Genomic DNA, 922746 nt, shown 5'->3' on the forward strand with positions numbered 1-922746 from the left:
AGATTGATCTGCCGGGTATTACTTGACCCTGGTGTCGGCGTTGCATCCCGCAGCATTGTTCCTTTTGGGAAAACGAGACTAACTGCATTCTGGAAGGCTGTCAGCTTGCCAGATGAGTTAAGAGTCGTTTTTAGCTGTGCTCCTTGCAGGATCTCATCTGAGTAGGTTACATCAAACGTTCCGTTCGATTTCGTCGTGCCTGTCGTGACGGTGAACTTAACCGTGTTTTTTCCTTTTTTCAGACCTTTCAATTCGAGACGGAAGATGTCCTTCGCCCCTTTAATCATCGGTTCTTTACCAATTACAATGCTTGTAGCCCCTTCAGCCTGAATACTCACATCAATAAAGTTCTGTTTGATGATGCTTTCATTCGGAAGCTTTGGTGACAAAATTCTATAAGGAGGAACCTCACGGGTAATTTGCAAAGTCTGCGTGATTGCCACTGTTCCTACTCTGGCTGTAATGACAAAGGTCTGCAGCCCGGTCGTAGGTAGCTCTTGAGCTTTAATCACGAATTCTCCGTCCTTGTTAGCAGGTGTCGTGAGATAACTTGAAGCTGTGCTCCATACACCTGCACTAGTCCCGGAAGGTCCACTATAATCTGCAACAGCATATTGCTTACCGTCTTTCATTATGACAACCTGAGTGGCGTTATTCACTACAAAGTGAATATCCGCCGCAGATTCGTTTGTCGTGTAATTAAGATTTGAATTCTTAATAAACACCCCATTCGGATCCGAGATCTGACCTACTGGATAAGGAACGACGCCATCAATATTTGGTGTATTATTCGGAAATAGATACACAGTGAGGTTCGTCGAGACAGGAACTCCATTTGCGATACCCGCAATCGTAATTTTGTTTGGTCCGGCCACCAGAGAGATACCAGAAGTATCTACGCTGAACTCTTGAGGAGAAGTACTGTCGAGAGTTGGTTTAATCGAAGTTCCATTAATAGTTGCCTTGACAGAGCTAAGATCACCTGCCGGGAAATTTACAAACCGCCCCTTGATGGATGTGAATTCACCTTCATATTTAAACACCTGATTGTTATAAATATTCGTAAGCTCAATAAATGGAGCAGACACATAATTAACTGGGAGCACCTTAGTATCAATGACAGGACTGTTGGCAGAGTTGTCCTTCTTCAAGTCAATCTGCAATGTCTGCTCGCCAGTTGGCAGTCCATTAATCTTGAACACTCTGTAGCCGTCTGCCGTCTTCATAGAGTTTGTATCTGTGACAAACAGACCATCTGATACCTTTTTACCATTCTGATATGAGCTAATGACCAGATTTCCTGGAGCACTTGTAGTTTCGCTTGTCTTGATCATTAACCACAAAGGCAACTCAAACAAATTGGAATTGCCGGTAAACACGCCGGATGAGGAATAACTAACAGAACTCCCACTCGCCTTTGCGCTGTATAACTGTTCAACCCCTGTAATAGAAGGGTCATTGGCATCCCGGTAGGTGAATTGCAATGGATTTATGCCCATACCGTTATACGTACCATTGGTAGTTGTAAAGGTGATAGTGTACAAGCCATTGGCAGAGAGTGTTACATCAGCTGTAGTAGTATAATGGAACGTTATATATTCCCCGTTTTTAACCGTAGAATCAATTGTGGTAGCACCGCTAGCTAGTACATCGCTGCCCGTAGTCGTATTACGAACAGTGACGGTCATATTCGACAGCGGCGGTTTGCTGGTATCATCGGATACACGATAGGTAATCGAACCGGAAAGCTTACCCTTAATTTGGGTATCTGAGCCTGCATTTGTTACGATATTCCCCTCATCTATCTTGTAAGATCCGATCTTCGTCTGGTTCGGAGTCCCCTTATCAATAGGCGCATATACCACTTCACGCGTAACCGCATAAGTACGCGTACCTGAATCTGTGGTTGCAACGAAGGTCAGCTTATTAAGACCCGCAGTTAACGGTATGTCAGCAATAACGAAAGTACTGCTACCACCGTTAAACATTTTGGAATTATTAACCATAACTTCTGTGGCATTCGGAGCTTCCAGAGTCAAAGTTAATCCTGCTGTATTAACCATTGTAGGTGTATTCTCACTTAGCAATGTACCATCCGGTAAAGCAATATTATAAATGGCAGGAACGTTGGAGAAATTAACATAGGCTTCCCCACTGGCTAAGCTTCCTGTAGCCGTGGTACCGTAAACTGTGATCCGGTTGAGGCCTTGGCTCAGCTTCACACTAGGAAAACGGAAAAATTTCTCGTTCTCAATAATCGGCTTAACATCGGCACCACTTGCTCCAGGTACTACATTCCCGTTGACAATTCCGTCTACTTGATAGTAGATGCTGTCAGCAGACACTCCATTAAACGTACCTTCTACGTCAACGGTACTGGTATTCACTGAAGTTGGAGCACCCTTATCTGTACTGAACTTGGTAAACTGAAAGTATTGTCCTGTTGCAGGGTCCGCTGCATAAACAGCACCCGCTGAGGAAAGTGTGGATATCATCATCACTATCGCTAAGAACATTCCGCCTATCGCCTTCAAACTTTTCTTCACGTAAGAAACCTCCTACTGCTTTTTGGTTTATTGTCGGCCTGTGCAGCATTCCGCGTCTTAACCAACTCTATATTTTTATCGGACAGATATTGACTAATAATTAGCAAAAAAATAAAAAACCTTACTCCACTGGAGTAAGGTTAGGTGCTCACTGCGATTTGTATTTTATAAATTGCTAATCATGAATCTAGGATTTGGAGCTTCGTTCAGGATCAACCTTCATCCGCATTCTCAAAAACAAATCAATCACCGGGCGCTTGGTCTTGCTGATGACGCCGGTGATCTCTGCGCCGATCTGCAGGAAGAAGAGCATGACGCAGATGACTACGAAGGTAACCCAGTTGGCTTCGTAGAGCGAAGCGGAGGTCTGGATGACTGCCAGGATACCGAAGAATGCGGCAATGCCGTAGATGATCAGTACCGTCTGGCGGTGGCTGAAGCCGAGCTCGCGCAGACAGTGATGGAGATGGCCTTTGTCCGGAGCGAAGATCGGCTTCTTCTGCAGCTTGCGCCGGACGATGGCGAAGAACGTATCAGATAACGGAACTCCGATAATCAGGAGTGGTGTGATGAATGAAACCACCGCAATCTGTTTGAAGCCGAGGAGTGCAAGCAGTGCCAGGCAGAAGCCCAGGAACAGCGAGCCCGTATCTCCCATGAAGATTTTGGCGGGATGGAAGTTGAAGAACAGGAATCCCAGTATGCTGCCCAGAAGCAGCAGACAGAGCAGGGCAACCATGGTGTTCCCCATCAGGAAAGCCATGACAGCAATCGTAGCAATGGCAATACCGGATACGCCTGCTGCAAGCCCGTCCAGCCCATCGATCAGGTTCACGGCGTTCGTGACGCCGACAATCCAGAAGATCGTCAGAGGGATGGCAATCCAGCTCTCTAAGGAAGAATAGCTATTATGAAAAGGAATATTTACGAAATCTACCGTGATGCCAAACCCGAAAACTACAATACAGGCAGCAGCAATCTGGCCCAGCAGCTTCACTTTGGCTGATAGCTCAAAACGGTCATCCAGACCGCCGATCAACACAATCAGTCCTCCGCCGCATAGCAGCGCTTTAATGAAATTAGCCTCCCGGGGAGTGAAGTCATACGGAATAATCGGTAATACGGCAAGCAGGCCTAACACAAACGCCAGAAATATGCCGAGTCCGCCAAGGCGGGGCATGATCTTCGTATGCACTTTCCGGGCATTTGGCACATCTGTCGCACCGATCTTAATGGCGAATTTCTTCACGAACGGCGTCAAAAGCAGTGCAAGCCCCATGCACACAACGAATCCGGCGATGTATATGATTAACATGTGAAAAGTCGACCTCCATTTCTCTACCGCATTGAATTATACGCTGAACCAAAAACAAATTCCAATACTGTTTTTAGGCGATACCACGGATTTTTTCAGTAAATTTCCTCATTTTACTGGTCTTTTGTCACTTTATCTTTCTCTCGTACCACTTTTACTGCGAATTTCGGCAGCGCAAGCATTCTTTTGTAACGTGTGGGTTCCTTGAGCAGCCGGTATAACCATTCTGCCCTTAATTTCTGGAAGGCCACAGGTGCACGGCGGCTCTTGCCGGAGATCACATCAAAGCTCCCGCCGACACCCATCATCACCGGGATCTGCAGCCGGGCTTTGTATTTGGCGATCCATGGCTCCTGGCTGTCCGCCCCTCTGGCAACAAAGAGCAAGTCAGGCTTCGCTTCAAGGATTCCGCCCACAATGTGTTCATCCTCTGCCGGACCAAAATACCCGTCATGATATCCTGCGATGACAATACCGGGATATCTTGTTTGTAACCGGGAAGCCGTCTCGCGAATCACCTCAGGGGTTGAACCGAGCAAATATACTCTCCAGTTATAGCTTTCGCCTTGGTGCAATAATTCATGTAAAAGATCAAAGCCCGCTACACGCTCAGCTACAGGCTCCTGACAATACTCCGCGGCCCAGACCACTCCAGTTCCGTCAGGGACAACCAGCTCAGCTGATTTCATAATCTCCATATAAGACGGATTCTCCAGCGCCGCCATGACCATAATCGGATTGGCAGTAATTACCTGATGAGGCTCACGCTTATGAACCGCCTCTGTCAGATAAGAAACGGTGGTCTTCATATCCGCCTTGGATACTCTTATGCCAAAAATGGGTACTGTCGGTAATGCGCTATCTGCTTTCACTTGTCACTCATCCTTTACGGCCGAAATATTGGACAATTCGCCGGGCCGGTGCCTCTGCCTCTTGGGTGAGCGCGGCAATCAGCGGCTCCCGCTCCTGCTTCCAGCGCTCCCCTGAGCGCAGCAGTTCCAGAAGCCCGGCAGCTACCTTGTCTGCCTCCAGTGTATCTGTCTTGCCTACCGGCTGACAATCCACCCGCTCAAGAAAATGATCAATCTTCGGATCATAAGAGACGCCCATCAGCGGAACATGCTGTCCCGCAGCATAGATAAGGCTGTGCAGCCGCATACCTATAAGCGCCTGGCACTGGCTTACCTCCCGCAGCATCTGCAGCGGATGAAGCGCATCCTCACGGATCGTTACCGATCCCCCATTGTCTTCTATACTCCGGCCCAGCTTCTGCATTACATAACGGGAAGCCTCATTGTCCGCAGAATGATGGAAAGGCAGAAAGCGTATATGGAGCGGCTGCTCCGCAGAAGCCTTCACCAGGCCTTCAGCCAACGCGTCCAGCTCCTTACGGGACTGCTCCCAGAAGCGGACAGAGACACCTACAGTAGCGGGCACAATTTGCAGCCCGGAGCTATGTGTATGCCCAGCTACCGGATCTGCTCCTGTATGTTGTTCCGGCTGCATATCCTCAGGCAACTCCAGACCCATAACCGGGTCAGGTACAACCTCTATCCCGTCAGTGCTAAGCCCCATAGACTGAAGCAGCAGGCGGGACTGTTCATCCCGCACAGAGATATAGGCACATTTCCGGAAAACCGATTTGATCAGCGGATGAAACAGCTTGCGGTTCACCGGGCCGATCCCCTGGGAATAGATAAATATCGGCTTCCCCATCCACTGGGCCAGCTTGATGATGCCCAGGTAATACGGAATGGTCTTGCTGCTTGTAACATCCTGAAGCAGGCTGCCGCCGCCGCTGATCAGACCTGCACTCTCCGATATGGCTCTCCGCACCTCTCCCAGCTTCATGCGGTGTACGGATTCCACCCCATACGTAGCAGCCGTCCAACCCGGATCAATGGATAAGACCACAGGCTCCAGCGTTATTCCAGCGGCCTGAGACTGCTTGCGCAGAGCATTCAGAATTGACTGCAGAACGGCTTCGTCTCCGCTGTTGCGGAAGCCGTAGAAGCCGGAGATTACAATTTTTTGAGGAGTGGTGACCATCGTTTCCAACATCCTTCCGCAATCTGCCATACCCCAACAGCGATAATACCGATGATCAGGCCGAGTCCAAGACCCAGGAGTCCGCGGATCAGCGAGATCAGCACAGGTGAATGAATATGGGCAAAGGTATCCACCATAGACAACTGCCCAATGACTGCAATAATCATGATGAAGGCTGCACTCCTGTATTTATAGGCCAAGAATGCTCCGAGGATAAAGAGCGGATGCGCCAGCAGGAATTCCTTGTTACGCGGTCTTACCCCGACGGTATTCTCCAGGAAGACACGAAGGATTTTCTCCGGTGCACTTACACTTCCGGCATTCCCGGTCCGGCTCAGATAATACATTCCCACGATACCGATTACACCAGCCGCAATGACCATAGCGAGTGTAATCGGCGTCCGCAGCAGTTTACCTGTCTTGTTAAAGGCAAACTCTCCACGGTACAGAAGCACATAGATTGCGGTAAGCCCGATCGGGGCCAAATGTAGCAGACTTACCCCGCGGAACTGTTCCAGTACCAGGGCATAGGTAATATTATTCAGCAGCGCAATGACGAAAGGCACCGCACTGAAGGTGATTAACGCAGTTTTGACATACAGGACGAGACTATGGGTCAGACGGCGGCGCGGGCTCATTACTGCAAAGGTTAACGGATTAGCGCGTAACGGCGGGCCCATCTCATTAATTTTGCGGATAGCCAGCACTATAGCCAGTGTAGGCGCACTTATAGCAACGGCAAGCGCAAGCGCCTGTTCAAATAATGTCGGCTTCAGCACCAGCAGTCCTGCACTTCCAACCAGTCCAAGCACCCATACAGGCAGAGTAAGCCAAGGGATGAAGTAGGAGAACAGCAGCGCAACCATAGCCACCGCTCCGATTACCGCAATCAGCTTGAAGTAACGCTGGAAGGAGGAATCGCTCACATCAAAGGCTGTAGCCTGTCCAATGTTGAAGCCGTTCGCTTCAATTTTGGCCACCGCACCCTCAGGTCCGCTGAGACTCTCAATCAGGTTATCCATCGTATCTGTAATGGCAGCCTTCTTGGTGTCTCTGGAGGGAATCGTATTCAGATAGATCATGCGGATATTGCGGTCTTTGGTGCCCAGCGCGAACCGGTCTGCAATCACTTCAGTCTTCAGGCTGGAATCCGCCTCGCTGAGTGAATACAGGCGCGTCACGTTGTAATCCAGCATATAGGCCAGCTTGGAGAAGCCCTTCTGCTGAACCTTAATATTCTCGATTGCCGCAATTCCCATCCCGTGCTGCTTCAGGAGATTGGCGAAGACGGTCAGACTGCCCGTATCCGCATCATCGGAGTACCCTTTGACAGACTCTCCTTCAAAAAGAATCCGCTTGACGCCAAGCTCGGCGTAACGGTCCAGCAGCTTCTTCACGGCATCCTGATTGTATGCCAGAGAGTCTACAAGCCGGGGCACAATGTTGAAGCCCTTCCCGTGCAGCATTTCCAGTGTAATCGGGTCCGGCTGCAGCGGCTTGAGTGTTGCATCCTCCAGCGGTGTCTGGATGATCAGCCCCTGCTGGCCGCGGTAGTTCCATTCTTCCGTCCGGATGTCCAGTCTGCTGAAGGCATCGCGGATAACCGGTGAGAGCATTTCACTGTTCTTCGCACTGGTAAAGAGGACATATGTATAGTTCTCATTCTCCGGAATCACAGTATCGGTAAGATTGGCGATATCAGACGCTCCCCAGATCATCAGGCGGCGCGCCTTGCGGAAATCCTCCAATGTATTTTCATAGATAGCCATACTCTGAACACCGGCTGCCTTCAGCCGGTCTAACTGCTCGTTGATATAATCCTGCGGGTTCTCCCGGTAGCTCGCAACCTCAACCAGATCGCGGTAATCAAAGACAAACTCAACCGATTTGGAAGACTTCTCTGTCTGTAGACGGTCGTATACGACCGGAAGTGCACCGATCAGCCCTATCACCATAATGATCCATAACCACTTGCGTGATGCTATATTCCAGCGTTGCCATTTCTGCTGCACCAAAGTACCTCCTCTTTCACTTTAAAGCTGATTGCCTTACATCACAGCTGCCGACCCGACCCTCTTGCCACCGGCAAATTTAAGCGGAAACGGAGGTCTGTCCATCTGGAGCAGCTCCGTTTCCGCAGGGAAGTTATCTATTGCTTATTATTTCCCGTCTACCCGTGCCATAACCTGACTGGTCAATTCCGCAACCTTGTGCTTGGCGTTGTCCAAGGATTCACCCACCACGGCAAAATACACTTTGATCTTCGGTTCCGTGCCGGACGGGCGCAGGCAGAACCACGAGCCGTCCGACAGCAGATATTTCAGCACGTTCTCTTTAGGCAGACCGTCAAGCCCCAGGGAATAGTCCAGCACCTGCGTTACGGATGCCCCCGCGATTTTGTGCGGCGGGCTGGTCCGCCAGTCATTCATGATCCCCTGAATCTGGGCCACTCCGTCCTTGCCCTTCAGCGTGCGGGATTCCAGGCTCTCCAGGAAGTATCCGAACTGTGCATACAGCTCTTGCAGCACATCGTACAGGGTCTTGCCCTGGGCCTTGTAATAGGCACCCGCTTCAGCGATCAGCATTGCAGCAAGGACTGCATCCTTGTCACGGGCATAGTTACCGGCCAGATAGCCGTAGCTTTCTTCATATCCGAACAGATACGTATACTCGCCGGACTGCTCGAACTGGTTCATCTTCTCCCCGATATATTTGAATCCGGTCAGGGTGTTGAACACCGTAGCGCCATAATGGCTGGCTACAGCAGCACCCATCTCACTGGTTACAATGGTCTTGACTACAGCGCCGTTAGCCGGCAGCTTCCCTTGTTCCTGTAAACGGCTCAGGAAATAATGAATCATGAGCGCGCCGGACTGATTCCCGGACAGCACTACAAATTTGCCTTCGTTGTCACGAACCACGGCACCCATACGGTCAGCATCCGGATCTGTACCGATCAGCAGATCCGCATTCAGCTCTTCGCCCAGCTTCATCGCCAGGGTGAAGGCTTCACGTTCCTCCGGATTCGGAGATTTCACGGTAGAGAATTCGGAATCCGGCTGTTCCTGTTCAGGAACTACATGTACCTGAGTGAAGCCGATCTTCTCCAGTACACGGCGGACCGGAAGATTGCCTGTCCCGTGCAGCGGCGTATAGACAATGGAGAAGTCACGGCCCAGCGAAGAGGCAATCTCTTCACGGCTGACACTTACCGCAGCAACCGTATCCGTAAATGCCTCGTCCGCTTCGGCCCCCAGCCAGTGCAGCAGGCCTGCGCTCTCTGCAGCCTCCTGAGACATGCGCTTCACTCCGTTGAAGGAGTCCACATTCAAAATATTAGCAATAACCTTCTCCGCTTCATGCGGCACCAGCTGTCCGCCCTGGGCATTGTAGACCTTGTATCCGTTATATTCAGGGGGATTGTGGCTGGCAGTGATTACAATGCCTCCAGACGCCTTCAAATGACGGACGGTAAAGGATAACTGCGGCGTAGAACGCAGGGAAGAGAACAGGTGGGTCTCAATTCCGTTGCCGGCGAGTACAAGCGCAGCCTCCAGCGTGAATTCCGGCGAGAAGCGCCGGGAATCGTGGGCGATAACCACCGAGGGTCTGCCTTCTCCCGTATGCTGTCCCAGAATGTAATCAGCGAAGCCCTGAGTAGCCCGGCCGACTGTATAACGGTTCATCCGGTTACTGCCTGCTCCGATGACTCCGCGCAAACCGCCTGTACCAAATTCAAGATCTCTATAGAATCGCTCTTCCAGTTCCTTAGGTTCACCGGCAAGGGCCTTCAGCTCTTCTTTGGTGTTCTCGTCGACAGAAGGGTCCTGCAGCCAGCGTGTCAGGGTCTCCTGCGCCTTCGGGCTTAATCCAGTCATGTCAATCTCTCCTTCTCCATCTATAATATATAAGTTTATAACAGGAACTAGCTGAGTGCGAACATAATCTCGCCGGACGCTACCGTCTTGCCGTCCACCTTGGCAGTGGCTTGTCCTTTACCGATACTGCCTTTAAGCCGGGTAATCTCTACCTCAAGCACAAGGGTATCGCCGGGAACAACCTGTCCGCGGAAGCGGAAGCCGTCAAGCCCGGCCAGAAAACCGATTTTGCCCCGGTTAGCTTCTACGCCAAGAATAGCCACAGCGCCCACCTGAGCCAAGGCTTCCGTAATCAGCACACCCGGCATCACCGGGAAGCCAGGGAAGTGTCCGGCGAAAAACGGCTCGTTCACTGTAACATTCTTGATGCCTACCGCACGTTTGCCCATTTCTATTTCAGTAATTCTGTCCACCAGCAGAAATGGGGGCCGGTGGGGGATTATTTCTTGAATCTCATTGGTATTCATCATGATTATAAAGCTCCCTTCGGTTATAACCGCGTCTATGAACCTCCGCCTACAGCAGCACTTTTGTTTTATTCTCCGCCGTCTCTGCATAAATATGGACAGCTTCGGCAAAAACTATAATTATCCTTCACCACCTGCAGCAGTGGAGGTTAAGATAAGGGGCTTTCTCCACCGCACGCGGCAGCATGGCGGAGAGGGCCCTTTTTGGCGCTCTTAGGGCACGCCATCATTATACATTTTTCAGTATAAAAAAGAAAACTCCCCTGCACAACAAGGGAGCCTCCGATATCGGTATGCCATAACGCTTTAAGGTGCGAACACCAGATCATATACATGCTTCCACGTGCTCCACAGGAGCACATCACTTAGTTCCTTTTTGCCGAGGATCACATACCCTACGACCAGCCCGCCTCCAAGCGCGGCAACCAGCAGCAATGGAATCAGGAACCACTGAATAATGGTCCAGGCCCTAATCCTGCGCCGCTTCACCGGCTGCTGCTGTTCCTCTTCTGCTTTCTGTGCAGTCTTAACCTTCTCACGACTCATTCCTTCACCTCACGCGCGCATGTTATTAGCCAGGCCCAGCATCTGGTCACTGGAGGACAGCGCCCGGGCAGCAAGCTGATACGTACGCTGAATCTGCATCATCTCCGTCATTTCCCGGCTCAGATCCACGTTAGAGGATTCCAGATAGCCTGAGCGAACGCCCACTGTCGAAGGCTCTGTAGCAGCCTTGAATGCCTGCTGCGCTGTTACGCCATCAGCCAATACATAGAAATTACCGTCCACAGCTTGCAAAGCATTCTTGCTGAGCGGCTCAACAATCATTAAGCTGCCTGCCAGGACAGGCGGCTGTTTCTCATCCGTCTTGGTCCACACCTGCCCGCGCTCATCAATAGCAGCACTTACATTAGCCCCTACGCTGAGCGGAGTACCGTTAGCACCCAGCACAGGATTGCCGGTATTGTCCACAAGAATCATCTTATCCTTATTGGCCGTATCCGGGGTGAAGTGGAAATTCCCCTGGCGGGTATATGCCGTTTCACCTTTCACCTGAACGCCGAACAATCCATTGCCTTGAAGCGCCAAGTCCGTAGGCTTCCCTGTCTCCTGGAGCGTGCCTTCCTCCCAATTACTTGACACTGTAGGCACACGCACACCAAAGCCGATATTGAAGCCCAGCGGCATGCTGCGCCCAGGCTGGTCATAGTCCTTGGATTGCTGCTGTACACGGGTAAGCACATCCTCAAACGAGCCTTGCTTGCTCTTATAACCATTGGTATTCATATTGGCAATGTTATCCGCTATAATATCCAGCCGCTGCTGCAGACTGGCCATTGAGACAGAAGCACCGATTGTCGAGTTGTTCACAGGTCTAACCTCCTACTAGCTTGATAAGAAGAAACTGGCTTACACCATCAGTAATGGTCCATGCAGCCCGGCTATACCCGGCCGACTTCATTCACGGCCTTCTGCAGGCTGCTGTCGTAGAACTGGATCACTTTCTGATTCGCTTCATACGCGCGGTAAGCGGCGTTCATATCCACAGTGACCTGAGTGGCATCCACATTAGAGTTCTCAAGGTAGCCCTGGCGTACCTGCAGAATATCCGTTCCATTAGAAAAGCGGATGTCTGCGGCCTCGGCATCATCAGCATGAAAAACCCCGTTGCCGTCACGCACCAGCTCCTGCGGTCTTGTGACGACGCTGATTCCGATCCGGGTGCCTGAAGGCTGCCCGGTAGCATTGTTAATCAGATTTCCCTGCCCGTCCACTTTAAGGTTATCCTGGGGCCCTGTCAATCGCAGTGGATTGCCGTTACTGTCGAGCACCTTGAATCCGCCAGAACTAAGCACTTCCCCTGTAGGAGCAACTGTAAAGCTTCCGTTACGTGTATATAAATTATTGCCTTCATTATCTTGAACCGTAAAGAACGCCTGGGGCCGGTAAGTAACCTCGCCATCCGGACTGATATATTTCCCCGAGCCGTCAAAAGCAAGATTGGTACCCGGATTCTCCGGGTCTGGGACCTGCAGATCGGTAGACAGCGCAAAGTCTACGCTTTTGCCGCTCTCAATAAGGTCGCCCTGCAGGTATTGGGAGACGGACTGCTCGGCAAAAACCCCGGTATTGATCCGTCCGACAGTCTTAGCAGCGCCCCCGTTCATCGCGGTGACCAGCACCTCGGGAAAAGCGTGGCTGACACTGTCGACCTGCTTGTACCCCGTAGTATTTAAATTGACCAAGTTCTGCGTCGCCGTATCATGTCTGCGCTGCTGCGTCACCATTCCTGCTGCGGCTGTATATAATCCTCTGAGCATGAGGTCAGTCCCTTCCTGGAATCTGCTGTTCTCCCTTATTATCGGCAGGCTAGAACTTTTTCTTAACCACCTTGTCCAAATGATCCAGCATAATTCCCGTGCCCTTGACGACGCAGTGCATCGGATCTTCAGCCACCCAGACCGGAACATGCAGCTGTTCGGAGAGCAGCTCGTCCAGTCCGTTAAGCAGGGCGCCTCCGCCGGTCAACACCACTCCACGGTCAATAATATCTGCCGACAGCTCAGGAGGCGTACGCTCCAGCACCGACTTGGCCGCAGCCACAATCGACGAAACCGGGTCCCACAGCGCTTCCTTCACCTCGCCGGATGAAATGGTAAGAGTCTGAGGTAATCCGCTCACCATATCACGCCCGCGGATGTCCATCTCTGCCTTCATGCCGCCCGGACGTACCGAGCCGATGGTCACTTTGATATCCTCCGCCGTGCGTTCACCGATCAGTAGCTTATATTTCTGTTTAATATATCTTAAAATGGCATCGTCGAACTTGTCCCCTGCGATCTTAATGGAAGAGGCGGTAACGACGTCGCCCATGGACAATACGGCTACATCCGTCGTTCCGCCGCCAATATCGACGACCATATTTCCGCTAGGCTGATAAATGTCCATTCCTGCGCCAATGGCTGCAGCTTTGGGCTCTTCCTCCATGAAGACCTCTTTGGCCCCGCTGCGCTCTGCCGCCTCACGGATGGACTTCGTTTCCACAGATGTAATATTGGTGGGAGCACAAATCAAAATACGGGGCCGCGAATACCAGGTCCGGCCGCCAACGCTGTCAATAAAGTATTTGAGCATCATTTCCGTAATGGCAAAGTCGGCGATTACCCCGTCACGGAGCGGACGAATCGTCGTTATATTTCCAGGTGTCCGCCCGACCATCCGGCGTGCCTGTTCACCAACCGCAAGGACCCGCTTCGTATCACTTTCAAGTGTGACCACGGAAGGTTCATCCAGAACGACTCCCCTTCCCTTGACATGAATGAGCACGTTGGCTGTGCCGAGATCGATTCCGATATCCTTGCTAAGCATAATGAAAGAGCCCCCAAAGTGTTATTTTAAATGAGAAAAGAAGATTGTACCAAATTTAAAAATACCATACTTTAGGGGGTGAGTACAATGGACTAAACCTGAATTATGGCGCGAAAATCCGAAAATCTTATGGCTTTGAGGCTACGGCAACCTCACGCTTCTTACCTGTCGTTTTCTTATATTTAATTTTTGTGGCTTCTCCCCCCCGAAGATGACGGATGGACTTGTGATATTCGAGAATGTGCTTCACCTGATCAGCCAGATCCGGATTAATTTCCGGCAGCCGTTCGGTTAAATCTTTGTGCACCGTGCTTTTTGAAACGCCAAATTCCTTGGCTATGGTCCGGACCGTGTGCCTGGTTTCCACGATGCAGCGTCCGATTTTAATGGTACGTTCCTTGATGTAATCGTGCACGCTCCCGCCTCCCAACTGTGAATAGTTTGGTACATTATATGAGGGGCGGGCCTATATATTCGCGCTTTCAGGACATGACAAGCTCAGGAAGGCTCATTTTATTTGTCGGACAACCCAATTCACTGCATTTCACGGCCCCATTTCCAGAATAGAACCTGCTGGACTGTCCATTTCAGGTAGAAAAAAAACAGGAGGCTTCCGCCCCCTGCTGATCATTCGGCTTAGCGCTGCGGAAGCAGATCCGAAGGATTCACAATCTTGCCGTCCTCATGCACTTCAAAGTGCACATGGTTGCCAAGACCCTTCTCCATCTCATTGCGTCCCGCTGTAGCCAGCGTATCGCCCTGCTTCACTTCGTCGCCCTGCTTCACTTTGGTTTCACCCAGACTCTGATAGACCGTCTTCAAATCGCCGGGGGAGGTAATCTCGATTACCTTACCCAGTACAGCAACATCTTCCACTCTGGTGACTTCACCGCTGAGCGCCGCCTTCACATCAAACGTCTTGTTGTCCTCACGGGCAATATCAATTCCGGTGTTGGTGACAAAGGTATTGTTGTACTGCACCATCGCCGCAATATGATTCTCTTCCGTGCCGTTCTCATCGTAGTACGGTTTGACCACTTCCACTTCACTCGGGCTTGCTACAGGCCAGACCAGGCTTTCGGCTGATGCGACAACTTCCAGGGCTTCGGGATCACCGTTTGCGGCTCCGGTTTTGCTGCCGGCCTCACCTTGGGATACTACCGCGGCGTTGTCGGGATTCAGCGGCTTCTGGCCGGCATCCTGATAGACCCACACCAAGGTTAGTATAAGTGCCGCTGCCGCCGTGTAGACTGCCGGGAATACCCACCGTTTGGATAACAGTCTGCTCCATGAAGAAGGCTTGGCGCCTGAATCTCCCTGCTTGTTTTTGAGAGATTCATCATGGGTTGATTTGATTTTGTCTTGTTCATTCATATGGTTATCACCTCAGTAACCAGTGTTACCGGGCGCTTCGCTTTTATACGTATCTTGCAGATTATTTTTTCAGGAGAGTTGAGATTCCGGTAAAAGAGACCCCGCTGTAGTAGTGTTTGAGAATCTGGGTCGCGGTCTTGCCCTCTTTCGCCATTCCGTTCGCCCCCCACTGACTCATGCCGACACCGTGGCCGTTACCATACGTGGTGATCTGCACCTTCCCCGCTTGGCGCTTCCAGGTGAACTGGCTTGAGCGCAGCCCCAGCTTCTCTCTCACTTCCCGCCCGGTAAACACCTTCCCACCGATAGAGATCTGTTTGATCCGGTGGCCGGCTGTAAGCGACAGCACCTCCGCTGGCAAACTGGTGGAGGATTGAGCGGAGACCGGCACTGCCTTGCCCGAAGCTCCCAGACTGGCTGCTACCGGAAGGTCCTTGGTTCCAAGGCCCAGCTTGCTGCGCAGCTCCGAATTGCTGAAGGTGTAGCTTACCGCCAGGTTCGGGGTGATCTGCAGTTCCCACGGGCTGGCTACACTGCGCAGGTAGGGAACCGCAGCATTCCAGTACTCCTCGGAGTTCTCCGTATACCCTCCGCTGGAGGCGAAGAAGGAAGCCGTGATCGGCTGCCCCTGATAGGTCATGATGGTCCCGCGCGTCTCCAAGACCGCGCGGCGGATCTTCGCCAGGCCGGCGCGCTTGCTGCCGGACGCCCAGTCCCGTTCCAGCACGGCCTGGGATACGTAAGCCTGATGGCTTACCGTATCGCTCACATCCGCTTCGTGAACGGGGACCCCGCTGTGGTCGCCGGCGACCAGACGGCGGGCAATGAACGTGCGGGCCGCTACGGCCTGCGCCTTGAGCGCTTCGAGCTCAAATTCGGCCGGCATCTCGGCCGCCAGTACGCCGCTGACGTATTCCTCCAGCGGCAGGGTCTCTATTTGTCCGCTGCGCGACAAATAGACGGAGACCTCCGGCTGCGGCGCCTCTGCGGCAGCCGTTGCCGGCGGCGCCGGAGCGGCCGTGGCCTGCGGCACGGCCGGGGGCGCCGGCGGCTGTTGTCCCCCGCGCTGCGGGACAACGGCCAGCGGCAGCAGTAGCGCCGCCAGCAGGGGCGCTGCCAGCCAGGCGGCGGGGGCCAGCCGCCGCAGCGGGTGTGCGCCGCGCCGCCGCACGCGCGCTACGCTGCGCGGACGCTTCAGAATGCGCCGCAGGTTGATTAACTCTTTCATTTCTATGGCTCCTTCCGTAAGCACCGGTGATTCTTATAGATATGAATTTGCGGCACCTGCTAGAACGGGATTTTGAGAGAAAGAGAGTTGCGGAATCCCCCGGAACATATAAGGTAAATTTCCCAAGTGGAAACGGCTTTGCCGTCCTTTTAAAGGACGGTACCGTTTCAGCGAGAAATAGAAGGATAATTTATCGTGTGCAACATATAAACTCTTATATTTCAAAAAAGGACCAGCCGCTTAGCGGCTGGTCCTCATATTTTTAAGAATAACTATTATACCCAAGACGGCTGAATCTGGAAACGGGGTCTGATCTCTTCGGCTTTGGAGGATTCGCTTCTGGCCGGTTCAGGCTTAAGTGCTTCTTCCTTCGCAGCAGGAGCAGCCGACTCTTCCATGGAAATCCGCCATATGTCCGCACCAAGTCCTGACAGCTTCTCAGCCAGGTGCACATACCCGCGGTCAATGTGATGCGTTCCGCTAACTTCTGTAGTGCCTTCCGCCACAAGTCCTGCCAAAATAAGCGCAGCTCCTGCACGCAGGTCCGTAGCACATACCTTAGCGCCGACCAGACTGGCATTGCCGGTCACGATTGCAGAACGGCCCTCAATCTTGATCTCCGCGTTCATGTTGTGGAATTCATCCACATGCATGAACCGGTTCTCGAAGACAGTCTCTGTCACTACGCTGGTTCCTTCCGAGCGGAGCAGCAGCGCCATCATCTGTGACTGCATATCTGTCGGGAATCCCGGGTAAGGTAATGTCTTGAGATCGACAGCCTTCAGCGGCTTGTCGCTGATGACACGGACTCCGTTCTCATCCGGGATAATCGTAACGCCCATTTCCTCCATCTTGGCAATCACCGGACCCAGATGGTCGGCAATAGCTCCCTCAACATACACATCACCGCCCGTAATCGCCGCTGCCGCCATGTAGGTTCCAGCTTCGATCCGGTCAGGAATGACATGATGTCTTACGCCGTGCATACGCTCAACGCCTTCAATCCGGATCACTCCGGTACCGGCTCCGCGTACAATGCCGCCCATCCCGTTCAGGTAATTGGCAAGGTCAACAATCTCCGGCTCTTTTGCGGCGTTCTCAATCACTGTGGTGCCTTCGGCAAGCGCGGCAGCCATCATTATATTTTCGGTCGCACCTACGCTGGCCACATCCAGGTAAATCTTGGCGCCGCGCAGTCTCCCGTTACTTTTCGCATCAATATAGCCCTGGCCCAGACTAATCTCGGCCCCAAGCGCTTCAAAACCCTTCAAATGCTGGTCAATCGGCCTAGTTCCAATGGCACAACCGCCAGGCAGAGAAATACGAGTATGCCCCATACGGGACAGGAGTGGGCCCATAACCAGGAAAGAAGCCCTCATTTTGCGTACCCATTCATATGGTGCTTCACAGGAAGTAATATTAGTGGCATCTACTTCAATCACATCGTTCTGGTATGTAATACCTGCACCCAGAGATTCCAATACCTTGTTAATCGTCATTACATCGTCTAACGGAGGTGCGTCCACAATGACGCTGACTCCTTCTTCTGCCAATAGAGAGGCGGCTATGATCGGTAGTACGGAATTTTTTGCGCCGCTGACTTTCACGCTCCCGGTCAATCTGTTGCCACCGCGGACGATAAATTTGCTCATTTCGGTTTCCCTCCGCGTCCATTATTTCTGAAATTAATTTTGAGGTTAAAATTCGTCTGTTAAGATATTGAATATTCCGCCATTGCGTCTTAGGTGCAGATTCCTTGCTTAACTTCAGTGTTGACATAATAAAACCTTATTATTCGACACTTTTTTCACTATGTTGGCCTATACAGATATAACCAAAGCCGCTGCCGTTAAAACATCCGTGCGATAAGTCCGCTCCAACCCAGGTAATCAAGCAGGAACCCGGCCACGAAGTGACCCAGAACAATCGCCAAGAGCAGGTGCAGCAGTCTGCCCTGAGGGCTCTTGGGATATCTTATGACCAAATCCAGCTTAAGGTTCTGAAGTGCCCACCAGGATAATGCAACACAGATCAAAGAGATAATCATCGAAATCATATTGCTGGTGCCGATCGCACCTGACAACTCAGCGGATAAGCGTGTGTTCATATTAGCCCCCTGTGTTAGGTACTCGGAAATCGACTCTTATATCATACTTGTGCAGGGGAAAAGAATCCAGTACTTTTACGAAATTTTAAACAATTGGGTCTTTATATGCAGATCTGATGACGATATGTTCATAATCTGCTAGATTTGCGCTAGCTAAATTCCCCCACAAAGTGGGCTTTAGCTTCGATGATGACTCAGGTACTTTGCGGGGGCCCCAAAACATATAAATTCTAAAAAAAGCAGTCAAGCCCAGGGCTTGACCGCTTATCTGCTACTGTTGTCCTTTGCCGGTCGAAACTTTGATCCGCGTTACAGCACGCTGCAATGCCAGCTCCGCACGGCGGTGATCGATCTCATCCTGCTTGCTTTGCAGCTTAAGGCGGCGCTCAGCCCGCTCCTTAGCCGCTTCAGCGCGCTCCACATCAATATCCCGGGGCAGCTCAGCACTTTCAGCCAGCACCGTTACCTTATCTTTGTGCACTTCAACGAAACCGCCATGCACAGCGATGGAGACTGTAACGCCGTCCGCCTTAACGCTAAGCGGAGCAACCTGAAGCGGGGTGACGAGCGGAATATGTCCCGGGAGAATCCCCAGTTCACCATTCACGCCGCGTACCGTCAGACTGTTCACTTGCTTGGAGTAGACCAGATGCTCCGGAGTAACTATTTCGAGCAAAAAGGTATTCACTTCCATTCCTCCTCAAAGCTTTACAGAATAAAGCCCGATCCCCCAGCATAAGCATGCTTAGGGTTACAACGTTTTCGCTTTTTCCACGGCTTCTTCAATCGTGCCTACGAACAGGAACGCTACTTCCGGAAGATCATCATGCTTACCTTCCAGTATTTCCTTGAAGCTGCGTACGGTTTCTTTGATCGGCACGTATTTGCCTTTGAAGCCGGTGAACTGCTCTGCTACGTGGAACGGCTGGGACAGGAAGCGCTCAACCTTACGGGCGCGGGCCACAATGACCTTATCCTCTTCACTCAGCTCATCCATACCGAGGATGGCAATGATATCCTGAAGCTCGGTATAACGCTGCAGCAGCTGCTTAACGCCTTGTGCCACGTTATAGTGCTCTTCGCCGACGATTTCCGGTGCCAGCATCCGCGAGCTGGAAGCCAGCGGGTCAACCGCAGGGAAAATCCCTTTTTCGGAGATTTTACGCTCCAGGTTGGTCGTTGCATCCAAGTGGGCAAATGCCGTAGCCGGTGCAGGGTCAGTATAGTCATCCGCAGGCACGTAGATCGCCTGAATGGATGTAACAGAGCCTTTCTTCGTGGACGTAATCCGTTCCTGCAGCTGACCCATTTCTGTAGCCAGTGTAGGCTGGTAACCTACCGCAGAAGGCATCCGGCCGAGCAGGGCCGATACTTCGGAACCCGCCTGGGTGAAGCGGAAGATGTTATCGATAAAGAGCAGCGTATCGCGGCCTTCCACATCACGGAAATATTCCGCCATAGTCAGACCGGTCAGTGCTACACGCAGACGTGCGCCAGGAGGCTCATTCATCTGTCCGAAGACCATGGCCGTTTTCTTGATTACGCCGGAATCAGTCATTTCGTGATAGAGGTCATTCCCCTCACGTGTCCGCTCGCCAACGCCGGCGAATACGGAGATACCGCCGTGTTCCTGTGCGATGTTGTTGATCAATTCCTGGATGGTTACTGTTTTACCTACGCCGGCACCGCCGAACAGGCCGATTTTACCGCCCTTGGCATAGGGTGCCAGCAAGTCGATAACTTTAATTCCGGTCTCCAGAACCTCTGCCTGAGTTGACAATTCATCAAAGGTAGGAGCCAGACGGTGAATCGGGTTTCTAGCCGCCACCACTTCAGCACCGTTATCGATTGGATTACCAAGTACGTTAAATACGCGGCCAAGTGTTGCTTCACCCACAGGAACCGAGATTGGCGCTCCCTGGTCAATAGCGTCAATCCCGCGAACCAGTCCATCTGTAGAGGACATGGCGATACAGCGCACCAGGTTATCTCCAAGATGATTGGAAACTTCAAGAGTCAGATCCATGCTGCGGCCATCGCTGAGGCTCGCAACTATTTTGATGGCGTTGAATATCTCGGGCAGCTGGCCGCGTTCAAATTCAATATCGACAACCGGACCCATAATGCTCACAACGCGTCCTTTGTTCATCTTCATTTCCCTCCTCGAAAGCTGTTACATATGGACCTTAAGCCCACTCATATTAAGACTGCGCGTTCGCACCAGCCACGATCTCGGTAATTTCTTGCGTAATGGCCGCCTGACGGGCACGGTTGTACGTAAGCCTAAGTTCTCCGATCATTTTTGACGCGTTCTTCGTTGCACTGCCCATCGCTGTCATCTTGGCTCCCAGCTCGCTGGCCTTGCCGTTCAGAAGAGCACCATAGATTAAAGTTTCGGCATATTTCGGAAGCAGAACCTCCAGCACGCCTGCAGGTGAAGGCTCGTATTCATAAGCAGCAGATGCTCCGTGATGCCCGCCTTCCCCAACGCCTTCCATAGGCAGAAGTCTGTCTACAGTCGGAACCTGGCTGATCGCATTAACGAACCGGTTGTAGCAAATGTAGATCTCATCATAGACGCCTGTCTCGAACTGGTTAACCGCCGAATAGGCAATCGACTTGATGTCGGCAAATTTCGGGGTATCGGACAGCTCGGTGATTTCTTCTACAATGGGATATTCACGGCGCCGCAAAAAGTCACGGCCTTTGCGCCCGATCACAAACAGCGCATACTCATCCTTGGACTTATGGCGTTCTGCGATCAGCATCGTTACTTTACGCAGAATATTCGCATTGTAGCCGCCGGCAAGACCTCTGTCCGAGGTGATGATCAGATAACCTGTTTTTTTGACAGGCCGGCTGACCAGCATCGGGTGCTGGAGATCCTGCGTACCGGCAGCAATACTCGAGACGACCTCTTTCAGCTTCTCTGAATACGGACGGGCTGCTTCCGCCTTCTCCTGCGCCTTACGCAGCTTGGATGCAGCGACCATCTCCATCGCTTTGGTGATCTGTCTGGTGTTCTGAACGCTCTTAATTTGACGTTTAATATCGCGCATGCTTCTTGCCATGATTTCACCACCTTAGAGCTTTGACGTAGGTCAAAGCTAACTTCGTAAGCATAAGCTGAGCTTTGGCGTACCAAAGCTAACTTCGTAAGCATAAACGGTAAACTCTATATATTAGCTTGTAGCAAAGCCTCTTTTGAATTTCTCGATGGCATCCTTGAGCGCTGCTTCGTTGTCTGCTGTCAGATCCTTGGTATCCGCGATGGATTTCAGGATTTCAGTTGCACTGCTGTCGATAAAGGCCAGGAATTCCTTCTCGAAACGCTTAACGTCCTTGACAGGAATATCATCCAGATGTCCTTTGACAGCGGTGTACAGACTAAGCACTTGATGTTCAACGCTAAGCGGCTGGTTCACACCCTGCTTCAGAATCTCCATCATACGCGCGCCGCGGTTCAGACGGGCTTGCGTTGATTTGTCCAGATCGGAGCCGAACTGGGAGAAGGCTTGAAGCTCACGGTATTGAGCCAGATCCAGACGCAGGGAACCGGCGACCTTCTTCATGGCTTTGATCTGTGCGGAGCCCCCTACACGGGATACGGAGATACCTACGTTGATCGCCGGACGCTGACCGGAGTTGAACAAGTCCGATTCAAGGAAGATTTGGCCGTCTGTGATCGAAATTACGTTCGTTGGAATGTAAGCCGATACGTCAGAAGCCTGTGTTTCGATGAATGGCAGCGCGGTTAATGAACCACCACCAAGCGCATCGCTAAGCTTGGCCGCACGTTCCAGCAGACGGGAGTGCAGATAGAATACGTCACCAGGGAAGGCTTCACGGCCCGGTGGACGGCGGAGCAGCAGGGACAATTCGCGGTAAGCCGAAGCCTGCTTGGACAGGTCATCATAAATGACAAGCACATGCTCACCCTTGTACATGAAGTATTCGCCCATAGCGCAGCCTGCGTACGGAGCAATATAGAGCAGCGGAGAAGGCTCGGAAGCCGACGCGGTTACAACGATAGTGTAATCCAGCGCGCCATGACGGCGGAGGGTTTCTACTACCTGTGCAACAGTAGATTGTTTTTGTCCGATAGCAACATAGATACACTTCATCCCGTTGCCCTTCTGGTTGATGATCGCATCAATTGCGATTGCTGTCTTACCTGTCTGACGGTCACCAATGATCAGCTCGCGTTGTCCGCGGCCGATTGGCACCATGGCATCGATTGCTTTTAGACCCGTCTGCATCGGTTCGTGTACCGACTTGCGGTCGATAACCCCCGGTGCGTTATGTTCAACCGGACGGAATTCTGTAGTAGCGATCGGTCCCTTGCCGTCAAGCGGCTGACCCAGTGCATTCACTACGCGGCCCAGCATGGCTTCGCCAACCGGAACCTGCATGATCTGACCGGTACGTTTAACCTGATCGCCTTCGCGGATCTCTTTGTATTCACCCAGAATAACAACACCGACGTTGCTTTCTTCCAGGTTAAGCGCCATGCCTACTACCCCGTTGGAGAACTCCAGCAGTTCCCCTGCCATTGCGTTTTCCAGACCGTAGACACGGGCGATACCGTCGCCGACTTGAATGACGGTGCCAATTTCGGCCACTTCGATATCGGCTTTATATTGCTCAATTTGACTTTTGATCAAAGTGCTGATCTCTTCAGGTCTGATGCCCAATATCCTCACCCCTATCTTCTTTGCTTATCATTAAAGGATTTCTCAAGACGCGTAAGCTTACCGGCCAGACTTCCGTCATACAACGTATCGCCGATGACGACCTTCAGTCCGCCGAGCAGGCTTGTATCGACCACATTGGTTACACGAATCTTACGGCCAGTAAGCTGGCTGAATTCAGCCGCAACACTGTCCTGTTCTGCCTGGTTCAGGGAATAAGCGGAATAGACAGTAGCGTAGCCAATGCCAAGGGCATCCCCTTCAATCTTGATATACTTAGCCAGCAGCTCTGCGAAAATATCGGTTCTGCCCCGCTTTACCAATAACTCTACCGTGTTCATTACGGCTTCCGAGACTTTACCTTGAAGTGTTCCGCGCAGCACATTCAGCTTGTCGGATTGCGAGATGCGGGGTGCCAGGATAAACCGTTTCACCTCTACATCGTTATCAAGCACTTCAACGACTAACTTCAGCTGTTCCTCCACTTGAAGCGTAATGCCTTCATCCACCGCTACACTGTACAAGGCTTTGGCATAGCGCCCGGCAACTACCGTGTCGCGGCTCATGATCGGCCTCCTACCTCTTTGAGGTATTGATCAACAAGCTGTTCCTGTTCGCCGTCAGCTGCAACTTCCTTCTCAAGCAGCTTCGAGGCAATGCGGACCGAGGCTGTACCCAGCTCGCTGCGCAGCGCTTCTACCGCCTTGTTCTTCTCGTTCTCAATGTCACGTACCGCTTCGTCTTTCAGACGGCTTGCTTCCACGTGAGCCTGCTCAAGAATCTTGTCAACCTGGTTGTTGCTGGTAGCCTGGGACTGCTGAATGATAGCCTGTGCCTCTTGGCGCGCCTGCTGCAGGGCTTGCTTCTGCTCTTCCACATAAGCGACCGCCTGCTCTCTGGTCTTGGCTGCTTCATCCATTTGCTGCAGTACCATTTCGCGGCGCTTCTCCATAATTCCGAACAGCTTGCTGAAGGCAAACTTGCTGAGCAGGAAGTACAGAACTCCAAATGCAACAATGGAAAATACTATATTGGTCCAAACGATATTCACTGAGGTCACTCCCTTCCGTTACCGCGGCTTGCGGACATATACAAAAGTAAGGCGCGGATGGCACTTGCCCTCCCCGCCAAACCGTAAAAACGGTTTATTAAGTAAACATGATCAGGAACGCGATAACTGTAGCGGCCAAAGGAATAACTTCCACGATACCTACACCGATAAACATTGTTGTCTGCAGTGCGTTACGTGCCTCCGGCTGACGGGCGATAGATTCCACCGTCTTGCTGACGATCATACCATTACCCAGACCTGCGCCGAGTGCGCCCAAACCAACCGCGATTGCTGCTGCTAAAAATTCCATTTGTAAATATCCTCCTTTAATTTCGGTTCTTTTTGTAATGTCTTAATAATATAAAATCTCCCGCGAAGGTTTCCGGCACCTGCCGCTATCCTCACGGCAGCTTATTAATGCGCTTCTTCCTCGTGGATCGTCATCTGTGCGATGTAGACCATCGTCAGAATCGTAAAGATAAAGGCCTGAAGCGCCCCGACAAAGATACTGAAGCCCTGCCAGATGGCCAGGAACGGAATACTGAACAGTCCCAGCTTCAGAATGACGGTAATCAGAACTTCGCCGGCAAAAATGTTAGCGAATAGACGAATGGCAAGCGCCACTGGCTTCGCCAGGTTCTCAATGATGTTCAGCGGCAAGAAAATTGGAAACGGCTCAATATAATGTTTGAAATAATGCTTGCCGTTCAGCTTGATGCCTAAGTAGTTCATGAGTACAAACACAACGATCGCAAGTCCTGCGGTTACGTTGATGTCTGCAGTCGGCGATTTGTACCACAGAATCTCAGCATGCGCGCCATCGGCCAGGTTCCTAGTTGCTTCGATAACATGTCCGAAGACTGTAACCGGACCATCGGCCTCTGTAATAACGGAAAACGGCAGACCAAGGAGATTGGAGACGAAGATAAACAGTATCAGCGTCAATCCCAGTGATATGTAAGGCTTTCCCTTCTTCAGATCCATGGCGCTGCTGATCAGTCCCTGTACAAATTCAACCACCCATTCCATGAAATTCTGGAGCTTGGACGGATTCTCAACCGACAGGTTGCGGACGGAGAGCATGACCAGTACGAACACTATCACCGAGCTGATTACCAGCATCAGCACAGCAGACAGGTCAATCGGTATTCCGCCAACATAGATTAAAGGCATTTCGTGCATAGTATCATCCCCCTTTCTCTTTAATATGGCTACAGCTTATTCTTGATTCCTAGATATATCCCCACGGGAATAGCCAGAAGCTGGGGGATGAACAGGCCGATAATCGTTGCCTCCAGCGAGAAATGTTCGTATTTGACTGAGAACATGGTCACCAGAATTCCAAAACTGATTCTTGTAGCAAAACCAAGGCTGAAGGAGCTTTTCCCTTGCTTCGCCACCGCTGCTGTCACTCTTCTGACCTTCAGGGCTAGATAACGGAAATTAACCAGTCCTGCCAGCAAGCCGAGTGTCATTCCCAGAGTAACTGCACGGGTCTCATGATGGAGAGCCCACCCCATTACCAATCCTGCCATAATGATTACTGTCACCCTGGTGACGATATTGATTACGGGAGTCATATTATCCATTTTGCTCCCCCAAAAATTTTTTGATTAGCAAAGCAACATTCACAACTCCGAGAATCAACCCGGTAATCGTTCCGATAGCCAGCCAAAAGGCAGGTCCGTCCATCAGATTGCGCAGCCACTTTGCCACAAAAAAGCCTATTACAATGTAAGCGGTGAGCAAGCTGCCCGCACCCCCGAGTACTAGAGCCGTACGCCCCAGTCCAGGCTCATTCTTTGGTTCCTTCATAGGCTACAATCCCAACTAATTTTACTGAATATCCAGACTCTTTGTCAATTCACAGAAAATTGCCCAAAATCGCATGAAAATATGAAAATAATCACAGCAAAATACACCAAAACCATATAAACCGTACAGTTTAACTGTATGCTGCTTTTATTAACCTTAGTATATTAGTTGTCTTGCCCTGTTTTATCATTTGTGAACATTGTGTGAAATTCTTCTGGACGTTCTTCAGCGGCTCCGAAATGGTGCAAAATCGCATTGACAATTCTCTCGGAGGCTTTGCCGTCTCCATACGGGTTGGCGGCCCGGCTCATTGACTGATACAGGTTCTGATCGGTCAAAAGAGCATGTGTCCGTTGATACACCTTCTCCTCGTCCGTTCCCACAAGCTCCAGTGTTCCGGCCTCGATCCCTTCCGGGCGCTCGGTTGTATCACGCAGCACAAGCACAGGAACTCCAAAGGAGGGAGCTTCCTCCTGCAGGCCGCCGGAATCGGTCAATATCAGGTGGGTATGCGGATAAAAGTTATGCAGGTCAACGACATCCAGCGGATCAATCAGCTTGATTCTAGGGTGTCCGCCGAGGATCTCATGCGCCGGTTCCTTGACTGCCGGACTCGGGTGAACGGGATACACAATGGCTACATCTTCAAATTCATCAGCGATTCTTTTGACTGCACGGAAAATATGACGGTGCGGTTCGCCTTGGGATTCTCTGCGGTGCGCCGTCATCAAAATAAGTCTTTTTCCTGAAGCAAAATCAAGGACCGGATGCCGGTAGTCCGGCTGTACGGTATATTGAAACACATCGGTTACGGTATTGCCTGTGATATAAATACTTGATTCTTTTTTGTTCTCGTGTCTCAGGTTGCCCGCTGACCAATGGGTCGGAGCAAAATGCAGATCAGCAAGCACGCCTGTCAGCTGACGGTTCATTTCTTCCGGATAAGGCGAAAGCTTGTTCCATGTCCGAAGACCTGCTTCCACATGCCCAACCTGAATCTGCTGCAGGAAAGACGCATAGCTGGCCAGGAAGGTGGTCAAGGTATCGCCATGTACAAGCACGAGGTCCGGCTTCACTTCGCGGAGCACCGGCTCCAGGCCTTCGAGCACCCGGATCGTGATCTCATTAAGCGTCTGGCGGTCCTTCATTACGTCCAGATCATAATCCGGGGTAATCTTGAACACCTCAAGCACCTGATCCAGCAGCTCCCGGTGCTGCGCAGTTACACAAACAATCGATTCAATCTGCTCAGGGTGTCTGTTCAGCTCCAGAACCAGAGGCGCCATCTTGATTGCCTCGGGGCGCACTCCGAAAATTGTCATTACTTTAATTTTGGACATAAGCCCTTCCCTCTCTTCTGAAAACCGTGGTCTATTGGGTTTGTACTATTATTATCTGTTATTATCTGTGCTTCTTACTTGGTTCCGTACAGTCTGTCCCCGGCATCTCCGAGGCCCGGAACGATATATCCGTGATCATTCAAATGATCGTCAAGCGCTGCAACATAGATATCCACATCCGGATGAGCAGCTTGTACAGCCGCAACACCTTCCGGGGCAGCAATCAGGTTCATCATCTTGATCTGAGTGCAGCCGCGGTTCTTAAGCGAGGTAATCGCCGCAATGGCAGAGCCGCCTGTAGCCAGCATAGGATCGATTACGATCAGCTCACGTTCCTGGACATCCGTAGGAAGCTTAATGTAGTACTCCACCGGCTGCAGGGTGTCCGGATCACGGAACAGGCCTACATGACCTACCTTCGCCGCAGGAAGCAGCTTAAGAACACCTTCCAGCATGCCAAGACCGGCGCGCAGAATCGGAATCAGCCCGAGCATTCTTCCCGAAATCACCTTGCTCTGCGTTTCCTGCACTGGCGTCTGCACCGTAATGGTCTCCAGCGGGATATCACGTGTAATCTCATAAGCCATAAGTGTTGCTACTTCATCGACATGCTCCCTGAAGTCTTTTGTGTTGGTCCGCACATCGCGAATGAATGTCAATTTGTGCTGAATCAATGGATGATCGCAAATCACCAATTTTCCCATGTTGTCCCTCCGGTAATTGTAAGTCTTATTTATAGCCAAAGTAAGCGCTGTGCTTCTCAGGTGGCTAAATCCTATCTATTATATCATCACCAAGACTGCTTTTCACCTACAGATAGACGGATCCGCGAGTCCTCCGGCTTCCTGCAGACTCCCAGCCCATGGAAGCTTAAGTCAATATATCCACCTCTTTGGATATAAAACAAAGCTTAGTTTGTACGATTGAGCGCTTTTAATACTATTCACAGTTCTTTCACTACTTTTAATGAAAGTTCCATGAACTTTCATGTAACTTTCAGTATAATTCAAACATTTTCCCGGCAGCCATTTGTGAACATTATGTAACAGCAACGCAGCAAATAAAAAGCCTTTGCGTACTTCCGGCGGAACCGGGTACGCAAAGGCGATTATTAGAGGACTCTGATTAGTACTGCAATCCAGGGTAAATCGGATATTGTTCAGTCAGCTTGGCTACCTCACGGGCCGCCTGAGTCAAGTTAGCTTCATCCTGCGGATTCTTCAGGACAGCAGCAATAATCCGGCCGATTGTAACCATAGCCTGCTCATCCATACCGCGTGAAGTAACAGCCGGTGTGCCGATGCGGATACCGCTGGTTACGAATGGGCTAGTCGGGTCAAACGGAATCGCGTTCTTGTTGACTGTAATTCCGATGGAATCCAGCACCTTCTCAGCGACCTTGCCGGTAATGTTCAGGTTGCGGGTATCCAGCAGGATCAGATGGTTATCGGTTCCGCCGGATACAATATTAATACCTTCGCCAACAAGGGTCTCTGCCAGTACCTTGGCATTCTTAACTACGTTCTCGGCATAAGTCTTGAATGAAGGCTGCAGCGCCTCACCGAACGATACGGCTTTGGACGCAATCACATGCATCAAAGGTCCGCCCTGGGAACCAGGGAAGACTGCTTTATCAATCGCGGCAGCCCATGGCTGTCTGCACAGAATCATTCCGCCGCGCGGACCGCGCAGGGTTTTGTGCGTAGTTGTAGTCACGAAGTGGGCATGAGGAACCGGACTCGGGTGAAGACCGGCAGCCACCAGACCGGCAATATGGGCCATATCGACCATGAACAAAGCGCCCACATCATTCGCAATCGAACCGAGTGCGGCAAAATCAATCGTACGCGGATACGCGCTCGCACCGGCAACGATCATTTTGGGACGATGCTTGAAGGCGGCTTTGCGCACTTCATCATAATCGATCAGGAAGGAATCCTCCTGTACGCCATAAGCCACGAAGTTATACAGAATGCCTGAAGCATTCACCGGGCTGCCGTGGGTCAAATGGCCGCCATGCGCCAGATTCATACCCAGTACGGTATCGCCAGGGCTAAGGGCAGCAAGATATACAGCCATGTTAGCCTGTGCGCCGGAATGCGGCTGCACGTTGGCATGCTCTGCACCGAACAGCTCCTTGGCACGGTCACGGGCCAGGTTCTCTACGATATCCACATCTTCACAGCCGCCGTAGTAACGCTTGCCGGGATAACCTTCGGCGTATTTGTTCGTAAGCACAGAGCCCATGGCCTCCATGACGGCTTCACTTACAATATTCTCTGAGGCAATAAGTTCAATGTTCGCACGCTGGCGGCTCAGTTCGAGGCCCATCGCTTCCAATACTGCCGGGTCACTTTTACGCAATTGTTCCATGTTTCTAATTTCCTCCCTGTAACTCTGATTTATGTGGTATTAGTTAAATCCTCTCACTTCAGTCACAATTCACGGAACCGCTAGTCTCAGGCGTGCGGTACACGGCCCGTTCCCCGCCGATCAGCGGCGGTCTGCTCCATGCGGCATTCACCCGGGCAGCCCCGATATACCGCAGGCTAGGCCGGTAAGGTACGGCAATCCGGCGCAGATGCATGCCAATCAGGGTCTCCCCGATATCTATACCGGCATGAGCTTCAATCGTCTCTGCCAGTACCGGATCTGTCATGGACTGGTAGGCCGCAGCAGCCATGGAGCCTCCGGCTCCCGGAATGGGCACAGCCGACACCTCTCTAAGGCGAAGGGATTCCAGCAGAGCGCGTTCCATCACCAGCGAACGGTTCAAATGCTCGCAGCATTGATAGACCGGGTGAAAACCAAATTCATCCGCAATCTGGGTAATCCCCTCCAGCAGCTGCCGCGCAACCTCCAGCGCACCTCCTGTCCCAATCCGCTTCCCTGCCACTTCGCTTGTGCTGGCTCCGACGACCAGGATCTTCCCCGGACCGAGCTGGCCCGCTACTGCAAGTTCACGCGTTACCGCAGCAGTGGCTGCGGCCAAAGAAAGCTCCCCGCCGCCCGTTAGCTGCTGCTCTGCAGCTGCCATACCGGATAAGCGGTCATCCCCTGACTTCTGCTTCAGGACTTCCTCCATCTTACCGCCCCCTTCAACCGTTTCTGATTTCCATGGAGATGCAACTTTTAAACAAAAAAGAGCAGTCCGCAGGTTGAACTGCGGATGTGCTCTTTTGCCCAGGCGACCGGCCGTTTATTCCAGGTGCTCCATCGTGGTTTCATCCACACTTGTCGCCAGTTACACCGGAACCGGATCATATTTATTACATCTTAAGGGATAGTCAGCAAAAAATCAACCACTTCAAAGCCGTCTCAGCGATTCAAGCTTATCGAGCAGACTGTACAGCGCCGTACGGATCTCGGCAGCCGCCAGCTCGTAATCTTCACGCGAGCCGCCGTACGGATCACTGATATCGAAGCTGGGGATACGCTGGCGGATCTCAATCATCCGCTGCATTGCCGCAGCATCCGGCTCGGTGCCCAGGGCCAGATTCAGCTCCGCATCTGCATACAAGCTGTCCAGCTCCCGGATATCGGCGTTCACGGATTCCTGCGTCTGGACATACTCCTTAAGGGTATGGGTCTTGGTAACAGCGTCAGGAAAATATTGCAGCAAGTGCCGCTTATGCGCTCCTGTCAGGGTAAGGATCAGATCGGCCCAAGCCACTGCCTCCCCGTTCAGCTGTGAGGATACGATGCGGTCCTGAATCCCTTCATCCTGCAGAATGCCCGCAGCATGTCTGGATATGGAAGTACCCGGGACAGCAGAAACTCCGGCAGACCGCACCTCCACATGAATGCCCCGCTCCTTCGCAAGCTTCCGCAGAAGCCCTTCGGCCATGGGACTACGGCAGGTATTACCTGTGCAGACAAATAAAATATGCAGCAACCTTTCCACCTCCGGTAAACATTATAATTTCGGTATTAAGCAAGCTTAAAAATTATGGGTATTGCCGTTATTGTATCAAAAGATGAACATCAAGCCAAACGCCAGGAGAATGGCTCCGCCCAGCGCTTCCCCGTACTCTCCGAGGCCCCGGCTCACCCGCCTGCCCAGCAGCAGCCCTGTAATGGACATAACACCGCCGCAGGCACCGAAGGCCAGCACGGTTAGAATAATACTATTCACAAACATCCCAAGCGAAACCCCGACCGAGAACGAATCCACACTTACACTGAGCGAGATCAGCAGCATGCCCCACACTGTCCGGTGATCCATCTGCCGGCTGCTGCCGCCGTCGTCCTGACGGAAGGAGTTGAACACCATATGTCCGCCCAGCAGAACAAGCAGGCCTCCGGCAGCATAGGTGGTAACCTGTCCCAGCAAATGCCCGACATAGCTGCCCGTGAACAAGCCCAGCAGCGGCATCAGCACATGAAAAAAAGCAATCAGCAGACTAAGCTGCAGCACATGCAGCAGACGGATGCCCCTCATCCCGATGCCCACGCCAAGCGAGAACGCATCCATCCCCAGCGCAACTGCCATAATGGCCACTGTTACTATCTGGCCCCAGCCCCCATGTATTCCGCCCCAGCCCCCATACATTCCGTCCCAGCCCATGAATAACCCTCCACCCTGAGTCCGTAAGTTCTTGTACAACAACGATATGCGGACAAGATGGTATTCATGACTGCGGGGTGGATGGCAGGGCGGGGGCGAAGGGACCCAGGTTGCGTAATATCAGGTGTATCCGAACATTCATTTTCCAAATTTATCGAAGTATTCCTTTGCCTTTTTGAGGATGGCCAACTCTTCCTCCATCTCGGCTAGCTGCCGATTGCGTTCCTTCAGTTTCCGTTCAAGCTCTCTGAGTTTGTCCTGATCGGCTTCCTGATCCTTTCCACTCATAGCAGCACCTCCACGTTAATCTTATGAGTTCCAGTCTATTAGCAGGAGGACATGGTCCATACCATCCTAACAGCAACTGACTACCCGGCGTCGATCACTGATTCTCCAGCGGCTTTCATCAGCCGGTTCATGATGGCTGCGCCGAGGCCCGTGACCGGGCAGGCCTCGGCCAGAATGTACGTGGCCCCCGCTTCATCGAAGCGCCGCAAGGCGGCATACAAGAAGCGGGCGGCCTCCTCCGGCGAGGACAGCGAGCCGAGAGACACCGTGCAGGCGGCCGGGTCGGCGGGATACAGGGCCCTATGCTCCTCGAAGAGGAGCAGGCCCGTGATCTCGCCTGCCCGCTGCGCCGCCTGCAGCAGCCCTGCGGCGGTCTCCGCCACGCGCTGCGCGGAGGAGCCGCGTACAATGCCAAGCGCGCCGCGCGGGGCATAGTGCGTGTACTTCATGCCCGGCGCGCGCGGCGCCGGGCTATTGCCTGCGGCCGCCTGCGCAGCAGCGCCGGCTTCGCCGCCGCCGGGCACGGCTGCCGGCGGCACAGGCACGGACCCGCCGCCGGATGCACCGGCAGGCGTGTCCGCCCCGGCGGCCGGCTCCGCTGCGGCCGCTTCAGTGCCGGTCACCGCCGCGAGCTGCTCGGCGGTGATGCCCCCGGGACGGAGCACGGCTACCGTCCCGTCCGGCTGCACCTGCACCACGGTCGACTCCAGGCCGACCCCGGCCGCGCCGCCGTCCAGAACCCCGCCGATATATCCGGCGAGGTCTTCCAGCACATGGGCGGCCAGCGTCGGACTCGGCCGCCCGGAGCGGTTGGCGCTAGGCGCAGCAACCGGACAATCCGCCGCGCGCAGCAGCGCAAGCGCCACCGGATGATCCGGCATGCGCACCCCAACCGTGTCCAGGCCCGCCGTCACCAGCGGCGAGAGGACGCCGGGCCGGACCGGCAGCACCAGCGTCAGCGGGCCGGGCCAGAACGCATCGATCAGCGCCGAGGCCACCGGATGTACCTCCGTCACCAGGCGTCCGAGATCCTCCCGCCGGGCAATATGCACGATCAGCGGGTTGTCCGAGGGACGGCCTTTGGCTGCGAATACCGCTTCTACCGCTGCGGTGTTCCGCGCATCTGCGCCCAGCCCGTACACCGTCTCCGTCGGAAAGGCCACCGTCTCCCCGCTCCGCAGCAGCGCTGCCGCTTCCGAGATCATGCCCAGGTCACTCCCGCTCACCGGCAAACCGTCAGAACTCTCCGTTCCGCCATCCGTTCCCTCCTTGCCGGAAGCAAGGCTCCAGTACAGGGTGGATTCTATATGACCGCTGCGGCGCTGGGCCGCGAACGGTGAATGCTGATCTTCTGTCATCTATCATCACTAGCTTTCTGAATTGAATTATTACGGAACAAAATCATCCGACCGGATGAATGGGATTACCTGCGCGTCAGCACAATGTGTGCTGTTTTCCACATACATTCGGCCCATGCGCCTGCGTGTCAGCACAATGTATGCTGTTTTTCACATACATTTGGCCCATGCGCCTGCGTGGTAGCTAATGTATGCTGTTTTTGGCATACATTTGGGCCATACTTCTTCACACCAGCGCAATGTATGCTGTTTTCCACATACATTTGGCCCATGCGCCTGCGTGGTAGCCAATGTATGCTGTTTTCCACATACATTTGGCCCATGCGCCTGCGTGTCAGCACAATGTATGCTGTTTTTCACATACATTTGGCCCATGCGCTTCGCACCAGCACAATGTATGCTGTTTTCCACATACATTCGGCCCATGCGCCTGCGTGTGAGCACAATGTATGCTGTTTTTCACATACATTCGGTCCATGCGCTGCGCGTCAGCATAATGTATGCTGTTTTCCACATACATTTGGCCCATGCGCCTGCGTGTCAGCACAATGTATGCTGTTTTCCACATACATTTGGCCCATATGCCTGTACCAGCCGATTGTGCTCGGTTTTAGACACCTCGTCCACAACAGGAGGAAACTATAGTTTCCTCTACACTCAAAAACGGCCCCCTCAGGTGGAGCCGCCTCTGCTCAAGTTCTGCAATCATCGTACCATATCCGGCGCAAAAACTGTAGAATCCAATCCGCGTCGACACTATCCTTCTCAGGATATTCAGGCGAACAGCCCGCAGATCCAGCTCCAGATATTCTTCAGCAGCTCCCACACGAAGAACTTCACCTTCGGTGTCTCAGCAGCATCACCTGAACTTCCTGCCTTGTTAGCAGAATCCGAGAGACTGGATACTGCCCCTTGCGCTGTTCCATCCGCCGCCTTCACCTTCGCACCGTCTTCCGAAGCCTTGGCTGAGACCTTAGCCGCATCCTTGGCCCCCGCCTTCGCAGCAGCCGGTTCCGCAGCCGCAGCATCCCCGGTTCCTGCATCGATGAAGCAGAGCGGCGGAAACAGCACACACCACCAGTTCTGCCCTTTGCCTGCTCCAAGCGTGACCCGTACGGCCTCGTATTCTCCGGCTGGGTAGACCCGTCCGCCATACATTTTGGTCGGAAAAGGAACCGTGCCCAGCTCCACCTGATAGCCGTATTCAATCCCGCGCTGCGCCAGTTCTCTGCCCACCAGCTCATTCAGCTCCGGCAGATGATTACGGATCAGGGCACGGGCCTGCTCCAGACTCTGCGGATCTTCCAGCCCGGCCACCCACTGATTAATCTGCTCCACGATCCGGTCACGAATCTGGCGCTTGACCAGCTGATCCCCGGTGCCGTCCGAATTCGCCAGAATACGCAGGCGGATCGACTCCTGCGGGATGGATACCTCTGCTACGGCGGCATCGCTTTTTTGCCCTTCCCAGGCCATCATCAGAATCATAAAAAAACAAATTAAAATGGCAGTATACTTAAAGGTAATCCGCAGGGAATCCCCTCGCTCCAGCTTATAATCCTCCATCTTCCGCAGCCCCTCTCCCTCTGAACCTCTTATGTTCCCAGTATGTCCAGGAATGAGAGACTGCAAACCTATTAATCTATGATTTATGAAGTAGAGACGCCAACACCTAGTTTTTGGACAAAAGAGATTTGCCCTTCGCCTCCGGCTGCGGCAGCGGAAGATCATCCTCCACATCCTGCCCGTAGAGCCTTACGCTCATCGCAATCCCCATACAGGCCATATTAATCAGCAGCGAGGTTCCGCCGTAGCTGATGAACGGCAGGGTAATGCCGGTCAGCGGCATCAGTCCGGTCATCGCACCGATATTCTCCAGAATCTGATACAGCAGCATCGCCACAATCCCGACAATCAGGAGCGGCCCGCCACGGTCCCTGCATTCTAGGGCAATCAGGATTAATCTGTGGATCAGGATAAAAAAGAGCATCAGCAGCGCCGCTGCGCCCAGGAAGCCGAACTCTTCCCCAATCTGCACAAAAATCGATTCCGAATACAGATATGGCACACGGTTGCTCTGTACGGAGCTGCCCTGCAAATAGCCTTCTCCCTTAAGGCCCCCGGAGCCAATCGCCGTCTGGGCATTTTTCGTCTGATAGCTCGCCGTGCTGCTCGCCATCTCAGGCACGAGCCAAGGATCAAACCGGCTGACGAAGTGATCCCGTCCCAGCGTTTTTTCAATGAAATCCACTGTCTGTTCGTGATAGTTGATATAGCACAGGATGAAGCCCAGAATCGCTCCGCCCGCGACAACTAGACCGATCAGCGCATGCGAGAATTTGATACGCCCAATCCATAGCAAGCCAAGCAGGATTACGATATAACTAAGTGCATTGCCCAGGTCATTCTGGACGATGACCAGCGCGCATGGCATGAATGCAATCAGACCCAGCGGCACGACATCGCGCCAGAACTGGAGCCGGGTTTTATTTTTACGGACAAGCATGGTCGTCAGAAAAATAATCAGAATCAGCTTAAACAGCTCCGCCGGCTGAATGCTTAAATCTCCAATACCGATCCAGCCCTGGGCGCCATTCTTCACCTTGCCGAAAAAGCTGACCGACAGCAGAATCCCGATCCCGGCGATGTAAATGTAGAGTCCATAACGCACCAGCAGGCGGTAATCGAACAGGGTAATCAGGATAAAGGCGATAAAGCCCAGCGTATAATATTTCAGCATGGTGATATGCATACCATCCAAGCCGTCTCTTCCGTGAGTCACACTGTAAATGGAGAAGATACAGATCCCCATCAGCACAATCAAAATAAGCACAATGCTGCCGTCTATTCTTTTGATTCTCTGCAACATAAGGATATACCCCTCAACCTCTCCGGATTAGGAATCCGCCCGCTACACCCAGCCCAGGCTTCAACCCACTAATTTCCATTGTAATTCAATTGGGAGCATTTATTCAATTTTTCTATTTCTGCATAGCTGATCCACTACGCCCTCCTCCTAAGTATGTCAGCCCAGGTGGAAACGGATTTGCCATCCATTTGCAAAAAAATACCGGAACCCTTCGTAAACGAAGAATTCCGGTATGGATGAAGCATCCCGCTTCCCTAAATGCGCGGGCTTTATTATTCTTAATTAGTTAACTTCTCTTGGCGGAAGCCGGGGAAGAATACAGCGCAGGACTCGGCAGATCCTCCTCCACCTCTTGCCCATGCAGACGCACGCTCATTACAAGCCCTATGCTCGCCATATTGATCAGCAGTGAGGTTCCCCCGAAGCTGATAAACGGCAGCGTAATCCCGGTCAGCGGCATCAGGCCCAGGAAAGCCCCGATATTCTCAAAAATCTGGTACAGCAGCATCGCCACCACCCCGACGATCAGGAACGGCCCGCCCCTGTCCTTGCACTCCAGTGCAATCAGTATCATCCGGTGAATGAGGATAAAATACAGCAGCAGCACCAGCGCCGATCCGACAAAGCCGTATTCCTCCGCAATCTGGACAAAAATGGAGTCCGAATAGGTGTACGGTACACGGTCGGTCTGTACCGAGCTGCCCGTCATATAGCCTTCACCGCTCATTCCGCCGGAAGCGATGGCCATTTTGGCATTCTTCGTATGGTAGATCGCCTTGGCTGTCGCCTTATCCGGCACCAGCCACGGGTCGAAGCGCTCGATCCAGTGAGATCGTTTGATATCTACCAGGAAATCCTTAATTTCATCGTGATAATGAATATAGCTCATAATTCCGGCAGCCGCAGAGCCGCCTATAACCAGCAGTCCGATTAGCGCATGGGTGAACTTAATATTGCCGATCCACAGGAGACCGATCAGAATAACGATGTACGAGAGCGCATTCCCCAGGTCATTCTGGCTGATTACGATGACAAACGGCATGAGACTGAATAATCCCAGCGGAACCACATCACGCCAGAACAGCAGCTTATTTTTATTTTTGCGGACAAGCACAGCTGCCAGGAACAGAATCAGAATCAGCTTGAACAGCTCCGCCGGCTGAAGACTGAAGCTGTTGCCGAACTTGATCCATCCCTGTGCGCCGTTCTGCTCTGTGCCCACGAAGCTGACCAGGATCAGAATGCCAATCCCCGTGATGTACACATATAACGCATATTTTACAAGCAGGCGATAATCCACGAACGTCAGCCCGATAAAGGCAACAAAGCCCACGATATAGAATTTGATCATCTTAATATGCGACCCGTCCAGCCTCTCACGCCCGTGGGTCACACTGTATATGGAGAAAATGCTGACCACCATCAGCAGCACAAGAATCACCAGGATGACGCCGTCAATCTTCTTAATCTTCTGAAGCATATTCTGTCTCCTTACTCAGTACTGGTTCTTCCCGTTCTTGTCTCCCGGCAGCCGCCCAGGCAGAAGTTCCGTCACCTCTATTGTAAAGGAAGGGACCGCCTAAATACAATTTCCATCGTTTGGGGGTACTCTGTCAGACGAACAGCCGGGCCGCCTCCCCTCCAGCGGACTGAGCGGACCTTATTCGCTGCAAAAGCACCTTCCCGGAAATTATGCGGACAGAGAGGACGCTATTCGTTCAGTTGGTTGCTCAAACAGGCTTGTTTACAGGTAATAAGGTCTTCTCAGTCCACAAGAGTTGGTCATTTCGCGTTATTTGAGCAAATAGCGTCTTCTCAGTCCGTTCCCCGTCCTCACCGTGCTATCCCGAGCACATGCCGGGGAATCCCGGCGAGATCATCGATGGTGATGATCTCGTCCCAATGTCCGGCTGCCCGCAGCAGTCCGGCCACCTGCTCGGCCTGCCCCTGGCCGAGCTCAAAGCCGACCAGGCGCGGCGGAGCCGGGAGCAGCGGCAGCTGCTCCATCATGCGGCGGTACGGGTCCAGCCCGTCCCCGCCGCCGTCCAGTGCCGTGCGCGGCTCATGGTCGCGCACCTCGCGCTGCAGCCCGGCGATGTCGCCGCCGGGGATGTACGGCGGGTTGGAGACGAGAATATCCGTCTCCAGCCCCGCGAACGGCTCGAGCAGATCGCCGAGCCGCAGGTCCACCGCCGTGCCGTGCCGCTGCGCATTGCGCCGGGCCACGGCCAGCGCGCTGGGCGAGATATCGCCGGCGCAGACCCGCCACGCCGGCGCTTCCGCCGCCAGCGTGACGGAGATGGCTCCGCTGCCGGCGCCGATATCGACGGCGGTCAGCGGCCGTGCGGCGCCGGCTGCGCCCGCGCCGCTCACCCGGGGGGCTGCGTTGCGGCCCGCCCCGCTGTGGGCGGCTGCTTCATCCGCAGCCGCCATAGTTCCCGGTGCGGCTTCGCCCCGCACCACTCCAGCCTCACCGCCCGCAGTTGTCCACTGCTCGTCTCCTTCAACTTCACGTGCGGCTTCGTCCCGCACCCCCGCCAGACCGTCCGGCCACAGCTCCGCGCCGTACTTCAGGATCGCCTCGACGAGCAGCTCCGTCTCCGGGCGGGGGATCAGTACATCGGGCGTGACCTCGAAGGCCCGTCCGTAGAACTCTTGCTCGCGGGTGATGTATTGCACCGGTTCTCCCGCCGCCCGGCGGGTCACCAGCGCTTCCCATTCGGCCTTGAGAACCGGCGGGAACGGATCAGCCAGCGCCATATAATAAGCCGCCCCGGACAAGCCCAGCACATGCTCCAGCAGGAGCTGGCTGCTGCGCTGCGGCTCCGTAAGGCCGTGTCCGGCCAAAAAAGAAGAAGCCTCCGCAAAGGCTTCCCGGATGCTTTGCAATTCCGACATGACGTAAGAGTCGTGTTTCAAAGCATTATTCTCCTTTTTCCATCAATTCTGCTTGTTCCGCAATCGACAGTGCCGAGATAATCTCGGTAATATCCCCGTTCATCACCTGATCCAGACGGTGGAGGGTTAAGCCGATCCGGTGATCCGTCACACGGCTCTGCGGGAAGTTGTAGGTGCGGATACGCTCACTGCGGTCACCGGTTCCCACCTTGCTTTTACGTTCTCCGGAGTACTTCGCTTCCTCTTCCTGACGCTTCAGATCCGAGATCCGGGTACGCAGCACCTTCAGCGCCTTATCCTTGTTGGAGTTCTGGGACTTGCCGTCCTGGCAGGTAGCCACGATCCCCGTAGGTACATGGGTTACACGTACTGCTGATTTGGTCGTGTTAACGGACTGTCCGCCCGCGCCGCTCGAACAGAAGGTATCGACACGGATATCCTTGTCATGAATCTCGATTTCGAAATCTTCCGCTTCCGGCATTACAGCAACCGTAGAGGTAGACGTATGGATACGTCCGCCGGATTCTGTGGTAGGTATACGCTGCACACGGTGTGCGCCGCTTTCGAATTTCATTTTGCTGTAAGCGCCGCGCCCGTTAATCAGGAAGATCACTTCCTTGAAGCCGCCGAGATCATTCGTGTTCACATCCATCAGCTCTACGCGCCAGCCTTGAGTATCGGCATAACGGGTATACATCCGGTAGAGGTCAGAGGCGAACAAGGCCGCTTCGTCCCCGCCGGCTGCGCCGCGGATTTCTACGATTACGTTCTTATCGTCGTTAGGGTCCTTAGGCAGCAGGAGCAGACGAATCTTCTCCTCAAGAATGGCCTGACGCTCGGACAGGTCATCGATCTCCATCTTGACCATTTCTTTCATTTCATCATCAAGCTTCTCGGCCTGCATCATCTTCGCGGCTTCAAGCTCTTCCATTACGTTCTTATATTCGCTATACGCCTCGAAGGCGGGCTGCAAGTCGGATTGTTCTTTGGAATAGTCCCTCAGTTTCTTACTGTCGCTTGCAACATCCGGGTCACATAGCAGTTCACTGAGTTTCTCATAGCGGTCCGCCAGGGATTGCAATCGGTCCAACAAGGGAATTCACCTCTCCTGATTCAAATTCTTCGTTCATTATTACTTTAAATTGTTGCTACAACTGAAGTAGATATACGACTTTATATTATACCACCACAAGCCTCAATTGGCTACAGCACATACGGCGGGCCGGGGATTTTTTTAAATTTTGATTCTATATGATCTTATGATGTTGAGCCTCCGGCCAGCTTATACACCGGCACCGAGTCCGAATGACGAAAAGAAACCATCCAGCAAGCAAACCTCTACTCCTGAATGGCCTCTCTATAACAAGCGAAAAGTATCTATACGTTGAACCGGAAATGCATAACGTCGCCGTCCTGCACCAGATATTCCTTACCTTCCAGACGCAGCTGCCCGCGTTCCTTGGCACCGTTCATTGAACCTGCCGCCACCAGATCGGTATAAGCTACAACCTCCGCCCGGATAAAACCGCGCTCGAAGTCCGTATGAATCACGCCCGCTGCTCCAGGGGCCTTAGTGCCCTTGCGGATAGTCCAGGCACGAACCTCTTGAACGCCCGCAGTGAAATAAGTGTACAGACCCAGCAGCTTGTAAGCCGCTTTGATCAGACGGTTAAGCCCAGATTCCTGCAGACCCAGCTCCTCCAGGAACATCGCCTTGTCTTCGCCTTCCAGCTCTGCAATCTCCGCTTCCACCTTGGCACTAATCGGCACGACTTCAGCGTTCTCGGCTGCTGCGAATTCACGGACCTGCTGCACATAAGGATTCTCCTCGGCAGTCGCCACTTCATCCTCGCCCACATTCGCCGCATACAGCACGGGCTTCAGGGTGAGCAGGTGAAGATCACGCACGATCTGGCGCTCATCGTCAGACAATTCCAGACTGCGTGCAGGCTGGTCCTGATACAGGGCTTCCTTCACACGCTCCAGGACTTCTACTTCCTGGGCGTATTTCTTGTCGCCGCCCTTGATGTTTTTGCGGGAACGCTCGATCCGCTTCTCCACGCTCTCCAGGTCAGCCAGAATCAGCTCCAGGTTAATCGTCTGGATGTCGCTGATCGGATTCACCTTGCCGTCTACATGGGTCACGTTCTCATCGACGAAGCAGCGCACCACATGAACAATGGCATCCACCTCGCGGATATGGGCCAGGAACTTGTTGCCCAGGCCTTCGCCCTTGCTCGCACCGCGCACCAGTCCGGCAATGTCGACGAATTCAAAAGCGGTCGGAACCGTCTTGTTCGGCTGTACCAGCTCCACCAGCTTATCCAGACGTTCGTCCGGCACTTCTACAACCCCGACGTTCGGGTCGATGGTGCAGAATGGATAGTTGGCGGATTCTGCGCCCGCTTGTGTAATTGCATTGAATAATGTCGATTTGCCTACGTTGGGAAGTCCAACGATACCTGCTTTCAAAGCCATTTATATGACAACTCCTATTTTCGGTTGGTTTGATCACCGCATGAAATACCGAACTGATCTCAAACCATTATATATTAGAACAAATTCTCCAGCAACAGCAGAAGTCAAGCGGACAGCAAAATACCCCGCAAAGGGGTCTGCCTTACCTATAGGGTTTTGGACATTGTGATGTCTGTAACCTGGAAGCCCATTTTCTTGTATAGCCCGAAGGCGCGTTCGTTATGCCCGAAGACATGCAGGCCGATCTTGACCGCCTTCAGCTTCCGGGCTTCTTCATCCAACAAGAGTAGTGTCTGCTTGCCATAGCCCCGGCCCTGGAACGGCTCAAAGATATAAATGTCATAAATGAACGCCTCCCGCACCCCGCCGTTCTCGCTCACGTTGAACCAGAGATAACCGGCCCCAGTCCCCGAAGCGTCCTCTACTACCGAATAGAAATAAGCTCCCGCCGTATTGAGGCCTTGCGGCAGGTAGCGATTCATCGATTCCTGGGCCTGCGCTAACGCTGTATCTGCATCCCAGGCTCCGGCTTGTACTTTCTCTTCTGCGTAGTCGCGGGTAGATTGCTTCAAGAACGACTGAAACGCAGATTCGTCCATCGGGACCAATGTAATCGTCATTTGGATACCTTCCTTCGGTTCTGATTATAAAAGCAAGCCTGGCGTTAGCGCCGGACCAGACGGGGCGTTCCACGCAGTGCGGCAAGGTCCGGTGCGCCGATACCGAACATCACCGTCCGCAGCTCCAGCTCTACCTGGGCCAGCGCCTGATCCAGCGCCTCCTCGGAGCTGACGGCCGCACCCAGCAGCCCCCGTCCGAAGCCCGCCAGATCGGCGCCAAGGGCCAGCGCCTTGGCGGCATCGACGCCGTGCTTCAGCCCGCCGCTGCCGATCAATGCCCCGCGCGGGGAGACCGCACGGACCTCGGCAATGCACTCCGCCGTGGGAATGCCCCAGTCCGCGAAGGCCTCCGCAGCCGCACGCCGTACCGGGTCGATGCTGCGGAACTTCTCTACTTGGCTCCATGAAGTGCCGCCAGCCCCGGCTACATCAATGAAGGCAGCGCCAGCCTGATAAAGCCGGGCGGCGGTATCGCCGTCAATCCCCCAGCCGACCTCCTTGATCCCCACTGGAATCTCAAGGCTCCGGCATAATGCCTCTATCCGCTGCAGCAGGGAACCGAAGCCAGTGTCACCCTCGGGCTGGAATACCTCCTGCAGCCCGTTCAGATGGAGAACCAGCCAATCGGCTCCGGCAATCTCAACCGCCCGGCGGCATTCTTCTACCCCGAAGCCGTAAGCGAGCTGCACGGCTCCGACATTGGCAATGACCGGAATCGTGGGTGCATTGGCCCGCACATGGAAGGTAGCAGCCAGCTCCGCACGTTCTACAGCCGCGCGCACCGAGCCGACGCCAAGCGCCCAGCCCCGGCGCTCCGCCGCTTCGGCCAGCCGCTCATTGATCTTCCCTGTAGCCGCGCTTCCCCCGGTCATAGAGCTGATCAGCAGCGGGGTACGCAGCGTACGGCCTAAGAACTCAGTACCCAGTGAGATGGTATCGTAATCCAGCTCCGGCAGCGCGTTATGGCGGAACCGGTACTGCTCGAACCCGGTTGTAATTCCGTTACCGGCCACATCTTCATTCAGGCAGAGCCTTACATGCTCAATCTTCCGTTCTCCAGTTCTGGAGTCGGGCAGCAGAGATTTATGTCCGGCATGGCCTGAGCCTGCTGCCTCCTGACCTGGCTGGGGCCCTGTTCCTGAGGGCTTCACAGCGCTCTGCGGCACACCGTTTCGCGGCATATCATTCATGCTGTCTTCCTCCGTTTCTGCTTTACTATTCTCAAACTATAACAACATCACCCTACGGAGAATGTATGCTGTTTTTCGCACACATTCGGCCATGCGCCTGCCTGGGAGCACGATGTATGCTGTTTTCAACATACATTCGGCCCATGCGCCTGCGTGCGAGCACTATGTATGCTGTTTTCCACATACAGTTGGCCCATGCGCCTGCGTGCGAGTACAATGTATGCTGTTTTTCACATACATTCGGCCATACGCCTGCCTGTGAGCACAATGTATGCTGTTTTCCACATACATTTGGGCCATACGCCTGCGTGCGAGCACAATGTATGCTGTTTTTCACATACATTCGGCCTTACGCCTGCCTGCGAGCACAATGTATACTGTTTTCCACATACATTCGGCCCATGCGCCTGCGTGCGAGCAAGATGTATACTGTTTTCCACATACATTCGGCCATACGCCTGCGTGCGAGCACTATGTATGCTGTTTTCCACATACATTCAGCAACAAAGACACTCTACGAGTTATTCAAGGACTGGTGCCGCCCCTAAAAGGCGGCGAAACCGTCTCCACTTGCAATATATCCCGCTCCACAATTACCTTCCATTATAGCACAACTATTGCACAACCCCGCTCGGCAACTGAACGCGCTGGCGGGGTCCTCACTCTTCATACATGGCTTGCAATATATTCGCCCACCAGCCTGCCGGACAAGGACACCACAGGGGTTCCCCCGCCGGGATGCGTGGTTCCGCCCACATACCACAGTCCCTTAACATCGCTGGAACGGTTGCCCGGGCGGGAGAAGGTCTGCTTCACCGTATTGGAGGAAATCCCGTAAATGGCCCCCTGATGTGCCAGCGTATCGCGGGCGATATCCTGCGGGGTGTAACGCTCCAGCACATCTGCGGACGACAGCCCTCTCACACCGTGACTCTCCAGTACAGAAATCACCCGCTCCCCGTACGCATCCCTCTCCTCACTCCAGTCACAGGCCGGGCTCAGATAAGGCGCATTAGCCAGAATGAACAGGTTGCTGCCGCCCGCAGGCGCCAGCTCAGGCTCGGAATAACCGGAATGGCATACATACACTGTCGGCTGCTGCGGCGGACGCTTATGCTCGAAGATATCCTTGAATTCCTGCTCGTAGTTCTCCGGGAAAAACACCGTATGATGCAGCAGCGCATCATACGTGCGCGGCACACCCGCCAGCGTTACCAGCCCCGACAGGGAGGGTTCGTAGGCTTCAATCTTGCGGTCCGTCATTCCAGGACGAACCGCTTCCGGCAGCAGCATCCGGTTGATGCTCAGGACATCGCCACCGGCAATCACGGTCTTGGCCGGGTAGAAGCCCTGCGCCGTATCCACACCTTCCACCGCACCGGAGACTACGGAAATCCCCGTCACCTCTGTGCCTGTGATCAGCCGTACGCCCAGATTACGGGCGAGTGAAGACAGACCGCTGATTAATTCATAGGTGCCGCCCTTCACCCCGTATACGCCTTCCTGAATCTCCAGATGACCAAGCATGGCGAAGATGGAGGGGGAGCGATACGGCGATGATCCGACATAGGTGGCGTAGCGGCCCAGCATAGCCAGCGTATTCGGGTGGCTGAAGTAGCGGAGCAGCAAGCTATGCAGGCTGAGAAAAGGCCTTACGCGCACCAGATCCCGCACAAGGGAAGGCGAGAGCTTATCCCTCCAGGATAGCAGCAGCCTGTTCAGGAACTGCTTCTCGCTGAGCTGATACAGCCGCGAGGCTTCCTCCAGAAACTCCGGGAGCCGCGCAGCATCCGCCGGGCTGTAAGAGGCCATCTGCTCCTGCATTCGCCCGGTATCCCTTGAGAAATCGACAACCCTGCCGTCTGCGAAGACATTGCGGGTGCGCGGCTCCAGCTCATAGAGCTGGACATAATCCTCCATGCGGGCTCCCGCAAGCTCATAGAGCGAGCGGAAGACATGGGGCATCGTAATTGTACTCGGGCCGCGGTCGAAGGTGTAGCCCCCCGCCTTCACACGCTGCAGCTTGCCGCCCGGCTGCTGCTGGCGTTCCAGCACAGTGACTTCCCAGCCCGCCGCGGCAAGGGTGACCGCACAGGACAACCCCCCGAATCCGGCGCCTATGATGACTGCCTTCGGTTTCATCCATAACGCCTTCCTTTCCATTCATAGCCTGCGCGCGTGCGGCTTCCGCGCCAGGACGCCACAGCAATCAGCGACAGGCAGAGTACACTCGCCGGGAGTAGGAGACAGAACCAGAACGGCTGCCGACCGGCAGCATCGCTGGTCCGTTTCACGGCCAGACCGGCAAACAGCGCAGCAGCGGGCCAGAGGGCCACACTGGGCTGTGCGCTTAGGGCATAGTACAGAACGGCGGCGGCCGGTGCCACGTACAGCGACAGATATGCAATAAGCACACCCAGCAGCAGCAGCGGGCTGCGGCCGATGCCGGCATAGATATTCTTCCGGTAGCCATTCCATACTTGCCGGGCATTGTGATACATCCGCATGAACACCTGCTCCGTAACATCCATGAGCGCCACCGTTCCGCCCGACCGCTTCACGGCGCGGGCCAGCGCCATGTCATCCACCAGCTCGCTGCGGATGGCATCATGCCCGCCGCAGCTGTCGTAACTGTCCCGGTGAATCAGGATGAAACCCCCATGCGCCGCAACAAACCGCGGATCTCTGGAGCCGCGGACCAGCGGAATGGGCAGGTGGCAGATGATGGTGAAGACCATCAGGGGAACAACCAGCCGCTCCAGCCAGGTTCCGGTCATCTGCCGGGGGAAGCCGGTAATCATGCCGCCGCCCGCTGCTTCAGCAGCAGAAAGCGCCGCCTGAAGCGCCCCGTGCTGAAGACGGACATCTGCGTCCAGGAACAGCAGCCAGTCTCCGCTTGCCGCTTCTGCAAGCTGAGCGCAGGCATGGGACTTGCCCAGCCAGCCCTCCGGCAGCTCTCTTCCCTTCAGAACGCGTACTCCGCTGCCCGCTGCTGCGGCAATAGCCCCCGTTCCGTCAGTTGATGAATCATCCAGTACAATAATCTCCACCCCGATTCCGCCGGTGTTTGAGGCCAGTACAGAGGAGAGGCAGTCCCCAATATTATCCGCTTCATCCCGGGCGGGGATCAGTACCGATAAGCTCAAGGCCCGTGAGGATGCCGTTGCTTTTGCTGGCAGCGCCTTCGCCGCTCTTGTACCGACCGCTGCCCCCAGCTTGGGGAGCTGCGCTGCATTCCATATTGCGAACAATAGCTGGAGCAACACAACACCGGTTACAGCCTGAAAGAATACGTTCATCCTCTCCCACCGCCCGGCCGCAGCAGGTCAAGCCATTCATTGGTAGATCTACCCCGGCGGAGCAGCGGCCTGAATTCATCCGGCATATAGCCTTGATGGTTAAGCACTCTGCTGCGGTGGGACTCCAGTTGTCCGCCAAGAACAGTCTCCAGCGTACGGGCTACCCTTGAGCGGTCCATCTCCGCCCAAGGGAGCAGCAGCGGCGCACCGGCCAGCAGCGTAGCCTCCGGCTTCGTATGCCGGAACAGGCCGTGGTATAGCGTCACTGGGACAACGGCCGTCTGCGGACTGAGCCGCAGCGCCAGGGCCGCCCCTTCCTTCAGGCTCAGCGGCCGGTGCTCCAGCGGCCGGATTTCCCCTTCAGGATACATCCAGACATTCTCACCCGCCTGCAGCAGCCCGGCTGTATACCGCAGCGAAGCCCGTGCATCCCCTGGACTTCCAGGGTTAATGGAATACGCGCCAAGCTTTCTGAAGAAGGCATACTTCCGGAGCTGCTCCTCTTCCATCATGAAATAATGACGCTTCCCCGGCAGCTTCCCTGCGGCGTGATAGGCCAGCAGGCCGTCCCACCACGAGCTGTGATTCATGAGGTAGAGAATCCCCCGCCCGGCAGCGGCAGCGGGCTGAAGCTCTCCGCTGATTCCAATGAAGTGGAAATGTCTGCGCAGCAGGTACAAGGAATTATAACGGTAGAATAACCAGTCAAACCTTCCCGATGGAACGGCTTCCAGCATAGCGTAGACTCCCTTCGGCCAAAGCGGTGCCTGCTCCGGCGATCACCGCGCAGGCAGGCAATCCCTCTGTCAGGCTGATCAGGCCGAACAGGATCAGGATCGCCTGATACAGGCGGGTGCCCCGGCGGGCAGCCAGGCGGGTGAACGGCACAGCCGGGAGCAGCATAGACAAGGCAGCGCCTGCAATCAGCCAGCCGGTGAAATTGCTCCAGGGCACCTGATAGAAGCCCCCGCCGCCCTCCCAATGCCAGAAGTTCCTGGCATGGGCAACAGGATCGAGCACCAGATCCATCAGGACCGTCCAGAAGCCTACCTGCACGGCCCGCAGCAGCAGAAGCCGGAGGCCGCGCTGTCCGAAATCATGGCTGATCAGCACAGCATTACACACAACAGCAATCCAGGCGAAACCCAGGGTAACCGGCACACCAAATAATAAAGGCCCGAGAATAGTAGAATAATTATAATCCCCAAACAACCGCCCGGAATGCACGCCTACCCATTCGACGGCCATTCCGCCTAACCAGATCAGAGCCGCAGCATACCAGAATCGCTTGGTCATCCGGCCTCCTGAAGAATTGACTGACCAGTCAGACATGAAGGGTTTGAATTGCCCCTTGATTAATAAGTCCAGCCCGTAGACACCATAGAATACGAGAAATAATCCGTTAGAGAACTTCAGACTATCCGGAATTCCGAACACGATCAGCAGCAGCGCTCCGATGGTATACCAGATCCAAAAAAGGGTTCGGACCATCGCTAGACCACCGCAGTTCTTACACCGGCATAACGCACGACCGTACGCTGGAACAGCTGAAGCTTGGCTTCATCGCTGACATAGGATCTTTTGCGGAAAACATCATACCCGTCTGCCTCCACAGCATCCAGAATAGCAGCATAGAAGGATGCGGCAAGTTCAATGGCCAGACCGCTCTCCAAAGGATACGTGTGCACATGCTCCAGCCCTCGCCGGAACCAGTCCAACGCTTCTGTCCGCAGCTCCTGGATAACGGCAGTGAAACGGTGATTGACCTCCCCGTTCTCCAGCTCCTGCTGGCTGTAGCCATGTCCCTCCATCACCTCAAGCGGCACATATCTGCGTCCTCTTCTGAGATCCTCACCCACATCGCGGATGATATTGACCAGCTGCATTCCTATCCCCAGCGCAATTCCCGATGTCCGTGCCGCTTCACTCTGATCATCCCGCAGAACAGGCAGCAGCATCTCCCCTACCGTTCCCGCTACAAGATAACAGTAATCCTTAAGCTGCTCCATCGTGTCATAGGCTGTGAAGGTAAGATCTCTAAGCTGTCCCTCCATTTGCAAAAGGAACGGCTCACGCTGAAGCTGCGGGAAGCTGCTGAACAGCCAGCGCAGCGCCGGCCAGATGAAATGCCCGTCCGCCTGCTCCAGATTCATGAAATGCTCCCGCAGCTCATGAATGCTGTACGGCGCGCCTTCCGGCTCATCCACACTATCGTCTATAATCCGGCAGAAGGCATAAATAACATGCACCGCTTCACGCCTGGGACTTGGCAGAACATCAAACGCCTTATGGAACGAAGTGGATCCTTTCTTCATCAGTTCCTCACATTGCTGCAGTATCCTTTCATCCATGTACGCTCATCTCCTTTATCATTTCCTGAACGGCAAGCTTCGCTCCCTGCATGACGATCGGCACACCGCCGCCCGGATGGACGGAAGCACCTGCGGCATACAATCCCTTGAGCGGATAAGGCTTCGGCTGGGGCCGGAATACCCCCGACTGGCTCAGCAGCGGTGCAATACCGAAGCTGCCCCCGCCATACATCCCTTCCTGCTCCGCATCGGCAGGCGTTCTAAGCCTGCGCCAGATCACACTCGCGGCTAGCCCGGGGAAGCCCCGTTTCTCGGCATCTGCCATGACTTTATCGGCTAGTGCTCCGGCTATTTCCTCCCAGTTCTTATCCGGCGCCGCCGGGACGGGAACAAGGAAATACAGCACGCTCTGTCCGGGAGGAACTGCACTATCGTCCAGCGCTACCGGATTAAATACATAATAAGAAGAATCCTGAGGAATTTGTCCCCGGTCAAACAGCTCATGCAGGCTGCTGTTCAGACTATCCGGCAGGAAGAACTGATGCACCAGCGACTCCGGCCAGCGCTTGTCTGTGGCCGCATAGATCAGCAGACAGCCCGAGGAGGGCTTCCAGCTTCCGCGTTTTATGGCCTTGGCCGATACGGATCTGCCCTTATTCGCCGTCACAACCGGTGCCTGTTCCTGCTTGAACACACCAGGCGGCAGCAACTTCTCTACATTCGGGAAATCTCCATTGTACAGAACGGCATCATAAGGAATCGGCCGCCCCTGAACAACAACTCCGCAGCAGCGGCTTCCTTCAACAAGCAAGGATTCCACCTCAGCGCCCGTATGAATCTGTACCCCGCGGTCTTCCAGCTCCCGGGCCATGATCTGCGGCAGCGTCCCGTATCCGCCCTTCAGCATCCAGATGCCGAAGGCATGCTCGGCGTAAGGAAGCATGGTGTAGATACCGGGTGTGCGGAAGGGCGCTCCTCCAATATAGAGGCTCTGCAGGGAGAACGCATCCTTAAGCTCCTCATTACGAAAATACTGGCCGATCGCAGAGCGCAGATTCCGGTAAGCACGCAGGCGGACCATCAGCGACAGGTTAGCCGGACTAAAGAATTCCCGCCCGCTGGCATACCCCCGCTCCAGGAACGAGGTCCGCCCCTGCGGATACAGCACCGACATGTCCTTCATGAACCGGGTGAAGCCCTTGCCCTCTCCGGGATAGAGCCGGTCAATCTCCTCCGCCTGCGCCGATGCATCCGCGAATTTGGTTAACACACGCCCGCTTCGGAAGTGAACCCGGTAGAGCGGATCACAGTGCAGCAGCTCCAGACTGGATCGCGGAAGGCCGCCTTCCTCCAGAATACCCAGAAGCATCTCCGGCAGCAGCACGATGGTAGGCCCGCGGTCAATCCGGTAGCCGTCCTGCTCTTCAAAGGCCACACGCCCGCCCGCTTGGGCTGCGCGCTCATAGATCACCACCTCATGTCCCTGACGGGTAAGCAGCAGCGCCGCCGTCAGCCCGCCGATTCCGCTGCCTACGATGGCAATGCGGCTCATAACGGAACCCCCGCACCTGCGCCGGGCGCACCCGCCTGTACGGTGAACCGCCCCCGCACAGCCTGGTCATGCTCCCGCAGCAGCCGTGCGCTGATCTTGGCCGACTCGAAGATCGTCGGCAGGCCGCTGCCCGGATGGGTTCCCCCGCCGACCAGCCAGATGCCGCGTACCTCCTCGAAGGTATTATGCGGCCGCAGATGCATCATCTGCCCGAGATTATGAGCCAGATTGAAGGTGGCCCCGTTATATACATTCTGCTGGTTCTGCCAGTCCAGCGGAGAGAAGAACAGGCTCTCTTCCACGCGTCCGGCGATTCCGGCCAGCTGCGGGATCTGCTGCAGCCGCTCCATCATCCAGTCCTCCACCTCCGCACGCTCTTGCTCCCAGTTGATATCGGCACTCAGATTAGGCACCGGCATCAGCACGTAGAGCGAGGACTTACCGGGAGGCGCCAGTGTCTTATCGATGACTGACGGATTATGAATATAGATAGAAGCATCCTCCGACAGAACGCCCAGCTCCGTGATCTCTTTGACATTACGCCGGTAATCGTCCGCGAAATGAACCGAATGATGACTGAGGTGCACCTCTCCATCCACACCGAGGTAGAGCATGGCGGTGGAGCAGGAATATCTTTTGCGGGCAATCTTAGCAGGGGTATATTTCTTCAGAAGTCCAGGCTCGAACAGTTGGGTCATTGCAGATCCAAAATCTGCACCAATCACAATATAATCCGCATCCACCTTCTCTCCGTTCTCCAGCAGCAAGCCTGCGGCCTGCCCGTCCTTGACGATAATGCGCTTCACCCCGCTTGCGGTATGAACCCGCCCGCCATGCTCCTGGATGACCTCAGCCATAGCCTGAAGCACACGGTTAATGCCGCCAGTCGGATGATAGAGGCCGTAACGGTGCTCCATGTACGACAAAATCGTGAAGGTGCCCGGACACTCCCAAGGCGACATTCCCAGATACTTGGCCTGGAACGTGAACGAGAACCGCAGCCGCTCATCATCGAAATAACGGGACAACCGGTTATACACGGTGTCTGTAGCGTTCAGCTTAGGCAGCGCGTGGAACACATCTCTTTTAACATAATCCCCTAACGATTGGAACGGACGCTGCAGCAGCGGGATCACCCGCTCCAGCTTGTCGGCTTCTTCGGCCATGAACCGGCGGTAGCCGTTGCCATTGCCCGGGAACAGCCGCTCAATCTCCTCGGCCGTCTGATCCTGGTTCGTGGAAGGCGTAAATACGGTATCTCCAAAATGCAGTGAATACAGCGGATCAAGCGGTGTAAGCGAGACATAGTCATGCACCGAACGCCCTGCCATGGTGAACAGCTCCTCCAGCAAATGCGGCATCATCAAGAAGGTGGCTCCCCGGTCAAAACGGTAGTCTCCCAGCTTCAGCTCGCCTGATCTTCCGCCAACTTCTGCCTGTTGTTCATAAAGATCTACTTCATATCCTTCGGCGGCAAGCAGCATGGCGGCGGCCAGCCCGCCCGGTCCTGCGCCGATTACTGCGACTTTTGCGGTATCTGTGGTTCGGATCAAGCGACGTCCTCCTTCGTTCAAACATTATACAAAAACTATACAATAGTGATACAAATATCATACATACTTTGCCGGGTCATGTAAATATCATCCGCCGGACTTCCAGCAATTTGGTTGCTAGACTTGTCCATAGCAAAAGAACCGGACAGCCCCGCAAGCGGGTCCTGACCGGTTCCATAAAATCTCCTACACTATTAAAATTCAATATAACTGCTACGCTCTATGCCGGATTGTTGCATATTCCTGATCGAACCAGGCTTGCCATTTCTCCGGCGGCTCCGCCATCACATAGGTGGCGTTGGTATCCTGGAGGCTGATTGCCTCATAAGCTCTACCGCCCGCAATGAGCTGCATCTCCGGGTACAAGCTGCCTAGCCGTTCAAGCAGCTCCTCCGTATAGGGGACCAGCGTACCATTCGTAACGGATAGGCAGACAGCTCCGATACGCTCTTGCTTCTCCAGCAGCTCCATCACACCGTCCTCGGGGGTATTGGCCCCCAGATAGATGACTTCAACCCCGTTTCTGCGCAGGAACAGCGAGAACAGCAGCAAGCCGACCTGGTGATGCTCTCCTGCCGGGCAAAAGGCAAGCACCTTGTGCAGATGGGCATACACCGGGAACACGTGAAAGAACTGGGACAGCCGGTTCGAGATCATATGTGTCATATAATGCTCCTGGGCTACGGTTGCCGTCCCTTGCTCCCAGGCATCACCAACCTTCACCAGAACAGGCACCAACACCTGATGGACCATCGCCTCATAGCCGTACAGGGAGAACCCGAAATCGATCAGGGCATCGGCCCGCTCACCCTGGATGTCGAGCAGCGCTGCATAGATCTGCTGCCTCATTTTGTCCAAGGCATCCTTGGGGTCACCGCCCGCAACGGACAGCCGGTCATCCAGGTCCTTCTGCTTATGCTGCTTCAGCATCCGCACAGCATGTGAGATACTGATGCCCTGTTTATCGGTCTGTTCCTTCAACCAGCGAAGGTCCTCAATATTCTCTTGGTTGTACAGTCTATAGCCGGACTCGGTACGTTCCGGGACGACAGCCTGATACCGGTTCTCCCACGCCCGCAGAGTGACAGAGGGAATATCGAGCATTTCGACAACCTGTTTGATGGAATACACGATGGATCTCACTGCCTTCCTGTTTACACTGAATACATTTGAAGATTCAAACCTTATACAAATTATTTACACTCATTATACAATTGCATCTGTGTTATGTCACCAGAACTTGTATGATGCAGCTTGCAGGTACGGCGCGGATGAGCAGGAGCGCTTTGTGCAACACTAGATTTTTCAGGGATTTTGCCGTCAGCTGCTTCACTTCTCCTTAGCGGGCGTTATAGGTATTTACAATGCCGGGCTACCCTATAGCCGCTCTAGCCCCGCAGCAGACCCAGGAGGATAACTATGAATCAAGGCCGCCATCCCGTCACACCCGAAAAGTTACAGATCACGCTGGCTTCAGGTGCCATTACGGCATCCCGCCACAAGCGTCAGACGCAGTTCTTCCTGCGCCGCCGCTCCAGACTCCTGCTGGCCCTGATCCTTCTTCTCCTCTGGCTGGCCGGGGTGATGATCTATCAGACCCATAAGCCGCTGCCGCCCGGACTTTCTGCGGAGAGCCCTGCTTATAAGGTGAGTACGGTCGCCTTCTGGCATGATCTGACCTATCAGGACAGCAGCGGGAAGCAGGCAAGGGAAGAACAGATTCTGCCCAGAATCCTGCAGATTATTGAAGAGTCCAGACAATTCCTCGTGATCGATCTGTTCCTGTTCAATAACTATACCCATACAGACCAGCAGTTCCCCGCTGTCAGCAGACAGCTTACCGATAAGCTGCTTGCCCAGAAAGCCGCCTATCCCGCCATGGAGATCGCCTTCATCACCGATGAGGTGAATACGAACTACGGCTCTGCGCCTAATGCCCTCCTGGAAGAGATGAGAGCTGCCGGTATTAAGATCATCATGACAGATGTAGACGGTCTGCGGGACTCGACTCCTGCCTATTCTGCGGTCTGGCGCACCTTCATCCAGTGGTTCGGACAATCCGGCACCGGCTGGATTCCGAATCTGATGGCCAGCGGAGGGCCGGACATTACCACACGTTCCTACCTGAAGCTGCTCAATGTCAAAGCGAACCACCGCAAGGTCGTGCTGAGCGAGAACACCGCCTTGATCTCCTCCGGCAATGTGCATGATGCCAGTGCTTATCATTCCAACATTGCCCTGGAGGTGCAGGGTCCAATCCAGGAGGATATTCTGCGGAGTGAGCAGGCGGCGGCTAATCTCTCGGGAGCCGGTCCCTTGCTGAGCAAGCCCCCTGAATTCAAACCGCCCGCCGCCGCATCCGGGGAACCTTCGCTTGAAGTCCGCTATCTGACCGAAGGCAAGGTATACAAATATGCCCTGGATGGGATCGCTGCGGCAGGACCCGGGGATGTCATCTGGATGGGGATGTTCTATCTGGCGGACGACGGAATTATCGATGCCCTTCTTGCCGCAGATGCCCGCGGCGCCCAGGTGAGACTGCTGCTTGATCCCAACCAGAATGCCTTCGGACGGGACAAAATCGGCATCCCCAACCGTCCCGTTGCCATGGACCTGGACCGCCGCTCTGAAGGAAATATCCTGATCCGCTGGTACAACACAGGCGAGGAGCAGTATCACAGCAAGCTGCTGTTCATTGCCAAGGCGTCAGGCGACTCTACCCTGCTGGGCGGATCAACGAACTTCACAGCCCGTAATCTGGACGACTATAACCTGGAGAACGACCTCTATGTATCCGTTCCGCGGGAACAGCCGCTGTATGCGGAGGTGGAGGGCTACTTCAACCGGCTATGGAACAACGAGGGCGCTGAATACAGCCTGCCGCTCACGGAATATCAGAGTGAGGTCACCTGGTTGAAATACATCCTCTACCGTATACAGACCCGGCTTGGATTCACTACCTTCTGATGGAACAACAAAAAACGGTACCGTCCTTTTGGGGCACGGTACCGTTTTTTTATTTCAGTCCGCTTGTCCGCTTACAGCAGCGGAGACATCAGCCGGGCTGCGGATTCCAGCAGCCGCTCCAGCAGTCTTTTCTCCATGAAGGTCTCATGGACAATCTGCCGCGTAGACTGCAGGTCACGCTCGAAGTCTGCAACAATGCGCGAGACACTCTCGGTCTGCAGCAGCAGCGCGTTCACCTCAAAATTAAGATGGAAGCTGCGCATATCCATGTTCGCTGTTCCAATCGTAGCAATCTCCCCGTCTGCAATCAGCAGCTTGGAGTGGATGAAGCCCTTCTCATATTCATAGATCTTCACGCCGGACTCCAGCAGCGCCGGGAAGTAGGAATGGGAGGCCAGGAACGGAATCCATTTATCCGGCTTCGCCGGGAACAGCAGGCGGACATCCAGACCCGACATCGCCGCCACACGCAGCGCAGTCAGTATATCCTCATCGGGGATGAAGTAGGGACTGGCGATCCAGACGGATTTTTCCGCAGTAGTAATCATGGAGAAGAAAATATTCTTGAGCGCACGCCGCTCATTATCCGGGCCGCTGGCAATAATCTGCACCGCCCCGTCTCCGGTAGTGAAGCGAAGCTGAGGGGAGAGGTAGTCCTGCTCCAGGATTTTCTCGCCGGTCGTGTGCATCCAGTCCTGCAGGAAGATAATCTGCATCGTCCGCACCGCTTCGCCCCTCAGCAGCATATGTGTATCCCGCCAGAACCCGTAGGTCTTGCTGCGGCTCAAGTACTCGTCCCCGACATTCAGCCCGCCCATAAAGCCGACATCGCCGTCGATGACCACGATTTTGCGGTGATTGCGGTAATTCACCCTGCTGGAGAAAAAGGAGGTGGAGTTGCCGTAAGCAGCCACCTGCACCCCCGCATCACTGAGCTCCTTAAGGAAGGCTCTGGAGAGCTGAATGCTCCCGACCGCATCATACATGAACCGGACCGCCACGCCTGCGCGGGCTTTCTCAATCAGAATCTGCTGAATGCGCGTGCCGATATGATCTGCCCGGAAAATATAATACTCCATATGGATATGATGCTGCGCCTGCCGCAGCTCCAGCAGCAGTGTCCCGAAGGTCTCCTCCCCGTTGGTCAGGATGCGCGACTCTGAATTGAAGGAGATCGGCGTGCGCCCGAGCCGTTGGGACAGGCCCAGCAGCTTCTGCTGCGAGGGGCTGAACACCGACCAGTCCTGGTGCATCCGCAACGCATCGTTCTCAATCCGTTCATAGGCCATGAGGTCGCGCTGGGCCTTCTTGTCATACTTGCGCCGCTTGAATACATTCTGCCCGAACAGGAAATAGAACACCAGCCCCAGCACCGGGATCAGCGCGAGCAGCAGAATCCAGGACACTGTGGTGGAGGGATTGCGGTTCTCCATGAAGATCCCCAGCGCGACAGAGATGACCGTCAATGTGGAAAATATACTGATAATCGTCCCGGCTGTACTGCCGAACACGCCAAATCCAAAATAATAAAAAGCCAGCAAAGCCGCTATAATGACTATTGCCTGCAGTCCTCTTCTCATATGTACCCTACCTTCTCATTCCGCCGATTCTCACCAAAATGACACATTTATATCTTACATGAAGAATCCGTTTCTTCCTACTGAAACCTGCAAATTTGTATTGCTGCAGGATATATAATATAATCTCACTGACCAATCAGTCAAATATAGAACTGTCTAGTCAGAACGGGGGCTTATATCGCCTTGACCGCTAAAAGCATGACCAAAAAAGAACAAATCATCAAGACCGCCATGCAGCTGTTCGCTGTAAAAGGCTCCTCCTCCACCTCCATGCAGGAGATTGCCGAATTATGCGGGATTTCCAAAGGAAGTCTGTATCTGATCTTCAAATCCAAAGAAGATCTGGAACGCAGTATATACATCTACTGCTTCCGGATGATTCATGATCCGCTGCAGCAGGAGGAGCAGGCTGCCGGCAGAGAGCCCCGGGAGAAGCTGCGTAACCAGCTCGAAATTCTGCTTAGTCATGTATACGAGCTGCGCGAATTCCTGCAGCGCCAATTCCAGGAGGTGGCCGGCCGGGGTGTGGCCGAGATTCCCGATTGGGTGAAGCAGAACAACGCCGCCCTGCTGCGCTGGTTCCAGCAGAAGCTGGAGCTCATGTACGGGCCAGAGATTCTGCCCTATGCAGGCGAGCTGTGCGTGCTCAGCCACGGCATGATCAGCTCCAGCATCAAGCTGCTGTTCGGTCAGGAGACTGTTGTCTCCATCCCTGAACTGGCTGACCGGCTGGTGGACTGGCTGGACATTATGGTCTCCGGCCTGCTTGCAGGGAAGCCCGCCCCTCTGATCTCTTCCGCAGTCCTCGCCGGATGGGCTGAGGGTCAAGGAGAAGGACCGCGCCAGAGCCCGCTTCAGCTGATCAAGGCGATGAAGCTCCTGCTCAGTGAAGCGGACGGAATCAGCCCGGAGCATGCCGAAGACGGTCTGGAGTCCCTGGGTATTCTGGAGAGCGAAATCCTCACCACCCAGCCCCGGAAAGCGATCATTCAAGGAATGATTGCCAATCTTGAGGGGTACCCCGGATTATCCGGCGAGCTAAGTCAATTGAAGAAAATATTCACCCCCTATATGCACACTTCCTGCGGACTTCATTAAGGACAGAGGCGGCACGCCTGTAAGATCAAGAATAATTGTACTGGAGGTTCCTTTTTCTGATGAAAAGCCTAATTAATTTCTCGCTCCGCAACAAATTCGCCGTCTGGCTGCTGACGATCATTATTGTCTTCGCCGGTCTGTACAGCGGATTGACTATGAAGCAGGAGACCCTGCCTAACATTAGTATCCCTTATCTCAGCATTACTACTATTTATCCTGGAGCCGCACCCGAAGGGGTCGTGAATGACGTCAGCAAGCCGCTGGAGCAGAAGCTCCGCAACGTAGACGGCGTGAAGATGCTGACCTCCACCTCTCTGGAGAACGCCTCCAGCGTCACCATTGAGTTCGACTACGGCACGAACCTGGACAATGCTACAGCAGCAGTGCGGGAAGCTTTGAACGAGGTGAAGCTGCCGGATGAGGTGCAAAAGCCGCAAATCTCGCGCTTCAGCCTCAGCTCGCTGCCGGTCATCTCCCTCAGTATCTCTGACGAGAGCTCCGGCGATCTGGAGGAGCTGACCCGGGTTGCCGAGAATGATATCCGCCCGGCGCTGGAGGATATAGAAGGCGTCGCCTCTGTGCAGATTGCCGGACAATATGTCAAAGAAGTCTCCCTGAAGTTCAATCAGGAGAAGCTGAAGCAGTATGGACTGACCGAGGATACGATCAAAGGCATCATCCAAGCCTCCTCCCTGCGGGTGCCGCTCGGATTGTTCGAGATGGACAAGTCACAGAAGGCTGTTGTGGTTGACGGCAACATCACTACAGTGGAGGACTTGCAGAATGTCAGCATTCCGCTGGTTCCTGCTGGTCCTGCGGCGGGTGCTGCCGGAGCCGGTGCAACTGGCATGCCTGGCACAGGAGCCGGGGAAGCAGGCGGTGCTAGTACTGCTGCTGGCGGCACCAATGCTGCTGCTGGCGGTACCGGGGCTGGCGCTGGCGCCATGACCGGGCTGCCGACGGTGAAGCTGAGCGAGCTTGCCACTATCGAGGTAGTCGGCAAATCGGAATCCATCTCCCGCACCAACGGCAAGGAATCCATCGGGATTCAGATTGTGAAGGCCAATGATGCCAACACCGTCGATGTCGTGAACGGGGTCAAGGACAAGACAGAAGAACTGAAGAAACAATACAAGTCGATGGACCTTACCGTGCTGCTGGATCAAGGCAAGCCGATTGAGGATTCCGTGAACACGATGCTGTCCAAGGCTGCCTTCGGCGCCCTGTTCGCCGTGCTTATCATCCTGCTGTTCCTGCGCAATATCCGTTCTACCATTATTTCTATTATCTCGATTCCATTATCCCTGCTGATTGCAGTATTATGCCTGCGGCAAATGGATATTACGCTGAATATGATGACGCTCGGCGCCATGACCGTAGCCATCGGGCGGGTAGTCGATGACTCCATCGTGGTCATTGAGAACATCTTCCGGCGGCTTACGCTGTCCGGCGAGAAGCTTCGCGGCAGAGAGCTGATCAGCGCGGCTACCCGTGAGATGTTTGTGCCGATTATGTCTTCAACCATTGTGACGATTGCCGTCTTCCTGCCGCTCGCCTTTGTCAGCGGGATGGTCGGTGAGCTGTTCCTGCCGTTTGCCCTCACTATGGTATTCGCGCTGCTGGCTTCACTGGTGGTTGCCATTACCCTGGTGCCTGCACTGGCCCATACCCTGTTCCGTAATGGACTCAAGAAGGGGAAAAAGGGTCACGAAGACAAGCCCGGCGCATTGGCGGGCGGGTATGTCCGAATCCTGGACTGGTGTCTCTCGCATAAGCTGATCACCTTGGGTGTTGCTGTCCTGCTACTGGCAGGCAGTCTGTTCCTGATCAAGCCGATCGGCGTCAGCTTCCTGCCTTCCCAGGAAGAGAAGAATGTTACGCTTACCTTCTCCCCGAAGGCCGGGCAGACGCTGGAGGATGTGAAGGCGCTGGGCCTGAAGGCTGAGAAGTTCATTCTGGCCCAGAAGCATCTCGACAAAATGCAGTATTCCATTGGCGGCAGCAGCCCGTTCGGAATGGGCTCAGGCAATTCAGGCTTGTTCTATGTCACGTATGACAGCAACACGCCTGATTTCGATACCGTGAAGGAGAAGTTAATTGAAGGCTTGAGCCAAGAGGTGCCGGATGGCGTGTGGGGCGATTTGTCCGGCATGGCCGGAGGCGGACTGGGCGGCAGTACCCTTACTGTTAACATCTTCGGCGATACGCTGGAGCAGCTCAAACCGGTAGCCGATGACATTGCCGGGATCGTTCAGGCAGACACCAAGAACTTCAAAGACGGGAAGACCAGCCTCTCTGAAGCCTATGATCAATACACCATCGTCGCTGACCAGGCCAAGCTTAGCTCACTGGGCCTAACGGCCGGACAGCTTGTGATGAAGCTGAGCCCTGCCGGAACCCGGCCTGTACTGACTGAGGTAGAGCTGGACGGCAAGAATTACAAGGTCTACATTGAGACGGACAAGGATTCCTACAGCAGCATTGAAGAAATGAAGGCCGCCACGCTCACTTCGCCGCTAGGTATTACTGTACCGATTGGCGAGGTAGCAAGCATCGAACAGGGCCAGTCCCCGGATTCCATTACCCGTGAAGACGGCAAAATGAAAGTCGAGGTAACCGCCGACATTATCTCCAGTGACATTAATAGTGCCTCCAAGGCTGTGCAGGACAAAATAGATGCTCTTGATCTCCCGGACGGCGTGACCATCACCTTCGGCGGAGTCACCGAGCAGATTAATGAGACCTTCGGACAGCTTGGCATCGCCATGCTCGCGGCTATTGCGATTGTATACTTCGTGCTCGTAGTCACCTTCGGCGGCGGTCTGGCACCGTTCGCCATCCTGTTCTCGCTGCCGTTCACAGTCATCGGCGCTCTTGTTGCCCTGCTCCTGGCCGGCGAGACCTTGAACGTCTCCGCACTGATGGGTGCGCTGATGCTGATCGGTATCGTGGTCACCAATGCAATTGTCTTGATTGACCGGGTAATCCATAAGGAACAAGAGGGAATGTCTACACGCAAGGCGCTGCTTGAGGCCGGGGCTACCCGCCTTCGCCCGATTCTCATGACTGCGCTCGCTACTATAGGCGCCCTGCTGCCATTGGTTACAGGCCTGGAGAACAGCGCCGGAATCATCTCCAAGGGACTTGGCGTAACCGTCATCGGCGGTCTCGTCAGCTCCACGCTGCTGACCCTGGTCGTTGTACCGGTGGTGTATGAGTTCCTGATGAAGTTTCGGAGTAAGAAGACTTACGAATAAATAGGGGATGAACTGCAGTTTCAGTTATATAGAGTGAACTGGGGCACCTCCGCTTCAGGCAGGACCGTGACTGCAGAGAATGTTTGGACTTCCGGTCGCTGTTAGGTTGGAAATTCCTGATTCGAACCGCTCTTCGCGGTAGAATTTCCAACCTAAAGGCGAACGCTATCGCTCCTACAGTTCCAAACTTCTCCTCCGCCACTCTCCCTGAAGGAGATTCTCCAGATCACAACCTATAAAGTGAAAGCTTAAGTTCAAGACCCTAGGAGCAGAAATAAGGCGCCCTTCCGAATTGATGGAAGGGCGCCTATCTTTATGTAATGCTAATTATACCAATTAATCTGCTTCTTCTATCAGTAAATCCATTGTACCAAGGTAACAGTACCGAGAATCCTCTTGCTCATACATTCTTAGCCATTTCTAATGCACGAGCTAAAAACTCAGAATTTTTCATACCTCCATTACTTCTATCTATTAACACCTGATTTTCTTGTACAGTAAGATGATTTCCTTCAATTGCAAGGGATGATCTAACATACGATAGGGCAGCCTGCTTTCGTTTCAATGATCTTCTCAATTAAATCATTCCTTTGAATATTCCATATGACTTTATTATACCATTTACCGCTAATTGTATTTTGTACACCTAAATGATGACTAAAAGCCTGAATAGTTGAGATAACTGCATTCCGTACAATTAAAAACAACGGTATCGCTTGTTTTAGGAAAAATCGGGATATTTAGTTGTATAAACTACATTTATAACCATTTACTAGCGATCACCCATCACTTTAGTTGCACAGACTACACTTAAGGCCCGACGACCCTAGGAGCAGAAATAAGGCGCCCTTCCGATGGATGGAAGGGCGCCTTTTTGATTGAATATGGATGCTTATTATGCCATGGCCGCCGCGCTGCTCTCCAGCGAAGCCTTCCAGGCACGCAGCATATGCAGATCCTGCGGCAGGAATTCCTCCAACATATGGCTGAGTCCCAGATACAGCGGGCTGTCGGTGGCAGCGTTCATTCTCGCACAGAATTGTGGAGTCCACTTCAGCAGATGCTCCTCAAGGAATCTCTCCTGGATCTCCAGAAGCTCCATCGCACTGCGGATCGAGAAGCTGTTGTACAGCATCCGTTCATGCAGCACGGCCATGAATTCCAGTTCAATGGCAATATGGTCGTCGGCTTCGCCGCTGCACTTCTTGAAGACAATCCCCGCCGAAGCGTACACATCCGAGAGCACGTTGCAGAATTCTTCCTCACGGCCCAGCTGAGCCGCTTCACGGGCCACGAAGGAGCTGACGGCCCGCTCATTCATCAGACGTTTGTATTCGAGTTTCTCTTTCTCGCAGATGGCCGGGAGCATGGATGGCTCCTGGCTGCACAGGTAACGCTTCAATTCACGGCCGCCTTCGGTCATCTCCGCAGCGACACTCATCTCACGGTTACGGCTCCACTGGGCGACCAGTGAGAGAGATGGTTTTCTTCCATAGAAGTCCACCAGCAGCTGATATATTAATCCCCGACTCTCCAGCCAGCGGCTGCAAGCCTCCGGCACGACAAGCGATGGAACAGTTGGTATGGTCATTTTGCAAATCCTCCCTACATAGTTTGCCGGATACCCGGGGTATCCTTAGGGATCGCCGCCTGAGCCTTCCGGTATCATAGCTGTGCTTCGCAAAAGTAAAAGTATCTAAAGTTTGAATCTTCCGCACCTAAATTATATCGAATATGATAAGCGCTTTCGGTGAGCATTCTATGACCATTCCCTGGAATTGTCGCACTTTTGTCATAATTAGGCTGCTGCTTTGGCCTTCTATCCCCCTATGCTTTAGATTGTCCGCTGTGCATTGACGCGGCTGAATGGTTTCTTTAAAATTTAAACTAAAATCAACAGGTGAAGGAGCAACGCTATGGAGCCGCTGACTGACCCTTTTGGACGCATACATGATTACCTACGCATCTCGGTTACTGACCGCTGCAACCTGCGCTGTATCTATTGTATGCCCGCCGAAGGAATGCAATTCCAGCCGCAGGACGAGATTATGAGCTACGAGGAGATTGCCGCTGTGGTGGAGGCGCTTGCGCCCCTGGGCCTGCGGAAGGTCCGGCTGACGGGGGGCGAACCGCTGGTCCGCAAGGATCTGGAGAAGCTGGTAGCCATGATCTCCGCTATACCTGGCATTGAAGATATCTCATTGACGACGAACGGGCTGATGCTGCCAGCCAAGGCGGCTATCCTGAAGCAGGCTGGGCTGTCCCGGGTGAACATCAGCCTGGATTCGCTGCGGCCGGACCGCTTCTCGATGATTACCCGCGGCGGCGATGTTGCCAAGGTGCTGAAGGGAATTGAAGCCGCAGAAGCCGCCGGCCTGTCCCCGATCAAGCTGAATGTCGTGCTGATGAAAGGCATTAACGATGACGAGATCAAGGACTTCATCGCCCTGACCCTGAACAGCCCGCTGAATGTGCGGTTCATTGAATACATGCCGATTGGCAGCGCCAGCGACGCCTGGCGGCAGACCTATCTGCCGCTGGAGACTGTAGTAGAGGCCTGCAAGGAAGCGGGCTGGGCCACCGAGGAGGCCGACATGCCCTCCGGGAATGGCCCTTCCCAGAACCGGCGGGTCACCGGCGCGAAGGGAACCTTCGGGCTGATCCACCCGGTCAGCGAGCATTTCTGCGACAATTGCAACCGGCTGCGCCTAACCGCCGACGGCAACATCAAAGCCTGCCTGTACTGGCAGGACGAATATAATGTGCGCCCGCTGATCAGCTCCCCTGCGGCGGTGCAGGCCCTGTTCCGCGAGGCGCTAGGCAACAAGCCGCATAACCACGAAATGGCGCTGGCCCTGGAGCACAAAGCCCAGAGCCACACCCCCACCGCCCGCCGCATGTCGCAGATTGGCGGGTAGGGCGCACGGAGAGAAATGTAATATGCCCATGAACTTGTTCATGGGCCTGCTTGTTTAGAATAGATTCATAGTTAAAGTGTTAAGCTACTCCAACACACTCATTGAAGCAACAGCCTTTTCATAAGCCTCTGGATCAATTTGTTTGGCAGATTTCATGCTAAAGTAAATTCCATCAATCTCAAAATATAAGAACTCCTGGGACCCTTTTTCCTTAATCCAATTTCCCGTTATGGTTTGAGTAAGCTGAACTTTTCTTGTTGTTTCAATTTCGTGTAACGGTTCAAGCTCTCTGGAAGACTCCGTAATTAAACCACGAATAAACGAGAGATTAACTTCATTTTCTCCAGCCTTAACGCTATGCAGGTAGTCGTCAACACCCAAGCCAACTGTGGGTATGTACACTTTACTAAGTCCAGCTTTCTTCGCAGCAGTAAGGATTTCGTTTATTTGCTCATCGGTGTAACTTAACAGTTCACCTTGTTGTTCCTCTAGATTGTCCTTCTCTCCTGGATCGTTATCAGCATTTACGGTTTGGATCGGCTCAGTCATAGACGGCTTACCGGTCGGGGCTGGATCAGAAGAAGATATGTTACTAACCTGACTACAACCAACTAACAATATTTCTATTAATACGACACTCGCCAATAATCTTCTTTTATTGTTCATTCTTAATTCCTCCCCACACTTCAGAAACCTATTTATCCATCATAGGCTAGACTGCCTGCGGAAAGTTCTCATAATGGTCTCAATAATATTTCATTTTTCGAAATCTATAATATCATTCTGTGCTGTACCCAACGCACAACGGCCGAGATTCCTTGAAGGATTCTCAGCCGTTATGTATGGAGGATCTATAGTTTAAGCCGTTCCTGAATACATCAGCCCAACTTCGGAATATCCGAAATCGCAATCTCGAAATCGACGGATATCGTCCCCCGGATCACTTGCTGCTCGCTGTCTAATTTGGCGGATAAGTCTACGCTTTGCATAATCACATCATCGCCTTTGTACCGCTTGCGGGATAGATAGTAGGTCGCCAGCTCGCTGCAGAATTGGGTGTAGTTTTTTTCATGAATGAACTTGTTGTGCTCACCAAAGATACTGTAAACCTTTCGGTAAGGAATGTAGTCCGCAAATCTCTGTATCACATGATCCACGTCCCACTTATACTGATTAGCCAATTGAACGATCTTGAACAGCGCCATAAAAATCTCGTTCTCACAGGTGGAGATATACTCTATATATTCTTCCAGCACCTCAATCTGCCCATCCATTAAGCGGTAAAGGTACGTATTAGCCGTTCCCCATTCTATATATTGAGCCTTAATACGTCTTGCTTCTTCGTCATCTTCCCGTATCCAGCTGTGATCCATGTACTGAGGTACCATATCCAGTGCGGTTTTATAGTCCCCCAGCTCTTCATAAACACAGGATCTCATAAGCTGAGCATATAAAATATATGTATACAGCGGCTTTTTATAAAATTGATTGCTACTATGCTTACGATGCACTTGTCCGTGGAGTTCATATTGAACAGTGGCGACTCTTAGCAGTTCTTCTACAGACTGAGATACTTTGTCCCACGCCTGAAGCCCACTGTATAAATTAGCCAACTCTTTCAGCGCATCCAACTGATTGACTTCGTCCAGCTTATCGACATAATTCTCTAATATAGTAGCAGCGATTAGATTTTTCTGGGGATCATCGCCCAGATTAATGAGGAAGAGCCGATACTGGCAGAGCGCCAGCCGTTCGGAATGCTGGTATTTCTCGCTGGCTCCCACATTTTCGTAGATTAGTGCTGCGGCTTGCCAGTTTTTCTGCTCAAATAACTCCTCGGCAACCTCGAACAGCAGCGGTGCATACAGCAGATTATCCAGTAAATTCTGTGCCACCCGCTCAATGCAATCCAGACGCGATAGCGCCGCGCATTGCAGCAGGAATGGCCGTAAACGCCGCCAAGTCGGCGTCGAATCGTATAGACATTCATCAACATACTGACTGTAAAAGTAATCCTCCGGCAGGCCCATCCCGCTGGTCACGCGGGTCAGATGGTTCATCGCTAAGGCCTGCTGGCCTTTCATTACCCGGCTGAGTGTGCCGGAATGAATTCCGCTGGCAATCGCAAACTGATTAATAGACAGTTTATGTTTTGTGAGATACGCCGCTATCTCGTCTCGAATTTTGACTGTATGCTCCACAGCAGTTACCACCTTTTTTATACACGTGTCCAATGGAACTTATATCTGACTCTCCGATTGTTTCTTGAAGCACTGTTTAAGCAGGCGGCCTTTTATTCATCCGGTAGGCATTATCGTAGGCATTGAGCAGCTCATCCAGAACCACGGATTGCCGCAAGACCTCAGGATGATTGAAACCGCCATATTGAATATGTAATGTATGAAGCTTACTTCTGGCTTGCTCTATGCGAATTCTAACGATTGCTGGACTATGCATGGGAATCCCGCCTCCTTATGCAACATTATAGATTTTTATGTAAAACTACAAAATAATGGACTGATTGCATTATCTGTTAAAGTGAATATATTGACAAAGCTCTGATGCGATAAGAGTTGTCCATAAAAAAGACGCCTCTGCATTAGCAGAAGACGCCAGAGGTGATACTGTTATTACTGCTTGCGCTTATTCAGCCGCCCGCCCCATGACCCATGGTTTGAATCGTTTGTTGTTGTATAGGTTTGCCCACTAAGTCTGCTACAGGTATAGTAATCAGTACAACAATACTAAACGAGGCTAGCATTAATAGGAGTTTTCTTTTCATTTGCATCCCGCACCTCTCTTATTAATATTTTGTATTGCAGTTGCTCGTTTTCCCCGGCAATATGCCTGTTCTGCTCGAATAAATCAACACACTTGAAGATGATACTCTCATTATTAAGTTTAGATGATGATTCCAAACTTTGTAGGATATATCCAATACCTTCACTTCGCTTATTCCGCAAATAATAGACTCCCAATTCAACAAGAAATCTGGCATGTTGGTCCGCTTTAATCTGCTGATTGTACACTCCAAACTCAGTGAGATGTATCCTGTAAGGCATGTAACCCGCGAAGCGTTCCAGAATAGAATCTACATTCCAGTTATACAGGTTTGCAGATTTCACAATATAAAATAAAGCTATGAAAATCTCTCCTTGTTGCGTGGAAATATAATTAACGTAATCATCTAATACCTCTAACTGTCCATCCAGTAAGCGATACAAATAAGTATTAGCTTTACCCCATTCCTGAAATTGCGCTACAGTCCTCTTGGCTTCCTCACTTTCTTCATGTATCCAATCTACGTCCAAATATAAAGGTACAAGTTCAAGAGCCTTTTTATATTCTCCGCATTCTTCGTATGCATTTGCACGCATTAAATGGGCATACAATATATAAAAGCAAAGAGGTCTTTCTCCGCTCTTCACTGCCTCTTTATATTTCGGGTTACAATACAGATCATAACGGATTGTCGCAAGCCGAAACAGTTCAAGAGCAAGCTCATTTACTTTACTCCATAACTGCAATGAGTAGTAGACATCCATCAAATTCTTCAGTCCATCCAACTGATCCGCCTCATTCAGGCGCGGGATGTAGCTCTCGAACAGGGTGGCTGCGCGCAGGTTCGTGCTCTGGTCATCACCCAGGGCAATCTGGAACAGGCGGTATTGGCAGGTGGCCAAGCGTTCAGAATACTGGTATTTCTCGCTGGCGCTAACATTCTCATAGAGCAGTGCAGCCGCCGGCCAGTGGCCCTGCTGGAACAACCCTTCCGCAACCTCGTACAGCATGGGGACATACGTCAGATTATCCAGCAAGTTCTGCACCAGCAGCTCAATACAATCCGTACGCCCCAGTTCCGCACATTTCACAATGAACGGGCGAAGCCGCCGCCAGGTCGGTGCCGAATAATAGAAGCATTCCTCCACATATAAGCTGTAAAAAAAATCCTCGCCAAGCCCCATTCCTGCAGTGATTAACTCCAGATGGCTCATGGCAATGGGCTGATGGCCATTAATAATCCGGCTCAGTGTCCCGGAATTAATGCCGGATCTTATGGCGAACTGATTAATGGACAGCCCCTGCTGGGTTAAATAATCTGCAAGCTGGTCTCGAATCATGACTGCAGGCTTCAAAGCAACAACACCTCCCACATTCCATAATTTAGAACATTATGTTTATATCTGTATGGTAGATGATGGGATTTCAACCGTCAATAGAATAGAGTCAAATTAAACAACTATAGCTCGAAAGTGTGAAGAATTCGAAACAGTTTGGCAAGCGGCTTGCCGAATCTTACGGATACAGGCCGAAACTATGTTAAACGGCACTCTTTTTCCAAAAAGGTCCAGAGCATACATAGAGGTATCCAAGGATCTACAAGATTGCTACAAGGGGGAGCGTTTATGAGAAAAATCGGCATCATTTCAATTTCATTAATACTATTACTTGTTTTAATATATGTTTTAGTCAGACCAAATCCTGAGATTGTTAGCGTCACTCTTACTTCTGAAACAGCTGAAACTACTTACACTGATAACGATAGCATCCGGGTATTCAACCATGCTATAAGAACTGTGAAAAAAGTGCGCGGGGCTGTTGATGTGGGTCCACCAACGTATCGAATGAATGTTACTTACGCGGATACCGAAGTTATGAGATTCAGCCTTTATTTAGATTTTAAAACCAAAAGTGGATTTTTGATTAAAGATAGTAATAGCGAAAAAATGTTGAAATTAAAAGATCGCAGCTCTAAAGAACTAACAGATTTATTGAGCAAAGACTAATTAAGGGGAATCACTTAGCCATACAACAGCCCCCATAGCTGAACCCCCATGTAGACGGCGATCCCCCAGATCAGCAGTGCTGAAACGGTATTCAGTCCCTTCATAACCTTGCCGGAAGCATCCAGCCTGCCGAGCTGGCGCCCCGCTGCAGCAAGTCCTAGGAACCAGAGCCAGGAGACGGCCACTGTCGCAGCCGCGAAGGTCCAGCGCACCGCACCGTCGTATTGCAGCGAGCTGGTCCCGATCACGCCCACCGTATCCAGCAGGGCGTGCGGGTTCAGGAGGGACACAGACAGCGCATAGAGGATCTGTCCCTTCGGTGACAGTCGGCCCGACTCATCCTTCGCCGGAGCGGAGTGCCAGATTCTCCAACCCATAAAGGTGAGAAACAGAATGCCCGCTCCATATATAACAGGCGTGACCCAGCGCAGCGATAAAATGACCAAGGAGACTCCGCCGACTGCCGCAGCGATAAGCAGCGTATCGCATATCGCTGCCGTCAGTACGACAGGCAGTACACTACGGAATCTGGTATGCTGTGCCCCTTGATTAAAAACGAATATATTCTGCACGCCCAGCGGCAGAATCAGCCCGAAGGCCAGGATAATTCCATGTAGAATGGCCTGCACCATTTCTTTTCCCCCTTATATCTTCCTAGTGGTGCTTCCCGATAAACAAACCTCCCAGGCTTCCTCCGGTTATAGCCTACTGATCGTACCCTGCCATAGCGGCCGCCGTAACCATCCAAGTTTTTGGACACATACCAACCAAGACGAATGAAAGGGGAGGAATCATGGTAGACTGGGAGAAAGAACGAAAGAGAGAGAGAAGGAAAGCAAGCAATGAGGGATTATGTTAGTCAACAGCGGCTGTGAAGGGGACACTCGCTCGGTAGCCTTCGCAGTGGCACAATGTGTTCGGTTTTTCGCATACAATCGGCCGGTTACCTTAGTAGTGACACAATGTATGTTAAAAACAGCATACATTGTGGTGGCACGCAGGCGCATGGGCCAAATGTATGCGGAAAACAACATACATTGTGGTGGCACGCAGGCGCATGGCCGATGTGTTCGGTTTTTCGCATACAATGGAGCCGGTTGCCTTGGCAGTGGCACAATGTATTCGGTTTTTCGCCCTTGGCATGATAACTGCTAATTGTCTACAATCATTCGTCCGGAAGGAGCCTGCCCTTGACACACTCACAACGCTCCAACCATACAGACTTAAGCACGCCCGGCCAATCCGTACATTCGGAGGCTTTCCGGCCCGCAGCTCCTGAAGTGCAGCAAGCTGACGCTGGCTCCGGCCTGTCTGAGAACTGGAAGCCGGACCCGGCTTCTCCGCTGCCGCTGCATGGTCAGATCTACGCCTACTTCCTGACCAAGATCAGCACCGGGGCCTGGCCGCCCGGTATGCGTCTGGCCCCGCAGAGGGAGCTGTGCCGCAAGCTCGGAGTGAACCGCAGCACGGTGGTTACAGCGCTGGGCCAGCTTACCGCCTTGGGCCTGATAGAAGGCAGAAGCGGGGGCGGAACAATAGTTACGGGCACACGTTCTGCGCTCCCGGCTTCCCTTGGTTCCGCAGGAGAATGCGTAGAAGACGGGGAAGAGGAGCCCTCTAAGCCGGAACGCTCCGGCAACTGGAACGACTATGTCGAGGAGGGGATTCACTATCCCAACCTGCCCACCATCCAGGACATTAACCGGCTCGAATATGAGCCGGGCCTGATCCGCCTTGGCACGGGTGAGCCAGCGCCTGAGCTGCTGCCCGGGGCAGCAATGAACCAGGTGCTGGCCGGACTCGCGCAGCGCGTTCTTCCTCCACTCTCCTATGAGGAGCCGCTCGGTAGTCCGGCGCTGCGGGCGGCGGTCAGCCAGTTACTGGCCCGGAGCGGCATTACCGCTGGCCCGGACTCCATTCTGATTACTTCCGGCGCCCTTCAGGGGCTTCAGCTCATTGCCCTAGGGCTGCTGCCGCGCGGCTCTTCTATCCTGCTGGAGAAGCCGTCCTATCTGTATTCGATCCATGCCTTTCAGTCTGCGGGGGTGAAATTCAGCGGCCTGCCTATGGACGGGCGTGGTCTGATCCCGGAATACCTCACGGCTGAGGCGATCCGCACTAAGGCGGCGATGCTCTACAGCATCCCTTCCTTTCATAACCCTACGGGAATCCTAATGGATAAGGGGCGCCGCCAGGAGCTGATGGAGGTCACAGGCAGACTTGGGCTGCCCATTCTGGAAGATGGGGCCTACCAGGAATTATGGCTGGACGCTCCGCCTCCGCCGCCGCTGAAGGCGCTGGACCAGGAGGGACGGGTCCTGCATCTGGGCACTCTGTCCAAGGCCGCCAGCCCCGGTCTGCGCATCGGCTGGATTGCCGGACCCGAGCCGGTAGTCCGGCGGCTGGCCGACATCAAGATGCAGAGTGATTATGGTGCAAGCTCCCTGTCTCAACTGGCTGCCGCCAGCTGGCTTACGGGCGGCTATCATGAAGAGCACCTGCATGTGCTGCGCGGCAGACTACGCGCGCGCCGCGACCACATGCTTGAGCTACTGCAGCTCCATTGCACCGGACTGGCAAGCTGGAACGTACCGGCAGGAGGCTTCTATATCTGGCTGTCTCTCCACGAGGCTGTCCCTCCACGCAAGCTGTTCAGCGCAGCGCTGCGCGCCGGACTGCTGCTGAATACGGGCGATCTGTACGACCGCAGCGACGGCAGACATCTCAGGCTGTCCTACGCTTATGCCTCTGCGGCTGAACTGGAGCGCAGCATCCCCCTGCTGGCAGAGCTGATCCGGCGGGGACTGTGATTGAGACAGCACAGACGGATTCAACCGAGTACGGCTGCGTAAATAGCCCCGCACCCATGACAGTATGATCTGTCTGTCCTGGGTACGGGGCTATGCTGTTCGGATGGGAAACCCTATCCACCCCAAGGTCTAACGGACCGGAGAGACTTTATCCCCACGAAAATGCCACTTTTTGCAGTGTAACGGACTCAGGTGGCCTTATTGTTTCAATCTGAGACGTTTCGGAGCCGAAGTCTAAAGGATAAGGCCTGTGGAGTCCGTTACTCGCCCAGTTGGCGACTTTCTTCCCAAATAAGAGCACCTCAGTCCGTTACGCTAAGCCAACGCCCCTGAAGAACACCCCCGCTTAGAAAAGATGTAATTTGAAGGGGAGTTGCTTCTACTCCACTATTTTAAACCTGACACTGTACTAATTTAACCGGCCTCCTGGCCAGTGAATATCCGGCTGAAGTACCGGCGCTGATTATTCGCCTGAACGGCGGGTTCATGGCTCATCCGCTCTGCTGCGGCAGCCGCACGATGAACGCCGTCCCCTCTCCGGGACGGCTCGTTACGTCTACGCTGCCTTCATGGAGCTCCACGATCTTCTTCACGAGCGGGAGGCCCAGCCCGCTTCCGCTTCCGCTGCTGACGCTTCTGGACTTATCCGCCTTATAGAACCGTTCGAAGATCCGCGCCAGCTCTTCTTCGCTCATGCCTATCCCGCTGTCCCTGACCTCCACCTCGGCCCATTCCCCCATGCTGCGTACAATGACGGTGATCCGTCCGCCCTGGGGGGTGAATTTGATGCTGTTATGCAGCAGGTTGGTCCATACCTGGCTCAGCAGATCCTGCACCGCAGTCACAGTGGTCTCATGAAGCTCGGCCTCCACCTCAATCTCCTTGCCCAGCCACTGCGGCTCTGCGGCCAGGATCATCGCCTGCACCTGCTTATCCAGCCTATAAGGCTTCCGCTCGAACGGGAAGCTCTCTGCCTCCAGCACGGACAGCTTCAGCAGATTGTCGCTCAGGCCGGACAGACGGCGGCTCTCCGCTTCAATAATATCCAGGTAATGCTTGCGGATCTCCGGACTAAGGTTCTCCTCTTGCAGCGCGGCAGCGAACCCGCGGATCGAGGTCAGCGGCGACTGGATCTCATGGGATACGCTGGCGATGAAGTCCTGCCGCATCAGCTCCATCCGGCTCAGCTCACTCGCCATTTCGTTAATCCCTTCCACAATCCCTCCGAACTGCCGGTACTGGCCGCTGTTCTCCAGTTCAATCTTGAAGTTGCCTTGAGAGATCTGCCGCATGGCTGTAAGGATCGGCCTATAGAAGTTCTGATCCTTGCCGCGTGTAGCGAAGGCAATCATCGCCCCGCAGACGAAAAAGATGATAATCTGCATCGCCATCACAAACAGGTGATACCCATATTCGGAGAAGGACCAGTGAAAATAATGGACCAGCAGCCTTGAGCCGAAATAGCTCCCGTTCCAGGTGATAAAGAACATGCTCAATAGTCCGGCTATAGGTCCAACTATTTTGACTTTCTCCCATATCTTCTTGGCTCTGTGCTTCATGCCTATCCCTCCAGCCGGTAGCCAAGCCCCCGGATCGTGCGAATGGAGAATCCGAATCGCTCCTGCGGAAACCGCTCGCGCAGACGGCCCACATGAACATCCAGCGTCCGCTCATTGCCTTCGTAATCGTAGCCCCAGATCTCTTCAATCAGCCGGTCACGGGTCAGCGTCTGCCCCCGGTAACTGGCCAGCTTGAAGAGCAGCTCGAATTCCTTCAGCGGCAGCGTGAACTCGCCATGCTCGGACAGCACCTCATAGGTGGCGCGGTTCATCCGCAGACTGCCAACGGTAACACTCTGGGCGGCCGAAATCTGGTAACGCTTCAGCAGGGCTTTGACCCTGGCGATCAGCACAGGCGGCTCAAACGGCTTGACCAGATAGTCGTCTGTGCCCAGCTCGAAGCCTTTGACAATCTGCGAGGTCTCCCCTTTGGCCGTCAGCATCAGTATCGGAAAATCATACTGCTTGCGCAGCTCCCGGCACAGCTCCCAGCCGTCCATATTCGGCATCATAATATCAATGATCGCCATATCCGCCGCAGTCTCTTCGAGCAGCCGCAGCGCCTCCAGTCCGTCAGAAGCGCTCAGCACCTCGGCCATCCCTTCAGCTCTCAGGAACACTCCCACCAATTCGCGGATGTGCGGATCGTCGTCCACTACCAGTATTTTGACCATAGTCTGTAGAACCCTCCTCTATCCCTTGGCCCAGAAGCTCAGGTGTGTTCATTTGCAGCTGCTGCTCGGCGAATTCACGGTACAGCTCATGGTCCCTCAGCAGCTCCTCATGCGTGCCTTTGCCGGTGATCCGGCCCTTCTCCATAAAAATAATCTGATCCGCATTCACCACCGTAGCTAATCTGTGAGCAATCACAATCGTAGTCCGGCCCTGCATCAGATTGCCCAGCGCCTTCTGCACTACGGCCTCCGACTGGCTGTCGAGGCTTGAGGTAGCCTCATCGAGCATGAGAATCTTCGGATCACGCAGCAATGCTCTGGCGATGGCAATCCGCTGCCGCTGTCCGCCGGACAGCTTGACGCCGCGTTCACCGACATCCGTGTTGTACCCGTCCGGGAGCTCTTCAATGAAGCCGTCAGCGTAAGCCATGGCCGCAGCCCGCTTCAGCTCCTCCTTGCTGATTTCGCGGTCCAGCCCGTATCCGAGATTCTCGGCAATGGTACCGGCCAGCAGCGGACTTTCCTGTGAGACATAACCGATTCTCTTCCGCCAGGATTTCAGAGAGAACAGCGAAGCCGGTTTGCCGTCCAGCCGGATGACTCCGCCCTGCGGCTGATAGAACCGTTCCAGCAGCGAGAACAGGGTTGTTTTACCGCCGCCGCTCGGGCCGACAATGGCAGTCACCTGCCCCGGATGCATAGTGAAGCTTACCTTGCTGAGAACCTTCTCGCCCGTCTTGTATCCGAAGCTGAGATCTTCCACTGCAATCGGACCCTCTGTGCCCTCAGCCTCTTCCACACCTTCATACACCTCTTCCTCTGCAGCAAGGGTCTCAATGATCCGCTCGGAGGCACCCTTGGCCTTCTGGAGCTGGGTAAAGAATTGCGTCAGCTGTGTCAGCGGCATAATAATCTGGATCAGATACAGAATAAAGGCGACCAGTTCGCCGGCGGTGAGCGCCCCTGAGGATACCAGCATCCCGCCATAGCCGATAATAACCACCAGCAGCATCATGAAAACGAAGGAGATCAGCGGGCTGATCAGGGCGCTGATCTTGCCTTCACGAATCCCGAAGCCCAGCAGGTTCATAATCCCTTTCCGTCCGGCCTCATATTCCTTCTGCTCCGCTCCCGAGGATTTCACCAGCCGGATCTCGGACAACACACCGCTGAGCACAGCGGTGAAGGAGGCCGTCTCGTCCTGCGTGCCTTTGGAGATCTTGTACATCTGCCGTCCCAGCGGCACCAGAATGAGCGCCGACAGCGGAAGCACCGTGAACAGCACCAGCGTCATTTTCCAGTTCAAATAGAACAGTACCAGGACAGAGCCGACAATGGAGATGAGGCCGGTGAACAGACTGGCCAGATGCTCCGAGATCAGTGTCTTGAGAATTCCTGTATCATTAGTCATCCGGCTGACGCTCTCGCCTGTCCGGTTCTCATTGTAGTAGGAGACGGGCAGCACCAGGAATTTGCGCCACAGCCTGTCACGAAGCCCGGCCACAACTTTTTGCCCGACGGCATTCAAAAGGTAAATCGAGACTCCGCCGGCCACGGTCTGCGCAATGAACGCTCCGGCGATGCCGGCAATCTGCAGCTTGCTGACAGAAGCCAGCGAGAAGCCGTCCACCAGATTCTTCGTGAACATGGGAATGACCAGACCGACCAGGGTCGAAATGATGCTGAGGCCAAGGGCCAGCGCCAGCAGCAGATAAGATGGTTTGGTTTCGTGCAGCAGCTTCAGGAACGGCCTCATGGCCGCGCCCTGCTTCTGCGGTGCTTGCTTGTTTGTCATAAGGAATCCCCTTTTCCGGCAGATAGATGTATGGAGCAGTGGCGCCCCGCTTCCGCCTTAGAACCCAGAATAACTGACCTATGTAAACTGAAGTTAAACAGATATTTTGCCATTGATTTGTAGTTCCCCATAAAAGTTGGTTTGTATCCCTTTTCAACAAATGTTACAGTGATATCAGCGGCATCATAAGACGGCCACAGCAAGAATGCAAGGCATCCTAGCGGGAAAGGAGTGCAACGTTTGCGGGATCAATCCGATAAGCAGCTGTCTTTCACCTCTCTGAAATGGTTCAACTTCTTCGTATATGGAACGGTTGTCCTCTTCACCAGCTTCTTTCCCTTATATCTGCAGGATGTAGGGATGAATAAGCTGGAGATCGGGAGCCTGATGTCTGTAGGCGCACTGGTCTCCATTATTGCCAACCCCTTCTGGGGCATCTGGAGTGACCGGTATCAGAATATCCGGCGGATTGTCCTCGTCATGCTGACGGGAACGCTGGTCTTGACCCAACTTGTCTTTCAGGCGAATACATATGAAATGATCTACATATCCATTCTGTTCTTCTATTTCTTCCAGGGGCCCCTGTTCGCCCAGAGCAACACGATGATTCTCAGCTATATTGACGGAACCAGCCGCAGCTTTGGCTCTTTCCGGTTATGGGGATCACTAGGCTGGGCTTTCACCGCCATCCTTGCCGGTCCCGTAATTGAATGGGCCGGCATCTCTGTGCTGTCCTATCTGTTTGCATCACTGCTCTGTGCGGCGATGATTGCACTAATCACGCTGCCGAAGCTGGACCATTCGATCGGAATTGCCCCCTTGCCCTTCAAAGGCATGAGCCAGATCTTCCATAACCCGTTCTTCCTGTGCTTCATCCTCTTCGGCATCCTGGTCTCGATTCCGAATACGATGAATAACACCTTTGTGTCACTGTACATCACGGAGCTGGGGGGAAGCAAGACCATGATCGGTCTCGCTGTGTTCCTGTCCTCCATCCTGGAGATGGGAGTGCTGCTCCTATGCAATTACGTTCTCCGGCGCAAAATCTCTGTCCTGCTCGCCTCACTTACGCTGGTCAGCGCGCTGTTCTTCCTGCGGTGGTGGCTGATGGCCGATGCAACGACTCCGCTGCAGGTCGCACTTATTCAGGTGCTGCACTCCATTACCTTCGGCGGCTTCTTCTATGTCGGAACCCAGCTGACTATGCTGCTGGTGCCAAAGCCCTACCGTTCCTCGGGACAGGCTCTCTACACGCTCACCTGGAGCGGAATCTCCGGCATTCTTGGCGGCGTCCTCGGCGGCTGGATGTATCAGACCCTCGGCGCGCAGACGATGTATCAATCCGGTGCGCTTCTTGCCCTGTTCGGGGCGATCGGCTTCGGAATGATGTGGCTCACTGTCATTCGCGGCAGCTACCGCCCTCCGGCTGATCCCGAGGACGAGCTGGCGGAAGACTAGGTATACGCACAAGTGGAAACGGCTTTGCCGTCCTTTAATGGGACGGTACCGTTTCAGCGAGAAATAGAAGGATAATTTATAGCGTCATATAAATTCTTATATTTGGATACAGCAAACAGGCTTGGCCTCCCGGCGGGAGACCAAGCCTGTTTGCTTATATGCAGCTCTTCTAGCCTTTCTTGGGCTGGAAGGAGCTTTTGAGGGATACAATCAGATTGAACACCAGATGCTCCGGCGACGAATACTTGCTGTCTACGTTGAAGTACCCGTGACGGAAGAACTGGAACTTGTCCTGCGCCACACTGTTCTTCAGCCCAGGCTCCACGAAGCCCTGCAGGATCTCGATGGACTTCGGATTCAGCTGATCCAGGAAGGTTGGCTCCGGCTTGTCAGCGGAAGCTTCCAGACCTTCTACTTCAGCATCCGTCTCCGCCTCTTCGGCAGAGATCAGCGGCTCATACAGGCGGAATTCCGCCGGTACAGCCTGGCCTGCATCTACCCAGTGCAGCGTTCCCTTAACCTTGCGGCCGGTGAAGCCGCTGCCGCTCTTCGTCTCAGGATCATAGGTACAGTGCAGCTCCACCACTTCGCCGTTCTCGTCCTTGATGAAGTCGTTGCACTTGATGAAATAAGCATTCTTAAGACGCACTTCATTACCGGGGAACAAGCGGAAATACTTATTCGGCGGAATCTCCATGAAGTCATCGCGTTCAATATAGATCTCACGGGAGAACGGAATCTGGCGGTTGCCCATCTCCGGGTTCTCCACATTGTTCTCAATTTCGAAGTATTCGGTCTCGCCTTCAGGATAATTCGTAATAACCACCTTCAGCGGCCGCAGCACAGACATCGTCCGGGGAACCGTCAGCTTGAGATCTTCACGGATGAAGTGCTCCAGCATCTGCAGGTCCACCAGCCCCTGGCTCTTCGAGATACCGGTCTCATGCACGAAGCTGCGGATGGCTTCCGGTGTATAGCCGCGGCGGCGCAGCCCGGAGATCGTCGGCATGCGGGGATCATCCCAGCCGTCCACATGTCCTTCATCGACCAGCAGCTTCAGCTTGCGCTTGCTCGTAACGGTCTGGGCCAGATTAAGGCGTCCGAATTCATATTGATGCGGTGCAGCCTCCATGTCACATTCCGCGACAACCCAGTCATAGAACGGGCGCTGGTCCTCGAACTCCAGGGAACAGAGGGAATGGGTGACATGCTCAATGGCATCCTCCAGCGGATGCGCGAAGGTATACATCGGATAAATGCACCATGCGTCGCCCGTATTATGGTGATGGGAGTGGGAGATCCGGTAAATGACCGGGTCCCGCAGATTGATGTTAGGAGAGGACATGTCAATTTTGGCGCGCAGAACCTTCTCGCCGTCCTTGAATTCTCCCGCCTTCATACGGTGGAACAGATCAAGGTTCTCTTCCACCCCGCGCTCGCGGTAAGGGCTGTTCTGCCCCGGCTCCGTCAGGGTTCCCCGGAATTCACGGATCTGCTCGGCACTGAGATCATCGACATAGGCCTTGCCCTTCTTGATCAGCAGCTCGGCCCGCGCATACATCTCCCCGAAATAATCCGAGGCGAACCGCAGCTCCTCCCATTCATACCCGAGCCATTTCACATCCTCCTGGATGGAATTGACATACTCGGTATCTTCCTTGAGCGGATTCGTATCATCGAATCTCAGATGGGTCTTGCCGCCGAACTCATCCGCCAGCGTGAAGTTAATCCAGATCGCCTTGGCATGTCCGATATGTAAATAACCGTTCGGCTCCGGCGGAAAGCGGGTGACGACTTCCTTAACCTTGCCCGAGCGGAGATCTTCGGTAATGACGTTCTTAATGAAATTGGAGGGTGTACCCTGGTTCTCCACATTGATCAACCTTTCATTCTGTAATATAACTACTTCCTTGTATGAACATGTTTCCTATTAATATACCCGTTAAGCCGTGAATGTTCAACAAGCGGAAACGGCATTGCCGTCCTTTTAAAGGACGGTACCGTTTTAGCGCCGCATCCTTTGACTTCTCTCCCGACGATGGAGTAGCATGATAAATATAGGAATATTAAGCTAAAGGGGGATGCTTATGCAACCGGTAAAACTGCCTAAAGAGCAGCGGGAGATGATTACGGAGAACATCCGTGCCTACTTCGAGGCGGAGCGCGGGGAAACGATCGGCCACCTGGCCGCAGACAATCTGTTGGAGTTCTTCTTGAAGGAGCTGGGACCGGCGATCTATAACGGGGCGCTTAGCGACTGCCGCACGCTTGCTCTTCAGCGCATGCAGGCCCTGGAGGAAGATATCTACGCCTTGGAGTGGCAGAAGCGTTAGTTCAGCGAGGCTTAGATCTCACAACGCATAGGGGGCAGCCGCATGTTTAATTATGTCATAGATGAAGAGCTGAAGCTGAAGCTGCTCATGCCGGAGCATGCCCGTCAGATGTTCGCCCTGGTGGAACGCTCCCGCCACCGGCTCAGACAATGGCTACCTTGGGTGGATGGCGTAGCCGAGCAGGCTCATCTTACCACGTTCATCAAGAACTCCGTGAAGCAGGGGATTGATAACGGCGGCTTCACTGCCGGACTGTGGGTCCGGGAGGAATTGGCCGGAATTATCGGCTATCACGAGATTGACTGGCATAACCGCTCGGTCGGCATCGGCTACTGGCTGGGAGAAGGCTATGAGGGACAAGGCTATATGACCAGTGCCTGCCGGGTCTTTGTCGATTACGCCCTGCTGGAGCTTGAGCTGAACCGCATCGAGATCCGCTGTGCCACAGGCAATCTGGCCAGCAGAGCGATCCCCGAACGGCTGGGCTTTATCTTCGAAGGGGTCATCCGCCAGGCCGAGAAGCTGCCTAGTGGTTATGTGAACCATGCAGTGTACGGCCTGCTGCGCAGCGAATGGAAGCTGCTGGGCTGAGCGGGGAGGGCTGCCGGTCATAGAGCACGGGTGCGCGGAGCATACAGGGGAACGGGTCGGTCGGGTCGGCGGATTCAGGGGCATTTCTGCTCCTCATTTCCGCTCCCGGCCCGCTTTCGGCGGATTCAGGAGCACCGATATAGTTGGATTTTGTCCACTTACTGATGAACGATTGGCCCGTGCGCGAACTGGAGTTGGATAAATAACACTTAATTTCTCACCTTTCGTCTAACAGGGCTGGAACTAACTATTTTAGTTGCTCTTTTTCCACTTGTTTTCGGTTATTTGCCAGAAGTAGGCGAGATAAGATACGTTTTTCCACTTGTTTACTTGAAGGGCGGGTTGAGGGCGGCGGAGCGACAGAGTAGCATGTGCAGGTGTGGAGTGGAGAAGGACGAGTGTCTTAGCTCTCCGCCGCATCCAGCCATCTCTGGAACCGCTCACGGATGCCAGCCGCAAGGCTCTCCAGTCCGGCCAGCTCAGCCAGCCCGGCAGGGTCCTTACGCCCATGCTCCATCGAGTACAGTACCTGTCTCACCGGGAAGCTTCCCGCACCGCTCTCCAGCTTAACAATCCGGTCACCGGCTGCCACCCGGCCTTCACGCAGCACGCGGAAATAGAATCCGCTATACCCCGTGGACAGCACCTGGGCCGGCATATCCGCTGGTCCATGCTTCTGCGTGAGCTTGAAGCACGGGAAGCGCGGCTGGCTGACCTCCAGCAGTGCCGTACCGATCTCAAAAACATCCCCGATGCACACCTCGGTCTCCAGCAGTCCGCGCGCCGTGATGTTCTCGCCGAAGGCGGAAACCTCCAGCTTCCGGCCAAGCCACTCCTCCCAGTGGGCATAATGCTCCACCGGATAGACGCACACTGCCTTGTCAGGGCCTCCATGATTGATCAGATCCGCTTGCCCGTCTCCGGTGAACCCACCCACCCGAAGCGCAAGCGGCCCGGCTACCGGCAGCTTGTAGATTCCGGTGTCCAGCGGCTTACCGCGGTACTCCACCGTCTTCGGCTTGCCTACATTAAGCGAGACGACTTGCATCTTCACTTCACTCTCCATCCCCTTCTCCTCCCGTCAGCCTGCAGCTCATGAATACTTCATCCACATAACGTCCGCTTAAGTAGAATTCCTCCCGAAGCCGTCCCTCTTCCTCGAATCCGCATTTGCGGTAGAACTGAAGTGCCGGTGTATTGCAGGAGAGCACACGCAGCCGCAGCTTGCGGATGCCATGCCCCGCGGCATGGCGCTTGATCTCCGCGATCAATCGGCTGCCTACACCCAGCCGCTGAAAGCGCGGGTGCACAGCGATATTCACCTCGCATACATGGCGGTTGCTCTCCATCCCGCTGGGACAGCCGAAGCCAACATAACCGCATAGCTCCCCGTCCTGCAATGCAACAAGCTGGGAGCCGGGCGGCGCATGCAGCAGATAGTCCTCCCGCGAGCGCCACATCAGCGGACCCGGGGTTGTATTCTCCGTCCAGATCATATTATCGAGCACGATCAGCTCACGGGCATCCCTGATTTCGGAAGGCCGGATAAGCAGTGCAGCATCTCTGTTAATTGGTTGCATTATTATACCCCCTTGCCTTACTAAGCAGATAGAAAAAGATTAGTTGCAGCGTGAACGATTATGCAGTCCTGCGCTCAAGCTGTACAGCTGAACGGTTCATATAGGCGTGAAGCGCGAAGAATCCTACGGATAGCACAGCCATGCCGCAAGCGAGCCAGCCGGTTGGCGCAAGACCGCCCCTGTCGAACTGAACACCCATCAGATAAGGCCCGATGACACGGCCGATTGCGCCAATTCCGCCGCTCAGCCCGAGATAGAACGGCGCGCTGCGCTGGGCATGCTCCGAGATGAAGGAAGGCATCGCCGGAGAGATCAGCATCTCCCCAAGGGTAGCCAGCACCATACCCAGCAGCATCCCCGGATAGCTTGGCATAAACAGAATTACAGCATACCCGCCCAGGTAAAAGACGGCGCTTGCTGTCATCTGCGCGGTTGACGTCTGCGCGAACCCGCGCTTGATCAGGCTGACCAGCGGCTGCGCCGCGAAGATCAGCACACCGTTCATCGTCCAGAGGAAGCCGTATAGCTGCTTTGACCAGCCTTCCGAGATAATGAACGGCGAGACTCCGCTGTTCCAGATCGAATTGCCGATCAGCAGGAACATCGAGCCCACCGCCATGAACAGATAGATCCGTATATGGCCGAGGAGTCTCCAGCCCGACACTTCATTCTGCGGTTGCTTTTTCGATACTGTGCTGTGAGCCGGAGCCGTCCCTACCTTGCGCAGATAGACGAAGAAGAATCCGGCAAATACGGCCGAGGTCACCCCGTTAAGCACAAAGCTCAGCATATAATTGCCCAGGAAGCCGCTCAGCGCGGTTCCCAGGGCTACCCCTATATTATTGGCAACATAGATGATATTGAACAGCTCTGCGCGCTGCTCCGCGAACCGGAAACCGATAAACGCCTGGATCGCCGGGAGGGAGAGGGAGTTGAACAATCCCATCATACCCATAACGATTATGAATACGCTCCAGCTTCCGCTCGCCCACGGGAGGGCAAACAGCGTCAAGGCATTCATCGCCAAAGCGCCGACAATCAGGCGGTTCACTCCTACCTTATGATACAACGAACCGCCCAGCAGCTGACCGGCAATCCCGCCAAGTGATTGCACCAGCAGCACGATTCCCGCGTCTTTCATACTGCGTCCCAGTTCATCGAATACATACATTGTAACCAGCGGCCACATCAGCGCACTGCCGGTAGCATTAATCAGACTGGCAATCAAGAATACTTTAATTTCCTTCGGATAGGCCTGCATGAATCTCATATCTTGTCTGTCATCCCCTGTAACATAGCTGTCATTAATCCATCCAGTATCATCCCAAAACAGGGGGCGGGGCAAGCATGTGCGTTAATGCTGTATCGCGGGAAACCGGGATATAATTTGTGATATTTATATTCTATAACCCGCTCTTTCACACGTAAACAAAAATACCTTGCCGGCACTGATTCGTTCCCCGGAAGCCGGGGTAATGATCCATATGAAACACTCCCTATTTTATTCACCGTGAGATCCGATTTCGTTCCCCCGAATCGGATTGCACGGTGAATTTTGTTTTGTCCGGAGGATGATCCTGCTGCACCTATACCAAACAAGTAGAAACGGCTTTGCCGTCCTTTTACAGGACGGTACCGTTTCAGCGAGAAAGATAAGGATAATTATAACGCGAAGCATATAAATTCTTATCTTTATACAAAAACACTCCCTGTCTCTACGAATCCCTTGAAGCAGGGTGCCGAGAAGCAGGAAGTGCTAGGCCGAGCTATGTTACAGTCCGGCGATGTGATTCACCGGGTCAGGTCCGTATTCATTAAGCGTGTTTCTTCAATCCTGCCGCCGGGAGGCCTTCCACCGAATTCACAGCACCCGGCTCCTTGCGCAGATAGGCCATCCAGTACGCAGCAGCCACGAAGATCGCGCCACCCGTCAGATTGCCCAGCCAGACCGGAACGAAGTTGGCCGCATACTGGCCCCAGGTAAAATGTCCTTCGAAGATCGCAGCAGGGATAAGGAACATGTTAGCTACAACGTGCTGGAAGCCGATGGCCACAAACGCCATGGTCGGGAACCAGATACCGAGGATTTTGCCGCTGAAATTGTCTGCCCCGTACGACAGCCATACCGCCAGCGCTACCAGCCAGTTACAGCCGATCCCGGAGATAAAAGCCTGCAGGAACGTAGCATCGATCTTATGCTCCGCCATACTTACCAGCTTCTCCAGATACACGCCATCTGATGTAAGGCCAACGATGTGACCGAAGAAATAAGCGACGAACAAGGCACCTGCCAGATTGCTGAGTGTGATCAGCACCAGGTTCTTCACCACTTCCCAGAACGAAATCTTCTTCGCCATAAAAGCCAGCGGCACCGCCATCATATTGCCCGTAAGCAGTTCGCCTCCGGCAAGCAGCACCAGCACCAGTCCAACCGGGAACACCGCAGCCCCGATGAAGTTAGCAATGGATCCCCACTCGGCGGGTGCACCGGCAATGACACGAATATCCAGCAAAAATCCGAGCGCGATAAACGCTCCTCCCAGGAAACCGAGAATGAGTACAGTGCTGAGCGGATTATGCGCCTTCTTAATTCCGTTCTCTACCGTGACTTCAGCGATTCCCTGCGGTTTGTTATAAGCCATGATTCCTATCCCCTTCGAATTACTTAAAATTTGTTCCTTTATGCCATTGTAACGTGATCCCAATCACATTTACGTGATAAAAGTCACTATCATAAAAACCACGTGAAAGTTTTCACTGACATGTCAAATTTACCACAAAAGCTGGCTGTACGGAAAATTTTTTCATTCCCGCTGCCATTGCATCGAGAGTTCACAAAAAAAGAGCCCTAAGCGGGCTCCGGCAAAATGTTCAGCTCTTATACGTGTACAGGTTCTTTGACGGCAGCCAGTTTCGGCAGAGCCTGAAGGCCTGCGGTGTTCAGGAAGTTCCAAGGCTTGTTGTAATGCGGCTGGAAGAAGAAGTCGATGAAGGCCAGCTGGTCCACGGTCATCTTATTCTGGATGCAGACCGATACGGTATTGATCGACTGCGTCAGATCCATCTTGGACATAATCTGCGCGCCCAGAATGCGGCGGGTGGCACGGTCAAAGACCACTTTTACCTGAACCTGCTCGAAGGTCGGCATAAATTCCGGACGGTAATTGTCGATCAGCATTACACTTTCCGTATCCATTCCCTCGGCTGCAGCAGCCTCTTCCGTCAGTCCGGTTCCGGCAATATTGTCCTCGTAGATCTTGATGCCCGACGTTCCTTGTGTTCCCATGTAAGGGATCGTATTCGAGACCAGATTGCGGGCAACCAGCGTTCCCATACGCACTGCGTTGGTGGCCAGCGGGATATACGCGTGTTTACCAGTCGGATTGTAATGAATCGCGCAGCTGTCTCCGGCAGCATAGACATCCGGCAGGCTGGTCTGCATATAATCGTTAACCATAATCGCGCCGTTCGGCAGCATATCGACTTGGCCCTTCAGCAGCTCGGTATTCGGACGGAAGCCGATGCAGAGAATAACCAGATCTGTCTCATGCTCACCCTTGCTCGTAATCACCTTGGTCACTCTGCCGTTCTCACCTGTGAAGGAGGCGACCTTCTCGCCCAGCGCCAGCTTAATGCCGTGATCCTCAAGCGACTGCTGGATCGGTGCGGTGAACTCTTCATCGAGATATTTGCTCAGGATGCGGTCTTCCCCATCAATCAGCGTAACTTCCTTGCCGTTCATCTGAAAAGCTTCCACCAGCTCGACCCCGATATATCCGGCACCGACTACTGTAATTCTGTTTACCTTCTGCGCTTCTTCGATAATGGTGTTGGAGTGATTGTAGTTCTTCGAGAGCAGGATGCCCTCCATCTCTATTCCTTCGAGCTTAGGCACGATCGGCCATGAGCCGGTTGTCATAATCAGTTTGTCATAAGTATCTTCCATTTCCTCGCCGGTCACGAGGTTGCGGGCTTTTAGGGTTTTACGGGCAGTGTCCACGTTGATTACCTCATGACGCATCTTCGTCTGCACACCCAGGGCGGCAAGTTGTTCCGGGGAGGAATAGAATAGTCCCTGCGGGTCCTTGACCACGCCGCCAACGTATAAGGCAATGCCGCAAGACAGGAATGAGATATTATCGTTGCGCTCATACACCGTAATCTGGGCATCCGGGTATAACTGTGCGGTATTTACAATGGCGGCCGTTCCGGCGTGGGTACATCCAATGACTGCTACTTTCATAATTTCTTCCTCCTCCAAGTTGAAAAGCTTATTTATCAGGGCTTGTGATTGCGTCTGTAAAAAAGTGCTGTACTGACTGCGTTTATACAACTTTACATTTGTGATTGTTTTCACTTTATACTCTGATTATATTGTGATATTTATCACATTGCAAGAGTTATTGTGATTTTTCTCACATTGTTCACAATTTCAAATTTTAATAACTTTGGAGGTTCACCGCATCATCCACTCCATTTGTACCGCCGCTGCACTCTTCAACCTTGGCTTAGTTTCCCCCGGAGGAGGGGCATTATGTCTGCCAGGAGCAGGAAACAGCAGGAGGAGCACAAGGGGCAGCCAGGCAGAACCGCAGCCCTGATTTTTCGATTACATTTGCTCCGTATCCACCGCTCCAGCCCCAATGTAATCGGTTTTTCGATTACATTTGCTCCGTATCCGCTGCTCCATCCCAATGTAATCGGTTTTCCGATTACATTTGCTCCGTATCCGCCGCGCCAGCCCATTGTAATCGGTTTTCCGATTACATTTGCTCCGTGTCCGCTGCTCCATCCCAATGTAATCGGTTTTCCGATTACATTTGCTCCGTGTCCGCCGCTCCAGCCCATTGTAATCGGTTTTCCGATTACATTGTGGTCACTGACCCTCGCGGCTGCACAATGTATTCGCTTTTTCGCATACAAAAAAGCCTCACTCCCGCAGCATACCTGCGATAAAGTAAGGCCAAGCTATACTCATTGTTATTTGCTAATCGCTACTCGCTATACAGCCCTATGATCCTATGCTGCTGGTAGTCACACGATCGGAAGTATCTTATTCCAGACCCGAAATCACGCCATCCTCATCCACCAGCAGGCCTTCTGCTGCGGGCTTGGCGGGGAGACCCGGCATCGTGACCATGTTGCCGGTGATCACAACAGCGAATCCCGCCCCGAGGGACAGGGTGATGTCCCGGACGCCCATGGTGAAGCCTTCCGGGGCTCCGAGCAGCCGGGGCTGATCCGAGAAGGAATACGGGGTTTTGGCCATGCAGACCTGAAGATGGTGCAGGCCCAGCCGGTCAATGACAGCGAGACTGCGCTTGGCTGCCGGAGAGAAGGCTACTCCCGCACCACGGTAGATCTCCGTGACGATGCGGTTGATTTTGGACGGAATATCCAGATGGTCTTCATACAGCGGCGCATAATTCACAGGCTCTTCCCGGTCCAGCAGCTTCATCAGCTCCTTCGCCAGCTCCTGTCCGCCCGCGCTTCCCTCAGCCCATACCTTGGATACGGCAGCAGGTACACCCAGCCGCCCGCAGGCTTCCAGCACCTCATTCACTTCAGCAGGGGCATCCCCTTCAAAATGATTCAGCGCCACCAGCACAGGCACGCCGAATTTGCGCAGATTCTCAATATGCCGCTCCATATTTGACATTCCGGAGAGCAGCGCCGGCCGGTTGCCCTCATACAGCTCTTCCTTGCGGACGCCGCCGTTGTATTTTAGCGACTTCACCGTAACCACCAGAACAGCGGCCGAAGGTGCCAGCCCGGCCTGGCGGCATTTGATGTCCATGAATTTCTCCGCGCCCAGGTCCGCGCCGAAGCCTGCCTCGGTCACCACCACATCGCCCAGCTTCAGCGCGTAGCGGGTTCCGATCACACTGCTGCAGCCGTGGGCAATATTAGCGAACGGGCCGCCATGTACAATGACCGGTGTTCCTTCCAGCGTCTGCACCAGATTCGGCTTCACCGCCTCCTTCAGCAGCGCAGTCATCGCCTCTACGGCTCCTATGGCCTGTGCCGTTACCGGCTGACCCGCATGGTCATACCCGATCAGAATGCGGCTGAGCCGCTGCTTCAGATCCGCAAGGTCGCTGCACAGGCAGAGCACGGCCATAATCTCGGAGGCTGTTGTGATCTGGAAGCCGCTCTCCCGCACAGTTCCATTGCCGTCGCCAATGCCGGTCACGATATTCCGCAGGCTGCGGTCATTCATATCCATGACCCTTTTCCAGACGATTCGCTGCGGATCAAGCCCCAGGCTGTTGCCCTGGAACATATGATTGTCGATCATCGCCGAGAGCAGGTTATGTGCTGACGTCACCGCATGGATATCCCCCGTGAAATGCAGGTTAATCTCATCTGCCGGAACGATCTGCGCCTTGCCGCCCCCGGTCGCTCCGCCCTTCATCCCCAGACAGGGACCAAGCGAGGGTTCACGCAGCGCTGCTACCGTCCGTACACCCGCTGCATTCATCGCCTGGGCGAGCCCGATCGTCGTCAGCGTCTTGCCTTCACCTGCCGGTGTAGGATTCATTGCGGTAACCAGAACCAGCTTGCCGTCCGGTTTGTGCTTCAGCTCTGCCCAGAGCGAGGGCGCCAGCTTGCTTTTATATTTTCCATACAGTTCCAGATGCTCCTCCTTGATCCCCGCTGCCGATGCTACCTCTGTAATTAACCTCATGCCGTTATGTAACCCTCCTGCCGTTATTATCCTGCATTCTTGCTTCCTGTATGCGATTCATGTAGTCAGGCGAAGCATTTCTCTTCAAAGAATACAGGGTCTCTGAAAAGATTCAAGGATAATTTTCATAAAGGGTGAAACTTAATTGTATAGAAAACTCCCGGACCGGGCGCATCTGCACCACTATCCGGGAGAACACGTATTGCCTGGCTCCAGCCTTCAGAGCGGATGATTTCAGCCTCATTAAAGCAGGGATTCGATAAGCCCCTTCATGCTCTCCGGTGATTCCTTCGGCTCGACACGGGCCACCACATTGCCGCTGCGGTCAACCAGGAACTTCGTGAAGTTCCACTGGATATCACTGCTCTCGCCGTCACCCGGCTGCTGACCCTTCAAATATTGAAACAGCAGGCTCGCCTCCGGACCATTCACATCTACCTTGGCGAACACCGGGAAGGTGACTCCATAGTTAATCTGGCAAAAGGACTCCGCTTCCTCGCTTGTGCCCGGCTCCTGACCGGCGAACTGGTTACACGGAAAGCCCAGCACCACCAGCCCCTGGTCCCCGTACTGCTCGTACAGCTTCTGCAAATCCCCGTATTGCGGGGTCAGTCCGCACTTGCTGGCGGTATTGGCGATCAGCAGCACCTTGCCCTCATAGTCCTTAAACGGCACTTCTGTACCCGAAGGCTTCACTCCGGCAAAACTATAAATTGACATCTCTGCTTCGCTTCCTTTCGGCTGTATGGCCCAGTTTTGAAGTGCGCTTTAAGCTTTAGATAAGTAACCTCTTCATTTTACCCTATTCGCAGCCAAAACCAAATTCCGGCGGCAAAGGCTACGCCCTGCGCTGCAGCCCGCAGGCTTCGGCGATGAGCCGGATGGACTGCAGCTTGTCCCTGAACTCATGGATATGCGAAGAAATCATCAGCTCCCCGCACCGGTATTCCTCCGCCAGCAGCTGAAGCTGCTCCCTGACTTCAGCAGGCGAGCCTATGACCATCCGCTTCCGGTTATCCTTAATGGTGAAACGGTCGTAAGGGGTATATGTATAGTTCAGTGCAGTCTCTACGGACGGGGTCGGGGAAGAGAGGTGTTCCCTCTCCAGGCTAACCAGTGAGAGATCCATACTGGCAGCCAGCCGGTCTGCTTCGGCCGATGTCTCTGCACAGACGGCGAACACCGCAAGCAGCGGCTTCGGCGATGCAGCGGCCACAGATGGCGCGAAGCTGTCCTGGTACTCATGCACCGCTCCCGCTCCCCCATTCCCGGCAATGAACCGGGCGAAGGCATAACCGGTTCCCAGCCGGGCCGAGAGCGCCGCACTCTCCCGGCTGGAGCCCAGAAGCCAGATTTCCGGTGCTGAGTCTACTGCAGGCGTTGCCCGCAATCCGGCATAGCGCTGCGGGGATGCTCCGCCCTCAAATTCATAGAGATAAGCAATCAGCTCCTGAATCTGCTGCTCGTACCGGTCAACGTCGTCAATAGTCACACGGGTATCCTGTAGTGCTTTGGCGGCCAGGGCACCGCCGCCTGCCGCTCTCCCTATCCCGAGATCGATCCGCCCGGGATAGAGCGCCTCCAGGATGCGGAAATTCTCCGCGACCTTGAACGCACTGTAATGCGGGAGCAGCACCGCTCCCGAGCCGATGCGGATCGCTGAGGTCACCGCAGCGAGATGCGCCATTAGCACTTCAGGGCTGGAGCCGGCAAGGCCTGGCGCAGCATGATGCTCCGCAACCCAGAAGCGGTGATAGCCGAGCCGTTCCGCTTCACGGGCCAGCAGGGCCGTCTGCCGGAGCGCCTCTGCCGGAGTGCTTCCCTCCGATACCGGGGATTGATCGAGAATGCTTAATTTCATATGAGAGCAACTCCAATGGGTTGGATTGTAGAGTCTTCAGAGATATCTTGGCGTCCTGCTGCTGTAGGATCTGTATTCTTCGCCAAAGACAAGACGCAGATGCTTCTCCTCCTGCAGAATCAGCAGATGAATAGCAGCAACATTCAACACTAGAATAACCAGCGTCAGCCAGCTCGGATACATAAGATAAAGACCTGCGAACATCAGATCGAAGCCGACAAAAGCAGCGTTCCGGCTAATCTTATATACCCCGCGGGTCACCAGCCTGGTTGTTGTGGACTTATCAATTCCTACTCTCCAGGAAGTGCTCATCGCTGCCATGGCAAGAATGAATACCGCACACCCTATACTAACTATACCCACACCGATATAATTCACAACCGGAAGATTATAATGCCGCCCAAGCAAGTTCACAAGATACGGCTCAGCTATGGACATCAGGAACCATGTAGCGCCCCACAGAAGCGTAGCGATTTTGACAAACCATTCGGTTGATTTAATGGTCGTAATCTTCTTACCTTTGCCCAGTACATTGGCCTGGATGTTGTTCTTTCTGTTGAGAATTACAAGCTTTAACACATAAGAGGCAAGGAACGTGCAGAATAAGATCAGGGATAGGAGATTAAGGGTGGTCATTGGACATAGCTCCTTTGTTGGATGGATGGCTTGGATGGTTGGATAGTTGATTAACATACATATGAACAAATGCTCATATAATAAAATAATTATATCTCCCATCCGCTGCTGGGTCAATTGTTTCCTGCACAGCAAAAAGGCAGCACCGCAAGTATCACGGGACCGCCTGATTTACTTTACTTTTATAGGATGGGATGGAGCAACGTTGTTACTTTTTCAGGGAGCCATGCTGCTTGTTCATGCTTTTTGCAGGAGAGTATAGGCACTCTATGCCATCAGCGTTGATTACTACAAAAACGTTTGCTACTTTCCGGTACCGCTACTTTTAGTGCTGCACCATCTTTACCAGCATATGCGCCAGCCGGTGGCGCTCCTCCTTGTTCCCGGCCTTCCACAATTCCAGCAGCAGCTTCTCTTCGCTATTGCGGGGCTCCTCATACGCTGCCAGATAATCGGCGATTTTCTCGGCGGCCAGTGCCAGCTGTTCGTCGCTGAGGCCGATTTTTTGCGCCAGTTGAATGCGCTTTCCTAAATACGCCTTGAACTGCCCAAAATTGTCCAGAATCATCTCCTTCTGCCCCGGATCGATCCGGTCCAGCGCCTCCGTTACCCGATTCATCGTCACACTGCCGTCCTTACTCACCACATGATTATGTTCAGACATCCAGAACGCCTCCCATTTCATAGTGTGCGGTTTCCCACTACTTAACCAGCGTTCCCGGGGGTGAACCATGCTGCTGAACGAGCCATTATCCGCCTCAGAAGCAAGCAAGTGGATTAACGTATCTTATTTTCCAGGTTTCAGACGATTGGCCGGAAGCAAGTGGATTAACAGCATCTAATTGGGAGCGTTTGGCTACTTTTGCTGGATAGTGATTAATTAAGTGCTCTTTTTCCAATTGCTACCGGAGGAGGGCTCAATCGCGCCACAGCAGGTGGATGAAATCCACTTATTCTCCTGACACACGTATGATCAGAGCATCTATTACCCGACATTAGCGTGCCTTGTAGCATCAAAAGCATACATTACTCACCCTAGCCTGCTTCTTTGTAGCTTCAGAGATGCAACCTCTTACTATAGCGCCCCGTTAATGTCCGTACACGCTTCATTGTGGCGATACAGCCAACTGGCGAACAAACCACCTCCCGCCCGCCCAGACACACAAACGGCCCCGCAAATCGCGGGACCGCCTGATCATTGTGTAGGTTAATTCGACACCGGGACGGCGTCGTAATATTCTTCGAGTGTGATCCCTCTTTCGGCTATGGAAGCTGCAATCTCCTTGCCTACATACCGGACATGCCAAGGCTCATACTTGTACCCGGTAATCGCCTCCTTGCCTTCAAGGAACCGGATAATATAGCCGTATTCAGCGGCATGGGCGGCAAGCCACTCCGCTTCCTTTGTTCCTGCAAAGCAGCTCTCCGCCGCACACTTGCCGTCTCTGCCGGACAGGTCAATGGCCAGCCCCGTCTGATGCTCGCTGTGTCCCGGCATGGCGCTGTAAGTCCGGGCCTTCTCTTCGCCGTCTCTGGCGACATAGTTATCGAACAGCCGTCTCTGGGTCGATTCCGAACGGTAGCCGGATACACCGGCCAGATAGACCCCGTCCGCCTTCGCCCCCGCGAACATCTCCTCCAGCGCCGCAGCCGCTTCACGCCGCAGCATCCGCTTCTCAATCTTCTCCGAGAAGATAAAAGGTACGTCCGGGTAGACCAGATCGGCAGGCTTATACTGATCAGGCAGGCTGTACTGCTTATTAACCATAACCGTGATGCTCTCCGGCTCGGCTACCACCATCTGCGCAGCATTGTTCCCGGATGTGCCATTGCCTGAACCGCCAGGAGCTGGCTGATCCGTAGACCCCGGCACTGCCGAAGCATCAGGAGCTGCATCCGGCCCCTCGGCTCCCAGGTCTGTGCCTGTGCTTATATTGGTTCCGTTCTCCGGAGAAGCGGACGGGGCAGTATATTTCCCGATTCCCCAGCCGACCGCAATGACGGCGATAAGTAGAATGATAATTTTAGCGGTTTTGGACATGCTGTGAATCCTCCTAAACGTTGTGTACCCCTGCACTGCTGTATTCGGCAGAACCCCGCCTGATCCAAAGTGCAGGTTACATTCTTTATCTCTCTATTTATACTTGTACCCGAATGTTACGGCAGTATCTATTAGACAGGCCTGATAGCCAAAAGGTTTCAGTAAATAAATATTACCATAGAGTCATTGGCTGTTACGCCAACGGCCCTATGGTAACAAGGATTAGCTATGCATGTAAAGCGCCTTTATCTGGAGGAGCCGCGTCCGCCGCGTGCACCGCCGCCGGAGCCTCCGCTGCGCCCGCCGCGCGATGAACTTCCGCCGCTGCTGCGTCCGCCCGAGCTGAAGCCGCCCTTACCGCCCTTGGAGCCGCCGCGTGAGCCGCCTTTGGGAGCGGAGGCGTTATAGCCGCCCGCATCGTTGCTGCGCGCTACATGCGCCCGGAATTTCGGGCTCGACTTCGCGCCGCCGGGATTATACCCGGCACCCGAGCCGGCACCCTTCGAAGCGCCGTAGCTGAAGCCGCCCGCATCTGCACCCCGGGATACGTTGGTGCTGTAGCCGCTGCTCGGCCCGCCCTGGGAGGCGTTGCCTCTGGAGGCCCCGCCCCGCGCAGCGCCGCCCTTGCCGCCGCGCCCGGCTGCGGCACCCGCACCTGCACCCGCAGCATAGCCGCTGGCTGGTGCGCTGTCGACGCCGCTGGCGAAGGCGCCGTAGCCGCCGCCAGGTCTCGGCTTCTTCGCCGCGCCTTGCCCGGCGGAGTCCCCCTTCGGCGCCGCAGCTGCGCTGTACGCGCTGCGCTTGCCGCCTCCGGCCGCGTCCTTCCGGCTGCGGCCGCCGCCTTCCGCAGGCGCGCCCCAGCCGCCTGCGTCTTTGCCGCCGCGTCCGCGCCCGCCCGGACGCCCTGCGGCTTCGCCGCGCGGCGCACCGCCGCTGCGGCCCTGCCCGCGGCCGCCACGGCCGGCGCGCGCCGCTTCAGGCGCCGCGCTCTGCCGCCCGCGCGGCGAGCCGCCGCCTTGCACCGAGGTGAATTCGCCTACGCCGAATTCATCCTTCTCGTACCGGCGGCGGTCCAGCCGCTGGGAGATGCCGTGCTCGATCAGTTCGAGCCCGGCGCGCTCACGCGGCGAAGCGAACGTGATCGCGAGGCCCTTGCCTCCGGCGCGGCCGGTGCGGCCGATCCGGTGAATATAGCTGTCCGCATCCAGCGGAAGATCATAGTTGAAGATATGGGTGACCCCTTCAACATCCAGACCCCGTGCCGCCACATCCGTAGCCACCAGCAACTGGAGCTTGGCGTCACGGAACCGCTTCATGACGGCTTCGCGCTTGCCCTGCGACAGATCGCCGTGCAGCTCGTCACAGTCATACCCGGCCGCCTGCAGCGCCTCGTTCAGCTTGATGGCCCGGCGCTTCGTCCGGCAGAAGATGATCGCCAGGTAAGGACGGTCGCGCTCGATCAGGGAGATCAGCGCCTCCTCCTTGTTGCGGTCCGAGCATTCCACCACCTGCTGGCGGATATTATCCAGAGGGATCGGCGAACCGCTCTTGATAATGACATCCAGCGGCTCCTTCATATAGTTCGCTGCCAGCCGTTTGATCGGGTCCGGCATCGTCGCGGAGAACAGCATCGTCTGGCGGCGGTAAGGCACAGCCGTAATGATCGTCTCCACATCCTCCAGGAAGCCCATATGCAGCATCTGGTCCGCTTCATCCAGCACCAGCATCTTCACGCCGCTAAGGTCCAGGGTCTCCCGGCGGAGGTGATCCAGCAGCCGTCCCGGTGTACCGATGATCAGATGTCTGCCGCCTTCCAGCTTGCGCAGCTGCTTCTCCACATCCTGACCGCCGTAGACCGCCAGAATCTTCACACCCGTATGACGGGCCAGCTTGCGTGCCTCTTCGGTAATCTGCAGCGCCAGCTCACGCGTCGGTGCCAGAATCAGCGCCTGCGGATAAGCGGCCTCCACCCGGATCTTGTCCATAATCGGGAGCAGAAAAGCCAGCGTCTTCCCCGTTCCCGTCTTCGCACGTGCGATCACATCCAGACCCTGCACCAGTGGCGGAATCGCCTCTTCCTGCACCGGCGTCGGCTTCACGATGCCCTGCCCCTTGAGCAGATCAATCAGCACTTCAGATACTCCTAAATCTTTAAAACCCGGCAATTGCTCCACCTCACTAATTTTCTAAATTTTCAGTTCATCATGTCAGTCCATAACTTATATTCATCCATGTAACGGAGTAATGTACGCAAGGTAAGCAGAGGGGATCTCACCCTCAGGCCCTGTATAAGGACGGTACCGTTTCACATTCTTATCATATTAAATAAAAGCGGAAGCACCCCGTCACCGGAGCCCTTCCGTCCCATGGGCCCGCAAGGCAGCGGTCGAACGTTCGGTTATACGGCGCAGCAGCGATCCACCGGACGTTCAGACGGCACTCCATTTGCGTTCCATTACACTTTAATTGTGGCAAGTTATCTTAATATTGTACTTGATTTTGCAACCTTTGTATGCATTCGGCGAAGAATAATTATTTATCCGTCTCTTCCGGCTAGAATCTGCCCGATTTGAAGATAGAGAATAGCAGCCACAGAATCATCAGCAGCGCGATGACCGAGCCGATCTCCACAATCGGGAAGTCCCAGAGCAGCGACGGCTCGCCGCGCAGGGAGGAGGCAACAATCAGTCCGGCCATGATGATGCTGAAGGCCAACAGCACGATACTGAAGGAGAGGCGGTTGCCGATCCGGCTGAACTTATGCTCGAGGTCCTGCAGCTCGGGGACCCCGATCTCCACCTTCAGCTTCCCCTTGCTGATCAGCGAGGAGAGCTGCCGGGCCTGAGCGGGAAGCTCAACCAGACTCTCGGCAAGATCAGCTACCCCGCCCAGCAGCTTGCGCTGCAGACGGCTTCCGCTGAAGCGCTGCTTGATCAGCCGCCTGCCGAACGGCTCGGCCATCTGCATAATGCTGAAGGCCGGGTCCAGGCTGGCGACCATGCCCTCCAGGGTCAGCATCGTCTTGCCCAGCAGCGCCAGATCCGGCGGAATGACCAGCCGGTGCTTGCGGGCAATGCTGAACAGATCATTCAGCGCCTTGCCGATGCTGACCTGCTTGAACGGGATATCATAATACTGCTCGCGCAGCCGGTCCATATCCTCGTGCAGTGCCATCCGGTCGGCCTCCTCCGGGATCACTCCCAGGCGCAGAATGGCCCGTACCATTGAGTCCGTATTCTTGCGCATGAGTGCAATCACCAGCGCGGACAGGCCATCCTTCATCTCCTCGCTAAGCCGCCCGACCATTCCGAAGTCGATCAGGGCCAGCTTTCCGTCCTCCAGCACCATGACATTCCCGGGATGCGGGTCGGCATGAAAGAAGCCATGAATAAAAATCTGGTTCAGCATCATCTCCACGAGCTGCTGGGCAATCGTCTTAAGCTTCATGCCCGAGCCCAGTAGCTCGTCCTTGCGGTTCAGCGTAATCCCTTCCATGTACTCCATAGTCAGAACCCTTGTGGAGCTGAAATCCCAGTAGATGGCCGGAATATAGATGTTATCTTGAGCAGACAGCTGCCCGGCTATACGCTCGGCATTGCGCCCTTCCTGGGCATAATCCAGCTCCGCCAGCAGCGCCCGGGAGAATTCCTCGACCATCCGGGCTAATCCGTATTGCCTGGCCCAGTCCATCTTGCGCTCGGCGAGCAGGCTTAGATCCGATAGAATCTCAAGATCCCTGCCCATCGTCCGCATGACGCCTGGACGTTGTATTTTGACCGCAACACTCTGTCCGCCATGCAGCACAGCGCGGTGCACCTGGCCGATGGAGGCGGCAGCGAGCGGATTGTTCTCGAAGTATTCGAAGACCGCATCAATAGGCTGGTCCAGCTCCTGCTCCAGAATATTGCGGGCCGTCTCGGCTGAGAACGGCGGCACATTGTCCTGTAGCTTGACCAGCTCCTGAATAATCGCATCAGGCAGCAGATCGGAGCGCGTACTGGCAAGCTGGCCCAATTTGACGAAGGTCGGCCCCAGCTCCTCCAGCACCCTGCGGACCCGCTCAGCGAGGGTCACACTTTCATGAACCTCCTGTGTGATGATCCGGCGGGGAAGCGACAGAAGATGGTAGAGGCCCAGTTCCTCCACCATATAGCCGAAGCCATGACGCATAAGCGCCATGGCGATTGCCCGGTAACGTCCGGCATGCCTTATGCGGACAGCCATTTATTCCGTACGCTGTTCCGGCACGGTGGTCTCCTGGGGTGACTTGCCCTCAAGCTCGGCAACACGGCCCTCAAGCTGGGCAATGCGCGACTCCAGCCTGGTGATATCCTCCTGCACAGGTACCTTAAGCTCCTTCAGCACCCGCTGAACCTGCTCCTGCACGGCAGACTTGAACACACCCCGTTCTTCATCTCCGCGCTCTACCAGCCGTTCCACCAGCGCCTTGGATTCCGATGGGGCCAGCTCGCCCCGCTTTACCAGCTCGTCAACGACCTTCTCAACCTTCTCCTTGCTGACAATGGTGAGGCCTACGCCTAATGAGATAGCTTTCTTCAACAGATCACTCATGGTACTTCCCTCCCAAAGATTGCAGTTATGGATAAAGTATACCCCTTCGCCCGCCATTTCACAAAATAACCCCACAAAGTGGGGCTAAGCTTCGATATTGCCGATTATTTGCTGATTATCTGGGGATACGCGCCGCCCAGGTGGCTGCCCGCAGAATCAGCTGACGAACAGCCGGATGCCGGAACGACGGCTCATGATGGCCGGGCATCAGATAGACCACCCGTCCCAGGCCATAGCTGTGGCACCAGGCCGCAGGCAGCATCTCCCCGTCCGCTTCGTATTCGAGCAGAATCTGCTTCTCGGTGAACGGATCGAACTCGAACCGGTATGGCTCTTCATCGAGCTGGAAGTCTTCGATGCCTTCGGTAATATCATGCTCCTGCACCTTGAACTGAAGCGGAGTATAAGCCGGATGGCCGGTGAATCTGGCACCGATCAGCTGAGCCAGCTCATAACGCTTCGCCAGGGATACCCCGGTGTGCAGGACAATCAGACCGCCTCCTCCGCTGACATAGCTCAGCAGACCTGCCGTTTGCTGCGGAGATACGGTTTCATTCCACAATTCATTATATGCGATGCACAGATCATATCCGGACAAATGCTCGCTTAGCATCAGCTTCTTGTTCTCCGAGCATTGTACCGTCAGAAGCTCATGCAGAATTTCACTGACCTGCTTGTCCACACCTTGCAACGGGTGAAACCGGGGGTGTGTGTAATCGCCTAACAACAGGCATTTTCTCTTGTCCATATGGTCTCCTCCTCCATCTCTCTCTGTAATTGTAGTAGTAATTGTAATTGAACGGCCTGCTGCTACCGGTTAGCCGCAATATAGCGGCCCAGGGTAACGAACATGCTGCCCATCCGCTCGTGCTCCGGCATGACAATCCGCTTCACGCCTTCTTCCTTCAGGGCCTCCGAGGTCATACGGCCGACAGATACCGCCAGCACCCTCTCTTCAAAAGCCTGCACCAACGCCGCAAGCTGCCCCTGCTCCCGCGCATGCTGTGCCAGGAAGCGGAATTGCGGCGCACTTGTGAACGCCACTGCATCCACCTGTCCTTGGGTGATCTCTGTGAGCAGCAGCTCCAGCGCTCCAGGCTCCGGCTGAGTATACCGGTAAGGCTGCACACAGCTTACGGCTGCGCCCGCCTGCTCCAGCCAACCGGTCAGCTGCGGGGCAGTCTCCCCATGCAGCTGAAGCATGACCCGCTTGCCCTGCAGATCATAGTCCTGCAGGCCGCGAATCAGTCCGGCAGAGCTGCCGTCATCGTCACGTACGACCGGCTCAAGTCCCCGTTTCTTCAGGGCATTCACTGTCTTATAACCACGGGCAGCAACAGGTGAGCCAGAGAGAACCTCCAGGAAGCGGTCCGCAAGCGCCAGCTTCGCAGCCGTCTCGAACAATGCGTCCAGCCCCATACCGGTAGTCAGAATAGCCAGATCCGGCGGCTGCTCTGTCCAGGCAATCAGCCCCTCACGCAGGGCTGCATCATCCAGAAAGGTTGTCCCTTGAGCGGGACGGTGCAGCGCGGTTCCTCCCATATTCTCTACCAGCTTGGCCATATCTTCCGCTTTACGCGGACCGGCCAGGGCTACGGTAATGCCCTTTAATTGCTCTGCCATGAACGCTTCTCCCCTTCATCACCCCGTATTGTTGCTTACCAGTATACTTGCAAAGTGAGGTAAAAGAAAAGACCAGACCGCATATTCGGCCTCATGAATTCTGCTGATCCCCAGGGAGGTTCTCCCCCGGCTTGACCGCTTCCGGCGCGGCAGGAGCCTGGTTTCCTGGGTACAGCTTGAAGCGTCCGACCAGCTGCTGCAATTCATCGGCTTGCCGGCTCAGGTCGGCTGAGGAAGAGGCGATCTCTTCCACCGAGGCAAGCTGCTGCTGGGCGGCTGCCGAGATCGTCTCGGTACTGCCTGCCGCAGCCTCGGTAATGCCGCGGATCTCGTTAATAGCCTGATCCAGACTATCTGCTTCTGCAGTCAGGGTCTGAACGCCTTCGTTCATTCCGCCTATAGTCTCCGCTGCCCCCTTAATCGCCCTGCGGATACGCGAGAACGAACGTCCCGTTGTATCCACAGCCATGATGCCGTCCATCACCTTGGTCTTCGCATCCTCCATGCTTGCCGTAGCCCGGAGCATCTCTGAATGGATAGAGGCAACCTGCTCGGAGATCAGGCTTGCTGACTTTCCAGATTCTTCCGCAAGCTTGCGGACCTCCGAGGCTACCACAGCGAACCCGCGGCCCTGTTCACCGGCTCTGGCCGCTTCTATGGACGCATTCAGCGCCAGCAGGTTCGTCTGCCGCGAGATTCCCGAGATCACGCCGGTAATCCCCTGGATCTGCCCGACCCGCTCACTCAGCTGATCGATGACCTTGCCCATCTCCTCCACGGTCTCATGAATGCCGTTGATTTTGTCGACTACGCTGATGACCGAATCATTGCCCTCCGAAGCCGACAGCGAGGTCTTGTCCATCATTACCGACACCTGCTGCATGAACTCCGAGATATGGGCTACCTCGGTGGTGGTGGCTGCCGTGCTTGCCATTCCTTTATGTACACTGCCCACCTGCTGCTGCGTGCCCGCTGCCACCTCCTGGATGGCCACTGTCACATGCTCTATAGCCTTGGTCGTCTGCTCTGCCCCCGCGCTCAGCTGCTCCGCAGAGAAAGAGACATTATCCGTCATCGTCTGCACCCCGATAATCATCTGCCGCAGATTCTCCACCATCAGGCGGAAATTCCCGGCCAGCAGGCCGATCTCATCCCCCCGGAATTCCCCGATATCCTCCGACAGGTCGCCGCCGGCAATCCGCTCGGTTGCCTTGCGCAGGCGGATCAGCGGCTTCAGAATCGACGCAATGTTGAAATAGATCAGCACCAGCGCCAGCAGCACGGATACAGAGATGACCAGCCAGACCGTCTCACGGATGCCGCTGGTTGCCTGCGTAATCTCATTCAAGCTGATAGTGCCTCCAATTCGCCAGCCCGTCAGCTCATTCACCATGAAGGTCATCTTCTTGGGTGCATCCTTATATACATAATCGAAGCTTCCGCTCTCACTCCCGAACATCTGCTTCACGAACTCAAGCGAGGATTCCGCACCAATCGCTTCTGTGGGATGAACCAGGAATTTCTTGCTGCTGTCGATAATCAGAATATAGCCCTCCTGACCGACCTTGATATCCGTCATACCGGCAAGGGAGGACAGATTCAGATCAAGACTGACTACGCCGTCCCCGCCTGCGAGCACCGCCGATACCGCAATGGCGCTCTCCCCGTTCACCGTCTGAAATACCGGTGAGATCACAGTGCCGCTGCCCTTCTTAAGCGCATTGATATATGTATTCTCCTTGCGCGGATCATAGCCTTCCGGCAGCTCCAGCTCTGCCGCTCGGATGCTCTTGCCTTTGCTGGTTCCGGCATAAATATCAAGCACATCGGGATGCAGCGCGGCATACTCCCGCAATCTGTTCTCCAGGGCAGGCGCCGCCAGTCCGGCCGCCTCGTTATTAATGGAATCTGCCGGAAGCTGTCCGGCGAAATAGAGAATATCATCTATTTTCGACTGAATATTGGAACTTATGATCTGGTTCACTGCAACTACACTTTCCTGGGCATTATTGGTAAGCTGCTCCCCTATGTTGCTGCTGGCCGATTGATAGGTTAACCAGCCTATAATGATGCTCGGTACCAGCAGGACAAGCAGATAGGTAGTAATCAGCTTCGTACGGATGTTCAGACGCACCTTTTTATTCATATAATGGACTCACTCTCTCTTTCATTCTTCCTGGGTCTTAAGAAGGATCATAGCGGCAGCTTTATATATAATTAAATATCAGCCCCCGAAACCCTCTTTTTTCCGGCAATTAATGATAATTTCCCTATATTTATTGATAATTTTTATAGGAGCACAGCAAAAAGACCGTTTCCATGAAAACGGTCTTTTGTTATATTACATTACTAAGCGAGCCAGCACAACTCATACAAACGTCCTAGTTCTGGCGTGAATTTCTGCTCTGGCAGGCCGGGCATATGCCTCCGAATACCACATGCGTATGAGTGATCGAATAGCCTGTATCTGCTGCCACCGAGTCGCTCCACTCCTGCGGGACCTGGCTCATCACTTCATCCACGGCACCGCAGATTTCACAGACAATATGCTGGTGGTCGTCCAGGCGCGCATCATACCGGCTGGCCGCCTCCCCCAGCTTCAGCTCGCGGATCATCTGCTTATCTGTAAGGTAGCGCAAGGAATTGTAGACCGTTCCATAAGCGAGGTTATGCCCCTGCTCAACCAGCCGGTTCATGACTTCCGCAGCGGTAGGGTGATCATGGGAATTGCGGACGATATCATACACGGCTTGACGCTGAGAGGTCAGGTTCAGGGTTCTCATCTTTATCATCCTCTAATTTGTTTTTAGATCAAGTATAAGTCCTGATGCCGGAAGCGTCAATCCGCCGCGGCTCTATTTGATCATTCCCGAGTATTTAATGTCCACCTTGGCCTTGACCTGAAATTGCAGCCGGGGATACAGACGCTCCCAGTCAGCCATCTCCGTATCATTATTCCAGTGCCGCGCGCCATAATGCAGCCCCCAGCCCAGCGGGTCCATGCCGCTGCCTTGTATTTTGACCAGCAGTGCGGTTACAGCATGTTCCAGTTCCGCTGCACCGGCCTCCCCAATTCTCTTCAGCATATGGTGGGTGACGGTCTCCGCCGTGCTGCTCTCCTCCAGGATCGCCCGGATTTTAATGGTATAGCGGAGATAGGGATCTTCATCTGCGGGAGTGACAATCTGGTAGCTTGAAGAGGAGCTCTCCGTATAGTACTGATACATACCGCCGCCTATATGGGCGGGGAAGTTCGTCCGCAGATTGGAGCGGGACAGCAGGTTGAACAGCCGGGTCTCGTCCGGGGAGAGGACCAGCTTGATTTTTCTTTTATCCAGCAGAGCGATCTTGTCAATCAGGAACTGGTCCTTCTTCTGCGCTTCAATAACCGGCAATATGGGGTCTATCCCATTCTCATAAATACTCCGCATCAGCTGATAGGAATACACACTGGAGATGAAGGGCGACTCGGTGCCTTGCCCACTCATTGCCAGAATCAGCGAGTTGGACGGAATGCGCTCTGACGGCGGCTTAACCTGAAGCACCTCCAACGCCCCCGGCCTGCCCACGGCGAAATTAAGAATCAGCTGGATGTCTCTGCGCCGGACTGCCCAGTCCGTTACATGCCGGATATCGTCTGCGGCAAGCCCTTCCCCCAGAATTACCGATTTGCAGTGCACATAGTCGAGCTCCTTCTCCACCTTGGACTTCATTCTGCGCAGTGCTTCAGAGATACTATCCGATTCTTCGGTCAGGATCTGCATCTTCTCGTCAATCTTCGTGACATCCCCTTGCGGAATCGCCAGCTTCAGACTAACCTTGAACGTTCCTTCCTTCCGGCCGGGATCAATGCCAATAGCAACGACAAATATTCTCCGGTCAATATCCTTGAAATTACAGCCTGCAAGGGCCAGGGTCATGGTTGCGGACAGCAGCATCACCAGCAGAGTCCCGATTACTCCCGCTCTCACGCTCTTCGCCTCCTTACCATCCAGTAGCACCCGAATAACAGCAGGATCAGCAGCAGCTCCCCGTACCAGCGGATATGCAGCAGGAATACCCCGAGCATATTAAGGTCGTACTGATCTATGCGCATCAGGAGCAGGGTGCCCGCTGCAAAAACCGCCAGAATGACGATCTCCTGCCACTGTCTGGTCTTAGGTCTGCCGGGGGCGGAGGGGAGCTGGCTGAGGAGCAGCTCTTTGCCGACATGCCACTGGATAATGGCACTGACCAGCGCCAGCGTGCTGTAAGCAAAATAAAAGAGATAGAGCATACGCTCAATCAAAAACGACTCAATCCGGATGCTGTCCGCTGTGGTGAACCAGGTGTACACATGCCGCTCAACACCGACGGTTCCGTGATATCCGATGGGCACATAAAACGTGATGGCCAGCACGAGCAGCCCCTCCAGACTCAGAATCCAGATATGCTTCAGCTTCAAGCCATGAAATACCCGGTTGAAGACCGCCATATTTATGTAGCCGCTGAACGTGAAGGTCGCCGCCGCAATGCTGTTCCAGTCTGGAGGATGCAGGGCATGTGTCATGATCTGCAGCACAGCGTCCCAGCTAAAGTCCGGGTTCACCACTGCTTTGACTGTCGTGTACAGAATTAAGGGCAGGGTGATAGCCAGCGTAATTTCCAGTCCATAGAGCAGGGACAGCGAGTCTATTCTGGCACAGAGGCAGGTCAATACCAGGAACCCGAGCAAGACTGCCATCGGGCTGGTGTCCGGACTGATGAACCGGAGGGTAATGTCCACAAAGGACAGAAGAATCAGCGCCCCGGCCAGATACCAGAGAACCGCATATACAACAATCAGCGGGGAGACCAGCAGCCTCGGCATCACTGAACCGAAGATCTCCGGCAGTCCCTTCCCCGGAAATTTACGGATGACTCTGGTGAACAGGTAGATGAACAGGGTGCCCGTAGCCACCGCAACCAGGATGGAGGACTGCGCACCGTCGAAGCGGGCATCCATCAGCTCCCGTGGGGTGAAGTTAATGATATTGATCAGGGAGTTCATGAGAAACAGACAGTAGAAATAGCGGCTGTTTGCCATTAGGAGCCCCCACTTTTCTTCTTCAGTGACGCTCCCAGCGCATCAAGGGCGAACATCTTGAAATACGGCTGGCCGAAGCTGCGCTGGCTGCATAAGTACAGCGTGAAGCCCACCAGGCAGATAACGACACCCACAAGCCCGAGCACAGCTGCGGCAATGACAAAGAAATACTTCAGCACACGGATGGAGAAGCTCATCATATTCAGCGGAACCAGGAAATTGGATATCGCCACTACGGAGACGAGAATAATCATAATGTTGCCGATCAGCCCCGCCGCTGTAGCAGCCTGCCCCAGGATCAGACCGCCGACCGTGGTCGCTGTAGGACCGATGGCTCTGGGCAGACGCAAGCTGGCCTCCGTCAGGAACTCCATCATGATCATCATCAGAATCACCTCGACAAAAGAAGGATAAGGCACCGTAGCGCGGCTTCCCCCGATCAGCAGGGCGATCTGCACCCGCACAATCTCCGGATTGTATGAGGTGAAGGCAATGTACAAGGCCGGCAGCCATAACGTCATGGCCACGCCCAGAATGCGCAGCAGCTTCAGGAAGCGGCCGACGAAGGGCAGATGGATTTTGTCATCCATGGCGGTGAAGAAATCATTGAATATGGACGGAAGCACAATCGCATACCCGGTCGTATCCAGCAGGACCGCCACCTTGCCCTCTGCCAGATTGAATACCACCCGGTCGGGGCGCTCGGTTACTATGGTCTTGGGAAAAATGCGCAGCTTGTCGCTGCTGATATATTTCTCCAGTTCACCGGCAGCCTGCAGAATGTCGAGCTTCAGCGAGTCCAGCTTCTCTTTTAACTCCGCCAGCACCTGGTGATTCACCCGGCTCTCGTCGTAGAGGATCGCCACCTTGGTCTTGGACACATTGCCGATAACGGTAAATTCCATCTTGAGCGCAGAGGACAGATAACGCCGCCGGACCAGATTGAGGTTCACCGCCAGACTCTCCCCCAGCGCATCGGAGGGACCTTGGCTGATACTCTCCGTAATCGTCTCCTTGATACTGCTGGCCTCCGCCCGGAGGACATCGAAGCAGCAGAGCTTGCCCTCCCGCCCAATACAGGCATAGCCGCTGAGCAGAAGATCCAGAGCACGCTGCCCGTCTGTCACCTCTTCACTGCCGGGGTAATCGGCCACATAGCTGTAGTAGGCTGCGGGATGGCCCATCTCGTAGAACGGAGCAATAATATTGCGGCTGATGGCCTGTCCGTCTGTCACGCTTTTGATATAGAGCAGGCTGACCTGTCCCGCCGGAATCGTCAAGACCTTGTCTTCAAGGTCGCCGAACCCGCTTAGCTGGCTTCTGATCCATTCGAGCAGAACCGCCTGTGTATGCTGTTGTTCCGACATAGGTCTCTGCCCCTCTCCGCCCGCTGCTCCGTGAATTTCTTCTTAGGTTGGCACTTTCTGGCGGTTTTCATGCACCTGCCGGGGGAGCGGGGCGTTTCTTTTCACGGAAGAGTGGTAATAAATGAAATGGATCATCACTTAGGAGGGACTAGACTATGAGCACACAGGAACCCCGTCCGCAAGGTCTTCCGCAATTTCCGGAATCGTTATGGATAGCCAGTACAGGTCTGCCGTCTTTTCCGGTGCTTGCGGAAGATCATGTCACAGACGTAGCTATTGTAGGGGCAGGAATTACCGGGATTACTACCGCTTATCTGCTGTCCAAGGCCGGATATAAGGTCACACTGCTTGAAGCCGGACAGATTCTCGGCGGAACCACCGGCTATACCAGCGCCAAAATCTCCGCCCAGCACGGCATGATCTATCATGATCTGCTGAAGCATTTCGGCGAAGAGCAGGCCCGGATGTATTATCAGTCGAACAGCGAGGCCATGGAATGGATGATTGCCACAGCGGAGGAGTTGGACCTGTCCTGCGGGATGAAGCGGGAGGCGGCCTACCTGTATGCGGATCAAGGTGACGAGAAGACGCTGAAGGCGCTGAATAAGGAATTCGAGGCTTACGGCAAGCTGGGACTGCCCGGAGAGTGGCTGGATCAGGTCCCCCTGCCGCTGGGTGCAGGCGGGGCTATCAGGATGCCGGATCAGGCCCGTTTCCACCCGCTAAAGTACCTGAAGGGACTGCTGCAGGCGGTTCTGGACAGGGGCGGCGCCGTATTTGAGCATACGATGATCGGAGAGAAGGTTGATACGGACGGACAGATAACCCTGCATACCGAGGGAGAGAAGCTCCAGATCCGCTGCCGCCATGCCGTGTCGGCTTCCCACTTTCCCTTCTATGACGGCGGCTCCCTCTACTTCTCACGGCTGCATGCCGAACGCTCCTACTGTCTGGCCTTCGAGCCGGAGACGGATTATGAGGGCGGCATGTATCTGAGTGCCGGTGAACCGGCCCGTTCGCTGCGGGCAGTGGAATGGGGAGACCGGAAGCTGGTCATCGCCGGCGGGGAGAACCACAAGACGGGTCAAGGCATTTGTACGTTCGGCCATTATGAGAATCTGGAGCGGTTCGCCGGGGAGCAACTGGGCATCCGCAGTATTCCGTTCCGCTGGTCCACCCAGGACCTGATCACGCTGGACCGGGTTCCCTATATCGGTAAGCGCGCTGAGGACGAGGAGATCTATATCGCTACCGGCTTCGGAAAATGGGGCATGACGAACGGAACCGTGGCTGCCCGCCTGATCGCAGACGGCATTCTGGGAAGCAGCAACCCGTACACCGGGTTATATGATCCCTCACGCTTCAAGGCCGTTCCAGCCATCAAGAACTTCATCGTGCAGAACTTCTCGGTCGCCAAGGAGCTGGTGGCCGGCAAAGTGGAGATTGTGCACACCAAGACAAAAGATCTGGAGCCGGATCAGGGGGCTGTTGTCTTCCATGACGGCAAACGCGTAGGTGCCTACCGCGACCCTGAGGGCCAATTGCATCTTGTGGACAGAACCTGTACCCACATGGGCTGTGAATGCGAATGGAATAATGCCGAACGCTCCTGGGATTGCCCGTGTCACGGCTCCCGCTTCTCCTACGAAGGCGATGTGCTCGAAGGTCCGGCGACCCTGCCGCTTAAGACAATTACGCCGGAAGACTAAAGCGGGATGACCGGGCGCTGCGGGGCATTAGCGGCACAGGCGGCACAAGTGGTACCGGGGGCCTGGCGGTCTGCACTGCCGGAGGTGCGGCTCCGGCGTGATTGTGCCCGGCCGCTCAGGTATAATAGACAGTATCTTCTAGAATTACCCATCATTCTATATATAAGGAGCGTGACGACAGGTTATGGATTTGAGAGGAACCAGTATTGTCATTACAGGTGCAGGCAAGGGAATCGGCAAGGCGCTCGCTATGGGGCTGGCTAAGGAAGGCGCCAACCTGGGGCTGATCTCCAGAACCTCGGCGGATCTGGAGGCGCTGAAGGCGGCGCTGACCGAGGTGTACGACATCAAGGTCAGTATCGCTGTAGCCGATATTGCCGTACGTGAAGAAGCGGAGCGGGCGGTAGTGGCCCTGCAGAAGGACCTCGGCCCCTTCGACGCGCTTATTAACAATGCCGGGATCGCCCAGTTCGGCACGTTTCTGGAGATGGACCCGGCGGACTGGGAACGGCATATGCAGATCAACCTGTTCGGGGCCTATTATGTGACCCGCGCGGCACTGCCTGCGATGATCGAGCGTTCGAGCGGCAATATTATCAATATCTCCTCCACCGCAGGAGAACGCGGCTTCGCTACAGGCTCAGCCTACTGTGCTTCCAAGTTTGCGCTCATGGGCATGACGGAGTCGCTGGCGATGGAGGTGCGTAAGCATAATATCCGTGTCGTAGCGCTGACCCCAAGCACAGTGAATACAGGCCTTGCTGCCGATGCGGGTCTTAAGATCGGGGACGAGGACCGGATGATGCAGCCGGAGGATGTGGCCGAGCTGACGCTCGCTGCACTTAAGCTGCCTGACCGCGTTTTCCTGAAAACAGCAGGCATCTGGACCACGAATCCGCAATAACGACAGACATTACGTACAACAAAGACAGACATTACGTACAGCCCTACAAGGAGGACTTGGCATGCTGGTAGTTACCAATACGATTAAGATCAAGGAAGGACATGGTGAAGCGCTGGCCTCACGGTTCAGCGCAGATAACGGGGTGCAGAGCATCCCCGGCTTCATCCGCATGGAGGTGTGGCGCGGCGCTCCCAAGGAAGGCGTGGAGGAGCTGAAGATCAGCACCGTCTGGGAGAATGAGGAAGCGCTGAACGGCTGGACCTCAAGTCCCGCCTTCCGGGACTCGCACCGCGGTGCCGGCCGGAACGAAGCCATTGTCGGCTCCTCGCTCGACAAGTACGAGCTGCTGCACAGCCGTACTCCGGATGTCCAGGCTGACTAGTAGCACATCAGATCTAAACATGTTGAGAATTACTTTAACTAATGGCTTGCTGAGGGGTTACCTCACCCCGATTAGGGTGCAAGGGGTAGGCTTAATTGCAATTCGTACAACTAAATCGTCCGATACGCTGCCAAATCTCCGTTTAGATGTAGTTCGTGCAATTAAAATGCCCCTATACCTGGATTTTCGCCCATCCGGGCAAATTTAGTTGTACAGACTACACTTAGAAGAGGAAGTCCACCCGTTTCCCTATTTTTAGTTGCACAGAATACACTTATTCCTGTTTTTTCGCTACGAAGGCAGCTTCGTACCTTACTGCTTTTATGGAATGAACTCACTTGTTTACTAGCTTCGCTCAAAAAAAGGGCTTCTCCCTTTAATAGAGATTCGCTGGCAACAGCAAAAAAATCGCTCCTTTCGGGATGGTTGATGGATCTTCCATTTTCCCGAAAGGGCGATTTCTTTGTTGTTTCTCCAGAAAATTGTAGAACTAACTACTTCTTACCGCTGTGTATCCGAAGCAGAGGCTTCACTTACTTCCTGATGCTTACCCGGCCAGAAGGCCAGACGTCCGAAGAGAACAGTAATAGCCGGTACCAGGAAGGGACGGACCACGAAGGTATCCAGCAGGACACCGATCGCAGTGATGATGCCGAACTGGACCAGCACCTGAATAGGTAGGCTTGCCAGCACGGCGAAAGTACCGGCCAGGATTAATCCGGCGGAGGTAATGACCGAGCCGGTCTCATTCACACCTTCTGCAATCGCCTGCTTCAGCGGCATATGCTTCCGCTTTTTCCAGATATTCGAGACCATGAAGATGTTATAATCCTCCCCGAGCGCTACCAGGAAGACGAAGGAATATAGCGGAATGGCCCCTTGAATCGCATCTGCTCCGAGCACGTAATGAATAATGATCCAGCCCAGGCCCAGTGCCGAGAAGAACGATAGAATTACTGTCCCCACCAGATAGACTGTGGCTACGACAGATCTGAGATAGACCAGCAGCAGCACCGTAATCAGGCCGATAACGACCGGGATGATCAGATCGGTGTCACGTTCCCCAAGCTCCTTGGTATCGTGCTGGGTAGCGGTCTGGCCGCTGATCCATACCTTATCCTGCGCGTTCTCAATCCCGGATTCCGTCAGGGCCGACTCAACCGTAGCCTGAAGTGCCGGGATATGGTCCATCGCCTCAATCGAATACGGATTGTCCTTGAATTCGATATCATAGGCAGTAATCTTCGGATTGACGGCCCCCTGCTGCGGGTCTGAGACCACATCCACGTAAGACAGGCTGCTCAGCACGGATTTCAGGTCTTCTCCGCCGGGTAACCCTTCCGTATCAACTATCAGTTTGGCGGGCGCCAGCTCACCGGGGGAGAATTGCTTGCCGATCAGGTCGAAGCCTTCCCGCGACTCCATAGTCTTCGGGAATGACGACAGAATATCATAGGTGAACTTAATTCCGCTGGAGAATGAGGCCAGCACTCCCAGAAGTACTACGGTAATTCCGACAATGGCCCACGGACGGGATACCACCAGGTACCCGATTCCCTTACGGCGGGCAGGCTGCGGCTGCGGCACCGGTCTGCCCTTGGCCTTGGCCCGCTCTGCTTCCATCTGTGGCGTGCGCGGCACGAACGGGAAGAAGGAGGTCCGTCCGAAGATTGCCAGCAAGGCCGGAACCAGGGTAAGACTGGCTACCCCCATAATCAGGATGGATACGCTGAACGGTACTGCAAACCGGTGATACGCGCCGTATTTGGCCAGCAGCAGAGCGAAGAGGGCCAGCACCACCGTGAAGCCGCTCATCGCAATTGCCCCGGAGGAATGCGAAATGGCGCTCAGCAGTGCGCGCCCCTTATTCTCCTCCACCTTCAGCATCTGACGGAAGCGCGAGATCAGGAACAGGCAATAGTCTGTCCCTGCCCCGAAGAGCAGCACCGTCATGATCGAGACCGCCTGCGAATCCACTGTAATCCAGCCTTCCCTGGCCATCAGGCCAAGCACCGGGCTGGTTACGCCATAAGCGAAGCCTACAGCAACCAGCGGAATCAGCGCCAGGATGGGTGAACGGTAGATCAGCAGCAGGAAGACCAGCACCAGAATGACGGTGGCAATCAGCAGCGACACATCGGCATTCTTGAACAGCCCTGTAGCATCTACCGAGATTCCGACCGGGCCGGATACGCGCAGGCTCAAGTCTCCGCTGTCCGGCTTGGCGGCAGACGGGTCAGTCCCCGTCTCCGTCCGGACCAGCTCCTTCAAGCTCTTCAGCGACTCTCCGAGCTGGTCGCTGTCTGCCGTCTTGTCGAACAGCACAGGGGTGACCAGCGTGCTCCGGTCCTCCGACAAGGACGCCTGCAGCGCCTGCGGCGGCAGCTTGCCCAGCGGAGGAACGAAGTTCTGATGCATAAGAGGCTGCTGCTCAAGCTTGCTGTATACTGCTGTTATATGTACGAGATCCTCCTCCGCGATTCCTCCGTCACGATGCCATACAAGCAGTGCCGGCACTCCGCTTCCGGCCGGAAATTCTCTCTCAGCAACGACCGATGCCCGCACCGATTGTGAATCCTCCGGCAGATTGGAGGCATTGTTAGCAACCTGTGAATTCACTGATGGCCATAGCATCGTAAGCACCCCGACCAGCGCAACCCATACCAGCAGAGTGATCCATTTGGTCTTGCTCCCTGCTACCCATTTTCCGTAGCCCGACATACCTTTCATCCTCTCTCCTATCCGTCCGCCCAAAAATGAGCCGCGGGTCATTTTGATATCCTTATCATATATACCCCGAAATTTTTAAGCAAATCTTTTTTTGAAAAACATAGAAAATGGGGTTTTGTCATCGCAGTAGCGCTTTCACCGATTTGTCTTCATATGATGTGGATTAAGTGGAAGAAAATGCTGCATGTATTGCAGCTTCTGCCCATCAATAACCCGATTATCCGGAATGTTGTTGTACGACATGCAGGAACTTTGATTTGTCGAGCGTTACGTAGAGGATGAATCATGCCTTCTATACAACAATTCCCGATTTAGGTGGATTGAATACTGGAAAATTTGTATTTTGAGCAGGAATGGAGGGATGAGGTGGAACAGTGTGCGAGCATAATGTATGCTGTTTTTGGCATACATTCAGGCCAAGCGCCTGCGTGCGAGCATAATGTATGCTGTTTTTGGCATACATTCGGGCCAAGCGCCTGCGTGCGAGCACAATGTATGCTGTTTTTGGCATACATTCGGGCCAAGCGCCTGCGTGCGAGCACAATGTATGCTGTTTTTGGCATACATTCAGGCCAAGCGCCTGCGTGCGAGCATAATGTATGCTGTTTTTGGCATACATTCAGGCCAAGCGCCTGCGTGCGAGCACAATGTATGCTGTTTTTGGCATACATTCAGGCCAAGCGCCTGCGTGCGAGCATAATGTATGCTGTTTTTGGCATACATTCAGGCCAAGCGCCTGCGTGCGAGCATAATGCATGCTGTTTTTCGCATACATTCGGGCCAAGCGCCTGCGTGCGAGCATAATGTATGTTCTAAACACGCCTTACCCACTTCAGGAGGAAACTATAATTTCCTAAACGACAAAAAAAGCGTTCATACAGAGAATGTCCGAAGACGCTCTGCATGAACGCTAAGTTATACTTGGCTGTGGTCTACAGCCGGCTATATTCAGGTAACTGTTCTATTCGGATCAGCCTGCGTCCGGCAGGTCATCCCCGGAGAACTGGCTGTTATAGAGATCGGCATAGAAGCCGCCCGCTTCCAGCAGTTCCACATGGGTGCCCTTCTCAATGACGCTACCCTGGTTCATCACCAGGATCAGATCGGCGTCCTTGATGGTGGACAGGCGGTGAGCGATCACGAAGCTGGTTCTGCCGTGCATCAGCGTGTTCATCGCCTTCTGGATCTGCACCTCTGTCCGCGTATCTACGCTGCTGGTTGCTTCATCCAGAATGAGGATGGACGGATCGGCCAGAATCGCCCGGGCGATGGTAAGCAGCTGCTTTTGACCCTGGGAGATGTTCGAGGCCTCTTCATTCAGAATCGTGTCATACCCGAGCGGCAGCGTACGGATGAAGTGATCGGCATGCGCAGCCTTGGCTGCCCGCACCACATCAGCCTCCGAAGCCCCTTCCCGGCCGTAAGCGATATTATCGCGGATGGTCCCGTTGAACAGCCAGGTATCCTGAAGCACCATACCGAATTTGCTGCGCAGCTCGCTGCGCTTCATATCGGTGATGTTCACACCGTCGATCACAATTTCCCCGCCGCTGATCTCATAGAAGCGCATGAGCAGGTTGATCAGTGTGGTTTTACCGGCTCCGGTTGGTCCTACAATTGCAATGGTCTGTCCCGGACTGACCTCGATGTTCATGTCTTCAATCAGGAGTTCACCCGGCTTGTAGCCGAACTGTACGTGCCGGAATTCCACAGAGCCCTCTTCTGCAGCTGCTGAACGTTTCGCCAGTGTAGCAGCCACTTCAGGGACTTCCTCGTCCTCATCCAGCAGTTCAAATACACGTTCTGCCGAAGCGATGGTGGACTGAATGATGTTGGCAATATTGGCAGTCTGCGTAATCGGCATGGTGAACTGGCGCGAATATTGGATGAATGCCTGGATGTCACCGACGTCGATCGCTTTTTTGGTCACGAAGATCCCGCCGACCACACATACCAGCACATACCCCAGGTTCCCGATGAACATCATCAGCGGCATAATAATCCCGGAGATGAACTGGGAGCGCCAGCCGGAGTTATACAGATCCTCATTGATGGCATTGAAGTCCTTCAGGGAATTCTTCTCCCGTCCAAAAGCCTTGATGATCCGGTGCCCGGTATACATCTCCTCCACATGACCATTCAGCTGGCCCAGCGATTTCTGCTGTCCGACGAAATAGGTCTGGGAGCGCTTGGTGATCAGCATAATCACCACGAAGCTCAGCGGCAGCGTTACGATCGTAATCAGGGTTAGCCACGGGCTGATCGTCAGCATCATCACAATAACCCCGACAATCGTCACAATAGAGGTGATCAGCTGGGTTAAGCTCTGCTGCAGGGTGGTACTGATGTTGTCCACATCATTGGTCGCCCGGCTAAGAATCTCCCCGTGGGTCCGGGAATCGAAATATTTCAGCGGCAGCCGCTCCAGCTTGCTGTTGATCTGCTCGCGCATGTCGTATACGACCTTCTGCGCCACACCGGCCATGACATACTGCTGGATATAACTGAACAGCGCGCTGAACAGATACAGGCCTGCCAGCAGGATCAGAATATCATTCACATAGCCAAAATCAATCGCCGCCCCAGGCACGCCCATCATCTTGCCATAAGCGCCTTCGAAAAGCTTGGTCGTTGCCTTACCCATCACCTTGGGGCTGAAAATACTGAATACGGTACTGGCAATCGCCATTACGAATACGATAATCAGCTGTACCTGGCGCGGGCGCAAATACCGGATCAGGCGGCGCAGGGTGCCCTTGAAATCCTTCGCCTTCTCGGGAGGCATACCCATGCCGGGTCCGCCCGGGCCGGGGCCGAATCCGCCGTGTCTGCGGGCGGGCGGCTTCATTGCTTTGTTCTGCTCACTCATGCTATTTCCTCCTCTGACAGCTGCGAGGATACGATCTCGCGGTACACCTCATTGTTGTCCAGCAGCTCGCGGTGCGTGCCCATACCGACAATTTGACCTTCATCCAGTACGATAATCCGGTCTGCATCCATTACCGTGCTTACCCGCTGTGCGACGATAAGGACAGTAGATTCCGTAGTCTCCTCCTTGAGCGCGGCACGCAGCTTGGCATCGGTCTTGAAGTCCAGTGCGGAGAAGCTGTCATCGAACAGATATACCTCCGGCTTGCGGACAAGGGCACGGGCTATCGACAGACGCTGCTTCTGGCCGCCGGAGACGTTACCGCCCCCCTGGGAGATGCTTGAATCGAAGCCTTCCTTCATCGCTGTGACAAAGTCATAGGCCTGTGCCACCTTGGCAGCATGAAGAATCTCCTCCTCGGTAGCATCCTCTTTGCCGTAACGGATATTCTCGTTGATGGTACCAGTGAACAGCACGGCTTTTTGCGGAATATAACCTATCTTGCTCCGCAATTCCTCCTGCGTCATCTGGCGCACATCCACACCATCCACACTTACTGTACCTTCTATGGCATCATAGAATCTCGGAATCATATTCAGCAGCGTGGACTTGCCTGACCCGGTTCCGCCGATAATGGCGGTTATCTCACCAGGGCGCGCACTGAAGGTAATCCCCGACAAGGCTGCCTGCTCTGCACCCGGATAAGCGAAGGATACATTGTCGAACTCCACATACCCGCGCAATCCGTCACGGCCATCCTCATGTGTAGCTGTAGCCGTATTCTTCAGTTCTGCAGAGGTAGGGTCCTTAATCTCTGGCTGCATATCCAACACTTCATTAATGCGCAGCGCTGAGGCAGAAGCTCTTGGAATCAGCACGAACATCATCGACACCATGATCAGCGAGAACATAATCTGCATTGCATACTGAATGAATGCCATCAGGGAGCCAACCTTCAGATCCCCATCGCCAATGCGGATTCCACCGTAATACAGAATGGCAATCATCGAGAAGTTCATGACGATCATCATCAGCGGCATCAGTCCCGCCATCACCTTGTTCACTTTAATCGCCGTGTCGGTAAGGTCGCGGTTCGCCGAACTGAACCGTCTGTTCTCATGCTCAATCCGGTTGAAGGAGCGGATGACGCGGATACCGGTCAGATGCTCGCGCAGCACCAGATTTAATTTGTCCAGCTTGATCTGGATCGCCTTGAACAGCGGTAGACCCTTCATTCCGATGAAAAATATCGCTCCGACCAGCAGCGGAATCACCACTACAAAAATCAGCGAGAGCTTGGCGTCCTCAGACACCGCCATAATAATCCCGCCGATCATCATCATCGGGGCACCGACCATCATGCGGAGCATCATAGTCAATACTGTCTGAACCTGTGTGATATCATTAGTGGTACGTGTAATCAATGAGGCCGTACCCAGCTTATCGAATTCATGGAGCGTAAAATTCTCCACATGATTGAACACCCGGGAACGGGTATTCTTCCCGAAGCCTGCCGCCACTCTGGCTGACAGATAGCTGGCAATAATAGAGCATAGCACACCGCCAGCCGCCACCAGCAGCATGAAGCCGCCGATTCTCCAGATATAAGGCTGGTCGCCGTCCACAATCCCCTTGTCGATAATGTCACTCATCAGGGTCGGAAGATACAAATCCCCCATGGACTGCAGAAATACAAGAATCAGTACAGCCGCAATGGCCCAGCGAAAGGGCTTCAGTTGTTTCATTAATTTAATCATGCTTCTCATCTCCGTTCATTTGTAACCGGTCTAGATTAGGCGGAGGATTATCCTCCATAAAGGCATAGACTTTCAGCAGCAGTTCCGCCAGTTGATCAGATTCTTCCTCACCTAAATACTCCACCATCCTGTTAAGTGTGGCGTCCATATGGTCCCTGGCCCTGCGGGTAATAATTTTCCCCTGTTCGGTCAACTTGATGCGCACTACCCTCCGGTCAGACGGATCAGCCTGCCGTTCTACCATCTGTTTGGCTTCAAGACTGTTAATCAGCTGGGTTACTGTTGGCGGAGTCAGTCCCAGGAAGCGGCTGATCTCCGACACCTTAAGTCCCAGATCTGAAGTATGCGACGCCCGTGCAATACATATCAATAAAGTCATCTCACTTGGCTTGTGCCCCTCCACTGAGTGATGCCAATGCCCTTTGCGCAGCTTCCGAAGTGCAGAGAAAAGCTTGTGTCCGACTGAGTTTTCACCTTCGCGATTTATCCCAATGCTTCCACCCCATTTTTAGTTAGGTTTCCAAATAATTAAACCATGTATTAATTAGGCTACCTAATTATATTTTCGTGCCTGCAATTTGTCAATTCCTGATTACGCTCTTACTATGTAATTTATTTCACATTACCACGCGCAAACGCTCCCGCGACACAGAGGGCCGGGGAGTCTCTCTTAGCTATACAATTAACTGCTCTAATCTGCTCTAGAATTCCACTCCGTGTTCAACAGCGGTAAAGCCTCTTACCTTGGACTTCTGTTCTGTTCCTGTACCCGCAAGAATGAAGCTAAACAATACCAAAACGCTGGCCGTCATCAACAGTGATCTCTTCATGCGCTCTCACCTCCCTGATCAGCTCCCGGTAAGCATTCTGCTGGGTATCGGAGGCATAGTCTCTGTTCAGTTCAAATAAGGTTACACAATTAATAAAGTCCTTGCCGCTGTTCAGCCTGATGGTCAGACGCAGACAATGAATGATATAGTCGATTCCCTTGGCATATTGCTGGCGGGAGATATGGTAGATCGCAATCTGATAATAGAGACGGTACACCCGGTCTACATTGATCGTATCCTGGAATTGTTCAAAACGCAGCATCTCCCGGGAAAAGCGCGACATCACCGTATCAGCGGAGAACCCGAAGCGGTTGGCCGACTCCATAATGATCACCATGCCGGACAGAATCTCGCCGGGATGCTCGGACAAGAAAGCGATATAGGACGGCAATACAGAGATATTGCCCATCAGAATCTCCAGCGTGAACCCGTTGGCCGTGGCAAACAGCTTGAAGCTGTCCACACTGCTGCGCCCCTCGTCATCCAGCATCTCGAACCATCCCAGGTCCGCATAGCCGGCGGTATATTTCTTGGCCTGCTCATACTCCCCTTGCTTGGTAAGCGCCGATGCCTTCAGCAGATAACCGTGCCCGTAATAGACCACCAGCGGACGTTCCGCCTGAAAAGCCTCTGCCCTCTTCCCCTTACTGCGGCGTAGTTCCTCGCGGTAGATTCCGCTTGCTAATGCCCTCAGCTCGTCGGCGAATTTCTCAACATCCTTCCAGCGATGCAGCGCGAAGCATACCTTCGCCAGCTTCAGCAGTCCGTCCAGTTGCATCTCCTCGGGAAGCAGCCCGCGGTAAGGCTCGAAGCTGATTACGGCGCGCAGCTTCTGCTCCATATCCACATCCGGAGTGGTCTGCAAAGACATGAAGATACGGTACTGGCTGATCGCCATCCGCTCGGAATAGCTGTCTTGTTCATGGTCTACAATCAGCTTGTAGAATACGATGGACTCCTGTACTTTGCCGCTGCAGAACAGCCTCTCTGCCACCCTGTAGATAATATCCAGCGGCCGCTGATATTCCATAATCCGCCTTAAGACCTCTTCAATGCATTGCTGCTTGCCCATCTCGGCACATTTAACTAGGAAGGGCTCGATACGGCGGCGGGAGATCCGCTCTTCACTGAAGCACTCATCCACATACAGCGGATACAGCCAGCCTTCCGGGAAGCCGAAGGCCCGGATCATGGCATCGAGCTGTCCCAGCGAGATGGGCTTCGGTGGATTGCCGTGAAGAATGGCGCTGAGACTGCCGCGGTTCAGGCCGGAGACTTTGGCAAATGAGGCAAGATTATGGCCCGAGCGGGACAGATTCTTCTCGATTTCCGTACGTAATGTAGTCAGCTTCGCCTCCACCCGGCACCTCCCTATCCATCATTCAGGTTATCCTTCTATTAATTGCCATTATAGGACAACACTATGAAAAGCACAACAAAATGGCCCCACATTAGTAGGACCATGATTAACAAACACCGTCAGATGCTTGGGTGTATTATAGATTATTGCTGCAGAGCCGCCTGATTCCTGATCCGCTGGCTCTTCTTATTCTTCTTACCGTAGGGCGCGGCAGCATTCTTGCGGCTGCGCAGGCTCTCCATCATCAGGTTCTGGGCCATCACGATATATCCGTCCAGCCGCTGGCTAAGCTCCAGCACTGTATGGTCGCTCAGACTCCGTTCCCGGGCCACCTCCAGCAGCTCGCTTCTTAAATTCTCTATAGTAAGGAAGAGCTCATCTTCTCTGTAATCCCGGCCGCTAACATCAGGAGAATTCTGGTAAAGGTTCACGGTTACTCACCTTCTCTCTATCAACTTCTCCCCTATCATAAATCATGATGCCAAAAAACAAAATTTGCAAAAAAAGAAAAAAATGTCGGCGGAAGTATAAATAAGCTCTGTTATTTATATATCCTCCGGAGGCTCCGGCCGCGAATACCGCTCTCCTAGTACATTCATCGCAAAAGCAATCCACTCCCTGGCGGCAAAGGACAAATAGCGGTCCTTGCGCCAGATCATGCCCAGCTGCCAGGGAATCACCGGCTCGGTCAGGGAAATCACCGCAATCCGCGAACGGTCGATATCCCGGCAGATGGTCTCCGGCAGCAGCGCAATGCCCATCCCGGCGGCGACCATCCGGCTGATCAAATCCCACTGGGAGCTTTCATAGACCACCTTGGGCTGAAAGCCAGCTTTGACACATTCCGAGATAATCCGGTCATGGAGGGCGAAGTCCTCCCGGAACAGGACGAACTCCTCCTCGGCCAGCTCTCTCAGCGGCACCTGCTGCGCTCCGTCCAGACGGTGGCCTGCGGGAACCAGCAATTCCAGCTTCTCCTCCACAAAGGTGAAGCAGTGGAATCTGGCCGGGTCCACCGGCAGTACAATCGCCCCGATATCGAGCAGGCCGGACTCTACGTCATCCTCCACTTTCTTCGCCCCGTCCTCATGCAGCCGGATCGTCACCTCGGGATACTTCCGGTGGAATTCCCCGATGACCGCCGGGAAGAAGCTAGCCCCAACCATGGGCGGAAGTCCGATACGGATATGCCCCTGCTTCAGATTGCGCAGGCTGTCCAGCTCGGAGGAGAGGCTGGCAAAGGACTCTACAATGTTCTGCGCCTTGACGAGCAGCAGCTCTCCCGCATCGGTCAGACGGATGCTCCGGCCCTCGCGGTAGAACAGGTCGGCCCCCAGCTCCATCTCCAGATTGCGGACCATCTTACTGATGGTCGGCTGGGTGATATACAGCGATTCTGCGGCTCTGGAGAAGCTGTTCAGCCTGGCGGCCTGCACGAAATACTCCAGCTGTCTGATATCCATTAGGTAACCTCCATGCATAGACAATTAGAATGCGAGATATTCAATCCATTCATTGTACCTATGAAAGAATTAGATGTAAAATTTCAGTAAGAGATGAAAGGAGGTAATCATGATGAAAAAGATTGCCTTAGGCTTACTGCAGGTGGCCGGACTAACCGTGTTCTCCCTGCTCGTTAACGGATTAACCTCACTACTGCATATTCCGCTTCCCGGAAGCATTATCGGGATGATTCTATTATTCCTGCTGCTCGAATCCGGCGTGATCCGTATGAACTGGGTGGAGGCAGGAGCTTCTTGGCTGCTGGCTGAGCTGCTGCTGTTCTTCATTCCATCGGCTATCGGGGTCATGAACTACTCGAAGCTGCTGGAATCCTTCGGCCTGCAGGTACTGGCTGTTGTGCTCGTGGGCACCTTTGCTGTCATGGCCAGCTCGGGTCTGCTGACAGGGATGATCTATAAAGTAAAGGAGCGTAGAAGCTCATGATGACCGGACTATTATTCCTTGGACTTACCATTGCGGTATACCTTGTAACCAAACGGATTTATGCGGCCAGCGGCAAAATGTACGCCTCTCCGCTGATCATCACCCCGCTGGTAATCATCGGCTTCCTGCTGATCACAGGCAGCTCCTATGAATCCTACAATGCAGGCGGCAAATGGCTGTCAGACCTGCTTCAGCCGGCGACAATCGCCTTTGCAATTCCGCTGCACAAGAACTTCAAGCTACTCAAAAAGCACGCCGCCGAAATTGCGGCAGGCGTGCTGTCAGGAACGGTAACGGCTGTACTGTCGTCCATGCTGCTGGCCAAATTAATGCACCTGAGCGGAGATCTCGCCACCAGCCTGGTCCCCCGTTCGGTAACTACGCCGATTGCCATGAGCATCTCACAGAGCATCGGCGGAGTTCCCAGCATCACCGCAGTCTTCGTCATTCTCACGGGTGTGCTTGGAACGATGATGGGTCCTTCGGTGCTGCGCCTCTTCCACATTGAGAATGAAGTGGCACGCGGGGTCTCGCTGGGCACTGCAGCGCATGGCACCGGCACCTCCAAGGCCTTCGAGCTTAGCTCGCTGACCGGCACCATCTCCAGTATCTCGATGATTCTGGCGGCGCTGTTCTCCATTGGGCTGGCACCCGCACTGATCGCAGTGTTCATTCATTAAGCAGCTCCCTGACCCTAGGACAGAGTCCTACAGCTTCACCGGCAATCCGCTCTGGGCGGATTCATACGCGGCGCAGGTTACCTTCAGCGTCTTGTACCCGTCCTCGTAATCGCTGAGAATACGGGAGCGGTCTCCGGTGCGGACAGCGTACAGGAAGGCCTCGCTCTCTACAGCGTAAGGGTTGCCCGTATTCTTGTATTCCTTGCTGTCCCCGCTGCGGACTTCAAGCAGACGCTCCGGGTTCCAGTCAAGCATGCCGTTGTCATTATAGAAGCTGATTCCAGCCTTGTTCACCTCTCCTGGCAGCACACAGGTATTGGAGATGCTGGCGATAATGCCGCTTGCAAGCTTCAGCGATACGGTGCCTACATCGGCTACGGTCACCCCTTCATGCTTCTCATGCATAATCCGGTTGCCGAACATGCCGTAGACCTCTGTCACCTCACCGGCCAGATAACGCAGCAAGTCAACAATATGCGTCGTCTGCTCCGTGAATTGCCCGCCGGACTGCTCCTGATTGCGCCACCACGCCACGCCGGGCATTCCGCCCATCCATTCTCCGGTAATCATCCCTACCTTGTCTCCGGCAAGCGTCTGCTTCAGCCGCTGGATATTCTCCTGATAGCGGAAATGATAGCCTACCGAGGTCAGCAGCTGATGCTGCTTGATATCCTCCAGCAGACTGGCCGGAATGGCCGTACTTGAGCCTAGCGGCTTCTCGATGAAAAAGGGGATAGCCCTGCGGATCAGCGCCCGCTCAATCGCCCCGTGCGACTGTGGCGGCACGCAGATGTAGACGGCATCCAGCTTGTGGCTGTCCAGCATCTCGGTAATCTCCCCGTAGCCTTCGGCCCCGTAAGGGCGGGCCATCTCTTCTCCCTTAAGCTTGCTGCTGCCGCAGACCGCCTTCAGCGACACATCCTCCATGCCCGCCAGCAAATCCGCATGTACCTTGGAGAACCAGCCTGTTCCAACAAGTCCGATATTAAGCGTCATGTCATTACCTCCTGAGTTGTCTGGTGAATGCCTTTTCAGTAGATTATACCCGCTTAGGTCATAACAGAGTAGTCCCGCCACTCCTCTGGAAGCAGCTGCCGGTAGGAAGGCTGCATGAAGCGGTCGTCTGCAAGCACAATGACCCCGCTGTCGCTCTCACTGCGGATCAGCCGTCCTCCAGCCTGCTGCACCTTGCACATGCCAGGGTAGATATAAGCATAATCGAAGCCGTTCTTGCCCTGTGACTGGAAATAGCTCCGGAGCAGATTGCGCTCCAGACCCACCTGCGGGAGTCCTACACCTACGACCATCACCCCGTTCAGCCGGTCGCCGGGCAGATCCACCCCTTCGGAGAAAATACCGCCCAGCACGGCAAAGCCAAGCAGCGGCTCCGGGTTATCCGGGCGGAAGGCCGCCAGGAAGCTCTCCCGCTCCGGCTCGCTCATCCCGCTGCCCTGCAGCAGCGTAGGGACTTCAGGGTACTTCTCGGTGAACACCTCATAGACATTCCTCAAGTACACATAAGAGGGGAAGAAGACCAGGTAGTTGCCCTTCTTCGAGACCATGCCTTTAAGAGCATTACTAAGCGGCTGTAAGGAAGCCTCCCGGTCATGAAACCGGGTGGATACCGGCAGGACAGACACCTGCCACTGCTCTTTGTGAAAAGGTGAGGCCAGGCTCAGACTGTAGTCCTCCTCGCCTGCACCGATCATATCCCTGTAATACGAGAGCGGCGAGAGGGTCGCAGAGAACAGAATCTGGCTGCGGAAGCTCTTGCCCATTTGCTGCAGCAAATGCGACGGATCGAGATTGAACAGCTTCAGATACACATCTCCGCTGCGCACCTCGGCATAGGTAATGTAACGTTCATCGTAGGTTTTGAAGGTGCGAAGCATCCCCTGTACTGCGTAATAGGTATCCAGCAGGCTATCCGCCCCGTCCTCCTCCGCCTGCACAGAGCTTACCGGGAAAGAGGAATTCAGCAGCTCCAGCTCCGCTTCGGCTGCGAAGTTCTCCAGCAGCTCCGGCAGCTCCTCCGGATAGGCCGCCCACTCTTCCGCACCCTTATCACCGCAGATCTTACGCAGCGCAATGAAGAAAGCGTTCACCGCTTTGGCGGCAGTGCCGAGCCGGGGATTCGCCGTTTTGTAGGTCCGGCTGAGCGCCAGGAAGGGTGCCTTGGTAAGCTCGGCCGAATACATCTCCCGGCCCCTGTCCACCAAATTATGCGCTTCATCCACCAGCAGCACGGTGTTCTTCTTACGCTCCTCAGACATGCGCTTCAGACTGATGCGCGGGTCGTAGATATAATTGTAATCGCAGATAACAACATCGCAGGCATAGGCGGCATCCAGCGAGAATTCAAACGGGCAGACCTTATGCTTATGGGCATAGCCGGCGATCGTCTCCCGGGTCATCAGCGTCTCATGCTCCAGCATATCAATCAGGGCGCCGTTGATCCGGTCATAATAGCCCTCCGCATACGCGCAGGAATCCGTGCCGCAGATGCCTTCCTCCCGGAAGCAGGCCTTCTCCTTCGCCGTCAGCGCAATGACATGCAGATGCAGCCCCCGGAGGTTCAGCATCGTGGCTGCCTCCTGCGCCGCGATCCGTGTAACGGTCTTGGCGGTCAGATAGAAGATACCGGCCGCCTTGCCTTCGCCCAGCGCTTTGACCGCCGGGAACAGAGTGGACATGGTTTTGCCGATGCCTGTCGGTGCCTGGGCGAAGAGGTTCGCCCCCTCAGCAATGGAGGTGTAGACTGCGGCTGCGAAATGGCGCTGGCCGGGCCGGTAAGCCGAGAACGGAAAAGACAGGTTCGTGATGCTCTCCCCTCTCTTCGCCTTGTAACGGACCATCATCTCGGCATACGGTGCATATCTGCTTACTGTCTCTAGCGCAAAGGCCGTCAGCGCTTCACGGGACATCTCCCGGTAGAGACTGTACTGTGCCTCGCTTCCCCGCTGCACATAGGTGAGCTTCACCTGAATGTAGGGAAGCTCAAGATCCGTTGCCAGCATGTAAGCGTACATATAAGCCTGGGCCCAGTGTACCTCCTTCCCTTCAAGCGCAGGGTCCGGGATTCCGGCCATGGACTTGATCTCCTCCACTGTCAGGCTCCCATCCTCTGCCGTAAGCAGTCCGTCGCAGCGCCCGTCAATCTGGAACAGCAGCTCTCCGTAAGCAATTCCGGTCTTCAAATAGACCTCCTTGCGGTCTCCTTCCTTGTATTGCTTCTGGATCAGCTGATGGCTGCGCGTCCCCTCCGCCATGGCGGCTCCGCTGCGGAAGCCCGGCTCCAGACTGCCGCTGCTGTAGGCAAATTCCACAAGCGCCCTCACGGACAGTATGATTTCTGTATGCTCCATCCGTCCCCACCTCCAATAATTTCCGCCAGCTTCCGCTGCGTAAGGCTCATATTCTTCGTTTAACGCCGATATCCCCCCGCCTGAGGGAGTGGCCTGCGCCGGGTTCGTTCTAGCCGTAGTTTACGCGCGCTCCAGGGAGTATACGGCCGCTTCTGATTTTTGACATTCCTTCCCTGGCACTGCATAATAAGTTCTATTGATAATGGTATTCTTATGTCCTCATGCTGCTGTTTCCTATCACCCGGGAAACCTGTTCATTCTTCAGAAAGAAGGCGAAGCTGTGTCATCCCAAACTGTGAAACGCTGGCTCCTTAAGCCATTTGTGTTCTTTTCCATTCTTTTTCTGTTCAAAAGCCTGCTGGCCTGGGGTGTAATCTTTGATGATTTGCAATTCTGGAAATCCGTATTGACGGAGCTGCCCTTTGTCTGGGCCCTGTTTTTCCTGATTGAGCGCTTTGCTTCCAGACGGAAGCTCGGCTATTACATGACGGTCAATCTGCTGGTTACCGCGATCTTTTTTGCCGCCATTATGTACTTCAAATATTACGGGGTCATTGTCACTTACCATGCCGCCGAGCAGGTGAACCAGGTCACTGCCGTCAAGAACAGCGTGTTCTCATTGATGGACCCTTATTATCTGTTGATCTTCACCGATATTATCGTGCTGGGCTTCTACTTCTTCATTAACAAGAACGGACGCAATTATAAAAAAGACCAGATCAACCGGCGCAGTGGCCGGACGCTGCATGTCGTACTGTTCGCGGTCTCGCTCGGACTCTGCCTGTTCAATATTCTTCCGAATAAGGCGAGCATGAATGAGATCAAGAAGGCCCAGGAGATGGGCATCCTTAATTATGAAGCATACACGATCTTTGCCAAAGATAAAACCGAGCTGGTCCAGGCCAGTGAAATCACACAGAGCACGATTAACCAGCTCAAGGGCATCGACCCTTCAGCAGTCTCGGCTTATGCCGGTTCCGCCAAGGGCAAGAATCTGATTGTGATCCAGCTGGAGTCCTTCCAGAACTTCCTGCTTGGTCTGAAGATAGACGGCCAGGAGATTACCCCTAACCTGAACCGCCTGATGGAGGAGAGCCTGTACTTCACGAACTTCTATCAGATGGTCGGCCAGGGCAATACCTCAGATGCGGAATTCGTGGTCAATTCGTCCTTCTATATTCCTCCGCAGGGTGCGGCCACCATGTCTTATATCGACAAGCAGCTGCCGAGTCTCCCCCGTCTGCTGGGAGACAACGGCTATCAGACGGCCACGTTCCACACCAATGTAGTGGAATTCTGGAACCGGGGCGAGCTATACAAGGCCCTCGGCTGGCAGAAGTATTACGATCACCAGTTCTTCGGTGATGAGGATGCCTTCTTCTTCGGCGCTTCCGATGAGGTGCTCTACCGCAAATCCTCGGAGAAGCTGAAGGAAATGAGCGATGCGGGCCAGCCGTTCTATGCCCAGGTCATCTCCATGTCGGCGCATCACCCGTTCACTATTCCTGAAGAAAAGCACAAGATGAAGCTTCCTGAGCGGTATGAAGGAACCTTTGTCGGCGATTATGTCCGGTCACAGAACTATGCAGACTATGCCTTCGGACAGTTCGTAGATGAACTGAAGGCGAATGGATTATGGGAGAACAGTCTGGTTATGGTCTACGGCGACCATATGGGACTGCCGATCTATTCGCTGGACCATGACGACAAGCAGCTAATGAAGGAAATCTACGGATATGATTACAGCTACGCCAATATGCTCAACATTCCGCTGCTTATCCATGGCGAAGGAATTGCTCCGCAGAAGCTTGCACAGGTAGGCGGAGAAGTCGATATTATGCCTACAGCTGCCAGCCTGCTGGGGGTATCCATGGATAACAACATTCATTTCGGCCAGGATCTGCTCAGCCAGTCCTACAATCTGCTGCCGCAGCGGTATTACCTGCCTACCGGCTCCTTCATCTCCAGCTCTGCCCTGCTGATTCCGGGCAACAGCTTCGAGGATAATACCCAATATCCGCTGGCGACCGGAGGTACTGCTCCGGCCGGCAACGAGGATGAATACAACCGCGCTCTGCGGCTGCGCCAGTTGTCTGACAGTTACGTCACGCAACTGCCGGACAAAGAACCTGCCGCAGAATAGCCAGACTCAAGTGGAAACGGCTTTGCCGTCCTTTTTAAGGACGGTTCCGTTTCAGCGAGAAATAGAAGGATAATTTATAGTGTAAAACTTATAAATTCTTATATTTAGACAAGAGGCAGCGCCTCTCCGTAACGGGAGAAGCGCTGCCTCTTTGTAATGCTTATGTTAACGCTCCTGATTCTCCAGCATGAGATAATAATCCGCGAAGTTCTCCAGCTCTGCCGGCTCCAGAATGGCCAGATGCTCTTCCAGCAGCAGCAGTGACCGGCGCTGTGCTTCTTCCAGCACCTCTTGTCCCTTGCCGGTGATCGTGACGATTACCGCTCTGCGGTCATTCTCGTCCGTCACGCGGGCGATCAGCTCCAGCAGCTCCAGCCGGTCCAGCATGACGGTGACTGCACTGGACTTCACCTCCATCTTGTCCGCCAGCTGAATCACCCGTGCCTGCTGCTCCTGAAAGATCATATGCAGCAGCCCGAATTGCGGCACAGTCAAGCCCAATTCCTTATGAAATGACATCTGCGACATGATTCTGCGCTGAACCTTCCACATGGATAATCCCACACGTTCGATCAAAGGATTGACTTCTTGTGACATCCCTTCAGCTCCCAGTCCGTTTGTTCTGCTTCAAGCGTACCATTATACGGGTCCGACATACAGTATTTTTTGAAACTAAAATAGGATTAAGCGCCTACTTTTCAATGATTTTTTATACATAAACCATCATTTTCCGACACAAAAATTCTTTTTCTGACGTCTGCTCAAACCGCAGCGTATGCGCTATAATCGTAGCAGTGAACCCCATAATTCACTTAATCTTTTAGAGTCAGGGCTGGTGATATTTGTTATGAAATTGGCAACAAAATTAACATGGATGATGCTGATTGTATTGCTACTGGTTGGTTCATCCATAGGCTTCTTCGGTTATCATGCGGCTTACAAGCAGATCGATGAAGCTGCAGGCATTGAATTGGTAGGCTGCGCGAATATAACAACCGGTCTTATCGATCCTGCCGACATAACCGCTCTGGCTGCCGGCGATACCAGCAAGCTGACTGCGATCGAAGACCGCATCGGATGGATCAGTGATCACAAGCCTATTTTCAAAGAAGCCTTCATTCTATCACTGGACGGCAAGGTGCTGGCCGCTGACAAGAACTTCAAACAACGCGGCTACAAAGCTGGAGACCCCTTCTACTTCGCAGATGAAGATAAAGAAATGATTACCACGATGAAGCACTCCGCCTACTCGAAGGTGTATACATATCAGGGCACCTCCCTCAAAACCGGCTACGGCCCCATCTATCAGGACCATGACCCTACCAAACCCATCATTGCATTAATGGCGATTAACTTCGACGGCCCCTTGATTCAATCGCGGACCATGGATATCATCACCCAGCCCTTCCTGATCGGCAGCTCCATTCTGATTATTGCGATTCTCGCCGCTTATCTGCTGATCCGCCGGATGGTCAGCCCTCTCACCAAGCTGTCCGCATCCGTGAACACGGTAGCCCAAGGCGATCTGACCCGGGAACCGCTGCTCTTCACAGCCAAGGACGAGATCGGCGAACTTGCACGCGACTTCAATGCGATGACCCTGAATCTGCGTGACCTGATCACACAGGTTAACGATACGTCCATGCTGGTTGCCTCCTCTTCCCAGGAGCTGTCCGCCAGCGCCCAGGAGACCAACCGGGCCGGAGAACACAGCGTTAATGTCACTCTGGATCTGGCCGACGGGGCACACACCCAGCTGCAGAATTTGGAAGGCAGCTTCAAGGCTGTGCAGGATATGTCACATTTCATTACCGAAATTGCAGGCAATGCCGACAGTGCAATGAACCAGGCAGCCATCAACTCCCAGAAAGCCCGGACAGGCCGGGAATCTATGGACTCGACCACCTCCCAGATGGCTATTGTGGGCGCAAGCATCTCGGATCTTTCTGGCATTATCGAGACGCTGGGCAGCCATTCCAAAGAGATTGAGAATATTGTCGGCACCATAGCCAGTATTGCCGAGGAGACGAATCTGTTATCCCTCAATGCGGCGATTGAAGCCGCACGGGCTGGAGAAGAGGGCCGTGGCTTCGCCGTTGTCGCAGGCTCTGTACGCAAGCTGGCTGAACGTTCAGCCGGATCTGCCCGCCAGATCGGCGAGCTGGTCAGTCTGATTGTCCAGCAGATGGACAAGGCCGGAGAGACCATGAGGCACTCCACGGAAGAAATGCATCACGGCAAAGAAATGATTATAGCGGCCGGCCATTCCTTCTCCGAGATTGAGTCATCCGTCTCCGATATGTCTGCACATAGCCAACAGATCTCAGCCACCGTGCGTGAGCTGGCCCTGCTCTCTGACGGACTGGTCGCTTCGATCCAGAAGATCGTAGCGGTCTCCAATCAGACGGCCGAGGGCGCCGAGACCTTGTCCGCCTCGTCTCAAGAGCAGCTTGCCGCCATGCAGGAGGTCGAATCCTCCGCCGCATTCCTCTCCTCCCTGGCAGAGAAGCTGCAGGTATTGGTCGAGAATTTCAAAATCTAGACCGAAGTCTCATACATTTTTCAGAATAAAATCACCCCGCGGGTGAAGGATGCTGCTGCCTTCTCTCACCCGCCGCTTGTATTGTTGCACATTTTGCAGGATTCCTTTATAAAGGTTACTGGATACGGGTACAATGTTGCATTATTTGCACAAATTCCGGGGCAGAGGGCAAGTTAATGCTGACTTTGTTGCATTTCGTGCAGGATTTCGGCATAGACCGCTTCTGTGGGGCAGTATTGTTGCACTTCTTGCAAGATTTCTCTATAAATGTTACTGGCTTTAGAGCATGGGGCCCTTCTCTCGGCATATCAGCACCCATTGTATTCGGTTTAATACGAAAATAAAAGTCGGGATGCGACTGATGCACCCGACTTATTTTCATTCCTGGGGGTGACAAGGCCTCTGTCTTGTCATGCCTGTTTTTCGCATACATTTCCTAAGTAGCTAAAAAGGCTGCCCTGATGTGGAACAACCCTCCACATCCAGGACAGCCTTTTGCGTGCAACAGCAACCAGGAGCATTATGCCGTATTCTCAATGAACCATTGGCCTAATTCGTTAACCGGCATCGGACGGCCGTAGTAGTAGCCCTGCATCACGCTGCAGCCCAGCGATTGCAGCAGTTCAATCTGCTCCGTAGTCTCCACGCCCTCAGCCACAACCTCCATGTTCAGATTGCTGGCAATGGCAATGATGTTGCTGATGATCGCTTTCTTGGAATGCATCTTGCTCTTGCGGATGAAGACCTGATCAATCTTCAGGGTATTCACTGGAATCTCATCCAGATTGCCAAGCGAAGAGAAACCGGTTCCGAAATCATCCAGGGACACCCGCACACCGAGATCCCGCAGCTTGGAGAGCTGGGCTACCGTCTCTTCCATATTGTTCATCGCAATCGACTCGGTAATCTCCAGTTCAAGGAAATGCGGCGCAAGGCCCGAACGCGACAACGCCTCTTCCACTACCTCATACAGGCTTCCGCCTTCAAACATCCGCGCCGACATATTAATCGAGACCGCTACACTGGCAACCTTCGCCTGATGCCAGAGCATATTCTGTCCGCACACCTCATGCAGCATCCAGTATGTAATAGGGACAATCAGGCCGGTCTCCTCGGCGATCGGAATGAACTCTCCCGGAGAGATGACGCCATGCTCCGGATGTCTCCAGCGCAGCAGCGCTTCAAGCCCCACGGTGACATTCAGCAGCGAATCCCATTTGGGCTGGTAGACCACCATGAATTCCGAGCGGGCCAGTGCCTTGCGCAGATCCTTCTCAAGTGACATCCGCCGGACCTGATGACGGTTCATCTCCAGATCGAACACACTGAATTTATTCTTGCCCGAATCCTTGGAGGTATATAGCGCCGTATCGGCTGCCTTCATTAGCGCCGAACGGTCGGTGCCGTGCGCCGGAGTCATGCTGATTCCCACACTCGCAGTTACGTACAATTCGTTACCTTCAATGCTGTAAGACTTCTTGAGCTCCTGAAGGATATGCTGTGCTACCTCCTCCGCCGCCACGGCGGTGCAATCCGGCAGCGCAATCAGGAATTCATCCCCGCCAAGCCGGAACACCTTCCCCTTCCCGCCCACGCAGCAGGTCAGCCTGGCAGACACTTCACACAGCAGCAAGTCTCCAATATCATGGCCCAGCGTATCATTAATCGATTTGAAGCGGTCCAGGTCAACAAAAAACACGGCGCCGGAGATCCCGCCGAAGAAATCATCCTTGAAGTAGCGCTCCAGACCATGCCGGTTCGGCAGCTCGGTGAGCGGGTCATGATAGGCCATGCGCTCCAATACATCCCTGTCCAGAAAAACAGTCCCGCCGGAGACTGCCAGCACGAACAGGGTAACCAGTGAAATCCCTGTCAGCAGAACCACATCGGTCTCCATCAGCATCGGGGCGGGCGCCTGCCAGCTGTAACTATGCAGGTCGCTTGCTCTCAGACTCGTATAATGCATACCGGTAACCGCCAGGGCGATGAATAGAGCCGAATACAGCTTCCAGCGGTTGAAGCCTGTATGATCCTTGAATCTGCGGAACATTAGAACTCCGATGTAGGAAGCAGCAAGGGCAATCAGTACCGATACAGCCTGATCCATTGCCCTGTAATGAATCTTGGCCTCCATCTCCATCGAGGACATTCCGGCATAATGCATGAACGAGATGCCGCTGCCGAGTATACCGGCGCCCGCAAGAAGCCGCCAGCTTCTCTGGCGGGGAGCCGTAACCAGCTGAAGGGTTGCATAGCAGGAGGACATAATAATAAGCAGGGACACGGCAGCCATCACCGGATGGTAGCTGACCTTGAACGGCAGGCGGCTGGCCATAATGCCGACAAAATGCATGGCCCAGATCCCGCCGCCAAGGACACAGGCACCTGAGAGCAGCCAGAGACGTCTGACCCGGCCCGCGGAATGGGAAACCTGTGAAATCAGATTAAGCGCGGAGTACGCTGCTGCGGCAGCTAGCGTATAGGATAGTAAAACGATCCAGATATTATAGTGGATTCCCATTTGATCCATAGTTGACCTCTTCACTGGTTATAGTATCAGCGTCGTTTCAGGGTCTATCTTAAGTTATAAATCAATATACGGATAGCGGATAAATGGAAGAGTATATAATGATTGCAGGTATTCTCTGAAAACTAACTTTAGCTGTATTTTACCTTGTAATCACCGGGCTGTCTAAGTAAATAATGGAACTTGGACCCTTTTTTGAACGCCGGCAAAAATTGTCCATATTTGTCCTCAGCCGCCTGCGCGAAGGGTTGGAAATCCGTTGTCCCGGGAGGTGTCCGGCAGGAAGGCCCTGCGCCAGATCCAGGCATTTGCAGCTACCAGAATTACCATGTAGATGTATATTCCTGCAGGAATCAGGGTGAAGACATAGTGCACTCCGGCCAGCCCCCCAAGAATGAACAATTGTACAAAAGCACTGCCGGTGAATTCCTTCCGCTGCGCCGCCTCGTACTTCTCCGAGAACGGGAGCGCCTTCGGGAACGTAAGGAAGCAAATCACGGCATACAGCAGCAGAGCCAGCAGGACGACTGCCATATCTGCAATAATCCAGGAGCCCAAGAGAGCGGTGAACACTGCCGCCTCCAGCAGAAAGAGCGGCACCAGCAGCTTCACGACCGCTGCCTTCAGCATTCCCCGGTAGACCAGCCCCTTGCCCGGCAAAGGAATCACCTGATAGATCCATGCCCCCTTATAGCTGGCCGAGTAACGGACCATCTGCACGACCGTCATCAGCAGCAGTGCGCTGTAATAGATAAACAGGAAGGACTTAGAGCTTCTGATCCCGGCCAGATCGCCGCTCCACACCTGATTGAAGATGAAGATAAAGGGAAAGATCAGCGAGAAGCCGATGGTCGGATACACCCGGAGCTTGAACTCGCGTTCATTCTTCATCATCGACCAGGTGAAGCGGAAGAACATGGCCTCCGCTTTGTTCCGGCACACGGTCTCCGACAGCACACGGGCAAGCCGCCCGCTATCCCGGCCCTCTGCGCCATGCTCAGCCAGCTTCTGAAGGCTGCGTTCAAATACCGGCATCAGCCGGATGTAGGCGGCGAACATCACGGCAGGCACCACCACAGAGAGCGCTGTCAGAATAACCACGGACCGGCTTCCTGTTCCGCCGCCCAGCAGCTCGAACGGCGCCCCGAACCAGACCGGAGCCAGCAGAAAATGCCACCAGGCGGGAGTGAAATCCAGCCCCAGCTCCGATAGATTGAACATCCGGCTAACCAGCTGCGCGCCGACAGTTACCCCCACAGACAGGACAATCTGAACGTAGTTGATGATGTCCTTGAGCTTTTCCCCGTCAAAGAACCTCAGGATCAGCAGATAGATTAGCGCAGTGAACACCAGAATGAAGCCGTCCATCAGCAGAATCTCAGCTGCGTACACGAAGAAGAAGCCCGGCCCGTGCCGGAATAAAGAGAATAACAGCGAAGGTCCGGTGAAAGTCAGCGTTAAGGTCAGCAGATAGATCAGAATATGTAAGCTCTTGGCCATGTTCAGTGTACGGCGGTCCACCGGCTTGGAGAAGAGGATGTTCTTATCCCGCAAATCCAGCATCACCGTCGAGAAGTCGGAGATCAGCGTCGTGGTGATCAGGAACATCACTATACTGAACAGCAGACTCATCATCAGCATATGATGATCTTTGGGCGCGACCATAGCGATCAGCATCAGCCCCAGCAGCAGATAGAGCCACTGGACTCTGAAGGGCGAGCCCTCCATCTCCAGCTTGGAATTCTGCGACCCGGAGAACAGGGTAGGTGTCCGTCTGCCATCCATCGTCAGCTTGACCTGAAGAATGCGGCGCATGAGCGCATAATCGGCCCCCAGGCCCTTAAAGATCCACTGTATCCGGTCAAGCAGCTTCAGAATCAGGAATTCATTCATGCCCCGCACCCTCGCCTATCACAGCCACGAACTCGCTTGCAATATCCCTGTATTGATCGAAACCGGTCAGCTGATTAAAAATCTCCTCCAGCGACCCCTCCCGGCTCTGCTCCCGCAGTTGCGTGAAGGTTCCGTCCGCGACAATATCGCCTCCGTCCAGCAGGATGATCCGGCTGCTGATTCTCTCGACCACATCCATAATATGCGAGGAATAAAAGATGGTCTTGCCCCTGGCGGCAAGCGTGGCGAAGATCTCCTTGACCACCATGACACTATTGGCATCCAGCCCGCTGAGCGGCTCATCCAGGAACAGAATATCCGGGTCATGCAGCATGCTGGCAATCAGCAGCACCTTCTGCTTCATCCCCTTGGAGTAGGAGGCAATCCGCATATCATAGGCCTTCTCCATGCCCAGCAGCCCCATCAGCTTCCGCGCCTTGTCATCGGCATCCGCCTGCTTCAGTCCGTAGAGCTCACCGGTGAAGGTCAGATACTCCCGCGCTGTCAGGCTGTCATACAGCTCTGCTACCTCAGGCACGTAACCGATTCTTTTTTTGTAAGCCGTATCCCCGTCCGAGATATCCCTGCCAAAAATCCGTATGGTCCCGTTGTAACCCTCCACCAGACCGAGCATAATCTTGACTGTCGTGCTTTTACCGGCCCCATTGGGTCCGATATATCCGATAATCTGCCCGCGGTATACCTTCAGATCAATCCCCCGCAGCACCATCCGGTCACTATAATTCATCCACAAGCCCTCAATTGAAATCACCGGCTCTTCCGTTAAGCCCATTGACGTCTCTCTCCCTTCAGTAAGCATACTCTTCATCCCGCAAACAAAAATTACCATTCACCCTATTCTAGCAAATTTTAGCACTTGATTCCTGTGATTTATCGCAGCCGGAATTCTGCATCAACCCGGAAACAGCAAAAAGAGCAGCCCTAAGGCTACTCTTGGTGAATTTGCTATGCTACTGAGGGACGGTGCTATTGCGCCAGCAGATTATATATGACCCGGGCCGCCTCTGCTCTCGTGGACAGTGCAAGCGGCTGTAATCTGCCGTTGTCACCCTGGATCACTCCGCGTTCCGCAAGAGCCTGCAGGGCTTCTTGGGCATATCCGGCAATCTGTGGGGTATCGCTGTAAGCGGAAAGCGCTGCGTCTGTCGACTTCCCGGGAAGCTCTCCCAGCGTATTCAATGCGCGATACAGCAAGGTGAACAGCTCCTGCCGTGTAATCTGCTTATCCGGCTTGAACTGGTTATCCCCGGAGCCCGAGGCAATCCCGAGCTTCTTGGCAGCGGCCAGATAAGGGGTGTAATAGGCAGCTCCCGCATCGGTAAAGTTGACTGCTCCTTCACTCTCCGGCGCTATTCCATACGCCTTGAGCAGCAGAACAATGAATTGGCCTCTGGTTACAGCAGCATTTGGGCTGTAGTTGTTGTCATCTGTACCGGAGGTTATTCCTCTGGCTGCCAGGAAGCTTACCGCATGGCTAAACCAGGCCGTCTCCGGCACATCGGCGAAGCTTACTTTGTTATACCCGATAATGTACTGGGAGAAATGCGGAGTCACGAAATTCACACTGGCTACCGCCTGGCTATACCCGCCGCGAATCGTTTCCAGGCTGCCGGATTCCGTAATATAGTAGATAACCAAGGCATCGGCATCTTCAGCTTCCTTCAGAGTATACGGCACACTGATGCTGGCTTTACCGCCGCCGAACGACTTGATCTCACTCTCGCCTGCAGTCAGGGACAGATCATAGACCGGCCGGTTGCCGAGCACAGCCTGCCCCTCCTCGTTCAGCGAGACCCTGGCGATCCGGATATGGATATCTCCACCGTCTGCTGCGCCGCTGATGCTGGCTACGGACCGGGCATCGAGTGTAATGGTCCCCACATTCAGATAGCTCACTTTAATTTCAGCCTTCGTCCCCGAGGCCAAGGCATCGAAAGCACTTCTTGGCAAAATCAGCTCTGCGGTCTGCGTATCGCTCTTAGTCTCCACCTTAATCTCCAGGACGGCCTTCTTACCGGTGGCTTCGGCCTTTGTGAGACTCTCCACAAGTCTGGACAGCGTATCCGCTGTAAGGGACGCCGTAGTTACTCCGGTAGTATCATCAGTAGTGGCCGAAGCCGTTGCCAATACCGTCACCGTTGCCCCCACTGTTGTCGTAACAGGCTCGCTGCTGACAGGCGTGGCCGGTGTTGAGCCTGGTGCAGACCCTGGCGTTGTAGTACCAGGGGAAGCCGGGGGATTGCCGCCGGAAGCTGGTACATACTCAGGCACAATGACGCTGGCTGCCGCCCCCGCCTTATAGCCTTCTTTGGCTGAATATCTGACCTCATACGTACCCGGAATCAGACCGGTGATCTCCGGGCCTGTTGCATACACGTAACTCGTAGCCGTAGACAGCTTATATTCCTGCGCTGCCGTGGTACCGGTAATCCGGCCGTCCTTATTCGCTGCCGATGTTGGAGCAATCCCGGCCAGTCCTGTTGGGGCTGCCTGCTCAGCCGTATAAGCCGGCACGGTTACATCCGCAGCGCGCCCCGCCTTATAGCCTTCTTTGGCTGCAAATCTTACATTGTATACACCTGGCACGAGTCCGGTAATCTCACCATCCGTCGCATAGACATAATCGGTGACTGTGGAGAGCTTGAACTCTAGTAGCGAGGTGGTGCCTGTAATCCGTCCATCCTTATTCTCGGGAGTGGTCGGTGCAATGCCTGCCAGTCCGGTCGGCGCCGCCTGCTCCCCGTAGGCAGGAACCTCAACCTCCGTTGCCGGGCTGGCGCTATAGCCCTCTCTGGCAGGGTATCTCACCAGATAGATCCCCGGGGTCAGTCCGGTGATCAACGAGCCTTCTACCTTAACGTATTCAGTGCCTTCAGCCAGCTTATATTCCTGTCCGGCCAACGTCCCTGTGATTTGCCCGTCAATATTCTCCTCTGTAGTAGGAGCTACCCCCGTCAGTCCGGAAGGTGCCGCCTGGGACTCAATATATTCCGGCACCACTACCTTCACTGGAGCTCCTGCCGGGTAAGAGATGGCTACTGCACCGCCATTGGATGTAATCGGCCCCTGATACCCCGGCTTGGAGGCGTAGCGGACAGTGTAGGTTCCCGGAGCCAGTCCGGTAATGGCATCGCCTGTTACAGGGGTGTATGCAGTTTCCCCCTCTCTTGTGTACTCCAATGCTCTGTTTGCTGTGCCTGCAATCTGCCCGTCAGTACCTCCCGCCGTAGCCGGGGCTATTCCTGTCAATCCCACCGGCACGCTCTCCAATCGCGAATACAGAGCCGACAAGGCCGTTACGGTATTGGAAAATCTGACGCCGGCCGGATACACGCCAGGATATCTGGTATCCACATAACCCGGCTGAATGTTCGTCCAGGAGTACATCAGCTCCACATGCCCCAGGATCGGAGCGCTGTTCCCGGCGGCATCCTTATTATTCTTGCTGTAAGTGAACAGATAAGGAACCTGAAGCCGGTCGCCGCTAACCTTAACGCCGCTCGCATCGATATAGCTAATGACGGAAGGCTTCGCCGCCGTATTGTTCTCTGTCTTGATGTTGGTCAGATAAGTGTTAACCAGATCGACATACAGGTTCGCATAGGGATGTCCTGTTAGCCGGATCTGAAGCTCTTCATTGCCGTGCGGATTGGCCGGATAGGTACCACCGCTGTTATTATCCGGTTCGGCAACAGTCACCCCGGCGTCCAGCTTGGTATCGAAGAAGTAAATTTTGTCCACCTGATATCTTTTGGCATATTCGTTAATGTATTTGATGACCGCTTGCGTATTCGGGCACCAGGACCCGCCGAACAGAATCGCATAATTCCCGTCACTGGCCAAAATCTGCTTGAGCTGATGATAGGTTACATGCTCATAGACAAGGCTGCCGTCCCCTTCCGTGAAGATTGCCGGCTTGCCCGGATTCTCCCCCAGATAGTTCTTATTGAAGGCCGCCTTGATATAAGCCGACTCATCAATGTTGTTAAAGGAAGGAACTGAACGGAATACAGGCTCCAGCAGGGCTTTGTACTCTGCCACCTTAACAGGGTCCAACGTTCCGCCCGTCTGGAAATCACTCCAGGACCTGCTCTCGTTCAGATAGGAGACGATCGGAGCACTATTGCCCTGGCTGTCTTTATGATCCTTGTTGTAGACGAACAGAAAAGGCGCTTCCAGCTTGTTCGCAGTAATTACTGCCCCCGCTTTGTCGACGTAGCTGACATTATGCTCGGGAATGCTTTTGTCATACAAGGCAAGATTCTTCAAGTACTTATTGACCAGGTCTACGTATTTATAGGCATATTTATTATTGCTGTCCGCAATATCCAGACTGTCGCCATCCAGCTTCGTATCAAAATTATAGATAGTGGATACACCATACTGCTTGGCAGCCTCATTAATAAAACCTATCTCCGCCTGGGTATGCTCGCTCCAGGCTCCGCCTACCAGCACCGCATAATTCCCTTCACTCTCAAACAGATGGACGATATCCTCATAAGTTGCTGTCTTGAACACATGATTCTCGTCCTGCAAATGGCTGTAGACATTGTTGAAATAATTATAATGGCTTACGCCGCCCTTGGAAGCTGCTTGAACTAAGGCCTCCGCTTCCGGCACGGCCCGGTCTGCTGTTGCCTGGTGAACCGGGAGAACAAATAGAGAGGCTGCCAGCAGCAGCGGAACAATTTTTTTCAGCTTAATCAGTTTTGTCATTATGTGCACCTCGACTCGGATTGGGTTAGGGTCTGTAACGGCAGGCGGACTTCAGAAGCAGGCTTGCCCGTCAAGGGCAAACCTCTTCTGTGGCTGCCGGAGCCGGAGCAGCCTCCGCAGGAGCAGCTTCTGCCGGTGCAGGGTTAGGAGCACTCACCGGTTGCTGCGGTGCAGAATTAGCTGTGTTAGCCGAAGGATCAGGGGCAGCAGTAGCTTTGGCTTTGATCACCTCGGTTGTGGAGAATGTAACCGCCTTGGCAGGAGCCTGTGTGGCAGCAGGGGCCTGTGTTGGAGCAGGCGCTGCGGCAACCACCGGCTGTTGCGTGGCGGTAACAGCAGCCGGAGCGGCCGTAGGAACCGCTGCAACGGCTGCTTTAGGAGCAGGGGTGCTAATTACAGGAGCTGCTGTTGGAACGGCTGCTTGCGGTTTGGCGCCGGCAGCCTGCACTTGAGGGGCTTGAACGGCAGCGGCGGGGGTAGCCTTCGGCTGAGCCGCCGTCTTGTTCAATGCTGGGGCATCCTTCGGCTCTGCTGAAGCTGCGGCGGCTGGAGCCGCCACGGCAGGGGCTGCGCTGGCCTTAGTCTGCACGGCAGCAACCACAGCCGGTACTGCTGATGCCTCAGGCTGGACTGCTGCGGTCTGAGCCGCCTCAGCCGGAGGTGCTTCAGTCTGCACCGCTACAACGGAAGAGCTCTCTGCAGGCTGGGCCGTCTGCACGGGTGCTACCGGTGGCTGGCTTGCCGCTGCGGCAGCGGCGGCCTTCTCCTGAACCGGCTCAGCCTCCGCTGTTTTTTTAGTGGCGGATACTGCGGCAAAAGTCAGTGCCGAGAAGACTACCGCTGCGGTAATAACGGATACGGTAAGCTTTTTCATAGATGAATCATTCCTTTCACTTCGCCCTTGGCTGATAGTTGGCATTGCCGATTACAGGACAACAGAACGCAAAAAGAGATTCAACAGCACGCATGGTTATGCGCTCCTGTTGAATCTCTGGCGGTCCAGTCGATCCCGAAATGGCTTGCAGATAAGTTCCATATTATTCATCCTGACATCCCTTGTCAATCACAAATTTATTTATCACATGTGTTTTATCGGAATTGATTTTAATTAACATATTTATACATTGACATTCATAAAATTACCATATACATTTAACCCCATAATTCCGACCAAAAAACTATTATTAGGAGGCTTTAGAGCAGCATGAATAATATCGACAACAATCTATTAACCGCCATCGAGACGAACTGGCATGGCTTCGTGGTTTCTATTATCGTATTCGGTATCCTTTATTTCCTGGCCCGCAAGAGAATCGGCTTCGGCACCCGTGTTCTGGCAGGGCTGGGCATCGGACTGATTGCGGGAATATTTTTTCAATATTTCACGTTGGAGACTAAGGCCATCAGCACCTTCGGCAGCATCTATGTCAGTCTGATCCGTATGCTTGTTGTGCCTCTGGTGTTCATTCTGGTATTGAACAGCATCTCTTCCTTAACTAACCTGGAATACCTGCGCAAAATCGGAATCAAAACCTTCGCCTGGTTCCTCGGCACCACCGGAATCGCCTCCATCATCGGCCTATCCGTGGCTCTGCTGTTTAACCCGGGCAAAGGCATCCAGCAGACCGTTCCCGAGGACTTCACCGCCCGTGAAATTCCCACCTTCTCACAGGTGATCCTGGACCTTGTCCCTTCCAACCCAGTGAATGAAGCCGCTACCGGCAAGGTTGTGCCTCTGCTGATTTTTGCCATCTTCCTGGCCGTGGCCATTATTAAGGTCGGCTCCAAGAAGCCTGAGGCTGTGAAGCCTGTCCGCGATCTTATTGAATCCTTGACGACAGTGCTGCACCAGGTTGTAAAATTCGTCATCCGCCTGACGCCTTACGGCGTGTTCGCATTGATTGCCGGGATTACGGCACGCTACGGCTGGGACACCCTTCAGGAGCTGGGCAGTGTCATCCTTACCTCTTACGCCGCACTGATTCTGCACTTTGTCCTGATCTTCGGCGGGCTGGTGCTGCTCGTTGCCAAGGTGAACCCTATCCGCTTCTTCCGCAAAATCTATCCGATGCTGACCGTGGCCTTCACCACCAGAAGCAGCTACGCCACCTTGCCGATCAATCTGGAGGTCATCACGAAACGGCTGCATGTCTCCCCGCGCATTGCCAGCTTCGTGGCTCCGCTCGGCGCATCCGTCAACTTCAATGGCTGCGGCGGCGTATGGCCGGCCATTGTGGCTGTGTTCACCGCTCAGGTCTACGGGATTCAGCTTACCGGAACCGACTATATCACGCTGGTGCTGGTCAGCATCATCTCCTCTATTGGGGTAGCGGGAGTGCCTGGACCGGCTGTAATCTCCACCACCGTTGTATTGACCGCGCTAGGCTTGCCGCTTGAGGGTATAGCCATCGTTGCCGGGGTGGAAGCCCTTATCGATATGGGCCGCACCGCAGTTAATGCTACCGGGACTACCGTAACAGCCCTGCTGGTGGCGAATTCAGAGGGCGAATTCGACCGCGAAGCCTTCAACCGTGGGGATAAAGAGGATGATGAGCTCCTCCTGAACCCAATCTAAGCAAGCTCCCTCTATAAAAGCATAAGGACGCCAAAAAAAGCAGCGATTCCTCCATAGCCGGAAGAATCGCTGCTTGGCGTTATAAGCAGATGGAACAAATGATTACGTCAAGCTGATCCGCTCACGCCTCCGGGCTGATGTAAGACAGCTCTCGATCAGCCTCATATTCAGCACCGGGTCCTCCTCCGCAATCCAGGGCTTGCCGCTGAAGACTGCTGTAGCGAAATGGTCGGCCTGCTGGACGTAAGGATTGGCTCCGACGGCTTCGACACGCCGGGGCTCTCCGCCGCCGTATACGAAGAACTCCGCATCATCGAATCTCGCATTGAACGGCATCGGAATCTCGATCCGCCCCTGCGTACCGAGCACCTCCAGGAGCTGGCGGTTGTACGCCCACATCCCGCAGTCGAAGATCAGGCTCTTCCCGCCGGGAAACTCCACCAGCCCGGAGGCCATCATATCTACATTATCATGCTCCGGCGAGAACAGCGCGTGCACGGTTACCGCCTCCGGCTCTGTACCGAACAGCAGCCGCGCGGCCGTGAGCGGGTAGCAGCCGACATCGTAGAGCGATCCGCCTCCCCAGGCAGCGTTGAAGCGGATGTTGGAGGTATCCGTAGCATCGTTGTAGGTGAATGTGCCGCGGATGGTACGTACCGCGCCGATCTCGCCGCTGGCGATAATCACCTGCAGCTCATTGATGCGCGGATGATGACGGTACATATAAGCCTCCGCCAGGTGAACGCCCGCCTTCCGGCAGGCCTCTACCATCTCGGCTGCTTCACGGCTGTTCAGCGCAATCGGCTTCTCGCATAGGATATGCTTACCGGCTTCAGCCGCGCGGATCACCCATTCACAGTGGAGATGGTTCGGAAGCGGAATATAGACAGCGTCTACCTCCGGGTCGGCAAGCAGCTCTTCATAGCTGCCGTATGCCTGCTCAATGCCGAATTCGGCGGCTACGCTGCTGCTCTTCGTGAGTCCGCGGCTGGCCACCGCCCGGATCACTCCGGTCTCGGACTCCTGGATCGCCGGCATTACCGAGCCTGTGGCAATCTGCGCGCAGCCCATAATTCCCCAGCGAAGCTTCTCTGCCATAGTTAACACCTTCCTTATCTTAGTGTGACCCATATAACAGCTATACCCAGCACAAGGATTCTTGCCGCACTCATCAGCACGAAATTCTTCACCGCCAGAATGAAGGTCGTGCCTTTATGCTGCTCCTGATAGAAGCGTGCAATATTGCGGCGCAGCGGAATCAGGGTCAGCAGGAGCAGCAGGACCAGGACCGGATGGACCCCGAGCAGCACCAGCACAATCAGATCGGCAAAAGACACATAATAGAGCAGCTTCCACAGCAGCAGCGCATTCTCCCGTCCGATGTACACCGGCAGCGTGTATCTGCGGTTCTCGATATCATCCTCGATATCGCAGATATTGTTCGCCAGCATAATTCCCGCAATGCCCAGAATGGCCGGGACGGAGAACCAGAACAGATACAGCACCTCAAGGAAATTGATATGCAGGCTGATCCATTCGCCCTTCAGCAGCAGAGTGACCACCGCCTGATCCGAATGAATATAGGCCGAGATGAAAATAATGACGAACCCCATGAACAGCCCGGAGAACAGCTCGCCGAGCGGCATCCGCGAGATGGGGATCGGTCCGAAGGAATACAGGATGCCGATCAGGAAGGAGAGTCCCCCGAGCAGGAATACCAGCAGTCCGGTCTGGAATACCAGAGCAATGCCCCCGCCTGCCGCCAGCACAAGGAGAATGACGATCAGCGCCACCACCGTAGACTCCTTCAGCTTGAAGCGGACAATCGGATTATGGGTCTCATACCCGTAGCCATGGGTTTTGGCGGCCTTTTTGAAATCATAGTAATTGTTGATCGCTGTTGTCGCCATATCAAAGCTTAAGAGGGATACCAGCATCAGCACGAAGCGCAGGATATAGAAGTCCTCGAACCGGTACAGGGCATACAGCGTTCCCAGCAGCAGCGGGAGCATACTGGCCACCTTCGTCGGCAGCTCGACAAACTTGAAGAAAGTTCTTATATTCACAGCCATTCATCCTTATCAGTCATATGAGCACGTTATTGTGCAGTGGTTGTAATAGTAACCGGCGACCATTCAGCGATAACCGTCTGTCCGTGCGCCGACACGCTGCCTTCCGGGGTCAGGTCCTTCTCCGTCATAATGCCCAGCGCAATGGTGAAGCTGTTGAATTTCACGGGCACATTCCGCTCGCGCCGCACCTCATTCCCATTCACATAGAAGACAGCCTCATTGTTGCCCCGGTGGTAGGTGATGGTGTACGTGTTGAATTCGCGCGGCTTGAAGTCCGTATCCTCCTTGAAAATACAGAAGTATTTGGTCCCTCCCGTCTCGGGTACGGTTACCCCGGGGAACGGAAGGATGCCGTACACACTGGCGTATTTGTCGTTGCCGGCGAAGAAATCAAGCGCAGCGCCTGTGGTGAAGTCCAGCAAATTCAGCGACACATAGCCGTCATACAGATCCCCTGGTGCAGTGCCCTGTGTGCGGGCGCGGATCTGGAGCTCGAAGCGGATTTCGCCTTCCTCCGGAATCTCTACCGGCTGAGCCGAATAGTACATATGCTTGGCATTATCCAGAATCTGCACCTGATCATGACGGCGGCTCAGCTGAGCCCGCACATACAGATACTCATTACGCACAATCACCACTGCTTCCGGCTCACGATACGCCCAGAACGAGCCGTCCGGCAGCTTGAAGCCGCCCGTCTGCCAGACCTTTCCTTCCTCCAGAATGGTATGGAAATCCCCAATTACCGTTTGTTTGCCCTGTGTTGCAGGCATGCCTTCGTTCGCTGGCAGATGCTTGTCCATGAATTCTCCCGCTTTCTGTAGTGTAGTAGCCTATCCATTTCTTATATTTTAAAATAGCCCCTGGATCAGCAGCGCTGCCGTCATGACCGCCCCGCAGCGTACCGATGCGCGCTGTGAGGCACCCATAAGCGGCAGATAAGCTTCAGAAGGATTCTCCGGCCGGAGGCTGCGGTAGATCCGTATCGGGGCAATGGCTGTAAGCAGAGCGAGCAGCGCGTATACCGGCAAGATATGAAGCAGTACACATACAATCAGCGAAGCATAGGAGATGTAGAGCAATACCTGCGAGAAAATCAGCGCTCTGCGCTCCCCCCATACCACGACCAGTGTGCGCTTACCGGCCTGCCGGTCGGCTCTCCAGTGCAGAAAGTGATGATTGAACAGCAGCAGGGTTGTGAGCAGGCCGCCCGGCAACGATAACAGCACCGGCTTCAGGCTGAATGCTCCGGTCTGTACGAAGTAAGCGCCAAGCACCGGCATGAGTCCAAAAGCCAGGAAGATGGCAAGCTCGCTGTAGCCCTTGCCCCGGTAGCCGAACCGCAGCGGCGGCGCCACATAGAAATAGGCGATCAGCGCCCCTCCGGCCACGAACCACAGAATTTCCCAGCCGCTGTACAGGCTGAGCAGCAGGCCGCAGCCAGCCGCAACGGCCAGCAGCCCCCAGGTCAGCAGGGCAAACAGCGACTCACGCATGACGCCCCCGGACAGAAACCCGGAGTTCGTAGAGATGGCTCCAGGTGTATGCTGCGCCTCTGTATCCGTGCCGTTGCGGAAATCCCAGAGGTCATTCACCATATTGGAGAATAAATGGGCCGCAGCCGCTCCGATGAACGTTATTACAAATAAAAACGGATGGAACACTCCCTGCCATACATAGGCCCCGGCTGTTCCCAGGATAACCGGTATGAGCATAACGGGGATCACTCCAAACCGTGAGGCTTTCTTAAATAAGGTCCACTTCTCCAGCATGCCAAGAAAAATCTCCTTTTATTATTATTTGATAATTATTATCATTAAATTATTATACATCAAAATTCGACACTTCGGGCAGATTTACGCTGCAAAATATTCCCTAATCGTGGTACACTATAACCGATGGTACTTATTTCCTATTAAATCTTAAATAATGAAGGGGATCAGATGAAACTCCGCAAAAAAATAATCATCTTCATTAGTTTTGTCGCTATCCTCGGCATTGGCGCCACCTATCTGATGCTTCATGTGATTCTGCTGAACCGCTTCGAGAAGCTGGACGAGGCAGAGCTGAAGCGCAACCTGAGCAAGGCTACCGCAGCTTATCATCAAGAGTTGGACAACCTGAGAACGGGACTCCTTGATGTTGCTGTCCGGGATGAAACCTACCGCTTCATAGAGAACGTAGCGGCTACCGGCTCTGCGGACTCCAACAGTACGGCTGCCGCCTTCATCCGCAGCAGCCTTGAACCGGCTGCTTATCCAATGAATCATTTCGATATGATTGCCCTGCTTGATCTGGATGGACAACCGCTGTACGGCGGCTCCTACGACCTTCCGGCAGGAATAGTCACCCCGCTAACTGAGGAGCAACTGACGTTAATCAAGCTGATCCGAAGCCGTCTGCCTGTGCCGGGATCTCCCGGCAAGAGCCGGAGCGGCTTCGTTAATCTGGATAAAGGGACTATGCTAATTACCCTTACGCCTATTCTTAACAGCAGCAAGAACAAGCCGGTCATCGGAACGGCCATTGCCGGACGGATGCTGCACCAGGATGGAATCGCACAGATCTGGGAGGATACCCTGTCCACAATGGAGATGTCGCGCCTCACTACCCCGCTGCTTGCGGACAGCGGAGGGGAACGCGTCTGGACCAGCCCCGCCCGGGGCGGGCAGATGTCCATCCACACCATACTGGACGACCTGTTCGAAGATCCCGGGATGGTCCTCACCCTGAAGGAGCCGCGCCAGTTCTACAACAGCGGGCTCAAGTCGCTCTCCACCTTCCGTATGTTCTATTTCATCTCCATTCTGCTAATGCTGGGTGCCAGCCTCCTCTTCGTGAACCGGTTCATTCTGAGAAGGATGTCCACTCTGGTACGCAACATCCGAATGATCGGCAGCAGCAAGGATCTCTCCATCCGGATTCCCAGCTCCGGCAAGGATGAATTCAGTGAAGTGGAGGTTGAATTCAACCGGATGATTGATTCACTGGAGCAGACCCAGGATGAGCTGCGGCAGCAATCGATGCTGGACCCGCTGACCCGTCTGCCCAACCGCTCGCTGTTTTTCGACAAATTGAATGAAGCGATTGCCGCCGTCAAGGGAAGTGACAGGCAGATCGTGCTGGTCTTCATTGATCTGGATCATTTCAAGACGGTGAACGATACCCTCGGCCATGACTTCGGAGATGCCATCCTGAAGGAGACCGCCTTCCGCATCACGCAGGTTGTCGGCAAGCATGATGTCGTCTCCCGGCTCGGCGGGGATGAATTCACCATTCTGCTCTATGATGTGCCTGATGAAGGCAGCATTGCCCGGCAGCTCTCCCGGATTCAGGAAGCCCTCTCCATGCCGCACCGGATCAAGGGGCATCTTCTATATAATACCGCCAGCATCGGCATCAGTATTTATCCGCAGAACGGGGAAGACGCCGATTATCTGGTCAAGCAGGCAGATCTGGCCATGTTCCATGTCAAGGAGACCGGCCGTAATAACATTTTCCAGTATTCAGAGGATCTGGAAGCAGGCATCCGGCGCAAAAAGGTACTAGCCCAGCAGCTCCTCTCCGCTGCCGCCGGGAACGAGTTCGAGCTGCACTACCAGCCGATTCTTGGCGCGGGACAACTGCAGGTATCCAAGGTGGAGGCCCTGCTGCGCTGGCACAGCCCAGCCTATGGCCCCGTCTCCCCGGCCGAATTCATCCCGCTGGCCGAGAGCAGCGGCTCCATTGTTGGCATCGGCAGCTGGGTGCTGCGCCAGGTCTGCTCTGATATGCGCGATTTCCGCAGCCGGGGCCTTGAGCTCACCGCCGCAGTGAATATCTCCGCGCTGCAGCTCATGCAGCCGGGCCTGCTGGAGCTGCTCTTAGAGCTGCTCGATGAGTATGAGCTGCCCGCTTCCAGCCTGGAGCTGGAGATCACGGAGAGCGTGCTCGTCTCCGGGGACGGCATCTTCCTGTCGCTGCAGCAGCTTCGGGCCCACGGGTTCCGGATCTCGCTGGATGATTTTGGCACCGGCTTCTCCTCCCTCAGCTATCTGCGCCGCTTCCCGGTGGATGTGATCAAGATTGACCGCTCCTTCATCTCCGAGATGTCACGGGAGGCCCAGGGCGATGTGCTCGTCAAGGCGATTATCGAGCTGAGCCATAATCTGGGGCTGCGCGTAGTCTCGGAAGGCATTGAGCATAGAGAGCAATTCGATATGCTGCGGGAGCTGGGCAGCGACGAGCTTCAGGGCTACTATATCAGCAGGCCGCTTCAGGCCCAGGCACTGTATTCTTTTCTGGAGCAAGGTAATTATTACACCGGCCGTTAAGAGACTTCTTTTATAGGCAAGCTACTGGCGATATGATATGATAGGCAGGCTGATAACAGCACCCGACTTAGGGTGCTGTTATCCTATGCGAACACTTATGAAAATTGGAGGCTTTCATTGTTATGTCAGCGCAATCGCACACCGCACAGTCCGTCAAAATCGTTACCGCCGACCCCAGCGCCATCGGCTTATTCGGACTAGCCATCGTTACCCTGGTCGCTTCTTCACAAAAGCTCGAAATTACAACAGGTCTCAGCTATTGTATTCCATGGGCCATCTTCCTTGGAGCCTTCGCCCAGCTATTCGCATCCATCCAGGATGCCAAGCACAACAATACCTTCGGCATGACTGCCTTTGGCGCCTATGCGTTCTTCTGGTTCGGCATGGGGGCAAGCTGGCTGATCAAGCTCGGTGTATTCGGTGCAGTGCTGGCAGAGGGCGTGGACCCCAAGCAGCTGGGATTTGTTTTTGCAGGATATCTTGTGTTCACCCTCTTCATGACGCTCGGCGCTGTTGAGGCAAACCGTGTACTGCTGATTATCTTCATCCTGATCGACTTTCTGTTCCTCGGACTCTCAATGGATGCGTTCGGCGTCGCTGCGGAATTCTTCCACAAGCTGGCTGCCGTATCGGAAATGGCTATCGGTATCGTATCGCTCTACGGCTGCGGCGCATCTGTGCTCAACGCCCACTTCGGACGTACCTTCCTGCCGATTGGTGCCCCGCTGGGCATCTTCAAAAAATAGCACCGGCTTCCAGCCGGGCAGGGCCATGCCCTTCTCTCCAAAGACTCGGATAAATGCTTACTGCCCTTTTATGCAGATGGTGTTTATCCGTTTTTGGATTCAGGCGGGTTTTGTTAGGAATTCCCTTGCGCAAACACGATAATAATGACATGCTATAGAGACCCAAACGACATTTATCGACATTTCCCTGCGGTCTAGGAACCGCTTATTATACACTTTGACATCTGCGGCTTTTATTTTTCCGGTATCGGGGGCAATCCATGGCTTTCCTTAGTAAAAAGCCTTTAAGCATCATCATCGGCTTCATCATCATCCTGCAGCTCTGCCTGTTCTATTATTATTCCGTATCCCTGGCCCGGGAATATAGAGCCGAGAAGGCGGATCTGGCCTCACAGGCGGTCATGCTGGCCTCGAACATCGAAGAGCGGGTGGCCATTGTGAAAGGGGTCAGCTCCTTTATCCAAACCGTCGGCTTCGATGCCGATCCTGCACTAATCCAGAGCTACCTGGTCACCGCACACGCCAAGAACACCAGCAATGTCACGAATATCATGATCGCTCCGGATGGTCTGATCCGCTACCTCTACCCGCTTGAAGGTAATTCGTCACTGCTCGGCAGAAGCCTGCTGCTGGATTCCTCCCTGGCCTCTCCCGGCATGATCCAAGAAACGCTCCGCTCCCGCAGCATTACAATAGACGGTCCGCGCACACTTGCCCAGGGCGGCTATGGCATGGTGATCCGGCAGGCCATCTATAAGGATAACTCTCTGGAGGGCATCGTCTCCGTCACCGTAAAGATGGATAATATCGTTAACCAGCTTGTATATAAGGACAGCAAAATATCTGTCACCACCAAGGATCTTACCTTCCTGTTCGGCAATGAAGCCCATTCGAAGGACCCGCTGCTTACGGTTCCCGTGAACACCTATAATCAGCACTGGCTGATGGGTACTTCCATGCCCCCGCATAAGAAATGGCAGGTACTGCTCAGCGTACTGTGGATCGATATTGCTTTTCTGCTGGTGATTGCCTTCATTCTATATATTTTCTGGTATCAGAGCCGCTTCAACCGTGAGCTGGAACGGGTGGTCAGCATCCGGACCCGGGACCTGCGTATTTCCAAGCGTCTCTATGAAAAGCTTGCGCACTACGACAGTCTGACGGAGATCCCCAACCGGCGGTTCTTCATGGACGAATTTGAGCGTCTGCTGCAGAGCTCGGAGCCCACACAGACCTATAGCTTATTCTTTTTCGACCTGAACCGGTTCAAGGAGATCAACGATACGCTTGGCCACTCTACGGGGGATCAGGTGATCAAGACCCTGGCCGGACGGCTCAAATCCGGGAGCCTGCCCTTCAAGCTGTTCGCCCGTACCGGCGGAGATGAATTCGTGATGATCTTCGCGGGTCTGCCGCACACGGATATTCCTGTGATCGCCGGGCGGATCAGCACGCTGATCTCACAGACCCTCCTGATCTCGGGAGCGCATCTGAGCCTGTCCACCAGCATTGGCATCTCCCTGTACCCCGAGCATTCGCAGAATACGGACGATCTGCTGAAATTCGCCGATATGTCGATGTACCAGGCCAAGTCGCAGGAGGACACCAATTACTTCATCTTCGACTGGGAGCTGCGCGAGAAGCTGGAGCAGAAGACGATGATCGCCAAATATCTGCACTCCGCCCTGGAACGGGAAGAATTCGTGCTTTATTATCAACCCCAGATCAACGCCATCACAGGGGAAATGATCGGCATAGAGGCGCTGATCCGCTGGAATCACCCCGAGAAGGGGCTGATTGGACCAGGGACGTTCATCACTGCCGTTGAAGAAGCCGGCCTGATGATCCAGCTCACCGATTGGGTGCTGCGCGAGGTGTGCCGCCAGCTCTGCGAGTGGCGCAGCCTGGGGATGCCGCTGCTGCGGACCTCGATCAATATCTCCAACAGCTGGTTCTACAACCGTAACCTGATTGAGAATCTGTTCGCCGTGCTTGACGAGTACGGGCTGGATACCGATGTGCTCGAATTCGAGATCACCGAGAGCACCGCACTGCTAGAGGAGCATTATCCACTGCTGCAGCAGATGCGCGATCACGGGATCATCGTCTCCATCGATGATTTCGGTACGAAATATTCGTCGCTGAATTACCTGAAGCATTTTCCCGTGAACAAAATCAAGATTGACCGCACCTTCATCACCGGCATCGGCGTCAGCTCCATAGATGAGACCATCATCAAATCCATCGTCTTCGTCGCCTCCCAGCTTGGCTATGACCTGATTGCCGAAGGGGTCGAGACGCAGGAGCAGCTGGCCTTCCTGGTGCAGCATAATTGCCCGCATATTCAGGGATTCCTGTTCTTCCCTCCGCTGCCTGCCGATGAGATCCGCAAGCTGTTCTCCTGAAGCTGTCCGGATGCTTTGCACGCGGGTATGGGGATCGTTATAATTAGCTTCATCCGATGTTAACCCGAAAGGATTCTGAGACCATGAATAGATTGACTACCGGCGAAATGGCCGGAACCGCCCTGTTTGCGCTGATCCTCGCCCTCCTGGCGTACCGGATTATCCGCGGCATGCCGAAGATGGCCGGAGACATTACCGCCTTCCGCAAACGGACCCTCGTCTGGACCCAGGTCGCCCTGGTGCTTACCGTCCTTCAGCTCAACTTCAAGGCCGGAGACTGGCGCTTCGGCATTATCCTCGGCCTGATCGTCCTGTTCACCGGCAGCATCTGGCTGTCCGCCCGCCGCTATGACAATGCCCGCCGGGCTGAGGCTGAGCAGGGAGAGGAGCAGTGAGGGACACGGTAACCATTCGCCCCTCTCTCTATCCGCATCCAGTAGATTATGTGAGCACAATGTATGCTGTTTTTCGCATACATTCGGCCATACGCCGCTGTACCAGCTTATATTTACGTTTCAGGCTCCCGCCAGGGAGCCTTTTCTGTGTCTTCCGGCCGGGCGGCAGGCATACTTTCCCTCTCCCTAACCATACTAATGACATTCTATGGATACCGATGGAGGGCTGATGAATGGGCAAAAAACTGAATCTGCTGATGTTCAGCGGGGAGTATGACAAGGCGATGGCCGGGCTGATTTTGGCGAATGCGGCCAGGGATATTGAGGTGGAGGTTACGATGTTCTTCTCGTTCTGGGGGCTGTTTCTCGTCCGGGACCCGGAGACTATGACGCTAGAGGATAAGAGTATCTATGAGAAGCTGATGGATGTCATTACTCCCAAGGGACCGGAGCAGCTTCCGCTCTCGCGGATGAACTTCAGCGGGCTCGGCAAGCTGATGCTGGAGGAGATGATGGAGGATCAAGGAGCACCGAAGCTTATACATTTCCTGAAGGGCGCGCGCAAAAAGAACATCAAGTTCTACGCCTGCAAGCTCTCGGTGGAGATCATGGGCTTCAAGCCGGAGGAGCTGCTGCCCGAGGTGGAGATTATCGATGCCGCCGCGTATCTGAAGGATGCGCTGGAGAGCGATATCCAGCTCTTCATCTGATGGCTATGGGCTTTAACCTAATTACGCCACCGGGCATATACTGAGGCAGACGAAGACGGATTGGTTACCCCCGGCAGGCATGCAGAGGCTGCGACTCACACGATACTTGCCTTGCGCAGCACCAGCGCCTGCCGGAATCCGTCTCAAATGATAGAGCATTCATTGTCTGGAGGGATTGTCCGTGCTGAGTATCCACCGCGCCGCTGCGGCAGACGCGCCGTCTTCACTGCAAGAGCATTTCGCGGCATTCCGTGAGCACACTGTCGGCAGCCGCCATCTGATCTCCACCCCCTACGGACGGCAGCCGCTGCTGTACGCCGACTGGACGGCCAGCGGCCGACTGTATGAGCCGATTGAGCGCAAAATACAAGAGACCTTCGGCCCCTATGTCAGCAATCCGCACACCGACTCCAACACCACCGGCCTGACCATGACCCTGGCTTATCATGAAGCACGGAGCATCATCCGGCAGCATGTGAACGCCGCCCCCACAGATGCCCTGCTCTTCTGCGGCAACGGCACCACCGGCGCGGTGAACAAGCTGCTGCGGATTATGGGCCTGAAGCTGCCGGAATGGCTGAAGCAGGAAACCCTCTGCGCACCGGAGGAGCGCCCGGTTATCTTCATCAGTCATATGGAGCATCATTCCAATCTGCTGCCCTGGCAGGAGAGCTTCGGCGATGTGGTTACCGTTCCATCCGGGCCAGGAGGAGAGGTGGATCTGCAGCAGCTCGGGGAGCTACTGACGATCTACCGGAACCGCCGCTTCAAGATCGGCTCCTTCACCGCCTGCTCCAATGTCACCGGCATGGAGACCCCGTATCATCAGCTCGCTGCGCTCATGCACCGGCATGGCGGGGTATGCTTCGTGGATTTTGCAGCCAGCGCCCCTTATCAGGAGATCAATATGCATCCGGCAGCCCCGCAGGAGAAGCTGGACGCCATCTTCTTCTCGCCGCATAAATTCCTCGGCGGCCCGGGAACCGGTGGCGTGCTGCTGTTCGACACCGCGCTCTGCACCGGCCGGCTGCCGGATGAGCCCGGCGGCGGCACCGTGGTATGGGTGAACCGCTGGGGCGGACGCCGCTACATCGATGATGTTGAGGTCCGCGAAGACGGGGGCACCCCCGGCTTCCTGCAGGCGATCCGCACCGCCCTCTGCGTGAAGCTGAAGGAGCAGATGAACGGAACCGGACAATATATGATCGTCCGTGAACAAGAGCTATGCCGGAAGCTGCTCTCAGGGCTGGCGCAGATTCCCGGCTGCTCCGTGCTGGAGGGCGTACACCGTAAGCGGCATGGCATTGTCTCCTTCACGCTGAAGGAGATTCATTACAATCTCGCGGTACGGCTCCTGAATGACCGCTTCGGCATTCAGGCGCGTGGCGGCTGCTCCTGCGCCGGTCCGTACGGCCATCAGCTGCTAGGGTTGAACCCGGCGCAATCCCAGGCGTTTATCCAGGCGATCCACGCCGGAGACCAGTCGCTGAAGCCGGGCTGGATCCGCCTGTCCCTGCACCCGATCATGACGGACCGGGAGGTGGAGCATATGGTCTTCGCCGTACAGTCTATCGTCAGCAATATTGGAGAATGGAGCAAGGATTACCGCTATAATGCTGTCACCAATAGCTGGCTTCATACCGGGGAGAGAGGCGTTACAGAGGACGGGGAGATTCGTGAATTATTTGTGCTGTAGCGGCGCTTGGCCGCGCAGCTCCCGCTCCCGCGCCAGCCGGGCGAACCTGGCTTCAATCGCTTTAACCCCCCACAGAGAAGCTCCGATAAACAGCAGCACATAGATGATTTCCGCCGGATGACGGATGAACCGCTGCACATCATTGCCGATGTAGGATACCGCAAATACCATAATGGCTTTGCCGGCACACAGTGCAATCAGATAGGAACGCAGCCGCATTCCGGCCAGACCCGCCGCCATATTAATCACCACGAACGGACCCACCGGGAACAGGCTAAGCAGGAACACATAGCTGAACCCGCTCTGGCGGACCCAGGTCATCGCTTTGGCTACCTTGGGCCGCTTGGCCCATTTGGTGAGGTAGGGATGTCCGGCAATCTTGCGGATAATCAGGAAGGTGACCGTGCAGCCTGCGACCAGACCGATCCAGGAATACAGGAACCCCAGCCATAACCCGTACACCGCCCCATTAAGCCCTACAATCGCTATAGTCGGCAGCGGAGGTACGAACGATTTCATGAAGGTAAGCCCCACACCCGGCAGCGGCCCGAACGAGCGGTATTGCTCCAGCAGCTGCAACAGGCGCTCCTCGGTCAGCCATGACATGATATCTATATAGAACATTTCTTCAGCGCTCCTCAAGTACTCTAGTGAGCTTCAATTATACAATACTTTCTGCTTCTCTGATGCCAATCGGACGCGGCTTTACTGTCTAATTTATGGACGATACCGTATCAGCGGGAAATAGAAGGATATGTAATCAACAGGCTGGACAAGCGCAAGCTGCCGGAGATATGATGAAATTATGAGAACATTTGATTATAGTCTGCTGGCCAAAAGAGTGCTCGCCCTGTTATGCATCGGCCTGCTCGCCGCAGTGGCGCTGATCCCCCTGCTCGGCTCCTCGTCTGCCTGCTACAGCCCAAGGTCAGGATGGGCCGATTTATCCTCCTGCACCTTCGATAATTCTGCCGTCTACCCGCTTGAAGGGAAGTGGGAATTCTATTGGCAGGAGCTGCTGGAACCGCTGGATACCTTATCCGGAACAGCAGAGGCACCGGCCTATATGTCCGTGCCCGGCGCTTGGGGCCGGGCATCGGAGGCTACCGGCTTCTCCCGCTACGGATATGCAACCTACCGTCTGCTGGTTCAGCTGCCGCCGGAGGTTCCCGCCTTCGCCCTCAAGGTGAGCAATATCCGCAATGCCAGCGAAGTATATGTAAATGGCGAGCGGCTGGGCGGAAGCGGAACGCCGGGGGAATCCCGGGAGACCACCAAGCCGCGCAATCATCCGTATTCCCTGATTTTTCACAGCAAGGATAACCTGGCGGAGATTCTGATACATACATCCAATTTCACTTATTCAAACGGAGGCATTGCGGAGCCTATCCGGATCGGCACGCCTGCTGCTATAGCTGCCATCGACCAGCGGAACCGGACCTACGACACTTTGCTGGTGGCAGGCTTTGCTTTTATCGGCTGCTATTTCATCGGCCAGGGCTTGCAGCGCAAAGAGGACAAGTCTTCGCTCCAGCTGGCTGTCTACTGCTTCGTGATCGCCCTCTACATGCTGACTCACAGTGAGAAGCTGCTCTTCGAGTACCTTCCATCCCTCTCCTATGAAGGATTCAGCAAGCTGCAGGCGGTGTCGGGTGTAGTCGGGTTCTATTGCGTGTCCAGCTATACCCATTCTTTGTTTCCCGCACTGTATTCCCGGCTCTTCAAGCGGATCTGCTTCGTATATGCCTTGTGCTTCTGCACCATTGTACTGTTCACCACACTGCCTGTATATTCGCGGATTACAGGGGTGCTGCTGGCCTTCAGCTTCATCTCTGTCTGCTATACCTTCTATGTCATGGTCAAGGCTGCCTGGCTGAGGGAGACCGGTTCTAACTATCTACTGATCGGTGTGATTGCCGCAGTCATGTTCACCTTATCCTTAGCCAGCAATCTGTTCTTCGGTACCGAACTCTACGCTGTTCCGCCGGTAGCCGGTCCGATCTTCATTCTTGCCGAAGGGCTGTTCCTGTCTGCGCGCCACGCCCATGCCTACGAGACCATTAAGCAGCTGTCCCGGCAGCTGGAGCGCAAGGACAGGGATAAGGATGAGTTCCTGCTGAAGACCTCCGCCGAGCTGCGTACGCCGCTGAATGCCATCATTAACGTGGCTTTATCCATGCATGAGGGAGCCGGAGGACCGCTAAGCCCGTCCCAGCGGGAGGATATGCGGCTGATTCTCGGTACTGGCAGAAGGCTGGCCTTCCTGGTCAGGGATATTCTCGATTATGAGCAGATCAAGCGCCAGCGCATCACCCTGCAATGGGGGACTGTCGATGTCCAGGGGGTGGCAGCCATTGTCATTGAGGTCTTCCAGTTCCTGAACAAGAAGGGCAGCATCCGCATCAAAAATCACATCCCGCCGGGCCGCTTCCTGGTCCAGGCTGATGAACAGCGGCTGATGCAGATCCTCTATAGCCTGCTGGATAATGCACTGAAATTCACGGACCGCGGCAGCGTGGTCATCGAGGCCGCCTGGCAGGAGGAGTTCCTCTCCATTGCTGTCACCGATACCGGCAAGGGCATTCCCGAGGATCAGCTGGAGTGTATCTTCCATGACTATGAGCAGCTGAGCGAGGCCGATTCCCTTGAGACCGGAGGCCTCGGACTGAGCCTTGCGATCAGCCGTAAGCTGGTAGAGCTGCATGGCGGGAGCATCTCCGTCTCTTCCCGGGTTGGCCGGGGCAGCACATTCACCTTCACGCTTCCGGGCAACGAGGCGGAAGCCGCCGCTGCCGCCCAAGCCGGAGAACAGGCGCTCTTAAGACAAGCGTATACCCAGCCGGAAATGCTGGATGACCTCTGGAAATACCGGTCGGCTGATCCGCCGCAGTCCAGCGGACAAGCCGTTCCCTATGCGCCGCGTATCCTGATCGTAGATGACGACTATGCCAACCTGAAGGCTCTGACCAACCTGCTGTCGCTGGAGAATTACAGCATCGCAAGCCGCAGCAGCGGCAAGGAGGCGCTTGCGCTGCTGGCTGTGGACCGTAATTTCGATCTCTGTATGATCGATGTTATGATGCCCGAGATGTCCGGCCTTGAGCTATGCAGGATCATCCGTCAGACTTACACCCCGCTGGACCTGCCGATCCTGATGGCTACAGCCGGGCAGCAGCTTCACTTCAACGAGGCGGCCTTCCGCGCCGGAGCCAATGATTTTATCCATAAGCCTTATATCTGGAGCGATCTTAAGGGACGGGTTAACACGCTGGTTCAGCTAAGGCGGTCTGTCTCCGAGCGGCTCAGCTCGGAGATCGCCATGCTGCGTGCGCAGATCAAGCCGCATTTTCTGTACAACGCTATTAATACAATCATCTGGATGAGTACGCGTGACACCGAGAAGACGCAGCTGTTGCTATACGATCTGAGCCATTTCCTGCGTGGCAGCTTCGACTTCAGCAACCAGGAGACCGCCATTCCATTTGAGAAGGAACTGGAGCTGATCGAAGCCTATCTGTCACTGGAGCAGGCCCGGTTCGGGAAGCGGCTGAATGCCGAGTATCATATTGAGGTTAGTGAATTCCCGCTGCCGCCGCTGATTGTGCAGCCCATTGTAGAGAATGCTGTTCGTCACGGACTGATGGAGAAAATTGACGGAGGAACAGTGATCATCTCCACCCGGCAGGAGGGCGGTGATATCCTGATCACCGTCTCGGACAACGGAAAGGGAATGAGCGATGAACAGCTATCCTCGTGGATGAAGGACGACTACCGGTCTTCGCATGGCGAAGGCACCGGAATCGGCCTTCGGAACATTAACCGCCGGCTGCTCACACAGTTCGGGCGTCCGCTGATTCTTACCCGGGGAGCCAGCGGAGGTATAGATGTACTGATAACAATCCCATGGAAGGAGGAGGTCTCCTGAGTATGAGCATCTCTGTAATGGTAATTGATGACGAATGGCCGGCACTGGATCAGATGAAGCGGCTGCTGCTCCAGTGTGAAGGAGTATCCTCTGTCCTGACGTACGATAACCCGCGCGAAGCCCTCGCTGCTGCTTCCGAACTGAAGCCGGATGTTCTATTCCTGGACATCCAGATGCCGGAGCTGTCCGGTCTCACTTTTGCCGAGAAGCTGTTGCCGGTATCTCCGGACACAGACATCGTATTCGTAACCGCCTACCGGAATTATGCTGTCGAAGCCTTCGACTTGTCTGCGATGGATTATCTGCTGAAGCCCGTTGATCCTTCGCGGCTGCTCAAGACCTGGAACAAGCTGCTCAGTAAGCGTCTAGCGCCTGGGGTTGCCGGAGCAGCCGAAGCAACTGGAGCAGCCGGGAGGACAACTGCGTTCCGGCTCCTGGGGGATTATGAGCTAACCAGCCCTCAGGGCTTGGTGAAGTGGAGGACACATAAGGCACAGGAATTATTTGCGTATCTGTGGATTCACAGGCAGGGCAGTGTCAGCGTCATTCTGAATGATGTGTTTCCGCAGTGGAATTACGAGAAGGGCAAGCAATATCTGCACACTACGGTCTACCAGATCCGCACCACCTTGAAGAAAGCCGCGCTGGAGGACAAGATTGAGCTGACCTTCGGCAGGGAAAACTACAGGCTGGAATCGAGGGGGATTGAGGGGGACATTGAGAAATTCCAGGAAGCTGCGGCGCTTGCGCTGCAAAGCAGCCAGCTAGAGGGTATGCAGCAGGCCGCCGCTCTGTACACCGGTGATCTGCTTCAGTCGCTGGACAGCCTCTGGGTGTATTCCGCCCGTGACAAATACCGCCGGCTGTACCTCAAGCTGCTGGAGCAGCTTACCCTGGGATTGGTGCAGGCTGCACGGCCACACGAGGCCGAAGATTACGCCATGCGCCTGACGGAGCTGGAGCCGCTGGAGGAGAGCTACGCCCTGCGGCTGATTGCGATCTATTACGAAACCGCCAAACCCCTGCGCGCACAGCGCAAATTCACCCAGTTCAGTGAATCCTACATTGCAGAGACCGGCGACGCCTTGCCGGACTGGTTCGTCGACGAATACCGGCGGCTGGGTAAATAGGGTCGGGGTATTTTCAGGGGGGGAATTGGGTTGTGTTATACTATCATAAAATAAATCCCAATATTCAAGTGAGGTGCTATCCTAATGCTGCCCCAAAGAGAAGAATTACAACGGTTACTAAAAAAGGCAAACCAGCATGCAGTCGCAGAAGCCAAGAAAGCAGGAGCTTCCATCTATTATATAAAAAACGGGAAACGAATTCGTGAAGATGCCACTGGTCAAAAATTCGAAATTACTTATGATGTAGCCGGTAACCGGACTGAGCTTGTTAGTCATGAGTGAATCTAAATCTGTAATGACGGTTTTTGCCGGAACTAATGGAGCTGGAAAAAAGCACAATTAGTTTCCAGTTGAGGGACTATGTTGGAACCATTATTGATCCGGACCAGATTGCTAAGAGGATTAATCCGGAAAATCCCAGAAGTGCAGATCTGTCTGCTGGACGAGAGGCTGTAAAGCAAATAAGGGAACTAATCAGTCGTAAAGAAAACTTCGCTATAGAAACTACTCTATCGGGAAGTTTTGTCTTACGTCACATGAAGACAGCTAAGCAACAAGGTTATAAAGTCGTCATGTATTATATTGGATTACAGGATGTGCAAATGCATATAGATCGGGTAGCTTCAAGAGTGGAGCAAGGAGGGCATTGGATTGCCGAAAAAGATATCCGCTGGAGATACGGTGAATCCTTGAGCAACCTGAAACCTGCATTAGAGATCTCAGATGAAGTCACCATTATCGACAACACCAGTGAACCTGAGGTGGTGATGGAAATCCAGAACTCACAAATCGGCTTTTGCAGAGATGAAATTCCTGCATGGGCTAGAGGAGCTTTAGAATTTTATTTATAATCCCGGCATTTTTTCGATATTTTACGCCATGGTTCGACGTTTATCAGTATTTTATCAGTGACAATTGTTACCATTGTTCATATACAAGATCATTCGTGCATAGGGATGCATCATTATGATGGCAATGGGGGATGTAACATGAATAAAAGGAATAGATTCAAGCGGGCAATCAGAGGGATGAAGGTACTGCCGCTTATGATGTCCATGATTCGTGAGGCTGCAGTGGATACCACCGCTCCTGCGATGTCTGTTGAAGTGACCACTGACAAAGAGGCCTATAATCCGGGGGATGAAGTTACCGTGCTGGTGCATTTAAAAGACTTCGCGCCAAATGACCTTGGCTACAGCTATCTTAACTTCATTATCCAATATGACAGCCAGGTATTTGATAACCTTGAATATACACAGCATTCGGTCTATACGGAAGGAAATTATACGGCTGGCAATGAGGTCGATAACCTGTTCCAGTTCAATTTCCAGAGTCCTGTGGATGGCAGTATCTATCTCGGAAAAAACACAAGTATGCGCGGCATTGATATTCAGGTTGAAGCGGGCAGCGGGCAGCAGGCGATTCCGGCAGTAGATCAGACTCTGGTCACGTTCAAGCTGAGGGTCAAAGAACTTACGCTTGCCTCCTCCTCAACGATCAGCCTGGCCAATGAATTCACCAGAATCCGCACCTCTGAAGCCGCGAATAGCATCTATCTCTACTCGCCCGATGTCACAGCGAACGCCCCGGCAAGGATCGAAATCACCCAATCTCCGTCCGTCTCCGTCTTCTCTGCACTGGAGTCCGTTAACCGTCTGACGTAGCAGTGTACCCTGCAACTGCGGCAGCTCCATCCACATACATATCCCTTACATCATTAGCTGCCGTCTATATTTCTTGTACTATGGTGTATATACATATCCTAATCTCACACTCTGTATCAAGCGGATTGTAATACAGACCAAGGAACGCGGCTACGGAACAGTTACGCTGAAGCTGCTGATCCATTGGGCATTCAATCTCACGGATACGCACCGGCTGTGGCTCGACGTTAAGGATTACAATGTCAGAGCGCAGCATGTCTATGAAGCGGCCGGCTTCAAAAAGGAAGGCACCCTCCGCGAATGTATCCGGACGGAGGGTGGATTTGAGTCACTCCAGATCATGTCTATCCTGCGCCATGAATTCCGTACGGATGAACTCAATGCCAACCTGCAAATTAGAGGGATACAGCATTAGCCATGAGGGGCATGAGATTGTATTCGGTTTTCCGCATACATTATAAACCCTTACTCTCCTAAACGTAACTAAAAGACCAAGCCAACGTCAGAGACGTTCGGAGCTTGATCTCCGTTATTCCGGTTTACGCCTGGGCTTCAATCGACTCCACAGGTCTGCTTCCGCCAACAAGCAGCGTCGTCACATGCTTGCGCGCGTCCGCTGTGAGCAGCAGCAGCTCCACCGGCCCGCCGGCCGGCTCCCTGCGGATGAAGGTAACCCTGGCACCGTCCAGATCCTCATAGATTCCGGCAACGTTATAGCCCAGCCCGACAAGATTGTCGATTTCCTGCCGTTCCCGGTCGAACTCTGCAAATGCTGACATCTCAGACCACTCCTCCGCTGATTTCTGCCTGGGCCGGATGGGGAGCTTCGGCCTCGAAGCGCTTGCGGTGCAGGTATTTGCCTTGGCCTGCGGCACCGACGAATACTTTGTCCCGGATCACGAACTCTCCCCGGCTCAGCACAGAGACCGGCTCTCCCTTGACTTCCAGCCCCTCGAACGCATTATAGTCCACATTCATATGATGGGTCTCTGCCGACAGTGTCCGTTCCACTGCCGGATCGAAGATCACGATATCAGCATCGCTGCCCACGGCAATCGTACCCTTTTGCGGGAACAGGCCGAACAGCTTGGCGCTTGAGGTGGCGATGATATCCACGAATTTGTTGAGCGTGATCCGGCCCTTCTGCACCCCTTCGGAGTAGAGGACACTGAACCGGTCTTCGATGGTGGGCCCACCGTTCGGGATCTTCGAGAAGTCTCCCCGTCCCAGCTCCTTCTGCCCCTTGAAGTTGAACGAGCACTGGTCAGAGCCGATGGTCTGCAGCGTCCCGCTCCAGAGGGCATCCCAGAGGACCTCCTGGTTCCACTGTTCGCGCAGCGGAGGGGACCAGACATACTTGGCGCCTTCAAAGTCCGGCTTCGCCAGCGCCGACTGATCCAGCACCAGATACTGCGGGCAGGTCTCGCCGTAGACGCGCAGCCCTTTCTTGCGGGCCTCCGCAATTTTCCAGGCCGCCTCGGCGCAGGTGACATGCACCACATAGAGCTGTGAATCCGTCAGCCCGGTCAAATACGCCGCCCGGCCCGTCGCCTCGCCCTCCAGCTCAGGAGGACGGGTCAGCGCATGATAGAGCGGATCGGTATTTCCTGCGGCCAGCGCCTGGTCCACCAGATACTCGATGACATCCCCATTCTCGGCATGCACCATAACCAGCGCCCCTTCGTGCTTCGCCGCCTGAAGCGTCTTATACAGAACCCCGTCGTCCGCCTGGAACGTGTTCTTGTAGGCCATGAACACCTTCAGCGAGGTGATGCCCTCCTGCTCGATAATCTGCGGCAGCTCGCTGAGCACCTTGTCATTCAGCTCTGACACCATCAGGTGGAAGCTGTAGTCGATGACCGCTTTATCCTGCGATTTGTGATGCCAGGTATCTACAGCCTGCTGGAGCGGCTGCCCCTTCGTAGTCAGGCAGAAATCGATGACCGTGGTGGTTCCGCCGTAAGCAGCGGCAATCGTGCCGGTCTCGAAGTCATCGGCGGTAACTGTACCGCCGAAGGGCATATCCAGATGGGTGTGGGGATCAATCCCTCCCGGAAAGACATAACAGCCGGAAGCATCAATGATCTCCGCTCCCGGCGCTTCCAGATTCAGGCCGATGCCACTGATGATTCCATCCTCAATCAGGACATCCCCCGTATACGTATCTGCCGCTGTAACGATAATTCCGTGCTTGATGATCTTCTTCATCTTATCCCACCTCCGCTTCCGAATAAGAACCGTTAACCCCGCTGATGATCCGGCTGCGCTGATTCCAGCTCATCGGGGCCGCTCCGCCCTCCAGTACAATCATATCAATGGCTCCGTCTGCCGGGCAGACAATCGAACACAGATTGCAGCCCACACAATCCTCCTCACGCACTTGCAGAATCGCCTTGCCCTCCGCATTCGTCAGCATATCGATGCATTGATGAGAGGCGTCTTCACAGGCAATATGGCATTTATTGCAGTTGATACAGTTCTCCTCGTTGATCCGCGCAACGACTTGATAGTTAAGGTCAAGATCGCCCCAGTTGGAATACTTAGGCACCGACTTGCCAATCAGCTCGGTTACCGAAGCCAGCCCCTTCTCGTCCAGGTAATGGTTCAGACCGTCGATCATCTCCTCCACAATCCTGAAGCCATGATGCATAACCGCTGTGCAGACCTGAATCCCTGTCGAGCCCATCAGCATGAATTCGACGACATCCTGCCAGGTGGAGATGCCGCCGATGCCGGAGATCGGTACGCCGACTTCACGGTCCCGGGCACATTCTGCCACCATGCTAAGGGCAATCGGTTTGACAGCCGGGCCGCAATAACCGCCGTGCGCTCCCTGGCCGCCGACATTCGGAATCGTATTCCAGCTGTGGATGTCCACCCCGGCCAGACTGTTGATGGTATTGATCAGGCTGATCGCATCCGCTCCGCCCTTGACGGCGTGCCGGGCCACCACGGTAATGTCGGTGATGTTCGGCGTCAGCTTCACAATGACCGGGGTGGTTGCCACCTCCTTGACCCAGGCGGTCTGCGCCTGCACCAAATCAGGCTGCTGGCCCGAAGCCGCGCCCATGCCGCGTTCAGCCATGCCGTGCGGACAGCCGAAGTTCAGCTCCAGACCGTCTACCCCGATGGCCTCCACGCGCTTCACAATCTCATGCCACTTCTCCCGCTTCGGCTCCACCATCAGGGAAGCAATGATCGTATGGTCCGGGAATCTCCGCTTCGTCTCATAGATTTCCTTCAGGTTGACCTCCAGCGGACGGTCGGTAATCAGCTCAATATTGTTGAAGCCCGCTACACGCTGGCCGCCAAAATGAACGGCGGCGAACCGGGCCGAGGTATTGATGACCGGCTCTCCGAGCGTCTTCCACACCGCGCCTCCCCAGCCTGCCTCGAACGCACGCTGCACCTGATAGCCTGTATTGGTAGGCGGCGCAGAGGCCAGCCAGAACGGATTCGGTGACTTGATGCCTGCAAAATCAATACTGAGATCTGCCATTGCCATTCCCTCCCCTTCTAAGAAATACGCTTTATACGGCAGAGCCGACTACGCCATCCTGACGGCCTGACCACTGCTTCACAATCGCATAGGCAACATCCTTGCCCTGCTGCGCGGCTGAGACCACCATGGCCTCCCCCGTTCCTGCCCCAAAAACAATATCGCCGGCAGCATAAATCTGCGGATCAGAGGTACGGCCGGTCGCGGGATCAATCTCCACTACCCCCCGCTTATGCTTAAGCCCCAGCGCCTCAATGAGGTCCATCCGCCGCTTCTGGCCGATAGCCACCACTACAGCATCCACCGGGAGCAGGAATTCCGAGCCTGCCACCGGCACGGGAGACAGGCGTCCATCCGGCCCGGCCTCACCGCTCAGCTCCATCCGCACACATTCCAGTGCCGCGACATTCCCCTGCTCATCCCCGACAATCCGCTTCGGCAGCGTCAGCCAGTTGAACTCCACACCCTCCTGCTTGGCGAATTCATATTCAAAATCATAAGCCGTCATCTCCCCGCGAGTCCGGCGGTAGATCATCTTCACGTTCGCCGCGCCGAGCCGCACCGAGCAGGTGGCCGCATCAATGGCCGTATTGCCTGCACCAATGACAGCCACACGCTGTCCCATCAGCTCCAGGGCAGGAATCCCGGTCTTGGTGGTCTCCACCAACTCAATTGCATCATAGACACCGGACAGCTTCTCGCCTTCAATCCCCAGCGGAGGGACGTACCCCATCCCGGCCGCCAGCACAATGGCATCATATCCGGCCTTAAGCTCTTCTATGGAAATATCCACGCCCACCTTCATTCCCGTGCGGATCTCTACGCCCAGCCTCTCCACCTGCTCCACTTCCCAGAGCGAAATATCCTGCGGCAGCCGGAAGGAGACAATCCCGTGGGTATCCAGGCCTCCGGCCAGCGGCTTCGCCTCATAGATCACCACCTGGAAGCCTTCGCGCGCCAGCTCTCTGGCCGCCGACAGACCTGCCGGTCCTCCGCCGATCACCGCTACTTTCTTGCCGTTAGGCTCACCTGCCCGGAAAAGCTGGAGCCCGCTGCGGATCGCCCAGTCCGTGGCATACCGCTGCAATAGGCCAATCTCAATCGGTGCGGAAGCGCCGTTCAGCACACAGGCCCCCTCGCACAGCTCCTCCGTAGGACATACCCGTGCGCAGCTTGCGCCGACCGGATTAGCGTCCATGATGGTCTGCGCCGCCCCTCTGAGATTGTCGGTAGCGATTCTTTTGATGAAGGAAGGGATATTGATGCTGGTCGGACAGGCCTGGATACACGGCGCATCATAGCAGTACAGACAGCGGTTAGATTCTTCGATAGCTCCCTTGCGGGTAAGCCCCGGCTCTGCCTCGGCAAAATTACGCATGAACAGCTCAGGTGTAAATGTGGTTAACGGTGAAGATTGCTCCATTGGGTACCCCTCCTTCTGGCCAAAGTAGCTTCCACTCTCGGCTTCGATTTATGTTATATAATATAACATTATTACGATGATCGCCTTAATATTTTGCATACTTGTAAGAATTATTGTAGTAAAATAAACTTCAAGCCGATAAAAATCGTTAATCACACTCCAATTTGAGTTAAGTTTCCTGACATATTATATTCAAACTATAGTCAATTCGTTTTTTCGTTACATTAGACAGATTGTCTAATTTCAAAAGTCTATTTTTTACCTGTGAGAATGGCCTGAGAACTATGTTAACGAGGGGGAAGCTTATGGACTTTGAACTTGTATTTACGATCCGCGACGCGCTGAAGCGGCCGCTGTTCGCTGAAGCTGAGCTGATCGGGGGAAGAAACGGCCTGAACCGGGCAGTCCGCTGGGTGCATGTGCTGGAGAGCGCGAGCCTGGAGAGTCTGATTCACGGGGAAGAGATGATTCTGACTACCGGAATGAGCGCAAGCACGGATCTCGACGCCGCCCTGTCCTTCATGCAGAATCTGATTGATAAGAACGCCGCCTGCCTGTGCATTGAGCTGGGAGCCTACTTCAGTGCCATTCCGCAGGAGATGATCAATCTGGCGAACCTGCATGATTTTCCGCTGATCCAATTCACCCGCACTGTACGGTTCGTCGACATTACACTCGATCTGCATTCTCTCATCATCAACCGCCATCACCGGATGCTGCAAGAGCTGGAGAGCATCTCCCGCGAATTCCACCGGCTGACCCTAACCTCCCAGGGGACCCTTAAGGTCCTGCAATTGTTATGTAAAAGCACCCGCACACAGATTCTCTATATGCACCTGCAAGGTAAACCTCTCTTCTTCCCGGCCCTCGCGCCCGAGGAGCAGCGCCCGCTGCTGGGCTTCTTCGAGACCTTCAGCGAAGAGATGGAAGGGGTACAGCCCGAGGCGGCCCCCTATATCCGCGAATACGGCCACAAGACCATCGCCGTGAAGCCCGTTGGAGCCTTGGATCAGACCTGGGCCTATATCCTGATGGTCTGTAATCACAAGCCGCAGGAATTCGACTGTCTGCTGCTCGATTCCGCCTCCTTATCCATCGCACAGGAGCTGCTGCGCACGCGGTACATGGAGGAGCGGAAGCTGTTCTCGGAGAATCTGTGGGTGGATGAGCTGGCCTCTGGACGCACTCAGGACGACAACCGGCTCAAGGGGCTGGTCGGCCCGGACTTCAACCTGGTCAATGAGCTGCCCTACCGGGTCTGTCTGATCGAGATTGAGAATCCCCGGGATGTCAAATGGAACAGCTCGGAGAATGACTGGGAATCCATCACCTTCCATCTTTCGCTCATTCTGCGCTCCATCTTCGAGAAGTATTCCCTCCGGCCGCTGATCACCCTGAAGAACAACCGGCTGACCGTCATCGCACTGGATATCCAGTCCAAGCTGCCCGGCAAGCTGCGCCTGCAGCAGGCGCTTGATTCCCTGCAGCATATCCGTGCGGATGAAAAGTTGAAGGACCTGCAGCTCGTCATCGGAGTCAGCAAGTCCCACAAGGGCCTGAAGCATGCTCATGCCGGTTACCAGGAAGCTGTACAAGCGCTGTCCCTCCATTCCTGTTACCAGAAGCCGGTCCTCATGTATGAGGAGTTAGGCGTCTTCCAGCTGCTGCTGAGCCTGAACGACGGCAAGACGCTGGAGAATTTCATCCGCAGCTATATCGGCCCGCTGATTGACCACGATGAGGCGAAGGGCAGCGAACTGCTGCTGACGCTGCGCGTCTACCTCGATCATGACGGGTCGAAGCAGATCGCCGCCCGCAGCCTCTTCATCGTCAGGCAATCCCTCTACTACCGGCTGGACAAAATCACCGAGCTGCTCGGCGAGGACTTCATGCTCCCGGAGAACCGGATCTCCATTCAGGTCGCCCTGCGCGCCTACCAGTTCCTGTACCCGGAGAAATTCACTCTGCCCAGCTCCCGTTCAGCACAGCTGTGAAGGTATCGATGATGAACTGCACATCCTCATCCGTCGAGGATAACGGCGGAGCGAAGGTGAGCACATTATTGAAGCCAGCCACCGTATCGCCGTTCTTGCCGATAATCAGCCCCTTGGCTTTGCAGTCGGCAATAATTCCCTTAACCACACTTAGCTCAGCAGGCACTCTGGTGGCCTTATCCGCCACCAGCTCAATCCCCAGGACCAGCCCGAAGCTGCGGATATCGCCAACCAGCTTATGCTCCAGAAGCCCAGCGAACCCGCCTTCCAGCCTGCGGCCCAGAATTCCGGCGCGTTCGACCAGCCGCTCCTGCTCCAGAATCTCCAGGTTGCGCAGGGCAAGCGCACAGGCAGCCGGATTGCCGCCGAAGGTGTTCACATGCCGGAAATGCCCGTAGTCATCGCTGTTATCCTTGAAGGCCTCATAGATCTCCTTGCGCACAGCGGTAGCCGATAACGGCAGATAGCCGCTCGTCAGCCCCTTCGCCATTGTGACAATATCGGGCTTGATCCCGAAATTGTGGTGTCCGAACTTGCGGCCGGACCGCCCGAAGCCGCAGATCACCTCGTCGATAATCAGCAATACGCCGTAGGTCCGGCAGATCTCCTGCACCCGGTCCATATAGACCTGATGCGGCACGATTACGCCCCCGCCGGTAATGACCGGCTCCATAATTACCGCCGCTACAGACTCTGCGCCTTCCCAGACGATCATATCCTCAATCGCCTGCGCACACTGGAGGTTGAACGCCTCTTCGCTCATGCCGGCCGGACGGCGGTAGCTGTCCGGCGGCGCTACATGCAGGAACCCGCCGCCCAGCGGCTCGTACTTGTACTTGCGCTGCGCCTGCCCGGTCGCCGCCAGGGCGCCCAGCGAGCTTCCGTGATAGCCCCGGTAGCGGGCTATGAATTTATGGCGGTCAGGCTGGCCGGTCTGCTGCTGGTACTGGCGGGCGATTTTGAAGGCTGCTTCGTTCGCTTCCGAGCCGCTGTTGGAGAAGAAGATGACATACTCATCCTCCAGCCATTCATTCAGCTTCTCGGCCAGCGCGATGGCCGGCATATGGCTCTGCGTCAGCGGGAAATACGGCAGGCTCAGCAGCTGGTTGTACGCCGCCTCCGCCAGCTCCTTGCGCCCGTACCCCACATTCACGCACCACAGGCCAGACATGCCGTCCAGGAATGTGTTGCCGTCGATATCGGTAACCCATGAACCGCTTGCGGAAGCGGCAATCATCGGCGGATGCTGCTCACTGTAAGGAGTCATATTATGCCACAAATACCGCTGGTCCTTCTTAACCGCCAGCTCACTTTCTTTGCCCAGACTCTGCACGGCACACTCTCCTCCTTGGCTTTCCTTCTTTTAGTAACGCGCGGTAATCATTTTCTTGCGGGTGTAGAACTCCACACCGTCACGGCCGTTCGCGTGCAGATCTCCATAGAACGATTTCTTGTACCCTGAGAAAGGGAAAAATGCCATCGGCGCAGGTACGCCCAGATTGACACCCAGCATCCCCGCATCGATCTCCTCACGGAATTCACGGACCGCCCTGGCGCTGTCAGTATAGATGCAGGCCCCGTTGGCAAAGGGCGACTCATTCGTGACCGCTATCGCCTCCGCCAGATTCTTCACCCGCACCACTGACAGCAGCGGCGCAAAGATCTCGTCACGCCAGATCTTCATACCCGGTACCACATGATCGAAGATTGTCGGGCCCAGGAAATAGCCGTTGCCCGCAGCCGCAGCATCCTTGCGGCCATCCCGCACCAGCACCGCTTTCTCGTCAAGCCCAGCTTCAATGTAATCAATCGTCCGGTCTTTGTTCGCCTGCCGGATGACCGGGCCCAGGAACACACCCTCCTCCTTGCCGTTCCCGATCTTCAATCCATCTGCGGCCGCAGCGATCCGGCTCACCAGCTCATCGGCAATGTCCTCCTGCACCACCACTACAGCGCAGGCCATGCACCGTTCGCCCGCCGAGCCGAAGGCTGCGGACAGGATATTTTTCACCGCATGGTCCAGATCGGCATCCTTCAGCACGATCGAATGATTCTTCGCGCCGGCCAGCGCCTGCACCCGCTTGCCGTGCGCAGTCCCCTGCTTATAGACATATTCCGCCACCGGCTGCGAGCCGACGAAGGAGACCGCCTTCACCTCCTCATGCGCCAGCAGGCCATCCACCACCTCATGCGCCCCGTGCACCACATTCAGCACCCCCGGCGGGAAGCCCGCTTCTGCGAACAGCTCGGCCAGCCGGTTCACCAGCAGCGGTGTCCGCTCGGAGGGCTTCAGCACAAAGGCGTTGCCGCAGGCTACCGCCAGCGGGAACATCCAGCAGGGCACCATCATCGGGAAGTTGAACGGGGCGATGCCGCCCACAACTCCCAGGGGATAGCGGTACATGCCGGACTCTACGCCTGTCGCGATATCCGGCAGCTGGCTGCCCATCATCAGCGTGGGAGCGCCGGCGGCGAATTCCACGCATTCGATGCCGCGCTGCACCTCTCCCAGCGCTTCCTCCAGGCTTTTACCGTTCTCCAGCGTGATCAGCTCCGCCAGCTCCTTGCTGTGCTGTAACAGCAGCTGCTGGTACCGGAAGAAATAGCGGGCCCGGCGCGGGACGGCGACTCTTTTCCACTCGGAATAAGCTCTGGAAGCTGCCCGCACGGCTGCATCCAGCTCCTCCCGGCTGGAGATCGGCACATAGGCAATGATTTCGCCGGTCGCCGGGTTGAACACTTCCTCCTGCCGCCCGGAGGAGGACTCCACCCAAGCTCCATTTATATAGTTCTTCACCTTACTGGCCTGCCCCGTGAGCAGTGTCATCGTCCGCACCTCTTTTCCTGTGTTCGTCCGCTACCCTAGAAGAGATGACCGCCTTACCAGGCGGCCATCTGCTTCAGCTATGAAGGAATCCTGTTGCCTGTTATTTCGCCGCCATCTCCACAATCTCGTTCGTGTAAGCCTCCTCCACCTTGGAAGCCGTCTTGATGACCCCGAATTTCAGCGCGATATCGGCAGTCTGCTGGAAGGCGGCAGCATCCGTATAGCCCAGCTTGGAAGCATCGAAGCCCTCCGGCTGGATCAGCTTGGCAACCTCTGTCATCATCGTCAGCTGATGCTCCCGGGTTGTACTGCCCGCTTCCGCAAGCTTCATCACACTGTCCACAGCTGCTTCGGGATCAGCAATCGCATCCGCCCAGCCCTTCAGAGAAGCGCGGACGAACTTGGCCGCCGTCTCCTTGTTGCCCTCCAGCCACTCCTTATTGGCGAACAGATTGTCTTCGAGCATCGCCACACCTTCGTCATTCATGTCGATAACACTGAGGTCCTCTGCCTTAATGCCTGACTCCAGCACCACCTGATATTCGTTATAGGTCATGGCCGAGGCCGCATCCAGCTCACCGCCGAGGAACTGGTCCATCGTGAAGCCCTGCTTGGTGAAGTTCAGATCCTTGCCTGAATCCAGCTTGTATTTATCAAAAAGCGCCAGAAGCTCAAACTCATTGCCGCCCATCCAGTTGCCCACCTTCTTGCCCTTCAGCTCAGTCGGTGTAGTGATGCCCGCCTCCTTCTTGGATACCAGCACCAGCCCGCTCTTCTGGAAAATCTGGGCGATCTGCACCAGCGGCATCTCCTGCTCCTGGCTGGTCAGCAGACTCGCCACCCAGTCCACCCCGATATCGGCCGAACCGCCGGCCACCTGCTGCTCAGGCACGATATCCGGCCCGCCCGGCAGAATCTCAACCTTCAGGCCCTCCGCCGCATAATACCCTTTGTCCTGCGCCAGGAAGTACCCTGCGAACTGGGCCTGCGGCACCCATTTGAGCTGCAGCTTCACGGTAACCGGCTCAGCCGCCGGTTCTGTGGTTGCCGCAGCTTCCGGTGAAGCTGCCGCCGCATTCCCCGCAGTCGCTTCTGCTCCGGAGGGACTGGCGTTGTTGTTGCCGCCGCAGCCCGCAAGCAGCGAGATCAGCATTAGAGTCGCCGCAAGCCATAATCCTCCACGATATTTGCTCTGTTTGCCCTTCATCATAGCAACTCCCCCTACCAATCATTTTTTTGTAAGACGGCCTAACACAGTATGATTGCGTTCTTGTTGCCCTATGCAGGAATTACACGCTACGTACGCCGGGAAGGGTGCCACTTGATAAACACCTTCTCCAGCCGCTCTACGACCAGGTAAAAGATTACTCCGGCAACCGCGGCAAGCACGATGCAAGACCAGCCCAGCGGCATCTTCGCCACCTTGATGGAATTCGAGAGCAGATAACCCAGCCCCCGCGAGGAGAAGAAGAACTCTCCGACAATCGCCCCGATCATGCTCGCGGTAGCGTTGATCTTCAAGGCGGTGAATACATAAGGCAGACTGTTCTGAATCCGCAGATGGCGGAATACCGCCCGTTTGCCTGCCGCATAGGAATGCATCAGGTCCAGCGCCAGCGGGTCCACAGCCGCCATGCCCTTGTAGGCATTGATCGCCATAGCCGCCATAGTGGTCGCGGTCACAATTGCCGCCCGCGAGCCGATGCCGTCCCCGAACCACAGGTTCATGATAGGGGCAAGCGCCACAATGGGCACGGCATTGAGTGCAGCTACCATCGTGAGACTGCCGCCGCCCCAGCGGGGCCAGGCCGTAGCAGCCAAGGCAATCAGGAAGCCGCAGCCGGAGCCGATCAGCATACCAAGAACGGCTTCAGTGAGGGTATACCCTGTATAAGAGAGCAGCAGACTGAGATTGTCCCGCATCGCTTCAGCGATGGCGGAGGGCAAGGGGAGCTGATATTTCTTCAGATCGAAGATGCGGTGAAAGATCTGGAGCTCCCACAGCAGCAGGAACAAAGCTCCGGCAAGCAGCGGCAGCACGAACCCGGGGTTCAGCCATTTCAGGAATTTCCATGGATCTCCGCCTTGATCCGTATCTGGCGTAATAACGTTGTTAGATGACGGGAATTCGCGAACCGTATTACTTTCCATTAGCGGCTGCCTCCTTGGGGACGGAATTCCGGCTGCCAGGGGGCTACCAGACGTTCCACCAGACTCATCAGCCAATAGCTGGCCATGCCCAGCAGAGCACCAACCAGTACCGTAGACCAGAACATATACGTATGGGAGGGTCCGTAATAGAGATTGCGGAGCATAATGACCCCGATCCCGCGCTGCGCACCCATGAGCTCAACCAGAATTGCACCCGTTACAGCCAGCGGCGCTGCAATCTTCAGCCCGCTGAACAGCCCCGGCAGCGCTGCCGGGAAGCGCAGCTTCCAATATACAGCCCACGGCTTAGCGGCATAAGAGTGCATCAGCTCCAGGGCAGAGGGGTCCACACTCCGCAGACCGCGCAGCATATTCAACGCCACCGGAAAGAAGGTGATATAGCCGGAGATGATGATCCGCGACAGCTGCTCATCCCGCACAATCCCGTATATAATCGGCGCCAGCCCCAGAATCGGAATCATCTGCGAAGCAACCGCATACGGGAAGGCAAGCTGCTCTATCGTCCGGGAGAGACTCATCAGCACGGCCAGCAGCACTCCAGAGAGCGCTCCGATCAGGAAGCCCACCCCGGCATTGCCGAAGGTAGCTCCCCCTTCACGGAGAAGGGTGCCGCTGTACTGCCACAGAGTAAGCGCCACCTCGTGGACATAAGGCAGCTTGGACTGGGCCAGCGGCGTCTTCGCCACATGCAGCAGCCACCAGGAGACCGCCTCCCACAGCACCAGCAGGCCGCAGATCCAGACAAACAGCGGTAGCGCACGGTTCCGCATTAACGCACGGCTCAGCTTCATCACTACACCCCTTCGAAGCTGTCGCGGATACGGGCAATCAGCTCGAAGAACTCCGGACTGTTCCTCATGTCCGCCGTACGCGGACGGGGCAGCGGAATATCGACAACCGCCGAGAGCCTGCCCGGATGCGGAGACAGGACGAACACCCGGTCCGACAGGAAGATCGATTCGGGAATACTGTGGGTTACGAACACAATCGTGCTCTGTACCTTACTCCAGACGGAGAGCAGCTCTTCATTCAGCCGCTCGCGCGTGAATTCATCCAGCGCCGAGAACGGTTCATCCATGAGCAGGATTTCCGGCTCCATGGAGAGCGCCCGGGCAATGGCTACACGCTGCTGCATCCCCCCGCTGAGCTGCCAGGGATACTTATCGGCGAACCCCTGCAAGCCCACGAGATCAAGCAGCTCCAGCGCTTTGTCCTCACGGATCGATTTCTTGACGCCCAGCAGCTCCAGCGGCAGTGTAATATTATGCTTGACCTTCCGCCAGTCATACAGCACCGGACTCTGGAACACAATACCGTATTTCTGTGCCAGCCGGGCCTCCTTGGCGTTTTTGCCTGCCACCATGATATTTCCAGCCGTTGGTGTTATAAGATCTGCCATCAGCCTCAGAAGAGTAGTCTTTCCGCACCCGGAAGGACCCAGCAGGGAGACGAACTCCCCCTTGGCAATATCGAGACTTACCTGATGCAGGGCCAGCACATCTGCCGTCTCCGTCTGGTAACGCATTTCGACATGCTCCAGCTGTATTTCAGGAATTTTTGCTGCTACTAGTGACATCTCCAGTCCCCCTCCATCCCTGAATCTATTCAATGTTAATTAACATCACATAATTATCTTAACTCTCGTCCTCTTCATCATTTCATGTAGGATTAATTAACATGTTACACGTTGCCTGCGAATCCCACATTAGACAAAGCGTAACATTGAGACTGTGAAATTCCGTCACTTTGTCTAGGGAGCCGCTTACAGTGTAAATAATAGAGCTGATTGCCGATAAAAATAGTAAATAACTATAAGTGAAAACGGCGTTGCCATTGCATTTCATTTTGTGTCCAGGAGACTATTCACAATGTCCAATGCTTATCCCAATTCATGGAGGCGCTCCCCATGGCATCTCTGATTTCCAACTACATTATTATCGTTTCGATCTCCGGTGTGCTGAACGCCTTGCTCGCCCTGTTTGCTTTTTACAGGAAGACTGACTTCTCGGGCCTGCGCGCATTCATCGTCAGCTCCGCCGCCTCGGCGGTATACACATTCGCCTTCGCGCTCGAGCTCTCGGGGAACTCGATGGAACAGATTAAGTTCTGGATCAAGCTGGAGTATCTCGGAATGCCGTACATCGCGCCCTCCAGTCTGCTGATGATCATGCACTTCGTGGGCTTAGAGAAGCTAGTCTCCCGAAAACTGCTGGTCCTCCTCTACTCCATCCCGGTGATCTCCACGGTGCTTGTCTGGACCAACGACTCCCATCACCTGTTCTATAAGGCTATCTACTTCCGGGAAGGCGCGCCTGCACCGCTGGTGGATATCGTCATGGGACCCTGGTATATCGTGCAGGGCAGTCTGACCTTCGGCTGTATGCTGGCCGGTATGTGCCTGATCCTCTGGCGCTGGGGCCGGATGCGGCGGGCTTATCTGCGGCAGATGCTGATTATTTTTGTCGGACAATTCCTGCCTGCGCTGGGGGCCTTCCTCTATCTGATGGACCTGACTCCATACGGAACAGACCCTGTACCCGTTGTGATGAGCGTAACCTCGTCCCTGTATATATGGGCCATTCTGTCCAGAGGGATGCTGACCGCCGCACCGATTGCCCGCGAGAATCTGTTCGAGAGCATGCGCGACGGCGTACTGGTTATGGACCTCTCCGACAAGCTGGTGGATTATAACCGGGCCGCTGCCGAGATGCTTGAGGATCTGGATGCCTCCGCCATCGGCCGCCCGCTGGCCCAGCTCTTCCTGCCTGCCGGCAAGGAAGCTGTCGATTATGTAATGAATTCCAATCCGCAGATCAGCGAGGAGCAGGAGCTGGTATGGCATTCCGGCGGAGAAGTCTGCTATTATCAGGTCCGTTCCTCTCCGGTCCAGAAGCATGACGGCCATCTTGCCGGGCGGATGATCATGCTGATTGATGTTACCGAACGCACCCTGCTCCAGGACAAGCTGCTGCAGCTCGCCACCATCGACAGCCTGACCGGCATCTACAACCGGACCCACTTCATGGAGCTGAGCCGGCAACGGCTGCAGGAAGCTGCCGGCTCAGCCGCCCCCTTCTCGGTCATCCTGCTGGATATCGATTTCTTCAAGAGCATTAACGACCGCTACGGGCACCATCACGGGGATATGGCCTTACAGCATGTAGTAAGCGTATGCCGCCAGCATGTCCGGGAGGGGGATGTCTTCGGACGGTACGGAGGTGAAGAATTCGTCTTAAGCCTGCCGGGAGCCCCCTTGAAGGAAGCAGCCCTGATCTCTGAGCGTATCCGCAGGGACATCGAGCAGAGCACCTTTTCCACCATCACAGGAACAATTAAAATCACAGCCAGCTTCGGCGTGACTGAAGCCTTCCGCCGTTCGATCTCACTGGAGGAGCTGCTCTCGGAAGCAGACCATGCCCTCTACTCCTCCAAGCGTAACGGCCGCAATAGCGTTCATCTGTATGGCGTCTCCTCCATCACCCGCTTCAAGCCCATGTGATGGAGGAGAAGCCCATCTTTTCCTGCCCCGCGCGTCACCTCACGCTTTCCCTCTGCATAACAAGTAGAAACGGCTTCGCCGTCCTTTCAAAGGACGGTACCGTTTCAGCGAGAAATAGAAGGATAATTTATAGCGTGAAACAAAAATTCTTATATTTGAATAAATGGCACCCGCCGGGTATATCCGCCTACTCTTTTGGTGATACCAGCTTCCATAGCCCCTTTTCTCCAGTTCTTTCCTGTCCCTGCACTGATTTCCGTCATTCCTGTTCTCCTGTTGTTTGCATAGGCGGGTTTTCAGTTTAATAAGAGTTAGCCGATCCGTTCGGCAGAATTCAGGTTCATGCGACATGGAGGGGGTTCTATGATCAAGATCGGGCTGACCGGCTTCGGAGACCATGAGGAGCTGTACGGCAAAATCAAACCTGCCGACCGCCTGCCCGCCTACAGCGCCCATTTTCCCATTGTGGAAATTGACAGCTCCTTCTACGCGGTTCAGCCGGTCCGAAATTACGAGAAATGGGTCAACCAGACGCCGGAGGCGTTCCAGTTCATTGTGAAGGCTTATCAGGGAATGACCGGACATCTGCGGGGGAAAAAGAATTACTACGATACGCCGGAGGAGATGTACCGGGCCTTCCATACCTCTATCGCCCCTGTCCGCTCAGCGGGGAAGCTGGCGATGGCGCTGTTTCAATTCCCGCCCTGGTTTGACTGCATCAAAGACAACGTGGATTTCCTGCGTGAGGCGAAGGAGCGGCTGCTGGATGTGCCCGCTGCCATCGAATTCCGTAATGATTCCTGGTACAGCCCTGAGATGCGCGAGCGGACCCTCCGGTTCCTGGAGCAGGAAGGCTGGATTCATACGATAGCCGACGAGCCGCAGGCAGGTTCCGGCTCCATCCCGATTGTCCCTGTCGCCACCCGGCCGGACCTCACCTACGTGCGGCTGCACGGGCGCAACACCGCAGGCTGGAACCAGAGCAGTCACCCGGACTGGCGCAAGCTTCGCTATCTGTACCGTTACAGCACCGAAGAGTTAACGCAGTGGCGGGACCGGCTGCTGGAGCTTGAACAGACCTGTAAGAATATTTACGTGGTATTTAATAATAATTCTGCCGGGGATGCCACTCCTAATGCCCAAGAGCTGCAATCGCTGCTTGGGATCGACGGCGGGCTGGCCCCGCGCCAACTGGACTTATTCAACTGATGTACAGAGGTCTACATAAATCTCTTCTACTCCCTGCTGAAGCATTTGATCACCGTCCCATTCGTCTTATATTTGTAGAGGAGGCCAAAGAATTATGAAGAGAAATCATACTATGATGCAATTTTTTGAATGGCATGTCGCGGCGGACGGAGAACACTGGAAACGCCTTGCCCAGATGGCCCCGGAACTGAAGGCGGCGGGCATTGATTCGGTATGGGTCCCCCCCGTTACCAAGGCCGTCTCGCCCGAAGATACCGGTTATGGAGTCTACGATCTGTATGACCTCGGTGAATTCGATCAAAAGGGTGATGTGCGCACGAAGTATGGAACCAAGCAGGAGTTAATCGACGCGATTGCCGAGTGCCTGAAGAACGGCATTGCGGTCTACGTGGATCTGGTCATGAACCATAAAGCCGGAGCGGATGAGACCGAGGTCTTCGAGGTTATTGAGGTGGACCCGAACGACCGCAACAAGGATATCTCCGAGCCGTTCGAGATTGAAGGCTGGACCAAATTCGATTTCCCGGGACGCGGCGAGGAATACTCCAGCTTCAAGTGGAATCACACCCACTTCAACGGAACCGATTTCGATGCCAAGGAAGGCCGCAACGGCGTATTCCGGATTGACGGCACGAGTAAAGGCTGGAATCAGAATGTGGATGACGAATTCGGCAACTACGACTATCTGATGTTCGCCAACATTGATTACAGCAATGACGATGTGAAGAATGAGATGCTGAACTGGGGCAAGTGGCTGGTTGACACCCTGCAATGCAGCGGGTACCGCCTGGATGCGATCAAGCATATCAACCATGAGTTCATCAAGGAATTCGCCATGGAGATGAAAAAGAAGCGCGGCGAGGACTTCTACATCGTCGGTGAATTCTGGAACTCCAATCTGGAGGCCTGCCGCGAATTCCTGAACACTGTCGATTACCAGATCGATCTGTTCGATGTCTCTCTTCATTACAAGCTGTACTCCGCCGCACTGGCAGGCCGGGATTTCGACCTGACGCATATCTTCGATGATACGCTCGTACAGACGCACCCCGCCAATGCCGTCACCTTCGTCGACAATCACGATTCCCAGCCTCATGAGGCTCTGGAATCCTGGGTGGGCGACTGGTTCAAGCAAAGCGCCTACGCCCTGATTCTGCTGCGGCGCGACGGATATCCCGTTGTCTTCTACGGGGATTATTACGGCATCGGCGGCCCTGCGCCGATGGAAGGCAAGAAGGACGCCATCGATCCTCTGCTCTGTGCCCGCTACACCAAAGCTTACGGTGATCAGGACGATTACTTCGACCATCCGAACACTATCGGCTGGGTCCGGCGCGGCGTTCAGGAGATCGAAGGCTCCGGCTGCGCTGTAGTCATCTCCAACGGAGACAACGGAGAGAAGCGGATGTTCGTGGGCGAAGCGCGCAGCGGAGAGGTATGGGAGGACTTCACCCATAACCGCGGGGAGTCCGTAACCATCGGCGAAGACGGCTGGGCCGTATTCCCGGTGAACGGCGGCAGCGTCTCCGTCTGGGCACTGCCCGAGCCGAAGCCAGCCGATGCCTGCGCGGAGGATTGAGCTTGTAAAGATTAATGCCGTCCCTGTTATTAGGGGGACGGCATTTTTTTATAGGTGAGAAGTGACTCGGGATGGATCAAGGGTAGTAGGAGCTCATCAAATCTAAACGTGTGAGAATTACTTTAGATAATGGCTTGCTGAGGTTTACCGCGCCCCGATTAGGGTGCAAAGGGTGGGTCTAATTGCAATTTGTACAACTAAATCGCCGGATGTCCCGCTAAATCTCCGTTTAGTTGTATTTCCTGCAATTAGAATGCCTCTATACTTGGATTTTCGCCCATTCGGGCAAATTTAGTTGTATAGACTACAATTAGAAGAGGCAGTCCACCCTTCTCACTGTTTTTAGTTGCACAGAATACACTTATCCCCATTTTTTCGCTACGAACGCAGCTTCATCTTTACCGAACCCACCAATTACTTTGCAACTTCACTGCTTTCACAGCCAACCTCCCATTTTATCCACATATTATTCACAAAAGAAATATATTACTCTATTTACACGCAAACAAGTTACTCATTGGCTCATTTGACACTCATCCGGCCAAACTCAGCGCCACCAATGGGTTTTTCCCCTCTCCTTTCCTCATCCAGCCCACTTTCAGCGCCACCACTGGGATTTTCCCACAATGTTATCCACATTTTATCCACAGTACGTTCAGCATCTGACGGATGCCTATAGAATTACTATTGTGAACAACGCGAAATAGGCGAATCCACGCCACAGGGGCTATGAATTCGCCTATTTATGCTGAGCAAGACATAACTTGCAGTTAGCATTTGCACTTTTGGTCAGCAGCTTGCGCTTAAGGGGTTGTGGTTGTTTTGTCCCCGTCAGCCCAGACGCCTGTGTCATGGTTCAGAATACGTTCGATCGGATATACCTTCCATACCGCCGTTACTACAGCCGAACACAAGACTGCTTTGAGCAGGTCCCCCGGAAGAAACGGCCACATGCCTGCCGTCAATGCCTTGCCGAGTGAATCCATACCTGTAGAATAGGCCAGCCACCCCACACCGCCCGGATAAACTAACAGTGCCCCGAAGATAAAGTTAGCGGCCAGCAGCTTCACGAAGGTGTATTTGTCCTGCTTAATGCGTTCAGCGAAAAAGCCGATCAGCCAGGCCACGAACGGCCAGGAGAAAATATATCCTGCGGTAGGGCCAACCAGGACCGCCAATCCTCCGCTTCCGCCCATCACCTGGAATCCGGCAGCGGCGAGTCCGATCACGATCAGTACAGCAAGCGCCCCGTAACGGGCCCCAAGGATTGAACCAGCCAGCATTACCGCGAGGGTCTGCATGGTAATGGGTACCGTGGAGAAGGGCAGCGAGATTTTCAAATAACTCAGAGCTATCATGACGGCGGCGAATAAGGCACTGAATATCAGGCCGCGGGTGGTCCATTTCTTCATGGCCGAGAGGTTCCCCCTTTTTTTAAAAAATATAAGAATTTATATGTTTCACGCTACAAATTATCCTTCTATTTCTCACCGAAACGGTACCATCCTTTAAAAGGATGGCAAAGCCGTTTCCACATGGGATCACTATAACATCACCCTCCAGATACATCAATTCTGAAATCTTTGTTATAATGGGTAGCAATTGTTGACTAGAGCTGGACGGAAAGCAGGCATGAGGATGATCAGGGCGCATAATATAAGCTTGTCCGTGCGGGAGGGGCAGCATCGCCGAACGGTACTGCAAGGGATTAACATTCATATAGGGCCTGGGGAATGGGTAGCGCTGACAGGGGCCAACGGCTGCGGCAAAACCTCGCTAATCCGCTCCTTCAACGGACTGAACACCCCCTCCGGCGGCAGTCTGTCCGTGGCCGGACTGGATCTGCGCCTGCCGGAGAACCGTATGGCTGTTAAGCAGCACGTGCAGCTTGTGTTTCAGAATCCCGAAGCACAGACAGTTGGCTCCACTCCCTTCGAGGATATCGCCTTCGGACTGGAGAACCGGGGACTGGAACGGGGGCGGATGATTGCACGAATCCATGAGATTCTACAGCAGGTAGGACTAAGCCATAAAGCGGAGGCAGAGGTATCTACACTATCCGGCGGAGAGCGCCAGCGTCTGGCGGTAGGCTGCTGCCTGGCACTGGAAGCCGAAATGATTATTTTCGATGAGGCTACCTCGATGCTGGACCCTGAGGGAAGATCGGATATTCTGGAGCTGGCCCAGGGGCTATGGCAGGCAGGGACTACCATCCTCTGGGTCACGCAGCGGATGGAGGAGCTGGCTGCAAGCCCGCGCATTGCGGTGCTGGGCAAGGGGCAATTGCTCTATGACGGCAGCCCGCGCAGCCTGTTCTATACCTCGGAGCTGCCGGAGACCCTCGGCTGGCTTCCTTCTCCGGCCGTCCGGGTCGGGAAGCTGCTGCAGAAGCAGGGCTGGCCGCTTCACCTGCTGCCGCTGACCGGACAGGATCTGGAGGAGCTGCTATGAGAATTCGTACGGAGCATCTTTCCTTCTGCTATGAAGGCAGCAGGCCAGCGGTTCAGGATATCTCTCTGGATATTCCTACAGGTACACTCACTGTCCTCTGCGGAGTGAACGGGAGCGGTAAGTCTACGCTGCTCCGTCTGCTCGCGGGCCTTGCACAGCCCTCCTCCGGGCAGATACTTTATGATCACGGGAAGAAGACGGACTTCAAGACTGCCGAAGCTGTGTCCATGGTATTCCAGCAGCCGGAGACGCAGCTGTTCGCGGGTACGGTGCATAAGGATATCGAATATGGCCTGATGGAGCGCGGGGTGTCCAAGGAGAAGCGGACAGAGATCATCGCGGGCGCCCTGGCGAAGACCGGGCTGGCTTACGATGAATTCGCCGGGCGCTCTCCCTTTCTGCTTAGCGGGGGCGAGAAGCGGCGCGTATGTATTGCGGGTGCCCTGGCCGTACAGCCCGGGCTTCTGATTCTGGATGAGCCGACCGCAGGGCTGGACCCTCAGGCAGCGCAGGCACTGCTCGAAATGGTACAGCAGCTGCGCAGTAGCGGCCTGACCCTGATCATCGGCACCCATGATCTGGACAGCTTCCTGCCGGTTGGCGACAAGGTCATCGTGATGAAGCAGGGTGCTATCCATTATGACGGCCCTGCTCCGGCATTGACTGCTGATCCCAGCCTGCTGGCAGACGCCGGACTCACGCCCCCCGTCTATGCTTCTATGGGACGCAGAGCGGTGCAACATGGCCTGCTGGAAGCAGTCCCGGACAATCTGGAGGAGCTGCTGATAGGGCTGGAAAAGCACCCGCTGCCTATGCCGCAGACGGACAGGCGGCCGGCAGGCACTGGCGCCTCTGTCCGCAGCGGCGCCATGCCACCCTGCAACCAGAATACCAAAACCAGCGAACAACACAGTGCGGAATACAGCTTAGAAGGCACCTGGAAGCGAGATCATTCTCCTCGATCCTCCAGAACAGAGAGGGTTCAGGCGATAATCAGGCCTGGCAATCCAAGACTAGAACAGAACACCCCGCGCAGGCCCGGCTGGCAAGGACTCGATCCCCGGGCCAAATGGCTGGGGATGATTCTCGGCTCGCTGGTCCTGTTAGGGATGAACACTCTGCTCCCGCTGCTGCTTACCGCCGGTCTGCTGGCCGGGCTCGCGGCTTCGGCCCGCATCTCCTGGCGCCGGGCCTTCCGCTTCTTCCGCCCGTTCCTGCTGATGTTCCTGTTCCTCTGGCTCCTGTCCGGGCTTAGCTGGAGCTCTCCCGACTTCGCACTCGGGCCGCTCAGCTTCAGCTATGCAGGACTCGTGCGCGGGGGAATTAACGTGCTGCGCTTCCTGCTACTGATTGCCCTGGGCTTCCTGTTCACCGAGACGACCACCGGTGCCCCCTTGCGCGAGGGTCTGGAATGGGGCATCGCTCCGCTGCGGGCCCTGGGCATCCGCACCCGTAACTGGTCGCTTGCCGTATCCGTGACCCTGCAGTTCGTGCCGTGGATTCTCGGCAAGCTGGCCCAGCTGCAGCTTGCGCTGGGCTCACGCGGAAGGCGCGCCCGCGGGGTGGCCCGCTGGTCCCCGAGGCAGATCGCCCTAATCATCGTGCCTCTGCTGATTCTTGTCCTGGGTATGGGCGACGAGCTGGCGACAGCCGTAGAATCACGGGGGTATGATCCCGCCAAGCAGCGGACCCCGGTCTATCAGCTCCGCTGGAGCAGGCGTGATACACTGGCAGCGCTAGGTATCCTGGCGGTTGCAGCTATGCTGTGGTGGGTAGCGCGTATCAGCTGAGTGGGTACGGGACGATTCAGCGAACAAAATCACCATAGCGGATGGATAGTGTAAGAACTTATACGGCTGCGCAGCAAATACAGTTAAACCCTTCTTACCTATCCGCCCACTTGTGGGGCATCCGGCGAAATCAGGGGCACTAGTGCCGCTGATTTTTGTTCCATTGGCCTTAATTCGTTTTACTCTCCTTCGCGTCAGCCAATTGTATGCTGTTTTTGGCATACATTTGGCCCGTGCGCCTGCACGCCAGCACTTTGTATGCTGTTTTTGGCATACATTTGGCCCGTGCGTCTGCGTGCCAGCACATTGTATGCTGTTTTTGACATACATTTGGCCCGTTTGCCTGCGCTGCAGCACTTTGTATGCTGTTTTTGACATACATTCGGCCCGTGCGCCTGCACGCCAGCACATTGTATGCTGTTTTTGGCATACATTTGGCCCGTGCGTCTGCATGCAAGCACTTTGTATGCTGTTTTTCGCGTACACTTTTGGCACACCATTTACTCATTCAGCATGCGTACGGGCACTTCCCCCAACTCTGCGCACACTCCTAATCAAAAGTAAGCCACCCCCTCCAGCAATCGGAGAGGGCGGCACCTTTTTTGCTGCCACAGCAGCTTTATTTACTTCAATGTACTCGCAATGACCGAGATATCACCAGATGAATAATCCAGGAAATACGCTGTTTTCGACTTTATATTAGCGTACAGAAATTTCGTGTTGCCATTCTTCGGCCATTCCTGATTCTTCAGCAGCGCCGCGCCTCCCTGAGAGAATAGGGACCATGAGCGCCCCTGCAGATCCCCCACAAACACCTGACCATTAATGAATTCCGTTACCCACCCGGAAATGTCGCCATCCTCTTTGAAAACCTGTTTGACAGAAGCCGTTTCTTTGCTAGTGGATTTGCTGATTAACTGGAAGACCTTCTGAGCCTCATCGGCTGAAGGACGACTTACATTCCCCGGTACGGGCTGATAAGTGTAGGAAGTGTAAGCTGCATAGAAGTTCCCGCTGGAATGAATGGAGAAGTCTGTATTGAAGTCCTTGATTACCGTCTCATTTCTTGAATACAAATTAACCAGCTTCACCAGATAGTCCGTGCTCATAATCCCTTGTGCCTGATACTTAACGGCCAAATACGGGTATGCCTGAAAATCCCAATCCATTACGGATACATTTTCATATCCCTTGTCAATAAACTTGGCATTATAAGTCACACTCGGCTTTGCCCAGGGATATTGATACAGGCTGAAGTTGTTTCCCGCTTGGACCATGATCCGTTCATTGGTTTTGCCGGTTGGAGCTACCCATTTTACTTTGTCCCCTGCCGTTTTAAGCGGGATATCCGTTTTGCTGAGGAGACGTCCATCAGAGGAGAATACGGATTTCGAAATTTTAGTGCCTTTGCCTTGTTTAAGAAGCACAATTTTCGGCGGACTGCTCATCACCTGTAGGTCCAGGATACGGCTGGAGTCCTCTGATATCGTAGTCGCAGTGTTTGTATGTAGGTCAACGATATCTGCTTTATTATTCACATGATCCACAAGTGCCGCTGCATTTCCGCTAACCCATACCACGTCGGTCCGCTCATTGACCGGCTGCTCTTTGGGATTCGCATTCACCGGACCGGCGGTAATCAGCATGCTCATAGTCAAAACAGAAATAAGCAATACTTTCTTGAACATAGAATAATCCTCCTGTTACGCGATTTTTGAATCCTTGTTTATGACGCTTGGATATATAAAAAGTCGCAGAAAAACAAATATTTTCCGTAACTTCTTATCGCCGTATCCGGCCTTCCGTATACTACAAGGCTTGCTCGCCAATCGCCAATAGGCTATTCATCTCACTTCCCCTCCTCCGGATGCCTGGAGACCAGCCTCACCAGATCCAGAGTCAAGAGAGGAAGAGTCACCGCAGCGGGATAGGCCAGATAACGCGGCTCCCATACCGGGTTGAACTTCTCCTTATACCGGCGCAGACCGGAGAAGCCGTACCAGTGGCCTCCGCGCTCAAAAACCAGCCGGGCGAGCTTCTCCTCCCGCAGCGCTCCAAAGCGGCCCCCGACATTGGACAGCGGGGCAGACCCCAGATTGAAGCTTCTGTAACCGCGCGCTTTCGCCCATTCCAGCAGACACAGGAACAGATAATCCATAGTCCCGTTCGGAGTATCCTTGTGATGGCGCATCAGATCCACCGAGACCGTCTTCTGCCCGTCATAACCAGGAGCCATGGAGGCAAAAGCCAGCAAATGGCCGTCTGCTCCACGCAGCAGCGCCAGCGGTGCGAGCTGGAGGTACGGCTCGCTGAACCAGCCCAGCGAGTAGCCTTTCTCCCTGCGCCCGGCCAGCCATTCCTCTGACAACAGGAGAAGCTCCTGCAGCAGCTCCTTCGAATGCCGGGCCTCTGTGATCTCGAAATGGTAGCCCTCGCGCTCGAACCGCCCCTTCACACTCCGCAGGCTGGCGTTCCGCGATCCGCTAATGCTGAAGTCCGCCAGCGGGACCAGCGCTTCTTCCCCCAGCTTGAAGAACCGGTAGCCCTGCTCATGATAGAGCGGAAGATGCGCCGGGGCCGCCTGATAGAAGACTACAGATAGTCCATACAAATCAGCAGCCTGCCTGAACTCACTGATTCCGTTATTAAGCAGATTCATCGGCCCAAGCGGATCACCCAGTACCACCAGCTTGTCCCGGACTCTGGCGAAGGCGAACAGCACCTTGCCTTCCTGGGCCCAATAGAAGCTTTTGTCGCCAAGAAACAGCATATGGCTTAAGGCATTGCCCCAGCCCTCCGAGAGGAAGCGCTCCAGCCGCGCCATATCCTTATCCGCGAGAAGCGTATCTGCCTTGTGCTGCGGCCTGAGGGCTACAAGCATCGTCAGCAGCAGCCAGGAGAAGATCAGTCCGCCGGCCGCCGTAACGGCCACATTACTGTGCTGCCGCAGCCATTCCGGCTGAATGCCGGGCGGGAGATGCTTCAGGAAGCCGTGATGGGTATAACTCGCCAGCCCGTAATAGCTGAGGGCTACAGCCGAGGTCAGGAGCAGCCACCATAAGGTGCTTTTGGCGCTCAGCGGGACACTGATCCGGTAGAACCGGCTTCGGGAGATCCACAGAATCAGTGCCACCACCAGCAGGAACAAGGCCTCCTCGTAATCGAACCCCTTCGTAAATGCAAAGACCGCCCCGCCCAAAAGCAGCAGGCCTGTCCAGACATAAGCCCTGCGGACGCGCAGGGAGATCCCACGCGACAGCAGAATCAGCATAAAGCCGATCAGCACGGACAGATGGTGCGAGATCTGCATCACGGGCAGCGACAGCAATTCTTCTGTCACCTTCAGCCGGTAGAGCAGCTCAGGCGTAGCTGCGGACAGCAGCAGAAGCAGACCGCTGGCTAGGACCAGCTTGCCGAGTGCCCATACACCCAGATCGCTGAGGAAGGTATATTGGCCGGGCCAGCCCCATATTCTCTGCCATATCGTCAGGGGTGCTTCCACTCTGTCGCCGCTGCGTTCAGCGCCCTTAGTACCCGGCAGCCCGAACTCCAGCGCAGCCAGCACCAGACCGATCAGCCAAGGGATAATGTAATAGAATAATCTGTAGATGACCAGGACTGCCATGGCATGGTCGCTCTTGATGCCCAGTTGGGTAAGTCCGAGCAGCGCAATCAGATCGAACGCGCCGATGCCTCCGGGAGCCATACTTAGAATTCCGGCTATCGCAGCCACTACATAGATACTGAAGACGGTGAGAAATGGGGCGCTCCCGAGCAGCTCACCGGCGATGAACCAGAAGGTCAATCCGGCGAACACCCACTCCAGGAAGGACGCACCCACAGAAGCAACTACGGTAAGCCAGGCGGTTCTCCCTTCACCCCGGTTAACCCATTTGGCGAAAAGCGCAGAGCGCTGGAGGAGTACAAAGAACGGCAGATACAGCGCCATCCCCCAGACCGCAAAATCCAGCCAGCGATGCGCCTCCAGCAGCCGGTCCGCCGGCAAAAGACCGGTAATCGTCCCCCAACCGAGCAGCGACAGCCCCGTAATCATCAGCGGTGACAGAAACACAATGGCCGGTGCGAGCAAGGACGCAGGCACACAGCTCCGCTTATAGAGCAGCGTTCTAAGGCCCGCGCCAGCCAGACCGGCGAATCCGATCATATTATTGAACGTATTGGCGATCCAGGCATAACGGAAGGTCCGCAACCAGCCGATCTGCAGGCGGAAATGCCGCCGGATCAAGTAATCATAAGTACTCATAACCGCCACCGACAGCAGCGAAATTCCCAGCATCTGCATAATAGAGGGTACGGGAACGGATTTCAGATCACGGATGATTTTGCCTAAATGAATTTGCTTCAGCTCATGCTGCCCCTCCAGATAGACCAGTCCGATAATCAGCAGCGGAAAAAGCGCCCGCACCGCCTTAATCCGGTAGATGGATATCAGCAGCCGTACGAATTTGAAGCGTTCCAATTTATTTTTGATTACAGTATGCATGACTTCACCTGTCCTCACTGCCGAACGCTCTTGTTGCCTGAACATATTCAGCCCTCTCCATACGAACCCATTATAGCAAGATCAGCAGCAGATCTCCCGTATAATGGTCACACGCTTACAAGAGTTAGACGGCGGCGAAGGGGAAGTCCCTGCACAGGGGCTGTATTTGTTCCAGTAATGGTGAGAAGCGTATACATCCATATTTGCATAAAAGCACCCGGACTGCGATTAGTCCGGGTGCTTTTATCATCGTGCCAAGGGTTATCATCCCCTAATGGAGAGCCTGTCATCACGGCAATGGCGGCTCTCTTCAGAGGCATGCAATTCTCGCTCAAGACTATACTCTAATGTCGAATCTCCCTGCGCTGTCGGTGGTTGCGTTAGCAATCTCCTGAACAGATGCTGCTGTCAGCTTATGGTTACCGGCAGGCTTGTCCGGAGGCGCAGCAGCGCTCTGGGCAGAAACGGAGCTGCCCGCAGCCTGTGACTTCTGGGCAATTTGTGCTTCAATCTGCTTGATCTGCTGTTCTAGCTGCTTGGTTTTGGTTTCTTTGGCTTGCTCGTTGTCCTTGCTTGCGCTTACTTTCTCAAGCTCAGCTTCCAGCTTCGCCTTCTGCTTCTCAAGTGCAGCGGTATCGCTGGCGCTGGAGGATGTATAAGATACAGATGATGAAGCGGCAACGGATGAGACATTCATGGGTGTCCCTCCTTTCACCTCTTCAATATATCCCTTTTCTCTACAATGAACGTTAAAATGCGCTGAAAGTTTGCTGAATATCCCCTCAACCCTTCCTGGCCCTACGGTTCACCAGCATAACGCTCAGCAGGATGATGACCAGCCCGGCAATGGTGTTGGCATAGATCTGCTCCTGCAGGAAAATTACGCCCCACAACAGGCCGAATACAGGCACGAGGAAGGTAACACTAACGGTCTTGACCGGGCCGATATTGGCAATCAGGCGGAAATACAGCAGATACGCCACTGAGGTGCAGATCAGCGAGAGGCCAAGGACAGAATATACAGCGGCGGAGGAAGGCAGATGATCCGGGGCAAAAATCACCGCCAGCGGCAGCAGCACCACACTTGCGCCCAGCTGTTGTCCCGCAGCAAGCGCCAGCGGAGTGAGACCGGAGCCTACGCGTGATGCATATAATCCTCCGAACGCATAGCAGAGCGCGGCTCCAAGAGAGTAACCTACGGATAAAAGAACCGTACCGGTCAGCGGGAGCGGACTCCAGCCGACCAGCACACCCACACCTACCAGGCCTATGATCAGCCCGGCTGATTTGGCCGCCCCCGGCTTCTCCTTCCGGGTCCCCCACGCCGCCAGTGCCGCGAACATCGGGGTTGTAGCATTCAGAATCGCCGCCAGTGAGGCGCTCAGATGCAGCTCAGCCATACAGATCAGCGTGAACGGAAGCGCCGCGTTAACCGCACCGAGCAGCAGGAAAGATCTCCAGTGCTTCAGGAGGCCCAGCCTGCGCCGGGTCAGCAACGCATAGAGCAGCAGAGCAGCTCCGGCAATCGTAACGCGCAGCTCTGTCGTGAAGACCGGACCTAGCTCCGGCGAGGCAATCCGCATGAACAGGAAGGAAGCCCCCCAGGCAAAAGCAAGCAGCAGCAGGGTAGCAAAGTCCTTGCGGCTCACAGCTTAACCTCTCTTCTGCACAGCAGCAGATAGGACAGAACCGACAGGAGGCCCGCTCCCGCGATGACCAGCGCCATCGGCAGGGCCGAGCCGCTGCCGCCAAGTCCGACCAGCGGAGCCGCACAGCTCCCCAGCAGCAAGGGAAGCAGACCCAGAAGCGCAGAGGCGCTGCCCGCCGTCTCCCCCTGATCCTGCATCGCCAGCGAGAAGCTGGTCGTACCCACAAGACCTACACTTGCAACCACAGCGAACAGACAGATCAGGATCGGCAGCAGCCCGCCATCGGCGAGGAGGGTAATCAGCAGCAGAATACCTCCGGAGGTACTGAGCAGAAGGCCGCAGATCAGCAGCTTACGCTCACCCACTCTGGCCGACATCCGCCCGGCAATCTGCCCGGTCAGAATAATGCCGAAGCCATTCACGGCGAAGATCAGGCTGTACATTTGCGGGGATACCCCGTAAATCGTCTGCAGAACAAAGGAGGATCCCGAGATATAAGCGAACATGCCTGCCATAACAAAGCCCTGGGAGAGCGCGTAGCCCATGAATCCGGCATTGCCGAGCAGGATGCGGAAGGTACGCAGGGTCCCTCTGAGCCCGCTGCGGATACGCCGTTCCTTGGGCAGGGTCTCCGGCAGCCGCAGGAGAATGACCGCCGCGAAGAGCAGCCCGCATACGAATAAGACTACAAATACGCCCTTCCAGTCCGTCACTCTCAACAGCTGCCCCCCGATGACCGGCGCTGCAATCGGGCCCAGTCCGTTGACAATCATCAGCAGCGAGAAGAACCTGGTTAATTCCGAGCCGCTGTACATATCGCGGACCGCCGCGCGGGAAATCACCACCCCTACCGATCCGGCCAGCCCCTGGACGAAGCGCAGCACAATCAGCAGTCCGATGGACGGGCTGAACGCACAGAGCAGCGAGGATACCGCATAGATCATCATTCCGAACAACAGCGGAATCCGGCGCCCGTGCACATCACTGAGCGGTCCGGCCACAAGCTGGCCCGAAGCCAGTCCCAGCAGGAAGAAGGTCAGGGTAAGCTGAATCATGGCGGGACTGGTATCGAAATAGAGGCCAAGAGCCGGCAGGGCAGGCAGATACATATCAATCGACAGGGGACCAATGGTAGCGATGGCTCCCAGAATCACGGCAAGCTGCAGCCGCTGGCTTCTGGACGGCCCGCCCTCAGCCAGGCTTGTCACCGAATTTTGCTTCATCATGAACAGGATACATCCTTTCTTGCCCGTAACCTTTAGTAAGACGGCAGAGCCATTTATGTTCAGGTCCGTGTATATATTTCTCCATACTACCGATTACCGCCGGAATGTTCAATGAATTTCTGGTTCGGCGGGAAAGCGCGGTTCGGCAGGAACGACCTGCATGGAAATCCTGCAGAAAATGCAGAAAATGCAACATTACCATCTCCAGAACCACAAAAAACCGCCTGCCATAGCCTCCAATCCCCTCGGTGATCGGCAGGCCCGCAGGCGGTTATTTCGGGTGGTGCTGTTGTTACTTCACTGAATCGGTATGCTCAGCCAGCCAATCTCTTGCCGCCTCCGCCTCGGCGGCGCTCAGGCGGTGCCCCTGATTGCCCCAGTGCGAGGTAACCTCAGCTCCGGCGCCGCTTAACAGTGCTTCCAGCTCCCGGGTCTCCTCGGAGCGGATAATCGGATCATTGGTCCCTGCCCCGATAAAGACCGGAACCCCCTGCAGCGAAGGAATCGCCAGGCCGCGCAGCGGAACCATCGGGTGCAGCAGCACCGCCTCCCGGAAGAGGGCTCCGTAATGGAAGAGCAGGCTGCCCGCGATGTTCGCACCGTTGGAATAGCCGACAGCTACCAGATTACCGGCATCGAAGCCATATTTTGCAGCCGCCTCCTCCAGGAACTGCTTCACCTCATGGGTGCGGAAGATCAGATCCTCCTCATCGAAAATCCCCTCTGCCAGCCTACGGAAGTAACGCGGCATGCCATTCTCCAGTACGTTGCCGCGGATACCCAGGACAGATGCTCCAGGTGCCAGCAGCTCGGCCAGCGGCAGCAGATCACGTTCATTGCCGCCTGTGCCATGGAATAAAACCAGTGTGGGCTGCGTTACGTCTGTACCTTGCTCAAATACATGAATCATACCGGCTTCACCTCCAGTTCGCGGATTTCAAATGGGCTTAGATTCGCTTCAATCGCCGTACGCTGCGGCTCAAACCATGCCGGAAGCATCAGCTTCTGTCCCAGCGCCTCAGGTGCTTCATCACGGGCGAAGCCCGGAGGATCGGTTGCAATCTCGAACAGAATTCCGCCTTCTTCCCGGAAGTAGATGGCATTGAAGTACTGGCGGTCCTGCACCGGAGTCGGCTGGTAGCCGTGACTCTGAACCCGGCGGCCCCAATCCAGCTGCTCACTGTCATCTGCGGCCCGCCAAGCAATATGGTGAACCGTACCTGTACCGCCGCCGCCCTGCGGAACCGGAGTGGCCTTCAAATCAATAATATTGCCGATATTGCCGGAAGCTCTGTAGCGGATGTAGCCATCCCCTTCAGCGATACGCTCCATTCCCAGGGTGCGGGAGAGGGTATCCGCTGTCCGGTCCGGGGCCGTGCTGTAGAGGACAGCGCCTCCGAAGCCTTTGACCGCATGCTCTACCGGAACGCCGCCGAACGACCAGGTGCTCAGCGCCCCCTCTTCCCGCTCCACCAGCTCAATCCGCAGTCCGTCATAATCTGCGAAAGAGAGATACGACTCGCCAATCCGGGTAACCTTAGTCACAGGAATCTGATAAGCGGCCAGCCGCTGCTCCCAGAATCCGAAAGAGCCAGCCGGTACAGCATAAGTGGTCACACCGACCTGTCCTCCGCCGATTCTGCCTTTGCGGCCATGAGCCCAAGGGAAGAAGGTGATAATCGTACCCGGCGCACCCTGCTCATTGCCGAAGTAGAGGTGGTAGACCTCGGGGGCGTCGAAATTGATGGTTTTTTTGACGAGCCGCAGGCCTAGAATTCCGGCATAGAAATCAGCATTACGCTGAGCGTCTCCCACAAAAGCGGTAACATGGTGAATCCCTGCAGTATGCATAGTCATAAATGAAACCTCCTGATAGTTGTGATGATGATGCGTTTATTTTAATTGAAGAATATTGCGTCCAGTGAAATCGAACCCGCGCCTGTCAGCGCTATACCTACAGCGACTACCAGCACCGTTAATGGAAATTCAATCCCGTTCGCCGTGGACCAAAATCCGTTAGGAGCATGAACCTTCACAATGGCACCGAGCATCGTTGCCGCAATCAGTACCGCAGCCACCGGAGTCAGCAGACCCAGAGTGAACAATAGGCCTCCGACCAGCTCCATCAGACCTGCCAGCACCGCCATGCGCACGCCCGGCTTGATACCAATCGACTCCATCCAGCCGCCTGTTCCCTTAGGCCCATATCCGCCGAACCAGCCGAACAGCTTCTGTGCGCCATGCCCAATGAACGCTACACCGATCACCAATCTCATCAACAATAAACCTACACTAACCATTTTAAACACTCTCCATTCTCTTGGTTTTAATTATCTTAACGTTAAGATATTAGCTAAAAAAAATTTACTGATCTATTATTCTCTTCATTAGTTCAGCTTGATAACAAGCAGACAACCTTACCGCCGCTGGGCTGCTAAGGACTCCCTTCTATACGCCCTTGCCCAGCTTCTTCAGCAGCAGCGTAGCCTGAGCCTTCTCTTCGCTGTCCAGTCCGCCCATCAGGCTGTGAATAGAATCGACATGCTGCGGGAAAATATCATCAAACAGCTCCCGTCCCGCCTCCGTAATCTCGGCATACGTAACACGGCGGTCATCCTCGCAAGGTACGCGCTTCAGCAGTCCCCGCTTCTCCAGCTTGTCGATATTGTATGTGATGCTGCCGCTGGTGACCAGAATCTTCTCGCCAATCTGCTGAAGTGGAATCCGATTTCTATGATACAGCACCTCAAGCACCATGAACTCCGCCGATGCCAGCCCGTGACTCTTCATATCCTTCACCGCCTGATCCATCAGGCTCTTGTACGCCTTCGACAGAACGACGAACAATTTCAGCGATGCTGCCTGATCCTGCATAGTGTCTGCTTCTGTTCCTGCTGTCTTATTCTTGCTGCTCATATCCTGCACCTCCTGTCCGGCTGCGTTTATCTTTAAGGTAATTATCTTTAAGTTAAGATAAATATACGTTATGGAGGGCAGTCTGTCAAGCGCGGGAGGTAAATTAATTTTCATTTCAATTTTCTCGCCCTGACCTCGTCAACAAACACTTCACCTCTAACTCCTGCGGCAAATCCTCCCCCAACCCGCGCAACAATCAGCTCCTCCAACTCCCGCAACAAGCAAGTGGACAAAATCCTTCTATCGCCCGCTCCGCATATTTGACCTGTTCTTCAAAACGGCGTAGACTTTCAAAAGGTGAGTATGAACTGAGGAATGAAACTATTTCTATAGAAGGAGGCTGATTATGGAACCGAAGGATCATTATCATTCCGGGGCCGATGCGCGCCTCGAAGCAGCGGAAAAGAAGCCGCGCGTGCTGATCGTAACGGCAGTCGCGGCTGAGTGCGAAGCGGTCCTGCGCGGCCTGTCCGGCAGCCGCAGGTTCGACGTCATCGCGGCGGGCGCCGGCACCGCAGCGGCAGCGGCGGGAACCGCCGCCGCCCTGGCAGCCGGCTCGTACGGCTGCGTCGTCAGCGCCGGGATCGGCGGCGGCTTCCCGGGACGCGCACCCGTAGGCTCGCTGGTCGTCGCCAGCGAGATGCGGGACGCGGCCCTCGGCGCAGAGACGCCGGAGGGCTTCCGCAGCGCTGCCGAGCTTGGCTTCGGCAGCGTGTCCGTGCCTGCACCGGGCGCTGCGGTGCAGGCCCTTGCGGCCGCGCTGGCAGCGGCCGGCCTCACGGTAAGCACGGGCCCCGTGCTTACCGTGTCGACCGCGACCGGCACCGCCGGGACGGCCGCGGCTCTGGCCGCCCGCCATCCGCAGGCGGCGGCGGAGGCGATGGAAGGCCACGGGGTCGCCGTGGCCGCCCAGGCGCTGGGGATCGCGGCGCTGGAGGTGCGCGCGATCTCGAACCCGGTCGGCCCGCGCGACCGGGCCGCGTGGAAGATCAATGAAGCGCTGGACGCCCTGGCAGCGGCGGCGGCTATTTTACGGGAGGTGCTGTAATGACACAAAAGCTTCATATTGCTTATTCCCCTTGTCCGAACGATACCTTTGTCTTTCATGCCTGGGCGCATGGCCTGATTCCCGGCGCACCCAAGCTGGATGTAATGTTTGCCGATATCGATATTACGAACGGGCTTGCTGCAGACGGTGCCGGACCTGAGGTGCTCAAAATCTCCTACGCTGCCCTTCCCTGGGTGCTGGACAGGTACAAGCTGCTCCCTTGCGGCGGTGCGCTGGGACGGGGCTGCGGCCCGCTTGTACTAACCCGCAAAGGCGCAGGCGCGATCAAGCATCCGCGCGAGCTGTCCGGCCGCAGAATTGCCGTCCCGAGCGAACGCTCTACGGCATACCTGCTGTTCCGTCTTTGGGTAGCACAGCAGGTGCAGGTCGGTCCAGCTGAGATCGTCGTTATGCCTTTTGATGAGATCATGCCTGCCGTACAGAAGGGAGAGATTGATGCCGGACTCGTCATTCACGAAGCCCGCTTCACTTACCCGTCCTACAATCTCAACCTGCTTACTGACCTCGGGAGCTGGTGGGAAAGCGATACCGGCTTACCTATTCCGCTTGGTGCGATTATTGTCCGCCGCGATCTGGACCCTGAAGCCATTACCGGCTGGATTCGCAGTTCACTCCAGTATGCCTGGGACCATCCTCTCGACTGCCAGGAATACGTGCTAAGCCACGCCCAGGAGCTCTCGCCGGAAGTCGCCAAGTCGCATATTGATCTCTACGTCAACGAATTCACGATGAGCCTTGGCGAGGACGGCTATGCAGCCATCTCTGCACTGCTTAACCGGGCTGCTGCCGAAGGGCTTGTACCTGCTGTTGATCCTTCGCTTCTACGATAGCTAAGCAAGGAAATAATCCATCCCGCGAGGAGGCCCTTCCTATGATTCCTTCAGGCAACAGCAAGGCTAACATTGACCGATTCTTGGGATACCAGGACGAATATGACCGTTACCGGCCCGAAGCCCCTCCGCTGGTAATTGAACTGCTGAGTAATTACCTGGGCCGCCGTCCTGCCCATGTTGCAGATATAGGCTGCGGTACCGGCCTGTCCACCTTCCTGTGGAAGGACGCCGCTGAAGCGGTAACCGGAGTAGAGCCTAATCTAGATATGCTCAGCAAGGCTCAGGATAAGCTGCGTCTTCTCGGCAGCGGAGCGAATAACGTGTGTTTTGTGCAGGGCTACTCTAACCAGCTTCCTTTTGACACGGGGAGTGTGGACATCATCACCTGCTCGCAGTCGTTCCACTGGATGGACCCGGACAGCACCCTTCAGGAGATCTCGCGTTGCCTGCGGCCCGGCGGAGTATTCGCCGCCTATGATTGTGACTGGCCTCTGGTGCTGCAGCCCGCTATTGAAGCCCGGTATAACCGGCTGATTGCAGCTTCAGATGACTTGCTTACAGAGCTTCAGCCGGACACCGATCAGGCCAGCAAATGGGATAAAGAAGGACATCTGGGCCGGATCAAAGCCAGCGGACTGTTTACGTATGCGCGAGAGATTGTTTTTCACAACACAGAATCATGCGATGCACAGCGCTATATCGGCTTGGCCCTCAGCCAGGGCGGCATCCAGTCCCTCCTGAAGCTTAGCCCGACCTCACTTGTGCAGGATATTGCCGAATTCTCGGCAGAGGTAGAGGCATTCTTCCAGGGCCGGACCTTGCAGGTACCTATTAGCTACCGGATGCGGATCGCCGTGAAGTAACCATTTCCGTTAGCATCCTACCTCCGTCTAATAGAACAAGCTGAATCAAGTACGCCCCGGTTATCCCCGCAAAGGAACCGGGGCGTTTCAATGTGTCACGGTAAGCTTAGCCAGGGATATAGTTCCAGTCTGCCCTTCCTTTTGTTCACCGTATTTACTAATCCGCTCTATTGACCGTTGGAATATTATCACATATTATTACACCAATGAATTAAAAATCTATTTACTGGGATTAGGTCAGGTGGTGTTTGTATGAAGTCCACAACCACGATTCGCGATCAGGTAACCGCATATTTGTCTAATCAGAGCCTGTCCATTAATCAGTTTGCCATTTCGTCAGGAATCAATTCCGGCACACTCAGCCGTGTCGTTAAAGACCGTCAGCCGATTGCCATGGATCATCTGGAGCGCATTACCCGGGGCATGGGCCTGCCGGAGGACCACTTCTATAGCTTATATGTGGACGAATGCTTTCACCATTCAGCTCCCACCTGGCGACGCTTGCGGCCGTTTCTTGTGCGTTCAGCGGCGCTCGGCCGCCTTGACTGTGTTGAACAGGTAGTTAGGAACCTGCTGGAGAATCTGGTCTATGCTCCTATGCTATTCGAAGTTGCAGAAGGGCTGTTTGAGCAGGGATTGTGGAACGCAGCAGCATTATTGTATGAGAATGTGAGCACCAGTGAGAAATATCAGAATTCCGACCGGCTCGCCGTATGCCAATACAGGTTATTCCGAATTGGCCTCGGTGATGACCAGAGCAGCAATCTGCGGGTAGCCATCCTGTTCGAGTGCTTCATCGACCGGCTGAATGAGGCGGATCAACTGGACGGATTGAAAGACCTGCTGGATGTCTACTACTCTCTGCAGAAGTGGGCTAAAGTGAACGAGCTTGCCGAGAAAATGCTTGAGCTCGCTACCCTCCGTTACAATCTACAGCACCGCTCGAAACGTAAACCGGACAACGAAAGATTGCCTTCAAAGCCGCTGTATTTATATATTCTAAATGCCCGGCTATTAATCTCGAGCATTTATATGGAATATGGGGATTACAAATCTGCGATTGAGCATGTCCCTCTCTATATAGATGGTAGCTGGATACAAGAGAAGGATGATGAGGCAGCTCGGACATTAGCCCAGTTCAGGGAGTGGGGGAAGGCAAATATCTTCCTATATCGTCTGCTTGATGGACAGCTAGAGGTATTATCTGATTATGTGGAGTATATCTCTAAGCAGCCAGACGAGATATTTACAGCTATGTACCATATTGTTAAGTCAGCGAACCGGTATGATTGGAATGTGGATGATATTCTGGAACGCTTCTCTGAGCATATCCCTTACCGAATTTATAAATCGGAATTCCGGGAATACAACCAGCAAGTTATGGCAGACAAGCATGTCCGATTTCTAGCAGAATTGGCCACCTATTATGTAAAAAATAATCGAAGTGAAGGTATTATCTTTATCTTAAAAAGTTTGGAATCCTCTGCTAAAATTAACAACGAGAGTGTAGTCATCACCTGCGTAGATCTATTTGAACAATACAGACATATAGCACGTGATGATGAAATCGAGACATACAAACTCCTAATTAGAGAGGTGCGTAATACAAATGATCAAAAGGCTTTTAAAGCTTCTAGTTATATGTAGTATGGTTACTGTGATTATTTCTTCTATTGAGATAATTGAGGCTGCTTCAGGCAGTGACACACAAAGTTCATTTCAAACTATGTCTCATGGTGTTGGCGGTAGCTAAATATCCTTACTGTTTTTGAAGATTTCTTAAAGTCTGCACATAAGCTATATGTCTTACTGGACTGTCGTCAGACAATCACGAACACTTCTTATTTACCGTATGCGGAACGCCATCAACTACCGCATTTCTCACTGCATTCAAGCTCTACCCTATACTTAACATCAGCGAGACGAAGAACGTCCCGGTAGCCCCTTTATGGGAAAGCCGGGGCGTTTTCTATTTTCCGGAGAGGATGAGGAGCATGACTTTTGAAGAAGCACATGATCAGTTTATCAGCGGACACTTGGACAGCAGAGCTGATGGAGAACGTCGGGCACGGTTGGAACGGGGGCATCGGCATGCCGAGAGCCTATTCCTGCATAAGGTATGGTGGCCGCTGCGGGGCCATTTTGACGGGCTTCATCCGGAGTATGAGGTGATAGATTGGCGGGGGAGATCTTATTTTGCCGACTTCGCCTGGTTGCCGGGGTACGTGAAGCTACTGATTGAAATCAAGGGATATGCTTCACATGTACGCGATATGGACCGGAACAAATACTGCGGCGAGCTGAACCGTGAGACCTTCCTGTACGCCATGGGCTATCACGTGATTTCCTTCGCATACGATGATGTTGAACAGCGTCCCGAGCTCTGTATAACCTTGCTGCGGATGGTGCTGGGCAGATATCAGCCTGCGGCAACCCCAGTATCGCGCGTACAGTTGATGGAGCAGGAGGTCATCCGGTTAACCGTTCATTTAGCCCGGCCTATCCGCCCGCAGGATGTGAAGCAGCATTTCTCAATTGATTACAGAACCGCTGTCCGCACCCTGCGCAGTCTGTCTGACAAGGGCTGGCTCTTACCGGTTCCCACCAGCAATCAGGAACGAACCGCACGATATGAGTTGAAGCGCGGTGTACTGGAATATTTTAATTAGCCTTCGGCAAATAATTGGAATAACGCACCTTAATTTCCTGATTCCTGAGGAATGACCGGCAACAAGTGGAAAAACAGCATCTGCTACTCTTGGTTTTGCCGCTATGGAGTGAATTGGGAGAATTTAAGTGCTGTTTTTCCAACTATCTCCGCCAGAACCCTTTAATACTTATCAGCAAGTGGACAAAATCCATCTATTTCCCGCTTCCGCTGTACTATCCCCCTACTCCACAAGCCTCTGCAGCACCGGTTCTTATCATCAATCAAATTATCCTCCCCAGCGCCTATCCCCTTAAGAAAAAAGCCCCACGCCTGCGCATAAGCACAAACGGGGGCTTTTCTGCAGGCCTACAGCCTGCCAGCTACTTCTTATTCATCTTAAACATCAGGAACAGCTCATTATAGTGGGCAAGCATCCGCTTGCCGAGGTTGTCGTAGACCTCCAGCCGGCCGGTGATCTCGGCGGGCGGGTAGAAGCGCTCGTCGCCGGAGATGTCCTCCGGCAGCAGCTTCAGGCCGGGAACGTTCGGCGTGGAATAGCCGACGTATTCCGTATTCTGGGCCGCCACATCCGGGCGGAGCATGAAGTTGATGAACTGATGCGCCCCTTCGATATTGGCGGCTCCGCGCGGAATGACCATGTTGTCGAACCAGATGTTCGAGCCTTCCTCCGGCACCACATAATCCAGCTTGTCGTTCTCATCCATAATCTCGGAAGCGTCGCCGGACCAGACGATCCCGACAGCCGCCTCTTCGTTCGCCAGCAGCATCTTGATCTCGTCGCCCACGATCGCCTTCACATTCGGCGACAGCTTGTTCAGCTTGGCCAGCGCCTCCTGTAGATGCTCCTCATTCCTGTCATTAACGGAATAGTGCAGGCTGTTCAGCGACATGCCCATCACCTCACGGGCACCGTCCACCAGGAAAATATTATTATTCAGCCGCTTGTCCCACAGCGAATTCCAGCTGCTGAAATCCATCCCCTTCGTCATCTCGGGATTGAAGATAATCCCCACCGTCCCCCAGAAATAAGGAACCGAATACTTGTTACCGGGATCAAAGGACAGATTCATGAATTTGGAACCGATGTTGGCCAGATTCGGAAGCTTACTGTGATCCAGCGGCAAGAGCAGCTTCTCCTCCCGCATCTTGGCAATGGCGTAGTCGGAAGGCACAACGACATCGAAGACCGTACCGCCCTGCTCGACCTTGGTCAGCATCGCTTCATTGGAATCGAACGTCTGGTAGATGACCGTAATACCGGTCTCTTCCTGGAATTGCTTGAGCAGGTCAGGATCAATATAGTCGCCCCAGTTATAGATCGTCAGCGTATTGCCGCCGCTATAGCCCTGGGCCGAGTTCAGCCGGGACGCCAGGAACATCAGGCCGAACGCGACGATCAGAATCGCCAGGAACGTATTCACAAGCTGCTTCATCTTGGCACCCCCGCTTCGGCCACCGGCTCGGCAATCTGTACCGCCGGGCGGCTCTTACGCTGGTTCAGGTAGTAATAACCGATGACCAGCAGAATCGTGAAGAGGAAAATCAGCGTCGACAACGCGTTAATCGACAGCGAGACCCCCTGACGGGCACGGGAATAGATCTCCACCGACAGGGTGGAATAGCCATTGCCTGTGACGAAGAAGGTAACCGCGAAATCATCCAGGGAATAGGTCAGAGCCATGAAGAATCCGCTGAAGATTCCCGGCTTGATGATCGGCAGAATGACCTTCGTCAGCACATCCCGGCGCGTGGCCCCGAGATCACGTGCGGCATCCGTCAGGGTCGGGCTCATCTCCTGCAAATGCGGCAGGATCATAATGACCGCAATCGGAATGCTGAACGCCACATGCGAGAGCAGCACGGAGGTGAAGCCCAGCTTGATCCCGACAATCGTGAACAGGATCAGGAAGGAGGCTCCGATGATGACATCCGGGCTGACAATCAGCACATTGTTCAGCGAGAGCAGCGTGTTTTTGGCCCGGCGGCTGCGGACATGATGGATCGCCAGCGCACCGATTACCGCTATAATCGTCGCTATGGTCGATGACAGAAGGGCGATGACCAGTGTGTTAATCACAATAATCATCAGCCGGGTATCAGCAACTACCTCACGGTAATAATCCAGCGTGAAGCCCTCGAACTTGTGCATCGTGCCACCGCTGTTGAACGAGTAATACATTAGATAGAAGATCGGCGCGTACAGCACCAGGAAGACCAGCACCAGATAGATATTGGCGATGCCGTTCTTGTTCTTAACCCTTCGTCTGTTCTTCATCCGCGCACCCCCTTCCGCGAGCCGCCGGTCAGAATCATGAACAGCGCCATAATGGCGATCAGGAACACCGCAACGGTGGAGCCCATCCCCCAATCCTGTGTGACCAGGAAGTGCTGCTCAATCGCGGTGCCGAGCGTAATCACCCGGTTCCCGGCAATCAGACGCGTAATCATGAACAGCGACAGCGCCGGAATGAACACCGCCATACAGCCGGAGCGTACACCCGAGATCGTCAGCGGAAAAACCACCCGCCGGAACGTTGTCCACCCCGATGCGCCCAGATCGCGCGCGGCATCGACCAGCGACAGATTCATCTCATCCAGGGCACTGAAGATCGGCAGAATCATGAATGGAATGAAAATATAGACCGACACAAACACGAAGCTGAAGCCTGTGAACAGAATCTGCTGCTCACCCAGCCCCATCAGATCAAAGAAATTATTGACCGGGCCGAAAGTGCCGAAGATCCCGATGAAGGCATAAGTCTTCAGCAGCAGGTTGATCCAGGTCGGCAGAATAATCAGCAGCAGCCAGAGCTGCTTGTGCTTCGTTCGCGTCAACAGATAAGCGGCCGGATAAGCCACCAGCAGCGAGAACACCGTGATCAGAAAAGCGTACCAGAACGAATTCAGCATCATTCTCATATAGACCGGCGTGAAGAAATTGACGTAGTTATTCAGCGTCAGCTTCCCCTCCAGATCGAACAGGGAATAGTAGACCACCAGCAGCACCGGCGCAATGACAAACAGCGCGATCCACAGGTAGTACGGGATGAGATAATACGACTTGCCCTTAGTCATCATGGCTCTCCACCTCGGCGTAAGCCTCCAAACGCTTGTCGAACTCTTCCTCCGTTTCACCGAAACGCATAACATGGATCGCTTCCGGGTCAAAATACAGCCCAATCTCGGAGCCAACCTCCGCCTTACGGGTGGAATGGACGAGCCATTCATGGCCGGAGCCGTCATAGCAGCTGATTTCGTAATGAACCCCGCGGAACAGCTGCGAATCCACACGCACCTTCAGCTTGCCCGCCTCAACTGTAGCAATCTCCAGATCCTCGGGACGGATGACAATCTCCACCGCTTCATTCGGCCGCAGACCGGCATCGACACATTCGAACCGGTGACCGTTAAATTCAACCACATAGTCCTCAATCATCACACCCGGTACAATGTTCGACTCTCCGATGAAGTCAGCCACGAACCGGTTAATCGGTTCATCGTAGATATCGTTAGGCGTGCCGCTCTGCTCAATCTTGCCGCCGTTCATGACAAAGATCCAGTCGGACATCGCCAGCGCCTCTTCCTGGTCATGGGTGACGAAGATGAAGGTGATGCCCAGCCGCTGCTGCATCTCCCGCAGAATATACTGCATCTCCGTACGCAGCTTCAGATCAAGCGCCGAGAGCGGCTCGTCCAGCAGCAGCACCTGCGGCTCGTTGACAATGGCGCGTGCAATGGCCACACGCTGTCTCTGCCCGCCGGACATTTCATTAATGGCCCGCTGATCATAGCCGACCAGGTTAACGAAGCGCAGCGCTTCCTGCACCTTTTGCTGAATAACATCCTTCTTCAGCTTCTTGATGCGCAGTCCAAACGCCACATTCTCGAATACGTTCAGATGCGGAAACAGCGCATAGTCCTGAAACACCGTATTGACCTGCCGCTCATTGGCGGGAATGTGGTTGATAATTTTGCCGTTCAGATAAATCGAACCTTCCGTCGGCTCCGCGAAGCCGGCGATCAGACGCAGAATGGTCGTTTTTCCGCAGCCCGAAGGGCCCAGCAGCGTGTAGAATTTACCGCGTTCAATTTCGAAGCTCACGCCTTTGAGTACAGCCTCTTCGTCGTCGTATTGCTTAATCACCTGGTCAAAAGAAATAATAGTGCCTTCCGGGGTAGCTATAGCTAACAACCTCCCTTACTTATGTAGTACAACCTATTTTACCCGCTTCTTGCGGGAGACAATCCGGCAGCAGCATGCTTAGCACGGATAAGCGACAATTCTTGCCTTGGTTCGACAGACTTCAATATATATAGCATAAATGAATCCTGCAATATATGCGATAGCTTACATTGTGAAATCGCGCACAAAAACTTAACAAGTTCGTAAAATCTTGCCCGCCTCCAGCCTGTTTTGAGGTGCTATAATGAAAACGGATGAAAACCATAAAATTTTTCCTATTTACATGAAAGAAGATGACAAACATGAACGAGGGCTTACAGGAGCGCCTTGAAAAGTTCGGATTATCCTTATATATGATACGGATTACGCTCGCCGCTTCGCTCTCGTGGCTGGCTGTGCACATTATCTACGGGGACCATTACCTGTACTTCGCACCGCTGGCGGCGATTTTGATTACCCAGAGCAGTGTCAAGGCCTCCCTTGAAAAAGGCGTCTACCGCATGACCGGCGTGGTCCTCGGCGGCATCGTCAGCCTGATCGTAGGCAAATTCTTCGATGTGGGTGCGCTGTCGATTCTGCTGATGCTGCTGATCGGCATCGGGGTGGCTACAGCCTGCCGGATTAATATCCAGGCCGTCTCGCAGGTCGGCGTCACCTCGGTGCTTGCACTCACCTTCTATCATGACCAATATATCGTCTGGAGAGTCGCCGAGACGCTGATCGGCGTGCTGATTGCCCTCATCATCAATATGATTATCGTGCCGCCCAAGAGCTTCGTCAAGGTCAAGGACCTGGCGCTGAAGGGCAGCCTGACCTTATCCGATGCCTTAACCGGATTCGCTGCAAGCGGCCGGGATGCCGCACAGGCCAAGGCTGCTCTTCAGAGCTCCGGCGAGCTGCTGAAGAAGAGTGACCGGCTGCAGAAGGAGATGCATTACACGCTGTCTCATTACCAGTGCCGTAAGGACATTGGCAAGCTGACACAGACGACCACCCATCTCATCAAGGTCCACTCCTATGTCAAAGCCATAAGCGAAGAGATCGCCCTGCTGCCGGCCCATTATGCCGCAGCCGACTGGATGCTGGAGGTTGTAACCGCAACGGCAGACTGTATCGCCCTGTACGGCACACGGACGCTATCGGATGCCGAATGCAGCGGCCGGTCACTCCCCGAGAGTCTGAGAAGAGCCCGCGATGTGCAGCTCGCCTGGTTCTCGGAGCTGCAGGATCAGTGCCCGCTCGCGGCCTTCCGTGATCTCGGTGCGGTATTCTCCCACCTGAACCGGATTCTTGAAGAGATCGAACGCGCCGATTATGCGGCCCTTTCCACCGTACCACAGCATGTCAAGGCACAGCCTGCACGCGCCATCCAATTCATACAAAAAGGACTCTTCCACAAGCTATAAGCTTGGGAGAGTCCTTTTTTGTATTCTATCCAGGTCAGTCACTCCGCACCCATCCGTCTCAAGCTCCCCACAGAAGCGGTTGCCGTCTTGATTCAGAACGTTGCCGTTGATGTAACTTGTTGACGGGATGGGATGCGCGCAGGTAAAGTAGCTTGGATGGCAGACGTAAAGTAATAATAGTTGGAAAAATGACACTTAATTCAGCCAACCTAACCGGTTTGACTGAAGCGGTTGGATAAAGTACATCTAATCCGCCGAATTCTATGGAATCCCTTAAAAGCGAGCAAAATAAGTGTTGTTTATCCATCTGCTGTTCCCATAGGAGGTATTCCACCAGCAGCAAATGGAGAAAATCCAACTAATTACTACATGTATCCCGGTGAAGCAAAATGGGATACACAAATTCCACCTTAGTATAACGCACGCAGAGGTGAACGCCGAAAGCGGCAGTTAATCGGCATGCAGAGCTGCACGCTGAAAGCGGTATTTATTCAGCAGGAAGGTATCTCCAGCCCCCGTAGGCTGTAACGTTCTCAGCTCCGGCGGCGGCATAGCCTTCGCAGATGAAGCCCGTCACTTCGCGCCCATCCGCGAGGGCCACCCGCCCGAGACCCAGCGGAGCCGGGATAAGCGTGGCGAATGCGCCCAGCGATTCCACCGGCATCTGCCACAGCTCCAGCTCGATAGCGCTTCCCCCTGCAGCCTGTCTCAGCAGGCCCGGCTTAGCTGGCACCGTAGGAAGCTTGACCAGCTCATAACAGGCAGCAGTCCGCGCCTCCTGCCAGAAGCGGGCGCCATGCTCCAGCATCTGCTTCTCCAGCGGGAAGCCGCGCATATGCAGCCCGCAGACCGCAAGTGTAACCATGCCGGACGCTGGTGATTCGGCAGCAGTAGCAGCGCCAGTAGCAGCGCCAATACCTCCAGCCTCACCAACGTCAGCCCCAGTAGTACCACCTGCACCACTAGTACCTCCGCCAGCTTCCGGCTCCAGCGATTGGTGCTCTGCCAGAAGTTGAGCCTCGGCCCCGGAAGAACTACCCCCACTCTCACCATCATCCCCCTCCGCCAGAAGCTTCCCGGCTCCGGCCAACAGATGCTCACTGTCCGCCAGAGCGAACAGCGTAATGCCGAACGGCAGGTTCCCCGCCGCTTCCCCGGCGGGAATTGCCACCGCCGACAGGTCGAGCAGGTTGCAGTGATTGGTGTAGCGGCCCATATCGGAGTTGGCCCCTACCGGGTTCGCAGCCAACTGCTCCCGGGTCCAGGTTCCGCCGCAGGTCGGCAGGACCAGCACCGCATCCCGCAGCAGCAACTCCGCTTCCCGCTTATACTGCTGCAAGCGGTGCATGGCCCGGAACAGGCTCGAAGCAGTGTGGCGCTCCGCGGCCCCGGAGGAGAGAATCGACTCCGTTACCGGCAGCACTGCTTCACGGTGACTCTCTACGAATCCGGCCAGATCCGCCCAGCGTTCGGCTACCCAGGGGCCGTCGTACAGGATGGCTGCCGCTTCGGAGAACAGCGTACAGTCCACCCGTTCAACCGGCAGCCCCAGCTCCTGAACCGCCGCTTCGGCCCGTTCCCAGGCCCGGCGGTATTCGTCCGCATGGGGCCCGTAGAAGTCCAGCGGCGCTTCCGGCAGCAGCAGCTTCCCGGGCAGAGCGGCAGCCTCCCGCTTCACGGAACGTGACCACGGATCGGCTGCCTCGAAGCCGCGTGCTGCGCGGTCCACCGTAAGTGCATCCTCCAGATTGTGCGCGAATACGGTGACACAATCCAGGCTGGCACACGCCGGCACTACGCCGCGCACCGGCCAGGCGCCCAGGCTGGGCTTGTAGCCGACCAGCCCGTTCAGTGCGGCCGGCACACGGCCCGAGCCGGCGGTATCAGTGCCCAGGCTGAATACCGCCTGGCCCCGGGCCACGGCAACCGCCGAACCGGCGCTGGAGCCGCCGCTGATGTATTCGGGACGCAGGGCATTATGCGTCTCGCCGTAAGGGCTGCGCACACCGACGAGTCCGGTGGCGAACTGGTCCAGATTGCTTTTGCCGACAGGGATCGCCCCCGCAGCCACCAATCTCGCCACAACCGCTGCGTCGGCTTCCGGCTGATAAGCGAATTCAGGACATGCCGCCGTCGTGGGCAGCCCCTTCACATTGATGTTATCCTTCACCGCGAATGGAATGCCCCACAAGGGATGCTCCTGCGGATTCAGCTCTTTGAGCGCTGCCAGGTAGGGAGCGATCTGCGCCACGGCGGGCGCTTCAATCCAGATGTTCATGTCCTTGTCCCGCGCAGCGCGGCGGATGATCTCCCGGATAACCTCCTCCGGGTCCAGCGTGCCGCTCAAATACTGCCTCCGCAGCCAGCCGGCTGTCAGCTTCGCGGGCCATTCTGTTATTGCTGTCATCAGGCTTCATCTCCTTCTCTGCATATCGGTGCCGGACCTGCGGCCCTTGCCCATCTCATGCAGCTTCAGCGCAAGCTGCAGCTCCAGCATATCGTCACCGTCATCCTGGCTTAATCCCAGCAACTCACAAGCCCGGTCGATCCGGTAGGTGACCGTATTATAATGAGTGAACAGCTCGCCGGAGGTCCGCTTGACGTTGCGGTTGCACTTGAAATACAGCTGGAGCGTCTGGAGCAGCGAAGCATTATGCTTGCGGTCGTACTCCAGCAGCGGAGTAATATACTGATCCCTGTACTCGGTGATCTCCTCCAGCTCGGGCAGATGGTACAGCAGCCGGAAGACACCCAGCTTCCGGTAATCGACATAAGACCCGCTGTAGCCGCTGATTTGGCGGATGCGGGCGATTTTGCGGGAGGATTCATAGCTGAACCGCACCTGATCAGGGCCGTCCGCAAGATCGCCAATACAGAAGGCGCAACTCCCGCTGACAACTATCCGGTTCATCTCGGCCAGCAGACGACCCAGCGTCTCCTCCAGCGGAAGCTCCGGCTGCTCCGGCACGGTCAGCACCAGCTCCCCTTCAAGGATGGTGAGCTTCACATGCTGAAGGTCTGCCCGGGCACGCACCCGCTTCACTACCTGCTGCAGCTGCTTAAGCTCCGGCTTATCCTCCAGCCATCCGATGGTTACAGCACGCAGCGGACGCTCCGGTAGCGGACAGCCGCAGGCTGCGCCACGCAGCTTCAGATCCTCGGCAGCGGCAATCCGGCCGCTGATCCAGTCCTGCAGGAACTGGTCCACATACTTCAGCTCCACCTCGCGGCGGGCTCCGGCATTAATCATCTCCAGTCCGACCAGCACACCGACCCGGTCAATCGTTAACTGATCCACTACCGACAGCTCGCTATTCCATTCCAGCAGCACCAGCAGACATTGGTCTGCTCCCTTGTCATTGACAGCCGAGACATAAGCTCGGATACGCCGTTCTCCAACTGTGAGGAATGTAATGCCGAGACTGCCTTCCTGGCGAAGCTGTATCCAGGCCGGAAGCTGCTCCTCCAGCTGTAGCGCATCCGCTTGCGGAGAACAGAAGACCTGATCGGTATCATCCAGCAGGACGACCGGATTATGCAGCATCCCGTCCAGCGTCAGCAGGAAATCTTCAATCCCGTCGCCATGGAGAAGCTGCTTCGACAGCTTCTGGAACCGGCTCTGCAGCTGCGAGAGCTCCCGCGCCTCCTGCACCAGCACCCGCTCCATAATGTCGCGGACCACATCGGAGAAGGAGGTGGAAGCGGGCAGCTCGAAGATCGGGAAGCCCAGCTGATCCGCCAGCTCCAGCGCCCGCGGCGGAATCTCATCGATATAACGTTTGGTTTTGATCCCGAGCGCGGACACTCCCTTCTGGTTCAGCTGGGGAATAATCTCTGCGATCAGCTCCGGCCGGTTATGAAAGGGGAAGCCGCTTGTAATCAGGAACTCTCCCGGACGGACCCAGTCAATAACATCGGGAACCTCCATTACATTGACCCGGTTAATATAACGCCCAAGGCCCCCGGCCCCAGCCAGCAGGGCCGCTTCCTTCAGGTCGGGAATCAGCAGAATATCGCTGCAGGTCAAACCGGTAATTACATTGCTGCCCATGGCTCCGCCGCCTTTACTATAGCTTGGAAGAATAGATATCCTCGATTAGTGTAGTGCCGAAGAAGCTGTTGGACGGCACGTCCGCCTCCGCCGGTACAAAAATACTGATCTGCTCCGAAGGAGAATCCCCTGTATTCCTGACAGAATGGACTACGCCCGCAGGCACATGGAACGTATCTCCGGCCCGGTAGCTGTACCACTCCCCGTCACATAGCAGCTTGACCTCTCCTACGGTAATATGAATGATTTCGACTACATCATGATAATGCGGCAAGACTTGACCGCCGATCCCCAGCTTCTCCCACAGAATCGAGCTCATGCGGATGCCCAGGCGGTCCGCCTCCGTTGCCGAGACAATCTCCCGGTGATACAGCTTTATGTGATTCGGCATAAGCTCCCATGTCATATCTGCTGCTGCCAGCACTTTCGTTTCCTGTGTATGCATATTCGATTCCCCCATGATGGATAAAATTTTTCCTTTAACTTAAATTTTTAGTTCAATCTATATAGCTCTGCTACCTGCGGCGGAACACAGCCGCCACCGGTCCTCCGCCCTTCGGCCCCTGATGCTCGCCTCCGCCGGAGACGTAGATCATCGGGTCGCCGCCGACATAGGCCAGCACACCGCCGACTACAGCCCGCGCATGGCGGGTATGATTGATATCCGAGTCATCCAGCATGATATGGCGGCGTCCGCGGATGACGCCATCGGGATCAGCTTCCGCCTTGGCCAGCACCTGCACCAGCTCTTCACCGGGATAACGGTCCAGCAGGCCCTGAAGCGCAGCGCCATCCACAGCATCCTGCATCACGGCATGGTCGATGTGGTACGGGCCGTCCGCAGACAGTGAGTTCCCGAACACAATCACTTCGCAGCAGGACAGCTCACTGCCCGCCGAAGTGGAGGCTACCGCGCTGAATTGAGTCCAGTCCGTGCAGATCTCTTCTTCCTGTAAGGCCGCACGATCCACCTCACCCAGCGCTACCCCGGCACCCAGTGCAGAAGCTCCTCTGGAATAGCCCATCGATTTATAAGTATCCTCTGTGACGAGCGAACCCTCACGGCTGTGTGCCTCATAGATCTGCTCAGCGGTAAGCAGCGGACATTTGATCTGTACAAAATGCACATCCCCCGGTGAGGTAATGCCCGCATCCATGACCGCACGGGCCACGGCATCCGCCACGGCGTCCACCTGAGGGAGCCGTCCCAGTTCCTCCGGCCGGAAGCTCCGGGTTCTGGCGACTCCAATGGCGAGTGACTTCAGGCCATCAGTGACCACACCCGGCTCCTTCTGCCCGCTGCGGCTGATAACCGTGAAGTGCGGACTGAGTACCCCTTCCGTACCGCCGGACATCACATAAGAGATGTCGTCAGCTCCTCCTTTTGCCGCTTCAGCAAAGAATCCTTTCAAGGCCATCACAGCATAACCCCGTGTAAAATCATTCACACAGCCGTTTCCCTCCGTCTTCCCCAGCACCGCGACCACTTCCTCCGGCCGGAACAAGCCTGCTTCCACCGCTGCGCTTAATCCCGACATATCATGCGGCGCGCCTGCCGGGATTCGAATGACCGAGCAGTTCATCATAGATCATCGCTCCTTGTCCAGAAAATAACCCGTTTCTCCAGCAGCCCGATACACCAGAACAGCAGCAGGCCGCACAGCGCCGAAGCAATAATGGCCGAGAACATCACCGGCGTATCCATATGATAGGAAGAGACAAGCACTACATAACCGAGTCCCTTATTGGCTCCGACAAATTCGCCGACTATGGCACCGACTATGGCGAGCGAGGTGGAGATTTTGAGGGCAGAGAAGATATAAGGCAGACTCGTCGGCAAGCGCAGCTTCCAAAAGATTTCGCTCTTCGTCCCTTTATAGGTGGAGAACAGCTCCCAGGCTTCGTATTCAATCGCCTTAAGACCCTTGACGCTGTTCACCAGAATCGGGAAAAAACAGATCAGCATCGAAGCGATTACCTTCGAGGTATACCCGGTCCCCAGCCAAACGACCAGCAGCGGGGCCAGCGCCACCAGCGGCGTAGTCTTAAGGGCGATGGCCAGCGGGAACATTCCCTTCTCCATTGGCTTGGAATGCACAAAAATCACTGCAGTAGCCAGGCCGAGGATATTGGCGAGAATGAACCCGGTCAGGGCTTCGCCCAGCGTAACCAGTGTATGCGACCAGAGCGAGCCATTAATAGCCGAGACTACCTGCGTAGGCGCAGGCAGCAGATACATAGGAACCGACAGGAGACGTACAGCCAGCTCCCACAGCAGCAGGAAGCCGAGCGCAAACGTGACCGGGTACAGGGTGTCTTTGATTTTGACCGTCATAGATGCTTCACCCGCTTTCTCAGTTCCTTGACAATCCGGTGGAATTCCGGCAGCTCCTCCATGCCCGCCTCACGCGGGGAGGGCAGCGTCACCGGAATGATATCCGTCACACCGGCAGGCCGGGGAGACATCATCACGACCCGGTCCGACAGCAGCGCGGATTCATGGATCGAATGGGTGACCATCACAATGCTGCTTAGACTGGTCTCCGGGCTCTCCCACAGCCGCAGCAGCTCGAAATTAAGCTTCTCACGCGTCAGCTCATCCAGCGCGCCGAACGGCTCATCCATCAGCAGCACCGTCGGATCGGCCGCCAGCGCCCGGGCAATCGCTGCCCGCTGCTGCATCCCGCCGCTGAGCTGATGCGGGAAGTGGTTCAGATAATCCTGGAGGCCGACCAGGCGCAGTGCACTTTCTGCTTTTTCACGTGCCTCGGCTTTGCTGAACTTCTTCTTCTCGCCCAGCTCCAGCGGCAGCATGACATTCTGTAACGCGCTGAGCCACGGCATCAGGACCGGCTTCTGAAAGACCATGCCCAGGGACAGATCAGGTGAAGCATACGCCACCTCTCCACCGGTCTCCGGGCTTAACAGCCGCAGCATCAGCCGCAGTGTCGTGGATTTCCCGCAGCCGCTCGGTCCGAGGATCGAAATGAACTCATTGCGGTATACATCAAGACTGACCTGATTCAGCACAGGCACGTTGCCGAAGGACAGAGAGCAATTGCGCAGGGAGAGCATGGTTTCCCGGGTACCGGGATGCTGCGCGGCGGCAGCATCCAACTGTTCTTTGATCGCTGTTGTCATTGTCGGTCCCCTCCTTATTTCAAAAACTCGTTGGTGAACAATCCGCCGATGTCCTGTTCCTTTTTCACAAATCCCAGCTCGACCAGATTCTTCTGCAATGTCTCCCAAGATGCCTCGTCCATTGAGCCCAGCGGGAGCTTCTCCGGATCAAGCAGCGGAATGCTGGCCTTCATCATATTGACCTCATGCTTCAGATCCAGCTTCTCGCCATACTTCAGACCAAATTCGGCTGCCTCCTCCGGATGCTTCACTGCATAATCCCAGCCCTGCATAGACGCCTGCACGAAGCTTGTGACCATCTCCGGGTCCTTCTTGATGATAGACTCCGTAGTGAACAAGGTATCGGCATAGAAATTGATGCCGTAGTCGTTCGGGTCGATAATATTCACTTCCTTGCCCTGCTCCTCTACAGCCAGCACTTCATTAATGACATATCCGGGCCAAGCCTTGACCTGACCGGTTAACAGCGGACTCAGATCATATTTGACCGGCATCTCTTCGATTTGCGAAGGGTCGATACCCGCGCTTTTCTCCATGGCCCGGAAGGTCAGCTCTTCATTGCCGCCCAGCTTAATGCCTACCTTTTGCCCGACCAGATCCTCCATCGTCTTGATCCCGGACTCTTTGAGCGTGAACATGACGAACGGGGTTTTGCGGTAGATCGCGGACAACGCTTTGACCGGGACGCCTTTCTCTCTGGCGATGACGATCTGGTCGGCACCGGTAACTCCGAACTCCTCACTGCCGGAAGCTACCATCTGCACAGCCGGGAAATCCGAGCCCCCCGGGCGGATCTCAACATCCAGCCCCGCTTCTTTATAGAAGCCTTTTTCCACCGCGGTATAAAAGCCGGCAAACTGCGCCTGGTGAATCCACTTCAGCCGGAGCACCACCTTTTTCAGCTCGCCCGAGCCTTCCGCTCCCTGACCTTCAGCCTTCCCGGCTTCCGTATTGTTACCGCAGGCGGTCAGGAGCAGCATTAGCGAGGTTAACAGCATCAGCGCTTTCGTTCTGGACTTGTTCCACATGGTTATTCCCCCGTTTATGAATGATTTAGTATTGCTCCAGCGCCTTCAGCACCGCTTGTGAATCACTTACACTGCCGAACACCCCGCCCTGCATTTGAACCATACTCAGCGCCGCCAGGTGATTCGCTTCATCCGTTGCTCCTGTACAATCTGCAAGGATCAGACACTCGTACCCGCGGTCATTGGCTTCCCTCATCGTGGTGTGTACACAGACATCGGTAGTAATACCGGTCAGAATCAGATGGGTAATTCCTTTATTCTTCAGGATCAGGTCCAGGTCTGTTGCGTAAAAGCTCCCTTTGCCCGGCTTGTCTATAATGTACTCTCCGTGGGCAGGCGCCAGCTCCTCAATGATCTGCCAGCCGCGCTCCCCCCGCACGAGGATTCGTCCCGCCGGTCCTTCGGAGCCGATCTCGGCTCCGATCTGGCGGCTGCGCCACTGCTTGTTCGCCGGCAGATCCGACAGATCCGGCTTATGTCCCTCGCGGGTATGGATCACGGTGAAGCCTTCGATGTCCCGGATACGGGCCAGCAGCCGCTGAATGGGCTGGATCGCCCTCGCTGTTAATGAGAGGTCATAACCCATTCTCTCGACGTAACCGCCCTTGCCGCAAAAATCCGTCTGCATGTCGATAATCATCAGCGCTGTCTTCGCCGGGTCCACAGCCCCGTCATAAGGCCAGATGTAAGGTGTTGCTGCAATCTGCATGGTTTATGCTCCTCTCCTGATGTCGCTATCTCCATTAATGTTATATTAGTTAACATTAATTCGCGTTTCCTTGATATGAGTTAGATTATATTACAATGAATTTGCGATGTCTTCGGTTTTATTACGAAATAATACACTGAATGTTTGTGTTTATTTACATAGTTAACATATACATAACATTAACACCCGCAAAACTGCTTATCAAAAAAGAACACTCCGAGTCTTACCAAGCCCAGGGTGTCCCAACAGTTGAATGCTCATACTTTCCTCCCCCTGACTCTTCCATAAGCTGTAAGCGCTGGGAAACCAGTTTTTTTGTCGAAATAGAGCTGCATATTTCGAGTTTTTTGATAAATAGGCATAATATAGTTGAAAAATAGCTCTTTAAGTACTAGAATTAAGCTTGTTTGCAGAAGTTAATGACGCGTAAGAACTATTTATGACTCTTTTTGTCGATTACAGTCGACCATAACTCCCACCTCTACAGGATGTATATCATTGATCTATTTCTAAAGGCAAACTCCCCGAAAGGGCAGGACGCAAAGCTATGGGCCTAAGAACGCCGGAATCTGCGTTTACGGTTGCCAGGCTGCCAATAGAGACCACTTAAGCCAGCTATTCAGGAGGGAAAGCCTCCCAGGCTTGATGATGTTCTTTTTCTGTACGAATTGCCATTGATCATACGAAAAAGTGAGGTTACAACCATGCCGCAGCAGGATATCGAACCAAGCCGATATGAATTCGTAGAGTCCCTGATGCTCGAACGTAAAGGTCTCCTGGATTCATTCTCTGTGGAGGGCCGAGCTTCTGACGGGACAACTGGAGATAAGAATGGAATTATCCTCGTGCAGGACAACCAGATATTCATTACTCCCCCGCTCCCCGGAGGTGCTCCCGCCCGCATTTCTGCGGTCCACCCTGTTGTCCTGAAGATCAACTGGAAGACCGTTACAGAGCCAACCGAGGTGACCAGGGCGGATTATATCACTTGGGAGATCTGTGAGAAGCCCCAATATGAAATTACCGTATCGCCTGACAAGCTCAAGGTCCACTTCACTTTATACCGTGCAGAGAAGTACGCCTGGAATCTGGTCAACTGCCCCGCCGCCTTCGAAGCGGTCGTCCGTGCCCAGCCCAATCCGGCGATGCTGCTGTCCACGCTCACCATAGAACAGATTATCGCCTCACTGGACAACCGTTTTATTCTGCGCAACCTGAACATTCCCGCCCTGTACGCGGAGCTTACGAACCCTACATATCTTCCCGTATGCATCGCTGAAGGCAGAGCCCCGCTGCCCGGCAAGGAAGCCCGGCTGGAATTCCTGCTGCCTGAGCATACACTGGAGGGGAACCGGATGCTTCAGGGACAGGGAGCCCGGGGTCAGAAGCCTGCGGAACCCTTGGAGTATCTCCGTTTCCCGGGAGCCCCCTTTGCCTTTGCAGGCGAAGTCTTCGCCCGCAAGCTGCCGCCGGAAGAAGGCATTCCCGGCCTCGACACAGACGGAAGGGTCCTGCCCCCTCCCCCGCCACAGGATATCTACTTTGCTGCCGGTAATCATGCCAAGCTCCTTCCCTGTGGTAATATCGTAGCCCGGCACACCGGCAGGCCCCGTATCTGCGGAGGAAGCGGCAGCGTCCGGATATGTGACTTCCCTCCGGTCAGTCTTCTGGCCAGAGAGATGACAGATCCTGCGGGCGATGTTATGTTCGCAGGTGACATCATTGTACCGGGAGATCTGGAAGGACCTGTACGAATTGAAGCCCTTGGGAATGTGTACGTCTATGGCGATATCCGCAAATCTACAATTATAGCCACCGGCAGTATTTACGTTAGCGGCCAGGTCACCGGCAGCGGCCTGTACGCCGGGCACGCCGGGGTAATGCAGCATCGTCTGCACAGCCTCGCAAGCCTGCTGCGGACAGAGACGGACGGACTGCTTGAGGCGGCGCGCCAGCTGGCCAAGAATGTGGAATCCCGCCAGCAATCCGTGAATTACGGCCTGGTAGTCATGCTGCTGCTGGAGGATAAATACAGCCACTTGGGCAGCCTGATCCGTGATCTTCAGGCTGCGCTAAGCCGTATGAACGGGGCGTTCGGCTCCGGCACGGACCAGCTCTGGCAGATGCTTGAGGTATTCGCCCATCCGGGACAATTCACCGGGTACATCACGGACAGTGTCCTAAGCCGCTTCTCCAGGCTGCTGCTTAAGCTGGGTGAGGAGATTGAGCTGCTCCAGGAGGAGCATGCGGTGATTAATCTCGCCCGGTCACAGGACAGCCGCCTGGAGTCCGGCGGCAAGCTGCTTGTGCGTGATTCCTGCTAAGACTACTACTATATAAGGAGAAGTGAGAGCGTGCGATATAACCGTCTGGGCAATAGCGGCCTGCAGGTGTCCGCCCTGGGTCTTGGAACCAATTCCTTCGGCAAACGGGCAGATCAGGAGACCTCGGTCCGCATTCTGCACACCGCTATGGATCAGGGCATCAATTTCATCGATACCGCCAATATCTATGCCGGATCTGAATCGGAGCGGATCATCGGCCTTGCGCTTGAAGGCAAACGCCATAACGCAGTGCTGGCGACCAAAGCCGGATTGCCGAAGCATGAGGGACCCGGCGGCAGCGGCTCTTCGCGCCATCATCTGATGCAGGAGCTGGAGGGCAGCCTGCGCCGGCTGAAGACCGACTATGTGGATCTGTATCAGATTCACACCTTCGACCCCTACACACCGCTGGAGGAAACGCTGCGCACGCTGGATGATCTGATCTCCGCAGGCAAGGTGCGCTATATCGGAGCCTCCAATTATGCCGCCTGGGAGCTGATGAAGGCGCTTGGAATCAGCGAAGCCCGGCACTTCGCGAAATACATCTCTATCCAGTGCAGCTATTCGCTGGCTGACCGCACGCCCGAAGCGGAGCTGCTTCCGCTCTGCCTGGATCAGGGTCTGGGCATCATCCCATACTTCCCTCTGGCGGGCGGCATTCTTACCGGCAAATATACTGGCAGCAGCAAAGCCCCTGCCGGCTCCAGAGCAGAGACCGATCCGAACTTCCGCCGCTTCCTTACCCCGGAGCGCATCTCGCTCGGGGAGCAGGTTCAGGCCATTGCGGAGCGACTGGGCACCTCACCTGCAGCTCTATCCCTGGCCTGGCTGATGAACCGGCCCGCCGTCTCCACGGTGATCGTCGGTGCAACTACTGTAGAGCAGGTACAACATAATCTGCTGAGTCTCTCCGCTTCACCGGATGCGGAAATACTTGAGCAGCTTGACCAGGCCAGCGCCGCCTTCCGCACCGGCGAGCCGTTTGCAGTCTACCGGCTGCCGTAAGCGCTGACGGTGACGTTCATATCCATACACAAAAGCGAGCCCCCGTATACGGAGACTCGCTTTTGAGTATTTTGGCTAATGCTGAAGCTGTATTGCATTATACCGCAGCAATGAACCGCTCCATGTCTTCCTGTACCGTAGTAATACCGCCGATGCCGAAGGTATCTACCAGAACCTTAGCTACATTAGGCGACAGGAAGGCCGGAAGTGTAGGACCCAGATGAATGTTCTTCACGCCCAGATGCAGCAGCGCCAGCAGTACAATCACCGCTTTTTGCTCATACCAGGCAATGTTATAGGAGATCGGAAGATCGTTGATGTCTGCAAGACCGAACACTTCCTTCAGCTTAAGCGCTATGACCACAAGGGAATAAGAGTCATTGCACTGGCCGGCATCAAGTACACGGGGAATTCCGCCGATATCGCCAAGCGCCAGCTTGTTATATTTGTATTTGGCACAGCCTGCGGTAAGGATCACCGTGTCACTCGGCAGCTCTGCCGCGAAATCGGTGTAATAATTCCGGCTCTTCATCCGTCCGTCGCACCCAGCCATGACGAAGAATTGCTTGATGGCGCCGCTCTCTACTGCTCCAACCACCTGATCCGCGACATTCATTACAGCCGCATGCGCGAAGCCGCCGATAATCTCGCCTGTCTCAATCTCCACCGGAGCGCTGCAGCTCTTGGCCTGCTCAATCAGCGCCGAGAAATCCTTCTCTCCGTCCGCGCCTGCCGCGATATGCTGAATTCCCGGATACCCGGTGTTGCCTGTCGTGTACAGCCGGTCTTTGTAGCTGTCCTTCGGCGGCACAATGCAGTTCGTAGTCATCAGAATCGGACCATTGAAGCTGGCAAATTCCTCATTCTGCTTCCACCATGCATTGCCGTAGTTGCCTACGAAGTGGCTATACTTCTTGAAGGCCGGATAGTAGTGGGCCGGCAGCATCTCACTGTGCGTATACACATCCACTCCGGTACCCTCGGTCTGCTTCAACAGCGCCTCCATATCCTTGAGGTCATGACCGCTGATCAGAATACCAGGGTTCGTGCCTACCCCAATATTGACTGTGGTAATCTCCGGATTGCCGTAGGCTGCGGTGTTCGCACGGTCAAGCAGCGCCATCACATCCACGCCGAACTTGCCGCATTCCAGCACCAGCGCTGTCAGCTCACCGCCGCTCAGATTGTCATCCAGCGCAGCTGCCAAGCCTTTTTCCATAAAAGCATGTGCTCCTGCTTCATAGAAGCCCAGTACCGCAGCATGCTCCATGTAAGCAGCCATTCCCTTCAGGCCATAGGTCAGCAGCTCGCGCAAAGAGCGGATATCCTCATGTTCTGTAGCTAGCACACCTACCGTTGCCGCCTTGTCCATCAGCTCTTCATCAGTCACTGCATTCCACTTCGCCGCGTCATGCTCCGACAAATAGGCCATCACTCCGGCATCAGCCACTCTGCTGCGCCACAGATCCCGCAGGGCCAGTCCTTCCCGGATCTTCGCAGTGAAGTATTCCGGCACAAAGTTGGCATTGGTAATGGTAGCGAACAAGCTCTCTATCATAAATTTCTCCGTCACCGGATCAGTAATCCCCAGCTCACGCCCGCTGCGCGCGAAGATGGCAATACCCTTAAGTGTATACACCAGAAGATCCTGCAGATTTGCTACCTCACTGGTCTTACCGCACACCCCCTGAATCGTACAACCCGTCCCCTTAGCTGCCTCCTGACACTGGAAACAAAACATTTCGCTCATTACCTGAATCACTCCTTATCATTAATGGAATCGCTCTGTGCCTCGCCTTTACAGTTACCAATAATTGTAGTAGACTTTCGTCTATCAATCGGTAACGAATGTTACCAATTACAACACATCGGGAGGAAAAGTATGAGACCGGAGCCTGCTTCGCTGCAATCCTGCCTGCTATTTCGCGGAAAGTCCGCAGATGAGATCGAACAGCTGCTGCATACACTGGCTTACTCTGTAAGCTCCTACCATAAGAATGCGATTATTCTGGCAGAGGGTGATCCGGCGGACCGGCTTGGGATTCTGCTCTCCGGCCGCATTGAGGTGCAGAAGACACACCCTACCGGCAGCAGTGTAACCATCGCCCACCTGAAGGAAGGGCAGACCATCGGCGAAGCCGTATTGTTCCGCAGGAATAACACCGTGCCCGCCACCGTCACAGCCACTGGCCCCTGCAAGGTGATGTTCATCAGCAAGCAGGAGCTGCTGAGATTATTCGCGGCCGACACCGATATCCTCACCCGCTTCATCGAGAATCTGTCCGAGCGGCTGGTGCTCGTGAACCGGAAGATCGAGAATCTGTCCGCCGGGCCGCTGCGCCGCCGTATCGTAGACTTCCTGCTGGAGCAGGGAGAGCAGCAGGAGTCCGATCGGCTGAAGCTCCCCTTCAGCCGGAAGGAATGGGCCGAGCATATGAATACAGCCCGCCCCTCCTTGTCGCGGGAGTTGGGATTCCTGCGCGACCAGGGCTGGATCGAATTCAAGGGCAATGAAATCACCCTGCTGAACCGGAGCCGGATGCATGATTACATCCAGACTCTGCCCTCTTCGGCAGGCAATCTATAGGAACCGCAAATAACCAAGGAGGATACAAGCATGCCACCATACACTGCACAACAGATCGACCGGCTGCTGGCTGAGCATAGACAATGGTTCGCCAGCGGAGTCACGAGAACCCCCGGCTTCCGGCTGAAGCAGCTTCAGAAGCTGAAGGATGCCATCTCACGCAATGAAGCCCGGATTATCGCTGCACTGAACCAGGATCTGCATAAAAGCGAATTCGAGGCTTACGCCACAGAGATCGGATTCACGCTGGACAGCATCGGCTATATGATGAAGCATCTACGGCGCTGGATGAAGCCGGTGAAGGTAGGCTCACCGCTGCACCTGTTCCCGGCACGGAGCAGAATCATAGCCGAGCCTTACGGGACGGTGCTAATTATCGGGCCGTTCAACTACCCGTTCCAGCTGCTGATCGAGCCGTTAATCGGCGCCATTGCCGCCGGGAACTGCGCCGTACTGAAGCCCTCCGAGAGCACGCCCGCTACCTCCGCTGTCATTGAGGATATGATCCGAGAGACCTTTGATCCCGCCTATATACGGGTAGTACAGGGTGAGAAGGAAACGACGAATCTGCTGATTCATGCGGCGTTCGATTATATTTTTTTCACCGGGAGTGTGCCTGTCGGCAGAATTGTCATGGAAGCGGCGGCGAAGAACCTGGTACCCGTCACCCTTGAGCTGGGCGGCAAAAGCCCAGTAATCGTAGACCGGAGCGCCGACCTGGAGACTGCAGCGAAGCGGATTGTCTGGGGGAAGCTGATCAATGTGGGACAGACCTGTATTGCGCCTGATTATCTGCTGGTCCATAGGGAGGTAGCAGCCGAGCTGATTGAGCGGATGAAGCGCTGCGTCACTGATTTCTATGGCACAGACATCCGGCAGAACACAGACTACGGACGGATCGTGAATGAACGCCAGCTGCGGCGGATCGGGGAGATGCTGGAGCGGGACCGCGATAAGCTGATTCTGGGCGGGACGGTCATTCCCGAGGAGCTATATATCGAGCCGTCTCTGATCTATCCGGCGGCCTGGAGTGACGCTTCCATGGAGGATGAGATCTTCGGGCCTGTGCTGCCGATTATGGAGTATACCCGGCTGGAGGAGGCCATCCAGAGCATCAACGCCCGTCCGAAGCCGCTCGCTCTCTATCTGTTCACCCGCGATAAGCAGGTGGAGCAACAGGTGATGACCGAGGTGTCCTTCGGCGGCGGCTGCATCAACGATACCATCTCCCATGTAGCCAGCACCCGGCTGCCGTTCGGCGGTGTCGGGAACTCCGGGATCGGCGGCTACCACGGCAAATACAGCTTCGACCTCTTCTCCCATCACAAAAGCATTGTTAAGCGAGGCACCCGTCTTGACCTCGGCATTGTCTACCCGCCCTACGGCAGCAAGGTCAAGCTGGCGCGGAAGCTGCTGAAATAGCGCCGGGGCAGGAGCAGCAGGGAAACCTCTTTTATATAGAAGGAAGGTTTCCTTTGTGGTGCTCGGGTTATTCTAGTTATTGCCCCACTTCAATAATTGATAATTCCAGTCTCCAAAAAAATCTTTATCGTCAAGCACGTTATGATAAACAGGACCGAGGAAAGTATGTATCAATTCCACTGCATCTCGGAATGTGGGTGAGTGTTCCAATTTCAGATTTCTTATAAATGCTTCCCACATCGCATTTCTGCGTCTATCTGTATAGAATTCAGCTGTAAAAACGACATGTCTTCTTTCAGTCAGAGTAGCTCTCCGTTTAAACGTCTCAGACACCGCTTCATATAACCGAATCCCTTCAAACGGCGTAGTGGTAGCAAGCGTATAGATATCAAAGAAATCCTTCATCCTGCTATTCACCAAAGAGAGGGAAATCATAGCTTCGAATTTCTCCGCAATAACAGATTCATTCGTATACACCAAGATTTCCGGCCTATCCATAACAGATAACAGGACAGGAAAATCGATGGTTTGGGGACTTGGTATGATTACATCACCAAAACCAATATCGAGTTGGAGTACCTCCTTCATATTGCCAAGCAAACAAGGCACCTTGATTCGCACACCTTCATACTCTGAATCCTCTTTGATGATTTCAGATACGGTTTGATCTGTAAGAAATATAATCCCATCTTCAACATCGTCGGGTTGCAACTTACATATAGAAGAAATGATGGTTGTCAACATCGTTATATCCTGATTCATTCTCCAGCCTGAGAAATCCATATCTCTTGTGGGTCTGGATTTAAATTGGGTTATAGAATATAAATACACTCCACCTTTAAGAATGAAATTATCTTTATAATTAGACATCGATAAACGTTTCAAAAAGCGTTCCTGAAAATAAATCATAGAAATCACATTGAAGGTTTTTTTATGATCTCGGGCAACATTTTTTAGTCTGGCAATAATTGAAGCAGCAGTATTTGTAACTATCTACAGCACCTCCAGATAACTATCCAAAATTGATCTTACCCTCAGTTTATCTGCATATCTAAGCAGTCGGGTGTAATTCTTTCTTTTACCGGAAGAGTAGTTATTGAGACTTTCTTTCACAACATTTGCATCCAGCTTATTTCTGTATTTCACGATATCGCAAATGGTCCGCTCCAGATTGTATACATTGATAATATGACCTTCCTTATCGATTTGTTCAACGCCCATAGTAAAGGAAACATCGTCGTATGAGAAAAGTCGGATAGGCGGATGTTCCGGGAGCAAAGGCTTTCTGGACTTACGGGATACCGCAAAATTATATTCACCCGGAGTATACGTAGTGATTTCATGGTGGGCAAGAGCTGAGTACAAACAAAGGACACCATTAGGCACAAGGAGGGAAGCCTCCACGATCTCATCTACAACATAATTAATATCCCTAAGCGCATAGAGTCCACGTTTCAGTCTGATAATCTCCCCCCTTTCTTCGAGCTTACGAAGCTTGTAGTAGCTGACCTGATTTTCTTTGAGAATGGTGCCGTTGGCAATCCCATTATATGTTTTAAACAGATCTATAACCTCCGGATAGAGTTCAGCTTCAGCTTCACTCCCAGTCGCAGACTTGATAGCCTCTATAAGCCCATCCAGATTTTTTATATTAGGATAACGATAAATTAATTCAAAAAAATCCTCTTGTTGCATATTGAGATGCTCCAAAATCTCTGAAAATCCTTTTTTAATATGAATGTAATCTATATCTCCAGCTTCAGACACCATTAACACCTCCTCAAAATAAATGTACTCACATTCAAATAAGTGTGTACACTTAAGTGTGAATTATACCTTTATCATTAGAATTTATCCACTATTTGTACACACATAAGATAATTAAAATACATTTCCCATACCCAGTTCACCTCAACCCACCATCCGCCCAGCCACCCAGCCCGCGACCTCTTTCTCCGGAATAGGCTTGCTGATATAGTAGCCCTGAATCTTGTCACAGCGGGTCCGCTCCAGAAAAGCAAGCTGCTCCGGGGTCTCCACCCCTTCAGCCGTAACGTTCAGTCCCATATCATGGCCGATGGTGACGATGGAGCTGGCCAGCGACCTATTGTTCGGGGTATCGATGCTGTCGATAAAGGACTTGTCGATCTTCAGGGTAGTAATCGGGAGCTGCTTCAGATAGCTGAGTGAGGAATAGCCCGTTCCGAAGTCATCCAGCGCAATGCCAATCCCCCTCTCCTTGAGCGCCTCCAGCTTGGAGCTGATCGCCTCGAAGGATTCCATGAAGATGGATTCTGTAATCTCCAGCTCCAGATACTCCGGCGCAAGCCCGGTATCCTCCAGCACGCTCAGCACCATCTCCGTGAAGTCATCCAGCATCAGCTGAATGACCGAGATATTAACCGAGATATGATAGCCCTCATAGCCCTGATTCTGCAGATCCTTGGTGAACCGGCAGGCGGCGCGCAGCACCCACTCCCCTATGGGGACGATCAGGCGGCAGTCCTCGGCAATGCGGATGAAGGATAAGGGGGAGACGAAGCCGAGCACCGGGCTGTTCCAACGGATCAGCGCCTCGAAGCCCCAGAGCTCGCCGGAGCCGGTATCCACCAGCGGCTGGTAATGCAGCGACAGCTCATTATTGGATACCGCGCTTCTTAAGTGATTCTCAATAATCATCCGTTCGTCAAAATACTGCTGCATCTCCTGCCCGTAGATCATATAACTGCCCTTGCCCGCTTCTTTGGCCTTATACATGGCAATGTCGGCATTCTTCAGCAGCTCCTCCGCACTCTTCCCGTTCTCCGGGTATTGGGCAATCCCGATACTGGCCGTGATATGCACCACACTTGCATGAAGCTGGAACGGCTCCATGAAGCCCTGTACCAGGGAATCCGCATAGCGGATTACCTCACCTGCCCCCGCCACATCCTTGAACAGAATCACAAACTCATCGCCGCCGAAGCGGAAATGCTTACTGCGCCCGTCAGAGCGGCTAAGCAGCCGTTCCCCGACCTGCACCAGCAGCTCATCCCCGAAGGTATGGCCCATGGAGTCATTAATGTACTTGAAGTTATCGAGATCCAGGAAGAACAACGCCGCATGGCCGCCGGAATGCTCTTCAATGAACCGCTCCAGCTCCTCGGATAACGACAGCCGGTTCGGCAGACCGCTAAGCACGTCATTATAAGCCAGCAGCCGGTACTTCTCCTCACTGGTCTGCAGCAGCGCCTGATTCTCCACCACCTTGTTATACTGCTCCAGCAGCTCATCCTGCAGGGCAGTCAACTCCTCATAGGTCGATTCCAGCTCCTGATAGCTCGTCTGCAGCTTACTCTCATAACCCTTGCGGTCCGTGACATCCACCATTGACCCGGCAAACCGGATATATCCGCCGCCCGCATTACGCAGCACCTTGCCCCGGGCCTGAAACCACTTGTATTCGCCTGCCTTGCTCCGCATCCGGTATTCAGCGTAGTAGTAAGAAGAACGACCCTCCAGATGCTGGATGCGCAGCCGGTTCTCCTGCTCGGCATCCTCCGGATGGAGAATATCCCGCCAGCCGCCGCGGCTCTCATTCAGCTCATCCCGGGCATATCCTAGCACCTCATACCAGCTGTCCGAGAAATAATAGATCATCGTAGACATATCAACGTCCCAGATTACCGCATCCGAGCCGTAGGTTGCCAGGCTGAAGCGTTCATTGCTTTTTTCCAGGTTGCTTCTAATCCTTCTGACCAGCTGCACATAGAATAACAACACCAGAATGAAGGCCACCAGCACCGCAAAAGCAGCCACAATGCTCAGCACCAGCACCTTGTACGTCTGATAGAAGGAGAACGGCTCGTTAATCACTTCGCTGCCCTTCGGCAGCTTATCCGGTGATATCTTGAACCGCTGCAGCTCATTGTAATCAAACACCTTGCGTACATTACTGTCGGTCACCACCGGGATATCCCCGGCACGCTCCCCCTTCAGGATACGCAGCGCCAGATCGGCCGCCGTCTGCCCCTGCATTCTGCCGCTGATCAGGCTCCCGCCGAAGGCGCCATGATTCAATGCAAAATCATAGATATGATACACCGGAACACTGCTGCTCTTGCCCAGCTCGCTTGCGAACCTGTCGAACTCCACAATTCTTCCGGTAGAGTCACTATAATATGTAGTCATCAGCACAATACTGTCCGGGGACAGCGCCGATGCTGTAGCTTTGATCTGTTCCATGGACATGCGGTTCATCGGGAACAGCGCAAGCCCCGGATTCAAGGAGCTAATCTGATCCATCACCATCCGGCCGGTTGACAGCCCGCTCTCCGAATTATCGAAGACGACATACACCTTTTTCAGCAAAGGGTTAAGGTCCATGGCCATGCGGATGGTGGGCGCTGCATCGATTTTCTCAATAACGCCTGTCATGTTGCGCTTATCCGGTAGGCTGTCCACCCCCAGCTCGTTGACCCCGCTGAAAATAATCGGAGCATCGTTCAGAAGCTCATGGCGATACTTCATCGCGAAGCTCAGCGCCGCATCGTCCGTTGTGATGATCGTATGAATAGGGATGTTCTGATACTTGAAGCGGATGGTTTCGTAGAAATGTTCGAGGTTCCCCTGCGTGGGGTACCTTTTCCAGTCCATATATTCAGTGTAGATGACGGGGGGATTAGCTGTGCCCTTGAGACGGTCCTCTATTCCGGCACTTTGGTCATCGGTCCAGGCAAAGCCCTTCTGATAGGAATGCAGCACCAGCACGTTCCGGTCGGGAAGCTCCTCGGCTGCAGCGAATACAGCTCCTGCCGGGGCTGTTGTACACAGGAAGATCAGCAGAGGCACAAGCAAGCTTCTTAACAACCTGAGATGAATATGATCTACACTCATTCGCACACTCCCGTTCATCTATCTCATAATCGGAATCTGACAAGTAGAAGGATAATGTATTCATGGGGCTTCATTACGGGGACTGCTTTGATACAATTATAGGGGGAAAAGATGTTTTTAGAAACAACAAAAAGCGACAGCAGGCGTCGATATTGGACAGAGCCGACCGCTCACGTTAGAATGAATCTGCAGTTGACTGCTCAGACAGGAGGCCAGGCCATGCCGACCATCAAAGACGTTGCGCTGAAGGCTGGCGTATCGGCAACCACCGTATCCCGGGTACTGAATAACAGGGGTTACTTAAGCGAGGAATTGAAGCACAAGGTGCACCAGGCGATGGAGGAGCTGAATTACCGGCCGAACGAACTGGCCCGCTCCCTTAGCCGCTCGAAATCCAACATCATCGGACTGATTATTCCGCATGTGTCTTTGCCTTTTTTCGGCGAATTAACCAGTCATATTGAAGAACATGCCTACCGGGAAGGCTATAAGCTGCTTCTCTGCAATTCGTGGCAGGACAAGCAGAAGGAACAGGAATACATCCACATGCTGCGCGCAAGCCGGGTAGACGGGATTATTATGGGCAGTCATACGCTGGAGGTTGATGCCTACCGGCAGATGAATCTGCCGCTGGTGACGTTCGACCGGCAGATCTCACCGGATATCCCTTATGTCTGCTCGGATAATTATGAGGGAGGCAAGCTGGCTACCACTCTTCTGATTCAAAAAGGCTGCCGGCACCTCGCCCATATCGGCGGGCATCCCAAGCTGAATATCTTATCCCATCTGCGCTGCGTGGCCTTCGAGGATATGGCGAAGCAGCACAGCCTGGAGTACGTTACCCTCCATACCGACAACAACAGCTTCGACTTCGAAGCTTACGAGCAACTGCTAGGGCAGCTCTTCCTGGAGCATCCTGAGGTGGACGGGATTTTTGCGGGCAGCGATATCATCGCGGCCTATGCCCTGAAGGCCTGCCGCACCAGAGGACGGCGCGTCCCGGAGGATGTGAAGATCGTCGGCTACGACGGCATCATGCTCCGCAGCCTGCTCGACCCGCCGATCACCACCATCCGCCAGCCGATGGAAGCGATAGGCCAGCTGGCCGTGGACCTAATCCTGCAGCAGGTGCAGGGCCACAGCGTAGCCGCTGCGCACATTCTGCCTGTGGAGCTGGAGGAGGGGGCTACTACTTGAGGGAGCTACAACCCGGAAAGGCTGCCACTTAAAGTAGGTGGGGGCTGAGGGTTTGCTGGCTGTACCCGATAAATGCGCGAGTGGTAAGGTACTTAACTGTATTCCGTACAACTAAATCATCCGATGTGCCGCCGAAAATCCACTTAGCTGTATTTCGTACAACTAAAATTCCAGCTGTGGCTGGTTATCACCCATTTGGGCAAATTTAGTTGTACAGACTACACTTAGAAGAGGAAATCCTGCCATTTTACGGTTTTTAATTGTACAGAATACATCTATCAACGAAAGTTCGCTTCGAACTAAACTCCAACCATCGCCGCATTTATGAATGTATTCACTTCTTTAGAGCTCATGCCCTGCTAGCCAAAAAGCCTCTGCATACCTGCAGAGGCTTTTTTAAAAATCTCATAGTAAATAGTGTTTAATTATGAAGACAGCAACTTTTGAGTAAATAACGTTCTATTTCTCGCCAGCATATTGTATTCAGTTTTTCGCATACATTGGACCCGCTCACCTTTGCGCCACCAATTGTATTCAGTTTTTCGCATACATTGAGCCAATGTGCCCTCTCGCCGCAATTTGTATTCGGTTTTCCGCATACATTCGGCCCACTAGCCCTCGCACTAGCACATTGTATTCGGTTTTTCGCTTACATTTGGTCCGCACACCTTCGCGTCACCAATTGTGTTCGGTTTTCCGCATACATTGCGGCCGCGTGCCTTCTCGCAGCACAATGTGTTCGGTTTTTCGCATACATCTAGCCACGCGCCTGCTCCCTTACTATACAGACAACAAACTCGCTGCCTGATCCCCCCCCCTCCGCCAGCGGCTAACGCGCGAACAGCTTAAGCAGCTTCCCGGCGTCCAGCTCCGCCGTAGTGGGCAGCACCAGGTCGGCCGCGCCAAGCTGCTCGGCCGACCCAATACCTACAGCCTTCATGCCCGCCGCCCGGATCGCGGCCACGCCTGCGGCTGCATCCTCCACGCCGATGCAGTTGCCCGGCGGAACACCCAGCCGCTCTGCCGCCTGCAGGAAGATCTCCGGATCGGGCTTGCCCTTCCGGAGCGCAGCCGGGTCGGCAACGGCCTGGAACCACCGGGCTGCGCCGAGGCTCTCCAGAATGAGCGGCGCATTCAGGCTGGCCGAGGCCAGCCCCACGGAGATTCCCCGCTCATGCAGGGAATCGAGCAGCTCCCGGATCCCCGGCAGGAGGTCCGCCGGGGTGATACGGCCGATCATCTGCCGGTAATGATCGTTCTTCTGCTCCGCCAGCCGGAGCTTCCCGGCTTCAGGCAGCTTCGCAAGGCCGCTGCCCTCCAGCACAATCTCCAGCGATTCCATCCGGCTGACGCCCTTCAGCCGTTCATTCTTTTCCCGGCTGAAGGGGATACCCAGCTCATCCGCGAGGGCCTGCCAGGCAAGATAATGAGCTTCGGCGGAATCCGTAATCACGCCGTCGAGATCGAAGATTACGGCCTCCAGCCGCTGCGCCAGCGAAATCCTCACCGGCTCCTGCGGAAGCAGCTGCAGCGCCTGCTTCTTATGCCTGATCTCAAGCGCCGTCCCCTCCAGCAGCGTATACACTACCGCCTCACGTTCAACGAAGATATCCAGCAGCTGACCGCCTACTGTAACCTTGAAGCGGTAGCTCTCCCACTGCTCCGGCAGGACAGGGGCAAAACCCAGTTCTCCCTGAGACAGCCGCATGCCGCTGAAGCCGTTCACAATCGACATCCAGGACCCGGCCATCGCTGCCATATGCAGCCCGTCCTTGGCATTGTGGTTGATATCGTCCAGATCCATCCGTACTGTGCGGCTGAAATAACGGTATGCCCCGGCCAGATCGCCGATCTCCGCAGACATAATACTGTGGATGCAAGGAGACAGCGAGGAGTCATGCGTCGTCAGCGGCTCATAATAATGGTAGTTGCGCAGCTTATCCGCCAGGCTGAACTTGTTTCCGAGCAGGAACAGAGCCATTACCAGATCGGCTTGCTTCAGCACCTGATGCCGGTAGATCACCAGCGGGTGGTAGTGAAGCAGCAGCGGATACTTATCCGCAGGAGTATGCTCGAAATCCCATTTTTGCTTACTCAGAAAGGTATCATCCTGGGCATAGATCCCGAGCTGCTCGTCAAAAGGAATAAACATCCGTACTGCGGCCTCTCTCCAGCCCTCTGCCTCTTCGGGAGTTAACCCGATCGCCTGCCGCAGCCGTTCGTAATCCGCGGGATAGTCCCGCTGAAGCAGCAGAGCTGTCTCATAGGCATACTGGAGCTGATCCTGCACCATGAGGTTGGTGTAAGCATTGTTATTGACAATCGCCGTGTATTCATCCGGCCCTGTTACTGCATCGATGCAGAAGGCCCCTCCGCGCGCGGAGTTATAGTGGCCCAGATCGGCCCAGAACCTTGAGGTCTCGAACAGCATCTCCGCACCCCGGCTAACCAGAAATCCCATATCGCCTGTGGCCTGGATATATTGCTTCAGGCCGTAGGCAATGTCCGCATTGATATGCGCTTGGGCAGTGCCTGCGGGGAAGTAGGCGGAGTTCTCCTCGCCGTCAATGGTCCGCCACGGGTACAGCGCCCCCTTCTGCGACATGACCGCTGCCTGCTCTCTGGCCTTGCCGAGCGTAGCATAACGGAATTCCAGCAGCGCACAGGCGATCTCCGGCTGCGTGAAGGTGAAGAACGGCAGCATGTACATCTCCGTATCCCAGAAATAATGCCCCTCATAGCCTTCGCCGGTCAGGCCCTTGGCTCCGATATTCGTTGCTCCGTCCCGGCCCACGGATTGCAGCAGCTGATAAGCATTGAAGCGGATGCCCTGCTGGAGTGCAGGATCACCGCTAATCTCAACATCCGCATGTGCCCAGAAGCTGTCCAGATACGCCTGCTGCTCCCCGGCCAGACCGGCGAAGCCCAGCTCCTTGGCCAGCGCCAAGACTTCAGCACTCCGGCCGGGCAGCTCCTCCTCCCCGGAATCTCTGGAGGTATGATACGTTATATATTTGGTTAGCGTCACCGTCTCTCCGCTGCGGACAGCAGCGGCGTAACAGACGGAGATGCGCTGCCCGATCAATTGGTGGCTCATCTCCCGCCCGGACTTCGCCTGCAGCGCATGGCTGACAGCGGTCAGCAGCGCAAACCGCGTGTGGCGGGTGCGCTGCTTCATCCACAGCCTCCCGGAGGCTTCGTCATAACCGGTATCCTCCAGCAGCAGGCTGGGCACCGCACTGCCCGCTCCCAGCCTTGGATCATCCGTCGCCTCCGGCCGCCGGATCTCGCCGTCCACCGCAGAATCGAACTTCAGTGTCCCGGAGAAGTTCAGCGCCGTCACCGCATAGTCGATAGCGGCCAGATGCTTATGCGTCAAGGCAACCATCCGGCGGATCACCAGCAGTACCCGGTGCCCGGCGGGAGATTCCCACTCCAGCTCCCGGTGCAGCATACCGCTCCGCATATCCAGCCGGCGTTTATACCGGTGCAGCTTCCCCTGATCCAGCCGGAATTCATGGCCTTCGATGCTGAGCCGGATGATACGGGCATCGCTCACATTCAGCATAGCCTGGTTGCGGGAGGGGTACCCGAAGGCTCCCTCAGGATAGACAACCGGCTCAGAATCAAAGAAGCCGTTCAGATAATTTCCGGCTACCGAAGCCCCCGCCTTGCCGTGATAGCCTTCCTCGAAATTCCCGCGCATACCGATATAGCCGTTGCCTAGTGCAAAGACACTCTCGCTCCGCTGATTGTATTCATCCTCGTAGTGTTCCTCTTCAATACTCCACTCTCTGTAAGGGTATAAGGGGGAAGGATACTCACAGGACTTCATCTTTATTTTCATCTCCGTATTTATCTCCGTATTTGTCTCCGGTCTCATCTTCGTATTCTCCTCCCGATTGCCGGCTTCTCTTGTCCCAGCCGCAGATCAGCCTTTGACTGAGCCGCCCATCAGACCCCGGACGAAATACTTTTGCAGCAGGAAGAAGATCGCCAGCGGCATCAGCATCGAGATAAAGGCTGCCGAGGTCAGCAGATGCCAGTCATTGCCGCGCGAGCCGACCAGATCGGCGATCTTCATCGACATGACCTGAACCGACGGCTGGTTCCCGATGAAGATCAGCGACACCAGATAATCATTCCATACCCAGAGGAACTGGAAGATCCCGATGGAAGCGAGCGCGGGCACGGACAGCGGCAGAATCAGTCTGCTGAAAATAGTAAAGTGGCTGGCGCCGTCAATAAAAGCTGATTCAAACAGATCCTTCGGCAGCTGGCTGATGAAGTTGTACATGAAGTACGTAACCAGCGGCAGCCCGAAGGCCGTATGTGCCAGCCAGATTCCAAGATAACTGCCGTTCAGCCCAAGCGCCGTGTAATCCTTGAGTACCGGAATGAGCGCAACCTGAATCGGAATGACCAGCATCGCAATAATAATGACGAACAGCGTCTTGCGTCCGGGAAACCGTAACCAGGCGAAGGCATAGGCGGCAAAAGAGGCGATCAGCACAGGAATCACCGTCGCCGGAACAGCAATCGTCAGTGTATTCCAGAACGCCTGCGACAATCCGCTCCCCTTTTGCACCGTTTCACTGCCGTCCGCTTCCTTGAGTGTGTACTCCTTGCCGGACAGCACATTCTTATAGTTGTCGAGCGTGAGGTCAGGCACCGCCTGCCAGCCCTGCTCTTGCATATTCACCGTGCGTGCCCTGCGGTTCTCCCACATCAGGCGGCTGCCATCCGCCTTCACCCCTGCCTTGAGCTGTTCATCCGTATAGGTCTTGCCGTTCACCTCAATCGGCTCCCGCAGATCAACCTCCTTGGGAAGCTGCACCGTCCCGCCCGCTTTCCATTCCTGATGGGGGAACACCTTCCACCAGCCCGTCTGCAGAATATCCGCTGCGGGACGGAAGGAGGAGGCGAAGAGTCCGAAGGTCGGCAGAATCCAGAGGAAGCAGATGACGCCCAGAATCAGATTGACGGCCGTTTTGCTGCCCTTTTTTTTCTTGGTGCCCACCATTAGAATCCCCCCTGCTTGCGGAACTGCCGCAGATTAATAAGGATAACAGGCAAAACCGCGATCAGGAGCACGATAGCCAGCGTAGAGCCGTAGCCGAAGTTGCGGTACATGAAGAATTGCCGGTAGAACTGCGTCGCTACAACCTCTGTATCGTATTGACCGCCTGTCATCACCATGACAACGTCAAATATTTTCAGCGTAAAGACAATAATCGTGGTGGTCACCGTCAGAATCGTCGTAGAGATGTAAGGAATCATGATGCCAAAAAAGATCTTCACCTCACCCGCGCCATCCACCCGTGCAGCCTCCAGAATATCCTCGGGCACTCCTTTGATGGCCGCTGAGAAAATAACCATCGCAAACCCCGTCTGCATCCAGATCAGAATGATAATAAGGAAGAAGTTGTTCCACGGCTGCAGCATACTCGTCCAGGCCTGCGGTTCACCGCCGAAATAGGTCACAATCGCATTCAGCAAGCCAATCTGCTCATCGCCCGGCTGATAATAATAGACGAACTTCCAGATGACCCCGGCGGCAACAAAGGAAATAGCCATCGGCATGAAAATAATCGATTTGGCGATCCGCTCATAGCTGCTCCGGTCGGCAAGAATGGCAATCAGCAGCCCGAAGCAGACACAGGCCAGCGTGCCTACGAACACCCAGAGCAGGTTGTTGCGCAGAGCCGTAGCCATCAGACGGTCGCTGAAGATGGCGGCATAATTGCTGAGTCCGACGAACTTCTCGGAGGAAGCGTTGAAGAAGCTTAAGTACAGCGTCCGCAGGGCGGGCAGAATCAGCAGCCAACCGAGAATAAGGACAGCCGGTCCGACAAAAACATATGGCAGCACCTTCCTGCGGACATGGTCCGGGTACTGCTCCACGGCCCAGGTCAAGGTGTAGTAGATCAGATATACGCCCAGCACGCCCCACAACACTGCGAGCACCGCTGTCAGCAGCGGTTGAAGCGTTGAATCGCGGAAAAACAGGAAAATCAGCCCGTTGACCACAATATTCGCAAGCAAGACGCCCAGCGATAGCAGGACTGCCCTGCCGCTGATTCTCTGATTGGCCTGCGCCCCGGCGGCACCCGGCTCCGGCCTTATTTGTGCATCCATATCGGTTCCTCCTATAGGCTCTGTTAGAGCAGAGCCCTCTTCATAAGCACCCGTTACCACCAGCTGAGGGGCAGGCCTGATTGCTCAAGACCGCCCCTTCAACCTCTTGGTGTCTAAGTCCCGTGCTGCCTGCTTCTTAGTTCTTCCAGCCTGACTGAATCTGCTCCAGGGCCTGATCCAGCGTAGCCGTTCCGCTCACATAGTCAGTCATGCCCTTCCAGAAGGTACCTGCACCCACCTTGCCTGGCATCAGGTCCGAGCCATCGAAGCGCAGGGTCGAAGCGTCCTGCACCAGCTTCGCCATCCGGCGGTCGGATTCGGACTGGTACCAATCCAGGGAAGCATCATTCATCGGGGCAATGACACCGCCGGATTGCACCCAGCTTTTGATCGATTCGCCAGTAGTGAAGAACTCCATTACAGCGCGTACTTCAGGGCGGTCATTGAACATAGCGTAGATGTCGCCTGCCACCAGGACCGGCTTGCCGTACTGCTCATCAATCGGCGGAAGATAGAACCAGTCATAGTCTGTATCCACCTTAGCCGTTTCCGGGAAAAAGCTGGTAATGAAGTTCCCCATCAGGTTGAACCAGGCTTTGGGCGGATTGTCGAACATCGGCTTCGGAGCATCGCCAAATGCAGTAGTGACAATGGATTTAGCACCGCCGTAGACATAATCCTTATTCAGCCAGATCTTGGACATCACTTCCACCGCGTTCTTCACTTCCGGCGAGGTGAACGGAAGCTCACCGCTTACCCACTTATCGTAATTCTCAGGCGTCGTGGTCCGCAGCATGATGTTCTCTACCCAGTCGGTTGCCGCCCAGCCGGTTGCCGCGCCGCTCTCAATACCGATTGCCCAGGCTGGATCACCGTCTTTGGCGATTTGCTCCGTCAGGGCCATCATTTCATCCCAGGTCTGCGGAACCGTGTATCCCGCTTCGTCAAATTGCTTCTTCGGATACCAGACCAGGCTCTTCACATTGCTGCGGTTCCAGATCCCGGCCATAATCTTGCCATCCTTGCCGTCCATGGTGGACATATCCAGCCAACTCTTATTGTAATTGGCCGTCAGCTTCGCCTGATCCAGCACCCCGGTCAGATCGATGACCTTGCCGGTCTTGGCAATAGAGGCCAGCAGGCCCGGCTGCGGGAAGTCCGCGATATCCGGCGCATTGCCGCCATCGACCCGGATATTAATCGTAGCTTCGAATTCCTTGGAGCCTTCGTATTGAATATCAATGCCGGTTTTCTCTTCAAATTCCTTAATGCTGCTCTCGAACTTCACCTGGTCCGCATCGACAAACGGGCCGAACATCGTGACCTTCGTGCCTTTATATTCACCCTTCATTGCCAAATCCAACGGGCTTCCTGCCGCAGCGGGATCTGGACTATCTGTTGATTCTGCGTTGTTATCTGCCGATGGTGCTGCTGTGGGAGCTTCTGTAACCGCCGGGGCCTTCGTTGGCGCAGCGGTGTTATTGCCGCCGCAGCCGCTGAGCATCATGGTGAAGGATAGACACAACACCATCGCAAGTGACAGTTTACGTGCTGGAGCTTTCTTCATTGTTTCATACATCCCCTTTAATTGTTTTTAGAGACTGCATTGAACCAGCTTCATTACCGGAACCCCTTCCGGCAGAGCAGTAACTCACCCCCTTATAGTAATTCACAGACAACAGGCACCCACACCCATTAACAACGCTAATTCAAACGTACATTCTCCATATCCCACAATAATGTATGCGCTTCCAATAGTCAGTTAGTACCTTCTTCTGTGGATAAGGTTTCTGAAACAGTTCCTGAAACGGTTCCCGAAACGATTCGCTCACATTCCTCTAACGCGTCACTCTGAAAAGCTTTTCAGAAGAGCGTAAAGAAACCGTGCTGCCCTATCCCCAGGCAGCCGTGCTTCAGCCCGCAGGAACTACATCTCATTTCTCACGCGAGGATTCTCTTACGATTAGCTTATGCTCCATCTTCTCTTTCATGACAGCCACCTTGCCGGTGGTCAGCAATTCATGCAGCTTCTCGGCCGCCCGGTACCCCAGCTGATAGATAGGCTGTGCGATTGTTGTCAGCTTCGGAATGAACATCCCCGACATCCGCAGATTATCGAAGCCGATGACCGATACCTGACCGGGAACCAGAATATTGCGGTCCTTTAAGTAAGAGATCGTCCCCATAGCGAACTCATCCGCTACACAGAATACTGCGGTTAGCTCTGGATATTCTGTGAACAGCTCATGCGTTGCCTGATAGGCGTGTTCAAAGCGGTGGTTCGCGTACTTGATTTTCCCGATATTACGCTCCAGCCCCGATTCGCTCAAGGCTCTCACGAACCCCGCCATCCGCGGTGGCCCGGACACCGAATTATCATGATTGAAACCAATCATCCCAATCTCTTGGTGCCCCAGCTCAATCAGGAATTTCACAGCATCATACGCCGCCTTCTCATCATCCACCTCGACCGATGCTACCTCGTACTCATCGGAATGGGAGGAGACCAGCACGAATGGAATTCGGCAGCCTATAAGCTTCTCATAATACTCAGGGTGCAGAATATCGCTGGCGAACACAACACCATCCACCTGTTTCTCATGAAAAGTATCCATATAGGATAATGTCCGCTCCTTGTCACGGTCTGTATTGCAGATCATCAGACTGTAACCGAGCTTAATGCAGGCATCCTGCATTCCCCGGATCACCCCTGCGAAATACAGGTTCTCAATATCGGGAATGAGTAGCCCGAGAGTGAATGACTTCCTGTAAATTAACCCCCGTGCGAATGCATTCGGCTGATACTTGAGCGCTTCTATCGCTTCAATGACCCGGCTGCGCTTACTCTCCACGACCGTATCCGGGGCATTCATTACACGGGACACAGTGCTGATAGATACTCCGGCCATCTTGGCGACATCTCTGATTGTTGGCTTCATAGTCTGACTTCCTTCTTGATTCTTTTAGCCCGAAACGTGTGCCCTCCTTATCAGGATTGGCCTAGCCGCTTAAGTTAGAAAAGCTTTTCAAAGCGATTATAGCAAGGCTCCCTTAAATTGGCAAGCAAATTGTTATGCGCTTACATTTCTGCCTGCGGAGCCCTTGCTGTACGGTTGTAACCGTCCAAATTCAGTCCAAATACTCCAAATACAGCCCTCCAGTAACTGGACCTTTCTCCCTTCAAGTTCCCCCTCCCCGTCATGCCGCTTACTTAAAGTGTGTAAATTATATTATTTCATGTTATAATTGGTGGGTATATTGATTCATGGCTGCAAATAATGCTACTGATGCGGAATGCATCTACTATAGGAGGGATTCATGTGAAGCAATTGCACGACATACCATTCTCCGTACTGGATTTAGCCCCTATCCGGGAGGGCGGAACGGCGGCGGATTCTTTTCATAACACCCTTGATTTGGCTCGTCATGCTGAGAAATGGGGGTATAACCGTTACTGGCTGGCAGAGCATCATAATATGACCGGCATTGCCAGCTCCGCCACCTCCGTTGTTATCGGACATGTCGCAGCCGGAACTAACACCATCCGTGTAGGTTCAGGCGGCATCATGCTCTCCAACCATGCCCCGCTGGTGATTGCCGAGCAATTCGGCACGCTGGAGTCTCTGTATCCGGGACGGATCGATTTGGGTCTGGGCAGAGCCCCCGGCTCCGACCAGGCAGCCGCCAGAGCACTGCGCCGCAGCCTCGGCAGCGATGGCAGTGAATTCCCCGAGCAACTAAGTGAGCTGCGGGCGTATTTCGACCCTGAAGGATCAGGCTCCCGTCCGGCCGGTGTCCGCGCCGTACCCGGTGAAGGACTGAACATCCCGATCTGGCTGCTCGGCTCCAGCGGCTTCAGCGCCCAGCTTGCGGGCCAGCTGGGTCTGCCTTTTGCTTTTGCCAGCCACTTCGCACCGGATTATCTGCTGCCGGCCCTGCATCTGTACCGCACCAGCTTCAAGCCATCAGCTGTACTCGACAAGCCTTATGTTATGGTGGGTCTGGGAATTACGGCAGCGGATACGGTGGAGGAAGCGCGCAGACTTGCCACTTCCCAGCAGCAGCAATTCCTGAACATTATTCGTGGCCGCACCGGCAAGCTCCAGCCGCCTGTAGACAGTCTGGACGGAATCTGGACCTCTCAGGAGAAAGCGCTGCTTATGAGCAAACAGCAATACTCCATTGCGGGCGACCAGGCCCTGATCGAAGAACGGCTGCTGCAGATTCTCGAAGAGACGGGTGCCGATGAGTGGATTATCGCTTCACAGATCTATGATCACTCTGCCCGCCTGCATTCGTATGAGCTTGTGGCCGACCTGTTGAAGAAGGAATAAGGCCGTAGTAGCTCATCAGATTTAAAATAGTGGAGCAGAAGCAATTACCCTTCAAATTACATCTTTTCCAAGCGGGGATTGTTCTTCAGGGGCGTTTGGCTTAGCGTAACGGACTGAGGTGCTCTTATTTGGGAAGAAAGTCGCCAACTGGGCGAGTAACGGACTCCATGGGCCTTATCCTTTACACTTCGGCTCCAAAACGTCTCGTAGGGAGACAATAAGGCCGCCTGAGTCCGTTACGCTGCAAAAAGTGGCGTTTTCGTGGGGATAAGGTCTCTCCGGTCCGTTAGATTTCGGGGTGGAGTTTAACAAGCTTATCCACCCTTTTAAACCTGACACTGTACTAGTCTGATTACTGCCCAGTCTATATATTCAGCCCATTTAACTACCTATGGAGAACTCCATTGAGGTAGCTGAATGGGCTATTTTAGTCTTGCAGCAAAAAACAAATGTGTTCGGAGTAGAAATGATGGAGCCGGGCCTTTACAGCCCAAATCGTTCTTTATAAAATACAAAATCAACTAATATATAGAGAAATAATGAGTTAACCGCAGTAAATATTAAATAAATGCCGTTTATTCATAATAAACGCCCGAATTCATTCACTTAAAGTATCTTTTTCTGTTTTTCTTTATGCTTCATTTTGATTATACTGTAATTATTATTCGTTATAACGAACGTTAGTGTATTTTTACCATTCCGCCTCATTCACGCACGTTCAGGCTCATCCAGATCCGTTCGTACTCGTTCTGATTTATATCATCGCTTTAATTAGTAGTAGTTCTTCAAGAAACTACTTTATTCAACAAACTATGATTTTGAAGGGCGAACCGGGGCGGATTGTGGCTGGTGGCTGCCGAAGGTCTGCACAGGAAGGGGCGGGGAGAGTGAAGAAGAGACATACATCTATAATTGGCGCGTATATTTTGGCCGTTCTGGCAGGTGTAATCTGGCATGCCGGAGGGGTCAGCGCTGAGGATACGATCAAGCTCACTGTCAACTCACATACGACCAGTACGGCAACCATGAACAACATGCAGCCGGGAGATACGATGGCTTCGGATTATAAGATTATCAATGACGGAAATGATCTGTTCGATTATGCAGTAGCCTTTCAGTTCCGCTCCGGGGACGCAGATCTGTACAATATCCTGCAAATGACCCTGCAAAAAGAGGGAGTAATCCTCTACTCAGGGGTAATGAGCGAGGCCCCGGGGGTAGTGACCATCGGCTCGCTCGCCGGAGGGGAAGAGGAAGCGATCGAAATGAAGGTATTGTTCCCGCCGGAGGCAGGCAACGAGTTCCAGGAGAAGACGGTAAGTGTCGCCTTTGAATTCACTGCCACAGCAGAGCCTGCGCCTACAGCCGGGCCGACTTCTACACCTCAACCCACAGATACGCCAACGGCTGCAGTAACGCCTATGCCTACGTCAACGCCGGGGTCCACCAGCAGCCCTGGCAGTACGCCGCCTGCTGCAACAACAGTCCCTACAGCCTCACCGGCCGGCAGTGCATCGCCTGGCAGTTCAGCAGCACCTTCACAGGCACCGGCAACTGCTACAGCAGCACCGGATGGAGTGAGCGTAAGCGAGGAGCCTGTTCCGCTAGGGGCAGGAGAGGAAGACGGCGGCAACCGTCCGTCCGCGACTCCGGATTCCGGAGCCGCTGCACTTGGCAGCACACCAGCCCCTTCACCAGGGAAGGAGGTCAACCTCACTGGTGACGCGCTTCCGCTGGGCGGGCCGGAGGAAGACGGCAGACTGCCGGACACAGCCAGCCCTTGGTACAATCTGATTGCGGCCAGCCTGGTTGTCGCTATGATTAGCGTGCTTGTGCTCCGCAGGCTGGGCCAGAAGAAGTAACTACCCGTATAAGTAAGGAGGAGAGAGCATGAAGATGCGCAGCGGATTCACTTTAGCCGTCAAGCTGATCTTCCTGCTCTCTGTGTGTGTTATGCTATATTCCGCCTTCCAGATCCTCAAAGCGCCCGCCGAAGCCCGCGAAGCCCTGAGTATCTGGGACAAAAAGAGGGAGGAAGCCCAGCTTCCCGTAAGTTCCGAAGAAGAAACGCCGCTTCCTGAAGGTATGGTCAGCAGCGCAGAATCACCAACAGGCGACAAACCAGCTTATATAGCTGGAGAGGTAATCGGGGAGATCTATTTTCCGAAGCTCAAAAAGCGGGTCGCCATTCTGGAGGGAACCGGACGGGCGGAGCTTAAGCGGGGCGCCGGACACGATGAGGCAAGTGCCGCCCCGGGCGCCTCAGGCAACAGCGTGCTGGCCGGACACCGTGATACCGTCTTCCGCAGTCTCGGCGAGCTGGAGACCGGAGACCGGCTTGAGCTTGCTACAGCGAAAGGCACTTTTACCTATGAAGTGACCGGGAGCCGGATTGTTGACGGAGATACGCGGGGAGCGATTAAGCCCAGCAGAGACCCCGTACTCACCTTGATTACCTGTTACCCATTCTCTTATGTAGGCGCAGCGCCCGAGCGCTACCTGCTCTCGGCCAAGCTAGTCTCCAGCCAGCCTCCATCCCCTTTCACTCCTCACCCTCCGCCTAAAGTATGAGACCCGGGCCGGATCGTGATAATATAGACATACGAAGCTGAAGAGGAGATGACCCGCATTGAAGGAAGAATTAATTAGACGTTTTGTATCGTATGCTGAAATGGATACCCAATCCAGCGAGGACAGCGAGAGCTGCCCGTCCACTCCAGGCCAAATGGTACTGGCGCATAAGCTGGCAGAGGAGCTGCAGGAGCTGGGACTGACGGAGATTACGGTGGACGAGCATGCCTATGTCATGGCCTCGCTGCCCGCCAACACGGATAAAGAGGTTCCGGTGATTGGCTTCCTGGCCCATCTGGATACCGCTACGGATTTCACCGGCACGAATGTGAAGCCGCAGATTGTAGAGAACTATGACGGGCAGGATCTGGTGCTGAATGAAGCCCAGAATATTATCATGTCCACGAAGAGCTTCCCGGAGCTGAGCGGTTACAAGGGGCATACGCTGATTACGACCGACGGCAACACCCTACTGGGGGCAGACAACAAGGCAGGCATCGCTGAGATCATGACGGCTATGGCCCATCTGCTGGCGCATCCGGAGATTAAGCATGGCAAGATCCGGGTCGCTTTTACCCCCGATGAAGAAATCGGACGCGGCCCGCATAAGTTCGACGTTGCCGCCTTCGGTGCTTCCTATGCCTACACCGTGGACGGAGGCCCGCTTGGGGAGCTGGAATATGAGAGCTTCAATGCCGCCGCCGCCAAAATCACCTTCCACGGAGTCAATGTCCATCCCGGTACAGCCAAGGGCAAGATGATCCATTCGTCCAAAATCGCCATGGCCTTCCATCTCCGTTTGCCCGCCGGTGAAGCCCCTGAATTCACAGACGGCTACGAGGGGTTCTACCACCTGATCTCCATGCAAGGCAGTGCCGAGCACAGCAAGCTGCATTACATTATCCGCGACTTTGACCGCGGGCAGTTCGAGAACCGCAAATCGAATATCGCCGCAATTGTGGAGGAATTCAAATCTACATACGGGGCGGACAACATCATCCTGGAGCTGAATGACCAATACTATAATATGCGCGAGAAAATCGAGCCCGTCCGGCATATCGTCGATATCGCCCGGGAAGCGATGGAGGGCCTCGGAATCACGCCGGTTATCCGTCCAATCCGTGGAGGGACTGACGGCTCACAGCTCTCTTATATGGGGCTGCCTACACCGAATATTTTCACCGGAGGCGAGAATTTCCACGGCAAATTTGAATACGCCTCTGTAGACGTAATGCTGAAGGCTGTACAGGTTATCGTTGAGATTGCCCGTCTGGCGGAACATAAAGCGTAAATAAGATTATATTAAAAACAGCAAAAACCCCGTGCCGCCCTGGAAACAGGGGCGCACGGGGTTCTTATATTGCTTTGGTCACAGACCGTTATCCTTCTGCCTGCTTTATTGCTTAACCGGCAGCCAGCCCGGTGTATGGATCAATGCTCTCCAGAGCGGGTCCGGAATCACAAGCTCTGCTTGGGCGTTCGGATCGAGCTCTGTCATAATCTCATCGGCCCGGCCCCCGGCCAGCTTCTGCACCCAGTCCGGTTCAATCAGAAGCGGACGGCCCAGCGCCACCAGGCTGATGCCGCTGTCCAGACTCTTCAGGGCATCGGCGGCAGAGTAGAGTGAGCCTACGCCAATTACCGGCGCCTTGTCTCCTGCCCGGTCAACGATCTGCTCAATACGCGGACGGCTGTCCTCCGTTCCCCGGCGTGGCAGCGACCACAGCTCCATGAGGGACGCATGCAGGTAATCCAGCCCCTCTGCTGTCAGCGCATCGATTAGAGTAAACGTGTCAGCCATCGTAATCCCCGGCGTCTCCGGCTCTTCAGGCGAGAAGCGGTAGCCTACAAGGAATGCACCCTCTGCATGCTGCTTCACCGCAGCCTTGACACTGCGCAGAACGGCCAGCGGGAAGGCGAGACGCTTCTGCAGATCCCCGCCCCAGCGGTCTTCGCGTCTGTTGGAATGCGGCGAGAAGAACTGCTGCAGCAGATATCCGTTCGCACCGTGAATCTCGACGCCATCGAAACCGGCCTCGATCGCCCGGCGCGTCGCTTCACCGAAATCAGCGATAATTCCGGTAATCTCTTCGTCTGTCAGCGGGCGCGGAACCGCCCCCTGTCCGCCGCCCGGCAGCTCAGCCGGCACATCGCTTGCACTGACAGGCTGTCCGTCAACCAGCTGCTCCGGCGGGCATTGGCGTCCGCCATGGAAGATCTGGAGCACGGCCTTCGCTCCTTCGCCCTTGATGGCCTCCGCCAGCTCACGCAGACTTGGAATCAGCCCGTCATGATCAGCTCCGAATTCACCCGGGAAGCCCTTCCCGCCGCGTGAGACATAGACACACGCGGTAATGACCATCCCCGCCCCGCCCGAACGGCGGATATAATAATCCAGCTCCGGCCGGGAGACGGTTCCATCCTCATTGGAGGAGAAATTAGTCATCGGCGCCATGACCACACGGTTCTTCAGTTCAATCCCGTTCTTGAATTTGAACGTCTCCAGCAGCGGGCTATATTCTGTCTTCAGCATACCTATCAGCCTCCATTTATTTAAATCTTCACAAATGTTAGTATACAACTTAATTTTGCACAATACAAATAGAACGACTTCGTTTACAGTTGCTACCTATCACAGTGAGGTGCATCTTTCCAGATCACCTTGTCCCCGTAATTCTTGCCCCAGTCATACATCATGCGCAGCACCGGCATCAGAGTATGTCCATACTCTGTCAGGGAGTATTCTACCCGCGGAGGAACCTCCGCATATACCTGCCTGAATACCAGCTGATCCTCCTCCAGCTCGCGGAGCTGGTTGGTCAGCATTTTCTGGGTGATATGGGGGATCAGCTTCTTGAGTTCACTGAACCGCTTAGTCCCTTCCAGACCCAGGTGCCACAGTATAATCAGCTTCCACTTGCCGCCGATCACAGCGAGCGTAAGCTCCTTCTCGCAGTTGATCTCCTTCAGGTTGATACGGTCTTTAATTTCAGTCGCCAATATTTAGCCCCCTTCCGGCTATCATCATAATACAAATCCATCGCCCACCGCACATAAGCAGCAAAGGATGCCCTCCCGTCAAGGAAAGCATCCGTGTGATAGCTTTATTGTATTCCAAGCTCTATTCTATTCCAAATCGTATGCTATTCCAAATTGGCATGCTTGCCGAACATCCGGCCGGAGGTCTGCCCCGTCTGCTCCATGATCCGCAGAATAACTGCGTCATAGAATACAAGCAGCGTCTGTTCAAACAAGGAGGCCATCGGCTGCAGCGTAGTATAGCCGCCGTCCGGCCGTTCCTTGGGAGCGCCAGGCAGCTTAACTGTATAATCTGCGAGACGTCCGATCGTCGAATCCGGCTGAATGGTTACGAGGACTACAGCTGCTCCGATTGCCTTGGCTTTCTCAGCCATGGAGACCAGTCCCTTCGTCTCGCCTGAGCCGGAACCCAGTACAAGCACATCGCCGGGGCCAATGCCCGGCGTTACTGTCTCTCCGACCACATAAGCTGTCCGCCCGGCCTGCATCAGCCGCATGGCGAAGGCCCGGCCCATCAGGCCGGAACGACCGGCACCGGCCACGAAGATCTGCCCTGCGCGCAGCAGCTCCTCCGTCAGCGCCTCACCTCCTCCGGCATTCAGCCCGGAGACGGAGCCCTCCAGCTCCTTCACAATTTCCTGTGCGTATTGCTGCGTGTCCATGGCTGCTTAAGCCTGGCTTACAAGGCGCTTCATTTCCGCAGCAGTTGCCTTCATGTCGGCTTCGCCAGTAATACCGCCGCCCACGATTACCAGATCAGGCTGCGCAGCAATCACTTCAGGCAGCGTACTCAGCTTAATGCCGCCGGCAATTGCAGTTTTGGCCCGGGTAACTACGCTCTTAATATCTCTCAGATCCGCGAAGGAATTCTTGCCTTCAGCCTGATGGTCATAGCCGGAATGCACGCAGACATAATCCACACCCAGCGCATCCACTTCAGCGGCTCTGGCTTTGAGATCCTTCACATTAATCAGATCGACCAGGATCTCTGCACCTGTCTTCTTCGCTTCCTCCACCGCACCGCGGATCGTTGAATCATCAGATACACCCAGCACAGTCACGATGCCCGCGCCTGCTTCCACTGCCTTCATGACCTCATATCCGCCAGCATCCATGATTTTGAGATCGGCCAGCACCGTAAGCGCCGGAAAAGCTTCCTTGATCGCTTTTACCGCATGCAGCCCCTCATTAATAACGACCGGTGTTCCAATCTCAACGATATCTATAGATTCGGCAACCTCTGCAACAACCGCCTTGGCTCCGGCAATATCCACCAGATCGAGTGCTAACTGTAATTTCATATGTGTAAGTTCTCCTTATCCGTAATATATTTTAGGAAGTGCTGCTTCTCAGTTTAGGGATATACTGCCGATTAGGGAAGTAGGCACTTTAAAGTGAGGTAGTCACCTGAAGGATACTATTGGGCGAAGCCGGGGGATTTTTAGCCGACATGTCTGAAATCCTACTGCATTTTCACAACAGCTGTGCTACCATACATTTGATTCAAAGATTCACAGCCGCAAGGAATCCTAATAAGAAGGTGTATGATGGAAACAAGCAAGCCCAAGACATTCAACTTAATGAAGCTGACCTGGCCAATCTTCCTGGAGCTGTTCCTGTTCATGCTCATGGGCAGTATGGATACCTTCATGATCAGCTCGGTGTCCGATGATGCGGTCTCCGGTGTCGGAGCAGCCAATCAGATTATTGCCATAGCTATTCTGGCGCTTAGTGTCATCGGTAACGGCGCGGCGATCGTCGTGTCGCAGTACCTCGGCTCCAAGCAGCCCAAAGAAGCCGCCAGAGTGATCGGCAATGCAGTTACCCTGAATCTTGTGGTAGGGATCATACTTAGTACAGTGATGCTGCTGCTCGGAGGCCACCTGCTGCAGGCGCTGAACGTGAAGGGTGACATTCTCGCCTACGCCCGCTCGTATATCAACATTGTCGGAGGCGCGATCTTCCTGCAGGCCCTCATCAACGCGCTGGCCGCCACCATCCGGACCCATGGCTTCACCAAGCAGACGATGGCGGTATCGCTGCTGATGAACGTTATCCATGTCGGCGGTAACTATCTGCTGATCTTCGGCCATTTCGGACTGCCTGCGCTAGGCGTGGAGGGTGCGGCCGTGTCAACCGTAATCAGCCGCTCCATCGCTCTCTTGATTTTCTTTCTGCTGCTCTACCGGATTATGGAGGTACGCGTGAAATGGAGCTATTACGTTCACCTCTCCAAGAAATACGTGCTGCAGATTCTCAAAATCGGTATTCCGTCCGCCTTCGAATCCGTAATGTACCAGTGCTGCCAGCTCGTCTTCACCCTGTACATCACCTATTTGGGGGCCGAGGCCATGGCTACCCGCCAGTATGCGGTTAATATCTCGAACTACATCTTCCTGTTCAGCGTAGCGGTGGCAATGGGGACCTCAATTATTGTGGGGCATCTTGTAGGTGCAAAACGGACGCAGGAGGCTTACTCACGGGTGTTCACCAGTGTGAAGTGGGCGCTGCTGGTCACAGTCATCATGGACCTGATCGTCATTCTGTTCCGCAAGCCGCTGCTGGGTCTGTTCACGGATAATGAGCTGATTATCGCTATGGGCGCCCAGGTCATCCTGCTCAGCTTCTTCCTGGAGACCGGACGGACCTGCAATCTGGTCATTATCAACTCGCTGCGCGCGTCGGGCGATGCCAAGTTCCCGGTCTACATGGGCATGATTTCCATGGTGTGCATGAGTCTGCCGCTGGGCTACTTCCTGGTGTTCACACTTGATCTGGGTCTGGCCGGGGTATGGCTGGCCACAGCGTTCGACGAATGGGTGCGGGCAGTCATTATGTACTTCCGCTGGAAAAGCAGAGCCTGGGAGAAGCATGGCCTGATCCAGCACGAACCGCCGGAAGCCGCTCCGGCCGCTCCGGCGCACTAATTCTGCGGCAGCTCCTCAGGCCGGCTCGCCACACCAATAAGGGATGCTAATCAGCCACCGGAAATACGGCTGATTAGCATCCCTTTGTCGTAAGCTTATCCCATGCTCAGTTCCCCTTGGCTACTGCAACCTTATGTCTGGCTGCGAACTGCTCCGGCGTGACTGCTTTGCCGAACAGCGCCTGGATCATATCCAGATGGACCTGGGCAGCATGCGGCTTCATCTGCACATCCGCGAACAGGGTAATACTGCTGGCATTGTTCAATTCATTCAACAGATCCACGTATAGCTGCGGCAGCTCCTCATTCGTGGTATCGACCTTGGTCGCCGGAATCACCCCCGCACTTGTCACTGAAGCCTCGCCCCATTTGAAGACGAAGTATTCGACAAAAGCCTTGGCCTCCTCCTTCACCCTGGACGATTCCGCTACGAACAGTCCGACACCCGGACCGCCTACCCAGTCGCCCGAATTCCCCTTCCCGCCTTCCACTGTAGGGAATTTGAAGAAGCCGACCTTGTCCTTGAAGGCCTGCGGAATCTCCGGGTTGGTCGTGAAGTTGGGCAACTCCCAGGTACCGGTCAGGTACATGGCCGCCTTTTCTTCCATGAATTCCGATTTGCCCTCATCATACGACAAGCCGTTGAAGCCGTTGTTGAAGGCGTTCATATCGACGAGGTTCTGCACTTCCGCTGCTGCCTGCACCAGTCCGGGATCATCGAAATAGCCCGTCCCCTTCGTTGCCCGCTTGAGCGTCTCACTTCCGGCAATACGGTCCGCCAGATACATATACCACAGTGAGCCTGTCCACCGGTCCTTATTACCCAGCCCCACCGGAGGCACACCATGACTGGAGAGCGCTCTCACAACTGCCTTGAACTCCTCATATGTTGTTGGCACCTGAAGATTATATTGGGCAAAGATCTCTTTATTATAAAAGATCGGTGAGATGTTCATCTCCAGAGGCAGCGCATAGGTCTTGTTATCGACAACATAAGACTCAGTAGTGCTCTTCAGGAACTTATCCTTAAGCTGCTCGCCATGCAGGATGTCATCCAGCGGAGCGAATAATCCGCCTCTTACATAAGGCTCCATGAAGCCGGCTGCCCAGGTTATGCCCACATCGGGAAGGTCATTGGAAGCGGAGAGCACCTTGAGCTTGCTTTTATACTGCTCATTCTCCAGCACATCCTGCCTGATGATAATACCCGGATGCTCCTTCTCATATTCTGCGATAATCTGGCTGACCAGCTTATACTGCTGCGCGGAGAGTCCGGCGGGCCAGATGTGCATCATATGAATGGTTATTTTGGGGGAAGAGGCACCGGTAGCTGCAAGCTCACTATTATTCTCTCCCGCAGAGCCGCAGCCTGTCAGAACAAGCAGCCAGATGCAGGCCAGGAGCAGCCCCTTGGTCATGTGATTCCTTCGCATTGCCATTGCCTCCCCATCTCACATTGCAAAAGGCCGTAATTATCCATGTAATCGCTATCATTCAAATTCTAGCATCGTACTCTGAGGCAGATAAGGGCACATTTATTGGCTAAAATACCACATTTATTGGATTTCCTGCGCTCCGCCCTTCATCTGCTGACGGTATCGGCTCGGGCTTATCGCCTCCAAGGACTTGAAAACCTTAATGAAATATTTATCCGTCCGATACCCTACACGCTCTCCAATCTCCCCGACCGGCAGCGCGGTCTGGAGCAATAACTCCTTCGCCCGCTGAATCCGCAGACGGGACAGATATTCAGTGAAGGAGACCCCGGCCTGCTCCTTGAACAGCACGCTGAAATAGCTGGCATTCAGGTGAATCATCCCCGCTACCTCAGCCATCGTCAGCTGTTCGTGCAAATGCTGCTCCACATAGGCAATGGCCTCCTTAACCGGCTGCCCCATCCCGGCCTGCTCCGGATCAATCTCCAGCAGCTTGTGATCCACCAGCTTCTCCAGCTTCACATGGCGCTGCTGCTCCTCCTCCCGCTTCAGCGCATCCTCGACCACTGTCAGCAGCTCGGACTTGTCCAGCGGCTTTAGCAGATAATTGACTGCCCCCAGCCGCATCGCCTGCTGCACATAATCGAACTCCGCATAGCCGGAGATGACAATGATCACCGGCTTCCGGGGAGCTTCCTGCAGCGAATGGATCAGATCCAGCCCGCTCACCTCCGGCATGCGCACATCTGTGATCAGCAGATGGACGCGCTCCTGCCGCAGCCGCTCGCGCGCTTCCACCCCGTTGTCGCAGGTCTCCACGATATACCGGCCTGCCGCCCATACTTCCAGCGTCTGCTTAATCCCCTGACGCGTTCTTGGTTCATCATCTACGATTAGAATCGTCTTGTTGCCCAGACTCATAGGTATCTCCTCCATTGCTTGGAATCTCAAACCTTATTACGGTCCCTTCAGACCGCCGGCTCTCTACGATCAGCCCCTCCGTCTTCATGCCCGCTTCCGCATAGTACAGCTTCAGCCGCCGCTGCACATTCACCAGCCCGACTCCGCTGCCCTTGGCAGAGACCGGGGGCCCGCCATCCAGCGCATCACGCAGCGCCAGCAGCGCGGCCTCATCCATACCCGGCCCGTTGTCCGACACCTCCACTGAGGTCCAACCCTTGCGGGAGGAGGGGGTGATGATTACTTCAATCACGCCCTTGCCGACGCGGCTCTCCACTCCATGCAGAATTGCGTTCTCGACAATCGGCTGAATCAGCAGCTTAGGTACCGGTACAGCAGCCTCATGCGGGTCAAGCCTGATGTCCCAGGACAGCCGCTCTCCCATCCGCATCTCCATAATCCGCAGATACCGCCTGATCTGCTCCACCTCTTCACTCAGCGTGACCCATTCATCCTTGTTGTGCGGGCTGCCCATAATGTAGCGGAATAGCCTGGACATCATGACCACTAATCCGGCCAGCTCCTCCTCTCCCTTCTCCTCCAGTGACCAGTTGAAGGCCTCCAGCGTATTGAACAGGAAATGGGGATTGATCTGCGCCTGCAAGGCTTTAAGCTCGGTCCGGCTCTGCAGGACCTCCTTCTCATAGACCACCCTGATCAAATCATTAATATTAGCCACCATACCGTTGTAGGTATTATTCAGCTCCCGGAGCTCCATAGTCGATACCTTCTGCGAATTGGGGGTCAGCACCCCCATACGGGATTTGCGCATCGCCCGGATCAGGTGAATAATCGGCCGGGTAATCATTGTCGACAACAAAAAGGATATAATCAGGAATAGCAGGGTTCCGATTCCGCCTGACACCAGCAGCACCGTCCGCAGCACGGACAGTCCCTTGGTGACATAGCTGACAGGTGTCAGCACCAGCAGCGTCCAGGAGGTCTTGTCCGAGCGCAGCTTGACCTGCACATACTCCTTGCCCCGGAAGCTCACCGTCTGATCCCCGCTCTCCAGCAGCGGCAGCAGATCCTCCTGCGGCGTTCCGCTGCTCCCGAGGAGCTGTCCTTCATCATTCACGAGCAGCACAGACTCCCCGCTGTCACTGCCGGAGAACGGATCGTCGAGCTGGAAGTAGCTGCGTTGGATGCGGGCCATCAGGTAGCCGCCCCGCGAGAACCAGCGGTCCATCAGGCTGACCTGGCGGATCGCCAGCAGGCTCTGATCATCATGCGGATCAACGCCGATCCAGACCAGCCGCCCCTTCTGGGCATTAGCCTCACTGATATGCTGCTCGTTAATCCTGCTCTCCAGGCTGCCTTCCTTAATCGGGAATAGCAGCCTGTAATCAGCGGTATATAGCTCCAGCGAGCCTACACTCGGCATGTACGCCTGATAGCTGGAGACAATTTGCAGCAGCGACTGGCGCTGATTGAAGGACACCTCATTGCCGTCCAGCTCCTCCAGCAGCAGCTGCTGAACGGTAGGATGATTGGCCACCTGCTCCATCAGGCCGTCAATCTGGCCGGTCAGCGCATCCAGCCTTCCGTTGGCCTGAACCGCCGTCTGCTGGATGTGCCGCTCGGCATTATTTTTGAGCAGAATCGAGACACGGTCATACACAAATGCCCCGGATACCAGAATAATAATGAGCATCACCAGCAAAAAACCGATGAATATCTGATTGCGCAGTGTGTTGAGCTCTCTGAACCTCTGAAGCATCAGAATTCCCTCTTTCGTTGGCAGCGTTTCCAACTCTATTCTCCAAACCCCGGGAGTTTTGTCAAGATAAATCATTGCCCATCCTATCACATGAACGGGCTCACTAGCGCGCCGCCACAATGTATGCTGTTTTCAACATACATTTGGCCCATGCGCCTGCGTGCCGCCACAATGTATGCTGTTTTCAACATACATTCGGCCCATGCGCCTGCACGCCGCCACAATGTATGCTGTTTTCCGTATACATTTGGCCCATACGCCTGCGCGCCGCCACAATGTATGCTGTTTTCAACATACATTTGGCCCATGCGCCTGCGCGCCACCACAATGTATGCTGTTTTCCGTATACATTTGGCCCATACGCCTGCGCGCCGCCACAATGTATGCTGTTTTTCGCATACATTCGGCCCATGCGCCTGCGTGCTGCCACAATGTATGCTGTTTTCAACATACATTCGGTCCATACGCCTGCGCGCCGCCACAATGTATGCTGTTTCCATATACATTCGGTCCATACGCCTGCGTGCCGCCACAATGTATGCTGTTTTCAACATACATTTGGCCCATGCGCCTGCGTGCCGCCACCTCGCCATCCTTTGTAAGCAGTGCGAAACTATAAATTATATTTCAACAAAAAACCCTTAGCACAGTTCTCCCGGTTCGAGGAGCTGCCCTAAGGGCTTACACAGAAGACTACTTAGATGAACATTAACGGAGTGATCCATTCGAAATGCAGGGCCGCCCACAGCAGAGCCAGCAATACCGCGCCGATGCAGTAGCTTATCACCTTGCGGCGGGTTGGCTCCAGATAAATATCCAGCGGAATCAAGATCAGAATCAGACCAATCGCGATAATGTTAAGCATAGGCTTATGATAAAAAATCCCCGCTGCATTCAAGGCAACCGCAAGTAACGTCAGGAGCAGAAAATATTTTCTCATAGCCCCATCATCCCTGTATTATCCATTATTGTCAACCCGCTGATTCGCCGGCGTTTAAGAATGGCTTTGCCGTCTTTTTCATGGATAGTACCGTTTTATAAAAGAGGTACTAAAGAAATTAACGAAAAGCAAAAAGAAACGGAGGGGAAATTTGGAACTGTAGGAGCGATAGCGTCCGCCTTTGTCACCGGATTTCCACCGCGATTAGCGGTTAAAATCAAGAAATCTGGTGACAACAGCGGCCGGAAGTCCAAATGTTCACCGCAGTGACGACCAAGCTTCGAGTTCAAACTTTAAATGCCTTTTATATATAGAGGTAAAAATCCAAAAAAAATAGCCCATTGCGGGCAAGGAACAGACAGCTGTATAAGGTTACTATCCTCTAATTCTGTATGAACCGCTTAAAGAGCGGCAGCTTAGTGGATAGTCACACTCTTCTTAATAGCCTTCGCGTCCAAATTCTTATTAACGAGCGTAGGCAGCATCTTCATGCTCCGGGTCATGGGCGAATTACATTGCCAGCAGGTAGGCACATGTTGAAAGGCAAAGTTGTCGCGTATCCATCCGGTGCATTCTTCCTTGGTGCAGGACCAGATAGCCGTCTCTTCCTGCGGAAGATCTACCATTGCTTTTTTACGAAAATACATAAGTACCCCTCCTAATAGCTTGGTTAGTGCGTCCAACGGACTGTTATGGCAGAACGGAAGCTTGTTCTCTACTACATGGTCATAAAAAAAACTACCCTCAACTGGTGTTAAGGGCAGCTTATTTGTGGAATTACAGTTTTACAACGTTCTCAGCCTGTGGTCCACGAGCGCCTTGAGTTACGTTGAACTCAACGCGTTGGCCTTCGTCCAAAGACTTGAAGCCTTCGCCAGTGATTGCGGAGAAGTGTACGAATACGTCGCTTCCGCCTTCAACCTCGATAAAACCGAAACCTTTGTCTGCGTTGAACCATTTTACTGTACCTGTTTGCATGATATTACCTCCAAAGTTTATTTAACACATGTCCTTTTATTCCTACGTATTGTACGAACAAATAAAAATTCACACATTGGAAAAGGCTTCATACACAAATGCTAACCTTTTACAATATGTGAATTAAGGGTTAAATTTATGATTAACTTCATTGTAGCACACTATTTTCCCAAATGCAAAGGGTTACTGCCAATAACACAAAATAAATTTTAAATTTTAGAGAACCTTTGCCAGGGGCACGGCTTTGGGGGATCAGCCGCGCACCACCGGCTAAGGCTTCAGTCGATATATCCGGCCAGTCCCTTGTCCATCAGGTAATCCATTTCCGCATCCAGAATGGTCTCCACCGTCAGCTCGTCCAGCTTCACATCGCGCTGCGCAGTCACATAGTCAACCAGATCATCATTATCGATATCAACCTCGCCTTTGGCATTGGCCTTGGCCTTATTAATGAACGTCTGCTCATGCTTCAGCACCAGCCGGATAACGGCCGGGGCCACCTTCGTCTGTGCAGACAATACCTCCACCAGTTCCTGCTCGTTCACTTCATTGCTCATCTTCGTTCGTCAGCTCCTTGGTATATATGAACCCTGATTGTACCACAAGTCCCCTTCAGGCGGGCAGCCTCATCTCCACCAGGGAAGAACCGGATATCCGGCGGCCCCCGCGGTTACAGTCTCCCCGATTCTCGGCGTGGCCAGCCGTACCCCTCTCAGCGCCGCAGCAGCCGAGATCCGTTCTGCCGGATCAGTCCATTCATGCATCGACAGGGTGAATGCACCCCAATGGATGGGGATCAGCAGACCTCCCTGCACATCAATGTGCGCCTCAACAGTCTGTTCCGGCAGCATATGGATATCCGCCCAGCGCGGATCATATTGGCCGCATTCCATCAGCGTAAGATCGAAGGGTCCATGGGTACGTCCGATCTCGGCAAAATGCGGACCATACCCGCTGTCTCCGCTGAAGAAGACCTTGGTCTTCTCCCCTTGAATAATCCAGGAGCACCACAGCGTGGTGTTGCGGTCCAGCAGACTCCGCCCCGAGAAATGCCGCGCCGGAGCGCATGTGAAGGTTATCCCCTCATAGGTAAGCGTATCTCCCCAGTCCTGCTCGCGGATCTTCTCTGCGGCCACCCCCCAGCGGCGCAGATGAGCGCCGACACCCAGCGGTACAATGAACAGTCCCACCTTATCCTTCAGCTGGCGGATGGTTCCATAGTCCAGATGATCATAATGATCATGGGAGAGCAGAACCGCATCCAACTGCGGCAGGAGGGCAGCCTCCAGCGGAAGCTGCTTGCTGTAGCGGCGGCCGCCGATGAACGGAAACGGGGATGGGGCACGGCCCAGCATAGGGTCGAGGAACAGGGTCAAGCCGTCCATCTCCAGCAGCACCGCTGAATGCCCGAACCAGGTCACCCGGGTGTCGCGGCCCGCTCCTATAGAGGACGGCAACAGCGGCTGCGGCTGAAGAGGCTCGGCAGGTCTGGAGTGGGGGTTACCCTTAATGAAGTCCTTCAGAATGGAGAGTCCGCTGCTTCCAGCCTTGTCACCGCTCAGTTCCGCAGTCTGCGGATAAGCAAATTTGCCCTTGCTGTAATGGGCGGAGCCGAGGTTACGGGCCCTCTCCTGCTCCCCGGCCCTGCGCCCGAACGCCGGATAGACAGTCATGATAAGATACGCAGCAGCAATAAGCAGGAGCAGTATAACGCAAATGGTAATCAGGGTCATGCAGTAATCCTTCTTTCTGCGGACTTGTGCCGCATCTCCTATTTCGCCTGGCCCAGCTTGCGGGCTACGATAAGAATAAGCAATAGCGAGACCACAATAATAATGGCATTGAAGCCCCAGCGGCCCTGAAGCCACCAGCTTGTGCCGGGCGGCTCTGCTGCCGTTACCGGTACCCGGGTCTCTGCGCCAAGCGCAGCCTGCACAAGCTTCTCCCCGCTGATCCGGTCTTTGAAATTAATAATATCATACTGCGGAGCGGTTGCCAGCGTGTTGCCATAGCGCAAGGAATACGGCGTCTTCTCCCCTCCCGCAAATACAAGCCGGTCTACCAGATATTCGATCTTAAGGTCCGTGATGGAGATGGGGGCATCGTCCAGATTGTAGATAACCATCCGCAGGGAATCCGAAGAGGCTGGCGTAACCGGCTGAATCTCTGTCCGGGAGATCCGGGTATCCTTGAAATCCAGCTGGTACAGCTCCCCGCTTCCGGTGACCGGGAGCTTACTCCCGGCGCTGTCATACAACTCATAGCGCCGCAGGAAATTCCCGGTGCTGCCGAGCATCACCTTCCCAATCTTCAGCCGGTCCGTGTTGCTTATTATGATCTCGGTACGGTTCTCCACCTGCGTAATCTCCGTCTGCGGTGTCTTCTGCCGCATGAATGCAGCCGTGCTCCACTCCCGGCTGCTGTCCACCAGCGTCAGGCCGGGGAACTCCAGCTCCTCCGGGTTGTTCTTCACTACAAGCCGGTAATAGCCGAACTTGTAGCTGCGCTCCAGCGTAATGCCGTCCGCACTCAACCCGTTCGTGGCATACAGATCCCCTGTACCAAGCTGCTCCCAGGCCTGCCCGTCATAGCCGCCCCACACCTCCACATGCTTCAGGAAGGATTCTGCGGGCAATTCGAACACCAGGCGGTTCCCCTGAATATCGGCATGCTCGGCAAGCGGCTTAATCTGATAATCCAGCAGGGTATCCGTCCCTTTCACTGCCTTGTGGATCAATTCGGAGGCATAGATCGCGCTATGCTCCTCCACCGTCTCCGCTCCGCTCTCCATATAATAGGGAACCGGAGCGCCGGTGCTGTCCTGTATACGCAGATCGTGCAAGTCCTCTGCCGCCGAGCGGTACACCGCTTCATCCAAGTACAATTCATAGTAAGGAGCCGTCTCCGGGACGGAGATTTCGCGTGAGAACTTCCATTGTCCGCCGCCCGTCTTCTCCGCTTCGCCGGATGCCGCTGCTGCACTGTGCGGCGGGAAAGCGCCGGGACCCAGCACAAGTCCGCCCAATACAGCGAGCAGCACAGCCGCCACTCTAGCTCTCTGTCCTGTCTTTCTCTTCGAGTGCATAAGCTTCCTCCATTCTGACCGATATCCGCTGGTAGAGGTAGGATATTCCCAGCAGGCAGAGTCCGAAGCTGAAGTACGCGATGATCTTGCTGCCGGTGTTCAGCAGGGTCAAATCATAGAGCAGCAGCTTGCCGGTTGCCAGCAGGGATAGCGCCAGTCCGAAGCGGCGGATATACAGGTATCTTTTCCAGAAGCCATACATAATGAACATCACAGCCAGCAGCAGATAGAGCAGACTGAAGGCCAGCCCTCCGTCACGCACCTGCATCTGCACCCCCAGGAACGCCGTAACCATCACCAGCAGATAGATGCCCATAGCTACCGGGTACAGCTCTATATTCTTGTAATCGCGCAGCAGCGTTGTCCGCAACAGCCTTGCACTGCTGAACCACACGAACACATTGAACAGAACAAGCAGACCCAGCGCCACAACATCTGCGGCAGTGCTGCCGGACCATCCTTCCGGAAGACTGGGCAGACCGAACGTGATGCCGATACAGACCGCATAGGCGATCCCGTGCAGCACCAGTACTATGATGCCGACCACCTTGTCATACAGAACGTTCACCTTCGGCAGCGCATAAGCGAGTCCAGAGGTAAGCAGACCTGCCAGCAGCAGCTTGTAAAAGGCATTGTGCGCCATATCCCCCGGCACCATCCAGTCATACAGGCGCAATGCTTCATACACCACATACCCGTAGAAATTAACGATAGCCGCATATTTGAACCAGACGGTAGCCTGCACCTCCGCAGGCGTGCTGCGGAGCAGCGTCTCCTGATTCGAATAACGGATGGCATACAATAAGGCTACAATCACCATACCCGCGGTAATAAATGTATACTTCAGATCGAAATAGGAGTTCGTGTAGTAGATTACCGCATTATAATCAGAGAGCTGCAGCAGAACGTCGAATCCGAAGAAGGTTAGCAGACAGAGGGAAAGGATGCCCCAGCCTGCACGTTCTACCATTTTGAAGCGGTACAGATGTCCGTAGACCGTAAGCGCCACACCTTCCACCAGCCAGCCGATGGACCACCAGGCCGCTCCCAGCTGGAACGGAATCATCAGAATGGCGAAGGTCAGTGAGGTGACATAGAACAGCAGACGGCTCTCGCGTTCCTGCGGCATCTGTTTCTCCAGAAGGACACCAAGCCCCAGATACATGAGGCAGAAGGCCAGCGCCAACGCGCCTGTGAAATCATCCAGCCCGGCATTCAGGAACAGAAGATACAGTGTCATGCAGCTAACGAGCGTGTTACAGCCCAGCAGGCCGAAGTCCAGCCAGTTAAGCTTCGTCTTGAACTTGAACGGATACCAGAGTGTAATCCCCAGATACATGGCGAAGGTCAGCACAGTGCAGAGAATGCCCGCAGCGTAGCTGTCTGCCAGATAAATCAGCACCAGGATAGACGGCGTGTTGAACAGGAAGCTGATGTAATTGACCACCACCCAGCGCTTGCGCAGAGAGATCAGCAGAATCAGCAGGTTCAGCACAAACAGATACCCCATCGCCGCATACACTGCACTGCCCTCCAGCCCGAAGGCTCCCATATAAGAGAAGAGCGGCAGATAACCCCCTACAAGCCCCATAGAACAGATCGTCCGTGACTCATAGCGCAGCGACAGCAGCACAGCGGACAGCGTGACCAGCACCGACAGGCCGATCCCGGCCCATAACCCGATAATCTCCAGCAGAAAATAACTGTAAAATATCGAGCCGTACAGCACCGACACCCCGCCGCCAATCAGCCCCAGTGCGAAGGCTCCCCGCCCCTTGCGGAACAGCCACTCCCCGCCCGCCAGCATGACTGCCCCCAGCAGGAAGAAGGCACTGCCCTTCATATAATCATTGAACCAGGTGGAGTAGGTGTATCTGAACCCGGCGCCCACTGCCAGGATCAGCAGCAGAATCCCCAGGCGGTTGATCCAATTCAGGCCAATCTTCATTTCGATCCGGTTCTGCTTGCGGCGGCGCAGCAGGGTCTCCTCGTCAACCCCTTCAGCAGCCAAATCATCCAGCCCGCTGTCCATCGTCCCCCTGAGCGAACGCTCTGCTTCCCGCTGCCATTGCCTGCGCAGCAGGATACTCTCATTCAGCTTCGCCTGCACCTCATCCAATATATAAGTGATCTGGGTCTTCTCCTGGCCCAGCTCGCGGGCCCCGATACTGTACATCTCCTCTATCCGCCGCTTGGCGTCCTGCTCGAAGGACGTAAGCCGGTCGAGGTACGCATGATCCCGTGAGGAAAAATAAGTCTGCAGCTTCTGCCGCGATACCCGGAGAATGCCCAGCTTCTCATCCAGAATCTGCTCCGCCAGCGCAGTCCGCAGCTCCGAGTTGTCGCGCTCAAGCCTCGCGGCCTGCGCCTTCAGCTCCGCCAGGCTCTGCCTGTTTGCCCCATTTTCCCTTCTTAACACTTCGTTCTCGCGGACGAGATCATTACTCTCGTATTCTTCAATCAAAGACTGGTATTCCTTCAAAAGCCCGTCCTGCTGCTGCTGCACAGCCCTCATCCGATCTCTGAAATCCTCCATAGCCGCCCCCCAGTATCTGCTAATCGGCAAATTGTTAATATATTGATATTACTATATTTCTAATTACCACCACAGACCTTACAAAAACCACACCGCTTAGTTAAGATCCTGTCACATTTTTGTCTTGGCAGACGTTATAGGTTTATTATTATCTTAATATTCGAGAGATGGGGAGAATCGGACATTGAAACTGAACCTGCACAAACCGCAAACACGTTATATCCTCATCCTGCTGCTGCTGGTGGTGGTCTTCCTGCCTGTGCCTTTTAGACATAAAGCAATGACCAAGCTGAGCATTACCGGCCTTGATGGAGTCGAATTCAAGACAGATGCCTATGCACTGACAGCGGATCATAAGCTGATGGTGGATAAAGACCTCGCTGAACGTATTCTTAATGCGCGTATTGGCTGGGAAAAGGAGGCTCCGCTCCCCAAGGGGGTGTACTATAAGGATCATGTGGCGGTACTCATGTATCACCATCTGGCGGAAACGCCGTTAACGCTCTATCCCGGCGTATTACCCGCCGCACAGTTCGATGAGCAGATGCAGCTCCTGAAGCAGGAGGGCTTCCATGTCATCACGATGAAGCAATACCGGCAGTTCATGCTGGACCGCGCGCCGGTGCCCGATAATGCAGTTCTATTGACGTTCGATGACGGCTATGAGAGCTTTTACAAGCTGGCTTTTCCCATTCTGCAAAAGTACGGCTACACCGCCGTGAACTTCATCATTGTCTCTGATGTAGACAACACTAGTAAGCGTCAGGTGCCCAAGCTGACCTGGGAGCAGATGCGGGAGATGAAGCGCGCCGGAATGGGCTTTTATAATCATACGTATAATCTGCATTATTATGCAGTGGTCGATGCAGAGGGCGGCACCCGCCCGGCGGCGAGCTCCCTGCTGTATATTCATGATGAGAACCGGAATGAACTGAATGAAGAATACTACAGAAGAGTAAACGGGGACCTGGCTCATGCAGAGCGCAGGCTGAAAGAAGAATTGGGCAACACGGATTCGGCTATCGCTTTCCCTTACGGTTCCTATAACGATAAGCTGCTGCAAATCTGCGATTCACTCGGCATCCATCTGAAATTTAATATCGGGCTGGGCCTGAGCTCCAGAACCACACTGAATGCTCCACGGATTAATGAAGGGAACCGGACACTTCCCCCGGCGCTGTCCATCCAGCAGCTGAAGCAATTCGAGCCGCCGATGATCCTGACCGTGAACGGGAAGAAGGTTCTCCTAACCGGAACTCCGCCGGAGCTGCGGAACGGAAAGGTCATGGTTCCACTGGATGCGCTATGCTCCGAGCTAGGCGTAGCGATGCATTATGACCGCAGCAGCGCTGTCCTGAAGCTGACGCCTACCCCTTAGCTGCCTGACGCACCATAGGCTCACGGCCTAAGGTTACCCGGTTCTTCCCCGTGGCCTTGGACAGGTACAGCGCCTCGTCCGCCTCGCGGTACAGGTCCTCGAAGGTCACATCTGCCTGATCCGTAAAAGCGATGCCGATGCTCACCGTAAGCTGGATGTGATGCCCCCCGTCCAGCTCCACGATGTGCTCGCCCATAGCGGTACGGAAGCTCTCCGCCTCCTTCAAGGCCGCGGCTTCGCTGCCGGCGAAGAAGCAGACGGCGAACTCTTCGCCGCCTACGCGCCCGGCAATTCCTTTGTCATGATATACCTGCATAATCTTGCCCGACAAATCCACCAGTGCCTGATCACCGGCCATGTGTCCGTATGTATCATTAATTAATTTGAAATCATCGATGTCGAACAGCAGCAAGGCCATACCCGCGCCGATCTGTGCGGAGTAACTCTGCACCAGCCTCATGAAATGCCTGCGGTTGTACAGCCCGGTCAGATCGTCCACCGTGGCCTGATGCAGCAGCTCCCGCTCATACCTCTTCTTCTCGCTAAGATCACTGAAGACCAGCAGCATTCCCGTACTCTTCGCCCGGACCTGCTCTGTGGCAATGAGCGCAACCCCATAGCAGGACCCGCTCCGGCCGGGAGGCTCGATTTCGAACTGTCCCTCCCTCCGCTGCGCATAGCAGGCCGACAGCTGCCCGTGCTGCCTCAGCAGCGGCTGAATGCTTGTGCCCATCCAGGTCTCCGGCTTCTCCTCCAGCAGCTCGGACAGCATAGCATCCGCCGCCTCATTGACATCCATTATGTAATCGTAGCGGTCTGTCAGGACGATGCCGTCCTTCATATTCTCGAAGATTTTATTCTTAGCCAGCGGATATAAGGACAGTCTGGGATCGCGGAACAAGGTGAGGTAAGCGGCCACGATGGGCGGCAGGTAAGTGAAGGCCGTGAAGCCTGTAATCGTAATCTGCAGCAGCGGAAGCAGGAACACCGACAGGACCGGGACCAGCAGACTGAATAACAGCAGCGCATTATGGCGGAAATAATACTTAGGCCCATTCAGGAGAGAGATGGCCAGCAGATATACAGCATACAGTCCGAATAACTGATCGTACGCGATGAGGATCATGCTGAGCACCGTGGGCTTCACTACGATTCCGGTAACACCGGCCACCGTAGCCAGTCCGACCTCGCTGCGCATCAGATGATGGTAAGAGTCGGTGAAGATCAGCAGCACATCCACCGCCACCGGGATACAAAAATAAATAAGCCTCTTGGACAAACCCTCAGAGGAACGGGATACATACTCTTTAATAACCGCATAGGTGAAGATCGCACTCAAAAAAAGCGGGCCCTGCTGCACATTCTTCCACCATAGCTTCGCCTCGAAGGAATCCGTTAGAATCTCTCCGGCCGTAGCCGCGAAGATCATGCTGACCAGCAGCATCAATATCCATAAATAGCATCTTCCTGGTGTATGACGGTGCTTGTAAGAACCGATGCCCATGTAGAGACTTAGAACGCTGCCCATTACCAAGTAAAACGGATAACCCTGCATCCACGGCATGTCATATTTCTCCTATTTTTGAGATTGCTTTGCCTTATTATATCCTACTCTTTCGCACAAATGAATCATTCTGCCAAAAAATACTACCGGTACCTAAGGTTCCGGACAAAACAAAAGAGGATACTCCTTCACCATCTGCATGGATGCGGGAATATCCTCTATAGCAATACCATTATTTCTTCTGAGCGAGACGTTGTTTGAACTTGTCAACGCGGCCGCCAGTTTCGGTATCTCTTTGTTTACCTGTGTAGAACGGGTGGGATGCAGAGCTGGAGTCTACACGGATCACCGGGTAAGAGTTGCCGTCTTCCCATTCCATAGTTTCACCGGATGATTTGGTGGATGAGCTAAGGAATTTGTAGCCTACGCTAGCATCGAAGAAAATAACCTGGTTGAACTTAGGGTGTATGCCTTGTTTCATTGTAGTAACCTCCTTTCCATACGGATACAACTTATGAAGAATTATTGAAGCCATCTCTTGGTCTATTTAAAAATCCGGTTAGACAAAGGGAGATGCGTAAATCTTCCGATTTTTACACGCCATACTATCATACGTGAAATGAGCCGCTGAGTCAAGAGCCTGTCCTAGAGGGATTTTACCATTCCGCCGTCGATCAGCAGGGACTGTCCCCTCAAGACCCAAATCCATCGTCCAGTCCTCCTGTCAGATTGGTTGCAGGACTTCCTGCTCCCACTCATTATACATCGTATTCCAGTTCCTTTTTGGCCTGGACGATGAAATCCAGCGGATTCTCGATGGTGTCCGCCGCATATTCCACTGCACCGATCTTCAGCCCCAGGGTGACCTTGTACTTGCCGGAGAACTCCGAGTCATTCAGTTCCTGCAGCCGCTGTTTGATCCGCTCAATGACAATCTTGGCCCCTTCCCGGTCCGTGAAGAGCAGAAGGCCCCAGGTAGCATCCTCCTTGTCCAGCAGATACAGCGCATCATTGGTACGAATGCTCGACTGGCTGAGCTGGGAGACATCATAGATGGCTTCGGACAGCTGTTCTTCCGGGATCAGGCGGCGGATTTCATTCCAGTACTTCACCTTCACCACAAGCAGCGTCAGCGGGATTTTATAACGGACCGAGATTCCGGTGAACAGGCTGGCGTCCTTCTGAAAAGAAATGCTGTTGCGCAGATCCGTATTCTCATCCACCGCAGCCAGATTATTCGTGCGCTTCAGCAGCCGTTCATTCTCCGCCTGCAGCTCACGGGTGCTTGAGGTGAAGACCCACAGCACCACCGTAAGCAGCGGGGTCATAATCAGCCAGAAATATGTCTCTACACCGATCGATGCGCCCTGCGATACCGTCTGATAGACCACGAAGAAGCCGTAGCCGAAGACAAACGCCAGATTCAGCGTCAGTCCCGCCGTGACCGTGGTGAAATACGTGACCAGCGCCAGGATGAACGATACATTCAGAATAATAATGTTCTGGACGTAGTTATCCGGTGAGCCCGCGATATATACGATGCAGGCGAAGATCAGAACCAGAAAGGCCAGGAAGCCCAGATCCGAGGTTAGACTGCTGCGGTTACGTCTCACGCTTGATCACCACGTTTCTTCTTATGTTTGCGCAGCATCAGAATCAGCGCCACGACCACCAGCGTCACGATCATCACCGCTGCGGTCACGAAGCCCAGTACATCGCTGCGCTCCATCACCCGCGAGACCAGAGAGTCCGTCTTAGCGCCGGAGACCGTCTTGAAGCGGTAGGCATTCACCGTGCCGTCCTTATCCGCCACAACGCCGTCACCGTACACCCTCCACCTGTCCTTCTCGCTCCCGATCAGCTTGGAGACTACGAAGTAGCTCTCAGAGCTGACCGCAGTGACCGCAAGCAGGCCGCGTCCGCTCTCGTAAGGGGATTCCAGGAGCTGGAGCGTGCCGATGGCGGCTCCGTACTGCTCGTCGAGGGCGATTTTCTCATTGGAGAGGAGGGTTGACCCGTCCTTGTTATACTTGAAAAAGAGCTTGCCGTTGTTGTCACGGATCACCTTATTATTCTTATAGCTCCCGATCGCAATAATATTGTTGTCCTTCAGGTTATCCGCTCCTGCGTTATCGCTGTAAAAGTGGACATCACCGGTATTTCCTCCGGCAAACTGCCCGAGCATATTGAAGACATTCCCGAGGCTCCGGTAGGTGTAATCATCCCTCTCCTTCGGCAGCACCACCGCCACACGGTTGAAGATGCCGTCCCGCAGGAACGGATACGGGTAATTGCTCAGCAGGAGGTCGGTGCGGTCCTTCGTGTTCAGGCGCATGAGCGATTCCTTGCTGATATAAGCCCACGGCATCTCCTCTTTGTTCGGAGTACAGAGCATGCTCGCAAGCTCCAGATCGAAAGCCACCGTCACGGTGAAGTTGCCGGAGATATTCAGACTCTGCGGCACATTCAGATTCAGCACATCACCGTTGGCCAGCTCCTTCGTCAGCTTCTTGCTGCCGATGGGCGTATTATTGATGCTCACGGTCACCAGGGAACGGTTGAAGTCCAGATTCGCCGCATACCGGAAATCCAGGCTGATTCTGCCGTCATCCGCAATGGAGCGGTTGGACGGGAGAGAGACGAAATACGTCTGCTCCTGATGGTTGGGCCCGGTGAGCTTGTCCCCCGTCTCCGTGAACGTAATGTTCGAGCTGATGGCCGGCGCAGGGTTCACTACATCGGTAGCATTAGTAACCACCTTCAGATCCTTGCGGAGCTGGCTCATCAGCTCCCGGCTTGCCATCAGCCGTCCGGCCTTGATCAGCAGGCTCTCGTCCCTCGAGGTCACCACCAGTGTAGGCAGGGAATCCTTGTTCACCAGCTGAATGACCGCATGGGTGCCGAGGTCGTCCGCCGTACTCACCAGCTTCTTTATTCGTTCCGGCAGATGATCATACGTAGCTACCAGCACTACTGCACTCTTGTCCTTGACGGTATCTTCGCGATAAGGCAGCAGCGGAATGGTTCTGTCGTTCAGCGTGTTGCCTTTGGCGAATCCCGAGAGGGCGTAGGTAGCACTTTCCAGCTCTGCCCCGCTGGCATTCTGCGGCACGGCGAGCAGGCTTTGTTCATTTTTTACCGTATCCATTCCTGAGAATCTGGCACTGAAATCCTGAATGCCTCCAGTAATGGGCTTCGGTGTATAATTCACAGCAATGTTCGAGGTGTTGAACAGATGCAGCCAGCTGTCCTGCATATCATCGATATTACACAGTTCATAGCCGCCCGTCGTGGTTCTTAAGCTCCCTTGTATCCGCAGCGTATTGCTGCCCTTAGTCAGGAAGCCTTTGGGCGCCTCTACACTCAGGCTCTGCTGCCCGTTATTGTCCAGGGACGGCCGGAAGGAATAGAACGGAATGCCGTTCAGCGACAGTGTTACGCTCGACAGCTTATCCTCACTGATCTGTGAGGTCTGGAATTGCAGATTGATCATCACTTGATCCACATTCCAGTAATCCATGACTGTGAAGAACTGCTGCTGGGAGCTGGAGCCCCTCAGCGAGACATCGCCGGTGAACAGCGTCTCATACGTTGCTCCCGCTTCACCGGGAAGCACCGCCGCCTGTGCCGCAGGGATTTGAACCAGGAAGAGGGAGAGGCAGAGCAGCACTGTTAGGATCTGTTTTTTCATCATGTTCCGTATCTCCTGACATCTTATTTCTGGACCTCCGGCGCACTAGTACCGCTCGGTTTTGTACCACTTGGCTTCCCGTTTGAAGATAACGTCTTTGAAATAGTTGTACAGCCCGTAAGCGGCCACTACCATCCAGAGCTGGCAATACGAGACGTACATCAGCAGAATAATCCACAGGTTCGACAGGCTCATCTCACCCTTCTCTGTGGTCAGGGTAACGAAGATCCCCACCACGAACAGCACAATAGCGAGCAGCCACAGGAAGCTGCTGAGCCCGGCGATGGTGGTATGTACATACCCCATGGCATGCAGCACGAGCAGAATATCCGAGGTGACCAGCGAGATCAGCAGGAGGAAGTAGATCGAGACATAATACAGAATATCGAAGCGGATCTTCGCCGCCTTCCGGTCGATGAGGAGCGGAAGGTTCTTCACAATGACATAGATATTGCCCTTCGCCCAGCGTGTCCGCTGCTTGAACCATACCTTCACCGTCTGCGGCTCCTGCTCCCAGGTGACCGACTTCGGCTGGAACTTGATCCGGTAGCCCATCATATAAATGCGGAAGCTGATCTCCGTATCCTCGGCAATTGCCTTCACATCCCAGCCGCCGATACTCTCGACAATGGTCCGGCGCATAATGAAGTTCGTTCCCGGGATCGTACAGAGCTTGAACAGCTTCCAGCGCCCTGCTTGCGCCATCCACTGGAAGGACAGAGTCTCGATATTAATGAACCGGGTCAGCAGGCTGGCATCCCGGTTGCGGGTTCTGAACTTGCCGATAACCGCCCCTAGGGAGGCATCATTCATAATCTCTGCCACCAGGTATTTCAGCGCCGTGCGCTCCGGCGTATTGTCGGCATCATAGATCGCAATCAGCTCCCCGCTACTGCGGGTAAAGCCGATATTGAGCGCATTGGATTTCCCTTTGCCGCCTGTGACGGCGTCCGTATTGATAATGATCAGCTTGCGCTGCGGATTCCGCTGCTGGATAGCATCCAGCAGCTCAGCGCTATTGTCTGACGAATTATCATTGATGACGATAATCTCATACCGGTCATGCGGGTAATCCAGTGCCAGCAGGGATTCCACGGTTTTGCTGATGACGACCCCCTCATTGTGAGCAGGAACCATAATCGTCACCATGGGATGCTCCCCGGTAATCTCAGGCACCGGTTCGTTTTCCGTTTGAATGTAGTACAGATACCCCGCTATAATCAGCATCACATTCACCAGCAGCAGGGACCAGATACAGATGACCGCGATCACCATCAATACGTCTGAGATCGTCATAGTATTCTCCTAAACTCGCTATATTTTTCCCGGATTACTTGTTCAAATATTTCCTGCGGTACATTCTGTAGCCGATAGTGAGCAGGCCGCCGAACAAGAGCAACGCAGCCAGGATCACGATGATGAAGAATTGATTCTGCACGCTGAACAGTCTGTTGAAGCTTGTCGCCTGCTTCTCCTTGTACTGGAAATCAACGGCGACCTTCTGCGGGGTATAATCGACATCCAGTGTGTTGCCATCCAAGCGGATCACCCCGTCAGCAGATTCAAGAGTGTGCTTATCCGTGCGGACCGTATGCGCCTCCTGCTTATAGTCTGCGAAGGTATACCATTCCGCATTCAGATTCTGCAGAAGTTCCTCCAGCCCGCGCTCATCCTCCGGCAGGTCCAGCGTCACCGCCGTATTCAGCGGAAGCTCCGGCATCGCCTTTCCTGTTCTGCCAACTCCCTGCAGCAGCGCCGGGGGCAGACTGTACAGAGAAGAAGAGAAGGCCGCTGAGGTGTCTGTCTGCTCCATATAATGGGTCTCTCCGTCCGGGAAGAGCACCGCCGAATTGAAGAACCCCATGCCTGCGGCCGAATACTCCTTGTCATACGTCCAGTAGCTCTCGGCAGCAACGCCGAGCGGTGCCACGCCCCCTTCCGCCAGCACATTAATGAACTGATTCATCTTCCCGCGCAGGGACCGGTCATTCGAATTAATCGGCGGTCTGACCGCAGGGGCATTGACCACGATGCTGCCGTTGCGGGACTGGACGGCTCTGAGCGCCTCCAGATACCGCTTCATAGCGGGGAAATCCGTATTCGCGAATACCGGACGGACACTGGCGATGAAGGGAATACCGCTTCTATACAGGCGGTCTGCCATCTGCTCCAGCAGATTCAGATCCGAGAAGGGATAGATCTCCTTGATGACCAGATACATCTGCGGCTGTGCGGTATAGTGCAGCCAATCCTTCAGCACATAGGCCGCAGCTATAGCTGTGAAATCGCCCTGCTTCAGATAAGGCAGGTAAGCGGAGCGGCCGCTGCTTACCGCAAACGGCAGCTGCGCCCCCCCATCTGATGAGGACCACGTTCCATAAGAACGCCCCGCGTCCGAAGCGGTGATATATGGCATCCCTTCGACCTCCACCGGGATTCCGGTGAATCCGCCGATGGAGAGGCTTGCGCCCGCTCTATGCCATACCCCGGTCTTCAACCGCAGCGTCTGCTGCATCCGGGCAGGCGGTCTATATCCAACATGCAGCATAGCCCCCTTGTACCCGGCTGCTTCCTGAAGGTAGTCTTGATTCGTAATCTCAAGCTCATCATTGTTAATCACAGTGATCACGCCGGAATAGCCCTTCATGCCGCCCGGCTCATAAGAGGAAATAGGCTTCAGCGTGACCTGTGCGCTGTAGGCGGCAAGCAGCCGTTGCAGCTCGGCCACATTCCCCTGCTGGCCTGAATTCTTCGCCAGACTGTCGAACAGCAGCAGAATCCGCTGCGCCGGAGCCGGAGAAGCGGCAGCGGATGCCGGACCGGCAGACGGCAGCAGATCACCCGCCAATACAATGAACAGCAGAATGACGATTCCTCTGCGTCTCACATGCCCACCCCTTTATTCAGTGCCGGATATTCCTTGAGCGGCCGTGCAGACGGCGCAGACGGCACCGATCTGCGTGATGAGATTCCGCGGCCGATTACGCTCGCAGCCGTCTGGAAGATGATCAGGTCGAAGGCCAGGGTGAACAGGAATTCATGCTTGGCAATATCCGCGTCACCCGCCCCGATAATGGAGACTACGATACCCGACAGTCCGACCAGCATCGTTGCCAGAATCACCAGCAGACGCTGCATCCCCCGGAAATCCCGGGTACGGATGGACCGGACGAACGATGGCATATAGACCCCTATCGTTACGGCCATCCAGAGAAGAATGAAGGCGAAGGGACGAGGGGCCAGCTTCTCCTTAAGTGTGCTGTACAAGCTGAAGAAATGACTCTGTGCCCGGAACTCCTTGCCTGCGGACAGCTCATAGTTCCCCATAGCCGCTGGCTTAATTTTATAGGCACTCTCAGCAGCCGTATCCAGGATTGAGCCCAGCTCATTCGGGTGAGAAGCATAATAGGTCAGAATGGAGACGAAGCCGTAACGGCTGTAGAAATTTTTATCCAGCAGCTCGGATTTCACATCCACCGTCCCGTATTGGTCATAGTACGTATTCTCTTTGAGAATCGCGTACTGTTCATTGATCCCGAAGGAACCGAGCGCAGTCTCCGGATTCTTGGATTCCATCAGCACCCCACGCGTCATCGCATGATACTGGTTAATATTCACGAACTCTTTGGAGATATTAAGATACGTTGCAATTCCGGCGAACATCATCAGACCGGCCGACAGCAGTGTCACCCAGCGGAATAGCTTGTCCCGGCGGATCAGCACCAGCGGAATCGAGAGCAGGGAAATCACCATCCCCACCGGAGCATTCTGCTGCTTGGAGGTGGTCAGAATCAGGGTGCTGATCAGCAGGATCGCCAGCATGGCATAATCGTTGTATCTCTTCCGGTACAGTAGCAGCCAGGAGGCGAACACCAGAATCATGGTCACCATCACCAGGCTCTCGCCGAAGAAGGAGCTGAAGTAGTTGGTGTAGCCTGTATCCCCGAAAATGAACACCGCAAGCGCCGCGACTGCCATCCCCCGCTTTGGTGACATTTTCAGCGTGATCGCTTCAACCAGCAAGTACACTGCGGCAACATACAGCAAGGTGTAGATTGCAGCCTGGAAGCGGATATCGAAGACCTCGCGGCTGAAAAACAGCTTGTTGACGAAAATAGCCAGCTTGATAAACAGGGACTGGGAGGAGACCACCATCGTGCTGTTCTCGTTGAAATATTGAAAGATTCCGAACTGCTTCACGAAATAGCCGAAGTACTGGCTGTCATAGTCCGGAGCATTGAAATAAAGGCCGTTGCTATAGATAATCCGGTAAAAGTCTCCATTATCCGCCATGCCGATATAAGGGGAGGTAAACAGCGAAATAGCCGTCACCAGCAGCACGCAGAACGCGGCGGCAAAGGCCGGAGTAATCCGAAAGCCAGCCAACGTGATACCGGGCCGGGTCGATGTAAGCTCTAGGTTGTTTATCATTCCGATTCCCCTTTTTGGTTATATTATGGAGCCTTATAGGAGTACGCCAGCAGTGCCATCAGGTTGTCAAAAGAGTAGGCCTGCCCGGAGGCAGGATCACCGAAGCCGCCATATAGCGGACTCAGAGGATCTGTCACCCTGAATTCATTCATCCGGTCCATACTGGACTGATAGAGCTCACCATCCTCCAACACAGCTCCAATCATGGCTGTGAGCGCGTAGACCGCTGTTGAACGAATATCATTAGCCGGCTTGCCCTCACGTGTATATTGTCCGAACAAGGTTCCCGCTGCGACCTGAGCTTTGATGTAGCTGATGCTTGCCGGCCGCTCGCGGCCGATCTCTGCCAGATGAAGAATTGTCAGCAGAGATTCTACCGAGTTGATGCCTTCAGAGCTGTACTGTCCGCTCTTGTAATCGAAGCGGGTCTCATAGAATGGAAAAGAATCGGACAAATATCCCTCCTCCAAAATACCGCTCATATTCTTCAACAAATTCTCTTGTAATTCGCTAGATATCGACAATTTCTGCAATACACTCAGATCAATATAACACAAAGTTACGAATCCGTTGACCATTTTCAAATAATTGTCATAGATGTCATAAATGTAACCTTTTTTAGTGTTGTTTTTATAGAAACGTTCTCCATATTTATCGGCTTCTCTGGTATATTCCGGCTGGTTAAATGCCTGCCCCGCCTCATATAGCGCTCCGATCATCCGCAGGTCATCCACCGCTGCATTCACGGGGTAACGCTTCTGCTGCCTGGGACTGTAGCGGTAGCTGAAGCCGCCCTCCATATCGAAGATTCTGCGGGCCGTCTTCCACTGCCGGTCGAACAGCTCCTGATTGCGGGTCCGGACCGCAGTCTCCATCAGGAGAGAAGCGGACTCGCTCAGAATCTCATGACCGGTAGCCACCTCTGCCGATTCAGAGGTCTCCTTCAGATTCGTATATACCCCGTCGGGTCCTGTAAGCTGCGTATTTATGAAATGGTATAATTCCTGCTGTTCCAGTGTAGGCTCAAGCTGCGGCGCTTCATCCGGCCGTGTAGTCCCTGCGGGAGAGACCGCCGGAGTATAGACGGGAGAGGATGGCGCCGGTCCGGCCTGATTGCCGCCGCAGGAGGTTAGCAGGAGCAGCGACATCCCCAGAACAGCAGCCTTGCTATATCTGCTTTCCAATCGATCACATCCTTAAATGACAACTACCAATTGATCCATACTAATATAACGGTAATTATTGTCACATTATTTACTGTTTGTTCGAACATTATGTGTCGCCTTCACATATTTCTCCTTTTCCGCCAAAAAAAAGAGCCGCTCCATGTCTTAATGACCGGAACAGCTCTTATGAATGCTTAGGTATTATCTCTAGCTCTCTTTAATTCTCCGGTACGTGGCCTCATCGGCGACGATGTAGAGTCTGGCGTCTGCCGGAATCGGCCGGTCAAGCTTGCGGTTAATGCCCAGGTCGCCCCGGTCGGACAGCAGAGTCGCCCCCTGACGCAGCAGATCCTGAAAGGCCTCCCCATAGGTTGTCCAGCCGCTGCGGCGGGGAATCTCATAGATATCATCCCCGTGCTCGCGGCTGAGCAGCTGGGTGATCACCTCAGAATTGCCCTCCTGCAGCGCAGAGCGCACCGCCAGTCTGGAGATCGCATCATGGGAGAGCACGAACTCGTTCACCTGCACATGCTTGAAGTTCTTAATGTTCTTCTCCTGCATAATCTCTACGGTAGTATGTACCTGCGGGGCAATCCGCTCAATGCTGGAAGCAATCAGCAGCGACTTGCCGTCGCTTAAGGAAGCTTCGTCGATACGGGTGTCGCTGAACACAATCGCTGCTCTGGCGCTCCCGATATTCGCCTTCAGCAGAATGTCATCGCTTGCCGCATCGCCGCTGATGAAGTGGACCTGCTCCATGGCTTCCAGCGGATGCCGTCCGTTCTCATCGATAATGACCACTTTGCATTCCTTGTCGTAACACAGAATCTCATCTACTGCCGCCTGTGTCTTGCGGTTCCAGTTAATCAGCACGACATGATGTTGTCCGTGAAAGGTCAACGTTCCGGCTCCTCTCCTGCGCTGCATCTCGCCCATGGCATCGATAATCTTGCCGATCACCAGACTGAGCAGACCGATGCCAAAGATATATAAGAAAATCGTAAACACCTTGCCTGTGACGGTAGCGGCAAAGTAATCGCCATACCCGACGGTAGCCATGGTGGTCATCACCCAATAAAAGGCGTTGAACCAGCTATGAAACGTGTCCGGCTCCAGCAGGAAGGCGATGGTTGCGCTGAGAAGAATGAAGGCCAGAATAATAAAGGCAATGGACTTCTTCTTGAGATGAAGCAGCTTGCCGGATAATTGGATTAGAAAATGCAATGCTCATCCCTGCCTCCCGGGTGAATTGAGCCGGCGGGCAGCAGCCTGCGCCGAGTCCCTTGCGGGGCACAGCCGCCCGCCTGCCAATCGAGTCTACCTAAATAATCAGACTGCTGACCGCAAAGGCCGTCCCGATGAACACCATGCAGAGCATGACGCCGACCGCAACATTTCCCTTCTCCAGCTGCTCTGAAATCCGGAAGCCGGGCGTGAACAGCTCGAAGATCCAGTAAGAAGCGATCAGGCAGACATACCCCACAGCGAACCAGAGCATCATGAACCAGATGGAGGTATTGGTGTAAGCGGCCACGCCTAGAATTACCGCCGTAGCCAGGAACTTGCCGCCGAACGCCAGGCCTACCGCAATATTTCCCTTTTTCAGCTCCTCCATATCCTTGAATGGAGTCATGAGCGCGAAGATCACCATACCCAGCACCTGAAGCAGAACAATGGTCAGAATACTAACCACCAGATTAATTACGATCGTCATTTAGCCCACCCCCGAAATTTCGCATAGGCCGAATCATAGTCGGCGAAATCATGTACTTCCTCCAGCACCACTGAGACTTTCTTCTGCTTCTCCAGCGCGGTATAGCGCTTGTCGTCAATCGGCTGCTTGATCCGGTTGCCGGAAGGCAGCTCCAGCACTGCGAAATTTCTGGTCTTGCTCTGGTATTCCGTCTTGTACACTCCAACCAGGTCCACATCCGTTGTGATGGATACCTTGAGATTAGCCAGATCCTCTGTGGCCGCCTTCTGGTCGGCGTAAGACTTAAGTGTCGTCCAGGCGGACAGCTTGATCTCATTTTTCTGGTCAGCGTCCGTTATCAGCTCGGCATCCATGAACTGGAGCGTCCAGACGGTGTCGCCTGTAGCATAATTCCCGTCGTTCGGGAGCAGCTCATTATCCGGCAATATAGTCATATCGCTGCCGACCAGATCGCCAACCTTGCCCTCCACCACCCGGTAATCCCATGGTACACGCGATACACTATCCGACGTATCAGTGCCGGTATGAAATACACTGCCGCTGTTCGCTGAGCATGCACTCAGCACCATAACCGCCAGTAGCAGCACTGTAGTCAGCAGGGTGCCCCGGGCTCTGCGCCCGGCAGCATGCCCCTCTCTATCCTTGAACATCTTCAAGCCCCCTCACTCCTAGCGCGATAAAATGACTGGCATTGCCTGTAATCGGCCCGCCGGCCCGGCCAAGCAGCCCGCAGGGCGTTCCGTTAATGACGAACATGCCGGTCAGCAGGTGCAGCTCACCCTCCGCCGTCATGATCCGGGCCATTTCTGCCCTTTTCTGATAGACCACGGGGAAGAGCTGGCTGCTGTCGTAGCCCTCCTCGTCCTCGATCTCAAGCGCGCCGCTGTCATCAAAGATCCGAACAGATCCGCCTTCGCGGCCGAATACGGATTTGGATACAAAGCTCTCTGAGAACACCGCCTTATTGTACGTCGGCAGGATGTACCGGGAGATGGCCTCGCGTTCCGGCTCCGTGAACAGCAGGCCAAGCTCATACATTCCCCAGACAGCGGCCATCAGCCCCTTGGACTGGAGGATGATGCTATGCGGTCCGTTGAACAGCTGGAGCTTCCCGCTCTCAATGGCATAGGCCAGAGCCTCGCCGCCTTCATCTACGGCCATCCACTCCTTCGGGTACAGCGCGAACATCCGCTCTATGATCCGGTTCTCTCCGTCCTTGACCACACCCTCATCAATCGACAGATCCAGACAATCGACACAGCGGACATCCAGTCCGCTATGCGCGGCCAGCGCCTCAATCGTTCCGCTGTCCTCCTCATGGCTGCCATAATCCACACAGGCTACCGTGTCGGGGCGCTCCACGCCCCAGGCTGCGGCAAGCTGCTGCTTCATGGCCGCATTCACGTTTCCGACGCCTGCTTCCGCGCAGATCCACGGCGTTGCAATGGAGGCCTCCACATAGCCGGTCGGAGTATCCGCATTCAGCTCCAGCAGCTTAATCGTGCCATCCCCTGCCACGGCAAAATCGAACCGGGCATACCGGCTGATCAGTCCCGGCTCCGGCAATGGACAGTCATCCAGCATATGCCATAGCACCGGAGGAATCCCCAGGAGATCGTACAGATCATGTCTGAGATGGACATAACGCACGGCCTTATCCAGAATCGCCCAGAGCGCGGCGGCGGCTTCCTTCAATTCCTGATAGGTCTCGCTGCGCATCACAGCCACCGCATCCAGCCAGTATTCCTCGTCCTCCAGATCGGCCCAGGTGAAGCCCAGCTCATGCAGCCGCTCAACCCGGGGAGCTCGTTCCAGACCGGACTGGTCTATATATTCGAATGCCTGCTCCGCCCGGATCATCCGCCGAACCCGCTCTTGCCGGAGCGCACCGAGCTTTTGCCCGAGCTTTTACTGGAGCCGGATTTGGATTTATTCGAACCCAGCCCGCTGGAGGTGCCGCCGATGCCGCCCGATTTGGAAGAGGTATTCCTTCTGGTAATGGAGCCGGTGGATGAAGTTGAGGTCTTCGGCTTCACCACCGAGCCGGCCACCGGCTTGTTCTGGAATCGTCCGCTATTATAGGAGGGCGGCTTATAGGTATTGCGTGTACCTCCATAATAAGTAGGCCGGTCATTGTACCAGCCTCTGGAAGAGTAGAACGAACCGCTATTGAAAAGCATGTGGTACAGAAGCACATCATCCCAGCCAAACCCTGAGTTATACCCGCCGTAGTTGTTAATTACTGTCGTGCCGCCGGAGGTTACAGCCCCCTGCCCTTCCTGGACCTTCTCTTCCTGGTCTTCCGGATATGGAATACTCCAGTCTACATTCTTGTCGAAATATTGCTTAACCTCCTCAGTAGACCAGGAGACCAGCTTAGGCTCCTCGCCGCCTGTGCCGCTTGCGCCTGCACCTCCCGGAATGAATAAAGCGTTAGCCAGCAGCGCAATGCCGAGCGAGGTGGATAATACGCGGACCGGTTTGCCGTCCGGCGTGAACAGCCTGCTGATTGCGGGTTCTTTAGCATCTTCGTCTTTTGCCAACTTGGGGCCTCCTTTCCTGGTATTCATCCTTAACCTTCTGTACGCATGGGAACCAGCAGAAGCTCCAGCTTCCCTTCATCTACATTCAGTCTTCCCTCTACCGCCTCGAACTCACGTCCGCCAACGACAATATAATTGACATGCTCCAGTGCCGTAACCATATTCATGCTCCAGACGCGCTCTTCAATCATTTGCAGGTCGCCTTCAGGCAGCTTCTCGAACAGGATGACCTTCAACCCGTTATCCATTCCCACTCCATCTCCTCTTGAATATTCGTATGCTTCTGATACGCTGTCATTACGCTTTCGTTTCAATTCCCGCAGCCTTGAATATGTATACCACAGCATATAAATAATAATGACAACAAGCAGTTTTGCAGTGGCCGGCTACGGGCTTACAATACCTTCTGGACCCAGCTGTCCATGACCTGGTCAGGGCGGATGCCCAGCTCATTCTCCAGGAGCTCCTTGTATTTATCGTAGTGTGTCCTGAATCCGATGAAATCCCCCAGGTCGGCGTAACTTCGCAGGATCAGCCTGCAGAGCTGGTCGGAATAAGGATCGGCTGCCTGCAGATCCAGCAGCCGCTCCAGCGCCAGCCGGGGACGCCCGGAGGACAGCTCATATTCGGCGGAATGCAGCGCCATGCGGATATACCGGACCTGCAGCTCCTTGCGCCGGATCTCTGCCCAGTCGTAATGATGCTCCTGCAGGTAGTCTCCACGGTACAGCTTCAATATCTTTTCCCGGCGCAGCCATTCCTCTTCTGACTCCACAGGCGTGCCGGCATAGCCCAGCTCGAACTCCTCCACATCCAGCAGCACCTGCTCCTTGGTCAGCCTGTAACGCTCCTGCGAGAATTCGACGAGCACCTCCATATCCCAAGCCTTCAGCAGCTTGCGGATATGGTATACCGTGGTATGCAGGTTCGTTACGGCCTTCTCGGGCTTGAAATCGGGCCAGACGAGATCCACAATGGTGTCCTTGAGTATCCACTGGCCGCGGTTATGCAGCAGCAGGGCGAAGACCTCCTGCGCCTTGCTTGTTCTCCACTGCATTTTGCGCCCCGGCTCCGTGCTGTCTGTGAATTCAAGCCGGTGGAAGCAGAGGATTGACAGCTCCTTGACAGGCGCCGCAGACGCCGGTGTAGGCGGCATCTTCACTTCAGCGCTCTCCTTGCCGACTTCCAGACGCTCAAGGGTTTTGTTTAACCGTTGGGAGGTCACCGGCTTCAGCAAATAATCCGCTGCATTGAGTTCAAAGGCTTCGATCGCATACTCGCTGTATGCGGTAATATAGACAATCCGGGTGTTCCGGTCCATACCGGCAATGTATTCACCTGCTTCCAGCCCGTTCATCTCCGGCATCCCGATATCCAGGAATACAATATCCGCCTTCTCCCGTTCCAGATGCGCAAGTCCCAGGCGTGCCGAGGTGAATTTCCCGGTGATTGTAAGACGCCCATCCTTCAGGAGCATACGCTCCAGATGCTGCAGCGCCGGCTTCTCATCGTCAATCAATATGGCCTTCATCAGTCGGACTCACCTCCTCTTCGTTCGTAGTTCTCAAATACCTTTAGGTGGGGATGGTATATGATATAGCGGTTCCCCTTCCCGGTACACTGTCGATATTCAGGCCTGCTCCGTACATCTTGAGCAGACGGTGCTGAATATTGCGCAGCCCTATGCCCCCCTCTGTCCGCTCTTCCGAGAGGACCTCCGCAATCTTCTCCGGGGTCATTCCTACACCGTCATCCGTGACTGCTACCTTGAGGCAGCCGGGCAGCAGCTCAACTGTCAGCCGTACCGTCCCTCCGGCCTCTTTCTGCATCAGGCCATGATTAACGGCATTCTCCACAATCGGCTGGATGCTCAGCGGCGGAACCATCGCCATCACATCTTCCGGCACATCGAACTCGATGTTCAGCCGTTCATCGAACCTCGCCTGCTCCAGCGCAAGATAGGATTTGACCAGTCCCAGCTCCTTCTCCATAGAAACCGTCTGTCCCCGGTTCTGGAAGTCGAAGCTGCTCCGCAGGTATTGGCTGAGGTCCAGCAGCAGCTCCGTGGCCTTGTCCGGGTCCTCCGGACAGACCGAGATAATGGCGTTCAGCGCATTATATAAGAAATGCGGCTTAATCTGTGCCTGCAGGAAGGCAATCTCCGACTGGACAGATACACGGATCGACTTGCGCATATCCAGCAGGGTCTGCATCCGTGCCTTGAATTCGCGCACCTCCACCGGCTTGCTCAGATAATCATTCGCTCCGGCCTCGAAGGCTGCGAGGATATCATCAGGACGGCTGCTCGCCATCAGCACCAGAATCGGCAGCTCGGACAAGGTGAACCGTTCACGGATGGCCTTGCATAACAGAAGCCCGGGCATTTCCGGCATTACCCAGTCGGCAATCACCAGATCAAGCTCAGGATGCTGCTGGATGATCTGGATCGCCTCCGCGCCGCTGCTGGCGGTAATCACAGAATGGTTATCCAGCTGCAATACGCCTACCAGCACGCGGAGGTTAACGGGATCATTATCCACTACCAGAATGGAGCAGCAGTCTTCAGACGGCAGTTGCACAGGTTCTTCTCCGGGAAGCGGGTACGAAGGCGCCGTCTCCCAGCCGTGAAGCTCTCCGAATTCCTCCTCCAGCAGTGCATTGCTCCTCTGCAGGATCGGCTGGGTGAAGCAGAAGACGGAGCCGTGCCCCAGTTCGGAATGTACCTCAATCTCCCCGCCCGTCAGTTCTACCAGCCTCTGGGTAATGCTGAGGCCAAGCCCGTTCTCGCGGTAGACCTTACTGGCGGCAGGACCGCTTGGATCATTGGCATCGAAGATCGTACGCAGACGCTCAGGCGCGATGCCCTGGCCAGTGTCTGTTATGATGATGGCAACATACTCTTCTTTAACCTCAGCAGACAGTGTTATCACGCCTCTGGGCGTATAATTCACTGCACTCGCGAGTAAATTATGCAGAATCTGAGCGAACCGCTGCTCATCCGTCTCCAGCAGCGGAAGCTGTTCCGGCAGACTCAGCCGGAATTCCAGCTGGCTGTTGCCGTAGACCTGACGGGTGACCGCCATAATGGAGGAAGCTGCCATGCGGAGATCGACGGCCTGCCGGCGCAGGAAGAGCGAGCCGTGATTCAGCTTCGCGAAGTCCGACATATCATGGATCAGGGCTGTAAGCCGCTTGCCCGTGGAGACAATCGTCAGCAGCTGATCCTGCTGGGCAGTGCTGATGGAGCCGGCCGTCCCCTGAGCCAGCACCTTGGCCATGTTGACAATCCCCTGCAGCGGCCTCCGCAGCTCCTGCGAGGTATCGGAGATGAAGTCATCCTTCAAGCCGTCAAGCGACAAAAGGCGGCGTGAGAGCTGTTCCACTTCGCGGAAGGAAGCTGCGTATTGCCGGGTCATAAGGATCGCCTGCACGAACCCGAACAGGAGTATCTCGTAGGAGATGATGAAATAGCTGAAGGTCATGCCCATGAAGCTGACCAGATAATAGATAATGACCACGCTCAGGCTCTCGATACTGACCATCATCAGGAACATATTCTTCGGATTTCGCCGGGTGCCCTGGACCATGGAGTAGAGCACGAAGCCCAGGCTTACGGAGCCCCAAGTCAGCAGCAGAACCTCCAGATAGCTGAACAGATAGGCCGGGACGAAGGCAGCAATCAGCAGCAGGAATGCCGTAACCAGCCTGGAGGCCTTAATCATCCCAATGGACATCGGGTAGTTCACTGAATTGGCGACATAGTGCAGGAGATAATAATAGACCAGTGTAGAGGACGCAAGTTGCAGCTTGAGTATAATCTCGTAAGGGAAGCCGGGCAGCGCCGCCAGGATAAGCTTTTCACCATGCGTAAAAATGTAGACAAAGGCCGCTATGCAGAACAAGCCCAGATACAATGTGACCCCCCGGCTCTCCCTTACCTTGGAGAACATCAGCAGGAAGAGGGCTAGCACGAAGAATCCGATCAGTGCAGCCCCGTCTACAAACAGGGCAAATTCCCTGTGCTTCAAAATAGCGGCCTGATTACCGATCACAATCGGCTGAACGATCCCGCCTGAGGAGTAGCTGTAGTTAGCTACCTGCACAATAATCTCCATGGTATCCCCGGTTACCGAGGCGAATCCCATAAAAGGCATGTTATTCTGTCTGCCCTCAGAGGCCGAGGCTGCCGGGGTTCCGCTGCTTCCAATCTCCTGCCCGTTCAGATAGACCTTGCCGGCACTGCGGATGTTGCTGGTGCGCAGGCCGTAGACCATGGCTTCCCCTGGGGTAATCTTCGCCTGGAGGCGGTATGTAGCATAGCCTTTGGCTCTGCGCCCGCCCTGTTCAGAGATATCGTCGTTCCACTTCCCCGGGACCTGAATCATCGTAGAGGCGGCGGGGACCTCCTTACCAGCGTTCACCGGATGGAAATCCTCAGGCGACAGCAGCACATCCCGGTACAGCTCCCACTCTCCATCCAGCTTCATAATCCCGTCGTGGCGGGCGTCCCAGGAGCGAAGGTCAATCACACCCTGCACCGCCTGCGGCCTGTCTCCCTTAATCTGATGTGTCTGGAGGACCGAGAGCAGCGGAACGATCAACACCAGCACCAGACTGCCGAGAATGCTCAGCCAATACTTTCTCATGTCCTCTGCCAGTCCCTTCTAGTTGTCATTGTATAAATTATACAACAGACTCCGTTCATCTGAAGCAAAAAAAGCCGAGTTCCATTTATTTCGGAATCGGCTGTTCATCTTATTAGAGCTACGTGGATGGAATATTTTACTTCGTTTCCGGAGCGGCTGCGGCAGGAACCGCACTCTCCTGGGTCTTCGACAAGAAGATATTGAGAATGATCGCTGTCAGCGACCCGGATACGATTCCGTTCTGCAGCAGCATCCGAGCGAATTCCGGCAGCTGGTCGAACATGGACGGAAGCACTGCAGAGCCGAGGCCCACCGCGATGCTGCAGGCAGCGATCAGCAGATTGCCGTCCTTGCGCAGATCCACATCGGACAGAATCGACATGCCGGAAGCAGCGACCGAGCCGAACATGACAATCATCGCCCCGCCCAGCACCGCATTCGGCACCACTGTAGTCAGTGCAGCCAGCTTAGGCAGCAGCCCGAGTACGACCATAATTCCGCCTGCTGCAAAAATAACATTCCGCGTCTTTACCCGCGTCAGCGACAGCAAGCCGACATTCTGAGAGAATGCGGTGTACGGGAAGGCATTGAACAGGCCGCCCAGCATGATGGCCAGTCCCTCGGAACGCAGGCCGTTCACGATCTGCTTCTGCTCCACCTGCTGGTCCGTCGCCTTACCAACGGCAAAGTAGACCCCGGTCGATTCGACCATAGACACGATATTCACGATAATCATTGTGAAGATTGCGGTGATGCTGAACTGCGGCCAGCCGAAGTAGAACGGCTGTGCAACGCTGACCCAGGAGGCTGTAGTCACGGTAGAGAAATGCACGATGCCCATGGCGTAGCCGATTACTGTACCCACTACAAGTCCTACCAGCACCGATATGGAACGCAGAAACCCTGTAGTCAGCCGGTTCACGGCCAGAATAACGAGCAGAGTAATCAGAGCCAGCAGCAGATTGCGGGGCTGCCCGAAGTCGGCGCTTCCCTGGCCGCCGGCCACATTATTCATCGCAACAGGAATCAGCGACAGCCCGATAATTGTGACTACCGAGCCGGTGACCACGGTCGGGAAGAACTTCAGCAGCTTCCCGTACACCGGGGCTGCCAGCACCACGAACAACCCGGAGATAATGATCGCGCCGTAAGCTGTCGCCAGATTGGAGCCTGAAGCGATGGCGATAATCGGGCTGACCGCCGTGAAGGTACAGCCGAGCACCACCGGCAGCCCGCTCCCGAAATATTTGCTGCCCATAATCTGCAGCAGGGTCGCCAGCCCGCAGGTGAACAGATCCGCTGCTATCAGATACGCCATCTGCGTACCGTTCAAATTGAGTGCTCCCCCGACAACCAGCGGTACAATGACCGCTCCGGCATACATCGCCAGTACATGCTGAAGCCCTAGGGCAAGTATCTTCTGTTTGCTTAACATCCTGCACGCTCCTTGATTAATCCTTCATTATCTATGAAATGAATCTCACCCGGCGACATGGAAGCAATCCGTGCCAGGGAATACACCGGAACTCCGCGCTGCTCCAGCAGACCGCGTCCCTCCTGGAAGCTCTTCTCAATGACACAGCCGACCCCGGCCAACTGCGCCCCGGACTCTGCTACGATATCGCATAGCCCTACAAGCGCCGCGCCGGTAGCCAGGAAATCGTCAACGATCAAGACGGTATCGTCCGGCCCGAGATATTTCTGTGAGATGCTGATCTGGTAGTCCTCTTGACGGGTGAAGGAATGAACCGGTGCCGAATACACCGCTTCGGACAAGGTGACTGCCTTCTTCTTCTTGGCATAGATGAACGGCACGCCCAGCGCAATTCCCGCCGCCATGGCGAACTGGATGCCGCTGGCCTCCACAGTCAGCACCTTGGTGATCTGCCGGTCCCCGAAGACCGCTGCAAATTCCTTCCCGATCGCAAGCGCAAGCGCCGTGTCTACCTGATGGTTCAGAAATGAGTCCACTTTCAGTACAGTCTCCGATAGAATTAAGCCCTCTTGTCTAATGCGTTCTTCCAATACTTTCATTACAGCGGATCTTCCTCCTTAGAAATAAAAAAGACAGATAAAATAAAAAGGACAGATTCCCTGAGTGTTTCTCTCAAGTGAATCTGTCCTTCTGGGTTTTTGTCCCTTGGTGGTGTAACACATATACGTGTCCGCATCGCTTGGACCAGTCTTTCCCGTGCCGCAGCACAAGAAACGGAACCCTAGATGCGCTATTTCACTCATAGTCGGATAATTACAGTGGCTATCCGGTAGAAACTTATGGGCCATATTCCCAAGATTATATGAGTTATATGAAATCTGTTATAAGAAATCTATTATGAAGCATGTCTGTTATCTTACACGCTCTACCCGCTGCTTACAAGCAAAATTTTAAGTAAATTGCGGTGATTTCAAAGTTTTCATGAAACCTCCTGCAAAAGCGGGCCCGCCTCCAGGAAGCCTTGTAAATTTTAGGTTTAAGGTGTTTTCTTCATGTCTTCTATATCACTGAAGCTCCATAAAAGCTATAATTATATAGCTAAACATTCTAACTGAACAAAGGCGGCGAACAATGAGAATAAAACAACAGGTTTGGTTAGCAACTTCAGCTACTATACTGCTGTTAGGCAGTATGATTACTATATCTTTCCTCTTTATGGAGGGCGGCTCGCGCCTGCTTGCAGCAGGATTAGGCGCAGGCGGCATTCTGGTTAGCATCAGCCTTCTTTACAGTATTCAGCGGAATATAGATCGCGGTCTAGGCCGGATCACGGAGATCTCAGAGGATATCGCAGCAGGCATTTTCAACCCTGATGCTGCGGCTGCTGTTCAGACGGATGAATTCGGGCAGCTGGCCGCTTCCTTTTTCGGGCTGGCGGCTGACCTTCACCATAGAACCGCCGATGAGCGCGAACTGCGGCTTAGAGCCGAAGAACAGGCCTGGATTAATACGCAGGTGTCTGAGATGGCGCTGCTGCTTCAAGGCTCTGTCCAGCTGAAGACGGCCTCGCGTGTGTTCATCGGCAGGCTCGCTACCGCTGTAGGCGGAAGCTACGGGGCTATCTATCTTAAGCAGGGGGGCCAGCTGAACTTCGCAGCCGGCTATGCCTTCGATGATGCCGCAGGGCAACAGGAATCCATACCGCTGGGCAGCGGCCTGGTCGGACAATGCGCACTCGATGGGCAGATGATTGTTCTGCAGGATCTTCCAGAGCATTATATCAAGGTCCGTTCCGGTCTGGGGGAGGCTGCGCCTGCCTCACTGATTATAGTTCCTATTAAGCATGAGCAGGAAATTGTTGCTGTCATGGAGCTGGCGGCACTACGCCCGTTCAGCTCCAAGGAGATGCAGCTGATTGAACGCACCGCACAGAATATGGGCGTGCTGATTAATACACTGGCGGATGTCGCCCGGATCGAAGATCTGCTGAGTGAGACTCAGCTGCAGAAGGAAGAACTGGAAGCCCAGACGGAAGAACTGACCGCCCAGACCCAGGAGCTGGAAGCTCAGACCGAAGAGCTGATGGCCCAGACAGAGGAGCTGCGCCTGCAGACCGACCAGTTACAGGACCAGAAGACTGAACTGGAGGCGCAGTCCGAGAGCCTGCTGACCTCCAATGAACAGCTTCAGACACAAATGAAGCTCACAGAGGCCCAGAAGGACGAGATTGAAGCCCAGACGGAGGAACTGCGGCAGCAGACGGAAGAGCTGCATGCCTCCAACCTGGAATTGCAGAATCAGATGGAGATTTCCCGCCGGCAAACCATGGAGATCAAGGCCCAGGCCGACGAGATCTCTGCGGCAAACCGCGATATGCAGAAGCAGCTTCAAATCACGGAAATGCAAAAGTCCGAGATCGCAGATCAGGCCGGGGAGCTCCAGGCACAGACGAGTGAATTGCTGGAGCAGAAGGAGCAGCTTCAGGCCCAGACAGAAGAGCTTCAGTCTCAGACGGAGGAGCTTCAGGCCCAGACCGATACATTGCAAACCCAGGCCGATGAACTGCTGATCCAGAAGGAGGAGCTGGCTGCCTCCCATGATCAGCTGCTGCTTCAAGTCGAGCTTACTGAGAAGCAGAAGGAGGAGATCCAGGCACAGGCGCAGGAGATCTTCATGGCCGCGCAGTACAAATCGGAATTCCTGGCCAATGTCTCCCATGAGCTGCGCACCCCGCTGAACAGCCTGCTGATCCTCTCGCAGATTCTTGCCGAGAACAAGGACGGCAATCTGGAAGCGAAGCAGCTGGAATACGTTCATACGATCTTCTCGGCAGGCAAGGATCTCCTGCAGCTGATCGATGAGATTCTCGATCTGGCGAAGCTGGAGGTCGGCAAAATGACCCCTGTCATCGAGCCGGTCTCCCCACAGGATCTCAGCAATCATGTCTTCCGCCACTTCGAACAGCAGGCCAAGAAGAAGAACCTGCGGTTCGATGTCCATTCCGACAACCGGCTGCAGGATTATCTGATGACCGACGGTCACAGATTGCAGCAGGTCTTGAATAATCTGTTATCCAACGCCATCAAATTCACACCGGAGCAAGGCTCCGTCTCCCTGTCGATCCGTACCAGCGGCGAAGAGGTCATCTTCGCCGTCAGCGACACCGGTATTGGCATAGCCGCTTCCAAGCTGGAGAGCATCTTCGAAGCGTTCCAGCAGGCAGACGGCACCACCAGCCGCAAATACGGCGGCACCGGTCTCGGCCTCACGATCTGCCGGGAGCTGGCTACCCTGCTGGGCGGAAGAATTGAGGTTGATTCCTTGGAAGGCAAGGGCAGCACCTTCTCCCTGATTATTCCCGCTGTAGAACCGGGTGAGGATGCCCAGACCCTTGCTGCCGCAGCCTATTCAGCAGCAGCCTCTCCGGAGATTCCGGCTTCCGAGCCTATCCGCCGCGAGAATCCGGCCTTCCGCGAGTCCTTCGTGCCCGACATTTCTATCTCCAATCCGAAGCTGCTGCAATATGCGGAAATGGATGATGACCGCAGCAATTTGCTAAGCGGGGATATTACCCTGCTGATTATCGAGGAGGACGCCGAATTCGCCGCCCGGCTGCTGGAGCTGGCGCGCAGCCGGGGCTTCAAGGCTATCGTCGCCTTCCAGGGCGATCAGGGGCTTGCCCTGGCCCATGCCTACAAGCCTGATGCAATCCTGCTGGATCTGCATCTTCCCGTTCTGGACGGCTGGTCCATTATCAGCCGCCTGAAGAGCCGGCCGGAGCTGCGGCATATCCCTGTGCATGTGATTTCAACAGCCGAGGAGAACCAGCAGAGCCTGTCGATGGGGGCTTTATCCTTCTGGAAGAAGCCGAATGATTATGCAGAGCTGGAAGCAGCCTTTCTCCAGATTGAGACTTATATCCGCCGTCCGGTGAAGAGTCTGCTGATTGTCGAAGACAACAAGGTTCTGCGCGGCAGTCTTGTCGAATTCATCGCCCATCCCGATGTGAACATTATTGCTGTGGGCACCGGAAGAGAAGCGATGGAGCATCTGGCCAGCCATCATTTTGACTGTATGGTGCTGGACCTGGGTCTCTCGGATATTTCCGGCTTCGACCTGCTGGAGCAGGTCAAGACCAACCGCAAGCTGCAGACCCTGCCGGTGATTATTTATACAGGCAAGGATCTCAGCAAGACAGATGAGCAGCGCCTTAAGCACTACGCCGAGAGTATTGTGATCAAGAACGTGCGTTCAATGGAACGTCTCTATGACGATACGGCCCTCTACCTCCACCGCAAGCATGCAGACCTGCCTTTGGATAAGCAGCGCCTGATCGAGAACCTGCATAATCCGGAGTCCGCTTTTGCCGGGAAAAGCATTCTGCTTGTGGATGATGATATGCGTAATATTTTTGCGTTATCCAGTGTGCTGGAAGGTTATAATATGGAGATCAGCTTTGCCCAGAATGGCAGAGAAGCCCTGGAGCATCTGGAGACCCACCCGGGCGTAGAGCTGATATTCATGGATATTATGATGCCGGAGATGGATGGTTACGAGACGATGAAGCATATCCGGCTAAACCCAGACTATGATCAGATCGTCATTATTGCGCTGACCGCCCGCGCCTTGGAGGAAGACCGGGTCAAATGCCTCGAAGCTGGGGCGAGCGATTATATATCCAAACCGATTAATACCACACAGCTGGTGAGAGTGCTGAAATTATGGTTGATTCAATAGGAGGCAGCATGGAGTATCCGATTAATATTTTGGTTGTAGATGACCGGGCAGACGAGTTCCTGTCCATTCAGGCATTGCTGGCCGATTCACCCTACCGGCTGGTTCAAGCCCTCTCGGGCCTGGATGCTCTGAAATGTCTGCTGGAACAGGAATTCGCCCTGATCATTATGGATGTGCTCATGCCTGGCATGAACGGATTTGAAACGGCGAAACGGATTAAGATGCGTCAGAAGTCACGGGATATCCCTATTATTTTCTTAACCTCGCTGACCTCGGAGCTGGAGAACTATATGTTGGCTTACTCGGCCGGGGCCATTGACTATCTGACCAAGCCGTTCCATCCGACCGTGTTAAAAAGCAAGATTGACGGCTTCGTCCGTCTCTACCAGACCCGCAAGGAGCTGCAGCTCAAAACGCAGGAGCTGGAGAAGGCCAACGGCATCCTGACCGAGCTGAAGGAGACGGCCGAGTTGGCGTTGCGGATCAAGAGCGGTTTCCTTGCCATGATGAGCCATGAGATCCGCACCCCGCTGAACGGGATTATTGCCATGTCGGATGTGCTTCGTTCCTCCGAGCTGTCTGCTGACGACCAGGAGATGGCCGAAATCATTCATACCAGCGGTCACGCGCTTGTCTCTGTCATTACGCACATCCTGGACTTCACCAAGATCGAATCCGGTAAAATGGAGCTGGATTACGAGCTCTTCAATCTTCACTCCTGCATCAAAGAAACGGTCGATCTGTTCAGGGCTCTGGCGAAAGAACGCAACCTGACCCTGGAGACCTCTATTGATTCTGACATTCCTGCCCTGCTTATCGGTGACCCCAACCGTCTGCGCCAGGTACTGAATAACCTGATCGGCAATGCCATCAAGTTCACGATCACCGGCGGCGTCAAAGTGCATGTCCATCTCCGGCAGGCTATGGATAAGCTGCTGGAGCTGGAATTCATTATTGAAGATACCGGCATTGGCATTCCAGCGGATAAGATGAACTATCTGTTCCAGCCGTTCACCCAGATCGGAGCCACCATCAACCGCAAGTTCGGCGGAACCGGGCTCGGGCTGTCCATCTGCAAAATGCTGGTCGACCTCATGGGCGGAACGATCTATGCCAAGCCGGGTCTAGTGGGCGGAGCTACCTTCATCTTCACCATCCAGGTCGCTGAAGGCCAGCCGGATTGAGGCTTCGCCCTATTGTTCAGCATGAAGCAGCCTCACTGTATACAAGAAGCTCCCCCTTCAGATCATGAAGAGGGAGCTTCTTTGTTATTGCTGTGGACTATTGTAGAATGGAATGGACCAACTGTGGAAGGGGCTGAACTCTATAGATGGGAACCTCCAGATTCCCTTTGTTCCAGCGGAACTTCGTTCTGCAAGCGCGAAGTACAACTCATCATTGGGAAGGCACCGGCCCCCTTTCGATCAAGACATTTCGGAATGGCCGGGCCTATTACAAAACAAGACTCGGCCATTATGCTGTTGAGCGAGAGGGCTACCTCCTGTTAAATGAAGGGGAGCAGTACGCTATAGCCATTGAGTCAGAAACCGAAGTCGACTCTTTTTGTGTATTTTTCAAGACTGGCTTTGCTGAAGAGGTTCTTCATAGAGCCGTTCATTTAGGAATAGAGAAGTCTTTGGACGATCCATTCTCAGAATCTAAGCACCCGTTGCAATTTCACACCAAGTCATACCGCAATAGTCATCTGATAACTCCACTTCTCGAGAACTTCAAGAATTCCTTACCTGCACTCGGTAGCGAGAATCTCTGGGTCGATGAACAATATCAATGTCTAATTCAAGCAATGCTTAACGTCCACCAGAAGATTTCTCAAGAAATTAATACATTGCCAGGTATGCGGCCAGCCACTAGAGAAGAACTCTTTCGGCGGTTGACACTAGCATACGAGTACTTACATGCTTATTACAACCAAAACGTGTCGCTTGAAGAAGTTTCAAGAGTCGCTTGTCTTTCTAAAAACCATCTGATCCGCAACTTCCGCCACTTTTTCAAAAGAACGCCACACCAGTTCATCCTCGAAAAAAGGATACTTGAAGCACAGCGTCTCCTTGCTCAAACGGAAAGCAGTGTAACCGAGATTAGCCTAAGTGTTGGCTTCGACAATGTCTCTTCCTTCAATAAGGTTTTTAAACAAAGAATGGGATACTCACCCCGGATGTTTAGAAAAAAGTGATTTTGGAAAAGTAACGCTTCATCCGCACATGTTACATTTACTGCGTGGAACATACAATATAACAAGGGAGCGATATTCACATGAATTCAGAATTTCAAATCAAAGGCATTGGGCAAATATCCATTCGGGTACATGACATGGAGGCTGCCACCCGATTCTATCAAGATACCCTAGGCCTAAACCTGTTATTTCAGATCCCAAACATGACTTTCCTGGAGTGTAACGGACTTCAGATGGTCTTGAGTATTGCTGAAGACCCGCGGTTCGATCATCCCAGCTCGGTGTTCTATTTCCAAGTTGACAATATACACGCATCGTACGAAACCTTAGTCGGGCGGAATGTACATTTCCTGGACAAGCCGCATAAAGTGGCTGAGATGGGTCAAACCGCAACCTGGATGACGTTCTTTCAGGACCCCGATCAAAATGTACATGCACTGATGAGTGAAGTGCCTGTGTCTTAATAATTACTTCCAGGGGGGCACTATTGCCCCTCTATTCAGTTTTTCGCATACATTCGTTGCGCCCCCCTATCCCCCCACCGCCGCAATCAACACCGGCAGGACCAGGAAGGAGGCCAGCGTCGTCCAGACGATACAGCGTGAGACCAGCGCAGGCGAGCTGCCGAAGCGTTCGGCCAGGACGACGGAATTGACTGCCACCGGCATGGAGGCCAGTATCAGCAGCACTGAGAACAGGGTGCCTGTGATGTTCAGGGCGAGCAGCACCAGCGCAGCCAGAAGCGGAGCCAGCACCAGCCGGACGGTCAGCCCCGTCCAGAAGGCCAGCTGCACATTGCGCTCCGTATGTGCTGCCTGGACCTTGACCATCTGCGCGCCGAGGATCGCCAGTACTACCGGCGAATATGCTCCGGCGGCCATCGCAACGCCTGAGGCCAGCTCATGCGGCATATGCAGGCCCAGCGCCCGCAGCAGCAGCGCCAGGATGGCGGCGTAGATGGCCGGCAGCGAGAAGACTGACTTCAACGCGCTGCGCACGGAGAACTGTGACCGGGCGGCAAAATACACACCGATCGTATTCACGATCACCATCTGGGCGATGACATAGACCGATGCCTTGTCCAGGCCCAGCTGGCCGAAGGCCAGCAGCACCAGCGGCAGGCCGTAATTGACGCTGTTCGTGAAGGTGGAGATGAGCGTAAGACCGGCGGCCTCCGGCGGAGCCAGCTTCAGCATTTTACCGATTAGGGTCGCCACACCCCACAGCAGAAACAGGTTCATGAGCGAGAAGGCCAGTGTCTTATAGACATCATCGAAGGAGATATCCGCCGTAGCCAGCGTGTCCAGAATAATAGCCGGACTGAGAAAATACAGATACAGCGTCAGCAGAGGCTTCGTATCGAGCTGCTTATACCGTCCAAGCAGCGCTCCGGCGGCCACCGGAATGGACAGCGGTACGATGACCTCAACAAGTGTCGTGAGTACAGTCTGAATCACAAGCCAGGACTCCTCTATGCAGTAGTTATTTTCTAATATAACCCTCCCGGCAGGGAGCGTCTAAGACAAGGAAGCAATATCCTTGATAGCAATTGCCTATGACCCCCGCCCCGTGCAGACAAAATAACCCCACAAAGTGGAGCTTTAGCGTAGGTGTTGACTCAGGTACTTTGCGGGGACCCCAAAACATAAAAAAAATCCCGCACCCTTAAATTAAGGGCCACGGGATTCCGGCTAGGTCTTCATTTTACAGCATTTTGATCTCAAGCAGCTCGTATTTGATGATCCCCATCGGGGCATTGACGCTGATGATATCGCCTACCTTTTTGCCGATCAGCTCTTTGCCGAGCGGGCTCTCGTAGGAAATCTTGTTGTCCAGCACATCGGCTTCCGCCGGGCCAACCACTCTATATTCGATCTTCTCCGAGTACTCCACATCGTTGAGGATAACGATGCAGCCTACGCTGACTGTACTCAGATCCATATTGCTGGCATCCACGATCTGCGCCTTAATCAGCATCTTCTCGAGAATCATAATGCGGGTCTCCATGAAGGATTGATCCTCCTTGGCGGAGTGGTATTCGCTGTTCTCCTTCAGATCGCCGTAGCTGATCGCCAGCTTAAGCCGGGCTGCAAGCTCCTTGCGCCCTGCTCCCTTCAGTTCCCTCAGCTCTTCCTCCAGCTTGGCCAAGCCTTCTTTGGTCAAAAATACTTCGTCATTATTAGACATGTATACAACTCCTATTATTTGCTCACTTTATAGTATTCTAACTCATAATCGCCCAACATGCGAAGAGAAAGCGCTATAACGCATGATAAAGGAGTATTTAGGGCAGAGTCCCGGCTTCAAGCCTCCGCCTGTGGAGCAGGGGCTGCTGCAGGCTTGCCGTTGCCGCCTCTCAGGAGGAAGGTCAGCGGAATAGCCAGCAGCCCCACTGCCGTAGCGATCAGGAAAATATCCTGCACGCCCATCGTCATCCCCTGCGCCTTCAGCAGAGAACCGGCTGCCCGGGCTGGCCCATCCGCCAGCTCCTGCTGATGGGCCAGCGATCTGGAAGCGAGCAGCGAGCTGAATACGGCAATGGACAAGGCACCTGTAGCCTGGCGGACCCAGTTGGTCACGGAGGAGGCGTGGCCGGTGATGGCCCTTGGCACCGCCGACATTCCGGCGTTGGTCACCGGCATGAAGGCCAGCGCAATGCCGACATTGCGCACTGTCATAAGCACCGCGACACGGGTATGGGTCACGGCCAGCGTAATGTGGGCAAGCACCCAGGTTGAGGCGCTCAGCAGCAGAATGCCGCCCAGGATCAGCCAGAACGGTCCGATCCGGGAGTACAGCTTGCCGACCACCGGTGACAGTACAGCCATCACGATGGAGCCCGGCAATAGCACCAGCGCGGTCTTCAGCGGGGTAGACTGCTGGATATCCTGCAGGAAGACCGGGATCAGGAAGGTCCCCGAGTATAACGCAACGGTAATAATACAGTTGATGATCAGGCTGTAGGTGAACCGGCTCTGCCGGAATACCTTCAGATTCAGCAGCGGCTCCTGGATCGACAGCTCCCTGCGGATGAAATACGTTAAGGCCGCCGCCCCAACCAGCAGCAAGGTCAGGGTATTCCATGACGTCCAGCCCCAGGCGCCCCCTTTATTGAACGCCAGAATAATGAAGGCGCTGCTTAGAATGACTGTGACGAAGCCCGGCAGATCAAAGCTTCTGCTCCCGGTGTTCTGCCGCTGGAAGGGCAGGCACTTGAGAGCTACGCCAATGGCAATCAGGCCAATCGGCAGATTGATTATGAACAGCGATTTCCAGCCGAAATATCCGGTCAGCCAGCCGCCGAGTGTCGGGCCGAAGGCAGGCGCCAGCATCGAGGACAGGCTCCAGAGACTCATGGCGAAGGCCTGCTTTTCTTTGTCGATAAACTGATAAATCATCGTCATGGTGGTAGGGATGATCAGGCCGCCGAATATTCCCTGGATAATGCGGAAGGTAATCAGTGAATGAATATTCCAGGCCACCGTACACAGTGCCGAGAACAAGGTGAAGCCCGACAGGGCGAATACGTAGAGAACCTTATAGCTCCATTTATCCCCGAAATAACCCACCACAGGTGCAATGACGCCAGTAGTCAGCAGATAGCCGGTAATCATCCACTGTACGGTGCTGATCCCGGCGTGGAAGTCCTTCAGGAAGACCGGGAACGCTACGTTAATGGTGGTTGTACTGAGAATAGCCATGAAATTGCCGAAAAAGATGGCCAGAATAATCAGCCAGAATGATGAATGTTTTGCCGCCGGACTGCTCAAGGGCGCTCTCTCCTCTATTTTGCGGTTCACCCCAATATAGGTGTATGATACAATTAATTTAATATATGTGTATTATACAACTATATGTTTGAAAGTCAACTTGACTTGTTTCATGATTCTTTCAAAATAAGGCGGCAATATCCGGTTCCCTTAGCATAAGGCCGGTGTTATCACTTATACTAGGGAGACATATGACAAAGTAACCGGTAAAGGACGGAATCTAACTATGGCTGATGAACAGAAGGATAAGCACCTCGAAGCCCTGAACCAGGAGCTGATCACGCTGATCCGCCTCGGCTCGCTGGATAAGAAGCACGGCGGGCTGGACCGCTCCTCGTATACCCTGCTCCACCATCTGTCGATACACGACAAGGTAGGCGTTAAGGCGCTTGCCGAACAATTCGGCCTCGACACCTCTACCATCAGCAGGCAGACAAGTGTCCTGGAGGCGAAGAACTATGTGGAACGGGTGCCTGATCCGCAGGATGGGCGCTCCAGCTATTTTCAGCTTACTGCGCTTGGTGCACAGACCTTCGCCGAGGCCCGGGACATCCGGCTTGCGCGCTACGGGGAGATCTTCGGGGACTGGTCCACGGAGGACTGCGAACTCTTCAGCGGACTGCTCGCCCGGCTCAACCGTACCCTGCAGCAAAAATAGCACCAAGAGGATTGACGGATGCTGGCGAAGCTGGTAGATTGAATTAATCATACAAAATAACTCGGGATTATATTTTAGTCAAAGGGGCCGGTCTGCATGAACTTTATTTTCTTTTCCCCGCATTTCCCCAAGAACAGCGCTGAATTCTGTACGCACCTGCGGGAGCAGGGGGCCACGGTGCTTGGGATTGGCGATGCAGCCTATGACCAGCTGGAGGACAAGCTGAAATCGGCATTGACCGAGTACTATAGGGTAAGCAACCTCGAGAGCTACGAGGAGATTCTGCGGGCTGTCGGTTATTTCACCCATAAGTACGGCAAGATTGACCGCTTCGAGTCGCTGAATGAATACTGGCTGGAGCAGGATGCGGCGATCCGTACGGACTTCAACATCTACGGCACCAAGTCGGATTTCGTCCATAACCTGAAGCAGAAGTCCAAGATGAAGGAATTTTTCCGCAAAAGCGGGGTAAGCACCGTCCAGTTCTCCACCGGCACAACGCGTGAGAGCGTCGAGAGCTTCATCCAGAGCGCCGGCTTCCCGCTGGTGGTGAAGCCCGATCTCGGCTCCGGGGCCAGTAACACGTATAAGATCAATAACGAAGAGGAGCTCCAGCACTTTTTTGACACGAAGCCGGAGGATGTAGCCTTCATTATTGAGGAATTCATAGACGGGGTCATCCTCACCTATGACGGGCTGGTAGACAGGGACGGGAATGTACGCTTCGCGGTCAGCCACCTGTTCGAGAACAGTGTGATGGATGTCGTCAATACGGACAATCACCTCTACTACTTCTGTCTGCGGGAGATCAGTCCGGAGGTCGAGGAGGCGGGGCGGAGCATTTTGCAGGCTTTTGACATCCGGGAACGGTTCTTCCATATCGAGCTGTTCAAATCGCACAAGGATGGCCGGATCATTGCCCTGGAAGTGAATATGCGACCGCCCGGCGCCTGGATGACTGATGCGATTAACTTCGCCTATGATGTCAATGTGTATAAGGAATGGGCCAGCATGGTTGTGCATAATGAGGTCGGCGGTCCATACGAAGGAAAATATTATACCGGCTATGCCAGCCGCAAGAATCATAAGCATTACGCTCACAGCCATGAGGACATCTACCATGCATTCGGAGGGAAGATCGTCAATTATGACGAGATTGAAGAGGTCTTCAGCAGAGCAATGGGCAACCGCGCTTATCAGTTCCGTTCACCCGAGCTTTCGGAGGTCAGAGACATTAGAGGCTATATTCAACAAGAAGAGGGATAGGATGTGTTAACGGATGAGGATAAGCTACCATAAGGAGTACAGCCACAACCTGGGCAGAGACATGGAGTATAAAATTTACGGCCACGCCGGCAAACCGATGCTCGTCTTCCCCACCTCGCTTGGACGCTTTTATCAATATGAGGATTCGGGCATGATCGATACGCTTTCGTCCTTCATTGAAGCGGGCAAGCTGCAAATCTGGGCCTGCGACAGTCTGGACGAGGAGACCTTCTTCTCCACTCACTGGAACAACGAGGACCGGATACACCGTCATGAACAGTATGACAAATATATTGCGCATGAGCTGATTCCCGGCATCCTCCATGAGAGCAAGCACAACAACGGCGGGACCGACCAGCGCATTCTGATCTCCGGCTGCTCGATGGGTGCTTATTACAGCGCCAGCTTCTTTTTCCGTTATCCGCACTATTTCGATACCTTGATCGCCCTGAGCGGCGTCTATTCCACCTATTACTTCTTCGGCGACTATATGAGCGGGAACGTCTATCTCAATTCACCGCTGCATTACCTGCCGGGGCTGACGGATGAGCATTATCTGAACCAGTACCGCAACAGCACAATTATCGTCTGTGTCGGTCAAGGGGCGTATGAGGATGAGATGCTTCATGAGACCCGGCTGCTTCAGGAGGTGCTGGGGCAGAAGGGCATTCCGGCCCGGATCGACTACTGGGGCCATGATGTCAGCCATGACTGGCCATGGTGGAACAAGCAGATTCATTATTATGTGGAAGGCTGCCTGGGATAGTGAAGCTGGGGCTTGAACGCGAATCTATTTGTAGATTTGCACAAAAAAAGGAACTGCTGAAATCAGCAGTTCCTCTTTCTTAAGACCGTTGCCGCCCTGTCCTATGCAGGAACATGCTCCGAACAGAACTGAAGCAGCGCGGCTTCCTCATCTTCTTCCATATCGAAATCGAGCAGCTGGCCTGACGAGGTCTCCAGCAGATCGTAGCTGACAATGCTTGTCTGCTCTTCTTCCACTTTGACAATCACGCGGGCGGACACGCCGTTCTCCACGTACAGCTCATCATCCTCTGGCACATCAATATTCACGACGAACTCATACCGCTTGCCGCTTAGGATATTAAAAGGATCTCTTACGTTCTCCACGGTGTAGCTTGTAAATGTCAACAAGTTGCATTCCTCATTTCTCAATTCACTGCCAGATTATTGTAACACAGTATCTGCGGCTTTGCCTTTGGTCTTCTTGATCTGCTTGCTGCGCAGCTGTCCGCAGGCCGCATCAATATCGACGCCCTGCTCGAGCCGGGTGCTGACGCTGACGCCCTGCTTCTTCAGCGTATCGAAGAAGGCACGCACCGATTCCCGACTGCTCCGCTGATACTGGCTATGCTCGTCCACGGGATTATACGGAATCAGGTTGACGTTCGCCAGCTGGCGGCGGTCTCCGATCAACTCGGCCAGCTCCAGCGCATGCTCCTCGCGGTCATTGATATCCTTCAGCAGGATATACTCCAGCGTGATTCTCCGGTTCGTCTTCTCCAGATAGTAATCAATCGCCGGCATTAACTTCTCTATAGGAATGGCCCGGTTAATCTTCATAATCTGTGTCCGCAGCTCATTATTTGGGGCATGCAGCGAGATCGCCAGATTGACCTGCATATTGGCGTCGGCGAATTCTCTGATTTTGTCCGCCAAACCGCTGGTGGATACGGTGATTCCTTTGCCGGCAATCGCCAGGCCCTTGTGATCCTTGATGGTAATCAGGAAGTTCAGCAGATGCCGGAAGTTATCGAACGGCTCGCCGATCCCCATAACCACGACATGGGTGACCTTCTGGCCCAGACCAGCCTGATCCAGATAATGCTGGACCTTCATAATCTGCTCCACGATCTCGCCGCTGGTCAGGTCCCGGCTCTTCGCCAGCAGCCCGCTTGCACAGAAGCTGCACCCGATATTACAGCCGACCTGAGTGGTGACACATACGGACAAGCCGTACTTCTGCCGCATCATCACTGTCTCAATCAGGTTGCCGTCCTGGAGGCGGAAGAGGAACTTCACCGTACCGTCGGCCGATTCCTGCTTGACATGCTCTTCCATCGTCTGAAACACATAATGCTCTTCCAGCAGCTCTATGCATTCCTGATTCATTCCGTCCATCTCGGCGAAGCTGGTGATCCGCTTGCGGTACAGCCATTCCCAGACAGCAGCGGCCCGGGATTTCTTGTGGCCATGCTCCAGCAGCCATGCCGTCAATTGCTCCAAAGTCAATCCATAAATGGATTCTTTATTCATTTCATATCCTCTTTTCAAAACATTAAAGTTCAATCTATCTATTCTACCTTGACAGGGACATTAGCAGCAACAATACCTTATTGTCTCAAATTTCGTTTATTAAAACAAGAGGAAAACGCTGCGGAGTTGGGTGCTTGAAGCAGGAAAAATAAAAAGCGCAGTCCGCAGGGACCACGCCTTTTCCATCAAACCTTATTTATACAGAACCTTCTCGACATTGTACTTCGCGCGAAGCTTGTTCACGATGTAGGTCTCATAAATCTCTCTGTCCACCGGATCTTCGACGAGGCAGACTTCGATGCGGGTAACCTCATCGCGGTGGGGCTTCATCACGGATACATTATCCTCGAAATGCTTCTTGATCCGCGGTCTTAGCTTGCGGGCCTTGCCCACAAACAATAGCTCGTCCTGATCATTGTAGAACATGAAGATGCCGCCGGCTTCGCGGGTAATCAGGTGGAAATCGGTGAATCCGTAAATATGGCTCAGCTCAGGGTTAGCTTGCTTGTAAATAATAACTTCCGGTGACGGAATGGTAATGCTGATCATTAAGCTTCACTTCCTCATTGGATATAGAAATAAATAGTATCACAGAATGGGTAACGTGACTATTTCTATCTTGCGCAAATTGGCTCATAGGTTACTTGCGCTTCGGCTTCAATTCCGGCATGCCTAGCGTAAGCGCCATATTGCACAGCATCGAATTAGCCAGGAAGGTGCTCACCTTCACCTCAGGATGCGCAAACCCGGCAGCTATTGATCAATCACTCTTCATAGACTGATGAAAAGCACAGCCCTTCACTTCTGCAGCCTCAGCGCCATGCTGCTGAGAATCAGCCTCCTTCTTCCGGTAGACGAAGCGCGGGCTTAGCTGCAAATCGCGCAGCTTGTTGTCATTCCAGATCGGTGTAGAGGAAGGCGACATCGGCGGAATCAGCCAGCCCCACTTGCCTGAAACTTCCCGACCCTGCTGCTGCTCCTGTTCCTGGAAGCGGACGAACTGGTCTGCCGCTGTATGATGATCCACAATACTGACCCCGGCCTGCTTGAAGGAATGGAGTACTGCGCGGTTCAGCTCCAGCAGTGCCCGGTCCTTCCACAGCGAGGTATTCGTGGAGCGGTCCAGGCCCAGAAGATCAGCCACCGCAGGCAGGCGGTTGTAACGGTCCGTATCACCGAAATTCCGCGAGCCGATCTCCGTCTCCATGTACCAGCCATTGAATGGCGCTGCCGGGTAACGGATGCCGCCGATCTCCAGGCACATGTCCGAGACAATCGGAACGGAATACCAGCGCAGGCCCAGCTCCGTGAATTGCGGGATCTCCGGGTGGCTGAGCGGCACCTCCTGTACAAGTCCTGCCGGGATAGGGAAGCAGCGGGGTTCCTCCCCGCCGATGCTGATTACGAGCGGCAGAATGTCGAAATCACCGCCCGTGCCCTGCCAGCCCAGCTTGAGGCAGACGGCGGTGAATTCATCCGAAGCCGGATCACCGGCACGCGGATGCTCACCGTCCCCGGGATAACCGGCATAGCGGATCAACTGATGATTCCAGATCCGAATAGCACGGCCTTGCTCCTCTTCACTGCGGAAGACGGTAATGACCGGCCGGATACGGCCGCCGTTATTCGCATGCTTCATATGATGCAGCAGCGCCTCCGCGACCTCCTCTACCGTCTCTGCTCCGCGGGCGTCAATCACATCTAAGGAATGCCAGAACAGTCTTCCGATGCAGCGGCTGTTATGACGCCAGGCCATCCTTGCCCCGTGCGCCAGTTCTTCTCCCGTATGCCTGTATGTACCTGTGCGCTGCAACTCTTCGCGTATGTCCGCCAGACGCAGGTCCCGTTCATCCTCTGTTAACCCCAGTTCCTGATAGCAGGCCGTAATGAAAGACTCCGCCTGCCCGATCAACTCCTGAGTGTTATGCTGTGGAGCTGTGTGTTTCATCTTCTCTCTCCTATCCAAGCATTGCCTGCTACAGTTCCCTCAGCGTATCATCTCTGCTCCAGCTCTGCCAGTCTGGAGATAATCCGTCTTTTGCGGTAGAGCATCCTTGCAGCCTCCGTGACCTCCTCCAACGTCTTCCTGTTGAGGTAAGCGCCGAAGAACATACCAGCGACAGGAACGGTCTGGAGCAGTTTTTTCCAACCCCAATTGTCACGGTATACAGTCACTACCTCCTTCCAGCCCTGAATCCTTGATACGGTCTCTTTGGTTGCGGCCAGAATATTACCGTCCCCGCCCGCCTGCAGATTCAGCTCCTTCAGCAGCGTACGCTTTCCGACCACATCGGAGGAGGCGAACTGCATCACCTTCACGGTGAAGATCCGCTCTGCCTTATCGGTCGGATCGTAGCCATAACACAAGCCGATCTCCTGGATCGCCTTCAAGGAGAGGCCCAGGACAGCCGGAATATCGGCAGCCAGTGTGAAAATCCCGCCGAAGCCCGTAGTCGCCCCCTGGGCCGTAGCCGTATTCCGGCTCCGCTCCGCGAGCTTCAGTGCCGCTGCATCCATGACAGCCAGCGGGAACGGCCCAGTAGAGGGAGCGCCCGCCGCCCGGCTTGTCTCTTCCATCAGCTTGCCCACCTTGCGCCCGGCCACCAGATAGTTACCGCCGTTCTGGATGTAGCCGCCCAGTTCATCGAGCAGCCGGCCTACCTTATCGTGGATAATCTTTGGCGTAATTGCATCAAGCAGCTTGAACGGCAGCCGGGTTATCCGGTCCCAGATCATCAGCCTATTCTGCTCTTTCTCCCACCTGGTAATCTCCTTAAGCGCGGCATACAGCATCTCCGGTGTCTCCGGAGGACTCCATGAACCGGTGTTGTCCGCTTCTGGCATAGGTATGTACCTCCCCTGAATGGTCTCGTCATTACCTTATAACCTATTTCACAGCAAATGATTGCACAAGTCCCCCATTCGCCCCTCGGGCACCATCAACAGCAAACAGGCACCCCGGATCAACTCCGGGAATGCCTGTTCACCATAGCCTGGTTCAGGCTTTGATCCTGTGACTCGCCTACCTGCCCATCCAGCGAAGACAATCTGCGCTTCTCTTCCTCCAGCCTCTCTTGGACCAGTCCTACCCCTTGTCTGCCGACCGAGCCTTCCGGGGCATGGAGCACAGCTTCTTCAGCGTACTCCAGGCTGTTCTCTGCCTGATCCATCATCTGCCCGATCGGATGACTCGAAGCCTGGGTTACAGCATTGTGCAGCTTCGTCACCGCATCGTGCGCCTGATCCACCGTACTGTTGGTGCGCAGACTAGATTCGTAATGCTTCATATTATACTTCCCCCTCCATCACAATGTCCGTTCTTCTGTAGGATGGATTAGGGAAGGAAATCTTATGCGGATTCTAGGCGCGGGGTTCACCCGGGGAGAATATTTATCTGGTTGTGGCGGGCAGCAACTGGTGCTACGTGTGATTTGGGGGAACAGGCTGGTTTCTGGAAATAACGGCGCTGGGGTCCGTATGCGCACGGGCGGGTGGAGGTGATTGTCCCCTTTTCGCTCACTCTTGTTCCATGCGGACCGTACGGACGTTATTACTCTCAAAACCGTGGCCTTTCGCTCCATGCGGACTGGAGAGACCTTATCCCTCCATAAGCAAGGCCGAATTGGGCCAAATGGGAGCAATAAAGGCTCTGGAGTCCGCATGGGTTCGAAAACAGGCTGATTTCTGGAAATAACGGCGCTGGGGTCCGTACGTACCTGAGTGGCGGAGGTTATGAAGTTACAGCGCTCAGGTCTGTGTGTACTGGAGTGGTGGTGGCTCTGGAATTACGGCGCTGGGGTCCGTATGCGCCCGGGCCGGTGGAGGGTATGGTACCTTAAGCGGTGCCTATTAAACGGTGCCTACACCAGGAACATGGCGACTATGGTCATTGCCGTAAGGCCCAGCAGGACCGGCTTCAGATTGCGCCGGGCCAGCTCGAACGGGCTGACGCCGCAGATCGCAGCGGCGGGAATGAGCGCCCACGGGATCAGGGTGCCGCCGCCGACCCAGATGGCGGCCACCTGCCCAAGGGCGGTCAGCGTTGCCGCCCCGGAGTGGATCGCGGCGGCGAACAGCCCGGCAATCGAGCCGGCCAGCGAGATGCCGGAGAATCCGGAGCCGTCGAGGCCGGTAATCGCCCCGATTACCGTCAGCGTTACGGCTCCCACCACCCCGTTCAGCGGCACGTGATTCGCCAGGGCCACACCCAAGTCGTTCACGATGCCGTGCGAGCCGTCCGGCAGCACCTTGCCGTACAGCTCAGTGAAGGCTGCGTCGCCCAGATAGAAGAAGGCGGCAATCGGGATGACCGGCCCGAAGACCTTGAATCCGAAGGTGAAGCCTTCAATAAGATAAGCGGTTATTTTCTCCAGGCCCTGCCCCTGGCCGCGATGGGCCAGCAGGGTAATGACAATCAGGATCAGCACGGCGGTTCCCCCGACCAGCGCGGTAGCATCTCCGCCTTGCAGGTGAAGCACGAACATGCCGATCACATCCAGCAGGAAGAGCAGCGGAATGGCGATCGCCAGCCCTTTGCGCAGACGGTCACTCATGAGCACTGGCTGGTCATCATCCGTCCCCGCATCAGCCGGCGGCTCTGCTGCTCCCGGGGAAGCGACCAGGCCGTCTCTCCAGGTGCCATTCTTCTGGTCGCGCTTCATCATCCAGAATGCGCTCACCGTCGTGACTATCCCCATCACAGCAACCAGGGGGATACTGGCTTGCATCACGCTAGACACTGGAAGACCGGCGGCATCCGCCGTCAGCTTCGGAGCGCCTTGAATAATATAATCGCCGGAGAGGGCGATCCCGTGCCCGAACAGGTTCATGGCTACCGCTGCGCCCAGCGCAGGCAGACCGACCCGGACCGCCACCGGCAGCAGAACCGCCCCGACCAGCGCTACCGCAGGGGACGGCCAGAAGAAGAACGAGGTCACCATCATAATCAGTCCGATTCCCCAGTAGGCCATCGCCGGTGTGCGCAGGAACCGGGTGAGCGGAGATACCATCGTCTCGTTGATGCCTGTTATAATCAGAATCCGGCTCATCGCCACGATAATGGAGATAATCATTATGGTGCCGAGCAGCTCCTTGGTTGCATAGACAAAAGAATTAAAGATCCCCGACACCGACCCGCTAAGCGTCGCCGTCGCCAGCAGCCCGAGCGCCAGAATCCCGGTCACACAGATCATGGTCGTATCACGCCGCTTGATCAGCAGCGCCAGAATGAACACAATAAACACCAGATACACCCAATGAATCGCAGTAAGCTGGATACCCATTAGCCATGCGCCCCCTTTCCACTTACAAATAGCAAGCAGGTGCTATATGCTATGCAGGAGGATAGGCTATTGTTCGCGCACTCGCAGACCGGGAGGACCGCCAAGTAGAAACAGTTTTTCGAATACATCCGGCTCTCCATTTTACTTATTTATCCCGCTTCCCAACGCCATAGCAAAAAGACCCCTGCCTCCACCTCATATGGATTCAGGGATCTTATTTGCGGATTACACTCTGTTACCGGTGCCTGCCTGCTCTTCTGGCCCGGAGGAACGCTAGCTGCTTCAGTCTGTCCTGATCGTATAAGCTGCCCGCGATTTCCGGTTGCCCGGTATGTAGATGGGTAATCTCCTGTACGGCTGCTGGTCTGGGGGCGGCAGGAAGAAGGGAGGAGGTTCCGTCCCTGTGAACGATCAGACTATGGCCGGGTGAGGAGTGCGGCTCGCGCACATACTCGTCAAGATAGCCATACACCTTACGTTGCATCACAGGATCTTTGCTCATCTGCTGCAGAATATTCGGAGCGATTATAAGCTCCCGCTGATCACTCCGGTCCCCTGCGCCGGTCTTCTCCCCCTTGCTGCCATCTTTGGCTACCGCCATAATGCGGACGGACAGCCTGTACCTTGCCTTGATTCTGCGTGCCTGATCCTCAATTGCCGCTCCCACAGCTGCCATCATCTCCGGGAAGCTGAGCGAAGATGAACCGGCAGAAGTGTGGTCCGCCTGTTGCGGTGAGCGGGTCAGCGAAGCGGCGTTGATTCGTGATATGGGAATATACATCGGACGCTCCTCTTCTCGCGCGTAAAGTTCAGGACAACTCTTTATCGGCAAAAAGAGGAAAATTACTTATAAAGGGCTATTCCTTAGCCAATGCGCCCGCTGCCGCATCCTCGCCGCCAAGCCGCCCGGAGGTGAAGGAGTAGCCCAGTCCAACGCCGTTGCCTACATAGGTATCATTGAAAAGCACCCCTTCGGACTCCACGCCCACGGCGTACAGCCCTTTGACCGGCAGACGCTTATCATTCAGCACCTGGAACTTGGTATTGACCAGCAGACCGCCTACTGAACAGAGGTTGTTGATCTCGGCAATAACGGCGTAATACGGCCCGCTGCTGCCCATAGGAACCAGATATTCCTTCGCCTTGCCGAACTCCGTATCGGTGCCCGTCTTCGCTGCTTCCTCATAGAGCTTGAACTCAGCGGTAAATACTTCAGGGTCCATCCCTGCATTCTTCGCCAGCTCCTCCAGTGTATTGCCCTTGAAGCCGTCGCCGTTCGCTACCATGGATTCGAAGACTTTATCGGCATCCTTCCATGGCTGCTCCAGCGTGAACTTGTCTGTATAGGAGGCATAGAATTCCGGCGGCATGCCCGGCAGCTTAGGTGCCTGAACCCCCTTCATCCCCTTGGCCTTAAGGGCATCCAGCTGCGCCTGCGAGACAATCACCAGATGATATGCTCCGTTAAAAGCACTGGTATTCGCTGCCGCAACCGCTGTCAGCGTCGCCGCTTCATCTCTGAATCTCGCGCCCGAAGGGCCGACATTCATCAGGGTTGGCAGGTAAGACAGCATCATCGGATAGCTGGCTTCAAACGGCTCATACTGCGTCTTCAGCTTGTCTGTAGCTCTGGCCAGCGTCTGGTGCAGCATCTGCCCGCCGAAGTTATCCGGCACCTTCGCGCCGATCTCCCAGGACATCTTCAGCCCCTCGCCAATGTTCTGCCCAAGCCCGCCATTGACGCCTTCGAAGCCAAAGGCTTCCTTAACCATCTCTTTATTCCCGGCATACCCGCCGGTAGCCATTACAACGCTTGCCCCTGCAATCTCCAGCGTTGTTCCGTCAGACTTCTTGGCCACGACTCCGGTCACCTCTCCATTAGCGCCAGTCATCAGCTTCTGCGCGGTGGCCTCCGTGATCACCTGTCCGCCGCCCTTCTCTACGGATGCTGCAAGCATCTTGCGCAGCAGCTCCTGGCGGGTCTCATAAGGAGGCAGCATATGGAGCTGTTCCCCGGCGAAGTTCAGGAAGGTGGTGGTGTAGCCCTTGCCGGTCAGCCAGTCATAGGTCTCGCCCGACTTCGTAACGTATTGGCGGATCGCCGCCGCATCCACACGCCAGTGATTGTTCACGATCCAGTCGGCAATTTCCTTCTCGACTTCTACTTTCAGCCCGCTGCTTAGCGCGGCCGAGGAGTTGTAGAATTTGCCCGCCCAGGACAGGTTGCTCGCGCCGCCGATCGTCGCTGTTTTCTCGATCAGGATCACCTTCGCGCCCTTATCAGCTGCCGATACCGCTGCCGACACACCGGACGCACCTGCACCAACCACGACCACATCTGCGGACAGCTGCTCGGTCTTGCCTTCTCCCGATTTCACTACAGCCTTTGTTTTAAAAGCCTCCACATTGCCGCCCGCCTGCTTAAGCGCATCCTCCACAGCGGTCAGAATCGCCTTGCTGGACTCGGACGCACCGCTGACGGCATCAATATTCAGGGTCTGGCCGGATAGAATCTCCTCCTTGACCTTGTTGATCGCCTCTACCCCGATTCCGGCGGTTTCGTTCTGGCTGACCACATTGATTCCGGTAATGACCGAATGATCGTCAAGAGTTACCTCAACCTGAATCTTGCCATCCTTGCCTTCAGCCTCTGCTTTATAGGTTCCCGCTTTGAAGTCTGCCGGTACAGCACTTGTATCCGCTGGCTGTGACGCCTGCGGCGAAGCGGACGGCTGCTCTGAAGCTGCCGGTGCGGCGGAATTGTTACCGCTGCAGCCGCTTAGTAGCGACAGGACCAATACCAGACATACGGTGATTAGGAACACTCGTTTTGTTGCTTGCTTACGCATCAATTTCTCCCCCTGTGTGGTTAATGCAGCCCCGTTTCTCTCTAATGGGACTGTTGACTACCGCACAAAGTGTAAACCTTGGTACTGTACCAAGGTCAATGAACAATATGTGAAACTTTTCTCAAAGTAAGATGAACGCTTACTCCGCTTCAACCGGAATATTAATCTCCAGATACGTTTTGCTGCCGTTACCCGTGCGCTCAGTGAACAGGATTTTACCGCTGATATCCCCGCTAATCTTATAATTCCTTGCCTGCACATACTCTAGCATGAACCCGAAGGCCCCCCGCTCCAGGTAATCCTCGTGGCCGCTGACAATGACGGCAGAGATGCAGGTAGCCGGCTCCAGAACCTCCACGCTGTCGTTCAAGTTAACGCCAAGCTTCACCTGATCCTCTGCAAGCAGGCCAAGTCCCCAGCTATACTCCAGCTCCCCTAGTCCACAGACGCATTCGCCTGCCTTATTCTCAACCCGGAAGGAATAAAAGGTGAACGGCAGCAGCTCCATCCATGCCTGGACCGTGTCTTTGATATCCTCCTTTTGCAGCAAATGATTCTTGTTCGTCTGCTGAATCCGATACATGCCCGGCACCTGCTTCATCTTGCACGTATATAGAGATGCGCTAACCTCCGCCAGCTCCGCCTGAATCTCCTGAATCTTGCCGAGCAGCAGCCTGCTGCGCCGGATCTCCTCCTCCAGCTGCATACCCGCGGCAGCAATCGATTCCATCACTTGCTCACACGGCGCGTCCTTAATCAATCCGGCTACATCCTGAAGCGGAATCTGCATGCTCCGGTACCATCTGCTCGTCAATAGATTCCGCGCATCCAAATCATTGAAATACCTGTAGTTATTATGATGATCCTTCATCGGCCGGACAATATCATGTTTCTCATATAAGCGCAGTGTATCTGCCGTCACTCCAAGAATGGATGCAAATTCACCGATCGAATACTTCATCAGCAGCCCCCCAGCTTACTTGATCGCATACGCTCATGCCTGTCGTTCATGTCATTAATGATAGAGGGTTTGACCAGGAGACATTGTGGGTTATGTCACACCGCTTCTGTCTGAGCACTGAGCGGAGCTTTTCCTGTCGCAGGTGGCGGTGGCATGGTCTATACTTGAAGGATACGGAAGAATTTGACGAACGGAGGCGGCTGCCATGCCCGCACATCTAACAGACAAGGTCGCCAGCCTGCCCTTGACGCCTGGCGTATACCTGATGAAGGACGGCCTGGGCCATGTGATTTATGTCGGCAAGGCGAAGCAGCTGAGGAAGCGGGTCCAGTCTTATTTTTATAATAATAAGGGACATTCTCCCAAGGTGAAGCAGCTGGTTAAGCATATCCGTGATCTGGACTACCGGCTGACCGACACGGAGCTGGAGGCCTTCATGCTGGAATGTCAGCTGATCAAAGAGATCAAGCCGATGTATAACCGCAAAATGAAAAATCCGCTCGCCTACAGCTACATTTCCATCGTGGACAAAGCACCTTACCGGCAGATTGAGATCGGCTACGAGCCAAGTACAGAGGCAGGCGGCCTCGTCTATGGCCCTTATACCAGCCGGAGTACGGTCGAAAGGGCGGTGCTGGGCATCAAAGAATCACAGCGCATTCTGTGCAGCAGCCCCCATTCCCGCAACTCACGGTGCCTGAACCATTCGCTGGGCTTATGCATCGGCATGTGCGGGGGCGGGGAGGCAGCTGTGGCACAGTATGAAGCCGTTATAGACGAGATTATTTGCTTACTGGAAGGCAGAGACAGCGTAATTATAACCGGACTGGAAGCCCGCATGGAGGAAGCTGCGCTGCGGTTCGACTTCGAGACCGCCGCCAAATTCCGCGATTATCTGGGGGCGGTTCACTCGCTGCTGCAGAAGGAGCAAGTGATCGAATTCACCGGAGCCAACAAGAATATTATCGTGCTGGAGCCAGTAGACGAGCACTCCCATAAGCTAATCCTGATCAAGGGCAGCGTCATCCTCTTCCGCACCCTGCTGGCAACGGAAGCCCTGAATGAAGGGCAGCTCACCGGGATGATCGCTGCATCCGCCCGGGAGGTCTTCCACAGCAGCAGCCAGACCGCCGCTACGGAAGAGATGAGCCGCCACAAGATCGACGAGGCACAGATCATCTACAGCTACCTGAAGAGCAGCTCCAGCCATTATCTGCTCGTCCCGCCAGAGTGGCTGGAGGATGAGGGTTTGACGGGGTTAGAGGAAGGGATAGCGGAACTCGTTCAGTCTTCTGTCTTGGATATGTAGCAATTGATTATAGAGAAACTCTACCATCAGTCCCCTGATGAATCATGTCATAATTTGTATGATCGTTGAAGATTCGTTGAGTACAGGAGGACATTGATGAACATACAGATTATTCATCCCGAAGCAGACCAGTACGGGAACAGCAGAGAGAATATCTTCATTGCTTTGGGTGAGCAAGGAGATTACCTGGGCAGTGCCTATGCCTATCCGGCGATCAATCATCACCAGACACCGGATACCCCATATCTGATCTATATAAGCGTTGACCCCGCTGAACATTCGGATGAAATTGTACAGCAGGAAGTTAGCCGGGAGCTGTTTAACCAAGTGCTGATCCGGGCGAGAGAGCTGCGGGCATTACGGCCGGACTTAACCGCCAGAATCTACGGCGAATTCCAAGCAGACCAGAAGCAGCGTGACTTTTACATAGGGACCCAGTTCGAAGCAAATTACAGCATAATTATGGAGGCCTCTATTGCGGAAGGCTTCACTTACAACCTGCCGGAAGAGATAACCGTGCAGCCGGAGGACCTTCATTCAGAGGACAGACGGATAGTCTACAAAGAGCGGTACGATACCATATTTATCACCCCACTCAATCTGGACACACTTGCGGAGCAAGGCAGACATCCCCATTTCCGCAATCTTTCGTTTAGGCGGGACGGCAGGCTGCTGGGAGGCTGTACCTTTTGGGCGGCAGATGTCTGCGGTTATATTGAAACGCTGTATGTTATGCCCGAAGCCCGGGGAACCGGAATCGCCAAGGTGATCATGCATTATATATTTGATTATTTCTTGGCAAATGGGATGAATCTGGCCAGACTCGAAGTCTGGGAGCTGAACACCCGCGCCGTTGCACTGTACCGGTCCTTAGGATTCACTAAGGTGGAGCAGAAAACTATGTTTCCCGGAATCACCTTACAGCCGCCGCTGCATCCCCTTTAATACAACGCCTGCGGCGCAAACCGGCCGATGCCTTTTAACGTATAGTCATAGAATTCAAGAATTAGCCTGTTTATGGTCTCAATACAGTAATACTTATCGATATCCGCCTGCCCGCGCTGCAGCATATTCGCAAGGATCGGGGAGAACAGCGGCAGATCGGTCAGGCTTAAGTGCTTGGCTCCCTCAAAATGAACGGTATACGCATCCTTGAAGTTCGGATTTCCAGTGTTATTCGCTGCGTAAGCCGAGTTCTTCCCGATCTGTCTCCACACATCGTCCGTGTATATGTTCAGCAGCGGTACGCGGTAAGGCTCATCTTTGGCCGCCAGATCATTCATCTTCCGGTCATACACCAGCTCGGTGAAGAACGGGGCATCCAGATTGACAACGGCATCCACATCGCTGCGCTCCCGGCCGAGCGCCACGCTTGCCGCACCCCCCATGGAGTGGCCGATTACGCCAATGTGCTCCATATTGATGCGTTGGTACACGGGGTCATAGTCCCTTCCCGCCTTCTTCAGGATATTATCGATTACCAGATTCATATCCCCGGTCCGCAGCTTCATCCATTTTTGCGTAAGGCCGTACAGCTCCTCCATGGTGTAAATCCCGTCTTTGTTGGAATCGTTAACTTCCCGCATATAATCAGCATTAATCATAGTGACCTTCCCGTCCACGCTCTGTGTATAAAAGGAATGGTAAGGATGATCGACGGATGCCACAACATAGCCGTGACTGGCCAGCTCCGTGAAGGTTGAAGCGTTGCTCTCTCTAACCCCAAAGGCGCCATGGGAAAAGACGATCAGCGGGTACGTTCCCTCCGCGTGGCCGGGATACCAGAACTCCACATTCACCCTCCGGCGCTCTCCGGTATCCGTAAATCCCTCCATCCGGTTAGGGTCCGTATAGGTGTACACAGCCGTTCTGACCTCATATTCCCCGGTCACTTCAGGTGCACGGTACTGCGGGAATAGAATAGGCGGGATAAGTGAGATTAGCAGCGCCACAGCGGTTAGCAGCCTTTTCCACACCCGGGTTGAACGTCTGGACGGTCTCACGCCTGTCTTCTTGCGGAGCAGATCAACCGAGCCTTTCAATGCAAAAATAAACAGCAATGCCGCCAGCAATCCCCAACTAAAACCCCACTCGATCACAGGGGACAATGTCAGAATAACGAATACGATAAACAGGGTAATTCTAATCCAGCTTAAGAGCTTGATGCGGCTGTGCATAGGGATTCTCCTTTTCGCGTTAGGTGATGAACTCATCATAAAAAACTGCGAAAGGGGTGTATACCCATTTACGGTAAGCTGTAGCTACAGGGCAATAAGATGCATAATACCCCCACATAGCGCGGCATTACCTACGGAATCACCCGCGAATTTCCTGCTTCACAGCCTTCAGTCTCTCATTAATCTGCTCCGCTTCCTTCTTATCCTTCTCATAGGACAGCAGACGGACAATGGCATAGACTACAGCGATTTGCAGGGCAAACAGAAGTGCAGCGGACACACTGGCTATAACTCCGATCAGGCTGGCAAGGGCAATCAACAGAATCTCCAGCAGGAGAAAATGAATCACAATTCTAACACGCATCGCCTGCTCGCTTACCTCGTTAGGAGCGTACAACATCATGCCTGTCAAGGCTCCAAGCAGGGAGAATCCCATAATCGTATAGATGGATATCAGATCAAAGGCGAGTTCCGGCATAAAAATCTGCCGCAGCACCGTAATGATAATGATGATGGATGCGAAGATAACCAGAAAATCGCGGATGATATCTTTGACAACCTCAGAACGCTTCATGCTGTGATCCCCTCCTTTATAATCCAAGTCTTTGTTTCAGTACGGGCACATACTGTCTTGAAATGACTACACGTTCCCCATTATCAAGCAGTGCTGTGAACCTGCCGCTGAGGGACGGACGCACACTTTCGATCTTGGCGATATTCAGAATCGTGGATTTGGAGGCGCGAAAACAGTTCTTGTCCCGGCACAGCTCCTCCAGCTCATACAGCTTCTGCTTCACTTCATGCACCTGGTTCTCGCTGTAGACAAACACTTTGCCGTCCACGGCTTCGAAATAATAGACGTCACTGAGCTTGATGCGGCTGACCCGCTCTTCCTGGACTCCCAGGAGCACAAGGGTCTCTGCCTTAAGCTTACGTACAATCTCACTGATCTCTTCGTTTGCTTCATAGCATCTGATGATGATTTCCTCTTGCTGCTCCCTGCTGATATGCTCGATGGAAATTTTGATAGGATCACCTGCGTTAATTCAGAATGGAAGGTCTACCGCCTAATTCATGTTCATGATAAGGGAATGGATCTCATGCGGCAAATATAATTTCTATGGGTACACAAAAGGCTGCCCTCCGGTGGACCGGTCGGACAGCCTTATATGCAATGTGAAACTGCCGGAAGTATGACATCTGCAGTCCTTACTCTAGCGCATTCGCCTACCTGTTATGATACCGCCCTCTAGGCACAACCAACGGGGAACCGGAGACCGGGTCAGGGATGACTGTGCTATCCAGTCCGAAGATCTCTTTGACCCGCCCGCTGGTGATGACCTCTGCGGGTGAACCCTCCGCCACCAGCCTGCCGGAATACAGCGCAAAGATATGGTCGGCATACCGGGCGGACAGGTTGATATCATGCAGGACCATCACAATGGTGGTTCCGTGCTTGCGGTTCAGATCGGTCAGCAGGTCCAGAATCTCCACCTGGTAAGTGATATCCAGGAAGGTGGTCGGCTCGTCCAGGAACAGGATGTCGGTCTGCTGGGCCAGGGCCATCGCAATCCAGACCCGCTGCTGCTGGCCGCCGGAGAGCTCATCGATATTACGGTTAGCGAATTCGGTAATATTCATAATCTCCATCGCTTCGGCCACGGCCTCGTAATCCTTCCGGGACCAGCCTCCAAGCAGGGACTGGTGGGGGAATCTGCCGCGTCCCACCAGATCGGCAACCGATATCCCTTCCGGCACAATCGGGGATTGCGGCAGCAGACCAATGACCCGCGCCAGCGCTTTGGCCGGAATATGCGAGATCGGCTTGCCGTCCAGCGTCACCTGGCCTGCGGTGTGCTTGATCAGTCGGGCCATGGTTTTGAGCAGGGTGGATTTTCCGCAGCCGTTCGCTCCGATAATCACGCTGATCTGCCGATCGGGGATCACCAGGTCTACCCCATGAATAATCGTCTTATTCTCATAGCCTGCTACAACCTGTTCAGCTCCAAATACATGTGCCTTGTTCATTATAACTCTCCCTTTCGATTCATGCGGATTAACAGGAAGATCAGATAAGGCGCTCCGAGTAATCCGGTAATGATGCCTACAGGGAATCTGTACTCAAAAGCAAATTGTCCAATCAGATCGGACGCCAGGACCAGATTCACGCCGACCAGACCTGCGGGGATGATGCTGGAAGCGCCGGTACCCACCAGTCTTTTGGCAATCGGCCCTGACAGGAAGGAGACAAACGCAATAGGTCCGGTAGTAGCCGTAGCCATCGCCACCATGCAGACAGAGCTGACAATCAGTGCAATTCGGGTCCGGTCGGTGCGGACTCCAAGCGAGGTAGCCGACTGCTCCCCCAGCTCCAGGATACTCAGATGCTTGCCCAGCAGGATGATGATTGGCGAACAGATCAGCACGATGATCACCAGTGGCGGAAGCTCGCGCATCTGTGAGCCGTTGAGACTGCCGGTCAGCCAGCGGACCGCTGAAGGGATGTCCTTCTCGGAGCCGATCAGCAGCAGGTAGGAGATCACGGCATCCAGCATTGCCTGAAGGCCGATTCCGATCAGTATTAAACGCCCGATGGAGAAAGTTCTTCCCCTGGAGAGCACGTAGATCAGCAGCACGGTGGCAAGGCCAGCGATTACCGAAGCAACAGAGACTACAGCTCCGCTGGCTTGAAGGATAACGATACAGTATACCGCCGCCGCACTCGATCCAGAGGTAATGCCAATGACATTCGGATTCGCCAGCGGATTGCGCAGCATCGTCTGGAAGGTGTACCCGGCAATGCCGAAGGCGAACCCGGCGAACAGACCCGCCAGCATCCGCGGCAGCCGGATCACATTCACAGCGAAGGAGACACCCTTCAGCTCTTCGCCGGAAAGTGCGCGGATGACCTCCGAAGCAGGATAGATGGTATTCCCTAGCAGCAGCATCGCGCAGCACAGTACACAGGCAAGTACGGCAAGCAGGCTGGTAACAATCAAGCCCCGGCGCTGTCTCTGACGTCTGCCCGCCATAATGAATTCAATCGTTTCATTTCTCATAAGGACCGCACTTTCGACTTCATCGCTAATAGAATCAGGATCGGTGCCCCTACAAAGGCTGTGACTACACCGACTTCAAGCTCTCCGGGGCTTCCAATCAGCCGGCCGCCTACATCGGAGACCGTGAGAATAATAGCCCCGGTGACCGCTGACATCGGGATCACGAACCGCAGGTCCGAGCCGAGGATCAGCCGGATTACGTGAGTGGACAAGAGGCCAATGAACCCGATAGGCCCGGCCAGTGCCGTCACTGCTCCGCATAATAATACCCCGGCCAGCGCTGCTATAAGCCGCAGTGTCCCTGTGCGGACCCCGAGGCCGGTCGCCACATCATCGCCCAGGGCCAGCGCATTCAGGGCCGGAGCTGTAATGAAGGCAATCAGCATGCCGATCAGCAGGAACGGAAGGAAGGTTGTAATGCCGCTCCAGGTCCCCGCACCCACGCTGCCCACCTGCCAGAACCGGAACTGGTCCATGACGTAAGCGCGCGGAATCATGATAGCGGTAACCAGAGAGGAGAGAGCCGCGCTGATGGCAGCACCCGCCAGAACGAGCTTAATGGGCGTGGCTCCGCCACGCCCCATCGAGCCGATTCCGAATACGAAGACCGCTGTAATTGCAGCTCCGGCTAAGGCTAACCATATATATTGGCCCGCAGTGCTTATGTTCAGGAAAGCAATTCCGCAGACCACGAACAAAGAAGCTCCCGTGTTCACCCCGAGGATGCTGGGATCGGCAATCGGGTTACGGGTCACCGCCTGCATCAATGCTCCCGATACGCCGAGCGCCCCGCCGCACATCAGGCTGAACACCGTCCGAGAGATCCGCTTGCGCACCACGTTTGCCCCATAGCTGTCCACTTCTGGACGGAAAAGCCCGTCCATCAGCTCATTCCAGCCTACATGACGGGCTCCCAGTACCAGTGAGGCAATGATGCACAGGACCAGCAGGACCATGCAGCTCACCAGCACCAGGATGAAATTCTTCGGCATATGCAATTTTAGCTTGTTATCGTCCGAGACCGGTGAACTCATCATTTTATTTTATCAATAGCTCCCCCAATTAAGGCAAGGTATTCATCAATCGTATACGCAATGGACAGCGGGTTCGGTGTTCCGGCAGCAACCAGCGGAGTATCACTGTCGATAAAAGCTACCGATCCCCGTTCAATGGCCGGGATTTTGCCGATCAGTGAATCTGCCTGAAGCGTCTTAAGCAATTCGGCATTGCCATAACCTACGATCAGATCTGCATCATACAGGGCTTCCACATTCTCGGAGCTTAAGCTGAGCGAGTAGCTGGTTGGGTCTGTAATCTGTTTGGTAATGCTCTCGGGATACGTCATGCCCAGCTCATACAGGAATGCGACCCGGGAGTCCACAGGTGTATAAATATGCAGTTTCGACAAATCCTCAGCAGAGAAATTGACCCAGACTACTTTTTTGCCGGCAATTTGCGGATATTTGCTCAGCTTGTCCTTAACCAGGGCTTCGGTGTCCTTGATGAGCTGCTCGCCTTCAGGCTTCATACCCATGCCTTCTGCGTTCAGCAGCACCTGCTCACGCCATGTCGTAGCCCAAGCAGCCGTCGGGTAAGCTACCACTGGAGCGATCTGGCTCAGGGTCTCATAATCTTCCTTCGTTAGGCCCGAGTACGCGGCCAGAATAACATCCGGGTTGGCGTCAGAGATTGCCTCGAAATCAAGACCATCGGTATCCTGGAACACATTCGGAGCGGTTACATTCAGCTCCTTGAGCTTATCAGCGGTCCAAGGCAGCAGCCCGCTGCCATCCTGCACACCGAAGTTCGCAGCCGAGAAGCCTACAGGGACAACGCCCAGAGCCAGAGCCACATCATGGTTAGCCCACTGCACAGTAACTACGCGTTCCGGCTTGCTTTTAATTACAGCTTCACCAAGCGCATGCTTGATGGTAATCGGATAGGTCACAGCATCCTGCGCCGCTGGTGCTTCTGTGCTTGCCGCTTCGCTAGTTGCAGCTGCTGTCGGTGCCGGGGTAGGTGAAGCAGCTGAATTCGACTGGTTGGAGGAACAGCCTGCGAGCACTATAGTTAGCGCTAATGGAATAAATAATGTCTTGAAAGAGAACTTTTTGGTACGGTTCATGTGTGGACCCTTCCTTATCTGAATAGGTTTTTTATACGATAATGAGAATCATTATCGATAAATATATACGTGTCTGGACAGGTTGTCAATGTACAATCTGGATTCCGCGCTCAACAAAAGCCCGCAAGCGGCACTAGTTACAGTGAGCCGCTTGCGAGCTTGGTCTAATCCTGGCCTCATATAGAAGGTTAACTTCCGTTCACAAAATCACATGCTCTTAGTCAACGTAATAGACTGATCGGCATTGCCCCATTGTACGTTCCAGCCCAGTAATTCGGTGATGAAACGAAGGGGAACTACGGTTCTGTTGTCGTCGTTCACAAAGACCTTGGCGCCGACGGATTTTCTCATGCCGTTGACTTCCATGAAGTCTTTGTTCATCCAGAATACCAGGGTGTCGCTGCCTGCTGTAATGGTAACCTGCTGCGCCTGCTTGTCCCATTTCACCTCTGCCCCGATCCCTTCACTCAGATAACGAAGCGGGATGTAGGTCATTCCGCTCCAGATGAACGGCTTAGTATCCATTTGAGTTACTTGTCCGTTAATGTTCAGGACGCCGCTGCCCACCTTCATCCAGACTTTCATCATGGAAGCAGGATCTGCTGGTGTTGCAGGTGCAGGTGCTGCTGCATCCTGGAACTTGTCGTTGAACTGCGTAACAATTGCATTGCCCAGCGCTTGGCCTACCCCGAACATCGTCTTGTAGCCCTCGCGGTTCGTCTTGTAAGAAGCGTCATAGTTGCCCGCTGCATATTGCGTAAGCATCTGCTGCACTTGATTCTCGTGGGTGGTCAATGCGGATTGTCCCGCTGACTTCGGCAGGTTGCCTGCTGTAGCCGAATCAAGGAAGGCTGCAAATTCAGTGGTGAAGCCTGCGATACGCGCTTCTACTGCCGCTTTTGCCGCTGCATCATTGTTCTTCACTGCCGCTGTGAAATCAGCCTGGGCATTCACATGATTCGTGACCCAGATCTTCTCGAAGGCCGCTGCCCCCTCTGCACCATAGATAGAAGCAATTGCTGCCTTGAAGTCTGCCGTATTCATGGCCTCGGCTGCAATCAGCGCATTGGAAGCGGCTCTTCCGTCATATTGCTCCTGCATTTGCAGGACGGACAGAGCAAAGTGTTCACCCGCTAACTGGTTGAGTGCGGATCTCAGATCAGCAGCTTTGGTATCTGCCTTGGTATTCTCGAATTTAGCAGGCATTTGCGTAGTAATCGCACTGGACAAGGCTTTGCTGATACTGAACATTTCTGCATAACCCTTACGGTAAGCTTCATACGCGCCCTTGTAGTCACCGGCTGCATAATCCTCGAACACTTCCTGGACATGGTTCTCATGACTGCGGATAACCTGCATCGCGGCAGCTGCCGGAAGCTTGCCCTCTGTTGCCGTGCCGAGGAAATTTCCGAACTCGTCTACAAAGCCGCTTACTTTATCTTCTGCAGCTTGGACGGCTGCGGTGTCCTTGTTCTTCGTCGCCTTCACCAGATCGTCGGTGTACTTGTTATGAGCGCGGAAAATCCGTTCAAATTCAGCTGCACCTGCATCACCGTAAAGTGAAGCAATGGCGGGCTGCATATCGAGCGCGTTCTGATCAAGCGCCTGGTAGGCCGCTGCCGCATCCTTAGTACCGTCATAAGCCTTTGTCATTGCGGTTACGGCAAGGGTGAAATGCTCGGAGAGCAAATAATCCAGGCCCGCTCTCAGCTCGGCTGCCGGTGTATTCACCGAAGCCTTCATCATTGTGGCTGCCGGGGCTGCCTCCGCACCTGCCAGCGCAGGTATCATCAGGGTCAAGCTTAACATCGGAACGACTAATTTCTTCATCTTCATCTCAATTCACTCCTTAGGTTGGGGTAATATGTGGTGTTCACGTTGCCTGTCTGCCTGTTTGTCTGTACATACACTGAAACGCAAGGGATTCAGGTTTGGATCACAATCCCGGCAAAAAAAATAAACACCACCCCAACCTTCGTCCCCCAACCCGCTTGTATCTCTAGCCGCGGCGCGGCTTACACCGCATTTTGCTCCCTCTGATCTACATCCGGCCCGCGCGTCTCCCGCTCAGATCATGCAAACGCAAAAAAGGCTGCCTGCCGGTTGCCAAACAACCGGTATAGGACAGCCTCTTCTCATAGCAGGCCCTGCCAGAGTATAACTGGCGGGCTTGTTCAACCAACAGTGATTAACCCAGCAACGCGCGTACGCCTTCACTCAGCGGGGTAAGCGGACGGTTCAGCAGCTTCACGAGGTCGCCGCTCTCGATATTCAGCGCGCCATCACGGATGGCTGCCTGAATGGCAACGACGATTGGCAGCGCCGCTTCCGGCACGCCTGCACCTGCCATAATCTTCGCATAGGCGGTGTCATCCACTTGCTGCACAGCAACCTCCTGGCCTAGAACCTCGCCGACCACTGCTGCCAGCTCTGCCTGGGTAAGCGGAGTACCGGACAATTCGTAGATGACACTCTCACGGCTCTCTCCAGCCAGAACAGCAGCCGCCGCTTCAGCATAATCACTGCGCGTAGCCCAGCCTACCTTGCCATCTTCGGCAGAGGTCAGCCATGGAGCGCCGGCCTTCACGGCCTGAATGGAGCCGACTTCGTTCTCCAGGTACCAGTTGTTGCGCAGGAAAGCATACGGAATGCCGGATTCACGGATGAACTCTTCTGTGGCACGGTGTACCGGTGCCAGGAACAGGGAGCTGTTATCGGCATCGCCTACACTGGTGTAGACGATGAAGCCTACACCTGCACGGACAGCTGCGTCTACAGCTGCCTTATGCTGGCGGATACGGGTGTCGTTGTCGCCGTCAGCCGAGACGATCAGCAGGCGCTCCACTCCGGCAAAGGCGGTGTCCAGCGTCTCCGGCTGATCGAAATCACCATGACGGACATCGACCCCGCGCGCCTTCAGGGCTTCTGCCTTCTCCGGGTTTCTGACACTGGCTACAATATTCCCAGCGGGTACGGTCTTCAGCAGAGTCTCTGCTACGATGGAACCAAATTTGCCTGTTGCTCCTGTTAATGCGATTGTCATCTCATATTCCTCCATTTGGGTTCTTGTATTTCAATCTCAGCTATAAGCTCTCGTTGACATCGGTGATCATCACTCATGTAACCATTGTAGTTACAAGTTGGCCGGATGTCAAATAGATTGTTCAAGATTCACCCCACCGTCTTGAAATAGCGGTAGATCTGCTCCAGCTTCTTGCTATGCTTCCCCTTCTTGCTCTCCATGTTACCGAATTCGAAGAACTTCACCTTACGGATGCCCACGTAGTTGAACAGGGCTTTGCGCATCAGTATCTTATGCGAGTTCCCCAGCCACAGCAGCGGGTAGTGGGTCGGCCCCTTCATGCTGGAGATGCAGATCACGCTCTTCCCCTTGAGCAGCCCCTCCGGCAAAAGTCCGCCCTTATCCCGGTAGGCGAAGCCCGATGCAAACATCCGGTCGATGTAGCCCATCAGCATCGCCGGAGGGCGTCCCCACCAGATCGGATAGACCAGAACGATCTGATCGGCCCACAGCAGCTGCTCCCTGTACTCTGCCAGCTCCGGTTCCCGGTACATATCCCGTCTGCGCCGATTCTCATTGAACACCAGGACCGGATCGAATCCGGCCTCATACAGATCAAGCACCTTCACTTCCGTAATCTTCGCATTCTCCTTGCTGCCGCGCAGCACTTCCTCCAGGAAGGCGTAGCTCAGGCTCTTATGGTTCGGATGGGTGTAGATCACAAGTGTATTCATCAGTGGTATTCCCCTTTAGTTGTCATTTGATAACAAAAACATACCACAGCCGCAAAATACTTGTCAAATGATAATTGTTTTTTGATAATTATTCTGCTATTGTGACCTCTGAGGTGATCTTATGGACAACAACCATCTATTCCAGAAATTCATAGCCTTCACTGCCGCCGTCCATCAAATAACGAACGATATTTCCAAAGATGTCAATTCGGACGGCTTAACGCCGCTGCAATATAAGATTGTTGAATACATCGCCGTCAGCCAGCCTGTTACGCTCAGCGAGATCAGCGACTGCATGAACATGTCGATGCCCAATACGAGCCGGGAGCTGAAGAAGCTCAGCGAAAAAGGGTTATGTACCCGCATCACCGACCCCGCTGACCGCCGCAGGCAAGGCATTACACTCTCCGCCGCAGGCGAGGCGTTGATGAATGAGGCCTTCGGACAGATCGCTGTCCGGTTCGAGCAGCGGATTGCCGCCCTGAGCGCTGAGGAACGCAAAGAGACCGAGCGGGCGCTCGATCTCTTGCAGCAGAAGGTATTTTATTTGAGCTGAGGATACATCCTCTCTCCATACATGAGCGGTTATTTCACAGCGACGCCCTTCCGGGAATCTCCGCAGGGATCTCTTCCTTCCGCCGGATGAAGAAGGACAGAATCAGTGCAACCACTGCGGCTCCTGTGGTGACCATAGAAGCGACATTCATTCCATGAATTAAGCTATGGACATCGCCCGTCTGTTTCAGGCCACCGCCGCTGTAGGTCATGATCGTCACAAGCAGCGCTGTCCCGATGGAACCGGCGACCGTCCGCAGCGTAGTGTTCACGGGAATCCCGTGGCGGATCAGGGCAGGCGGCAGGGAATTCATTCCGCTGGTGACGACGGGCAGCAGGGTCAGGCTGACACCGACCATCCGCAGTGAATAGCCAACCATCAGGAACGTATAGGACGTATGCTCCGTCAGATTGGAGAACAACAGTGCAGAGATGACCGTCAGGCTGATTCCGGTGATTACCATCGTTCTGGCACCTATTTTGTCAAAAATCTTCCCAGCGATAGGGGACATAATACAGATCAGAATCGCACCGGGAAGCAGCATCAGACCCGACTTCAGCGCGGTGTAGCCAAGCATGGTCTGCATATAGAGCGGCAGCAGGAGCTGCGCGCTCAGCATGATAATCATCAGGATCATACTGATTACAGTAGCCAGGGTAAAAGAGGGACTGGTGAACACCCGCAGCTCCAGCAGAGGATTCTCCATCGTTAACTGCCGCCAGACGAAGAGGCCGAGCGCAATGAAGCCTACTGCGAGGGAGATCAGCACCTCGGTGCTCCCCCATCCTTTGCTGCCGGAGACGCTGAAGCCATACAGCACGCCGCCGAAGCCGAGCGAGGACAACGTCATGGATAAAGCGTCGGCCTTGCTTTTTACCTGTGGCGTAACGTTCTTCACGAGAAATACCCCAAGGAGCGTAAGCAGCAGCGAGCAAGGAGCCAGAATATAGAACAGTAGCCGCCAGGAATGATCCTCCACGAGCCAGCCGTTCAGCACAGGTCCGATAGCCGGAGCGAAATTAACCGCAAGTCCGATCATTCCCATCGTGAACCCCCGCCGGGCAACCGGGATCAGGATGAACGTCAGTGTCTGCACCAGGGGGAGCATGATGCCCACTCCAACCGCCTGCACAATTCTTCCCGTAAGCAGCAGGCCGAAGCCCGGGGAGACCGCACACAGAAGCGTTCCCGCAGTCAGCATCCCCATCGCAAAGACGAATACCTGCTTGGTGGTGAACCGCTGAATAAGATAAGCTGTAATCGGAACCACAATCCCCGTCACCAGTGCAAAAGCGGTCGTTAACCACTGCACAGTGCTCGCAGACAACCGGAACTCACCCATAATGTTCGGCAGCGCCGTATTCAGCGAGGATTGATTCAATAGCCCTGCCATTGTCCCGATAATTAGAATAGCCATGATAAGGATCGTGCCCTTCGGTGCCTTTTCCATTTCTGTTCCCCTCCACTAATTAAAATCTGCAATAATAAAACTCTGCAATTCCACCCGACTTAGGTCTGGTCGGCATACCTCCACCAGGCAAGCGTGCCTATGAGGCCAACAGCGCCGGTTAGAAACGGAAGCATATGGCTAACCGTCTCCAGATGTGTGCTCTCCTCTCCCGATGCACCGCTGAGCAGTCCGGGAATGGCCCACGGAATATACTCTACAATGCCCAGCGCCCCGCCGAACTGAGCGATCACAATAGTGAGCAGGACAATGCCCAGGGGATACAGGAAACCGCGTCCGATACAAGCCATCCACGCTACAGGGATGCTCAGAACAATCACCATGAGACAGATCTGTGCGTACCCGCTGAAGCCCTGAACAATGACTCCCAGACTCCATCCGTCCAAGCCGGTAAGCCATGCCGTGATGCACCCAGATATGAACATGAACAAGGATAGAACTTCACATAATAACGTAGCAACAACGATCTTTGCAGCGGCCACCCCATACCGGGACAGCGGCAGGGCCAGCAGATCCTTCACCGTGCGGTCGGAATATTCCCGGCCGAAGCTCCAGCTGTACACGAACCCGAAGCCGATCAAGCCTCCCATGGAGACGACAATTCCCAGCTCCTTCAGAAATCCTGCCATATTGATCTCACCCTCAAAGGCGCTCTGGGAGCCAATGGTCCCGGAGAACACCAGCCCGATCATTACCGGCACCAGGATGCTGACCACAAGCGATATCACGAACAGCCTGGAACGGCGAAGCTTCAAGACCTCCACCCACAGGGCCGATAGCCATTGATTCATGGTCTCACTCCTCCTTCAGATCCAATGACTCTTAGAAAATAATGCTCCAAATCCTCTTCCTCCACCTGAATCAGCGTAGGCGGCATATCCGCATACACCAGCAGCTTGGAGATGTAATCCGGGTTCGTTACGGCACGTTCCTCCTGAAGCAGCAGTGTGCCCTCTGCATTCTGCTGCACCACATAGCCTGCCTGAGTAAGTCTGCTGCGGGCACTTGCCGGATCGCGGGTCTCTACCCGCAGACTCCTGCGGAGCAAGGGATGAAGATCCTTCACATCCGTCTCTTGCAGCAGCTTCCCTTGATGCACGATGCCAATTCTGCTCGTCAGCCTGGAGACTTCGCCAAGAATATGGCTGGAGATAAAAATCGTCACTCCCTGATCTGCCGCAAGCTCCCGGAGCAGTTCCCGTACCTCCACAATCCCCGCCGGGTCCAGCCCGTTCGTCGGCTCATCCAGAATCAGCACCTGCGGATGATGCAGCATGGCCTTGGCGAGGCCCAGCCGCTGCCCGTTACCGAGGGAGAGCGTCCCGGCCTTACGGTCCCGGTAAGCGGTAAGCTGGAGCCTGTCGATGATACTGTCAATGGCAGAGCGGTCCGGGATACCCCGCAGCCTGCGGATAATCTCCAGATTCTCGCGGACCGTAAGCTCAGGATAGGAGTAGGGGGTTTCGACCATGTACCCTACCTCCGCCCACAGCTTATGGCTGCCCGCATCGACGCGCCGTCCGAACAGGTAGGCCGACCCGGAATCGGGGCGGATCATGCCCAGGAGCATGCGGATGGTTGTAGTTTTGCCTGCTCCGTTCAGCCCAAGGAATCCGTAGATTTCGCCCTGGTTCACCTCGATCGACAGCCGATCCACAGCATGATGGCTGCCGAAATGCTTGGTTAATCCTTCTGTCTGAATGATTGCGTTCATCATCATCACTCCTATGCTTCATTTAAAACTAACTAGTTGTTTATATTTATCCCAAAGAAACAGCCGCCCTTACAGTAAAGACGGCTCCATAACGCCATGGATAATAAATTGTGTGATCTGACGGGTGGTCTGCTCTCTAATCTGCGGAGAGTCCAGACTGCCGAACAAGTGCTCAAATCTTGAAGAAGACTGCAGTGTCATTGCAATTACGTTCATGACTAGCATCGGAAAGAGCGCGGGGTCCAGATCCTGACGGAGAATTCCGTTCCTCTGGGCGGCCAGAGCAATCTCATGCATCTGAGGGTCATCATCCGGACGATAGGGAATCTGATTCCAGATCTTCCAGCCCTCTGCAGCTTCCCAAAACAGGATTCTCAGGTAACTCCGGTGCTCCAGCAAGAAGGAGACCGTCTGACGGGTCCAGTACTCCACGAAGTTTTTGAATGCAGCCGGGTCCTTTAGTAGCTGCTCATCCTTCAGCAACTCGCTGATGAACGAGCCGGTGATCTGTTCGCTAATCTGGTCAGCCCGCTTGACCACTTCCGTATATAGCCCTAGCTTGTCGCCATAATACTGATAGATCAGGCTTTTGTTATACCCGGATGCTTTCGCAATGGCATCGATCCGTGCTGCGGAGTAACCGGATTCGGCAAAAATCTCCTCCGCTGCATCCAGAATAATCGCCCGGGTGCGGGCGGCGTCGTATATTTTGGTGCTGCGTTTGCCCCCTGTTGTGGTTATGGTTTCCGCCTCCTTATTTCTAACTAACTGGTTGGATTATAATCTGTATTCTGGCGGACGTCAAGCGCAACTCCTGCAGCCTTGTCTGATCCTCGTTACCAACAATTGGCACAAAACCAATTCACACCAATCGCGTCTAACTGGAGAGAGTTAAATCTATCCATAAGGTGATGAATCCATGACAACAAGAACGACTATGCTGCTGTCTCTGCTTGGACTGGCCCTGACCGCTACGGCGGGCGGTTATGCCCATGCAGATGCAGCACCCTCACCCAAGTCCATCTCCATCTACCTGGACGGGCAGCAGCTCCAGCCGGAGACTCAGCCACTCAACATCAGCGGGACTGTACTGGTTCCCATGCGCGGGCTGTTTGAAGCCCAAGGTGCTGAGCTCTCCTGGAACAATGCAAGCAAGACGGTAACTGCCGTCAAAGGCGGCACTGCACTCACCTATACCTTAGGCTCGTCCACAGCTCTGCTGAACGGGAAGACCGCTCAGCTGGCAGTACCGGGACAACTGTCGCAAGGCTACAGTATGATTCCTCTGCGCTTCGTTAGTGAAGCACTGGGCAGCCAAGTAAACTGGGAGCCGGCTTCGGGCTCCGTCCTTATCTCCTCGGCGACCGCCTATGAGACCTCAGTCACCTGGGGAGTCAACCTGCGCAGCACCCCGGATGCCGGGAGCAGCACCACTAGCCTGGGCCTGCTGCCCGCCGGCAGCAAGGTTCATGTCATCCGTGAGGTTGATGCCCTCTGGCTGGAGGTGCGGACCGCAGATCATGTGAGAGGATATGTATCTTCCAAGCCGAAATTCACGGATTACAGAAGTCCTTCCCTGCTGCAGAAGCAAGGGGAAGCCCTGATTGCCTCAGGTAAAAAATACCTGAATACCCCTTATGAATTCGGCGCTTCTCCTGACCAGACAGATACGTTCGACTGTTCTTCTTTTGTGAAGCGTGTATTCGGGGATACGCTTGGGATTGAGCTTCCCCGCGTCTCTTATGATCAGGCACAGGAAGGCCGGAAGGTTGGCGTGGGCGAGCTGCGCACCGGAGATCTGCTGTTCTTCACCGCCAGGGGTCTCGACATCGGACATGTAGCCATCTATGCCGGAAATAACCGGATCCTGCATACCTACTCCAAGGAGCAGGGTGTACATATGGAGGATTTCAGCAGTAAGTGGAAGCAGCGGTTTGTTACCGCGCGGCGGATTCTATAGCGGGGAGAGTTGGCGGACCGGAACCTGCTGCCTGCCGGGCAGCGGACTTCCGGTCCTGCTTCATGCTATGCCTTGCGCACAAACTCCGATTTCAGCTTCATTGCGCCGAACCCGTCGATTTTGCAATCGATATCATGGTCACCATCCACCAGCCGGATATTCTTCACCTTGGTGCCTATCTTCAGAACGGACGAGCTGCCTTTGACCTTGAGATCCTTAATCACCGTTACAGTGTCCCCGTCAGCCAGTACATTTCCGTTAGCATCCTTAACTACCTTCTCTTCTTCACCGCTTGCACTTCCTGCATCCAAAGACCACTCATGTCCGCATTCCGGGCAGACCAGAAGCGCTCCGTCCTCATAGGTGTACACAGAGCTGCACTGCGGGCAATTTGGCAATTCATTCATGATTTCATTTCTCCATTCCTGCTTAAGCATGTTTATAGGGATAAGTCTGTCTAAGTTTAACATATAACTTGATTAAACTCAGTTATTAAATTAATATCTAATTAGATAGTTATTTAATAATAAGGTGGGATTATTATGATTCAGTTAGAAGCTGTTACCGACCCGCTGTCTCAGGAGAGTCTTGAGATACAAGCCTCCATCCTGAACTCACAGCCTGAATTCAATCTGATGGTGGAGCATAAGTCATACCTCGAACCGCTGGAGCTGCAAGAAGAGAACCGTAAGAACCTCGCCATGGGTGAAAAAATGCTGTACATCAAGTTCCGTAATCGCGTCGCCGGCCTACTCACTTATCTCCCAGACTACGGCCCGGATCACTATCCCTGGATTGGTCTCCTGGTAATTCACCGGCAATATAGCCGGCAAGGGTTAGGGAATGCTGCTGTGCATGAACTGGAGAGAAAATTCCAGCAACAGGGTACACAAGCCGTCAGACTGGCTGTCCAGCTCGAGAATAAGGCCGGGGAGATGTTCTGGACTCTGAACGGATATGGCCGGATCAGAAGTGCTACCGATAACCATGGTAACCAGGTGGATGTCTACGAGAAGCGGTTTGGATGAGCAGTGAAAGTGGTAATAATTAGAAAATAGTTTGTATATGTTGTAAATCATCGTGGAGGAGTGAATGAGGACATGAATGAATCGGAATCGGAGCACAGCAGCAGCCATTCTGCCGCAGACACCAGGGAGCATCCAGCGCTTGCCGCCGAGGCAGTAGACGCGATCGAGAACCTGTCCGGTGTCCATCCCGGATACCGCCGCGCCCATGCGGCGGGAGTCTGCTGCCGCGGCTTCTTCCGGCCGAGCGGACTGGGGAAGGAATTCACGGAGGCGGAGCACCTTCAGGAGCAGCAGGTAAATGCCATTATCCGCTTCTCGGGCAGCTCGACTGATCCGGCACTTGCGGACCTGCTATCCCCTGCCAAGGGGATGGCTGTCCAGTTCATCCTCCCGGATGGCGGGGTTACGAATCTGGTTGGAGTGACCGTGCCTGTCTTTTTTGCGCGGACCCCGGAGTCCTTCATCGACATTATACAGATGGCCCACAGGCTGCGGACCGGGACACTTGGACCGATTGAGCTGATGAAGGAAATTGTCAGCCACTTCAGCGAGAGCAAAGAGGCTCTGCTCGCGGTGCGGCGGCTCAAGCCGCCTGCCAGCTACGCCGAATGTCATTACCACTGCATACATGCTTATGTGCTGGTGAATGCAGAAGGCAGGCAGCAGCCTGTCCGGTTCGAATGGGTTCCAGAGACGGGCATGCGGACACTGACGCTGGAAGAGGCTGCGCAGCAGCCGGACCGCTATCTGGAGGATGAGCTGGAGCTGCGCTTCAAGGATGAGCCGGCTATCTTCCAACTGGTCGCTGTTCTTGGAGAGGAAGGCGATGCTACGGATGATCCTACCCGTGCCTGGCCGGAGGACCGCCGCAGAATCGATCTCGGGCGGCTGCATATTTCAGAGATCTACCCCGATCCGACATATCTGCTCATGGACCCTACGATCCTTACAACCGGTATGCTCCTCTCGGATGATCCGATTCTTAAGTTCCGCAGTGCGGCCTACGCCGAATCTTATGGGCGGCGGATTGAAGGAAGATAGCTGCTGCCTGCTGCGGCATATGTCGTTCAGCGCCAAAGGGACACTGCGCCCTTTGGCGCTTTTGATTCAAACGCTATACTTAGTTGGTTAATGGATATTAATCCGGTTACAAGAGAGAGGAGTGCAGTATGCAGCAGGCCATGATCATCATGAACCCGTCGTCCGGCAAGGCAGAGGCGCGGGATTATATTAGAGCAGCGGAAGAGGTGCTGCAAGGCGCAGGATATCAGGTTACCGTCCAGGAGACCGCAGGGGAAGGAGATGCAACCGCCTTCTGCCTCCAGGCCTGCGCCGAGTGCTATGATCTGGTGGTTGCCATTGGAGGAGACGGAACGCTCCACGAGACGATGAACGGCCTCACAGATCAGCAGCACCGCCCTAAACTTGGCATTGTGCCAATGGGCACCGTCAATGATTTTGCCCGCGCGCTACAGATTCCGCTTGTCCCTGAAGAGGCAATTCAGAGCCTGGCTTCGCCCCGGACCCGAAGAGTCGATATGGGCCGGCTGAATGACCAGCTGTTCGTCAATGTGGTGGCCGCAGGCTCTCTGGCAGGCTCCCTCTCCTCGGTTAGCTCCGAAGACAAGAGCCGGCTCGGGTTCCTTGCTTATCTAAAAGAGGGCATTAAGGAGCTGGCCAGCAATACTGCACATACCCTGACGATTACTCACGACGGTGAGATCTGGGAAGGCTCCTCCCCGCTGTTCATTGCTGCACTGACGAATTCCGTGGGCGGCTTCGAGAAGCTTGCCCCTGCTGCCGCCGTAGATGACGGCCTGCTCCATTGCTTCATCGTCAAGGACCTGCACCTGCTGAATTCCGTTACGGTCAGCATCTCCCTGCTGCTCGGCAATCTGCGGAATCATAAGGATGTCATCTACTTTACAGCCAAGGAGGTCTCCGTCCGCTCCACCGAGCCGGTACAGACGAATGTGGACGGCGAGCAAGGTCCGCCGCTGCCGATCCGCTTAAGCACCATTCCGCGCCACATTCAGGTCGTGGTGCCGGAGGACTGAGCAGCTCGGGCGCCTCAGGTGCTCCAGGCTACAGAATACAGACATCCGGGAGAAGCCTCTTCTTTAGCTGATTCCGTGCAGCTCTGCGAAGTCCTCACCAAGTGTCCATTCCAGACGTCTGACCCATTCACGCTGCACCTCCTTAGGCGCGATCTGCAGGCGGTGCAGGATATTCCATACCCTGTACAGACTCGCCGCCTTCATCTGCTGCGGCGTGAAGGATAACGGGTTAACAGACAGATAGCCCTGCATGAAGGCAGTATTGAGCAGCACGGATTGTACGGGATAATGGTGCTTCGTGAACCAGCAGACCCAGGCTACATCATTCAGCGGGCTGCCCCATTCCGCCCATTCCCAGTCCAGCACATGCAGCAGATCATCGGCTTCACAGAGCAGATTATGTACTCCGTAATCGCCATGGGTCAGGACCCACGGAAGCTCCCCGGCCTCCGCCGCAGACAGAAAGTGAAGCGACTGTCTGCCGAGAGCGGCGGGAACGAATTCCAGCTTCTGAACCATCTGACTCAGTGCAGACCTGTTGCTGAGCCGGATCTCTGTCTCTTGCGGCTGATAAGGGCGGGAATGAATCTGGGCAGCCAGCAGCTGCCCCATTCTGCTGTAGATCCGCTCGGCTCTTGTCCAGTCCCTGGCATCCAGAACGGACTGGGCGTTCCCGCCCTGCATGCAGTCCATGATGATGATGCGCTTCCCGTCCATCTCCGTCACCTCATGCACCACCGGGGTATCACAGCTTCCCTGCACCAGCCGCATTACATGAACCTCATTGAGCGTATCTTTATTGGACAGATTTGTTATTTTGGCTACAAGCGGCGGCTCGGCCCCCGCCATCAGATAGGTTAGATTCGTATATCCCCCTGTCAGCCGTTCCAGCCGGCAGGCATATCTTGCTTCCAGACCTCTGATGATGTTCTCAATCATGATATGAATCCCTCTCTTTTCCCTTCAGTAGACCCTATGCCAAGTGGAAACGACTTTGCCATCCTTTTAGGGACGGCACCGTTTCAGCGAGAAATAGAAGGATAAGTTATCGTGTGCAACATATAAATCCTTATATTTCAAGAATATCACATGCTCCATTTCATTACAGATTAAGCTATTCTGCACAAGCAGATCTATGCTGCGGCCCTCACTGTACGTATGACAAAGAGACCGGCGGGAGAATCCCGGCCAGTCTGCTTGAGCCATGCCTCATAGCGGTCTCCTGCACAGCCAATGCCTGCCCTGGAAGGGGCTTATGCTTGTGGCCTGGCCGGGACGTACAGCTTGTGGATCAACACCATTTGACCTATATGATAGGCATTATGAGTTGCCGCATTGCTGATGATCTCCCACCATGCAGCCGGTACCGGGAAGCCGTTCACCTGCTCCTCCAACCCTTCCTCAGACAGCAGGCTCTGCCAGTTCAAGAGCGTCTGCAGCAGCCTTCCGCGCAACTCACTAAACGCAATATCTGCCGGAAGCCTGAAGCTGAGGTTATTATCCTTAACCGGAGGCACAGCGTCCATATGCCCCTTGCGGTACCGGCTCTGCCAGGCTTCATTCCAGTACAGCAAATGCTGGGTAAGCTCAGCTATGCTGCTGACTCCTTCACCGGGCTTCCAGAACGCTTCCTCCTCGGTCACGTTCTCCACAGCCTGCATATAGGGAAGATGCCAGCTGGGGTCGTTGGCCCCGGCCAGCAATTGATTGGCAAGCACATCCTTGGCATGAACCATTGCCTCACTCTCCTCTTCTTCGCATTCCGTTATATTTGAAGTGAAGCCCCCTTTCCCTACCGGGAACGAGGGCTTCTCTACTGGCTGGAGGGCTTGTATTCGCTCAGCTTGCCGTAATAGACCAGATGCAGCCGGTCGCTCTGCCGGAAGTCATCCGGGGTGACGAGCGCAGGCAGCTTGTTCCACAGCTTAATGCCGGAGCGCTCCAGAATCTCGGCAACGAACTGTGAGCAGAAATAGGAGTTGCTGAACTCCACCGGCTCCTTCAGTGCAATGCCGATGACGCCGAGGATATTGTAGAGATACTTCTGGCGGCTGCGGATGAAGACCTGGAGCACCCGCTTCATTTTCTCAACCTCACGGTCCGTGACCTGAAGCTCGTAGATGACGCAGGTCGTCTCCGGGTATTTGCTGTAGGTGCCTGTGCGGATATCCTCCTTCACGAACCCGCCGTTCAGCGGATTGGCCGGATGCTTCCTTCCAAAACTATATAGCTCTGAGAGCTCCCGGTTAAACGAGATCGACGCATGGTTATACGGCGCTTTGGTATAGCCCTGAATGAGCTTCGTGAACAGCGTTCCCGTATTGGTGAGCATGATGTACACCGATGGATCTGCTGACATTTACAATATTTCCCCTTATCAAGTCGGTTGTTTTGCTTCATAATAAGCTGGACGCTCTGTCTATTTTAGCATAAAATTCCTATATTGAAATGATACCCGAGACAAGTTGGTGATTGTATTGAACCGTTCTTTATTCACACTAGTTCTGATCTTTGCAGCTCTATCGGTGATCCATGTGCTGTATCTTGTAGTCAGCAAATTACAGAAGGACAAAGATTATACCGGAATAGGCTTCCGTATCCGAACCTGGTGGGGCATGCTGTTCATCTTCTGCCTGGCTACCCTGTCCAACTCTGTCGTGTCCCTACTGTCCCTGATGGTTCTGAGCTTCTTCGCCCTCAAGGAATACTTCTCCATGATCCGCACCCGAAAAGCAGACCGAAGGCTGTTCCTCTGGGCTTATCTGTCCATTCCGCTGCAATTCTACTGGATCTACATCGAATGGTACGGGATGTTCATTATCTTCATTCCAGTCTATGTGTTCCTGCTGCTGCCGATTCCCCGGCTGATTAACAAGGGGACGCTCGGCTTCCTGCGCGGTGTCAGCGCGGTGCAGTGGGGACTGATGCTGATGGTCTTCGGGCTTAGCCATCTGGCCTATTTCCAGTTCGCCACGCCGGAATACGGCGCAGGGCTGGTTCTCTTCCTGGTGGTGCTGACCCAGCTCAATGATGCCGTGCATTATCTGGCCTCGCTCTACATCGGCAAGCACCGGATCGTCCCGACCGCGAATCCCCATCTGACTTGGGAGGGCTTCGTCTGCGCGTTCGCGGTGACAACAGCCGTCTCTTACCTGATCTATTCTCATCTTACACCGCTGAATCCGGCCTTTGGCTATCTCTCCGGTATGCTGATCAGTCTCAGCGGCTTCTTCGGCAGCCTGACAGTCTCCGTCCTGAAGCGGGATCTGCTGATCGGGGACGATGACAAATTCGCTGCCCTTAAGCAAAGCTATCTGAGCCGCGTAGACAGTCTTGCCTACACCGCACCGGTATTCTTCCATGTCATCCGCTACTATTTCGACTTCATGTAGCCGCTGATCACACTTATATTTGTACAAAAGCAGAGACTATCCGCTAATGGATAGTCTCTGCTCTGCTGGACCGCTTAATTCGTGCTTGTACCTGCACTGTCTGGAGCTGTAGTGCCCGCATCGGCTGGCTTCGTGGTACCCGCATCGGCCGGCTTCGTAGTACCAGCGTCCGCAGGCGGCGTTCCTCCCTCTCCGCCTGGTCCGCCTCCGGCTCTGTTGCCTCTGCCGCTGCCGAAGCCTCCGCCTCCCGGCCCGCCCATCCCGCTTCCGCCTGTGGTTACACCCGATGCATTCACCCATGTCACCGTACTGGCGATGTCAAAAGCAACGAATTTGCTGCCCCCGCTGTATGTCCCGCCGGTATACAATCCATCTGCTGCTGTTCCGGTAGAGCTGCCGCCGGTATAGACGGTATAAGAGCCGTCCATAAGCTCTGGAGCGCTGACCACTACGGTCTGGAAGCTCTTCGCCGGAGCAAAGGTCAGAATGGCATTACCATCAGCGTCTTCCAGATGAACCATGGTTCCTGCCTGCTGAGTAGCTGCGAACTCCACGCTTACTGAATACTGGCCGGAGTCCTCTCCCGGAGCCTGTGCCATGCCGGAAGCGCCTGCGGCTACCAGGAATCCGCCTGTGATGTTGAAGGCCCCGTCATAATCCAAGGCTCCGTTGCCGGAGTTCTCGGGGCCATTCACAATGACGGTGCCTCCGGTCATAGTTACCGAGCCGTTGGAGTCCAGACCATCGCCTGCGGCATCTACAATCAAGGTGCCGCCGCTGATGGTCAGCAGGTTGCTGCCGGTGCTGCTGAACGAATCCTGAGCCTGCGTTCCTGCTGCCGTATTAGTATCGTTGCCTCCAGCCACATTTACGCCATCGTCTGTAGCTGTCACATGGATCTCACCGCCGGATATGGTGATGTCCGCCCCTTCTATCCCTTCATAGCTCCGCGTAATATTGACGGTGCCGCCCGATATCGAGACCAGAGCATCGGCGTGAATCCCGTCATCCCCTGTAGCGATCTGGAATTCCCCATCCGTTACAGAGAGGCTGCTGTTGCTGTGCAGCGCATCATCTGCGGCATCCACTGTGAAGCTTCCGCCGTTCACCGTCAGGTCGCCGCCTGCCTTAATCCCTTTGGCGCTGACGGATTCTGTCTCCGCCGCTGCTGTGGTGTCTGTCTCCGCCGCTGCTGCGGTGCCACTCTCCGCTGCTTGGGGCTGGTCAGCAGCCGGCGCAGCATCCATCGCAGGCGGCGTACCCCCTTCTTCCCCGGGAGCAGGGAAGGCTCCACCCTCCGGACGCTGGCCGAAGCCGCCGCCCATTCCCGGCCCTCCCTGGTCGCCGGTCTTCACTTCGGCATTCACATAGCCGCCGCCAGTCACCAGTGTATACGTCCCGCCGTCGATGACAGCAGCGGTCTCCGCCTGAATCCCGTCATTACCGGCCGTAATGTCGAAGGTTCCGGCGGCAATAGCGATGAAGCCCTTGGCGGCATCCTTGTCATTCGTTGATTTGATGCCGTCGCCCTCTGCATGAATTGTAATACTACCGTCCTGTATAGCTACCAGATCCTTACCGACAATACCGTCATCTGCTGCCTGCACTTCGATGGTGCCGGACATGATTTTCAGATCATCCTTGCCGGTGATGCCGTCGTTATAGTTGCCGGTTACCGTCAGCTTGCCGGTGCCGTTAACCGTCAGGTCTGCTTTGCTGAAGACCGCCGCGCTTGGCTCATCCTCAGCCCCGTCTCCGAATACATAGGCGGCTCCATCCGTCACACTGTTATCCGTCCCTTCCTGCAAGGTGATGACCACTTTGCCGGCTTCCTTGATGTAGACCGGAGCATTATCGCTGTCCGTCAGATGAGCGCCATTCAGCACCAGCCTTACGGTCCCTTTGGCCTGCTCATCTACGATAATCCGGCCGTCACTCAGTGTGCCGCTAAGCACATAAGTTCCTGCTTCCGTAATGGTTACTGTGCCTTCTTGCGCTGTGGCGCCTGCACCGTCTACCACAGCAGCAGTGCCAGCCAGAGTTATAGCAGTCGAATCTGCTGCCGTCCAGGCGGTTACAGCATCCTCTTCCTCCCAAGTCACAAGATCCGCCGCCTTCACACTTGCCAGCTGCACAGCGGCAGAGGAACTGCTCTGCACAGCCGCAACTGATGTACCCGCGTTGTTACTTGTATCTGATGGCGTAGCAGCTTTTGCACTGCATGCCGACATGACTGCGGCGCATAGCAGCACCAGTCCTATTTTGCTAGCTGTTAATCCGTTCTTCATCAGTCATCATTCCCTTCCTGTAGCGGATTAGTATTCATTCATGACAGGTGCCATGGTTAGTGAGAGATCAAGGTTCCCGTTACGTGTGCGGATGGCGTCCAGCAGCTCCTTCTGGCTCGTCTGCTCATCAATCGTTACTTCGTAGACCAGCTCATACAGGCTGCCCAGCTCCGTGGTTCTGATCTTCTTCAGCTCGTAGGCAACTTTGAAGGTATTGAAGACCTCCGCGAAGGCCTCCTCATAGCCCAGGTTCTCAGGGATCGTTACCTTCAGTGTCTTGTGCATCGACTTCTTAAGTCCAAAGCCTGTACGGTTAAGCAGGACCATCAGAGCGCAGAGGATAAGGGTGAAAAAGACCGCGTAACCAAAGGCCCCTACCCCGCAGGCCAGCCCGGAGGCCATAGTGAACAGAACGAAAGTGATATCCTTCGGATCACCGGGGGCGCTGCGGAACCGGATGATCGAGAAGGCGCCCGCCAGGCTGAAGGCCCGGGCCACATTGCTGCCGATAAGCAGGATGATGATCGCTACAATCGCCGGCAGCAGAACCATGGTCAATGTGAAGCTCTGCGAGTATCCGGCGGGGCTCGTCTTCATGTAGGTGAAGCTGATTAGCCCGCCGAGGATAATGGCAATGACGATGGTTAAGGCAGCATTCGTGAACGTTAGTTCCGAAGTAGACTCCGCTACGGCAAAAATCGAATCAAGCATATAGAACACTCTCTCTTTCTGATTGGCTGTTTCGCAGCATCTTTTTATATTCGTTGCCGTATTTGGAGAAGCTGGTGCGGTACATCTGATGCTCCGACAGCATCCTGGCGAGCCAGACCGGTATGGTCTTCTCGGCCTTCACTTCCATCAGCCATTGCCCCGGCTCCAGCAGCTCCTCGCCATAGACGCCGTGCTCCATCTTCAGATCATACCGGCGGCAGCGGATGTTGGTGTCGAAGGTGATGCGCAGGTCCCTGTTATTTTTACAGAACATGGCTTTGCGGTCATAGGACAAATACAGCTTCGGCTCCAGCTCATAGCGGGTCAGCAAGTACTTGATCTCCTCAATCACCTGCTTGTTCATATAGCTCTCGAATTCAGGCTCTCTGCCGCTCTCGATGAACGCATAGGCCTCTTTCAGCGTCAGTGAGGTTCTCCTCTTGTTGACCAGACCCAGCACCTTCTTCTTGATCTCCAGATAGACTCTGGTGTCGCCTTCAGGAATGCCGTAGGCTCTGATGCGGAGCTTCTCCTTGTATTTCGGCTTCGCCAGGCTGCTGCGGATCAGTGAGTTCTGAGGGGTGTCGTAGTACAGATTGGTGATAGAATAAAATTCGTGCTGCTTGTTGTAAGCATCGGGCTCCATATATTCCAGCAGTTCGTAATAGAGCTTCAGATAAGATTCGTGGTCGAACAGATACTTGTTCTCGTAGCGGTTGAAGACCTCGATCGCCATAGGGTTCAGATCCTTTCGGGTGAGTATGGGGTGCGCTTGCTTATGAATGTATCTTAGCCCCCGAACCTTTAATGAATCTTAAATGGATTAAGGTTGATTAAAGGTACCCTTGATATAATGTCACCAGCAGCAAGTACATTACTTAGGAAGAGGATGAGCCATCCCATGAGAATATTAATTGTAGAAGACGAGGTCCATCTGGCGGAGGCCCTAACCCAAATCCTCAAAAAACACAATTATTCGGTAGACGCGGTGCATGACGGCAGAGCCGGTCTCGATTATGCGCAGAGCGGGATCTATGACCTGCTGCTGCTGGATATTATGATGCCGGAGCTGGATGGAATCAGCGTGCTGAAGGAGCTGCGCAGGGACGGAGTCTCCACACCGGTCATTATGCTTACCGCAAAAGGGGAGATCACCGATATGGTGACCGGACTCGATCATGGTGCAGACGATTATATCGCCAAGCCGTTCGCTTCGGAGGAGCTGCTGGCCCGTATCCGGGCTGCGCTGCGGCGTAAGGGCGAGGTGATTCCTGACGATGCCCTGAAGTTCGGGGATCTGGAGCTGAATACCGCCAACCCGAAGCTGACGGTGAAGGGCCGGGAGATGAAGCTGAATCTCAAGGAGACGGAGCTGCTGGAGCTGCTGATCCTAAGGAAGCAGGCGGTCACCTCGAAGGAGCAGATCATTGAGAAGCTGTGGGGGTTCGATTCCGATGCGGAGCATAACAACGTGGAGGTCTATATTTCTTTTTTGCGTAAAAAGCTGGCCTTCCTGAACTCGGAGGTGCGCATCAGCACGATTAGGGGCGTAGGGTACGTGCTGGAGGGGAGTGCCTGATGTTCAATAAACTCCGAACCCGGTTCCTGATTGTCAATCTGGTCACCATCTCCATCATCATGCTGGTGGCCTTCGCCGCCATCTACATCTTCACGTACCGCAATGTGCAGGGAGACATCTATATGGCGCTCCACCGGATTGCGGACATGCAGCAGCGGGGTCCGGGAGATGGACAAAGTCCGCCTGGGGCAGGAGGCGGCGGGGGCAGAGGGACAATGCCCATGGATCAGGGGCCGATCGACCCTTACCAGCCGGAGCGCTCCGTCTCGTTCATGGTGCAGACCGATGCCAGCGGCACGATGACCGGCAAAGAATCGAAGTTCACGATGGACGATGACCTCTATAGCGCCGCGTTGAAGGAGGCTCTTAGCCTGGGCAAGGACACCGGCCGGTTCACGATGGACGGCAGCCGCTGGATCTTCATGGTCAAGCCTGCAAGCAGCGGGAAGCAGTTTGTCTTCATGGACATCACGGCCCAGCAGCAGATCCTGACAAACCTGATCTATACCTTCGCGGCTGTCGGCCTGCTGACGCTGGTCATCCTCTACTTCACCAGCCGCTACTTTGCGGGGCGCTCGATTGCGCCGGTGCGGGAGGCTTTTGACAAGCAGAAGCAGTTCATTGCCGACGCCTCCCATGAGCTGAAGACGCCGCTGACGATTATTAACACCAACGCGGATGTACTGCTGGCGAACAGTGAGGATACGATCCGCAATCAGGCAAAATGGCTGCAGTATATCAAGTCCGAAACCGAGCGGATGACCCGGCTGGTAGGCGATTTGCTGTACCTGACAGAGATGGATGACGCCCGGACCAGGAAGCTCCACAGCAGGTTCAACATGAGCGAAGCGGTAGAGAATATTATTCTGACCATGGAGGCCGTTCTCTTCGAGAAGAATATCTCCTTCGACTATGACATCCAACCGGAGCTTACCGTGCCGGGCAACCCCGAGCAGATTAAGCAGGTGGTAATGATTCTGCTGGATAACGCTGTGAAATATACGAATCCTAAGGGCGCTGTCCATATCTCCCTTCATAAGCAGAACAGCGATGTCCTTCTCTCTGTCTCGAATACAGGGGAAGGCATCGCTGCGGAGCATCTGGCACGGATTTTTGACCGCTTTTACCGTACGGATACCTCAAGAGCACGGAAGCAGGGCGGATACGGGCTGGGTCTGGCTATCGCCAGGTCCATTGTGGACCAGCATCAAGGAAGGATTTACGTAAAAAGTGTGGTTGGAGCGTCCACGACGTTCTATGTACAACTGCCCAGAATGGCGTAAAGTCTATAATTCCATAAACCAGCCACTTCCTTACGGGAAGCGTGCTGATTTATGGACTATCCTTAAAGGTAGGGGTTCCTTGTTAACCCCGCTGCCGGCATTGTGCACTCTTCTGCCTCCGCCCCGCTGGTGCGGGCCGGGTCTTCAACGGCACTGTCGTCTGTCTTCAGCAGTACCATCATGAATTCGCCGATCCCGGGAACGTAGATCCGGGATACAGAATTCTCCTGGTCCATGCCCGACAGCTGTATCATGATATCTTCGGCTGATGTTATTTCCATCCTATGAGTCACCTCGCTCGTTAAGATAATGGCCTCAATTGGCATGATACTGAATTCCTGTTCCTGGCTTCCTACGGATTGACGCCCACGGAGAAAGGACGCGCGCCGACCGGTATGACACTAATCACAGCCTGGGTGACCCCATCAATGACCGATACCGTATTATCATCCTGATTGGTAATATAGATGCGGTTCGTCAAGGGATTAGCGCCCGCGCCGTTGGGATTATTTCCGACCGGGATGGTAGTAATCACCGTATTCGTTAATCCGCCAATCACCGATACATTGTCGCTATCCCGGTTGGGCACATAGATCGCATTGGTAGATACGTTCACTCCCGGCTCAGCCGGAGTCGTGCCGACAGGCACGTTGGTGATCACCGTATTGGTCGCACCATCTATGACGGATACGGTGTTGCTGGTGAAGTTCGAGACATAAATCCGGTTCGTCAAGGGATCAACAGCCAAACGGAACGGGTTCACCTGCACGGGAATCTGGGTAATAACCGTATTTGTAGCCCCATCAATGACGGTAACAATATCCGAGTTGAATTCAGCTACATAAATAGTATTGGTTAAGGAATTCACACCGATCCCCGTTGGAAAAGGAGAACCGCCGGCGGGAATAATGGTAGTCACCACAGTGTTGGTTAATCCGTCAATGACAGTGACCGTATTATCATTAAAATTCGCAACATAGATGGCATTGGTAGCGGTATTGACCGCGACTCCGCCCGCTCCGTCCCCGGCAGGAACGGTGGCCAGCACCGTATTGGTTAACCCGTCGATAACGGATACGTTGTCACTGTTCAAGTTAGCGACATAAATGCGGTTGGTTAACGGGTTCACGGCAATTCCAGCAGGATTCACCCCTACAGGGATGACTGCGATCACTGCACCTGTAGCACCGTTGATCACAGAAACATCATTGCTGTTGAAATTGGCAACATAGATACGGTTGACGGAGCCTGTGACTCCCCCCTCTTCAGCACCCAGCAGCTCAGCTGAGACAAGACGGTGGGCGGTAACCAGCCGCCCGGCTGAATCCTTGCCCCACACAGAGACTTCCGTCTGCAATTCAGCAAGACCCCCCGTTGTAAAGACAAACTCATAGGCATTCAGATTGGCAAAGTAATTCCTTGTGATCACCTCGTCCGGGGAAACCGTAATAAGCTCGCTTACGTACAGCGTTCTGGTGAGGGTCAAGTTGTACCCTTGGATCAGAATCGCAGACGGATTCACCGCATCCCGGTTATCAATCTTGACCGTCACCTGTACCGTAGGCCTTACACCGTTCACTGCATTATTCTCAATAGGCCCTGTTGATAGAATAGCCATTCCAGCCAAGCCTCCCTAGATAAGAGATTTGCAAACTACCAGTCTCTCATAATATATGTAAGAACTGTAGCGCCGCTTGGACTATACTATAACTAGATTCAAATTATGGCCCGGCTCCCCATTCATGTGAGAAAGGTGTGATCCTATTGCATGCTACAGGACCAAATCCCAATGACATCCATCCGAATCCACAGATCAAGCAAGTCCGTTTCATCAAAAATACGCTGACCCGCTCCAACATCATCGCCGGAGACTTCTCCTACTATGATGATCCTGACGAGTCGGTATCCTTCGAGAGCCGTGTTACCCATCACTATGAGTTCATCGGGGACAAGCTGATGATCGGCAAGTTCTGCGCCATCGCCCGCGGCACCGAATTCATTATGAACGGTGCCAACCACCGGATGGGCTCGGTGACCACCTATCCCTTCAACATTATGGGCGGCGGCTGGGAGCAGGCAACGCCTGAGCTGGCGGACCTGCCCTACAAAGGCGATACTGTCATCGGAAACGATGTCTGGATCGGCCAGAATGCCACCATTATGCCGGGCGTGACGATTGGTGACGGCGCGATCATCGCCGCCAATGCTACCGTCACCAAGGATGTTCCTGCATACCATATTGCCGGGGGCAATCCTGCCCGGATTCTGCGGCAGCGCTTCGATGACGAGCTCATCGCCCTGCTGCTGGAGCTGAAGTGGTGGGACTGGAGTCCAGAGAAGATCACCGCCCATCTGGAGGCGCTGTGCAGCAGTGATCTGGAGCAGATCCGGGCTCTGGCAGGCCGAAGCTGAACCAGAATAAGGGGGTGCCCGTCAGCCATGCGATAGCTGGCTGGGGCCCCCCCTTCAATGTTGTAGCTTTAATTGATTTCCAGATAATCAAGATAAGCATCCCAAGTCCCGTCATCGGCGGTAACCACCAGCTCAATCACCTGATTGCCGGTTCCATGGCTGACATTGCTGATCGTATAGACCGCAGGGCTGCTTCCGCCATAGTAGAAGGTCCCCTTCGTCACCCCGCCGATCTTGAGGTCCACCCTGGCCATATTGGCGTTATTGGAGGCCCCGCGCAGGGAGAAATTATGGGTGCCGCTGGTGAAATTCTGGGTGTACTTCACGGAATCATTGTTTGCATACAGAGCGACTCCGGTGAACGGGGAACTGATATTCGAGGTGTATTGACCGGCCTTGGTCATGCTCTCCGCCTCTACCTTCGTTACAGCGGGACCAGGACCATTGCCGCCGTCAGGCGCAACCGCCCTGCCCGTGCTTGGCGAGATCATGCCTGAGCATAGGCCGCGGTTCTTGAGATTCTGTGCAATCTGCGGTACTGCCTGGAGTGTGGTCTGGTATTGGTCATGCATCAGGATGACATCCCCATTCTTCATCGTGCCCACAGCGGCCACGATCTGGGCGGTTCCCGCTCCGTTCCAGTCTTGGGAGTCCACGTTCCAGAGTACTTCGGTAAGGCCGTTCTGGGCCTCGATGGACTTGAGAGTCGCGTTAGTCGCCCCGTACGGCGGACGGAACAGCTTCGGAGCTGTGCCGGTAATGGATTGCAGCGTCTGCTGGGTGTTCGTAATCTCCGATGTAATCTGGGAGGTACCCACCTGGGTCAGATTCGCATGCGACCAGGAATGGTTGCCAATCCACATCCCTGCGTTCTTCTGGGCCAGGACGAGCGAAGGATTGTTCTGCGCATTCTGCCCGACATTGAAGAACGTGGCGCGCAGGCCATTCTGCTGCAAGGCATTCAGCAGGTTCGTCGTGTTGCTTGGATTCGGCCCGTCATCATACGTTAGAGCTACATAACCGGCCGTGCAATCGGCGGCGAACACCTTCTCCCCGCCCGCTGCAAGAGACCCCATAAATAAAGACACGACAAGCGACCCGATAGCTGCCCATTGTATTGCTTTGCTTCTAAACATTCTTTTAATCTCCTCTCGAATGAAATAGTTTCCTGATAGGTTGTGTTATGAAGCTGGACTTTAAACCGTTAAGCCGTTACCTGTATGTATACGCTCCGTTGCTTCAAACGCTTACATTAGTAATTATAGCAATTTATCCCTTTTTAAGCTAGATGTGATTGTTGGAATTTGTGATCTTACTAGCGACTAAGGAGAGATACGGCGACGCCGGGAGTCCGTCCCTGTTTTATTCAAAAATTTTCCATAATTTAGACCCGTCCGGGATGAATAGGTTTTCATTTTACCCGTATGATATAAAGTTCGACTTTATCATGAATCATATTACGAGGAGGAAGATGAATGACCTTTGGTTTCAGGACACTGGGGACAATGCTTTTGGCTTTAACACTGCTTGCAGGTACAACCGCTATTGCCGGACAGCCGGTGAAGGCTGAGGGGGCAGCGAAGCTTTTTTATCACACCTCGGGCAGCCGGATTGTAGATTCGCAGGGGAACCCGGCCGTGTTCAACGGACTGAACTGGTTTGGCTTCGAGACGCCGAACTATTCCCCGCACGGATTATGGTCGCGTTCCATGGATGATGTGCTCGATCAGGTCCGCGCAGAAGGGTACAACTTGATTCGCCTGCCGTTCAGCAGTCAAATGTTCGATCCGGCTTCCCAGGCCAACAGCATTGATTATGCCAAAAACCCGGACCTGGCCGGTCTGACTCCCATCGAAATTATGGATACCTTAATCGAAAAAGCCGGCCAGCGCGGCATTCAAATCTTCCTGGACCGGCACCGTCCCGATTCCGGCGGGCAGTCGACGCTCTGGTATACCGCTGCATATCCTGAATCCCGCTGGATCAGTGACTGGGTGATGCTGGCTGCACGGTATGCGAATAATTCTACGGTAATCGGTGCCGACCTGCATAATGAGCCTCATGGCCCGGCAAGCTGGGGGACCGGTGATCTCAGTACAGACTGGCGGCTCGCGGCCCAGCGGGCTGGGAATGCCATCCTTGCGGTGAATCCGCACTGGCTGATCATCGTCGAAGGGATCGAGCAGAATGTGCAGGGTAACACCAGCAAGTACTGGTGGGGCGGCAACCTTACCGGGGTGCGGAATTATCCGGTAACGCTTACCGTGCCGAATCAAGTGGTGTATTCTCCGCATGATTACGGTCCCGGGGTGGCGGAGCAGCCGTGGTTCAGCGATCCGGCTTTTCCGGCGAACCTGCCTGCTATATGGGATCAGACCTGGGGTTATATCAGCAAAGAGAACATTGCCCCTCTAATCATGGGTGAATTCGGAGGCCGCAGCGTGGACACCCTCTCGGTTGAAGGGAAGTGGCAGAATAAACTAGTCGATTACATCGGCACGAATGATCTCTACTGGACTTACTGGACACTGAACCCCAACAGCGGGGATACCGGCGGTCTGCTGCAGGATGACTGGGCAACCTGGAACCGGCCGAAGCAGCTCATGCTGAACCGGATCATGAAGACAGTCACCTTCCCTCCTATTGAGGAGCCCGGCGGCCCCGGGACAGGACCTGTAACCGCCACTCCGCTCTACCGCAGTGATGAGACCGGCAACAACGTGGGCTCCATCCGGGCAAGTCTTCAGCTGAAGAGTACTTCCACCGTCCCTGTCCCGCTCAGCCAATTCACGATCCGTTACTGGTTCACCCAGGACGGCAGCTCCGCACACACCATGGAGATTGACTACGCCGTCGTCGGCAAAAACAATATCCAGACCACCATCGTCCCGCTCGCGGTTCCGGTCCCGAACGCTGATGCCTACGCTGAAATCTCCTTCAAGGATGGGGCAGGCAGCCTGGCAGCTTCCGGCTCGACCGGAGAGATCCAGTTCCGTATTCACAAGGATAACTATGCAAATTATAGCCAGGCCAACGATTACTCCTTCCGGCCGCTGCTGACCAGCTTCACGGCCAATGACCGGATCACTGTATACCATAATGGAACGCTGATCTATGGCGTAGAGCCGTAACCAAGCGGAAACGGCTACGAGGCTGTCCCAAAAGCAGGTTTTCTACGGCGGAAGACAGTTCTCTTCATTCTTAAAACCACAAAAAGTGAGCAGAGCAGCGATTCCCCCATTCGGAGGATCGCTGCTCTGCGTTTTTGGTCATTGGGGGCTCATGGGAAATCCGCCCGTGATCAGCGGCATTACCCGCTCCGCCAGTTTGGAGGAAGACTCTGATCTTCCCTCCAGATTCCAGCGGTAGGTTACGCCATATAAGGACCAGCTTAGCAGGATGGCGGCAGTTGCAAGCGGCTTCGAATCTGTAGCCGCAGCTGATCCGGAGATCAGCTGCAGGATAAGTTTCTCGAGATGCAGCTTAATATTCTCTTCAAGCAAGAGAGCTACAGAATCATATCTTTTGAAACAGCGGTGGCTGTTTTCATGATAATTACATAATGCTACTATCAGCTCTTGAAGCGTTTTCTCAGTCAACGGTCCTTTTGCATCGACTTTATGGAGGACCATATTCGTAAAGGCATCTAACAAAAAGGCTTCGAACAGCGCATATTTATCCTGGAAATGTGCATAAAAGGTGGTCCTGTTAATCGTAGCTGCTTTGGTAATGTCGCCGACGGTTATCGAGTTGAAGTCCATGATATTCAATTGCCGGACGAAGGCATCCAGAATTAATTGACGGGTCCGAATCACCCGCGGGTCGTTCGGATTGGGGGGAAGTATGCCAGCCATCCAAGGAGCGCCCCTTTCAGAAGAGATTATAATCCTCTTAATTATAAACATGTGCTCTGTACACAACAAATAGGATCTGCCAATACGACAGTTTATCCAGCTTCTAGCTTAAGCAACAACTTGGGCAGTTTGTTGGTTGAAGGGAGGATTGGAGCTTGTTACTATTGCATTCATACCCCGCTTTGAGAATAATCATTCAACCTACAGGAGGCGTTAACCATGGCTAAACAACAGGAGCAAATCCATTCACTGGAGACCTTATTTGAACCGTACACGGTTCAACAATTAACTATACCCAACCGGATTGTAATGTCACCGATGGCGCGTGCTTTTTCACCGGAGGGAGTACCGGGTGAGGATATGGCAGCGTATTACCGCCGCCGTGCTGAGAATGGGGTGGGGCTAATCATCACCGTTGGTATGATTGACCATCCGGCAGCAAGCAGTGATCCGGGACTGGCTAGTCTCTTTGGTGAGGCCGCTCTGAACGGCTGGCGTGAAGTCGTTAGACAGGTTCATGAGGCCGGCGGTATCATTTTTCCGCAGTTGGCACATATGGGAATGATTCGGCCCATGGGTTCCCAGCCTCACCCGGATGCACCATCAATCGGGCCATCAGGACTCGACATGCAGGGGAACAAGATAAGCGAGCCGATGACAGAAGAAGAAATTGCCGGGGTCATTCAGGCCTATGCCGATGCGGCAGTGAATGCACAGCAAGCTGGCTTCGACGGAATAGAGCTCTCCGGCGGTCACGGCTTGTTGATTGACCAGTTCTTCTGGGAAATAACCAATCAGCGGACGGACCGCTATGGCGGCGATTTCCTGAAGCGTACCCGGTTTGCAGCCGAAGTTATCCAGGCCGTCCGCGCTGTAGTCGGACCGGATTATCCGATTTCCATCCGGTTGTCCCAGTGGAAGATGGCGGATTACATGGCGAAGCTGGTGGATACACCGGAGCAGCTGGAGCAATTCCTGGATGTGCTGGTACAGGCAGGGGTGGATATTTTCCACATCTCGACCCGCAGGTTCTGGGACCCGGAATTCGCGGGCTCGGAGCTGGGTCTCGCCGGATGGGTGAAGAAGCTTACCGGGAAGACAACGATTGCCGTTGGTTCCGTAGGCATGGACAATGCTCCCGCTGAAGGCGGGGAAGCAGACCATCAAGGGATGGAGGAGCTGCTGAAGCGGCTGGACCACCAGGAGTTCGATCTGGTAGCGGTTGGACGCGCACTTCTGGGTGATCCGGCATGGGCGAAGAAAATCCGTGAGGGCAGGCTGGAAGAGATTCAAGCTTTTACTCCAGAGGCGGCGGCCCAATTGTATTGAATCATAGATAATCTCCAAGAACCGCTCGACTACCCTTTCTCTGCCAAATAAAACGCACGGGAATGAGAAATTCTCTCTGTACCCGTGCGTTTTTTGGATTGTTAACCCAGGTCACTCTGCCTGTTCCCCCAGCCTCGCCCGCATCTGCGCATAGGCTTCCGGGGTGCCGACATCCTCTATCGTGCCCTCCGTATAGTAGGCCCGCATCTCCTGGCGGGAATGCAGCCATTCGGGAAAATAAGTCGGCGCATCCGGGTTGCCCCCTTCCGCCAGATAACGGGAGAACAACGGCAGCGTAGACCGTTTGTAGATATACAGCGCGAATACGCCAATGTTCGAGCGGGGCGCCTGCGGCTTTTCCTCCAGGGACAAGACCCGATTCTGCGCATCCAGCTCCGCCACGCCGATACTGTGCAGCTCTGCCGGATCATTCACCCTACGGACAAGAATACAGTCGGTACCCACCTTATGAAAATAGTCCAAGTACCCCTCAAGGCCGAATCCCAGCACATTATCGCCTGCCAGAACCAACAGATCCTCCTGCGGCTGCTCCCGCTCCAGCACAAACTGGATATCGCCAATCGCGCCTAGCCGCCCCTCAGGAGAAGAAGTGCCATCGTTCAGAACGCGAACCGGCTTCATGCCCTTATACTGCTGCTGCCACTGTTCAAAAGCATGGAAGAAGCGGTCATTCGTCACAATGAGAATCTCCGAGATCTCCTCCAGCACCTCCAGACGGGCGGCCAGCAGATCCAGAATCGTCCGGCTTCCTTGAACCGGGAGCAGCGGCTTGGGCGTGTCTAGCGTTAATGGATACAGGCGGGTCGCATACCCCGCAGCCAAGATTAATGCAATCATCCTCTATCCGCTCCTCTGTCCGGTGTAGATGCTGCGAATAAGGCTCTGGACAGCAGAACCATGGTTTGTTTGTATACGGTATGGGCGGCATCGGCATCGCCAAGGAACCCGCCCATATACAGGTGAATTACACCGTGCAGCGATGACCATATGGCGGCGACAAGAGCCCCGGTCTCTTCCTGGTCCGAAATCAGTCCCTGCTGCTGGGCGGTAATGATTAGAACTTGTAATTGGCGTATGGCGGTCAGTGTTCCCTGCATACTCTCCGCATCCGGCTTGAACTCGGCAAAAGCTCCTCCAAACATCAGCTTGTAGTAGCTGCTGTGCTCCTGTCCGAACTGCCAGAAGGCTTCGCCCAGATCCAGCAGATGCTGTAACAGATCTGAAGAAGCCGGCACTTCTTCAAACCGCTGGGCCAGTAGCTTGCAGCCCTCCAGATATAATTGCTGGGCCAAACCCTCTTTATTGACAAACAAACTGTAGATGATCTTAGTGGAACAGCCCATCCTTTGCGATACTTTACGGACAGTAACGGCCTCTGGCCCCTCTTCCTGCAGAATAGCTGCGGCGGCATCAACCACCAGCTTACGGAGATTCTCCGTATTTTGCAGACGGGCTTCCTGATATGTTTTTAATACCCGCCCCGTGGAGGGTGTAGGTTTGTCTTCGCTACGGATAAGAATCACCTTCATTCGGTTATCATGTTATTGACCAGCAACAGAGTTGCCGGGTTCTAACAGGAATTCTAAACATTTGAACATAGGTTGTCAATTGAACCCTCATGCGAAAAAAACAGATTGACACAGCAGTATTCTTTTGGTTACTATGATTCATATAAGAAACAATGTTACCAATTGTATTAACGCCGCCGAACACGGACGTATACGGCTGAGAAAGAACTTATGCCACTAAGAACGAACTTATGCCCGCTAGGATCGGTCATATTTTTTTCGCAATTTGGTAACGTTGTTTCCATTATAAAACACTGTTGTAGAAGGAGCAAAACTATGAATATTAAAGGAAAATGGTCGTTAATCACCGGAGCCTCTTCGGGAATCGGCGAACAGTTCGCCAGACAACTCGCCAAGAAAGGCAGCCATCTGGTGCTTGTAGCCAGATCCAAAGGTAAACTGGATGCGCTCGCAGCCGAATTGACCCGAAGCCATGGAATACAGTGCCGGGTAATTCCCCAGGATCTATCGCTTCAAGTTGCTGCCGGAGAGCTGTATCAGACCTGCCAGCAGCTAGGCCTGAGCATCGATCTCCTGATTAACAATGCGGGCTTCGCCACCCACGGACTGTTCGAGCAGGTCTCCGGGGAGCGCCAGCATGATGAGGTGATGCTGAACGTCGCCGCTGTAGTGGATATGACTCATTTATTCCTTCCCGCAATGCTCCACAATGGGTCAGGCGCCGTTATCAATGTCTCGTCTACGGCAGGCTTTCAGCCGCTGCCTTATATGGCCGTCTATGGGGCGACCAAAGCTTTTGTCTTGTCCTTTACCGATGCCCTCTACTGGGAGAATCGTGATCGCGGTGTGCAATTTTTGGCCCTGTGCCCAGGCTCAACAGAGACGGATTTCTTCAACGTAGTGGGTACGGAGGATGCTTCCGTCGGCGGCGCGAAGGACTCGCCTGAGCGGGTAGTGGCAATTACACTGCGCGCTATGGCCCGAGGAAAACAGTACATTGTCCCCGGATTCCGCAATTACCTGGGCGCCCAGATCTCCCGCTTCATGACCCGCAGACAAAGCCTGCGGCTGGTTGGCAGCATGCTTCGCCCTGCCCCGAAGGAGCATAATGGACAGCCGTCATAATCCTGAAGGAACATTGTATGGTATCACCGCTGCCCTAAGTCATGTATCCAGCCGCAACTTTTAGGCAACCCAAACAGCAGCTCATCCCGGCAGGAGGGCTGCTCTTGGGGTTGGAATTACCGCTACGTACGTGGACGGTACGCTACACCGTCGATCTGGACCTTCAGTCCATCCGGGCCGCCCACATGCGCGAACTCGGTGGAGATCGTTTTGCGGGCAGGGTACTTGCCTTCGAATCTGCGCTTGAACACCTCTTCCATAACCGGAATATCCCACACATCCCGCAGCAGAATGTCCACCTTCACCACATCAGTTAGGGTAAGACCTACCTGACCCAGACGGCCGCTCATATCATTCAGCGCACCGTCCACCTGCTCCTCCACTGTCCCGCCAACATTACCTACACAGAAGCTCAGGAAAATGAAGTCCCCCGCCTCTACAAAACCGGAGTATGCATATTCCTCATTCACATCATGTCTAATGATCTCGCCCATTCTGGTTCTTGTCTCCTTCTCGCCTGAGATAAACCCAGTATAGCAGGGAAAATTATACATCTGTATGACATATTTTGAGAGGAGGAATATGGTATTATTGCAAAAAGACTTATATTATCATATTTAACAGAGAAATTTCTGAATGGAGGAGAACCATGAAGCGATTCCTGAAATCAAAGTCTTTTCTGATTACATCCGCCCTGTTTAGCCTGCTGTTCATTATGAATATCATATCGACCCCCGACAGTACGGGGATGGACATTGCACTCAGTATTCTCAAATCTGTATTGGCTGGTTTAATAAGCGGCTTTATTATTGGCGGCATTCTCTTTCTTTTGCTTAACAAGAATTCAATTTGACCTTAGACTCCCACAAGCGGAGTTTCAGGAAGCTCCAAAGCAGCCTGCTCCAGACACTCTGCCAGTACCTCACGGTACCGCCGTTCCTCTTCTACCGTCACTTTCCCACGCAGCAATTCGAATAGTGCAAGACAGCGCTTGAAATTCCCGTCATGTCCGGCCTGGTGGGCCAGCCTTAAAGATTGCATCGTCCAGTTCAGCGCCTCGGGGAGTCTGGCTGCCCGTTTATGATAGAGAGCCAAATAATAACAATAGTCGAAATAATGCGAGAGATTGCCCGCATCCTCATAGTCCCCAAACCCGGCACTCTGCTCCGCGAACGTATGCAGCAGATCATCCACATCTAGTCCGTAATGCACCGCTGCCTGCAAAATAGTCCCTAACCCCGGCAGCAGCTCCTCGGGATTAGCCTGTAAGAAATGGGCATACTCCTCCAGCAATTCCGTCCTGCCAGACAGAATCTCTACCATATACAGATTGGCACGGGCCAAATATCTGAATTCTCCGGCAATTTCCTCCCCCTCTACTCCCAAATCCTCCATCCAGCCAAGCTCGGCATAGCGGTATATCATCTCTCTAGCCTCTTCATACCTCCGCTGTTGCTGATAGGCAATGCCCTGCATCATGTGACTGAACCCGAAGTAATACACGAGGGGAAGCTGCGAGTCCATAAGCGGTACCGGAAGCCCTTTAGCCTTGTGATACTGCCGCTCCTCATAGATACACTGTGCATAGCTGTAAAGAATACCCGCCGTGTTCAGCATCTTGTCCCAATCCTCTAAGCGATATGCCATTTCCAGCATTTCAACGATAATGTCCGGATGAAGTAATTTCAGGATAGAAGGGCGCATGGGTGGGGCCTCCTTTATTATCCATTTTAAGTTAATTGTATAGCTGAATGTATATTTGGTCAATACAATTAGTACTTTTAAGTACAATTTAATATTCATTAAGTTTGAGTTTAGTTATCTGTAATGGTTAGCGCGCCTCTTCTAACCTTAAGTGGAGGTGATACCATGAATTTACCAGAAAGTGTAGGAAATCGGATACGTGAACTCAGAAAGGCCAAAGGATGGACACAAGAGCAACTAGCTGAGGCAGCGTCACTGCACTACAGTTACATAGGTGGTGTTGAACGGGGAGACCGTAACATTTCTTTGGAGACACTGGAGAAAATAATAGCTGCCTTCCAAGTTCCAGCAATAGAAATTTTTCGCTTTGAGGATGAAAGTGACCGCCGCAAGGTGTTAGATGAACATATGATTTTGATTAGTGATAGGAGTATTGAAGAAATAGTTGCCCTCACTAAAATAAATCGGGAAGTGATTGTTACACTAGATATCTCTGGAAGAAAGGATACTAACTAAATTAAGCCTTACTTCTAAGAGGTGAGCCAAGATGCCAGACGAGTCCAAAACAGAGCTTGTAAAAAGAATCGGAGAACGCATCCGAAGATTGCGCAAAGAAATGAACCTCTCGCAAGAGCAGCTTGCAGAACGGTCAGGTCTACATACCAATTATGTGGCTTGATGTAAGGCTGGGCGGTTACTAACACCCAGCCTTACATTCTCTAGAGTCACGGCAATCCCAGAACAGCCACCATAGGATCACCCATCATTGTTCCTCTGGAATATCCACAATAATATAATTTTCCTTCAGTTTAGGTTGAGGAACCTCGGCTTCTTTATAAATAACCTCATTCCAGTTTTCCTTATTAATCAAACCATACCCCGTGGAAGTAATATGAGGCATCCAGCGAAAGCTTGCGAAGGTCGTAGCTGTAAAATCCGGTAAGGAACCATCCTGCTGCGTAAAAGAGCGGCCTATGAAATAAAGGTTCTCTTGCTTACCGGCCTTGTCGCCAGTGAGAGCCTGCCACTTAAGGTAAGCTGTGTTCTTCGTCAACTGATAATAACGGATTACATTATTATTAACCTCGATGAACCGGTCCTTTGTAGTTGCCGGAAAATAATATTGGAGACTGGCGGTTTCCAGCGAGGGTTCAAAGTCCTTCTTGAGCTGTGAAACTCTGGGAAGATTAATCGCAGCATTTCTCGCAGTGCTTAACTCGCTGCTCTTTACATCAGCCAACAATTTCGCACTTGGTTTTGACACAAATGCCGTTTGGGTGTCTGGATTCCAAGTTACTGAACCGTCCAACGCTTCGGCAACAAAACGTAAAGGGATCATGGTTTTACCATTATGAATAAACGGAGCAGCGCTTAAGGAAACGGAAACTCCATTTTTCAGTGCTGTTGTATTATTTATGGTCAACTGCAGACTTGTGCCACTCCCCTTCACGGTTACTTGCTTAGTCGCATTATTCCAGGCAAATGTTAACCCGCCTAAGCTTTGGAGTGAAGTCAGGCTAAAAAACACCTGATTCTTCTTGTTAAGAATGTCTTTGGCTTCTAAATCGTTATTATTCACAACTACTTGTGTTCCTTTGGGACTCTTTCCTGCTGCAGACGCCGTATGTGCTACCGGTGCCAGAAGCGCAGCACATAGAACAATAGATGAACATAGGATCAACTTCCTCATTATACACCCTCCTAAATTTTACATTCTATATATGAGAGACGCAAAAAAATCCATAAAGTTCCTCGAAAGTACCCTTATAACAATACAGGACCGCCCTATAATACAGGCAGTCCCGTTATTGTCTTATCCGCGCTAGTCCAGCTCAGCCCGCGAGAATAAATCGCGGATGAGCGCGTCGTCCTCGCAAGCCTGCTTGAATGCATAGGCGAACTCTACGAGCGCAGCCCCATCAGAGGAATAAGCGCAGAACATATCCGCCTCCGGGTCAAACCGGATAATGCCTGCCAGGTGAGGCATCCGCTCCTCCAGGAAGACTGCCGCCAGAGATGCCCAGTCATATCCGCCCCCTTCGAAGCCCTCGTCTTCCCTCTCGGCGAATACTTCTGCCTTGTAGCTTCCTGCGTTCAGAATCACGGACTTGCCGCCATTATCCTGCTCCACGATTATAAAAGGCTTCAGATCTACAGCTCCCCCTACTTCTGCTTCCTTCAGCTTCTCAAGCAATTGTTCCTTCGCCTCATCCGTGAACCGGAGCGTCCCTTCAGTCTCTACAATCCTTCCCTGCCGGATCCGCTCATCCAGCCAATCCGAGATGAAGCCCGGGGCATATCCGCCTGTGCTGAATTCACCGCCGAACGCGATCATTTTGGAATAAATCTCAAGATACTGGTCACGGCCCGTATTCGGGTAAGCGCTGGTATAGAGCCAGAACTGGAGATCATACATCAGGGTGGATTCTTCGTCCACATGAAGTGAGAAATGGCCCTTCTTCTCTACAATGCGGGTGCATATCTTGCGGATAACGCCCTCTATATCGTCCACTTCCGTAACCTTGTCGCACAGCTCCTGAAGCAGCGGAGAGAATGGAGCGGACGCTACCTTCTCTAGATCCTCCTGCTTATCCTCCTCCGAAGTATCGTAGACCTCCTCATTCACCAGCCCGCGAATGAAAGTCTCAAAATCCGGGGCCAGGAACGTAATCTCATAGTTGCTCTCCTGGTCCACATGAATCACCTCAGGTTCCCCTTCCGGGCCGCAGTGACGGTAATCCAGCATGATTACATCATGTCCAGCGGAAGGACAGTCGCCGAAGACCACGCCGATATCGGGGTAACCCCACTCCTCAATCATGAAGCGGCTGCCCAGCTCCCCGCAGAGGGAATAGAGTTTGTCGCGGCCGATCCCGGCAATTCCCGAAATTGCGACATGATCTTCTGACCAGGAAGTGGGTTCATTCACCGGAAAACACGTATTGCGGGGAATCCCGCCGTTATGCTGCTTCATCATGGCGATGTAAGAGGCCGGCAGCTTATAACCCACTTCCTGCTCCACAGAGGCAATCAGCTCGTCACTGGGCAGCGGGGACACATACTCCTTCAAGGCATAGTCACTGTCCTCCCAGAAATCCGCGCAATAGTCGAGGAATGCACCAAGGTCTCTACCACCCCCCTCTCTATTCACCTTCAAGGCCTCCAGCGCTTCGGCGCGTCTTGCCTGCTCTCTTGTCTCACGCTGGGCGCCTTCCCGGCTCCACTCCAGCATTCTTGCGGTATCCCCGTCTCCCGGCTCCAGCTCCTCCGCACGTTCAAAGGCATGCACAGCCTGCTCATACTGCTTCAGGTGATAGTAGGAATACCCTATGCGGAATTGCCACAGCGGATCCTCCCCGCCTTCCTTGGAGATGCTGAGCAGCTGCTCCAGCGCCTGCCCATATTCACCCAGGTTATTGTAGGCTCTGCCTAATTGGCCGATACACTCATAATCTCTTGCATCCGGCGGAATCTCAAGAATACGGTCTACAATCTGCTGATATTCATCTTCTTCATGCCAACGCTTCACCTGTTCCAGCAACGCCTCATCCATGCCTTTAGCCTCCCTAATTGGACACTGCAAAACAAGCCTGTCCCCTATTCCGAAGGACTGCTTCTTGTCAGTATATTCGCTATTACCCATTCACCGGAAAATCAGGAGATTAAACAGGTCTCCGGCTACGAAGACTGACCCCCCAGCTCAAAAAAGAGGCTGCCCAGCATTGCGCAAAGCATAGAAATTCTTAACTTCGAACAAACAGCCGGGAATCATCCTCCCGGCTGTTCAGCTTCAAGTCTATTCATTTCCGCTCGCCTGCCCGCTAACCCTGCTTAATCGGCGCTGCGAGAATCATCTTCCCGCGCGGGGTAACGCCCGCACCATCCGGCTCCAGTGTAACGGCTATGGTATCATAGGCCTTCGGGTCAAAGGAATAATACAGTGCCCCGTTTCCGTCCTGTGAGATGAAGGTGCCCGCATTCACCGGCTTGTCCCCCTTGATCAGCCATACCTGATAGACCTCCGTGCCAGTAAGCTCGGGTAGCTCTTCTGCCTGAAGTACAAGATGGGTGCCGGTAGGGTCTGCGACAATTGTTGCTGTACCCTTGGCGGTAATCCCTTCTCCAGCCGGACTAAGTGCTACTGCCTCATTCACCTTAAGCCCCTGGAGCGGTCCGGTGCCGGAGGCCAGCTGCTGCTTCAGCTCAGACACATTTCCGCGCAGCTGGCCGGTGTAGACGACCAGGAGCAGTACAGCCACAGCCAGTCCAAGGCTCAGGTACCCCCAGAAGCGGGTTCTCTTGGGCTCCGGGATGTTTAATTGGGGCAAGCCCTGCTCTGCCGGAGGAGTCCTCACTGGTTCATGCTCCGCAGCCCGCTCTGCATCAGGCTGAATATTCAGCAGGCGGGTCTCCGGCCGGGCTGCCGGTGCGCCCGCATTCCCGGACTCCAGCACCCGTGACAGGATGCGCTCCTTCATGCCGGAGGGCGGGTCAACCGGCTCGGATGCAAGCGGAAGATGGTCTAGTACCTGCCGGTATTCCCCCACCAGTTCTCTGCATTCCGCGCATTCTGCCGCATGGGCAGCGAATTGCTGCATTTCCTCCGCCGTCAATGCGCCCAGCGTATATAATTCGGCCAATTCACAGAGTTCCTCATTGTGTTCACTCATGCGCATGATCCCTCCTTCCCCAGTGCCGTAACGATTTGTGAAGCTGCTTCATCGCCAGCCGGACTCTTCCCTTGACCGTGCCCAGCGGGATTGCCGCAAGCTGTGCTACCTCCTGCTGGGTGTAGCCCTGGTAATAGATCATATCCATTACCTGTTGCTGGTCGCGGCTTAATCCCAGCAGCGCCTCTCTGATCTGTTCCCCCGCCATCTGCAGCTCAACGAGATCCTCGGTGAGCGCGCTGTGGTCCTGAACCTGCTCCAAATTCCCGGAATCGGCGGATTGCCGCGGCAGCCTGGCGTCCCGCTTACGGAGATAATCGATCGCCAGATTGCGGGTCACCGCGAACATCCAGGTGAGCAGCTTGCCTTTGCCGAAGTCAATCTGCCCCGCATTCTTCCACAGGCGCAGGAACAGCTCCTGCATAACCTCCTCGGCAGCCATCGAATCCTTCACGATCTGGTAAGCAAAGCTATAGATGACCCGTTCATACCGGTCATAGAGCAGTTCGAGGGCATTCGAGTCTTTCTGTGCAATAAGCAGAATTAACTGCTTATCGTCAGCTGTGTCATTCAATTGCCATCCCCCATTCAACAGACAATATAGTAGTACCAGTGGTGCCATACTGAAAAACCTGCGTCCACTGAGTATAACCGCTTTGCACAACCGTCTCAACCTGCCGGGCTGACGGTTGCAGGCATTCGGCAGCCGTTATTGAAGCCTTGCCCGCTTCCATATATGATAGCTATATCATATCCGCAAAGGGAGGATCATTACCGTGGCCGTACTGATGAATGAACAGATTAAGGCAGCCGAGGTCGAGCTGACCGGGCTGAAGGGCGAGAAGCTCGGCACCGTATCCAGAAGCGAGGCGCTGTCCAAGGCCAGAGCCGCAGGGGCCGACCTGGTCTGCACCTCGCTGATGAGCAGCCCGCCGCCCTGCAGCCTGGTCGCCAAGGGCACAGGCAAGGCGGCTGCGCAAGCGGCCCGCAAGAGCGATACCAGCCGCCCGCAACAAGGCGGCGGAAGCAGCCGGGAGAAGGTGAAGGAGCTGCGCTTCACCGCCCATATTGAAGAGCATGACTACGACACGAAGCTGCGTCAGGCGGACAAGCATCTGCGCTCCGGCAAGCCGGTGCAGCTCGTTGTAAAGTCCTCCGGCGCCAAGGAGGCCGCCGCTGCGAAGGCTGTGCTGGAGCGGCTCGTGGCCGATCTGAAGGAGGCCGGAACCAAGGCCTCCGGGCTGCAGACCAGCGGCAAAGGCGCACAGGTTAGAGTTAATCCACGGGCGAATTAGCTGCATCCATTAGAAGCATAGTAGAGCACCAGAGTAACATTTGTGATAGCTACTTTAACCAACCGCTTGCTAAGCGTATGCCATGCCCTGATTAGGTGCAAGCGGTATGCTTTAATTGTACTTCGTACAGCTAAATCATCAGATGTACCGCCGAATGTGCAGTTAGCTGTATTTCCTACAACTAAATCGCCCAATTTACCCGGATCTCCCCCATTCGAGCAGATTTAGTTGTACAAGCTACAGTTAGAAGAGGAAAACCATCCTTATCAGGGTTTTAAATGCACGGAATACAACTATCTCTGAATGTTCAATTCGAACGTGCCAGATTCCGCCGATTAATCAAAACTACTGCATTCTATACAGCTGCATCCATCACGCATAAACGGGTGCCATCCCCCTCAGGGACGGCACCCGTTATTTGTTCCAGCTAAATTTGTTCCAGTTCCTCCAAGTCACCTTTAAACCGCTCCACAAACCACTCCTTCCTCAGCACATGCAGCAGCTCCCCATTGCAATCCTCATAATCGCCGGTCAATCCGGTCAGCTCCTGCTTCACCCGGAAGCCCAGCTTCCGGAGCACCCCGAGCGACGCGGTGTTGCGCGGATCTGCCTTGGCATATAATTGCTCCAGTCCGATCACACCGAAGGCATAGTCCGCCATCGCCGCAGCAGCTTCGGTAGCATAACCCCGGCCCCAGTGTTCGCGCCCGATTAGATAATACAGCTCCGCATCCGGCGCCATAAACTCCAGCACGCCGGTCCCGCACCAGCCGATCAGCCGGCCTGTGGCCTTATCGCAGACGGCGAACGAATATTTGAACGGCAGCTCGAACGGTGTATGATAGCTGAACATCAGCCAGCGGAACATCCCCTCATACTCATGCATGGACATGACCTCCATATGCATGAAGGCCAGCACCTCCGGGTTCTGCATCAGCTCGAACGAAGCCATAAGATCACTTTCCATATAGGGACGGATGATTAACCGCTCCGTTTCGAGCCTCATCCTGGACAGTACCGGATTCATAATACGCTTACCCTCACCTTCAAGTTCTATCTGCCCCCAGCATAGTTCAGGCACAGGATCGTCCACAAGGTAAAAGATAGTTTAATCCGTTTGCCCCCTGCCGTTATTCCACAGCGTACGGAAGGACGGGCAGTCCCGGATCAGGGAATCGAAATCCCCTTCCCCCGCCAGTCTGCCTTGCTCCATGACCAGAATCTGGTCCACGCCGCTGATGAAATTCAGCCGGTGCGCGATAATAATGACCGTCTTATGCCTGAACTCCGCGAACACCGTCTCCATCAGGCTGCGCTCCGTAATATTATCCAGGGCCGATACCGGCTCATCGAGGATGATCAGATTCCGCTTTTGCAGGATTGCCCGGGCAAAAGCCAGACGCTGCCGCTCCCCGCCCGACAGCTTCAGCCCGCGCTCCCCAACCCGTGTCTCCAGCTTCTCCGGCAGCTCCAGTACCTTCTCCCTCAGATGAACCTTGTCCAGCACTGCATACAGCTCCTCATCCGGGACCTGCTGCTCAAACACCATGTTGCCCCGGATAGTGGTGTCGAAGATCGGACTGTCCTGCGACAGATATGAGATGTGATCATAGTAGCTGTCCAGACTCAGCTCATCAATATCCGTGCCGTCTACCAGCAGCTGTCCGCCGCTTTTTTTGAGCAGGCCCGTAATCAGCTTAATGACTGTTGACTTCCCGCTGCCGCTTAAGCCCACCAGGGCAACCGAGGTTCCGGGCGCGACTGAGAAGGACAGCCGGTCCAGCACCTGCACCTCTCCATAGCTGAACGATACCTCCTTGAATTCGATGCTGCCTTGTAGCTGCGCAAGCGCCTTGCCCTGCTCCAGATTCCGGTCCTCGGGGGCATTCAGGAATGCCTCGAACCGCTGATAGGTCACCCTGTTTAGCTTATAGCCGACGAATAATACGTTGAAGATGGCGATTGGCGTATAGATTTTCTCAATGAACATGAACAGCGCGACCATGACCCCGACAGAAGCCTGGCCGGAGACCACATTCTTCACGCCGTACAACAGCACAATCACCTTAATGACCGTAATGAATAATTCGAATAAGGCGAAGAAGGATTCATGAATCATCTGCAGCTTCGCGCTCTGCCTGATAATCTGCTGTGCCGCCTTGTTCAGTCTGCCGATCTCCTGCGCGTACTTCTTGTTGGTGCGGAAGACGACCAGCTCCATGAAGCCGCGGACCCCGTACCGGGACATGGCCTCCTGCTGCATAAGCACCGATTCCTTGATCCGGTAGAGAACTTTGAGCAGAACATTCGTTAACCCGAAGATGACCACGTACCCGCCCGCAATTACCAGCATGATCCTGAGGTCATAGTAGCTGATGAACAGCAGGCTGAAGAGAATGGTGGGCAGCAGCTCATGCAGCGTCTTCAGGATAAAAGAAAACAGAATGCTGTTCCCGGCCGCCGCGCCGTTCTCAATCACCTTGATCATCTGGCCTGTGCCCATGTTCTGATAGGCGGAATAATCCATTCTGGAGATTTTGGACAAGGCCATAATCTTCAGTCTTTCTGTGATGCTGTTCGATAGATAGGCGCTGGGATATTCATCCGCATAATTCAGCAGGACATTCAGGCCGAGCAGCATCCCGTAGAAGATAACCCCATATAGGATTTCACGGAAGCCCGTTCCCGCCACCGCCTGATCCAGAATCCGCTGAAAGACAACAATGCCCAGGCTGCTTAAGAGCTGAATGGCGAAGCCGAGACCTATATACAGAGCGGCCCACCCTCTGAGGTGGACAAGACATTTTTTTAACATGATCACAATCTCCAATCTTATTCATAAGAGTATGGCAAAAAAGCCGGGAACTCTCCTCGCCACTCCGCGCCAAAGACTCCTGCCTCAGCAGTGTAGTCTTCAAGCGGAATAACTCAGTGTCCCGGCTCACAAAGAATGACCTTCCAGGCACCGTTCAAGAATCCAGTTAACTGTGACCAAGAGGACAGACCTCCCCCTTGGTGGCTGGTACGCGTTCTACCCAGCCCGATAACTAGTTCCTTGCGACAGTACGGAATGGCATCCATTTCACCTCTTTGATAAGATTGACTTTCATTGTATGCCTCGGCCAGACCGGCCGTCAAGCCCTAGTGCTTAGTCTTTTTTGCCGCATCCGAACCCGCTTCGGGACTGGCATCTGAAGCGGAATCCGCTTCGGCAGCTTCTTCTGCATCCTCGCTCTCCTCGTCCGCAGCGGCCAGCGCCGCCTTCTCACTGCGGCTCCATTCCAGGAATTCGAGGGTATCCTGATCCTCAGGGTCCAGCTTGTTCGCCTTCTTGAATGCTTTGATCGCCTGATCGTACTCGTCCAGATAATAGTGGGCGTAGCCGACACGGAAATGCCACAGCGGGTCTTTTTTACCCTGATCTGCCGCTTTGTTGAACCATTTAAGCGCTTCCCGGTAGCGGCCCAGATTGTTGAGCGCCCGGCCCAGATGTACCGCCAGCTCTTCATCGATCAGCGGTGTCGGCACCTCTTTGATGCGGGATACGATTTCTTCATATTCGTCCGCCTCATGCCAAGCGTTCAATTGCGCGATTAATTCTTCTCTCATTACCCATAGCCTCCCGGTTAATAGTTCCAAGTTCTCTTAGAGATACTTTATCATTTTCACACCAAGTTTCCCACTGTTGCCGTGCGCTAGGCCGGGATAATGATCCGGAAGACGGTTCCCTTGCCCTTCTCGCTGGTAACCTCAATACGGCCCTTGAGCTTGTTAATCGTGTTATAGGCCATGACCATTCCGAGCCCTGTCCCGTCTGCCTTGGTGGAGTAATACGGCTTGCCCAGGCGCGAGATCTCATCCTTGGTCATTCCGACACCGGTGTCGCGGATGGTAATGATAATACTCTGTCCGCTCGCGAAGACAGCAATAGACAGGACCGCATCCTCCACCCCATCCATCGCTTCAATCGCATTCTTGTACAGATTAATCAGGCATTGCTGCATCTCATTACTGTCATAATGGGTGCTAAGCGGGTTGTTGAAGCTGAATTCAACCGCAACCTTGTGGATCGTGGCATACGGCAGGATCACATTCTTGGTGTACTCACATTCAGCCTTCAGGTTGGAGTAGACCCGGCTCTCCGACTGCGGCTTGGCAAAAGACAGATAGTCGCTGATAATCTTCTCCGCCCGGTTCAGCTCCAGCAGTGACAGCTCAACATACCCCTTCTCCTCCGGGGAGAGGTTCTTGGAGAGATTCAGCAGCTGCAGGAAGCCGCTGGTCACGGTTAACGGATTGCGCATCTCATGGGAGACACTGGCCGCCAGCTCACTGACCACATTCAGCCGCTCCGACTGCATAATCCGCTCACGGTTCCTGAGATTCGCCAGGATCTGCTCCAGCAGAATCATTAGGATCGCCATGACCACCGCGTGCGTAGTTAAGGCATAGAAGGCAAGCGTCCAGAACTGGGTATCCAGCTTATTCATGATCTGGCCCAGAATGATCAGATAACAGCCCATCGTCAGGACCGCGATAGAGGTAGCCCACAAGATCCGTCCCTTGGGCTTAGAACGGAGAAATCTGGCGCTTATGGAAGGAACCAGAATGAGGACTGCTGTCGAAAAAAGTAAAGATTGGACGGTTCCCTCACCGCCTATGTAGAAACGGTACACATTCAGAATCACATATAAGGGCAGGGTATGTTTGTACCCTCCATACAAGGCCGCAATCACAAACGGAACATACCGCAAGTCAAAGATGAACCCGGTCTCCAGCCGGATCGGCTTAGCGATACACAGGATCATGGTGGCGGCGATGAGCAGTACAAGAATCTTATGATTGTAGGCGTGGGGCCTATTTTCGAAGAAAATCAGAAATATCAGCACCGGAAACAGCATAAACAAAAAATTGAGCAGCAGCGTCTCAAACAAGGCTAACTTCCTTTCGGTTCTAATGCTGGTGTCAAGAGATACGTTTGTATTCTGAGCACTATACTTAGAACATTACGCTAACCTGATATTAGAAGTAAAGGAATTATTGTATGCGTTTTTTCTCCCGGAATTCAAGGAACCCCGCGAGAAGTGTCGAATACGTATGCTTTGAAGGCATGATGCACAGCATTGCATAACTACAGCAACCGAAGGAGCGGGTATCGATGGCTTTTACCATTAATAATCTGAAGGACAATTCCAACGTAATCATTAAAGAGCAGCTAGGCGGCTTCAGCATCATCGAATACAAAGAGGATCTCAGCACCACTACCCGGTATGAAGCAGAGACCAACTTCTTCATGAGCAAGAGCAATATGCGCAACAAGCAGCTGATGATTGAGCTGAATAACAATGAGGTGATGCTGAGCGCCGGAGCCATGCAGTATATGATCGGCAATATCGAGATGACCTCCGGCATCAAAGGCGTAGGAGGACTGATGCGTAATATGCTGTCCGGGGCGGCAACCGGAACCAGTGCAGTCAAACCGCTCTACAAGGGAACCGGAACCATCCTGCTGGAGACCACCTACAAATACCTCTGGCTGATTGATGTGGACAACGACCATATCGTAATCGATGACGGCATGTTCCTGGCTTGTGAGACTACGCTCGACATCTCCGTTGCGGCACGCAAAAACATCTCCTCTGCCGTCCTCGGCGGTGAAGGGCTGTTCAACCTTAGCGCGCGCGGCAAAGGGATTCTTGCCCTCGAAGCTCCCATTCCTTCCGAGGAAGCTGTCGTGGTCGAGCTGCAGAACGATGTGCTGAAGGTGGACGGGAACTTCGCTCTCATGTGGTCCAACTCTCTGGACTTCACGGTCGAGAAGTCAGGCAAGACCCGTCTGGGCTCCGCCGCCTCAGGCGAAGGCCTGGTCAACGTGTACCGGGGAACCGGCATGGTCTGGCTGGCCCCGCTCATGAATTACAGAAACAGTTTGCTTCAGGGCACGCCTACTTCATAATGATGCTGGGGTACCGTCCCACCCGCATGAACCCAATCGAAAGGAGGCCCTGTCTTTATGTCCATTCAAGCTGTGCTGTTTGATTTCGATGGAACTCTGGCAGACACCCTGCCGTTATCCTTTCGTGCCTTCCAGGCTGTATTTAAGCAATACGACCAGAGAGAGGTCACCCGCGATGAGCTTGTCGCGATGTTCGGTCCCACCGAGGAAGGCATCATCGGCGGAAATTTCACAAATCCGGCTTCGGTTCCACAAGCAATAGAGGATTATTATTCAATATATAAGCAGGGGCATTTCGAAGAATTCCAGAATAATGAGCACATCCTTGGATTACTTCAAGCCTTGAAGGCTCAGGGAATGAAGCTTGGAGTCATTACCGGTAAAAGCAGACGGGCCTATCACATATCGGCCGGAGCGCTGGATCTGGAGCGTTTCTTCGATATCTCGATTACCGGCGATGATGTGGCGAAGCCAAAACCTGATCCCGAAGGTATACATTCGGCATTGCGAACACTGGGCATTGAACCCTCCCAGGCCATATTCGTAGGGGACAGCAATGCGGATATTCTCGCAGGCAAGGCTGCCGGAATGCAGACCTACGCTGTCCGCTGGCTGCCCACCTTCCAAAGTCAGGCCTATGATCTTGCGCCGGACGGCATTCTGGAGAATGTTGCGGAGTTCCAGCGGCTTCTCCAATTGAATAACATTATACCAATGACCTACCATTCCAAGCAGCAGGCAGCGGACATTAAAGCGTTGGAGCAGCAGTGCAGCCAGGCCGATTCTATCCAATTAAGCTCAGACCTGGAGCATCTCGTCAAGGAAGACGGCGACCATGCCCTGCTCTGCTACCGCGAGGATCAGCTCATTGGCCTGCTTAGCTGGTTCTCTGCGGACAGTGATTATGCGCAGATCAATGCCATGGTCCATCCGGATTACCGCCGGCAAGGTGTGTTCCGCAGCCTTGTGAAACGTGCCAGAGCAGACATTGAGCCTCTTGGCGTACAGCGGCTCAGCTACAAAATTCCCGCCGGCTCGCAAACAGGACTATTGGCGGCGCAGGCCCTGGGCGGGGATTTTGACCGGTCAGAATACGCCATGTCCTACGCCGGTATGAATTCCGCCAGCCCGCTTCCTTCAGAGCTAATCCTGCTTCCCGCTGCGCCAGAGGATTTCGAATTCATGGTCTCCTGTTCCTCCCAGGCCTTCGGAGAACCGGAAGACGATACGCGCAAGTACTTCACACAGACGGATGAGCCAGAGCGGATAACGTATATCGCTTGGACAGGGAGTGAACGAATCGGCCTGATCCGGGTCAACTATATCAATGAGGATACGGCTTTTATTCATAATTTCTGTATCCTGCCTTCCCATCAGGGGAAGGGGGCTGGCGAAAAGGTACTAAGACAGACCGTCGGTATCCTGTCGCAGAAGCCCTACCCGGTTATTCGCCTAAGTGTTGTCACCGGGAATGTCCGGGCGCTGAATCTCTATCTCCGTGCCGGATTTAAGATTAATTCAGAGTATAAATATTACAGCGGCAGCCTGTACCTTGAACCGTAATTGCAGCTTTAACTACAGTCAGCACATGCCAAAAAAGATCCTCTTTCTGATTAAGAAAGGGGATCTTTTGCACGCGGGCACACATATCTTATATCGCATCTATGACTTCTGCTTACCCGCCAGCTGCTCCTGTGCCAGACGCACCATCTCACGAACCATGGAGCCTCCGATGCGGCCGCCAATCTGTCCCGCCGACTCAGTCGTCAGCTTGCCGTTATTTCCGGCCTGCAGCGGAATGCCCAGTTCCTTCGCCACCTCGTATTTCACATCGTCCGGGTGATTCGGATCTACATGATATCCTTCCTGCCTCATAACCTCCGCTTTGAACGTCTGCATTCCCTGGGCGGAACCTGGTACAGCATATTTTCTGCTTCTTCTCGCCATTTAAGGACACACTCCCTTGCTGTCTTTCCCCTAAGTTGCCCAGGAGTGTGGACCTTCATTCCCTGTCGTCCTTTAAGACTGCATCCCGTCCTCAATCCGCTGCATGAATTCTTCCACCGCGCTGTAGCCCAGCTGCTTGAGATACCAGTTGTTCGCAGCCGCTTCAATCAGACCGGCTACATCGCGACCCGGCTGAAGCTGGACCTCGATATGCGGGATTTGCACCCCGAGATATTCGGTGAACTGGGGCACCAGCTCCAGCTCATTGTTGAGCGAATTCTCCTGCCAGGGGGCAAGCTCGATATCGAGCACGATCCGCGTCTCATCCTGGAACGCCCGCCGCCCATACTGCCGTACGACGTTGATCAGGCCGATGCTGCGCAGGGCCAGGAATTCACGTGTGGTCTCATTATGGGTCCCGAGGAGAGTCGCCGGACCCAGCTTCTTCAGCACCACAATATCATCAGCCACGAAGCGGTGGCCCCTGCGGATCAGCGTATGCGCCGTCTCGCTCTTGCCGATCCCCGACTTGCCCCGCAGCAGAATTCCTATTCCCGATACGTTAACGCATACCCCGTGGATAGACAGTTCGGGCGCCAGCGTCTTCACCAGGAAGCTGTCCAGCTTGGCGATGAACTCGGTGGTCACCTCCGGCGTCCGCAGCAGCGGAATGCCTTCCTGGTCACAGAACAGCGTCAGGTAAGGAATCTCCTGCTGACCGCTGGTCACGATGAAGCAGGGCGGATGGTATTTGACGATGTTGCCGATATGCAGCATACGCTCCTCTACACTCAGCGTTAACAGGTAGTTGATCTCTTTACGTCCAAGGACCTGCACCCGCTCCATCGGAAAAAAATCAAAATAACCGACAAACTCCAGACCCGGTCTGTGCGTCCTTGGACGGGTGATGTTCCGGTCCATCCGGCCCGCTCCGGCGAGCACCTCCAGATGGAATTTCTCTACAAGACTCTGCACGCTGATAGATTTCATGTGATCCCCTCCCAATCCAATATTTTCCGATAGATTTATCTAAAAATCTTGTAATCTGCACACGCTAATTATATATTAAAAACAATATATAAGACCTAAGACCCACAAAAATCTATAAATACTATTAAAATCAAGAAGGTGTAACATATTGGCCTTAGCCTCTTGGATTGACCTGATTATGTGCTTCCTTCTGTTCCTGCTGCTCATCTATATCGTGGCTACGGTCACCATTACCAAGCTGCACAAGGTCTATTTAGGGTTCCATTTCTCCATGCTGATCTGGCCCTACTGCCAGTTTGCCATAAGAACCGTGGATGATCCTCTCTATCAGCTCTTTTATGTGAAGCTTGCCTTCGTGGATGCTTCTCTGCTGGGCCTGGGCTGGATCTTCTTCACGATTTTGCTTGCGGGACAATCCCAGTTCCTTAACAGAAAAATAGTGTCCGCGCTGGTGATCCCTGCAGTACTGACCTCCCTTGGAGTGGTGCTCAATCCTTATGGATGGTTCGTCCGTCCGGTGAACGGAGGGTATGTGGAGCGCATCTACGGACCTATTTTCTGGATCAGCATGACCTTTCTTGTCATTAACGCCCTCGTGTCCATGTACGTCATCTACGTGGCTCTGACCTCTAATCAGGCTGCACGGGTCAAGAATCAGGTTATGTATATGCTCAAAGGCATTACAGCCCTATGCGTCTTCCTTATGATCGATGTGCTTCTCAATGTCATTCTGGATGACTATCTGCCGGTAATTCCGGGCTTCACTTCGCTGGGTATCGTGGTGTCGGCTACGTTCTTTGTGATTACGATCCACCAGGACAAAGTATTCGATATCGTAACTATCGCCCATCAGGATATTATCAATACCATGGAATACGGAATTCTCGTGCTGGATGACCAGGAGCAAGTGGTAGAGATCAATCATGCCCTGCATCCCTATATCCCGCTTGTGACGGGTGCGGCGTTCAACATGAGCAGCTATCTGCCGGATGACCCTGCCATGAAGATCGAGTCCTTCCTTGAGAAATACCATGAGCATCCGCTGGAGACGGCCGAGCTGGAAATTCTGCATCCCCTTATCCAAATGGTTGTCAGTATTCATGCAGCACCCATTATGGTGAGCGGCAGCCGGGTCGGACGGATTGTCACCTTCCAGAATGTTACCGAGATCCGGCGGCTCATCGATGAGACGAACCAGCAGAATGCCATCCTGAAGGAACGCAACGACTCGCTGGTGAAGGTACAGGAGGAGCTGTTCCAGACGAACGGCAAGCTGAGGAAGCTGGCGATCACCGACAGCCTGACCGGCTGCTACAACAGGCATTATCTGATGCAGCAATTGGAGCAGGAGGCGCTGCGGGTCAGCGACACCCGGACACCTTCGACTATTATACTGATCGACATCGATTTTTTCAAAAAAATCAACGACCAGCACGGCCATCTGGCCGGAGATATGGTCCTGTGCAACACAGTGGAGCTGCTGCAGCGCAGCCTGAGGCCCTCCGATATTCTGGCCCGCTACGGCGGAGAGGAATTCATTATCTATTTGCCGGATACGAATGGAGCCGAGGCGCGCCGTCTGGCCAAGCAGCTGAAATCCGAAGTTGAGCACAATACCATCCACATCGATTATATCGATGAGCCTGTGTCCATCACCATCAGCATGGGACTGCTCAGCATCGCTGAATTCAAGATCCCGCCTGCCATCGAGGCGAACACCTACTTGAACGACCTGTTCAAGTCTGCCGACAAAGCCCTGTACGCCGCCAAGCATCAGGGCCGGAATCAGATTGTTGCGGCGGAGGTATAATTGGATGTTATCTTATCCTTGTATCATGAGCACTAGCCGCATAGGCAGTGCTTTTTTTTGCGTTTATTTATGATTTTGATTATTTTATTTTTGCTGGAACCTTTTTGACTAAGCCGCCGTCTATGATCACAAATAAACCACAAACTACTCTTACGAGGTGACTGGACATGAAGAATACATTCAAGATGATAACCCTATCCGCAGCCGCCGCTCTGGCGCTCAGCTTCACCGGACAACAATTCGCCTCGGCCGCAGCCTTCAAGGATATCCATAACGTGCAGGACAAAGACAAGATTATTGCCCTTCAGAACAGCGGCCTGATCAAAGGCATTAGTACGGATCTGTTCGGCCCGAACCTCAGCATCACAGCAGCCCAGGGGGTGCAGATGATCGTGAGTGCGCTTGATCTGAATCTGGATACGATCCGGTTCGTGAAGGAGCCCCATGCTACCGACTATTTCAAGAATGCCAATGACTCTGCGTGGTATGCGCAGGCGCTGATTATTGCCGGTGTGCATGGTCTGGACCTGCCTGCCGATCTGAAGCCTGGTGAGAAGCTGACCCGCGAAGAATTCACCTACCAGCTTATTGATGCGATGGAGAACACGAACCGCCTGCCGATGATTAAACCGGTGGTAGCGGAGTACGCCGACCAGGATCAGGTGAAGGTGGAATACTCCGGTGCCCTGCAGCGTGCGCTGAATTACGGTGTCCTGAAGCTGGATGGCAGCGGCAAGCTTAATCCGAAACAGGAGATCACCCGTGCGGAAGCGGCAGTAGCCATCAGCAATGCGCTCGCTTATTTGAAGGCCCATCCAGCCCCTGCTGCTACGGATGAGGTCCTGACCGCAGAACAAGCTGTGCAGGTTATTAAAGAAGCAGTCGGTCCTGAAGCCGGCCTGCAGATCAAGATTGCTCCGGCGGCCAGCATGTCACGTGAAGCCTTCACGTATCTTTTAATCCATACCTTACAGACCAGCGGGCAACTGCCGATGATTAATGTCATTCCAGAAGACGTGAAGGACGGCGATCAGATCGACATCCTGAACTCGGGAGCTATCCAGACCGCCCTTGCCCTTGGCTTCGTGGAGCTGGATGCCGACGGGAACTTCAATCCGAAGGCGGCAATCACCCGCCCTGAGGCTGCTTCCATCGCCGGAAATGCCGTGAATTATCTGAAGGCCCATCCGGCACCCGGTGCTGTAAGCAAGACAATCACCGCAACCGAGGCCGTCCAGTTCATCAAGGACGCTGCCGGACCTGAGGCGAATCTGCAGATCAAAATCGATCCGAATATGAGCGTAACCCGCGAATCGTTCACGTATCTGCTCATTAACACGCTCCAGACCAACGGTCAACTGCCGATGATTAAGCTGATCCCGGTGGAGATCAAGGATAATGACAAGATCAATATCCAGAGCTCGGGAGCCATTCAGACCGCGCTTGCCCTCAAGATCGTGAAGCTGGATCAAGACGGAAGCTTCCGTCCCCAGGACGGCGTCACCAGCGCTGACGCCGCGGCAATGGTCAGCCAGGTGAAGGCTATCCTGAGCGGAAAGTCTGCGAAGTAAGCAACATATGCGATTTATCTTACCCCTTCTGCAAACATGCGGGAGGGGTTTGTGCTGTGTTTTACAGCAGCAGCACCATCAGGTCCTCGTCCAGATACTCGCCGTCAAGCTTCATCGCCCTTGGCTCTGTGCCGTAGCAGACGAATCCAAGGGATTCGTAGAGCCTTTTGGCAGACAGATTACTGGAGGTTACGGTCAGCGTAAGCTGCTCCAGCCCCGGCGCGCCCTTCGCCCGGGCAATCAGCTCCAGCATCAGCGCGCGGCCCACGCCATGTTTGCGGGCAGCCGGATCTACATATACTGCATAGACATTAGCTTTGTGCTGAATCTTAGGCCTGCTCTCCCGGAACAAGGTTGCCATTCCCGCCAGCCTCTGCTCCCCATCCAAGAAGGCGCCCAGGGTGAAATGCTCATCGGAGGAATCCAGCCTAATCCGGGTAGTCTCGATAGACAGCTTCGCTTCCGATTCATAAGAGCTAAGGAAAGCTTCCGGGTGCTGCTGCAGCGACTGCAAACGAAGCGCCCGGTAGCTTTCGGCGTCCGTGGGGGCCAGTGTTCTAATGTACATTTCTTTCCTCCCTTACAATATGGATGCAATAAATTGACAAAAGGCAAGTATTTGGTTATATTTAGGTTTGTAAAATTATATTTTGCGCAATATAAATCAATGAAACACTAACCATCCTGATTCACATTACTTAAATTCCTATCACTTGAAAAGAGGGACTTCTTATGATGACTGTAAGTTTAATTCTTGTTGCCTTAGTAGCACTAGAGCATGTGTACATACTTGTACTGGAGATGTTCCTGTGGACCACCCCGAGAGCACAGAAGGCGTTCGGATTGACCCCCGCCTTCGCACAGGAGACGAAATCGCTGGCAGCCAATCAGGGCTTATATAACGGCTTCCTCGCAGCCGGTCTAATCTGGGGGCTGCTGCATCCAAGCGCGGACTTCGGTTACCAGCTGCAATTGTTCTTCCTGATCTGTGTGGCGGTTGCGGCCATCTACGGCGGACTTACCTCCAAGCGATCCATCCTGCTGATGCAAGGCCTCCCGGCCTTTCTGGCGCTGGCGGCCACATTGATCGCACATCTGTAAAATTCGCGGACCGATGCAGGCAGCTTCCTCTCCGCTCAAGCCTTACAGCTTCTGCGCGAACTCGTTCAACTGCTCAGACATTGCCCGGATCTCCTCAATGAAGCTGGAGATCTCATGCGTGGAAGCCGCCTGCTCCTGCCCGACGGACGCAATCTGGCCTATGGCTTGACTGATCCCTTGCATGGCCGACTGAATCTCACTCAGGGTATCCCTGATCCGCTGCGCCGATTGCTCGGTTTCCTTCGAGAATCTGCGGATCTCCTTAGCCACAACGTCGAAGCCCCGGCCCCGCTCCCCGGCATGGGCGGCTTCAATCGCCGCGTTAATGCCAAGCAGGTTCGTCTGGTCGGCCACCTTCCTCAGCACCGCCAGAACCTCACTGCTTTTACGGACACTATAAGCCGTTGCATCCGATTGAATCAGCAGCTTCTGCGAATAATCGGCAAGCAGGCCTGAGCCGTCCGCGACCTGGCTAATCCGCGCATTGGCCTGATTCAGGGACAGCGCCATCCGGTCCGCGATCTCCCGCAGCTCCGTCTGCCTGCGTACCTGAATACATACCGCCCCACAGACCTCCTCATCCTCCCCATGTACCGGCAGAACTGTACCCACAAATTCATACCCGTAATATTCCCTGGGGACATTAGCCACCGAGTATTCATCCTGCTTCAGCGCATGATACAGAGGCTCATCTGCCTGAATGATCTGCCCTGCCCGGATGCCCAGATCAATGGAATCACCGGGGTAATAGGCAAGGAACTTCTCTGTGTCGCAGATGGCAATTGAGATATCGTAAGGAAAAGCAGCTTTCAGAATGGGTGCCAGATTCATTAGTTCTTCAAGGGAGCGGACGATGTTTTTCATAGATGCGGTTCTCCTTCTATTTCAGGTAGCTTCACGGTACAGTGAAATCTTGAGTTAAGTTCGACATTTTGCGACAAACCTCCTTTATTCAAAAATGAATAATTAAAAATTGATTTATAAGCACAGCATCAGCCTGACGGGTGAAGGATGCTGGTGCTTCAAGCAGCACCCACATTTTCTTCGCCTACCTGCAGGCGTGACCATTGTGGGCGGTTTTCCGACCACATTGGGCCCGCGCGCCTTCGGCGTGACCAGTGTGGTCGGTTTTTCGACCACATCTGGCCCGCGCGCCATCGGCGTGACCATTGTGGGCGGTTTTTCGACCACATTTGGCTCGTGCGCCATCGGCGTAACCATTGTGGTCGGTTTTTCGACCACATTTGGTCTGCGCGCCCTCGAAGTGACCATTGTGGTCGGTTTTTCGACCACATTTGGCTCGTGCGCCATTGGCGTGACCAGTGTGGTCGGTTTTTCGACCACATTTGGCCCGCGCGCCTTCGGCGTGACCATTGTGGTCGGTTTTTCGACCACATTTGGCTCGCGCGCCATCGGCGTGACCAGTGTGGTCGGTTTTTCGACCACATTTGGCTCGCGCGCCTTCGGCGTGACCATTGTGGGCGGTTTTTCAACCAAAAAAGCCGGAACCCGTCGTCTATTGCTGACAGGCTTCGGCTTTCCTTCGCTCATTGCGGCTTAACTCTATTGTACTCTTGCCCCTATTGCATCCTTCAACCGGTCCAGCTGCAGCAAGTGGTGGCGGTAGTGCATCTCGATCAGCAGATACCATTCGGTTGCATTCAAAGGGCCGAAGCGGGGATGAGGGACAGTGCTGTGCTCAGGTGCCTGCGCAAGCTTCGGCAGGGTCTCCCGCATACGGTCCATCACGGTGTGCAGACCCTGGATCAACTGCTCCTTGCTTTCCGGCTGTACCGGCGTATACTGCGGTGACGGCGGAACATGAACGCGTACAGGCGGGAAGCTGCCCCCGGCAAAAATCGCTTTACCATCCGGGGTCATCTCTGCTTCATTCCCCGCCGCTTCTCCGTTCCCGGCCAGACACTGATCGATATTACGGAGCTGCATGTACAGCGCCGATTGTATCAAATGCTGGACCATCTGCCCGAGAGACCACTCTCCCTCGGCAGGCTGCCGCAGCAGCTGCTCCATACTGAAGATATCTAATTCCATAAGATAGTGATGGGCAGTCTTCTCAAACTGCTGTAAGGCTTCTGTTGTCTTCATATTCATATTCTTATTCTTATTCATAATATTCAGGCAGCTCCTTTATTCTTAAGGTCTGTTCTGAATATACACAACCTCTCCTGACAACGTTATGTCAGTAGCGTTCCAGCATTCTCGCCGCTTCGGCCCGCACAAGCTTCCGCAAGGCTTCCGGCTCCAGGACAACCGCCCCCGCTCCCCAGCCAAGCACCCATTGCAGCAGGTCCTCGGGCTGGCGCACACGGAAGATCATATGCCTGCCGTCTGCCTGGTCCTCCACTGCCTCCAGATAATAGTTCCCGGATTCAGCCGCCTTGCCCGCGATCTCCGGCTGAACCAAAATGCACACACGTACATGGCGGTCATCCTCCGGCTGGTACTCGTGCAGATCGAAATCCGCAGGCGCTTCGAACCGGTCATCCAGAATGGTAAGCTCACTCATTCTGGATAAGCGGAAATGACGGATCTCCTGTCGCAGCTCGCACCAGGCCACCAGGGTCCATGCGCCTCTGTTCAAGACAAGTCCATACGGCGAGGCGGTTCGGACACTGTGGTGACTTCCGTCAGCTTCCTGTCTGCCCTTTGTATACCCAAAGCCGATCTTCCGCTGCTCCAGAATCGCGCGTCGGATCTGCTCCATGTACTCCTTCTCCTGTCCTTGCAGCTTATCTTTACTGGTATTCAGCAGCAGGATGCTCTGGCGGAGCCGGGCGGCATTCTCCTTGACATCCTCCGGCAGAACCGCTTCAATCTTCCTCCCTGCTGCGGAGGCCTGGTTACCATACTGAGTGTCGAACCGCTGCTCCACGAAATCCGTCCCGATCAGCAGGGTCACTGCCTCCTCGGCGGTGAAGCTGACCGGGGGGAGGAAATACCCTTTTACCAGTGAATATCCCTGACCCGTAGCTCCTACCACCGGCACTCCGGCTTCACTAAGCGCCTGGATATCGCGGTAGATGGTTCTTACGCTAGTCTCGAAGACGGACGCCAGATCCTCTGCCCGTACGACCCCTTTGCGCTGCAGCTCCAGTACGATGGCTAACATGCGGTCTGTCTTGTTCATACGGCGGCTGCACCCTCTTCATCCTGAAATCAGTTTATGTATTGATTATACTGATTTCCTGTTCACTTTTCTCCTTACGGCTTCTAATGGAATACAGAACGAACAGCAGGATGAACCAGAGCGGGGTGAACAGCAGCGCCGGACGGGTCTCGGCAGCAAAGAGCATGATCACAAGAATGGCGGCGAACAGCGTCAGGACGGCATAGTTAATTACCGGGGTGAACGGCGCTTTAAATTTGGAAGCGGCATGTAAGTCCGGGCGGTTCCTTTTATACTTGATATGGCAGACCAGCACAACGCCCCAGACCCAGATAAAGCAAATGGCGCTGATCGTAGTCACGATGCCGAAGGCCTGACCCGGAATAAGCTTGCTGAGCAGTGCCCCGGCAGAGATCACCAGCGTGGAGAGGAATAAGGAATTCGCAGGCACATGATTCCGGTTCAGCTTGCCAAGCTGAGGCGAGGCCTGATTCCGTCTGCTCAGATTGTAGAGAATCCGGCTGGTCGAGAACATCCCGCTGTTGCAGGCGGAGGCTGCCGAGGTTAAGACCACGAAATTGATAATCCCCGCAGCAATCGGAATCCCGACCAGACTGAAGGTGCGCACGAACGGACTTTCAGCCGCGCTAAGCTGGGTCCAGGGATTAATGCACAGCAGCACGAAGAGCGCGCCGACATAGAAGAAGAGAATCCGCAGCGGAATTTTGTTGATCGCGGACGGGATGTTTTTCTCAGGATTAGCCGTCTCCGCTGCCGATACCCCCACCAGCTCCACGCCGACATAGGCGAATACCACCATCTGGAAGGAGAACAGGAAGCCCTTCACCCCGTTCGGGAACACGCCCCCGTGCTCCCAGAGATTGCGGACCGACACTGAGCCTGCATCCGTCTTGAACTGGGTCACCAGCAGGACAATCCCCAGGCCGATCAGAGCCAGAATCGTAACCACCTTGATCAGAGCAAACCAGAATTCGAGTTCGCCGAAGCTTTTGACCGTGAGCAGATTGAGTCCGAGCAGAATGATCAGGCAGATCACGGCCGGCACCCACTGCGGAATATCGAACCAGTACTGCACATAGACGCCCACCGCAATCACATCGGCCATCGCCGTCATAATCCAGCAGAACCAATAAGTCCAGCCCGTAATGAACGCCGCCCGCGGCCCCAGGTAATCCTCAGCAATGTCTGTAAAAGACTGATACCCCGCCTTGGAGAGCAGCAGCTCCCCCAGCGCCCGCATCACAAAAAACACGGCAATCCCCACGATCAGATACGTGAGCATGATGGAGGGCCCGGCCTGCTGAATGGCTTTACCCGATCCCAGGAATAAACCTGTGCCAATCGTACCTCCGATGGCGATAAGCTGGACATGCCGGTTTGCAAGCTCTCTTTTTAACTCTGTCTGTGCCATACCTGTTTCCCCCTTAGTGTATATGACGCTGTCCTGCCGGGTAACGCAAAAAGGAGACTGGATATCATCCAATCTCCCGGTTCATAAGAGGTTCCAAATAAGCGTCTGCAGCAGCGGCTAATCCGCACGGCAAAACACAAATCCGGTACTCTTCTGTCCTTTTGCCTGAGATTGTGAACCCTTCGGCGCTGCGGTCTCCCGCAGTCTCTCCAGAAGCTGCTCCAGCTATAGTGTGATCCATAGCCTTCATAGCTTGCGAATATTCAATTATTTGAAGCTGACTTCATGTAAATATTTTTCAATTCTATGCACAGTCCAGACTTCTGTCAATATCATTTGTTACTCTCGTGGTCATCGCCGGGTGTCCTGCACTGCTTCATTGCACGTTATTTAACCGTAATTTTGGTTTCCAGGTCTTTATAATAAGTTTTAGCCCATTGGCCCTGCTTGTCTTTGAACATCTTCCCGCTGGCATCTTTGGAATACGTAAAAGGCTTCACGCTAATGGACTTCGGAACGGCTGGGAATGCACTATAGTTCTGTTCCTCGGTACCGCTTGTTTTAACCTTCTCAAACGGCTTGCCCCACGGCGAGATCACATTCCCCTTCTCATCCACAAGGTCATATAACATTCTTTCCGGGTTCACCTTGGACTTGGCCGCTGCCGGAACTTCACCCTTAAAGGTCACCTGCAGAGACATCGTTAACGCGGTCATCTCGAAGGAATTCACCGTATAATTGAATTTGTTGTTCTTCTTGGAGACGCCCGGCTTCAGGCTTAACAGGGTCCCCAGCTTGTTCACTTGAACTTTGAAAATAAACGGCTCCTTCACCCCGTTGGCGTATGCCTTCAGCGTTAGGTCGAATTTGTCCGGGATTTGCTGCTTCATGGCTCCTTTGGTCAGCCAGATCAACGCCGTGTCCGTATCTTCCAAATTGGGAATGATGGAAGTATCAAACAGCAGCTTTTTCCCATTGATCAACACGTCCACATTCCTGGTCTGGTCCATGAAAGAACCGTTCTTGCCCACCGTCCCTCCCTCCTGCCGGATACCTGCGACAAGCTCGTTATTGTCATAGATCAGATCGGTTAGAGTCAGGGTCACCCCTTCCTGGGTCACGGTCTGATTCGGGGCAGCAGCAAGCCCTTTCTGGACAAGCGCCTTCAGCACGGTGCTGTCACTGACCGCAAAGGCGCTGCCAGCCTTAGTTGCCTTGTTGACATCGGCTGCCGCCGCTACGGGTACAGTGAATCCCCCGCCGACAACTGTCCCTCCGAGTACAACGGTTACTGCTGTTGCTATCATTGCTTTCTTCATCGTATTTAAGCTGATCGTGTACATAGTTTCTCTCCTTTGCTGATTAAGAATATACAGGTATAACGTTCCCCTGCTGCTATTTTGTGACAGGAGCGCAGAATAACATCCTACTTGCACAAAGTCATTTTTGAATAAACAGGGTCATTTGCAAGAGAGAATTCGGTTCATCCGCTCTACTATAATAAGTTCATCCAGAACAAGTAGAGTGAGGTTAGAACTTATGGCAAATCCCGCACCACAAGCTATGAACACCAAGTTAGCGACACCGCCCCAGGGCCGTTTCGGCCGTCTGCTGCACAATATCGTGCGATACCGGGTGCTGCTGCTGATGCTGCTGCCCACCTCGATTATCTTTTTCATCAACTGCTATATTCCGATGTTCGGATTATTCATTGCCTTCAAGAACATCAACTACATTGACGGCATTATGGGCAGTCCTTGGGCCGGGCTCGACAACTTCCGGTTCCTGTTCGCCACCTCTGACGCCTTGCGCGTGACCATCAACACCGTGGGGTACAATGTGGTCTTCATTATCTCAGGACTCATCCTCTCGGTCTCGCTGGCCATTGCGATCAATGAGGTGCGTAACAAGCTGGCTTCGAAGTTCTTCCAGACCGTCATGATTATGCCGAACTTCCTGTCCATGGTCGTGGTCAGCTTCATCGTCTATGCCTTCCTGCACCCGGAGTACGGCTTCCTGGTCAAGCATATTCTGCCAATGTTCGGCTACTCCTCAGTGAATGCCTATATGCATCCTAACGCATGGCCTTACATTCTGTGGATCACCAAAATGTGGCACTCCATCGGGATCGGCAGCGTCATCTACCTTGCAGCCATCACCGGCATCAGCGAAGAGCTGTACGAAGCCGCGGTGATGGACGGCGCCAGCAAATGGCAGCAGATCACCAAGATTACCCTGCCGCTGCTCACGCCGATCATGGTCATTCTCACGATTCTTAACATGGGCGGCATCTTCCGCTCTGACTTCGGGCTGTTCTACCATGTGACCCTGGACTCCGGTGCGCTGCGCTCGACTACGGACGTCATCGACACCTATGTCTACCGGGGCCTGATCCAGCTCAACGACCTGGGGATGTCCTCAGCGGCGAATTTCTATCAATCGGTCGTCGGCTTCTTCCTGGTCATCGGCGCGAACGCTCTCGCCCGGAAGCTGAACCGCGATACGGCGCTTTTCTAGAAACGGAGGATTCTAATGACTACTGCATCCCGAAGCAACCCTTATACCAAAGGCTCCACTACCGCCCAGATTATTCTGAATGTGTTCTTCATCGCCTTCAGCCTGGCCTGTATTCTGCCGATCCTACTCATTGTCGCCATCTCCTTAACCAACGAGAAGGCCTTGACGCTGCAGGGTTACAAATTCTGGCCCGATCATATCGACGCATCCGCGTACCAATATCTGTTCAAGCATTCGGAGACACTGGTTAAGGCGTATGGCGTCAGCCTGACCGTTACCATTATCGGGACTGTTCTGGCCGTGCTGCTGATTGCGCTATATGCGTACCCGCTTTACCGGAAGGATTTTCCCTTTAAAAAAACATTCAACTTCTACCTGCTGATCACCATGCTGTTCTCGGGAGGGCTTGTCCCCTTCTATCTGCTGTACGTGAACTATCTCGATCTGAAGGACTCGCTGGTTGCGCTGATCCTGCCCGGCCTGTCCAATGCCTTCTATATCTTCATCACCCGTACCTTCTTCCAGCAGACGATCCCGGAGGAGATGATTGAATCCGGCAAGCTTGACGGGGCCTCGGAATGGCGGATATTCTTCCAGCTTGTGCTTCCGATCTCCCTGCCTGTTCTGGCTACGATCGGTCTGTTCACTACGCTGATGTATTGGAATGACTGGTTCAACTCCATGCTATTCATTAATGACACCGACAAGTTCTCCCTGCAATACGTCATGATTCAGATGATCCGCCAGGCGGAATTCTTCAAAACCCAGCTTGCCGGCAGCGGTGTCGCCCTGATGGTACAGGAATCCGTTCCGACCGAAAGTCTGCGGATGGCTATGGTCGTGCTGTCGATTGGTCCGATTCTGTTCATCTATCCGTTCTTCCAGAAGTACTTCACCAAGGGCCTTACTATAGGGGCAATCAAAGGTTAAGCGGTCTAGCTCTGGCGTAAATGCCGGTTAGAATATATGATCTAATTATCATTCGAGGAGGTTCATACAAATGAGAACAACAAGAAGCTCAGGCACGGTGCTTGCCGCTCTGACTGCCGTGATACTGGGCATTACCGGATGCGGCGGGGGCAATTCAGGTGCATCCGCCCCGTCCAAGGCAGAATCAACAGCAGCAGCCACAACGGCTGGCACGGAAGGCAGCACGAGTCCTGATACCTCAACGTTCCGGAAGCTCAAAGTTTACACGGTCGGGAATTTCCCGCAGAATGATACCAAGGCAGTTGTAGATGAGATCAATAAGTATCTCAAAGAGAAAATCAACGCCGAGATTGACTTCCAGGGACTCCCTTGGTCCTCCTGGGCCGAGAAGATGGCACTGGCTTACCAGTCCGGTGAACAGGTTGATCTGACCTTCGCCCCCAACTGGGCCGACTTCGCCAATAACGTAGCCAAGGGCGCGTTCCTCCCGCTGGATGATCTGTTAGCCAAATATGGACAAGGCATCAAGGAGACCCTTGATCCCCGCTTCCTGGACGGCGGAACCGTAGACGGCAAAATCTATGCGATTCCTACCAATAAGGAAATTGGTGAGAGCCATACCATTATGTTCCGCAAGGATCTGGTAGATAAATACGGCTTCGATGTGAACTCGATTGAGACGCTGGAGGATCTGGAGCCATGGCTGCAGACGATCAAGGAGAAGGAACCGGCTATTGCGCCGATCTGGCTCTCCGGCAGCGGCTCCGATACCCTGGGCTACTTCGACAAGACCAGAGAGAGCATGAAGGAGAACTTCCGTTATGAGCTGGTGGCCGGCGCTCCCGCCGGAATCGTACTGGATACCAAGACTGATAAGATGGTGATCAGCTCCATGGAGTCCGACACCGCAATCTACCGGATGAAGCTCTACGGCGACTGGTTCAGCAAAGGCTACATCAATAAAGATGCCGCAACGACCAAAACCAGTACTGAAGACGCTTTCAAGGCCGGTAAGACCTGGATGAAATTCGGTTCAGACAAACCGGATTCCGACAAGGAAGATTCCATCGCTACCGGCATTGAGCTGGTGAAGCTGAAGGGGAATGAACCCGAGATCAGTACAGCCAGCGTCAGCAACTCCATGATGGCCATCGGACGCACCTCGATTGATCCCGAGCGGACCATGATGCTGCTGAACCTTCTGCATACCGATCCGGTGCTGGTCAATCTCATTGACTTCGGTGTAGAAGGACGGCAATATGTGAAGGTGGAAGGCAAAGAGAACTTCATCAAGCTGCCTGACGGCATTGCTACCCGTGCCGATACCGGCTGGGCGCCGGGCATTGAATGGATGTTCGGTAACCAGACCATAACCTATCTGTGGGAAGGCGAAAGCGCCGACAAGTGGGAGAAATTCAAGGCTTATAACGAGAGCGCCCATAAGGTGAAGTCCTTCGGCTTCAACTTCAATACCGACGCTGTCAAAACACAGGTCTCCGTGGTCAGCAACATTATCAAGGAATTCCGCCCGCTGCTGGAAACGGGCAGCCTGGGTGTAGATAAGGTGCTTACGGAGTACAATAAGAAGCTTAAGGCTAACGGCATTGAAGAGATCCGCGCCGAGGTTCAGAAGCAATACGATGCCTGGAAGGCCAAACAATCCTAAACAAACAAGTGAAAACGACGATGCCGTCCTTTTAAGGACGGCACCCGTTTCAGCGAGAAATATAAGGATAAGTTGTCGTGTGGAACATACAAATTCTTATATTTTAAGCTAAGGGGAAGGACGGCTGCCGTCCTTCCCCTTTCCTGCCGCTCAGCGTGTAAATGTACCTAAGGATAAGGGGGAAGACTGTGAAACTATCATTGCGATTCAAAGTGAGTGCCCTTGTCCTGCTGCTGGTCACGCCGCTGTTCCTCTTTCTCTCCTACACCAATCTCTATTCCACCAACATTGTCCGGGAGAAGGTTGCGAAGTCCGCTTCGGACACGTTGACCCTGCACTTAGGTACACTCGATGAGCTGCTGGAGCAGACCAGCCATTATCTGCTGCGTACGGCCAATGAAAACATGCTGCTGGAGCTCTATTCCGACAGCGGTCCCGACAGCGTCAATTATTATCTGTCCATCCGTAAGCTGATGGACCAGTGGTACAGCGATGTCAGCTACTATACCATTATCCGCAGTGTCTTCGTCTACCATCAGGACCGGGATGAACTCTTCCTGAGCAGCCAGAAAGAGTATTACCAAGAGAAGGAGATGATTGCCTCGGGGCTGTCTTCACACCTCAAGACCCCTAATCTCCAGGCCTCCCTGAAGTGGGAGACCGTGACCCTCGGCGGAGAGCCGGTGTTATTCAAGGTGCTGCCGGACAAGAGCGGCCGGCTTCTCATGGGGGTACTGGTCAGCATCGATTCTCTGGCCCAGCCCCTGACCCAGTTGGAGTCTACCGGGGGCAGCGGACAGGTCGGCATGATCGACAATGACGGTAAATTACTCTGGGGCCAGTTCGCCAGTAAAGATCTTGCGCTCATCCGCAGCCGGCTTAATCAGCCCAACCCTCGTGCTGATGCCTCGATTCGCCTGAGTAACGGTAATTCGTATCTGCTGATTGACAAGCCATCCCAATATTCCAATCTGAATGTCTTTTTCCTGCTCGACGAGAAATCCATTCTGGACGAGCTGCCGATCTTCCAGCAGATCATCAAGGTGATTCCCTTCGTCATTATCCTCGTAATGGTTATCCTGTTGGCTCTGCTTAGCAGACTGGTGTTCAAGCCTATCCAGCAATTGACCAGCGGGATGCGCATCTTGGGGAAGGGACAGCTGGAATACCGGCTGAAGGATGGCAACAGCAGAGAGTTCCAGATCATTACGATGCAATTCAACCAGATGGCGGAGCAGATCGGCAATCTCAAGATTGATGTGTATGAGGAGCAGATGAAGGTGCAGCAGGCCGAGCTGAAGCATCTCCAGGCGCAGATCAATCCCCATTTTTTCATGAATTCCTTGAATATCGTCTTTCATCTGGTAGAGCTGAAGCAATATGCCTTGATCAAAAAGATGATCGGACATCTGGTCTCCCACTTCCGCTTCATTATGAATACCAACGACGCCTGGCTTCCGCTCCGCAGCGAGCTGAATCATATTCAGAACTATATCGAGATCCAGATGGTTATGTATCCGAACAAGCTGTCTTATGAAGTGCTGCTTCCGCAGGAGCTGGAGTCTACGCTGATTCCGCCGCTGCTGATCCAGCCCTTCGTCGAGAATGCCATCAAGCATGGCTTCATCAACAATTCGAAGCCCTTCGAGGTCGGCATCACAGTCAGTGAAGAAGCCGGAGAGAGCGGCGATTCCTGCATTGCCATTCAGATCCGCGATTCCGGGCCGGGCTTCTCCGCGGCTCAGCTCGACAGGCTCAATCATGGCGTATATGAGCGCAAGCCGACAGACCGCCATCTGGGGATATGGAACGTATACAGACGCATGCTGATGTTCTATAACAACCGGGCACGGCTTACCTTCCACAATGCTCCAGACGGAGGCGCGGTTGTGGAAATCAGACTACCCGTTCAAAAGGAGCTGTGACGTTCAATGTACAGAGTTCTAATCGTTGACGACCAATACTTCGCCTTGCTCGGCCTTCAGCAGGGGGTAGATTGGAGCGCGCTTAGCGTGTCAGATGTCTGTCTGGCGGAGAACGTAGACCAGGCGATTGCTGTTCTTGAGCAGCAGCCCGTAGACCTGCTGATCTGCGATATTGAAATGCCGGGCAAAAGCGGCCTGGAGCTGCTGGCCTGGGTGAAGCAATCCGCTCCCGGCACGCTGACGATTATGCTGACCTGCCATGCGGATTTCGAGTATGCCCAGCGCGCGATTTACCACGGAGCCTTCCATTATCTGCTCAAGCCGGTAGACTATGAGGAATTGATGAAAATCTCCCGTGAGGCGCTATTCGAGATCAGCAAGCAGAGAGAGCAGCAGCAGTTCGAGGCCCTGATCCAGAAGTACCGGAGACAGTGGGAGCATCAGCTCCCCCTGCTGGTGGAACGGTTCTGGCAGGATATTCTCAGCCAGCGGGCAGCGCCCGTGCTGGAATCGCTCACCCTTCCGGCGAACACCTACAATCTGGATCTGCAGCCTGGAGACCGCTACTTCCTCGCTCTGCTCGGGTTGGAGCAGTGGAAGGAGAACCTTAGCGCACGGGATGAGACAATTATGGAATATGCACTGCGCAACATGGCCGATGAGCTGCTGCTAAGCGGGCTGGAAGGCACTGTGCTGCAGGATCAGGTCGGCCATAATCTGGCGGTCATCTACGTGCGTGGCGATATGAACGCCGTCCGGCATACGCTGGAGCAGAATGGCCGCACCTTCCTGGATACCTGCGGACGGCTGCTGCATTGCTCCCTCTCGATCTACATCAGCGCGGGTGTCCCTCTATCCGGAATCATGAGCGCTTACACGAATGTCACGGAGCGGGAACAACGCAACCTGAATCGTTCGCGTCAGGTGTTCGGACCGGAGGATCAGGCATATAGCCGAGATCAGCCGCTTGCGCCGGTGCCTCAGGCAGCGCCTATGCATATCTTCGGAGAGTGGGCGACCCTCCTGGAGCTTGGCGAGCTGGAGGAGCTGGAGCGCCGCGTGACGCTGTGGTTCTCGGGCATCGGGCCCGGCCGCTGGACAAGTGAGCTGCACCGCCAGCTTATCCACGGCATCCTGTTCATTGTACACACCGTTCTCGCCAAAAAAGGCTTATCCGCACACGCCTCAGCGGAGCTGAAGCCCTTGATGGATAAGGAGAATTATCCGAAGCAGTCCGCTTCGCTCCAGCATTGGGCGCTGGAATGCCTGCGAGCCGTAATGCACTTATTGCAGACCAGCAATAACGTATCCTCGGCCACGGTCACCAAGATCCGGCAGTATATCCGCTCGCGTCTGAGCGAAGAGATCACCCGCGACGAACTCGCGGCCTATGTCTACTTGAACCCGGCCTACTTGTCGCGGCTGTTCAAGAAGGAGACCGGGCTGTCAATCTCCGATGTGATCATTCAGGAACGGCTGCAGAAGGCCAAGCAGCTGCTGGAGGAGACAGAGCTGAAGATCACCGATATCGCCGAGCAGGTCGGATACACCAGCCTCGGCAGCTTCTCCAACCTGTTCAAACGGATCGTCGGCGCCACACCGCAGCAATACCGTGCGCGGAATAAGAAGTGAGCGGAGCAGGCAGATGCTTTTGAATCTCGCCGCCGCACTCACCATACCTGCCGAACAAAAAGAGCGAGAGGGCTTTATGCCTCCTCGCTCTTTTTAACATCTACTCGCTGTTAAATTTTACAAGTAACTCGAATTACTTAATAATTACATATTCCAGGCCAACCAGCTTCGCATAGGTAACGATCTGATCGGTCGTCAGGTTCAGCGATACAACGGTGTGGTGTCCGCCGCCGTTCTCGATCCAGGCTCTGACTCCGTCCTGGAAGTTAGGCTTCACCTGCCACAGCACACGGGCTACCGGCAGATTCGGAGCCGGAACGGTTGGCTCGAACGCGGTAACTTCGTTGATCAGCAGCTTGTAGTGGGTGCCGAAGTCGGCCATCGATACCACGACACCTTCGCCTGCCTTGCCGTCGAAGACGAGGCGGGCCGGGTCTTCACGGTCGCCGATCCCCAGCGGAGATACGATGATCTTCGGCTGATTGCTGGCCAGGCTCGGATCAACCTCCAGCATGTGGGACTGGAGAATTGCTTCCTGTCCGGCAGCCATTTCGTAAGTGTAATCCTCCATGAACCCGGTGTTCAGGTTGTGGCTCATCACCTTCATCAGGCGGTCCAGGGCCGCAGTCTTCCAGTCCCCTTCACCGGCGAAGCCGTAGCCTTGGGCCATCAGGCGCTGAACAGCCAGACCCGGAAGCTGCTTCATGCCGTGCAGGTCCTCGAAGTTAGAGGTGAAGGCATTGTAGCCGCCTGCATCCAAGAAGCGCTTAAGGGCAATCTCGTAGCTCGCCTGCACCTTCACGCTGGCTTCCCAATCTTCCTTGCTGTACGTGCCATAATCAACGGCATACAGCTTGGTATATTCTGCGAACAGGGCATCGATCTCTTCCTGCTTCACTTCATTCACATAAGTGACCAGATCGCCGATGCCGAAGTAATCTACGGTCCAGCCGAACTGGATCTGGGCTTCTACCTTGTCGCCTTCGGTAACGCCGACGTTGCGCATGTTGTCGCCGAAGCGGGCAACCTTGATGTTGAAGCTTTCGTTATAAGCTACAGCAACGTCCATCCACTCAGCAATCTGCTTCTGGACTTCCGGACGTTCCCAGTATCCTACAACGACCTTATTCTGCTTCTTCAGGCGGGCATTGATGAAGCCATACTCACGGTCGCCATGGGCAGCCTGGTTCAGGTTCATGAAGTCCATGTCAATCGTTGCCCAAGGGATGCTCTCATTGTACTGGGTAGCCAGATGAAGCAACGGCTTCTGCAGCAGCTTCGTGCCGCGAATCCACATTTTGGCCGGGGAGAAGGTGTGCATCCAGGTGATTACACCGGCAACCTCATCACGATAGTTCACTTCTTTCATGATGGAGGTGATTTTGTCTGCGCTAACGGCCAGATCCTGCAATACCAGCGGATAAGGAAGCACCCCGCTGTTGTTGAGCGCATCAGTCATTTCCTGGGCATGTGCCTTCACCTCACCCAGCGCTTCATCTCCATACAGGTGCTGAGATCCTACGACGAACCAGAATTGCTTGTCGCTTACTGTTGACATATCATTCATCCTCTTCTCTATTAGTTTGGTAAAAGTCGTTACTTCTGTCCGTAATACGCATCCTTGCCGTGCTTGCGCAGATAATGCTTGTCCAGAATCCGCTGCGGCAGCTCCTCGGCGAACGTATTCAGCTGGCGGGCGAAGTGGTTCATCTTGGACACTTCCTCCAGTACCACACTGTTCATGACAGCAGCGTGGGCATCCTTGCCCCATGTGAACGGCGCATGCCCCTTCAGCAGAACGCCGGGAATCGCCATCACATCCAGCCCCCGCTGTTCAAAAGTCTCAATGATCACATGCCCAGTCTCTGCTTCATAACCGCGGTCAATCTCTTCCTGGGTCAGGAACCGTGTACACGGTACAGAACCATAGAAGGTGTCTGCATGCGTCGTGCCCATAACCGGAACATCCAGTCCGGCCTGAGCCCAGATGGTTGCCCACGTGGAATGCGTATGCACGATGCCGCCAATTTCGGCATAGTGCTTGTAGAGTACAGCGTGGGTCGCTGTATCCGAGGAAGGCCGCATCTCTCCCTCCACCACATTGCCATCGAAGTCCACAACGACCATATCGCTCGGCTTCATCTTGTCATAGCTGACTCCGCTCGGCTTGATGACGAACAGACTGCTCGCCCGGTCCACCGCGCTCACATTGCCCCAGGTGTATTTGACCAGCCCGTGCTTAGGCAGCTCCAGATTGGCCGCGTACACCTCTTCCTTCAGTTGCTCCAGCATGTGTTAATTCCCCCCGTTCTCTACGAGATGATCTACAGCGGCCTGCTCAATCGCCAGACCCGCCGTGTAGCGTTCCATGAACAATTCAAAGCCCTTCACATCCGCCGCAACCGGATGAATGGTCTCGCCTTCGATATCCTTGAAGACCTTCTGGTCGAGGAAATCATCCAGACGCTCCTGCTGCGCTCTGTTCTTCATATAAGAAGCCAGAATCGCCATGCCCCACGCGCCGCCTTCTCCGGCTGTTGCCATCACAGAGACCGGAACATTCATCGCAGCAGCCACGATTCTCTGTCCGACAACAGGCGTCTTGAACAAGCCGCCGTGCGCCAGAATGCTGTCGATGGACACCTGCTCCTTCAAGGTCAGAATATCCATCCCGATCTTCAGCGCGCCAAAAGCGGAGAACAAATGCGTCCGCATAAAGTTGCCCAGCGTGAATCGGCTCTCAGGCGAGCGGACAAACAGCGGCCGTCCCTTCTCCAGCCCGGTGATGTTCTCACCCGAGAAATAGCCGTAGCTTAGCAGTCCGCCGCCATCAGCGTCCGCCTCCAACGCTTTATTGAACAGAACACTGAAGAGCTGGGCCGGATCAGCCTTGAAGCCCATCGCCTCCGAGAATTCCCGGAACAAGCCGACCCAGGCATTGATATCGCTGGAGCAGTTGTTGGCATGCACCATCCCTACCGGACTGCCATCGGGGGTAGTCACCATGTCAATCTCAGGGTATACCGCTGTAAGGTCCTTCTCCAGCACGATCATGGCGAACACGGAGGTGCCTACAGAGATATTACCGGTCCGTTTGCGCACACTGTTCGTAGCGACCATTCCTGTTCCGGCATCGCCCTCTGGAGGACAGAGCGGAATGCCTGCCAGCAGGTCCCCGGACTCATCCAGCAGTCTCGCTCCGGCTTCCGTTAACACACCAGCCTGCTCGCCTGCTGCGTAGACCTTGGGCAGGAGATCACTCAGCCTCCAAGGGTAATTCTTAGCGGCAATCAGCTCATCGAACTGGCTGACCATGGCCGGGTGGTAATCCTGTGAAGCTTCATCTATAGGGAAGACCCCGGAGGCATCGCCAATCCCGATCGCCTTGCTGCCGGTCAGCAGCCAATGGATGTATCCGCCCAGCGTCGTTACGAACGTTGCCTGCGGAACATGCTCTTCCCCGTTCAGAATCGCCTGATACAGGTGGGCAATGGTCCAGCGCTCCGGAATATTGAACTGGAACAGCTCTGTTAATTCCTTGGCCGCCGCACCGGTTGTAGCATTACGCCAGGTCCGGAACGGAACCAGCAGCTCGCCCGCGCTGTCAAAGGCCATATATCCGTGCATCATTGCTGAGAATCCGATCGAACCGACAGTAGTAAGCGTAACCCCGTATTTCTGTGCAACCTCCTGCTTCATCTCGCGGTAAGCCGCTTGCAGCCCCTTGATGATATCGGTGAGGGGATACGTCCAGTACCCGCCTTCCAGCAGGTTCTCCCACTCGTAGCTTCCGGATGCAACCGCCTCGAATCGCTGATCAATCAGGACGGCTTTGATACGTGTGGACCCAAATTCGATACCCAGTGATGTCTCTCCCTTAAGTATCGCTTGCTTGATGTTCTGATCCATGCCCACGTTACTCCTCTCTGAACCAAACTGTGTTACTTACGAATTTAAAGAATGCGCTTCCTTTATGAACAGGTTTAGTATATTTTTTGTTCGTACATTTGTCAATAATAGATATAAGATATACCTACAAATTTACCGGAAAATCACCCGTATTTTACGCAAATCATGATATATGGTAGACACCGGAGGATATTAAGCTTATATTCAAGCTATAATATGTACGTACAACTACAATAATTTATCCACTCCAAATAAGAACAACTATGAAAGAAGTGACCCATGTGCGAACCAAGTACCAGATCATATTCGATGAACTCAAAAGCAACATCCTGTCCGGCACCTACAGTGTAGGCGAGCAAATTCCTACGGAGTCGGCGCTGCAGGAGATGTACGGCGTCAGCCGCCAGACCGTGCGGAAGGCCATTCTGGAGCTATCCAATGAGGGGTTTCTGCGCAGCGAAAAGGGCTCGGGCACCTATGTCAGCCACCAGTTCCGGTCCAAATCCGGGAATGGCGCGGGCAAGCGGACCATCGGCGTAATAACAACCTACCTCTCCGATTATATTTTCCCATCTATTATCCGGGGCATTGAAGGCAGGCTGAATGAAGACAATTATTCGCTGCTGCTTGCCAGCACCAATAACGATGTCGCCCAGGAGAAGAAAGCGCTGGAGATGATGCTGTCCTACGGGGTAGACGGGCTGATCATTGAGCCAACCAAGAGCAACCTGTACAATCCGAACATCGCTTACTACTTGTCGTTCAAGGAGCAGGACGTCCCGTTCATCATGATTAACGCTTATTATGAGGAGCTGGAGGTGCCGTTCTTCTGTCTGGATGACGTACAGTCGAGTTATCTGGCGACCCGGGAGCTGATTGCGAAGGGCCATACCCAGATCGGGATTATCGCCAAAATGGACGATCTCCAGGGCAAATACCGCATGAAGGGCTATATCAAGGCACTCGGCGAGGCCAAGCTGCGCTTCCACCCGGAGCAGGTCCTCTCCTTCGATACCGAATCGAAGCAGGCGCTGTCGGCCAATCTGGAGCAATTCCTGACAGATAACAGAGAGGTGCTGACCGCTATCGTCTGCTATAACGATGAAGTGGGCCTGGAAGTGGTCAAGGTGTGCCGCGAACTGGGGATCTCAATTCCTGGAGAGCTGTCGATTATCGGGCAGGACAATTCCTATATCGCCAAGAATGCAGGGATCAAGCTGACGACGCTGACCCACCCGCAGGAGAGAATGGGCCGTGACGCCGCCGAATGGGTCATTAAGAAGCTTCAGGGTAAAAAAGATCTGAAGAACAGCAACTACTATCTGCCCGAGCTGGTAGAGGGGGAGACGGTGCGGGTGCTGGAGCCGGCTCCAGTGGAATAGGAAGTCCGCCCGGGAATATGCAGACAAAAGACAAACAGCCCTGACCGCTTCATGACCGTTACAGGCCGTGAAGCGGCAGGGCTGTTCAGTATTCTGCTGATTCAGGGGACTGATTTAGTCCAGCAGAGTAGAGATGCTTATGCTTTCAATCTTAGCGCCCTTGACGTGGAACAGCATATAATCCACATAGTTGCTTGGGGCGAACCGGAAGTCATCCTCTTCCTCAGGTGCACCGTCTCCGGTCAGCTTGCCTTCGGGATAGGCTTTTTTGAGCGTATCCAGGCTGTCTCCGACCTTGATATTACGGACCGTAGTGTACTTCGGATCAGTGATCTTCATGTTGAAGATGTAGAACTGCTTGCCGTCACCCGAATCAATGGTCTTAATCTCAAGGCCCGGGAAGGTATACGTGTTCTCTGTTCTGCCGATCAGGGTATCCATATTTTTACCGTCATCCAAGGAATAAGTGTGCGATTTCTTCGCCGTTGCCTTGCCAAGCATACTCTCCAGCTTAGCATCATCCACAATGTCAGAGAGGGCAATAGTCTGGTCCTTATAGACAAAAGCCAGCTCCTTCAGAACCACATTCCCTTCCTTCTCAATGGTTCCCTCCTTGATTGCCTCCGAGCTGCCCGCTGAAGCCGCAGGGGTTGGCTCGGCCGTAGCAGCTTCAGTCGCCGCAGGGGTAGCCTCCGGCGCCGCCGTGGCCACCGCTTCAGTTGTAGGTTCTGCCGAAGGAGTGGCCGCCGGAGCGGCCGAATCGGATTGGCAGCCGGCCAGAAGTGTCATTAATAATACTGCGGGCAGCAGCAGCGCTGCCGGTTTTTTAAATGTTCCCATAAGTAATCCCTCCATGAATGTACGCGATGGACGCGTTGTTTGTTTGGTATGAGGTTAGTATACGAAAAGCATTTATTAGTGTAATAACAGAGTTGTATCAGTCTTGTAACGCCTGTTCACAGGAGCGGCAGACGGATGTAGACTGTGGTTCCCGCGCCGAGCTGGCTCTCTATATCCAGGTGCCCGCCGAACTTCTCAGCGATCTCCTTACATATGGACAGCCCCAGCCCCGTTCCTCCTGCCCCGCCTGCATTGCTTGCCCGGTAGAACCGCTCCTGCACACGGGTAAGCTCATCCGCGCTGATTCCAATGCCCTGATCGCTGATCCGCACGACAGCTTCCTGCTCCCGGACCAAAGTTTCAATGCTTACCCGGGTACCGGGACCGGAGTATTTGATCGCGTTGTCCAGCACATTCGCGATGGCATGGGACATCAGCACCTGATTGACATTGACGAAGGCCGGCGGCCCCTGCCGGATCGTAAGCTCTATCCCCTTACTGTCAGCCTTGGCCCGCATTCCGGCGGCTACCCCCGTAGCCAGCTGTGCCAGGTCCGTCTTCTCGGCATCGATTCCATCCTGCCCTGCCTTGTCGAAGCGCGACAGCATGAGCAGCTCATTGACCAGCCGGGTCAGGCGGTCCGATTCATTCACCAGATGGAAGTAGATCCGCTGCAGCTCCTCATCCTCGTCCTCACCTTCGTACAAATATTGAGAGAACCCCTTGATCGCAGCAAGCGGCGTTTTCAGCTCATGGGATACGTTCGAGACAAACTGCTTCTGATACTGGATATAGTCGCTGAGCTGGATGCCCATCCGGTTCAGGCCCGCAGCCAGCATGCCCAGCTCATCCTTCCGATTCAGGTGAACCTCGCGGAACTGCTGCTTGGAGAAGCTCTCCGTAGCACCCAGCAGATATTTAATCGGCTTCGTCGTATTCCGGGCAATGAACAGACTGGAGAGCGTAATCAGAATAATGAATCCCCCCGCACCGGCGAACAGGATATAGCGGATCTGGTCCATCATCGTATAGAAATAAGAGACATCCTCCACGAACTCGTACACATAGCTATTCTGATAATACTTGTCTTGGATCGGAACCGCGAAGTACAGCAGATGATCCTCGGAGACCGTATACGCATAATTGCCCTTAAGGGCATTCTGGATATTCCCGGGGAAAATGACGGGGGTCTTGTTATTGATCACAATCCCGTCAACGGCGAGTCCCAGCAGCTTCTGGCTGCTGTCGTAGATGCGCACCTCCTTGACGGAGGCTTTTAACGTCTCCAGCGCGCTTCTCGCCACCTCCTCCATCTGCCCCGCATCTACCTCCTGTTCGTGCCTGGAGAGCACCTCCCTGAAGGACATCTCGCCAAGATCGGCCTTCTCCATCATTTGCTTCTCTATGGTTACGAAGCTGAAATAGTCAATCGCCTTATTAACCGAAATAATGATAACGGCAAAGGACAGCACCGAGAACAGCAAATACATTAGCACCAGCCGGGTCGCGTATTTCAGGCAGAGCCACCTCCCAGCTGATAACCGAAGCCGTAGACGGTGCGGATATATTTCGGATTCTCGGCATCATCTTCCAGCTTCTTTCTTAAGCGCATGATCGTCATATCCACGCTGCGGCTGTCGCCCATGAAGTCATAGCCCCAGACAATCTCCAGCAGCTCATCCCGGGTATAGATTTTGTCCGGGCGCTTCAGCAGGGTCTCCAGAATCCGGAATTCCTTGGCTGTCAGGGCCACCGGAACGCCGCCTTTCTGCACCACCCGGGTCTCCAGATCGAAGGTCAGCTCCTCATGAGTGATCCGGGTATCTTCAGCTTCTGCGGGCAGACCGCTGTTCTGGGCTCTCCGGAGCACCACCTTGATCCGCGCCAGCAGCTCCCGGTTATCGAACGGCTTGGTCATGTAATCCTCGGCCCCCAGCTCAAGCCCCAGCACCTTATCGATAATCTCATTCTTGGCCGACAGCATAATGACGGGAACGGCCTGCCGCTTGGTGATCTCCTTACACAGGTCATAGCCGGAGCAATCGGGCAGCATCAGATCCAGTACCACCAGATCCGGCTGAAAAGCATCCAGGGCCTCTAGTCCCGCACTCCCGTTCTCCGCTGTCCGCACCTCATAATTCTCTCTGCGGAGCACAAGTTCGATCAGATCTCTAAGGGCAGCTTCATCATCGATTACGAGAATTTTGTTCATCCGATCCCTCCTCCTATACTTAATATTAACACCGGCAAAGGACGTTAATCTCCCCGCAGCGCAGATCACCTGTTATCACTGCCCGTGAACCCGTCGTCAGCAAATTGTGTTCGGTTTCTCGCATACATTCGGTCCGCGCACCCTGGTGTACCCGGAGCCTTTGCTGTTGCCGGACCGCTAGCTATATCCTTTCCAAAAATAAACCTTCGGCAGGCGGTTCACCTATCGCATTTTCCAACATACCTTGAATAAACCAACTAGAAAGGGGACAAATCAATGTATCTGCTCTGGGTAATCATCGTAGGGGGACTCATCGGCTGGCTAAGCGGCAATCTAATCGGGCGTGATGTTCCGGGAGGCGTACTGGGCAATGTAATCGCCGGATTCATCGGTTCCTGGCTGGGCTCCGAGCTGCTTGGTCCAAGAGGCCCTGTAGTAGGTGGCTTCCACATTGTTCCGGCCATTATCGGCTCCATCGTTGCGCTATTGATCTTCTTTGCCCTGGCCCGCGGCGGCGCCTTCCGGCGTCGTTAATCCTTCCTGCCGGCTGCTGCAAAGTCAACACAGAGCCCCTCCTGTTCAATCAGGCAGGGGCTCTGCCATGTCATCCTTACAGAATCCTTAGAATCTGCCCTTAGAGTAGAGGGAGAGAAAGGATGATATACTATGCAGGAACATATTCTGGAAATACAGGATCTATGTAAAAGCTTCAAACGCCAGACAGCCGTCAACAACGTATCGTTAACTGTTGCACGCAATTCGGTCTACGGGCTGCTCGGTCCGAACGGTGCAGGCAAATCGACCCTGCTCAAAATGATTACCGGCATGCTGCGGCCCGATTCCGGGACAATCCGCTTCCAGGGCCAGGAATGGACCCGGAAGGACTTAAGCCGGATCGGCGTATTAATTGAAGCACCTCCGCTGTACGATAATCTGACCGCCCGGGAGAATCTGAAGGTACGCACGCTGGCCCTCGGACTGCCGCAGTCGCGTATCGAAGAGGTGCTTGCCGTTGTCGATCTGACCGCAACCGGGAAGAAGCGGGCCGGACAATTCTCCATGGGGATGAAGCAGCGGCTCGGCATCGCCATTGCGCTCCTCAACCAGCCGGAGCTGCTGATTCTGGACGAGCCGACGAACGGGCTGGACCCGATCGGGATTCAGGAGCTGCGGGAGCTGATCCGCTCCTTCCCGCAGCAGGGAATCACCGTCATCCTGTCCAGCCACCTGCTCTCCGAGGTAGAACAGACGGCAGATCATATCGGTATCATCGCGGGCGGCGTGCTGGGCTATCAGGGGGCGGTCTCCCCAGAACAGGACCTGGAGGCGTTGTTCATGCAGGTCGCGGCAGCCCACCGGAGGGACGGTGCCGTTCATGCTTAATATCATAAGAGCTGAACGCCTGAAATGGCGGCGGACCTTCATTCCCAAGCTGGTCTGGCTGGCCCCGGCAATTGCGCTTCTGCTGTGTGCCGTTCTCATGGGCGGAAGCCTGTTCCAGAACGGCGCCTACAACTGGTGGTATACCCTGTTCCTGCCCGGTGCGCTGAGCTTGGCCTGTTCGCTGGCGCTGCTTAAGGATGCCAAGCTGAAATACCGCAGCCTGCTGGCCCTGCCCTTTACACCGGGTACGCTCTGGACCAGCAAAATCCTTGCCTGCACCGGCTGGCTGCTCACAACTCTAGCTGTGTTCCTGATCGGCGTGACCGCCGGGGGCCTGCTGTTCGGCCAATCGATTCCGCTGCTGAGCAGCCTGGCGGGCAGCGCGCTGATCTTCCTGACCTTCCTGTGGCAGATTCCACTGTGCCTGTTCCTGGCTGCCCGGCTCGGATTATTCGCAGCCATCCTACTGAACCTGTTCGGTACTATTCTAGGTGTAGTTCAATTCGACAAGGGCGGCTTATGGGATTACATTCCTTATACAATTACCGCAAGGCTCATGTGTCCGGTGCTGTCCATCCTGCCGAACGGCCTGCCGGTCCCGGCGGACAGCCCGCTGCGCAGCACAGATATGATTCTTCCCGGTACGCTGGTCTCCCTCGGATGGTTCGCCCTCCTGTTCCTGCTGACCACCTTATGGTTCCGTAGACAGGAGGCGAAGTAGCATGAATACACTGCCGGGTCTGCTCAGGGCCGATCTGCTCAAAATGCGGCGCACCCCGTTTCTCCTGACCCATCTGCTGACTCCGCTGATCGGGGCTGCCCTATTCATGGCTTACTATTCCATTTCCTCTGCCAGCGAAGGGGTTAAGGTGATGGCGTTCATGCAGGCGGTCGCCTGTGCGTTTCCTACCCTCATCGGGCTGCTCTGTGCGATGGCAGCGGAGCAGGAGGCCGCCGCCGGAGGATTCCAGGGAATGCTGGCCTTGCCTGCGGCAAGAAGCACCACCTATGCAAGCAAGCTGCTGCTCCTGCTGGGCTCCAGCCTGGGGGCTGTCCTGCTGATCTTTGTCCTGTTCAGCCTGGGATTTGCCGGAATGCTGGGGCAGGACCGGCACGGCATACTCTTTTATCTGACCGGGGCCGTGATCCTGTTCGCAAGCAACATCCTGCTCTATCTGGTTCACTTCGCTTTCAGCCTGCGGTTCGGCCGGGGCGTCTCCATCGGCATAGGAATCACGGGGAGCCTGCTCGCCGCCCTGATGCTGACTGGTCTTGGCGATATCCTGTGGCCGTATATCCCCTTCGCCTGGGGCGGACGTTTCCTCTCCCTGCTGGAGCTTCAGCATTCGGGACTCCGGCTGCCCCGGGCTGAAACGGGACTGGCCACCGGCATATCCATCTGTACAGGAGCAACAGTAGCCGCTGGCCTCCTCAGTATGTTATGGTTCAACAAATGGGAGGGCCGCTCTGCGGATAACTAGTAGACCATCAGATTTAAACGTGTGAAAATCACTTTTAACTCATCACTGGCTGAGGGTTGCTGTGCCTGATTAAGGTGCAAGGGATAGGCTTAATTGCAATCTGTACAACTAAATCGCCGGATGTGCCGCCGAATCTCTGTTTAGCTGTATTTCGTGCAACTAAAATGCTTCTGTACCCGTCTTTTCACCCATACCGGCAAATTTAGTTGTATGGAATACAGTTAGGAGAGGTATGACTTCCTTTTCATTGTTTTTAGTTGCACCGAATACACTTATCTCTGATTATTCGCTGCGAACGCAGCTTCATACCTTACGGCAATTATGGAATTAAAATAGTGCAGTGGGCATGATGAGGCCTAGCCTACTAATCTGTAAATGAGGGAATCCATGATATGGCCAAAATACTTGTGGTAGACGACGAACCCGCCATCCTGTCTCTGATAGCCAACGCGCTCAGTACCGACCGCCATCTGGTAACCACCTTCTCTGATTCCGCGCTGGTGCGCCGGACTGACCTCGGTGCGTATGACCTGATTCTGCTGGATGTGATGATGCCCGGCGTGGACGGCTTCACCCTGTGCCGGGAGATCCGCATGGCGGTGGATTGTCCCATTCTTTTTTTGACGGCAAAGACGCTGGAAAGTGACCTGATGTACGGACTGGGGCTGGGGGCGGATGACTATATTATGAAGCCCTTCGGCATAGGTGCGCTGCGGGCGCGGATCAACGCTCATCTGCGGCGGGAGAGCCGGGAGAAGCGCAACATTCTGTACATGGACCCTGTGCGCCTGAACCTCTCCGGTAAAGAGCTGTACGCCCGGGAGGACAAGGTGCCGCTGACCAAAAGCGAATATGAAATCTGCGAATTCCTGGCCCGCCACCGCGGACAGGTCTTCTCCAAGGACCATATCTATGAAGGGGTCTTCGGGATGGACGGGGACAGTGACAGCAGTGCGATTACCGAGCATATCAAGAATATCCGCGCTAAGCTGGCCCGGCACGGGCTGGAGGCCATAGAAACCATCTGGGGGATCGGATACAAGTGGAAGCTGTGAAACAACGTAAAGCCGTGCGACTGCGTACTTTTTTCCTAAAATACCTGCTGCTGCTTAGTCTGGGCACCATTCTGCTGCTGGGAGGACTGCTCGGTGTATTCGCGCTGGCGTTCGCCCAGGGGGCGCTGCTGCCTGCCAACTATGAGGAGAAGGCAATTGCCCAGTTCAAGCAGCAGTTAGCTGCTGATGTAACAGATACGGTTCCCCGGGTCCCGGACCAGCTGAATTACACCGTATTCACCTTGGACGGGAAGCCGCTGGCCGGCAACCTGACGGCTAAGGAGGCGGAGCAAGCCTGGAGAATAATCCGGGAGGGGAACAACAGAAGCGCCTACTACTATACCACCGCCGAGCATGGGCAGGAGCTATGGATCTTCCGCTATGTCCTGACACCGCAGTATGCTTCTCCAGTGCTGCGCAGCGCGCTGCCGAATCCCCAGCTCCTGGGCCCCTTGCTCTTCGTGCTCGGGTTCCTGGTGATGGCCGCCCTGCTCGCGGCCCGGTTCGGCCGGAAGCTCTCGGAGCGGATGGCCGGACTGCAGGAAGCGACCGAGAACATCCGGCGCGAGAATCTGGAGTTCGCCGTCCATCCCAGCGGCATTGTGGAGATTGATGAGGTACTGGGCTCGCTGGACCGGATGAAGGATGCCCTGCAGACTTCACTGGAGAAGCAGTGGGAGCTGGAGCGCTCCCGCAGAGAGCAGATCTCCGCGCTGGCCCACGACATCAAGACGCCGCTGACCATTATCCGGGGCAACGCCGAGCTGCTGCAGGAGATTGTAGAGACGGAGCCGCAGCGTGAATACAGCGGCTATATCCGCCGCAGCGCTGAAGACATTGAAGCCTTCGTGCAGGAAGTCATTGACCTGTCCAACCAGCAGGCCGGCTCCTCCCGCCAGAAGGTGCTGGTCCCGGCAGCAGAGATCATAGCTGAGCTGGAGCTGCAGATGAATGCCCTCAAGGCAGGCAGGAACCTGAAGACCTCTATCCGGCAGGAGAAGCTGCCGGAATACCTGTTCATTCACAAGGAGCTGCTGCTGCGGGGCATAATGAACGTGATTACCAATGCCGCCGAGCATACCCCGCCCGGGGGCAGCATTGCCCTGCTTGTCCAGAGCGGGCCGGATGCGGTTCAGTTCACGGTTACCGACACCGGCAGCGGCTTCTCGGCGGCCGACCTCCGGGAGGCCACCAGCCAGTTCTACCGGGGCGACCCGAGCCGCAGCTCCGGGAATCATCACGGAATGGGGCTCTATATTGCACGCTCTGTGGCCGAGCAGCACGGAGGCACGCTGAGCCTCAGCAACGACTCCGTCTCCGGCGGCGCCAAAGTCACGATGCGCATTGCCAATCCGGAGCGTCTGATTACCCCGTCTGCGACTTCATAGAAATCTTCATCTCAAGCGGTTTTTGTGATTATTTTAATAGACAAATCCACTCAATTCACTGTTACGTTCCTTCTCTATCCGTAGTAGAATGAAGAGGTACCGCTAATCTTCTGCTCAAAGGAGAAGTCTATGGAGATCCAAATTCTGATTGTTGAAGATGATGCGGTATGGAGAAGCATGCTCGCCCGGTTCCTGAATAGCGAACCCGGTCTGCAGGTTATTCACACTACAGCTACCAAAGAAGAGGCGCTCGCCTTTTGTACAAACCATACAGTAGATGTGGTGCTGATGGATCTCAACCTGACGGAGCATCATCTGGACGGCCTCCAGGCTACGCTGGAGCTGAGCCTGACGGGCAACGAGGCCCGGGTGATTGTACTCACCTCCGTTGCGGATGAGCGGACGATTCTGGATGCTTTTACGGCCGGTGCCATTCAATATGTAAGTAAATCGGATTTCCGCCTCATCCCGGGCACGATCCGGGAAGCGATGCGCTCCCGTTCTCCCCAGTCTGTTCTGGTCAGGGAATTCCTGCGGCTCAAAGAAGCCGAACAATATAACCGCCTGACGTTAGCCGAGAAGGAAATTATCTCGCTTAGCGAAGCAGGCAACGGCAGACAGGCCATGATGCGCTCGCTCCGCAAATCGGAAGGGACGCTGAAGAATCAAATTACCAGTATACTCCGCAAATTCAACTCCAAATCCCTGAAGGAGGTCGTCCGGGCTATCAAGAGCAGAGGATTAACCGACAGAGAACTTGAGCTATGATCCCCGCCTTGTTCATAACTCTGTTAGTAGCTTCGGTGGTTCTCTGGCTCAATTCGGGCAACGCCTCGTTCCGCTGGTTCAGTATTGCTCTGTTTGCGTCCAGCAGCAGCATTATCACCTATCTGCTTAGCGCAGCCTATCCGCAGACCAAGTACGATGTATGGATTAATACACTATATGCCGTTTCCGATGCTACAATTGCCTATACGTTCGGCATGTTTGGTGCTGTATATTCGGATTTGCTGCACAGGCGGCAGCGGCGGATGTATGGCATTATTCTTGTCATTGCGGCGTTAGCGGGAATTGCTGCTACCCCGCTCACGCCCGGCCGGCTCGTCAATTACAGCGGCAGAAATGAATTGCCTATGCTGCTGTTCATTGGCTGTGCGTTAGGAATCAGCGCCGTGCTGCTTATTCTGGCGAATCTCCGTGAGAAGCACCCGTTCAAGCGCCGCGAGCGGATGCTGACGAACATGCTGGCGCTGCCGGTGATGGTGTATATTATAGTGAGCTATGCCTTTTATATGCTGGGGATTGACCTGTTTCAATTCAACCACCTCGTTAGCATAGGCTTCCTGTCCGTGTTCCTGCTGATCGGTCTGACAAGGGGCATCCTTGGAGTGCGGTTCAAGGTGGAGATGCTGAAGATAAACGCGTCCCTGCACACCTTGAAGGGAGGCTCCCATCTGCTGAACCATACCATTAAGAATGAGATCGGCAAAATAGACATCCTGCTCCATCAGATCCGGCGGGAGCTTCAGAGCGGTGAGCAGACTGGCGGCGGCCACCGGGAAACTCTCGATATGGTCGCTTCGGCTGCCGAATCCATCGGCCATGTGCAAAATATGATGGGCAAGATCAACGAGTCCGTACAAGCCATTGACATTCAGGCTCAGACAATGAATCCTGCGCCTGTATTAGAATCTTGTCTTGCAGCCTTTGCAAGGGTAGCTCCGCCGGAGATTCACCTCCATCATTCCCTGCATACCGTCCAGGACGTATACTTCGATCCCCTTCATCTGAAGGAGATGCTGACCAATCTGCTGAACAATGCGGCCGAGGCCATGGAGCATCAAGGAGCGATTACCGTCCGGTTGTCGGAGACCTCCCGGGAAGCGGTCATCTCCATTCAGGATAGCGGCAAAGGAATTCCGCAGACGGCACTCCCGTATATCTTTGATCCCTTCTACTCCACCAAGAAGATGACCGCTCATTATGGTCTGGGCCTGTATTACTGCAAGAATGTGATGATGAAGCTTGACGGCTCCATCCGTGTAGAGAGTGAACCGGGGCAGGGCACCTGCTTTTACCTGTATCTCCGAAAAATAAAGCGCTCCTCCATATAACGAATTCCTCCGCCCGTAGGTCCTATAAAAGATAGGCGTTACGGGCTTTTTTTGCCCAATGATACAATGAACCATATCGAAATATAGGGAATCGCGTCGAATGATGTCATTTCACTGCGAAACCCGGTTCATTCTATTCATGTACAAAAAGGGGAGTTGCGAAAATGCAAGAACTGAAGAAAACACGCAAGAAGCTGTACATCAGCGCGGCTGTATCCGCTTGTCTGGTGCTTGGCGCAGTTCCATCCGCTTATGCCGGACCCGGCAGTCTGCTGGACAACAGGATCGGTAATGAGCTTGAGGCAGAATTCAACGTAACGGCAGTAAATGCCGAGGATACCGTTGTTCTATCCTGGGATTCTTCAGCTCTGAAGCTGGACAAGAAGGCCTATGATCTGACCAAGGATACTTCCAAGGAGATTGAATACTTCATCAGTCCTGGCGCGGAGAATGACGACAATCTGAAGGTCAGCGTACTGCTGGAGATTCCAACCGCTGCTGCGGGTGCCGTAGAGCTGGACAACCACCCAGAATCTTTTGTGGAAGGCAATTATACCTATTACTACATTGATAAAGGCCTCGAAGTCAATGTCGGCGATGCTGCGGATTCCAATGAATTCGATATTACCTTCAAGGCTGTATCCCCGCAGAACGCTCCATTTACAGCCAAGCTGCTCGCTGTTAAAGAGGTGAAGCCGGCGCAGAAGACAACCTTTAGCGGAAATCTGCAAGAGCCGAATCCTTATCAGCATAGAGATATGATCATGTACCTGAGTTCAGCGCCGGCAACAGCCGCTTCAACGGGAACGTTCGTTATTAATATCGGTGAAATGACTCCGAATTTCAGCGATGGCCAGTATGATGGATTCCTGTATACCGATAAAAAAGGCATCCCGCTGCTGGCAGAATATTATGATGCAGCCGCCCACACCTTCACGATTCCGGTAGAATTGGCAGCAGGCGATTCCTTAGAGGTATTCCGGCTGAACTACCCTACGTATTCTCTGACACCTAATTCACAGATGACAGCGAAGTTCGACCAGGACGGCGAAGAAACCGTCTATACGTTCAGCGATGAAGTGAAGGTAACCTACACTACGACCATGATTCCCTAACGAATGGAATGACACAGGATTGGAATGGTGATCATGAAAAAAGCAAGGATTGTACTCTATACCGTCTCCCTGCTCCTCGTCCTGCTTGCCTGCACGACTGCGGTATTAGCGTCTGAGGGCAACCGCCCTCCATCCGGGCTGGCGAATGTCGTCTCTAATGAACTGGAGATGGCATTCACGGTTACGCAGCCAGAAGTTAAACCTACAACTGCACCAGAAGCTACAACTGCACCTACTGCCACGCCAACTGCTTCACCTGAACCTGCCAGTACGCCTACAGCTACACCTCAACCTACGAGTGTGCCTACGGCTACACCTCAACCTTCAAGCGCACCGGCCGCAGGTGCAGTAAGCCCAGGCGGAAGTGAGCTGCTGACGGTTATCGTCGACAATGGAGACGGCACTACGATCTCCGGCGCGGCGGTGCGGCGGACCAGAGATGCTGCCGGACGCATTACCGACCAGGTGACCTTTGATGCGCAGCAGGCCGCCGCAAGTGTGGCGGGCGCCAAGGCTGCCGGACGGAGTGCGGCAAGAATCGTCATCCCGGACGCCGAGGATAAGGTGTCCGAGCTGAGGCTGCAGATTCCGGCAGCGGCTCTGGATGTACTGTTCAAGGGCGGTCTGGAGCTGGAGATTTACTCGGATAATGCGGCAATTAAGATTCCCAACGCATCGTTATCCGGGATCACGGAGGACCTGTACTTCCGGCTTGTGCCGATCAAGGATGCGGCACAGCGCGCTGAAGTTGAGGAGCGGGCCAGAGTGGAACGTGTTGTCAGGGAAACCGTGAGCGGCGAGGAGGTTCAGGTTGTTGCACGCCCGATGACCATCGAGACTAATCTGAGCAGCCGGGCTGTTGAAATCACGCTGCCGCTTAAGGGGGTTCAGCTGCCTGCAGACGGTAGAGAGCGGACGGCCTTCCTGGCTAAGCTGGCTGTCTTCATCGAGCATAGCGACGGCGACCGCGAATTGATCAGACCTGAATTCGTCCAGTACAAGCAGGGATTATCCGGCCTGTCCTTCGGCATCAACAAATTCAGTACGTTTACGATTCTCAAGCTGGAAGGCCTCGGGGCCGCTGCCCGGCATGATGCCTATATTCTGGGCTATCCGGACGGGACGTTCCGGCCTGAACGGGGAATTACCCGTGGAGAGCTGGCCGCAATCCTTCAGCGGCTGAAGGCGGAAGGGGCGGCTCCGAAGGCCCCGGCTGCTGCGGCACTGGCCGATATTACCGGCAAACGCTGGTCTGATGCGGCGGTGCAATACGCAGCAGCAGCCGGTCTGATCCAAGGTTACCCGGATGGAACCTTCAAGTCAGAGGCTGCTGTCAGCAGAGCCGAATTTGCCGCTATTGCCAGCCGCTGGCTGAACCTGCCGGCCGGCGATGGTTCAACCTTCGCAGATACGGCTACGCACTGGGCGGGTACGGAGATCGGAGCGCTTCTGCAGAAGAAGCTCATAACCGGTTACCCTGACGGTACCTTCCGTCCAGACCAGCCGCTGACACGTGCGGAAGCCGTTACGATCATCAATACTATTCTGCAGCGGAACAGCGAGAGCTGGAGCAAGTCTTCCTGGAGTGATGTGCCTGCTGCACATTGGGCCTTCCAGGCCATTCAGGAAGCTTCCGCAGCGCATGAGTATGCGGGCAAACCGTAATATTTAAAAAGATGTAGTCACAACAAATAGAGAAGCATCTCTTCCGTACGTTGAAGAAATGCTTCTCTATTCATGTTCGGTAACACAAGATTCTTTATCCGGATGAAAACAAGAATTAGGCCGTTTATGCTCAGGCGGCATGCATCCCCAGCTTTCCTTTCAGCTCCGGGTAGATTTGGCCGTACAGCTTCCGCCGCAGTACCGAATGGTACAAGGCCAGCACCAGCGTCACCACGATCAGCGCGGCAGGTACGATATACAGCACCGGATGATCCACGAAGTAGCCGAACACATCATAACCCCGGTTAATATACCTGCCGTAGATCGCGGCGATGGCAACCACCAGCAGCACCGGCAGGGCGAACAGACCGGACAGCATGTTGACCTTCTTCATCTTTTTGTAGGTGGATTGAAACGCGCTCTCACCCTGGGCTTCTTCGAGCAGCATGACCTGCTTATCGAAGGAGTCGCTTTTGCGTACCGGCATCTTGGATTGTGTAATGTAGTTGTGCAGCACATCCAGCTCGTGGCTGAATTCCATTGTTCTTAATATTGCTCTTCCTGCATTCATGGATGGTTCCTCCTAATTAAAAATTCAGACTTCTCCCCAGTTCCGCTGATACAAGCGGCGGGAGGGTGTGTGTTCCGTATGCTCTGTGTACAGGTTGGTCGCGGTTATAAGCGCAGCCACCTTGTCCAGGAAGACCGCCTTCGGCAACTCCTGGCCGAGAATCACCTCGTAGACCTGCTGCAACTCGGCCAGGGTGAATTGCTCAGGCATTAAGAGCAGCGCGATTCCGGTTCTCTCCGTCTCCTGACGCAGCCGTTCAATAGCATAGGCAATGATCTTGGCGTGATCAAAAGCAAGTCCGTCATTGGACAAGACGGCATACTGCACCGATCTTGCAGCCGGTGTCGCCGTCACCGTCTGTTCGATCACTGCTGCCAGCTCCTGCCCGCCCGCTTCCAGCCGAAGCTCATAGGTACGGGTGCGGATGCAGCCCTGCTCCAGCAGCTCTTTATGCTCCTGCCGGAGCTGGTAGCTTACCTTGAACCAGGCCGCAGCCTCGGCATCATCCCCTGCCTCTAATTGGCTACGGCGGCTGTCGACCAGCGCCATATAACTGCTGCTGATCACCCAGGTGCGGGGATCGCGCCCGGGGTCGCTGAAGGTGCGCAGCTGCTCCAGATAGACACCGGCCACGCCGGTCTCCTCCTCCAGCTCTCGCGCGGCCGCCTGATCTGTGGTCTCGTCCGGCTGGACGAAGCCGCCCGGCAGTGCCCACTTCCCGAGGCAGGGATGCCCGCCTCTGCGGATCAGCAGGAGGCGCAGCTCCTTCGCCGTAGCCCCGGGTTCATAGTCTGCCGCTGTATCCGTGGCGGTGAAGATCACCATATCCGCCGCCACGGAAGGCCGTTCATAGTCCCCGGCCCGGTACTGCTCCAGGAATTCACGCTCTGTAAGTCCGTTAGCATCTCTCAATTCCACATTCTCCGCCTCCTTCTGTCTCTGGCTCAATGCTCCAGCTCTCCGAAATAATTCCCGTACGGCTTGAATTTTGCCAGTACACTGTCCACCTTGCTTATACGTTCCGTAAGCGTGCCCCTAAGGGTTATATAGGGAATCCGCCTCTCCTTCAGATCTGCGATAATCTGCTGGTGGAACACATGCCGCTTCTGATCCCCGCTGCGGTCCCACGTATCGTCATAGGGAATATCATCGTCGCACAGGAAGAACAGGTCGTAGCGCTGCGCGTTCTCCAAGGCCAGCCGGGTTAGCAGCTCGGGTGCCTTCCCATGGTAATCCAGCGCATACATATAAGTGGTAATCGCATTCGTATCGACGAATAAATACCTGTTGGCATCAAGCAATGCCTGCTCTTCCCGCTCCAGATGCCCCACCCCGATCTCGTCAAAAGCCTCCAACCCAATCCGGCGGTCCACCTGATGCTCTGCCCAGTAATCCCGCCCGTATTCACTGGCAAAGGCCGTACCGTATTTCCGGGCAAGCGCTTCGGTGATCGTCGACTTACCGGTAGACATCGCCCCTACAAATACGACCTTGGTAATTAGATCGCGGTACACTAGCCCACTGACATAACCCCGGTATTGGTAAGGGTCCGAGCGGACCATCGTGGCCGATACCGGAACCTGCACCCTCGCCTCATCCACCCGCCGGTCAATAGCACCCAGCGCCAGACTCATATGCTCTCCATAGAATTCACTCGAATAAAAATGGGTCACCTGCTCGCCCTTCAGCAGCCCGAGAATATACTGCTCCTCCCGGATTTCATGCTCCCTGTCATCCGAGTATCCATCGGGGCCATCCCAGGCCTCGATTACCCGGACCGCAGGATAGAGCCTGCGAATCCAGTTGGCCCGGATCTGCAGCGGTACCGGAGAGACCTTGGTCTCATAGATCACCACAATCAGCTCGTCAACCTCCCGCAGCGCCGTCTCGAACATGAACTGGTGCCCTTTATGCAGCGGGGCGAACTTCCCGAGTGTTAATCCAAGTGTTTTCATGACAGCGCCTCCCTAGCCCCTTTGTTCCAGTTGTAGTAGCCGTAGACCGCATTAATCAGATAGGCGCTCCACATCACGATCATCAGCAGACCCTCCCCGCTGCCTTCCAGCGTCCGGATCACCCAGAGCAGCACTGTGAACATATTCAGCACAATATAGACCAGCCACTGCTCCTTGAAACGACGCACCATCAGAATCGTTGCCACTACCGATAACACGGTAGTCAGGGCGTCGATGTAAGGTGAATTCTGCGCGGGAATGAACGATAAGCCGAAGCCCAGCAGCAGCGCTCCCGCCACACAGACTGCAACGGTGAGCAGGATGCCCCTCGTTTCCATTTGGCGCATGGATAGCTTGCCGCCGTGCATGTTTCTTTTCCACATATAAAAGCCTGCAATATTCATGGGCACAAAGAATAGCAGATTCAGCATAACCTCGCCGAATAATCCGTTGATATAGGCCAAATAAGCATATCCGAACGTATTATACATCCCGAATCCATAGCTCGCCAGCTTCCCCTTCGCCGTCAGCACCACGCATAGTACCCCGGTGATGAAGACCGTGAACCCGAAGAGCGAATCCTTGGACATTACCGTAAAAACAACCGCGATCAGCGTAAAAATCACCAGCCAGGCGAGTTCAAACCCGCTCCAGTTGCCGGGTGCCTTCTTCATGCTCATCCCTCCGCTTCCTCTGTATCCTAAGAAATTGAATACTTATTAACTAATTGATAATTACATTTTGTTAATATCAAAATAACAGAATTTATGGCGGGATGCAAGCCCGATTTTCCACAGCTTATGAGATAGCGGTCTTCGGCCGCCTGTTGAGAACCAATCATTTGGAGGATTAGATAACGGCGGTATTAGGAAGCTATTAAAACCTCCTTCACACGTACAAGTCAGCCTATGAGCTGGCTATTTTTGACGTCCCTCTACTTTTCTTCCATTTGTTGTTGCCTAAACCTCTTTATGCAAATATGATAGATTCATATACCCCAAGATCTTACATATTATCCACCCCATTAGCGATCATATAAGGAGGAACGGCAGCAATGTTCAAGACAAGGATCATGAAACGAAGCTTCATCTTATTTGCCATTCTGGTATTGGTATTCTCTTCTCTTCAGCTCAGGCCCGCTCTAGCTCAGGAAGACACGGGCGGCAAGCAGCAAACAATCTACACAGGAGAGGGGTACGAGGTAATCTACACAATTTCCTCCCAGTGGGAAGGCGCCTTTAACGCAGATGTCACGATCAGGAATACGGGTAACCGGACGCTGGAGAACTGGAGTATTGATTTTACATCCCCTTATGAGATTACGAATATCTGGAACGGACAAGTACAGTCCTACGAGAACGGAGTTTATACCATCAAGAATGCAGGCAGCAATCAGGACATTCCGGTGGGTGGCAGTGTGAATTTCGGCTTCACGGCTTCATTTGAAGGAGAGCTTCAGCTGCCTGTAGCATTTGAAATGCAGGGCGCGGAACAGATCGTACCGGCGGGGCAATACGAAACAGGCTTCAAGGTAACAAGTGATTGGGGGAGCGCTTTTAACGGCGAGATTGCCATTAAGAATACATCGCAGTCTACCATAGAGGATTGGACGCTGGGGTTCGATTATGACGGGAACCTGGACCGGTTCTGGACGGCTGAAATTACCGGGCATACCGGCAATCATTACGTTATACATAATGCGGGCTATAATGCCAATATTCAGCCGGGCGAGACTCTGATCCTGGGCTTCTCCGGGAACCCGGGGAATGTTGTAAGTGCGCCTTCGGGCTATCAGCTAACGCAGATCTCAACCGGGGAAGAATCCCCGGAGCCTGAGCCGGGCAGGGTCTCCGTGCAGCTTGAAACGTACAGTCTCCAGCTTCAGAACAGTCCGGACGGAGACTATTACTTCCTGACCTCCAAGATGGACAAGCTGACGGGAACGCTAGGAGGAGTATCACAGGTCAAGGCCTTCAATTATGAGATTACGGACAAAAACAAAGCAGTCCTCCAGCAAGGGACGATCCCTGTAAGTGCAGCATGGTCTGTGGAAGGAATCGGACTTGGCATCGGATATAATCTGCTGAAGTTAAGCGCGCAGTTAAACGATGGCTCAGAGGTCTCCAAGACGTATATTATCGTGAACTTCGACGAGAGCAATCTGGATAACCTCGGGATTGACCGGGAGAAGGACAGCGATAATGACGGAATTAGCGATTACTATGAGGAGCATTATGGCCTCTCCGCTACCAGCAAGGATACCGACGGCGACGGGTTAAGCGACCGGGATGAGCTGCTCGTGCTGAAGCTGAATCCGCTTGAACCGGACAGTGATAAGAACGGGACTGCTGACGGTGATGAAGACTACGACAAGGACGGATTAACCAACCTGGAGGAGCTGATGCTGGGCACCAGCCTCAGCAGCGAGGACAGTGACGGCGATGGCCTGACGGACGGCGAAGAGATCCATAAGCACAAGACCGATCCCCTGAAGGCCGACACCGATGGAGACGGACTCTCTGACGCGTGGGAACTCCAGATCGGAAGCGACCCGCTTGTGCCTGAGACGAAGTTCGCAAGAACAATGAAGGCAGAGGATGTCGGGGGCAAGGCTGTTCCAACGGTAGCTGTAGAAGGGATCACTGCGGAGCAGGTAGACAGCTTGTCTGTCCAGCCGGTCCAAGATGGCATTCTTAATGATACAACTATTCCCGGATATATTGATCAAGGCTATAATTTCTCCATCGACGGAAGCTTTGAGAAGGCCACAATCTCCTTTGAGTTTGACAAAAGCTTACTGAGTCAGGCAGGCTTTGTGCCGCGAATCTACTATTACAATGAGGAGTCGCAGCTGTTCGAAGAGCTACCGGATCAGCAGGTGGCCGGGAATATGATCTCGGTCCAGACGGTTCATTTCTCCAAATACATTCTGTTAAACAAGACAGTATACGACCAGGTCTGGTTATATAAGTTCCTGTATGATGAGGGACAGGAGCATTATGCGGGGATGGATATTGCCTTCGTCATCGATTCATCGGGCAGTATGTCAGATAATGACCGGAGCAATGTGAGAATCAGCGTAACCAGACAGTTCGTCAATCTGCTGACGGACAGTGACCGCGGGGCTATTGTTGATTTTGACGACTCTGCCAAGGTGTTATCCGGCTTCACTTCAGACAAGACCGTGCTGAGTCAGGCTGCGGGGCGGATTGATGCGAACGGCGGAACGACTCTGAGCAGCGGGATTTCAAGTGCAATTAATCTGTTCGCCACCACCAGCAGAGCGGATGTTCTGAAGTACATTATTATGCTTACTGACGGGGAAGGCTCTTATGATACCGCACTAACCAAACGGGCTGCCGATCAGGGTATTGTGATTTATACGGTAGGCCTGGGCAGCAGCATTTCGACGAGTGTCCTGACCAGCATGGCCCAGGGCACCGGCGGCAGCTATTATCATGCAAGTAATGCCAGCCAATTGTATGGGATCTTCGATACCATTGCCGAGACTTCCGATCTGTACAAGGATACAGACCAGGATGGCATCAGCGATTATCATGAGAAGGAGATGCAGGCCGGAAGACTGCGTGTTGGTACTGGCGGTGCGGCAATAAGGTTGAATTATCTGGATGCAGACAGCGATAACGACGGGCTTAAGGACGGACAAGAGATCCGTATTGTTAAATCCGGCGACAAGGTCTACGCCTATTTGTACTCCAATCCCAACCTGGCCGATACGGACGGCGACGGCTTGAACGATGCGGTGGACAGCAGAAGACTGGTTCCAGATGTAAGGGAGGCCCTGATCCTTCAATCTGATAACAGAGAAGGAATTCTTAAGAAAGCACCGCAGGGAACTTCCCCAGTCTCCGATGACCTGACGTTCAATGACTATACGTATTTTGAATTACTCAAGCTGGGCCCGGTATTCTCGGTGGCCAGAATTACGCCCGAGCCCATGATCTGGGGCGAGATGGCCCTCCTGTTCGTTGTCGGCACAATAGGTGCAACGGATGATATGAAATTCGTTCTTGGCGATCTGATCTCAACGTTCAAATACAGCAAAACCATTAATGAGGGATCTTCGGTAACCCTTGGCGACACCTTCGATACCAGCAAATATATCAAGTATCATAACAGCCAGCTGGATAATGCCGTCATCACGGACGCCAGTACCCAGAACTATGTACAATTAATCAAGAATTTTGTTGTGCAGGAGCTGCGCAGTAATAACGGTGATCTGTCCAGACTAAAATTTGATCCGAACAGCAACCGGAATGTGGTGTATAGTTACGTGAATCAATTCTCGACCAGCCCGTATCCGTTATTTACGGAGAAGACCAATCTGGCGTTATCTCTGGCTATCCATGCCTTCCATGGTCATAATATTACCATTAAGGACTTCAACAACAACGGAGGTCAATTCAGCGGCAAGCTGGTGTTCCATTTCTATGATCATTTCGGCCTGGATGCTGATGATGAGATTAATAATCCGGGATTTGTGGACTGGTTCACTTTGCAGCACTACGAACGGTTCAACGGCAAATATGTACCGTTCATTACAACGATTGACTACGAGCTGCCTTTTAGCGGCTCCGTTAACTAATTTCAATGGAGCAGGCAGGTGAAGCTATTGAGTCGCAGGACACGAATCTTACTTGGCATTACCATTATACTGTTGCTTGCAGCGGCAGGCTTCATCATCGGCTACGATTCCTCCAAGATGAAATATGAACTATTCCGGGAGCACCGCGCGCAGTTTGATGCTGTGAAGACGAAGACCCTGCTGCTGATGGACAGCCTGGATGAACGGAGTAATATCGGGAATACCTTCATCTACTCTAATAATGCCGTCCCTCCATTCCATGACAGTATGAATACGGAATTGCAAGACAAGATCCGGCAGATCGCCGCATGGTCCGGGGACAGCCTGGACTTCGTGCGCTATAGCAAACAGGACGGGAAGCCGCTCCTCAGATTCATATTCGACTGGGAAAGGGAGCATGGTCCCACCTATCATATCGTGTATTGCGCAAGTCAGAGCATGATGGAGCAGGCGTATGCGACAGAGCCGGTTAAGTATAAGCTGACTCCACTTGCAGACGGCTGGTATGGGATTGAGATAGAGTAATTTAAAAAAGGGGTGTCCCACGCCATGTGTAATGGCTGAGACATCCCTTTCTTTTGAACAAACCGGTTACCCGCTCTGCTCACACCACATATTCGGCCATAATCTGCTCGATATGGTACGGAGTCACTCCCTGATGCACCGAGAATACGGTATCGGCCTGCTGTGGGGATGCGGCCTGCTGACCGCGGGCCTTGGCGTGCAGCGTGAACAGATCATACAGATCGGGCTTCTTCAAGGAGGTCATCGCCTTGCCGATGATCACCATCCCCTTCTGGTTCCCTTCCACGTTATTCACATGGAACGGATCTCTGGTCAGGGACAAGTCTGTCCAGATCACGGTCCGCTCCACCAGATCGAGTATCACAGGAATGGCGAGTTGGGTATCCGCCGTGACATCAATCTTGTTCGATACCGTGGCTGGCTCATAGATTTCACCGGACCCCGGCTTCTTCCGCATCATCCAGCCCGTAAAGCACTCCGGCAGATTGCAGTACGGCTGTCCTGTGAAGGAATGGAGAGTCGCCACTACATACCTTCCGCCATACTCAACAATAGAAGGAATATGCAGATCAATGAACTCGCTGGCCCCGTAAGGCGCCGTTACTATATCGCCGCTATGGACTGCACGATATTGTGCCGAGCGAAGATTCGTATAAGAAATATGCTCCACATAATTCCAATTCTTATCATACATCACTGCTGACAGATCAATATCAACTCGGCCTGTAGAGGTACCGTCCATCTTCCCTTCCTTCCACCAGCAGAAGAAACGGACCGTGTTCCCTTCTTCCAGCGGAATCCGGCTTCCCCGTACAAGAGTATGCAGCGCTTTACTGGCCGACCGCTGGGAGAACGGCACCAGATAGTCCTTCAGACGCTCATCCACATATACTTTTCCCAGGGAAGGCTGGCTTGCGAAGCGGGCGACCAGAGTCTGCTCACAGAGGTCCACCATGTCCCGACAGGCTTCTTCACTGATCTCCGGCAGGGTATTAGGAGTGGCCCAGGCTTTGGCGACATTTCCCTTGGGGAAAAACACCCTAAGCTCCGGCAGCTCCCGCTGTCGCGCGAAGTAGCTCTTCACCTGCAGCAGCACCGGGGTCGATACCTGGTCTGCCACTTCTGCGAAGGCCATCACCACGTACTCCGGCTCGCGGGTCATCCGCAGCAGCTTCGCCAATCTTCGTGCGAATTCGCCCGGACGCTTCACCAGCAGATCCAGCGCCGTCCACATCTGGTGATACTGAAGGGCCAGCTCCACACTTCCGTTAAAGGTCGTGAAGGCTTTGTTGTTGCGCAGGATATCAAAAGCTTCCTCACAGCGTTTATACCGCTGCTTGTATTCAGATGGATGCAGGATCTCGCCGAGACGAATCCAGCGCTCCCTGTATCGCAGCATATCCTCGGTGATCGTCTGACACCGTTCCAAGAGCCCCAGTAACAGCCGGCGTTCACTACGCTTGAACTTGCGGAAGCGGGTGGGCAAGGCCAGACTAACATCGCCTTCCGACCAGGCCACCGCCAGCCGCAGCACATCGGTTGCTGTCATGAAATAGGGGCTTATTCTGGCTACATCCGCCTTATCATGCCTAAGCAGCGACGCTGCCACGAATCCGGCATTCTCCTTGAACGGGATCTCCTTCGGCAGGAGTTCATCCAGCTCTTCGTTGGCTGTATTCGCAATCACAGCATCGATATCCTTCTGATCCTCTGCCGAGATCGAGCCTCTGGCCTCCATCAGCTGGCGGATTAGGGTCCGGAACTCCGTGATGCTCCCCAGGTCAATGACCTTCATCTTCACCTGTTCCTCAAGGGGCGTTCGCTGCACGGAATCAGCATATGGAAGCTCCCAGGTGTAATAATGGAACATCGCATTGAAATACAGCTCCGCTTCATCCTCCTGCATGACCTGCTCCGGGAACCCTGGATACATCGGTGCATAATGCACATGCGCGCCAACCATCCGTCTTACATCGGCAATCAGCGGATAATACAGCTGCTCGAAGGCCTCGCGGGGCATCTTCTGGACCGCCCGGAACAAGGCAGGCGACAGGGTATACCCAAGCCCCTGCAGATTGCGGAGGGCTGCGGCCAAGTACCCCTTCGGTAGCTTCTTCGTGTCAGCAGCATCAGGTGTGTGTTTCAGCATCATTTTGCCTGCTCTACGCAGGTAGATTCGGTTTATTTGCATAGTAAAAGTGTCCAGGAGAGCTGTATCCCTACTCGGTTTCAGTCCATGGGTAGAAGGAAGGAATACAATAGCCTGGACGCCTCCTCTCTGGATAAGCATCCTTCAGGAGAGCTGCGGCTCTAATTCATCCAATTGAGTAGAAGGAAGAACCGCAATAGCCTGAAGATCTCCCGGCGATCTTGCCGCCGTTTGATGAATCCATCATCGCACACGGTCCAGCGGGCCAACAGGGCGGAAGTATTACGACAAAGGGAATTTTTAACTTATGGCACATCCCGCCTCTTATCGCACCCTGTATTTTGGCTTTTCATTGAGGGTATGTTATCATTCTTACAGTAAGTTAAATTTTAAATGTTTAGGAGGGATACCTGATGAAAAAGAGATCTATTCAATATCTGTCTGCTGGAATCGGGTATTCGACTGCTGTTTTTTTCTAGAATTCATGTTGACGGGATAGGTCTGTCCAATATGAAGTAATACTATAAAAAACAGCCCATTTAAAAGGAGACTTATAAGCAATGAGACTAAATAACAATGTCATTCAAAGATATAATCCGGAAAATATAGCAAAACCTGTTGGAAGCTACAGCCATGTCACTAAGATCAGCAGAGACGCTGAAATGTATGTCTTTTCCGGTCAAATCGGGATCGATCAGAACAACAATATCCCTGCCGATTTCAATCAGCAAGTAACCAATACGATGAGCAATATTGTAGACATCTTGTCCTCTCAAGGGCTAACTCCCGATCATGTCATCAAAATCAACATCTGGGCCACGGAGGAAATCGATTGGGATCATTTCTATTCCATCTGGAATGAAGTGTTCGGCCCTACGCCTCCTTCCATGACGGTGGCCTACATCCAGGGATTAGGTCTGCCTGAACTCAAAATCGAGCTGGATGTGTGGGCCGCAGGTTAGAGCGTAGCGTAAATTAATACACCCAAAACAAGCCCTAGAAGTATTCTAGAGGCTTGTTTTGGGTGTTTTTTTCTGCGCTGCGGGTAATTAAGAGATAAAGGTGTATTATTGATGTGCATCAGATAATTTAAGAGGATTTTAATGTCGTTTTTCTTAAAAGGTTAGATAACGTTGTTAAATCATTCCACTTAGGGATATACTAGAACAGAATACGGAACTAAGATATCTACAACCATTTAATGCTGCTGAGGGGTGATTGTTTGAAGCTCAGAGTTAGAGATGTTTTTATTGCTGGTGCCCTTCCGATTCACACCTATATTTCGCGCAAATCGGAATTTGGGCTGACCTATGAATTCCGTCTTCATAATGTGATCGATATGGTCGGATTTTTAACTTCAATTATAGGTCCATCGAAAACAGGAAAAACCGTACTGTGTGACAAGGTAATCGGCTTGGACGGATACGTCGATTTTATAGGAAGCGACTTTAAGGATACCGTAGATTTCTGGGAGACGGTTGCAAATAAAATTGGTATTCCCCTCGAACGAGACCATACAGAAATACGCACGCTTGAAGGTCAGGGGCTCGCCGGAACAACAGAAGGAATCACCACCTCCATCACAGAGTCTTTCCGTTCCGGCAAAGATAAAGTCATTAAATATTTTATAGCAAACAACTTAGTTCTATTACTAGATGACTTCCATTACGCTTCACCCAGCAAACAGTTTGAGATTGCCTATCAGCTCAAAGATGCGATCCGCAAAGGGCTTCGAGCCATCATCATATCCTTACCTCACCGTTCGGATGATGCCATTCGAAAGAATGCCGATTTAAGCGGGAGACTGAACCTGATTAATATCGAGCCTTGGAATCCAGATGAACTGCGTGAAATTGCTGTAGGAGGATTCAACAAACTAAATATGCAGATTGATCTGCGGATCGCCGATAACATTGCGCAGGAGAGTCTATCTTCTCCCCAACTCATGCAATCTATCTGTTATAACCTTAGTATGATACTCGATATCGACAATACAGATTATCCGGCAATGCCTGATCAGGAGACCCTCAACCAGGCCTACAGAATGACCTCATTGAACCTTCTTGCTTACCAAGAGGTTGCCAGGAAATTGAAAACAGGTCCAAATCCCCGGGGACAAAAAAGAAAAACTTATTTGACTATAAAAGGTGAACAAACCGATATCTATGAGTTACTTCTAAAGGCAATTGCTGATGATCCGCCCATTGTGAGCCTTTCTATCGACAGCATCAAGCGAAGAATTGATGTGTTGCTAGGTAATCATGCTGACAAACCGGATCGGGTGAAAATCAAAGCAGCTATTGATCAGATGCAGGCTATTATGCAGAGCAGCGAACCGATGTATCAGGTTTTTGAATATAAGGACGATGAAGTTTACATTTTAGAACCGTTATTCCTGTTCTTTTTGCGCTGGGGTAATCTCAACTAATCGAAGGGGGATTATTTTGACTACGATTAATGAGGATAGACTACAAGCTATAGGTGCGCTTCAAGTGCAAATTCAATCTTTCCCACAGGGACAATCGGCTGACTTCAGCAGATGGGTAGATACTACCAGCCGCATGTTAGAGCGTCTCTTCTCCGATCAGTCCATAGCACAGAAATTTGTCTTGCTCACCAGAGCAGGTATACTCCAGGCACAATTATACCTGGAGAATTTAATTACAGATATTAACGCTGGGCTTTTCGATGATGCCAAACCACTTAATGAAATAGATGAAGCACATTTTCATCTTATCATAAGCAGAGTTCTTCATAATTTCGATAAGCATATTTACGAAATGTATCAGAAGCCAGTCCATGGAAATGGAACACTGAAGCTAGAGAGCCTTGCTGACATTTCACTGGGTAACGAATATGATGTGCAGCGGTTGCTATATTCACTGCTCCGTCCCATTTTCCCTGAAGCAAGGGTCGAGGTGCCCACTGACGGAGGATACAAGGGTTATCGCTTTGATATATTTATAGATTCCTACGAAACTGTAATTGAAGTTAAATGCTCGCGTCCAAATATGACTGAGAGGAAGCTCACCGAAGAGATCGGGTCAGATGCATTTCATTATCCCAAAAAGCACATCTATTTCTTCATCTATGATAAAGCTAGAATCATTACAAATGTTGATGCATTCTGTAAGAACTATAACAGGACTCATGATTCCAAGCAGATAAAAACAATAATAATCCAACCAGTTAAAATGATATGAAAAAACAGGCTGCTCTCCATCATTGGAAAGCAGCCTGTTCTTTAATCTGCAATATCACTCCCCCTCCCCCTTCTTCGGCGCAGGCCGCTCATACACCACAGCATAATTCTGGCTGCCCAGTAGTATCCGTTTGCCCTGGAACTCATCGTAAATATTCACCCGCACCGTTGCGCCGTTAAGGGACTTGTACGCTTTGTTGTTCAGCGGGAAGGACAAGCTGCCCGTGGCTCCCGCACCAGCCGGTCCGTCTCCCAGAGGCAGAAGCTGCTCCGACGGCTGACCAAACGGATCAATCAGTTCGGCCACCAGCCTATGCTCATTTGCCTCAGCAACATACTGCTCACTTCGGGTTAACCGGTAGTTCATCTGTACCTCTATGGACTCCCGGTCTTCAGGCATCGTGGCAGTCACCTGGTTCACGGACAGGGAGTAGGGGAACAGGTCCAGCTTCTGAAGGGACGGCTGCGGAGCAGGATTGGCCGGACTCAGCCCCAGGCCCACGGTCTGGATGTAAGCGGTCGGCACTGCGCCGGGTGCGGTCAGCTTGCCTTCGGCGATGCCTTCCCCGAGGAAGAGGGTTAGATCTGACGCATTGATCTCCGTAGGAAGCTTGCTCCAGACGGTTACGAGACTCTTCTCTTTGGGGTTCAGGGCCGCGGCGGACTGCGAGATTACCGCCTCGAAATACTGTCGATCCGGGGTCCGGTAATACCCCACCAGCTGCGCCGGCTGGGTCTTGCGTAGTTCCTCGTTGGTCATCACCAGCTCGGTATAGATCAGCTTGGAATCCGTGCCCGGATAGATCCGGCTCTGCCGCTCCAGAATCTCTGCCTTCTTCCCGGCCAGCTCCAGACGGAAGGGTTCACCGGCCGCCACGGTTCTTAAGGTATTCTCCACCTGGCTGGTGAATAGCGTGAGGAAATTCGCCTGGGTCTCTTCCGAAGGATACTGGAGGATCACCTTCAGCTTCGTCAGATGATAAGAATAGGGAAGGTTCCCCGTAATATACAGAACCGCTGTCTCCTGCGGGGCCAATTGGCTCTTGGAGCCTTCGATCACCATCTGCGAACTGCCGCTGATATCGAGATCCCCCGCCTTCAGAAGCGCTGTAAGGGCCGGAAGCTGAACATTCGCCATGCCTGAGTTGCGGAGGCTGAGCTTGGTCACGACCTGATCGCGGTCCGACCACGGCAGGCGTTCCACCGCTTCCAGCTTCACCACGAAGGTACCCAGACTGTTCTGCACGGGGTACTCAGTCGCCAGCAGATGATTCGGCTGCAAGGAGTAGGGAATCTGATAGTAAGCCGCCGGGAAGGCGATCCGGCCCTCTTCTGCCGGCTCGTTCATCTGTAGCTGGAGCACTCCCTGATTAAGCTTCAGGGGCAGCTCTGCACTGAGTTCGACTACCCGCTCCTCCAGCGGCTTCAGACTCAGACCGGCCAGTGCCTTATTGCTGACCGGATAGCTGTACCCTTCGGCAGTCGTCAGGCTGAAGGAATAGGCCGGAATCGTCACCGCTTGGTTGCCTGTGTTGCGCACCCGGAATTTCAGGCTCCATTTCGCCAGATGATCCTCCGAATACACCGCCGCGCTTGCGAGCTGTGTCTCAATTGTATTGTTGGCAACCTTAAGCTTGGCGACGGCGTTAACGGGTACGGTGAAGTTCGGCGACACCGCGGCAGGCAGCTTATACTCAGCCACAGGCAGGTTCAGCTGCAGCTCGCTGTCTTCCTGGATGAACTGCAGGGACATATTATCCGTCTTCGTATAGGAGGGAATGTCCGCCAGAAATTGCACGGTCCGTTTCTCCTTGGGCTGAATCTGGTAATCGGCAGGGGCGGCATTCAGTTCAAATCTGGAGCCTCCCGAGGATATCAGATATCCCTTCAGGCCCGTGTCCTTAAGCACCTTGGTGCCCGAATTGGCGAAGCTGATGCCCACCCTGGCATACACTTTTCCGTTAGCCTTAACGATCTGCAGGCTCTCGGCCTTACTGATCACCGGCATACCCGCCAGGACCAGCTTCTTGCTCTGCCCTCTGGCGGTGGCTACCGAGTAGGAACCCGGAATCGTGAACATCCCCAGCTTCTTCTGGTAATTCGCCTGGCTGAAGTCCCAGCCGAACAGGGCGATTCGGACTCCGGTTATTTTGGCAGCCTTCCCCGCATTGACATAATACGTGACCGACTGGCTGCTATTAGCCGGAATAGATTTGACGGCAGCACTGCCCGTCACCGGCTTGCCTTGAATAACTGCGCCGCTTGGGGTAGTAACCTTGGAGAAATAATCAATCAGGCTCACGTTGCTGTTACTCCCGTTAACGTAATTCAGGGTATACGTAATCATATTCCCGCTCTCCTGGGGCTGAAGGGCAGCGTCCAGCAGCTTCACGCTCACCCCGCTCTTCAATGAGACCGCCCCCAGTCCCTCCAGCGTGGACACGGAGGCTGTAGCCGCCTTTCCCGCTGAAGGCCCGGCTGCCGCATAGGCTCCGAAGGCGATGGACTGGCTGAGAACCGCCAGGCTTAGCATGGCTACAGCATATTTTCTAGTGGTATGATTCATAATTCTCTCCTCCCTTAACTTCGCTTAAGCTTGCGGCAGCCGGACCTCGAACCTCGTCCGCAGCTCATTGCTCTCTACAGACAGGCTACCGTCATGCTGCTCTACAATATTGCGTGCAATGAACAGCCCCAGGCCGGTCCCGCCCTCCTGATGTGTCCGTGCCCGGTCCCCCGAGTAATACATCTCGAAGATATGCGGCTGCTCCTCCGGCGGAATGGGATTTCCGTAATTGATGACCTCAACCGCTACTGAACCTGAATCTGGGCGGCTGTTAATATCCACATAACCGCCTTCCTGCCCGTAACGGGCGGCATTGGTCAGCAGATTGCCTAATACGCGTACCAGCAGATCCCCGTCCCCGTAGATCATTAGGCCAGGAGTCACATTCAGCCGGGAGGTCAGGCCATTGCGCTCGAATACCGGGTACATCTCCTCGTTCAATTGCCGCAGCAATTCGGTAATATCCAGATATGTCTTCACCACAGGCAGTGTGCCATGGTTCATCCTGGTGATCTCGAACAGCCCGTCAATCAGCTTCTCCAGCCGCTGGGACTTGGTGAAGGCAATCGTCGCGTAATGCCGGATCGTCTCCACTGGTAATTGCTCATCCCTCAGAATCAGATCCAAATATCCGAGAACGGACGTCAGTGGTGTACGCAGATCATGCGCCAGATTGACGACTAGCTGGTCCTTGCTGCTCTCGGCGAAATCACCTCTTTGTACGGCCTCCTGCAGCTTGGCTCCGGCCACATTCAGATCCTCTGCGATTGCGCTGAACTCATCCCTGGAGGCAATCCGCACCTGATTCTGGAAATCTCCGCCCGCCAGATGATGAATCCCCTTGGAAATCTCGTTAAGGTAGCGGATGTACGGCTTGGTGAACATGAAGAATAAGATCAGCATGATTGGAATGAACAGCATCAGAGACACATTGAAGTCTCCGATCCTGTAGATGAACCGGCGGATTTCCGCCTCCGGGTCCTCCCACTTCACCCCGGCGTAATAGAGCTGAAGCAGCTTGAAGATCCCGTAGGTGATCCCGGCAGAGAGCAGCATGCTTACGCCCAGTAACTGAACCAGTCTGGTTCTGAATCCCCGGCGTCTCTTAGGCATTGAACGTGTACCCGACACCCCAGATGGTCTTGATGAACCGTTCCTTGTTCTGATCCTCTCCCAGCTTCCGGCGCAGGGTGCGGATATGTACCATCACTGTATTCCCGCTCTCATAGTACGCCTCGCCCCATACCTGCTGAAAGATACTCTCTGCACTGAACACCTGCTTCGAGTGGCTCGCCAGCAGATAGAGGATGTCGAATTCCTTCGGCGTAAGGTCAATCTCTTCGCCATACAGCGTAACGGTGTGCTGGTCAGGGGAGATGATCAGCCCGCCCAGCTCCAGAACCGAAGTCAGATGGGCACCCTGAGGCTGGCTGAACTGCAGGGAGCGCCGTAGCTGGGAATTGACCCGGGCCAGCAGCTCCATCGGATTGAAGGGCTTGATCATATAATCGTCCGCGCCCATGACAAGACCGGTAATCTTATCGAAGTCAGAGGTCTTGGCACTGAGGAAAATAATCGGCAGATTATGCTTCACCCGCACCTGGCGGGTGACCTCGTATCCGTCCAGCTTCGGCATCATAATATCCAGGATGGCCAGATCAATGGATTGGGACTGAATAGCCTGCACGGCCGCTTGGCCGTCGAATACCTGAATGCAGTGATACCCTTCCTTCTCCAGGTGCAGGGCAATCAGGCCGGCAATCTCTTTCTCGTCCTCTGCGATCAGAATAGTAACTCGCTTCATACCGGAACCCTCCTAGGCCTGAATCTATTCGTTCAGGTAGGTAGTCGCCTTGTTCTGAATCAGCTTCGCCACTTCCTCCGCGGTCTTCTGTCCGCTGAAGAAGCCTCCCGCCTCTTCTCCGACAATCGAAAGAATTTTGACATCCAGCATGGCGAAGTTATCCGCAGTATTCATCATCTCTCTGAATACCTTGAATTGCTCGTCAGGCACACTTGCAGACTTGCCGTCTGGAAGCTTATACGTCCCGCCCTTCACTTCCTGCTGAAGCTCGCCAAGCTGCTTGTCGTTTACCGACTTCAGCAGGGAGAAGCCTTCTTCACGCTGCAGGTTCTGCACTTCCTCTGACAGCAGGAATTCCATGAACTTCCAAGCCTGTTCTGCCACCGGCGATTTGGCCTGGATCGAGAAGGTGGAGACCGGAATAATCCGCATGGTGCCGGAATTTCCGCTATGCGGCTTATCCAGCAGCTGCGGATTGGTGAAGTAAGTATACGGAACATTGACGAAATCAGCCGGGGTTTGCAGAACGGCGGAATAGAACAATTGATTATCGGCTTCCCCCGAGCCGGCGCTCATCACTCCATCGTCATACATCTCTTTAATCTGCCGCATCATAAATATGAAGGCAGGGGAATCGAATTTGGCTTTGCGTGCCGCAGCGTCTACGAACTGGTTATAGCCGTCCACGACCATCTCCTGAAGCAGCATCTCCGGCGGATACTCCTGGAGTGCGAAGCGGTGCCCGGACCCTGCCTTCTGCCCGGCTTCAATCATCGGTTTGGCAATCCCGCTGAATTGCTGCCAGGTCCAGCTCTTATCGTCCACATTCGCATTCTTAAGCGCATCCCCGTCTCCAATGAAAGCTCTCAGATTGTACCCGGAAGGGATGAGATAGGTGCCCCCGTTCAGCTTCAGGGCGTTCAACACATTAAGCTCCAGATTCTCCTGCTTCAGCGTTTGTGACTGCTTCAGGTAATCGTCCATATTCAGGAACAGCTGCTTGTTCACGTAATCACTGACCGGCAGAGTGCTGGTCTCGTAAATATCGGCGCCTTTGCCCGAGAGCAGTGCCGTTCCGGTGCTTTTGATGTATTTCTCATAATCCTGCGCTTTCTCACCGATCGCCTTGTAAGCCTGCACCTGCAAGTCAATATCAGGGTAGGCCTGTTCAAACTTCTTCTCCAGCGCACGGTAGAACTCACTGTCCTGCCTAACCGATAATGTCAGAACGGTCTTGCCGTCTGTGCTTGGAGCTTCCGCGCTGCTCCCCGAACTGCATGCGGTCATCACCGTTGTAAAAGCAAGAATCATTCCTAGAAAGCCCATCTTCTTCATCTTCATTCTCAAATACCTCCCAATAATTATTCGTAGAAAATGCCTTACTCCTATGGCTACTGCAGACGTACACGGTTCCCGTCCTGCAGGGGCTCGCTGCTCTCCAGAATAATCAGCTCATCCTCATACAGATTATCCGTCTGGATGATGCTGTCTATGCCATTGGTTGTACTGGAGTGGATCGTAACCTCGCGGGCGATAAAGGTATTGCCCAGCGCCCCCCTCTGCTCCTCGATCTTATAGATATAGCTTCGCTCACCCAATTGGTGGATAACCTTATTGGATACGAGGAGTCCCTCCTCCCAGGAAGGCTTCTTCAGCTTAATCTGAACCTGCTCCCCCCCCTTAAGCGACTCTTCATTCAGCACAATGAAGACATTCTTCTGCGCAATTTGCTCCACCCTGACGTTCTCCTCAGCGGATGCGCTGTCGGTACGCGCCTGAGCGTCCTTGATCTCTGCAACCTTACCCTGCAAGGAACGGGCCTGCTGGCCCTGTGCCGGATGAACCTGCACCTCAAGCTGCTCCCCTAAGGTAACCCCGAGGCTGGATAACAGCTCCGCGTCCGCCGTGAAGCCGAACTGATACCCCTTGCTGCTGCTCGACAGGACCAGATCCGCTTCCCCCGCGGACAGCATTCCCGCAATGGCATTCACCTGGGTGACCACCCCGTCGAAGGGTGCCGTAAGCTGCTGCTGCGCCGTTAACCGCTCTCTCAATCCGGCAATTTTCCGCGCCTGGGTGACCTGATCGACCTTACCCGCTTCAATCTCGCGCCGGGCCTTGCGAATCTGAAGCTCATCGCCTTCCGCATACGTCTGAATGAACTGATCCTGCAGCGTCTGCTGCGCGATCTTTTGCTTATCGAGCGCCGCGACTTCATCCTTCAGCTCCGCTTCGGCGGCCTGGCTGTCATAGCGGATCAGTGTTTGCCCCTTCGTGACCCGGTCCCCCTCCTTCACAAGAACCTGCCGGACCTTCCAGCCGCTGGCATTCAGGAGCTTCGCTTCACTCACGGGCGTAAGCTTCCCGCTGCCCTCCAGCGTGAATTCGAGGCTCTTGGTCTGCGGCTTGACCGTGGTCACCTTGGGCAAGGTCAACGACTGCAGCGTATTGCTGAAGAAGGTGAAGAAGAGTAACACGCCCATGAGCAGAAGGAAGGCTGTTCTGATATTTTTTTTGCGCCTGCGGTCTGCGGGCACTCCTGTAGTCTCCATATTCCTTCTATCTCCTCCTGCCATTAAAATCCCTCACACACGAACATCAGCCCTTGATTCCCGACAGTTGAATCCCTTCGATGAAGTACGTCTCCGCATACAGAAACAGCAGAACCATCGGTGCCATGTAGATCATAGATGCGGCGAACGCCAGGCCCTTCTCGCTGCTGATATTCGATAAGTAGACAGATAAGGGCTGTCTGAGCGGGTCGTCCAGGAAAATAAGCGGCTGCTCCACCATATTCCAATAATCGACGAATAACAGAATCGTCAGAGCGGCCAGGCCCGGCTGGACCATCGGAACAATAATCGTATAGAAAATCCGCAAGTGTCCGGCCCCATCCATCTTAGCCGCTTCAATATAGGCATACGGGATATCCAGCATGAACTGCCTGAGCATGAATACTCCGAAGGCGGCAAAAATTCCGGGCAAGATAATGGCCCCCGGGCTATTTAATAACCCCAGCCGGTCAGCCATAATATAATTGGGCACCAGCGTGACCTGAAAGGGCATCAGCATCGTCAGGACATAGACCAGGAACAGGAATTCCCGGCCCCGAAATCTCAGCTTGGAGAACGCATAGGCCGCGAGCGCGGCGATCACCGTCTGTCCGGCAATGATCGGCACCACCAGGAATACTGAATTCCAGAACATCGACAGGTACATCGGGCTGTCCATCAGCACCTTGCCATACTGCTCCAGGGAGACCTGATCCGGCAGCCATTTCAGATTGGCGAACGGATCGCTCCTGCCTTGAATGACAGGATTCATCTGTCCGATGGGGCCGTAATTGATCCCGATTTCGCGGCTGCTCATGAACGAATTGATGAGGGTCACCCCGATCGGGAACAGCATCAGGAGGGCAACCGCCCCCATCAGGACGGTTAACGTCAGCTTTTGTATGACTTTACCAACTGCCAAGACCTCTTTCACCTCTATTCCATATACCGCCGGTAGCGGCGTTCCATAGCGAACAATCCCAGCACGATGATCAGAATGCCGCCGACCATCAGGGTGGATGCAGCCGTCATCTTCTGAAGGTCGAGCGACAGGAACATGTTGTTCATATAATGCTGAAGCATATAGATACTGTCATGCGGGTAAGCTCCGGCAATCAGATACGTCTCCCGGAAGACCTTGAAGGAATTAATGACCGACATAATGACGACAAAAAACATCGTAGAGGTTAAATAGACCAGCGTAATGCTCCGGAACTGCCTTAGACGGCCGGCCCCCTCAATCTGGGCGGTCTCGTAATAATCCTTCGGAATCTGCTGCAAGCCGGCCAGGAACAGGATCACGTTATACCCGATGTTTTTCCAGACATACATCAGCATGATTACATTCCGCGCAGCCTCCGTCTTCATCCAGTCCACCCGCGTCCGGCCGAAGCCGCTCAGCCAGGCATTAAGCACCCCATTCCAGTCGAACAGGATCTGCCAGACCAAGATAATCGAGGCTACAGGCACGACCAGCGGGAGTACGTACGCAGTTCTCAGCCATTTCTGAAAATACAATTTCCTGTGCAGCAACAGCGCTAGTCCCAGCGACAGCACAATCAGCAGGGGAACACTCACCATACTGAAGTAGAAGGTATTAGAGGCCGCCTTCCGGAAGGATTCGCCCGCAATGACCTCCCAGTAATTATCCAGTCCCACATAGTGGCCCCCCACCGTGCGGTCCATGAAGGAGTAGAACACGCCCATGCCGAACGGAATCAGATAGAATAGGGCGAACCCAACCACACTGGGTGCCAGAAATAACCATGCAATCGATGAATCTTTACGGGCCCAATTCTTCAAGTTGCTCCCTCCCTGTACTCAAGAATAGGCTCAACTGTTTAAGAACAAGTCGGGTAAAGATTAAAACTTTCTTAAATTGTCTCCACCACATAGCAAAATAACCCCACAAAGTGGGGCTTTAGCGTAGGTGATGACTCAGGTACTTTGCGGGGACCCCAAAACATCAAAAAAGCCGCGGACGGATGTATTATCCATTCGCAGCTCTTGCAAGGCACCGCATACTTTACTTCAGGTCGGCAATCTCCATGACCTTATCCTTGAACCGGTACGTCACACTAACATTCTCGATAACCGCTGTGTCGTCGTAGGCCAGGGAGCCCTCGAACGCTAACGTGTCATTATCTTTCCACACAAGTTGACTCGGATAGCTGTAATTCTCATGATCCGGGCGGACCCAGGTATCCAGCTTGCGCTGCGCGCCGTGTCTGATCCTAGCCGACTCTACCAGCTCCGGGCTGATCGTCCCCTTCTCCACATTCAGGATCTGCACGAATTCACTTTTGTTAGAGCCGGTGACCACTGCCAGGAGCTTCCGGTCCGGTGACGGGAGGATTTCCTTAATGTACATGGAAGGGGCCGCGAAGCTGAAATAGGGTTCAAGCACATCATCTTGTATGCGCCACAGTACATTCTGGGTACCGTAATCCGAATAGTTGTTGAATAAGGCGAATACGATGCTCCCGTCGGCCATTTTGTGGAGATACGGACTCTGGTAGCTTTTCGACAGGATATCTGTGGCAAAAGCAGCCGCACCCGCGATCTTCGGAGAATCATCCTTCAGCAAAGGCTGAAGCTTCTGCAACGCCAGCTCCCGCGCCTTCGGATCATTGAAGCTCTCCACCAGCCGGTTTACCGCAATGTAGACATGTTCATCGTTGCCGCTGGCTAAGGCTTGGAGGAATTTGTCCGCCTGATATTGCGCGGGAGGTGCCAACTCCATATCCTCCACTGTTAAATAACGGATGTAGGGCTCCTCCGTTTTATTTCTGGTGTATTCTGTGGCGAGCAGCACTGTAGAAGTTGAGCTGTACACGACCAGACAGGCGACCAGTGCGATCCATCTTTTGGAGAACCGGCCTCTCCTGCCCCTTCCTCTTACTCCGCTGTGTTCGGCCGCCGCAATCAATTCCTCGTCAATCAGTCCGATCTCCTTATACAAGTCCTCCCGCTTCATAGGTGAACGCCCTCCTGGTCTAAATGAATTCTAAGCTTGTTCCGGGTCCTGAACAGGCTCGACTTCACCTTGCTGCTGCTCATATCGAACCTGCCGGCGAGGGATTCTATGGAATCCGCATACCAATACCGCCTGATGAATAAATTTCGTGTGCCCTCCTCCAGCCCGTACAGAAATTCGTTGATCAACCGCGCGGTTTCACCGGCGGCATACTCGGTCTCCACCGTCTCTGCTGCGGGCAGGCAGTCCTCCAGCTCCTCCAGAATCACCTCAAGCTGGCGGCTCCGCTTCTTGGCCGTATTATACCCATACTTATCGAGCGCGATATTGCGGGTGATCCGCCCCAGGAACACCGGCAGCCTCCTCGGCTGGTTAGGCGGAATAGCATTCCACGCAGCCAGGTATGTATCGTTCTCACACTCTTCGGTATCGGAAGGGTTCGCGACAATGTTCCTGGCGATCGCCCGGCAGTAAGCACCATATTTGTTCCGGGTTTCCGTGATGGCCTGCTGTGAGCGCTGCAAGTATAGCTGAATGATTCCCTGATCTTCCATCTGCTAGTTTCTCCTTTAGCATCCTCTTATCTATATAGTAGAGAATTCCGGGTAACGGTTGCACTTATACGCTAATTATTTTTAGCACAAAAAAATCCTGGCACATAAGCATCACTGCTTACACACCAGGATGGGGATATAAATCTCTTGTTAACCGAGGACCGGCGGTTTCAGCTCAGTGGTGCTGTCATCCTCTACGTCTGCCGGTTTAGTAATTACCTTAATGTCCACAATCAGGGTATCCGTCAGCTCCGTATCGGCCCAGGCTGAGCCGTCCCATATCTGCTTGCGGTAGATAACGGTTATCTTGTAATCACCTACAGCAGACGGAACATATGCAGCCTGATACACATCATCCGTTACGGTGAAGACGCCTGCCATACCTTCCTCTGTGGAGCTCCAGGCCTCCGGATGATAACGTTCATCTCCGGGGTTGGCAGGTACCAGGCTCTGGTTATGGCCTTCGGCCGTCAGGGTAAGTGTTTCCCCTGCAAAAGGGCTGCCCGGGCTAACGCTGAGCCGGTTGCCTTCAGGCGTAACCGTTTCATACACATCGAGGGTTACCGTCTTAAGCGCACTGGCCGTCACCTTTTGTATCCCTGTAACACGGGCATTATCGAACACCGCATTCTGGGAGGTTGTTCGGAAGCCGATCTTCCCTGCAGTTAATTCCGTTTGCGGGTTCGTCCATTCGAGCTTTAACTGGCCGTCCACAAAGCCTAGAATTCTATTCCCTTTGATGACCGCCTTCAGGGTATACCACTGGCCCGCAGCCGCATCGGCAAAAAGTGAACTGGACACGGGGGTCAACGTTCCGTTTACTGCCTTGAACAGCTCCAGCTTCTTGTCGTTGACATTGATCCGGTACATGTAATAGTTGTTGGCGTCCTGCACCCGGAAGAGAATTCCGGCATTGGCATTCGCGATGGGAACCTTCACTTTGGCTTCCATAGCAATATCTTGCCATGAATCCCCGGCTGTAATGAGCCCCGCCCCATTTCCTTTTGTCTGGATCAGGGCTTTCGTACTGCCATCTGTGGTTACACTCCAGGTCCCGCTGGCAGCCGTCCAGCCCGTCGTATTCCCATCCTCAAAGTTATCCGTGAACCGGACGGAATTCGGATTGGCATCAATCGGAGTCTCGTCCACATCTGTAACCTGAATCGTGAAGCTCTTCTCCAGAGACAGGCCATTGGCGTCAATGCTCTTCACCCGGATGCTGTAGCTGCTCTTCGCTTCATAATCCGGCGTAGTGCGGAGGGTCAGCCTGTCTCCCTGCGGGGCAATGGAGAAGCTGCTGTTATCGGCGTCTCCTTGCCCCGGAACCAGCGCGTAAATAAAGGTCTGGCCCGCATCCGGATGTGCTGTAGTGAAGGTGCCCACTACACCGCCTGGAGTAGTCAGCTCCGGCACCTGGGTAGCGCTGAGAGTGATATCCGTGGGCGGATTGTGAATGGCGGTCACCTTGGCATCATCATACCAGACCCCGGCTGAAGTGGTGCGGAAGCCGATTCCGCCCGAGGTTAATTCATTGACCGGATTGGTCCATGTTGTCTTCAGCACTCCGTCCACATACCCTTTGATAGTGTTGCCCTGGACCGTCGCCTTAAGGGTATACCATTGGTTCTTGACAGGCACGAACGAGGTGTTCGAGACCTGCGTCAACGTTCCGGCTACAGCCTTGTAGAGCTGCAGCTGGCTTGTGCTGGCATCAATCCGGTACATATAGAAGTTGTTCTGATCCTGCACCCGGAAGACAATGCCTGCGTTCTCGCTTCCATTAATGAGAGGCAGTCTGGCTCTGGCTTCATACGTGTAATCTGTCCAGGATATACCGGCCTTGGCGGTAATCAGCGCCGTCGTGGTCTGGCTGGTGGACAGCACCCGGTTCCCTGTTCGATCGGTTACCGCCCAACTGTTGGCACCTGAAGCCACGGTCCAATCCGGGAGCAGCCCGGAGGTGAAGTGATCGCTGAACCAGGCCTGATCCGTATTCGCGAAGACTACCCCGCTTACATTCTCATTCTTGATGCTCACCTTCAGGTCACTGAGATTCTTCGCCAGCGTTCCTTTGACCACCACATTTTCAAAAGTTACCCCGTTCACCATCCCGCCTCTGGTGGGATTGCCCTGAATAGGGGAATCTCCTCCCGTCTCGCGGACATTGATGTTCCGGAGAATGACATTGCTTACATCACCGGATGTACTGGTGGAGACCCGCAGCCAGTAATTGCCGAACTGGTTGATGCCCACCCGTTCAATATCGATATTCTCGAAGGTCACATCCTGGGCCCAGCCTTCGACCGGGAGCGGATTCTCTGTATAGGCATGATCCACCAGCAGCGCCCGCGCGCTTTGATAGACATACGAATTGCGGATGGTTACGCCAATCTGCGGCGTGCATATGCCCATCCCCAGCTTGAAGGCGGCGCAGCGTGTCCAGGCGAAGCAGTCCTCAAAGACCACATTCTCCAGATGCTCGATGGCTCCCGGCCAGTCCTTGGACATTCCTTTCTGCGGCCAGGTCTTGGTGGAGAAGGTATCGTCATCCGAGATGGCAAGGGCATGCTTCACCAGCACGTTCTGGCTCTCGTTAATATCGATGGCATCATCCTCAAGCGTAAATAAATCCTGGTATCCCTTATAGTTGGTGATGGTCACGTTATCGGAGCGGACCACCAGGAACGCCCAGAAGCCGCCGTCCCGCAGGGTTAACCCGTCGAACTTGAAGTTGCTGGTCGCCATCGGCACCACCAGGTTATTGATGAATCCCTCTCCCTGCTTATGGGTTGCAGGCGGGTTGGTCATCTTGCGTTTGCGCATTTCTATCCCTTTTCCGTCGATCGTTCCGCGCCCCCGCATGGTGATATTCACGGAATTGGTGGCGGTGCGGATGAAATAGGTTCCATCCGAGATCGAATCCTTGCGGAAGTCATTCCGGTAGTCCTCGCCCCGGCCTGTACCGACGATGACTGCACCCCCGGCCAGATAGAACGTAACATTGCTTTTGAGGGTCAGATTGCTGCTCTTATATACGCCCGCCGGAATATAGACGATACCGCCTCCGGCCTGATTGGCAGCATCAATCGCCTGCTGGATGGCGCCCGAGGTGATCGTTGCCCCCGTCTTGTCTGCGTTGTACGGTGCAGCGGTCACATTGTAGATTCCCGGGCCGGAGGACGCGGGGATGTCTGTCTCCAGCGGATCGGCGGCGATCACGAGTCTTTTGCGGCGCTTGTCCGGGTCCTTCTCATTCGGGTCTTCGTTCGCAGGTGCATTAATGTCGACGATCACATAGGTAGAGGCCGACAGGGTGAAGGTCAGCTTGTTGCCGTTGACCGTTCCCGTGATGTTCTTGGCCAGCGGGCTGATCGAATACGAGGTGATTGGCTTGTCTGCCGTCACCTCAAGGCTAATGGTTCCTTCAAAGGAGAACTGGGCATAATCATAGTCGGGTAAATACTTGACGACGGGGACCGCCTCATTGTTCACCTTCAACGAGTAAACAGAAGACGGAGTATAGATAGACGGCATCGGGTAATTCTGGATGGTTGCCGGGCCAGCGGCGGCCACCTGCGGCACCGGTTCCGTTCCCGGTTCCGGTTCAGCCGCACCGGCGGTCTGCGGGATGAACCCCGTGAATGCGACGGCAAGCACCAGCAGCAATCTCAATACTTTGCGAGTAAGCATAAATACCTCCTCCAGATCGATTTGGCTCCAGGCAACCGCTTTCAATTTCCAGCAGGATACATAGAGTCATTCCTTACTATAATCCCGGGCCAAAAAGAAAGGAGGGTGGCAAACCCACTCTCCAGGGACACAATTATACTGTTCTGCACCATCTGTTAACCTTAGATGTTATGCATTAGATGAATGCTTCGAAACGCCCCTCTGCATTTACTGTCGCTGTCTGCGGATCCGTCTGGCCGATCCCCTTCAGGAACCCCTTCCACTCGGTCCTCATCAGCGGACCCTGGACATTCTGGAAGGCTGTGCTTACGTCGGTGGAAGTACTGCTGCCGGCTTTGCGTGCAAGCTGAACCTCCAGCAGCCGGATCTGCCGCTGCAGCTGCTCACGGCGGTAGGGCACGGCCTCGCTGCTCTGTCCCGCGTTCACCCGGTCCAGCTCCAGCATCAGCCGATCCCGCTGCTTCTCCAGTGAGCTGACATCGCTCTGTGTGCCGCCGTAGGCCATGATGACCTGTACCGGACTGATTCCTGATACACTCTGTCCTATCATGATCCATCCCTCCAGTCCTTGGGTCCCGCCGCATTCCGGATGATCGTGCCTGTAACGTTTCCGCGCCGGGATTGCTGTGGCTACAGTTAAAGCTTCTATATCTGTCTATTACCCTGCCTCTTCCGGTATGACTACAGCTTAGCCGCTGGATGACTCTAAAATCTATCAAAAAATCCCAAAAATACAATTTACATAATATGTTATATATGGTATCCTTATGGTGGATGCGCTTACATTTTATGCCGTAAAAGAAGAGCTCTGCTTCATAGAGGGACATAAGAGGACGGATGAATCAGGTTTGGCCTAATCTATTTAAACTAAGGAGGATATGTGAAATGAAGAAGATGATGACTCGTATTGCCGCTTTGGCTCTGACGGCAGCGCTGATGCTGCCCGCTATGTCCTATGCCTCGCCGGTAGCCGAAGAGCAGGAGTTGAGCCTCTCTGCGGATGCCGCTGCGGCTATAACCAGTACCATCACTCCCGCTCCGCAAGGCTATGACGGATACCGCAATAATATTCCCCACGGCAACGTACAGCAGATTTCTTATTATTCGACTACCGTAGGTAAGTCAAGAAACGCAATGGTATACACCCCTCCGGGCTATACCCCTTCCAAGACCTACAATGTTCTTTACCTGCTGCACGGCATCGGCGGAGATCAGAACGAATGGCTGAACGGGATGAATCCACGGAACATTCTGGACAACCTGTACTCCCAGAACAAGCTGGAGCCGATGATTGTCGTGTTCCCGAATGGCCGCGCGATGGCGGATGACCGCCCGATCGGCGATATTTATGCACCGGACAAGGTAGCCGCCTTCGAGCGGTTTGAATTCGACCTGATCAATGATCTCATTCCTTATGTCGATTCCCACTTCCCGGTATACAAAAACAAGCAAAACCGCGCCCTGGCCGGCTTATCGATGGGCGGCGGCCAGACGCTGAACTTCGGGCTCAAGCATCTGGACAAGTTCTCCTGGATCGGCGCGTTCTCCTCTGCTCCGAATACGAAGCCGGCCTCACAGCTGATCACGAATCCGGCGCAGACGGCCAGCCAGCTGAAGCTGCTCTGGCTCTCCTGCGGTGCTTCCGACGGCCTGCTGTATATCAGCCAGAACTTCCATAACAGCCTAACCAGCATGAATGTTCCGCATCTGTGGTATCTGGATGTCGGCGGACATGAAGGCAAGGTCTGGAGCAGCGGACTGTACCAGTTCTCGCAGCGGATCTTCAAGTAATTTAGGTCATAGGCTGCCCTCTCCCGATCCGTTATGGTTGGGGGAGGGCAGTTTTTCTTGATAAGGCCCGGCCAACTTTAAGGAGGGCAATATGGCGAATGCGATAACGGATTACTATGATTCCTATGATGAAGAAGGAAGGCTGTCCAGGGATAACGGTCATCAGATAGAATGGATCACAACGATGGCCTACTTCAAGAAGCTGTTTAAGCCGGAAGCCTACATTCTTGACGGCTGCGCAGGGACAGGGAATTACTCTTTTCCACTGGCAGAATTGGGGCATAAGGTTGTAGCTGGAGATCTCGTTCCTTATCATGTAGATATCCTAAGAGAGAAGCAGAGCAAGCATCCGGTATTGGCCGATATGTATGCAGGAAGCATCACGGATTTATCCCGTTTTGACAGTGAAACCTTTGATGTTGTTTTGAACATGGGAGCCTTTTATCATATCGGCAATGAAGACCGGCAGCTGGCCGTGGCCGAATGCCTGCGCGTGCTGAAGCCGGGAGGGCTGCTGGCAGTCTCATATATTAACAATGCTGCCGTTTCGTTATTAAGCATAGGCGATAGGTTAGGAATATGGATGATGTGCTTACCTGGCATACTAACCAGACGAAAGATGGTCTATTCCTACATATGTCCCCCTTGGAAATGGAACGCATAGCAGCGGCCTATCACACAGAGCTTGTGGCCCATATTGGAACAGACGGCGTCGGTTATCTGTTTGCCAAGCACATCAATGAGGCACAGCAAGAAGATTTTGAACGCTGGCTTCAGCTTCATCTGCGGACCTGTGAGGACAAGAGTCTGCTCGGGTATAGTTTGCATGGACTGGCTATTTTGCGAAAATGATAGAAATAGACCTACCATTTGGCCCGCGCGCCCACGCAATGCCGAATGTGATCGGTTTTTCGATTACATCTGGCCCGCGCGCCCACGCAACGCCCAATGTAATCGGTTTTTCGATTACATTCGGCCCACGCGCCCACGCAACGCCAATTGTGATCGGTTTTTCGATTACATTTTGATCGATGCACTCGCCAGAGAGCACAAGAAAACTGCACGCTCATCGCGTGCAGCCCTTCTCAAGCCCTCTTATGGTGTGCCAACACGTAACCATGCTGCTGGAGTTTTCCTCATGAAATGCTTCTCTACCGAAGCAAGCACTACATCATTCCCCGGTAAAGCGACCCTGTCTATGGCTTCATTCACCGGCAGCCATTCATAATCACTATGCTCATGATTAAGAATGACATCCTGGTCGTCATTCACATATCCCACGAACACTGGTGCGACGTAGATATAGTTTTCTTTTGCCGAATAGATCTGGTCGAAGGTATTGGAAGTGTAGAGAGTGACTTGGGTAATCCCCGTCTCTTCCCGAACCTCTCTTAGTGCAGCTTCCCACGCTTGCTCCCCTTCTTCAATGCCCCCGCCGATATAGCACCAGGCATCCCTGAGTACCGAACCGGCCCGCTTCAGTAACAGGACATGATGACCAGAGGGTGTATTCTTCAGCAATACTACGGCAACACCTGTACAACGTATGGGAACTTCTACGTTCGTCTTATTCATAATTGATCCTCTCCGCCGTTATATCTCCACTCTATCCAAGCTCCGTATAGATCTGGAACGTCACCCCGAACTTGTCCGTCAGATCGCCGAAGCCGGGGCTGAACGGCTCCTCCCGAAACGGCATATTGACTTGACCGCCCTCCTGCAGCGCATCAAAAATTCTCCGTGATTCCTCCACACTGTCCGTAGTAACGCAGACCGTTACCCGCTTCCCGCTCTCAACTGGCGTACCGCCGGGAGTATCCGAGAACATCAGCTCCGTGCCGCCCACCTGGACCTTGGCATGTGCCACCAGACTCCGCACCTCATCCGGGAACGTGTCCGGGAGGTCCGGCATATCACCGTACGTCAGGATGGAGAGGACTTCGGCACCCATAGTCTGTGCATAGAACTGAATAGCCTCCCGCGTGCGCCCCTCCAGGGTAATGTAGGGAGTAAGTTTGATTGTCATTGTGTGTTCCTCCTTAAGTTCGGAATGGTCTCGCTTGTGCGATTCATTAGTATAGACGTTCCGGCCGCGGCAGAATCATCGGTGTTCCGGCAATCCGAAGCGAATAAATAATTCAGCATCTATAAAATGATGAACATGCGCGATCTTCCCCCCGCTCAGCTCAAGCACATGAATCGCCCACGGAACCAGCAATCCATCTTCTCCAGAGGGAACATACTGGGCAAATGCGGGCCGGTTCCCGTTCACCTGGACGGGCACCATCCGTGATCCCACACAGTGACTGCGTGTGATCTGGTAGAAGGCCGCGAGATCCGCGCCGCCCTGCACCCACATCGTAAATGGCGGCATCGACAGGCTGCCGTTCTCCTGGAATAGGTCTAACAACGCAGCAATATTGTATTGTTCAAAAGCCTCCACGTACCGGGTAATCAGTCCTTCGTCCACTTCATTATCATCAGCCTGCAAGGCCTCGGACCGGAGCTGTGCCTTGGCCATGGCTGCCCGTGCCCGCTGCATCGCGCTGTTCACCGCTGCCACGGTCATCTCCAGTGCCCCGGCGGTCTCGGCTGCCGACCACCGGAACACCTCCTGCAGAATCAGCACGGCACGCTGGCGGGGCGGCAACAGTTGAAGCAGTGCAATGAAGGACAGCCGGAGGGTCTCTCTGCTGACCAGAATATTACCAGGGTCATCCACATAGCCCGGAGCGGGCCAGATCCAGGAATGCTGAGGCAGGCTCTCCCTAGGCTCCGTAACGACAGCGGCCGGTTCCGAGAGATCCATCGGCAGTGCCCGCCGCTTGGCGCTCCTTAGCCGATCGAGACAGACATTGGTGGCAATCCGGTACATCCAGGCTCGGAGAGAGGCCTGCTGCCTCATCTGCTCCTGGTGCTGCCAGGCCCGGATCATGGTATCCTGGACGGCATCCTCCGCCTCGAAGATGGAGCCCATCATCCGGTAACAGTACCCTGTTAGCTCGGAGCGCATGTCCTCCAGCCCGTCCAGGGTCTCGCAGGTCTCATGGTTATGATTCACTTTAGACAGTCTCTCCTTCATGACCCGTCCAGCTCTCCCTCCATGAACTGTATGAGGTAGCGTTCAGGCTGGGCAAGAAATTCCGGGAAGCTGCACAGATCCGCATACGTCTGATGCTCCAGATCATAGCAGCCGAGCTGCCCCTTCTTCTGCGGATTCCAGACCAGCACAAGACCGGAGTAATTATCGATATCGGCAGACAGCCGCAACAGCTTGCGCCGGCCGGCCTTCATCTGAAGGGTGTCGGTGAAGCTGAAGAAGTCGATGTACCCGATCTTATATTCATTCGGGGCCAGCGTCAGGCGCAGCTCGTCCCCTGTAAGGAAGCGGACCAGTTCATCCGGCAGTTTATATTTGGCCAGCTCGTATTTCTTGTTCTCCACATTATGAACATCCGGCGGTTCCAACGCTTTCAGGTATTCCGCCATAGCGGCATGCTTGCTGCTGACCGCAATCGTATACGGCCGCTCGCCGTCCTTCTCCGTCATCATAAGGTCCGCACCGCGTTCCACCAGGAAGCGGACCATGTTCAGATTGCCCAGCCGGGCAGCCACTGTCAGCGGCGTCGCCCCGTAAGGATAGACCATATCCGGCTTGTTGTAGTTGATATCCACTCCCTGATCCAGCAGATAGGTAAGCGTCTTCAGATCATGGTCCGAGGCGGCTTGCCGCAACACGGCACCGGCATGTTGCCGGATGTCCAGACCCAGCTCATGGATCAGCGGGATATTCTTCTTGTTGCCGTAGTAGGCCTGTGAATAAGCGCCCGATCCCGTCCGGTTCAGCAGGTCCAGCTTCGCGCCCTGTGCAGCAAGGTATCGGACCAGTTCCTCCTTGCCGTAACGGACCGCCCTCAGGAAGGCCGGATTCTGAGGTACATTCAGCTTCGCGCCATGCTCCACCAGCAGCTTCACCACCTCGGTCTGCTGTGTGATAATCGCCAGGTCGAGCGGGCTGACTGTGGTATGCTTGCTAAGCTCTAGCCCCGCTTCAATATCCCAGCCTGCAGCAATAGTCGCCTGCAAGGCCGGAACATCCCCCTGATAGATCTGCATCGCCCGCGCCGGCAGCACCTCGAATTTCCCTATGTCCTTCAGGACAATCATCCGCACTCCTCCTTATTCTTCACTCCCATGAATACTGCTCGCATCCCTTCGACAGAAGCCACTCTTTCATCTTGGCCGATACCTGCCCGGCAGCCTGCTCATAGAAGACGGCTACCTCCTGCCCACCCGCCAGATTCAGGCGGATATAGCCGCCCAGATTCCGGTAGAACAGGTAGCAGACGTAAGGATTCTCAATGAAGAGATCCGGCGGAGACTCCGCCCGGCACAGGCCAGCCAGCTCCGTGAGCGCCAGCTGGCCCTCTCCCGGCGGCATCCGCAGGAAAAGATGCTCGCGGGTTCCCGTCCATGGCTCATAATAGACGCTCTCCTCCTGGCTCCGCCCATACATCCGGCGGTAGATGCCGTCCAAGATCAGGGCATAGCTCTCTCCCTTCTCCTGTTCCCCGGATGGCAGCGGGATTGCTTGAATCTGTTCCGCATGACGGGGCAGCCATAGCAGCCCGTCCACCTTGGAATGAACCGCCAGGAAATCACCGTCCACAGTGGTCCCGATAGCGGTACACTCGCCGATCTGCTGCTCCGTTATAGGGCTATCCTGATCATGCTCCCATAATCCGTATTCGGCAAACGGCCCCAGCACCTCTGTGTCAGGGGTCTGCACATTCATCCAGCCCCGATACGTTCCTTCGCCGTACTGCTGCAAGAACCGGATATAGGCTGGAGGATACAGACCTGCGTTCTCCACTTCAAGCAGGCGCCTGTGATGCTCTGACAGCCCCTTGGGCTCAGATACGATATACATTCATCATTCCCCCGGTTTCCTGCGTGAGTTATTCATCAATAACCTTATTCTGCCGCTTCCGCCAGCCAGGCCCGCATCGCCGGAGCTTCCGCCCGGTTCAGCCGCAGGGCAATCTCCGTATTCCCCTCATCCGGCGGCATCACTTCGGCAAGCACACATACGTCCTCCCTGGGCTGATTGAGCGCGAACAGACCCTCAGCATCCAGCATCCGCATCGCCAGCTCTATGGCCCCCAGCCTCATAGTGAACTCATCGTTCCATGCCTCATCCTCAAGCTCCGCAATAGACGGACGCGCCTGGAATAACCGCTTGACCTCATCGAAATACTCATCTCCGAAGCAGCAATAAGGCGAATCGGCATATGACCACTTGATCAGCTCGGCGATCTCTGCTGCCGGTATGCTGCCGCACTCTGCCTGTCTGTCCGCCTCCTGCTCCAGGGCCTCCCGTGACCAAGCGGAGAGGCTTGGCGCATGTCCCTCGCCCGTTGTATATAGCGTACAGTAATAATAATGCTCCCCATTCGCAAAAAGCTCGCGAAAAGACCTCCGGGCCGCATCCGCAATCTCAGCGGCCAGCCGCTCCACTTCCTTCTGTGCCGTATTCATGGCTACTTCCTCTCGTCGATCAGCTGTTCCAGGAATCCGGCGAACGTGGGAGCATACTCCTCGATCAGATCATTCATGAGGTCATAACGCATGACCGGGAATTCCCCCTGCACATCGGGGGCAGAGGTGTCAAAGTAATACAGCTCATCGCTGTCCGGCACGAACAGATCCAGCCGGTGCGGAAACCGGCTGACCCACCAATCCTCCGCCAGATTCAGCCTGTGGATATACAGCAGATCCCAGTCGGTATACTCCCTATCCTCGGGAGCAACCAGCGTCAGAATTTGCCCGTCCCCCAGGCTGGCCCCCCCATAACGGTTCAGCCACCAGCGGTAAGACGGCGGCAGCCTGAAGCCTAATTCCTCCTCGGCTTCGGCAATCCAGCTCTCCTCGGCCCCATGGCCCGGAAACCACCGGACCGGGGAAGGCTTGCTTAATAACTCTGTCAGACGTTCATACATTGGTGTGCTCCCCTCTCCCTGCTAAGGGATAATTATAGATTGTCAGGATGAACAGCAGCTGGCGCATCATTATTCATGCGCAGCAGGATATACTCAATCTCCTCCAGCGGCAGCTTCAAGGTCCGGCTAACCTCATGGAGTCCCATCTCCCGGGAGAGGAGGAGGCGTGCCTGATGGATTTTCCCTTCCAGCCAGTTGTTGGCCAGCATCCAGCTCTTCACCCGTTCCAGTAGCTCTGCTTGGGCAGTTTTACCGGCATGCTTGGTATACTTGGCAATAGATTCTGCCAGATAGCTGTACAGGTGAATGCCCAGAGCCTCGCGCTGCTCATTCTTGGACATGCGCTGGTACTGCTCATAGCTGAGGCTGATATCCAAATAGAGGGTATGATCCCCGCTGTCAAAGCGTCTGAACGTTCTCCGCTCGTAGCTATCAGGTAACACCCGGAACACAACGAAGATATCGTAGGGGAACTCCAATGTATTCGCCAGCTCCTCTAACGGCAGCAATTCATCTCTGAGTACACCCACACATGTTCCATGGGTATCCAGCGTAAAACCCAGTTGCATATTAGCACCCCTCCCCAGCTTAAGACACGCTTGAACTATTTCCCCCTTCTATAGGCATCTGCCAGCTGGACCAGATACCAGACGGCCGCACCGGTCAGGGCTGCGAACAGCAGATTAATACAGCCGAATACAAGAAATAACTTGGCTTTGCCTGGCCCGATCCGTACAGCAGCAACGAGCTGGAGAATCGCAGGGAGCAGGAACATCAGCCAGGAGACGGTGATCAGCTTTTCGGTCTTGAAGCTCCACCATACCGCACAGCACGATAGAGCCAGCACGCCCCAGGTACAGATGAACTTCAGCGCCATCTGCTCCCCTCCCTTTCATGAGTAATCCAATAGATCAGCTAGGCCCTGGTTGCCCATGGATCACGAGTCCATATTGTCTGACCATCCACGAGTCGCTTAAGTCTTGAGCCGCGTCACGGCTTATGCGTACAGAGGGCTTCTGTTCGTCCATCGCCTCCGTATCTTGCGCCGAGAAGCGGAGAGGCTTGGTTATTTTTTGAATAGAGCCGGTGATTTCCTTATACAGGGCATAGCTCAGCGGTTTGTGCTCCCGGACATCCTCATAGAGATAATACTCCCCTTGCTCATCCTGAGCATTGACCCGGTGCCCCTTAGGGCAGGAGATCAGAATACAGGGCAGCTCATTCTCTGCCCATTGCCCGTGATAGGGAATAGAAACCCCCTCATTTCTCGCAAAAAAACCAAAGCTCTCCGTATCCGGCAGAACCGACATCGAATAGATGAAGAAGGGGCGCACCCCGCTCTCTTTTTCCGTAGCTGTATAATATTGATAGAAGGCGCGATACGCCTCCACCACCTGATTCTGATCATGCTCTGTATGGGTATAATTGGTTAAATAGTACCGCACTTGCGTAGGCTCCAGAAGCTCTACGACTCTCTTGAACTCCTCGGGCGTGATGAAGAAGCGCTGCTTGTAGAATCCGCTGTTTTTTAGCATCTTCTTCTACCACTCATAGGTAACAAACCGTGCTCTGAGCGTCTCTTCATACGGCAGCCATTCCGCATCGCTCCATAGAGACATTCCAGTAATTTCGGACAGCCGCTCCACCGCTTGCCCGGGGCTGGTAAGGCTGATGAATGCGCCGAAGTTCTCCTCCTCAGCTTGCATCCCGAGCACCCGCTGCATATATTCGTCAGCTATACGCTCTTCCCGCAGGTGTTCGTATTCCTCCCGGGTCCACGGCTCACAGAAGATTCGTTCGGCCTGGATCTCCCCCTGTTCAAAGAAAGACAGCTCGAAGATCTCCTCATTCATGTATCCCGCCGTCATCACCGGCTCCTCCAGCAGCCCGGACAACGTTCTGCCAACCTTTTTCACCGTACCCCATACGAAATAATCGTGAAGCACGCTGATCCAGCCCTCGTTGCTTTGGCTTACATAGATAACTGCCTTACGCTCCGGCGTCTCAGAATCAGGATAACCCAGAACCTTGCCATGCTTGGCGATCAGCTCTTTCAAGGCTTGAAGGGTCTTGTCCAGGTCACCTGACTTGATATGCAGATTTGCAAACGATCTTCCCACGGGTGGATGGCCTCCTTTAATGGCTTGTCTATAGTTACTTGGCATACTAACATATAAACTAGATTTCATTCATTTTACCAAATTAATGTAAGGAGGGGCTACCTTGAATAAGAAATTCCTCTTGGCCAGATGGCAGGACGACCAGCTCTCTGAAGTGAACCGGCGTCTGGCCGCTATTTCAGGCAAACATAATCTCCATCAAAAGGACCGCTCCTTTCCCATCTCCCCTTATGGACAGACGGAGGCAGGACTGGAAGATTACCGGGGGGTTACTCTGATAGAGAGCATACAGTACCTCACTCTACAGGGCATTGATTTCTCTTATTCACGCTTCGAGGATGCGGCAAGCCTCAATACCTCAACGCTTACCCATTGTTGCCTGGACGGGGTCAAGCTGGACAACAGATTCGTGACCCATACCTTCAGCCACTGTTCCTTCCGGGGAGCGAAGCTGAATCGTGCCCGAATCAGCAAGGAGTTCCATGATTGTGATTTCACCGGCTGCAACTTCAGCAAAGCGATCGCTAATGATGTATCCTTCACCCGCTGCCGCTTTGACGGCGCCAACTTTCGCGGTGCCTTATTCCTGTATTGCCGGTTCGAGGAATGCAGCTTTGAGGGGGCGCTGTTTCAAGACGGCTCCATAGCTGGAAGCCGCTTTGCGGGAGAGGCACACTTGCTGCCTGAGTGGGGGAATACGATACTGGATCATGTGAAATTTGAGGAGTGATGTAGCCTGCAATAGATCCGCATATAACCATCCAACTTAGCCATAATAATACAGATTATCCCATCCCACCCAAAGGAGCAGTTGATCTTGAAAAAGCTATGGCTAATGGTGTTCACCCTCACGCTCGTATTCAATCTTGCGCAAGCCGGAGGAACGGTGCAGGCCCAGGCAGGCGGCAGCAAAAAGGCGGCGGCCTGCTGGAGCCCGCAGAAGGTGCAGCTGAGAAGTGAGATGCAACAGGTGTGGATTGACCACACCACATGGACGCACAGCTATATTGTGAGCGCCCTCAACAATAACCCGGATCAGAAGGAAGTATTGGCGCGGCTGCTAAGGAACCAGGAAGATATCGGCAATGTCTTCAAGCGTTATTACGGGGAGGCGAACGGCAATAAGCTGGCCGGACTGCTCAAGGAGCATATTCAGATAGCCGGACAGATCGTCGCGGCCGCCCAGAAAGGCAATGCGGGCGAGGTACAGAAGCTCCAGACGGACTGGCACAGGAACGCCGATGAGATTGCCCGCTTCCTGAGCGGACTGAATCCGAACTGGCCCTTCAAAGGAGTGCAGGACATGCTGTACGAGCATCTTCAGCTCGTCACGGACATCGTGCTTGATATCCTCAAGGGAGACTACGCTGCTTCCATTGCTGCCACCGATAAAAACGAGGTCCACATGATTCATTTTGCCGACCTGCTGACGGAAGGCATTGTGAAACAGTTCCCGGAGAAATTCCAGGGGAAATAGGATACGTGATCCGTGACACACACAACAAAACAGGCTTTTCACCTCCCCAAGGGATCGTGAAAAGCCTGTTCCTGCGTTTAATCTCTGCGCGCTTTAGTAGATCTTCCCCAGCAGCGCGATCACTTCATCAAGCGTAAGGCCGAAGGACTTGTAATACTGAATGTCGCCCTCCATCTGCTTCAAGACCATCTCGTTACGTATCCGCAGCATCTCATCCGGTGAGAATTCGGCCACAAAGCAGCCTTTGCCCGTTACCGTATTAATCAAGCCACTCCGCTCTAGCTCCTCCCAGGCCTTCTTCACCGTGATGACACTGACATGCAGCTCTAGGGCAGCCTGCCGGATGGGGGGTAAGCAATAGCCGCTTTCCAGCTCGCCACTAAGAATCTGTGCGCTGATCTGTTCGTGCAGCTGCTGGTAAATCGGCTTGTCGGAGGTGCTGGAGATGGTTACGTTCATAAGATCTCCACTCTGAGGAATCTCTTCACCGCAATCCGGTAGGCAAGCAGGGTGAAGACCGCGAAAATGAGGATGCCTCCGATCAGAATCGAGAACTGAAGCGCCGCATTGCCGGTCCCGGAGCCGTAGAAAATGCCGTGCATCCAGCTATTCTGAATTCCGGCCCATTGGACCAGGCCCGCGAACAGGATCGCCGCAGCCGTCGATGCAGTCGTAGCCGCGCCATACTTATATGCCGTCTTGTAATACATCGAGATAAATATAAGGTTGAACACCGCCAGCATAATGAAGCATAGGCCCCAGAAGCCCATATAAGGCGGAAAGAAAATATAAGTCAAATGCGGGTACAGGCGGAACGTAAAGATACTGAAGATCATGGCAATGAGCAGATGCATAAGCTCAAGAATGACAATCACAGCTATTCTGGACTTCACGATGTCCGGTTTGGTCACAGGCATCATCGTGCTGAATATGAGATCATTCTGGCTCTTGAATCCGCCGAACATGTTCGGTACGGTGATGAAGCAGAAATACAGCGGGACTATAAAGTAGACCCAGCCCGGAATGAGCATCAGACCGCCTAGAATTAAAGGTAATACAAAGAACCAGGGGTTAACGCCTAACTTCAAATCCTTCAGCACCAGATTATACATATACACCCTCCTTTTTGGTAAAGTAGATCATGATGTCGTCAAGAGTCGGGATGGCCGTGTTAAGCGTCCAGGCGGGATCGATATCCCGGGCATGAATCAATCCGGTGAAGCCGAAGGAGTTGATCTTGTAGGAAATCAGCTTCTCCTTCAATTCGTTAAGCTGCGACTCGCTGCCGCTAAGTAACCGGTATGACTCCTTGAACTCGTTCTTCTCGCTACTTGCCACAATCTCTCCTTGCTCAATGAAGGTGATATAATCCGCACAGCGTTCGAGGTCAGAGGTTATATGAGTGGAGAAAAGGATGCTGATCTCGCCGCCCATGATAAGCTCCTGGAAAATATCCAGCAGATCATCCCGGGAGACCGGATCGAGTCCGCTGGTCGGCTCATCCAGAATGAGCAGCTTGGCGCCATGCGACAGAGCGAGAGTCAGGCTGTATTTGACCTTCATACCGGTGGACAGCTCAGCGATCTTCTTGTTCTCGTCCAGCTTGAACCGCTTCAGATACTTGTAATACGTGTCATCATTCCAATTCTTGTAGAACTTCTTCGTGATGCCTGTGAGCGTCTTGATCCGGCTGCGGGTGTAGAAGTTAATATCGCCGAAGGCACAGCCGATGTCCTGCTTCAGCTCCATCTCATGCTCCGCGATATTCTTGCCCAGAATGTGAATCTCGCCGCTGTCCATCTGAATCATATTTAGAATCGATTTGATCGTCGTTGTTTTGCCGGCGCCGTTCACGCCGATGAAGCCCATAATATACCCCTGCTCCAGTTGAAAAGATACGTCTTTGAGCTGAAAATTCGGGTATTTCTTATTCAAGTGTCTAACATCCAAGGCCAGCATAACAACCCTCCCCAATAAATTGTGTATTCCGTGTATACACAATGTATCACGGGGATTTCACAAAGTCAACAGTCGGGTGAAGATTAGGCTGCCGTCTCCGCAGGCTTATCCTTCGGCTTGCGCCGGAAGAGCGGCTTGCCCTTAGACCAGTTAATGAACGGCTGTTCTATGGCGTAATACGAAATAGTGGCCGCTGCATACGAAATGACCACAACAGACATACTGATGCCCAGCCAGCGCCACACATCCCTGACCCCGGCAAAGTGGTAATCCTGAAGCCCGTACTTCTCGATCAGAGTAATGAACAGGTAGTGCCATATGTACAGGCCGAACGAGACCTTCGCCGTAAACCGGAAGAAGCGGTTATCCAGCACACGCCCGGCCACCCGGCTGAACGGTGCTGTGAATAGCACAATGCCAAATAGTATGGCGTAGACCGGGAACAGATACGGCTGCTGCTGGAGACTGAAATCGAATTCGCCCGCGTGGCGCATCCGCCAGATCAGGAGGCCGGCCAGGCCAAGTGCGAGCGCAGCAGCCGCATCGAACACGCCCAGCCTGCTGAGCCTTTCCACTCTGGAGCGGCGCTGCAGCAAGGCATTCGTGATGCCCGCCGCCAGAATGCCGATGGTGAAGTGGCCGAAGAAGCCGACCGGATTGTAGTTGGGCATCCAGAATTTCGCTCCGCCGACCTGGCCGTAGTCCCAGCCCCGGCCCTGCTCGCCTGGTGTAAACCAATGATGAATGAGGGCATTGGCGGCCAGCACCAACCCAAATATGGCGACCCAGAACATGATCGCCTTACTAAAGGAATGAAGTTTGCCTAGCATGAATAGTGCAGCCATGAAGAGGGGCATAAGCAGGTAGCAGAAGACCTCGAAGCTGATCGACCAGAGCGGGCCGTTCAAGTCGGAGGGGAAGAACGTGGTATAGTGGAAGCCCGATGTGAAGGTGAAGGCTGTGACAATACGCCGCCCTAAGTACTCCATCGGAATATCCAGCCTCCAGGTCAGGAGCAGGCAGACCAGCAGGGATACATAGAAGCCGGGCATAATTCTTGCGGCACGGCGCAGGGTGTACGTCCTCAAACTCGGATACGGCCTGTTATCGAGATATGCACTCCAGAAGGGAAACGACAGCAGGAAGCCGCTTAGCAGAAAAAACAAGCTGACCCCGCTGTTCCCCAGAAGCAGCACGGATTGCAGCTCCTGCAGCCAGGGCTTTTGTGCGGGCATGATCAGCTTTTGCGACAAGTGATGCAGGATGACTGACAGGCAGGCGATCGCACGAACGCCATCCGCTCCTGTTAGCCGGGTATTGCCCAGACGAATCGTTGACATCAGCTCAAATTCCTCTTTTCATGAGTGAATTCCTGAATATATGACGCAGACTGGTCTCAGGTACTCTATCTTTCCATAGATTCAGGCCAATTCCTTCAACGATTTAGGGCTTTAGAGGAGAAAATTTTACAAACTGTGATTTACGTCCCATTATTGCAATTTACTTGAATTCCCCTCCATAATCGCATCCAGAAACTGCTCGGCATCACTGTTGAATTTCCACCCTACACCATACTGGTCCACCAGCAAGCCGAAGCACGAAGACCATGGTGTAGCGGATAAAGGCATGATGACATGTCCGCCCGCAGACAGGCCCTTAAAGTACTCTTCCAGCTTCTGCTTGTCCTCCATCACCAGGCTGATCAGCATGGCATTCCCCTTCACCAGCTTTCCCATTACCGCTTGCATCGAGGGCAGAAGGTCGGACATCATAATTTTGCCGCCTGCGAATTCTATAGAGGATTCCATAATCATCGCTGACTCCTGCTCGGACAGAGGATAGTTCGGGTCCTGCGGCATATCTCCGAATTTGACCTTTTTCACCTGGGTGGCCTGTAGAGCCTCTGTGTAGAATTCAATCGCCTGTTCGGCAACACCATCGAAATTAAGATAAGCAATCGCTGACATTGAGCATAACCTCCTTCGTAAGATAAATGTAGTATAATACACGATAGGTGACGGCTATATGTCACCGTTTCGTACTCAACTCAAGAAAGAGGTAACCGGATGGACAAGGTGGAGCGGCTGATTACCATCATCATGATTCTGCTCAAAAAAGATATTGTGCCCAGCTCAGAGTTCGCACAATTATTCGGCGTGTCCAAACGGACGATTCTCCGCGATATGGAAGCGCTCAGCCTGGCGCACATTCCTATATACGCCACACCCGGCGTGCAGGGCGGCTACGGCATTATGGAAGAATACAAGATGGACAAGCGGCTGCTGAGCAGCTCCGATCTGGAGAATATACTGGCTGCGCTCGGCGGGCTGGAGCAAATTCTGATCAGCGAAGACGTTGCCATGACGCTACGAAAAATAGAAGCGATGGTTAGCCCGCTCGCTTCTAAAGGGTCGGTTCAGCTGTCCTTCTATGGCTGGGAGGGACGCGCGGAGCTTGCCGGAGCCATGAAGCTCTGTCAGGAGGCCATCGCCGGGAGCTGGCTGCTCTCTTTTGACTATACCGATAGAACAGGTACTCCCACGACACGGACAGTGGAGCCTTATCAACTTCATTTCAGTGAATCGAGCTGGTATCTGAAGGGCTTCTGCCTGGAGCGGATGGGCGCGCGGATGTTCAAGCTCTCCCGGATGGAGCAGCTGGAGCGGAAGAAACAGACCTTCAGCCCCAGAGCGGATATGCTGAATCAGGCACGGGAGGCTGAAGTTCCGCCGCAGTTAACCGAAGTGAAGGCGCTGATCTCGCCGGGGATTAAGGATCAATTCATTGAACGTTATGGCCGCAAGAGCATCGAAGCCTATAACGCGGAACAACTGCTGGCTACGTTCTATATTCCGCATCACCCGATCGGATATCAATTCCTGGCAGGCTTCGGCACCCATCTGGAGATTATGGAGCCGAAGGACTACCGTGAAGAATTCCGTAAGTACCTGCTTGAAATGATGAGCCGGTATACGTAGTAATTACGGTGCTAAGGGAGCGGGCTGCTACTCCAGCTCCTTAAGAAATTCCCCAATCCGATCCATATAGCCCGGAACTGTAATGTGGCGTGGGGCGAAGAGGCTGATCATGAGCGCTCTGAAGCTGGAATCCGCCGTCTTCTTGCTCAGCATCGAATGCTCAGCCTCCGGGAAGACCGCCACGCTCAGCAGCTCCGGCCGGACGAGCTTGCGGTACACCTGCTCTGTCTCCTGCCAGTCTACATGAATATCCTGCTGGCCCAGCAGCAACAGCACCGGGGAATGGAATTGCTTAAGATCCTCCCCTGCATCCGACAGGTAATTCTTACTGACAAAGGTCCACCGCTCCCGCGTCATCGGGTCATCTTCCTTCACTACAGCCAGATAGTCTTCATAGCTCGCCTTCTGCGCCAAAAGCTCCAAAACCTCGTTGTTAGATGCCACTTCCGCTTGAATCTCCGCTTCCGATTTCCCTTCCTGCAGCATTTGCTGCCGGGTATGATAGGCACCCTGGCGCAGCCAGTTAATAGCCGGGGAGACCAGGATGCTGAAGGCGAGCGGCTCCTTGCCCGCCAGCTTGGGAATCACCCAGCCTGCCTGACTGGCGCCCCACACCCCGATCCGGTCCGGATCGATATCCGGCTGCTTCCGGGCCCATGCAATAGCCTCGCGGGCTTCTTCCACCCGGTCATCTATACTCTGATCCAGCCAATCGCCTGCGGAACCGCCGATCCCTCTTTTATCAAGAGACAAGGAGGCATACCCCAGACTGGCTAACCGCTCCCATAGCGGCTTATATCCATCATCATGCGAGGCATTAATCGGCCCGTCCCCATGAATGAAGAGGACCAGTCCCAGCTTGCCGGAAGCTGCTGAAGACCCCTTGGGCAGCACCAGCGTACCCGTCAGCTCGCCCTCAGGCGACGCAATCCGGATGGCCTGCTCCGTCATCTCAAAGCGGTTCTGCTGCACAATATACAGCCCCGCACCGCTAAGGAGCAGCACTATAGTTAGCAGAGATATCCATAGCTTCTTCGTTGTCTTCATTTCTGTATCCGCCTCTCTTCTGAACCATGTATTCCCAGCGCAGTTCATTGAACAATAAATACAGGGTATAACGTGTCTCCCGGGCTTCCGTATGGAAGGACCACTTCCCGTATAGCTGACGGGCATGCGGATTACCGGCTGATACATGCAGGCTGAGACGATTCAGTCCCGGGTCTTGATCCACAAGCTTCTGCGCCCACTCTATAAGCAACCTTCCTACCCCTTTGTTCTGATGCTCCGGGTGGACCGCAAGGTCGGTAATATAACACTCGCCTGCTGCCGGGGTATGGTCTAGTACATAGAGGCCGATCAGCATTCTGATCATGCCCCGTTTGCCTAATAGCTGTGAGGTTCCCGGTAACGGAGGCGTCTGCCTTTTCCCCAAAAGGCGGGCTTCAGGTGTACACTTAATCGCGATGCTGCCAATCACCTCACCCTGCTGCACAGCTACCATCCTGTGTGTATAGGGATCAGCAGGAGCATACTGAAGCAGCATTTCGAAGCACCCTGCCAGCTCTCCCTCCTTCAGCCTGATCCGGTTCTGGAATTTCCCCTGAAAAGCTTGAGCCAGCAGCCCCCCCACCGCACGATTATACCTCGCCTCCATAGGTTCGATAGTTACTGGCGCTGTGCTTATTGACGTTGTACCTGTTGACATCGTTCTCATACGGAACCTCTCCCTTCCACGGGTGCAGCCGGGCCGATGCAGGCCCTCAGCTCATAATGCAGCTTGTCTTGAACGAAAAGGGAGAGATAAGAACGTTCAATGACCACCAGCGGTCCCGCGAGAGGAATCGCTTGTGCAGCAGCATGCTCCAGCAGCCGGCCGGTCCACTGCTCCAGCTCCTCCTCCCGGGCCACACATTGCAGAGTCAGATACTCCCCTTCCGGTAAAATAACTCCGCCCGCCTCCGGCTGCTCCAGACACAAGGTCACAGCGCCCGGCTCCTCCAGCACATAATACATATCCGATTCGAACAGATCCGGTATCCCTGCCGCCTGCTCCGCAAGCAGCGCTGCACTCAGCTTCCTGTGTGAATCCAGCTTCATCACCTGCATAAGTCTTGTAGCCTTACACTTCTTAATCTGAAAGGTCTCAGGGGAGGTGCTGTAGCTCTGCTGTTCCTCCAGCATTTTACGGATAAACTGCCGAAGCTCCCGGAGGCGGCGCAGCTCTTGCTCAATCCCCTCCAGAGAATGCTCCAGCAGCCCGCGATGCTGCTCCGGACTATAGCCCATACATTCATTAATCGACTGAACAGGCACTTCAAGCTTGCGGAGCAGCAGGATATGCGCGAGCTGATACACTTGATCCATACTGTACATTCTGTACTGATTCTCACCGGTATAAGCAGGCTGCAGAACACCCTTCTCTTCAAAATACCGGATCTGGTGAACCGATACATTCATCAGCTTGGCCAGTTCACTAATTGTTATTTCATTTCTCATCTAATCACTCCCCGGACTGCGGCTTGGAATATCCCTACGATACACCCTGGGTCAGACCTAAGGTCAAGGGGAGGATTCGAGATCCCGGGCCAGACGGAGAAAAGCCTCAATTGCCGGGGAGAGCCACTTCTCCTCATGCCAGAACATCTGGGTGGCAAAAGATACTGCGGTCAAATCCCACGGCAGGGAGATCAGCTCCCCCCGCTTCAATTCTTCGCTTACAGCCATTTCAGGCAGGATGGCGATGCCCATGCCCAGCTTCGCACATTGTTTGATGGCTTCTGCGCTGTGAAACTCAAGTTCCGTAATGCCTGCCATCCCCTTCTGCGACAGGCTGCGCTCGAAGAAGCTGCGGTAGGAGCACCCTTGCTCCGTCAGTAAGAACGTTTCACCGTGGAAATCCTCGATAGCAAGCGCCGGACGCGACGCCAGCGGATGATCGGGAGCAGCCAGGAGACAGAAGCGTTCCTCCCTTATTTTTTCTCCGCAAAATCCGCTCTCTCCCTTCACTTCATCCAGCATGAAGATAACATCAACATCCCCGTCCCGCAGACTCTGTCTGAGGCTGGGACTCACGAGCGGCAGGAAGATCAAGCGGACTCCGGGATGAAGCTGCCGGAACTTCTGCAACACAGCGGGGAGCCGGTAGGTGCATAATGTCTCATCTGCGCTAATCACGATGGTGCCTGTCAGCTCGCCGGGCTGCTTAAGGGCATGCTGCGCCTCCTCCACCATACACAGGATGTTATCCGCATAACGCAGGAACGTTTTTCCGGTATCGGTTAACGTCACATTTTTACCGAGCCGGTCCACCAGCTTCACTCCTAATTCCTCCTCCAGGGCCTTCATTTGCATCGTAACCGTTGAGGGAACATAGTTCTGCGCTTCGGCGGCGCGGGCGAAATTGAGCGTGGAAGCCAGCGTATAAAAGGTTTTAAGTTGGCGCAATTCCATCTGATGTCACTCCTTCATTCAAAAAAAATGAACGTTCCATTCAGAAACGTTTCTTTGACTTAACCTTAGCAGCATCGTAGAGTGATGACAAGAACGGCGGCCGATTCCGTTATGAATGTACAAGGATATGAAACCACAAGGAGCGAATGAATTTGAATAACCGATTGACGATATATATTCTGGCACTTGCCGTTTTTCTGATCGGGACGATTGAATATATTATTACCGGCGTCATTGAGATGATGGCGGCAGATCTTAGCGTATCCACCTCCGAAGTGGGTCTGATGGTGACTGTCTTCGCGCTGTCCGCAGCGATTATTGCACCGGTTCTCATTGCACTCACCCTCAATATGGACCGAAAAAAGCTGTTGATGACCGCCCTCGGCGTGTTCATTGCCAGCAACGGGCTGATGCTTCTGAACCTGCCTTATGAAGCTATGCTGGGGGTACGGGTTATCCAAGGGGCAAGCGGGGGCATAGCTACCGTAGTCGCTATGGCTGTAGCTACACGGCTCGTGGAGAAGGAGCGCAGAGGCAATGCGATTGGCATTATTCTGATGGGACTGAGCAGCTCGCTGGTTCTGGGCGTTCCGGCCGGCACTTTTTTCAGTGAACACTTTGGGTGGAGGGCTCTGTTCATCATCGTCGGGGGGCTGAGCCTTGTTCCGCTGTTCATCATCTCTGCCAAGGTCCCTGCCATCAAAGAAAAAGAAGCCGTCACCCTCAGGATGCAGCTGTCTGTGCTGAAGGATTCCAGAATTGTTACTGCTCTGGCGATCACCTTACTATATGTAGGGGGTTACGCTACACTCTTCACTTATATTACCCCTTACCTGCAGGCCGCATCCTCACTGTCTGTGACCGAAATCAGCGGGGTGCTCTTCCTGGCGGGGGTCTGCAGCTTCATGGGCTCCAAGTTAGGCGGGCAATTGGCTGATTCCAAAGGATCGAAGTTCACCATAATTACGGGACTTCTGTTACAGGCAGCCACGCTCCTCCTGTTCGCAATGGCAGGCGTTCATGTGATCGTCCTCCTCCTGATCCTGATGATCTTCATGCTGGGGACCTGGAGCATCTCCCCCGCGCAACAGCTCCTGCTGGTCACCCTGGTTCCCCGGAACCCGGATATGGCCCTGAGCGTCAATACCTCCTTCATCCAGTTCGGCTTCGCGCTGGGATCGGGCCTAGGCGGCTATGTGATCAGCCGTACCTCTGTGCTCCACCTGAACTGGGCGGGTCTCGCGGCTGTAGCGGTGGCTCTGATTCTGGCCATCCGGCTGTTCAAGACTCATAAGGCTTGATCGCCCTTGAAGTACTCAGAGATGGACACAGGAAGACAAAGAGGCTATCCCAAGGGATGGCCTCTTTGCATGTATATAAGAGCTGACAGGCTGGTGGTCAGCCGTACGCTCTCTATTGCCTACAGATGGTTGACCGCGGCTGGCGGCTCATGCCCATCTGTTCCATTCGTCAGGCCCAGCGTGTGCGCTGCGGAAGCATGAATGTCGTTCAATAGCTTCGGGTTAGCGGACAAGGACATGCCGTAGGCAGGAATCATTTGCTTGATCTTCGGCTCCCAGGCCTTGATCTGCTGCGGGAAGCACTTGGTGATTACCTCCAGCATGACAGAGACGGCCGTTGATGCTCCTGGAGAGGCTCCCAGCAATGCGGCGATGGAGCCGTCCGCACTGCTGATCACTTCCGTTCCGAATTGAAGCATGCCTTTACCGGCTGCTGTATCCTTAATAATCTGCACCCGCTGGCCTGCCACCACCAGCTCCCAATCCTCGCTGCTAGCATCCGGGATGAACTCCCGCAGCGCTTCCATGCGCTGTTCTTTGGACAGCATGACCTGCCCGATCAGATACTTGGTCAATGACAGGTTTTTCGCTCCTGCTGCAAGCATCGTAACCAGATTATCCGGCTTGACCGAGGTAATCAGATCGAACATGGAGCCGTATTTCAGGAACTTGGGCGAGAAGCCGGCAAACGGCCCGAAGAACAGGGATTCCTGCTTATCGATCACCCGGGTATCCAGATGTGGAACAGACATCGGAGGCGCACCCACAGCAGCCTTACCGTACACCTTGGCATGATGCTGGGCTACAATCTCCGGCTTCTTGCAGACCATGAACAGTCCGCTTACCGGGAATCCGCCAATCTTTTTACCTTCCGGTATGCCGGATTTCTGCAGCAGATGCAGGCTTCCTCCCCCGCCGCCGATGAAGACGAACTTGGCGTTATGACGCTCTGTTACGCCGCTGGCGAGATTCTTCACCTTCAGCTCCCAGGAGCCGTCCTGCGCGCGCTTCAGGTCATCCACCTGATGATTATACCTAATATCGGTGTTATTGCTCTGCAAGTGGTTGAACAGCATACGGGTCAGTGCGCCGAAGTTCACATCCGTTCCCGAATCGATTTTGGTAGCCGCTATCGGCTGGTCCAGCTTCCGGTTCTTCATCATCAGCGGAATCCATTCCATCAGCCGCCTTGGATCATCGGAGAATTCCATGCCTTGAAATAGCGGACTATTTGAAAGCGCTTCATATCGTTTTTGTAAAAATGCAACGTCCTTCTGTCCTTCCACAAAGCTCATATGTGGCACAGGTACAATGAAATCCTGCGGATTGTGTATTCGTTTCTGGCTCACCAGATAGGACCAGAATTGCTTGGAGAACTGAAATTCCTCGTTCACCTTAATCGCCTTGCTGATGTCAATCGATCCGTCCGGCTGCTCTGTAGTATAGTTAAGCTCGCAGAGTGAGGAATGCCCCGTTCCCGCATTGTTCCATTCACCTGAACTTTCCTCCCCCGCACCCGCACGCCGCTCAAACACGGTTATTTGCCAATCCGGTACTAATTCCTTTAACAGTGAACCAAGTGTTGCACTCATGATTCCAGCACCAATTAAAATAACGTCTGTTTTTGTTTGTTGGTTGCTCATATTATACCGTCCTTCTACCCTACGATTTGCAGGAAGGATGCAGGCACTCCTGCTTAGGCGCCATAGCAAGCCAGCGCGGACCAAGTCACACACCGTTTGGATCAATCCTGATCCTAGTTTATCACTAATGAAACTAAATTTTAAGATTTATCTTAATTTTTATAAACTTTTTAATTAATAATCACGCGCCGCATCGAACCAGCCCTGCGCCGCTTCCTCTGTTATAGGCTGGCCGAGCTGGTGCTCTGACTGGCTGAGCTGCCATACCGCTTCGCCCAGGTCTTCCCTCTCGGTAGTCTCGATGCCCTTCAGCGAATTGAAGCGCAGGGTGAAGGCGGTAATGGCTGCTTCCGCCTCTTCAAGATTGCGGGCCTCCGCCATAGCTGCTTGTGCAGCATCGTAGGCTTCGTTCGCCAGCTTGGCCAGACGCTTCGGCCAGGCGGAGAATGGGCGGCCGTACTCGCTCACCCACCACTCAGGCTTTCTCAGCTGGCTCACCGAGGCATACTCATCCCAAGGGCGCATCTTGGCCCGCGCCTTCATCTGTTGCCTTAGACGCTTGCCGCCGGCCTCTTCCACATTGAAGGCAATGAACCGGTCCAGCAGCGGCCACGTATCCAGCGAAGGCAGACCGTCAAGCTCCGGCATGAAGCGCAGCTCCAGGCTGGTCAGCCCGGTAAGGCGGGCAAGTGCGTCAAGATCACAGAAGCTGCCCCACAAGCTCAGGGATTCCAGGTTCGGAAACTGCCCCAGACCCGCCAGCGAGATGGGCTGGCCCAGCGGCGGGCTATTCAGCGTCAGGTTGGTCACACCCTGCAGCTCACCCAGATCCGGCAGCCGGTACGGCGCATCGCTCCTGCGCCGGCTCATATCCGGTACTAAGGCCAACGTAGTCGGCAGATGGCCGGAGGCCGAGATGCGGGTCAGATCGCCGGACAGGCTCAGGTTGTACAGCTTGTCCGGCAGCTTCATGCGGAGTAATCCGCCGGACTGCTGGCTCATTGTAATATTCAAGCCGTAGATATCTGCCCGGCTGGCATCCATCTCCGCAGCCTCCGGCAGCACCGGGGTCCAGCTTATACTCTCAATAGGCCGCCGCTCCGCCCACTCCAGGAAGCCCGTGTCAACGCCGGTATAGCTCAGATAACGCGGCCAAGGGGAGCCGGCCGGGGTGGCGAAGGGTTCGAAGACGGACCAGTTGATGCGCTCATCCGCAGCGACCAGCATCTCTGCCTGTGGCTTCGACTCCATGGGGCCGATCGATAAGCTGCCCATACCGGGCTTGCGGTCAAGCGTGTGGCTACCGGGCCCCGTCAGATCAAGGACATACCGTCCGGGTTCTGTAATCGGAGCCGGGGGAAGAGCTTGGTTATCTGTGGACATTTGCTTCATCCTCTCTGCTTGATCCTACCTGTATTCTCGATACTACTAATATTCTCCATACTACCTTTGTTTGCTATATTAACTCAACCATACGATATCCTGGGGCTCACAGCAACTTTGACGGCCCTCTATCCTGTACATATCCTATGCCAACTGCGGTCTCATCCAATTGTAATCGATTTTTCGATTACATTTGGCCCATGCGCCCCCACCAGGCCCATTGTAATCGGTTTTCCACTTACATTTCCGTCCATGCCCCTCTCGCGGCGCATTGTAATCGGTTTTTCGATTACATTTCCGTCCATGCCCCCCTCGCGGCGCATTGTAATCGGTTTTTCGATTACATTTCCGTCCATGCCCCCCTCGCGGCGCATTGTAATCGGTTTTTCGATTACATTTGGCCCACGCGCCCCCACCCGGCCCATTGTAATCGGTTTTCCACTTACATTTCCGTCCATCCCCCTCTCGCGGCGATTGTAATCGGTTTTTCGATTACATCCGCCCCAGCACATCGCCCGCCCCGCGCAATGGTGTTCGGTTTTTTGCATCCATTCCGCCCATGCCATAACGCGAACAAGCCCGGGCCGTTACCGGCCCGAGCGCTCATTCTCTATTTAGTTTGCCGTGCAGCAATCACACGCTCTGCCCTTCATTCGTCCCTGCCTTGTACATACTCTCTGCTTCAACCGGATTCTCTTTGGCTGTCAGATGCTGCGGAGTGATCCGGTACACTTGTACGGGTCCGCCGTACACAGCCGACCGGTATTTCTCGACATGCTGCTTGGACAGAGGCCGGTTATAGTATCCGGGCACATACTTGTTCATCATCTCCTGCAGGACCTGCGTAGCCTCATCCAGATCCGTCACTGGCTCTGCCTGCCCGAAGACCATCACGCTCATATAGGCAGTATCCGTCTTGGCGGGCACGGGATTCGTGATTGTCCCATACTCCTCACAGACTGTGAAGCATACCTCTGAGTTCTCACTCATCACCTGATTGCGTCTTCCATCCCCGGCCCCGTGGATATACAGCTTCCCGTCCATCCACACATAGTTAAGCGGCACAACATACGGGAGATTACCATCCGCTAATCCCAGAAACCCAATTCTCGCCTGCTTCAAAAACTGTTCAATCCTCGCCTCATCCTTACATTCCCTGACCTTGTAACGAACCGGATTCATATCGAACCCTCTCCTTCCCGCGTCCTCCGCGTATACGTTATTCGGTAGTATATCAGCTATTGGATTGTGCTAAAATATCCAAAGAACATAGTTTCGACCAATCCATAATTTAGGCACTGCACCGAAACAACAAACGGGAGGGGACTTCTCACAATGTTCGTCAACCGCAACGACCCAAGTCCGATCTGGCAGCAACTGCTGAATCAGGCCATTCACAATATTACACAAGGCATCTGGACCCCGGGTGAGCTGCTGCTCCCTTCCCGTGAACTCGCAGAGCAGCTTGGAGTTTCCCGCTCCACGGTGCAGCTCGTCTATGAGGAACTGCTGAGCAGAGGGTATACCATAACCTCCCGGCGGGGCGGAACACGGGTAAGCCATTGGAACCCGGTTCCTGAAGCGGCACAGGAGGAGTCGGTGCCGGAAGGACCTGTTCCACCTTTAATTCCCCTGCTGAACTCAGCGGTAGATCAGCTGCAAGACTGGTTCGGAGGCCATCAGCCTCAGGAGGTGATGATCGATTTCACCCCCCACGAGCCTTATGTGGATAGGACCTTCCAGAACCACTGGCGGCAATCTCTGCTTCACGCCTCTGCCGCAATGGACGTATCCGATTGGTCCTACGGCAATCCCTATGGTCTCCTGCCGCTCAGGGAACAGATTCAGCGTTACTTGCTGCTTGAGCGGGGCATACGGATTGAGCTCAATCAGATTCTGTTGACCTCAGGAGCGCAGCACAGCCTTGACCTGATTGCCCAATCCCTGCTCACGGAAGGAGATACCGTCTCTGTGGAAGATCCCGGCTTCCCTGCGGCATGGATGGCGATGAATTACCGGCGGATGCACGTAGCCCCTGTCCCGGTAGACGGACATGGCCTTGTGGTTGACCAGCTTCACCCGGAATCGCGGCTGGTCTTCGTAACTCCATCGCACCAGTGCGCCATAGGCTCCGTGATGTCAGAGCCGCGCAGGCAGCAGTTGCTGCATCAGGCCGTGCAGGAGCAGCTATGGATTATAGAGGACGGCTATGACAGTGAATTCCGCTACCGTGGCGACCCGCTGCCCACGCTCTATAGCCAGGCGCCGAATAATACCCTGTATATGATGAGCTTCTCTAAAATGATCGCCCCGGCCATCCGTATCTCGGCGATTGTCGGCCCGGCGCGGGCCATTGCCCAGCTGGCCCGCGTACAGGAGCTGACCTACCGCCACCTTCCGGTGATGGACCAGCTCACCTTGACCCATTTTATTCAAAAAGGGCACTTCATGCGCCATATGCGCAGAGTCCGCAATGTGTACCGCCGCAGACATGAGGCCATCACCAAGGCGATAACCGCAAACGGTCTAGCCGAGCGGTTCACCCTGAGCGGAGCAGAGACGGGACTGCATGTCTTCCTTGAGGCAGAATCAGACTACGATGAGGAAGCCGTGACCCGGTTAGCCCTGGAGCAGGGAATCCGGGTATATCCTCTTGCACACTACTGTCTGGAGAGCCGCAGGAAGGGTTGGGTGCTGGGGTTCGCCAAGGTGGATGAGACCTTGATTGAGCAGGGGATTCACCGGCTGGCCGGGCTGTTATTATAAGCCCCTGCTTATGGTCCCGGATGATCTGCTCTCCTTGCGCCCAAACTGCACATAATAAACCATGCTCACCGCAATAACCAGAACAGCAAGCACCGCAAAAATATTACTAAACACAAAGGAAGCCTCATTTCCAGGTATAGGATTGAACGCCGCTGCCTGGGCACCGGAGTCGAGCACCTTGCCCAGGACCGCCGTCGATGTAGCGGCTGAGATGAAGGTGAGCATGGAGAACAGCCCCATCCCCACTCCTGTCTGCTCTGGGGTCAACGTCCGCGAAACCGTATTTGACATAGCAATCTGCATGAACGACTGGCCCAGCACACAGAAGATCAGCGAGATGGAGACCAGAACCGCAGAGCCTCCAGCTACTGAAGACAAACACAGGAAGCCTATCCCCAGAAGCGAGGCCGCCGTATACACGAGCCGAGGATTCCCGTGCTCATCTGCCAGCTTGCCGCCCTTACGGCCCAGAACCGTGGTAACGATAGCTGCCGGCAGCATGATGATCCCGACATAGGCGGGAGACAGACCGTTTACAAGTGTCAGCAGCTGCGGGATGAGATATGGAGAGCTGAAGCTGATGCCCGTAATGCAGAAGGTAATCATCAGGATGATCGAATACTGCCTGTTGCGGAAAATATCGGGATGGATAAACGGAGCCGCAGCGGAGCGGATACGCAGAATAAACAGGAGGAGCATCAGAACCGCTGCCAGCGCAAACGGGAAGCTCCCGCTCGTTAATGCCAATAAAATTGCCGTTACCGCCCCAGCCAGCAATATGCCGCCAAGCCAGTCCATCGGACCGGCCTTTCCTGATTCATCATCCTGCAGATATTTGCGGTAGACCGGCAGTGTCAGCAGCGACAGCAACGGAATGAGGAACAGAATCCGCCAGCTCCAGGCGCTGATGACCATACCGGCAATAATCGGCCCCAGCGCTGTACCCAAAGCTATCCCAATGGCAGACGTACCCAGCGCACGGCCTCTTTTCTCAGGGGAGAAGTAACGGACCGGAATGATCATCGCCATAGCAGGGATCACGGAAGCCCCGCCTGCCTGAACTACACGGCCTGCAATGATCATCCAATATTCGGTGGCGGCCAGGCCAGCCATAGATCCCAGCACAAAGAGCATTAATCCATATGTCAGCAGGTCCTTCAACCGGTACTTCTCCGTCAATTTGCCAAAAGTAACCGCACCGACAGCATATACAATCATATAACTGGTAATGACCCAGCTAACCTGAGATGGAGATAATTCAAATTGCTTACTGATCGTCGGCAGCACAATATTGAACATATTCGCATTCATTGATGAAATCACCAGGATAAAAACGAGCGCGCGCATTAACACATTCCCTCTGATGTCAGGGGTTACAGCATGGTTCTTCATAGGTGGTGCTCCTCTCTCCATATATCAATTCGATTTAGGTTAGTCAGTACTTACTGTCATTTCATTCAAAAAAACAACTAGGGCGTTAAAGCCCTAGTAAAGGTCTGGACACTTGCCGTAATGAATTCCTCCAGCGACACCGAAGTGAAATTCCCCTCATCGTCCAGATTGTTCAGGAATGCGCCATAATTCATCACCATAAATTGCACAGCCTGCACTCTGGGATTCCCGGGAATCAGCTTCCCCCGCTCGGTCATGGCCTTGAAATAATCCGTCAGATTCCGCATCAACTGCTCCGGAGCGGTTCTGCTATACTCCTTAAGGCCGGGGAGTTGATCCCCTTCCTTGATAAATATCATGTTCATCTTCCGGTTGCGGTTCATAATCTCATGATACGTCCGGCTGACCAGCAGCAGATCGGTATGAAGATCCCATATAATGCTTTCATTGAACAGCCTGGCCATATCTTCGGTATAATGAAACCGGTCGAAGGCCCGCTCCAGCAGGTTCAGCTTGGTTCCGAACTGGCGGAACAGCGTCTTCTCGCTTAAGCCTGCCGCCGCCGCAATCTCCTGGGTGGTCACACTCTTGTAGCCCTTCTCTGCGAACAGATCAATGGCAGCGGTCAGGAGTTTATCACTGGTACTTAGCGATTTGCTCTCCATCATCATATTCCTCATTTCAAAAGTTGACTGTCAGTACTAACTGACATATTAGACTAAGAATACACCCTGCTCCCGAATTTAGCAAGGTGTATCGTACTGCCCGCTACCCGCTTAAGCCGTTTCCAGCTCAATACGCTTGTCCTATTCTAACAGCGAGGTAACGCCCAGTGCAGCAAATAGGAGCAAGCCCAGCCCCAGCAGAATGCCTCCCATCAGCGAATACCGTACCTCCCGCTGAAACGATGCGGTGCCTGGGCCTCCAGGTGCCGGCGGGCCGGGCTGGGCTACCGCGCCTTCCAGACGGGTACGCCTGCCCGTGCGCCGCCGTTGATAGCCAATAATGAGTAATACAATCCCCAGCAGACTCAAGAAGCTGCCAGGGTAGACGAATGCCATCCACAGGTTGTCCATAGTACACCTCCCTGTCCGTGATCTTGATCTATACTTAACCAAGTCACGGTACGCCAAACAGGGAGATGCCGCCAGGCTAGAAGCCCATCAAAGTTCAGCTTTTGAAAATTACTTTAACTAATCGCTTGCTGAGGGTTTACCGCGCCGCGATTAAGGTAAAGGGAGAGGCTTAATTGCAATCTGTACAACTAAATCGGCGGATGTGTCGCCAAATCTCTGTTTAGCTGTATTTCGTGCACTTAAAATGCCTCTATACCTGGATTTTTGCCCATTCGGGCAAATGTAGTTGTACAAACTACAGTTAGAAGAGGAAAGCCTTCCATTTCACTGTTTTTAGTTGCACCGAATACATTTATCTCTAATAGTTCGCTACGAACTGAATGCATCCTTTACTCCATGGGGTTCTTTACTTGCTAAAGGTGGCTTCCTTCCAGAATTAAAAGCAGGTGAACGAGCTAACCCGGTTCAAATCAACGCCGTAGTATCCCCAGAAGAAGCCATTCCATCTGAAGCCTGCGACCGAACTTCTGCCCACGAATACCGGGTAGAACCAGAACTGCTCACCATTATTCAGCCAGATATAAGTGTTGCGGAACAGGCATCCTCTGATGCCTCCGGGGTCAACCGCATAAGCAGTAACCGCCGGTGCTTGCGGTACGAATTGCGGCGGTGGCGCCGTCGGTGCGGCTACTCCTCCCGGTGCACCCCCGGGCGTCCCCGGAAATCCCCCAGGCCCTCCGCCTGGTATCCCTGGAATCCCCGGCCCTCCCGGCAAGCCTGGTCCACCCGGAAATCCCGGTATCCCCGGAAATCCTCCGCCGCCTCCCGGCACTGGTATAAATCCCATATCTATCGCTCCTCTTTCGTTTCATTAGGCATAATCATCATATGCATTCGCGGAGAAGATGCCTGGGCGGATGCCCAGGTGCAATGGGCTTTTAACAGCATCCCGCCTAGCGGAGGGCAATCGGTGTTACAGCTCCTTTTGTACGCGGCCATAATAATCCCGGACAATGCTTATAGATGGTGTACATCCCCGTCTTCCTCCTCCTCATGGATCATCAGACTATATCGTAAGAGCGGAACTCATCAATGAACTCCTCCAGCCAGTCTTCCGTGTAATCCAGCGCCCCGCTATCACTGATGAACTCGACATCAAGTCCCATCACCCACAACCGGCGGGCAATCATAAACAGATCAATTACAGATTCATCTTGTTCGGAGAAGTCTCTGACCGAGCGGTAGCCCGACATTAACGCCTGCCACAGCGGTTCCTTCTTCTCCTGAGGCAGGCGTTTTCTATGCCGGACCTGGGCCAAGTCGTAGGCGCGCCAACCTTGTGCCGCCCATTCAAAATCATAATGCGTGAACGCATCGCCCTCCTGGAAGGCATTGTTATTCCCGTGCAAATCTCCGTGGCAGATGCCCCAGTCCAGGCCCGGACTAGCAGCGTTGATCCGTTCCGTTAATGCACCGGCGAACTCGCGCAGATAAGCAGCAGAGCGGTGTCCCTCACCGAGATAATCCACAATACGGTCCAGCGGCTGGAAGATCAGAGCGCGGGTATCCAGATCCGGTCTAGGCAAATCTAAGGAGACCCTGTCCATGGCAGCATGCAATTCAGCAGCGGATTTTCCGAAGGAAGCACATGATTCCTCATCATGCAGCACGTTCTCAGTGCCTGTCAGATAGCTGTAAATCACGGCAACTCTCGGGCCCTCCGGCGCATCGATGACCGTATATAAGCTGCTGTTCTTTTGAGGGAGGGGAACGGAAACCTTTGTATTTACTGCGCTTAGTTGGTGTTCCAGCTGTGTCAGGAGGGACAATTCATAGACAACATCACATTCAGCTATCGATTGGCGGTAGATCCGAAGAATATAAGTGCCTCTGCCGGTACGGATTCTGTAAGTATCGTTCAAGCCGCGTAACCAGAACAGGCAATCTCGCCAATCTCCAATGTCGTACAGAGGACTAAGGCAATATTCCAAATACTTTGGATCTAGAACGGAACGCATGGCCGTCGGTTTTTTATACATTTTGCTCTCCCCTAGCTTGCTGCTCCAGCCGGACAACGGTCTCCTCGAACGTTTTGACCGGGCTGTAGCCGAGCTCGTTTTTTATTTTGTCGCAGCTATACGCGGTTCTTATAGGGTCTCCGCCCGGTATAACGAACTTCTTGTTCAGGGCAAGACCGATACGCATCGTAAAATCTTTTTCCGGATAATTTCCGTCAATTGCGTTATAACACTGGTTCCCAGCCGCAGGCTGCGTCGCTGCCAGTACACACATCTCAGCCAGGTTGTCCGCATGCACCCAGGGCGTTAAGTCCTCCGGATGAATCCAGTCCACTTCCCCGGAATCAGCAAGCTTAGTGATCAGTCGGTCGCCCCAGTGCGAGTTGGATTCGGAGCAGATCACTCCAGGACGCAGGATCACACTTGTCAAACCGTTAGCCCTTGCAGCTTGTACAATCCGTTCCGATTCACATTTGGTTGAAATGTATACCTCCCCGTGGCCGAAGGCAAGACTACTGGCCTCGTCCAGCTCCACCTCTCCATCAAAATGACCATAGACCGATACCGTAGAAATATGCACGAAGCATTCCACTCCCGCAGATACAGCACCGTCAACCAGACTCTGAACCCCCTGAATATTGGATGCCTCGGCAATCGCCCGGTCCTCCCCCAGATACGCCGCAGCGTGAATGACAATATCCACATTCCGAAGCGCTTCCACAATAAAAGCTCTATCTGTCAAGTCTCCAATGACGGGTGTAATGCCGAGCTCTTCACATAGCGCGATCTGGTCCGCATTTCGGATAAGTCCTTTGACCTCTGCTCCCTCGCTAACACATCTTCTGGCAATTTTATCTCCTGCCGTGCCCGTAACGCCTGTTACGAGAACGACTTTATCTCGAAGTCTCATGGAGAACCTCCTTTAGTAAATACTATATTTTATCGCCTTCTTATCTATTTTACCTACGGATGTTCTGGCAAGTGACTGAGTAATCACTAGGCGGGTAGGCAACTTATATTCGGCTATCGATTGACCGCAGAATTGTTGCAAATCCTCTAGAGCGAGTGTCTGCTTATCCTTAAGTACAACTACCGCTGTGACTTCTTCACCTTCATCCGGCAAGGGCGTTCCTATAACAGCAGCCTCAAGAATAGAAGGATGTACGCTTATTGCCTGCTCCACTTCAGCACAGTAGACATTAGAAGCCCCTACTATAATCATGTCTTTCTTCCGGTCCGCAATGTATAAATAACCGTCTTCGTCCAGTCTGCCGAGATCCCCTGTATGGAGCCATCCATTTCGGATGGTCTTGCCTGTCTCTTCCGGATTGTTCCAGTAACCAAGCATGATTTGTTCACTTCTGCATATGATTTCGCCAATGTCTCCTTGCTCTACATCTTGCCCTGAGTCATTGACTATACGCACCTCAAAAGGCTTCTGGCCCCAGCGCTCCATATGGGATGGATTCCCGACCGACTGCAGCCGATGAAGCTTTCCCTCTGCAAGGCACTCTTGTACAGATAAAAAGCTGATAAATTGACCGCTCTCTGTCTGTGAATACACCTCGGATATCTGCGCGTTAGGGAATACTTCCAGAGCTTGCTGCAAGGTCTTCTCACTGATCGGAGCACCTCCGCAGGATATGCCTGCCACGGACCCGACTTCTCTGGAACCGTTACCTGCCAATGCAGTAATATCCCTAAATAGGAGCCCGACGGTTCCCAGAAATCTGATTTGCTCATGCTCAATAATATCTATAACCTCGTTAGCCTGCAGCGGATAGGAGTCCGGATAAATGAGACAGCCTCCTTCAAAAAGAGTTGTCCAAAGGATAAATTGTCCGGTAAGATGGGCTTGATTGGGAACAAGCGATTTTTTGGCCGGATTATGCCCTCCGCCTCTTGCCGGGCTCATAAAGGCCCACTTTCTGATCGCCCGATGGGAGTGCATCACTCCCTTGGAGCGTCCCGTTGTGCCCCCGGTATAAATCAGAAGAGCAATGTCATCCGGCTGTGCTGTGTACCATGCTGTTAATGGAGAGGAAGTCGCGATTAAATCTTCTAAGGACAGGCCGCCGTTGACCGGCTTGAACGTGATGGTAAAAGCTATACTGGGCGCTGAAAGAGAAGAGGCTATTCTCGGATGATCAGCATCATACACGATAGCCGTTGGGGCAGCATCTTCAAGGATCTGATTCATCTCTCTAGAGGCCAGACCTGGAAAGATTGTAACTGGAATGGCACCTATAGCAATTACGGCACATTCTGCAATCACAAGATATGGACAAGGATCACCTGCAAGCGCCACCCGTTCACCGGGTCCTATTCCCAAGTCCTTCAGACCTCCCGCCACACAGCTCACCTGATGCAGTAATTGTTGATAGGTCAGATACTCATTTCTGTACTTTGTAGCATAGTGATCGGGCTGTAACCGGGCCACATGAGGCAATATTTCTGAAAGAAGCATACGTATACCCTCCAAGAGTGTTTATCCTGCTATTTGCTGATCCGCCCCATCCGCTCAGCCCAAATAATCATCCGGCAGGTGCAGCTCCCGCAAGCAAGCGGTGAATTTCTCCCTGAAATTAGGATTTCCTTTGTATTCGGGCCATATCGCCTTATAGTAAGGCAGAAGCTTCTCATGTGGAATAACGTCCCAATGTGAAATGGAGCTGCGCAGTACCTCTGTACCTCCGGTACGGAACATCTGCTCAATGATCTGCCAGCTCTCCTGCTTATTCCCGCAGTCTCTCACGGCATAGATCGCAGCCGTCTGCATAACCAGGCTGGTATGGCACAGGAAGGGTGCGAAATCGCGGAGGTTCACAGCATCGCAGTCTTTTAGAATATAACCGGCATAACGCAGAGTTTCCGCATCATTAATCCCTTCAAGCCTCTCAAGCCTCTGCCGGATCAGCGGAATGAATTCGGTCCGGTCCTCATTCTTGCCGTAAGTATGCAGAATGGTTAAGGCGCGGAGCGCTCCCTCAGCGTCATCCGACTGCAGCAGCTTCTGCAGATAGGGCCTGCCCGCCGCAAAGGACGTTTTGCAGAGCAGCGAGATGGCTGTTTTGGAATCCCGGGGGCTATGCTCCGTCACATGCTTCAGGAATTCCAAGGTCGACGGGGCGATTCGCTTGAACTTGAACATGGCCTCCAGCGCCTTGGCCTGCAGCTTCCCGTCAGGAGTGTTCCGATACAGCTGAATAAGCGTATTCTCGTCACCCGGCAGCCGGCTGCCAAACCATGCGTTGTCATAATCCAGAATAATCTCATCCAGCCAGCGCTCGTACCAGTCCAGGAAGTTATCTTCATAGACGAAGAAGAACGGGCGGTCAGGGAAAAATTCCGAGGTATACACAATCCTCCCCCGGTGCTCCCCTTCCAGCACGAGATACATCTCATATTCGCAGCCCTGGGTGCCGATACACAGCATTCCGCCAAGCGCCTTGTTTCTGGCCTCCTCGTATTCTTCATCCGAGATGTCCCGCTCCCCCGTCAGAGGCTCCGTCAATAGATTCCATTCCTCTGCAGTCATCCCGGGGCAAAGCGCCGCCCGGCCCTGGAGTGCCGGAAGCTCGGTATAGGAGGTGGCCTGTGCAAGCGGATAGATTCCGTAATACGGCCCAGCCCCGCCGTTCCCGATCTCTGCCAGGAATCCGGCAAACGGCTCAGGAAGCTTGATCCCATATTGTGCCTCCCAGTCCGCCAGCTCGCCTGCCGTAAGCATCTCTGCAAGCTTGTATTGATGCGATGAGGCCCCGAATTCCGCAAATTCCGCATCCTTGCAGAGGGCCTGCTCCAGCTTCGTCCTGATCCGCGCAAGCTGCGCAGCCTGCTTTTCTAATTCCATGATGATCCCTCCTGCATATTCAAAGAATGTCACATAATGGCCTGGGCGATTGTCTTCCATCATATCACACCCTGCATATGTTCCAGGCTCCTCGTTTATTAGACAAGAATAAGCCCGCCGCCACGGTGAAGTGGCAGGCGGGCTTATGGCCATGGAAGGTCTATTGGACAGCGTTAGACAGCTCTGTGAAAATAACCCCCAGGGCAAATGCGCCCGCATCCGGGTGGCCGATGCTGCGCTCACCTACTGTCCCGGCCCGGCCCATCCGCGCAACGATGGATTTCGTACGCTCCGCCCCCGTGACAGCGGCTTCAGCCCCCCTGGCGAAGGCCTCCTTCAAGGACAGCTGCTGCTGCGCGCTGCTCTTCCAGGCTTCAGCACAAGGAATCAGCGCATCGATCAGCGTCTTATCACCCACGACTGCTCCCCGTCCGAAGGAGCGTTCACCAGTAGCCTGGATGCCCTGAGCCGCCGCGTCCAGCATCCCGGCCATCTCCAGCGTATTCAGCGAGGTCCGGCCTGTAGCATATTTGCCTGCTGAGCGGAAGGCCGAGCCCCAGATTGGACCGGAAGCTCCGCCGCAATGCTCCATAATGATCAGGGAGCAGGCCTGAAGGAAGCTTCCGATATCCGTAGCGTGATCCTGCACAAGCTCCTTCCATTCCCGCTTCAATTGCTTGAAGCCTTTGGCGACACTCATCCCGAAGTCTCCATCACCCGCATGAGCATCCAGCTCACAGAAGGGAGCCTCATTCGCGATAATAATCTCACTCATCTTATCCACCAGATAGATGATGTTCGTAAGCCGCAGCCGTTCGTCACGGAGGACAGCGAAGCCCGGATCTGTCTCGGCCGTCAGGCTCACCTCAGCCTGAGCCTCCTGCTGCGGAAGAGGGCTGACGTATTGCACCGGCGCAAGCTCACCCGTTAACCGGAGCGCCGGAGTATCGCAAGGCTCAGCAAGCCATCTGCGCAGCTCATCATCCAGCTTCATCAGGCTGATGGAAGCGCCGGCCATATCTATGCTGGTCATATAGTTGCCTACAAGAGATTGGCGGATGATGATCCCCCGTTCTCCCAGACTACGGATCACAGAGTGATTGAGCAGGTACAGCTCCTGCAGAGGCGTTGCGCCGAAGCCGTTGACCAGCACCACTACCTCTCCGCCGTCCGGCTGATCCAGGTTCAGACTGGCCAGCAGGGCAGAGATCATACGTTCCGCCAGCTCATCGGCGGTCAACAGCTTTTCTCTGCGGATGCCCGGTTCACCATGAATGCCGACCCCATACTCCATCTCATCCTCCTGAAGCTGGAAGGTAGGCGTACCCTTGGCAGGAACGGTACAGGAGGTAAAAGCAAAACCAAGACTACGCACATGCTCTGCGGCATGCTGCGCGGCCTGCTTCACCTCGGCCAGCGGCAGTCCGGCCTCGGCAGCCGCCCCGGCAACCTTATGCACCAGAATCGTGCCAGCAACCCCTCGGCGTCCCACCGTATACAGGCTGTCTTCTACTGCAATATCATCATCAACCTTGACATAGTCCACAGCGAGGCCGTCCTCAGCCGCCAGATAAGCCGCATTCTGGAAGTTCATCATATCGCCGCTGTAATTCTTGATGATCAGCAGAGCGCCCTTATGGCCGGTATGGTTGCGGATCGCCTGGTAGACCTGAATCTGTGACGGGGAGGCGAAGACATCCCCGCAGACTGCGGCATCCAGCATTCCCGGTCCGACCAGCCCGGCATGCGCCGGCTCATGGCCGCTGCCCCCGCCGCTGATCAGCGTTACCTTGTCAGGATTCGGCGCAGACCTGGAGACAATTTTGTATTTGCTGTCGAATGTCAGCTGCGGATGAGCCATCACCAGTCCACTGCACATCTCACGGACGAGATTGGCCGGATCGTTGATTATCTTTTTCATACGCGCTGCTCCTTACTCTTCTTGAAGGCTTCGCCCAGCTTGTCAGCGACAGCAATGGCAGCGGCAACCGCTTCAGCGGTAACCGGGAACGGCATGGAATGAATCGACTCTTCCGGGATACACGCCTTGCGGGCCACTTCCAGCAGCTCCTCATGGGAGATAGAAGCGACACCAATATCGGCTAGGCATACGGGAAGGCCAACAGAGTGGCAGAAGGACAACACCTGATCGATCTCTGCCTGCTGCGCGTTCTCCAGAACGAGCTGTGCAATCGTGCTGAAGGCCACCTTCTCGCCATGGTAATAATGATGGGTGCCTTCAAGCGCCGTCAGGCCGTTATGGATGGCATGTGCGGCAGCCAGACCGCTGCTCTCGAAGCCAAGTCCCGACAGCAGGATGTTCGTTTCGATAATATTCTCCAGCGCCGGTGTCACCACGTTCTGATCACAAGCCAGCTTGGCTAAGACGCCATCCTCCAGCAGTGTATCGTAGCATAAGCGGGCAAGGGCCAGCGCGGCTTTGGTGCCTTTGGCCTCCGTAATCACGCCTGCATGCACTCCGCAAGGAAGCCCCGCATTGACATTGGAATAGGATGCCGCAGTAGCTCTGGCCTCGAAGTAGGTGGAGAGGGCATCGCCCATCCCGGATACCAGGAAGCGGGTAGGAGCCTGCGCAATAACAGTCGTATCAATCAGCACCACCGAAGGGCTGGCTTTGAAGTAAGCATAATCCTCGAAAGCGCCTTCAGAAGTGTAAATCACAGCGGAATGGCTGGTGGGTGCATCGGTGGCCGCAATGGTAGGAACGATAATCAGCGCATCGCCTTCTGCCACACATTTGGCCGTGTCGATCGCTTTGCCTCCGCCAAGACCGATTGTACAAGCACACTTGTGCTCACGGGCCAGCTCCTGTAGTCTGGAAATCTCCTGCCGGGAGCATTCGCCCTGGAAATCCCCCTTCACGAGGGTAATGCCGAATTGACTGCTGGTGGCATCGAGCTTGGCCTGCACACGCTTCACATCATCCGGGTGCGCAATCAGCAGAGCCGATGTGCCGAAAGTACTGACGAAGTATCCCAATTGAAGCAGCTCATCCTCACCTTGTGTGTATTTAGCCGGGCTGATAAAGGTTCTTCTCATTCTTTCATTCCTCCTCGAGTCGTATGTCCCCATTATAGACAAGTGGATAGCGCGGCGCATGGGACAAAGCAAACGAATTAATATGCTGCAAAATAGTATTATTATGTTGTCAGCATCTGAATTATAATTATCTTGTTCTCATTGTCACTGTAAATGGAAGGAGTGAGCCGGATGCAATCCAAATTCGATTTGAAATATATCATTGATATGGATGAATGGGGCAAGCTTCAGGAATCATTGTCCCTGGTGACGCGCATGGCCATCATTATGGTCGATTATAAAGGTGTGCCGGTTACCGCACATAGCCGATGCCAGGCCTTCTGCCAGACCGTGCGCAGCGACAAGGAATTCTCAGCCTATTGTCAAAAATGTGACGCGCGCGGAGGTCTGGAGGCTGTGCGGCTGAGCCGGCCCTATATCTACCGCTGCCACTTCGATATTCTCGACATTGCTATCCCTATCATTGTCGATAATCAGTACATCGGTGCGCTGATGGCCGGACAGATCCGGCTGGCGGAGGGAAGCGGCCCGAATCTGGAGCAGATTGTGTCCCGTCCGCACCAGGACGCCATGACGAAGGATCGGGCCCGCAAGTACGAGCTGCTGCCCGTCATGACGTATGAGGAGGTCGTAGCCACCGCCGATATGCTCTATCATTTGTGCAACTATGTGGTCAAGGAATCGATCCTGAAGCATGAGCTGCTGGAGCGAAGCCGGCAGCATGAGGCATTGAACCCGCAGCATGAGGCCAAGCCGAAGCCCGAACGGTCTGCGCTGCCCCTAGAGCCGCCCTCGGCTCCCAAGACTCCGGCCTCTTCGGGAAGCGCATACAAGACGGAATGCATAAGTCCTACTCTACAGCCTGCTTTGGACTATATGCTAAGCCACCGGGAGGAGAATTTCTCGCTGAAATCGCTGGCGCAGCTATGCCATATCAGCCCTAGCTACTTCAGCCGCTTGTTCACCAGGGAGATGGGCGAGCATTTCTCCCTATATGTCGCACGCATGAAGATCGGGTGGGCGAAGGAGCTGCTGGCAACAACGGATTGGTCAGTCAACGAGATCAGCAATCACTTGAATTTTTGCGATGCCGGTTATTTCATTAAGATCTTCAAGAAATACGAGTCGGCAACTCCCCTGTCCTACCGTGCTGCACTTAAGGACAGACATTGAGGGGAAGATGAATGGGATAGCTGGCTTGAATTCATTCTCAGCCTCCGCCCGATCCGGTATAATAGATACAACACTATTCGAGCAGGGGGTTAGCCGCATGAAGCTGAACGAACAAGGTGTGCTCATCGTTGAAGAGGATGATATACACGACATGTACTTTTTTCTGGTCCATGACGGGTTGACATTCAAGGATTCTTTCGAGATTGGGCTGGAAAGGCATAAGATTGAGCTGTACCCCGGCAGCGTATCTGCTATTGTTCCCCCGCAGGCCATGCCCGAGGACTATGGCTACCCGGAAGAAGACCTTCCCCGTATAGTGGAGGGGATTTATTCAGCCGTCCGGGAGTATGATCCGGGCTTCGGAGTGTGGTAACATCCCTGCTGCCTGTCTACAGCATCAAGGGATAACCAGGCCGTTCTTGAACGCCAGCTTCACATCATTCTCACGGACATAGGCGGAATAGTCCCATGATTCTCCCTCCTGCAGCCGCTTGTATGTCTGATGAATATTCCGGCGCCAAGGCGACGGCCGGCTGTTGAAATAATTCGTAAAGAAGCGCTGCGCCTGCTCTTGTGTGCCGAAGCACAGCAGATAGGCCAGCGGACTGGATTCAGCATCGCAGATGCCGGGGAATCCTGCGCCGCAAGCGGCAAGCTGCTCCAGTGCGCGGGGACGGTCTGCGAACAGCTCGAACAGCGGCAGGACACGTTCCCCAATCAGCTGACCGATCTCCTGCCGGGAGGAATCCAGTTGTGAGCCGGCGACCTGCCAGACGATAGCGCTTGACGATTTCTGCGGCCTGCGCAGCGAGCCGAACAGAACGGTATCGTCCCCTCTGCCGGTTTGTCCGGCAAGCCATTTTTTGACGGACTTGCTGGCAATCCGCAGGTTCACGGTCATCCGTACATCGGTGCGGGTGTTGTAAGACTGCGGTTGGAAAGAGAGCTCGAATATGGTATCTTTGTCGGCCGCTGTTTTTTTCCATACCGTACCCGCCTTATTGGATTTGAAGCCCTCTGCCTGGAGAAACTGCTGCCCGGTCTGCTGGCAGGCCTGAAGGAATTGAGCTTTGGGATCAAGCTTACGGTTAGAAGGGCCTTCAGACCAGACCTCCCACTGGGCAAAACGGTCATCCAGCACGGGCTTCAGGCGGTCGTAATTCTCCCAGCTGTTCTCTACATGATAGATGCTTGGATATTCACGGCCTTGTTCAGCCGCCAGGCGGTTGAACACCTCACCGTAATCATTGAGATAGCTTCCATACTGTGCGGCGAACGCCGATTGACCGTCATAATAATCGGCGGCGAAGGCATTGCCGCGCTCGTCCAGATCCTCATCCCAGAACTTCCCGTCACAGTACTCCAGCAGGTATTCCAGCCCTGTAAGCTCACGGCGTTTAAGCCCCTTCAGCGCCTCCGCCGACTCCTCAAGGTGAATTTCCCCCGCCATACCGCGGCCCAAGGCCCAGGCCAGAAACATGCCGATATGAATCCCGCCATTCTCTTCCGGCAGATCTGCAGGATAATCTCCCCCGGAATGCCAATCGATCCGGTCATATGCCATACGGGTCTCCTTTCGGCCAGCAGGCTCTAGCTCCCGGCTTCCCTTTTTAATTTGTCATCAAGGATGGAATTCAGTACAATGATCAGCATCGGAAGGTACTACTATAGATTATGATATACAGAAGGTGACACCGCAATGGAAAGTGGAGATTTGAGGATTTTTCAGGCTGTTGCCCGTGAGGGTACGATTACGAAGGCTGCGCAAGCCCTGAACTATGTTCAGTCCAATGTGACCAGCCGGATCCAGTTCCTGGAGGCCGAGCTGAAGGTCCCGCTGTTCCACCGGTCCAACCGGGGGATGACATTAACGCCTGCGGGGGAGAACCTGCTGGAATACGCGAATGCCATACTAATGCTAATGGACGAGGCTGTACAATCAACACAATACTCAGAGCACCCGGCCGGCCCGCTGCGGATCGGCTCTATTGAGACGACAGCGGTCATTCATCTCACATCCATGATCGCTGACTACCATTCCCGCTACCCCGATGTCCATCTGTCGCTCATCACGGGTGAAACGCATGACCTTCTCCACAAAGTGCTTGATCATAAATTAGATGGTGCTTTCGTCTATGGACCCATAGACCAGCCGGATATCGGGCATGTTGCGGCTTACGAGGAGGAGCTGGTGCTCATTGCTGAACCGGGGACAACTGAGTTGCATGAGTTGCTGCAAAAGCCCATGCTGTTCTTCGACGTTGGCTGCACGCACCGGGTCAAAGCGGAGCGCTTCCTGCGCGAGAGCGGGATGCACTCGGTTCAGATCCGGGAATTCGGCACGCTTGAAATGATTCTGAACGGAGTATCTGCCGGACTCGGCGTATCCCTGCTGCCGAAGTCCTCGATCTGCAAGGCAGAAGAGGCCGGACGAATCACCTCCCACCGCCTGCCCGAAGATTACCGGAAGCTAGAAGTATGGTTGATATACCGCCACAACTCGGTGCTTTCCAGTGCAATGTGCAGGTTTGTAGAGGTGGTGGGGCAGAGATAGATAATGATAAAAGGAGTATTTTCCTTGAACGATACACCCAACACACTTAAACAAATTATCGGAAAAACCGTTAAAGCGATACGAATCAAACAAGGCTTGAGCCAAGAGGACCTTGCTCACGAATGTAACGTAGATCGTTCCTATATCTCTATGATCGAAGTCGGCCGCAACGAGCCATCCATCACCAAAATATTTGAGCTTTGCAGAGGTTTAAAGATTACTCCCTCCTACTTCATTAAATTGGTTGAACTTGAGTATGACAGAGACCGGGAGCAGGAATGAAACAACTCTCTAGCTCTATCCAAGCATAAAATGCCTGCGGCATCCCCATTGTGATCGGTTTTTCGATCATATCCGGCCCACACGCCTCTGCCGCACCTAATGTGATCGGTTTTTCGATCATATCCGGCCCACACGCCTCCGCCGCACCTAATGTGGTCGGTTTTTCGACCATATCCGGCCCACACGCCTCCGCCGCACCGAATGTGGTCGGTTTTTCGACCATATCCGGCTGTTCGGTGAAATCAGCGAAGTCATTCCTATTACTGAACCAGAATATAGTCATCCTGCCGATGCTCCAAGACACTTACCCCCAACTTTATGCACAACTTATCCACATCGGACGAAAGTCATAATCTCCTAATCAATAAAAAAGATCAGAACCTACTCCCTCAGGCTCTGATCTTTTCGCATCTTACAATCTATCTACTCGAATCCGACATCAGCCAGGCCAGGAATTCTCCAAACGAATCGGCTACCTGCTCAACCTCTTCAAATTCAGGCTCAACTCCACGGACAATAGCCCCGCTGTCTGTCGTTAAGTCGATGGCGTAGAAGGAATATCCGTCCTTCACAGACATTACGATCGGCAAGTGATGATCCCACCAGGCCGTGATCTCGGACTGCCAAGCTGGATCACCCGCTGCTGCCTCCACACTAAGCATTTCAAATTCATTCCACCGGAATTCGGTTTCCGCGCTATGATTGAACTCAGCCTCACAAATAAACCAGGTTTGCTCATCCGGTGCAACGCAGGTTTCAACTACACTTAGAAACTCTGAGTACTCTTTGGGCAGTCCTTTATATCTGGAAGTAATGCCGCTATTCAAATGCAGCTGAGCACCGGATTTCTTCCTAATCTCCCAGCCGTTTGCCTCCGCCCAAGTCATAAATTCCCTGATAAGAGCTTTTCCTTTTCCACTATTCGTGTCCAAAAGATACACCCGCCCATCTGCTTAAGAAATGGAAACTACCACACTAATATACCATTTCCGCAGGGCTGCTTACATACAGCAGATCATTCCTTTACCTTAAGCTGCCACGTTGCCTCCCTGCCTTCCCACTGCTTACCGTTAGCCACATAGTACTCTCTTTCCACCGACCCATCTGTTTTGGTAAAACTAATGGCAAATACCTGACCTTCTGCGATTTGCATCGGGTATTGATCATACGGAAGAACATTACCCGTCTGTGTCAGCTTGCTGGCATCTTCGTAAGCATCTTCTAATCGCCAAAACTCCCAGTAAACATAATCCCTGAATCCACTCATGTCCTGCTTCCCGTAATACGATGCTGCATACTTCTTACCCTGCATAGTGATTTCTTCTACTCTGAGCGGTTCAATATCCTTCACCATCCAGCTAATATCCTCGGAGTGCAGGTTGCCTCCATAGTGCTTATGTAATTGATTGGCCATGCAAGGAACAGACTTGGTAATAAGTTCCATTTCATTGACTCCGGTATGCGCTGCCCCGTAAATGCCCATGATGCTCTCGTTGCCCAGCTTTTCAAATTCTCGGATGAAATTCTCCGTCATCTTATTTTCCCGGTATACATTATCGTAACTCCTGTAATACCTCTGGCCCTGCTGAATCGCTTCGGTTGTTAAGGTGTATATCTCCGATCCGGTCAAATCGTTGGCCTTAAGATAAGACAAGAACCGCTCGCCGGTAGTATCAGGTCCATGCCCAATATCTGTTCCGTGAAAGATTGTCTCAGGACATCCGCTTTTTATTTTCTTAAAAAAAGTCTTCGTATAGGGAATGTGACCCTGAGTCCCTTCCCAATCCTGATAAAGCTCCTCCAAAATGTCATCATTGTCCGACTGCATCCACAGGTTCAAGTATTCGGCAGCGTAATAGGACTGCTCCACGAATAGGTGTCTCATGCCCTTGTTGTGGTAATAATCAGACCAAGCTTCATATTCCTTGTCCATAATCTTGGCAACGCCATGGGATTCGCCATACAGATAAATCTGGCCGGTCGCTTTGGTCGTTAGCGGGGTTGCTCCAGGGGTTGCCTGGGCCAATCGGGCAGGAGGTGCCGATGGACTGGCTGATTGTGCAGACGGACTTGCTGTTTCGCCCGCAGAAGAGTTGCCGCTGCAGGCTGTCAGGCTGCTGATCAGCAGTATCGCCATTAGGGCAAGCAGCAGAGGACGAGTATACCTTATTCGCGCCTGAGCCGCTACGCCGCCATATGTATTGGAATTTTTTACATCCATAAGGAATATCACCCTTTCATCATCAACTCTTACAAGTTAATCACAAATTATGGATGTCCTCAGTGCTGTATGTCATGCATAGAGTTACATTACTAATCAGTAAAGCACCCACCCTATGAGAGCAGCAGGCGCTTGGCAGCAATTATGACTTCTGAACAGGCCGGACATACTTGAAGTACCGATCCGGGTTGAAATAGAAGTAGATGATCCGGCCGGGGGTAGAGTCGAAGCAGTAGCCAGTGCCTGTATAGTCAAAAGCAGCCATCGCCTGCTCCATCCGTTCCTCGACACTGCGGTTCTCCTGCTCATAATCGAATGGCCCGTGCTCGAATACGATATACTCGGCCTCGGGGACATCCGCCATCAGCATCTGCGCGGGGACTTCACCTTCATACTCGTAAGGGAGACGCACACCGTAACACTCTGTACGCGGAAATCCCCAATCGCAGAGTCTGCCGTCCGGGTCATTCATATAGGCCATAATCTGGCCGTTGCCGCTGTTCGTGTCGCTTCCGCCGTCATCATCCAGCTTGCCCTTGATACTGTCCAGCAAGCCGGTGATGGTCTCGCAATCCTGCCCAGGAATCAGGCTCTGCTTCTGCCAGAAATCCCAATACCCGTTGCTCTCCACGTTCTCGATGTACAGGAACTTGTGTGCGGGAATGGTCACGAAATAAATCTTAACCTCTTCTGTAGATTTTACCATGCCAACCTCTCCTAGTCCGAAAAAGTAGCGGTCAAACGGGTTGATTTTGGTCCGCAGGACGACAGGGTACGGGTGTCTCCGGTACTCGCTTGGGGCCACACCATAGGTCACCTTGAACGCGCGCGTAAAAGCTTCATGGGAGGAGAATCCATAGTCGAGCGCAATATCCAGAATGCTTTTTCCGCTGTCCCGCACCTCCTTCAGTGCAAAAGCCAGCTTCCGGTGGCGAAGGTAATCCCTAAGCTGCATCCCGGATATCTCTTTGAATTTCCTCGTCGTATGAAACTCCGAATAACCCAGCTTGTCAGCAAGAGATTGCAGCGTTATGGCCTCACTGTTATGCTGCTTAATGCTTTGGTCCATATCATCGACAATGGTCTGGATCTGCCTGTGCCACTCGTACACCGTCCGCTCACCCCCTCGTTCCAACCGCTCTATGTTCATTCTAGAATACTGGAAAAGGTATTTCTTGATTCTACTTGCGGCATGGGATCAGCCTCATCTCTGTAAGATGATCCAGATTGATCTCGATCCTCAGCTCATCATGCTCATTCATCGCGATTAATGTCCGGTCTTCAATACTTAATTGCTTGATAGGATTGGTGACATCCGAGAAAAAAGCCCAAACCATATTGCCGCCCGCATCGGTGCAGGCAATGAAGCCCTCATTCCCCATCTGCCCGTCCCCGCCGTAGATTGTACCGCCCTCATAATCCAGACTCGTCCATGCATCAACAATGGTCCAAGGATCATCGTTATGCTTCACAATGCTCTCAATCGTTGTGTCACACAAGGGGGAACAGCGCATTGTACGCTGACGGGTATTCGGGTCGTAACAGGTCTCAATATTCAGAATCGTAATGCTGCCATCTGCCCAAGCAATACAATTGATCCCGGGCAGCTCACACTCCTCCGTCCAATGCTTCAGGATTAAGTTACTCATGGCTCTATCCTTCCGTTTCGCTGATTTCCTGTACATATACCATTTCTGTTAACCGCCCCGTTTTCCCTTCTCAAGGGTAAAAGACCATCCTAATTAATCAAGTGATTTCAGTCCATAAATGCGGTAAGGGATGAGGCTGTATCTGTAGCGAAAAAACAGGGGTAAGTGTATTCTGTGCAACTAAAAACAGTGAAACGGAAGTCCATCTTCTTCTAATTGTAGTCTGTACAACTAAATTTGACTGGATGGGCAAAAATCCAGAACTAGAGGCATTTTAATTGCACGAAATACATCTAAAAAGAGATTTGGCGGCACATCCGGCGATTTAGTTGTACAAATTGCAATTAGGACTACCCCTACTAGGTCCGATTTATGTACAAAAAAGCTGGAGGCCCCATTGGAGGCCTCCAGCTTTTTATCTATTTCACTTGTGCCCCAAGAGTCTCCAGCATACGCTGCAGCCGCTCACTTGTCTCTGTTGAAGCTGTGTAGATCATTACCTTCAGATCCGGATTACCCGGAGGCTGCAGGGTCACATGCTCAAACTCCATCTCGCCGATCCGGGGATCATATCTCTGTTTGTGGTGGTCTGCTACGGCCTGAACCTCATGAAGCGGCCAGATCTCGCGAAAGAGCTGACTGTTCTGCATGAACTCTTCGATGAGCTGCTTAAACCTCGCATCATCAGGGAAGCGCGCGTAATCCGCACGGAACTGGGCAATCAGGACTTTGGCTCCAGTTCCCCAACCCTCTACGGATGGCCACAGCCCTGTCAAAAGATATCTGACCCAGTTGATTCTCTCCGGCACCGCATCCGCACACGAAGGTAACCGGAACACAAGCTCAGCCGCCTGATTCCACATCAGCATATCCCAATATCTCCCCAGCACAAATGCCGGATGCGGACCTAGCGCCTGGATCATCCGTTCAATGCCCGCAGGAATGTGCAGATCCGCTTCCCTGTCCTGTTGTACCGGTCTGGCAAGAAGATGCAGATGCTGGCGTTCATCCTCTGTTAACCGCAAGGCTCTGGCTATATTATTAAGCACTTCCTCCGATGGATTGACGTTCCGGCCTTGCTCCAGGGAGGTGTACCACGAGGTTCCGATATGGGCAAGCTGGGCTACTTCTTCCCGGCGCAGCCCTGTAATCCGCCGTCGCCCATAAGATTTCAACCCCACATCCTCCGGCGTAAGGCGTTCCCGGCGCGTACGCAGAAATTCACCCAATGATATTTTGGAAGAAACGTTCTCCATAGAATAGAATCGCCTCCTTATCCTGACACTCCCAATCATACGATAAAGGCAGGAAGGATGCTATTCGCGCGTCCCATTATACTCCTCCTATGACTTAACAACTTAGGAGGATCTGAGGATGAAGATTTTTGTAACTGGAGCAACAGGTAAGGTAGGAAGCCGTCTGGTTCCGCGTCTGCTCCAGCGCGGCCATCAGGTTAAACTCTTGGTCAGGGATACTGCCAGGGTGGAGGAGCTTCGCCAGCAAGGGGCTGAATGCGTAGAAGGCGATCTTCTGCAGCCGGAAGGATATCTTGAGGCACTGCGGGACATTGGCGTTGTGGTTCACTTAGCCGCCCAGTTCCGCGGCGTGGATGAGCAGACCACCCGAATAGCCAATATTGACGGCGCTGTGGCTTTGGCCCGTGCAGCGCTGGATGCGGATGTGCCAAGGTTCGTATTCGCAAGCACCAACCACGTCTACGGACCAGGAGGTCATTCCCGGCCCAGCCGGGAGGAGGATGACCTCCGGCCTGCTTTTGCCTATCCCCAGAGTAAGGCGGAAGCTGAAGCGGCGCTGCTGGCACTTCACCGTGAACAGGGCTTAGGGCTGCGTATTGTACGTTTTCCCTTCGTCTACGGTGAGCGCGACCCCCATATCGCGGAGGTACTGCCTTATTTCAGCCAATGGAATCCGGCCAGACGCATCCATATGGCCCATCATGCGGATATCAGCCAGGCACTGATGCTCGCCGCCTTCACGCCGGGCATCGACGGACGCATCTATAATGTGGCTGATGATGCACCGATCTCCGTGGCCGAGATGCTTCAGCTTCATCAGGCCGAACCCGCGCCTGAAGCTCTGCAGCAGCCATATGATCCATGGGACATGATTGTCGATACCTCGCGGATCAGAGACGAACTGCATTACCGCCCGATCTATCCGACGTTCTATACGGCAAGAGATGCAGGAGCGTTATGATCTAACCCGCCTGCACCTCTGTTATTACCTGCCCTCAAACCGTTTAACCGCATCCTCCGTCACCGGCTGAAAAAGGTTCACCAGGTTGCCGTCGGGATCACGGAACAGCATCGAGCGGTTCCCCCACGGCATCGTGGTTGGCTCCTGTACCCAATCCTCAACAGCTGGCTTCAAGCGTGCATACTCCGCTTCAACATCGTCAACGCGGAACTCCATAATAACCGTGCGGTTACTTCCCGCCACTACAGCATCTGCGCCGAATAGCTGTGCTGTCTTGGAGTGGCCGATGGCCAGAGTACATGTGGGCATAACGAATTCGGCAAATACCGGAGCGGGCCGCTCTGCCGTCCCCCCTGTCACTTGCTCATAGAACTCAACCAGACGATCGATGTCGTCAGTAATGATGCGTATCGAAGCGAAATTCATAAGTGTTCATCCTCTCTTGAATGTGTACATGTCTAATGATAAAAAAACGCTACTGACAACGTTATGTCAGTAGCGTTTTTAATGTAGACGAAAAACCGATCACATTCGGCTGACGAAAGGTTATCCGCTCCAAATGTAATCGAAAAACCGATCACATTCAGCGGGTGCAAGGCAATCGGGCCGAATCAGTAGCGCCTGCATGTCCTGTATCTCTACCCTTAGCCTATTCTCAGGGCAATATTCCCGAGCTGCTCCGCACGTTCCATCCGCTGAAGGGCAAGCGGGGTCTCCGCTAAGGAATACACGCTATCCATGATAGGGTGTATCTGATGCTGCTCCATGAACCGAAGCATCGCGGTGAACTCTTCATGGCTGCCCATGGATGTTCCAAGCAACTGAAGCTGCGGGAAGAAGATCGCTCTGGCCGGAATGGTGAGATCATCGCCCGAGCTTGCGCCGAACATGACGATTCTCCCGCCCGGCTTGATGACCTCGAAGTATTGCCCGAATGTGGCTGGACCTAGACTATCCAGGATCAGGTCTACAGGATGGTTCCCGAGTTCTTCCCTCCAACGGGTGTTGCTGTCTATAACCTGAGTAACCGGTAATTGCAGGGCCTCTGCACGCTTCGCTTCACTTCTGGACGTAACTGTAACCCGCGCCCCTGCCGCTGCCGCCATAAGAGCAGCAAACGTAGCCACTCCGCCGCCAATGCCCGGAATCAGTACATGGTCGCCCCACTTCAGGCCCCCTCTAGTGAATAACGCCCGATACGCAGTAAGTGCCGCTAAGGGTAAGACACCCGCTTCCTCCCAGGACAGATACACTGGCTTAGGCACAACATTCTGCTCAGGCACAATCACATATTCCGCAAAAGTCCCGTCTGCAGGGTAACCCAATATGTCAGGAACCACAGGTACCTCATCCGCCCGATTCCATCCGAGACATGGATTAATAATGACTTCCATCCCCTGAGCCAGGCCGCTTACCCCTTCACCCGTCTCTTCAATAACACCAGCCCCGTCTGAACCCAGCACACAAGGATGAATCGGACCCGGTGCACCTTCTGTAGCAGAAGCAGCAGCTATAATGAATAAATCCCGGTGATTGAGTCCGGCTGTCTTTAACCTTACCTTGACCTGTCCCTGTTCAGGACGCTTGTCCGGATGATCCGTATATTGCAGACCCTGCGGTCCAAGTGTAATTGCCTTCATCTTCATATCCTCCTGTTACGCTATAGTGGCTTCATACAAAGTGTAGGCTGTTCCAGCGGTTAGGTAAAATGACTAGAAGAGAAGGTGAGTATCATTAATAATGATAGCTGTAGTAATCCATTTAGTATGGTCAAGGGACGGGGCTTAGCCTCCCTGCAACAGCCGGAATCGGCCGGCAGCAATAATGACCGCCAGTACTATAAAGATGATGTTGATCCACACATTCGGTTCGCCCCGCAATAGATGGAAGACCAGACCGGAGCCTGCGGCAGCAGCCAGACCCATAGCGGCGAGCGGGGTAAGCTGCGGCTGGATGCGAAGAGCCATCGGCAAAATTAACCCCAAGACCCCCAGCAGCTCAGCGATGCCGATACCCATAACCAACCCCTGCGGCACATCATTCACCCAGCTCCAGGCCGCCCGGGCCGAGTCCAACTGAAATGCCTTCAGCCAACCCGAATACAAGAACCCCGCACCTAGAACAATCTGTAAGACCCATAACACGAAATTCATATACAATGTCACTCCTTCTCATATGTTTACGCAAGCCGCATCCGGGCCCTCCACTCGGGCAGGCGGTTCTTCTTGCGCTACAGAAACCTTAGCTGCATAATAATATGAAGGGTTTCCCATGAGAAGTAGACACTTTAATTAAACCTAGTTACTTCAAAGATACCTTACGTGAATCAAGGGGGCAGCGATATGACCTACTGCAAATTCGAGTCCGCATTAGAAATCTTCGTGGGGAAATGGAAGCCCGTCATTCTGCTGCGCCTGTTCAATAACGGAGCTATGAGATTCAGCGAATTACAGCGCGCCATTCCTGAGATCACCAAAAAAATGCTCACACAACAATTGCGTGAGCTGGAATACCATAATATTGTTCACCGTGAGATTTACCACCAGATCCCGCCGAAAGTGGAGTATTCCATCACGGAATACGGACGAAGCTTGTCCGGCATCATGCAGGCCATGAATGATTGGGGAGTCACCCACATCGAGCATCTGAACCAGTTATATGGTGCTGAACGTATCGGCGAACTGGAGTCTGACTAGCGCCGCGGATCAATAATAGAATGCTCGATCTCTTCGATGTAGGAATCAAAGGCCTCCACGCCTTCACTTAAGATTAATGCGGCCTCCTGCGCCGTGACTGGTAGCGCCCATACGATCTCAGCCTTCTCGCTCCCGACCTGAATCTCCTCCAGCTCTTCACTTTCTCCCCTCAGCTCATCCAGCAGAAAAGCAGTGGTTGTCCAGTTAGCCGGGGCCAGCGGACTCTCTTCCATCACTCTAGGTATCCGTGAATCACCTGCGCCCTCTATATGATGGGCGATAAGATCACTGAGATAGGTAAATATCCGGTCCATAGACTCTCCGCCTAAGTCAGAGGTCAGAGCCATCACCCACTCTGTACCCACAGCTTGCCCATTTAGGCGGTGAGTCGCGGATAACCCTACTGTTGCAAACCTCGCAATCTCTTCCCCCTCCACTGCAGGAAAATAATAGATCTCAACATAGGCTCCTGTTTCAGGCTTCTTCAGAATGACCCGGTATTCCGGCATCTGCCACTCCCGCATATAGGCACCCAAGATAAGGGTTCTGCGGATATCGAAGGAGAGCTCCCTCTCTTTAGTTGATTCCATGAAGATGGTCATCACCTTTCCTCTTTTGATTAGGATATGGTTAATAAGTTAAGTATCTCTTTTACAAAAGTATCAACAACTGCTCTGTCAGGACGGGACTTCAGGAACACCGTAAGTCCTATTAACGAAATGACCAGTGTCTGCGCCAGATTCTTGGCATTAATCCCGGCAGCTAGCTCCCCTGACCGCAAGCCCCGTTCAATCGTTTCCTGGAAGATGACCGAGAGGTACATCTGATGTTCCCTGGTCAGGATCTCAAATTTCTCATCATGGGGAGCTAGTTCCACCATTGAATTGATGCAGAAGCACCCCGTGCTCGGGCTTTTCTCATATTCTTTGGACACCACATCTTCAAAAAAAGTACGGAATGCCTCTTTCACCGAAGAATGCTTGTGCAGACTGCCCCGGACATAGGCGGCATGGGAACTTGTATATTTTCGCAAGGCAGCTTCAAATAATCCTTTTTTATCTCCAAAGGCAGAGTATAGGCTTGGACGCTGAATGCCCATTCTTGCGGTTAAGTCGCTTAAGGAGGCAGCCTCGAACCCTCTTTCCCAAAATACATGCAGCGCTGCATCCAGCGCCTTGTCCTCATCAAATTCACGCGGCCGGGCCATAGATCTCCCTCATTTCGTATCGAATGGTATATTACGATTGTATTTGACTAAGTAGCCCCTGTCAATTAGAGCAATTTATATCCGACTCTTCCCGCTTTCCCCTTGACAATTAATTTTGGTTAGCGGTATATTTATCAGGAATTATTTCATACCGTTCAGTATATTATTATATCCATATATCGAAGGAGGCGTTATCTCTGGTTAACTTTGTAAAAGAACCGCAAGCCATTACCGCACCATCCGGGCCAACGCCTGCATCTTCAATGTCCCGTAAGGTTGCACTCCTATTTGCCATCACCTGCGGACTGGCGGTAGCCAACATTTATTACGCCCAGCCCTTACTGGACGCGATCTCCAGCGAATTCGGGATTACGCATTCTTCCGTCGGCATCGTGATTACAGTGACTCAGATTTGTTACGCCCTTGGACTACTGTTGCTGGTGCCGCTGGGCGATCTGCTGGGTCGGCGCTGGCTGATTACCGGACAGATGCTGGTATCCGTGCTGGCTTTGGTTGTTGTGGGCACTGCCCCCACCAGCATGGTGTTATTCATAGGCATAGCTACGGTCGGACTGCTTGCGGTAGTGACACAGACGCTTGTTGCATTCGCAGCCACCTTGGCTGCCCCGGCTGAACGCGGACGAACGGTGGGTGTGGTGACCAGCGGAATTGTCATTGGTATTCTACTGGCGCGGACATTCGCCGGCGCGTTAACGGATCTGGCCGGTTGGCGTTCGGTCTACCTTGTCTCCGCAGGACTCACGTTAATCATGGCAGGTGTATTGTTCAGGGTGCTGCCGCAATCTGAGCCCCGGAGAGAATCCTTATCCTATCCGCAGCTTCTCCGTTCACTGTTCACGCTATTCGCACAAGAACGGCTGCTGCGAGTCCGTGCTGTGTTATGCCTGCTGATTTTCGCCGCGTTCAGTATATTGTGGACTTCTCTGGTGCTGCCGCTCAGCGCTCCGCCGCTGTCTCTGTCCCATACCGCGATTGGAGCGTTTGGTCTCGCCGGAGTTACCGGGGCGTTAGCAGCAGCGCGGGCAGGCCGTCTGGCCGATCGGGGTTTGGGGCAAAAGACCACCGGCGTAGCGCTAACTTTATTGCTTCTTTCATGGCTGCCAATCAGTTATACTCCGCATTCGCTGCTCGCGTTAATCATTGGGATTATCCTTCTTGACCTGGCCGTACAAGCCGTACACGTCACCAACCAGAGCATGATCCTTCATCTGCGCCCGGAAGCCCGCAGCAGAATTACTGCCGGTTATATGGTCTTCTATTCGATTGGCAGCGCCACCGGATCTATTGCATCTACCAGTATGTATGCATACTCGGGCTGGAACGGAGTGTGTCTGCTCGGTGCAATGGCCAGTGCTCTGGCTCTGATATTCTGGGCGTTAACCCGTCATATTAAATGAACAATCTAACGGCTTCATATTCCCTTAGTGAGGTTTGTCAAAATCTTAAATTTCCATTATTGTTATCCTTATCTTACATTTGACGTTATGGATGCAGAAATGGAGGCCCGGAATTTCTTGAGACCACGGTTATTAACACGTTCCTTCTATTATCTATGGACGACCCAGACGGCAGCGAATGCTGCCGATGTCTTGTATATTATGGCCCTGACAGTGCTGGTGCTGGACCGGACGGATTCCCTTGTCTCGGCGGCCCTGATGCCGCTGATGCGCAGCTCGGCCCAGATGGTGAGCGGCTTCATTGCGCCGCTGCTCATCAACCGGATCAAGCTGCCCTCGCTGCTGCTGATCTCACAGACAGGCCAGTTCCTGCTGTTTGTGCTGCTGGCTCTGTATCTGCAGCTTAACGGCGCGGCTGCTTCACTCACACTTGTCTTTGCTCTGGTCTTCGTCATGTCCTTCCTCGACGGCTGGACCGTTCCAGCCCGTAATGCGCTGGTGCCGCGGCTCGTAACGCGGGAGGAGGGGCTGCTTAAGGCTAACGGTCTGATCAGCGTTAGCGATCAGGTCGTGCAGTTTGCGGGCTGGGGACTGAGCGGCCTATTGGTCGCATTCCTTGGGCCCAGCCCGGCGCTGCTGCTGACAGCGGCCATCTATGGGCTGGCGGCCGCATTTACGCTTGGCGTGAGAGAGCCAGCAGAAGCAATGGCTCAGATGCAGGGGCAGCCGGCGGGCTTGGAGCCGGTACCCCCATCCGCCTCGAAGTGGAAGACCTTGACCGAAGGCTGGCAAGTCATCTGGCGTATGCCCCGCCTGCGGATGCTGACCTTCATGGACATCATCGACATGCTTGGAGGCTCGGTCTGGGTCGGTGCGTTCACGCTGGCCTTCGTCCAGGTGGCGCTGAAGCAAGGCGAAGAATGGTGGGGCTTCATTAACGCAGCCTATTTCGCAGGAACGGTCGGCGGCGGGCTGCTGGTCCTGTCGGCAGTGCGTCTCATCGGCAACCGTTATCTGGGGGCGATGCTCATCGGTATGGCGGGCTATGGCCTGCTCACCATGGTGTATGCTCTGAATACCCAGCCGTATATAGCACTGGTCCTTGTCCTGCTGATGGGACCGTTCGCGGAGCTGTCGGTGATTAACCGGCGTACCCTCATCCAGCGCAGCACCAGTAAGCAGATGCTGCCCAAGGTGCTGTCGGCGCAAGCCTCGCTGCTGCATCTGGTGTTCTGCATCTCGCTGCTGGTCATGGCGGGACTGGCCGAACGGTTCGGGATCGTCAACCTGTATCTGCTGGCGGCGGTTTTGACATCGCTGGCTTTGGTGGTCGGCTTGCTCGGCCGCCGGGCATTCAGGGACGAACCTGAGTCATCAGCAGCCAGCCGCCCAAGCCTTTAATTGTATATCTGTCTGGTATGAAATATCATACAATTAGGCTCATGGATGATTAGAAGGAGAGATTTGGGATGCAGCATGATAACTCTGTGGTAGATGAACAAGTATGAGCGAATTCCTGAAATTAATGAAGGATGCAAGGTTCAGAAGAACCATGCGGATGATTTTCAAGTTCGCCTGGGATTTCTGGTGGCTGGGCAAGCTGAAGGTTGTGATGTCAAGGCGGCGCTTTGCAGCGAAGCAACGGGCCTTATACCGCAAGCAGGCAGCGTATTTCACGACTACCGCCATGGATATGGGCGGGCTAATTATCAAGCTTGGGCAGCATGTGAGTGCGCAGGTGGATATGCTGCCGAAGGAAGTTATTGAAGAATTGTCCAAGCTGCAGGATTCTGTAGAATTCGTAGATTTCTCCGAGATCCAGCAGAAGGTAGAGCGTGAACTCGGGGTATCCATCAGCAAGATGTATGCTGAGTTCAACGAGACTCCTATTGCAGCAGCATCCTTCGGACAGGTCCACCGGGCCACCTTACGGACAGGTGAGCAAGTCGCCGTGAAGGTGATGCGGCCCGGGGTGGAGGACATTATCGCGATTGATTGGAAATCCATTCAGGTCGCTATTTCGTTATTGAAGCGCCAGAAGCTGATTACAGACTTCATGGACCTTGATGCCGTGTATGATGAGTTTCATGACACTATTATGGAGGAGCTCGATTATCAGCAAGAAGGGCGTAATGCCGAAGAGTTCAAGCAGCAGCTAGCCCATCGGAAGGATGTCGTGATTCCGCACATCCATTGGTCCTGTACTACATCGCAGGTGCTGACCATGGAGTTTATGGAAGGTGTCAAAATCAATGATTTCGCCAAGCTCGAGGCTTGGGGGGTAGACCGGACCCAACTGGCAACATCGCTGATCGAAATGTTCGTGGAACAGATTTTATTGAATGGCTTGTTTCACGCAGACCCGCACCCGGGCAATGTGCTCGTGCAGCCTGACGGCACCATCGCCTTGATTGATTTTGGAATGGTCGGGCGGATCGCCCGTGATATGAAGACCCAGATGGTAGCCCTTCTGCTGGCCGTATATTTAAAAGACGCCCACGGTGCCATCGATGCCCTGAACCGGTTGAGATTTTTAAGACGCAATGTAGATCTGGAGGTCTTCTCCAGGAATCTTACGTTATTATTCGAACAAATCAACGGCGATACGTTCGATCTGAGTTTTGTGACGTCAGGCGACAATGTGGAAGAACTGCGTCATTTCCTCTACTCCCAGCCTTTTCAATTACCTGCCAATACCACATTCCTGGGCAAAGCCATAGGCACCGTGTACGGTCTCTGTACCGGACTGGACCCGGACCTTGATCTGGTCGGGACGGTTAAGCCTTATGTGGAACAGGTGGTGCGGAGGGATCTGCGGGGAAGTGTTATCTCCAAAGTTGTAGAGGATGGCAAGAATATGCTCAAAGACATCCTTCCAACGACCAAGAAGTTCATGTCTGCAATCGATAAAATGGATAGCGGAGGCTTAAGGGTCAAGCTGGCGAGCTCCCTCGAGCAAAAATTAATCGAGACGCAGAATAAAAATACACAGCGGTTAATTGCCACCATCATTGGCGCAGTATTACTTCTGGCCGGGGTTAACCTGTGGAATGAAGTGAATCCCATCGTCTCTTATGTACTCGGCACCCTGGGCCTGCTCGTTATGCTGAGCCAACTCCGAACGAGACAAGGCCGCCGGGACGAAAGACATGCCAGACAAATCAACGCTATGCGTGAACGTAGCCGGTTGGAGAAGCCGAAGTCTAAATCGCGTGGATAACGAAAGGTGGATAACATTAACGCTTCGTACGAAACTAAACTGTACAAGTGGAAACGGCTTTGCCGTCCTTTTAAAGGACGGTACCGTTACCACTTCATCCTTCCGGCCGATCTCATCATTGTTATTCATTACTGCTGAGCGGAACGTGAAAAGTTACCGTTGTCCCTGCATCCAGCGAGCTTGTGATATGAAGGCCTGTTCCGAAATGCCGCTTCAAGCGCTGATCCGTATTGATTAATCCGACGCCGGAACTACTGCTTTTACGCCTTTCCAATAATCGCTGCAATTGAACCTCATCCATTCCGACCCCATCATCTTTAACTGTGATCTCTGCCCGGGTCTCCACGAAGGAAATACGTATGACAATGCTGCCTCCACGCTTGCGCTTCATGATTCCATGTTTAATTGCATTCTCAACGAGAGGCTGAATCGTAAGAAACGGGACTTTGATGCACCTGTGATCATCAATCTCCCAAATCACCTGCAGCCTCTCTTCAAACCGCACCTGTTCAATATATAAATAAGAACGCACTAAACTCAGCTCTTCTGCAACCGGAACAAGACTTTCAATGTTCTGGAATTTAAATTTGTTTCGCAGATAATTAGTGAATTCATCAAGCAAATCACGCATCTTCTCCAGATTAATATCCGTTAATGCTGATATAGCATTCAAAGCATTAAACAAGAAATGAGGCTTAATTTGGGCTTGCAGCCATACAGTTTCTAGTCGCAGCTGTTCCCGAATGGATTGCTTAATCGTCGTTAGCGCCTGTATCCGCAATTTAAGTTCTATGGCTTCTACCGGCTTCGTCACATAATCGTTTGCTCCCGCCAGGAAACCGCTATGTATATCCTGTGGCTGGCTTCTTGCAGTAAGAAGCAGAACAGGAAGCTCTGTGAAGGTAAATCGCTCACGAATCCTTCGTGTCAGTTCATATCCGGACATCATCGGCATCATGATATCAGAGATTACCACATCCCATTCCTTCGTACCCAGAATAGCCAACGCCTGTCTGGCACTGGTTACCATGGTTGTATCATATTCGTCTGGTGGCAGTATGGCTTCAAGCACTTGAAGGTTAACAGGATCATCATCAATAATTAATAGAACCGGACGGTCGGAATCCATCTTGAAGAACGTTGCCGGTGTCTCATCACTCAGGGGGTTTGCGTTGTCCATGTTCATTGGAACAGGTTCTTGAATTGCCACAGCAGATATGGGTAACGGTTCAAAAGATTTCGCCGGCGCACTCTCCGCCTCCGCTTCCAAGCCTGCCAGTTGTAAAGAGAAGCTGAATTGCGAACCTTCTCCTTTAATGGAGGTTACATCCAATGTGCCCCCATGAAGCTCTGCCAGTTGTTTGCTTATACTCAGCCCTAACCCGAAGCCGCCTTCAATCATGGTCTCCGTTGTGTTGGCTTGCTCGTATGGATGGAATAGGCATTTAAGCATGTCCTCATCCATTCCAATTCCGGTGTCAGCAACAACGATATAAGCCCTCCCGTCGTTTACATAAGCCGAAATCAAGATAACTCCATCATTTGTGTATTTCACAGCATTATGAAGTAAATTGAAGAGGATCTGAATAATCCGGTTCTCATCTGCATGGACCAGAGGAAAATCTTCAGGAATTTGATTTGTAATTTGTATAGATTTCACCTCTGCATTCAATTGCAGCATATCAAGGACTCCCGTCACGATCGGCTGGATCGGTATAACCTTTTTGCTGATACGGGGATTGCCTTCCCGCAGGCTCATCACATCAATCAAATCGTTTAATATCAAGGTTAGCCGGTGCCCTACAGAAAAAACAGTTTCCAGCTCTTTGATGCTTCTTGCCTGCATTACATGCTGTTCCCGTTTCATAACAGATTGTGATAGGTTGAGCATGCTGTGCAGCGGATTTTTGAACTCATGTGAAACATTCGCCAGGAATTGATCCTTATGATCATTCATTCTTTGCAAGGTTGTTGCTAGCTCATTCGTGTTTTCGTACATTTTAAAATAATTCCTAAACCATACTGAGGCCAAACACCCCATTGAAATAATCAAATCAAACGGATAATAGAGAAGATTATAACCGCCCTCCCGCCAGAAGAGCATCCAGATCACATGATGGATCAACGCAAGGATGGAGAACAACAATAACAGATTCCCTCTCATATCCTTGACCACTGTTCTACAGATCGCAATCGTTGCAACGACTCCAGCAGTACCGCCTAGCAGATTATACACAGGGAAGATGCTGGTTAACTGATATGTATCCAACAATAGCGTAATCCCTGCGGTCCCCAAGATCAGTGCCCTAAATACAGGATATATTCTGTGCCAAAGAGCTAGTTCGCGATGATTCGTACACTCCAATAATGCATAGGCTCCAACTAAAAAAGCTACATTGGATAGCCGGAAATCCCATACGTTGCCGATATAAATGATTTGATGGAACAGCTTCTCATCACTGCTTAACGCACCGCTTAGTGTGAAAGAGAATGTCAGTAAAGAGAAATACAGCAACTTTGTCTGCTTGTTACCCAATACAAATAATATAAACGCATAGGCAGAATGGATCAGAAAGATAACCGTTGTCAGAACCTGCATAGATACCGAAAGTTTCATCTCCTGGGTAATTGCTTCTTCTGTCCCGAATTTAATAGACCGGACAATGCCACCGCTCCGGCTATCCACATAATTGGACGCTTGAATTACCAATTCGATTACACCATCTTTATCGGCCCTAAAGGTTGTAGAATACGGAAGATTCTTAGCGATAGAGGCTTCTTCCGAATCCGCTACCCGCCCGGATTTAGCCAGTAACCGGCCGTTTACGTATACTTCCGACGAAGTGCGTATACTTGGCACACGAATACTATAGTTGAGATCCTGCTGCGGATTCACATATATTCGTAAGCGGTACGAGCCAAATCCATATGGAGTAGAGGTCCCGGGATGCACAGCTTGATTCCATCCCCCTGGAACTTGAATCATCCTTGGCTCACTCAAAGCCAAGCCCTGCTGCTTTTTGCTATCCTTGAACCAATGTGAGGAATACAATTCCCATTCCCCGTCAAGCAAAACAATCTGCCCGTCTTCTGCATTCCAATTACGCAAATGGAGTTCCCCGTTTTTTATCGAATCCTGTTGTAAACCGCCAAACAACTCCATCCATAATAAGCGTGAGCCTGATAGAACAACTAATAGTAACCCCAGGAATAAAAAGATGTACTTCATTTTCATTTGGTGATTCCATGAAAAATTAGCCAAGAGTATCCCTCTCCTACTCATTTCTTCTTCTTTATCTATCGGCTTCATGTAGTTTTTTGCTAAGAAATTTTGTAGCACAAAAAACTCGCAAAAGCCCATTTACGCACCCTCCCGACCTACCCTGCTCTATGGTCGGTTTGCTGGTAAATAAAGCTTCTGCGAGTTTTGGATCATAATGACTGATTTTTAAACCATACTGAGAGAGTAAGGGTTAAGAGCTCGGTTTCATCATTTTGTCTATCTTATCAACGTAAGGAGTGAGCGCCTCCAATAACTTCTCTTGCTTTTGTATTTCTTCTGTCGACAACCGATCCATATGAACACTTCCGTCTGCATCAGTTACCTTGGCATCATAGCTTTTCAACTCATTTATTATGGGTTCAAGCTCCCTATACTCCTGTTCTGTAAGCCTCTGTTCAGCCTTCTCAAGCAAGCTATCCCAGAAAGCGCCACGATCTGTGCCAGATGCCTTTGCCTTGGATTTATCCGTTTCGTTCATTTTCTTGAAATACGGTTCAAGCTCCACCAGTAATTTCTTGTAAGCCTTCTGATCTTCTGCATTAAGCCGTTCTATGTGAAAACTCCCCTTGGAATCTGCCGCCAGCAGATTGTAATCGCCTAATTCCTTCAATAAGGACATAACCGTGGCAGCTTCTTCCTCGCTAAAATTATGCTTCAACCTCTGAAGCTTGGCCCCAAACTCCTCATATTTCTGCTGGCTTAGGCCAATCGTAGCAGCTGCTTCTTTCGAACCATACATACTATCCGCCAGATAATGATATCCGGCAAACGCTCCAGTAGGAATTAATAAAGTAGCTGCCAAAACGCCTGCTACGATCCACTTCTTTTTCATTCGTCTTCCCCCTTGTCCGGTTACGGTCTGATTTAGTATTCTCTCCTTCAGTTCCGGTGGGGCATTTAAATTTCTGGCCTCTTCCTGCAGAACTGTTCGCAGCTTTTCATTGAAATTCATGCAGATCCTCCACCTTTCCCTTAAAAAGAGTCTGATTCTCTGGCTTCTGACGAAGCTTGCGCAGTGCAGCATGAATACGGGATTTCACGGTACCCAGAGGGATCTCAAGGATTGCAGCACTTTCTTCCTGCGATAATTCATTTAAATAATGCAGAATAATCACCTGCTTCAGCTTATACGGAAGACTATCTACGCTAGCAAGCAAGGAGTGGTTAGAGATCTTGTCGACAATCTTACTTGTGAATTCAGGCTCCACCACCAAATTGACCTGCTCTGCCTTCTTAAGAATTCGGAGATGCGTCCATCTCTTTCTCCGGTAGGCATGAATTTGTCGCACTGTTATTCCCATAAGCCAAGGTCTAAAGGGACGGCTGATGTCAAAATGGTCAAGAGATCTGCGCATTTGAATATAAATCTCCTGAACGATATCATCCACCTCAGTTGTTTCGCGAACGAGGAAATGAACGGTTTGATATACATCCCTAATCGTAGCTTCATATAGCTCACTAAATGCTTCACGACTGCCGGCTAGCGTAAGCATAATGAGCTGAGAATATTCTTTTGGATGCTCCATTCATCACCCCTCCCTTCGGTCTTACACTATATATTGGGGAATAAAGAATATTTCGTTCGATTTTTCTTCGGAAAAATACAGAATAAACCGATCAAAGTCCACTAAGGATTTTGATCGGTTTAATGTTGTCTGCCTAACGTTCACATTCCCCGTTAGTTGAGCAACAAGCTCTCGAAATGTATTATCAGTGAATCCAACGGATTCCCGATTTTCACATTTAACTCTTGCTCAACTTTAACGGCTGATTCCACCATAGATAATTGTGCAACAGAAATTTTCTTGTTTTTTTCTGATGCAAATATCCCCTTTATGTACTTTGATAATTCTTCAACGTATTGCTCATTTTTACCTTGCATGATTAGCTCAAATGTATTCTCTATGACACGTGCCTCAATATGAATTGGCTTATCCTGTATAGAAGCAAATTCATTAAGCCTGCTCATTGTCCCTGCGACGGTTGCTGGATTAGTGAATAATAGAACCTGTGGTTCTGTAATACTGCAGACCGAACTAAAGAAAGGCTCATCAATTTTTATTATAGGAATAGATGTATGAAGCCGGTTTTCTTCAAGAAGAGCAATATAATTAGTACATGTGATAAGAATAGCCTCAACATTTGCTTGTGATATCCATTCTATTTGTTCGATGACTTTATTTTTGGCTTGTCCTTCATCGAAATTTTTATCTGATGTAATTCTACTCATCAAACCAGGATCCACAAAATGAACCAATTCCAACTCATCAGAGGTAAGAGCGTTTTGAATATACTGGATATTTGAATAGTGGGCGTGTAAACAAGCAATCTTCTTTTTCTTCATGATTTTATCTCCTTTAACCCATACTTTGAGCAGTCCCGCTCCTTAATGATATCAGGTTTCTCCAAAAAACTGCCCGTTTGCTTAATGATTGTTAACAAAGATACGACCGGATTTAGTGTACTACGCTCCAGCCGCATCTTTGTTGATTAGTTTTCCAAATTCACCGTGGAGAACATATTGTCATTTTCTGATCTGTTTACCGACTGGAATACTCTGAGCAAAACGAAACACATTATGAGGATCGTACTTTCGCTTCACCTGCTTCAATCGGCCAAAGTTCTCGCCATAGTACGCCTTGGGCCAGTTCTTAATCTCCAAATCGGGAAAATTCACATAATCCCCTTTAACAAAGGGACGCAACGCTCTGCGGAACCTTTCCACCCACTGAATATTCCGCTCCTGCTCCCTGCTGTTTCTCCACCGGGCTGACAGTTCGTAGATTGTCTCAGCCTTCCGGTGAGGATAGGCCGTTTCAGCAGGCGATACTCGACTCACCGCGCTTCCTGCACCACCTAAGCTCTGGCTCCACACGCTAGAGTGCCTGTTGGGTGCTTTAGATAAAAAGTCGCGTATAATTCGTACTCCTTCAGGCGGCAATGGTTGGAATCCGTAGGCCCCGGTTATTTTAAACTTTGGTTCCAAATTCAGGTCCGCTTCGGCAAAAAATTTGGTTGCTTCAATAAAAGGCACTGTCTTCACCTTCACCTTCACCGGAGTGCCTGCTCGCAAGAGCGGTCTAATCAATCGGCGCAGCTCCTCTGCACCGCCAAGCAATTGCCCGGTAGATACAATGGTGCCCACTTGTTTGGCAGACACCTCGATGGTTGAGGTTAGACGGTTCGTGACAGATGGGGCCCAGCGTTGCCATGCCGGGAACACCTTCTCAAGATCACGCCATTTCCACGTAATACTGTATATAGAAACTGATGAAATCGGTCTAACCCGAAATGTATATTCTGTAGCAGCACCAAAGTTCCCTCCCCCTCCGCCTCGTGATGCCCACAACAGATCGGAATGCTTTTTCCTGTTTGCCACAATCGTCTTTGCCCCATATCGCCCCGAAGCTACGACCATCTTCACTTGCTTCAAGTTATCGCACGTAAGTCCAAATTTACGGGAAAGTAGTCCAATGCCCCCTCCAAGGGTAAGCCCAGCTACGCCTACATCCGGAGCAGTCCCCGCCGGAATTGCCACCCGCTTATTCCACAGTTTTTTGTACACACGGGCAAGCGGATTACCCGTTTGGACAATGGCCACTCTGTTTTTCCGATCAACCTTAACCTTATTCATCTCGCTCACATCGATAATAATACCGCCACTTACAGCCGAGAAGGCTTCATAGCTATGCCGTCCACTACGTACCCGCAGCCGTATGCCCCGCTCACGTGCCCATTTGACTGCGTTGATCACATCCTGAGTTCGTTGGCAAAAAACAATGACCCTTGGAAATTTAGAGAAGCGCCTATTGAACTCCATTCTAGCCGTATTGTACGACGGATTGCCTGGAATAACGATCCTTCCGGTTAACCGCGTACTTTTCTTTTTCAACTTTTGTGCCATCTATATTACACCATCCCTACACATGACATAAGCATTCCTCATCAGCTTATGTCTATGTTGGGAGATCTGTCCTAGTAACGGCAAACGCCCAGTTTGCAGCAGCTTTCCTAAATCGTTCGTAATGCTGGTCTACCGGGTAACTCACTCTAGTTGCCAACGCAAAAAACACCTCCAAGGATCTCTCTATCTTACGACAGAGTTTATTCTCTTGAAGGTGTTTACATTTTTTTCTTTTCTACTCTGGGATATAAGGAAGATCCAGTGTCTTCGGAACATTGATCACATGCAGCTCTGTATACGTACGGATGCCTTCGGCGCCGTATTCACGGCCGATACCGGACTGCTTGAAGCCACCGAACGGGAACCGGACATCGAGCCCCTGCACAGCAGCCGTATTGATCATGGTCGTTCCTGCTTCGAGCTGACGTGCGACCAAGATGGCCTCCTCTTCCCGCCCCCACACCGAGCTCGTCAATCCATAGATGCTCTCATTGTGCAGATGAATCACCTGCTCCACATCGTCAAAGGGCAGAATCGGAACGGTAGGACCGAACTGCTCCTCCACCACAATCGGATCATGGTAATCGCAGTCCAGAACAAGCGTAGGCTGCAGGTAATACCCTTGTTCAAACCGCTGCTGATCCAGAATTTGGCCGAGCGGAATGACCTTAGCTCCGCGCTGGCGCGCATCCTCAATCAGACCCTGCACGTAATTCTTCTGCTTCAGGTTATTCACCGGACCTACTGTCGTATTGGCATCAAAGGGATCACCGATGCGAATCCAGCGGTTAGCCGCCTCGATATATTTTTCAACAAAACCATCATAGATAGAACGGTGTACATATACACGCTTGGCAATCATACAGATCTGGCCTGTCGTCAGGAAGTTAGAAATAACAATCCGGCGCATGGCCCGCTCATCTTGAACATCAAAGCTATCCAGGAAGATCGCCGCATCATTGCCGCCCAGCTCCAGCGTCATATCCTTAATCGTTTCCGAAGCCGCTTTGATGATGTGCTTGGCAGTTGCGGTTCCGCCTGTGAAGGCGATTTTGGTGACAAGAGGATTACTAGTCAGCTCAATGCCTACATCTGCATCCCCATGAACGACATTGATGACACCCGCCGGGAACTCACCTGCGATCAACTCTGCTACCTTCGCCGCCGCCAGTGGCGCAAACGGACTCGGTTTGAGCACAATCGTATTGCCCGCAAGTAAGGCAGGAGCGATTTTAATCGTAGATAACGCAATTGGATAGTTCCATGGACTGATCGCTGCCACCACACCCATTGGATCATAGGACAGGATGGTTTTACCATGGTCATGCTCCTGGACCTCTTCCTGTAGAACGGAGGCAGCTTCATTACAAGCGAACTCCATCCACATTAACGAGACATAAATCTCACCATGGGCATCATACAGGGGCTTGCCATGCTCTCTGGACAGCAGATGGACAATTTCTGGCTCAGCTGCTCTGATCTTCTCTATTGCCTTACGCATCCGGGTAATACGTTCATCAATCGAGGTCTTCTTCCATATTTTAAAAGCTTCTGCCGCCGCTTCAATCGCTTCCACCGCTTGTTCCTTCGTAGTGACAGGGAAATAGCCTACGATTTCAGCCTGGTTCGCCGGATTCTCTTTGGCTGACTGCGAAAGGGAGGGCACATGGTGACCATTAATGAAGGCCTCCACAACAACGGTCTCTTGGTCTGCCTTCCACACTTCTTCGGCAATTTCCTTCACATAACGAAGCTTGCGCCACTGTTGTTCTTCCGTAAGAATATTGCCTTCCTCTGTAGAGGAGAACCCGCATTGCGGGCTCAAGCACAGCTGCTCAAGGGGCACATAGGTTGCTGCTTCGGCAATCCGGGCTTTAATATGCTCTTTATCTTCTAGTTCGCCTGTTTTGGATGTGAGCAGACCCAGCACGATTTTCAAATCCGGCCGGTTCACATATTTCAGTGGCTCGAAGCTGCCTGAACGCTCATCATCAAATTCCAGGAATAAGCCATCTACGTCTAAGCCTCCAAAAATGACCTCAGAAGCATAATCATAACCACCGGTTGAGAAATAGTTGGATTTATAGTTCCCCCGGCAAATGTGCATCGTCACCACTAGGTCTGCCGGTTTATGGGCCAAGGTTTCGTTAATCATGCGCTGCATGATTTTGAGCTCTTCCGCCGGTTCCAGCCCCTTTGCACGCAGCTTATCGTGACCCGCTTCGGAGAACAGGTCGGCCCAGGCTGTATCATCCAGTTGCAGGTACCGGCATCCGGCATCATAGAACGCTTGAATGGCTTTTTGGTACGCCGCAATCGTATCTTGAAGGAATTGCTCCCGGTCGTTATAACTATTGGCCCCAGGCTCCAGCCGGTAGATCAGCATGTTGGGACTTGGAATGGTTTGCTTCGCTACGGCGTCACCTGCATGCTTCAGCAAAAACTCAAAATGCTCCACAAAGGGATGGCTCGAGAAATCAACCTTACCCACCACACGAATGCCACCCTTACGGGTCTGCATATTATGGAACTTGGGCCCGTCGATCTCCTCATACAGCTCTACGCCGTCTAGGCCGCCCAGAAAGTCAAAATGCCACCAGCTTCTGCGGAATTCCCCATCCGTCACTGCGAATACGCCATTCTCCTTCTGCTTCTCAATAATCCGGATAATCTCTTGATCTTCCACCGCTTTTAAGGCTTCATATGTGATGTTGCCTGCTTTATATTGTTCACGCGCCTGGCTTAAATTCGCAGGACGCAGGAAGCTGCCTACATGATCATTGCGAAAGGGTATCATCGCTACATCTCCTTACAACTTTTTAGTGTACTGAGTATAGCATGAGGGCAAAGAATGCAGGTTATATGAAAAAGGCATGATTGGTCATAGCTTTTCGCGATAACCTATTTATAATCATTTAAAGGTCCTTGATCCATTATCACTTCTACCATATTGGAGTCCCCTACCTTAAGAATCGGCCTATACTCTGAATTTGGACTACTGTAAAGCTCTAATGGACTTATCATTACGCCAGCTGGCGTATTATGAAGTATCCCGGGTACACAGGTATAGATCGTATCATTATTATTTGCATTCTTGGCGGAGATCGTAACTGAGGTTCCGTTATGATTATCTATACTCATGGACACCTTATATCTGTAAAATGAACCGGTTCCATTGGATTGCGCTGAATAAACTACAGGAACAACCGCAAGAACATCATCTCTTAGTCTTAACTTGATGACCTCTGTCTTCTTTGATTTTTTACCTCTCCCCACATCGCCCATATGCTCAACTGTCCCTTTACCATAATTTTTGAGGGGAGGTGTTCCCGTTGCACCAAACATAGCTACATCAATCTGCTTTCCATCCTTTGTATAGACTAAAGCATAAATGTCATAATCCGTTCCAGTCTCCCAAGATACCGTAGCCGTAATTTCTGGTGTTTTCTCAATGATAACCGGCTTCTGCCCTTTATCGAGATTGATCTTCCCCTTTACCTTCTCAAGGTTGATGGACATAGCCGAACCAGGTTCCTTTGATACAGGCTCTTGAATGATCTGAGGTTTAGAATGCTCACTTGGCTCATCCGCTTCTACTTCAACACCATAGTTTTTGCATAACCCTTCAAGCCCGGAATCAAATCCGCGCCAGATTGATTTTACCTTGGTCTGACCGTTCCTTAGATATAATTCAAGCACTACAATTCCATTCTCGTTCGTGAAACTGGATGGGGATAAGTGAATGATCGTATTTTGCGTACATATCTCTGCTTCCAGATTCTTCACATTCGCGAATCCTGTGCTGTTATCCTCTGTCAGAGTTACAGCTATTTTGGTTATACCTTCAGGGACCTTATCCATGTCGAAATTCAGCTTATAAACTTTGGTATTACCGGCTTGCTCGGCTGGTAAAAGCGTGGCTACACCTGAGGAACTTGTGGGCTGATTATAAAAGATGATTCCGCTATCTCCTTGCACCTTATCAGCATCCGTTAAGAGGAAGGCTGTTAAAGAAACGTCTACCAGAGTAGAGATTTCGTGGCTAATCGTAATGCTACCTTTTGCGGCACTTAAAGTTGTATTTGCTCCCATTTGCAGAAATTGATTCACTCCAACCACTCCAATCCATTTAATGGCTCGTGCTGTCTCAATAATATTAACACAGGGAGGAAATACTTGGGATATAAAACTATAAAGGGCCCCGTTGAGTTAACCGGCACGTTATAATACTCCCCTAATCGCGTCCCGTCAAGAAATAATTTGAGAATGAGCGGCATAGCGAGGGAGACCCCCTTATGTTATTAAAATAGGAATGGATTTCCGAGTATGCAGAGTGATATCGCTTTTTCCATTTGAGACGGTGTCACGTAAAATAGTCTTCAGATTAATGAGAAATACGGAAGGGAGATCTGTATGAATAGCGTGGACAAAATCAGATTTTTACTCTTTTTCGGCGAAGAGCCCGAGGCAGATTGTTACGGGTATATGGAACGGAATCAGGATGGCCATAGAATCGCCCTCTACAATAGTAATGGTGAGGAGATCGATATGTATGGCGGACATCAATTTGTCAGGGTACAGGCGCTTGGCAAATTTGATGATGAAGACCGCGATAATTTCTACTCCTTGTTAGAAGGTGATGGTGTAGGATAATCAGCACAATCAGACAGGTGAAGATTTGATAATGAATATTCTCTGGAGGTGGAAGATGGACGAACAGGTTCAAGAGACAAGCAGAATGAAGAGTGGGGCGATGCTAGCCGCCCTGCTCATCGGTGCGTTTATTGCATTCCTTAACGAAAATTTACTTACTAATACTTTTCCCGGATTAATGCGTGAGTTCAACGTTACCGCTTCAACCATACAATGGTTATCTACCGGTTATATGCTGATGATCGGCATACTGGTGCCGGTGACCGCATTGCTGCAGCAATGGTTCACGACTCGCCGGATGTTTATGTCCGCAATGACGTTATTTTTAGCAGGTACCTGCTTGTGTGCAGTCTCCCCTGGATTCGAAGTCTTGCTGATAGGCAGGGTTGTTCAGGCTTGCGGGACAGGATTATTGATTCCGCTGATGATGAATACAATTCTTGCCCTCTATCCTCCAGAACGCAGGGGGGCTGCCATGGGTCTCATGGGGCTTGTCATCATGGTCGCCCCAGTCATCGGACCGGCTTTGTCAGGTTTAGTTATCGATACCTTGGACTGGCGGTGGCTGTTCTACATGGTGATTCCTGTCGTGTTGTTTTCAATTATTTATGCATTCATAAATTTAAAGAATGTTACAGAAATAACAAAACCACGGGTCGATCTTCTATCCATTGTGATGTCAACCATCGGGTTTGGTTTTATCACCTACGGTTTTAGCCAGACCGGTGTCGGGGCTAGTCCTGGGAGTTACAGTTTGATTGCTATAGGCGGGCTCTTCTTGCTCTTACTTATTTGGCGGCAACTCAAAATTAAAGAGCCTTTGATTGATCTTTCCGTATTCCGGTATCCCGCTTTTTCTTTGGTAGCTGTATTGATAGTGGTGCTCATGATGGTTTTATTCGCCACCACGACATTGCTGCCGATCTATATGCAGGATGTGATGCAGTTAACGGCCTTCGGGACAGGGTTACTTCTGATGCCAGGCTGTATTTTGAACGCAATACTGATGCCTGTAACGGGAAAATTGTTCGATAAATTCGGGCCGAGATTCGTCATAATGCCCGGACTGCTCATGATCGCCCTATCACTGTGGCTGTTTGCCGGTATCGATAGCGATACAACCCGAGGCTCCGTTCTGTTCAATCATGTTCTATTATTCTTAGGCATATCGTTTGTCGTCATGCCGGCTCAGACAGCAGGAATGAATCAGCTTCCGCGTCACCTGGTCCCCCACGGCACAGCCATCTACAATACGCTCCAACAGATTGCCGGAGGAATTGGCATCGCTTTGTTCGTCGGCATCATGTCATCCAGAGCCAATCGTTATCTTCACCATTCACCTGATCCCGCTGCGATTCAAGATAGAGCACACAGTATTGTTGCCGGTTTGCAAACGGTTTTTGGGATTGAATGTATTCTCACAATTCTTGTTTTGGTGCCAAGTTGGTTTATCAATGGCCGTCGTCTTGAAAGGACTCATTAAAACTTATTTTTTATCTCACTACGTAGCATAGAGCCTTCACTAACATAAAAGTGGCGGCTCTTTTTACTATGCTTTTATCGGGCATACTGCTAATACAAAATAAGCACCATTATTGCGATTTACATCCGGTCTGAAAATGCGCTCTGCCCTCCAGCACATCACCCAAAAACTTTTGGGATGCATTCAACTTGGCTTCTAACTCCTGGATTTCTTTGATTTTCTCCTTTACCAATGCTTCCTTCTTAATATACGAGCTCTCATTGATAAGTAAAACTAAGTCCTGGATCGTTAAACCTAAAGTAAGTAGCATTCTCACATCCTGCAAATAGGTGACCACTCCTTCATTGTATACGCGGTAATTATTTTCATCCCTCGAAATAAACTGTTCAGGAATCAACTGTTTACGTTCATAGAAGCGCAAGGTGGATATGGGTAATTCCGTCAGCCTGGAAACTTCATTCGCTCTCATATTCTGCTCCTTCTAAATCAATCATTCATTTATATTTGCTATAAACCAAGGTTCATAGTTCAAAATAAAAATATGATAACCCGGGGCAGCGCTACTGTCAAAATAATGGGTTACATCAGAAGGAGTGCATTTATGCTGGAATCTATTCAAAATAATGATTTTGTCAACATTCTAACCGGCCGCCGTTCCATACGACAGTACGATGAGGACGTCAAAATTTCGGAGGAAGAGCTGCACGCTATGATTCAAGAGGCAAGCCTTGCGCCCTCTTCTGCGAATATGCAGCCATGGCGTATAATCGTGGTTCACTCCCCTGAAGGGAAAGACAAGCTTCGGCCTCTGGTCCAGTTCAATACGCGGCAAAATGATACATCTGCGGCGATGCTCATCATTTTGGGAGATACGCAGAGCGATTTATATGTAGAGAAAATCTATGATACTGCTGTGGAGCAAGGAAAAATGCCCAAAGACATACGCGACAAGCAGGTTGCGCAAATTCTGGGCATGTATCCGCAAATACCTAGAGAATTAAAGGTCGAAATTTCCAAAATTGATGCAAGTTTATTCGCGATGCAACTGATGCTGGTAGCCCGTGCTCATGGGTATGACACCAATCCGATGGCAGGCTTTGAACGTGATCAGATCGTTAGCGCCTTTGATCTGGACGAGCACAGGTATGTTCCGGTCATGATCTTATCCATCGGCAAGGCCAAAGATGAGGGCCATGAGTCCGTGCGCCTGGGTAGCGAGGAAATTACCTTTTGGCGCTAATGTGAATGTATGAACCTTACCGGTTCTGTGCTCCCCACTCGCACAGCTGCTCCAACACAGGTAGCAGTGTCTGCCCTTTCGGTGTCAGCGAATACTCCACTTTGGGCGGAATCTGCGGATACTCCACGCGCTTCACCAGCCCGTCAGCCTCCAATTCCTTAAGCTGCGCGCTGAGAACCTTGTATGTCACCGCTCCGAGCTGTCTATGCATTTCATTGAATCGAATCGAGGGTTTGGCGGACAGCAGATACAGAATCGCCATCTTCCACTTCCCGCCGATCACCGACATCGTATAACCGAATGGTGTGTCTTGGATCACCGTCTCCTTGCCCTTCAAATCTGAAATGCCCATGTTCACGCTATCCTTTCGGATAGTAGCCCACTTCTTTGTGCGTACTATCCCTTTATTTTTGCTCAGTCTATAATAGCTTTACTTTGAAGTAAAGGGGCTAAAGCAATGACAACCATCCGAACGTACAACCATACCCTCTGGGATCACGGGATTTCGCAGGGGTACCTTGTCGACAACACGCTGTATATCTCGGGACAGTTCTCCCATGATGCGGAGGGCAGCTTCGTTGGAGCAGGCGATATTCAGGCACAGATGACACAGACGCTGAAGAATTTGGATACCGTGTTACAAGAGTTCGGAGCAACCAAGGATAATCTGGCTTACGTGGAGCTGTATCTGACGAATGCGCAAGAGCACGGGGAAACCGCGATCGGACTGTTCAAAAAGTATGTCGGAGAGCATCGGCCGGCGGGGAGCATGATCGGGGTGACTTACCTGGCATTCCCGGAACAGTGGGTAGAGGTACGGGCTGTGGCGCATGTTGGTTAAGAAAAAGAGGTAGGGTTCAACTAAACAACGCTACTGGCAGAGTAATGTCAGTAGCGTTTTAGAATTTGCGGAATCTCTCCATCAGAGTAGTAGCGGATGGCCTTACCCGTTTTTCCAGCATACTCAATCTCATTTCTTGTGCTGTTGCCAATGTAGCCATTTACATCAATCACGAAGATTTCGTCAGAAAGATCAATCTTTCTAAAATGCAGATCTCCCAGTAACTCCGCTTGTTCTTCCGTGATTTCAAAACCTTCAGATTGTTCAAAGAAGGCTACACTAATCACTATGTTTCCTTGTAGTGTAAGAAATGCATTAGCCTGTTCAAATTGCTTCTTGAATTTTGTAGAACCGCATAATGTAATTATTTTCATAAGCATATCCTTCCTGAGCCGTTTTAGATGTTTTTCAGGTAACCCGTACACTATTCGAATTCTTGCTGAAGCTTGGTTAACCACTTGCCCAGTTACGGAAAATCCAACTCCTCATCGAGGATACGGAATATCTCCCTACTCCGCACCGGATAACGGGCATCCAGTTCCTCCCACTTCCGCTTCGGTAAAATCAAAAATTCGTGCGTATCCGAAAAATATGAGGCCTCAAAAAGCCGGATTTCGTATTTGTCCCGGATCAGCTCCTGAAAGCCGCGAATCGTGATGTAGCGGTCATCTCCGCTAAAGGTAAGCGCAATCGAATGCATCTGTCCATTGTAGGTAACATCCAGTCCTTTGTCCGTAGGCGTCACCTCGACCGTTTCATCGGGAAGCTGTTTACCGAACAAGCGGACGATCTCCTCGTCCTCCTCTCCCCAATCTACAATGACGCTGTTCGCAAAAACAAATTGCTGCAGCTGTTGCTCATCTCCTTCGAATAGCAATGTCAGCTCGCTGTCGCTTGGCATCCTCATCCCAGTATCCTCCTTGTGTTCACTTAATTAATATACTATATAGATAGACAATAACCTTGTTGATCAGGCCCAAACCAAATGCTCTACAACAAACATTAATGCTTGGCAGCGCTTATATACAGAATGGCTTCCTACATCTGGATACGAGCTTGCAAATCTTCCTTGTATAGAGAACTATTTGGCTCAAGGAGACAAAATAGAGCAGGAATTATGGGTTCCCGTCATTGCCAAGTAGCAACGAAGGTACCCTATCTATAAACGTTATATCCTCAATATCATGTCTTACTGTGGAATGACCCTCTTGAATCCCTCTGCCCACACTTAATAACATAATGTCTTCATAGTGCTGGGGAATATTGAGCACTTTAAAAAGAGCAGCTTTATCATAACCTGACATCGTGATGGTCTGGTAACCTTTTTCGTTCAAAATAAGGACTAAGGTCATTGCAGCCAGACTGCCATCGCGGACCAGCTCTTTTAAATAATCTTGCTTAGACATGTTTCGATAATAACCAATGGCTGCATTTGTTAAATACGTTTTAGTCTCTTGAGTGAAATAACCTTTCTCCAAAGCCTTGTCTTGAATAGCATGGATATTTTCACTATGAAAAGCACGGTAATCCCCCAAGATCAAAATCAAATAGCTGGAGGTTTCAACCTGCTCCTGGTTATATGCAAGTGGTTTAACTTTGGCGCGCAACTCCTTATCTTCAATGAGTAAATAACGTGTACTCTGAATGTTATTTCCGTTGGGTGATTTGGCAGCCAGTTCAATCGAATCAAGTATTTCCTTTCTTTCAATCGTATAGTTAGGATCATAATGTCTGACTGATTTCCTTTGTAAAATAATATCTTGCAGACTCATTTTAACGCCTCCCATATCTTAGATTTGTTATAATCATATTATCTGGAGCGTATACAATTGAAAATACTGCACTTTATAGTCACTAGGTTACTTCAAAGTAAGGAGGATCTCATGAATACAATAAATACAGGATTTGATGTGGTACAAAATATCATTAGTGGTAAATGGAAAAGCATTATTCTGTATCAATTAGGATATGAGCAAAAGCGTACAAAAGACTTACTCAAGATTTGTGAAGGTGTCTCACATAAAGTTTTAAACGAACAATTAAAGCAAATGCAGCAGGATGGATTAGTGCATCGTGCGGTATATGCAGACGAGGTTCCCATTAGAGTAGAATACTCAATATCAGACTATGGCCGGACATTCCTTCCATTATTAAAAGAAATGTGTGATGCTGGCGATAACCATCTTAAAAGAGAGGGGATCACCGCAGGTAATAATACAATCTGTGAACATTCTAAATCACTGTGATCGATAACCATGAAACCCTTTTAAGACCTTACTTAAATGAAAACAGCACCATACTCTTCACTAATGAAGAACATGGCGCTGTTAATATTTCGCAGTTATGCGACTGAAGAGACATTGGTAGCTAACTTCTATCTGATTAGCCTTTGTCTACTTATTCCAATCCTTTAGACAGCCGGATCGCAAGCTGCTTAATCTTATCGTTGCGAATCTGAAAATAAAAATCCAAATAGAGAGGGTCCGGGAGGCCGGTTTTGTCGAAATCCCCATCAACCTTGAAAACTACTACGTTTTCTTCCCCTTGCTGTTTATTCTGTATGGGTTCAAGTGTTATGTTAGCTCCAAAATGATATTCGGCACTCCATTGTTTGATAGCAGCTTTGCCTGCCCACTCTTTACCTTCATCGAGAACAAGTGCATCTTCCGAAAAGCAGCCGACATAAGCATCCGGATCGGGTTTATTGGTAGCGGCTATAAAATCTAGTATTACTTGCGGAAGCAGATTAAGATTAGGCTCCATATGATCAACTCCTTTGTAATTTTGTTAAACGGTGTCAATACAAGACTAGTATAACCAACAGAACCTGACAGCTGCGTGTCTAGTTATCAGTAATATTTTTTTGCTGTAAATCAGAAAAGGCCTTCCTTTACGGGATGGCCACATGCATTGCTTCCGCGATAATCAAGAAATCTTCACGGCTTATCCCGAAGTGGCCGGTACGGAAGGGGTAGCCCCAATTCCGCTGGCCGCGTGTGAAGGCCAACCGATCCAGTAAGCCCTTGATTCCCGCCTCCTGGCAGGGAACATATTCAATATTCCTGCGGTAAGGTACGAACGTCGCGGACATCGCATATTCGTATACACGGTCGTCTATAACCCGGCCAATGGCGGTAAATGCCTGCAACGGCTCGCCGCCTCCCATCTCCATGCGGGGAGAATAATACACAAGCCAATCCCCCGGCTTCATCCTGCGCAACGGTGCTGCTTTTCCGTGACACATCTGAGCAAAGCCGCCACTAACGCCCCCCTGCGCGTGGTTCGCTGAGACGACCCCTATCCAATATGAAGGACTTCCATTTTCCGTATCCTCGAATTTACGCAGCGTTTCCTTCGTATCCATTGCCGAACGCAACTCCTTTTTACTTAAGCTGAATCCAGTATACTAAAACGCTACTGACAGCGGTTTGTCAGTAGCGTTTTAGTATTTTGAGAATTCTTGAAACTTTCCTTATCATTAATAATGGAACGCGGCTCAATCCGCCTCTCCACAGAACTGCTCCTCACAACTTCTACAGCAGCAGTCCCATATACATAAGCTCGGACGGATTAGCTGGGTTGTGGCCCAAGCCGACTCGATCTCCCGCCCGCGGAATTTGGATTTTTGATACGAGTGTTTCCAAAGTCTTCTGATACGTGCTTCCATCGTTCTCCGTCACGTTCAACACAAGGACGACGATCGGATCGAAATTGATGAGCTTTCCGGTATCCGTCACGGATATGACGATGGCAGTTGCGCTAAGCGGCACGGTGCCGCTCGATGCCAATTGCGCCTGTTTTGCCGTATCCAGACTTTGGTTGATCAGATCCCTCTGTTCTTTGGAGACCATAGTTTTCATAACCAGCCCCGACATTCCTTTGTTCATTAGCTTTTCTGCCTGCTCCAGACGATCCTGCGGTTCCTTCTTCTTTCCGAACAATCCCCACATACGCTTCACGCCTCTCCTCGTTTGATTTGTCGTTGTATTTCCAATGTATACGATTGCCAGTAAACCTGACAATAGTATCAGCGACATACAAACAAGTGAGGGATAGCGCGGGTTTTCCTTCCAATTTACGCTGCGTTTTTCCCCAAATAGGGCTTTCTTGCAAAACTGCGGGCCTCAGACGTTATTGAAGGCTCCACTTGGTTCAACATTTTTGTATTTAAACCTGACGGGAAGGCCCTCCCCCGCCGTTATTCCTTAATAGATACACCAGCTTCCGATAATACATGGACGATTCCTTATAGCGGCGGCCTTCCTCACACACGACCGCCAACGCTTCGTACAACTGCTCAAGACGCATTGAATGCTGGTTGGATTCGAAATAAGGCAAGCATTCCAGCGCGCGGTTCTGAAATCTCTCCATGTCCCCTTGGGACAGCGCCAGCTGGCTCTCATAGAAAGCCAACGCCATCTCCTGATCCGTATTGGTTCCGGATATTCGCAACCGCTCAATCCCTTGCAGGAGCAATCCCCAATTTTTCTGGGCAAAAGCGGCCTCACACCGATAAATGGTCGTAACCGGATCAAGCTTCTTCCGGGTTTCCTCCGGCTCATTGGCGATCATCGCCTCGAAACGGGCGATTTCGTCCAACGCTTTATCCAGTTCTCCAGTCATCGTCAGCATAACAATCCGGTTGTTCATAATCGTCGTGACCACATCGCCCGGTTGCTGCAAATAAACGAGATTGGCTTCGGCCATCGAAAGCGAATGCAACGCTTCCTGCACAAGGCCCATCGCGAAACAATAGCCGCTGTATGCCACATACAGGCCGGATAGACGGTGAAACAGCCGATCATCGACGACTTGCCGCATGGTCTGCTCGAATACCTGTTTCGCCTGCTCGAACTGCTTCAGCAGGATGCATGCTTCCATCCTGATATTTTGCGCCATCAACCATACTTCCGTCCCCGGTTCCACAAGCCCGCTTAAGCGGTTCACATCATTCAGCACATCGTAGTAACGGCTTTTGGAGCGGAAATACTGGATTTTGTACAGCAGAAGCGCTTTTTTTAAGGGTACCGGCAGATCAACTTCGTCGGGCCTTCCGTACTTCTCCAAATAATGATTCAAGTAGGACTGATGCAAGTAGTCGTAAGCGGTCAGATCGTTGATTTGCTGATAGTATACGGCTTTCATAAGGGCAGTCGTCAACTCTACGACGAGCGCATCATCCCGATCGTCCAGAGCATCCACGTAGCTATCGGATACCGCCCCCCCGGACATCGTCTGGAAAATGTGCTCCGCCCGCTGCAGTGCCTGCTCATCAGCAGTTGCTGCGGCAGTCAAATAGGTGACGTGGACGCCGAGACGCCCTGCGATATGCTCCGACAAATCGTCCGCCAACGGGTACCTGCCTGCCAAAATGTTGGCAAAATGGGCCTGCGTAACGAGTCCCTCCACGAGGTCTTTCCTCGATATTTGCTTCTTCTTGCACAGAAGCTCGATGCGTTCCTTGAGCATAAGATTCTCCTCTGCCCTTTCTTCAGTTATTCATATAAGCAAGTATACTATAACTTTTTAGGGATCAACATTTTAAGGCTGAGTCGCTCTTAGAGTCTTATTTTCACGCAATAGAAGTACCATTAGGTATTTCAATATCCGGCTTTAATAGAATAACATCTCCTTTTTCCGGGACTCCTCCCAACACTAATACTTCTGATTTGAATCCCGCAATGCGCCGGGGAGGGAAATTGACGATTCCTATAATTTGCTTTCCTACAATCTCCTCAGCCTTGTAACGCTTAGTTATTTGTGCACTTGAGGATTTCATCCCGATTTCCGGTCCAAAATCAATCTTAAGCTTGATCGCCGGGATCTTTGCTTCTTCAAAAAACTCCGCTTCCTTAATCGTTCCGTCACGAATATCCAGTGCTGCAAAATCATCGATCGTTGCCAACGTTTTGCCTCCTCTACTAAATTTTTTTGTTTTACTGCGCTGGACGGAATGGCTGCAGGAGCCGAATCCCTTCCTCAATGGATCCCTCCATCATGTCCAAGAGCTGGGGCACCAGTTCCTGCATCCGGGGGGCGCTCAGGTGCCGGTCGAGGGCATCCCGGTTCTCCCAGCGCTCGTAGATGATGAATGTGCCCGGCTGGCCTTCTACCTCATAAGCCTCGTAGTCAATGTTACCCGGGTCGTTGCGCGACGGGGTGACAGCAGCAGTCATAAATGCCTTCATCTCGGCTTCTCTTCCTGCCTTAGCTCTCGCCTCCCAGAGTACAGTAACGTAACGGTTCTTTGTATCGTTCATGCTAATTCCTCCTAATTTATTCACCCAAAGCTTTTGTTATCGAATTCGGATACTGTGTAATGGAGTCCATAATGATAACAGTATCTTCGTGAAACGCCCGTTACTGCAGCTTCATCTGGCTGCGGAGCATCCGGTCGAGGACTTTGTCCGGGAGAATACGGACCAGCCGGGTCAGCAGTGCCGAATCACGGCCAGCCGTATAGCGGGTGCGTGGCTTTCTTGCGTGGATTGCGCGTGAAATCACTGCTGCTACCTTCTCAGGGCGAATACCGTCCTTTGCCCATGTTTCAGCCTGAGCCTTCACGGCGTCAAACAGACGATCATGGCGCCGGTGCTGGTCCGGGGTCATCAACCTGGCCAACCGCTCCGCTGTTGTAATTCCTTGCTCCGACAGGCCAGTGCTGACCCCCCCCGGAGTGATCATGATAACCTTGATTCCAAACGAGGACATCTCCCTGCGAAGGCTGTCATTGATCGCTTCCATCGCATACTTCGCAGCCGAGTATATTCCGAATCCAGGCATGGAGACCTTGCCGCCAACGGAGCCGATATTGACCACGCGTCCGCCGCTGTTCAATAAGGCCGGGGTGAGCGCCTGAATAACTGCGACCTGTCCGATCACGCTGACTTCAATCTGACGGCGCAATTCATCAAGCGGGACCATCTCGAGAGGCGCATTAACAGCGATACCGGCATTGTTAACTACTGCCCGCAAAGGGCGGCCAAACGGATCTTGCTCCACCCGTTCGGCCAGCGTCTTAAGTGTGCCGACATTGGTAACATCGACGATCACCGGCTCGATATTATTGCGTTTGATTTTGTCGGCGTCTTCCTGACGGCGAACACCCGCCAATACGTGAAATCCTTCAGTGGCGAGCTGCTCTGCGGTAGCCCTCCCGATGCCGCTGGACGTACCTGTGACGACGACCAGTTCTTGAGTATTAAGTGACATCGTACCCCTCCTGAGTTTGATAAGATATGGTTCGCTGTATAGCACCGCTATACGTATATTATAGCGCCGCTATACAAAGTTGTCTATAGCGGTGCTATATATTTTTTCGAAGTGTTATCCTTCGGCCTGGACATTGGTTTGGCGGGCATTGCATGATGCACTCGGCGCACACGAAGTACCCTGGCAAAACATAAAAAAGATCGCCCTCCTCCTGAAGGTCCAGGTTGGATAGGCGATCTTTCTTATATATCTCCAGGCTCTGTCAAAATGATCTGCATTACGCTTTCCCGAATAAGATCAATAACGTCGGGTTGGGGCGGGGGTGACTTACGAAACTGGGCCGTCACATACAGCCAAGCGGCCGTATTGGCGGAAGCCCAGACCAGATCTGCGGCTGCTTGAGCGGACACAGCCAGTTTGCCCTCGGCGGCAACTCTCTGAACATTTTGCACTAGGGCTTGGTGCGATTGATCTGCCGCCTCGATATGGGCGCCCTCGAGCAACCGCCCCATCATCGCCGCATAAATCCGGGGACGGGCAGCCGCGAAGCGGACATAGTCATCCCATCCTTGACGAAGAGCCATCTCTGAAATGGTGGACTCCACTGCGGTAATCTTACTTTCAAATAACTGTTTGAATGCTTCCACTATAGCTGCACTCAGGAGTCCATCGGCACTGCCGAAATGGTGGTAGAGTGTAGGAGCCGTAACCTGCGCGATCGCAGTTACGGCCCGCGTCGAAAATTGGGCTCCGCCCTCCTCCTCAAGTACCTTAAGAGCAGCCGCCAATATTTTGTCATATGTGTTCATACGCCTATTATAGCAGCGCTATACTCGTATGTCCATGATGAACGCTTATCCGCTCCCGCTGAGATAGCGATAATGCGCCCAACCTATCATTGCCCCCATCTTGTCCGTTATTAATATAATGCGGGAGTTGGGGATGGATTCCAACACATGTACAAGTGCATCCGCAAGTGAGAATTGGCGGTTAAAATCTTTTCGGTTGAATGCTTATTAAGCGCGGAGGTTGTATTCGCCCAATAAAACGTTATATATCTAATGAATATATATTGACTTGATATATATCAAGATGATATATTGTGGTTGTGATATACAAATTTCCCCAACCTATAAGGAGGCCAAATTTTGAACAGTCAGGATGTTATTTTAGGCATACTTATGAAAGAAGCGTCGACTGGGTACCAAATAAAACAGTCATTAGAAAATGTATTCTCTAATTTCTATAGTTCCAGTTATGGAACGATCTATCCCACTCTTGCCCGAATGGAAAAGGAGGGGTTAATCACTAAGGAAAATGTGCTCCAGGACGGTAAGCCTAATAAGAATCTTCTAACTATAACGCCTAAAGGCAGAGAATGTTTTAACGCCTATTTACTAGGCCCGCTAGAAGCAGACAGCATCAGGAAATCCGATTTTATGATGAGGCTTTATTTTGGTGAATTCGTTGGATATGACAAAGTGATTGCTTGGTTGAAGCAAGCTCAAGAGGACTCTCATACAAAATTAGATCAATTACTTGAGCAATATTCGCTATATAAAGATGAAATGCATCCAGCACAGATCATCTGCATCCAAATTGGGATAGAAGAATACAAGGCTAAACTTACAACCATTGCTGAGGGATTGGTAAGCCTGGAGAAGTTAGTGCAAGAGCAGAATTTATAGGAGGAATGGATATGAACACAATTTTTATCACGGGTGCTTCATCAGGCATTGGGAGAGCTACAGCAAAGCATTTTGCTGAAAGAGGATGGAACGTAGTAGCCACGATGCGTTCACCTGAACAAGAAACTGAGTTTATTACACTGGATAATGTGTTAGTGCTAAAGCTTGATGTTGAAAAAGAAACTACTATTCAAACTGCGTTAGCGGAAGCGATTGAGCGGTTCGGTACTATTGATGTTCTTCTCAATAATGCCGGATATGGAACAATGGGTCTAATAGAAGCCGCTACGGAGGAGCAGATTAGAAGACAGTTTGAAGTGAATGTTTTCGGTCTGATCCGTATGACTAAAGCCATGCTGCCACATTTCCGGTCTAATCAAAAAGGGATGCTGATCAACATCTCTTCTATGGGTGGGAAAGTTACCTTTCCTACGATGTCTCTGTATCATTCGTCCAAGTTTGCAGTGGAGGGTTTTTCTGAGTCCGTATCTTATGAATTAGCATCACAAAATATCAAAGTAAAGTTGATTGAACCCGGTGCTATTCATACGGACTTTGGTGGAAGATCGATGGAATTCTTTTTTGATGATGCGTTAACAGACTACAAGCTATTTACTGCTGCGTTTCGGGCTAAATTGGGTGATATGGAAAAACAACCGGCCTACGCCTCGCCTCCAGAAATGGTTGCCGAAACCATATACCAAGCGGCCACAGACGGCACAAGTCAATTCCGGTACATCGTCGGAGATGATGCAAAGATGCTCATTCAGATGAAAGAAAATACGGATGAAGAAGAGTATTTAACTAATATCGCCCAGCATTTTTCTTGAAAAGAGAATAAGTGCCTGATTTTCGGCTATGGACGTGGTTAGCAAGAGGTATACTATACTCATCCTAAAACATGCAGGTGTAATCATGATTCAAAATGAGGAACGCAAATTAGAGTATTATAAAGCCCTTATCGAGAAAAAATCTGACTATGAAGGCGTCTTCTATGTGGGGGTCACCTCCACCGGCGTATTTTGCCGGCCTACTTGTCCAGCCAGGAAACCAAAGTACGATAACTGCGAGTTCTACGAGACAGCACAGCAGGCACTTCTAGCTTCCTTCCGCCCATGCCAGCGCTGTCGGCCCTTGTCCCATCCGAATCAAGTCTCCGATATCGTCCGGCTACTTGTCGAGGCCGTTGAGCAAAACCCGGAGAAGCGGTGGAAGGGACAAGACTTCAAGGCACTATCCATTGATGAATCGACCGCCCGCCGTCAATTTAAAAAGCGCTTTGGCATGACATTCGTTGAATATGCCAGGTCCCGTCGAATGGGATTGGCTTTGAAGAGCATCCGATCGGGGGGAAAGCTAATTGATACACAATTAGCTTCTGGCTATGATTCCAGCAGCGGATTCCGGGACGCCTTCTCCCGCATTATGGGCGCAACGCCTACGCGGTTAGATGATAGCCTTATTCTTAGAGCATCGTGGCTGGACACGCAACTCGGCCCTATGATGGCAATAGCGGACGACAATGAGCTATATCTCCTGGAATTCGTAGATCGCCGGGGTTTAGAACGCGAGGTCGAACGGTTAAGGACAAGACTACAAGCGGCAATTATACCTGGGGAGACCACCCCTATTCAGTCAATTGAGAATGAACTGAGTCAGTTTTTTGAAGGAACGTTAACCGAATTTAAGACGCCTCTCCATCTAATGGGATCTCCATTTCAGAAGAGCGTGTGGGAACAGTTAATGAAGATTCCACCGGGCGAAACCCGCTCTTACGCTGATATCGCACTGGCGCTTGGCAAGCCCACCGCATATCGTGCGGTAGCACAAGCGAATGGGGCCAATCAACTGGCGATCGTCATTCCCTGTCATCGTGTAATTAACGTCAGTGGTGAACTGGGCGGGTATGGCGGCGGAGTCGCACGCAAAGAATGGCTGCTAAATCATGAGAAAATCGGGGGTCAAAAAAATGAAAAATCAACTTGAACAGGCACAGAAGTTACACGATCTGCACAGAAGCGGCAATCCGCTAGTCCTTGTCAATGCCTGGGACGCAGGAAGCGCGCAAATTATTCAAGGAGCAGGGGGCCAAGTCATTGCCACCGGCAGCTGGTCTGTAGCTGCTGCACATGGATACGAGGATGGAGAGAAGCTTCCTTTCGACCTCGTTCTATCCAATCTTCAGCGGATAAGCAATAGCGTAGATCTGCCCATTACAATTGATATAGAAGGCGGTTATGGATCTTCTCCCGAAATGATCAAGAACAATGTGCTAAAGATCATCGGGTGTGGAGCCGTAGGAGTCAATCTTGAAGATCAAAAGATCCATGAGCCGGGATTATACGCCATAGATGAGCAAGCCTTGCGTATCGCAGCTGTGCGGGAAGCCGCTGAGCATACTTCGATTCCCCTTTTTATTAATGCTCGAACTGATGTCTTCTTAGAGACACCAACAGATGAGCATGACGAGGCTCACTTGGATGCTGTCCTTCAAAGGGTACATGCCTATACAGAGGCCGGAGCTCACGGAATTTTTGTGCCGGGTTTGTGTAACGAGAGGCTGATCGAGAAATTATGCCAGCAGTCTTCAATCCCTGTTAATGTTATGATTTCCTCGGACTCACCCCCACTCCAGAAGCTGGCATTATTAGGCGTCGCTCGCATCAGCTACGGCCCACATCCGTATTTGATCTTGATGGGTGCATTAAAACAAGCTGCTGTAAGAGCCCTAGCATTACAGGAATTGTGAATGAGGCAGGACTAATTAATCTGGTACCCTTTCCATACACTTTATAAATTGGAACTCCTATGTTGTCTATGAAATCCCCAGCCCTAGCTGGTAGCCCGTGCCCATGGGTATGATTTTGGCGCTAATGTGAATGTAGGAACCTCACCGATTCTGTACTCCCCACTCGCACAGCTGCTCCAACACAGGTAGCAGGGTCTGCCCTTTCGGTGTCAGCGAATACTCCACTTTGGGCGGAATCTGCGGATACTCCACGCGCTTCACCAGCCCATCAGCCTCCAATTCCTTAAGGTACCTTGTCGACAACACGCTGTATATCTCGGGACAGTTCTCCCATGATGCGGAGGGCAACTTCGTCGGAGCAGGCGATATTCAGGCACAGATGACGCAGACGCTGAAGAATTTGGATACCGTGCTACAAGAGTTCGGAGCGACAAAGGATAATCTGGCTTACGTGGAGCTGTATCTGACGAATGCGCAGGAGCACGGGGAAACCGCGATCGAACTGTTCAAAAAGTATGTCGGAGAGCATCGGCCCGCGGGGAGCATGATCGGGGTGACTTACCTGGCATTTCCAGAACAGTGGGTAGAGGTTCGGGCTGTGGCGCATGTAGGTTAAGAAAAAAGAGGGGACCTCCTAACCTTTGATCGCAAATATGGCTTCGCTTGGTGGATTCAGGATAAGCCTTAGAGCTATTTCTGAAATAGGAAACACACTCCCGCCCGGGTCCTATCAAATACTAGGACTAACTGGCTGTGCCTGTTTGGTTATTCCTGAACATCGATACGTCTAACCCCTTCCCGCCAACGGGACGGAGTCTAACCTGTTCTGCGCCTGCGATTAAAGGACGTGCGCGTTGAATAACGGCCAGCACTTCTTCGTTCTTGAGAGAGCCGGCATGAGCCTCTCCATCGCTCCACAGCTCCGTGACCCAGATCGTATCGGGATCATCTACGGATTCATTGATAATATAGAGCTCACAGCCCGCCATATCCTTCAAGCTACGCGAAGCTTCCAGCAATATTAGAACGAGTTCATCCCGTTTCCCGGGGCTGGCCGTCAATTTTCCGTACATCGCAAATTTGCTCATACCCACTCTTCATCCCTTCTGATCCTCTGATTTTATTTGCATCGCTTCGTAGTGTTTAAACATTTCGAGGCTGACCTCAGCCATTCGATCAATTAGTATTTGCGGCTCAAGTATCTTGAGTGACTTCCCATACGGAAGAAGAAAGTACGGAACATATGTTTTTAGCGACAGTTCCCCCAGCTTAAAAAGAGCTTCGCCGGGCCGCCTGCGTTCGATCAGCGCATGACCGAACAGCCAATGCTTGCATAGCTCGTTAAGCGCATGTTCGTGTCCCTGAAGCCTTACGGTGACTAGCGTCTCAGCTTCGAGCGAATCCGGAAGTAAAGAATGCAAGAGGAAATCCCTCGCGGAAAAGGCAGCTGGACGTTCGAAGCGGGTATCCGCCGCCTCCAAACGGATAATGCGATCCACCCGGAAGCTTCGGATCTCTTGCCGCAACCGGCAAAACCCTGCAACGTACCATAGTCCCTTCCAATGCACGATGCCGTAGGGGTCGAGGACTCGATGGCTTGGAGTAAGCTCCGGTCCTTTGGCATAGTCCATGTTCAGCGACTCTCCCCGGGCTATGGCCTCCTCTAACCCTCTGAGCAATTCAATTTCTCTCGCGTCCGTGGGTGTTTGGATGACGGCAAGCCCGCTGCTATGTCTATTAATCCGCTCAAGCTGCTCTTCATTCGTGTATCGCTTCAGCTTATCGACCGCTCGGGAAAGCGCATCCGTGAACGGATAGCCCGCTTCCCGTGCGAAGACGGATGCATGTACGAGCGCCTTCTGCTCTTCGGAATCGAAGAGCAGCGGAGAATCAACGAATTCACCGAGAAGCCGGTAACCGCCGTTCGGACCGGCATCGGCAATAATAGGGGCTCCGCTCGCGCACAATGAATCAATGCACCGGTATACAGTGCGAACATGAATCTCCAAATCGTCCGCAAGCTGCTGCGCCGTCACCCGCTTTCCCGAACGAAGCAACCATAGTATGGACAGCATATTATCCGCTTTTGACAAACCGTTCTTCACTCCCTAGACCATTTATTTCATTGTAAAGGAACTTAGATCAGAGGCGCTATCCCTTTCTCGACCCAAGTATCGTAAGTCGGACCGTAAACATTAGGCGTTCGAAGTCCGGCCTGGCGCATGAGAACGGTCATCTGTCCGCGATGATGCACTTGGTGCATAATTGTATAACGAAGGGAGCTTCCGTTCAGCCAGGCTTCCTTCTCAATCATGACCGACTCGCGCAAGGATTCGTCATTCCACTGCGTTCGAACCGCGTTCAGCAGATTATTGCTGATCCGCCGATACTCCGAAGCTATAAATGCAGCAGAATCCGGAGCTTCTTCGCCTCTGGAGGGAGCTTCGAACGCGAGCCCCAAAGATGTCATGTAGTGCAGCGATCGAACCAGATGCCAGGAGATTTGTCCCAGCGTTCGTCGGCCTTCGATAACCTCCTGTCCAAGAGAATCATCCGTAAGTGCATCCAGTACGGAAGCGGTTAATTCCGCCTCGCTAGTCCATTCCGCAGTAAAGTCTTCAATTTTCGTAAACATTTTTGTTCCTCCATTCCATTATTGACTAACACTCGACAAGCATACAAAAAAAACACTGACAGTTACGGTCAGTGTTTTTGACTCACCCTGAAATTTTTTTGAAGTAACTGATATACAGCATGAAACCTTAGTAAATGGTACTCACAAAGCTTATGACTGAGACAATATTCCTTTAACAAACAATGAGACACTGTGCTTGTAGAACTCTTCCTCAGTGATGAGATGGGACTGATATTGCCGGTGAATCAGCTCGCTCATCTGAAATCCGTAACACATCGAGAGAAAAGACATAGCGGTAAGGCGCTCATCCTGTCTAGCGATCACTTTTTTCTTCTGCAGGCGTTCAAAATATTCAACCAGCAGGGAGTGCAGCTTCACTGGCGGATCATCCAAAAACCCAGCGTCAAATTTTTTGAAGTCGCAGCTGGCGTCTTTGCCGGTATTTCGCCGTATCGCGGTATCAGTTGGGCTAATGCCGGGTTCATCAACAAGGGTGAAGGGCTGGTGTATGACACGTTTTTCGATTTGTTCCATGCACGGGAAATGCGGGAGGCTTATAAGGAAGTAAGCAACGGCGGCTCTCCCGCATATGTGGTGAACTCGCACTATAACAGTGATCATGCCTGGGGAAACAAAGTGTTTGAAGATGCTTGCATTATTATGCACAAGGAAGCCTCCAGAGAGCGTCTCACCGAGAATATCAGCTGGATGGACAACGTCATCAGAAGAGGTAAGGATTCTCTGGAATCGACTTCGGGTGATCAGCGAGTTCAACAAGCATTACAATGACGAAATTGATTCCTTGTCCTTGACCAAGCAAATTGATATTTCCCGCTTCCTTCATTGGATTCAGCCAGAACGCTTGTATGTTAATGTCAGTTCGCTGTCGCTTGGCATCTTCATCCTAGTATCCTCCCTGTGTTCATTCATTTATATACTATATAAATAGAGAATAACCTTGTTGATCAGGACCAAACCTGATGTTCTACAACTTGGTAGAATCTTATTGTAAGATTGCCGGCTGTCTCATCTGTTGTTTTGAACAAGCATACTGTTAAAGAGCCAGCGAAAGTTCCATCTGAAATACTGGGGCAGATGCCAATCCTCATACCCTTTTAATACACCTTGCTCCAGCCAGTAAGACTCTGATTGCCCGCTTGTTACAGCTCCAGCAACATAAGCGATCATTTTCTCCAAAAAGTGTATGACATCTGTGATACGATCTGAATTAGATATATCTCCATGTCCCGGAACGACAGTGTCGATCTTGAGATCTTGCTGCATGCGTTTAAGGATGCGTATCCAGGCGTACGGATTACCGTAGGGGATGACCGGAATGGTCTTAGTCGATACCAAATCACCTGTAATCAAAGTCCGCTCCTCTGGAACGTACACCACAGCATCACTTAAAGAATGACCGCCTCCATAAGACAACACTTCGATGGTTCGCTTTGTTCCCCGAATCACGAGTTTATCATCAAAGGTTATCTTGGGGATCACCCTGCGCAGGGAAGGGACCGTATCATACAGCGCACGCTGCACGGAAAGATCATAGCCGATTCCAGTGAGCATATGAGGATCTCTTTCCTGTGAACGCATGTGATCTAGACTAGTTATTAACCTGCGAATATTTTGTTGCATGACATCAATATTCACTTCACCCATATCAGCAAGCAAATCTCTTGTCCACACGGTAGATATCAATTCGCTGCTCATAAATTCCTGATTGCCGTTGACATGATCTCCATGGAAATGTGTATTCACTACATATTTGACCGGTTTGTTCGTTAATTGTTCGGCAGTATGACGTAACAAAGCAGCAGAGTGCGGCAGGTTGGTTGTATCCACTACCACGGTTAAATCCCCAAGATCAATAATGGCTGCATTCCCCAGAGAGCCGCTGCCGGGAACCGAAATAGCCCCCCAGATACCCTCCGATGCTTGCTGAATCGTGAAATATTCGTTGTTCATTGTTACACCCCTTTAGTGTTTGTTCCTGCATTCGAATGAGTAACGTTAACTTACAAGTTAGAGTCAACTGGAAGTCAAGAGTTTATTCAGTATAAGGTTGGGGCGAAGGTACACATTGGCTTTGAGCTAACTAAAGGCTGTATAATATCTTTCAATATCAGCTTTCAAAAAGGAGGAACAGAAATCCGATGCTCACCATCAGTCAAGTGTCAGAACAAACAGGACTAACTCCGTATACCATTCGTTATTATGAAAAAATCGGCGTACTACATGAACCCATGCGTAACAATGGAGGGGCACGTGTCTACCAAGAAAGCGAGGTTTCCTACATTCAATGTCTAAATAAACTAAAAAAATTGGGCTTATCGCTTGAGGAGATTACGGAATTTACTCGTGAGGGCTGTGTCATGGATAAAATTCAACAAGGGGAGAAACCTTCTACTTATAGTCCTACTTTAAAAAAGCGGATTGAAATCCTTGAGCAGCATCTGATGGAACTGGAATCCAAGCGACAAGAAATTGATTACATGATTTCTCTAGCCGAAGAGAAACTCACCCTATACCAGAAACTTACGAAAGAAGACATAGTAAATACTAGATAATCGCCAGTACAAATAAACCCGCAGAAGCCCGTTTACGCATCGTTCCGACCGGAGTGGGACTGCCCTGCTCCTATCGTCGATATGCTGTAAATGTAAGCAACTGCGAGCTTTTCTTCGAATGACCTTCTTTCAACCTACCTACACAATCTCTTTATTATAATGCCCTCTTGTGTCTGTTTCCTGATTAAAGACAGCATGATTCATGGAGCCGTTTAATTTGCCTGCGGCCATATGAATGACGTCCACAACCTGCTCTTTAGATTCAACGGTGAAGTTTAATCTCAGCGCCTCGATTCCTTGGATGTTCGGCAGCTCATCTAACAGATTAAGCGTCTTCCCGTTAAGAAGAGTCGCTGTGCAATCCTCATGGGACAGGATCGGGAACGTTCCTTGCTCATCTTTTAACTCATAGCTCTTCGTTCTGCAGACTCTGCATTGATTCATCTTTCTCATCGGACAATATTTGGTGAACATCAAAGGGGTCTTGCCATATACGATCATTTCCAGCGCGGGATAGCCGTCATTTTCTTCAACATAGGCATTCATTAAATCTTCAATTTGGCTCTTATTCAGTTCATACGATAAAGTGACCCGCTTGGCACCTAATTTATATAATTCATAGCAGCTAGTCGCATTAATAACATTTAGAGAATAGTCCGTAACAAACGGATTGGTATCTCTATAGTGATAAATTCCGCCATATCCGCCGATCAGCAGCTGCCCTTCTTTTTCCTCATAATCATTCTGATTTCGTCTAACCACATTCTCAAAATAGATCTCCTGAATTCCACAGCTCACGCAGGCATCATACTGTTCCTGATTCGTTACAGTGGCCGTAAGGTACGGCGTTACAGGGGCAAAGCTTATTTTCTCTTTTGCGTTCGCAGTCTTGGTTCTTCTCTGCTGGCTGTTAAGCTTCAAATCATATAAGCCCAGTACAATATCTCTTCTTGCGGCGTTTAACAGTTTAGCTGGAATAAACGCATTGCATTCCTCATAATCGACCTGATTAAGCTCGAATATCGTATCATTTAATCTGGAGAATTGCTTGATGACCTGGTCTTTGGTTGTTGGATTATTAATGGCTTCGCCTAGTGTTTCCTCGCTTTCATAGGAATAATTACAGCCTAAGCCCTCCGCCTCTATGACAAGCTTTGAACCTGGATATGCATATACTCTAATATCCAGGTTGAACCGCTTAAATTCTTTTTCCAGTGAGGCTTCTAATTCTTTGTTATAGAAATAATCCTTCGTTTTATAGACTACATCTCCCACAGACATCTTTTCTTTGATTTTGATATAGCAGACATCATCCGCTTTGTTGATTAATTCGCCAGCTTTATCGTACAGCTTGGCAACCATTAGATTAACATCTTCATTGTTGTGACTGATTCGGATGGTATCGTTCTGATTCAAAGGGCGGGTAAGTGTTATTTCATAGGTATCTTTAATCATCTTGCTGATGGTTCCAATCTCATAACCAAAGTTATTAGGTCTTGAGATGTTTGTAATATTTCTCCGGTCTTCGTGAAACAAATAGCCTTTGGTAAAGGTTCTATTGAAGGTTTTTTTCAGATGTTCTTTATCTTCTGCGGTGATTTTATGATCTAAGGCCATGCGGTATTTGGATACCACATTAGCCACATACGTAGGCACTTTCATCCGGCCTTCTATTTTCAGAGAATCAATTTCTTGTAAATCATGGGTATAATCGATCGTGTTCAAGTCCTTAGTCGATAAAATATAGCTTGTCCCTAAAGAGGTGCCTGTTGTCTTATCGATGAGCTCGTAAGCCTTACGGCATGAACCCACACATCTTCCGCGATTTGCGCACCGGTACCCGGTTAATCCTGACATCAGACAGTTTCCCGAATAAGATACACATAAAGCACCGTGCACGAAAATTTCTAAAGGAATGTCAGCCACCCTTTTGATCTCTTTGACTTTTTCAATCTCAACCTCACGGGACAGAACCACTCTTTTCGCACCAAGCTCTTTAAATAATAAAGTTCCGTCTACATCGTCGATTCCCATCTGAGTGGAACAATGCGCTTCCATATCATGAAAGTTGTTAACGATATAATTGAAAGCCGTCAGGTCCTGCACGATAATGCCATCCACACCGATTTCATTTAATTTGCGGATCTGCTGTTTCATCTCTTCAACTTCGTTTTCGTACACGATGGTATTCATCGTAACATAGATTTTAATGTCCCTCAGATGCGCATACGTCACAGCCTCTTGTAACGATTCTACATCAAAATTAGAGGAGTAGGCGCGTGCACCAAATTTTTGCATGCCTAAGTATACTGCATCACAACCATTAGATATCGCAGCCTTCAAAGCTTCCATATTCCCTGCCGGCGCTAATAATTCAGTCATAAATGATCCTTACCTCCTGCTTCAATAACTGCTTAAACTTAGCACCATTGATCATAGAATAAGAACTGCACTTAAGCTGCGGCAAAAAGCACAAGCCAATGGTTTGCAGCTTGTTACGGATATATGGAGCGGAATCGGGATGGCCATATGATCGCTCTCTACAATAGTTACGGTGTAGGATAAATCTCAGTAAGCTTCGCTTTTTTCAACTTCTCCATGAGTGTATCTACGGCCTTCATTACCTCTTCTGGCTGATGGTGCGGAATCATATGCGCCGCTGTGGGCAGTACCTTAAGCTCAGCATGAGGTAGTCCGCGGTTAAGCTTAAAGCTACATAAGGCATAGACCTCGTCCTCGTAATCCGCCGGAACGGGCTCCGGCGCAAAGGTAGCCTTCATTATGCTCCGCACCATGATTTTGCCCACCAAGGGGAACAAAATGTTCATCATCCCATGTCCCACAACAGGCATCATCACCAACCGGGAGAGGGGATCTCCCTTTTCAGCCGGATACCCTTCCTTATACATCCCGCCCGCCACCGTGACCACCCCTGCCACTTGATTGGGATATAAGGACGCATACATCAACACCAATAGTGCGCTCCAGGAATGGCCGACCAGAACCGGCTTCTCCACCCCCATGCAAGAAAACAATCGGCCTCCCTTCACCTTCATCCAGATAATGAACTGGAAGGCCATTGACCCTGACAAACTTCCCCGCCGGGGGGAACCGGAGCTCCCTTTTCTTGTAGCTATAACGGTTGTATAGATATACAACAAGTAACATCACCAACGCGATGATAACGATCATTGTCCTCACGCATAGTCCTGCAAACTTAGGCAAGCATTGCAGGGTATTTTAAAGATGGTTGCTGTATCCCAAGTAAATCATATATTCTCTTGCTTTAATGCATCAATAATATTCTCCTTTTTTATTTTAGCTCCGGAATAAACAACCGCAGAGCTGACAATGACAAATACACACACAATGACAGACAGAATGCTCATCCAGGGCAGGGTGAACCCATAGCTGAATTTGTTCGCAAAGGCTCTATAGATCAGAACCATCACGGCGAAACTGACAGGAAGCCCATACAAGAGCGACTTGACCCCATAATAAACACTCTCATAGTTCAGCATTTTGGCAAACCCCTTTGGCGTCGCGCCTACGGATTTCAGCATCGCAAATTCCCGTTTGCGAAGAGCCAGCCCTGTTGAGATCGTATTAAAGATGTTCGCAACGGAAATCACAGAGATTAATACGATAAATCCGTAAGAAAAGACGTTCATCAGCAGAATCTGTTGTTCTTCTCTTATTCTGAATTGATATGCATTGTAGACATTCAGATGGGTCTCGTTCATCGCTTCAATTTCCTGCTGCGTTTTCACCGGTTCCGTGCTCTTCAAATGGAGGTACATCGGAGCGTTAGCCAGCTCCTCGCCGTCTGCCAGCCGCTTCATGACGCGTTCCGACACGATCATATTTAACCCGCCTACGCCTAACGGGCTCATCCCCATCGGTGCCTTATCCGTCAATGCGGCAATTATCACTTGATTTGTCTTCGCTTCTTCCCCGCTCGCTTTAAAAAAACTCGTTAGCTCGATAGGTTGTCCGATATTCGCATATATGGACTTCGTCTGAATATATTTCCCCGTATCTATATCTTTGTAATGAATCGTATCCATCACGATTGCGGCGGGATGATCCAGATCCGTAAGCTGTTCGTAATCTGCGTGAGCCGCTCTGGCATAGGCTTGCAGGCTCGAATCATTCAGTGCATAGAGCTTAATTTCGTAAGGGTATTTCCCGTCTTGCAGCATACTCCTATCCTGCTTAACCTTCTCCTGCAATTCGTCGGCGATGCTTGCTGCATCGACCCAAGCGTTCCTGACTATTTCATGACTCACGTTGTATTCCGTGACGCCATCCAGAGATACAAGCGATTGCATCAACCGCTCATCTAGTCTTTCGCCATTACTGGGCGACACTTCAATATCGTAATCGATGCCTTGCAGCGACAATGCCAGAGATTGTGTCAGGCCAGCCGTGAAAAACGATATCGTCAAAAACAAAACGATGCTGATGACAAGCGAAAAAAGAATAACATGATGTCTTCGTTTGTTCCTTTTTAAGTTTTTCAGCCCGATTTCGGCTTCGATTCCGAAGAGCTTACGAATGATCTTCGACGTCTTCACTGCTTTGCCCGTAAGCTTTACGTCAGTGGTTTGGCGAATCGCGTCCATGGGAGATACCCTGGAGGCTTTAACCGCCGGGAGATACGCCGAAACGAAAATCGTCAGCATCGAAACAAGACAAGTCATCAAGAGCAATAACGGCGTGACGATCAGCCTCAGCTTTTCACTGGTCCATAATGCCCCTTCAATCATTGTGTTCATGAACGAGAAGGTGATTCCGATGCCGGCAAGACCGCATAAGATGCCAATAGGAATGCTGATCAAACCAATGATGATCCCTTCAAAGAATACGGAATTTCGCTTCTGCCTTTTCGTCGCCCCCACGCTCGCGAGCATCCCTAAATAGCGGGAACGTTCCGAGACGGATATCGCAAAGGCGTTATAGATGAGTCCAACCGAGCCAATGATAATGGTCCCCATAAGGATTGCCGATAATGAGAACATCATGCTGGATGAGGCTCCGCTGCTGGACAAGCCATAATAATGAAGCAAATCGTTATTATATTGGACAGTGTGAATTTGGTTTGTCTCAGCCAGCTTCTCCGCATGTGCGAACAAGAACGGATTGACCTGCTTCAAGACCACCGACGCATCGACCCGATCCTCTCCCCCGATGATTTGATCATCGACATAGCTAATGATCGTATAAGCCGGGGCCCAAGCCGTTTCCGACACCGGACGTTTAATGAAACCTACCACCGTATAATCCTTAATTACGCTATGTTGTAATGTCTCGGTCAATGTGCCGTCTTTCCTGCGCAGCGGTGCCGTCTGATCCAGGGGATGATCGCCCCCTTGTTCGAATCGGTCGCCGACGCGAAGCGTTAGACGGTCACCGATTTCGTACTTCACTTTGCCATTTGTTGCAACAGACTCGGAGATCACAATCTCCTTGTCCGTGTGCGGAAGACGTCCCTTGCTTATTTCAATCTGAAATTGTGTGAACCCTTGCTTATCATATTCCTTAATGAACAAGTACGGCTTATTGGAATTTTGTCCCCCTTCTAATGGGGCATACCCAAGGTCTCTTGTGATGGCAACCGTTTTGGTTGCATCATCGCCCTGTATCGCTGCAAGCTGTTTCTTGGTTATATCCTGATACTGAATATGCCACTCCCCTGTATCTGAGATCGTTTGTCTGATCATTAAATCTGCAAAGGAAAAAATAAGCGTAATGACAGCGGTCATCATGGATACCGAAATAATTACGCCAAAAATAGTCACAAGTGTTCGTCTCTTGTTCTGCTTCAGATGCCGGATGGTTAATGTGTTGACAATATTCATCGCCTGATCACCTCGTTTTTGGCAATCCTCCCATCTTCAATCGAAATGATTCGGTCGGCTTGCAGGGCAATCCGTTCGTCATGCGTGATTACGATCAGTGTCTGATGATACGTCTTATTCAGCATTTTCAATAAAACGATGATCTCGCTGCTATTCCTGCTGTCCAGATTCCCGGTGGGTTCGTCGGCCAGCATGATCGCAGGATTGCCGATGATCGCCCTGCCAATCGAGACACGCTGCTGCTGTCCACCGGATAGCTGATTCGGCAGATGGTTTAACCGATGCTGCAAATTCAGCGTATTCACAAGATCAGCCAATTGCTTTTGATCTACCTTTTGTTGATCCAGCAAGAGCGGCAGCGTAATATTCTCTTCCACCGTCAGGACGGGAATCAGATTGAAAAACTGGTAGATCAGCCCGATTTGCCTGCGTCTGAAGATGGCCAGCTGTGTTTCGTCCAAGGTATACATATCCGTATCCTGAACATACACTTTCCCGCCAGTCGGTCGATCCACACCGCCCAGCATATGAAGGAGTGTCGATTTCCCCGATCCGGAAGGTCCGATAATTGCGACGAATTCACCTTTTTGGACCGAAAAGGAAACATCATCAAGCGCCTTTACCGCCGATTCGCCTGTGCCGTATATTTTGGACAAATTTTCAATGGTTAATATCTCCATTCCCATCCCTCCTTCCCCAGATGCTCAATTCCAGGTATACACCATCTCTCTATATCCAACATCCCACAGGGTTTCATTCCCCTCAATGGTTATCTTAAGCTCATTAGCCCCGGTGAGATGAAGGATCCTATTATCCGGCTCATGGGACTGATCTTCTGCAGATACAGACAGGAGCTCCTGCCCGTCAACGGTAACCTTTAGGCTGCCCTGAACATCCTTATGATCAGGAATTCCATAATTCAAGCTAAGATACAGTTCTCCCTTATTGTCTAGCGAATACGTATATGTTTCCTTCTTGTTACCTTCGGTGCCATACACATTATACTTAGGTGTCACGTCTTTACCGCCAATCTTAAGACGGTCCTGTTTGGTTCCCGTTAATCGATTTCCAGTACTATCTTTCCATTCGTTTATCGCTACAAAAGGGGCCAACTCTTTGGTGAACACTTGATCAACTACTCCGAAGACCCCCCACACGCCGAGCATTAAGACAGCACTGGCAATTCCCGTAGCAGTGATATTTCTCCAGTAGTTTTTTGTACGGAAGCCAATCTTGTAGCCCCCGAATCCAATAGCAGCGCCCACTGAGTTCGTTATGACGTCGTTCATGTCAAAGCTGCCGAGGAATGTTAGGGCCTGGATGGTCTCCAGCACAAGAATGGACAGGATAAACCCTGCCATGAAGCGAACAAAGCTGGTGCGGTATAACAGCGGAAACAGTATGCCAAAAGGTATGAAGGCTGCAAAGTTTCCAATACCTACCAAGTCCATCAGTGTCGGATGTAGAAGATCGGAAAGACCCGGCACCCTAAAAAAACCGTCCGGCAAAAAAATAAAGGTGTACTGACTGGTTTGATCTACCGTATCCGCTCTGCCGAAAGCAAAAAGCATAAAATAAAGAATAATCAGGGTGTAACCTATCGTGATAAAAAAAGTAATCTTGCGCTGCTGCTTCATTTGCATGGTTGTACCTCCATCGTTCATCTGATGAATATCATTTTACCTGTCCAAAATGACTTTACAGTGACGATGGAGGTGACAATTCAGTCACTTACGGAGTGCTGTTAAATGACATGCTTATAAAATTTGATCCGAAACTCTGTACCGGTCCCGCTGTCGCTCGTTACATCAATCACGCCGTTCTGGCTTGCAATGATGCTGTGAGCCATCGCAAGCCCTATACCGATGCTTCCTTCATTAGCATTCTTTCCTTTATAAAAACGTTTGAATATATAAGGCAAATCCTCTTTCGGTATGCCCACTCCGTTGTCAGCAATAACGATTTCCGTAAATAGCATGTTGTCGGAAAATGTGATGGTAATCGCACCGCCCTCAGGGGTATGCTCCACTCCATTCTTCAAAATATTGATAACCGCTTCAGCAGTCCAATGGAAATCGCCGTCAAAAGAGACGTTGTCATCCCCTGTGATGGAGACGGTCTGGCCCTTAATATCCATCGGAATCATAACCGGCTCCAGTGCCTTTTGGATTAGGGTTTTCATGTGTATTCGATCTTTTTTGAACGGGATCGTTCCCGCATCCATTTTCGCTAGCTTTAATAAGGATGAAACCAGCCAATCGATCCGTTCAAGCTGAATGCGGATATGATGGGTGAACTCCGTTCTTTTGAGTGGAGGCAGATCAGGGGCACTTAACAGATCTGCCATGACTGTCATAGAGGTGATCGGTGTTTTGAGTTGATGTGAAATATCGGAGATGGCATCGGTCAGTTGAAGCTTATCCTGCTGCAATAACGAACGATGCTCGGAGAGCATGCGTGTCACCTTGTAAATATCATTCTTTAAGATGCTAAGCTCCCCTTCTTGATTATCGCGAGGGTCAAGGGAGGCCTGGCCGCTGCTAATCTCCCGCAAATAGACGGACAGCTTCTCTAGCTCGTAATATCTCCGTTTTGTGAATAATACAGCGGTGCCGGTAAGCAGCACGGATACAATAATAACCAGGGCTGCGGCGGCAGACGAAATGAAAGCAGCAATGACGATCGCCGATAAGCTGATTGAGCCCATGACGAGCAATAACAATAGATTTTCCCGATTGCGCAGCATCTAATCACCAACCTTATAGCCTAAACCGCGTACCGTTTTGATCAGAGCCGGCTGCTCCGGATTATCCTCCAGCTTTTCCCTTAGCCTTTTGATATAGACCGTTAACGTGTTGTCATTCACGAAGTCGCCCGCCACGTCCCAGATTTGCTCCAAGAGCTGATTCCTGGTGAGGACCTGTCCAACATGGTTGCCAAAGATCAGCAATAAGCGGTATTCCAGGGCGGTTAGCGAAATTTCGGCACCGTTTTTATATACTTTGCCTTCCAGTGTATGGATGCGCACATTGTCAATGTCGATGACCGCTCCGGCGTGGGACAGCTTCTGGTATCTCCGCAAGACGGATTTGATCCTGGAGAGAAGCTCGCGAACCCGAAATGGTTTGGTAATGTAATCATCGGCTCCCATATCGAGCCCCATCACGACATTGACCTCATCATCAATCACCGTTAAGAAAATGACCGGAATATCCCGCCGTTCCTTCACCATCTTGCATAATTCATAGCCAGTTCCGTCTGGAAGCTGTAAATCGAACAGGCACAAAGTGAACTGATCGATGTCTTCGGCGAGCATCTTTCGGGCTGAAGCGGCATTATGGCAGAGAACAGTCCAATAACCCTCTTGCTGCAGTGAATATTCCAGTCCCGACGCGATCGTCTTATCATCTTCAACTAATAATATTTTCATCTGAAGGTCATCCTTATGATTGATTTTAGAACATTTAATGAATTCCACGGATTCGTTTCTTTATAGTGATAAATGCCGCCATATCCTCCGATTAGCAGCTGCCCTTCTTGCTCATTATAATCATTCTGATTTCTTCTAACCACATTCTCAAAATAGATTTCCTTAATTCCACAGCAATGATCCAATTAGTCTATAATAGTTAGGTAAAGGAATGAGGATTAAATGATAAAATCATTTTTAATGTTAGGTCAATCTAATATGGCAGGCCGTGGATTCTTGCATGAAGTCGACCCTATATATAATGAAAAAATCAAAATGCTGCGGAATGGACAGTGGCAGATGATGACAGAGCCGATTAATTATGACCGTCCGGTCTCCGGTGTAAGCCTGGCGGCGTCTTTCGCCGATGCCTGGTCGAACGCCAATCCTAATGAAGAAATTGGTTTGATTCCTTGTGCAGAAGGCGGCAGTTCTTTGAATGATTGGCATCCGGAGGGCATCCTTTTTCAGCATGCTTTGTCCGAAGCCCGCTTCGCCTTGCGGTCCAGTCAAATCTCCGGAATTCTTTGGCACCAGGGTGAGAGCGACAGTTATCATTCGCTGCATGAAACTTATTACGAGAAATTAACCCTGATCATCGAGACCCTAAGAAACGAATTGAAGCTTGATGAGGTGCCGTTGATCATTGGCGGACTTGGTGATTTCCTTGGGAAGACTGGTTTTGGACAGCAAGCAACAGAGTATAGACAGATCAATGAACAATTGCAGCGCTTCGCTAACGAACAGCCAAATTGTTATTTTGTAACAGCGGCAGAGTTAACCGCGAATCCTGATGGAATTCATATAAACGCGGTATCGCAGCGCAAATTCGGCTACCGCTATTTCGAAGCTTTTTCGAACAAGTGTCATGTCTTGGAGCCCCTCCGGGGAGAGGAGCAATCGCTGAAAGTGGAGCGCGACTATTCGAAAACAGAACAGATCTACCTTCATAGCATGGATTTGGCTTTGGGTAAAATTACTTACGCCGAATTCGAGGCGCAGATGGTGAAGGTTATGCAGCCCTGATCCCTTTCGCTTAAAGGGTCTATCGGCGAAAACAAAGGGCGGCCTGGAAGGCCGCCACTGTTGTTTATACTATGAATAGATAGGCTTGATTCATAATGATTCTTTATAGTAATTCCTTCAGTCCTTGGCGGGATGACCCATTTCATGCTTTATTTGACAAAAAATAATACAGTTCCAAAATGATTCGTAAACCTCTTATAATCGGTAACCTCCCGCAACACGATAATGGTCGGGTACGAATTAACCTTGCGTTGGATTAGTCCAGCCAATATCTCCTTCTGTTCGGTACAGTAAAACTTCCCTTGATGATACTCAATGATAAGAGGCGGTAGAGCGGAATGATCTTCGGTTACATTCACATGGGAGTTACTGATATCGAATTCATCCCTTTGAATAAGACGCAATGGAAACTTTACGACCCCAAAATAGATTTGGTCTACAACGGCATTTTCTGTATGGACAGATGCGTTTTTAGAAAGCTGCCAATAGCAGTACATCCACTCTTCAAGTATCCCGCCATTCGCATATTCCACAGCTGACTCAATAGTCGGGGCATATGCTGCGTAGTCAGTCTGTTTCTTCGAGTAAAGGATTTTTTTAATTGAATCCAAAGATAAGAAGTATTCGTCAGCAAGCTCCGACACGGTACGTCCATGGGCGTACTTGTTGCGAATCATACGATTTCTTCTCTGCAACTGCTCCCGGTAACCGGAGGCTGCACCCCAAGCTTTCTTTTCCTCTCCAGCGGGGATGTAAATAAGTTTACCTGAGGCGTACTTTTGAACTTCTCTCAATAGTTCCTCTGGAAGGATGTCACTGCCATTCTCATATTTCATGTTATCACCGTCTACAAAGCGTAAATTCGATCTTTTAGTTCGCTGATAGATTTCATCATACTTGTACACGATTCTGTATCGTCGATCGATGCGTGCCAGCGCAATCCATCTATCCCTTTATAATACGCCATACATAAGAACCTTTCCTTGAAGTCGGGAATGATGATTTTCCGATTCTTGCAGTACTCCATGAGAAGCTCCGGTATTCGCAGATAAGGCTTGTTTAAGTCCATGATTGCAAAATCGATCAGGCAGTCTCCAATGCCAGAGTAGCTCCAGTCGGGAAACCCCACCGTGGTTTTCCCATCCGTAATCATGTTGATGAAAAACGTAAAGTTATTTACTAAATAACGTCTGCCCTCGCAATAAGGAATTCGCGCCTCCATCTCTTTGTAGTACTGTTCAAAGAAATCCCGTTGCAAAACCGTCGTTCCGAACATGTCCCTCCAATTATACCAATACCCTTCTTTGTGCTCAGCAAACGTGTCGATCAGAAAATCTCTGCAACTCTCATATTCAGGTGTGCCATCCTCGTTGAACCGTCCGTAGCCCCCTATTCCCGATATGTCAGACGTATGAATTTCAAATAGACTGTCAAATATCAGCTCGTGACAATCCTTGAATTGTTCGGGGCTTAATTGATCGGCCACGAACCCATTTGGGGTCATATTGACCTTATCGGATAGCATGGACCGCAAAAAATCATCTTTACTCATCTTCTCATCTCCTTAACTTGATTCACAACTCACTGCCATCAGGTGCGCATCTGATATGTAAAATCATAGCATTGGATAGATTTAGGGAATAGGCAATCAATGGCTTAAAGCGACTTTACACAGGTTAAAAAACTTGCCCCTACTTATAATATGTACTGAAGGCCACCGAAGTAAATCGGCAGCCTTTGCAATTATGCATTCAGCTTCAGTTCTGCTTGCTCCTAAAATACTCTGCTGTTTCATGAATTTCATCATTTTCTGAGAATAATCCTCGATCAATAAATACTTTTAATAATTCTGGAGCTACCTCTCGTGTCACTTCTAGTAATCTAATGTATTGCCATTCGTCCGCCCAATCAATACTTCTATTAACAACTTCAGGATAGTATTGTGTCAACCACTTGAGTGGTATTTTCTTAATAGCATCTCTTGCTAAAGTAATTACAGTTATGTTCTGACTCTCGCAAGCATAATTAACAAGAACCCCAAGCACTTTCATTCCAATTTCAATTGGCATCTGGTCGAGGGTTTTTAGACTTTCATAGGCATCCGGGAGTACTTTGTCAAGCGCTTTGCGTAACTGTAACTCGTAGGGATCAACTAATTGGCTGTCCATTATATTCACCTCCTGACGTTAAAGAAATACCGAACATTTTAAACGGATTCGTTTAACCATGTTTCCGTTCCCACCTTTGATGTTATTTTAGAATGTTTTTCTCCAAGTGTATATGAACCCAAAAAAGATAATACTCCGTAAAAGTACTTTATTTAAAATCCTCCATTATTTTGTAATTCCAAAAAGCTCGCAAAAGTCCGTTTGCTCCATCTTCGCTGCTACGCGTGACCCCGCCTCAACCCATGTCCTTCAAGGCTCCGTTCCAAGCCTGCTGCGGGATTTTCCGAAAAACTTGCCCCTACTTATGATACGGTTCACCGGAATGTTCCTTAAACTAAGGTACCTCTACCGGAAATTGTTTACACACTCCTGCAGAAAGGCTTCCAGCTTACGCGGCTCTCTGCCGAGCAGGCGACTCACAGTGTCATTTGGACTTTCTGGAACCACCCTGGACATGGATTGAATCTCCACAACATGGTTCGCAAGCCATGGAGGCATATTCCCGTGTTCAATAAGATTACGGAGTAGTTCTTCGGGTTCCATATTGATGTAACTTATTGGCCGATTGAGCAAGGCGGATAGTCGTTCCGCGATCTGTGGATAGCTGAAAAGCTCTGCACCCGTAAGCGTATATATTTGGCCTGAGACCTCAGGGTTAGTTAGAGCTTCTGCGGCAACATCTGCGATATCACGGCAGTCAATGAAGTTACACGGAGAATTGCCCATGGAGCCGAAGAAAACATTTTGAGTTGTAATCGTTGGTGCAAAGCGCATTAGATTTTGCATGAATGCATATGGGCGCAACACGGTGGAGGTAAGACCTGATTCCCTTAGCACTTTCTCAATTTCTTGATGCCAGCCCGCCACTGCTACTGGGGAGCTCTGCTCAAAGGCAGGGCTGGATATTTTCACGATGTGCTCGATTCCAGATTCGCCTGCAATCTGAATGATTGAAGTTTCCAATTCGATTTGTCTTGGACTGTTGGACATAGCGAGGAAGAGCTGGCTGGCACCTGTAAAGGCGCAGCGCAGCGATTCGGGGTCAGCAGCATCTGCCCATACGACCTCGATAGCCCACGACCCCTTTTCTCCGATCTGCTTACGCAACTTCTCTGGCTCTCTGCTCAGAGCCCTGGCGGGCACGCCAAGATCAGCCAAACGTTCCACCAGCGCACTGCCTATCATACCTGTTGCTCCCATAATAACTATCATTTTTTTCTTCTCCTTTTGGATGTCAAATGGGTTGTGGCGGCAAGACGCCACCGCCATGTCACTATCGTGCTGGCTATGAATCCAGACAACGGGAAATCGATCCAGGCGCGATCGACCCAGGCCATGTGATGGCCCGGTATCATAAGTTCTAGTACACCAGATGTCACCCATGCCGCGCATAGGCCAAACAAGGACCCGGCTATTGCTAACCCTCCTACCACAACCAAGCGAGGTGCACCTGTGACCCATCGCATATGGCCCACTCGGCTGCGCAACAAAAGGCCAATTATCAAGGCCATCAAGGCCGATGCACCGCCGATTGTGGTTAATGCTCCGATTTGAAGCCCCCTATCAGCAGTAACCAATCCCCCAATACCTGCCATGATGGCAGGAGCAGCATAGGCCATTACAACTTCACGCCATAGTGCAAAGGGCTTTTTCCTGGAACCCACAGTCTTGATACCGTAAGCATCATCTGTTGGATTCGGGTATTTCATCTGGTTCATTTCGTTGCCCCTTCTTTCTTCGAGATCAATCCATTTGAGTGCTTTCAGCGAGATATAATTAGGAGCCTAACTATATAGGAGTAAAAATAGGCTAGCATGACTAGCCCATTCTACTCAATACTGATGTTTCACTTTGGTTTCGAGCCTGGTTCGTCCGTAAGTGCAGAGATGCCTTGTGTAACCCGGCCTAGCAAGTCGAGGAATACGGTGCGCTCGTCTATACTGAGTAAGCCCACCGTGGCCTCCAGCCAAGCGAAATGCTCAGGAGCCATTTCACGTAGCTTCTTCGCTCCTTCTTCCGTCAAAATAACCGATCTCTGGCGGCCATCCTTTGAGCTTAACCGCCTAGATACTAGGCCATCTCGTTCAAGAATGTCGATCAGACCAGTCACTGTAGCACGTGTAACGCCTAGATGCTCTGCTAATTGCGAAGGCAGCTCTTCTCCTTCGTAATCCTCGAGATCTGCCAATACACGATATCGACCTGTTGATAAGCCGAATCTGGAGAAATGAATCTCCGAGGCCTGACCAAGCTGGGCTCCCGCTGCCATTAGCCTAGATGCGACGAGTATAGCCTGTGCGTCTATGTCTAGGTTATAGCGATCAATCTGACGCTGAGATTGTACAAGGGAGGGAATAGCCTCCATGTCATTTATTTTTCTATTGTTGTTCATAGATATAGTATGGTACCTAATTACTTTCGTGTCAACCAGCTATCTTTAATTCATGTCGTCTGCGATCCGCTCATGCGCTTTTTGACCACTGATCCCGACAGGAATGATCGCATCAGCATCACTGTCAACACCCCGAGAAAATGGATATTGAGTATTTTATGAATACTGACTTATAGTCTTCTCTAGTAACTCTCTGACGGATTCCTGCAATTCCCTTGGAGAGACCACCTTTACTTCCGGTCCGTATGCAAGCAGCTTCTGCGCCGTGAACGGGAACTCTTCCACAGGAATATAGCCGCGCCATTCCCTGTCCAGAACTGATGCGAATAACCGGTCCGACTCCGCTAGCCTTACGCCCATATCCGTAAAATGTAATATGACTTCGGTGCTATCCCTGGTCTCCCCGGCCTTCATCCATGCTGCGAGCGTCGGAAGTGAATCCTCTATTCGGTGAGGCCCTTCCTCCAGCTGCTCCATCCGATCAACCCGATACAGGCGAATCTCACCCTGCTTGCTGGCGGGCATATACCAATACCCTTGTTCATAATAAATCCCGAGCGGATAGACCTGCACATTCTTCTTGCCGCTGCGGGAATGATAAGCAAATGTAATCTCTCTCTTCTCCATGGCTGCACCTAACACCTGGGTCGTTAACGGCGCTGGGCGTATCGAAGAGTGCTGAAGAACGGCAAGATGCTGCTTCGAACGCCTAATCAGATCCCGCACATCATCCGGCAATCCGGAATAATACTGATCTGCCAGTTGAGCCCGGATGATTCCATAGGGAAAGTCCGGAATATGCTCCAAATATTCAATCATCAGGAACAATCCCAACGCCTCGTGCTGTGTTAATTGAAGGGGTGGCAAAATCCGGTTCGGCAGCACCCGGTACCCCCCGTGTATGCCTACCTCTGAATACAGAGGAACCCCCATCTGCTGCAGATAATCCAGATCGCGTTGGATCGTCCTTAGCGATACTCCGAATCGTTCTGCCAGCTGGCGGGCCGTAAATTTGGTCCTTGAATCCAATGTCCGCATAATTTCCAGTCTTCGATTAATCAATAGCTTCACCTAACTACGTCATATTTTGTCATAGTTCAAGTGTATCATTGAATCTAGAAGGGAGCGATTAACAATGTCAAAACATAAAGTTGTGCTGTACATCGCTATGAGTCTGGATGGTTACATTGCAAGGCCCGATGGCTCTGTCGATTGGTTGTATGAGATCGAAGGAAATGGAGGGGATAACGGGTATAGTGAATTCTATGGAACAGTAGGAAGCGTAGTGATGGGGCGAAATACTTATGAAGAGGTACTGAAGCTAGCCGATGAATTCCCCTATGCAGATAAACCGGCTTTTGTCCTTACGCGTTCCGGGCACCCCCCTGCGCCACATGTTGTTTTTACAGGCGAATCCATTGACCGGCTTATCCCCCGGTTACAGCAAACCTCAGAAGGCAAGGTCTGGATTGTAGGCGGTGGATTGCTTGTCCAGAGCGTCCTGAAGCTGCAATTGCTGGATGAGCTCCAAATTGCGCTTATTCCCACCCTTCTGGGAGAAGGCATTCCCTTATTCCCTGACGGAACAGCGCCAGAGAATCTAACTTTAACCCATTCCGAGCGAATGGGTCAGATCGTGATGCTTCATTATCAAACACTTGGGTCATAATCTCCATGATCGAGGGGTAGTTATGATATGGTTCACCGTAACACTCTAACAGCGAAATTAAAGAGCATTCGTGTGGGTGCCCTTTAATTGTCGTATAAATTCGAATTTCAACGTTGATTGGAGTTCAATAAAACAGCGGCAGGCTAGGACTATGTCCTCTATTTGTTCTTCACCGCTTTAACCAAGCTCTCGATAAACTGGATAGGAAGGAGGGTATCCTGGGGATTCCCGGTAGCAGCCGAGTTCACGACGATCACTAGATTCAGGTCGGGTACGATGGTCAGATATTGGCCGGCATAACCCATACCGAAAACTGCCTTGTGCCCGCCGTACTGATTCATCCACCAATGGTGGCCATATTCGCCGAAAGACACATTCCCCTCCGAATGCCGAGAGGTCGATTCCCGGATCCATGCTTCCGAGACGATGCGCTTGCCATCCCATACGCCACGGTTAAGCACCAATTGGCCAATCTTGGCCAGATCCCTTGGCTTCATCTTCAGGCCGAAGCCCCCTGAATTCGAATCGTCCGGTGAACGGGGCCACTTCACGCTATCAATTCCGAGAGGACCCAACAGATGCTCCTTGGCAAAATCGAGTTCGGATTGCCCAGTCGTTTTCCTGAGAATCGCCGCCATTAATTGGGAACCGCCTGTATTGTAGTTCCATATTTCACCTGGCCTAGAATCCATCGGTTGGCTGAGTACAAATTGGTTCCAGTCCTTGGTCTCCGTCATAGGCTGGATCATATAATTCCAATCAGTCCATTCCGGGAAATGCAAGCCACTTGTCATGCTGAGCAAGTGCTCTAATGTAATGGATCTCTTATCGGGTGAATCGAACAACTCCTTATATTCGGGGAAAAATGACTCTATCGGCTCATTTATTCCTTTCAGATAACCTTTGTCGATAGCTATCCCGATCAAGAGCGATGTCACGCTCTTGGTGATCGAGTTTATAGCCAGCTTGGAATCCGACATGCCATCCTTGTAATACTCGGAGACAATTGTGCCGTCCTTAACAACTAGCATGGAGAGAACCGGCGATTCCTTGGCATATTGCATCACTGCTTCGACTTCCTTGGGATCCATCTCAACCTGCTCTGGAGTGCCGATCGGCCACTCCCCGTTTGGCAAGTTGATCACCTTGGAGTTGCCGGGGGACATCACAGGGGCTAAGGACTTTTCGGAAGAGCAAGCGGACATGGTAAGGATCATGCTAGCTGCCCCTGCCAACATGGCCAGCTTGGCATAACGGAATAATTCGGTCATACATTAACACACCCTTTAAGGTTATTATTCTTGCTTCCCTTATGGTAGTGTAATGGGCGAGTATCATCTTCCAATTTCTTGCTACCCGATTAACAATTCTTGCTATAATAGAGATAGGATTGAATCAATAATGAAAATAAGGGGGGACGGTGAAACGGATGGTGGTAGCCAAAGCGTTGGAATTGGAATACCGATACCGGGTCAACCATGTCGTCAACTACATGGAGGAGCATCTTACGGAGCCTTTAACCCTTAAAGAAGTGTCGGACGTGGCCGCCTTCTCCCCCTTTCACTTCCATCGGGTGTTCAAAGTGGTGATGGGCGAGAACGTGCACGGGTTTACCCGGCGGATCCGCATCGAGAAGGCAATCAAGCTACTGTTGTTCCACCCAAACCGGAGCATAACTGATATCGCCTTGGATTGTGGTCTGCAAACCCCGGCCCACTTTTGCAGAGTGTTCCGTGAGCATACCGGGCTGAGCGCTTCCGAATGCCGGGACAGGTTTCCTCTCCAGACGATTGCGGAACGGTTCAGGGCCCGATTAACCTTTGAAAAGTCCACTGAACTGTCCCGCAAGCTGGCGGATCTCCCGATTGAGATTCGCAACCTTACTCCAATGAATGCTATCTACGCCCGGTATAGGGGAACCATCAATGAAGGAGAAATCAATTCGGACATTAAAGGGCTCTTTGAGCGGTTAGCCTCGTGGTTGGACGCGAGAGAAGCACTGAAAAAAGGATGTTTGACGGTCGGACTCATCCTCGACGACCCTTTCATCACGCCGGATGGCAGACACAGGTATGATGCCTGCATTACAACGGAGCAACAGATGACGCCGACTGGCGATCTGGGCATCCGGACGATTCCTGGAGGCAAGTACGCCATGGTGCGGATTTTAACAGACAGACAGGATATAGCGAAAGATTTGCTGCACCTGGTCTCCATCGAGTGGCTTCCCCTAAGCCCGTATATATGGGACGTTTCACGTCCGGCCCTGGAGATTTACTTCCCCAACTCCCTTCACCATCCGGATGGACAGTGCGAAATGGAATTCGGCATCCCGATCAAACTAAATGAAGCAAGCTTCTGGTAGCTGAACGCCCTCTCTCTTCAAAAGTTTTAAGGCCATCCTTTACGGGATGGCCTTGTATCATTTACCGGTTCAACTTTGACTTTATCGGAAGTAGTAAATCCAATTGTACCACCTTGTCGATTTCCTCATTGCTTAAATGATACTGGTTGATGTAATTCAAATGCTCTTCCTTTGAACCATACATACAATCGGGATCTCCCCAGTTCGGTTCATACTCCTCATGGTGCTCGACCCACTCGGTCAACCATCCCCATTCCTCGAAGTTGCCCATGGGAATCATGTGAGCTGCGTATAAGCCACCGGTAAAATGCTTCTTCACGAACGGTTCACGTACCTCTAGATCATCAGGTATCGTTACCCATCTCTCGTACCCATGGTCCGATCCATCCGGTTGGACTCCATTCGGATGATTAAATCCATAATGCCGTAGATCAGGCTTGAGTTGGGCCAGCTTCGTGTCCATCATAAACTTTTGCAACTCATCCCCGTTTCATACTCCGGTAATTTTCCAATTACTTGGATCGAAGCCACTGGTGAAGGCGGAAGGTAAACAATCCGTACATCCTTAAGCGTGGATAAATGTTGATCTGCCTTGATCAAATCGTTCATGGATAGGTCCTCCTTGAGATTACTTTTGGATAAAGGAAGGGCTTCAACGATCTGTAGCAGAGTTTTATCCATCCAGACTCCCGGGTTCAGCTTCACTTCGGCATGGAGCTTGAGTTGATCTACCAAGTTTTGCAGTACATTGTGAATGACAGACAATGCCGTCATTTCGCTGGATAGTTCATAGATCTTTTCTTGGAACACAGCAAGTGCGATCCTGGACTCATCACTCTGCAGAATCCTTTGAATTTCCTTCAACGGAATTCTCAGCTTTCTTAGAACTAAAATCTGTTCTAATCTTACCAATGAACTCTCCTCATACGTGCGGTAAGCATATCCCTCCTTCTTCACACTTTTAAGCAGCCCGATCTGCTCATAGTATCGAAGCATTCTTGTGGAAACTGGATAGTTTTTGGTAACCTCGCTAATGGTTTGCATTCCGTGAGCCCTCCTTTCCATCAAAAGCATAAAGTACGACACGGCGTCAAAGTCAACATCCCTATGAAAAAAATAGTGTAGAAATCCTGTGGACCTTGATGCTCTAATTCCAGGCATAATGATCATTAATTAGTCTAATCAGACTATATAATGACTCAATTAGTCTATATTAGTTATGTAAAGGAATGAAAATTAAATGATAAAATCATTTTTAATGCTGGGTCAATCTAATATGGCAGGCCGTGGATTTTTGGATGAAGTGGCCCCTATATATAATGAAAAAATAAAAATGCTGCGTAATGGACAGTGGCAGAAGGTGGCAGTTCTTTGAATGATTGGCATCCGGAGGGCATCCTTTTTCAGCATGCTTTGTCCGAAGCCCGCTTCGCCTTGCGGTCCAGTCAAATCTGCGGAATTCTTTGGCACCAGGGTGAGAGCGACAGTTATCATTCGCTGCATGAAACTTAATGCAGCCTTGATCCTTTTAGCTTAACGGGTCTATCGGCGGAAACAAAGGGCGGCCTGGAAGGCCGCCACTGTTGTTTATACTATGAATAAATTGGTTTGCTTCATAATGATTCTTTATAATAATTCCTTCAGTACATTTTTAGCCACACGTACCTTCTCCTCATTGGCCTCACGGAGCATGCCTACCATATCCTGAATATCACGCTCTGCTGCGGTAACCATGAACTCTTCACCCTGGTATGCAAACAACTGAATGACATTCACCTCGAGCGATTCTGCAATCTTATGTAAATTCAATAAAGAAACGTTCTTTTACCCACGTTCAATCTGCCCTATGTATGAAAAATGAAACCCGCCTATCTCCCCAAGCGCCTCCTGCGACAGGCCCCGCTCTTTCCGCAGAGCACGAATCCGCGCTCCCACCTGCTTCAATATTTCCTTATCCATCACAGTATTCACCTCTCCATGTCCAAAGTGTAGACAAGTTTCCTAAAGGTAAACACCAATTAATAGATATTATTATTTATTATAATATTTATAAGTATTATAATAGGTGTAATACTTTTCCAAATATGCTATGGGAGGCTTTCACTATGGGAAAAAGCTTGCAAGAGAAAATCACTGACTATATAAGTCTAGCCCGTTATCACATGAAATTAGCTCAGATTATGAGAAATCACAAGCAATACAAGACTGCATTCTTTCTTTGTCATTCAGCCCTCATCTCCATGATTCGTGCGTTATACATCTATGAGAATAAGACAGAGTTCGGCTCGGAGATATCATTAAATGATCTGTTACTCCTGATACATACCGACTATCATCCTGGGCTAGAGATTGTGGCGTTTGTGGGTGAATTGAATTATCTCGTTAATGGGGAGGGGAAGGAGTTAGAGATGATAACGGACGAGGATATGAAGAGAGTGATGAGACGGGCGGGTGAGGTTTTAGATGAGTTGTGTTGGAGGATGGGGGGGGGGAAATGGGAATGTAGATGGAAGGCATCATGGCGATAAATTTACCTTTTGGCGCTAATGTGCCCGTCTCTGTTACACAACCCCTTTAAAGGGTTACTCTCTATCCTACAGAATGTTGTCCAATACCTAAAATAGTGTGACCTACCTCGTCTTGGGTCTTCAACGTAAGATTAAATTAAGACTATATGTCTGCTCAAAAAAGCACAAGTCAGTAGCTTGTGCTTTTTGCATTATATGACGTGAATATCACTCAGTAAGAAATTGCCTTCTTTGATTTTTTTATACTCATCGGCCATAACAATGATGTGCCTAATAGCAGGATTCAATTATTATTGCCTCTTTAGTTCATGAGCAATTTGAGAAAATATACTTGAAAGGGTAATCTCCAACCCGCCTTTAGCCTGATTCATATGAAAACCAGAATTACTAAAAAAACGTTTTATTAGCTCCTTATCTGCCAGCATTTCATTTACATCATCTACGCGATCTACAAGTTAAAAAGTTCTTAATTCTCTCATGATATCTTCTTGAACCAAGGATGTGTAATCTTGCTTTTCTACCCAATCCAAAAACGCCTCGCGAGACTTCGTGTTCGGAGCGCGGTCATGACAGCTCTTACACATCAGAAATAGATTCTCTGGGATATCCTCTCCATCGAACTGACGGGCAATTATGTGGCAACGTTGAAGAGGTACCCTATCCCAGTTATTTATTATATCTTCACGTGTAGCACTGGGCTTGTTCAAATCATATTTAGCATCAAAATGTCGTTTACATGCCCAACAACAAGGCTCCCCCCAGTCAAATCCCCTCTTGTCCAACCATTCCATCCAATGTTTAAAAATCTGGGCTTTTGTTGGCATAGCCATTTTAAACCCCCTGTGTCGTTTTATTTTTCATTTTCAATTTACTTTTTTGGAGAAAAGGTGATAAATAACAACTTCTTAAATCAATTGGTTAGAAGGTATATCAGCTAGGGAGAACATCAAGCCCAGTGAATAGCTCAAGTGATTTCGGAAATATAGTTTCACTAAAATGGGTTATGCTTTTTAATTCATCATCAGTAGATTATCTTTGTGTCTCAAATAAACAATCGCTATAGGAAAGCTTGATGGAGCACCCTTTCCCCCCTCTAACACCCTGACTTCACGTGCACCGAAAACGTAGTATTCATGATCTAATAATTCCTTTATCATTTTAGTTATTTCAAAACCGTATCTAACTCTTTCACCCGATTCAAAATCGCTTAGTAAATCTCCAAAATCATGTAGGTATTGTAGAAACCCTGAAATCAATTCAACTTCATTTTCATTTTTTGGTTCATCATGATCAAATTCATACCCCATTGCTCTATCCAAAATATTAATGATTTCTTTTCCGCCTGTAATCCTAGGTAATTTTTCAGGAATATTTTCCTTTATCCTTTTAATTCTCGGAGGTTTATCTTCTTGCTGGTCAAGGCTTTTAGATACCCAAAGCTCATGGTTGACTTTAATTTGTTTAATAATGTCTTCGGTAAATGTCTCAGGTTGGTCATCAATCATCTTGTGATGAATGCGACATAACAGAATTAAGTTATCATAAGTATCTATTACATCTTTAGGACGGTTTTGATCGTGTCTAGGCCCATTCTTTTGACCAGAAATAATATGGCATTCCTCGCCGACAATTGACGAATTATCTTTTTCAGTCTCATCAATAATTAGTTTTAGCTTGCATATGGAACATCTATTTCCTGATCTACCCCATAGTATCTTTCTAGTCTTATCTGAGATCGACATGGGATCCCCCTTATAAGTACTCTCTCATCGTCTCTATTATTCCTTTATATCACTCTGTCCAACATCTTTCTTAGCACTATTCCACAAAAGTTTTCGCCGTCATTTATGATAAGGTACACCGTACCACTCTAACTGCGAAAAAAGGATGCTTTTTCAAAAGCATCCTTAACAACAATGCAGGCTTCAAATTGCTAAAACAGCGGAACTGTGTAGCGGTTATTTTCTTCAAAAACTTCGACTTCGCTTATCTTAGACTCTAAAAAATTCAATGAAGTAAATTGCATCTTATGAATTTGATGTCGTAAGAATAAATAATTTATTACATTTTTCATATTAGTAGAGGATGCCTTATATGATATATCAGCAATTGGGGATAAAGATAAGATTAATTTAATATCTGAGATGAGTCCTTCATTTTCAATGACATAATCAAAATAATAGCTTATGGTAGCTAATACAATTGATACACCCATAAGAAATTTACTTTGCCTATCCTTTTCCTCATTTATCATACTCGTAGAGAAAGGATACTCTATAGCTTCAGATATTTTTAAGGCCAAATTATTAAATTTATTGAACTTAATTTTAAGTTCGTCTAGTTCTTCGTTACCAACACTTTTGTATAGCTTTGATTTTCTTTCAAGAAACCTCTTTGAGGCGGTCACACCATCTCTAACATTTTCCTGTAATCCTGATTCTAAGATACTAAGGATTACACAGATCTCCTGGTGATTTTTTTGTTTATCATTGCGGGATTTTGTTATGTTATATATCTTAAATAATTTGTCCTCTACTGTATCCTCACCTTCATTATCCTGCTCCATCTTTTCTTCATTTCTTTGTATAAGAGTGTTGATAAAGTGACTTATATATTTACTTGTCTCGGAAAAATATGTAGCCATCTCTATTTCCTGAATTTCTAGCGGCTTCGTGTTTCTATTATATCTTTTAAATAACTCAATTTCAGTATCTGAATCCTCAAAGCTTTCGAACTCTAGGATAGACAAATGACTTCCCAATATTTTAATTTTATCCTTCTTGTCTAGCTCTGAAAACTTCTTTCCTTCATAGTTAGCGTCTCCACCTAAGATATCAAGACTTTTAAGGGGAAACTTATTGTTAATGTATCTATAGATTGCGTTAAGTCTGTGCTGCCCGTCCATTACATGTCGTATTTGCATCTCGTTTTTACCCGATATCACCAGGAAAATCTCTGGTATTGGTATTCCAACTAATAATGATTCAATTATTGAACTTTCCTCTTTTACAGATGATCTATAAATTCTTTGGTAATCTGGGCTCAAAACAATTCCTTGTAGAACTTCCATCTCTGTTTCATCATTGATATCCTCAATATTTAATTTTAAATATTTCTCTCCTTTGTCTATAAACTTAACTATATCTTGAACTGAAATGAGTGGCCGATTCGATTTAATTCTCATTATTGATTCTTTTATTTTCTCTCTCATCTTCCCCGGTAACCCCCCATCACTTCTTCATAATTAAATTTTATCGATTTCACGACATTATCTTTATCCGGGTATATGTTTTCAAATGTAATACCCAAATTAAACAATTCCTTCAGTATTTCTTTTTTACAATCTTTATTTATAATTACAATCCTACAAAAATTTGATAGTCTTCTTTTGAAGTCTTCTCGATCTTGAGGAGATACCTTTAAAAAACAACCTTTTTGGAAATGAATCCGTTCGTTTGAGTTACCCAATTTAATAAAATAAGATCTTGCTGAGTATCTTCTCACAGAGTCCACGACAGTTGGTACAGAATAATCTAATAATTTTTCCTCTAAGCTTACAGCGTCCTTATTGTATGCTAAAGAATCAATAAAAAAAACAATAGAATGCTGCTGACTATAGTTATAATCTTCAATCGCGAAAAGTAATGAGATCAAATGAGCCTCTGTAAAATCTAAATAATCAGTAGGCAAACCAAAATGTTGCCCTTCGGCTCGTAACTCCTCCCCCGATTTGTTTTTAATTTCCTTATCGTAATATATGATCTTTTGTTTAAAAGCACCCTCATAAATATCTGAATGTATCTCGTAATCCCTCTCGAATCTTCTGTGCAATGAAGGCAATAAATCAAAACTACAATCCTTTTGTCCTCTAGACACATAATTGACCGCATTATCTAGCTCAGAAACAAATGAAATAAATTCGCTCAGTCTTGAAATAAACTTAACATTAGTTTCAGGCATTTCAAATTTACTAGCAATTGTATTAACAACATTGTAGTCTTTGTACTTTTCCTCTTCCTCAAATTTAAGGCTTACAATCCTCTCCAATTTTTCGAAATCTACTGATGAATCTGTTTTACGACTTAATTTCTCCAAGCTTTCTGCATCGAATATTTCACCTATTTTTAGCTCTTTAAGAATACTTATATCAATTTCATCTATCTGCTGCTCTTTCTGGAGAATAAAATATGATTGCTTTAAATAAAGCAAATTAGACTCTACAAATTTATAACACGGGTCATCTTTACTAAGAGTCTTGGAAATTTGCTCACTAATCTGACCATCATCTAAGTTTGTTAGTTTTTCGACTTCTGGTTCATATGCCTTAAATATAGCTTTAACTCTCTCTTCATTTTCGCTCAAATCAATTTCTCTCAACTCGGTCAACTCAAATAAATCTACCTTAGTAGCTTCCAAATTATTCGCCCCCCCGTTTACGACAGTATCTATCTTAGATTCTACTTTTATAAAATCCAAAAGTCACCAGTAGTTTCAATTTCATTACTTTTCGCCCTACTTATGATACGGCTCACCGTATCATTCTAACGGCGAAATGACAAAGGAGATGTCGCCACGACATCTCCTTGAAGACTACTAGTTCTCTCACTTTCTTCAAAGCTAGATAAACTCATGCCTTATGTCCCGATTCACTACTCTCATACATCCAAACATCCGCCTGATCTGCAGTTAATAGTGAGAATGTATATTCCCCTTTACTTGGTATGTACAAATATATATTCTCTCCATATTTTGGCTTATGTGACTTATACCATCGCTGCAAGCCTAGAATCTGATATCGACCTTCATCCAAGCGGTCGACCCAGCCCTCATATCTGGCACCTGCGATGTCCATCACGGTATACTTGGTATACTGCTGTAAGGCGGGGAAATGTTCAATGATATACCGTTTAATTAGTATGCGGCCCAACTCAAGGCAGTGTTTTGATATAAAGTACTCGACCATAACACCGTTTTCAAGTTCGTATATCGTAGGGTTGCCATCTGGAAGAGATAAACGAAAAGGGAATTTGAATCGGAATAGATCACGGAAAGACAACTTCCATTCGGTCAGTGCATAAACACCACGCGCCACTTGATGGATGCGCTCATTATCCGTGAGATCAAGATGCAGCGTCCCCTCATTCATATTCATCCCTCGACGCCGCAATTGTCGACGCATTTCAGACTTATGAACTGGCCTGCCCGCCGTTTCGATAATTGAAATTAGTATATCTCCTATCCGGTTATGAATCTGTGGATCATATTCGATCAGGCCCCATTCGCGTAATGCCCAATAACCCCGGCTTGGGCGTGAAAGCTTCGGCTCTGTCAGAAAAACGGAGGAGATTGAGTTATTGTAATTCCTTCGTCGCCGAATCTGGGCCTCCAATTCGGTGTATGGCATGGGAGAACCATTCTCCTTAAGCACTAAATATGCTACGTCACCAAGACGCATTCGGTGAAATGGAGCATGCTGCATCGCGTACACATACCCACCTACAATTGCAACTTCACCCCAACTTTTCAGGAACGGTTTGAAATCCCTTGTGTGCATATTTAAGCCGTGAGAGTTAGCAATCATCTCAGCATGCTTAAATAACTGAGTAATAGGTATTCCCTCCCTCGCTTCCGCTAAATACTTTAATAATGATGGTACGATGATCCCCAACAGTTCATCGTCCAACGGGCTAATGTTCATCCCAAATGTATCATTTGAATGCCCCTTAAATTCAGGCCAAAATTCTAATATTTTGATTATTTCGGCTACTTCGTAACCCTTGAGTTCCTTTACAATTTCATTTACAGGTAAAGTTCCGCTCTCATTTAGTAGGTTTGTGATCCTGTCGACCAGCTTCAAATCCACTTGATGTTCCCACTTTTTTAAGATCCAAAACTCTGTATCATCAATCTTGATAACTGGTAGTAGATTTAACATAAATGTGAACATACGCTTTAATCCAACTGTTGCCGGGACGATTGCCATACTTTGATAGATTAATTCCTCTATCTTTAGGGGTCTTCCAGACTTTACAAATGTCGAGATAATTGACTCATCCCATGGCCTCTGCAGAGAATGAGCATACCGTGATATCACCTTGACTTGATCAGGCAAAGCGGATTTCGGCATCCAGTTATTACAATTTAAAGGAATGAGTTCATCCTGCAATTCAAGCAAGATATATACGACTTTATAGGACAAGGGTATCTCTTTCAGTGCTTTGGGAAGATACCATTTGCACATATTTACAACTTCAATAACTGCACTAATTATATCCTTCTTCTGTAAGCCATAAACGCTACAAAGCTCTTCCAATTCCACAATAGTTTCGATGGTTCCGTACACATAGATTTCCCTACTTAATAGCTTCCATCCATGTGCTTGCAAAGTACTCCAAGCGCTTTTTTCATTAATACCAGTCACTTCACACCAAAACATCAAGTCGTCGATGCGAAAAGATAGCTCGAATAGCCTTGTGAACGAACAATAAAATTTTTCTGCATCCAATTGTTTAAAAGTTGATATTACTGTTGATAGCTCCATAATTCTCACCTGATTCATAACTGATTTCTCAAAAAGACACTTTATATTGAGTCGGCTCCATAAGTGCATATAAGGAAAGGTACGAAAAGGGGTCCTGAATTATATCGATAATTGGATCTACTATCGGATCGGTCTGATTGACTAAATACAAAAAATATTGGCTCCCTAGCACTTTGGCTACTTCCAATTCATGACGAGACCAATAAAAAGAGCGATCTGGTCCGACACTTTTCACTTCAATATATCGGTTCGGATCAGGCGATGAAGATGAAAATGATAATATGTCATACCCCGCGTTCACTAACCGGTCCGATACACGTTCTGCGCGGTTTGACTCTTCAACAAGTCCCAATTGTAGTAACCGTCTCTTTTCAATGCGTAGCGCATTCTCTTCTGCTTCCAAGCCTGCTTGCAATTGTAACTCCAATTTAACCTGCAGTTCTTCTAGCGTTAATGGCGGTTGCTCTATTGAATAGGCACGTATCCAAGCGTGTTCACCACTCAGCTCTAAATAATCACCAGACTGTATTACGACACCAAGATAGAGCATTTCTTCCGTCCACTGTTGCAGTGGTTTAATGATTAGCGAACGGATGATCTGTTGTTTGCCTGAATCTACTGTGGAAAAATATCCTATCCACTTTCGGCTTTTCTCGCCCGCCGCAGGGAAATACCATGATGCCAGGAGCTTTTTTTGTCCGTCGTTCAGATCATAACCACCACCACCAACTTCGCCGGTTGCCAACAAACGATTGCCACGTGGTAGCACGTAAACTTGATGTTGATCATCAATCCCGAGTAGGTTCAAACAAAATAAAAGCTCCAATGTAGGCTGGGCTTTAGTTTTTCTACCACCAAGGAAAGCCCCCTCCAATATCCGAAGAAGATGGCTTCGGGTGATATGGCACTGGTATTTACTCTCATACTCCTCCACGGTGCGAATTGTCCACAGCAGGTCGCAGAACTTCTTCATGGACGCTTACTCCTGATGTGTTGAATCACAGTGTCAAAATCTTTTTGAAGCTCTGTTTCCTGATTCCACTCATTCTGTTCCAGATCTAGAGAACCAATCGGCATGTCCATATCGATGACACTACGCATTAACCATGCCTTTTCCTGTAGCCGCTGATGGATGACTTCATCGACTGTCCCTTCACTCTCGATAAAATAATACGTCGTTAATTGGTCATCAGGTAAGCCGATCCTGTGAATGCGGTCGAGTGACTGGAGATAATGCCCACAGTTGAAGCTCCGGTCTAGGTATATCGCATGGTGGCAATCCTTGTGCAGGGAAATCGACTCCGCACATGCTGATGGATTCGCAATAAGAATACATGGTTTATCGGATTGTTTGAACAACCGAATCTGCTGCTCGCGGTTGAACTCCTCATCGTCTTCATCGCTCTTTGGCACGCCACCGAAAATGAGGTAAGTCGGGATCCCAAGGCGAAAGAAATCCTGTCGTAGCTGAAAAATGTTGTTGACAAACGTGCTCCACAATAGTACTTTGTGTCCCTGCTCAATTAAAGCTTGTGCCAGTTCAATCGCTTTTTGTAGCTTGCTTGGCTTCTCGTAAGTCGGATAATGCTCAATCAATTTGACAATATCGCCTCCATCGTATGTCAGAGGCGGAATCTGGAACTCGTGTGAAAAGTCCGCCAACAGTGCGGGGTTTGACGCAGTCTGCATGAGACGGATAATTTTTGCCCGCCGAAACCGGGCTATCTCAGCAATTTCCCTTGAGGAAAATCGCTCCAATTCCTCAAGGGTGCGTGCGGCTAAAACGTCGTAGATCTGTTGTTGTAATTCAGACATTGGCACTTTTACCCTTTGAATCTCGAAAGGAGGCAACAACAAGTCTTTCTTATTGACGCGGTAGAAGTAAGGACGGATCTTGTTCTGAATCCACTCGACATCACCTTCGTAACGTTTTACTTCGGCTTTATATTGAATCTGCTCACCAAGCAGAAATTTCCCTGGCCAAAGAAAGGTCATTTGCGAATATAGATCAAACAGTCCGTTTGGCATCGGTGTGCCCGTGCTAATCGCACGGCGTTTTGCGTAAGGCGCCAGTTTCAATAGTGCATTTGCCCACATTCCATTTTCAAATCGCTTAATGTAATGGGACTCATCGACTACCAACATGACGCGGTATCGTAGCATTAGTTCAATCAGTCGGTCAACATCGATTGCTGCCGTTTGAAAGCTAGTCAGAAAAATGTCAGCACGATCGGACATTTTGTATCTACGTTCCCGGTCCGGTCCGATAAGTCGGTAGCTTATCGCTGGTTGACCAAAACAGCCAGCATACTCTTCTTCCCAAGCCATAAAGGAACTTGGAGGACCTATTATGAGGATTTTATCGACTTCCCCCATTTCACGCCAAACCGAAAAACCTGCGTACAGCATCGTTGTTTTACCACTACCAGGAACCGAGAAATTGGCTGTATGCCACACAGCTAGCATGTGTCGAACCGCTTTCTCCTGATAAGGCTTCAACATTCTCTTAAATCCGGGTAGGTCTAGAGCATTTGCTTCGCTAGCCTCCTCTTTCACGACAAGACCCAGTTCCGACGCCGCTTCGAATACCTTTCTCTCTTCTCCGATCTGTTCGTTAAGCCGATCAAAATTGTCACTCATATGCACTGGAATTCGTTTCCGCCTGAAAAACGCAATGAGATCATCAACTGTACTCCGAATTTTAATCGGATCATCCATTATGTATTTCTGGGAGAACTCACTTTTCACAAAACCCTGCTCCCGGAACATAAGCGAAAATTGACCGACAAATAACTCGGGACGGTCGGTTACGTCGATAATAAGTACATTTTGGTCGAACTCAATATGTACCATCGGTTTTAGGCCCCCATTTGCTGCCGAATCACTTCCATCAGCTCGTCTAATTCCTCAAAGGCAGTTTTAAAATCCTGCTTGGTAAATGTATCACTGTCATCGTCCTGGATCTGAGTTAGCAGTGAAATGGCCTTCTTTAGTTGTTCAACTGGACGTACATTGTTTCGCTGCATTCGCGACAGTTCTGCTGCTGCAGTTACGTCGTTGAAAATATCCTGTGAGGTGGCACTTTCGTTGTTGAACATGTTCTGTGTTAGTACCTTATGAATCTTTTCGTTGACAAAAGCTTCGCGGATATAACGGATATGATCACGTTGTGTGATCGATTTATCGAATTCTTTGTCCAGGTTTACTTCTAGCATACGGTACATCACGTCAACCGCTTCCTGAATTTTAAAGGCGTTGAGCCCAAGCGTCTTCATCGCTGCAATTTCCTTCTGAATTTCTACAAAATGCTCGTTTAGATTCAGCAATAATGTATAGTTCTCCTGTTGGCCGATATACTCTAAAAAACCGTCAACTAGGTCGAGGCGATTTTGATAATCCTTTATTTTCTTTGCTGTCCAGTCGAGCGTTTCACAGAGCTCCTGTTCGCTCATATACTCCAATCCTTCTCTAATCTTTAGCAGATCGTTGATCGGATTGTATTCTTCCTTCAAATCGGCTTTAATCTGAAATTGTACTTCTAGCTTGTAGATCTCTTTAGCAGGCACATTCGCAGGTAATCTATGAACCAGCAAATATTGATAGCGGGAATTAGGATGTCTGGAGTTGAGACGCTTCATACAGGCCAATCGACGATTTGCATCCACCAGGAAGCCATCATGTGTGATAACGCCTGGTCGTAATTGGCTGTGACGCTCCAGGTCATCCAACAAACGTTGGGACTTTGGATTATCCGGAATCAGTAAATCGATAAAATAATTTTCATGTGCAGGGTTACGGTTGTCTAATTCAAAGCCCAGCTCCTGCTCCTTCAAGCGTTTCTCAGCGGCAAAACGGCCATTATCGATATTGAAGCTAAGGAAATTGATTGGCAACTTGTATACCGGCAATACCTGTGGCTGCCCCATAAATAGGAGCATTTCACGTGAGTTGATTACACCTTCACCGCCATTATCGATGTATTGATCGATTTCATATGCGCGTTCCGTCCACATTGTAACCATATCAACCTCTCCTTATTACTATATTTTTTGATGCCATACACTAATTTCAATATCGTTGGATTCTTCTCCTACCAGCCTCACGAAATTCTGAAAAAAAAGAACTAAGGCTTATGATCTATTATTGCAAATTCGAGGTTATTATTAGAAAATTCGCCCTACTTATGATACGGTTCCCCCCGATTAATCTTCACCGCCCGGTACACCTGCTCCACCAGAACCAGCCGCATGAGCTGGTGGGGCAGCGTCATGCGGCCGAAGCTCATGCGCTGCTGGGCGCGGCGCATGACGTCATCGGAGAGGCCGTGGCTGCCTCCGATGACGAAGACGACATGGCTCGTCCCGTAGGTGCCGAGCCGGTCGATCTCGGCGGCAAGCTCCTCGGAGCTCCAGAGCTTGCCGTCAATCGCGAGCGCAATGACATGCGCCTCGCTCTTAATCTGCGCGAGGATACGCTCGCCCTCACGCACCTTCACCTGAATAATCTCTGCGTCGCTGAGGTTATCAGGGGCTTTCTCATCCGCCACCTCAATCATCTGGAACTTGAGGTAGGGCGTGAGCCGTTTGGCATATTCCGCGATGCCGAGCGTCAGATACTTTTCCTTCAATTTGCCTACGCTTATCAGTTGAATTAACATAATTCCTCCATCGGTCTGATCTTGTCATGTCCCTGTATTTTATCACATCCCTGCCCATAACATGCCCTGCTTAGAAGACATTCCCCGCACACCCTGTACCCAACAAAAGAAGAGCCACCCTTCACGGATGGCCCTAAGATACTTCAGATAGCCTGTAATTTACTGCTTAGACATATCAACAATCAGCTGCTGTGTAATCTTACGGTCTTTCATATTGGTGAAATCCAGGCGAAGCGACTGCGGTTTATTCAAGAAGAAGTGGCTCTCTGACACGATTTTCATCTCATGGTCTGCATAGGTATAGACAGAAGCTCCCTCTTGCGATTTATAATCACCGGTTCCGTTCTTGACCAATAGCGATGGATTATATTCCATATAGAAGGTCTCCATAAACTCTCTGTTTTTAAACAATGCTTCGTCTGAGGATAGTGTGGTTATCGTCGTGAACGGTGTCAATTCCAGCTTTACTTTAATCTTGTGCCCTGCCACATCAATCGTTTCCTCCGGCGTCAGTGTACGGGTCTCCTGCTTCCAGACCTTGGGATTGATATCAAAAGCCACCTTCAGCACAGGGCTATACTTCACGTTGGACTTGATTGCATCATACTTCTTCAGCAGTTCAGGACTGTAGCTGAACGATGAGGTCTGGTCCGGGTTGTCCGCATGGGCCTTTTCGGTGGCAGCGAGCATTTCAGCATCCAGTGCCTTTAGCTGGTTCAGCTCAATGGCGGTTAATGTGCCTAGCTGAAACTCAGCAGCTACTTTTTTGGGAGGCGTGGTCAATGGACTGCTTAACCGGATTTTAGCAATTCCATATAGAATATGATCTTTCTTTGCCGGACTTGCGCCGATGACTAGAGCATCATTGAATTTCTTGCCACTGATGACCTTGCCCGTAACCGCATCAGACAATTGGAGACTATGACCCTTGGGCGGCATGAACACGAATGCTCTCTTGCTGTCAGCCTGGGCTGTAAAAAGGATGATCAGCTCATATTTGTCTGCGATGAAGCCGTTCACCGTCAACTGGTAACCGTCTTTTTTGACGACTGTGTTCAGCGGCTGCACCAGATTGTGTTTGATGGCATACTCAACCTGTCGATAACCCTGAATCTCGGGATTTACAAAGGGGGCAAGCGCTGCCGACGGTTTCGCGGCGGTTGCCGAGGCGGCCAAAGCTTGACCTGTCACGGCAAAAGGGCTAAGCACCAGCGCTGCGGTTGTCATGACTGCGACGATGGCGGTAGATAGCCGGTTCCTGGAGGACCGCCGTTTATTTGGCGCTGACCCTTGCTTTTGTTCCTGTATAGGCTGCATCTGCGCCGTATGTGAGATCCCCAGTTCATTCCACTTCATTCTAAACATTGTTGCACTCTCCTTCAATACAAGTTGGTTGTTTCATCCGGATCAGCTCTGATCCTGTCCGGGGACATCAAAGGTCATCTGGTATGTATGCTCAAGATCCTTCATTCCAGTAAGTTTCGCCGGACTCTTCATGAATTCCAGCCGCAGAGATTGCAGCTTATCCAACAAATAATAGCTTTCTGTAACCATCTTCATTTCATAGTCTGTGAACGTAATTGATGAAGTGCCTGGCTTCTGCCTATAGTCTCCCGTTCCAGTCTTGCTCCACCACAGGAATGGAGAACCGTACTTCTCATGGAATGATTTAATAAATTCCTTATTCTTAAACAAAGGTTCATCTGAATAAAAAGTGGCGATGGTTGTTAACGGTGTCAATTGTAATTTCACTCTGATCTTGTGTCCCGCTACATTAAGCGTTTCTGGCGATGTGATGGTATGCGTCTCTTGCTTCCAGTAATTTGCCCTCACATCAAAGGTTGTCTGGAGTGCCGGAGACTCCTGCATGTTGGACTCGTTGGCTGCCAGTGTGCGCAAATGGAACTCCACCTTAATCTTTGAGGGCAGGTCCGTCAAAGGAGTCGCGAACTTAAGTCTGGCAACCGCATATGCAATATGCGGCTCCGGGCTGCTGCTGCTGACCAGCGCATGGGTCCGGCCGTTGATCACCTTGCCGGTAATACCATCCGTAATGATGCATTCTACAAAACGAGGATCACCGGAGAATAGTGACCTACCGCCGTCCACTTTCGCAGTATAGAAGATAAGGAATTGGTTCTTGTCTGCCATGAAGCCTGTCACTGTGACCTGATAACCGTCTTGCTCAATCTCCGCATTCATCGGCACCAGAAGATTATGCCTGATGGCATACTCCGTCTGTTGTTCATCTATGCTCGTTAACGGCACCAGTGTCTGCCCTTGCTCCGTTGCCGTTTCTACGCGTTCCCTAGCAGCAACGACTTCTGCATGCGTGCCAGCGGAATTGGCCTCAGGTTCCGTGACAGCAGAGTCACCGGGCTCCCCAGAGACACCTGTTAGCGTCACGACGCTGAGCAGAGCGACCAGAATTACAGCTGCTGCGGAGATGCGGTAGGAGCCTTTTTTGAAGGATTGAATCATACTGATTCTTCTCCTGATCTGTTGCCGCTGGTGCGGGTTAGAGAAATAAAGATGCCCCCTCCGCTCCCGGACTCGTGAGAAGCGCTTCAGGAACTCTACCAGAGTAAGCCCGTAATCAATTGCCTCCTCTTCTCCCAATACCTCCAGCACATAGGCGTCGCACGCAACCTCCCGATCGATCTTCATCCGCCGGATCGCCAGCCACATCAGGGGATTGAACCAATGTATCGTTGCGGCTAGGCTCCCTAGCAGGTTCCACAGCATATCCCTCCGCTTGTAGTGGGCAAGCTCATGCGCGAGGATGTGCCGCAGCCGGGAAGCATCCAGTTCCCGCAGAGCTTGCTCAGGGACAAAAATCCATGGACGCATTAATCCTGACAGATAGGGGTTGTTAGCCGAACCTCCGGTATAAACAGGTATCGCTCTCCTTATTCCAAACTGGCGTCTGGTGGTAAGAACCACCTTAAGAATCTCTGGGGCACTCACCCGTCTAAGCCGTCTGCGTTCGCGGTGCATCCGCCGGATGTACAGGAGTCCATTCAGCAACATAAGCATGACGCCCAGCAGCCAGATCACAGTGCCTATCTTCATCCAGAGCGGGTAGCCTGCGGCCCCCGCAGAGCTGCGGTTAACCGTTGCCGCTCCATCCTCCTGCCGGGCTGTGTCTGTCTGCCCCTGTACATTCAGAGCGGTGTTATTAGCCGGATATGTAACCTGATCTCCCCCTCCCGGCGGAAGCTCCTGATACTCACCCTTAGAAGCTCCGGTGTCCGGCCCCTTGTCCAGGATAGTTGTTAACAAATGTTTACTATTGCCCAGAATATGCAGCATGCTGACAGGGCTGTCCGGTACAGCAGGCAATAACAGCCGGGCGATAACAAGCAGCCACAGGAGGTAACGCACCCGGGCGTTGATGAATCTTCGCAGAACATATTGAATGAACAACACAGCCAGAATCACCATGCTTGCCGCCAGTGTCTGTTCTGCGATACCGGCAAACCATCCGTAGACCATATTCATTCCTGCTTACCTGAGTTGCCGCTGGTACCCTGCGACTTCTTCTCCTTGAGCAGCTGTTCGAGTTGTTCAATCTCCTGCTTGGACAGCTCGACATCCTCCAGGAAGCTGGTCACCATTAACTGCGTAGCCCCGCCAAATACGCGCTTCAGGAAGGAGCGGCTCTCGGCCCGGACACACTCATTCTCTGACACCAGCGGATAATAGAGATAGCTCCGGCCGGATTTCTCATACGCTATCGCGTTCTTCTTAAGCAGCCGGGTGACGAAGGTGCGCACCGTCTGCTCGCTCCATTCCACAGATGCAGGCAGGAGCCGGGTGATTTGTTCCGAGGTGAGCGGATGATGCTCCCAGATAATCTTCATAATTTCCCATTCAGCTTCCGAAATCTTCGGCGTTGTACTCATCATAACAGCTCCATTCCATCGCGGCGTCTTACAATCTACAAATGTAAATACAAGCTCTGTTCTATACATTACACTTGTAGATTGAATTTGTCAAATATGCCCACATTGTAACGATTGAACGCGAAACGGCACCCAAAGTGGCTAAGTGGCCGTAACCATAGCAAGAAGCACAAGCCAGCGGCTTGTACTTCCTGCTTTCTGTCCATAAGAATTCTTACTTACAGCCTACCTCTCACTCACTTGCAGTTAACAACCCCGCTGCCTACAAGCCCGTAATCAAAGCCTTAACCGAGCTGTCGCTCTCCAGCGCGCGGATGATCACGGCCACCGCTTCGGCGCGGGTAGCCTGACTCTTTGGCGCGAATGCTGAAGCAGAGATGCCCTTCACCAGATTAGCCGAAGCGGCCTGGCGGATGGCGTCAGCTGCCCAGTAGCTGCTGCTGACATCGGTGAAGCTCGCCGGGGTGCCAGTCTGAAGCACACCGAGATTCAGCACACGGCCGATAATCGTGACCATCTCAGCTCGGGTAATGGTCGCCCCTGGCTTGAAGCTGCCGTCTGCGTAGCCGGTTAAGATGCCTTTGTCCGCCAAGGCACCGATATAGCCAGCCGCCCAATTGGAGGCTGTATCCCCAAATTTAGAGGCCGCCGATGTAGTGCCTATCCCGAAGGAGCGGGCGATCATCGCTGCGAATTCGGCTCTGGTCACCGGTGCATCCGGACGGAAGGAGCCGTCCGCATAGCCGCTGATGATCTGCAGCTTCACGGCTGTAGCGATGGTGCTGCTGCCCCAGTGGCCTGCGGTATCCTTGAAGCTGATGCTCTCATTCTTCGAAGCCGCAATAGCTTCAGTCACGGTCTTGTATACTGTCTCGCGGCTCACCACTCCGGATTGGAACGGATTAACTCCACCCTGTGGCTGTTTCTCTGGCTCAGTAGGAGTGCTGCCGTTCCCTGGTGTTGTGCCGGTGGTGGTCCCTGGTACCGTTCCGGTATTTCCAGCCGGAGTACCTGGCGTTCCGCCCGGATTGCCGCCGCCAGTTCCGCCGCTTGTCGTATCTGTAATACTAAGCGCAATCTGATCGCTCAGGTAGACGACCTGGGCGTTATATTTGCTTGGCAATCCTTCAACCTGCACGGAAGCAAACTGCCCGCTGCGCTGGCTGACGCCATGCGTAATGAGCGGAATCAGGCCGCTGCCTGGAACGTAGCTGTTCGCGAAGTTCACCTTCAGCTTCCCGTCAGCCTTCACCGCGCCCTCAACCTCAAGGATATCGTTTGCTCCAGTAAGGCCCAGTACAAGCGTACCTTCGGAGGCCTGGGTGAAGCTGCCGCCGATCACCATTTTACCGTAGACGTTCTCAACTACAGAACCGCCGGTATTCGTCACATTCCCTTTGCCGAAGGCTGTTGCCGAGTCTCCTTCCAGAACACCCGCGTTCACTTCAGTACCACCGGAATACGTGTTGCTGCCCGCCAGCTTAAGCGTGCCTGTACCCTCCTTGGTCAGTCCGCCCGTCCCGGAGATATCATTGCGCCAGCGGTCTGCGGCGTGGAAGCCGCCTTTCGCAGCGTCCATAGCTACCGTTACATGCTCAGCAAATGCACCGTACCCGTCGGCAGCGGCGAACAGGTTCAATCGTCCCCAGCCTTCGGGATCATCCAACAGTGGATAACCGGATGGGAGTGCCGTTGTTACGAGAACTGCTCTACGCTGATCCGCAGTCAAGTAAGGCAGGCGGGTCTCCAGCAAGACCTCTGCTCCCTTAGGAGCAACAGCAGGCTCAGTCGTGGAGTGAATCTGCGGGAAGCCGTAGGTCAGCCGCTGGGTATACTGGGCCTTATTCTTCGCATAATCCGTGAACCGGTCTTCTGCGGTACCCGTCTGTGTGAGCAGCACTTCATGAGCCTGAGTATAGGCCGCCTGCTTCAATGCCATATTGTCCGGGTCTGTCAGCGCACCTGCTGCGAAGGCCATGGCTGTCACTCGTCCGCCCATAACATCCAGCGGTGAGTGCATCCCGGCGACGACACGGTTGTTGCCCATCTCCGAGGCCCGGGTCATCAGCTCCTGGAAGCGCTCAGGTACAGAATATGCCAGAGCCAGGGCTGCCAGATAGGAAGCGTTGGTATGTCCGCTCGGGAAGCCGCCGTCTGTGGCAGGCGTCTTGCTCATCGCCGGCACCAGTGTCGGTACGATGACAGAGGTATCCTTCCAGCGGAACGGACGCTTGTAGCTGTAGAAGTTCTTGGCCTGGCTGGTTGAAGCATAATTGCCGCGGATGATTCCGATCAGGTCTACCATTTTGCCAAGCTGGGAATTGGAATCACCCGCCTTGTTACTGTCATTGCCATCATTGTATTTCACGGAAGTCGCATCATCTGGGATGCTGTTAATGGTCGTGTAAGTTCCTGACATCGAACGGTACAACTCAGACAAAGGTCCAAGGCCGTCAGCCGCTCCATAAGTCTGGTTCCGCCGGTCATCGTAATACGCTGCCTCCTCCTCTGCCGGAGTACGGGTCTTAGACAGATCCGCCACATATTGAATGTTGTAATCCAACACACTGCTATTCAGCTTCGTCCCGGTATCCCAAGTGACACCCGGTGTCCAGAGATCCAGGAAGCCGGAGAGAACACCGATCGAGGGGTTGGAATACACCGCCATATTCACAGGTGTGTTATTCTTATAAGTATCTACGAAATGTCCCCAAGCCGGAGCAGCTGGCAGCTCAGTTAATGAATTACCCGTGGCCGCCTCTGCAGGATGTACCGCGATAGAATTCGTGAGGAGTACCAGACCTGCCGTAACAGACAACAGCTTTCTTTTCGACTTCAAGTTCAATGTGTCAGCCCCTATCTTGTTATTTTGATTGCCTGAATCGGACTCAATATAGCACCTGCCTCCACCGCCGCTCAATAACACAATTTCGCAATTCTATGATTTTGGGAACAATTCAGCTTTTTTCCGGCCATTTAACATGGATTTAACATGAATCCCGAACAGATTGGTGAGGGGCTAGTGTATAATCCGCCTGGGAGGAGAATACATCTTGCGAAAATGGAACTCTGCCTTTGCCGCCCTAGCCGCTTCATACATCTCTGTTGTGTTAGTCATTGTCCTCTTACTCTGCTCTGCCTTCTATCTGTATTTCTCGAACCATTATAAGGAAGAGCTTCAGGGCCGCAACCGGCTCATCCTTGACAATACCGCCCGTACCCTTGAAGCCTCCGTGCTTCAGCGGGTGCAGCAGATCTATCTGGAAGTCTCACTGAACCAGCGGGCTGCGCTCCGTATGCTGCCAGATGCTTCACTTCCAGCGAATCTCAGCAAGGTGAGCAGTCTCCAGGAGTCGCTGAACATGCAGGTATCCAATCATTCGGACCTGATACAAGCCGTACATCTATATGCTCCCAGGCAGCATCTCCTGCTGTCCTCGCTGTATGGGCTGAAATTCCGTGCGGATCAGCAGGCGGGTGCCGCCTACTGGATGGATTGGGTGAACGGCATGAACCTTAATTCCCGTAACAGCCTCTGGACAGAGGCCCGGTTCGTGCCGGACGATATCGTCTCCAGCATCCCCAGCGGCAGCGGCAGCCAGCTGATCACCTATGTGCACAGCTATCCGTTCCAGTCCCCCGGGGCAGCCAGTGAGCTGCTGATTGCCATTGATCTGAAGGAGAGTGCGCTGCGCGCCATTCTGCAGAATATGATGCCTGCCCGCTATCAGAGCAGCTTCATTGCTACACCCACTGGCGGGATTGTAGCCGGATCGAATCCGGATGCTGCAGCTCAGGCTGACACCTATGCTGCCAGTATCTCGAATGCACTAGCCTCTCCTGAGACATCCGGGAACATGAGCCAGGAGATCGGGGGCAGCACCTACGTCATCTCCTATCAGGACCTGCCGACCACCGGGTGGAAGCTCTTCAGTGCGGCTCCGGCGAACCTGTTCTATGAGAAATGGCTCGTTGTCCAGAGGGTCATCCTCTCCCTGTGTCTGCTTGCTCTATTGGTAGGAATCTGTCTGTCCGGCATTCTGGCCAAATTGAATTACAGTCCGCTTAAGCGGCTGCTTCGCACTATTAAGGACCTCTACGGCCCGGGGCCTGAGGTGCCAGGAGTGCGGGGACCAGCCCTTAACGAATTCGGAATTATCGATTCCGCCTTCAACCGTCTGAACGACAAAGTGACCACACTGGAGGGGACGCTTGAGGCCAGCAGTCCGCATATCCGGCAGAACATGATCCTGAATCTCCTTCAGGACAGCCCTGCCCAAGGCAGCGTAACCATAGATCCGCAATTTCTGGGACTCTCTCTGGAGCACCGTCATTACTGCTGCCTGCTCCTCAACACCCGTGGAGCTTACGCCCGCATGAGTCTAAGTGGCTTGCAGGCAGCCATGAGCGGGATGACCGGGACGCTTGAGGCGATCCGGCTTCACGGAATCCGCATTCTGGCCGAGGAGCTGCCGGACAAGCAGACGGTTGTCATTATCAGCGCGCACGAAGCCTCCGGGACGCTGCTCGAACAGCTCTCGGACCGGATTACAGCAGCGGCGGAGCAGCAGTTCCAGCTGAATATTCAGCTCTCGCAGGGCTGCTGGGTGGATGCCATCAGCCTTCTTCACACCAGCTACGCTGAAGCGCAGACCTTAATGAAATATGCTTATTTTCTGCCAGAGAGCAGGGTCTTGAAGGACCGGGAGCTGCTGAAGAGGGAACAGAGTCTTGACGAGATTCCGCAGCCTGTGCTGATGAGATTCAAGGACAAGCTGCAGAACCGGCAGCTGGATGAGACTCTGGCCGCGCTGGAGCAGCTGATAGCCGTCATGCGGGAAGGCAGCTACCCGGCGGATTATTGCCACTTCGTGCTGGCGAACACCGTATTTATGTACTCGGATTATCTGAAAAGCATCCGCTACACCCCTTCCGCCCACGGGCCTCTGGATCTGTATAACGAATATATTGCCCTGCCGGATATCCGGCATTTGCAGGAGTGGTTCGCCGCTTCCATCGGCATCTTCATTATGGAGACGCAGAAGCGGAACAGTGACCGCGCACTCTCGACCATTGAAGCGGCCAAAGCCTATATCGGGGCGCATCTGTCCGGGGATCTATCGCTGGATGCCGTATCCGCCAAGGTCTTCATCAGTCCCAAGTATCTAAGCAAGCTGTTCAAGGAAGAGCTGGGGATCACCTACACCGACTATATTACCGGCATACGGATGGAAGAGGCCCGGCGGCTGATTGAGAACAACAACATGTCGATCGAACAGATTGCCGGTACGGTCGGTTATGGAACGACTCCCTACTTCATCAAGCGCTTCAAGGAGATCTATGGCTGTACGCCGGGGAATTATTTGCGAACCGTGAATACACTGCCGCCGCAGGCGGAGATTAGCTTGGGATAAGGAGGGTGCCTTATGTATATGTATAAAAGAATAATGCTCTTGCCCCTCCTGGGGCTGATCTGCGGCTGCAGCGGGCAGCCAGCTTCCCTCTCGTCTGCGCCTGGACAAGAGCTGCTGGATCCATCCGCTTCCGCTTCTGATTCTGCTGATTCTGTTGTTCCCGCTTCCTCTGCCCCGAAGCTCAAAATCTCCTGGACCATGCATCAGAATCTGCCGGTTGCGGAGGATGCCGTAATGGTGCGGGAGCTGGAGCAGAAGTTCAAGGTAGATCTGGACTTCTGGAATCTGCCGAATAACAAATATGAATCCCTGCTCGACCAGAGGCTGGTGCAAGGCAGCATTCCCGACCTGTTCCGGGTCCGGCAGACCCAGGATCTGCTGAAGTACCAGCAGCAGGGCGTGCTCGCCCCTATTCCTGAGGAACTGCTGAACACCTACGCTCCCAATATTCTTAAGGCCATCCGCGAGAATGCACCCGCCTATCAGCAATATGGCCGCATTAACGGGGCCTATTACGGCATTCCGGTCATTAATCCTACCAATATCTATCGGGTCCCCGTGGTCTACCGGCAGGATTGGCTGGACAAGCTCGGCCTTAAGGTGCCGGATACCTTGGCCGATTTCGAGAAATTCATCTATGCGGCTGCGAACGAAGACCCCGACGGCAACGGTATCCGGGACACCTACGGCTTGTCGCAGGAGGGCATGAATGTTGTCTTCGGCGCCTTCGGGCAGATGGTCTTCACGGATCAGCTCTACTTCAGCCGGAAGGATCAGGGACTGGTTATTGGCGCTCTTGAGCCGGATATGCAGGAAGCGCTGCGTTATCTCCGCAAATGGTACCGGGACGGGGTCATTGATCCCGAGTTCATCACCGGGGAGAATAGCGGAGGCTACAAGCATCTGTCGCACGCCTTCATTAACGGACGGATCGGCATGACCTCCATGGGCAATTATTATCACTGGACACAGGCAGGGGATTATACAGACTGGAGACTGGATGACCAGAAGGCAGCCAGACTGGTTCCGGTAGAAGCAATGTTTAACGTCAAGGAGTTAACCGCGAAGCATCCGCAGGCCAAGATCGCTTTCGGGCGGCCGGTTAGCGGTCCGGACGGCAGACGCGGCTCCAAAGCCTACGATATGCTGATGAGCTTCACCGCCATTGGCGCGGATGCTACCCAGGAGCCGGGCAAGCTGGAGAAGATCCTCCAGCTGCTGGACTACGTCAGCGCAAATCCTGACCCCGATGAGGCGGCATCTCTGCAGTATGGTATTCAGGGGACACACTGGGACTGGGCCGGAACGGACAAGAAGGATATCATCCTGCTGCCGCCGTATAACCATAAGTTCAGCTACCAGAATACGATCGGCGCGGGGATCGGCATGACCCTGCCCATCCTTCCTGCCGGACGGAGCGAGCAATGGGCGGCAACCCTGGGGCTGGATCACGACGGCATCTATAATGCCTTGGAGGTGGCTACGCCCTCTCTGATCAGGAACAGCGCTGGGCTAATTAACCTAAGAGACCAGGCGTATATTGCCTTCATCACCGGGGAGCGTCCGCTTGAGGAATTCGGGGAGTTCGTCGAGGAGTTCCTGGCGGCGGGCGGAGCGGAGGTACTAGCGGAAGCAAATGAGTCCTATAAGAAGCTTGATCCATAAAATAACCCCACAAAGTGAGGCTTTAGCTTCGATGATGACTCAGGTACTTTGCGGGGGCCCCAAAACATATAAAGCGAAAACGGTACCGTCCTATAAAAGGGCAGTACCGTTTCGGCGAGAGTGTAGTCTCCTCTATTGCTCCATTGCTCACGGGATGTTTACCGTTATTGTACAGCGTTCCTGGGCAGCTCCCTGTGCCGGTTCCGCGGATGCTCCGCAAGCATGGAATCGAGTAAGCCCCGAACCGCAGGATGAGAGGACTGCAGGAACTGCTCCTTGCTGTCGTTATATTCCACTATCTTGCCCTGATCCATGACAGCCAGTGCGTCTGAGATCATACAGGCGGCCTTAATATCATGGGTGATGAACAGATATGACAGACCGAACGCAACCCGCAGCTCCCCAAGCAGCCGCAAAATATTCGCCTGGTTAATCATATCTAAACTACTAACCGCCTCATCCAATACAATGAGCTTAGGCTTCAGCGCAATCGCTCTGGCGATATTGATCCGCTGCAGCTGTCCTCCGCTGAACTGGTAGGGCTGCTTCTGCATGTCCGCCGCACTTAGTCCAACACACTCCAGCAGCTCACCTACCGCCCGCTTCTGCTCCTGAACGCTCAAGGATTCGTAATTGGACAGCGGCTCACCAATAATCTGCTCTGCTGTCATCCGGGGGTTCACGGCAGAATAACAATCCTGGAAGACCACCTGCAGATCGCGGCGGATGGTCCTGCGCGCCTGCGGGCTCAGCTTATACAGATCCTGGCCCTGAATCAGCACCTGGCCCGCGCGGGGCGGCTCCAGCCCGAGAATAACCCGGCCCAGTGTGCTTTTACCGGCTCCGCTTGATCCCAGCAGCCCCAGGCAGGTTCCCTCCTCTATATGAAGAGACACGCCGGACAACACATTATCCTGCTTCGCAGGACGCCTCCACCGGCGGGATGCAGCATAGGTATGGGTAACTTCCCTGACCTCAAGCATGTATTCTGCCGCTATTCCAGTCATAGCTGGCCCCCTAACTGCGGACTAAGCTGAAGCAGCGGCCTTGCTGCCAGCAGCTCCCGGGTGTATTCATGCCGGGGATGATCGAATAATTCGAATACATCGGCGGTCTCAACAATCCGCCCGTGCTGCATAACCGCAACTTCATCAGCCAGCTCCGCAATGACGCCGAGATCATGGGAGATCAGCAGAATAGCGGTTCCATGCTCCTGCCGCATCCGGTCCAGCTGCCGCAGCACCTGGAGCTGATTGGTCACATCCAGAGCCGTAGTAGGCTCATCGGCAATGATCACGGAGGGCTTCAGACACAGGGTGAGCGCCAGCATCACCCGCTGGAGCATCCCGCCGCTCAGCTCATACGGATACTTTCCCAGCAGCGCTGCGGGATCGGGCAGATTCACATCAGCCAGGGAGCGGATCGCGCAGGCTCTGGCTTCTTTTTTTCCCAGCTTCACATGTGTACGGATCGATTCCACAAATTGCACGCCGATGGTGTACACCGGAGAGAAGGCTGTCATCGGATTCTGCATAATCAGGGCAAGACTACTGCCGCGAAGCCTGCGCATGTCCTTCTCCGGAAGTCCGTTCAGCTCACGGGTATGCAGCCGGATACTGCCTTCGATCACACTCGTCTGCCGGTCCAGCATCTGGAGGAGCGCCAGCGATGTTACGGTTTTTCCGCTGCCGCTGCCTCCCACAAGACCCAGCACACGCCCCGGCTTCAGCTCCAGGCTAACATCCTCTATGAGGGGCAAATATCCTGCCGCTGTCTCCACAGATACCTTCAGATCCTTCACCTGCAGCACATATTCCGCTTGTTCCATGATTCGCTCATTCCTTCTTTCAGGAGCCTCGTTTGATCCCGTACCGTTCAGACAGCGCCTCGCCCAGCAGATTAAACGAAGCTACAACCATAATAATCATCAGGCCCGGATAGAGCATCAGCTCGGGATGATTGCGGATGAAGGATTTCCCTTCGTTCAGCATCGCCCCCCATTCCGGTGTAGGCGCCTGGACGCCCAGGCCCAGGAAGGACATCGCCGAGATATCCATAATCGCCCAGCCCATCTCAAGCGTCCCAATCACCACAATCGACGGCAGAATATTGGGAATAAGGTGCCTGCTCATGATCTGCCAGGGGGAAGAGCCGCTGATCCGCGCTGCCGTGATGAAATTCCGCTCCTTCAAGCTGACAATCATATTCCGGAACATCCGGGCGAAGTACACCCACTGCACCAGCATCAGAGCAATAACCAATTGAGACAGGCCCGGCCCCAGGATCCCGATCAGACCGAAGACCAGAATCATACTGGGAAAAGACATAATGCCATCGCACAACCGCATCAGCGCAGCATCCAGCCACCCGCCGCTGTACCCCGAAACCACTCCTGCGAGCAATCCCACCCCTAAGGAAGCGGCAAAAATAAGCGAGGCAAAGCCCAGCGAGATCCGTGTTCCATACAGCAGCCTGGATAGATTGTCCCGGCCCAGCTGATCTGTCCCCAGGAGATATTCCCACGAGGGCGGACTGAGCTTCGCTGCCAGGTTCACCCGTATCGGGTCATGCGGTGAGATCCACGGGGCCAACAGGCCAGCAAGACCAAACAGGATCAGCAGGCTGCCGCAGATCATGATCACTCTCTTGCCTTTTAAACGGCTGCTTAAGTTATTCATCCTTGGCTGGCCCTCCCTTTACGCGCAATTCGCGGGTCCAGGAACAGCTGCAGCAGATCGGCTATCAGATTGCTCCCGGCAATCACACAGACCGAGAGCATGACATAGCATTGAATCACCGGAATGTCACGGTTAATGATCGCTTCAATGAAGTACCGGCCGAAGCCCGGCCAGGAGAATACCTGCTCTACGATAATCGCCCCTGTCAGCAGCTTCCCCAGATTGATGCCCAGTCCTGTAATAAGCGGTGCTATGGCAATTCTCAGCACGTATTTATACAGAATCACACGTTCCTTAATCCCTCTTGCCCGGGCATACCGGACATAAGCCTCCTTCAGCTCCTCCAGGACGGTCGTCCGCAGCAGGCGCGCGTAGATGGCAATCAGCCAGAGTGCCAGGGTAATAGACGGAAGAATCAGGTGCTGCACAGACCCTCTGCCCTCCACAGGCAGCCATTCCAGCTTAACCGAGATGAAGAACATCAGCAGATAGCCGATCCAGAAGACCGGAACACAGGCGCCGATATAGGCGAATACCCGGATCACATGATCTAACAGCCGGTTTTTGTAAATCGCCGCTAGCACCCCAAGCGGGATGCTAACCACCAGCGCCAGCACGATACTGGCGGACGCAAGCTGAAGCGTTGCGGGCAGCTTCTGGGCAACCTCTCCCCATACGGGCATATTGGACAGGTAGGAATGGCCGAAATCCAGCCGGAGCAGCCGGCCCACCGATTGAACATATTGCGTCAGCAGCGGCTGGTCCAGCCCGAATTCATGCCGCTTGGCGGCCAGCACTTCATCATCCGGCTGGATATGCGCCGCAGCCAGATAGGCTTCAGCCGGGTCCACCGGCCCTACCCGGATCATCACGAACATCAGCAATGAGGAGAACAGAATGATGGGGATGATCGCCAGCACTCTTTTTCCGATATATACGCCCACTTAGAACCCTCCTGCGTGACTACTACTTCTTCTCAATACCATGAAGCGGGTATTCATCCCGGTTGGACGGGAACTTGAATTCAGCCACATTGTCCCGGTACACTGCCATCTGCTTGATGTAGGAGATCGGAAGGATCGAAGACTGCTCCTGCAGCGTAGTGAGCACAGAGCCGAACAGCCCGGTACGGGCTTTGTCATCTGTGATAGCCATACCTTCCTTAATCTTCTTGTCGATCTCAGCCTTCATCGGCAAGGCCGCCAGAGTATCCGAGACCCCGTAGCCCGGCTGTACAACGGCAGTCATGAAGGAATGCGGGTCATACGGCGCACCAAACGTCGAGTAGAAATTCATGTCGAACTCATTGGCCTTTCTGCGCTGGATGTAGACGGTCAGCTCGACGCCGGTGATTTTCAGATTCACACCGATCCCCGCCCATTCAGCTTGCAGAGTCTCCGCCATGGACTTCATCGTCAGATCCGCCTTATCATACATCAGCTCCAGCTCAAGCTTCTGTCCATCCTTCTCCCGCACGCCCCCACCTGAAGGCAGCTTCCAGCCCGCTTCATTCAGCAGCGCATTCGCCTGCTCCACATCATATTTTACCGGGCTCACCTTGATATTGGCATAAGGCAGATTCGGAGGCAGGATATTGTCCGCCTTCTCCTCCAGCCCCAGCGTCACCCCTTCGACCATCGCTTCCTTATTGAAGCCCATGCTAAGTGCCTGACGGACCTTAAGATCAGCGAGCTTCGCGTTCATGGTATTCAGCACCAGATTGCGGGTTGCGATCGGCTCAGACAGCTTAGTGACGTACTTCCCGGTGCTCTCAAGCTCCTTGTAAGCGTCATAGCTGATGAGACCTTCGCCGTAGATCAGGTCCAGATCCCCTTTTTCAAAAGACAGCACACGGGTCTCCGCATCCGGGATCACCTTCACCACCACCTTGTCCACCTTCGGCTTCTCGCCCCAATAGTAAGGATTCGGTGTAAAGGTTGCCGATTCATCCTTCTTATACTCGCTTAGCACCCAAGGTCCGGTTCCAATCGGGCTACGAATGCCCTTGGACGTATCGCCATCCTCGGGGAAGCCCGCCTCGCCAAGGAAGCGTACCGGCCGCACCACCGCAAGATCGTACAGTGCCGGATAATACGACTCTGTCAGCGTGAGCCGGAACGTAGTGTCATCAACCGCTTCTGTCTTCTCAATCAGCGGGATCATGCCCAGCCATGTGTGCAGCTTCTTATTATGTAAGACCGCATCCATATTCTTCTTCACCAGCTGTGCGGTAAAAGCCGTTCCGTCCGAGAACTTGACGTTGCTGCGGATCTTGAACGTGTATACCTTGCCATCCTGCGACAGTGTCCAGGATTCAGCCAGAGCCGGAACAAGCTTCCCGTCCTGATAACTGACCAGCGGCTCATAGATCATAGACTGGGCTAACAGCTGGGACGGATTATATAAATGCGGATTCATCGGTCCGATATCCCGGGGCCACGCCATTGTAAGGGTCTTCGCAGCTTGTGCGTCTCCGGCAGCCGATGATTTCTCCGTAGTATTCGATGAACAGCCTGCAGCGACCATGGATATAACCAATAATACGAGCAGGCCTTGCAGCAGCCTCTTACCTTTAGATGCGAACATAGCGTTGACTTCCTCTTTTCTAATCGAGAATGATTATCATTACAATTTAAAATGTTACTTCACCTGACACAATTCTGTCAATGGTAACGGTTGTATGCTCTGTACATACAAGTGGAAACGGCTTTGCCGTCCTTTTAAAGGACGGTACCGTTTCGGCGAGAAATAGAAGGATAATGTATAGCGTGAAACATATACATTCTTATATTTTCAAAAAACCACCCCAGAATCTGGAGTGGCGATGATGTCATACGGTATATGATTGTTATCCCTGCTCTTGCCCTTCCTCTTCCGGCTCCCCGAATCCCTCATCCGGCCCGGGTCTGACGTAAGCCTGCAATACGGAATCCAGCAGTCCGGGGAACCGCTCGTCCAGATCTTCCGTCCGCAGGGACAGAATGCGCTGGGTACCCTGCACCCGGGTATGAATGACACCCGCTTCGCGCAGCGTCCGGGCATGGTGGGTCAGCGTGGACTTGGCAATCGGCACCTTGAAGCTGTTGCAGGACTGCGGGCCGTGGTTACAGATCTCCGACACTACATATAGACGGATCGGGTCGCTAAGCGCATAGAGCACCGAGGCGAGCTGAATGTCCTTGCGGTCCGGATGATGGAGCTGCTTCATGAATAAGACTCCTTCAGAGTATATAATAGTACTTCTTTTCACGATGATTTCCTAATTGCATTTTACATTAGCGCATGCTATATTTCAATAGTTCGTAAGTAATCGAACAATACAATAAAAGAATGAAGGAGTGGCTTTCTCATGACCTCATCACCTGCTTCTGAGGGCGATCAAGAGCATTCAATGGCTGCTCCGCAAGCGGCTCTTCCACGGGAAGGACTGTTAACTCTGCTATTCAGCGTTGCTGTCGTCCTCGTTATTATGAACACAGCGATGTTCAATCTGGCCCTGCCTGATGTAACCGAGACCTTCGGCATCACCGCAGCGTCCGCCTCCTGGATTGTAACCGGGTATTCCATCATGTTCTCTATTGCCTCAATCACATACAGCCGGCTCTCGGACTTCCTGCCGATCCGCCGGCTGCTGGTTATCGGGCTGCTCACCTTAGGGCTTGCTGCTGTGGCCGGATTCTTCAGCACCAGCTTCATTTTCCTGCTGATTGTGCGTATTCTGCAAGCCTCGGGGGCAGGCGCCGTGATGTCGCTGTCCCTTGTCCTGTTCACCCGCTACATTCCGCAGGCCCGGCGCGGCAAAGCCATGGCGACGATTATGTCGGCCGTCTCCCTGGGACTGGGTCTGGGTCCGGTAGCCGGCGGCTCCATTGTGGAATACCTCGGCTGGACCTGGCTGTTCGCAGTCACTGCAGCTATTCTGCTGCTGGTGCCGCTGTTCCTGATCCTGCTGCCCAAGGAAGTTCCGGCTCGCGGCTCATTCGACGTTCTGGGCGGGATCTTCCTCGGCGTGGGTACCACCGGTCTGCTCCTGTTCCTGACCAGCGGACTGTGGATCGCGCTGATCGCCGGCATCGCCGCGATTGCCTTATTTGTAGGGCGTATCCGCACGACCCCTGATCCATTCGTGCTGCCAGCGCTGTTCAGCAACCGGCCATATCTGGTACTGGCGCTGATCGGGGTTGCCTCCTACCTGTGCAGCTTCGCTACCCTGTTCCTGCTGCCGCAGATTCTGACTCACCGCTTCGGCTTCAGCGCCAGCCATGCCGGGCTTGTCATCTTCCCGGGCTCACTGCTGGCCATTTTCGTCTCCCGCCTGGTCGGACGGATGATCGACCGCTACGGCAACACCGGAATTCTGCGCTTCGCACCGCTGCTCGTTCTGGCCGCCACCGTATTGTTCGCCCTATTCGCCGGACAATCCTGGATCGCCGTCATGCTCGTCTACATGATTATGAGCCTGTCATTCACTGTACTGTCGAGCAGTGTATCGAATGAAATCTCGCGTATCCTGCCTGCTTCGCAGATCGGCTCCGGGATGGGGCTCTTCCAGCTGCTGCAGTTCTTCAGCGGTGCCTTCAGCGTCGCGATGGCCGCCAGCGCCCTGGAATGGCAGCGCAGCCTGCCGCTTCAGGCCGCTTACTCCAACATCTACTGGGGATTGTCAGTTGCAGCAATCGTGGCGATCGGCTCCGCCTTCATCTACCTGCGGAGCAGTCAGCGCAGCCCGCTGGCCGAGATGGCGAAAGCCGCAGACTGCTAAATCCGCAACTGCACCATTCACGCATACACCGCACGCCAAAACACCCTGCAGCCTTCACGGCCACAGGGTGTTTCTTATTCCGGCCGTCCTCAGACGACCAGATATTCCGCATTTCGTTCACATTCCGCACATTTCGCCGGCGGGTCCCAGTCCGAGAACTCCGTCTCCTTCAGATCGACTACATCTGGTGCATCCTCGTACTCGTCCACAAATTTGTCGATGGCCAGCTCTACGTGTTCCTTACAGACTACATACATTCAATCAAGCATCCCTTTCTGTGCCGCTGCGGCGTAGACTTATACTACTGTTCTACCACACTTCCCTGCAAAAAGGAACCTCACGCAGCGCAAAATACACTCTTATTCCCGCCCCGCAAACTTCCGGACATCCCCGGCAATGAATCCGAGCGCCTCCTGCCAGAAATCCAGGGAATGCACATCAATATCCATCAGCTTCGCAGCGTCTGCGATACTCCGGGTACTGGTCGCTGAGAGGAACTGTTCATAGCGGCTCACGAACGCCTGCCCCTGCTTTTGGTACTGGGCATACAGCCCCTTGGAGAACAGCAGCCCGAAGGAATACGGGAAGTTCAGGAACTCATTGCCTGCCATATAATACCCGGCCTTGCTAATCCACTGGTAAGGATGAATGGACCCGGGCAGCACACTATCCCCGTAAGCGGCAGCCATCGACTCCAGCATCAGTGCGTTTAGTTCCTCTAATGGGAGGGGACCGGATAACCGGCGGGCATAGAGCGCGCTCTCGAAGCAGTACCTGGCATAGAAATCGACAATATAATACCCCGCATCCGAGAGACTACGTTCCAGGATCGCATCCGCTTCCTCCGCAGGCAGCGAGTTCAAGAGTTCAACATGAATCAGACTCTCGCAAAAAATCGACGCCGTCTCCGCAATCGGCACCGGATAATCCATGTTGACCATCGTATGTCCTGCGAGGCGGCTGGTATGGTATGCATGCCCAATCTCGTGAGCCAGCACACTCACATCTATATATTGGCCGTGGAAGCTTGTTATGATCCGGCTCTCTCCAATCGGGACGATATCGACACACATCCCGAAATTGCCTTTCCCGCTGCGCGGCTCGGCATCAATCCAGCGCTCCCCGAACATCTTGCGGGCAAACCCGCCCAGCTCGGGGCTGAATCTGCTGAACCCCGCGATAATCATCGCCTGGGCCTCAGCATAGGTGACGCGGATTGAAGACTCCGTGCCAATGGGCGCAAAAACATCCCAGAACGGCAGCTGTCCCCCCGAATGCCCCAGCCGCCCAGCCTTCTCGGCATAATACTCCCGGAAGACCGGCAGGCTCTCCCGGATGGCCTGAAGCATCACCTCCAGCGTCTCCTCATCCATCCGCGCTGCTTCCAGCACCTTATGCAGCGGGGAAGCATAGCCCCTCAGCTCATAGATGGCTGCCGCCTCACCGGAGACAGCATTGATACAGGCGGCACTCTGCTCCGCTACGCTGCGGCAAGCCTCATGCTCTGCTTCAGCCGCCGCCCGCCGTACCGCAGAATCGGGGTCGTAGACCAGATTCCGCAGCTCCGCCAGTGTCACACTGCGGGTCACTCCGGCCAGCTCCAGATCGGTCCGCAGTGTAGACAGCGTCTGCATGTACAGCCGTTCCCACGCCTTCGAGCCGGTGTTCTGCATCCGGGCAATCACCGCTTCGCCTTCTGCGCTGAGCATATGCTGCGATTTCCCCTGTAATCCGCGCAGATAGAAGCTATGCTGCTCCAGATAAGCGCTGAAACGGAGACTCCGCTCCAGTTCATCCGCGCTTACCCCTGCCAGCCATTTGCTGAAGCGGACCAGAGCTTCCCCCGCCCCGCTGGTCACTTCTTCCAGCTCGTCCATCAGATTGACGGCTTCCTCACACTGGCTGTCCGCACTGAATCGCAGCTCCGCGTAGCTGAACAGACGCAAATATAGCTGTTGATACGCATTATATTGTTTAAGGAACTCTTCCATCAGTTCTGCAGGAGCCTGCCCGCTAACGGGCTGCGAGGCCGACCATGTATTCAGCTCCCCGGCAAGGCTCTCCACCTGCCGGCGGTCCTGCTGAAATCCCTCCGACTCGAACGAGGGATAGATCCGGTCCAGATTCCATGTTAATTCGCACGTTGTTGATACCATTGATTAATCTCTCCTTATTTATAATCACAGGAGCCCTCCGTTATCATATGCTTCCACCCCGTTCTAATTGATCCTGACAGGATCATCCAGTTAAGTGTACCTTAATTTCCCGGGTTTGTCCTATTCACCGGACATGGACACGATTACATCCGGCCCGAACACCCAGCACTTTCGCCCAATGTGATCGGTTTTCCGATTACATCCGACCCGCACACCCCAGCACTCGCCCAATGTGATCGGTTTTCCGATTACATCCGACCCGCACACCCCAGCACTCGCCCAATGTGATCGGTTTTCCGATTACATCCCGCCCGAACACCCAGCACTCGCCCAATGTGATCGGTTTTCCGATTACATTGGGCGCACGTGCAAAAAAAGCTCTTCCTGCCCCCAGCGGGACAGGAAGAGCTTTTACCTTTGTACTCACACACTTACCTCGGCTCTAATCCTAGCCTCTACACACCATCTGCCCCATTCAGATATTGACCCGGGCGGTCCAGCTCATAGAGCTTGCGGTAACGCGGCTGCCGCTCCATCAGCTCGGCATGGGTGCCGCGCATCTCCACTTGGCCGTTCTCCATGAAAATGACCTCGTCCATCTGCTCGGCGCCCACCAGATGATGCGTGACCCAGATCAGCGTCTTGCCGGCCATTGCCTCGAACATCGTGGCCAGCAGCTCGCGCTCCGTGCGCGGGTCGAGGCCAACGGTTGGCTCATCCAGCACAACCACCGGCGTATTCTGCAGCAGAATACGGGCCAAGGCCATCCGCTGGCGCTCTCCGCCGGAGAAGCGCTGCCCCGCCTCGCGTACCGGAGTATCATAGCCCTCCGGCAGCGAAGAGATCAGCGTATCCAGCTTCGCCAGGGCTGCCGCCTGCTGGACCTCTGCCTCCGAAGCCCCCGGGTCCCCGAGCCGGATATTGTTCGCCACCGTGGTGTCGAACAGATGCGGGCTCTGGTTCAGCACCGCGATGAGCTGCGGAATCCGCTCACCGTAAGCCGCAGCATCGATACCGTTAATCGTCACGGAGCCGATGGTGGGCGCAATCACGCCCTGCACCAGCTTGAGCAGTGTCGATTTACCGGCTCCGCTGCGGCCGATCACTGCAACCTTCCGCCCCTGCGGCAGCGCAAGGTCCAATTGCTGAACAGAGAAGTCGTCACCTGCCGCATAGCGGTAGCCCGCCGACTTCAGTTCAATCTGAACCTGTCCGCTGGCCTTAGCCGCCTGCAGCGCAGCGGCAGCCTGAGCTTCCGCTCCGGCACTCCCAGCAGCAGTTCCCGCGCTAAGCGGGGTATCTCCCGCTGCGGCTTCCACGCCCTCCAGCCGCTCCAGTGAATTCCGGTATTGCGGAATTTTCTCCACAGCCTCGGATACGGGCAGGAAGGCATCTGCCACCGGGAAGACCACCAGCACGAACGCCGCAATCAGCGTTCCGGCAATCGCCCCTTCAGCATACTGTCCAGCCGCCCAGTATAACAAAGACAACACAGCCAGGCCGACAACGGCCTGCCCGATGAACATACGCAGCCGTGCCCAGCGCCGCAGCGAACCGTCTATGCGGGCAACCGCCTGCTCGTCCGCTTCGTACGTATCGACGAACTGGCTCTGCCGCCCGCTGATGACCCAGTCACTTAAGCCCAGCACAGCATCGGTCAGCTTTTGATACAGCCGGTTCCGCTCCTGCTTCACCTGACGCTGACGCTTCTGGGTCAACAAGAGGGAGATCAGCGGTAATACGACTACCAGCACCAGCATGTAGAGTCCCATAAGCAGAGCAAAGGCCACATCGAACGTCCCGAGCGCAATCATCGCCGCTGCATAGATTAATAGCGCGATAATACTCGGAAAGACCGTCCGAAGATACACATTCTGCAAATATTCAATATCATCGGCAAGCATACCGAGAATATCCCCGGTACGGAAGCGTGAGGACAAGAACAGCGCCTGTGGCTCCAGCATATGGTACAGCCGGACCCGCATCTTCGACAGAATGCGCAGAATCGTGTCATGTCCCACCAGCCGTTCCACATAGTGGATGACAGCCCGGCTGGTCCCGAAGGTACGCACACCAACAATGGGGACATAGATCATCAGTATATTTTCCGGCGGAATCGAGGCCTTCGAGATCAGGAAGCCGGAGGTATACATCAGCGAAGACGCTGAGAAGATCGTCAGCGCGCCCAGCAAGATAATTAACACGAACCGCCAGAAGTAGGCAGAGTAATAGGGAGCAAACCATCCTTCACGTTTCAATGGATTCCCTCCAATTGACTTTGAATAAGCTCATAATAAGCACCCCTCCGCGCAGTCAGCTCGTCGTGTGTGCCTATTTCAGCCACCCGTCCCTGCTGCATAACGACAATCAGATCCATGTCGATCATCCAATGCAGGCGGTGTGTAGCCAGGAATACCAGCTTACCCTCGAACAGCGGCAGCATCGTCTCCTTCAGCTCATATTCCGTCTCAATGTCCAGATGGGCCGTCGGCTCATCCAGCAGCATGATGGGGCGGCTGCTCAGCAGAGCGCGGGCCAGAGCCACACGCTGCTCCTGTCCGCCGCTGAGCGAACGGCCGCCGCCGCCGATCATTTCGTTCAATCCCTCCGGCAGCGAGGACACCAGCTTCGATAAACCTGCCGACTCCAGCGCGGCAGCTACCGCTTCTTGCGAAGCCTCAGGATAATAGAACCGGACATTATCAGCCAGAGTGCCGCTGAAGATATACGGGCGCTGCGGAATATAAGCCGTCTGCTTCCGCCACCCCTCATCGGTCAGCGCACTGACCAAGCTTCCATTGATCGTAAGGCTTCCGGAGGTTGGATGAAGGAAGCCGCCCAGAATATCTACAAGCGTAGACTTGCCTGCCCCGCTCTCCCCGATAATACCGATTCTGGCATATCCCCTGAAGTCGAGATTCACCCCTTCGAGCGAGGATACACCGTCAGCTTCATATTGTACGCCCACCGCATGAAGCCGAAGTTCACTATCATTGTTCCACTTGAAAACGCCTCCCGGCAGCTCTCCTCCATCGCCCTTCACCGCTCCCTGCCCACCCGGCTCCAGCAGCTTCGCCTGGACCGTCTCACGGTCAATGATGCTCTTCATCGCTTCTCCGGCCTCCTTGCCGTCCAGTGTGGCATGGAAATCTGCACCCACCAGCCGCACCGGCAGGAAATATTCCGGCGCGAGAATCAGGATCGTCAGTCCGGTAACCAGCGTCATCTGCTCATTGACCAGACGCAGACCGAGACTTACCGCTACCGAAGCGACAGACAGCATGGTGAAGAAGTCCAGTGCGAACGATGACAGGAAGGCGACTCGCAGCGTACGCATGGTTGCTGAACGGTAGCGGTCACTGACCTTAGCAATACTCTCACTGTGGCTGCGGCTGCGTCCAAGATATTTCAGCGTCTCCAGACCGCGCAGTGAATCCACGAAGTGATTCGATAAGGTACGGTAGGACTTCAGCTGACGGTCCATCTGCTTGCGGGCCGTCATCCCGATCAGGATCATGAATACAATAATGATCGGCATCGTTAAGGTAAGAATGACACCGCTGGACGTATCCAGGGTGAATACATAGATAAGCAGCAGAGCGGGTGTTACCGCCATACCGACCATCCGCGGAATAATCAGCTCCAGGTATGTGCGGAACTTCGTTACTCCTTCAAGCACTAATGTGACCATATTTCCGGTTCCCCGGTCGCCAGCCAGCCGTGGTCCCAGCTGGAACAGCTTGTCCATCATCTGTCTCCGCATGCTGCTGCCGGTCGCTTCCGCGAAGCGGTACGCCGCCCGGCTCATCAGCATAGCGCAGGCATGACGCACAAGAAACGCAAGAAGGAACAAGAGCGCTCTAGCCCCTTGTTCCTTCAGCGGTTCTCCCGCAAACAGCGCAGAGACAGCTTCTGCCAGCGACTTCGCCAGCAGAAGAATGGAGAAGCTTTGCACCAGGGTCAGGAAGCCAACCAGCAGAAATACAGGCTTAACTCCTTTGTACCCAAGCAAATTTTTATCCATTAGTATTCAAGATGCTCCTTCTCATGAACCCGTTTGTGGAAGATGAAATAACTCCAGATTTGATAGCCCAGCACGAACGGCAGCAGGGTCAGCGCTACAATCGTCATCACCTTCAGCGAATATTGGCCGGAGGCCGAATTCGTAATCGTCAGGTTGAATGCCTGATCCAGCGAGCTGATCATCACCCGCGGGAACAGTCCGATGAAGATCGATGCAACAGACAGCGCCATCACAGCACCAGTCATCCCGAAGGCATAGCCGTCCTTCTTCTTAGTCATGAAATATCCGGCCAGCAGATAAGCGGCTACAGCGAGAACGACTACAATCCATAGCAACGTTCCGCGTTTATCGAAGATATCCGTCATAGTATATGTCATCACAACGAAGGCTACCAAGAGCGCCGCCAGTGGAATCAGCAGCTTCTGGGCCAGCTTACGCGCCCGTTCCTGCAGATCTCCAAGCGTGCGGAGCGTAGTGAACATCAGCCCGTGCACCAGACACAGCAGGACAACCGTAATCCCTGCAACCACTGTATAAGCATTGACGATATCGAAGAATCCGGCATACATCTGCATATCCTTGTCGATCGGCAAGCCCTTGATGAAGCTGGCGAATACCACGGCGAGCAGGAACGGCGGTAGGAAGCTGCCGAAGAAGATGCAGACATCCCATGTTTTCTGCCAAGCCTTGGAATCGCGCTTGCCTCTGAATTCGAAGGCGACACCACGGGCGATTAGCGCCAGCAGAGCAAATACAAACGGAATATAGAAACCGCTGAACAGCGTAGCATACCAATGCGGGAAGGCCGCGAACATGGCACCGGCACCCGTAATCAGCCATACCTCATTTGCATCCCAGAACGGACCGATCGAATTGATCAGTATCCGTCGCTCCGTATCATTCTTGGCCAGAATCTGCGTCTCCATCCCTACACCGAAGTCGAAGCCTTCCAGGAAGAAGAACCCGACGAACAGCACCGCAATCAGCAGAAACCATAATTCATTAAGAGAAAGCATGAGTTGATCCCTCCTTGTTATACGGATCGTGGGATTCACCGTGTTCGTTATCCATAGCATAAGGACCTTTTTTGATCACTTTGACGAACAGGCCGACTAGCACTGCACCCAATATGGCATAGATCGCGGTAAAAGAAATCACCGAGAACAGTACCTGTCCGCTGGTAATATTAGGTGATACACTGTCTTCTGTAGTCATAAGTCCGAATACAGTCCATGGCTGACGCCCGATCTCTGTCATAATCCAGCCGGCCGTGTTGGCAATCGGCGGAAGCAGCAGTCCCCAGAACATGAAGCGCATGAACCAGGTATTGGGTCTGTCCATCTTTTTACGCCACATGAGGTAGATCGCGTATACCCCAAACAGTATCATCAGCGAGCCTGCAGCCACCATGATCCGGAAGCTCCAGAAGGTTGTTTTGACCGGCGGAATATAATCTCCTGGCCCATAGGCCACTTCATACTCCTGCTGCAGCTCCAGCATCCCCTTCACTTCACCGGAGAATTTACTGTAGGACAGGAAGCTCAGCAGATACGGAACCTGAACTTCATTGCTGTTGGTCTGGTTCTTCACATCGATATTGGCAAACACCGTCCAAGGTGCCGGGTCGCCGCTCTCACCCCACAGCGCTTCGGATGCGGCCATCTTCATTGGCTGTGTCTCTACCAGATATTGAGCCTGTGCATGTCCTGCAACCGCAACGCCGAAGGATGAGATAACCCCTACAATTGCTGCAATCTCGAATGATTTTCGGAAAAAGGCAACGTCCTGCTTCTTAAGCAATTTGTATGCACTGATCCCTGTTACCAGGAAGGCGCCCGTAGCGTAAGCGGCAAGCACTGTATGCGGAAATTCCACCAGCAGCTGGCCGTTTGTAATCAGTGCGAAGATGTCATTCATCTCCGCGCGGCCATTGTTAATCTGGAAGCCGACCGGATGCTGCATGAACGAGTTAGCCAGCAGAATCCAGAATGCCGACAGCATCGTTCCGAAGGCGACCAGCCAGATGGATAACAGATGAATCCGCTTGGATACCTTATCCCAGCCGAAGATCCAGATTCCGATGAACGTGGACTCCAGGAAGAAGGCCAACAAGGCTTCAATCGCAAGCGGAGCCCCGAACACATCACCGACGAAGCGCGAATAATCCGACCAGTTCATCCCGAACTGGAACTCCTGCAAGATCCCTGTTACTACACCTACTGCGAAGTTAATCAGGAATAGCTTCCCCCAGAATTGCGCCATTCTTTTGTACTCTTCATTGCCCTTTCTTACGTACATGGTCTCCATAATGGCAATTATGAGCGCAAGTCCGATCGATACTGGCACAAAGAAATAATGAAAAATTGTCGTCGACGCAAATTGTATACGCGACAGCAGTACTGTATCCATATTTCTCCCCTTCCTTCTCCCCATTTCGTTATGTCTATTTTGTCAAATTCCCATCACTCAAAGTGTGATAATTATCACATTATACGCCCCGTTTAGGCATAAAAAACAATAAATTTGTGACAAATATCACAATTTTGCATTTAAAAGCAAAAAAAATAAGACGGTTTCACCGTCTTGAAGGTGTCCTGCATATATAGTTGTCTTGACTCATAAAGGTATTGGTCTAGGTAATGGAAATACCTTTCTTAAGCGATTTGAGATCGCCATTTGAATTAAGCAATTGCGGCAGCATCTTCATGCTACGAACCATTGGGGAATGACAGAGACGGCAGGAAGGCGCATGTTCAAATGCGAAATTATCCCTCATCCATCCATTGCAATCCTCGTTGGTACAGGCCCAAATTGCGGTATTTTCTTCCGGTACTTCCTCCAAAGGCTTTTTCCGGTAGTTCATTGCCGTTCCTCCCTTCCTTTATGTTGCAAGCAAGTGATGATAAAAAAAGACCGTCCCAACTTTCACAAGCGGGGACGGTACCTTCTATTAATTACAGTTTTACAACGTTTTCGGCTTGTGGTCCGCGGTTGCCTTGAACAACGTTGAATTCAACGCGTTGGCCTTCGTCCAAAGTTTTGAAGCCGTCGCCAGTGATTGCGCTGAAGTGAACGAATACGTCGCTTCCGCCTTCAACTTCGATGAAACCGAATCCTTTTTCTGCGTTGAACCATTTAACTGTACCTGTTTGCATGTGTGTTACCTCCACAAATTTAAATTAATATGTTCTTTTTATCTTCAGACAAAGAAAAAATTCACACATTGAGAAAGGTTGTAGCTTTGGTTGACAGCCCTTTTCAATGCGAGAATAAGGTATCAATGTAAGAACAATTTCATGTTACCACACCTTAATAACAAAGGCAAGCTGTTCTATCCTAATTCCTCCGTTTTTTCCCTTATAAGGACTACTTCCCAATGTAAGGGCTACCAGTCATAATAAATTGTAATATTTATACCCATTGCTACCAATTACCCCATTTATTTATTCTTGAAACAGCCCCGCCCTCTTCTTTTTTTCCTGAAAAGGACGGCTTGAACTGTTTCCGTAATCGTGACTGCCTCATTATTATATACGGCCATTTCCAATTTTATTCCTCTGGCTTCTCAAGAAGCTGGACTGTGGTCTGCTTCACTTCACCATTGCGGTAGAAGGTAATCTTCAGCTTATCGCCGATCTTGGTATGATCGTACAGATATTTGCGCAGCGACAGCGTGGAGGTAATCGGCTTATCGTTGAACTTGGTAATCACATCGTTAAGCTGCAGACCCGCTTCCTTCGCCGGTCCCACAGCATCCAGAACCACAACCCCATCGGTCACTAGAGACGGAAGATTGAGCTCCTTACGCTGGTCATCGGCCAGCGGTACATAAGGATTATTCAGATCCACTGAATAGACGCCCAGGTATGACCGGGCTATCCGGCCTTTGGAGGTAAGCTCATTGGCTGTATCCACCACGTGATTGGAGGGAATCGCAAAGCCCAGTCCCTCTACCCCCGTATCGGAGATCTTCATCGTATTGATACCAATCACCTTGCCGTCCAGATCCACTAGTGCGCCCCCGCTGTTGCCCTCGTTAATGGCCGCATCCGTCTGGATCACTTCCTGCTCCCAATCGTACACGCCATCCTGGTTCAGTGACACTGGAATCGTCCGCTCTGTGTAGCTGACAATGCCGGAAGTCAGTGTATCTCCAAGCCCCAGCGGGTTGCCGATGGCAATGACAGTCTCACCCAGACGCAGCTTGGAGGAATCCCCGATCTCAGCAATCCGGTCGATTCCCTTGCCGTCAATGGAGAGCACAGCAATATCGCTCACCTTGTCGGCACCTACCAGCTCCGCCTTGTGTGTCACGCCGTCTACTGTAACCACTTCCAGCTTGCCGGCACCCTCAATGACATGATTATTCGTGATGATAAATGCCTTATTGTCATCCTTCTTATAGATAACTCCCGAGCCTAGCGCGGATTCATCGAGAATATTAAGTTCCTTATTATCTTGTTTATGATTAATGATGCTCACTACCGCAGGGCGGATATGTGCAGCAGCCTGAATAATCCGGTCATACGGATCTGCGCTGCTCGCAGCCACCTTATCAATAACCACCGGAGCCTGAGCTCTCTCAGCGGCGAATTGTCCCGTTACCAGACTGAACAGCAGCACAGCCGCTACAGCACTGCAGACAGAGCTGATCAGCGAGATCTGCCAAGTTGCCAGCGACCGCTTCGATTTGCGGACAGCCCACTTGCCGTCAGCATATCCGCCGGTTGATTTAGATTTGCCGCTTTTGCGCCGTGACACCTTGGTTGAATAGAAATCATCATCAAATAATCCCATGTTACACTCTCTCCCCTCTATTGCCACCGCATTCACGACCTGAACGCCAAGCAACCACGCCCGAGCTTAACCGCTATATCTCTTAGACTTCATGAAGTACTAAAAGGTTTCACTTGATTTATTCACCACATTCCAGTGGGTTCTAAGCGCAAGGGATGTCTATTATTCTAATAAGCTACTAAAAAGTTTAACAGCTTGTATCCGGAATATTTTGCAACTTAAAAGACTACAATAGGATTAGAACGCTCTATATGATTGTATCACAGGCAGCCGCGCTGCCCACATGTTTTCTATGTTAAATAAATGTAAATTATTCACAGCTTCATTACTATCCATTTCACAAGGAGGGCCGGACTATGGAGTCTTTTTCAACAAGTAAAGATCTGGTGCAATTCATTGGCAAGCTGGGGGACCTTAAGGATGAACATTATCAGCTGATTCTTGTACAGCATGCAATGATTGAGCTGTTAATTGATAAAGGGCTATTCTCCCGCCAGGAGCTGGAGCACAAGATTACCGAGGTTGACCGTCTTATGACTGGCTCACCTTATCCCATGGCGTAGGCCGGTCATAGTAGGTGTCGCAGAGCCTGAACTCACTGTCTTTGTAAAAGCAGCCCCTGTCCTCCATCGCCCCGCGCACGGACATCTTCGCCAGATCCATCATATTATGGTCTCTGCTCAGATGTGCCAGATAGGCGCGCTTGGTCCGCCCGCTCAGAATCTCGCTGAGCGCTGCACCTGCCGCCTCATTGGACAGATGCCCCAGATCGCCGAGAATCCGCCGCTTCGTATTCCAGGGATAACGCCCCATCCGCAGCATTTCGATATCATGATTCGACTCCAGCACCAGCACATCGGCATCCGATATGGCCGTTCTCACCTTGTCGCTGACATACCCGAGGTCTGTCGCAACACACAGCTTCTCCTTGCCGTCATAGAAATTGTAAGCTACCGGCTCTGCGGCATCGTGGGAGATGGCGAAGGATTCCACCCGCATACTGCCGAAATCCCGGTGCTGCCCGGTCTCCATAATGACCCGGTTATGCTCCTCAATCTTGCCAATCCCCTTCTCAATCGCTCCCCAGGTGTTCGAATTCGCATAGATCGGAAGATTATACTTGCGGGCCATCGCGCCCAGCCCTTTAATATGATCCGAATGCTCGTGGGTCACAAGAATTCCGTCCAGCTCCGCTCCCGTCAGTTCGCGCATGGCCAGCAGTTCGTCAATGCGCTTCGCGCTCAGACCCGCGTCGATCATAAGTGTGGTCTCGCCGTTACGCACCACTGTCACATTCCCGGTAGAACCGCTGGACAGTACTGTAAATGAAATCCCCATATCTCTCCTGCTCCTTCTACTCTGTTGTCTTCGGACTGATAATGTCCGCACTGATCGCATCCATATAATAAGCACTGCCGTCCTCCAGCATGAACCGCCACATCGGCGAAGCCACCTGGCTCTCGGAGTTGAACAGCTCGCCGTAATAGCCCAACTCAATCTCCTTCACTGCAGAACCCGCAGGAAAATACTTCTCGATCAGACTGCTAAGCGCCTGCGAAGCCGGGAGCACCTTCTGCAGATCCTCGCTCCGGCTTGCTGCGATCTCAATCTTCGGCCAGCGGTAAGCCACAATCTTCTGGTCACTGTTAATCAGCTCCAGCCGCACTCTGAAGAGAGACCACTTGTTATCCACCAGCGGATGCAGGACGAACTTGCCGACCTCACTCTCCTGTGAATCGAACCGGTAATTGGCAATGTCGGGAATCTGGCTCTTCAGCAGATTGCTCAGCTCCGAGAACGAGGAGTACATCAGCTTGCTGTCGATCGGCTCCTTAAGCTTCACAGGCAGTTCATTCTGCTCTTCGGCCGAATAACGGTACGTGATATCAGGCAGCTGCGGAGTAGCAGCCGGAATCGGGCATAGCAGCCGGATGTTCTTCTCCTCCATCACCGCCTGAGTCTCTGCGGACAGGGAAGTGAAGTCAAGTCCCGCACTGACCTGATCGCGCACATCGATCCATAGCTGATAGCACAGCAGCAGATTCAGCACCAGAAAGGCATATATCAATACACTCTTGGCCCTTCCCCAGTCCATAACGTCCCTCCTCGAATCGGTATTCTGTCCGCTTGGCTTAACTCCGCCCTAATTCAATGTAAGCTCACTGCCATCGCTAAGCGTAACCCGCCAGACGGGATGAAGCTGCAGCTTCTCCCCGGCCAGCGCAGGCATATAAGCAGGCGTAAGCTCAATAATCCGCAAGGAGCTGCCGATCTGCGCCAGCCGCTGCTTCAGCAGTTCGCCGCCGGGCAGCTCGACAATGGTCTTCTCAGACTTCTCCTCATTCGTATACATCAGGGAGCGCTCATAGGAAGAGACCGTTCCCTGCTGGAGCTCCAGATGAATTACGCCATACTGAAGCTGCGGATTGCTCATGATCGGATAGGAGCCGGACGGATAAGCGCCATAATATTGTTGAAAAGAAACCTTGCGGTCCTGCCGGCCCTCCTCCGTAGCAGCCAGCCTGTAGGTTCCGTTCCAGCCGCCATGGTTATTGACGAATTCCACCGCCTCCAGCGCATCCTTTGCCGGTGTGCTGTCGCCATCCGGCAGTGCAGCCGGGTCGCTATAACTCATCCAGTTCTGCTCCTGGTCCACCTGCAGACTGCGTTTGCTGTCCGTGTAAATTTTGGAACCGTCCTTCTCAGGAATGTATCTTGTATTGCCTGCATCGAAAAACAGATTGCTCTGCATTTGCTCAATGGTATACATACCCGCAGGCATCACGACTTTAACCAGCGGAACATCCGCCTCAGGGACATAATACTCACCGTTCACGGCTGTATACAGAGTCAGATTCTTGCCGAAGTCCACATGCTGCTGCACATCCTGAACCGTAAGATCGGCCTTGGCCGCCTCGTACACAATATCCCCGCGTGTGCTGAAGAAGATGACATGGGCTTTGGAGTCATTTTTGATATTGTAGATCCAGATCCGGTCAATGCTCTCCCCCTCGAACAGCGAATCCGGCGAGATCTGCATGACCCGCTGCAGCAGCGTTACCGGAATGCCTGCCCCGAACGACAGCTCAATGCCCGGATTCTCGCTGCGGATCTTGTCCCAGTCGAAATCCTGTACGGACCGCCGCTGGAAGCTCTCGAAGCTGCGTCCCTTCAGGCGGTTCATAATCAGATTATAGAAGGTGGAGCTGGGGTAGAACAGTGTATGCTTGTCCCCGCCCATATGAATAATCATTTTATCGGGGTAGAGCAGGTTCTCCACCTTTTCCTTCAGTCCCATATTATCCGTCTTCACATATAAGGTCTTCGACAACACTGCCGAATCACTGCCGGGCAGCCTGTAGATCAGGTAATAGCTCTCCACGAGACTTCCGAGTATAAGCAGAACCAGCATCCAAGACTTGATTCTCTCCTTCACGCCTCACTCCCCCTTTGCTTCATCAAAGGCAGTGTGAATGTGACCAGCGAGCCCTCATTCAGCTCCGATTGCAGGGAGATGGAGCCGCCGTGGGCTTTGACAATTTCCCGGGCAATGGACAGCCCCAGACCTGTTCCGCCCATGTTCCGCGAGCGTGCCTTATCCACCCGGTAGAAGCGTTCAAAGATGCGCTCAATATCCTTCTTCGGAATCCCTATACCGGAGTCGCGGACAGACACGGCCAGCATGCCGTCCTCGCTCTTATGCGCCTCCAGCTGGATTGTCCCGCCCTCTGGCGTATACTTGAGGGCATTGGAGACCAGATTGCCCAGCACCTGATCAATCTGGTCGCGGTCCAGCCAGGCTGTAGCGACATCCTTACGCACCCTGGTGCTGATGTGAATCCGCTTCTGGCGGATCTGGAAGGAGAAGCGGTCCGCCACATCCTCCAGCATCTCGGTGATATCCGTCTGCTGAATGCGCAGGCTGGATTCCTTAGAATCCAGCCGCGACAGATGCAGCAGATCCGTAACCAGCCGGATCATGCGCTCCGTCTCATTGCGGATAACGCCGACGAACCGCACGGCGAGCTGCGGATCTTCAAGTGCTCCGTCATCCAGCGCCTCCGCATAGCTCTTGATCGTCGTAAGCGGCGTCCGCAGCTCATGCGACACATTCGCCACGAACTCCCGGCGGGACTCCTCCAGATTCTCCTGCTCCGTAACATCCTGCAGCACTGCAATCGTCCCGGCGATCCGTCCGCCTTCGCGGCGGTGAATCGGGGTGAAGGTCACCCGCACAATATTGGGATCCTCGCCGACCATAGGAGACAGATGGAGCATAGCCGACTGGGGAACGCCCTGGGTCACCGAGACAGACTGCTCAGGCTCCAGACCCAACAGCCCGCCAAGCGAGGCTCCTGCCGGAAGCGGTCCTTCCGCACCTAGCATCAGGGCAGCGCGCGTATTCATCAGAATCACCGCGCCGCTCTCGTCTGTGGCTACGACACCGTCACTCATATTGGCGAGAATGGACGACAGCTTCTCCTTCTCCTCTTCGTTCTGCAGCAGCGCCTCGCGCAGCCGGTCCGTCATATAGTTGAAGGCCTGGCTCAGCTGGCCAATCTCATCATTGCCGAACACAGGTACCTTCCGGTTGAAGCGCCCTTCAGCCACAGCCGTGGCATGCTTGGTCATCTCCTTAATCGGATGTGTGATCGTATGGGCCAGAATGACACCCAGTACGGCCGTCAACGCCAGCGCCAGCAGCAGCCCTGAGAGGAACACACTGTTAATCCGGCTCATGGTGGCATATAAGTCTTTCATATCGGCAGCTATATAGATGGCGCCTACCACCTTATCACCGGAAATTACCGGCTTCGCCACTACCTTCTTGCGCACATTATCATCAGCGATGATATATTCCTCATTATCGCTGATCCCCTGCAAGGCGCGGCTGACCACGGTCTGCGTGTTCCGCTGGCCGACATAGTCATTCTGTGAAGGGATCGAGGTGGTAATAATCTTGCCGCTCGCATCCAGCACCTGAATTTCCGCACCGTTGATATACAGATTGTTCACCATGCCGCGCAGGCTCTCTACCGCCGATTCCTCATCGGCTGTTCCTGTCTCACTGCCGAATTTGTCAGCGGTGAGGATCGAGAGCATCTCGGCGCGGGCCTTCAGATCCTTGGTGAAGTTATCCGTCAGCGAGTTCTTCATCGAGCTGACAAAGTATACGCCGATCAGCTGCATCGCAATCAGAATCAGCAGCACGTAGATTACGATAAGCCTGGCCTGAATCGTCCGGAAAAAGGACAGTGCCTTCATTACAACCCTCCGTTTTTGGGGCTATGCATCAAATAACCGAGTCCGCGCCGGGTATGAATATACTCCGGCTTGCTGGGATTCTCCTCAATTTTTTCTCTGAGCCGGCGGATGGTCACATCCACCGTCCGCACATCGCCGAAATATTCGAACCCCCACACAGCCTGCAGCAGATGCTCCCGGGTCATTACCTTGCCCGCATGGCGGATCATATAATAGAGCAGCTCATATTCACGATGTGTCAGATCCAGCGGCTCACTATCCTTGTAGACCATGTACATATCCGTATCAATGAATAATCCGAAATGATAGACCCCCTGCTTGCTCTCCACTGTCTCACTCGGCGCTTCCGACGGGGACGGCTTATGCTGGCGCCGCATTTGGGCCTTAACCCTGGCCAGCAGCTCACGGGTACTGAACGGCTTGGTCACATAATCATCCGCACCAAGCTCCAGACCCAGCACTTTATCAATCTCCCCATCCTTGGCGGTAAGCATAATGATAGGAATATCCAGATGGGCAGAGCGCACCTCACGGCAGACATCCATTCCGTCCTTGCCGGGCAGCATGAGATCCAGCAGCATCAGATCGGGGCGTTTGGACAGAGCCAGCTCCACCGCACTGTTGCCGTCGAAGGCGCAGATGACCTCGTAGCCCTCTTTTTCCAGATTGAATTTCAATATATCAGCAATAGGTTGTTCATCATCCACTACAAGAATCGTTCCCATTTGCATATGCTCAGCTTCACCTTTCTAACGATACTCGAAACCCTGATTCCTTTATTTTAACATACCTGCCTTAGCGTCACATCTATATAAGATGCCAGTTCAAAGAGAAATAAAAACCGCCCGAAATGATCCGGACGGCAGAGAAGAATTATAGAATGGTGGTCTAGCTCTTATCCATTACTTCAGGTATTTCATTGGATTGATGGCCGTCCCGTTCTTGCGGATCTCGAAATGCAGATGCGTCCCCGTCGAGCGCCCGGTGCTGCCCATAATTCCGATGGGGCTGCCCTGTCCCAGCTTCTGTCCGGTAGAGACCGAAATACTGCTTAAATGCCCATAGTACGTAACGTATCCGTTGTTATGGTTAACGATCACCACATTGCCGTACCCGTTCTGCACACCAGCGAAGCTGACCGTCCCAGCATCCGCAGCCTTGATCGTGCGGTTGCCCGATACCAGATCGACTCCCTTGTGTGTGCGTCCCCAACGCTCGCCGTAGCTGCTGGAGATCATCGCTCCGCTAACCGGCCAGGCGAACATTCCTGTTCCTTCACCTACAACCTTGGTGCCGGAATAGACTACTTCAGGCAGAGAAGCCTTCACTACGCTCTGGCCCAGCCATTCCTCCTGAACCACCTGTCCGTTCTCTTTGGTCAGCCTGTACTTCATCGTTTTGAGCCCGGTTTGTCCGGGGCGGACTACCTTCCGCTTGCCTGCCGGCAGCTGGTCACTCTTGCGGATAATAACCTCAGGCTCCGTGACCACCTCTTCGGTTACCTGTTCTACGGTCACGACCGTTAGGTCAGGCTGTGGCACCGTTAGCTGCAATTCATCCCCAATCTGCAGACTAAGCTCCTTCACCTCGGGATTATTGCGGAAAATCTCCGCCTGAGTGATATTGAACCGGGAAGCAATAGCGGAGACTGTGTCGCCTTCTTGAACCGCATAGCGCAGCGGCGCCTCCCTGCCTTCGGTCAGCACCTTCACTGCCTCTTCTACACTAAGCACCTTATTGGGATCTGCCTTCACCGGAACAATATTAACTTTCTCCCGGATCTTGACTGACTCCACCTGATCATTGGCGGCTGAACCAGCAGCTCCCGCCTTGGCCGCTGTCTTCTTCAGCTTCGCACCCGGAGCTGCCGCCTTCTGCGGAGCGTAATGCGACTTAACGGCCTGAAGCACCGCCGCCGCCGTCTCCTGATCCTTCACAATCCCGAGTGGTTCCCCGTCCACAGCCAGTTGTACGCCTACGGCATAAGCCTTGAGCATACCATCCAGCTTGTCCAGTGTAGCCTCGCTGTTAATCTCCGGCTTGTAAGCCCGCTGGGCCTCGGTCGTAATACCGCCGGTCTGTAGCACCATCACAGAGTCAGGATACTTGAGCTGATATTCCCGTCTCTTCTCCTCGAACAGCTTGTTCAAATCCGCCTGCTGGTTCAGCGCTCCAATCTCCTCACCGTTCACCAGCACTTTGTAATAGGTTACTGTATTCGCTGCTACCTGCTTCTTCTGTGCCCCCACCAGGAAGGTGGTCAGCAGAACCAGACCGGCAGAAGCCAGTATCCATGAACGCCGGCGGCGGGATTTCATCTCCGGCTGAAAGACACGGGGTTCACCCGAAGTTATTGCATCCTTACCTTGTTCACCTGCAGCACCAGATCCTGCGGATGCTTCTGCACGGTTCCGCAGGTTCCCCATCTGGCGTATAAACTTAAATCCTTTCATGAAACTCTCCCTTTCGGCTGTAAAAACAAGAATGTATATGCTTCGTGCATCCGATTTGCATGAGTACGAATATGACTGTATGACGCATACGATAAAGGTTACAAAATATTAACCCTTATTAGTCCTTTTTTACTGTACCATAGCCTGAAGAAAAATTTCAACTTTGCTCCCATAGCAAAACCCGCCAATTTCGCGGGTTTATTCCCAAAATATGCGTTTTAAACGGCGAATTCGTGTCCAAAAAATGACAATTTTTAATTCTGATTCGTCCCTCCGCTATCTGGTGTAAGCATTTTCATCAGCGCCTTATATTCATCCTCATCTACGTACTTCGCAATGATACCCTGCAGTTCCGTTACTTCGCTCTCTGTCAAGCCGCCTTCCAGGGCAGCGGAGATCTTGATCATCTCCTCCTGGGGAAGCTTATTCATCAGAATATTGAAGATATTGGATTTCGCATTAGCGGGCAGGTTCTCCTTTAGATCATTCATAGCCTCCGGCGTCATCACCAGATTCTGGTCCAGCCCCTGCTCACTCTGTTCTTCTCCCGAAGCGGCTTGTCCCATCACAGGCAGTGCATTATCCGGCACCGTCTCGTCTACCGATTTCTCTTGAAGATTCCCGGCTTTTCCGCCACTGTTGTCCTTCTTCTCTACCTCCGTCTTGCTTGAATCAGCCTCCTTGGTGGAGTTTTTAGTCTCGTTTGAGGCCGCTTTGGAATTCTCCTTGGGGGCAGCCCCGCTGCCTCCCATACCGGTCAGACTCTTCACGAAGCCGCCGATTCCCGGCCCCGGCCCGTCCAGCTTGATATCGAAGCTGGCCAGCACCGACTGGATATACGTATTCACCACATAGGCCGTTGTCAGCATGGACAGGCCGCTCGCCAGCACCACAATCAGGCAGATGCTCAGCGCACGCTTCACTATTTTCACCAACATCACTCCCTTACACCCTGCTCTATTCAACCTCAGAAGAATCGGTTCGCTATGATCCCATTCTCACAGTATTGACTAGAACAACGTCCGGGAAACGTCCCCGAAGCACATTAAAGCTGATTACCTGCTGAACAATAATCCTGACAAAACAAAAACAGGAGCCTCACCGAGGCCCCTGCTCCTATACGTATCTATTTAGTTCTGCTTCAGCCTAGATATAGATTGGCAGTACTTGATTAGTCTGTTCACGGTTGCGGCCCACAGAGAAGATCGAGATTGGAATCCCCGTCAGCTCCGATACACGTTCCACGTATTTGCGTGTGTTGGCCGGCAGATCCTCCAGCGTCTTCGCCCCAGTGATGTCTTCGCTCCAGCCTGGAAGCTCCTCGTAGACCGCTTCACACTCTGCCAGCATTTTCAGGCTTGCCGGGTAATGTGTGATAATATCTCCACGGTACTTGTAGCCGGTGCAGATCTTCACAGTCTCAAGACCGCTCAGGACATCCAGCGAGTTCAGCGATAGGCCGGTGATTCCGCTGACGCGGCGGGCGTGACGCACAACCACACTGTCGAACCAGCCTACGCGGCGGGCGCGTCCGGTTACGGTTCCGTACTCATGCCCGGTCTCGCGGATATAATCACCGGTCGCATCGTTCAGCTCTGTAGGGAACGGGCCGTCTCCTACGCGGGTAGTATAAGACTTCGCCACACCGATAACCTGCTTGATCTTGGACGGGCCCACGCCCGAACCGATGCAGACGCCGCCAGCCGAAGGATTCGATGAAGTAACGAACGGATAAGTTCCTTGGTCGATATCGAGCATCACGCCCTGCGCGCCTTCGAACAGCACCCGGGAATCCGCATCAATCGCATCATTCAGTACCACCGAAGTATCGGTTACATAGCCGCGAAGCACTTCTGCATACTCCAGATATTTGGTCAGAATCTCTTCCACATTCAGCGGCTCAGCGCCGTATACCTGAGTGATCACCTGATTCTTCTCTTCCATCAATGGACGAAGTCTCAGCTCGAATTCCTCAGCGTCCATCAGATCAGCAATCCGGATGCCGTTACGGGCAGCCTTATCCATGTAGCACGGGCCGATCCCCTTGCGTGTTGTGCCGATTTTGTTCGGGCCTTTGCGGTCTTCCTCAAGCGCATCCAGCACCATATGATAAGGCATAATGACATGCGCTCGATCGCTGATTACCAAGTTCTTCGTATCGAAGCCATTGTCATGAATATAATTAATTTCTTGGATCAGCGCTTCCGGGTTAATGACCATTCCGTTGCCGATAACACAAGTCTTCTCTTTATAAAATACACCAGATGGAATCAAGCTCAGCTTGAACTTCTTTCCGTCAATCAGAATCGTGTGACCGGCATTGTTACCCCCTTGATACCGGGCGACCACATCTGCACTTTCCGCCAGAAAATCCGTGATCTTGCCTTTGCCTTCGTCTCCCCATTGTGTTCCCACGACGACTACCGTTGACATGTACATTCCTCCGTAGGTGCTAGCAAGCACCATTATTTTTCCGCTTATCATAGGGGCTCTGTACGCGCTTCATCTTGTACGCAGCCCTCCGGACACCAGGCGGGCAGGCCGCCAAAGCACAATAATCAGTGTAACAGCGGCACTTTTTAAAGTCAAATAAAAACGAACGATCACAGACTGAAATGTGCGATCGTTCGTGTATTGTGCGAAGTTTGCCTAACCTGCAAACGGTTCTGCATGGGCCCGCTCGTAGTTGACGAACTTGTTGAAGTTCTTGAGGAACACAAGCTCCACCGTCCCTACCGGACCGTTACGCTGCTTGGCAATAATAATTTCGATAATGTTCTTCTTCTCGGTATCCTGATTGTAATAATCATCACGGTACAGGAACGCTACGATATCGGCATCCTGCTCGATAGAGCCTGATTCACGAAGGTCACTCATCATCGGCCGTTTGTCCTGGCGCTGCTCCACACCGCGGCTGAGCTGGGACAAGGCAATAACCGGAACGTCAAGCTCACGGGCGATCTGCTTCAGGGTACGGGAGATTTCCGATACCTCCTGCTGGCGGTTCTCGCCGGCCTTGCCCCGGCCCTGGATCAGCTGCAGGTAGTCGATGACAATCATTCCGAGTCCCTTTTCCTTCTTGAGCCGGCGGCATTTCGCCCGGATATCGGTAACTGTGATGCCCGGAGTGTCGTCGATGTAGATTTCGGACTCGGACAGCGACTGGATGCCCATCGTGAGCTTGGACCAGTCATCATCGCTCTTGAAATCACCGGTACGCATAATATTGGCGTCCAGATTGGCCTCTGCGCAGATCATACGCTGAACCAGCTGGGGCGCCGACATTTCCAGACTGAAGATGGCTACCGTCTCCTTCGCCCGCACCGCCACATTCTGCGCGATATTCAGAGCGAAGGCCGTCTTCCCGACGGAAGGACGGGCCGCCACAATAATCAAGTCATTGCGCTGAAAGCCGTTCGTCATATGGTCCAGGTCAACGAACCCGGTTGGAATCCCCGAGGTTCCGCCTTTATTCTGATGGAGCAGCTCGACCCGGTCGAATACCTGCATGAGCACATCGCGGATGGCAATGAACCCGCTGCCGCTGCGGCGGTTCGAGATCTCCAGGATTCGCCGCTCGGCGTCACTCAGCATAATGCCTACGTCTTCGCCGCCGGTATAGCCTTCGCTGACAATCTGCGTGGCTGTGCGGATCAGCCGCCGCAGCATCGCCTTCTCCTCAATAATCTGGGCGTAATAATCGACGTTGGCCGCAGTCGGCACCGCATGCGCCAGCTTCGCCAGATAGCTGACACCGCCGATATCCTCAAGCTCCCCCTTATCCTGGAGCCGGGATGTCAATGTAATCAGGTCAATCGGCTGGCTCTCTTCTCCGAGCTGCACCATCGCCTCAAATATCATCTGATGCGGTTTGTCGTAGAAGTCTTCGGTATTCACCCGCTCCATCGCGGTAATTAGCGCCTCATCCGACAGTAGAACTGCACCCAGTACGGCCTGTTCTGCCTCCAGATTCTGCGGGGGAACCCGATCGAAAAAGAGATCTCCACCCATCCTACTCCTCCGTTACCTGAACCGTGAGGTTAGCCTTTACTTCAGTATGCAGCTTAACTGTTGCCTGGAATGTGCCTACATGGCGGATCGAATCGCTCAGCTCAATTTTGCGCTTGTCGATGACGATGCCCTGAGTAGCTGCCAGTGTCTCGCCGATCTGCTTGCTGGTAATAGCGCCGAAGAGACGGCCGCCTTCGCCTGCTTTGGCCTTTAGAGTCAGGGTCAGCTCATCCAGCTTCTTGCCCAGCTGTACCGCTTCCTCCTTCTCCTGGTCCTTGCGGCGCTGTTCGGCTGCCGCCTGGTTCTCCAGTGTCTTCACATTACCGTCTGTAGCCGGACGAACCAGCCCGCGCGGCAGCAGGAAATTGGCTGCATAGCCCTCCGACACCTCTTTAACCTGCCCCTTCTTGCCTTGACCCTTAACATCCTTCAAGAATATGACCTTCATTCAAATAACCCCTCTTTCGCTTCAATTTCGGCCAGCACTGCGAGCAGTCTGGCTTCCGCTTCTTTGGTTGTTCCTTCAAGCTGTACAGCCGCGTTGGACAGATGTCCGCCGCCGCCCAGCTTCTCCATGACTACCTGCACATTCATCCGACCCAGAGAACGGGCGCTGATGCCGATCAGGCCGTCAGGACGTTCACTGATGACGAAGGACGCCACCACATTCGTCATCCCAAGCAGCGTATCCGCCGTCTGGGCGATCAGCAGCTGCGGGATCTTCATCCCGGGCTGTGTGACCACCAGTGCTATCTGGTCATACACCATGCGCGCATGCTTGATAATCTCCGCCTTCGAGATGTACTCCTGCAGATCCTCCTTCAGCATACGCTGAATGAGAATCGTATCCGCCCCGACCCGGCGCAGGAATCCGGCGGCCTCGAAGGTCCGCGAGCCTGTATGCAGCGCGAAATGCTTCGTATCGACCGTGATCCCGGCCAGCAGCATCGTGGCCTCCAGCGGGCTGAGCTTAATCTTGTCATGAATGTACTGCAGCAGCTCCGTCACCAGCTCACAGGTCGATGACGCATACGGCTCCAGATACACGAGCACAGCGTCATTGATGAACTCCTCACCCCGGCGGTGATGGTCAACCACCACAATCCGGCTGGCAACCTGCACCAGCCTCGGCTCCATAGTCATGGAAGCCTTGTGTGTATCCACAACAATGAGCAGCGTATGCTCCGTCATCATCTGGAGAGCCTGCTCTGGCGTGATGAAGGTCTTGTAGAGCGCCTCATCCTTGCGGATCTCCTCCAACATCCGGGTAATCGAAGGATTCGGCGTCTCCATCACAATGCTGGCTTCCACATTGTACATCTGTGCCGCCTTAAGCAGGCCAATCGCCGCTCCCACCGCGTCAATATCCGGTATCCGGTGCCCCATAATCAGCACCCGGTCGCTCTCCTGCATCAGATCCCGCAGGGCGTGGGCGATTACCCGCGCCCGGACGCGGGTGCGTTTCTCGGCGGCATTGGTCTTGCCGCCGTAGAAGGAGAGCCGCTGGCCCGCCTTCACAGCGGCCTGGTCCCCGCCTCTGCCGAGCGCCATGTCCAGACTCGACTGGGCAAGCGCTCCCAGCTCACTGGCCGATTCCGAGCCGTAGGCAAGGCCTATGCTCAGCGTCATCGGCACCTTGAGGTCTGCCGTCATCTCACGGACCTCATCCAGCACCACGAACCTGCTCTCCTCCAGGGCCTGAAGGCTGCGGTGGTTCAGCAGCATCAGGTACCGCTCGGAAGACAACCTGCGCAGATATACCTCGAATTGCTTGCTCCACTCGGTAATCTCACTGGCAACCTTGGCGATTAGCGAAGTACGCTGCTGATCATCCATCCCCTGGGCGGCCTCATCCAGATTATCCATCATGACAATTCCAATCGCCAGCTTCTCTTCCTCATACCGCTCACGCAGCACCACAAGCTCGGTAATATCGAATAAATACAGCAGCCGTTCGCTTGGAATCACTACAACCTCATAATAGCGGTCATCCACCGTAAGCTCATGGCGCTGCTCCTTCAATACCCCTTCCTTAACCGGTTCCCGCTTGGACGGCAGATTCTGCAGAGAAGCCATAACCTCCGGCATCAGCTCCTGCATATCTTCACCCACAAGCGACTTGCGGGAGAAGATCTGGCCGGCATTCCGGTTATGCCATTCCACCGCCCGGCTCTCACTGTACAGGATAATCCCGAGCGGAAGCATGCTTACAGCCTCCCCCTCCACCCGCTTGATGCGGAAGGACAGGCCGTTGATATAATCTACAAGGTTGCGGCGGAACGACAGCTCGGCCTGCAGCATGGTGAAACACAATGTGCCGGCCAGGAAGAGACTGGAAACTCCGAGGACCCAGTTATAGATACTGACTACTATAATCAGGACCAGCAGCAGTAAGAACGCCCACACGGTATGATAGCCGTGCCAGCGTCTTTGCAGAAATTTTGGCATGAGCCCTCACCCTATCGTTTCGATTTCTTCACAAGCTCCCGCAGCGGAAACGCCAGGTCCACCACACCAATAATCCAGAATCCCGGCAGAGCAATAACAGGGATTGCCAGCAGAAGAGCGATGATCTTGCTCCACTTCCGTTCATGCACCAGGAAGAAGAGGAAGCCGATGGTCTGGATCTTGAACGCAATCTGCAGCAGCGGCAGCAGATTGGCCGAGACCATTAGCATGAAGCCGCTGTCGGCACCGCCGAACAGCAGGCTGATTACGACGCCAAGCAGATAATACCAGATGAACGATCTGGCCAGTCTCCATTCCCGCGCCGGCTTCAGCTTAGGCACCGCATATTCCATACTGTTCAGAATAGGGCGGACAATGGAATGGGTAATGACCGCAATCACGAACGCACTGAGGATCAGCGTCATCGGTATCGCTTGGATCGTCAGCCAGCTCATCTGGCCAATCTGATCAGAGGAGAGGGCGATCTCGGACAGCAGCGGATTGCTTGCCCCCATACTTGCCAGCCAGTCTGCATAGGTCTTCAGAACATCATAGACGTAGTCGTACAAATTGAACTTAAGGAACGTCGTACTGATCAGCAGGATCAGCAGGAATTCAGCTAGTATAGCGACCATACCGGCAATTAGTGTAGAAATCGCTGAAGCACGCTTCTTGTACCATCGTCCCATCACAAGGGCCGGGATTAAGAAATAAGCCGCAATCAGGATATACATCGGGGTAATCAGGCCCACAATCAGCAGAACCGGTAACAGATGCAGAATGAACTGCTTGGTGTTAAGGGTCGTAAAGAGCACTATGGCCGGAATAATCATAAAGAATGTTGTAATAATTAGCAGCGGGGTTGACAGGGATAACAGCAGCAACAGATAAGCTACGCTCCAAGCCACAGATGTCCAGCGAAATTTCAACAGTATTCACCTCTTACGCATATGTTCTTCTAATGCAGATATATCCTGGTACCATTCTTCGAGCTGATGGCCCTCCTGCCTATGCTTTCGCAGCTTCTCCAGCAGTAAATCATCCAGCTCGCGATAAGGAATACCGAGTCTGCGCCCCAAGATGTACGAGCTCATAATCAGGCTGGCCAGACTGTCGCCGACACGCGTGGTACTGCCTTCCCACAGCGCTTTGAATAACCTTGAGACTTGATCAATAACTTCCGTCTTTAACCACTCAATTACCTTGGCGCGTTTGGCCACATCCAGATCCTTCGGCACATTGGGCACTGTCTCTCTACCTCCGGCAAAAAGCATTATTCTCCATTATAGCATAAAAATTTCCGAGCCACACGGACGCCTGCCGCCCCTGAATACCGCCTTCCATCTTTTAAAAAAGGCCCGCATTCCGCTTCGCCGGAAATACAGGCCTTGGTACCTTATAACGATTCGAGCGATTGCCGTGAGACAAATTTCTCGCAGTATTCAATAATCTGGCTCCGGCGTACAATGCCGATGAACCGCTTCATGTCGTCGACCACCGGTACAAAGTTCTGGACCTTGGCCAAATTAATCAGATCTTCCATATCCGCATCAATCGAGACCGCCAGATTGTTCATCCGCAGCGGGACATCCTTAAGCAGAAATTTGGAAGCATTCTCAAAGGTGACCGCGCCGCCCGACTCCTTCATATACCAGAGCAAATCACCTTCTGTAACCGTTCCCGCATATTCTCCGTTGCGGTTCAGGATCGGCACTGCTGTATAGCGGTGAAACTCCATCCGTTCCAGGGTCTGCCGCAGCGTCGAATCCATGGTAACACATGCGACCTCCTGCTTCGGAAGTAAAAAAAACGCAATGTTCATCTCTTAATCCTCCTCAAAGAATTCCGAAGGAATGCTACTTTACCTTCCTTGCACTAAAGCCCACCGTAGTTATACGTCTGCCCTCAGCAATAAGTTCCATTCCATTATAGCATGAAGACAGTAAACAGCAGCCATTAACCTTGAGGGAATGGCTGCTGTTTTTATAACGGGTCAAGAAAATCGGTTCTGATCCTTATTGTACTGCAGGTGTGGCCGAAGGCTCAAGCGCATTGCCGGCCTTGCCTGGCTCAATCAGCTGGTCAACCGGTGTGCTGGGGTTCATCCAATTGTCGATCAGCGCCTTGGCTTTATTCAGATCCTCTTCGTTCACTATATCGTAGTAGACCCCGTCCATCCGTTTGCCTTCCCCCATCACCGTGAAGCTGGAGATATCCATGTCCTTGCCGCCCATGAACTTCTTGGCGAGACTGATGATCATCGAGGGCTGAATATCCGTTTTGAAGTTGTCGCCCATGATATCCAGGAGCTCAGGAATATTGCCGATCTGGCTGATCGATAACATTTTATTCGCTACGACATCAATAAAGACCTGTTGACGTTTGGTCCGGTTGAAGTCGCTATCCTCACGGTAACGGGTATAGTTAAGTGCCTCTTCGCCGCTATAATTCGACTTATTGGCCTTAATGGTGAATTTCTCATGGTCTTTGCCTTTGTTGACAATATCCTTCTTGATCGGGAGCGGCACACCGCCAATGGCATCGACAGCATCCTTCAGCCCCTGAAAGTTGATGGTGGCATAATATTGAATATCATGGCCGAGGAGCGCTTCCAGTGTGTCCTTAGACATTTGCTGCCCGCCGAATGCATACGCATGTGTAATTTTATCCTTCTTATTGTCCTTGTATCCGATAATTTCCGTGTAGGTATCCCGGGGAACGGAGATCAGCAGAATTTTATAATCCTCCGGCCGGATCACCGCATACATCATGGTATCTGAGCGTGCGGTTTCATTCTTCCGCTGATCTGTACCAAGAAGCATCAGAGAGAACGGGTCGCTTTTGAGTGCCACGGGTTCAGCCTTAACGGAAGTCGGTGTCTTGCTGGTGTTATTCTCCAGAGGCACATAGGATGCATCCGTCAGCTTCTGCTCCACCTGATCGGATAAAAAGAGGTCGAATGCCAGCACAGCCAGCGGCTTCTGGAACAGAAACCCTCCGGCTGCAATCACCAGTACCAGAATGAGCGCAATGTATCTTTTTTTTATTTTTTTAAGCTTATTCATCATTTTTGATTCCTTCTTTATGGTGGAATGTACATATTATGAACGTAATCTATTTACAATGGCCGCCTGGGCTTCCAAGGCAGTCATGAGTGGGCTGTTCTAGCTGCTGTACGCCGCCCTGCTTCAGATGGTATTATTCCCCCTTTCCGGGATTCGGGTCGTTCTAATTGTAGAATAAACCTGGAAAACGGCTTTGACACATAAACAATATTTCTATTGTAATCACTTCACCACTAAAAAGAAACAACAAATAACGACAACTTTGACACTTAGGCCGCTTATATTCCATAAAGTATATGACGCAGCAAACGGCGTTTTGATTCTTTTTCAGCCAAAAAAAATAAAAAAAGACAGTCTGTTCAGCCACTTAACACAGCAGATCAGACCATCCTCTTAGCCTATTCAGTATCCTTAATCCACCAGCTCTGCGGATTGATGATATTGCTTAAAGCGTTCATTGTTACCCCTTGCAGGCGCTTATTCACCGCAGTAATATCCGAGCGTTCAGCAAAAAAGATCATTGGAACCTCATCATTGATCAGCTTCTGCCATTCATAGTAGATTTCCTTCCGGAAGTCCTTATCATACGCCTTCAGGCTAACCCCTTCCCGGATCAGGTCCTCACTGCGCTTCGACGTCCACCGGGGGTAATTCCACGAATCGGTAGCGCGCCATAAGCCCGAAGGATCAGGGTCGCTGGCCAGTCCCCACACGCCGTTGAACAGCTCCACTGCCGGATCATCCGACTCCACAGCTTCATAAAAGGTATTCAGCTCCTTGAGGCTTCCTCCGCTGAGCCGCACATCCAGCCCGACATCACGCCAATTCTGGAGAATGGCTGCCGTCCGGGCCTCAGCTGTCTTGCTGCCGCTCATCGCATCATAGTGAATAACGAGCTTCTTGCCGCCGGGATCTTCGCGGAGTCCATCCCCGTCTAGATCCAGATACCCGGCCTCATCCAGCAGCTTCCCAGCCTTTTCCGGAGAATAGGGATAGGTGTCGATCTCCTCATCCGCGATCTTGGCCCAGCTGGAGCTGGGGATAGGTGTCTCGATAAGCGTCCCAAGGCCATAGGAATATTTATCTAGAATCCCTTGCCGGTCAAGTGCATAATACATTGCCTTACGCAGTCGTTTATCCTTGAACTTGGGATTATCCATTACCACCTGACCGTCTGTCTCATCCCAGTGTCCAAACTTGAACCCGATATATTCAAACGACATTCCTGGTGTGACCCTAATCTCTACGTTATCCAATTGCCCTGCGGCCTCATAGGCATCACGCGGCAAAGCCGCCATATCGACAGTTCCTGCTTCAAGCAGAGAGGTAATATCCTTGCTGTCGATCGCCTTATAAGTAATCCCGTCCAGAAGCGCTCCGCCCTTGTAATAATTATCGAACCGTTTCATTTCCACCGTCTGGCCCGGCACAATGCTGGTTACCATGAACGGACCCGTGCCAATTGGCCGCTTGCGCACCTGATCGCTGTCCAGCATATCCTTAACTGCCACTCCCGCGAAGTACCGCTTGTTCATCGGGTAGGCCCACAGATTATCAATCACGTTCACCCGTGCTGAATTCATTGTAATGCGCAGCGTATACGGGTCCATCACCTTAAGCCCTGTAATTTCCTTCGCCTGGCCCTGGTGGTACGCTTCTGCGCCCTTGATCATCTCAACGCTATAGTATCTGGAACCCGTATACTCCGGGCTGGCGATAGTCTCCAGAGCAAACTTCCAATCCTCCACGGTCAGCTCATCCCCGTTATGCCAGCGGACCCCGGGCTTAATGGTGAATGTGAACACCGTATGATCCTCGGACTCCTGCCAGCTGGCGATATTAGGAGCGGTGGACAAATCATCCTTCACAGTGAACATGGCCTCAGTGGTGAACTCCAGCACATTGGAATCATCTTCTCCTTCGAAGAATGCCGGTTCAAAGATCCCTTGAAAAGCGGACGGGTAGCCGAAGGTCACAGTCCCGCCTGTAATGGGTTCATCGGCTGTTTGGCTAAGGCGCGCCACAACATTCTTGACGGCCGGGCTTGGCCCGCTGCATGCCGACAATGCCACCAAGAGCGCAAGCGGTAGCATCAGTCTGCCGATGAGTCGGTTTGACATATATTTCTTCCCTCCCGGGTTGGATCACACAGTAATGTAAGCGGTTTCTACACTAGATTTTACTGTAATGCCTATTATGCAGATTATGGACAAATAATTATTCCACATTATAGAGGATATACAATATTCACTGTAAAGTGAAGTCTTTAATTTATTTCGGGGCAGCCCAGAACCCTTCCGATGTAGAAAAAAGCCTGCCCTGACGGGCAGACTTCAGCTATAGCAGCGCCTTAATTTTCCTCTCCCGGATGGATGATGCTCAGGCCCTCTACATGCTTTTTCCGCATCAGCTTACGCTTCTTCCGGGTCTCCTTGCTCTCAAAAATAATATCAAAATCATAATCCTCGGGGTACAGCTCCTCCTTGGACAGATAAGGCTTCAGCCGTTTGTGGTTAATACTCAGCTTCTGCTTCTGGATCATCACTCCGACCCTCCCCCGGCTGTCCTTCTTCTCATAGACAATTCCCGTCCGCCCTAAAGAGCTGACATAGACAGCATCTCCTATCGCAAATTCAGGTACTGGAGTATGCGCCTCCTGTGATGCAACGTTTCCCTGCTGTCCTTCAGCCGTTCTATCCGCTTTTGCAGTTATTTCATTCTGCGCTGCTTTAGCTCTCTCAGCAGCTCTGATAGCGTCCTTCCAAGGGCTGTGGCCGCCTCTGTGTCCCTGCTGCTCTGTCACAAGCTGTTTGGCCCGCTCGATAACGGAATGGACAATACCCAGCTTCTCGGCGATCTGCAGCGCGTAGCTCTCTCCAGCTTCGCCAATCGTTAGCTTATACAGCGGCTGCAGCGTGTTCTTATCGAACTCCATCCGTGCATTCTCGAAGCCTGCCGTTGCCGCCGCGAAGGCCTTCAGCTCATTGAAGTGGGTCGTTACCACGATATTAGCCCCCTTTCGGTTCAACTCCTCCAGAATCGCGATGGACAGCGCGAACCCTTCACCAGGGTCTGTGCCGGCAGCCAGCTCATCAATCAGCAGCAGCACGCCTCTGCCGGCATCATAGAGCATTCCTTCAATACTCTTCATCTGTGCCGAGAAGGTGCTTAGGGACTGTGTCAGGCTCTGTCCGTCTCCGATAACGCTCATTACATTGGTGAAGACCGCGAAGTCACTGCCGGGATCAACCGGTACCAGCAGGCCGGACTGCGCCATTAATACGAGCAGGCCCAGGGTTTTGAGCACAACCGTCTTGCCGCCTGTATTCGGCCCGGTCACGATCAGCGATTTATACCCTTGACCGAGCTCCAGACTGACCGGCACCATATCCTTCAGCAGGGGGTGACGGCCTCCATTCATCCTTACATAACCGCGTTCGTTCAGAGCAACCGGCCCCGCATCCATTACCCGGGCAACCTTCCCTTTGGCGAAAATAAAGTCATACATGCCCGTCACCTCAATATTCAGCCGGATAGCGGCCTGTTCCTGCTCTAACAGCCCTGTCAGCATGCTCAGGATTATTCCTTCCTCACGAGCCTCGTCAGCAGTCAGGAGCTCGATTTCTCCCTGTAACGAGGCCACCTCATCCGGCTCCACGAATACCGTCTGCCCGCTGGTGGACTGGTCCAGCACCGAGCCCCTAATTTGCTTGTGATACTCCCGTTTCACCGGAATGACATACCGCCCGCCGCGCATACTGACCAGACTTTCCTGTAAAATGGATTTGTGGCGGTTCATAATACTCTCCAGCTTCCGGTGCAGGCGCTCCTTGGCGACTGCCAGCCGTTTGCGGACCCGTTCCAGTCCTTTGCTGGCGTGGTCATCAATGACGCCCAGCCGGATACACCGTTCTATCTCGTCCCGAACCCCATTCAGCTCCTGAAGGGATGCCCCGTAAGCGGCGATGCGCGGCGCTATCTGCTCCTTGGCGGCCATGTATTTCCTGAGCTGTCCGCAGCTGTTCAGAAACAGCGAGACTGCGGTGAAATCCTGCTCATTGTACATATAGCCGGTCCCGAGCAGTGACAGCACCCATTCAATGCCCTCCAGCGAGGGAATCGGCACACTGGCTCCGCGCTCCAGCAGCTCCTTCGCTTCTTGCGCCTCCTCAAGCGCCCGGTGTATCGCCGGCAGGTAGATCATTGGCTGAAGCTCTCTGACAACCCTTCTTCCCTCATAAGATACCGCATAACGCAGCAATTCCTGCTTAATCGTCTCATATTCCAATGTGTGCAGACTTTGCAGATTCAACTTGAGTTCCTCCTTGTATACAAGTATATTTCTTATCCCAATCCACTGCGCATAACGCAAAAAGAGGGCAAAGAACCGCCACCACGGCAGTCTTCGCCCTCTTTTTGCTGCTGCTGCTTCTCTTTGGCTTCAGAGTCCCGCCCCTTACGGGAAGACGACTAAAAACAGAAAAAACCGTGCTGCAAGAGCACGGTTAATCACAAAGAGAACAATAGCCGGATCAAGAGGCCATCATGACGCTTCGCGTGTGTTCTTAACTAAATCATTCATTCCAGCAGCCCGCAGTCTACTCAGTCAGAGATGTCATCAGGACAGACTCCAACAAGACATGCCCCCGGCAAAATCAGAGCATGCGGCGGCTAACAGCCGGAACGATATGAAATTGCTTAGTTAAGAACGCTCACCAACATCAAAATTTCCCCTTTAGTTATAGGATACCTGTAATTTACTACACCTGGAATCCGTTTGTCAATTATGGGTTATCCCATACAAAAAGCAGCCGGCTAAGCCGGCTGCTTCATAAAACGTCCTATTCTGTTGTGTAAGGCAGCAGCGCGATTTGACGCGAGCGCTTTACAGCAATAGTCAGAGCGCGTTGGTATTTTGCACTTGTACCCGTTACACGACGCGGCAAGATCTTTCCGCGTTCGCTGATGAACTTCTTAAGAAGCTCAGTGTCTTTATAATCAATGTGAGTAATCTTGTTCACAGTGAAATAGCACACTTTTTTACGCTTGTTGCGTCCACCACGACGTGCCGGTCTTTTGTCGTTGTCCGCACCTTCTCTTGGTTTGAAAGCCATGTTCAGTTCAGTCCTTCCTTATTAAAATGGCAAATCATCGTCCGATATATCGATCGGTTTTCCATCGCCCGAAAAAGGATCTTGGGTATTGTTGTTACGCGAGAAATTATTGTTGTTGCCATTTCCGCGAGCACTGTTCCCGCCGTTACCGCCGCCACCGAAGGCTGGCTCTTCAGGCATACTTCCACCACTTGATGCATTTCCGCCTTCACGGCTCTGCGCGGATTCCAGGAAACGGACATTATCGGCAATAACTTCAGTAACGTATACACGTTTGCCTTCGTTATTCTCGTAATTCCGTACTTGGATGCGTCCTTCCACGGCTGCCAGTCTTCCTTTGCGCAAATAATTGGCACAGGTCTCAGCCAGCTGTCTCCAGGTTACTACCGGGATAAAGTCCGCCTCGCGTTCACCGTTCTGGCCCGTAAAGTTACGGTCTACGGCAAGCGTAAACTGTGTTACGGCAACACCAGCAGGAGTATAACGAAGTTCCGGGTCACGGGTCAACCGACCGATCAGAATGATACGGTTCAACAATTAGGTCCCCTCCTTAATAGCGCGATTCGTTACAAAGCTTGTCAATATCTTAGGCAACGTCGTTCGTAATGAGATAACGAATTACTTCGTCAGAAATCTTCATGATACGCTCAAGCTCAGTAACTACTGCAGGTTCTGCATTGAAGTTAACCAAAACAAAAACGCCATCACGATGTTTCTTGATCTCATACGCAAGACGGCGTTTACCTTGCACATCGTGCTTTGTAATTTCTCCGCCGTTGGAGATGATGCCTTGGAATTTTTCGACTGCTGCTTGAACGGCTTCTTGTTCAATGTCAGGACGAATAATGTACATGACTTCATATTTGCGCATAATTTTCACCTCCTTATGGTCTGCGGCCCCTGATCAGGTCAGGAGCAAGGAACGAGCACAAACATAGACTCGCACCAAATCAATATACCAAACCCAGCAGAGGATTGCAAGTTTTATTAATACGTACCAGATGCTGGACCCCCAAAAAATGTTGGCGGATTCCGTAAGAACCTCTGAGTAATCCCTCATCGTCAAGGCCACAATATAACAGCTTCATCATTCGATTACAGGAGGTTATTCACCAATGGGCGAACAGACGGAGTATGAAAAGGGCGACAAAGCCCCCAACCCGGGCGTTTACACCGAGGTAGGCGAAGCGCGGAGCTTCCACACGGAGATTCAGAATCCGAAGCGGATTACAATGGAGAAAGGCGACACCTTCCCGGAGACCAGCAACCAGAACCGCAAGTGGAAAAAAGTCGAGAAGGCCCGTGTCCATTAATTTCAGCAGCCAGGTATAAAACCTTGAAGGCTGCGCATACTAGACCCAGGCAGTACAAAAGAGAGGTGTGGTTCCGTTGAACGTCGCAGACGAACACGATCACAGGGATTCTGAATTCAGCAGCTATCGTACCCGGGGAGAGTGAAGCTGGCTCTGTAAAAAGGAGTAACAGCTTTGGCATTACCCAATCACAGTAGTAGCTATAGACAGAGATTTCCGAACGTCATTGATGTACTGCCTCTGGAAGAGAGACCTGCGAAGGTCTCTCTTTTTGCGTATACAGACACAAAAAAGCCCCCGTATCAGAACGGAGGTCTCATAAATTAAGAATATAATTGCTGAAGTGGCGGAGAGGGTGGGATTCGAACCCACGCACGCTTTGACACGCCTAACTGATTTCGAGTCAGCCCCCTTGGGCCTCTTGGGTACCTCTCCGCAGCAAGAATTATCATATCATGCTAATCGCACAATTGCAAGCGTTATTCATTTGCGTTTCGCTTCCTGCGCCAGCTTAATTATTCTCCGCTCCACTATCCGCTGAATGCAGGACCTTCTTCAGATTCTTTTCGAATTTGGCGCGGGGAATGAGGACACTGTGCTGACAGCCGGTGCACTTAATCCGGATATCCATCCCCATACGGATAATCTCCATCTCGTTACTTCCGCAGGGATGCTGCTTCTTCATCTGCACAATATCACCCAGCCCGAATACCTTGCGTTCCATTACTCTTCCCCCTCCTCTGCCTCTTGCGCAGCAGCTACCTGCCTTCTTGGGCTGGCCTCTTGCTCCTCACGGGCTCTACGGGCTTCCTCTATGCGTTCCTGCTCACGGGCCGCCTCAGCCTCTCTTGCCTCCCTCTCCGCCTGCTCACGCGCCTCCTGCTCGGCCTTAGCAGCCTCCAGGGCGCTCTGCTTCTCCAGAGCATGCTTGATATCATTCTGAATCTGCCGCTCGGCAGCGTCTCTGGCATTAGGCAGGCAATTCGCCGCTATGCGGATGACATACTCTGAGGTGCTCATCGACTGGATTCCCAGAATATTAGGGTAGGCAATGACACTGGAGCTGCGTTCCTCGATGCCCTGAAGCGCCTCGCCGATCAGTGCCAGGGTGGCTTCGAGCCCGCGTTCGATTTTAACCGGAACATCTACTACAGCCAGTGCATTCGCCAGCGAATAATTCGTCACATTAACAATCGTGCCGTTAGGAATGATGTGTACCTCGCCCGTAGCACTTAACAGTCTGGTCGTCCTCAGGCCAATCATCTCTACCGTTCCCTTATAGGTTCCGCTCTGGATAACATCCCCGACTGCAAACTGGTCCTCAAAAATAATAAAGAAGCCCGTAATCACATCTTTGACCAAACTTTGTGCGCCGAACCCTATAGCCAGCCCGACTACCCCTGCTCCGGCGAGCAGCGGCTTCAGATCGAAGTTGAACTCCGACAGAACCAGCAGAATCATGGTGAAGTTACAGAAGAAGGTAACCACATTCTTCATCAGTCCGCCGACCGTGGAGAAGCGCCGGTTATTGACTAATGCCCTCCCCCTCGTCTCCCGCTCAAGCGACCGGTCAATCACATTGGAGACCACCTTGATAATCACCCGGGTCAGAATGAAAATTATGAGAATTCTGATTCCCGAAAACAGGACCGCGGCCCACATATCAGTATTGGTGAACCAGTCCCATAATTTATCTTTGAAGCGGACGGCATCATTAACAACACCGTCAACGCCGTCGGCCGCCAGTAAGCTGTTAATCATCGAACCCCTCCTTCTCCGTTATTTCCACATACCCTGCACCCTCAATGGCCTTGGCGAAGATCCCCCGGATCTCTACGTTCTGCTCTTCGACCAGGACCCTTACCTCATCCAACGCACTCCGGTAGAATTGGATCGACATCGCACAGCCGGCGGTGATCTCCTTGGGCGTAGGGAAGATATCGATTTCAATCTCCGCATATTCAAGCAGCATCTCGGCGCGCAGCGCCTGCTGGGTCGAATCAAACGCTAGCAGCAGTTCCTCCTCCACACTCCACGCCTCCTCTGGGCTATTGGTCCTATCTATTGCCGCCATAGTATAAAAAACCACTTCCATCCATATACTAGGATCATCAGAACACGCTCCCGCGGACGTAAGCCTTGCATAATCAGCAGCCTGGCAGCCTGATTGCTTTTTCAGCTGATTTTCCGTGATTTGCAGTCGCCGCCTCAGAAAGGACGATTATATGAATTTCTCTTCCAAAGCTCCACCGCTGCAAGAACCATCCTGTTTAAAAATATCACATGCCGACCCCAATATCTATTCTGCCATTACCCACCGTCTGCTGTTCCACTTTTCGCGCACCCGTCCGGATACGCCCATTGTCATTATCTGCGTGGGCACGGACCGCTCGACCGGCGATTCTCTTGGCCCCCTGGTCGGCACGACACTGGCCCGCTTTCACAGCCCGCTGTTCCATCTCTACGGAACGCTGGAGGAGCCGGTACATGCCATTAACCTGGAAGAGACAGTTAGCCTTGTGTACCAAAAGCATGCCAACCCGTTCATCATCGCCATTGACGCCTGTCTCGGCCAGTCCACCAGCGTCGGCTGCATTCAGGTGGTTGAAGGTCCGCTGCGTCCTGGCGCAGGGGTCAACAAGCAGCTTCCCCCCGTTGGCGATATCCATTTGACCGGCATCGTTAATGTGGGAGGATTCATGGAATATTTCGTATTGCAGAACACCAGATTAAGCCTGGTGATGCGCTTGTCGGATATTATTTCATCCAGCCTCTACTCTGCCTTGAAGCAGTGGAACCTGCATGCTAGATCTGCTGCAACGCGAGAGCAATAACTTCCTTCTCCTCCGGTGACAGAGCATACGGGGTCTCTCCCTGTTCAATCGGCTTAGCATAGATATATGAGTTCTCGCGGTTGTGCAGACTGCTCAGCACAATCCCGCTGTGGTTGTCATCCAGAATGGCAAGCGAGAAACTCAGGTCATTACCGCGTTCTCCAAAAGCATTATAGCGCTTCATGGCCACCTTCGACTTCATGCCGCGCATTTTGGTATGTGCCGCTTCAAGCAGCGTCTTCTGCTCCAGCTGGACCTCCTCCAGCATATCCCCCTGATTCTTCAGGTTGACCAGCAGATTCTCCAGATCCTCTATGCCATTCCCGCCCATCATGGCTTCGTACCGGCTCCGCATTCTGCGAAGCCTGGCACCCTGGACGATCATCATAATGGCCATCAGTATGATTACCCCGGCAAAGCCCATGATGAACGCCGATAAATACTCGCTTATGATTTCATTTAACTCCGACATGTTGAATCATCCTTTATACAAAAATAAGAATTCCTACGCTGTAACGACACCGACCTGTATAATCCACCTGAATCCTTATCCACTTATTAGCTTGAACGCGATACGCCGTACATTTCGTCCATAGCTAACAGCAGCCGCTGAACATCCGCTTCCGTGGAACTCACTCCCACACTCGCCCTTACCGCTCCGCTAGCCAGAGTATCCGCTGCTTGATGGGCCAGCGGTGTACAGTGCATTCCTGCCCGCACGGCAATCTGGTATTCGCGGTCCAGCCGGTGGGCAATATGCGCCGACTCCTGCCCCTCTACAACAAAAGCCACAATTCCGCTGCGTGGAGCGCCCGGTGCCGGGCCCAGAATCCGCATGCCCGGAATAGCAGCCAAGCCCTCCATCAACAGCTGTGTCAACTTCCATTCCTGCATATGAATCTGTTCCACTCCCAGCGCCTTAACCGCCTTCACGCCAGCCAGCAGACCAGCTATTCCGACGGCATTCTGTGTCCCTGCCTCATAACGGTCCGGGCGAACACTTGGCTGCTCGCTGTTCTCCGACTGACTGCCAGTCCCTCCATGCATCAGCGGTTCCAAATCCAGCCCAGGAGAGATATACAGCCCCCCGGTTCCTTGCGGACCGAGCAGCCCTTTATGTCCCGGAAATGCCAGCAGATCAATATTCATAGACGCCACATCAATATTAAGCGCCCCTGCACTTTGAGCGGCATCTACCAGGAACACAGCCCCATGCGATTTCACTATGTCACCGATATCCCCAATCGGCAGAATACTTCCCAGCAGATTGGAACTGTGATTGCAGATCACCATCCGGGTGTTAGGACGCAGAGAACGCTGAAGCTCGTGAAGATTGATTTGGCCCTCGCGGTCCACCTGTATATAATCCACTTCAATCCCGATGCTCTGGCGCAAATACTCCAACGGTCTGCGCACTGAGTTATGCTCTGTCATCGTTGAAACGACATGATCCCCTGGTTGAAGTGTACCCTTAATAGCCATATTTAGCCCCATAGTTGTGTTATGGGTGAACGCAATATCCTGAGCATTCGCTATACCAAACAACTCTGCCAGCAGCATTCGTGCACGAACTAATACCCGCCCCGTCCCGATAGCCAGTGAGTGGTTGCCCCGCCCAGCATTGGCCCCTGACTTTTCCAAGGCCTCCACCATAGCTGCAGCCACCTCCGGCGGCTTGGGCCACGAAGTAGCTGCGTGATCGAGATATACCAGCCTCTCCATCTTCCACCCTCCCTCTTTTCGATTTAAAAAACATACCCCTCCATATCCGTATTAAGGATATCTCAGGATATGTCTTCGGTACAAATATCCAAATCAGTTCCCCAGCAGCTCCAGCAATCTTTCCAGGTCTTGGGCACTGTAATAGTTTAATTCGATTTTCCCTTTTTCCTTGCCTTGTTTAATTTTGACTGTTGTCTTGAATCGCTCCCGTAATACTTCCTCTACATTATCAATATAAGGATCACGTTTCACAACCTTGGCCTTAATTCCATTAGCCGGTTTGCGGTCGAGATTCTTCACTACCTCTTCCAGTTCTCTAACACTCCACTGAAGCTCCACACACTGGGCAGCCAATTGCTTGATGACCTCCGGATCTTTCAGAGCCACAATTGCCCGGGCATGCCCCATCGAAATTGTTCCACGTGAAACATAATCCTTCACTTCTTCCGGTAAGCTAAGCAGCCGCAAAAAGTTGGCGATATGCGATCTGGACTTTCCGACTTTAAGAGAAAGCTCTTCCTGAGTTAGTGAGAATTGATCCATCAGTCCTTGATAAGCAACCGCTATTTCCATCGCGTTAAGATTCTCACGCTGCAGGTTCTCGATCAGGGCAATCTCCATCACCTGCTGATCACTGAGGCTGCGGACCACTGCCGGAATCGTAGCTTTGCCGCAATATTGCGAGGCCCTGAATCTGCGTTCCCCGGCAATAATCTCATACCCTTTCAACACACTGCGAACAATGATCGGCTGGATCACACCATGCTGTCTTATGGATTCTGCAAGCTCCTGAATGGCCTCTTCATTGAAATCCTTGCGCGGCTGATAAGGATTGGCTCTAAGCTGCGTCAACGGAATCTCTACTACCTTATCGTCTTCATTGATTGACAGAGAAGGTATTAATGCATCCAAGCCTTTCCCCAAACGCTTACTCATAAGAGATCACTTCCTTTGCCAACTCTAAATATACTTCCGCTCCCTTGGAACGGGAATCGTAGGTAATAATTGACTGTCCATGTGAAGGGGCTTCGCTTAGGCGTACATTACGCGGGATAATCGTTCTGTATACCTTTTCTTGGAAATATTTTTTCACTTCTTCGATAACCTGAATCCCGAGGTTCGTCCGGGCATCCAGCATCGTGAGCAATACTCCCTCTATTTTGAGATGCGGATTAAGATTCTTCTGAACCAGTCTTACAGTGTTGAGCAGCTGGCTTAATCCTTCAAGCGCATAATATTCGCATTGTATAGGGATAATCACTGAGTCAGCAGCCGTTAGAGAGTTAATGGTAAGAATCCCTAATGATGGCGGGCAATCTATGATGATGTAATCATAATTCGCCTTCACTGCATTCAGTGCCTTCTTCAGCTTCAGTTCCCGCGATATCGTAGAGACCAGCTCGATCTCTGCTCCTGCCAGCTGAATGGTTGCCGGAATAATATGAAGGCCCTCAATCCGGGTCTCCTGTATTGTATCCTGCGGATCCACTTCATTAATAAGAATATCGTAAATGCAATTCTCTACATCCGCTTTGTTGACGCCAACGCCGCTCGTAGTGTTGCCTTGCGGATCAATATCAACAAGCAGCACTCTCTTCCCCAGAGTAGCCATGCTGGCACCCAGGTTCACAGAGGTTGTTGTTTTACCTACCCCGCCTTTTTGATTTGCTATGGCAATAATCTTGGACACTTATTTCACCTCGAATTGTTTAGAAAGAATCATCTTGTAGTTCTTAGCTGTTAACAGCATAATAATCTGGATCTACGGCATCACGTTTGCGGAGATGTAGGTAAATAAGCAAATAGACAACAACTTATCCTTAGAGTGTATATGTGATAACGTTCGGAGCTAGTCATAGAAAAGGCGGCCAACACCTCAGGGCCGCCTTCAGCTTTTGTTGCCATTATCGTTTTGGAATTTGGATCACAATCTCATAATGATCTCCGCGGTCATTCTCGGAGGTCTTAATCTCCATTCCTGAGCCGGTCACCATGTCTATAGATTGACGAATTGTATTAAGAGCGAGACGGACATCTTTGGTATAGGAGGTCCGTTTTGATTTTTTGGTCTGGGTAACGGCCTTGTAGAAGGCGATACGTGCTTCTGTTTGTTTTACATTCAATTCCTTGGAAATAACCTCAGCCAGAACCTTAAGCTGCATCTCCTCAGTGTCCAGCGACAAGAGCGAGCGTGCATGACGCTCGGTGATTTTCCTTTCCATTAAAGCAGTTTTGACCTGTTCAGGCAAATTCAGCAAGCGGATTTTGTTGGCAATGGTGGATTGGCTTTTGCCAAGCCGCTGAGCCAGACTCTCCTGGGTCAATTGATGCAAGTCAATCAGCTTCTGATACGCGATCGCCTCTTCAATAGAGGTTAAGCCCTCACGCTGCAAGTTCTCTATCAGTGCGATCGATGCAGCCTGTGAATCATTGAATTCGCGGACAAGTGCCGGAATGGTGTCCATGCCCAGCTTTTTAACTGCCCGCCAGCGTCTTTCGCCTGCAATAATCTCATACTGGGAATCACGCATACGCACAACGATCGGCTGGATCACGCCATGAGTTTTGATAGTCTGACACAACTCGTCGATCTTCTCATCATCGAAAATAGTCCGTGGCTGATACGGACTGCTGATGACCTCATGAACCGGGATTTGTTTGATCTCTTCTCCGCTGCTCCGCTCGGTAAATCCAAAAAGCTTGGTGAATTGTTCTTTCATTCCGTTCATAACCACCTAATTTCGTTATAGTACGATCATCTTAACCTTTCATGCGAAAAGCTTATCGTACAGCGTAAGAAAAGTAACCCTAAGTCATTCTAAGCCACTTCTCTTAAAAGACGGCCTGGCATTCATTCTGATCTTATCTATTAAAAGTCTTACTATATTATTCTATCACTTTTCTGCTAATAATCCTATTCTCCATAATGACCTATTTTTCCTGCACACCAGCCTGAACTAGAGCAGCTTTCCGCACAAATAAAAAGACCAAGCTCATCAAAGATGAGCTTGGTCCACTATAACAGAAGACTGTCAAATGTTGTTTCACGTGAAACAATTAGATGAGCGGCGACTTCGCAGGTACGCCGGGCTTGCGCGGATACTTGGACGGTGTGGCCCCAGTCTTACGTACAAGAATGATATGCCGGGAAGATTCTTCCACCGGCAGACTGAAGGATTCTACCTTGTGCAGTTCAGCACGCAGCTCCTTGAAGCTGCGCTTGGCTTCTTGGAGTTCCTCCGTCGGATCGCTCCCCTTCATGGCAGCGAAGATGCCGTCCTTGCGGGTGAATGGCAGACAGAATTCATTCAGAAGCGATAAACGGGCCACCGCACGGGCAGTAACTACATCATAAGCATCCCGGTGAACAAACTGTCTGGCCACATCCTCTGCCCGGCCGTGAATGAGCTGTACACCCTTCAACCCCAGGGTATCACAGACATGCTGCAGGAAGGTGATCCGTTTGCTAAGTGAATCCACAATCGTCAGCTTAAGATCCGGGAAGCATATTTTTAGCGGAATACCAGGGAACCCTGCCCCTGAACCAATATCAGCAAGACTCTTCGTCTCCTGCATATTCACGTAGAAGGCTAAAGATAAAGAATCATAGAAGTGCTTGGTATATACCTGGCTCCGCTCTGTGATCCCGGTTAGATTCATCTTCTCATTCCAGGAGACCAGCTCCTGATAATAGAGTTCAAATTGTTCAAGCTGCTTCATTGAGAGTTCCAGCCCATGCTCCTTGAGCAGGTCGGTGAACTCAGCTACCGTTGTATCCATAGGTTATCCTTTCGCCGCTGTTACACGGTTATAGTGCTCCAGATAGACCAGCAGAATCGAGATATCTGCCGGGGTAACGCCTCCGATACGCGAAGCCTGCCCAATGGAGATGGGAGCGATTTTGGTCAGCTTTTGCCGGGCCTCCATTGCCAGTCCATGAATCTCATTATAGTTGATGTCGTCTGGAATCTTCTTCTTCTCCATCTTCTGAAGCTTCTCCACATGCAGAAGCTGTTTCTCAATATAGCCGGCATACTTAATCTGAATCTCCACCTGCTCCTTCATCTCTTCATCCAGCTCTTCTGGAGAAGGAGAGATCAGATCCACGAAGCTGTAGGCTAGCTCAGGGCGGCGCATTAAGGTCAGCAGATTGCTTCCGTCAACAATCGGTGCAGATCCATAACTGGCTAGCGCTTCATTCACTTGAACCGGTTTGACCTTTGTCTCCTGCAGACGGATAATCTCACGGTCGACCCGGCCCTTCTTATCAAGGAAGGCTTCATAGCGCTGCTCTGTAATCAGCCCAATATCATAGCCGATTGGCGTCAGGCGGAGATCCGCATTATCATGACGGAGCAGCAGCCGGTATTCCGCACGGGAAGTCAGCAGGCGATAAGGCTCATTCGTTCCCTTAGTGACAAGATCATCGATCAGAACGCCAATATAACCCTGTGAACGATCCAGCACGACCGGCTCTTTCTCCTGTACTTTACGCGCTGCATTGATACCGGCAATAACCCCCTGCCCTGCCGCTTCTTCATAGCCGGAGGTACCGTTGATTTGTCCCGCAGTGAATAGTCCCGGCAGACGTTTGGTTTCCAGAGACGGCCAGAGCTGCGTCGGAACCATGGCATCATATTCAATGGCATAGCCGTTGCGCATCATCTCTACCTTCTCCATACCGGGAATAGACCGCAGGACCGCCAATTGCACATCCTCAGGAAGACTTGTCGACAGACCCTGTACATAGTATTCCGATGTGTTTTTACCTTCCGGCTCCAGGAAGATCTGATGCTGTGATTTATCACTGAACCGGACAACCTTATCTTCAATGGAAGGGCAATAACGCGGACCCGTTCCTTCAATAATACCCGTGAACATCGGCGCCCGGTGCAGATTGTCATTAATGATCTGGTGAGTAACCGGGGAGGTGTAGGTCAGCCAGCAAGGCAACTGCTCATTATCCGAGGATTTGGTTTCAAAAGAGAAGAATTTCAGCTTCTCATCGCCCGGCTGGATTTCTGTCTTGGAGAAATCAATCGAATCCTTGTGGACACGCGGCGGCGTTCCGGTCTTGAAGCGGACCAAATCGAACCCCAGTTCGCGCAGATTCTCGGACAGGCGTACGGACGGCTGCTGATTATTTGGTCCGCTCTCATATGTCAGCTCACCCATGATCACTTTGCCGCGCAGGTAGGTTCCCGTTGTCAGAATAACGGTCTTGCTGTGATACACCGTCCCTGTCTTCGTCACCACTCCGGCGCAGCGTCCGTCTTCGACGATCAGCTCCTCCACCATCCCCTGGCGCAGAGTCAGGTTAGGAGTCTTTTCCATCGTTTCTTTCATTGCGTGCTGATAGAGGAACTTGTCGGCTTGTGCACGCAGAGCATGAACCGCAGGCCCCTTGCCTGTATTAAGCATTCGCAGTTGAATGAAGGTCTTGTCTATATTGCGGCCCATTTCTCCGCCGAGTGCATCAATTTCACGCACCACATGGCCCTTGGCGGGTCCGCCAATCGATGGATTACATGGCATGAAGGCCACCATATCCAGGTTAATTGTGATCATCAGTGTGCGGCAGCCCATCCGTGCAGCAGCCAGAGCTGCTTCGCAGCCGGCATGACCGGCGCCGATGACGATAACATCATAGCTGCCTCCATCATAATTCATAACGGTTCCCCCTTCTTATTTGCCCAAGCAGAATTGCGAGAAGATCTGGTCCAGCAGCGAATCCGCCGCCGTATCTCCAATAATCTCCCCGAGCTGCTCCCAGGCCAGACGTACATCAATCTGTATCATATCTATAGGAATCAGCATCTCCGCTGCTTCATAGGCATCCTGTAGTGATTTATGTGCCTTCTTAAGCAAGGCTATATGCCTTACATTGCTTACATAAGTCAGATCGCCAGATTCCAGCTTGCCTCCGAAGAATAGTGCGGAGATCGCCTCTTCCAATCTATCGAGTCCTTCCTCTTCCAGCACCGACATCGGTACAATACTCGCTTCAGCGAAAAAGGAGCGCAGCTTCTCCGTGTCCAGACGGGACGGTAAGTCCATTTTATTCATGATGACCAGCGCTTGTCTACCGTGGATTTGTTCCATCAGTGCCAGTTCATCCTCATGAAGCTCCTCATTGGCATTCAGCACCAGCAGAATCAGATCCGCATCGCTGAAAGCCGCCTTCGAACGTTCCACACCGATTCTCTCCACCACATCCATCGTCTCACGGATACCAGCAGTATCCAGCAGCTTCAGCGGGATATTATTAATCGTTACATACTCTTCTATCACATCACGCGTTGTTCCCGGAATGTCGGTCACAATCGCCTTGTTGTCGCGGGCAAGCGCGTTCAGCAGTGAGGACTTCCCGACATTGGGCCTGCCCACAATAGCTGTCGTAATCCCTTCGCGCAGAATCTTTCCTTCATTGGCGGTTCGAAGCAGCTTATCTATGCCTTGCATAACCTCTTGACTCTTATCCTTGATGAAATCGGCAGTTAAGGATTCCACATCATGCTCGGGGTAATCAATATTCACTTCTATATGGGCCAGTGTCTCAATTAGCGTGTGCCGAAGCTCATGAATACGTGCGGATAACGAGCCGCTAACCTGCTTGAGGGCAACCGAGAAGGCCCGGTCCGACTTGGAACGAATCAGATCAATTACGGCCTCGGCCTGCGAGAGATCAATCCGTCCGCCCAAAAAGGCACGCTTTGTGAACTCTCCCGGCTCGGCCAGCCGGATGTCCTGCTGCAGCAGCAGATCCATTACTCTTCTTACAGAGATTACACCGCCATGAGCGCTGATCTCCACCACATCCTCCGTGGTAAAGGAGCGTGGTCCCTTCATGACGGTTACCAGTACCTCTTCCAGCTGTTCCCCGTCCTGCAGACTTACGATATGTCCATAATGCACCGTATGAGAATCAGCTTCCGTAAGGGGGATACGGCTTTTGAACAAAGGGGCCACTTGGGGGATTGCCTGCGGTCCGCTAACCCGGATGATGGCAATACCGCCCTCGCCCAAGGCTGTCGATACAGCGGCAATAGTATCACTAAGCATGTTTGTAATTCACCTCTGGTTTTGGTCTCTTCAAAAAAACAATGACTCCTCGCATAGGTCAAGGAGTCATTGCGGCATATGGTTCTACTTCAAAGTTATAACGACGCGGCGGTTCGGCTCTTCACCCTTGCTGAGGGTGTTCACCTGCTTGTGATCCTGTAATCTGGAATGGATGATCTTGCGTTCCTGCGGCGACATGGGCTCAAGGACCACCTCTTTGCGGGTCCTCACCACACGCCCGGCCAGACGGTCAGCCAGCTCCTCCAGTGTCTTCTTGCGGCGCTCCCGGAAGTTCTCTGCATCCAGCACGAGCCGGATGAAGCTGTCAGAATACCGGTTGGCCACAATATTAGCCAAATACTGCAAAGCATCGAGAGTTTGTCCTCTTCTGCCAATCAGCAGCCCAAGCTCCGGACCGGAAATTTGCAGAACAGTAGATTCCTTGGCATGAACGATTTCAACTTCCACCTCAAGCCCCATGCTCTTGGCGACATCTTCAATGAAATGAACGGCCTGACCGTATGCTTCTTCTACCGGGTGTCCGGAATCCTGGCGCGGTACACCGCTGATCGCCTCTGTATTGCTCTCTCTTGTTGTCTGCTGAGACAGTAGCGGAGCACTCGCCGCTGATGCCGGTGCGGCTTCCGGGATTAAGGTCAATTCCACCTTGGCACCCTTCGCACCGATCAATCCAAGGAATCCTTTTGACGGCTGTTCAAGTACGTTGACCGTTACCCGGTCCTTGTGAACTCCAAGCTGATTAAGTCCCCGTTCTACAGCTTCTTCAATGGTTTTCCCTGTCGCGACGACTTTGCTCATTTTGACTTTTTGACCCCCTTCTTCCCATTGCTTCCGTTTCCTTTAGCAGCAGGAGTTACATCTTTGCGGGCGTTAGAGTTGCTGTTCTTGCTCTTCGTCAGGTTAACATCCTTAGCCTTGCTGTTGCCTGCACTCACCGTAGCGCTGGCAGCGGCAAGTGCTGCTTTGTGCTTATCATTGTTGCGGTACAAGAAGTAGTTCTGAATGATGGTGTACAGATTGCTATAGAACCAGTACAGCGGAAGTGCAGACGGGAAGTTGTAGGACATGATGAAGATCAGAACGGGATATACCATCATCATGAACTGCATTGGACCCTGCTGTTGTACCGGGTTCATTTTGGTCATCATACGGGTCTGGATAAATGTCGTAGCAGCGGCAAGGAGCGGCAGGATGAACAGGTGATCGGGTTTGCCGAGCTGCAGCCACAGGAAGTCATGTAATCTAAGATCCGGATTGTAGTAGATCGAGTTGTATAGGGCAATGAAGATTGGCATTTGCACGATCAGCGGCAGACAGCCCGCCATCGGATTGACCTTGTTCTCTTGGAACAGGCGCATTGTCTCCTGCTGTACCTTTTCGGGCTCATCTTTATATTTTTTCTTAATCTTCTCAAGTTCCGGCTGAATTGCCTGCATGGCACGTGAGCTCTTCACCTGCTTAATCGTAAGCGGAAGAATCAGCGTGCGGACAATGATAACCATTACAAGAACGGCTAGGCCATACTGGCCATTGAACCATTTCGCAAAAGTATCCAGGGCAATGGCGAAATAATACACAACATTACTCTGCCAGAAGCCTCCATTTTTCAAATCCTCCGTAGTGTGCGTCACTGTTGTCGCAGACGGAGAGCATCCCGACAGAACAGCAATCATTAGAACCATTAACCCGAGGAGAAGAAACATTTTTCCTCGCTTAGTCTTCATTAGAGACACTTCAAAACCCCTCTCATAAACATTCCATTGCACCGTAAATCATAACATAATTATGGATACAAATAAACAAGCCCTCTTCAGGCTCTTTTACTTGCGTAAAGCCTTGAGCAGCTTGGCTTTGCGCAGCACATGCAGCACGCTTTTCTCCAGTTCGGCGTAATCCTTGGAGAGCGCTCCTTTTCGGACAATGAAAACGATATCCAAATTGCCGGCAATTTCCGCCTCGTGGTGACGGACAATCTCCTTGACCAGCCTTCTCATCCGGTTGCGGACTACGGCATTCCCGACCTTCTTGCTGACGGATATGCCCACCCGGAATCGTTCCACTTCTCTTCTGGGGAACCAATACACCACATACTGATGATTCGCAAATGACTTCCCATGGCGGTATACGCGGCTGAAGTCGGCACGGTTTCGTAATCGTAAACTTTTGTGCACGGAAATCTCCTATTCAAATACCGGAATTGCTCCAGGCTCCGGAATTTCATCTTCTAATTAGTATTGTCATTCAAGGGAGACCATAAACAGTTACTGCGCCGGCCCTGGAGATCCCCTGCCAACAAACATAGACAGCTTGTGGAAGCTACAATCTAGTGAAATTGAATTCTTATATCTTTAAAAAAAGCCCCGCAGTAGCGTTAACATCCCCTGCAGAGCCTATCGTTTATTGTTGCAGCAGCAGAAGTAATGCGTGGGTTTCTGCTCACTGAGCATCATCCCATTCTTCGCTATATATAGTAGAGAAATAAAAACAGCTGATGCATTCTGCAAATAAAGCGTAAAAAAGGACCACAGCAGTGGTCCCAAAGTGGCCTATCTTACGCACTCAAAACTTTTCTGCCTTTCAAGCGGCGGGCTGCCAGCACTTTGCGGCCGTTTTTCGTGCTCATTCTTTTGCGGAAACCATGCACCTTTTTGCGTTTACTCACATTTGGTCTGAACGTCGGTCTCATGTATTGCACCTCCCTTACAGGAACATAATTACTGTCATATAAGCAGAAACGGACTAAGCCGTCCTTAAAGTAGGGACAGTATCTACAAGTATTATCAATTTAATTTGGAGACATATCCTCACAGAAAACACCTTTATATATTTAAACACATTAATGCGCCAAAAGTCAACCATGTCTCTTTCTCCCTCTTTTTCCGGCTGCTCCACTTTTGCCCCCGTTTTTTGGGACCAGCCGGAATCCGGAATCTTATCCCCAGCGTGTCCCGCTTCTTCACTAATCCTAACCCTAACCGCTTATCCACAAAGGAATACATCCAAAATAATAATCCACAGGCTTGTCCAGTTATCCACCTGTGATTAATTCCGGGCGGATTTTGCTCACAGGTGAGCACAACCTGTGTATAAAAAAATTGCCGCAGTCGCGGAAATTGTCGAACGGTAAACAAATTATCAACAATATGTAGTGGTGTGCCTAAAAATTATACACAAGTGATTGAATTTGTGGATAAAATGGCGTCGCTCATTGAAAAATAAGGGGCGTTTTGCTATGATAGTATTACTTTTGAATGTGAATAGATTTGTTTGTTCAATAAATTATCAACAAGCTGTGGATAAAGTTGTGAACAATTCAAATTTATCCATATTTTTTTGTCTCTTGAAGTTGCATACTGGGGATAAGATTAATCGCCAACCCATTTTCTTCGACATTTCCACTTCATGGCTGATGCCACATTTGGAAGATTTAAAGGAGTGACAGTCTGTGGACAGCCATACTTCCGAATTATGGCAGCAAATATTATCGATTATTCAAACCAAACTAAGCAAGCCGAGCTTCGATACCTGGTTCAAGGCCACCAAGGCCATGACATTCAATTCCCAGGCTCTTATCATCTCGGCGCCTACAACCTTTGCCGTAGAATGGCTGGAAAGTCGCTATACCAAACTGGTAGGAGCAACGGTATATGAAGTTACCGGACAGCAAGTGGAAGTCAAATTTGTCATTGAGGAGAACAAGCCCTCTGAGCCTGTGGTTCAGCAAAGTGCGCCCACTCCCGTTGTTTCGCGCGAAGAGGCACAGACACATTTGCTCAATCCCAAATACACCTTCGACACATTCGTGATCGGCTCAGGCAACCGTTTTGCGCATGCAGCCTCCCTTGCTGTAGCCGAAGCGCCGGCCAAAGCCTATAACCCTCTGTTTCTGTATGGAGGCGTAGGTCTCGGAAAGACTCACCTTATGCATGCGATCGGCCATTATGTGCTGGAGCATAACCCCAACAACAAGGTGATTTACATCTCCTCCGAGAAATTCACGAATGAATTCATCAACTCCATCCGTGATAACCGCGGCGAAAGCTTCCGCAACAAGTACCGCAATGTTGACATTTTGCTGATTGACGACATCCAATTCCTGGCCGGCAAGGAGTCCACGCAGGAGGAATTTTTCCATACGTTCAATGCTCTTCACGAAGAACGCAAGCAAATTATCATCTCTAGCGACCGGCCTCCCAAGGAAATTCCTACTCTGGAAGAACGGCTGCGTTCCCGGTTCGAATGGGGACTGATCACAGATATCCAGCCCCCCGATCTTGAGACGCGGATTGCCATTCTACGCAAGAAGGCCAAGGCGGAGAACCTGGATATCCCGAACGAAGCCATGATGTACATTGCCAACCAGATCGACACGAATATCCGGGAGCTTGAAGGCGCGCTGATCCGTGTCGTGGCTTATTCTTCCCTGACGAACCAGGATGTGACGACACATCTGGCAGCCGAAGCGCTGAAGGATATCATCCCTTCGAGCCGTCCGAAGATGATCACCATTAACGATATTCAGCAAAAAGTCGGTGAATACTACAATTTGCGCATGGAGGACTTCAAAGCGCGGAAACGCACGAAGGCTGTGGCTTTTCCAAGGCAGATTGCCATGTATCTCTCCCGCGAGCTGACGGATTATTCGCTTCCTAAGATCGGCGAGGCCTTCGGAGGACGCGATCATACGACCGTTATCCATGCCCATGAGAAGATTACGCAGCAATTAAAGGTGGACCAGGAGCTCTATAAAGTGGTAAATAATCTTTCGGAGAAAATTAAAAATCCTTCCTAAGAGGAACAAAGAGCCTATACACAATCTATACACATGTGGGTAGGCTTAATTTTATGCTGTTTAGCCACTTATCCACATAAACGGAGCCCCTACTACTAATACTATTAAATAACTATAATAATTCATCTTCTAAGAGCAGGTTTCAAAGAGCATTTACGTACACCCATTTCCCAATTTTTCAGCTAGGAGTGAAATCATGAAAATCAGCATTCTCAAAAACGAGCTTAACGAATCCATCGGCCATGTCTCCAAGGCAATCTCCAGCAGAACAACTATCCCTATTCTGACCGGTATTAAGTTTGAGGTTAGCCATCAGGGCGTTACACTGACTGCAAGTGATACGGATATTTCCATTCAGTCCTTCATCCCTGCCGAGAATGACAGCCAGACGATCGTCAAGGTAGAGCAGCCGGGCAGCGTAGTGCTTCCCGCCAAATTTTTCGTAGAGATTATCAAGAAGCTTCCCTCCAAAGAAATTCACATGGAAGTCAAGGAAGGCTTCCAGACCTACATCTCCTCCGGCTCTACGGAGATTCAGATTGTGGGCCTCGATCCTGAAGAATTCCCTGTTCTGCCAAGCATTGAAGAGAATGAAACCATCTCCATGCCCGGTGATTTGCTGAAGAATATGATCAAGCAGACTGCCTTCTCCATCTCCACCCAAGAGACCACACCGATCCTGACAGGCATTCTGTGGAATCTGGCCGACAATGAATTCAAGTTCACGGCTACCGACCGCCACCGGCTCGCAACCAGAGCTGCACACCTGGAAGGCACAGAGAATATCCAGTTCGCGAATATTGTCATTGCCGGCAAAACGCTGAACGAGCTGAGCAAAATTATCCCTGATCAGAATATGCTGGTGGATATTGTCGTCGCCGATAACCAGGTGCTGTTCAAAATCGACAAAGTGCTGTTCTATTCGCGGATTCTGGATGGCATTTATCCGGATACTTCTAGAATTATTCCAACCACCTACAAAACAGAACTAACTTTGGACACAAAAAAATTAAGCGAATCGATTGACCGTGCTTATTTGCTGTCCCGCGAAGAGAAAACGAACATCGTCCGGATGCAGACCCTGGAAAACGGTGATGTGGAGATCTCTTCCAGCTCCTCCGAGCTGGGGAAGGTTCGTGAAGAGCTGGAAGTTATCGATTTCAAAGGCGAGCCGCTGCGCATCTCCTTCAACTCCAAATATATGCTCGATGTGCTAAAGGTGGTGGAGAGTGAGCAGCTCGTGATCGCCTTCACCGGCATGATGAGCCCGATTATTCTCAGACCGCTCGATGAGAGCCGCAGCCTGTATGTGATTCTGCCGTACCGGACAACTAATTAACGCCCTGTTCATGAACATGTGGATAAGTGGCTGAGAGGATCAAAAACATGAAAAAAATAGTTATCCACAGTGGATATATTAAGCTCGACCAGTTCCTGAAGCTCTCCGATTGTGTATCCACAGGGGGGATGGCTAAGGCACTGCTGCAGGAAGGGCATGTGCAGGTGAACGGTGAGGTGGAAGAACGGCGTGGCCGGAAACTCTACCCGGGTGATACAATCGAGGTACAGGATAACGGCGTCTTTGAAGTTGAGGGCGGCGGCGTCAAGGAGGAGTAACCCTAAGGAGGAACAGGCTCTTGTTTGTCAAAAATATCGGACTGCAGGATTACCGCAACTATGGGCTGCTGCGTCTTGAGCATCTGGGCGATGTGAATCTCATTCTCGGACAGAACGCCCAGGGCAAAACCAATCTCATGGAGGCTTTGTTTGTCCTTGCGATGACCAAAAGCCACCGGACCTCCAAGGACAAGGAGCTGATCTCCTTCGATGCCCCGGCGGGCTCCGCACAGATTGTTGCTGAAGTAGAGCGCAAATACGGGGATCTTAAACTGGAGCTGACTCTGTCCCCGCAGGGCAAGAAGGCCAGAATTAACGGACTGGAGCAACGGCGGCTCAGTGAATTCGTAGGCTCGCTGAACGTTGTAATGTTTGCTCCGGAGGATCTGGAGATTGTTAAAGGCACCCCGGGCATCCGGCGCCGGTTCCTTGACATGGAGATTGGCCAGGTTCAGCCGAGCTACCTGTTTCATCTGCAGCAGTACCAGAAAATCCTACTCCAGCGGGGCAATTTGCTGAAGCAGTTATGGGGCAAGGAGGCTGGCGGCCGGGAGCTTCTGGACATCTGGGATGCCCAACTTGTAGAACATGGTGTTAAAATCGTCAAAAAAAGGAAACAATTCATAAAGAAGCTGCAGATATGGGCAGAAAGTATCCACCGGGGCATCACAAACGGCGGAGAAGAGCTCAAGCTGCTCTATGTCCCCTCCTTTGGTGAGCGTGAAGAGGAAGATGAAGCTGTCTTATTGGACAAATTTATGTTAAAGTTATCACAAACAAGAGATCAGGAAATCAGGCGCGGCATGACGCTGACGGGTCCCCATCGGGATGACCTGTCCTTTTTTATCAACGGAAGAGAAGCTCAGGTCTACGGTTCCCAAGGGCAGCAACGTACGGCAGCTTTATCGCTCAAGCTGGCGGAAATTGAACTGATCCATGAGGAGATCGGAGAATACCCTGTGCTGCTTCTTGATGATGTTTTGTCCGAACTTGATCCCTATCGTCAGACCCAGCTTATCGAAACCTTTCAGAGCAAGGTGCAGACCTTCATCACTGCCACCGGTGTTGAGGGACTGAACGCTGATAAACTAAAGGGTGCAATCCTGTATCATGTTCATGGCGGCAAAGTGGGGTTATAAAGAGCGGAGGAAGACCATGTATATTCATTTGGGCGGAGAAAAAATTATTCGATCCTCAGAGCTGATTGCTATATTTGATATATCAATTGAGAAGTCCTCCAAGGTATCGAAGCAGTTTATGACTCATTCCCAGCAGGATAAGAAGCTGGAACGCATTGGTGAAGAGGAAGCGAAGTCTATTGTCGTGACCAGGAATACTGTCTACTACTCCCCGATCTCCTCCTCCACTCTCAAAAAAAGAGCCAAGATCTTGTTAGAAATATAGGTTTCGCAAGTTACAAGAGATAATCTGAAAGAAGTAGGTGAAGGCATGTCAATGAATCAACCGACATATGATGAGAGCCAGATTCAGGTACTGGAAGGGCTGGAAGCAGTTCGGAAACGTCCCGGCATGTACATTGGCTCCACCAGCTCCAAAGGTCTGCATCATTTGGTCTGGGAAGTTGTCGATAATAGTATCGATGAGGCGCTGGCAGGTTTTTGCGACCGGATTCAAGTCATAATTACTGAAAATAATAGTGTGACTGTTATTGACAACGGGCGGGGAATTCCTGTTGGTGAGAACGTCAAGCTGAAGAAGTCCACGCTTGAAGTGGTCATGACTGTCCTGCATGCGGGCGGTAAGTTCGGCGGCGGGGGCTACAAGGTGTCCGGCGGTCTTCACGGCGTGGGGATCTCTGTGGTTAACGCTTTGTCCGAGAAGGTAGTAGTGACCGTCAAGCGTGACGGGCATGTCTACCAGCAGGAGTACAACCGCGGCGTGCCGCAATATGACATCAGAGTGATCGGGGATACAGAGGAGACGGGGACCACCACCACCTTCCACCCGGACCCGGATATTTTTACCGAAACCACTACTTTTGAATACTCCACGCTCCTTACCCGTATCCGAGAGCTGGCCTTCCTGAACAAGGGCATTGAGCTGTCACTGGTGGATGAACGGACCGGAGTCAACAATACGTTCAAGTATGAAGGCGGTATTGTGGAGTATGTGAAATACCTTAACGAGAAAAAAGAAGCTCTTCATGAGGAACCGATCTACGTGGAAGGCTCACGGGATATGATCGCGGTTGAAGTAGCTCTCCAATATAACGATTCATATACAGAGAATATCTATTCATTCGCCAACAATATCAATACCCACGAGGGCGGAACGCATGAATCCGGCTTCAAGAGCGCTTTGACGCGGATCATTAATGATTACGCACGCAAGGCCGGCGTGATCAAGGATAGCAGCCAGAATCTGACCGGTGATGATGTCCGTGAAGGTCTGACGGCGATTATTTCCGTCAAAATCCCTGAGCCGCAGTTCGAAGGCCAAACCAAGACCAAGCTCGGCAACAGTGAAGTCCGCGGGATTGTAGAATCACTGTTCGGCGAGAAGCTGCAGGAGTTCCTGGAAGAGAATCCTGCCGTCTCACGCAAGGTGCTGGAGAAGTCATTGCAGGCTTCCCGTGCCCGTGAAGCGGCCAAAAAGGCCCGTGAGCTGACCCGCCGCAAAAGTGCGCTTGAAGTCAGCGCCCTGCCGGGTAAGCTGGCAGACTGCTCCTCCAAGGATGCGTCCATCAGTGAGCTGTACATCGTCGAAGGTGACTCGGCCGGAGGATCTGCCAAGCAGGGCCGGGACCGTCACTTCCAGGCGATCCTGCCGCTGCGCGGCAAGATACTGAACGTCGAGAAGGCCCGGCTGGACCGGATCTTGTCCAATGCGGAAATCCGGGCGATTATCACCGCACTCGGAACCGGGATTAGCGATGATTTCGACCTCTCGAAGGCGCGTTACCACAAGGTAGTCATTATGACGGATGCGGACGTCGACGGCGCCCATATCCGAACACTGCTGCTGACCTTCTTCTACCGCTACATGCGGAAGATTGTTGACGCAGGGTATATCTATATCGCCCAGCCGCCGCTCTTCAAGATCGAGCGCAACAAGGTTGTGCGCTATGCACAGACCGAGAAGGAGCGCGATGAGATCATTGCTGCCTTTGGTGAGAACGTGAAGGTTAATGTTCAGCGCTACAAAGGTCTGGGTGAGATGAACGCCGCTCAGCTGTGGGACACGACGATGGACCCTGAGAGCCGCACCATGCTGCAGGTGACCATTGAGGATGCCATGCTGGCGGACAGCATCTTTGATACCCTGATGGGTGACAATGTCGAACCGCGCCGTGAATTCATTCAGGAGCATGCGCAATCGGTTAAGAACCTGGATATTTAAGCCGCACATAGCGAACCTCCGGATTATCCCTTGCGGATGAAGCCGGAGGTTTTTTAGTAATACAGAGGGGTATATAGCCTGCCGTTTGAATACATAGAGCTAGAAGTTCGATATTCGCTTGCGGCGGCTGGTCACGGACTTCCGGTTAGGCTTCAACCGTCCATAGGCCACAGCGTAACGGTGGATTTTGCGGTAAATTGCTTTGTTCGGGAACAATTTGAAGACAATGATGGAGGGTAAGGTGTTTACTTCAAGCAGCCATAGATCGTGATGTTGGTCTATGGCGACATCAAGCCCCAGCTCCTTAAGGCCTGGATAAGCCGTTTCGAGCTGCGCGCCGATTCGGACGCCCAGCGATTTGAGCTCCTGGGTAGTTGCAGACATTTCGTCAGAGGTCATATGCTCCTTGAACAGGGCACCTACCGGAAAAACACTGCCCCCGCTGTGATAATTCGTGATCACCTTCTGCGGTGCGGCGACCCGGCCAAGCATGCCTGTAGTCTCCCAGCTGCCCTGGGGATTCTTTTGGGTAAGCACCCGCAGGTCGAAGGGGCGCTCCTGATGCTGCAGCAGATCAATGCCCTGCTGGACCAGATAGCTGCGGTCTTTAATCCGGGGCACCAGTGCGGCATGAAGCTCTTCAGGGCTATTAAAGACCTCGGCGTCCTTCGCATACCTGAGAATATACATCAGCTTCGGCTCTGCCGGGAATTCTGCTTCAATGCCTGCAGCTGCTGTCTCCGGTTCACGGGTCTCCGGCTGCTGCCCGCTGGGACTTAAGTGTACAACCCTCTGCTCAGCTCTCATTACTCCGCTGCCATAGGTGCCGCGGTCGGGCTTTATATATACCGTGCCATGCAGATGCAGCATTTCTTTCAGATCCTCCAGGCCGTATTTGCGCGTTTCCGGAATATAGACCGAGAGCTGACGGTTTTGCAGAATGACTTTCGTTTTTGCCCATTTGCTGGACACGCGTTGAATCTTCATGTTCTGCCTCCGTTTCTTTACGCATAGCGAATTTTCAGGACAAGAAAGCAAAATAATGTTATAATATAAGGATATGAGATTATGCTTTTTGGGACGAAAACAGGGGCATGAAGCCAATTCTCTTGTCTCTACAGTCTATGTACTGAAGACAGCAGCGGAGAGGGCGTATACCCTTATCCGTACTAAAAGAAAATCAATATAGACGATAACAGGCTATCATGTTTAATTGTGCTGGTTTTGTGAAAGTAATATAATATAGGGTAGCGGTTTTTAACTGAAGGAGGTCCACCAACTCATGGCTGAACAAAATAACCCGCAAGTCAAGGATCGGGACATTGGCGTGGAAATGCGCGAATCCTTTATGGATTACGCAATGAGCATCATTGTAAGCCGGGCTTTGCCGGATGTGCGGGATGGACTTAAGCCTGTTCACCGACGCATTTTGTTTGCGATGTCGGAACTTGGTATGTCCTCGGATAAGCCACATAAGAAGTCAGCGAGAATCGTCGGTGAGGTTATCGGTAAGTATCACCCACACGGTGACTCAGCAGTCTATGAAACAATGGTACGTATGGCACAGGACTTCTCCATGCGCTATATGCTTGTAGACGGTCATGGTAACTTCGGTTCCATAGACGGAGACATGGCGGCTGCAATGCGTTATACAGAAGCACGTTTGTCCAAAATTGCCGGAGAAATGCTCCGTGACCTGAACAAGGAGACCGTTGACTTCGCGCCCAACTATGACGGTGAAGAGAACGAGCCTGTAGTCTTGCCGGCGCGTTATCCCAATCTGCTGGTCAATGGTGTAGGCGGGATTGCGGTGGGGATGGCAACCAACATTCCTCCGCATAACCTCGGTGAGGTTATTGACGGTGTGCAGGCGATGATTAAGAATCCTGATATTACGCCTATGGAGCTTATGGAATATATTCAAGGCCCGGATTTCCCGACGGCCGGATATATTCTGGGCCGTGAAGGCATCCGTCAGGCCTACCGCACTGGACGCGGATCGGTTACCATGCGTGCCAAAGCGGTCATTGAAGAGAATAACGGCAAGGCCCGGATTATTGTGCATGAGCTTCCTTACCAGGTCAACAAAGCCCGGCTCGTGGAGAAGATTGCGGAGCTGGTGCGTGAGAAGCGCATCGAGGGAATTACGGATCTGCGTGATGAGTCTGACCGTAACGGAATGCGCGTAGTGGTTGAAATGAGACGGGATGTGAATCCGAGTGTGGTACTCAACAATCTCTACAAGCATACTTCTATGCAGTCCACCTTCGGGATCAACATGCTGGCTATTGTCAACAATGAACCGAAGATTCTGAATCTGCGCGATGTGCTGTATCACTATCTGCAGCATCAGATCGAAGTCATCCGCCGCCGGACGATCTTCGACCTTAAGAAGGCGGAAGCACGGGCGCATATTCTGGAAGGTCTGCGTATTGCCCTGGATCATCTGGATGAGGTCATTGCCCTGATCCGCGCCTCACGCACTACCGATATTGCCCGGGAAGGTCTGATGGAGACTTTCAGTCTAAGCGTAGAGCAGGCCCAGGCGATCCTCGATATGCGGATGCAGCGCCTGACCGGTCTGGAACGCGAGAAGATCGAGAACGAATATAACGAGCTTTTGGCCAAAATTGCTGAATACCGTGAGATTCTGGCCAATGAGCATCTTGTGCTGGATATTATCAGCAATGAGCTGCAGGAGATCCGGGATAAGTACTCCGATGACCGCCGTACAGAAATTACGGTTGGGGAAGAAAGCATCCTTGACGAGGATCTGATTCCGCGTGAAGAGGTTGTTATCACGATTACCCACACCGGTTACATCAAACGTCTTCCGGTCAACACCTACCGCAGCCAGAAGCGCGGCGGACGCGGTGTCATCGGGATGGACACCAAGGACCAGGACTTTGTGGAGCATCTCTTCGTGAGCAACTCCCATAACTACCTGATGTTCTTCACTGATAAGGGTAAGGTGTACCGGATTAAGGCTTATGAGATTCCGGAGCTTGGACGGACTGCCCGGGGAACGCCGATCATCAACCTGATTCAAATTGAGCAGGGTGAGAAGATCAGCGCGGTCATCCAGGTAGAGGAAGCGGACAGTGACAAGTACCTGTTCTTCGCGACCCGCGAGGGAATTGTGAAGAAGACGCCTCTGGAAGATTACAACAACATCCGTAAGGGTGGTTTGATTGCAATCAATCTCCGTGAGGAGGATTCACTGATTGAGGTGAAGCTGACAGACGGTGAGCAGAATCTGATTATCGGTACTGCACGCGGAATGTCGATTACCTTCTCGGAGAATGATGTGCGTTCCATGGGCCGCAGCGCTACTGGGGTTAAGGGAATCACGCTTGATTCCAATGACCATGTTATTGGCATGGACTGCGTAGACCAGGAGCTTGAGGTGCTGATCGTAACCACCAAGGGCTATGGTAAGCGGACACCTGCTGCTGACTACCGGTCCCAGACCCGCGGCGGTAAAGGCATCAAGACCATTAACCTTACGGATAAGAACGGGCCGGTTGTCGGGCTGAAGGTCGTCAAGCAGGACGAGGATCTGATGATTATTACGACCAGCGGTACCCTGATACGTACCAGCATGGACGGAATATCCACCATGGGCCGTTATGCGCAGGGCGTTAAGCTGATTAATATCCGTGAGGATGATGCTGTAGCTACACTGTGCAGAGCGGACAAAGAGGATGAAGAGCTGTCTGAGCATGAAGATGGCGAAGACATTCAAGGAGTTCCTGTAGAAGACGAAGGCGAGATGGAAGCTAGCCAGTCTGAAGCGGATGCCGTGAACGAAGACGATAGCCTCGAATAAGGATGGCAGGAGAGCATGGGTTTCTGATGTATAGAAATCCATGCTCTTTTTTTATATTCTATTAACTGATGAACGGGGAATTCTCTATCTAGCCGCTTCCCGGGTTCCATACTATAATTAGAGCATCATAGGTGTCACCGACATAAAGGGGCTTGGGCTAATGCCAAACATATCCGTTGGAGAGATTAAAGCGGGTTCAAAGATTATAAAGGATGTAATTACTCCTTTAGGAGGAGTATTGTTCGGGAAGGGCAAAATCATTCTCCCCCGGGATATTGAGATTTTGCAGGCTTTTTTGATCGGACAGGTTGAGATTGAAGGGGCACAAGGGGAAGACAAATCGGCAGAGAGCGCTAAACCGGCAGTGAAGCAGCAAGCGGCTAAGGCGGGTGCTCTGATTAATGAGTCGGTGCTAGCCAAGAGTAATTCTCCGCTTCACGATGAGTATGAGAAAATGCTGGTGCTTATCAAGCAAAGCTACCGTGCAGCGGCTGCAGCGGCTCTTCCGATCTTCGAACTGCGGAGTCAACTGGAGCTGCTGATTACCCATTTGAAGGATTATCATGTCTTAAAGTTTGCGCCGCGTGTGCTGATTGACCAGGAATATAACTATCATAATGCGGTCTTGTCTGCCCTGACCTCCTATCGAATTGCCCAGTGGTGCGGATATCCGCAGAAGGACTGGATGCAGGCTGCTTTTGCCGGCTTGCTGCACGATATAGGTAACATTAAGGTAGACGAAGCGCTGCTGCAGAAGCCAACCCCTCTAAGCGGTGCAGAGATTGACGAGGTACGCAGGCACACTACATACGGTTATCAGCTGCTGCGCAATGTTACAGCCATTAACGAAGGGGTTAGACTAGCTGCCTTGCAGCACCATGAGAAGATAGACGGTTCAGGGTATCCACTTAGGCTGGATGGCAGCCAGATTCATTTCTACGCCAAGATTGTGGCAGTCGCCGATATCTTCCATGCCATGACGCTGGGAAAAGCCTACAGAAAGGCACAGTCGCCTTATCTGGTATTGGAGCAGCTGCAGAAGGAGAGCTTCGGAAAGCTCGATCCGGTAATCGTACAGACCTTCATTCAAAAGACGACAGACCTATATAACGGTACACGGATACGGCTCAGCGACGGACGTCACGGGGAAATCATCTTTACCGACCGTAACAACCCGACAAGACCTATGGTTCAGGTTGAAGGAAGCATCGTTAATCTGATCAATGAACGGGAGCTTCATATTCAAGAAATTATTGCTTAAGCACGCGGACAGAGGAGTAGAGCTATGCTAACTTGCTTGCCGGGTTAGGGCCGGTTAGGGGAAGCGTAGCTTTAAATAATGATTTAGAAATAATGCTTGCAATGAATGTCTATACGTGATATATTCTATTTCTGGCCGCGAAACATCAACGCCTGGCTCGAACAAGAAGTTAAAAAAAGAGCTTGCATTGATCGACTGGATGTGATATATTATAAGAGTTGCTGGTGATGACAACATCGACACTAACAACGAGCTTGATCTTTGAAAACTGAACAACGAGTGAGTATCGGAGATCGCTTCGGCGAGATCCAAAAATGAGAATGTAAATTCTCGTCAGATGTTTCAAAATGAGCAATCGCTCTTTCTAAATACCAATTTGGAGAGTTTGATCCTGGCTCAGGACGAACGCTGGCGGCATGCCTAATACATGCAAGTCGAGCGGAGTTTGAGAGGAAGCTTGCTTCCTTTCAGACTTAGCGGCGGACGGGTGAGTAACACGTAGGCAACCTGCCCTCAAGCCTGGGATAACTACCGGAAACGGTAGCTAATACCGGATAATTTCTTTTTTCTCCTGAGAGAAGAATGAAAGGCGGAGCAATCTGCTGCTTGGGGATGGGCCTGCGGCGCATTAGCTAGTTGGTGGGGTAACGGCCCACCAAGGCGACGATGCGTAGCCGACCTGAGAGGGTGAACGGCCACACTGGGACTGAGACACGGCCCAGACTCCTACGGGAGGCAGCAGTAGGGAATCTTCCGCAATGGGCGCAAGCCTGACGGAGCAATGCCGCGTGAGTGATGAAGGTTTTCGGATCGTAAAGCTCTGTTGCCAGGGAAGAACGTCCGGTAGAGTAACTGCTGCCGGAGTGACGGTACCTGAGAAGAAAGCCCCGGCTAACTACGTGCCAGCAGCCGCGGTAATACGTAGGGGGCAAGCGTTGTCCGGAATTATTGGGCGTAAAGCGCGCGCAGGCGGTTATTTAAGTCTGGTGTTTAAACCTTGGGCTCAACCTGAGGTCGCACTGGAAACTGGGTGACTTGAGTACAGAAGAGGAAAGTGGAATTCCACGTGTAGCGGTGAAATGCGTAGATATGTGGAGGAACACCAGTGGCGAAGGCGACTTTCTGGGCTGTAACTGACGCTGAGGCGCGAAAGCGTGGGGAGCAAACAGGATTAGATACCCTGGTAGTCCACGCCGTAAACGATGAGTGCTAGGTGTTAGGGGTTTCGATACCCTTGGTGCCGAAGTTAACACAGTAAGCACTCCGCCTGGGGAGTACGGTCGCAAGACTGAAACTCAAAGGAATTGACGGGGACCCGCACAAGCAGTGGAGTATGTGGTTTAATTCGAAGCAACGCGAAGAACCTTACCAGGTCTTGACATCCAACTAACGAAGCAGAGATGCATCAGGTGCCCTTCGGGGAAAGTTGAGACAGGTGGTGCATGGTTGTCGTCAGCTCGTGTCGTGAGATGTTGGGTTAAGTCCCGCAACGAGCGCAACCCTTGACTTTAGTTGCCAGCAGGTTGAGCTGGGCACTCTAGAGTGACTGCCGGTGACAAACCGGAGGAAGGTGGGGATGACGTCAAATCATCATGCCCCTTATGACCTGGGCTACACACGTACTACAATGGCCGGTACAACGGGAAGCGAAGCCGCGAGGTGGAGCCAATCCCAGCAAAGCCGGTCTCAGTTCGGATTGCAGGCTGCAACTCGCCTGCATGAAGTCGGAATTGCTAGTAATCGCGGATCAGCATGCCGCGGTGAATACGTTCCCGGGTCTTGTACACACCGCCCGTCACACCACGAGAGTTTACAACACCCGAAGTCGGTGGGGTAACCCGCAAGGGAGCCAGCCGCCGAAGGTGGGGTAGATGATTGGGGTGAAGTCGTAACAAGGTAGCCGTATCGGAAGGTGCGGCTGGATCACCTCCTTTCTATGGAGAATCGTCTTCTGCAATGAAGACATTCAAATCGGAAGCTTCGCTTCCACAATAGAACCCTTGGGTTCGAATACTCACTCGTTGGTCAGTTTTGAGAGTTTAAGCTCTCAAGTAAGAAACTTGATCCTTGAAAACTGGATACCGAAACGAATTTGCGTTTTAGAACATTCCTTTAAGCTGAACTTGTGTAAACAAGTTTCATATTAATGGCGATACTAGCGATTTTCCTTAGGGAAAACGCATTGGTTAAGCTACTAAGAGCACACGGAGGATGCCTAGGCGCCAGGAGCCGACGAAGGACGTGGCGAACAACGAAACTGCCTCGGGGAGCTGTAAGCAAGCTTTGATCCGGGGGTGTCCGAATGGGGAAACCCAGCTGTGGTAATTCGCAGTTACTCATTTCTGAATACATAGGAAATGCAGAGGCAGACCAGGGGAACTGAAACATCTAAGTACCCTGAGGAAGAGAAAACAATAGTGATTCCGTCAGTAGCGGCGAGCGAACGCGGAACAGCCTAAACCAAGGGGCTTGCCTCTTGGGGTTGTGGGACGTCTCACATGGAGTTACAAAGGAATATGGTAGGCGAAGAGGTCTGGAAAGGCCCGCGATAGAGGTAAAAGCCCTGTAGCCTAAACTGTGTTCTCTCCGAGACGGATCCCGAGTAGTGCGGGGCACGTGAAACCCCGTATGAATCCAGCAGGACCATCTGCTAAGGCTAAATACTACCTGGCGACCGATAGTGAAACAGTACCGTGAGGGAAAGGTGAAAAGCACCCCGGAAGGGGAGTGAAATAGAACCTGAAACCGTGTGCTTACAAAAAGTCAGAGCCCTCTTTATGGGTGATGGCGTGCCTTTTGTAGAATGAACCGGCGAGTTACGTTTAACATGCAAGGTTAAGGTGAGAAGCCGGAGCCGCAGCGAAAGCGAGTCTGAATAGGGCGACTAAGTATGTGGACGTAGACCCGAAACCGTGTGATCTACCCCTGTCCAGGGTGAAGGTGCGGTAACACGCACTGGAGGCCCGAACCCACGCATGTTGAAAAATGCGGGGATGAGGTGGGGGTAGCGGAGAAATTCCAATCGAACTCGGAGATAGCTGGTTCTCCCCGAAATAGCTTTAGGGCTAGCCTCGGTGAATGGAGTGGTGGAGGTAGAGCACTGATTGGGTGCGGGGCCCGCAAGGGTTACCAAGCTCAGTCAAACTCCGAATGCCATTAACTTCTTGCCGGGAGTCAGACAGTGAGTGCTAAGATCCATTGTCAAAAGGGAAACAGCCCAGACCATCAGCTAAGGTCCCCAAGTGTGTGTTAAGTGGGAAAGGATGTGGAGTTGCACAGACAACCAGGATGTTGGCTTAGAAGCAGCCACCATTGAAAGAGTGCGTAATAGCTCACTGGTCGAGTGACTCTGCGCCGAAAATGTAACGGGGCTAAACACACCACCGAAGCTATGGCTAGATGCTTTGCATCTGGGGTAGGGGAGCGTTGTATGTGGGTTGAAGGTGTACCGTAAGGAGCGCTGGACAGCATACAAGTGAGAATGCCGGTATGAGTAACGAAAAGATCAGTGAGAATCTGATCCGCCGAAAGCCCAAGGTTTCCTGAGGAAGGCTCGTCCGCTCAGGGTAAGTCGGGACCTAAGGCGAGGCCGACAGGCGTAGTCGAAGGACAACAGTTTGAAATTACTGTACCACCGTAATCCGCTATGAGCGATGGGGTGACGCAGGAGGGTAGTGACGCGGACTGATGGATGTCCGTCTAAGCAGTGAGGCTGGTGTGCAGGCAAATCCGCACATCGTAAGGCTGGGCTGTGATGGGGAGCGAAAATTATAGTAGCGAAGGTCATGATCTCACACTGCCAAGAAAAGCCTCTAGCCAGGAGAAGGTGCCCGTACCGCAAACCGACACAGGTAGGCGAGAAGAGAATTCTAAGGCGCGCGGAAGAACTCTCGTTAAGGAACTCGGCAAAATGACCCCGTAACTTCGGGAGAAGGGGTGCCTCGGTAGGGTGAATAGCCCGAGGGGGCCGCAGTGAAAAGGCCCAAGCGACTGTTTAGCAAAAACACAGGTCTGTGCGAAGCCGCAAGGCGAAGTATACGGGCTGACGCCTGCCCGGTGCTGGAAGGTTAAGGGGAGCGGTTAGGAGCAATCCGAAGCTGTGAACCGAAGCCCCAGTAAACGGCGGCCGTAACTATAACGGTCCTAAGGTAGCGAAATTCCTTGTCAGGTAAATTCTGACCCGCACGAATGGCGTAACGACTTGGGCGCTGTCTCAACGAGAGATCCGGTGAAATTTTAATACCTGTGAAGATGCAGGTTACCCGCGACAAGACGGAAAGACCCCATGGAGCTTTACTGCAGCTTGATATTGAATTTGGGTACGATCTGTACAGGATAGGTGGGAGCCGTGGAGGCAGGAGCGCAAGCTTCTGCGGAGGCGCCGTTGGGATACCACCCTGATCGTATCTAGGTTCTAACCTAGTGCCCTCATCGGGTACGGGGACCGTGTCAGGCGGGCAGTTTGACTGGGGCGGTCGCCTCCTAAAGAGTAACGGAGGCGTTCAAAGGTTCCCTCAGAATGGTTGGAAATCATTCGCAGAGTGCAAAGGCATAAGGGAGCTTGACTGCGAGACCTACAAGTCGAGCAGGGACGAAAGTCGGACTTAGTGATCCGGTGGTACCGCATGGAAGGGCCATCGCTCAACGGATAAAAGCTACCCTGGGGATAACAGGCTTATCTCCCCCAAGAGTCCACATCGACGGGGAGGTTTGGCACCTCGATGTCGGCTCATCGCATCCTGGGGCTGAAGTAGGTCCCAAGGGTTGGGCTGTTCGCCCATTAAAGCGGTACGCGAGCTGGGTTCAGAACGTCGTGAGACAGTTCGGTCCCTATCTGTCGTGGGCGCAGGAAATTTGAGAGGAGCTGTCCTTAGTACGAGAGGACCGGGATGGACGTACCGCTGGTGCATCAGTTGTTCCGCCAGGAGCATGGCTGAGTAGCTACGTACGGACGGGATAAGCGCTGAAAGCATCTAAGCGTGAAGCCCCCCTCAAGATGAGATTTCCCAGTATGTAAGACCCCTTGAAGACGACGAGGTAGATAGGTTGGAGGTGGAAGTGCAGCAATGCATGGAGCTGACCAATACTAATCGGTCGAGGGCTTATCCAAGAACTACCCCAAAAAGTGAAGATGAAGCTGACGAAGCGGATTCCGAATACTTTCCGGGGGCCCCGTAAGAAGGGCGAGCGCAAATTCGTTTCGGATTCAGTTTTCAGGAATCAATTTCCTGAAGCATTTACGCTGTAAATGCCCGTTTGGTGGCGATAGCGGAGGGGTTCCACACGTACCCATCCCGAACACGACCGTTAAGCCCTCCAGCGCCGATGGTACTTGGACCGAAGGGTCCTGGGAGAGTAGGACGTTGCCAAGCACACATGAGCCATTGTCGACAATTCGACAATGGCTTTTTTGTATACCCGCATCTATAAAAAGCGGGAAGGGGTGCGGTATTTTATTATAAAAACGCTTACAAACGAGTGACATTTTTGTTACCGACGAGGCGATGGTTCCAAGTATAATGGAAAAGTGCAATAAATAAGCAAAAGCCTTAATACGAATGAACTACGTATAAATTCTATCTTGGAATTTTCTTGCGTCTTTAGATGCATGGTAGAGGTAAGGAGGATTTAAGGTATGAAGCGAACTCAACCTTTGTGGATATTAGTTATTCTTTGTATAGTCGGAGTAATGCTGGCGGGTTGCGGAACGAAGGAGCCGGCTTGGGATACTTTTAACGGTGCACTTAATGAGGAAGACTTCCCCGTTCCCAAAGAGGCAAGCTCACCCGACAGAACAACTACAAACGTAGCCATGGACTATGTCCGGTATTCCTTGCCGGGGTTGAAGGAGAAGAAAGGCGTGCCGGAGCCTTATCTTGCAGCCATTAAAGCGTGGGGCTGGGAAGAGCAGGAACAGAAAGCAGACGATTCCGGGAGCTCCCGTGTTTTTCAGAAAGAAGGACTTATTGTACACCTGACCGTGCATGATGACTATTTCATCGTGATGATTCCGAAGGAAAAGAAGGTCACAACCAAAGGCTTGAAGAACAGATAAAAAATCGCCGTCCGGTTATGGATGGCGATTTTTTGTGTGTGCATGCTTGGCCGCTTAAATACAGCGCTATGTATATCTGGTTGGGATTACTGGGCGTAATAAGAGGCGTCTGCTGCATTGAACTTGAGCATCCCGTCTTTGGCTACACTGTTGAAGCGCAGCAGCGCATACAGACGGGGGAGCAGCAACCACAGGTGGCATACCGCAAGCGAAACCGTGAAGGCTGGCGGAGCCCAGACGATGAAGAGTGCGGCTATACAAAGACCGATCCAGAGGTTATGCAGCTGTACGGTACGGAAGATGCCGTAATTGATATATTGATCGGGCATGTAACCGGGCCAGGGCAGGCGCAGGGATAATCTCCAGCGCTTGGCGATAGGGTGTCCGCTAATCAGCAGCACAGAGCGTGAGATGACATACTGAATCCACAGCATGACAGGTCCGGCTATAATCATGAACAGAACACTAAGCCAGGAGAGAAAGACACTTTCGAGCACAAGGCATATAAAGGGCAGGGTGATATAGACCCGCAGCAGGAATGCTGTAATATTAATTTTTTTGATAAGCTTGTATTGATAGAATGTAGCGGCACCTTTGGTGTTTGGTTCCATACCTGGAATTCGGACCTCCTCGCAAGTTCTCTTGTTATTATTATCGGCCTGCTCCTGCGTTTTATTAAACAACGGGCTCAGATTCACCGAATGGGCAGCGGGCGAATATATATATTTTAGGCTATGAAGGATTAGGAAAAAACTATGAAAAGGTTTAAAATGATAGAAGGTGTACCATACTGTTCTTAAAAGAGTCAAGGTGGGATGAAAATGGAACAGCAAACCGGGCAGGCCTGCATTATCTGCGGGCAAGAAAAGGAAGAAGGCATTGTGATTGTCTCGCACTTCATCTGTGAGGACTGTGAGAGTGAGATGGTGCGTACGGAGGCTGAGGATGTGAAGTACAACTTTTTCATTAACCGGATGAAGAAGATCAATCTGCGTATGCATGCTTAATGTTCGAATTGCAGTACCTGTAACAAGCAACATATAAAGAGCGGGCGGTGAATCTGTGTCGCGTTGGCTGCAAATACAAGGTTCTTCTTAACGGCTTCTCCGCCCTGACCGGGTGAGGGGAGCCGTTTTATTGCGTGCAATCCTTTGCGGAAGTGATAGGCGTTTGGGTGCATTTGCGTTAAAATAGAAGGTAACCCCCAGGGGAGGAAGAATCTATGGACAAGCTACAGCCTGGCAGGGCACCTGTATACGAAATGCTGGAACAATATAGACATAAGGGTAATATATCTTATCATGTGCCGGGTCACAAGAACGGGGAGGCTTACCGGAGTACTGTCAGTGCAGAGAGTGCGGGGTATCTCACGGAAGTGATGCGTTACGATGTGACGGAGATTACCGGAACGGATGACCTTCATCATCCGGAAGGGGTAATAAGGGAAGCCCAGGAGCTGGCAGCCGATTGTTACGGCGCGGAGGAGAGTTATATGCTGGTGGGCGGAAGCACCGCGGGTAATCTGGCTCTGATCCTGACGGTCTGTTCTGAGCCCGGAAGTTTGCTTATTCTGCAGCGCAACGTCCACAAGTCCGTGATCCATGGACTGATGCTGGCGGGAGCGCGTGCAGTCTTCCTGGAGCCGCAGATCGACCCGGGCAGCGGTCTTGCGGTGGCACCGTCTGCTGAGACGGTGCAGGCGGCGCTGGCCGCTTACCCGGAGGCTGTCGGGGTCCTAGTCACCATGCCGAATTACTACGGCATGGGCAGTGACCTAGCGCCCCTCGCGCAGGCCTGTCACGCTTGCTGCGTGCCGCTGCTGGTGGATGAGGCGCACGGGGCGCATTACGGGCAGCACCCCGCGCTTCCGGCGGGGGCGCTTGCCCAGGGCGCGGACGGCGTGGTGCAGTCCACGCATAAGATGCTGACGGCGCTGACGATGGGCGCCATGCTGCATGTGCAAGGGCCATGGCTGGACCGCGCGCTGCTGCGGCAGCGCCTGGCCATGGTGCAGAGCTCCAGCCCATCCTACCCCGTGATGGCTTCGCTCGATCTGGCCCGGCGCCTGCTGCACAGCCAGGGCGCCGGTGCCTTCACGGCGGGGCTCGCCGCCGTGGATGTCCTGCGGCGCGGCCTGGCGGCGCTGCCGCGCTTCGGGCTGCTGCAGCCGGCGCAGCAGCAGCCTGTCTGCGGCGAGGCGGGCGCCGCAGGAGTGAATACGCCGCCACTGCGCGGGGCGGCGTACGTGACCCAGGACCCCTTTAAGGCGGTCATATATGACGCCGCGGGGGTCCTGGGGGGCTTCGAGCTGCAGCGCAGGCTCGAAGAGAGGGGAATCGTGCCGGAGATGAGCGACGACCGGCACGTGGTTCTGGCCTTCAGCCTCGGCTCGAAGGCTGAAGAGGCAGCTGCGCTGCTGACAGCGCTGCAGGACATTGCAGCGCAGACCTCCTTGGCAGCGCCGCAGACAGGACGGAGCGCATCTCCCTTAGACCTTGAACCTACCACTGGCGCTGATCCTGTCACTGGCCCTGAACCTACTGCTGGATCTGATCATATCTCTGATCTTGAACCTGTCTCCGGCCTAGATCTTACCGCTGATTCCGGTCCTGGCCAGTCTACTTACTCAGACACTGCCGCGGCTCCCGCTCCCCAAGGCGGAGAATCCTTCTCCAGCGCACGGACCGCAGCCCAGGCAGCGTCATATAATAGCAGAGAAGGGGAATTAACCTTCTCCGGTCATATTTCCACGTGGAACAATTTCGACATCCCGGCAGTATCGGCTCCGGTCGCGTTCTCTATCCGGCCGGTGGCTGCCGGGGAGACAGAGAGTGTAGAGCTTGAGGCAAGCGCGGGCAGGATTGCGGCGGAGATGGTTATTCCCTATCCGCCAGGCATCCCGCTCTTATATCCCGGAGAGAGCATTACAGCGTCTGTCTGTGACAGGCTGATCCGTCTGAGAATAGGCGGGGCGAAATTTCAGGCCTGTGCTGATCCGGCCTTACAGCATATTATGGTATACAACATTCAGAAGGGCGGAGAAGCATAAGTGAAGCGAGAAGGATTCTTCATTACACTGGAGGGAGGCGACGGCTCCGGCAAAACAACCGTACTCGGCAGGGTGGCAGCTTATCTGCAGAACCATTCCATGCCCTATTTAATCACCCGCGAACCGGGAGGGATTGAGATTGCCGAGAAGATCCGCTCTATTATCCTCGACCCGGCGCATACGGCTATGGATGCCCGGACAGAGGCACTCCTGTATGCGGCGGCAAGAAGCCAGCATCTGGCGGAGGTGGTCGAGCCTGCCTTGCAGGAGGGAATTACCGTGCTCTGCGACCGTTTTGTAGACAGCAGTCTGGTCTATCAAGGGTACGCCAGAGGGCTGGGCATCGAAGAGGTGAGGGGGATTAACCGGTTTGCGACTGGCGGGAGAATGCCCGATCTTACCTTTTACCTGGATGTAGATCCTGAGGTGGGCCTGTCCCGGATAGCGGCCAATCAGAACCGGGAAGTGAACCGGCTGGATCTGGAGAGCCTGGAGTTTCATCAGAAGGTGCGGGCGGGCTATGAACTGGTAACCAGCTCTGATCCGCAGCGGATTGTGGTGCTTGATGCGGGTCGTCCCATCCATATGGTGGAGCAGGATATTGTACGTGTACTGAAGGACAGGATATTAAAGGATTTCTAAGGTGTTTTGTCAAATAAACAATAGAGGTATAATGATTGAACAGGGCTTCTCCGCAGATTGAATCGATGTTGTGCGGATAGCCTGTGAACATAACTAATAGGAGGGGATACGAAGATGAATTTGATCATTGCAATTATCCAGGATAAAGACAGCAACCGGCTATCCAGTGAACTGGTGAAGGCGAACTTCCGTGCCACCAAGCTGGCCAGTACAGGCGGATTTCTCCGTGCGGGTAACACTACCTTTTTGATTGGGGTAGATGATATTCAGGTAGACGCTGTACTCAGTGTAATCCGTAACAGCTGTAAAGTACGCGAGCAACTGGTCACTCCGGTCACGCCGATGAGCGGCACGACAGATTCCTATTTGCCGCTTCCTGTTGAAGTGCAGGTGGGCGGAGCTACCGTATTCGTACTTCCCGTCGATCGTTTCGAGCATTATTGAGCATAATGAAGATCAACCCGGGCTACAGGCCCTTAAAAAGCGAAATGCTGACCACAGAGGCTGAGAGGCGTCCGGTCCAGCAAAAAAACTTCAACGATGTATTTCAACAGCAAAGCCAGCAGAAAACTATAGATGAGTTGAACCGTCAGATTAAAGATATCCAGCTGCAAGGCGACCGGCTCTCCAAATCCATGACTGTGCGTGAGCTATCCATCTACCGGAACCTGATCAAACGGTTCCTGGAGGAGACGGCCCGCCGCGGAGTGATCCTGAAGGATACCAAGGGCTGGGACCGGCGGGGCCGCGGCAAACGCTACAAGCTGCTCGAAGAGGTTGATGCCGCTCTGCTGAATATGGCAGATGATCTGCTGGACAGCGAGCAGGGCCGGATTGATCTCCTGGGCCGGGTTGGAGAGATCCGCGGGCTGCTGATTAACCTTTCTTTCTGACAACTTGGAGGAATATATGTCTTTTCATGAACTATTAGGCCAGGAGGACGCTAAACGGCTGCTTCAGAATGCCTTACGCAAGGATGCTGTCAGCCATGCTTATCTGTTCACGGGTCCGGCAGGCAGCGGGCAGGTGAAGATGGCTTTGACGTTCGCCCAGGCGATATTCTGTACCGCCAGCAAAGATGATGCCTGCGGAGAGTGCCTGGAATGCCGCAAGGTGGAGCATGGCAATCATCCTGATTTAACGCTGCTGCGCCCCGATGGGGCGAGCATTAAGATCGATCAGATTCGTGAACTTCAGCGTGTTTTTTCCTACCGCTCGGAAGGAATTAACCCGAAGGTTTATATTATAGAAGGAGCGGACAAAATGACGGTGCAAGCCGCGAATAGTCTGCTGAAATTCCTGGAGGAGCCGCCGGCCCCTGCGGTAGGCATTCTCATCTCCGATAACAGCAGTTCCCTGCTCCCGACGATCCAGTCCAGAACCCAGCGCATTCCGTTTAGCCCACTCCATCCGGATATTATGCTTCAGGCGCTGTCCGGTGAAGGGGTTCCGGTGCCGCTGGCACGGTGCGCGGTGTCGCTGACTGCCGGTCTTGACGGCTGCAGGGAACTTTTGGCACAGAATTGGTTTGCAGAAATGAGAAATCTAGTGTTACAATTAGCGAAGGAGTCTCTGGGCAAGGGCAGCACTGCGGTAGCAACCGCGGGTTCGAAGCTGTTCAAGACCGGACTTGGTGAACATTTGGACACTCTATTCAGCATGTTCCACTTATGGTTCAAAGATATGCTCTACTTCCTGTACCGAAAGCACGAAAGTATCGTTTTCATAGATCAGTTAGACTTTATTTCGAGGGCTGCCCGTCAGAGGAGTACGCAGCAGTGGGTGGCTTATATGGAATATGCGGCGGAGAGCAAGCGGAAGCTGCGTTCCAATGCCAATGCCCAGCTGTGTCTGGAGCAGTTTTTAATCCGGCTGGAAAGCTAGAGGCTCGGGTTATTTATAATAGATCCTCCGGGATATAATCCTCAGCACCTGGAAAGACCGGGTATAGCGGACGAGGAAGGACAAGCATGGATCATCAGGGAAGCAGTCTTGCTTAAGGGTTCCTTTACCGTCAAACAAGGGGGTTAATTTTTGTACAGCGTAGTAGGTGTCCGCTTCAAAAAAGCGGGTAAAATATATTATTTCGATCCGCTTGATTTCCCGATTGAACGCGATCAATGCGTGATTGTCGAGACTGCAAGAGGGGTCGAATACGGTAAGGTTGTCGTTGGCAAAAAAGAGGTGCAGGAAGCTGACGTTGTACTGCCGCTCAAGAAAGTCATGCGCATTGCCGGTGAAACCGACGCGCGCGTGGTGGAAGAGAACAAGGGTGCAGCGAAGGATGCTTTTACCACCTGTTTAAATAAAATCCGCGATCATGGCCTCAAAATGAAGCTGGTGGATGTGGAGTTTACGTTTGACCGCAACAAGATTATTTTCTACTTTACGGCCGAGGGCCGTGTGGATTTCCGCGAGCTGGTGAAGGACCTGGCCAGTATTTTCCGTACCCGCATTGAGCTCCGGCAGATTGGTGTGCGGGATGAAGCCAAGATGCTGGGCGGATTAGGCCCATGCGGACGGGTGCTCTGCTGCTCCTCCTGGCTTGGTGATTTCGAGCCGGTGTCCATCAAGATGGCGAAGGATCAGAATCTGTCGCTTAACCCGACCAAGATCTCGGGATTATGCGGACGGCTGATGTGTTGTCTGAAGTTTGAGCATGATAATTATGAGAGCACGAAGGAAGAAATGCCGGCTGTAGGCAAAATGGTCGTTACTTCACTGGGTGACGGCAAGGTAGTCGGTATCAATGCCGGCAGCCGCACGGTTCATGTGCAGCTGTTTGAAGTGGGCAAAGTTAAAGAACTTCCAATGGATGATGTTGTCGTCAAGTAAACCATTATAAGGTTACTTTCGGGGTGGAAACTTGGAGAAGAAAAATATATTTGCACACATGCAGGAGATGGAAGCGCAGATGGATGAAATGCGCACCACTCTGGGCGATTGGAAGCAGACGGTCAAAGAGCTGATGGAAGCGAATCAGAAGCTGAGTCTGGAGAACGAGCAACTTCGTATCATATTGAAAAGGGAAGCGCCTGTAGATAAGGCCGCACTGTCTGCGGAGGCGGAGGCTATACTTGCTGCCGAAGGGAAAGAGGAGGTTGTCGGGGAAGGCTACGATAATCTGGCCCGGCTGTATCACGAAGGCTTCCACATCTGCAATGTCTACTTTGGGCATTTGCGGACGGAAGGGGATTGTCTGTTCTGCCTTTCTTTTCTTAATAAATGAGGATATCCAGCCGTAGGAGATTGTCGCCTACGGTTTTTTTGAATGTAAGGCTATGCTTCCGAAGCATACGCTCAACAAAAACTTTTAGGAGATTACATTACAATGACCCATTCAATGAACAATACACCTGTACCCTTACATGAAGCTGAACGGGTCGATGACCTGCTCACCCATGATCTGAGAATTATCCAGAGTGACGAAGTGTTCAGCTTCTCAATGGATGCTGTACTGCTGGCACGGTTCGCCAGTGTACCGCCGCGCGGACGGGTGCTTGACCTGTGTACGGGTAACGGAGTAATTCCTATGCTCCTGACTACACGGACGAAGGCTTCTATTGAAGGAATCGAGATTCAGCCCCGTCTGGCAGACATGGCCCGGCGCAGTGTATCGCTTAACGGCCTGGAGGAGCGGGTACAGATTCATGAGGGCGATTTGCGGGAGCTTCATCTTACAGCGGGCTATGGCGTATACGATGCGATCACGGTGAATCCCCCTTATATGCCGCTGAACGGGAGCGATCTGAAGCTGAATTCCCATCAGGCGATGGCCCGCCATGAAATCGGTTGTACCCTGGAGGAGGTCATTCAGGCCTGTGTCCGGCTGGTCCGTACCGGAGGCAAAGTCAGCATGGTGCATAAGCCGCAGCGCCTAGTGGATATTATCAGTCTGATGCGGAAGCACCGGCTGGAACCGAAGCTGATCCGCTTTGTACATCCCCGCGCCCATCTGGAAGCGAATATGGTTCTGATCGAGGCCGCGCGTGACGGGAAGCCGGAGGTGCGTTTACAACCGCCTTTAATCGTATATAATGAGGACAATCAATATTGCCCCGAGATTATGGATATTTATTACGGAAACAAAGAGGATACGAGCCAATGACCATACAATGCCAAAGCAGCTTTCAAAATAACCATGACGGAGCGAAGCCCGAAGGATGCGGATGCCTGTATCTGGTGGCTACGCCGATCGGCAATCTGGAGGATATGACTTACCGGGCAGTACGCACGCTGAAGGAATGCGATATTATCGCTGCTGAGGATACGAGACAGACGCGTAAGCTACTGAGCCATTTTGAAATTACACCGTCCATGCTGTTCAGTTACCATGAGCATAACAAGGCCGCCAGTGGGCCGGAGCTGATACGCTATATAATAGAAGGTAAAAATCTGGCACTCGTCAGTGATGCCGGTCTGCCGGCGATTTCCGACCCTGGTGCCGATCTGGTAGCTCTGGCTGTCAGCCATCAGATTCCGGTGATTCCGGTGCCTGGAGCAAATGCCGCCTTGTCGGCTTTGATTGCCTCAGGGCTGCCTACCGCCAGCTTCACGTTCGTCGGCTTCCTGCCTAGAGAGCGCAAGGATATAAGGGCCGTTCTTGCACCTCTGCGTTCTGCCCAGGGGACACTGCTCTTCTATGAATCGCCGCACCGAGTTGCCAAGACCCTTGTTCATTTGCAGGAGGCCTTCGGCAACCGCCGGATCACACTGGCCCGTGAGCTGACCAAGCGATATGAGGAGTTCCTGCGCGGAACGATTGAAGAATGCAGTAGATGGCTGGAGGAGCATCCTCCGCTTGGAGAGTACGTAATTGTCCTTGAGGGAGAGAGTAAAGAGGAGGCCGAGCTGGCCGAGTCTTCCTGGTGGCGTCAGCTTAGTACCGGGGAGCATGTAGCCCACTACGAGGCTTCAGGTTTAACGCGTAAGGATGCCATGAAAAAGGCAGCGTCTGACCGCGGCTTGTCCAAGCGCGATATTTATAATGAACTTCTGGAGCGGAGTTAGAACACCGCTGTGCTGAAGTTATTCGAATTCCAGTGAAAACCTAAAAATGGGTTTAATCATCTGAGCACCCAATGAAATAAATGTATTCTATACACTTATATGGATTGTAATATTCCTTTTATTGGTTATAGTTGTAGTTTATACATTTATATGTATAGGAAAAGCCAGTAACCATCCAGCACCCAAGTCGCTAGTCACTCTATGGTTAAGCGATTCTCGCAGAGAGAGCGGGTCTACGCAGATCAGTCGCACGAGAGCACCCGGCGCAGCCGCCATAGGCACCTGCCTATGGCGAAACCCTTCGACTGGCAAGGCCTGAGGGATCACCGCAGGGAGGCCGAGGAGGGCCGGTCCACCGCCAACCCCAGCTTCCTTCCGCGCCTGTTGCAGAGATCCGCCAAGCTTCCGGGTGTCCAGAGGGCCGGGGCCCTTGGGGCCCTCCCTGTTAGGGAGGGTTTGGGAGGGTAAGAATCAGAGGTTTAAGAATTAGATGTGAGGTTTAGGAAGCAGACAGGGTAGGAAAAAGGGGCATCCGGGGAAAGTCCCCGAAAATAGCGCAAAAAAATACCTCCCGCGCGAACGGGAGGCCAAGGAGATATAAAAAGGTTAGAATTAACAATTGGATTAGTTCCTATTATACCCTATTTATTTTAGTTTGTCACAGGGGTAGGGATAGCCGAAATGCATTCATGACAAACAATTTTACCTTTGAAGTAAGTTACATTCTCAGCATTGCCGCAGAAAATGCAAGCAGGCTCGTATTTCTTAAGCATGATCCGCTCACCGTCCACGTAAATTTCGAGCGCATCTTTTTCTCCAATGCCTAGGGTGCGACGCAATTCAATTGGAATAACGACCCGTCCAAGCTCATCTACCTTACGTACAATTCCTGTTGATTTCATCATTACAATCGTTGCTCCTCTCAATGTTCAAAAGCGTCATTATTCGACATTCTTCACTGTTTTATGATATTTATAATACCAACCATTCCCAAAACAGTCAACCTTTTTTCAGGCTAATTTTAAGAAATCTTTTGAGACCACATTTATTCCGCGTTTGATCGGGCAAATCACTCTTAAAAAGCTTATGAAGATGTTTGTCGATTTGGCAGTATATGAATCGCTAATATTCGACAAAGAGCGACAATATATTATATAAAACAAGAAAAGGAGATGATTTCATGAAGCAACCGCTGTCAGAAGAGAAGGTATTTAAGGACCCGGTTCACAACTACATCCACGTACAGGACACTATTATCTGGAGATTGATTAATACTATGGAATTCCAGCGTCTGCGGCGCATCCGGCAGCTGGGCACCTCCTATTTGACCTTTCACGGGGCGGAACACAGCCGGTTCTCCCATTCTCTGGGGGTATATGAGATTACGCGGAGGATTATTTCCCAGTTTGAACGGAGCGGCTATAAGGACTGGATGCCGGAGGAGAGACTGCTTACCCTGTGTGCGGCACTGCTGCATGATTTGGGGCATGGCCCATTCTCCCATTCTATAGAAGAAGCTTTCGAAATGGATCATGAAGACTGGACCTGCCGTATCATTCTGGAGGATACAGAGATTACGGCTATTCTGCGTGATGTGGCTGAAGATTTCCCCGGTAAAGTAGCCTCGGTCATCTCCAAAACCTATGAGCATGAAATTGTTGTCAATTTGGTGTCGGGACCGCTGGATGCTGACCGGATGGATTATCTGCTCCGGGATGCATATTATACAGGGGTGAATTATGGAACCATCGACATCGACCGGATTCTGCGGATGCTGCGCCCTTATGACGGCCGGGTGGTTGTGAAGGAATCGGGGATGCATGCGATTGAGGATTACCTGATGTCACGGTACCAGATGTACTGGCAGGTCTATTTCCACCCGGTAACCCGCAGCTCTGAGATTATTCTCAGGCAGATTCTCCGCCGGGCCAAGGAGCTGGTGCAGCAGCAGCATGCCTTCCGCTTCATGATCGAGCCCTTAAGTGATCTGTTCAGCGGAGAGGTAACGGTAGGGCAGTACCTGCTGCTGGATGAAGCCTTGATGCAGACTGCCTTCATGCAGTGGACGCTGGAGGAGGATGACATCCTGAGCGACTTGTGCAGCCGGTTTATCCATCGTAAACTGTATAAATATGTGGAGATGGAGCATTTGGATTCTGACACGATTGACGAAATTCGCCGCAGCTTCGCCGGTGCGGGACTCCGGCCCGATTATGATCTGGAAATTGATTATCCCACCGATCTTCCCTATGATGTATTCCGTCCGGGAGACGGCTTTGACAGCAAGCAGATCCTGCTTCTGGACAAGCATGACCGGCTGAGGGAAATCTCCGAGGTCTCGGATATTGTTCGCTCTATCAGTGGTATTCACCGCGGCAGATACCATCTGTATTTTCCGCAGGACAGACTGCAGAAAGCCCTTCCACAGCTGCCGCCGTCCATCGCAGAGATTTTTGCCAAATAATCAGATCAAGCTTGGAATTATAGATACAACAACAGGCCGAAAGGATGTAATGTAATGCAGTTATTCGACACCCATACCCATCTGGATGCTCCACAATTCGACGAAGACCGCGAAGAGGTCATTGCCAGGGCGCTGGAAGCCGGCGTCAGCAAGATGATCAACATTGGCTTTAATCGGGATACGATACCGACCACCATGCAGCTTGCCGAGAAATATGATTATATTTATGCAGCCGTTGGCTGGCATCCCCAGGATGCCATCACGATGAAGGACGGGGACCTCGAATGGATCGCCTCCTTATGCGCTCATCCCAAGGTGGTTGCCATCGGCGAGATTGGGCTGGATTACTACTGGGATACCTCTCCTAAGGATGTGCAGCATGAAGTATTCCGCAAGCAGATCGGGCTGGCCCGTGAGGTGAAGATGCCAATCTCTATTCATAACCGCGATGCTCATGAAGATGTAATCCGCATACTCCGTGAGGAGAAGGCGGGCGAGGTTGGCGGCGTAATGCACTCCTTCTCCGGGAGCTGGGAAAGTGCCAAGATGTGTCTTGATTTGGGCTTCCATCTTTCTTTTGGAGGACCGATTACGTTCAAGAATGCCCGGGTGCCCAAAGAGGTGCTTGCCCAGACTCCGCTGGACCGGCTGCTGATCGAAACCGACTCCCCATATCTGACTCCGCACCCCTTCCGGGGCAAGCGAAATGAGACCGCTCATGTGAGGCTGGTAGCGGAGGCGGCCGCGGCAATAAAAGGGATTGAATTACAGGAATTGGCGGAAATTACGTATGCGAACGCACTGGAACGATTTGGGATACTCTGAAAACAGGAGTAAAAGCGGTGAAAAATGAAGTATAGCGAATATATTAAACTTTTATGACGGAAAAACGGCCGATTATTACAATATTTTAATCATTTTTTTACGTAAACGTGGTTGAATCGTCCTTTACAACATGTATCAAAACAGGATATCATCTTTTCAGTGCAGTGAGCTGTTGTAACTGTGACAGTCACTAATTTCATGGATCGTCTCGCTGAGTCTCCGCAACGGAGAATGGGGGAACCAATAATGCGCTGCCGCATGAACGTACAAAAGTACTGGCACAGAATTGCCGCAGGCATTATTTGATTTCTTTACGTGGTCTTGGGGTGAATTTGAGGGCAACCGCCGTGAGCGGGTGACCTGAGATAGGGCGTCTCTCTTATGTCCGAACCCGACAGCTAACCCCGTAAGCGCAAGTAAGAGAGGAAACCTCGTGTATAAGCATTCCGACGTATTCGACACCGGGAAGCCACGAAAGAGTCCTCTATGAGCTCTTTTTAGGCTTCTTTTGTTTTGAATAATGAGAATGCTCCCGGCATACTGTTATATAACAGATCTCCGGAGTAACTATGCCGAGCAGGCGATCCATGAGCAGGAAACGCTGAAGCAAGTGCGGGCGTATCCTGTTGCAAACTCAAACCTAGTTTCGTCAGAAGTGATACAGTCACCTTGATATAACTTGGACGACGGGGCTATGTAAGGAGGATGGAAAGAGTGGGCGTATTCCAACCAGAAGTATCCCATGATTCGCAATCATCCAGCAGGTCTTTCGCATTACGGTTGAAGCAAGTGAATCCCCGCGTAGTTTTACTTGCCGGTGTGGCATCGATTGTTATCGCACTGTTAATACTGCTGTACGTACACGGTCAGAGCAAAAAAGAAATTACCCTAGTAATAGACGGACAGGTACAGACACTGGAGACGCGGGAAACGCTGTTCAGTGATGTGCTGGCTAAGGAACAGATTTCGCTGCAGGCGCATGATGAATTATCTATTGGCCTTAGTGATGAAATAAAAGACGGCGACCGTATCGTGATTAACACTGCGCAGAAGTTCGCTCTTACCGTTGACGGAAAGACCGAGACGTTATTTACGACCGAGGATACCATTGGTCAGGCCATCGACAAGCTGGGCTACAGCCTGGAAGGCTTAGACAAGATTTACCCTTCGCTAGAAACCGCAGTATCTGCAGACATGGAAATCAAAATTGTCCGGATTAACAAGCATGTGGTTCAACGGACAACTAATTTGCCTTTCCGGGTCATTAAGACAGCAGACCCCTCATTGACCAAGGGAACCGTAAGAGTGGCACAGGCAGGTAAGCCTGGCGTAATGATCCAGCACATCGAGAAGATCTATCAAGATGGCGAGCTGGCATCCATGCGCATGATCGGCAAGGAAGTACAGACGGTTACCAAGGACAAAGTCATTGCCATTGGAACCAAGCCGCTTCCTAAGCCCGTCGTAGTTACTGCCAAGGTCTCCAAACCTGTAACAACCTCCAAGTCATCTAAAGCCAGCGCAAAGGCCAGCAATGTTACCAGTAAGGCTGGTGTGGATTTCGAGTACAAAAGAATGATCAAAAACGTATCCATGACTGCGTATTCGTCGCAGGAACCGGGTATTGGAACACGTACTGCCTCCGGCACACGCGTAACGGAAGGCCGCACTATAGCTGTTGATCCTAGTGTTATACCAATTGGCTGGTGGGTGTACATTGAAGGATTAGGGTTTCGCCGAGCAGAGGATACCGGCGGTGCCATCAAAGGCAACAAGGTGGATGTCTATTACGATTCACTGAGCCATGCCCGTAATTTCGGCCGCAAGTCGCGCACACTCTATGTGATCGGACCTGTGAAGCCGGAGCTGAACTAAACGTAAAGTCTTTTGCAAATTAGCGGTTAATACGATATAGTGAGGGAAGCACTTACGAAATTTTAGAGAGCTGCCGCTCATCACTTATACATTCTTTAGCCAAAAAGAAGGGGAGCGAATCCTCTTCTTTTTGCGTTCTGGAGTAAGGAGTTAAAATATTTATGATTAAAGAGCTAATTGTAGTTGAAGGGAAAAGTGATACCGTTGCCGTTAAGCGGGCGGTTGAGGCCGATACGATTGAAACCGGGGGTTCGGCAGTGGATAACAGGGTCATTGCCAAGATCAAGCTGGCCATGGAGCGCCGGGGTGTAATCATTCTTACCGACCCGGATCATGCCGGAGAGCGAATCCGCAAAATCGTCGCGGCCAAGGTGCCGGGCTGCAAGCATGCCTTCATCCCGGAGAAGGATGCAACCCGCAAAGGAGATATCGGAATAGAGAATGCTTCGCCTGAGGCTATCCGCCATGCGCTGGAGCATGTACATACCTCTTTCGAGGGGGCGCCGCCCATCATTGGGCTGGATGAGCTTATGGCCGCAGGGCTGATGGTACATCCCCGGGCGGCTGAGCGCAGAATGCAGCTTGGCAATCTGCTCGGTATCGGTTATTGCAATGGCAAGCAGCTGTACAAACGTCTGGCGATGTTCGGCATTACCCGCGAAGAATTCGCGCAGGCCCTCGCCCAAATTGATCAGGGAGGCATTACTTCATGAGCGGTATCGAGAATATCTCGTCCCCAACAAGAACCAAAGCGATAATTCAGCGTTACGGATTCTCCTTCAAAAAAAGCCTGGGCCAGAACTTTCTGATCGATCAGAATATTCTGGACAAAATCGTGGATGCCGCCGGTCTGGACAGCACATCCGGTGCGCTTGAGATTGGGCCGGGGATCGGAGCACTGACGGAACGGCTGGCGTTGACGGCCGGGGCCGTCACTGCGGTAGAGATTGACCGCAGGCTGATCCCGATTCTTAGGGATGTCCTGTCGCCTTATCCCCATGTAAAGATCCGTAATGACGATGTGCTGAAGGTGAATCTGCAGGAGCTGTTCGCTGAGGATTTCAAGGGCACGGACCGGGTTAGTGTCGTAGCTAACCTGCCGTATTATGTGACTACACCCATCCTCATGAAGCTGCTGGAGGAGAAGCTGCCGCTGGATAATATCGTGGTCATGATCCAGAAGGAGGTTGCCGAGCGTATGGCGGCGTCTCCGGGCGGCAAGGAGTATGGCAGCCTGAGTATTGCCGTCCAGTATTACAGCGAGCCTGAGCTGGTCTGTATGGTGCCGCGTACGGTGTTCATCCCGCAGCCTAACGTGGAATCGGCTGTGATCCGGCTGAAGGTCAGAGAACGTCCTCCGGTGGAGGTAGCCGACGAGAAGCATTTCTTTGGTGTGGTTCAGGCGTCCTTTACCCAGCGGCGCAAGACGATTGCCAATAATCTTAAGGCCCGCTTCTTCCCGGAAGAAGGGCGGGAGCGCCTGGAGGCGCTGCTATCCGAAGCCGGCATTGAACCCTCGCGGCGCGGAGAGACGCTTAGCATTGAAGAGTATGCGCGGCTCAGTGCGGTTCTTCTGGCTGCAGGCATCGCATAGAATACAGAAAACCCTCCTGGCGGATGAACCAACCGGGGTCTTTGCCCATAACATGGGGTAGAGGTGGTGTTGTAATGAATCTAGGAGACTTGGTCATTCGTAAATCCTATGGCGGCGATGTGACCTTCCGGGTAGACAATATATTGCAGAATAGAGCAGTCATTAAAGGCACGGAGTTCCGTCTGCTGGCGGATTCCCCGCTGGAGGATCTGGTTCAGGTGCCTCCTACACGGGTTACCGAGCGGGGAGCGCGTGCACAGATCAAGGCAACAGAATCTCTAACCTGGTTGCGTAAAGACCGGCAGGTGCAGAGCCAGCGAAGCGGAGAGAGCGTGTCGGGGTCCACGGGAACCTGGGGCCCATCTCCGAAGGAAGCGGCTTATTTTGAAGTGCCGGGTAAGGTCCTGCATTTGGATGGTGATGCACTCTATCTGAAGAAGAGCCTGAGCCTCTACGAGCAGCTGCGCATACCGGCCGAGGGACATCATGTCAACGAATCCAAAATGGCGGAGACGCTGTACCGTCTGCTGCCCCGTGTGCGTCCCGATATCGTAGTGATTACCGGCCATGATGGAGTACTTAAGCAACAGCAGAATTATGATCTGTACAGTCTGAGCAGCTATAAGAATTCACAGAATTTTGTGGCAGCCATCCGGGTGGCCCGTGAATATGAGCGGAATTTCGATGCTTTGACGATCGTAGCCGGAGCCTGCCAGTCGCACTTCGAGGCTCTCCTGGGCAATGGCGCCAATTTCGCCAGCTCCCCGGGCAGAATACTCATTCATGCCCTGGACCCGGTGTATATCGCGGCCAAGGCTTCTTTTACCTCTATCCGGGATACGGTGAACTTAAGCGATGTACTGAGCCATACGATCAGCGGCAATCAGGGGATGGGCGGAATAGAGACGCGGGGCAGCTTCCGGATCGGAATGCCTCAGCTGCAGAACCTGGCTACGCTGAAGGTAGCTCCTTCGGTGCTATAACCGGGTAAGTGATAACTGAACAGGCGGAAGGAATAGGGTAAGCATTCGTGCTTATCCTATTTTGCTGCCACGGAAGCCGCTTATGACACAAGATGGGTCAGGGAGCAGCCAGTCATCATTACTGATAACAAGGTGCTTAAGTCAGGAATTTCCCCGTCTAAAAAAATTCCGTTGACAACTTTTTTCTCATCATCTATAATTATTTATTTAATTTGACAAGTGGTTATGGAAGTTGTATAATGGACAAGGAAAGAGGTGGTCGTCAGGTAATGGCTAATAACGCGCTGTTAGAAATTAAACGCAGTCTTGAAGCTCACGTCGGTCATAAGATCACGTTGCGGGCTAACGGTGGCCGTCGGAAGACCGTTGAACGCACCGGTGTCCTGGAAGAAACGTACCCTTCTGTATTTATTGTCAAACTCGATCAGGAGCAGCAGACCTTCAAGCGTGTCTCCTATAGCTATGCCGATATACTTACTGAATCTGTGGAAATCACAGTTACCGAAGACGATGGGCAGATGCGGATTATGTATATCAAAGCTTAGCGTCATGACAGTCTCCCTGCGGGGGGGCTGTTTTTTGATAGAATTTTTATGTTTTGGGGTCCCCGCAAAGTACCTGAGTCATCACCTACGCTAAAGCCCCACTTTGTAGGGTTATTTTGCATGTAGGGGTCTTCCTGAATTATGCTGCATGACACTGGCCTCCCGGCTGCATACTACATAGGCAGTACGTTCATCATAGAGCAGCATACAAGGGAGGAATTCGTAATGAGCCGCAGAAGACGAAGCATGATGTCGGAGGAATTGAAGACGGAGCTGGCCAAGGAGCTTGGGTTCTACGAAACGGTTGAGCAGGAGGGCTGGGGCGGAATCCGGGCAGTCGATGCCGGGAATATGGTGAAACGGGCGATTCAGCTGGCAGAGCAGGCTGCTGCGCGGAAATTGTAAGCGGCTATAGCGGTGTCATGCCGCACCGGGTATCGCCTGCGGGCGGTACCTTTTCTGCTTCCTAGAACCGGATGTATATTTAATGGACTTCACTGTCAGTTTCTCATATAATATGTTAAGTTGTTTTGTACGGGAAAAGCTGAGGGTGGGTGAACGCCTTGAAAATGTATGAGAAGGCACCGGCAAAAATTAATCTGATGCTGGATGTGCTGCATAAGCGGGCTGACGGATTTCATGAAGTGGAAATGATAATGACAATGGTCGATCTGGCGGACCGTCTGGAGCTGTCGGAGCTGAAGCGGGATTCGATTATTATCTCAAGCCAGGCCGGATATATTCCACTGGATGAGAAGAATCTGGCCTTCCAGGCGGCAAGGCTGATCAAGGACCGGTATAACGTCAGAAGCGGAGTACATATCCATCTGGACAAAAGAATTCCGGTCGCTGCCGGCCTCGCCGGCGGCAGCAGCGATGCCGCGGCTACGCTGCGCGGCCTGAACCGGCTCTGGCGCCTGGGCATCCCGGTGCAGGAGCTGCAGGAGCTGGGCGCTGAGCTGGGCTCAGACGTCCCGTTCTGCGTCACAGGAGGCACTGCCCTGGCTACGGGCAGGGGCGAACGGCTGACCCCAATCGCGAATCCTCCGCAAATGTGGGTCATCCTGGCGAAGCCGCCGATCAATGTATCGACGGCTGAGGTATACGGACGCGTGCGCGCCGGCAACATAGCGGTGCATCCGTCCGCGCTCCGCATGCAGCAGGCTCTGGAGGCCGGTGACTTCTCAGCCGTCTGTGAGGGCCTTGGCAACGTGCTGGAGGATGTGACTCTGAAGCTGCACCCTGAGGTGCAGCAGCTCAAGGAAGCGATGCTGAAGCTGGGGGCGGACGGCGTGCTGATGTCGGGGAGCGGTCCAACCGTATTTGGCCTTGTCTCCAAGCACTCCAAGGTGGCGAGAATCTATAACGGGCTGCGCGGATTCTGCAAGGAAGTCTATGCAGTGCGTTCGCTGAGCTAAGCGGAGCGGGACCATCCTCTGATAACGGAGGCAAAGCGGTTTCCGCTTGTGCAAATCCGTACAATAATGATATTATTCATAGTAATATTCGGTTTTGTATAAAGTGAATTTAAGAATCAAGCATGAATTATTCTTAAATTCAGCTTATAAGGCGAGGAGCATTCCGTGAAAAAACTTAAACGAAGCCAACGGTTAGTTGACATGACCCAATTTTTACTGGAGAAGCCGCATGATCTGCTGCCTCTGTCCACTTTTGCAGAGCGGTACGGTGCGGCGAAGTCATCGGTCAGCGAGGACCTGGCTATTATAAAAGAGGTATTTGAAGGCGAAGGAATGGGCGAGCTGCAGACACTGGCCGGGGCAGCGGGCGGAGTGCGTTATATTCCGCGCATGCCTATGGATATGGCGCTTGCCTTCGTGAACCGTCTGTGCGGGCAGCTTGAGCAGAGCGACCGGATACTGCCCGGCGGTTATCTGTATATGTCGGATCTGCTCGGCCTCCCGTCCCTGATGGAGCAGGCCGGCAAGATCATTGCCACCGCCTTCTACGGCGTGGAGATTGATGTCGTCATGACGGTGGAGACCAAGGGGATTCCGCTGGCGTACGCAACGGCTGCGCAGCTGGGGCTGCCGGTCGTGCTGGTCCGCCGTGACCATCAGGTAACGGAGGGCTCGGCTGTAAGCATCAACTATGTATCGGGCTCCCATAAGAGCATCCATACGATGTCCCTGTCCAGACGGGCACTGCGCGAGAAATCCCGGGTGCTGATTGTCGATGACTTCATGAAGGCTGGCGGCACCGTACGCGGAATGGTCGATCTGTTGGGTGAGTTCAATGCAGAGGTCGCAGGTGTGGGCGTACTCGTAGAGTCCGGCGATGTGGAGAATGAAGAACGCCTGCTGCATGACTACGTGTCGCTGGTGAAGCTGACAGAGGTGGACTCCAAGGTGCGGCGTATTTCGGCGTTTCCGGGCAACTATTTCTCCTCCTGAACGAGGGATACTGCCGGTTCTGAAAAGACGGGCATAATGTCGAAACTATGAGGATTCTTAAGATAACTGCACGAAATCTGTCGAAATCGACGATTCTGCAAAAATAATCTTCTTAATCAGGCATTATTTGGAATGAAAAAGAAGGAATTCGCTTTGCTGTGTGGAATTATACACCAAGTCTCTGATGGAAAAAGGTGGTGAACACACACATGCAAATTACGGATGTCAGACTCCGCCGCGTCAACTCTGAGGGGAGAATGAAAGCAATCGCATCCATTACAATCGATAACGAGTTTGTTGTTCATGACATTCGCGTCATCGACGGGAATAACGGGATGTTTGTTGCAATGCCCAGCAAGCGTACACCTGACGGAGAATTCCGCGATATCGCACACCCGATTTCTTCGGGAACGCGCGAGAAGATTCAATCTGCGGTTCTGGCCGAGTACGAACGTGCCGCTACGGAAGAAGAGGAAGTAATTGAAGAGGGAGCTTAAGCGGTGAACCGCTGACTCTCTGGGAGTTGCTGCCTCCCCAGGGCGGCAATAGGCCATACCGTTTTATATGTTTCGGGGTCCCCGCAGAGTACCTGGGTCAGCCTCGGAGCCAAAGCCCCACATTGTGGGGGGATTTTATTGGGGTTCGAAGAAAAGGGAACCATGCCTGCATGGTTCTCTTTTCTTTTTGCCCGGAATGAGATATATTCAGTAGTGAGTTCAAGAAGTGGGAGGTTGGCATTCTTGAAAAGAATGGCTGTTGTACTTGCTGCAGGCCAAGGCAAGCGCATGAAATCTAAATTATACAAGGTACTGCACCCTGTCTGCGGTAAACCGATGGTAGGGCACGTGCTTGATACAGTGAAGGCGACCGGATGCCAGCATAATGTAGTTGTTGTAGGCCACGGCGCCGAGAAGGTGAAGGCATACTTAGGCGAGAATGCCGAATATGTGCTGCAGGATGTCCAGCTTGGAACCGGCCATGCCGTCAAGCAGGCCAAGGATCTTCTGGGCAGCGAAGAAGGAACCACCATTGTCATCTGCGGAGATACGCCGCTTGTCATGAGCGAGACACTTGAAGGCATGATGGCGTTGCATGAAGCGCAGAATGCTGCTGCAACGGTCCTTACTGCTGTTATGGAGCAGCCTGCCGGATATGGACGGATTATCCGCGGCGAAGACGGCGGAGTGCTGAAGATTGTGGAACAGAAGGATTGCACAGAGAGTGAAGCTGCGGTTAACGAGATTAATACAGGGACGTATTGTTTTGATAACGCGAAGCTCTTTGCTGCTCTCGAGAAGGTTACGAATACCAACAACCAGCAGGAATATTATTTGACGGATGTTATCGGCATACTCCGGGCGCAGGGCGATATCGTTCTGGGCTATCAGGCCCATGATGCAGCAGAGTCCATTGGTGTGAATGACCGACTGGCGTTGTCTGAAGCCGAAGGCTATATGCGTCAGCGCATCAACCGGGGGCATATGCTCGGCGGAGTCACTATCATTGATCCGGCTTCAACCTACATCGGAGCAGATGTTGTCATTGGAGCAGATACTGTGCTGTATCCGGGCACGGTACTCAAGGGCAAGACAGTGATCGGCGAAGATTGTGTGATTGGTCCGGCAAGTGAAATTGAAGACTGCGTGATTATGGACGGAGCGGCTGTGAAGCATTCCGTGCTGAATCAGGCTCAGGTCGGCACACGGGCTTCCGTTGGGCCTTTTGCGTATTTACGTCCCGGCACCGTTCTGGGTGAGGGTGTTAAGGTCGGCGACTTCGTAGAGATCAAGAATGCTACAATCGGCGACGGCTCCAAGGTATCTCATTTAAGCTATGTCGGTGATGCTGAGGTCGGTAAGAATGTCAATATCGGCTGCGGCGCGATCACCGTTAATTATGACGGTTATAATAAGTTCAGAACCGAGATTGGCGATGATGCCTTTATCGGCAGCAACGTGAACCTTGTTGCTCCGGTTACAGTGGGCAAGGGCGCATTCATTGTCGCCGGTTCCACTATTACGCGTCCGGTTTCGGAGAACGATCTGGCGATTGCCAGAGCAAGGCAGGAGAATAAGCCGGGTTATGCAGAGAAGATCCGCTCCCGGGCCAAGGCGAAGAAAGACCAGCATAGTCCATCGTAAAGCGTGTAAGCAGAAAGCAGCTGTAGGCTTAGAGCGCCGGACGGACTTCTTGCACATCCGCGCCGGTGCTTTGGCCAGTTAAATTCCGTCACGGAGGGTTTATATTTTATGACTTATTGTGATTCCAAACTCAAGATTTTCACCTGCAACTCCAATCCTAAGCTGGCCAGCCAGATTGCTGATTATATCGGCATTCCGATGGGCGAGTCCCATACGACCAGCTTCAGTGACGGAGAGATTCAGGTTAAGCTGTCGGAGAGTGTCCGGGGCTGTCATGTCTATATCGTACAGTCCACCTGCGGACCGGTGAACGACAATCTGATGGAGCTTCTGGTGATGGTAGATGCGCTTAAGCGTGCCTCCGCGAAGAGCATCAATGTCGTGATTCCTTACTACGGGTATGCCCGTCAAGACCGTAAAGCCCGTTCCCGTGATCCGATTACGGCCAAGCTGGTAGCGAACCTGATTGAGAAGGCGGGTGCACATCGCGTCATTACTATGGACCTTCATGCGATGCAGATTCAAGGCTTCTTCGACATTCCTGTGGATCATCTGCTGGGTGTTCCGATTCTGGCTCAATATTTCCGTTCGAAGCAAATTCAGAACCCGGTGGTCGTCTCTCCTGACCATGGGGGCGTGGTGCGTGCCAGAAAGCTGGCTGACTTCCTTAACGCTCCGCTGGCGATTATCGACAAGCGCCGTCCTGAACCGAACGTCAGTGAGGTTATGAACATTATCGGTAATATTGAAGGCAAAACGGCGATCCTGATCGATGATATCATCGATACGGCAGGAACGATCGTTCTTGGAGCCAATGCCCTGATGGAAGGCGGCGTGAAAGAAGTCTACGCCTGCTGTACGCATCCTGTATTATCCGGTCCGGCGCATGAACGTCTGGAAAACTCTCCGATCAAAGAAATTATCGTGACGGATACCATTCCAATTCGCAGCAGCAACCCGACCTCCAAGCTCAAGGTACTGTCCGTAGCCCCGCTTATGGGCGAAGCTATCATTCGCGTACATGAAGAGCTGTCGATCAGTAAGCTGTTCGAAATCGAATAGGCCGCAGGCAGATCAGCAGAAAAAGGGTTACACCTTTCGTCAAGCGGAAGGTGTAACCCTTATCGGCGTGATGCAGCGGCAGGGACTAAAGGCTCGTATAAGCTTCAATATCCCGGACGGGAGATGAAGGTGAAGAGGCTGCGGTTGTACAGCGTACCCTGCAGCTCTACGAAGCCTTCGTCCACCGCTGTAATCACACCGATGTCTACGTGCGCGTTCCCCCTATAGACTTCAACAGGCACAGCATATTGAATATGGTACTGGAAATGGCGCTGCAGTGTTAAGATATCGCCCTGATGTGGCATGTTCATCACCTGTCTCCGGAGTATAAACTTATTGTACCAAAAACGGAACTCTTCTGCTGAGAGTACCGGGCGGAAAGGAAAAACCTTAAATATGAAATGGATTGTTGGACTCGGGAATCCCGGAACGCAATACGCGAAGACCAAGCATAATGTCGGCTTCATGGCTCTCGATGAGCTTGCGTCCAGACACGGAATTGCCTTTAACCAGAATAAATGCAAATCGGTAATCGGTGAAGGGATGATCGGCGGTGTGAAGACGGTGCTGATCAAGCCGATGACCTTCATGAATCTGTCCGGGGAAGCGGTACGGGCTTATATGGATTATTATAAGGTCCAGCTGGAAGATATGATTGTGGTCTATGATGACCTGGATACGGAGCTGGGTAAGATCAGGCTGCGATATCAAGGCAGTGCCGGCGGGCACAATGGCATCAAGTCCATCATTCAGCACACGGGCACCCAGAGCTTCAACCGGGTGCGGATGGGCATATCCCGTCCGGAGCCGGGCTTTGCTATAGTTGACTACGTACTATCTACCTTCGCCAAGAAGGATGGAGCAAGGCTTGAGAGCATGATAAGTGATACTTGCGATGCTGTGGAATTCAGCCTGCAGCATACCTTTGAACAGACCATGGCCAAATTTAACGGATGAAATACAAGGCATAGGGTTCAGGGCCCTGCGGCTAAAGCCCTCCCGGGCGGGGCATACTGAAGGTATATACTACCTTCAGGAGGCATATAGATGGCAATACACTATGTATGCAGGCACTGCCGGACGTTCTTGGGAAGCATTGGCAGAAGCGATATTACAGAGATGCAGCTGGGGCTGCAATCCTTGACCCCTGCGGAGCGCAGAGATATAATAGCGTATGATTCAGAAGGCGAGATTACGGTGAAGGTGACCTGCGATTACTGCAAGCAGGCGCTGGATAACAACCCCGAGCTCAGCCTGCTGGCCAGTCCGCTTCAGTAAGGTGGAAGCGCCTGTCTCTATCGTCATCCGCAAGCCTTGGCCTTATCCGCTGAGGCTTGTTTTCGATTCCAATTATAATAGGTGACAGCGGCATTGCCGCTGTCAGCCTGTTTAGTAAGAGAGGTGCACCTGTTGTTACAAGGTCTTATAGAAGCTTTTTCCAAGGATACTGATTTCCAGTCTGTCACCCGTGGCATCGCAGCAGGGATGAAGGAACAGCTTATCTCCGGTCTGTCCGGCTCGGCCAGACAAATCATGCTGGCTGCCCTGCATGAGGAGACGCAGCGTCCGCTCTTGGTTGTGACCCATAATATGTTCTCAGCCCAGAAGATGGCTGATGATTTGCAGGAAGCGCTTTCCCCGGAGCGGGTGCTGCTCTATCCGGCCAATGAGCTGGTGGCGGCTGAGGCCGCTGTCTCAAGCCCGGAGACGCTGGCTCAGCGGATTGATGTACTGACGCGCTGCGCCCAGGGCTTCCGGGGAATTGTAGTTGTTCCCTACTCCGGCGTTCGGAGGCTGCTCCCCGCTCCGCATGTCATGGCTGAAGCCCAGCTTACGGTTTCGCAGGACGGAACCTTGCCACTGGATGACTTCCTCATGTCCATGATTGAGATGGGCTATGAGCGGGTGGAGCGGGTAGAGAACCGCGGTGAGCTTAGTGTACGCGGCGGTATTATCGACTTCTATCCCATGACCTCTCCACTGGCTTACCGGGTGGAGCTGTTTGATGATGAAGTAGACTCCATCCGTACCTTCGACCCTATGGATCAGCGCTCCATCGATAAGGTCCGCAGTGTGAAGATTACACCGGCCAAGGAGATTATATTCGATCAGCTCCGCCAGGATGCGGCTTCTACCGCTGCGTCTGCAATGCTGGATCGGCAGCTTGAGAAGATGAGTGACCGTCAGGCTAAGCTGCGTCTGCGTGAGGAGATGGGCCGGGAGCTGGAGATGCTGCGGCAGGGTACCTATTTCCCGGAAGTCTATAAATATATCAGTCTGCTCTACCCTGAACGTATTCATCTATATGATTATATGGCCCAGGATACCTTGCTTGTCCTGGATGAGCCGGCCAGACTTCTGGAGACCGCCAAGCAGCTGGAGCGGGATGAGTCGGAATGGAATCTGCACTTGCTGCAGAACGGCAAGACGCTGCCTGAGCTTCAGCTCTCTGTCGACAGCGAGGTTATTATGTACCAGCGTCCGTACCAGAGCCTGTTTATGTCGATATTTCTGCGTCAGGTTCCACATATTCAGCCACAGAATATCTTAGGCTTCATCAGCCGCGGAATGCAGGACTTCCATGGCCAGATGAATGTGCTGAAATCCGAGATGGAGCGTTGGCACAAGTCCGGTGTGAAGGTGATCATGCTGGCGAACGGCGAGGAGCGGATGGAGCGTATCCGCCGGGTACTGGATGACTATGGCATTGAGGAGCCGACGATCCTGCAGGGCAACCTAGGCTCCGGCTTCGAGCTTCCTTCGATTCATCTCGCAGTGATCACTGAGGGTGAGATGTTCTCGCAGAAGCAGCGCAAGGCGCGGAAGGTCTCGAAGGGCATTGATAATGCCGAACGGATTAAGAGCTATACCGAGCTGAAGATCGGGGATTATGTGGTTCACCAGAATCACGGGATCGGTAAATATATGGGCATCGGGACGCTTGAGGTCAGCGGTATTCACCGCGACTATATGCACATCCTTTATGCAGGAGGCGACAAGCTCTCTGTTCCGATTGAACAGATTGACCTGATTCAGAAATATGTCGGCTCGGAAGATAAGGAGCCGAAGGTCTATAAGCTGGGCGGCAATGAATGGACCCGGGTTACTAGCAAGGTACGGAGCTCGGTTCAGGATATCGCCGATGATCTGATCAAGCTGTACGCAGAGCGCCAGAGCGCGCTTGGCTATGGCTTCGAGAAGGATACGCAGGAGCAGCGCGAATTCGAAGAGATGTTCCCTTATGAGGAGACCCGTGACCAGCTGCGGGCGATCGAAGAGATCAAGAAGGATATGGAGCAGAACCGTCCGATGGACCGGCTGCTCTGCGGTGATGTAGGCTATGGCAAGACAGAGGTGGCGATCCGGGCTGCTTTTAAATCTGCTATAGAGGGCAAGCAGGTGGCTGTGCTCGTGCCGACGACGATTCTGGCGCAGCAGCACTACGAGACCTTCCGTGAGCGCTTCGCCAATTATCCGCTGAATATTCAGGTGTTGAGCCGGTTCCGCAGCCGCAAGGAGCAGAATGAAACGATCAAGGGAGTACGCCAGGGGACAGTGGATGTTATTATCGGCACACACCGGCTGCTCTCACAGGATCTGGTCTTCAAGGACCTCGGCCTTCTGATTGTCGATGAAGAGCAGCGTTTCGGCGTGACCCACAAGGAGAAGCTGAAGCGGCTGAAGACCAATGTCGATGTATTGACTCTGACAGCCACACCGATTCCCCGCACGCTGCATATGTCGATGCTCGGGGTGCGCGACTTGTCAGTTATTGAGACACCACCGGAGAACCGCTTTCCCGTACAGACGTATGTGGTGGAGCATAGCCAGACGCTGACCCGGGAAGCAGTGGAGCGCGAGCTGGCCCGTGGCGGGCAGGTCTACTATCTGTACAACCGTGTACAGGGGATTCAGGAAATGGCGGCGCAGATCTCCATGCTGGTGCCGGAGGCAAGAGTGGGTATCGGGCATGGCCAGATGTCGGAATCGGAGCTTGAGAAGACGATTCTCGACTTCCTGGACGGAGAGTATGATGTGCTGGTCAGCACCAGTATTATAGAGACCGGTGTCGATATTCCTAATGTAAATACACTGATTGTTCATGATGCTGACAAAATGGGCCTGTCCCAGCTCTATCAGCTGCGCGGACGCGTCGGCCGTTCCAACCGGATTGCTTATGCCTACTTCACCTACCAGCGCGATAAAGTGCTGACAGAGGTGGCTGAGAAGCGCCTGCAGTCCATCAAGGAATTCACCGAGCTCGGGTCAGGCTTCAAAATTGCTATGCGCGATCTCTCCATCCGGGGAGCAGGCAATCTGCTGGGGGCGGAGCAGCACGGCTTCATTGCCTCGGTCGGCTTCGACCTGTATTCGCAAATGCTGGCGGAGGAAATCCGCAAACGCAAGGTGAGTGTGCTTGGCGAGGAGGATACTTCGCTGAAGCAGGGGAATACGGTCATTGATTTGTCGATTGACGCGTATCTTCCTTCCGAGTATATTTACGACAGTATCCAAAAAATAGAAATCTATAAAAAGGTTGCTGCTGTGGCTTCCTTCGAAGATGCCTCCGAGCTTGAGGATGAGCTGCTGGACCGGTTCGGCGAATTGCCGGAAGCCGTTATTAATCTGCTCTCTGTGGCCCGGTTGAAGGTGTATGGCAAGCTGTACGGCATGGAATCCATGGTCCGGCGCGGGGATGATGCCCTGCTTAATTTCCACGAGGGCAGCCTGGGGGCGTTTGATACGGCAAAGCTCGCCAAAGTTGGTAATAGCTTCGAAAGGCGTGTACAATTTGATAAGGATGCCAAGGCAACGATCCGGATCAAAGCGAAGGATTTAGGTGACAAGGAGCTGCTGGATGTGCTGGAGCAATTCCTCGCGGCAGCCAAACAGTCTTTAAAATCGAAGGGAGAATTACACAATGTCGTTAAATAAAAAATCCTGGAAGGTACTGGTGGTCTCGCTGACCGCAGCCCTGTCCTTCTCCATGCTTGCTGCCTGCAGCAATAAAAGTGATGATACTGCGGTGGCGACGTATAAGGGCGGCACCATTACCCAGAAGGAATTCAATCTGGATACCCGCGTAATGAAATTCCTGTCCCCCGAGCAGGCGCAGTATCTGGAGATTGATATGTTCAAGGAGTCCATCCTGAAGCAGGAGGTCGCGTTCGAATACTTGGCGGACAAGGCCACGGATGAAGCGAAGAAGGCTGCGGAGAAAGAAGTCGATACTCAGATCGGCTCTATCAAGACTGCGCTGGGCGATAAGTACAAGAGCACGCTGAAGGAACAGGATCTGAGCGAGTCGGACCTGCGTTCCTATATGCAGCGCGTACTTACCGTATATCAGGACATGCTGCTGAAATTAACGGACGAGCAGGTCAAGACCCATTATGAAGCCACCAAGGCTGATTATAGTGTGGCTACACTGCGCCATGTTCTGGTTGGCCTGACCGATAGCGCCGGCAAAGAGCGGACGGATGCCGATGCGCTGAAGCGCGCCCAGGAAGTGAAGGCGAAGCTGGATGGCGGTGCGGACTTTGCAGCCGTTGCCAAGGAATACTCGGATGATACCGGCACGAAGGAAACCGGCGGTGAATATAAGGACAAGGCACTGGTAGAATATGTAGCAGAGTTCAAGGCTGCGGCCCACTCTCTTCCGCTGAATACGATTAGTGAGCCGGTCAAGTCTACCTACGGATATCACATTATCAAGGTGGAAGCCCGCAAGGACACCACCTTCGATACGCTGACTGCCGACCAACTGAAGGCTGTGAAGAACTCTGCCGCTTCTGCCAGCCTGGAGACCTTCCTGGAGAAGGAACTGGACAGTCTGGAGATTAAAATCAATCTGCCGAAGAGCTCAGCTGCTGCAGGCAGCGCGGGAGCCACAGCTACACCGGCTCCGGCTGCGGGTAGTGACACGCCAGCCGCTACAGATACACCGGCTGCTACAGAAGCCGCTAAATAAATATAGGCTGGACAAGCCGCCTGATGCGCCATGCATCCGGGCGGTTTTTTTTGCCACAATAGAACAAAATGGGGAAAATACTGCGGCGGTATAGAAATAACTATTTGTGATCATAACTGGAATGATGCCGGGCCGGGGCGTTCTCATTCTCCAAGAACAATTATATGCGGGCTGACGGATGTATAAGGAACTGGGAAGAGATGAATACTATGGTCAGATATTACGATAAATCACCGGGATTAACCATTCCCATAATGGACAGTAGTTGGACCATACTTCTTAAGGAAAGCGGGGCAACATTTGAAATGAAAGCTACTGGTATTGTAAGACGTATTGATGACCTCGGACGAGTTGTTATCCCCAAAGAGATCAGACGCACCTTACGGATTCGTGAGGGCGATCCTCTGGAAATTTTTGTTGACCGCGATGGTGAGGTTATATTGAAAAAATATTCACCGATTGGTGAATTGGGCGATTTCGCCAAGGAATATGCAGAGTCGCTGTATGAAGGAACAGGGCATATTACCATGATTACGGATCGGGACACGTTCATCGCGCTCGCCGGCGGCTCCAAGAAGGATTATCTGGAGAAGCAAGTGGGTGTGCTGCTGGAAAAGGTAATGGAAAGCCGTAAAACGATGCTTGAGAACAATGCAGGCAGCTATGACATCAGCAAGGACCACACGGAGCTGTTATCCACGTATGTGGCAGCGCCTATTATCTCCGGAGGAGATCCCATCGGCTGCGTAGTGCTGCTGAACAAGGATGATTCAGTCAAGATGGCCCAGATGGAAGTGAAAATGGCTGAGACAGCCGCAGCCTTCCTGGGTAAGCAAATGGAGCAGTAATCAGCTGGTGCTGGAGAGTCCCGCTTTTCCTTAGGTTATTATGACCGTAGGGAATGGCGGGTTTTTGCTGTGAAATCGGCCCGCTCGGGAATAGAAGCACGGCCATTTACACTTCTACCCTTAGATAAGTTATAATATAGAAATTCATTTGCTTAGGTTAAAGCAAGCTCTATATTATGGCAGTTATGGCTGTAGAAGCAGGTAAACGATGACATCCAATTCGCAAGGCTCGAAGCTGCTGCAGGGCGCTTTTATTCTTAGCGCGGCAGCTATTTTCTCGAAACTGATCGGTACGCTCCAGAAGATACCGCTGCAGAATCTGGGCGGTGACGCCGCGTTCGGTATCTACAATACGGTCTATCCGCTGTATACCATTCTGGTTACGGTGGCGATGCTCGGGCTGCCTGCCGCCATCTCGCGGTTCGTGGCCGAGGCTTCGGCGGCACAGGACGCGCAGAAGGGGCGGCGGGTCCTGCTGCTATCCGCCGGAATTACAGCGGCCAGCGGCCTTCTGCTCGGCATTCTGGTCTACGCCGGGGCTCCGCTCATCGCGGTATGGGTCGGCAGCTCCCATATTGTCCCGGCTCTGCGCAGCAGCGCCTGGGGGCTGGCGGTGGTGCCGCTGATGGCGGCGCTGCGCGGCTACTTCCAGGGACTGCATAATATGATGCCGACTGCCGTGTCGCAGGTGGTCGAGCAGTCGGTACGCGTGGCGGTCATGATCGCGCTTCTGCTGTATCTGACGGGCGCTGGCGCAGATGCGGCAGGAATCGCTGCCGGTGCGATGCTGGGGCCCGCTGGAGGCGGGATCGCCGGTCTGGGCGTAATGCTGCTGTATTGGCGCAGCCACCGCCGGGGCTTGCCCGACAGGCTGCCTCAAGCTCCGATTAAGAACAGAACGGCATCGGCCGTGCGAAGTGCTAAGCAGGGCGTTCCTGCCCGCGAGCTGCTGGCCTATGGCCTCCCGGTGATGCTTGGCGCACTTGCGGTTCCGTTAATCGGACTGGTCGATGTCTTCACAGTTCCCCGCTTGCTTACGGGGAGCAGCAGCGAGACAGCAGCGATGGCCCAGTTCGGCATCTATAACCGCGGGCTGCCGCTCGTGCAGATCGTAACGATGCTGGCGACCTCGCTCTCGGTCGTCTTCATCCCGGCACTGGCCGAAGCGAAGTACCAGCGGGATGAGGCCTTGATCCGCACGCGCATCACGCTGTCGCTGCGCTGGTTCTGGCTCCTCGGGCTGGCCGCCTCCGTAGGCCTGGCCGTGCTTGCAGAGCCGGTGAACACGGCTCTGTACGGGGACGCCGCCGGCAGCGGCGCGATGACCTGGCTGGCCTTCACCGCCGCGGGCGGCACGGTCAGCATCATCTCCGCCGCGCTGCTGCAGGGCCTGGGCGCCGTGCGCGCGCCGGCGCTGACCCTGCTGGCCGCCGCTGCGCTTAAGGCGGCCCTCAACCTGCTGCTCGTCCCGCAGCAGGGCATTACCGGTGCGGCCATCGCTGGCGTGGCCGCACATCTCTTCGCAGCAGCGCTGAACGTGCTGCTGCTCTACCGGCAGGGACATCTGCGGCTGCGCGCCGCAGATGTTCTGCTGAAGCCCACGGCGCTGCTCGCGGGCCTGGGGCTGGCCGCCGCGGCCGTGAGCCACGGCACAGCCTGGGCGGCAGACGCCGCCGGCTTCGGCGGCGGGCGGACCGCGGCCCTGGCGCAGAGCCTGCTCGGCGTGCTCGCAGGCTGCGCCGTCTTCGCACTCGGCGCAGTGGCGCTGCGGCTGCTCAGCGAGAGCGAGCTGCGCCAGCTTCCGGGCTTCGGCCCCCGCTTAGCGGACAAGCTGAAGAAGCTGCGCCTGTTCCCATAAGGCGCAGCTCAATAGATACATAGCGCAGCCGCCTTTCGCGAATAGCAGCAGGCGGCTGCCTGGAAGGAGTAGACTGGCATGAGCGCAACATTAACGATCGTCGGCCTGGGCTCCGGGAACCCGGACCGGCTGACACTGGGCATTATCAAGAAGCTGAAGGCGGCCTCGGCCGTATATGTGCGGACCGCAGAGCATCCTGTCATGGCTGCACTGGCGGAGATGGAGATAGCCTGGGAGTCCTTCGACGGGCTGTATGAGTCGCTGTCGTCCTTCCCTGAGGTCTATGAAGCCATTACGGCAACGCTGATCGAGAAGGCTGCGGCCGCTCCGCAGGGCACGGAGATCGTCTATGCCGTGCCGGGGCATCCCATGGTGGCCGAATCCGCCGTCTCCCTGCTGCGCGGGCGCTGCCCGGAGGCGGGTATTGAGCTAAATATCCTCGGCGGCGAGAGCTTCCTGGATGAAGCGTTTGTCCGACTGGGCTTTGATCCGATTGAAGGCTTCCAGCTGCTGGATGCCTCCGGTATCCGCAGCTCCCAGCTTCACCCGGAGCTGCACACCCTGATCGGGCAGGTCTATGACAGCTTCACCGCGTCTGAGACCAAGCTTTGCCTGATGGAGCTGTACCCGCCCGAGTATGAGGTGATTGCCGCACATGCGCTTGGCGTGGAGGGCGAGGAGCAGATTCTCCGGGTGCCGCTGTACGAGCTGGACCGGCTGGACGGCTATGGTAACCTGTCGCTGGTATATGTACCGGCGAGCCGTGCGGATGAAGCGCGTAACCGTACCTTTGCCCGGCTGCATGAGATTGTCGATATTCTGCGGAGCCCCGAGGGCTGTCCCTGGGACCGTGAGCAGACGCATGAATCCTTGCGCAAAAATCTGATCGAAGAGACCTATGAGGTGCTGGAGACGATTGATGAGGATGATCCGGACCATATGAGGGAAGAGCTGGGCGACCTGCTGCTCCAGATTATGCTGCACTCCCAGATGGAAGAGGAGCTGGGGACCTTCAGTGTCTACGATGTCATTGAGGGGCTGAATGAGAAGCTGCTGTTCCGCCACCCGCATGTCTTCGGCGATCAGGCGGCGGGCAATGCCGAGGAGGCTCTGCAGAACTGGGAAGGGATGAAGGCCGAGGAGAAGCGGCGCAAAGGCGTGAAGCCCGAAGCCCTGTCCGCACTCAGCGGGGTTCCGAGGGATCTGCCGGCTCTGATGAAGGCGTATAAGCTGCAGAAGAAGGCGTCCCGCGTCGGCTTTGACTGGGATAACACCAGTGATGTGCTGGCCAAGATCCGCGAGGAGGTTGACGAGCTTCAGGAGGCGATTGAGACGGGACAGTCCGCCGGGGAGCAGATGCTGGAGCTGGGCGACCTGCTGTTCGCAGCCACCAATGTGGCCCGCTTCATCGGAGCCGATCCGGAAGAAGCGCTGACCCGCACCAACCGCAAGTTCGTAGCCCGCTTCGAGTATATTGAGCAGCGTCTGCGGGATCGGGGGGTCCGGCTGGAGGACAGCCCGCTGGAAGAGATGGAAGCCCTATGGCAGGAAGCCAAGGCAGAAGAGCGGAAGCAATAGATTTTAGAATTATAGTCTTCGGCGGTATATCCCGCGCGTTTCACGGCAATGCTGTGACTATTGGCGCGAATCTCTGATTTAAAATGTATTGAGAGGTTTATAATGTTATAGTGCTATAACCCCCATATCCTACGCAAGATGTTACTTTTTCAAAAAAAACGGCGGATCGTGGCAGGAATTGAGGGCGGAATCCAGAATATCATAAAGACGAAATGACGATTTGCCGTGATTTTCCGGTAAACCTGATTTTCATTTATTTTTTGTATCCTAGGAGGAACTTCAAATTATGAACAAGACAGATCTGGTAAACAACATTTCCGAGAAAAGCGGACTATCCAAAAAAGACGTAGAAACCGTACTTAACGGAATGCTGGGCGAAATTACAGAAGCTCTCGCAAGCGGAGATAAAGTACAGCTGATCGGCTTCGGTACTTTTGAAACGCGCAAACGTTCCGGCCGCACCGGCCGTAACCCGCAATCGGGCACACCTATCGAAATTCCTGAATCCACAGTGCCGGCCTTCAAGGCAGGCAACAAGCTCAAAGAAGCCGTTAACTAATGCGTCTGGACAAGTTCCTGAAGGTCTCCCGTCTGATCAAGCGCCGCACCGTGGCCAAGGATGTGTCCGAACAGGGCCGGGTGTTGATCAATGGACGGGAGTCCAAACCGAGCAGCACGGTGAAGATCGGTGACGAGATTACCGTGCAGTTCGGCCAAAAGCTTGTGACGGTCAAAGTGGAAAAGCTGGTGGAAACCACCCGCAAGGACGAGGCCGCCGGAATGTATACCCTGCTCCGTGAAGAGCCGGTTGCCAAAAGCACGGGACTCGACTGGTAGCAAATTATTGCAGCATAAGGTTAAGAGGTATTCCTGAAGCCGGGAGACGGCGGAGCGGAATGCCTCTTTTTTAAAAGATAAGTATTTATATGTTTTGGGGTCCCCGCAAAGTACCTGAGTCATCATCTAAGCTAAAGCCCCACTTTGTGGGGTTATTTTGTTGTTTTCACCTGTTCTATACCCTGTCCTTCCTTCATAGATTAGAACCAAGAAGGAGGGGTACATGCTATGATCGAGCCAGCCAAAGTCAACAAACAGCATGATCTGCACATGCGCAGCCGCAAGCAGATTGAGCTTACCGGTGTGCAGAATGTGGAGAGCTTTGACAGTGAAGAGTTTCTGCTGAGTACAGAACTTGGTGAGCTGACCATTCGGGGGACTCATTTACATATCAAGAATTTAAGTCTGGAGAATGGAATGCTGTCCCTTGAAGGCAATGTTCATTCCCTGATTTATCTGGACCCCGGGGCGCAAGGCAAAAATAAAGGGATTCTCCGCAAGCTGTTTAAATGAATCCCTCCGTTCAATGGATCACCCTGCTCTATATGATTTTGTCCGGCATTGCCATGGGACTGGCCTATGACAGCTACCGGGTGCTGTCGCAGAAGCTGAGATTTCCCAATTGGCTGAATGCGCTGCTGGATTTGCTGTATTGGATAGGGGCGGCCCTGCTGGTCTTTCGCATGCTTTATGCCGGAAACCAGGGACAATTGAGGTTTTATGTCGTTCTTGGCCTCTTTCTAGGTGTATGGATCTATTTTTTGATCTTCAGTATTACGGTGCAGCGTTTTGTGGTAAGGTTAATTCAGTCAGTTCAGTATGTATGCAGGATGCTATGGCGGTTCATTACCATAGTCATCGGAGGTCCGATTCTCTGGCTGTGGCGCCTGGTTAAGGGAACAGTACTGCTGCTCGGCCGGGTCCTTCTTTATATTTTTAAGCTGCTGCTGCGTCTAACCAAGCCAATCTGGGTACTTCCTGTAAGGTGGGTCTCTCCGTATGCATCCCGGTTCGTTCATAGCGACCGGATCGTGAGGATCACCGAGTGGATATCAGGGTGGCGGAAGCGCTGACCTTGAACCCTGGAACTGGAGGTAAGCTGAATGAACAGATTCTCTGTGGAAGAGAAGAATACGAACCAGAGTGCTTCGGCCGCAGGCGCGAAGAGAAGAAAGTTTATATGGATTCTTGTGATGGCTGTTTTCTTCGGCTGGGCCGGATTCACTTTCTTTGCCCAGAGCGCAGTAATCGCCGACAAGAGCGAACAGCTCGCCCGTAAGAAAGAGAACAGTGATAGTGTAACAGCCACGATGAATCAATTGAAATATGAGGTCTCGCGGCTGAATGACGATGAGTATATCGGACAATTAGCGCGTAAATGGTACAATATGTATCCTGCAGGGGAATCCCCTATCCGTACCGAGCAATCCGGGCAATAAAAGCAGGCGAAAAGAGGCTTACGCTGTGTTGCCTTGCTTTGCTCTTTACTGTATAATCAAATCACCGCAGACAGGATGGACATTATATTCGTCTGTATATTTTTAAGGGAGGATCATTTTATTCTATGGCAATTGAAGTGGGCACCAAGTTAGAGGGCAAGGTGACAGGCATCACGCATTTCGGAGCATTTGTGGATCTGTCAGGAGGTGTCACAGGTCTCGTTCACATCTCGGAGATCGCCGATAACTACGTCAAGGATGTTAACGATCATTTGAAGATTGCGGATGTAGTAACCGTTAAGGTGATCAATGTTGACAAGGACGGCAAGATCGGACTTTCCATTAAGCAAGCCGTTGATAAGCCGGCATCGGAAGTACGTCCCCCCAGAGCTCCAAGACCTGAACGTCCAAGCGGTGGAGACCGTTTCGGCGGTGGTGGCGGCAGTGGCGGAGGCGGCGGTGGATTCAATCGTGAACGGGGTGGGCGTCCATTCAAGCCTGCAGCCGGTAAACCTTCATTCGAGGATAAAATGTCACGCTTCCTGAAAGACAGCGAAGAACGGATATCTTCGATCAAGAAGAACACAGAAGGAAAGCGCGGCGGCCGTGGAGCCAAGCGCGTATAATCTGAGTCTTGCACATCATAAATAACCGCAGGGGTGTTGCGCCCTTTGCGGTTTTTTTGTATTTGTGCCCGCGGGCCGAATGTAGGCCAAAAACCGAACACTATCGGCAGCTCGGAGGCGCTTGAATCAAATGTAATCGGAAAACCGATTACAATCGGCAACGTGGAGGCGTACGGACCAAATGTAACCGGAAAACCGACTACAATCGGCAGCATGGAGGCGCGTGAACCAAATGTAATCGGAAAACCGATTACAATCGGCAACGTGGAGGTGTACGGACCAAATGTAATCGGAAAACCGATTACAATTTGCTCGCAACGCAGAGTATGAGCAGCCCAAGCCCACCCCAGCTCTATACCGCGTGCCCAAGCTTCCGGCTATTTTTGTCGGGCTTTGAACAAATTGCCGACAGCATCTATGCCATTCTCACATAACTCTAGGGCAATCGCTGACGAATGTCCGCGCGGCCACTACCTGCAACCGGCAGTCTGACTGCGGCAGTCCGCAGCCGATCTTTTACCCCGTATGGGATTGGGAGGCTTTTCCACAGAATGTCGGGACAGGCTTTTTTGTCGGAAATTTTTTACAGATTGCTCTCCGTTTCTGACAAACTTTCTTAAGACCCCCGCTATATAATGAGAACCATAAAATTCATAAACGGGTGGTGCAGGGAATGAGTAAAAGCAATGTGGTGAATTTGCCGGAGTGGACAAGAGCAGGAAGCAAAGACAAAAATCAGAAAGAAGCCTTAGGTACGCGCTTGAAGGCGTGGGGCACCAAGCTGCCGGTTATCCAGTTCATCGCGGTCAAGAAGTGGGTGCTGCTGCTTAGCCTTATGGGCTTTTTGCTGGGACGGGCTATGATCCTGGATGAGCTTACCCCGTTTGCTGCTGCTTATTTCGCCGTCATTGTATTTATGCGCAGGGATTCCATGCTGCCTGTGGCCGCAGCCATCGTGCTCGGCAGTCTCTTCACCCCATTTCCGGGTGCCATCGTGGTTGCGGCAGAGCTGATTATTTTTTATCTGATCTACAAAGGGCTGGAGAACTTCCAGCGGGTGGATCTGTCTTATGCCCCTCTGATGGTGTTCGTAGCTTCGTTTATGGTGGGACTGTTCCAGGTCGTTATCGGTCCTTCGCTCACGTGGTATCCGCTGATGATGGCGGCCATTGATGCCATACTCGGGTTCGTGCTGACGCTTGTATTCCTGCAGGCGCTTCCTTTATTCACCTATAAGCAGAAAAGCAGGGCACTCCGCAATGAGGAGGTACTCTGTCTGATCATCTTGCTGGCTTCCGTCATGACCGGTCTTGTCGGCTGGACCATTAACGGTCTATCGCTGGAGCATGTTTTATCGCGGTTTCTGATTCTGATCTTTGCCCTGGCCGGAGGAGCGCCGCTTGGTGCTGCGGTTGGTGTAGTGACCGGACTAATTCTCAGTCTGGCCGATATCGGAGCCATCTATCAAATGAGCCTGCTGGCCTTTTCCGGGATGCTGGCAGGCATGATGCAGTCCGGACGCAAAGGGGCGGTCTCCATCGGGATGCTGCTGGGATCAACGATTCTATCCGTATACTTCATGGGACCGGGCGATGTCATGAATTCTACCTGGGAGACCTGTGCAGCTGTAGTATTGTTTCTTCTAACACCTAAGGGGATGATTACTGCCATTGCCAAATATGTACCAGGCACAGCCGATCACAGCCGTTCCCAGCATGAATATGCCCGGAGGGTCCGGGATATTACAGCAGACCGGGTGACCCAGTTCTCACAGGTATTCCAGCAGCTCTCCAGCAGCTTCGGGCAGATTCCTCGGGCCGCAGAGGCGGGCAAAAGCGACCGTGAGATGGAGGACTTTATGAATACGGTAACAGAGGGAGCCTGCGCCGGATGCATCCGGCGGACCCACTGCTGGGATGCCAAGTTCTATCAGACCTACAGGTATATGACGGACATGATGACCACGGTCGAGGAGTGCCCGGACATTACCGCTGCCCAGCTGCCGCCGGAGTGGAGCCGGATCTGCGGCAGGACGGGGGAGGTTCTTGAGGTGATGAAGGGCCAATATGAGCTATACCAGCATGATATGCGCTGGAAGCGGCAAATATACGACAGCCGCCAATTTGTGGCTGAGCAATTATCCGGCGTCTCGCAGGTAATGGAGGATCTGGCGAAGGAGATTAAGCGGGAAGGGCAGGCGATGTACCGGCAGGAGAGCCAGATCCGGGAGGCGCTGGAGAAGCTGGGCCTCTCCATTCACAGCATTGAGATTCTGAGTCTCGATCCCGGCCGGGTAGAGATTGAAGTCGTGCATGCCTACACCCGGGGCTTCGATGAATGCCGCAAAATGATCGCCCCGCTGCTCTCGGATATTCTGGAGGAGAATATCGCAGTGGTCAGTGAGACCGCCGTCCATCCCCGCGAGGGCCTGTCGATGGTGACCTTTGGCTCGGCCAAGGCTTACGAGATTAGCTCCGGCGTAGCTGCCGCCGCCATGGGAGGCGATATGTTGTCGGGGGACAGCTTTAGTACGGTGGAGCTGGGTAACGGTACCTTTGCCGTCTCCATCAGTGACGGAATGGGCAACGGGGAGCGGGCCCGGATGGAGAGCAGCGCTGCGTTATCTATGCTGGAGAAGCTGCTGCAATCGGGAATGGATGAGAAGCTGGCGGTGAAATCCGTTAACTCCATTCTGCTGCTGCGCTCCCCGGATGAATTCTATGCGACAGTAGATATGGCGCTGATCGACCAGTATTCGGCGCAGACCATCTTCATGAAGATTGCTTCCGCTCCAAGCTTCATCCGGCGGGGCAGCGAGGTGATCCCTGTAACGGCCAGCAATCTGCCGATCGGCATCATCAAAGATATCGAAGTGGATCTGGTCACCATGCAGCTTCGCCCCGGTGATATTCTCATTATGATGACCGATGGTATTTACGATGCGCCCGGATATGCCGTTAATAAGGAGATATGGATGAAACGTCTGATTCAGGAGCTGGAGGGCGATGACCCGCAGGATATGGCGGACGAGCTGCTGGATAAGGTAATCCGCTATCAGGGCAATGAGGTCCATGATGATATGACCATCGTAGTCAGCCGTGTGGATCATTACCACCCGGAATGGTCCAGCCTGCATATGCCCGGCGTAGGCCGGATGGAGCGCCCGCGTACGGTTAGCTAACGCAGTTGCGATACGATTGGTGGGTATCACTTGAGTTTAAGTTTGATTAAGCTGAAAATGTTGTACGAAATGCAACCTGGTGTTGAAGATACCTGGGTGTTGGAGTGGATTGCTGCATGAATTGCAAGATTTTTTACACTAATCTGCTTTAGGGAGGAGGATTCCTGCCTTTTGGTCAACAATTTCGGTATTTGAGTGGATTGATGGAAGGAATGTTGCATTTAAGGCAGGATTATTAGATTCGGAGCTGGAGCTAGGGGATGAAGCATGAGGATGGGCAAAAGTATGAGTAAAAGTATGAGTAAAAGTAACATTCAAGGGCCGAAAGCAAAGTGAGCGCTGAAAGGCCGGGTTTTGTCTTTAAATTATTCGGCGAGTGCATTCCAGTCACTCGCCAGCCCCTGCTCCTCTCCTTTTCAACCGCTGCTGGTTAGCGGACGAAAGTTGAGGTTGAAGGTTTATCGTAAAATAAACGGAACGGAGAGAATTTTGGAGCCGTAGAAGCGAAGCGTTCGCCTTTGTCTTCCGATTTCAACCGCGAGCTGCGGTACAATAAATCAAGAAATCGGAAGACAACAGCGATCGAAGGCCCAAAATTCTCGCAGAGACTCTTTTTTACGAGCTCATTCAGATCTAATCTTTCAGCGTTAGGCGGCGTTTGAAATCTCTCAACCTTGGCAATGCTAGTAACTAGACAAGGAAGGGAGGAACGGTCATGAAGCAAATTCTGCTGATTACGGACGGTTGTTCGAATGTGGGGGAGAGTCCGGTGCTGGCGGCAGCACACGCCCGTCAGGAGGGCATCACGGTCAATGTTGTAGGGGTCGTGGATTATGGAACCATCGGTGAGCTGGGCAGCCGGGAGATTGCCGATATTGCCAAAGCAGGAGGCGGGATCAGCCGGATCGTGGGAACCCCGCAGCTGGCCCAGACCATTCAGATGATGACACGCAAGACGGTGGTTCAGACCATTCAGCAGGCAGTTAATAAAGAGGTGCAAAAAATTCTCGGCGACGGCTCGCTGGCGGAGCTGCCTCCGCAGCAGCGTTCGCAGGTGGTTACCGTGGTCGATGAGCTGACCGAGACCTCGCCACTGCGCATTGCGCTTTTAATTGACGCAAGCGCGAGCATGAAGCCGAAGCTTGGCGCGGTGGAGGATGCTATCCGTGATCTGGCGCTCAGTTTGGAGGCCCGGGAAGGGCGCAGCGAGATTGCCGTGTTCCATTTTCCCGGACGCTCCGGCAGTGAGGATGCCATGCTGGATATCGACTGGACCCGGAATGTGTCCGAGGTCCGCTCTCTTTTTTCCAGACTGAAGATGCGGGGGGCTACGCCGACCGGACCGGCTATTTTCAAGGTGCTGGAACATTACCATTATGATAAACTGGAAGAACATCGTAATTATCTTCCAGGGGAAGATGACGGGGCAAGAGAAGGGATGATTGATGGGTATGTCGTCTAATCCATCCTATCCGGCAGGCACAGTGATTACCGGCAAATGGCGGGGAAACCGTTATGTCGTGGAGCGTGTGCTGGGGAAGGGGGCAAACGGAACCGTATATCTGGTGCAGCGGGAAGGCAGACGGGAGCGGTATGCGCTCAAGATCGGATACGATACGCTGGAGCTGCAGTCTGAGATTAACGTGCTGACCTCCCTGCAGTCCTGCCGTAAGCGCAGCGAGCACCGGGCCCGCAAGGAATCGCCGCTATCCTCCTATCTGCTGGAATCGGATGATTTCAAGGACCGGGACCATACCCCCTTTTATGTGATGCGTTATGTGGAAGGCAGGCCGCTGCACCATTTCCTGTCCAGGAACGGTGCCTCTTGGCTGGGGCTTGTCGGAATGACGATTCTGGAGAAGCTGCAGACGCTGCATGAGTGCGGTTTCGTGTTCGGGGACCTGAAGCCGGAGAATGTCATGGTGTCCAGCTACGGGGAAGCCGAGCTGATTGATTACGGAGGGGCAAGCCCAATCGGACGGAGCGTGAAGCAGTTCACCGAATGGCATGACCGCGGATTCTGGAATGCCGGCAGCCGGACAGGCGACCAGAGCTATGACCTGTTTGCTTTTGCCGTCCTGTGCCTGCGTCTGCTTAATGAACAAGGGCTGAAGTCTGCCGCCCAGCAGCTGCCGCAGACAAGGAGCGTAGAGGAGCTGATGAAGCTGGCCCGGGAGCTGCCGGATAAGAAGCTGTCCTCCTGGCTATGCCTCGCGCTCAAAGGCGGTTTTCCCGGTTCCGCGCAGGCAGCAGAGATCTGGAGAAGCCACATCTACAGAGGACGGAAGACCGGACACGAGACGATGGCGACCCCGCGCTGGCTCAAAAATGCGTTCGCGCTGTCTTTATTTCTGCTGGCATTCACGCTATACTGGGTTTTCCGTTTCTAAAATCTGAAATCGTACATAATCCACAAGATGCTGACCGCCGGAGCAGGCCGTGTAAGGGATGGCAGGAAAGGAAGCCCCTATGGAGCACAGGAAGGAACTGGTGGAATCCGTAATGGAGGCTGCGGCTGAATATGAGCTGTGGGCGCCTCATGACACCATTGTAGTCGCAGTTTCCGGAGGGCCGGACTCTGTGGCTCTTTTGCGTATTCTGCATGAGATCTCCCTGACCCGGATGCCGCTGACGCTGATCTGCGCCCATGTCAATCACGGGTTCAGAGCCGAGTCGGTTGAGGAAGCAGAGCTGGTCCGGGACCTCGCGGCCGAGCTGGGCATTCCCTTCGAGCTGGGCGAATTCAATATTCCGTCCATCATTAAGGAGAGCGGGCTTGGCCCGGAAGGGGCTGCACGGGAGAAGCGTTACCAGTTCCTGATTGCTACCGCACACCGTTATCAGGCGCGCTCGGTGGCGCTGGCCCATCATGCAGACGATCAGGCCGAGACGGTGCTTATGCGGCTGCTGCGGGGGAGCGGGCCTTCGGGCCTTGCCGGCATGCGCTGGAAACGGACCGAAAAAAAGGTGGAACTCATCCGCCCCTTCCTGCGTATTAACAAAACGGCTCTTGTCGGCTTTTGCCGGGAGGAGGGCCTGGCTTATGCGGAGGATGCGACCAACCTCCTGACGCAGTACAAGCGGAATGCAGTCAGGCTGGAGCTGCTCCCTATGCTGGAGCAGCATAATCCGAGAGTGAGACAATCGCTTCTGCAGCTGGCTGAAATTGCCTCGGCGGAAGATGAATATATGGAGGCGAATGCGGCAAAATGCTTTGATGAGCTGGTTTTCACCGAGCATGGAAAATACACCTTGAAAAGAGCTGCCTTTGCGGCCATACCCTCCGCTTTACAACGGCGTTTGATTAAACTAATATTAAATTATCTGTCGGCGGATTCATCTTTCATGGATTTTTCCAAGATTGAAGCAGTACGCCGGGGAACGCTGCAGGAATACCCTACCGTCTGGACGCTGGATATGGGTGGCGGTTATGTCTGCGTGCGGCAATATGATACCATTGTGTTCTCGTCCAAGCCCTTGACCCGGCAGGTAAGCTATACATACCGGCTGTCTTTGACTCATCCCCGGATTAAGCTGATGGAGATAGGAAAGGTTATGACGATGAGGGGGCTTGAGGGGGAAGTTTTTTCTGCACAGGAGGAGGATTACGGGAAGAACTCGGCTTGGTTTGACGGGGACGATCTTGTCCTGCCGCTCACCATTCGTTCCCGGTTGCCTGGAGATACCATAAGGGTTATGGGATTAAACGGAAGCAAAAAGGTAAAAGATATTTACATTGATGATAAAATACCTTCTTCCGAACGGCCTGCAATTCCCCTCGTATGTGATGCACTCGGCAATATCGTCTGGATTCCGGGCGTAAGGCGCTCGGTGCATGCCGCAGTTGGGCGGCACACGGCCTCAGTTCTGCTCCTGACCCTGGAAGACATGGAACAGGGCGAAGAATCGTAATGGCCGAAGTAAGTCTTTCATAAGTATATCTTAGGAGGTTCGCAAGTTGCAGAATGATATTCAGGAAATCTTGATCAGCGAAGAAGAAATTCAACAAAGAATCAGGGAGCTTGGCGCCCAGCTGAGCAAGGAATATGCAGACCGCACACCTTTAGTGATTTGTGTACTCAAAGGTGCGTTTATTTTTATGGCGGATCTGGTTAAAGTGATTACAGTACCCGTTGAAATGGACTTCATGGCGGTATCCAGCTATGGCGGTACAACCAAATCATCCGGCGTAGTCAAAATCATCAAGGATTTGGACACATCGGTTGAAGGCCGTGATGTTCTGATTGTCGAGGATATTATCGACAGTGGCCTTACACTCAGCTATCTGATTGACATGCTGCAGGGGCGCAATGCCGCTTCTGTCAATGTAGTCACTCTGTTCGACAAGCCCTCGGGCCGTGCTGTGAATCTTGAAGCCCAGTATACCGGCTTTGTGATTCCTGATGCATTCCTCGTAGGCTATGGACTGGACTATGCCGAGCTGTACCGGAACCTCCCTTACGTCGGTGTACTGAAGCCTGAGATTTATACCAAATGAACTACCCGACAGCCTTAGATCTACGGATCACTTTTCTGGATTTCCTGACAATTTGAGGAGTCCGGTCAGGCTATGGTACAATAACTTGAGCGTTGCGAGAGGAGGTAGGGGATGAATCGGTTCATCCGGAATTCTGGTTTTTATTTGATTTTATTTTTAGTCGTGGTGGGCATAGTCCAGTTTGTGAGCAATGGAAATGAATCCGCCGATCTCCCTAGATATGACGAGTTGCGGCAGGAGATCTCGAACAATAATGTGAAGAGCATGACGGTTCAGTTTGAGGGGAATGCGTTTCTGGTTACTGGCGAATATAAAGAGCTGCCACCCGAAGCTAAATCGAAGAATTTCTCCACTTATGTTCCTCCTACAGACCGGGCCCTTGATGAACTTGTGGCTGCAAGCGATAAGAACGGCATAGAATTGAGTCAGAAGAAAATGGAAGGTGACAGCATCTGGCTGACATTCCTTTCTTCCATGATCCCACTGGTCATCATGTTCATCCTGTTCTTCTTCCTGTTCAATAATGCACAGGGCGGCGGCGGCAAGGTGATGAACTTCGGCAAGAGCAAGGCACGGTTATATAATGAAGAGAAGAAGAAGATCAGCTTCGAGGATGTTGCAGGGGCTGACGAAGAGAAGCAAGAGCTGGTTGAGGTTGTTGAATTCCTTAAGGACCCCCGCAAATTCGCAGCGGTGGGTGCCCGGATTCCGAAAGGGGTACTCCTTGTAGGTCCTCCGGGAACAGGTAAAACCTTGCTGGCCCGTGCAGTTGCAGGGGAAGCAGGCGTTCCGTTCTTCAGCATCTCCGGTTCCGACTTCGTGGAAATGTTCGTCGGTGTCGGCGCATCCCGCGTACGTGACTTGTTCGAGAACGCGAAGAAGAACGCTCCTTGTATTATCTTTATCGATGAGATCGATGCTGTGGGACGTCAGCGCGGCGCAGGACTTGGCGGCGGACATGACGAACGGGAACAGACCCTTAACCAATTGCTCGTTGAAATGGACGGCTTTGGCGGCAACGAAGGCATTATTATTGTCGCGGCTACCAACCGCGCAGATATTCTTGACCCGGCGCTGCTCCGTCCGGGCCGTTTCGACCGTCAAATTACGGTTGACCGCCCAGATGTGAAGGGCCGTGAAGCTGTACTGAAGGTTCACTCCCGCAACAAACCGCTGACCAAGGATGTAAGACTTGACGTTATCGCCAAGCGTACTACCGGCTTCACCGGTGCCGATCTGGAGAACCTGCTGAACGAAGCGGCATTGCTTGCTGCACGCCGTAACCGCAAGGACATTACGATGCGTGAAGTGGATGAAGCGATTGACCGTGTCATCGTCGGTACCGAGAAGCGCAGCCGCGTCATCAGTGACCGCGAGAAACGGATTGTCGCATATCACGAAGCAGGCCATACCATTGCCGGCTACTTCCTTGAGCATGCTGATGTGGTTCACAAGGTTACCATTATCCCGCGCGGCCGTGCCGGCGGATATGTTATTATGCTTCCTAAGGAAGACCGGATGATCGTAACCAAGCAAGAGCTTCTGGATAAGGTTACCGGATTGCTTGGTGGACGCGTTGCTGAAGAAATGTTCATTGGCGAAATCGGCACAGGCGCTTACAGTGACTTCCAGCAGGCTACGCGCATTGTGCGTGCGATGATTATGGAATACGGAATGAGCGATAAGCTTGGGCCCTTGCAGTTCGGTGCAACCCAAGGCCAAGTCTTCCTGGGCCGGGATATCGGACATGAACAGAATTACAGCGACTCCATTGCTTATGAGATTGATCAGGAAATGCAGAACCTTATCCGCAGCAGCTATGAGCGCTGCAGAGAGCTGCTGACCAAGCATTCCAAAGAAATGCACCTGATTGCCAACACCCTGCTTGAGAAGGAAACGCTGGAGCTTGATCAGATCACAGAATTGATTGAGCAAGGCTACCTGAGCGAGGATGGCAAGCCAGAAGAAGGCGACGCCATTACCAATGAAGCGGGCGAGCCGATCATTGATTCCATCGGTGATGTGCGCGTCCGGATTCAAGGCAAAACTGGCGAGGAATCCCCATTAGACCTGTCCAAGGATATTCCGAACAAGCCAGACCCTGAAGAGGGCAACGGACCGGATGACGGGAATAAGGGCGGCGGAAGCCTGGTCTAAGCTGTATCGCAGCAAATTATGTAATCTAGCCCGGAGAACCACTGGTTCTCCGGGCTTTTCTTTTAAAATATAAGAATGTATATGTTTCACACGGCAACTTGTCCTCCGGTTTCTCTCTGAAACAGAGCACCCGCTTGGATTGACAGGGGGTGGAACGTTGTGTACATTAGTGAATAAATATTAAATTTATCATTTATAAGAAATGTACTGGCGGCAAGCCATGATGACATAAGGGGGAGACTGACCGTGGAAGCTCTGGCGCTTGAGCGCAAGCAGGAACAGAATCGTGAACTTCGTGTGCGCCTCGAACAGCTTAAGAAGGAACGGAATGCTATTATTCTGGCTCATTATTATCAGCGTGATGAAATTCAGGAAGTCGCCGATTTCAGGGGAGACTCGTTTTTGCTGGCCCAGAAGGCAGCGGAGACAGAGGCAGATGTAATCGTATTCTGCGGCGTTCATTTCATGGGGGAAAGTGCCAAGATTCTGGCACCGAACAAGACGGTCCTGATTCCTGACGAACGTGCAGGTTGCCCGATGGCTGACATGGTCAATGTGGATGGGCTGCGCAAGCTGAAGGCCCAGCATCCGGGTGCGAAGGTAGTAACCTATATCAATTCCTCTGCAGAGATCAAGGCGGAGACAGATATTTGCTGCACCTCAGCGAATGCGGTGAAGGTGATCGAATCACTCGATGCTGAAGAAATCATCTGGGTGCCTGATAAGAATCTGGGTCAATATGTGCAGGATCAGACCGGCAAGAAGCTGATTATCTGGGAGGGCTATTGCAATACTCATGACATGCTTACCGTCAAGGATGTCATGGAGATGAGAGCCAAATACCCGGAAGCTGAATTTGTTGTACACCCCGAATGCCGCCCGGAAGTCGTGGCAATGGGGGACTATGTGGGCAGCACTACCTCAATTCTGGAATATTGCCGGAAATCGGACCGCCGGCAGTTTATTGTGGGTACTGAGGATGGAACCGGGTATCAGCTGCGGCTTGACAGCCCGGATAAGGAGTTTCATTTTGCCACCAAATTCCTGGTATGTCCTAATATGAAGGTAAATAATTTGAAAAAGCTGGTCAAATGCCTGGAGACGATGAAGCCGCAGATCTATGTACCGCCTGCAGTCGCCGACAAAGCCAGAACATCCTTAGAGCGCATGCTACAAGTCCGGTAGCATGCGCTACTCTTTCGTTGAAACAGGTGAAAAGCGGTCATGATTCCACAATATTTGGTTGATTTTGATCTTCAGGGACTTCCTGTAGTTAAGACAGACTGCCTGGTCATTGGTTCCGGTATTGCCGGGTTATTCACAGCGATCAAGGCCAGCGAAGACCGGAAGGTTATTATGATTACGAAGAAGACCGTAATGGAGAGCAACACACGGTATGCCCAGGGCGGAATTGCGGCCGTCATTTCGGAGGATGATTCGCCGGCGTATCACCGTCAGGATACCCTGATGGCCGGCGCGGGACTGAACTCCTCTGCGGCTGTGGATGTGCTGGTCAATGAAGGGCCCGAAGGCGTCCGCGAACTGATCCGGCTTGGCACGATTTTCGATAAGGAGAATGGTGTACTGGCCTTAACCCAGGAGGGGGCACATAGCCACCGCCGTATTTTACATGCAAATGGGGATGCTACAGGATATGAGATTGTCCGCGCACTCGCTGAACAGGCTGCCCGGCATGAGAATATTGAGACCTGGGATGACCATTATGTCGTTGACCTGATTACGGAGGACGGAGAGTGTCTGGGAGCGCTTGTACAGCGGCCTGATGGCGGGCGGTTATTCCTGCAGGCAGATGCAACAATCCTATGCTCCGGCGGAGCAGGACAACTATACCGTTACACGACCAATCCTGAGGTGGCCACCGGAGACGGGGTAGCCATTGCTTATCGTGCCGGTGCCCATATCCGGGATATGGAGTTCATTCAGTTTCATCCGACAGCACTCAGCTATCCTGGCGCTCCGCGCTTCCTGATCTCGGAGGCTGTGCGGGGAGAAGGCGCTGTGCTGCGGAACATTAACGGTGAGCGGTTCATGGAACGTTATCATGAGCTGCAGGAGCTGGCCCCGCGGGATATTGTTGCCCGTGCCATTGTAAGCGAGATGGAATTGACCAAATCCACCTTTGTCTATCTGGATATTACGCATGAACCGGCGGATATGGTTAAACACCGCTTCCCGACCATTTATGCAACCTGCATGAGCTACGGGCTGGATATTACAAGTGACTGGATTCCGGTGGCTCCTGCTGCGCATTATATGATGGGGGGCGTGAAGACCGACCTGAGCGGAGAGAGCACGGTTGCCCGCCTGTTTGCCTGCGGTGAGGTATCATCTACTGGTGTGCAGGGTGCCAACCGGCTGGCCAGCAACTCCTTGTCGGAAGCTGTTGTGTTCGGCCGCCGGATCATTGAACGAATCCGCCAGCTTCCGCCGCTTGACCGGGATAACCTATCGGTAACCTATCATCAGGCAAGGGTAGAAGCTCCTGCACAGGCAATTGTAGAACGGCGGTTGAAGCTGCAAAAGGCTATGGTGCGGTACGCCGGACTGCGGCGGAACCGGGAAATGCTGAACAAAGGCTTGGATGAGATAAAGCGCCAGCTGCCGATTTTTAAGACCAAGCTGACAACACGGGAAGAATACGAGTTCGCCAATATGCTTACATGCTGTCTGCTGATCACTGAATCGGCCCTGGCACGGGAGGAGAGCCGCGGTGCGCATTATCGTGAGGATTATCCGCTGCGCAGTGACGCACAGTGGCAGAAGCATCTGCTCCAGATTCGCGAACTTGGAATAGTGGAGGAATTAAGTGATGATGTTTAACGGATACAATGAAGATCTGCTTAAAGCTATTAAGGGCTGGCTGCAGGAGGATGTCGGCTCGGGGGATATTACTACCCGTACAACCATTCCTGCCGGGCATGAGTCCAAGGGAATCATCCACGCCAAGGAAGACGGGATTATTTGTGGAATCCCCGTGGCCGAGCTGGTATTCGAAGTTGTTGATCCTGGGCTTGTATTCACGGCGCTGGTCCAGGAAGGACAAGCTGTCTCCAAGGGCACTGTGATTGCTGAGGTAGAAGGCAGCACTCATGCCATCCTGACTGGTGAACGGCTTGCCCTCAACTTGATGCAGCGTTTATCCGGTGTGGCCTCGCGCACAGCTTCTTTTGTAGAGAAGCTTCAAGGGCTGCCAACCCGCCTGGTGGATACCCGCAAGACCACACCGGGTCACCGGATGCTGGAGAAATATGCAGTCCGCATAGGCGGCGGAGCCAACCACCGTTACGGTCTGTATGATGCGGTAATGATTAAGGACAACCATATCAAGGGGGCCGGCGGCATCCATCAGGCAGTAGGGCGTGCCCGTGCCAATATCCCGCACACCATGACCATTGAAGTAGAGACGGAGAGTCTGGAGCAGGTAGAGGAAGCGCTGGCGGCCGGAGCGGATATTATTATGCTCGATAACATGTCCCCTGAGCAGATGGCTGAAGCCGTGAGAAGAATCCGGACCAAGGCGAAGCATGTCACCATTGAGGCATCGGGCAATGTATCTCTGGAGACGGTCCGGGGCATTGCTGAATCGGGTGTGGATGTGATTTCGGTAGGACGGCTGACGTATTCCTTCGCGAGTCTCGATATCAGCCTGGATCTGAATGGCAAGAAGGAGGGAGCCCTCTGATGATACTTGTCGTCGATATCGGCAATACGAACATTGTGCTGGGCGTCTACCGGGGCAGTGAGCTGCTGCACCATTTCCGGCTGAGCACTGCCCGCGGGTCCACTGTCGATGAATATGGTGTGATGATTCATAATCTGTTCAGCATGTCGAATCTCTCGTTCAGGGATGTCGAGGGGGTCATCATCTCCTCGGTTGTTCCGCCGCTCGTGCAGGTCATCGTAGAGATGTGTGTCAAATTCATCGGCAAGGACCCGCTCCTTGTGGGGCCTGGTATCAAAACCGGGCTTAATCTGCGTTATGAGAACCCGCGCGAAGTGGGGGCGGACCGGATTGTGAACGCGGTTGCGGCGATTGAGCAGTATAAATGTCCGCTTGTCGTCGTTGATTTCGGCACGGCAACCACCTTCGACTGCATTGATGCCGGGGCCAACTATCTGGGCGGTGCTATCGTGCCGGGTCTGGGCATTTCCACGGAGGCCCTCTATCTGCGGGCATCCAAGCTGCCCCGGATTGAGCTGGAGAAGCCCAAGAAGGTAATCGGGCGCAATACCGTACATGCGATGCAGGCAGGGATCATTTTTGGCTATGCCGGTCAGGTTGAGGGTATCGTCAGACGCATCAAGCAGGAGATGAATGCTCCCGTTCTCAAGGTTATTGCTACCGGAGGGCTGGCCTCACTGATTGCCAGTGAGACAGAATGTATCGATGAGGTGAATCCGATGCTGACGCTTGAAGGATTGCGCATTATTTACAACCGTAACAAATAATCATAAAGATGAACCTATACAGAAGAGAGAGATAGGAGGAGTAGGCACCCAATGGATAATAAGAAGGACCGGCTGGTCCGGGGGACGGCGATGAACGGAAGAGTCAGAGCGTTCGCTGTCCGTACCACAGAGCTTGTCGATGAATTGCGGCGCAGACATGATACGTATCCGACGGCTACGGCAGCGCTTGGACGTACGGTTACTGCCGCAGCTATAATGGGAGCCATGCTCAAGGGGCAGGAGAAGCTCGCGATTATGGTCAAAGGAAACGGTCCGCTCGGGCAGATTACGGCTGAATCCAATGCCCTGGGAGAAGTTCGCGGCTATGTGCGCAATCCGCATGTTCATCTGCCAAGCAACAGCATGGGCAAGCTGGATGTTGCAGGGGCGGTAGGCACGGAAGGCTTCATTGATATCAGCAAGGATCTGGGGATGAAGGAGCCGTACCGCGGCAGTGTGCCTATCGTTTCAGGAGAGCTGGGTGAGGATTTCACCTATTATTTTGCCCTCTCGGAGCAAACGCCTGCTGCTGTAGGACTTGGAGTGCTGGTGGAGACCGATAATTCAGTCAGAGTTGCCGGAGGCTTTATTATTCAGCTGCTGCCCGGGCTGACCGATGAGGAGATTACCGAGGTTGAGCAAGCGGTTGGAGCCATGCCTTCGGTTACGTCCGTGCTGGATCAGGGGCTTGAGCCTGAGGAAATGCTGAGGCTGCTGCTGCCGGATGCTGTGATCATGGATGAGCTGGAGGTCCGATTTGTATGTCAGTGCTCACGGGAACGGATTGAGCAGACTCTGGTTAGTCTGGGTGAGCACGAGCTGGAACGGCTGATCGAAGAAGATGATACGGCAGAAGTTGTCTGCCATTATTGCAATGAGAGCTATGTATTTAACAAGGATGAACTGCAGGTAATCCTCGATCAAGCGAAGTCATAGGGCTATGAAATGGTGACAAGACAGGAGCGCGCGCTGCGCAATGCCGTTATATTACTTGCTGTGGCAACGCTGGTGCTGGGAGGGCTATTATTCTGGAGCCTGCGTGCCATGGCACTGCTGAAGGCAGAGACGGCTGAAGGAGAAGCCTCGGATGTCGCTGCTGCCGGAGGACAGCCGGTCACGGAACAGGAATGGATAGAGGAGCTTCAGAAGAAGCACGGGGAAGAAGTGCTGCTGGGCATGCTGAATCATATCGTGGTGGGCAAGGAAGCCGCAGCGCTGGGAATTATGGTCACGGATGATGAGATTGAACGGGAACTGAAGCGGGGAATGTCCGGTTACAGCTCGGAGGAGCAATATTATCAGCAGATGCAGTCTGAGCTTGGACTATCCCGTCAGGAGCTGCGTGAGGAGACGGCATACCGGCTGACGCTCCAGGCCATAGCAACGGCCGGCATTGCGGTCAGTGATGCGGAAATTGATGATTATCTGAAGCAAAATAGCGAGAGATTCATGCCCCGCAAGCAAATGCAGCTCTCTATCATCCAGACCTCCACCTATAACGAGGCCAGTACAGTGATGGACCGCCTGGAGCGGGGTGAGGATTTTGCAGTGCTGGCCCGTGAGGTCTCGATCGACGAGGAGAGCCGCCAGCATGGCGGCAGTATCGGAACGGTCGAGGAGAAGGACCCGTTCTGGCCTGAGGAGCTGCTGGAGACAGCAGCCGGGCTGGAGAATGGCGATATCGCAGGACCGCTGCAGGTTGACGGGGGGTATGCTGTGATCCGTCTGGAGAAGCTGATTGATCCTGTGAAGCCGGATCAGGAGGAACTGCGGCGGATGATCGGCCAGCAGCTGAGACTGGAGCAGGCAGCGCCCTTGCAGCAGGTAGAGCGTGAATTACGGGCCAAATATGATACAGCAATATATATTGACAACAGCCTGCAAGATTGATAATATGAAATTAAATATAAAACCTACTGATTTAGTCGGAAATATTAAGCGGTACAATTACAACTGTTAGTTACCCAGGCATTGTGAACCGGGAGCTACGGTAATATATGCTGATAGCATTTGTCATAAGTTTCCGCACCCTAATTCATTTATCATTCCAAGGAGGTTTTTACTCATGGCTAAAGTCGTCAACAGTGTAACAGATTTGATCGGTGGCACACCGCTCGTCCGCCTGAACCGGATTGTTCCGGAAGGCTCGGCAGAGATCTTCCTGAAGCTGGAATACCAGAATCCAGGCTCCAGTGTGAAAGACCGTATTGCCATCAGCATTGTAGAAGAGGCTGAGAAAGAGGGCTTGCTGAAGCCGGGTGGCACGATTGTAGAAGCGACCAGCGGTAATACAGGGATCGGCCTGGCGCTTGTGGCAGCTGCCAAAGGCTACAAGGCCATTATTGTTATGCCGGAAACGATGAGCCTTGAACGCCGCAACCTGCTGCGCGCTTACGGCGCTGAGCTCGTATTGACTCCGGGATCAGAAGGAATGAACGGTGCGGTCAAGAAGGCTGAGCAGATTCTGAGCGAGAATCCGGATTATTTCCTTGCGGAGCAGTTCAAGAACAAGGCTAACGTGAAGATCCATCGCGAGACCACTGGACCGGAGATCGTTGAAGCGATCGAATCCGTAGGCGGCCCGCTGGATGCATTCATTGCCGGTGTCGGCACAGGCGGAACGATCAGCGGTGCGGGTGAAGTGCTGAAGAATCAATATCCGGGCGTGAAGATCTATGCGGTAGAACCTGCGGCTTCACCGATTCTGGCTGGAGGCAAACCGGGCCCGCACAAGATTCAGGGTATCGGCGCTAACTTCGTGCCGGAAATTCTGAACCAGGATATCTATGATGAGATTATTCATGTTGAGAATGATGAAGCGTTCGAAACTGCCCGCCGCGTAGCCAAGGAAGAAGGCGTGCTGTCCGGTATTTCCTCCGGTGCGGCTGTATTTGCTGCACTGAAGGTAGCGAAGGAACTTGGCGCAGGCAAGAAAATTGTTGTCATCATCCCAAGCAACGGCGAACGTTACCTGAGCACGCCGCTCTATAACTTTGAAGTATAATTGCTGAGAATTCAGCTCTTACGAAGAGCCTGCCCTATCCGCTTTCACAGGGATACCGCAGGCTCTTTTTTCGGATAATAAGCATTTATAAGAATTGCGGGCTTTTCAAAGTAACCCTATGTACAGTATACTGACAGGCAATAAACTATCGATGAGACGGGAGAATGGTTGTGGAGATCTTAACGGCTTGGCAGGACTGGGAGCAGTGGGCAGAGGCAGATGAGGCCTGGAGCGTCCTTCCCCTGATCCTGAGGAAACGGCAGGACAACCAAGGCTTGCCCCGCAGCTGGAAGCAGGCCTGGGAACAGGCTTCCCCCTATTCGGTTGTCCTGGAGAGCGGCAAGGGCGGGCGCTACACCTATCTGGGCCTGAGCCCTGTCTCGATCATCGAAGGCCGGGGAGCCGTTGCGGAGAGCTATACTCCCGGAGCCAAGGCTTCGGGGCATATAGAGTCTGCCGTAACGGAAGGCCAGCCGCTGCAAGTGCTGCAGGCATGGATGAGGGAATATACGTCTCCCCGCCTGCCGCTTGACGGTCTGCCGCCGTTCACCGGCGGCTGTATCGGATTTCTTGGCTATGATGTGGCCCGTTCCCTGGAGAAGCTGCCGTCGCTTGCCAGGAACAACCCTGAGTTTCCGGATTATCTGTTCATGAGACTGGAAGAAGTGTGGATCTACGATGAGCAGGAGCAGCAGCTCTACTGTGCAGTTCATATCTCTGTGCCGGATACTGTATCCGGTAACCTGGATGGGCTAAGGAGTCTGTATGAGGCTGCTGTACACCGTGCGGAGCGCATGCTGGAGCAGTGGAGCCTTCTCTACGCACCGGCAGAGCCGGAAGAAGCAGCCGCTGCAAGGTACGCCGGGCTTACACGCAGGGTGGAGAGCGAGGCCGAGATCACCGGCGAGTGGCCCGGTATGAGCTCGGATTTCTCAGCCGCACCCTTCCAGCAGGCTGTGCTGAAGGTCCAGGAATACATCCGTGCCGGAGATGTATTCCAAGTGAACCTCTCGCTGCGCCAGCAGGCGCAGCTCAAGTCTACACCCGAGGAAGTCTACGAATGGCTCCGTAGACTCAACCCGTCCCCGTACATGGGGCTGCTCCGCACGCCCGGCTTCGCGCTCTCCAGCGCATCGCCGGAGCTGCTCGTCAAGCTGCACGGGGACAAGGTCAGCGCCCGCCCCATTGCCGGCACCCGGCGGCGGGGCCATACTCCCGCGGAGGACGCCGCCATGGAGGCGGAGCTGCGCGGGAGCGAGAAGGAGATCGCCGAGCATATTATGCTTGTCGATCTGGAGCGCAGCGACATCGGCCGTGTCGCCGCCTACGGAACGGTCAGCGTGCCGGAGCTGCTGACCGTAGAGCGATACTCGCATGTCATGCATCTCGTCTCGCAGGTCGAGGGGATCATCGCACCCGGCAGGGATGCGTACGATGTCATCGCCGCCTTGTTCCCCGGCGGCACCATCACGGGCGCGCCCAAGGTGCGCACCATGGAGATCATCGAAGAGCTGGAGCCGGTCCGCCGGGGGCCATATACTGGATCTATGGGCTGGATTGACTATAACGGCAATATGGAATTAAATATAATCATACGTACGCTCGCAGTGAAGGACGGAATCGGCTACATTCAGACAGGTGCGGGAATTGTGATCGATTCAGACCCTTACCGTGAGTACCGGGAATGCCACAACAAAGCCAAAGCGGTAGTAAAAGCCATTCTCTGCAGTGAACGCGAGCAGGAAGAGCGGGCTGCCCTCGGCGCCGAAGGAGGAAGCACAATATGATCTTGGTCATCGATAATTATGATTCCTTTACCTATAACCTGGTGCAGTATCTGGGTGAGCTGGGGGAAGAAGTTAAGGTAGCGCGCAACGATGAGATCAGCATTGAGGAGATAGAAGCATTAGCCCCGGATCATATTCTGATCTCCCCGGGACCCTGCACACCGAATGAGGCAGGCATCAGCCTTGCGCTGCTGCAGCATTTCAAGGGCATCATCCCCATATTCGGCGTATGTCTCGGACACCAGGCGATCGGACAGGCTTTTGGCGGTAATGTCATCCGTGCAGAACGCCTTATGCATGGCAAAACCTCGCCCATCCATCATAACGGTACCTCCGTATTTGAGGGGCTGGAGTCTCCTTTCACAGCGACACGCTATCACTCACTGATCGTGGAACGAGAGAGTCTGCCAGATTGCCTGGAGATTACCGCCGAGACCGCTGAAGGGGAGATTATGGCCCTACGGCATAAGGAATACCCGATTGAAGGGGTACAGTTCCATCCCGAGTCGATTATTACGAATCACGGCCATACCATGCTGCGCAATTTCCTGAAACGGAGAGCCGGAGAACCGGCATGAAATATATAGGACTTAACAACAAAGCAGTCGACGCCAAAGACGCCGTGGTCTCCGCTCTGGATCACGGCTTTTTGTACGGCATGGGTCTGTTCGAGACCTTCCGTACGTATGGGGGACAGTCCTTCCTGCTGGAGCGCCATCTGAGCAGAATGGCAGAGGGCTGCCGCCAGCTGGGCATTCCCTTTGAGCCGGACGTACAGGAGCTGCGGGAATGGATTCGGCTTGTAATGGACAAGAATGAGCTTAGTGAGGCGTATATCCGCTACACCGTTACAGCCGGTGAGGATATTCTGGGTCTGCCATCCGCAGCCTATAAGCAGCCTAATCATCTGCTCTATATCAAAGCCCTGCCGGTCACACCAACCGGCTTATACACGGAAGGCAAAGAACTTCAGCTGCTGAACCACCGGCGTAATACCCCGGAGGGTGCGGTAAGGCTTAAATCGCTGCACTATATGAACAACATTCTGGCAAAACGTGAATTGTCCGGTTATCCGTCCGCAGAGCGAGGAGCCGAGGGACTGATGCTGACCGCACAGGGCGAGGTCGCCGAAGGGATTGTGAGTAATATTTTTTTTATCTCCAATAAGCGGCTCTATACCCCCGATATCTCCACCGGGATTCTTCCGGGAATTACCCGGGAAATGGTGCTTGAGCTGGCAGCGGCCAGCCTTCAGCCTGAACAGGGCTTTTACCGCTGGGAACAGCTTGCGGCTGCGGATGAAATCTTCCTCACCAATTCTGTGCAGGAGATCGTACCGGTAAGCACATTATGGAATGGAGACCGGCGGGTAACCATAGGCAGCGGGCGCTGTGGAGAGCAGACGGCTGAACTTATGAGCCTGTACAGAGAAAGGACGGATATGCTGATATGAAGCCGATCATCTATGAGCGGACTTACCGCTGCGGGAGCAGCGAGCTGAAATTGGGCAAGCGCACGCTGATTATGGGGATACTCAATGTGACGCCGGACTCCTTTTCGGATGGGGGCCTGTGGACGGAGTGGGATAGAGCCGTAGAGCATGCGCTGCAAATGGCGGCCGAGGGTGCTGATATTATCGATATTGGCGGAGAATCCACGCGCCCGGGTCACCAGCCGGTGAGTGCTGAAGAAGAATTGGCCCGTGTACTTCCTGTCATTGAGCGTATCCATCAGGCCGCCCCGCATCTCCCCCTCTCTATAGATACCTATAAGGCGGAAGTCGCCCGTCAGGCGATTCAGGCCGGTGCGCATATCATCAATGATGTATGGGGAGCCAAGGCCGATCCGCAGATGGCGGCGGTTGCTGCGCAGGCAGACTGTCCGATCATTCTGATGCATAACCGCCATGACCGAGATTATAACGATTTGATCGGCGATATGACGGATGACCTGAGCGAGAGCATTCACCTGGCGCTGGCAGCCGGAGTGAAGCCGGACAATATTATTTTGGACCCGGGAATCGGCTTCGCCAAGGACTATGAAGAGAATCTTCAGGTCATGACCGGCCTCGGCGCACTGACGAAGCTGGGATATCCGGTACTGCTTGCCACTTCGCGTAAAAAATTCATTCGTACCGCCCTAGGTCTGCCCGCAGATGATGTCCTGGAGGGGACCGCAGCTACTGTCGCCTTCGGGATTGCCCAGGGCTGTCAGCTTGTGCGGGTTCATGATATTGCGGCAATGAAACGTACCGTAGAGATGTGTGACGCCATGTTATATGCAGGTTCACCTGTGCTCTGCGTATAGACTATATTCTTCAAGAGAAGGCAGGTACCCTTAATGGATAAAATGAAGCTGCACCGCATGGAGTACTACGGTTACCATGGCGTGTTTGAAGAGGAGCGGAAGCTTGGCCAGCGTTATTATATCGACCTTGAGCTGGAGCTTGATTTGCAGGGAGCAGGGCTCAGCGATGATCTGGAGCAGACTGTGAATTATGCTGAAGTTCATGTTGTAGTCAAAAAAATTGTCGAAACGCAGTCCTTCAAGCTGATAGAAGCTTTGGCGGAACATATTGCATCCGGGTTACTGGACACTTATACTGTTATCAATGCAGTAACGGTCCAGGTGACCAAGCCGCATCCTCCTTTTGATATTCATTTCCAGGGAGTCACTGTAGAATTGCGCCGGACGAGAAAGTGAGACAGACTGATGAACATACCTTCGCCCTCTGAGGCATCAGAGGCTTATATTGCTTTAGGGGCTAACCTGGGTGACCGTCAAGGCACCTTGAGAGAAGCCCTGCACCGGCTGGAGCATCACGACAAGATTGAAGTTATGCGCACCTCCCGGGTCTACGAGACGGAGCCTGTCGGATATCTGGATCAGCCTCAGTTTCTTAACATGGCGGCTGTTCTGCGCACCACACTAGCACCGGAGGAGCTGCTTCATGTGATGCTGGACACGGAGACCCAGTTAGGCCGGGTCCGGGATGTGCGGTATGGACCGAGAACGGTGGATTTGGATTTGCTGTGGGTAGAGGGGCTGACCCTGGACACGCCGGATCTGACGCTGCCTCATCCGAGGATGCTGGAGCGGGCGTTTGTCCTTCTGCCGCTCAGCGATATCTTATCGCAGAACGAAGAGTCTTCCGGTTTCCGCAGATTAATTACAACAGCGCTGCAAGACATAGACGGAAAGGCAGGAATTCGCCTGTGGACAACAAACGTATGGGAATGCGGGTCAGAGCGTTCCGGAAGCTGAAGGGCTACACGCAGCAGGAACTGGCGGATTCTGTCGGAATATCACTTGCTGTGCTTGGCGCAGTGGAGCGGGGCAACAGACGTTTGGAAGATCAAATTTTAAATAAAATTGCGGATTTTCTGGAAGTGACGGTAGAGGAACTGGCCCATCCGGCACCCTAAGACCGGGCTGAACGTTACAAATTGAGGTAGGGAAGTGATTGGGCCATGCTGAAGATTGGTGATATTGAATTGAAGAATCAGGTCGTGCTGGCGCCTATGGCTGGCGTATGTAACCCGGCATTTCGTCTGATTGCCAAAGAATTCGGGACTGGCCTGGTCTGTGCGGAGATGGTCAGCGGCAAGGCGATCGTACATGGCAACCAGCGTACGCGTGAGATGCTCTTTGTCGATGAGCGCGAGAAACCGCTGAGCCTGCAGATTTTTGGCGGTGACCGGGAATCGCTGGTGGATGCGGCGAGAATTGTCGATAAAGAGACGAATGCCGATATCATCGACATTAACATGGGCTGCCCGGTGCCCAAGGTGACCAAATGCGATGCCGGAGCACGCTGGCTGCTGAATCCGGACAAAATCTATGAGATGGTATCCGCAGTAGTGGAGGCCGTGGACAAACCGGTCACCGTGAAAATGCGGATCGGCTGGGACAGCGAGCATATCTTCGTTGAAGAGAATGCACGTGCGGTGGAACGGGCCGGCGGAGCGGCGGTCAGCGTACATGGGCGGACCCGCGAGCAGCTCTATACGGGACGTGCCGACTGGAATTATATCCGTATGGCTAAAGAGGCAGTATCGATCCCGGTAATCGGCAATGGCGATGTGAATACGCCGGAGGATGCGCGGGCGATGCTGGACCAGACCGGCTGTGACGGTGTAATGATCGGGCGTGGCGCACTGGGCAATCCGTGGATGCTGTACCGGACGATTCAATATTTGGATACCGGTGTTCTGATGCCTGAGCCTGGCGCTGAAGAGAAGATTAAGGTAGCCATTCTTCATATGGACCGCCTGATTGCTCTTAAGGGTGAAGCTGTGGCTGTCCGCGAGATGCGCAAGCATCTGGCCTGGTATTTGAAGGGCTTTAAGGCGGCGGCACGCGTGAAGGACGTTATTATGGAAGAAACGAAACGTGACGAGATGGTGCGGATTTTGAATGATTTTGTCGGTCAGCTTAAGCAGGATGAGGAGCAGAACAGCGCGGATAGCGAGCTTTTTGCCGTATGAGCCTCACATATTCCTGGGACTAAGCCCCGTTCCTGTGTGCTTTATTGATTATTGCTAAACATTATATGGGGCGTCATTGACATTTTGTAGCGGTTCCAATATAATTTCACAGTATAAAATCGCCGTTACAGCAGGAGCAATGGTGAAGGAGGGTTCTGATCCCTCCGGATTCGCATATAGTATGGTGTTTTCAATAAATGTATACGACAGGAGAATCGGTTAAGATGAGCGATAAAGAAGTCATCCTTACACCGGACGGACTTAAGCGTCTGGAAGAAGAACTGGAGTTCCTCAAATCCGTTAAACGCCGCGAAGTAGCGGAACGTATCAAAGTGGCCATCGGCTACGGAGATATCAGTGAGAACTCGGAATATGAAGACGCGAAGAATGAACAGGCCTTCATTGAAGGACGGGTTCTTACTTTGGAGAAGATGCTCCGCAATGCCCGTATTATTAATAGCGATGAGATCGTGACAGATGTGGTAAGCATCGGAGTAACGGTGAACGTTGAAGATATGGAGTACGGCGACATTATGGAGTACACCATCGTGGGTACTGCCGAATCCGATCCGCTGAACAACAAAATTTCCAATGAGAGCCCTGTAGGCAGAGCGATCATCGGCAAGAAGATTGGTACGATTGTGGATGTTAGTGTCCCTGCAGGCGTCATTCAATATAAAATTCTTGATATCAAAATGAAGTAAAACGGTTCCGAAAGCTTCCTTAGGGAAGCTTTTTTCAAAGTTACAGCCAGCCGTAAAATATGGGTGAACACATACAGCTTATATTTTGTACCGGAACGGACTGTCCTCTAGATCGGGGCGGAGCCGTTTCTTCTTTTGTATAGTGAGTAAGAGAGGATGAAGAACATGACGGAAGAAATCAACAACGTCGAAGCTACAGAGAATGAATTAAGTGAATTGCTGCAGATCCGCCGGGGCAAGCTGGACGAGCTCCGCGCACTCGGTATCGACCCGTTTGGCAAGAAATATGAGCGTACCGCTGCTGCAGGCGATCTTCTGGCCAAATACGACGGGCAAACCAAGGAAGAGCTGGACGAGCTGGCGCTGGAGGTTAGTGTGGCCGGACGCATTATGGCGAAACGGGTCATGGGCAAGGCAAGCTTTTCTCACATCCAGGACCTTAGCGGCAAAATCCAGATCTATGTGCGCCAGGACAGTATCCCTGAGTCGCAATATGCAGCCTTCACGATCCTTGATCTTGGCGATATCGTCGGTATCCGGGGAACCCTGTTCAAGACAAAGACCGGCGAAACCTCTATTAAAGTGGATAACCTTGAGGTGCTGTCCAAGTCCTTGCTTCCGCTTCCCGAGAAGTATCATGGTCTGAAGGATGTAGAACTCCGCTATCGTCAGCGTTATGTGGACCTGATCATTAACCCTGAGGTACAGCAGACCTTCATCATGCGTTCACGGATTATCCAATCGATGCGCCGTTATCTGGACTCGCTGGGTTATTTAGAGGTGGAGACTCCGACCCTGCATGCCATCGCTGGCGGAGCAGCGGCCCGTCCGTTTATTACACACCACAACACGCTGGATATGCAGCTGTATATGCGGATTGCCATCGAATTGCACCTGAAGCGTCTAATCGTCGGCGGTCTGGAGAAAGTCTATGAGATTGGCCGTGTATACCGTAATGAGGGTATTTCAACACGCCATAATCCGGAATTCACAATGATCGAGCTGTATGAAGCGTATGCGGATTACAAGGACATTATGCATCTGACAGAGAGTCTGATCGCTCATATTGCCAGCGAGGTGCTGGGCTCCCAGGTAATTAATTATCAAGGACAGGAAGTGGATCTGTCTCCAGGCTGGCGCCGCGTTACTATGGTGGATGCCGTTAAGGAAGTAACCGGAGTAGACTTCGGTGTTCAGATGACGGATGAAGAAGCACAGGCTCTGGCTAAGGAACACCGGGTACCGGTAGAGAAGCATATGACCTTTGGACATATCCTGAATGCGTTCTTCGAGCAGTTTGTTGAAGAGACGCTGATTCAGCCGACATTCGTAATGGGACATCCTGTAGAGATCTCACCGCTTGCCAAAAAGAATGAAGAGGACCCGCGCTTCACCGACCGGTTCGAGCTGTTCATTGTGGCCCGCGAGCATGCCAATGCGTTCAGCGAGCTGAATGATCCGATTGACCAGCGTCAGCGCTTCGAAGCACAGATTCACGAGAAAGAGCAGGGCAATGATGAAGCCCATGAGATGGATGATGATTTCATCCGCGCTCTGGAGTACGGCATGCCACCAACAGGCGGACTGGGTATCGGTGTAGACCGTCTGATCATGCTGCTGACCAATTCAGCATCTATCCGTGACGTGCTGCTGTTCCCTCATATGCGTAATAAAGACTAAGGATTTCTCTGATTCCAGACCCGGATAACCAAGGGAGCTGCTCAGGCAGTTCTCTTGGCATCGGGGATTGAATACTCTGGTCAAATGATTTAGAAATAATGCTTGCAATGAATGTCTATCCGTGATATATTCTATTTCTGGACGCGAAACATCAACGCCTGGCTCGAACAAGAAGTTGAAAAAAAGAGCTTGCATTGATCGGCTGGATGTGATATATTATAAGAGTTGCTGGTGACGACAACATCGACACTAACGACGAGCTTGATCTTTGAAAACTGAACAACGAGTGAGTATCGGAGATCGCTTCGGCGAGATCCAAAAATGAGAATGTAAATTCTCGTCAGATGTTTCAAAATGAGCAATCGCTCTTTCTAAATACCAATTTGGAGAGTTTGATCCTGGCTCAGGACGAACGCTGGCGGCATGCCTAATACATGCAAGTCGAGCGGAGTTTGAGAGGAAGCTTGCTTCCTTTCAGACTTAGCGGCGGACGGGTGAGTAACACGTAGGCAACCTGCCCTCAAGCCTGGGATAACTACCGGAAACGGTAGCTAATACCGGATAATTTCTTTTTTCTCCTGAGAGAAGAATGAAAGGCGGAGCAATCTGCTGCTTGGGGATGGGCCTGCGGCGCATTAGCTAGTTGGTGGGGTAACGGCCCACCAAGGCGACGATGCGTAGCCGACCTGAGAGGGTGAACGGCCACACTGGGACTGAGACACGGCCCAGACTCCTACGGGAGGCAGCAGTAGGGAATCTTCCGCAATGGGCGCAAGCCTGACGGAGCAATGCCGCGTGAGTGATGAAGGTTTTCGGATCGTAAAGCTCTGTTGCCAGGGAAGAACGTCCGGTAGAGTAACTGCTGCCGGAGTGACGGTACCTGAGAAGAAAGCCCCGGCTAACTACGTGCCAGCAGCCGCGGTAATACGTAGGGGGCAAGCGTTGTCCGGAATTATTGGGCGTAAAGCGCGCGCAGGCGGTTATTTAAGTCTGGTGTTTAAACCTTGGGCTCAACCTGAGGTCGCACTGGAAACTGGGTGACTTGAGTACAGAAGAGGAAAGTGGAATTCCACGTGTAGCGGTGAAATGCGTAGATATGTGGAGGAACACCAGTGGCGAAGGCGACTTTCTGGGCTGTAACTGACGCTGAGGCGCGAAAGCGTGGGGAGCAAACAGGATTAGATACCCTGGTAGTCCACGCCGTAAACGATGAGTGCTAGGTGTTAGGGGTTTCGATACCCTTGGTGCCGAAGTTAACACAGTAAGCACTCCGCCTGGGGAGTACGGTCGCAAGACTGAAACTCAAAGGAATTGACGGGGACCCGCACAAGCAGTGGAGTATGTGGTTTAATTCGAAGCAACGCGAAGAACCTTACCAGGTCTTGACATCCAACTAACGAAGCAGAGATGCATCAGGTGCCCTTCGGGGAAAGTTGAGACAGGTGGTGCATGGTTGTCGTCAGCTCGTGTCGTGAGATGTTGGGTTAAGTCCCGCAACGAGCGCAACCCTTGACTTTAGTTGCCAGCAGGTTGAGCTGGGCACTCTAGAGTGACTGCCGGTGACAAACCGGAGGAAGGTGGGGATGACGTCAAATCATCATGCCCCTTATGACCTGGGCTACACACGTACTACAATGGCCGGTACAACGGGAAGCGAAGCCGCGAGGTGGAGCCAATCCCAGCAAAGCCGGTCTCAGTTCGGATTGCAGGCTGCAACTCGCCTGCATGAAGTCGGAATTGCTAGTAATCGCGGATCAGCATGCCGCGGTGAATACGTTCCCGGGTCTTGTACACACCGCCCGTCACACCACGAGAGTTTACAACACCCGAAGTCGGTGGGGTAACCCGCAAGGGAGCCAGCCGCCGAAGGTGGGGTAGATGATTGGGGTGAAGTCGTAACAAGGTAGCCGTATCGGAAGGTGCGGCTGGATCACCTCCTTTCTATGGAGAATCGTCTTCTGCAATGAAGACATTCAAATCGGAAGCTTTGCTTCCACAATAGAACCCTTGGGTTCGAATACTCACTCGTTGGTCAGTTTTGAGAGTTTAAGCTCTCAAGTAAGAAACTTGATCCTTGAAAACTGGATACCGAAACGAATTTGCGTTTTAGAACATTCCTTTAAGCTGAACTTGTGTAAACAAGTTTCATATTAATGGCGATACTAGCGATTTTCCTTAGGGAAAACACATTGGTTAAGCTACTAAGAGCACACGGAGGATGCCTAGGCGCCAGGAGCCGACGAAGGACGTGGCGAACAACGAAACTGCCTCGGGGAGCTGTAAGCAAGCTTTGATCCGGGGGTGTCCGAATGGGGAAACCCAGCTGTGGTAATTCGCAGTTACTCATTTCTGAATACATAGGAAATGCAGAGGCAGACCAGGGGAACTGAAACATCTAAGTACCCTGAGGAAGAGAAAACAATAGTGATTCCGTCAGTAGCGGCGAGCGAACGCGGAACAGCCTAAACCAAGGGGCTTGCCTCTTGGGGTTGTGGGACGTCTCACATGGAGTTACAAAGGAATTCAGTAGGCGAAGAGGTCTGGAAAGGCCCGCGATAGAGGTAAAAGCCCTGTAGCCTAAACTGTGTTCTCTCCGAGACGGATCCCGAGTAGTGCGGGGCACGTGAAACCCCGTATGAATCCAGCAGGACCATCTGCTAAGGCTAAATACTACCTGGCGACCGATAGTGAAACAGTACCGTGAGGGAAAGGTGAAAAGCACCCCGGAAGGGGAGTGAAATAGAACCTGAAACCGTGTGCTTACAAAAAGTCAGAGCCCTCTTTATGGGTGATGGCGTGCCTTTTGTAGAATGAACCGGCGAGTTACGTTTAACATGCAAGGTTAAGGTGAGAAGCCGGAGCCGCAGCGAAAGCGAGTCTGAATAGGGCGACTAAGTATGTGGACGTAGACCCGAAACCGTGTGATCTACCCCTGTCCAGGGTGAAGGTGCGGTAACACGCACTGGAGGCCCGAACCCACGCATGTTGAAAAATGCGGGGATGAGGTGGGGGTAGCGGAGAAATTCCAATCGAACTCGGAGATAGCTGGTTCTCCCCGAAATAGCTTTAGGGCTAGCCTCGGTGAATGGAGTGGTGGAGGTAGAGCACTGATTGGGTGCGGGGCCCGCAAGGGTTACCAAGCTCAGTCAAACTCCGAATGCCATTAACTTCTTGCCGGGAGTCAGACAGTGAGTGCTAAGATCCATTGTCAAAAGGGAAACAGCCCAGACCATCAGCTAAGGTCCCCAAGTGTGTGTTAAGTGGGAAAGGATGTGGAGTTGCACAGACAACCAGGATGTTGGCTTAGAAGCAGCCACCATTGAAAGAGTGCGTAATAGCTCACTGGTCGAGTGACTCTGCGCCGAAAATGTAACGGGGCTAAACACACCACCGAAGCTATGGCTAGATGCTTTGCATCTGGGGTAGGGGAGCGTTGTATGTGGGTTGAAGGTGTACCGTAAGGAGCGCTGGACAGCATACAAGTGAGAATGCCGGTATGAGTAACGAAAAGATCAGTGAGAATCTGATCCGCCGAAAGCCCAAGGTTTCCTGAGGAAGGCTCGTCCGCTCAGGGTAAGTCGGGACCTAAGGCGAGGCCGACAGGCGTAGTCGAAGGACAACAGTTTGAAATTACTGTACCACCGTAATCCGCTATGAGCGATGGGGTGACGCAGGAGGGTAGTGACGCGGACTGATGGATGTCCGTCTAAGCAGTGAGGCTGGTGTGCAGGCAAATCCGCACATCATTAAGGCTGGGCTGTGATGGGGAGCGAAAATTATAGTAGCGAAGGTCATGATCTCACACTGCCAAGAAAAGCCTCTAGTCAGGAGAAGGTGCCCGTACCGCAAACCGACACAGGTAGGCGAGAAGAGAATTCTAAGGCGCGCGGAAGAACTCTCGTTAAGGAACTCGGCAAAATGACCCCGTAACTTCGGGAGAAGGGGTGCCTCGGTAGGGTGAATAGCCCGAGGGGGCCGCAGTGAAAAGGCCCAAGCGACTGTTTAGCAAAAACACAGGTCTGTGCGAAGCCGCAAGGCGAAGTATACGGGCTGACGCCTGCCCGGTGCTGGAAGGTTAAGGGGAGCGGTTAGGGGTTAAACCCGAAGCTGTGAACCGAAGCCCCAGTAAACGGCGGCCGTAACTATAACGGTCCTAAGGTAGCGAAATTCCTTGTCAGGTAAATTCTGACCCGCACGAATGGCGTAACGACTTGGGCGCTGTCTCAACGAGAGATCCGGTGAAATTTTAATACCTGTGAAGATGCAGGTTACCCGCGACAAGACGGAAAGACCCCATGGAGCTTTACTGCAGCTTGATATTGAATTTGGGTACGATCTGTACAGGATAGGTGGGAGCCGGTGAGGCAGGAGCGCAAGCTTCTGCGGAGGCGCCGTTGGGATACCACCCTGATCGTATCTAGGTTCTAACCTAGTGCCCTCATCGGGTACGGGGACCGTGTCAGGCGGGCAGTTTGACTGGGGCGGTCGCCTCCTAAAGAGTAACGGAGGCGTTCAAAGGTTCCCTCAGAATGGTTGGAAATCATTCGCAGAGTGCAAAGGCATAAGGGAGCTTGACTGCGAGACCTACAAGTCGAGCAGGGACGAAAGTCGGACTTAGTGATCCGGTGGTACCGCATGGAAGGGCCATCGCTCAACGGATAAAAGCTACCCTGGGGATAACAGGCTTATCTCCCCCAAGAGTCCACATCGACGGGGAGGTTTGGCACCTCGATGTCGGCTCATCGCATCCTGGGGCTGAAGTAGGTCCCAAGGGTTGGGCTGTTCGCCCATTAAAGCGGTACGCGAGCTGGGTTCAGAACGTCGTGAGACAGTTCGGTCCCTATCTGTCGTGGGCGCAGGAAATTTGAGAGGAGCTGTCCTTAGTACGAGAGGACCGGGATGGACGTACCGCTGGTGCATCAGTTGTTCCGCCAGGAGCATGGCTGAGTAGCTACGTACGGACGGGATAAGCGCTGAAAGCATCTAAGCGTGAAGCCCCCCTCAAGATGAGATTTCCCAGTATGTAAGACCCCTTGAAGACGACGAGGTAGATAGGTTGGAGGTGGAAGTGCAGCAATGCATGGAGCTGACCAATACTAATCGGTCGAGGGCTTATCCAAGAACTACCCCAAAAAGTGAAGATGAAGCTGACGAAGCGGATTCCGAATACTTTCCGGGGGCCCCGTAAGAAGGGCGAGCGCAAATTCGTTTCGGATTCAGTTTTCAGGAATCAATTTCCTGAAGCATTTACGCTGTAAATGCCCGTTTGGTGGCGATAGCGGAGGGGTTCCACACGTACCCATCCCGAACACGACCGTTAAGCCCTCCAGCGCCGATGGTACTTGGACCGAAGGGTCCTGGGAGAGTAGGACGTTGCCAAGCACACATGACCACTGTTGAGAAATCAACAGTGGTCTTTTTGTATATCCGGTGGTGCAGCCGAAATTTGTTCTATTGTCCACTGGAGACGGACTTTAGTCCAAGAATTCGCTTACCGGAGGGCGGATTGCCTAATCCCTTCACAGAGCGGTGTAATATTCTTGACAGGCCAAATGCCCTTTGCTAAGATGGACAATAATATATTTTTGGACAAGCCTCTCAAACCTTAACAAAAGACACAATTATGTATAACTCCCAGGCCTCTACTGCTGTCTATCGGGTATGGACTTGACGCAGGAGTTTCTTTATTCATAAGTTGGCGGGCGGGTAGAGAAAAGAATTTAGAGGAGGAATGACCCAGGTGTGGGAAGATAAGTTTGGTAAAGAGGGATTCACTTTTGATGATGTGCTGCTGGTTCCGCGTAAATCCGAGGTATTGCCTAAGGAAGTGGACTTAACCACTGTACTCAGCAAGAATGTGAAGCTGAATATCCCTTTGATGAGTGCAGGTATGGACACAGTCACAGAAGCCGCTATGGCGATTGCTATCGCCCGTGAGGGCGGGATCGGCATCATTCATAAGAATATGTCCGTGGAGCAGCAGGCAGAAGAGGTGGACCGTGTGAAGCGCTCAGAGAGCGGGGTTATTACCAATCCATTCTCACTTACGCCGGACCACTGGGTATCCGATGCTGAAGTTCTGATGGGCAAATACCGCATTTCGGGTGTGCCTATCGTAGATGAACAGGGCAAGCTTGTCGGTATTCTGACGAACCGCGACCTGCGTTTCATCCATGATTTCAATATTCAGATCAAAGAAGTGATGACTCATGAGAATCTCGTTACAGCTGCTGTAGGAACCACTCTTCAGGAAGCGAAAGGCATTCTGCAGCGCCACAAGATTGAGAAGCTGCCGCTGGTAGACGAGCATAATATTCTCAAAGGTCTCATTACTATTAAAGATATAGAGAAAGCTATCCAGTTCCCCAACGGTGCCAAGGATTCTCACGGACGTCTGCTGGTTGGAGCGGCAATCGGGATCTCCAAGGACACGCTGGAACGGACTGAAGCACTGGTAAAAGCCGGTGTGGACCTGATTACCGTGGATTCCGCACATGGCCATCACATCAATATTATCGATGCAGTGCGTAAGCTCCGCGAGACTTATCCTGACCTAACCATCGTAGCTGGTAATGTGGCTACAGGCGAAGCTACCCGGGAATTGATTGAAGCAGGAGCCTCCGTAATCAAGGTGGGTATTGGTCCAGGCTCTATCTGTACTACCCGCGTAATTGCCGGTATAGGCGTTCCGCAGGTTACCGCGATCTACGATTGTGCGACAGTAGCCCGTGAATACGGCATTCCGGTGATTGCAGACGGAGGAATTAAGTACTCTGGAGAGATTACCAAGGCCATCGCTGCCGGTGCTGCTGCAGTCATGATGGGAAGCCTGTTCGCCGGTACGGAAGAGAGCCCGGGAGAGTCGGAAATCTACCAGGGACGTAAATACAAGGTATACCGCGGCATGGGCAGCATGAGCGCCATGAAGCAGGGCAGTAAAGACCGTTACTTCCAGGATGATGATAAGAAGCTGGTACCGGAAGGCATTGAGGGCCGAGTCGCTTTTAAAGGGCCATTGTCTGACACGGTTCATCAATTGATTGGCGGACTGCGCTCCGGTATGGGCTATTGCGGAACGAAGACATTAGAAGAGCTGCGCAATGATACCTCCTTCATCCGGATCACTGGAGCAGGCCTGCGTGAGAGTCATCCTCATGATGTACAGATCACCAAGGAAGCTCCGAACTATTCTCTATAAGCCGGGAAGAATCGCCTATTTTGTTGACAGGCAGGACTAATTTAGTCCTGCCTGTCTTTTTTTGCAGATACCCCTGTGTTAGAATAGAACAAGCACTGATTTGAGGATTAAAGGAGAGTTAATCATTGAAGGCCAAGAGAAAACTAAGCAGTAAGCAAATTGTGATTAAGACAGCGACAGTAGGTCTGCTTTTAAATATGTTGGCATTTCCTGCGGCTTCTGCAATGGCGGAGGCAGTAAATAAACCGGCTACAACCGAGGCGGGAACCAAAGCGGCGGCTACCCCTGCCAAGACAGCAGTAGCCAAAATCCCAACCGTGGAGTCTCTCGGACTGAAGCTGAAATCGGCAGTATTGATTGAGCCTACAACGGGTGAGGTTCTGCTCTCGCTTAATGCGGATCAGCCTATGCCTCCGGCGAGTATGACGAAGATGATGACAGAATACCTTGTAACTGAAGCGGTGAATAGCGGCAAGATTTCCTGGGATCAAAAGGTCATTATACAGGAGAATGCGTCCAAGCAGATCGGGTCTCGGATTTTTCTGGCTGCGGGCGATGAACATACGGTTAAAGAACTCTACATAGCGATGGCGGTAGGCTCTGCCAATGATGCTACAGTTGCTTTGGCTGAACTGGTAGCTGGCTCGGAGCAGCAGTTTGTGACCCAGATGAATGAGACCGCACAGAAGATGGGCATGAAGACGGCTTATTTCATTAATTCCACCGGTCTGGACCGGAAGGACATGCCTGCTAAATACCGGCCTGAAGAGGACCGTGAGACGGTAATGTCTGCGATGGATGCAGCGATTCTGGCCAAATATATTGTCACCGATCATCCGGAGTTTACAGATTTTACGACAATTCAATCGTATAAATTCCGCGAGCGTGATTCGAAGCCGATGATTAACTACAACTGGATGCTGGAAGCCAACAAGAATATCCCCAATTTCAAGGCATACGCTTATCCGGGCCTGGACGGACTGAAGACAGGACATACCACTAATGCCGGTAATTGCTTCACGGGTACTGCGGTGCGTGACGGCATGCGTCTAATCAGCGTAGTTATGGGAGCGGACTCTGAGGCCCACCGTTTCACCGAAACGAAGAAGGTGCTGGATTTTGGCTTCAATAATTTCGAGATTAAGCAGGTAGTTGCGCCTAAGGCCGTGATTGCCGGCACTGAGACTGTGCCTGTGCTGAAGGGCAAGAATAAAGAGGTATCCGTAGTAACGGATGCTGGTGTAACATTCATGGTCCCTAAGGGTACTGTATCGCCGCAGATCAAGACCACTGTGGTCACGAATGATCCGGCTACGCTGGTCGCACCGATTGCCGGAGCCAGCAAGGTAGGTAAGGTCACGTACTCCTATAAGATTGAAGGAATGAATCAGACGCAAGAGAAGACGGTGAACCTGATTACTGCCGAGGAAGCGGAGAAGGCGGGCTGGTTCAAGCTGCTGCTGAGAGCCATCGGTGATTTTTTCGGTGATCTGTTCAAAGGAATTAAAAATCTGTTCTAACCTTAACAGGTGCACAGGTACTAGCTTCACGACAAAATCCCAGTAAATAGGTTGTATATATTACAGCTTTGCGGTAAAATAACATGTTAGATTAGGTTAGATCTAACGGGAGGCGTAGATATGGAAACAGGAACATCGCGAGTCAAAAGAGGCATGGCAGAAATGCAAAAGGGCGGCGTCATTATGGACGTCATGAATGCAGAGCAGGCGAAAATTGCCGAGGCCGCAGGCGCAGTAGCCGTAATGGCCCTGGAGCGTGTACCTTCTGATATCCGCGCTGCGGGTGGTGTCGCACGTATGGCCGATCCTACTATTGTAGAAGAGGTTATTAAGGTAGTGAGTATCCCTGTAATGGCCAAAGCGCGGATCGGTCACTATGTGGAAGCCAAGGTTCTCGAATCTCTGGGTGTAGACTATCTCGATGAGAGTGAAGTGCTAACTCCTGCCGATGAAGTGTTCCATATCAACAAACGCGAATTCACGGTTCCTTTTGTATGCGGAGCCAAGGATCTTGGGGAAGCGCTGCGCCGGATTAGCGAAGGGGCCTCCATGATCCGCACCAAGGGTGAGCCGGGAACCGGCAACATCGTGGAGGCTGTCCGCCATATGCGCCATATCAACAGCCAGATCCGCAAGGTGACCGGCCTCTCGCTTGATGAGCTATATCATGAAGCTAAGACGCTGGGTGTTCCGTATGAGCTGCTGCTGGAGGTTCACGAGCTGGGCAAGCTGCCTGTCGTTAATTTCGCTGCCGGTGGTGTAGCTACGCCTGCCGATGCCGCGCTCATGATGCATCTGGGTGCTGATGGGGTGTTTGTCGGCTCCGGGATTTTCAAATCGGACAATCCTGAGAAGTTCGCCCGTGCCATCGTCGAAGCGACAACCCACTTCACGGACTACAAGCTGATTGCTGAAGTATCCAAGAATCTGGGCGCTCCGATGAAGGGGATTGATATCGCCACGTTGTCCCCGGCTGAACGCATGTCGGAACGCGGCCGATAATAGAGAGAAGGCTTCCGGATGAGAATTGGAGTGTTAGCGCTTCAAGGCGCTGTTACAGAGCATATTGTCAGTATTGAGAAGACCGGCGCGCAGGGCCTGCCTATTAAGCGTGTAGAGGAGTTAGACGGGGTAGATGGTCTGATTATTCCCGGCGGTGAGAGTACGACGATTGGCAAATTGATGCGCAAATATGGCTTTATTGAGGCTGTTCGTGAGTTCGCGGGTCAAGGGAAGCCTATTTTCGGCACATGCGCCGGTATGATCGTGCTGGCGAAGCGGATTGCCGGAGACGAGGCCGGTCATCTGGAGCTGATGGATATTACCGTGGCCAGGAATGCCTTTGGCCGCCAGCGGGAAAGCTTTGAATGTGATCTCGAGGTTAAGGGGATTGCTGAGCCTGTGCGGGCGGTATTTATCCGCGCTCCGCTTATTGAAGAGGTGGGTCCTGATGTTGAGGTGCTTACGCTCTATAAGGATGAGATTGTAACCGCGCGCCAGGGCAATCTGCTGGCCTGCTCGTTTCACCCGGAATTGACTGATGATTACAGGCTGCATCAATATTTTGCCGACATGGTAGAGGACCGTATTGCAGCCAATCTATAGAACCGCATATAAGGACACTTTGACTCTTTCAAAGCTGCAAACAAAACAGCATTTTGAAAGAGTTTGGGCTGTTTTCAGGAGGGAAACTTTGTGTTAGATGTTAAAGTATTGCGCAGCGATTATGCAAGAGTAGAAGAGGCACTGAATAAAAGAGGAAAGTCGCTGGATTTGATTGCCGGCTTCCCGGCTTTGGATCAGCGCCGCCGTGAGCTGCTTCAGGAGACAGAAGGGCTCAAGAACCGCCGGAACACTGTATCCGGAGACGTAGCCAAGAAGAAGAAGAACAAGGAACCGGCTGATGATCTGATCGCAGAAATGCGTACGGTATCTGACCGGATTAAGGAATTAGATGATGAGGTGCGTGAGCTTGAGGTCAAAATTGACGAGCTGACGATGAGCATCCCGAATATTCCGCATGAATCGGTGCCGGTAGGTACCTCCGAGGCAGACAATGTCGAAGTGCGCCGCTGGTCAGAGCCTACAGAGCTTGGTTTCACTCCGAAATCTCACTGGGAGCTGGCGCAGCAGCTGGATATCATTGATTTTGAGGCAGCGGCGAAGGTTACGGGTTCCCGGTTTGTCTTCTATAAAGGACTGGGTGCCAGATTGGAACGTGCCCTGATCAATTTCATGATGGACCTGCACAGCGGGGAACATAACTATGAAGAGATGCTGCCGCCTTATATTGTTAATAAGGACAGCCTCTATGGAACGGGACAGCTGCCGAAATTCGAAGAGGATCTGTTCAAGCTGCGGGATACAGAGTATTATCTGATTCCTACGGCGGAAGTGCCTGTGACGAACTATTACCGTGAAGAGATTATGACAGCTGGCGATCTGCCGAAGTATCATGTGGCCTATAGCTCTTGCTTCCGCTCGGAAGCCGGTTCTGCCGGACGCGATACCCGTGGTCTAATCCGCCAGCATCAGTTCAACAAGGTGGAGCTGGTGAAGCTGGCCAGCCCGGAGAGCTCCTATGAGGAGCTGGAGAAGATGACAGCCGATGCTGAGCGCGTCCTGCAGCTTCTGGGACTGCCCTACCGCGTCCTGCTGCTCTGTACGGCAGATATGGGCTTCACCTCTGCCAAGACGTATGACCTTGAGGTGTGGCTGCCTGAGAGCGGCATGTACCGCGAGATCTCCTCATGCTCCAATACCGAGGACTTCCAGGCGCGCCGGGCCAATATCCGTTACCGCAAGGAGCCGAAGGCGAAGCCTGAATTCGTGCATACGCTGAATGGCTCTGCCCTGGCTGTAGGGCGTACGGTAGCAGCTATTCTGGAGAATTACCAGCAGGAGGACGGAAGTGTGCTGATTCCGGAATGCCTGCAGCCGTATATGCGTAATGTGAAATCCATTTCTGCAAAAACAGCTCAATAATAATAGTTGCATATTATTTGCGGGGCGTGGTATAATTCCTAATGCATGTGAAATTTCAGTGCATTGGAGAGGTACCGAAGCGGTCATAACGGGGCGGTCTTGAAAACCGTTAGGGTGCAAGCCCACATGGGTTCGAATCCCATCCTCTCCGCCATTCCTTTACATCTAAATAAGTGCAGATAGAAGCCGTTCTCTCAGGAGGACGGTTTTTTTGTTTGAAATATAAGAATTTATATTTTTCACGCTATAAATTATCCTTCTATTTCTCGCCAAAACGGTACCGTCCTTTAAAAGGACGGCAATGCCGTTTCCACTTGCCAAGGCCTCTTTTTCACAGAAGCGGTTCCAACGGGAATAAAAAGCCGTCTTTCTCCGCAATGTATTAGAGAAGGAGGCTGATAATAAAGATGGACCGACAATTGCAAGTAGATCAGCAGAGTCTGGTGTCTGCCTGGCAGGAGCGGCTGCCGGAACTGATGGAGAGTGGGGACAGCTTCAGTGTGCAGGGAGATGCGGCGAACCAGAATAGTCTGCTCATCCATTTCAATGCAGCGGGCCGGCAGGGGTATTCTCTGGATTTCCGCTGCACCTATGTGGATAGCCGCGAGGTTGCTGTAGATTTGCTTGACGCCGAACAGGCCGGGGTACACGCGGATGAGCAGCTGGATGCTGTTCAGCTTTTGGCGCAGCAGTATACGAGACAGATTCATGAGTGCGCACAGGCCCTTCAGGGCTTAACTAATCCATAGGAGGTAATCGAAGTGAGCAAACCCAAGAGCATGCCTGTACCCGGCGTACAGCAGGACAACCAGGGGCCACGCAAGGAGCATCATTCTTCAGGCCCAGCGCCGTTATCCGGATCTAAAAAGGTGAAGCAGGCCAACCATGTGGACCATAATAATCCCCAGGGTTAAACACACTTTACAATGAAATTGAAGAGAAATGTTTCTCATAATTGCCAAATGGTTTATCATTAGGGAGGGGAAAGAATTTTTTTACATGGGAGAGGAGAAAAATAATGAACAAAAAGTGGGGGTTATCCGCTGCCGCGTTACTGTTAACTGCTGCAGTAATTCTGCCGGGATGTGCAAAGAAAGAGGAGCCGAAGGAGGCTCTGACTTCAGCTGCGGCCAAAGCTTCAGCTATGACATCTTACGAAATGAAGAGTAAGGTGGTCATTAACGATCTGACGATAGACACCGGTACTAATGAGGCTGACGCTTCGACGGGTCAGATTCTAAGCATGCTTAAGAATGCAGAGCTTACGATTGATGGAGTCTATCAGGCTGAGCCGATGCAGACAGAGCTTACAACGGTTCTGAATCTGAAGGGGGATATGGCTATGTCCTTCACGGTTCCGATGGTTATGTCCGGACAGAAGCTTTACGTCAAAGTGCCTTCGATTCCGTTCCTGCCGATTCCTGAGACGATTGTCAATAAATTCGTAGAGGTGGATCTGAAGAAGCTGGCCGAAGAGCAGGGAACAGAATTCAATCCTGCGCAGATGGATGCACAGAAAGTGCAGAAGCTGTCGAATGAAGTGATGAATACGCTGCTGGGCGAGTATGATGAAGCGAAATACTTCAACAATATCAAACCTAAGGATGCCGGCCTGCCTGAAGGCGTAGATGCCAAGCAGGTGGTTCAGTTCCAGGTAACCAATGATAATGTCAAAGAGGCGCTTACGATCCTCGTGAACAACGCATTGCCTAAGATCATGGATATTCTGAGTAAGGATGAATATAAAGATCTGCTGCAGGTTGACTCCGCTGATCTGGCCAAAGCCAAGGAAGAGCTGCAATCCAGCGAAGCACGTGCCGAGTTTGATAAGAGCCTGGCTGATCTGAATAAATATCTTACCATTAATCAGTTCCACCTGAACACTGCGGTTAATAAAGATGACTATCCGGTATACCAGGATATGCTCATGGACATCAAGGTTAATGATCCTGACAAGGGTGAGAACGTTACCTTATCTATGAATGCAAGCAACCAATACAGTAAGATCAATGAGAAGCAGACCTTCAAGATCGGCATTCCGCAAGGCGATGATGTCATCACTCTGGAAGAGCTGCAGCAGCAATTCGGAGGCATGGGTACGGGTACTTATTAATACCATAGTTCCGCACGCCAAAAACCCGTATGAGCATATTGCGCTCATACGGGTTTTTGTGTGGACATATGAAGTTAAGGGGATTCCTGTCCCTCTGGCAGGAATTCCTCAGCCAGAATGGCGTAGGTGCGGTGATCCTGCCATTCGCCGTTGATCCGGATGAAGCGGCGCGCGAGTCCTTCGGCCTGGAAGCCGTTCTTCTCCAACACTCTGCGTGAACCGGTATTATGGGGCAGGATGGCAGCCTGTACCCGGTGAAGCCCCAGAGAGCGGAAGGCATACCCGAGGATCAGGTGTACGGCGGCACTGGTATAGCCTTGCCCCTGCTGCTCATGATCGATCAGATAGCCGATATCGCAGAATTGACCGACTCCCCGCACTACATTGGAGATCGTAATCTGGCCGATCAGCTCGCCGCTGAGCAGATAAATCCCGAACATATACGCGCTGTCCTGCTGCGCATCCAGGATACGCTGGTTAATCAGCTGCCGCTGGCTCTCCAGGGTGAAGTAGTCTTCACTGCGCAGGGGCTCAAATTGCTGGTGTGTGGTTCGGTTACGCAGACGGAGGCTAAGCAGCTCTTCGGCATCCGTAAGCTCCAGCAGCGAGAGATAGATCCCCTGTGCATTGTTATACAGCTTGTACGACATCTGGCATTCTCCTTATGAGCATAATATAAGTGTTAATGGGCGTTCTAGAGCTTCGCAGGCCGCTTCCGCAGCTTGCGGAAGAAGGAGGTCAGCAGCTCCGCGCATTCCTCCTGCAGCACGCCCTGGATGACCTCTGTACGGTGATTAAAGCGAGATTCCTCCAGCAGGTTCATCAAGGTCCCTGCACAGCCGGCTTTGGGGTCTGGAGTGCCATACACGGTGAGCGGCACCCTGGACTGCACCATCGCTCCTGCACACATAGGACAAGGCTCCAGGGTAACATAGAGCTGGCAATCGAGCAAACGCCAGGAGCCCAGGGCTGTACTGGCTTCCCGGATCGCTACCATCTCCGCATGGGCAGTGGAGTCAAGCGTCGTCTCACGCAGATTATATCCGCGGCCTATAATTTGGCCTTCGTGGACGACCACGGCACCAATCGGCACTTCGCCCAAGGCCTCGGCCTTGCGGGCTTCTCCTATCGCTTCTGTCATCCAATGTTCATGAATGGCCCGCTCCTCCGCCGGCAGTTCTTCAAGCCTGGTATTCAAATGCATCTTCCCTTCTTCTATGCCCATTGTACAACGAACAAATATTCGTTCTTAACAAATTGTGGACAACTCTGTGGATAACGGCCGACTTATGCACAAAATTGTGCACATCGCGATTTGGCAAAATGTTTATATGTGCATAACCTGTGGATGGTTTCTTACCTATTGTAGTGAAACTGCCCCGATAATTCAATATCTGCCAGCACCCGGCTGTGGGGAAAGGCCTTTTCAAATGGGAGGGCAAAAGGTATGATTATGTTGAATGCCCGCTAGGATTTACCAGCGGATAAGAGGTGAACAATACGCTTGTCCATAAAAACGAAATTATCAGCGATTATATTTGGCTCGGTGCTCTTAATCTTGATGCTTAATCTTTCGCTCAATCTTTATGCTGCCCGGAATAATCTGCGTAATGAGAGTGTAAGCAACATGAAGATCACTGCGAAGCAGGTTGCAGTATCGGTGGAGCAGAGCGGCTACAGCTCGAATTACGTGCAGGATAAAATTGCCCAGAACCTGCGCTTGACCGCCATTCTGGCGTCCTATGAGCTGGACCCGGATATCAGGAATATTACCAATCAACAATTGAAGGCGCTATCCACCAAGCTGGGGGTGTCGAATATCTCTCTGCTGGTGAAGACTGCGGATGATATTATCGTAGCCAAATCTTCAGATCCTGCAGAGATTGGACTTTCGACCAGAGGCATGGGTTTTTGGTATGTGGCTTTTCTGGAGCTGTTTGCAGGCCAGCGGGTATCTGTCGATCAGGGGCAATCCCTGGAGAATTTCTGGTCCGGGCCGTTTGAATATTCAACCTCCAATCCGGAGTATATTGATAAATGGGGTTATTATTATGACGGGGCACGCAATTATATCATAGATCCGTTCGTCCGGAGCACAGCGGTAAGCGATTATGTCAAAATTATGAGTCCCGATGAGATCATCCAGGAATCCAAAGCTGTAAATCCCGGAATTCTGGAGATTACGGGAATCAATCCGAAGACCTTCGGGGCCTCAAGCATGCTGCCTGATGGTACAGATCCCAAGAACACGAAGCTGCGGAACCGCCCTATTCAGTACGGAACCTATTCCTACGGCAATATTGCAGAGGACAAGGCGGCAATCCGTGAAGCATTGAACAAGGGCGAGCCGGTAACGCTGGATACGAAGGCATTGGGTAAAAGAGTGCTCAAAAGCTTCATTCCGATTGAGCGGCCGGGAGCGGCGGATTATGTGATCAGTGTAGTCATGGACTACCAGGCGATCTCCTCAGTCATCCGCGAGCAGCTGTTCAATAATATCACCACCTCGGTACTGCTGCTTATTATCTTTCTCTTGGCGAGTTATGTCCTGGCCGGTGTTGTTACACGCCCGATTCAGGATATACTGGCTAAGGTCAATGATGTGGCCAAGGGCAAGTTCGAGCCCCCGCTTAATGTATCCAGCCGCGATGAGCTTGGACAGCTGGCCCAGCGCATCAATGCGATGACCTCACATCTGCTGCAGCACACGAACCGGCTGGGGCAGACACTGGAGGAGAACCGTGCGGTTAAGGAGCATCTGGAGTCGGTCATTAACGGCACTTCGGATGCCATCCACACGGTGGATATGGAAGGGCGGATCATCAGTACGAACAGAGCGTTCGAGGATCTCTATGGATGGGGCGCTGCGGATGCTCTGGTCAAGCCCCCTTACCTGGTTCCTGCCACTGTGCAGCAGCAGGAGAGTATACGATTGCAGCAGCTTAAGGACGGGGCATCTCTGCCGCCTGTGGAGACCGTCAGGCTGAAGCGTGACGGTTCCCTGGTAGAGGTCAGCGTCAGCAGCTCGGTTATCCGGGATGAAGAGGGCCAGCCGCAGTCGGTTGTCCATGTATCTCGTGACATGACCGAGCGCAACCGGATCGAGGAGCTGCTCAGACGCTCGGAGAAGCTGACTACAGTCGGCCAGCTTGCCGCAGGCGTTGCCCATGAGATCCGTAATCCCTTGACCACCCTGCGGGGCTTCCTGCAGCTTCAGCAGGAGAAGAAGGTTCTCGTTCCGCTGCATATTGATCTGATGCTCTCGGAGCTGGACCGGATCAATATGATTGTCAGTGAGTTCCTGATTCTGGCGAAGCCGCAGGCTGTTCATTTCCAGCAAAGGGATCTGCGGCATATTGTTGGCGATGTCATCTCCCTGCTGGACAGTCAGGCCCACCTGTTCGGCATTGAATTCACCACACATTTCTCGGGAGTACCCGCCATGGTGCACTGTGAGGAGAATCAGCTGAAGCAGGTATTTATCAATGTAATCAAAAATGCGATCGAAGCGATGCCGGACGGGGGAACGATTACCGTGGAGCAGCAGGAGCAGGATGATTCAGTGGTTGTTGTGATCACGGATGAGGGCGGAGGCGTCCCTGAGGATATGCTGCCCAAGCTGGGAGAGCCGTTCTTTACGAACAAAGAGTCCGGAACCGGTCTCGGCTTGATGGTCAGCCAGCGGATCATTCAGGCCCATAAGGGCAGCCTGGAGATTAGAAGCGAGTATGGCCGGGGGGCACAGGTAATTATCAAGCTGCCTGAAGCGAAGGAGCCAGTACCTCCGGCCGTTATGAATATAGAACGGAGTGAAGACGAACATGAGAATCAATAAATTCATCAGTGAGACAGGCTATTGTTCACGCCGTGAAGCAGACAAGCTGGTCGAGGGAGGGCGGGTCACCATCAACGGGGAGCCCGCTATGCTGGGCAGCCAAGCCGAGGCCGGAGATATTGTCCTGATTGACGGCCAGCCGCTTCAGACGGGCAGCAGGATCGTGTATATCGCGCTTCATAAGCCGGTTGGCATTACCTCTACTACAGAAGCGCATATTCAAGGCAATATTGTCGATTTCATAGGGCATGAGGAGCGGATTTTCCCGATCGGGCGGCTCGATAAGGATTCAGAGGGATTGATTCTGCTGACCAATGACGGTGACATTGTTAACAAAATTTTACGCGCAGAAGGCAAGCATGAGAAGGAGTATGTGGTCACTGTAGATCGACCCGTCACGCCTTCTTTTCTGACCGGTATGTCCACCGGCGTGAGAATTCTGGGCAGTAAGACACTTCCCTGTGAAATTACGCGTATTAGTGAGCGGGTATTCCGTATCGTGCTGACTGAGGGCAAGAACCGGCAAATCCGCCGCATGTGCAGCGCCTTCGGTTATGAAGTCCGGCGGCTGCAGCGCATCCGGGTAATGAATATCCGCCTTGGCGCACTGAAGACCGGAGAATGGCGGGAGCTGTCCCAGGAAGAGAAGCAAGAGCTGGGGGCTATGCTGAACTATCAGCTGCAATAAGATTATAATGCCCATACCTATAATAAGAGCTGCTCCGATAGACCCTGGTAGGGCCGTTCGAAGCAGCTCTTATTTGTTTCCTTACTATCAGGGAGCTGTTACATTAGAGACATCCGTTGTCTCCGCAGCAGCGTCCTTATATTTACGCAGGATGGATACTTCTACCCGGCGGTTCTTGGCCCGCCCGGCAGCCGTAGCATTGCTAGCGATGGGATGATATTCGCCAGAGCCGGTCGGGCTGAACTTCGTCGGGTCCAGGTTGGGATTCAGCAGCAGAATCTTCATGAACTCAAGGGCACGATCTACACTAAGATCCCAGTTCGAGGAGTACGTGCTGTTGGAGATCGGAACATTATCGGTATGCCCCTGCACCAATACTTCATAATCAGGGAATTGCTGCAGCATCGTTGAGATCGACTTGGCCAACTGGCGGGATTCATCTTTCACTACAGCCTGTCCCGAAGCGAAGAGGGCATTGTCGCTAATCGTGATCATCAGCTGGGACTGATTCAGCTTGGTGCTAAGCAAGTCAGTCATTCCGTTGTTCTTGATGTACTGGTCGAACTGCTTCTTCAGCTTCTCCAGATCCTCCTGCTCCTTGGCACGGAGCTTGGACAGATCGGAGGTGCCGGTGTTCTTGGAGATCACGCTGTTCATTTTATCCTGCTTGCCCTGGTCCAGCTGGGTGCTGGTCGGAGAATCCGACCGGTACTCCAGGACGCCGCCGCCGCCGCTGAGCGCTGAATTGAAGGCTTCAGCCATTTGCTGGAACTTCACGGCGTCCGTAGCGCTCATGGCGTACATAACAAGGAACAGAGCAACCAGCAAGGTCATCAGGTCGGAATAGGGAAGCAGCCAGGATTCATCGGCATGCTCTTCATGTTCCTCATGCCTAGTCTTTTTGCTCACTGGAAGCCCCCTCCTTCTCGCTCAGCTTGGCACGCTCGGACGGAGTCAGGAAGACGGACAGCTTCTGGTTAATAGCTATGGTAGACACCCCGGACTGGATGGAGAGCAGACCCTCCACCATCATCAGGCGGACTTCAATCTCGCGTTTGGATATCCGCTTCAGCTTGTTGGCCATAGGGTGCCACATGACATAACCGGTGAATATCCCGAGCAGGGTTGCAATGAAGGCACCGGCAATCGCGTGGGCCAGGACGTCCATATTACTCATATCACCCAAGGCGGCAATCAGCCCGATAACAGCCCCGAGTACCCCTAGTGTAGGGGCATACATCCCGGCTTGGGAGAAGATCAAGGCTCCGGCTTTATGTCTGTCTTCAGTGGCATGAATATCTTCCATTAATACATCACGGACGAACTCCTGATCATTGCCGTCAATAATCATCCGCATGCCGTTTCGGAGGAAGTTATCTTCAATTTCATCGACATTGGACTCCAGAGCCAGCAGCCCTTCGCGGCGGGTAATGGATGCCCATTCCATGAACATGGTAATCAGTTCGGGCTTGCCGACCATCTTTTTCTTCGTAAACAGGATCTTCAACAGCTTAGGGAAATTCTTGACTTCCGACATCGGAAAGGCCATGAAGATGGAGGCAGCCGTGCCAAGAAAAATAATGACATAGGCAGCGGGGTTGTTCAAGCTTGCAAGTGGAGCATGCTTGAGTATCATCCCCCAGATTACTGCGATCAGACCAAACACCAGGCCTAGAATTGTTGAGATTTCCATTTATGCACCTCGTCCATGAGAATTAAGAAGTGATCGACTAACCGCGTAATTCGTCCTTGAACCGCGGGAGAACACTCTGTTCGTAACCAAATCACGTATATTCTTCTTTATCGACATCATTCCCTTTTTTGTGAAGTGATTTTTTCGGCTATAATAGATAAGGTAGGTTATTATTCATCAGCGAAGAAAACGGAGTGATTGATGTGGGAGTTAAGCATGGCAGGGATTACGGTGAAATTCTGGTTGAACTGACAGGAGCCGTTGGACGGATTACAGACGGGTACATTTTTTTTGAAATGGAGCCTGAAGAGTGGACGAATCTGCCGGAGGAATCGAGGCAGGAGGTCTGGGAGGCGCTTGCGGAAGACCTGTTCTACGCGCTGGGCAACGAGCCGGTCATTCAGGTGGGCAGCGGAGTTGTGATGTACGATAAAGAAACACACCGCATTAATATTCTGCTGGGCGATGAGGATCTGGCTTCGGTCGTTCTTGTATAAAGCAGGGGGAAAATGCGGCAGCGGGTTTGTCCCGGGCATCCGGCCATGTTAAAATTGGAAGTGGAGTACTAATTGCCGGGATGTCAGAATACATTTAATCAAAAATCTTTGGCCTGGCACATCCCTTGGACTTTCAGAAGCTGAGGGATGTTTTATTTGAAGGAGAAGAGCAGGCTGAAGGAACCGTTAACTTAGCAAGGGAGGAAACGAATTGCAATTAACTGAGGAACAACTGCAGGAGCAGATCGGCAAGCTTGAGGGCTGGAAGCTGGAGAGGGATAGGCTGGTGCGCAAATATATGTTCAGTGAATATATGAAGGGAATTGCCTTTGTGGATGAGGTAGCGACAATTTCGGAGGCCTTTGACCATCACCCGCATATCACCATTGATTACAAGACGGTTGTTCTGCGGCTGGCTGCAGATGTGGAGAAGCTTGATCTCCGCCAGGCGCATGAATTTAATGAGGCATTCGAGAAGACCCGCTAGAGGACAAGGCCCCTATGGAGACAACAGGAATATCTAATTAATAGAAATGCCCGTGCAAGGATCGTTCGTTATCCTCGTCACGGGCATTATACATTTAAAATGAGGAGCATGGTGTGAGTACAGGTTGCGGATTATTTCTTCTCGGCCAGCCATAGGGCTACATTCGCAATCTCTTCAGGGGCCAGCCTGTCTTTGAAGGGAGGCATCTGTCCGCGGCCCTTGGTGACTATGCTGAAGATCTGAGCTGCGTCATGCGAAGCGCCTTCCTGCTGCAGGCTGGGTCCCGCCCCGCCCTGAAGCTGGTCTCCGTGGCAGGAGATACAATTGGCCTTCACTGTGGCTTCTGCGCCCGCAGCGTCCAGCACAACCTCCGGCATGGTCGGCTTGTTCTGCTCCGCCACCTCGGATTTACCGGGTAGGGTAAACATTAAGATTACTGCAAAGGCACAGGCGGCAAAAAACAAACCGCTCATGATCCATTTCTGCATCTGCATCCGTCCCTCCATGTAAGCTGCTGTCTCCATTATAGCGGATGGTGAAGCGTTATCATAGTATGTGTGTCAAAAAAATGAACACAAATGATCCATTTTTTGCAAAACTCTCTTGTCTCCGGTGCTATTCCTCATAGACCATGCAATAAAAAGGCTTATTACCGGTCGGAGTGCGGCGTTCATAGGTATCCGTTATGGTGAACCCGCATTTCTGGTAGGCGCGGATGGCGCGCTGGTTCCAGGTCAGCACCTCCAGGTCGATCTCACATTCCGGGTAACGCGACCGTGCTGCCTGCACAATAGCCTTCATGAACAGATGTCCCATTCCATGGCCGCACAGCTCGGGCCGCATTCCGACACCAAGCCGGACTACCCCCTCCATCGGAAAGAGCTGGGCGAAGCCGCACAGATCCCCCTCTCCATTCACAACCGATACATATTGCTCACTTCGCAGCTGCGGGTCTCCGAACTCCACGCCCAGCGCCTGCATCTGCTCCCAGGACACCCAGCCGTAAATATTATACGGCGGCTTGTAGCTCCACTCACAGATCTCAGCGGCATGCTGCGGCTCCATAGGCACCACGTAAAAGGTTAGCGGGGAGCTAATCATTGGGGGAGGCCTCCTTCCAAGGGACATAGATTCATTTCTTCTATTAATTATATACAAAAACAGCCAGTTTCGACGCAATTTCCTTACGGAAATGCAGAAACTTGACAAACGGCAAAATATATTTTCCGAAAGCGCAGAATCAGTGTTTTACAAATATAGAGAGGGGTAAGTAATTTTATAGACAAAAAAAGCCCTTCCCCAAGATTTCGGCAAAAATCTCGGAAAAGAGCGTTAGGTTACAAAGGATTATTGTACATCATCGTTGTCTTGGGAATCCGAAGCTACAGTCTTGTAGGCATCTGTACTCATGATTCGCTTGGCGCCAACGTAGCGGTTGACGTAATAGCTGTCACTCAGCGAACTGATGGTTACACCACGTGAGGAAGAGGCATGGGCGAATTCGCCGTCACCAACATAAATACCAACATGGGATATGCCCTTACCGCTTGTATTGAAGAATACAAGATCGCCCGGTCTCATCTCGTCACGGGACACGGCAGAGCCCATCTGATACTGGGAGCCGGATTGATGGGGCAGGTTAATGCCGATCTTATCAAAAACATACATTGTAAATCCGGAGCAATCAAACCCGTTAGTTGATGTACCGCCGGACACGTATTTGGTTCCGATGGCTTTGTCGATCACTTTATCCATTTTGGAATCCGCGAAAGCGCTTCCTGCTCCGATGGTGAAGATAATGGACAAGCTTAGTACTGCGGCTGCTAGCTTCTTCTTCAAAAGTAAATACCCCTTCCAATGCCTACGAGGTTAGCTTAAGGGTTCGGTTGAAGGTCCCCTATGACCCCTCTTAGAATAGGAGGTCAATTCACCCAAAGTGGTTCCCCCGTTTCCCTAATTCATTAGGGAACTCGGCACGACTGTTGATTAGGATTAGCGGTTCATTCAATACATGACAAAACCTTTGTTAAAATCGATTCAATAATTACAAAAATGTTACTAAAAACTCACTGCGATAATTGTAACAAAGACTAAGGCGCTTGGCAATCACTTATAACATATTAATGCATCTTTTTTGCTGTTTTTTAGAGTTATAGCCCTTTCCAAAGACTCATATCTATGCGCAGGGGTTAATTTATATGATTATTTCTTTGTTTTTGCAAGAAAATGCTGTTTCAAGGCTGCGAATTCAGTGTAAAAGGTAGAATAAGGAAAAGGAAAAACCCGGAAATGATTACGGCAATAATCATCCCGGGCTCGTATAAGTTACATTTAGTTGTTAGAGGCTGAAATATTCGGGGTATGCTTCAAGGGTTCAATCGTAAGCGACAGCTTGGTAGGCTGTTGTGCTCATTACTCGTTTGGCGCCAACGTAGCGGTTGGCCCAGTAGGACTGGCTCATCGAACTGATGGTTACACCACGTGAACTTGAGGACTGTGCGAACTTCCCGTTTCCAACATAAATACCGACATGGGACACTCCGTTACCCAGGGTGTTGAAGAACACGAGATCACCGGAACGCAGATTGCTCTTGGATACACTTGTTCCAACTTTGAACTGTGCTTTGGAGGTACGGGGCAAGGTAAGCCCGACATTCTTGAACACATACTTGGTAAATCCGGAACAGTCGAAGCCGCTGGTGGTTGTGCCCCCGGTTTTATACGACGTTCCAATGGTTTTTGAAATCACAGTATCCATCTTAGAATCTGCGAAGGCACTGCCCGCTCCGAGTGTGAATACCATCACAAGACCCAGCGCTGCTGCGGTGCATTTTTTCTTGAAATTCTGACTAATCAAAAGATGTACTCCTTCCAGGGCCTGCGAGGTTAGCTTAAGGATTCGGTAGAAGGTTCCCCTATGACCCCTCTAAAGCGAGATCAATTCACCCAAAATATGGTTCCCCCACTTCCCGGTGCAGGGAATTCGGCGTTTTATGCACCAGAACAGTGACTTATCGGTATTGCTTAAATTGCAAGAGTTACGGAATATTTTGCTTGAAAGATTACAACTTTGTTACTACTGGTACAGCCATCATTGTATCAGAGGATTTCCCCTTTTGCAAATGCTTTTGTCCTCCGTTCAAGCAAAAAAGAGTCCTGCTCCCTGATAAGGGGCTGTGACTCTCTTTAGTATGCCGCTTCAGCAGCTTATTATTGTGGAAATGATTTACTGGACCAAAGGTGGTACTGGGCAGCGATTCCCCACATATCGAACAGCGTGGAGGGCAGCGGAGCTGCCTGGCGGAGCATAAGGGCCGGCAATCCGGGATAGAACAGAGCAGAGGCGCTGCAGAGCAGAATTACGGCCAGGCTTCCCGCCCCCAGAACGATGGATATACCGATCGAAGGCAGCAGCATCTTCAGGCAGATCAGCAGTGAGGAGAACATGCCGGTACCGGCGGTATAGCCGAATTGCATATAGAGCAGAAGCTTGCGGACAAGGAAGAGATAGAGCAGCCAGCCCAGCACATAAGGCACCAGCTTCAGCAGAAGCTGGACATCGAGAACACCGCTGAGCAGATGACGGTACATACGCGGAAGCAGCCAAGAGAGCGGCAGGAGGGTTAGCGCCCATTCGATGAGGCTGAACACCAGCACCGGCAGCCCATATTTTCTCATTCCGGGAAAAAAGAACAGTCCCCGCGCTCCGTCGCGCTCCTGGTGAAGCTCGTGCAGCAGCCCTGCACGGATAAAGGGAGTCACCAGCAGCCTTAGCACTGTCAGCGCAAGCAGCAGCCACAGCCAGTGCTGGACGGCGGGGTCGGTGCGCAGCGCGGTCTGCCCCTCGATATAATACAGCAGCCTGCCTATTCCGCTGCCGCCGGCATTCGCATCCGGGTAGCGGAGCAGGACGGGGACAACCGCGCTTTTAATGAATTTGTACAGGAAATATCCCCAGAACAGCCGGTAGATAAATAGCAGAATCAATATATAGAATTGCTCTTTCATGCTGATCCAACCGCGGGCAATTGAACTTTTCACCATTCCTTCACCTCACCAGACAAGAGTTCCGAGCAGGGTTTCAAGCAGAGTTGATGCACTAAGCGTCCAGCGGGAGAGTGTACGCGGCTCAAGCTCCGCCATTCTGAAATTATTAAGATGCCTGCTCTCCAGCAGAATGGAATGCCCCGGATCGATCTCTGCGGAGACCAGCGGCGCTTTATACGCTAACTCAAAGGAAGTAGCCTTACCCTCGCCATTCCAGTATTGCTGCACCGTGTACCCGTCTGCGAAGGTGAATTTCACGGGAACATCGGGGTACAGGCTGCCCTTGTTGCTTACATCAACCACAGCGCTATAGCGGCTCCCCCCGCCGTCACTGTTGTCCCGTCTGACGGTGAGCCTGATATCGTCGACTGCGAAGTCGGGTGCCCCCCCGCTATAGACATACCGCTCAAAATACGTCTGCCAGGATTGCTTGGTCACTTTCTCCACAACCTTCTGGAAGTCGGCGGTGGACGGATGCTGGAAGCGGTATTTGCGGGCATAGGCGGCGAGGATGGCATCCATATTCTTGGTCCCGGCGATGCGTTCGATATCCTTCAGCACCAGCTTGCCCCGGATGTATACATTGCGAGTGTAGGCGTCATCACCGGTGTATTTCCAGGTCTCCAGCTTAAGCGGCTGTGAAGAGGAGACCAGGCTGGACTGCAGAGGGAGGCTTGAGACCACACCGTATTCCTGTTCCATCAGCCGGTCTTCGGCATAAGAGGTGAAGCTCTCATCCAGCCAGGCTTCTTCGAATTCATTGCTGGCCACCAGGCCGTAGAAATATTGGTGCCCGATCTCGTGGATGATCGTGCGTTCCAGGGAGGTGCCCGGTGAAGTGTCCGTGGCGCCGAAGGCGGTAATCAGGGTCGGATACTCCATTCCTCCGGCCCCGTTGCCGGACTCCGGCGGGACAACAATCGATAAGGTGGAGTAGGGATAAGGGCCGTACCACTTGCTGAATGCCATCAGTGCAGCCTCAGCCGCCTGGAAGTAACGCTCCTGGAGATGCTTATGCAGCGGGTCCAGATAGAGCTTAATCTTCACCCCGGGCACCTGCGGCGCGGAGAAGGCCTTCTCGGAAACCACGAAATCAGGCGATGCCGCCCAGGCGAAGTCGTGGACGTCATCTGCATAGAACTGATAGATCTTGCGCCCCTTCACCACCTTGGCGTCTCTCACCGGAAACCCGGTTGCGGCGACCTTATACTCGGGCGGGACAGAAATCGATACATTGTAAATTCCAAAATCACTGTAGAACTCGGAGTTGCCGTGGTATTGATGCAGGTTCCAGCCTTCTTCCTTGAGTCCTCTTCTGCCGGCAGGCTCATAGACGCTAAGCTTCGGAAACCACTGGCCGGCCATCACGAAGTCGTCAGCGGTTCCCATCCGGGCGAAAATTTTCGGCAGCTTGACCTCGAATTTAAGCCTTACCGTAACGCTCTCGCCGCCGTTCACCGGCTGTGGCAGATGGACCTTGAGCAGTGTTCTGTCATTGACATTGCCGTCGTCCGGCTGCACATATTGGGTGCGCTGCATCAGCGAAATGCCCTCGGAGGTCCGCAAATCTGTCAGGGTAATGCTCCCGTAACCCCCAGCAGGCATGGTGTCACCGCGAAGCGTGCCCCCGGACTCCTTCATGAAGGTGGTGCCGGCGGATGAGAATGCATTGGGATACAGATGAAAGTAGAGCTCCTGGACCGGCTTTGCGCCCGGATGGGTCCAGGTCAGCGTCTCGGAGGCGACCAGGGTCTCCTTATCAGGCAGGAGCTCCACATCCATGTGATATTCAACCACGCGCTGGCTTAAAGCCTCTGTCTCCGATGTGTAGATCGTATCTGAAAGATCGGACTGCACGGGCTGCTGCCGGGGGATAATGGCGGGGGACTTGGCCTCTTTTGGAACAGAGGCAGTCCATACGGCAGGGCTATGCCCTGACAGAAACCATATTCCGCCTCCAAGCAAGGTGAGGACAGCCAGGACTGCGAAGATGAGGGTATACCTTAATGAATGTGGCTTCATACTATGATTCCTCCCGTGACAAGCATCTACGGGATGTATATGTTTGCAATCGCCGCATTATTAGCTAAAATTAAATAATTAGTGAATGGAAAGGATGTGCACATGTGGATAACGTACAACCGGAGGGCAAAAAACAAATTGCCTTGAATATTGTGAACGCCAGAGCCAAGCATAAAGGCTTCGGTGCAGGCTCGATTGATCTGAACAATGTATCGCCTGTCATTATTGATCAGGGCATCGCCGTTATTGATATAGGTGCCATGCATGCCAAGAGCAAAGTGGAGAAGGGAATTAAATTCTCTATGAACCGTGAGGATGTTCCGGCGGGAAGACAGGTATGGGTCGTATGGGTCGCCGTTGACCGTACCCCGGAGGGACAGTTCTACGGCGGAATTACCGCCTGTGAGATGTGGATTGACACCGAAGCGCGGCGCGGCTGGAAGATTCTTGCGGATCATGTCAATAAGCTGGATGCGGCCTTGAAGCGCAAGCTTATTCTGGATGGACTTGGAAGTGCTGAGCGGGCAGCGCTGAAATCCCTGCTGATGGCCCATAATGAAGAGTGGTGGGCCGCTTCGCCTGAGGAGCTGAAAGCTGCGCTATCGGAATAGAAGATCAGGTTATATGCTTCGCCCAAAAATTAAGGCTTGGCCCCAACGGGGCCAAGCCTTATCTGATGTCTAAGCAGGGATGAATGGATAACGGTTACTGCGGATCTGTTCTGCCGGGAGTGTTCAGCTTGCGCTTGAGTTGGCTGACTCTGGCTTGGCTGATGCCGAGAACCTCGGCAAGCTCCTTCTGGTTGGCATAGGGATGATCTTCGATCGCTTTCATAAGACGCAGACTCATTTCTTCGGTCTTGCTTCTCCGTCCCCCGCGGGCTGGCTCGGGATGCTCTTCTGCTGAACTAGGGGAGGCATGGATGGGTTCTGATCCGCGGTCGGGGTCACTAAGCTCCTTCAGACAGGTGTTGCAAATGAACTGATCCTTATAGTAGGTCACATGATCAAGACTTCTGCAAAAGGTGCATTCTGTGGAGGTGTACTTTCGGAGGACGATGATATCCTCATCCAGTATAAAAAATTCGATAGGATCCCCAATGTCAATATTACGTGTCATGCGGATTTCTACGGGAACCACAATTCTTCCGAGACTGTCTAAGCTTCGGATCATGCCTGTATCTTTCATCCCATGTCCCTCATTTACATCTTTATATTTTTTGTAGATATATATGATTATAGCAGTAATTGTAAGTTTAGAGAACGGGGGAAGCGTATACAAATAGGGGGATTTATTGTCATTTTATAGGAGTGTTTATCATTTTTTGGCGCCTAAGGGTGCGGAGATCAAAATATAGAAAAACCTCTCCGCCTGGAAAGTTCCAAGGGAGAGGCTGATTAGGGTTCTCTTATTAATACCCAATATACCACAGCCGAAACAGCGGTATAGGCCTTTAGACCAGCCTGTGGGGCTGTGCCTGCGGATCGCTGACCGAGACATAAGGATTGCCCTTCAGATAGAAGCGCCAGGGGCGCCCGGCATACTCTTCCGCATAAGGAATATTGATGCGCGGGGCCTCGACAATATCCAGGGACTCCGGGTCATCCCCCTGCTCGATGCTCAGCGGGCCTTCCGGCAGATCGAACCTGGTATTGTTAAGACTCTTGTCAATCCGCAGCGCCCGGCACAGCTTGCCCGGCCCGCCCGAGAGGTCCGAGGGCTTCCTCACGGCAACTCCTCTATATGCCGCCATAAGCTCGGCATCCCTCTCCGTAAGCGGCTCTACTGCCCGGATCAGAACGGCATGCGGCTCGTCCTGAGCGGCAGTTACGACATTCAGGCAATGGTACATGCCGTAGATCAGGTATACATACACTGCGCCTCCGGCGCTGAACATGACCTCTGTACGGGCGGTCCGGCGGCTGCCATACGCATGGCTGCCTTTATCCTCAGCGCCTCCATAGCTCTCTGTCTCCACAATACGGCAGCGGATGTCCCCGTCTTCTGTGCGGCGGACGAGATGCTGGCCAAGAAGGCGCGGTGCTGCTTCAACTGCCGGGAGCTTGTAGAGCTCAGGCTGCAGCAGCTGTGGCGCGTCCGGCTCAAGGCCGGCGGAGTGATTCGGCTTCATGAATGGATGGCACACCTTCCTGCGGCGGAGTTAGGCGGGCGTACGCCTCTGCCAGTCTCCCCATCGTAACGCAGACAGCGGGGAGCGGCAATCCCCGGTTAGTTCATCCACCAACGCTTGATATTATTCCATAGGGAATGCTCTTCCTTGACCGGATCGGCAGAGCCGGAAGGATCGGAGCTTCCGGAAGCTCCGGGTTCACCGGAGCTATGCTGGTCACAATATGCGGTAGGCTCTGTGCCGCTGATGAAGGTCTCCAGCTTTTTCTCCGGACAGTCTGCTGTAGCCAGCATGCCGGACAGCGGATCGACATATACGCTGACCACGCCATCGGGAATGGGAAAAATCTTCGGCGGCACATTCTCCAATGCTTTTTCCGTGAATCCGGCGAAGATCGGTGCTGCCCGCCTGCCGTCGGTGGTCGCAATATCGCGGCCCTTATCGTATCCGACCCAGACGGCGGTTGAGAGCTCAGGCGTGAAGCCTACCATCCATCCGTCGGTATCTGTAGTGCCGGTCTTGCCGGCAACCGGGCGCTTGATCATCGAGGCCACCCGGTTCCCGGTGCCTCCGCTCTCGAAGACCCCCTCCATCAGCCGGGTTAACACGTAAGCCGCTGCCGGCTCAACCACGGGCTGACCCTCTGGCTGCGGAGCTTCATATAGAAGATGTCCGCCCGCATCCGTGATCTTCAGGACCGCAGTGACCGGCTGCTTCACTCCGCCATTCGCAATCACTGCGAAGGCTGCGGCCATCTCCAGCGGGCTGACAGGCGAGGTTCCTAGCGCCAGCGAAGGAACGCTCTGCAGCGGACTGTTAATCCCCATGGCGGCTGCCATAGCGGCGACCTTATCTGCCCCGATCTTCATAATAGTATTCACTGCATAGATATTGTCGGACGCAGCAATGGCTTGCCGCATATTAATCTCTCCCAGATATTTATCCCCGAAATTCCGGGGCTGGTACGTCTTGCGGTTGTTATCATAATGGAACAGCGTCGGCTGGCTGTTGAAGACGGACAAGCCGGTCATTTCTTTGGTCGACAGCGCCGCCAAATACATAATCGGCTTAAAGGAAGAGCCGGGCTGGCGCGTCTTCGCCAGCGCATGGTTGAAGGAGCTGGTCCGGTAATTCGTGCCCCCGACCATAGCCTTCACGTAGCCGGTGCGGGGATCAACAGAGACGAGGGCCGTCTCCAGCTCGCTGCTGTGGTCCATGCCTTGATCCACAGCCGCTTCCGCAGCCTGCTGCATATCCGGGTCAAGTGTCGTATAGACATTCAGCCCGCCCCGGTCCAGCTCGTCACTGCTGATATGCAGGCTGTCGATCACCAGACTGCGTACATAATCGCGGAAATAGGGTGCAGCCACCGTGGTATCCTTTTGACCCTGCGGGCTCAGCTTCAGCTGCTCCTTGGCAGCCTCCTGTGCCTGCAACTCCGTAATATCCCCCGTATCAACCATGGCGGCCAGGATAATGCCTTGACGCTTCAAGGCGCTGTCCAGATGATTATAAGGAGAATAATAGGTGGGTCCCTTGGGCACTCCGGCCAGCAGGGCGCTCTCCGCCAGATCCAGATCTGCGGCAGCTTTGCCGAAATACATCCGGGCCGCAGCCTCGATTCCGTAAGCGCCGTGTCCGTAATAGATTTCATTTAAATACATATTCAGGATTTCGTCCTTAGAATATTTCATTTCCAGCTGCAGAGTGTATAGCGCTTCCTTGGCCTTGCGGGTCCAGGTCTTCTCATGGGTCAGGTACAGATTGCGCGCGAGCTGCTGGGTTAAGGTGCTGGCCCCTTGCGTGCGTCTGCCCGCCTCCAGATTGGCGAGCACCGCTCTCCCCATGCCTTTCAGATCAAAGCCGATATGATTATAGAATTTCCGGTCCTCCACAGCCAGCGTGGCCTTGATGAGCAGCGGGGAGATCCGGTTAAGCTCAACAGGCTCGCGGCTGCGGCCGTCTGTAGTGAAGGTGGTCATCACATTGCCCCGTGCGTCAAGCAGTCTGGAGCGGACATCATCCCCGAGCGGGGGGAGCGGCTTCTGATATAGGTATCCAAGCAGAGCGCCGGCTGCCAGGAGGAAGAGCAGGGCGGAGACGGCCAGCAGCCGAAAGAGCAGGCGGAAGCGGCGTTTGCGGACTTTGGGTGTGGCAGAATCGCGCGTCATGGTATCAGGCTCCTTCGAATTCAAGCAGTGACACAGGCTGGCCCCGTGAGGGCTGCCGCGGCTTGTATTCCTCATTATGGGAAAGGATGAGAGGAGATATTCACCATTGGCAGAGAAAGCGGAACTTGCCCGACCCGGCGGGGAACTTGGGAGTGTCCTTTAAAAGGACGGCAAAGCCGTTTCTACTTGTGAACGGTTATGGTAAAATTTTAGATACTTATGAAAATGCATGTAACTATCATGCCCGGGAGGACTGCCGCCATGGCTTTTCGCGTATCTGCTGTACAATATCATCTGCACACCATCTCCTCCTTCGGGGAGTTTGCTGCCGAGTGTGAGCACTATATCAAGACGGCCGGGGAGTACGGCGCCGAATTTATTCTCTTCCCTGAATTTCTTACGACACAGCTGATGTCGATCGGAGGCGAGGACGGGGAGGCGCTGGGGATTGAGGATCTGCCGCAGTTCACGGACCGTTACCTGGAGATGTTCTCCGGGTACGCGAGGAAGTATGCGGTACACATTATTGGGGGGACCCATGTGCTGCGGCGCAGCGGCAAGCTGTATAATGTAGCCCATCTTTTTTACCCGGACGGAAGAATTGCCGAGCAGGCCAAGCTGCATATTACCCCTGCTGAGGTAGAGGGCTGGAATATGGGGGCGGGTGAGGAGCTTCAGGTATTCCAGACAGATCATGGGACCATTGCCATGCTGACCTGCTATGACATTGAATTCCCTGAGATTGTACGCATGGCCCGGGCCAAGGGCGCAGATGTGATCTTCTGCCCGTCTTGCACGGATGACCGCCACGGCTTCCACCGGGTACGGTATACAAGCCACGCGCGGGCTATCGAGAATCAAGTCTACGTGGTGCTGACCGGGACCGTAGGCTCCTTGCCTACCGTTGATCTGATGCGGGCCAACTTCGGCCAGGCGGCGATTATCACACCCAATGACATTCCGTTCCCTCCGCAGGGTCTGCTGGCCGAAGGAGAGATCAACAACGATATGATTATCACCGCCGATCTGGATCTGGAGCTGCTGTACCGCGTGCGGGAACACGGGTCTGTAACCACGTGGCGTGACCGCCGCACCGATCTGTACACCGACTGGACGTAAGGGGGAGACTAACGGATGTATTATAAGAAGTTCTACGCTCTGGACGGCAAGACGCCGGTGCCTGCGGTGATCCGTTCCTATACGGAAGCTGACTTCACCGAGCTGATCACGATTCAGTCCGAGGCGTTCCCGCCGCCTTATCCTGCGGAGCTGTGGTGGAACCGGGAGCAGTTGCAGAATCACGTGACACTTTTTCCGGAAGGGGCCTTATGTGTAGAGGTGGCCGGGGAGCTGGCCGGATCGGTTACCGGATTCCTGATGAATTTTGACCCGGAGGCGCCGGCGCATCATCATACGTGGTCAGAGGTTACGGCCGACGGTTATCTCACTACGCATCAGCCGGGGGGGAACACGCTGTATATCGCGGATTTGTGTGTCCGTCCCGGGTACCGCAAGCTGGGTCTGGGCAAGGAGCTGGTCCAGTCGTTATACCATGTGGTCGTGGAACAGAAGCTGGAGCGGCTGCTGGGAGCGGGCCGGATGCCGGGCTATCACCGGGTGGCCGGGCAGATGACAGCGGAAGAGTATCTGGCCGGGGTTATCGCCGGAAGCTGGTCTGATCCGGTGATTACTTTTCTGCTGCGGTGCGGCCGGTCTCCCGTTCGTGTGGTCGCAGGTTATCTGGAGGACGAGGAATCAGGGAATTACGCAGCGCTGATGGAATGGCGGAATCCTTTTCAATAAATGAATACAGCCTATCACTTGGAGGAGATCCCTTGACTATGGATTATAGAAGAATTACAGATATTGCCGACCCGTTGTTCAGAGAGGTGCATCAGCTGCTGTCGGATGTATTTCCGCCCGAGGAAGTGCTGGAGTACAGCTTGTGGAAGGAGCCGCTTGCCGATCCGGGAATACGCGTGTTCGCTGCGGTGCATGAAGGGAAGGTTGTAGGCACTACGGAATACCGTTACTATGCCGACTGGAATGTAGCGATGACCGATTTCACCATCATTGGCCGGGAAGGGCTGGGCATTGGCCGTTTTCTGGCGCGTCAACGCTTGAAGGACCTGGAGAAGCTGGCGGCTGAGAATCACACGGAGCTGCTGGGGATGTTCGCTGAGATCTATGATCCGTACCGTGTGGGATATGATTTTGGCGGAATTAAGCCGATGGACCCGTACGTCCGCCGTGAAGTTCTGTCGCATTTGGGCTATAAAAGAATAGATATTCCCTATGTCCACCCTTCCTGGCAGGGAGATGGCGAGGCCGTGTCCGGTCTGGACCTCTGCTTCATGCCCGGAGATGAGGAGCTGGAGAGCCTCGCGGCGCCGCTGGTGGCCGATTTCCTGACCCGTTATTACGCCGTGCTGGAGGGCAAGCCGGAAGCCTGGACATCGATGATCAGCCAGCTTCGCGGCAGGGAGAGTGTAGCGTTATTGCCGCTGTGAGGGCCAGGGCAGATGAAAAAGCGATTGAATTGCCCTCCTGATCTGGATATAGTGTACAATGGGAAAGCGAATATGACCTCTATGATTACAAGTACGAATAAGCGGGGAACATGTGATGACTGAAGGACCGCAAGGCAAATACGGCGTTTCGGTAACGCTGGAGAGTGTGCAGGGCACAGAGCGTAGTGTGGTACATGCTGCAGGAGAGGCTATTGCCAAGGGGCAGGCGCTGTACATCATTTATGAAGAGCAGCAGACCGCGCCCGAAGGCGCAGCAGTTGTGGTACGCAACACGCTGAAGATTTCAGAGGGCAGAATCAAGCTGATCCGCCATGGCGCTGTCCAGTCGGAGCAGTCCTTTGAGCTGGGGCAACCGCTGCCCGGATTCTACCGCTCGCCTTATACACAGTTCAATCTCACCACAGACACGAAGACACTGGACATCAAGCGCGAAGGAAGATCGCTTGCCGTTTCATGGGAATATGATCTCTACGTATACGGGGAAATATCAGGACAGTTCGCTATAAGTTTGAATATACAGGAGGAACCACAATCATGACACAATCTTTAAATCCGCTCCAGCTTGCCCATGAACGGGTGAAGGAGGCCATCGCCGATGCGGTAGTAGCCGCAGGTCTGGTGTCCCGCGAAGAGCTGCCGGCCATTGTGCTGGAAGTACCGAAGGACAAGGCCCATGGAGATATGGCTACGAATGCTGCGATGCAGCTGACCAAGATTGCTAAGCGTAACCCCCGGCAGATCGCCGAGGCGATTATAGAGCATCTGGATACGGGCCGCGCTTCTATTGAGAAGGCGGAGATTGCCGGACCGGGCTTCATTAACTTCACTTTGTCCAAAAGCTATCTCTACCCCGTGATCGCACTTGTGGCCGAGCAGGGTGACGGTTATGGCCGTGTGAACATAGGCCAGGGCAAGCGTGTAGAAATGGAGTTCGTCAGCGCGAACCCTACCGGGAGCCTTCATCTGGGACATGCCCGCGGGGCTGCGGTCGGCGATGCCCTGTGCAACGTGCTGGATTATGCCGGTTACAACGTGACCCGGGAATACTACATTAATGATGCCGGCAACCAGGTCGCCAATCTGTGCAAATCCATCGAGACCCGGTACCTGCAGGAGCTGGGCCAGCCGGCCGATATGCCGGAGGACGGTTATCATGGAGAGGATATCAAAGGCTTCGCCAAGGAGCTGGTGGCGGAGAAGGGCGATTCTCTGCTGGCTATGACACCGGGCGACCGTGCGGCATTCTTCCGTACCTACGGGCTTGCCAAGGAGCTGGACAAAATCAAACGCGACCTCAGCCGGTTCCGGGTCAACTTCGATATCTGGTTCAGTGAAACCTCCCTCTATGAGAACGGAGAAGTGCTGCGTTCGCTGGATGAGCTCCGCGAGCGCGGAGAAGTCTATGAGAAGGAAGGCGCCACCTGGCTTGCGACCACCAAATACGGCGATGATAAAGACCGCGTGCTGATCAAGAACGATGGCACGTATACGTACCTCACACCGGATATCGCCTATCACAGCGACAAATACGGCCGCGGCTACGACACGATGATCAACATCTGGGGAGCCGACCACCACGGCTACATCCCACGGATGAAGGCGGCCATGGCGGCGCTCGGCAATGATCCCGAGAAGCTCGTAGTGCTGATCGCCCAGATGGTCAGCCTGTTCCAGGACGGCGAGAAGGTCAAGATGTCCAAGCGTACCGGCAAAGCCGTCACGATGGAAGACCTGATGGAGGAAGTTGGAATCGACGCAATCCGTTACTTCTTCACCATGCGCAGCATGGATTCGCATCTGGACTTTGACATGGATCTGGCGATTTCGACATCCAATGAGAACCCTGTATTCTATGTACAATACGCACATGCGCGGATTTGCAGCATATTCCGCCAAGCGGAGGAGCAAGGGATTGTAGTGCCGGATGCAGCCCAGATTGATTACAGCAAGCTGACTGCCGTACATGAATATGATCTGCTCCGCAAAATCGGTGAACTGCCTGCGGAGATTACCATTGCCGCCGAGGGCTATGCACCGCACCGCCTGGTCCGCTATGTATACGACCTGGCTTCTCTGTTCCACAGCTACTACAAGGCAGAGCGCGTAATCACTGAGGATGCCGCTCAGACAGTAGCCCGCCTTGCCCTGCTGGGCGCTGCACGGACGGCCATTGCCAATGTCCTGCGGCTGGTTGGTGTTACCGCACCAGACCGGATGTAACTATACTTGGAAAGCGCCGCCCCTATTTTCTGGGGGCGGCGCTTTTTGATCTCATTATGCCACTGTACCTTACGCCTTTGCCGCCGCAGCGGCCTTCGCTCCGCTGCTGCTTCCGCCGCTGCCACCGGCTCCGCTGCCTGCGGCGCTAGCGGCGCTGCCGCTGCCGCGCCGGGCCCGGATGCCTACGCGCAGCAGCCGCAGCGCATCGGCCGCGCCGCCGCCCAGCGATGCGCGGCGCTGGCCCTTACGCAGCCGCACCGGCGAGGCGGTGCGGCGCAAGAGCAGCTTCAGCTCGCGGGGCGACAGCCCCGGCCGCAGCGCGAGCAGCAGGGCCGCGGCACCGGTGACATGCGAGGTCGCCATGGAGGTGCCGCTCATTTCCTTGTACCCCTCCCGCAGCCAGCAGGAGGGGATGCCCTCGCCCGGACCGTACACATCGATGTACGGTCCGCGGTTGCTGAAGGCTGCGACGCGCTGCCTTCTGTCAAGGGCGCCTACGGCAATCGTCTCCGGATAGCGCGCGGGGTAATCCCCGCCGCGCTTGCCGTCGTTGCCGGCGGAAGCGATGATGGCAATCCCGGCCCGGTAGGCCTTGATCACCACATCATGCAGAGCCTTGCTCCGGTTCCTCATCCCGAAGCTCATGTTAATGATATCGATTTTGTTCTGTACGCACCAATCGATGCCAAGGACAATATCCGACACATAAGCGGAGCCGTTGTGGTCGAAGGCCTTGACCGGATAGAGCAGCGCCCGGGGGGCTACGCCCATCATGTTGCGCGCGCCCCCGGCCGCCGCCAGGGTGCCGGCAATATGCGTGCCGTGGCCGTTGTCATCCAGCGGCATCATGCCGCGGTTCAGCAGGTTGACCCCGGAGGCCAGAGAATGCCGGAGATCGGGGTGGCGGAAATCGACGCCCGTATCGATGACGCCGATCTTCACATGGACGCCGGTCGATCTGGACCAGGCCTGCGGAGCACGGATGGCCCTGATCCCCCAGGGCATCAGGGCGGAACCGCTTTTGTCCGCCAGGGGCGAGTGAACCTTAATCCGGTGGTCTTCTTCTATACTGAGGGAATCTGCATAACGGTCCATCAGCCGCTCTGCTCCGGCGGCGGGCACGAAAAAAGCCCGGATCAGCGTAGAGACCTGAACCTGCCGCAGGCCAGGCTTTTTACTCTTCAGAGATTTCCACTGCGACAAGGCGCCGGCATACATGCGGGGGTCGTTGAAGGTCACAATGTGCCGTGGTGCACTTTTGGAGGCAGCCTTCATTTCTTCAAGCAGCATCTGCCAAAATCCGTAATAATCCATAGGTTACGCCGTCCCCTCCTCGGTGCCGTGCTGCCATATTGTATGAAAGGGGGATGGCGTCCGAATGGGAACTTGCCCTTTTTTAACGAAATAGGCTGCCCATCGTGTCAAAAGGCTGGAGTTTACATAAAATAAACAGAGGGAACCGCGAGGCGCCCTGCAACATCCCGTAAGGAGCCGATCCTTGGCGTGGATACAGTCATGCGCGGAGGGGTAACCCCTCCGCCTTTTTGGGAAAAATATAAGAAATTATAGGTTTCACACGATAATTTATCCTTCTATTTCCCGCTGAAACGGTACCGTCCTTTAATTAGGACAGTAAAGCCGTTTCCACTTGCATAAGTCTCAACATGCTCATCCCAATTATTGCCCTGTCCAGGCGGACAAGCCTTCTTCCAGCGGCAGGACCGCAGAATCTGTTTCCCTGATCTTGCTGCAATAGACTTGCAATTTACCCGCAAATAGGTTTTACTTAGTTTTGTTAATGGATATCATGAATGAAGCATGATTGAATGTGAACAATGCGTGAGAGGAAGTGTCCTTTAGTGAGTACGCCACTCAATTTAAAGCTGGACCCTGAGAAAGTAAAAGAAATGCCGATGGTAGACCTGGCCTTCCTGGTGCTTAAGGCAGCCAATACGCCTTATTACTACCGTGATCTGATGGTGGAGGTTGCCAAGCTGCGCGGGTTGACCGATCAAGAGAGCCAAGATACGATCGCCCAGCTATATACCGAGATTAATATTGACGGACGTTTTGCCTGTGTCGGAACCAACCTGTGGGGGTTGAAGCGCTGGTACCCGCTCGAACGCTCCGATGACCCTGTCGGCAACACCAAGCGTGTGCGGATTATCAACGACGAAGACGACGATCTGGAAGATGACGACTTCACTGATGAAGAAGAGAATTATGCTGCCGAGGAAGAGGATTTCGATGCGATTGACGAAGATCGCGACGACCTCTATTCCGACGACGACAGCGAAGAGGAAGTTGACGAAGATGTGGTCATCGATGAAGACGACATTGACGAAGACGAATCGGATGATGAAGATTCCGAAGACGGCGAAGAAGACGATGCCGACGATGAGGACGAGGAAGATAAATTTTAGAACAGTCTTTGCAGCGCGCAATTCCTCCCTTGACAGGGGCGGGACGCTCAGAGTAAACTATTGCATGGGCTTATAATGAAAGTTAATATTGTTTTCTAAAATAAAAAGTGCCCCGGGTCTACGGGTGTCACTTTTTTGTTTTTTTACAAGATAAGAAGGAATAGGCTTCGCTTAATTTGTATGCCAAGAAGCTGCGGTTTTCCGCGATTTCCAGGCTGCCGGCCTTGAATTTTGGCGGGTGGAAGCAACTTTCGGGTTCCCCGGTTGGATGATGGAAAAAAGGGATACGATAAGGGGCAAGCGTCCCCTGAATTTCTGGACTTTATTTAGGAGGGTTTTACAGTGACAAAGTATATTTTCGTAACGGGTGGCGTTGTGTCTTCCCTTGGCAAAGGCATTACCGCTGCTTCGCTGGGCAGACTGCTCAAGAACAGAGGGCTCAAGGTAACGATCCAGAAATTCGATCCTTACATTAACGTGGACCCGGGAACAATGAGTCCTTATCAGCACGGGGAAGTATTCGTGACCGATGACGGCGCGGAGACCGACCTCGACCTTGGGCATTACGAGCGGTTTATTGACATTAACCTGTCCAAGAACAGCAACGTAACCACAGGCAAAATCTATTCCTCGGTCATCAGCAAAGAACGCCGCGGGGAATACTTAGGGGGAACCGTACAGGTTATCCCGCATATTACGAACGAAATCAAGGAACGCGTCTTCCGTGCAGGCCGTGAGACCGGCTCCGATGTAGTGATTACCGAAATCGGCGGCACCGTGGGCGACATCGAGAGTCTGCCGTTCATGGAAGCCATCCGTCAGATCAAGAGCGACATCGGCCGGGAGAATGTCATGTACATTCACGTAACCCTGATTCCTTATATCAAAGCAGCCGGAGAAGTGAAAACAAAGCCGACCCAGCACAGTGTCAAGGAGCTGCGCAGCATCGGGATTCAGCCCAATGTGATCGTATGCCGTACGGAATATCCGCTCACCGACGATATGAAAGCCAAGCTGGCTCTGTTCTGTGATATTGATGCGAACGCCGTTGTGGAATGCCGCGATGCCTCGACGCTCTATGAAGTGCCGCTGAATCTGCGCGACGAAGGTCTGGATGAGATTGTCGTCAATCATTTGAAGCTGACCACTCCTGCACCGGATATGCGCGAATGGGAGAGCATGCTGGAGCGGATTCAGAAGCTGGAGCGTACCGTTGAGATTGCCATCGTCGGCAAGTATGTGGCGCTGCACGATGCTTACCTGAGCGTGGTTGAATCCTTGTCCCATGCCGGATTTGCCTCCAATGCCGAAGTGAAGCTCCGGTGGGTTGATGCAGAGCTGGTGACGGATGAGAATGTGGACGAGCTGCTGGGCGGCATCGGGGGTATTCTGGTTCCAGGCGGCTTCGGTGACCGGGGAATCGAAGGTAAGATTTCGGCCATCCGCTATGCGCGGGAGCAGTCCATTCCGTTCTTCGGCATTTGCCTGGGAATGCAGGTGTCTGTCATCGAGTACGGCCGTTCCATGCTGGGACTGGCAGGAGCGAACAGCTCCGAGATCGATCCTGCGACTCCGCATCCGCTGATTGACCTTCTGCCAGAGCAGAAGGACATCGAAGATATGGGCGGCACGATGCGCCTCGGCCTGTATCCTTGCAAGCTTTTGCCGGATTCCCTGGCTATGTCCTGCTATGACGATGAGCTGGTCTACGAACGTCACCGTCACCGGTATGAATTCAATAATGCGTACCGTGATGAGATGGAGAAGGCAGGTCTGGTTATTTCGGGAACCTCGCCTGACGGACGTCTGGTGGAGATTGTGGAGCTGCCGGGTCATCCGTGGTTCCTGTCCGTGCAGTTCCATCCGGAATTCACTTCCCGTCCGAATCGTCCGCAGCCGCTGTTCCGTGAATTTGTCAAAGCCTCGCTTACACATTCCGAGCAAATGTAACTATAGAATGAATAGGCCAGACAGGCCTGTGAGGAGCTCCCGGTACGGGGGCTTTCTTTTTGACAAAACACCCTTTGCACAATAGCTCCCGGAATGCAAGGGGACTGTATTCCCGCTTTTTCGCAGGAATTCCTCCTTTATATGGCATAGATTTACGCATTTTAGCCAATTAGCAGGATTTTGGCTGCAAAGCACGAATAATAGGTTTCGTATAGACTAAGTTGAAGCGGGGCCGTTAGCTGTTGAGAGGGCGCGGTATGGACAATCTGCCTTAAACTCTGGGAGGGTAACGTATGGAAAAGAAAAAAGTGTTAATCGTCGACGATCAGAATGGAATCCGGATTCTTCTCATGGAAGTATTCAATAGTGAAGGTTATGCCACCTTTCAGGCAGCTAACGGGAAATTGGCGCTGGACATTGTCAGGAACGAATCGCCGGATATGGTTTTGCTGGATATGAAAATTCCGGGGATGGACGGACTCGAGATTCTCAAGCATCTGAAGGAGCTTAATCCGGCGATCAAGGTCATTATGATGACGGCCTACGGAGAGCTGGACATGATTAAGGAAGCGACCAAACTGGGAGCCCTGATGCATTTTACCAAGCCGTTTGATATCGATGAGATGCGTGTTGCCGTCAATATGCACCTGCACAACAAATCAGTAGATCAATGCAGCTAGCTTAGAAATTATAGTTTGGGGACATCCTGTTATGGATACGCTAAAATGAGCAAATGGTCCGCCGGCAAAGGGTTGGCTGAATATCGTCCCACCGGGACATTTTTTTGTGTATCCTATTTAGTATTTAACACAGGATGTGCTATAATAGGCCTGTATGTGATGTCGGCTTATATAAGCAACCCAATATTTTAGGAGGATTGAAACCATGCCATTAGTATCTATGACAGACATGTTGACCAAAGCACTTGAAGGAAAATATGCAGTTGGCCAGTTCAACATCAATAACCTGGAGTGGACGCAAGCGATTCTTGGTGCAGCAGAAGAAGAGAAGTCACCGGTAATCCTTGGCGTATCCGAAGGCGCAGCTCGTCACATGGGCGGCTTTTACACAGTAGTTAAGATGGTTGAAGGTCTTATTCATGACATGAAAATCACCGTTCCTGTAGCCATCCACTTGGACCACGGTTCAAGCTTTGACAAATGTAAAGAAGCTATCGATGCCGGATTTACTTCCGTAATGATCGACGGCTCCCACCACCCGATTGATCATAACATTGAGATGACCAAGAAGGTTGTTGACTATGCTCACGCTAAAGGTGTTTCTGTAGAAGCAGAAGTTGGTACTGTAGGCGGACAGGAAGATGACGTTATCGGCGGCATCCAATACGCTGACCTTAACGAATGCGTACGCATTGTTAAAGAAACAGGCATCGACACTCTGGCTCCTGCACTGGGTTCCGTACACGGCCCTTACCTGGGCGAACCAAACCTTGGATTCAAGGAAATGGAAGAAATCCGCGATGCAGTTAACCTTCCGCTTGTACTTCACGGCGGTACTGGAATCCCGGTACATGACATTCAGAAATCCATCTCCCTGGGTACTTCCAAGATCAACGTTAACACTGAGAACCAAATCGCGTTCGCTAAGGTTGTCCGCGAAGTTCTTGCTGCTAAGCCGGATGCTTACGATCCGCGTACATTCATCGCACCGGGCCGCGATGCTATCAAGCAGACTGTTATCGGCAAAATCCGCGAATTCGGATCCAGCAACAAAGCCTAATTACCCTGCCGCATAACGTTTTTCCGCACAAGCTATTTCGTTTTCCTCAGAAACGGGTGCCGTCCTTCAGGTAAGGGCGGCGCAGCCGTTTCTTCTTCTAATCACCAATCACAAGCAGTCCTTATGTCACCTTAAGCCACAACTGGTATTGCCACAACAAGCTGCAATACACGTAGGGGGAACCAGATAAATTTATGGAAAAATTAATGATTGGCGGCGGACGTCCGCTAGAGGGCGTTGTTACCATCAGCGGAGCAAAGAATAGCGCCATTGCGCTTATTCCTGCAGCCATTTTGGCGGAGTCTGAAGTTGTGCTGGATAATTTGCCTGCGCTTAGTGATGTTGCCGTTTACTCCGAGATTCTGGAGGAGCTTGGCGCGAGCGTGTCATGGACAGGCAGCCAAATGAGAATTAATCCCTCCCGTATCGTATCCATTCCCATGCCTAACGGACCGGTGAAGAAGCTCCGGGCCTCTTATTATATGATGGGCGCACTTTTGGGCCGGTTTAAGGAAGCGACCATTGGATTACCCGGCGGCTGTAATTTTGAGCCCCGTCCGATTGACCAGCATATCAAAGGCTTTGAGGCGCTTGGTGCGACTGTTACCAATGACCATGGTTCGATTCACCTGTATGCCAAAGAACTGCGCGGTGCCAAGATCTATCTGGATGTATCCAGTGTCGGCGCCACTATTAACATTATGCTCGCGGCCTCCCGTGCCAAAGGCTCTACAATTATTGAAAATGCGGCTAAAGAGCCTGAGATTATAGATGTAGCTACCCTGCTCAACTCCATGGGCGCTGTTATTAAGGGCGCCGGTACCGAAACAATCCGGATTGAAGGCGTAGACGAAATGCACGGTTGCCGTCATTCGATTATTCCTGACCGTATTCAGGCTGGAACTTACATGATTGCCGCAGCGGCTACGCGGGGCAATGTCTTAATTGATAACGTGATTCCCAAGCATCTGGAGGCGCTCACTGCCAAGCTGCTGGAAATGGGAGTTGACATAGAAGAACTGGATGAGAGTATCCGGGTGATCGGCAAGGCCAAGTACCAGCACGCGGATGTCAAGGCGCTGATCTATCCCGGTTTCGCGACCGATCTGCAATCTCCAATGACGAGCATGCTGACTCAGGCTGAAGGCGTTAGCGTCCTGAGCGATTTCGTCTACAGTAACCGGTTCAAGCATGTTCCTGAATTGGTCCGCATGGGCGCTAAGATTCGTGTAGAGGGACGTTCCGCTATCATTGAAGGGGGCCGGCTCAATGCAGCCAAGGTGAAGGCTGCCGACCTCCGTGCAGGCGCAGCGCTGGTGATTGCCGGTCTTACTGTTGAAGAAGGTATCACCGAAGTGACAGGTGTAGAGTATATTGACCGCGGTTATGACAACCTCGTAAGTAATCTTCGCAGTCTGGGAGCCGATGTCTGGCGCGAGAACGAATAATGAGAATACCCGGATTGGCAAGGGCAGAAATTGGCTGCTTAAATGCATATCTCCTTCCAATTCGGGTAATCCTATCCTAATAAGCATTTTCATAGACTCATAGTTTAGAACTCATCATACACAAATTGAATAGGTGGTTATAGCACATGGATCTTCAAATTTCCGATCTGGAAGAAATGAAGCTTACCGATCTGTATAAGCTCGCCAAGAAATACCAGATTCCTTATTACGGAACGCTTAAGAAGCGGGAGTTAATCTTCGCTATTCTTAGAGCACAGGCAGAGCAGAGCGGTCTAATGTTTATGGAAGGCGTGCTTGAGATTCTGCCGGAAGGCTATGGCTTCCTTCGGCCGATTAACTACTTGCCGAGTGCGGAGGATATCTATATCTCTGCATCGCAGATCCGCAAGTTCGACCTTAGAAGCGGTGACCTGGTCTCCGGGAAATGCCGGACGCCGAAGGAGAACGAACGCTATTTCGGACTCTTGCAGGTGAATGCCGTCAACGGCGAGAACCCGGCAACTGCAGCTGAACGGTTACATTTTCCGGCGCTTACGCCGCTTTATCCGCAAGATAAGCTGCCGCTCGAAACATCCCCAACTCATTTATCGACCCGTATCATGGATTTGCTTGCTCCTGTAGGTCTGGGACAGCGCGGTTTGATTGTAGCACCTCCCAAAGCAGGGAAGACGCTCCTCCTCAAAGAAATTGCCAACAGTATCTCTACGAACAATCCCGAGATTGCACTGTTTGTTCTGCTGATCGATGAACGTCCCGAGGAAGTAACGGATATGCAGCGTTCGGTAAAAGGTGAGGTAGTGGCTTCGACATTTGATGAGCTGCCGGAGAATCATATTAAAGTGGCAGAGCTTGTGCTTCAGCGCGCGCTGCGTCTGGTAGAGCACAAGAAGGATGTCGTTATTCTGCTGGATAGCATTACCCGTCTTGCCCGTGCCTACAATCTCGTAGTTCCGCCATCCGGCCGGACACTTAGCGGAGGGATTGATCCTGCCGCGTTCCATCGGCCTAAGCGCTTCTTCGGTTCCGCACGTAACGTGGAGGAGGGCGGCAGCTTAACTATTCTTGCCACCGCACTGATTGATACCGGCTCACGGATGGATGATATTATTTATGAGGAATTCAAGGGTACAGGGAACATGGAGCTCCATCTGGACCGCAAGCTGGCTGAACGCCGGATCTTCCCGGCAATTGATATCCGCCGTTCGGGTACGCGCCGTGAAGAAGTATTGCTTAGCAAGGAAGAGCTGGATACCATCTGGTCAATCCGTAAAAATATGAATGAATCCTATGACTTCGTAGAAGGATTCCTGAAGAAGCTGCGTGACAGCAAGACGAATGCGGAGTTCCTGGCCTCCTTCGATGTGGCTGGAGGCAAGGATTCCTCGTCAGCAAGCGGTACGGCCAGCAAAGGCGGTACCTCGAACAGCGGCTCGTCTGCCCGCCGCACCACGCGTCCCAAGGCGCCTACTGTGCCGACTACCTGAGAATAGATAACAAGAGGAGAATAACATGTATTTGGTATATGCCGATGAACAAGGAAACGTATATGATCATCCCGAGCTGTATGCCCTGGCCCGCAGTGGCGATATGATCGTTGAGATACTGGAGGAAGAGCTGGTTCCGCTGCCTGAGGGGGCCACGCTGGTCGGGCTCCCGAGCACCCGTGCGATTGGGATGAATCCGGAGACCGGTGAGATGCTGCCCCTGCCGGCAGGTTCGCAGGCTGTCGGAGCCTTGCTGCCGCAGGGATACACCCGCCTGTGCCTTCCCGGTTACGTCAAGATAGACAAGACCTACAAGCTTCCGCTCTTCGGATATTCCGCTGTAGTATGGAAGGACGGCGGATTCTATGTGGCGGCTGATCTTACGGATGATCCGGAGCAGTGGAACCCGCTTAACTGCGACCGGGACGATGTGAAGAACGGTGTGGGCGAACTGACTGCCAAATACCCGGAGAACCGTCTGTATAATCACTTGTCCAACTGCGCGCTGGAATATGAATGCTTAACCTCGTCCAATACCTTCCTCGGCCGCTGGGAAGGCGCTGTTCCGGTCTCATACTCCTGCAACGCCGGCTGCTTCGGTTGTATCTCTGAACAGCCCGATGACAGCGGGTTTGTGTCCCCGCAGACACGGATGAGCTTCCGTCCGGCAGTGAACGAAGTATCGCAAGTGATGCTGGAGCACCTGAAGACGCCGGAATCCATTGTCAGCTTTGGACAGGGCTGTGAAGGTGAGCCTTCTACGCAGGCGAAGCTGATTATTGAATCTATCCGTGAAGTCCGGTCCATTACGGATATGGGCTATATCAATATTAACACCAATGCCGGCTTAAGCGATCATATCCGCGGCATTGTCGATGCCGGTCTTGATCTGATGCGGGTTAGTACCATCAGTGCGCTGGATGACCATTATAACGCCTATTACAAGCCTCGCGGGTATACGCTGGCTAACGTGGAGAAGTCGCTGAAGTACGCTGCCTCACAAGGCGTATACACCTCCATTAACTATTTGATTTTCCCGGGGGTTACAGACCGTGAGGAAGAGATTGAAGCGATGGTGGAGTTCGTCAGACGTACAGATCTTAAGCTCATTCAGATGCGTAATCTCAATATTGACCCGGAGAGCTATCTGGAGCTTATTCCCCCTGCACGGGGTGAGATCCTTGGCATGAAGACCATGCTGGAGATCTTCCGTGAGGAGCTCCCGGAGGTTGTGATTGGTTCCTTTACCCATGTCCCCCCTGCTGAGCTGGCCCGTGCCAAGCAGCGCAGAGTGCAGCTTTAGGCCTTATTATTTTAAGAATGGCAGGCCTATTGCAGAGCCTGGGCCTTGCATGCTAGAATGTAGCTTGCGTAATCATATAACTCTAGGCCCGCATGAGGCTTAGGGCGTGAGAGGTGAGATTTCATATGCAAACAACCATTCAACCCAAGTACAATGTAACGAAGGTAACCTGCGCTTGCGGTAACACGTTTGAAGCCGGCTCGACAGTACAGGAGCTTCGCGTCGAAATTTGCTCAAGCTGTCACCCGTTCTTCACCGGTAAGCAGAAGTTCCTGGATGCCGGCGGCCGTGTGGACAGATTCAAGAAGAAATACGGTGTCTAATATTGCATAGTTGATTTTTGCCTGTCCGTAAGCTATACTTATCTTCGCCGTGCTAGACGGGGAGGTAGCGGTGCCCTGTAACTCGCAATCCGCTGTAGCGAGGTTGAATTCCTGTTAGAGGTGCTGTCGATGTGAGGCCTTGGTTCCTATGGGCTGTGTTGACGGTTGGGTCCTCCGCAATGAGTGCTTGTGAACCTGGTCAGGTCCGGAAGGAAGCAGCCATAAGCGAGTTTGCTCTTGTGCCGGAGGGTGGCCTAGCCCGAGCAGTTTTGTAGGGTTACCGCTTGGATCGCAGCCATCAATAACAGGTGCACGGTTTAAATAAGGATGATGATAGCGTCTTTGCTACAAGCAAAGATGCTTTTTGTTTTTCTAGGTATCCTAGGTTATGAGATATTATTCCCGCTCTGGCTAATATCCTTACCTTTCGGACGGTGAGCCGCTTCTGCTTGGTCAAAGACTTGGGAATATAGTATAATAAATTAGCGACAAATGCCGGAAAGCGGCAGCCTGAGAGAGGGTAATGCATAGTGGAACATATCGCGCTGTACCGTGCCTGGCGGCCGCAGTCGTTTCAAGATATGGTAGGGCAGCAGCATATTATCCAGACGCTGCAGAATGCGATCCGTGAACAACGGGTTTCGCATGCCTATCTGTTCAGCGGACCGCGGGGAACCGGTAAGACGAGTGCGGCCAAGGTATTGGCCAAGGCAGTCAATTGCGAGCGGGGCCCGGGTCCTGAGCCCTGCAATGAATGTCCGTCCTGCCTGCGGATTACGGCAGGCAACATCATGGACGTTCAGGAGATTGATGCGGCATCCAACCGGGGCGTTGAAGAGATTCGCGATCTGCGGGATAAGGTGAAATATGCACCTACCGAAGTACGCCGTAAAGTGTATATTATTGATGAAGTGCATATGCTGACAACAGAGGCATTCAATGCTCTGCTGAAGACGCTCGAAGAGCCTCCGCAGCATGTGATGTTTATACTGGCGACTACCGAGCCGCACAAGCTTCCGGCTACGATTATCTCGCGTTGCCAGCGGTTTGACTTCCGCCGGGTCTCACTGGAGGAACAGACGGGCCGCCTGACCGAGATTTGCCAGAAGGAAGGCATTACAGCAGATGCAGATGCGCTCCAGTATATCGCCCGCCTGTCTGACGGGGGAATGCGGGATGCGCTCAGCATCCTGGATCAGATCTCATCCTTTACAGATGGGAATGTGACCTATCAGCAGGTGCTGGGAATGACCGGGGGCATCCCCTCCGAGCAGTTCGCGCGTCTGGCGAATGCTATTCTTGAGAGTGACATGGGGCAGCTGCTGGAGCTTGTGGAGCAGATGATGCATGAGGGTAAGAGCGCAGATAAGTGCCTGGAGAATCTTCTGTATTATTTCCGCGATTTACTGATGATCAAGATGGTGCCTGGAGCGGATCAGCTAACGGACCGCGTGCTGAATCCGGCAGATTTCCGCGACATGGCTAAGGCCTTTACCCGCGACCGCTTATTCCTGATTGTGGAGACGCTGAGCCGTTATCTGGGGGAGATGAAGTATGCTACACATCCGCAGACCATATTCGAGGTAGCGCTGATGAAGCTGTGCAGCGGTCCGCAGGATGCTACTGCTCCTTCTGTAGGCGATCCGGCAGTGAATGCAGCCGCAACTGCAGCTGCAAATGGTTCTCCGCAGGTACAGTCCGGTGAGCTGGATCAGCTCAGAGCGCAGATTGCCGCGCTGGAGAAGAAGCTGGAGCAGGCTATTCAAGCCGGCGGAGTTGCCGGCGGCGGGCGTGAGCAGGCAGCGCAGCGCACTGCCCCGCCAAGCGCTCCGCGCGTATCCTCGGCCTCTAAGCTTCCCCCGCAGCTGGATAAGTTTATTGCGGGTAAGGACAGTCCTGATTTTAGCGCGGTCTATAAGCAGTGGAGTCTTGTTCTTCAGGGTGTGAAGGAAGAGAAGGTCACGGTACATGCGTGGTTTGTGGACGGTGAGCCGGTAGCGGTGATGGAAGATGCCGTGCTGGTTGCTTTTAAGAATACCATTCACCGGGATACTACCGAGAAGCCTGCGAACCGGCAGGTCATCGAGAACGTAATGAATGCCAAGCTGGGTAAGCCATTCCGGCTGGTAACTATGATGATGCGTGACTGGAATGAAGCTGCGACGAAATCCGCGGCTTCGGCCGGAACAGAGGAGCTGCGTCTGGAGCATGAGCACGAGAGCGGCGAAGGCAAGTCCGAACCATGGATTGATGAGGCGATCCAGCTCTTTGGAGAAGACCTTGTTGTCATAAAAGAATAAGGATTCAGCTATCAGCGCGAAGATGCGCATCCCAAAGGAGAGATGATCTATGAATAATATGAACCAAATGATGAAGCAGGTTAAAAAAATGCAGGAGCAGATGCTCAAAGCCCAGGAAGAGCTGGGCAGCAAGACAATTGAAGGTTCTTCCGGAGGCGGCGTGGTTACCGTTCAGGTGAACGGACACAAGAAATTGCTGTCCATTCAGATCAAACCGGAGGTTGTAGATCCGGAGGATATCGAAATGCTGCAGGATCTGGTGATCACTGCTGTTAATGATGCTCTTACCCAGGCAGAAGAGTTGGCGAACAACGATATGGGTAAATTCACAGGCGGAATGAAGATTCCTGGCTTGTTCTAGGCTTACTCCACTCCCTGCCAAAGGAGAACCGATACTTTGTATTATCCAGAACCGCTAGCCAAGCTAATAGAAGCTTTTACACGTTTGCCCGGGATTGGCCCGAAGACAGCTGCCCGGCTGGCCTTTCATGTGTTGAACATGAAGGAGGACGAGGTGATTGATTTCGCCAAAGCCCTGGTCAGCGTCAAGCGTAATCTTCATTATTGCTCGGTCTGCTGCAACATAACGGATACCGACCCGTGCCGGATCTGCCAGGACAAAACCCGCGATGCTTCGGTAATCTGTGTGGTTCAGGACTCGAAGGATCTGGTGGCTATCGAACGAACCAAGGAATTTGACGGCTATTATCATGTGCTCCAGGGTGCAATTTCGCCGATGGAAGGCATAGGGCCGGATGATATAAGGCTGAAGGAGCTGCTGACCAGACTCAGCGATGAGCGGGTGAAGGAGCTGATTATGGCTACCAACCCCAACATTGAAGGGGAAGCCACTGCCATGTATATCTCGCGTCTTGTCCGTCCCTTTGAGATCAAGATCACCAGGATAGCCCATGGCTTGCCTGTAGGCGGCGATCTTGAGTATGCGGATGAGGTAACCCTGTCGAAGGCACTGGAAGGCCGTCGTGAGCTGTTCTGAGTGTTGTGCTGTTGTATTATAAGTGTAGGGAGCCCTCGGGCTCCTTTTTTGATTTTCTGAAGAAGCGCTCATATTCTGCTAAAAGTTCTGCTAAGCTCCCTCTCCCGGTTCTAAGTTTGTCCCTATTCCGATATGTATGAGATTAACGGGTGTGAATCACCGGTTGCATCTGCAGTTATTCATATATCTTAGGAGGGATTGCAATGGGTTGGTGGAGTACCAAGTGGCTGAGCGGGAATACGGATAAGGAAAAGGCAGTGCAGACGGAAGAGGAATGGGGGACAGTATACCAAGAGGTACGTAAAGCGCAGTCTGAATGGGAGCGGGCTTACCTGATGTTTGATGAGGCACTGGGCCAGGATCAGATTGACTATGCAATCTATATCCTGGAGGCGGCTGAGCGCAAATATCAGATACACCTTAAGGATGCCAAGCGGCTGGGGCTTAACCGGAGCCAGCTGCAAGTATGAACAGAATGAGTCAGCGAGGAGGAGAACAATGCTAAGAACTGTTGCGATGGGTGTGCTGATTATATCTGCAGCGCTGCTGGTCCTGATTGTATTCAGGAAAAGACTGGGCTGGGCTTGGTTGAGTGTATTTGGAACCCATCTTATATTGGCGGCGCTCGGGATTTATATCGTTAATTTCTCAGGAGTTGTAAGCGATCTGCACATTCCGCTTAACCCTACAACCATAGGTGCTGTAACCATTCTTGGGCTGCCGGGAGTGGCGCTGTTATTGGGATTAAAATTAACTTTGTTTTAGAGGTTGACGAAGGCTCCTGATTCATGATACATTAAGTCTCGGCCCTTTGGACAGGAGATCTTCGGATCACTTGCTGGAAGCTAAAGCGAAAAAAGAAATTAAAAAAACGCTTGACTGAAACAAGGGTGCTGTGATATATTATAAAGGTCGCTGCTGAGACAAACATCAACGACAAAAGATGAGACATTGATCTTTGAAAACTGAACAACGAGTGAGTGGGAAATCACTTCGGTGAGATCCAAAAATGAGAATGTAAATTCTCGTCAGATGTTTCAAAATGAGCAATCGCTCTTTCTAAATACCAATTTGGAGAGTTTGATCCTGGCTCAGGACGAACGCTGGCGGCATGCCTAATACATGCAAGTCGAGCGGAGTTTGAGAGGAAGCTTGCTTCCTTTCAGACTTAGCGGCGGACGGGTGAGTAACACGTAGGCAACCTGCCCTCAAGCCTGGGATAACTACCGGAAACGGTAGCTAATACCGGATAATTTCTTTTTTCTCCTGAGAGAAGAATGAAAGGCGGAGCAATCTGCTGCTTGGGGATGGGCCTGCGGCGCATTAGCTAGTTGGTGGGGTAACGGCCCACCAAGGCGACGATGCGTAGCCGACCTGAGAGGGTGAACGGCCACACTGGGACTGAGACACGGCCCAGACTCCTACGGGAGGCAGCAGTAGGGAATCTTCCGCAATGGGCGCAAGCCTGACGGAGCAATGCCGCGTGAGTGATGAAGGTTTTCGGATCGTAAAGCTCTGTTGCCAGGGAAGAACGTCCGGTAGAGTAACTGCTGCCGGAGTGACGGTACCTGAGAAGAAAGCCCCGGCTAACTACGTGCCAGCAGCCGCGGTAATACGTAGGGGGCAAGCGTTGTCCGGAATTATTGGGCGTAAAGCGCGCGCAGGCGGTTATTTAAGTCTGGTGTTTAAACCTTGGGCTCAACCTGAGGTCGCACTGGAAACTGGGTGACTTGAGTACAGAAGAGGAAAGTGGAATTCCACGTGTAGCGGTGAAATGCGTAGATATGTGGAGGAACACCAGTGGCGAAGGCGACTTTCTGGGCTGTAACTGACGCTGAGGCGCGAAAGCGTGGGGAGCAAACAGGATTAGATACCCTGGTAGTCCACGCCGTAAACGATGAGTGCTAGGTGTTAGGGGTTTCGATACCCTTGGTGCCGAAGTTAACACAGTAAGCACTCCGCCTGGGGAGTACGGTCGCAAGACTGAAACTCAAAGGAATTGACGGGGACCCGCACAAGCAGTGGAGTATGTGGTTTAATTCGAAGCAACGCGAAGAACCTTACCAGGTCTTGACATCCAACTAACGAAGCAGAGATGCATCAGGTGCCCTTCGGGGAAAGTTGAGACAGGTGGTGCATGGTTGTCGTCAGCTCGTGTCGTGAGATGTTGGGTTAAGTCCCGCAACGAGCGCAACCCTTGACTTTAGTTGCCAGCAGGTGAAGCTGGGCACTCTAGAGTGACTGCCGGTGACAAACCGGAGGAAGGTGGGGATGACGTCAAATCATCATGCCCCTTATGACCTGGGCTACACACGTACTACAATGGCCGGTACAACGGGAAGCGAAGCCGCGAGGTGGAGCCAATCCCAGCAAAGCCGGTCTCAGTTCGGATTGCAGGCTGCAACTCGCCTGCATGAAGTCGGAATTGCTAGTAATCGCGGATCAGCATGCCGCGGTGAATACGTTCCCGGGTCTTGTACACACCGCCCGTCACACCACGAGAGTTTACAACACCCGAAGTCGGTGGGGTAACCCGCAAGGGAGCCAGCCGCCGAAGGTGGGGTAGATGATTGGGGTGAAGTCGTAACAAGGTAGCCGTATCGGAAGGTGCGGCTGGATCACCTCCTTTCTATGGAGAATCGTCTTCTGCAATGAAGACATTCAAATCGGAAGCTTTGCTTCCACAATAGAACCTTCGGGTTCGGACACTCACTCGTGTTCAGTTTTGAAAGAGCAAGTCTCTTTCGTATGCGTTTGGTGGCGATAGCGGAGGGGTTCCACACGTACCCATCCCGAACACGACCGTTAAGCCCTCCAGCGCCGATGGTACTTGGACCGAAGGGTCCTGGGAGAGTAGGACGCCGCCAAGCGAACAATCAATTCATTGATTGTTTCACTACTGCAAGTTTTGTTATATGGGCTTTTAGCTCAGTTGGTTAGAGCGCACCTCTGATAAGGGTGAGGTCGGTGGTTCGAGTCCACCAAGGCCCACCATATAACAATCTGGAATTGAATGGCAAGTACCGGGGTCCCCGAAAAGTAATCGGAATTAACCTCGAAGCTACACCTCACTTTTTGGGGTGATTATATGGGGCCATAGCTCAGCTGGGAGAGCGCCTGCCTTGCAAGCAGGAGGTCAGCGGTTCGATCCCGCTTGGCTCCACCAATCATGTTTTACAACAGTATATGCACATTGTCTGTTATTTCGAACATCACAGTCGTGATTGTTTCATAATAACAGCAACTTGATCCTTGAAAACTGGATACCGAAACGAATTTGCGTTTTAGAACATTCCTTTAAGCTGAACTTGTGTAAACAAGTTTCATATTAATGGCGATACTAGCGATTTTCCTTAGGGAAAACGCATTGGTTAAGCTACTAAGAGCACACGGAGGATGCCTAGGCGCCAGGAGCCGACGAAGGACGTGGCGAACAACGAAACTGCCTCGGGGAGCTGTAAGCAAGCTTTGATCCGGGGGTGTCCGAATGGGGAAACCCAGCTGTGGTAATTCGCAGTTACTCATTTCTGAATACATAGGAAATGCAGAGGCAGACCAGGGGAACTGAAACATCTAAGTACCCTGAGGAAGAGAAAACAATAGTGATTCCGTCAGTAGCGGCGAGCGAACGCGGAACAGCCTAAACCAAGGGGCTTGCCTCTTGGGGTTGTGGGACGTCTCACATGGAGTTACAAAGGAATTCAGTAGGCGAAGAGGTCTGGAAAGGCCCGCGATAGAGGTAAAAGCCCTGTAGCCTAAACTGTGTTCTCTCCGAGACGGATCCCGAGTAGTGCGGGGCACGTGAAACCCCGTATGAATCCAGCAGGACCATCTGCTAAGGCTAAATACTACCTGGCGACCGATAGTGAAACAGTACCGTGAGGGAAAGGTGAAAAGCACCCCGGAAGGGGAGTGAAATAGAACCTGAAACCGTGTGCTTACAAAAAGTCAGAGCCCTCTTTATGGGTGATGGCGTGCCTTTTGTAGAATGAACCGGCGAGTTACGTTTAACATGCAAGGTTAAGGTGAGAAGCCGGAGCCGCAGCGAAAGCGAGTCTGAATAGGGCGACTAAGTATGTGGACGTAGACCCGAAACCGTGTGATCTACCCCTGTCCAGGGTGAAGGTGCGGTAACACGCACTGGAGGCCCGAACCCACGCATGTTGAAAAATGCGGGGATGAGGTGGGGGTAGCGGAGAAATTCCAATCGAACTCGGAGATAGCTGGTTCTCCCCGAAATAGCTTTAGGGCTAGCCTCGGTGAATGGAGTGGTGGAGGTAGAGCACTGATTGGGTGCGGGGCCCGCAAGGGTTACCAAGCTCAGTCAAACTCCGAATGCCATTAACTTCTTGCCGGGAGTCAGACAGTGAGTGCTAAGATCCATTGTCAAAAGGGAAACAGCCCAGACCATCAGCTAAGGTCCCCAAGTGTGTGTTAAGTGGGAAAGGATGTGGAGTTGCACAGACAACCAGGATGTTGGCTTAGAAGCAGCCACCATTGAAAGAGTGCGTAATAGCTCACTGGTCGAGTGACTCTGCGCCGAAAATGTAACGGGGCTAAACACACCACCGAAGCTATGGCTAGATGCTTTGCATCTGGGGTAGGGGAGCGTTGTATGTGGGTTGAAGGTGTACCGTAAGGAGCGCTGGACAGCATACAAGTGAGAATGCCGGTATGAGTAACGAAAAGATCAGTGAGAATCTGATCCGCCGAAAGCCCAAGGTTTCCTGAGGAAGGCTCGTCCGCTCAGGGTAAGTCGGGACCTAAGGCGAGGCCGACAGGCGTAGTCGAAGGACAACAGTTTGAAATTACTGTACCACCGTAATCCGCTATGAGCGATGGGGTGACGCAGGAGGGTAGTGACGCGGACTGATGGATGTCCGTCTAAGCAGTGAGGCTGGTGTGCAGGCAAATCCGCACATCGTAAGGCTGGGCTGTGATGGGGAGCGAAAATTACAGTAGCGAAGGTCATGATCTCACACTGCCAAGAAAAGCCTCTAGTCAGGAGAAGGTGCCCGTACCGCAAACCGACACAGGTAGGCGAGAAGAGAATTCTAAGGCGCGCGGAAGAACTCTCGTTAAGGAACTCGGCAAAATGACCCCGTAACTTCGGGAGAAGGGGTGCCTCGGTAGGGTGAATAGCCCGAGGGGGCCGCAGTGAAAAGGCCCAAGCGACTGTTTAGCAAAAACACAGGTCTGTGCGAAGCCGCAAGGCGAAGTATACGGGCTGACGCCTGCCCGGTGCTGGAAGGTTAAGGGGAGCGGTTAGGAGCAATCCGAAGCTGTGAACCGAAGCCCCAGTAAACGGCGGCCGTAACTATAACGGTCCTAAGGTAGCGAAATTCCTTGTCAGGTAAATTCTGACCCGCACGAATGGCGTAACGACTTGGGCGCTGTCTCAACGAGAGATCCGGTGAAATTTTAATACCTGTGAAGATGCAGGTTACCCGCGACAAGACGGAAAGACCCCATGGAGCTTTACTGCAGCTTGATATTGAATTTGGGTACGATCTGTACAGGATAGGTGGGAGCCGTGGAGGCAGGAGCGCAAGCTTCTGCGGAGGCGCCGTTGGGATACCACCCTGATCGTATCTAGGTTCTAACCTAGTGCCCTTATCGGGTACGGGGACCGTGTCAGGCGGGCAGTTTGACTGGGGCGGTCGCCTCCTAAAGAGTAACGGAGGCGTTCAAAGGTTCCCTCAGAATGGTTGGAAATCATTCGCAGAGTGCAAAGGCATAAGGGAGCTTGACTGCGAGACCTACAAGTCGAGCAGGGACGAAAGTCGGACTTAGTGATCCGGTGGTACCGCATGGAAGGGCCATCGCTCAACGGATAAAAGCTACCCTGGGGATAACAGGCTTATCTCCCCCAAGAGTCCACATCGACGGGGAGGTTTGGCACCTCGATGTCGGCTCATCGCATCCTGGGGCTGAAGTAGGTCCCAAGGGTTGGGCTGTTCGCCCATTAAAGCGGTACGCGAGCTGGGTTCAGAACGTCGTGAGACAGTTCGGTCCCTATCTGTCGTGGGCGCAGGAAATTTGAGAGGAGCTGTCCTTAGTACGAGAGGACCGGGATGGACGTACCGCTGGTGCATCAGTTGTTCCGCCAGGAGCATGGCTGAGTAGCTACGTACGGACGGGATAAGCGCTGAAAGCATCTAAGCGTGAAGCCCCCCTCAAGATGAGATTTCCCAACATGTAAGACCCCTTGAAGACGACGAGGTAGATAGGTTGGAGGTGGAAGTGCAGCAATGCATGGAGCTGACCAATACTAATCGGTCGAGGGCTTATCCAAAAAATAATTCGCAGATTCGTTTCGGATTCAGTTTTCAGGAATCAATTTCCTGTGCGGATTTACATGGCTACCATTAATTTGGAGAGATACCCAAGTGGCTATAAGGGGACCCTCTGCTAAGGGGTTAGACTGCGTAAGCGGTGCGAGGGTTCGAATCCCTCTCTCTCCGCCATTATAAATCCAATACTTGTAGTGTGGCGGCGTAGCTCAGCTGGCTAGAGCGTACGGTTCATACCCGTGAGGTCGGGGGTTCGATCCCCTCTGCCGCTACCATACATACCCGGAGGCTTAGCTCAGCTGGGAGAGCATCTGCCTTACAAGCAGAGGGTCGGGGGTTCGAACCCCTCAGCCTCCACCATTTTTATGTTTGAAATTTTATTACCTTACACCGTGCCGGTGTAGCTCAACTGGTAGAGCAACTGACTTGTAATCAGTAGGTTGGGGGTTCAAGTCCTCTCGCCGGCACCATTTTTAAGAGCAAATTGTGGAACCGTGGTGTAGTTGGCCTAACATGCCTGCCTGTCACGCAGGAGATCGCGGGTTCGAATCCCGTCGGTTCCGCCATTTTCAATGGCATAAGGGATGAGAATTCCCTGGGTTCGTTGAAGCATAGGCATCGTAAGGAATACTTCGCAATCTCGTAACGGAGTGAAGAGTATCCCGCCCTGTTCCGACATTTTTTTGTTTTTAGGTTTGTTTATGGCTCGGTAGCTCAGTCGGTAGAGCAAAGGACTGAAAATCCTTGTGTCGGGGGTTCGATTCCCTCCCGCGCCACCATCATGGAGGCTTAGCGAAGTGGCCAAACGCATCAGACTGTAAATCTGCTCACGTACGTGTTCGGTGGTTCGAATCCATCAGCCTCCATCCCTTTTTAGGAGCCATTAGCTCAGTTGGTAGAGCACCTGACTTTTAATCAGGGTGTCGAAGGTTCGAGTCCTTCATGGCTCATCTTAAGTCAAACGGTCATCACTTTAGGGTGGTGGCCTTTTTTGTATTTTGATACATGATCCAAGTATGCTCGTAAGCGCAAATTCCGCATTTTACAGCAAAATATGATAAAATAAGCGAAAAAAGCAAAAGTGGTGGAGAATGGTGATGATGGATAGTGAGGGTTTGCGTCAAAAATTGGAGCAACTCACCGGAAAGAGGACCGGAATCAAGCAGCTGGGGAGACAGCATTCCGCTTCACTTTTTGGCATAGGTACGGATAAGGATCAGGAACTGCCGGTCATTCATGAGGGTTATCTCTGGATTCCCCTCTATGAGAATGATGGCCGTGTTACAGCAGTGTGGGTGGAGACAGAGGGGCTGTCGCCGCTGGAGCTGGAGCTGGTGAATTATGCCGGACGCAATTTTGCGGTAGCGCTGAAGGCAACCGGGTTCAAGGAAGAAGGGGAGATGGAGGCGCGGCAGCTTAGCGGCTGGCTGAATGCCCAACTGGAGCAGGAGAAGGACGATGCGGAGATCCCGGATGAAATCTCGCTGAAGGGCCGGCTGTTCGGAGATATGATTCCGTTCATGCTGGTAAGCGAGAATGTTCATAATCCGCAGATGACGTATCGCTCCTTAATGAAGCTGCTGCGCAGTTATTTCGAGAATGATGTATTGCTGGTTCCCCTGCAGGATAAGGAATGGTTAATTTTAGCCCGTAAGGAACTCCTCACAGGCGGAGATGATAAAGAGGATGAGGAAGAGAGTGCTGAGGATCTGCTGTCACAGACTTCTATGGGGCTGCATGAACTGATTGCCAGCGAGTGGGTTGGCGTCTTCCATCTGGCGGTCTCTCCAGCCATTATCCCGGTTAAAGGTCTGACAGGAGCAGTCGCCTTGCTGCGGGAGACCATTATTCTTGGCCGTATCTTCCAGGTAGGCGATTATATTCATCTGCCGTGGGAGCTGCACATGGAGCGGCTGGTTAACAGTATTCCGGATGACCGGCGGAGACAGCTGCTGGGCCAGATCGGTGATTACACGGCGGTACTGGCGGATAAGGAAATGCTGCTGACGCTGGAGAGTTTTTTTGAAATGGACTGCAATGTCAGTGAAACCGCCAAGAAGCTGTACATTCACCGCAACACGCTGCTCTACAGGCTGGACAAGATTAAACAGGAGACGGGGGCCGATGTCCGCAGCTTTGGGGATGCCGCTATTGTGAAGCTTGCCATGTTATTGTATAAAGTGACGAAAAGAAAATAGGTTTTTTGTGAACCTTGCAAATAGCCATGAGGCCGGCTCTGGGGTAAGATAAGTGTACAAGAAAGCGTTTGATTTTCTAATCCAATACTAGACTCGAGGGGGAAATACAATGGCAGGCGTACGTTTAGAGCATATTTTCAAAAAATACCCGGGTTCCGATAAAGCAACAGTAATCGATATCAATCTTGATATTAAAGATAAGGAATTCCTCGTACTGGTTGGTCCTTCCGGTTGCGGTAAATCCACAACCCTGCGTATGATCGCTGGTCTGGAAGAAATCTCTGAAGGTAAAATGTACATTGGTGACCGTGTAGTGAATGACGTTGCTCCTAAAGACCGTGATATCGCGATGGTATTCCAATCCTACGCCTTGTACCCGCACATGAGTGTATATCAGAACATGGCTTTCGGTCTGAAATTGCGCAAAGTGAAGAAAGAAGAAATCGACAAGAAAGTGCGCGAAGCAGCGAAAATCCTGGATATCGAGCACTTGCTGGAACGCAAACCTAAGGCACTGTCCGGTGGTCAACGTCAACGTGTCGCTCTCGGCCGCGCAATCGTCCGTGATCCACAAGTCTTCTTGATGGATGAGCCTCTTTCCAACTTGGATGCTAAACTTCGTGGTCAAATGCGTGCTGAAATCACTAAGCTGGTGAAACGCCTTGAAACTACTTGTATTTATGTAACGCATGACCAGACAGAAGCAATGACGATGGGTGACCGTATCGTAGTTATGTACGATGGTATCATCCAGCAGGCGGCTTCCCCTGAAGAACTGTACAATGAGCCTACGAACCTGTTCGTAGCCGGATTTATCGGTTCCCCTACCATGAACTTTATCAACGGTACTCTTTCCGAAGTGAACGGCGCTGTCCGTTTCCGTGCAGAGAACCTTGATGTTGAAGTTCCAGGCGGCAAAGCTACAATCCTGCGTAACAAAGGCTTCATCGGTAAAGATGTAATCATGGGCGTTCGTCCAGAAGACATTCATGAAGAGCCAGTGTTCCTGGAAGCTTCTCCTAACACAATCTTCACTTCGATGGTTGATGTTACGGAAAACCTTGGTCATGAAATGCTCCTCTACTTGAGCGGTCTTGGCAATAACACTGTAATTGCACGTGTAGATGGACGTTCCACTACCCGTGAAGGCAGTAAGCCTAGATTGGCCATCGACATGAACAAAGTCCACATCTTCGACAAAGAATCCGAACTTAACGTTCTGCTGGGATAAGATCTCTGCAGGGTGAACATAGTTTATAATGAAGAAAGCCGCCTGGTTAGGCGGCTTTTTCTTGTAATGATCATGGTGGAATGGAACGATAACCGCTGGGGTTAAGATTGCATTCACTGGCATAATCCATTAAGATAGCAGGAGAATTACCTGTAGCTGGAATGGATAAAGATGTAACCGGTATGCGGGGAAGCGGCATAAGCCGCGGGTGACGAAAGGACGGACACATATATGGCTAAGAAGGTAAAAGTATCGGAATTGGTGCAGCATTTTCAATTAGAGGTAGTATCCGGACATGAAGGTCTGAAAAGACCGATCACAGTGGATGATTTGAACCGTCCCGGGCTGGAAATGGCCGGTTATTTCGAATATTATCCAGAAGAACGTGTACAGCTATTAGGCAAAACAGAGCTGGCTTTCTTCTCTATGCTCTCAGAGGAAGAACGGAAAAGCCGGGTACGCGGTATCTGTAACGACAATACCCCGTGTATCGTCATTACTCGTGGGCTGGATATTCCGCAGGAGCTTGTGGATATCAGCAACGAGAAGGGACTTCCTGTGCTGCGCAGCTCGATGGCGACGACCATTTTCTCAAGCAGACTGACCAGCTTCCTTGAGGGCAGACTGGCACCGACAGCAACAATTCACGGTGTTCTCTGTGATGTGTATGGGGTAGGGATGCTGATTACAGGCACCAGCGGCATTGGTAAAAGTGAAACCGCGCTGGAACTGGTTAAACGCGGTCATCGCCTGATTGCCGATGATGCGGTGGAAATCCGCCAGACTTCGGATAATCAGCTTCATGGTACCGCACCGGAATTAATCCGTCACTTGCTGGAGATCCGCGGTGTCGGGATTATTAATGTTATGACGCTCTTTGGAGCAGGCGCTATCCGTAATCACAAGCGGATTACTCTGGTGGTCAGACTGGAAGCCTGGCAGCAGGACAAGCAGTATGACCGTCTGGGACTGGATGAGGAGACGACACGGATTATTGATACCGATGTGCCGCTGGTTACCATCCCTGTCCGTCCGGGACGTAACCTCGCTGTCATTATCGAGGTGGCGGCGATGAATTACCGGCTCAAGCAAATGGGCTTTAATGCCGCGCTGCAATTTACGAATAAACTTACCGCCACCATCTCAGAAGATATGGATGATCTCGATTAGGAGTGTGAGAGCATGTTTTATTCACTAGCGATTGACCCGATTGTCTTCTCGATTGGATCACTGCCGGTTCACTGGTATGGCCTGATTTTGGGTCTTGGTGCGCTTACCGGGCTCTTCCTATGTATTCAAGAAGGCAAACGCTTCAACATTCCTCAGGAGTTCTTCATGGATATGTTGCTGTTAGGCTTGCCATCGGCTATTATTGGGGCGCGGCTATACTTCGTAGCCTTCAAGTGGGAAGACTATAAGGATAATCTGCTCGATATCTTCAAGGTCTGGAATGGCGGTATTGCGATTTATGGCGCCCTGATTGGCGCGATTATCTGCGGGATTATTTATTTCCGCTATAAAGGCTATCCGTTCTGGCGCATCGTGGATATCTGTGCTCCCGGACTGCTTGCCGGCCAGATGATCGGACGGTGGGGTAATTTCATCAACCAGGAAGCCTATGGCGGTGTGGTAGAGGAATCGTTCCTGCGGGATAAGCTGCATTTGCCGGACTTTATCGTTAATCAAATGTACATAGGGGATGCTTTTCACCATCCGACCTTCCTGTACGAATCACTCTGGAGTCTGCTGGGCATTCTGCTCCTCATGGTGCTGCGCCGCCAGAAGTTCGTCCGTGCCGGAGAAATCTTCATGTCCTACTTTATCTGGTACTCCATCGGCCGCTTCTTCATTGAAGCTCTGCGTACGGACAGTCTTGCCTTTGACGGCAGCAGCGGTGTGGCAACCTTCATTAACGGGCTGTGGAGTCCAATGAAGTGGATGGGCTTCGAGCAAGGCTATCTTGACCCGGCTTACGGGAATATCCGTATCTCTCAGCTGCTCGCGCTGCTCATTATTGTGGTTGCCATTGCACTGATTATTGTACGGCGGGTTAGCGGACAGCCGAAGGCACATTACCTGGACCCGATCATCAGCACCAAACCGGCAGCGGCAGATGCGGTAGTTCCAGAGAGTGCTGTGAATACGCCTCAGAAGCCTTCTCAGCCAGTTCAGCCGGTGGAAGATCCCTCTAAAGATAAGGAAACAAAGGAGTAATACAATCAATGATAGAATGCGTGTTATTTGATCTGGACGGAACGATTGTGAATACGAATGAGCTGATCATCAATTCGTTCATGCATGCGCTGAAGGAGAATAACCTGCCGGCGCTGACCCGGGAACAGATCATTCCCTTGATGGGAACTACACTTCAGCAGCAGCTAGGCGCATTCTCCGGCCTGGAGCTGAAGGATATAGGCGTGCTGGAACGGTCCTACCGTTCGTACAACAATGCGCATCATGATGAGCTGGTCCAAGCTTTTCCCTATGTGAATGAGACGATGGAGGAGCTGCAGCGCCGGGGAATCAAGCTTGGGATTGTGACCACGAAGATCCGGCCTAACACATTGAAGTCACTGGAAATGTTCGATCTGTTGAAATATATGGAGACGATTGTTACGGTGAATGATGTGACTCATCCGAAGCCGCATCCGGAGCCGGTGCTCACGGCAGTGGCCAATCTGGGTGTTGATCCAGCCAAGACACTGATGGTGGGGGATAGTGCTGTCGATATTCAGTCTGCCAAGGCAGCAGGTGTGCTTGTAGCAGGGGTAGCCTGGTCGCTTAAGGGTGAGGCTGTGCTGCGCACCTATGAACCGGATTACATCATCCAGGAGATGAAGGACTTGTACTCAATTGTGGAGCAGGAGACTATGCAGCCGTGAGAAAGATAACCCGTTATCCCGTGGAGGGGCATAATTCGCTCTGGCATATTTACCGCACGGTCAGCCCGTGGAAGGGTGTGCGCAATTTTATTTTTATCCAGATTGCCCGTTATTGCCCGATTCTGCCGCTCAAGAACTGGATTTACCGCCGGGTGCTCGGGATGAAGATAGGTAAGCATACTGCGTTTGGACTTATGGCGATGGTGGATGTTTTTTTTCCGGAGAAGATCTCTATTGGGGAGAACACGGTTATCGGCTATAACACTACAATCTTGGCCCATGAGTACCTCATCAAGGAGTATCGGCTGGGTGAAGTTATGATCGGCGAGAATGTAATGATTGGGGCTAACACGACTATTCTCCCTGGGGTTACGATTGGGGATGGGGCTACGGTTGCGGCGGGATCGGTGGTTCACAAAGATGTTGCTGCCGGTTCATTCGTCGGGGGGAATCCGCTCCGCGAGCTGCGTAAACAGGAGGAATCATAATGGCTCAAAAGGAAAGAATTCCACAGCTTGATATTTTTCGGGCAATCGCTATTTTTGCGGTGATCGCCATTCATGCCACTTCACGCACGTTGGCTGAGACACTGGGCACTTCCATGTTCCCTCCGTTTCTGTTTATTAACAAGTTCAGCCAGTTTGCGGTGCCTTCCTTTATATTCTTAAGCGGGTTCGTCCTGTTCTACAATTATATTGACCGTCCGCTGGGCGGGAAGGTACTGGCCAAATTCTACAGCCGCAGACTGATCTATATTATTGTGCCTTATCTTGTGTTTACGGTGCTGTATTTTGGACTGAAAATGACGGCCGGTCATACCTGGGGGATGCCTCTTCAGGAGATGGGCGGGAAGTTCTTCAAGTATCTATGGACGGGTACGGCGTATACACATCTCTACTATATCATCATCATTATCCAGTTCTATCTGCTGTTCCCTTTGATACTATGGTGTCTGCAGAAAGTCCGGCATCTCGCGGCCTGGGCACCTGTCATCGGGCTTGCGTTACAGTGGGGCTTCGTGCTGCTTAACAAATATATGGTGAACCATGGGTATTGGCAGCTGTCCAAGGGGAGTCTGGCCATTACATATTTCTCGTATTTCCTGCTAGGTGCGGCGATTGCGATCTACTACAGCTCCTTGAAAAAGTGGCTGGTTCCCTCCCGCGAAGGCTGGCGTTCCGGTAAAGGGACAAGCTGGGTGGTACTATGGCTCTTATGGGCGGCTGCCGGAGCTTACCATGTGGTCTTGTGGTATAACAACTATACGAAGAAAACAGTAATCAATAGTCTATGGTACGAAGGGTTCTCGAACCTGCATGCCTTGCTCTCTTGTCTGGTACTGTTCCAGCTGTCCTTCCTGCTGTACGGGGCAGGACGCAGCTTGCTGAGCAGACTGCTGCTCTCGGCCGGGGCGTGCTCCTTCGGTATCTATCTGCTCCATCCGCTGTTGCTGTTCATGTACCGGAAGCTGCCGTTCCACGGCGGATCGCTGGCCTATACGGCGGCAATAGCGGGCGGCTGGCTGGTGGCCCTCCTGGGCTCCTGGCTAGTGGTTGCGCTTGCCTTCCGTTATGTGAAGCCGGCCTGGATGGTGTTCGGCTCTGCACCGCAGAAGCCGGCAGCAGCGCCAAAGGCGACAGTGTAGACTTAGGCTAAGTTCATATATTGAAAGCGCCGGCTGGCCGCATCTGCGGCTGTCCGGCGCTTTGCTGTAAGCAGGCGGTTCTGGAAAACACGTTAGCCGGGCTGTTCCCCCGCCTGCTCGCGCTGGAAGTCGGCGATAGCCTGATACTGATCCTCCAGACTGCGGGATACCGAGATGAAGATGGGCAGCAGCTGTTTGTAGGCTTTGGCGTGGGCAGTAACCGGCTCATGCCGGTAAGTGGAGCCAATCATGCTGAAGACAGCATCCAAGGAATCGATCCGCCGGATGGCGTATAATCCCAGTACAACAGCGCCGAGGCAAGAGCTCTCGAAGCTCTCAGGGACGACTACCTCCTGATCGAAAATATCCGCCATCATCTGCCGCCATAGCGCCGAGCGGGCGAAGCCGCCGGTAGCCAGGATTCTAACGGGCTCGCCGATACATTCCTCCATGGCCAGCAATACGGTGTACATATTGAAGATGACACCTTCAAGCACCGCACGGATCATATGCTCCTTACGGTGATTCATGCTTAACCCGAAGAAGGAGCCGCGGGCATCAGGATTCCACAGCGGTGCGCGTTCTCCGGTCAGATACGGATGGAAGAGCAGTCCGTTGCTGCCGGGCGGCACCTGCTCGGCGATCCGGGTTAATACTTCGTAGGGATCAATGCCCAGGCGCTTCGCCGTCTCTACTTCAGAAGCAGCGAACTCATCACGCACCCAGCGGAAGAGCATCCCCCCGTTATTCACGGGGCCGCCAATCACCCAATGCTTGTCTGTCAGGGCGTAGCAGAAGATCCGTCCTTTGGGGTCGGTCAGCGGATGGTCAACTACAGTACGGATGGCACCGCTTGTGCCTATCGTTGCAGCGATTACCCCCGGCTCCATTGCCCCTACGCCCAGGTTGGACAGAACGCCGTCACTGGCGCCTACTACAAACGGAGTGTCCGTGAGCAGACCGAGCTTTCCGGTAAGCTCCGGAAGCAGGCCCTGCAGGATATGGGTGGTCGGGACCGGACGGGATAGCCGCTCTGGAGTAACACCGGCAATCCGGAGCGCCTCCTCGTCCCAGTCGAGCTTCTCCAGATTGAACATGCCGGTGGCAGAGGCGATGGAATGGTCAATCACATATTCTCCGAACAACCGGAAGAAAATATATTCTTTGATGGAGATGAACTTGTAGGTCTGACGGAACAGCTCGGGCTGCTCCTCGCCCAGCCACATCAGCTTGGTGATTGGAGACATAGGGTGTATAGGCGTTCCTGTCCGCAGGTAGAGCTCATGTCCATTCAATTCATCCTTCAACCGCCGGGCATAGCGGCTGCTCCGGTTATCAGCCCAGGTGATACAGGCGGTCAGTGGCTTACCCGCAGGATCTACAGCGATGACGCTATGCATAGCGGAGCTGAACGAGACCAGCAGAATGGATTCAGGTGTTGCAAGGCTCTCCTGCATGACCGCTGCTATGGTATGAATCACGGCTTCCAGAATCTGCTCCGGGTCTTGTTCTGCAACAGAGGGGGAGGGCTGATGCAGTGGATAGCCCTGATTGCTCTGAGCGACAATTGTTCCGTTCTCCTCAAAGAGGACAGCCTTCGTGCTGGTGGTTCCAATATCAACGCCAATCATATAGGATGTACTCAAGCCGTCAGTCCTTCTTTCTGCTTCTGAATTAGATACCGGGAATACTTAATGGAGGAAATAAAGTACAATCATATTAACTTATTATATTCGCCGCTTATCCCGGTGGCAAAAGGAACTCTGGAATTCAAGCGAATTGTTGACGCAAAAGGATGGTCCGTGATACGATATTGCCACTACTTTACTTTGCTACCACTTTACCATGATAAAGCATTTGATGATACCCTTTAACATATCCGATGAGGTGAACAATGAAGATGGCCAAACCAAAGGGATTTGAAAAGCCTGCCGGCGTAAGGGATTATCTCCCGCGTGCGGTAACGAAGCTGCGCAAGATCGAGAAGGATGTACTTCACTGTATGAGCCGCTGGGGCTACCGGCAGATGATTACGCCTACTCTTGAGTATTACGATACGGTCGGTGTAGCCAGCTCTACATCTGATCAGAAGCTGTATAAATTGCTGAACAACCGTGGGCAGGCGCTGGTGCTGCGTTCAGAAATGACGGCACCTGTAGCCCGTGTGGTCTCCTCTCTATTGAAGGATGAGCCGCTGCCGCTGCGTTTGTCCTACCATGCCAACGTCTTCCGGGCCATTGAAGAAGAGGCCGGGCGGGAGGCAGAATTCTTTCAGACCGGTGTAGAGCTTGTCGGTGATGATTCGCCGGAGGCTGACGCGGAGGTAGTCGCGCTGGCAATTGCTTCACTGCAGGCGGCGGGCGTAAAGTCTTTTAAAATAGCAATTGGACATGTGGGCTTCCTCGACGGTCTCTTTCAGGAGGCGGTATCCGGCCTGCCCCAGGCTCAGGAGGAGCTGAAGAGCCATCTGCTCAGCCGCGATTATGTAGCCTTCCGCCAGACGCTGCGGCGTCTTGAGCTGTCTGCTGCCCAGAAGCAGGAGCTGGATGGACTGCTGCGGCTGCGCGGCGGGAAGGAGATCTGCGGACAGGCGCTGGAGCTGAGCAACCATCCGGTGGCGCGCGCGTCGATCGAGCATCTGTGCAAGGTATGGGAGGTGCTGGTTGCTTACGGTGTCTCGGAGCATGTACTGATTGATCTGACGATGATCGGTGATTTCTCTTACTATACAGGCATGACCTTCGAGGGATATGCTTCCGAGCTGGGCTTCCCGGTATGCAGCGGCGGCCGGTATGACAACCTGCTGCAGCAATTCGGACGTCCGATTCCCTCCACCGGCTTCTCCCTGAAGACCAACCGTATTCTGGATGGAGTCTCCGGGCTGCTGGAAGAGGAAGAGCTGCCGATTCTGGTCCAGTACGATGCACTGCGGCGCCAGGAGGGTCTTGCCGAGGCTGCGAGGCTGCGCTCGGAAGGGCATGCTGTGGTTACACGGCTGGCAACAGGCCCGGAGGAGCTGAAGACCGTGAAGCGGCTGGATGCGGATACTATTCAGGCAGAGGGCGAGCTGTACGGCGAGATCTACACGTTCGTGTCGTTTGTCAGCGAGCATGGGTGAGCGGAGCTGCTGCAGGTGGTTTTGAAATGATGAGTACACACGAAACGGGGGCGGGTATTGATGGCACAGATTCTTAAGGTGGCCATGCCGAAAGGCCGGATTTACAATAAAGCGGCAGAGCTGTTCCGCCAGGCGGGACTGCCGATTCCTCCGGACGGAGAAGAGTCGCGCAAGCTGGTGATTTCCTTGCCGGAGGCCGGAATGGAGTTCATTCTGGCCAAGCCGGTGGATGTGCCCACTTATGTAGAGTATGGAGTGGCGGATATCGGTATTGTCGGCAAGGATGTGCTGCTGGAGGAGAGCCGCGATGTGTACGAGCTGCTGGATCTCGGGATCGCCCGCTGCCGGATGTCGATTATCGGGCTTCCGAACTGGCAGCCGGGCATTCAGCAGCGGGTAGCTACCAAGTACCCGAACGTGGCTTCGCGGTATTTCCGTGAGCAAGGCCAGCAGGTGGAGGTTGTGAAGCTGAACGGCTCCATCGAGCTGGCACCGCTGATCGGGCTGGCTGACCGGATTGTGGATATGGTAGAGACCGGCCAGACGCTGAAGGATAACGGTCTGGTGGAGATGACGAGCATCTTCGAGATCACCAGCCGCCTGGTGGCGAACCGGGTAAGCTACCGGATGAAGAATGAGGAGATTCAACAGCTGTGCGACCGGCTGCAGGCTGTTATTGCAGAACCGGGGTTGCAGGTAAAATAATATAAGCAAAACTATAAGCTCAAGGGGGAAGCGGCGGTGAAGATCCAGTCCAGTAAGGAATTTAAACTGCAGCGTGAGGTGGAATACGGCACGCCGGAGCAGAACAAGGCCGTACGTGAAATCGTGGCCGATATCAAGCGGGAAGGCGACGCGGCGCTGCTCCGTTATACGGAGCGCTTCGACGGCGCTGTACTGACGCCAGCGCAGCTGCGCGTAACGCCGGAGGAGCTTGAGGCCGCCTACGGCCGGGTAGAGGAGTCCTTCGTGACGGCGATTCGCGCAGCAGCCGTGAATATCCGTGCGTTCCATGCGCGGCAGAAACGCAATTCCTGGATGGATCTGCAGCCGGACGGCACGATCCTCGGCCAGATCATCCGCCCGCTGAAGCGCGTGGGCGTCTATGTTCCCGGCGGCAAGGCGGCCTACCCGTCGTCGGTGCTGATGAACGTGATACCGGCACAGATCGCCGGGGTGCCGGAGATCGTGATGGTGACACCGCCTTCGACGGGCGGCTCTGAAGGTATTGATCCTTATATTCTCGTGGCCGCCGCTGAAGCGGGCGTACACGAGATCTACCGCGTAGGCGGCGCGCAGGCCATCGCCGCCCTCGCCTTCGGCACGGAATCGATCGTGCCGGTCGACAAGATCTGCGGGCCAGGGAACATCTACGTGGCCCTGGCCAAGCGCGAGGTCTACGGCGCTGTCGACATCGACAGCATCGCCGGACCGAGCGAGATCGTCGTGCTCGCCGACGATACCGCTGAGGCCGCCTACATCGCGGCCGACCTGCTCTCGCAGGCCGAGCACGACGAGATGGCGTCGGCGATCCTCGTGACGCCGTCGCAGCGTCTCGCGGAGGCGGTGGCTGCCGAGGTTGAGCGGCAGCTGCAGGCATTGCCGCGCGAGCAAATCGCGCGGGCCTCGGTCGAGAACTACGGCGCGATTATCGTCGTAGACTCGCTTGAGGAGGGCATCTCCGTGGTGAACCGGCTCGCGCCGGAGCATCTGGAGATTGTGGTGAAAGACCCGATGGGGCTGACCGGCGCAATAGAGAACGCCGGTGCGATCTTCCTCGGGCCGTACAGCTCGGAGCCGGTCGGCGACTACTTCGCCGGACCGAACCATATTATACCGACGAATGGCACAGCGCGGTTCTCCTCGCCTGTAGATGTGGATGACTTCATCAAGAAGTCCAGCCTGATCTATTACAGCAAGGAAGCACTGCTGCGCGACGGGGCGGCGATTATGGAGCTTGCCCGGCGTGAAGGACTGGAAGGCCATGCACGCGCCATCGAAATCCGGCTTACGAACGAAGCGAAAGGTGGAGACACAAATGGAGAACAATAACAACGAACTGGCGCTGCGTAAGGCCGGACTTAGCCGTACAACCAATGAAACGGACATCAAGCTAACCTTTGCCGTGGACGGCAGCGGGGTCTCCGAACTGGAGACCGATGTGCCGTTCCTGAATCATATGCTGGATCTGTTCACGAAGCATGGACAGTTTGACCTCTCTGTACAGGCGCGGGGAGATATCGAGATTGATGATCACCATACGGTGGAGGATATCGGTATCTGTCTCGGACAGGCTCTGCGTGAAGCACTTGGCGATAAAAAAGGCATCAAGCGGTACGCCAGTGTCTTCGTCCCTATGGATGAGGCGCTTGCCCAGGTAGTGATCGATATCAGCAACCGGCCGCATTTCGAATACCGGGCAGCGTATCCTTCCCAGCAGGTAGGCAGCTTCTCAACAGAGCTGGTACATGAATTCCTGTGGAAGTTCGCACTGGAGGCGAGAATTACGCTGCATGTCATCGTTCATTACGGCTCCAATACCCATCACATGATTGAAGCGGTCTTCAAGGCGCTGGGACGGGCACTGGATGAGGCGACCCTGGTAGATCCCCGGGTGAAGGGCGTGCCTTCAACGAAGGGAGTGCTGTAGTATGGCCGTTGCAATCGTCGATTACGGCATGGGCAACCTGCACAGTGTCAGCAAGGCCGTAGAGCGGCTGGGGTATACGAGTCTTGTAACCTCGGATGCCGCCGAGATCCTGGCGGCAGACAGTGTCATTCTGCCGGGAGTCGGTGCCTTTGGCGATGCGATGGAGCACTTACGGGAGAGCGGAATGGATGATGTCGTCCGGGCCGCAGCGTCAGCGGGCCAGCCGGTGCTGGGCATTTGCCTCGGAATGCAGCTGCTGTTCAGCAGCAGCGAGGAGCATGGCGAGCATAAGGGGCTGGGGCTTCTGCCCGGCGCAGTGGTGCGCTTCGCCCCCCGGGACGGCTACAAGGTGCCGCATATGGGCTGGAACAAGCTGAGCTTCCGCCAGCCGGAGAGTCCGCTGCTGGCCGGCCTGACGGAGGGGCATGTGTACTTCGTGCACTCCTATCATGCACTCGCGGCAGACGGCGATCTGCTGGCCGTCACAGACTATGGACATCCGGTAACGGCTATTGTGGGCCGCGGCAATGTCTACGGTATGCAGTTCCACCCGGAGAAGAGCGGGGAGCATGGCGTCAAGCTGCTGGGTAATTTCCTGAGGCTCCAGGCACAGCAGGCTTAGCCTGCCTGAATCACTAATTTGCAATGAAAGCGGGGAGTATTCATGTCTTCTTTTATCCTATATCCGGCGATTGATATCCGGGACGGCAAGTGTGTCCGGCTGCAGCAGGGTGATTATGCCCAAGAGACGATCTATAACGACAGTCCGGTAGAGGTAGCTAAGTCATGGGAAGAGCAGGGCGGGCAGTATATCCATCTGGTGGATCTGGACGGAGCCAAAGCAGGCTGCCCCGTGAATGATGCCATCATTGGAACTATTGCTAAGCATGCGAATGTTCCTGTACAGGTCGGCGGCGGTCTCCGTACTCTTGCCGATGTCGAGAAGCTGCTGGGCCTTGGCGTCAGCCGGGTGATTATCGGAACGGCAGCCATTAATGATCAGGCTTTTACAGAAGCGGTTCTTGCCAAATACGGCGACAAAGTTGCCATCGGCATCGATGCCCGCAACGGCTATGTGGCTACGCACGGCTGGCTTAATACATCTGAGGTCCGCGCGGAAGATCTGGCCAGAGAGCTGGCCGCCAAAGGTGCCGAGACCTTCATCTATACCGATATCTCCCGTGACGGGATGATGCAGGGGCCGAACGTGGAAGGCATTCTCTCTATGGCTAAAGCAAGCGGCCGCAGCGTAATCGCTTCCGGCGGCGTGACCAGCCTTAATGATCTGCAGCGCCTGAACGTACATAGCGGCAGCGGAATCGGCGGGGCGATTGTGGGCAAGGCGCTGTATACTGGCAATATTAATCTGGGTGAAGCGCTGCAGACCCTGGGCCAATCCTCCGGATTGCGGTAAGTCTATACTAAGGAGGGGTCTTGGCATGTTGGCGAAACGGATTATTCCCTGTCTGGATGTGAAGGACGGGCGTGTGGTAAAAGGCGTGAATTTTGTGAATCTGCGCGATGCCGGAGATCCGGTGGAGCTTGCGGCGCTGTACGACCGTGAGGGAGCGGATGAGCTGGTATTCCTCGATATTTCCGCTTCTGTGGAAGGCAGGGCGACCATGATTGAAGTGGTGCGGCAGACGGCGGGTGAGATTGCCATTCCCTTCACGGTCGGCGGGGGCATCTCGACCCCTGATGATATGAAGCGGATTCTGCGTGCCGGAGCGGACAAGATCGGCATTAACACGGCCGCTGTAAATAACCCTCAGCTGATTCTGGAAGGGGCCCGTCACTTCGGCTCCCAGTGCATTGTAGTGGCGATGGATGCCAAATATAATGAGGCTTGGGGCGAATGGGAAGTGTATACGCACGGCGGACGTACGCCCACGGGTATCCGGGCCTTGAACTGGGCCAAGGAAGCGGAGCGGCTGGGGGCCGGCGAGATTCTGCTTACAAGTATGGACGCGGACGGGACCAAGGACGGCTTCGACCTGAAGCTGACGGCGGCGGTCAGCGACCTTCTGAGTATTCCTGTCATTGCTTCCGGCGGGGCCGGGAGAATTGAGCATTTCTATGATGTATTTACGGAAGGCCGGGCAGATGCCGGACTTGCGGCAACCATTTTTCACTATAAAGAGATTGCTATTCATGATCTGAAGGCTGATCTGAAGCAAAGAGGAGTAGAGATCCGATGAGCGAGGACAAGAAGGATATCGCACTAAGCCAGCAGGAGGCAGTGTCCGGCATCCGCTGGAATGAATCCGGCCTGCTGCCTGCTGTCATTCAGGATGCGCGCACCCTGGAGGTATTAATGTTCGCCTATATGAATCCTGAATCGCTGCAGCGCTCACTTACGAGCGGCCAGACCTGGTTCTGGAGCCGTTCACGCAGCGAGCTGTGGCATAAGGGGGGGACGTCCGGCAATACGCAGGCGATCACCTCGATCCATTACGATTGTGACAGCGATACGCTGCTGGTGAAGGTAGTGCCGGAGGGTCCGGCCTGCCATACCGGGGAGAACAGCTGCTTCTTCCGCGAGATTCCGCTCGATTCACCGGCAACCGTAACTGACACTGCCGGGAATGCCGTGAACGCTGCTGAAGCAGAGAGCGGCCGGTTTGCGGTACTCGGGGAGCTGGAGCGTGTGATTGCCGAGCGTGAGGTGAACCGTCCTGAGGGGGCGTATACGACCTATCTGTTCGACAAGGGCGTGGACAAGATCCTGAAGAAGGTCGGTGAGGAAGCCTCCGAGACGATCATTGCCGCCAAAAACAAAGATAATGCCGAGCTGCGCCTGGAGGTCAGCGATCTGATCTATCACCTGCTCGTGCTGTTGCAGGAGCGCAAGCTTCCGCTGGATGAGATTCTGGAAGAGCTGAGCGCCCGCCATGAACGCCCGCGGCGGGATTAGGAGGAACTTTCTGCATGCACATCGATTATCATACCCATCATGAACGCTGCGGCCATGCGGTCGGGAAGCTGGAGGAGTATGTGCAGCGGGGCATCGCTCTGGGTCTTGAGCAGCTCGGGCTGTCGGATCATCTGCCGCTGATCCATGTCGACCCGGACCACTACTATCCCGAGATGGCTATGCCTCTTGCAGAGCTTCCGCGATATGTGGAGGAATGCCTTACGCTGAAGGAGCGCTACCGGGGCACGATTGAGCTGCGGGTCGGGCTGGAGGCGGATTATATTGAGGGATATGAGGAGCAGATCCGCGAGCTTTTGGCACCCTATCCGTGGGATTATCTGATTGGCTCGGTGCATTTCCTGGGAGAATGGGATATTACCGACCACCGGCAGACCCATGGCTGGGAAGGCCAGGATGTCATGGCGGTATACCGCCGCTATTATGATGCTGTACAGAAGTCGGCGTTATCAGGATTATATGATATTATAGGACATATGGATGTCATCAAAAGGTTCGGTTACGGACCCCGGACGCCGGAGGACCTGGCGGAGGCTAAGAAGCTTGAGCTGGATACGCTGAAGGTCATTGCCCGCAGCGGCATCGCGATGGAGCTGAACGCTTCCGGGCTGTCCAAGCCGTGCGCCGAGATGTTCCCGGCAGAGCATGTGCTCGTCCAGGCGCTTGCGCTGGGCATTCCGCTCACGGTTGGCTCTGATGCGCATGATCCCATGAAGCTGGGAGACGGCTTAACAGAGGCCCGGGACATGCTCTGGCGCACCGGCTTCCGCGAACTGTCCGTCTTTGAAGGACGCCGCCGTACATCTGTTCCGTTCAGCGTATAAATTTATAATCCCAGGAGGGTACTATGCATCATCAATTACGGATTTTTTCCGGTTCGTCGAATCCGAAGCTTGCCGCTGATATTGCGGAGCGCCTTGGTGCGCCGCTTGGCCAGATTAAGCTGACCCGTTTCAAAAGCGGCGAGATTTATGTGCATTATGAAGAGAGCATCCGGAACTGCGACGTATTTTTGGTGCAATCCCTGGCTCATCCGATTAACGAGCTGTTTGTAGAGCTGCTGGTCATGATTGATGCCGCCAAGCGCGCATCGGCCAGAACGGTGAACATTATCGTTCCCTATTACGGGTACGCCCGGCAGGAGCGTAAGTCCGCACCACGTGAGCCGATCTCGGCCAAAATGGTTGCCGATGTGCTGACCACCGCCGGTGCAACGCGAGTAATTACGATTGATCTGCATGCCGCAGCCATACAGGGATTCTTCAATATCCCGGTCGATCATCTGACGGCGCTTGATCTGATTAGCGGTTATCTGAAGGTGAAGGGGCTTACCGATCTGGTCGTGGTCTCCCCGGATGCGGGACGGGCGTCCATGGCGGAGAAGCTGGCCAGCCGGCTGGATTCGCCGTTCGCCATCATGATTAAGAAGCGTCCGGCGCATAATGAATCGGTGATTACGCATGTCATTGGTGATGTGGAAGGCAGGACGCCAATCATTATAGAGGATCTTATAGATACCGGAACCACAATCGTCAATGTGGTGGAGGGCCTGAAGGAGCGGGGTGCCCGGAACAGTATCGTCTGTGCTACGCACGGACTGTTCTCCGGGGATGCGCTTGAGCGGATGGATCATCCCAATATCGACGAGATTGTCATTACCGATTCGATTGCCCTGCCGGACGAGCATTCCAGCAGATTCGCAGTGCTCTCGGTAGCTCCCATGCTGGCTGAGGCCACGCGTATTATCATCGAGGGCGGTTCCATAGATAAGCTGTTCAGAGACGCGGGGATTTAACTCCCGCGTCTTTTTTTGAGCTTTTCCCTCCCGTTAGCTCTCTCTCTGAGACTTGAGAATCTCGTTGCCACATGTGGTATACTGTGTGAAGAAGACAGCCGAGACCATAAATGGAAACGAACAGGTAAGGCTAGGGAAGCTGAAACAAGGGAGGTGCCTTGCTTCCATGATAGAGAGAACTTCAGAGAATACCGCGGAGCACAGTAATGTCATTCCGGTCACTCTGGATGCCAATTTTTTCTTTGAAAGAGCCGTTCGGTCGCTGGACCGCTTTCAATATGATAAGGCATTAAGAAATTTTCGCAAAGCTGTTGAATATGAGCCGGATAATCCGGTGAATCATTGCAATATGGCGGGTATATTATCTGAGATGGGCAATTATACCGCATCTAACGAGATTCTTATCCATGTTCTGGAGAAAATCGACCCCGCTATGACAGAATGCCATTTCTACATGGCTAATAACTTCGCCAATATGGAAAGCTTTGAAGAGGCGGAGCGCTCGCTGGTCACTTACTTGGAAGAGGATGCTAACGGCGAGTTCATGACCGAATCCGAAGAGCTGATGGAGCTGCTGCAATATGAGCTGAACCGGCCTGCTCCGCTGGTGCGTATCCGCAGCCGTGAGGGAGTCGTAGAGCATGACCGGGCGCGGAGTCTGCTGGAGGAGGGGAAGTTCCCTCAGGCTGTAGAGCTGCTGGAGGAGATCACTGCGGGTACCCCGGATTTTTTGGCTGCGCATAATAATCTGGCACTAGCTCATTTCTATATGGGCCGGTTCGCCAAGGCGAAGGAATGTCTGAATGAGGTGCTGAAGCAAGACCCCGGCAATCTGCACGCTCTGTGCAATATGGCCATCTTCCTGCAGTATGCAGGAGATAAGGAACAGCTTGAAACGCTGCTCGGTATGCTTGAAGCAACGGTGCCGTTCCATCAGGAGCATGTATTCAAAATGGCTACAACCATGGGTATCCTGGGCCGGCACGCTGCCGCTTACAGCCATTTCCGCCGTCTGCTGAAGGACGAGGAGGTCGCCGGAGACGCCGGGCTGTATCATTACTGTGCTGCGGCGGCAAGCAATAGCGGAAAACATGATGAGGCGCTGCGCTGCTGGAGACAGGCAGCCAAGCTGGACCCTGCTTCCGCTGTCCCGGCGTTCTTCCTGTCCCAGCTCCAGCAGGCCCGGGCAGAAGGGCACCCTATGCCTGCTGTCAGCTATAACTATCAGCTGCCCTTCCAGGAGCAGCTGAAGCAGTGGAAGGGCAATACGGGCAGATTCACTGAAGAAGTGCGGAATAATCCGCTGCTGCGCGCCTCGTTCTTCTGGGCGCTGCGCTACGGCGATTCCGCTACGAAGCTTCAGGTGACCGAGGCTCTCCGCTGGATTGAGGACGAGGAGATGTCCGAGGTACTGCGCGGAGTTCTGGAGCAGGAGCCGCTGCAGGAGGACCGCCTGCAGGAGGCGGCATTGTTCAGCCTTCAGCGGTTGATCGGGGAGAACCTGAATGAAGCCGGTGGCTCGCCCGGCGAAGAGCAGGAGCCTGCGGCTGCTCCCGGACCCAAGGGGATGCTGCCCGGAACCGGCGGCTTATCGCCGTCCACTACCCGTATTTGAAGCAATTGCTGTTGTAAGAACACCTACTTGTAAGGAGGCCAATGTAATGTACAAAACGATTGTAATCGGAACAGGCCCGGCCGGGCTGACTGCCGCGATTTATCTGGCGCGTGCGAACCTGAGCCCGCTGGTCATTGAAGGCTTGCAGCCGGGGGGACAACTGACAACGACGACAGAAGTGGAGAACTTTCCAGGCTTCCCTGAAGGGATTCTGGGTCCGGACCTGATGGACAATATGCGCAAGCAGGCGGAACGCTTCGGCGCTGAATTCAAGAATGGCTGGGTGGAGTCGGTGGACTTCTCACAGCGTCCGTTCAAGGTAACAGTGGACGGAATGGGTGTACTGGAAGCGGAGTCGGTTATTATTTCAACCGGGGCCTCTGCAAGATATCTGGGCATTCCGGGCGAGCAGGAGAATGTGGGACGCGGGGTCAGCACCTGTGCGACCTGTGACGGCTTCTTTTTCCGTAATAAAAAGATTGTCGTCGTCGGCGGCGGAGACTCCGCCATGGAGGAAGCCAGCTTCCTGACCCGCTTTGCATCCAGCGTAACGCTGGTTCACCGCCGTCCCGAGCTGCGGGCCTCGAAGATCATGCAGGACCGGGCGCGTGACAACAGCAAGGTAACCTGGGCCTTGAACCGCACACCGGTTGAAGTAACGGTAGGAGAGACCGGAGTGAAGGGCCTTACGGTGCTTAACAATGAGACAGGTCTGACAGAATTGGTGGAGGCAGACGGCGTGTTCGTAGCGATTGGACACACACCGAACACAGCCTTCTTGGGCGGGCAGATCAATACGGATGAGAATGGCTATATTGTGGTCAACCCGGGTACCACCGAGACCAACATCCCGGGTGTATTCGCCTGTGGCGATGTACAGGATACCCGTTACCGTCAAGCGATATCGGCAGCGGGAACCGGTTGTATGGCCGCTATGGATGCCGAGAAGTTCCTGGAAGGCACGATGGTGCACGACTGGAGCGAATCGCTGGACAAATAACGGGTTTACAAGAATTACCCATACAGGTAAAATGTATTTAATTAGATAAGATACCCACTAGGGGAGCCTGAATAGGCTGAGACGGGAAAATTGAATTTCCGGACCCTTGAACCTGATCTGGATCATACCAGCGTAGGAAAGTGGAGTCGGACCTTTTTTGAATACAGTCTTTATTTGGCTGTTCCTTTAATAAAGCCGCTCCAGGTGGAGCGGCTTTTTGACTTGCAGGAATCAATAGATTCTTCAGCTCAATCTGCTGCGTGACCTCTTATCTGATGAGTGTACAGAGCGAAGAGGAGGAGATTGAAATGACAGGAATGGGTAAAAACGAAGAGGTGGATCTTTCGGGATTCCCCGCAAGCCGTAAAGTGTATGTGGAGGGCTCACGCCCGGATATCCGGGTGCCAATGCGGGAGATCAGCCTTAGCAGAACCGAAGGCGTTGCCGGGGAAGAGGAAAATGCTCCGCTGCGTGTCTATGACACAAGCGGTATGTACACGGATGCCGCGGAGGAGACGGATATTCGGAGGGGGCTGCCGCCGCACCGTTCAAGCTGGATCGCGGAGCGTGGCGATTCGGAGGAGTACACCGGAAGAGCCGTCCGGCCGGAGGATAACGGAATTCGCAGAGAGGGGGCTGCCGCAGAAGCTTATCCAGGACTGCGCAGGAATCCGAGGCGGGCCTATGCAGGCGGCAATGTGACCCAGCTGCATTATGCAAGGCAAGGGATCATCACACCGGAAATGGAGTATATTGCGATCCGGGAGAATATCCGGCCGGAGTTCGTAAGGGATGAGGTGGCTGCGGGCCGTGCTATTATTCCGGCCAATATCAATCACCCGGAGAGTGAGCCGATGATTATCGGCCGTAACTTCCTGGTGAAGATCAATGCCAACATCGGAAATTCGGCGGTCACTTCTTCTATTGAAGAGGAGGTGGAGAAGATGCGGTGGGCGACCCGTTGGGGGGCTGATACCATCATGGATCTCTCCACCGGCTCTAAGATCCATACCACCCGGGAGTGGATTATCCGCAATTCTCCTGTGCCGGTCGGGACAGTGCCCATATACCAGGCGCTGGAGAAGGTGAGCGGTATAGCCGAGGACTTAACCTGGGAGCTCTATCGCGACACGCTGATTGAGCAGGCGGAGCAGGGGGTGGATTACTTCACCATTCATGCCGGGGTGCTGCGGCGCTATATTCCGCTCACTGCCCGGAGAATGACCGGCATCGTATCCCGGGGCGGATCGATTATGGCTGCCTGGTGCCTGGCTCATCAGCAGGAGAACTTTCTGTACACACACTTCGAAGACATATGTGAGATTATGAAGACGTATGATGTGGCCTTCTCGCTGGGGGATGGCCTGCGTCCCGGCTCTATCGCCGATGCCAATGACGAAGCACAGTTCGCCGAGTTGGAGACGCTGGGAGAGCTGACGGCGCTTGCCTGGAAGCACGATGTTCAGGTTATGGTAGAAGGTCCGGGCCATGTGCCAATGCACAAGATCAAGGAGAATATGGACAAGCAGCTTGAGATTTGCCACGAAGCCCCTTTCTACACCCTCGGTCCGCTAACTACGGATATTGCACCCGGCTATGATCACATCACGTCGGCCATCGGGGCAGCGATAATCGGGGGGCTTGGAACGGCAATGCTGTGTTACGTTACACCTAAGGAGCATTTAGGCCTGCCTGACAAGAATGATGTGCGCGAAGGAGTCATTACCTACAAAATTGCTGCACATGCCGCAGACCTCGCCAAGGGACATCCGGGTGCGCAGGACCGGGACAACGCGCTGTCCAAGGCGCGGTTCGAGTTCCGCTGGCGCGACCAGTTTCATCTCTCCCTGGACCCGGAAAGGGCGCAGGCGTATCATGATGAGACCCTGCCTGCGGAGGGGGCAAAGCAGGCGCATTTCTGCTCGATGTGCGGCCCTAAATTCTGCAGCATGCGGATTTCGCATGATATCCGGAATTCCCATAGATGGAGCCAATCACTGTAACTTAGCTGCATGACCTAATCTATATGTAGGTACGTTGTTCATGGCCGAGAGGCCGTGATTACAGCGGAAACGTATTATTCTGAGGCTATCCCCCCAAGCCTGAATGGCTGGCGGGGATAGTCTTTTTGTAGTTAGTGATTACAATCACAATTCACCCCTGTACCCTATGCTAAGCTGGTGTTGAGAAGAATTCTCATTAGTGAGGTGTGCAAAAGGATGAGCAAAGCGTTGAAGCTGGATGAATCGGTCTTTGAGCTGGTAACCAGGCACCCGGAAATTGTTGAGATCATGGTGGAACTGGGTTTTCGTGATATTGCGAAGCCTGGAATGCTGCAGACTGCAGGACGATTCATGACCCTGTCCAAAGGAATGAAATTAAAGAAAATAGAGCTGGAAACCGTTCGGCTGGCCTTTCAGCAGCATGGTTTCGAGATTATAGAATAGAAGGAGAGATTGTAATGAGCGAACTGATTAATAACCGCGAGGTCGATATTCCGGAACAGACACGCCGCCAGGCTATGCTGAGAGAGATCATCAAGGAGCTGCATGCGGGCAAAAGCGTGGAGGAGGTTAAGGCGCGTTTTGAAGAAGCGGTAGGCGATGTTACGGTGGAGGAAATCTCCGCCATGGAGCACTCTCTGATGACCGAGGAAGGCATTCCGGTAGAGGAAGTACAGCGCCTCTGCTCCGTGCATACGGCAATCTTCAAGGGCTCGATTGAACAGATTCACCGTTCTTCTAAGCCTGAGGAGCAGCCCGGTCATCCCGTGCATACGTTCAAGCTGGAGAACCGGGAGATCGAACGTCTGGTCAACTTCCGCCTGGAGCTGCATGCGGATAAGTTCAAGAAGAACGCCAGCGATGAGATTATCTATAAGCTGCTGGAGGACCTGAGTCTGCTGCTGGATCTCGACAAGCACTACAGCCGCAAGGAGAATCTGCTTTTCCCTTACCTGGAGAAGTACGGCATATACGGTCCTACGAAGGTAATGTGGGGAGTGGATGACGGAATCCGCAATATGATCAAGGAAGCCAAGAAGGCGCTTAGCGCCTATAACGGAGACAGCGGGCAGATTACAGCCGCACTGGAGGAGATCATTAAGGAAGTCAATGAGATGATCTTCAAGGAAGAGAATATTCTGCTCCCGATGGCGCTGGATAAGCTGACTGAGGATGAGTGGGTCAAAATCGCCCGCGAAAGCGATGAAATCGGCTTCTGCCTGACTGCGCCCGACCAGGAATGGATACCGGAACGTGCAGCGGAGCCTGAGGGTGCTGATGTTCCGGCGGAAGAAGGGGAAGGCCTGTCCCCGCAGGGCTTCATCCGGTTCGAGACCGGGCTGCTGTCGCTACACCAGCTCGAGACGCTGATGAATCATCTGCCGGTGGATCTGACCTTTATCGACGAGAACGATGTCGTCCGCTACTTCTCACATGGCAAGGAACGGATCTTCGCCCGGACGAAGGCCGTTATCGGCCGCACCGTACAGAACTGCCATCCGCCGCAAAGTGTGCATGTTGTTGAGAAGCTGCTGGCTGATTTCAAAGCCGGAGTAAAGGATGCCGAAGATTTCTGGATTAACATCAAGGATAAATTCATCTATATCCGTTATTTCGCCGTGCGGGATGCAGAAGGCCGTTATATGGGGACGCTGGAATTCACCCAGAATATCGCACCGATCCGTGCTCTTGAGGGCCAGAAGCGGATTTTGTCCGAATAGCATTAAGGTATCTGGCACCCTACAATAGAAGAGAATGAACGGACTTTCTTGCCTACCTGGTGAGAAAGTCTTTTTGTTAACAAATAAGAACTGAAGTCCATTGCCCCGGGTGTATCGCCTTTCCTTGACCGCAGGGGAGGGTTCTATTATAGTGGGTACGTAGGATTAACTATTTTAGCATAGAAAAAGGTGGCTTGTAACATGTCTGAACATATCTACGTTGGCGTGGATTTAGGTGGTACCACGATTAAGGTTGGAATCTGTAATGCCGAGGGAAGCCTGCTGCACACTTACGAAGGTCCGACAGGGACTGCGGATGGCGTCGATGCTGTCATCGATAATATCGAGAAGTATGTACGCCAGATTGTGGAGGACTCTCCGTACTCCTGGGACCAGCTGGCTGGTGTCGGTGCGGGACTGGCCGGATTTACGAATATTCGTGAAGGTATCATCATCCTTGCGCCCAACATAGGATTTAGAGATGTGCCGATCCGCTCCATTCTGGAGGGTCGCCTGAACAAGCCAGTCAAAATAGACAATGATGCCAACGTGGCTGCACTGGGCGAAGCCTGGAGCGGTGCAGGGCGCGGCATAGAGAATTGTGTCTGCTATACGCTCGGTACGGGTGTCGGCGGCGGTATTATCATTAATGGTAAGGTGTATCAGGGATTTGCCGGTCTGGCCGGCGAGCTTGGACATATCTCCGTGGTGCCCGATCTGGAAGCGATCCAGTGCGGCTGCGGGAACATGGGCTGTTTGGAAACCGTTTCCTCAGCGACAGGCATTATCCGTATGGCGAACGATGCTGTAGCACGCGGGGACCGGACCTCCTTGTCCACCGTTGAAAAAATCGCTGCGAAGGAAGTATTCGATGCCGCCAAGGCAGGCGATGAAGCTGCGCTGCGGATTGTGAACCGGGCGGCCTTCTACCTGGGCAAATCAATGGCCTCCGTTGCAGCGGTCCTGAACCCTGAAGTATTCATCGTCGGTGGCGGAGTCTCCAAGGCAGGCGATATTCTGTTCGATGAAGTCCGCCGGGTATTCGCCAAGCTGGCGCCTGCCCCTCTGCAGACCGGTGTTACGATTGTACCTGCAGCGCTTGGCAATGACGCCGGTATTATTGGTGCGGCAGGCCTGCTGCTGCGTTCTTAAAAGACCGGAATTATTCATATACTAATCATAGGGAGGGATGCTGTAATGACCGACCTCGAGCAAACCCTGCCCGCCCATGCCACCCTGATTATCATTACAGGCATGTCGGGTGCGGGCAAGACGATTGCCGTGCAGAGCCTGGAGGATCTGGGGTTCTTCTGCGTGGATAATCTTCCGCCTGTACTAATCCCGAAATTCGCTGAGCTGATTGAGCAGTCCAAGGGTAAAATCGCCAAGGTGGCGCTGGTCATCGACCTTCGGGGGCGGGAATTCTTCACCGCCCTGTCGGAGTCTCTGGCCTACATCAAGGACGAGTCAACGATCGGGTGTGAGATCCTTTTCCTGGACGCCACAGATTCAGTGCTTGTACAGCGTTACAAGGAGAGCCGCAGGCATCATCCGCTTGCTCCGAAGGGCATGCCGCTGGACGGCATCCGCATGGAGCGCCAGATGCTGGAGGAGCTGAAGAATTCAGCTACCCTGTGTCTGGATACCAGCAGCATGAAGCCGGTTCAGCTCAAAGAAAAAATAGTGTCACGCTTCTCCCACCTCGGGAAAAGCACCCTCTCGGTTAACATTACTTCGTTTGGATTCAAGTATGGGATTCCGATTGATGCTGACCTGGTGTTCGACGTCCGCTTCCTGCCTAATCCGCATTATGTGGATCAGCTGCGGCCTAAGACAGGCCAAGACAACGAGGTGTACGACTACGTAATGAAATGGCCTGAAACGCAAGAATTCCTGACCAAGCTGCTAGATATGCTTCAATTCCTTATTCCGCAATACCGCAAGGAAGGCAAATCCCAGATTATTATCGGCATCGGCTGTACGGGCGGCAAACACCGTTCGGTAGCCATCGCCGAATACCTGGGCAAAATGCTGGGGGTTAGCGAGACGGAAGCGGTGGCAGTCAGCCATCGGGACTCCGAACGCGACCGGCATTGATGAGAGAAGGGATGAATAGTGGCTGAAGAACAAGGACAGCGTCCAAAGATCGTCGTGATGGGTGGCGGGACCGGACTCTCGGTGATGCTCCGGGGGCTGAAGGAGAAGCCGCTGGATATCACGGCGATCGTAACTGTCGCAGATGACGGGGGAAGCTCCGGGATTCTGCGCAGTGAGCTGCAGATGCCGCCGCCCGGGGATATCCGCAACGTACTTACGGCTATGGCTGACGTTGAGCCTCTGATGGCACAGATTATGAAGTACCGCTTCAGCAGCGGAGAAGGCTTAGCCGGGCATAGCCTGGGCAATCTGATTCTGGCTGCACTGACTGACATCTCCGGGGACTTCGTTACAGCAGTCCGGGAGCTTAGCCGGCTGTTCGCCGTTCGCGGCCGGGTGCTGCCTGCGGCCGGAGAGGCGGTAATCCTGCACGCCGAGATGGCGGATGGAACGCTGATTACCGGTGAATCCAAAATCCCGGAGGCGGGAGGCGTCATCAAGCGCGTATTTCTGGAGCCGGTGGATGTGGAGCCGCTGCCGGAGGCGCTGGAGGCTATCCGCAACGCAGATGCTATTCTGCTCGGTCCGGGCAGTCTGTATACCAGTATTCTGCCGAATCTGCTGGTGCCAAAGCTGGCAGAAGCCGTGGTAGCTTCCGAGGCCATTAAGATTTTTGTATGCAATGTAATGACCCAGCCGGGTGAGACGGATAATTACACGGTTAATGACCATCTACAGGCCGTATATGACCATATCGGGCTGCATCTGTTCGATTATGTGATCGTCAATGACGGGGAGATCCCGGAGCAGGTGCAGATCAAATACGCCGAGAAGGGTGCCCGTCCGGTACAGCTTGACCGTGAGGCTGTGGACGGCAACGGGTATAAGGTGATTGCTGACAAGCTGGTATTATTTAAAACCTATTTGCGGCATGATACAGATAAGCTCAGTCACCATATTTTCCAGCTGGTGAAGGATTGGATTGACAGAAAGAGTTAAATGAAAGAGGTGAGCCCCTTGTCTTTTGCGGCCCTTACCAAAAAAGAGCTGACGATGGTCGAGAGCCAGCCCTGCTGCGAGAAAGCGGAAATGTCAGCGCTGATCCGAATGAATGGTTCGGTGCAGCTTTCGAGCAAAAAGGTGGTTCTCGACATTTCGACGGAGAACGCCGCGATTGCAAGGCGGGTATATTCTTTGCTTAAGAAATATTACCAGGTCCATATCGAGCTGCTCGTGCGTAAAAAAATGCGTTTGAAGAAGAATAACGTCTATATTGTAAGAATCCCGAACCAGGTCCAGGAGATCCTGAAGGATCTGCGGATTGTCTCTGAGGGCTTTATTTTCACAGACGGGATTGATGAGGAGATTGTCGGCAAGAACTGCTGCAAGCGTGCCTATCTGCGAGGGGCCTTTATGGCCGGCGGTTCGGTCAATAACCCGGAGGGCTCTTCGTACCACTTGGAAATCGCTTCCATGTATGAGGAGCACTGCAAGGCGCTCGTTGAGTTGGCTGGTGAATTTCACCTGAATGCCCGCTGCATAGAACGCAAAAAAGGCTTCATCCTATACATCAAGGAAGGCGAGAAGATCATCGAGTTCCTCAGTCTGATCGGCGCCCATCAGGCGCTGTTCAAATTCGAGGATGTGCGGATCATGCGCGATATGCGCAACTCGGTCAACCGGATTGTGAACTGCGAAACGGCCAATCTGAACAAGACGATCAGTGCGGCGGTACGCCAGATTGAGAACATCAAGCTGCTGCAGCGCGAGGTGGGTCTGGAAAGCTTGCCGGATAAGCTGCGGGAGGTGGCCGAGATCAGACTGGCGCACCCGGATATTAACCTCAAGGAAGTCGGGGATATGCTGGGCGGGACGGTAAGTAAATCGGGTGTGAACCACCGTTTGCGCAAAATTGATGAGCTGGCGGACAAGGTCCGCGGCGGCTGATTATTTTTTTTCTAGTGCGGTATGCGTTATAATGATATAATATTATAAAATTAATGTGAAATTTTTGGGCAGATCTCAAATAGGGGGTAAGCGTTTCATGACAAAGCACCCGGTAGTTGTTCGGTTGAAGACGGGGCTCCATGCTCGGCCGGCAGCATTGTTTGTGCAAGAAGCTAATAAGTTTTCGTCGGAGATTTTCGTGGAAAAAGACGATAAAAAAGTGAACGCCAAGAGTATCATGGGCATTATGAGCCTTGCGATCAGTTCCGGTACGGAGATTCATATCAGCGCAGACGGTGCAGATGCGGAACAGGCTGTAACCGCTTTGACCAGTCTGGTAAGCAAGGAAGAGCTCGAGAATCAATAAATGCTACATGGTCTAACCAAAAGCCCTTAGGGGCTTTTTTTCATATCAGCTTTAGAGGATAAGGAGAGGTAAGCGGATGCAGATTCAAGACGGTGAAGTATCATTAGTTGAGCCTGCTGAGGCGCTCAGAGAGCCGTATTTAGCCTTTTATGAGGAGTGGAAGGCCAGCGGGGAGCCGTTTGTGCCCTGGGTAACAGAGATGGACCCGGCTGACTTTGGCGGTATGATTCAGACTCTTCACGGGTATGCTCGTGGTACAGATATACCGGACGGCTGGGTGAGCAGTTCAACCTTCTGGCTGGTGACCACGGACAAACGGGTAGTGGGGGCTGTGAACATCAGGCACCGGCTGACCGAAAGGTTGCTCCATTCTGGCGGGCATATCGGTTACGGCATCGTCCCTTCTGCACGCAGACAAGGCTATGCCAGTGAGCTTCTGAAGCAGGCTCTCCTGAAGGCCGCTGAACTGGGTATCGAGCAGGCACTCGTAGTCTGTGACTCCGTCAACACCGCATCGGAACGGACAATCCGCAGGAATGGCGGTATCGAGGATAGCGAATATATAGAGGAGGACGGAAATGTCATCCGCCGGTTCTGGATCGGGACGGGGAACAAATAAAAAATAAATATCGTACATCGCTCATGCAACTTTTACCATGCTGTCCCGTCTAGAGGGTAATAACACTTAAACGAATCGAAAGGGGATGGCAAGCATGAGAAAATGGGGTAAATCGATTGGATCAGTTCTGCTGGCAGCTAGCTTGATGATTGGAGGAATGGGGTTGAGCGGAGTGCTAAAGGGTCCTGAAAAGGCTTACGCCGACGAAGTACAGAAGAATGTGGTGAACGTGGTAGGCAAAGGCGAGCTGTCGATCAAACCGGATATCGCGTATCTCTCCATCGGGGTAACGACAACTGCCGAAACCGCGCAGGAAGCACAGAAAGGCACAGCCGCGAAGGTCTCCAAGCTGACCGCTTTGTTCAAGACCACTTGGGGCATTGCAGACAAAGACATTCAGAGCACCCAGTTCAACGTACAGCCTAACTACACTTACAGCGAGAAGGACGGCCAGAAGGTAAAAGGCTATAACGCCCAGCACACGCTAGAGGTCTCTTACCGGGATCTGACAAAGGTTGGACAATTGCTGGACGCTGCCTCTGCGGCTGGAGCGAACAACATCGGCAATGTGCGGTTTGCCATTGAAGATCCATCGGCCTTTGAAGCACAGGTAATCGAGAAGGCTATGCAGAATGCAGATGTCAAAGCAGCGGCTATTGCCAAAGCAGCCAAGCGCGGACTGGGTCAGGTAGTCACTGTCATTCAGAGCGATGACGGGAATCATCCGGTGGTCTACGCTGAAGCAGCCTCCATGCAAAAGATGTCCATGGATAACAATGCTGGCAGCTCCGTTGAGCCCGGGCAGGTTAAGGTCATTACCCAATTGAGTGTAACTTATGAATTGAAATAAAACGTTTCGTAAGAGGCGCTTGCTCTGCTGTTATAGCGGGGCAGGCGCTTTTTATAAAAATATAAGAATTTATATGTTTTACATGATAAATTATCCTTCATTTCTCGCTGAAACGGTACCGTCCTTTAAAAGGACGGCAAAGCCGTTTCCACTTGTCATATAAATGTATTGATATGCACATAGCCGCTATCGAAAGCTCTCAATTTGTTTAAATTGAGGTAACAGGATCTTTAGATAATCACGGCAAACCTTAAGAAACTGTAAAGCGGATTGTAACAATCCCCGCACTTTCTTTTACTATAATAGGAACAGTGATACTGAGGAGCACACATCATGACTAATCATACCACCAGGTGGAAGGGGAAATAACAATGAATTCGAACTCTAAGAAATATATCAGCAAATGGGGTGCAGGAATGCTCGCCGCAGGAATCCTGCTGGGAGGAACAGGAATAATCCATGCAGGCATCACTGAGGCCGCTCCGGCAGCCGCTCAGGTCAAAGCCAAATCCTCATCTATAGTGCTGAAGGTTAACGGGAAAAGTACAGCCCAGACGGGCCTGCTCCAGGAAGGAAAGGTATGGGTGCCGGTAACCTTCCTGCGCGATGCGCTGGGGATGCCGCTCTCTTATGATAAAGCGGGGAAGACGTACACCATCGGGACAGGAACTGCTCAGACAAGGCTGACGATCAATGATTATGGCATTTCTGTTATGGTGAACAATTATTATGTCGGTGAAGGCAAGCAACTGAATAACCGGCTGTATGTTTCGTCTGAGCTGCTTAGCGATTACTTGGGCTACAAAGTAGACGGGAGCGCAGCAGCAGGACGGCTGAATGTTATGAAGAAAGTACAGAATGCGGTAACCATCAAAACAGTGAGCTATGTGAAGGATCATAAGGATGCGCCTATCCGGCTGGATTATCCGCAGGTCAGCGGCCTGGCAAGTGCAGAAGCAGAGAAGGCAATCAATGATACGATTAAGCAGACCGTTCTGAACTATGCGAAGGATGCTGAAGATCAAATCTCCAAGCGGTCGAAGGATGACCGGCCGTATGAATTCGAAGGCGGTTATGTGATCACGTATAACCAGGATGGCGTGCTCAGCCTAATCACCAATCAATACGGGTATACCGGCGGTGCCCATGGGATGACTTACCGCAATGCGTTCACCTTCTCGCTCAAAGACGGGAAACGTCTGTTGCTGGGCGATCTGTTCGGTGCCAACCCTAATTACAAGAAACAGCTCAATGCCAAGCTGGCCACCGAGATCAAAGCTAACGGAGGATATCTGGGCGGGTTCAATGGACTGAATACCGAGAAGTACTTCTATCTGAAAGATGGCAAAGCGGTGCTCTTCTTCCAGTTATACGAATACACGGCATATGCCGAGGGCTTCCCGGAATTCAACTTCAGCTTCAAGGAACTCCTGCCGGATGGAAGCAGTCCGTTCGCGGCGCTGAAATAATAAAATAATTATCCAGATGCCCTTGCATCTCCTCCGGGAGATGCAGGGGCATTCTTGCACAACCCTTCATCCACGGCCTAATCAGCCTGCCCTGCCGTTACCACTTCACCCGGATAGTCATAAGCTATAGAAGGCAAGCAGCTTATAACGGGGAGGGGAAGGTTATGGTCTATGCTTATACAGCGATCGGGGATTCACTTACAACCGGCTTCGGGGCGCTGCCCGGGAACGGCTTCGTCCCCGTCTACCGGCGGATGGCGGAAGGGAGGCTGGGTACACCAGTGGTGCCGGCGAATCTTGGCGTCAACGGTCTGACCACCGGGGGGCTGAAGCAACGGCTGAGGAGCTCGAATGTCTACCGGGCAGCGGTGAAGGATGCGCAGATCATTACGCTGTCCATTGGCGGCAACGACTTGATTAAGGCAGCCCGGGCAGCCGGGCCCCGGCCCGGTGAATTCCAGGGATTACTGCAGCAGGCGCTTAGGGACTGCAAGCGTAACTACAGCGACATCATGGGTAGCCTGACACAGCTCAAAGCAGGTTCCCGCAGCCCCTACATCATCCGGATGGTAGGTCTGTATAATCCCTACCCACAGGTGAATGAAGCAACAGAGTGGGTGCGGGAGTTCAACCGCTATGCAGCAGGCTACAGCAGCAATAACGTAGGGTTTGCTTCGGTATACCATGAATTTGCCGGTAATGAGCGGGGGCTGCTGTTCCTGGACCATATTCACCCGAACGGCAGAGGCTACCGCGTAATTGCAGGCAAGCTGGATGCCCTTGGGTACGGGAGCTTAAGGTAGGCAGCAATGGCTGGGCATAAGAAAGAGGCTGTAACGGGACCGGACCGGTCTGTTACAGCCTCTTTGTGTATTCATTGGAGCAGGTACTTATACGCCTGTTGGCAGAGTCTTCTCAATTACCTTGTCCACGATACCATATTCAGCAGCGTCTGCAGCGCTCATGAAGTAGTCGCGGTCAGTATCCTTCTCGATCTTCTCCAGCGGCTGGCCTGTACGCTCGGACAAGATGCGGTTCAGCTTCTCACGCAGCTTGATGATGCGGCGGGCGCGGATCTCGATATCCGAAGCCTGCCCCTGGGCACCGCCTAGCGGCTGGTGAATCATGATTTCGCTGTTCGGCAGGGCGAAGCGCTTGCCCTTGGCGCCGGCATTCAGCAGGAAAGCTCCCATGGAAGCGGCCATACCTACACAGATGGTGGACACATCCGGCTTAATGTATTGCATTGTATCGAAGATGGCCATACCCGCTGTGATGGAACCGCCTGGGCTGTTCACATACAGGTGAATATCCTTATCCGGGTCCTCGGCAGCCAGGAAGAGCATTTGTGCGATGATGGAATTGGCAACCACGTCATTAACCTCCGTTCCAAGGAAAATGATGCGGTCCTTCAGCAGGCGGGAATAGATGTCATAAGCGCGCTCACCGCGGTTGCTCTGTTCTACTACCATAGGAATATAACTCACGTGGAAAACCTCCTTGAAATTGGTGCTTCGAATGTGTTCATTTTTTACTGTTACCGTATTAACCACATGATAAACAAATTCAAACAAAAAGTCAAAGAAAGTCAAACTTACTTTCAAAAAAAAGAGCCCTCAAGCGGCTCATTGGTTAAATATAATATAATCGGAACTAAATTATGTACAAGCTTGAAAAAAATGGCGCGCCCGCCAAGAATCGAACTTGGATCTCAGGCTTCGGAGGCCTACGTCATATCCATTGGACCACGGGCGCAACAGAAATTATTATAATATACTTCTCGGATAAAAGCAATGCGTATTAGGCATCCTGCGCAAAAATAGTTTTCTCTGCCTCCATTAATAGAGCCGGAAATGCGCCTCCTGCCAGTGGGCTGCCGAACAAGCCCATGTATAAGATGAAAGCGGGCTGAGAATTATAGTCTCGGAACACTTGCACTTGGCGTCAGTTTTGGGTAGAATATGGGTGGGACTTAAAAAGTTAACCCGGGACATTTTGAGACCACGAACAAGGGATAAGAGAAAGACGAAGTTGCAGGAGTGAAAGCATGCGTAATCTATTGGAAATCCAAAAGCAGCTTCTGCCTGATCTCATGGAAACCCTTAAGAGACGGTATACGATTCTACATCAGATCATGCTGTCCGATATTATTGGGCGCAGGACGTTAGCCGCATCGCTTGATATGACCGAGCGGGTGCTGCGCGCCGAGACGGATCTTCTGAAATCGCAGGGGCTCATTGAGATCGAGAGCGTCGGTATGCGCATTAGCGATGCCGGTCGCAGACTGCTTGACCTGCTGGAGCCGGTCGCCAAGAGCCTATTCGGCCTGGATGATCTGGAAGAGAAAATTCGTACAACGTACGGTCTCACCAAAGTAATTGTGGTACCTGGCGATTGTGAGACATCGCCGTTCACCAAGCGTGAGCTGGGGCGCGCAGGCTCCAAGGCACTGCTCAGCGTACTGCGCAGTGACGATACGATTGCCGTCACAGGCGGATCAACACTGGCCGAGATGGCCGATCAGCTGACCCCGCCGCTATCCCTTTCCTATAAGAACGCCTGGGTTGTTCCGGCGCGTGGAGGACTGGGAGAGAGCATGGAGATACAGGCCAACACCATTGCTTCAACCATGGCCAAACGGATTGGCGCCAATTACCGTCTGCTGCATGTGCCCGATCTGCTTAGCGGAGACGCATATGAGTCGCTTGCGCAGGACTCCAATATTGGAGAGATTGTACAAATTATCCGCAGATCGCGTATTATTGTACATGGAATAGGCGACGCCATTGAAATGACCCACCGCCGCAAGCTGGACTCCGGGACGATCTCAGAGATTCAGAGCGAGGGAGCCGTAGCCGAGTCCTTCGGATACTATTTCAATGAGAATGGCGAAGTGGTTCATACGATGCGGACCATGGGGCTGCGCCTGGAAGACATTATCCGTACAGAAGTCGTTATCGGTATTGCCGGCGGCAAACGCAAGGCGAAGGCCATTCATGCGATGCTGCGGTTCGGGCAAGAGGATATTCTCGTCATCGACGAGGCGGCGGCTGTTGAAATCGGCAAGGAAATCGACACACAGCTACAAAAGGCCCTATAGATTCCATTAAATGGGGCGCGCGCAAAGGGTTTATGCATTATACTTAACATTGTTGTCTTGACGAGCCTCACGGCTTGTCTTGAATAAATAAAACGAACTCTAGGAGGAACTATTCAATGAGTGTAAAAGTTGGTATTAACGGTTTTGGACGTATTGGACGCCTTGCATTCCGCCGTATTCAAAATGTAGAAGGTATCGAAGTGGTAGCAATCAATGACTTGACTGACGCTAAGATGCTTGCTCATTTGCTTAAATATGATACAACTCAAGGTAAATTCCAGGGAGACGTTGAAGTTCATGACGGATTCTTCAAAGTAAACGGTAAAGATGTTAAGGTTCTGGCGAACCGCAACCCTGAAGAACTTCCTTGGGGAGAGCTTGGCGTTGATATCGTTCTGGAATGTACTGGTTTCTTCACAACTAAAGAAGCCGCTGAGAAGCACCTTAAAGGCGGAGCTAAGAAAGTAGTTATTTCCGCTCCAGCTACAGGCGACATGAAAACTGTTGTGTACAACGTTAACGATGACATCCTTGACGGTTCCGAAACAGTAATCTCCGGCGCATCTTGCACAACGAACTGCCTGGCTCCAATGGCCAAAGTCCTGAACGACAAGTTCGGTATCATCGAAGGCCTGATGACTACGATCCACGCTTACACAGGTGACCAGAACACTCTTGATGCTCCACACGCAAAAGGCGACTTCAGACGCGCCCGCGCTGCTGCTGAGAACATCATCCCTAACACTACCGGTGCTGCTAAAGCCATCGGCCTGGTTATTCCAGAACTGAAGGGCAAGCTTGACGGTGCAGCACAACGTGTGCCTGTAGCTACAGGTTCCCTGACTGAGCTGGTTACTGTTCTGGATAAGAGCGTAACTGTTGAAGAAATCAATGCAGCCATGAAGGAAGCTTCTGACCCAGAAACTTACGGCTACACTGAAGACGAAATCGTATCTTCCGACATCAAGGGTATGACTTTCGGTTCCCTGTTCGATGCAACTCAGACAAAAGTACTGACTGTTGGCGACAAACAGCTGGTTAAAACTGTTGCTTGGTATGACAATGAAATGTCCTACACTGCACAGCTGGTTCGTACTTTGGAGAAATTCGCTAAGCTTGCTAAATAAGACCGATTTCATATAAGAAGTACAATAGAGCGGAAACAAGGAAAGTCTGTTTCCGCTCTTTCTAAATGAACTGGATTCGCGTGAAATGGCTTTGTGAAGGAACCAATTTTGGGTGTGGAGGAAATGTTAATCATGAACAAAAAAAGTGTCCGTGATGTAGAAGTAAAAGGCAAACGCGTATTCGTGCGTGTAGATTTCAATGTGCCAGTGGAAGACGGCAAGATCACTGATGATACCCGTATCCGCGAAACCCTTCCAACAATTAAATACCTGATTGAGAACGGTGCAAAGGTCATTCTGGCCAGCCATATGGGCCGTCCTAAAGGCGAATTCGTCGATTCCATGCGGTTGACTTCCGCTGCAGTCCGTTTATCTGAATTGCTCGGCAAACCGGTAGCCAAGGCTGATGAGGCCATTGGCGAAGCTGTAAAAGCAAAAATCGCTGAACTGAACGATGGCGATGTGCTTGTGCTTGAGAATGTCCGTTTCTACAAAGGCGAAGAGAAGAATGATCCTGAACTGGCTAAGCAGTTCGCTGAACTGGCTGACCTGTTCGTCAATGACGCATTCGGCGCAGCTCACCGTGCCCATGCTTCGACAGAAGGAATCGCTCACTTCCTGCCGGCAGTATCCGGTCTTCTGATGGAGAAGGAATTGTCCGTTCTCGGCAAGGCGCTTTCTAACCCGGAACGTCCTTTCACTGCCATCATCGGCGGTTCCAAGGTGAAAGACAAGATTGACGTTATCGACAACCTGCTGAATCTGGCTGACAATGTACTGATTGGCGGCGGCCTCTCCTACACGTTCACCAAGGCTCAAGGTTACGAAATCGGTAAATCCCTGGTAGACAACGACAAGATTGATGCAGCGCTTGGATTCATCGAGAAGGCCAAGAAGCTGGGCAAGAACTTCGTGCTTCCGGTTGACGTTGTAGTGGCTGACAAGTTCGGTGCAGATGCCAACACCAAGATTGTAGATGCAACCGAGATCCCTGCAGATTGGGAAGGTCTGGACATCGGTCCTAAGACCCGTGAAATCTATGCCGATATTATCAAAAACTCCAAGCTGGTTGTATGGAATGGACCGATGGGCGTATTTGAAATCGACATCTTCGCTGAAGGCACCAAGGCTGTGGCTCAGGCTTGTGCTACTACCGAAGGCTACACTGTTATTGGCGGCGGCGATTCCGCTGCGGCTGCTGAGAAATTCCACCTCGCAGACCAGATGGATCACATCTCCACTGGCGGCGGCGCATCGCTCGAGTTCATGGAAGGTAAGGCTCTTCCAGGTGTAGAAGCACTGAACGACAAGTAATACCGAAGAGGGAGGCAATACATCACTATGAGTAGAACACCTATTATTGCAGGCAACTGGAAAATGTTCAAAACCGTTCCGGAAGCCGAAGGCTTCATCGCTGAAATCAAAGGCCAGGCGGAAGTGGCAGGCGTAGAGACTGTAATCTGCGCGCCATTCACGAACCTGCCTGCACTGGTTGCAGCGGTACAAGGCACTACCATCAAAATTGGTGCACAGAACCTGCACTTCGAAGATAACGGCGCTTATACAGGTGAGATCAGCGGCGTAATGCTGAAGGATCTTGGTGTAGAGTACGTTATTATCGGCCACTCCGAACGCCGTGCTTATTTCGGTGAAACGGACGAAATCGTCAACAAGAAGATGCATGCGGCCTTCCGTCACGGCATTACTCCAATTGTCTGCGTAGGCGAAAAGCTGGAAGAGCGCGAAGCTGACCAGACTAAGGACGTATGCAAGGTGCAGACTGAAGCGGCATTTGCCGGTCTTAGCGCAGAGCAGGCAGCAAGCGTAGTTATCGCTTATGAGCCGATCTGGGCGATTGGTACAGGTAAATCCTCCACTTCCCAGGATGCTAACGAAGTTATTGCTTATATCCGTACCCTTGTTAAAGGCCTGTACGATGAAGCAACGGCTAATGCAGTTCGTATCCAATACGGCGGCAGTGTGAAGCCTGAGAATGTAACGGAGTACATGAGTCAAAGCGACATCGACGGCGCTCTCGTCGGCGGTGCCAGCCTGCAGCCTGCTTCCTTCGTTTCACTCGTTGAGGGGGCGAAGTAAGAATGTCAGCTCCAAGACCTGTAGCACTGATTATCATGGACGGCTTCGGACTGCGGAACACGGATGAAGGCAACGCTGTTGCCCAAGCCAACAAGCCGAACTACGACCGTTACCTGAAGCAATATCCGAATACTACGCTTACCGCTTGCGGTGAAGCTGTAGGTCTGCCGGAAGGCCAAATGGGTAACTCTGAAGTAGGGCACCTTAACATTGGTGCCGGCCGGATTGTATATCAAGACCTGACCCGTATCGACAAGTCGATCCGTGATGGAGAATTCTTCGATAACGAGACGCTGGTGGCTGCCGTAAGAAGCGCTAAGTCAACCGGCAAAAAGCTTCACCTCTATGCACTGGTATCCGATGGCGGCGTACACAGCCACATCAATCACCTGTTCGCCATGCTCGATCTGGCCAAAAAAGAAGATCTGCATGAAGTCTATATTCATGCCTTCATGGATGGCCGTGACGTACCACCCGACAGTGGACAGAAGTTCATTCAGGATCTGGTCGCCAAGATTGAAGAGGTTGGCGTAGGTACAATTGCTACGGTATCCGGACGCTACTTCGCGATGGACCGTGACAAGCGCTGGGAACGTGTAGAGAAGGCTTACCGTGCAATGGTATATGGGGAAGGCCCTAAATATACCGATGCCCTTCAGGCCATCACTGCATCCTACCAGAATTCTGTGTTCGATGAATTCGTGGAGCCAAGTGTAATTGTGGACAGCCAAAACAACCCGGTAGCGACCGTGGAGAGCGGCGATTCCGTCATTTTCCTTAACTTCCGTCCTGACCGTGCGATTCAGCTGTCACAAGTGTTCACGAACTCGGATTTCCGCGGCTTCGACCGTGGACCTAAGTTCCCGCAAGGCCTGCACTTCGTATGTCTGACTACCTTCAGTGAGACAGTTCAAGGCTTCGTGGCTTACTCCCCGAAGAATCTGGACAACACGCTCGGTGAAGTGCTGGTTCAGCAGAACAAGAAGCAGCTGCGTATTGCAGAGACCGAGAAGTATCCGCATGTGACCTTCTTCTTCAGCGGCGGACGCGATGAGGAGCTTCCGGGCGAGACCCGTATCCTGATCAACTCGCCAAAGGTGGCAACCTATGATATGAAGCCAGAGATGAGCGCTTACGAAGTGGCGGCGGCCTGCGTAGCGGAGATTGAGGCGGATAGACAGGATGCCATTATCCTGAACTTTGCTAACCCTGATATGGTAGGACACTCCGGCATGCTGGAGCCTACAATCAAGGCAGTCGAAGTAACGGACGAATGCGTAGGCAAGGTTGTGGATGCTGTAGTTGCCAAGGGCGGCGTTGCTATTATCATTGCCGACCACGGAAATGCTGATATGGTATTCGATGAGAACGGACGTCCGTTCACAGCCCATACCACCAACCCGGTACCGTTCATCGTTACCACTGAAGATGTAGTTCTGCGCGAAGCTGGTATTCTCGCAGATGTGGCACCGACAATCTTAGATCTGATGGGACTTCCGCAGCCTGCGGAAATGACCGGACAATCCATGATTGCCAGCCGCAAATAAGCAAGACATCTGTTTGTGTAAACCCAAAACCATTGTATAAAAGGAGATTAAACTTACATGACTATTATTTCTGATGTGTATGCACGCGAAGTCCTTGACTCCCGTGGTAACCCTACTGTAGAGGTTGACGTATATCTGGAGTCCGGCGCAAAAGGCCGCGCTATCGTTCCTTCCGGAGCTTCCACTGGCGCTCATGAAGCTGTAGAGCTTCGTGACGGCGACAAATCCCGTTACATGGGCAAAGGCGTTCTGAAAGCTGTTGAGAACGTAAACGAAATTATCGCTCCAGAAGTAATCGGTATGGACGCTCTTGACCAAGTGGGCATCGACAAGCTGATGATCACTCTGGACGGAACTCCGAACAAAGGCAAGCTGGGCGCTAACGCAATCCTGGCTGTATCCATGGCCGTAGCTCGCGCTGCTGCAACTGCTCTGGACATTCCTTTGTATGTATACCTGGGCGGATTCAATGCCAAGACTCTTCCAGTACCAATGATGAACATCATCAACGGTGGTGAGCATGCCGACAACAACATCGACGTTCAAGAGTTCATGGTTCTTCCAGTAGGCGCTCCAAGCTTCAAGGAAGCACTGCGTACTGGTGCAGAAATCTTCCACAACCTGAAATCCGTACTGCAATCCAAAGGCCTGAACACAGCAGTTGGCGACGAAGGCGGCTTCGCACCGAACCTGGGTTCCAATGAAGAAGCGATCACTACAATCATCGAAGCGATCGAAAAAGCCGGTTACAAACCAGGCGTTGACGTATTCCTTGGTATGGACGTTGCTTCCACTGAGTTCTACAAAGACGGTAAATACACACTTGCAGGCGAAGGTAAATCTTACACTTCCGCTGAGTATGTTGACCTGCTGGCTTCATGGGTTGAGAAGTACCCAATCATCACTATCGAAGATGGTATGTCCGAAGATGACTGGGATGGCTGGAAATTGCTGACTGAAAAATTGGGCGATAAAGTCCAATTGGTTGGTGACGACCTGTTCGTTACGAACACTGAGCGTCTGGCAACAGGTATCGAAAAGGGTATCGGTAACTCCATCCTGGTTAAGGTTAACCAGATTGGTACACTGACTGAAACCTTCGATGCGATTGAAATGGCAAAACGTGCCGGCTACACAGCTGTAATCTCCCACCGTTCCGGTGAGTCCGAAGACAGCACTATTGCTGACATCGCTGTAGCTACCAACGCAGGCCAGATCAAGACTGGTGCTCCTTCCCGTACAGACCGTGTGGCTAAATACAACCAACTGCTTCGCATCGAAGACGAGCTGGGCGAATTGGCTCAATACAACGGCCTGAAATCCTTCTACAACCTCAAAAGATAATTTCTTTTGAATCTATAGATACAATGAGCCTGCCGGTTTCCGGCAGGCTTTTTTGATGCTGATATCTGCGATAGAGGGACAACATGAGATTTTCATAGTGTGATAGGGCGGGAATGCCGTCTGGAAGGTTGTATTCATTCTGTGGCTATGATAAAATAAAAATGCTGTTTATGAAACGGATATTCTAATTTAGCATAGATAGTGATGCTTGGACGTAGGAGGTGGAAGTGAATGGATATCTTTTTGAAAGTGGTGCTTCTGATTTTTGCCGTAGGTCTGATTGCGGTCGTTCTTCTGCAAAAAGGGAAAAGTGCAGGTCTTTCCGGTGCCATCTCCGGCGGTGCTGAGCATCTCTTCGGTAAAACAAAGGCGCGCGGTATGGAGCTTGTGCTGCAGCGTGTAACAGTTGGTCTGGCGGCAGGATTCTTCATCATGTCAATAGTTGTTGCCATTGTTGTTGAATAACTCGTCTACAGTAAGCCTTCGCTCTGTTCTGAATGGAATAGACGGGGGCTTTTTTGATAGATTTGGGGTCCCCGCAAAGTACCTGAGTCATCATCGAAGCTAAAGCCCCACTTTGTGGGGTTATTTTGTATGCAGATTTAATATTGTGAACATCATAACAGGGATGCCCGGGATTAATTTCGTGTATACTAGGGTATGAAGTATATAAAGGTAAATTTTACTTGAAATGATTAGCTGTATAATAGGACAAGGCATACAGTATGCCAATGCATAGGAATGCAGCAGGAGGCTGAGGTAACGAACATGATAACACAGGAAATCTTACTTGATTTCATGCGGGAGACCGCTTATAAACCACTAACCTATGAAGAACTGGTAAGCCATTTCGCCACTCAGGATAGTGCCGATTTCAAAGCCTTTGAGGCTCTATTGATTGACCTGGAAAAGGACGGCCGGATCATATTGACCCGGGGCAGCCGTTATGGTGTGCCTGAGCGGATGGATTTGCTGCGCGGACGGCTGCAGGTTCATGCCAAGGGCTTTGCTTTTCTGATTCCCGATAACCGGGAGCACCCGGATGTGTATATCCACGCGAACGATCTGAAGGGGGCTATGAACGGCGATATCGTCTTGATTCGTATTACCTCTAAGAGCCCGTCCGGCGGGCGAATGGAAGGCGAAGTGGAACGGATTCTGATCAGAGGTGTGTCGCAGACAGTGGGTGTTTTCCAGAGCCTGGAGACCTATGGCTTCGTGCTGCCTGATGATAAGCGGATTAACCGGGATATTTTCATCCCAAGGGAGTCTTTCAAGGGTGCGGTTGACGGGGAAAAGGTGGTTGTCCGCATTGTGAGCTATCCGGAGGGCCGTGCTGCGGCTGAGGGTGAGATCATTGAGATCCTTGGCCATAAGGATGATCCGGGCGTGGATATTCTGTCGGTAATCCGTAAGCATCAGCTTCCGGAGGCTTTTCCGGCTGAGGTGATGACGGAAGCGGAGCAGGCGCCGGATTCGATCACAGATGAAGAGATTATCGAGCAGGGGCGGCGTGATCTGCGCGGGCTCAATATCGTAACGATCGACGGCGCAGATGCCAAGGATCTGGATGATGCGGTCAACGTAGAGCGTCTGGAGAATGGCCATTATAAGCTGGGCGTTCATATTGCTGACGTAGGCTATTATGTGCGTGAAGGCTCTGAGCTGGACAAGGAAGCCTACGACCGCGGATGCAGTGTGTACCTGGTGGACCGTGTCATTCCGATGCTTCCGCACCGGCTGTCGAACGGTATCTGCAGCTTGAATCCGCAGGTTGACCGTCTGACGATGTCCTGTGAAATGGAATTCGACGAGCAGATGAAGGTCGTGAACCACGATGTCTTCACCAGTGTCATCCGTACGAAGGAGAGAATGACCTACTCTGATGTACGGAAGATTGTCGAGGATGAAGATCCTGAGCTGCTGGAGCGTTATGCTCCGCTGATCGGGGATTTCCGCCTGATGAAGGAGCTGGCGATGAAGCTGCGGGGTGCCCGGATGCGGCGCGGGGCGGTGGATTTCGATTTTGAAGAGAGCAAGATTATTGTAGATGAGGCCGGTAAGGCTATCGATATTGTAAAACGTGAACGCTCTGTAGCGGAGCAGATTATTGAAGAATTCATGCTGGTGGCTAATGAGACGGTGGCGGAGCACTTCCACTGGCTGAAGGTTCCCTTCCTGTACCGGATTCATGAGGACCCGGACCCGGAGAAGCTGCAGAACTTCATGGCTTTTGCGGCTAACTTCGGCTACCACGTGAAGGGCCGGGGGAATTCGGTTCACCCGCGTGCGCTGCAGGATCTGCTGGAGCAGATTCAGGGAACGAAGGAGCAGACGGTAATCAGCACGATGATGCTGCGCTCCATGAAGCAGGCGAAGTATGATGCCGAGAGCACCGGGCACTTCGGGCTGGCAGCGGAGTTCTATTCCCACTTCACCTCACCGATCCGCCGTTATCCCGATCTGGTCATCCACCGTGTGATGCGTGAGGTGCTTGAGAATGGAGGAGCGCTGAGCGAGAAGCGCCACGAATATCTGGCCTCCCGGATGCCGGATATTGCCCAGCAGTCCTCGGAGCGTGAGCGTGTGGCTGTTGAAGCCGAGCGCGATACCGAGCAGCTGAAGAAAGCAGAGTTCATGCAGGACAAGGTTGGCGAGGAATTCGACGCCATGATCAGCAGTGTGACCAGCTTCGGGATGTTCATTGAGCTGGACAATACGGTCGAAGGTCTCATTCGCCTCAGTGCGCTGACAGACGACTACTACCACTTCGATGAAGCTCATATGGCGCTGATCGGTGAGCGTACCTCCAAGGTCTTCCGCATCGGCGATGAAGTGAAGATCCGCGTGGCCAAGGTTAACATGGATGACCACACCATCGACTTCGAGCTGGTTGATATGAAGCCGCGGGCGGCTGGAGACCACCGGAGCTATGGCGGCAAAGGCGGCCGTCCGGGCGCAGGTGGCTTCAGCAAGCCCGCCGGTAAGGCTGGAGGCGGCAAGGGCCGTGGCGGTAAAGGAAAGCCCGGCAGCGCTACTGCCGGAGGCAAGAGTGGTGTTACCAAGGGCAAGAACGGCGCCATCTTCGGTGCTGGCGGTAAGGGGAAGAGCGGCGGCGCAGGTGCCGCTGGTAAGAGCAAGAACGCTTCTCCCGCTGGCGGCGGTGAAGCGGCTGGTGGCTTCGGCGCCGCTGCGGCAGGCGCCGGGAACGGGCCGCGCGCAGATGGAGCGGCGGCGTGGGACATCGCCGGCGCAGCAGGCAGCGGCCGCAAGCGCGGACGCGGGCCGGAAGCGGCAGCGCGGCGTGGTCTTGCCGCCGCAGGCGCAGCGGGCGGCGGCAAGGCGGACCGCCGGGGCGAAGCCGGCGGTTCGGGCGCTCCGCGCGAGGGCGGCAGAGGCCGCGGCGCGGAGGCCGGTGGCGGTGCCGGGGGACGCGGCATCGCTTTCGGCTTTGGCTCGGGCAAGGGCGGCTACGGCGCGCCGGGCGGTGGCGGGTCTGAGCAGGCGGGCGGTGAGCTGCGCGGCGTAGACGCGAGCACACGGTTCCGCAGCCGCGAGGACCTGGGGGCCGACGGGCGCGGCGCAGCGCCGGAGGGCAAGGGCCGCCGCAAGAAGAAGGGCGGCGTGTTCATTAGCCCCTCCGTGACGCCAGGCAGCGGGGAGTCTGCAGGCCAGGCCGGTGCTGACACTGGCGAGAAGAGCGGGCGCCGTAAGCGCAAGAAGAAACCTAAGGCGTAGGCTGAACGATATGAGCGCTGTTCCTTTAGGGGGGCAGTGCTTTTTTAATAAGAATCAAGCTTCACACGACCGCGGCATAGAGCGATCCTTCCTTGCGTTGGCAGCTCGGCTTTTGATACAATATAGACCTGGTGTCCGTGAAGGATTGCCGGGAATTCGATTCAAGGAGTGACGCTCATGGGTAAAAAAGCAGACGGGAAAGTGCTCGCCCAGAACAAAAAAGCTTCCCATGACTATTTTATTGAGGACACCTACGAAGCGGGTTTGGTTCTTACAGGAACAGAGATCAAATCGCTGCGTAATGGCCGCGCCAACATAGGGGATGCGTTCGCTACGATCCGCAATGGCGAGATTCATATCCACAACATGCATATCAGTCCTTTTGAACAGGGAAACCGCGCCAATCCTACCGATCCTACGCGCACACGTAAGCTGCTTATGCATAAGGAGCAGATACACAAGCTGCTGGGCTCGTCCAAACGGGATGGCTTCACCATTGTGCCGCTTAAGATTTATGTGCGTAATGGCTACGCCAAGCTGCTGATTGGTCTGGGTAAAGGTAAGAAGGAATACGACAAACGGGATTCCGCCGCGAAGCGTGACGCACAGCGTGATATCCAGCGTGTGCTGCGCGACAAACAGAAGGTAGCCAGATAGACTGACTACTGCACCCTCGTCAGGTGGTTCCAGATTCAACCTTCAATTCCTTTAACCCACGTGTTAAAGTGTTGATAAATGTGCTATACTGGGTAAGTAGATTTTTTGCTTCTGAACAGCCATCGTAAATCAGATCGCTGTGTACCGGATCAGCATTTGTGCTTGTGATTGATCCGTTAATCCGAAGCGCCCTTTCTAATGAGGGGCCGTTCTTGGATTCGACGGGGATAGTTCGAGCATGAGTAGCGAGTAGTGGGGACGCGTCCGCTTCATCAACGCTAAAGCCTATTAAACGGCAAACAACAAAACAACTACGCTTTCGCAGCCTAAGAAACTGTGTGCGTGCTTCTACTCTGCATCGTCCATGTGACAGGGCTAGGGGCTAACAAATAGTGGAATACGCTGTCTCATCTCCGCCTGGGGTGAGCTGAAGAAGATAATCAGGCTGACCCGAAGGGGACCCGGTTACGGGGGGCTTCTAGGGTGACATCAAAACTGTAACTACACTCGTAGAAGCTTATGTGCCGTTATCTTCGGACAGGGGTTCGACTCCCCTCGGCTCCATATGGAGTATGAGAGAGTACCTTAATTGGTACTCTTTTTTCATGTTTTCAGGAGATAATTAGGGGTGCATTGTGGTTGAAATGCTTGATAATACTGGGTTTGTGAGAAGTGCTGGCCATGAATAGCATGAGTCTCCTTATAATTAATCCACTAGAGCATTAAAATGAAAATTTTCTCAAGCCAAGTCCATTTATGCGCTTTCCTTGTTAATAAAGCAGGGAATTTTACAAATATTGTAGAACTACAGATGTAGGCTGTGACAGCAGGAAACGGGGGAAAGGATATGATAGTTGAATGTCCATATTGTAATTCCAAAGTAGATGGCATTATAAAAGGTGAGCATGAAACGTATAAGGACTATGAAGAGAATCCGTCGAAGCGAGTACTTTTAGAATGTCCAGTTTGCAAGTGCTCATTGCTAGCTCGAACAGAACTTTGGCAAATAGGAAATGAAGAATATGAATGGAGTCATGCTGTTAGGTTATGGCCTGATCCTAAAAGAGAATGGTCTTGGGATTTGCCTGAAGCTGTAAGCTTTTCATTGGATGAGGCTGAAAAATGTTTTAAAGGCAGTGCATATTTAGCTTGTGCTGTTATGTGCGGAAGAGCGGTAGAAGCCATCTGTAAGGATTTTAATGCTAGCAGTTCAAATATCTTCGGAGGTCTTAAGGAACTATTAGAGCTTGAGATAATTGATAAGAGGATTTATGAATGGGGAAATGCTCTGCGAATTCATCGGAATATTGGAGCTCATGCTTCTGATGTGAAAATAAGTAAAATAGATGCTTCTGACCTCTTAGATTTTGCAATAGCAATATGTGATTATGTGTATGTACTAAGAAATAAGTTTGAGGACTTTATGAAGAGGAGAGCCATTGAGTGACTAAACATTAACTATGTAGGGTAGGGAATAGTAAGTGGTTTTTTTTAATTAATAATTATAGTTCATTCAAGGGGGTCTGATGTTACAAGGTCATTAGTAAAGGCGGCTACTTCGATAGCAACTTGGATAAAGAAGTAATATTTGTGAAATTGAAAAGCTCGAAGAACTCAAACTTGACAGATCGCCTATTACTGAGGATTGGATACGATGTTTTTTATGATAACAAGACAAAGCATTTAAAAGTGTATGGATGGGGGGCGGTATAATATTGGGTATTCATGAAGGTTCTCAGGTTAAGGGATTTATATTCGAATATGAGTTGCTTAGAATGATGAGGTGTCATGGAAGTTTTAGCAATGTCCAGAATGAGGTTAATACTGAAAATGCAGATATAAAAGCAGATTTTAACGGGGAAACTTTGTTGATTGAATGCAAAGCAGCCTCAACTTTTTCTGAACGTAGACTTGATGAAGTGATTAAAAAATTACTGCATTATCAAAATCCTACTTTTAAGAAGAGAGTTCTGGCATTTCCAGGTGAGTTGACTGCAATGCAGATGGACAGGATTAGCGATCTTAAGTGGCTTGAAGTTTGGGATTTGAATAAAATTGCTGCGTTATTTACGCAACAATTAAGAATGATCGAGTCCTGTGAGCTTAAAGAGTTACTAATGTCTGTACACCTTAAAGATACCATTGAAGATGTGCTAATGCGGATTTTGAGGTCATGCGTTCCTGGAAAATCAAATTGGAGTTCGTATCAGAAGGTTTGTACATCTATATTTGAGCACCTATTTTGTCCAGACCTCGGCAAGCCAATTGTAGAGCATTCAGATACTGCTAAGGCAAATAGAAGAGACATAATCATGGCAAATTATTGCGAATCAGGATTTTGGAAGTTTATGGCCAATAGATACGGGGCAGATTTTATTGTAATTGACCCCAAGAACTACTCTGAAAAAATAACCAAAAACTGTGTACTACAAATGATTAACTACTTAAAAGCCTATGGTCCAGGAATGTTTGGAATTATTTCAACCAGAAAAGGGGCAAAAGAAGCTGCAATACACACTCAACGAGAAGTGTGGATGGCACAATCCAAATTAATTATATTTATTGATGATTCTGATTACGAGCAAATGTTGTTGCTGAAGAAGAATGGAAATAGTCCTGAAGAAGTTATTAAGCAACGGATTGAAGATTTTAGATTAGGTTTATAGTCCTCAACTACGTGTCGTAGTGTTGGGACGATCATCAAGTATAGATTTTTGAGAGAGCTTGAAAATATACATAATTCCGATGCCCTAGAAACATAAAGGGAACCGACAACAAGTTTTCATATAGAATAGAATTGGAATGTTTAAGGAGTCTTTTGTGAATACTTTTTAGGAAGAATATAATATGATTCAGGAAACACTCTAATAATACTTTTTTTTTAATAATGATTGGCAGGGTTTATATTATGAAATTTAATTAATTGTTATGCTTTAAATTCTATGCCTTTGATGTTGTGCTCTAAACAACTATGGGTATAGAAATTATAAAAAGAGTTAAAATGATAAAGATATGCTATATTAAAACAAAGTTTATATGAAGCGGTGTGATAATAGATGGCCAAAGGGGCGCATCTCAAGAAGTTATTTCAAAGTGTTAAAGATGGAAATATGGACACATTTAAGCAAATCGCAGAAGCAATTATTGAAGATGAAAAGATTAAAAGTCATGCGCAATTGGCTGGGGAATTACAAAAAATATTAGATTCGCCTGGTTTTGAAGCAAAACCATTAAAACAAACAACAGTTAATCACTTTCATTTATTGCCTAAGGATAAAGATTCTAATAATTTGTTGCTTGAAATGAATCAATCTCAGACAAACTTTGATAATCTCGTTCTTAACGATTCAATTCTCCAATCACTCTATGAGTTAGTAAAAGAGTTTGAAGAAAGTGATGTCCTGTCGGCCTATGGTTTATCGAGTAAAAACAAATTTCTATTTTGTGGCCCCCCTGGATGTGGTAAAACGGTGACTGCAAAAGCTATCTCAGGTGAATTGAATATACCAATTTTATATACTAGATTCGATAGTGTGATTTCTTCGTATCTTGGAGAAACAGCCAGTAATCTAAGAAAAATCTTTGACTTTGCATCAAGTGGTAATTGGATTTTATTTTTTGATGAATTTGATGCTATTGCCAAAAAACGTGATTCAATAGATGAACATGGTGAGTTAAAGAGAGTAGTAAATACCTTTTTACAGTTGCTAGATAGTTTTCAAGGAGACAGTATAATAATAGCTGCTACTAATCACCAATCGTTATTAGACCCAGCCATATGGAGACGTTTTGATGATGTATTGTTGTTTCCTTTGCCTAATGAGTCTCAAATTAAGGATTTGTTAAATCGGAATTTAAATCGTTATCCGCATGCAAGAATAGATACTGATCAACTTTCAAAGATGTTAATTGGTTTTTCGCATGCTGATATTGAACGTATCTGTGTCACCTCTATAAAGAAGGCAATTATTATGCGATATAATCAATTATCAGAATCACTTATATTAGAGGAGATTGAAAAATACAAAAGTAGGTATGAAATATACAACGCATTAATGTAAAGAGATGCGGAATTTTTCCGCATCTCCTTTCATTTTAAACACGTGTTCTTGTTTGTGAACGTTGTCTGTTTTGAATTCTTGTTTGTATTGAATTATAAATATTAACTTCTTGATTGCTGTGTTCTATAGATACAACAACTGCAAAAGGTTGAAACCCCTCCTCCTGGAGCCATTTCTTTGTACACTTTACTACCAAATAATAAGTGTCTCCATAAACACGTTGTGCCTTTGCATTATTAATTAGCTTATGTGTACTTTTCAAAAGTGTGCCCCTAGCAGTAGAAGCTATGGCAGGATCCATCTTACATTTACATCCCTTTTTGTCCTCGGGTAGAGTGCTTTTTTCAAATTCATCATCGTCAGGCTTACAGGTGTATTTTGTAACATCATCTAAATCAAGTCCACGATATAAGCCAAATGACATTTTAACCCCCATATAGTCTATTCTTGAATCCCTACATGGAGGATTATATGCTAAAGAAATATTTATTTTACAAGCACCTTTAGAAGAATATACTTCATCTGGAATGGGTATCTCGAAGATATTTATCTTTCCGATCCCTATGTCACCTTCATGATACATAGTTACAAGGTTATCGTATGATCGAGTTAAATATTTTTCTCTAATATCCCCATATCCATTTATACGCTGCTGAAGTTCTTTGATTTGTGCAGGTTTTGAACTAGAGTATTTTTGTTCAATATATTCATTGCTTAAAGTAGAACAATCAGATGAATTGATGAGTAAGGCTCGTAAGAGATTTCCTTTTGCAGTGGGGATTTCTTTTTTTATCTTCCCTAAAAGATGGCTAATATAAGGAGCAGCAAAACTAGTTCCATGACGTACTTCAAACCAGGAACCATTGTTAAAGAGACTGGAAGATAACACTCCAAGAGATGAATCTTGAGAGTTAATCTTCTTAGTCAACGTATTAAAAACATAGGTACCGCCATTAGCTGTAGACTCGGGTTTTATCGATTTATTGTATCCGTGGCCTGTTCTTGAAAATGGGGAGATTATTCCCTTTTCGCCTACGGGAATCGTCCGTAAACCGTTTCCACCAACATTATGAATTTTTGAACCTATAGTAAGTGAGCTTACTGATATACCAGGGGGAATTATTGCTGCATCTTGATCATTCAATAAATAATCAACATAATTGTTCATCACAGTGGCACCATCATTGATAGGATAATAGTTGCCGCTAGATACAACTGTAGCTATATTAAATTTATAGTTTAAATAATCTAAAGAAAAACTCCATGCATCCATCTTACTATTTTGTTGATAGGGAAAACGATCATCTCCTAATGATAAATTGAATATCTTACAATTAAATTCGTCAGATGCAAAGTACTCTATAGCTTCTTGAACTACTGAAACAAGTATTTTTTCATCTGGGAATTTATTGTGTTGGTCAGTTACTCTTCCATTTAATAAGCGTATCTCTGGCTCAAGAGGTTTAGAGGAATTTAATGCTTCGTATACATCTCCGTAAAGAACAATTCCTGCTACCATGGTGCCGTGACCATTCTCATCGAATGGTGTTGTAATTCCACCAAATGCTTCAGACTCGTACACCGTGTCTTGTAGTAGCGGATGAGTAGGTAATATTCCACTATCGATAACAGCAACAAAAGGAGTATCTAGGCCAGGTTTTTTAATCTTCGGAATTGTTGCAATATCAATATTTTGAAATTTTCCCTGTTCATAAATGGATTGTTGGGGTAAGTCGGCATAATATACGTTTTTATGCTCCAATAATGTTCTAATTAGCGCGCCTTTAATTGAAATTTTAATAAGCATCAAGCAGGACATAATAACATCATCAATTACCCGAGATTCTAAGGATTTCAAATAATCCTTAAAAGAAATCATTTTCTGATGAAGGGATTTTATGTCATCGGAATCCGCATATAATTGGACATCTAGTGTGTATTCTGCCATATTGTCAACTACCATAGCCTTTAACAATGGTCCTGTTTTTTCTTCTGGAGTTTGAAAAACAAATTCCTCAAGGTTAGCAAATTCAGAATAATTCATAACTCTTTTGGTTGCTAGTTTCTCAGCTATAAAATCGGATAAGTGAGAGTTGAAAACTATAGGATTTTCAACTTGTACAATAGCTTCTTTTTTATTTGGTTCAGCAAGGAGGATAAGACCTATTTTACTGTAGTTAACTGGCTTGTCGTTATCTTTAATTACTCTGAAAATGAAGTCTTCACCAAACTTCTTTGTTTTATTATATTCGTTTTGTTGCTGACTAAAATTAGTTCTTAATTTAGCACCATGTAATTTTGGAATAATAATACGGTCAGGGCGTTTATCTTGTCGGCCTTGACTGTTAAAGTCAATATTTTCTTTAACTAAACTAAGATGATTATGATTATTCACAGGGATCACTCTCATTTACCATTATTTTTTATATATACAAAATACGACAAATGGTTACAAAGTCCTTCAGAACATACGTTTCAATGTACTGGTAGTACTATCTATTTTGTGACTGTTGCAAGTTTTAATGATGTATAAGGTAAATGGCGTCGGAAAGTGTAACATTCATATCGTGATCAATTGCTGGTTGCAAAGATATCTGAAGAACTTTTATATGTATTAGCTGACAAAATGTTTTGACAGTCAATTCATGGTATGGGAATATTGGTATATCTAATTCCAGTAAATTGTTACTTTTGTCGGCCGAGCTTCGCATTAGTATTCAGGGTGAAAATCCACCATCTTGAGCTGTAGGCAATCAGAGTGGTACATAATTTTCGTAATATGAAAATGAGCAGTGGATAGCATAGTTGGAAGGAAAGACCTTTCGTATATCTGGACTTGATATTGACTGGGAAACTATCAAACTCAATGCTGAACAGGACTATGGGGGAAGAGTATGAATAAAGTTGAAAAAAAACTCGAAATACCAATCAACAATTCCGTACTAGATGAGTATCTAAAAAATGAGTTTCAGAAGAAAAAGCAATTAGAGGTTATTCATGAATATATTGATGACTTTGATGTTTACAAATTTAGCTTTGTAGACAGGATTAAAGAAGCTGAAGCTCGGATTAATGTTGATGTCTATATTTTAAGCAATGGTAGCATGAAACAGTTGCATAAAATGATTATTTATTCTCATGATGAAATGATAAATTCGTACGATCTAGATCATTACTTTTTAAGCGAATTGTATTATCCTATTACAATCAACGATTATGGTGATAAAAAAGCTAAATATACAGTGAGACTGTACTATTCAATCATCCATGATATAGGTTTTAAAGGTGAGTATGTAATAACATGGGGAGGAAAAGTCAAATTTAAGCCTTTGTTTAATGAAAAACAAAAAAATACAATAGCTGAGAGAATAATATGCATTGATGTTGAGGTAGAGGCTAGCTCACTCAGTCAAGCCCGTTCAAAAGCATACAATATTGCCAGAGATTTCACATCCTTTTTATCCGTATTAATTGATACAGGTTTTTATGTGTTTGATTCTAAATTTGCTCATTACACACGAAAAAGCAATAATGGTCTAATAGGTGAGTTTCAAAGAGAATCATTTTATGATAGTGAGTTGGATATACGTGTAATGGATAATATGAATGGTCTGAGACATAGGTTAGACTATCAAGCAGTTGAAGTGCCCTCCTATTTTAATGTAGGTTTTGTAGATGATAATTTTAATTTTAATTCAACAATGATTCTCAATAATGATAAAGTAATGAATGAAAATCTAGAAAAAACCTTTTTAAACTATAGAATAACTAATCCTACTATTGATATGCGAGAGTATTATTCTGAAGATATTGATGAAACGGCTTGTTATGGTTTAGCTTTAAAAATTCCGAAGAATATTCGTCAATTTTATAAGTCTTTGGACAGATTAAAAGTTGAGGATATCAATAAATATGAAGCTTTTAAGAATTCATGTAGACTATATAATCTTTCTCATACTGCTGGGGGAAAAGAAGCAACACTTATGATTTCATACATGGTATCCTCAGTAGAAGCATTAACTAAATGTGAAAATGAGAAACTGTCTTTCAGTTCGTTCATGATGAAATATTTAAATGAAGACTATGATAAAAAATTGTGTGACTTCTTATATGGAAATGTAAGGTCAGGGCATTTTCATTCAGGCGAGTTTTTCTTTCAAGAATTTGCTCTTAGTTTAGATGTAACTTTTCAAAATGAATACTTCAATTTAAGAGATAAGTTTGTTAAATCCAGGAACATATTGAGAAAAGCAATAATTAATTGGATAAGAGTTCATGTTCTAAAAACATTAGAATTATGAGTAGCGAGTAGTGGGGACGCGTCCGCTTCATCAACGCTAAAGCCTATTAAACGGCAAACAACAAAACAACTACGCTTTCGCAGCTTAATAACCTGTGTGCGTGCTTCTACCCTGCATCGCCTATGTGACAGGGATAGGGGCTAACAAGTAGTGGGATACGCTGTCTGGTCTCCTCCTGGGGTCAGCAGAAGAAGATAATCAGGCTGACCCGAAGAGGACCCGGTTACGGGGGGCTTCTAGGGTGACATCAAAACTGTAACTACACTCGTAGAAGCTTATGTGCCGTTATCTTCGGACAGGGGTTCGACTCCCCTCTGCTCCATATGGAGTATCAGTAAAGACACCTTAATCAGTGTCTTTTTTCGTTTCCCTTTAAGATTAAGTTCACTTGAAAATTGCTATAATAATAACGAATGTAGCTGATAGCGAAACGTATGTCTTCTGCGGGAAGACCGGACAGGAATATCCTTAATCAACGATATTGAAGTTCATTTCCTGGAGGTGCTGAAGATGAATGAGCCAGGATTGGAAAAGGCAATGGATACTCTGCAATATTTGAGTCAGGATTCTGATGCTAGACGGCTTTATGAGGCTAGACAGAAGTATCTTCATGATGAAGCATCTATGCTGGGAAGTGCTAAATTGGCAGGTATAAAGGAAGTAGCGAAGAATATGCTTGACTTGAATCTGGACATAACGACGATTGCAAAGGCCACTGGATTAACAGAGCAGGAGATCAATGCTTTGAGGAAGTAAAAAATGTGGGAGCATCCAATGTGAGGGTGCTCCCTTTTTTTGTTACTAACGATGCCTTCCTTTATTAGGGGTGATGATTGATTTATTCGGGGGATTGCGGGAATTTCAAAAGTGGAATATTATTACCTTATGATTAATGTATTGGCTTACTAATTTATGTTTATATTAATTTAATTGGAGTGGATGTATTATGTATCCCCATCATCAAGCTGCCATTGATGCCATCACCAACAAGCTTAAAGCCAGACCCGACGTACAAGGGATCATCATCGGAGGTTCCGTGGCGCATGGTTTTGCTGGTGAAACCTCTGATATCGACATTATGATCGTCCTTTCTGAAGAGGATTACAAGAATGCTTGTTCCATCCATAATCTTGGGTATTTCGAAACGGAATCCTGTTCTTATGAAGGCGGTTACGTGGACGGGAAGGTTGTATCTGCTTCCTACATCAAGCAAGTGGCCGAATCCGGCAGCGAGCCTGCTAAGTTCGCATTCCAGGATGCGTTCGTCACCTATTCCAATATCGAGGGGTTGGAAGAGTTGGTCCAAGACGCACCCCGATATCCGCTGGAGAACAAGGCAGAGAATATGCAGAAGTTCTATGCACAATTCGAAACCTGGAAATGGTATTATTACGAAGGACTGAAACGCAACAATCGTTTATTAATCGACTACTGTTTGACCCACTATGCCTTTTTCGCAGGTAGGCTGATTTTGGTACACAACGAAACGCTGTTCCCTTCTTATAAGTGGTTCTTAAAGGTTCTGGAAGGGGTAGAAAAGAAGCCGGAGAATTTGTTGGCGGACATCCATCGGGTACTGGAAGAACGAACGCCGGAAGCCGTCGAGAATCTGTACGAGAGTATTGTGGAATTTAATAACTGGTATCAGGCAGAGCATCATTGGACGGTTCAGTTCATGATGGATAGCCAGCTGAACTGGATGGACGGACCGGTTCCGATTCTCGATTTATAAACTGTTCCGCTAACGGAGTAAAGCAGAAGACACCTTATCAGGTGTCTTTTTTCATTACTGTGGATGTATTAATTTCCTAGTACATAAGAAGCCGTCTCCGTCGGATGGCTAAGAGGAAAATGATGACCATAGGGAACAACGTCAATCTTTCCAAGCTGTACTGGAGTAGAATAGCGCCGATCTTGATCGCCCCAAATAATATGAAGATTAGCACTCGGTACTTTGGTGAAATCACCCCGATAGTTTTTCGACAGGAAACGATTGAGCTGAAGAGTTGTATTTAAAATTCTAGGCGAAGTAAAGCTGCTGCGTACTTTGGCAATATAATATTTCGGAATGCCCTCTATATTTTCAAACAGACCATTGCCAATTAAATAACGTTCCAATGAACTAGCCGTTGCTAACTTTAATGCCCATTTGTTCAACAATGGAGGAGCATTAAACGATTTGTGATTTTTCTTCGTAACAGGTGGCTGAAGTAAAGTAATAGTATTCTTCGTATCCAAGTACTCTCGCGCTAACGCTTCCAGCAGAATAACCGCTCCGAAGGAATGGCCAATCCAATGTGCGCCCTGAGCAGCTTTTCCTGATAACTCCTTCACTACATTCAAATAGAGATCTATAAGGTTCTTCTCATGCTTAAAAGGGGAACGTCCTAAACCTGGAAGATCCGGAATCCATACAGGTTGACCCGTTTTTTCATGAAGCTCCACTCCTAAGGGAAATAAATCCTCCCCATCACTCAACAAACCGTGGAATAAAATAAATGGCCTACCCTCTCCTTGTATTTGATAAATCACAGTATTTCCGGTTAAGGTTCGTTCAAATGAATGATTATGCTGGTCATTTGGGTACATCAGGCGATAATCCAAATCTGCGACTACGGCCGGGAAAAAATTCATGACACTCGTCTTAGTAAACCAATCTGCTCCCATGACTTTTTTCGGTAAATCATTTGAAAACTTTCGATTTGTAATAAAGTTCAGTCCATCCGATGGAATTCGCGTGATTTTACTGAGCCCGCTGTTCATAAGTGCCTTCATGAAGCGAAGGGGCACAGAGATTGTAGGTGCGGCCATATTCATACTTTCTGACATCACGCCTAATAACTCAGCTATATCTGGATCAAGCGGTTTGTCTGGAACAAGGGTATAGGTTTGAATAGACGATTGCTCCAGCTTAACAACCTGAACCATAAACTTCGCCAGCGCATCGTTTGAAATCAGCGGTAATTTATACCCCTTGCCTCCAGGTATAACTGGCATCAGCCCTCTTCGCATACTCTCCACAAGTAAGCCTAAGCCTGCTACCTGCTCCGTACTCCCTGTTGTACTGCTGCCGACTACAGTTGGCGGATTAATCACAGACAGCGGATAGCCTACTGCGGATGCCTGCTGGCGAATATACAGATCTGCTAAAAATTTGGTTCTTTCATAAGGATTTTTTATTTTCAGATAGTCGTGTCCTTCTTTAAACACATCGATCGCAACCTTGCTGTTATGGTCATCAAAGGGGGACATATATCCAACTACATGAATAAATTGCTGCAAACCCTTCAATTGATGGATACGTTTAGCGAATTCACTGATATGCTTGGCACCGTTTAAAAATACAGAGGTTGCTTCTTGCGTTGTCGCTTGAATATCCATTTGTCCGCCTGCGTGAATAATAACATCCGTGTTAAGTACCTTCTCCTTATCTTCATCACTTAGACCTAAATCTGTTTTCGTCAAATCACCTTCAATAAAGTGCATGGCTGCCTCGTTGAATAACCCTTTTTCCTGAAAAACACGTGTTGCTTTACTCTTCGACCTCACTAAAAGAAAAATCATAACCTCCTCTTTAAGAAGCTCCTCTACGAGTTGCCTCCCGATAAAGCCTGTTCCACCTGTTAAAAATATGGTCCTCATATCATCTGTTCTCCTTTTTAGTACTGTTTGGTACTAATTTTGTGTAAAAAAAATGCTTCTTATCGAAGCAAGTTGAAAAAGTGGCTGGCTGTTCTCGTGATCACCGTTGCATCCTTCAATGTCTCTGCAAGAAACAGCGCTCCTTCAAGATTCGTTATAAAAAGTGCTGCTACCTCGTCAATATGAATCGTTTCTCTAAACTCGCCTTTTTCTGCTCCTTGTTGTAGTAATAGAGAGATTTTCATTTGTAATCCTGTGAAAAAGAGACCTATTTTTTCCTTGATGTGCGTAGCTTGTGCCGGAGTTTGAATATAAAGTGTAATAAACGGACAGCTCCCCTTATACTCTCTGGACTGAACTCCCTCCGTTAAATGCTTTAAAAACATCTGGACACGATCTTCAACGGATAACTGGTTCTGAGAAAGGATTTGATCCATTGCCCGCTCATACGTTTCAATCCAATAATCAACGACCCCTGCTAACAATTCTTCCTTATCCGTGAAGTGATAATACACATTCGATTTGGACACTTTGCTTACACGTACTAATTCATCCATGCTGGTATAAGCAAATCCCTTTTCTAAAAATAAGGCTGCCGCGACTTCAAGCACACGTTTTTGGTTCATGATTTTTGCCTTTGTCATGAGTAGAACTATACAGTACTAAATTGAGCGTTGCAAGTATTTTTATTTTTGCATAACACCTATTTATCCTCTATAATTGTAGGCTACTATGCACCCAGTCAGGAGGAAATGATGAATTTTATACAAGAGCACCTAGCAGGATATGGAATGAGCGAGCAGATGGTCGTGTATCTCTCGAACATCATTATGGTTTTATGTATTGCTTTACTCTCTATAGTGGCTAATCTTGTTGCCAAAAAACTCGTACTGAAGATCATCATCCATATCATTCATAACAACCGGTATACGTGGGATAATATCTTTTTGGAGAAAAAAGTATTTCACAAGCTGTCGCATCTCGCTCCGGCCTTTATCATTTATTACGCCGCGCCTATTTTTCCGCTGTATCAGTCTTTCATTGTAAAGTTCGCCTTAGCTTATATGATTATTGTAACGATCACGGTGTTTAATGCCCTGCTTGATGCCATCGATGCTATTTATCGTACGTATGAAGTGTCCAAGATGAGGCCGATCAGAGGCTACATTCAGGTTGCGAAGATTATACTGTATATTATTGGTGCGATTGTGGTGATTTCTAACCTCATGGGTCAGAATCCGCTGATTCTGCTTAGTGGACTGGGCGCGTTATCCGCTGTTCTGATGCTAGTGTTCAAAGATTCGATATTGGGCCTCGTGGCAGGTATTCAATTATCTTCTAACGATATGGTTCGTGTAGGCGACTGGATTGAAATGCCTAAATATAATGCCGACGGCAATGTAATTGATATTACGCTGAATACGGTAAAGGTGATGAATTTCGATAAAACCATTACCATGCTTCCGAGCTATGCCCTGATCTCAGACTCTTTTAAAAATTGGCGGGGGATGGAAGCCTCCGGGGGCAGAAGAATTAAACGAAGTGTCTGTATTGATACAAGCAGCATATGTTTTTGTACCAAAGAAATGATTGAGGAGTTCCAAAAGGTTCACTATCTTAGCGATTATGTCCTGACAAGATTAGATGAAATTAACGCCTATAATACGGAACATCATATCAATATGGAGAGTAAAGTGAATGGAAGACAGCTAACGAATATCGGGGTATTCCGGGAATATGTCCAAGAATATCTGCGCAATCATCCCAAAATTCATAAGGATATGACGCTCATTGTCAGGCAGTTAGCACCAGGAGACAGCGGACTGCCTTTAGAAATTTATGCGTTCAGCAATGAGACTACCTGGGGTGTGTATGAGTCCGTCCAGTCGGATATCTTTGATCACATTTTTGCGATTATCCCTCTGTTTGGACTTCGCGTTTTCCAGAACCCGACGGGCCAGGATATTGTTAATTTAAAAGAAAGGGTAATTACTTCGCATTATTTGGCATGATATAATATGGGGGAATGGAGTTGATGCTGATGCAGGATTTACTCGACCCTCGCGTGGATTTAATCTTCAAACGTATCTTTGGAAGTGAACATAACAAGGATGTATTGTTATGGAGAAGCGGACGTTATTCTATTGGAGTGAGATGTATTACCATCAGATTCCTAAGGGCAGTAACTATAATACACTGAAGAAATGTGTAACCATCAATATTTTGAACTACTCTTGCCTCAAAAATGACCGCTACCATAGCGTTTTTCACCTACGGGAAGATCATACCGGAATTTCTTTGTTGGAGGATATTGAGATCCATGTCATTGAGTTGACGAAACTAGATGAACATTCGGTGTCGCTTGAGGAAGGCGGGCTGGTCAATTGGCTGCTGTTCCTAAAAGGTGTGGACAAATCAAACTGGGAGGTGTTGGCGATGAATGAACCAATGTTAAAGAAAGCAATGGATACGTTGGAATTCTTGAGTCAAGATACCGTAGCCAGAATGGAGTATCAAGCTCGTATGAAAGCCCTGAGCGATGAGAGACGCGTATTGAGGGGGCTAGAGCGGAGGGGGAGCGTAAGAAAGCCGAGGAAATTGCCGGGAAATTACTGGCGATGGGGTTAGAGGTTGAAACTATTGCAAAAGCAGCGGGTCTCTCAGTACAGGAAGTAAAGGCATTAAGCCCACTGCAATAGTACAGTTTTCAGATAAGAGTAAAGCCAGCCTGATTGTGTGGGCTGGCTTTTTCTCTCCTATTCTACAACTCCGCCCCCCGATACCCCATCTTCCGGTAACCCTTCACCCTTTTCTTAAACATCCCCATAAGCATAGGGACCTGGAGATCGATATAATCATAAATTCTTACTTCTTCTTTGTTGACATGACTCCGGTGCAAGCGGCCGGCATATTGCTGTAAGGTGCCTGACCAGGAAATGGGATGAACCAGGAACAGTGTGTCCAGTCTGGTGTCATCGAAGCCCTCACCAATCAGCTTGCCGGTAGCGATAACGACCCGCTCCTGATCGTCGGGAATTGTGGCGATTTGAGTGCGGAGCGCCTCGCGCTGTTTTTTGCCCATCCGGCCTTTCAGTACAATAATGTTCTTGGCAAAAGCCTGCAGCCTCTCTGCAAAATAGCAATTTGGCGACAGAGGAGAGGTTCTGCGCTACCCCGTTATTAAGAAGGCGATTAAGGACTTCAGTAAGGTATCCGCCAACAAGGAGCAGATTGCTGAAATTATGGTGTTCACAGTGGAGTGTTGGGTGGACTTCACCCGGGCTTACGGAGACATCGATGAGCGGTTCTATCTGACGGTGTCCAGTATTTATAGACAAGCGTTGGAATACATTATGAAGAATGATTTGGAGGAAAAATTCGTCGACCGTAGCAGAAGGTTGGCGGAACGTAGTCAGGGCATTGGCTGGGGCTTTGGAGATGCCATGGTCGAATTCTATTATCACTATTTAGGGCACATGGAGGAAGAAGAGGAGACAGAGGATTAGACTGTGCGAGCTAGGGCGGAGGCCCTGCATTGTTTTCCAATATAAAGAATGAAGAAGCCTCCCTGTAGTGTATAATAAAGCAAATTAAAGCCCCTGTCCCTGGATCGGAACGGACAGAAGCTGAGGAGGAATCGTTGTGGCCAGCATCAGACAGAGAATTGTTCCGCATCTATGGTATGACAAGGAGGCGGCAGAAGCCGCCCGCTTTTACGCTACTGTGTTTCCGGAGTCCAAGGTTACGAGTGTGAACACCATTCATGATACGCCCTCCGGCGATGCGGGTCAGGTCTCTTTTGAGGTCTGGGGGCAGCCGTTCATGGCGATCAGCGGAGGGCCGTATTTCAAGCTGAATCCGGCCGTCTCCTTCTTTGTTAATTTCGATCCCTCCCGCGACCAGGATGCAGCAGAGAGATTAGATGAGGTGTGGGATAAGTTAGCGGAAGGCGGCACCGCCTTGATGCCGCTCGGCAAGTATCCGTTCAGTGAGCGGTACGGCTGGATTCAGGACAAGTATGGGGTGTCCTGGCAGCTGATTCTAACGAACCCGGCAGGGGAGGAGCGGCCTGCGATTATTCCTTCCTTGTTGTTCGTGGGGGATCAATGCGGGAAGGCGGAGGAGGCGATGTCCTTCTACTTATCCGTATTTAAGGATTCGCGTCAAGGACTTCTTACCCGCTACCCTGCAGGCTCTGCGCCGGATCAGGAAGGAACGATTATGTTCGCGGACTTCATGCTGGAGAATCTGTGGTTCACGGTCATGGACAGTGCGCATAATCATCAGTTCAGCTTCAATGAAGCGGTCTCCTTCATGGTATCCTGCGATTCTCAGGAAGAGATTGACTACTACTGGGACAAGCTGTCTGCAGTTCCTGAAGCCGAGCAATGCGGCTGGCTGAAGGATGCCTTCGGTATCTCCTGGAAGATTATTCCGGCGGAGATGAATGAGATGATGAAGAAGGGCACGCCGGAGCAGCTGGCGCGTGTGACGAAGGCTTTTCTGCAGATGAAGAAGTTCGAGCTTGAGGAGCTGCGTAAGGCCTATAAGGGAGAATAAGAGCGGCAACTTGCTGGAATACCAACACAAGCGATAAGGACCTAATCCTTATCGCTTCTTTGCGCGCAAATATAAGAATGTATAGGTTTCACTTGCCTCACACCTTCCCCCCGCCATCCCCCGCCCGGTACTTCTTGCGGTACTGGGCCGGGGTCATGCCGTACACCTTTTTGAAGCTGGAATAGAAGGTGTTCAGGGACGAGAAGCCGAAATGCTGCACGATGGGCTCGATCGGCGAGTCGGAGGCAATGAGCTCCTGGCAGATGAACGTCAGCCGCTTCTCGGATATTTTGTCGGTGATGGACTGGGTGGTCTCTGCTTTGTACAGACTGCGGAAATAATTGACCGACAAGCCCAGGTGATCCGCCAGCATGGTGGCAGACAGATTCGGGTCGGTGAGATGACTCTCGATGAACTGGTCCACCTGTCCGATCAGGGCGATATTCTTGGATTGGCTGCGGGCGGCCGCAATGTCTTCGAGTGTTCGGGTAATCAAGGCCTCCATCCACGGCATGACGTTATCCATTGTTTCCTGCCGAATGATCTGTTTCTCGATGGACGTCAGTCCCCACGAGCTGGGCAGCGGCTGGGAGGAATGCTCCTGGATGAGCCGGCGGATGTCCATGAACAAGGTAATCAGAGACATTTTACATTCAAAATAAGGCAGTTCCCGCAGCTTCACAACCGCTGAGCGTAAGACCTCCAGAATGACGGCGGCGTCCCCCTTGAGTATGGCCTGGGCGATCTGCCGCTCCTGGCTCACAGGCAAATGATATAATTCCCCGGGTGCAGCGGGCAGCCATTCCTTCACAATGAGCGACCGGTGTCCAAACCGGAATCGCTCCTGCGTCAGATCATACGTCTCCAGATACACCTCATGCATGTCGGTTAAGCCAGGCAACGTCCGGCCCCAGGCAATGGTAGTTCCTACGGACAAATACTGCTGAATTAACTGCCCTGCCACTTGCAGCTCCTTCGCGAATTCCTCTGACAAGGGAGCCGATAAGACTACAGCCACGTGGTCGTCTCCCATATCTACGGTCTGCAGCTTGTGCCTGGACGATTGCAGCGACTCCTGAATGATATTGGACATAGCGAACCGGAGCAGGCGCCGGTCCTTCTCCGGGTACACTCCCGAGAATTCCGCGAAGTGGTCGATCCGGAAGATGGCTACGGACAACTCATCGCTTGGCAGATCAATCCCCCATTCTACGAATTGAGCGCGGATCTCCGTTGCCGAATGGTACGTCTCCCCGAGGAAATCCCTTAAGAACCGCTCTCTGCCCAGAAATTTATTATGCCGCCATTGCTCGGTAAGCTCGTGAATCTGATTATGCTGCGAGGTAAAAACGCTCGATAAGTACTCGAGTTCATTGGCGTTCGCCTCAAGGCCGGGCTTCTCCGCCTGATGCTGCCGCATGACCCGGCTGATCAGCTCCTGAATGGGCGAGTACACCCGTTTGGAGATTAGTATAATCACCGCCAGGGAGGCCGCGAACAAGACGAGGAACAGGATCAGACTGGTGTCGCGCAGGACCGTGATTTTATTCAGAATGGCGGACTTCGGGATCATCTCAATGAAGGTCCAATCCTGGATACCCTTAACGGAGGAGTCGGCATAGACCACTAGCTTCTCCCCCTGATCCCGTGGCTGAAATAGCTTCCAGCCGCTGGCTCCCTTCATTCCGTGGCTTCTGAGCTCGGCAATCTGCTGCGGATTCATTGGCGTGCTGCTAAAAATCGTCTCGTCCCGGTCATTCAGCACGGTGATCGACCGGCTGGCGAAGTTTGAATTATTCTGCAGCAGAGTCATGAGATTATGGGTATCCACATTCATGACGAACGCGGAGATAGAGCTGCCTTTTTCATAAAATCTGACAATGGTCATCACTTCTTTGGGGGTGTTCCCGGTAAGAGGGAGAGACAAGGTTCGCGGAATGAGCACGCTGTGGTTCGCTGTTTCCGGGTCACGTAAGCGCTTAATAATATCCTGATCGTAAAAAGCGGCGGTATCATTTAACCCAAGTCTGGAGTCAATGACCGTATTCGTATAATCGTTAATCAGGTAGACCGAATCAATGGAGGGGTTGGCGTTCTTAATGTCCGTCAATTGGCTCCATACCTCATAGGTCTCGAAATCGCTGTAATGGTCCGAAAGGGCATACACCTTAAGCGCGCTGTCATTACTGGAGGAGAAGCTGAAATCAAGCGCCCATTCCATCAGCCGTGACGTATTCCGGGCCCCGTTCACGAGGAGGGATTCCGAATGATCGCCGATCTCCTCCAGCAGTGTCTTGGAAGATTGCCCATAGAGCAGTACGAAGGATACGCCTAAGACCAGAACGTTCGCACTGACAAAGTAAAAAATAAGCTTCATGTAGGTAGGGTGCCGCTTCAGCGAGGCGAAGAACGGTTGTCTGAATTTCATGGTTCTGGAACCTCCGTAGTCATAACTGTCCGGCTCATTATAAGTAGATTTATTATAGCACACCGGGTATTTTCGTCTGCCGAATCGTTTGTTTTCGGAAGAGTGTTGTTTTTGGGAAGGCGGTAAATCTGCACTTGCGGGAAGGATTGGCGTTTCTCGGAATTGCTCAGGACGCAAGGACTTGATAAGGTGACGGCATAGATTACGGAACGCTCTTGGGGCGGTTACCGGTCTTGAGGAAGGGGGGATGTACAAATGAACTACCCGCTTAACGCAGGTAAACGTTCAAAATGGAGGCATATCACGCAGAATCCTTTTCTGTATGTGATGGCTGTACCGGGGCTGTTGTTTTTCCTCGTGTTCAGTTACTTTCCTATATACGGGATTATGATTGCCTTCAAAGATTATGATTTTGCCAAGGGGATCACGGGGAGTGACTGGGTAGGGTTTAGAAATTTCGATTACTTTTTTACATCAGATGACTTCTGGACAATTCTGCGGAACACACTGCTACTCAACGTGCTGTTTATTGTGTTCACGACAGCGGCGGCCGTTCTGATTGCGCTCATGTTCAATGAGATCCGCAATAAGTATTTCAAACGGATATCGCAATCGCTTATTTTCCTGCCTTATTTCATGTCCTGGATTGTGATCGGGATGATTGTCCAATCCTTATTCGGCGGGGAAGAGCCCATGATTAATGTCTGGCTGCAAAATATCGGCATGGAGCCGGTCAACTGGATGTTTGAGTCAAGTCTCTGGCCTTATATTCTGACGGTGATCCGGGTGTGGCAAGGGGCCGGTTATCTCTCGATTATTTTCCTGGCCGCCATTACGGGCATATCGGAGGATCTATATGAGGCAGCCCGCATCGACGGGGCTTCTAAACTGCAGATTGTGACGCGTATTACGCTGCCGCTGCTGGTTCCGACGATTATGATCATGACGCTGCTGGCCGTGGGCAAAATTTTCAACGGGGACTTTGCGATGATCTATGCCATCATTGGAGACAACTCGATGCTGTATCCGACTACCGACGTCATTGATACCTTTGTCTTCCGCTCCATGCGGCAGCTGCACGATTTCGGCATGTCTTCGGCAGTGGGCCTGTTCCAGTCCATTATGGGTCTGATTTTCGTCATTGCTGCCAACTGGGTCACCCGCAGGGTATCCAAAGAATCTGCTTTATTCTAGGAGAGGTACTATGATACAGAAACATAGCGCAGCGGACCGCACCTTTACGGCATTCGCCCATACGTTCATTTTGCTGTTTACTTTATTTTGTCTGTTCCCTTTTCTGCTGATGATTGCCGGTTCCTTTACGGATGAGGAGGAGCTGATAGCACACGGCTATACCTTATTCCCGCAAAAATTATCGCTGGCCGCTTATAAGGCGGTTTTGCAGTCAGATGTTCTTTTCAACGGCTATGGGGTTACCCTGTTCATCACGGTTGTCGGGGCCTTAAGCGCCCTGTGCATTTCCGCCATGCTCGGCTATTCACTGGCGAATAAACGGAATGTTCTGCAAACGCCCTTTCTGTTTTTTTGCTACTTGCCGATGCTCTTCTCGGGAGGGATCATTCCGTTCTATATTGTTGTCAGCCAGTGGCTGCATTTGCAGAATACGATCTGGGTGCTCATACTGACGATGTTATGCCAGCCATTCCTCGTCTTCCTGCTGGTCAGCTTCTTCCGCACCATTCCTGAGGAGCTGGAGGAAGCCGCCCGAATCGACGGAGCGAATGAGATGAGAGTGTTCTTCCAGATTATGATTCCGATCTCCAAGCCGATTCTGGCTTCTGTCGGCCTCTTCTATGCGCTGAGCTTCTGGAATGACTGGTTCATGGGACTGATGTTCATCGATAACGAGAAGTTATTCCCGCTACAGTTAATCCTGCGCCGGATGGTCTCCAATATGGAAGCGGCCAGGAATCTGATTCCTTCCGGTGCAGCGATTGCAGTGACTCCACCGACTTACGGGGTGCGGATGGCGACCACGGTACTGACCATCGGCCCGATTGTGCTGCTGTATCCGATGCTTCAGAAATATTTTGTCAAAGGTCTAACGGTTGGTGCTGTAAAAGGGTAAGCCATTCAGATTGTCCATAGATACAGGAGGGTAACGAGATGAGGTTAAAAAAATGGTTCGGCACGGCAACAACAGCGGTATTGGTGTCGTCACTGGTGCTGGCAGGCTGCGGGGGAAATGCGAAGAATGAAGGCAATACGGCGAATTCTACGAATTCCCCGTCCAGTTCAGAGGGTGCAGCGCCTGCTGCCAAAGAAGTAGTGACGCTGAAGGCTTATTTCCCGGGAGATAAACCTGCGGGGTTCGATGCTGTGCTGCAGGCAGTCAACGACAAGTTGAAAAAAGATAATATCGGAGCCGCGCTGAATATCAACTTCATGCCTTGGACCGACTACGGGAATGCGGTATCCGTGAAGATGTCTGCCGGAGAAGAGTTCGATATGTATCTGGATGCCCCTTGGCTGTCCATGAACCAGATGATCGAGAGTAAATCGTTGACGGAGCTGGATGCGGCAGTGGCTGCACGGCCTGAGCTGAAGGCGTCCATTCCGGAGGAAATGTGGGAGTATAACAAATTCGGCGGCAAAATTATGGGGATTCCGCTCGGCACCACCCAAGGCCAGCTGTATGGCGTACTGATCCGTAAGGATTTACGCGAGAAATACGGGCTTCCCGAGCTGAAGACCCTCGATGATCTTGAGAAATTCCTGTATGCAGTCAAGGAAAATGAGAAAGACATTAAGCCTTTTGTCATTAACGGAATTAAGGCCGATAAGCTGCCATTCATCCTGAGTAACTCCGCGAATCTGGCGCAGGATGAAGTACTGGAGATTGGGGTCAACATGTTCTCGTATTCGATCAAGGATAAGAAGGTCATTGGCCAATGGGAGAGCCCGACAATTGCCGATGCTTATGATCGCGTTACCAAATACTACAAGGATGGAATTATCTCCAAAAATATTGCCCAGGAGCAAAATGCCGAGACGCTGTTCAAGCAAGGTAAATATGCGGCGACCTACTATGCAGCCGATGGGGTCGAAGGTCTGAAATATTCGGAAATGCTGAAGGATGGCAGCGACAAGCTGGAGATTTTCATACCGAACGGGGAGCAGGCTAAGCCTTATACGGCTTATCAGCAATGGAACTTCCTGTGTATCCCGACGACCTCCAAGCATTCCGATGTCACTATGGATGTAGTGAACTGGCTGTCGATTAAGGAAAACCATGATCTGATGGAATACGGCATTCAAGGAAAGGACTGGGAGCCTGTCGGCGATTCGAGCTATAAGGCGCTGTCCGGCTATACCTTCCCTGGTTATGTGCTGACCTGGCGGCCGACGCTGAATCGTACACCTGACACCATGATGCAAGATGACAAGAAGTGGTTCGACTTCTCAACCAAGACGTCCAATTTTACGCTTAGTCCAATCGCAGGCTTCAACTTCAACGCCGAGAAGGTAAAGACGGAATATGCCAAAATCACGCCGCTGCACGATTCGATCTTCTTGCCGCTAAGCCAAGGCCTGATCCCTGCGGCAGAAGGAAAGAAAACGATGGAGGATAAGATGGCAAGTCTCGGCGGGCAAAAAGTAATCGATGAAATCCAGGCCCAGATTGATGCCGTTACTTCCGGGAAATAACCGTACTTCAAACACAGAAAGAGGTCACTCCAATGAAAATAACACGCAGCGCGCACAATCCGCTGATTGAAGCCGTGGATGTTGTCCCCTCCCGTCCCGATTTCCAGGTACTGGGTGCGTTCAATGCAGGCGTGGCGCAGCTACAGGATGAGACGATCCTCTTGCTGCGCGTTGCTGAAGCGCCAATACCGGACCGGGCGGACGAGGTGCTTGTTCCCCGGTTGAATGAAGCAGGGACGGAGGTGCAGGTAGAACGATACGACAAGAACGATCCGGCTTATGATTTCTCCGACTCGCGCTTCGTCGCCAAGGACGGGCAGACGGTGATGCTCACCTCGTTATCCCATCTCCGGGTAGCGCGAAGCCAAGATGGCGTTCATTTCGAGGTTGAGCCGCAGCCGGCCCTGTTCCCGGAGCATCCTTTGGAAGCATGGGGGATTGAAGATCCGCGTGTGACCCAGATTGGGGACACCTATTACATCACTTATAGCGCTGCCTCTGCGCGCGGTGTCGGTGTCGGGCTGGCGGAGACCCGCGACTTCCGGATTTTCAAGCGGCGCGGGATGATGCTGCCTCCCGAGAATAAGGATGTTATGATTTTCCCCGAGAAAATTGGCGGCAAATACTACGCTCTGCATCGCCCAGTGCCGAAGTCATTCGGCGCGCCCGAGATGTGGATTGCGGAATCGCCCGATCTCGACCACTGGGGGAACCACCGCTTCCTGATGGGACTCGGCGAGCAGGGCTGGGACTCGGCCCGCATGGGCGGCGGAGCGGTTCCGATCCGCACACCGCAGGGCTGGCTGGCGCTGTATCATGGCGCGGACAGCAGCCACCGCTATTGTATGGGGGCGGTGCTGCTGGATCTGGAGGACCCGTCCCGGGTCATTGCGAGATCGCGTGTCCCCGTGCTGGAGCCGGAAGCTTCCTATGAGGTGAACGGATTCTTCGGCAAGGTCGTGTTCTCCTGCGGCGCGCTGCTGCTGGACCAGACTGTCCGTATGTATTACGGCGCGGCAGATGAAGTGATGGCTGTAGCGGACATCCCGCTTCAGGATATATTAGATACTCTTGTGTAAGGGTAGGGAGGCAGTGTGAGCTGCCTTCCTTAATCACTAGTATAGAAAGCGCTAACAAAAATCTGCTAGATAGACAAAGGAGCGTGTACATGACTGGTAACGTGCAAAGCAGGATCAAGAGATGGATATGTCTCGTGATGGTTGGTTTGATGATCTCGACCCTTGGGTACCAATATCCTGTATCGGCGGCGGATAGCTCGTCGCAGGAGCTGGCGGAAATGAGGCTGATGAAGCAGCGGGTGGTTGAGTTCTATATCTCCAAAGATATTATTAACGACGGAACTAACGGCCGGGTGGAATGGACTTTTAAATCACAGGCCGGAACCTACTTATCGAGTCAAAAAGCGAATGGAAGCTGGAGCGATGTAGATTATGCCAATACCACCTCCAGCGCCAACGGCAGAGCCTGGTCGCCTTACCTTGCGCTGGACCGGATGCAATCCATGGCTCAGGCATTCGCAGACCCGAAGGGGCCTTACTATCATGATGAAGCCATGTTAGCTGGTATTCAGAAAGCGCTGGATCACTGGTTCGCGGTCAAGCCGACCTCCACCAACTGGTGGGAGACCGGCATCGGCAAGCAGCTGCGGCTTAGCAAAATCGCGCTGCTGTGTGAAGGCTATCTGACTGCGGAGCAGGCTGCTAATATTGTCGGCACATTAGACAGCAGTCCGAATACGATCGATGGGGCGAACTCCTCCTGGTACAACCAGAATTATATGATCCGTGGCTTATTGCTTGAGGATGCCCAGAATGTCCGTAGCGCCGTAGAGGCGTTTAACGTGCTCTCGGCTGTGACGGTGACGCTGACGGGAATTCAGTCCGACATGTCCTTTTTCATGCATGGGAAGACGAATTATACCACGGGCTACGGCAGAAGCTTCGCCAGAGATATGTCCTTCTGGGCGTATGTGGTCTCGGGCACAAGCTTCGCCTACAGCCAGGCGGCCATTGACTCTTTGTCCTCCTATGTGCTGGATGGAACCAGATATCTGGTGAGAGGCGATGTTGCCGATCTGGGGATGGGGATGAATGGAGCGGAGTGGCCGGATTATGAGAGCTCTGCGTTGACCTTCTATGAAGATCCGCTGGAGTGGATGCAGGCGGCTAACCCGAAGCGGGCGGATGAGTTCGCGCTCTTCCTGAATAATATCCGGGGGATTGGCACAGTCTCGGGCAATGGACTGGACGCGAACAATATGACGCAGTGGCAGACCCTGGTCTCCTCTCATATGCGGAAGGATTACGGAATTACCGTCAAAATGTCCTCCAGCACGGTCAAAGGCGGCGAATGGAGAACCATTAATCCAAGCGGATATAATCTGCTCTATTGGACTCCGCAAGGTGCCACTGCGATCCAGAGAACCGGGGATGAGTACAGAACCGTATACCCGCTGATGGATTGGGCTCATGTTCCGGGGACGACGGCGCCTTATGTACTCACGAAGGAGAAGGATTTCAACAACCCCAAAACGTTTGTAGGCGGCGTGACCAATGAGCGTTACGGAGCCACTGCATTTGATTTCAATAAGCTGAGTACCAGCGGGAAAAAGGGCTACTTTTTCTTCGACGATGAAATGGTCGCGCTGGGCGCAGGCATCACTTCAACGAATGCTGCTCCAGTCCATACCACGCTGAATCAGAGTCTTGCTGTAGGCGATGTGCTGGTAGACGGCAAAGTGGCAGACGGAACATCGCAGATGAACGGACGCTGGGCCTATAACGATAGTACCGGGTATGTGTTCCCGGATAAGACGAATTTCCAGGTGAAGCTGGAGACAAAGACCGGGAAATGGAGCGATGTGGTCACTGGCAGCTCGACGGAGCCAATCACTAAGCCGGTGTTCTCGATGTGGCTCGATCATGGCGTGAAGCCGGTCAATGCCTCCTATCAGTATATCGTATTGCCAGGTAAAAGCCCTGAAGAGGTTGGCAGCTACGCGGAAGCAAGCCCGATAAGTATTCTCGCGAATACGCCATCAGTGCAGGCGGTCCGGCACCGTTCGCTGGGCATTGCCGAATTGCTGTTCTATCAGACGGGTACAGTGACGCTAAGAGAAGGCCTCAGCGTAACCGTAGATAAACCGTCGATGGTGATCGTCGATGAATCCGCAGACCCTGTCCGCATCTCGGTGGCAAATCCTGAAACACCGGGGATTACAGTCAATGTAACGCTGAACCGGAACGGGGATCAGACTACAACCACGTACAGACTCGGTAAAGATACATTTACCGGCAGGAGTACGACGCTGAGCGAGGGAGCTTCTATCGACGATAGAGGGTATGATCTGGCTTACAGTAAAGGTACGGTTGCTTCGTCCAGCGTGGGCAAGCAATTTGCGTCGGGTGCTACGGATCTGTACAGAACCTCCAGTTGGAGTTCGAATGCATCAGACGATGAATGGATTTATGTGGATCTGCAGGATCAATATAAGATCAATAAGGTTAGACTGCATTGGGAGAAGGCTTACGGCAGAAGCTATAAAATTCAAGTATCCGATGATGCGGCCACCTGGAAGGACGTTTATGCGACCTCCATGGGGGATGGCGGCATCGATGACATTGCCTTCGGTAAGACCAGCGCAAGGTTCGTCCGGATGCTGGGCGTTCAGCAGGGGACCGGAGACGGTTACTCGCTTGCTGAGTTTAACGTGTATGAAGCGGTTGTCCCCAACCTTGCGGAAGGCCAGACTGCGATTGCAAGCTCGTCCAAAGCGGCTGATGTATCAGTGGGGAATGCGGTAGACGGCTCATTGACGACCCGCTGGGGGTCCAACTATGCCGATCCGCAGTGGATTTATGTCGATCTTGGCTCCATTCAGCCGATTGCTAAGGTCATGCTGCACTGGGAAAGTTCGTATGGGAAGGAATACCGGATTGAAGTCTCCGATACAATGGAGGACTGGAAGACGGTATACAGTACGTCCAGTGGGGACGGGGATATCGACGAGATCTCTATCGATCCGGTGAATGCCAGATACGTCCGGATGTATGGAACTCAGAGAGCGAGCAAATACGGATATTCGCTCTGGGAATTCAAAGTGTTCGGACCAGAGACTGAAGCCCGCGTTCCCGCCCGGGTTGAGCTTGCGGCAGCGCCATCTTCGGTGGTGCCTGGAGGCAAAGTATCCGTTACGGGGGCCGTCTATGAGGGTGGTAATCTTCCGGTTCCCGGTGTTGAGGTTGAACTTACAGCTGCCGATGGAAGCCTGGAGGCTGCAAAAGTAACTACAGATGTGTACGGCCGGTTCAGTACGGTCTTTACCGCACCGTCCGTTCCCGGAGAGGTATCCATCTCAGCCGTTCTGCCGGCAAGCCCATCCGTGACAGGGGCAATCACCGTGTCTGTAGAAAAAGAGGCTGTGCCTACAACAGCCCGGATTGAACTTGAGGCCTCGCCGTCCTCCGTATCCGCTGGAGGCAAAGTGTCCGTTACGGGAACCGTCTATGACGGTGAAGAGCTTCCGTTAGCGGGCGCTGCGGTCAGTCTCATGGCAGCATCCGGCAGCTTCGAACCTGCCCTTGCTGTAACGGATGAGAACGGCCGGTTCAGCACGGTCTATACGGCACCGTCCGCAGCCGGAGATGTGGTCATTACGGCTGTTCTGACTGGCAATCCTTCCGTGACCAATACGGTAACCGTTTCGGTAAACAAGGCGGTACCGGTCCCTGTTCTTATTGAACTTCAGGCGGCACCGTCTGCCGTGAATACCGGAGATGACGTATCCATTACAGGAATCGTCTCAGGTAGTGACAATCTTCCGGCCTCCGGCCTGGAGGTCGAACTCGCGGCATCCTCGGGCATCCTGGAGCCAGCTCATGCCGTAACGGACGCAAACGGCCGGTTCAGCACGGTCTTTACGGCACCATCCACACCTGGAGAAGTGACGATTACGGCATTCTTGAGCGCGTATCCGTCCATTACGGGAAGAATTAACGTATCGGTCAATGAGCGTTCGGGCGGCGGAAACGGCGGCGATCCCGGAGGCGAAGCGCCAGTGACTCCGTCAGTACCAGTAGTACCGCCGGTTATTGTTGGAACACCGAATAAGCCGGACGAGGGCACACCTGCACCGGCAACTCCGGTGCCCGGTCCATCCCTCACCGATATTGCCGGACATTGGGCCGAAGCTAGTATCCGGGAAGCTGTTAAGCAGGGCATCATTACAGGCTATCCGAACGGCTCGTTCCAGCCGAACCGTAACGTGACCCGTGCTGAATTCACGGTCATGCTGGCGAAGGCGCTGAAGCTTCAGAACATAGAAGCAGCGTTGTCCTTCAAGGACAGTGACCGTATTGGTTCGTGGGCCAAGACAGCCGTTGCGCAGGCAGCAGCCCTGGGAATTATTCAGGGCGATAACAACAGCAACTTCCGCCCGGATGCGCCTATGACCAGAGCGGAAATGGCCGTTATGCTGGCGAGAGCATTGCATCTCGCTCCTGTTGCCCGCTCAGCAGGATTCACGGATGACCGCGACATCCCCGCCTGGGCGGTTGGAGCAGCGGCCGAGATGAAGAAGTTAGGACTGATGCAAGGCAAAGGCAACAACAGCTTCTTCCCGAAGGATGCCGCAACGCGGGCAGAGACGGTTACGGTTCTGCTGCGGATGCTGGAAGCTAAGTAAGTATAGCCAACCTTTCATCGTTATACGTTAGAACACGGCAAAGCAGCGATTCTCCTGTTAGTAGGGAATCGCTGTTTTGTATTTTTGGGCAAAATATAAGAATGTATATGTTTCACGCTATACATTATCCTTCTATTTCCCGCTGAAACGGTAGTCCTTTAACAGGACGGCAAAGCCGTTTCCACTTGTGTAAACGGCTATGATCATAAGGAGATCAATGACAACCAGTACACTTATGCTATAATTTAATAAAGTGTTTTTGTGCTTAGAGAAAATTGGATAAAGGATGCATTGACCAACCATGTATGAGAATCAGACTTCTATGCACCACAAGCTCTTTATTATCGGCGCAGGTGCTGCCGGACTAATGGCCGCTGTTACTGCGAGTGATATGGGGATCGATACTGCCATTCTGGAGAGTAACGACCGGATTGGCAAGAAGATCTTAATGACCGGCGATGGCCGCTGCAACATTACGAATGAATCCACTGTGACAGATACGGATGAAGCAGCCGCTTTATCGCGCAAGTATCACAGTAATCAACCCGAATTTCCGCTTGCGGTAGTGCAGCAATATGGCGTCGGCCAGACGATTGATTTTTTCTCCTTTCTTGGGCTTCCGCTTACAAGACTCAAGGGGGGCTTGATGTATCCGATGTCGCTGCAGGCAGCGGCGGTACTTGATATTTTCCAGCTGGCGCTAGAGGATCGGAATGTTCCCGTATACCTTAAGAATAAAGTGGTGGATGTTACTGCTTCGGCAGATCATCCTCGCTTCACGATAAAATGCCTAACCGAGACAGAGGAAGAGGTTGTGTATACTAGCGACTATCTGCTTCTGTCTACGGGTGGCAATACCGGTCCGAATGCAGGCAAAGAACCTCCGGGTTATACCCTTGCCGAACGTCTGGGGCACACCCTGATTGAGCCTTTTCCGGCCATCGTGCAGTTGAAGCTGCAATATCCGAATATGAGGGCACTGTCCAGTATCAAATCTCAGGGACAAGCTCATATCATTGTAAAGGGTAAAGTCATCGGCAGTGAACAGGGTGAGATGGCCTTCACAGACTATGGTATTACCGGTCCGCCCATTCTCCAGCTAAGCAGGAAGGCTGCGTATCATCTGGCAAGAGGAGAACAGGTGAAATTATCGGTGGATCTGACGCCGGGCCGCACAGAGGAAGAGTTAATTGATTTTTTAGAAACGCTCTGGGAGACCTTTGGGCACCGGACCGTGGCGGATTCCCTCGTGGGTATCTTCAACAAGAAGCTTGTTACGGTCCTGCTTAAGGAGACGGGCTTAGATCAACAGCCACAGCTTCTTTGCCAGAATCTTCCGCCCAAAACTAAAGAGAACTTTTATCGGCTCTTGAAGCGTTGGGAATTTAAAGTGACGGATACCAATGGCTTTACGAATGCGCAGGTGACAGCCGGCGGCATTGATACGTCGGAACTCACCCGGGGAACGCTGGAATCTAAGCTGGTGCCCGGGCTGTATTTAGCCGGCGAAGTGATGGATGTGGACGGAGACTTCGGCGGATATAACCTGCAATGGGCCTGGAGTTCCGGATATGTGGCCGCTATGGCGATAGCTAAGTCCATTCAATAAATTTATTAGGAAAAGGGATGCATCAATTAACATGTATAAGGATCAGACTTCTAGGCACCACGAGCTGTTCATTATCGGTGGGGGTGCTGCAGGTCTAATGGCTGCAGTTACAGCGAGGGATCAAGGTATTGATACAGCCATCATTGAAAGCAACGACCGGCTCGGGAAGAAAATAATAACAACGGGTAACGGGCGTTGCAACATTACGAACCAATCCACCGCCACAGGTACGGATGAAGCGGCCGCTTTATCCGTCAAGTATCACAGCAATCAGGCAGGCTTCCCAATACATGTACTGCGGCAATTCGGTGTCCGCCAGACAATCGATTTTTTCTCCTCGCTCGGGCTTCCTTTTATGAGCTTAGAGAACGGCCGGATGTATCCGATGTCGCTGCAGGCGGCTTCGGTGCCGGGGGTGTTTAAGCTGGCGCTGGAGGACCGGAATGTTCCCGTCTATTATAAACATAAAGTGCTCGATGTGGCCGTATCGGCGGGACATCCGCGGTTCGCGATAACCTGCCAGACGGATACAGAGGAACAGGTTGTGTATACCAGCAACTATCTTTTTCTATGTACCGGAGGCCTTACCGCTCCCAAAACCGGAACAGACGGCTCCGGTTATACGCTTGTCCAGCGTCTGGGACACACCATGATCCACCCGGTGCCAGGCATTGTACAATTGAAGCTGGATTACCCGTATTTGAAGGAGCTGTCGGGCATCAAATTTGAGGGAGAGGCCCATGTTATCGTAAAGAATGAAGTCATCCGCACGGAGTCTGGCGAGATTCTTTTTACGGACTATGGCATCTCGGGCCCGCCCATACTTCAGCTAAGCAGAAAGGCCGCGTATAATCTCGGCATAGGAGAATCCGTGACCCTGTCGGTGGATTTGATGCCGGAACGCACGGAGGAAGAGTTAATTGATTTCCTGGAGATCCACTGGGGGATCTTCGGACATCGGACAGTTGCCGATTCCTTCGTGGGCATCGTCAGCAAGAAACTGATTCCCGTGCTGCTGAAGGAGGCTGGAATTGATCAACAGCTGCATCTGCTGTGTCAGGATCTAACCTGGAAAACCAAGAAAATATTCTATAAACTATTGAAGCGTTGGGAATTTAAAATCACCGATACCAACAGCTTCACGAATGCCCAAACCACAGCCGGTGGCATCGATACGACGGAGCTGATCGAAGGAACGCTCGAATCTAAGCTGGTGCCCGGGCTCTATTTAGCCGGTGAGGTGATGGATGTGGACGGCGATTGCGGCGGCTATAACCTGCAATGGGCCTGGAGCTCCGGATATGTCGCTGCGATGGCGCTTGCTGACCGGCGTGCCCGGACCACGTAAGAGGCTGGAACGTTGCGGACTCGTGGTACGTTGCGTTGGAGTAATTGTATGTGTGGAACATATGGCGGATAATTGTGGATTTGATTAAAGGGGCAGCCCTCTTTGAATTTCGACTCCCCTTAGCCCCATACAGAGCATCTGTAAAGACACCTTAAGGGGTGTTTTTCTTTGTTTGTACAAGTAAAACTAAATTTATTGTAACGTTTCTAAGTTTAGTTAGTCTTATGGATATAAGGTGGTGAACTCTTGGATGGATTAGATCAATTAGAAGGAGTCTACAATCAATACTTCCGTGAGGTATACCTGTTTGTGCTGTCGTTAAGTAGAGATGAGCAGATTGCCGAGGAAATTACCCAGGAGACTTTTTTCAAAGCGCTGAAGCGGATTGACCAGTTCAGGGGGGAGTGCAAAATGAGCGTTTGGCTGTGTCAGATTGCGAAAAACACTTATTTTTCTCATATGGATGCGCAGCGTAGGTTCGTACGGATGGCTGTACAGGAACAAGAAGAAGGCGTGAATATGGAGCAAAAACTTCTGGATCAGACGGAATCTCTGCGTATTCATAAGGTCCTGCACGGTTTAAGCGAACCGTATAAGGAGGTTTTTATGCTCAGGTTGTTTGGAGAATTGTCCTTTGATCACATTAGTCAAATTTTTGGCCGAACGGAAAGCTGGGCAAGAGTGACCTATCACCGGGCCCGGTTAAGGATACAGAACTTGTTGAAGGAGGATAAGGGATGACCCGAATCTCATGTGATGTTATTCAAGATCTCCTCCCCTTGTATTATGACGACATTTGCAGTGAAAGCACCAAGCAACTGGTGGAAGAACATCTTGCGGACTGCGCAGACTGCCGTTCTGCTATGGAGCAATTGCAATCCAGCCTAAGCTTGACCGTTCAAGAGATGGAAGTACATGCCCTTGAGGGAAAAGGGCTGCAAAACATTAAAAAAGTGTGGAGTCATACCCGTTGGATCGCTTTTATAAAAGGTTTGATGGTGGCTGCTTTGGGATGCGGAATACTGATTGCTGGCTACTTCGGTCTATTCCGCTGGTATATCCAACCGGTGCCATCTGATCATATTAATATTTCTGATGTAAGAATCAGATCAAACGGAGAGATTGTTTTCAGTTATCAAATCAGGGGCGGATATAGCCTCGCTTATGCGAAGGATTCCGTTAAGGATGATGGGAGCTACTATATGACCCCTGTTCATCCTATTATACTTTTAAATAAAGATAATAAATCCAGTCCAGTCAGCGGCCAGATGTACGTGAATCCGAAGAGTCTAAGGTCCTATTATAAGAATCATGGTAAAGATGTGGAGATCACGTCCATCTACTACGGTTCACCGAATGATCCGATTCTGATCTGGAAAAAGGGAATGGAACTGCCAATGGGGAACTGAAGATGAACGGGCCGGTTGAAAAAAGGCAGGTCATCATCCGCAATCGGACAGGTTATCTGAGGGCGGCACCGCCCTGATGCCGCTCGGCCAATATTCATTCAGCAAGCGGTATGGCTGGATTCAGGATAAATATGGTGTGTCGTGGCAGATCGTACCGGCCGGGATGGACGAGAGGCAAGCGAAAGGCACGTCGAAGCGGCTGGCGCGTGTGACGAAGGCTTTTCTGCAGATGAAGAAATTTGACCTTGCGGCACTGCGTCAGGCATATGAGGATGAGTAAGGGCATAACTCTTTAGCCTTTTGATACAGTCCCTGCATTTCCACCACGGCTTCATATAAAGTTCGATGTCAGACCATCTGAGAAGATGGTCTTTTTTATATCCTTCTGATAAAATGTACATATATTATAACTTTTATTACTGTTATAAGTTATAACTTGAAGCGCAAAGATCATACTATAAGAGGAAGGAAGAAATAAAATGAATGGTGTGGTCAAAGTGACGAAGGATAAATCGAAGGTGATACGTTATTCCCGAAAGATTGGGCGAATGGGGAATAGTTTGGGCGTGAGCTTGCCAAAAGCTCTTGCGGATAAAATGAATATCTCGCAGGGAGATGAAATCGAGTTTATTGAAAATGAACGTGGAGAAGTGGTGTTGAGAAAAAGCCGGGCAACTCTGTTGCCTGAACAGGTTCGGCCTGAGGTCTTGGAGGCGTTCTTCGATGTGTTTGAAGAGGATCTGGGCATTCTTGAAGATCTAAGGGATCGTTGATATGACTATCTTTCTTAGCAGAGAAGAGGTTATTACAGCACACCATTTCATGATGAAAAGAATGAATGACGCAGATCAAGCAGGAGTGAAGGATCACGGCCTGCTGGAATCTGCGGTACATAGACCGCAACAAAGTATTTTTGGAGAGGATGCTTATCCCTCTATATTTGATAAGACAGCCGCATTGCTGGAATCGCTCGTCAAAAACCATTGCTTTCATAATGGCAATAAACGAACAGCCTATCTGGTCACGAAATCTTTTTTGGTTCTGAACGGGTACCATCTAAAGATGCAACGGGAGTTTGCAGTTGAATTTGTTGTAGACATTGCCAAAGGCGTGCATCCATTAGAAATGATCTCTTATATTTTGACAAAATATTCTGAGGAACAATAAAGGTAAGGTGTCCAAATGGATGATGAGCACGATGGCCCTAAGATCCGCAAAGAAAAAATAATTGCTTCAAAGATGATTCGTATCTATTGCAAGAAAAAACATCATGAACAAGAGTTCTGTGAGGAATGCCGGCACTTAAATGAGTATGTTATGAAAAGACTCTCCTCTTGCAAATTCGGTGAAGAGAAACCCGCTTGTGCGAAGTGTCCGATTCATTGTTATACACCCGTCTACCGCCAAAAAATAAAGGGGGTTATGCGTTTCTCGGGACCCTGGATGTTGCTGTATCATCCGTTAGAATCCATAAAGCATATCCCCATACCGGAGAAGATAAAAAAATCAATATCACGATAGCCGGTAGCCGCCTCCATTTAAAAACAGCCAAGGAACAGGATGGCCCGTCGCCTTGGCTTGTCGTGGTTACACATTCCCCTGATCCAGCCACTCCCGCTTCAAAATCGCAAATTGCTGGGTATTCTCGTACTTCGGGGTTCCGTCTTCGTTCTTGGTGAAGGAGATGAATTCCATGAAGCAGCCTTCTCTGCGCATACCCAGCTTCTCGCAGAGCTTCTGCGATCTGGAGTTGTCGTCCTCGACGTAGGCGTAGATGCGTCTGGCTTCCTGCTCCAGGAAAAGATAGCGCAGCAGCGCGCGGGCGCTTTCGCTGGCATAGCCGACGCCTTCGTAGGCCGGATTGAAATGCCAGCCCACGCTGTAGGTATCCGGCTCTTCTTTCATGCAGAACAGATCGCCAATGAGGGCCCCGGTCTCCTTCAGGATGACGGCCAGATGGGAGTCATCCTGACTCCGTTCGCTGGCGGTGGCGATGGCTTCGTCTAACGTGGAGAGGCGTTCGCTCAGGAAACAGTTCACCCGCGGATTCGCCAAATATTCCAGCATCCCTGGTGCATCTGTCTCCCGGAAGTTTCTGATGATTAAGCGGTCGGTAGTAAATTTTTGCATGATGATCCTCCCTAAATTAAGTGAGCGTGTTATTTACCGGCAAGCGGATGTGAACGGAATACCTGCCGCCATTGCTTGTGAATGTGATTTCGCCCTTATGCTGGCTGATGATTTTGTGGCAGGTCTTGAGGCCGATTCCGGTGCTATGCACCTCATGGGCCTCCTTTTTTATAACATTCGTGATATCTATCAACAGCCAGCGGTCTTCGATTCTATACGCAATCGTTACGGCCGCAGACGTATCGGCATACTTCGTAATGTTGGAGAAAAGGTTGTCGAATACCCGCCTGAAGGAGATCAGGTGAAGCTCCACGCGGAAAGGGACAGGGGAGGGCTCCCATGCTACCCGGAAGCCGTGATTCTCCAGCAACATCGACTGCTCATCGATTAACTGATCCATGAGCTGAATCCCATCGTAGGACTCGAACTCCAGATCATTCTCCTCTGTGTTATACACGGTGAAGTACTCGAATAGCTTGTCGGACAGATGCTTGATCTGATAGGCTTTTTCCCTGCTGCTGTGAATGTATTTCGCTAACGCGGCCTGATCCTGATATTTCTTGTATTCGATGATGTCCAGGTAGCCGACCAATGCGGTGAGCGGTGTACGCAAATCGTGGGACATGGCGGTGACCAGCTCGCTGTTGGCGACTCTGGCCTGCTCCTCGCTCTCCAGGCGCTCGATGAACGATTTCCTCATCTCATTGATGCTCTGGGCCAGAGACGATAGCTCATCCTTCCCCTTCAGCGTAATCGGATAGTCCAGATTCCCGCCCTCCAGAATCTTAATCTCTTTCTCCAGCACGCCAATATAAGAGGTCTTCTTGTTGATGAAGAACAGGACCAGGACAATGAAGAATAAGAACGACAGAATCACACCCAGAATCGTAATGAGGTTGTAATACTTGTATTCAAAAAAATACTCCATATAGACCTGAGCAGTCGTATCCGCAAAGGTAACCGTGGAATATTGGGATTTGCTGAAAATGTTAGGGTCGGGCAGAAACCTCGTATTCTCGGTCTTGATGGTGTACCCGTCTGTAGAGTAGAGAAATTGGTTGTCCTTATAGAGATAGAGATTTACGTATTTGGTTTTCCTGACCCATTCAGCTATTTTTGCGTCATCCTTAAGCGACAGATGCTGCCCGGAGATATATTCCTCAAGTGCCGGAAGGGCTTGCTCTTCTTGCTTGTTAATGAACGAGCTTCTGGTCCGGTAATGCTCCAGCAGATCTTCGCCTGTGGACTGCAGCAGCAAGAACAGTGCCGCTGAAGCCAGGAACGAACCGATCAGGCATAGGATTAATTTGAGTTTCAGCCTGCTCCACCGCAGCTTGTTATTCAATCCGGTACCCCTTTCCCCAGACGGTTTTGATGAACTTGGGATTCTGCGGGTCCTTCTCCAGCTTCATCCGCAGATTGCGGATATGAACCATCACCGTATTGTTACAGCTGTAGAAATAAGGCTCGCCCCATACACTCTCATACAGATTCTGTGCCGAGAAAATCTTATTGCGGTTGCCGGCCATCAGCGCCAGCAGCTTGTACTCAATTTCGGTTAGGGTCAGCTCCTTCTCATTCATTCTTACCTCGTTGACGGTAGTATTCACGCTTAGCCCGTTGAAGGTAATCACATCTGAGGGGGCAGAGGTATCCTCCTTGCCTTTGTATACATAATACCGCCTAAGCAAGGCCTTCACCCGGGACACCAATTCGGTGTAGGAGAAGGGCTTGGACAGGTAGTCGTCACTTCCGGCCGAGAAGGCCAAGGTTTTATCAGAATCTTGAGTCTTAGCTGTAAGAAATAGGATAGGCGCGCTGGTCATCTCACGTATCTCCACGCAGGCCTTAATTCCCGACTTCCGGGGCATCATCATGTCCAGAATGATCAGGTCAATGGTATCGTCTACTTTATTCACGGCATCTTCCCCGTCAACAGCCTCAACGACATGGTATTGCTCACTCTCCAGCAGCACCCGGACAATCTCACGGATCTCGTGGTTGTCGTCGGCTATAAGTATGGTCTTCGCAGGATTCATCATCCATCCCCCTCCCTTCCTGAGCTCTCACTGTGCTTCCATTATAGATTGTAGATAGCTCTTAAACCACAGGCGGCCAGGCTACTTAAGAATTCTTAAGGAAGTTCATGCCCGGATCTTAAGAATATTCACCTAAGCTGGAGATATTATAAGCCAGTGAAGAGAGGGATTCGTAAATGGATTGGTTATTACACAAAAAGCGGGTCAGCAAGGTTCTCCTCGCTTGCGTAGGCCTTGTGACAATTATAGTATTCATCAGATACCTGCCGGAGCTTCTGCGGCTGACGATGTCGCTGGACGGCTTCCGTGATTATATCCTCTCTACGGGGAAATTAGGCCCGGTTATGCTGGTGCTCTTCCAGATTCTCCAGACGGTAATCGCCCCGATACCGGGGGAGGTCGTTCAAATTGCCGGGGGATACATCTATGGGACAACTCTAGGGGTGGTCTTCGTGACTGGGGGAATGCTGCTGGGGGCGATGATCGCCTTCTACTTCACCAGATTCCTGGGCGGGTCTTTCATTGATAGCTTGCTTCAGAGGGACAAGTTCAAGTGGATGCGAGGGATGATGGATAATAACAAATTCTCGATTTTCCTGTTCATTATCTTCATTATTCCCGGACTTCCCAAGGATATGTTCATCTATGCAGCGGGATTGACGACGATGAAGCCCTTAAGATTCTTTACGATCCTGCTCATCGCCAGATTTCCGTGGCTGCTGGCCTCCGTAAGCATTGGGGCTAATATCTACGATAAGAATTATGGACCCACTATCGTCATCTCCGCGATCTCTGTTCTGGCCTTTATCTTCGGATTAATCTATAAAGACAAACTGATTGACAAATTATCTTCCTTCAAAGGTGGTAAAAGCGGGCTGTAGCCGCAACTGTTGGAATGTTGTCTGTATCTTGGACATAGAGTGGAACTACAGGAGGCGTTGCATATGTTAATTCAGCTTAGTGTTGCTTTTGCTGCGGCCGCTTTTATTGCTCTGGCGGTGTTCTTGATTCTTACACTGCGCAAGGGAATGACCACGCTCGGGGAGACCAATAAGACGCTGGGCGAGGTGAGAAATGCCATACATGGATTGACGGGAGAAGCGACTCAGCTCATTCACACGGCGAATCAGGTCACCCGGGATGTGAAAGGGAAGATCAAGACCATCGATCCGATCTTTGAATCTGCGCACAATGTAGGGGAAGTTATTCAGACGGTGACCGAGACCTTCAAGAAGAACGCTACCGACATCGGCCAGAGCTTGAACCCAGAGCCGGAGAAGGCTGCGGTCAAAAGTAAAAGCGGCCAGATCCGCGTCAATACGAAGTTTCAGTGACCTTTGTGTCATCGATAAGAAGCGTCAGTTCAAGGCACCCCGGGCGGGTGTCTTTTTGTATGCAGTTATCATTTCGCTGCAAAATAATCATTTTCTCATAATAGTGCATAATTAGAGGTGATATGAGCAAATGATTGTTTCAGCACTAATTCGGCTTCTGCTATGCTCGGGGTATCCGACAGGTTCATTTCCGTCTACTTCAAGGGTTCGGATCACCCGGTACAAGAGGAGGGCAGACACCGAAATTCCACAGGTTATTGCAAGCGGTTACAAATGTATTCTGCAACAAATTTAAATCGGGAGGCAAATCAATGAATAGAATCGTTGCGAAGGTAACCAGTATAGTATTGTTGTTTTCTCTTGGACTCACTCTGTTATTCAGCGGGTGGGGAACGGCGGTGGTACACGCTGCAGGACTTACGGTAACAGGCAGTGGAGGCGGAAATGAAGCTGCCTACGTGGAGTGGTCACCTGTCAGTAATGCATCCGGCTATAAGGTATTCGTCAAAGCGGCAAGCGCTGCAGATTCCCAGTATCAGCAGCTTCATAATGAGCTGATCCGCAAGTATGGCTCTTACTGGAGAGCAGATGCCGTAGGCCTTGCGGCCGGAAGCTATGTTATGAAGGTGGAAGCCGTGCTGTCAGGCGGGGGAACGGCAAGTGCAGTGACAGGTACGCTGGCCGCCGCGCCGTATGACCGGTCCGGGTTTGCTTTTGCAGCCCAATCTCCATATGGTACAGGCTCCGGCGCTTATACTGACAATGGAACGCTGAAGAGCGGGGCGCAGGTGCTGTATGTCACCTCTCAAAATGCACAGACTGTAACGCTTCCCGTAGTCAGCAGCTCGGGTACGGTGCAGACGGGGGTAGGTCTTGGCGGCATTCTCTCGCTCCGGCAAAAAGGCTATGACACCACCCCGCTCGCAATCCGGCTTATCGGCAAAGTGACGGCTGCTGATCTGAGCGGACAGCTCAATAGCGGCGGTTATCTGGAGGTGAAGGGGAAAAGCAATTATACCGCAATGAATCTGACAATTGAAGGGATCGGCACAGATGCGTATGCCTATGGCTGGGGGCTGCTGCTCAGATATGCAGGGAATGTAGAGGTTAGGAATCTCGGCCTGATGCTCTTCCCGGATGATGGCATTTCCATGGATACAGGCAACGCGAATGTATGGGTGCATAATAATGATATTTTCTACGGATCAGCGGGCAGCGATGCGGACCAAGCCAAGGGCGATGGCTCCACGGACCTCAAGAAAGGCTCCACCTATATCACCATTTCGTACAACCACTACTTCGATTCCGGCAAAGCAGCTCTGGTCGGACTTAGCGAATCCGCAGAGTTCTTCGTCACCTTCCACCACAACTGGTTCGATCATTCCGACTCGCGTCACCCGCGGATCAGAGTAGCCTCGGTCCATGTGTATAATAACTTCTATGACGGCGTGTCAAAATATGGTGTGGGTGTAACTACCGGCGCTTCGGCCTTCGTGGAAGGAAATGTGTTCAGGAATACCAAGAACCCGATGCTAAGCTCCCTGCAAGGCACAGATGCTCTGGGCGAAGGCACGTTCTCCGGGGAGAACGGCGGGATGATCAAAGCCTTCAATAATAGTGTGGTTGGGGCGGCAAGTCTGATCTATGCGAACTCCGGTGCAGGAACGGCACCGGCGAATGCGACTTCATCGGATGCATATCTCGCCTCATCCAGAAGCGAAGCCGTTCCCGGCTCGTACAAAGCACTTGTCGGTGGAACAGCATATAACAACTTCGATACGTTAGTCGATACAGGTGTTAGCGCAGCAGCTGTCGATAACGTAAGCGCAGTAGAGCAGAAAGTTACAGCGGGAGCAGGACGCCAGGGCGGCGGTGACTTTAGCTGGAGCTTCAATAACGCTGTAGATGACACCGCCTATGCCCTCAACGCACCATTAATGTCAGCCATTCGAAGCTACACCTCGGGGCTGGTATCTGTGGGAGGCAACGCTAACCCGGGAGGCCCATCGCCGACTCCGGCAGCAACGCCTGTGCCAACGGTAACTCCTGTGCCGACAGCGACTCCTGTGCCGACAGCGACTCCAGTGCCAACAGCGACTCCGGTGCCGACAACAACTCCCGCGCCGACAGCAGCGCCAACGTCAACACCAGCCCCAGGAGCAGCGATTCACAATTTTACAGCGTCAGGAACATCGAGCAGCTTTTTCACCATTCAGGGCAATCTCTCCACCAGCAAAGGAACGGTAGTCTATAACGGCCTGACCTTAACGCAATGCCTGAAGATCGAGAGCGCCACCAGCGTCCAGTTCACCGCAGCCAAGGCCTCAACGCTAACACTGGTGTTCAATTCAGAGGGGACCAAAATCAAAGTCGATGGGACAAGCTATCCCATAACGAACGGTGTGGCCACCGTCTCCCTTGCGGCAGGTACGCATACGATTTCGAAGGATAGTACTGCTAATTTGTATTATTTGGTGGTGGAGTAGGGGATTTTAGGCTTATATATGAGATTATAGATCGTGACATTGCAAAGGAGAGCGACTTCAGTTCGCTTTCCTTTTGTTTAGGACATAACGATTTTTGTCTTTTGGGATAAGTGCTTGAACGCAGGATGTATGCGAAAAACCGAACACAATGTGTTGTCGCGAAGCGAATGGACCAATATGTATGCGAAAAACCAAATTCTAAAAGGGCGGCAAAGCCGACCCTGCTTTGTATTTTCAATTAGTGAACTGTAAAATTACATATGTACATATTAGAAAAAAATGATAGTATTGGCTATGAGAATATTACACTAATAGCGGTGTGCAGCTTCGGCGCTCACTTAAGGGGACTAGATGCGTCTGGTCCTCTTTTAAATCTGAAAAGAATCGCTTGAGCCTCCACAGCCCCCTCCTTGAATGCTCAAAAAGAAACCTAGAGTATCTTTACTCTAATTATAATTCTTTTTCCGTAGTATCAACCAAATCAATAATCTCCCGTATGTCTTGAATATCTAGAGCCTCTGCAATTCTAACGATATGACTGAAATTAATGCTTTCCCGCTTCCCATTTGCCAGTTCACTTAATGCGGCGTGCCGGACCCTGGATATTCGGGACAACTCCCGCATCGAAATTTTATGCTTAGCAGTCAATTCAGATATATTCACTACAATACTCTTCCCCACTGCAATTTCACTCCTGAGCAAAAAAAATTTAAGATAGATACGCGTATACGTACCAAGTTGCCTCTGTAATTATGCTACGCTGATTTATATCATAAATCTATAATGTAGCTTATGAAGGATGCCCCAATGCCCAATATTCTCGAATCGCTATATCATGGAAGTCTATTTCCTAATGAAGATATAATCTCCAAGGACCCCAATTATCGTCCGCTTAACAGTCAGATTACCGAATCTCTCGAAGCTTGGAAGCAGAAGCTGTCTGCGAGCGAGTTCGAGGAGCTGGAGTCTTTATTGGAGCTATATTCACAAGTGCAGGGAATGGATATGACGGCTGCATTTGTGTCAGGGTTCAAGGCCGGGGCCATGACGATGATCGAAGTGCTAATGGAGTAAGAGACCTGGCTATCCCTCCCCATACCGCCCAACCGACATCTCCGCTGACTTCAGCATACGCTGCTTCAGCTGCTCGCCCTCAGTGATCTTCACGCGCAGGCCCAGGAAGCGGATGCGGGAGAGCAGGAACTCGCTGTCGTCTCTCATGTAGTGGACGGTGATGCGGTAGATCCCGGTGGCTTCATCGAAGGCCACGGACTTATCGAAGCAGGAGAACGTGGACAAGATCCGCGACAGCTCGGCATTGTAGACAGGGATGACCTGAATACAGGCGGATTCTCTCAGACCGTCTAGAAGACGTGATATCCGGGCCTTGAGGCCTTCTATACGGTGGGCGGGGATGGGAGTGGGATTGGCAGACACAATGTTCCGCAGCTTCGTGGACATGAGTGAGCGCTGCCGGGTGCTATACCACTGTAAGTACCACTCCCGCTTATACATATTGTACTCCAGCTTGTGGGGGAAGCCGGACGGGTCGGTCCGTTCCCCGCCATGCTTGATCGCATACGTGAGCTGAATTCCCTGATTCTGCATGATGATGCGGCGCAGGGGGCGGAGCAGCGGATGATAGACCTGGCGCTCCTTGCTGCGGGCCTTCTCGATGATGATCTCTCCTACTTCAATAGAAGCTTCAAGCTCCAGCAGGGAGTTCAGTTTACGTAAGGTTTCTGTTGAAAAAGCTTCAGCCGCCGCCGGATGCCCCAGCATAGTCTTCAGCCAGGAACGCTCCTGTGAGGTTAGCGCCAGGGAGCCGGCCTCTTCCAGGCGGGAGATGATCTGGAAGTTGAATATTTTCTCAAAGGGATTCATAGTAGCTCTTAATCTCCTTCCATTCCTCCATGAACTGCTTGCGCAGCCAGCGGGGCTCCAGAATCTCGCAGCTGGAGCCGAAGCTCCGCAGCCACGGCTTGATCTCAAAGATCTCGTTCACTGTAATCTCGTACAGGAAGGTCGTATCGGACTCCACCGTAATGGTTCCCCACTGCCCCTGCGCCTCGACCCGCTCCCGGATGAAGTTGGCGCCGGACCGGCTGGGGTTATAGAATCTGACGGCGACCTTCACCGCACGGTTGGTATCCGTCACCCAGCTATACTCCAGCTGAGCCTCCAATTGCTGAAGTCTCTGCGCAAACTCCTCTTCTTCTACAGGCTCGCCCTCCTCAACCTGGGTCAGGCCGTCCATCCGTAATTTCTTAATCCCGGTCCGGCTGTGATAGCCGATCAGATACCAGCGCCCATACTGATGATCGTAGACGACACGCAGCGGAAGCAGACTGTCTGTAATCCCTGCCGATTCCCGCTCGAAGAGGGGATTGGTGTTCTGGGAGGTGTAGTTCATGCCTTTTTTGGGCGACAGATAGAGGAATTTGATTCTCCGGCGCTGCTGAATCGCCCCGAAGATCGTATAGAGATGAGCCTCATCCAGAATCCGTGAATGGTAATGGTATTTGTACCGGTGGGTCTCCGTGGCTTCGGGGAGAATGTCCCTTATCCGCAGTGCCTTCTTCAAGGTGTCGCGCAGGAGGTAACCCTGGACAGACGGAATCTGCGTATTGGCAATAACATCTACATAATCGAACAGGTCGAGCAGCTCGTCATCCGTAAGCTGGTCCAGCAGTTCGTTGGCTGCCTTGTACCGGTAGGGACGCTTCTCATTCACTCTTACAATCACGCCGACCTCCTCCAGGTATTTCAGGTCTCCCCGGATGGTCTTCTCGTCCGGCAGCGTTGAATCGGCGGGCATCTGGTCACAACAGCCGTCATGCAGTTCCTTGGCCGTCAGTTCCTCACTCTGAAGTGCGGTTAACAGCAACGTCAGCCGGATGCTCTCTGTCTCCTTCAGTGACTTCGCCCGGAACAGGAACAGGAGCAGCGGATCGGCAGATTCATAGTAATTATAGCGGAGCCATTCGGACAGCTCGGTGCCTTGTTCTGTAGTCAGATCCTGCTGCAGGACGGTCACCATTTCCTTGAGATTGCGCAGCGTTTTGTCATAGGTATGTACGGAAATGCCGAGCCGCTCGGCGAATTGCTGCCTGCTGTAAGCTCCCCCGGCTAGTGACAGCATACGGAGAAACTGGATTTCTTTATCGAAGCTTTCCTTGGCCATATGTATACCTCCAGCCTGTAGCGCATTCATGAGTTGTAATAGTTAATACCTCTATTAAGCACCAGAGTTGCATGAAATGGAAGATTTTTGTCTGCCGCCATACTTTCACCCTGTTCCTCCTTGGCAAAATGAGGGAAGATAAGGCCAGCGAAACCGACTTGGAACGGAGGGATGGCATGAATCCTATCAATACGCTCATCCATGAGCAATTGAAGCAGATTGAACAAGAGGAGCAAGTGACGATCCTCTATGCCTGTGAGTCAGGCAGCCGGGCGTGGGGATTTCCCTCACAGGACAGTGATTACGATGTGCGGTTCATCTATGTGCATCGGCCGGAGTGGTATTTATCCATATGGGATGCACGAGATGTCATCGAGCGTCCTATTAACAATATGCTGGATCTAAGCGGCTGGGATCTGCGCAAAGCGCTCAAGCTGTTCCACAAATCCAACCCGCCGCTGCTGGAGTGGCTGCAATCCCCGATCCAATATGCTGAGGAGTTCAGTGTGGCGGAGCAGCTTAGAGGGATCTCACCGTATACCTTTTCGCCGAAATCCTGTATGTACCATTACCTGAATATGGCCAGAGGGAACTACCGGGATTACCTGCAAGGGGAGCAGGTCAAGATCAAAAAGTATTTCTACGTGCTGCGCCCGGTGCTGGCCTGTGAGTGGATTCACCGGTACGGTGAGATGCCGCCGATGGCATTCGATGTGCTGGTAGAACGGTTGATCCCGCAGGATAGGGAGCTATGGCAGGTCGTGCAGCATTTGCTGGCCCGGAAAAAGTCGGGTGAGGAGCTAGACCTGGAGCCGCGGCTGAGTGTGATTAACGAGTATCTGGAGGAGCAGCTGCAAGAGCTGGAGAAGACAGCGGCGGCATACCTGAGTGCTAAGACGGATAATCGGGACCGGGAGCTTGACGCTCTGTTCCGGGAGGCCTTGCAGGAAGTATGGGGGTTGAATTTAAACTATATAGATTGAAATAAATAATTTAAGTTAAGGGAAAAGTGGCGGAGGGAAATTTTGGAACTGTAGTAGCGTTAGCGTCCGCCTGAAAGCTTTCAGCAGGAAAGCTCACTTCGGAAGCATCAGCTGTCTGCGGATTTCTACCGCCATTGGCGGTCTAAATCAGGAAATCCAACCATAACAGCGGCCGGAAGTCCAAAACTTCTCTGGAGTCACGGTTAATCCCAAAACATAAAATCATTAGTTAAGCTTTAAGTTAGGAGGAAGACAATCATGGCTATTATACAACTGAGATCAACGAACCCGCAGCTGAGCTTCATCATTCGCAAGAATCCGCAGAGCGGCATGCAGCTTCGCCCGGTCCGCCAGGGTATCGCATACGGCTGGTATTCGGATGAGGCCACCTATAATGTGTATTTTAAGGACGCTGACAATGAGGTCTCCTATAAAAAGAACGATGGCGAGAGCTTCGAGTACCTCAATGTCTCCCGCTATAACACCCCGTTATTCCCGCTGAATGCGGTGAATGAGTTCTTCTCTACCCCGTTCAAGGCACGGGATGATCGGGATGCGGAGGGGTTTGAGCACTCTTTTACCATCCAGATGATTCATGCCCAGCGGTTGCATTACATCCGGTTCTTCGAGCAGCATCTGAAGGACTATACGTTCACCCTGGAGCAACAGGCGCATAAGAGCTATTCCCTGACCATTACTACGCATAAAAGCTTATACCACCTCCTGCATGTGGTCAGTGTGCTGACCTTATTCTTATCGATCTTCGGGGATGAATATATCGATATCTCGGACCGGATTCTGGACAAATATATCCGCAGTCTGAACGTGATGGATGCCCCATTCTATATCCGCAGCCTGTTCGCCCGGAATCTCCTGAAGACCCGCGAGCAGTTCAAGCGGTACAAGACGGCAATCGAGCAAACAAATCTGTACCCGATCGGTCTGGAATATGGCAGTACGGCGATGCAGCGGCGGACGTTCATCTCAGGTATGCTTCCGTTCGATAAGCCCATTCTGGATATCGGCTGTGGGGAAGGCTTCTACGCCATTCCGTATGCCGGGAAGATTGACGGCGCTTATTATGCGGTGGACATCAACGAGGAGCTGCTGGAGGTCGTGAACCGGAAGGCAAAGGCCAAGGAGCTCGATAACATCGTCACCTTCCGCTCGCTGGAACATTTCCTGGAGCTGTACAACGGAGAGCAGGTGGATATCATACTGACTGAGGTTGTGGAGCATATGAGTGAGACGGAAGCGGCTGCGCTGATCCGGCAGATCATCCGCCATGTTGATTTCGGGCAGCTGATTGTGACTACGCCGAATGCGGATTTCAATCCTTACTATCAGCTGGAGGGCTTCCGGCATGAGGATCACAAGTGGGAAAAGGGTCAGATCGCATTCCAGGACTGGATGTCGGCCACACTGCAAGGGCTGGACGTGGAAGCTGAATTCTCGCTGGTGGGTGACCGGGTAGGCGACATTCGTACCACACAGAGCGCGATTGTGCGCAGACAGGAGGGTTAGACCATGGACATTCAGACGAAGGTACACACGATATTCATGCTGGTGGGAGCTACGGAGTGCGGGAAGTCTACTTTTGCCAAAGAAGTTCTGATCCCGCAGCTCAGGCTTGAGGACAGCACTACAGGTCTGCGCACGAATGTGCAGTACCTCTCCTCGGACCTGATCCGTCAGGAGCTCTTGGGCTATGACTACGATAAATACGACCAGGTCATGCTGGAGGCCAGCTCGCATACGTTCGCGCTGTTGTTCGAGCGGCTGAAGCGGGTCACCTCCTGGCCGATTAATGCAGAGTTTGTCATTATGGATACGATTGGTCTCGCGGAGGATTACCGCAGCAAGGTGCGGGCGATTGCCCAGGAGAACCAGTATAATCTGGAGGTCATTCTGTTCGATTACCGCAAACGGGGGGATTATTATGCCTCGGAGCGCTCGAAGAAGCTGATATCGGGTCACCTGAACCGGCTGCGCCGGGAAGTGCTGCCAGTGCTGTCCCGTGAAGGCTACCACAGTATTCATAAGGTGCGGGCCAAGGATTTTCTGCTGGAAGGTACTGATGATTCGGAGGAAAAGCGGCCGAACCCGGATTACCGGGTGCACATTCAGGACTGGGAGGCGTATGCCGCTGCGGTGCTTCCGCAGGAGCAGGAATACATTGTGGTCGGGGACGTACACGAGTGTGTTCAAGAGCTGCAAGGGCTGCTGCGCAGCTACGGCTACCGGATTGAAGAAGGGAAGCTAAGCGCACCGGATAAGCTGAGCCGTACACGGATCATCCTGGCGGGCGACTGGATCGATAAGGGCAAGCAGACCCGGGAGATCACAGAATTTCTCTATGACAACCGTGAGTTTTTCATGCTGGTAATGGGTAACCATGAGAATTTCGTTTACAAATACCTGCGGGGGGAGATCAAGGGGACTGAGCCGGAGCTGCTGAGAACCTATTTCGATTCCACTCAGGTATTACAGGAAGATGAGGAGCTGTTCCGTCAATTCTCCGTGCTGGTGGAGAGTGCGAAGCCGTTTTACCGCTATATCGGGAATCGGGGACCTTCCTTCTATGTGACTCATGCCCCTTGCCGCAACAAATATGTCGGGAAGCTGGATACGAATTCGCTGCGTCATCAGCGCAACTTCCGGCTGGACCGTGAATCTGCTTACGAGCAGCAGCTTGAATTCCTGAAGGAGGAGGCGGAGGGGAACCATCCGTTCCACCTGTTCGGACATATTGCCGCGAAGCAGCCGTTCCGGATCAAGAACAAGCTTCATCTGGACACGGGAGCCGTGCACGGGAACGGGCTGACCTCGGTCCAAATAACTTTCAAGCCGTTCTACAAAAGCCATAAATCCCGGCAGCAGCTATTTCAGGAGGATTTGCCGGTTCTCTTCCGCGAAGTGAATACAGTCTCTGTGGAGGAGTTGGATGCGGAGTCCATGCGCAGGCTGCATTACTCCTCGCTGAATAAGGTCAACTTCATCTCCGGGACGATGTCGCCTGCGGATAAGGATGAAGTAGCAGGCGAGCTGGAGTCGCTGCGCAAGGGATTGGATTACTTTGCCGGACGCGGGGTACATGAGGTGGTCCTTCAGCCTAAATACATGGGGTCGCGCTGCACAGTGTATCTATATCGGGATGTGGAGCATTGTTATGCGGTTAGCCGCAACGGTTATAAGGTCAAGGCTGTCGATCTAACGCCGGTCTATGAAGGGCTGCTGGACCGGTTCGGAACGTATATGGCGGAGCAGGGCATCCGTGTGCTGCTGCTGGACGGGGAGCTTCTGCCCTGGAAGGCGCTGGGGGAAGGGCTGATTGAACGCCAGTTCCAGCCAATTGGGCGGGCGCTGGAGAACGAGCTTGCGTTCCTGAGGGAGCACGGGTTCGAGGAGTCGCTCGGTGAGCTGATCCAGGCGTACGAAGTCAGCGGGTTCGAGCAGGATCAGCATCACCTGACCAAAGAAGCGCTTAGCACCAGCTACGGCGCTCACGTATATCAGACATATAAGCATGTCCGCAGTATCCGGGACTCTTACGTGGGGCTTGACCAGCGGGATGAAGCGTACCGGGTGTATAAGCAGCAGCTGGAGCTGTATGCCGGGGATGCGGAGCTGGATTATAAGCCTTTTGCCATCCTGAAGGAAGTGCTGGAGAGCGGGGAGGAACGGATGCCTGAAGGGGTAACCTCGGAGCAGTACCGCTTCCTGAATGACGATGAGATCCTGGTGCTGGATCTGCAGGAGCCGGAAGCGTACCGCAGCGCAGAGGCGTTCTTCGCCACAATTACCGTAGAGCAGCAGATGGAAGGCATCGTCATCAAGCCGGAGCAAGAGCAGCCGGGAGTGGTCCCTTACCTGAAGGTCCGCAATCCGGGGTACCTGTCGATCATCTACGGCTACGACTACAGATTCCCGCACAAGTATGCCAAGCTGATGAAGCAGAAAAATATCGCACCTAAGCTGCGCACTTCCCTGGCCGAGCATCGGCTGGGTAAGCAGATGCTGGAGATTAAGCTGGAGGAGATCTCGGCGGACAACAGCACCTACAAGCAGATTGCCGCGAACCTGTTGTTCGAGGTGACGAAGGAGAAGGAGATCGATCCGAGGTTATAAAAGATAGTCAGGCAGGCTGCCGGGAAGCTCCCGGCAGTCTTGTTCGCGTACCTGTTTAGCCGCAGAAGGAGCTAAAATGAAATAAAACGCCAGATTCCTGCAAGAAAACGCAGATTGATGGTCAAGACGCTTTTAGGATAATAATATGGGTGTTGAGAGGAGGGAGTGCCAGTTGGAGATTAGATTTGAAGCAGACAGCGGGATGGACCGGGGATTGGCCAAGGTCGTTACGCATCCGGCAGAACAGGAACAATGGAAACGCCTTGAGGCTGCCCTTCAGGCGGCAGAGAAGCGGATCACAGTCATCAATGCCAGCAATAACCGCCAGGTCTCCCTGGAGACAAGCAAGGTCGCGGTAATCGAGGCGGAAGACCGGATGTGCAGCGTACGTCTGATTACCGGAGAGATGTACCTGCTGAACACGAGGCTGAAGTTCGCGATGGAGGTGCTGGATGCGCCCGGGTTCATCAAGATCAACAACCAGACCATTATCAATACCCGCTACATTACAGAATTCTCGGCGACCGCTAATGCACGGGTGGAAGTCCTGCTGACGGATAATACATCTTATACTGTCAGCCGTTACTATATCAATGATTTCAGGAGGAGTTATCATGGCTAATCAGATCAGGCAAGGATTCTTTCAGGTATTTACTCTTACGTCGCTTTGGGTCACGCTGCTGTTAACGGTGTTCTTCAGAGATCAGCCGGTGGAGATGTTGTATCTGTGGCGTCTGGCGGGTATCGCCACTATCGCTGCCGTAGTCTTCGGGGTGATGTATAATGTGCTGTGGAATCACTTTACGCTGAAGCCGCTGTGGAATATTCTGATCGGTTCGCTTCTCAGTATTGCCGGCGGAATGGGCATGGTATGGCTGTTCTCTGTCGAAATGTTCGGGATTATCAGCGCCTGGTGGCCAGGAATGCTGCTGTTATCGGTGATTCTGCATACGGTGGCGTTCTACTTCTATGCCAGAGCGAACAGCAGGAAGTCGGCGGAGGAATTGAATAAGATTTTGAAGTAGCATGATATGAAAAGAAGGAGAGCGCCCGGCGGGGCTGCTCTCCTTCTTCGTATCTATCTATGCCGTTCCTCGGACCAGCGTGAAGTTAACCCATCACAACCAGTACATCGTTCTCTGCCGCCATCCGGGACACAGGAATCAGGTTGCCTTCGATCTCCTCGCCGTTGATGACGATACGGGAGACGCCCTTCTGGACGCCGTTCTTGTTCTCCACCTGGATGTTCAGCTTCTTCCCGCGGAACTCGCGCACCATGGAGAAGTCGGTCCAATCCGAAGGGACACACGGATCCAGACGGAGGCCGTCCTTCTGCGGCTGAACGCCCATAATGCCCTCTGCCAGTGAGACCATGACGGTGGAGGCCGTGCCGGTCAGCCAGTGGACATGGGCCCGGCCCTGATACGGGCTGTCCTTGGACTCCACGAATTGGCCGTGGACGTAAGGCTCCAGCTTACGGACCTCCGCACTGTCGTTCATGGTAGCAGGGCTGCAGTTCAGGAAGTACTCGAACGCGCGTTCACCGTTACCGATCATCGTCTCTGCCAGAATGAGCCAGCCCTGCGGTTGACTGAAGATGCCGCCGTTCTCCTTCGTTGAGGCATTGAACAGCGCCATCAGTGCTACCGGCAAGCCATATTTGCGGAATGGCGGGTAGAACAGCATCGTGCCGTAATCGGTCCGCAGATTGTCATAGACCTTGTCCATGGCGAGTTTGGCCTGTTCCGTGCGGGCCGCGCCGCTTAACACCGACCAGCTCTGCGGGTTCAGCCAAATTCGGCCCTCATCGTTCTCCCAGGAGCCGATGGTATAGTTGTCCTCGGTGAAGCCGCGGACGAACTGGTCGTTCTCCCAGGCATACTTCTGGATATTGCCGTCCAGTTCCTCCAGCAGCCCTTGTGCCCACGCCGTATCCTCCGGCTTGTTCTTGTTCTCCGCGATACCCATGAATACCTTGAAGCCCATGTACAGCTGGAAGGCCACGAACAGTGATTCACCCTTGGCGCCAAGCCGCAGGCAATCGTTCCAGTCGGCATGAAGTCCAACCGGCATGCCGTGGGCACCCATCCGGTCGAGACTGAATTGAAGCGCCTGCCGCAGATGCTCATACACCGTTGCTTCGCCTTGATCTGAATAAGGAATGACCTCATCCGTGAAGTCCCAGTTCCCGCTCTCATTCAGGTACTTGATAACCGTCGGGAACAGCCACAGGGCATCGTCGGCCCGGTAGTGGGGATGTCCCGTCTCCCGTACATATTCAGGGTCGTCCGGTGTTCCCTCATGACCCGGATTATGGTCGAATTTCACCAACGGCAGCCCGCCGCCGTTGGATACCTGGGCAGAGATCATCAGCCGCAGGCGTTCAAGAGCCATCTCATGGTCCAGATGGATAATGCCCTGGATGTCTTGCACCGTATCCCGGTAGCCGAGCCCGTTGCGCAGGCCGGAGTACTGGAAGGAGGCAGCACGCGACCAGATGAAGGTAATGAAGCACTGGTAAGCATTCCACGTGTTGATCATATGGTTCAGATTGCTGCTTGGGGTCTGCACCTGGAAGCGGTTAAGCTTGCTGTGCCAGAAGGTCTTCAGCTCTTCAAGCTCCCGGTCTACCACGGACAAATCCTGGTAGTGGCTAAGAATGCCGGAGGCTCCCTCTTCATCATATTGTCCCAGCAGGAAGGCGACTTCCTTCTCTTCTCCCGGCTGCAGATCCACATTGAGCTGCAGGGCACCGCAGGCATTGGTATTATAGTTCAGCGAATTGGAGCATTGACCGTTCTCCACGGAGAGCGGATTCCCGTAGCTGCGGTAATCTCCAAGGAATGTATCGCGGTCCCCGTCATAACCGGCCACCTCTGCTCCGGCCGCGCCGAAGAATCTCCAGGTTTGCTCTCCCGCGATGTTTTCATTGATGACTTGAAGAATTTTATCGTGCTTGAAGTAGGTCCGGGAAATAAACAGCGTGTATTGCAGGTTCACGGTATCTTGCTCATAGTTGTTGTCATTGGTGAATTCGGCGAAGCCGAAGAGGGCCAGCTTGCGAGCAGCAGTGCCGTCATTGCGGATCTTCATGCGCCATACTTCATAGGTCTTGTTCAGCGGTACGTAGTATAAAGACTCGGTATGAATGTTGTCATAATCTGAGACGATGTTCGTGTATCCGGTTCCATGATGGCAGACGGACTTGTATTGCTCCAGATCCTTGCCTACCGGCTGCCAGGAGCCGGACCAATAATCCCCGTTCTCCAGGTCTTTGATATAAATGTAGCGCCCTGGCTCGTCCTTGGAGTTGAAGTGATAGCGGATATGCCGTCCGTTGGCCCCGGATTTCACGAAGCTGTAGCCCCCGGCGTTACCTGAGATAATCGCACCGTATTCCGGCGAGCCGAGATAGTTGGCCCAAGGAGCAGGCGTATTCGGCTTCGTAATCAGGTACTCTTTGTTCTTGTCGTCAAAATGACCGTATTGCATAACCATTCCTCCTCATGATAGATGACAGGCAGGGCTATGAACGCGCGTTCACAAATGACCGAAGAATCCCGCCCAATTCCATTATAAGACAGTTGTGGTCTGACAATATAGCCTATATTTGAGAAAAAAACAAACAGTAGAGTCTTTTTATAGCAGTTTCCTATATTTGAATGGGCACATGGCCTTGTTAAGATCAAAAGGAAGGTCTATGTGAGTGCAGCCGGATGGCTGGAGGTATAAGGAGGAGTGCACGATGAGTGTAAAGCAATGGTCTGAAGATACGATATCCTACGATTTAAATGGTGAATGGACTATCCGGAGAGCAGAGCCCGGGGAGTGGGGAGTATATTGCTCCGTCTATTATAACATGGAGTATAACGGCTTTTTTAGAGAAGAAGTTTATACGAATCCGCGCAGGAATGCCTTTTGGATATACAAGGGGGAGAGTAGAATCGGCGGAGTCCGGATGTCACCGAATGTGATCTACCATCTCTTTGTAATCCCTCCGTTTAACGATTCATTCGGAATATTGAAGCAGCTTAAAAAGTTGTTGATTCAGTGGTCTGACCGGAAGGAACCGATACGGACCTATGAGGTTCTGCCGGATCAGGTTCACCTATACGCGCGTGCAGGCTTCTGGCCAGATGAATTCAGATGCCGCTGGATGCAGCGGCCTACAGAACTATTCCAAGTGGACTGGGAGGATGATCTGCGGATTGAAAGTCCCGAAGTGGAGGAGAATGAGGCCGGGGACAAGCGGTTTATTCTCACAGAAGAGATTGCCCGTTGTGATTTCGAGAGCTTTAGAGAGGGCTTGGATGCAACCCGGCGGAAGCAAACGGTTGTGAAAGATTTCCTGCCTACTGATCCTAGTTACTCTAATGAGAAATTAACACAGGCCTCCACGCTGGTATTCGATAAGGCGACGGGACAGCTCATTGCCAATTGCCGGCTGTGTCTCCAGGATGATGTGGCCGCAGTCTATAGCATTGGCGTTAATCCCGCTTATCGTGGGAGAAGACTGGCTACACGTATGCTGCAAAGAGCCCTTACCACTCTGAAGGGGACTTATCCGCTGCTGAGATTGTATGTAATGGAGGGAAATGATGCGGAATCTGTGTACTATAATCTCGGGTTTAAGCCCGGGGTGCAGGAGGTTCAGAAGATGTATATCCCGGTGAATTAACGGAAATAAGCGATCCGCAGGATCAACCAGGGCACCCCTTAGGGTGTCTTTTTTTAACTTTTCAAATGAACCGCAACATAAGGTTGGGAGGAGATTCGCAATTATGCAATGATATTTGTCACAAAAAAGGGGATTTGTAGAGTTAATGTAGAGGACTGTCGGATAGTATTAGAAACTAAGAGATTATTATACACAACCTGTCGGTATCCCGTTAGTACGATTTGGTGAACGCCTGCATAGGAAGGGAGGAATTTACAGGTAACAGGCAAGCGGTCTATGAACAATAGGAAGTGTCGGCTGATCCCATAAAAGTCCCATTAGATGAGGAGTACACAAAAAGATGACAATATCGAAGAAATGGAACAAAGGATGGTCCCGAAGTCTGGCCGCCTCTTTGTCGATTGCGCTGGTCACCGCCAACTTTGCGGTGCTTGGGCCAGTGGCTCATGCGGCAGTCGCGGAGAATGAAGGTACGGAACAAATTTTCACTTCGGAGAAGTACCGGAGTTTCACCAAGGATGACGGAGCAGTAAAATTAACCTTCCCGGAACTCTTTATCACCGCAGATGCGGGTGAAATGATGTCAGGGGCTACGGTTGTAATTAATGGTTATAAGTCAGGTGACAAGATTACGTTCGCAACGGCGGATACAGGAATTACAGCTACCTCCGGCCCGGGAGACGGTGTCTATATATTAAAAGGCGAAGCTTCAACTGCAGATTATCAGAAAGTATTGGAAAATGCTGAATTCACCATGACATCACCAGGAGAGCGCAGTCTGACCTTCGGCCTTGGTCCTGTCCCGGCCTTTAATAAAAACGGCCATTTCTATGAGTATGTGTCGGAAACCAGCATCAAGTGGCCGAAAGCCAAGGCGGATGCCGAGAAGAAGAGTTATTATGGACGTCAAGGGTATCTGGTGACGATTACTGACCCGGATGAGAACGCTTTTATTGTCGATAAGACTCCGGTAATTGGCTGGATTGGCGGGAAAGACGTAGCCCGGGCGGTAGACGGGAACGGAAAGGCCACCCAAAATGTCTCTACCTTGCAGAGCATTGGAAAATATAACGGCTACGGCGATTGGCGCTGGGTAACCGGACCGGAAGGAATGGTGCAATACGAAGGCAAATCCGGCCTTCCTTTCTATAAGGGGTATAACATTAATGGAAAAAATAATGATACTGCCACAGTTCCCAATGTTACCGATGCAACTTACGGCACTATGTACGCTAACTGGGCTACGGGAGAACCCAATGACGCCACGTTCGAGCATGTGGTCCATATTTATTCTAGCGGTCAATATAAAAGTAAATGGAATGATTATGCAATCGACAACAAAGTAGATGCCTACCTTGTTGAATACGGCGGCATGCCAGGCGATTCCAACACCGACATTAACACCACGATAACACTGGTGGACAAAACCCCGCTGAAGCAGTTCAACGAGGCAGCAGAGGGCTATCTTGGTCTTGAGCCGCAGGAATATACAAAGGCCTCTCTGGCCATTCTCAAGACTGCAACGGATGCTGCCAATGCTGTCCTTGAAGATGAGCATACTTCCCCTGAAGAAGTTGAGGCCGCCCGCAAGGGTCTGGCGGATGCCATTGCCGGATTGGTGAAGCAGCCGCCAGTGGCTGATAGCGCAAGCTATACCGAGGGAAGCAACAACCAGGTATCTATTAAGTTTGACAAGCCTATCAAGTTCAATGCGGATGATACCGATACTACGGATGACTTCAGAGTGACATTGGACGGAAGACTGGTCGATGTTACGCATGCTGTAGTATCTGATCAAGATCCTAGTGTCATTATTCTGACCCTGGCCAGTCCGCTGTCCAATGATCCTGTGGTTCGAATCGAATATGATGCCGCAGAGTCGGCAATCCAGGCTCAGACACCCGGGAAAGAGCCAGTGTCCGACTTTACGCTCATTGCGAACGGACCGTTCGGTGATTCCTTGGAAATTCAGACGCCTGCTAAGGGAACAGAGGTATATGGAGCAGACTTCCCCCTCCCGGTAACCGGACAAGCTGCACTCGATTCGGTGGTTACGGCTGCTGTGTATAAAGTGGATGTCCACCCGAATGCGCATCTGTTCGACCTTGAGGTAGGGATTACGGTAACCGATGATGTCTATAAATGGGACACCAAGCTGCCGGGTCCGCTGGCACCGGGCTCCTACCATGTGGCGGTGACTTCGACCAAGACATTCGGCGATGAAGTAAGAACGGAAACGAAGCTGGTGCCGTTCACGGTACCACAGCTGGAATTGACCCATGTGGCGGTAAACGAAGGCCAGCCGGATCACGCGGTACTGACGTTCAACCAGCCTGTAGGCTCTGCGTTGACTGATGCTGATCTCACCGGACTGACCATTGATGGCCGGAAGGTTATTGCGGTGAAGTCCGTACAGGGCGACAAAGTGGAAGTCGTTCTGGAGGAAGCGCTTGGTCCCGATGATGCGCTGATCGTAGGGTACGATCCCGCTGCCGGTAATGTTACGGCTGAAGGCAACGTTCTGAACGAATTGAAGCCGATCCAGCCCGGCGAGCAGTCAGGCATCACGAAGGATAACAATGTGATTCCGCTTCAGCTCGTTGCTGCTTATCCCGAAGCGGGGCAGCTCAAGCTGGTGTTCAATAAGCCGATCAACGATCTGACCGATCTGACTGGGTTCACTTACGGCGGCGTGCCGCTTAAGGAGCCTTTTGAGATCAATGGGAATGAACTGATCGTTTCAATTCCCGCTGATCATAACGGCGGCATGTTGAGCTACGATCCAGAGCTTGGCAATGTAACGGAGAACGGCAATAAGAATAACCCGCTTACCGGATTGCAGCCGGGCATTGACCTAGGCGGGGATGGCAAATATATCGCAGACGGCGGCAAGCTGCCGGAAAACGGTCTGGGATTAACGGCAGGGGATAAGCCGGTATCGCTGAGTCCAGCCTTCCAGCCGGATGTACCAAGCGGCTATCAGGCGACCGTGCCTAATGAGACGGGGACTATTGCGCTGAATCTTGCCCCGGCAGGAGATAACGATACGCTGCGCAAGGTTAGCTTGAACGGTGTAGAGGTTCCTGACGGAGACTGGAGCAAGCTGCCGCTTCAGGAAGGGCTGAACATCATCCAGGTAGATATTGTGGATGCGAAGCGTCCGGGCGTTAAGCTGGGGCAATACCAGATTCAGGTTATCCGCGCAAGCGGGAAGCTCGTATCGCTTGATCCTTCGAGCGGCACACTGCAGCCTGAGTTCAAGCCTGAAACTGCAAGCTATGATGTATCCGTAGCGAACAGTGTATATGAAATGTCATTTAAGCCGGTTACACTTGATCCTGGTGCTGTGGTAACACTCAGTATTGCCGGTGAAGCTCCGGTAGAGGTTACAAACGGTCAATGGAGCAAAGCGCTCCCTCTAAAAGTAGGCAAGAATGAAGTTCTGGTTACCGTCAAGGATTCCGCAGGCGGAACGAATACGTATACAATGATCATTACCAGACAAGAGCCTGTATCTTCAGGCGGAGGCGGAGGTTCCGCTCCGGCTCCAGCAGCTCCTGAAACATCCAAGACCGAAGTGATTCAGGTGGATGTGGCCATCGGCGGAGCCAATGCGGCTGGCATCACGAAAGTGCCGGTACAGCGTACCACTCAGAGCAATGGCATGATCACTGATCTGGTCCGCTTCACCAAGGATAAGGCTGAAGAAGCGGTGAAGATGGCGAAAGAGACGGGACAAAGCATTGCCCGTGTAGTCATCCCGGATGCGGCGGACAATGTCAGCGAAGTGAATGTCCAGATTCCGGCGGAAACCGCCAAATTGCTGAAAGAGAACGGCATTGTACTGGAAATCTATACGGAGAACGCAATTGTGCGTGTTCCGAATGAATCGCTGGAAGGCATCGGACAAGACTTCTATTTCCGGCTGGTGCCGGTGAGAAGTGCAACAGAGCGGAGTGAAATCGAGAAGAGAGCCACGCTTGAAGCTGTGGTCCGCGAAGTGGCCAAGGACAACAAAATCGAAGTGGTCGCCAGACCGATGACCATTGAGACGAACCTGTCCAGCAGGGCGGTAACCCTGATCCTGCCGCTAAGAGATGTGAAGCTGCCTGCGAATGAAGCGGCGCGTAATGCATTCCTGGCACAGCTCGGTATTTTCATTGAGCATACCGACGGCACGAAAGAGGTTGTCAAAGGCAAAGCGGTTACCTATAAAGAGGGACTGCTTGGACTGGAATTCTCGGTAAGCAAATTCAGTACCTTTACGATTATTAACTTCAATAATCAGTCGCCTGCTACGCATGTATCCTATATCGTTGGCTTCCCGGATGGGGAATTCAAGCCGGACGAACGGGTAACGCGTTCGCAGATGGCACTCATGATTGCCCGGAATCTGGGCTATGATGCTAGTGCGGCTGTAGGCACTCCTCCCTTCCCGGATGTGGCTGTCCGCCATTATGCCGCAGCAGCCATTGCCTTCGTGAATGCACAGGGCGTGATGAAGGGTGATCCGGCCGGGAAATTCCGGGGCAATGCACCGATTACGAGAGCAGAGATGGCCGCTGCTGCTGCCAACTACCTGAAGCTTGCAGTACCGGCAGACGGAAAATCGAGCTTCAGCGATACAACTGGACATTGGGCTCAGGCGGTAATTGAAGCCAACGTGTCGGCAGGCTTGCTCAAGGGCTACCCGGACGGCAGCTTCAAGCCGAATGCTTATCTGACCCGTGCGGAAGCAGTAGTCATTGTTAATCAGATGTTTGACCGCGGCCCGCTCCATGGAGCAGATGCGGTGAAATTCCCGGATGTCTCCAAGAATCATTGGGCCTATCTGGATATCCAGGAGGCTATCATCGACCATCAGTACCGGATCGACAGTGAACAGAAGGAACAACGGGTTACAGAATAAATGGATAGGGGTTGGAGGAGAGATCATTTCTCCTCCAGCCCCTAAATCATTAAATTTGAAGTATAATGGTTATAAAACCGTACCGATTTCCAGTTGCGAAGGAGATCCGAATGAGAGCAATCCTGATTGACGATGAAGAATTGGCACTAAAGGCTTTGGAACGCCAATTGCATGCGCTTGGTTGTTTCGAGATTATCGGCAAATATACCGATCCGCTGCAAGGGCAGCAAAAGGTAGAGGAGACCGAGACCGATATTGTGTTTCTCGATATTCATTTACCGGAGCTGAGCGGGATTGAACTGGCGGAAAGGCTGCTGGAACGGAGACCCGATCTGCAGGTTGTATTCGTAACGGCATATGATAAGTATGCGATCAAGGCTTTTGAGCTGAATGCCCTGGATTATTTGCTTAAGCCGATTCATACGGACCGTCTGAAGCTTACAGTTCGGAGATTGAATGCTCAGCAGAAGCCTGGCCTGGCAGCCCAGGCAGCGTCAGCGCAGACAAGCTGGAGAATGCTGATGCTCGATGCCTTCCGGATCTACGAAGGGAGTCAGGAGCTTCCGTCACTGCAATGGAGAACGGCGAAGGCGCAGGAAATCTTCTTTTACCTGCTGCATCATCGCGGCAAAGTGGTCAGTAAAGCCACTCTGATTGAGTTGCTGTGGGCTGATTTTGATCCGAACAGGGCCTATCCGCAGTTATATACGGCTGTGTATCATATCCGCAAGATGCTGGAGCCCTTCAGCAGAGAACGGATTCTCCTGCAAAATACGGCGGACGGCTATCTGCTCAAGCTGAATGGAATCTGCCTGGACGTTGATGAGTTTGACCGCTTTATCCAAGCGGGGTTAGAGCTCTCGAATGACACACTGCCCGAATACGAACGAATCCTGAAGCTGTTCAAGAGCGAATATCTGGAGGGGTACGATTATGTGTGGGCGGAGCTTGAGCGGCAGAGATTCCAGCTGCAGTGGATTCGGCTGAAGCTGAATCTGGTCCGCTGGTATATGGGGAATGCAGAATATGAACAGGCCTTCAAGCACATTGAACAGGTCTGCACCCGCTATCCGTTAGAGGAGCAGGCGCAATTATTGTACATGCAAATATCGGATAGAATGGGCTTTCATTTTCTGGTGCAAAGACAGTATGTATTGCTGGAAACGGTCATGGAAGCAGAGGTTGCGGAGAAACCGAGCCGGGAGATTGTCAAATGGTATAGGGATTGGGATAACAAGCGTCAAAAAGGGTGAATCCGTGGATTCATCCTTTTTGCCCTATCTAAATTATGATATATTTAATCTTGAATGAACTTGTTCTGCAAAGATCCGACGAAGGAGCACCCCATGACCCAATTTGTCTACAAGCAGATTATTGCTGACCTCAAAACGAAGATCTTTGCCGGGCAGTACGCCGATATGAAGCTGCCGGATGAGCGTAGTCTCAGCGAGGCGTATCAGGTTAGCCGCAGTACCATTAAGCGTGCGCTGATGAAGATGGAGAGCTCGGGCATTATTTTCAAGAAACGCGGCTCCGGCACCTTCATCAATCCGTTATATATAAAGAACGATTCGATCTTCAATTACGAAGGCTCTAATCTGGGGGTGTCGGATAACTTCCAGATGCACGGCAAGAAGCCGGAGATCAAGGTGCTGAGCTTCGAGGTCATCCGGCCCACGGAGGAGCTTCAGCGGGATTTGTTCCTGATGCCACATGATTTCGTGTATAAGATCGTGCGTCTGCGCCTGTTTGAAGGTGCGCCCTTCATGATTGAGACGGGATATATTCCGATCAAAATTGTGCAAAATCTCGACCAGACGATTATTGAGGGGTCGATTTTTCATTATCTGGAGGAGTCGCGCAATCTGGCGGTGACCAAATCCTTTTTGTCTATTTTTGCCGAGCCTTCACTGCTGAATGATCAGGAGCTGCTCCATCTTAAAGAGAATGAACCCGTGGGGATTATGGAGGGGATCTTTTTCCTGGATAACGGCACGCCGTTCGAATTCTCGCATATGCGCTTCCATTACGAGTATCTAAAGTTTAACACTTTCGTATCTGTGCATTAACGGATGGACGGTGTAAATAGCATAACTGAGGTATAGCAGGCCGGGAGGAATCCCGGTCTTTTTAGCGTTTTTTTATCATGACAAATTAATCCATAATTATAAAAATAAACATCTTTTTGTGCGTGGTTTGCAGAGGGATTCATACTATGTTCAAAAATTCACAATATTGGACCGTATTAATTTCTAAAAAGATTGAATTTCTGAAATGCCGATGTATGATGTAAATGTAGAAGTGATACATTCAATTTACAAAGAAAAAGATTAGGGAGTGGAAGACATGGGATTAACAATCGAACAGGTGGATTATTCCTCCAAAACGTATCTGGCAAAGCTTGACGCTTACTGGCGTGCAACGAACTACATCTCCGTAGGTCAGCTTTATTTGAAGGATAATCCGTTGTTAAGAGAACCGTTGAAGGATGCAGACGTCAAAGTGAAGCCGATCGGACACTGGGGCACGATCCCTGGGCAGAACTTTATCTATGCGCACCTGAACCGCGTTATCACTAAATATGATCTCAACATGTTCTATATTGAAGGCCCGGGCCATGGCGGTCAGGTGATGGTATCGAACTCTTATCTTGACGGAACCTACACCGAAATCTACCCGCAGATCACTCAGGACATCCCAGGTCTGAAAAAGCTGTTTAAGCAGTTCTCCTTCCCTGGCGGTGTTGCCTCCCATGCAGCTCCTGAAACACCCGGATCGATTCATGAAGGCGGCGAGCTGGGTTACTCCCTGTCGCACAGCGTGGGTTCGATTCTGGATAACCCTGACCTGATCTCCGCTGTAGTTGTAGGTGACGGCGAAGCAGAGACCGGTCCTCTGGCCGCTTCCTGGCTGTCCAACCGGTTCATCAACCCGATTACAGACGGTGCTGTATTACCGATTCTGCATTTGAACGGCTTCAAGATCAGCAACCCGACGATTCTGTCACGGATGAGCAGAGAAGAATTGACCGCCTATTTTGCCGGCAACGGTTGGGAAGCATTCTTCGTAGAAGGCGAGAACCCGGATCTGATGCACCCGGAAATGGCGAAGGTCTTGGATACAATCGTAGAGAGAATTGCCGCCATTCAGAAGAATGCCCGTGAAAATAACGATACTACACGCCCTGTATGGCCGATGCTGGTCTTCCGCTCCCCTAAAGGCTGGACCGGTCCGAAATCGTGGGATGGCGTGCCGAACGAAGGCTCCTTCCGTGCCCACCAGGTGCCGATTCCGGTCGATCAGAAGAACATGAAGCATGCACCAGCCTTGCTTGAATGGCTGAACAGCTACAGACCTGAGGAACTGTTCGATGAGAATGGCCGTCTGAACGCAGATCTGGCTGAAATTCTGCCAACCGGCGACAGACGTATGGGGATGAACCCTGTAACGAATGCCGGCAAGCTGATTAAAGACCTGCACAAGCCGAACTTCCGCAACTATACTCTCGATAATTCCGCCCCAGGCCAAGTAATTGCACAGGATATGGCCGTACTGGGCAAATACCTGAAAGAGGTTGTAACCCTCAACGAAGAGAACCGCAACTTCCGTATTTTCGGACCGGATGAGACTATGTCTAACCGTCTGGGACCAGTATTCGAAGTGACCAAGCGTCAATGGATGGATGCCATTCAGGAACCGCAGGATGAATTCCTGGCTCCCTATGGCCGTGTCATTGACTCCCAGTTGTCTGAGCATCAGGCAGAGGGGATTCTGGAAGGGTATGTACTGACTGGCCGCCACGGATTCTTCGCCAGCTATGAAGCCTTCCTGCGCGTGGTCGATTCGATGATCACCCAGCACTTCAAGTGGCTGCGCAAGGCTACAGATCAGACCTGGAGAGAAGACATTCCTTCCCTGAACGTGATCGCTACATCGACAGTGTTCCAGCAGGACCATAACGGCTATACCCACCAAGATCCGGGTCTGCTCGGCCATCTGGCTGACAAGAAGCCTGAATTTATCCGTGAGTATCTGCCGTCCGATGCGAACAGCTTGCTGGCTGTGTTCGACAAGATCCTGAATGACCGCCAGAAGATCAACCTGATCGTATCCTCCAAGCATCCGCGTCCGCAGTGGTTCTCGGCTGACGAAGCTCAGGAGCTGGTGGACAAAGGCCTCAAGATCATTGACTGGGCCAGCACCGACAAAGGCGGAGAGCCGGATCTCGTTATCGCTTCTTCGGGTACCGAACCAACTATGGAAGCCTTGGCTGCCATCTCGATCCTGCATGAGAAGCTGCCTGAGCTGAAAATCCGTTACATTAACGTAGTCGATCTGCTGAAGCTGAGAAGCCAGAAGCTCGATCCGCGCGGCTTGTCTGACGAAGAGTTTGATCAATTTTTCACAAAGGATAAACCGGTCATCTTCGCCTTCCACGGCTATGAAGGCCTGATCAAAGACCTGTTCTTCGACCGCCACAACCACAACCTGCATGTGCACGGCTACCGCGAGAATGGCGATATCACTACACCGTTCGATATGCGTGTACTGAACCAGATGGACCGCTTCGATCTTACGAAGGAAGCTGTGCTGAGCCTGCCGGAAGCAAACAAATACCAGGCCATCGCTGACGAGATGGACGCCATGGTGCAGAAGCATCACGCGTACATCCGTGAAGAAGGCATCGACCTTCCAGAGGTTGAGAGCTGGGTATGGAAGGCTTTGAACTAAGCTCTAGATGATCGTGTTATTTCATTAATAATATAGTAGGCTTCAATTAAGGAGCGCTCCGGTAGTCATGTTGATGGCTGCGGAGCGCTCTTTTTGTCCAATGATTGGAGCTGGATTATGGTCTCCGGGACCTCCGGCTGCAATACCTTCTTCCGCTGCGCCGCGGTGAGTACAGGGACACCATTACTCCCATTCATCTCCAACATGTGCTTCCAATAGCGCTTCGGCATCTTAGAGGAACGCAGCCGGTCGCTCTTGCGCTCCTTGATGCCGATGGCGTGATAGAAGCCGGTCCATAAGCGGCGGTACGCTTCCTCCGTCTCATCGGGCTCGGGGGGAGTCCACCCGCTTAAGGGAACGATGGCCTCCCGTCCGGGCTCATGAATCAGCGCCGCCCCGTGCTTCTGGTCGTAGATCATGAAGCTCTCCCCCTGGAACCGGTCGCAGAAGTGTTCCCGGATTACAGGCAGCACATAGCCCTGCGGTTCAATGACTGCGGCCATGACCGGGCCGTATACAGAGAAGCGGACGAAGCCTGTATACAGATGCGCTTCATGCCGGAGCTGCTGAACGGCCTTCATCAGACTGTTAACAGTATCATCAGCCAGCATATTCATCACCTTGCGGCCATGCTGGAAGCCGAGATACAGGAAGTTCAGCAGCAGCATTTCCTTATCGGGGGCGCAGCTCCAGAAGCCCAGACGCACCAGCTCCTCGGCTTCGCGGCTGATCCGCAGCGGCAGGGACTTCAGTACCCGCGCGGCCTTCTCCTTGTCGGTCTCAATCCATTTTGCTTCCAGCAGCAGGCCCATTTCCCCGCCTTCAGCATGAATTGCCAGCGGAATCTCCTTCCAGGCATAGCTCTCAAATACACAGCACAGCAGACCCTCGAAGCTTCCGTCATAGGTGTACGCCAGTGCGGACGGCTTGAACATCAGGCCTTCGCCCCCTTGTTGAAGCTGTTCCAGTCCCCGGCGGCGGGCAAGGTGGAGAGGTTGAAGTCATCGAACAGCGTGAGCTGTTCCACCTGCGGCTGCTGGAGAGCCAGCTGCTGCCCGGACATGAGGGAGCGGAGCAGCGTATGCTCGCTTACCTTCAGCCCTTCCAGCGGTTTGTCCTTGCAGGTGATGAAGAACTGGGCACGCTTGAGGACCACTCCCAGCCTCTTCAGCGCGTGGAAATCGAGCGATCCGGCCCGTCTGGCCTTCACGATCCGCTGTGCACTTCTTACGCCGATGCCGGGTACACGCAGCAGCATTTCGTACGGGGCGCGGTTGATCTCAACGGGGAACTGCTCCCGGTGGTTAACGGCCCAGCTGCACTTGGGGTCCAGCAGCGGGTTGAAGTTCGGCACGGCCTCATCCAATAATTCATTCGCCTTGAAGCCGTAGAAGCGCAGCAGCCAATCGGCTTGATAGAGCCGGTGTTCCCGCAGCAGCGGCGGCTTGGTGTCTAGAGCGGGCAGGAGGGAATCCTCCACCACCGGGGTGTAGGCCGAGAAGAATACGCGCTTAAGTGAGTATTTGCGGTATAAGCCTTCCGTCAGATTCAGAATCTGGTAATCGGTATCTGGCGTTGCTCCCACGATCATCTGGGTGCTCTGTCCGGCAGGCGCGAAGCGGGGAGCATGGTTATACTTGACGATATCGGAGCGGTTCTCCTTGATCCGGCTGGTAATCAGCCCCATCGGCTTCAGGATGGATACCTTGCTCTTATCAGGTGCGAGCCGTCCGAGGCTCTCCTGCGAGGGCAGCTCGATGTTGACGCTCATGCGGTCGGCGAGCAGCCCAAGTCTGGACAGCAGGGCTTCGTCTGCTCCGGGGATGGCTTTTACATGAATATAACCGTTGAAATGATAGACATTGCGCAGCAGCTCAAGTGCAGCAATTAACTGCTCTGTGGTGTAGTCCGGATTGCGCATAATGCCTGAGCTAAGAAATAGTCCTTCTATATAATTACGGCGGTAGAATTGCATGGTGATATCTGCGATCTCTTCGGGGGTGAAGGCCGCCCGGCGAATGGGGTTAGATTTGCGGTTGATGCAATAGGCACAATCATATACACAACCGTTGGTCATAAGCACCTTCAGCAGCGAGATACAGCGCCCGTCCGCCGCGAAGCTGTGACAGATGCCCATCGGAGAGGTGTTGCCGAGCGCCCCGGCCTGGCCCTTGCGGTCAGAACCGCTTGAAGTGCACGCCACATCGTATTTGGCGGAAGCGGTCAGAATCTCTAGTTTCTCCATTACATCCACGGTCTCAATCCCCCTCATATGTGAGCATTATATACCGAACGTACGTTCTTGTCAAAAGTATCTCCCCCTTCTTGGCCGACTGTAAAATGTATGCGCATTCCTTCTTGTGCTATAATAGAACCTGATGGTTCATGGAATGAGGAATCATACGGTTATTGAAATTCGGGTTAGGAGTGTTGCTGAAGTGAGAGGATATAACATATGGCGGCCCATCATGCTGATTGCGGTTGCGCTGCTGACAAGACAGTTAGTGACAAGTGTGTGCCTGATGTTCGGCATGTCGCAGGAATCGGCAGGCAGTGTAGCCATGCTGGGCATGATTGTTGCTGCTCTAATTATGTACAACCGCATGATGAAGGGCCGCCGCCGCAGATAAAATAAACAGAAGATCCGGCCGTATCTCTTCAGGCGGAGCGGATTGCATAGGAACAGGCTTGAAAGACGCCCGCACAGGTGTCTTTTTATTTTAGAACTGTCTTTTTACTAAAAAAATTTATGCAGACAGGTGCGCATCCCGGCGATCCGGCAAGCGGTGCTTGAATAATCTGGCTGGAGCTTATATTCTTAGAAGGATATGCTATATGAAGGACCATAGAGATTCAAGGTAACGTATATTCCCTGCAGGGAGGGCGTTATCTATAGAATCAACCCACAGCATGGGAAATGAACATACAGGAGGAAACCAATTGAGTACACAGAACATTGGAGTGCCGTTAGAGGGTTTTGCAGAATTTAGCCGGACGGTAGCCGCAGAGGGTGCGGTACTGCTTAAGAATGAGGGACAGGTGCTTCCGCTGGGTGACAGTGAGAGCGTCGCTGTTTTTGGCAGAATACAGGTGAATTATTACCGCAGCGGTACAGGATCGGGCGGTAGCGTTCACGTTGCATATACGACGAATCTGCTGGATGGACTGCGCAGCAAGAAGAACATTAGCGTGAATGAAGAGCTGGCTGCAGCCTACGAGGCCTGGATCGGGCTTAACCCGTTCGATGACGGCGGCAAGGTATGGGCTGCGGAGCCGTGGAACCAGAAGGAAATGCCGCTTACGGACGAGCTGGTGAAACAGGCAAGAAGCCAGTCAGCCAAAGCGGTTGTGGTCATTGGACGTACGGCGGGCGAGGATCAGGATAATGCCGATACTGCAGGCAGCTACCGGCTGACGGAAGATGAGAAGGCGATGCTTGTCTCGGTTACGGCTCATTTTGAACAGACGATTGTGGTCCTCAACGTATCCAACATTATGGATATGAGCTGGGTAAATGACGCCGCTTATGTGAACCCTATCTCTGCAGTGATCTATTCCTGGCATGGCGGCATGGAGGGCGGCCACGCGATCGCCGATGTTCTGGCCGGAGAGGTTACGCCAAGCGGCAAGCTGACGGACACTATCGCGTATTCCATTGAGGATTACCCGTCGACCCGCAACTACGGCAATGAGTTCAAGAATCTGTACGAGGAAGATATCTACGTGGGCTACCGTTATTTCGAGACCTTCTGTCCCGATAAGGTTCAGTATGAATTCGGCTACGGGATCTCTTACACGACCTTCAAGCTGGAGCCGGAGGAAGCGAAGCTGGTGAACCAGGCGGGCGAGCCGCAGATTGAAATCGGCGTCACCGTAACGAATACGGGAGCCGTATATGCCGGTAAAGAAGTAGTGCAGGTGTATGTTGAAGCGCCGCAAGGACAGCTGGGTCAACCGGCCAAAGCGCTGGCAGCCTTCGCTAAGACCAAGCTGCTGGAGCCTGGTGAGTCTCAGCGCATTACTGTAAGCTTCCCGCTCCATTCCATGGCTTCCTATGATGACGCCGGAGTGACCGGGCACGCTTCCGCTTATGTGCTGGAAGCCGGAACGTACCGCTTCTATGCAGGAACCAGCGTCAAAGCGGTATCAGCAGTACTTCTGGATGGACAAGAAGGCTATGTGCTGGATGAGCTTAAGGTCGTGGAACAGCTGCAAGAGGCTATGGCGCCTACCGAGAGCTTCATGCGGATGAAGCCGGGTGCCCGCAAGGCAGACGGTTCGTATGAGCTGGTCTCCTCCGAGGTGCCAACGCGCAAGGTGGATCTGGCGGAGCGGATTGAACGCAATCTGCCGCAACAGCTTCCGCAGACTGGCAATCAGGGATATACCCTGAGAGATGTCCATGACGGAAAAGTTAGCATGAGCACCTTCATTGCCCAGCTAAGCGACCAGGATCTGGCGGCGATTGTCCGGGGCGAAGGCATGAGCAGTCCGCTGGTCACTCCAGGTACGGCATCGGCGTTCGGGGGCGTGAGCGACAGTCTGTTCAGCTACGGCATTCCGGTTGCAGCTACAGCGGACGGCCCTTCCGGCATCCGTATGGACAGTGGGGCTAAGGCAACACAGGTATCGATTGGAACCCTGCTGGCCGCTACATGGAATGCGGAGCTGGTGGAAGAACTGTATGTTATGGAAGGCCAGGAATTATTGCGCAACCAGGTGGATGCGCTGCTGGGACCGGGGCTGAATATCCGGCGCAGCCCACTCAACGGGCGTAACTTCGAATATTTCTCCGAAGATCCGCTGATCTCAGGGATCTTCGCTGCCGCATGCACACGCGGAATTATGAAGGGCGGCTCTAATGCGACGCTGAAGCATTTTGCCTGCAACAACCAGGAGAAGCACCGCAGTAAAGTCGATGCTGTCGTATCGGAACGCGCGCTGCGTGAGATCTACCTGAAGGGCTTCGAAATCGCAGTCAAGCAGGGCGGGGCCAATTCGATCATGACCTCCTACAATCCGGTGAACGGGCATTGGGCGGCTTCCAACTATGACCTCAACACCACGCTGCTCCGCGGCGAATGGGGCTTCCAGGGGATCGTCATGACCGACTGGTGGGCGATCATGAACGATGTGGTGAACGGAGGACCGGCAGACCGTAAGAATACGAACTGGATGGTCCGCGCCCAGAACGATCTGTACATGGTCGTTAGTAACTATGGGGCAGAGGTTAACGCTTACGATGACAATACAATCGCATCTCTGGAGAATGGCACGCTTACCCGCGGGGAGCTTCAGCGCTCAGCGATCAACATCTGTGAGTTCATCATGAAGGCGCCGGTATTCTCCAGAAAGCACGAGATTATTGAAGCGGTCGATACGTTCAAGGCTGATCCGGCTATCGGGGCTGAGCAGGTGCAGGTGCTGAGCGAGAACGCACAGGTAACGCCTGCTGTGTCCGGGCCGACCTACATTCAGGCTGACGAGGCGGGCCAGTACCGCATTATTGTCAGCATCATGTCTCCTGAGCCTGAGCTTGCGCAGAGCGCCTGCAACCTGACCCTGAATGGACAAGCGGTAACCACCATTCAGACGAACGGAACGGAGGGCCGGTGGATCAGACAGAAGTTGGTCAAGGTTGAACTGGAAGCCGGACGGTATGAGCTGAAGCTGGACTTCGTCAAGCCCGGCCTGCAGATTGAATGGATTGAATTCAAGCGGGTATAGCATCAGATCATTGATAGCATGAGCAGCAAGGCACCCTCCGGGGGTGTCTTTTTTTGCAAATATTGAATTTACATGATCCGCCTGATTCCGCATACCCGCACGGCCGCCGAATAAAATAGAGATAAAACGGCTACTATGAAGGGATGGCAGGAACGTATGCAAATACATGTAGTGCAGCCGGGCCAGACGCTGTATGGTATTTCACAGGCCTACGGAGTAAGCACTGATACTATAACTGAGGCGAATCAGCTCTCTGCGCCGGGAAGCCTGGTGGCAGGGCAGGCGCTGGTAATCCCGATTGCCGGGCAGTATTATTGGGTGCAGCCGGGCGACAGCTACTACAGCATCGCCAAGCGGTTCGGCCTGAAGGCAAGCGAGCTGGCGGAGGTGAACGGGCTGACGCTGAATCAGCCGCTGCAGGTCGGACTCCGTCTGTACATTCCCCCTGGACCCAGGCGGCAAGCGGAAGTGAACGCGTATGTGGAGCCAAGGGGGGAGAGTGTCTCCCAGCCGCTGCAGAAGGCTGCCCGTGAGGCTGCTCCTGAGCTGACGTATCTCGCACCGTTCAGCTTCCGGATCAAGCGGGACGGAACGCTGGTCCCGCCGCCCCTGGACGGCCTCGCCTCCATTGCCGCGGAGCATCAGGTGACGCTGATGATGGTCGTGACGAATCTGGAGGATGCCCAGTTCAGCTCTGAGCTCGGGCGCATTATTCTGAATGATCAGGAGGTTCAGGACCGGCTGCTTGAGAACATCATCGCGGAAGCGAAGCGGCTGAACTTCCGGGATATCCACTTTGATCTGGAGTTTCTCCGGCCGGAGGACCGTGAAGCGTACAATACTTTTCTGCGGAAAGCGGCAGAGGTCATTCATAAGGAGGGCTTCCTGCTGTCCACCGCCCTTGCCCCCAAGACCAGCGCGTCACAGGTTGGGGCCTGGTATACGGCGCATGACTATAAGGTCCACGGCGAGGTGGCCGACTTCGTCATTATTATGACGTATGAATGGGGCTATAGCGGGGGGCCGGCGATGCCTGTCTCGCCCATCGGGCCTGTCCGTCAGGTACTGACTTATGCAGCAAGTGAGATGCCCGCAGGTAAAATCATGATGGGCCAGAATCTGTACGGCTATGATTGGACGCTGCCTTTTGTAGCTGGGGGGCAATATGCCAAAGCGCTCAGTCCGCAGGCGGCCATTGATCTGGCCAGGAACAGGAATGCAGCCATTCAATATGACTATAGAGCCCAGGCTCCGCATTTCAATTACACCGATGACGAGGGGCGGCAGCATACGGTATGGTTCGAGGATGCCCGCTCGATTCAGGCCAAGTTCGATTTGATCAAGGAGTTAGGGCTGCGGGGCATCAGCTACTGGAAGCTGGGCCTGCCTTTTCCGCAGAATTGGCTGCTGCTTACGGATAACTTCAAGGTGGTCAAAAAATAGACCGGAGACCGTGCTGCCAGCGGCGGCGTAAGAAGCTCCACACCAAAACGGATGTGCCCATGCGAAATGGCGGCACATCCGTTTTTTTGAAAATATAAATGTTAGCCCATTAAGCCCTTGAGCCCGCCCAGAAAAGGCCGGATCGACTTGATCATGTTGTAGCCCATCTTCATCACCGGCATAGCCTTCTGCACCATTCCGAACATGCCCATGAACCGTCCGAGACCCCCGCCGATACCGGCCACCCCGCCTCCCCCGCCCATCAGCGAGCCGAGTAGAGGCATGAAGCCGGACACCTCTGCTTTCCGCGCAGCTGAAGAGGATTTCCGTTTCGGGGTTGGCCCCTTACGCGTGCCGGGTCTGGACAGAATCACCGCCTCCTGGTTCAGATCTGTAATCCATCCTACGTAGGAACGCCCATTATGCAAAGTGATGCAGACCGGCTGGCCTTTCAGCTGCTGTGCCCGCTTGCGGAGCTTTGTTGAATTTGCCATTCGTCATTCACCTCACTGTTCTATTTACTCTATTTTACTCAGAACCTGAGGGGCGGCTTGTGCGGGTATGGAGTTCTGCGGAATATATTTGAACAACCCGGGGCTGTCTTTGGGGGCAGGATAACGTACTATTAGTAGATAGGTGGAATTAACTTATACTAGTCATTCTATGATTAGGGGGAGAATCGTTTGACCGATATCGGGAAGTTAGCGGCGTTCATCTGCGCCCGCAATACAGGAGACCAGCAGTGCGGGTATGTAGGCAGTACGCTGGAGGATGTTATGCATGACCTTAGTGACGGTATGGAGGAAGCAAGTCTGGTGCTGTATGAAGGAGAACGTATTACTGGCGTGGTTATCCTGGACATCTATGACGTTGGGGATGGGCAAGAGGATATTGAGGTATGGGGGCCCTATTATTCAGCTCACCCTGAAGAAGAGCTCCGGCTCTTATTCAACTATGTGAGTGAGACCGCTGAAGCGGGAGCTATAAGGTATATCCATCTTTTTATTAGTGGTGATAATACTCCGCTCATGGAATACGCTGCCCGCTATCAAGCCGAGAAGGTGAACACGCATTACCACTACTCGATCGCTACAGCATCAGCGCCTGACAGCAGCCGTCACATGCACCCTGGCTTGTCTGTTCTGCCCGTCACAGAGCCTGCCTCCAGGTGGACCGGGCAGATTCTCGATCTGCATAATCAGCAATTTCAAGGCGCAATTCTCACCCCTAAAGAGATTACTGCAGAGATAGAAGACAGCAGCAACAGTGAATATGACGTTCACGCTGTTCTTAACGAGGGCCGGTTCACCGGATACATAATAGTAAGAAGAAATGCACGGACAGGCACCCTTCATCTGGAATACCTATGCATCGGGCCTGAAGAGAGAAGCCGGGGCATAGGCAGGCAACTGATTGCCTGTCTGGCAGAGAAGTACAAAGGGCTGGGTTATTCGAGTATCAGCTTGGTTGTCAGCGAGGAGAATACAGCCGCCATCCGCTTCTACGACAAGAACGGATTCAACAGGGACCGGGTCATGAAGCATATCCTTGTTGGGGGCGGGATGTTCTGAAAATATACAAATTGTGAAGATACAAATAGGATTAAAGGCACCACAACTCAAGTCATATATACACACTAGGCCTCTGCTAAGATCATTAATGAAAGGAGGGGAACATCAATGTACGAATGGAATGAGATGGTTCAGCGCATGATTGACTGGGTGGAGGAGGATCTTACGGCTTCGCCTACGCTGCTGGAGATGTCGGAGCAGCTAGGGTATTCGCCGTATTACTGCACCCGGCAATTTCATGCGCTGACCGGGATGACGCTGCGGGATTATGTCTGGCAGCGCCGGATTGGCCGGGCGGCACTGGAGCTTAGGGACACGGATGCGCGCATTCTGGATATTGCCGTGAAGTTCGGATTTTCCTCCCAGGAGGCGTTCACGCGGGCCTTTCTCAGAGCCTTCAAGCTTACTCCACATTCCTACCGCAAGGCTCCACAGCCGATTCCGCTGGCCATTCGTGCCGAGGTGTTCTCTCCTTATCATTATCTGATCAGGGAGCGGGATAGAATGAGACAGGTGCATTTGCAGGAAGCGGAGATTAAGCTTGAGTTGATACCGGCGCATAAGTTTATCGGCATCCGCGATATCGGCTCTAACAATTACGGAGGATTCTGGAAGAATGGGCATGACTGCGATGAGGTCTCCGGAACCCTTGAGAGCATGTCGCATCATACGCTGCCCGGGCAGCTCGGCCAGACGGCAGGCTGGTTCTATCAGGAGGGGCGCAAAGGCTATCTGTATGGTATCCTTGTCGCGGCTGACTATGACGGGGCGGTTCCGGAGGGCATGGAGTGTTGGGATATCCCGGAATCGGAGTACCTGGTCTTTTTTCATCCGCCCTTTGATTACTTGCAGGATAATGGGCAGGTGATGCGTATCGTTGAGGAAGTTGCTTGGAACTATGATCCTGCGGTTATGGGCTATGTGTGGGATGAAGAGGAGAAGCAGGATTATCAGCGGCATTTCCCCGAGGGTTACGGGTATGCGGTGCTGCGGCCGGTCCGTAAATCAGACTAACTTCAGACAGCAGTCTGGCTTAAGCAGAAGCGTTCGGCGCTTCTGCTTAAGCTGCTGCCTGTCAGGTTACACAACAACGTTCCCTTAGGCGAGGCTCAGCACCGTTTGTGCAAGAGTATCTCCCCGGTGCTCCATCGAGGCTATCCGCGTCAGTAATTCCGCCTGCTGCCCGCGTTGCCGGGAGGTCCAGCTGAGTCTGGAGGAGGCGCCTTTCTTTCGGAGGACAGCAGGGTCGGGTAATGCCTCATATAAGTCTTCCAGCAAAGCTGCCATTGCTTCATACAATGCAGCCATCTCTGATAAGGCAGCCTGTTCGTGAGGGTCATGCACCAGCGGCAGAGAGTCGCGTAAGTAGGCGGCGGCGCAGCGGCGGGCATCTGCCAGGGCCATCATGCAGAAGTGATTGACGGATAACCTGCGGCTGAAGGCTTCTTCGTCCGCTGCGGCATACCAAGGGTGATCCTGCAGTCCCTCTCTCCATAGCTCCAGCGCCTTGTATCCTATAGCATAAGAGCTGCTGTTGGACAGGGTCTCAGCCTGCATAGACTCCAGCTTAACGCGCAGCGATGCATATAGATTCTCAAGTGCAGACGGGGCCTCCATCTGATCTCCCAGCCTGATAATCCGGTAAGGCCATTGATCCACATGGAGATACCCTTGGCTTATCCTCATATGAGCCTGGAACTCAGGATCAGCTTCAAGCTCACTGAAGGTCTCATCGTCAAAATAACTGCGGCACAGCAGCACATCCCCCTCGGCCAGATATCCTGTAATGACTCCCCACTCCGGCGCTACCCTGAGGTTAATCGCAAGTGGCAGTCTGCCTTGGCGGATATCCTCCAGAATCGCCAGCTTCTCGGCTGTGCGCTGCTGCGGCTCCAACCGGTTGGCCCGGCGGGCACTTAGTCCATAAGCCTTGCAGGCGGGAATGGAGTAGTCATAGACGACAAGGGCATCCGCAGCGCTGTAGTCCCATACCGGTTCAAAAGCCATTCTCCAGCAGGCTCCCGAATAGCCCATCACCTGCTCGTAGGTGGTCTCTACGCCTCTGGCGGTAAGAGCGAGCGTCATGGCTCCTGCCCAGGAGCAATCCCGACCCCGTCCGAAGCCCAGCCGCGGAATCTTTTCAATAATGCACTGATCCCGGGAGGAGTGGGTCTGATAGAGATGGCTGCGGTCCCGGCTGTAATGAATCTGTTCGCCTTCCGCGCAGCTTACGGCATGAATACCTTCTGCATTCAGATAGACCAGCAGGAGGTAGTCCTGACCCCCGCAGTCGATCAGACTGGGAAACAGCTCATGTGTGGCGGTGAACTGAGTCCAGCGGAAATGCTCATAATGCTTCATTTTGGCTGCAACGCTACGGTGTGCCTGTTCATTCCCATAATGCGCAGCAATAATCTGCAGCTCATCACTGGTTGAGACATACCCGTTCGAATGGATATCTATCGTAAGCAGCTGGTCCTTCAGCACAAAGGTCGAATATATGCCGTCAGGGGTCTCATAGGTGACAAGCAGCAGCTTCAGGCGGCCGTCATTCCATGAGTGGGGAAAGAGGTGCTCCCCGGGGAGTAAGCTTAAGCGGTCTGAGGCTACGAACTGGTTCACAAGCTGGGTAACATCCAGTTCCTGCTGTCCATCTGTATAGATTGCAGAGAGCACCACAAGCTCCTGGGGCAGCAAAATGCTGTCAATCGAGTGGTTCAATGCGGCGGATAGCAGGGGAAGGGTGGCTGTCTCCGGCAGAGACTTGCCAGTCTCCCATTTGGATACCGCCTGTGCACTGACATGGAGCAGTTCCGCTAATTGTTCCTGGGACAAGCCTTTTCTTTTGCGGAGGGTAGCAATTCGTTTGCCAACTTTTTCACTTACGATCATACTCAGTACAACTCCTATAATGGATTCCGACGTCGTAAGTCTATTATAATCTCCGTTCTCCAAATAACCCATATACTGGAGTAGGGCACGCGGTATAACAAAATCAACCGTAAGTTGAGGTTAGCTATGACGCACCAGCTAGACCCCTTCTCAAAGTGGCTGTATCCCTCTTTAACCATGATTAATAAAAAAGACTTGTTCTTTTGAAGGATTCATGATATATTACTTCTTGCGTTGCATTGAATGTTTTCTTTGCGGTCATGGCGGAATTGGCAGACGCGCTGGCTTCAGGTGCCAGTGGTAGCAATATCGTGGAGGTTCGAGTCCTCTTGACCGCATAATGGTTTTAACCGTGATGCAAGCGAAGGCCCTTCTTAAATGAAGGGTCTTTTTTTTGCTGCGAATAGAATATAGGCGGAAAACCGAATACAGCCCCCCTTTCACCACGTACCCGTGATCAAAGGGGGGCTTCTGCATTATCGTGCGGGGTTCATCGCTGCTGCGACGCCACGCGCCAGATCACGCCTTCCAGATGTCGTCTATTTTCACCGGCTGGCCGGTCTTCATGGAGCGGTTAGCGGCAATGCCGGTCATAATGGACATCGCGCCGTCCTTGTGCGAAGCTGCGCGGTTGAAGCGGTCTTCCTGCTTCTTGTCAAAAATATCGCTCAACAGCACCGGATCGCCGCCGCCGTGTCCGCCGCTGCTGCTCTCGAACTCTACGCAGTAAGGCTCCTTGAAATGCGGATAGATCATGATGCTGACGCCTTCCAGTGCGCCTTCGTTTTCTTTTTTGCCGCCGGAATTGACGTAGGACTGCTCGGTAATCCGCACCTCCATCCGCCCTTGAGTCCCATTGAACACGATGATGAAGCCCTCCCACGGCATATACGCGTTAAGCGAATAGTTCATGACGGTCTTGTTCTTGTATTTGACCATGACATTCATGGTGTCCTCGATGCTGATATTGTCCCCGAATACGCTCTGGTCGCGCTGGTACCCGTCCTCATGTTCGGCGTCCAGGTACATGCTCTTCAGGTGTTCGTTACGGTCCAGGTGTAGCGCGAACGGGTCGTTCTCGGCAGCCTTGCTGCCGTAGGCACGCTGATAGAACTCGGTGATGCCCCGTTTCTCGGCATTCTCTCTGCCGTAGAAGCGCAGGTCGCCCATGGCGAAAACCGTGTCCGGCTGCGACCCCAGCCAGAAGTTCATCAGGTCGAAGTGATGCGTCGATTTATGCACCAGCAGGCCGCCGCTGTTCCGCTTGTCGCGGTGCCATCTGCGGAAATAGTCCGCTCCATGCTGGGTATTGAGCAGCCATTCGAAGTTCACGGATAGGATTTCGCCCAGTATGCCGTCCATAATGACCTCACGGATCTTCGTGTTATGCGGCGCATAGCGGTAGTTGAAGGTTACCCGCAGATTCTTGCCGGTGCGCTCAATCGCATCGAAGATCTCCCGGCATTTCTCCTCGTCAATCGTCATCGGCTTCTCGGAAATGACATCACAGCCCAACTCCATCGCGCGAATGATATACTTGTGATGCGTCCGGTCAATCGTAGTCACCAGCACGAAGTCGGGCCGGGTCTCAGTGATCATCCGGTCGAAGTCCTCGGCCTTGTAAGTAGGAACCTCATGGTAATCGTATTTGTCCGTAAGCATATGATTGGCGAAATTCATCCGCGTCTGATTGACATCGCAGAAGGCCACCAGCTCGGAGGTTTTGTTGTAAGCGGTAACAAGAGCGCCATAGAAAAATTCAGCCCGGCCGCCAGTGCCGACAAGTGCATATTTCTTTTTGGACAAGGGAATCACTCCATTTACTTGGATTTGTTTCTATTTTATAGTATAGAAAATGCAGAAAGTGAACGGTATTTAGTCATTTTTGCTCAAAAGTGTGCTTATCTTATCCTTTCAGGGGGCTTGGTGCAGGGTGGAACCTATTTTTCAGATTGAGCAGCTGAGGCGCATCGGGCATTTCAATATGGACACCGACCATTTCCATGATTTCTACGAAATATATTATCTGCTATCCGGGGAGCGGCACTATTATATCCGTAACGGAAGGTACGCGCTGGAAGCCGGAGACCTCGTGTTTATTAACAAAAATCATCTGCACCGCACAACCGGCGGAAGTCATCTTCCGCATGAGCGGGTGCTGATCAGCTTTGACGATGCCTATCTGGAGCCGGTGGCACCCGGGGCAGACTGGATGAATGTGTTCGAAGGGGAGAGCTTCCTGCTGCGGCCTACGGCGCATGAACAGGGACTCATCACAGACCTGCTCCAGGCGATGCAGGAGGAACAGAAGGAGGGGCTGCGCTGGAGCACTGAATATACAAGGATGCTGCTGCTGCAACTGCTGATTACGCTGGAGCGGATAAGGAGGGCGAAGCCCGCCCTGGTCTCACCGGAGCAGAGCGAGGGGCAGCGCCGGGTATACGGCATCATCGAATACCTGGACAACCATTACAGCGAGCGGCTGAGTCTTGGGGGAATTGCCGAGCGGTTCTTCATCAGCGCTACGTATCTGTGCCGGATTTTCAAGCAGACCACAGGCTTCACCATCATTGAGTACCTGAACTATGTCCGCATCCGTGAGGCGAAGGTACTGCTCACGCAGACGAAGTGGCCGGTCACCCGGGTGGCGGCGGAGACGGGATTTGAGAGCATTGCGCATTTCGGGCGGGTGTTCAAGGCCATTACAGGACGTTCACCCTTGCAGTACCGCAAGCAACACCGGGGGTGACGATTACGGCTCGCATCGGCCATCCGCTATTTCATTCGACAATAGCTGTGGGGATTTTACATATCTTTCTATCTTTTGACACAGAGTCTGTCTTATAATAATGAAGATTGAAATACAAATATTGGGGTGTCCTATGACAATGAAGTCAGGCGGTCTCTGGCTCGTTGCTGCTATGCTAGCGGTAACCGTAACCGGCTGTTCTTCGGGCAGTGCAGGCGCTGGCAGAGATCGCACGGAGAAGCTGAAGGCAGAGATTAGTGAGCTGAAGAAGGAGAACAAGTTTTTAAAGGAAGAAAATGAAGCGCTGAAAAGAGACCTTGTTGTGAGGCCTGTGACAGCGAAAGAGGAAGGCGGTACGGCCGAACTTATAAGTACCGGGGACAGCCCGGCAGCCGCTGATTCCGGCGAACAACACAAGCGGATCGCAAAAGGCACGCCGCTCACGATCGATGGAACGGGTGAGTATACCATTACCAAGACCTCATTTGGAAAGAAGGTTAATCCATCGAATCCGGGGTCATACTACACCTACTACGAAGCCAAGGAACCGGGCACAACCTATCTGGCGATCACTTTGAAGGTGAAAAATCTCGCAGGTCAAGCCATCAATGCGGGTGGAGTAGCGGAGGTGGAGGTTACATACGATAACAAATATGAATATAGCACCTTCGCGACGATGGAGAAGAACGGCGGTGAAGATTTCACCTATACCAATATCTCGACGATTGGACCGCTGAAGTATGGTACTCTGGTGTTCATGGCCGAGGTTCCTGATGAAGTGAAGTCGAGTGGCAAGACGCTATATGCGGATTTCGAGATTGAGGGCGAAACCTACCGTTATACCATAAAGAAATAAGTGAAGAGCCTGTACGGCCGCAGAGTGAACTGTGGTTAGCAGGCTCTTTATTGATGTTAAGGGATTAGTCCTGAGCGAAAAAGGCCGGCAGATACTCGCTGTTCGCCTCCAGCATCTCATCCAGCATGACGATCGCTACTTCCACGGAAGGGACGAGCGGGTGATGGGCCAGCGCCTGGATCGCCAGGCTGCGGTCACCGGTGACGGCGGCGTCGATGGCTAGCTGCTCATAGGTCTTCACAGCATGAATCAGTCCCTTGGCCATCGGCGGAATCTTCGTCAGCGACAGCGGGAGGGGGCCGGTCTTCGTGACGACACAGTTGACCTCGATGCTGGCATCGTCCGGCAGGAAATCTAAGATGCCCCGGTTCGCCACATTCAGTGTCTGGATGTCATTGGTGCCGCTATAGAGCGAGCGCATCAGGTTCACGGCCGCCTCGGAATAAAAGGCTCCGCCGCGCTGCTCCAGCTGCTTCGGCTTCTCATTCAGCGCAAGGTCGCTGTAGATGGCGAACAGCTCCTCCTCCACACGCTTGACGACTTCGGCACGGTTCCCGCCTTGTGCGGCGGCCTCCTGCTGCTCCGCGAGCATCGCATCGGTCATGTAGAAGTACTTCAGATAATACGAAGGTAAGGCATGCAGCGATTGCAGGAACTCGGGGTTCCATTCGCGTGCCGGAACATTCTTTGCACTGTAGCCTGCGGTATCCTCCATCATCTCCTGCAGCTTGTCTTCACCCTCCACATCAATCCGGGTAATCCAGTGCAGGTGGTTCAGGCCGACGAACTCGGCATAGATCCGGTCAGGGGCAGCGTCATATTTGGCCGATACCTGCTTGATCAGGCCGATCGGGGCATTACAGAGACCGATGCTCTTCACCTTGGAGTACCGCAGGACCGCTTCGGTGACCATACCTGCGGGATTGGTGAAGTTGAGCAGCCAGGCGTCCGGTGCCAGCTCCTCGATATCCCGGCAGATGCCGAGAATGACCGGTATGGTGCGCAGTGCCTTCAGCATGCCGCCGGGACCGGTCGTCTCTTGGCCGATCACGCCGTATTTCAGCGGAATCGCCTCGTCACGGGCACGGGCATCCAGCATACCGACACGGATCTGCGTGCTGACGAAGTCCGCACCGGCAATGGCCTCGCGGCGGTCGGTGGTGAGATGGACCTCGATCGGCAGGCCGGACTTCTCCACCATACGCTTCGCCAGAGCGCCCACGATGTTCAGCTTATGCAGGCCAGCCTCAATGTCTACGAGCCACAGCTCCCGGACCGGAAGCTCCTTATGATGCAGGATGAAGCCTTCTACCAGTTCGGGGGTATAGGAAGACCCTCCGCCGATGACGGCAATCTTAAGACCTTGGTTCGCTGTCACAATGAATCACTCCTGTCTGGTGGTAGTGGGAATAAGCTCGAACTCTCTGTAAGCACGCATCGTCTCATACATACCCTGGCTGACGGTGATCCCGTCACTCTCCAGCGCCGACCAGAGGGCGCCGACCACAGGCTCGGTGGAGAGGGTAACCACTGCCGCGCCTGGTGCCGCTTCATGCACAGCCTGCTCGATCGACCCGCGAATCCAGCCCCGGTCGCCTCGGGTCAGCACGCTTCCGGCCAGGACCACATCAAATTCATCGTTCTCCATACCGAGCCGATGAATGACGGCCGCCGCAGCCTTGCCCAGTTCCACGCCTTGGCGGTTCAGGATCGCCAGAGCGGCGGCATCGCCCTCAGCCGCAGCCGGGAAAAGCAGGCGGGCCGCATCCAGCGGCACCTGCTTCCCGTGATCCAGGAAGTCATCGTACATGTCTTCGACCCGCTCATAGCCGAGCAGCTTCAGGAGCGGCTCCGTCAGCAGCGTGGGCGCTTCGCGACCGTCCCAGGCCCGGATCACTGTGCGGAACACCTCGATATTCAGCGCGCCGCCGCCGCCGAAATCGCCGTACATATAATCGAAGCCGCCGCACTGGAAGTGGCGGCCCTGCGGATTACGGCCCGCCGCATTGGTGCCGGTGCCGCAGATCAGGGCCACCCCGTAGGGGCGGTCTGTCCCCGCCCGCAGGCCGATCATCGTATCGCCGCTGATCGTATAATTCGTGAAGCCGATCCGGCGGATCATCGGATGCAGAATGTTATAATCGGTCTGGCGGTCAGCACCGGCAAGCCCCAGATAGGCTTGCCGAAGCTGATCCAGCCGGAGCCCGGCTTCCGCCAGCGCCATGGAAGCCGCTTCGCGGATGTTATTCTCCGCCTGCGTCACGCTGGTCTGGTGATTGCCGTTGCCGCTTCGGCCTTTGCCTAGAATACGGCCCTGTTCATCGCTGATGAGGGCGTAGGTCTTGCTGCCTCCCCCATCGATCCCCAAGTAGTAAGCCAATGTTTGTACCTCCTAAACGTTTGGTGAGCATGCCGGTGCAAGATGCTTCAGAGGCATGCTTAAATGCATTCTGTACAACTAAATCGGCAGATGGACCGCCGAATATCTGTTTAGCTGTATTTGGTGCAACTATAATGCCGTCTGTACCCGGATTCTCCCCATTCGGGCAGATTTAGTTGTACAGACTACAATTAGAAGGGAACAGCCGTCCTTTTCACTGTTTTTAAGTGTATAGAATACAACTAGCGCTGAATGTTCGCGTCCCCAACGGTCGATTCCCGCACAATCAGCTCCGGATCGATCTTAATATTGGAGCCGCGCTTCATCTCCCCGCTGATCCGGCGCAGCAGCATGTCGGCGGCGGCGACGCCGATCTTATCCGCCGGCTGGCGCATAGTGGTCAGATGCGGGTGGAGCTGGGAGGCGATATAGTGGTCGTCGTAGCCGACTACAGCAACCTCCTCCGGCACCTTTACGCCTGCCTCCATCAGGGCATTGATCACCCCGAGGGCGATATTGTCATCTCCGGCGAATACCGCCCCCGGCAGCTTACCCTCTGCGAGCCAGCGCTGCGCCGTGTCGTAGCCCATGGTGATCTCAAATTCACCGTGTACGATCTCGAACGGGGCGAGGCCCTGCTCCTGCAGCGCTTGCAGGAAGCCCGCGCGCCGCTCCCGCGTACTGCGGAACATCTCCTGCCCGCAGAGATGGGCGATGGAGGTATACCCCAGCTCCAGCAGGTGGCTGGCTGCGGCATACCCGCCTTTGAAGTTGTCGATGGTGATCGAGTAGCTGTCATTCTCCGGCAGCTGGTTGTCGATCAGCACATAGGGAATGCCCCGCCGCTTCAGCTCGACAATATAATTGTCCTCTTTGATCGGGGAGAGCAGGATAAGTCCGTCCACCCGGTCTTCCTGGATCAGGTAGTGGCTCTCGCCGGAGCCAATGCCATCATATACGGAGATCGCCAGATAATATCCGTGCAGGGCCAGCGTCTCATTCAGTTCCTTGACCACAGCATCGAAGAAGGAATCCTGCAGGGTCGTTACAATCAGGCCGATGATGCCGGTCTTGCCGCTGGCCAGACTGCGGGCTGCTGCATTCGGGCGGTAATCCAGCTCCTTGATCGCGTCGAGCACCTTCTGGCGGTTGTTCTCCCGCACAGACGTTGCTCCGTTTAATACCCGCGATACGGTGACCACGGACAGCCCTGATTTTTTGGCTACATCAAAAATACTTACTTTCATTTCAAGCGCTCCTTGCGGCAGATTGTCCGGTGCTTTTAAAATATAGAATTAATATGTTGCACACGATAAATTATCCTTCTATTTCTCGCTGAAACGGTACCGTCCTTTAAAAGGACGGCAAAGCCGTTTCCACTTGTTCTATCTCCAGTATACAGGCCGCACCGGGGTTTCGCTAAACATATAACCATCGCCTGGCCGCTACCTCTTGATGATCTCCGTAACCTTCTTCTGAATCACCGGCATAACCTCTTCCAGGGTCTTGTGACCCGTCTCGACCGGCTGCAGCTCATTGATGAACATGTCGTTGATCTGCGAGTAGTTGGTGATCAGATGGTTGTAGGATTCATAACCGTATTTGACTGCGCCTTCGTAGACCTTCTTCACATCCTCCGGATCAATGCCGTCAAAATGCTTGTAATACACCTCAGCCGCTTCCGTATTGACTGGCGGATTGCCGCCGCTCAGCTCGATGGACTTCTCCTGGATTTCAGTGGTCATCAGGTATTTGATCCATTGAAAAGCCTCCTTCGGATGTTTCGAGTCCTTCAGAATCAGCAGCGGATCAACGAACAGCGTGCTGCGCACCTTGTCGTTGCCTCCCCATGGCACAGCAGCTACGCCAATCTTGAACGGGAAGTCGTTAGCCCCGGCGAGGTTCCAGGAGCCGCCGATCGACATGCCAATCTTGCCTGCGACGAACGGGTCGCCGTTCTGTCCGGCTACGCTTTTACTCCACTCGGAAGTCGGGGACACCTTCTCCTTGAACACAAGGTCGAACAGCTTCTGGTAAGCGGCAATGACCTCAGGGGAATCGAAATGCGTCTCGGAAGGAACACCGCCGTTGGTCCAGGTATCTTCAGAGTAAGGCTCTGCCCCGAAGTACAGCGGCCGCATATCCCGCTCCGCCCAAGTGAAATCTACACCGTACTGTGTTTTGGCGATATCGTCCGAGACAAGTGTCATCTTCTTGGCATCCTCCACCATGCGGTCAAACGTCCAGCTCTTATCCTCATAATCACTTGGCGGGTAGGAGACGCCCGCAGCATTGAACATATCCTTGTTGTAGAGCATCAGGGTGACGTACATATTGACCGGTATGCCGTAAGTATGACCGTTTACGGTATAGATTTTCATCAGATTCTCGGGGATATTGTAGTCCTCCGCCTTGAAGCCGTCTTCCTTAATAAGGTCCGTCAGATCCAGCAGCATATCCTTGTTATAGTATTCGGCAAAGCCGCCATATCCGTAATGGCTCGTCACATCCGGGGAATTACCGCCGGCAATCAGTGTCTGCAGCTTGCTGTCGAACTGCTCATACGGTGCCTTCTCCACCTTGACCTTGATGTTCGGATGCGCCTTCTCGAAATCCGGGATCAGCTTCTCGATAAAAGTCCGGTCCTCCGAGTCAATGGTATAGTGAGATATCGTCACTTGCTCCCCCGAACCGCCGGTATTCCCGGCTCCGCTGTCTCCAGCCGCCACATTGCCTGCCGATTTGCCGCCGCCGCAGCCCGCCAGGACTGTGGATACTGTCAGGGCTGATGCTAGCAGCAGCGCATATCTTTTACTCTTCATCTTATTCTTCATTGTCCAATCCCTCCTGAATTTTTCAAGTGTTGTAAACCCGGGATAGCTATGCTGCCTTACTTGATACCCGTCAGTACGATGCCTTCGACGAACTGCTTCTGGGCGATGGCAAACAGGGTGACGATTGGAACCATAGCCAGGACGGAGGCGACCATCAGCAGATGCCACGGCGGAATGCGGAAGCGCGATGAGGTGAGGGAGGCCATCCCCACGGGAAGCGTGAATTTGTCCGACGAGCTTAGATAGAGCACAGGGGTCAAGAGATCATTCCAGCTGTAGATAAAAGCAAAGATCGCAACCGTCGCCAGCGCCGGCGCAGACAGCGGCAGCGCGATGGTCCGCCACATCCTCAGCTCGCCGCAGCCGTCAATGCGTCCGGCATCGAACAATTCCTCAGGCAGCGTGGAGAAGAATTGCCGCAGCAGGAAGATGTTATACGCCGAGCCGAAGAAGGCAGGCACAATCAGCGGGAGGAAGGTGTCGATCCACTGCATTTTGGAGAACAATACGAACTGCGGAATCATAATGGCCGGATAAGGCAGCATCATCGTGCTCAGCAGCAGGATGAACCAGAAGCTGTTGCCGCGCCCCCGGTACCTGGCGAACCCGTAAGCAACCAGCGCCGAAGAGAGCAGGGTGCCGAATACGGAGAAGCCGGCGATAATCAGGCTGTTCTTGTACAATGTGCCGAACTGGAGAGTCTCAAAAATATCGACATAATTGCGTAAGGCCCAGCTCTCCGGCAGAAACGTCGGCGGGAACTTCAGCATCTCCCGTTTCGACTTCAGCGAGGTGGAGACCATGAAGAACAGCGGCAGCAGCATTAGGAACGTTGTGACTAGGAGCGCGGTGAAGCTGGCAATCTTAACGGGCTTGATTCTCCGGCGGAGCCGGGGGGACGGGTCAAGCGGGCGGGTGGCCTTAACGGTGCTCATCGGCTGCTGCCTCCTTCATAATGGACATAACGGCGCGACAGCCTCATAATGACCGCCGTGAACAGCATGACGACAATCAGCAGGACCCAGGCAAGCGCGGAGGAGTATCCGGCGCGGTATTCCTTGAAGGCACTGGTATACAGATTGTAGACGTAGAACCAGGTAGAGTAATTGGGTCCGCCCTGCGTCATGACGAAGGCTTGCGTGAACACCTGGAAGGAGTCGATCAGCCCCATAATCAGTTGGAACAGCAGGACAGGCGAGATCATCGGCAGCGTAATATTCAGGAAAATGCGGAAGCGCCCTGCCCCATCCAGATTGGCAGCTTCGATCAGGCTGGCTGGAACTCCTTGCAGACCAGCGAGGAAGAGGATCATGCCCGAGCCCGCTGTCCAGAAGGACATGATAATTAGGGCATACAGCGCTGTATCGGGATTCATCAGCCAGGCCGGGCCGTGAATGCCGAACCAGGAGAGCATATAATTGAAGAGGCCGATCTGCGGATTGAAGATCCAGTACCAGAGGAGCGACATGGCCACACCGGAGACCATACTCGGGAAATACATCGCTGTGCGGAAGAAGCCGCGCCAGGGGATGGTCTGATGCAGCAGCAGGGCGAACCCCAGGCCCAGCAGCAATTGTACCGGCACGCTGATGAAGGTATATCTTAGGGTGACCTTCACGGAACGCCAGAACAGTTCATTGTGGAACATCTCCGTGTAGTTGGCGAGGCCGATGAATCTGGGCGGATGAATGATGTCATAGTCGGTGAAGCTGTAATACAGCGATGACAGGATCGGGTACAGGGCGAAGATCAGGAAGCCGACCAGCCACGGAGAAATGAACAGATACATGTAGAACGTCTGCCGCCGGCTCTCACTCTTAATCACAAACACACCAGCCTTCCATTGTTAAAAGTATAAGCGCTTTAACTTTAATGGTAAATAAAAATTTAGTTTGCCAATACATTTGTAGTGGACAAGATTAAAGTTAAACCGTTTTAACTTTAATGCCATTTGTTGAACTAATCATAGTGGATGAAATGGAAATAATCAACCCTTTATTTCGGAGATAAAGCGCTATCAGTCAGAAAATATAACAAATAAATCGATAATTTTGCTGAAAACGATGAAGATACCGGGATAAACTAGATTTTCGTGTAAGGCAACCTGACTTAAGTGGCGGAATTTCGTGGATAGCTCCCCTGTGGGCGACCGGTTGTTTGCCGGTTTTCGCCTACAATGGGCCCTGCTGCTTTCGAGCTGCCCGATATAATCGGTTTTCCGATTACAATCGGCCCGGTAACCATCGCGCCGTCGAATGTGATCGGTTTTTCGATTATATTTGGTCTGAGCGCCTTTGCACTGCCGAATGTAATCGGTTTTTCGATTATATTTGGTCTGAGCGCCTTTGCACTGCCGAATGTAATCGGTTTTTCGCCTACAAAGGGCCCGATAGCCATCGCGCCGCCAAATGTGTTACTTTTTCGAATAAATTATACTTCCCTAAGCAGAAAAAATCCGTCCGGCATGCCGGACGGTCCTCGCACCATATCAGCCGGTGCGGCTTAATTCAGTTCCATTGGTGATCGCCGGACAGATACTTCTCGGTCAGTACCGACAGCAGTTCGATTCCGACTTGATTCTGTCCGCCTTCCGGGATGATCAGGTCCGCGTATTTCTTGGAGGGCTCGATGAAGGCCTCGTGCATCGGCTTCACCGTGGTCAGGTATTGCGTATGGATCGAACGGATGGTCCGCCCGCGTTCCTCTATATCCCGCAGCACCCGGCGCAGGATACGCACATCGGGATCGGTGTCCACGAACACCTTGATGTTGAGCTGCTCGCGCAGCTTCTCATCGGACAGCACATGCAGTCCTTCCAGAATGACGATATTATTCGGGGCGAGCTCCACAGTCTTCTCGGTTGAACGGGCATGAACCGTGAAGTCATACACGGGAGCGAAGGCGGCTTGTCCCGCTTTGAGACAATCCAGATGCTCGATCAGCAGTTCCGTGTCAAAGGCCAGCGGGTGGTCATAGTTAATGGCACCGCGTTCAGCCATGCTGAGGTAAGAATGGTCTTTATAGTAGTTATCCTGGGATATGAATGTTACTTTGTCAGAGCCAAGACGGTCAATCACGGAGCGCGCTACCGTTGTCTTGCCGGAGCCGGTCCCGCCGGCGATACCAATAATAAGCATGGTGAATTTATAAACCTCCCTAAGCAATTGCCTTTGCAATTCCAATATTGTAGCACAGCGGTCAACTTATTTCACCTTGCTGGAGAGGAATATCATGTGAACATTCTAATAATTCGGTTATTTTGTAGAGGAATGATATAATTTCAAGGATTCATACAGATCGGGTGCTACGAAGAAGGGGGCTAGGATAATAAAATGAACAAGGAGAATGCTTTAATGGAGGCGTTCGGCAGGACGCAGGTGCAGCTTGCAGGCCATGGCGGACGGGACGCAGCCGTACTCAAGAAGGCGCTGGATAGTGTAGAGGACGTTCTCGCTGCGGACATGTACGGGACAGGGACGGTGATTGAGGAGTTCCAGGCGGAGATGGCAGAGGTGCTGGGCAAAGAATGCAGCGTGTTCTTCCCCAGCGGCACGATGGCCCAGCAGATTGCCCTGCGGATCTGGAGTGACCGGGAGGGCAGCCCAAAGGTCGCTTATCATCCGCTATGCCACCTGGAGATTCATGAGCAGGACGGCCTGAAGGAGCTGCATCATCTGGAGCCGCTGCTGCTGGGCAGTGCAGACCGTCTGATTACCCTGGAGGATGTGAAGGGGATGGGACCGGGGGTTGCCTGTCTGCTGCTGGAGCTGCCGCAGCGGGAGATCGGCGGACAGCTGCCGGAATATGCCGAACTGGAAGCGATATCGGGGTATTGCCGGGAGCAGGGCATCAGGCTCCATCTGGACGGTGCAAGGCTGTTCGAAGTGCTGCCTTACTATGGGAAGACCGCAGCGGAAGTCAGTGCGCTGTTCGATAGCGTGTATGTCTCCCTGTACAAGGGCATCGGCGGGATTGCCGGAGCGATCTTAGCCGGCAGCCGGGAGTTCACGGAGACCTCGAAGATCTGGAAGCGCCGCCACGGGGGCGACCTGATCAGTCTCTATCCCTATATTGTCCCGGCCCGGTATTATTACCGGCAGAGAATCGGCAGGATGTCAGAATACTATGAGCAGGCCAAGGAGCTGGCAGCCTTATTCAACAGCTGCGATAAGGTATCCACGCTGCCGGAGGTTCCGGTCTCGAATATGTTCCACATTCATTTTGCGCTGCCTCTGGAGCAGCTTGCCCCTGTATTGATTGGGATCTATAATGAGACCGGCATTGGCCTGACACCACGGCTCAAGCCAATCGGCGGGGCTTCCTGCTATTATGAGATCAATATCGGCGATCATTATGGCGAAGCGGACCAGACGGCCCTCAGAAGCATGTTCCGGTTGCTGGATGAGCGGCTGAAGCAGCTCTGATCAGCAAGCTTGCCAAGTTAAGCGAAGAAGCCTCTGCGGAACTTACCCGCAGAGGCTTCTTCGCTTAGGCATAGCATGGAGCAGCGCCTAAGCGCGGCATGCCAATCAGCCCTGCCTAACGTAGAGTCCTAGGCCTGACTCCGCAGAGCCATTTTTCGCACCGGTCCGGCCACCATCTGCTTCTCTGCCCCGTTCAGTCCGAACAGCCACATGGTAAGCACATAGATGAGGGAGTACAGGATGACATACATGCCCAGGTACACGTAAGAAGTGATGCTCACGAAGCTAAGCAGGAACCCGCACACCCCGGACAGCAGCACCACCGGAATGAAGACGCGGATGATCTGCAGCCAGAAGTGAAGGATATCGAACTTCAATTTATATTTGTAGTACACATTATTCAGGCATACATTGATGATCATCCCGATAGCCGTAGCAATGGCGCAGCCTGTAATCCCCCAGATCCGGATGAACCAGAAGGTTAAGGCCACCTTCAGAATTGCAACTGAGAAGTAGATAAAGGCCTTCACCCTGTGCATATTCATCGCTTCCAGCATGGTGGCGAACAGCGATTGCACAATCGACGTAATCTGGGGAATGATGATGATCAGCGCAACTGTGTACGCATATTTGTAATCCTGGCCGAGCCAGATCAGAATGAAGCTCTGTCCGAATAACACGAAGCCCGAGACGATGTAGCCTACGATCAGCGCCTGGATTCTGCCTATTTTGACCAGCTCCAGCATTAAGGCCGCCTGATCTGCCCCCTTGACGATCATCTTGGTGAGCTTCGGCAGATAGAAGCTGGCCAGCACATTGGAGAAGTTGAGAATATACGTGTTGAGCTGGGCGGCGATGGCGAAGATGGCGATGGGCGTAGCCCCGAGGAACATCCCGATGATCAGCGGATCAGCATTCGTATAGATCTGGAAGGCAATCGAGGATAATAAGATATACGACGAATAGCTGAAGATCTCCTTGAACAGCTTGGTATCGAAGCCGTGGAACCGGACCCTCAGATTCAGCTTGGTGCGGCAAAAGACCACGTTGATCACGCCGATCGCCAGGTTCAGCACAAGCGCAACGGTGACCATACCTGTCGATCTGAAATCGAACAGCAGGACCAGCACCATCATGGCCGGAGACAGGACCACGCGGATCAGATTGATGATTTTGAGATAGACGAACCTCTCATAGGCCGTAATGATCGAGCTGAAGATATTCAGCGGGAACGAGACAGCCACATTGATGGCGGCAATGATGAATATGGTCTTCAGAATGCCCAGCTCAGCTTCATCGAGGCTGCTAAAGATCGAATCGAAATTAAACACCAGAATCACACTGGCAAGTAAGGAGAGGAGTCCGATGGCTGAGAACAGCAGCAGGAACATTCCGTTGATATTGCGCTGGCCTGCGGAGTCATTCTCAGAGATGTATTTCGCATTGAAGCGGATGACCGCGCTGCCGAAGCCCAGATCCAGCAGGACGATATAGGCGATGATGGAGTTCACCAGCGCGAATAATCCATATTCGGATTTCCCCAGGGTCGACACAATGAAGGGCGTCGAGCCCAGGGAGATAATAACGCCTAGGAATACCGAAGCATAGGTTATGATTGCAGCAAGTTTTATATTTGTTTTCAAGGGTGGGATCGCTTCCTCGCTACAGAGAGTGTCTTGTGCTTATCTTAAGCGGTAACGATAGACGAAGCAGGTTCTCTAGCGCTGCTGCTTGCCATGGATTCAATGATCTGGCTGTAATGCTGGACCGAGAATTCATTATTGTACCGGGGGCGCTGGATCGTCTTCAGTTCTTCCAGCAATGCCGGGATTTGCTTCACATCGTTCGTGAATTTCACATAACCCAGATGCTTGATCCATTCGTAGCTGCCTACGACCTTATAATTGTAGTTCCCCAGTGCAATACAAGGTGTGGACGTAATCGCCGCAAAAATCATCCCGTGCAGCCGGTCCGTAATCACAACCTCGGCCTCCTTGAACTGATTCCATAAGGTGTTCAGCTCGTGATCCCGGTCTTCCAGAGAGACAGGGCGGAGGATGCAGGTGTCTGTGAACGTAGTGGTGCTGTAGTGCTTGGAGGTGTACTCCTGGATGACCTTTTTATCCTGCTCGCTGAAAATGCTCTCCTTATCGGCTCTAATGCACAGAAGGGCACCGTGGCGCTCCTTGGGAGGATCAGTGATATCCAGGGACATTACAATGTCCGGCGTTAACAGCACTGCGTTGTTTCTGAAACCTGCTTTCATAATTTCGTACGACGTTTTCTCTCTGGCGACCAGAGTGAGGTCCTTATGGGAACCGTAGAGGTCCTGTGTTTTCTTGAACTCCGCGCGGCCCAGCTCGGTATCACCGAAGTAGATGGTCTGCGGGAAGACGATGATTTTATTATTTGGGAATTCGGAGATAATCTTGCGGCGCACCTCTTCCTCGCGGAAATACTCGATTCCGAAGTTGCCCCCGCCCTGAAGCACGAAGATATCCTCCGGCGAACAGAATTCCTCCAGGCACTTCATGTTATGCATCAGCCGGTTGGCGACAATCTCAATCAGGGTATAGTCGGGAAAAGCTTTTCGCAAAAAATTCATCTGCGCATAAGTGATGGCGTGATCGCCCAGATTGTCATGCTCGGGGGAGCCGACGACGTAAATGGCTTTCGTCTTGTCTTTATATGCATTCCGGTAGCTCAGATAGCCCTTATAATATTGATAGACGGGAATATTGCTTACATAATTGCGGAAGGACAGCGGCAGGATTTTCTCAAGGGCTTGGCTCATATCATATTACTTCCCTTCAAACGGAGTTTGGAATAATACAGCATTTTGTATACCGTGGAGCTGGTCAGAATAAGCAGGGCTGCGGTCTTCATCTCCCGGCGGATAATACGGTTGCGCAGGATCGCGGAGGTATGCTTGCTCAAGAACCCGCCCAGCTCGGCCAGATATTCCTTGTTAACTGCAGTCTCGCCGGTAATCAGCTGGAAGTTGCACAGCTCAATGCCCTCGGTTACGGTCCTGGATAACGAGATTTCTTTGGCGATCGGATAGTTTTTATCCTGAATGGTCTCGTAGATCTCCAGCGCCGCACAGAAGCGGTCGTAATATTTCCGGTTGTTCATCGCTCCGGTGATGCTGTCGCTTCGCTTCAGATACAGGTATTTGGGGGAGTCCAGCGAGACGGTCTTGTTCGCCTGGAGGAATAATTTATAGGTGGTAAAAATGTCCTCGAAATATCGGCCGACCGGATATCTCACCTGGCTGAACAGCTCGGCCTTATACAGCTTATCCCAGGCAAGGTTCTGGATCTCGGTATCCTCCAGCAGCTTGTCAAAGGCATGCGCATTATCGTATACACGCACCTGGTGCGTGAAGGACTTTTCCAGCTTGACATCATCCTGTACCTCGCAATGACCGCATACAGCGATATCTGCATTGTGGGCGGTGATGAGTCCGTGCAGGGCTTCATACATGTCCGGTTCTATCCAGTCATCGCTGTCAACGAACCCGATATACCGGCCCTTTGCCACATCAATACCATAGTTCCGGGCATCGGACAATCCGCCGTTCTGCTTGTGAATGACTACGACACGGGGGTCCAGCTCCTTGTAATACTCGCATATCTCGCCGCACTTATCGGGTGATCCGTCATTGACCAGAATCAATTCAAAGCTGCGGAAGGTCTGCGCCAATATCGAATCCACACACTTCCTCAGGTACAATTCCACGTTGTAGATAGGCACAATAATACTTATCTCTGGCTTCACTCGAGCAGTCACTTCCTTTCCCGGTTCTGATTCGGGTCTACGCGTCACTTGATTTGTGAATATCTTACTATCCGGGTCAAAAGGTTGTATATACTACTAAAGTGTACTTATCGCTTGAGGAGGGGTGTGAACTGCCTGACGAGAAGCCGCTGTTCCGCAACAAAAAGGCCGCAGCACCACGGGGTGACTGCGGCCTTCGCCTGCTGAAATTTAGTTAAATGTAATCGCCAGCGCGCTGGTAAACTGGCTGCCCGGCGGCAGGGAGATGACATTCTGCTTCTCCCGGATATCGCCGGTGAAGCCTTCGATATCGGCCACACCATGCCAAGGCTCTATACACACGAACGGTGCATTCTTCGGCTGCCAGATGCCGAGATCGGGGAAATTGGTGAAGGCGACTGTTACGCTCTTGTCAGACTGTCTGCTTTTCAGGGCAACCGATTTGGACTGGACATTGCGGAAGACGAGGGCGTCATGCGCGAACATGTCGTGGTTCAGCGGCAGCTTGTTGTCCCCGCCGAGCATGGCCTCGCTCTGACCCGGAGTGATCAAGCCATTCTCATTCAGGAATAAGCGCTCCAGGCGCTCCGGCTGCTCAAATTCAATATAATAGTCGGTGAAGCTGCCTTCCCCGCCGACCGGGCAGTTGAATGCCGGATGGGTGCCGAGCTGGAAGAACATCTCCTCTTCTCCGGGATTCTCCACCCGGTAGCCGATGTCCAGCGTGCTGCCGTTCAGCGTATAGGTGAGATACAGATGGAAAGGATACGGGTAGCTGGCCAGCGTGTCCGCGCTGTGGGAGAGCCGGAAGACGGCATGTGTATCGCTGGACTCCACCAGCGTGAATTCGCTGCGTCTGGCGAAGCCGTGCCGGGCCAGCGGATACGCCTGCCCGTCTACCCGGACCGCTTCGCCTGCGGCTCCTCCGATCATCGGGAACAGCACCGGGGAACGGCCTGTCCAATAGGCGGCGTCTCCGTTCCACATATATTCAGTGTCTGTATCCGTTCTTTTGAAGCTGACCAGCTCAGCACCGAGTGAACTGATCTCGGCCACGGCCAGGCCGCTGCGTAAAATAGTGTTCATGCTTTTACCCCTCTCGTCCTGCAATATGTAATCCTGATGTCTCATATTCTAACAGACTTCCCCGCAGGTGCCAGCATATAACGGAAATTCTCCAGCCTATAATTTTTACAGTATGTACAATGACAAACATGTGGAATTCGTTAACATATAAGGATAGCAATCATTCCATTTCAGCGGAAACGGGGGAATAAGCCGATGCAGGTTAAGCAACTATTGGTGAACGGTGGGCGGCTGAAGAATACGATTGAGGCTTTTGCCGATTTCGGGCGGACAGATCATAACGGAGTTACCCGGCTGTCGCTGTCGGAGCAGGATGTGCGGGTGCGCGGCTATTTCACCGCCTGCTGCGAAGAGCTGGGCATGACCGTGAAGGTGGATGATATGGGCAATATGTATGCCACTCTGGCTGGCAGTGAAGAGGGGCCGCCCATCGTGATCGGCTCACATCTGGATACTGTGAAGAAGGGCGGCAGATTCGACGGTGTGCTGGGAGTGATTGCCGGCCTTGAGGTGGTGAGAACCCTGGTAGATCACGGGATTAAGCCCCTGCTGCCTGTCACGGTGATGAATTTCACCAATGAGGAGGGGGCGCGCTTCGAGCCGTCCATGATGGCTTCTGGGGTCTTGTCCGGCAAGTTCGATAAGGCGGCTATGCTGGAGAAGAAGGACCCGGAGGGGATCACCTTCGGAGATGCGCTCCAGGCCAGTGGCTATGCCGGGGAGGCGGAGAACCGGATCAGGGAAGCGGCGGCTTATCTGGAGCTGCATATTGAGCAAGGCCCTGTGCTGGAGAAGGAGAACGTTAAAATCGGTCTGGTTGACTGTGTTGTGGGCATGGTCTGCTATGAGATTGAAGTGACCGGGGAGTCGGATCATGCCGGGACTACGCCGATGGATATGCGCCGGGATGCGCTGTTTGCTGCTACGGATATTATTACGGAGCTGCGCCGCAAGCTGGCCGTGCTGGACCCTGAGCTGGTCTATACGATGGGGCGGATGAATGTGCTGCCAAATATCCATACGGTCATTCCGAACAAGGTGATCTTCACCGTGGAAGCGAGACATAAGGACATGGATGTGGTCCGTGAAGTTGAGGCGATTATTCACGGCCTGCCGGAGGAGCTGCTGGAATGCGGCGTATCGAAGACGAAGCTGTGGGGCCGCGACACGGTATGGTTCGATCCGGGGATCTGTGAGCTGGTGGAGCAGGCTGCGCAGAAGCTTGGTTACAGCAGCCGGAAGCTGGCGAGCGGCGCGGGCCATGATGCCCAGTTCGTGGCCGGATTCCTGCCGTCGGCGATGATTTTCGTCCCAAGTGTGAACGGGAAAAGTCACTGTGAGGAAGAGCTCACCTCCTATGAGGATTGTGAAATGGGTGTGAATGTAGTGCTGGAGACGGTGCTGTCGGTGCTGTCCCGCGACTGAGCGGCGGGTTGGTTAAGGTAGGCTGGGTAGGAGAATTGTATAGGATTGCCCCAAAAGACACTTAACCGGTGTCTTTTTTTCGTATCGGTGAAAGGGCACGGACGGAATCGGAATGTACTTGAAAAACCGAACACATTGGGCACGCGGGCCGGAGATTCGCCGGATGATTACACGATCTGGGGCGATTATTATTATCTGGAGGCGCTGATGCGGCTGGAACGGGGGATTCCGGGGTATTGGTATGAGCGGCCCGTGCTATAGATCCCAGCTATGTGGGATGGAGGTTTCCGGGTGCGGCCGGGATAATGGAGCCATGAGCCGGAGCCGGTCATGGCTCCTGCTCCTGACTGGAGGGGATAGAATGAACAACAATATAGCTAATGGGGGCAACCCATGGGAGCAGGCAGACGGGGATCAGTATGTACAGAACATCAGCCGCAAAATCCCCGGGTACGCGCTGCAATATGACTTGATGGATACGCTGCTGACAGCGCGGCTGGACAAGCGGGAGAAGCAGGAGCTACTGATCGTCGGAGCAGGCGGAGGACAGGAGATTCTGAAGCTGGGCCTGAGCCACCCGGACTGGAGTTTCAGCGGCCTGGACACCTCGCAGAGTATGCTTCAGGCTGCCAAGCAGCGGCTGGAGGCTGCGGGTCAACCGGGTCTGCTGGATAGAGTGCGGCTGCATCTTACGGAAATTAGTGACTGGAGCTGTGCTAGAGCGTACGATGCCGCAACCTGTATGCTGGTGCTTCATTTCGTGCAGGGGCGGGAGAGTAAGCTGGCGCTCCTTCGCAGCATTGCCGCGCGGCTTCAGCCGGGTGCGCCGCTCTGCCTGTCCGCCATCTGCGGGGTGCCGGGTACTCCTGCATGGGAGCTTCAGATGGCAGGCTGGCGGCTGCATATGCTGGGGAACGGGATCGCAGAGGAACAGTGGCAGACCTTCGAGCAATCGTTCGGCGTAATCTCTCATCCGCTCCATGCTGAAGAGATAGAGGAGTTGTTGAAGGAGGCCGGGTTCACTGCCGTATCCCGATTCTTCGGCGCATATCTGATTGACGGCTGGGTGGCGGTGAAGGTGGAGGAACAATAGCAACTGCACATTGTACAACGGAATGCTGTAGAAGAGGCTTCGAAATAGATTCTATTGTATTCCGTACAATCGAATATTGAAAAAAGGCCTTTTTTCAGCCAAATCACAACATTCCAATGTATGAAATACAATAGAATCTCATTTTACGGCCAGCAATACGTTTTCTATTGCAGGAAATACAATCAGCTACTTGAATTAAAGAGTTGAAGCCAGCAACGGGCGCAGGTTCAGCCTAATATCAGCTCGATGTTCATACTCAGACTTTAATCAGAGATAAGTGTATTCTGTGCAACTAAAAACAGTGCGCCCGAAGGTATTCTTCGTCTAACTGTATTCTGTACAACTATATTTGCCCGAATGGGCGAAAATCCAGATATAGAGGTATTTTAATTGTACGAAATACATCTAAACAGAGATTTGGCGGCACATCCCGCATTTTAGTTGTACAGACTGCACTTAAGCCTACCCTCGCACCTTAATCAGGCACGATCCGGCACAGCAACCCCTCCCCGTCACCCCTTCACCGCCGAGCTGGCTACTCCTTCAATGATATATTTCTGGCCGAGCAGGAAGACGAGAATCATCGGAATGATACCGGCGGTGGCGGCGGCCATCATGCCGTTGTAATCGACATTGTTCTCCAGGATGAAGTTCTGCAGCCCGAGCGGCACGGTGAACAGATCCTGGTCAATCAGGAAGACGAGTGCGTTCTCATAGTCATTCCAGTGCCAGGAGAAGTCGATAATTGCCAGTGTCGCCAGCGAGGGCTTGGCCATCGGCAGGATGATCCGCGAGAAGATGCGGAAATGGCCTGCGCCGTCGATGAAGGCGGCCTCCGAGATTTCATGAGGCACGGAGAGGAAGAACTGCCGCATCATGAATACGCCGAAGATGGTGAACATGCCGGGCAGAATCAGCGCCCAGTGGGTGTTATAGATGCCGGCCCAGTCGAACATGATGAACTTGGGCACGAACAGCACCTGCGGAGGAACCATCATCATGGACAGGTAGACCAGGAACATTGTATTGCGCCCCTTGAATTCAATCCGGGCAAAGCCGTAGGCCGCCAAGGCGGATAGGGAGACCGCACCGATGGTACTCAGCACAGCGACTTTAAGGGAATTCAGATAATAAGGCACGAAGCTGCCCTGGCCGGACCAGACTTTGATATGATGGCTCCAGTTGAAGTGGTCCGGAATCCACTGGATCGGATAGCGGAATACCTCTGCCGGGGTCTTGAAGGAGGTGCTGATCATCCAGAGGAAGGGCACAATCATGACGATGCTGAAGAACAGCATGATCAGGGTGGTGATGCTTTTGGTAACGATGGCTTTATTCATATTCTCAGCTCCTTAGTAGTGAACCCAGCGTTTCTGGCCCAGCCATTGAATGACGGTGAAGATCAGAATGATCAGGAACAGGGCCCAGGAGACCGCTGATGCATAGCCCATCTCGTAATAGCGGAAGGCATTCTGATAGATGAACAGGGATAATACGGTGGTGCTGTTCCCGGGGCCGCCCTGTGTGATCGCCTGGATGATGCCGAACTGCTTGATCGACATGATCAGCCCGGTAATCAGCAGCAGAAAAGTAGTGGGACTCACCAGCGGCCACAGGATGCTGCGGACCGTCTGCCACGTGCGGGCACCGTCGATAGTGGCTGCCTCCAGCAACTCGCCAGACACCTCCTGCAAGGCGGCGAGGTAGATAATCATGTTATAGCCGAGCATGAACCAGATCCAGATGATATCAATCGCATACATGGACGTATCCATCGTGGACAGCCAGCCGGGAGGATTCTCGATGCCCAGGGAGCGGAGAATGCCGTTGATCGGCCCGTTATTCGGGTGGAACAGCAGCATCCAGACGAAGGCTACGGCTACGCCGCTGGTAATGTAGGGCATGAAGTACAGGGCGCGCAGCAGCTTTTTGAGATAGACGGAACGGTTCAGAATGACAGCTACAAGGAACGCCAGCCCAATCGATACGGGAACAGAGACCAGGAACAGCAGCGTGTTCTTGATGGCAATATAGAAGACCTCATCCCCCAGCATCCGCCGGATATTGGCCAGCCCGATGAACTTGGTATTAGGACTCATAAACTTGTAATCTGTAAACATGAGATAGAACGAATACATAGCCGGTATGATAAAAAACAGCATCACGCCAATCATATTGGGCCCGATAAACAGATAGCCCAGCAGCTGCTGGCGTCGCATCCAGGTTGCCTTCACAATAGCCCCACTCCTTTAGGTCTTAATAAGTACATTACAAGCATAGCAAGCGTTCCCGTGAGGGTTAAGGAACAAAACCACCCACTTCATGGCACAGAAATATACAATTACGCAGGCGGCGGCAGGCGCTCCGGTCTTAGATATGTTCTATCCATGTTCCGGCCAGCAAGAATAGCGGCATTCCCGGAAGGAATGCCGCTGGGGCAATACTATAATCGTTATCTGAAAAACAGGCTATAAGCTTAAGCGATCCGGCTTCTCCCGCTGCTGATGCCGGTACTGGCTGGGCGTCTGCGCGGTCAGGCGCTTGAAAATCTTGATGAAGTAGTTGTCGCTCACGAAGCCGACCCGGTTGCCGATCTCATAGACCGGCAGGTCGGAATCGGTCAGGAGCCGGATCGCCTGGTCTACCCGTACACGGTGCAGATAGTGGATCAGGGTGTGGCCGGTTTTCTTTTTGAACAGGGTGCTGACATAATTCTCGGCCATCATGACATACTGGGACATCGACTTCACTGTAATATCCTCAGCGTAGTGTTCGTGGAGGTAGTGAAGAATCTTCTGGATCTCCGGGTGGCTCGTAATCTCCTCATGGGCCGGCGGGGGCGGGGGCGACTCCTTAGGCATATCCGGCTCTGCCTTGCGGTTCTTCTCCAGCTCCCCGCTGATCTTGCGCAGTGTGTCCCGGAGTGAATTCACGCTCATCGACAGCTTCAGAATATAATTGGATGCCCCGTATTCCATGGCCTGCCGCACATTCTCGAAATCATTCATGCAGGTCAGCATGACGAAGCGGGAATCAAATCCTTCCTCACGGGTTCTGCGCAGCAGCTCGACGCCATCCATCTCCGGCATGACGATATCCGAAATCACCAGATCGGGCGTATTCTCCCGGATCATCTCCAGCGCTTCTGCCCCGTTGCCCGCTTCTCCGCTGACCGTGAAGCCAAGTTCCTCCCAGGCGATAATCTCGCGCACACTTTCCCGTACGAATACCTCATCCTCCACAAGCAGTACCTTCCACATGTGTAATCCCTCCCGTAGTTATGCGCCTCAAGCCGGATGTTCGTTGCCGTAAGGTGTGGACATTAGCAGCGGCAGCGTCAAGCGCACCGTAACGCCTTCGCTGGTTGAGAGCACCTCAAGCTGTCCCTCTTCCCGGAACAACAGCCGCAGCCGCTCCTGAATATTACTCAGTCCGATGCCCGGACGCTTGCGCGGAGCCTTGGGGCCGCCGCCCTGCTCCATGCCTACGCCGTTGTCCCGGATCTCTACGACCAGCCGGTTCTCTTCGCGGTGGACGTTCAGCTCAATAAGGCCGTGGCCGGGCAGTCTGCTGATTCCGTGAATGATGGCGTTCTCCACCAGCGGCTGAAGGCTGAGCTTCGGCACCAGAGCATACAGAATGTCCTCGTCATACGTGAACGTACAGTCGAATTTGTGCGCGTACCGGACCTGCTGAATATGGACATAGGCTTCAACCAGCTCAATTTCATCCTTGAGATGGATCAGATCCTTATCGGTGTTCAGACTGGCCTCCAGCAGCTTGCCGAGCGACAGGGTCATGTTCGTAATATCCTCGTTCTGCTCACGGATGGCGATCCATTTGATCGTATTCAGCGTGTTGAGCAGGAAGTGGGGATTCGTCTGGGCCAGCAGCATCTGAAAATGCACCGCCTCCTTCTGCCGCTCCTCCGCCTTCAGCTTCTGGATCAGCAGGTTGGTGTCGTCCAGCATCGTATTGAAGGTCCGGGTCAGCTCCAGGATCTCGCCGCTGAATTTGTGCTCCGGCAGGCGGATCTTCAGGTTTTTCTGCACCGCCGCCTTCATCTTGTTCTGCAGATGGGACAAGGGCCGCGTAATGGTCGTAGCAATCACGAAGGTCATCATCAGGAAGATGCTCGTCAGCACCAGGAACGTAAGGAAGTACTGCTGCTTCAGCCCCTCGATCTCCACGAACAGCACAGACAGCGGAATTCGGTTGACGATATACCAGTCCAGCGACTCCACATAGATATAGTTAATCAAGGCGTTCGAGTCTTTATCGATAAAATACTGCTGTCCCGGCTGTCCGGCAAAGCCTGCCTTCACCTTGTCGGACAACTGGCTGCCCGGAACCGACTGGGAGATATCCTCGCCCGAGCGGGTAATCAGGAAATACTGCTGCTCCAGATCGGACTGCTTGTGGATGGAGCGCAGCCAGTACGTATAATCAATGCTGATCCGGGCCATGCCATACGGCTGGTTCCGGGCATCCTCCAGATACGCGTATAAGGATAGAAGATAGGCGCTGGTAGAGACATCACGCAGAACGTAGTTAGTATCATTAGGCACCCAGTGATAAGAGCTGTTGTTCATCTGCCCTCTGTCGAACCCGGGATTTCCCCGCAGATCCGAATAGACCAGTGAATCCTTGGGCGGGTAAGAGGTGTATTCGCTTTCAGATAAGTCCAGAATCATGAAGTAGACCGAAGGATTATACAGGAAGAAGCTGTTGTTCAGGTTCTTGAAAATATTCTCCATCAGCCGCTTATTCTCTAGCTCATTACGCTGTTCAGGATGGAGCAGTACAGACTTCACGGTGTCATCCTGCTTTAGGAACAGCAGCGTCTTGAAGGCAATGCTGATCTGGTCCTCCAGCGTGCGGTACATCTGCTCCAGCTGATAGTGGCTCTGCTGGCTGATTTTCTTCTGGACCAGCGTCTCAATGCGCTGATAGTTATAGATATTCAGCGCGCCGAACGGCAGCAGAATCAGACACACAAAGGCGGTGAACAGGCGGTATTTCAACTTCTGGGGAATCAGCACACGCAGCAGCTGTGACACAGGGAAGCACCTCCAAGCCTGACTGAACCTGCCCGGTTCGGGTCGGTTGATATGCTAGATTATAGCATAATCCCTCCGCCGGATTGGCGATATTTCAAATTGCATGGTTTTGTTCCAGCAGGCACGGGAGGATGGCGGAAATGCATAGTTTTGTTCTATCCGGGCTGCTTGACGGCGGGACAAGAAAGACGGAGCGGATGGTTATCCGCCCCGCCTTGTCAAGGGAGCTCCTGGAGTATGGAGAGGTATAAGATGTCAGTTTAAACGTATGATGTTGTACTTCAGCGCAAGCAGAAGAAACACGCCAGCCAGGAGAATGACCCCCGCCGAGACTAATCCGCCAATAATGATTGTCCTGTCAAAGGGTTTGAAGCTTTTGAACATTTCATCACTCCTTTGTAAAGATAGTCCCTCCTCCTTGATTATATACTTTCCGCCAGTGTGGGCGGTAATGAGGGATCCTGGACTCCTGGACGCATGTGCCTCCTATGTCTGTGGACCGACGGACTCAGAGGCTCTTATTTGGCGAAAAAGTCAACTTTCTGCTGGCAGCCGGACTCACAGGCCGTTATATCACTCCAGGTAACCGGAAATGAAGCGAAAAATGGTAGTTAAGCGCATCTGAGTCCGCGTAGCCTCCAGAATAGCCGAATTTGCCAAAATAAGCGCATCCCAGTCCACAAGAACCCGCGTTCATTCAAGCCTTAGCCTGTTCCCCTTAGGGTCAGATAAAAGAAAGAGAGGCGCCATGATTTCCATGGTAAGCCTCCCGTATGATGCGCAATATTTCTCTATTTTCAGTTCCGTCTTCACCTTTGCCGCTACTTCTTCTGCTTCAAATACTCGTTATGCCGCGCTGCCATGGCCTGCACGGTCTGGTCAAGCGACTGCGAGCCGAGGAAGTACTTCTCGTACTCCTGTGAGCGCAGGTCCATTACCTCTTGCGGCAGGCTGCGGACATAGGTTGGCGTCTTATTGTCGAACATGACGTACATCAGGGAGTCCAGATCGTAGGAGTCACTTTTGTCTCCGATGAGGCTCTTGAGCGCATCCTCCTGCTTGGCATCCTTGGAGGCCGGGAGTCTTCCACCCGCTGCCATCGGGGACATGCCGCCATCGGAATACCACTTCAGGAACTCCCAGGCCGCTTCCTGCTTCTTGGACTTGGCGTTAATGGAGATGTAATCGCCGAGGCCCCCGCGGGTCACGTAATCACTGGCGGATTCAGCAAGCCGGGGTACCGGAGCGAAAGCGATTTTGAATTCACGCGGGAAGTCGGTGAAGTTATTCGAGCTGCGCAGCAGCCACGCCCCGATATTGAGCATCGGTACCTCTCCGCTGAGGAAGACCTGCTCCACCGGCATCTTGGAAGTCAATTGCTCGCCGAGCGGCGGCGTAGTCTTATCGTCCTGCATCATCCCGTTCAGCGTCTCCAGCCATTGTCTTACCAGCGGATGATCGAGATTGGAGGTGCCATCCGGCTTAGTGTAGCCCTCCTGGGACAGCACGGAGTCGATGGGGTCCACGAAGGGCTCCATATTTTGAATAAAACCGTATGAATTGCCGCTCTTCAGCTTCTTCGCATACTCGCGCAGCTCATTCCAGGTCCATTCCTTCGGAACCGGCAGGCCTGCCTTATCGAGGGCGTCTTTGTTCAGGGCGATGAAGAACGGGCTCTTGGTTGTCGGAACGCCGTAGAACTTGCCGTCAATCTTCCAGCTCGCAGTGTCCGCGCCCATCTTCTCTTCAATGTTGTAATCGGTGAAGCCGCTGAGGTCCAGGGCCAGTCCCGATTCCACCCGCTTGGCGGCATGGGAGATTGTATAGTTCACGAACAAATCCACATCCTGGCCGGTAATCATCGCCGTATCCAGCTTCAGATTGCCGTCGTCGTCATTGACATAGCGTACATATTCCACCTGAATATCGGGGTGCTCCTTGTTCCAGTTGTCCACGACCTGCTGCGGACCGGATTCTGGAGGGACACCGCCCCACATTTTGAGCGTTACCGGTGTATTCTTACCTGTGGCAGAGCTTCCATTGTCCGCTGAAGATGAATTGCTGCTGTTCCCGCAGCCTGCGGCCAGGCCCATGATCAGAACGAGCGAAGTGATTCCGGCAATAACACGGCTCTTGTTCAAAAGCGACAACCTCCCTGTGTGTACTGTATAAGCTTGCAATTCAAGAATAGCAGATGGCCGTAAGCGTCAGAAGGAACAAAAAACAGGAGAATATGGAACATAACTTTATAATATCTCCCCGGGTTAGGGCTAGGGCGGCAATAGTGCAGGGAAACGTTCTATTCCGGGAGCAGTTGGTGCGGCGTTTCAAGTCCATTGTGTAAAAACACAATCATGTCAGATCATGTTTTTCTTTTTACCCAAAATGCAGCTCCGGCCTGTATGTTATGATTCTTCACATAAGAGAACCCTAACTGACAGGAGCGATGAAAGATGATTATTGGCGTACCGAAAGAGATCAAAAACAACGAAAACCGGGTAGCGATTACCCCTGCAGGTGTTGTCAGCCTGACCGCAGAGGGCCACAAGGTGCTGGTGGAAGCAGGAGCGGGTGTAGGCAGCGGATTCCAGAATGAAGAGTATGCCGCAGCCGGTGCTGAATTGGTGGCAGAAGCCGCCGCAGTGTGGGCCGCCGCTGAAATGGTAATGAAGGTGAAAGAACCGCTCGCTAGCGAATACGGTTACTTCCGTCCAGGGCTTATCCTCTTCACTTATCTGCATCTGGCTCCAGAGCCAGCTCTGGCTGCCGCCCTTAAGGACAAAGGCGTATTCGCCATCGGCTACGAGACGGTAGTGGATGGACGTACGTTGCCGCTACTCACACCCATGAGCGAGGTAGCCGGACGGATGGCTGTACAACTGGGCGCACAATTCCTGCAAAAGAACTACGGCGGACAGGGCATCCTGCTCTCCGGGGTTCCCGGCGTAAGCCGCGGCAAGGTCAGCATTATCGGCGGCGGTGTGGTCGGCACCAACGCAGCCAAGATGGCCATTGGCCTCGGCGCTGAGGTGACCATTATCGACCTGAGCGCAGACCGGCTCCGCCAGCTTGACGATATTTTCGGCGCACAGATCAGCACCCTGATCTCCAATCCGTACAACATTGCTAAGGCTGTTGCTGAAGCAGACCTGCTGGTAGGGGCAGTGCTTATTCCGGGCGCGAAGGCGCCTAAGCTGGTAACGGAAGCGATGGTGCAGACGATGAAGCCAGGTTCTGTCATTGTGGATGTGGCGATTGACCAGGGCGGGATTGTGGAGACGATTGACCGGGTGACCACGCATGATAACCCTGTGTTCGAGAAGCATGGGGTTCTGCACTATTCCGTAGCCAATATGCCGGGCGCAGTGGCCAAAACCTCGACCATTGCCCTAACCAACGTCACCGTTCCGTACGCCCTGCAAATTGCCAACAAAGGCGTATTCCAGGCCATTGAAGATAATGCCGGTCTGAAGAGCGGCGTCAACGTAGCCAACGGCAAAATCACCTGCCAGGCCGTAGCCAAGGCGCTTGGAGAAGAGTACTTCACGGTTGAAGCTGCTGTAGAGCAGGAGTTCACACTGATCTGATGTGTGGTGGGAGAGTAAACAGAAGAATGTGTGTCAGAGTCCGGTGAGCAATCACCGGGCTTTTTTTTGGCGAGTGGACCAGGCGGATGTAGGCGAAAAACCGAACACATTGGGCCAGCGGGGGTCGAGCGCGTCTGACACCCGCCCCATGTAAGCTATCGCTCCACGTTATTTTGCTTTTGACGCAAATTCTTCATGATATGTCAGGTTTTCTACTGAAATCTGTTTTATTCCTATAGGCAACTGCCAGACGCTGTAATATAATGTAATCACTTATATAAGCTTCGGCTATTCTTGGGGTTGGGGTGGGAACATTGACAGAAGCAGAGCCATCATTTGACCGTTTTTTTGACAGTATGGAATCCCTGGCGGATACGCTCAGCGAATCGCTCCAGTCCCAGGTTACGATTGAGGACAGCAATCATCATGTGATCGGGTACAGCTCCCATCAGACGGAGAGTGATCCGGCGCGGATCTCGACCATCATTGGCAAAAAGGTGCCCAGCACGGTCATTATCGGTCTACGCAAAAAGGGAGTTATGCATGAGCTGGAGAGCAGCATTCATCCGATCCGCATCCCTGCGGTAATGGAGGTCGGGCTTGGCCCGCGGCTGGCCATGTGCATCAAGCACCAGCAGGAGATTCTGGGCTATATCTGGGTGGTAGACCGGGGGAATCTTACCGAAGGGCATGCGGAGCGTATCGTGGAGAAGGCTGCCGGGATTGCCGGACGTCATCTGCTGAAGCAGCGCGGCTGGAAGACGAAGCAGGAGAAGACGTTCGAGGACTTCTTTTGGAAGCTGCTGACCTCGCATTATGAGAGTGAGCCGCGAATCCGCCAGGAGGCAGAGGCCGGGGCGATTCTGCTGCCGGAGCGTTATTATATCGGGGTGCTGGAGAGCAGCAGGCCGGTGGATGAGCATTTTTTGCAGAAATTCCGCAGGGTGATGGCTACCTATACCGGGCAGCGGCTGCTTTTTCAGACCGCCGAGCAGAACCGGCTAATTATTCTTTTCTCCTTTATATTTCCGGTGGAAGGGACCGGACGTCTGTCTTCGTTCCTGCACAAGCTGCTCGGGGAGCTGGGCCAGAGCGAAGGCGGCAGGCTTACGGCAGGGTGCAGCCCTGAATACCGCGAATATACCTCCGCCGCTGAAGCGTACCGCGAAGCGCTGCAGATTCTGGAGTTGAAGAAGCTGCTGCCTTATCATACCCGTGAGCTGCTGCTCTATGAAGAGATCGGGTTCTGGGCGTACCTTCCGGCGATTCTGGAACAGAAACGGAGCCGCCCCCGCCGGAGCTTGCTGCTCTATCCGCTGAAGGAGCATGACCGTGAGCATAAAAGCGATCTCCTGAAAACCCTCGCCGTATATTTGTCGCTGAACGGGAATTTGAAGGAATCGGCCGCTTTTCTGCATATTCATACCAATACCTTAATGTACCGTCTGAACCGGATCGCCGAGATTACAGGCCGGAGCCTCAAGGAGACCGATTACCGCACCTCCATCTACCTGGATCTTCTGACCGAGGAGACCGCGCAGGTAAATCTATGGTTCCAGGAGGCTGCCGGGTCCAAAGAGTAGCTAATGTTTTCGGGCGATCCGAAACGCATTGGTAGCCGCTTCAAAGCCGATTTGAGGATAGAACGATAGAGCTTCCTCGGAAGACAGCAGCACGATGGACACCTGATCTCCTAATGTCTCCTGAAGCAGCTGCACCAGGTCTTTGCCTATATTCTGCTTCTGATACTCCTTAATTACGGCCAGATCCGACAGATAACAGCAGTAGCAATAGTCGGTGATGGCCCGTGCTAAGCCTACTACACGCTCACCGTCCCAGCAGCTGATAATGCCTCCGTGTATATTAATTTTTCTGAATAATACTGAATTAATATAGAGAGTCTGCCTTTCAACTGGGTAGGCTTTTTATATTTTTTATTATTTTTTAAGTTCTGGTTGTAATCCATCTGTGTAAATTACCTTATATAGTGAGGGCATCTGTTCTGAGCCTATCTGCTAACTAGAGGGAGCGTGACATCAATGAAGAAAGTGCTATATGTACCATTGGATGATCGGCCTGTTAATCTGGATGATGTGATTGTGCAGGGGAGATCGGCGGGCATTGATGTGATCACACCGGATGTAACGGATCTTAAGAATCGCCTGGATTCGCAAAAGACAGCATCGGGCACAACCCTGCTGACCACCTCCTCACCGGCCTATGGAGATACCGCCAAGATCCGGCAATGGATTCTGGATCATGCGGCGTCCGTGGACGGTTATATTCTCTCGGCGGACATGCTGGCCTATGGGGGGCTAATTGGCAGCCGCCGTCTCAGGGCGCATGCGGGTGGTGTCTACCCGGCGTATGACGCTGCAATTACAGACTTGTTGGATGTCATCCGTGAAGTGAAGCAAGCCTGCCCGGACAAGCCGGTGTATGTAATGGATACAATTATGAGGCTGGCCACCACCTCTTTTGCGGAAGGGCTGGACCTCGCGGCCTATACGGAGTCCCGCAACTTCATGCTTCAGCCGCGCAGGAGCTTCACGCAGTTCGAAGATATTCTCAGTGGATATAACCTGTCACCGACTGGCGACTATGGCAGTACGGCTACTTTTGATAAAGAGCAGTATTACAATACCAGAGCGCATAAGTTCAAGACGAACCGCTATATTCTGGAGGTGCTGGCGCAGGAAGGCTCTATTGATTTCCTTGCAGTCGGTGTGGATGATGCCAATACCCAGGGCGTGCAGATTAACGAGATTCACTATATGGAAGCAGGCATTAATGAATGGCTGGGCGGGACCCAGGGGCAAAATCCGGACCGGGCCGTCATTCTCCCGGATGCAGACGGACTGGGACAGTCCTTACTGGCGCGGATGGCGAATCAGCTCTACCGGAACGGAGCCACAACCAGGTATACCGTTGAATATTTCGGACCGCATGGCTCTACCCTTACGAGTCCGTATGAATATATGGATGTGCATCAGAACATCCTGCGCCATCTGGATATTGTAGGGGGTGAGGCGGTAGGCGATGCCCGTCAGGTGGAGATTATCGCGATTACTGCTGCGGATCAGGTGCTGGCTGCGGTTAACCGTATCGAAGATAACGATTCCCGCCTCGTCCCTTCGGTAGTGATTGATTGTGTCGGCGCAGGTGCAGCAGATGCAAGTATAACTGAGGCTCTGCTGGGCAGCAGGCATACTGGCGCGCTATTAGGATATAGCGGCTGGAATACGCCGGGGAACAAAATCGGCCTCGCACTGGGCATGGCCCAGGCCCGGTATGCTTATATCGTTACAGAGACCGATGCGGCGGCGCTGGATCTTGCGGTTAACGCTCACGGCTCGCTGCTGTTCAAGCGCTTCCTGAAGGATTACTTCTACAAAAGGCTGGCGATTGGCGAGATCCGGACATATTCCAGAGCCCATTCGCTCTATGAGAATGTTGCAACGTTTACAGATCAGAATATGTTGTTGTTCAATAGCCCGGAGGATTACGCTCATCTCGAGGCCCTGCTGAGAGAGCGGATGCAGACACACACGGCCACGCTTGCCGGGACGGGCGCCTTCCTGATCGGAAGTGCTGAACCGGCGTGCAGTATCCGGCAGATTAACGGGGGCAGTTGGGTCTTCTCCGAATACGCCAGTGCAGTACTTCCATATGATGATCCCGATTATATTTGGGGCCGTGCCTTTGAGATTACTTTGAATCTTCATGTCACGTTAGAATAATAGGTGTTTCTGACCGGCAGCTCTCCGTGGATAGATTACGGGGGGCTGTTTACGCACCAATAGGAGGCCCGACACGTACAATAACCTATATTTCATGGCAAGAAGACGAAAGGGGGAAGCAGAATGGGGTATGGATACGCGGCTCCGGCAGATCCGGCATTTGAGAGCAGAATGCGGGGGGAGATTATTGCGGCAGCCCGGGCAATGAATGTAGGGGGGACAGATTTCTCGACCTTCGAGAATTCCCGCTGCAATCCGAGGTATTGGACCCGTACAGGGGGCGGTGGATTTGAGCTGAATTCAAATGTCACTCCTTCGGCGGCGATTAATGATATTTTTGTGAATGGACAGCTGTATGCCTTTGAATGTGCTATGGCGATGGTGATGATTCTCTATAAAGCGACCATCAACATGATCGGAGAGGCGGCCTTCAACCGTAATTTCACCGGCCTGTACCTGTGGGACTGGAACTATGACAGCAATCTGAAGCTGATTACCACGTTCAACCGGAATGAGCTGCAGCCGGGCGATGTGGTCTATTTCAAGAATCCCGACCATGATCCGGCTAAGCCGGAATGGCAGGGGGAGAACGCGATTATGTTGTCCAGAGACAGCTACTACGGACACGGGCTCGGGATTAAGAATGCCACTCAGATGATAACCTCGCTCAACAGGGAGCGGGTGCCGGGCAGCCGGACGTCTGCCTATCTGGCGGATGAGGGGCTTCACCCGGATTTTGCCTATATTGCTTCTCTCGGCAACTCACGACTGAGCCCGCCGATCTCCGCCAAAGTGAATGTAAGAACGGCCATCTTCTCCAGAATAGGTACGAAATCCTATATTGTCCGCTAGAGCGGCAGCGGTCTAATCCTTGGCCGAACGGAACTTGAGCGGGTGCAGGCCGGTGGTTTTTTTAAAAACAGTACTGAAATAATGGGGATTCTCATAGCCGACCCGCTCTGAGATCTCCATGACCTTCAGGTCCGTGGTCAGCAGCAGCTCCTTCGCCTTGCCTATGCGGATCTGGGTGATATAGTCGGTAATGGTTCTGCCGGTCTCCTTCTTGAACAGCAGGCTGATGTAGTTAGGTGTCAGAAACACCTCCTCGGCAATCCTGGACACGGACAGCTCCGAGGCGTATCCCTCCTGAACGATGGTGCAGATGCTGCTGACGATCCGGCTGTTCCTGGAGGTGTTCTTGCCTGCTACATAAGCGCTTAAGTCATGCAGGAGCGACAGCATATACGCCTTAAGGCCGGTGATCGTGGTCTGCTGGTACAGCTTATCCATGATGCTAATCCGGTCGCTTAGCACCTGCCCGATATCCTCATCTATCTCATACAGGGCTCTGGCGGAGGTGAAAATCATCTCTGCGCAGATACTCTGCACGTATTCAATTCTATGCTTGGGACCGGCCAGTCCATTGAACAGCTGCTCCAGCAGCCGGGTGACGGTGTCTGTATGTCCTGCCTTCAATTCATTCATCAGCCGGGCCTGGAGTTTATAGATAAAGGTGCTCTGCAGCTTCTCCGTGTCGGGCTGGATATCATTAATGTAGAGGACGGAGGCAGGCCTGGTATAGAATTTGTACACCAGCGCAGCCAGCGCATCCTTATAGGAATCCTCAAGCTGGCCCGCCAGCGGACAAGCCCGCCCGATGCCGACGGAGGCATCCAGCCGCAGATACTTCTGAATATTAACGATGATTTGTTCGCAGGTCCCGGAGATGGAGTGGGACGGAGGTGTCTGCGGGGTGCAGATCACCATAATGAATTCGTTCTCGCTGGCTACGAAGCTGATGGCGCAGGGGTGGCTGTCCAGGCTCTCCTGAATGATATTCTGGATGGAAAAGTAGAGCAGTTGCTTATGCTCCTCCGAGTATTTATCCACCGCGCTCCGGTATTCATCCAGTTGGAGTACACAGACGCTGAGAAGCGTCCCCTGCTGGAAGGGCAGGGCGAAATACTGTATTTTCTGCCAGATCTCCTCCTCCCTGCGGTAGAGGCCGGCAATCAGATTCTGGAGGAATTTCTCCCGCAGCAGCGGCATACTGTCTTGAAGCTGCTGCTTAAGCTGCTCCAGATCCAGCTGCTGCTCGCGTTCCTCTGTCAGCTTGGCCACTGCCTGGCGGAAGACACTGCGGATCTCGGGCAGCTTGACAGGCTTCAGAATATATCCCTCGGCGTTCACCTTCAGCGCCTCCCGGGCGTAGGAGAAGTCCTGGGCGCCGCTGATAATAATAATCCGGGCCCTGCAGCCCGCCTCCCGCAGCTTCTCTGCTACCTCCAGCCCCCCCATTAGCGGCATCATAATGTCGGTGAACAGGATGTCCGGCTGGAGCTTCAGGCATAATTCGTAGGCTTCCAGCCCGTCCGAGGCTTCCCCGATAATCTCAATCCCGAACTCTTCCTGCCAATCGAACACACGGATCAGACTGCTGCGGATAAACGGTTCGTCATCCGCTATGATCATCGTTAACATCTTCATTCACCTCATTCCAAGTAGTGACCACGGGGAACCGGATGACAGCCAGCAGACCGCAGCCGTCTTCGGTATTGTCGTAATAACGGATGCCGTAGGACTCTCCAAAAAACTGCCGGATCCGCATATGCACATTGCGGATGCCGTAAGACTGGCTGCCCGGCTGCGGGTCTGCCAGCAGCTGGTTCAGCCGTGCGGGATCGGCGCCTATTCCATCGTCGAACACGGAGATGCTAAGCAGCTCCTGCGTCTGCTCTACCCGGATGCGGATCGTGCCTGTTCCCCGCCGCTGCTGGATGCCGTGAATCAGGGCATTCTCCACCAGCGGCTGGAGACTAAGCTTCACCACCAGACATTCCTCTGCCAGCGCCCGGTCCGTCTCCTCCAGCTCATAGTGAAGCCGGTCCTGGAAGCGGAACTGCTGAATCTGCAGATAGCTCTCGACCTGCCGCAGCTCATCGCGGAGCGGGATAATATTGCGGCCCTTGCTCAGGCTGTACCGGAAGAAATCCGAGAGCGAGGTGACCATGCTGCTGATCTCGGGAATATCGTGGTTAATGGCAATCCAGTTAATGGAGTCCAGGGTATTGTAGAGAAAATGCGGATTGATCTGGGCCTGGAGCATTTGCAGCTCGGCTTCCTTTTTGCGCAGCTCGGTGACGTAGAGCTTGTCGATCAGCGCCTTAATCTGCTGGAGCAGCTTGTTGTAGCGGTTGAATAAATAGGAGAATTCGTCCTTGCGCCGGTAACGGATGGGGATATTGAAGTTCCCGCTCTCGGCATGCGACATTGACTGGATGAACTTGCGGATCGGAGCGGAGATATTCTCGGACAGCAGCAGGGCCATCAGGAAAGAGATGAGCATGCAGATGACAATTACGGCATACATCACCCGGCGGAAGGAGACCAGCTCCCCATTCAGCTCACGGACAGGCGAGAAGGACAGGATGGTCCAGCCGGTATTCTCCAGCGTCTTGTACGAGACGAGCATCTCCTCGCTGCCGACAGAGTGGCGGAAGGAATGCAGTCCGGATGAGTGGTCTGGAGAGAGAGGGTTGCTGGTACTGCCAGCAGGGCCTATAGTCAAGCTAAGCTTGCTGTAATAATCCTGAGCGGCGATATTCTGGCCGATGAGTGACGGCTCGGGGCTGATGGCGATCGTTCCGGCTCTGTCTGCGATATAGACCTTGCTGCCGGGGGTAGGCTTATAATGCTCCAGCAGCGTGCCGAATTCGGCTACCGGGATATCAAGGGTGAGCAGTCCGACATAGGGCAGCTGTGCATGCCGGATACCGAACAGGCGCTTCGCGAATTTGAGGGTGAATCTGGAATCCAGCGAGCTAAGGCCCACCACGGCAAAATCGGCTTTGGCCGGAATGCTTAAATACCAGGGCTTCAAGGTAATAAGATCGATATTGAATACACGCCGTGAGAAATTATATTGGGTATATTCCGGCCGGTTCAGCATATAGAGCATAGGGACGAAGCTGTTGCCGGAGGTCCCGTTCGCGGGGAAATCCTCAAGGATTTTGCTAAGGGCCGCCAGTTCATTAATGATTCCGGTACTGTCTGTCGGCCGGTTGGAGGAGATGAGGTCCGCGAATTCAGAATTCAGGTACAACGCAGTCATGGATTGATTGGCGGCTTCGAATCGCCGGGCCAGATTATCCTGAACCAGATTGAAGTTATTCTCAATCGATGTATTCATATTCCGGGTAATGATCCCGGCGGATTTGTTATAGATGGTGACCGAGATGATCGTGGTCGGGAGAAGAACGAGGAAGAGAAAGTAGAGGATCAGCCGGCTGCGGATGCTGAAGTTATACAGGAAGAGAGCCTTCGACAACGAATCGTAATATTTCTTCATCGGAGTCCTCCTTCAGCAAGTCAATAACTGGTATACATTGTAAAACGCGTGAAGTCAGGATGTCAACGCAGGAGGTGCGGTGTGAAAAGGTTACTGTTCTATCTTATTGCCCTCTTAGGGTGCGGGCTGGCTATCTACACTTTTGTCTATGACCGCCCGCTGCTGCCGGACCTCACTCAAGGCGAGAAGGCCCTGCCGGAGGCGCAGACCACCCGGGTGAGGGTCGCCTTGTCTGACTGGACGGAGAACCTGGAAGTGAAGAATGCCATCAGCCATTATAATAAAACGAATCCCGATCAGATTGAGATCGTAGTGATGAACCTTGCTACAGACGCTTACGACGATACCTTAAATATGCTGATGACCTCCGGGCAGGGGCCGGATGTGTTCAGTGTCGATAACGCCTGGCTGGCCACATACGTCAACAAGGGGTATCTTGCTAATCTGTCTGCTGATCTGGATGCCGGATGGCTGTTGCGTTTTCCGGTATGGGCCAGGAAGTACGCGTCTGGCCCGTTGTTCAAGGGCGGAATCTACTTCATGCCCTCCAGTATTGATACCGTGCGTCTGATCTACAATAAACAATTGTTCCGGACCGCCGGACTTGACCCGGAGCAGCCTCCGCTTACCTTCGCTGCACTGGAGCAGGCTGCCCTGCAGATCAGCCGGGCCGGAGCATTGGTCAATAAATACGGCTTCGCGTTGCCCGCCGGGGATAGCCGGGCCAGTCTCCAGGCCGGACTGGAGCTATCGAATACCTACAGCGGTTATTATCTGTATGATTACCGGTCGGGCCGTTATGACCTGAGTGTGTATGCCCCCTGGCTGCAAATGGTACGGGAGATGAAGCAGCAGGGCAGCCTCTACCCGGGGGAGACGCTGCTGAAGCTGAGCAGTGCGCTCCGGCAGTTCGCGGACGGCAATATCGGCATGATGTATGTTACCAGCAAAGATTATGTCAAGCTGCAGGAGTATATGCCTAAGGATGACTGGGGAGTGGCGCTCCCTCCGGCAGCGGAGCTGTCACGGCGCGGTGCCGGGGCCCTGATGATGGTCCCCCAAGCTCCGCTGGTGGTGAATAGTGCGGCGCAGAGCCGGGAGGCTGCGGTGAAGGTCTGGCGTTTTCTTCAATCGAAGGAGTTCCTGGGCATGCTGTATCAGCAGGCGCTCGCCCTCCCGGTGACAGACGGGATTATGGATAAGCCGGGTGCTTCACGCGGGCTACGCCACTTCAGGGAATTCTATCCAACCGCAGCAGAATCGATCTATCCGCTATCCCCGCAGATCATGGACCAGTATGATCCGAATACGGTATCCATGGAGCCGCGTTATTCAGGCGACCGTCCAAGAATGCAGCTGTATCTGCGGATCATCGCGGGGGACATTCCGCTGGACCAGGGACTGGGCAGCGAGAGTGAGCGGCTGAATCAGATGCTGGATATTGCAGCTACCGGGTATTCTTTTCGGCGTGAGGAATATATCTATCCGCAGTTCGATCCCCGTGCCCCGTTAGTGGGGGAGAGCCTGCAGAGCCGTTCAAGCAGCGGACGGGAATAGACTAGGCTTATATTCAGGGACCTTTCCCGGCCATTGCGGCTGAGGAGAGGGCCCTTTTGTGTTGTCTCCTATTTATATGGGATGCCTGCCGGAATCTAGCTCTACTGCACACACCGTGCCGGAATCGCAGAATATTACTATATTGATCCATCTTTCTGCTGCTAGCTTCTATGTAGTCAAAAGATAGATTAAGCGAGGAAAGGAGAATCTATCAGGACAATACAAATCTGTCGTTAAAGGAGACTGGGAAATGACTCTACTATCCACAGGACCACTGGAAAATAATGCAGTTGGAGGAGTAAGACCCACTACACAGGTTACGGTCAGAATTGATAACCGCAGTAGTGTTGCAGCTTCTACAGTATTGATACAAGGCTATTACATGCAGGGGGGCGTTAGAAATCTGTATGTCAGCCAAACGCTGGATGTGGCTGCCAACGAAGCGATAACAAACACTTATTATGCGGATCTGGACGCTTTTGAATTTCTGTTTGTCACTTCGGCTACGGTAGATGACCCGGTTCAGATCTCCGTATGGGGCAAGAGCAGCACCGGCCAGCTCGTCACCGCCCACCGGCTGGTCTCGGCTGAACTGCTGGGCGATACTGGTGTAACGGGGGCCACTGGAGCGACCGGCGTGACGGGCCCGACAGGCGCAACTGGCGCGGGAGTGACTGGGGCGACCGGGGCAGGGGTGACCGGAGCGACCGGCGTGACGGGCCCGACAGGTGCAACGGGTGCGGGAGCGACGGGGGCAACTGGAGCAGGTGTGACCGGTGCGACCGGCGTGACGGGCCCGACAGGTGCAACTGGCGCAGGAGTGACGGGGGCGACTGGAGCGACCGGGGCAGGGGTGACCGGTGCGACCGGCGTGACGGGCCCGACAGGCGCAACTGGCGCAGGAGTGACGGGGGCGACTGGAGCAGGGGTGACCGGAGCGACCGGCGTGACGGGCCCGACAGGTGCAACGGGAGTAGGAGCAACTGGTGCGACCGGGGCAACGGGCGTAGGAGTGACTGGAGCGACCGGGGCAACGGGAGTAGGAGTGACCGGAGCGACCGGAGCAACGGGAGTAGGAGTGACCGGGGCGACCGGTGCAACGGGAGTAGGAGTGACCGGGGCGACCGGTGCAACGGGAGTAGGCGTGACCGGGGCGACCGGGGCAACGGGCGTGGGAGTGACCGGGGCGACCGGGGCAACTGGGGCTGGAGTGACCGGAGCGACCGGGGCAACGGGAGTAGGAGTGACCGGGGCGACCGGGGCAACGGGCGTAGGCGTGACCGGGGCGACCGGGGCAACGGGCGTAGGAGTGACCGGGGCGACCGGAGCAACGGGCGTAGGAGTGACCGGAGCGACCGGGGCAACGGGAGTAGGCGTGACCGGCGCGACCGGGGCAACGGGCGTAGGCGTGACCGGAGCGACCGGTGCAACGGGAGTAGGTGTGACCGGAGCGACCGGTGTAACGGGCGTAGGAGTGACTGGAGCGACCGGAGCAACGGGCGTGGGTGTGACCGGAGCGACCGGGGCAACGGGCGTAGGAGTGACCGGAGCAACCGGTGCAACGGGCGTAGGCGTGACCGGCGCGACCGGAGCAACGGGCGTAGGCGTGACCGGGGCGACCGGAGCAACGGGCGTAGGCGTGACCGGAGCGACCGGCCCGAATTTGGCAACGGAAGGGTTCTCCGCATTCCTGCCGACGTTCTCGGTCTCGACCAGTACTCAGCTTACCGGCTGGACTGTGACTACGCCTTACTATGACAGTGCGACATTTAATGAGACTACAGGCAACTACACGATTCCGGTATCCGGCAGATATTCGTTTGAGGCAACCATTAACTACAGCACTACCGCTGCCATCTCCGTTGCATTGGGAGCGGGAATTGATCCGGCTTTTGTAGTGCGGAGAACCTCGCCGACAGTAACGGATCTGGTAACCGGATTGTTCCCGCTGCTGAATGTTAACATTGCGCTTCTGTTGTCTCTGCGGACGATCCTGGGTAATGGTACGGTAACATTGACAGGTGAAGTTGAACTGACGGCAGGCGATGTGATCGGACTCTTCTATGCAGCAGATGGATTAACCTTGCCATTAGATCTTGGAGGTGCCTCTTCGGGTGTTGTATGGTCTGTGCACAGACTGACTTAACCGCTGCAGACTAGTTTAGACCCACAAGCTTCAGCTAAAAGAGCGTTCCACAGCGGTCATCGTGGAGCGCCTTTTTGCATTTTGTCCCTTCGGCTTCACTGCCTTCCGCAAATGGATTCTGGTACGGAAAGCAGTTGGATTTTCACCACTTACTCATGGACAGAAGCCTTCTTGTAGGGAAACAGTTGGAGAAACAGCACTTAAAATTCAGCAAATATAGCAGAGTAGGGGAAATACGCGAAATTAAATGACGTTTATCCAACTAAAACCCGACGGTGATCCAAAACATCCAAATTAAGATGCGTTTATCCAACTAATTTACTCCAAACTCCGTAGGATTTTGAACTTTTATTATAGATGGCCTTATTTAGCATGGAGCCGCCTGCGGGTACACTTAAGTCAGGGAAGAGAGGGACTGCTGAAGGAACACAGGAGGCGGAAGACAATGGTTATGAAGACGAAAAAGAGACACGGGCTGAAGCATCTGCTGAAGCATAAGGTGCTGCTGCTGATGCTGCTGCCGGGCGTAGTATTTTTGCTGATCAACAACTATCTGCCGATGTTCGGAATTGTGATTGCGTTCAAAAATATCAACTATGTGGACGGGATTCTCGGCAGTCCGTGGGTGGGGCTGGATAACTTCAAATTCCTGTTCGCCACCTCGGATGCCTGGATCATTACGCGCAATACGGTGCTCTATAATTTCGTATTCATTGTTCTTAATCTGCTCTTTGCCGTATCCATCGCGGTTGCCCTGAATGAGCTGAGGAACAAGCTGGCCGCCAAATTCTATCAGAGCATCATGTTCTTCCCCTACTTCCTGTCGATGGTGGTGGTGAGCTATCTGGTGTTCGCTTTTCTGAATGTTGAATACGGTTTCATCAATAAAGGAGTCTTCGCCCTGTTCGGGCTGGATGAGCTGAACTGGTATTCGGAGCCGAAGTACTGGCCGTTCATTCTGCCGCTGATCAATCTCTGGAAAGGGGTGGGCTATGGCTGTGTCATCTATCTGGCGGCGATTATCGGCATTGACAACGAGTACTATGAAGCGGCCCTGATCGACGGTGCCAGCAAGTGGAAGCAGATTCTGCACATCACCATTCCGCTCATCCGGCCGGTCATTATTATTACAACGATTCTGGCGATCGGGGGCATCTTCCGCTCCGACTTCGGGCTGTTCTACCAGACCACACTGAACTCCGGGGCGCTGTACCCGACTACACTGGTCATCGACACCTACGTCTATAACGCGCTGATTAATATGGGCAATCTGGGGATGTCGGCAGCGGCCGGATTATACCAATCGGTGGTCGGCTTTTTCCTGGTCCTCGGCTCGAACTGGATCGTGCGTAAGGTTGACAAGGATCAGGCGGTATTCTAGATAAAAGTCAGGCGGCGCACGTACCTTGTAGAAGGAGTGGAAATCCGTGGCTAATAACGAAATATCCCGCTTCACTAATGTTCTCCTCCATATTATTTTTATCATCCTGTCCCTGGCCTGCCTGCTGCCGATTGTACTGGTCTTCATGATCTCTATTACCGATTACGATTACATCGTCCGTAATGGCTATCAATTCATTCCGGAGAAGCTCAGCCTGGAGGCCTACGCGTATATTTTCAAGGATTATAGTGTGGTGTTGCGGGCCTATGGCGTGTCCTTCTTCGTCACCATCACCGGAACGCTGGTCAGCGTGTTCCTCTCTTCCCTGTATGCGTATCCGATATCGCGGGCGGATTTCCGGTACCGGGGGGTGTTCGCTTTCCTGATCTTTTTCACTATGCTGTTCGGTGGCGGGCTGGTACCGTGGTATATGGTCTACACCCAGGTGCTCGACCTCAAGAACTCCATCTGGGCGCTGGTTGTGCCGATGCTGCTGTCCCCGTTCAATGTGCTGATTATGAAGACGTACTTCCAGATGAGCGTGCCGCCCGCGCTGATTGAAGCCTCTACGATTGACGGAGCAGGGGAGCTAAGGACGTTCTTCCGGATTGTTTTCCCGCTGTCTTTGCCGGTCTTCGCGACCATTGGGCTGTTCAATACGCTGCATTACTGGAATGACTGGTTTAACAGCATGATTTTCATTACCGACACAGACCTCTATTCCCTCCAATATCTCATGTACAAAATGATCTCCCAGGCAGACTATCTGAGCCGCAACGGGGCACTTATTCAAGGCTCGGCCACCGAGCTGGCCAAATTGCCGGGGGAAACGATCCGTATGGCGATGGCGCTGATCGGCATCGGGCCGATTGTGCTGGCCTATCCGTTCTTCCAGCGGTATTTCATCAAAGGACTGACGCTCGGCTCTATCAAAGGCTAACCTCGGAACCTACCGATTAGCATATATCTGTTCCATCAAGGGGAGGAAAAAAGTATGGCAGGTAAAAAAGTCACAGGTCTGCTGCTGTCGCTTGTGCTGATAGCCGGATTCACCCTGGCCGGATGTGCGGGGAACAATGGCAATACAGCGGCGCCTACAGAGAAAACGGGGGAAAGCACCACAGCTCCGGCGGCAACGAAGGAAGCGACAGGAACCGAAGCGGCTGGAACGGAGGCGCCGGGTGCGCTTGCGCCGGTGGAGCTGTCTCTGTATCTGCCCGGCGGGCCGGATAAGGATGTGGCGTCCGTAGAGCAGGAGATCAACGCCTACCTGAAGGATAAAATCAACGCCACCCTCAAGATCAACCAGCTAAGCTGGGATAAACCGGCCGACAAGGTCAATCTGATGATCCAGTCCGGCGAGGTGTTCGATATGGTCTATACCTGGAACTTCATGACCAACGCCGCGAAGGGGGCGTATCTGCCGCTGGAGGAGCTGCTGGACACCTATGCCAAGGAGACGAAGGCACAGATTAATCCCGCTTACCTGCAGGCAGCCACCGTCAACGGACATTTGTATGCGGTTCCAACCGAGAAGGAGCTGGGGCAGTCGGTCGGGTTCGCTTTTGACAAGGCGATTGTGGATAAATACGGCTTCGATGTGAACAGCCTCCAGAAGCTGGAGGATATTGAACCGATGCTGAAGACGATTAAGGAGAAGGAGCCGGCCCTCTCTCCGCTGTTCATGAACCATACCGACAGCCTGCACTGGTTCACCGCGTATCCTGACAGCGAGGACTTAGACGGCAGCAATGATATCCCGACTCTGCTTGATTACAAGACCATGAAGGTGTTCAACGAATACGACACACCGGCAATGACGGAGCGGCTGAAGCTGATCCGCAGCTGGTATGAAGCGGGCTATATCAACAAGAACGGCGCCACAGACAAGACCGAGCTGAAGGATGCGGTCAAAAGCGGCAAAGCCTGGTTCGTCTACGGTAACATGAATCCGACCTCCACCAATGACTGGACCCGGCTCGCCGAGAAGCCGATGATCATCAAGACGCTGCTGCCTGTTCAGGTCAGCACCAAGAGTCTGCAGGGCTCCATGCTCGCCATCTCCAGAACCTCGAAGAACCCCGAGCGGGCCATGATGTTCATGAATCTGCTCCACACCGATCCGGTGCTCTACAACCTGCTGACCTTCGGCATTGAGGGCAAGCACTACAAGAAGCTGGAGAACAACACCGTGGAGTTCATTGCGGACAGCGGCTACAACTCCGTATCCTCCTGGATGATCGGCAATGTGCTGCTGAACTACCTGAATAAGGATGAGGATCCGAAGCGCGTGCAGCTCTATACGGACTGGAATAAGAACGCCACCGTGTCGCCGGTGATCGGATTTGTCTTCGATTCGACCAAGGTGCAGTCGCAGATCGGGGCGCTGATCAACATCACGAAGCAGTATAAGAACACCCTGTTCTCCGGGGAAAAGGACCCTGAGCCGGTCCTGAAGGAGATGAACAGCAAGCTGAAGGCCGCAGGCCTGGACGCTGTGATTACGGAAATTCAGAGTCAGCTCGACGCTTTTCTGGCCGCCAAATAAGCAGTAGAGGCCATAGCACGCCCGGTTCCCTGCCGCAAGCAGCCATAGCGGCCGCCTGCGGCAGGTACCGGGTATTCTCTTTCGCTAATCCAGCCTTTGGGGAGCCCCTATCTGATCAAGAGAGGGTGTTACTATGCGAATTCAGAGAATCACAGGCAAATTGCTCATTGCAGCTCTGGTATGGATGTCCGCCTCATTGCCCGGAGTACAGATCAGCTCCGCCGAAATGCCGCCTGCACAGGCGGTTGTGGAAGAAAATATAAATAACAGTACTGTCACAGAGGATACCTACCAGCCGTCTCCGCTGCTCTGGCAGATAGGCGAGCAGGATAACAGCTCCGCAGAATTTACAGTATATCAGGATGTGTACAGTGAGAATATTACCCTCCCCGTAAATCCCCTGAACTGGAATACAATCTCCCGCGGCATGAAGCTGGACCGCAACGCGGCGATGGAGCTAAGCTTCAATCTAACGGAAGTCCCCCTCTATGGTGTAGAGTTCAGCTTCAAGGTACTGGATGCAAGCACCGCTATTCCGCAGCTCGCCGTATTCACCAATGGCAGCTTCAGCGGGCTGATTCAGATTACCGGGCTGAATGACGGAGAGACCCCCCTTACGAACACATGGATAGAAACCTATAGACTCTACATTCCCTCAGAGCAGCTGAAGACCGGCAGCAATGAGCTGAAGCTGACCGTGGACCGCGGGCTATACGCTGATCCGCAGTCGCCAGGATATGACGGTGACAAGTATCTGTGGTTCGAATGGGATTATCTCAGGCTGGCGGCGCTGGAAGAGCGGGCCACAGAGCCTATCCACGGCAGGTATGTCCATCTGGGCAGTACGATTGCCGCCTCGACTTTCCGCTACGACGAGCATGCGATCCGCCATCTGGCCCCGATGGCCAAGTGGCTGGGCATTGCCTACAGCGGCAACTGGATGCGCACCTCCTTCTGGTCCGATACCAGCGCAGGCTGGGACCCGCAGGGCCGCAAGTACCTGGAGACGCTGCGCGACCTCAATCTTGCGCCAATGGTTAATATCATCGGCGGCAACTGGAAGACTAACAGCGAGTTGGCGGCAGGGACGATCAGCTCTGCGCTGAGGAGCTATTACAGCGGCTTTGTCAGCAAATTCGGTGATCTGTACCAGTATGTCGAGACGGGAAATGAGCCGGGATTGTTCGGCTGGGCACAGAAGGCGGTGCTGGCGCTTCATGAAATGATGGACGAGGAGAGGCAGACGAACAGCCAGCCTTACCTGAAAATTGTTGCTCCCGGCTGGGCCTACTGGCCGTATAACGGCACCCCTGACGGCTGGGAACGGGATGCTGCCCAGCGTGCGCCGATTGAAGCGCTGTCGGATGTGACCAACGGACACAGCTATGGCGGGACCGGCGTCCAGCCTTTGCCGGGCGGAAGCCTGTATGAGAATCTGCGGGTGTACAGTGATTCAGAGGAAGGCTTCGGCAAAGAGATGGCCATGAGCGAGACCGGAAGCAATGACAATCATTCCGACAATACGAAATACGGGACGTATGCTTACAGGTTCGCTTCTGCTTTTGACCGGGAGCTGCGGGGAAATATCGGTTATGCCGACCATATTATGCAGCACGCGGCCTTCTTCAATGACGGGACGGAGTTTGGCCTGTTCAATTCAGCGATCAACTGGAACACACACCGTTATGAGGATACAGCAGCGGTACCGGCTAATATCAATGAATCCGGGGAGACCCGGCTGAAGACGTTCCGCAGATTGGCCGCCGCTTACGCCACCCATGGAAGCCCGCTGGGCTACGAGGTACTGAATGCAGCTGAACTGACCGGGCTGAAGGCGTATTTCCGCGCAGTGGATACCTCGGCGCTGGGCACTTCGGCCATCGGAGCTTCGTCCGATAAAATCCTGCTGAACTTCGTCAACTTTGAGACGTCGCCGGTGACGATGCAGGTGAAGGTTAAGATGCCGTCCAGCGGAGCGTATGCCGGGGAACGGTTCGGTCCAGGGGAGACGTACGCCGCCGCCTACTCCAGGGTGGAGCTTACGGCAGATCCGTACATTACACTTACAGTTGCGCTGGACGCGGGAGAGACGATCCAGTACATCCTGGATGAGCAGGACAACGCGCTGCCCACTGCTCCGGGCAGTCCTGCCGCAGCGGCCGTAAGCCATGAGCAAATCCGGCTGACCTGGACGGCTTCCACAGACAACGCTGCTGTCGTCAGCTATAACGTCTACCGTGACGGCGGAGCGGCTCCGGTGATGAATATTCCGGGACGGCTGACCTTCTGGAGTGACTATACCGTAGCGCCGCAGACCACTTACAGCTACACAGTGCAGGCCGTGGATGACTCCGGCAATGCATCGCCTCTTAGCACAGCCGTATCAGCGACTACACCGGTCATGCCGATTACATCGCATGCCGCAGGAGATCCGGCCAAGTTCGAGGCCGAAGCTACTGCATTTGCCTTGCCACTGAAGACCGGCAATAACAGCAGCGCCTCGGGCGGCAAGGTCGTGGAGCAGACGCATAGCGGAGGCTTAACGATCCAAGGCTTCCATTCCGAGAATGGTGGCAGCTACACCTTAACAATTGTATACGCTTCCAATGAGGAATCGAAGAAAAATATTCTCGTGAACGGCGTGAAGCAGTCCACAGTAACCCTGCCTTCAACGGGCAGCTGGACCGCGAATCTGACCGCACGGCAGTATGGGATTACCCTCCAGCCGGGCTATAACATGATCAGCTTCACCTCCGCCGGGAAGGGGGCAAATCTCGATTATTTCAAGCTGGAGGAAGGGCTGTATGTTCCGCTCTCCCACTGGTATCCGGCCGCACATGATCATCCTTACATTGACTATGCCGGATTCACCCCTGCGCCCAATGGAGTCTCCCATGTGACCTATGATGAGGATGCCACGGCTGCCTTCAGCTTCAATGGCATCGGTGTCCGCTGGAGATCGGACATCAAGAGCGATATGGGCAGTGCAGATGTCTATGTCGATGGTGAGTATAAGGAGACTATAGTCATTCCGCAGGCAGGGCTGGAGGGTGATCATAAGATTGTCTACGAACTGACGGGTCTGGAATACGGGCTGCACCGGATAGAGATTGCAGGCAACGGCGGAAAGGTAATGGTCAGCGGGCTGGAGTACGAGAGCTACGAGTCTGTATTGCCCGTACCGGGACCGGATCTGACGGTGACGGATATCGGCTGGCATATTGTGAACAGCGACGGCAGCCCTTCCGCGCACAGCACACCGCAGCTGGGCGACTCCCTGATCTTCTGGGCCAAAGTGAAGAACATCGGTGTCCGTCCCACACCGCTGAATGCCTCGACCGGACTCGGACAGATTACCGGCGGCGCCTTCTCGGTTAACGGCGGAGTGGTCTCGTGGACGGACACGAATACCAGTGTGATTCAGCCGGGCGAGGAGATAACATTGACGGCTAACGCCAGTGCGCAGGGCACCCCCCGGTGGACGGTGCCGACCATCGGCGAGTTTACAGTCAGCTTTTTTGTGAATGATATCTGGCGGTATGCGGAGATGAACAAGGAGAATAACAAGCGGGCACGGGCGCTGGAGATCAGCCTGCCCTGACGGGCTAATCAGCCGGTTGGCGGATCGGTGCAGGCAGTCTGTAGAATTTTGAACTTATATTATAGCTGGCTGTATGTAGAGCAGCTTCGTGATCCGGTACACTGGATTTAGAACAGAACCTGCCGGGAGGAGCCTTAAATGATGCAGAAGCCGTTAAGCAAGGAAGAACAGGAATGGGTGGAGGAGACGCTTGAAGCGATGAGCCTCCGGGAACTGATCGGGCAGACGATGCAGGACCATGCGGGCAGGCTGCCGTTCAAGGGGGATGATGAGGCCGCTCTCCGCCGGTATCTGGAGCAGTATCCGGTGGGCAGCTTCTTCATCGGCGGGGAGGTTATTCAGAAGGCCGCAGGCAAAGCGGAGGATTACCGGGACTGGGCGGGACTGCTGCAAGGTATCAGCAGGTTCCCGCTGCTGTTCTCCGGTGATCTGGAATTCGGGGCAGGCTCGGCGGTGAGGAGTCTCACGGCCTTCCCGCCGCTCCTCGCGCTTGCGGCAGCAGATGATGAAGACCTGGCTTACGAATACGGAAAATATACCGCGCTGGAAGGCCGGGCGGCCGGGTTCACCTGGGCGCTGGCCCCGGGAACCGATCTGTTGCTGAATTGGATGAATCCCGTCATTACGACCCGTTGCCTGGGAGATGACGCCGGGCGGGCGGCGCGCCTGTCCGCCGCTGTCATGCGGGGCATGCAGGAGCATGGCCTTGCGGCCTGCGCCAAGCATTTTCCCGGTGACGGGGTCGACTACAGGGATCAGCATATCATTACTACGGTGAACAGCTTATCTGAAGAGGAATGGTTCTCCACTTACGGGCAGGTGGCCGGGGAGATGATCAGCCAGGGGGTCATGTCCTATATGACCGGACATATTGCCCTCCCCTGGATCGAAGACGGGGCAGGCGGTGCTGGATCGGGGCCGGTCCCGGCAACCGTCTCGGAGCGGATTACAACAGGACTGCTGCGGGAGCGGCTTGGCTTCGACGGAGTGGTGTTGTCGGATGCGCTGGATATGGGCGGATTCTTATCCTGGGGAGACTATACACAGCGCATCATAGACTGCTTCAATTGCGGTACGGATGTGCTGCTCTGGCCGGGAGTACGGTACTTCGCAGTGATGGAGCAGGCGGTGGAGGACGGACGCGTCAGCCGGGAACGGCTGAAGGCCAGTGTCCGGCGGATTCTGGAGCTGAAGGCACGGCTTGGTGTGCATGCTGCCTGTGATGGGAGAGAGGACGCAAGGGCTCAGCCGCTGCTGGACGACAAGCTGCCGCCTGGTCTCGACCGGCAGGTCAGACAATTCAGCCGCGAGCTGGCCGGGCGCTGCATTACCCTGGTCCGCAGCCGCACCGGCCAGCTGCCGCTGAATCCGCAGGAGGTCCGCCGGGTGCTGGTCATCATGATGAACAAGGTGACGGAGGGGCGCAGATATGAGCGGATGAATCTTTTTGTGGAGCAGCTTAAGGCCAGGGGGCTAGAGGTGGATATTCTGGATGAATTCGAGCCGTTGACGACACTGCGGCAATGGGAGCAGTCGGGGGTCCGCTGGGATGCTGCCTTCGCCCCTTATTTCCTTCCGCTGCACGGAATGATGAATACCGCCCGTCCGGTGGGTGAAGCGGCCAAGGCCATCTGGGCCATGCAGCATGCGGAGACAGTCCGGCCGATCGGTATTTCGTTCGCTACGCCATATCTGCTGCAGGACATTCCCTTCTTAGATACCCTGGTGAATGCGTATTCTCTGCATGAAGATACAGTAGAGCTGACGGTTAAGGCGCTGTTCGGAGAGATTCCGTTTCAGGGAAGCTCCCCGGTGAAAGCGGAGATTTGAGAGGGCGATTACAGTTCAGGGAGGCTTCAGACGTCTTGAGTGCGAAACAGGAATCAGAGGCAAAACGGGCAGCGGGCAGGAAGCGGGAACTGGAGGCGAAGCTGCACAAGATCTTTGAATATATGCGTCTTGAAAGGCACCAAGGGAATTGGGGAATGGATATTAACCACTGGGACTGGGTGCCCGGTGTCGGGGTCATCTCTATGCTTGAATATGGCACAGGGACTGGTCAGGATGAGGTGACGGATTACCTGCTGCATTGGGTGAACCGGAATAAGCAGAAGGCCGAGGGGGTTAGGGTTATCAATTCCCTGGCTCCCTACGCGGTCTTTCCTGAGCTGTACCGGCTGACCGGGGACCCGTGGTTTCTCAGCCGGGCGCAGGAGGTTGCCGCATGGATGCTGGATACTGCCCCCCGGACCCGGGAAGGCGCGCTGGAGCATACCGTGACAGAGGCGGTGGAATTCCCGGAACAGGTATGGGCCGATACGGTGTATATGGCCGTGCTGTTCCTGGCCCGGCTTGCCGGTCTGACCGGCGACCAGGAGCTTGCTGCCGCCGCCGTGCAGCAGACCTTGCAGCACCTTCGGCTGCTCCAGGACCCGGCGACGGGGCTGCTATTTCATGGCTGGAACAGCCGGGCAGGCAGCCATATGTCGGCAGCCCGCTGGGCCCGGGCCAATGCCTGGGTGGCACTTGCGGTCCCGGACATTGTGGCCGGGACCGGAAGCCTGACTGCTATTCCACAGGAGCTGTACAGCCGCTACCGCAGGCTTGCTTCTGCCCTGCGGCAGGCGCAGGGGGCCGGCGGCTTGTGGCATACGGTGCTCGACCGGCCGGATTATTACGAGGAGACCTCGGCCAGCGCCGGTATTGCCTGCGGCTTCCTGAAGGCGGTGAAGAGCGGACTGCTGGAGGATGCCTATCTGGAGAGCGCGGAGGCGGCACTTGCGGGGATTCTTCCGCTCATCCGCGAAGACGGTGAGGTGCAGGGGGTATCGGGAGGCACTCCGGTAATGCCGTCGATAGCGGCCTATAACACCATTGAGAGATATCCGGCACTGTATGGGCAAGGGCTGGTGATGCAACTGCTGACAGAGGCATTGGATCTGGGGGAAATGAAGCATCGGCTTGAGAGGCAAGAGCATGAGGAGCGTCAGGAGCACCAGGGGCCTGAAGAACATGAGGAGCGCCAGGGACGACAAGAGGACCAAGGGCATGAAGAACATGAGGAGCGTCAGGGAGGACAAGAGGACCAAGGGCGTGAAGAGCATGAGGAGCGTCAGGGAGGACAAGAGGACCAAGGGCGTGAAGAACATCCAGAGCGTCAAGGGGGTCAGCGACGTCAGGAGCAATCCGAGGGGATATGTTCATTAAATGTTGAATGGGAGGCAGGGGGATGACGGTGAAGGATAACGCAGAAGCTGCGGGTGGAGGCCTGGATCAGCGGCAACGGCTGATTCATAAGGTGACCGGACTGGAATCCCGCTATGACTCGGACATTTGCATGCTGCGCTCCCCGTTCAGCAGCCCGGGGTATCATACGACGCTGAAGCAGGCGGAGTTCATCCACTCCACCAGAGACTCGCTCAGCTATGCGCTTGGACTGCTCGACACGGAGCTGGCCTGTTATGAAGAGCGGGCATTCGATATTATCCGGCAGGTCATCTCCTTGCAGGATACGGACCCGGCGCATGATACCTTCGGCATCTGGTCCTGGTTCTATGAGGAGCCGCTGGACCAGATGGCTCCGCCGGACTGGAATTGGGCGGACTTCTGCGGCAGCCGACTGGTGCAGGCCCTTTCGCGCCACGGCCACCGTTTCCCGCACGATCTGCGGGAAGCAGCCGTCTTGTCCATAGAGTGTGCCTGCGAAGCCATTATCCGGCGCAATGTCGGACCGGATTATACCAATATTGCGATTATTGGCGCATTCGTGACCAGAATTGCCGGGGAGAAGCTGGGGCGTAAGGATTATGCGGACTATGGGCTGGAGCGGCTCAGGAGGCTGCATGCTCATACCCTGAAGCATGGGGCTTTTCAGGAATATAACAGCCCGGTCTACACCTACATTGCCATTCTGGAGCTGTCGAAGCTTCAGTCCGAGACCTCGGACAGCAGGGTTAATGCATGGACCAGAGAGCTGCTAGAGCTGACCTGGAGGACCGTGGCCGGGTATTATCACCCCGCCACGGCCCAGTGGTCCGGCCCGCATTCCCGCTGTTACGGAGTGTTGCTGGAGGACCAGAGCAAGGCGTTTCTGCAACTGGCGACAGGAGGAGCCGTGATGTTCTTCCCATGGGAGGAGCTGCCCTACGAAGAGGAATGGTATATGAGCGGCATCCATTGTCCCCCTGCCTATCTGAAGGGCTTCAAGGTTCCTGAGACGAAGGAGATAAGGCAACGCTTGGAAGGGGAGGAGAAAGGGCAGGAGCAGGGGACAGGGAAAGAGCGGAAGCGGGAGTTGGGCCAGGAACAAGGGCGGGATCAGGAATGGGATCAGGAATGGGATCAGGAGCGGAATCGGGAGCAAGGTCGGGATCAGGAGCAAGG

General features: G+C 52.8%; 806 protein-coding genes, 14 tRNA genes, 9 rRNA genes, 3 other RNA genes, 7 pseudogenes and 8 riboswitches (2 of these 847 only partly in view). Of the genes and pseudogenes, 371 read left to right on the forward strand and 468 right to left on the reverse strand.

Going from position 1 to position 922746, the window contains the following annotated elements:
* The 50 genes from NYE26_RS28505 to NYE26_RS28750 form a co-directional block, all read right to left on the reverse strand.
* Positions 1-2546, reverse strand: partial view of an S-layer homology domain-containing protein gene (locus NYE26_RS28505; protein WP_339251855.1) — the 5' portion only. It extends 1114 nt beyond the left edge of the window; only the first 2546 of its 3660 coding nucleotides appear in the window; it begins with the start codon at positions 2544-2546; its stop codon lies beyond the left edge, outside the window.
* Between the two features lie 187 nt (positions 2547-2733).
* On the reverse strand, positions 2734-3861 hold the full coding sequence (locus NYE26_RS28510) for an MraY family glycosyltransferase (RefSeq protein WP_076084500.1): 1128 nt from the start codon (positions 3859-3861) through the stop codon (positions 2734-2736).
* 113 nt (positions 3862-3974) lie between these two features.
* Positions 3975-4733, reverse strand: coding sequence for a WecB/TagA/CpsF family glycosyltransferase (locus NYE26_RS28515; RefSeq protein WP_339251858.1), 759 nt, complete (start codon positions 4731-4733; stop codon positions 3975-3977).
* A 7-nt stretch (positions 4734-4740) separates the two neighbouring features.
* On the reverse strand, positions 4741-5910 hold the full coding sequence (csaB, locus tag NYE26_RS28520; protein ID WP_339251860.1) for a polysaccharide pyruvyl transferase CsaB: 1170 nt from the start codon (positions 5908-5910) through the stop codon (positions 4741-4743).
* Complete coding sequence (locus NYE26_RS28525; RefSeq protein WP_339251862.1) at positions 5883-7922, reverse strand: DUF5693 family protein; 2040 nt, start codon at positions 7920-7922, stop codon at positions 5883-5885. Before NYE26_RS28525 ends, csaB begins: the two co-directional genes overlap by 28 nt.
* Positions 7923-8069: 147 nt before the next feature.
* Positions 8070-9788 carry a phospho-sugar mutase gene (locus tag NYE26_RS28530; RefSeq protein WP_339251864.1) on the reverse strand — a complete coding sequence of 573 codons (1719 nt, stop codon included), beginning with the start codon at positions 9786-9788 and terminating at the stop codon, positions 8070-8072.
* Between the two features lie 47 nt (positions 9789-9835).
* A complete protein-coding gene (gene fabZ / locus NYE26_RS28535; RefSeq protein ID WP_339251866.1) occupies positions 9836-10258 on the reverse strand; it encodes a 3-hydroxyacyl-ACP dehydratase FabZ in 423 nt (140 codons plus the stop codon).
* 303 nt (positions 10259-10561) lie between these two features.
* Positions 10562-10801 carry a DNA-directed RNA polymerase subunit beta gene (locus NYE26_RS28540; RefSeq protein WP_036699259.1) on the reverse strand — a complete coding sequence of 80 codons (240 nt, stop codon included), beginning with the start codon at positions 10799-10801 and terminating at the stop codon, positions 10562-10564.
* A gap of 9 nt (positions 10802-10810) precedes the next feature.
* The gene (locus NYE26_RS28545) at positions 10811-11626 is read right to left on the reverse strand and encodes a flagellar hook-basal body protein (protein WP_339251868.1); all 816 of its coding nucleotides are present in this window, start codon (positions 11624-11626) and stop codon (positions 10811-10813) included.
* Positions 11627-11697: 71 nt separating this feature from the next.
* On the reverse strand, positions 11698-12576 hold the full coding sequence (locus NYE26_RS28550) for a flagellar hook-basal body protein (RefSeq protein WP_339251870.1): 879 nt from the start codon (positions 12574-12576) through the stop codon (positions 11698-11700).
* A 49-nt stretch (positions 12577-12625) separates the two neighbouring features.
* Positions 12626-13624, reverse strand: coding sequence for a rod shape-determining protein MreB (gene mreB, locus NYE26_RS28555; RefSeq protein WP_036699265.1), 999 nt, complete (start codon positions 13622-13624; stop codon positions 12626-12628).
* A gap of 127 nt (positions 13625-13751) precedes the next feature.
* Positions 13752-14039 (reverse strand): sporulation transcriptional regulator SpoIIID, encoded by a 288-nt coding sequence (gene spoIIID / locus NYE26_RS28560; protein WP_019915029.1) that lies wholly within the window; start codon positions 14037-14039, stop codon positions 13752-13754.
* 221 nt (positions 14040-14260) lie between these two features.
* Positions 14261-14998, reverse strand: coding sequence for a M23 family metallopeptidase (locus NYE26_RS28565; RefSeq protein ID WP_339251872.1), 738 nt, complete (start codon positions 14996-14998; stop codon positions 14261-14263).
* A 61-nt stretch (positions 14999-15059) separates the two neighbouring features.
* A complete protein-coding gene (gene spoIID / locus NYE26_RS28570; RefSeq protein WP_339251874.1) occupies positions 15060-16226 on the reverse strand; it encodes a stage II sporulation protein D in 1167 nt (388 codons plus the stop codon).
* Between the two features lie 275 nt (positions 16227-16501).
* Positions 16502-17878: a UDP-N-acetylglucosamine 1-carboxyvinyltransferase gene (gene murA, locus NYE26_RS28575; protein WP_339251876.1), complete on the reverse strand. Its 1377-nt coding sequence runs from the start codon at positions 17876-17878 to the stop codon at positions 16502-16504.
* 197 nt (positions 17879-18075) lie between these two features.
* A complete protein-coding gene (locus NYE26_RS28580; RefSeq protein ID WP_209868443.1) occupies positions 18076-18333 on the reverse strand; it encodes a DUF1146 family protein in 258 nt (85 codons plus the stop codon).
* A 271-nt stretch (positions 18334-18604) separates the two neighbouring features.
* Positions 18605-19021, reverse strand: a complete 417-nt coding sequence (locus tag NYE26_RS28585; protein WP_036699230.1) for a F0F1 ATP synthase subunit epsilon — start codon at positions 19019-19021, stop codon at positions 18605-18607.
* A 63-nt stretch (positions 19022-19084) separates the two neighbouring features.
* Positions 19085-20482: a F0F1 ATP synthase subunit beta gene (atpD, locus tag NYE26_RS28590; protein WP_036721719.1), complete on the reverse strand. Its 1398-nt coding sequence runs from the start codon at positions 20480-20482 to the stop codon at positions 19085-19087.
* A gap of 52 nt (positions 20483-20534) precedes the next feature.
* Positions 20535-21404 (reverse strand): ATP synthase F1 subunit gamma, encoded by an 870-nt coding sequence (atpG, locus tag NYE26_RS28595; protein WP_076084536.1) that lies wholly within the window; start codon positions 21402-21404, stop codon positions 20535-20537.
* A 111-nt stretch (positions 21405-21515) separates the two neighbouring features.
* The gene (gene atpA, locus NYE26_RS28600; protein ID WP_036721723.1) at positions 21516-23027 is read right to left on the reverse strand and encodes a F0F1 ATP synthase subunit alpha; all 1512 of its coding nucleotides are present in this window, start codon (positions 23025-23027) and stop codon (positions 21516-21518) included.
* Between the two features lie 11 nt (positions 23028-23038).
* Positions 23039-23590 (reverse strand): F0F1 ATP synthase subunit delta, encoded by a 552-nt coding sequence (locus tag NYE26_RS28605; protein WP_339251880.1) that lies wholly within the window; start codon positions 23588-23590, stop codon positions 23039-23041.
* Entirely contained in the window at positions 23587-24075 is a 489-nt protein-coding gene (gene atpF, locus NYE26_RS28610) for a F0F1 ATP synthase subunit B (RefSeq protein ID WP_209868445.1), read from the reverse strand. Before atpF ends, NYE26_RS28605 begins: the two co-directional genes overlap by 4 nt.
* A gap of 97 nt (positions 24076-24172) precedes the next feature.
* A complete protein-coding gene (gene atpE / locus NYE26_RS28615; RefSeq protein ID WP_036699216.1) occupies positions 24173-24385 on the reverse strand; it encodes a F0F1 ATP synthase subunit C in 213 nt (70 codons plus the stop codon).
* Positions 24386-24489: 104 nt separating this feature from the next.
* A complete protein-coding gene (atpB, locus tag NYE26_RS28620) occupies positions 24490-25257 on the reverse strand; it encodes a F0F1 ATP synthase subunit A (RefSeq protein ID WP_339251882.1) in 768 nt (255 codons plus the stop codon).
* A gap of 29 nt (positions 25258-25286) precedes the next feature.
* Positions 25287-25664, reverse strand: a complete 378-nt coding sequence (locus tag NYE26_RS28625) for an ATP synthase subunit I (RefSeq protein WP_036699219.1) — start codon at positions 25662-25664, stop codon at positions 25287-25289.
* The gene (locus NYE26_RS28630) at positions 25657-25890 is read right to left on the reverse strand and encodes an ATPase F0F1 (RefSeq protein WP_339251884.1); all 234 of its coding nucleotides are present in this window, start codon (positions 25888-25890) and stop codon (positions 25657-25659) included. The genes NYE26_RS28625 and NYE26_RS28630 overlap by 8 nt, the downstream gene beginning before the upstream one ends.
* A gap of 164 nt (positions 25891-26054) precedes the next feature.
* Complete coding sequence (wecB, locus tag NYE26_RS28635) at positions 26055-27230, reverse strand: UDP-N-acetylglucosamine 2-epimerase (non-hydrolyzing) (RefSeq protein ID WP_036721732.1); 1176 nt, start codon at positions 27228-27230, stop codon at positions 26055-26057.
* 74 nt (positions 27231-27304) lie between these two features.
* Positions 27305-27934 (reverse strand): uracil phosphoribosyltransferase, encoded by a 630-nt coding sequence (upp, locus tag NYE26_RS28640; protein WP_036721735.1) that lies wholly within the window; start codon positions 27932-27934, stop codon positions 27305-27307.
* 421 nt (positions 27935-28355) lie between these two features.
* Complete coding sequence (gene glyA / locus NYE26_RS28645) at positions 28356-29603, reverse strand: serine hydroxymethyltransferase (RefSeq protein ID WP_036721737.1); 1248 nt, start codon at positions 29601-29603, stop codon at positions 28356-28358.
* A gap of 58 nt (positions 29604-29661) precedes the next feature.
* On the reverse strand, positions 29662-30267 hold the full coding sequence (locus NYE26_RS28650) for a TIGR01440 family protein (protein ID WP_339257647.1): 606 nt from the start codon (positions 30265-30267) through the stop codon (positions 29662-29664).
* Between the two features lie 137 nt (positions 30268-30404).
* Positions 30405-30488, reverse strand: a riboswitch (ZMP/ZTP riboswitch).
* Positions 30489-30537: 49 nt separating this feature from the next.
* Positions 30538-31125, reverse strand: coding sequence for a low molecular weight protein arginine phosphatase (locus NYE26_RS28655; protein WP_209868452.1), 588 nt, complete (start codon positions 31123-31125; stop codon positions 30538-30540).
* A gap of 75 nt (positions 31126-31200) precedes the next feature.
* Positions 31201-31797 (reverse strand): manganese efflux pump, encoded by a 597-nt coding sequence (locus NYE26_RS28660; RefSeq protein WP_235191729.1) that lies wholly within the window; start codon positions 31795-31797, stop codon positions 31201-31203.
* 138 nt (positions 31798-31935) lie between these two features.
* Entirely contained in the window at positions 31936-32085 is a 150-nt protein-coding gene (locus NYE26_RS28665; RefSeq protein WP_339251888.1) for a hypothetical protein, read from the reverse strand.
* Between the two features lie 80 nt (positions 32086-32165).
* Positions 32166-33290, reverse strand: coding sequence for an L-threonylcarbamoyladenylate synthase (locus NYE26_RS28670; protein ID WP_339257648.1), 1125 nt, complete (start codon positions 33288-33290; stop codon positions 32166-32168).
* Positions 33291-34217: 927 nt separating this feature from the next.
* Positions 34218-35009 (reverse strand): stage II sporulation protein R, encoded by a 792-nt coding sequence (spoIIR, locus tag NYE26_RS28675; protein WP_339251890.1) that lies wholly within the window; start codon positions 35007-35009, stop codon positions 34218-34220.
* 106 nt (positions 35010-35115) lie between these two features.
* Positions 35116-36312 carry an FtsW/RodA/SpoVE family cell cycle protein gene (locus NYE26_RS28680; RefSeq protein WP_339251892.1) on the reverse strand — a complete coding sequence of 399 codons (1197 nt, stop codon included), beginning with the start codon at positions 36310-36312 and terminating at the stop codon, positions 35116-35118.
* 286 nt (positions 36313-36598) lie between these two features.
* Positions 36599-37792 carry an FtsW/RodA/SpoVE family cell cycle protein gene (locus NYE26_RS28685; RefSeq protein ID WP_036721747.1) on the reverse strand — a complete coding sequence of 398 codons (1194 nt, stop codon included), beginning with the start codon at positions 37790-37792 and terminating at the stop codon, positions 36599-36601.
* A 353-nt stretch (positions 37793-38145) separates the two neighbouring features.
* Positions 38146-39210 (reverse strand): HemK/PrmC family methyltransferase, encoded by a 1065-nt coding sequence (locus tag NYE26_RS28690; protein WP_339251895.1) that lies wholly within the window; start codon positions 39208-39210, stop codon positions 38146-38148.
* Positions 39211-39235: 25 nt separating this feature from the next.
* Positions 39236-40303: a peptide chain release factor 1 gene (gene prfA / locus NYE26_RS28695; RefSeq protein WP_209868464.1), complete on the reverse strand. Its 1068-nt coding sequence runs from the start codon at positions 40301-40303 to the stop codon at positions 39236-39238.
* 284 nt (positions 40304-40587) lie between these two features.
* Positions 40588-41688: a redox-regulated ATPase YchF gene (gene ychF / locus NYE26_RS28700; protein WP_036726185.1), complete on the reverse strand. Its 1101-nt coding sequence runs from the start codon at positions 41686-41688 to the stop codon at positions 40588-40590.
* Between the two features lie 146 nt (positions 41689-41834).
* Positions 41835-42308: a GNAT family N-acetyltransferase gene (locus NYE26_RS28705; protein WP_339251898.1), complete on the reverse strand. Its 474-nt coding sequence runs from the start codon at positions 42306-42308 to the stop codon at positions 41835-41837.
* Positions 42309-42352: 44 nt separating this feature from the next.
* The gene (gene fni / locus NYE26_RS28710) at positions 42353-43498 is read right to left on the reverse strand and encodes a type 2 isopentenyl-diphosphate Delta-isomerase (RefSeq protein WP_339251900.1); all 1146 of its coding nucleotides are present in this window, start codon (positions 43496-43498) and stop codon (positions 42353-42355) included.
* A gap of 666 nt (positions 43499-44164) precedes the next feature.
* A complete protein-coding gene (crtI, locus tag NYE26_RS28715; RefSeq protein ID WP_339251902.1) occupies positions 44165-45640 on the reverse strand; it encodes a phytoene desaturase family protein in 1476 nt (491 codons plus the stop codon).
* On the reverse strand, positions 45637-46797 hold the full coding sequence (locus NYE26_RS28720) for a glycosyltransferase family A protein (protein WP_339251904.1): 1161 nt from the start codon (positions 46795-46797) through the stop codon (positions 45637-45639). Before NYE26_RS28720 ends, crtI (NYE26_RS28715) begins: the two co-directional genes overlap by 4 nt.
* Positions 46794-47534 carry a lysophospholipid acyltransferase family protein gene (locus NYE26_RS28725; protein ID WP_051478075.1) on the reverse strand — a complete coding sequence of 247 codons (741 nt, stop codon included), beginning with the start codon at positions 47532-47534 and terminating at the stop codon, positions 46794-46796. Before NYE26_RS28725 ends, NYE26_RS28720 begins: the two co-directional genes overlap by 4 nt.
* Positions 47503-48288 (reverse strand): carotenoid biosynthesis protein, encoded by a 786-nt coding sequence (locus tag NYE26_RS28730; protein ID WP_339251907.1) that lies wholly within the window; start codon positions 48286-48288, stop codon positions 47503-47505. The genes NYE26_RS28725 and NYE26_RS28730 overlap by 32 nt, the downstream gene beginning before the upstream one ends.
* A 2-nt stretch (positions 48289-48290) precedes the next feature.
* Positions 48291-49148, reverse strand: a complete 858-nt coding sequence (locus NYE26_RS28735) for a phytoene/squalene synthase family protein (protein ID WP_339251908.1) — start codon at positions 49146-49148, stop codon at positions 48291-48293.
* Complete coding sequence (crtI, locus tag NYE26_RS28740; protein WP_339251910.1) at positions 49141-50661, reverse strand: phytoene desaturase family protein; 1521 nt, start codon at positions 50659-50661, stop codon at positions 49141-49143. The genes NYE26_RS28735 and crtI (NYE26_RS28740) overlap by 8 nt, the downstream gene beginning before the upstream one ends.
* Positions 50658-52214, reverse strand: a complete 1557-nt coding sequence (gene crtI / locus NYE26_RS28745; protein WP_339251912.1) for a phytoene desaturase family protein — start codon at positions 52212-52214, stop codon at positions 50658-50660. The genes crtI (NYE26_RS28740) and crtI (NYE26_RS28745) overlap by 4 nt, the downstream gene beginning before the upstream one ends.
* A 213-nt stretch (positions 52215-52427) precedes the next feature.
* Positions 52428-53345: a MerR family transcriptional regulator gene (locus NYE26_RS28750; protein WP_036726175.1), complete on the reverse strand. Its 918-nt coding sequence runs from the start codon at positions 53343-53345 to the stop codon at positions 52428-52430.
* 288 nt (positions 53346-53633) lie between these two features.
* Between NYE26_RS28750 and NYE26_RS28755 the strand changes: the two genes are divergently transcribed.
* Entirely contained in the window at positions 53634-55181 is a 1548-nt protein-coding gene (locus NYE26_RS28755; protein ID WP_339251914.1) for a phospholipase D family protein, read from the forward strand.
* Between the two features lie 71 nt (positions 55182-55252).
* On the opposite strand, the gene cls is transcribed toward NYE26_RS28755, so the two are convergent.
* On the reverse strand, positions 55253-56761 hold the full coding sequence (cls, locus tag NYE26_RS28760) for a cardiolipin synthase (protein WP_209868484.1): 1509 nt from the start codon (positions 56759-56761) through the stop codon (positions 55253-55255).
* A 198-nt stretch (positions 56762-56959) separates the two neighbouring features.
* Between cls and NYE26_RS28765 the strand changes: the two genes are divergently transcribed.
* Together NYE26_RS28765 and NYE26_RS28770 are read left to right on the forward strand one after the other, a co-directional pair.
* The gene (locus NYE26_RS28765; protein WP_339251917.1) at positions 56960-57859 is read left to right on the forward strand and encodes a TetR/AcrR family transcriptional regulator; all 900 of its coding nucleotides are present in this window, start codon (positions 56960-56962) and stop codon (positions 57857-57859) included.
* Between the two features lie 59 nt (positions 57860-57918).
* The gene (locus NYE26_RS28770) at positions 57919-61116 is read left to right on the forward strand and encodes an efflux RND transporter permease subunit (protein ID WP_339251919.1); all 3198 of its coding nucleotides are present in this window, start codon (positions 57919-57921) and stop codon (positions 61114-61116) included.
* Between the two features lie 400 nt (positions 61117-61516).
* Here the strand turns inward: NYE26_RS28770 and NYE26_RS28775 are convergent, their stop codons facing one another.
* Together NYE26_RS28775 and NYE26_RS28780 are read right to left on the reverse strand one after the other, a co-directional pair.
* Positions 61517-61681, reverse strand: coding sequence for a hypothetical protein (locus tag NYE26_RS28775; RefSeq protein ID WP_339251921.1), 165 nt, complete (start codon positions 61679-61681; stop codon positions 61517-61519).
* Between the two features lie 330 nt (positions 61682-62011).
* Entirely contained in the window at positions 62012-62707 is a 696-nt protein-coding gene (locus tag NYE26_RS28780) for a molecular chaperone TorD family protein (RefSeq protein WP_036726172.1), read from the reverse strand.
* A 325-nt stretch (positions 62708-63032) separates the two neighbouring features.
* Here NYE26_RS28780 and moaA point away from each other — a divergent pair, with 325 nt between their 5' ends.
* Entirely contained in the window at positions 63033-64034 is a 1002-nt protein-coding gene (gene moaA / locus NYE26_RS28785; RefSeq protein WP_339251924.1) for a GTP 3',8-cyclase MoaA, read from the forward strand.
* Between the two features lie 84 nt (positions 64035-64118).
* Here moaA and NYE26_RS28790 read toward each other — a convergent pair whose 3' ends face one another.
* The 4 genes from NYE26_RS28790 to NYE26_RS28805 form a co-directional block, all read right to left on the reverse strand.
* Entirely contained in the window at positions 64119-64700 is a 582-nt protein-coding gene (locus NYE26_RS28790) for a hypothetical protein (protein ID WP_339251925.1), read from the reverse strand.
* A 212-nt stretch (positions 64701-64912) separates the two neighbouring features.
* Complete coding sequence (locus NYE26_RS28795; RefSeq protein ID WP_339251926.1) at positions 64913-66235, reverse strand: helix-turn-helix transcriptional regulator; 1323 nt, start codon at positions 66233-66235, stop codon at positions 64913-64915.
* Between the two features lie 76 nt (positions 66236-66311).
* Positions 66312-66491, reverse strand: coding sequence for an aspartyl-phosphate phosphatase Spo0E family protein (locus NYE26_RS28800; protein ID WP_036726170.1), 180 nt, complete (start codon positions 66489-66491; stop codon positions 66312-66314).
* Positions 66492-66778: 287 nt separating this feature from the next.
* Positions 66779-68170 carry a helix-turn-helix transcriptional regulator gene (locus NYE26_RS28805; RefSeq protein ID WP_339251927.1) on the reverse strand — a complete coding sequence of 464 codons (1392 nt, stop codon included), beginning with the start codon at positions 68168-68170 and terminating at the stop codon, positions 66779-66781.
* A gap of 270 nt (positions 68171-68440) precedes the next feature.
* Between NYE26_RS28805 and NYE26_RS28810 the strand changes: the two genes are divergently transcribed.
* Positions 68441-68821, forward strand: a complete 381-nt coding sequence (locus NYE26_RS28810; protein ID WP_339251929.1) for a hypothetical protein — start codon at positions 68441-68443, stop codon at positions 68819-68821.
* 14 nt (positions 68822-68835) lie between these two features.
* Here the strand turns inward: NYE26_RS28810 and NYE26_RS28815 are convergent, their stop codons facing one another.
* The gene (locus NYE26_RS28815) at positions 68836-69453 is read right to left on the reverse strand and encodes a LysE/ArgO family amino acid transporter (protein WP_339251931.1); all 618 of its coding nucleotides are present in this window, start codon (positions 69451-69453) and stop codon (positions 68836-68838) included.
* 558 nt (positions 69454-70011) lie between these two features.
* Here NYE26_RS28815 and NYE26_RS28820 point away from each other — a divergent pair.
* Positions 70012-71631, forward strand: coding sequence for a PLP-dependent aminotransferase family protein (locus tag NYE26_RS28820; protein ID WP_339251933.1), 1620 nt, complete (start codon positions 70012-70014; stop codon positions 71629-71631).
* A 491-nt stretch (positions 71632-72122) separates the two neighbouring features.
* On the opposite strand, the gene NYE26_RS28825 is transcribed toward NYE26_RS28820, so the two are convergent.
* Genes NYE26_RS28825 through NYE26_RS28835 form a run of 3 tightly spaced genes read right to left on the reverse strand, consistent with a single transcriptional unit; the run spans position 72123 to position 75659 of the window.
* The gene (locus NYE26_RS28825) at positions 72123-73190 is read right to left on the reverse strand and encodes a HAMP domain-containing sensor histidine kinase (protein ID WP_339251935.1); all 1068 of its coding nucleotides are present in this window, start codon (positions 73188-73190) and stop codon (positions 72123-72125) included.
* A gap of 2 nt (positions 73191-73192) precedes the next feature.
* Entirely contained in the window at positions 73193-73864 is a 672-nt protein-coding gene (locus NYE26_RS28830) for a response regulator transcription factor (RefSeq protein ID WP_339251937.1), read from the reverse strand.
* Positions 73794-75659, reverse strand: a complete 1866-nt coding sequence (locus tag NYE26_RS28835) for an ABC transporter ATP-binding protein (RefSeq protein WP_339251939.1) — start codon at positions 75657-75659, stop codon at positions 73794-73796. Before NYE26_RS28835 ends, NYE26_RS28830 begins: the two co-directional genes overlap by 71 nt.
* A 240-nt stretch (positions 75660-75899) precedes the next feature.
* Here NYE26_RS28835 and NYE26_RS28840 point away from each other — a divergent pair, with 240 nt between their 5' ends.
* Complete coding sequence (locus NYE26_RS28840; RefSeq protein WP_036726163.1) at positions 75900-77117, forward strand: MFS transporter; 1218 nt, start codon at positions 75900-75902, stop codon at positions 77115-77117.
* Between the two features lie 169 nt (positions 77118-77286).
* Here NYE26_RS28840 and NYE26_RS28845 read toward each other — a convergent pair whose 3' ends face one another.
* A complete protein-coding gene (locus NYE26_RS28845; protein WP_209869292.1) occupies positions 77287-78990 on the reverse strand; it encodes a glutamine--tRNA ligase/YqeY domain fusion protein in 1704 nt (567 codons plus the stop codon).
* Positions 78991-79204: 214 nt separating this feature from the next.
* Between NYE26_RS28845 and NYE26_RS28850 the strand changes: the two genes are divergently transcribed.
* The gene (locus tag NYE26_RS28850) at positions 79205-79450 is read left to right on the forward strand and encodes a DUF2164 domain-containing protein (protein ID WP_036690395.1); all 246 of its coding nucleotides are present in this window, start codon (positions 79205-79207) and stop codon (positions 79448-79450) included.
* 42 nt (positions 79451-79492) lie between these two features.
* The gene (locus NYE26_RS28855; RefSeq protein WP_339251943.1) at positions 79493-80041 is read left to right on the forward strand and encodes a GNAT family protein; all 549 of its coding nucleotides are present in this window, start codon (positions 79493-79495) and stop codon (positions 80039-80041) included.
* Positions 80042-80444: 403 nt separating this feature from the next.
* Here NYE26_RS28855 and NYE26_RS28860 read toward each other — a convergent pair whose 3' ends face one another.
* From NYE26_RS28860 to NYE26_RS28960, 21 genes are all read right to left on the reverse strand, one after another.
* Complete coding sequence (locus tag NYE26_RS28860) at positions 80445-81107, reverse strand: MOSC domain-containing protein (protein ID WP_339251944.1); 663 nt, start codon at positions 81105-81107, stop codon at positions 80445-80447.
* Entirely contained in the window at positions 81097-81621 is a 525-nt protein-coding gene (locus NYE26_RS28865) for a GNAT family N-acetyltransferase (protein ID WP_339251946.1), read from the reverse strand. The genes NYE26_RS28860 and NYE26_RS28865 overlap by 11 nt, the downstream gene beginning before the upstream one ends.
* A 58-nt stretch (positions 81622-81679) precedes the next feature.
* A complete protein-coding gene (locus NYE26_RS28870) occupies positions 81680-82891 on the reverse strand; it encodes an MFS transporter (protein ID WP_339251948.1) in 1212 nt (403 codons plus the stop codon).
* 544 nt (positions 82892-83435) lie between these two features.
* On the reverse strand, positions 83436-84263 hold the full coding sequence (locus NYE26_RS28875) for a formate/nitrite transporter family protein (protein WP_339251950.1): 828 nt from the start codon (positions 84261-84263) through the stop codon (positions 83436-83438).
* Between the two features lie 236 nt (positions 84264-84499).
* Positions 84500-85864, reverse strand: coding sequence for an FAD-dependent oxidoreductase (locus NYE26_RS28880; RefSeq protein ID WP_339251952.1), 1365 nt, complete (start codon positions 85862-85864; stop codon positions 84500-84502).
* An 810-nt stretch (positions 85865-86674) separates the two neighbouring features.
* Positions 86675-88309, reverse strand: coding sequence for a formate--tetrahydrofolate ligase (locus tag NYE26_RS28885; protein WP_339251954.1), 1635 nt, complete (start codon positions 88307-88309; stop codon positions 86675-86677).
* Positions 88310-88552: 243 nt separating this feature from the next.
* Positions 88553-89029 (reverse strand): glutathione peroxidase, encoded by a 477-nt coding sequence (locus tag NYE26_RS28890; RefSeq protein ID WP_209868532.1) that lies wholly within the window; start codon positions 89027-89029, stop codon positions 88553-88555.
* Positions 89030-89147: 118 nt separating this feature from the next.
* A complete protein-coding gene (locus NYE26_RS28895) occupies positions 89148-90170 on the reverse strand; it encodes an LLM class flavin-dependent oxidoreductase (protein WP_339251957.1) in 1023 nt (340 codons plus the stop codon).
* A 36-nt stretch (positions 90171-90206) separates the two neighbouring features.
* Positions 90207-90806 (reverse strand): isoprenylcysteine carboxylmethyltransferase family protein, encoded by a 600-nt coding sequence (locus NYE26_RS28900; protein ID WP_339251959.1) that lies wholly within the window; start codon positions 90804-90806, stop codon positions 90207-90209.
* 325 nt (positions 90807-91131) lie between these two features.
* A complete protein-coding gene (locus NYE26_RS28905) occupies positions 91132-91470 on the reverse strand; it encodes a DUF3243 domain-containing protein (RefSeq protein ID WP_339251961.1) in 339 nt (112 codons plus the stop codon).
* Positions 91471-92013: 543 nt separating this feature from the next.
* Positions 92014-92847 (reverse strand): M15 family metallopeptidase, encoded by an 834-nt coding sequence (locus NYE26_RS28910; protein WP_339251963.1) that lies wholly within the window; start codon positions 92845-92847, stop codon positions 92014-92016.
* 245 nt (positions 92848-93092) lie between these two features.
* The gene (locus NYE26_RS28915) at positions 93093-94979 is read right to left on the reverse strand and encodes a DEAD/DEAH box helicase (RefSeq protein ID WP_339251965.1); all 1887 of its coding nucleotides are present in this window, start codon (positions 94977-94979) and stop codon (positions 93093-93095) included.
* A gap of 421 nt (positions 94980-95400) precedes the next feature.
* A complete protein-coding gene (locus NYE26_RS28920; protein ID WP_209868541.1) occupies positions 95401-97071 on the reverse strand; it encodes an AarF/UbiB family protein in 1671 nt (556 codons plus the stop codon).
* Positions 97072-97419 carry an ATP synthase subunit B gene (locus NYE26_RS28925; RefSeq protein ID WP_036728281.1) on the reverse strand — a complete coding sequence of 116 codons (348 nt, stop codon included), beginning with the start codon at positions 97417-97419 and terminating at the stop codon, positions 97072-97074.
* Between the two features lie 115 nt (positions 97420-97534).
* A complete protein-coding gene (locus tag NYE26_RS28930) occupies positions 97535-98167 on the reverse strand; it encodes a ThuA domain-containing protein (protein ID WP_339251967.1) in 633 nt (210 codons plus the stop codon).
* Positions 98168-98229: 62 nt separating this feature from the next.
* Positions 98230-99042 (reverse strand): uroporphyrinogen-III synthase, encoded by an 813-nt coding sequence (locus NYE26_RS28935; protein ID WP_339251968.1) that lies wholly within the window; start codon positions 99040-99042, stop codon positions 98230-98232.
* 91 nt (positions 99043-99133) lie between these two features.
* Positions 99134-101188: a methyl-accepting chemotaxis protein gene (locus tag NYE26_RS28940; protein WP_339251969.1), complete on the reverse strand. Its 2055-nt coding sequence runs from the start codon at positions 101186-101188 to the stop codon at positions 99134-99136.
* Between the two features lie 235 nt (positions 101189-101423).
* Positions 101424-101825, reverse strand: a complete 402-nt coding sequence (locus NYE26_RS28945; protein ID WP_036692190.1) for a transcriptional repressor — start codon at positions 101823-101825, stop codon at positions 101424-101426.
* A gap of 72 nt (positions 101826-101897) precedes the next feature.
* On the reverse strand, positions 101898-103013 hold the full coding sequence (locus tag NYE26_RS28950; protein ID WP_339251972.1) for a Ger(x)C family spore germination protein: 1116 nt from the start codon (positions 103011-103013) through the stop codon (positions 101898-101900).
* Complete coding sequence (locus NYE26_RS28955) at positions 103010-104107, reverse strand: GerAB/ArcD/ProY family transporter (RefSeq protein WP_339251974.1); 1098 nt, start codon at positions 104105-104107, stop codon at positions 103010-103012. Before NYE26_RS28955 ends, NYE26_RS28950 begins: the two co-directional genes overlap by 4 nt.
* Positions 104107-105474: a spore germination protein gene (locus NYE26_RS28960; RefSeq protein ID WP_339251976.1), complete on the reverse strand. Its 1368-nt coding sequence runs from the start codon at positions 105472-105474 to the stop codon at positions 104107-104109. Before NYE26_RS28960 ends, NYE26_RS28955 begins: the two co-directional genes overlap by 1 nt.
* A 155-nt stretch (positions 105475-105629) precedes the next feature.
* Between NYE26_RS28960 and NYE26_RS28965 the strand changes: the two genes are divergently transcribed.
* The 3 genes from NYE26_RS28965 (at position 105630) to NYE26_RS28975 (ending at position 108469) form a co-directional block, all read left to right on the forward strand.
* Positions 105630-107183, forward strand: a complete 1554-nt coding sequence (locus tag NYE26_RS28965; protein WP_339251978.1) for an FAD-dependent oxidoreductase — start codon at positions 105630-105632, stop codon at positions 107181-107183.
* A 184-nt stretch (positions 107184-107367) separates the two neighbouring features.
* Positions 107368-108087, forward strand: coding sequence for a 3-ketoacyl-ACP reductase (locus NYE26_RS28970; protein ID WP_339251980.1), 720 nt, complete (start codon positions 107368-107370; stop codon positions 108085-108087).
* Positions 108088-108148: 61 nt separating this feature from the next.
* A complete protein-coding gene (locus tag NYE26_RS28975) occupies positions 108149-108469 on the forward strand; it encodes an antibiotic biosynthesis monooxygenase (protein WP_036728263.1) in 321 nt (106 codons plus the stop codon).
* A gap of 501 nt (positions 108470-108970) precedes the next feature.
* On the opposite strand, the gene NYE26_RS28980 is transcribed toward NYE26_RS28975, so the two are convergent.
* From NYE26_RS28980 to NYE26_RS29010, 7 genes are all read right to left on the reverse strand, one after another.
* Entirely contained in the window at positions 108971-111199 is a 2229-nt protein-coding gene (locus NYE26_RS28980) for an MMPL family transporter (RefSeq protein ID WP_339251982.1), read from the reverse strand.
* Between the two features lie 970 nt (positions 111200-112169).
* Positions 112170-114068, reverse strand: coding sequence for an ABC transporter ATP-binding protein (locus NYE26_RS28985; protein WP_036728258.1), 1899 nt, complete (start codon positions 114066-114068; stop codon positions 112170-112172).
* Positions 114065-115825: an ABC transporter ATP-binding protein gene (locus NYE26_RS28990; protein WP_339251984.1), complete on the reverse strand. Its 1761-nt coding sequence runs from the start codon at positions 115823-115825 to the stop codon at positions 114065-114067. Before NYE26_RS28990 ends, NYE26_RS28985 begins: the two co-directional genes overlap by 4 nt.
* Positions 115818-116204 carry a MarR family transcriptional regulator gene (locus NYE26_RS28995; protein ID WP_339251986.1) on the reverse strand — a complete coding sequence of 129 codons (387 nt, stop codon included), beginning with the start codon at positions 116202-116204 and terminating at the stop codon, positions 115818-115820. The genes NYE26_RS28990 and NYE26_RS28995 overlap by 8 nt, the downstream gene beginning before the upstream one ends.
* Before the next feature lie 404 nt (positions 116205-116608).
* Complete coding sequence (locus NYE26_RS29000; RefSeq protein ID WP_339251988.1) at positions 116609-118015, reverse strand: DNA-binding protein; 1407 nt, start codon at positions 118013-118015, stop codon at positions 116609-116611.
* A 143-nt stretch (positions 118016-118158) separates the two neighbouring features.
* Complete coding sequence (locus tag NYE26_RS29005) at positions 118159-118446, reverse strand: aspartyl-phosphate phosphatase Spo0E family protein (RefSeq protein ID WP_339251990.1); 288 nt, start codon at positions 118444-118446, stop codon at positions 118159-118161.
* Between the two features lie 114 nt (positions 118447-118560).
* Positions 118561-119478 (reverse strand): LysR family transcriptional regulator, encoded by a 918-nt coding sequence (locus NYE26_RS29010; RefSeq protein ID WP_339251992.1) that lies wholly within the window; start codon positions 119476-119478, stop codon positions 118561-118563.
* 112 nt (positions 119479-119590) lie between these two features.
* Here NYE26_RS29010 and NYE26_RS29015 point away from each other — a divergent pair, with 112 nt between their 5' ends.
* The gene (locus tag NYE26_RS29015; RefSeq protein WP_339257651.1) at positions 119591-119962 is read left to right on the forward strand and encodes a CidA/LrgA family holin-like protein; all 372 of its coding nucleotides are present in this window, start codon (positions 119591-119593) and stop codon (positions 119960-119962) included.
* Entirely contained in the window at positions 119962-120642 is a 681-nt protein-coding gene (locus tag NYE26_RS29020) for a CidB/LrgB family autolysis modulator (protein WP_076080997.1), read from the forward strand. Before NYE26_RS29015 ends, NYE26_RS29020 begins: the two co-directional genes overlap by 1 nt.
* Before the next feature lie 27 nt (positions 120643-120669).
* Here NYE26_RS29020 and NYE26_RS29025 read toward each other — a convergent pair whose 3' ends face one another.
* Positions 120670-121638 carry a Gfo/Idh/MocA family oxidoreductase gene (locus tag NYE26_RS29025; RefSeq protein WP_339251994.1) on the reverse strand — a complete coding sequence of 323 codons (969 nt, stop codon included), beginning with the start codon at positions 121636-121638 and terminating at the stop codon, positions 120670-120672.
* Positions 121639-121691: 53 nt separating this feature from the next.
* A complete protein-coding gene (locus tag NYE26_RS29030) occupies positions 121692-124007 on the reverse strand; it encodes an ATP-dependent DNA helicase (RefSeq protein ID WP_339251996.1) in 2316 nt (771 codons plus the stop codon).
* Positions 124008-124209: 202 nt separating this feature from the next.
* On the opposite strand from NYE26_RS29030, the gene NYE26_RS29035 reads away from it, so the two are divergent.
* Positions 124210-126150: an LTA synthase family protein gene (locus NYE26_RS29035; RefSeq protein ID WP_339251998.1), complete on the forward strand. Its 1941-nt coding sequence runs from the start codon at positions 124210-124212 to the stop codon at positions 126148-126150.
* Positions 126151-126315: 165 nt separating this feature from the next.
* On the opposite strand, the gene NYE26_RS29040 is transcribed toward NYE26_RS29035, so the two are convergent.
* Positions 126316-126747, reverse strand: coding sequence for a MarR family transcriptional regulator (locus tag NYE26_RS29040; RefSeq protein WP_051478265.1), 432 nt, complete (start codon positions 126745-126747; stop codon positions 126316-126318).
* A 250-nt stretch (positions 126748-126997) separates the two neighbouring features.
* On the opposite strand from NYE26_RS29040, the gene NYE26_RS29045 reads away from it, so the two are divergent.
* Positions 126998-128692: a methyl-accepting chemotaxis protein gene (locus NYE26_RS29045; RefSeq protein ID WP_036728235.1), complete on the forward strand. Its 1695-nt coding sequence runs from the start codon at positions 126998-127000 to the stop codon at positions 128690-128692.
* A gap of 520 nt (positions 128693-129212) precedes the next feature.
* Here the strand turns inward: NYE26_RS29045 and NYE26_RS29050 are convergent.
* From NYE26_RS29050 to NYE26_RS29070, 5 genes are all read right to left on the reverse strand, one after another.
* Positions 129213-131222 carry an EAL domain-containing protein gene (locus NYE26_RS29050; RefSeq protein WP_036728233.1) on the reverse strand — a complete coding sequence of 670 codons (2010 nt, stop codon included), beginning with the start codon at positions 131220-131222 and terminating at the stop codon, positions 129213-129215.
* A 225-nt stretch (positions 131223-131447) separates the two neighbouring features.
* Positions 131448-133112, reverse strand: coding sequence for a hypothetical protein (locus NYE26_RS29055; RefSeq protein ID WP_339252002.1), 1665 nt, complete (start codon positions 133110-133112; stop codon positions 131448-131450).
* The gene (locus NYE26_RS29060) at positions 133105-133905 is read right to left on the reverse strand and encodes an ABC transporter ATP-binding protein (protein ID WP_076080960.1); all 801 of its coding nucleotides are present in this window, start codon (positions 133903-133905) and stop codon (positions 133105-133107) included. The genes NYE26_RS29055 and NYE26_RS29060 overlap by 8 nt, the downstream gene beginning before the upstream one ends.
* A gap of 194 nt (positions 133906-134099) precedes the next feature.
* A complete protein-coding gene (locus NYE26_RS29065; RefSeq protein WP_339252005.1) occupies positions 134100-137849 on the reverse strand; it encodes an S-layer homology domain-containing protein in 3750 nt (1249 codons plus the stop codon).
* Between the two features lie 70 nt (positions 137850-137919).
* Positions 137920-138723, reverse strand: a complete 804-nt coding sequence (locus NYE26_RS29070; protein ID WP_339252006.1) for a hypothetical protein — start codon at positions 138721-138723, stop codon at positions 137920-137922.
* 330 nt (positions 138724-139053) lie between these two features.
* Here NYE26_RS29070 and NYE26_RS29075 point away from each other — a divergent pair, with 330 nt between their 5' ends.
* Positions 139054-140424, forward strand: a complete 1371-nt coding sequence (locus tag NYE26_RS29075; RefSeq protein ID WP_200869579.1) for a dicarboxylate/amino acid:cation symporter — start codon at positions 139054-139056, stop codon at positions 140422-140424.
* A gap of 102 nt (positions 140425-140526) precedes the next feature.
* Here the strand turns inward: NYE26_RS29075 and NYE26_RS29080 are convergent, their stop codons facing one another.
* The 4 genes from NYE26_RS29080 to NYE26_RS29095 are packed head-to-tail and all read right to left on the reverse strand — an operon-like array spanning position 140527 to position 144265.
* Positions 140527-141522, reverse strand: coding sequence for a Gfo/Idh/MocA family oxidoreductase (locus tag NYE26_RS29080; protein WP_339252009.1), 996 nt, complete (start codon positions 141520-141522; stop codon positions 140527-140529).
* Between the two features lie 14 nt (positions 141523-141536).
* Positions 141537-142490, reverse strand: a complete 954-nt coding sequence (locus NYE26_RS29085; RefSeq protein WP_209868585.1) for a 1,4-dihydroxy-2-naphthoate polyprenyltransferase — start codon at positions 142488-142490, stop codon at positions 141537-141539.
* Positions 142491-142522: 32 nt separating this feature from the next.
* Entirely contained in the window at positions 142523-143296 is a 774-nt protein-coding gene (locus NYE26_RS29090; RefSeq protein WP_245367895.1) for a DUF6081 family protein, read from the reverse strand.
* 48 nt (positions 143297-143344) lie between these two features.
* On the reverse strand, positions 143345-144265 hold the full coding sequence (locus tag NYE26_RS29095; RefSeq protein WP_339252012.1) for a prenyltransferase: 921 nt from the start codon (positions 144263-144265) through the stop codon (positions 143345-143347).
* Positions 144266-144436: 171 nt separating this feature from the next.
* Between NYE26_RS29095 and NYE26_RS29100 the strand changes: the two genes are divergently transcribed.
* The 6 genes from NYE26_RS29100 (at position 144437) to NYE26_RS29125 (ending at position 152758) form a co-directional block, all read left to right on the forward strand.
* Positions 144437-146806, forward strand: coding sequence for an EAL domain-containing protein (locus tag NYE26_RS29100; RefSeq protein ID WP_339252013.1), 2370 nt, complete (start codon positions 144437-144439; stop codon positions 146804-146806).
* A gap of 122 nt (positions 146807-146928) precedes the next feature.
* Complete coding sequence (locus NYE26_RS29105) at positions 146929-147552, forward strand: acetate uptake transporter (RefSeq protein WP_339252015.1); 624 nt, start codon at positions 146929-146931, stop codon at positions 147550-147552.
* A gap of 260 nt (positions 147553-147812) precedes the next feature.
* Positions 147813-149957: an EAL domain-containing protein gene (locus tag NYE26_RS29110; RefSeq protein ID WP_339252017.1), complete on the forward strand. Its 2145-nt coding sequence runs from the start codon at positions 147813-147815 to the stop codon at positions 149955-149957.
* Between the two features lie 83 nt (positions 149958-150040).
* Positions 150041-150352: a hypothetical protein gene (locus NYE26_RS29115; protein ID WP_339252019.1), complete on the forward strand. Its 312-nt coding sequence runs from the start codon at positions 150041-150043 to the stop codon at positions 150350-150352.
* A 233-nt stretch (positions 150353-150585) separates the two neighbouring features.
* Entirely contained in the window at positions 150586-151062 is a 477-nt protein-coding gene (locus NYE26_RS29120) for a DsrE/DsrF/DrsH-like family protein (protein WP_076080972.1), read from the forward strand.
* A gap of 181 nt (positions 151063-151243) precedes the next feature.
* Positions 151244-152758, forward strand: coding sequence for an aminotransferase class V-fold PLP-dependent enzyme (locus NYE26_RS29125; protein ID WP_339252021.1), 1515 nt, complete (start codon positions 151244-151246; stop codon positions 152756-152758).
* On the opposite strand, the gene NYE26_RS29130 is transcribed toward NYE26_RS29125, so the two are convergent.
* Positions 152744-153382, reverse strand: a complete 639-nt coding sequence (locus NYE26_RS29130; protein WP_036728222.1) for a TVP38/TMEM64 family protein — start codon at positions 153380-153382, stop codon at positions 152744-152746. The two genes, NYE26_RS29125 and NYE26_RS29130, sit on opposite strands and share 15 nt — an antisense overlap.
* Before the next feature lie 181 nt (positions 153383-153563).
* Here NYE26_RS29130 and NYE26_RS29135 point away from each other — a divergent pair, with 181 nt between their 5' ends.
* The 6 genes from NYE26_RS29135 (at position 153564) to NYE26_RS29160 (ending at position 159892) form a co-directional block, all read left to right on the forward strand.
* A complete protein-coding gene (locus NYE26_RS29135; RefSeq protein WP_339252023.1) occupies positions 153564-156683 on the forward strand; it encodes an ATP-binding protein in 3120 nt (1039 codons plus the stop codon).
* 2 nt (positions 156684-156685) lie between these two features.
* Positions 156686-157813 (forward strand): response regulator, encoded by a 1128-nt coding sequence (locus tag NYE26_RS29140; RefSeq protein WP_339252025.1) that lies wholly within the window; start codon positions 156686-156688, stop codon positions 157811-157813.
* A gap of 84 nt (positions 157814-157897) precedes the next feature.
* Positions 157898-158095, forward strand: coding sequence for a hypothetical protein (locus NYE26_RS29145; protein ID WP_036728216.1), 198 nt, complete (start codon positions 157898-157900; stop codon positions 158093-158095).
* A gap of 35 nt (positions 158096-158130) precedes the next feature.
* On the forward strand, positions 158131-158664 hold the full coding sequence (locus NYE26_RS29150; RefSeq protein ID WP_339252027.1) for a hypothetical protein: 534 nt from the start codon (positions 158131-158133) through the stop codon (positions 158662-158664).
* A gap of 138 nt (positions 158665-158802) precedes the next feature.
* Positions 158803-159477 (forward strand): cohesin domain-containing protein, encoded by a 675-nt coding sequence (locus tag NYE26_RS29155; protein ID WP_209868600.1) that lies wholly within the window; start codon positions 158803-158805, stop codon positions 159475-159477.
* A gap of 73 nt (positions 159478-159550) precedes the next feature.
* On the forward strand, positions 159551-159892 hold the full coding sequence (locus NYE26_RS29160) for a GNAT family protein (RefSeq protein ID WP_339252031.1): 342 nt from the start codon (positions 159551-159553) through the stop codon (positions 159890-159892).
* Between the two features lie 124 nt (positions 159893-160016).
* On the opposite strand, the gene NYE26_RS29165 is transcribed toward NYE26_RS29160, so the two are convergent.
* Genes NYE26_RS29165 through NYE26_RS29180 form a run of 4 tightly spaced genes read right to left on the reverse strand, consistent with a single transcriptional unit; the run spans position 160017 to position 164399 of the window.
* Positions 160017-160256 (reverse strand): hypothetical protein, encoded by a 240-nt coding sequence (locus NYE26_RS29165; RefSeq protein WP_339252033.1) that lies wholly within the window; start codon positions 160254-160256, stop codon positions 160017-160019.
* A gap of 1 nt (position 160257) precedes the next feature.
* On the reverse strand, positions 160258-161685 hold the full coding sequence (gene hydA, locus NYE26_RS29170; RefSeq protein WP_339252035.1) for a dihydropyrimidinase: 1428 nt from the start codon (positions 161683-161685) through the stop codon (positions 160258-160260).
* 1 nt (position 161686) lies between these two features.
* Positions 161687-162976, reverse strand: coding sequence for an NAD-dependent dihydropyrimidine dehydrogenase subunit PreA (gene preA, locus NYE26_RS29175; RefSeq protein WP_339252037.1), 1290 nt, complete (start codon positions 162974-162976; stop codon positions 161687-161689).
* Between the two features lie 31 nt (positions 162977-163007).
* The gene (locus NYE26_RS29180; protein ID WP_339252039.1) at positions 163008-164399 is read right to left on the reverse strand and encodes an NAD(P)-dependent oxidoreductase; all 1392 of its coding nucleotides are present in this window, start codon (positions 164397-164399) and stop codon (positions 163008-163010) included.
* A 305-nt stretch (positions 164400-164704) separates the two neighbouring features.
* Here NYE26_RS29180 and NYE26_RS29185 point away from each other — a divergent pair, with 305 nt between their 5' ends.
* Complete coding sequence (locus NYE26_RS29185) at positions 164705-166393, forward strand: PucR family transcriptional regulator ligand-binding domain-containing protein (protein WP_339252041.1); 1689 nt, start codon at positions 164705-164707, stop codon at positions 166391-166393.
* Here the strand turns inward: NYE26_RS29185 and NYE26_RS29190 are convergent.
* From NYE26_RS29190 to NYE26_RS29215, 6 genes are all read right to left on the reverse strand, one after another.
* Positions 166359-167726, reverse strand: coding sequence for an aspartate aminotransferase family protein (locus NYE26_RS29190; protein WP_339252043.1), 1368 nt, complete (start codon positions 167724-167726; stop codon positions 166359-166361). The two genes, NYE26_RS29185 and NYE26_RS29190, sit on opposite strands and share 35 nt — an antisense overlap.
* A gap of 30 nt (positions 167727-167756) precedes the next feature.
* Entirely contained in the window at positions 167757-169220 is a 1464-nt protein-coding gene (locus tag NYE26_RS29195; protein WP_339252045.1) for a CoA-acylating methylmalonate-semialdehyde dehydrogenase, read from the reverse strand.
* Between the two features lie 100 nt (positions 169221-169320).
* Positions 169321-170430, reverse strand: coding sequence for an ABC transporter substrate-binding protein (locus NYE26_RS29200; RefSeq protein WP_339252047.1), 1110 nt, complete (start codon positions 170428-170430; stop codon positions 169321-169323).
* An 86-nt stretch (positions 170431-170516) separates the two neighbouring features.
* Positions 170517-171371 carry an ABC transporter permease gene (locus tag NYE26_RS29205; RefSeq protein ID WP_051478257.1) on the reverse strand — a complete coding sequence of 285 codons (855 nt, stop codon included), beginning with the start codon at positions 171369-171371 and terminating at the stop codon, positions 170517-170519.
* Positions 171371-172183: an ABC transporter permease gene (locus NYE26_RS29210; protein WP_036728194.1), complete on the reverse strand. Its 813-nt coding sequence runs from the start codon at positions 172181-172183 to the stop codon at positions 171371-171373. Before NYE26_RS29210 ends, NYE26_RS29205 begins: the two co-directional genes overlap by 1 nt.
* Before the next feature lie 2 nt (positions 172184-172185).
* Complete coding sequence (locus NYE26_RS29215) at positions 172186-172968, reverse strand: ABC transporter ATP-binding protein (RefSeq protein ID WP_209868620.1); 783 nt, start codon at positions 172966-172968, stop codon at positions 172186-172188.
* Between the two features lie 330 nt (positions 172969-173298).
* Between NYE26_RS29215 and NYE26_RS29220 the strand changes: the two genes are divergently transcribed.
* The 3 genes from NYE26_RS29220 to NYE26_RS29230 all read left to right on the forward strand — a co-directional run bounded on the left by NYE26_RS29220 (position 173299) and on the right by NYE26_RS29230 (position 177679).
* Entirely contained in the window at positions 173299-174891 is a 1593-nt protein-coding gene (locus tag NYE26_RS29220) for a histidine kinase N-terminal 7TM domain-containing protein (protein WP_339252051.1), read from the forward strand.
* A gap of 363 nt (positions 174892-175254) precedes the next feature.
* Positions 175255-176100: a DUF72 domain-containing protein gene (locus tag NYE26_RS29225; RefSeq protein WP_339252052.1), complete on the forward strand. Its 846-nt coding sequence runs from the start codon at positions 175255-175257 to the stop codon at positions 176098-176100.
* A 94-nt stretch (positions 176101-176194) separates the two neighbouring features.
* Positions 176195-177679, forward strand: a complete 1485-nt coding sequence (locus NYE26_RS29230; RefSeq protein WP_339252054.1) for an alpha-amylase — start codon at positions 176195-176197, stop codon at positions 177677-177679.
* 803 nt (positions 177680-178482) lie between these two features.
* Here NYE26_RS29230 and NYE26_RS29235 read toward each other — a convergent pair.
* On the reverse strand, positions 178483-179091 hold the full coding sequence (locus tag NYE26_RS29235) for a biotin transporter BioY (RefSeq protein WP_339252056.1): 609 nt from the start codon (positions 179089-179091) through the stop codon (positions 178483-178485).
* Between the two features lie 226 nt (positions 179092-179317).
* Between NYE26_RS29235 and NYE26_RS29240 the strand changes: the two genes are divergently transcribed.
* Entirely contained in the window at positions 179318-180130 is an 813-nt protein-coding gene (locus tag NYE26_RS29240) for an ATP-binding cassette domain-containing protein (RefSeq protein ID WP_339252058.1), read from the forward strand.
* Complete coding sequence (locus NYE26_RS29245) at positions 180127-181920, forward strand: ATP-binding cassette domain-containing protein (RefSeq protein WP_339252060.1); 1794 nt, start codon at positions 180127-180129, stop codon at positions 181918-181920. Before NYE26_RS29240 ends, NYE26_RS29245 begins: the two co-directional genes overlap by 4 nt.
* A gap of 623 nt (positions 181921-182543) precedes the next feature.
* Here the strand turns inward: NYE26_RS29245 and NYE26_RS29250 are convergent.
* The 9 genes from NYE26_RS29250 to NYE26_RS29290 all read right to left on the reverse strand — a co-directional run bounded on the left by NYE26_RS29250 (position 182544) and on the right by NYE26_RS29290 (position 192215).
* Positions 182544-183608 carry a hypothetical protein gene (locus NYE26_RS29250; RefSeq protein ID WP_339252062.1) on the reverse strand — a complete coding sequence of 355 codons (1065 nt, stop codon included), beginning with the start codon at positions 183606-183608 and terminating at the stop codon, positions 182544-182546.
* Between the two features lie 161 nt (positions 183609-183769).
* Complete coding sequence (gene mprF, locus NYE26_RS29255; RefSeq protein WP_339257652.1) at positions 183770-186424, reverse strand: bifunctional lysylphosphatidylglycerol flippase/synthetase MprF; 2655 nt, start codon at positions 186422-186424, stop codon at positions 183770-183772.
* 337 nt (positions 186425-186761) lie between these two features.
* Complete coding sequence (locus NYE26_RS29260; RefSeq protein WP_339252064.1) at positions 186762-187121, reverse strand: FlxA-like family protein; 360 nt, start codon at positions 187119-187121, stop codon at positions 186762-186764.
* 85 nt (positions 187122-187206) lie between these two features.
* The gene (locus tag NYE26_RS29265) at positions 187207-188073 is read right to left on the reverse strand and encodes a DMT family transporter (protein WP_339252066.1); all 867 of its coding nucleotides are present in this window, start codon (positions 188071-188073) and stop codon (positions 187207-187209) included.
* The gene (locus NYE26_RS29270) at positions 188070-189296 is read right to left on the reverse strand and encodes a multidrug effflux MFS transporter (protein ID WP_339257653.1); all 1227 of its coding nucleotides are present in this window, start codon (positions 189294-189296) and stop codon (positions 188070-188072) included. Before NYE26_RS29270 ends, NYE26_RS29265 begins: the two co-directional genes overlap by 4 nt.
* A 295-nt stretch (positions 189297-189591) precedes the next feature.
* Positions 189592-190209: an alpha/beta hydrolase gene (locus tag NYE26_RS29275; protein WP_339252068.1), complete on the reverse strand. Its 618-nt coding sequence runs from the start codon at positions 190207-190209 to the stop codon at positions 189592-189594.
* Positions 190206-191156, reverse strand: coding sequence for a ring-cleaving dioxygenase (locus tag NYE26_RS29280; protein WP_339252070.1), 951 nt, complete (start codon positions 191154-191156; stop codon positions 190206-190208). The genes NYE26_RS29275 and NYE26_RS29280 overlap by 4 nt, the downstream gene beginning before the upstream one ends.
* A gap of 41 nt (positions 191157-191197) precedes the next feature.
* Positions 191198-191599, reverse strand: a complete 402-nt coding sequence (locus NYE26_RS29285) for a DoxX family protein (RefSeq protein WP_036728167.1) — start codon at positions 191597-191599, stop codon at positions 191198-191200.
* A 148-nt stretch (positions 191600-191747) separates the two neighbouring features.
* The gene (locus NYE26_RS29290; RefSeq protein WP_339252072.1) at positions 191748-192215 is read right to left on the reverse strand and encodes a MarR family transcriptional regulator; all 468 of its coding nucleotides are present in this window, start codon (positions 192213-192215) and stop codon (positions 191748-191750) included.
* A gap of 346 nt (positions 192216-192561) precedes the next feature.
* Between NYE26_RS29290 and NYE26_RS29295 the strand changes: the two genes are divergently transcribed.
* The 5 genes from NYE26_RS29295 to NYE26_RS29315 all read left to right on the forward strand — a co-directional run bounded on the left by NYE26_RS29295 (position 192562) and on the right by NYE26_RS29315 (position 197649).
* Positions 192562-193263, forward strand: coding sequence for a futalosine hydrolase (locus NYE26_RS29295; RefSeq protein WP_339252074.1), 702 nt, complete (start codon positions 192562-192564; stop codon positions 193261-193263).
* Positions 193263-194114 carry a 1,4-dihydroxy-6-naphthoate synthase gene (locus NYE26_RS29300; RefSeq protein ID WP_339252076.1) on the forward strand — a complete coding sequence of 284 codons (852 nt, stop codon included), beginning with the start codon at positions 193263-193265 and terminating at the stop codon, positions 194112-194114. Before NYE26_RS29295 ends, NYE26_RS29300 begins: the two co-directional genes overlap by 1 nt.
* 41 nt (positions 194115-194155) lie before the next feature.
* Positions 194156-194980 (forward strand): class I SAM-dependent methyltransferase, encoded by an 825-nt coding sequence (locus tag NYE26_RS29305; protein ID WP_339252078.1) that lies wholly within the window; start codon positions 194156-194158, stop codon positions 194978-194980.
* Positions 194981-195232: 252 nt separating this feature from the next.
* Positions 195233-196627, forward strand: a complete 1395-nt coding sequence (locus tag NYE26_RS29310) for a transcriptional regulator (protein ID WP_339252080.1) — start codon at positions 195233-195235, stop codon at positions 196625-196627.
* Positions 196628-196974: 347 nt separating this feature from the next.
* The gene (locus NYE26_RS29315) at positions 196975-197649 is read left to right on the forward strand and encodes a hypothetical protein (protein WP_339252082.1); all 675 of its coding nucleotides are present in this window, start codon (positions 196975-196977) and stop codon (positions 197647-197649) included.
* Positions 197650-198010: 361 nt separating this feature from the next.
* On the opposite strand, the gene NYE26_RS29320 is transcribed toward NYE26_RS29315, so the two are convergent.
* From NYE26_RS29320 to NYE26_RS29335, 4 genes are read right to left on the reverse strand one after another with little or no spacing between them, the layout of a single operon-like run.
* The gene (locus NYE26_RS29320; protein ID WP_339252084.1) at positions 198011-199084 is read right to left on the reverse strand and encodes an ABC transporter substrate-binding protein; all 1074 of its coding nucleotides are present in this window, start codon (positions 199082-199084) and stop codon (positions 198011-198013) included.
* A complete protein-coding gene (locus tag NYE26_RS29325) occupies positions 199081-199926 on the reverse strand; it encodes an ABC transporter permease (protein ID WP_339252086.1) in 846 nt (281 codons plus the stop codon). Before NYE26_RS29325 ends, NYE26_RS29320 begins: the two co-directional genes overlap by 4 nt.
* A complete protein-coding gene (locus NYE26_RS29330) occupies positions 199923-200729 on the reverse strand; it encodes an ABC transporter permease (protein ID WP_036728143.1) in 807 nt (268 codons plus the stop codon). The genes NYE26_RS29325 and NYE26_RS29330 overlap by 4 nt, the downstream gene beginning before the upstream one ends.
* Positions 200719-201843 carry an ABC transporter ATP-binding protein gene (locus NYE26_RS29335; protein ID WP_339252089.1) on the reverse strand — a complete coding sequence of 375 codons (1125 nt, stop codon included), beginning with the start codon at positions 201841-201843 and terminating at the stop codon, positions 200719-200721. Before NYE26_RS29335 ends, NYE26_RS29330 begins: the two co-directional genes overlap by 11 nt.
* A gap of 293 nt (positions 201844-202136) precedes the next feature.
* On the opposite strand from NYE26_RS29335, the gene NYE26_RS29340 reads away from it, so the two are divergent.
* Positions 202137-203240, forward strand: coding sequence for an FUSC family protein (locus tag NYE26_RS29340; RefSeq protein ID WP_339252091.1), 1104 nt, complete (start codon positions 202137-202139; stop codon positions 203238-203240).
* Between the two features lie 487 nt (positions 203241-203727).
* Here the strand turns inward: NYE26_RS29340 and NYE26_RS29345 are convergent, their stop codons facing one another.
* The 8 genes from NYE26_RS29345 to NYE26_RS29380 form a co-directional block, all read right to left on the reverse strand.
* Positions 203728-205647, reverse strand: coding sequence for an allophanate hydrolase (locus NYE26_RS29345; RefSeq protein WP_339252093.1), 1920 nt, complete (start codon positions 205645-205647; stop codon positions 203728-203730).
* Positions 205648-205653: 6 nt separating this feature from the next.
* Positions 205654-207291: a PucR family transcriptional regulator ligand-binding domain-containing protein gene (locus NYE26_RS29350; protein WP_339252095.1), complete on the reverse strand. Its 1638-nt coding sequence runs from the start codon at positions 207289-207291 to the stop codon at positions 205654-205656.
* 16 nt (positions 207292-207307) lie between these two features.
* Entirely contained in the window at positions 207308-207736 is a 429-nt protein-coding gene (locus NYE26_RS29355) for a cupin domain-containing protein (protein WP_339252097.1), read from the reverse strand.
* Between the two features lie 70 nt (positions 207737-207806).
* Complete coding sequence (locus tag NYE26_RS29360) at positions 207807-208877, reverse strand: ring-opening amidohydrolase (protein ID WP_339252099.1); 1071 nt, start codon at positions 208875-208877, stop codon at positions 207807-207809.
* Positions 208874-209626, reverse strand: coding sequence for an ABC transporter permease (locus NYE26_RS29365; protein WP_339252101.1), 753 nt, complete (start codon positions 209624-209626; stop codon positions 208874-208876). The genes NYE26_RS29360 and NYE26_RS29365 overlap by 4 nt, the downstream gene beginning before the upstream one ends.
* Entirely contained in the window at positions 209623-210432 is an 810-nt protein-coding gene (locus tag NYE26_RS29370; protein WP_339252103.1) for an ABC transporter ATP-binding protein, read from the reverse strand. The genes NYE26_RS29365 and NYE26_RS29370 overlap by 4 nt, the downstream gene beginning before the upstream one ends.
* Positions 210433-210446: 14 nt before the next feature.
* Positions 210447-211460, reverse strand: a complete 1014-nt coding sequence (locus NYE26_RS29375) for an ABC transporter substrate-binding protein (protein ID WP_339252105.1) — start codon at positions 211458-211460, stop codon at positions 210447-210449.
* Between the two features lie 25 nt (positions 211461-211485).
* Positions 211486-212169, reverse strand: coding sequence for an isochorismatase family cysteine hydrolase (locus NYE26_RS29380; protein ID WP_339252107.1), 684 nt, complete (start codon positions 212167-212169; stop codon positions 211486-211488).
* A gap of 504 nt (positions 212170-212673) precedes the next feature.
* A riboswitch (cyclic di-GMP riboswitch) is annotated at positions 212674-212766 on the forward strand.
* Positions 212767-212843: 77 nt separating this feature from the next.
* Here NYE26_RS29380 and NYE26_RS29385 point away from each other — a divergent pair.
* Both NYE26_RS29385 and NYE26_RS29390 read left to right on the forward strand, forming a co-directional pair.
* The gene (locus NYE26_RS29385) at positions 212844-214493 is read left to right on the forward strand and encodes a flagellar assembly protein A (RefSeq protein ID WP_339252109.1); all 1650 of its coding nucleotides are present in this window, start codon (positions 212844-212846) and stop codon (positions 214491-214493) included.
* A 30-nt stretch (positions 214494-214523) separates the two neighbouring features.
* A complete protein-coding gene (locus tag NYE26_RS29390) occupies positions 214524-215498 on the forward strand; it encodes an aldo/keto reductase (RefSeq protein ID WP_339252111.1) in 975 nt (324 codons plus the stop codon).
* Positions 215499-215595: 97 nt separating this feature from the next.
* Here NYE26_RS29390 and hcp read toward each other — a convergent pair whose 3' ends face one another.
* A complete protein-coding gene (hcp, locus tag NYE26_RS29395) occupies positions 215596-217248 on the reverse strand; it encodes a hydroxylamine reductase (RefSeq protein WP_339252113.1) in 1653 nt (550 codons plus the stop codon).
* A 132-nt stretch (positions 217249-217380) separates the two neighbouring features.
* Between hcp and NYE26_RS29400 the strand changes: the two genes are divergently transcribed.
* Together NYE26_RS29400 and NYE26_RS29405 are read left to right on the forward strand one after the other, a co-directional pair.
* Positions 217381-218085 (forward strand): Crp/Fnr family transcriptional regulator, encoded by a 705-nt coding sequence (locus NYE26_RS29400; RefSeq protein WP_076074736.1) that lies wholly within the window; start codon positions 217381-217383, stop codon positions 218083-218085.
* Positions 218086-218115: 30 nt separating this feature from the next.
* Entirely contained in the window at positions 218116-219507 is a 1392-nt protein-coding gene (locus tag NYE26_RS29405; RefSeq protein ID WP_339252115.1) for an aldehyde dehydrogenase, read from the forward strand.
* Between the two features lie 72 nt (positions 219508-219579).
* On the opposite strand, the gene NYE26_RS29410 is transcribed toward NYE26_RS29405, so the two are convergent.
* The 3 genes from NYE26_RS29410 to NYE26_RS29420 form a co-directional block, all read right to left on the reverse strand.
* Positions 219580-220500 carry a nucleotidyl transferase AbiEii/AbiGii toxin family protein gene (locus NYE26_RS29410; protein WP_339257655.1) on the reverse strand — a complete coding sequence of 307 codons (921 nt, stop codon included), beginning with the start codon at positions 220498-220500 and terminating at the stop codon, positions 219580-219582.
* Positions 220501-221277, reverse strand: a complete 777-nt coding sequence (locus NYE26_RS29415) for a type IV toxin-antitoxin system AbiEi family antitoxin domain-containing protein (protein WP_339252117.1) — start codon at positions 221275-221277, stop codon at positions 220501-220503. It lies immediately after the preceding gene.
* 141 nt (positions 221278-221418) lie between these two features.
* Positions 221419-224382, reverse strand: coding sequence for an ABC transporter substrate binding protein (locus tag NYE26_RS29420; protein ID WP_339252119.1), 2964 nt, complete (start codon positions 224380-224382; stop codon positions 221419-221421).
* Between the two features lie 219 nt (positions 224383-224601).
* Between NYE26_RS29420 and NYE26_RS29425 the strand changes: the two genes are divergently transcribed.
* Positions 224602-225579, forward strand: a complete 978-nt coding sequence (locus tag NYE26_RS29425; RefSeq protein ID WP_339252121.1) for a LacI family DNA-binding transcriptional regulator — start codon at positions 224602-224604, stop codon at positions 225577-225579.
* Between the two features lie 829 nt (positions 225580-226408).
* Here the strand turns inward: NYE26_RS29425 and pgmB are convergent.
* From pgmB to NYE26_RS29450, 5 genes are all read right to left on the reverse strand, one after another.
* Entirely contained in the window at positions 226409-229462 is a 3054-nt protein-coding gene (pgmB, locus tag NYE26_RS29430) for a beta-phosphoglucomutase (RefSeq protein ID WP_339252123.1), read from the reverse strand.
* Positions 229463-229510: 48 nt separating this feature from the next.
* Positions 229511-230602 (reverse strand): carbohydrate ABC transporter permease, encoded by a 1092-nt coding sequence (locus NYE26_RS29435; RefSeq protein WP_036728111.1) that lies wholly within the window; start codon positions 230600-230602, stop codon positions 229511-229513.
* Positions 230602-231717, reverse strand: a complete 1116-nt coding sequence (locus tag NYE26_RS29440) for a sugar ABC transporter permease (RefSeq protein ID WP_051478249.1) — start codon at positions 231715-231717, stop codon at positions 230602-230604. Before NYE26_RS29440 ends, NYE26_RS29435 begins: the two co-directional genes overlap by 1 nt.
* Positions 231718-231853: 136 nt before the next feature.
* Complete coding sequence (locus tag NYE26_RS29445) at positions 231854-233284, reverse strand: ABC transporter substrate-binding protein (RefSeq protein WP_339252126.1); 1431 nt, start codon at positions 233282-233284, stop codon at positions 231854-231856.
* Positions 233285-233651: 367 nt separating this feature from the next.
* On the reverse strand, positions 233652-234656 hold the full coding sequence (locus tag NYE26_RS29450) for a LacI family DNA-binding transcriptional regulator (protein WP_339252128.1): 1005 nt from the start codon (positions 234654-234656) through the stop codon (positions 233652-233654).
* 381 nt (positions 234657-235037) lie between these two features.
* Between NYE26_RS29450 and NYE26_RS29455 the strand changes: the two genes are divergently transcribed.
* The 4 genes from NYE26_RS29455 to pepT all read left to right on the forward strand — a co-directional run bounded on the left by NYE26_RS29455 (position 235038) and on the right by pepT (position 239913).
* Positions 235038-236051 carry an LLM class flavin-dependent oxidoreductase gene (locus NYE26_RS29455; protein WP_339252130.1) on the forward strand — a complete coding sequence of 338 codons (1014 nt, stop codon included), beginning with the start codon at positions 235038-235040 and terminating at the stop codon, positions 236049-236051.
* Between the two features lie 887 nt (positions 236052-236938).
* The gene (locus tag NYE26_RS29460) at positions 236939-237913 is read left to right on the forward strand and encodes a hypothetical protein (RefSeq protein ID WP_339252132.1); all 975 of its coding nucleotides are present in this window, start codon (positions 236939-236941) and stop codon (positions 237911-237913) included.
* A gap of 28 nt (positions 237914-237941) precedes the next feature.
* On the forward strand, positions 237942-238622 hold the full coding sequence (locus NYE26_RS29465) for a sortase (protein ID WP_339252134.1): 681 nt from the start codon (positions 237942-237944) through the stop codon (positions 238620-238622).
* A 58-nt stretch (positions 238623-238680) separates the two neighbouring features.
* Positions 238681-239913, forward strand: coding sequence for a peptidase T (gene pepT, locus NYE26_RS29470; protein ID WP_339252136.1), 1233 nt, complete (start codon positions 238681-238683; stop codon positions 239911-239913).
* A 105-nt stretch (positions 239914-240018) separates the two neighbouring features.
* Here the strand turns inward: pepT and NYE26_RS29475 are convergent, their stop codons facing one another.
* The 4 genes from NYE26_RS29475 to hxlA all read right to left on the reverse strand — a co-directional run bounded on the left by NYE26_RS29475 (position 240019) and on the right by hxlA (position 242962).
* Positions 240019-241155 carry an NADH-dependent flavin oxidoreductase gene (locus NYE26_RS29475; protein WP_339252138.1) on the reverse strand — a complete coding sequence of 379 codons (1137 nt, stop codon included), beginning with the start codon at positions 241153-241155 and terminating at the stop codon, positions 240019-240021.
* Between the two features lie 92 nt (positions 241156-241247).
* On the reverse strand, positions 241248-241622 hold the full coding sequence (locus tag NYE26_RS29480; RefSeq protein ID WP_036728101.1) for a helix-turn-helix domain-containing protein: 375 nt from the start codon (positions 241620-241622) through the stop codon (positions 241248-241250).
* Positions 241623-241765: 143 nt separating this feature from the next.
* Positions 241766-242323 (reverse strand): 6-phospho-3-hexuloisomerase, encoded by a 558-nt coding sequence (gene hxlB / locus NYE26_RS29485; protein WP_339252140.1) that lies wholly within the window; start codon positions 242321-242323, stop codon positions 241766-241768.
* Between the two features lie 6 nt (positions 242324-242329).
* A complete protein-coding gene (gene hxlA / locus NYE26_RS29490; protein WP_036691992.1) occupies positions 242330-242962 on the reverse strand; it encodes a 3-hexulose-6-phosphate synthase in 633 nt (210 codons plus the stop codon).
* Between the two features lie 246 nt (positions 242963-243208).
* Here hxlA and NYE26_RS29495 point away from each other — a divergent pair, with 246 nt between their 5' ends.
* Positions 243209-244588: an MATE family efflux transporter gene (locus NYE26_RS29495; RefSeq protein WP_339257656.1), complete on the forward strand. Its 1380-nt coding sequence runs from the start codon at positions 243209-243211 to the stop codon at positions 244586-244588.
* Between the two features lie 106 nt (positions 244589-244694).
* Here NYE26_RS29495 and NYE26_RS29500 read toward each other — a convergent pair whose 3' ends face one another.
* The 10 genes from NYE26_RS29500 to NYE26_RS29545 all read right to left on the reverse strand — a co-directional run bounded on the left by NYE26_RS29500 (position 244695) and on the right by NYE26_RS29545 (position 256242).
* Positions 244695-246020: an extracellular solute-binding protein gene (locus NYE26_RS29500; protein ID WP_339252144.1), complete on the reverse strand. Its 1326-nt coding sequence runs from the start codon at positions 246018-246020 to the stop codon at positions 244695-244697.
* 123 nt (positions 246021-246143) lie between these two features.
* Positions 246144-246944 (reverse strand): response regulator, encoded by an 801-nt coding sequence (locus tag NYE26_RS29505; RefSeq protein ID WP_036728093.1) that lies wholly within the window; start codon positions 246942-246944, stop codon positions 246144-246146.
* Complete coding sequence (locus NYE26_RS29510; RefSeq protein WP_339257658.1) at positions 246907-248703, reverse strand: sensor histidine kinase; 1797 nt, start codon at positions 248701-248703, stop codon at positions 246907-246909. The genes NYE26_RS29505 and NYE26_RS29510 overlap by 38 nt, the downstream gene beginning before the upstream one ends.
* Before the next feature lie 697 nt (positions 248704-249400).
* Positions 249401-249643, reverse strand: coding sequence for a hypothetical protein (locus tag NYE26_RS29515; RefSeq protein WP_209868683.1), 243 nt, complete (start codon positions 249641-249643; stop codon positions 249401-249403).
* Positions 249644-250059: 416 nt separating this feature from the next.
* Complete coding sequence (locus tag NYE26_RS29520) at positions 250060-250290, reverse strand: cold-shock protein (protein ID WP_036722714.1); 231 nt, start codon at positions 250288-250290, stop codon at positions 250060-250062.
* Between the two features lie 130 nt (positions 250291-250420).
* Positions 250421-250621, reverse strand: coding sequence for a cold-shock protein (locus tag NYE26_RS29525; protein ID WP_036722718.1), 201 nt, complete (start codon positions 250619-250621; stop codon positions 250421-250423).
* 278 nt (positions 250622-250899) lie between these two features.
* Positions 250900-251178 carry a hypothetical protein gene (locus NYE26_RS29530; protein ID WP_076074792.1) on the reverse strand — a complete coding sequence of 93 codons (279 nt, stop codon included), beginning with the start codon at positions 251176-251178 and terminating at the stop codon, positions 250900-250902.
* A 69-nt stretch (positions 251179-251247) separates the two neighbouring features.
* Positions 251248-252354 carry an MBL fold metallo-hydrolase gene (locus NYE26_RS29535; protein ID WP_339252148.1) on the reverse strand — a complete coding sequence of 369 codons (1107 nt, stop codon included), beginning with the start codon at positions 252352-252354 and terminating at the stop codon, positions 251248-251250.
* 38 nt (positions 252355-252392) lie between these two features.
* On the reverse strand, positions 252393-253706 hold the full coding sequence (locus NYE26_RS29540) for a DUF3999 family protein (protein ID WP_339252150.1): 1314 nt from the start codon (positions 253704-253706) through the stop codon (positions 252393-252395).
* Entirely contained in the window at positions 253672-256242 is a 2571-nt protein-coding gene (locus NYE26_RS29545) for a DUF2339 domain-containing protein (protein WP_339252152.1), read from the reverse strand. The genes NYE26_RS29540 and NYE26_RS29545 overlap by 35 nt, the downstream gene beginning before the upstream one ends.
* A gap of 184 nt (positions 256243-256426) precedes the next feature.
* Here NYE26_RS29545 and NYE26_RS29550 point away from each other — a divergent pair, with 184 nt between their 5' ends.
* Positions 256427-257620 carry a polysaccharide deacetylase family protein gene (locus NYE26_RS29550; protein ID WP_339252154.1) on the forward strand — a complete coding sequence of 398 codons (1194 nt, stop codon included), beginning with the start codon at positions 256427-256429 and terminating at the stop codon, positions 257618-257620.
* On the opposite strand, the gene NYE26_RS29555 is transcribed toward NYE26_RS29550, so the two are convergent.
* From NYE26_RS29555 to NYE26_RS29640, 18 genes are all read right to left on the reverse strand, one after another.
* Entirely contained in the window at positions 257610-259184 is a 1575-nt protein-coding gene (locus NYE26_RS29555; protein ID WP_036722726.1) for a diguanylate cyclase, read from the reverse strand. The genes NYE26_RS29550 and NYE26_RS29555 overlap by 11 nt on opposite strands.
* Before the next feature lie 172 nt (positions 259185-259356).
* On the reverse strand, positions 259357-259605 hold the full coding sequence (locus NYE26_RS29560; protein ID WP_036722727.1) for a type B 50S ribosomal protein L31: 249 nt from the start codon (positions 259603-259605) through the stop codon (positions 259357-259359).
* Positions 259606-259882: 277 nt separating this feature from the next.
* Complete coding sequence (locus NYE26_RS29565) at positions 259883-260737, reverse strand: diguanylate cyclase (protein WP_076081509.1); 855 nt, start codon at positions 260735-260737, stop codon at positions 259883-259885.
* Positions 260734-262818 (reverse strand): cellulose biosynthesis cyclic di-GMP-binding regulatory protein BcsB, encoded by a 2085-nt coding sequence (locus tag NYE26_RS29570; protein ID WP_339252157.1) that lies wholly within the window; start codon positions 262816-262818, stop codon positions 260734-260736. Before NYE26_RS29570 ends, NYE26_RS29565 begins: the two co-directional genes overlap by 4 nt.
* A gap of 42 nt (positions 262819-262860) precedes the next feature.
* Positions 262861-264111 (reverse strand): glycosyltransferase, encoded by a 1251-nt coding sequence (locus NYE26_RS29575; RefSeq protein ID WP_036722729.1) that lies wholly within the window; start codon positions 264109-264111, stop codon positions 262861-262863.
* Between the two features lie 34 nt (positions 264112-264145).
* Positions 264146-265702, reverse strand: a complete 1557-nt coding sequence (locus tag NYE26_RS29580) for a hypothetical protein (RefSeq protein WP_339252160.1) — start codon at positions 265700-265702, stop codon at positions 264146-264148.
* Positions 265699-267246: a hypothetical protein gene (locus NYE26_RS29585; protein ID WP_339252161.1), complete on the reverse strand. Its 1548-nt coding sequence runs from the start codon at positions 267244-267246 to the stop codon at positions 265699-265701. The genes NYE26_RS29580 and NYE26_RS29585 overlap by 4 nt, the downstream gene beginning before the upstream one ends.
* A 23-nt stretch (positions 267247-267269) precedes the next feature.
* Entirely contained in the window at positions 267270-268430 is a 1161-nt protein-coding gene (locus NYE26_RS29590) for a hypothetical protein (protein WP_339252163.1), read from the reverse strand.
* Between the two features lie 189 nt (positions 268431-268619).
* Complete coding sequence (locus NYE26_RS29595; protein WP_339252165.1) at positions 268620-269636, reverse strand: ion channel; 1017 nt, start codon at positions 269634-269636, stop codon at positions 268620-268622.
* Between the two features lie 97 nt (positions 269637-269733).
* Positions 269734-270126 carry a DUF350 domain-containing protein gene (locus NYE26_RS29600; RefSeq protein WP_036722734.1) on the reverse strand — a complete coding sequence of 131 codons (393 nt, stop codon included), beginning with the start codon at positions 270124-270126 and terminating at the stop codon, positions 269734-269736.
* Positions 270123-270776: a hypothetical protein gene (locus tag NYE26_RS29605; protein WP_209868705.1), complete on the reverse strand. Its 654-nt coding sequence runs from the start codon at positions 270774-270776 to the stop codon at positions 270123-270125. The genes NYE26_RS29600 and NYE26_RS29605 overlap by 4 nt, the downstream gene beginning before the upstream one ends.
* A complete protein-coding gene (locus tag NYE26_RS29610) occupies positions 270763-271986 on the reverse strand; it encodes a glutathionylspermidine synthase family protein (protein ID WP_339252168.1) in 1224 nt (407 codons plus the stop codon). The genes NYE26_RS29605 and NYE26_RS29610 overlap by 14 nt, the downstream gene beginning before the upstream one ends.
* Positions 271983-272669 (reverse strand): hypothetical protein, encoded by a 687-nt coding sequence (locus NYE26_RS29615; protein WP_339252170.1) that lies wholly within the window; start codon positions 272667-272669, stop codon positions 271983-271985. The genes NYE26_RS29610 and NYE26_RS29615 overlap by 4 nt, the downstream gene beginning before the upstream one ends.
* Before the next feature lie 29 nt (positions 272670-272698).
* Positions 272699-272917 (reverse strand): hypothetical protein, encoded by a 219-nt coding sequence (locus tag NYE26_RS29620; RefSeq protein ID WP_036691939.1) that lies wholly within the window; start codon positions 272915-272917, stop codon positions 272699-272701.
* A gap of 146 nt (positions 272918-273063) precedes the next feature.
* A complete protein-coding gene (locus tag NYE26_RS29625; protein ID WP_339252173.1) occupies positions 273064-274200 on the reverse strand; it encodes a response regulator in 1137 nt (378 codons plus the stop codon).
* 43 nt (positions 274201-274243) lie between these two features.
* Positions 274244-277315, reverse strand: coding sequence for an ATP-binding protein (locus tag NYE26_RS29630; RefSeq protein WP_339252175.1), 3072 nt, complete (start codon positions 277313-277315; stop codon positions 274244-274246).
* 136 nt (positions 277316-277451) lie between these two features.
* The gene (locus tag NYE26_RS29635; RefSeq protein WP_339252177.1) at positions 277452-278750 is read right to left on the reverse strand and encodes a nucleobase:cation symporter-2 family protein; all 1299 of its coding nucleotides are present in this window, start codon (positions 278748-278750) and stop codon (positions 277452-277454) included.
* A complete protein-coding gene (locus NYE26_RS29640; protein ID WP_209868713.1) occupies positions 278744-279349 on the reverse strand; it encodes a xanthine phosphoribosyltransferase in 606 nt (201 codons plus the stop codon). The genes NYE26_RS29635 and NYE26_RS29640 overlap by 7 nt, the downstream gene beginning before the upstream one ends.
* Positions 279350-279532: 183 nt before the next feature.
* Positions 279533-279636: riboswitch (purine riboswitch) on the reverse strand.
* Positions 279637-279941: 305 nt separating this feature from the next.
* Here NYE26_RS29640 and NYE26_RS29645 point away from each other — a divergent pair.
* The 4 genes from NYE26_RS29645 (at position 279942) to NYE26_RS29660 (ending at position 286145) form a co-directional block, all read left to right on the forward strand.
* Entirely contained in the window at positions 279942-283487 is a 3546-nt protein-coding gene (locus NYE26_RS29645; RefSeq protein ID WP_339252179.1) for a response regulator, read from the forward strand.
* A gap of 8 nt (positions 283488-283495) precedes the next feature.
* Entirely contained in the window at positions 283496-284671 is a 1176-nt protein-coding gene (locus NYE26_RS29650; RefSeq protein ID WP_339252181.1) for an ATP-binding protein, read from the forward strand.
* A 146-nt stretch (positions 284672-284817) separates the two neighbouring features.
* Entirely contained in the window at positions 284818-285681 is an 864-nt protein-coding gene (locus NYE26_RS29655) for an AraC family transcriptional regulator (RefSeq protein WP_339252183.1), read from the forward strand.
* 80 nt (positions 285682-285761) lie between these two features.
* Positions 285762-286145 (forward strand): VOC family protein, encoded by a 384-nt coding sequence (locus tag NYE26_RS29660; RefSeq protein ID WP_209868718.1) that lies wholly within the window; start codon positions 285762-285764, stop codon positions 286143-286145.
* 66 nt (positions 286146-286211) lie between these two features.
* Here the strand turns inward: NYE26_RS29660 and NYE26_RS29665 are convergent, their stop codons facing one another.
* The 3 genes from NYE26_RS29665 to NYE26_RS29675 form a co-directional block, all read right to left on the reverse strand.
* Positions 286212-287138: an AEC family transporter gene (locus tag NYE26_RS29665; protein ID WP_339252186.1), complete on the reverse strand. Its 927-nt coding sequence runs from the start codon at positions 287136-287138 to the stop codon at positions 286212-286214.
* Between the two features lie 247 nt (positions 287139-287385).
* Positions 287386-287868: a transcription elongation factor GreA gene (gene greA / locus NYE26_RS29670; protein WP_036691918.1), complete on the reverse strand. Its 483-nt coding sequence runs from the start codon at positions 287866-287868 to the stop codon at positions 287386-287388.
* 116 nt (positions 287869-287984) lie between these two features.
* Entirely contained in the window at positions 287985-289451 is a 1467-nt protein-coding gene (locus NYE26_RS29675) for an MDR family MFS transporter (protein WP_339252188.1), read from the reverse strand.
* A 226-nt stretch (positions 289452-289677) separates the two neighbouring features.
* On the opposite strand from NYE26_RS29675, the gene NYE26_RS29680 reads away from it, so the two are divergent.
* From NYE26_RS29680 to NYE26_RS29690, 3 genes are all read left to right on the forward strand, one after another.
* Positions 289678-290109 carry a MarR family transcriptional regulator gene (locus NYE26_RS29680; protein ID WP_339252190.1) on the forward strand — a complete coding sequence of 144 codons (432 nt, stop codon included), beginning with the start codon at positions 289678-289680 and terminating at the stop codon, positions 290107-290109.
* A 96-nt stretch (positions 290110-290205) separates the two neighbouring features.
* Positions 290206-291375 (forward strand): ATP-grasp domain-containing protein, encoded by a 1170-nt coding sequence (locus NYE26_RS29685; protein ID WP_036722758.1) that lies wholly within the window; start codon positions 290206-290208, stop codon positions 291373-291375.
* A 13-nt stretch (positions 291376-291388) separates the two neighbouring features.
* Positions 291389-292141 (forward strand): alpha/beta hydrolase-fold protein, encoded by a 753-nt coding sequence (locus tag NYE26_RS29690; protein WP_339252193.1) that lies wholly within the window; start codon positions 291389-291391, stop codon positions 292139-292141.
* A gap of 101 nt (positions 292142-292242) precedes the next feature.
* On the opposite strand, the gene NYE26_RS29695 is transcribed toward NYE26_RS29690, so the two are convergent.
* The 10 genes from NYE26_RS29695 to NYE26_RS29740 all read right to left on the reverse strand — a co-directional run bounded on the left by NYE26_RS29695 (position 292243) and on the right by NYE26_RS29740 (position 302744).
* The gene (locus NYE26_RS29695; protein WP_076081434.1) at positions 292243-292530 is read right to left on the reverse strand and encodes a DUF6509 family protein; all 288 of its coding nucleotides are present in this window, start codon (positions 292528-292530) and stop codon (positions 292243-292245) included.
* A gap of 33 nt (positions 292531-292563) precedes the next feature.
* A complete protein-coding gene (rlmN, locus tag NYE26_RS29700; RefSeq protein ID WP_036722765.1) occupies positions 292564-293652 on the reverse strand; it encodes a 23S rRNA (adenine(2503)-C(2))-methyltransferase RlmN in 1089 nt (362 codons plus the stop codon).
* 192 nt (positions 293653-293844) lie between these two features.
* Positions 293845-294201: a nucleotide excision repair endonuclease gene (locus NYE26_RS29705; RefSeq protein WP_036722768.1), complete on the reverse strand. Its 357-nt coding sequence runs from the start codon at positions 294199-294201 to the stop codon at positions 293845-293847.
* Positions 294202-294412: 211 nt separating this feature from the next.
* Positions 294413-295600 carry a nitric oxide synthase oxygenase gene (locus tag NYE26_RS29710; RefSeq protein WP_339252196.1) on the reverse strand — a complete coding sequence of 396 codons (1188 nt, stop codon included), beginning with the start codon at positions 295598-295600 and terminating at the stop codon, positions 294413-294415.
* Between the two features lie 47 nt (positions 295601-295647).
* Positions 295648-296496, reverse strand: a complete 849-nt coding sequence (locus tag NYE26_RS29715; protein WP_339252198.1) for an EcsC family protein — start codon at positions 296494-296496, stop codon at positions 295648-295650.
* A gap of 119 nt (positions 296497-296615) precedes the next feature.
* Positions 296616-296939, reverse strand: coding sequence for a hypothetical protein (locus tag NYE26_RS29720; protein ID WP_339252200.1), 324 nt, complete (start codon positions 296937-296939; stop codon positions 296616-296618).
* A gap of 573 nt (positions 296940-297512) precedes the next feature.
* Positions 297513-298934, reverse strand: coding sequence for a hypothetical protein (locus NYE26_RS29725; protein ID WP_339252202.1), 1422 nt, complete (start codon positions 298932-298934; stop codon positions 297513-297515).
* Between the two features lie 235 nt (positions 298935-299169).
* Complete coding sequence (locus NYE26_RS29730; protein WP_339252203.1) at positions 299170-299715, reverse strand: hypothetical protein; 546 nt, start codon at positions 299713-299715, stop codon at positions 299170-299172.
* A gap of 76 nt (positions 299716-299791) precedes the next feature.
* On the reverse strand, positions 299792-301783 hold the full coding sequence (locus tag NYE26_RS29735; RefSeq protein ID WP_209868738.1) for an FAD-dependent oxidoreductase: 1992 nt from the start codon (positions 301781-301783) through the stop codon (positions 299792-299794).
* 139 nt (positions 301784-301922) lie between these two features.
* Positions 301923-302744 carry a MerR family transcriptional regulator gene (locus NYE26_RS29740; RefSeq protein WP_339252206.1) on the reverse strand — a complete coding sequence of 274 codons (822 nt, stop codon included), beginning with the start codon at positions 302742-302744 and terminating at the stop codon, positions 301923-301925.
* 205 nt (positions 302745-302949) lie between these two features.
* On the opposite strand from NYE26_RS29740, the gene NYE26_RS29745 reads away from it, so the two are divergent.
* Together NYE26_RS29745 and NYE26_RS29750 are read left to right on the forward strand one after the other, a co-directional pair.
* Positions 302950-304053: a UvrB/UvrC motif-containing protein gene (locus NYE26_RS29745; RefSeq protein WP_339252208.1), complete on the forward strand. Its 1104-nt coding sequence runs from the start codon at positions 302950-302952 to the stop codon at positions 304051-304053.
* A gap of 96 nt (positions 304054-304149) precedes the next feature.
* A complete protein-coding gene (locus NYE26_RS29750; RefSeq protein WP_339252210.1) occupies positions 304150-304998 on the forward strand; it encodes a GNAT family N-acetyltransferase in 849 nt (282 codons plus the stop codon).
* On the opposite strand, the gene NYE26_RS29755 is transcribed toward NYE26_RS29750, so the two are convergent.
* The 10 genes from NYE26_RS29755 to NYE26_RS29800 all read right to left on the reverse strand — a co-directional run bounded on the left by NYE26_RS29755 (position 304995) and on the right by NYE26_RS29800 (position 315170).
* On the reverse strand, positions 304995-306230 hold the full coding sequence (locus NYE26_RS29755; protein ID WP_339252212.1) for an alpha/beta hydrolase: 1236 nt from the start codon (positions 306228-306230) through the stop codon (positions 304995-304997). The genes NYE26_RS29750 and NYE26_RS29755 overlap by 4 nt on opposite strands.
* A gap of 139 nt (positions 306231-306369) precedes the next feature.
* On the reverse strand, positions 306370-306804 hold the full coding sequence (locus tag NYE26_RS29760; RefSeq protein ID WP_339252214.1) for a DUF3021 family protein: 435 nt from the start codon (positions 306802-306804) through the stop codon (positions 306370-306372).
* A gap of 16 nt (positions 306805-306820) precedes the next feature.
* On the reverse strand, positions 306821-307141 hold the full coding sequence (locus NYE26_RS29765) for a LytTR family DNA-binding domain-containing protein (protein ID WP_235191764.1): 321 nt from the start codon (positions 307139-307141) through the stop codon (positions 306821-306823).
* A 316-nt stretch (positions 307142-307457) separates the two neighbouring features.
* Positions 307458-308258 carry an ABC transporter ATP-binding protein gene (locus NYE26_RS29770; RefSeq protein WP_339252217.1) on the reverse strand — a complete coding sequence of 267 codons (801 nt, stop codon included), beginning with the start codon at positions 308256-308258 and terminating at the stop codon, positions 307458-307460.
* Positions 308258-309289 (reverse strand): iron chelate uptake ABC transporter family permease subunit, encoded by a 1032-nt coding sequence (locus NYE26_RS29775; protein WP_339252219.1) that lies wholly within the window; start codon positions 309287-309289, stop codon positions 308258-308260. The genes NYE26_RS29770 and NYE26_RS29775 overlap by 1 nt, the downstream gene beginning before the upstream one ends.
* Positions 309286-310326 (reverse strand): iron ABC transporter permease, encoded by a 1041-nt coding sequence (locus NYE26_RS29780; RefSeq protein ID WP_036722784.1) that lies wholly within the window; start codon positions 310324-310326, stop codon positions 309286-309288. Before NYE26_RS29780 ends, NYE26_RS29775 begins: the two co-directional genes overlap by 4 nt.
* On the reverse strand, positions 310323-311414 hold the full coding sequence (locus NYE26_RS29785) for an iron-siderophore ABC transporter substrate-binding protein (protein WP_036722785.1): 1092 nt from the start codon (positions 311412-311414) through the stop codon (positions 310323-310325). The genes NYE26_RS29780 and NYE26_RS29785 overlap by 4 nt, the downstream gene beginning before the upstream one ends.
* 207 nt (positions 311415-311621) lie before the next feature.
* Positions 311622-313250 (reverse strand): copper amine oxidase N-terminal domain-containing protein, encoded by a 1629-nt coding sequence (locus tag NYE26_RS29790; RefSeq protein WP_036722788.1) that lies wholly within the window; start codon positions 313248-313250, stop codon positions 311622-311624.
* A 352-nt stretch (positions 313251-313602) separates the two neighbouring features.
* Complete coding sequence (locus tag NYE26_RS29795) at positions 313603-314457, reverse strand: SDR family oxidoreductase (RefSeq protein ID WP_036722790.1); 855 nt, start codon at positions 314455-314457, stop codon at positions 313603-313605.
* A 128-nt stretch (positions 314458-314585) separates the two neighbouring features.
* On the reverse strand, positions 314586-315170 hold the full coding sequence (locus NYE26_RS29800; RefSeq protein ID WP_036722791.1) for an NAD(P)H-dependent oxidoreductase: 585 nt from the start codon (positions 315168-315170) through the stop codon (positions 314586-314588).
* Between the two features lie 121 nt (positions 315171-315291).
* Here NYE26_RS29800 and NYE26_RS29805 point away from each other — a divergent pair, with 121 nt between their 5' ends.
* Positions 315292-315726, forward strand: a complete 435-nt coding sequence (locus tag NYE26_RS29805; protein WP_036722792.1) for a MarR family transcriptional regulator — start codon at positions 315292-315294, stop codon at positions 315724-315726.
* A gap of 34 nt (positions 315727-315760) precedes the next feature.
* Here NYE26_RS29805 and NYE26_RS29810 read toward each other — a convergent pair whose 3' ends face one another.
* The 4 genes from NYE26_RS29810 to NYE26_RS29825 all read right to left on the reverse strand — a co-directional run bounded on the left by NYE26_RS29810 (position 315761) and on the right by NYE26_RS29825 (position 319448).
* Positions 315761-317176, reverse strand: a complete 1416-nt coding sequence (locus NYE26_RS29810) for a DHA2 family efflux MFS transporter permease subunit (RefSeq protein WP_339252223.1) — start codon at positions 317174-317176, stop codon at positions 315761-315763.
* A gap of 59 nt (positions 317177-317235) precedes the next feature.
* A complete protein-coding gene (locus NYE26_RS29815; protein ID WP_339252225.1) occupies positions 317236-317985 on the reverse strand; it encodes an ABC transporter permease in 750 nt (249 codons plus the stop codon).
* Entirely contained in the window at positions 317982-318908 is a 927-nt protein-coding gene (locus NYE26_RS29820; protein ID WP_339252227.1) for an ABC transporter ATP-binding protein, read from the reverse strand. The genes NYE26_RS29815 and NYE26_RS29820 overlap by 4 nt, the downstream gene beginning before the upstream one ends.
* Positions 318909-318977: 69 nt before the next feature.
* Positions 318978-319448 (reverse strand): hypothetical protein, encoded by a 471-nt coding sequence (locus NYE26_RS29825; RefSeq protein ID WP_339252229.1) that lies wholly within the window; start codon positions 319446-319448, stop codon positions 318978-318980.
* A gap of 379 nt (positions 319449-319827) precedes the next feature.
* Between NYE26_RS29825 and NYE26_RS29830 the strand changes: the two genes are divergently transcribed.
* The gene (locus tag NYE26_RS29830) at positions 319828-320868 is read left to right on the forward strand and encodes a stalk domain-containing protein (protein ID WP_339252231.1); all 1041 of its coding nucleotides are present in this window, start codon (positions 319828-319830) and stop codon (positions 320866-320868) included.
* A 65-nt stretch (positions 320869-320933) separates the two neighbouring features.
* Here the strand turns inward: NYE26_RS29830 and NYE26_RS29835 are convergent, their stop codons facing one another.
* Positions 320934-321275, reverse strand: a complete 342-nt coding sequence (locus NYE26_RS29835; protein ID WP_339252233.1) for a zinc ribbon domain-containing protein YjdM — start codon at positions 321273-321275, stop codon at positions 320934-320936.
* Between the two features lie 135 nt (positions 321276-321410).
* On the opposite strand from NYE26_RS29835, the gene NYE26_RS29840 reads away from it, so the two are divergent.
* From NYE26_RS29840 to NYE26_RS29850, 3 genes are all read left to right on the forward strand, one after another.
* Positions 321411-321896 carry a GNAT family N-acetyltransferase gene (locus NYE26_RS29840; protein ID WP_339252235.1) on the forward strand — a complete coding sequence of 162 codons (486 nt, stop codon included), beginning with the start codon at positions 321411-321413 and terminating at the stop codon, positions 321894-321896.
* Between the two features lie 72 nt (positions 321897-321968).
* On the forward strand, positions 321969-322937 hold the full coding sequence (locus tag NYE26_RS29845; protein ID WP_339252237.1) for a catalase family peroxidase: 969 nt from the start codon (positions 321969-321971) through the stop codon (positions 322935-322937).
* 128 nt (positions 322938-323065) lie between these two features.
* Positions 323066-323953, forward strand: coding sequence for a diacylglycerol kinase family protein (locus NYE26_RS29850; protein ID WP_339252239.1), 888 nt, complete (start codon positions 323066-323068; stop codon positions 323951-323953).
* Between the two features lie 63 nt (positions 323954-324016).
* Here the strand turns inward: NYE26_RS29850 and NYE26_RS29855 are convergent, their stop codons facing one another.
* The 3 genes from NYE26_RS29855 to NYE26_RS29865 form a co-directional block, all read right to left on the reverse strand.
* Positions 324017-324892, reverse strand: coding sequence for a phosphotransferase (locus NYE26_RS29855; RefSeq protein WP_339252241.1), 876 nt, complete (start codon positions 324890-324892; stop codon positions 324017-324019).
* Positions 324893-325206: 314 nt separating this feature from the next.
* Complete coding sequence (locus tag NYE26_RS29860) at positions 325207-325689, reverse strand: DinB family protein (RefSeq protein WP_339252243.1); 483 nt, start codon at positions 325687-325689, stop codon at positions 325207-325209.
* A 77-nt stretch (positions 325690-325766) separates the two neighbouring features.
* On the reverse strand, positions 325767-326312 hold the full coding sequence (locus tag NYE26_RS29865) for a hypothetical protein (protein ID WP_036691837.1): 546 nt from the start codon (positions 326310-326312) through the stop codon (positions 325767-325769).
* Between the two features lie 118 nt (positions 326313-326430).
* On the opposite strand from NYE26_RS29865, the gene NYE26_RS29870 reads away from it, so the two are divergent.
* Entirely contained in the window at positions 326431-327345 is a 915-nt protein-coding gene (locus NYE26_RS29870) for a phosphatidate cytidylyltransferase (protein ID WP_036722812.1), read from the forward strand.
* A 74-nt stretch (positions 327346-327419) separates the two neighbouring features.
* On the opposite strand, the gene NYE26_RS29875 is transcribed toward NYE26_RS29870, so the two are convergent.
* Genes NYE26_RS29875 through NYE26_RS29885 form a run of 3 tightly spaced genes read right to left on the reverse strand, consistent with a single transcriptional unit; the run spans position 327420 to position 331080 of the window.
* A complete protein-coding gene (locus NYE26_RS29875; protein WP_339252246.1) occupies positions 327420-329633 on the reverse strand; it encodes a carbohydrate-binding domain-containing protein in 2214 nt (737 codons plus the stop codon).
* A 27-nt stretch (positions 329634-329660) separates the two neighbouring features.
* Positions 329661-330344 (reverse strand): DUF4956 domain-containing protein, encoded by a 684-nt coding sequence (locus NYE26_RS29880; RefSeq protein WP_339252248.1) that lies wholly within the window; start codon positions 330342-330344, stop codon positions 329661-329663.
* Positions 330337-331080 (reverse strand): polyphosphate polymerase domain-containing protein, encoded by a 744-nt coding sequence (locus NYE26_RS29885; RefSeq protein WP_339252250.1) that lies wholly within the window; start codon positions 331078-331080, stop codon positions 330337-330339. Before NYE26_RS29885 ends, NYE26_RS29880 begins: the two co-directional genes overlap by 8 nt.
* 165 nt (positions 331081-331245) lie before the next feature.
* Between NYE26_RS29885 and NYE26_RS29890 the strand changes: the two genes are divergently transcribed.
* Both NYE26_RS29890 and NYE26_RS29895 read left to right on the forward strand, forming a co-directional pair.
* The gene (locus NYE26_RS29890; RefSeq protein ID WP_036722818.1) at positions 331246-331923 is read left to right on the forward strand and encodes a response regulator transcription factor; all 678 of its coding nucleotides are present in this window, start codon (positions 331246-331248) and stop codon (positions 331921-331923) included.
* Positions 331923-333206: a HAMP domain-containing sensor histidine kinase gene (locus NYE26_RS29895; protein WP_339252253.1), complete on the forward strand. Its 1284-nt coding sequence runs from the start codon at positions 331923-331925 to the stop codon at positions 333204-333206. The genes NYE26_RS29890 and NYE26_RS29895 overlap by 1 nt, the downstream gene beginning before the upstream one ends.
* A gap of 62 nt (positions 333207-333268) precedes the next feature.
* Here NYE26_RS29895 and NYE26_RS29900 read toward each other — a convergent pair whose 3' ends face one another.
* Both NYE26_RS29900 and NYE26_RS29905 read right to left on the reverse strand, forming a co-directional pair.
* Positions 333269-333487: a hypothetical protein gene (locus NYE26_RS29900; RefSeq protein WP_036722821.1), complete on the reverse strand. Its 219-nt coding sequence runs from the start codon at positions 333485-333487 to the stop codon at positions 333269-333271.
* A 71-nt stretch (positions 333488-333558) separates the two neighbouring features.
* Positions 333559-334824, reverse strand: a complete 1266-nt coding sequence (locus NYE26_RS29905) for a YncE family protein (protein ID WP_036722822.1) — start codon at positions 334822-334824, stop codon at positions 333559-333561.
* Positions 334825-334970: 146 nt separating this feature from the next.
* Here NYE26_RS29905 and NYE26_RS29910 point away from each other — a divergent pair, with 146 nt between their 5' ends.
* On the forward strand, positions 334971-335618 hold the full coding sequence (locus NYE26_RS29910) for a Vat family streptogramin A O-acetyltransferase (RefSeq protein ID WP_339252256.1): 648 nt from the start codon (positions 334971-334973) through the stop codon (positions 335616-335618).
* Between the two features lie 68 nt (positions 335619-335686).
* Here the strand turns inward: NYE26_RS29910 and NYE26_RS29915 are convergent, their stop codons facing one another.
* The gene (locus NYE26_RS29915) at positions 335687-336754 is read right to left on the reverse strand and encodes a polysaccharide deacetylase family protein (protein WP_339252258.1); all 1068 of its coding nucleotides are present in this window, start codon (positions 336752-336754) and stop codon (positions 335687-335689) included.
* A gap of 339 nt (positions 336755-337093) precedes the next feature.
* On the opposite strand from NYE26_RS29915, the gene NYE26_RS29920 reads away from it, so the two are divergent.
* Complete coding sequence (locus tag NYE26_RS29920) at positions 337094-338749, forward strand: cellulase family glycosylhydrolase (protein ID WP_339252260.1); 1656 nt, start codon at positions 337094-337096, stop codon at positions 338747-338749.
* Positions 338750-338887: 138 nt separating this feature from the next.
* On the opposite strand, the gene NYE26_RS29925 is transcribed toward NYE26_RS29920, so the two are convergent.
* Positions 338888-339472 (reverse strand): TetR/AcrR family transcriptional regulator, encoded by a 585-nt coding sequence (locus NYE26_RS29925; RefSeq protein WP_339252262.1) that lies wholly within the window; start codon positions 339470-339472, stop codon positions 338888-338890.
* A gap of 219 nt (positions 339473-339691) precedes the next feature.
* On the opposite strand from NYE26_RS29925, the gene NYE26_RS29930 reads away from it, so the two are divergent.
* The gene (locus tag NYE26_RS29930; protein WP_339252264.1) at positions 339692-340801 is read left to right on the forward strand and encodes an NADH:flavin oxidoreductase; all 1110 of its coding nucleotides are present in this window, start codon (positions 339692-339694) and stop codon (positions 340799-340801) included.
* A 111-nt stretch (positions 340802-340912) separates the two neighbouring features.
* On the opposite strand, the gene NYE26_RS29935 is transcribed toward NYE26_RS29930, so the two are convergent.
* Both NYE26_RS29935 and NYE26_RS29940 read right to left on the reverse strand, forming a co-directional pair.
* A complete protein-coding gene (locus NYE26_RS29935) occupies positions 340913-341659 on the reverse strand; it encodes a sugar phosphate nucleotidyltransferase (RefSeq protein WP_339252266.1) in 747 nt (248 codons plus the stop codon).
* Complete coding sequence (locus NYE26_RS29940; protein ID WP_339252268.1) at positions 341656-342351, reverse strand: TetR/AcrR family transcriptional regulator; 696 nt, start codon at positions 342349-342351, stop codon at positions 341656-341658. Before NYE26_RS29940 ends, NYE26_RS29935 begins: the two co-directional genes overlap by 4 nt.
* A 315-nt stretch (positions 342352-342666) precedes the next feature.
* Between NYE26_RS29940 and NYE26_RS29945 the strand changes: the two genes are divergently transcribed.
* A complete protein-coding gene (locus tag NYE26_RS29945) occupies positions 342667-343476 on the forward strand; it encodes an SDR family oxidoreductase (protein ID WP_339252270.1) in 810 nt (269 codons plus the stop codon).
* Between the two features lie 122 nt (positions 343477-343598).
* Here NYE26_RS29945 and NYE26_RS29950 read toward each other — a convergent pair whose 3' ends face one another.
* On the reverse strand, positions 343599-343970 hold the full coding sequence (locus NYE26_RS29950) for a RidA family protein (RefSeq protein ID WP_036722834.1): 372 nt from the start codon (positions 343968-343970) through the stop codon (positions 343599-343601).
* 155 nt (positions 343971-344125) lie between these two features.
* Here NYE26_RS29950 and NYE26_RS29955 point away from each other — a divergent pair, with 155 nt between their 5' ends.
* Positions 344126-344329, forward strand: a complete 204-nt coding sequence (locus tag NYE26_RS29955) for a hypothetical protein (RefSeq protein WP_036722835.1) — start codon at positions 344126-344128, stop codon at positions 344327-344329.
* A gap of 2 nt (positions 344330-344331) precedes the next feature.
* Here NYE26_RS29955 and NYE26_RS29960 read toward each other — a convergent pair whose 3' ends face one another.
* Positions 344332-345180 carry a hypothetical protein gene (locus NYE26_RS29960; protein WP_036722836.1) on the reverse strand — a complete coding sequence of 283 codons (849 nt, stop codon included), beginning with the start codon at positions 345178-345180 and terminating at the stop codon, positions 344332-344334.
* A gap of 165 nt (positions 345181-345345) precedes the next feature.
* On the opposite strand from NYE26_RS29960, the gene NYE26_RS29965 reads away from it, so the two are divergent.
* The gene (locus NYE26_RS29965) at positions 345346-345696 is read left to right on the forward strand and encodes a helix-turn-helix transcriptional regulator (protein WP_036722837.1); all 351 of its coding nucleotides are present in this window, start codon (positions 345346-345348) and stop codon (positions 345694-345696) included.
* Positions 345697-345727: 31 nt separating this feature from the next.
* Positions 345728-345859, forward strand: coding sequence for a helix-turn-helix transcriptional regulator (locus NYE26_RS29970; protein ID WP_081751006.1), 132 nt, complete (start codon positions 345728-345730; stop codon positions 345857-345859).
* A gap of 84 nt (positions 345860-345943) precedes the next feature.
* Here the strand turns inward: NYE26_RS29970 and NYE26_RS29975 are convergent, their stop codons facing one another.
* From NYE26_RS29975 to NYE26_RS29990, 4 genes are all read right to left on the reverse strand, one after another.
* Entirely contained in the window at positions 345944-346870 is a 927-nt protein-coding gene (locus NYE26_RS29975; protein ID WP_339252274.1) for a copper amine oxidase N-terminal domain-containing protein, read from the reverse strand.
* Between the two features lie 132 nt (positions 346871-347002).
* Positions 347003-348733, reverse strand: coding sequence for an Imm51 family immunity protein (locus NYE26_RS29980; RefSeq protein WP_339252276.1), 1731 nt, complete (start codon positions 348731-348733; stop codon positions 347003-347005).
* A gap of 268 nt (positions 348734-349001) precedes the next feature.
* A complete protein-coding gene (locus NYE26_RS29985; RefSeq protein WP_339252278.1) occupies positions 349002-349850 on the reverse strand; it encodes an anti-sigma factor in 849 nt (282 codons plus the stop codon).
* On the reverse strand, positions 349843-350424 hold the full coding sequence (locus tag NYE26_RS29990) for an RNA polymerase sigma factor (protein WP_036691711.1): 582 nt from the start codon (positions 350422-350424) through the stop codon (positions 349843-349845). Before NYE26_RS29990 ends, NYE26_RS29985 begins: the two co-directional genes overlap by 8 nt.
* Before the next feature lie 202 nt (positions 350425-350626).
* On the opposite strand from NYE26_RS29990, the gene infC reads away from it, so the two are divergent.
* Positions 350627-351145 carry a translation initiation factor IF-3 gene (gene infC, locus NYE26_RS29995; RefSeq protein WP_339252281.1) on the forward strand — a complete coding sequence of 173 codons (519 nt, stop codon included), beginning with the start codon at positions 350627-350629 and terminating at the stop codon, positions 351143-351145.
* Between the two features lie 427 nt (positions 351146-351572).
* On the opposite strand, the gene NYE26_RS30000 is transcribed toward infC, so the two are convergent.
* The 4 genes from NYE26_RS30000 to NYE26_RS30015 all read right to left on the reverse strand — a co-directional run bounded on the left by NYE26_RS30000 (position 351573) and on the right by NYE26_RS30015 (position 356034).
* Positions 351573-352172 (reverse strand): GNAT family N-acetyltransferase, encoded by a 600-nt coding sequence (locus tag NYE26_RS30000; RefSeq protein ID WP_339252283.1) that lies wholly within the window; start codon positions 352170-352172, stop codon positions 351573-351575.
* An 81-nt stretch (positions 352173-352253) separates the two neighbouring features.
* The gene (locus NYE26_RS30005; protein WP_339252285.1) at positions 352254-353960 is read right to left on the reverse strand and encodes an ABC transporter ATP-binding protein; all 1707 of its coding nucleotides are present in this window, start codon (positions 353958-353960) and stop codon (positions 352254-352256) included.
* 326 nt (positions 353961-354286) lie between these two features.
* Positions 354287-354754 carry a tetratricopeptide repeat protein gene (locus tag NYE26_RS30010; protein WP_339252287.1) on the reverse strand — a complete coding sequence of 156 codons (468 nt, stop codon included), beginning with the start codon at positions 354752-354754 and terminating at the stop codon, positions 354287-354289.
* A gap of 86 nt (positions 354755-354840) precedes the next feature.
* Positions 354841-356034 (reverse strand): ATP-binding protein, encoded by a 1194-nt coding sequence (locus NYE26_RS30015; RefSeq protein WP_235191767.1) that lies wholly within the window; start codon positions 356032-356034, stop codon positions 354841-354843.
* A 269-nt stretch (positions 356035-356303) separates the two neighbouring features.
* Between NYE26_RS30015 and NYE26_RS30020 the strand changes: the two genes are divergently transcribed.
* Positions 356304-357101 carry an AIM24 family protein gene (locus tag NYE26_RS30020; RefSeq protein WP_036722844.1) on the forward strand — a complete coding sequence of 266 codons (798 nt, stop codon included), beginning with the start codon at positions 356304-356306 and terminating at the stop codon, positions 357099-357101.
* Between the two features lie 57 nt (positions 357102-357158).
* Positions 357159-358664, forward strand: a complete 1506-nt coding sequence (locus NYE26_RS30025) for a GNAT family N-acetyltransferase (RefSeq protein ID WP_339252290.1) — start codon at positions 357159-357161, stop codon at positions 358662-358664.
* A gap of 99 nt (positions 358665-358763) precedes the next feature.
* On the opposite strand, the gene NYE26_RS30030 is transcribed toward NYE26_RS30025, so the two are convergent.
* The gene (locus NYE26_RS30030; protein WP_036722845.1) at positions 358764-359048 is read right to left on the reverse strand and encodes an alpha/beta-type small acid-soluble spore protein; all 285 of its coding nucleotides are present in this window, start codon (positions 359046-359048) and stop codon (positions 358764-358766) included.
* A 72-nt stretch (positions 359049-359120) separates the two neighbouring features.
* Positions 359121-360038 (reverse strand): HPr(Ser) kinase/phosphatase, encoded by a 918-nt coding sequence (gene hprK / locus NYE26_RS30035; protein ID WP_076080767.1) that lies wholly within the window; start codon positions 360036-360038, stop codon positions 359121-359123.
* A gap of 148 nt (positions 360039-360186) precedes the next feature.
* Here hprK (NYE26_RS30035) and NYE26_RS30040 point away from each other — a divergent pair, with 148 nt between their 5' ends.
* Together NYE26_RS30040 and NYE26_RS30045 are read left to right on the forward strand one after the other, a co-directional pair.
* Positions 360187-361848: a GGDEF domain-containing protein gene (locus NYE26_RS30040; protein ID WP_209868824.1), complete on the forward strand. Its 1662-nt coding sequence runs from the start codon at positions 360187-360189 to the stop codon at positions 361846-361848.
* A 167-nt stretch (positions 361849-362015) separates the two neighbouring features.
* A complete protein-coding gene (locus NYE26_RS30045; RefSeq protein WP_339252296.1) occupies positions 362016-363419 on the forward strand; it encodes an S-layer homology domain-containing protein in 1404 nt (467 codons plus the stop codon).
* Between the two features lie 61 nt (positions 363420-363480).
* Here NYE26_RS30045 and NYE26_RS30050 read toward each other — a convergent pair whose 3' ends face one another.
* Positions 363481-363987 carry a GNAT family N-acetyltransferase gene (locus tag NYE26_RS30050; protein ID WP_339252298.1) on the reverse strand — a complete coding sequence of 169 codons (507 nt, stop codon included), beginning with the start codon at positions 363985-363987 and terminating at the stop codon, positions 363481-363483.
* A gap of 164 nt (positions 363988-364151) precedes the next feature.
* On the opposite strand from NYE26_RS30050, the gene NYE26_RS30055 reads away from it, so the two are divergent.
* The gene (locus tag NYE26_RS30055; RefSeq protein ID WP_036722850.1) at positions 364152-364520 is read left to right on the forward strand and encodes a DUF1304 domain-containing protein; all 369 of its coding nucleotides are present in this window, start codon (positions 364152-364154) and stop codon (positions 364518-364520) included.
* A gap of 42 nt (positions 364521-364562) precedes the next feature.
* Here the strand turns inward: NYE26_RS30055 and NYE26_RS30060 are convergent, their stop codons facing one another.
* Positions 364563-365384 carry a methyl-accepting chemotaxis protein gene (locus NYE26_RS30060; RefSeq protein WP_036722852.1) on the reverse strand — a complete coding sequence of 274 codons (822 nt, stop codon included), beginning with the start codon at positions 365382-365384 and terminating at the stop codon, positions 364563-364565.
* A 109-nt stretch (positions 365385-365493) separates the two neighbouring features.
* Here NYE26_RS30060 and NYE26_RS30065 point away from each other — a divergent pair, with 109 nt between their 5' ends.
* Positions 365494-366081 carry a hypothetical protein gene (locus NYE26_RS30065; RefSeq protein ID WP_339252300.1) on the forward strand — a complete coding sequence of 196 codons (588 nt, stop codon included), beginning with the start codon at positions 365494-365496 and terminating at the stop codon, positions 366079-366081.
* A 2-nt stretch (positions 366082-366083) separates the two neighbouring features.
* Here NYE26_RS30065 and NYE26_RS30070 read toward each other — a convergent pair whose 3' ends face one another.
* From NYE26_RS30070 to NYE26_RS30085, 4 genes are all read right to left on the reverse strand, one after another.
* Positions 366084-366626, reverse strand: coding sequence for a DinB family protein (locus NYE26_RS30070; protein WP_339257660.1), 543 nt, complete (start codon positions 366624-366626; stop codon positions 366084-366086).
* 94 nt (positions 366627-366720) lie between these two features.
* Positions 366721-367668, reverse strand: coding sequence for a YafY family protein (locus tag NYE26_RS30075; protein ID WP_339252302.1), 948 nt, complete (start codon positions 367666-367668; stop codon positions 366721-366723).
* A gap of 34 nt (positions 367669-367702) precedes the next feature.
* Positions 367703-369079: an amino acid permease gene (locus NYE26_RS30080; RefSeq protein WP_339252304.1), complete on the reverse strand. Its 1377-nt coding sequence runs from the start codon at positions 369077-369079 to the stop codon at positions 367703-367705.
* 143 nt (positions 369080-369222) lie between these two features.
* Positions 369223-369302, reverse strand: a riboswitch (glycine riboswitch).
* 163 nt (positions 369303-369465) lie between these two features.
* Positions 369466-370422: a DUF5643 domain-containing protein gene (locus tag NYE26_RS30085; protein ID WP_339252305.1), complete on the reverse strand. Its 957-nt coding sequence runs from the start codon at positions 370420-370422 to the stop codon at positions 369466-369468.
* Between the two features lie 220 nt (positions 370423-370642).
* Here NYE26_RS30085 and NYE26_RS30090 point away from each other — a divergent pair, with 220 nt between their 5' ends.
* The 5 genes from NYE26_RS30090 (at position 370643) to NYE26_RS30110 (ending at position 377749) form a co-directional block, all read left to right on the forward strand.
* Entirely contained in the window at positions 370643-371596 is a 954-nt protein-coding gene (locus tag NYE26_RS30090; RefSeq protein ID WP_051477819.1) for an ABC transporter permease subunit, read from the forward strand.
* 15 nt (positions 371597-371611) lie between these two features.
* Complete coding sequence (locus NYE26_RS30095; RefSeq protein ID WP_036722857.1) at positions 371612-372526, forward strand: carbohydrate ABC transporter permease; 915 nt, start codon at positions 371612-371614, stop codon at positions 372524-372526.
* A gap of 70 nt (positions 372527-372596) precedes the next feature.
* Positions 372597-374192: an ABC transporter substrate-binding protein gene (locus NYE26_RS30100; RefSeq protein WP_339252308.1), complete on the forward strand. Its 1596-nt coding sequence runs from the start codon at positions 372597-372599 to the stop codon at positions 374190-374192.
* A 188-nt stretch (positions 374193-374380) separates the two neighbouring features.
* Positions 374381-376117, forward strand: a complete 1737-nt coding sequence (locus tag NYE26_RS30105; RefSeq protein ID WP_339252310.1) for a histidine kinase — start codon at positions 374381-374383, stop codon at positions 376115-376117.
* Between the two features lie 6 nt (positions 376118-376123).
* Positions 376124-377749: a helix-turn-helix domain-containing protein gene (locus tag NYE26_RS30110; RefSeq protein ID WP_339252312.1), complete on the forward strand. Its 1626-nt coding sequence runs from the start codon at positions 376124-376126 to the stop codon at positions 377747-377749.
* Positions 377750-377882: 133 nt separating this feature from the next.
* Here NYE26_RS30110 and araA read toward each other — a convergent pair whose 3' ends face one another.
* From araA to NYE26_RS30125, 3 genes are read right to left on the reverse strand one after another with little or no spacing between them, the layout of a single operon-like run.
* On the reverse strand, positions 377883-379307 hold the full coding sequence (araA, locus tag NYE26_RS30115; RefSeq protein WP_339252314.1) for an L-arabinose isomerase: 1425 nt from the start codon (positions 379305-379307) through the stop codon (positions 377883-377885).
* A gap of 38 nt (positions 379308-379345) precedes the next feature.
* The gene (locus NYE26_RS30120) at positions 379346-380041 is read right to left on the reverse strand and encodes an L-ribulose-5-phosphate 4-epimerase (protein WP_339252316.1); all 696 of its coding nucleotides are present in this window, start codon (positions 380039-380041) and stop codon (positions 379346-379348) included.
* Positions 380042-380044: 3 nt separating this feature from the next.
* Complete coding sequence (locus tag NYE26_RS30125; protein ID WP_339252318.1) at positions 380045-381658, reverse strand: FGGY-family carbohydrate kinase; 1614 nt, start codon at positions 381656-381658, stop codon at positions 380045-380047.
* A 281-nt stretch (positions 381659-381939) separates the two neighbouring features.
* On the opposite strand from NYE26_RS30125, the gene NYE26_RS30130 reads away from it, so the two are divergent.
* On the forward strand, positions 381940-383040 hold the full coding sequence (locus tag NYE26_RS30130) for a GntR family transcriptional regulator (RefSeq protein ID WP_036723078.1): 1101 nt from the start codon (positions 381940-381942) through the stop codon (positions 383038-383040).
* A gap of 114 nt (positions 383041-383154) precedes the next feature.
* Here NYE26_RS30130 and NYE26_RS30135 read toward each other — a convergent pair whose 3' ends face one another.
* The 3 genes from NYE26_RS30135 to NYE26_RS30145 all read right to left on the reverse strand — a co-directional run bounded on the left by NYE26_RS30135 (position 383155) and on the right by NYE26_RS30145 (position 386092).
* Positions 383155-383880: a hypothetical protein gene (locus NYE26_RS30135; RefSeq protein ID WP_339252320.1), complete on the reverse strand. Its 726-nt coding sequence runs from the start codon at positions 383878-383880 to the stop codon at positions 383155-383157.
* A 116-nt stretch (positions 383881-383996) separates the two neighbouring features.
* The gene (locus tag NYE26_RS30140; protein ID WP_339252322.1) at positions 383997-385370 is read right to left on the reverse strand and encodes a HAMP domain-containing sensor histidine kinase; all 1374 of its coding nucleotides are present in this window, start codon (positions 385368-385370) and stop codon (positions 383997-383999) included.
* Positions 385371-385393: 23 nt separating this feature from the next.
* Entirely contained in the window at positions 385394-386092 is a 699-nt protein-coding gene (locus NYE26_RS30145; RefSeq protein ID WP_209868849.1) for a response regulator transcription factor, read from the reverse strand.
* 276 nt (positions 386093-386368) lie between these two features.
* On the opposite strand from NYE26_RS30145, the gene NYE26_RS30150 reads away from it, so the two are divergent.
* From NYE26_RS30150 to NYE26_RS30195, 10 genes are all read left to right on the forward strand, one after another.
* Positions 386369-386626, forward strand: a complete 258-nt coding sequence (locus NYE26_RS30150) for a GlsB/YeaQ/YmgE family stress response membrane protein (RefSeq protein WP_036722871.1) — start codon at positions 386369-386371, stop codon at positions 386624-386626.
* Between the two features lie 132 nt (positions 386627-386758).
* Positions 386759-387475, forward strand: a complete 717-nt coding sequence (locus tag NYE26_RS30155; RefSeq protein WP_339252326.1) for a lantibiotic protection ABC transporter ATP-binding protein — start codon at positions 386759-386761, stop codon at positions 387473-387475.
* Complete coding sequence (locus NYE26_RS30160; protein WP_339252328.1) at positions 387468-388196, forward strand: lantibiotic immunity ABC transporter MutE/EpiE family permease subunit; 729 nt, start codon at positions 387468-387470, stop codon at positions 388194-388196. The genes NYE26_RS30155 and NYE26_RS30160 overlap by 8 nt, the downstream gene beginning before the upstream one ends.
* Position 388197: 1 nt before the next feature.
* A complete protein-coding gene (locus NYE26_RS30165) occupies positions 388198-388956 on the forward strand; it encodes a lantibiotic immunity ABC transporter MutG family permease subunit (RefSeq protein ID WP_339252330.1) in 759 nt (252 codons plus the stop codon).
* A 392-nt stretch (positions 388957-389348) separates the two neighbouring features.
* The gene (locus tag NYE26_RS30170) at positions 389349-390011 is read left to right on the forward strand and encodes a response regulator transcription factor (RefSeq protein WP_339252332.1); all 663 of its coding nucleotides are present in this window, start codon (positions 389349-389351) and stop codon (positions 390009-390011) included.
* Entirely contained in the window at positions 390008-391399 is a 1392-nt protein-coding gene (locus NYE26_RS30175) for a HAMP domain-containing sensor histidine kinase (RefSeq protein ID WP_339252334.1), read from the forward strand. The genes NYE26_RS30170 and NYE26_RS30175 overlap by 4 nt, the downstream gene beginning before the upstream one ends.
* 129 nt (positions 391400-391528) lie before the next feature.
* The gene (locus tag NYE26_RS30180) at positions 391529-392167 is read left to right on the forward strand and encodes a response regulator transcription factor (RefSeq protein ID WP_339252336.1); all 639 of its coding nucleotides are present in this window, start codon (positions 391529-391531) and stop codon (positions 392165-392167) included.
* An 8-nt stretch (positions 392168-392175) separates the two neighbouring features.
* A complete protein-coding gene (locus tag NYE26_RS30185; protein WP_339252338.1) occupies positions 392176-393513 on the forward strand; it encodes an ATP-binding protein in 1338 nt (445 codons plus the stop codon).
* A gap of 164 nt (positions 393514-393677) precedes the next feature.
* Positions 393678-394628 carry a hypothetical protein gene (locus NYE26_RS30190; protein WP_339252340.1) on the forward strand — a complete coding sequence of 317 codons (951 nt, stop codon included), beginning with the start codon at positions 393678-393680 and terminating at the stop codon, positions 394626-394628.
* Between the two features lie 33 nt (positions 394629-394661).
* Positions 394662-396293 (forward strand): S-layer homology domain-containing protein, encoded by a 1632-nt coding sequence (locus NYE26_RS30195; RefSeq protein ID WP_339252342.1) that lies wholly within the window; start codon positions 394662-394664, stop codon positions 396291-396293.
* Between the two features lie 130 nt (positions 396294-396423).
* Here NYE26_RS30195 and NYE26_RS30200 read toward each other — a convergent pair whose 3' ends face one another.
* Genes NYE26_RS30200 through pnuC form a run of 4 tightly spaced genes read right to left on the reverse strand, consistent with a single transcriptional unit; the run spans position 396424 to position 399493 of the window.
* Positions 396424-396864 carry a DUF6097 family protein gene (locus NYE26_RS30200; RefSeq protein WP_339252344.1) on the reverse strand — a complete coding sequence of 147 codons (441 nt, stop codon included), beginning with the start codon at positions 396862-396864 and terminating at the stop codon, positions 396424-396426.
* A gap of 24 nt (positions 396865-396888) precedes the next feature.
* Entirely contained in the window at positions 396889-397782 is an 894-nt protein-coding gene (locus NYE26_RS30205) for an NUDIX hydrolase (RefSeq protein WP_339252346.1), read from the reverse strand.
* 26 nt (positions 397783-397808) lie between these two features.
* A complete protein-coding gene (locus NYE26_RS30210; RefSeq protein ID WP_339252348.1) occupies positions 397809-398819 on the reverse strand; it encodes an AAA family ATPase in 1011 nt (336 codons plus the stop codon).
* Positions 398816-399493 (reverse strand): nicotinamide riboside transporter PnuC, encoded by a 678-nt coding sequence (gene pnuC, locus NYE26_RS30215; RefSeq protein ID WP_339252350.1) that lies wholly within the window; start codon positions 399491-399493, stop codon positions 398816-398818. Before pnuC ends, NYE26_RS30210 begins: the two co-directional genes overlap by 4 nt.
* Positions 399494-399873: 380 nt before the next feature.
* Between pnuC and NYE26_RS30220 the strand changes: the two genes are divergently transcribed.
* Together NYE26_RS30220 and NYE26_RS30225 are read left to right on the forward strand one after the other, a co-directional pair.
* Positions 399874-403425, forward strand: a complete 3552-nt coding sequence (locus NYE26_RS30220; protein ID WP_339252352.1) for a DUF3289 family protein — start codon at positions 399874-399876, stop codon at positions 403423-403425.
* Between the two features lie 18 nt (positions 403426-403443).
* Positions 403444-403950, forward strand: a complete 507-nt coding sequence (locus NYE26_RS30225; protein WP_339252354.1) for a hypothetical protein — start codon at positions 403444-403446, stop codon at positions 403948-403950.
* A gap of 79 nt (positions 403951-404029) precedes the next feature.
* Here NYE26_RS30225 and NYE26_RS30230 read toward each other — a convergent pair whose 3' ends face one another.
* On the reverse strand, positions 404030-406141 hold the full coding sequence (locus tag NYE26_RS30230) for a TerD family protein (RefSeq protein WP_339252356.1): 2112 nt from the start codon (positions 406139-406141) through the stop codon (positions 404030-404032).
* Positions 406142-406659: 518 nt separating this feature from the next.
* On the opposite strand from NYE26_RS30230, the gene NYE26_RS30235 reads away from it, so the two are divergent.
* The 3 genes from NYE26_RS30235 to NYE26_RS30245 all read left to right on the forward strand — a co-directional run bounded on the left by NYE26_RS30235 (position 406660) and on the right by NYE26_RS30245 (position 409302).
* Entirely contained in the window at positions 406660-407061 is a 402-nt protein-coding gene (locus NYE26_RS30235) for a Rid family hydrolase (RefSeq protein WP_339252358.1), read from the forward strand.
* A gap of 260 nt (positions 407062-407321) precedes the next feature.
* Positions 407322-408527, forward strand: coding sequence for an ATP-binding protein (locus NYE26_RS30240; protein WP_339252360.1), 1206 nt, complete (start codon positions 407322-407324; stop codon positions 408525-408527).
* Between the two features lie 16 nt (positions 408528-408543).
* The gene (locus NYE26_RS30245) at positions 408544-409302 is read left to right on the forward strand and encodes a hypothetical protein (RefSeq protein ID WP_339252362.1); all 759 of its coding nucleotides are present in this window, start codon (positions 408544-408546) and stop codon (positions 409300-409302) included.
* A gap of 54 nt (positions 409303-409356) precedes the next feature.
* On the opposite strand, the gene NYE26_RS30250 is transcribed toward NYE26_RS30245, so the two are convergent.
* From NYE26_RS30250 to NYE26_RS30300, 11 genes are all read right to left on the reverse strand, one after another.
* Positions 409357-411867: a hypothetical protein gene (locus tag NYE26_RS30250; protein ID WP_339252364.1), complete on the reverse strand. Its 2511-nt coding sequence runs from the start codon at positions 411865-411867 to the stop codon at positions 409357-409359.
* A 24-nt stretch (positions 411868-411891) separates the two neighbouring features.
* Entirely contained in the window at positions 411892-412980 is a 1089-nt protein-coding gene (locus NYE26_RS30255) for a HAMP domain-containing sensor histidine kinase (RefSeq protein WP_339252366.1), read from the reverse strand.
* Positions 412973-413671, reverse strand: a complete 699-nt coding sequence (locus NYE26_RS30260) for a response regulator transcription factor (RefSeq protein WP_339252368.1) — start codon at positions 413669-413671, stop codon at positions 412973-412975. Before NYE26_RS30260 ends, NYE26_RS30255 begins: the two co-directional genes overlap by 8 nt.
* A gap of 24 nt (positions 413672-413695) precedes the next feature.
* On the reverse strand, positions 413696-415012 hold the full coding sequence (locus tag NYE26_RS30265; protein ID WP_339252370.1) for an ABC transporter substrate-binding protein: 1317 nt from the start codon (positions 415010-415012) through the stop codon (positions 413696-413698).
* 50 nt (positions 415013-415062) lie between these two features.
* Positions 415063-416223, reverse strand: coding sequence for a biotin/lipoyl-binding protein (locus NYE26_RS30270; RefSeq protein WP_339252372.1), 1161 nt, complete (start codon positions 416221-416223; stop codon positions 415063-415065).
* Positions 416224-416269: 46 nt separating this feature from the next.
* The gene (locus NYE26_RS30275) at positions 416270-417145 is read right to left on the reverse strand and encodes a carbohydrate ABC transporter permease (RefSeq protein ID WP_339252374.1); all 876 of its coding nucleotides are present in this window, start codon (positions 417143-417145) and stop codon (positions 416270-416272) included.
* A 14-nt stretch (positions 417146-417159) separates the two neighbouring features.
* On the reverse strand, positions 417160-418026 hold the full coding sequence (locus tag NYE26_RS30280; protein WP_339252376.1) for a sugar ABC transporter permease: 867 nt from the start codon (positions 418024-418026) through the stop codon (positions 417160-417162).
* A gap of 223 nt (positions 418027-418249) precedes the next feature.
* Positions 418250-419200 (reverse strand): hypothetical protein, encoded by a 951-nt coding sequence (locus tag NYE26_RS30285; protein WP_339252378.1) that lies wholly within the window; start codon positions 419198-419200, stop codon positions 418250-418252.
* Positions 419197-419754, reverse strand: a complete 558-nt coding sequence (locus NYE26_RS30290) for a sigma-70 family RNA polymerase sigma factor (RefSeq protein ID WP_076080690.1) — start codon at positions 419752-419754, stop codon at positions 419197-419199. Before NYE26_RS30290 ends, NYE26_RS30285 begins: the two co-directional genes overlap by 4 nt.
* A 150-nt stretch (positions 419755-419904) precedes the next feature.
* Complete coding sequence (locus tag NYE26_RS30295; RefSeq protein ID WP_339252381.1) at positions 419905-423444, reverse strand: family 16 glycoside hydrolase; 3540 nt, start codon at positions 423442-423444, stop codon at positions 419905-419907.
* Between the two features lie 175 nt (positions 423445-423619).
* A complete protein-coding gene (locus NYE26_RS30300) occupies positions 423620-423994 on the reverse strand; it encodes a hypothetical protein (protein ID WP_339252383.1) in 375 nt (124 codons plus the stop codon).
* Between the two features lie 335 nt (positions 423995-424329).
* Between NYE26_RS30300 and NYE26_RS30305 the strand changes: the two genes are divergently transcribed.
* The 3 genes from NYE26_RS30305 to NYE26_RS30315 all read left to right on the forward strand — a co-directional run bounded on the left by NYE26_RS30305 (position 424330) and on the right by NYE26_RS30315 (position 426087).
* Positions 424330-425235 carry an alpha/beta hydrolase-fold protein gene (locus NYE26_RS30305; protein WP_339252385.1) on the forward strand — a complete coding sequence of 302 codons (906 nt, stop codon included), beginning with the start codon at positions 424330-424332 and terminating at the stop codon, positions 425233-425235.
* A gap of 91 nt (positions 425236-425326) precedes the next feature.
* Positions 425327-425899 (forward strand): class I SAM-dependent methyltransferase, encoded by a 573-nt coding sequence (locus NYE26_RS30310; RefSeq protein ID WP_339252387.1) that lies wholly within the window; start codon positions 425327-425329, stop codon positions 425897-425899.
* Positions 425887-426087 carry a hypothetical protein gene (locus NYE26_RS30315; protein WP_339252389.1) on the forward strand — a complete coding sequence of 67 codons (201 nt, stop codon included), beginning with the start codon at positions 425887-425889 and terminating at the stop codon, positions 426085-426087. Before NYE26_RS30310 ends, NYE26_RS30315 begins: the two co-directional genes overlap by 13 nt.
* A gap of 243 nt (positions 426088-426330) precedes the next feature.
* Here NYE26_RS30315 and NYE26_RS30320 read toward each other — a convergent pair whose 3' ends face one another.
* The 11 genes from NYE26_RS30320 to NYE26_RS30370 all read right to left on the reverse strand — a co-directional run bounded on the left by NYE26_RS30320 (position 426331) and on the right by NYE26_RS30370 (position 433354).
* Entirely contained in the window at positions 426331-426810 is a 480-nt protein-coding gene (locus tag NYE26_RS30320; protein WP_339252391.1) for an NUDIX domain-containing protein, read from the reverse strand.
* Between the two features lie 31 nt (positions 426811-426841).
* Complete coding sequence (locus tag NYE26_RS30325) at positions 426842-427261, reverse strand: VOC family protein (protein ID WP_339252393.1); 420 nt, start codon at positions 427259-427261, stop codon at positions 426842-426844.
* A 75-nt stretch (positions 427262-427336) separates the two neighbouring features.
* Complete coding sequence (locus NYE26_RS30330) at positions 427337-428317, reverse strand: sigma-70 family RNA polymerase sigma factor (RefSeq protein ID WP_339252395.1); 981 nt, start codon at positions 428315-428317, stop codon at positions 427337-427339.
* A complete protein-coding gene (locus NYE26_RS30335) occupies positions 428314-429402 on the reverse strand; it encodes an ankyrin repeat domain-containing protein (RefSeq protein ID WP_339252397.1) in 1089 nt (362 codons plus the stop codon). The genes NYE26_RS30330 and NYE26_RS30335 overlap by 4 nt, the downstream gene beginning before the upstream one ends.
* A 19-nt stretch (positions 429403-429421) precedes the next feature.
* Positions 429422-430165: a hypothetical protein gene (locus NYE26_RS30340; RefSeq protein ID WP_339252399.1), complete on the reverse strand. Its 744-nt coding sequence runs from the start codon at positions 430163-430165 to the stop codon at positions 429422-429424.
* 44 nt (positions 430166-430209) lie between these two features.
* The gene (locus NYE26_RS30345; protein ID WP_339252401.1) at positions 430210-430773 is read right to left on the reverse strand and encodes a DUF4303 domain-containing protein; all 564 of its coding nucleotides are present in this window, start codon (positions 430771-430773) and stop codon (positions 430210-430212) included.
* 2 nt (positions 430774-430775) lie between these two features.
* Positions 430776-431234: an SMI1/KNR4 family protein gene (locus tag NYE26_RS30350; protein ID WP_339252403.1), complete on the reverse strand. Its 459-nt coding sequence runs from the start codon at positions 431232-431234 to the stop codon at positions 430776-430778.
* A 32-nt stretch (positions 431235-431266) separates the two neighbouring features.
* The gene (locus NYE26_RS30355; RefSeq protein WP_339252405.1) at positions 431267-431803 is read right to left on the reverse strand and encodes a hypothetical protein; all 537 of its coding nucleotides are present in this window, start codon (positions 431801-431803) and stop codon (positions 431267-431269) included.
* Positions 431804-431838: 35 nt separating this feature from the next.
* The gene (locus tag NYE26_RS30360; RefSeq protein ID WP_339252407.1) at positions 431839-432111 is read right to left on the reverse strand and encodes a hypothetical protein; all 273 of its coding nucleotides are present in this window, start codon (positions 432109-432111) and stop codon (positions 431839-431841) included.
* 34 nt (positions 432112-432145) lie between these two features.
* Positions 432146-432769: a hypothetical protein gene (locus tag NYE26_RS30365; protein ID WP_339252409.1), complete on the reverse strand. Its 624-nt coding sequence runs from the start codon at positions 432767-432769 to the stop codon at positions 432146-432148.
* A gap of 6 nt (positions 432770-432775) precedes the next feature.
* Complete coding sequence (locus tag NYE26_RS30370) at positions 432776-433354, reverse strand: hypothetical protein (protein WP_339252411.1); 579 nt, start codon at positions 433352-433354, stop codon at positions 432776-432778.
* 103 nt (positions 433355-433457) lie between these two features.
* Here NYE26_RS30370 and NYE26_RS30375 point away from each other — a divergent pair, with 103 nt between their 5' ends.
* The gene (locus tag NYE26_RS30375) at positions 433458-434084 is read left to right on the forward strand and encodes a pentapeptide repeat-containing protein (RefSeq protein ID WP_339252413.1); all 627 of its coding nucleotides are present in this window, start codon (positions 433458-433460) and stop codon (positions 434082-434084) included.
* Positions 434085-434171: 87 nt separating this feature from the next.
* Positions 434172-434831: a glycosyltransferase gene (locus tag NYE26_RS30380; protein ID WP_339252415.1), complete on the forward strand. Its 660-nt coding sequence runs from the start codon at positions 434172-434174 to the stop codon at positions 434829-434831.
* Between the two features lie 93 nt (positions 434832-434924).
* On the opposite strand, the gene NYE26_RS30385 is transcribed toward NYE26_RS30380, so the two are convergent.
* The 5 genes from NYE26_RS30385 to NYE26_RS30405 form a co-directional block, all read right to left on the reverse strand.
* A complete protein-coding gene (locus NYE26_RS30385; RefSeq protein ID WP_339252417.1) occupies positions 434925-435290 on the reverse strand; it encodes a GntR family transcriptional regulator in 366 nt (121 codons plus the stop codon).
* Positions 435287-435943 (reverse strand): ABC-2 transporter permease, encoded by a 657-nt coding sequence (locus tag NYE26_RS30390; RefSeq protein ID WP_339252419.1) that lies wholly within the window; start codon positions 435941-435943, stop codon positions 435287-435289. The genes NYE26_RS30385 and NYE26_RS30390 overlap by 4 nt, the downstream gene beginning before the upstream one ends.
* Positions 435936-436790: an ABC transporter ATP-binding protein gene (locus NYE26_RS30395; protein ID WP_339252421.1), complete on the reverse strand. Its 855-nt coding sequence runs from the start codon at positions 436788-436790 to the stop codon at positions 435936-435938. Before NYE26_RS30395 ends, NYE26_RS30390 begins: the two co-directional genes overlap by 8 nt.
* A gap of 83 nt (positions 436791-436873) precedes the next feature.
* Positions 436874-438130, reverse strand: a complete 1257-nt coding sequence (locus NYE26_RS30400) for an acyltransferase (RefSeq protein ID WP_339252423.1) — start codon at positions 438128-438130, stop codon at positions 436874-436876.
* Positions 438131-438280: 150 nt separating this feature from the next.
* The gene (locus NYE26_RS30405; RefSeq protein ID WP_339252425.1) at positions 438281-438757 is read right to left on the reverse strand and encodes a VOC family protein; all 477 of its coding nucleotides are present in this window, start codon (positions 438755-438757) and stop codon (positions 438281-438283) included.
* 99 nt (positions 438758-438856) lie between these two features.
* On the opposite strand from NYE26_RS30405, the gene NYE26_RS30410 reads away from it, so the two are divergent.
* The gene (locus tag NYE26_RS30410) at positions 438857-439768 is read left to right on the forward strand and encodes a YafY family protein (RefSeq protein WP_339252427.1); all 912 of its coding nucleotides are present in this window, start codon (positions 438857-438859) and stop codon (positions 439766-439768) included.
* Between the two features lie 27 nt (positions 439769-439795).
* On the opposite strand, the gene NYE26_RS30415 is transcribed toward NYE26_RS30410, so the two are convergent.
* The 4 genes from NYE26_RS30415 to NYE26_RS30430 all read right to left on the reverse strand — a co-directional run bounded on the left by NYE26_RS30415 (position 439796) and on the right by NYE26_RS30430 (position 443218).
* Entirely contained in the window at positions 439796-440815 is a 1020-nt protein-coding gene (locus tag NYE26_RS30415; protein WP_036722924.1) for an alpha/beta fold hydrolase, read from the reverse strand.
* Positions 440760-441482 carry a GNAT family N-acetyltransferase gene (locus tag NYE26_RS30420; RefSeq protein WP_081751012.1) on the reverse strand — a complete coding sequence of 241 codons (723 nt, stop codon included), beginning with the start codon at positions 441480-441482 and terminating at the stop codon, positions 440760-440762. The genes NYE26_RS30415 and NYE26_RS30420 overlap by 56 nt, the downstream gene beginning before the upstream one ends.
* On the reverse strand, positions 441479-442264 hold the full coding sequence (locus NYE26_RS30425; protein WP_036722926.1) for a MerR family transcriptional regulator: 786 nt from the start codon (positions 442262-442264) through the stop codon (positions 441479-441481). Before NYE26_RS30425 ends, NYE26_RS30420 begins: the two co-directional genes overlap by 4 nt.
* A gap of 63 nt (positions 442265-442327) precedes the next feature.
* The gene (locus NYE26_RS30430; RefSeq protein ID WP_036722928.1) at positions 442328-443218 is read right to left on the reverse strand and encodes a LysR family transcriptional regulator; all 891 of its coding nucleotides are present in this window, start codon (positions 443216-443218) and stop codon (positions 442328-442330) included.
* 152 nt (positions 443219-443370) lie between these two features.
* On the opposite strand from NYE26_RS30430, the gene NYE26_RS30435 reads away from it, so the two are divergent.
* Positions 443371-444519, forward strand: coding sequence for an MFS transporter (locus tag NYE26_RS30435; protein WP_036722929.1), 1149 nt, complete (start codon positions 443371-443373; stop codon positions 444517-444519).
* A 119-nt stretch (positions 444520-444638) separates the two neighbouring features.
* Here the strand turns inward: NYE26_RS30435 and NYE26_RS30440 are convergent, their stop codons facing one another.
* The 4 genes from NYE26_RS30440 to NYE26_RS30455 form a co-directional block, all read right to left on the reverse strand.
* Positions 444639-446162: a malate:quinone oxidoreductase gene (locus tag NYE26_RS30440; RefSeq protein WP_209868958.1), complete on the reverse strand. Its 1524-nt coding sequence runs from the start codon at positions 446160-446162 to the stop codon at positions 444639-444641.
* 174 nt (positions 446163-446336) lie between these two features.
* Positions 446337-447545: a hypothetical protein gene (locus NYE26_RS30445; RefSeq protein WP_339252434.1), complete on the reverse strand. Its 1209-nt coding sequence runs from the start codon at positions 447543-447545 to the stop codon at positions 446337-446339.
* A 161-nt stretch (positions 447546-447706) separates the two neighbouring features.
* Positions 447707-448003, reverse strand: coding sequence for a hypothetical protein (locus NYE26_RS30450; RefSeq protein ID WP_339252436.1), 297 nt, complete (start codon positions 448001-448003; stop codon positions 447707-447709).
* A 175-nt stretch (positions 448004-448178) separates the two neighbouring features.
* Complete coding sequence (locus NYE26_RS30455) at positions 448179-448727, reverse strand: pyridoxamine 5'-phosphate oxidase family protein (RefSeq protein ID WP_209868961.1); 549 nt, start codon at positions 448725-448727, stop codon at positions 448179-448181.
* Between the two features lie 153 nt (positions 448728-448880).
* Between NYE26_RS30455 and NYE26_RS30460 the strand changes: the two genes are divergently transcribed.
* On the forward strand, positions 448881-450311 hold the full coding sequence (locus NYE26_RS30460) for a PLP-dependent aminotransferase family protein (RefSeq protein ID WP_339252438.1): 1431 nt from the start codon (positions 448881-448883) through the stop codon (positions 450309-450311).
* Here the strand turns inward: NYE26_RS30460 and NYE26_RS30465 are convergent.
* The 10 genes from NYE26_RS30465 to NYE26_RS30510 form a co-directional block, all read right to left on the reverse strand.
* Entirely contained in the window at positions 450306-451703 is a 1398-nt protein-coding gene (locus NYE26_RS30465; RefSeq protein ID WP_339252440.1) for an MFS transporter, read from the reverse strand. The two genes, NYE26_RS30460 and NYE26_RS30465, sit on opposite strands and share 6 nt — an antisense overlap.
* A gap of 77 nt (positions 451704-451780) precedes the next feature.
* Positions 451781-452383 carry a TetR/AcrR family transcriptional regulator gene (locus tag NYE26_RS30470; RefSeq protein WP_339252442.1) on the reverse strand — a complete coding sequence of 201 codons (603 nt, stop codon included), beginning with the start codon at positions 452381-452383 and terminating at the stop codon, positions 451781-451783.
* Between the two features lie 126 nt (positions 452384-452509).
* The gene (locus tag NYE26_RS30475) at positions 452510-452779 is read right to left on the reverse strand and encodes a hypothetical protein (RefSeq protein WP_036722938.1); all 270 of its coding nucleotides are present in this window, start codon (positions 452777-452779) and stop codon (positions 452510-452512) included.
* Between the two features lie 436 nt (positions 452780-453215).
* A complete protein-coding gene (locus NYE26_RS30480) occupies positions 453216-453626 on the reverse strand; it encodes a hypothetical protein (RefSeq protein WP_036722939.1) in 411 nt (136 codons plus the stop codon).
* Positions 453627-453840: 214 nt separating this feature from the next.
* Positions 453841-454818, reverse strand: coding sequence for a phosphotransferase (locus tag NYE26_RS30485; RefSeq protein WP_339252445.1), 978 nt, complete (start codon positions 454816-454818; stop codon positions 453841-453843).
* Positions 454811-455707, reverse strand: a complete 897-nt coding sequence (locus NYE26_RS30490; RefSeq protein WP_339252447.1) for an NAD(P)-dependent oxidoreductase — start codon at positions 455705-455707, stop codon at positions 454811-454813. The genes NYE26_RS30485 and NYE26_RS30490 overlap by 8 nt, the downstream gene beginning before the upstream one ends.
* A gap of 12 nt (positions 455708-455719) precedes the next feature.
* Positions 455720-457264, reverse strand: coding sequence for a class I adenylate-forming enzyme family protein (locus NYE26_RS30495; RefSeq protein ID WP_339252449.1), 1545 nt, complete (start codon positions 457262-457264; stop codon positions 455720-455722).
* Positions 457265-457318: 54 nt separating this feature from the next.
* The gene (locus NYE26_RS30500) at positions 457319-458650 is read right to left on the reverse strand and encodes an SMI1/KNR4 family protein (RefSeq protein WP_339252451.1); all 1332 of its coding nucleotides are present in this window, start codon (positions 458648-458650) and stop codon (positions 457319-457321) included.
* Between the two features lie 160 nt (positions 458651-458810).
* Positions 458811-460571, reverse strand: coding sequence for a dihydroxyacetone kinase subunit DhaK (dhaK, locus tag NYE26_RS30505; RefSeq protein ID WP_339252453.1), 1761 nt, complete (start codon positions 460569-460571; stop codon positions 458811-458813).
* A complete protein-coding gene (locus NYE26_RS30510; protein WP_209868978.1) occupies positions 460568-461710 on the reverse strand; it encodes a glycerol dehydrogenase in 1143 nt (380 codons plus the stop codon). The genes dhaK and NYE26_RS30510 overlap by 4 nt, the downstream gene beginning before the upstream one ends.
* A gap of 171 nt (positions 461711-461881) precedes the next feature.
* Between NYE26_RS30510 and NYE26_RS30515 the strand changes: the two genes are divergently transcribed.
* Together NYE26_RS30515 and NYE26_RS30520 are read left to right on the forward strand one after the other, a co-directional pair.
* Complete coding sequence (locus NYE26_RS30515; protein WP_339252455.1) at positions 461882-462883, forward strand: PocR ligand-binding domain-containing protein; 1002 nt, start codon at positions 461882-461884, stop codon at positions 462881-462883.
* Positions 462884-462980: 97 nt separating this feature from the next.
* Positions 462981-463256: a hypothetical protein gene (locus tag NYE26_RS30520; RefSeq protein ID WP_339252457.1), complete on the forward strand. Its 276-nt coding sequence runs from the start codon at positions 462981-462983 to the stop codon at positions 463254-463256.
* A gap of 24 nt (positions 463257-463280) precedes the next feature.
* On the opposite strand, the gene NYE26_RS30525 is transcribed toward NYE26_RS30520, so the two are convergent.
* A complete protein-coding gene (locus NYE26_RS30525) occupies positions 463281-464447 on the reverse strand; it encodes a hypothetical protein (RefSeq protein ID WP_339252459.1) in 1167 nt (388 codons plus the stop codon).
* 135 nt (positions 464448-464582) lie between these two features.
* Between NYE26_RS30525 and NYE26_RS30530 the strand changes: the two genes are divergently transcribed.
* Together NYE26_RS30530 and NYE26_RS30535 are read left to right on the forward strand one after the other, a co-directional pair.
* Positions 464583-465437: a LysR family transcriptional regulator gene (locus NYE26_RS30530; RefSeq protein WP_339252461.1), complete on the forward strand. Its 855-nt coding sequence runs from the start codon at positions 464583-464585 to the stop codon at positions 465435-465437.
* A 3-nt stretch (positions 465438-465440) separates the two neighbouring features.
* The gene (locus tag NYE26_RS30535; RefSeq protein WP_339252463.1) at positions 465441-465719 is read left to right on the forward strand and encodes a helix-turn-helix transcriptional regulator; all 279 of its coding nucleotides are present in this window, start codon (positions 465441-465443) and stop codon (positions 465717-465719) included.
* Here the strand turns inward: NYE26_RS30535 and NYE26_RS30540 are convergent.
* From NYE26_RS30540 to NYE26_RS30565, 6 genes are all read right to left on the reverse strand, one after another.
* Positions 465673-466002, reverse strand: coding sequence for a hypothetical protein (locus NYE26_RS30540; protein WP_339252465.1), 330 nt, complete (start codon positions 466000-466002; stop codon positions 465673-465675). The genes NYE26_RS30535 and NYE26_RS30540 overlap by 47 nt on opposite strands.
* Positions 466003-466138: 136 nt before the next feature.
* Positions 466139-466606: an SMI1/KNR4 family protein gene (locus NYE26_RS30545; RefSeq protein WP_339252467.1), complete on the reverse strand. Its 468-nt coding sequence runs from the start codon at positions 466604-466606 to the stop codon at positions 466139-466141.
* Between the two features lie 128 nt (positions 466607-466734).
* Positions 466735-467940: a hypothetical protein gene (locus NYE26_RS30550; RefSeq protein ID WP_339252469.1), complete on the reverse strand. Its 1206-nt coding sequence runs from the start codon at positions 467938-467940 to the stop codon at positions 466735-466737.
* A gap of 142 nt (positions 467941-468082) precedes the next feature.
* Positions 468083-469051, reverse strand: coding sequence for a helix-turn-helix transcriptional regulator (locus NYE26_RS30555; protein ID WP_339252470.1), 969 nt, complete (start codon positions 469049-469051; stop codon positions 468083-468085).
* Positions 469052-469121: 70 nt separating this feature from the next.
* Positions 469122-469589, reverse strand: a complete 468-nt coding sequence (locus tag NYE26_RS30560; RefSeq protein ID WP_339252471.1) for a hypothetical protein — start codon at positions 469587-469589, stop codon at positions 469122-469124.
* A 419-nt stretch (positions 469590-470008) separates the two neighbouring features.
* Positions 470009-470845, reverse strand: a complete 837-nt coding sequence (locus NYE26_RS30565; protein ID WP_339252472.1) for a helix-turn-helix transcriptional regulator — start codon at positions 470843-470845, stop codon at positions 470009-470011.
* A gap of 118 nt (positions 470846-470963) precedes the next feature.
* Here NYE26_RS30565 and NYE26_RS30570 point away from each other — a divergent pair, with 118 nt between their 5' ends.
* Complete coding sequence (locus NYE26_RS30570; protein WP_339252473.1) at positions 470964-471806, forward strand: NAD(P)-dependent oxidoreductase; 843 nt, start codon at positions 470964-470966, stop codon at positions 471804-471806.
* A 24-nt stretch (positions 471807-471830) separates the two neighbouring features.
* On the opposite strand, the gene NYE26_RS30575 is transcribed toward NYE26_RS30570, so the two are convergent.
* The 3 genes from NYE26_RS30575 to NYE26_RS30585 all read right to left on the reverse strand — a co-directional run bounded on the left by NYE26_RS30575 (position 471831) and on the right by NYE26_RS30585 (position 473959).
* The gene (locus NYE26_RS30575; RefSeq protein ID WP_339252474.1) at positions 471831-472232 is read right to left on the reverse strand and encodes a VOC family protein; all 402 of its coding nucleotides are present in this window, start codon (positions 472230-472232) and stop codon (positions 471831-471833) included.
* Between the two features lie 218 nt (positions 472233-472450).
* Positions 472451-473446 carry a zinc-binding dehydrogenase gene (locus tag NYE26_RS30580; RefSeq protein ID WP_339252475.1) on the reverse strand — a complete coding sequence of 332 codons (996 nt, stop codon included), beginning with the start codon at positions 473444-473446 and terminating at the stop codon, positions 472451-472453.
* Between the two features lie 144 nt (positions 473447-473590).
* On the reverse strand, positions 473591-473959 hold the full coding sequence (locus NYE26_RS30585; RefSeq protein ID WP_339252477.1) for a DoxX family protein: 369 nt from the start codon (positions 473957-473959) through the stop codon (positions 473591-473593).
* Between the two features lie 189 nt (positions 473960-474148).
* Here NYE26_RS30585 and NYE26_RS30590 point away from each other — a divergent pair, with 189 nt between their 5' ends.
* A complete protein-coding gene (locus tag NYE26_RS30590; RefSeq protein WP_339252479.1) occupies positions 474149-474502 on the forward strand; it encodes a helix-turn-helix domain-containing protein in 354 nt (117 codons plus the stop codon).
* On the opposite strand, the gene NYE26_RS30595 is transcribed toward NYE26_RS30590, so the two are convergent.
* Together NYE26_RS30595 and NYE26_RS30600 are read right to left on the reverse strand one after the other, a co-directional pair.
* The gene (locus NYE26_RS30595) at positions 474499-475092 is read right to left on the reverse strand and encodes a suppressor of fused domain protein (protein ID WP_339252481.1); all 594 of its coding nucleotides are present in this window, start codon (positions 475090-475092) and stop codon (positions 474499-474501) included. The genes NYE26_RS30590 and NYE26_RS30595 overlap by 4 nt on opposite strands.
* 29 nt (positions 475093-475121) lie before the next feature.
* Positions 475122-475709, reverse strand: a complete 588-nt coding sequence (locus tag NYE26_RS30600; RefSeq protein ID WP_339252483.1) for a TetR/AcrR family transcriptional regulator — start codon at positions 475707-475709, stop codon at positions 475122-475124.
* A 263-nt stretch (positions 475710-475972) separates the two neighbouring features.
* Here NYE26_RS30600 and NYE26_RS30605 point away from each other — a divergent pair, with 263 nt between their 5' ends.
* From NYE26_RS30605 to NYE26_RS30615, 3 genes are all read left to right on the forward strand, one after another.
* Complete coding sequence (locus tag NYE26_RS30605) at positions 475973-477127, forward strand: MFS transporter (protein WP_339252485.1); 1155 nt, start codon at positions 475973-475975, stop codon at positions 477125-477127.
* 117 nt (positions 477128-477244) lie between these two features.
* A complete protein-coding gene (locus NYE26_RS30610) occupies positions 477245-478528 on the forward strand; it encodes an MFS transporter (RefSeq protein WP_339252487.1) in 1284 nt (427 codons plus the stop codon).
* Positions 478529-478631: 103 nt separating this feature from the next.
* Positions 478632-480347, forward strand: a complete 1716-nt coding sequence (locus NYE26_RS30615) for an AarF/UbiB family protein (RefSeq protein ID WP_339252489.1) — start codon at positions 478632-478634, stop codon at positions 480345-480347.
* 121 nt (positions 480348-480468) lie between these two features.
* Here NYE26_RS30615 and NYE26_RS30620 read toward each other — a convergent pair whose 3' ends face one another.
* The 8 genes and pseudogenes from NYE26_RS30620 to NYE26_RS30655 form a co-directional block, all read right to left on the reverse strand.
* Entirely contained in the window at positions 480469-483582 is a 3114-nt protein-coding gene (locus tag NYE26_RS30620) for an ATP-binding protein (protein ID WP_339257663.1), read from the reverse strand.
* A 238-nt stretch (positions 483583-483820) separates the two neighbouring features.
* A complete protein-coding gene (locus NYE26_RS30625) occupies positions 483821-484582 on the reverse strand; it encodes a DUF3600 domain-containing protein (RefSeq protein WP_339252491.1) in 762 nt (253 codons plus the stop codon).
* A complete protein-coding gene (locus NYE26_RS30630; protein ID WP_339252493.1) occupies positions 484569-485156 on the reverse strand; it encodes a sigma-70 family RNA polymerase sigma factor in 588 nt (195 codons plus the stop codon). The genes NYE26_RS30625 and NYE26_RS30630 overlap by 14 nt, the downstream gene beginning before the upstream one ends.
* Positions 485157-485308: 152 nt before the next feature.
* On the reverse strand, positions 485309-485977 hold the full coding sequence (locus NYE26_RS30635) for a hypothetical protein (protein WP_339257664.1): 669 nt from the start codon (positions 485975-485977) through the stop codon (positions 485309-485311).
* A 177-nt stretch (positions 485978-486154) separates the two neighbouring features.
* Positions 486155-487534 (reverse strand): FAD-binding oxidoreductase, encoded by a 1380-nt coding sequence (locus NYE26_RS30640; RefSeq protein WP_339252495.1) that lies wholly within the window; start codon positions 487532-487534, stop codon positions 486155-486157.
* 235 nt (positions 487535-487769) lie between these two features.
* A complete protein-coding gene (locus NYE26_RS30645; protein ID WP_339257666.1) occupies positions 487770-489257 on the reverse strand; it encodes an aldehyde dehydrogenase family protein in 1488 nt (495 codons plus the stop codon).
* A pseudogene (locus NYE26_RS30650) lies at positions 489249-490331 on the reverse strand (5-methyltetrahydropteroyltriglutamate--homocysteine S-methyltransferase); the annotation flags it as partial. The gene NYE26_RS30645 and the pseudogene NYE26_RS30650, both read right to left, overlap by 9 nt.
* A gap of 104 nt (positions 490332-490435) precedes the next feature.
* Positions 490436-491644: a TerD family protein gene (locus NYE26_RS30655; protein WP_339252497.1), complete on the reverse strand. Its 1209-nt coding sequence runs from the start codon at positions 491642-491644 to the stop codon at positions 490436-490438.
* 303 nt (positions 491645-491947) lie between these two features.
* Between NYE26_RS30655 and NYE26_RS30660 the strand changes: the two genes are divergently transcribed.
* Both NYE26_RS30660 and NYE26_RS30665 read left to right on the forward strand, forming a co-directional pair.
* Entirely contained in the window at positions 491948-492187 is a 240-nt protein-coding gene (locus NYE26_RS30660; RefSeq protein ID WP_209869054.1) for a hypothetical protein, read from the forward strand.
* Between the two features lie 55 nt (positions 492188-492242).
* Positions 492243-493670, forward strand: coding sequence for an MDR family MFS transporter (locus tag NYE26_RS30665; protein WP_339252500.1), 1428 nt, complete (start codon positions 492243-492245; stop codon positions 493668-493670).
* Between the two features lie 109 nt (positions 493671-493779).
* On the opposite strand, the gene NYE26_RS30670 is transcribed toward NYE26_RS30665, so the two are convergent.
* A complete protein-coding gene (locus NYE26_RS30670) occupies positions 493780-494139 on the reverse strand; it encodes a MerR family transcriptional regulator (RefSeq protein WP_339252502.1) in 360 nt (119 codons plus the stop codon).
* A gap of 132 nt (positions 494140-494271) precedes the next feature.
* On the opposite strand from NYE26_RS30670, the gene NYE26_RS30675 reads away from it, so the two are divergent.
* The gene (locus tag NYE26_RS30675) at positions 494272-494910 is read left to right on the forward strand and encodes a nitroreductase family protein (protein ID WP_339252504.1); all 639 of its coding nucleotides are present in this window, start codon (positions 494272-494274) and stop codon (positions 494908-494910) included.
* Positions 494911-494926: 16 nt separating this feature from the next.
* Here NYE26_RS30675 and NYE26_RS30680 read toward each other — a convergent pair whose 3' ends face one another.
* Positions 494927-495262, reverse strand: coding sequence for a helix-turn-helix domain-containing protein (locus NYE26_RS30680; protein WP_036722981.1), 336 nt, complete (start codon positions 495260-495262; stop codon positions 494927-494929).
* A 105-nt stretch (positions 495263-495367) separates the two neighbouring features.
* Here NYE26_RS30680 and NYE26_RS30685 point away from each other — a divergent pair, with 105 nt between their 5' ends.
* On the forward strand, positions 495368-495751 hold the full coding sequence (locus NYE26_RS30685) for a RidA family protein (RefSeq protein WP_076085715.1): 384 nt from the start codon (positions 495368-495370) through the stop codon (positions 495749-495751).
* A gap of 47 nt (positions 495752-495798) precedes the next feature.
* Here NYE26_RS30685 and NYE26_RS30690 read toward each other — a convergent pair whose 3' ends face one another.
* Positions 495799-496125: a hypothetical protein gene (locus NYE26_RS30690; RefSeq protein WP_339252508.1), complete on the reverse strand. Its 327-nt coding sequence runs from the start codon at positions 496123-496125 to the stop codon at positions 495799-495801.
* Between the two features lie 92 nt (positions 496126-496217).
* On the reverse strand, positions 496218-496658 hold the full coding sequence (locus NYE26_RS30695; RefSeq protein WP_339252510.1) for a hypothetical protein: 441 nt from the start codon (positions 496656-496658) through the stop codon (positions 496218-496220).
* A gap of 100 nt (positions 496659-496758) precedes the next feature.
* Between NYE26_RS30695 and NYE26_RS30700 the strand changes: the two are divergent.
* A pseudogene (locus NYE26_RS30700) lies at positions 496759-496893 on the forward strand (GyrI-like domain-containing protein); the annotation flags it as partial.
* Here NYE26_RS30700 and NYE26_RS30705 read toward each other — a convergent pair.
* Positions 496867-497523, reverse strand: coding sequence for a nitroreductase family protein (locus NYE26_RS30705; RefSeq protein ID WP_339252512.1), 657 nt, complete (start codon positions 497521-497523; stop codon positions 496867-496869). The pseudogene NYE26_RS30700 and the gene NYE26_RS30705 overlap by 27 nt on opposite strands.
* Positions 497524-497634: 111 nt before the next feature.
* On the opposite strand from NYE26_RS30705, the gene NYE26_RS30710 reads away from it, so the two are divergent.
* Positions 497635-497997, forward strand: coding sequence for a winged helix-turn-helix transcriptional regulator (locus NYE26_RS30710; protein ID WP_339252514.1), 363 nt, complete (start codon positions 497635-497637; stop codon positions 497995-497997).
* 151 nt (positions 497998-498148) lie between these two features.
* Here NYE26_RS30710 and NYE26_RS30715 read toward each other — a convergent pair whose 3' ends face one another.
* The 8 genes from NYE26_RS30715 to NYE26_RS30750 form a co-directional block, all read right to left on the reverse strand.
* The gene (locus NYE26_RS30715; RefSeq protein WP_036722990.1) at positions 498149-498514 is read right to left on the reverse strand and encodes a nuclear transport factor 2 family protein; all 366 of its coding nucleotides are present in this window, start codon (positions 498512-498514) and stop codon (positions 498149-498151) included.
* 127 nt (positions 498515-498641) lie between these two features.
* A complete protein-coding gene (locus NYE26_RS30720; protein WP_339252516.1) occupies positions 498642-499115 on the reverse strand; it encodes an EVE domain-containing protein in 474 nt (157 codons plus the stop codon).
* Positions 499116-499284: 169 nt separating this feature from the next.
* Entirely contained in the window at positions 499285-499701 is a 417-nt protein-coding gene (locus NYE26_RS30725) for a hypothetical protein (RefSeq protein ID WP_339257668.1), read from the reverse strand.
* Positions 499702-499918: 217 nt separating this feature from the next.
* On the reverse strand, positions 499919-501220 hold the full coding sequence (locus tag NYE26_RS30730; RefSeq protein WP_339252517.1) for an XRE family transcriptional regulator: 1302 nt from the start codon (positions 501218-501220) through the stop codon (positions 499919-499921).
* 103 nt (positions 501221-501323) lie between these two features.
* Positions 501324-501656 carry a chaperone CsaA gene (gene csaA / locus NYE26_RS30735; protein ID WP_339252519.1) on the reverse strand — a complete coding sequence of 111 codons (333 nt, stop codon included), beginning with the start codon at positions 501654-501656 and terminating at the stop codon, positions 501324-501326.
* A 31-nt stretch (positions 501657-501687) separates the two neighbouring features.
* On the reverse strand, positions 501688-502011 hold the full coding sequence (locus NYE26_RS30740) for a putative quinol monooxygenase (protein WP_209869100.1): 324 nt from the start codon (positions 502009-502011) through the stop codon (positions 501688-501690).
* 100 nt (positions 502012-502111) lie between these two features.
* The gene (locus NYE26_RS30745; protein ID WP_339252522.1) at positions 502112-502963 is read right to left on the reverse strand and encodes an SDR family oxidoreductase; all 852 of its coding nucleotides are present in this window, start codon (positions 502961-502963) and stop codon (positions 502112-502114) included.
* A gap of 242 nt (positions 502964-503205) precedes the next feature.
* A complete protein-coding gene (locus tag NYE26_RS30750; protein WP_339252524.1) occupies positions 503206-503772 on the reverse strand; it encodes a TetR/AcrR family transcriptional regulator in 567 nt (188 codons plus the stop codon).
* A 339-nt stretch (positions 503773-504111) separates the two neighbouring features.
* On the opposite strand from NYE26_RS30750, the gene NYE26_RS30755 reads away from it, so the two are divergent.
* The 4 genes from NYE26_RS30755 (at position 504112) to NYE26_RS30770 (ending at position 507400) form a co-directional block, all read left to right on the forward strand.
* Entirely contained in the window at positions 504112-504651 is a 540-nt protein-coding gene (locus NYE26_RS30755) for a PadR family transcriptional regulator (protein ID WP_339252526.1), read from the forward strand.
* An 11-nt stretch (positions 504652-504662) separates the two neighbouring features.
* Positions 504663-505481, forward strand: coding sequence for an SDR family oxidoreductase (locus tag NYE26_RS30760; protein WP_339252528.1), 819 nt, complete (start codon positions 504663-504665; stop codon positions 505479-505481).
* An 85-nt stretch (positions 505482-505566) separates the two neighbouring features.
* Positions 505567-506637 carry a trifunctional transcriptional activator/DNA repair protein Ada/methylated-DNA--[protein]-cysteine S-methyltransferase gene (locus NYE26_RS30765; RefSeq protein ID WP_209869115.1) on the forward strand — a complete coding sequence of 357 codons (1071 nt, stop codon included), beginning with the start codon at positions 505567-505569 and terminating at the stop codon, positions 506635-506637.
* Entirely contained in the window at positions 506621-507400 is a 780-nt protein-coding gene (locus tag NYE26_RS30770) for an isocitrate lyase/phosphoenolpyruvate mutase family protein (RefSeq protein WP_339252531.1), read from the forward strand. The genes NYE26_RS30765 and NYE26_RS30770 overlap by 17 nt, the downstream gene beginning before the upstream one ends.
* A gap of 141 nt (positions 507401-507541) precedes the next feature.
* On the opposite strand, the pseudogene NYE26_RS30775 reads toward NYE26_RS30770, so the two are convergent.
* Positions 507542-507703 (reverse strand): annotated as a pseudogene (locus NYE26_RS30775) (helix-turn-helix domain-containing protein); the annotation flags it as partial.
* Between NYE26_RS30775 and NYE26_RS30780 the strand changes: the two are divergent.
* On the forward strand, positions 507636-508016 hold the full coding sequence (locus NYE26_RS30780) for a RidA family protein (protein ID WP_339257670.1): 381 nt from the start codon (positions 507636-507638) through the stop codon (positions 508014-508016). The pseudogene NYE26_RS30775 and the gene NYE26_RS30780 overlap by 68 nt on opposite strands.
* A 127-nt stretch (positions 508017-508143) precedes the next feature.
* Here NYE26_RS30780 and NYE26_RS30785 read toward each other — a convergent pair whose 3' ends face one another.
* From NYE26_RS30785 to NYE26_RS30795, 3 genes are read right to left on the reverse strand one after another with little or no spacing between them, the layout of a single operon-like run.
* On the reverse strand, positions 508144-508488 hold the full coding sequence (locus tag NYE26_RS30785; protein WP_339252533.1) for a putative quinol monooxygenase: 345 nt from the start codon (positions 508486-508488) through the stop codon (positions 508144-508146).
* A 9-nt stretch (positions 508489-508497) separates the two neighbouring features.
* Complete coding sequence (locus NYE26_RS30790) at positions 508498-509493, reverse strand: YafY family protein (protein ID WP_209869123.1); 996 nt, start codon at positions 509491-509493, stop codon at positions 508498-508500.
* A gap of 44 nt (positions 509494-509537) precedes the next feature.
* A complete protein-coding gene (locus tag NYE26_RS30795; RefSeq protein ID WP_339252536.1) occupies positions 509538-510035 on the reverse strand; it encodes a DinB family protein in 498 nt (165 codons plus the stop codon).
* Between the two features lie 192 nt (positions 510036-510227).
* On the opposite strand from NYE26_RS30795, the gene NYE26_RS30800 reads away from it, so the two are divergent.
* Positions 510228-510824: an MBL fold metallo-hydrolase gene (locus NYE26_RS30800; protein ID WP_339252538.1), complete on the forward strand. Its 597-nt coding sequence runs from the start codon at positions 510228-510230 to the stop codon at positions 510822-510824.
* A gap of 237 nt (positions 510825-511061) precedes the next feature.
* Here the strand turns inward: NYE26_RS30800 and NYE26_RS30805 are convergent, their stop codons facing one another.
* Positions 511062-512006 carry an MBL fold metallo-hydrolase gene (locus tag NYE26_RS30805; RefSeq protein WP_339252540.1) on the reverse strand — a complete coding sequence of 315 codons (945 nt, stop codon included), beginning with the start codon at positions 512004-512006 and terminating at the stop codon, positions 511062-511064.
* 188 nt (positions 512007-512194) lie between these two features.
* On the opposite strand from NYE26_RS30805, the gene NYE26_RS30810 reads away from it, so the two are divergent.
* Complete coding sequence (locus tag NYE26_RS30810) at positions 512195-512608, forward strand: MerR family transcriptional regulator (protein WP_339252542.1); 414 nt, start codon at positions 512195-512197, stop codon at positions 512606-512608.
* 138 nt (positions 512609-512746) lie between these two features.
* On the opposite strand, the gene NYE26_RS30815 is transcribed toward NYE26_RS30810, so the two are convergent.
* The 7 genes from NYE26_RS30815 to NYE26_RS30845 form a co-directional block, all read right to left on the reverse strand.
* The gene (locus NYE26_RS30815; RefSeq protein WP_339252544.1) at positions 512747-514990 is read right to left on the reverse strand and encodes a U32 family peptidase; all 2244 of its coding nucleotides are present in this window, start codon (positions 514988-514990) and stop codon (positions 512747-512749) included.
* A 167-nt stretch (positions 514991-515157) separates the two neighbouring features.
* Positions 515158-515700: an alpha/beta hydrolase gene (locus tag NYE26_RS30820; protein ID WP_339252546.1), complete on the reverse strand. Its 543-nt coding sequence runs from the start codon at positions 515698-515700 to the stop codon at positions 515158-515160.
* Between the two features lie 177 nt (positions 515701-515877).
* On the reverse strand, positions 515878-518469 hold the full coding sequence (locus NYE26_RS30825) for an FtsX-like permease family protein (protein ID WP_339252548.1): 2592 nt from the start codon (positions 518467-518469) through the stop codon (positions 515878-515880).
* Positions 518466-519149: an ABC transporter ATP-binding protein gene (locus NYE26_RS30830; RefSeq protein ID WP_036723022.1), complete on the reverse strand. Its 684-nt coding sequence runs from the start codon at positions 519147-519149 to the stop codon at positions 518466-518468. The genes NYE26_RS30825 and NYE26_RS30830 overlap by 4 nt, the downstream gene beginning before the upstream one ends.
* Before the next feature lie 24 nt (positions 519150-519173).
* Positions 519174-520112, reverse strand: coding sequence for a VanZ family protein (locus NYE26_RS30835; RefSeq protein WP_339252550.1), 939 nt, complete (start codon positions 520110-520112; stop codon positions 519174-519176).
* Positions 520113-520213: 101 nt separating this feature from the next.
* Positions 520214-521215 (reverse strand): HAMP domain-containing sensor histidine kinase, encoded by a 1002-nt coding sequence (locus tag NYE26_RS30840; RefSeq protein WP_339252552.1) that lies wholly within the window; start codon positions 521213-521215, stop codon positions 520214-520216.
* Positions 521216-521899, reverse strand: coding sequence for a response regulator transcription factor (locus NYE26_RS30845; RefSeq protein ID WP_339252554.1), 684 nt, complete (start codon positions 521897-521899; stop codon positions 521216-521218).
* 222 nt (positions 521900-522121) lie between these two features.
* Between NYE26_RS30845 and NYE26_RS30850 the strand changes: the two genes are divergently transcribed.
* Positions 522122-522964 (forward strand): sialate O-acetylesterase, encoded by an 843-nt coding sequence (locus NYE26_RS30850; protein ID WP_339252556.1) that lies wholly within the window; start codon positions 522122-522124, stop codon positions 522962-522964.
* A gap of 578 nt (positions 522965-523542) precedes the next feature.
* Here the strand turns inward: NYE26_RS30850 and NYE26_RS30855 are convergent.
* The 7 genes and pseudogenes from NYE26_RS30855 to NYE26_RS30885 form a co-directional block, all read right to left on the reverse strand.
* A pseudogene (locus NYE26_RS30855) lies at positions 523543-523800 on the reverse strand (CD3324 family protein); the annotation flags it as partial.
* Between the two features lie 11 nt (positions 523801-523811).
* Positions 523812-524516, reverse strand: a complete 705-nt coding sequence (locus NYE26_RS30860; RefSeq protein WP_339252558.1) for a hypothetical protein — start codon at positions 524514-524516, stop codon at positions 523812-523814.
* A 205-nt stretch (positions 524517-524721) separates the two neighbouring features.
* Positions 524722-525132: a hypothetical protein gene (locus NYE26_RS30865; protein WP_339252560.1), complete on the reverse strand. Its 411-nt coding sequence runs from the start codon at positions 525130-525132 to the stop codon at positions 524722-524724.
* Between the two features lie 345 nt (positions 525133-525477).
* Positions 525478-526344: an SDR family oxidoreductase gene (locus tag NYE26_RS30870; protein ID WP_339252562.1), complete on the reverse strand. Its 867-nt coding sequence runs from the start codon at positions 526342-526344 to the stop codon at positions 525478-525480.
* Positions 526341-526850, reverse strand: a complete 510-nt coding sequence (locus NYE26_RS30875) for a hypothetical protein (protein WP_339252564.1) — start codon at positions 526848-526850, stop codon at positions 526341-526343. Before NYE26_RS30875 ends, NYE26_RS30870 begins: the two co-directional genes overlap by 4 nt.
* A 128-nt stretch (positions 526851-526978) precedes the next feature.
* Entirely contained in the window at positions 526979-527524 is a 546-nt protein-coding gene (locus NYE26_RS30880; RefSeq protein ID WP_339252566.1) for a MarR family transcriptional regulator, read from the reverse strand.
* 156 nt (positions 527525-527680) lie between these two features.
* Positions 527681-528586 (reverse strand): YafY family protein, encoded by a 906-nt coding sequence (locus tag NYE26_RS30885; RefSeq protein ID WP_339252568.1) that lies wholly within the window; start codon positions 528584-528586, stop codon positions 527681-527683.
* Positions 528587-528659: 73 nt separating this feature from the next.
* Between NYE26_RS30885 and NYE26_RS30890 the strand changes: the two genes are divergently transcribed.
* Complete coding sequence (locus NYE26_RS30890; protein WP_339252570.1) at positions 528660-529193, forward strand: dihydrofolate reductase family protein; 534 nt, start codon at positions 528660-528662, stop codon at positions 529191-529193.
* A 158-nt stretch (positions 529194-529351) separates the two neighbouring features.
* Here NYE26_RS30890 and NYE26_RS30895 read toward each other — a convergent pair whose 3' ends face one another.
* A complete protein-coding gene (locus NYE26_RS30895) occupies positions 529352-530464 on the reverse strand; it encodes a serine hydrolase (RefSeq protein ID WP_339252572.1) in 1113 nt (370 codons plus the stop codon).
* Between the two features lie 158 nt (positions 530465-530622).
* Here NYE26_RS30895 and NYE26_RS30900 point away from each other — a divergent pair, with 158 nt between their 5' ends.
* The gene (locus NYE26_RS30900; RefSeq protein ID WP_339257672.1) at positions 530623-531558 is read left to right on the forward strand and encodes an AraC family transcriptional regulator; all 936 of its coding nucleotides are present in this window, start codon (positions 530623-530625) and stop codon (positions 531556-531558) included.
* 61 nt (positions 531559-531619) lie between these two features.
* On the opposite strand, the gene NYE26_RS30905 is transcribed toward NYE26_RS30900, so the two are convergent.
* Together NYE26_RS30905 and NYE26_RS30910 are read right to left on the reverse strand one after the other, a co-directional pair.
* A complete protein-coding gene (locus tag NYE26_RS30905) occupies positions 531620-532024 on the reverse strand; it encodes an effector binding domain-containing protein (RefSeq protein ID WP_339252573.1) in 405 nt (134 codons plus the stop codon).
* A complete protein-coding gene (locus tag NYE26_RS30910; protein ID WP_339252574.1) occupies positions 532021-532602 on the reverse strand; it encodes a MerR family transcriptional regulator in 582 nt (193 codons plus the stop codon). Before NYE26_RS30910 ends, NYE26_RS30905 begins: the two co-directional genes overlap by 4 nt.
* 196 nt (positions 532603-532798) lie before the next feature.
* Here NYE26_RS30910 and NYE26_RS30915 point away from each other — a divergent pair.
* Positions 532799-533067 (forward strand): annotated as a pseudogene (locus NYE26_RS30915) (sialate O-acetylesterase); the annotation flags it as partial.
* 117 nt (positions 533068-533184) lie between these two features.
* Here NYE26_RS30915 and NYE26_RS30920 read toward each other — a convergent pair.
* Positions 533185-533367 (reverse strand): hypothetical protein, encoded by a 183-nt coding sequence (locus tag NYE26_RS30920; protein ID WP_339252575.1) that lies wholly within the window; start codon positions 533365-533367, stop codon positions 533185-533187.
* 15 nt (positions 533368-533382) lie between these two features.
* Positions 533383-533517 (reverse strand): helix-turn-helix transcriptional regulator, encoded by a 135-nt coding sequence (locus NYE26_RS30925; RefSeq protein ID WP_339252577.1) that lies wholly within the window; start codon positions 533515-533517, stop codon positions 533383-533385.
* Positions 533518-533663: 146 nt separating this feature from the next.
* On the opposite strand from NYE26_RS30925, the gene NYE26_RS30930 reads away from it, so the two are divergent.
* Complete coding sequence (locus tag NYE26_RS30930) at positions 533664-534086, forward strand: HEPN domain-containing protein (protein WP_339252579.1); 423 nt, start codon at positions 533664-533666, stop codon at positions 534084-534086.
* 455 nt (positions 534087-534541) lie between these two features.
* On the opposite strand, the gene NYE26_RS30935 is transcribed toward NYE26_RS30930, so the two are convergent.
* From NYE26_RS30935 to NYE26_RS30995, 13 genes are all read right to left on the reverse strand, one after another.
* Positions 534542-534916, reverse strand: coding sequence for an HNH endonuclease (locus NYE26_RS30935; RefSeq protein ID WP_339252581.1), 375 nt, complete (start codon positions 534914-534916; stop codon positions 534542-534544).
* Between the two features lie 180 nt (positions 534917-535096).
* Positions 535097-535828 (reverse strand): HNH endonuclease signature motif containing protein, encoded by a 732-nt coding sequence (locus NYE26_RS30940; RefSeq protein ID WP_339252583.1) that lies wholly within the window; start codon positions 535826-535828, stop codon positions 535097-535099.
* A gap of 191 nt (positions 535829-536019) precedes the next feature.
* Positions 536020-537297, reverse strand: a complete 1278-nt coding sequence (locus tag NYE26_RS30945; RefSeq protein ID WP_339252585.1) for a DUF262 domain-containing protein — start codon at positions 537295-537297, stop codon at positions 536020-536022.
* A complete protein-coding gene (locus NYE26_RS30950; protein WP_339252587.1) occupies positions 537294-538502 on the reverse strand; it encodes an FRG domain-containing protein in 1209 nt (402 codons plus the stop codon). The genes NYE26_RS30945 and NYE26_RS30950 overlap by 4 nt, the downstream gene beginning before the upstream one ends.
* Before the next feature lie 211 nt (positions 538503-538713).
* Complete coding sequence (locus NYE26_RS30955) at positions 538714-540627, reverse strand: hypothetical protein (protein WP_339252589.1); 1914 nt, start codon at positions 540625-540627, stop codon at positions 538714-538716.
* Between the two features lie 28 nt (positions 540628-540655).
* Positions 540656-541600 (reverse strand): DUF3883 domain-containing protein, encoded by a 945-nt coding sequence (locus tag NYE26_RS30960; RefSeq protein WP_339252591.1) that lies wholly within the window; start codon positions 541598-541600, stop codon positions 540656-540658.
* Positions 541597-543480, reverse strand: a complete 1884-nt coding sequence (locus NYE26_RS30965; protein ID WP_339252593.1) for a DEAD/DEAH box helicase — start codon at positions 543478-543480, stop codon at positions 541597-541599. The genes NYE26_RS30960 and NYE26_RS30965 overlap by 4 nt, the downstream gene beginning before the upstream one ends.
* A 5-nt stretch (positions 543481-543485) precedes the next feature.
* Positions 543486-544649 (reverse strand): hypothetical protein, encoded by a 1164-nt coding sequence (locus NYE26_RS30970; RefSeq protein WP_339252595.1) that lies wholly within the window; start codon positions 544647-544649, stop codon positions 543486-543488.
* A 155-nt stretch (positions 544650-544804) separates the two neighbouring features.
* Positions 544805-545284, reverse strand: a complete 480-nt coding sequence (gene rlmH, locus NYE26_RS30975) for a 23S rRNA (pseudouridine(1915)-N(3))-methyltransferase RlmH (RefSeq protein ID WP_339252597.1) — start codon at positions 545282-545284, stop codon at positions 544805-544807.
* A gap of 159 nt (positions 545285-545443) precedes the next feature.
* Positions 545444-546649: a DUF4179 domain-containing protein gene (locus NYE26_RS30980; protein WP_339252599.1), complete on the reverse strand. Its 1206-nt coding sequence runs from the start codon at positions 546647-546649 to the stop codon at positions 545444-545446.
* 42 nt (positions 546650-546691) lie between these two features.
* Positions 546692-548779, reverse strand: a complete 2088-nt coding sequence (locus NYE26_RS30985) for a M56 family metallopeptidase (RefSeq protein WP_339252601.1) — start codon at positions 548777-548779, stop codon at positions 546692-546694.
* A 2-nt stretch (positions 548780-548781) separates the two neighbouring features.
* Entirely contained in the window at positions 548782-549189 is a 408-nt protein-coding gene (locus NYE26_RS30990) for a BlaI/MecI/CopY family transcriptional regulator (RefSeq protein ID WP_339257674.1), read from the reverse strand.
* A gap of 262 nt (positions 549190-549451) precedes the next feature.
* A complete protein-coding gene (locus NYE26_RS30995; protein WP_339257676.1) occupies positions 549452-551968 on the reverse strand; it encodes an S-layer homology domain-containing protein in 2517 nt (838 codons plus the stop codon).
* 274 nt (positions 551969-552242) lie between these two features.
* Here NYE26_RS30995 and NYE26_RS31000 point away from each other — a divergent pair, with 274 nt between their 5' ends.
* A complete protein-coding gene (locus NYE26_RS31000) occupies positions 552243-554603 on the forward strand; it encodes an AraC family transcriptional regulator (RefSeq protein ID WP_339252602.1) in 2361 nt (786 codons plus the stop codon).
* A gap of 18 nt (positions 554604-554621) precedes the next feature.
* On the forward strand, positions 554622-556268 hold the full coding sequence (locus tag NYE26_RS31005) for an ABC transporter substrate-binding protein (RefSeq protein ID WP_339252603.1): 1647 nt from the start codon (positions 554622-554624) through the stop codon (positions 556266-556268).
* A 164-nt stretch (positions 556269-556432) separates the two neighbouring features.
* Here NYE26_RS31005 and nikE read toward each other — a convergent pair whose 3' ends face one another.
* The 6 genes from nikE to NYE26_RS31035 form a co-directional block, all read right to left on the reverse strand.
* Entirely contained in the window at positions 556433-557251 is an 819-nt protein-coding gene (nikE, locus tag NYE26_RS31010; RefSeq protein WP_339257678.1) for a nickel import ATP-binding protein NikE, read from the reverse strand.
* A 20-nt stretch (positions 557252-557271) separates the two neighbouring features.
* The gene (locus NYE26_RS31015; protein WP_339252604.1) at positions 557272-558096 is read right to left on the reverse strand and encodes an ABC transporter ATP-binding protein; all 825 of its coding nucleotides are present in this window, start codon (positions 558094-558096) and stop codon (positions 557272-557274) included.
* Between the two features lie 19 nt (positions 558097-558115).
* Entirely contained in the window at positions 558116-558946 is an 831-nt protein-coding gene (gene nikC / locus NYE26_RS31020) for a nickel ABC transporter permease subunit NikC (protein ID WP_339252605.1), read from the reverse strand.
* A complete protein-coding gene (gene nikB, locus NYE26_RS31025) occupies positions 558943-559890 on the reverse strand; it encodes a nickel ABC transporter permease (protein ID WP_036728006.1) in 948 nt (315 codons plus the stop codon). The genes nikC and nikB overlap by 4 nt, the downstream gene beginning before the upstream one ends.
* A 22-nt stretch (positions 559891-559912) precedes the next feature.
* Positions 559913-561532 (reverse strand): nickel ABC transporter substrate-binding protein, encoded by a 1620-nt coding sequence (gene nikA, locus NYE26_RS31030; protein ID WP_339252606.1) that lies wholly within the window; start codon positions 561530-561532, stop codon positions 559913-559915.
* A gap of 262 nt (positions 561533-561794) precedes the next feature.
* A complete protein-coding gene (locus NYE26_RS31035) occupies positions 561795-562154 on the reverse strand; it encodes a helix-turn-helix transcriptional regulator (protein ID WP_036728009.1) in 360 nt (119 codons plus the stop codon).
* Positions 562155-562295: 141 nt separating this feature from the next.
* On the opposite strand from NYE26_RS31035, the gene NYE26_RS31040 reads away from it, so the two are divergent.
* Positions 562296-563708 carry an MFS transporter gene (locus NYE26_RS31040; RefSeq protein WP_245367922.1) on the forward strand — a complete coding sequence of 471 codons (1413 nt, stop codon included), beginning with the start codon at positions 562296-562298 and terminating at the stop codon, positions 563706-563708.
* Between the two features lie 89 nt (positions 563709-563797).
* Here the strand turns inward: NYE26_RS31040 and NYE26_RS31045 are convergent, their stop codons facing one another.
* From NYE26_RS31045 to NYE26_RS31085, 9 genes are all read right to left on the reverse strand, one after another.
* A complete protein-coding gene (locus tag NYE26_RS31045) occupies positions 563798-563965 on the reverse strand; it encodes a CxxH/CxxC protein (protein ID WP_063829067.1) in 168 nt (55 codons plus the stop codon).
* Positions 563966-564067: 102 nt separating this feature from the next.
* Positions 564068-565864: a M3 family oligoendopeptidase gene (locus NYE26_RS31050; RefSeq protein WP_339252611.1), complete on the reverse strand. Its 1797-nt coding sequence runs from the start codon at positions 565862-565864 to the stop codon at positions 564068-564070.
* A 455-nt stretch (positions 565865-566319) separates the two neighbouring features.
* Complete coding sequence (gene cydC, locus NYE26_RS31055) at positions 566320-568122, reverse strand: thiol reductant ABC exporter subunit CydC (protein WP_339252613.1); 1803 nt, start codon at positions 568120-568122, stop codon at positions 566320-566322.
* The gene (cydD, locus tag NYE26_RS31060; RefSeq protein WP_339252615.1) at positions 568119-569888 is read right to left on the reverse strand and encodes a thiol reductant ABC exporter subunit CydD; all 1770 of its coding nucleotides are present in this window, start codon (positions 569886-569888) and stop codon (positions 568119-568121) included. Before cydD ends, cydC begins: the two co-directional genes overlap by 4 nt.
* Positions 569888-570904 (reverse strand): cytochrome d ubiquinol oxidase subunit II, encoded by a 1017-nt coding sequence (gene cydB / locus NYE26_RS31065; RefSeq protein ID WP_339252617.1) that lies wholly within the window; start codon positions 570902-570904, stop codon positions 569888-569890. The genes cydD and cydB overlap by 1 nt, the downstream gene beginning before the upstream one ends.
* Complete coding sequence (locus tag NYE26_RS31070) at positions 570891-572297, reverse strand: cytochrome ubiquinol oxidase subunit I (RefSeq protein ID WP_339252619.1); 1407 nt, start codon at positions 572295-572297, stop codon at positions 570891-570893. The genes cydB and NYE26_RS31070 overlap by 14 nt, the downstream gene beginning before the upstream one ends.
* A gap of 223 nt (positions 572298-572520) precedes the next feature.
* A complete protein-coding gene (locus tag NYE26_RS31075; protein ID WP_036699797.1) occupies positions 572521-572751 on the reverse strand; it encodes a cold-shock protein in 231 nt (76 codons plus the stop codon).
* Between the two features lie 91 nt (positions 572752-572842).
* A complete protein-coding gene (locus tag NYE26_RS31080) occupies positions 572843-573043 on the reverse strand; it encodes a cold-shock protein (protein ID WP_019914582.1) in 201 nt (66 codons plus the stop codon).
* Positions 573044-573437: 394 nt separating this feature from the next.
* Positions 573438-574685 carry a trypsin-like peptidase domain-containing protein gene (locus NYE26_RS31085; RefSeq protein WP_036728019.1) on the reverse strand — a complete coding sequence of 416 codons (1248 nt, stop codon included), beginning with the start codon at positions 574683-574685 and terminating at the stop codon, positions 573438-573440.
* Between the two features lie 356 nt (positions 574686-575041).
* Here NYE26_RS31085 and NYE26_RS31090 point away from each other — a divergent pair, with 356 nt between their 5' ends.
* Positions 575042-575248: a hypothetical protein gene (locus NYE26_RS31090; RefSeq protein WP_209879260.1), complete on the forward strand. Its 207-nt coding sequence runs from the start codon at positions 575042-575044 to the stop codon at positions 575246-575248.
* On the opposite strand, the gene NYE26_RS31095 is transcribed toward NYE26_RS31090, so the two are convergent.
* From NYE26_RS31095 to rpsF, 20 genes are all read right to left on the reverse strand, one after another.
* On the reverse strand, positions 575217-576023 hold the full coding sequence (locus NYE26_RS31095) for an MBL fold metallo-hydrolase (RefSeq protein ID WP_036699804.1): 807 nt from the start codon (positions 576021-576023) through the stop codon (positions 575217-575219). The two genes, NYE26_RS31090 and NYE26_RS31095, sit on opposite strands and share 32 nt — an antisense overlap.
* A 16-nt stretch (positions 576024-576039) precedes the next feature.
* Complete coding sequence (gene yycI / locus NYE26_RS31100; RefSeq protein WP_076081897.1) at positions 576040-576780, reverse strand: two-component system regulatory protein YycI; 741 nt, start codon at positions 576778-576780, stop codon at positions 576040-576042.
* A gap of 48 nt (positions 576781-576828) precedes the next feature.
* Positions 576829-578121, reverse strand: coding sequence for a two-component system activity regulator YycH (gene yycH, locus NYE26_RS31105; protein ID WP_339252624.1), 1293 nt, complete (start codon positions 578119-578121; stop codon positions 576829-576831).
* Positions 578118-579950 carry a cell wall metabolism sensor histidine kinase WalK gene (gene walK / locus NYE26_RS31110; protein ID WP_036728025.1) on the reverse strand — a complete coding sequence of 611 codons (1833 nt, stop codon included), beginning with the start codon at positions 579948-579950 and terminating at the stop codon, positions 578118-578120. The genes yycH and walK overlap by 4 nt, the downstream gene beginning before the upstream one ends.
* Positions 579950-580681: a response regulator YycF gene (yycF, locus tag NYE26_RS31115; protein ID WP_036728027.1), complete on the reverse strand. Its 732-nt coding sequence runs from the start codon at positions 580679-580681 to the stop codon at positions 579950-579952. The genes walK and yycF overlap by 1 nt, the downstream gene beginning before the upstream one ends.
* A 171-nt stretch (positions 580682-580852) precedes the next feature.
* Positions 580853-582403 (reverse strand): M23 family metallopeptidase, encoded by a 1551-nt coding sequence (locus NYE26_RS31120; RefSeq protein ID WP_339252627.1) that lies wholly within the window; start codon positions 582401-582403, stop codon positions 580853-580855.
* A 254-nt stretch (positions 582404-582657) separates the two neighbouring features.
* A complete protein-coding gene (locus NYE26_RS31125; protein WP_036728087.1) occupies positions 582658-583335 on the reverse strand; it encodes a hypothetical protein in 678 nt (225 codons plus the stop codon).
* 214 nt (positions 583336-583549) lie between these two features.
* On the reverse strand, positions 583550-584836 hold the full coding sequence (locus NYE26_RS31130) for an adenylosuccinate synthase (RefSeq protein ID WP_076081902.1): 1287 nt from the start codon (positions 584834-584836) through the stop codon (positions 583550-583552).
* Positions 584837-585052: 216 nt separating this feature from the next.
* A complete protein-coding gene (gene dnaB, locus NYE26_RS31135; RefSeq protein WP_036699821.1) occupies positions 585053-586414 on the reverse strand; it encodes a replicative DNA helicase in 1362 nt (453 codons plus the stop codon).
* Between the two features lies 1 nt (position 586415).
* Complete coding sequence (gene rplI, locus NYE26_RS31140; protein ID WP_036728030.1) at positions 586416-586862, reverse strand: 50S ribosomal protein L9; 447 nt, start codon at positions 586860-586862, stop codon at positions 586416-586418.
* On the reverse strand, positions 586859-588862 hold the full coding sequence (locus tag NYE26_RS31145) for a DHH family phosphoesterase (protein ID WP_339252631.1): 2004 nt from the start codon (positions 588860-588862) through the stop codon (positions 586859-586861). Before NYE26_RS31145 ends, rplI begins: the two co-directional genes overlap by 4 nt.
* 11 nt (positions 588863-588873) lie before the next feature.
* Complete coding sequence (locus tag NYE26_RS31150; RefSeq protein ID WP_036728034.1) at positions 588874-589791, reverse strand: DUF2232 domain-containing protein; 918 nt, start codon at positions 589789-589791, stop codon at positions 588874-588876.
* 6 nt (positions 589792-589797) lie between these two features.
* Positions 589798-590100, reverse strand: coding sequence for a MazG-like family protein (locus tag NYE26_RS31155; protein ID WP_179090524.1), 303 nt, complete (start codon positions 590098-590100; stop codon positions 589798-589800).
* Between the two features lie 158 nt (positions 590101-590258).
* On the reverse strand, positions 590259-590684 hold the full coding sequence (locus NYE26_RS31160; RefSeq protein WP_036728036.1) for a CBS domain-containing protein: 426 nt from the start codon (positions 590682-590684) through the stop codon (positions 590259-590261).
* A 193-nt stretch (positions 590685-590877) separates the two neighbouring features.
* On the reverse strand, positions 590878-591930 hold the full coding sequence (locus tag NYE26_RS31165) for an LCP family protein (protein WP_036728037.1): 1053 nt from the start codon (positions 591928-591930) through the stop codon (positions 590878-590880).
* A gap of 395 nt (positions 591931-592325) precedes the next feature.
* A complete protein-coding gene (gene opp4A / locus NYE26_RS31170) occupies positions 592326-594047 on the reverse strand; it encodes an oligopeptide ABC transporter substrate-binding protein (protein ID WP_339252635.1) in 1722 nt (573 codons plus the stop codon).
* 230 nt (positions 594048-594277) lie between these two features.
* On the reverse strand, positions 594278-596239 hold the full coding sequence (locus tag NYE26_RS31175; RefSeq protein WP_339252637.1) for a DNA mismatch repair protein MutS: 1962 nt from the start codon (positions 596237-596239) through the stop codon (positions 594278-594280).
* 529 nt (positions 596240-596768) lie between these two features.
* Positions 596769-597041 (reverse strand): 30S ribosomal protein S18, encoded by a 273-nt coding sequence (gene rpsR / locus NYE26_RS31180; protein WP_036699837.1) that lies wholly within the window; start codon positions 597039-597041, stop codon positions 596769-596771.
* 21 nt (positions 597042-597062) lie between these two features.
* Positions 597063-597578 (reverse strand): single-stranded DNA-binding protein, encoded by a 516-nt coding sequence (ssb, locus tag NYE26_RS31185; RefSeq protein WP_036728041.1) that lies wholly within the window; start codon positions 597576-597578, stop codon positions 597063-597065.
* 49 nt (positions 597579-597627) lie between these two features.
* A complete protein-coding gene (rpsF, locus tag NYE26_RS31190; protein ID WP_036728042.1) occupies positions 597628-597912 on the reverse strand; it encodes a 30S ribosomal protein S6 in 285 nt (94 codons plus the stop codon).
* 244 nt (positions 597913-598156) lie between these two features.
* Here rpsF and NYE26_RS31195 point away from each other — a divergent pair, with 244 nt between their 5' ends.
* Positions 598157-598354 carry a YjzC family protein gene (locus NYE26_RS31195; RefSeq protein WP_036728044.1) on the forward strand — a complete coding sequence of 66 codons (198 nt, stop codon included), beginning with the start codon at positions 598157-598159 and terminating at the stop codon, positions 598352-598354.
* Between the two features lie 344 nt (positions 598355-598698).
* Here the strand turns inward: NYE26_RS31195 and NYE26_RS31200 are convergent.
* The 4 genes from NYE26_RS31200 to NYE26_RS31215 all read right to left on the reverse strand — a co-directional run bounded on the left by NYE26_RS31200 (position 598699) and on the right by NYE26_RS31215 (position 600383).
* Positions 598699-598789 (reverse strand) — tRNA-Ser (locus tag NYE26_RS31200).
* Positions 598790-598865: 76 nt separating this feature from the next.
* Positions 598866-599078 (reverse strand): DUF951 domain-containing protein, encoded by a 213-nt coding sequence (locus NYE26_RS31205; RefSeq protein ID WP_036728045.1) that lies wholly within the window; start codon positions 599076-599078, stop codon positions 598866-598868.
* Positions 599078-600115 carry a mechanosensitive ion channel domain-containing protein gene (locus tag NYE26_RS31210; RefSeq protein WP_339252640.1) on the reverse strand — a complete coding sequence of 346 codons (1038 nt, stop codon included), beginning with the start codon at positions 600113-600115 and terminating at the stop codon, positions 599078-599080. The genes NYE26_RS31205 and NYE26_RS31210 overlap by 1 nt, the downstream gene beginning before the upstream one ends.
* Positions 600108-600383 carry a DUF3343 domain-containing protein gene (locus NYE26_RS31215; protein ID WP_339252642.1) on the reverse strand — a complete coding sequence of 92 codons (276 nt, stop codon included), beginning with the start codon at positions 600381-600383 and terminating at the stop codon, positions 600108-600110. The genes NYE26_RS31210 and NYE26_RS31215 overlap by 8 nt, the downstream gene beginning before the upstream one ends.
* 196 nt (positions 600384-600579) lie before the next feature.
* Between NYE26_RS31215 and yyaC the strand changes: the two genes are divergently transcribed.
* Positions 600580-601188, forward strand: coding sequence for a spore protease YyaC (yyaC, locus tag NYE26_RS31220; RefSeq protein ID WP_036728050.1), 609 nt, complete (start codon positions 600580-600582; stop codon positions 601186-601188).
* Here yyaC and NYE26_RS31225 read toward each other — a convergent pair.
* The 12 genes from NYE26_RS31225 to rpmH all read right to left on the reverse strand — a co-directional run bounded on the left by NYE26_RS31225 (position 601160) and on the right by rpmH (position 612679).
* Entirely contained in the window at positions 601160-601660 is a 501-nt protein-coding gene (locus tag NYE26_RS31225) for a DUF4446 family protein (RefSeq protein WP_209879288.1), read from the reverse strand. The two genes, yyaC and NYE26_RS31225, sit on opposite strands and share 29 nt — an antisense overlap.
* 86 nt (positions 601661-601746) lie before the next feature.
* Positions 601747-602910, reverse strand: coding sequence for an aminotransferase class V-fold PLP-dependent enzyme (locus NYE26_RS31230; RefSeq protein WP_339252645.1), 1164 nt, complete (start codon positions 602908-602910; stop codon positions 601747-601749).
* Positions 602911-603003: 93 nt separating this feature from the next.
* Complete coding sequence (locus NYE26_RS31235) at positions 603004-603846, reverse strand: ParB/RepB/Spo0J family partition protein (protein ID WP_036728055.1); 843 nt, start codon at positions 603844-603846, stop codon at positions 603004-603006.
* Positions 603839-604600: an AAA family ATPase gene (locus tag NYE26_RS31240; protein ID WP_036728056.1), complete on the reverse strand. Its 762-nt coding sequence runs from the start codon at positions 604598-604600 to the stop codon at positions 603839-603841. The genes NYE26_RS31235 and NYE26_RS31240 overlap by 8 nt, the downstream gene beginning before the upstream one ends.
* A 214-nt stretch (positions 604601-604814) precedes the next feature.
* Entirely contained in the window at positions 604815-605630 is an 816-nt protein-coding gene (gene noc / locus NYE26_RS31245) for a nucleoid occlusion protein (RefSeq protein WP_036728058.1), read from the reverse strand.
* A gap of 337 nt (positions 605631-605967) precedes the next feature.
* Positions 605968-606690, reverse strand: coding sequence for a 16S rRNA (guanine(527)-N(7))-methyltransferase RsmG (gene rsmG / locus NYE26_RS31250; RefSeq protein WP_076081916.1), 723 nt, complete (start codon positions 606688-606690; stop codon positions 605968-605970).
* Positions 606691-606693: 3 nt separating this feature from the next.
* Positions 606694-608580, reverse strand: a complete 1887-nt coding sequence (gene mnmG / locus NYE26_RS31255) for a tRNA uridine-5-carboxymethylaminomethyl(34) synthesis enzyme MnmG (RefSeq protein ID WP_036728061.1) — start codon at positions 608578-608580, stop codon at positions 606694-606696.
* A gap of 15 nt (positions 608581-608595) precedes the next feature.
* Positions 608596-609972 carry a tRNA uridine-5-carboxymethylaminomethyl(34) synthesis GTPase MnmE gene (gene mnmE / locus NYE26_RS31260; RefSeq protein ID WP_036728062.1) on the reverse strand — a complete coding sequence of 459 codons (1377 nt, stop codon included), beginning with the start codon at positions 609970-609972 and terminating at the stop codon, positions 608596-608598.
* An 84-nt stretch (positions 609973-610056) separates the two neighbouring features.
* Positions 610057-610791 (reverse strand): RNA-binding cell elongation regulator Jag/EloR, encoded by a 735-nt coding sequence (jag, locus tag NYE26_RS31265; protein WP_339252651.1) that lies wholly within the window; start codon positions 610789-610791, stop codon positions 610057-610059.
* The gene (locus NYE26_RS31270) at positions 610788-611726 is read right to left on the reverse strand and encodes a YidC/Oxa1 family membrane protein insertase (RefSeq protein ID WP_209879294.1); all 939 of its coding nucleotides are present in this window, start codon (positions 611724-611726) and stop codon (positions 610788-610790) included. The genes jag and NYE26_RS31270 overlap by 4 nt, the downstream gene beginning before the upstream one ends.
* 87 nt (positions 611727-611813) lie before the next feature.
* Positions 611814-612164: a ribonuclease P protein component gene (gene rnpA, locus NYE26_RS31275; protein WP_036699878.1), complete on the reverse strand. Its 351-nt coding sequence runs from the start codon at positions 612162-612164 to the stop codon at positions 611814-611816.
* A 380-nt stretch (positions 612165-612544) separates the two neighbouring features.
* Positions 612545-612679: a 50S ribosomal protein L34 gene (gene rpmH, locus NYE26_RS31280; protein WP_039295761.1), complete on the reverse strand. Its 135-nt coding sequence runs from the start codon at positions 612677-612679 to the stop codon at positions 612545-612547.
* Between the two features lie 759 nt (positions 612680-613438).
* Here rpmH and dnaA point away from each other — a divergent pair.
* The 6 genes from dnaA to gyrB all read left to right on the forward strand — a co-directional run bounded on the left by dnaA (position 613439) and on the right by gyrB (position 619762).
* Positions 613439-614785, forward strand: coding sequence for a chromosomal replication initiator protein DnaA (dnaA, locus tag NYE26_RS31285; protein WP_036699882.1), 1347 nt, complete (start codon positions 613439-613441; stop codon positions 614783-614785).
* Positions 614786-614981: 196 nt separating this feature from the next.
* The gene (gene dnaN / locus NYE26_RS31290) at positions 614982-616124 is read left to right on the forward strand and encodes a DNA polymerase III subunit beta (protein ID WP_036728067.1); all 1143 of its coding nucleotides are present in this window, start codon (positions 614982-614984) and stop codon (positions 616122-616124) included.
* 47 nt (positions 616125-616171) lie between these two features.
* Complete coding sequence (gene yaaA, locus NYE26_RS31295) at positions 616172-616402, forward strand: S4 domain-containing protein YaaA (RefSeq protein ID WP_036699885.1); 231 nt, start codon at positions 616172-616174, stop codon at positions 616400-616402.
* A 20-nt stretch (positions 616403-616422) separates the two neighbouring features.
* Positions 616423-617541 (forward strand): DNA replication/repair protein RecF, encoded by a 1119-nt coding sequence (gene recF / locus NYE26_RS31300; RefSeq protein WP_036728069.1) that lies wholly within the window; start codon positions 616423-616425, stop codon positions 617539-617541.
* Between the two features lie 16 nt (positions 617542-617557).
* Complete coding sequence (locus NYE26_RS31305; RefSeq protein ID WP_036728071.1) at positions 617558-617806, forward strand: extracellular matrix/biofilm biosynthesis regulator RemA family protein; 249 nt, start codon at positions 617558-617560, stop codon at positions 617804-617806.
* 45 nt (positions 617807-617851) lie between these two features.
* Positions 617852-619762 (forward strand): DNA topoisomerase (ATP-hydrolyzing) subunit B, encoded by a 1911-nt coding sequence (gene gyrB / locus NYE26_RS31310; protein ID WP_339252655.1) that lies wholly within the window; start codon positions 617852-617854, stop codon positions 619760-619762.
* 99 nt (positions 619763-619861) lie between these two features.
* On the opposite strand, the gene NYE26_RS31315 is transcribed toward gyrB, so the two are convergent.
* Complete coding sequence (locus tag NYE26_RS31315; RefSeq protein WP_339252657.1) at positions 619862-620749, reverse strand: YheC/YheD family protein; 888 nt, start codon at positions 620747-620749, stop codon at positions 619862-619864.
* 295 nt (positions 620750-621044) lie between these two features.
* Here NYE26_RS31315 and gyrA point away from each other — a divergent pair, with 295 nt between their 5' ends.
* The 6 genes from gyrA (at position 621045) to NYE26_RS31345 (ending at position 630907) form a co-directional block, all read left to right on the forward strand.
* Complete coding sequence (gene gyrA, locus NYE26_RS31320; protein WP_209879308.1) at positions 621045-623591, forward strand: DNA gyrase subunit A; 2547 nt, start codon at positions 621045-621047, stop codon at positions 623589-623591.
* A gap of 160 nt (positions 623592-623751) precedes the next feature.
* On the forward strand, positions 623752-624852 hold the full coding sequence (locus tag NYE26_RS31325) for an HD-GYP domain-containing protein (protein ID WP_339252659.1): 1101 nt from the start codon (positions 623752-623754) through the stop codon (positions 624850-624852).
* 373 nt (positions 624853-625225) lie between these two features.
* Positions 625226-626786 (forward strand): 16S ribosomal RNA (locus NYE26_RS31330).
* Between the two features lie 250 nt (positions 626787-627036).
* Positions 627037-629962: ribosomal RNA gene (locus tag NYE26_RS31335) — 23S ribosomal RNA — on the forward strand.
* 145 nt (positions 629963-630107) lie between these two features.
* Positions 630108-630224 (forward strand): 5S ribosomal RNA (rrf, locus tag NYE26_RS31340).
* Together the 16S, 23S and 5S rRNA genes form the textbook arrangement of a ribosomal RNA operon.
* A gap of 263 nt (positions 630225-630487) precedes the next feature.
* The gene (locus NYE26_RS31345) at positions 630488-630907 is read left to right on the forward strand and encodes a hypothetical protein (RefSeq protein WP_036723990.1); all 420 of its coding nucleotides are present in this window, start codon (positions 630488-630490) and stop codon (positions 630905-630907) included.
* Between the two features lie 86 nt (positions 630908-630993).
* Here NYE26_RS31345 and NYE26_RS31350 read toward each other — a convergent pair whose 3' ends face one another.
* Positions 630994-631518 carry a hypothetical protein gene (locus NYE26_RS31350; RefSeq protein WP_339252661.1) on the reverse strand — a complete coding sequence of 175 codons (525 nt, stop codon included), beginning with the start codon at positions 631516-631518 and terminating at the stop codon, positions 630994-630996.
* A gap of 210 nt (positions 631519-631728) precedes the next feature.
* Here NYE26_RS31350 and NYE26_RS31355 point away from each other — a divergent pair, with 210 nt between their 5' ends.
* The 10 genes from NYE26_RS31355 (at position 631729) to rsmI (ending at position 639608) form a co-directional block, all read left to right on the forward strand.
* Entirely contained in the window at positions 631729-631914 is a 186-nt protein-coding gene (locus tag NYE26_RS31355; protein WP_036723987.1) for a sigma factor G inhibitor Gin, read from the forward strand.
* Positions 631915-632129: 215 nt separating this feature from the next.
* The gene (locus NYE26_RS31360; protein ID WP_339252664.1) at positions 632130-633956 is read left to right on the forward strand and encodes an aminotransferase class I/II-fold pyridoxal phosphate-dependent enzyme; all 1827 of its coding nucleotides are present in this window, start codon (positions 632130-632132) and stop codon (positions 633954-633956) included.
* Positions 633957-634598, forward strand: a complete 642-nt coding sequence (gene tmk / locus NYE26_RS31365) for a dTMP kinase (protein ID WP_036723984.1) — start codon at positions 633957-633959, stop codon at positions 634596-634598. It abuts the gene before it with no gap.
* 114 nt (positions 634599-634712) lie between these two features.
* Positions 634713-635042: a cyclic-di-AMP receptor gene (locus tag NYE26_RS31370; RefSeq protein ID WP_036723983.1), complete on the forward strand. Its 330-nt coding sequence runs from the start codon at positions 634713-634715 to the stop codon at positions 635040-635042.
* Between the two features lie 5 nt (positions 635043-635047).
* Positions 635048-635491 (forward strand): YaaR family protein, encoded by a 444-nt coding sequence (locus NYE26_RS31375; protein WP_036723982.1) that lies wholly within the window; start codon positions 635048-635050, stop codon positions 635489-635491.
* A gap of 16 nt (positions 635492-635507) precedes the next feature.
* Positions 635508-636482 carry a DNA polymerase III subunit delta' gene (holB, locus tag NYE26_RS31380; RefSeq protein ID WP_036696363.1) on the forward strand — a complete coding sequence of 325 codons (975 nt, stop codon included), beginning with the start codon at positions 635508-635510 and terminating at the stop codon, positions 636480-636482.
* Positions 636483-636632: 150 nt separating this feature from the next.
* Complete coding sequence (locus tag NYE26_RS31385; protein ID WP_036696365.1) at positions 636633-637433, forward strand: stage 0 sporulation family protein; 801 nt, start codon at positions 636633-636635, stop codon at positions 637431-637433.
* 31 nt (positions 637434-637464) lie between these two features.
* Positions 637465-637827, forward strand: coding sequence for a DNA replication initiation control protein YabA (gene yabA, locus NYE26_RS31390; RefSeq protein ID WP_036723981.1), 363 nt, complete (start codon positions 637465-637467; stop codon positions 637825-637827).
* Positions 637828-637929: 102 nt separating this feature from the next.
* On the forward strand, positions 637930-638706 hold the full coding sequence (locus NYE26_RS31395) for a tRNA1(Val) (adenine(37)-N6)-methyltransferase (RefSeq protein ID WP_200869522.1): 777 nt from the start codon (positions 637930-637932) through the stop codon (positions 638704-638706).
* Entirely contained in the window at positions 638703-639608 is a 906-nt protein-coding gene (gene rsmI, locus NYE26_RS31400; protein ID WP_036723980.1) for a 16S rRNA (cytidine(1402)-2'-O)-methyltransferase, read from the forward strand. Before NYE26_RS31395 ends, rsmI begins: the two co-directional genes overlap by 4 nt.
* Before the next feature lie 650 nt (positions 639609-640258).
* Here rsmI and NYE26_RS31405 read toward each other — a convergent pair.
* Complete coding sequence (locus NYE26_RS31405; protein ID WP_019914502.1) at positions 640259-640513, reverse strand: AbrB/MazE/SpoVT family DNA-binding domain-containing protein; 255 nt, start codon at positions 640511-640513, stop codon at positions 640259-640261.
* A gap of 275 nt (positions 640514-640788) precedes the next feature.
* Here NYE26_RS31405 and NYE26_RS31410 point away from each other — a divergent pair, with 275 nt between their 5' ends.
* The 13 genes from NYE26_RS31410 (at position 640789) to NYE26_RS31470 (ending at position 653508) form a co-directional block, all read left to right on the forward strand.
* The gene (locus tag NYE26_RS31410; protein ID WP_339252668.1) at positions 640789-642072 is read left to right on the forward strand and encodes an HD domain-containing protein; all 1284 of its coding nucleotides are present in this window, start codon (positions 640789-640791) and stop codon (positions 642070-642072) included.
* Positions 642073-642126: 54 nt separating this feature from the next.
* Positions 642127-642897 carry a TatD family hydrolase gene (locus NYE26_RS31415; protein ID WP_339252670.1) on the forward strand — a complete coding sequence of 257 codons (771 nt, stop codon included), beginning with the start codon at positions 642127-642129 and terminating at the stop codon, positions 642895-642897.
* Positions 642898-643096: 199 nt separating this feature from the next.
* Positions 643097-643325: riboswitch (cyclic di-AMP (ydaO/yuaA leader) on the forward strand.
* Positions 643326-643611: 286 nt separating this feature from the next.
* Complete coding sequence (locus NYE26_RS31420; RefSeq protein WP_036723975.1) at positions 643612-644772, forward strand: 3D domain-containing protein; 1161 nt, start codon at positions 643612-643614, stop codon at positions 644770-644772.
* Positions 644773-644933: 161 nt separating this feature from the next.
* Positions 644934-645485: a ribonuclease M5 gene (rnmV, locus tag NYE26_RS31425; RefSeq protein ID WP_036723973.1), complete on the forward strand. Its 552-nt coding sequence runs from the start codon at positions 644934-644936 to the stop codon at positions 645483-645485.
* Positions 645482-646366 (forward strand): 16S rRNA (adenine(1518)-N(6)/adenine(1519)-N(6))-dimethyltransferase RsmA, encoded by an 885-nt coding sequence (gene rsmA, locus NYE26_RS31430; protein ID WP_339252672.1) that lies wholly within the window; start codon positions 645482-645484, stop codon positions 646364-646366. Before rnmV ends, rsmA begins: the two co-directional genes overlap by 4 nt.
* Positions 646367-646440: 74 nt before the next feature.
* Positions 646441-647349 (forward strand): sporulation peptidase YabG, encoded by a 909-nt coding sequence (gene yabG, locus NYE26_RS31435; RefSeq protein ID WP_036723969.1) that lies wholly within the window; start codon positions 646441-646443, stop codon positions 647347-647349.
* A gap of 269 nt (positions 647350-647618) precedes the next feature.
* Positions 647619-647894, forward strand: a complete 276-nt coding sequence (locus tag NYE26_RS31440) for a Veg family protein (RefSeq protein ID WP_036696386.1) — start codon at positions 647619-647621, stop codon at positions 647892-647894.
* A 225-nt stretch (positions 647895-648119) separates the two neighbouring features.
* Positions 648120-648299 (forward strand): small, acid-soluble spore protein, alpha/beta type, encoded by a 180-nt coding sequence (locus tag NYE26_RS31445; protein WP_036723967.1) that lies wholly within the window; start codon positions 648120-648122, stop codon positions 648297-648299.
* Between the two features lie 158 nt (positions 648300-648457).
* The gene (ispE, locus tag NYE26_RS31450) at positions 648458-649312 is read left to right on the forward strand and encodes a 4-(cytidine 5'-diphospho)-2-C-methyl-D-erythritol kinase (RefSeq protein WP_036696392.1); all 855 of its coding nucleotides are present in this window, start codon (positions 648458-648460) and stop codon (positions 649310-649312) included.
* 165 nt (positions 649313-649477) lie between these two features.
* Positions 649478-650305 carry a pur operon repressor gene (gene purR / locus NYE26_RS31455; RefSeq protein ID WP_036723965.1) on the forward strand — a complete coding sequence of 276 codons (828 nt, stop codon included), beginning with the start codon at positions 649478-649480 and terminating at the stop codon, positions 650303-650305.
* 209 nt (positions 650306-650514) lie between these two features.
* On the forward strand, positions 650515-650802 hold the full coding sequence (spoVG, locus tag NYE26_RS31460; protein WP_036696395.1) for a septation regulator SpoVG: 288 nt from the start codon (positions 650515-650517) through the stop codon (positions 650800-650802).
* Between the two features lie 243 nt (positions 650803-651045).
* Positions 651046-652446 carry a bifunctional UDP-N-acetylglucosamine diphosphorylase/glucosamine-1-phosphate N-acetyltransferase GlmU gene (gene glmU, locus NYE26_RS31465; RefSeq protein ID WP_036723963.1) on the forward strand — a complete coding sequence of 467 codons (1401 nt, stop codon included), beginning with the start codon at positions 651046-651048 and terminating at the stop codon, positions 652444-652446.
* A 108-nt stretch (positions 652447-652554) separates the two neighbouring features.
* Positions 652555-653508, forward strand: a complete 954-nt coding sequence (locus NYE26_RS31470) for a ribose-phosphate diphosphokinase (RefSeq protein WP_019914487.1) — start codon at positions 652555-652557, stop codon at positions 653506-653508.
* 104 nt (positions 653509-653612) lie between these two features.
* Here the strand turns inward: NYE26_RS31470 and NYE26_RS31475 are convergent, their stop codons facing one another.
* A complete protein-coding gene (locus NYE26_RS31475) occupies positions 653613-653813 on the reverse strand; it encodes a hypothetical protein (protein WP_036696494.1) in 201 nt (66 codons plus the stop codon).
* Positions 653814-653904: 91 nt separating this feature from the next.
* Here NYE26_RS31475 and pth point away from each other — a divergent pair, with 91 nt between their 5' ends.
* The 49 genes from pth (at position 653905) to NYE26_RS31720 (ending at position 706449) form a co-directional block, all read left to right on the forward strand.
* Positions 653905-654465 (forward strand): aminoacyl-tRNA hydrolase, encoded by a 561-nt coding sequence (pth, locus tag NYE26_RS31480; RefSeq protein ID WP_076082772.1) that lies wholly within the window; start codon positions 653905-653907, stop codon positions 654463-654465.
* Between the two features lie 90 nt (positions 654466-654555).
* Complete coding sequence (locus tag NYE26_RS31485) at positions 654556-654786, forward strand: anti-sigma-F factor Fin family protein (RefSeq protein WP_036696405.1); 231 nt, start codon at positions 654556-654558, stop codon at positions 654784-654786.
* A 132-nt stretch (positions 654787-654918) separates the two neighbouring features.
* Positions 654919-658443: a transcription-repair coupling factor gene (gene mfd, locus NYE26_RS31490; protein ID WP_339252676.1), complete on the forward strand. Its 3525-nt coding sequence runs from the start codon at positions 654919-654921 to the stop codon at positions 658441-658443.
* The gene (locus tag NYE26_RS31495; protein WP_339252678.1) at positions 658430-659479 is read left to right on the forward strand and encodes a peptidylprolyl isomerase; all 1050 of its coding nucleotides are present in this window, start codon (positions 658430-658432) and stop codon (positions 659477-659479) included. Before mfd ends, NYE26_RS31495 begins: the two co-directional genes overlap by 14 nt.
* Before the next feature lie 305 nt (positions 659480-659784).
* Positions 659785-660327 (forward strand): stage V sporulation protein T, encoded by a 543-nt coding sequence (gene spoVT, locus NYE26_RS31500; RefSeq protein ID WP_036696414.1) that lies wholly within the window; start codon positions 659785-659787, stop codon positions 660325-660327.
* Positions 660328-660535: 208 nt separating this feature from the next.
* Positions 660536-662185, forward strand: a complete 1650-nt coding sequence (locus NYE26_RS31505) for a polysaccharide biosynthesis protein (RefSeq protein WP_339252680.1) — start codon at positions 660536-660538, stop codon at positions 662183-662185.
* 78 nt (positions 662186-662263) lie between these two features.
* Positions 662264-663763 carry a nucleoside triphosphate pyrophosphohydrolase gene (gene mazG, locus NYE26_RS31510; protein WP_339252681.1) on the forward strand — a complete coding sequence of 500 codons (1500 nt, stop codon included), beginning with the start codon at positions 662264-662266 and terminating at the stop codon, positions 663761-663763.
* Positions 663764-664049: 286 nt separating this feature from the next.
* Complete coding sequence (locus tag NYE26_RS31515) at positions 664050-664322, forward strand: HU family DNA-binding protein (RefSeq protein ID WP_076082787.1); 273 nt, start codon at positions 664050-664052, stop codon at positions 664320-664322.
* Entirely contained in the window at positions 664322-664600 is a 279-nt protein-coding gene (locus tag NYE26_RS31520; RefSeq protein WP_036723951.1) for an RNA-binding S4 domain-containing protein, read from the forward strand. Before NYE26_RS31515 ends, NYE26_RS31520 begins: the two co-directional genes overlap by 1 nt.
* 228 nt (positions 664601-664828) lie before the next feature.
* Complete coding sequence (gene yabP, locus NYE26_RS31525; protein ID WP_036723950.1) at positions 664829-665113, forward strand: sporulation protein YabP; 285 nt, start codon at positions 664829-664831, stop codon at positions 665111-665113.
* On the forward strand, positions 665110-665673 hold the full coding sequence (gene yabQ / locus NYE26_RS31530; RefSeq protein WP_339252686.1) for a spore cortex biosynthesis protein YabQ: 564 nt from the start codon (positions 665110-665112) through the stop codon (positions 665671-665673). The genes yabP and yabQ overlap by 4 nt, the downstream gene beginning before the upstream one ends.
* A gap of 30 nt (positions 665674-665703) precedes the next feature.
* On the forward strand, positions 665704-666039 hold the full coding sequence (locus NYE26_RS31535; RefSeq protein WP_339252688.1) for a septum formation initiator family protein: 336 nt from the start codon (positions 665704-665706) through the stop codon (positions 666037-666039).
* Positions 666040-666164: 125 nt separating this feature from the next.
* Positions 666165-666665 (forward strand): S1 domain-containing RNA-binding protein, encoded by a 501-nt coding sequence (locus NYE26_RS31540; RefSeq protein WP_036696437.1) that lies wholly within the window; start codon positions 666165-666167, stop codon positions 666663-666665.
* Positions 666666-666710: 45 nt separating this feature from the next.
* Positions 666711-666995, forward strand: coding sequence for a hypothetical protein (locus NYE26_RS31545; protein WP_339252690.1), 285 nt, complete (start codon positions 666711-666713; stop codon positions 666993-666995).
* A 343-nt stretch (positions 666996-667338) separates the two neighbouring features.
* Positions 667339-669846, forward strand: coding sequence for a stage II sporulation protein E (gene spoIIE, locus NYE26_RS31550; RefSeq protein WP_076082799.1), 2508 nt, complete (start codon positions 667339-667341; stop codon positions 669844-669846).
* 715 nt (positions 669847-670561) lie between these two features.
* Positions 670562-671308: a hypothetical protein gene (locus tag NYE26_RS31555; RefSeq protein ID WP_339252693.1), complete on the forward strand. Its 747-nt coding sequence runs from the start codon at positions 670562-670564 to the stop codon at positions 671306-671308.
* Positions 671292-672236 (forward strand): serine/threonine protein kinase, encoded by a 945-nt coding sequence (locus NYE26_RS31560; RefSeq protein WP_209879246.1) that lies wholly within the window; start codon positions 671292-671294, stop codon positions 672234-672236. The genes NYE26_RS31555 and NYE26_RS31560 overlap by 17 nt, the downstream gene beginning before the upstream one ends.
* A 79-nt stretch (positions 672237-672315) precedes the next feature.
* Positions 672316-673758 carry a tRNA lysidine(34) synthetase TilS gene (gene tilS / locus NYE26_RS31565; RefSeq protein ID WP_209879215.1) on the forward strand — a complete coding sequence of 481 codons (1443 nt, stop codon included), beginning with the start codon at positions 672316-672318 and terminating at the stop codon, positions 673756-673758.
* Positions 673759-673804: 46 nt separating this feature from the next.
* A complete protein-coding gene (hpt, locus tag NYE26_RS31570; protein ID WP_036696450.1) occupies positions 673805-674344 on the forward strand; it encodes a hypoxanthine phosphoribosyltransferase in 540 nt (179 codons plus the stop codon).
* Between the two features lie 111 nt (positions 674345-674455).
* Positions 674456-676501 (forward strand): ATP-dependent zinc metalloprotease FtsH, encoded by a 2046-nt coding sequence (gene ftsH / locus NYE26_RS31575; RefSeq protein WP_339252695.1) that lies wholly within the window; start codon positions 674456-674458, stop codon positions 676499-676501.
* Between the two features lie 246 nt (positions 676502-676747).
* Positions 676748-677686, forward strand: coding sequence for a quinolinate synthase NadA (gene nadA / locus NYE26_RS31580; RefSeq protein ID WP_036696456.1), 939 nt, complete (start codon positions 676748-676750; stop codon positions 677684-677686).
* 39 nt (positions 677687-677725) lie between these two features.
* Positions 677726-679342, forward strand: coding sequence for an L-aspartate oxidase (gene nadB, locus NYE26_RS31585; protein ID WP_339252697.1), 1617 nt, complete (start codon positions 677726-677728; stop codon positions 679340-679342).
* On the forward strand, positions 679332-680204 hold the full coding sequence (gene nadC / locus NYE26_RS31590; protein ID WP_339252698.1) for a carboxylating nicotinate-nucleotide diphosphorylase: 873 nt from the start codon (positions 679332-679334) through the stop codon (positions 680202-680204). Before nadB ends, nadC begins: the two co-directional genes overlap by 11 nt.
* The gene (locus tag NYE26_RS31595; RefSeq protein ID WP_036723925.1) at positions 680204-680971 is read left to right on the forward strand and encodes a type III pantothenate kinase; all 768 of its coding nucleotides are present in this window, start codon (positions 680204-680206) and stop codon (positions 680969-680971) included. Before nadC ends, NYE26_RS31595 begins: the two co-directional genes overlap by 1 nt.
* 51 nt (positions 680972-681022) lie before the next feature.
* Positions 681023-681907, forward strand: coding sequence for an Hsp33 family molecular chaperone HslO (gene hslO / locus NYE26_RS31600; protein ID WP_036723923.1), 885 nt, complete (start codon positions 681023-681025; stop codon positions 681905-681907).
* Between the two features lie 9 nt (positions 681908-681916).
* On the forward strand, positions 681917-682861 hold the full coding sequence (locus tag NYE26_RS31605) for a peptidylprolyl isomerase (RefSeq protein ID WP_339252700.1): 945 nt from the start codon (positions 681917-681919) through the stop codon (positions 682859-682861).
* Positions 682862-683036: 175 nt separating this feature from the next.
* Positions 683037-683975, forward strand: a complete 939-nt coding sequence (gene cysK / locus NYE26_RS31610; protein WP_339252702.1) for a cysteine synthase A — start codon at positions 683037-683039, stop codon at positions 683973-683975.
* A gap of 164 nt (positions 683976-684139) precedes the next feature.
* Positions 684140-685762 (forward strand): anthranilate synthase component I family protein, encoded by a 1623-nt coding sequence (locus tag NYE26_RS31615; protein WP_339252704.1) that lies wholly within the window; start codon positions 684140-684142, stop codon positions 685760-685762.
* Entirely contained in the window at positions 685759-686340 is a 582-nt protein-coding gene (gene pabA, locus NYE26_RS31620) for an aminodeoxychorismate/anthranilate synthase component II (protein ID WP_076082822.1), read from the forward strand. The genes NYE26_RS31615 and pabA overlap by 4 nt, the downstream gene beginning before the upstream one ends.
* Entirely contained in the window at positions 686337-687215 is an 879-nt protein-coding gene (locus NYE26_RS31625; protein ID WP_339252706.1) for an aminotransferase class IV, read from the forward strand. The genes pabA and NYE26_RS31625 overlap by 4 nt, the downstream gene beginning before the upstream one ends.
* Positions 687212-688069 carry a dihydropteroate synthase gene (folP, locus tag NYE26_RS31630; RefSeq protein ID WP_339252708.1) on the forward strand — a complete coding sequence of 286 codons (858 nt, stop codon included), beginning with the start codon at positions 687212-687214 and terminating at the stop codon, positions 688067-688069. The genes NYE26_RS31625 and folP overlap by 4 nt, the downstream gene beginning before the upstream one ends.
* Positions 688070-688102: 33 nt before the next feature.
* The gene (gene folB / locus NYE26_RS31635) at positions 688103-688465 is read left to right on the forward strand and encodes a dihydroneopterin aldolase (protein WP_036696480.1); all 363 of its coding nucleotides are present in this window, start codon (positions 688103-688105) and stop codon (positions 688463-688465) included.
* Between the two features lie 9 nt (positions 688466-688474).
* The gene (folK, locus tag NYE26_RS31640) at positions 688475-689026 is read left to right on the forward strand and encodes a 2-amino-4-hydroxy-6-hydroxymethyldihydropteridine diphosphokinase (RefSeq protein WP_339252710.1); all 552 of its coding nucleotides are present in this window, start codon (positions 688475-688477) and stop codon (positions 689024-689026) included.
* Positions 688978-689187 (forward strand): helix-turn-helix transcriptional regulator, encoded by a 210-nt coding sequence (locus NYE26_RS31645; RefSeq protein ID WP_036696484.1) that lies wholly within the window; start codon positions 688978-688980, stop codon positions 689185-689187. Before folK ends, NYE26_RS31645 begins: the two co-directional genes overlap by 49 nt.
* 45 nt (positions 689188-689232) lie before the next feature.
* A complete protein-coding gene (gene dusB / locus NYE26_RS31650) occupies positions 689233-690249 on the forward strand; it encodes a tRNA dihydrouridine synthase DusB (protein WP_036723910.1) in 1017 nt (338 codons plus the stop codon).
* 224 nt (positions 690250-690473) lie between these two features.
* Entirely contained in the window at positions 690474-690953 is a 480-nt protein-coding gene (gene greA, locus NYE26_RS31655; RefSeq protein WP_036696487.1) for a transcription elongation factor GreA, read from the forward strand.
* A 165-nt stretch (positions 690954-691118) separates the two neighbouring features.
* Complete coding sequence (lysS, locus tag NYE26_RS31660; RefSeq protein ID WP_036723908.1) at positions 691119-692633, forward strand: lysine--tRNA ligase; 1515 nt, start codon at positions 691119-691121, stop codon at positions 692631-692633.
* A gap of 380 nt (positions 692634-693013) precedes the next feature.
* Positions 693014-694574 (forward strand): 16S ribosomal RNA (locus NYE26_RS31665).
* Between the two features lie 250 nt (positions 694575-694824).
* Positions 694825-697753, forward strand: a 23S ribosomal RNA gene (locus NYE26_RS31670).
* A 145-nt stretch (positions 697754-697898) separates the two neighbouring features.
* Positions 697899-698015, forward strand: a 5S ribosomal RNA gene (rrf, locus tag NYE26_RS31675).
* Between the two features lie 358 nt (positions 698016-698373).
* Positions 698374-699831: an IMP dehydrogenase gene (gene guaB, locus NYE26_RS31680; protein WP_339252716.1), complete on the forward strand. Its 1458-nt coding sequence runs from the start codon at positions 698374-698376 to the stop codon at positions 699829-699831.
* Positions 699832-699956: 125 nt separating this feature from the next.
* Positions 699957-701351: a D-alanyl-D-alanine carboxypeptidase family protein gene (locus NYE26_RS31685; RefSeq protein WP_036724405.1), complete on the forward strand. Its 1395-nt coding sequence runs from the start codon at positions 699957-699959 to the stop codon at positions 701349-701351.
* Between the two features lie 120 nt (positions 701352-701471).
* Positions 701472-702353: a pyridoxal 5'-phosphate synthase lyase subunit PdxS gene (gene pdxS / locus NYE26_RS31690; protein ID WP_036724406.1), complete on the forward strand. Its 882-nt coding sequence runs from the start codon at positions 701472-701474 to the stop codon at positions 702351-702353.
* Positions 702354-702371: 18 nt separating this feature from the next.
* On the forward strand, positions 702372-702956 hold the full coding sequence (gene pdxT / locus NYE26_RS31695) for a pyridoxal 5'-phosphate synthase glutaminase subunit PdxT (RefSeq protein WP_036724408.1): 585 nt from the start codon (positions 702372-702374) through the stop codon (positions 702954-702956).
* A 90-nt stretch (positions 702957-703046) separates the two neighbouring features.
* Complete coding sequence (serS, locus tag NYE26_RS31700; RefSeq protein WP_209879529.1) at positions 703047-704336, forward strand: serine--tRNA ligase; 1290 nt, start codon at positions 703047-703049, stop codon at positions 704334-704336.
* 65 nt (positions 704337-704401) lie between these two features.
* A tRNA-Ser gene (locus tag NYE26_RS31705) sits at positions 704402-704490 on the forward strand.
* Positions 704491-704743: 253 nt separating this feature from the next.
* A complete protein-coding gene (locus tag NYE26_RS31710) occupies positions 704744-705085 on the forward strand; it encodes a hypothetical protein (protein WP_036724411.1) in 342 nt (113 codons plus the stop codon).
* 12 nt (positions 705086-705097) lie between these two features.
* Complete coding sequence (locus NYE26_RS31715; RefSeq protein WP_036698929.1) at positions 705098-705250, forward strand: small acid-soluble spore protein P; 153 nt, start codon at positions 705098-705100, stop codon at positions 705248-705250.
* A 104-nt stretch (positions 705251-705354) separates the two neighbouring features.
* Complete coding sequence (locus tag NYE26_RS31720; RefSeq protein ID WP_339252720.1) at positions 705355-706449, forward strand: DUF6612 family protein; 1095 nt, start codon at positions 705355-705357, stop codon at positions 706447-706449.
* A gap of 74 nt (positions 706450-706523) precedes the next feature.
* Here NYE26_RS31720 and NYE26_RS31725 read toward each other — a convergent pair whose 3' ends face one another.
* Together NYE26_RS31725 and tadA are read right to left on the reverse strand one after the other, a co-directional pair.
* Positions 706524-707099 (reverse strand): GNAT family protein, encoded by a 576-nt coding sequence (locus NYE26_RS31725; protein WP_339252722.1) that lies wholly within the window; start codon positions 707097-707099, stop codon positions 706524-706526.
* 44 nt (positions 707100-707143) lie between these two features.
* Positions 707144-707647, reverse strand: coding sequence for a tRNA adenosine(34) deaminase TadA (gene tadA, locus NYE26_RS31730; protein ID WP_268748444.1), 504 nt, complete (start codon positions 707645-707647; stop codon positions 707144-707146).
* Between the two features lie 363 nt (positions 707648-708010).
* On the opposite strand from tadA, the gene NYE26_RS31735 reads away from it, so the two are divergent.
* Together NYE26_RS31735 and NYE26_RS31740 are read left to right on the forward strand one after the other, a co-directional pair.
* The gene (locus tag NYE26_RS31735; RefSeq protein ID WP_245368690.1) at positions 708011-710284 is read left to right on the forward strand and encodes an ATP-binding protein; all 2274 of its coding nucleotides are present in this window, start codon (positions 708011-708013) and stop codon (positions 710282-710284) included.
* Positions 710271-710972, forward strand: coding sequence for a pseudouridine synthase (locus NYE26_RS31740; RefSeq protein ID WP_339252725.1), 702 nt, complete (start codon positions 710271-710273; stop codon positions 710970-710972). Before NYE26_RS31735 ends, NYE26_RS31740 begins: the two co-directional genes overlap by 14 nt.
* A gap of 87 nt (positions 710973-711059) precedes the next feature.
* Here NYE26_RS31740 and motB read toward each other — a convergent pair whose 3' ends face one another.
* Positions 711060-711881, reverse strand: a complete 822-nt coding sequence (gene motB / locus NYE26_RS31745; protein ID WP_339252727.1) for a flagellar motor protein MotB — start codon at positions 711879-711881, stop codon at positions 711060-711062.
* Positions 711865-712665, reverse strand: coding sequence for a flagellar motor stator protein MotA (motA, locus tag NYE26_RS31750; RefSeq protein ID WP_036724422.1), 801 nt, complete (start codon positions 712663-712665; stop codon positions 711865-711867). The genes motB and motA overlap by 17 nt, the downstream gene beginning before the upstream one ends.
* Before the next feature lie 203 nt (positions 712666-712868).
* Here motA and NYE26_RS31755 point away from each other — a divergent pair, with 203 nt between their 5' ends.
* Positions 712869-713162, forward strand: coding sequence for a hypothetical protein (locus NYE26_RS31755; RefSeq protein ID WP_339252729.1), 294 nt, complete (start codon positions 712869-712871; stop codon positions 713160-713162).
* Between the two features lie 211 nt (positions 713163-713373).
* The gene (locus NYE26_RS31760) at positions 713374-713649 is read left to right on the forward strand and encodes a 4a-hydroxytetrahydrobiopterin dehydratase (protein WP_036724424.1); all 276 of its coding nucleotides are present in this window, start codon (positions 713374-713376) and stop codon (positions 713647-713649) included.
* Positions 713650-713780: 131 nt separating this feature from the next.
* Here NYE26_RS31760 and NYE26_RS31765 read toward each other — a convergent pair whose 3' ends face one another.
* The 6 genes from NYE26_RS31765 to NYE26_RS31790 form a co-directional block, all read right to left on the reverse strand.
* A complete protein-coding gene (locus NYE26_RS31765) occupies positions 713781-714137 on the reverse strand; it encodes a cytochrome c (protein ID WP_036724468.1) in 357 nt (118 codons plus the stop codon).
* Between the two features lie 127 nt (positions 714138-714264).
* Positions 714265-714750 (reverse strand): GNAT family N-acetyltransferase, encoded by a 486-nt coding sequence (locus NYE26_RS31770; protein ID WP_339252732.1) that lies wholly within the window; start codon positions 714748-714750, stop codon positions 714265-714267.
* A 246-nt stretch (positions 714751-714996) separates the two neighbouring features.
* Positions 714997-715488, reverse strand: a complete 492-nt coding sequence (locus NYE26_RS31775) for a C40 family peptidase (RefSeq protein ID WP_209879512.1) — start codon at positions 715486-715488, stop codon at positions 714997-714999.
* Positions 715489-715492: 4 nt separating this feature from the next.
* Positions 715493-715635, reverse strand: a riboswitch (cyclic di-AMP (ydaO/yuaA leader).
* A 388-nt stretch (positions 715636-716023) separates the two neighbouring features.
* Positions 716024-716452, reverse strand: a complete 429-nt coding sequence (locus NYE26_RS31780) for a C40 family peptidase (protein ID WP_051477954.1) — start codon at positions 716450-716452, stop codon at positions 716024-716026.
* Between the two features lie 57 nt (positions 716453-716509).
* Positions 716510-716648: riboswitch (cyclic di-AMP (ydaO/yuaA leader) on the reverse strand.
* Between the two features lie 211 nt (positions 716649-716859).
* Positions 716860-717693: a hypothetical protein gene (locus NYE26_RS31785; protein ID WP_339252734.1), complete on the reverse strand. Its 834-nt coding sequence runs from the start codon at positions 717691-717693 to the stop codon at positions 716860-716862.
* 9 nt (positions 717694-717702) lie between these two features.
* Positions 717703-719718 (reverse strand): M1 family aminopeptidase, encoded by a 2016-nt coding sequence (locus tag NYE26_RS31790; RefSeq protein WP_339252736.1) that lies wholly within the window; start codon positions 719716-719718, stop codon positions 717703-717705.
* Between the two features lie 104 nt (positions 719719-719822).
* On the opposite strand from NYE26_RS31790, the gene NYE26_RS31795 reads away from it, so the two are divergent.
* On the forward strand, positions 719823-720329 hold the full coding sequence (locus tag NYE26_RS31795) for a YwhD family protein (protein ID WP_036724431.1): 507 nt from the start codon (positions 719823-719825) through the stop codon (positions 720327-720329).
* A gap of 94 nt (positions 720330-720423) precedes the next feature.
* On the opposite strand, the gene NYE26_RS31800 is transcribed toward NYE26_RS31795, so the two are convergent.
* The 3 genes from NYE26_RS31800 to NYE26_RS31810 form a co-directional block, all read right to left on the reverse strand.
* A complete protein-coding gene (locus NYE26_RS31800; protein ID WP_036724433.1) occupies positions 720424-720906 on the reverse strand; it encodes a winged helix-turn-helix transcriptional regulator in 483 nt (160 codons plus the stop codon).
* A gap of 265 nt (positions 720907-721171) precedes the next feature.
* Positions 721172-721849 carry a DNA-3-methyladenine glycosylase gene (locus tag NYE26_RS31805; protein WP_339252739.1) on the reverse strand — a complete coding sequence of 226 codons (678 nt, stop codon included), beginning with the start codon at positions 721847-721849 and terminating at the stop codon, positions 721172-721174.
* Between the two features lie 98 nt (positions 721850-721947).
* The gene (locus NYE26_RS31810) at positions 721948-724020 is read right to left on the reverse strand and encodes a PBP1A family penicillin-binding protein (RefSeq protein ID WP_339252741.1); all 2073 of its coding nucleotides are present in this window, start codon (positions 724018-724020) and stop codon (positions 721948-721950) included.
* 261 nt (positions 724021-724281) lie between these two features.
* Between NYE26_RS31810 and NYE26_RS31815 the strand changes: the two genes are divergently transcribed.
* The 5 genes from NYE26_RS31815 to argS all read left to right on the forward strand — a co-directional run bounded on the left by NYE26_RS31815 (position 724282) and on the right by argS (position 728771).
* Entirely contained in the window at positions 724282-725139 is an 858-nt protein-coding gene (locus NYE26_RS31815; RefSeq protein ID WP_036724439.1) for a carbon-nitrogen hydrolase family protein, read from the forward strand.
* 15 nt (positions 725140-725154) lie between these two features.
* Positions 725155-725823, forward strand: coding sequence for a GNAT family N-acetyltransferase (locus tag NYE26_RS31820; RefSeq protein WP_339252743.1), 669 nt, complete (start codon positions 725155-725157; stop codon positions 725821-725823).
* 38 nt (positions 725824-725861) lie between these two features.
* Complete coding sequence (locus NYE26_RS31825; protein WP_339252745.1) at positions 725862-726530, forward strand: GNAT family N-acetyltransferase; 669 nt, start codon at positions 725862-725864, stop codon at positions 726528-726530.
* Between the two features lie 115 nt (positions 726531-726645).
* Positions 726646-727089 (forward strand): DUF1934 domain-containing protein, encoded by a 444-nt coding sequence (locus NYE26_RS31830; RefSeq protein WP_036724444.1) that lies wholly within the window; start codon positions 726646-726648, stop codon positions 727087-727089.
* Positions 727086-728771: an arginine--tRNA ligase gene (gene argS / locus NYE26_RS31835; protein WP_339252747.1), complete on the forward strand. Its 1686-nt coding sequence runs from the start codon at positions 727086-727088 to the stop codon at positions 728769-728771. The genes NYE26_RS31830 and argS overlap by 4 nt, the downstream gene beginning before the upstream one ends.
* Positions 728772-728840: 69 nt before the next feature.
* Here the strand turns inward: argS and NYE26_RS31840 are convergent, their stop codons facing one another.
* Positions 728841-730085 (reverse strand): S8 family peptidase, encoded by a 1245-nt coding sequence (locus NYE26_RS31840; protein ID WP_339252749.1) that lies wholly within the window; start codon positions 730083-730085, stop codon positions 728841-728843.
* Positions 730086-730630: 545 nt separating this feature from the next.
* Between NYE26_RS31840 and rpoE the strand changes: the two genes are divergently transcribed.
* The 34 genes from rpoE (at position 730631) to NYE26_RS32010 (ending at position 757009) form a co-directional block, all read left to right on the forward strand.
* Positions 730631-731194, forward strand: a complete 564-nt coding sequence (gene rpoE, locus NYE26_RS31845) for a DNA-directed RNA polymerase subunit delta (protein WP_036724449.1) — start codon at positions 730631-730633, stop codon at positions 731192-731194.
* Between the two features lie 342 nt (positions 731195-731536).
* Entirely contained in the window at positions 731537-733144 is a 1608-nt protein-coding gene (locus NYE26_RS31850) for a CTP synthase (RefSeq protein WP_036724451.1), read from the forward strand.
* Positions 733145-733437: 293 nt separating this feature from the next.
* Positions 733438-733824 (forward strand): response regulator, encoded by a 387-nt coding sequence (locus NYE26_RS31855; protein WP_036698896.1) that lies wholly within the window; start codon positions 733438-733440, stop codon positions 733822-733824.
* 205 nt (positions 733825-734029) lie between these two features.
* A complete protein-coding gene (gene fba / locus NYE26_RS31860; RefSeq protein ID WP_036724454.1) occupies positions 734030-734884 on the forward strand; it encodes a class II fructose-1,6-bisphosphate aldolase in 855 nt (284 codons plus the stop codon).
* Positions 734885-735078: 194 nt separating this feature from the next.
* Entirely contained in the window at positions 735079-736332 is a 1254-nt protein-coding gene (locus tag NYE26_RS31865) for a UDP-N-acetylglucosamine 1-carboxyvinyltransferase (RefSeq protein ID WP_036724455.1), read from the forward strand.
* Between the two features lie 146 nt (positions 736333-736478).
* Positions 736479-737837, forward strand: a complete 1359-nt coding sequence (rho, locus tag NYE26_RS31870; RefSeq protein ID WP_036724456.1) for a transcription termination factor Rho — start codon at positions 736479-736481, stop codon at positions 737835-737837.
* Between the two features lie 25 nt (positions 737838-737862).
* Positions 737863-739140 (forward strand): radical SAM protein, encoded by a 1278-nt coding sequence (locus tag NYE26_RS31875; protein ID WP_339252753.1) that lies wholly within the window; start codon positions 737863-737865, stop codon positions 739138-739140.
* Between the two features lie 125 nt (positions 739141-739265).
* The gene (gene rpmE, locus NYE26_RS31880; RefSeq protein ID WP_036724459.1) at positions 739266-739463 is read left to right on the forward strand and encodes a 50S ribosomal protein L31; all 198 of its coding nucleotides are present in this window, start codon (positions 739266-739268) and stop codon (positions 739461-739463) included.
* A 47-nt stretch (positions 739464-739510) separates the two neighbouring features.
* Positions 739511-739779: signal recognition particle sRNA large type (gene ffs / locus NYE26_RS31885), an RNA gene on the forward strand.
* 214 nt (positions 739780-739993) lie between these two features.
* Entirely contained in the window at positions 739994-741763 is a 1770-nt protein-coding gene (dnaX, locus tag NYE26_RS31890; protein ID WP_339252755.1) for a DNA polymerase III subunit gamma/tau, read from the forward strand.
* Between the two features lie 49 nt (positions 741764-741812).
* Complete coding sequence (locus NYE26_RS31895; RefSeq protein WP_036698884.1) at positions 741813-742124, forward strand: YbaB/EbfC family nucleoid-associated protein; 312 nt, start codon at positions 741813-741815, stop codon at positions 742122-742124.
* 36 nt (positions 742125-742160) lie between these two features.
* Positions 742161-742760: a recombination mediator RecR gene (recR, locus tag NYE26_RS31900; RefSeq protein WP_036698882.1), complete on the forward strand. Its 600-nt coding sequence runs from the start codon at positions 742161-742163 to the stop codon at positions 742758-742760.
* A 203-nt stretch (positions 742761-742963) separates the two neighbouring features.
* Entirely contained in the window at positions 742964-743230 is a 267-nt protein-coding gene (locus NYE26_RS31905; protein ID WP_076084853.1) for a DUF2508 family protein, read from the forward strand.
* Between the two features lie 28 nt (positions 743231-743258).
* Positions 743259-743525, forward strand: a complete 267-nt coding sequence (locus NYE26_RS31910; RefSeq protein ID WP_076084856.1) for a pro-sigmaK processing inhibitor BofA family protein — start codon at positions 743259-743261, stop codon at positions 743523-743525.
* A gap of 303 nt (positions 743526-743828) precedes the next feature.
* Positions 743829-745389, forward strand: a 16S ribosomal RNA gene (locus tag NYE26_RS31915).
* A gap of 124 nt (positions 745390-745513) precedes the next feature.
* A 5S ribosomal RNA gene (gene rrf, locus NYE26_RS31920) occupies positions 745514-745630 on the forward strand.
* A 47-nt stretch (positions 745631-745677) separates the two neighbouring features.
* A tRNA-Ile gene (locus NYE26_RS31925) sits at positions 745678-745754 on the forward strand.
* Positions 745755-745850: 96 nt separating this feature from the next.
* Positions 745851-745926, forward strand: a tRNA-Ala gene (locus NYE26_RS31930).
* Positions 745927-746129: 203 nt separating this feature from the next.
* A 23S ribosomal RNA gene (locus NYE26_RS31935) occupies positions 746130-749055 on the forward strand.
* A gap of 80 nt (positions 749056-749135) precedes the next feature.
* Positions 749136-749227: transfer RNA gene (locus NYE26_RS31940), tRNA-Ser, on the forward strand.
* A 24-nt stretch (positions 749228-749251) separates the two neighbouring features.
* Positions 749252-749328 (forward strand) — tRNA-Met (locus NYE26_RS31945).
* A gap of 9 nt (positions 749329-749337) precedes the next feature.
* Positions 749338-749413 (forward strand) — tRNA-Val (locus NYE26_RS31950).
* A 34-nt stretch (positions 749414-749447) separates the two neighbouring features.
* Positions 749448-749523, forward strand: a tRNA-Thr gene (locus NYE26_RS31955).
* Between the two features lie 18 nt (positions 749524-749541).
* Positions 749542-749619 (forward strand) — tRNA-Asp (locus NYE26_RS31960).
* A gap of 137 nt (positions 749620-749756) precedes the next feature.
* A tRNA-Phe gene (locus tag NYE26_RS31965) sits at positions 749757-749832 on the forward strand.
* 4 nt (positions 749833-749836) lie between these two features.
* Positions 749837-749919: transfer RNA gene (locus tag NYE26_RS31970), tRNA-Tyr, on the forward strand.
* An 11-nt stretch (positions 749920-749930) separates the two neighbouring features.
* Positions 749931-750003 (forward strand) — tRNA-Lys (locus NYE26_RS31975).
* Between the two features lie 165 nt (positions 750004-750168).
* Positions 750169-751251 (forward strand): helix-turn-helix domain-containing protein, encoded by a 1083-nt coding sequence (locus NYE26_RS31980; RefSeq protein WP_235191905.1) that lies wholly within the window; start codon positions 750169-750171, stop codon positions 751249-751251.
* A 109-nt stretch (positions 751252-751360) separates the two neighbouring features.
* Positions 751361-752482: a sn-glycerol-3-phosphate ABC transporter ATP-binding protein UgpC gene (ugpC, locus tag NYE26_RS31985; RefSeq protein WP_036726231.1), complete on the forward strand. Its 1122-nt coding sequence runs from the start codon at positions 751361-751363 to the stop codon at positions 752480-752482.
* 231 nt (positions 752483-752713) lie between these two features.
* The gene (hprK, locus tag NYE26_RS31990; protein WP_339252761.1) at positions 752714-753652 is read left to right on the forward strand and encodes an HPr(Ser) kinase/phosphatase; all 939 of its coding nucleotides are present in this window, start codon (positions 752714-752716) and stop codon (positions 753650-753652) included.
* Positions 753653-753664: 12 nt separating this feature from the next.
* Positions 753665-754696, forward strand: coding sequence for a prolipoprotein diacylglyceryl transferase (lgt, locus tag NYE26_RS31995; protein WP_339252763.1), 1032 nt, complete (start codon positions 753665-753667; stop codon positions 754694-754696).
* A gap of 8 nt (positions 754697-754704) precedes the next feature.
* Positions 754705-755364: a pyrophosphatase PpaX gene (gene ppaX / locus NYE26_RS32000; RefSeq protein WP_339252765.1), complete on the forward strand. Its 660-nt coding sequence runs from the start codon at positions 754705-754707 to the stop codon at positions 755362-755364.
* On the forward strand, positions 755361-755852 hold the full coding sequence (locus NYE26_RS32005; RefSeq protein WP_076077035.1) for an acyltransferase: 492 nt from the start codon (positions 755361-755363) through the stop codon (positions 755850-755852). The genes ppaX and NYE26_RS32005 overlap by 4 nt, the downstream gene beginning before the upstream one ends.
* Entirely contained in the window at positions 755852-757009 is a 1158-nt protein-coding gene (locus tag NYE26_RS32010) for an acyltransferase family protein (protein WP_339252768.1), read from the forward strand. The genes NYE26_RS32005 and NYE26_RS32010 overlap by 1 nt, the downstream gene beginning before the upstream one ends.
* Positions 757010-757101: 92 nt before the next feature.
* On the opposite strand, the gene gntK is transcribed toward NYE26_RS32010, so the two are convergent.
* Positions 757102-758655, reverse strand: coding sequence for a gluconokinase (gene gntK, locus NYE26_RS32015; protein WP_339252770.1), 1554 nt, complete (start codon positions 758653-758655; stop codon positions 757102-757104).
* Between the two features lie 254 nt (positions 758656-758909).
* Here gntK and NYE26_RS32020 point away from each other — a divergent pair, with 254 nt between their 5' ends.
* The 24 genes from NYE26_RS32020 (at position 758910) to NYE26_RS32135 (ending at position 781995) form a co-directional block, all read left to right on the forward strand.
* Positions 758910-760127 (forward strand): ATP phosphoribosyltransferase regulatory subunit, encoded by a 1218-nt coding sequence (locus NYE26_RS32020; RefSeq protein WP_036726347.1) that lies wholly within the window; start codon positions 758910-758912, stop codon positions 760125-760127.
* 60 nt (positions 760128-760187) lie between these two features.
* Positions 760188-760832 carry an ATP phosphoribosyltransferase gene (gene hisG / locus NYE26_RS32025; RefSeq protein ID WP_036726240.1) on the forward strand — a complete coding sequence of 215 codons (645 nt, stop codon included), beginning with the start codon at positions 760188-760190 and terminating at the stop codon, positions 760830-760832.
* Between the two features lie 36 nt (positions 760833-760868).
* Positions 760869-762179: a histidinol dehydrogenase gene (gene hisD / locus NYE26_RS32030; RefSeq protein ID WP_339252773.1), complete on the forward strand. Its 1311-nt coding sequence runs from the start codon at positions 760869-760871 to the stop codon at positions 762177-762179.
* Positions 762166-762777: an imidazoleglycerol-phosphate dehydratase HisB gene (hisB, locus tag NYE26_RS32035; RefSeq protein ID WP_339252775.1), complete on the forward strand. Its 612-nt coding sequence runs from the start codon at positions 762166-762168 to the stop codon at positions 762775-762777. The genes hisD and hisB overlap by 14 nt, the downstream gene beginning before the upstream one ends.
* Before the next feature lies 1 nt (position 762778).
* Positions 762779-763399 (forward strand): imidazole glycerol phosphate synthase subunit HisH, encoded by a 621-nt coding sequence (gene hisH, locus NYE26_RS32040; RefSeq protein WP_339252777.1) that lies wholly within the window; start codon positions 762779-762781, stop codon positions 763397-763399.
* Positions 763400-763441: 42 nt separating this feature from the next.
* Entirely contained in the window at positions 763442-764191 is a 750-nt protein-coding gene (hisA, locus tag NYE26_RS32045; RefSeq protein WP_339252779.1) for a 1-(5-phosphoribosyl)-5-[(5-phosphoribosylamino)methylideneamino]imidazole-4-carboxamide isomerase, read from the forward strand.
* Positions 764192-764216: 25 nt separating this feature from the next.
* The gene (hisF, locus tag NYE26_RS32050; RefSeq protein ID WP_036726247.1) at positions 764217-764975 is read left to right on the forward strand and encodes an imidazole glycerol phosphate synthase subunit HisF; all 759 of its coding nucleotides are present in this window, start codon (positions 764217-764219) and stop codon (positions 764973-764975) included.
* Entirely contained in the window at positions 764972-765691 is a 720-nt protein-coding gene (gene hisIE, locus NYE26_RS32055; protein ID WP_339252781.1) for a bifunctional phosphoribosyl-AMP cyclohydrolase/phosphoribosyl-ATP diphosphatase HisIE, read from the forward strand. Before hisF ends, hisIE begins: the two co-directional genes overlap by 4 nt.
* Before the next feature lie 14 nt (positions 765692-765705).
* Positions 765706-766533 (forward strand): histidinol-phosphatase HisJ, encoded by an 828-nt coding sequence (gene hisJ / locus NYE26_RS32060; protein ID WP_339252783.1) that lies wholly within the window; start codon positions 765706-765708, stop codon positions 766531-766533.
* Positions 766534-766556: 23 nt separating this feature from the next.
* Positions 766557-767504: a ribose-phosphate pyrophosphokinase gene (locus tag NYE26_RS32065; protein WP_036726251.1), complete on the forward strand. Its 948-nt coding sequence runs from the start codon at positions 766557-766559 to the stop codon at positions 767502-767504.
* Positions 767505-767670: 166 nt separating this feature from the next.
* Entirely contained in the window at positions 767671-769119 is a 1449-nt protein-coding gene (locus tag NYE26_RS32070; RefSeq protein ID WP_339252785.1) for a tetratricopeptide repeat protein, read from the forward strand.
* A gap of 46 nt (positions 769120-769165) precedes the next feature.
* Entirely contained in the window at positions 769166-770119 is a 954-nt protein-coding gene (gene trxB, locus NYE26_RS32075) for a thioredoxin-disulfide reductase (RefSeq protein WP_036726252.1), read from the forward strand.
* A 49-nt stretch (positions 770120-770168) separates the two neighbouring features.
* Positions 770169-770275: riboswitch (TPP riboswitch) on the forward strand.
* A 152-nt stretch (positions 770276-770427) separates the two neighbouring features.
* Complete coding sequence (gene thiC / locus NYE26_RS32080; RefSeq protein ID WP_339252789.1) at positions 770428-772122, forward strand: phosphomethylpyrimidine synthase ThiC; 1695 nt, start codon at positions 770428-770430, stop codon at positions 772120-772122.
* 216 nt (positions 772123-772338) lie between these two features.
* Positions 772339-772566, forward strand: coding sequence for a DUF1858 domain-containing protein (locus NYE26_RS32085; RefSeq protein ID WP_036690062.1), 228 nt, complete (start codon positions 772339-772341; stop codon positions 772564-772566).
* A 14-nt stretch (positions 772567-772580) separates the two neighbouring features.
* Positions 772581-773843 carry a DUF438 domain-containing protein gene (locus tag NYE26_RS32090; protein ID WP_209878660.1) on the forward strand — a complete coding sequence of 421 codons (1263 nt, stop codon included), beginning with the start codon at positions 772581-772583 and terminating at the stop codon, positions 773841-773843.
* Positions 773844-774044: 201 nt separating this feature from the next.
* Positions 774045-774995, forward strand: coding sequence for an ROK family glucokinase (locus NYE26_RS32095; protein WP_036690067.1), 951 nt, complete (start codon positions 774045-774047; stop codon positions 774993-774995).
* 45 nt (positions 774996-775040) lie between these two features.
* Entirely contained in the window at positions 775041-775940 is a 900-nt protein-coding gene (gene rapZ / locus NYE26_RS32100) for an RNase adapter RapZ (protein ID WP_036690069.1), read from the forward strand.
* 57 nt (positions 775941-775997) lie between these two features.
* Positions 775998-776939: a YvcK family protein gene (locus NYE26_RS32105; RefSeq protein WP_200869550.1), complete on the forward strand. Its 942-nt coding sequence runs from the start codon at positions 775998-776000 to the stop codon at positions 776937-776939.
* An 18-nt stretch (positions 776940-776957) separates the two neighbouring features.
* Positions 776958-777887 (forward strand): DNA-binding protein WhiA, encoded by a 930-nt coding sequence (gene whiA, locus NYE26_RS32110; RefSeq protein ID WP_036726258.1) that lies wholly within the window; start codon positions 776958-776960, stop codon positions 777885-777887.
* A gap of 97 nt (positions 777888-777984) precedes the next feature.
* A complete protein-coding gene (locus tag NYE26_RS32115) occupies positions 777985-778254 on the forward strand; it encodes an HPr family phosphocarrier protein (RefSeq protein ID WP_036690075.1) in 270 nt (89 codons plus the stop codon).
* Between the two features lie 76 nt (positions 778255-778330).
* Positions 778331-778873, forward strand: coding sequence for a GNAT family N-acetyltransferase (locus tag NYE26_RS32120; RefSeq protein WP_339252793.1), 543 nt, complete (start codon positions 778331-778333; stop codon positions 778871-778873).
* 94 nt (positions 778874-778967) lie between these two features.
* Positions 778968-779723: an SIMPL domain-containing protein gene (locus NYE26_RS32125; RefSeq protein WP_339252795.1), complete on the forward strand. Its 756-nt coding sequence runs from the start codon at positions 778968-778970 to the stop codon at positions 779721-779723.
* A gap of 371 nt (positions 779724-780094) precedes the next feature.
* Entirely contained in the window at positions 780095-781192 is a 1098-nt protein-coding gene (locus NYE26_RS32130; RefSeq protein ID WP_051478082.1) for a DUF4163 domain-containing protein, read from the forward strand.
* A 164-nt stretch (positions 781193-781356) separates the two neighbouring features.
* Positions 781357-781995 carry a GDSL-type esterase/lipase family protein gene (locus NYE26_RS32135; protein WP_036726263.1) on the forward strand — a complete coding sequence of 213 codons (639 nt, stop codon included), beginning with the start codon at positions 781357-781359 and terminating at the stop codon, positions 781993-781995.
* 87 nt (positions 781996-782082) lie between these two features.
* Here NYE26_RS32135 and clpP read toward each other — a convergent pair whose 3' ends face one another.
* Positions 782083-782679 carry an ATP-dependent Clp endopeptidase proteolytic subunit ClpP gene (gene clpP, locus NYE26_RS32140; protein ID WP_036690083.1) on the reverse strand — a complete coding sequence of 199 codons (597 nt, stop codon included), beginning with the start codon at positions 782677-782679 and terminating at the stop codon, positions 782083-782085.
* A gap of 193 nt (positions 782680-782872) precedes the next feature.
* Positions 782873-782947, reverse strand: a tRNA-Arg gene (locus NYE26_RS32145).
* 292 nt (positions 782948-783239) lie between these two features.
* Between NYE26_RS32145 and NYE26_RS32150 the strand changes: the two genes are divergently transcribed.
* From NYE26_RS32150 to NYE26_RS32210, 13 genes are all read left to right on the forward strand, one after another.
* Positions 783240-784292, forward strand: coding sequence for a sugar-binding domain-containing protein (locus NYE26_RS32150; RefSeq protein WP_036726264.1), 1053 nt, complete (start codon positions 783240-783242; stop codon positions 784290-784292).
* A gap of 116 nt (positions 784293-784408) precedes the next feature.
* The gene (gene gap, locus NYE26_RS32155) at positions 784409-785419 is read left to right on the forward strand and encodes a type I glyceraldehyde-3-phosphate dehydrogenase (protein ID WP_036690087.1); all 1011 of its coding nucleotides are present in this window, start codon (positions 784409-784411) and stop codon (positions 785417-785419) included.
* 132 nt (positions 785420-785551) lie between these two features.
* Positions 785552-786733, forward strand: a complete 1182-nt coding sequence (locus tag NYE26_RS32160; RefSeq protein ID WP_036726266.1) for a phosphoglycerate kinase — start codon at positions 785552-785554, stop codon at positions 786731-786733.
* A gap of 27 nt (positions 786734-786760) precedes the next feature.
* Positions 786761-787516, forward strand: coding sequence for a triose-phosphate isomerase (gene tpiA, locus NYE26_RS32165; protein ID WP_036726267.1), 756 nt, complete (start codon positions 786761-786763; stop codon positions 787514-787516).
* A gap of 2 nt (positions 787517-787518) precedes the next feature.
* The gene (gene gpmI / locus NYE26_RS32170) at positions 787519-789063 is read left to right on the forward strand and encodes a 2,3-bisphosphoglycerate-independent phosphoglycerate mutase (protein WP_036726269.1); all 1545 of its coding nucleotides are present in this window, start codon (positions 787519-787521) and stop codon (positions 789061-789063) included.
* Between the two features lie 57 nt (positions 789064-789120).
* Positions 789121-790407, forward strand: coding sequence for a phosphopyruvate hydratase (gene eno, locus NYE26_RS32175; RefSeq protein WP_036726271.1), 1287 nt, complete (start codon positions 789121-789123; stop codon positions 790405-790407).
* A gap of 231 nt (positions 790408-790638) precedes the next feature.
* Positions 790639-790872 carry a preprotein translocase subunit SecG gene (gene secG, locus NYE26_RS32180; RefSeq protein ID WP_036690096.1) on the forward strand — a complete coding sequence of 78 codons (234 nt, stop codon included), beginning with the start codon at positions 790639-790641 and terminating at the stop codon, positions 790870-790872.
* A gap of 303 nt (positions 790873-791175) precedes the next feature.
* Positions 791176-794145: a ribonuclease R gene (gene rnr / locus NYE26_RS32185; RefSeq protein ID WP_339252802.1), complete on the forward strand. Its 2970-nt coding sequence runs from the start codon at positions 791176-791178 to the stop codon at positions 794143-794145.
* Positions 794146-794322: 177 nt separating this feature from the next.
* Positions 794323-794802 (forward strand): SsrA-binding protein SmpB, encoded by a 480-nt coding sequence (gene smpB, locus NYE26_RS32190; protein ID WP_036690100.1) that lies wholly within the window; start codon positions 794323-794325, stop codon positions 794800-794802.
* Between the two features lie 202 nt (positions 794803-795004).
* Positions 795005-795369: a transfer-messenger RNA gene (gene ssrA / locus NYE26_RS32195) on the forward strand.
* A gap of 253 nt (positions 795370-795622) precedes the next feature.
* The gene (locus NYE26_RS32200; protein WP_339252804.1) at positions 795623-796249 is read left to right on the forward strand and encodes a DUF4145 domain-containing protein; all 627 of its coding nucleotides are present in this window, start codon (positions 795623-795625) and stop codon (positions 796247-796249) included.
* 268 nt (positions 796250-796517) lie between these two features.
* Positions 796518-797468, forward strand: coding sequence for a hypothetical protein (locus NYE26_RS32205; protein ID WP_339252806.1), 951 nt, complete (start codon positions 796518-796520; stop codon positions 797466-797468).
* A gap of 390 nt (positions 797469-797858) precedes the next feature.
* Entirely contained in the window at positions 797859-798863 is a 1005-nt protein-coding gene (locus tag NYE26_RS32210; protein WP_339252808.1) for an AAA family ATPase, read from the forward strand.
* Positions 798864-798897: 34 nt separating this feature from the next.
* Here NYE26_RS32210 and NYE26_RS32215 read toward each other — a convergent pair whose 3' ends face one another.
* Entirely contained in the window at positions 798898-801258 is a 2361-nt protein-coding gene (locus NYE26_RS32215; RefSeq protein WP_339252810.1) for a S8 family peptidase, read from the reverse strand.
* A 499-nt stretch (positions 801259-801757) separates the two neighbouring features.
* Between NYE26_RS32215 and NYE26_RS32220 the strand changes: the two genes are divergently transcribed.
* The 4 genes from NYE26_RS32220 (at position 801758) to NYE26_RS32235 (ending at position 804896) form a co-directional block, all read left to right on the forward strand.
* Positions 801758-803164: a hypothetical protein gene (locus tag NYE26_RS32220; RefSeq protein ID WP_339252812.1), complete on the forward strand. Its 1407-nt coding sequence runs from the start codon at positions 801758-801760 to the stop codon at positions 803162-803164.
* Positions 803155-803479, forward strand: a transfer-messenger RNA (tmRNA) gene (ssrA, locus tag NYE26_RS32225). Before NYE26_RS32220 ends, ssrA (NYE26_RS32225) begins: the two co-directional genes overlap by 10 nt.
* A gap of 195 nt (positions 803480-803674) precedes the next feature.
* Positions 803675-803920, forward strand: a complete 246-nt coding sequence (locus tag NYE26_RS32230) for a hypothetical protein (protein ID WP_036726274.1) — start codon at positions 803675-803677, stop codon at positions 803918-803920.
* 190 nt (positions 803921-804110) lie between these two features.
* The gene (locus NYE26_RS32235) at positions 804111-804896 is read left to right on the forward strand and encodes a nucleotidyltransferase domain-containing protein (protein ID WP_036726276.1); all 786 of its coding nucleotides are present in this window, start codon (positions 804111-804113) and stop codon (positions 804894-804896) included.
* Between the two features lie 68 nt (positions 804897-804964).
* Here the strand turns inward: NYE26_RS32235 and NYE26_RS32240 are convergent, their stop codons facing one another.
* Both NYE26_RS32240 and NYE26_RS32245 read right to left on the reverse strand, forming a co-directional pair.
* A complete protein-coding gene (locus NYE26_RS32240) occupies positions 804965-806806 on the reverse strand; it encodes an alpha/beta fold hydrolase (protein WP_339252816.1) in 1842 nt (613 codons plus the stop codon).
* 59 nt (positions 806807-806865) lie between these two features.
* On the reverse strand, positions 806866-807432 hold the full coding sequence (locus tag NYE26_RS32245) for a TetR/AcrR family transcriptional regulator (protein ID WP_339252818.1): 567 nt from the start codon (positions 807430-807432) through the stop codon (positions 806866-806868).
* A gap of 129 nt (positions 807433-807561) precedes the next feature.
* On the opposite strand from NYE26_RS32245, the gene NYE26_RS32250 reads away from it, so the two are divergent.
* Positions 807562-808818: a mechanosensitive ion channel family protein gene (locus NYE26_RS32250; RefSeq protein ID WP_339257684.1), complete on the forward strand. Its 1257-nt coding sequence runs from the start codon at positions 807562-807564 to the stop codon at positions 808816-808818.
* Between the two features lie 29 nt (positions 808819-808847).
* Positions 808848-809505, forward strand: a pseudogene (locus NYE26_RS32255) (Rpn family recombination-promoting nuclease/putative transposase).
* Positions 809506-809567: 62 nt separating this feature from the next.
* Here NYE26_RS32255 and NYE26_RS32260 read toward each other — a convergent pair.
* Positions 809568-809888, reverse strand: a complete 321-nt coding sequence (locus tag NYE26_RS32260) for a helicase (RefSeq protein WP_245368579.1) — start codon at positions 809886-809888, stop codon at positions 809568-809570.
* Between the two features lie 82 nt (positions 809889-809970).
* Between NYE26_RS32260 and NYE26_RS32265 the strand changes: the two genes are divergently transcribed.
* Both NYE26_RS32265 and NYE26_RS32270 read left to right on the forward strand, forming a co-directional pair.
* Positions 809971-810312, forward strand: a complete 342-nt coding sequence (locus tag NYE26_RS32265) for a DUF6155 family protein (RefSeq protein WP_339257686.1) — start codon at positions 809971-809973, stop codon at positions 810310-810312.
* Positions 810313-810448: 136 nt separating this feature from the next.
* A complete protein-coding gene (locus NYE26_RS32270) occupies positions 810449-811366 on the forward strand; it encodes a VOC family protein (RefSeq protein ID WP_339252820.1) in 918 nt (305 codons plus the stop codon).
* A gap of 97 nt (positions 811367-811463) precedes the next feature.
* Here NYE26_RS32270 and NYE26_RS32275 read toward each other — a convergent pair whose 3' ends face one another.
* Positions 811464-813794, reverse strand: a complete 2331-nt coding sequence (locus NYE26_RS32275; protein ID WP_339252822.1) for a helix-turn-helix domain-containing protein — start codon at positions 813792-813794, stop codon at positions 811464-811466.
* 255 nt (positions 813795-814049) lie between these two features.
* Here NYE26_RS32275 and NYE26_RS32280 point away from each other — a divergent pair, with 255 nt between their 5' ends.
* The 13 genes and pseudogenes from NYE26_RS32280 to NYE26_RS32340 all read left to right on the forward strand — a co-directional run bounded on the left by NYE26_RS32280 (position 814050) and on the right by NYE26_RS32340 (position 829054).
* A complete protein-coding gene (locus NYE26_RS32280; RefSeq protein WP_339252824.1) occupies positions 814050-814988 on the forward strand; it encodes an ABC transporter permease subunit in 939 nt (312 codons plus the stop codon).
* A 10-nt stretch (positions 814989-814998) separates the two neighbouring features.
* A complete protein-coding gene (locus NYE26_RS32285; protein WP_036726289.1) occupies positions 814999-815883 on the forward strand; it encodes a carbohydrate ABC transporter permease in 885 nt (294 codons plus the stop codon).
* A gap of 38 nt (positions 815884-815921) precedes the next feature.
* Positions 815922-817463 carry a DUF3502 domain-containing protein gene (locus NYE26_RS32290; protein WP_036726291.1) on the forward strand — a complete coding sequence of 514 codons (1542 nt, stop codon included), beginning with the start codon at positions 815922-815924 and terminating at the stop codon, positions 817461-817463.
* A 32-nt stretch (positions 817464-817495) separates the two neighbouring features.
* Positions 817496-818542, forward strand: coding sequence for a glycoside hydrolase family 130 protein (locus tag NYE26_RS32295; RefSeq protein ID WP_339252827.1), 1047 nt, complete (start codon positions 817496-817498; stop codon positions 818540-818542).
* 89 nt (positions 818543-818631) lie between these two features.
* Positions 818632-823167 carry a polysaccharide lyase family 8 super-sandwich domain-containing protein gene (locus tag NYE26_RS32300; RefSeq protein ID WP_339252829.1) on the forward strand — a complete coding sequence of 1512 codons (4536 nt, stop codon included), beginning with the start codon at positions 818632-818634 and terminating at the stop codon, positions 823165-823167.
* Positions 823168-823468: 301 nt separating this feature from the next.
* Positions 823469-824776, forward strand: coding sequence for an aminoacetone oxidase family FAD-binding enzyme (locus NYE26_RS32305; protein WP_339252831.1), 1308 nt, complete (start codon positions 823469-823471; stop codon positions 824774-824776).
* Positions 824777-824807: 31 nt separating this feature from the next.
* Positions 824808-826124, forward strand: a complete 1317-nt coding sequence (locus NYE26_RS32310; protein WP_339252833.1) for an NAD(P)/FAD-dependent oxidoreductase — start codon at positions 824808-824810, stop codon at positions 826122-826124.
* A 246-nt stretch (positions 826125-826370) separates the two neighbouring features.
* Positions 826371-826865 (forward strand): RNA polymerase sigma factor, encoded by a 495-nt coding sequence (locus NYE26_RS32315; RefSeq protein ID WP_339252835.1) that lies wholly within the window; start codon positions 826371-826373, stop codon positions 826863-826865.
* Positions 826862-827533: a zf-HC2 domain-containing protein gene (locus tag NYE26_RS32320; RefSeq protein ID WP_339252837.1), complete on the forward strand. Its 672-nt coding sequence runs from the start codon at positions 826862-826864 to the stop codon at positions 827531-827533. Before NYE26_RS32315 ends, NYE26_RS32320 begins: the two co-directional genes overlap by 4 nt.
* Positions 827534-827594: 61 nt before the next feature.
* Positions 827595-827813: pseudogene (locus NYE26_RS32325) on the forward strand (VOC family protein); the annotation flags it as partial.
* 199 nt (positions 827814-828012) lie between these two features.
* Positions 828013-828306, forward strand: a complete 294-nt coding sequence (locus NYE26_RS32330) for an AbrB/MazE/SpoVT family DNA-binding domain-containing protein (RefSeq protein WP_339252839.1) — start codon at positions 828013-828015, stop codon at positions 828304-828306.
* Between the two features lies 1 nt (position 828307).
* A complete protein-coding gene (locus tag NYE26_RS32335; protein WP_339252841.1) occupies positions 828308-828700 on the forward strand; it encodes a type II toxin-antitoxin system death-on-curing family toxin in 393 nt (130 codons plus the stop codon).
* Between the two features lie 15 nt (positions 828701-828715).
* A complete protein-coding gene (locus tag NYE26_RS32340) occupies positions 828716-829054 on the forward strand; it encodes a nitrous oxide-stimulated promoter family protein (protein ID WP_339252843.1) in 339 nt (112 codons plus the stop codon).
* Positions 829055-829120: 66 nt separating this feature from the next.
* On the opposite strand, the gene NYE26_RS32345 is transcribed toward NYE26_RS32340, so the two are convergent.
* Genes NYE26_RS32345 through NYE26_RS32355 form a run of 3 tightly spaced genes read right to left on the reverse strand, consistent with a single transcriptional unit; the run spans position 829121 to position 831705 of the window.
* Positions 829121-829663, reverse strand: a complete 543-nt coding sequence (locus NYE26_RS32345) for a GNAT family N-acetyltransferase (protein WP_339252845.1) — start codon at positions 829661-829663, stop codon at positions 829121-829123.
* Positions 829664-829679: 16 nt separating this feature from the next.
* Positions 829680-831008: a HAMP domain-containing sensor histidine kinase gene (locus tag NYE26_RS32350; RefSeq protein WP_339252847.1), complete on the reverse strand. Its 1329-nt coding sequence runs from the start codon at positions 831006-831008 to the stop codon at positions 829680-829682.
* On the reverse strand, positions 831001-831705 hold the full coding sequence (locus NYE26_RS32355; protein ID WP_281068278.1) for a response regulator transcription factor: 705 nt from the start codon (positions 831703-831705) through the stop codon (positions 831001-831003). The genes NYE26_RS32350 and NYE26_RS32355 overlap by 8 nt, the downstream gene beginning before the upstream one ends.
* A gap of 173 nt (positions 831706-831878) precedes the next feature.
* Here NYE26_RS32355 and NYE26_RS32360 point away from each other — a divergent pair, with 173 nt between their 5' ends.
* The 3 genes from NYE26_RS32360 to NYE26_RS32370 all read left to right on the forward strand — a co-directional run bounded on the left by NYE26_RS32360 (position 831879) and on the right by NYE26_RS32370 (position 835522).
* Complete coding sequence (locus NYE26_RS32360; protein ID WP_339252851.1) at positions 831879-832583, forward strand: VTT domain-containing protein; 705 nt, start codon at positions 831879-831881, stop codon at positions 832581-832583.
* Between the two features lie 63 nt (positions 832584-832646).
* Positions 832647-833036 (forward strand): DUF948 domain-containing protein, encoded by a 390-nt coding sequence (locus tag NYE26_RS32365; protein ID WP_051478088.1) that lies wholly within the window; start codon positions 832647-832649, stop codon positions 833034-833036.
* 311 nt (positions 833037-833347) lie between these two features.
* Positions 833348-835522 carry a pectate lyase gene (locus tag NYE26_RS32370; protein ID WP_339252854.1) on the forward strand — a complete coding sequence of 725 codons (2175 nt, stop codon included), beginning with the start codon at positions 833348-833350 and terminating at the stop codon, positions 835520-835522.
* Positions 835523-835972: 450 nt separating this feature from the next.
* Here NYE26_RS32370 and NYE26_RS32375 read toward each other — a convergent pair whose 3' ends face one another.
* A complete protein-coding gene (locus NYE26_RS32375) occupies positions 835973-836203 on the reverse strand; it encodes a helix-turn-helix transcriptional regulator (RefSeq protein ID WP_339252856.1) in 231 nt (76 codons plus the stop codon).
* A 126-nt stretch (positions 836204-836329) separates the two neighbouring features.
* Between NYE26_RS32375 and NYE26_RS32380 the strand changes: the two genes are divergently transcribed.
* Positions 836330-836596: a DUF6809 family protein gene (locus tag NYE26_RS32380; RefSeq protein ID WP_209878594.1), complete on the forward strand. Its 267-nt coding sequence runs from the start codon at positions 836330-836332 to the stop codon at positions 836594-836596.
* 9 nt (positions 836597-836605) lie between these two features.
* On the opposite strand, the gene NYE26_RS32385 is transcribed toward NYE26_RS32380, so the two are convergent.
* Both NYE26_RS32385 and NYE26_RS32390 read right to left on the reverse strand, forming a co-directional pair.
* Complete coding sequence (locus NYE26_RS32385; protein WP_339252858.1) at positions 836606-837406, reverse strand: WYL domain-containing protein; 801 nt, start codon at positions 837404-837406, stop codon at positions 836606-836608.
* Positions 837393-838706: a WYL domain-containing protein gene (locus tag NYE26_RS32390; RefSeq protein ID WP_339252860.1), complete on the reverse strand. Its 1314-nt coding sequence runs from the start codon at positions 838704-838706 to the stop codon at positions 837393-837395. The genes NYE26_RS32385 and NYE26_RS32390 overlap by 14 nt, the downstream gene beginning before the upstream one ends.
* A 176-nt stretch (positions 838707-838882) precedes the next feature.
* Between NYE26_RS32390 and NYE26_RS32395 the strand changes: the two genes are divergently transcribed.
* The 5 genes from NYE26_RS32395 to NYE26_RS32415 all read left to right on the forward strand — a co-directional run bounded on the left by NYE26_RS32395 (position 838883) and on the right by NYE26_RS32415 (position 844842).
* A complete protein-coding gene (locus NYE26_RS32395; RefSeq protein WP_339252862.1) occupies positions 838883-839689 on the forward strand; it encodes a nucleotidyltransferase domain-containing protein in 807 nt (268 codons plus the stop codon).
* A gap of 258 nt (positions 839690-839947) precedes the next feature.
* On the forward strand, positions 839948-841213 hold the full coding sequence (locus NYE26_RS32400; protein WP_339252864.1) for a class I SAM-dependent methyltransferase: 1266 nt from the start codon (positions 839948-839950) through the stop codon (positions 841211-841213).
* 3 nt (positions 841214-841216) lie between these two features.
* On the forward strand, positions 841217-843817 hold the full coding sequence (locus tag NYE26_RS32405) for a metallophosphoesterase (RefSeq protein WP_339252866.1): 2601 nt from the start codon (positions 841217-841219) through the stop codon (positions 843815-843817).
* Positions 843818-843989: 172 nt separating this feature from the next.
* Positions 843990-844439, forward strand: a complete 450-nt coding sequence (locus NYE26_RS32410) for a LytTR family DNA-binding domain-containing protein (protein WP_209994040.1) — start codon at positions 843990-843992, stop codon at positions 844437-844439.
* Positions 844432-844842, forward strand: coding sequence for a hypothetical protein (locus NYE26_RS32415; protein WP_339252869.1), 411 nt, complete (start codon positions 844432-844434; stop codon positions 844840-844842). Before NYE26_RS32410 ends, NYE26_RS32415 begins: the two co-directional genes overlap by 8 nt.
* Before the next feature lie 85 nt (positions 844843-844927).
* Here NYE26_RS32415 and NYE26_RS32420 read toward each other — a convergent pair whose 3' ends face one another.
* Positions 844928-847309, reverse strand: coding sequence for a N,N'-diacetylchitobiose phosphorylase (locus NYE26_RS32420; protein ID WP_339252871.1), 2382 nt, complete (start codon positions 847307-847309; stop codon positions 844928-844930).
* Positions 847310-847562: 253 nt separating this feature from the next.
* Between NYE26_RS32420 and NYE26_RS32425 the strand changes: the two genes are divergently transcribed.
* The 5 genes from NYE26_RS32425 (at position 847563) to NYE26_RS32445 (ending at position 858135) form a co-directional block, all read left to right on the forward strand.
* Complete coding sequence (locus NYE26_RS32425) at positions 847563-848495, forward strand: GNAT family N-acetyltransferase (RefSeq protein ID WP_339252873.1); 933 nt, start codon at positions 847563-847565, stop codon at positions 848493-848495.
* Between the two features lie 340 nt (positions 848496-848835).
* Positions 848836-853404 carry an S-layer homology domain-containing protein gene (locus tag NYE26_RS32430; RefSeq protein WP_339252875.1) on the forward strand — a complete coding sequence of 1523 codons (4569 nt, stop codon included), beginning with the start codon at positions 848836-848838 and terminating at the stop codon, positions 853402-853404.
* Between the two features lie 110 nt (positions 853405-853514).
* Positions 853515-854657, forward strand: a complete 1143-nt coding sequence (locus NYE26_RS32435) for a response regulator (protein WP_339252877.1) — start codon at positions 853515-853517, stop codon at positions 854655-854657.
* Between the two features lie 93 nt (positions 854658-854750).
* The gene (locus NYE26_RS32440) at positions 854751-855473 is read left to right on the forward strand and encodes a GntR family transcriptional regulator (protein ID WP_339252879.1); all 723 of its coding nucleotides are present in this window, start codon (positions 854751-854753) and stop codon (positions 855471-855473) included.
* A 277-nt stretch (positions 855474-855750) separates the two neighbouring features.
* Positions 855751-858135 carry a phosphoketolase family protein gene (locus NYE26_RS32445; protein ID WP_339252881.1) on the forward strand — a complete coding sequence of 795 codons (2385 nt, stop codon included), beginning with the start codon at positions 855751-855753 and terminating at the stop codon, positions 858133-858135.
* 65 nt (positions 858136-858200) lie between these two features.
* Here the strand turns inward: NYE26_RS32445 and NYE26_RS32450 are convergent, their stop codons facing one another.
* Together NYE26_RS32450 and NYE26_RS32455 are read right to left on the reverse strand one after the other, a co-directional pair.
* Positions 858201-859070 carry a TIGR03915 family putative DNA repair protein gene (locus NYE26_RS32450; RefSeq protein ID WP_339252883.1) on the reverse strand — a complete coding sequence of 290 codons (870 nt, stop codon included), beginning with the start codon at positions 859068-859070 and terminating at the stop codon, positions 858201-858203.
* Positions 859070-860380 carry a putative DNA modification/repair radical SAM protein gene (locus NYE26_RS32455; protein ID WP_339252885.1) on the reverse strand — a complete coding sequence of 437 codons (1311 nt, stop codon included), beginning with the start codon at positions 860378-860380 and terminating at the stop codon, positions 859070-859072. The genes NYE26_RS32450 and NYE26_RS32455 overlap by 1 nt, the downstream gene beginning before the upstream one ends.
* A 223-nt stretch (positions 860381-860603) precedes the next feature.
* On the opposite strand from NYE26_RS32455, the gene NYE26_RS32460 reads away from it, so the two are divergent.
* From NYE26_RS32460 to NYE26_RS32470, 3 genes are all read left to right on the forward strand, one after another.
* Positions 860604-860765, forward strand: a complete 162-nt coding sequence (locus NYE26_RS32460) for a hypothetical protein (RefSeq protein WP_235218339.1) — start codon at positions 860604-860606, stop codon at positions 860763-860765.
* 310 nt (positions 860766-861075) lie between these two features.
* Positions 861076-863862 (forward strand): glycoside hydrolase family 3 C-terminal domain-containing protein, encoded by a 2787-nt coding sequence (locus NYE26_RS32465; protein WP_339252889.1) that lies wholly within the window; start codon positions 861076-861078, stop codon positions 863860-863862.
* A 156-nt stretch (positions 863863-864018) separates the two neighbouring features.
* Entirely contained in the window at positions 864019-865305 is a 1287-nt protein-coding gene (locus tag NYE26_RS32470) for a glycoside hydrolase family 18 protein (protein WP_339252891.1), read from the forward strand.
* A 101-nt stretch (positions 865306-865406) separates the two neighbouring features.
* Here the strand turns inward: NYE26_RS32470 and NYE26_RS32475 are convergent, their stop codons facing one another.
* Positions 865407-865799, reverse strand: coding sequence for a hypothetical protein (locus NYE26_RS32475; RefSeq protein ID WP_339252893.1), 393 nt, complete (start codon positions 865797-865799; stop codon positions 865407-865409).
* Between the two features lie 189 nt (positions 865800-865988).
* Here NYE26_RS32475 and NYE26_RS32480 point away from each other — a divergent pair, with 189 nt between their 5' ends.
* Together NYE26_RS32480 and NYE26_RS32485 are read left to right on the forward strand one after the other, a co-directional pair.
* Positions 865989-866876, forward strand: a complete 888-nt coding sequence (locus NYE26_RS32480; protein ID WP_339252895.1) for a GNAT family N-acetyltransferase — start codon at positions 865989-865991, stop codon at positions 866874-866876.
* Between the two features lie 108 nt (positions 866877-866984).
* Entirely contained in the window at positions 866985-867890 is a 906-nt protein-coding gene (locus NYE26_RS32485; protein WP_339252897.1) for an AraC family transcriptional regulator, read from the forward strand.
* An 84-nt stretch (positions 867891-867974) separates the two neighbouring features.
* Here NYE26_RS32485 and NYE26_RS32490 read toward each other — a convergent pair whose 3' ends face one another.
* Positions 867975-869768 (reverse strand): helix-turn-helix transcriptional regulator, encoded by a 1794-nt coding sequence (locus NYE26_RS32490; RefSeq protein WP_339252899.1) that lies wholly within the window; start codon positions 869766-869768, stop codon positions 867975-867977.
* 254 nt (positions 869769-870022) lie between these two features.
* Between NYE26_RS32490 and NYE26_RS32495 the strand changes: the two genes are divergently transcribed.
* Positions 870023-870106, forward strand: a tRNA-Leu gene (locus NYE26_RS32495).
* A gap of 181 nt (positions 870107-870287) precedes the next feature.
* Here the strand turns inward: NYE26_RS32495 and NYE26_RS32500 are convergent.
* Entirely contained in the window at positions 870288-871574 is a 1287-nt protein-coding gene (locus NYE26_RS32500; RefSeq protein WP_339252901.1) for a Gfo/Idh/MocA family oxidoreductase, read from the reverse strand.
* Positions 871575-871701: 127 nt separating this feature from the next.
* On the opposite strand from NYE26_RS32500, the gene NYE26_RS32505 reads away from it, so the two are divergent.
* Both NYE26_RS32505 and NYE26_RS32510 read left to right on the forward strand, forming a co-directional pair.
* On the forward strand, positions 871702-872517 hold the full coding sequence (locus tag NYE26_RS32505; RefSeq protein ID WP_339252903.1) for an AraC family transcriptional regulator: 816 nt from the start codon (positions 871702-871704) through the stop codon (positions 872515-872517).
* A 133-nt stretch (positions 872518-872650) separates the two neighbouring features.
* Complete coding sequence (locus NYE26_RS32510; protein ID WP_339252905.1) at positions 872651-873373, forward strand: bZIP transcription factor; 723 nt, start codon at positions 872651-872653, stop codon at positions 873371-873373.
* Between the two features lie 64 nt (positions 873374-873437).
* On the opposite strand, the gene NYE26_RS32515 is transcribed toward NYE26_RS32510, so the two are convergent.
* The 6 genes from NYE26_RS32515 to NYE26_RS32540 all read right to left on the reverse strand — a co-directional run bounded on the left by NYE26_RS32515 (position 873438) and on the right by NYE26_RS32540 (position 880412).
* Entirely contained in the window at positions 873438-874751 is a 1314-nt protein-coding gene (locus NYE26_RS32515) for a 6-phospho-beta-glucosidase (RefSeq protein WP_339252907.1), read from the reverse strand.
* Positions 874752-874757: 6 nt separating this feature from the next.
* Positions 874758-875753 (reverse strand): BadF/BadG/BcrA/BcrD ATPase family protein, encoded by a 996-nt coding sequence (locus NYE26_RS32520; RefSeq protein WP_339252909.1) that lies wholly within the window; start codon positions 875751-875753, stop codon positions 874758-874760.
* Positions 875754-875995: 242 nt separating this feature from the next.
* Entirely contained in the window at positions 875996-877000 is a 1005-nt protein-coding gene (locus NYE26_RS32525) for a LacI family DNA-binding transcriptional regulator (RefSeq protein WP_339252911.1), read from the reverse strand.
* Between the two features lie 198 nt (positions 877001-877198).
* Complete coding sequence (locus tag NYE26_RS32530; RefSeq protein ID WP_339252913.1) at positions 877199-878587, reverse strand: sugar ABC transporter substrate-binding protein; 1389 nt, start codon at positions 878585-878587, stop codon at positions 877199-877201.
* Between the two features lie 56 nt (positions 878588-878643).
* A complete protein-coding gene (locus NYE26_RS32535) occupies positions 878644-879522 on the reverse strand; it encodes a carbohydrate ABC transporter permease (RefSeq protein WP_339252915.1) in 879 nt (292 codons plus the stop codon).
* A complete protein-coding gene (locus NYE26_RS32540; RefSeq protein ID WP_339257688.1) occupies positions 879519-880412 on the reverse strand; it encodes a sugar ABC transporter permease in 894 nt (297 codons plus the stop codon). Before NYE26_RS32540 ends, NYE26_RS32535 begins: the two co-directional genes overlap by 4 nt.
* A gap of 351 nt (positions 880413-880763) precedes the next feature.
* Between NYE26_RS32540 and NYE26_RS32545 the strand changes: the two genes are divergently transcribed.
* Positions 880764-881093 (forward strand): hypothetical protein, encoded by a 330-nt coding sequence (locus NYE26_RS32545; protein WP_339252917.1) that lies wholly within the window; start codon positions 880764-880766, stop codon positions 881091-881093.
* 1 nt (position 881094) lies between these two features.
* Here NYE26_RS32545 and udk read toward each other — a convergent pair whose 3' ends face one another.
* Positions 881095-881724 (reverse strand): uridine kinase, encoded by a 630-nt coding sequence (gene udk, locus NYE26_RS32550; protein ID WP_036726376.1) that lies wholly within the window; start codon positions 881722-881724, stop codon positions 881095-881097.
* 195 nt (positions 881725-881919) lie between these two features.
* On the opposite strand from udk, the gene NYE26_RS32555 reads away from it, so the two are divergent.
* Positions 881920-883011, forward strand: coding sequence for a beta-eliminating lyase-related protein (locus NYE26_RS32555; protein ID WP_339252919.1), 1092 nt, complete (start codon positions 881920-881922; stop codon positions 883009-883011).
* 128 nt (positions 883012-883139) lie between these two features.
* Here the strand turns inward: NYE26_RS32555 and NYE26_RS32560 are convergent, their stop codons facing one another.
* The 4 genes from NYE26_RS32560 to NYE26_RS32575 all read right to left on the reverse strand — a co-directional run bounded on the left by NYE26_RS32560 (position 883140) and on the right by NYE26_RS32575 (position 887877).
* The gene (locus tag NYE26_RS32560) at positions 883140-884654 is read right to left on the reverse strand and encodes an oligosaccharide flippase family protein (protein WP_209879328.1); all 1515 of its coding nucleotides are present in this window, start codon (positions 884652-884654) and stop codon (positions 883140-883142) included.
* A gap of 44 nt (positions 884655-884698) precedes the next feature.
* Entirely contained in the window at positions 884699-885805 is a 1107-nt protein-coding gene (locus NYE26_RS32565; RefSeq protein WP_339252922.1) for a polysaccharide pyruvyl transferase family protein, read from the reverse strand.
* Positions 885802-886791, reverse strand: a complete 990-nt coding sequence (locus tag NYE26_RS32570) for a glycosyltransferase (RefSeq protein WP_209879324.1) — start codon at positions 886789-886791, stop codon at positions 885802-885804. Before NYE26_RS32570 ends, NYE26_RS32565 begins: the two co-directional genes overlap by 4 nt.
* 210 nt (positions 886792-887001) lie before the next feature.
* Positions 887002-887877 (reverse strand): aldose 1-epimerase family protein, encoded by an 876-nt coding sequence (locus NYE26_RS32575; RefSeq protein WP_339252924.1) that lies wholly within the window; start codon positions 887875-887877, stop codon positions 887002-887004.
* 195 nt (positions 887878-888072) lie between these two features.
* On the opposite strand from NYE26_RS32575, the gene NYE26_RS32580 reads away from it, so the two are divergent.
* From NYE26_RS32580 to NYE26_RS32590, 3 genes are all read left to right on the forward strand, one after another.
* Positions 888073-889302 carry a Zn-dependent hydrolase gene (locus tag NYE26_RS32580; protein ID WP_339252926.1) on the forward strand — a complete coding sequence of 410 codons (1230 nt, stop codon included), beginning with the start codon at positions 888073-888075 and terminating at the stop codon, positions 889300-889302.
* 135 nt (positions 889303-889437) lie between these two features.
* The gene (locus NYE26_RS32585) at positions 889438-889563 is read left to right on the forward strand and encodes a hypothetical protein (RefSeq protein WP_339257703.1); all 126 of its coding nucleotides are present in this window, start codon (positions 889438-889440) and stop codon (positions 889561-889563) included.
* Positions 889564-889663: 100 nt separating this feature from the next.
* Positions 889664-890395 carry a methyltransferase gene (locus tag NYE26_RS32590; protein WP_339252928.1) on the forward strand — a complete coding sequence of 244 codons (732 nt, stop codon included), beginning with the start codon at positions 889664-889666 and terminating at the stop codon, positions 890393-890395.
* Positions 890396-890907: 512 nt separating this feature from the next.
* On the opposite strand, the gene NYE26_RS32595 is transcribed toward NYE26_RS32590, so the two are convergent.
* The 5 genes from NYE26_RS32595 to NYE26_RS32615 all read right to left on the reverse strand — a co-directional run bounded on the left by NYE26_RS32595 (position 890908) and on the right by NYE26_RS32615 (position 897596).
* Entirely contained in the window at positions 890908-891735 is an 828-nt protein-coding gene (locus tag NYE26_RS32595) for a carbohydrate ABC transporter permease (protein WP_339252930.1), read from the reverse strand.
* A 12-nt stretch (positions 891736-891747) separates the two neighbouring features.
* Positions 891748-892629, reverse strand: coding sequence for a sugar ABC transporter permease (locus NYE26_RS32600; RefSeq protein ID WP_339252932.1), 882 nt, complete (start codon positions 892627-892629; stop codon positions 891748-891750).
* 234 nt (positions 892630-892863) lie between these two features.
* On the reverse strand, positions 892864-893655 hold the full coding sequence (locus NYE26_RS32605; RefSeq protein WP_036726393.1) for a response regulator: 792 nt from the start codon (positions 893653-893655) through the stop codon (positions 892864-892866).
* A 27-nt stretch (positions 893656-893682) separates the two neighbouring features.
* Positions 893683-895455: a histidine kinase gene (locus NYE26_RS32610; RefSeq protein ID WP_339252935.1), complete on the reverse strand. Its 1773-nt coding sequence runs from the start codon at positions 895453-895455 to the stop codon at positions 893683-893685.
* 821 nt (positions 895456-896276) lie between these two features.
* Complete coding sequence (locus NYE26_RS32615) at positions 896277-897596, reverse strand: extracellular solute-binding protein (protein ID WP_339252937.1); 1320 nt, start codon at positions 897594-897596, stop codon at positions 896277-896279.
* A 312-nt stretch (positions 897597-897908) separates the two neighbouring features.
* Between NYE26_RS32615 and ald the strand changes: the two genes are divergently transcribed.
* The gene (ald, locus tag NYE26_RS32620; protein ID WP_339252939.1) at positions 897909-899042 is read left to right on the forward strand and encodes an alanine dehydrogenase; all 1134 of its coding nucleotides are present in this window, start codon (positions 897909-897911) and stop codon (positions 899040-899042) included.
* Positions 899043-899356: 314 nt separating this feature from the next.
* On the forward strand, positions 899357-900625 hold the full coding sequence (locus NYE26_RS32625; protein WP_339252941.1) for a helix-turn-helix domain-containing protein: 1269 nt from the start codon (positions 899357-899359) through the stop codon (positions 900623-900625).
* On the opposite strand, the gene NYE26_RS32630 is transcribed toward NYE26_RS32625, so the two are convergent.
* Positions 900626-900934, reverse strand: coding sequence for a GNAT family N-acetyltransferase (locus NYE26_RS32630; protein ID WP_339257689.1), 309 nt, complete (start codon positions 900932-900934; stop codon positions 900626-900628).
* Positions 900935-901081: 147 nt separating this feature from the next.
* Here NYE26_RS32630 and NYE26_RS32635 point away from each other — a divergent pair, with 147 nt between their 5' ends.
* Both NYE26_RS32635 and NYE26_RS32640 read left to right on the forward strand, forming a co-directional pair.
* The gene (locus NYE26_RS32635) at positions 901082-902782 is read left to right on the forward strand and encodes a DUF4127 family protein (RefSeq protein WP_339252943.1); all 1701 of its coding nucleotides are present in this window, start codon (positions 901082-901084) and stop codon (positions 902780-902782) included.
* Between the two features lie 123 nt (positions 902783-902905).
* A complete protein-coding gene (locus tag NYE26_RS32640; protein WP_339252945.1) occupies positions 902906-903634 on the forward strand; it encodes a protein-glutamine gamma-glutamyltransferase in 729 nt (242 codons plus the stop codon).
* 12 nt (positions 903635-903646) lie between these two features.
* Here the strand turns inward: NYE26_RS32640 and NYE26_RS32645 are convergent, their stop codons facing one another.
* Positions 903647-905263: a response regulator gene (locus tag NYE26_RS32645; protein ID WP_339252947.1), complete on the reverse strand. Its 1617-nt coding sequence runs from the start codon at positions 905261-905263 to the stop codon at positions 903647-903649.
* Positions 905238-907130 (reverse strand): sensor histidine kinase, encoded by a 1893-nt coding sequence (locus tag NYE26_RS32650; RefSeq protein WP_339252949.1) that lies wholly within the window; start codon positions 907128-907130, stop codon positions 905238-905240. Before NYE26_RS32650 ends, NYE26_RS32645 begins: the two co-directional genes overlap by 26 nt.
* 81 nt (positions 907131-907211) lie before the next feature.
* Between NYE26_RS32650 and NYE26_RS32655 the strand changes: the two genes are divergently transcribed.
* The 9 genes from NYE26_RS32655 to NYE26_RS32695 form a co-directional block, all read left to right on the forward strand.
* Complete coding sequence (locus tag NYE26_RS32655) at positions 907212-908687, forward strand: extracellular solute-binding protein (RefSeq protein ID WP_339252951.1); 1476 nt, start codon at positions 907212-907214, stop codon at positions 908685-908687.
* A 250-nt stretch (positions 908688-908937) separates the two neighbouring features.
* A complete protein-coding gene (locus tag NYE26_RS32660; protein WP_339252953.1) occupies positions 908938-910833 on the forward strand; it encodes a collagen-like triple helix repeat-containing protein in 1896 nt (631 codons plus the stop codon).
* Positions 910834-911284: 451 nt separating this feature from the next.
* Positions 911285-912214: an ABC transporter permease subunit gene (locus NYE26_RS32665; protein WP_339257691.1), complete on the forward strand. Its 930-nt coding sequence runs from the start codon at positions 911285-911287 to the stop codon at positions 912212-912214.
* A gap of 46 nt (positions 912215-912260) precedes the next feature.
* Complete coding sequence (locus NYE26_RS32670) at positions 912261-913154, forward strand: carbohydrate ABC transporter permease (protein WP_339252955.1); 894 nt, start codon at positions 912261-912263, stop codon at positions 913152-913154.
* 54 nt (positions 913155-913208) lie between these two features.
* Positions 913209-914762, forward strand: a complete 1554-nt coding sequence (locus NYE26_RS32675) for an ABC transporter substrate-binding protein (RefSeq protein ID WP_339252957.1) — start codon at positions 913209-913211, stop codon at positions 914760-914762.
* Between the two features lie 133 nt (positions 914763-914895).
* Entirely contained in the window at positions 914896-918363 is a 3468-nt protein-coding gene (locus NYE26_RS32680) for a carbohydrate-binding domain-containing protein (RefSeq protein ID WP_339252959.1), read from the forward strand.
* 138 nt (positions 918364-918501) lie between these two features.
* Positions 918502-920193: a glycoside hydrolase family 3 N-terminal domain-containing protein gene (locus NYE26_RS32685; protein WP_339252961.1), complete on the forward strand. Its 1692-nt coding sequence runs from the start codon at positions 918502-918504 to the stop codon at positions 920191-920193.
* A gap of 35 nt (positions 920194-920228) precedes the next feature.
* On the forward strand, positions 920229-921596 hold the full coding sequence (locus NYE26_RS32690; protein WP_339252963.1) for a glycoside hydrolase family 88 protein: 1368 nt from the start codon (positions 920229-920231) through the stop codon (positions 921594-921596).
* A protein-coding gene (locus NYE26_RS32695) for a hypothetical protein (protein WP_339252965.1) crosses the window boundary here: on the forward strand, positions 921593-922746 show its 5' portion. The gene runs 928 nt beyond the window's last position; the window shows 1154 of its 2082 coding nt (coding positions 1-1154); it begins with the start codon at positions 921593-921595; its stop codon lies off the right edge, out of view. Before NYE26_RS32690 ends, NYE26_RS32695 begins: the two co-directional genes overlap by 4 nt.

The organism is Paenibacillus sp. FSL P2-0136 (genome assembly GCF_037975325.1).
Taxonomy (GTDB): domain Bacteria; phylum Bacillota; class Bacilli; order Paenibacillales; family Paenibacillaceae; genus Paenibacillus_AQ; species Paenibacillus_AQ silagei.

Bases quoted from the DNA above. Each gene is read 5' to 3' on its own strand.
- NYE26_RS30525 (WP_339252459.1), bottom strand. From the start codon at position 464,447: ATGGCATATGACCGGATCGATTGGCATTCCGGGGGAGATTATCCTGCA.
- NYE26_RS29230 (WP_339252054.1), top strand. From the start codon at position 176,195: ATGAAGAGAAATCATACTATGATGCAATTTTTTGAATGGCATGTCGCG.
- NYE26_RS30695 (WP_339252510.1), bottom strand. From the start codon at position 496,658: ATGAGGATGCCAAGCGACAGCGAGCTGACATTGCTATTCGAAGGAGAT.
- NYE26_RS29510 (WP_339257658.1), bottom strand. From the start codon at position 248,703: ATGCTTCAGAGGTTCAGAGAGCTCAACACACTGCGCAATCAGATATTC.
- NYE26_RS30100 (WP_339252308.1), top strand. From the start codon at position 372,597: ATGAGAACAACAAGAAGCTCAGGCACGGTGCTTGCCGCTCTGACTGCC.
- NYE26_RS31355 (WP_036723987.1), top strand. From the start codon at position 631,729: ATGGAACAGCAAACCGGGCAGGCCTGCATTATCTGCGGGCAAGAAAAG.
- cydB (WP_339252617.1), bottom strand. From the start codon at position 570,904: ATGCTTTCTCTTAATGAATTATGGTTTCTGCTGATTGCGGTGCTGTTC.
- NYE26_RS30960 (WP_339252591.1), bottom strand. From the start codon at position 541,600: ATGAAGAAGTTCTGCGACCTGCTGTGGACAATTCGCACCGTGGAGGAG.
- NYE26_RS30865 (WP_339252560.1), bottom strand. From the start codon at position 525,132: ATGGACAGCCAATTAGTTGATCCCTACGAGTTACAGTTACGCAAAGCG.
- NYE26_RS32135 (WP_036726263.1), top strand. From the start codon at position 781,357: ATGGTCTATGCTTATACAGCGATCGGGGATTCACTTACAACCGGCTTC.
- rlmN (WP_036722765.1), bottom strand. From the start codon at position 293,652: ATGAATAAAGAATCCATTTATGGATTGACTTTGGAGCAATTGACGGCA.
- NYE26_RS28870 (WP_339251948.1), bottom strand. From the start codon at position 82,891: ATGAGATTCATGCAGGCCTATCCGAAGGAAATTAAAGTATTCTTGATT.
- NYE26_RS30680 (WP_036722981.1), bottom strand. From the start codon at position 495,262: ATGGGCATTTCAGATTTGAAGGGCAAGGAGACGGTGATCCAAGACACA.
- NYE26_RS30985 (WP_339252601.1), bottom strand. From the start codon at position 548,779: ATGGTCTACGGATGGTTTGCCGGTATCGCAGAACAGACACTGGCGGCA.
- NYE26_RS31780 (WP_051477954.1), bottom strand. From the start codon at position 716,452: ATGGTATTCACACTCGGAGCGGGCAGTGCCTTCGCAGATTCTAAGATG.
- NYE26_RS29620 (WP_036691939.1), bottom strand. From the start codon at position 272,917: ATGGATAACGGGTTGAAGGTCATCCTGTTCGAGAAGCTGCCTGAAGGC.
- NYE26_RS31090 (WP_209879260.1), top strand. From the start codon at position 575,042: ATGGAGTCTTTTTCAACAAGTAAAGATCTGGTGCAATTCATTGGCAAG.
- hisB (WP_339252775.1), top strand. From the start codon at position 762,166: ATGGAGAACAATAACAACGAACTGGCGCTGCGTAAGGCCGGACTTAGC.
- NYE26_RS28670 (WP_339257648.1), bottom strand. From the start codon at position 33,290: ATGATCTCGGAAGCGGCAGCGCTGCTGCGGAGCGGGGAGACGGTGGCC.
- NYE26_RS30860 (WP_339252558.1), bottom strand. From the start codon at position 524,516: ATGAGTAAAGATGATTTTTTGCGGTCCATGCTATCCGATAAGGTCAAT.
- NYE26_RS32510 (WP_339252905.1), top strand. From the start codon at position 872,651: ATGACAATGAAGTCAGGCGGTCTCTGGCTCGTTGCTGCTATGCTAGCG.
- NYE26_RS32105 (WP_200869550.1), top strand. From the start codon at position 775,998: ATGGGTGGCGGGACCGGACTCTCGGTGATGCTCCGGGGGCTGAAGGAG.
- NYE26_RS31735 (WP_245368690.1), top strand. From the start codon at position 708,011: ATGCTTAATCTTTCGCTCAATCTTTATGCTGCCCGGAATAATCTGCGT.
- motA (WP_036724422.1), bottom strand. From the start codon at position 712,665: ATGGAAATCTCAACAATTCTAGGCCTGGTGTTTGGTCTGATCGCAGTA.
- hslO (WP_036723923.1), top strand. From the start codon at position 681,023: ATGGATAATAAGAAGGACCGGCTGGTCCGGGGGACGGCGATGAACGGA.
- cls (WP_209868484.1), bottom strand. From the start codon at position 56,761: ATGAGAAGAGGACTGCAGGCAATAGTCATTATAGCGGCTTTGCTGGCT.
- NYE26_RS29710 (WP_339252196.1), bottom strand. From the start codon at position 295,600: ATGAAACACACAGCTCCACAGCATAACACTCAGGAGTTGATCGGGCAG.
- NYE26_RS32365 (WP_051478088.1), top strand. From the start codon at position 832,647: ATGTTAATTCAGCTTAGTGTTGCTTTTGCTGCGGCCGCTTTTATTGCT.
- NYE26_RS28875 (WP_339251950.1), bottom strand. From the start codon at position 84,263: ATGGCTTATAACAAACCGCAGGGAATCGCTGAAGTCACGGTAGAGAAC.
- NYE26_RS32020 (WP_036726347.1), top strand. From the start codon at position 758,910: ATGGCCAAACCAAAGGGATTTGAAAAGCCTGCCGGCGTAAGGGATTAT.
- rsmA (WP_339252672.1), top strand. From the start codon at position 645,482: ATGAGCGGTATCGAGAATATCTCGTCCCCAACAAGAACCAAAGCGATA.
- NYE26_RS31040 (WP_245367922.1), top strand. From the start codon at position 562,296: ATGACCTCATCACCTGCTTCTGAGGGCGATCAAGAGCATTCAATGGCT.
- NYE26_RS29300 (WP_339252076.1), top strand. From the start codon at position 193,263: ATGACACAAAAGCTTCATATTGCTTATTCCCCTTGTCCGAACGATACC.
- NYE26_RS30990 (WP_339257674.1), bottom strand. From the start codon at position 549,189: ATGAGTACAACGCCGAAGATTTCGGAAGCTGAATGGGAAATTATGAAG.
- NYE26_RS32090 (WP_209878660.1), top strand. From the start codon at position 772,581: ATGAGCGAACTGATTAATAACCGCGAGGTCGATATTCCGGAACAGACA.
- greA (WP_036696487.1), top strand. From the start codon at position 690,474: ATGAGCGATAAAGAAGTCATCCTTACACCGGACGGACTTAAGCGTCTG.
- NYE26_RS31605 (WP_339252700.1), top strand. From the start codon at position 681,917: ATGGTGACAAGACAGGAGCGCGCGCTGCGCAATGCCGTTATATTACTT.
- NYE26_RS30545 (WP_339252467.1), bottom strand. From the start codon at position 466,606: ATGACTTGGGCGGAGGCAAACGGCTGGGAGATTAGGAAGAAATCCGGT.
- NYE26_RS31720 (WP_339252720.1), top strand. From the start codon at position 705,355: ATGAACAAAAAGTGGGGGTTATCCGCTGCCGCGTTACTGTTAACTGCT.
- NYE26_RS28810 (WP_339251929.1), top strand. From the start codon at position 68,441: ATGAGAAAAATCGGCATCATTTCAATTTCATTAATACTATTACTTGTT.
- NYE26_RS30450 (WP_339252436.1), bottom strand. From the start codon at position 448,003: ATGGACGGAAATGTAAGTGGAAAACCGATTACAATGGGCCGGGTGGGG.
- NYE26_RS29655 (WP_339252183.1), top strand. From the start codon at position 284,818: ATGGGAACCTCCAGATTCCCTTTGTTCCAGCGGAACTTCGTTCTGCAA.
- NYE26_RS29570 (WP_339252157.1), bottom strand. From the start codon at position 262,818: ATGATGAAAAAACAGATCCTAACAGTGCTGCTCTGCCTCTCCCTCTTC.
- hisA (WP_339252779.1), top strand. From the start codon at position 763,442: ATGTCTTCTTTTATCCTATATCCGGCGATTGATATCCGGGACGGCAAG.
- rlmH (WP_339252597.1), bottom strand. From the start codon at position 545,284: ATGTTAATTCAACTGATAAGCGTAGGCAAATTGAAGGAAAAGTATCTG.
- NYE26_RS32305 (WP_339252831.1), top strand. From the start codon at position 823,469: ATGTATGAGAATCAGACTTCTATGCACCACAAGCTCTTTATTATCGGC.
- nikA (WP_339252606.1), bottom strand. From the start codon at position 561,532: ATGTTCGCATCTAAAGGTAAGAGGCTGCTGCAAGGCCTGCTCGTATTA.
- NYE26_RS28780 (WP_036726172.1), bottom strand. From the start codon at position 62,707: ATGACCATACCAACTGTTCCATCGCTTGTCGTGCCGGAGGCTTGCAGC.
- NYE26_RS30010 (WP_339252287.1), bottom strand. From the start codon at position 354,754: ATGAGAGAAGAATTAATCGCGCAATTGAACGCTTGGCATGAGGCGGAC.
- NYE26_RS29920 (WP_339252260.1), top strand. From the start codon at position 337,094: ATGACCTTTGGTTTCAGGACACTGGGGACAATGCTTTTGGCTTTAACA.
- NYE26_RS31160 (WP_036728036.1), bottom strand. From the start codon at position 590,684: ATGAACATTGCGTTTTTTTTACTTCCGAAGCAGGAGGTCGCATGTGTT.
- NYE26_RS28980 (WP_339251982.1), bottom strand. From the start codon at position 111,199: ATGAAAGGTATGTCGGGCTACGGAAAATGGGTAGCAGGGAGCAAGACC.
- NYE26_RS30195 (WP_339252342.1), top strand. From the start codon at position 394,662: ATGAAAAAAGCAAGGATTGTACTCTATACCGTCTCCCTGCTCCTCGTC.
- NYE26_RS30580 (WP_339252475.1), bottom strand. From the start codon at position 473,446: ATGAAGGCAATTACACTTGGACCGCAGGGTCTGCAATATACGGATCAT.
- NYE26_RS29150 (WP_339252027.1), top strand. From the start codon at position 158,131: ATGGAGCTGGAAAAAAGCACAATTAGTTTCCAGTTGAGGGACTATGTT.
- NYE26_RS32685 (WP_339252961.1), top strand. From the start codon at position 918,502: ATGATGCAGAAGCCGTTAAGCAAGGAAGAACAGGAATGGGTGGAGGAG.
- NYE26_RS30760 (WP_339252528.1), top strand. From the start codon at position 504,663: ATGAACACAATTTTTATCACGGGTGCTTCATCAGGCATTGGGAGAGCT.
- NYE26_RS32405 (WP_339252866.1), top strand. From the start codon at position 841,217: ATGGACATTCAGACGAAGGTACACACGATATTCATGCTGGTGGGAGCT.
- NYE26_RS29080 (WP_339252009.1), bottom strand. From the start codon at position 141,522: ATGGCAGAGAAGCTTCGCTGGGGAATTATGGGCTGCGCGCAGATTGCC.
- NYE26_RS30595 (WP_339252481.1), bottom strand. From the start codon at position 475,092: ATGGAATCAACTAAAGAGAGGGAGCTCTCCTTCGATATCCGCAGAACC.
- atpB (WP_339251882.1), bottom strand. From the start codon at position 25,257: ATGCACGAAATGCCTTTAATCTATGTTGGCGGAATACCGATTGACCTG.
- hisIE (WP_339252781.1), top strand. From the start codon at position 764,972: ATGAGCGAGGACAAGAAGGATATCGCACTAAGCCAGCAGGAGGCAGTG.
- NYE26_RS29250 (WP_339252062.1), bottom strand. From the start codon at position 183,608: ATGTTCAAGAAAGTATTGCTTATTTCTGTTTTGACTATGAGCATGCTG.
- NYE26_RS29605 (WP_209868705.1), bottom strand. From the start codon at position 270,776: ATGTTCAAGGATAGAGAGGGGCATGCTGCCGGGCGCAGAGCCCGGGGC.
- NYE26_RS30980 (WP_339252599.1), bottom strand. From the start codon at position 546,649: ATGTTTAGAATGAAGTGGAATGAACTGGGGATCTCACATACGGCGCAG.
- NYE26_RS29915 (WP_339252258.1), bottom strand. From the start codon at position 336,754: ATGTTTAGAAGCAAAGCAATACAATGGGCAGCTATCGGGTCGCTTGTC.
- NYE26_RS30230 (WP_339252356.1), bottom strand. From the start codon at position 406,141: ATGCAAATAAACCGAATCTACCTGCGTAGAGCAGGCAAAATGATGCTG.
- NYE26_RS30310 (WP_339252387.1), top strand. From the start codon at position 425,327: ATGGCGAATGCGATAACGGATTACTATGATTCCTATGATGAAGAAGGA.
- NYE26_RS32445 (WP_339252881.1), top strand. From the start codon at position 855,751: ATGGGATTAACAATCGAACAGGTGGATTATTCCTCCAAAACGTATCTG.
- spoIIE (WP_076082799.1), top strand. From the start codon at position 667,339: ATGAGTAAAAGCAATGTGGTGAATTTGCCGGAGTGGACAAGAGCAGGA.
- NYE26_RS31305 (WP_036728071.1), top strand. From the start codon at position 617,558: ATGTATATTCATTTGGGCGGAGAAAAAATTATTCGATCCTCAGAGCTG.
- hxlB (WP_339252140.1), bottom strand. From the start codon at position 242,323: ATGGACACGCAGCAATACGCACAGGAAATTGTGAAGGAGCTGGAGGGC.
- crtI (WP_339251902.1), bottom strand. From the start codon at position 45,640: ATGAAACCGAAGGCAGTCATCATAGGCGCCGGATTCGGGGGGTTGTCC.
- hxlA (WP_036691992.1), bottom strand. From the start codon at position 242,962: ATGAAATTACAGTTAGCACTCGATCTGGTGGATATTGCCGGAGCCAAG.
- NYE26_RS28825 (WP_339251935.1), bottom strand. From the start codon at position 73,190: ATGAAGCACAGAGCCAAGAAGATATGGGAGAAAGTCAAAATAGTTGGA.
- NYE26_RS32385 (WP_339252858.1), bottom strand. From the start codon at position 837,406: ATGAATCCCTTTGAGAAAATATTCAACTTCCAGATCATCTCCCGCCTG.
- NYE26_RS32355 (WP_281068278.1), bottom strand. From the start codon at position 831,705: ATGATGAATCCTGCGAAGACCATACTTATAGCCGACGACAACCACGAG.
- NYE26_RS28755 (WP_339251914.1), top strand. From the start codon at position 53,634: ATGAATCAAGGCCGCCATCCCGTCACACCCGAAAAGTTACAGATCACG.
- NYE26_RS28995 (WP_339251986.1), bottom strand. From the start codon at position 116,204: ATGACTTTATTGATATGTATTGCACGGGCGTCGCATACTTCAGATCTG.
- NYE26_RS30200 (WP_339252344.1), bottom strand. From the start codon at position 396,864: ATGAATGCAGGAAGAGCAATATTAAGAACAATGGAATTCAGCCACGAG.
- NYE26_RS30660 (WP_209869054.1), top strand. From the start codon at position 491,948: ATGAATAGCGTGGACAAAATCAGATTTTTACTCTTTTTCGGCGAAGAG.
- NYE26_RS30810 (WP_339252542.1), top strand. From the start codon at position 512,195: ATGCTCACCATCAGTCAAGTGTCAGAACAAACAGGACTAACTCCGTAT.
- NYE26_RS30220 (WP_339252352.1), top strand. From the start codon at position 399,874: ATGTTCAAGACAAGGATCATGAAACGAAGCTTCATCTTATTTGCCATT.
- NYE26_RS29275 (WP_339252068.1), bottom strand. From the start codon at position 190,209: ATGATTCATGTATTTGAGCAAGGTACAGACGTAACGCAGCCCACACTG.
- NYE26_RS29380 (WP_339252107.1), bottom strand. From the start codon at position 212,169: ATGCAGATTGCAGCAACACCTTACATCTGGCCTTATGACGGGGCTGTG.
- NYE26_RS31830 (WP_036724444.1), top strand. From the start codon at position 726,646: ATGACTGAAGGACCGCAAGGCAAATACGGCGTTTCGGTAACGCTGGAG.
- NYE26_RS29050 (WP_036728233.1), bottom strand. From the start codon at position 131,222: ATGGATCAAATGGGAATCCACTATAATATCTGGATCGTTTTACTATCC.
- folP (WP_339252708.1), top strand. From the start codon at position 687,212: ATGAAGCCGATCATCTATGAGCGGACTTACCGCTGCGGGAGCAGCGAG.
- NYE26_RS31615 (WP_339252704.1), top strand. From the start codon at position 684,140: ATGGTTGTGGAGATCTTAACGGCTTGGCAGGACTGGGAGCAGTGGGCA.
- NYE26_RS31440 (WP_036696386.1), top strand. From the start codon at position 647,619: ATGGCTAATAACGCGCTGTTAGAAATTAAACGCAGTCTTGAAGCTCAC.
- NYE26_RS30900 (WP_339257672.1), top strand. From the start codon at position 530,623: ATGGTGGTAGCCAAAGCGTTGGAATTGGAATACCGATACCGGGTCAAC.
- pdxT (WP_036724408.1), top strand. From the start codon at position 702,372: ATGAGAATTGGAGTGTTAGCGCTTCAAGGCGCTGTTACAGAGCATATT.
- NYE26_RS30290 (WP_076080690.1), bottom strand. From the start codon at position 419,754: ATGGAAGATCAGGGAATCATTCAGCTATACTTGCAGCGCTCACAGCAG.
- NYE26_RS32095 (WP_036690067.1), top strand. From the start codon at position 774,045: ATGTCTGAACATATCTACGTTGGCGTGGATTTAGGTGGTACCACGATT.
- NYE26_RS30055 (WP_036722850.1), top strand. From the start codon at position 364,152: ATGATGACTGTAAGTTTAATTCTTGTTGCCTTAGTAGCACTAGAGCAT.
- NYE26_RS32230 (WP_036726274.1), top strand. From the start codon at position 803,675: ATGAATGAGCCAGGATTGGAAAAGGCAATGGATACTCTGCAATATTTG.
- NYE26_RS30060 (WP_036722852.1), bottom strand. From the start codon at position 365,384: ATGAAAAACATCGTCCGCTCCCTTGAAGAACTAATGAATCTGGCACCC.
- NYE26_RS32460 (WP_235218339.1), top strand. From the start codon at position 860,604: ATGCTGATTGCGGTTGCGCTGCTGACAAGACAGTTAGTGACAAGTGTG.
- NYE26_RS30625 (WP_339252491.1), bottom strand. From the start codon at position 484,582: ATGAATTTCAATGAAAAGCTGCGAACAGTTCTGCAGGAAGAGGCCAGA.
- NYE26_RS31810 (WP_339252741.1), bottom strand. From the start codon at position 724,020: ATGACGCGCGATTCTGCCACACCCAAAGTCCGCAAACGCCGCTTCCGC.
- NYE26_RS32390 (WP_339252860.1), bottom strand. From the start codon at position 838,706: ATGGCCAAGGAAAGCTTCGATAAAGAAATCCAGTTTCTCCGTATGCTG.
- NYE26_RS28830 (WP_339251937.1), bottom strand. From the start codon at position 73,864: ATGGTCAAAATACTGGTAGTGGACGACGATCCGCACATCCGCGAATTG.
- NYE26_RS30905 (WP_339252573.1), bottom strand. From the start codon at position 532,024: ATGATGGACACGAAGCTGGCCCAACTCAAGCCTGATCTACGGCATTAT.
- NYE26_RS29525 (WP_036722718.1), bottom strand. From the start codon at position 250,621: ATGCAAACAGGTACAGTAAAATGGTTCAACGCAGACAAAGGTTTCGGT.
- NYE26_RS31345 (WP_036723990.1), top strand. From the start codon at position 630,488: ATGAAGCGAACTCAACCTTTGTGGATATTAGTTATTCTTTGTATAGTC.
- NYE26_RS32415 (WP_339252869.1), top strand. From the start codon at position 844,432: ATGGCTAATCAGATCAGGCAAGGATTCTTTCAGGTATTTACTCTTACG.
- NYE26_RS28975 (WP_036728263.1), top strand. From the start codon at position 108,149: ATGCTGGTAGTTACCAATACGATTAAGATCAAGGAAGGACATGGTGAA.
- NYE26_RS30835 (WP_339252550.1), bottom strand. From the start codon at position 520,112: ATGCAAATGAAGCAGCAGCGCAAGATTACTTTTTTTATCACGATAGGT.
- mnmG (WP_036728061.1), bottom strand. From the start codon at position 608,580: ATGAATTATGATGGAGGCAGCTATGATGTTATCGTCATCGGCGCCGGT.
- lysS (WP_036723908.1), top strand. From the start codon at position 691,119: ATGACGGAAGAAATCAACAACGTCGAAGCTACAGAGAATGAATTAAGT.
- NYE26_RS29445 (WP_339252126.1), bottom strand. From the start codon at position 233,284: ATGAAGAAAGCTCCAGCACGTAAACTGTCACTTGCGATGGTGTTGTGT.
- NYE26_RS31805 (WP_339252739.1), bottom strand. From the start codon at position 721,849: ATGAAGCCGAATCACTCCGCCGGCCTTGAGCCGGACGCGCCACAGCTG.
- NYE26_RS30875 (WP_339252564.1), bottom strand. From the start codon at position 526,850: ATGAACCAGATGAAATACCCGAATCCAACAGATGATGCTTACGGTATC.
- NYE26_RS32635 (WP_339252943.1), top strand. From the start codon at position 901,082: ATGAAGAAAGTGCTATATGTACCATTGGATGATCGGCCTGTTAATCTG.
- NYE26_RS29500 (WP_339252144.1), bottom strand. From the start codon at position 246,020: ATGCGAAGGAATCACATGACCAAGGGGCTGCTCCTGGCCTGCATCTGG.
- NYE26_RS29520 (WP_036722714.1), bottom strand. From the start codon at position 250,290: ATGTATTTTCGTAAAAAAGCAATGGTAGATCTTCCGCAGGAAGAGACG.
- NYE26_RS32595 (WP_339252930.1), bottom strand. From the start codon at position 891,735: ATGAATAAAGCCATCGTTACCAAAAGCATCACCACCCTGATCATGCTG.
- NYE26_RS32210 (WP_339252808.1), top strand. From the start codon at position 797,859: ATGGCCAAAGGGGCGCATCTCAAGAAGTTATTTCAAAGTGTTAAAGAT.
- NYE26_RS30585 (WP_339252477.1), bottom strand. From the start codon at position 473,959: ATGAATTTCGTGTTATGGGTCTTACAGATTGTTCTAGGTGCGGGGTTC.
- NYE26_RS30935 (WP_339252581.1), bottom strand. From the start codon at position 534,916: ATGGCTATGCCAACAAAAGCCCAGATTTTTAAACATTGGATGGAATGG.
- hprK (WP_339252761.1), top strand. From the start codon at position 752,714: ATGGCTAAGAAGGTAAAAGTATCGGAATTGGTGCAGCATTTTCAATTA.
- NYE26_RS30030 (WP_036722845.1), bottom strand. From the start codon at position 359,048: ATGGCGAGAAGAAGCAGAAAATATGCTGTACCAGGTTCCGCCCAGGGA.
- NYE26_RS32380 (WP_209878594.1), top strand. From the start codon at position 836,330: ATGCCCAATATTCTCGAATCGCTATATCATGGAAGTCTATTTCCTAAT.
- NYE26_RS28905 (WP_339251961.1), bottom strand. From the start codon at position 91,470: ATGTCTGAACATAATCATGTGGTGAGTAAGGACGGCAGTGTGACGATG.
- NYE26_RS30190 (WP_339252340.1), top strand. From the start codon at position 393,678: ATGCAAGAACTGAAGAAAACACGCAAGAAGCTGTACATCAGCGCGGCT.
- NYE26_RS30305 (WP_339252385.1), top strand. From the start codon at position 424,330: ATGAAGAAGATGATGACTCGTATTGCCGCTTTGGCTCTGACGGCAGCG.
- NYE26_RS29725 (WP_339252202.1), bottom strand. From the start codon at position 298,934: ATGGGTATCCAGCTTACTGCGATTCATTGGGTGTATCTGGTGTTTATT.
- NYE26_RS28970 (WP_339251980.1), top strand. From the start codon at position 107,368: ATGGATTTGAGAGGAACCAGTATTGTCATTACAGGTGCAGGCAAGGGA.
- NYE26_RS29885 (WP_339252250.1), bottom strand. From the start codon at position 331,080: ATGGCGATCGAGGTCTTCAACCGCTACGAGAACAAGTATCTGTTCGAC.
- NYE26_RS30155 (WP_339252326.1), top strand. From the start codon at position 386,759: ATGCAGGAACATATTCTGGAAATACAGGATCTATGTAAAAGCTTCAAA.
- NYE26_RS28680 (WP_339251892.1), bottom strand. From the start codon at position 36,312: ATGTTGCAGAGAATCAAAAGAATAGACGGCAGCATTGTGCTTATTTTG.
- atpD (WP_036721719.1), bottom strand. From the start codon at position 20,482: ATGAACAAAGGACGCGTTGTGAGCATTATGGGTCCGGTTGTCGATATT.
- NYE26_RS30640 (WP_339252495.1), bottom strand. From the start codon at position 487,534: ATGGCACAAAAGTTGAAAAAGAAAAGTACGCGGTTAACCGGAAGGATC.
- NYE26_RS29320 (WP_339252084.1), bottom strand. From the start codon at position 199,084: ATGAAGCAGCTTGTGAATACGTTCCTGGCGATTCTGATCGTCGCGTTC.
- NYE26_RS30490 (WP_339252447.1), bottom strand. From the start codon at position 455,707: ATGAGACTTCGAGATAAAGTCGTTCTCGTAACAGGCGTTACGGGCACG.
- mnmE (WP_036728062.1), bottom strand. From the start codon at position 609,972: ATGCTTAGTGATACTATTGCCGCTGTATCGACAGCCTTGGGCGAGGGC.
- spoIIR (WP_339251890.1), bottom strand. From the start codon at position 35,009: ATGGAGGATTATAAGCTGGAGCGAGGGGATTCCCTGCGGATTACCTTT.
- NYE26_RS30785 (WP_339252533.1), bottom strand. From the start codon at position 508,488: ATGAGCAAATTTGCGATGTACGGAAAATTGACGGCCAGCCCCGGGAAA.
- NYE26_RS30265 (WP_339252370.1), bottom strand. From the start codon at position 415,012: ATGAAGATGAAGAAGATGGGCTTTCTAGGAATGATTCTTGCTTTTACA.
- NYE26_RS29020 (WP_076080997.1), top strand. From the start codon at position 119,962: ATGACCGGACTATTATTCCTTGGACTTACCATTGCGGTATACCTTGTA.
- NYE26_RS28910 (WP_339251963.1), bottom strand. From the start codon at position 92,847: ATGTCCAAAACCGCTAAAATTATCATTCTACTTATCGCCGTCATTGCG.
- NYE26_RS31765 (WP_036724468.1), bottom strand. From the start codon at position 714,137: ATGCAGAAATGGATCATGAGCGGTTTGTTTTTTGCCGCCTGTGCCTTT.
- ald (WP_339252939.1), top strand. From the start codon at position 897,909: ATGATTATTGGCGTACCGAAAGAGATCAAAAACAACGAAAACCGGGTA.
- NYE26_RS32125 (WP_339252795.1), top strand. From the start codon at position 778,968: ATGAGAAAATGGGGTAAATCGATTGGATCAGTTCTGCTGGCAGCTAGC.
- NYE26_RS32290 (WP_036726291.1), top strand. From the start codon at position 815,922: ATGAGGTTAAAAAAATGGTTCGGCACGGCAACAACAGCGGTATTGGTG.
- atpG (WP_076084536.1), bottom strand. From the start codon at position 21,404: ATGGCAAGAAGCATGCGCGATATTAAACGTCAAATTAAGAGCGTTCAG.
- fba (WP_036724454.1), top strand. From the start codon at position 734,030: ATGCCATTAGTATCTATGACAGACATGTTGACCAAAGCACTTGAAGGA.
- NYE26_RS30270 (WP_339252372.1), bottom strand. From the start codon at position 416,223: ATGGAGACTACAGGAGTGCCCGCAGACCGCAGGCGCAAAAAAAATATC.
- NYE26_RS30750 (WP_339252524.1), bottom strand. From the start codon at position 503,772: ATGAACACATATGACAAAATATTGGCGGCTGCTCTTAAGGTACTTGAG.
- NYE26_RS32425 (WP_339252873.1), top strand. From the start codon at position 847,563: ATGAGTGTAAAGCAATGGTCTGAAGATACGATATCCTACGATTTAAAT.
- NYE26_RS30340 (WP_339252399.1), bottom strand. From the start codon at position 430,165: ATGTATATCGTATCTGAGCCCAAGGGGCTGTCAGAGCATCACAGGCGC.
- NYE26_RS29780 (WP_036722784.1), bottom strand. From the start codon at position 310,326: ATGATGAGTTCACCGGTCTCGGACGATAACAAGCTAAAATTGCATATG.
- NYE26_RS30465 (WP_339252440.1), bottom strand. From the start codon at position 451,703: ATGAAGAACCATGCTGTAACCCCTGACATCAGAGGGAATGTGTTAATG.
- NYE26_RS30110 (WP_339252312.1), top strand. From the start codon at position 376,124: ATGTACAGAGTTCTAATCGTTGACGACCAATACTTCGCCTTGCTCGGC.
- NYE26_RS31800 (WP_036724433.1), bottom strand. From the start codon at position 720,906: ATGAAAGATACAGGCATGATCCGAAGCTTAGACAGTCTCGGAAGAATT.
- NYE26_RS30365 (WP_339252409.1), bottom strand. From the start codon at position 432,769: ATGCTAAAAAACAGCGGATTCTACAAGCAGCGCTTCTTCATCACGCCC.
- NYE26_RS29115 (WP_339252019.1), top strand. From the start codon at position 150,041: ATGAATAGATTGACTACCGGCGAAATGGCCGGAACCGCCCTGTTTGCG.
- NYE26_RS30360 (WP_339252407.1), bottom strand. From the start codon at position 432,111: ATGGCGCTGAAGTTCATCTGTACCTGGGGCGTGCTGGCTCTATCGTGC.
- cydD (WP_339252615.1), bottom strand. From the start codon at position 569,888: ATGGATAAAAATTTGCTTGGGTACAAAGGAGTTAAGCCTGTATTTCTG.
- hprK (WP_076080767.1), bottom strand. From the start codon at position 360,038: ATGAAATCTATCAGCGTGCAGAGTCTTGTAGAGAAATTCCATCTGGAG.
- NYE26_RS31410 (WP_339252668.1), top strand. From the start codon at position 640,789: ATGAAGCAACCGCTGTCAGAAGAGAAGGTATTTAAGGACCCGGTTCAC.
- NYE26_RS29680 (WP_339252190.1), top strand. From the start codon at position 289,678: ATGGCTGATGAACAGAAGGATAAGCACCTCGAAGCCCTGAACCAGGAG.
- yabG (WP_036723969.1), top strand. From the start codon at position 646,441: ATGAATCTAGGAGACTTGGTCATTCGTAAATCCTATGGCGGCGATGTG.
- NYE26_RS28920 (WP_209868541.1), bottom strand. From the start codon at position 97,071: ATGGCTGTCCGCATAAGGCATGCCGGACGTTACCGGGCAATCGCCATG.
- NYE26_RS29735 (WP_209868738.1), bottom strand. From the start codon at position 301,783: ATGCGTAAGCAAGCAACAAAACGAGTGTTCCTAATCACCGTATGTCTG.
- NYE26_RS29810 (WP_339252223.1), bottom strand. From the start codon at position 317,176: ATGGAAAAGGCACCGAAGGGCACGATCCTTATCATGGCTATTCTAATT.
- NYE26_RS29070 (WP_339252006.1), bottom strand. From the start codon at position 138,723: ATGAAAAAGCTTACCGTATCCGTTATTACCGCAGCGGTAGTCTTCTCG.
- NYE26_RS29435 (WP_036728111.1), bottom strand. From the start codon at position 230,602: ATGGTGGGCACCAAGAAAAAAAAGGGCAGCAAAACGGCCGTCAATCTG.
- NYE26_RS30745 (WP_339252522.1), bottom strand. From the start codon at position 502,963: ATGTCACTTAATACTCAAGAACTGGTCGTCGTCACAGGTACGTCCAGC.
- gpmI (WP_036726269.1), top strand. From the start codon at position 787,519: ATGTCAGCTCCAAGACCTGTAGCACTGATTATCATGGACGGCTTCGGA.
- pth (WP_076082772.1), top strand. From the start codon at position 653,905: ATGAAATGGATTGTTGGACTCGGGAATCCCGGAACGCAATACGCGAAG.
- NYE26_RS29890 (WP_036722818.1), top strand. From the start codon at position 331,246: ATGAGAATATTAATTGTAGAAGACGAGGTCCATCTGGCGGAGGCCCTA.
- NYE26_RS29740 (WP_339252206.1), bottom strand. From the start codon at position 302,744: ATGAAGTATTCGATCGGTGAATTTGCATCCATTCTTGGAGTGACGGCA.
- NYE26_RS29375 (WP_339252105.1), bottom strand. From the start codon at position 211,460: ATGTGGAACAAGTCCAGAACGAAAGCGCTGATGCTGTTAACCTCGCTA.
- NYE26_RS29875 (WP_339252246.1), bottom strand. From the start codon at position 329,633: ATGAAGAACGGATTAACAGCTAGCAAAATAGGACTGGTGCTGCTATGC.
- NYE26_RS30385 (WP_339252417.1), bottom strand. From the start codon at position 435,290: ATGAACGTAACCATCTCCAGCACCTCCGACAAGCCGATTTACCAGCAG.
- NYE26_RS30410 (WP_339252427.1), top strand. From the start codon at position 438,857: ATGGACAAGGTGGAGCGGCTGATTACCATCATCATGATTCTGCTCAAA.
- rpmH (WP_039295761.1), bottom strand. From the start codon at position 612,679: ATGAGACCGACGTTCAGACCAAATGTGAGTAAACGCAAAAAGGTGCAT.
- NYE26_RS30145 (WP_209868849.1), bottom strand. From the start codon at position 386,092: ATGAACAAAATTCTCGTAATCGATGATGAAGCTGCCCTTAGAGATCTG.
- NYE26_RS30095 (WP_036722857.1), top strand. From the start codon at position 371,612: ATGACTACTGCATCCCGAAGCAACCCTTATACCAAAGGCTCCACTACC.
- NYE26_RS32640 (WP_339252945.1), top strand. From the start codon at position 902,906: ATGGGGTATGGATACGCGGCTCCGGCAGATCCGGCATTTGAGAGCAGA.
- NYE26_RS30720 (WP_339252516.1), bottom strand. From the start codon at position 499,115: ATGGATACGAAGGAAACGCTGCGTAAATTCGAGGATACGGAAAATGGA.
- NYE26_RS31625 (WP_339252706.1), top strand. From the start codon at position 686,337: ATGAAATATATAGGACTTAACAACAAAGCAGTCGACGCCAAAGACGCC.
- NYE26_RS32605 (WP_036726393.1), bottom strand. From the start codon at position 893,655: ATGTGGAAGGTACTGCTTGTGGAGGATGAGGTATTCGTACGGGAAAGT.
- NYE26_RS32130 (WP_051478082.1), top strand. From the start codon at position 780,095: ATGAATTCGAACTCTAAGAAATATATCAGCAAATGGGGTGCAGGAATG.
- ychF (WP_036726185.1), bottom strand. From the start codon at position 41,688: ATGGCTTTGAAAGCAGGTATCGTTGGACTTCCCAACGTAGGCAAATCG.
- NYE26_RS29465 (WP_339252134.1), top strand. From the start codon at position 237,942: ATGAAGATGCGCAGCGGATTCACTTTAGCCGTCAAGCTGATCTTCCTG.
- NYE26_RS30080 (WP_339252304.1), bottom strand. From the start codon at position 369,079: ATGGCACAGACAGAGTTAAAAAGAGAGCTTGCAAACCGGCATGTCCAG.
- NYE26_RS29090 (WP_245367895.1), bottom strand. From the start codon at position 143,296: ATGGACAAGCATCTGCCAGCGAACGAAGGCATGCCTGCAACACAGGGC.
- NYE26_RS32320 (WP_339252837.1), top strand. From the start codon at position 826,862: ATGACCCGAATCTCATGTGATGTTATTCAAGATCTCCTCCCCTTGTAT.
- NYE26_RS29790 (WP_036722788.1), bottom strand. From the start codon at position 313,250: ATGAAGATGAAGAAATTAGTCGTTCCGATGTTAAGCTTGACCCTGATG.
- NYE26_RS30665 (WP_339252500.1), top strand. From the start codon at position 492,243: ATGGACGAACAGGTTCAAGAGACAAGCAGAATGAAGAGTGGGGCGATG.
- NYE26_RS28925 (WP_036728281.1), bottom strand. From the start codon at position 97,419: ATGAGTGATCTGTTGAAGAAAGCTATCTCATTAGGCGTAGGCCTCACC.
- NYE26_RS29840 (WP_339252235.1), top strand. From the start codon at position 321,411: ATGATTCAGTTAGAAGCTGTTACCGACCCGCTGTCTCAGGAGAGTCTT.
- NYE26_RS31070 (WP_339252619.1), bottom strand. From the start codon at position 572,297: ATGGATACAGTACTGCTGTCGCGTATACAATTTGCGTCGACGACAATT.
- NYE26_RS29210 (WP_036728194.1), bottom strand. From the start codon at position 172,183: ATGAAGCTGAGCCGTGCGTTAATGCGGAACCGTGCGCTACCGCTGTTT.
- NYE26_RS28565 (WP_339251872.1), bottom strand. From the start codon at position 14,998: ATGAATGAACAAGACAAAATCAAATCAACCCATGATGAATCTCTCAAA.
- NYE26_RS32360 (WP_339252851.1), top strand. From the start codon at position 831,879: ATGGATTGGTTATTACACAAAAAGCGGGTCAGCAAGGTTCTCCTCGCT.
- NYE26_RS28855 (WP_339251943.1), top strand. From the start codon at position 79,493: ATGTTTAATTATGTCATAGATGAAGAGCTGAAGCTGAAGCTGCTCATG.
- yabP (WP_036723950.1), top strand. From the start codon at position 664,829: ATGATCGAGCCAGCCAAAGTCAACAAACAGCATGATCTGCACATGCGC.
- hisJ (WP_339252783.1), top strand. From the start codon at position 765,706: ATGCACATCGATTATCATACCCATCATGAACGCTGCGGCCATGCGGTC.
- NYE26_RS29965 (WP_036722837.1), top strand. From the start codon at position 345,346: ATGAATTTACCAGAAAGTGTAGGAAATCGGATACGTGAACTCAGAAAG.
- NYE26_RS31370 (WP_036723983.1), top strand. From the start codon at position 634,713: ATGAATTTGATCATTGCAATTATCCAGGATAAAGACAGCAACCGGCTA.
- NYE26_RS29495 (WP_339257656.1), top strand. From the start codon at position 243,209: ATGGAAACAAGCAAGCCCAAGACATTCAACTTAATGAAGCTGACCTGG.
- NYE26_RS29065 (WP_339252005.1), bottom strand. From the start codon at position 137,849: ATGACAAAACTGATTAAGCTGAAAAAAATTGTTCCGCTGCTGCTGGCA.
- NYE26_RS28550 (WP_339251870.1), bottom strand. From the start codon at position 12,576: ATGCTCAGAGGATTATATACAGCCGCAGCAGGAATGGTGACGCAGCAG.
- NYE26_RS29340 (WP_339252091.1), top strand. From the start codon at position 202,137: ATGAACGAGGGCTTACAGGAGCGCCTTGAAAAGTTCGGATTATCCTTA.
- NYE26_RS30705 (WP_339252512.1), bottom strand. From the start codon at position 497,523: ATGAGTCTGCAAGATATTATTTTACAAAGGAAATCAGTCAGACATTAT.
- NYE26_RS30480 (WP_036722939.1), bottom strand. From the start codon at position 453,626: ATGGGATTTATACCAGTGCCGGGAGGCGGCGGAGGATTTCCGGGGATA.
- csaB (WP_339251860.1), bottom strand. From the start codon at position 5,910: ATGGTCACCACTCCTCAAAAAATTGTAATCTCCGGCTTCTACGGCTTC.
- NYE26_RS31130 (WP_076081902.1), bottom strand. From the start codon at position 584,836: ATGTCAACGGTAGTCGTCGTGGGAACACAATGGGGAGACGAAGGCAAA.
- NYE26_RS29370 (WP_339252103.1), bottom strand. From the start codon at position 210,432: ATGACAACAGCGATCAAAGAACAGTTGGATGCTGCCGCCGCGCAGCAT.
- NYE26_RS31075 (WP_036699797.1), bottom strand. From the start codon at position 572,751: ATGAACTACCGGAAAAAGCCTTTGGAGGAAGTACCGGAAGAAAATACC.
- gyrA (WP_209879308.1), top strand. From the start codon at position 621,045: ATGGCTGAACAAAATAACCCGCAAGTCAAGGATCGGGACATTGGCGTG.
- mreB (WP_036699265.1), bottom strand. From the start codon at position 13,624: ATGCTTAGCAAGGATATCGGAATCGATCTCGGCACAGCCAACGTGCTC.
- NYE26_RS29930 (WP_339252264.1), top strand. From the start codon at position 339,692: ATGGCTAAACAACAGGAGCAAATCCATTCACTGGAGACCTTATTTGAA.
- lgt (WP_339252763.1), top strand. From the start codon at position 753,665: ATGTTTTATTCACTAGCGATTGACCCGATTGTCTTCTCGATTGGATCA.
- NYE26_RS30135 (WP_339252320.1), bottom strand. From the start codon at position 383,880: ATGGGAACATTTAAAAAACCGGCAGCGCTGCTGCTGCCCGCAGTATTA.
- NYE26_RS29325 (WP_339252086.1), bottom strand. From the start codon at position 199,926: ATGAAGAACAGACGAAGGGTTAAGAACAAGAACGGCATCGCCAATATC.
- NYE26_RS30415 (WP_036722924.1), bottom strand. From the start codon at position 440,815: ATGAAGACAACGAAGAAGCTATGGATATCTCTGCTAACTATAGTGCTG.
- folK (WP_339252710.1), top strand. From the start codon at position 688,475: ATGAACATACCTTCGCCCTCTGAGGCATCAGAGGCTTATATTGCTTTA.
- crtI (WP_339251910.1), bottom strand. From the start codon at position 50,661: ATGAGCCGCATTGCCATCGTAGGCAGCGGAATCGGCGGGCTGACGGCG.
- NYE26_RS29360 (WP_339252099.1), bottom strand. From the start codon at position 208,877: ATGATGAACTGCTCGGTCATTCGAATCCCGGCAGGCGCGCCGCATGAT.
- trxB (WP_036726252.1), top strand. From the start codon at position 769,166: ATGTACAAAACGATTGTAATCGGAACAGGCCCGGCCGGGCTGACTGCC.
- NYE26_RS30880 (WP_339252566.1), bottom strand. From the start codon at position 527,524: ATGAACAACAATAGAAAAATAAATGACATGGAGGCTATTCCCTCCCTT.
- rpsF (WP_036728042.1), bottom strand. From the start codon at position 597,912: ATGCGCAAATATGAAGTCATGTACATTATTCGTCCTGACATTGAACAA.
- NYE26_RS30285 (WP_339252378.1), bottom strand. From the start codon at position 419,200: ATGAAGCGGGAGGACTTGTATAAGGAGATCGGACTGATTGACGAGGAA.
- NYE26_RS32420 (WP_339252871.1), bottom strand. From the start codon at position 847,309: ATGCAATACGGTCATTTTGACGACAAGAACAAAGAGTACCTGATTACG.
- NYE26_RS32115 (WP_036690075.1), top strand. From the start codon at position 777,985: ATGACAAAGCACCCGGTAGTTGTTCGGTTGAAGACGGGGCTCCATGCT.
- NYE26_RS29650 (WP_339252181.1), top strand. From the start codon at position 283,496: ATGGAGTATCCGATTAATATTTTGGTTGTAGATGACCGGGCAGACGAG.
- NYE26_RS30690 (WP_339252508.1), bottom strand. From the start codon at position 496,125: ATGAAAATAATTACATTATGCGGTTCTACAAAATTCAAGAAGCAATTT.
- mazG (WP_339252681.1), top strand. From the start codon at position 662,264: ATGAGCGCAACATTAACGATCGTCGGCCTGGGCTCCGGGAACCCGGAC.
- yycF (WP_036728027.1), bottom strand. From the start codon at position 580,681: ATGCAAATGGGAACGATTCTTGTAGTGGATGATGAACAACCTATTGCT.
- NYE26_RS29775 (WP_339252219.1), bottom strand. From the start codon at position 309,289: ATGAGAAATGAAACGATTGAATTCATTATGGCGGGCAGACGTCAGAGA.
- NYE26_RS29850 (WP_339252239.1), top strand. From the start codon at position 323,066: ATGCAGCAGGCCATGATCATCATGAACCCGTCGTCCGGCAAGGCAGAG.
- NYE26_RS29105 (WP_339252015.1), top strand. From the start codon at position 146,929: ATGTCAGCGCAATCGCACACCGCACAGTCCGTCAAAATCGTTACCGCC.
- NYE26_RS28965 (WP_339251978.1), top strand. From the start codon at position 105,630: ATGAGCACACAGGAACCCCGTCCGCAAGGTCTTCCGCAATTTCCGGAA.
- NYE26_RS28660 (WP_235191729.1), bottom strand. From the start codon at position 31,797: ATGGGCTGGGACGGAATGTATGGGGGCTGGGGCGGAATACATGGGGGC.
- NYE26_RS28665 (WP_339251888.1), bottom strand. From the start codon at position 32,085: ATGAGTGGAAAGGATCAGGAAGCCGATCAGGACAAACTCAGAGAGCTT.
- NYE26_RS32345 (WP_339252845.1), bottom strand. From the start codon at position 829,663: ATGCAAAAATTTACTACCGACCGCTTAATCATCAGAAACTTCCGGGAG.
- NYE26_RS29055 (WP_339252002.1), bottom strand. From the start codon at position 133,112: ATGAATGAATTCCTGATTCTGAAGCTGCTTGACCGGATACAGTGGATC.
- NYE26_RS29760 (WP_339252214.1), bottom strand. From the start codon at position 306,804: ATGAAGCGTTCTGAGGTTGTCAAAGATATCATCCGCGATTTTCTGGTT.
- dnaN (WP_036728067.1), top strand. From the start codon at position 614,982: ATGAAAATCAGCATTCTCAAAAACGAGCTTAACGAATCCATCGGCCAT.
- NYE26_RS32280 (WP_339252824.1), top strand. From the start codon at position 814,050: ATGAACTACCCGCTTAACGCAGGTAAACGTTCAAAATGGAGGCATATC.
- NYE26_RS29715 (WP_339252198.1), bottom strand. From the start codon at position 296,496: ATGCCAGAAGCGGACAACACCGGTTCATGGAGTCCTCCGGAGACACCG.
- NYE26_RS28895 (WP_339251957.1), bottom strand. From the start codon at position 90,170: ATGAAATTAAGCATTCTCGATCAATCCCCGGTATCGGAGGGAAGCACT.
- NYE26_RS32675 (WP_339252957.1), top strand. From the start codon at position 913,209: ATGGCAGGTAAAAAAGTCACAGGTCTGCTGCTGTCGCTTGTGCTGATA.
- NYE26_RS32340 (WP_339252843.1), top strand. From the start codon at position 828,716: ATGGATGATGAGCACGATGGCCCTAAGATCCGCAAAGAAAAAATAATT.
- NYE26_RS30500 (WP_339252451.1), bottom strand. From the start codon at position 458,650: ATGGAATTAGAAAAGCAGGCTGCGCAGCTTGCGCGGATCAGGACGAAG.
- NYE26_RS32300 (WP_339252829.1), top strand. From the start codon at position 818,632: ATGACTGGTAACGTGCAAAGCAGGATCAAGAGATGGATATGTCTCGTG.
- NYE26_RS30685 (WP_076085715.1), top strand. From the start codon at position 495,368: ATGACAACCATCCGAACGTACAACCATACCCTCTGGGATCACGGGATT.
- NYE26_RS32240 (WP_339252816.1), bottom strand. From the start codon at position 806,806: ATGAGGACCATATTTTTAACAGGTGGAACAGGCTTTATCGGGAGGCAA.
- NYE26_RS32085 (WP_036690062.1), top strand. From the start codon at position 772,339: ATGAGCAAAGCGTTGAAGCTGGATGAATCGGTCTTTGAGCTGGTAACC.
- NYE26_RS29095 (WP_339252012.1), bottom strand. From the start codon at position 144,265: ATGCTGGAGAAGTGGACCTTATTTAAGAAAGCCTCACGGTTTGGAGTG.
- gap (WP_036690087.1), top strand. From the start codon at position 784,409: ATGAGTGTAAAAGTTGGTATTAACGGTTTTGGACGTATTGGACGCCTT.
- NYE26_RS30925 (WP_339252577.1), bottom strand. From the start codon at position 533,517: ATGGATAAGGAAATATTGAAGCAGGTGGGAGCGCGGATTCGTGCTCTG.
- NYE26_RS31350 (WP_339252661.1), bottom strand. From the start codon at position 631,518: ATGGAACCAAACACCAAAGGTGCCGCTACATTCTATCAATACAAGCTT.
- NYE26_RS30335 (WP_339252397.1), bottom strand. From the start codon at position 429,402: ATGATTGTCCTGAAGGACATAGGGAAATTCGAGGTGCTGCCGGCGCGG.
- NYE26_RS30930 (WP_339252579.1), top strand. From the start codon at position 533,664: ATGGGAAAAAGCTTGCAAGAGAAAATCACTGACTATATAAGTCTAGCC.
- NYE26_RS31360 (WP_339252664.1), top strand. From the start codon at position 632,130: ATGGACAAGCTACAGCCTGGCAGGGCACCTGTATACGAAATGCTGGAA.
- tpiA (WP_036726267.1), top strand. From the start codon at position 786,761: ATGAGTAGAACACCTATTATTGCAGGCAACTGGAAAATGTTCAAAACC.
- NYE26_RS29180 (WP_339252039.1), bottom strand. From the start codon at position 164,399: ATGGAGCAATCTTCACCGTTAACCACATTTACACCTGAGCTGTTCATG.
- NYE26_RS30670 (WP_339252502.1), bottom strand. From the start codon at position 494,139: ATGAGAGCGAATGAAGTTTCCAGGCTGACGGAATTACCCATATCCACC.
- NYE26_RS31815 (WP_036724439.1), top strand. From the start codon at position 724,282: ATGGCTTTTCGCGTATCTGCTGTACAATATCATCTGCACACCATCTCC.
- NYE26_RS30140 (WP_339252322.1), bottom strand. From the start codon at position 385,370: ATGTATTTGCTGTTCTCGGTGCTGTCCTTTGCCGTTATCATTATTTCG.
- NYE26_RS29860 (WP_339252243.1), bottom strand. From the start codon at position 325,689: ATGGTTCATGCCAAGGATGTGCTTGCCAATCAATTGCTGGCCGGGGCC.
- NYE26_RS32575 (WP_339252924.1), bottom strand. From the start codon at position 887,877: ATGAACACTATTTTACGCAGCGGCCTGGCCGTGGCCGAGATCAGTTCA.
- pgmB (WP_339252123.1), bottom strand. From the start codon at position 229,462: ATGAGACCGGAGACAAATACGGAGATAAATACGGAGATGAAAATAAAG.
- NYE26_RS30590 (WP_339252479.1), top strand. From the start codon at position 474,149: ATGACCTACTGCAAATTCGAGTCCGCATTAGAAATCTTCGTGGGGAAA.
- NYE26_RS29935 (WP_339252266.1), bottom strand. From the start codon at position 341,659: ATGATTGCATTAATCTTGGCTGCGGGGTATGCGACCCGCCTGTATCCA.
- hisF (WP_036726247.1), top strand. From the start codon at position 764,217: ATGTTGGCGAAACGGATTATTCCCTGTCTGGATGTGAAGGACGGGCGT.
- NYE26_RS32555 (WP_339252919.1), top strand. From the start codon at position 881,920: ATGAACAAGGAGAATGCTTTAATGGAGGCGTTCGGCAGGACGCAGGTG.
- NYE26_RS29865 (WP_036691837.1), bottom strand. From the start codon at position 326,312: ATGTCAGCAGATCCATCGGTGTACATCATGCTCACCAATACGGGAACG.
- NYE26_RS30520 (WP_339252457.1), top strand. From the start codon at position 462,981: ATGAAGCTGAACGAACAAGGTGTGCTCATCGTTGAAGAGGATGATATA.
- NYE26_RS29405 (WP_339252115.1), top strand. From the start codon at position 218,116: ATGCCACCATACACTGCACAACAGATCGACCGGCTGCTGGCTGAGCAT.
- NYE26_RS31875 (WP_339252753.1), top strand. From the start codon at position 737,863: ATGTATTTGGTATATGCCGATGAACAAGGAAACGTATATGATCATCCC.
- NYE26_RS29730 (WP_339252203.1), bottom strand. From the start codon at position 299,715: ATGTATATTCCCATATCACGAATCAACGCCGCTTCGCTGACCCGCTCA.
- NYE26_RS31535 (WP_339252688.1), top strand. From the start codon at position 665,704: ATGAACAGATTCTCTGTGGAAGAGAAGAATACGAACCAGAGTGCTTCG.
- NYE26_RS30485 (WP_339252445.1), bottom strand. From the start codon at position 454,818: ATGTATAAAAAACCGACGGCCATGCGTTCCGTTCTAGATCCAAAGTAT.
- NYE26_RS29270 (WP_339257653.1), bottom strand. From the start codon at position 189,296: ATGAAGCAAAATTCGGTGACAAGCCTGGCTGAGGGCGGGCCGTCCAGA.
- araA (WP_339252314.1), bottom strand. From the start codon at position 379,307: ATGTCAACAGTAAGCGACAAGCAATTCTGGTTCGTCGTAGGATCTCAG.
- NYE26_RS31005 (WP_339252603.1), top strand. From the start codon at position 554,622: ATGTATAAAAGAATAATGCTCTTGCCCCTCCTGGGGCTGATCTGCGGC.
- ftsH (WP_339252695.1), top strand. From the start codon at position 674,456: ATGAATCGGTTCATCCGGAATTCTGGTTTTTATTTGATTTTATTTTTA.
- NYE26_RS31045 (WP_063829067.1), bottom strand. From the start codon at position 563,965: ATGTATGTAGTCTGTAAGGAACACGTAGAGCTGGCCATCGACAAATTT.
- NYE26_RS28985 (WP_036728258.1), bottom strand. From the start codon at position 114,068: ATGAGTGAGCAGAACAAAGCAATGAAGCCGCCCGCCCGCAGACACGGC.
- NYE26_RS30295 (WP_339252381.1), bottom strand. From the start codon at position 423,444: ATGCTTACTCGCAAAGTATTGAGATTGCTGCTGGTGCTTGCCGTCGCA.
- NYE26_RS28955 (WP_339251974.1), bottom strand. From the start codon at position 104,107: ATGGCAAACAGCCGCTATTTCTACTGTCTGTTTCTCATGAACTCCCTG.
- NYE26_RS29130 (WP_036728222.1), bottom strand. From the start codon at position 153,382: ATGTTCTATATAGATATCATGTCATGGCTGACCGAGGAGCGCCTGTTG.
- NYE26_RS32400 (WP_339252864.1), top strand. From the start codon at position 839,948: ATGGCTATTATACAACTGAGATCAACGAACCCGCAGCTGAGCTTCATC.
- NYE26_RS31445 (WP_036723967.1), top strand. From the start codon at position 648,120: ATGAGCCGCAGAAGACGAAGCATGATGTCGGAGGAATTGAAGACGGAG.
- NYE26_RS30945 (WP_339252585.1), bottom strand. From the start codon at position 537,297: ATGAGAGAGAAAATAAAAGAATCAATAATGAGAATTAAATCGAATCGG.
- NYE26_RS29155 (WP_209868600.1), top strand. From the start codon at position 158,803: ATGAATAAAAGGAATAGATTCAAGCGGGCAATCAGAGGGATGAAGGTA.
- NYE26_RS31315 (WP_339252657.1), bottom strand. From the start codon at position 620,749: ATGAAGATTCAACGCGTGTCCAGCAAATGGGCAAAAACGAAAGTCATT.
- NYE26_RS32245 (WP_339252818.1), bottom strand. From the start codon at position 807,432: ATGAACCAAAAACGTGTGCTTGAAGTCGCGGCAGCCTTATTTTTAGAA.
- atpE (WP_036699216.1), bottom strand. From the start codon at position 24,385: ATGGAATTTTTAGCAGCAGCAATCGCGGTTGGTTTGGGCGCACTCGGC.
- NYE26_RS30970 (WP_339252595.1), bottom strand. From the start codon at position 544,649: ATGGTTACAATGTGGACGGAACGCGCATATGAAATCGATCAATACATC.
- fabZ (WP_339251866.1), bottom strand. From the start codon at position 10,258: ATGATGAATACCAATGAGATTCAAGAAATAATCCCCCACCGGCCCCCA.
- NYE26_RS30600 (WP_339252483.1), bottom strand. From the start codon at position 475,709: ATGGCCCGGCCGCGTGAATTTGATGAGGACAAGGCGCTGGATGCAGCG.
- NYE26_RS30535 (WP_339252463.1), top strand. From the start codon at position 465,441: ATGATAAAAGGAGTATTTTCCTTGAACGATACACCCAACACACTTAAA.
- NYE26_RS32070 (WP_339252785.1), top strand. From the start codon at position 767,671: ATGATAGAGAGAACTTCAGAGAATACCGCGGAGCACAGTAATGTCATT.
- NYE26_RS29940 (WP_339252268.1), bottom strand. From the start codon at position 342,351: ATGAAGGTGATTCTTATCCGTAGCGAAGACAAACCTACACCCTCCACG.
- NYE26_RS31165 (WP_036728037.1), bottom strand. From the start codon at position 591,930: ATGATGAATAAGCTTAAAAAAATAAAAAAAAGATACATTGCGCTCATT.
- NYE26_RS29800 (WP_036722791.1), bottom strand. From the start codon at position 315,170: ATGAATACACTTGTGATCTACACCCATCCGAACCATAAGAGCCTGAGC.
- NYE26_RS29785 (WP_036722785.1), bottom strand. From the start codon at position 311,414: ATGAACCGTACCAAAAAGTTCTCTTTCAAGACATTATTTATTCCATTA.
- NYE26_RS30725 (WP_339257668.1), bottom strand. From the start codon at position 499,701: ATGTGGGGATTGTTCGGAAAGAAGAAGGAACCGCAGGATCGTCTGGAG.
- NYE26_RS29035 (WP_339251998.1), top strand. From the start codon at position 124,210: ATGGTATTCTTATGTCCTCATGCTGCTGTTTCCTATCACCCGGGAAAC.
- NYE26_RS30090 (WP_051477819.1), top strand. From the start codon at position 370,643: ATGAACACCAAGTTAGCGACACCGCCCCAGGGCCGTTTCGGCCGTCTG.
- NYE26_RS30395 (WP_339252421.1), bottom strand. From the start codon at position 436,790: ATGCTGGCCTTGGATGTTAGACACTTGAATAAGAAATACCCGAATTTT.
- NYE26_RS30675 (WP_339252504.1), top strand. From the start codon at position 494,272: ATGCTGGAATCTATTCAAAATAATGATTTTGTCAACATTCTAACCGGC.
- NYE26_RS30540 (WP_339252465.1), bottom strand. From the start codon at position 466,002: ATGACTATATTCTGGTTCAGTAATAGGAATGACTTCGCTGATTTCACC.
- NYE26_RS29185 (WP_339252041.1), top strand. From the start codon at position 164,705: ATGGACTTTGAACTTGTATTTACGATCCGCGACGCGCTGAAGCGGCCG.
- NYE26_RS29600 (WP_036722734.1), bottom strand. From the start codon at position 270,126: ATGACGATCGTAATTAATCTGGTGGTTAGTATTCTGACCATTGTTCTG.
- eno (WP_036726271.1), top strand. From the start codon at position 789,121: ATGACTATTATTTCTGATGTGTATGCACGCGAAGTCCTTGACTCCCGT.
- NYE26_RS30315 (WP_339252389.1), top strand. From the start codon at position 425,887: ATGGAACGCATAGCAGCGGCCTATCACACAGAGCTTGTGGCCCATATT.
- dusB (WP_036723910.1), top strand. From the start codon at position 689,233: ATGCTGAAGATTGGTGATATTGAATTGAAGAATCAGGTCGTGCTGGCG.
- NYE26_RS30180 (WP_339252336.1), top strand. From the start codon at position 391,529: ATGGAGATCCAAATTCTGATTGTTGAAGATGATGCGGTATGGAGAAGC.
- NYE26_RS29945 (WP_339252270.1), top strand. From the start codon at position 342,667: ATGAATATTAAAGGAAAATGGTCGTTAATCACCGGAGCCTCTTCGGGA.
- rnr (WP_339252802.1), top strand. From the start codon at position 791,176: ATGATAACACAGGAAATCTTACTTGATTTCATGCGGGAGACCGCTTAT.
- NYE26_RS28625 (WP_036699219.1), bottom strand. From the start codon at position 25,664: ATGGATAATATGACTCCCGTAATCAATATCGTCACCAGGGTGACAGTA.
- NYE26_RS31840 (WP_339252749.1), bottom strand. From the start codon at position 730,085: ATGGATTATTACGGATTTTGGCAGATGCTGCTTGAAGAAATGAAGGCT.
- NYE26_RS29625 (WP_339252173.1), bottom strand. From the start codon at position 274,200: ATGAAGGCCATATTGATTGACGATGAGAAGCCGGCGCTGCAGCATCTG.
- NYE26_RS29045 (WP_036728235.1), top strand. From the start codon at position 126,998: ATGAAATTGGCAACAAAATTAACATGGATGATGCTGATTGTATTGCTA.
- NYE26_RS32065 (WP_036726251.1), top strand. From the start codon at position 766,557: ATGCATCATCAATTACGGATTTTTTCCGGTTCGTCGAATCCGAAGCTT.
- NYE26_RS29135 (WP_339252023.1), top strand. From the start codon at position 153,564: ATGAGAACATTTGATTATAGTCTGCTGGCCAAAAGAGTGCTCGCCCTG.
- nadC (WP_339252698.1), top strand. From the start codon at position 679,332: ATGATGTTTAACGGATACAATGAAGATCTGCTTAAAGCTATTAAGGGC.
- NYE26_RS29330 (WP_036728143.1), bottom strand. From the start codon at position 200,729: ATGATGACTAAGGGCAAGTCGTATTATCTCATCCCGTACTACCTGTGG.
- NYE26_RS30125 (WP_339252318.1), bottom strand. From the start codon at position 381,658: ATGGATCAGAACATCAAGCAAGCGATACTTAAGGGAGAGACATCACTG.
- hydA (WP_339252035.1), bottom strand. From the start codon at position 161,685: ATGAAGAAGATCATCAAGCACGGAATTATCGTTACAGCGGCAGATACG.
- NYE26_RS30870 (WP_339252562.1), bottom strand. From the start codon at position 526,344: ATGATAGTTATTATGGGAGCAACAGGTATGATAGGCAGTGCGCTGGTG.
- NYE26_RS28815 (WP_339251931.1), bottom strand. From the start codon at position 69,453: ATGGTGCAGGCCATTCTACATGGAATTATCCTGGCCTTCGGGCTGATT.
- NYE26_RS32475 (WP_339252893.1), bottom strand. From the start codon at position 865,799: ATGGCAAATTCAACAAAGCTCCGCAAGCGGGCACAGCAGCTGAAAGGC.
- NYE26_RS28890 (WP_209868532.1), bottom strand. From the start codon at position 89,029: ATGTCAATTTATAGTTTTGCCGGAGTGAAGCCTTCGGGTACAGAAGTG.
- NYE26_RS28540 (WP_036699259.1), bottom strand. From the start codon at position 10,801: ATGAGTCGTGAGAAGGTTAAGACTGCACAGAAAGCAGAAGAGGAACAG.
- NYE26_RS31515 (WP_076082787.1), top strand. From the start codon at position 664,050: ATGAACAAGACAGATCTGGTAAACAACATTTCCGAGAAAAGCGGACTA.
- NYE26_RS31820 (WP_339252743.1), top strand. From the start codon at position 725,155: ATGTATTATAAGAAGTTCTACGCTCTGGACGGCAAGACGCCGGTGCCT.
- NYE26_RS29225 (WP_339252052.1), top strand. From the start codon at position 175,255: ATGATCAAGATCGGGCTGACCGGCTTCGGAGACCATGAGGAGCTGTAC.
- NYE26_RS31395 (WP_200869522.1), top strand. From the start codon at position 637,930: ATGACCCATTCAATGAACAATACACCTGTACCCTTACATGAAGCTGAA.
- NYE26_RS31540 (WP_036696437.1), top strand. From the start codon at position 666,165: ATGGCAATTGAAGTGGGCACCAAGTTAGAGGGCAAGGTGACAGGCATC.
- NYE26_RS29280 (WP_339252070.1), bottom strand. From the start codon at position 191,156: ATGACTATGCATACTGCAGGGATTCACCATGTTACCGCTTTTGTGGGA.
- jag (WP_339252651.1), bottom strand. From the start codon at position 610,791: ATGAGCAAAGTCGTCGCGACAGGGAAAACCATTGAAGAAGCTGTAGAA.
- NYE26_RS31085 (WP_036728019.1), bottom strand. From the start codon at position 574,685: ATGGGATTATTTGATGATGATTTCTATTCAACCAAGGTGTCACGGCGC.
- folB (WP_036696480.1), top strand. From the start codon at position 688,103: ATGGATAAAATGAAGCTGCACCGCATGGAGTACTACGGTTACCATGGC.
- NYE26_RS29440 (WP_051478249.1), bottom strand. From the start codon at position 231,717: ATGGATGCACAAATAAGGCCGGAGCCGGGTGCCGCCGGGGCGCAGGCC.
- NYE26_RS28580 (WP_209868443.1), bottom strand. From the start codon at position 18,333: ATGAACACACGCTTATCCGCTGAGTTGTCAGGTGCGATCGGCACCAGC.
- NYE26_RS28940 (WP_339251969.1), bottom strand. From the start codon at position 101,188: ATGAATAAAAAGGTGCGTCTGAACATCCGTACGAAGCTGATTACTACC.
- NYE26_RS32590 (WP_339252928.1), top strand. From the start codon at position 889,664: ATGAACAACAATATAGCTAATGGGGGCAACCCATGGGAGCAGGCAGAC.
- NYE26_RS32310 (WP_339252833.1), top strand. From the start codon at position 824,808: ATGTATAAGGATCAGACTTCTAGGCACCACGAGCTGTTCATTATCGGT.
- NYE26_RS30165 (WP_339252330.1), top strand. From the start codon at position 388,198: ATGAATACACTGCCGGGTCTGCTCAGGGCCGATCTGCTCAAAATGCGG.
- NYE26_RS29985 (WP_339252278.1), bottom strand. From the start codon at position 349,850: ATGAGTGAACACAATGAGGAACTCTGTGAATTGGCCGAATTATATACG.
- NYE26_RS31595 (WP_036723925.1), top strand. From the start codon at position 680,204: ATGATACTTGTCGTCGATATCGGCAATACGAACATTGTGCTGGGCGTC.
- preA (WP_339252037.1), bottom strand. From the start codon at position 162,976: ATGGCAGATCTCAGTATTGATTTTGCAGGCATCAAGTCACCGAATCCG.
- dnaB (WP_036699821.1), bottom strand. From the start codon at position 586,414: ATGGGTGGAGATCTCTTTTTCGATCGGGTTCCCCCGCAGAATCTGGAG.
- NYE26_RS29015 (WP_339257651.1), top strand. From the start codon at position 119,591: ATGAAAAAGATTGCCTTAGGCTTACTGCAGGTGGCCGGACTAACCGTG.
- NYE26_RS29950 (WP_036722834.1), bottom strand. From the start codon at position 343,970: ATGGGCGAGATCATTAGACATGATGTGAATGAGGAATATGCATACTCC.
- NYE26_RS32370 (WP_339252854.1), top strand. From the start codon at position 833,348: ATGAATAGAATCGTTGCGAAGGTAACCAGTATAGTATTGTTGTTTTCT.
- NYE26_RS28770 (WP_339251919.1), top strand. From the start codon at position 57,919: ATGAAAAGCCTAATTAATTTCTCGCTCCGCAACAAATTCGCCGTCTGG.
- NYE26_RS31195 (WP_036728044.1), top strand. From the start codon at position 598,157: ATGGGCGAACAGACGGAGTATGAAAAGGGCGACAAAGCCCCCAACCCG.
- NYE26_RS32330 (WP_339252839.1), top strand. From the start codon at position 828,013: ATGAATGGTGTGGTCAAAGTGACGAAGGATAAATCGAAGGTGATACGT.
- NYE26_RS30470 (WP_339252442.1), bottom strand. From the start codon at position 452,383: ATGAGGAATATGATGATGGAGAGCAAATCGCTAAGTACCAGTGATAAA.
- NYE26_RS29200 (WP_339252047.1), bottom strand. From the start codon at position 170,430: ATGATGAAGGGCAAACAGAGCAAATATCGTGGAGGATTATGGCTTGCG.
- NYE26_RS31475 (WP_036696494.1), bottom strand. From the start codon at position 653,813: ATGCCACATCAGGGCGATATCTTAACACTGCAGCGCCATTTCCAGTAC.
- NYE26_RS32645 (WP_339252947.1), bottom strand. From the start codon at position 905,263: ATGTTAACGATGATCATAGCGGATGACGAACCGTTTATCCGCAGCAGT.
- NYE26_RS30815 (WP_339252544.1), bottom strand. From the start codon at position 514,990: ATGACTGAATTATTAGCGCCGGCAGGGAATATGGAAGCTTTGAAGGCT.
- NYE26_RS28990 (WP_339251984.1), bottom strand. From the start codon at position 115,825: ATGATTAAATTAATGAAACAACTGAAGCCCTTTCGCTGGGCCATTGCG.
- NYE26_RS29755 (WP_339252212.1), bottom strand. From the start codon at position 306,230: ATGCACAGCCGCATCAAGCTCTTAAGCTGGATTAGAATTACCCTGTTT.
- noc (WP_036728058.1), bottom strand. From the start codon at position 605,630: ATGAAAGAACAATTCACCAAGCTTTTTGGATTTACCGAGCGGAGCAGC.
- rho (WP_036724456.1), top strand. From the start codon at position 736,479: ATGGATCTTCAAATTTCCGATCTGGAAGAAATGAAGCTTACCGATCTG.
- NYE26_RS31145 (WP_339252631.1), bottom strand. From the start codon at position 588,862: ATGCCAAAATTTCTGCAAAGACGCTGGCACGGCTATCATACCGTGTGG.
- NYE26_RS29805 (WP_036722792.1), top strand. From the start codon at position 315,292: ATGGACAACAACCATCTATTCCAGAAATTCATAGCCTTCACTGCCGCC.
- NYE26_RS28865 (WP_339251946.1), bottom strand. From the start codon at position 81,621: ATGCAACCAATTAACAGAGATGCTGCACTGCTTATCCGGCCTTCCGAA.
- spoVG (WP_036696395.1), top strand. From the start codon at position 650,515: ATGCAAATTACGGATGTCAGACTCCGCCGCGTCAACTCTGAGGGGAGA.
- NYE26_RS30260 (WP_339252368.1), bottom strand. From the start codon at position 413,671: ATGAAGCGAGTTACTATTCTGATCGCAGAGGACGAGAAAGAGATTGCC.
- rplI (WP_036728030.1), bottom strand. From the start codon at position 586,862: ATGAAGGTCATATTCTTGAAGGATGTTAAGGGTCAAGGCAAGAAGGGG.
- yaaA (WP_036699885.1), top strand. From the start codon at position 616,172: ATGAAAAAAATAGTTATCCACAGTGGATATATTAAGCTCGACCAGTTC.
- NYE26_RS28530 (WP_339251864.1), bottom strand. From the start codon at position 9,788: ATGACTGGATTAAGCCCGAAGGCGCAGGAGACCCTGACACGCTGGCTG.
- NYE26_RS28650 (WP_339257647.1), bottom strand. From the start codon at position 30,267: ATGGCAGCTGCAGAGCAGCAGCTAACGGGCGGCGGGGAGCTTTCTTTG.
- NYE26_RS29305 (WP_339252078.1), top strand. From the start codon at position 194,156: ATGATTCCTTCAGGCAACAGCAAGGCTAACATTGACCGATTCTTGGGA.
- NYE26_RS28880 (WP_339251952.1), bottom strand. From the start codon at position 85,864: ATGAAAGTAGCAGTCATTGGATGTACCCACGCCGGAACGGCCGCCATT.
- NYE26_RS29895 (WP_339252253.1), top strand. From the start codon at position 331,923: ATGTTCAATAAACTCCGAACCCGGTTCCTGATTGTCAATCTGGTCACC.
- NYE26_RS32450 (WP_339252883.1), bottom strand. From the start codon at position 859,070: ATGTTCAAGCCGTCCGCACTGGCGTACACCTATGACGGAAGCTTCGAG.
- NYE26_RS30475 (WP_036722938.1), bottom strand. From the start codon at position 452,779: ATGGACAACCTGTGGATGGCATTCGTCTACCCTGGCAGCTTCTTGAGT.
- NYE26_RS29900 (WP_036722821.1), bottom strand. From the start codon at position 333,487: ATGGAAATAACATCAGCCGAAGATATCATGATACAGCTGTCGGGCATG.
- walK (WP_036728025.1), bottom strand. From the start codon at position 579,950: ATGAAGGCACTGTCCTTTTTCCGGACGATTCAGGCCAGGCTTATCGTA.
- NYE26_RS29505 (WP_036728093.1), bottom strand. From the start codon at position 246,944: ATGAGTCTGGGCAACAAGACGATTCTAATCGTAGATGATGAACCAAGA.
- NYE26_RS30420 (WP_081751012.1), bottom strand. From the start codon at position 441,482: ATGAGAACGATGTCAACAGGTACAACGTCAATAAGCACAGCGCCAGTA.
- tilS (WP_209879215.1), top strand. From the start codon at position 672,316: ATGGAGCACAGGAAGGAACTGGTGGAATCCGTAATGGAGGCTGCGGCT.
- rpsR (WP_036699837.1), bottom strand. From the start codon at position 597,041: ATGGCTTTCAAACCAAGAGAAGGTGCGGACAACGACAAAAGACCGGCA.
- NYE26_RS29535 (WP_339252148.1), bottom strand. From the start codon at position 252,354: ATGACCCTGATTACCATTTGCGTTATACTGCTCCTGCTTATTGCTGCT.
- NYE26_RS28800 (WP_036726170.1), bottom strand. From the start codon at position 66,491: ATGCATAGTCCAGCAATCGTTAGAATTCGCATAGAGCAAGCCAGAAGT.
- NYE26_RS32285 (WP_036726289.1), top strand. From the start codon at position 814,999: ATGATACAGAAACATAGCGCAGCGGACCGCACCTTTACGGCATTCGCC.
- NYE26_RS32010 (WP_339252768.1), top strand. From the start codon at position 755,852: ATGGCTCAAAAGGAAAGAATTCCACAGCTTGATATTTTTCGGGCAATC.
- NYE26_RS32485 (WP_339252897.1), top strand. From the start codon at position 866,985: ATGTACGAATGGAATGAGATGGTTCAGCGCATGATTGACTGGGTGGAG.
- NYE26_RS29845 (WP_339252237.1), top strand. From the start codon at position 321,969: ATGAATGAATCGGAATCGGAGCACAGCAGCAGCCATTCTGCCGCAGAC.
- NYE26_RS32395 (WP_339252862.1), top strand. From the start codon at position 838,883: ATGAATCCTATCAATACGCTCATCCATGAGCAATTGAAGCAGATTGAA.
- NYE26_RS32160 (WP_036726266.1), top strand. From the start codon at position 785,552: ATGAACAAAAAAAGTGTCCGTGATGTAGAAGTAAAAGGCAAACGCGTA.
- NYE26_RS31505 (WP_339252680.1), top strand. From the start codon at position 660,536: ATGACATCCAATTCGCAAGGCTCGAAGCTGCTGCAGGGCGCTTTTATT.
- hisG (WP_036726240.1), top strand. From the start codon at position 760,188: ATGGCACAGATTCTTAAGGTGGCCATGCCGAAAGGCCGGATTTACAAT.
- NYE26_RS29795 (WP_036722790.1), bottom strand. From the start codon at position 314,457: ATGACAATCGCATTAACAGGAGCAACAGGCAAATTTGGTTCCATCGTA.
- mprF (WP_339257652.1), bottom strand. From the start codon at position 186,424: ATGCATACTGTAATCAAAAATAAATTGGAACGCTTCAAATTCGTACGG.
- NYE26_RS30620 (WP_339257663.1), bottom strand. From the start codon at position 483,582: ATGAAAATGAAGTACATCTTTTTATTCCTGGGGTTACTATTAGTTGTT.
- NYE26_RS32530 (WP_339252913.1), bottom strand. From the start codon at position 878,587: ATGAAGAATAAGATGAAGAGTAAAAGATATGCGCTGCTGCTAGCATCA.
- yyaC (WP_036728050.1), top strand. From the start codon at position 600,580: ATGAATTTCTCTTCCAAAGCTCCACCGCTGCAAGAACCATCCTGTTTA.
- NYE26_RS29285 (WP_036728167.1), bottom strand. From the start codon at position 191,599: ATGGTTAGTGTAGGTTTATTGTTGATGAGATTGGTGATCGGTGTAGCG.
- NYE26_RS28860 (WP_339251944.1), bottom strand. From the start codon at position 81,107: ATGGAGAGTGAAGTGAAGATGCAAGTCGTCTCGCTTAATGTAGGCAAG.
- NYE26_RS29970 (WP_081751006.1), top strand. From the start codon at position 345,728: ATGCCAGACGAGTCCAAAACAGAGCTTGTAAAAAGAATCGGAGAACGC.
- NYE26_RS30355 (WP_339252405.1), bottom strand. From the start codon at position 431,803: ATGCAACTGGGTTTTACGCTGGATACCCATGGAACATGTGTGGGTGTA.
- NYE26_RS30630 (WP_339252493.1), bottom strand. From the start codon at position 485,156: ATGGAGCATCCAAAAGAATATTCTCAGCTCATTATGCTTACGCTAGCC.
- pnuC (WP_339252350.1), bottom strand. From the start codon at position 399,493: ATGAAGAAGGCACCCGGCAACTGGAGCGGGTTTGAACTCGCCTGGCTG.
- NYE26_RS31740 (WP_339252725.1), top strand. From the start codon at position 710,271: ATGAGAATCAATAAATTCATCAGTGAGACAGGCTATTGTTCACGCCGT.
- NYE26_RS31770 (WP_339252732.1), bottom strand. From the start codon at position 714,750: ATGATTAGCTCCCCGCTAACCTTTTACGTGGTGCCTATGGAGCCGCAG.
- NYE26_RS32565 (WP_339252922.1), bottom strand. From the start codon at position 885,805: ATGAGCCAAGCCCTTGAGAAAATCCTGCCGCTGTCCTTCCGCAATTAT.
- NYE26_RS30940 (WP_339252583.1), bottom strand. From the start codon at position 535,828: ATGTCGATCTCAGATAAGACTAGAAAGATACTATGGGGTAGATCAGGA.
- NYE26_RS29515 (WP_209868683.1), bottom strand. From the start codon at position 249,643: ATGAGAAAATATTTTCTGCTCCTGACGTTACTTGCGGTTGCCTTGAAT.
- NYE26_RS30530 (WP_339252461.1), top strand. From the start codon at position 464,583: ATGGAAAGTGGAGATTTGAGGATTTTTCAGGCTGTTGCCCGTGAGGGT.
- NYE26_RS29820 (WP_339252227.1), bottom strand. From the start codon at position 318,908: ATGAACGCAATCATTCAGACAGAAGGATTAACCAAGCATTTCGGCAGC.
- NYE26_RS32455 (WP_339252885.1), bottom strand. From the start codon at position 860,380: ATGGAGAAACTAGAGATTCTGACCGCTTCCGCCAAATACGATGTGGCG.
- NYE26_RS30345 (WP_339252401.1), bottom strand. From the start codon at position 430,773: ATGAATACGGCACAGAAGGAAGTGGAGCGGCTGGCCGCTGAGATTGCG.
- NYE26_RS31485 (WP_036696405.1), top strand. From the start codon at position 654,556: ATGGCAATACACTATGTATGCAGGCACTGCCGGACGTTCTTGGGAAGC.
- NYE26_RS32260 (WP_245368579.1), bottom strand. From the start codon at position 809,888: ATGGGCAAAAAACAGCGCGAGGCGCTCCGCACTCAAATCGCCACAATT.
- upp (WP_036721735.1), bottom strand. From the start codon at position 27,934: ATGGGAAAATTGGTGATTTGCGATCATCCATTGATTCAGCACAAATTG.
- NYE26_RS29350 (WP_339252095.1), bottom strand. From the start codon at position 207,291: ATGGGCAGCAATGTAATTACCGGTTTGACCTGCAGCGATATTCTGCTG.
- NYE26_RS29880 (WP_339252248.1), bottom strand. From the start codon at position 330,344: ATGCTTGATTCGATTTTTGCCGTAGCGGAGTCTACTTCGGAACTAACG.
- NYE26_RS30325 (WP_339252393.1), bottom strand. From the start codon at position 427,261: ATGACAATCAAACTTACTCCCTACATTACCCTGGAGGGGCGCACGCGG.
- NYE26_RS30605 (WP_339252485.1), top strand. From the start codon at position 475,973: ATGTCCCGTAAGGTTGCACTCCTATTTGCCATCACCTGCGGACTGGCG.
- NYE26_RS30400 (WP_339252423.1), bottom strand. From the start codon at position 438,130: ATGTCAACGATTCGTCTGGGCAATACCCGGCTAACAGGAGCGGATGGC.
- NYE26_RS29205 (WP_051478257.1), bottom strand. From the start codon at position 171,371: ATGGAAAGTAATACGGTTCGCGAATTCCCGTCATCTAACAACGTTATT.
- NYE26_RS30565 (WP_339252472.1), bottom strand. From the start codon at position 470,845: ATGGAGAACGTTTCTTCCAAAATATCATTGGGTGAATTTCTGCGTACG.
- NYE26_RS28605 (WP_339251880.1), bottom strand. From the start codon at position 23,590: ATGAGCCGCGACACGGTAGTTGCCGGGCGCTATGCCAAAGCCTTGTAC.
- NYE26_RS30250 (WP_339252364.1), bottom strand. From the start codon at position 411,867: ATGAATCATACCACTAGAAAATATGCTGTAGCCATGCTAAGCCTGGCG.
- NYE26_RS32235 (WP_036726276.1), top strand. From the start codon at position 804,111: ATGTATCCCCATCATCAAGCTGCCATTGATGCCATCACCAACAAGCTT.
- NYE26_RS29815 (WP_339252225.1), bottom strand. From the start codon at position 317,985: ATGAATCAATGGCTATCGGCCCTGTGGGTGGAGGTCTTGAAGCTTCGC.
- NYE26_RS29645 (WP_339252179.1), top strand. From the start codon at position 279,942: ATGATTACTATATCTTTCCTCTTTATGGAGGGCGGCTCGCGCCTGCTT.
- NYE26_RS29960 (WP_036722836.1), bottom strand. From the start codon at position 345,180: ATGCGCCCTTCTATCCTGAAATTACTTCATCCGGACATTATCGTTGAA.
- NYE26_RS30045 (WP_339252296.1), top strand. From the start codon at position 362,016: ATGAAGAATACATTCAAGATGATAACCCTATCCGCAGCCGCCGCTCTG.
- NYE26_RS32665 (WP_339257691.1), top strand. From the start codon at position 911,285: ATGAAGACGAAAAAGAGACACGGGCTGAAGCATCTGCTGAAGCATAAG.
- NYE26_RS28690 (WP_339251895.1), bottom strand. From the start codon at position 39,210: ATGTCGGAATTGCAAAGCATCCGGGAAGCCTTTGCGGAGGCTTCTTCT.
- NYE26_RS30845 (WP_339252554.1), bottom strand. From the start codon at position 521,899: ATGAAAATATTATTAGTTGAAGATGATAAGACGATCGCGTCGGGACTG.
- NYE26_RS30440 (WP_209868958.1), bottom strand. From the start codon at position 446,162: ATGAGCAACCAACAAACAAAAACAGACGTTATTTTAATTGGTGCTGGA.
- NYE26_RS28720 (WP_339251904.1), bottom strand. From the start codon at position 46,797: ATGAACGTATTCTTTCAGGCTGTAACCGGTGTTGTGTTGCTCCAGCTA.
- wecB (WP_036721732.1), bottom strand. From the start codon at position 27,230: ATGTCCAAAATTAAAGTAATGACAATTTTCGGAGTGCGCCCCGAGGCA.
- NYE26_RS29980 (WP_339252276.1), bottom strand. From the start codon at position 348,733: ATGGATGAGGCGTTGCTGGAACAGGTGAAGCGTTGGCATGAAGAAGAT.
- NYE26_RS29685 (WP_036722758.1), top strand. From the start codon at position 290,206: ATGAACTTTATTTTCTTTTCCCCGCATTTCCCCAAGAACAGCGCTGAA.
- NYE26_RS32150 (WP_036726264.1), top strand. From the start codon at position 783,240: ATGCGTAATCTATTGGAAATCCAAAAGCAGCTTCTGCCTGATCTCATG.
- NYE26_RS31725 (WP_339252722.1), bottom strand. From the start codon at position 707,099: ATGTCGTACAAGCTGTATAACAATGCACAGGGGATCTATCTCTCGCTG.
- NYE26_RS31210 (WP_339252640.1), bottom strand. From the start codon at position 600,115: ATGATTAACAGCTTACTGGCGGCCGACGGCGTTGACGGTGTTGTTAAT.
- NYE26_RS29240 (WP_339252058.1), top strand. From the start codon at position 179,318: ATGATCAGGGCGCATAATATAAGCTTGTCCGTGCGGGAGGGGCAGCAT.
- NYE26_RS30425 (WP_036722926.1), bottom strand. From the start codon at position 442,264: ATGAGAAATGAAATAACAATTAGTGAACTGGCCAAGCTGATGAATGTA.
- NYE26_RS30085 (WP_339252305.1), bottom strand. From the start codon at position 370,422: ATGTACACGATCAGCTTAAATACGATGAAGAAAGCAATGATAGCAACA.
- NYE26_RS28510 (WP_076084500.1), bottom strand. From the start codon at position 3,861: ATGTTAATCATATACATCGCCGGATTCGTTGTGTGCATGGGGCTTGCA.
- NYE26_RS29660 (WP_209868718.1), top strand. From the start codon at position 285,762: ATGAATTCAGAATTTCAAATCAAAGGCATTGGGCAAATATCCATTCGG.
- NYE26_RS29835 (WP_339252233.1), bottom strand. From the start codon at position 321,275: ATGAATGAATTGCCAAATTGCCCGCAGTGCAGCTCTGTGTACACCTAT.
- NYE26_RS29100 (WP_339252013.1), top strand. From the start codon at position 144,437: ATGAAACTCCGCAAAAAAATAATCATCTTCATTAGTTTTGTCGCTATC.
- NYE26_RS29260 (WP_339252064.1), bottom strand. From the start codon at position 187,121: ATGAATGTCTCATCCGTTGCCGCTTCATCATCTGTATCTTATACATCC.
- ugpC (WP_036726231.1), top strand. From the start codon at position 751,361: ATGGCAGGCGTACGTTTAGAGCATATTTTCAAAAAATACCCGGGTTCC.
- NYE26_RS29975 (WP_339252274.1), bottom strand. From the start codon at position 346,870: ATGAGGAAGTTGATCCTATGTTCATCTATTGTTCTATGTGCTGCGCTT.
- NYE26_RS29355 (WP_339252097.1), bottom strand. From the start codon at position 207,736: ATGCATACACAGGAAACGAAAGTGCTGGCAGCAGCAGATATGACATGG.
- NYE26_RS29540 (WP_339252150.1), bottom strand. From the start codon at position 253,706: ATGCACTCGAAGAGAAAGACAGGACAGAGAGCTAGAGTGGCGGCTGTG.
- NYE26_RS32335 (WP_339252841.1), top strand. From the start codon at position 828,308: ATGACTATCTTTCTTAGCAGAGAAGAGGTTATTACAGCACACCATTTC.
- NYE26_RS29745 (WP_339252208.1), top strand. From the start codon at position 302,950: ATGCCCGCACATCTAACAGACAAGGTCGCCAGCCTGCCCTTGACGCCT.
- NYE26_RS32490 (WP_339252899.1), bottom strand. From the start codon at position 869,768: ATGATCGTAAGTGAAAAAGTTGGCAAACGAATTGCTACCCTCCGCAAA.
- NYE26_RS29345 (WP_339252093.1), bottom strand. From the start codon at position 205,647: ATGACAGCAATAACAGAATGGCCCGCGAAGCTGACAGCCGGCTGGCTG.
- NYE26_RS29400 (WP_076074736.1), top strand. From the start codon at position 217,381: ATGAGACCGGAGCCTGCTTCGCTGCAATCCTGCCTGCTATTTCGCGGA.
- NYE26_RS28790 (WP_339251925.1), bottom strand. From the start codon at position 64,700: ATGAACAATAAAAGAAGATTATTGGCGAGTGTCGTATTAATAGAAATA.
- NYE26_RS30910 (WP_339252574.1), bottom strand. From the start codon at position 532,602: ATGCAAACCATTAGCGAGGTTACCAAAAACTATCCAGTTTCCACAAGA.
- NYE26_RS30005 (WP_339252285.1), bottom strand. From the start codon at position 353,960: ATGTTAAAAAAATGTCTTGTCCACCTCAGAGGGTGGGCCGCTCTGTAT.
- NYE26_RS31235 (WP_036728055.1), bottom strand. From the start codon at position 603,846: ATGAGTAAGCGTTTGGGGAAAGGCTTGGATGCATTAATACCTTCTCTG.
- opp4A (WP_339252635.1), bottom strand. From the start codon at position 594,047: ATGTCAAACCGACTCATCGGCAGACTGATGCTACCGCTTGCGCTCTTG.
- NYE26_RS30840 (WP_339252552.1), bottom strand. From the start codon at position 521,215: ATGCTGCGCAATCGGGAAAATCTATTGTTATTGCTCGTCATGGGCTCA.
- NYE26_RS29855 (WP_339252241.1), bottom strand. From the start codon at position 324,892: ATGATTGAGAACATCATCAGAGGTCTGGAAGCAAGATATGCCTGCCGG.
- NYE26_RS30070 (WP_339257660.1), bottom strand. From the start codon at position 366,626: ATGAAGACAACAGAAGCCTTACAGCAGTTTGAGAAGACTGCCCATCAC.
- yabQ (WP_339252686.1), top strand. From the start codon at position 665,110: ATGAATCCCTCCGTTCAATGGATCACCCTGCTCTATATGATTTTGTCC.
- NYE26_RS28900 (WP_339251959.1), bottom strand. From the start codon at position 90,806: ATGACCACCCTTAATCTCCTATCCCTGATCTTATTCTGCACGTTCCTT.
- NYE26_RS31050 (WP_339252611.1), bottom strand. From the start codon at position 565,864: ATGGTATCAACAACGTGCGAATTAACATGGAATCTGGACCGGATCTAT.
- NYE26_RS29295 (WP_339252074.1), top strand. From the start codon at position 192,562: ATGGAACCGAAGGATCATTATCATTCCGGGGCCGATGCGCGCCTCGAA.
- hisH (WP_339252777.1), top strand. From the start codon at position 762,779: ATGGCCGTTGCAATCGTCGATTACGGCATGGGCAACCTGCACAGTGTC.
- NYE26_RS29640 (WP_209868713.1), bottom strand. From the start codon at position 279,349: ATGAAAGTATTGGAAGAACGCATTAGACAAGAGGGCTTAATTCTATCG.
- NYE26_RS29420 (WP_339252119.1), bottom strand. From the start codon at position 224,382: ATGAGTGTAGATCATATTCATCTCAGGTTGTTAAGAAGCTTGCTTGTG.
- NYE26_RS28735 (WP_339251908.1), bottom strand. From the start codon at position 49,148: ATGGATGAAAGGATACTGCAGCAATGTGAGGAACTGATGAAGAAAGGA.
- NYE26_RS30715 (WP_036722990.1), bottom strand. From the start codon at position 498,514: ATGGAGCCTAATCTTAATCTGCTTCCGCAAGTAATACTAGATTTTATA.
- NYE26_RS32120 (WP_339252793.1), top strand. From the start codon at position 778,331: ATGCAGATTCAAGACGGTGAAGTATCATTAGTTGAGCCTGCTGAGGCG.
- NYE26_RS29425 (WP_339252121.1), top strand. From the start codon at position 224,602: ATGCCGACCATCAAAGACGTTGCGCTGAAGGCTGGCGTATCGGCAACC.
- NYE26_RS30805 (WP_339252540.1), bottom strand. From the start codon at position 512,006: ATGAACAACGAATATTTCACGATTCAGCAAGCATCGGAGGGTATCTGG.
- udk (WP_036726376.1), bottom strand. From the start codon at position 881,724: ATGCTTATTATTGGTATCGCCGGCGGGACCGGCTCCGGCAAGACAACG.
- NYE26_RS32295 (WP_339252827.1), top strand. From the start codon at position 817,496: ATGAAAATAACACGCAGCGCGCACAATCCGCTGATTGAAGCCGTGGAT.
- NYE26_RS31225 (WP_209879288.1), bottom strand. From the start codon at position 601,660: ATGTCGGAGTTAAATGAAATCATAAGCGAGTATTTATCGGCGTTCATC.
- NYE26_RS28850 (WP_036690395.1), top strand. From the start codon at position 79,205: ATGCAACCGGTAAAACTGCCTAAAGAGCAGCGGGAGATGATTACGGAG.
- NYE26_RS30825 (WP_339252548.1), bottom strand. From the start codon at position 518,469: ATGAATATTGTCAACACATTAACCATCCGGCATCTGAAGCAGAACAAG.
- rsmG (WP_076081916.1), bottom strand. From the start codon at position 606,690: ATGGATACAACGGTAGCTGAGTTCACCGACCTGCTCAAGGAGCATGGG.
- NYE26_RS30710 (WP_339252514.1), top strand. From the start codon at position 497,635: ATGAATACAATAAATACAGGATTTGATGTGGTACAAAATATCATTAGT.
- NYE26_RS31415 (WP_339252670.1), top strand. From the start codon at position 642,127: ATGCAGTTATTCGACACCCATACCCATCTGGATGCTCCACAATTCGAC.
- cysK (WP_339252702.1), top strand. From the start codon at position 683,037: ATGGCTAAAGTCGTCAACAGTGTAACAGATTTGATCGGTGGCACACCG.
- murA (WP_339251876.1), bottom strand. From the start codon at position 17,878: ATGAGCAAATTTATCGTCCGCGGTGGCAACAGATTGACCGGGAGCGTG.
- NYE26_RS30350 (WP_339252403.1), bottom strand. From the start codon at position 431,234: ATGTATGAACGTCTGACAGAGTTATTAAGCAAGCCTTCCCCGGTCCGG.
- NYE26_RS31825 (WP_339252745.1), top strand. From the start codon at position 725,862: ATGGATTATAGAAGAATTACAGATATTGCCGACCCGTTGTTCAGAGAG.
- NYE26_RS29690 (WP_339252193.1), top strand. From the start codon at position 291,389: ATGAGGATAAGCTACCATAAGGAGTACAGCCACAACCTGGGCAGAGAC.
- NYE26_RS30955 (WP_339252589.1), bottom strand. From the start codon at position 540,627: ATGGAGCTATCAACAGTAATATCAACTTTTAAACAATTGGATGCAGAA.
- NYE26_RS30730 (WP_339252517.1), bottom strand. From the start codon at position 501,220: ATGCTCAAGGAACGCATCGAGCTTCTGTGCAAGAAGAAGCAAATATCG.
- NYE26_RS31495 (WP_339252678.1), top strand. From the start codon at position 658,430: ATGTCGTTAAATAAAAAATCCTGGAAGGTACTGGTGGTCTCGCTGACC.
- NYE26_RS29450 (WP_339252128.1), bottom strand. From the start codon at position 234,656: ATGAAGCCAACAATCAGAGATGTCGCCAAGATGGCCGGAGTATCTATC.
- NYE26_RS31015 (WP_339252604.1), bottom strand. From the start codon at position 558,096: ATGGAACAAGCGGAATATGTGCTGCAGGTGAAGGATCTGAAGGTATCT.
- NYE26_RS29585 (WP_339252161.1), bottom strand. From the start codon at position 267,246: ATGATAAACAACCTAGAGCTTACATCGACCCGGCCCGGTATCACGTTG.
- NYE26_RS30405 (WP_339252425.1), bottom strand. From the start codon at position 438,757: ATGTCAGCGATTGCTTATCTTAATTTCGATGGTGTTGCCGAACAGGCG.
- NYE26_RS30575 (WP_339252474.1), bottom strand. From the start codon at position 472,232: ATGAATTTCGCTTCGATACGCATCATTACTGACGACATCGATCGTCTG.
- NYE26_RS29310 (WP_339252080.1), top strand. From the start codon at position 195,233: ATGAAGTCCACAACCACGATTCGCGATCAGGTAACCGCATATTTGTCT.
- NYE26_RS30255 (WP_339252366.1), bottom strand. From the start codon at position 412,980: ATGCCTAAGAGACGCCGGGGATTCAGAACCAGACTGGTTCAGTTACTG.
- NYE26_RS30300 (WP_339252383.1), bottom strand. From the start codon at position 423,994: ATGATAGGACAGAGTGTATCAGGAATCAGTCCGGTACAGGTCATCATG.
- NYE26_RS30235 (WP_339252358.1), top strand. From the start codon at position 406,660: ATGAGACTAAATAACAATGTCATTCAAAGATATAATCCGGAAAATATA.
- pabA (WP_076082822.1), top strand. From the start codon at position 685,759: ATGATCTTGGTCATCGATAATTATGATTCCTTTACCTATAACCTGGTG.
- NYE26_RS28765 (WP_339251917.1), top strand. From the start codon at position 56,960: ATGACCAAAAAAGAACAAATCATCAAGACCGCCATGCAGCTGTTCGCT.
- NYE26_RS30895 (WP_339252572.1), bottom strand. From the start codon at position 530,464: ATGACCGAATTATTCCGTTATGCCAAGCTGGCCATGTTGGCAGGGGCA.
- NYE26_RS31405 (WP_019914502.1), bottom strand. From the start codon at position 640,513: ATGATGAAATCAACAGGAATTGTACGTAAGGTAGATGAGCTTGGACGG.
- rpmE (WP_036724459.1), top strand. From the start codon at position 739,266: ATGCAAACAACCATTCAACCCAAGTACAATGTAACGAAGGTAACCTGC.
- rapZ (WP_036690069.1), top strand. From the start codon at position 775,041: ATGACCGACCTCGAGCAAACCCTGCCCGCCCATGCCACCCTGATTATC.
- NYE26_RS29610 (WP_339252168.1), bottom strand. From the start codon at position 271,986: ATGATCCGGGCGGAGCAGGCATTCGAATATATAGACCAGTCCGGTCTG.
- NYE26_RS29010 (WP_339251992.1), bottom strand. From the start codon at position 119,478: ATGGATATCAGACAGCTGGAGTATTTCGTGCAGGCCGCCAGGCTGAAC.
- NYE26_RS30830 (WP_036723022.1), bottom strand. From the start codon at position 519,149: ATGGAGATATTAACCATTGAAAATTTGTCCAAAATATACGGCACAGGC.
- NYE26_RS30320 (WP_339252391.1), bottom strand. From the start codon at position 426,810: ATGAATAAGACGAACGTAGAAGTTCCCATACGTTGTACAGGTGTTGCC.
- NYE26_RS29770 (WP_339252217.1), bottom strand. From the start codon at position 308,258: ATGAACAAGGCACATGTATTTGGAGCTGAACAGGTTGTAGCAGGCTAT.
- smpB (WP_036690100.1), top strand. From the start codon at position 794,323: ATGGGTAAAAAAGCAGACGGGAAAGTGCTCGCCCAGAACAAAAAAGCT.
- moaA (WP_339251924.1), top strand. From the start codon at position 63,033: ATGGAGCCGCTGACTGACCCTTTTGGACGCATACATGATTACCTACGC.
- argS (WP_339252747.1), top strand. From the start codon at position 727,086: ATGACACAATCTTTAAATCCGCTCCAGCTTGCCCATGAACGGGTGAAG.
- rnmV (WP_036723973.1), top strand. From the start codon at position 644,934: ATGATTAAAGAGCTAATTGTAGTTGAAGGGAAAAGTGATACCGTTGCC.
- NYE26_RS32440 (WP_339252879.1), top strand. From the start codon at position 854,751: ATGACCCAATTTGTCTACAAGCAGATTATTGCTGACCTCAAAACGAAG.
- NYE26_RS31095 (WP_036699804.1), bottom strand. From the start codon at position 576,023: ATGGGGATTTCATTTACAGTACTGTCCAGCGGTTCTACCGGGAATGTG.
- NYE26_RS28835 (WP_339251939.1), bottom strand. From the start codon at position 75,659: ATGACAAACAAGCAAGCACCGCAGAAGCAGGGCGCGGCCATGAGGCCG.
- NYE26_RS29060 (WP_076080960.1), bottom strand. From the start codon at position 133,905: ATGGGCTTAACGGAAGAGCCGGTGATTTCAATTGAGGGCTTGTGGATG.
- NYE26_RS29290 (WP_339252072.1), bottom strand. From the start codon at position 192,215: ATGAGCAGCAAGAATAAGACAGCAGGAACAGAAGCAGACACTATGCAG.
- NYE26_RS28630 (WP_339251884.1), bottom strand. From the start codon at position 25,890: ATGAAGGAACCAAAGAATGAGCCTGGACTGGGGCGTACGGCTCTAGTA.
- nikC (WP_339252605.1), bottom strand. From the start codon at position 558,946: ATGAATAACTTAAGCAGCCGTTTAAAAGGCAAGAGAGTGATCATGATC.
- NYE26_RS29315 (WP_339252082.1), top strand. From the start codon at position 196,975: ATGACTTTTGAAGAAGCACATGATCAGTTTATCAGCGGACACTTGGAC.
- NYE26_RS28945 (WP_036692190.1), bottom strand. From the start codon at position 101,825: ATGAGAACCCTGAACCTGACCTCTCAGCGTCAAGCCGTGTATGATATC.
- NYE26_RS30795 (WP_339252536.1), bottom strand. From the start codon at position 510,035: ATGTTTACGAAAATTGAAGACTTTACTGCGGAATGGACTAGCGAGGCG.
- NYE26_RS31120 (WP_339252627.1), bottom strand. From the start codon at position 582,403: ATGAAAGGATTTAAGTTTATACGCCAGATGGGGAACCTGCGGAACCGT.
- NYE26_RS32220 (WP_339252812.1), top strand. From the start codon at position 801,758: ATGAATAAAGTTGAAAAAAAACTCGAAATACCAATCAACAATTCCGTA.
- NYE26_RS30770 (WP_339252531.1), top strand. From the start codon at position 506,621: ATGAAAAATCAACTTGAACAGGCACAGAAGTTACACGATCTGCACAGA.
- NYE26_RS30515 (WP_339252455.1), top strand. From the start codon at position 461,882: ATGCAATCCAAATTCGATTTGAAATATATCATTGATATGGATGAATGG.
- NYE26_RS32680 (WP_339252959.1), top strand. From the start codon at position 914,896: ATGCGAATTCAGAGAATCACAGGCAAATTGCTCATTGCAGCTCTGGTA.
- NYE26_RS29110 (WP_339252017.1), top strand. From the start codon at position 147,813: ATGGCTTTCCTTAGTAAAAAGCCTTTAAGCATCATCATCGGCTTCATC.
- NYE26_RS32650 (WP_339252949.1), bottom strand. From the start codon at position 907,130: ATGAAGAAATATTACGATTCGTTGTCGAAGGCTCTCTTCCTGTATAAC.
- NYE26_RS31865 (WP_036724455.1), top strand. From the start codon at position 735,079: ATGGAAAAATTAATGATTGGCGGCGGACGTCCGCTAGAGGGCGTTGTT.
- NYE26_RS28725 (WP_051478075.1), bottom strand. From the start codon at position 47,534: ATGCTGGAAGCCGTTCCATCGGGAAGGTTTGACTGGTTATTCTACCGT.
- NYE26_RS32535 (WP_339252915.1), bottom strand. From the start codon at position 879,522: ATGAGCACCGTTAAGGCCACCCGCCCGCTTGACCCGTCCCCCCGGCTC.
- NYE26_RS31470 (WP_019914487.1), top strand. From the start codon at position 652,555: ATGACTTATTGTGATTCCAAACTCAAGATTTTCACCTGCAACTCCAAT.
- thiC (WP_339252789.1), top strand. From the start codon at position 770,428: ATGACAGGAATGGGTAAAAACGAAGAGGTGGATCTTTCGGGATTCCCC.
- NYE26_RS31080 (WP_019914582.1), bottom strand. From the start codon at position 573,043: ATGCAAACAGGTACAGTTAAATGGTTCAACGCAGAAAAAGGATTCGGT.
- NYE26_RS29365 (WP_339252101.1), bottom strand. From the start codon at position 209,626: ATGACGGTCAAAATCAAAGACACCCTGTACCCGGTCACGTTTGCGCTC.
- NYE26_RS30330 (WP_339252395.1), bottom strand. From the start codon at position 428,317: ATGAAGGAGAGACTGTCTAAAGTGAATCATAACCATGAGACCTGCGAG.
- NYE26_RS29560 (WP_036722727.1), bottom strand. From the start codon at position 259,605: ATGAAACAAGGCATACACCCTAAGTTCAACCAGGTTATTTTCTTCGAT.
- NYE26_RS30495 (WP_339252449.1), bottom strand. From the start codon at position 457,264: ATGCTTCTTTCAGAAATATTGCCTCATGTGGCCCGGTTACAGCCCGAT.
- NYE26_RS29705 (WP_036722768.1), bottom strand. From the start codon at position 294,201: ATGATCAGCATTACCATTCCGTCACCGGAAGTTATTATTTACAAGCAA.
- NYE26_RS29635 (WP_339252177.1), bottom strand. From the start codon at position 278,750: ATGTTAAGCAAACAGAAGATACTTGCCCTAGGGCTTCAGCATGTACTG.
- NYE26_RS30430 (WP_036722928.1), bottom strand. From the start codon at position 443,218: ATGGAATTGCGCCAACTTAAAACCTTTTATACGCTGGCTTCCACGCTC.
- NYE26_RS31710 (WP_036724411.1), top strand. From the start codon at position 704,744: ATGGACCGACAATTGCAAGTAGATCAGCAGAGTCTGGTGTCTGCCTGG.
- NYE26_RS29475 (WP_339252138.1), bottom strand. From the start codon at position 241,155: ATGCTGAAGACAGAATATAGCCCGCTGCTGGAGACGTTCAAATTCAAG.
- NYE26_RS29545 (WP_339252152.1), bottom strand. From the start codon at position 256,242: ATGGAGGATTTCAGAGATCGGATGAGGGCTGTGCAGCAGCAGCAGGAC.
- NYE26_RS28960 (WP_339251976.1), bottom strand. From the start codon at position 105,474: ATGTCGGAACAACAGCATACACAGGCGGTTCTGCTCGAATGGATCAGA.
- NYE26_RS31785 (WP_339252734.1), bottom strand. From the start codon at position 717,693: ATGGTGAAAAGTTCAATTGCCCGCGGTTGGATCAGCATGAAAGAGCAA.
- hcp (WP_339252113.1), bottom strand. From the start codon at position 217,248: ATGAGCGAAATGTTTTGTTTCCAGTGTCAGGAGGCAGCTAAGGGGACG.
- NYE26_RS30160 (WP_339252328.1), top strand. From the start codon at position 387,468: ATGCTTAATATCATAAGAGCTGAACGCCTGAAATGGCGGCGGACCTTC.
- NYE26_RS29120 (WP_076080972.1), top strand. From the start codon at position 150,586: ATGGGCAAAAAACTGAATCTGCTGATGTTCAGCGGGGAGTATGACAAG.
- spoIID (WP_339251874.1), bottom strand. From the start codon at position 16,226: ATGAAAGAGTTAATCAACCTGCGGCGCATTCTGAAGCGTCCGCGCAGC.
- NYE26_RS30075 (WP_339252302.1), bottom strand. From the start codon at position 367,668: ATGAACAAGACAGACCGCATGTTAGCCATCGTACTGGAGCTGCAGCGC.
- NYE26_RS31790 (WP_339252736.1), bottom strand. From the start codon at position 719,718: ATGAAGCCACATTCATTAAGGTATACCCTCATCTTCGCAGTCCTGGCT.
- NYE26_RS29025 (WP_339251994.1), bottom strand. From the start codon at position 121,638: ATGACGCTTAATATCGGACTTGTTGGAACAGGCTGGTTCTCCAAGGTA.
- NYE26_RS28930 (WP_339251967.1), bottom strand. From the start codon at position 98,167: ATGGACAAGAGAAAATGCCTGTTGTTAGGCGATTACACACACCCCCGG.
- NYE26_RS30890 (WP_339252570.1), top strand. From the start codon at position 528,660: ATGTCAAAACATAAAGTTGTGCTGTACATCGCTATGAGTCTGGATGGT.
- NYE26_RS32660 (WP_339252953.1), top strand. From the start codon at position 908,938: ATGACTCTACTATCCACAGGACCACTGGAAAATAATGCAGTTGGAGGA.
- NYE26_RS32430 (WP_339252875.1), top strand. From the start codon at position 848,836: ATGACAATATCGAAGAAATGGAACAAAGGATGGTCCCGAAGTCTGGCC.
- NYE26_RS31375 (WP_036723982.1), top strand. From the start codon at position 635,048: ATGAAGATCAACCCGGGCTACAGGCCCTTAAAAAGCGAAATGCTGACC.
- NYE26_RS30965 (WP_339252593.1), bottom strand. From the start codon at position 543,480: ATGGTACATATTGAGTTCGACCAAAATGTACTTATTATCGACGTAACC.
- NYE26_RS28705 (WP_339251898.1), bottom strand. From the start codon at position 42,308: ATGACGATTACATTGGTCCCGATGGACGAATCTGCGTTTCAGTCGTTC.
- yycI (WP_076081897.1), bottom strand. From the start codon at position 576,780: ATGGACTGGGGAAGGGCCAAGAGTGTATTGATATATGCCTTTCTGGTG.
- NYE26_RS29905 (WP_036722822.1), bottom strand. From the start codon at position 334,824: ATGGCTATTCTATCAACAGGGCCTATTGAGAATAATGCAGTGAACGGT.
- NYE26_RS29555 (WP_036722726.1), bottom strand. From the start codon at position 259,184: ATGCCGTGGATGCAGGGTTATCCGTTTTACTTGGTAATGGGCAGCGTT.
- NYE26_RS30550 (WP_339252469.1), bottom strand. From the start codon at position 467,940: ATGGATGTAAAAAATTCCAATACATATGGCGGCGTAGCGGCTCAGGCG.
- NYE26_RS32580 (WP_339252926.1), top strand. From the start codon at position 888,073: ATGCAGGTTAAGCAACTATTGGTGAACGGTGGGCGGCTGAAGAATACG.
- NYE26_RS28885 (WP_339251954.1), bottom strand. From the start codon at position 88,309: ATGAGGTTAATTACAGAGGTAGCATCGGCAGCGGGGATCAAGGAGGAG.
- NYE26_RS30000 (WP_339252283.1), bottom strand. From the start codon at position 352,172: ATGAATCCGGTACTGTCCAGGATGAGGCTCGAAACGGAGCGGTTAATC.
- NYE26_RS30615 (WP_339252489.1), top strand. From the start codon at position 478,632: ATGAGCGAATTCCTGAAATTAATGAAGGATGCAAGGTTCAGAAGAACC.
- NYE26_RS30765 (WP_209869115.1), top strand. From the start codon at position 505,567: ATGATTCAAAATGAGGAACGCAAATTAGAGTATTATAAAGCCCTTATC.
- NYE26_RS31910 (WP_076084856.1), top strand. From the start codon at position 743,259: ATGCTAAGAACTGTTGCGATGGGTGTGCTGATTATATCTGCAGCGCTG.
- NYE26_RS30020 (WP_036722844.1), top strand. From the start codon at position 356,304: ATGGCTTTTACCATTAATAATCTGAAGGACAATTCCAACGTAATCATT.
- NYE26_RS29040 (WP_051478265.1), bottom strand. From the start codon at position 126,747: ATGTCACAAGAAGTCAATCCTTTGATCGAACGTGTGGGATTATCCATG.
- nadB (WP_339252697.1), top strand. From the start codon at position 677,726: ATGATTCCACAATATTTGGTTGATTTTGATCTTCAGGGACTTCCTGTA.
- NYE26_RS29245 (WP_339252060.1), top strand. From the start codon at position 180,127: ATGAGAATTCGTACGGAGCATCTTTCCTTCTGCTATGAAGGCAGCAGG.
- NYE26_RS30025 (WP_339252290.1), top strand. From the start codon at position 357,159: ATGTCCATTCAAGCTGTGCTGTTTGATTTCGATGGAACTCTGGCAGAC.
- NYE26_RS31555 (WP_339252693.1), top strand. From the start codon at position 670,562: ATGAAGCAAATTCTGCTGATTACGGACGGTTGTTCGAATGTGGGGGAG.
- NYE26_RS28685 (WP_036721747.1), bottom strand. From the start codon at position 37,792: ATGCTTCAGAAGATTAAGAAGATTGACGGCGTCATCCTGGTGATTCTT.
- NYE26_RS29830 (WP_339252231.1), top strand. From the start codon at position 319,828: ATGACAACAAGAACGACTATGCTGCTGTCTCTGCTTGGACTGGCCCTG.
- NYE26_RS30120 (WP_339252316.1), bottom strand. From the start codon at position 380,041: ATGCTGGAGCAACTGAAGGAAGAGGTGTACGCGGCCAATCTGGAGCTG.
- dhaK (WP_339252453.1), bottom strand. From the start codon at position 460,571: ATGAAAAAGATAATCAACGATCCGGCCAATCTCGTCCGTGAGATGTGC.
- NYE26_RS30850 (WP_339252556.1), top strand. From the start codon at position 522,122: ATGATAAAATCATTTTTAATGTTAGGTCAATCTAATATGGCAGGCCGT.
- NYE26_RS31560 (WP_209879246.1), top strand. From the start codon at position 671,292: ATGGGTATGTCGTCTAATCCATCCTATCCGGCAGGCACAGTGATTACC.
- pdxS (WP_036724406.1), top strand. From the start codon at position 701,472: ATGGAAACAGGAACATCGCGAGTCAAAAGAGGCATGGCAGAAATGCAA.
- NYE26_RS30445 (WP_339252434.1), bottom strand. From the start codon at position 447,545: ATGTCCACAGATAACCAAGCTCTTCCCCCGGCTCCGATTACAGAACCC.
- NYE26_RS32275 (WP_339252822.1), bottom strand. From the start codon at position 813,794: ATGAAATTCAGACAACCGTTCTTCGCCTCGCTGAAGCGGCACCCTACC.
- NYE26_RS29145 (WP_036728216.1), top strand. From the start codon at position 157,898: ATGCTGCCCCAAAGAGAAGAATTACAACGGTTACTAAAAAAGGCAAAC.
- NYE26_RS32435 (WP_339252877.1), top strand. From the start codon at position 853,515: ATGAGAGCAATCCTGATTGACGATGAAGAATTGGCACTAAAGGCTTTG.
- fni (WP_339251900.1), bottom strand. From the start codon at position 43,498: ATGAATGATATGCCGCGAAACGGTGTGCCGCAGAGCGCTGTGAAGCCC.
- NYE26_RS32525 (WP_339252911.1), bottom strand. From the start codon at position 877,000: ATGAAAGTAAGTATTTTTGATGTAGCCAAAAAATCAGGGCTGTCCGTG.
- NYE26_RS31895 (WP_036698884.1), top strand. From the start codon at position 741,813: ATGAATAATATGAACCAAATGATGAAGCAGGTTAAAAAAATGCAGGAG.
- NYE26_RS29415 (WP_339252117.1), bottom strand. From the start codon at position 221,277: ATGGTGTCTGAAGCTGGAGATATAGATTACATTCATATTAAAAAAGGA.
- NYE26_RS29530 (WP_076074792.1), bottom strand. From the start codon at position 251,178: ATGAGCAATGAAGTGAACGAGCAGGAACTGGTGGAGGTATTGTCTGCA.
- NYE26_RS30560 (WP_339252471.1), bottom strand. From the start codon at position 469,589: ATGAGTAACTTAATCCTGAAGCATTGGACGGAGGAGTGTGAGCTGCCC.
- NYE26_RS31205 (WP_036728045.1), bottom strand. From the start codon at position 599,078: ATGGAACGCAAGGTATTCGGGCTGGGTGATATTGTGCAGATGAAGAAG.
- NYE26_RS31855 (WP_036698896.1), top strand. From the start codon at position 733,438: ATGGAAAAGAAAAAAGTGTTAATCGTCGACGATCAGAATGGAATCCGG.
- greA (WP_036691918.1), bottom strand. From the start codon at position 287,868: ATGTCTAATAATGACGAAGTATTTTTGACCAAAGAAGGCTTGGCCAAG.
- NYE26_RS30150 (WP_036722871.1), top strand. From the start codon at position 386,369: ATGTATCTGCTCTGGGTAATCATCGTAGGGGGACTCATCGGCTGGCTA.
- nikE (WP_339257678.1), bottom strand. From the start codon at position 557,251: ATGCTTGAGGTCAGGGAAGTTACCCATACCTATGCTGCATCCCGCCGG.
- NYE26_RS31325 (WP_339252659.1), top strand. From the start codon at position 623,752: ATGCCAAACATATCCGTTGGAGAGATTAAAGCGGGTTCAAAGATTATA.
- NYE26_RS31520 (WP_036723951.1), top strand. From the start codon at position 664,322: ATGCGTCTGGACAAGTTCCTGAAGGTCTCCCGTCTGATCAAGCGCCGC.
- NYE26_RS31905 (WP_076084853.1), top strand. From the start codon at position 742,964: ATGGGTTGGTGGAGTACCAAGTGGCTGAGCGGGAATACGGATAAGGAA.
- NYE26_RS29235 (WP_339252056.1), bottom strand. From the start codon at position 179,091: ATGAAGAAATGGACCACCCGCGGCCTGATATTCAGTGCCTTATTCGCC.
- NYE26_RS29720 (WP_339252200.1), bottom strand. From the start codon at position 296,939: ATGAAGCATTACGAATCTAGTCTGCGCACCAACAGTACGGTGGATCAG.
- NYE26_RS29075 (WP_200869579.1), top strand. From the start codon at position 139,054: ATGAATAATATCGACAACAATCTATTAACCGCCATCGAGACGAACTGG.
- NYE26_RS29750 (WP_339252210.1), top strand. From the start codon at position 304,150: ATGAACATACAGATTATTCATCCCGAAGCAGACCAGTACGGGAACAGC.
- NYE26_RS29630 (WP_339252175.1), bottom strand. From the start codon at position 277,315: ATGAGAAAGTATTGGCTGAGCATTCTCGGCAGTCTGGTGCTGGTGTTG.
- glyA (WP_036721737.1), bottom strand. From the start codon at position 29,603: ATGGAACAATTGCGTAAAAGTGACCCGGCAGTATTGGAAGCGATGGGC.
- NYE26_RS29925 (WP_339252262.1), bottom strand. From the start codon at position 339,472: ATGGCTGGCATACTTCCCCCCAATCCGAACGACCCGCGGGTGATTCGG.
- NYE26_RS32250 (WP_339257684.1), top strand. From the start codon at position 807,562: ATGAATTTTATACAAGAGCACCTAGCAGGATATGGAATGAGCGAGCAG.
- NYE26_RS30460 (WP_339252438.1), top strand. From the start codon at position 448,881: ATGTTCGTCAACCGCAACGACCCAAGTCCGATCTGGCAGCAACTGCTG.
- NYE26_RS30390 (WP_339252419.1), bottom strand. From the start codon at position 435,943: ATGTATAATCTGGTGCTGAAGGATTTGAAGTTAGGCGTTAACCCCTGG.
- NYE26_RS32545 (WP_339252917.1), top strand. From the start codon at position 880,764: ATGGGCCCTGCTGCTTTCGAGCTGCCCGATATAATCGGTTTTCCGATT.
- NYE26_RS30510 (WP_209868978.1), bottom strand. From the start codon at position 461,710: ATGAGAAGAACCTTTATCAGCCCGGCTAAATACACACAAGGTGAGGAT.
- NYE26_RS30210 (WP_339252348.1), bottom strand. From the start codon at position 398,819: ATGAAAACACTTGGATTAACACTCGGGAAGTTCGCCCCGCTGCATAAA.
- secG (WP_036690096.1), top strand. From the start codon at position 790,639: ATGGATATCTTTTTGAAAGTGGTGCTTCTGATTTTTGCCGTAGGTCTG.
- ppaX (WP_339252765.1), top strand. From the start codon at position 754,705: ATGATAGAATGCGTGTTATTTGATCTGGACGGAACGATTGTGAATACG.
- NYE26_RS30455 (WP_209868961.1), bottom strand. From the start codon at position 448,727: ATGAATCCGGTTCGTTACAAGGTCAGGGAATGTAAGGATGAGGCGAGG.
- NYE26_RS32470 (WP_339252891.1), top strand. From the start codon at position 864,019: ATGCAAATACATGTAGTGCAGCCGGGCCAGACGCTGTATGGTATTTCA.
- NYE26_RS30740 (WP_209869100.1), bottom strand. From the start codon at position 502,011: ATGAACGATACAAAGAACCGTTACGTTACTGTACTCTGGGAGGCGAGA.
- NYE26_RS28730 (WP_339251907.1), bottom strand. From the start codon at position 48,288: ATGGTCCGAACCCTTTTTTGGATCTGGTATACCATCGGAGCGCTGCTG.
- NYE26_RS30170 (WP_339252332.1), top strand. From the start codon at position 389,349: ATGGCCAAAATACTTGTGGTAGACGACGAACCCGCCATCCTGTCTCTG.
- rsmI (WP_036723980.1), top strand. From the start codon at position 638,703: ATGACCATACAATGCCAAAGCAGCTTTCAAAATAACCATGACGGAGCG.
- NYE26_RS29165 (WP_339252033.1), bottom strand. From the start codon at position 160,256: ATGTCAGCATTTGCAGAGTTCGACCGGGAACGGCAGGAAATCGACAAT.
- holB (WP_036696363.1), top strand. From the start codon at position 635,508: ATGTCTTTTCATGAACTATTAGGCCAGGAGGACGCTAAACGGCTGCTT.
- NYE26_RS30570 (WP_339252473.1), top strand. From the start codon at position 470,964: ATGAAGATTTTTGTAACTGGAGCAACAGGTAAGGTAGGAAGCCGTCTG.
- NYE26_RS29575 (WP_036722729.1), bottom strand. From the start codon at position 264,111: ATGACGATCTCAGACGTATTGATGGTGATCGCGGTCATCTGTATCTGG.
- NYE26_RS29195 (WP_339252045.1), bottom strand. From the start codon at position 169,220: ATGACACTGCTCACGGGGCAGGCCAGTAAGGTGAAGAACTATATAAAT.
- gyrB (WP_339252655.1), top strand. From the start codon at position 617,852: ATGTCAATGAATCAACCGACATATGATGAGAGCCAGATTCAGGTACTG.
- NYE26_RS31035 (WP_036728009.1), bottom strand. From the start codon at position 562,154: ATGAAGCAGCTCCATCATCCGGACCGCAAGGACATTCAGCTCGCCTCG.
- NYE26_RS29220 (WP_339252051.1), top strand. From the start codon at position 173,299: ATGGCATCTCTGATTTCCAACTACATTATTATCGTTTCGATCTCCGGT.
- NYE26_RS30050 (WP_339252298.1), bottom strand. From the start codon at position 363,987: ATGTACATTAGAACACTGGCCCCCACGGACGCCGAAAGCTACCGGGCG.
- NYE26_RS31230 (WP_339252645.1), bottom strand. From the start codon at position 602,910: ATGGAGAGGCTGGTATATCTCGATCACGCAGCTACTTCGTGGCCCAAG.
- NYE26_RS29030 (WP_339251996.1), bottom strand. From the start codon at position 124,007: ATGGAGCATACAGAAATCATACTGTCCGTGAGGGCGCTTGTGGAATTT.
- NYE26_RS28935 (WP_339251968.1), bottom strand. From the start codon at position 99,042: ATGGCAGAGCAATTAAAGGGCATTACCGTAGCCCTGGCCGGTCCGCGT.
- NYE26_RS29215 (WP_209868620.1), bottom strand. From the start codon at position 172,968: ATGTCACTAGTAGCAGCAAAAATTCCTGAAATACAGCTGGAGCATGTC.
- NYE26_RS29140 (WP_339252025.1), top strand. From the start codon at position 156,686: ATGAGCATCTCTGTAATGGTAATTGATGACGAATGGCCGGCACTGGAT.
- spoVT (WP_036696414.1), top strand. From the start codon at position 659,785: ATGAAAGCTACTGGTATTGTAAGACGTATTGATGACCTCGGACGAGTT.
- NYE26_RS29955 (WP_036722835.1), top strand. From the start codon at position 344,126: ATGAAGCGATTCCTGAAATCAAAGTCTTTTCTGATTACATCCGCCCTG.